Genomic DNA, 922746 nt, shown 5'->3' with positions numbered 1-922746 from the left:
CGATGCGGGTCATCGTGGTACACGCCCTGCGCAACGCGATGCTGCCCGTGGTCACCGTCATCGGTCTGCAGGTGGGTACGCTGCTGGCAGGCGCCATCCTGACCGAAACGATTTTCTCCTGGCCAGGGCTGGGTCGCTGGCTGATCGATGCGCTCCAGCGCCGCGACTACCCGGTTGTACAGGGGGGCGTACTGATGGTGGCGACGCTGATTATTCTGGTCAACCTGCTGGTTGATGTGCTTTACGGCGTGGTTAACCCGCGCATTCGTCACAGGAAATAGGGGGCCAGGATGTCAATTATCGATCCGGGCAGCGTACCCGCTGCACCCACGCCTATGACTCCTCCGCAGGAGTTCTGGCACTACTTTAAGCGTAATAAAGGTGCCGTCGTGGGCCTGGTTTACGTGGTTATCATGTTTCTTATCGCCATTTTCGCCAGCGTGCTTGCGCCCCATACCCCCTCGGAGCAGTTCCGCGACGCGCTGCTGCATCCGCCGGTCTGGCAGGCGGGCGGCAGCTGGCACTATATTCTTGGCACCGACGACGTCGGTCGTGACGTGCTCTCCCGCCTGATGTACGGCGCACGGCTGTCGCTGCTGGTGGGCTGTCTGGTGGTGGTGCTGTCGCTGATCTTCGGGGTGATTTTTGGCCTGATTGCGGGCTATATCGGTGGCGTCACCGATGCCATTATCATGCGCCTGGTCGATATTATGCTCGCGCTGCCCAGCCTGCTTCTGGCGCTGGTGCTGGTGGCGATTTTTGGCCCGTCGATCGTCAACGCCTCCATCGCGCTGACGTTTGTGGCGCTGCCGCACTATATCCGTCTGACCCGCGCGGCGGTGATGGTGGAGGTCAATCGCGACTACGTTACCGCCTCTAACGTGGCGGGCGCAGGTGCGATACGCCAGATGTTTATCAATATTCTGCCTAACTGCCTCGCCCCGCTGATTGTGCAGGCGTCGCTGGGCTTCTCCAACGCGATCCTCGACATGGCCGCGCTGGGCTTTCTGGGAATGGGTGCGCAGCCGCCGACGCCGGAGTGGGGCACCATGCTCTCCGACGTGTTGCAGTACGCGCAAAGTGCCTGGTGGGTGGTCACCTTTCCCGGTGTCGCGATCCTGCTGACGGTTCTGGCATTTAACCTGATGGGCGACGGCTTGCGTGACGCCCTCGACCCGAAACTCAAGCAGTAGAGGCATCCGATGGCATTATTAAATTTAGACCAACTGTCGGTCCACTTCGGCGACGCTAAGACGCCGTTTCGCGCGGTAGATCGCATCAGCTATCAGGTTGAACAGGGCCAGGTGGTGGGTATCGTCGGGGAATCCGGCTCCGGAAAATCGGTTAGCTCACTGGCGATCATGGGGCTGATTGACTATCCCGGCACCGTAAAGGCGGAAAAGCTGGAGTTTAACCAACGCGATCTGATGCGCATCTCCGAAAAGGAGCGCCGCCAGCTGGTGGGGTCAGAAGTGGCGATGATATTTCAGGATCCGATGACCAGCCTGAACCCGTGCTACACCGTCGGCTACCAGATTATGGAAGCGATTAAGGTGCATCAGGGGGGCAACCGCAGTACACGCCGCCAGCGCGCTATCGATCTGCTGAATCAGGTGGGTATTCCCGACCCATCATCGCGCCTTGACGTCTATCCGCACCAGCTCTCCGGCGGTATGAGCCAGCGCGTGATGATCGCCATGGCCATTGCCTGCCGTCCGAAGCTGCTGATTGCTGATGAGCCGACAACGGCGCTCGACGTGACCATTCAGGCGCAGATCATTGAGCTGCTGCTCGATCTTCAGCGTCAGGAGAATATGGCGCTGATCCTGATCACGCACGACCTGGCGCTGGTGGCCGAGGCCGCGCAGCATATCATCGTGATGTATGCCGGGCAGGTGGTGGAAACCGGTAAAGCAGTGGATATTTTTAAGGCGCCCCGTCATCCCTATACCCAGGCGCTGCTGCGCGCGCTGCCGGAGTTTGCGGCAGACAAAGCGCGGCTGGCCTCGCTCCCGGGCGTGGTACCGGGTAAATATGACCGGCCAAACGGCTGCCTGCTTAATCCACGCTGCCCCTATGCTAACGACCGCTGCCGGGTTGAAGAGCCTGAACTACGTAATATTGCGGGGCGTCAGTCCAAATGTCATTACCCGCTGGACGATGCCGGGAGACCCACCTATGAAGCCTGAACAACATTCGACGCTGCTGATGCAGGCGATCGATCTGAAAAAACACTATCCGGTGAAGAAGGGACTGTTTGGCCAGGAGCGGCTGGTTAAAGCGCTGGACGGCGTCTCCTTTGACCTGGAGCGCGGTAAAACGCTGGCGGTCGTCGGTGAGTCCGGCTGCGGAAAATCGACGCTGGGTCGCCTGCTGACGATGATTGAAACGCCGACCGAAGGGCAGCTATTTTATCAGGGTCAGGATCTGCTCAGGCACGATCCGCACGCGCAAAAGCTGCGTCGTCAGAAGATCCAGATCGTTTTTCAGAATCCCTATGGATCGCTGAACCCGCGTAAGAAAGTCAGCCAGATCCTGGAGGAGCCGCTGCTGATTAACACCGGCCTGAACAAAGCTGAGCGCCGCGACAAGGTGCTGGCGATGATGGCGAAGGTGGGGCTGAAAACCGAGCATTACGATCGTTATCCGCATATGTTCTCCGGCGGGCAGCGCCAGCGTATCGCGATCGCCAGGGGGCTGATGCTGGATCCGGACGTGCTGATTGCCGATGAGCCGGTATCGGCGCTGGATGTCTCCGTGCGCGCCCAGGTGCTGAACCTGATGATGGATTTGCAGCAGGAACTTGGCCTCTCCTATGTATTTATCTCCCACGATCTCTCCGTGGTGGAGCACATTGCGGATGAGGTAATGGTGATGTACCTGGGACGCTGCGTGGAGCGCGGCAGTAAAGCCGCGATTTTTGCCAATCCGCGCCACCCCTATACACAGGCCCTGCTTTCCGCTACGCCGCGTCTGAACCCGGACGAGCGCCGCGAACGTATCAAGCTGACCGGCGAGCTGCCCAGCCCGCTGAATCCGCCGCCGGGTTGCGCATTCAATGCCCGCTGCCACCGTCGGTTTGGTCCCTGCACCCAGTTTCAGCCCAGCCTGAAGCAGTACGGGGATCAGCAGATCGCCTGCTTCGCCGTGGACAGGGATGAAGGCCAGCCGATCCCCGGCTGACAGGAAAAACCGGCGCAGACGATAAAGGTTCTGCGTCGGTTCTCATTAGTAAAAATAAAGCATTCGCGAAGCGGGATGACGACTCGCCCTGATCCTGGCCCGGCGGCAGAAAGGTTAAGGTAAATAATTACCTGGGTAAAATAAATGCGCTAAGCCAAATAATCTTAAGATCATTCTTCCGCCTGAATAATCCGGTTTTCAATTTTTACTATATAGTTAATTATTCGGCAAACTGATGTAATACAGGCGGCAAGAAGATTCTGATGCAAATAAAAATTGTATGTTATATTGCCGCGAAATTTCCTAATCAGCGCGGCAATTCCTATGAAAAGCTATGATGACCTGCAGCGTTTTAAAGAAAAAACGCAAACTAACCATATAGAATTCAAGGATATGTCCGACCAAACGCGGCATGCCGATAATACGAACTGGGCGATCATCCGGCAGTTAATGTCCGGGAGCGCAGAGTCCGCGCTGGGCAACGGTCAGCGTATTGACGTTGTTGTGCCGCAGCCCGCCGACGCACGGGCGTTTAGTCCGGCCAGCGTACCACCGCAAACTTTATCCGTGCAGGCTGCCCAGCCCGTATTACCGTCGCAAAACGCGCCAGCACAGGCTGGACAGTCGGGGCTGTCACCGTTGCTCAACGCGCCAGCACAGGCGGGGCAGCCGATACTGTCACAGGCGCAAAACGCGCCAGCACAGGCTGGACAGCCGGTGCTGTCTCAGCTGCTCAACGCGCCAGCACAGGCGGGGCAGCCGGAGTTATCACCGCCGCCCGCGCAGCAGCAGAGCGTGGCAGTATTTGCCGCCGCAAAGCCCGCCGCTCAGCCGGGAGGTTCGCTGCTTGACAATATTTCAGCCCTGCTCGGTCCGGCTGAACCGGCGTTGCAGCCACCCAACACACAGGATCTGGCCGCTGGCACGCAGCCTCCGTTTTCTACCGCTGACACCCAGCCCGCTGGCACGCAGCCTCCGTTTTCTACCGCTCAGACCCAGCCTGCTGGCACGCAGTCTCCGTTTTCTACTGCGCAGACTCTTGCCGCTGCTATGAAGCCGCCGTTTTCTCGCACTCAGCCTCAGAGCACAGCCGTTCCGCAGACGGAGCAGGCGCGCTTTAAACAGTTATTCAGCGCTACGCCTGCCGCATCGGCGGGACTGTTATCGAAAGACACCTTGCTACAACCCCTGCTGGAGAGAATCGCCTCATGCCGTTAGTTTGTGTTTGTTCTCCTAAGGGCGGCGTGGGTAAAACCACCCTGGCTGCCAATCTGGCCTATACACTGGCCCGTGCGGGCAGCAAAGTGCTGGCCATAGATTTTGATGTGCAAAACGCCCTGCGCCTGCATTTTGGTGTGCCCCTGTCTGACGGGCGCGGTTTTGTGGCCAAATCGGCCGATGCGCCGGACTGGAGCCAGTCGATCCTCACCACCGGCGGCAATATTTTTGTTATGCCCTATGGGGAAGTGACAGAAGAGCAGCGTATCACCTTTGAACATAACCTGACCCACGACGCCAACTTTCTTATCCGCGGTCTGCACAGCGTGCTTAACTACCCTGGCCTGGTGATTGTGGCCGATTTTCCGCCCGGCCCTGGCCCTGCATTAAAGGCAATGTCAGCGCTTGCCGACCTGCATCTGGTGGTATTACTGGCCGATACCGCGTCGCTGTCACTGCTGCCACAAATCGAAAATGACAAAATGATTGGCGGCGCGCTTAACCATCGTGCGGGGCACTATTTTGTCCTGAACCAGAGCGACAGCCGCCGTAATATCAGCCGTGACGTCACCGCTTTTATGCAGCAGCGGCTTGGCGACAGGTTATTAGGCGTGATTAACCGCGATGAAAGCGTAGCGGAAGCCAATGCTTCACAGCAGTCTGTTTTTGAATTTAGTCCGGTTTCCAGCGCAGCCTTTGATATTGAAATTATCAGCAAACGCATTGCCGCACTGCTTAATATCACCGTCGGCGACGGTGAAATGCACGCTCCGCTACGATAGCGCACGCAGCACGGCACTAAAGGCAGGGAAAGCCGACATCCCGTGGCGTGCCTGCGCTACGACACAGAATAATAGTTTCGTTTCCAGGATGACTTATGAAAAAAGGCCTGTACTACCTTCTGCTACTGGTGTTATTTCCGCTGGCCGCAGTGATTGTGATCACGCCTATGGACAGCCAGAAGCAGTATATTTTTGGCCTGATCGGCATCGCGATTTTATTTATGTTGGGCTTCAGCAAAAGCCGCAACGTCTCTATGGTCATGGTGTTTCTTTCTGCCCTGATGTCAACGCGTTATATATACTGGCGCGCGACGCAGACGCTGGCGTTTAATTCGGAAGTGGAAGCCATTCTGGGAATTGGTTTATTTATTGCCGAGCTGTATGTCTGGCTAATCCTCATTCTGGGCTACCTGCAAACATCATGGCCGCTAAAGCGAACCATTGAGCCAATGCCTGATGATATTCGCCTGTGGCCGACGGTAGATATCTATGTCCCCAGCTATAACGAAAGTCTCGACGTGGTGCGTGATACGGTGCTGGCCGCGCAGTGCATTGATTATCCGCGCGATAAAATCAAAATTTACCTGCTGGATGACGGCAAGCGTAGTGAATTCGCCGTTTTTGCCGCCGATGCTGGCGTCGGTTATATCACCCGCGATGATAACCGCCACGCCAAGGCAGGCAATCTTAACCATGCGATGCACATCACCAAAGGCGAACTGATCACCGTTTTTGACTGCGACCACGTGGCGACCCGCGCTTTCCTGCAGGCGACCGTCGCGCCCTTTCTGAAAGATCCCAAACTGGCGCTGCTGCAAACGCCGCACTACTTCTATTCGCCCGATCCTTTTGAACGCAATCTCAAAGCGGCGCGTGAAATCCCTAACGAAGGCGCGCTCTTTTACGGCCCGGTGCAGCAGGGGAATGATAACTGGAATGCCACCTTTTTCTGCGGCTCCTGCGCGGTGATCCGCCGTTCAGCGCTGGAAGAAATCGGTGGCTTTGCGACTGAGACGGTGACCGAAGATGCGCATACCGCGCTGAAAATGCAGCGCCGTGGCTGGAAGTCAGCCTTTCTTGCGCTGCCGCTGGCGGCAGGGCTGGCGACCGAGCGTCTCGGCCTGCATGTGGTGCAGCGTACCCGCTGGGCGCGCGGCATGACGCAGATTTTTCGCGTTGATAATCCCCTGCTGGGGCGCGGTCTGAAGTGGCAGCAGCGGCTGTGCTATCTCAATGCCATGCTGCACTTTCAGTTTGGCCTGCCGCGCGTGATCTTCCTGACCGCGCCGCTGGCTTACCTGCTGTTTAACCTGAATATTATTCACTCTTCGGCCAGCCTGATTTTTGCTTACGTATTGCCGCACCTGTTTATGTCGCTCTACGTTAACTCGCGCATGAATGGCCGCTTTCGCGCCACCTTCTGGGGGGAAATCTACGAAACGGTAATGGCGTTCCACCTGATTATCCCCACCCTGCTGACAATGATTTCACCGAAGCATGGCAAGTTTAACGTGACGGATAAAGGAGGGCTGCTGGATGTGGGCTTCTTCGACTTTAATATTGTGCGGCCGCACGTTATCTGCGCCATCCTGCTGTTTATTGGCGTTGTCTACGGCATTGTGCGCGCCGTGGCCCATGACTATTTTGGCGTCGATCCCTGGGTTATCGCGTTAAACGTCGGCTGGGCGATATTCAGCCTGATTATCCTGATGGCGGCCATTGCCGTCGCCCGTGAAACGAAGCAAACGCGTAAAACCATCCGCGTCGCGGTGACGCTGCCGGTGATACTCCACTACGCCAGCGGCATCAGCTCGCGCAGCAAGACGGTCAATCTGTCGATGGGCGGGGCGCAGGTTATCGCCCCGGACAGCCGTCATGAAAGTGACGCTATTGAAGCGATAGATCTGATGCTACAGTCCGGGGCGATCTCTATCCCGGTGGGGATTATCGGCGCAGAAAAGGACGTTATTCGCCTGCAGTTTGATGAAATTCCCCTTTCACGCCGCCGTGAACTGGTACGCGTGGTGCTCTCCCGCGCGGATGCCTGGATTCGGCCTGAGGGGCCAAAAGATAAACCGCTGCGTTCGCTGCTGACCATCATTCGTACCGTATTCGAACTGTTCTGGCTGACCTGGAAAGACCGACGCAATAAAGATCAACGTCCGGCCGCTAAGGCTGAAGAGGATGGCGTAGCATGAAGCGACTGATATCTGCACTCTGCGTTGGGGGTCTGTTGACCCTGAACAGCGTATGGGCTGCGCCTGACAGCGTCACGCAGGATAGCGGTGCGCTATCAAGCATTCCTCCGCCTGCCGACGTCAGTACCCCGGCAGCGCAGTCCAGTGCGAACGCGGTACAGAACGGCGGCCAGCCGCAGAACAGCGCGACTCCATCTGTGGATACTGCGCCACTCCCGCAGAACAGCGCGACTCCATCTGCGGATGCCGCGGCACTCCCGCAGAACAGCGCGACTCCATCTGCGGATGCTGCGGCACTCCCGCAGAGCAGCGCGACAGACGCGGGGATGCAGCCTGCCGCCACGCCGATGCAAAAGAGTCAGCCGCCCGTGATGAATACCGGGCAGCCGCAGGCAGTCGAGCCTGTGCAGTCAACACCGAACGGTAGCGCAGCCCAGGCTGTGCCAGCGGGCATGCCACCGACCGAGAGTGCAGCCCAGGCTGCGCCAGCGGGCATGACACCGACCGAGAGTGCAGCCCAGGCTGCGCCAGCGGGCATGACACCGACCGAGAGTGCAACCCAGGCTGCGCCAGCGGGCATGACACCGACCGAGAGTGCAAACCAGTCCGCCCCAGCCGACGCGGCACCGACTGACAGCGCGCAGCCCTCCGCGCAGGCGAGCTCTTCCCCGCTACCCGCTGGCTTGCCGCCGCTGCCGCCCGTGGATTCCGCCGCGCCGCCCGCGAGCAGCCTGATTATCAACCAGCCGCTCTCCACCACCGTGACGGTCGGACAGATGGGCCAGCCCAGAGGAATGCTGCTGACCGGCAGGCAGCTACAGTCCGGGATTGTTTTCACGCTGCCAGCGGATGAAGTGGTCACGAATGCGCGAATGAATCTGTCGCTTCGGGTTTCGCCCGCGCTGGCCGCCCGCAACACCTCGCTCCAGCTGATGCTCAATGGCCAGCCGCTGGGCACGCTGCCGTTAAGCGCCTCAGACAGCGCCAGCCAGGATTATCAGCTGGATATTCCTGCGGCGATGGTGGTTTCCAGCAATAACCTGAGCTTCAAAATCAATGAGGCCGACCAGCTGCTGTGCGAACGCGACAGCGGCAGCCTTTACCAGCTCACTATCCTGCCAAATTCGACGCTGTCGCTGGACGGGCAGCAGTTGAATATCGGCAACAGGTTGAGCAACTTCCCGCGTCCGTTTATCGATCCGCTGCGTATGACGCCCTCCAGCGTTTCAATGATCTTCGGCCAGCAGATTACCCCGGGGGAGGTCAGCGCGGCGGCCACCGTCGCCTCCTGGCTTGGTATACAAACCGACTATCGCGGCATCGACTTTCCGGTCGTTCGTAACGATCTGCCGGAAAAAAACGGCTTTGTTTTCGCCAGCCCCGGCGAGGTCATTGGTGGCCTGGTCGTTCCCCGCGTCTCAGGCCCCACGCTACAGATGGTCGACAACCCGCTTAACCCGGTTTACAAGCTGATGCTGGTGATCGGCAACAGCGACGAGGAGCTGCGCCAGGCCGCCTGGCGACTGACGCAGCCGCTGGACATGGACGCCTCGACGCTGGCCGTCGGGGTGCAGAACCTGCCGCTGCGCAAAGCCTGGGACGCCCCGCGCTGGATTAGAACCGATCGGCCGGTTCGCCTCGGTGAGCTGCTGCGTAAGGATCAAAGCCTGACCACCACCGGCATTGGGCACGATGCGCTGCGGGTAAACTTTCGCGCAGCGCCCGATCTGTTCCTCTGGGATGGCGATACGCTGCCGATCCAGGTGAACTACCGTTTCCCGTCCGAAAGCTGGATTGACGAGGATAAATCCTGGCTTAACGTCAGCCTGAACGGCACTTTTCTGCGCAGCCTGACCGTGAATAAGGTCGGCCTGCTGGAGAGTATCTGGCACCGCCTGGGCGGGGATGCGCGGCTGGAAGAATATACCCTTAAACTCGATCCCTACCTGATTTACGGCGACAACCAGCTGCAGTTTTACTTCAACATCGCGCCAAAGGCCTCCGCGCCCTGTAGCGTGTTGACCAGTAATAACATTAAGAGCCATATCGAGGATGACGCTTATATCGATCTGAGCCATACCCGTCACTTTGCCCTGTTGCCCAATCTCTCCTATTTTGTCGGCGCATCCTTCCCGTTTAGCCGGTTTGCCGACTATTCACAGACCGTATTGATGCTCCCTCCGGCACCGGGCAACGCGGAAATCAGCACCCTGCTGGATATGGCCGGACGTTCGGGGAATGCCACCGGCGTGGCGCTGAGCAATAATGTGGTGATGTTCGGCTTGCCAAAGGACGGTCAGCGTGATGAACGGCTGCATAACAGCGACGTGCTGGCGGTATCGACCCTGACGCAAACGGACTTCAATCAGTCCATGCTGGAAGGGACGCGCTACAGGATAAACGGGCCCCAGCTGGGGGTAGCAGAACCTGGGCTGCTGGATAACCTGCGCAGCTGGCTGACCGGTGACTGGTTTGGTCAGGCGGTTGATGCCGATCGCTATCTCTCTTCAAACGATGCCTGGCGCGGATTTATCAGCTATCGCTCACCCTGGAACAGTACGCGGCTGGTGGTGATGACGATCGCAACCAATGATAGCCAGCTTGCCCGGCTGCACGAGGATCTGACCCTGCCGCGCATTAACGCCGGTATAAGGGGCGATACGGCAATCATCACCGATGAAAACGGCATCCGCAGCTTTCGCGTTGGCGCACAGTTTCCGAGCGGTCAGATGCCGTGGTACATGATGGTCGTATGGTATGCCAGCCAGCACGCGGTCGTGCTGGCTGTACTGGCGCTGCTGCTCTGTGTGGCGGTGGGACTCAGTACCTGCGCACTGCTCAGGCGTCACGCCTGGAAACGCCTGAACCCACAGCAGGACGCCCGCTCCTCTGGCGAGAAGAAGTGAAGACGATGATGAAAATAAAAACGCTCTCCGCCCTGTGCCAGCGCTGGGTGCCTGGCCTGACCCTGGCGGCCTCCGCGCTGGTCTTTCCCGCGCTGGCCGCGGAGGCGAATCCGGCCATTCAGGCGCTTTTCGATCAGGCCAACTACTGGCATCAGAAAGCCCATGACGAGCTGGCGCGCGATGCGCTGAACAAAGTCCTGATGGTCGATGCGTCAAACAGCCAGGCGATCTATCTGATGGCGCTCTGGGCGCAGCAGAGCGGCGATGAAGCCGCCGCGGCGAGGTGGCGTGCGCGTCTCAGCCAGCTTTCACCACAGGACGCCCGGCTCGCCGAGCTCGACAACGCGCGCCAGCTGCGTGCTATTCCGGCGGCGGAGCTTACCCTGGCCCGTCAGCAGGCGCGCAGCGGCAACATCGCCGCGTCGTTACAAACCTGGCGTAACACCTTTAGCGGTAGCGAACCCCCCGCCAGCGTGGCTGCCGAGTATTATCTGACCATGGCGGGCGACCGCACGCTGCTGCCGCAGGCGGTGGATCACCTGCGCCAGTTTGCGGCTCAGCACCCCCAGGATACCGGGGCGAAGCTGGCGTTGGGTAAGGCCCTGACTTACCAGGAATCAACCCGGCGCGAAGGCCTTCAGCTGCTGGAAGGCATGGCTGACGGCAATGCGGATGCGGATCGTTCGCTGCGTCAGGCGCTGCTGTGGCTCGGCCCACAGCCGGAGGATGCGGCGCTCTATCAGCACTATCAGCAGCGTCATCCGCAGGATCGCGCGGTCGCCGATCGCTTCCGTAATGGCGTGGGAGGCGCCGAAAAAGGCGAGGGCTTTACCGCCCTGAACAGCGGTAACGTCACCGAGGCGCAGAGTGATTTTAATCGCGTCCTGCAAACCAATCCGCAGGATGCCGATGCGCTGGCGGGGCTGGGCTATGTTGCCCAGCGCAGCGGCAACTATGCGGCAGCGGCAGATTACCTCGATCGTGCGGCTAAGCAGGGGGGAGACAGCAGCCAGCAGCGACAGCAGCAGGCGGATGATGCCCGTTTCTACGGTCAGCTGGCGCAGGCTCAGCAGGCGATGAAGGACGGTAACAGCGATCGGGCGCTGAGCCTGAGTGAACCCCTGACCCAGGCCGAAGGCGCGAAAGGCATCGCGGCTAAGCTGTTCCGCGCCGACGTACAGCGCCGCAGCAACCAGCCTGCGGCGGCAGAGCAGACCTACCGTGCGGTGCTGCAAAGCGATGCGGATAACCGCCCGGCGAAGGAGGGGCTGTTTTACGTGCTGCGCCAACAGAATCGCAGCGCGGAAGCCAGTACGCTGCTGGCGTCGCTGCCGGACAGCGTTCGTGCCAGCGTGACGCCGCATTCCGGCGCAACCAGCGATCCTGTTCGTCGGCAGGCGAAGCAGGCCCTGGCAGCGGGAAATCCTCAGCAGGCGATTACCCTCCTCCAGCAGGGGATGGCGCGCTTTCCGGCCGACGCCTGGCTGCGCCTCGACCTGGCGCGAATTTACCAGCAGCAGGGCAATACGGCCCTGGCCTCCGGCGTGATGCAGTCTTCGTTCCGCCCGGGCGCCAGCGACAGCGATATCTATGCCGGTGCGCTGTTTGCCAGCGAAAACGGTGCCTGGCAGCAGGCCCAGTCGCTGCTGGCGCGCCTGCCCGCCCGGGCGCAGACCCGCGAAACCCGTCTGCTTTCCCGCCGGGTCAACTTTAATTTGCAAATGGCGGTTGCCCGGCAGTATCTGGCGCAGGGGGCCAGTGTCGCTGCCGCCAATACGCTTAAAGCGCTGGCGATCAACCCGCCGGAAAGCCCGGTCGATGCCGGAAATCTGGCGCAGGGGCTGGCCGCTGCCGGGGATCTGACCACGGCGATCGCCGTGGTGCGAAACAACATGCAGCGCGGCGTGCAGGGCAACGCGGGAGATTACGCCGCCCAGGTGGCGGTGCTGAATCAGGCGGGGCTGACGGAAGAAGCCGGACGGTTTCTCAACAGCCCGGAACTCCAGTCGCGCAGTACCCCTACTCAGCTGGCCAGTATTCAAAATGGCTATCTCATCAACGAGGCCGACCGCCTGCGTAATCAGGGGCAGTACGCGGCCGCATACGACAAGCTGATTGGTGCACTACAGCACGACCCGCAAAATGTTGATCTGATGTTTGCCATGGGTCGTCTTTATCAGTCCGGCAAGATGAACAAAGAAGCGGGCGTGGTTTATGACTATCTGATGACCCGCGATACGCCGGCTCAGGACGCGCGCGTAGGCGCGATCAACGTGGCCCTAACCAGCCACGATCTGCCGAAAGCGAAGAGGCTGATTGGCGGATTGCGCGGTGAGCAGACGCCGGATCGGCTGTTGCTGATGGCACGCGTGGCGGAGGCCGATGGCGATCACCAGCAGGCGCTGGCTTATCTGCGCACCGCGCGCGGCAAGCTGACCGGCATTCAGGGTGCCGAAACCGGCGCCACGCCGGTGATTGGCGGCATGGCGCTGGCGGATAATCCCTTTATCAACCGCACCACCACATCCCCGCGCCGCTCGCCTTCCACCTATGGCACGGTGATGCCGTGGCAGCAGGCCCCGGCAAACGATCAGGCTGCCGCGCAGACGGCGGACGTGGCAACCTCTCCACAGGATCAAACGCTGCATCAGGTGGATACCCTGATTGATGACCTGGAGACGCGAACCGGCAGCTGGATCCAGGGCGGTATGCAGGTTCGGGGACGCGATGGCGAATCCGGCCTGAGCAAGCTGACCGAGGCGAAAGCGCCGCTCACCTGGTCAACGGTGCCCTATGGGGATACGCGCTTCGACTTCACCCTGACGCCGGTCACGCTGAGCGCGGGCAGCGCGTCGGGGACCTCGGTTGCGCGCTTCGGTACCGGGGCGCTGGAGCAGGGCCGTATTGCCGCGCAAAACAACGTTGCTCCGGGCACGGTGAATCTGGACTCCCCTGGTTCGCAGAACGCCTCCGGCGTCGAGGTAAATCTGGGGCTGACCAACGATAATTTCAAAATCGATCTTGGCTCCACGCCGCTGGGGCAGGATCTGAGCACGCTGGTGGGCGGCATTCAGTGGTCGCCTAAACTGACGGATTACCTGACGCTGATCCTGACCGGTGAACGCCGCGCGGTCACCGACAGCCTGCTCTCCTACGTTGGCGTGGAGGACAAGCTGAGCGGCAAACGCTGGGGGCGGGTCACCAAAAACGGCGGTAACGCCCTGCTGAGCTATGATAACGGCGATGCCGGCTTTTACGTTGGTGCCGGGGGCTATAGCTACCTGGGTGAGAACGTTGAGAGTAACCAGAGCATTCTGGGTCAGGCGGGCGCTTACGTCAGGCCCTTCCACGACGACAGCAGCGAGCTGAAAACCGGTATCAGCATGAGCTGGATGGACTTCTCAAAAAACCTCAGCTACTACAGCTACGGGCAGGGCGGCTACTTCAGCCCGCAGGACTTTGTGGCGGTATCCTTCCCGGTGGACTGGAGTAAAAGCTACGAGGATATGAAAGTCAGAATAGGCGGCTCGGTGGGCTACCAGTCCTACTCTGAAGATCGCAGCGCCTATTTCCCGACCGATTCAGCAAAGCAGGCCGAACTTGAAAGCTACGCCAATGCGGGTTACGCCACGGAGGCCTGGTATCAGGGCAGCAGCAAAAACGGCATCGGCTATAATCTTCATGCTGGTGCGGATTATAAGGTAAATAAAGACGTTACTATTGGCGGCCAGCTTGGCTACGACACCTTTGGTAACTATAACGAAAGCACTGCACAACTCTATTTCCGCTATATGCTCGGGGAAAAATAAGCATGAGTGAACCGACCGACCGCACCCTGGATTACTACCGGCAGCAGCAGTATCAGCCGGGCTGGTTTGATCTGCTGAGCGTGATCATTAACGGCATGCTGCGTAATGCTGGTGAACGTGAAAGTCATGCCTTTCTGCTGCAAATGGGGGATAACCTGGCCACCCGCTACCCCCTGGGGACTGCGCAGACCGTGGCGGATCTGGAACAGCAGATTAATCAGGTGCTGGCACGCTTTAACTGGGGCTTTGTCGAGGTAGAGCCACGGGAGACGGCCATTGTGATTTGTCACATGGCGCTGCCGCCGGGCGATGACCAGTTTGATGCGCGCCAGTGGCAACAGGCGCTGGGGGCGGTACTGACCGGGCTATATGGTCGCTGGCTACAGGAACAGGGCGGTGCCCCAACGGTGCCGGTGGTATGCGAAGCGACGGATGCCGACGCCACGCTTAATTTTCGCTACCAGCGTTGAGGATGATAATAATGAAGCTGCTGAGAACGAGCCTCATTCTACTGCTGCTGGCCATTGGCTGTGCGCAGGCCAGCGCGGCTGACGGCTGGAGTACTTTTAAAACGCGCTTTATGACCAGCGACGGGCGCATACAGGACACGGGAAACAATAACGTCAGCCATACCGAAGGGCAGGGATATGCCATGCTGATGGCGGTGTGGTACAACGATCGCAGCAGCTTCGACGGCCTGTGGCGCTGGACCCAGCAGCATCTGAAAAATCCGCAAAACGGACTGTTTTACTGGAAATACACGCCAGATTCGGCCAGGCCGATTGCGGATAGCAATAACGCCTCGGATGGCGACGTGCTGATCGCCTGGGCGCTGCTCAAAGCAGGGCAGAAGTGGCATAACAAAGCTTATCTGGACGCTTCGGACCAGATCCAGCGCGCCATTATCAGCCATAATGTTGTCACCTTTGGCGGCTATACGGTTATGCTGCCCGGCTCGCAGGGGTTCAATAAAACCAGCTATGTGGTGCTCAATCCCTCCTATTTTCTGTTTCCGGCCTGGCGTGACTTTGCCAGCCGCAGCCACCTGAAAGTGTGGGACAACCTGATCGACAGCGGCATGAGCCTGCTGTCTAAAATGCGCTTTGGTGAGACCGACCTGCCCGTGGACTGGGTGGCGCTAAACGCTGATGGTACGGTCGCCCCGGCAACGGACTGGCCTCCGCGCTTTAGCTATGATGCCATTCGCATTCCACTGTATCTGTACTGGTACGACTCGCAAAGCCTTCAGTTGGTGCCGTTCCAGCGCTTCTGGATGAACTTTTCCCGCCTGCAAACCCCGGCGTGGATTGACGTAATGAGCAACAGCCGGGCGCCCTACGCCATGGCAGGTGGCCTGCTGGCGGTACGGGACCTGACGCTGAACGAGACGGGTAATATCAGCGATCGGCTGGATAACAGCGAAGACTACTACTCGGCAAGCCTGCATCTGCTGGCCTGGCTGGCGATGAAAGATCGTTGAGTCGCCCGCCTTTTTCCTCGGAAAACACCTAATCCACCGGATGAAGTCAGGGAGAACTTAACAAGCGGCCGTCATACGATATACTCAGGACAGTTTTTACCGCCCGTCCGGGGCGGCATCCAGGATGTCGGAGAACAGGCTTGCGCGTCAGTCGGTCATTAACGATAAAACAGATGGCGACGGTATCGGGAGTCTCGATCGTCACCATCTCAATTTTTATCGTCATTCAGCTTTTCCATTTTGTGCAGCAGCGCAGGGTTGACTATGCCCAGCAGATGGAAAATATCGCCCACACCGTTCGCCAGCCGCTGTCGCAGGCGGTACTGAAGGCGGATATCCGTCAGGCCGGCGTCATTCTTGATTCGCTGAAGCCCGCGGGGGTGCTTGCCCGTGCGGAAGTGGTGTTACCTAACGGCCTGCACGTACTGCATACCGACTTTGCAGCGGAAAAGCCGGTTCCCCCTCTCATCGCCAAACTGTTTGAGCTGCCGGTTCAGATTACCGTGCCGCTCTATTCCGTCGAGCCCGCTAACCCAAAACCGCTGGCGATGCTTCGGCTGCGCGCCGACTCCTGGCGCGTCTATCAGTTTATCCTCAGCGCCCTCTCGACGCTGGTAACCACCTATCTGCTGCTGGCGCTGACGCTTTCTGTCGCCCTGAGCTGGTGCATCAATAAGCTGATTGTTCGTCCACTGCGCAGAATAGCCAACGAGCTGCATGAGCTGCCCGCCCAGGATATTCTCGCCCATCGGTTGGCGCTGCCGCCCCGTCATCGGGACGACGAACTGGGGATGCTTATCCGCAGCTATAACTATAACCAGCAGGTTACGGCCTCGGCGCACACTGAGATGAGCAGGCAGACGACGCGATTTTCCCTGACTAACCTGCCTAATAAGGCGTTGTTCCTTGCGCTACTTGAAGAGCATCTGCAATCCGTCGCCGATGATGAGGTCTTTACGGTTATCGTGGTGCGGATAGAAACGCTTCAGGACGCGAACGGCGTGGTCACGGACGAACAGCGGGATGCGCTGCTCCTGACGCTGCTGGAGAAAATGCGTCAGTGCATTGATGAGCAGACGGTGCTGGGACAGCTCTCACTGAGTGATTTTGTGCTATTAGCGAAGCGGGCGAATAACCCCTTCCGGGCAATCCGGCTGGCGCGCCTGCTGCTGATGCGGCTGAACCAGCCGGTGGCGATCCAGCATCTCTCGCTGCGCCCAAATATCAGCGTCGGTATGACCCAGCAGGCAGAAACGCCGCTGACCGCTCAGGACTTCCTCAGTCGCGCCGCATCGGCGATGATGTCAGCCCGACATCAGGGGAAAAACCAAATCCTGTTTTTTGAGCCGAAGATGACCGAGCGGGCGCATAAGCGCCTGACGCAGGAGCACGATATTTTGCAGGGGCTGGACGAGGGACAGTTCGCCCTCTATCTCCAGCCGCAGATCGATATGCGTAGCGGCGCGGTGGTTGGCGCAGAAGCGCTGCTGCGTATGCGCCAGCCGGACGGCAGCTGGTCGCTGCCCGAAGAGCTGATCGTGAATGCGGAAGAGATTGGCGTGATTGGTGCGCTGGGCCGCTGGGTACTTGAGGAGTCCTGCCGGGTGCTGGCCGCCTGGCAGAAGCGCGGTATTGATCTGGCGCTCAGCGTGAATATTTCTGCCACTCAGCTGCGCGAGCGCGATATGGTGGCGCATTTACAGGGGCTTATTCAGCGCCATCGGATTGACGCCGGTAGCCTGATGCTGGAAATTACCGAAACGGCGCAGATTGGCGAGCCCGCGCTGGCGCTGCGGCTGCTCCGCGAGCTACAGCAGGTGGGTATCCGGGTTGCGCTGGACGACTTTGGCATGGGCTACGCGAATCTGAACTGGCTGAGTCAGTTTAAGTCGGTGCCGATCAGCAAGCTCAAAATGGATCGCAGCTTTGTCTGTTCGCTGCCACAGGACGACACCATGGTGCGTATCGTGGCGGCTATCGCCAGCATCATCAAGATTGAGGTGATTGCCGAGGGCGTTGAAACCAGCGGGCAGCGCGACTGGCTGCTGGCGCGCGGCATCCATATCGGTCAGGGCTATCTCTATTCAGAGGCGCTGCCGGTGGCGATTTTCACCGAGCGCTATCTGGCAGGTTAGGTTCAATCCCTTCCGGCAGGGTGTGAAGTATCCCCTGTGGCAGGGTGAGTCGATCCCCCATGACAGGATGGATTCAAAGCTGGCTGACGCATCTCTCAATCCTCTCAGAGTGGCCCGCCACGGTCAGAAAAGGCCTCTCGGCTTTGCTTACGTGATGCAGCTCAAATAATGACATTCAGAGCGGCGGCAAATTGTGTCAACTTATATCAATCCCGTTAACAGGGTGTTATTTTCGCAGAGCATTGTGATTATAACGAAAGCGATTTAACCCGCTGCCACCTGCCGTTAACGGATATTCTTATGAAAACTTCTCTGTTTAAGAGCCTTTATTTCCAGGTATTAACGGCGATCGCCATCGGCGTGTTGCTGGGGCACTTCTACCCCGAGCTGGGTGCCCAGATGAAGCCGTTGGGAGACGGCTTCGTCAAACTGATTAAAATGATTATTGCCCCGGTGATCTTCTGCACCGTGGTTACCGGCATCGCCGGAATGGAAAGCATGAAGGCCGTGGGCCGTACCGGTGCCGTGGCGCTGCTCTATTTTGAAGTGGTCAGCACCATTGCGCTGCTGATCGGGCTGGTGGTAGTGAACGTTTTGCAGCCCGGCGCGGGAATGAACGTAGACCCCGCAACGCTGGATGCCAAAGCAGTTGCAGTCTATGCGCAGCAGGCCGAGCAGCAGGGTGTCGTCGCCTTCCTGATGGATATCATCCCGGGCAGCGTTATTGGGGCCTTCGCCAGCGGCAACATCCTCCAGGTACTGCTGTTTGCCATTCTGTTTGGCTTCGCCCTGCACCGTCTGGGCGACAAAGGCACGCTGGTCTTTAACTTTATTGAGGGATTTTCCCAGGCGATCTTCGGCATTATCAATATGATCATGCGCCTGGCCCCGATCGGTGCTTTCGGCGCGATGGCCTTTACCATCGGTAAATATGGCGTCGGTTCACTGGTGCAGCTGGGCCAGCTGATCCTCTGCTTCTATCTGACCTGCATCCTGTTTGTGGTGGTGGTGCTGGGGCTGATTGCCCGCGCGGTCGGCTTCAATATCTTCAGGTTCATTGCCTATATCAAAGAGGAGCTGCTGATCGTACTGGGCACGTCCTCTTCTGAATCCGCGCTGCCGCGCATGCTGGATAAAATGGAAAAGCTGGGCTGTAAAAAGTCCGTCGTCGGGCTGGTCATTCCGACCGGCTACTCGTTCAACCTCGACGGTACCTCTATTTATCTGACGATGGCGGCGGTATTTATTGCTCAGGCGACCAACGCGCATATGGATATCATGCACCAAATCACGCTTCTGGTGGTGCTGCTGCTCTCGTCAAAAGGGGCCGCAGGGGTGACCGGCAGCGGGTTTATCGTGCTGGCTGCCACCCTTTCAGCCGTCGGGCATCTGCCGGTGGCGGGGCTGGCGCTGATTCTGGGTATTGACCGTTTTATGTCGGAAGCGCGCGCGCTAACCAACCTCGTCGGCAACGGCGTGGCGACCCTGGTGGTGGCAAAATGGGTTGGACAGCTGGATGAGCAACAGCTCAAAGCGACGTTAACCGCCTCTAAAAAGGGAAAAAAGCTGCCGGAAACCACGCTTTAATTCGCTAAATCGCTAAATATTCCCCAAAATGCCTGTCGCGACTTGCCCTCGCAGCGGGCATTTGCATAATAACCTGCATATCTTTTTAAGATTTTTCACTCAAAAATGCGACATCCTCGCCTCGTCGCGGTCTAAAAAGCTGCTTCGTTTTAAAAACAGCGGTTTTACAGAGTTATCCATCCTTGTGATAACCACAGGCCGCAGATTGTTAGTCATTTTTGGGTTTGTGATTGATTAGGGGTTCACATGCAGGGCACCAGAATTCGTCTTTTGGTTGGCGGGATACTGCTGGCCGTCGCCAGCATCACTGCGCAGGCTGAAACGCTCCAACCCGATCCTGCCTGGCAGCAGGGAAAGCTTGATAACGGGTTTAGCTGGCAGGTTCTGACCACGCCGCAGCGGCCGAGTGACCGCATCGAAGTGCGTTTGATTGTTAATACCGGATCGCTGGTTGAAAATACCGAACAGGCTGGCTTCAGCCATTTACTTCCGCGTCTTGCGCTTGTGCACAATGCGAAGCTCGACCCTGCCCAGCAGCGCGCGCTCTGGCAGCAGGCCATCGATTCTGAACATCCTCAGCCGCCCGCCGTCACGTCTTATGATTTTACGATCTACTCCCTGAGCCTGCCTAACAACAGGCCGGAGCTGCTGAAAGAAGCCATGAACTGGCTGGCGGCAACCGGGGGAAATATGACGATTAACGAGCAGACGGTGAACACCGCCCTTCAGGCCGACGATCCCGGCGCCAGCTGGCCTACCGATCCGCGCGATCCCTGGTGGCGCTACCGCCTGAAGGGATCGGTGCTGCTGGGTCACGATCCGTCGGCGGAAACGCGAACGCCGGTCGATCCCGACAAGCTTAATGCCTTCTACAAGCAGTGGTATACGCCGGATGCCATGACGCTGCTGGTGGTGGGTAACGTCGACAGCCGTGCTCTGGTCGAGCAGATTGGTAAGACGTTCTCCCCACTCAGCGGTAAGCGTGATGTTCCTTCACCGATGCCCACGCTCTCCCCTCTGGCGCAGAAGCCGATCAATCTGGTGGGTAACAACACCCTCGGCCAGGATCGCCTGTCACTGGTGTGGGATACCGCCTGGCAGCCTATCCGGGACTCGCAGAATTTGCTGCGCTACTGGCAAAGCGACCTCGCTCGCGAGGCGCTTTTCTGGCACGTGCAGAAGATGCTCGCCGATAATAAAGCGCAAAAAGCCCAGGTGGGGTTTGACTGCCGCGTATTTTATCAGCGCGCCCAGTGCGCCATTAATATGGAAACGGATAACGCCGCGCTGGGAAGCAACCTGACGTTGATTGCTCGTGAGATGGCGAATATTCGCGACAACGGCCTGCCGCAGGATGAGTTTGATGCGCTGATGGCGCAGAAGACGGCTGAACTGAATAAGCTGTTCGCCACCTATGCGCGAACCGGCACTGACGTGCTGATTAGTCAGCGGCTGCGCTCGCAGCAAAATGCGGTGGTGGACATTGCGCCTGAGCAGTATCAAAAGCTGCGTCAGAGCTTTCTGGCAGGTTTGACGCTGCCAATGATGAATCAGGAACTGCGCCAGCAGCTTTCACAGGAACCGACGCTGGTGCTGATGCAGCCGCAGGGAGAAGTGGAAAATAACGTTGCCGGGCTACAGGATATTTGGCATAAAATCATGACCCCAATGCAGGCGACGCCATCGGGCGGCATTGAGGATACCCGTCCTGCGGTTTCCGATATCCCCCCCGCGCAGAACTAAGGCTTAAGGGCGGCGACAGGCCGCCCTTATTACGTCAGTCGCGGCTTAATAACGTCAGTCGCCGCTTAGCCACACCTCTTACCAGCTTCGCGCGCGCAGCCATTCGTTCACCAGCATTGGCCAGCTGGCCAGCGGCAGGTCGGCGACGTTACGGATGCCGAAGCCGTGCCCGCCTTTTTCGTAAAAATGCAGTTCGCAGTTGACGTGGTGTTCACGCAGCGCGCTGAACATTACCATACTGTTATTGACCGGTACTGATTCGTCGTTAACCGCGTGGATCAGCAGCGTTTGTGGCGTGTGCTCCGTGACGCGCGTCTCCAGAGAATAAGCCTCGATTTCGCGCTGGGTAGGGTGCTCGCCTAACAGCCTCAGCCGCGAACCCTTATGTGCCAGCCCCTCACGCATACTAATAACCGGATAAACCAGCACCAGCGCGTCAGGCTTCGCCGCCAGCGAATCGGCGATATCCTGTACCGGATAGAGTTTTTCGCTAAAGCGGGTCCCTGCGCTGGCGGCGACGTAGCCCCCGGCGGAAAAGCCCATCATCACGATACGCTTACCGTTCAGACCGCGAGCCGCCCGGTGGCGCAGCACCCGAACGGCACGCTGGGCATCCGCCAGCGGGGCGTCTGCGGCTTCATGATGGCCATCCTGAGGAAGACGATAGGTCATCACCGCCAGCGTATAGCCCATCGCCGTAAAGAACATCGCCAGCGCGCTGCCCTCTTTATCAATCATAATACGCTCGAAGCCCCCGCCCGGCGCGACCAGCAGGGTCACGCCGTTGTCGCTCTTCTCCTCGGGATACCAGAACGCCAGTTCCGGGCAGCGCACGCCGCTGGCGGCACGATCGAAAGGCTCATATTCTCGCGCCAGGTCAATAATCTGCGGTTGCGCCCGTGAATCGCTGGCGCCGGGTGCATCACCCTGCGGCCAGATATTTATAATTTCAGTTCTCATGGGCGCTCCTGATTTATATTATTTGCAAAGGTGAGCCGCGCAGAAAAACGGGGCAGCAGGTCATATCGAATGGCTGAAACATTGCCCGTTTATTAATAAAGCGTCCAGTTAAACAAAGGCGGGAATAGCCAGTTTCAGACTTATACCCAGGTATAATCGGAGGCGGATTTTCCTCGCTTAATCAGGGTGGCATTCACGCGCGAATAACGCTAATCAATGTCTGATAAGTCGAATGATAAATTAATAAATATGCCCAGGCAGGTTTGTTGCTGGCAGTAGAGTTAATCTGCTTTACGGATTCAGCGTAATATATTTCCTTCACGCAAATTAACAGGTATTACCCTGTGTCGATCAAGCGGAAATAACGAATATGGCGTATTGCCCCGCGGCTAATTTTTTCCGCTCTTTATCCATCCGCTTACCATTTTCAACTGGCCCGCTCAGCGGTAGAGTGAACCTCCTGAACCTGAACCTGAACCTGAACCTGAACCTGAACCTGAACCTGAACCTGAACCTGAACCTGAACCTGAACTGGAGAGCAGCCAAATGGGTCGACTTGTAACGGTTACATTGGCACTCCTGCTGGTTTGCCTCTGCGCCCGGGCGCAGCAACCTGCCTTTATGGATATGCGCGTGCTGGCAGAGGTAAAGGCACAGCTTCAGACCCACCGCGCCTCTGCGCAGACGCAGCTGGCATGGGAAGAGCTTCAGCGTCAGGCTGACCGGGCACTGGACGCTCCGCTCATGAGCGTAACGGAAAAGGGGCAGGTGCCGCTGGGCGGCACCAGGCATGACTATCTCAGCATTAGCGCGTATTGGTGGCCGGATCCGCATAATCCGCAGGGGCGCTGGATACGACGCGATGGGGAAATTAACCCTGCCAGCAAAAATAATCAGTCGGATGGTGTAAGGCTGGCCGCGTTTACCGCCCGCCTGCAATCCCTTACCCTGGCATGGTACTTCTCCGGACAGCCCCGCTATGCGCAGAAAGCCCTTGAGCTGATGCGACACTGGTTTATTGAACCGGAAAGCCGGATGAACCCCAATCTGAACTGGGCGCAGGGCGTTCCGGGTATGGCGACGGGACGATCGACGGGGATTCTGGACGGTCGCTACTTCGCCACGCGGGTGGTCGACTCGCTGATCCTCCTGCGACAGGCGCCTGGCTGGCATGAGTCTGATGAACAGCAGATGCAGGCGTGGATGACGGACTATCTGGGCTGGTTACAAAACAGCCCGCAGGGAAAACGCGAGGCCCGGGCAAAAAATAACCATGGCAGCTGGTACAATGTTCAGGTGGCGGGGATTGCCTGGTATGTGCGGCAGCCCGCCACCGTTCGTGCACAGGTTACAGCGGCACGGGCGCGAATGGATCACCAGATTCTGGCGGATGGGACTCAACCTTTGGAGCTGGCCCGTACGCGCTCTTTTCACTACAGCATATTCAATCTCCAGGCATTGGTCGCACTGGCCACGCTGGCGGACAAAAGCAGCGCGGATGATCTATGGCGGCCAGCGCGGGCGGGCGGCGTCGGTATCCTGACCGCGCTCGACTTTATGGCCCCCTGGACCGACGATAACCGGGTCTGGCCTTACCCATCGCGCGATCGCATTAGCGCCCGGCTCATCCCGCTCCTTTCGCAGGCGGACAATCATCTGCACAGTCGGCGCTATCGGCGCGATATCGAAAAGGCTACCTTTACGCCGGGACAGACTGATAGCGGGCATGCGCAGCGCGGCGCGCTAATCAGCGCCCGGCGTGATACCTGGCTGCTGGCGCTTCCTGATTTTAGCCCGCATTAATGTGACCGCGTTTGCAGGCTAAAACCTTGCTAATCAACCCTGTCGGGTGCCGTTTCCTGTTCTCTGGACTATCTTTAGTGAAAGCCGAAGCGAGCAAGGAGACCAGGTATGTCGCGTACGGGAAAAATAATTAGCTGGATTGTCGGAATAGTGCTGTTACTGGTTGTGGTGATTGTCGTGATCATCGCCCTGTTTGACTGGAACCGACTTAAGCCCACCATAAACCAGAAAGTTTCAACCGAGCTGAACCGGCCCTTTGCCATACGCGGCGATCTGGGCGTCAACTGGGCGCGTAATCGGGAAGAGCATGGCTGGCGCAGCTGGGTTCCCTGGCCGCAGGTACACGCGGAAGATATTATGTTGGGTAACCCGGCAAACATACCTGAAGTTACCATGGTGCACCTGAATCGGGTGGATGCCACGCTCTCGCCGCTTGCGCTGTTAGGCAAGGAGATTTACCTTCCCTGGATCCGCCTGACCCAGCCGGATGCCAGGCTGCTCCAGACCGCTGACCATAAAAATAACTGGACCTTTAATCTGGCCAGCAGTGAGAATGCAGACCCGAACCAGCCTCCCTCTGCCTGGACATTCCGTCTGGATAACATCCTGTTTGATCGTGCACAGATTGCCGTGAAAGATGCTATCAATAAGGCCGATCTCCAGGTGACCGTGAATCCGCTGGGTAAACCCGTGCCTTATGGCCAGGTCGCCGGCAGCAAAGATGATTCCGGCCAGAAGGGCGCATCCGACTTCGTTTTCGGCTGGAAAGCAGACGGAACTTACAACGGCGAAAAGCTTAACGGAGAGGGTAAAATTGGCGGAATGCTCTCGCTGCGCAGTAAAACCAACCCATTCCCGCTACAGGCCGACGTGCGTAACGGCAGCACGCGTGTCCAGGTGGCGGGCACCCTACAGGATCCGCTCAATCTCGGCGGGCTGAATATTCGCCTGCGCTTCTCGGGCGACACGCTGGCTAACCTTTATGGCCTGACCGGGATTGTGCTGCCCGATACGCCCCCTTACGAAACTGATGGTCACCTGATTGCGCACTTCCAGCAAAAAGGCGGCCCGGTATTCAACTATGAAAACTTCAACGGCCATATTGGCGACAGTGATATCCATGGTTCCATGACCTACACCCAGAGCAAGCCACGGCCCAAACTGGAAGGATCGCTGGAGTCGCGCCAGCTGCGTATAGCCGATCTTGGCCCGCTCATAGGGGTTAACTCCGGCAAGAACAGCAGTAAGACTGAACAGGCTAAGGCGAAGCGGGGCGATGTTTCAAATCAGCCCGCTGACCGCGTACTGCCGCACGACAAGTTTGATACCAAAAGCTGGGGCGTGATGGATGCCGACGTGAAGTTTAGCGGCAAGCGCATTGAACACAGTACCTCGCTGCCGCTAAGCGATCTCTATACCCATCTGGTATTGAAGAACGGCGACCTGCTGCTCGATCCGCTGCGCTTCGGCGTGGCAGGCGGCAGCCTGAACTCCACCATTCATATGGAAGGGAATCATACGCCGATGCGCGCGCGGGCCGATCTGCACGCCCGTAATCTGAAGCTAAAGCAGCTGTTCCCTAAAGTGGCGGCAATGCAGAGCAGTATGGGACAGATGAACGGCGATGCCAGCCTGAGCGGCACCGGCAACTCCGTGGCGGATATTTTGGCGACCAGCAACGGCGATTTGAAAATGCTGATGAACGACGGCGTAATCAGCCGTAGCCTGATGGAAATTGTCGGTCTTAACGTGGGTAACTACGTGGTGGGCAAGCTGTTTGGCGACGACCAGGTACGTATTAACTGTGCCGCAGCCGATCTCAACGTCAGGAACGGACTGGCCACCAGTAAACTCTTTGTTTTCGATACGGAAAACGCAGTAATTAATATTAATGGCACCACCAATTTTGCCAACGAGCGAATGGATCTGTCGATCAATCCGGAGAGTAAAGGGGTGCGCATCGTCACCCTGCGCTCGCCGCTATACGTACGCGGCACCTTTAAGAAGCCCGACGCCGGGGTAAAAGCTGGCCCGCTGATTGCGCGCGGTGCCGCGGCCGTCGCGCTGGGCGCCGTGGTCGCACCCGCAGCGGCGCTGCTGGCACTGGTTTCGCCCAGCGACAACGAGCAGAACCAGTGTACTAACGTGCTAAAGGAAATGAAAAGTAAGAAATAACCGCAGCGGGCCAGGGACTTAATCTGGCCCGGCTTCAGAAGACACAAAAGCCTGCTCAATGTGTGATTGAGCAGGCTTTTTATTGACCAGGATAATTAGTCGTAGAGCGTTTCGTGGCGCGTCTCTTTGCAGGCCAGCAGGGCAATTAACGTCAGGCAGGCCATTGCCGCAAGATAGATGCCCACTGCGAACAGACCGTAGTTATGCGCCAGCCAGGTGGCGATCCAGGGGGCCACGGAGGCACCCAGAATCGACGACAGATTGTAGGAGAAAGAGGCTCCGGTATAGCGGACTTCCGTAGGAAACAGCTCCGGCAGCAGGGCGCCCATTGGACCAAAGGTCAGCCCCATTACGCTCAGGCCGCACAGCAGGAACGCCATCATCAGCAGCTGGTTGCCGGATCCCAGCATGGACGGGAAAATCAGCGCAAAAAGAATAATCATCAGCGTAATCACAATCATCGTCCTGCGGCGGCCGAAACGATCGGCCAGCAGTCCGGCAATCGGGACCATCACGCCAAAGCCAATCACCGCCACCATCAGCATCCACAGCAGCGTATTGCGGGGGAAACCTAACCCGTTGGGTACCGGGGTGGTGCCGTAAGTCATGGAATAGACGGTCATAATATAGAACAGCGTATAGGTCGCCAGCATAATAAAGGTGCCGAGAACGGTGGCCTTCAGATGCTTTGTCAGCAGCGTACCGATCGGCACCTTAACCTGCTTATGCTCTTTTTTCACCCGGGCAAACACCGGTGATTCATGCAGCGAAACGCGAACGTACAGGCCGACCAGCACCAGAATCGCCGAGAGAATAAAGGGTACGCGCCATCCCCACTGAATAAACTGCGCGTCGGTCAGCAGCCAGGAGAGCAGCAGGAAGGTTCCGTTGGCAAAGAAAAAACCAATAGGCGCGCCAAGCTGTGGAAAGGAGCCATACAGCGCACGCTTCTTTGCCGGCGCATTTTCCGTCGCCAGCAGCGCCGCGCCGCCCCATTCTCCGCCCAGCCCCAGGCCCTGTCCAAAGCGCGCCAGCGCCAGCAGCAGCGGGGCGAACACCCCGATGGTGTCATAACCTGGCAGCAGGCCAATCACCACGGTTGAGATGCCCATGGTAAGCAGCGAGGCCACCAGCGTGACCTTACGGCCCACGCGGTCACCAAAGTGACCAAACAGCGCCGAGCCGATTGGACGTGCAATAAAAGCGATGGCAAAGGTCGCCAGCGACTGGAGCGTCGCGGCGGTGGCATCACCCTGTGGGAAGAATATATGCGGGAAAACGATTACCGCAGCGGTGGCATAAATATAGAAATCAAAGAACTCAATGGCGGTACCAACCAGTGAAGCGATCAGGACTTTACCGCGTGAGTTTACGGGGGCGGCATCGGGTTGGCCGGCGGAAGCAGGTGCGATAGAGGCTTGCATAGCAGTTTCTTATTTTTAAGACGTGTTACAGAATTTTACGCACTGCAACGGCCTCGTTCAATGCCGAAAAGCCCGCTGGGCAGGGCGTTGCGCGCTGAAAAGTGAATTGTTCGCATGTGGGAATATTTGCTGGCTGATATCAGGGTGAAACCTCTTTTTGCTGGCGGTAACCACTGTAAAACGGACAATAAAGAGTGCAGGCGTCGCTGCACAGACGCGATCGGGTAGGGGACGCGTTAGGAGGAAAGTCGCAGTGAGAAACGGATGGAAGGGTTAGCACAGGTTAAAACCGGGTTGTGAGTGGCATAAATAACGCGCTGGTTGATAAATCGTTTAAACAAATCCTGATGGTTAGTTACCGGATGTTATTAGGTAATTCATTGTTAGTTAAACTTTTTTTAAGAAATAACCTCTGGTTTTCGGTCCGGATCTTTCCAGTTTACTTCTGTTCAGGCCGGGCTTATAGTGGCGGCGAATTTCACAATGGAGTCAAAAATTGGACAGTCACCCTTTAGGTTATACGCGCTAAGGTAAGCCAACTCCGTTGTTTGCTTGCCGACCGTCGGCGGGCAATGTTTCACCTCCTCTCAGAGCTGTCGCATCCCCGAAATAACCTTTTTTGTACTGGCTACGCCGTACAGGAATTACCTGCGCCCAGCCTCGTAATGCCCGCGTACGCAAATTTTTCCTCCAGCCAGAACGTTACTGGCCGCGCCACAGGCTTATTGTCATGTGGCCGACATCGGTAATTATCGCTGCCCGGCAGCTGGCCTGTTATCTCTTTTAGGAGCCTGTGATGAAAGAACCTCCGTCCAGCGATGGGCGAAGAGAGCAGCGTAGCGCCGGGAGGTGGCCTAACCCATAACAACCTCCCCGCCATGACATCGCCTCCTTCGTCCCGATCTTCACGCTTTTAAAACATCCTCACATGCAGGACAGCGTCCCCACGCCTGAATAAAAGAAGAATAAAGGATCTGGCTGATGAAAATGAATAACGCCAAATTAACGCTTGCCCGCGAACTGGCAATTGGCAGCGAGCTAAAACAGAGCCTGGACAACACGCTTGCGCGACTGGGTTCCCAGCGTAACGGCCTGACTCAGGACGATGCCGCAGAGCGGCTGCTGCACTACGGGAAAAATCAGGTCGCTAATGAGAAAGCGCCGCACGCACTGGTGCAGCTTTTTCAGGCCTTCAATAATCCCTTTATCTGGGTTCTGGTCATCCTGGCGGCGGTGAGTTTTGTTACCGACTACCTGCTTCCAGCGCGCCGGGGGGAAGAGACCGACCTGACCGGTGTCAGCATTATGCTGTGCATGGTCATGCTTAGCGGCCTGCTGCGCTTCTGGCAGGAATACCGTACCAATAAAGCGGCGGAGGCACTGAAATCACTGGTGCGCACTACCGCGACCGTGATCCGTCGCAGCGGCATCATGGGCCAGCCCCTGAAGATGGAGATTGCCCTTCAGGATGTGGTGCCTGGCGATATTATTTTTCTCTCCGCTGGCGATATGGTTCCAGCCGATGTGCGCCTGCTGTCGTCCCGCGACCTGTTTGTCAGCCAGGCTGCGCTGAGCGGTGAGGCCATTCCGGTTGAAAAATATGACCCGCTAAGCGCGCGCGCGCAGGAGTCGGGCGCGGCGGACGAAGTGGAGGATAATATCCTGCATGCTCCCGGCATTTGCCTGATGGGAACCAGCGTAGCCAGCGGGACGGCCACTGCCGTTGTGGTGGCAACCGGCGGCCACACCTGGTTTGGCTCCCTGGCGAAGTCAGTGGTGGGAAGCCGGCCCCAGACCGCTTTCGATCGTGGGGTGAACAGCGTCAGCTGGCTGTTGATCCGCTTTATGCTGGTGATGGTGCCTGTCGTTCTGCTGATTAACGGCTTTACCAAAGGAGACTGGACCGATGCGCTGATGTTTGCGCTGGCGGTCGCGGTTGGCCTGACCCCTGAAATGCTGCCGATGATCGTCAGTTCAAATCTGGCTAAAGGAGCGATTGCCCTGTCGCGCCAGAAGGTGGTGGTCAAGCGGCTGAATGCGATTCAGAATTTCGGCGCGATGGATGTCCTCTGTACCGACAAAACCGGCACGCTGACTCAGGACCGCATAATTCTGAGCCAGCACCTCAACGTTCAGGGTCGCGCCGATGAGCAGGTTCTACAGCTGGCGTGGCTGAACAGCCGTCACCAGAGCGGCATTAAGAACCTGATGGACAAGGCGATTCTGCGCTTCAGCGAGGGCAAACTGGCCACCAGCGGACTGTGGCGCTGGCGCAAGATCGATGAGCTGCCGTTTGATTTTGAACGTCGTCGTCTGTCGGTGGTGGTCGCCGACGAGCGAAATCAGCAGAAGCTGATCTGCAAGGGCGCAGTGGATGAAATGCTGAAGGTGGCGAGCCACTGGCTGGATAACGGCCAGCGCTGCGAGCTGGATGAGGCCGCGCGCCAGCGCTGGTTGCAGCAGGCTGAACATCTGAATCAGCAGGGCTTTCGCGTATTAATTATCGCCGAACGCGATCTGGGAGATTCGCCGCTGCATCTCCCGCTGCACAGGGATGACGAACGCGATCTGACCCTCTGCGGACTGCTGACCTTTCTCGATCCGCCGCGTGAAAGCGCAGGCGAGGCAATTGCAGCACTGATGGAAAACGGCGTTACGGTGAAGGTGCTCACCGGCGATAATGCCGTGATTACCGCGAAAATTTGCCGTGACGTGGGGCTGGAGCCCGGCGAACCGCTGACCGGCGGGGAGATCGATCGTCTTGGTAATGAAGCATTACGGGCAGAAGTTGAATCCCGTATGGTGTTCTGCCGCCTCACGCCGCAGCAGAAATCACGGGTGCTTAAGGCGCTGCAACAGAATGGCCATACGGTGGGATTTCTTGGTGACGGGATTAACGACGCTCCCGCGCTACGTGATGCGGACATCGGTATTTCGGTAGACACCGCGACGGATATCGCCAAAGAGTCAGCCGACATTATTTTGCTGGAAAAGAGCCTGATGGTGCTGGAGCAGGGGGTCATTAAGGGCCGGGAAACCTTCGGCAATATCATCAAATACCTGAACATGACCGCCAGTTCTAACTTCGGCAACGTCTTTTCAGTGCTGGTGGCCAGCGCCTTTATTCCATTCTTACCGATGCTGGCAATTCAGCTGCTGCTGCAGAACCTGCTGTATGACCTGTCCCAGCTGGCGCTGCCGTGGGACAAAATGGACAGGGAGTTTTTACGCAAGCCCCGCAAATGGGATGCGAAGAATATTGGCCGCTTTATGCTGTGGGTGGGGCCCACCTCCTCATTGTTCGACATCACCACCTTTTTGGTGATGTGGCATGTATTTGCTGCGAACAGCGTTGAACATCAGGCCCTGTTCCAGTCCGGCTGGTTTGTGGAAGGGCTGCTGTCACAAACGCTGGTGGTACATATGCTGCGCACGCAGAAAATCCCGTTTATCCAGAGCCGCGCTGCGCTGCCGGTCATGCTGATGACCGGGCTGGTCATGGCGTTGGGTATTTATCTGCCGTTCTCGCCGCTGGGTCATGCCGTTGGCCTGGTGCCGCTGCCCTGGTCTTATTTCCCGTGGCTGGTCGCTACGCTGTTCGGATATTGCATCGTTGCCCAGAGCATAAAACGTATTTATATGCGCCGCTTTGGTCAGTGGTTCTGAGGAGGATTAAAAAATGAAACACAATAACGCGGTAACCGCTATCGTGCTGTTCTTCGTGGGGCTGATGATACTCTCCAGCGGGCTGCTAATGATATTTAGCGCGTAGGCAGGTGAGCGGCTAACGGATATTCAGCGGGCAGGTAATAACAGGCGGCTCACAATATTCAGCCTAAGCGCGATAGCCAGCCAGCTGATGCTCAGCAGTAAAATTTGAAGGGGCGGGTCTGTGACTCGTCCCTTTTTTTGTGGCTAAACCTTATAAAACTTCAGCCAGAGAAAGCGAATCACAAAGTATTCCACCGCGCCCAGCAGCAAAAACCACAGGCAGAACACCAGCGTATAGAGCTGGCCGATATCGCTCAGGTGAAACATCCCAACCAGCCTGTGGGTGAGGCTAAGGCCGAACCACGGAGCGGGCAGCAGCAGAGCCGAGAGAAAACCCAGCATCAGGGTGCTCATGGGCATCAAAAAAGTCAGAAAGGGATTTTTCATCGGATTTCCATCACGGGTCATTGCGGGCTATTTTCCGGCAATCGTTGCCAATCTTCAATCCCTGACGTTCCTCGCGGTGCAGGGCGGATCTTTTTTTCCTGTCAGAGAAGAAATGGCGCTGCTTAAAGAAGGGGCAATTCCCTGCGGTTTTAGGGGCGAAACGGGTAAAGTAGTAATTCTTTTAGGCTTTTTGGCCTTTTTATAGGCACGAAATTAGCATTCGTTAAAAAGTATAGCCGATGCTATAATTAAATCCCTGATTTTACTGTCTTTTTTTTCAAGGCATCCCATGGTAGCATGCGTCCCACATTAACCTTCTCGCCCCATTTTTTCAGCGGGATCTGTTCTTTTGATGCTTTGAGCGGCTGTTACGCTTCCGGGCCGGTATAACCACAATGAATCTATACGCTACACTCATTCTTGCTTTCGGTATGTCCATGGATGCCTTCGCGGCGGCAATCGGCAAAGGTGCCAGCCTGAACCGTCCGGGCCTGAAAGAAGCTCTCCGCACGGGGCTTATCTTTGGCGTTATTGAGGCGTTGACGCCGTTGATTGGTTGGGGCGTGGGTATTGCCGCCAGCGGCTACGTGATGTCATGGGACCACTGGGTGGCGTTTATTCTGCTGTTCATTCTCGGTGCGCGAATGATTGTGGAAGGCTTGCGTAAGAAAGTTAACGCGCCGGAAGAGGCCCCTGAGCGTCACGGCTTCTGGCTGCTGGCCGGTACCGCCGTTGCCACCAGCCTGGACGCGATGGCCGTCGGCGTCGGGCTGGCTTTCCTTCAGGTTAATATTGTAACGACCGCGCTCGCGATTGGCGCTTCAACCATGATTATGGCCTCTGCCGGTATTCTTCTCGGCCGCTTCCTGGGTCCGATGATGGGGAGATGGGCGGAAATTTTTGGCGGTCTGGTGCTGATAGGTATTGGCAGTAATATCCTGATTGAGCACCTGGGTCTGTTTGCCTGATTAAGGGGGCCGCGCTTATCTCTGATAGCCTGGCCGTCCGCAGTCACTTCTAAAGGGCTTAACAAAATGCGATTTGTTAAGCCGCTGTTTACTTCGATAAATTCATAATTCCGCTGATTTTCTGTGATCCACTTCAAATTAAATTGCCTGAAAAACCCACCGGCTGTATAATTTTTGTGTTTTATTAACAAAAGTTGATACAGGCAGGCTTATGAAAAAATTCCTTAAGTACGTGTTTCGCACCTATGTTGAAACGTTCAAACACGTACCGCCGGGCGCACTCTCCTGAGGCGTTCTGGCCCGAAACCCTCGATAGTCACGGTCATGGAAGGACCGCTGGCTATCACTTAATCTCCCTCTGTTAACTGCTCCTGTTATTTACCTCTTCCCCGTCACCGGCTGACTCCTTTTACTGTCCCTGTCAGGATAGAATGACAACCGTAATTTCACCGTTCTCTCTTTTCACCCACTCAATAGCTGGCTACTATTCATTCGGGCTTTGCGCCGCTTCGTCGATCCCGTCTGACACCGATTAATCCTTATCAGGGCTGGGGACAGGAGCCAGGGCGCAGTGGAGTTCGATGGAATGAGCCGAACTTATATCGACTAAAATAATGAATATAAGGTGATAACAGATGGAATTTAAAGACTATTATGCGCTGCTGGAGGTGGAGCCGACAGCGGATCTCAAGGCGATTAAAACCGCCTATCGACGACTGGCGCGAAAGTATCATCCTGACGTCAGCGATGAAAAAGATGCGGAGAGTCACTTCAAAGCGGTTGCTGAAGCTTACGAAGTGCTTAAGGACAGCGAGCGCCGCGCCGAATACGATCAGATCAGGCTTCATCGCAACGATCCGCGTTTTTCCGGCGCTTCTGCGGGTTTCGGCGGCGAGAGCTGGCAGCATACCCAGGGAAGTGGTGCCGGGTATTCTGACTTTTTTGAATCCGTTTTTGGGCAGCGCTTTCATTCGGCACAGCAGGGGGCCACGCGCCGTCAGCCTCGCAGAGGTGAAGACCTTGAGATGGAAGTGCCGCTGTTTTTGGAAGAAACGCTGGCCGAAGAGACGCGCTCTGTTTCCTATAAGCTACCCATTTATGATGCGCTGGGCCGCCAGACGGATGTTAAGGTCAAAACCCTTAAGGTTAAAATTCCGGCCGGCGTGGTTGAGGGTGAGCGTATACGCCTGAAAGGTCAGGGCGTGGCGGGGACTCAGGGGGCGGCAAATGGCGATCTCTATCTGGTGATACGTCTGGCCCCGCATCCACTTTATGAGGTAGCAGGACAGGATCTTCATATCATCGTGCCCATTGCCCCCTGGGAGGCGGCGCTGGGGGCAACGCTTCAGGTCCCGACCCTGAACGGAAAGATTGCGCTCACTCTGCCTGCGAACAGCCAAAACGGTCAACGTCTGCGGATAAAAGGTAAGGGACTGGCCAACAAAAAAGGGACCGGCGATCTCTACGCCATACTCAACGTCGTGATGCCGCCGAAAGGCGATGATAAAGCCAGTGAACTGTGGCGGGAACTGTCACGTCAGGCCGCCTTTGATCCCCGTGCCGCATGGGAGAAACCCTGATGACTGAACTTACCCGGTTTACCGTCACTGAACTCTGCCAGGTGGTAGAGATTTCACAGGACGATCTGTACGAAATTGTTGGCCTGGGGGTCATTTCCCCGCTCGACGCCGAAGCGATCTGGCTGTTTGATTATCAGGCGCTGAGCGCGCTACGCCGCGCCAGACGGTTGCGAATTGAGCTGGATCTGGAATGGGCAGGGACGGCAATGGTGCTGACCCTGCTGGAAAAAATTGACCGCCTTGAGCATGATAATGCGCAGCTACGGCGACAGCTGGACCGACTGCTTCAGGTGTAAGCCGCTGGATCAGGCGTTAATCCTGACTCTGATACTCATTCAGGGTGGCATCGTGGCAGGCCTGTTCGCTCTGGCGCGCCTCTTTTTTCTGCGCATCGTTCAGATTCATCCATGCTGCCACCACGGTTCTGGCCTCATCTTCGTCAAATTGTGACGTATTCATTGATGAGGAAGAATGTCCTCGCGCGTCCAAATCTTTTAGCTGGTTGATGTAAGCATCAGCTGTTGCAGGGCTCTTTTCCTGCGTCACTATCGTGCAAAGATTGGTGATATAGCTCTGAGAACCATCATCGGTTCCCTCATCGGCCTGGGCGCTGCCTGCCATCGCTACGGCGGCGAGAAGCATCAGTACTTTTTTCATTTTCGCTCCTTGTTACGAGATTAACGAGGGACTCATTTTAACCTGTCTTACTGAAAAGTTTAGCGGCTTAGCGAATGATGCGCTATCCAGGAGGGAAGGCGCGGCCGCTTGCTCGTTTTTTGAATCCAGCGCTCATTCTTTACTGAAATCAATCTTCAGGCTAAAAATTATCTGTATAGTTAGCAGGGAAATCAATCCTGAAAAGTGAGGGAAAGGCTATGAAAGCTGCTGTGGTAAATAAAGATCATACAGTCGACATTGTTGAGAAAACACTGCGTGCCTTAAAGCACGGGGAAGCACTGCTGAAAATGGACTGCTGTGGCGTATGCCACACCGATTTGCACGTTAAAAACGGTGATTTCGGCGATAAAACCGGCGTTATTCTCGGCCACGAAGGGGTGGGTATTGTTAAAGAAATTGGCCCCGGCGTGACCTCTCTTAAGGTGGGCGATCGCGCCAGCGTTGCCTGGTTCTATAAGGGCTGTGGCCATTGCGAATACTGTACGACCGGTAACGAAACGCTGTGTCGCGACGTGCAAAACGCTGGATTTAGCGTCGATGGCGGCATGGCAGAGGAGTGCATCGTTGTTGCGGACTACGCGGTCAGGGTGCCGGACGGGCTGGACTCGGCGGCGGCCAGCAGCGTGACCTGTGCAGGCGTTACCACCTACAAGGCAGTTAAGGTTTCAGGTATTCAGCCCGGTAAGTGGATTGCTATTTACGGCCTCGGCGGTCTGGGCAACCTGGCGTTACAGTATGCAAAAAACGTCTTCAATGCCAAAGTGATCGCGGTTGATGTGAATGATGCGCAGCTCCAGTTTGCCAGTGAAATGGGGGCCGACCTGGTCGTCAACTCCCTGAAAGAAGACGCGGCGAAGGTTATTCAGGAAAAAACGGGCGGCGCTCATGCTGCCGTAGTGACCGCCGTGGCAAAGGCTGCGTTTAACTCAGCGGTGGATGCGATGCGCGCCGGTGGCCGCATCGTTGCCGTTGGCCTGCCACCAGAATCAATGAGCCTGAATATCCCGCGTCTGGTACTCGATGGTATCCAGGTCGTTGGCTCACTGGTGGGCACCCGGGAAGATCTGGCCGAGGCGTTCCAGTTTGCCGCCGAGGGGAAAGTCGTGCCGAAAGTCACCAAAAGGCCGGTTGAGGATATCAACGCGATTTTCAGTGAGATGCTGGACGGCAAAATTAAAGGACGCATGGTGATTGATTTCACCGGGAAATAGCCCGTGCGATAGCGAATAATTCGCAGCGCCTCAAGCTTCGGCTGCCGATCGGAAAGAATGGGCGGCCGGAGCGGCGGGCATATAACGGCGTCAGGCTTGCATATAAAAGCTGGAGCGCTCGGAGGCTCTGGGTTCGAGAAGGGTATACAGGCGTAGCCAAAGCAGTGAAACCAACCAGTTCGTGTTACTCAGCATGAGTGTTTCCTTGGTACACGCAGATATTCCCATAAATGTAACCTGAAAAGCCAAATCTGCCAGGGGTTGTCGCTTTTTTTGTTAAAGAATATGAAATTATTTCTATATCTTTCCCCAAATGAGCCTCTGTATTGCCATCAATAGTCGTGAAATTTCGCACTCACCCGCTTCTCCGCCGTGCCTGAAATGTAAAAATCAGCATTGTCTGTTGCAGACCCATCAACATCTATAGCGAGGATCCCCGTGCTAAGACGCCTTTACTGCCTGCTGATGCTGGCGGCGATAACGCTGCCACCCCAGGTCACTGCTCAGGTGAATATATCCCCCCCGACGCCAGCCTATGGCCCCGAACTCCAGGGTTTTTCCTTCCCTTATCCCGTGCAGAAATTTACCTTCACCTCGCAGGGCCAGTCGCTCACGATGGGGTATATCGACGTCAAACCCCAGAACAGGGCCAACGGCCGCACGGTGGTGCTTTTGCATGGTAAAAATTTCTGCGGCGTAACCTGGCAGCAGACAATTGAAGCCCTGAGCCATGCGGGTTACCGGGTCATTGCGCCGGATCAGATTGGCTTCTGTACCGCATCCAAACCTGCACAGTATCAGTACAGCTTCCAGCAGCTGGCGCTGAATACGCATCAGCTGCTGGAGAGTCTGCACCTTGATAACATCGTCCTGGTGGGTCACTCCACCGGCGGCATGCTGGCAACGCGTTTTGCGCTGATGTATCCGCAGGCGGTGCAGAAGCTGGTGCTGGTGAATCCCATCGGTCTGGAGGACTGGAAAGCGAAGGGTGTACCCTGGCGGAGCGTAGACGACTGGTATCAGCGCGAGCTGAAAACCTCCGCCGCCAGCATTAAGAAATATGAGCTGAACACCTATTACGTGGGCCGCTGGAAACCGGAATATGACCGCTGGGTAAACATGCTGGCCGGGCTGAATAATGGCCCGGGCAAGCAGGTCGTGGCATGGAATTCTGCCCTGTTGTACGACATGATCTTTACTCAGCCGGTTTACTACGAATTTCGGGATCTGAACGTTCCGACCACCCTGATGATTGGCACCGCTGACACCACCGCCATTGGCAGCGATATTGCCTCTCCGGCGGTAAAGGCGACCCTGGGCCACTATAACGAATTAGGCAAACAGGTCGCTGCCACTATTCCGCATTCCACGCTGATTGAGTTCCCCGGGCTGGGCCATGCGCCGCAGATGGAAGAGCCTGCGCGTTTTAACCAGCGGCTGATTGAGGATCTGAAACGGCCTTAATGCGGCTAATGGCACTGTGAGGTGCAGGCCTGTATACACGCCTGCATCTTCGCTCCACAGCCGCTGCTGTCATTACGATCGCACTGGCTGTTCTGGACGTAGCAGTTTTGCTGGCACAGGCTGACATCGCATTTTGCCGCCGCCGGAGTGAAAAGCGTGCTGGCTGGCTTCGGCTGAAATACGGAGGCGGGAGGAAGCTGTGAACAGCCCACGCCCGGCAGGGCGAGGCACAGAATAGCCAGAATGCCGCTTAGTTTCATAATCTGCTCCAGTAGCCAGTCAGTGAGGTTTGACTTAAGTATAGTTTACCCCCGGGAGTCGTGTTTACCGACGGACGTGACAGACCCTCGCTTTAGTTCTCTGGCCCCTGGCCCTGTAGAATCCTTGCTGCCTGGGTTTTGTTCAGATCGTAGTTAAAGAAGCGATGATAGAAATCCTGCGTCGCTTTCACCATATCCAGGTCTTTAAACAGCGCCGGATGCAGCAGCTTAGCGGCCCACTGGATTTGCAGCGCGGCCTCGGTGCCGTAGCGATCCCAGGGGAATACCCCGGCCGGATTCTGGAATACCTGATGGTTTTTCACCGCGTTAAGATTGCTGAACAGCGAAGCATAGTCCGACGCCTCTATGGTGCCCGCACCGGCACCGATGATGATGATATCCGGCTGCCAGAACAGGACGTTCTCCGGCGAGGTTTCCTTCATATTGCCTTCCACCTCCGCCGCCGCGTTGCGCCCGCCCGCCAGTTTAATCCAGGTGTCAATCAGCGTATTGCGACCGTCGACCTTAAGGGGATGAAGCGACTGAATATGCAGGACGCGCGGGCGCTGGGCCTCGGTCAGGCTGGCGGTTTTCGCACTGATGGCCGCTATCTCGCCGTCGAGCCAGGCGTTATACGCTTTTGCGCGCTGCCTGGCGTCGTCGCTGCCGATAACTTCAGCAGTGGTCAGCAGTGAGCGCTTCATCGACGGGAAATCATCAAAGCGCATTACCAGCGTCGGCAGACCCGCCTGGCGATAGGCGGCAGCATCGGCATCTTCGGCGGGTACAAAAACCACATCGACCTTGCGCGCCAGCAGCGCCTCGCTTTCAAAGCTGCGGCCATGCACCGACAGCGCCTGATTCAGAGAGGGCTGGATTTTGAACATCCAGGGCCGGTCCTGGGGATGATTGACCGTGGCGACGATGCGATCGCCCGCCCCAAGCGTCATCAGCAAGGAATGATGTGCATACCAGGCATCGGCAATGCGATGCGCTTCCTGCGGCACCTCAACCCGGTTCCCTCCATCATCCGTCACCGTGCGGGCAACCGTGGCGTGGCTGACCGCCGTCAGGCTCAGTGCTGCCAGCAGCGGCAAAATCAGACGCTTTTTCATCATATCCTCATCAGAAACTCAGCTGCATGGAAACCTGCACCATCCGTGGCTCACCAATCTGCGCGCTGGCATAGCCCGCGCCGCTGTAGCCATTCAGGCCACCCGGCACAATGTTAGTCCAGTAGTGGCGGTTCGTCAGATTGGTCATATCCAGCCGGAACGTGGTGTCGGTATTGAACAGGCGGGTTTTGTAGCGCGTGCCCGCGTCAAAGGTGGCGTAGCTGCCCACCCAGCTGTCATTAGCATTGTCGGTGCTGCGTCGGCCTACGTAGCGCATGCCACCGTGCACGTCGGCACCGCGAATAAAGGGCAGGTCCCAGGCGGCGAACAGGCTGGCGGTATAGCGTGCCAGACCTGTGATCTGCTTGTCTTCGGTGCGGGTGCTGGCGGTATCACGCAGGCGTGGGTCGAGCCACGTCATGCCGCCGTAAAGATGCAGATTATCGCTCAGGTCGCCGTCGGCCATCAGCTCCAGTCCGCGGTTGCGCTGATTACCTTCTACCGCGTAGTCGCCACGGGTGGTGGTATAGGCAAAGGGACGGTCAATCTGGAACAGGGCGGCGGTTAGCAACACTTTCCCCACGGCCAGCTTGCTGCCAGCCTCCACCTGCTTACTGCGGTAAGGAGAGAGAATATTGCCCGCGTTGCTGGCACCCGCGGGGGCGGTATCGCCCTGTTGCAGGCTGTCTGCGTAAGTGACGTACAGCGTCAGTGGATCGACGGGTTTGTACATCAGGCTGGCCGACACGCTAAAGCCGCTGTCGCTGGACTCGCTGGTACGGCTGCCGGTTTTGGCGTAGTTGGCGGAGTTAAGCAGACTCTCGCTGCCCGCCAGCAGCAGGCTCCACTGGGGGGATAAGGTCAGGGTATCGCTGAGCAGTAATGACTGCTGCGTGGCCGTCGCCGAGTGATAGCGTCGGGTAAAGTCAGGGTAATTCGGCTCGGCAAAGGCCTGTGGATTATCCAGCGAGGCGCTGCCCAGCGTGAATGTGCCGCCGCTGCGTGGATTTTCGTTCTTCAGCACAAAGCCGCGAACGCCAGTTGAAATCTGATGATGCAGCCAGCCGGTATCCACTTCGCCATTCAGGTTAGCCATATAGCTGTTAACCGTAAAACGGCTGGCGGTGGCAGAGGAGGTCGTGGTTTTGTAATGACCGCGGTTATCGGTAAAGGTATTGGTGACCGCCGTGGACTCGCGGTCAGCAATCTGGCGCAGTACGCCCACCTCGCCCTGCCAGTTGCCGTCAAAGTCATGCTTCAGGTGCAGGCCGGCGGTCAGCGTATGATTATCGTCCCCGGCATAGTACTGGCCGAGATTTTTTGTTTTAGGGTTCGGTGCTGAGGGGAAAGAGAGCCCGCTACCCAGCGCGAATTTTCCCGGCAGGCCTTTATCGTAAAAATGGTAGTAGCTGAAGTTAGTCTCCAGCACCGTTTTATCGCTCAGGTTAGCATCCAGCGCCAGGCTGAAAAGCTGGCGGCGCTTTTTGCTGCCGCTAACGTAGCCGCTTCCCTCGTCATCAAGGAAATTGGCGCGATAGCGCAGGCGATCGTTATCATCCAGCGGGCCGCTAAAGTCGCCGGACACCAGATGGCTGAGGCCGGTGCCCGCGCCCACCGTCAGGCTGTGCTGCGCGATATCGGTCGGACGCTTAGCGACAAAGTTAAACAGCCCTGCCGGGTTGGCCGGGCCGTAAAGTGAACCCGCAAGGCCATTCAGGACTTCAATATGATCGAACTGTTCGGCGGCATAGTCAGTGGTGGATACCACGTTTAAGCCGTCGATCATCGAGTTCTGCACCACGCTCCCCTGCATGCCGCGCGTTTGGGGCCGGGCGCCATCGCCCTGTACGGACGGCATATAGCGATAGATATCGCTGACGCTCTTAAGCTGCTGCTGCTTCATCAGTCCCGGCGAAATAACCTGCACCGAGTAAGGCGTATTGCGTACCGCCTGCTTACCCAGATTACCGAGCGTTGCCTGCTTATCGGGGGCGGCAACCTCCGTGGTGGGGGCGGTAGCCTCTACCGTTAATGTCTTGTCCTGCGCGGCGGCCTGAGCCTGTAGCGCAAAGCAAATTAACACGCAGAGCGCGCCTTTCCCTGCCACCAGGGACGTTTTTACCACTGCCATTTAGATACCTTAAAGAGACGGTGACGACTCGAACGGTCGACTGCGCCGGGGATGCTGTCAAAAGAGCGCAAAGATTAGCATAACGCTATGTAAGATTATATATAGCGGCATGCAGCTAACATAATGGCTGCTGAGTGCTTTCCATCCCGGCCGTCGAATGGTTAAATCAGGGTGATATGTTTTTTCAGGAGAATCTATGCTGCCATCGCAAACCATCAGTATGACCATTCCCCGTAACTGGGTTGATCTGTATGAAACCATCTGGAAGCCCGACTATTTTCCAAAGTGGGCCTCGGGCCTGAGCCAGTCGACGCTGGTACAGGAAGGCAATTACTGGAAGGCCACCGGAACAGATGAAAACGTAAAAATCCGCTTCACCGACCACAACCCTTTCGGCGTGATGGATCACTACGTGGACAGCGGTTATGGCAAAGAGGTGTATGTACCGATGCGCGTGGTGGAGAATGAAGCGGGTGCGGAAGTGCTGATTACCGTATTTCGTCAGCCGCTGATGTCCGACGAGAAATTTTCTCAGGACCTGGAGTGGATGAAGCGTGATTTACAGGCGCTGCATACCCTGCTGACCACCTGATTATCAGAGCCAGCAGCCGCGCTGCTGGCGATATAATGTTGTGTGCTTTCTAAGGCCTGCTTATTGCCATAGCCCCACCTGTGGCGCTATGTGGAACCGCTATTTAGTAACCCATGACATTCTGACAGATAGCTGTTTCAAAAATAAAAGCGTTAGTTTAGTACCGTTCAGGTTCCCCTGTTGCAAGGATAAGCACAGCTGACAAGGTTGAAAAATATCCTGGTTTTTGTTACTTCGGCATTAATCTACTTATTCATTCTTCCTGAGGTGCTATTCAGATTTTTGTCGAGTGCCAGCTATCACGTCATTGTTAATCTTACTAATCCATTTAACCTGTTTGGCTCAACGGCTAATTCTTTGATCGTCGCCCTTGTGGTTTGCCCTTTACTATTGGCAGGGTTAACCGTATTTCTTATAAATAAAGCATTCACAAAAAAATAACCGCCGCGTCGCGCTTCAGTGTGCATGACTGCACCCCTATCCTGGCTTTCGTTGAAGCCACTTCACCTCCAAATTTTTATACTTTTTTTACGCCGCACCCCGCCATTTTTACATTAACTTTTCATCCGTCACGCCAAACTAACGCCATCTGAAAAGGCTCTGGAGGTGTGTTGTGAGCATGGCGTTAATTGCCGGCATTGTGCTGGTTTTTCTGCTGATGGGCTATCTGGTCTATGCCCTGATTAATGCGGAGGCATTCTGATGGCTGCCAGCGCATTTTTACTGATCGCCAGCTACATGGTGATCCTGATTGTCCTGGCCAGGCCGCTGGGAACCGGGCTGGTTCGTCTGATCGACGACCGGCCCATGCCGGGTCTGGCGGGATTCGAGCGGCGACTATGGCGCGTCAGCGGGGTCGATGCTAAGCCAATGAGCTGGCAGCGCTATCTGCTGGCCATCCTGCTGTTTAACCTGGGCGGCCTGATCCTGCTGACGGTCATGTTGATGACCCAGGCCTCACTACCGCTTAACCCGCAGCAGCTGCCCAATCTTAGCTGGCATCTGGCGCTAAACATCGCCGTCAGCTTTGTCACCAACACCAACTGGCAGGCCTATGCGGGCGAGAGCACCCTGAGCTATTTCAGCCAGATGGCTGGGCTGACGGTGCAAAACTTTCTCTCCGCTGCCACCGGTATTGCCGTGGCCTTTGCGCTGATCCGTGGCTTTGCCAACCGGTCACTGGGCACCCTCGGCAATGCCTGGCGGGATATGACGCGCATCACCCTGTACGTTCTGCTGCCGATCTCGCTGCTGATGGCGCTGTTCTTCGTCAGTCAGGGGACGCTGCAAAATTTCAGCGGTTACGTTGACCTGCATACGCTGGAGGGTGTGAAGCAAACGCTGCCGATGGGACCGGTCGCCTCGCAGGAAGCGATCAAAATGCTGGGCACGAACGGCGGCGGCTTCTTCAATGCTAACTCGGCGCACCCGTTTGAGAATCCTACCGCCCTGAGCAATTTTGTGCAGATGCTGGCGATCTTTTTGATCCCCGCCGCGCTCTGCTTCGCCTTTGGCGAGGTGGTGAAAGACGGTCGTCAGGGCCACGCGCTGCTGTGGGCGATGTCGATGATGTTTATTGCAGCCGTAGTAGTGGTGATGTGGGCCGAGCTGCGGGGAAACCCTCATTTCCTCAGCCTGGGCGCCGACAGCGCGATCAATATGGAGGGCAAAGAGACGCGCTTCGGCATCCTTAACTCCAGCCTGTTTGCGGCAATCACCACGGCGGCCTCGTGCGGGGCGGTCAATGCGATGCATGACTCCTTCACCGCGCTGGGCGGCATGGTGCCGATGTGGCTGATGCAAATTGGTGAGGTGGTATTTGGCGGCGTGGGCGCGGGGCTGTACGGCATCCTGCTGTTTGTGCTGCTGGCGGTGTTTATCGCCGGGTTGATGATTGGTCGTACGCCGGAATATCTGGGCAAAAAAATCGACGTCTGGGAGATGAAAATGACCGCGCTGGCCATTCTGGTTACGCCCGCGCTGGTCCTGCTGGGCACCGCGCTGGCGATGATGACCGATGCCGGACGCAGCGGCATCTTCAACCCGGGCATTCACGGCTTTAGCGAGGTGCTGTATGCCGTTTCTTCGGCGGCGAACAACAACGGTAGCGCCTTTGGTGGACTGAGTGCCAATACGCCCTTCTGGAACCTGCTGCTGGCGTTCTGCATGCTGGCTGGCCGTTTCGGCATCATCATTCCCGTGATGGCGATTGCCGGTTCGCTGGCGGTGAAAAAGATCCAGCCTGCGGGCAACGGCACCCTGCCGACCCACGGCGTGCTGTTTATCGCGCTGCTGATTGGCACCGTATTGCTGGTTGGCGCGCTCACGTTTATCCCTGCGCTGGCCCTCGGGCCGGTGGCAGAACATTTGCAAACGTACAGTCATTAATGCCGGAGAGAAAGAGAATGCGTAATCAACAGGCGCTGTTTGATGCTGCGCTGATGCGGACCGCCGCAGGTGATGCGGTGAAAAAACTCACCCCCCGCGTACAGCTGCGAAATCCGGTGATGTTTGTTGTCTGGCTGGGTAGCGTACTGACTACCCTGCTGGCCCTGGCGATGCTGGCCGGTAAAACGCCCGGCAGCGCGGGCTTTACCGCCGCTATCTCGCTGTGGCTCTGGTTTACCGTGCTGTTCGCCAACTTTGCTGAAGCGCTGGCGGAGGGACGCAGTAAGGCGCAGGCCAACAGCCTGAAGGGCGTGCAGAAAACCAGCTACGCCAAAAAATTGGCCGGGACACGCTACGGTGCGCCTCATCGTCAGGTTTCGGCAGATACGTTGCGTAAAGGCGACGTGGTACTGGTGGAGGCCGGGGACATTATTCCGTGCGATGGTGAAGTCCTGGAAGGCGGCGCGTCGGTGGACGAAAGCGCCATTACCGGTGAATCCGCGCCGGTGATCCGGGAATCCGGCGGCGACTTCTCTTCGGTGACCGGCGGCACCCGTATCCTCTCTGACTGGCTGATTATTCAGTGCAGCGTTAATCCCGGCGAGACCTTTCTTGACCGGATGATCGCCATGGTAGAAGGGGCGACCCGCCGTAAAACGCCGAATGAGATTGCCCTCACTATTTTGCTGGTGGCGCTGACCATCGTCTTCCTGCTGGCGACCGCCACGCTCTGGCCTTTTTCCGCCTGGGGCGGTCATGCCGTCAGCGTAACCGTGCTGGTAGCGCTGCTGGTCTGCCTGATCCCCACCACCATCGGCGGGCTGCTGTCGGCGATTGGGGTGGCCGGGATGAGCCGCATGCTGGGGGCGAACGTGATCGCCACCAGCGGTCGTGCGGTGGAGGCCGCCGGTGACGTGGATGTGCTGATGCTGGATAAAACCGGCACCATTACCCTCGGGAACCGCCAGGCCACGCAGTTTATTCCCGCGCCGGGGGTCAGTGAAGAACAGCTGGCAGACGCGGCGCAGCTGGCCTCGCTGGCTGACGAAACGCCGGAAGGGCGCAGCATTGTGGTGCTGGCGAAGCAGAAATTTAACCTGCGTGAGCGCGATCTGACCAGCATGGGGGCCACTTTTATCCCGTTCTCGGCACAAACCCGCATGAGCGGCGTGAACGTCCAGGATCGAATGGTGCGTAAAGGGGCGGTGGATGCCGTGCGCCGTCATATCGACAGCGGCGGCGGACAGTTCCCGCTGGAGGTCAACCGTCAGGTTGAAGAGGTGGCGCGCGGCGGTGGTACGCCGCTGGTGGTGTGCGACGGCGCGCAGGTGATGGGCGTGGTGGCGCTTAAGGACATCGTTAAGGGCGGCATAAAGGAACGCTTTGCCGAGCTGCGTAAAATGGGCATCAAGACCATTATGATCACCGGCGATAACCCGCTGACCGCCGCCGCGATAGCCGCCGAGGCGGGCGTGGATGACTTTTTGTCCGAAGCGACGCCGGAGGCCAAGCTGGCGCTGATCCGCCAGTATCAGGCTGAAGGACGGCTGGTGGCGATGACCGGTGACGGCACCAATGATGCGCCCGCGCTGGCTCAGGCCGATGTGGCGGTCGCCATGAACTCGGGCACCCAGGCGGCAAAGGAGGCGGGAAATATGGTCGACCTGGACTCCAACCCCACCAAGCTGCTGGAAGTGGTGCATATCGGTAAACAAATGCTGATGACCCGCGGCTCCCTGACCACCTTCAGCATCGCCAACGACGTGGCGAAGTATTTCGCCATTATCCCGGCGGCGTTTGCCGTGACCTATCCACAGCTAAACGCCCTGAACGTGATGCGGCTGCACTCGCCGGACTCGGCGATCCTCTCGGCGGTGATCTTTAACGCCCTGGTGATTGTCTTTCTCATCCCGCTGGCGCTGAAAGGGGTGAGCTATCGCCCGCTGAGTGCCGCCGCGCTGCTGCGACGCAACCTGTGGATTTACGGCGTTGGCGGCCTGCTGGTGCCCTTCGTGGGCATCAAGCTTATTGATATCTTGCTGACCCTGACCGGTCTGTTTTAAGGAATTATCATCATGAGTCAGTTACGACCCGCAGTGATTTTGCTGCTGCTACTAACCTTAATAACCGGTTTACTCTATCCTCTGATGACGACCCTGCTGGCACAGTGGTGGTTTCCCTCCCAGGCCACGGGCTCGTTGCTCTACAGAGAGGATAAACCGGTTGGCTCGACGCTGATCGGGCAGAATTTTAGCCGACCGGACTATTTCTGGAGCCGACCCTCCGCGACCGGCGATTCTCCTTATAATCCGCTGGCTTCGTCAGGCAGCAATATGGCGGTCAGCAATCCGGCGCTGGATGAGGCGGTAACACAGCGGGTGACGGCGCTTCGTCGCGCGAACCCGCAGGCCAGCGACAGGGTGCCGGTGGACCTGGTGACGGCTTCCGGCAGCGGGCTGGACCCGCAAATCTCGCCGCAGGCGGCGCTGTGGCAGGCGGCCCGGGTCGCGGCGGCCCGTAACCTGCCGCTGGAAGAGGTAAAGCGGCTGATTAACGACAATATCCAAACGCCCTTTCCCCGCTTTATCGGCGAGCCGGGGGTGAACGTGGTGACGCTGAACCTGGCGCTGGACGATCTGACGGCGCAGTGATTAAGCGGGAACGATAAAGGGTCTGCCAGTCATAAGGAACAGGATGAACGATGAACTTCAGCGCCCGGATCCGGACGCACTGCTGCTGCAAACCCGCGACACCGGGCGCGGCAGGCTGAAAATCTGGTTCGGGGCCTGTGCAGGTGTGGGCAAAACCTGGGCCATGTTGCAGGAGGCGCAGCGCCTGCGGGCGCAGGGGCTGGCGGTGCTGGTGGGCGTGGTCGAAACGCACGGCCGGGTCGAAACGGCGGCGTTGCTGGAGGGGCTAACCCTCCTGCCGCGCCGCGCCACTGGCCAGAACCGTCATCCGGAGTTTGATCTGGACGCCGCGCTGGCCTGCCATCCGGCGGTGATCCTGATGGATGAGCTGGCGCATACCAATGCGCCCGGTTCGCGTCATCCTAAGCGCTGGCAGGATATTGATGAGCTGCTGGAGGCGGGGATTGACGTAATGACCACGGTCAACGTTCAGCATCTGGAAAGCCTGAATGATGTGGTCGGCGGCGTGACCGGCATCCGCGTGCGTGAAACCGTTCCCGATCCCTTTTTTGATGCCGCCGACGAGGTGGTACTGGTCGATCTGCCCGCCGACGATCTTCGTCAGCGCCTGAAAGAGGGCAAGGTTTACATCGGCGAGGGCGCCGAACGCGCCATTGAGAACTTCTTCCGCAAGGGAAATTTATATGCCCTGCGCGAACTGGCGCTAAGGCGCACTGCCGATCGCGTTGACGATCAGGTGCGCGCGTGGCGCGACGGCCAGGGTCGGGAAAAAGTCTGGCATACCCGCGATGCCCTGCTGCTTTGCATTGGCGATAATACCGGCAGCGAAAAGCTGGTGCGGACGGCAGCACGGCTGGCCGCCAGGCTCGACTGCGTATGGCATGCCGTCTACGTTGAGACGCCCCGGCTCTACAAGCTGAATGAAGCGCGACGGCGCAATATTCTGCGTACGCTAAGGCTGGCGCAGGATCTGGGTGCGGAAACGGCGACCCTTTCCGATCCCAGCGAGGCGGTGGCGGTGCTGCGCTACGCGCGCGAAAATAATCTGGGGAAAATCATTATTGGTCGCCGGCCGGCACGTCGCTGGAAGCGCGACAGCTTCGCCGATCGCCTGGGCCAGCTCGGGCCGGATCTCGATCTGGTCATTGTGGCGCTGGATGAGTCGACCCCGCTGCCGCCCGGCCCGGCAGAGGGTCAGCGCCTCACCCAGGATAAATGGCGCATGCAGATGAAAGGCTGCACGGCGGCAGCGGCGCTGTGCGCGCTGGTTACGCTGGCTGGCCGCTGGCTGCTGCCGGGCGTCGACTCGGTTAATCTGGTAATGGTCTATCTGCTGGCGGTGGTGGTGGTGGCCTTGCGCTATGGCCGCTGGCCATCGGTGGTCGCGACTATCCTGAATATTGTCGCTTTTGACGTGGTTTTTGTTATGCCGACCGGCACCATCGCGGTGTCAGATGTGCAGTACCTGGTGACCTTTGGCGTGATGCTGGCGGTTGGCGTGATTGTGGGTAATCTGACGGCGGGGGTACGCTATCAGGCGCGGGTCGCCCGCTACCGCGAACGGCGTGTTCGGCATCTCTATGAAATGGCGAAATCACTCAGTCGCGCACTGACGCCGCAGGACATTGCCGCGGCGCTACAGCGCAGCGCGCACATTACGCTTCAGGCGCGAAGCGAGCTGCTACTGCCGGATGAGCAGGGCGAACTTATCGCAGCGGGCGTGCCAGAGCTCAGTACCGTCCCGGACAGGGCAATCGCGCGCTGGAGCTTTGATCGGGGCCAGCCCGCCGGTGCAGGAACCGATACGCTGCCGGGCGTACCCTGGCAGATCCTGCCGCTAAAAAGTGGCCCCGGAACGCTGGGGCTGCTGGTGCTGGAGCCCGTGAACCTGCGCCAGCTGATGATCCCCGAGCAGCAGCGGCTGATTGAGACCTTTATCGTACTGATCGCTAATGCGCTGGAGCGCATGGCCCTCAGCCAGCGGGAAGCCGCCGCGCGTCTCGCCGCCGAGCGGGAGCAGTTGCGTAACGCGCTGCTGTCGGCGCTGTCTCACGACCTGCGCACGCCGCTGACGGTACTGTTTGGCCAGGCGGAAATACTGACGCTGGATCTGGCCACGGCGGGTTCTGAACATGCGCCGCAGGCCAGCGCGATGCGGGAGCAGACGCTGAATACCATCCGGCTGGTGAATAATCTGCTGGATATGGCACGCCTGCAGTCCGGTGGGTTCAGCCTGTGTACCGAATGGATGGCGCTGGATGAGCTGGTCGGTAGTACGCTGAGAATGATGGCATCGTCGCTGGCCGGACGACATATCGCACTGGATCTGCCGCCTGAGCTCGTGCTGATTCAGGTGGACGGCCCGCTGATGGAGAGGGTGCTGACCAACCTGCTGGAGAATGCGCTCAAGTATGCCGGGCCAGTGGCTGACATCGGCATTCGCGCGCGCGTCGAGCCACAGATGATGGCTGGCGAAGGCCAGAGGCCGGGCGGCTCAACAGGGCGCGATGCTGGAAACCGGATGCAGCGTGGGTCAGCGATGAACGAGGCTGAGAACCGGATGCAGCAGCTTACCCTTGAGGTCTGGGACGGCGGGCCGGGGATCCCCGGTGGGCAGGAAGCGCAGATATTTGAGAAGTTCTCACGCGGGGATAAAGAGTCTGCGGTGCCGGGCGTCGGTCTGGGGTTGGCCATTTGCCATGCCATTGTTGATATCCACGGCGGGCAGATCCGTGCGGAGAACCGCCCTGAGGGCGGTGCCCGTTTCATTATTACCCTGACGATGCAGACGCCGCCGATGATTGAAGAGTATGAGCCGGGTGAGGAGCGCTGAGTATACGTCGGGATTTAGCTTCTGAAAAACTCGGCAAAGCGCTGACGATTTTCCACCAGCCAGCCAGGAAGATTCTCCTTTGTCACCGGGATGATTTCCATTCTGCGAGGGCGGTTCCAGATATCAATATTATTTTCGACACAGCGGCGAATATGGTCCGGGTTATTAAACTCCGGCAGGTCATGTTCGGTATGGGCGATGGTAGACATCTTCTCGCTGATACGGGCATCGGTCATTACCCATGAGAAATGCCAGCCTCCGTTATTAACTACCTGGGTTCGGTATTTTAACCAGTTCCAGCGAAACCAGTTATCACGAATGGGATTACCCCGACGTTTCACATTCCTCAGCAGTTCGGGTTGCCCATAAAAGAAGTCGCGTAGCGTACTGAAATGCACCATTTTGGTTAACGTTGCGCAGCGGGGGGAGCCGTCATCATTAAAAACCTGTACGTTGAATTTATAGTTATGGAAATGTTGATAGAGCGTGGTGCACAGGTGCCGTGGGCTGAATCGCGCGATGGCTTCCGGGCGGGGTATCTCATCAACATCGGACACAATGATGATGTCGTTATCCTTCGCACAGGTTAATCCGCGCATAATCGCGTTGCGCGCCACCCTTTCGTTTTCCCAGGGATCGGATTCGCCAGGGGCAATAACGGATCCATTCGATACAAATTCATGCTGATGAACGGTTGGGACGTGCTCATTAACGACATAAATAATTTGATCCCGGAAGCGGGAGAATTTTTCAATATCGAAATTAAGTTTTTCACGCTTTTTACCTGTAAAGGTGTAAAGCGATTCAACGATAACAAACTTATCAACGTGCTGGTGAAGGGTGTTAAGACGTAATTCCAGAAGCATGTCTTCATCATAATAGGTGAAGCAATCATAGATCATAGTGTTAAGGCCTGTTTTTCTTATTTGCCATGTCGTACGTAGCCAGAAGCGCTTAGGATATTACAAACGTAAGGTTAGTGCGCAAAATATGTAAGCTTTGTATAAGGACCATTTCACCGGCTTAGCGGGTAATGTTGTTAAAGGCGGACCGGGTTCACAGAGAGTGTGTAGTCATGGATGTCATCAAATAGGGTATGGTGTCGGATTTATACACAGCCCAAATGTCCACCTTACGACGCGTCAATGGACTAAAATTAATTCCTTTAGCCGTAGATGTGAGCCTTAACTATGCTGTACAGCCGCTTTGAACGACTGATTGATATCTTCCGGGATGCCCCTGCTTCTACGCCGCCCAATAGCGTCTGGGCCTTTTATGTCTACTACCTGCGCCAGGTATGGCAGAGTTTTGCCCTGCTGCTGGTCGTGGGGCTGGTTGCCTCGCTGATTGAGGTCGCCCTTTTTCGCTATCTCAGCACCATTATTGATATGGTCAACGCCACCCCAGCCGCGACCTTTTTCAGCGATCATGCGTCGACGCTTATCTGGATGGCCGTGGTTGCGCTGGTATTGCGGCCACTCTTTATCGGCCTGCACGACCTGCTGGTGCACCAGACCATTAATCCCGGCATGACCAGTATGATCCGCTGGCAGAATCATAACTATGTGCTGCGCCAGAGCATGAACTTCTTTCAGAATGATTTTGCCGGACGCATTGCGCAGCGCATCATGCAGACCGGCAACGCCCTGCGCGACTCTGCGGTACAGGCGGTGGACGCTTTGTGGCACGTACTGATATACGCCATCACCGCGCTGGTGCTGTTTGCCGAAGCGGACTGGCGGCTGATGATCCCGCTGCTGGTCTGGATAGTGGGCTACATCATCAGTCTGATCTACTTTGTGCCCAGGGTAAAATCCCGCTCGGTGGCCTCTTCTGATGCCCGTTCAAAGCTGATGGGCACCATTGTGGATGGCTACACCAATATCACCACCCTTAAGCTGTTTGCTCACAGCGATCTGGAACGTCAGTATGCGCGTGAGGCGATTGGCGATCAGACCGAGAAAACCCGCCAGCAGGGCCGTATGGTGACCAATATGGATGTGGCGATCACCACGCTGAACGGCCTGCTGATCGTCGGTACTACCGGCCTGGCGCTCTGGCTGTGGACGCAGTCGCTGATAAGCGTGGGGGCCATTGCGCTGGCGACCGGGCTGGTTATACGCATTGTGAATATGTCGGGTTGGATCATGTGGGTGGTGAACGGCATTTTTGAAAATATTGGTATGGTACAGGATGGGCTGAAAACAATTGCCCAGCCGGTCAGCGTCACCGACAGACCCCAGGCGCCAACGCTTAAGGTTCACAGCGGTGAAATTCGCTATGAGAATGTTGATTTTAACTACGGTCACGACCGCCGGGTGATTGATAACCTTCAGCTGACTATCCGTCCGGGCGAAAAAATTGGTTTGATTGGCCCGTCCGGAGCGGGAAAATCGACGCTGGTAAACCTGCTGCTGCGGCTGTATGACCTGGATGGCGGCAGGATTTCCATTGATGGACAGGATATTTCTCAGGTCAGCCAGGAGAGCCTGCGCGCACAGATAGGCATGATTACTCAGGATACCTCGCTGCTGCATCGCTCGATCCGCGACAATCTGCTGTATGGTCGGCCACATGCCACTGAGGAGGAGGTGCTTCAGGCCATCCACCGTGCCAAAGCGGACGAATTTATCCCTCTGCTTTCCGACTCCGAAGGACGTTATGGGCTGGATGCGCACGTTGGCGAGCGCGGCGTAAAACTCTCTGGCGGCCAGCGGCAGCGCATCGCTATTGCCCGGGTTCTGCTGAAAGATGCCCCTGTCCTGATTATGGATGAGGCGACCTCCGCGCTGGACTCCGAGGTGGAAGCGGCGATCCAGGAGAGCCTGGAAACGCTGATGGGCGGTAAAACGGTAATTGCTATCGCCCACCGTCTGTCCACTATCGCGAAAATGGATCGACTGGTGGTGCTGGAGAAGGGCCGCATTGCGGAGATAGGAAGCCATAGCGAACTGCTGGCGAAGGGCGGGCTATATGCGCGGCTGTGGCATCATCAAACCGGTGGATTTGTTGGCGAGTAGCCAGATAGAGATGACGTATTGACTAAACTGGACGAAATAAATTATCTGATGGCAGAGTGAATAACGGTGGGCCAATACCTGAAAGTCAGAGCAGGTATTGTTCTCTTTCAGAAAGAGGAACATTACTGGCGGGTAGCAAAACAACAGTTATTGGTCCTGATAAATCATTCAGGAAGAAAAACGCCTATGCGGAATTATATGCAAAAGATTATGGAGCGCGAGAAAAAAGAATTAACTCTAAGAAATGATCAGTAGAGGGTCTGATGTCTGATAAGTTCTGGAAAGCGTTTGAAATTTGCTCCAGAGTTAAAACTGTACCCGCGTAGGAAATGATAACTCATGTAAGGAAACGGAGTGAGATAGAGAGTATACTAATTAGGCAAAATCTAAAGGAGACAGGATGAGCTTCGATGGCAGCACATTGATGATACCGATGTCGTTAGAAGGAGGCGTGGCCCGATTTCAGAATGGAGCAGGTGGAATAAGGACCTTTCCAAACATGTACGGCACTGTGAGTCGGGATACTACTATTCAATTTGGTAACGTTAAAATCACCAGTGATTGTTGGAACAAACCATTCAGGCGGTTATCGTGTTTTGGTTAATGTAACGTATGACGGAAAATCCTATAGTTGCAAAGGAGAGTCACGGTTAGATAAGTAATGGAAATGGGATGTAGTCTGGTCCCATTTTGACTAAATCCTTTCCGAAAATACTGCAAAGGAACCTTATCCCAGGTACGGGTAATAAGTAAATTTACTGCTATCTTGCTTACATTTGAGGCCAGAAAACCATAACTAACAGGGGGGGGGATTTGAAAAAAAACAGTACCAGAATTTACCAGTTTACAGACCTTTTCGAACAAAAGGTTGTTAGTTTGAAGAAGACGAAAAATTTAAAGGGGCATCCTTAAGTCGCTCGCCGACGTTGATATAACAGGATTTACAGGACAGGAAGGAACAGACTGGCCTACATCTCACAATTTCTCATAAATCTCAACGGTTGATTTTGAAAAAACCAAAGGAAATTATCCTATATCAATTTTTCTTTATTTATTTAAATGAATCGGTGTTTTTAAGGGCCGTTTACGATAATTTGCGCATATAAGAATATTTTTTACTCTTAATGCCTTAATCTATCCAAGAGTTAGTAGCATCTTGCAGAACAAAGATATACCAGGAAACAAAAGAAAAGCTAACTATTTATGTAGCCGCATTAGATCAATAATTGTCGATTTATATATAAGATAAATAATCGTGGGTGAGAAGAGTGCCGCCGTTTCCAGGGTAATGCGAATATGAATTAATTTATAACAATTATTTATTGTTTATTATGGTATCACTATTCCCCCATAAATCTTTTCTTAATAAAGACTTTTGCGTAACAGGGGAGAAAAACAGGACCACTAATTCCCCGAGTCAGCCAGGACATTGGGAAAAGGTCTGACTCCAGATCAGGCTGAATATAGTACAATGGCATACAGACACACCTTTAAAAGGAATTATATTCGTGAATGCAATTTACTATGAATTTGAACAGTTTCGTTTTATAAATGGACGTCTGCTGGCTAAAGATAAGGGGGGGATTGCGCTGGCCCCAAAGGAGGCTTCGGTACTCCATTATTTATTGGAGCAGGCTAATACAGTAGTTTCCAAAGAAGACTTAATCCGAAATGTCTGGAAAGGCGGGACGGTATCTGATGAATCATTGACACGCTGTATCTATGTGCTTCGCCGCGCCCTTGGTCAATCGAATGCCAGGCGTTTCATCGAAACAGTTTATGGAAAAGGTTATCGGTTTCTTGCTGAGGTGCATGTAGCAGAGCAACAGGAGCTGGTAAATGTGGGCTGCTCAGGTAAAAGTAGAAAGCAGTTAGTCAAAAAATGCAGCATTGCATTGTTTCCTTTTGAAATGAAGAGGAAAAACATCGCGGTTTGCCTGCACGATCAGTTGATTGAATGGGTGCAATATTTTAAAAACGAAAATAATCTGTCAATCCTGCTTGTCTCGTCATTTTTCATACAATCCCTTAAAGGTTACAGTAATTTTCTATTGGCTCTTGAAAAATCGAATGCAGATTACTATATCACGGGCGCTGAGATTAGCTATAAAGAACAAGAGATCATCAGGGTGGAGCTGGTGAGAGCTAAAGACCATTCCGTTGTGCAACGCGAAGCGGTATATTTATCGGACGATAGGAATATTTACTATCAGGCGCTTTTTTCAGTGATCATGACAATGATTTCATCAGTCAACCCTGACGATGCGTCGAAGATAAACATCACAGCAAAGTTAGGACACGTCCGTCAACTACCCAGCATGATAATCTGAGCTAATAAGAGTAAATGGACGCTAATTTTTCCTGTTAATAACGGCCATGCTTCTGATAAAGTTATAGGTCATACTTTCAACATTTGACTTAATGAAAGATATCCCCATGAAACCTCTATGTTCCCATATCGATTATGCATATTTCCGCGTTTTATATAAGAACTCGGTGACGTAACATGGGATAAATGTTCTCTGGAAAAGAGACTAAGGGGCTATGAATGCAGAGAAGGAGTATCAAAGGATATTGCTTCGGTGATTTCTACTTAACATATAATGAAGTTTTGTATAAATCTCAGAGGGTAATTTCTGTTCCGCCTAAGGAGATGCATCTCTTGAGTATTTTGGTGGAAAACGCGGGCCAGGTAGTAAAAAAAGAAGATCTTATTAGAGCTATTTGGAGGCATGGCGAAATTAACGACGAGTCACTTACGCGATGTGTCTATGCGTTAAGAAAATTACTCGGAGAGAACAAAACAAGTAAATATATTAAAACTCTTTTTAGTAAAGGGTATATTTTTATATTTCCTGTCAGCGTAAGGCACAACGTTGAAAGAGAGATCGTACCGAAAGCCACGGGGCTGCTTAAGGATTCTGAAGTAGTAAATCATACATTAGAAGCTTATTCATCACTGCCTAAAAATCTTTATCATGATGATTCTACTGATAAATTTTACCGCGCATATCAGCTGATTATGAATGATAAGTTAAAAATAGCCATCGAACTGATTGATGATCTTGAAAAAGATAAATTATATTCTTCTCGAGTGGCATTACTAAAAAAGGAAATTATAAAGAAAATTGATCATAATTTAGCTGATAGCTTAAGTAATTGTTTTTGATTTTAAGCTGGTTTAATTGATACCTGCTCATGTGAAATTCTTCATCCGGGAGTAGAAGCTGCTGCGTTACGGCCCTGTTTTATCAGCACCAATGTTCTTGCGTAGGCGAATTGTTCTAAAGTTATTATTAATAATTACATTAGTTGGGTTTATACTTCAGATGACATATGATGAGAGGCGCTGTAGCGAATTCTCATCATTATTTCATCAGGATCGTGTGCTTTTAACTACCTATACTCTAAACATGATATTTTTCCTGTAAAAGAGTAAGTGATGAAAAGTAACATCGAAAACGATTGTTTAACTGCTGGGGAGTCTTACCAATTCCCACGTCACTCATTACTGTATATCAAAGCCGATCATTCCGGTTGTGATGTGTGGATTAATACAAAAGATAAAGACGAAAAATTGTGTATTGAAAGGCATGATAGTGGAATGCTGGTATTGACACCCTGTATGCTTACTGTAGATATGGGTAACCTGAACTGTACCAGGCTCGATCTCCCTCACCTTACAAAATTACAGGTTTTCATTGATAAAGCTCAGAATAAGAAAAAAGATCAAAATAATAGGGTCTGGGGTTATTTATCAGCGAACCTGAGTATGCAGCCAACGACAAGAGAAATTGAATATTGGTTCCTGAATCAGTCACTGGCGAACGCTGATTCCATCAAGTCCTTCAGCGAGACATTAAGGAATAACGAATGGTACGATCTGGTAGAATTTCTGCTGGAGGAGTCATGTGACAGCTCAACTCAACGCATAAGCGCCCTTAGCCAACGTTACGGGTTATCTGTGTCCCACTTCAGGAGGCTTGCGCGCCGGGCTTTAGGAAACACGACTAAGGTAGAAATGCGCGACTGGCGGCTGGTAAGAGCAATATTGGATCTCATTGAAAGTAAAAGTAACAACCTGACGACTATCGCCATGAACCACGGGTACGCCTCCCTGTCTCATTTCTCTAATGAAGTAAAGGATGCATTCGGAGTGTCTCCACGAAATTTAAAAAATTTATACATGCGAGTTGATTCATGATCATATCACCCTGGCATATAAGATTGAGTATTATTTTTTCTGCTCTGCTAATGATTTCCGTACCACAATATGGTTATACCACTGGTAAAAATCAACAGGGTTACATTGCACGTGAAGAAGGTGTTAAAGGTATATTTGATGCTATCTCTTCTGTTATGCGTAAGCCTGTTATATTGAGTAAAATTGCCGTTCGCAAGAAAATAAGTGGCGAATTTGATATAACTAAGCCTCAGGGGGTTCTTACGGCCATATCCGATCAGCTAGGTTTGATCTGGTATAATGATGGTCAGGCTATTTATGTTTACGATGCATCTGAAATTCGAAATGCCGTTATTGTATTGCGTAACACATCATTCAATGTTGTTAATGATTTTTTAAAAAATTCTGGTTTATATGATGCGCGTTATCCGCTTCGTTCTGATCAGCGTAACACAACATTCTACGTGTCAGGGCCACCGATCTATATCGACTTAATTTCGAATGCGGCAAAGTACCTTGATCAAAAAAGTGATGGTTATGATGGGCGGGAAAACATCGCTGTTATCCCCCTCTATAATACTTTTGTTGAAGACCGGGAATATAGTTACCGGAAAGATAAAATCATCATCCCTGGTATATCCACTGTTGTTAACCGCGTTATGTCAAATGGTAACAGCTCGGGTGGGCGTATTCAGCGCACACAAACTAAGCCTGTGGAAAATGATGACGTTTGGCCACATAGTTTATCTGAGTCAGGAGACGCATCGCCTATTACAGATGTTCAGATGCTTGACGGACAGGTCCGAAGCCCGCTAACGGGTAATGGCATGAGCATAATTTCTGACCCGGGAACTAACAGTCTTTTGGTGCGTGGAAGCGCAGAGCAGGTTGATTATATTCGTAATCTGGTAAGTTCCCTGGACAAGCAGAAACGACATATAGAACTCTCGGTATGGATTGTCGACCTGCAAAAAGAGGCTTTCGAGAACTTAGGTGTCCAGTGGACCGGAAACCTCAATGTAGGTTCAAATCTCGGTATTTCTTTGAATGGCGGCGCCAGTACGATTGATCGTGCAAGTTTTATGGTGACCGCTCTGGCTTTAAGTGAGAAAAACCAGGCGAATATTGTGTCTCGCCCCATGTTACTCACCCAGGAAAATATCCCTGCCATTTTTGATAATAGTCGCACCTTCTATTCTAAATTGGTGGGAGAGCGTACCGCTCAGCTTGAAAGTGTGACTTACGGCACCCTGCTCAGCGTACTTCCCCGTTTCACGGCAAACGGCGAGGTTGAAATGATGCTAAACGTCGAAGATGGTAATCAGTTCGATAACTCGCAGCTTAAAGCGGGTGATTTACCGGAAGTAGGGCGCACAAATATCAGCACTGTTGCCAGGGTACCCAGAGGTAAAAGCTTGCTTATCGGGGGATATACGCGTGATGAAGATACCAGTATAGAGGGGAAAATTCCCTTACTGAGTGATCTTCCCTGGGTAGGAAAGCTCTTTAGCTACACGCGAGACAGGAGGTCGAATATGGTGCGCGTTTTCCTTATTCAGCCACGTGAAATTGAGGCCCCCCTCAGTCCGGACGCCAGTAAACTGATAGGCGAGATGAAGAGTGATTTTTCCAGTGACAAGCTTCAAAACTGGATGATGAATTACCTGGACAGTCAAAAATGGCGCTAGGAATAGGTAAAGAAGGCGCGGGCATGCAGCTTTATGTGCAGCGCCGAGAACAACTTTCCACGGAAAAGGAAGTGAGCTCAGAACAGGCCGAGCGACGTGATGCTCTTTCAGAAGGAGAGGTACAGATCGCTGAGGATGAGTCGCCGGCAGCGATGTTGCAAAAATTCGCTCAGGCGACAGATGAAATGTCAGCGGCTATGGCGCAGTTCCGCAATCGTCGTGACTATGACAAAAAATCGGGCGCTTCGGGTGATACTGTCTTCGATCAGGTATTGGATGATAACGTTGCACCGAAATTCGATAAGCTGGTAAAGATCTTAAAAGGCACTGAAGGGAACAACATTGAGAACCTGCTTCGTCAGGCACGTGCTTTTTTTCCCGATGACAGCGATCTTGTATTGGTGCTACGCGAGATGCTACGGCGGAGAGACATTGATGAAATTGTCCGCAAGCGACTCAAAAATCTTCTCTCTAAGGTAGAAAAAGAGGCAGATCCCAAACGTCTGAAAGCCGGCATCAACGTTGCGTTGAAAGCGCGTTTGTTTGGGAAGAAACTAATGATGAGTCCCGCCCTGATGCGCGAAAGCTATCGGGACTTTCTGGAAAGTGACCAGGGTGAGATTGAGCTTTACAAGGAATGGATTACCATCTACGGAATAGAAAAGCGTGGGATAGTAATTAATTTTATGGAAGATTCTGTTCTGGCAGATATTGATTCAGCCGATCCAAGCTGTAGCCATATTGAATTTGGCTATCTGTTGGGAAGGATTGGGCAGGTAAAACTAATCCGTTCGTGCGATATTGTATTTATTAAGAATATTTTGAACAACATCTTAATCCGTGATTTCAACAAGGAGGAGGGTGACTGGCTATATTTTATGTTTAGTATTCTGGATAATCCTCAGCATCTTAGTAAACTTCTGGAGGAAGTCTTAGGAGATTATATTCGTTTTGCCAGGAAGCATGATTGTGCCACGCTCTTGCAAACTATTTATGTTTCGTGCAAAAGGCTTCCTCATGAAGTATTCAGTCAACCGGAACATCGTGATGATCTACTGAGTAAATTTGAAAATATTGCAGATAAGACATTATTTCAAGAAAACATTGAACGTCGCCGGGAAGTAGAATAAATATATATATGGATGTATGAAAAATGAATAGGTTTTTAAGTAAAATAAGAAATCATCCAGAATTATTTATACTGGTATTGGTTGTCGTTATTATTTCGATGCTGGTTATTCCTCTTCCAACTTATCTGGTCGATTTTTTAATCGGTTTAAATATGGTTCTTTCAATTATGGTGTTCCTGGCATCATTTTACATTGACAGAATCCTGAATTTCTCAACATTTCCTGCAGTGCTGCTTATAACGACATTGTTTCGTTTAGCGTTGTCGGTTAGCACCAGCCGACTGATTCTAAATGATGCAGACGCAGGTGAGATTATCGCTACCTTTGGACAGTTTGTTATTGGAGATAACCTGGTTGTAGGGTTTGTTATCTTCTCTATTGTTACCATTGTACAGTTTATGGTTATCACCAAAGGTGCGGAGCGTGTTGCCGAAGTAGCAGCACGATTCTCACTGGATGGTATGCCCGGAAAGCAAATGAGTATTGATGCTGATTTGCGTGCTGGATCAATTGATGCTACAGGCGCATCAGAACGCCGGAGCGTGGTTGAACGTGAGAGTCAGTTATACGGTTCTTTTGATGGTGCAATGAAATTCATCAAAGGAGATGCCATCGCAGGTATTATTGTTATTTTCATTAACCTTATCGGGGGGATGAGCGTCGGAGTTGCGCAGCATGGCATGGATATGTCAACTGCTCTTTCTGTTTATACCCTACTGACGATTGGTGACGGTTTAGTCGCACAGATCCCTGCGCTATTGATTGCTATTGGTGCGGGATTTATTGTTACACGCGTAAACGGCGATGGTGACAATATGGGACGAAACATAATAGATCAGCTCTTCAAAAATCCCTCTGTGTTAATAATTGGAGCAATTATCGCACTTGGCATCGGCAGCTTACCTGGCTTTCCTTTTGCCGTATTTCTGATCTTAGCTGTGTCACTTGCTGGCGTTTTTTACTATCAATACTGGAAAGATAAGAAATCCCTGAGAGAAACGGACGTGCAGGCAGAAGATGGTTTTGATCCCGATTCCGCCTCCGGCGATAGTGAAAGTTCTCTTGGATTGATAACCGATCTGGACAGTATTCGGTCAGAAACGGTGCCTGTAATTATTCTTGTCAATGAGAATGATGTAGATATATTTGAAAAAGAGAGACTTACCGATCGCTATCGCAGTCAGTTCTTCATTGATTACGGTATTAGCCTCCCTGAAATTACACTAAAACCCTCGGCCAACGCTGATCCAGATACAGTCATAATTCTGATTAATGAGATAAAGGCCGATCTAATTCGCGTCAAGTTTAACCATCATCGAGTCGTTAACAGTTCTGAAGAACTCGAGCACATGGGGATCCCCTTTGTCACAATCGATAATATGGTATGGGTTGACGAAGGGCAGAAAAAATCGCTTTCTGCATTGGGATACCAACTTCGAAATAGTATTGATGAAGTTTACTATATGTTCTCGGCTATCATGATTAGGCATATTGGTGAATATTTTGGTGTTCAGGAAACCAAGAATATGTTGGAAAAACTTGAGGAAAAATATCCTGATTTAATGAAAGAAGTGATGCGGCATGCCACCATTCAGCGAATCTCTGAGGTATTACAGCGCCTGTTAGGCGAACGTATTTCCGTGCGTAACATGAAACTTATTATGGAAGCTATTGCGCTATGGGCTCCGCGAGAGAAAGATGTTATTTCACTGGTTGAACACATCCGTGGAGCGATGGCCCGATATATTTGCCACAAGTTCTCGGCCGGTAACACATTACGTGTAATCATGCTTTCAAATGATTTTGAAGAGAAATTAAGACAAGGTATCAGGAATACTTCTGCAGGAACATTTCTCAACCTGGACCCTGCGGTTGCTGATGAACTTATGGATAAGTTTTCACTTGCTATGGAGAACGTGACGATCTCATGTCGCGATCTTGTCGTACTCTCCTCAGTTGATATTAGGCGCTTTCTAAAAAGATTTTTAGAGGCGCGATTTAAAGATCTTGAGGTCATGTCGTTTGGTGAGGTAACCGATACAGTATCAATTAGTGTCATTAAAACCATCTAAAAGAGAGCGAGTAATATGTATACAGATATTGTTTCTTTAATTCGTGGTGCATTGTTAGAAAATGGATGCGATGAATCCATATTGGGTGATTTTGATGGACACTCTACAATTTCCCTTGATTTTCAAAATCATCCCAGCCTGCTTATTAGCTTAGATGATAATTATGTCTGGATATGGTCACGCCTTTGTGAAGCCAGCGATAGCATTATGCAATATAAAGCAAGTGCTATTCTGGAGAAAATGATGGAGGGATGTCATTTCTCAATCACCGGACAGCTCCAGATTTTCACAAATGAGGGGTATATCGAACTCAAAGGGCTGGTGCATCCAAACTTTCTGGAAAGTAGCTCACGTTTTGCTGAGGCATTGGATGAGTTTTTCATCCAGCAGGAAGCTATTTTGGGGATCATTCGGTAATGGCCACGGGGGCTTTATTGCGGTATCAGGCTCATCCATTGCGACTTTCTGGGCCTCTTATCGAAGCCGTGTTACCTAATGTGAAAGTAGGAGAGCTTTGTGAGATTCGCGAAAGTTGGAGTCAGTCAGCGGTAGTGGCTCGTGCCCAGGTATTAGGATTCAATGGCGAACGTACCATTTTAAGTCTGATTGGTACTTCAAAAGGTCTGTCCAGAGAGGCAATTATTAGCCCAACGGGATCGGGACTCTCCGTTATGCTTAGCCCGGATTTGCTGGGTTGTGTGCTGGATCCTGCGGGGCAGATTGTTGAGCGTTTTGCGAATAATGCAGGTGGATTTGTAAGCGAAATAAGGCCAATAGATTCACCCCCTCCTTCGTACCAGGATCGCGTCGGCATTCGCCAGCCGTTTTATACTGGAATACGTGCGATTGACGGATTGATTACCTGCGGTATCGGCCAGAGGCTGGGTATTTTCGCTTCGGCAGGCTGTGGCAAAACGACCCTGATGCACATGCTGATTGAGCACTCGGATGCGGATGTCTTCGTTATCGCTTTGATCGGCGAGCGTGGGCGAGAAGTGACTGAGTTTACAGAAGCGCTCAGGCAGTCGGGTCGCCAGCAGAAATGTATACTGGTCTATGCAACATCTGATTATTCATCGCTTGATCGTTGCAACGCCGCACTAGTGGCCACCACGATTGCAGAGTATTTCCGTGATGCTGATTTGAACGTGGTGTTGTTTTTAGATTCTATAACCCGGTATGCCAGGGCTTTACGAGATGTGGCGCTGGCTGCGGGTGAACCTCCGGCACGGCGTGGCTATCCAGCTTCAGTATTTGACTCATTACCCAGGTTACTTGAGCGACCAGGTTGTACGCACTCTGGAAGTATTACGGCATGGTTCACAATTTTGCTTGAAAGTGATGATGAACCCGACCCGATTGCAGATGAGATTCGCTCCATACTTGATGGGCACATTTATCTAAGCCGAAAATTAGCCGCGAAGAATCATTATCCGGCTATAGATGTTCTGGGCAGCATTAGCCGTGTTGTCAGTCAGGTCTGCGAACCGGAACATCTACGTTTGGCGGCAGAGATACGCCGTATTTTAGCAAAGCTCGCGGAGCTACAGATATTTGTAGATTTAGGGGAATACCATCCGGGAGAAAATGAGGAAAACGACCGCGCTATGGGTAAGCGTGATGTATTACTCGCATGGTTAAACCAAAATGGCGATGAGCATGCGCCGTTTAACGATATTATGCAGGAGTTAGTACGACTTGCGTCATAATATTAAAAATTTATTGGTACGTTCAGAGTATAAAATAGAGATTAACACCCTTCTTCTTGCCAGAAATGAGAGTGAGTACCGTATCATAAATACGCGTATAGACTCAATTAATGAAGAAATGATTGCACTGGTTAACCTGAGCCGTAGCCTGTACCCGACGGGAGTATTAACCAGAGAGCAGCTGCTATCTATTCAGCGTCGTCAGGGGGTACTTAAGACAAAATTGGCGTATATGAAAATGCAAATAGCGCAGATCTTTATTGAACGTGAAGCCTGCCAGCAGGAAAAAGTCAATCTCTCTGAGAAACGAAAACTTCTAATTAGGAAAAAGGATAAATACAGTTACTTGCATATGACCGAGCGTCACAAAAAACGTCTCATAGATGCGCGAATTGAAGAATCTGAAACAGAAGAGAGGATTTCATGGCTACGATAAATAGCGTCAAACCCACAAACAGAAATTTTAAAGAGACAACTAGCGAATCAGTTACAAAAAGCCTGGATGACATCGTCAATAAAAAACTGAAAGAGCGTACCAACGCAACAACTGTTTTGCCTGTGCTCCAGCATGTAGACCTACCACCGCAGCCTGAGGTCAGGGAGGCCTCTTTATCTCAGCAGGGCGGGGCATTGGCTGAGATCAGGGCTAAGCAGGTGCATAATCCGGCGCATAACCCGGTGCATAACCCGGTGCTGTCCGGGGTTCTGCGTTTACAAGAAAAGGCTGATACTAATCTAAAAAGCAACGTCATTACAGTGATGGAGACTGAAAAGAGAAAAACGCCTACGGGCCCTTTGCATGACCAGATAAAGGTTAACCCGGAGCAGAAAAAACTGCTCCAGTCTGTCTCAGACCGTTCAGACGCTATGAAGATAGCGAACGTAACATCTCTGAATCCTTCACTGGTTCATTTAGCTTCATCATCACAAAGAGATGATCCTGTCGCAAAAAAAGTTGAAGCTGCCGAAAACAGAGTAATGCCGGAACCGGGTGACAGGAAAGGACATCCTGAGAGGGAGAATCTGTTACACCAGCTATCTGGTAATACATCTGTCCTGTCTCAGCGAGTCAATGACCCAGTACAGGAAAAAGTTTTTAAGCAGACGAATGTGGCAAAGGATGCCGCTTCATGGGGCAGCATGGTAGAAAGCTCACGGGTTGCTGATACTCCGCCTGGAGAGAATGAGGGAGCGGGAAACAGTAGACTGACCTATACCTTCTCTGATTGGGGGAAAGGCCATCAGGTCAATATCCAAATCAATAATAATCAGGGTACACCTATTGTATTGAACCCTTCGGATACGCTTGTACATCAGCGCCTGTCTGACCACGGTGGGCAGCATCACGGGCAGCCTGAATGGGTATTTCAGGAGGAACATGAGCAATCACACCATGCGCGTAAGCAACCTCAGCCAGATGAGGAACAAGCGTGATCAGACATCACCTTCGCCACTATTCAACTACAGAGATGTCAGGGCGTCAGCAGATTTTAGCCTGGACAAAACAGGGATTTGAGATTCAGCGGAATATGTCGCCGGGAGAATGTTTACTCAGGTTTACCAGCGACACGGGGTGGGAGGGGATCATTGATCTACAAAGCTGGTTTGCAAGTGTAATGCCACAGAGCGCCATTATGTCCAGTAGGTGTTGGTCTGTGGACCAGCTTGAGACCCTTTTCATCAACAGTAAACGCCCTCTTGAAGGGTTGCCAGCTGAACTTGAATATCAACGATTGGAAAGTAAAGGGAATGTTGAAAGTACGAAAATAGTGGGTTCAATGTATTCATTACTGTCCCCACAAGGCCGCGTGTGGATCAGTAAAATGCCCAGGGCGACATCCTTTATAAATGTGCAGGAAAGAAATTCTTTAGACCACGTACCTGTCGATATTCAATTCGAGATAGGACATAGCGCTATCTCCGTTGCCCTGCTAAGACAGCTGCAACAGGGTGACCTGCTACTCATAAAAAGTAGCAGAAATTTAATTATTCATAATCTGGCAGTAATAGGCAGCTTTTTCCGCAATGAGGAGGGTTTTATGTTTGAAGAAGATAATGAGGAAATGCTTGATGGTACTTATGAGGAAGATGAATCCGTTAACAGCGAATCTGAACGACTTATTCCCTGCGACAAAATATCTGTTCGCCTGGGATTTGTCCTGCAACAAAAAAGAGTTTCCATTAGCCAGCTCGGATCGTTATATCAGGGTGAAGTTCTGCCGTGTCAAATCGATGCTGAAAAGAATGTTATAGTAACTGCAAACGGTACCGCTATTGCCCGCGGTGAACTGGTTTGGATTGAAGATCGTATGGGAGTTGAAATTAAAGAGCTTCACCAAGAGGCAAGCGATGGTTCAAGGTAATGACATTTCGCTAATAGCGCTACTCGCATTCTCAACGCTGCTCCCTTTTATCATCGCGTGTGGTACATGTTATATTAAGTTTTCTATTGTATTCGTCATGGTACGTAATGCCCTGGGATTGCAGCAGATCCCATCGAATATGACGTTGAACGGTATTGCTCTGGCGCTTGCGTTTTTCGTCATGATGCCCGTGGTCAAGAGTGGTTATGAAGAGTACCAGCATTCAGGAAAGGATGTTGAGAGCGTGCAGTCTATGGCCTATTTTATTGAACATGGTTTGGACAGCTATCGCAATTATCTGGAAAAATATTCCGATCCTGAGCTGGTTAGTTTCTTTGAGCGCGTGCAACTTCAACGCGATAGCCAGGAAAATGGTACTGCTGAGGAAGAGCAACGAGCATCTATTCTTTCTTTGCTACCGGCATATGCTTTAAGCGAAATAAAGAGTGCTTTCAAAATAGGATTTTATCTCTATCTACCCTTTGTCGTTATTGACCTGCTGATTTCCAGTATATTGCTGGCTCTGGGGATGATGATGATGAGTCCCGTAACTATTTCTGTACCCATTAAGCTTGTGCTTTTCGTAGTCCTGGATGGCTGGACCTTATTATCAAAAGGTTTGATATTGCAGTACATAGAGCTGGCCTCATGACGAGTCGGACTAAACTATGAATGAAATAACTTTTGCAGGAAATAAAGCGCTCTATCTGATATTGATGCTTTCTGCATTACCTATAGGGGTAGCAACAATAGTAGGGCTTTTAGTTGGCCTGTTCCAGACGGTCACGCAATTACAGGAACAGACGCTACCTTTTGGTCTGAAACTCTTAAGTGTTACCCTATGTTTATTTTTGGTAGCGGGCTGGTACGGCGATGTGTTAGTGAGTTTTTCTCGTGAGGTAATCCGTATGGCATTGGTTCGTTAAAGATGTCTACTGCACTGTTCTTTAATGTACATACCTGGCTTTATGAGATGGCAATGGTCTCAGCCAGACTGATGCCTGCTTTTATTTTATTGCCTTTCTTCAATACTAATACGTTGACGGGCGCAATCCGGCTGCCAGTAGCGATGCTGGTGGGTGTCGGGTTGTGGCCATATGCTGGGGGACCTGTTGCAGGTTATGATAATATTTGGTTCTATATCCTGATTGGGAAAGAACTGGGCGTAGGTCTCATTATTGCCTTTTTCCTCTGCCTGCCATGTTGGGTGTTACATGCAGCAGGCAGTTTTATTGATAACCAGCGAGGAGCGACACTGAGTAGTAGTATTGATCCTTTGTCCGGTGTCGATACTTCTGAACTGGCCAACTTCTTCAATTTGTTCGCCGCCGTGGTGGTATTACAAAATGGCGGGCTACTTATTATGCTGGAAGTATTTGAGAAAAGCTATTTACTGTGGGAACCCTACCAATTAAATGTACCTGACCTTAAGGTTACATTGGGATTCCTGAGCCTTTTGATCACGAATGCACTTATTTTGGCGAGCCCACTCATCGTCGTTTTTTTATTGACTGAGCTATTTCTGGGGCTGCTGGCCCGATTCGCTCCCCAACTAAATGCGTTTTCGTTGGCACTCACTGTAAAAAGCATCATTGCTTTTTTTATGTTGCTAATTTATTTCACGCCAGTGCTTCCGGGGAAAATTACATTACTCGGATTGCTCCCCGATATACTTTCTGGTTGGTCAGGCAGAGTTTTTTAATAAACTGACTGTTTCTTATTATGAGGAGGGAGTGATGGCCGGAAGTAAAACAGAAAAACCTACCCCAAAAAAGAAAAAAGATGCCGCGAAGAAGGGGCAATCGTTTAAAAGTAAAGATTTAGTAATATCCTGCCTTATTTTGGTTGGCATACAGTATATTATTAATTTCTCGGGTGTTATGGAGCTTATGCATCTATGGAGCCTCATTATTGAAAACGGCTTTACGAATAATATGGAGAGCTATGCACGGGCTGTCCTGTGGACAGGTGTTAAAATTTTCCTTCCATTTCTTCTTTTATGTGTGGTTGCTTCCGCTTTACCTACTATGTTACAAACCGGATTTTTGATTGCCAGTAAGGCATTAAAAATTAACTTTGGCGCGTTAAATCCCGTAAATGGGTTTAAAAAATTATTCAGCCTCCGTACGGCCAAAGATGTTATTAAATCTTCGCTGTTCCTGACAAGTTTTATCGTGGCCGCCTTCATATTCTGGGATAATAATAGATTTATTGTTTTCTCACAAGTTAATGCGACTGTTCGGCATATCCTACCCGTATGGGGTGAGCTTTTTAGCTCGTTAGTGGCATTATGCCTGAGCTGTGCAATATTGGTACTGATGCTGGATGCCCTGGCAGAATACTTCTTACATATTAAAGATCTCAAAATGGAAAAGCAGGAGGTAAAAAGAGAATACAAAGAGCAGGATGGTGACCCAGAAGTTAAAGCCAGACGTAAAGAGCTTCATATGGAACTGCTTTCTGAGCAGGTCAAATCTGATATTGAGAACTCCAAAGTTATTGTCGCTAACCCCACTCATATCGCCGTGGGCATCTATATGAACATGAATGTAGTGGGCATACCTTTTATCTCGGTACTGGAGACCAATCAGCGGGCACTTGCAGTGCGTGCCTATGCTGAGAAGGTGGGGGTACCGGTGGTTGAGAACGTCAAACTGGCGCGGCGGATACTTAAATCACATCGCAGATACACCTTTATAAGTCTGGAAGAACTGGACGAGGTCATTGATATATTGATTTGGCTTGAGCAGGTGGAAAATGCCTGGGTAAATGAGCACCAGAGACCGGATCACGAAGAGAATAAATGAGCGTTATCTATTAGAACGTATGACATATGCATGTTTTAATGAGGTCATCAAGGTTTGAGGTGACCTACCTGGGAGAGACAGATGAGCACGATGGAAGGTAATATCACTGAAAATGAAGCTGAGCTAATCATGACGGCCACTATGGAGCATGGTGCAACATTGCGTGAAATCCACGGAATTCCAGACGATGTTATGGAAAACATCTATGCACATGCTTACCAATATTATAAAGAGGGGCGCCTTGATGAGGCCGAAAATTTCTTCAACTTTCTTTGTATGTATGATTTAAAGAATCCTGATTATTTTATTGGTCTGGGTGCCGTTAATCAGTTAAAGAAAAATTATATTAAGGCATGTGATTTTTACTCGCTTGCTTATGTTATGTCTGAAGATAATTTTAATCCTGTTTTTCATTCAGGCCAATGCCAGTTATTAATGGGCAATGTGATCAAAGCCCTACAATGCTTTGATATCATTTGCCAACGCTGTACCGATGAGAAACTAGTAATAAAAGCAAAAATATACATGGATACCATCAGGCAGAATAAGGATGAAAGCCAGGGAGATGGTGCCACTAAAAATCACGACGAGAATATGTAGCAACGATCAAAAGGAAAAAAAATGGACGTGAGCTTTTCTAAAAAGGCCGGCCTGGCCAATGAATTCCCGACCCCGACCTCGGCTTCTCTACTTGACAGAATGGTGATTAATAAAACGCATATTTCGCCTTCAGAGGGGGTAAAATTACACATTAAAGCTCAGGAAAAGAAACTGGAGGCGTTAGCGAAAACCATTTCTGAGGATTACGATCGCAGTATTGAGGATGATAATGAACAGCCAGTTCTTAGGTCTTCAGATAAGCGCTTAACGAATAAGGCTCAGGTTCTATTGGTGATGGCTCGCTACCAGTCACTTAGCAATAATATGGATAGTAATAAGCTCGCTACGGCTCTATCATTATTTTTAGCACAGTCAGAGGCGAGAATCCAGAAAGCTCAGGAAATGTCAGAATATCTGGATAGCCTGCATAAAGAGTTTGATGTATATGAAGAAAATATAAACACAGCACAAGAAGAAGAAAATGGTGCTTATACGCAATGGAGTAACGCTGAGAAAAAGCTGAGTGAAGCTAAGAAAAATCTTAGTAACATTCAGAGTGACAGCGAAGCCAGTTCTGAAGATATCGCGAATGCTAAAAAAGGGGTAGCAATAGCGTCTAAAACCCTGGCTGAGGCTATGACTACTCTAAATTCTGCAAAAAATAAAACTAAGCAAGCGCTTGAAGCCGCACAAAAGATTCTGAATGTTATTAGTGCTAAAACTGCTGAGATGAATAAAGAGTATGGGGATATTATTATACCTGCTGCAATTCCGGTGAGTAATGCAATAGAGCAATCGGAAAAGGCAATGACTCGCACTTCAATTATGATCATGCTGCTAACCGAATTCATCATGAAAATGGATGAATCTTCTGCGGATAAATTGCAAAGCGATCTTGAGATGAACCGTATTCAGATGAAAGCCCGTCAGGCCGAAATGAAGCGTAAATCTGATGAGTACGAAGAACAGGTTCGTAAGGCTGAAGAAGCGCAAAAAATGGCCGGTTGTATTGGTAAAATTCTTGGCGGTCTTGCAATCGCTCTGGGAGCGATATGTACAGTATTCGGCGGAGGCGGACCGGCTTTAATGGCAATTGGCATTGGATTAATGATCGCTGACCCTATTATTGAAGCCATTACCGGGGAATCTCTAACCGGAATGATTATGAACCCATTGATGCAGCATATTCTCATGCCTCTGATGGATTTAATTGGGGATATAGTTACAAAAATCTTTGATTTCACCCCAATTGGGCAACTGTTGAAGGCCATTGATAAGGCTACCGGCGCGAATATGATGGACACTATTCATACCATCGTGACGGCAGCGGCTGCGATTGGAGCTATTGTGGCTATTGCGATGCTTGCTAAAAGCGCAGCGAAATTCATAATCGATAAAATGTCCAAAGCAATGACCTCTGCCGTGATGCAAGCAATAAAAAAAGCTATTGTGCAAGTTATAAAAAAAGTCATCCCGAAAATCGTTAGAAATGCGGTAAGTAAAGGTGGTGCTGTACTGAGCAACATGGGGAAAGCGGCTGTAAAACAGCTTAATAAGCTTACCTCGCAGATTTCGAAAAAAATGGATAAGATTTCTGCACAGGTTAGCAAAAATATGACTGTTTTCTTGAAAAGTACCGATTCAGCAGTAATGCACAATTTGGCTAAGATTAATATAAATCATATTAATATGCTTCGCGCTGGAGTGGAAGGCTCAAATGTTATTATTCAGTCCGGCATGAATATTAATATTGCTAATATCCAACTCGAAGCATCTAAAGCGTTAGCGCAATTTCAGCTTGCTAATAGTGATACTAAAATTCTACGCGATTTATTGTCTACAATATTTTCCCGCTTTCGACAAGATCACAAGCTCATCCAATCAGTGGGGCAACAACTTACTAATAGCTTACAGGTTAATGCTTCTACGAATCGTTTCATTGTGCAAAATATAAAAGCGTAGTTTTAACTAAGAGGGAATTTAGCATGGCTGATTTATCTTATAATACCGTTAGCAACAACTCAAATCTTCACGTTCTGAGCAGTAAGTTTGGAGCCGTAGCGGAAATATCCAGAAAGGATGTTCTTAAAGTTTCTAAAGAGAATGTCGATTCTTTTGTTAATACGGCTGAAGAGAATGCTACAACTAAAAGCTTGTCAAATGGTGAGGTTCCCGGACTTCGTAAAGCTATGATAGTAGCAGATCCAGATTCACTGGATAAACAACTGTCACAGTTACTACCCGCATTCGCAAATCTGCCCCAGCAAAGAAGTAATCAAATCAGTGAGACTATTCTGAATGGGGTGAAAGAATTGTCAACAAAAAGCAAATTCGATATTTCATCGCTGGCTGGTGGTTTCACCGGAAGACTGGCCGCGATCTTGCAAGTTATTGTCGAGGCCGAGCTAAAAAATACACAGAGTATGGCTGCTCAGACTAATGCAAATAATTTAATGGCCCGAGCCCAGGGGGAGAACAGTGCCAGAAATACTGTTCAGGCTGGCCGTGATGGCAGGAATATGGTAATCACACAGGCCTCTGCGGGTATGGTCGCTACCGGCGTTTCAACGGGTATGCAGATGAAGGCTTCAGTGCAGAAGAATGCCGCGATTACAGTACATGCGGAAAAAGCAAATACGCTTAAACGTCACGCGGCAACGTTAGACCGTCAGACTGTTCCAACCAAATTGAATAATGTTGGTGATGCACTTCCATCAGATCCAGCAATTCTTAAAGCCACTCCTAAGAATTTGGAATTTGATGCTGCAGCTCAGAACCTTCAATATCAACTTCGAACGCAGGATGCGGATAAGCTTTTCCAACAGGGGATGGCGGTGAATCAGATTGGGCAGAATGGTGCCGCGCTTGCTGCTGCTAATGGTCAAGTTAAAAAAGCTGAGGCTGAATCTAAAGCCTCGCTTGCTAAAGCAGATGAAGGTATCTATCAAGCCGCTAAAGATTCTGGCGATCGCCGTACGCAAATTTCACGAGAGTTCAAAGCAATGCTAATGGATATTATCTTGCAGGTAAGTCAAAATAACGCCAATACCGTTAGCGTAATGGCTAATAACCTCAAAGGATAGTCTCCTCACCTTTCCTATTAAGATAGCCTCCTGCTTATGCTGGAGGCTTTTTTCGAGAAAAAAATCATGAGAATTCAGCACGCATCCTCTTCTTCAATTCATGCCGTTTTAGCAGAATCATCAGCCAAAAAAAATGCTACATCAAATAAAGAGCCAGAAATCCTATTAGGAACTGCTCCTCGCAGAGATATGGCACGTACATCTCTGGAGAATAAAAATTACAAAGACTTTGACTCTATCATGGCGCGTATTGCTCTGGAAGAACAACAAAGAGAAGTACAAATAGCCGTGGTTAAGTCCTTAATTAAAGAAAGAAATTCCTATGCCTCATCATCTTATTCATTACATACGCCGAAAACTAGTCAACCTGTGACTACCTCTACAGATGTGCTTAGCTTTGGTCAGAACTTACGAAATTTTAATCCTGTTCGATCTGTGCCGGGTGAATCGAGCGATCCAATATATCTGCTCGAAAGTTTCGGTTCTATGGTAAAGGCAGAACGGCACGGTCCATCTTCAAGTTGGGAAATATGTGATTCCGTAGCTGATTCTATCGGGTCCATGGGAGAAGATTATATTGATGTCTTCCAGCAGGCAGTTGAGAAAAATTCTCAGTTTTATAGTGATTTTTCTGATTTCATGTCTAAGCTTAGCCAGTTCATCAAAGCGGATGGCGATAAAACAATTTTAAGTACTGCAGCCTTCGCAGCAGAACTTGATAAATTAATCAATAAGTATAAAGTGCCTTCTTCCGCAACAACTTTATATCCTGTACAAAGCGGCAACGCAGTGACTGGTGGTGATAAAGAAGAATGTGAGTCATGGGCAAAAGAAATGGGTCTTGACCCCGATAAATGTGTTACACGACTTGCAGATGGAAGTTATATTGTTCACATCGATGTGTTACCTTTGGAAAATATAAAAAAGACGTTGCCAGGTTATGGTAGTTCATGGCAGGACATGAAGTGCAATTCTGCTCAATGGGCTGCCTGGCAAAGTGGTTTTGATATGCAAAAAGACAGTATACAAACTGCAATGCAGACCCTGACGCAAAAATATTCTAACGCTAACTCCACCTTTGATAATTTAGTCAAGGTGTTGAGTGGTACTATTTCATCTTTATTGGAATCTGATAAGTCGTTCTTTAATATTTAATAGGGGAGGGGTAAATGCCAATAATAGCTAACGCATCGACAAGAGTACTAAATCCAGGAGTCCAACAATCTGGGGCTAATTCTTCTAAACTAAGTAAGGATTTAAATGGTGTAAAAAATACGTCCACAATTAATAAATCATCTGCCGCTTCAAATGTCAATCAGAATGGTTTGAGCGAACACATATTAGATTACGTGAAGAATATAACAAATCAGACAAAAAACTTTTCAAATGTTCAGGGCCGGGATCAGACAAAATCTTCGCACGTAGCGGAAGAATCTAAGAGCACTTCAAACAGCAATGAAGAATGCTGGCAGACATTTCCTTCCTCTCTCACTTTTTACGCTAAAAAATTAAATATTGCAAGAGAAGATTTCCGTAATGATAGTAGTAAAAATAAGTCAGACGTTGAGAAGGCTTTCAACAGATATGATAAAGATGGGGATCAAAGTGAATCAGCGCGTAAACGTTTCGAATTCTTTTTAATTATACGTAAAGAGATTAAGGATGGCACCCCAGTCAGTGATACTAAATCATTAAAAGCCCTTGATGATCTTTCTAATAAATTTATAAAAATTATCGCGACTGACGGTCTTGGTCCAAACTCTTATGCTGCAGGATCAATGAAGTCTAATGGCAACGGCAAGGCTGAATTAAAAAGTTTTCAAAAAATCTGTAACGAACTTAGTGCATTGAGTATGGGCGCTACGGGTAGTAATGTCACTTTTAATAAGGAGATCGCAGAAGTTATTTCAGCCTATGCAGCCTCATTTTTACCAGTTGAATTGCAAAAAAATGATGTCATCGATAAAATATTTCGACCATCGTATGCTCAGCATCAAGCAATGTGGGATCAAACGCATCAATCAAATTTGGATCCTTTTGAAGCGATGCAAACAAGATTTGGACATGAAATTCTTGCCCTGGATTTACTAAAAGCGTACGTGAAAAATGGTGTAGACCCTGTCTCACCTACAGCAAATACTGAGGACCCAGCAGAAGCAAATACTGAGGGCCCACCAGAAACTTCCCCCAGTAATTCCTCACAGTCGCCGACTATTCACATTAATTTTGCGCCTGTTACTAACTTAAATATATTTAATAATAATACGAATCCTAAAGACGCGAATAAAGACGCCACAGGCGGGGCCGACAGCAGTGGCGATCCGGTTTCCCCACCGGGTAATCCGCCAGGCCGGTCCGGCAGCAGGCGGAGCGTAGGCAGTGCTGCAGATCCCCGGGGTGGTGACGGCGTGAACGGGCCGGCGACGCCGGGTCCTTCAGCGGACAAAAATAACACCGCAGGACAGGGTTCCCAGACCGACAGGCCGACCGCAGGGCGGCCCGTGCCGAGGAATGATGCCGGTACCGGAACGGATAATAGCGCCACAGACGGGGCCGACAGCAGTGACGATCCGGCTTCCCAACCGGCTTCCCCACCGGGTAACCGGGCGGGCGGACGGGGTAACCCGCCAGGCCGGTCCGGCAGCAGGCGGAGCGTAGGCAGTGCTGCAGATCCCCGGGGTGATGACGGCGTGAACGGGCCGGCGACGCCGGGTGCTTCAGCGGACAAAAATAACACGGCAGAACAGGGTTCCCAGACCGACAGGCCGACCGCAGGGCGGTCCGTGCCGAGGAATGATGCCGGTACCGGAACGGATAATGGTGCCACAGGCGGGGCCGACAGCAGTGACGATCCGGCTTCCCAACCGGCTTCCCCACCGGGTAACCGGGCGGGCGGACGGGGACGGGGTAATCCGCCAGGCCGGTCCGGCAGCAGGCGGAGCGTAGGCAGTGCTGCAGATCCCCGGGGTGATGACGGCGTGAACGGGCCGGCGACGCCGGGTGCTTCAGCGGACAAAAATAACACGGCAGAACAGGGTTCCCAGACCGACAGGCCGACCGCAGGGCGGTCCGTGCCGAGGAATGATGCCGGTACCGGAACGGATAATGGCGCCACAGACGGGGTCGACAGCAGTGACGATCCGGCTTCCCCACCGGCTTCCCCACCGGGTAACCGGGCGGGCGGACGGGGACGGGGTAACCCGCCAGGCCGGTCCGGCAGCAGGCGGAGCGTAGGCAGTGCTGCAGATCCCCGGGATGATGACGGCGTGAACGGGCCGGCGACGCCGGGTGCTTCAGCGGACAAAAATAACACCGCAGGACAGGGTTCCCAGACCGACAGGCCGACTGCAGGGCGGTCCGTGCCGAGGAATGATGCCGGTACCGGAACGGATAATGGCGCCACAGACGGGGTCGACAGCAGTGACTATCCGGCTTCCCCACCGGCTTCCCCACCGGGTAACCGGGCGGGCGGACGGGGACGGGGTAACCCGCCAGGCCGGTCCGGCAGCAGGCGGAGCGTAGGCAGTGATGCAGATCCCCGGGGTGATGACGGCGTGAACGGGCCGGCGACGCCGGGTGCTTCAGCGGACAAAAATAACACGGCAGAACAGGGTTCCCAGACCGACCGGCCGACCGCAGGGCGGTCCGTGCCGAGGAATGATGCCGGTACCGGAACGGATAATGGTGCCACAGGCGGGGCCGACAGCAGTGACGATCCGGCTTCCCAACCGGCTTCCCCACCGGGTAACCGGGCGGGCGGACGGGGACGGGGTAATCCGCCAGGCCGGTCCGGCAGCAGGCGGAGCGTAGGCAGTGATGCAGATCCCCGGGGTGATGACGGCGTGAACGGGCCGGCGACGCCGGGTGCTTCAGCGGACAAAAATAACACGGCAGAACAGGGTTCCCAGACCGACCGGCCGACCGCAGGGCGGTCCGTGCCGAGGAATGATGCCGGTACCGGAATGGATAATGGTGCCACAGGCGGGGCCGACAGCAGTGACGATCCGGCTTCCCCACCGGCTTCCCCACCGGCTTCCCCGCCGGGTAACCGGGCGGGCGGACGGGGACGGGGCTTTGTGGGCGGCGTGGGTTCAGCGCAGGCCAGCTCTGTGTTGTCCGGTGTGAGCAAAGATCTGCTGGAACAACCCGGGTCACACGTGCCGATCCTGAACCGTTTCGGCACGACTTTCCAGGGCATGAGGCATTCATCATCTCAACCGGGTAACCGGGCGGGCAGTCCGGTACAGAGTAACCCGTCAGACAGGTCCGGCAGCAGGCGGAGCGTAGTAAGCAGTGCTGCAGATCCCCGGGGTGGTGACGGCGTGAACGGGCCGGCGACGCCGGGTGCTTCAGCGGACAAAAATAACACCGCAGGACAGGGTTCCCAGACCGACAGGCCGACCGCAGGGCGGTCCGTGTCGAGGAATGATGCCGGTACCGGAACGGATAATGGTGCCACACGCGGGGCCGACCGCAGTGGCGGCCGGGTTTCCCCACCGGGTAACCGGGCGGGCGGACGGGTACGGGGCTTTGTGGGCGGCGTGGGTTCAGCGCAGGCCAGCTCTGTGTTGTCCGGTGTGAGCAAAGATCTGCTGGAACAACCCGGGTCACACGTGCCGATCCTGAACCGTTTCGGCACGACTTTCCAGGGCATGAGGCATTCATCATCTCAACCGGGTAACCGGACGGGCAGTCCGGTACAGAGTAACCCGTCAGACAGGTCCGGCAGCAGGCGGAGCGTAGTAAGCAGTGCTGCAGATCCCCGGGGTGGTGACGGCGTGAACGGGCCGGCGACGCCGGGTGCTTCAGCGGACAAAAATAACACCGCAGGACAGGGTTCCCAGACCGACAGGCCGACCGCAGGGCGGTCCGTGTCGAGGAATGATACCGGTACCGGAACGGATAATGGCGCCACACGCGGGGCCGACCGCAGTGGCGGCCGGGTTTCCCCACCGGGTAACCGGACGGGCAGTCCGGTACAGAGTAACCCGTCAGACAGGTCCGGCAGCAGGCGGAGCGTAGTAAGCAGTGCTGCAGATCCCCGGGGTGGTGACGGCGTGAACGGGCCGGCGACGCCGGGTGCTTCAGCGGACAAAAATAACACCGCAGGACAGGGTTCCCAGACCGACAGGCCGACCGCAGGGCGGTCCGTGTCGAGGAATGATGCCGGTACCGGAACGGATAATGGTGCCACACGCGGGGCCGACAGCAGTGGCGGCCGGGTTTCCCCACCGGGTAACCGGACGGGCGGACGGGTACGGGGCTTTGTGGGCGGCGTGGGTTCAGCGCAGGCCAGCTCTGTGTTGTCCGGCGTGAGCAAAGATCTGCTGGAACAACCCGGTCCACACGTGCCGAGCCTGAACCGTTTCGGCACGACTTTCCAGGGCATGAGGCATTCATCATTTGCATCGGCGCAAGGGGGCCTGCGCCAGAACGGTATTCCGTCAGGTAAGGCGGCCAGCAAAGACGGTAATGGTTTCGACGTCGTTAATCGCGCAGGCGGTTCGGCAGGTGACAACCCGGTACATGACTTTGTGAAAGGCTTACGCCAGCCCGCCAGCCCAGTAAAGCAAGTGCAGTCAGACAGGGTGAATAAAAAGCTTGATATTAATCCGGCAGCGGAAGTTAAGATCAATCTTGATTCATCTGCGACTGGTCTGGATAAATGGGGTAAGCGCACTCACCTCCAACAGGAAATTAAGGGGTATATAGGAAGCCGCGGATCTTCCACGGCTCAGCCACTTTTTAATGGTCCATCTCATTTCAGTAAATATAAATAAGAAATAACGGAGATGCCCTCCATCAGTAAGGTGGAGGGCGATAAAAAGGATGTTATGGAAGCTAATAAAGAATTAATTCATACAATTAATGACGTTGTCGCTACGACGCTTAATCACCCACTGTCCGAAATTCTACCTGATAAGCACCTTTGTTATGACTTGCTCGCTGATTCACTCGCCTTGCTGGATCTTGTGCTGGCTTTAGAGGGGAAATTTGAAATTGAGTATAAGGAAGAATATCTGACTGACACAGAGTATGTTAAGGATTTGTATCGAATTGTTAATGAATTGATGTGCAGAAAAGTGATTAACTAATGTAATAGGATGCAGGTTTCTTTATAATTTTTTATAACTAAGGAGTTTATGGGGCAGCAAGATGCAATGTCATGTTTGTCTCAAACATCCCTTTATATATCTAACCATACTGATGAGAAATGCAGAAAAAACGGGACCATATGTTCATCATAATTTAATCAGGATCTTCTTCATTGAGTCCTATATTCTGACTTCAGGTCTGATGGATCATTGTATTCATCCTTGATAACAAGGGTATGCGTTTAGTTATGTCACAGGAAAAAGAAAACCTCAAGCTTACTAATAACATAGTAGTGAGGTTGATAAACGGTATGCTACGTGGATGTGAGTTCACACTGGCATCAGGTAAGACCTTATTTATTGTTAGTGATGACAGTACTATTCGGCAGCAACATCAAGGAACGATTTTACCCGACAGTACTATTTATATACCGGCAAAAGATAATGATTCTAACTTTGAGATTTTGGTGCCTGCTCAGGCTGACCAGCAGGTTATATTGCGGGAGCTGGGGGAAGAAAAAACGCCGGAAAGGGCTATTATCTCTAATGAAATCATAACTATTGGTGGGCAAAGAATTGCCTGGCGTCCTGAAGCTGTCCCCTTTTCTGATGAAGTGCTGGCGGACAACACTGAGGAGACTATGCCATCATTTGTCACACAAGGTGAAGAGGTAAAGCGTCCCAGGTCAGTGTGGTTGAAAAGAGCGATGGTAGTAGGCATTGTCGGATGCATTTCATTTGCAGGCTATACTTACCTCACCGAGACTCAACGCCAAATCAGCTCTGTCTCTACTTTTCTGGAAAGCGGCATCGGGAATTACCATATTGTTTACGGGAAAGACAAAAAAATCTATGTCCTGGCAATCACTGATATGGCAGCTCAATGGGCTCTTCAGACCATAGTTCGTACCCCCCAATCTTATCAGATGCAGGTACTGACACTTAAGGCAGAAGAGCAGCGTATTAGTAAATGGATAGGAAGTAACTGGCCACAGGTTAAATTTCATCGCGTTATACTGGATGAGCCACAACGTCCTGTTGTGCAAATTAGTGCTGAACGCACCCGGCTAAATGAATCAGAAAAAAGCCGTTTAATTAGTGCAATGTTGAAAGACATTCCTTATTCAAGCAGCATAGCTATTGAAAATTTATCTGATAAGAAAGTTAAAATGCTGGCGGTTGAAGGGTTAAAGAAAATGGCTTTGCTGTTTACTGAAATCGACAATGGCAGCAGTACCACTTTCGTTATTCGGGGAGCTATCGAGGATGGGGAACTGGACCGGTTGAAAAGCTTCATTACGCAATATTATCAAACCTGGGGTGGCGAATATATACAGTTTGCCCTGGAACTCAAAAATGACTGGCTGAAAGGTAAGTCATATAAGTACGGGGAGCAAGGCTATGTAAAACTCGCGCCCGGACACTGGTATTTCCCACGAAACATACAAAAGGATTTATAACATGAGCGTTTCAAGAATTGATGAAATTATGGAAGGCTGGGACGGTTTTTTATCCGCTATGTCCGGCGATTTCGATACCGGTGTGACTAATCTTAATGAAGAGCTGAGTGCGGCACTGGAGCACCTTAAGAGCGATCCCTCTAACCCTGAGTATCTTGCTAAATATCAATCCCGCTTGTCGGAATATACACTTTATCGTAATGCGCAGTCTAACGTTGTGAAAGTGTATAAGGACGTTGCGTCCGCTATTATCACCAACTTCCGATAACCACTTTTTACGGATATATTATGAGTATTCTAATTAACTCAATTCAGGCGTTCTCTGGTCAGACATCCGATATTACTATGTCCGATCCGTCACCGATGTCGCTGGAAGAGCGTATGATTCAGGCCTATGCCAGAACTGCATCGGAGGCTCAGGCGGAACAGGCAGATGTCATCAACAGATTGCAGATGGGTAGAGTCACCTCCGATCCAGCTGAATTATTCAAGCTGCAACAAAGAACCTCAGATTATAATCTGCAGGTATCCATGATTAGTACATTAACTCGTAAAGGTGTCAGTGCTGTAGAGACTTTACTGCGCTCCTGATAATGAAAAAAATTCATCTAGTATTGCCACTAACCGTCCTCCTCCTTACCGGGTGTAAGCAGGACGAGTTATTGAAAGGCCTTGATCAAAGCCAGGCAAACGACGTTATTGCGCTATTACAGCGTAATAACATTCTGGCGATGAAGAAGGGGGCTCTAAAGGAAGGCTTTAGCGTTTCGGTCGAACCCCGAGATTTTGCCGCCGCCGTGGATCTTATGGCTACCTATGGGCTACCCCGTCAGCCTAATATGGAAATAGCACAAATGTTTCCAGCCGATTCACTGGTTTCATCACCGCGTGCGGAAAAAGCGCGTCTTTACTCTGGTATAGAACAGCGACTTGCACAGTCCTTGCTGGCTATCCAGGGAGTCGTCTCGGCGCGCGTCCATGTTAGCTATGATTTTGACGCGGGCGAGGGCGAAAGGAAAAAGAAGCCGGTTCATTTATCATCATTACTTAACTACGATAATCGTATCGTCGATACGACTCTTTTAATTGGCGATGTTAAGCGTTTCTTAAAAAATAGCTTTGACGACATAGATTATGACAATATCTCTGTGGTGCTTTCAAAGGTGGATAATGTTCAGCGTATTCCACCCCTCGCATCACCGGCAAGCTCTCCTACCAGTACATCATGGCTACTTATTGGCGGGCTATTAACACTGGGTTTGTTGATGTTTTTTATGTTATTTGTAAAGAGGAGTAACCATTCTCTGGCAACAACATTAAAAAACCGCCATGGTTTTAAGAAGGGAAATTTTTTCAGCAGAAAAGAGACGCTGAAAAGAGAGATGCCAGAGGATAAAAACTCATTAGCCAGCGTTTCTGAGGATCTTAGCGCTAAAGGAAATGTGAAGGGTAGTGATAATGCACGTTAACGTGAATAAGATTGTGTACGATCCTATCTCATGGATCCATCCACAACGATTCTCAGTGCCGGAAAAATTAGCCTCTGTCAGATGCCGCAGTATTTTGAATGATATTATCTTAAGCAAGTATAAGCTCTCAACCGGACAGCTGGCGCTGAGTAATAGTAAGGAGCACTATCTCGCTAAGCACTGGGATTTACTATCGAGAGCAGCTTTTATGGCTATATGCCAGCGTCATCGGTCAAGTCTCGCCTGGTATGGAAATTTTATTATGCTTGATAATATAACGCGGCAATTTGCACTGGCTGATATAACGGACTCCAGGGACGAGCTGAGCGACAGGTTCACATTCGACCAGCTTTGGGCGGTTGCATGCCAGGAGCTATTGGCATTCTGTGGTCCTGTATCAAAGGTAATGAAAGAAAGAATCCCTCTTTTGTTTCCCAGGGTATATCAGGATAACATGCCGCCTTTTTTTCCATCAGATGAAAATGAATTACTGATAAGAATGGCCATTCAACATGCAAGCCGAAACTAATGATATTATTTTCCATAAAGCGTTGGAAAGTGTCCTGGTGCCTGGCTCATTTTTAAAGAAAATGAGGGAAAGTGATGACATTATCGCCAGGGCGGAGTCCAGGGCTAGAAAAATAGTCAAAGATGCAGTTCGTGAAAGCGAAAGTATCCGTAAAGAGTCGTATCGTACAGGCTACGAACGCGGATTACTGATGTCCGTAGATTCAGTCTGCCAATACATCGATAACAGTGTTCAATATGCTGAGGAACTTTATCTAAAAGTAGAGAGTGACATCAAAAAATTACTGACAGAATTGTTTGATCAAGAAAACGTGTTGCTTAAAATAGTCGATGAATGGATTGATACGTTAGATAAGAAGAATGACGATTTGCCTTTATATATTCTTATGCCGTATGCCAACCGGAGATTCAAAGTTAACCTCACGGAGGCTATTAAAAATAAGCACCAGGGTAGCGTTGTTTTTCAGTATCATCAGGAACCTCGATTTGTCTTTAAGTATAAAGAACATCTGGCCGAGTTCTATCCTGAAGAGTATATCGCTTCTACTGTTAAATCATTAATGGATAACCGCGATTTTTATTACGACAGTCAAAAAATCTCCGCTGAGGCTATTCAAGGTTTGCATCAACGGATTGCGCTTTACTACCAGCCGGTTGATAAAGTAAATAACTTTACCGAAAATACATGGGAAGGCTTAACGGATGGAAGCAATTAATTCTATTGGTAGCATGGAGTCTATTTCCAGCACCTCTTGTGCAGAGGATATTCACTCACTTGATGAAATTTTGTCCAGGAAAATGTCAGAGCCAAGCTTTGGTTTTACGTTGATGTATGAAGAATGGAAGCAGAAAATCCTTTTATCCGATGGAGTGAATGATGACCAAAATATTGAATGGTAGATCCTCTCTTAGATTAGTGGTGACTTTGTCATTCTGTGTGTTGATGACCGGTTGTCAGTCAATGACAATGACTAAGGTAAATACTGTGACAGGGTCTCAAGGGATCAAGGGCGAATTTTGTAATAATAAAGTGCCGAATAGCCCACCTGTTTATCCGAAGGCCCTTTATCAGGCAATGAACGAATGCGTTAATGCAGGTGTTTTCGATAATGCGGTATTCTTTTACGCGCTGGCAGGGAGTTATACCTGGTATGATGCTATGCGGGTAAATACTCAGTATGCACGCTCAATGCATGGGCGTCTCCTGACAGAAAGTATTAATCAACTTGATGATGTACAAAAGAATAGGCTTTGGGAACAGATTCAGCTGGGCATGAAGGATTCACAAAAAAAGAGCGCGCTTTGCCTGAAGGTGAAGGGCATTGGTGCACCGGGTTATCAGCCAGATTATATGCTCGTCGATCCTTCCGCCGCCCCTGACAGTCCTGCGTTTTCTGGTAGTGTAAACTGGGCTGATACGGTGAACAGTTATATGGAATGTCCAAAATAGGATGATATCGAACAGTCTCACAGAGACCCTATCCTCTACCAGCAGGCGGCCACCTGGGGCAGGATCCTGCCCCGTAGTAAACTGCCGGAGCGCACTCAGCTTTTCAGCGGCTTCAGCTCCAGCCCATAGGTTTTTCCGTTTACCAGCACCTGCAGGCACTGCGTGGCGCTATCAAAGGCACTCATGTTGGCCAGCTTGCCCAGTATGAGCAGTTCATCGTCATTGTTAAAACCGATCCCGACCCTGTCCCTGCCCAGCCAGTGCTGATGAAAACAGTTATCAGCCGCAGCATCCAGCTGCTTAATCTCGGCTGCCGTAGCGGGGGTATACGCCTTATAAAAGCGAAAGTGGATACCTGCGGCATAGCGGTCGAAGGCATTGGTGTCCATCAGCGCGATACAGTAGCCGGTATATTTGGCGATTTTGACATACATTTTGATTTTCTCGCCGCTGCTCCCGGGCTGTAACAATACGCGCGTCACCGGCACGGACCCTTCACCGACCCAGCTGCCGATATAGTTCTTATCGCCGATTTTTTGCAGATAAATATCCGCGCCGCCCTCTGCGGTACGTTCGGTGTAGCCTTTCTGAGTGGTGCCCGCGCTGCTGTAGAAGGCAGAGCCCACAATGCGGATATGCAGCTGGGCGGTGTTTTGCGACAGGAAGAATTCCCCCAGGTCGAACCATTTCTCTTTATCAGAGCGGTTATCCATTCTGTCGGGTGAGGTAAGATACTGGTAGTTAACCGAACCATTAACGCTGATGCCGTGATTCTCAATCCGCACGTCGCCCATTTCGTATTCTGAGATTAAAGCCCAGCGATCGCCCTTTTCTGAAAAATCCAGGCCCTCACCGTTTTGCTGGTTGAACTGGATATTGACAACGCGGCTGTAGTGACATGCCAGCGGGTTTTTGCATGTCTCGATATTCAGCGCGTACAGGCTCCAGTGGCCGTTGGAAATATTACCGGGATAATCGGTATGCTCAATCCAGCCGTTCCAAATTAGCGACTGGGCCGCACGCTGAAGATCGATTGCCGGGTTGGTGGTGCAGTACTGGATATTGAAGTTTGACAGTTCAATGGCGGTAATATGATCCCACTTACCGCTGGGATTATTAGACCAGGTGGCATAAATCACCGTGCCGCTGCATTTTTTTGCAAACCACTGATCGATTTTACAATCAAGCGTATCGATCAGGTCCAGCCCGCGACCACCAAGATTAACGAAGTTAACGCTGGTGACGCGAACAAACTGACCCGCTGTAATAATATTTTTATAAAAACCTTTCGTATTCGGTGAACCGTTGCTGCTCTGACCATCAATCTCCAGGCCGGAAATCACCATATAGCGTGCATTAACCCTGAACATCACCTCGCCATTTTTTTTATCTGAAATAAGTTTCGTGGCAGGGTAATAACCGGAGTTGACATGTTCGCCGACCAGCCTGAAACGGTTAACCTCTTTGTCTGAAATATCGAAGCGGGAAATTAAAAAAGTGCCAGCAGGAAACTTAATGCCAATATTCGGGTTGTTAGCCTGTGACCAGGACCACATGCGTTTTACTGCCTCCAGACAGTCAGCTTTTCCACCCGGTATGGCACCAAAGGCGATGACGTTAACGTCATTTTGGTCGTTGATCGATCGTTTCCAGCGCGCCCCTTTCGGGCTGACAATGGTTAAACCATAATCCTCTTTGCTGGTGGTGTCGCTGACGTCGTAAACAAATACCCCGCCACCGTTGTTGCTACCTTTCGCATATTCCAGCACCACCACAATTTCTGCCGGGGAGCGAGGTTCAAGGGCGCGCAGTGCAGCGATGTCTGCAACAGTCGTTAATACACCGCCATCCCCCCCTTTTAATGAAGCCAGTTCCAGAACGACTTTGCCGAATTCGATAGCCTTGCCGCTCTGATCAAGCACCTGCAGCTTATTGTCGGGCTGGGCTGCGCGCACCGGCAGTTTTTTTACGCGACTGTTTTTTCGCTCAGGCGTCATAGTATTACCCTCGTTGTAAAGCGCAGGCTCGCGAAGCTTCCCGTGGCTGCTGGTTTTAATTTCTGATATTTAATTATTTTTTATTGAAATATAAAGGCTGTTGTCGGTTTTATTTTCCCGGGATGTTTATTTTAGAGCGGCGGAAAAGCTAACCTGATTTGAGTATGTACGTTAAATAATGCTTGCGCACGAGGTGAGTAAAATAACCTGGCTATTATATTTGATACGAAGGGAATATATTTTAAGCTGGACGGTGGAAGGGTAAAGCCAGCCGGGCTTCTTCCGCCCACGCGTGGACGCCTTCTCGCTCCTGCTGCAAAAAGTCAGCCACCGCGTCATGCAGGCCTTCATGGCGCAGCAGGTGCCAGGATTCGGTGATAACCGGCTCAAAGCCCCGTACCAGCTTGTGCTCACCCTGCGCACCGGCGTCAAAGCGTGACAGGCCCTGCGCAATGGCGTACTCCATCCCCTGATAGAAACAGGTTTCAAAATGCAGGTGGTTAAACTCTTCCAGGCATCCCCAGTAGCGACCATAGAGCGATGAACCGTCAATAAGGCTGAATGCCATCGCCACCGCCTGGCCATGCCGGGTTGCCAGTACCACGCGGATGGCCTCAGGCATCCTTTCCGCCAGCAGGCTAAAGAAGTGTCGGGTCAGGTAAGGGCGCTGTCCCCGTACCGCATAGGTATTGGCATAGCAGGTATAAACAAAATCCCAGTGTGTCTCGCTGAGCTGGTGACCCGCCAGCCAGCTAAAGTCGAAACCCTGGCTGGCAACGCGTTCGCGTTCACGACGGATCTGCTTGCGCTTGCGTGACATGAGCTGGTCGAGAAAGTCCTGAAAATCCCGGTATCCCGGGTTACGCCAGTGATACTGGCAGCCGAGGCGCAGCAGCCAGCCCGGTTCGTCCTGCATAATCGCGTGGGTGTGCGCGTCGCTAAAGTTGATATGGGCGCTGTATCGCTGCTGCTGATGCAGGAAGTCCGGGATCGCCTGCAACAGTTTCTTTCCGGCCGCTGCCTCACCAAGCAGTCGGCCGCCCGTGACCGGGCTAAAGGGGACGGCGGCCAGCCATTTAGGATAATAGGGTATTCCGGCGCGCTGGCAGGCATCTGCCCAGGCGTGATCAAACACGTATTCGCCTCGGGAGTGCGCTTTTCGGTAGCCGGGCACGGCGGCCAGCGCCTGACCCTTTTCACTCCACAGCAGGTGTTCCGGCTGCCAGCCGGTGCCTTTACCCAGACAACCACTCTCTTCCAGCGTGCTGAGAAAAGCGTGACGAGTAAAGGGACTCGCGTCCGGAGTGAGGGCATCCCACTGGCTGGCGGGAAAATCGGCCAGCTGCGTCAAAAGAGTCAGTGACATCGGTGCGCTTCCTGTTTACGGCGGGTTGGCGGCGGCGACCTGACGCGGATTATCTTCAGGCGTGCTCAGATAAGCTTTTTAGCCGGGGTAGATTCGGTATGGAAACCGCAATGAGTCTAGGTTAAGACGCCTTTTTGCACAAATCATACGGCCGCCTTATCAGGCTCACGCCTCCGTCAGGGTTCAATCATCCCAGGCCCGGTAATCCTTAACACATCATAAAACCAGGTTTTAGCGGTGATATCGCCGATTTCGGTATGACCATAAAGGAAAACCTCCTGATTAGGCACCTGAAAGGGCAGTTCAAGAATGCGTCCATTGCCCCGACGGGCATAAATTTTAGCGGCGCTGGAGGGCAGGGTAACCAGCAGCTCGCTGGAGGCGATAAGTTCGCCAAGGGCAGCAAAATGCGGCACTTCCACCGCAATCTCACGCTCAAAGCCAAACTCTTTTAGCCGGTCCTCGACAATATGATGCCCGCTGGTCGCTGACACAATCACGTGCTGTGCGTCCAGGTACTCCTCCAGCGACAGCGTCTCGCCAATGCTGGGATGATGGATATTCAGCAGGCAGACGTAGCGCTCGTAGAGCATCAGTTCGCGCTGGGCAGAAGAGACGGATTCATTGCGGCTGCACAGCGCGGCATCAATACGGCCGGTCAGCAGCCACTCATCCAGACGCTCCATATCCACCGGTAACACCTCCAGCTGGATATTCGGAGCCGCCTGCCGCAGCCAGGCTACCAGCTTCGGCAGCAGCAGCAGTTCCCCTAAGTCCGACAGCGCCAGGCGAAATTTATGCCGCGAGGTTTCCGGAGAAAAGGTACGCGTTTCCGCCACGGCTTTATCAATGCCGGTCAGGGATCTCTTGAACACCTTATACAGCTGAACTGCCGTGGGCGTCGGCTCCATGCCGCTGCGGCTGCGCTTAAACAGCTCATCATTGGTCTCATCCCGCAGCTTTGCCAGCGCGTAACTGGCCGAGGGTTGAGTAATATATAGTCGGTTTGCCGCCCCGCTCACGCTGCGGGTTTCATAGATAGCCGTAAAGACGCGCACCAAATTGAGATCGAACATGATTAACCTGTATAGAGATTATCTATAAATGGACATTTATATTATCTATTTGAACTATTTTAAGCTTCTTTATACCATCCACGCCATTACATTTCGATTTGCCGCCGATCTTTCAGGCATATCAAATGATACCTCTTATAAATCAATAAACTATAATTATCATCGTTATTCCCCCTGCGGGAACGGCGGCGTCATATGCAGGATGGCCGCCGAAGGAGAGAGCAAGTGAAAGGCGAAATTGTAGACGTAATTATTGACTGGATCGAAGATCACCTCGATGACGGGCTCAATATCGAAGCCGTCGCGGCCCGTTCAGGTTACTCAAAATGGCATTTGCAGCGCGCGTTTAAAGAGAAAAAAGGCATGACCCTGGGCTCGTTTATCCGCTGCCGCAGGTTGGATCAGGCGGCAAAAAGCCTGGTCAGTTCGCATAAAACCATTATGACCATTTCCATGGATCTGGGCTTTTCCTCCCAGCAGTGCTTTCAGCGCGTGTTCAAAAAGCACTTTAACGTGACCCCCAGAGACTATCGCAATCAGTACCGCGAATTTCACTGAGTCCGACCTTCGCGCGCGGTGAACCATAACGGGAAAAGATAACGTATACTGTTGGCCGATCTACTACGCTTACGGAATGCTATGGAACGTTTCACTGAAAACCTTATTTATGCTTCGCGCTGGCTGCTGGCGCCCATTTATTTAGGCCTCTCACTGGGACTGCTGGCGCTGGCCATTAAGTTCTTCCAGGAGGTTTTTCACCTGCTCCCCAACGTGCTGGCGATGGCCGAAAACGATCTGGTGCTGGTACTGCTGTCGATGATTGACCTGACGCTGGTGGGCGGCCTGCTGGTGATGGTGATGCTGTCCGGCTACGAAAACTTTGTTTCCAGATTAGATATCGCCGAACATAAAGAGAAGCTGAGCTGGCTGGGTAAGATGGACTCCGGCTCGCTGAAAAATAAAGTGGCGGCATCCATTGTCGCGATCTCATCCATTCACCTGCTGAGGGTGTTTATGGATGCGAAAAATATCCCTGATAACAAGCTCATGTGGTACGTGCTGATTCACCTGACCTTCGTCCTTTCCGCTTTTGTGATGGGCTATCTCGACGGCATGTCGCGCCGGGAAAAGAGCTCCACTCACTGATCCTCTCTGCCCGGTGACCTGCGGGCCGTGCTGTTTTTTCCCCCTGATGATGGATATTGCTTGATCCCCGGGGGGAAATCGCATAAATAGCGGTAATTGCGCTTGAATCCTCTTTGTTACTGAGAATGACGGGAATGTCAGATGATTAGTCGTCGTCGGTTGATCCAGGCCTCCGGCGCCGTATTGCTTGCGATGACCACCGGTAAAATCTTCGCGCGGGAGGATATTATTCCTCTCTGGCCCGACGATCCCCCTGGCGGTGGCGGCCCCAGCGGCAACCTGCACGTTTCGGTTAACGGCTCCTGGTCAAATATCGTCAGCCCGGCCATTCAGCGCTTCCAGCCCGCAGAGCCAAACGGATCGGCGGTGCTAATTGCCGCAGGTGGCGGCTATCGCTGGATAGGCATGGGCGGTGAAGCCTGGCCGGTGGCGCGCTGGCTAAATGCCCGCGGCTATACCGCCTATGTACTGAGCTATCGCCTGCCGGGTGAAAAATGGCGGGCCGGGAGCTATGCGCCCTTGCAGGACGCGCAGCGGGCAATCCGGCTGGTGCGATCAATGGAAAAGAAGGTGCATCTTCTGGGCTTCTCGGCCGGTGGTCATCTGCTGGGTCTGGCCGCCGCGCGCCCCGACTTTGCCTCCTACCCGCCTCAGGACCCCCTTGACAGCGTCGTACCGGTGGTGGACAGCGTGGGGTTAATTTATCCCGTTATCACCCTTGAGCCACCCTACACCCACACCAATACGCATCTTCAGCTGGTGGGAAAAAACGCGTCGAGAAATGAAGAGGCCAACTGGTCGGTGGAAAACTATGTGACCCATCGCTATCCCCCGACCTTTTTGGCCCAGGCAGAGGACGATCCGATCTCCAACCCGCACAACACGGTGATCATGCACGATACCTGCCGACGGATGGGCGTCTCCGTCGAGCAGATTAATATTACCCGGGGCGGCCACGGGTTTGGTTTGGGCAGGGCGGGTTCACCTGCCGCTATCTGGGATGAAGCTTACGCGGTCTGGCTGGCCTCGCGGCGTTAATACCGCTGAAGACGGATTTATCTACCTTCCCCATCCGGGTTATTTATCAGTAGTCTGTCGAACCTGGTCAGGCAACGTCTGGCCGTGCCGGATCCATGCTGCGGTAATAAAGGGCGACATAGTGCCCGTTGAGCCGTTCAACGGTTACCGGCGTGTCGAATATGGCCTCAAGATTTTCCGCCGTCATCATCTGCTGCGGGCTGCCGCGCCGGATAATTTCGCCCTCCTTCATGGCAATAATGTGGTCCGCATAGGCGGAGGCAAAATTAATATCATGAATAACCAGCAGGACTGTTTTTTGTAATTCATCCGCCGCGCGACGCAGTTCGTTCATCATCGCCACGCTGTGCCGAATATCCAGGTTGTTTAACGGCTCATCAAGCAGCACGTATTTCGTATCCTGACAGAGAACCATGGCCACAAAGGCGCGCTGCCGCTGGCCACCAGAGAGCTCATCAAGGTAGCGATCGCGCAGAGGATGCAGATTCAGAAAGGCCAGTGCACGCTCGATATGCTGACGATCCTCTGCCGTCAGGCGCCCGCGTGAATGCGGATAGCGGCCAAAGCCGACCAGGTCGCTGACCGTCAGACGGCCCATCGGGTGATTTTCCTGGCGCAGGATCGACAGCACCTTCGCCAGTTCGCTGCTGGATTTTTTACCCACCACCTGACCGTCAATGCTAACGCTGCCGGCATCGGGCGTGAGCAGGCGGCTGATAACCGACAGCAGCGTGGATTTTCCCGCGCCGTTAGCGCCAATGATCGCGGTGATCCCGCCTTCGGACAGCGTTTCGCTGATCTGCTTTAGCACCCGCGTCTGCTGATATGTTTTTGTCACATCGCGAATTTCAATCATAACGACACCTTTTTAATCAGCAGGTAAAGAAACAGTCCACCGCCGGTGAATTCAATCACCACCGACAGGGTGCCGGACATATGCAGCAGGCGCTCCAGAATTAGCTGCCCCCCGACCAGCGTCACGATCCCCGTCAGTACCACTACCGGCAGCAGATACTGATGCCGGTGTGAGCCAGCAAGCTGCCAGGTCAGATTGGCCACCAGCAGTCCAAAAAAGGTCAACGGCCCAACCAGCGCGGTGGATATCGCCACCAGTACGGCGATCAGTATCAGCAGCACCAGGGTTTTCTGCCGCCAGCAGACGCCAAGGCTGATGGCGGCGTCGCGCCCCAGCGCCAGTACGTCAAGCTGGTGCCGCATTCGCCAGATAATCAGCGTGATCACCAAAATAACCGCAGCGGCCAGCGCCAGTACCTCGGGGGCGGCGCGGGTAAAGGTGGCAAACATCCTCCCCTGGAGGATGGCAAACTCACCGGGTGAGAGCAGGCGCTGCATCAGGCCGGAAAGGCTGTTAAACAGCGTGCCAAATACCAGCCCGGCCAGCAGGACCCGGTGCAGATCCACCCCGACGCTGGCAAACAGCCAGCGATAAAGCAGCATCGAGAAAATCACCAGCAGCAGCGACTCGCAGACAAATTTCCCGACAGTGCCCAGCGAGCGCAGGGCGTCAGCGTCAATAAAAAAGACGGCCAGCGTCTGTATCAGGATAAACAGCGACTCCATACCCATAATGGACGGCGTAAGGATGCGGTTATGGGTGACCGTCTGAAACAGCAGCGTGGCGACGCCCGAGGCAAAGGCGACCAGCAGCAGGGTCGCCAGAACCTGCCCACGATGCAGCAGGATATAGCGCAGGTTGCCGCTCAGGTTGAGGGTCATATAGATAATCATTACCCCCAGCGCCAGCACGGTCAGCAGCAGCAGGCGTCTTACCGGAGTGGCGAAACGCCCGCTGGCCGGTGGCAGAACGGGGCGGGTGGGGCGCGTATTAACGGACATGGCGTTTTTTCCTCAGCAGCAGGGTGAGAAAAACGACCGCACCCACTACGCCAAGCATTGCGCTGGCGGGGACTTCAAAGGGGTAGCCGATCAGCCGACCTGCGATATCGCACAGAACCACCAGCCCACCGCCGCACATCGCCACCCACGGCAGGCTGCGGCGAAGATTATCGCCCATTGCCATGCTGACGATATTCGGGACGATCAGCCCCACGAAGGGCAGTACGCCAATGACCACCACCACCACGCCGCAGACCAGCGCAATAATTGTCATGCCGGTCAGCATCACCCGGGGGTAATTCAGGCCACTGTTGACGGAGAAATCCCGCCCCATGCCGGCGAGGGTGAAACGGTCTGCAATCAGCATCGCCAGCAGCGTCAGCCCTCCCACGCTCCACAGCAGCTCATAGCGGCCCTGCATTACGCCAGAAAAATCACCCGAGGCCCAGCCGCCCAGCGACTGGAGCAGATCGAACTGCATCGCCAGGAAGGTGGTTATCGCGCTAAACACGGCACCCAGCATCATGCCGGACAGCGGAACCAGCAGGGCGGATCGGATGCGCATCCGCTGGATAAGCAGCATAAAAAGCAGGGTGCCTGCCAGGGCAAACAGTGTGGAGACCGCCATTTTGGTGATGACCGGGGCTGACGGGCTGATCAGGGTCACCAGCAGCAGGCCAAGGCTGGCCGACTGCGTGGTGCCAGCGAGGGTAGGCTCGACAAAGCGATTCTGCGTCAGCATCTGCATAATCAGCCCTGCCACGCTCATCGCACAGCCCGCCAGCACCAGCGCCAGCGTGCGCGGAACCCGACTGATAAGGGCAATTTCCCGCATCTCCGCATTGGTCCACAGGCCGCTAAGGGTAACGTCTCCCGGGCCAACGCACAGGCTACCTGCCATCAGGGCAAGCATGACGGCCAGCCCGACAAAAATATTACGCGTCATAGGTTAGGGGTTAAGGGCTTAGTGCGCTATTGATACTGTCCATAAGTCTGCTATAGCTTTGCAGGCCTCCTGCGATATACAGCGACGCGGAGTCGAGATAAACGACATGCCCCTTCTGCCACGCTGAGGTTTTGCGGATCAGCGGATTATCCAGCACCTGTTGCGCCGCCGCGCCCGTCTTGCTGCCCGTTGCGCTGTCGCGGTCCAGCACAAACAGCCAGTCAGGATTGGCATGCAAAATAAATTCAGACGACACGATGCTGCCGTGTGTACCTGTTTTCTGGAGGTTAACCGCAGGGGCAAAGCCCAGCGCATCGTAAATAAAGCCGAAGCGCGAGCCGGGCGTATAGGCGGACATTTTTCCGCCGTTAACCATAATCACCATAGCGCTGCCCGCGCTGGCTGATTTAGCTCTAATCGTCTCCGCTTTGGCAGTAAAGGCCGCCAGCAGAGTTTCCGCCTGCGCCTGCTTACCAAATATCGAGGCCAGCTGGTGGGTGCGTTGTGAAAGGCTGGCGATAAAGTGGGCGGGATCGATCTCCAGCGACACGACCGGCGCTATTTCGCTGAGTTTATCCCGGGCATCGCGTGCGCGACCCCCGGCAAAGATAATATCGGGGCTGGCATGACTTAAAGCTTCATAATCCGGCTCAAACAGCGTACCGGCATTCAGCCAGGCTGCGCCCTGATACTTTTTGAGAAATTCCGGCAGATGGGAATTGGTTTTGGGTACGCCTGCGACGGGAATATCCAGCGCATCGGCGATATCGAGCGTAGACGGGTTGAGGATAATGACCTTTTTGGGATTAAGCGGCACCACCGTGGTTCCCTGAGCATGTTCAATGCTCAACGTGTCGGATTGCTGGGCGGTAGCAACAGAACCAAAACCACCACCGATTAACAGTCCAACAAAAACCAGTGACGAAACAAACGACTGAGGTAATTTCATGACCCTTTCTCTCCTGAAAGTGAACACCAATAGCAGCGAAGTAAATGTAACTCATTCGCATTTCCAGCAGGGGCATCATACGCGGCTGGGGCAGAAAATAAACAGCGTTAAAAAGGACGTTCGGGCAGCTTTTGCTGGAGTGGGTAAAATTTCCGGTCAGAGAAAGCAGAATGTAAAGTTCTGTCCTGTCGCAGCGGCTTGATGGAGAAGGGAAAGCAGGGAAGTCAGATGAAAAAGAGTCTGTTTTTTACCCAATCGTGGAGGGATTATGGATTTTGAGTCAGGTCACCGGGTTGATGCCTGACGGAGGGAACGGTGCCAGTCGTCAGGCACAGGCGTTGAATAGGCTCACAGGAAGCTAACGCGTGGCAGAGATGACTTAACCCGCGAACTCTGACGCGTTAGGTGAAGCCGCCGCCGACGGGGCTGTTTTTTGCATTGAGAGGGGAGACCGGGAGGGGGAATAACAGACAAAAAAAAGCCAGCAAACGCTGGCTTTAGGGGTGTGTTCACCGCGCCGTTAGCGCATGGTGACAAACTCTTCAGCGCCGGTCGGGTGGATCGCTACGGTGTTATCGAAGTCCTGCTTAGTGGCACCCATTTTCAGTGCGACCGCAAAGCCCTGTAGCATCTCGTCCATACCGTAGCCGATACCGTGAATACCGACGATTTTCTCTTCCCTGCCAACGCAGACCAGCTTCATGCGGCACGGCTGACGGTGCTGGGTCACGGCGGTGTACATGGCGGTAAAGGACGATTTGTAGACCTTCACTTCGTTGTCGCCGTATTTCTCACGCGCCTGTGGCTCGCTCAGGCCAACGGTGCCGATCGGCGGATGGCTGAATACCACGGTAGGCACGTTGCTGTAATCCAGATGCTCTTCCGGCTTGTTGTTGAACAGGCGCTCGGAAAGGCGACGGCCTGCCGCGACGGCGACCGGCGTCAGCTCTACTGCGCCGGTGTTGTCACCCACCGCGTAAATGCCAGGCACGTTGGTATTCTGATATTTATCAACGTTGATATAGCCTTTCTCGTTCAGCTCAACGCCGGTAACGTTCAGGTTCAGATTATCGGTAGCCGGCTCGCGACCAATCGCCCACACCAGGCAGTCAACAGTTTGCTCTTTACCGTTTTCAAGCTGGAGCGTCAGGCTACCGTCAGCGTTTTTAACGATCGCTTTCGGCGTGGAATCCGTGTGCAGCGCCGGGCCTTCGGCGTTCATCACCTCAACCAGGGTATCGACAATCAGCGGATCGAAGGTGCGCAGCGGCGCATGCTTACGGACAAACAGGTGCGTTTCTGAACCCAGCGCATTAACCACGCCTGCAATTTCCACGGCGATATAGCCTGCCCCGACAACGGCCGTGCGCTTCGGCAGCGCATCCAGCTCAAAGAAACCGTCGGAATCAATGCCATACTCTGCGCCAGGAATGGAAGGCAGGCTCGGACGACCACCGGTGGCGATCAGGATATGGTCTGCGGTAATTCTTTCACCATTCACTTCAACGGTATGAGCGTCGATGAAACGGGCAAAGCCCTTAATCACATCGACGTTGTTTTTGCCCAGCACGTTATCATACGACGTGTGGATACGATCAATATAGGCACTGCGGTTTTTTACCAGCACGGACCAGTCAAAATGGTTAACAGTGGTATCGAAACCGTAGTCGGGACCGTAAAGGTGAATGGCTTCAGCAATCTGCGCGGCATGCCACATCACTTTCTTCGGGACACAGCCAACGTTGACGCAGGTGCCGCCCAGCGCTTTGGCTTCGATTAACGCGCACTTCTGCCCGTACATGGCCGCGCGGTTAATTGAGGCGATCCCGCCGCTGCCGCCACCGATGGCTAGATAGTCATAATGTTTGGTCATCGAGAGTGTCCCATAAGTCAGTGAAAGTAATAGCGCCAGATTGTAACGCTACAAACGTAATTGCCGCAAAGTTTACGTCTATGATTGTGATAGGGCATTGGCACGAAAATCGGCCATAATCACCGTTTAAATGCGATGGCGCTCACTGTTTTTACCTTTACTCAGCACAGAGAGATTTGATGGAACTGCTATTTTTAGGCACCGGCGGGGGCACGCCCAGCCGCCAGAGAAACGTGACCAGTATCGCCCTGCTGCTTCAGGGCGTGCGCAGCGGCTGCTGGCTATTTGACTGCGGCGAAGGCACCCAGCATCAGATCCTGCGTTCGCCCGTGAAGCCTGGAAAAATCGAGAAGATCTTTATCACTCATCTGCACGGCGACCACGTTTTCGGCCTGCCAGGATTGCTCACCAGCCGCTCGATGAGCGGAATCAGCGGGGCGATGACCCTGTATGGCCCTAAAGGGCTTCGGCAGTTTGTAGAAACCAGCCTGAGCCTGAGTGGTTCATGGCTGACCTTTCCGCTGGAGATCGTCGAAATTGAGGCAGGCGAGGTGCTGAACGATGAGCAGTTTCGCGTGGTGGCGTATCCGCTGACCCATCCGGTTGAGTGCTACGGCTACCGAATTGAGGAGCATGATAAGCCCGGCGCGCTGGACGCGGCGCGTCTGCTGGCCGACGGCATTAAGCCCGGCAGCCTTTTCCAGCAGCTTAAGCAGGGCAAAACGGTGACGCTGGAGGAGGGGCGGGTGGTTAACGGCAGGGATTACCTGGGGCCCTCGCTGCCGGGACTGACGCTGGCGATTTTTGGCGATACCAGCCCAACCCCCGCCGCGCAGGCACTGGCCGCCGGGGCGGACGTGATGGTGCATGAGGCCACGCTTGAAGCGGCGCTGGAAGAGAAGGCCAATGGCCGGGGGCACTCATCCACCGTGCAGGCTGCAACGGTAGCCAGAGATGCCGGGGCGAAAAAGCTGATTGTCACGCACTTAAGCTCTCGCTACCTGCGCGAGGATGCCAGCCGCCTGCTGGAGGAGTGCCGCGCCATCTTCCCCAATACCGAGATGGCGCATGATTTCTCCCTGTTCAGGATAGAGACGTAGAGCGGGGCACTGATGCCCCGTCAGGGCGTTATTCCGGCACAATCCAGCTGATTTTGGTATGGCCGGTACCGGCAGGCACCAGATGCTGGTGCAGCCAGGGCAGCACGTTGTTCATCTGCTGTTCCAGCTTCCACGGCGGGTTAATCACCACCATGCCGGAGCCGGTCATGCCAAAACGGTCACTGTCAGGGCGCACGGCCAGCTCGATCTGCAGGATACGGCGAATACCGGAGGCTTCCAGCTCGGCAAACATGCGTTTGATCTGCTGGCGCAGCACGACCGGATACCACAGCGCGTAAACGCCGGTACCAAAACGCTTGTAGCCTTCCTGAATGCCTTTCACCACCGCCTGATAGTCAGACTTGATTTCGTAAGGCGGGTCAATCAACACCAGGCCCCGGCGCGACAGGGGCGGCAGCTTAGACTTCAGCTGCTGATAACCATCGCTGCGTTCGGTGCGCGCACGGTCATCTTTCGCAAACTCGCTGCGCAGCATCGGGTAGTCGCTGGAGTGCAGTTCGGTCAGGCTGAGCTTGTCATAAGGGCGAAGCAGGTGACGCGCAATAAGCGGCGAGCCTGGGTAGAAGCGCAGCTTATCGTTAGGGTTGAGCGCCTTAATGCAGGACATATAGCTCGCCATCTCTTCCGGTAAATCATCCCGCTGCCAGATGCGTGCGATGCCTTCCATATATTCGCCCGTACGTTCGGCATGTTCGCCGCTCAGCAGATAGCGGCCTGCGCCCGCATGGGTGTCCAGATAGAGGTAAGGTTTATCCTTCTCGTTCAGCGCCTCAATAATCAGGCTCAAAACGGTATGCTTAAGCACGTCGGCGTGGTTGCCTGCGTGGAAACTGTGTCGGTAACTGAGCATCTTTATTTATCCTGTTGAATTTATAAGGTTTTAATTGATGGTAAATCAATCTATAACAATTATTACCTCACGAATTACCCACAGAACGACGCACGGCAACGGATGCAGGAAAAGCATGAGAACCTGGTAAGGCGGGCGATTATATCAGGGTTAAAAGCGAATGCGCGAAAAGCCGCAAAACAAAGTCGGCGCATCAGTACACGTGCTCATGACTTTTTCCGACGGCCACGCCGGTGTAAGCCCCGGACAACGCAGCAGGGCTGTAAGGCGGGCGCATTCCCTCGGGGTGTGAGCTGGATCGCTTCTTATAAATCATAAGGTTACCGTTTTTGGACAGGTCGGGGCATTGTTGATTTTAATCAAACGGGATAAGCCTTGATGCTCTAAAGTGGTTTTTCGATCTCAAAGCCAAAAAGGAGTTTGCACATGGCCATTCCCGCTTATCTGTGGCTTAAGGATGATGGCGGCGCAGCGATCGGAGGCTCCGTAGACGTTCAGCACCGGGAGGGGAGTATCGAAGTGCTCAGCTTTATGCACGGCGTACGTATTCCCACCGATGCCCATACGGGAAAACTGACCGGAACGCGGATCCACAGCGCGCTGGAATTTGAAAAGGAGTTTGATTCATCCAGCCCCTACCTATATAAGGCCGTCACTTCGGGTCAGACGCTGAAAAGCGCGGAAATAAAATGGTATCGCATTAACTTTGCCGGGCAGGAGGAGGAGTATTTCAATATGCTGCTTGAAAATGTAAAAGTGGTATCGGTTAATCCTCTGATGCACAACATTAAATCTATCGAGAATATGAATCATCTAGAATCCGTTACGCTACATTACGAGAAAATAACCTGGAAATATTGCGACGGAAATATCCAGCATTCTGACTCCTGGAAAGAACGGGCATAGTTTATGGGCGTTATCGCGCCCATGGCATAAAAAGGAATATTTATGAGCTGGGTCTATGATGTAAGGAAAAGATCCTTTACGTGGAACGGGAAATATCAATTTAGTGCACGATACGCAGGCGCTGAGGGATACAAAGATAATCCCGATTTTGAGTGTTTGAAAGACAAAGGGCCTTTGCCGCGCGGGAAATACCGTATAGGACGGCCCATAGCTCTACATCCGAAAGCGGGGCGCTATGTCTTAAGGCTCACACCTTACCCCAGTAACAATATGTGTGGAAGAACAGGCTTTCTTATTCATGGTGACAATGGACGTGGAACAGCGTCAGAGGGATGTATCGTTTTAGCCAATAAGTTCAGGCGAGATATTGTCAATAGTGGCGATAACGAATTGGTGGTTTTATGAGGTCAGGTTTCCTGATTGCGGTATGTGTCTGTTGCTCCTCAGCTCATGCAGTTCTTCAGGCAGATGCCTGTATGGGTATCCACGGAAGTATGGGTTCTGGCATGACCGACGCAATGATTGAAGATTTCAGTTTGTCGGAAAAGCAATTTATCGTGGGTGAAACGAAGATGGAAATCGTGGAGGACGTCCCTGTAAATTATCCTTTAGCCGATTTTTATGCAAAAAGAGATCGGGCTGAAGAAGCAATCCACTTCACGAGCTTAAACGAAATCAGATCAATCTATACGGAGTATCACCCAAGAAATATTATTGTTAAATTCACTTATTACAATAAACGGGGTAAGAATAATGTTTTCCTCACGTCATACGTCATAAACGATTATGAATGTTCAATTCGATTTAACGGCTATATCATCGTCAAGCGTGAATTTTAACGCCCGTACTGTTAGTCCGTATCATTGGTGGTAAAGAAGGCGGAGTGTGATTATAGGAAGTTACAGATTTATTCTGTTAAAAGGGATTTTTATGAGCTGGGTTTATGATGTAAGGAAAAGATCCTTTACGTGGAACGGGAAATATCAGTTCAGTGCACGATACGCAGGCGCTGAGGGATACAAAGATAATCCCGATTATGAGTGTTTAAAAGATAAAGGGCCTCTGCCGCGGGGGAAATACCGCATAGGACGGCCCATAGCTCTACATCCGAAAGCGGGGCGCTATGTTCTCCGGCTGACGCCCCTCGCGGGGAACAGTATGTGTGACCGGGACGGTTTTCTTATCCACGGTGATAATGGAAAAGGTACTGCATCCAATGGATGTATAGTGTTAGAGCCTGCATTCAGAGCATTTATTGCGGACAGTGGCGACACGGAGCTGATTATTTTATGAACCGAAATCTACTGTTTCTCACCTCAATGCTCTTTATCAGCTTTTACTCTGTGGCAAAAGTCACTCCTGAATCCTGTCTTGATATCAGCAGAAGTGTTGGCGTTAGCATGACTGATGCAATGGTTGAAGACTTCAATATCAGGGAAAGCGATCTGATGCTGCACAAGACAAGGCTCACTCTGTTGGGGGAATATAATGTTACGGGGGAAATGGCTCGCTTTTTTGCTCAACAGGACCTGAAAGAATTAGGCTTACCTGATGAAAAAATGAATGAGTATATTGGCATCTATAAAGGTGATAATCCAAAAAATCTGATTGTTAATTATGATTATGTCAATAAGCGCGATAAGCATAATGTATTTATCGCCTCACTGTTAATCAATGACTACGAATGTAGCCTCAGATTCAACGGCTATATCATCGTCAGACGCGAATTCTGAATCAGCAGCCGTAACGGGAATGACCCCGTTCCGGTTTTACGTTAACCCGGCAGGCGGTGCAGGACCGGATAGGTGAAAAAGAGCAGATGCAGCATATTGAATGCGAAATGCACCAGCGTCGACACCCAGATACGCCCGCTCCAGAGCCAGGCCAGGCCGTAGATGGCGCCAGCAAGGGTGGCAAAAAACACCAGCAGCAGGCCGCCGGAGAGATGCGCCAAACCGAAAAGCAGCGCGGCAATCACCAGCCCCCAGCCGTTACCCAGCAGCTGGCTTAGCCGCTGCTGTAGGTATCCGCGAAACAGAGCTTCTTCTGCCAGTGAAACAAAAAACAGGTTAGCCAGCATAAACTGCCCCAGCCAGACGGGGTGGTGCAGCTCAACCTTCAGGCCACCGGCCAGCGTGGCAACCAGCAGCAGTACAGGCATCGACATCAGCAGCACCAGCCACCACAGTCTGTTTTTCGGCGGGGCGGCGGGGCGTTTTAATAGCGTCGGCAGGGAGGCCAGTAGCACAAACGGGATCAGCGCTTTATCCAGGTTGTAATAGAAGGAAAAGGGGGCGCTTTCCGGACCGGCCTGAACCCGTGAAGCAATAAGCTGATTATCAAAGCCGGGGATCAGATGCAGCATCAGCGCGAACGCGCTGGCCACCAGAATTACCTCACCACCCAGCGACAGGGCCGTTTGCTCCCGTTGTCGGGCGCGATAAATCGCGACCACGGTCATTAGCAATAGTGCGATAATGCCCGTTGGCTGAAGCGTGCTATCCCACACGGCGACAATGAGCGTCACCCCCAGCAGCGCAAGCGAGGCGCGTAGATAAAAAGGCAAAAATAATAACGAGGTGGCAAGCAAATACCACATACATACGCTCCCTGTTTACGTTGAATACAGACCAAAAACGATGTCACAAACAAAGCCGAAGAAAGTATGCTCCCAGGCCGGGTAGCAGGCAAATCCTTCTGTTTCCTCCCTCTGCGCCACGTCACGCCATTGAATTTCGCTACACTTAGCCTCATGTTAACGTAATCGCGCGCTTAAACCGCGCCACATACACGACTATGATTACAAGGACTGCGCTATGACCAATCCGCTACTCACATCTTTCACGCTCCCTCCGTTCTCCGCCATCAAACCCGAACATGTAGTTCCCGCCGTCACTAAGGCGCTGGAAGACTGTCGCGCGGAAGTCGAGAAAGCCGTGGCTCAGGGCGCCCCCTGGACCTGGGATAACCTGGTTCAGCCGCTGGCAGAGGCCGACGATCGTTTGGGTCGTCTCTTTTCCCCGGTCAGCCATCTGAATTCGGTAAAAAACAGTCCCGAGCTGCGTGAGGCCTATGAGCAGACGCTGCCGCTGCTGTCCGAATACAGCACCTGGGTGGGGCAGCATGAAGGTCTGTATCAGGCTTATCGTAATCTGAAAGAGCAGAGCTATGACGGGCTGGATCTGGCGCAGAAGAAAGCGGTTGATAATGCGCTGCGCGATTTTGAGCTGTCCGGTATTGGCCTGTCGAAAGACAAACAGAAGCGCTACGGCGAAATTGCCGCCCGCCTCTCCGAGCTGGGTTCCACCTACAGCAATAACGTGCTGGATGCCACAATGGGCTGGAGCAAGCTTATTACCGATGAGTCAGAGCTGGCGGGCATGCCGGAAAGCGCCCTGGCCGCCGCGAAAGCGCAGGCTGAGGCCAAAGAGCAGGAGGGCTGGCTGCTGACGCTTGATATCCCAAGCTATCTGCCGGTAATGACCTACTGCGATAACGCGGCCCTGCGTGAAGAGATGTACCGCGCCTACTCCACTCGCGCCTCCGATCAGGGGCCGAATGCGGGCAAATGGGATAATAGCGATGTGATGGCCGAAGAGCTTGCGCTGCGCCATGAGCTGGCCGGGCTGCTGGGCTTCTCCTCCTATGCGGATAAATCCCTGGCGACCAAAATGGCCGAAAATCCGGCTCAGGTGACGGATTTCCTGACCGATCTGGCGAAGCGCGCCCGTCCCCAGGCAGAAAAAGAGCTCGGGCAGCTGCGCGCCTTTGCGAAGAAAGAGTATGGCGTTGATGAGCTGAATCCCTGGGATCTGACCTGGTACGGCGAAAAGCAGAAGCAGCATCTTTACGCCATCAGCGATGAGCAGCTGCGCCCTTACTTCCCGGAGGAGCGGGCAGTAAACGGCCTGTTTGAAGTAGTGAAGCGCATTTATGGCATCACGGCGAAAGAGCGTAAGGACGTGGACGTTTACCATCCCGACGTGCGTTTCTTTGATCTGTTCGACGAAAGTGGCGAACTGCGCGGCAGCTTCTACCTTGACCTCTATGCGCGTGAGAACAAGCGCGGCGGTGCCTGGATGGACGACTGTGTGGGCCAGATGCGCCTGGCCGACGGCACGCTACAGAAACCTGTTGCTTACCTCACCTGTAACTTTAACCGTCCGGTGAGCGGCAAGCCTGCGCTGTTTACCCATGATGAAGTGACCACCCTGTTCCATGAGTTTGGCCACGGTCTGCATCATATGCTGACCCGCATTGAAGCCCCTGGCGTATCCGGTATCAGCGGTGTGCCGTGGGATGCGGTCGAGCTGCCAAGCCAGTTTATGGAAAACTGGTGCTGGGAGCCGGAAGCGCTGGCGTTTATCTCCGGCCACTATGAAACCGGCGAACCGCTGCCGCAGGCGCTGCTGGAAAAAATGCTGGCCGCGAAAAACTATCAGGCGGCGCTGTTTATCCTGCGTCAGCTGGAATTTGGCCTGTTTGATTTCCGCCTGCATGCGGAGTTCGACCCGGCTCAGGGTGCGCGCATCCTGGATATGCTGAAAGAGATTAAAGCGCTGGTGGCCGTGGTGCCGAGCCCATCCTGGGGCCGTTTCCCACACGCGTTCAGCCATATTTTTGCCGGTGGCTACGCGGCGGGTTATTACAGCTATCTGTGGGCCGACGTGCTGGCGGCAGATGCCTGGTCTCGCTTCAAAGAGGAGGGTATCTTCAACCGTGAAACCGGTCAGTCATTCCTGGACAATATTCTGACGCGCGGCGGGTCGGAAGAGCCGATGGATCTGTTTAAACGTTTCCGTGGCCGTGAGCCGCAGCTGGATGCCATGCTGGAACATTACGGTATTCAGGAAGCGTAAGTGAACATCTGTTTAATTGATGAAGCGGGCGCCGGAGACGGCGCCTTATCTGTTTTAGCCGAACGCTGGCAGCTGCAGCACGATGAGCGGGCGCCGATGGCGCTGGTGATGACCGCCAGCCACCTGGAGCTGCGCAAGCGTGATGAGCCAAAGCTGGGCGGGATCTTTGTGGATTTCGTTGAGGGCGCGATGGCTCACCGGCGTCGTTTCGGTGGCGGTCGTGGTGAAGCCGTCGCTAAAGCGGTTGGCGTTAAGGGCAGTTATCTGCCGGTGGTTATCGACGCCACGGCCGGGCTGGGAAGGGATGCGTTTGTACTGGCCTCGCTGGGCTGCCGGGTACAGATGCTTGAGCGGCATCCGGTGGTGGCTGCCCTGCTGGATGATGGCCTGCAGCGAGGCTATCTCAGCCCTGAAATCGGCCCCTGGCTGCGTGAGCGGCTGACGCTGCTGCATGCATCTGGTTTACAGGCGCTGGCGGATATCAGCATCAGGCCGGATGTGGTTTATCTGGATCCCATGTACCCCCACCGACAGAAAAGCGCGCTGGTGAAGAAAGAGATGCGGGTGTTTCAGTCGCTGGTCGGGGCGGATGATGATGCGGATGGGCTGTTGGAACCGGCGCGCAGGCTGGCAAAAAAGCGGGTGGTGGTTAAGCGGCCCGACTATGCGCCTCCGCTTGCTGGCGTGGTCACGCAGTCGGCAGTAGTGACGAAAAGCCACCGCTTTGATATCTATCCTCCGTTAGCCAGCGAGATATAACAACCCTGTCGCACGGCTTCTTTCCCGTGCGGCAGAGTTGCGGCTAAGCACAAACCTTCACGTCCGGTCATTCTGGCCGGGCTGTGGCTTACTCTTCGTTGTCATCATGCAGTGGAACAATCAGCATATCGATGTGAATGGTGTTAATCAGCTGACGTGCTGACGACATCAGCTTGCTCCAGAAGTCCTGATGGTGACCACAAACAACCAGGTCAACATCATACTGCCGGATAGCATCGACCAGCACCTGGCCCAAATCACCACTGCCGCTCAGCGTTTCAGAAACCGGGTAGCCGGCGCTGGTGGAGAGTTCGGTGAGTGCGGAATGTGTCTCTTCCGAGATGCGTTTTTGCATATCGCCGAGGTTAACGTCGATCAGCCCGGTATAGAGATCGGAATAATTAACGTCGACGTGGATCAGGGAAACTTTGGCGTTGTAAGGGCGGGCCATTGAAACCGCTTTTGCTACCAGCAGTTTACTTTCCGGTGAAAGGTCTACTGCGATCAGAATGTGTTTATAAGACATAACGATACTCCTTCCTTTCGTTGCGGCTGCGTAATCGCCAGCAAATTCGTCTTTGATGCATCATACGGTGAAATCCATTGCTCAGGTTTAATACGATGCGGGATTTCACAGAGGCCTTCAGGCTTTGATCCTGCCTCCTGATTTTATTTTCGCTATGCAGTATAGACTGAATTGTTAACAGAATCTGTGTTACGGCGCGTCCTTTGCGAGCGGGATCAAAGTGAAAACGCCCCTTTTTCAACCGAAGCCGTAAACAACGCTGGAACTATTTTAATCAGATCTCCTACACTGTTAATGACAGTACGCCATGCGCTAATGGCGGGCAGGTTGCTGTGACAAAAAAATTCCGTGGTTTTCAATTCTGTATTTGGCGATTCATCGTGGGAGCCGGGCCGGCTTTATCCTGCGTCACATTCACGTTGATGAATTGTCGGGAGGGGATCATGATCAGCACCATCGCGCTTTTTTGGGCTCTGTGTGTAGTTTGTGTGGTGAATATGGCACGCTACTTCTCTTCGTTACGCGCGCTGCTGGTGGTCCTTCGCGGATGCGATCCCTTACTCTATCAGTATGTGGATGGCGCGGGGTTTTTTACCTCGCACGGGCAACCCAGTAAGCAGGTTCGTCTGGTACGCTACATCTGGTCGCAGCGCTATCGTGACCATCATGACGATGAGTTTATCCGGCGCTGCGAGCGCGTACGCAGCCACTTTATTCTGACCTCTTCACTCTGTGGGATGGTGGTGATTAGCCTTGTCGGGCTGCTGATTTGGCACTAATAAAAAAAGGGTGGAAGCCTGGCTTCCACCCTTTTTGTCTCGCTGTGCGTTCGTTACGGCAGGAGCTTAAGCGCTATCCAGTACAGGCCACCTGACAACAATATCGAGACGGGCAGGGTAAAGACCCACGCCAGCAGGATATTTTTAATCGTACGCCCCTGTACGCCGCCGCCGTCAACCAGCATGGTACCGGCAACGGAGGAGGAGAGCACGTGGGTGGTTGATACCGGCATGCCGGTATAGCTCGCCACGCCGATAGAGACGGCTGCCGTCATCTGCGCGGACATCCCCTGCGCGTAGGTCATGCCTTTCTTACCGATCTTCTCACCGATGGTGGTCGCAACGCGTCGCCAGCCCACCATGGTACCCAGCGACAGAGCCAGCGCGACGGCGAAGATAATCCACACCGGCGCATACTCAACGGTATTGAGCAGGTCACCCTTCAGCTTATTCAGGAAGCGCCGATCGTCCGGCTGCGTTTCTGACAGGCCTGCGGCTTTATCGGCGGTATCAGAGATACACATCAGCAGGCGACGCAGCTGCGCGCGCTGGTCGACGTTCAGCGTATCGTAGCTTTGCAGATTGTTGAGCAGGCCCTGCGCGTGTTTAATCGCTGGCATTGCACGGGCGGCATCGCAGTGGAACTCCTTTGGCCCTCCCGCGTTTTCTTCCGGCGTCGGTACGGCAGGCGGCGTCAGTTGCACAATATGGCTCAGTGAATCAGCATGCTGCTGATAATACTGTTCCAGATGGTTTACCGCGTCGCGGGTGCGGGTGATGTCGTAGCCGGAGGCATTCATGTTGACCACAAAGCCTGCGGGTGCCACGCCGATCAACACCAGCATAATCAGGCCAATGCCTTTCTGACCGTCATTAGCGCCGTGCGAGTAGCTCACGCCGATGGCTGACACAATCAGTGCGATACGGGTCCAGAACGGCGGCTTTTTCTTGCCGTCGAGCTTTTCACGTTCCGCGGGCGTCATATGAATACGACGACGCTTTTTGCTTCCGCTCCAGTAGCGACGCAGGATAAACACCAGGCCGCCCGCCAGCACGAGGCCAACGATGGGGGAGATAACCAGGGACAGGAAGATGTTGATCATTTTCGGGATATTCAGCGCGTCGACAACCGACGTGCCGGTCATCATGGCGTTGGTCAGACCAATACCGATAATGGCCCCGATCAGGGTGTGGGAGCTGGAGGCCGGAAGCCCGAAATACCAGGTGCCCAGATTCCAGATAATCGCCGCCAGCAGCATGGAAAACACCATCGCCAGCCCGTGCGCCGATCCAACGTTCAACAGCAGGTCGGTTGGGAGTAAATGAACGATAGCATAAGCAACGCTTAGCCCGCCCAGCAGTACGCCAAAGAAGTTAAATATCCCGGCCATTGCCACCGCCAGTTGCGATCGCATAGCGCGGGTGTAAATCACAGTTGCCACCGCGTTTGCCGTGTCGTGGAAGCCGTTAATAGCCTCGTAAAACAGAACAAAGAGCAGGGCAAGCACCAGTAACAGGCCGGTTTGGTAATCAAGACCAGCAAACAGATGTAGCATAAGCGTTACGCCATTTTTGGAGGACATGAACGCGGCGCATTATCAGCGAGAAACCGCGCCAGGGGAAAGAGAAATATAGACTTTTTTTGAGGTCATCGCGTCAGAAAGGCGGAATAAGGGGGCAAATGTGCTGAAATTTCACTCAGTTACAAAATGTTTCCGTACGGTGTCCTGTTACGCTGGTATCGGTTCGGGCAACTCTCTACAATCAGCGTTTTTGTAGGGGCAGGGCGAAATTGTGGAAAAATTTGACGTTATTATCATCGGCGCGGGTGCAGCCGGATTGTTCTGTGCCGCGCAGGCCGGACAGCGCGGCAGGCGGGTGCTGCTGCTGGATAACGGCAAAAAGGCGGGCCGTAAAATCCTGATGTCCGGCGGCGGTCGCTGCAATTTCACCAATCTCTATACCGATGCGTCGGCCTATCTCTCTCATAACCCTCATTTCTCTAAATCGGCGCTCGCGCGTTATACCCAGTGGGACTTCATTGACCTGGTCAACCGCTACGGCATTGCCTGGCATGAGAAAACCCTGGGCCAGCTATTTTGCGACGATTCTGCACAGCAGATTGTCGATCTGCTGCTGAAAGAGTGCGACGCGGGTAGCGTCACCCTGCGGCTGCGCAGCGACGTGGAGAGCGTCACGCGTGATGAAGAGGGGTATACCCTGCAGGTAAACGGCAGCCCGGTGCGGGCGGAAAAACTGGTGATTGCCTCCGGCGGCCTGTCGATGCCGGGGCTGGGGGCGTCACCGTTTGGCTATAAAGTCGCCGAGCAGTTTGGTCTGAGCGTCTTCCCTACCCGGGCCGGACTGGTGCCCTTCACGCTGCACAAACCCCTGCTCGAGCAGTTGCAAACGCTCTCCGGCGTGGCGGTGCCGTCCGCAATAACCGCCGAAGACGGCACCCTGTTCAAAGAAGCGCTGCTGTTCACCCATCGCGGCCTGTCCGGCCCCGCCGTGCTCCAGCTTTCCAGCTACTGGCAGCCGGGGGAGTTTGTGACGATCGACCTCTCGCCCGAGCGCTCACTTGATGATTTTATCAGCCAGGAACGTGAGGCGCACCCTAACCTGAGCCTGAAAAACAGCCTGGCAAAAGTGCTGCCGCGTCGCCTGGTCGAATGCCTGCAACTGCTGGGTAGCGTACCGGAATGCACGCTGAAACAGCTTAACAGCCGTCAGCAGGCCGATTTGGTAGCTTCTCTGCATCAATGGCGTATCCAGCCTAACGGCACTGAAGGCTACCGCACCGCCGAGGTCACTCTGGGCGGCGTCGATACCCGCCAGCTTTCGTCAAAGACGATGGAGGCAAAGACGGTGTCGGGCCTGTACTTTATTGGTGAAGTGGTGGACGTGACGGGCTGGCTGGGAGGCTATAACTTCCAGTGGGCGTGGGCGTCGGCCTGGGCGTGCGCGCAGGCGTTATGATGAAACCGTCATGGGCGAGGCTTCCCCCGCCCGGATCCGTTACATAATTCCGGCAACAGATTTAGCCAGCTGCGCTTCCAGCACCGGCTTTGCTTCCTCAAACTTCAGGTTAACCTTGTTGGCATTAGAGACCACGCGGGTCTGATACTTCATCCGGTTACCTTCTTCGCTGCTGGTCTGGATCTTCACGCCCGCATTGCCCTGACGCAGCACCCCGAGGTTATCCGTCGTGACCGCGGCCTTGCTGCGTTCGCTAATCTGCAAATCGGTGACCATGGTGTAGTTGACGTCTTCAACCAGCGCGTCCGCAGCAAGGCCAACCAGACCCACCGCCAGACCCACACCCAGCGCCGCGCCGCTGGAGTTACTGTTATAAGCGGTAATTCCCGCGCCGAGTGCCGCGCCGGTCGCCGCGCCCTCATAGCCTTTACCCAGCAGGCCCTGTGCTTCACGCAGGTCCATTTTATCGGCCTTCAGGACGTTTGCCTGAATCCAGTAGTAAGCCGCATCGGGTGAGGAAGTCACGGTGTAGCCTTTGTTACGCAGATCCTGCGCCAGCAGCGTTTGCAGGTCGCTCATATCCTTGTCAGAGGTGTTACGCACCTGAATGTAAACGGTTTTATCCGAAGAGGGTTCAAGCCAGACGGTTTGGCTCATCTGCGTCTTTACCTCAAGGTTACGCTTTTTGATGGCGGTACCCATGGCGCTACAGCCGGAGAGCACGAGACAGGAAGCGACCAGAGCCACCACCAGTTTTTTTTGGTTTTTCATCTAAAAAATCCTTGTAAAAAACGGGGCATGCACGCCCCGAAATACTACAGAGTCAGTGAGTTATCAGGCAGGGAGGAGATAATTTCCCCCTCCGGCTGTATGACGGAAGGGTTATCGGCCGAAGGACGGGATACTTAACGCTTTTTAACGGATTCCGATCTTTTAGCTGTCCAGGGCATTTAGGGCATCCAGGACATTTAATGCATTTACATATTTAAATTTATAAATATAATGGCCGCATTCTTCCCCAATGGAACGCTTAACGTTATGACCCAGACCACACTCTTCAGCCCCCTACAGCTTGGTGGATTCACCTTACGCAACCGCATAGCACTGCCACCGTTAACCCGCTGTCGCAGCGAGCAGCCGGGCAATATCCCCGGAGCGATGATGGTGGACTACTATCGCCAGCGGGCCAGCGCCGGGTTTATGATCACCGAAGGGACGCAGATCGAGCCGCGCGGGCAGGGCTATGCCTGGACCCCTGGTATTCACAGCGCAGCGCAAATTAACGGCTGGAAAAAGGTGACAGAGGCGGTGCATCAGGAAGGCGGCGTGATTTTTTGCCAGCTCTGGCACGTAGGCCGGGTCTCCCATAATCAGCTACAGCCCGATCAGCAGCCCCCGGTAGCACCCTCTGCCGTTGCTGCGACCGGCGTGCGCGTCTTTATCGAAACCGGGCCGGGCGAAGGGATGCTGACCGCGCCCTCCACGCCGCGCGAGCTGTCCACCGCCGAGGTAAAAGAGATCGTCCAGCTCTACCGCAAGGCCGCTGAAAACGCGAAGGAAGCGGGCTTTGACGGCGTGGAGCTGCACTCGGCAAATGGTTACCTGATTAATCAGTTCATCTCCGAACACAGTAATTTCCGTACGGATGAATACGGCGGCTCACTGGAAAACCGCCTGCGCTTTCTAAAAGAGGTAATTATTGCGGTCAGCGACGTGTTCGGCAGCCAGCGCGTCGGCGTACGCTTTGCGCCGCTGTTTACCAGTACCGATGAAGAGCGGGTGTATCTGGGCCTGGTGGAGAGCGATCCGCACAGCACCTATATCAGCGCCGCCCGGATGCTCAGCCAGCTTGAAACGGGCTATCTCTCGATTGCCGAAGCCGACTGGGACAACAGCCCGGAGCTGCCGGAGAGCTTCCGCGTTGCGCTACGCGACGCTTTTCAGGGGCCGATTATGTATTCAGGACGCTACACCCAGCAGAAGGCGGAACGCGTGCTGGAGAACGGCTGGGGCGATCTGTTTGGTTTCGGTCGAACCTTTATCGCCAACCCGGATCTCCCGGCGCGGTTTAAACAGGCCCACCCGTTGAACCCGGTTGATGCCGCATCCCTGTATGGCGGTACGCGTAAAGGATATACTGACTACCCGGTTTATCCTTCCTGACGATGTGAGGCTGCATGTCACCTGAAAATGCCATGAAACTGTTGGCTAACCCAACGCGTATGGCAGTACTGAAATGGCTGCAAAACCCGGCGGAAGCCTTTGCCGGTTACAGCCAGCTTTACGACTACGATCGGTACGGTGTGTGTGCCAGTCTTATCCAGGACAAGGCGGGGCTTTCTCAGCCCGCCACCTCGCTTTGCCTCAAGGTATTGCAGGAGGCCGGGCTGCTGGAGGCGATAAAAGTAGGCAAATGGACCTACTTTCGCCGCTGCGAACCGCGCATTCTTGAACTCCGCGAGTCAATAAAAGATTTCCTCAACGGCCTGTGATACCCCATGATTCTACAGGTCCAGAATAAGGTTCGGCGAATGGCTGCGCGAGCAGCAGAGGGCAATTTGCTGAACCGGCGCGGCCTTTTCCTCTGTCGACTGCACCGTATCACGGTGATCGACAGCGCCGGCAATGACGCCGGTCAGACAGGCGCCGCACATCCCCATTTCGCAGGAGAGCGGCACGTTAACGCCATTTTCCTGTAGCACGCAGGCGATGCTCTTGTCGGCGGAAACCGGCCAGCACTGGCCGGTGCTGGCGAGCGTGACGGTAAAGGCATCGTCAGGGCGTTCCGCGGCGGGCAGAGAGGGAGGAAGAAAGGCCTCCGAATGCATACGCGACTCAGGCCAGCCCTGTTCAGCCGCAACACGGCGCATATGATCCATAAACCCTTCCGGCCCGCAGAGGTAGAGATGCCGATCCCCGTCAGCCGATAACAGCTCCGGCGGCAGATGCCCGCGTGGGCTATGACCCTCGCTGCTGTACCAGATATGGCAGCGGCCATGGCGGAACGTGCGGCTTAGCTCGCGCACGAAGGCCGCGTTGTGCTTCTCACGCACGTAGTAATGCAGCACAAATGGCGTGGCAGAAGCCTCAAGCGCTTCGACCATGGCGAAAAGCGGCGTGATACCTATTCCCGCCGCGACAAGGATAGCCTCACCGCCCGCCGCCAGGGGGAAGACGTTTCTCGGCGGGGAGACGGTGACCACCTGTCCGGGCCGCAAACTGTCGTGAATATAGCGGGATCCCCCACGGGAGTGGCTTTCGCGGGCCACGCAGATCACATAGCCTCGCTCGCCGCGCCCTGGGCCGGTCAGCGAATACTGACGGGTAAGGCCGTTATCCAGGTGCAGATCGATATGTGCGCCTGGCTGCCACTCCGGCAGCGGCTGACCGTCTTCTGCGACGAGGTGGACCGCCAGGTTATTGCGTCCCTGACGGATGAGTGCATCGACGACAACCCGTAGCCTGTTCATTATTGCTTCCCCTCAGACCAGAAAGAATTCACCAAACCCCATCTTTTTCAGCCCACGACGGTAGGCAATGGAGCTGCGATCGGCAGGAATATGGGCCTCAAGCGTCAGGTCGAGCGGCAGGCGCTCGGGACGCTGCGTTTCCACCATCAGCCGGTCCTCTTCAAAGACGCGATGATTAAAGGCGTGAACCTCCTCAACGGGAATATGCAGATCGAAATTGCGGGCGATCGGCGCAAACATGCGCGTTTTACGTGCCGAAACCGGCGAGGCGGCGTTCATAATCACCAGCCGCGCTTCGCCAGGGAAATGGATGGTCAGCGTGGCGGTGAAGGGCAGGTGCATCTCAAAGTGCCGCAGCCAGCTAAACCCCTCCGGGGCGCGAAAGTCGGAGCTGGCCGGATAGTTACCCACCGTGCTCCAGTAATCGACCGTAAAACCGTGCGCCGTTTCAACCGGGTTATAGGCTGGCACCACCTGATTGTTGGGGTCGGCAAAGGTGTCGGTATGGATCCATGCAAAGTGCGCCACGTCGAGAAACCCCTCCACCTGCCGCCCGGCAAAACCCTCTACGTCGAACGGTGGGCAGGTGATCTGCTGAAAACCGTCGTCGAGCCAGTGGGGCATCTCCGGTAGTGGGGCCGGGCTGCCCTCTTCGGGCGCCAGGCAGACCCAGATCAGCCCGTAACGCTCTTCCACCGCGTAGGGGGTGAGGTTGAGTTTGGCCGGTATCGGCTGATCGGGGCTGGACGGGATGCGATTACAGCGGCCATTTTCACCAAAGCGCAGCCCGTGATAAGGGCAGATAATTCCCTCCTCGTCACTGAAACCCAGCGTCAGGGGCACGCCACGGTGCGGGCAGACGTCCCTGGCCGCCACAACCTGGCCTTTCACGCGGTAAAGCACCAGCTGCTCATCCAGCAGCACCGCTTTGGTCGGGGCGGCGCTGACGTCGCAGGTGCGCGCGACGGGATGCCAGTGGCGGGCAAGGCGCAGCCAGTCATCTGGCTCAAACGTACAGTGTGCGGGAGGCGTTGGGTTCATAGTGCATTTTCCTGTCGGTGGCTCACAGTATGTCGGCGACGTTGGCTGACGGTGTTATTGTCAGTTCATTCTGTGCGGATAAGGGTGTTGCAATCCATCAGCAAATATTCACTATGGTGTTGCAAAAAAGTTTACAGGAGCGGCTATGAGCCCATTTTCTCGCTTTGCTATCTACTTTGCCGAAGTGGCTAAAAGCGGCAGCCTCAGAAAGGCCGCGGAAAAACTTCACGTTTCCGCTTCGGCGATCAACCGACAGATCCTCCAGGCGGAAGCCGCCTTTGGTACGCCGCTCTTCGAGCGCCTGCCCGAGGGGCTGAGGATGACCACCGCCGGGGAACTGCTGTATGACAATATCCTGCGCTGGCAGCGGGAGTTCCGCGTCACCCGCCAGCGTTTTGACGATATTTTAGGGTTGAAGCGGGGGCATGTGAGCATCGGTATGATTCAGGCGCTTAACGAAGGCTGCATGGCCGATGCCCTGGCGAACATCGCATCAGCCCACCGCGGGCTGAGTCTGGACCTGACGGTAGGTGACAGCCTGACCATCAGCCAGCGTATCCGGCAGTCGGAAATTGATTTTGGGCTGATCCTCGATCCCCAGGGCCAGGGCGGGCTGGAGGTGGTTGCCTTTACCGAGCTGGAGATGGGGGTGGTGATGCTGCCTGACCACCCACTCAAAGACCGCGAGGCGCTTTCCCCCGCCGAGCTGAGCGGCGAAAGGCATATTCTGCCTGGCGAACCGCTGGTGGTGCATGAGCGGGTCCGATCGCTCTATCGCTATCATAACTTCGCGCCTGAAAATGCCATCGTCTGCAATGATATCAGGCTGATAAAATCGCTCATCAAACAAGGCGGTAGCGTCTGCGTTCTCAGCCTGCTGGACGTGCTGGAGGAGGTCAGGCATCGTCAGCTCAGCTTTGTTCCGCTGAAGGGTAAGCATATCAGGCCGCTAACGCTGGCTCTCTGTATTGCCCCTTCACGCCAGCTTTCCCGGGCGGCGCAGATGGCGATAAAAGAGATGGCCGCAGCGATTGAAAATATGGCAGTTTGAGGGGATACACGCAGTTAATTAAATTGATAATGCCAATGATAGTGATTACCATTCGCGAACAAAAAATAACGTTCGCCTGTGTAACTCATCTTATGAAATCACTTTTATTGGTTCGCTCTGCTTTTAATCGCCTCACCGGGACCTCCTGTATGATCGTGCTGACTGCGCTGCCCTGCAGCGGAGTCGCGGTCGCGGAAGAAAACAAAGATCCTACGCTAACCGTTACCGCCGATGCCGCCAGCCAGACCGGCAGCTACGCGGAAGATAGCGCCACCACTGCCACCCGCACGGCTGCACCACGCAGTGAAACGCCGCAGTCCGTTAGCGTGGTCACCCCGCAGGTCATCAGGGACTATCAGGTCAAAAGCGTCAACGACGCGGTTAAGTTTGTCAGCGGCGTCACTCAGGGGAACACCCTTGGCGGCACCGAGGATGGCTTCGTTAAGCGCGGCTTCGGCGCGAACTCCGACGGCTCCATTTTTCTTGACGGCGTACGCAGTAATCAGGGGCTGTCGATGGACGCCACCATCGATCGCGTCGAAGTGTTAAAAGGGTCGGCTTCGCTGCTCTACGGTATTCTTAATCCGGGCGGGGTAATCAACCTGGTCAGTAAAAAACCGCAGTATGAGTGGAACACGCACGTCAGCGGGGAAACCAGCAGCTTTGGCGGGGGGACCGGCGGGGTGGACGTTACCGGCCCGCTGGGAAACGGCTTTGCCTTTCGGCTGATCGCCGAGCGCCAGCGCGAAGATTACTGGCGCAACTTCGGCGTTAATGAACATACGCTAGTCGCGCCCTCACTCAGCTGGTTCGGCGAAAAAGCGTCGTTCAATATCAGCTATGTTGAATATAAATATGACGTGCCCTACGATCGCGGCACCGCGTTTATCAACAAGAAACCGGTCAACGTACCCTATAACCAGCGGCTGGATGACAGCGCCAACCACGCGTGGGGGAAAAATAAGCGGCTGAACGTCAACTACGCCTGGGCACTGGATGATACCTGGGACACCCACCTCAACTATGCCTGGATGCAGCGCCGCTATGACAGTAACGAGGTCAGAGCGACGGCGATTAACACCACCACCGGCATTGTTTCCCGTCGCGCCGACGCCAACCGCGGCTTTAACCACCAGACCACTTATCTGTCCTGGGATATCGGCGGCAGCCCCACCCTGTGGAACAGGCAGCACGATCTGATGCTGGGGGTGGACTATGAGCAGAACGAAACCTACAAAGCCCGCTCGTACCGGGGCAAAGTTTCTAAAACCTTCAATATGTACGATCCGGTCTATGGTGAGGAGCCGGTGCTGAACAGCAGCACCTATGCGGATTCCGTCAGCAACATTCGCACCAACCTCTACAGCCGCTCCCTTTTTGCGAAGGACAGCATTCACCTCACTGATAAGTGGATTGCGGTGCTGGGCGGACGCCTCCAGCGCTACACCCAGACGGCCAGCCATGGCGTTGACAACCCGGTCACCACCCTTAACGATCGCGGCGATGCCTTCTTACCGCAGATGGGGCTGGTCTATAAAGTGCTGCCTGACGTTTCGCTTTACGGCAGCTACAGCCGCTCTTTTACCCCCTCGACCCAGACGGACGATAACGGCAATGTCGCCTCGACCGAGAAAGGTACGACGTGGGAAGTCGGCGCGAAGTGGCAGGCCATGCCTGCGCTGTCTGCCACGCTGGCGCTGTACCGGATTGATGAAAAGGATATGTCGGTGTTTATCAACGGCGTGACGCGTGACATTCCTAAAGCGCGCTCAACCGGGGCAGAGCTTGAGGTCAACGGCGAGCTGGCAGAGGACTGGAACCTGATTGCCACCTACAGCTACGACAAAACCGAGATTGTTGAGGACGGCGTTAATCCTGAAAACGTCGGTAACCGCCTGGTCAACGCGCCGCGCAATATGGGCAGCCTTTATCTCAGCCACGCCATGCGCTTCTCCTGGCTACCGGGGGAACTTCGCGTGGGCGGCGGTGGCCGCTACGTCGGCAGCCGGGCGGGCGATCCTGAGAACAGCTTTACTATGCCGGACTATACCGTGGCCGATGCGTTTATCGCCTGGGACAGCAGGCTGGTGGGTAAACATACCCAGCTCAAGCTGAATATCAACAACCTGTTAAACAAACACTACTACGAGTCCAGCGCGGGTAACCTGCGGGTGATCGAGGGCGAGCCGAGAGTGGTATATGTGCAGGCATCGGTAGATTTCTGATCGCTTTCCGGAGGGCGCAATGAGAAAACGTTTATTTCTGCTGCTGATGCTGATCAGCAGCCTGGCCCAGGCCAAAACCATTACCGATATTTTGCAGCGCAGCGTGGTCATCCCTGACGATCCCCAGCGAATTATTGTGGGGGAAAGTCGGATGATTTATACCCTGGCGCTGGTTGAGGAGGGCAATCCGGCGAAGCGGGTGGTGGGCTGGCCCGGAGACCTGAAAAAGCTGGACAGCCAGAACTGGGCGCGGTACACCGCTGCCTTTCCGGAGATTAACGCCATCCCGGTGATTGGTCAGGCGAATTACGGTCAGATCAGCGTGGAAAAGGCGATCGCCCTGAAGCCAGATCTGGTCATTCTGCCGGTATACGCCAAAAAAGGGAGCAATCACGACGACGTTCAGGCTCAGCTGACCCGTGCGGGTATCCCGGTTATTTATATTGATACGCGCGTTGACCAGCTCGCCAATACCGTCCCCAGCCTGAAGATCCTCGGCCAGGCCCTTAATGACAGCGCAAAGGCCGGGCGCTTTATTGCTTTTTACCAGCAGCATATGCAGCAGATCAGGCAGAGGTTGGATCAGGCGGAGCCAGAACGGCCCGGCGTTATGTTACAGCTGCATATCGGACGGCGGGAAACCTGCTGTACCACGGTCAGCCACGGCAATCTGGCCGATCTCATCACCTATGCCGGGGGAAATAACATTGCGGCAGGGCGGTTTGCCAGCGTCTTCGGGCAGCTCAGCCCGGAGGCGATCGTTACGGCCAATCCGACGCTCTGGCTGGCCACCGGCATGGCGGGGCCGGGACAGAAGAATCAGCTGCAGCTTGGCCCTGACGTTAGCGCCGGGCAGGCAAGGGCAAGTTTTCGTCAGGTGCTGAGCCGCGATCCCGTCGTCTCCCAGCTGTCGGCGGTGCGCAGTGGCAGGACGCTGGCGGTGTGGCACAATTTCTATATGAGTCCCTGGCATCTGCTGGATGTAGAGATCTTCGCGAAATTCTTCCATCCCCAGCTGTTTAGCGATCTGGATCCGCAGCGAACCCTGGATGAAATGAACCGTGACTTTCTGACGGTGCCGCAGACCGGAACCTACTGGACGACCGCGCAGTAACAGACCAAAAAAAACCGCACCTTACTCAGTTGGCAAGCCAACCTTTGGGGTGCAGTCTGTGTTAAGCGCTTATTGCGCTTCGGCGTGGATTACTCGTTGATATTCGGATGCTGGTTGATCAGGTGCTTACGCTTCTCTTCCAGCTCGGCAATCTGCTCGCTGATATCACCGATTTTAGTCTCGATGTTATCGTGATGCTCCTGCAACAGCTCTTTTGCCTCGGCCATATCTGAGGCCGCTGGCGTGGCACCGCGCAGTGGCATATTGGCCGTCTCTTTCATCATGATACCGGTTACCAGGCCCACGATGGCAACAATCATCAGATAATAGGCAGGCATATAGAGGTTGTTGGTCGCTTCAACCAGCCAGGCGGCCAGCGTTGGCGTCAGACCCGCCACCAGAATAGAGATGTTAAAGGCACTGGCTAAGGCGCTGTAACGGATGTGGGTAGGGAACATCGCGGGCAGCGACGAGGCCATCACCCCGGTAAAGCAGTTAAGCACCACCGCCAGAATCAGCAGACCGGCAAAAATCAGCGGCATCACATTGCTGTTAATCAGCATAAAGCAGGGAATGGACAGACACAGCAGGGCGATACTACCGATGATCACGAAGGGACGACGACCAAATTTATCGCTCATCAGGCCCATAATCGGTTGAATAAACAGCATACCAATCATAATGGCAATGATGATCAGCACCCCGTGATCTTCAGAGTAGTGAAGATTGTGGGTGAGGTAGCTTGGCATGTACGTCAGCAGCATGTAATAGGTGACGTTGGTCGAAAGCACCAGACCGATACAGGCCAGCAGGCTTTTCCAGTGTTTGGTCGCAATCTCTTTAAACGAAACTTTAGGACCGTCAGCCAGCCCTTCACGATCGCCCTGCTCAAGCTTTTCAACGTGCTGCTGGAAGGCCGGTGTTTCTTCCAGCGCGCTACGCAGGTAAAGCCCGACAAGACCCAGCGGCAGGGCGACGAAGAACGGCACGCGCCAGCCCCACTCCAGAAACCTTGCTTCGCCAATAACCGTTGATATCAGCACGACGAGGCCGGCACCCAGCACAAATCCTACAATTGAGCCGAAGTCCAGCCAGCTGCCCATAAAGCCGCGCTTGCGGTCCGGGGAGTATTCGGCAACGAAAATGGATGCACCGGTGTATTCGCCCCCGACGGAAAAGCCCTGAGCCATTTTACACAGCAGCAGCAGAATAGGCGCCCAGATGCCGATGGAGGCATGGGAGGGGATCAGGCCAATACAGAAGGTACTGACCGACATAATAATGATGGTAATGGAAAGGATCTTCTGGCGGCCATATTTGTCACCCAGCCTGCCAAAAAACAGCCCACCCAGTGGACGGATAAGAAAAGGTACCGAGAAGGTCGCCAGTGCGGCAATCATCTGCACGCCCGGATCGGCGCCGGGGAAGAACACCTGACCCAGCGCAAAGGCGACAAATCCGTATACCCCAAAGTCGAACCACTCCATCGCGTTACCCAGCGAGGCGGCGGTAATAGCCTTGCGTAACCTGGCATCATCAATGATCGTTACGTCTTTTAAGCCCATTGGCTTAACACGCTTCCTACGTAGCTTCATAAAACCCCTGTAATAGTCTGTTTCCCAGTTAGAATTCTCCCATAAACCGTCTGAAATGAACGAATTACAGCGGTTCAGGGTACAAATTATCTGTGGTCTATAGCCAGGCAGAAAGTGAAAAGCGGCGGGTGGAATCGTCTATCAACCCGCCCTTTTCTGTTATCAGTATATCGTTTTCTGGTCGCGTAACATAATTTCTGACGGGATCCCACGCGGCTTAACCACATAATCGGCCCGTGAGATCGTCCCGAACGCGGTCAGATTTATAGCGGATAAGGCGGGGCTGGGTTTGTGCTCTGCAACCACGCCATCAGCGCACTGCTGGTCATAGGGTGAGCAAAGAGATAGCCCTGAATATGGATAACGCCGCGTGCTTTAAGGTAGTCGAGCTGGACCGGCGTTTCGACGCCTTCTGCGACAATTTTAAGCCCCAGCTTCTGGCTAAGATTAATAATCGCATCCAGAATCGGCGCTTCACCCCCGGCAAACTCGATGGCGTTAACAAAGCCGCGATCCACCTTGAGGTAGTCCAGCGGAAAGGTCTGGAGATAGCTCAGCGCACAGTGCCCGGTGCCGAAGTCATCAATCGCGATATGAATGCCTTCCGCACGCAGCTGGTGCAGCTTCTTCACCACGTCATCGCCATCGGAGATCAGGCTCCGCTCGGTCAGTTCCAAAGTGATATTCAGCTTTTGGGCAGCAAGCTGCGCGGCAAAGCCACGGATATCCTGCACAAAATCGGGGTGCTGAAGATGTTCAGCCGCTACGTTGATCCCAAGGTGGAATCCAGGCGGTACGTGCCATTGCTGGACATCTCTGATAATCAGCGTCAGCAGATGCCGCGTTAGCGGCACAATCATCCCCTCTGACTCTGCGGCGCTGATAAAGCGGTCCGGCTTTGCCCAGCGGCCATCCGGCAGCTGCCAGCGCATCAATGCTTCCGCCCCGCCGTAGCGGTTGGTTTCAAGATTAAACAGCGGCTGGTAATTAACGGAGAACTCGTCACGCGCAATGGCGCGGCGGATCAGGTCGCCGTAGGAGAGCCGCCGTTTAAGCCAGTTGCTGGTCACCGTCATGAGCAGGAGCGACAGGATGAGCGCCATCGGCAGGAAGGTATACAGTCCCTGTCGCCAGGTATAGGCGGTATCCGCAGGCGGCGAGGTCACACTAACGACGATAGGGTAACGTTTGGAGGTCGCGGTATAGGTGTTGGCGTGAATAAACCCCTCGCCCGCGCTGGGGATGTTGCCGCGCGTAATGCGAAATCCGCCGCCGAACTGAATGGCGATACGGTAGCCATGGCTTTTACCTACTGCGTTCATAAAATCGTGAAGGTACTGGCCATCGACCAGGGCAAAGCTGCTGGAGCCCTCCGGCCCGTCGCGGACAAAGATCACTGCCGGACGATCCCTGACGCTATAGGTGCCCGCCAGAGAGAGGACCCAGGAAGTCCTCCGGTTTTCAGGCGGCGGACGCTGAAGCAGGATTGTAATATTGCCCTGCTTGCTGCCGAATGCGGAGGAGCAGGTGATGGTATCGTGCTGGATAGTGCCTACGGAGCGGAAATAGGGGTAGATAGCCGAAAAGCGCTGGAGCCGATCGTTAATCTCTTCACAGGGTTTTCCGGAGAACTGCTGTAGCTGGGCAATCATCTTCCAGGCATGATCGCTGATGGCCTCGGACTGGTTTAACAGCATTTCGGCGGTGACGGCCTGCTGGCGCTGGATAATCTGCGTGGCTTCGATACCGGTAAAAACAAGACAGAGCAGCAAAGGCAGCAGGCCCGCCAGTGTCAGGTAAAGTCCCTTACGTTCACGTCCCTTTAATAAAAGAGAGTCCATATCGTCTTCCTGTTTTCACCCAATTTTATACGCACGGTTGGCGGTAAAATAGCATGTCCGCTGTGCCGACAGATAAATATTGGCGGGCAGTGGAAAAATAAGCTTTGTGCATATTCCTTAGTCAATATTATGCAGTTTATTGTCATATTCATTATTTCCCCGGTATTTTCTCCTGTGCCAGGATGCCCTGTCCGCGGCCCGTCCGCGTTTAACAGGTCAGGAGAAAAATAAATGGCAGAGGTTACCGAACTGAATGCGGCAACGGGTCTGCGAGCCCGTATTTCCGATGCGGAGTGGCGAGCACGCGTTAAACTGGCGCAGTGCTATCGCCTGGCGGCAAAATTGCGCTGGACGGATCATATTTATACTCACTTCTCCCTGCGCGTACCGGGTGAACTCCCGCATTTCCTGATCAACGCTTACGGCCAGACCTTTGATGAGATTACGCCTGAAACGCTGGTCAAAATTGATATTGATGGCGAAATTATCGACGATCCTACCGGGTTGGGGATCAATCCTGCGGGTTATGTGATCCACAGTGCGATTCATCGCGCCCGCCCGGAAACCCACGCCGTCCTGCACACCCATACTGCGGCGGGCATAGGCGTAGCGGCTCAGCAGCAGGGGCTGTTGATGATCTCCCAGCACAGCACGCGCTTTCACCGCCGTCTTGCCTATCACGATTATGAAGGGATTGCGTTGGATCTCGATGAGCAGCAGCGCATCGTGGCCGATTTGGGCGATCTCAACGCGCTGATCCTGCGTAATCACGGTCTGCTGACCTGTGGCCGGGATTTGGAGGAAGCGTTTTACAATCTCTACTATCTGGAGCGGGCGTGCGTTGCGCAAATAGCCGCACAGTCCGGCGGGGCTGCGCTGAGTATTATCCCGGATGCGGTAGCGGAAAAGGCCGCGCTGGCGTTTGATAATGGCATCAGAAACAAAAAGTATCTCCTGCACTGGGATGCTTACGTCCGTCAGCTACAGCGAAACGCACTCTGACAGGGGGAAGAGACACCATGTATAAATCGCTATTGACGGCTTTACTGCTCTGCGTTTCCGTTACTGCCAGCGCGGCAGAGGATCTCTCCGGCGTCACGCTGGTGCTGGGCGATCAGGCCCGCAATTTGCGTTCGCTGGTGGAGGCATCCGGCGCGATGAAAGGTGCGTCTTATCACTATCGCTGGGCCAATTTTCAGGGCGCCGCACCGCTCTTTGAAGCGCAGCGGGCGGGGGCGGTTGATACCTCTTACGCCGGAGACCTGCCGGTACTGATGGCTGCCGCTGGCGGGGTAGATCTTAAAATCATCGCAACCAACGAGGGAGATGCGGGATCTAACGGGCTGATTGTCCCGGCCGATTCTCCGGTCCACAGCGTGAGGGATCTGGCAGGGAAAACCGTTGTCGTTTCCTCGGCGCGCGGCAGCATTTCGCAGCATCTGCTCTATGGCGCGTTGCAGGAGGCGGGCATCAAAAGAGAGGCGGTCCCGGTTCGCTTTGTCCTGCCCGTTGACGCCAGCGCGGCGTTTAACTCCGGTCAGATTGCGGCCTGGGCCACCTTCGATCCCTATCTGGGCATCGCCGAACAGCACGGCGCACGCCTGCTTCGCGACAGTAAAGGGCTGACGACCGCACTGTCATTTGTGACCGCCACCGACAGCTCACTAAAAGATCCCCTTAAGCGGCTGGCTATTGCCGACTTTGCCCGCCGACTGGCGAAGGCGCGGGCCTGGGGAATTGCGCATCCCGACGACTATAATCAGGTTTATGCTGCGCTTACCCGTCTTTCACCGCAGGCGTCGGCACCCATCACGGCGCGGATTTCTCACGGCATCAGGCCGGTCTCCGCAGAGGATATTAAGAAAGTACAGGGCGTCTCCGATCTGTTCTCTTCGCTGGCGATCCTGCCGCAGAAGGTGGACGTACAGGCGATCACCGATACCAGCGTCTTTGAGGCCCGGCCACAGTGAATTGCGGTTTTTTTATCGTTGATCGGGCGGCCCGGTCCGGTCATCCTCAGGGGTAGACCGGAGCGGTGAGTGATCATGGCAACCGGTTCAGGGTACGCGTTAGCTATCGCTGTAAAAGAGTTGTTGAAGCGCAACCTCAACGCCGCGAACCTCTGCCAGTCCTTTAAGCCGACCAATGGCAGAATAGCCGGGGTTGGTTTTTTTATGCAGGTCGTCCAGCATTTGATGCCCGTGGTCGGGCCGCATGGGAATAGGGCGGCTATCACCCTCCCGACGACGGCGCTGCTCCTCGGCCAGAATAGCCTTAACCACGCCCACCATGTCCACGTCGCCACCGAGGTGTGCGGCCTCATGAAAGCTTTTCGGGTTGTCTTCGCGCTGCGTGGAACGTAAATGCGCGAAATGGATCCGATCGGCAAAGGTCGCGGCCATGTTGATCAGATCGTTATCAGCCCGAACCCCAAGCGATCCGGTACAGAAGGTGAAGCCGTTATGACGGCTGTCTACCGCCTCCTTTAGCCACTGGAGATCTTCCTGGGTAGAAACGATGCGCGGCAGGCCGAGCAGCGATCGCGGTGGATCGTCCGGATGCACCGCCAGCCTGATGCCTGAAGCTTCCGCGACCGGCACAATCGCCCGCAGAAATTCTGCCATGTGCTCACGCAGTTTGGCTTTATCGATCCCCTCATACTGCGCAAGCTGCGCCTGAAACTGCACCAGCGTATAGCCCTCTTCCGCACCCGGCAGACCGGCAATGATATTGCGGGTTAGCGTTTCCACATCGTCAGGGGTCATCGCGGCGAAGTAGCGAGCAGCCTGCTCCCGTTCCTGCGGATCGTAATCCTGCACGGCACCGGGGCGTTTGAGTATGTGCAACTCAAATGCGGCAAAGGCCGTATCATCGAAGCGCAGCGCTTTGGCCCCGCACGGCAGTGGCCAGGCGAGGTCGGTCCGCGTCCAGTCCAGCACCGGCATAAAGTTGTAGCAGACGGTATCTATCCCACAGTTGCCCAGATTTCGCAGAGATTGCTGATAGTTAGCGATAAAACGCGGGTAATCGCCGCGATGCGTTTTGATCGACTCATGAACAGGGATGCTTTCCACCACTGACCACACCAGGTTTTTCTCTGCCAGCAGCGCCTGGCGGGCTTTGATCTCCTCTACGGGCCAGACATCGCCGTTGGGAATATGGTGCAAGGCCGTCACAATGCCGGTGGCGCCAGCCTGCCGTGCATCATCCAGCGAAACGGGGTCGTTCGGGCCATACCAGCGCCACGTATGTTCCATGTTCAGCTCCTGTATCATCGAAGAGTTAAGGCAGAAAGCCGCTAAACACAGCATAAAGCGCAACGGCAAAGGATGCCGTGATGACGATCGCAGTGGGCAGGTAAGAAGCGCCTGAAGGGTTACTTCAGGCGGACGGTACGAGGCCTGCCGTTGCCAAGTAAAATCGCCAGCTTGCTGCCGCCTGGCGTCGTTTCCATCAGGATTTTACAGACGCAGGTCAGCGGAACCGACAGCAGCATACCGATCGGCCCCAGCAGCCAGCCCCAAAATATCAGCGACAGGAACACCACCAGGCTGGAGAGTCCCAGGCCTTTCCCCATAATCCGCGGTTCCAGCATATTGCCCAGCACCATATGAATAACGGTAAACAGTGCGGCGACCAGTGCGGCGTCAAAAGGCGTGTTAAGCAATAAAGCCTGAAGCAGAGGGGGGATACCGGCAATCACCGGACCGATATTAGGAATAAAGTTGAGCACAAAAGCCACCACGCCCCACAGCAGCGCAAACTTGATGCCCAGCAGCAGCAGCACCAGCCAGACCGCAATACCCGTTATCAGGCTAAGTAACGTTTTCAGCGCCAGATAGTGCGTCACGCCTTTCAGTGCCTTATGCAGGCCGGCAATGCGAATTTTCGGGTTAACCAGGGCGAAACGCAGCTTATAGGGCAGATGATGAACTTCAAACAGCATAAAAACGACCGTCATAAACAGCAGCACGGTCCCGGTCATTGCACCGGAAAATTGACTTAGCAGGGTACCGGCCAGATTCATCATCGAGCTGGGATCGAGACGTTCAATAATGCGGTCGGTAGAGAGATTAATATGAAAGGGTGCGGCAAAATGCTGCAGGATAGCGAGTTTTTGCGCCATCTGACTGCGGATCTGCGGGTAAATATCGCTGAAATCATTGATTGAACCGGCAATCATTGCCACCAGCAGTGCAATAATAACCAGCATGGCCAGCGTCACCAGCGTAATCGCCAGGCCGCGTCGGACCCCGCGCCGCATCAGTATCGTCACCAGCGGATTCAGCACTATCGCCAGAAACAGTGCCAGCAGAAAGGGTACCAAAATTTCTGAGGCCGCTTTGATCCCGGCCAGAATGACGACCAGCATGGCCATTTTCAGCAGCATATTCTGCCCTATCTTCTCCTGCTGCAGCTCGCTCATGGCTTCTCCGGGCAATAATATTGATACAAAGCTTAGCGCCTTTACCGGCTAACTTGCTGAATTTAAGAAAGTTCGCAGTACTTAGCACGTTTATTGACCGTTAATGTGTATCGGCAGTGGCCTTTTCGCGTCAGTCAGGCTCTTTTTCTGACTTACGCTGGCCCCTTTGAGGCTGGTTGCTGACTCCTTAAAGCCTGGTTTAGGGGGAGCAACAGATAGAGGAGTGATCTTCGCCGTTAAAACCAGGTATAGTGCAACCTTGTGCTTTTCCTGAAAGGGTATCGCTTTCCATGCCTGAACAACCCGGAGCGGAGGCGGCCCCTAACGCTTTTCGCCTGAATCTGCGTATTATCTCCGTCGTGATGTTCAACTTTGCCAGCTATCTGACCATCGGGTTGCCGCTGGCCGTTTTGCCCGGCTATGTACATGATGTCATGGGCTACAGCCCTTTCTGGGCAGGACTGGTTGTCAGCCTGCAATATTTTTCCACGCTAATCAGCCGGCCTTATTCCGGACGCTTCGCCGATCGGTGGGGCGCTAAAAGAGTGGTCATCATCGGGCTTTGCGGCTGCTTTCTGAGCGGAATTTTCAGTCTGCTGGCGGCGCTGGGCGCAGGGATCCCCATTCTGAGCCTGCTCCTGTTATGCGTTGGCAGAGTGATTCTGGGGGTTGGACAAAGCTTCGCCGGGACTGGCTCAACGCTATGGGGGGTCAGCGTGGTTGGCTCGCTGCATATTGGGCGAGTGATCTCCTGGAATGGTATTTTCACCTACGGGGCTATGGCGGTGGGTGCGCCGTTGGGCGTGGCAATCTATCGCTGGGGCGGCCTGCTGCTGCTGGCCTCGGTGATCGCTGTTATCGCCTTTGTGGCGATTGTGCTTGCGCTGCCGCGAGCGAGCGTGAAAAGCAGCAGGGGCAAGCAGCTGCCTTTTCGGGCGGTGCTGGGGCGGCTTTGGGGCTACGGTTTTATTCTTGCGCTGGGGTCGGCGGGATTCGGGGTAATAGCCACTTTTATTACGCTGTTCTACCAGGATAAGGGGTGGGACGGTGCCGCCTGGGCGCTGACGCTGTTTAGCGCCGCGTTTGTGGGGACGCGACTGCTGTTTCCTAACGCTATCAACCGCCACGGTGGACTGGTCGTGGCGCTGGTGTGTTTTGCCGTTGAGGCGGCAGGATTATTCCTTGTCTGGGGTTCAGCCGAACCCTGGGTGGCAAAGCTGGGTGCTTTACTCACCGGAGCCGGGTTCTCACTGGTGTTTCCTGCCGTGGGCGTAGTGGCGGTTAAAGCCGTACCACCCCAGAATCAGGGCAGTGCATTAGCAACCTACACTGCCTTTATGGATTTGTCTCTGGGCGTAACCGGCCCGCTTGCCGGATTCGTGATGAGCTATCTGGGCATACCGGTTATCTACTTGCTAAGTGGACTGCTGGTTTGTCTGGGCATGCTGCTAACCTGGAGGCTAAAACGTCAGTCGCAGAGTAAAAGTGAGGAGTGTATCGAAGGGGAATAGGCTAGCGCCTTTTCCCCTGTTCTGACCAGAAGCGGTACTCAGCCACCAGGCAAGCTAACAGGCCAGCCGCTCTCGTATTAGGGTGTTTAGCCCTGAAGCAGCGCCATGCTCTGTTGGATCTCACGCACGATGTCTGCTTCGCTCCAGTTTTCCATTGCCGTTGAGAAGGGTTCAAACGCGTAGATGCCTTTATATCCCATGGCTTCCAGGCGACGTACCTGAGACACACTCTTCAGCAGGTCGCCCTCGCTAAGCATAATGCGTTCTTCGTCCGTCAGTTCACTGGTCGGACGGTCATCCTCCACGCCGGAGAGGTGAACAAGCCCGATACCAGCAATATCAATACCGCTCTCAAACTCTTCTTCCGCCTTTTCGTACAGATGATGATGGAAGGTATCCAGCAGCAGTTTAAAAGGAACGCGCGCGTCGCGAATTAGCGCCTGCGTCTGCACGGCAGAACGCAGAGAGCTGATGGGGAAGCCCAGCGGCTCAACCAGCCCTTCGATGCCATATTTCTCAAAAAGCGGCGCCAGCTTCTGCAATGCGCTGACGGTTTCTTCAGGACTAACCTGCGTCCCGTCGTTCAATGGACAGAGTACCAGTGCCTTTGCCCCCACGCCCCTGGCGTCTTTCAGCAGGCCTTCAGTTTTCGCTAACAGCGCATCGTCAGGCTGGTTAAAGGGATAAACGGCGTTGATGGTGACAATCTCCAGGCCATAACGCTGCGCCAGCGCGCTGACTTCGGCATAGCTCAGATGATCCGTTACCTTACCGCCGCGCATATCATTGCGCAGTTCAACTTTGGTCAGGCCAAGACCGTGGACCATTTTAAAAAATGCCTCTATCCCCAGGTTAGGGGCGATTTTACGGTTTACACAGAAACGGGATGATTCGATGGCCATTTTGCAACTCCTGCTAAATGTAAAGAGAGTAGGGTGAATCCCTGCGAGCCTGATTTCTGACGGTCAGTCACCTTAGATGGGCATAAGAGAACATTTATTTCACGAATGGTGAATATTGAAATTTAAATTTTTAGATCGCCCTCTCAAATTTTCGCCTCTGGCCGGTTGAAAGGGAGTAAAAAGCCCAGAGTATGGCTTGCCGAAGAGGCTGATTATGTTGTCTCCATCTGGCCGCTAACTCCCCTAAAACTTAAGATAATTCCTTAGGTTAACGCGGGTCAGGCGGGTTCATCGCCTCTTTAGTAATTGATTGCGTTCTAAAAAGTGAAAATGCGATCCACTGCACTAAAAATGAATTTTCTAAAGTTTAATATTTGAAAAATTCATTCCAATATAATACTGTCATTTCACGCATTCGGCAGTTATCCAGCCAGGCAACGGACGCTTACCAGCGGCTGCCTGCAGGGAATACCCACATCTAAGAGGCCAGAACATGACTATCGTAGGAAATTTTATTGGCGGGAAAACGTCTCTGAGCGCCAGCAATGAAACCATTCCGGTTTACGATCCGGCCACCGGTAAAACGGTTCGTGAACTGACACAGAGCACCGCAGAAGAGGTAACTAAAGCGATCGAAGTGGCACACAATGCCTTTGAAGATTGGTCCCGTACATCGCCTTTGCGCCGCGCTCGCGTGCTGTTTAACTTTAAGAACCTGATGGAACAGCATCGGGAAGAGCTTGCAGCCCTCATCGTCAGTGAACATGGAAAGGTGTGGTCCGATGCGCTGGGTGAGCTGACGCGCGGAATTGAGGTTGTCGAGTTCGCCTGCGGTATTCCTCACCTTATAAAGGGTGAAAATTCAGCTGACGTGGCAACCGGGGTGGACAGCTATTCCCTGATGCAGCCGCTGGGCGTGGTCGCCGGTATTACCCCCTTCAACTTCCCCGCGATGGTGCCGCTCTGGATGTTCCCCATCGCACTGGCCTGTGGCAATACCTTTGTCCTGAAGCCCCCTGCGCTGGACCCGTCTGCCGCAGTGCGCATGGCGGAGTTGCTGACCGAAGCCGGCCTGCCGGATGGGGTATTTAACGTTGTTCACTGCTCAAATGAAGATGCAGAGCAGTTGTATAAAGACCCACGCGTACAGGCGGTAAGCTTCGTTGGCTCGTCTGGCGTAGCTGAACATATCTATAAAACGGCCAGCGCTCACGGTAAGCGTGTGCAAGCCTTTGGCGCGGCGAAAAACCACGCCATCGTCATGCCCGATGCGGATTTGGACGCCACCGTCAATGCCATCATGGGGGGAGCCTTTGGCTCGGCGGGCGAGCGCTGTATGGCGCTGCCGGTAGTGGTCGCGGTCGGGGACGATACGGCGGATAAGCTGATTGCCGCCCTGACGCCGAAAATTAAGGCGCTGCGCGTTGGCCCGGGTATCCAGAAGGGTAGCGAAGAGAATGAGATGGGACCGGTGGTGTCCGCCGCGCACCAGAAGAAAGTGCTGGGCTATATCGACAAGGGCGTTGAAGAGGGTGCGAAGCTGGTCGTGGACGGACGTAACTGCCAGGTCTCGGGCTATACCGAGGGTTACTACGTAGGCGGCACGCTGTTTGATAACGTCACCGATGAGATGGTTATCTGGCGTGAAGAGATTTTTGGCCCGGTGCTGAGCATCATGCGCGCCCCGGACTACGCCAGCGCGCTGAAGCTGGTCAACAGCCACGAGTTTGGCAACGGCAGCGCCATCTTTACCAGTAACGGTCACACCGGACGCGACTTTGTGCGTGAGGTCCAGGCGGGCATGGTTGGCGTGAACGTACCTGTGCCGGTACCCATGGCCTTCCACAGCTTCGGTGGCTGGAAGCGCTCCGTATTTGGTGCGCTAAACGTCCACGGGCCGGATGGCGTTCGTTTCTACACCCGCATGAAAACGGCCACCGTACGCTGGCCGAGCGGGCAAAAGACCGTATCTGAGTTCAGTATGCCAACGCTGGGATAACCCCCGTTTATAAAGCACAGGCGTTGCGGTAAGGCGTTAGCAGACCGGCAGAGCAGGATTTATTGCCTCGGTTTTGTTGATGCCGCCGCCGCGCCTTTTTGGTCACAATATAAGGAGCAGCAGAATGTCATTGCTATCCAAAGTACAGCAGCCGGATGCGCAGGGCCGTATCCAGCACGTTACGCCGGAAAGTGCGGGCTGGCGCTACGTAGGCTTTGATGCCTACCAGTTGAAAAAGGGTCAGACGCTGAATCTTGAGAGCGGCGACAGGGAGCTTTGTCTGGTACTGGTCGCCGGTATTGCCTCAGTTAAAACGCGTAATGCCGAATTCCCCGGCATCGGCAAACGCATGTCCCCGTTCGAACGTACTCCGCCCTATTCAGTGTATGTTCCGCATAATGACAGGGTTGAGGTCCGGGCTGATACCGACCTGGAACTGGCCGTGTGTAACGCACCGGGCCATGGCTCTCTGCCCGCCCGCCTGATTTCCCCCGCTGACGTAGGCGTTGAGCAGCGCGGTAAGGGCAGAAACAAGCGTCTGGTACATAATATTCTGCCCGATAATGAACCAGCCGACAGCTTGCTGGTGGTTGAAGTGTATACCGACGAAGGTGACAGCAGCTCTTACCCCAGTCATAAGCATGACCAGGAAAATTCAAACGAAACTTACCTGGAAGAGACTTACTACCATCGATTCGATCCCGAGCAGGGCTTTGCCATGCAGCGTGTTTATACTGACGATCGCACGCTGGATGAATGTATGGCCGCCTATAACCGGGATGTGGTAACGGTGCCACGCGGTTATCACCCGGTAGCAACGCTCGCAGGTTACAATAACTACTATCTGAACGTTATGGCCGGTCCGATCCGCCTGTGGAAGTTCACCTGGGAAAAAGACCATGCCTGGGTTAATAGTGATGCCTATCCGCGCTGAGTCTGGCACCCATTCTGCTTAACAAAAGGGGCATTTGCGCGTTCGCCCCTTTTAAAAGGCCCACGCGGCGCCCAGTGTGGCAGCCCAGGGCGACTCAATATTTTTCCCTTGTGAATAGCTGAAGCCACTATGCAGTGACAGCTTTCCCTTCGTTCGGATATCAATCCCTGCCTGATACACACCCCGTGTACCACCTTTACGGTGAGTAAAGTGGTTATTAACGATGGTGACACGATTTGAACTGATGGTGTCATGAAGCGCAGCAGCCCTGGCGTAAGGTTTTACGCTATTGCCGCTGATCATAACAGGAAGACCAAGATTTATTCCGATTTCACCGGTTACATTGCGTTGAATACCATTATTAGCCCTCAGCCCATTTGAGAGTTGATAGGTGTTATCGGAATGGTTGGCCAGGGCCGTCACTGCGCCATAGGGCGCGAGATAACCCCGAGAGAAAGTAAAGTATTTCCCCGTCTGGATATTTATGCCCAAATCAGTTGCCCGAAAGAGGCCGTTGGCTGCGGTGCCACCATTCATAAAGGCGTTGATATCGTTGATGAAGCGGCTGAATTTTACGATACCTTCGCCATAGTATCCGCTGCTATCAACATAGCTGAGATAGCCTCCCGCGGTGTAGGCGTCCACATGACCTTTTCCACCCCGTTTAAAGTCAGTGGTCGCGCGATCGAAGGCCATGAATAGCCCACGGGTAAGTGATCCTGAGCCCGTATCAGACGTTGCATCGATGCCTAACATAATGCCGTTCTGTTTCAGCCTGTAATTGGCATTTTCAATTACGCTGACGTCGTAACGGCTATTATTGAACCTTCCCCACACTTCAGTATCGTGTGGAACGCGCCTTATTTCTTCCAGGCGTCCACGGGCTGTATTCATCTGCTCACTGGAAATAATGTTATCGACGGTACTCATCGCAAGAATAGCGGCGGCACTGGGAGTAACCGTCTTCTTACCGTTATCGGGCTGGTCTGGAACAGGAGTGGGAGGGACGGGTTTATCGCCCGGGTCTTCTTCTGGCGGCAGAGTATCATCGGGATTATCAGTATCCGGGTTATCCTCCGGCGGCCCGTTATCATCTGGGTCATCGATATCCGGCGTATCGTCATGCTGATAGGGTGAAAGTGCCCAGCCATTTTTACCCACTCTCACCAGATAATATTGATAGGTTCCAACATCAACGACCTGATTTTCGTTTAGCAAGGTGAACTTAGCGCTCCCTCCACCCGTTTGAATAATCTGAAGACTGGCATCCGTCAGGGGGTTTTCTCCGAAGTCATAAACTATAATGCCAAATTCACCATTTGCACGTCCGGTAATGTTTAAAAAGTCCCCCTTCAGTGATGCCAAATCCGTGATGATTTCAAACGTGCCCTGACCTGAAAGCGTAGTGGTATTTAACCGGGTAAACCAGGGTTTATCTTTTAGATCTAAGTTGTAGAGTGTCATTATCCCATCGCGGAGATTTATCGAGGCTATAGTGTATTCTGCAAGGGTGTTAAGATACCCTCCATGAAAAAAAGCCTCGCTTTTATCAAGCGAAAGATGCATGGCGTGAGTGTCAGAAGTTATATCAATCTGTATAAGCGATCCGTTTTGGAGATAGACCTTTCCAGAGGCGACTCCTCCCATAAATACTTCCATTTTACCTTTGTAAAGCGTGGCGTTATTGACCTGCCCTCCAACGCCGATATTATAGATCATACCCTCACTAATACGATAATCATCGTACAGATATACATCAGACGAATAGCCTCCTTTCTCAATTATCTGCATTCCCTTCGTTATGACAGTATTCTGCGCCGATCCCCCTTGTTGTATAATCTGTCTTCCATCCCGAATGTTGCTATCAATCACATTGCCGAGCACTATTTGCCTGCCATAAATCTGCTCACCCACAATATTTTGACCCGGCGCTACGATAGAAGGCAGTGCCTGTGCCTGGTAACTTCCTGAAAAATAGAGTAGTAGCGCTGCCCAGTGGAGGCGACGGTTGCGGGTTCTCATCATCATTAATCCTTAATTTTCAAAACGCCGGGATGGGGTTATCCATAAAGGCGATATCTGGCTCTACGGGTATACCGGAGTCTGAGCCCCTGATTTTTGCGAAAAAACCTACTTTAGGGCTATTACTGGCGCGACTTTTACCTTTTTCCAATAAGGCTGGGGTAATAATCAGGTGTAAAGCATCGCCGGCGTGAAGGCAGTGCTGCCCTGAGTTTATGATCTTTACTTTTTTCTAAAATTAATAAACGATATTTGTATTTTTTCGGATAAAAGTATATAGATAAAATTCTAAATAATTCCATTCAAACGCTCCAGATTATGGGGGGGGTGACCTCAGGTTTCCTGTAATCAGGTCTGTTTATAATATGTATGGAGATCTCGCCCCATAATGATGCTGGTTTTTTAATGTGCCGTTAAATACTTGTTATACGATGTCATTACCTGTTTAGTTAATTATTTCAAGGTAAAAGTTTAGCAGGTGTGAATATATCCGCTTTATTTCTGCAATGATTTTTTACGCAGGCGTTTATATGACTTACGACACTGAAGAATATTTATTGGGAACAGGAGCGTGTTGATTAGGTTGTGAGGGGGGGGCAGTCGGCTGCCAGGTTCATCAGAAACAGAGCGGGGTTTATGGTATATAACGATGTGAATTCGCTTCGAAGAGCAGTGCTGGGGCGTTATCAAAACCCAATGCTGATGTGCCGTTGGGGGAGTTCGGCGGCACCAGAATGGTGGGGTATAAGGAGGGCGAAATGCTCTGGCTGGCTATAAAATATGCTGTTACGGCTGGGATGATTGTACTTATTTCAGAGGTGGCGAAACGCAGCGATCGTCTTGGCGGCCTGATAGCGGCTCTGCCGCTTGTCACCGTGCTGGTGCTGATCTGGATGAAACTTGAGGGGCAAAGTCAGGAGAAGATCGCGGCACATGCGTGGTATACCTTTTGGTATGTCGTTCCCACACTCCCAATGTTTATCATGTTCCCTTTTTTTTATCAGCGCTGGGGATTCTGGCCTACGCTGGCTGCCAGCTGCGGTATAACGATAATTATTTTCTTTTGCTGGGCCATCCTGCTCCGCCGCTTTGGTATTGATTTGATGTGAGGACGGCACAGCACGTCGCCGCCCGGCAGTAAACTCGCGAGGCGAATCAGGACTGGCGTCTTAAGTGAGTTGGCAGGGACTGGGATCGGTGTAACGGGCACAGAAAACGTTATGCCCGGCTTGCGTCCGGGCCTTCAGGCCTCAGCATTATTTAGCGCCAGCGAGACGGCCAGCGTTTGAGCAAGACAAAGTGAAGCCACCTGTGAGCGGAAACCGTCTACCTGTGCTTCACGTATCACAAAGCATACATCGCTGAAGGCCGCCAGCGGGCTGACCTGGCTGTCGGTAATCGCGATAAGATGCGCGCCGCGTCCGGCACCCAGTTCAACCAGTTCTACGGCCTCACGTGCATAGGGAGAATAGCTGATGGCGATAACCACATCTTTTGGGTTAACCATGCTCAGCTGCTCGGTAAACATTCCGCCCAGGCCATCAATCAGAAAAGCACGGCGCTCAAGGTGTCGCAGCGCGTAGGTCAGGTAGGAGGCCACGCTGAAGGAGCGGCGCAGGCCAATAACATAGATATTCTCTGCCTGATCCAGCAACTCTACGGCTTTATCAAGATGCTGTGGGTTGGTTTGCATCGCCAGCTGCTGTAGCGCCTGTGAGTTTACCATGGTGAATACATTGAGGATTTCTGCGGGCGTTTCCGGTGGGGTTGCCGTTTCATCAATGGCTGTCTGGCGGAAGAGTCGTGCGCGTTCGGTATAGTTAACCGTTTCCTCCATCAGATGCTGACGGAAAACCTGTTTCATTTCATTGAAGCCGCTAAAGCCAAATGCATTGGAAAAGCGGATCAGCGTAGAGGGCGGAACGTCTGCCTGCTGAGCGATAGAGGCAACGGTGTCGAAAGCGATGCTGTTGCTGTTATCCAAAATATAGCGGGCCACCTGTTTAAGGCGTTTACTCAGAGTATCGTATCGACGACGAATGTCGTCCTGTAACAGGGAAAGCTGCGTCGAGTTATTAGTCATTACTTCGGCTCGCTGGTCAAAAATTGTGATGTTCTTCTGTCCGTTATTCTATCAGATGAACAAAAAATTTCACTTGCTAACGCAAATACGGTGCTTTATTTCATCGGGATATGAAATCAATCACAAAACATCGGACCAGTTATGCGTAAAACATTAACCGGCACGCAAAATCGAGATAACAGGGACAATAAATGTAGACAGACTGGAGGTTCAGTAACGTGGAGTGTGAAATGGCGAAGGGAAATAAAGGGGCGGTGTTTACCGCCCCTTACCTTCTGGAAGCGCTATTCAGGGCTGGTGCGTTGGCCGTACCTGACGCCAGTAATCAATCAGCGTCAGATAGTTGGATTTAACCTGGGCAATCAGCGCATCATCGTCCAGCTCACCCTGCAACCACTGACGCGAAGGCTGGCCGAAAATCGTTCTTCCCACGGCGAATCCTTTCACCCACGGTGCTTTAGCCGCCGCGGCAAAACCCGCTTTAAGTTTCTCTTCCGACGCATCCAGCCCCAAAATCAAAATACCGCGGCAGTGAGGATCCTGCTGCTCAATCAGACCACTAATGGCTTCCCAGCTCTCCAGAGAGAGCGGCGGCAGCTTCCACCAGTCTGGCTGAATACCCAGCGAATAAAAATGGCTCAGCATGTCGAAATAATACGACTCTTTTTTATCCGCATTGTCCTCGGGAAGGATGACCTCCAGCAGCAGTTCATGGCCAGATTTGTTGCACCCCTTCCAGACATCAAGAATTAGCGCGTCCTGTTCCTGGCGCAGACCGGCTTCATCGTGTGGATGGTAAAACACCAGGCATTTCACGACGTGCTCCTGAGGCCAGTCAATCAGCTGCGAACCAATATTACCGTGTTCCAGCCGCAGTGGGCGGGAACCCGGCATCTCAATCGGACGTCCAATCCACCATCCTTTACCCGTAATGGCATTCAGGGCGGGCTGACCGTAAGTCGTATCGGCCAGTATGCCGCTGCGGTTATCCAGGCCAGCTTCACCTGCTGCTTCCTCTGCGGCCCTCAGCAGCAGCGTTTTCAGCTCCGGCAAACGGGAGGCATCCACGCCTGCCTCATCGGCCATATCAAGCAGTTGCTTACGATGGTCAAAGGCAAAGACGCACAGCTCTTCCCATTTTTGCTTACGCGAGGTGACGCGGTGGAGGTGGTTAAGGCGGTTGTCCAGGTCGGGTCGCTTCACCTCTTTATCGCGGCTGAGGAAGTCATCAAGTTCAGCCCGGGTCGGCATGGCAGGCGCACAGCCGTGGCGTGATACCACCAGCGCACCACAGGCATTGGCGTAGCGACAGGCCTGCTCCCAGCTTTCATCATTAAGCCAGCCGCGCAGCAGACCGGACATAAAGGCATCCCCTGCGCCGAGTACGTTCAATACCTCAACGCGAACGCCGCTCTGTAGCGTCGTCTGCTCCCAACTGTCGGGTATTGCGCCTTCCAATACCACGCAGCCCATAGGCCCACGTTTGCAAACCAGCGTGGCTTTAGTGGCCTGTCGCACATTTTTTAATGCGGTAATCGTATCGGTGCTGCCACCGGCAATATGAAATTCTTCTTCCGTCCCCACCACCAGATCGAAGTAGTGCAACACTTCCTGTAACTGCCGCGTGACATGCTGCGATTCAACAAAGCGCGTCTCACCGTCGCCTAATGAGGTCAGCCCCCACAGAACCGGGCGGTAATCGATATCCAGCGCGGTGCGCAGGCCGTGACGGCGGGCGATATCCAGCGCCTTAAGCACGGCGGCACGGGTATCGGGATGCGACAGATGGGTGCCGGTCACCGCAACGGCGCGGGCGGAGGTGATATATTCTTCGTCGATATCGTCAGGGATCAGGCCCATATCTGCGCAGTTATCACGGTAAAACACCAGTGGAAAGGTGTCCTGATCCTTGATCCCCAGGATTACCAGGCCCGTCAGACGTTTTTTGTCCGTAATCAGGCACTGCGTATCAGCTCCTACCCGCTGAAGCTCCTCCCGCAGGAAGCGGCCCATATGTTCATCGCCAACGCGGGCCAGCATACCGGACTTCAAACCCTGAATAGCGGTACCGTAGGCGACATTGCCAGACGAGCCGCCAAGGTACTTAGAAAATGTGCTCATATCCTCAAGGCGGGCACCGATTTGCTGGCCATAGAGGTCAACGGCTATGCGCCCGATACAAATCACATCAAGCCGTTTTTCTTGTGTACTCATACCTGTTTTTCCTTCTGTCATAAGCCACCTCTGCCGCGCCTCTCCAGCGGGTGTCTGGAGCGCCACGTGCTGGCGATTGGATTTGCTATGTTCGTCAGTATGGGGAATGAATATTTCAATATCAATATAAAATGAAATTAATACCCCAAAAATGTGAAGTGGATAAAACTCTGGCGAGGGAGATTTAGCCAGTGAAAATCACCGAAAAAGGTCAAAGATTTGGGACGGTTTTTTTAGGTAATAAGGAGGAATCTGTAACGTCAGGAAACGATTGAAATGAAATGAGTTTCCCGCCTTAACACGCCTTCGTTCTGCGGGCTTTCATTTTTGCAGGTGAGATCGCACTGGTCGCGCTGCTTTTCACTGAGAATTTGATCTCACTCGCAAAATGAAACGTTTCTTCTGTAATTGTGTTTAGTGGAAAAAATATTTGTTTATAATCGCCTCACGTTTCATTTACAGCCGTCGCCTTCATAAGCATCCGTGGCGACCACCAACGCGAATCACGGCTGGCCTTTGCGCCGCTGTACCGTTAAGGAAGAGCAAATGGGTAAGATCAGATTAACCACGGCACAGGCGCTGGTAAAATTCCTGGATAACCAATACCTCTCGGTAGATGGCGTTGAGACCAAATTTGTTAAAGGGATTTTTGCCATCTTCGGCCATGGCAACGTGCTGGGGCTGGGTCAGGCCCTTGAGGAAGACAGCGGCGACCTGGTGGTGCATCAGGGGCGTAACGAACAGGGTATGGCCCATGCTGCCATCGGCTACGCCAAGCAAAAGCTGCGTCGCGAGATTATTGCCTGTACCTCTTCGGTAGGGCCGGGTGCGGCAAATATGATTACCGCGGCAGGCACCGCCACCGCGAACCGCATACCTTTATTACTTCTGCCGGGCGATGTCTTCGCCACGCGCCAGCCCGATCCGGTTTTGCAGCAGGTTGAGCAAAGTCATGACCTGAGTATCAGCACTAATGATGCCTTTCGCGCCGTCAGTAAGTACTGGGACCGCGTTAACCGTCCGGAACAGCTGATGACTGCCTGTATCAATGCCATGCGGGTGCTAACCGACCCCGCAGAAACCGGCGCGGTAACGATTTCGCTGCCGCAGGACGTACAGGGCGAAGCCTGGGACTATCCCGATTATTTCTTTCAGAAGCGCGTGCACATCCTCGACCGTCGCCTGCCGACCGAAGCGCAGCTGGCGGTAGCGTTAAAGCTTATCGCCGGCAAGCGCAAGCCGCTGATTGTCTGCGGCGGTGGCGTTAAGTATTCGGGAGCGGGCGATGCACTGCGCCAGTTTGCCGAACGTCATCAGATCCCCTTTGCCGAAACGCAGGCGGGTAAGGGAACGCTGATCTCTGACCATCCGCTCAACGTCGGCGGGGTCGGGGAAACCGGCTGCCTGGCGGCCAATTTATTGGCTAAAGAGGCCGATCTGGTGATTGGCATTGGCACACGCTATACCGATTTCACTACGGCCTCAAAATGGATTTTCCAGAATCCGGACGTCAGCTATATCAATATCAACGTCAGTAATTTCGACGCCTGGAAGCTGGACGGCGTACAGGTGGTGGCCGATGCCAGAGAGGCGATTACCGCGCTGGATGGACGCCTGGCGGCCCAGGGCTTTACCAGCGGGTGGGGCGAAAAAGTGGATCAGGCGCAAAGCCGACTGCTGAAAGAGACCCAACGCGTCTACCAGGCCGTCTATAGCAATGAAGGCTATGTACCGGAAATTGACGATCATCTGGATCGCGAAGCGGTCTTTGCTGAATTTAACCGCTTAACCGACTCCTTCCTCACCCAGAGCAGCGTGCTGGGAACGCTTAACGAGCAGCTCCCAAAGGACGCAGTGATCGTCGCCGCTGCGGGTAGCCTGCCCGGCGATCTACAGCGCGTCTGGCGCAACAAAGATTACAACGGTTACCACGTTGAGTATGGCTACTCCTGTATGGGGTACGAGGTCAACGCCTCGTTGGGGGTGAAACTGGCCGAGCCGCACCGCGAAGTCTACACCCTGGTAGGCGATGGTTCGTTCATGATGCTCCACTCAGAGCTGGTCACCTCGATTCAGGAAGGTGCCAAAATCAACGTGGTGCTGTTCGATAATATGACTAACGGCTGCATCAACAACCTCCAGATGGAGCACGGTATGGACAGTTTCACTACCGAATTCCGCTTCCGTAATGCCGAGGGGGGCAAACTGGACGGGGGCTTTATACCGGTCGATTTCGCCGCGATTGCCGCCGGATACGGTTGTAAAACCTGGCGTGTCTCTACGCTGGCCCAGCTTAAGCAGGCGCTTGAGGAGGCAAAACGCTCACCGGTTTCCACTCTGATTGACATCAAAGTGCTGCCGAAAACGATGGTGCACAAATACTTTAGCTGGTGGCGAGTGGGTGGGGCGCAGGTATCGAAGTCTGAACGCGTCGATGCCGTAGCCCGCATGCTGAATGAGCATATTGATCAGGCACGTAAATACTAATTCTTTCATCTTAACTCTGAATGCTCTGCGCGGTGCTCCGTTTTGAGATCCGCGCGACACCCTACATATCAAGGAGATCGTATGACTTTGAAACTTGGCGTAATCGGCACCGGTGCAATTGGTCAGGAACATATTCGCCGCTGCAGTAAAGTCCTGCAGGGCGCGAAGGTTGTTGCCGTGTCTGATATCAATCTTGATGGTGCGCAAGGCGTCGTCAGCCGTCTGGGCCTGGAGGCAGAAGTGTATGCCAACGGCCACGATGTGATTAACGCTGCGGATGTTGATGCCGTAATCATTACCTCCTGGGGGCCGACTCACGAAGAGTTTACCCTGGCTGCTATTGCCGCGGGCAAACCGGTATTTTGTGAAAAACCGCTGGCGATGAGCGCCGAGGGTTGCCGCCGGATCGTTGATGCAGAAGTGGCTTATGGCAAGCGTCTGGTTCAGGTTGGATTTATGCGCCCCTACGATGCGGGCTATCGCGCACTGAAATCGGTGATTACGCAGGGTGAAATTGGCGAGCCGCTGATGTTGCACTGTGCCCACCGTAATCCGGCGGTGCCGGAAAGCTATACCACCGATATGGCCATTACCGACACGCTGATCCATGAACTGGACGTACTGCGCTGGCTGACAGATGACGATTATAAATCTGTCCAGGTAGTCTTCCCGCGCTCCACTAAAAACTCCCACGCAAAACTGCGCGATCCGCAAATCGTCCTGTTTGAAACCCACAAGGGCGTGCGTATTGACGTGGAAATTTTTGTTAACTGCGCCTATGGCTACGACATTCAGTGTGAAGTCGTGGGTGAAACAGGTATTGCCCGGCTGCCTGAGCCCGCTTCGGTCCAGATGCGCAAAGAGGCCAAACTGGCGACAACCATTCTGACCGACTGGAAAGACCGCTTTATTGATGCCTATGACGTTGAGCTCCAGGCTTTCATTAACGATATTGCCATCGGCCAGCTTCAGGGGCCTTCAGCCTGGGATGGCTTCGCCGCCGCCGTGGCCGGAGATGCCTGCCTGAAGGCGCAGGAAAGCGGACAGATTGAACCCGTCGAAATGCCACCACGCCCGGCTTTCTACAACCGCTAATGTTTCACTGGCGCCCTGCTTAGTCCGGGCGCTTATAACAGATCTACGTTCGGGAGTTTGCGATGAAAATTGCTTTTGATGTGGATGTCATCAGGGATATGGGCATCACCAAAATGGTCCATCAGGTGGCCGACTGGGGTTATAAATATATTGAACAGTCCCCCCACCCGCAGATCAACCCATTCTACAAGCATCCTAAAGCCAGCCGTGAAATCATCACCGAGTATAAAAACGCGCTGCGTGAGACCGGGCTGGAAATTTCGTCCTACATTGTGGTCTATCGCTGGTCCGGGCCGGATGAGGCGCGTCGCCAGGCTGCGGTACGTAACTGGAAAAGAATGATCGAAATCGCCGTAGAAACCGGCGTTCAGGTGATCAATACCGAGCTTTCAGGTACGCCTAATGAGCCAGAAATTTGTGAAGAGATGTTCTATCGCTCAATGGAAGAGTTGCTGCCCATTGTCGAGCGCGAAGGTATCCGCATCGAAATCCAGTCTCACCCCTGGGATTTCTGTGAAGAGAACAATGAGACTTCGGACCTGGTGAAATCCTTCCGCAGCGAGAATGTGAAATACCTCTACAGTGCGCCCCACACCTTCTTTTATGACAAGGGAAAAGGGGACGTCAAAAGTATGCTGGAGTACGCAGGGGCTGACCTCTCACACGTGCTGATAGCCGATACCATGAACCACACTAAGCACTGCCGCTATATCGTTAATCCGCCGGGGGTTGATGCCACCATTCACCAGCACGTAGGCGTTGGTGAAGGCGAAGTGGATTTCGATACGCTTTTCCAGACCCTCCGTGAGATGGATTTTGCCAACCGCAGCTACAAGGTGGGCGGTGAGTCGATTATTGCCTCTTCATTGTTTGGCTACCCGGAAAAAATGAAGTATCAGGCAGTGGAAACGCGTGAACTGATCGAGCGCGAACTGCTTAACCGATAATACCGGGCGGCATGGGCCGCCTTTGCGAACGTTGAGGCATAAAATGAACAAAGATCACGTGAAGCTGGCGATAGCGCCAATTGGCTGGACTAACGACGATATGCCAGAGCTGGGTGGAGAAAATACCTTCCAGCAGATCGTCAGCGAAATGGCGCTGGCTGGCTTTACCGGCAGTGAAGTGGGCAGCAAATATCCCCGTGACCCGGCCGTGCTTAAACCCATGCTGGAGATCAGAGGCATAGAGATCTGCAATGCGTGGTTCAGCACCTTCTTCGCAGATGGCGAGCGGGCAAAAACCATCGACGAATTTATCAACCATCGTGATTTCCTCCATGCGATGGGCGCAAAAGTGATTGGCTGTTCGGAGCAGAGTAAAAGCATCCAGTGCACCACGCTGGGCGTCCTGGAAGAAAAGCCGACCTTTACTGACGCCCAGTGGCAGCTTACGGCACAGGGCTATAATGAGCTGGCGGCGCTGGCGGCTGAAAAGGGCATGCAGGTTTGCCTGCACCACCATATGGGTACAGCCATTCAGACCGCGGAAGAGATTGACCGCTTCATGGCGATCACCAATGACAACGTCTTTCTGCTGTTTGATACCGGCCATGCTTACTATTCAGAGGGGAGCCAGGAAAAAATGCTGGCTATCCTGAAAAAGCACCTGCCACGCATTAATCACGTCCACCTTAAGGATGTACGGGATGACGTAGTATCACAGGTACGCAGCCAGAAACTCTCTTTCCTCGACGGGGTGAGAAAGGGCACTTTTACCGTACCGGGAGATGGCGTCATTGATTTTATGCCGGTCTTTACGCTACTGGATGAGGCGGGCTACAAAGGCTGGATGGTGGTTGAAGCTGAACAGGATCCTGCGATAGCGAACCCGTTTGAATATGCGGTAAAAGCCAGGAAATATATTCGCGAGCATGCCGGGCTGTAAGCATTAAGCGGTAGCGGTAATTAGCGAAGCAGTAATCGATAAAGCAGTATTCGATAAAGCAGTACTCAATAAAGCGATATTTAACAAAGCACTCTTTAACAAAGCACTCTTTAACATAGCAGTAATCAACAAAAAGCCCCTGTCAGCCAGCCGCCCCCAGGTGAATATTTAAAGGGGGCGAGTCAGCAATGCCAGGGGCTTTTATGTTATTTCAGCGCAATGGTATTGATGATTTTTTCTGCATCGGTCTGTGACTGCTGCTGATTATCTGCTGGCAGCGTAATTTGCAGCGTTACCAGTTTGCCATCAGCCTTAGCCAACACCACGGAGGACCATGATGACTGGTTCTTAGCGGAAATCACCGTATCCAGCTGCTGTCCAGGCTGCCCTTTCAGGTTTACAGACTTATTGCTGACCACCTGCAACTGCGGATCGCGGTTACGCTGCTGCTGTTCCAGGCGGTTGGACAGTGCGTCCAGGCTTTCGGTAGTGGTATCGCCTTCAATCACGATAATCGCCTTTTGGCCTGAAGCATCGGCGTAAACGTGCATATTATTCGCCTGGGTGCCCAGCTTGCCGCTCTGATCGGACATGCCCGCTGGCAGGGTGAAGCTCAGTTTACCATCCAGCAGAGTCACATTCTGGCTGGACTGGCTGCTGCTCACGCCATTGTCATCGGCTGCGGCTTTATCATTTTTGCCGTCACAGGCGGTCAGTCCAACCACCAGCAGGCCGATTCCGGCATATTTCAATAAATTACGCATCGTGATCCCTTTTACGTTAGTCATATGACTGATTTAGCTACCCATAAAATCGCAATCGGCGGCTAAATGCAACCGACTCTATTTTAAGAAAGCAGCTTAGCCGAAGTTAACCTGTGCGCCAGTGGATTTTTCCGCAAGACGCTTTAGGAACGCGTTTAGCAGCAGGCCATAGGCAGGCAGGAAGAAAATCATGCAAACGATCACTTTGAAGCTGTAGTCCACCAGGGCAATTTCCACCCAGTTTTGCGCCATAAAGGGATCGGGACTCTTGTAAAAGGCGATGAAAAAGAAGGCGAGCGTATCGCTAATGTTGCCCAGAAACATTGCGGAGGCTGGCGCTATCCACCAGCGCGGTAAGCGCCGCAGCCGGTTGAAGACGTGGACATCCAGAATTTGCCCCAGGGCGTAAGCCATAAAGCTGGCGCAGGCGATACGGGCAACAAACAGGTTTGGCTCTTTCAACACGGCAAAGCCCTGCCATTCGCCCTGATAATAGAGCGCGGAGACCGCGTAGGAGATAATCAGAGCCGGGACCATTACCGCCAGGATAATTCGGCGAGCCAGCGGAGCACCGAAAATGCGCACGGTCAGATCGGTGGCCAGGAAGATAAAGGGAAAGCTGAATGCGCCCCAGGTGGTATGCAGTCCAAAGACCGAAATCGGCAGCTGCACCAGGTAGTTACTGGAGGTAATCACCAGCACGTGGAATAGCGAGAGCCAGACCAGCGCAAACGTGCGCTGACGGGGAGTAAGTGGAATCATTATATGACCTTTTTGAATATTGGGGTGAGGGAACCCAAAAACAGGCTTAACACTAAGCAGTGCGCGAGATCTTACCGAAACAGGTTATCAATGCAATGGATAATTTTTACGCAAACGTTTACTCCTGACGTATGCCCAGATAAATACAAAAGCACCGTTCGAGCGATAAAGTCTATATCAGTGGAACCAGCAAAACGGGCAGCCTTGCAGATAGCGCCACGGCGGGTAAAATAGTCGCCAGATTGAACGTCCCCCTGATGAGAATACTATGAGCGATCGGTTCGCAAATCCTGACCAGACCCTGAATGCGCTGGGCCTTCGCTGCCCTGAGCCGGTAATGATGGTACGTAAAGCCGTGCGTCATATGCAGGAGGGTGACACCCTGCTGATAATTGCGGACGATCCTGCCACCACCCGTGATATCCCGGGCTTCTGCCGTTTTATGGAACATACACTGCTGGAGCAGTTTACCGACGAGCTGCCCTTTAAATATCTGCTTAAAAAGGGGCTATAAAAGAGCGGCCAAAATGCGGAAGAGCATTCTGGCCGGAGAGCTAATTTTTACGTAAAAGCCGCAGTGCGTTAGCCGTCACTAATGCTGTAGCGCCTGAATCCGCGAGTACCGCCAGCCATAACCCGGTGAACCCCAGCAGCGTGGTCAGGAGAAATATTCCCTTCAGCCCCAGCGCAATAGTGATGTTCTGCCGAATATTGGCATGAGTGGCGCGCGACAGGCGGATCATGGCCGCAATCCCATTAAGGCGGTTATGGGTCAGTGCCGCATCTGCTGCTTCCAGCGCCACATCGCTTCCGCTTCCCATCGCAATGCCTATGGTTGCAGCCTTCATTGCTGGCGCATCGTTGATGCCGTCACCGACCATGGCCAGCGGCTGCTGGCTTAGCCCGGCGATGACTGCAACCTTATCGGCGGGCAGCAGTTCCGCACGATAGTCAATATTGAGCTCGCTGGCGATGGCCGCCGCGGCGCGGGCGTTATCCCCCGTCAGCATAATGCTGTGAATATTCATGGCGCGCAGCTCTTCCACAGCGGCTTTAGCATCCTCCCGCAGGGTATCGCGCAGGGCAATCAACCCGATCGGCTGGTTGTCTTCAAGCATCACTACGACCGTATTCCCAGCCGACTCAAGCTGGAAAACCTGTGCTGACTGTTGCTCTGTCAGCCTGTCTTGCGGCAGCCTGGCCGGTGAGATTATCAGAAGTTTGTGCCCACTTACTATCGCCTCGACGCCCGATCCGGTAAGCGTTTTCTGCCCGGATACCAACGGGACATTTAATCCCAGTTCAGCGGCTCTGGCGACAATAGCCCTGGCAAGAGGATGAGAAGAACCGGTTTCAACCGCTGCTGCTTTTGCCAGCAGTAGGTTTACATCATCCTCATTAAGGGCGATAAGCGTCGTGACCACCGGTTTACCTGCTGTCAGCGTACCGGTTTTATCGAAGGCGATAGTGCGAATAGCGCTGAGACGCTCCAGCGCGGCGCCGCCTTTAATTAACGCGCCACGTCGGGTTGCCGCAGCCAGCGCTGAGGTGATCGCCGCCGGGGTTGAGATCACCAGCGCGCAGGGACAGCCAATCAGCAGCAGCGTCAGTCCTTTATAAATCCATGGCTGCCAGTCGGCGGCCAATAATAAAGGGGGGAGGATTGCCACCAGCAGCGCCAGCGCCATGATGGCTGGAGTATAAATACGGCTGAAGCGATCGAGGAAGCGGGCAATCGGTGCCCGACGCTCCTCAGCCTGCTCGATCAGATGGAGAATGCGGTCAATGGCGCTTTCTCCGGGCTTTGAGGTAACCGTAAGCCTGATCGGGCGATCGATGCTCAGGCAGCCTGCGGAAATCGACTCCCCCTGCTGCCGCTCTACAGGCATAGATTCACCGGTAAGGGCGCTCTCGTCGAAGCTTGCGAAAGCATCAAGGAGTTTTGCATCGGCCGGCAATCGCGCGCCCGGCGCTACTTCGATAATATCTCCAGGATTTAGCGAACTGACCGCGACGGTCTCCCGGCGCTCGCCGTGCAGGCGTACCGCCGTATCCGGTTGCAGTGCCATCAGGGCATTTACCCCGCGCCGTGCGCGACCGGCTGCGAAGGCCTCAAGCCGTTCGCCCAGCATATAGAGTATCAGCACCGTGGCGGCTTCCGCCGTGGCACCAATCAGCAGCGCGCCTGATGCAGCAATAGTCATCAGGGTTTCAATGGCGAAAGGCGAACCGCTTTTTATCAGCCGAAAGGCCCGACGGCCCGTGGGCCAAAGCCCGAACAGCGTGGTCAGGGTGAAGGCAACTTGTCCGGCCTGAGCACTCACTGACTGAATGAGCCAACTGGCAAGCAGCAGCAGAGCGAACAAAATTAGCGTGCGGTTTTCCCGCCAGAACCCGGCAGGCTCAATATGTTTCATCGGTGTACCGCTGCGCGTCAGGCTGAAACCTGCATAGCGGACGGCATCTTCAACCTGTACACGGACATCCTCACTCGCTTTTACTATCAGCTTTTGCGTGGCAAAAAGGACCCGTCCCTCGGTGACCGCGCTGAGCTGCCCCACCGCCGTTTCGATTTTCCGTGCGCAGGCGGGGCAGTCCATGCCCGAAATTCGCCAGCTGTAGCCTTCATGCTGTGCTTCACTGTCGCTGTCATTGTCCGGATCGCTGGCAGGTACAGCGCTGCTATGGCAGTCGCTGCAAGGGGTATCTGGCGAGAGAGTATTAACTGACGTGATTTTTCCCATCGCAACCGGAGGCCGCGGATGAGAACTGAATGTTGTCCTGGTCAGGCACTTCCCGCAGGCGCAGGGCGTAGCGTGCTGATGCATATTGCCTCCTGATGAAACTGGCGGGAACGTCCCGCCGGTGACATCTTACACTCTGGAGTAGACTCCAGAGTCAAGGCTTAGCGGTTATGAGAGATAAAGTGAGCGTACGATCATAAAGTGTCCCGCAAAATAGCAGGCGGCAACGATGGCGCTGTCAGAGGTAAACCGACGGCGGTAATGGCTGATAAACCAGACAATATTGGCCAGCAGCAGCAGCGACGTGCCCACCATAATAGAGAAACTCTCATCGCCGGGGCGGAAAAAGTACTGTTCTGCGGCCAGCCAGACCATCAATAACGTCATGCCAATAAAAGTACATACTGGCCAGCGCAGCTCCTCCAGACGTGTCCAGATGCTGGCGATAAGCGCCACGCCAATAATCAGTACCACCAGCGGGATCGGCCAGAAAAAGCTCAGGGTCATATGACTGGCAAAGCAGAGGGTATAAAGCAGATGCGACAGGAAAAACGCCCCGATGGCATACAGCATACGGCGATTGGGCAGTAGCGTCAGCGCATCGCCAATCAGCGTGGCGAGCAGCCCGAAAAGAATCAGATAGTCGGTGGTATTAAGGACCGGTGCCTGCCACGCCAGTGCGAGTAACAATAGCAGGGTAACGGGTTTGAATACCCAACGCTGCCACTGTGGTCCCCGATAGGAAGCATCAACGTACAGCCAGCCGGAAAAAAGAACCGCCAGAAACGACCAAATCATAATGTGTCCCTTTGTTTTTTAGAGGTAAAACCTCACAATTCTCACTCCAGTCTAGGTCAGGTCAGACCGATGTGACAATGGGAGCGGTCTGGTTGTATCCTTACTGACCGTGAAATTTATTGCTTAGTCTACGAAAGAGGACGAAGAAAATCATGAAGCCTCCCCTCATTTTTATCATCATACTGGCGGTGATTGCCGTGATGGCCACGCGGCAGTTTATCCGGCAGCGGCGTGAGGTTGCGGTTAACGATGCTTCTCCCGTCAGGGCGTTGCCGGTAATGGTGAAGGAGAAGCGAGAAGTGCCCGTGCCAAACCGGCGTTCACGCCAGCGGGAAACGATTCCGGTGGAGGCGATGCGCTATGAAGCCTGGTTTCGACCGCTCAACGGCGCGGGTGATTTTAAACTCGTCCTGCAGGCGGGCGATTTTCATCAAATTGATCGGGGAGTGAAGGGCGAACTGAAGGTAAAAGGGACGCGCTTTATCTCTTTCTCACCCCGATATGATGCTGTGCGATAAAGCCAGTCGGCAGGTATACGTGACCTGAAATGGACTTTTCAGGTCAACGCGTGAGAACGCTTCTTTTTGCGAAGATTACTTTTTCGGTAGCTGTTTTTTTTGCCATGCAAGCAGTTCAAATACGCCGAAAAAGAAGATTTTTACCTGCACCAGCCCGCTGAGCGCTGGCCCACCTTTCGGCTGGGTGGCCCGCATCAGTACCAGCTGTAAGCCATGCATAAGCACCATAAAAATCAGCGCGACGTTAACAAAATACTTCAGCGGCGTGGGGAACGGGTGTACCAGGTTAAGCAGCAGAAATGCCCACACGCCCGTCATCAGTATGCGTCCCAGATTAATCAGCATCACTCTCTTCCTTTGCAGTGGTATGGCGAATATACAGGCGATAAGCAACCTGGCCGGCGATCTTTTCCCGATGAAGCTGCCAGCTGGCGGGAACCGGCGGCAGACCGTTTTCTACTTCGCTCTCTACGTATATCAGGGCTTCATCGGCCAGCCAGCCCTGGGTTTCCAGCAGCGTTAGCGTCTGCTCCAGCAGACCCTTGCGAAACGGCGGATCGATAAATACCAGATCATGCGGCTCGCCCTGCTTTGCCAGCCACTGTAGCGTATTGGTGTGAATGACTCTGCCGGTTTTTGCCCCCAGCGTAACCAGGTTCTTCTCCAGCTGCTGCGCTACCGGACGCTCCAGCTCCAGCAGAGTGGCAGAGGCCGCATGGCGTGAAAGCGCCTCCAGGCCCAGCGCGCCGCTACCGGCAAAGCAGTCAAGGCAGCGTGCGGCCTGAATATCGGGTGCCAGCCAGTTAAACAGCGTTTCACGCACGCGGTCGGTGGTTGGGCGCAGGCCTGCGCTATCCGGTACGGGAAGTTTCCTGCCACGCCACTGGCCGCCGATAATACGGATCTGCCCGGCGCTGTTGCTGCTGTTCTTTTTATTCATGCTGCTGAACTCTTCATAATTTGTTGCACAGTTTAACGGGCTTACCGGGCTGAGGAAACGTAAAAAGGGTGCTGTGTTGCGTTAGCAGGAAAGTGTTAGACTAGGGGATTAAGATGATTTTCAGAGACCTGACGGATTTTCCCCCGCGAGGAGTGTGGTTGCACCATGGCAAAAAATAAAAAACGTGGCTTTTTTTCCTGGCTGGGATTAGGACGCGAAGAAAAAGCGCCGCAGGAAGAGACGAAAGACGCGTCCGGCGACAGGCTTTCCCCGGCTGAAGAAACGTCCGCGCATGACGGTTCTCCCCCTCGTGAAGCAGAACAGCGTGCCGATGAGACGGTCGCGGTCACCGAGGAAGTTGCGCATCAGCAGGTGGAACATCCTGAATCCGTCCAGCCTTCGGTACTGGTCGAGCCGCGTGAGGATGCCACCCTGATTCAGGATAGCCCTGTGGCAGTAGAAAACCTGCCGGAAGAACGCCCTGAAATCCAGCCCGAGCCGGAAGCCGTGCTGCTGCCGGAAGAACGCGCTGAGATCCAGCCCGAGCAGGAGCCCGTACTGCTGCCGGAAAAACGCGCTGAAATCCAGCCCGAGCCGGAAGCCGTGCTGCTGCCGGAAGAACGCGCTGAAATCCAGCCCGAGCCGGAAGCCGTGCTGCTGCCGGAAGAGCGCGTTGAGATCCAGCCCGAGCCGGAAGCCGTGCTGCTGCCGGAAGAACGCGCTGAAATCCAGCCCGAGCCAATCGCGCCAGAAGACTCGATCGCTGCGGCACTGGCAAAGGTTGAAAACATCGAACACACCGAGCAGGAGCGCCCCAGCAAAGAGGGTTTTTTTGCGCGTCTGAAGCGTAGCCTGGTCAAAACGCGGCAGAACCTGGGATCGGGCTTTATCAGCCTGTTCCGGGGTAAAAAGATTGATGACGATCTGTTTGAAGAGCTGGAAGAGCAGTTGCTGATTGCCGATGTGGGCGTTGAAACGACCCGTCGGATTATCGGTAACCTCACGGCTCAGGCCAACCGCAAGCAGCTTCGCGATGCCGAAGCGCTTTATGGCCTGCTAAAGCAGGAGATGGCCGAAATTCTGTCGAAGGTTGAAGCACCGCTGGATGTCGGCACGAAGTCGCCGTTTGTCATCCTGATGGTTGGCGTGAATGGCGTGGGTAAAACCACCACTATCGGCAAGCTGGCGCGCCAGTATCAGGCTGAAGGAAAATCGGTCATGCTGGCTGCTGGCGACACCTTCAGGGCGGCAGCCGTTGAACAGCTCCAGGTGTGGGGCGAGCGTAATCATATTCCAGTGATTGCCCAGCAAACCGGTGCCGATTCTGCTTCAGTTATCTTTGACGCGATCCAGGCAGCAAAAGCCCGCCACGTTGACGTGCTGATTGCTGATACCGCAGGCCGCCTGCAAAATAAATCGCATCTGATGGAAGAGCTGAAAAAAATCACCCGCGTGATGAAGAAGCTCGATGAACAGGCGCCGCATGAGGTGATGCTGACCATTGATGCCAGCACCGGACAGAATGCTATCAGCCAGACCCGACTCTTCCACGAGGCGGTTGGGCTGACGGGTATTACGCTAACCAAGCTGGACGGCACCGCAAAGGGTGGCGTTATTTTCTCGGTAGCGGATCAGTTCAACATTCCCATTCGCTATATCGGCGTGGGTGAAGGCATTGAAGATTTGCGATCGTTTAAGGCAGACGATTTTATTGAGGCACTTTTTGCCCGAGAGGACTAATTAGGATGATTCGCTTTGAAGAGGTCAGTAAGGCTTATCTCGGCGGTCGGCAAGCGCTTCAGGGGGTAGATTTCCATCTGCGTCCGGGGGAAATGGCGTTTCTGACCGGGCATTCGGGAGCGGGAAAAAGTACGCTGCTGAAACTTATTTGCGGCATTGAACGTCCCAGCGCCGGGCATATCTGGTTCAGCGGGCACGACATCAGCCGCCTGAAAAGCAGCGAAGTCCCTTTCCTGCGCCGCCAGATTGGAATGATCTTTCAGGATCACCATCTGTTGATGGACCGCTCTGTCTATGACAACGTGGCGATCCCGCTGATTATTGCCGGGGCGAGCGGTGAAGATATCCGCCGTCGCGTATCGGCTGCGCTGGATAAAGTGGGCCTGCTGGACAAAGCGAAAAGTTATCCAATCCAGCTCTCCGGCGGTGAACAGCAGCGGGTGGGCATCGCCCGTGCGGTGGTGAACAAGCCCGCAGTTCTGCTGGCCGATGAGCCTACCGGAAATCTGGATGATGCGCTGTCGGAAGACATTCTGCGTCTGTTTGAAGAGTTTAACCGCGTTGGCGTCACGGTGCTGATGGCCACCCATGACCAGGCGCTGATCGCCCGGCGTAATTACCGCCTGATGAGACTCAATCAGGGACGTTTACACGGAGGTCAAGGTGGCCAATAAACGCAATACCCGCGCACCGGCGCCAAAAACCGCGAAGCCAAAGCAGCCCTCTAAAAGTCAGGCGTTAAAGGGAGGGTGGCAGGAGCAGTGGCGCTATGCGCTGCGCGGCTCGCTGTCGGACATGTGGCGTCAGCCGCTGGCCACGCTGCTCACGGTGATGGTGATCGCTATCTCACTCACCCTGCCGAGCGTCTGTTTTATGGTGTGGAAAAACGTTAGCCAGGCCGCTGAACAGTGGTATCCCGCGCCGCAGCTGACCGTCTATCTCAGCAAGACGCTGGATGATGACGCAGCGGAAAACGTGGTGGCTCAGCTGAAAAAAGAGGACGGCGTGGACAAGGTGAATTACCTGTCACGCGAAGAGGCGATGGGCGAGTTTCGTAACTGGTCCGGCTTTGGCGGCGCCATGGATATGCTGGAGCAAAACCCGCTACCCGCGGTGGCGATTATCACGCCTAAGCTGAATTTCCAGAACTCTGACACCATGAATAATCTGCGCGATCGCGTGGCGAAGGTGCAGGGTATCGACGAAGTGAAAATGGATGATAGCTGGTTCGCCCGGCTGGCGGCGCTGACCGGTCTGGTAGGGCAGGTTGCAGCGATGATCGGCGTGTTGATGATCGTGGCGGTATTTCTGGTCATCGGCAACAGCGTGCGGCTCAGCATTTTTGCCCGTCGCGACACCATCAACGTGCAGAAGCTTATCGGCGCGACCGACGGGTTTATCCTGCGGCCATTCCTGTACGGCGGTGCCCTGCTGGGCTTTACCGGGGCGCTGCTGTCGCTGGTGCTGTCGGAGGTGTTGGTATTCCGTCTGGAGTCCGTCGTAACGCAGGTTGCCGCCGTGTTTGGCACCACCTTCAACCTGCACGGCCTGGCCTGGGACGAGAGCCTGCTGCTGCTGCTGATTTCTGCCATGATTGGCTGGATCGCGGCCTGGCTCGCGACGGTACAACATTTACGTCGATTTACGCCGCAGTAACCCCTTTTCACGATTTTTTGTTATAATCTTCCTCTGCTGTTTGAGTAAAGCCGCAGAGGAAGCGTGAGTTTCAGCGTCTTCCCGCATCGGCTCCAGCCCGCCAGAAGCTGTGTTTAATTTATGCACACTTAAAAGTGAACTTGTGGATAACTTTGCAGTCGAAGTAGCACGGATTGCTTTAACTTATGACCCGCGTTCACGTAGTCTGGTAAATTGTGCAGGGAATGGCACAGCAATAATGCTTATTACAGAGAGGGTTTGAATGACCAAAGAAATGCAAACTTTAGCTATTGCTCCTTTAGGCAACCTGGATTCCTACATCCGGGCCGCCAATGCCTGGCCTATGCTGACGGCAGAAGAGGAAAAAGCGCTGGCTGAACGGCTGCATTACCAGGGCGATCTGGATGCGGCTAAGACGCTGATCCTGTCTCACCTGCGCTTTGTTGTTCATGTTGCCCGTAACTATTCGGGCTACGGCCTGCCGCAGGCTGACCTGATTCAGGAAGGCAATATTGGCCTGATGAAAGCCGTACGCCGCTTTAACCCGGAAGTGGGTGTGCGTCTGGTCTCCTTTGCCGTTCACTGGATCAAAGCTGAGATCCACGAATACGTGCTGCGTAACTGGCGTATCGTCAAGGTTGCGACCACTAAGGCACAGCGCAAGCTGTTCTTTAACCTGCGTAAGGCTAAGCAGCGTTTAGGCTGGTTCAACCAGGAAGAGGTTGAAATGGTGGCCCGTGAGTTGGGTGTTTCCAGCAAAGACGTACTGGAAATGGAGTCGCGTATGGCGGCTCAGGATATGACCTTTGACCCAACGCCTGATGACGAAGGTGAAGGCCGCTCAATGGCGCCGATGCTCTATCTGCAGGATAAGTCATCTGACTTTGCCGGTGGCATTGAAGAGGACAACTGGGATGCACACGCTGCTGATAAGCTGAGCGATGCCATGCTGGGCCTGGATGAGCGTAGTCAGGACATTATTCGTGCCCGCTGGCTGGACGACGATAATAAAACCACGCTGCAGGAGCTGGCCGATAAATACGGCGTTTCCGCCGAGCGCGTGCGTCAGCTTGAAAAGAACGCCATGAAAAAGCTGCGCGTGGCTATCGAAGCCTGAGAAGCGTAGCCTGGAACATCCGCGCTAAGCGAATCATCGCCCCCGCCAGGGGCGATGATCTGAACCCGCCGTAACTTACCCACTTCTGTTAAACCGTCTTAATCCTTCTGAATTACCCCAGCCCTTCATTATTTAGCCACGCTGACATGCATCAACAGGATATCGGCCGCTTCCTTCACCCTTTTTAGCGTACAGGGCAGCGTGCGGAAAATTGACTGGTGCGCATTTCGTTAAAGTAAGGACTGGCTCAGGCTGCTATTTACGAAGGCACACCCAGCCGCCATCAGCAGGCACAAATCCGGCCTGATGCATAAAGGCCGCAATAACCTCGGGATCGCTATCGTCATTCGTTGCCATCCACCACCGCGTCACCATCGGATTCTGCGCCAGCGTGTCGGCCAGCAGATAACTCCCCACGCCGCGACGACGCGTCACTTCACGTACCATCAACGCTTCAAGTTCGCCCTGCGCGCCTTCAATCGTCAGCCTGACCGCAGCAAGCAGGCGCTCATTGAACGTGGCGGCATAAAGCTGATGCTGCTCATCCAGCCCCCTCTCCAGCGCATCCAGCGAGGTGTCGGGCCATATTTTCCCCAGGTCCAGTCGGTCCTGCGCAGATAAGTGGTGCAGTCTGATAATGGTAAGTTTCATAATTCCGATCGGGTCAAGGTGAAAGGCCTGGTTTATCTAAAATCCCTGTTAAAGGACAGTTTAACTTTTGCTAATCTGAAAACAAAGCATTCGCTCTGTGCCGCGCCGCTCCGGCAGAGATAAGCTTAAATAATCACCGAAAAGCCAGCATAACGCGCTGGATAACTGCTTACTATGCCACCGTTTCTGCCAGTGAATACGTCCGTTAAGGGCAGAGTTTTCTTAATATGTCAGTTGCTTTGCAGAAGAAAACTCCTGTTTAATGGACTGATAATAAAGAGTTATTAATAAAAATGGCCTGAAATCTCCTAACGCCTTATTCCTAAAGCGTTTTACGTAGATTCGATGGCTATAAAAACAGCAAACACAACAGGCGGGGTAGTCGAGGATGAAAATCGTTAAAGGTAGCGCGCTGCTGGCAGGATGCATTGCGCTGGCAATGAGTCAGGCGGCGGTAGCGAAAGAGATTAAAGTGGCTATTGTCGGAGCCATGTCGGGTCCGGTTGCACAGTATGGCGATATGGAGTTCACCGGCGCGAAGCAGGCCATCGCGGACATTAATGCAAAAGGCGGCGTCAACGGCGACAAGCTGGTTGGCGTTGAATATGACGATGCCTGCGACCCCAAACAGGCCGTAGCCGTAGCAAACAAAGTGATCAACGACGGCATTCACTACGTGATCGGCCACATCTGCTCCTCTTCCACCCAGCCTGCGTCGGATATCTACGAAGATGAGGGTGTGCTAATGATCACGCCCGCGGCAACCAGCGCCGAGCTGACTACCCGCGGCTATAAAATGATTATGCGCACCACCGGGCTGGATTCCGATCAGGGGCCGACTGCGGCGAAATATATCCTCAGCGTGGTTAAACCGCAGCGGATCGCCGTAATCCACGACAAGCAGCAGTACGGTGAAGGCCTGGCGCGGTCCGTGCAGGATAGTCTGAAAAAATCCGGCGGCAACGTGGTGATGTTTGAAGGGGTCACCGCAGGAGATAAAGATTTCTCTACCCTGGTGGCCCGCCTGAAAAAAGAGAACGTCGATTTCGTCTATTTTGGTGGTTACTATCCGGAAATGGGACAGATCCTTCGTCAGTCTCGCGCAGCCGGTCTGAAAACGCAGTTTATGGGTCCTGAGGGCGTCGGCAACTCATCGCTGTCGAATATCGCGGGTGCGGCTTCCGAAGGGATGCTGGTGACGCTGCCGAAGCGCTACGATCAGGAGCCTGCCAATAAACCGATCGTTGATGCGCTTAAGGCGAAAAAACTCGACGCTACCGGCCCATTCGTCTGGACCACCTACGCTGCGCTACAGGCGCTGACTACCGGGATGACGCGCAGTAAGAGCGCAGAACCAGCGGACATTGCGAAAAACCTGAAGGAGGGTGCGCCCGTGCCCACGGTGATGGGCGACCTGAGCTGGGATGCGAAAGGGGACCTCAAAGGGTTCGAGTTTGGCATATTCCAGTGGCATGCTGACGGTTCCTCCACGGCGGTGAAATAAAACCGGCGGCTGGCCAACACACCGGCCAGCCTGTTCAGATGCCAGGCGTTTTTATTCTCTCCGCCGACGCGGGAGGAAGTAAGGTATTCAGGTATGTCCGAGCAGCTCCTCTATTTTTTGCAACAGATGTTCAATGGCGTAACGTTAGGCAGCACCTACGCGCTGATCGCCATTGGCTATACCATGGTGTATGGCATCATCGGGATGATCAACTTCGCCCACGGCGAGGTCTATATGATTGGCAGCTACGTCTCCTTTATTGTGATTGCTGCGCTGATGATGATGGGTATCGACGTCGGCTGGATGCTGATTGGTGCCGGATTTATCGTCGCCATCGTGATTGCCAGCGCGTACGGCTGGAGCATCGAACGCGTTGCCTACCGTCCGGTACGATCCTCAAAACGGCTGATTGCGCTGATCTCCGCCATCGGCATGTCCATTTTCCTGCAAAATTACGTCAGCCTTACTCAGGGATCGCGCGACCTTGCGCTGCCGAGCCTGATAACGGGTCAGTGGACACTGGGCGAAAGTAACGGCTTTTCCGCCACGCTCTCAACGATGCAGGTTGTTATCTGGCTGGTCACCTTCGTGGCGATGCTGGCGCTGACGCTGTTTATCCGCTATTCCCGGATGGGACGTGCCTGCCGCGCCTGTGCCGAGGATTTGAAAATGGCCAGCCTGCTGGGCATTAATACTGACCGCGTCATCTCCCTGACGTTTGTTATCGGGGCCGCAATGGCGGCGGTGGCGGGTGTATTGCTGGGCCAGTTTTACGGCGTCATTAACCCCTACATTGGCTTTATGGCCGGGATGAAAGCATTTACTGCTGCGGTGCTGGGCGGAATAGGGAGTATTCCAGGGGCCATGGTCGGTGGGCTGATCCTTGGTATTGCTGAAGCGCTGACTTCGGCTTACCTCAGCACGGAATACAAGGATGTGGTCTCTTTCGCGCTGCTGATCGTGGTGCTGCTGGTCATGCCGACCGGTATCCTGGGGCGTCCGGAGGTGGAGAAAGTATGAAACACCTCAACCTGCTTAACGCCCTGGCCTCCGCCGCGATGCTGTTGCTGCTGGCCGCTTTCTTTATGGGCATGCGCCTGGATCTGGACGGCACCCGGTTGGTGGTCAACAACGCCGGAAGCGTGCGCTGGAACTGGATAGCAATCGGCTGTGCGGTGGTCTTCTTCTTTCAGCTGCTGCGCCCACTGCTACAGCACGGCCTGAAAAAAGTCTCTGCGCCGTCGCTGGTATTGCCGGGGATCGACGGTTCAACGCGAAAGCAGCAGCTGTTTATGCTGCTGCTGATCGTTGCCGCCATTGCCTGGCCCTTCCTGGTGACGCGCGGCACGGTGGATATCGCCACGCTGACGCTGATTTATGTGATGCTGGGTCTGGGGCTGAACGTGGTGGTGGGTCTGTCAGGCCTGCTGGTTCTGGGCTACGGCGGCTTTTACGCCATCGGTGCCTACACGTTTGCGCTGCTTAATCACTATTACGCACTGAGCTTCTGGGAATGTCTGCCGCTGGCCGGGCTGGTGACGGCACTGTTCGGACTGCTGCTTGGCTTCCCGGTACTGCGGCTACGCGGGGATTATCTGGCAATTGTTACGCTCGGCTTTGGGGAAATCGTCCGTATTTTGCTGCTCAATAATACGGAGATTACCGGCGGTCCCAACGGCATCAGCCAGATCCCTAAGCCAACGCTGTTCGGACTGGAGTTTAACCGCAGCGTACGCGATGGCGGCTGGGATACTTTCCATCATTTCTTTGGACTGAAATATGATCCGAGCGATCGCATTATTTTCCTCTATATGGTGGCGCTGTTGCTGGTGGTACTGACGCTATTCGTGATTAACCGGCTGCTGCGGATGCCGCTGGGTCGCGCCTGGGAAGCGCTGCGCGAGGATGAAATCGCCTGTCGCTCCCTGGGGCTAAACCCAACGCGCATCAAGCTGACCGCCTTTACCATCAGCGCGGCCTTTGCCGGATTTGCCGGCAGCCTGTTCGCCGCCCGCCAGGGGTTTGTCAGTCCGGAATCCTTCACCTTTGCGGAGTCTGCCTTCGTGCTGGCTATCGTGGTACTGGGCGGGATGGGATCGCAGTTCGCAGTGATCCTCGCGGCCGTTCTGCTGGTAGTTTCGCGCGAGCTGATGCGCGATCTGAACGAGTACAGCATGCTGGTGCTCGGCGGGCTGATGGTGCTGATGATGATCTGGCGCCCGCAGGGGCTGCTGCCGATGAAGCGACCGCATCTCAAGCTGAAAAGCGTGGAAAAAGGAGATGCCGTATGACGCCGGTCTTGTCCGTAAGCGGCCTGATGATGCGCTTTGGTGGCCTGCTTGCCGTAAACAATGTCGAGCTGGAGCTGCGCCCACAGGAGATCGTTTCGCTGATTGGTCCAAACGGGGCGGGTAAAACCACCGTCTTTAACTGCCTGACCGGCTTTTACCGGCCAACCGGCGGCAGCATCAGGCTGCGCGATCGCGAGCTGGCGGGTCTGGCGGGACAAAAAATTGCCCGAATGGGCATCGTACGCACCTTCCAACACGTACGGCTGTTCCGTGAGATGACGGTAATTGAAAATCTGCTGGTCGCCCAGCATCAACATCTGAAAAGCGGGGTATTTGCCGGACTGTTAAAAACGCCCGCTTTCCGTCGCGCGGAGAGCGAGGCGCTGGACAGGGCGGCGACGTGGCTTGAACGCGTCGGCCTGCTGGCGCTCGCCAATCGTCAGGCGGGCAACCTCGCCTACGGTCAGCAGCGCCGGCTGGAGATTGCCCGCTGTATGGTAACCCGGCCGGAAATATTGATGCTGGATGAGCCCGCAGCGGGGCTGAACCCCAAGGAAACGCATGAGCTGGACGCGCTTATCGCCGAGCTGCGACGTGAACATAAGGTGTCGGTATTGTTGATTGAACACGATATGAAACTGGTGATGGGCATTTCCGACCGGATTTATGTGGTTAACCAGGGTACGCCGCTGGCGAACGGTACGCCGGATGAAATCCGTAACAATCCGGATGTGATCCGCGCTTACTTAGGGGAGGCATAAGGTGAATCCAATGCTATCTCTGCAAAATATCAGTGCCCACTACGGTAAAATCCAGGCGCTGCACGACGTTAGCCTGCATATTAACCAGGGCGAGATCGTTACGCTCATCGGCGCCAATGGGGCAGGTAAAACTACGCTGTTGGGCACGCTGTGCGGCGAGCCGCGCGCCACCGAAGGTAACATCATTTTTGATGATAAGGTCATAACCGGCTGGCAGACCGCGCGCATTATGCGCGAGGCGATTGCCATTGTTCCGGAAGGAAGGCGCGTATTTGCCCGCATGACGGTGGAGGAAAATCTGGCAATGGGCGGTTTTTTTGCCGCTCGCCAGCAGTATCAGACCCTGATCGCGCGCGTCTATGCGCTCTTCCCGCGGTTGTATGAGCGCCGGACGCAGCGTGCGGGGACCATGTCCGGCGGCGAGCAGCAGATGCTGGCGATTGGCCGGGCGCTGATGAGCCAGCCGCGTCTGCTGCTGCTGGACGAGCCTTCCCTTGGCCTTGCGCCCATTATTATCCAGCAGATCTTCGACACCATCGAACAGCTGCGGCAGGAGGGCATGACGATTTTCCTCGTTGAGCAAAACGCCAATCAGGCGCTAAAGCTGGCCGATCGCGGCTATGTGCTGGAGAACGGTCGCGTGGTGCTGGAGGACAGCGGCGACGCCCTGCTGGCTAACGAGGCGGTCAGAAGCGCCTACCTCGGCGGCTGATTAGCCCGTCCCCCAGGGCCAGCCAGCAGGCTGGCCTTTTTACCGCAGCGTGATCTGCATCACGCGTCAGTGCGTCACCCTGCTGTCACCTCATCGTCATCATCCCGTTATTTTTCTGTCATTTTTCCATGTCATGTTACCTGCCGGATACCTTTAGTGCGCGCTATTGCGCACCTTACCCCGGGAACAGGAAACCACTATGTCATCACGATCATTTCGTCATACTGCACTCAGCATGCTGATGGGGCTGACCCTCAGCGGACAGGCGTTAGCCGTAACCGAGATCCCTTTCTGGCATTCGATGCAGGGCGATCTGGGCGTAGAGGTCGATTCACTGGCTCAGCGTTTTAACGAATCGCACCCGGAATATAAAATTGTCCCGACCTGGAAAGGCAACTATGAACAGAGCCTGGCGGCGGGTATTGCTGCCGTGCGCTCGGGCAAGGCGCCGGCGATCCTGCAGGTCTACGAAGTGGGTACGGCAACGATGATGGCATCAAAAGCGATTGTGCCAGTCTATGACGTTTTCAAAAACGCCGGGATCCCCCTTGATGAGAAACAGTTTGTGCCCACGATCGCCGCATACTACAGCGACGCCAAAACCGGCCATCTGATATCACAACCGTTCAACAGCTCCACGCCGGTGCTCTATTACAATAAAGATGCGTTCAAAAAGGCCGGCCTTAACCCGGACAAGCCGCCAGCAACCTGGCAGGAGTTACAGCAGGATGCCGCCGCGCTGCGTAAAGCGGGAATGACCTGCGGCTACGCCAGCGGCTGGCAGGGATGGATTCAGATTGAAAACTACAGCGCCTGGCACGGCCTGCCGGTGGCGACTAAAAATAACGGCTTTGACGGCACCGATGCAGCGCTGGTGTTTAATCAACCGGCTCAGGTGCAGCACATCGCCATGCTGGAAGAGATGAACAAAAAGGGCGAGTTCAGCTACTTTGGCCGCAAAGATGAGTCCACGGCTAAATTCTATAACGGCGACTGCGGCATCACGACCGCCTCGTCCGGCTCGCTGGCTGATATCCGCCATTATGCCCGCTTTAACTATGGCACAGGCATGATGCCTTACGATGCCTCCGTTCCCAATGCCCCGCAGAACGCCATGATCGGCGGTGCCAGCCTGTGGGTCATGAAGGGCAAGGATGCTGAAACGTATAAAGGGGTTGCTGAATTTATGCAGTTCCTGGCCCAGCCGGAAATTGCTGCGGAATGGCACCAGAAAACCGGCTACCTGCCGATTACCACGGCGGCATGGGAGCTGACCCGTCAGCAGGGTTTCTATGACAAAAATCCCGGCACCGAAACCGCTACCCGCCAGATGCTCAACAAACCGCCGCTGCCGTTTACCCGGGGAATGCGTCTGGGCAACATGCCGCAAATCCGCACTCTGATTGATGAGGAGCTGGAAGGGGTCTGGACGGGTCAGAAAACGCCGCAGGCCGCACTGGATAACGCGGTACTACGCGGTAACCAGCAGCTGCGTCGTTTTGAACAGACGGCCAGGCAGTAGCCGCCTCCGCCCGCGCCCATGCGCGGGCATTAAGCGCCCTTTCTCAGAGTAACGCTATGTCTTCTTCTCGCCCCGTGTTCCGTTCCTGCTGGCTGCCTTATTTACTGGTGCTGCCGCAGCTGTTGATAACGATAGTCTTCTTCCTCTGGCCTGCGGGTGAAGCGCTGTGGTATTCGGTACAGAATGTCGATCCTTTCGGTATTACCAGCTCCTTCGTCGGTCTGGAAAACTTTCGCCGTCTGATCGGTGACGACAGCTACCTCGCATCATTCTCGACCACGCTAATTTTTAGCGGCCTGGTGACGGCTATCGGTCTGACGGTATCGCTGTTCTTCGCCGCGCTGGTGAACCATGTTCTGTGTATGAAGCGTGTCTGGCAGACGCTCTTTCTGCTGCCTTATGCGGTGGCCCCGGCCATCGCGGCGGTTCTGTGGATGTTTTTATTCAGCCCTGGCCAGGGTCTGGTGACGTGGCTACTGGGTCAATTCGGCTACAGCTGGAACCACGCGCAAAATAGCGGGCAGGCGATGTTTCTGGTGGTGCTGGCCTCCGTCTGGCAGCAGATGAGCTACAACTTTCTGTTTTTCTTTGCCGCGCTACAGTCAATTCCCCAGTCGCTGAACGAAGCGGCTGCCATTGATGGTGCGGGGCCGGTGCGGCGTTTTTTTCAGCTCTCCCTGCCGCTGATTACACCCGTCGGCTTTTTCCTGATGGTGGTGAACCTTGTCTATGCCTTCTTCGATACCTTCCCGGTGATTGACGCTGCAACGGGAGGCGGGCCGGTTCAGTCCACCACCACCCTGATTTATAAAATCTATCGTGAAGGATTTGCCGGTCTCGACCTCTCTTCCTCCTCCGCGCAGTCGGTGGTGCTGATGGTACTGGTGATTATTTTGACGGTGATTCAGTTTCGCTACGTGGAGAAAAAGGTGCGCTATCAATGATTGAGAATCGACGCGGGCTGACGATTTTTAGCCATATTATGCTGGTAGTTGGTGTACTGACGGTGCTGTTCCCGCTCTATGTGGCCTTTGTTGCCGCCACGCTTAACAACAGTGAAGTCTTTCAGGTGCCGATGACCCTGATCCCCGGGCAGCACCTCTGGGACAACATTGTCGATATCTGGCATAACGGCGTGGCGCAGAACAGCGCGCCCTTTGGCGTCATGCTGATGAACAGCGCCATCATGGCGCTAAGCATTACTGCCGGAAAAATCACGGTTTCAATGCTTTCAGCCTTCGCACTGGTGTGGTTTCGCTTCCCGCTGCGCGGTCTGTTTTTCTGGATGATCTTTATCACGCTGATGCTGCCCGTTGAGGTGCGCATATTTCCGACGGTGGAGGTGATCGCCCGGCTGGATATGCTTGACAGCTACCAGGGGCTGACGCTGCCGCTGATGGCGTCGGCCACCGCCACCTTCCTGTTTCGTCAGTTCTTTATGACGCTCCCCGATGAGCTGGTTGAAGCAGCACGCATTGACGGCGCCAGTCCGATGCGCTTTTTCCGTGACATCGTGCTGCCGCTGTCGAAAACCAACCTGGCGGCGCTGTTCGTCATGACCTTTATCTACGGCTGGAACCAATATATGTGGCCCCTACTGATCGTCAACGATACCCATCTGGGTACGGCCGTGGCGGGTATTCGCAGCATGATTGGCAGCGGGGATGGCGCGACGCATTGGAACCTGGTGATGGCAGCGATGCTGCTGACCATGTTACCGCCCATCGCTGTGGTTTTACTGATGCAACGCGCCTTTGTGCGCGGGCTGGTTGAGAGAGAGAAATAAACGATGGCAGAAGTCAGTATTCAGGCTGTAACCAAGTCCTATGATGGTAAAAATCAGATTATTCAGCCGCTTAACGTGACCATACATGACGGCGAGTTTATGGTGATGGTGGGGCCTTCCGGCTGCGGTAAATCGACCCTGCTGCGCATGGTGGCCGGACTGGAGCGGGTCACCAGCGGCGATATTTATATCGATGGCCAGCGCGTTACCGATCGGGAGCCGAAAGATCGGGGTATTGCGATGGTGTTTCAAAACTATGCGCTTTATCCGCATATGAGCGTCGGGGAGAATATGGCCTACAGCCTGAAAATTCGCGGCATGGGCAAAACGCATATACGCCAGCGCGTACTCGACACGGCGCGCAGCCTGGAGCTTGAGGCGCTGTTGGACCGCCGTCCACGGGAGCTTTCCGGCGGACAGCGTCAGCGGGTGGCGATGGGACGGGCCATCGTCCGCGAGCCTGCCGTGTTTCTCTTCGATGAGCCTTTATCCAACCTGGATGCCCGTCTACGCGTGCAGATGCGGCTGGAGCTACAGCTGCTTCATCGGCGTCTGAACACGACCAGCCTGTATGTTACGCACGATCAGGTCGAAGCCATGACGCTGGCGCAGCGGGTGATGGTAATGAACAGTGGTGTGCTGGAGCAACTGGGTACGCCGGTAGAGATCTACGAGCGCCCGGCAACGCGCTTTGTCGCCAGTTTTATCGGCGCGCCAGCGATGAACCTGCTGGAGGGGGTGATCAATGCGTCAGGGACGCAGCTGGTGATGTCGGGTGATTTTTCCCTTCCGCTGGTGGAACAGAAAAGTGGCTGGGCAGGGCGTGCATTGACGCTGGGTATCCGCCCGGAGCATATTAAGCTCTCTACGGCATCGGCAGGTGGCCTGCCGATGGTGGTGGAGTCGCTGGAGATGCTGGGGGCAGATAATCTTGCCCATGGTCGATGGGCGGGTAGTCGTGTGATAGCACGTCTGCCGCATGATCAGCGGCCTGTGCCGGGCAGCACGCTCTGGCTTCATCTGCCGCCTGACGCGCTTCATTTCTTTGATACCAGTAACGGACAACGACTCGAATGACGTATGACATCTGGCCCTATCCTCACATTGTCGCCCACCGCGGGGGCGGTAAGCTGGCCCCGGAAAATACCTTAGCCGGTATTGATACGGCGGCCAGGCTGGGGCACAAAATGATTGAGTTTGATGCAAAGCTTTCGCTCGATGGCGAAATATTTCTGCTGCACGATGACACGCTGGACCGCACCAGTAATGGCTGGGGCCTCGCGGGGCAGCTTCCGTGGGAAAAACTTTTGCAGCTGGATGCCGGCAGCTGGTTTAGCAAGGCTTTTGCTCATGAACGGCTGCCGCTTATGGCGGATGTTGCTGAGCGCTGCGCGAAATATCAGATGATGGCGAATATCGAGATCAAACCGACGACCGGCTTTGACGCTGAAACCGGTCATGCGGTGGCGGTGGCGGCGCGTGACTTCTGGCATACGCAGATCCCACCGCTGCTCTCCTCATTTTCCACTCAGGCGCTGGAAGCGGCAAAGCAGGCCGCACCCGAGCTTCCGCGGGGCTTGCTGCTGCATGAGTGGCGCGAGGACTGGCTCTCACTGATACAGGAGCTTGACTGCATCTCCATTCATCTTAATCACAAAATTCTGGATGAAGCGCGGGTCGCGGTTTTGAAAGCGGCGGGGCTGCGCGTGCTGGTGTATACGGTGAATAGCCCAGAACGGGCGAGAACGCTGCTGAAGTGGGGGGTAGATGCGATTTGTACCGATCGTATCGATCTGCTGGGACCTGATTTTAGCTGACCCTTTTATTACAGGGGTCTGCCAGGGCGGACGGCAGACCCGTCGATGATCGGTTGTGGCTACGCTTTCTCTACAGACCGTATTTATTACGTTCGGCGTGAAGACTTCATTATTTTCGCGGTCATGAATGGAGGGCATGGGGGATTGTATAATATTAAATATCCAGAGCATATTCACGGCAATGAAAGATAAATATCCTTTCAACTTTTAACTTTTAACTTTTAACTTTCAACAATCAACAATCAACAATCAACTTTTTTACCTTAAATTTAACACTTTTTTCTTTCTCTTTCCCTTGAGGTGAATATTGGTATAACTTTCGTTTCCTGATATTAACTAATAGTTTCCGGTTAATATTTTTCACAAAGGGTGGGTGATAATATTGTGGTTATTCATAGCCAGAGGCGACCCGTCCGTGAAAAAGAAAACAAGCACTCCCATGCCCCACGATGCCATATTCCGCCAGTTTTTGGCGCAGCCGGAAATTGCCCGTGATTTTATTGAAACCCACCTTCCGGTAGCGCTGCGCGAACTTTGCGATCTCAACACGCTGAAGCTGGAGTCGGGCTCATTTGTTGAGGATGATCTTCGCCAGTATTTCAGCGATGTGCTCTACAGCCTGAAAACGGTGGCGGGTGACGGGTATATCCATGTCCTGATTGAGCATCAGTCCACGCCGGATAAACATATGGCATTCAGGCTACTACGCTACGCGGTGGCAGCAATGCAGCGCCATCTTGAAGCCGGCAACCCCAAACTGCCGCTGGTGATACCGATATTGTTCTATGCGGGTAAACGCAGTCCCTATCCCTATTCCACCAACTGGCTGCAGGAATTTGCGGATCCGCAACGGGCAGGTAAACTCTATAGCAGTGATTTTCCGCTGGTTGACGTCACGGTTATTCCGGACGAGGAAATAGCCGGTCACCGCAGTATGGCCGCCCTGACCCTGCTGCAAAAGCACATTCATCAACGTGATATGGCGGAGCTGACTGACAGACTGGCTGCAATTCTGCTGGCCGGATATCTTTCTTCAACGCAGGTAGTATCGCTGATACACTATATCGTACAGGCAGGCGAATCGTCAGATGCAGAAGCCTTTATATGTGGACTGGCACAGCGGGTGCCGCAACACGGAGAAGTACTGATGACCATTGCACAACAGCTTGAAAAAAAAGGCATTAAAACGGGCCTGCAAAAGGGTCTGGAACAAGGACTGGAACAGGGTCTGGAACAAGGTCTCCAGCTTGGGAGAGAAGAAGGGCGTTTTGAAGGCGAGCGTAAAGCTACGCTGAAAATCGCAATGGCCATGCTGCAGAATGGAATAGATCGCAATACCGTGATGAAAATGACCGGACTTTCAGAAGACGAACTGGCTAAAATTCAACATTGATCGGCCTTATTAGTTATGTTTATCTGATGAGTCGGAGCGCTGCCGGATAACGTAAATGCGTCACATCGGCCTGACGGAAGAAATGAAAGTTTTTTCACCGTTGTCGGCGAAAATAACAGGAGTATCTGCACAAAAAATATATTCCCGGCAGATACTCCATCAATATTAGTTGCTGTTCTGCTGCACCGGAGGTTGAGTATTGCTTCCCGGCTGCGATTTTAAAATACGCTGCGAAGCGCTGTTACGCTGCTCCTGAACTTTACGCTGTAGATCCTGGCTCTGGCGCTGCTGATCGGCCTGCAGCTTGAGCTGTTGCTGAGCCTGCTGCGTCTGCATCTGTGACTGAACGCGCTGCGTGCTCGGGTTATACCCCGGCTGATTTGGATCGTTGGTGTTGTTTAGCATGTTTGCCATGCCGCTTAGCGGTGCCAGTGCGGCAAAAATGATTAGCCATTTCATAAAACGCCCTCCTTGTTTCGATACCTAATTATATCCCAGACATACCTGCGTCACTCCAGGAGTTGACTGATTTAGACGAGACTTCGCCTTTTCTGTTATTTCGTGCACACTTAGCCTGGGTAAATAAACGTAAATAATAATGTTAAGGGGTATAAATGAGCAGACAGGGCATGATGGGGCGGTTTGCAGGATCGCTGATAGTGAGTGTGTTATTTTTACAGGGCGCAACGGCCGCTCCTGCGACAGCGCCCGTTTCTTATGGCGTGGAAGCGGATACGTTCCACCCGGTTAAGGAACAGCACGGGATGGTATCGTCGGTTGACGCCCTGGCGACCCAGGTTGGCGTGGACATTCTAAAACAGGGCGGTAACGCCGTTGATGCCGCCGTTGCCGTAGGCTATGCGCTGGCGGTGACCCACCCTCAGGCTGGAAATCTTGGTGGTGGGGGATTCATGCTGCTGCGCACCGCCTCCGGGCACACCACGGCCATCGATTTCCGCGAAATGGCACCGACCCATGCCAGCCGCGATATGTTCCTTGATGCTCAGGGTAATGCCGACAGTAAAAAATCGCTGACTTCGCCCCTGGCCTCCGGCGTTCCCGGTACGGTTGCAGGCCTGGCGCTGGCGAATAAAGAGTACGGTACGCTGCCGCTCAGCCGCCTGATCGCACCGGCCATTGCGTTAGCCCGTAAAGGGATTGTGGTTGACCAAGCGCTGGCAGACGATCTTAACGTCTATGGCAAAGAGGTGTTGATAAATCATCCCAACAGTAAGGCAATCTTTTACCGCCCGGATGGAACGCCCTGGAAGCGTGGCGAAACGCTGGTACAGCGAAATTTGGCGCACAGCCTGACGCTGATTGCGAGGCAGGGACCTGAAGCCTTTTATAAAGGTGAAATAGCCGACCAGATCGCCAGTGAAATGGCGGCCCACGGTGGCCTGATTGGCAAGGCGGACCTGGCGAACTACCGGGCCATTGAACGCAAGCCCATCAGCGGCACCTACCGTGGATATGAAGTCTATTCCATGCCGCCGCCGTCCTCTGGCGGGATCCATATCGTGCAGATCCTGAACATTCTCGAAAACTTCGATTTGGCGAAAATGGGCTTCGGAAGCGCAGATGCCATGCAGGTGATGGCCGAAGCGGAAAAATATGCCTACGCCGATCGCTCTGAATATCTTGGCGATCCCGACTTCGTTAAGGTGCCGTGGCAGGCGCTGACCAGCAAAGCATATGCTAAATCGCTGGCGCAGAAAATTGACGTAAATACGGCACGGCCTTCCGCGGAAATAAAGCCGGGCAAGCTGGCCCCCTACGAGAGCAACCAAACCACTCACTTCTCCGTCGTGGACAAGCAGGGGAATGCGGTGGCGGTCACCTACACCCTGAATACCTATTTTGGCAGCGGGATCGTCGCGGGCAACAGTGGCATCCTGATGAATAATGAGATGGATGACTTCTCCGCTAAACCGGGGACACCGAACGTTTATGGCCTGGTCGGCGGTGAAGCCAACGCCGTGCAGCCTTACAAACGACCACTATCATCTATGTCACCGACCATCATCGCGAAGGGAGGGAAAACCTGGCTGGTAACGGGCAGCCCTGGCGGCAGCCGCATCATTACCACCGTGCTGCAAATGGTCGTGAACAGTATTGATTTCGGCATGAACGTCGCCGAAGCGACCAATGCACCCCGATTCCACCATCAGTGGTTGCCCGATCAGCTGCGCGTGGAGAAAGGATTTAGCCCTGATACGTTGAAGCTGCTGGAAGCCAGAGGACAGCATGTGAAAGTCATGCCAACCATGGGCAGCACCCAGAGCATTATGATCGGCCCGGACGGTATGCTCTATGGCGCATCCGATCCGCGCGCGATTGATGACCTGACGGCCGGGTATTAACCTTACTCCTGCCGAATGACGTGCTCATTACTGCCAAACGGGTACGTCTGACCAACAGCGACGGCGTCCGGATTGCCGTCGCTTTTCTTTTATCTCACCGGCAAAAGAAAAGCGACCCGAAGGAGTTACTCCTTCAGGCGGGCCATATAGAGGGCATCGGTCTGCTGACCGTTGCGTACGGCGAAGCGTCGTGCAAGCCCTTCGGTTTCAAAACCAAAATGCTGATACAGCGCGATCGCACGGGCGTTATCCGCAAACACCGTCAGCTCAATACGATCGACGCTCAGCCAGTTATCGCAGAGATTAATCATCTCCTGCATTAATGCCCGTGCAACTCCCTTCCCGCGATGATGAAAATCCACGCACAGACCAAAGGTAGCGGAATGGCGACGCCGCGCCCGCTGGTAAACCTCCAGGGTGAGATCGCCCACCACCTGACCATCAATACAGGCCACCAGCCGCTGCGTGCCAGGAGGAGTATTTTCCACGCGTTCCTGCCACAGCTTGAGTGAGGGGTGAGGGATTTGCAGCGTGTCGGCATAGGTTTCCGGCTGGCTCAGGATGCGATGCAGGGCGGCGGCATCGCCACTCAGGGCATGGCGAATCACAATCTCACTCATTTTATCTCCTTTTTTTAAACGGGCAATCCCCTTAAACATCAGGGGCACTGACAATAAAATCAAGAAAAAAACTTTACAGACGCGAATGATAATGATTATTATTGTCATGCGTTTTCGACATGGGCTTCACGGACCAGTCGGAGAAGCACGACATTGCTCACATTGCTTCCGGTATTACTTAGCCAGCTCGGGTGCTGGCTTTTTTTTGCCCGTCATATCTCCACGTCAAAATGTCTGAAAAGCGCCGCTTTTCTCTGTCGAATTATTTGAACAGAGAAGACAATTTTCTCCGCTATCATCCTGTTCATAACCGGTCCAGACTGGATTAAAACATTGAAGAGGATTGAATATGATCTATATACGTAAGGCACAGGAGCGCGGCCACGCTAATCACGGCTGGCTGGACAGCTATCACACTTTCTCCTTCGCTAACTATTATGACGCTGATTTTATGGGCTTCTCGGCGCTGCGGGTTATTAACGAAGATGTAATCGATGCAGGTCAGGGCTTTGGTACCCATCCGCACAAAGATATGGAGATCCTGACCTACGTGCTCTCCGGTACCGTTGAGCACGAAGACAGCATGGGCAATAAAGAGCAGATCCCGGCGGGTGAGTTCCAGATTATGAGTGCCGGTACCGGCGTGCGTCACTCTGAATACAACGCCAGTGAAGAGGTGCCGCTGCACCTGTATCAGATCTGGATCATCCCGCAGGAAACCGGGATTGAACCGCGATACGCACAGCGCCGGTTCGATGATGTTCAGGGGCGTCAGCTGGTGCTGTCACCGGATGCGCGCGACGGTTCGCTGAAGGTTTTCCAGGACATGACGCTCTCTCGCTGGGCGTTTAAACCGGGCGAGCAGGGGAGTGCTACGGTAGATGCGGGTCGCCGCATCTGGATCCAGGTGGTCAGGGGTGATGTCACCGTTAACGGCGCAGCGGCATCTACCAGTGATGCGTTTGCCATCTGGGATGAGGAACTGCTGAGCATCAATGCCGCCAGCGAGGCTGAAATCCTGCTGTTCGATCTCCCACCTGTCTGATCCGTCACACTTTGGGCGCGGTTATCCGCGCCCTGCACCGTTTTCCCTTCAGTTTTGTTACACTCACCCTATCTCCCTCCATGACCTGATATAACCATGAAGAAAAAAAGACCGGTGCTACAGGATGTTGCCGATCGCGTGGGCATCACCAAAATGACTGTGAGCCGCTATCTGCGCAACCCTGAGCGGGTTTCTGCCGCCCTTCAAATCCGCATTGCTGAAGCGCTGGATGAGCTGGACTACATTCCCAACCGGGCGCCGGACATTCTTTCAAACGCCACCAGCAGGGCGATTGGCGTACTGCTGCCCTCGCTGACTAACCAGGTATTTGCCGATGTACTGCGCGGTATTGAAGCGGTGACCGATGCGGCGGGTTATCAGACCATGCTGGGCCATTTCGGTTACAGTCCTGAAAAGGAAGAGCTGCAAATCCGCTCGCTGCTGGGCTGGAATATTGACGGGCTGATTCTGAGTGAACGCACCCATACCCCAGCGAGCCTGCGCATGATCGAAACGGCAGGCATACCGGTGCTGGAGATGATGGACTGCATCTCTCCCTGCGTGGATATGGCAGTCGGTTTTGACAACGTTGAGGCCGCGCGCCAGATGACGCGGGCCATTCTGCGTAAGGGACACCGCAATACGGTCTATCTGGGCGCCCGGCTGGATGAGCGTACCCTGCTTAAGCATCAGGGCTACGAGCTGGCGATGCGGGAAGCTGGACTGACCCCACGCAGCGTGATGATGGAAGAGGCGTCATCGTTCTCAATGGGCGGCCTGCTGTTAAAAGAGGCTCAGACACGCTATCCCGATGCCGACAGCCTGTTCTGCACCAATGACGATCTGGCAGTCGGCGCGATGTTTGAATGCCAGCGGCAGGGATTACGCGTACCGCAGGATATGGCGATTGCGGGCTTTCACGGACACGATATTACCCAGGTAGTCACCCCGCAGCTCGCGACAGTCATGACCCCTCGTGAGCAGATGGGAAAGGCGTCGGCTGCGCTGCTGCTGGCGAGGATCCGCGGTGACCATGCCGAGGCGGAGCCGATAAATGTGGGCTTCACCCTTTTCGAAGGGGGCAGCATTTAACCCCCGTTGTTGATTCCTGTGCCTGAAGGGGCAGCATTAAGCTGCTCACCCGCTGCTTTGATCCTTTGTGCGAAATTGTTCCTAAACTGTCAATTGTTTGAACCACTTCACAGATACCAGCTTTTTCCTCCACAGCTGTTGCCCTGGCAGGCGCGCCACCAGACAATGTTACCGATAACACCCTGAACCTGATTGCGAACCTTAAATCAGCCGGGTCACGAGAATTACCTGCCGGAGCAACACTCATGAAAACATCCCCTTCGTCCAATCACGTTTTTGTGCTGATGGGCGTATCCGGAAGCGGCAAATCAGCCGTTGCCAATGCCGTGGCGTACCTGCTGAAAGCGGCTTTCCTCGACGGTGATTTCCTTCATCCTCGCGCGAACATTGAGAAAATGTCTGAAGGACATCCGCTGAACGATGACGATCGTAAACCCTGGCTGACGGCAATTAACGATGCGGCATTCGCGATGCAGCGCACCAATGCTGTCTCACTGATCGTCTGTTCTGCGCTGAAAAAGAGCTACCGGGACATTCTGCGTAAGGGTAATGAAAACCTTTCATTTGTTTATCTGCGTGGAGACTTCGACACCATCGAATCGCGCCTGCGTGCGCGTAAAGGTCATTTCTTTAAGCCACAGATGCTGGTGACGCAGTTTGCCACGCTGGAAGAGCCCGCAGGCGACGAGCACGACGTGCTGGTTGTAGACATTAATCAGACGCTGGATGAGGTTGTGGCGAACACCATTACCACCATCAACGGCGCAATCAATAAGACTCAATAGGCTGCCATGGCTACTGCAACGCTGGTATTAACCGCGGCAGGTTCCGTATTGCTGCTGCTGTTTCTGGTCATGAAAGCGCGGATGCACGCCTTTGTGGCGCTGATGTTAGTTTCGGTGGGTGCCGGTCTGTTCTCCGGTATGCCGCTGGATAAAATTGCCGACACCATGCAAAAAGGCATGGGCGGCACGCTGGGCTTTCTGGCGATTGTGGTCGCGCTTGGCGCGATGTTCGGTAAAATTCTGCATGAAACCGGCGCGGTCGATCAGATAGCGATTAAGATGCTGAAAACCTTCGGCGAAAGCCGTGCGCATTACGCTATGGGGATCGCCGGACTGATCTGCGCGCTGCCGCTGTTTTTTGAAGTGGCTGTCGTCCTGTTGATAAGCATCGCCTTTGCGGTCGCGCGTCGTACTCAGGATAATCTGGTCAAGCTGGTTATCCCTCTGTTTGCCGGGGTGGCCGCGTCTGCTGCCTTTCTGCTACCGGGGCCGGCACCCATGCTGCTGGCGTCGCAGATGCATGCGGACTTCGGCTGGATGATTCTGCTGGGCCTGTGTGCGGCGATCCCGAGCATGTTAATTGCCGGGCCGCTATTCGGTAACTTTATCAGCCGCCGCGTCACCTTTTCGCTCCCGGCAGAGACCAGCCATCCTGAATTTGAAGAAAGCAAGTTGCCCTCTTTTGGCTTTAGTCTCTCGCTGATCCTGTTTCCACTGATCCTCGTCGGACTGAAAACCATCGGGGCGCGCTTTACCGAGCAGGGCAGTACGCTGTATGAGTGGCTGGAGTTTATCGGGCATCCCTTTATTGCCATCCTGCTGGCCTGTCTGGTCGCTATCTACGGCCTGGCTTACCGTCAGGGAATGGATAAAGAGCGGGTGATGCAGATCTGCGGCAGTGCGCTTCAGCCTGCGGGAATTATTCTGCTGGTGATTGGGGCCGGTGGCGTGTTTAAGCAGGTGCTGGTGGATTCTGGCGTCGGCCCGGCGTTGGGGAATGCCCTGACCGGCGCGGGTCTGCCGGTGGCGCTGGCCTGCTTTATTCTTGCTGCCGCGGTGAGGATTATTCAGGGCTCAGCAACCGTTGCCTGTCTGACCGCCGTCGGTTTGATTATGCCGGTGATTGAGCCGTTGCATTATTCCGGCGCGCAGATGGCCGCCCTGTCTATTTGCATTGCCGGTGGTTCAATTGTGGTGAGTCACGTTAATGATGCCGGCTTCTGGCTTTTTGGCCGTTTTACCGGCGCCACGGAAGCGCAAACGCTGAAGACCTGGACGCTGATGGAAACCATTCTCGGCACCGTTGGTGCAGTGGTCGGTATGATTGCGTTTGAGATACTTTCCTGACGTTTGAGAGGGTATTAACAGGGGCGTTGGGATGATATCTGCTGTTACGGTGAATAATCTCAGCGTTCGCAGGCCAGTCATACAAGCTGCACTATTCGCGATGCCGGTGGACAATCCCAGCGTTTGCCGGGCGTCCTCGCGCCAGGCTTTGCCTGGTGCCTTTGGCTCCGACTCCCGGCCGGACGGCCCGGTCGCGAGCGGGCGTCCTGCCCGCCGCTCCCTGAGAGCAGCATCCCTGCTGCCCTCGCCTGGCCCTCCGTCTTCGCCGCAGCGCTGCGGATTGCCCGTCAACCGCAGGGATTGTCCACCTCTCAGGCTTTTGAGTTGCTTTTACCCGCAGCCAGCACAATGTTAAAGGAGCAGGCGGGCGGGTACGGGTGACTGGCAATCTGCAGCGCTGAGGGCAGGGAGGAAGACCCGGATGGGCCAGCAGGCGACGGTAGCGACTCTTTAGCGAAAAGGTTTTCTTATTTGCAGGTTTTTTTCCGCAATAAAACCGGATAAAGAGTTTCCTGAAACCCCGGAACCGTTGTTACCCGCAGTCAGCACAATGCAAAAGGAGCAGGCGGGTGGGGCCCGGTGACAGGCATTCCGCAGCGCTGAGTGAAGGGAGGAAGACCCGGATGGGCCAGCAGGGATGCTGGCACAAGGGCATGCCGGGACAGGGATGTCCCGTCATACCCGGTCCGAAAGGTCGACGAGCGGAGCGAAGGGACCGCGCCACGCGCGGCGCGAGGACCGCCAGGCACCGGGCCCCACCCGTAGGCGACACCCCCGAACTTCGCAGCACCGGGACCACCCGTAGGCGACACCTCCGAACTTTGCAGCACCGGGCCCCACCCGTAGGCGACACCCCCGAACTTCGCAGCACCGGGCCCCACCCGTAGGCGACACCCCCGAACTTCGCAGCACCGGGCCCCACCCGTAGGCGACACCCCCGAACTTCGCAGCACCGGGACCACCCGTAGGCGACACCCCCGAACTTCGCAGCACCGGGCCCCACCCGTAGGCGACACCCCCGAACTTTGCAGAACCGGGTCCGCCCCCAGCCTCACCGCTAACGCGGCAAAACGCGTTAAATCTTCAGATAGGCGCGGATCCCATCCAAAAACATCTGGGTCGCCAGCATAATCAGGATCAGTCCCATCAACCTCTCCAGTGCATTAACGCCCTTCTCGCCCAGCAGGCGTAAAAATAGCCCCGACAGCAGCAGAATCACTACCGTGGTCCCCCAGGCAAACAGCAGCGCGCCCACAAGATAGCTCATCCGGTCGGGGTACTGATGTGAAAGCAGCATCAGCGTAGCCAGCAGGGAAGGGCCGGCAACCAGGGGGATCGCCAGCGGTACCAGAAAAGGCTCTTCTCCCGCAGGCAGTCCGGTACTGCTACTCTCCGGCGAAGGGAAAATCATTTTGATAGCGATCAGGAACAGAATAATTCCCCCGGAAATCGACACGGTCTCGGTACGCAGATTCAGAAAGACGAGAATTTTCTCGCCGGCGAATAAAAACAGCAGCATGATCACCAGCGCAATCAGCATTTCGCGGATCAGCACCACCCGTCGACGTTTCGGCTCCAGATGTTTTAAAACCGACATAAAAATCGGCAAATTGCCCAGCGGATCCATAATAAGCAGCAATAATATTGTTGCCGAGATCATTTCAGTCATCGTTGTTGTTCTCGTATTTGCGCAGTTTGCCGCAGGATATAAGCAGCATTGCTAAAAATTTGCCTGCAATCGATTTAATTCACTTGCCACTTTTCCAGCATTTTGTAAGGTAAACGTCAGATCGATCCCTTATCCATTTACTCTAACAGGTCAGGCGCGACTGTCGCAGTCAGATTGCTTACCGCCCGCGCGTTGCGCCCTCCGCGACCTTATCGTTGCGTCACAGGCGCGAATCGCTGCCGGCGAGCAGATGCCAGTAAAGCCCCTGAAGCAGGTACAACATGAAATCAGTTGGATTAATAGGCTGGCGCGGCATGGTTGGCTCCGTGCTGATGCAGCGCATGAGCGAAGAGCGCGACTTTGACGTGATTCGCCCGGTGTTTTTCTCAACCTCGCAGTACGGCCAGGCCGCTCCCGAATTGGGTAGCCAGCCTGCGGGTGTGCTGCAGGATGCTTTTAATATTGATGCGCTGATGGCGCTCGATATCATCATTACCTGTCAGGGCGGGGATTATACCACTGAAATTTATCCAAAACTGCGTGCCGCAGGCTGGCAGGGGTACTGGATCGATGCGGCGTCGACGCTACGCATGGACGACGATGCGCTGATTATTCTCGATCCGGTTAATCACCAGGTTATCCGTCAGGGGCTGGACAAAGGCATTAAAACCTTTGCGGGCGGCAACTGCACCGTCAGCCTGATGCTGATGTCACTGGGCGGCCTGTTCGCCAGCAATCTGGTCGAGTGGGCTTCGGTAGCGACCTACCAGGCCGCATCCGGCGGCGGCGCTCGTCACATGCGTGAGCTGCTAAGCCAGATGGGCATGCTACATAACCATGTGGCGAAAGAGCTCCAGAATCCGGCCTCCGCCATTCTGGATATCGAGCGTAAGGTCACTGAAATGAGCCGCAGTGGCGTATTGCCGACGGACAACTTCGGCGTGCCGCTGGCAGGCAGTCTGATCCCGTGGATAGATAAGCAGCTCGAAAATGGTCAGAGCCGCGAAGAGTGGAAAGGGCAGGCGGAAACCAACAAAATTTTGCAGCCGTCCACACTTATCCCGGTTGACGGGCTCTGCGTACGCGTCGGAGCGCTTCGCTGCCACAGCCAGGCCTTTACGCTAAAGCTGAAAAAAGACGTGCCGCTGCGTGAGATCGAACAGATGCTGGCCGACCACAACGAGTGGGTTAACGTGGTGCCTAACGACCGCGAACTGACGATGCGTGAACTGACGCCTGCCGCCGTTACCGGTACGCTGAAAACCCCGGTTGGCCGCCTGCGTAAGCTCAATATGGGGCCGGACTATCTGTCAGCCTTTACCGTGGGTGACCAGCTACTGTGGGGGGCCGCCGAACCGCTGCGCCGTATGCTGCGCCTGCTGGTCGATTAACATTATTTTTCTCTGCCGGGCAGGCGAAAAACCTGCCCGGCCGCTCCCGCGCTTTACCCCCACCCGCCCACAGCACGTTGTGTTCAAACGCCATTAGCTAAGTTTATCTGTAGCGCTGGCGCGCCTTCACTCGCTTTCTTCCCTGAATTCCCATCGCCAATCTCTGAAAGTTTGATCTGGAAGTCATATTTTTGTCGTTTCGGTGAGGGCTTTAGTGGCGGCTTAGCTATGCTTAAAAAATAGCGTCTTTTAAACATGACTGGAAAGTTTGCCCGTTCTGGTCCAAAAAATTTTTTTGAGTATCCAACTGAATTTGTCGCACGCTGCGGCGGTTTTTCCCACTGGATGGTCACCTCTCCCGTCAGCGTGCTTTTGCTCAATGAAGAGCAGTTCATTCCTGAAATAATTGGGGATCGTCTGCCCTATATCATGGGAAGAAAGTCATGTCCGCGCCTACGGATCGTCAGCTTATTAATGCATTAATTTCGGGTCACTATGCTGATCCTTTTTCGTTACTTGGCATGCATCAGACTGAAAACGGTCTGGAGGTCAGGGCATTGCTGCCTGATGCTACCGAAGTCTGGGTTATTGAAACCAATACCGGGCGTAAGTGCGCTCAGCTTGAATGCCTTGATTCACGCGGGTTCTTCAACAGCATCATTCCCCGTCGCAAAACGCCCTTTCGCTATCAGCTGGCCGTCACCTGGCATGGACAGCAAAACCTGATTGACGATCCCTACCGGTTCGGCCCCCTGCTGGCCGAGATGGATAGCTGGCTGCTGGCGGAGGGTACCCATCTGCGCCCTTATGAAACCATGGGCGCCCATGCGGATGTGATTGATGGCGTGCCCGGTACCCGTTTCTCAGTATGGGCACCGAATGCCCAGCGGGTCGCAGTGGTGGGGGATTTCAACTACTGGGACGGCCGACGCCATCCCATGCGTTTTCGTCGGGAAATTGGCGTCTGGGAGCTGTTTATCCCCGGCGCGGTGACGGGACAGCTCTATAAGTTTGAAATGATTGATGCGCACGGACAGCTGCGCCTCAAGTCGGATCCCTACGCCTTTGAAGCGCAAATGCGGCCGGAAAGCGCGTCAATGATCTGCGGGATCCCGCCCAAGACGGCGATGACGGAAGCGCGTAAGCTGGCGAATGATTTTGATGCGCCGATCTCCATCTATGAAGTACATCTGGGATCCTGGCGGCGTCATACCGACAATAATTTCTGGCTGAGCTACAAGGAGCTGGCCGAGCAGCTTATCCCCTATGTGAAGGAGATGGGCTTTACCCATCTGGAGCTGATGCCGATTAACGAGCATCCGTTTGACGGCAGCTGGGGATATCAGCCTACCGGCATGTATGCGCCAACGCGCCGCTTTGGCACCCGCGACGAGTTTCGTAATTTTATCGCCGTCGCTCACCAGGCGGGGCTGAATGTCCTGCTGGACTGGGTGCCGGGCCACTTCCCGTCCGATGATTTCGGTCTGGCCAGGTTCGACGGCACCGAGCTCTATGAGCATGGCGACCCGCGTGAAGGCTACCATCAGGACTGGAATACCCTGATCTACAATTTTGGCCGCCGTGAGGTCAGCAATTACCTGGCCGGTAACGCGCTCTACTGGATCGAACGCTTTGGCATAGACGGGCTGCGTGTTGACGCCGTGGCCTCAATGATCCATCGCGACTACAGCCGCGCCGAAGGGGAGTGGGTGCCGAATCATCTGGGTGGGCGAGAAAATCTCGAAGCCATCGAATTTCTGCGCTACACCAACCGAACGCTGGGCCAGACGGTTCCTGGTTCGGTCACCCTGGCCGAAGAGTCAACTGACTTCCCGGGCGTAACGCGTCCACCTGAGTCGGGCGGCCTGGGCTTCTGGTACAAGTGGAATCTGGGCTGGATGCACGACACCCTGGATTATATGAAGCTGGACCCGATATACCGCAAGCACCATCACAACAACCTGACCTTCGGCATGCTCTATAACAGCACCGAAAATTTTGTGCTGCCGCTTTCGCATGATGAGGTGGTCCACGGTAAAAAGTCGATCCTCGGCAGAATGCCCGGCGATGCGTGGCAGAAATTCGCCAACCTGCGGGCCTATTACGGCTGGATGTTCGCTTATCCGGGCAAAAAGCTGCTGTTTATGGGCAACGAATTCGCCCAGGGCAAGGAGTGGAATCACGATATCAGCCTGGACTGGCATCTGCTGGAGGGCGGAGACAACTTCCACCATGGCGTGCAGCGGCTGGTGAAGGATCTGAACCACACCTATCGCGATAATCCGCCGCTCTATCAGCTCGACTTTGATCCCGCCGGTTTTGAATGGCTGGTGGTGGATGACTTTGAGAATTCCATTTTTGTTTTTGTCCGTCGTGACCGCGAGGGCAATGAGCTGATCGTCGCCAGTAACTTTACGCCGGTCACCCGACATCACTATCGCTTTGGCGTGACGCAGCCGGGTAGCTGGCGTGAAATCCTTAATACCGACTCGGGGCATTATCACGGCAGCAACACGGGTAACCTGGGGGTGATTCACTCCGAGGCACATCCCAGCCACCATCGCGATCATTCGCTCAGTATGACGCTGCCGCCCCTGTCCACGGTGTGGCTGGTCAGGGAGCCAGCGTGAATCGGGTCCTGCCGGGAAGATCCGCGCCAGCCGGTGCCGTTATGGACGACAATGGCGTTAATTTTACGCTGTTTTCCCGGCACGCCGAACGCGTGGAGCTCTGTCTGTTTGATGAGCAGGGCGTGGAGACGCGCAGAGATTTACCGGGCCGTACCGGTGATATCTGGCACGGCTACCTGGCGGGCATAGGCCCGGGCCAGCGCTATGGTTATCGCGTACACGGCCCGTGGCAGCCACAGCAGGGGCACCGCTTTAATCCGTTTAAGCTGCTGGTGGACCCCTGTGCGCTGGCGATTGAAGGCGGCGTGCCGGACGACCCGCGCTTTCAGTGTGGCGATAGTGAAATGGATCAACGCGACAGCAGCCCGGTTGCGCCGAAAAGCGTGGTGCTGTCCGGTGACTTCAACTGGGAGGGCGACAGCGCGCCGCGCGTTCCATGGGGAGAGACGGTTATTTATGAGGCGCACGTTCGCGGCCTGACTCAGCGCCATCCGGGCATTCCGCCTGAGATACGCGGCACCTATGCCGCGCTGGGCCATCCGGTGGTGACCGACTACCTGAAGCGCCTTGGCATCACCAGCCTGGAGCTGTTGCCCATCGCCTGTTTTGCCGATGAGCCGCGTTTGCAGCGCGCCGGGCTGACTAATTACTGGGGCTATAACCCGCTGGCGCCCTGGGCCGTTGATGCCCGCTACGCCTCGGGCGCGAATGGGGCGGATCCTCGTAGTGAATTTCAGCAGGCGGTCAAAGCGCTCCATCTGGCAGGTATCGAGGTGATTCTGGACGTGGTGTTTAACCATACCGCGGAACTGGAAGAGACTGGCCCGACCCTCTCCGGCCGCGGCGTGGACAATAAAAGCTACTACTGGCTGGGTGAAAGCGGTGAGTACGAAAACTGGACCGGCTGCGGCAATACGCTAAACACCAGCCAGCCCAGCGTCATGCAGTGGACGCTCGACTGCCTGCGCTACTGGGTGGAGGTCTGTCATGTGGACGGTTTTCGCTTCGATCTGGCCCCGGTGCTGGGCCGCACGCCGGAATATCGTCGTGATGCGGAAATGATGCAGCTGATCAAAGCCGATCCGCTGCTCGGCAACTGCAAAATTATCGCTGAACCCTGGGATATCGGCCCGGAGGGGTATCAGCTGGGGCAGTTCCCGCCGCCGTTTGCAGAATGGAACGACCAGTTCCGCGACGTCATGCGCCGCTACTGGCTGCATGGCGATATGACCAACGGGGAGTTTGCCAGCCGGTTTGCCGCCTCCAGTGACCTGTTTCAGCAGGATGACAGGCGACCCTCGGCGACCATCAACCTGATTACCGCCCATGACGGCTTTACCCTGCGTGACGTGGTCAGTTTCAACCAGAAGCACAACGAGGCCAACGGTGAAGATAACCGTGACGGGCATAACGCTAACTTTAGCCATAACCACGGGGTGGAAGGGCTCGATGCCCCGCAGGCGGTCAGGGAACAGCGTCGTCGCAGCGTACAGGCCCTGCTCACCACGCTGCTGCTGTCGCAGGGTACGCCGATGCTGCTGGCCGGTGATGAGCACGGCCACAGCCAGCACGGCAACAATAATGCCTACTGCCAGGATAACGCGCTGACCTGGCTCAACTGGGATGATAACGATAGCGAACTGTTCGCCTTCACCGCCGCGCTCATCCATCTGCGGCGACGTATTCCGGCGCTCGGCTGCGATAGCTGGTGGCAGGAGGGCGATGGGAACGTTGAGTGGCTCGGCCAGCATGGAAAGCCGCTGGATGCCAGTGCGTGGCAGGAGGGGCTGCAACCACTGCAAATCCTCCTCTCGCAGCGCTGGCTTATTACCATGAACGCCACCGAAGAAGTGTGCGAACTGATATTACCCCTGGGGGAATGGCGCGCCATCCCTCCTTTCGCCGGGGATGATAACCCGATTCTGTCAACTGTCTGGCATGGAGCCGCGCACGGCGTGTGCGTATTCCACAAACAATCATAACAGGAGTCAGACATGGTCAAATTAGATAAGAACGATCCCCTGATGCTGGCAAGACAATTGCCATCTCAAACTGTTGCCCTGATCCTGGCGGGCGGACGAGGCACGCGATTGAAAGACCTGACCGCGACCCGCGCCAAGCCCGCCGTCCACTTCGGCGGAAAATTCCGCATCATCGATTTTGCTCTGTCGAACTGCCTGAACTCCGGGATCCGACGGATCGCGGTGATCACCCAGTATCAGTCCCACACGCTGGTGCAGCATATTCAGCGCGGGTGGTCCTTTTTAAATGAGGAGATGAACGAGTTTGTCGACCTGCTGCCCGCGCAGCAGCGGCTCTCGACCGAGCACTGGTATCGCGGCACCGCCGATGCCGTCACCCAGAATCTCGATATCATTCGCCGCTATCAGGCGCAGTACATCGTGATCCTGGCCGGCGATCATATCTATAAAATGGACTACTCACGGATGCTGCTGGATCACGTGGAGAACGGCGCGAACTGTACCATTGCCTGCCTGCCGGTTCCCATTGAAGAGGCCAGCGCATTCGGGGTGATGGCGGTCAGCGACGATAACAAAGTGGTCGGCTTTCTCGAAAAACCCGCCGATCCACCTTCGATGCCGGGCGATAAAACCCAGGCGCTGGCCAGCATGGGAATTTACGCCTTCAACGCCGAGTATCTCTATCAGCTGCTTGAAGAGGACCTGGCGCTGCCGGAGTCGAATCACGACTTCGGCAAGGACATCCTGCCCAGGGTCGTGGCAACCGGCGAAGCGCTGGCCCACTCCTTTAGCGACTCCTGCGTGCAGAGCGATCATAGCTCACTGCCCTACTGGCGTGACGTGGGTACGCTCGAAGCCTACTGGAAAGCTAACCTCGATCTTGCCTCAGTGATGCCGGAGCTGGATATGTACGATCGCGACTGGCCGATCCGCACCCATATGGAGCCTCTGCCGCCTGCGAAATTTGTCCAGGATCGATCCGGCAGCCATGGCATGACGATGAATTCGCTGGTATCGGGAGGCTGCATTATCTCGGGTTCGGTGGTGGTCAATTCGGTGCTGTTTTCCCGCGTGCGCATCAACTCATTTTGCAATATTGATTCCTCCGTTCTTTCGCCGGACGTGGTGGTTGGACGCTCGTGTCGCCTGCGCCGCTGCGTGATTGATCGTGCCTGCGAACTTCCGGAGGGGACCGTCATTGGTGAGAACCCGGACGACGACGCGCGCCGTTTTTATCGTTCTGAAGAGGGCATTGTTCTGGTGACCCGCACTATGTTGGCGAAGTTAGGCTGGCGGAACTGAAGCCTTTAACAACGCCGGGCCGTAATAAGAAAAAACATCTGATGCGGGTCAATGCGTCAGCATACAGTTAAGGGGTTGATAATGCAGGTGTTACATGTCTGTTCAGAGATTTTTCCACTGCTAAAAACGGGTGGACTAGCTGATGTTGTCGGAGCATTACCTGCGGCGCAAATCGCAGAGGGGATTGATACCAGAGTATTGATCCCGGGTTTCCCGGATATTAAAAAAGGGGTGAAGGATACCCAGGTTGTCGCCACGCTGCAGACGTTCGCGGGCAGAGTAGAGCTGCACTATGGAGAATTTGCAGGCGTAGGGATTTACATCATTGATGCGCCGGGGCTGTATGACCGGCCAGGCAGTCCCTATCACGATGAATCGCAGTACGCCTATACGGATAACTATCTGCGCTTCGCGCTGCTGGGCTGGATGGGATGTGAACTGGCCTGCGGCGTGGATAACCTGTGGCGACCGGAAGTGGTACACGCGCATGACTGGCACGCGGGCCTGGCCTGTGCCTATCTCGCCGCGCGCGGACGGCCTGCTAAATCGGTCTTCACCGTGCATAACCTCGCCTATCAGGGGCTGTTTGCCGCGCACCATCTGGAGGAGATAGAGCTGCCCGCCGCCTATTTCGATATGTTCGGCCTGGAGTTTTTCGGTCAGATCTCCTATCTGAAGGCGGGTCTGTTTTTTGCCGATCATATTACGGCGGTCAGCCCAACCTATGCGCGGGAAATCACCCTGCCTGAGTTTGGCTACGGCATGGAGGACCTGCTGCGGCAGCGGCAGATGGAAGGGCGACTAACCGGCATCCTGAACGGTGTCGATCCGGCCATCTGGGACCCGGCGCACGATCTGCTGCTGACCGCGCGCTACAACCGCGATGTCCTTGATGCGAAGGTTGAAAACAAGCGCCAGCTGCAAATTGCCATGGGGCTGAAAATTGATGAGAAGGTGCCGGTCTTTGCCGTCGTCAGCCGCCTGACGAAACAGAAAGGGCTGGATCTGGTACTCGAGGCGCTCCCCGGGCTGCTGGAGCAGGGTGGTCAGCTGGTGCTGCTGGGGGCGGGTGATGCCGTTCTGCAACAGGGCTTCCTTGCCGCGGCGGCGGAGTATCCGGGGCAGGTGGGCGTGCAGATTGGCTATCACGAGGCGTTTTCCCACCGGATTATGGGCGGAGCCGACGTGATTATGGTGCCGAGCCGCTTTGAGCCCTGTGGCCTGACGCAGCTCTACGGGCTGAAATACGGCACGCTCCCACTGGTCCGGCGCACCGGTGGCCTGGCGGATACCGTCAATGACAGCTCGCTGGAAAACCTTGCCGACGGCATTGCCAGCGGATTTGCCTTTGAGGACAGCAACGCCTGGTCGCTGCTGCGCGCCATCCGCCGCGCCTTTGTTTTGTGGTCCCGTCCCTCGCTGTGGCGCTACGTACAGCGCCAGGCGATGGCGATGGATTTTAGCTGGCAGGTGGCCGCGCTGGCCTACCGCGATCTTTATCAGCGGCTGTTGTAATCAGTGAATGGGAAAATTGCTATGAAGGCTCCTTTTACCTACACCGCCCCCACGCTAAGCGTGGAGGCGTTAAAACATTCCATTGCCTATAAACTGATGTTTACCCTGGGTAAGGATCCGGTCATCGCCAACAAGCATGAATGGCTGAATGCTACGCTGCTGGCGGTGCGGGACCGTATGGTTGAGCGCTGGCTGCGTTCCAATCGCGCGCAGCGCTCGCAGGATGTTCGCCAGGTCTATTATCTGTCGATGGAATTTTTGGTCGGGCGGACGCTCTCCAACGCGCTGCTCTCCATGGGGATTTACAACGATGCCCGCGACGCCCTGAATGAGATGGGGTTCGACCTGGAGGAACTGATCGAAGAGGAGAGCGATCCGGGGCTGGGCAATGGGGGGCTTGGGCGGCTGGCAGCCTGTTTCCTGGACTCGCTGGCGACGCTGGGGCTACCGGGACGCGGCTACGGCATTCGTTATGATTACGGCATGTTCAAGCAAAATATCATCGACGGACGCCAGGCGGAATCACCGGATTACTGGCTGGAATATGGCAATCCCTGGGAGTTCCAGCGCTACAACACCCGCTACAAGGTGCGCTTCGGCGGCCGTATTCAGCAGGAGGGCAGTCGCTCCCGCTGGCTGGAGACCGAAGAGGTACTGGCCATGGCGTACGATCAGATCATCCCCGGCTATGATACCGATACCACTAACACGCTGCGGCTCTGGAGCGCACAGGCCAGCAATGAAATCAATCTGGGGAAATTTAACCAGGGCGATTATTTTGCGGCGGTAGAGGATAAAAACCATTCAGAGAACGTTTCCCGCGTACTCTACCCGGACGACTCTACCTACTCCGGACGGGAGCTGCGCCTGCGCCAGGAGTATTTTCTGGTCTCGGCGACGGTACAGGATATTCTTGCCCGCCACTGGACGATGCATAAAACCTTCGACAATCTGGCAGACAGGATTGCTATTCACCTGAACGATACTCATCCGGTGCTGGCCATCCCCGAACTGATGCGTCTGCTGATAGATGAGCATAAATATAGCTGGGACGATGCGTTTGAAGTGACCTGCCAGGTCTTCTCCTACACCAACCACACCCTGATGCAGGAGGCGCTGGAAACCTGGCCCGTGGATATGATTGGGAAAATCCTGCCGCGGCACCTGCAAATTATTTTCGATATTAACGATTACTTTCTCAAAACCATTCAGGAACACTATCCCGACGACTGGGATTTGCAGGCGCGCATTTCGATTATTGATGAAAATAACGGGCGTAAAATACGGATGGCCTGGCTGGCGGTCGTGGTCAGCCATAAGGTTAATGGCGTCTCTGAACTGCACTCTACGCTGATGGTCCAGTCGCTGTTTGCCGATTTTGCCGCGCTGTTTCCCGGCCGCTTCTCCAATAAAACTAACGGCGTGACGCCGCGTCGCTGGCTGGCGCTGGCTAACCCGTCGCTCTCCGGCGTACTGGACGAAACGATTGGCCGGACCTGGCGTGTGGACCTGAGCCAGCTGGACGAGCTGAATCAGTATATTGACTACCCCAGCTTTTTGACGCAAATCAGCGACTCCAAGCTGAAAAATAAGAAACGCCTGGCAGAATATATTGCGCAGAAAATGGATATTGTTGTTGATCCCCACGCGCTGTTCGACGTGCAGATCAAACGTATCCATGAATATAAGCGCCAGCTGCTTAATGTGCTGCACGTCATTACCCGCTATAACCGCATTAAGGCCGACCCGGATGCAGACTGGGTACCGAGGGTGAACATCTTTGCCGGTAAGGCCGCCTCGGCATACACCATGGCGAAGCATATTATCCATCTGATCAATGATGTGGCAGAGGTGATCAACAACGATCCCCAGGTACGCAATAAGCTGAAGGTGGTCTTTATTCCCAACTACAGCGTCAGCCTGGCGCAGATCATTATTCCGGCCGCCGATCTCTCTGAGCAAATTTCACTGGCGGGTACCGAGGCTTCCGGCACCAGTAATATGAAATTTGCCCTTAACGGCGCGCTGACCATCGGTACGCTGGATGGTGCCAACGTTGAAATGCGGGAGCACGTTGGTGAAGAGAATATCTTTATCTTCGGAAATACCACGCCGCAGGTAGAGGCACTGCGAGCGGCTGGCTATAACGCGCGCGAAATCTATGAGCAGGATGCCGAACTTCATCTGGCGCTGACGCAGATTGCCACCGGGCAATTCAGCGCACAGGATCCAGGGCGTTACCGGAATATTTTTGATTCCCTGGTAAGCCTGGGCGATTACTATCAGCTGCTGGCGGACTATCGCAGCTATGTGGACACACAGGATAAGGTAGATGAGCTGTATCGCAATCCCGACGACTGGACGAGAAGGGCGCTGCTGAATATTGCCAATATGGGCTATTTCTCTTCTGACCGCACCATTCAGGAATATGCGGATGAGATTTGGGGGATAAAGCCGGTACAGCTTTAGGTTTAGGCGGGGGGATAAATAAGAGCGGGGGGGGCACACCGGACCGGTTCGCACTGCTGTCAGTTATAGCTGACAGCAGTTTTACCCCGTCCCGCTGTTATTTCGTCATTAAGAAGCCAGCGATAGCGCAGGCTTTTTCGCATGCTGCGCCAGCCATGCCCCAACGTGCGCGCGCTGCTCGTCATTCAGCCACATACCCAGCTTGGTACGGCGCCACAGTGCATCATCCTGCTCACGCACCCACTCATTGGCTACCAGGTAGCGCAGTTCCGCTTCATACAGATGATGGCCAAACAGCTCGCCCAGGTCCTCCAGGCTTTTGGCTTCTTTCAGGAACAGCTCGGTGTTGCTGCCATAGGTACGGGCATAGTGACGCGCCATGGCCTCACTGATAAACGGATAGCGACGACGCAGGCTGGCGGCGTAGTCTTCACGGGTGCCGGCAATATCGCCCCCGGGCAGCACGCAGGATTTGGTCCATGCCGGGCCTGCTTTAGGATAATACTTCGCCAGCTTTTCCATCGCGTGTTCAGCCAGCTTGCGATAGGTGGTCAGCTTGCCGCCAAATACCGACAGCAGCGGTGCCTGGCCGTTATCATCGCGGACGTCGAGCGTGTAGTCACGGGTGATAGCCTGAGGCGAATCCGATTCATCATCACAGAGCGGACGGACACCGGAATAGGACCAGACGATATCCTCAGCGGTCAGCGCCTTTTTAAAGTGGCTGTTAAACACGTTCAGCAGATAGGCTGTCTCTTTCTCATCAATATGCACGTTTTTCGGGTCGCCCTTATACTCGACGTCGGTCGTGCCGATAATGGAGAACTCATCCATCCAGGGGATCACAAACACGATGCGGTGATCTTCATTTTGCAGGATATAGGCCTGCTTCTGGGTGTGAACGCGCGGCACCACGATATGGCTACCTTTGATCAGGCGGATGCCGTAAGGGGATTTCAGCTTCAGGCCGTCGTCAAACAGCTCTTTAACCCAGGGACCCGCAGCATTGACCAGACCCCTGGCCTGCCAGGTAAAGGTTTTACCGCTGTCGACGTCTTCCGCTTCCACCATCCACAGATTGTTTTCACGCCATGCACGGGTCACTTTGGTACGGGTACGGACTTCGCCGCCGCGCTTTTCCACTTCCTGCGCGTTCAACACCACCAGGCGGGCATCATCAACCCAGCAGTCTGAATATTCGAAACCGCGCACGATCTCGGGCTTTAACACTGAATCTGCACCAAATCGCACACCTTTACTGCCGGGCAGGCTGGTACGCTTGCCCAGGTGGTCATACATAAACAGGCCTACCCGGATCATCCAGGCCGGACGCAGATGAGGACGATGTGGCAAACGGAAACGCATAGGGAACGCGATATGCGGGGCCATTTTCAGCAGGACTTCACGCTCCGCCAGCGCTTCGCTGACCAGGCGGAATTCATAGTGTTCCAGATAGCGCAGGCCACCGTGGATCAGTTTGGAGCTGGCTGAAGAGGTGGCGCAGGCCAAATCTTGCGCTTCCAGCATCAGTACTGACAGGCCGCGTCCAGCAGCATCTGCCGCAATCCCAGCGCCGTTGATACCGCCGCCGATTACGATCAAGTCTTTGGTTTCCACGTCATCCCCTCCGATGTTCGGAATAGTTCTCAAATGTTCGTTTTCGAGCACAATAATAATCGCAAACCAACATTGATGCCAGCGTTAACCGAATAAAAACATTTATGCGTGATGCAGGTAACAAAATTGCCCCCAGAAAAGAGGATTAACCCTGCGGCTATCCGGGTTATAGTCTTCATCGTTCGCGTTACAATGGATCTTATTTCGCTCTTACGGGACACCATCATGGATCAATTTCAGTGCATCAGCGTGCAGCAGGCCCAGGCACAGCTAATCGAAAAACAGGCGCAGATGGTCGATATACGCGATCCGCAAAGCTATGCGGTGGCACACGCCACCGGTGCGATCCACCTGACTAATCACTCACTGAGTGCCTTTATTGAACAGACCGATGTGGCCACGCCGGTGCTGGTCATGTGTTACCACGGCATCAGCAGTAAAAGTGCGGCGCAGTACCTGCTGACTCAGGGTTTTACTGAGGTCTACAGCGTAGATGGCGGGTTCGAGGCCTGGCAGGCCGCTTTCCCGCTGCGGGTGGAAAGCCTGGCATAAGGGGTGAGCGCAGGTTGGGTGTAACAGCCTGTACCCGGTAAAACAGTAAGATATCCCCGTCAAATTTCAGGTTGCAGGGGTGTTGGCTGCGTTCACTCACCCCAGTCATTTACCTTTTTAAGCTCCCGGGGATCCACTCTCTTGCCGCCTTCCTGCAACTCGAATTATTTAGGGTATATACTGTTCTTTTTTGATGATAAACAGGGACTTCCACGGCGATGATGCGCATTACTGAATTTTCCAATCCCCGTATGGCGCAGGCCTTTGTGGATTATATGGCTACCCAGGGCGTAGCGATCAGGATTGAACACGAGAACCAAAGCATCCTGTGGCTGGATGATGATACCAGGGTCAGCCTGGTTGAAAGCGAACTTGAGCGGTTTATCCGCGATCCTAATCACCCACGCTACCAGGCCGCGAGCTGGCACTCTGGCACCACCTCCAGCGGCCTTCGCTATCAGGGATCGTCGCTGATGGCTAACATCACCCAGCGCGCGGGACCGCTTACGCTGACGGTTATCGGTCTTTGTGTCCTGGTTTTTATCCTGATGCAGCTGCTGGGCGATCAAACCGTCATGTCGTGGCTGGCGTGGCCCAATGAAAACCAGCATTTTCAGCTGTGGCGCTGGTTTACCCCGGCTCTGCTGCACTTCTCGTTTCTCCATATCGCTTTCAATCTGCTGTGGTGGTGGTATCTCGGCGGGGCCATTGAAAAACGTCTCGGGGCCGGTAAGCTCTTTGTGATTTTGGTGATATCCGCCCTGCTCAGCGGCTGGATGCAGTCCCGCTTCAGCGGCGTAATGTTTGGCGGACTCTCCGGCGCGGTCTATGCGCTGATGGGCTATGCCTGGCTCAGAGGCGAGCGCGATCCCGATAGCGGCGTGTATCTGGAGCGTGGGATGATGGTCTTCGCGGTGGTCTGGCTGGTGGTAGGCTATATGGGGTGGTTTGGGCTGTCCATTGCCAACGCCGCGCATGTGACCGGGCTGCTGGTGGGGCTGGCAATGGCCTTTGTTGATACCCGTAATGTCAAATGAGCCTGTAGGTATAGCGGGCACGGTCGCGAAAACAGGAGAGCTATGTGAAGCAGACGCAACGTCATGACGCCATCATCGAGCTGGTGCGTCGTCAGGGGTATGTCAGTACGGAGGAGCTGGTGGAGCATTTTACCGTCAGCCCACAAACGATTCGCCGCGATCTGAACGATCTGGCTGAACAGAACAAAATTCAGCGTCATCATGGCGGCGCGGCCCTGCCGTCCAGCTCGGAAAATACGGCCTGGCAGGATCGCAAGAGAATGTGGTCGGCGGAAAAGGCGCGTATCGCCCAGCGGGTCGCCAGCCACATTCCCGATGGTGCCTCTCTGTTTATTGATATTGGCACCACGCCCGAGGCGGTGGCCCATGCGCTGCTTAATCACAGCAATCTGCGGGTGGTGACGAATAACCTCAACGTGGCGATGCTGCTTATGTCGAAACCCGACTTCAGCCTGATTATCGCTGGCGGCGAGGTACGCACCCGTGATGGCGGTATCATCGGCGAAGCGACGCTGGACTATATCTCCCAGTTCCGCCTGGATTACGGCATTCTGGGCATTAGCGGTATTGATATGGATGGCTCGCTGCTTGATTTCGACTACCACGAGGTGCGCACCAAGCGGGCAATTATCGAGAACTCACGCTGCGTGATGCTGGCGGTCGACCACTCCAAGTTTGGCCGCAATGCGATGATCAATCTGGGGGATATGGGCCTGATCGATTATCTGTTTACCGACGAAGCCCCGCCCCCTGGCGTGCTGAAGATGATTGAACAGCATGATGTGCATCTTGAGCTTTGCTGAAGTTTGACCCTTATCAAGTTGTAGCATGGATGCTGCTCCGCTTTCAGAACGTTGCCTTCACACCAGAATATCTTCTCCGCCGGGAAGCTTTTTTATCCGATCCGGTCTTAACTGTAAGAGCCTGTAATTGTGTTTTTTATCAACGGTGAGCCACAGCGCGGAACGCGCTTTTCATCATGATCAACGCCTGTCAGGCAGGGCAAACCGTAAGGACGGGACAATGGATAACAAGTTTGAGCAGGCTTCAGCGGCAGCGGGAATAGCCGCAAACTATATCAATGCAAAAGGTGAACCCGAGGCAATAAGCCATCAGGTTCGTCAGCGCCTGCTGGCTGCAATGTCTGAAGCTGGCAGGACGAAGCCTGGTCCGATCCCGGCCTGCAAAGTGTTTACCCGTCGGCGCAGCGTAAAGGTCGATATTGCCGGACGCGGCGAGTATCAGTGGCAGCTGGTGTTGGAAAGCGGACGGGAATACAGTGGCCAGGTAAGTGCGGGCCAGGCGCTGCCGCTGCCGGGCAGCCTGCCGTTTGGCTATCATCAGCTTCATCTTCACCAGGGTAAAAAAGACTGGACGTGCCGGATTATCGTCGCGCCAACGCGCTGCTTCGAGCCTGAACCGCTGCGGCAGGGGGCAAAGCTGTGGGGTGCCTGCGTGCAGCTCTACACCCTGCGGTCCGAAAGTAACTGGGGGATGGGTGATTTCAGCGATCTGAGACAGATGCTGGCGGAGCTTGCCGATCGCGGCGGTGCCTTTATTGGACTCAATCCAATTCATTCGCTTTACCCTGCCAGCCCGGAAAACGCCAGTCCATACAGCCCTTCATCACGGCGCTGGCTGAATGTGCTCTATATCGACGTAGCGGCGGTGCCGGACTTCCAGCAGAGCGTCGCTGCTCAGCGCTGGTGGCAGCAAAAAAACACCCAGGCGCAGCTGGCGAAGGCCAGACAGAGCGACTGGGTGGACTACTCCCGGGTGGCAGAGCTGAAAATTGCCGGCCTGCGGCATGCCTGGCAGCAGTTTGAGCAGCGCACAGCAGATGACCCGGCCGTTAGCGAATTTGAGGCGTTTATTGTCGATGGTGGATCAGGTCTCTGGTGGCAGGCGACCTACGATGCGCTGCATGGTGCGATGCTGCAGGAGGATGCAGCACGCTGGGGCTGGCCAGCCTGGCCGGAGGTGATGCAGGATCCCGGCGGCCAGGCGGTGCAGCAGTTTTGTCAGCAAAATAAGCGGGATATCCGCTTCTGGCTCTGGCTTCAGTGGCTGGCCGCAGGCCAGTTTGACGCCTGCTGGCAGCTTAGCCAGCAGCGGGGAATGCCGGTAGGATTATATCGCGATCTGGCGGTTGGCGTTTCAGAAGGCGGAGCGGAAACCTGGTGCGACAGAGCGCTCTACTGCCTGGGGGCGTCGGTTGGCGCGCCGCCGGATATCCTCGGCCCGCTTGGGCAAAACTGGGGGCTGCCGCCGATGGATCCGCATGTTATGGCCGCGCGCGGCTACCAGCCCTTTATCGACATGATCCGAGCCAATATGGCGAGCTGCGGCGCCCTGCGCATCGATCATGTTATGTCAATGCTGCGCCTGTGGTGGATCCCCGCCGGGGAAACGGCCAATTTTGGTGCCTATGTCCATTACCCGGTGGAGGATTTGCTGGCGATCCTGGCGCTGGAAAGTCAGCGCAACCAGTGCATGGTGATCGGGGAGGATCTGGGAACCGTCCCACAGGAGATCGTCGCCCTGCTAAGGGACAGCGGTATCTACTCGTGGAAGGTGCTCTATTTCGAGCAGCAGGATAAGGACAGCTACCGTTCCCCCGAGGCCTGGCCACGGCAGTCAATGGCCAGCGCCACGACGCACGACTTGCCTACCTTACGGGGTTTCTGGACGGCAGATGACCTGGCGCTGGGCGAGCGGCTGGGGCTTTACCCGGACAAAGTCATCCTGCGCGGACTTTATGAGGACCGCGCCCGGCAGAAACAGGCCCTGCTGAATGCGCTGCATCAGTATGGCTGCCTGCCAAAGCACAGCGGTAAAAAAGCCAGCCGGATGAAAATGAGCCACGAACTGAATCGCGGTATGCAGCGATTTATCGCTGATAGCGAAAGCGCTTTACTCGGCCTGCAACCGGAAGACTGGCTCGATATGGACAAGCCGGTTAACGTTCCCGGAACCACCGAACAGTACCCCAACTGGCGGCGCAAACTGAGCGCCACGCTGGAGGAGATGTTTGCCGATCCGCGCGTTAACCGCTTAATCAAAGACGTTGATCGCAGACGGTGACGTTTTAGTAGAAAGAGTGCTCGCCGCGCTGATGCTCGGTCAGGTCGCGCACGCCCTTAAGTTCAGGGAAGGCCACCAGCAGCTCTTTTTCGATGCCTTCTTTCAGGGTCACGTCAACCATTGAACAGCCGTTACAGCCGCCGCCGAATTGCAGAATAGCGTAGCCGTCGTCGGTAATTTCCATCAGCGAAACCTTGCCGCCGTGGCTGGCCAGCTGCGGGTTAATTTGTGCCTGTAGCTGGTACTCCACGCGCTCGATAAGCGGGGCGTCATCACTGACCTTACGCATCTTGGCATTGGGTGCCTTAAGCGTAAGCTGAGAACCCAGATTATCGGTAACGAAGTCGATTTCAGCGTCGTCCAGGTACGGCGCGCTCAGTTCGTCAACAAAGGCCGAAAGCTTGTCGAACTTAAGTTCAGTATCGGTGGCTTCAATGGCATCGGGTGGACAGTAAGAGACGCCACATTCCGCGGTCGGCGTACCCGGATTAATAACGAATACGCGGATCTGGGTGCCCTCTTCCTGTTTCGAAAGCAGTTTTGCAAAGTGCTCTTGCGCAGAATCAGTAATTCGGATCATGGCGATTGCTCAATAGTTGACTAATTTAGTTGGTTATAATACGCCCATCGCCGACGCTCTACAAGGTTCGGCACAGGCACCATATCTCTACGCTGGCCGCACCGGCGGCCAGCAGTATGCGGCTAATTTCCTGAGCGGTACTGCCCGTGGTGACCACATCGTCCAGCAGAGTGATATGCCGCTCCCTGACGTCAATTTCAACCCTGAATGCACCGCGTAAATTACGCCGCCGTGCAGATGCAGTTAAGCGGTGCTGGATTTTTGCCTTACGGGTGCGTTTAAGAGCCGCGGGGAGATAGCGGCAGCCGCAGCAGTGGGCCAGGTAGCGGGCGATGTCATCCATCTGATTAAAGCCCCGCTGCCAGGCGCGATTCTTCTGTAACGGTACCGTCATCATCACATCAGGTCTACGCAGCCCGTGCTGACGGCGGGCGGCGAGCCAGGCGAGCAGCATCAGCCTGGCCAGCATCAGCGAAAGCGCGGTGATGCGGTAAAACTTCAGGCGCTTAACCAGCGCCTTAACGGGCGGCTGCCAGTCGCAAACCGCAACGATCCTGCTCCAGGCCGGGGGGTGGACCAGGCAGCGACCACAGGGGGTTCCCTCATGCAGAGCGGGCAATCCGCAGCGTGGGCAGCACGGGGGCAGACGGGGCAGGTGGCGCAGGCACAGGCTACAGCAGCCATGATGGGCGATGGCTAACGGCATCTGGCATAGCCAACAGAGGGCAGGGATTGATAGCATAGCGGCCTCCATGGCAAAAACAGGATATTAACGGATGACTCAGCTTTACTGGCAGACTATCGGCGACGGCGATCGCGATCTTGTGATGCTGCACGGGTGGGGGCTGAATGCGGGCGTATGGCAGCATCTCATTGCGCGGCTCAGCCCTCATTTTCGTCTGCATCTGGTCGATCTGCCGGGCTACGGTCGCAGCCAGGCCTTTCCGCCGATGCACGTTGAGGAGATGGTTGAAACTCTGTTGCCGCAGGCTCCTGCGCGGGCGATATGGCTGGGCTGGTCACTGGGTGGCCTGGTCGCCAGCAAAATGGCGCTGCTGCACCCCGGGCGCGTAGCCGGACTGGTTAGCGTGGCGTCATCACCCTGTTTCACCGCCGAAGAGGAGTGGCCTGGCATCAGGCCTGAAACGCTAAGCGGCTTTCAGCACCAGCTTAGCGAAAATTTTCAGCGCACCGTTGAGCGGTTTCTTGCCCTGCAAACGCTGGGTACGGAATCGGCCCGTCAGGATGCGCGCCTGTTAAAGAGCGTGGTACTGGCCCTGCCATCCCCGTCGGTTGAAGTATTGAATGGCGGGCTGGAAACGCTGCGCACCCTCGATCTGCGCCAGGAAATGTTGACGCTCAGCGTGCCGCTGCTGCGTATTTATGGCGCCCTTGATGGCCTGGTCCCGCGCCGGATAGCGCCAGTGCTGGATAAAGCATGGCCCGGCAGCCGGTCGGTTATTATTGAAAAAGCGGCACACGCGCCCTTTATTTCCCACCCGGACGTTTTTTGCGATCGACTTAAGGAATTCGCCCTTGAAATCCCCCATTAATTTTCGCTTACAAAACTGGCAATTTATTCGTTTCCGGTAATAATCAGTGAGGTGAGCAGGGGCGCTTACTTTTACCTCTGAGCTGTCCAGGGAGCGGGCCCGGGTTTCCTCCCTGTCTGATCATCAAGCGGCTGCTTATTCCTTACAACAATATTAACTGGAGTATCTTTGATGAAAATGATTAAAACTGTTGCGATTGCTTTAGTGATGGGTTCTGTTTCTTTCGGTGCCTTTGCGGCAAAAGAAGTCACCAAAGAAGAAGTGAAAAGCATGAAGCTGGAAAAAATTGGCACGGTCAATACGACGGCGGAAACGACGTCACCGATGGATGCCAAACATGCGTTATCCAAACTGGCTGATGAGAAAGGCGGTAAATACTATCTGATTATCGCCGGTCGTGAGCACGGTAAATTCAGCGCCGTTGCAGACGTTTATAAATAATATGGCGGGCGGGGTCTCCCCCCGCCCGACTCCCCTCAGGCCCGTTGTGGGCAGCTTTCCAGCCACAGCCAGTGCCATGGGGCCAGCGTCAGTTCCGCCTCGCTCTCTATAATGACATTGTGATAAATATCACGGTAGCGTTCGCTCTCCGGCGGTGCCAAGGTTATTTCCCGACTGCTGAGGTTGTAAACACAAAGCAAAGCCTCCCCCCCCTTAACTGCCTGCCTGCGGAAAATAAACAGGGCATTATCGCTCGCCAGTACCGTCATTGGATTATCAGGGTGCAAGGCAGGCTGTCGGATCCGCAGCTGAATCAGTCCGCTGAGTGCGTAATAAACCCGATGGCGCAGCGTTTGCTTATTGGCGAGCGCCGCTTCAATGTCGTGGAGCGCATATTTCTCGCGGTTAACCGCCCGGTTATGCCCCGCCGCCTTAACCCCCGCCATATCATTCCGCGAGCCGAGAATACTCTGAATATATATCGCGGGAACGCCAGGGAAAGCCAGCAGTAGCGCATGCGCCAGCATAAAGCGTTGCAGGCGAATATCGTCACTCTCCTCTTTGCTGTTTAGTGCGTCCATATAGGTGACGTTAATTTCATAGGGACTGGCGGTGCCGTCAGGGTTATTTTTATAAGAAATCAGCGCGCCTTCCATCGCCAGATCCCGCACCAGCGACACTATTTCCGTCTCAGGTAAAAGCCCCCTCAGTGGATTCAGACCGATGCCATCATGGGAAGCCAAAAAATTGAAATAGGTGGTCCTGCCGTCGCCCGCTGGCAGCGAGCTGGCCCACTGCTTCAGCGCGCGGGACGAACCGTAATGGATGGCATGCAGTACCAGCGGCGGCAGCGAAAACTGATACACCATCTGCGCCTCGTCCTGCCCGTTGCCAAAATAGCTGATATTGTCCCGGTGCGGCACATTGGTTTCCGTCACAATCACCGTACCGGGTGCGACCTCACCGGCGATAGCGCGAAATAATTTAACCAGCAGATGGGTTTTTTCCAGATGAATGCAGGCGGTACCGGGGGTTTTCCACATATAGCCCACTGCATCCAGCCGGACATAGTCTGCCCCCTTCGCCAGATAGTCCAGCAGCACCTCCACCATCATCACCAGCACCCTGGGATTGGCGAAGTTAAGGTCAATCTGGTCCGCGCTAAAAGTCGTCCAGATAAACCGCGTGCTGCCATCGGCCAGCGTAAAAGGGGTGAGCAGAGGGGAGGTTCTTGGCCGGGTGACGCTGCTGAGATCGGTCGCCGGGGGCATACTGATAAAGAAATCATCCCAGCCGGGATCCATTGCCAGATAGTGTTTGAACCAGGCGCTGTGCGCTGACATGTGGTTGCAGACGAAATCAAACATCAGCCGGACGCGCTGATGCAGCGCGGCGACATCGGACCATTCGCCACAGGCCGGGCTGACCTGATGGTAATCCATTACCGAAAAACCATCGTCGGACGACCAGGGAAAAAAAGGCAGCAGGTGAACCAGGTTAAAGCTGGCGTGAAGATAGCGCTGATAAAAACGGCAGAAGGTTTGCAGAGTGGGGGCATCACTTTCACGAAACTGATCGGCATAGGTTATCAGCACCACATCTTTTTCATCCCAGTGGGCCTTGCGCGGGTGGTTGATGGCGCTGCGGGTATGTTGAATGCTTTCTGTCAGCCTTTCCCGACAGGCGGCGGGAAAGGTATGGTCATAGATTTTATCGAGCAGGCTGTTGATAATTTCCATTTTTATACAGTGCGCCACCGCATTTTTGGACAGCTACGTTAACTTTCACTGTAGACCCTGGAAGCAAAACCGCAACTGCAACGAAGCGGTCGACAAGGGCATGATGCCGCTAAATCAGTGACAGCTGCCGTTACGGGGGCAGCCGGGGCAGCCCTTTTCAGCAACGGGCCTGACCGCCAGCGGCGATGCAGGGAGCGTGATACTCCGCAGCACCAGCCACAGCACGACATTAAAGGCACATACCGCCAGCAGCACGATGGTGCTGTACTGAGGATGTTCACTAAAGGTCGCCACCTGATAAAACAGCGTTGCCAGGCACCAGGCCAGGTTCAGCCCCCAGAATATAGAGAACAGCATCCAGCGGCCGCTGCTTTCACGGGCAATCGCGCCCATCACCGATACGCAGGGCACGTACAGCAGCACGAAAATCAGGTAGCTATAGGCGGCGGCATCGTTGGCAAATTTGCTGTGCATCACACCCATCGCCCTGCCGGCCATCTCGCCGTCGCCTTTGCTGGCCTCAACGGGATTAGATAGCACGCTAAGGCTGAACGCCTCTTTTACTCCATCCCAGGTTTCCTCGACCGCCGTCGCCAGCTCCCCGGTCAGGCTGAAACTGGCGGCATCAAACGGCTCCTCATGCAGCGCCTGTGCGGTATAGAGCGTATTCAGCGTGCCGACTACCACCTCTTTTGCCATTGCGCCGGTGACCAGGCCAACCGTTGCCTGCCAGTTATCATCATGTATGCCCATCGGTGACAGCAGCGGCGTCAGATGGCGGCTGACGCTGGCCAGCGCGGAGTCATTAATCGTGGATACCGGCTGTCCGCTGAACGAGAAGCTGTTCAGGCCGCCTATCACCACGCAGACCAGAACAATCACTTTCCCGGCCCGCAGCACAAAGCTTTTCAGCCGCTGCCAGGTTTGTAATAGCAGGGTTTTCAGGTGCGGAACGTGCCAGGTGGGCAGCTCCATTACGAAGGGCGTGGCCTCGCCGCGCAGAAGCGTATGCTTTAACAGCAGCCCGGTGAGGATGGCCACGGCAATGCCCAGCAGATAAAGGCTGAAAACCACCAGCGATCCCCGCTGACCAAAAAAGGCGGAAGCGAATACCGCGAAGATAGCCAGCCGCGCGCCGCAGGACATAAAGGGCGCCATCAGGATGGTCAGCAGGCGCTCACGCGGGGCATCCAGCGTACGGGCGCCCATGACCGACGGGACATTACAGCCAAAACCGACAATCAGCGGCACGAAGGATTTACCCGGTAATCCTATCGCCTGCATCAGTCGATCCATGACAAAAGCGGCTCTGGCCATATAGCCGGAATCTTCCATCAGGGACAGGAACAGGTACATCAGGCCGATTTGCGGCACCAGCGGCATCACGGTATTGATGCCACCGCCAATGCCCTGTGCCAGGAACAGCGTCAGCGGCAGCGGGAAATGCAGCACTGCGCCGATCCACTGTATGCCATGAATAAAAATCGCCGCCGAGCCAATCTCAAATAGCGGCTGTAGCGCCCCGCCGAGATTAATGGCCAGAAAGAACATCAGGTACATCATCAGCAGAAATATGGGCAGTCCAAGCCAGCGATTAAGCACCAGGCTGTCGAGGCGGGCAGAGAGGCGATGCGGCGTGGCAAGGTGCGTATCCGTTACGGTGCGGTAAACGGCCTCAATGGCCTGATAGCGGGCAGAGACAATCTTTAGCGGGGCATCGTGCAGATTAAGTGCATCAGGCGATCCTGCGGGTGTTGCCACCCGGGCCAGGCTGTAGACATCCCCTTCCAGTGCCTGGAGCGCCAGCCAGCGCTGCTGTACCGGGGGAAGGTTTTCCGGCATGGCGTCGCACAGCTGCCGGACGCAAGCCTCGACATCAGCGGGGTAGGGGATGTTAACGTTACCGATGGAGCGACGAGCGTCGTCAATGGCTTTTTTCAGCCTGTCGATGCCCGTTCCCCGGTTCGACACCATCGGGATGACCGGGCAGCCGAGCTGTTTTTCCAGCGCGGCAACGTCAGGCGCGATATGCTGATTTTCAGCAATATCCAGCATATTCAGGGCAACGATGCAGGGCACCCCCAGTTCCTGAAGCTGGAGGGTAAGGTACAGATTGCGCTCAAGATTGCTGGCATCCACGACGTTGATGACCAGGTCAGCTTCGCCGCTCAGCATATAGCGGCAGGCGATCTGCTCGTCAGGCGAGGCCTGTTCCGATAACGTCGTCAGGGAATAGGTGCCGGGCAGGTCAATCAGCCGCACCTTGTGCTGAGCGGTGGTAAAGGTGCCTTCCTTGCGTTCAACCGTTACCCCAGCCCAGTTCCCGACCCGCTGCCGCGCGCCGGTGAGCTGGTTAAACAGCGTGGTTTTACCGGCGTTAGGGTTGCCAATCAGCCCGATGGTATACGTTTTCATCCTTACCTCCGCCTCAGTTCAGGGATTCAAGGCGAAGAAACGCCAGATCTTTTTTACGCAGCATCAGGCTGACGCGGCGCGTTTCGATTTGCACCGGGTCGCCAAAGGGCGCTACGCGCTTTACCTGGAAGGTCGCGCCGGGCAGCAGGCCGTGTGACAGCAGCTTCTGGCGAAACGCGGTATTGATGGTGGGCGAGAAACTAACGATTTTGTAGTGCTGCAAGGGTACAACAGGCATATTTTTACCCCGTGGCGCGGAAAATTGCCGCATCGTGATAATTGAGGGGGGTAATTATAATGAGAATTATTCTCGTCGGTATTGACGCAAAACAATTTTCAGGGGAGTGGGAAGGGCGGATACGGCGATCCGCCCTGGGGTAATGCCGTTATTTTTTGCCGAACGCTGCCGCCAGCGCATCGCCCATAGCGCTATTGCCGGCAGGCTGTGCCGGACGCGGACGGGATTTCGCCGCCGGACGGCCTGCATCACGGTTGTTGCTGGCCGGACTGCGGCGCGGTGAAGCGGCTTCACCCGGCTGTTCGTCCAGACGCATGGTCAGCGCGATGCGCTTGCGCTGCAGGTCAACCTCCATCACCTTGACCTTAACGATATCGCCCGCTTTCACCACCTTATGCGGATCGTCGACAAACTTATCGGAGAGGGAGGAGATATGTACCAGCCCGTCCTGATGAACGCCGATATCGACAAAGGCACCGAAGTTAGTCACGTTGGTAACCGCCCCTTCCAGCACCATACCCGGCTGCAGGTCGTTCATGGTATCAACGCCCTCAGCGAACTGCGCCGTCTTAAACTCCGGGCGCGGGTCACGGCCGGGTTTTTCCAGTTCCCGGATAATATCGCTGACGGTCGGTACGCCGAACCGCTCATCGGTAAAGTCCACCGCGCGCAGGGTGCGCAGCGCCGTCGGATTACCCATCAGCACATCCAGCGACTGTTCGGTGGCGGCCAGGATGCGCTGCACGACCGGGTAAGCCTCCGGGTGAACCGTTGAGGCATCCAGCGGGTTTTTACCCTGGCTGATGCGCAGAAAGCCAGCGCACTGTTCAAAGGCTTTTGGCCCCAGACGGCTCACCTTCAGCAGCTGCTGGCGGTCCTGAAAGCGACCATTCTCATCACGCCAGCTGACGATATTCTGTGCCATCATTTTGCTCAGCCCGGCCACGCGGGTCAGTAGCGGCACCGAGGCGGTATTCAGATCCACGCCGACGCCGTTTACGCAGTCTTCCACGACCGCATCCAGCTTTTTCGCCAGCTGGCTCTGGCTGACGTCGTGTTGATATTGGCCCACGCCGATCGATTTCGGGTCGATCTTCACCAGTTCAGCGAGAGGATCCTGCAGGCGGCGCGCGATGGAGACGGCCCCGCGGATCGAGACGTCCAGATCCGGGAACTCCAGCGCAGCCAGCTCGGAGGCGGAATAGACAGATGCGCCCGCTTCGCTGACGATCACCTTCTGCGCCTGTACCTGGGGGAATTGCTTCTGGACGTCGATAAAGAAGCGTTCGGTTTCACGTGAGGCGGTGCCGTTGCCGATCGCCACCAGCTCCACCTGATGTCGGGTGCAGAGTGCGGCCACCGCGGCGGCCGCTTTCGCCGCCTGCCCGGTATGCGGGTAAATGGTGTCGGTGGCAACCACCTTGCCGGTGGCGTCAACGACCGCAACTTTTACGCCGGTACGCAGTCCAGGATCCAGGCCCATGGTCGCCCGCATCCCGGCGGGTGCCGCCATAAGCAGGTCGTGCATATTGCGGGCAAAAACGTTGATTGCCTCATCTTCAGCGCGCTCGCGTACCGTACCCATCAGCTCGGTTTCCAGGTGCAGAAGCACCTTAATACGCCACGTCCAGCTGACCACGGCCTTACGCCAGGCGTCCGCTGGGGCGTTATTCAGCCGCAGGCCAAGGTGGTCGATAATAATCTGCTCGCCGTGGCTTTCGCGCGGCGGCTCGTCAAACTGTGGGTCCGGATTAAGCGATAGCTGCAATATGCCTTCATTGCGGCCGCGAAACATCGCCAGCGCACGATGGGACGGCACGGATGCCAGCGCTTCATGGTGATCAAAGTAGTCGCGGAACTTCGCGCCCTCTTCCTCTTTGCCTTCCGTCACGCGCGAGACTAGGTGGGCGTTCTTCCACAGCCAGGCACGTACCTGAGCCAGCAGCGTGGCGTCTTCTGCAAAGCGCTCCATCAGAATGTAGCGGGCGCCGTCCAGCGCGGCTTTGGTATCGGCAACGCCCTTATCGGCATCTACGAAGCGGGCGGCCAGCGTCTCCGGGAGGTGAGATGGATCCTGCCACAGCGTCTCGGCCAGCGGTTCCAGACCGGCCTCAATGGCGATCATTCCACGCGTACGGCGCTTTGGCTTATAGGGCAGGTAGAGGTCTTCGAGTTCGGTTTTGCTCAGGGTGTTGCTGATGGCGTTAGCAAGCTCGTCGGTAAGCTTGCCCTGGTCGCCGATGGATTTGAGAATCGCCTGGCGGCGCTCGGACAGCTCGCGCAGATAGCCCAGCCGGGTTTCCAGCTGGCGTAGCTGGGTATCATCCAGGCCACCGGTCACCTCCTTACGATAGCGTGCGATAAACGGCACGGTGTTCCCTTCATCCAGCAGACGAACAGCGGCATCAACCTGCTCTGTCCGTGCCTGGAGTTCATTTGCAATTATGCGGCTCAGTGATTCTTTCATCATCGGTTACTTTGTGGCTTAAGAGTCAGCGGACAGTTATACGGATTGCGGGCAAAAATTGCCAGCGGCGGGGCGGTAAATCCACGTCATTAGGAATTGTTCACATCAGTCATGCGGCGGGGGTCGAAATCTGTGATATCACGGCGGGAAAAATTAATTTCTGGTTGTTACAGTAACGTATGAAACAAAACCCTGTTCTCCCCGGTTTGTTTCAGCGTGAGCCGTCACCGGCGTAGTAAAAGCGTCGGCCGGATTAAATAAAAAGTACCCCGGAAAAGGAACTTAAGGATGAGTAAAAAGGAAGGAAACCCGCGCTCGCGGGACATTACCCCCATTTATCTGGGCGACGGAAAGTTTCAGTTTAAGGGCCCCCAGAAAGCCTGCTATTTGACATTAATGAATGGCGGAAGCTGGGCATGGGTTATGGACAGAGGTGACGGGGGCATTGCGTTTTGCATGCCTTTGTCAGACAGGGAAATTAAGCTCGCCCTGGCCATGTTGGGCGTTTCAGAGTCCCCCCGGTATACCCCGGAAACGGTTAAAGCGGCCGAAGCGTCTCTGACTGCTGCTGGCGCGCTGGCGCTGGCGCGAGCCCCGGGCGCGGTACAGCTGGCAATCGCCGGAGAAGGGGTGATGGGTGCTGCCAGCTCCTTGCTGGCCGCGTTAGGCCGGGCCGCCTCGGCTGTGGCCGCAGGCGCGGCAGGCGGCATTGCGATTGCCGCCATTTTCCATTCTCCGGAGGTGGGGGCTGGCAGCGACAGAGTGCCGGGGCGTGATGTCGCTGCGATGTTCGCAATGCCTGCCAGCACTCTGTTACCTAACAGGAAAGGGCTGGAGCCGGGCGTACGGACGGCAGACCTGGCGGTACGCGCTTCGCTGGTGATGAGCAACGGTGAGCTGGCGTTAAAATTGCTGAAAACCGGAGAGGGTGGATTACCGTCGGCGGTACCGGTCCTGACGGCGGTGCGGGATGCAGCGACAGGGCTGGATATCATCACGCTGCCTGCGGTAGCAGGCCAGCCACCGCGGACCATTTTGATCAACCCGGCTCCCGGGCCATCTTCGCCGTCAAATACCGGTAATTCGGCTCCGTCAGTCCCGGTAACGCCGGTGCATACCGGGACAGTGATAAAACCGGTTGGGACGATTCAGATCACCACCACGCCAGTGGCCGATCCGGGCGGGATGCAGGATTTTGTTTACTGGCAGCTGGACGCCAGCGGCAGCGGCGTGCAGCCGGTGTATGTGGTACTTAGCAATCCCCGAAATAGATTGGGTAAGGTCAGTGGTAAAGGTGAACCGGTTGGCGGAGACTGGCTTACTAATGCTGGTAAAGATCTTGGTGCTCCTATCCCGAGCCAGATCGCGGACAAATTACAAGGAAGGGAATTTGCGAATTTTGATGCGTTTCGTGAGGCTTTTTGGAAGGATGTGGGCAGAGATCCTGTATTGATTAAACAGTTCAGGGAAAATAATAAACGAAACTTAATGAAAGGTTACTCTCCTTTCCCTATTCCATCTGAACAAGTCGGGGGACGAATTCGATTCGAGTTACACCATGTCAAATTTATTAAGGATAACGGTGCAATATATGACATAGATAATATTCGAGTGATGACCCCTAAACGTCATATTGAAATCCATAAAGAGGATAATTGAGATGGAAAAGAAAACGATTTCTGATTATACCGATGCCGAGTTTTTATATTTTGTCAGAAAAATTTGTAATGCAGACTATGAAACAGAGGCTGAGCATACAAAGGCTGTTCTTGAATTCGAACGTTTGACCGAACATCCTCATCGCAATGGTCTTATTTATCATCCCATGGACGATCAGGATGACAGCCCTGAAGGTATTGTAAAAGAGGTCAGGGAATGGCGGGCTAAAAATGGTAAGCCTGGATTTAAACAAGGTTAATGTGTGGCTTAAGAGTCAGCGGACAGTTATACGGATTGCGGGCAAAAATTGCCAGCGGCGGGGCGGTAAATCCACGTCATTAGGAATTGTTCACATCAGTCATGCGGCGGGGGTCGAAATCTGTGATATCACGGCGGGAAAAATTAATTTCCTGTTGTTACAGTAACGTATGAAACAAAACCTGTTCTCCCCGGTTTGTTTCAGCGTGAGCCGTCACCGGCGTAGTAAAAGCGTCGGCCGGATTAAATAAAAAGTACCCTGGAAAAGGAACTTAAGGATGAGTAAAAAGGAAGGAAACCCGCGCTCGCGGGACATTACCCCCATTTATCTGGGCGACGGAAAGTTTCAGTTTAAGGGCCCCCAGAAAGCCTGCTATTTGACATTAATGAATGGCGGAAGCTGGGCATGGGTTATGGACAGAGGTGACGGGGGCATTGCGTTTTGCATGCCTTTGTCAGACAGGGAAATTAAGCTCGCCCTGGCCATGCTGGGCGTTTCAGAGTCCCCCCGGTATACCCCGGAAACGGTTAAAGCGGCCGAAGCGTCTCTGACTGCTGCTGGCGCGCTGGCGCTGGCGCGAGCCCCGGGCACGGTACAGCTGGCAATCACCGGAGAAGGGGTGATGGGTGCTGCCAGCTCCTTGCTGGCCGCGTTAGGCCGGGCCGCCTCGGCTGTGGCCGCAGGCGCGGCAGGCGGCATTGCGATTGCCGCCATTTTCCATTCTCCGGAGGTGGGGGCTGGCAGCGACAGAGTGCCGGGGCGTGATGTCGCTGCGATGTTCGCAATGCCTGCCAGCACTCTGTTACCTAACAGGAAAGGGCTGGAGCCGGGCGTACGGACGGCAGACCTGGCGGTACGCGCTTCGCTGGTGATGAGCAACGGTGAGCTGGCGTTAAAACTGCTGAAAACCGGAGAGGGTGGATTACCGTCGGCGGTACCGGTCCTGACGGCGGTGCGGGATGCAGCGACAGGGCTGGATATCATCACGCTGCCTGCGGTAGCGGGCCAGCCACCGCGGACCATTTTGATCAACCCGGCTCCCGGGCCATCTTCGCCGTCAAATACCGGTAATTCGGCTCCGTCAGTCCCGGTAACGCCGGTGCATACCGGGACAGTGATAAAACCGGTTGGGACGATTCAGATCACCACCACGCCAGTGGCCGATCCGGGCGGGATGCAGGATTTTGTTTACTGGCAGCCGGACGCCAGCGGCAGCGGCGTGCAGCCGGTGTATGTGGTACTGACGGACCCTCTGGATTCAGGGCGTTACACCCGCAGGCAGCTTGACAAGAAATATAAGCATGCCGGGAAGTTTGGAATTACCGACTCGCGAAAAAATAGCACCACGCTGACGCAGTTTCGCGATGCAATAGAGGCGCACCTGAAGGATAAGGACACCATTGAGCGGGGGACATACCGACGGGAGAAAGGCTCCCGGGTATATTTTAACCCCGGAACGATGAATGTTGTCGTCCTTAAAATCAATGGTGATTTCCTGAGTGGCTGGAAAATTGATCCGACAATTGACAACGGCAGGATCTATTTAGAAACGGAGGTTTTATGAGCAGAGTTAAATTGGTCGAGCTGGGAAGAGACTTCCTCAGCAACAGGATTAGTGTTGAACAGTTTTGCGAAGATATCGTTATCGAACGGGACAGATTATGGGGAGTGAGAGAGCCGGACAAGGCGGTAGATCGCTGCGGAGAGGAACTTTTCATGGCAGCCGACTGCTATGACCCTGAACCGGATCGCAGTCGCTATAGCTGCGAGATGAATGAGGCCGAATTAAGGGCGGAAGTGAAAGCCCTGCTGGAGCAGTTTAACCTGCTCTGAGCTGCACTCCTTCGGAATACCTGCATGCCGGGACGATGAATGTTGTCGTCCTTAGAATCAATGGTGATTTTCTGAGTGGCTGGAAAATTGAACCGGCTGACGACAACGGCAGGATCTGTTTAGAAACGGAGGTTTTATGAGCAGAATTAAGCTGGTCGAGCTGGGAAGAGACTTCCTCAGCAACAGGATTAGTGCTGAACAGTTTTGCGAAGATATCGTTATCGAACGGGACAGGTTATGGGGGGTGAGAGAGCCGGATAAGGCGGTAGATCGCTGCGGTGGTGAGCTTTTCATTTTAGCTGACTGCTATAACCCCGACTCGGATCGCGACGACTACGAGCTGGATGAGGCCGAATTAAGGGCGGAAGTGAAAGCCCTGCTGGAGCAGTTTAACCTGCTCTGAGCTGCACTCTTTCGGAATACCTGCATGCCGGGACGATGAATGCTGTCGTCCTTACAATAGAGGGTGATTTCCATTCAGGCTGGGAAATTGACCCAGCAATCGATAACGGCAGGATCTGTTTAGAAACGGAGGTTTTATGAGCTGGATTAGTCAAGTCGAGTTAGGAAGAGAATTGGTCAACAACCAGATCAGTGCTGAGCAGTTTTCCGAAGATATAATAAAAGGACGTCGTAAGTTATCTGAAGAAGAGCCCAATAAAGCAATAAACTGGTGCGCGGGCGAGCTTTTCATTTTGGCTGATTGCTATAACTCCGACTCGGATCGTACCGAAGGGGAGCTGAGTGAGGCCGAATTAAGGGCGGAAGTGAAAGCCCTGCTGGAGCAGTTTAACCTGCTCTGAGCTGCACTCCTTCGGAATACCTGCATGCCGGGACGATAAATGCTGTCGTCCTTAAAATAGAGGGTGATTTCCATTCAGGCTGGAAAATTGACCCGGCAATCGATAACGACAGGATCTGTTTAGAAACGGAGGTTTTATGAGCAGAGTTAAATTGGTCGAGCTGGGAAGAGACTTCCTCAGCAACAGGATTAGTGCTGAACAGTTTTGCGAAGATATCGTTATCGAACGACGCAAGTTATGGGGAGTGAGAGAGCCGAATAAGGCGGTAGATCGCTGCGGAGAGGAACTTTTCATGGCCGCTGACTGCTATAACCCTGAACCGGATCGCAGTCGCTATAGCTGCGAGCTGAGTGAGGCCGAATTAAGTGCGGAAGTGAAAGCCCTGCTGGAGAAGTTTAACCTGCTCTGAGCTGCACTCCTTCGGAATACCTGCATGCCGGGACGATGAATGCTGTCGTCCCTACAATTGAGGGTGATTTCCATTCAGGATGGAATATTGATCCGGCAATCGATAACGGCAGGATCTATTCAGAAACGGAGGTTTTATGAGCACAATTAAGCTGGTCGAGCTGGGAAGAGACTTCCTCAGCAACAGGATTAGTGCTGAACAGTTTTGCGAAGATATCGTTATCGAACGGGACAGGTTATGGGGAGTGAGAGAGCCGGATAAGGCAGTAGATCGCTGCGGAGAGGAACTTTTCATGGCCGCTGACTGCTATGACCCTGAACCGGATCGCAGCAAAGGAGAGCTGAATGAAGCTGAATTAAGGGCGGAAGTGAAAGCCCTGCTGGAGCAGTTTAACCTGCTCTGAGCCATCTTCGTTGTGACCTGCCTGGGGCCGTTAGGCCGGGCGGGGTTTATGCGGGTCTGATATAGCTAATTTCATTGACGTACCAGGTTGCCTCGCCGATCGGTGTGTGAACCAGCGCGACATCGCCCACCTCTTTTTTCAGCAGCGCGCGGGCCATTGGCGAGTCGATCGAGATGTAGTCGTTACGGCCAAAAATTTCATCATAGCCGACGATGCGAAAGCGCTTAATGTCGCCGTCATCGTTTTCGATCTCTACCCAGGCACCAAAGAAGACTTTACCATCCTGCTGCGGTGAGTAATCCACAATGCGCAGTTGCTCAAGGCACTTAGTGAGGTAACGGACGCGACGGTCGATCTCGCGCAGGCGCTTTTTGTTATATTGATAGTCTGCATTTTCGCTGCGATCGCCAAGGCTGGCCGCCCAGGTGACTTTTTTGGTCACTTCAGGGCGATCTTCCCGCCAGAGAAAGTCCAGTTCCTGCTTCAGCCTGTCGTAGCCTTCGCGGGTGATCAGTTTAGTTTTCATCGTTGGCCCATTTTCTCTGCTGCAATCTCTCAGGTTATTTTGTGGTGTGCTGCGGGCAGATGCAAATTCATTACGGCGTATCGGCCGTGCGTTACTGTTTGTTTGCGTTGATTATTCGTGCCTGCGCTTCTCTGCCTGCGGCCAGCCCCGGTGCTGCTTTTTTGATTCAGGTTAAAGATAAGCTGCTGTTTAATATGCTTTGTAACAATTTCGGCTACAATATAAACCATTATTGACTGTTACATTCAGGCATCTTTTTTAAGAATAATGGCTCAGGCAATTGCGCCTTTGGGAGTAACGAAATGCAAGAAAATTACAAAATCCTGGTCGTAGATGATGATATGCGGTTACGTGCACTGCTCGAACGCTATCTGACCGAGCAGGGCTTCCAGGTACGCAGCGTGGCCAACGCCGAACAGATGGATCGCCTGCTGACCCGTGAGTCCTTTCATCTGATGGTACTGGACTTAATGCTGCCGGGAGAAGACGGCCTGTCAATTTGCCGCCGCCTGCGCAGCCAGAGCAACCCGATGCCGATTATTATGGTTACCGCCAAGGGCGAAGAGGTGGACCGCATCGTCGGGCTGGAAATCGGGGCGGATGACTATATTCCAAAACCCTTTAACCCGCGTGAACTGCTGGCTCGCATTCGCGCCGTGCTGCGCCGTCAGGCCAACGAACTGCCGGGTGCGCCTTCCCAGGAAGAAGCCGTTATCGCTTTCGGCAAGTTCAAGCTGAATCTCGGGACGCGTGAAATGTTCCGCGAAGACGAGCCTATGCCATTGACCAGCGGTGAATTCGCCGTACTGAAAGCACTGGTAAGCCACCCGCGTGAGCCGCTGTCGCGCGACAAGCTGATGAATCTGGCCCGCGGTCGCGAATACAGCGCCATGGAGCGATCCATTGACGTGCAGATCTCTCGCCTGCGCCGCATGGTGGAAGAAGATCCCGCTCACCCACGCTATATCCAGACCGTCTGGGGTCTGGGCTACGTATTCGTTCCGGACGGCAGTAAAGCATGAGGCGGATCCGCTTCTCACCCCGTAGTTCCTTTGCGCGCACGCTGCTGCTGATTGTTACCCTGCTGTTCGTCAGCCTGGTAACGACCTATCTGGTGGTGCTGAACTTTGCCATTCTGCCGAGCCTTCAGCAGTTTAACAAAGTGCTGGCCTATGAGGTGCGCATGCTGATGACCGACCGGTTACAGCTTGAGGACGGTACGCAGCTTGAGGTGCCGCCGGCATTTCGTCGTGAGATCTATCGCGAGCTGGGTATCTCGCTGTATACCAATGCAGCGGCGGAAGAGAGCGGATTACGCTGGGCGCAACATTACGAGTTTCTCAGTCAGCAGATGGCGCAGCAGCTGGGTGGCCCGACCGACGTCCGCGTGGAGGTTAACAAGAACTCCCCGGTCGTCTGGTTGAAAACCTGGCTGTCGCCGGATATCTGGGTAAGGGTGCCGCTGACGGAGATCCACCAGGGTGATTTTTCACCGCTGTTCCGCTACACGCTGGCGATAATGCTGCTGGCCATCGGCGGTGCCTGGCTGTTTATCCGCATTCAGAACCGCCCGCTGGTGGAGCTGGAGCACGCCGCGCTTCAGGTAGGGAAGGGGATTATTCCGCCGCCGCTGCGCGAGTACGGCGCTTCGGAGGTGCGTTCGGTCACCCGGGCCTTCAACCAGATGGCGGCTGGCGTTAAGCTGCTGGCCGATGACCGAACGCTGCTGATGGCCGGCGTCAGCCATGACCTGCGAACCCCGCTAACGCGTATCCGCCTGGCAACGGAGATGATGTCGCAGGAAGATGGCTATCTGGCAGAGTCGATCAACAAAGACATTGAAGAGTGCAATGCGATTATCGAGCAGTTTATTGATTATCTGCGCACGGGCCAGGAGATGCAGTTTGAACGGGCCGATCTCAATGGTGTACTGGGCGAGGTCGTGGCGGCAGAGAGCGGATATGAACGCGAAATTGATAATGGCGTGATGCCGGGTGAGCTGATGCTGGACATCAACCCGCTGTCGATTAAGCGCGCAGCCGCGAATATGGTGGTCAACGCCGCGCGCTACGGCAACGGCTGGATCAGAGTCAGCAGCGGTAGCGAGCTTCAGCGGGCCTGGTTCCAGGTTGAAGATGACGGCCCGGGCATCCATCCCGATCAGCTTAAGCACCTGTTCCAGCCCTTTGTGCGCGGCGACAGTGCCCGCAGCACCAGTGGCACCGGCTTAGGCCTGGCGATTGTGCAACGCATTATTGATGCCCATCAGGGGACGCTGGATATTGGGGAAAGCGAACGGGGCGGGCTGCGTATTCGCGCTTATCTGCCTCTGCCTGATAACAGCGCATTACCGCCAGCGGTCAGCAGTAGCTGAATCCTGGTCTTAACCGCAATAAGAGAGGCCGTTTATCCAAACGACCTCTCTTTTTTTTACAGCTGGGGTCCGGCGGGGATCAGCGCTTCACCGGCAGGGGTGTCGGTATATTTATCGAAGTTTACGATAAACCGCTGAGCCAGATCGCGGGCTTTACCCTCCCACGCCTCCGCGCTGTCGTAAGCGTTTCGGGGGTCCAGGATCTGTGCATCCACGCCCGGCAGAGAAGTCGGCATAGCCAGATTAAAAATCGGCAGGTTCTGCGTCTCTGCATCGGCTAACTGCCCGCTGAGGATAGCGTTGATTATCGCGCGCGTATCCTTGATCGAGATGCGTTTGCCGCTGCCGTTCCAGCCGGTATTGACCAGATAAGCCTCTGCGCCTGCTGCTTCCATTCGCTTCACCAGCACGTCGGCATACTGAGTAGGATGCAGCATCAGGAAAGCCGCGCCGAAGCAGGCGGAGAAGGTCGGTGTCGGTTCGGTAACGCCGCGTTCCGTACCGGCCAGCTTGGCGGTAAAGCCGGAAAGGAAGTGATACTGAGTCTGGTCCGGCGTCAGGCGTGAAACCGGCGGCAGAACGCCGAAGGCATCCGCGGTGAGGAAAATCACTTTCTTAGCGTGGCCCGCTTTTGAAACCGGTTTTGCGATGTTTTCAATATGATTGATCGGGTAGGAGACGCGGGTGTTTTCCGTCTTGCTGCCATCATCATAATCCACTGAACCATCGGCGCGAACGACCACGTTCTCCAGCAGCGCATCGCGGCGTATTGCCTGATAAATTTCCGGCTCGGCCTCGGCAGAAAGCTTAATGGTCTTGGCGTAGCAGCCGCCCTCAAAGTTAAACACGCCGTCGTCGTCCCAGCCGTGTTCATCATCCCCAATCAGCTTTCGCTGAGGATCGGTAGAGAGGGTCGTTTTACCGGTGCCTGAGAGGCCAAAAAAGACCGCCACGTCGCCTTTCTCGCCAACGTTGGCAGAACAGTGCATCGAGGCGATGCCCTTAAGCGGCAGCAGATAGTTCATGACCGCAAACAGCCCTTTCTTCATTTCGCCACCGTACCAGGTACCGCCGATCAGCTGGATACCCTCGGTGAGATTGAAAGCCACAAAGTTCTCAGAGTTAAGACCCTGCTGCTTCCAGTCGGGATTAGTGCATTTCGCCCCGTTCATTACCACAAAATCAGGGACAAAATCGCTCAGCGCTTCATCGTCCGGGCGGATAAACATATTTTTGACAAAATGCGCCTGCCAGGCCACTTCAGTAATAAAACGAACGCACAGACGGCTATCCGGATTTGCACCGCACCAGCTGTCAACGACAAACAGACGCTTTCCGGAGAGTTGCTGGGTGACTAATGACTTCAGAGACTGCCAGGTTTCGTCGCTGAGCGGCTGATTGTCATTTTTACCCTTGCCCTGATCGTTCCACCACAGCGTATCGCGGGTGGTATCGTCGCGAACGATATACTTATCTTTCGGCGAGCGGCCGGTAAAATCACCGGTATCAACGGCAATCGCACCGGAATTCGTTTCAATACCGCGCTCGTAGCCGGTCAGACCGGGGCGAGTTTCTTCATGGTAGAGCGTTTCGTAATCCGGATTATAAATAATCTCAACCGTATCCGTTATGCCATAAGCGATGAGGTCCTGCGGGGTCAGGTCTCGCATAGTACTGCTCCTTTTCGGCTCTGTTCTGCAAAAGAGTGTAGGATAATTTTTATCCGTTGACCGTGACGGGGCGCGCGCCTGACCGGATCCCGGCCAATACGCACGCGCGCAGTTTACACTTGTCTTGTCGAAGGGAAAGTAGCAGGGTGCAGAAATGAGAGGCAGGGCGTGAATCTTACGAAAAATTAATACATTGCGCCTAAAAATATGCCACCGACTCGGGTAAAGTCGATGGCATCATGCGCTTTCAGCCAGGGTGGAGCGGATGCAGAAGAGCGTTAGTGAAGACGGTCACTATCGCCCGCGCCAGCGTCATTGCGGATGGCCGCAATATCTACGGCATCGTAGAGGTAGTTTTTGCCGCAGTAGTCGCAGTGCATATCAATCTTGCCATCTTCAGCCAGCATCTGGTCAACTTCAGCGACGGGCAGGGTGCTCAGAACTTCACCACAGCGCTGATGAGAGCAGGAGCATTTGAAGCAGACATCCTGAGGATCGTACAGCGTCACCTCTTCCTGATTATACAGACGCCACAGCACTTCCTGCGCGGGAAGGTTAAGCAGCTCTTCTGTTTTAATCGTCCCGGTTAAGGTGGTCAGATGCTCAAAGTCATCGGTTTTCGTCTCCTGCGCGGGCAGAACCTGAAGCAGGATCCCTGCCGCGCCCGGCTGACCTTCTGCCTCGCCGGTGCGGATAAACAGACGCGTTGGCAGCTGCTCGGAACGCATAAAATAGTCTTCCAGGCATTCCGCCAGCGTTTCTCCCTCCAGCCCCACTACGCCCTGATAACGCTCACCCTCATCCGGGGAGAGCGTTATTACCAGGTAACCGTTACCCACCATCTCTTTCAGGCTGCTGCCGGGGGCGATATCGCCCTGCATGCGCGCCACGCCGCGCATTTCCTGCTTGTTATTGCCGTTAATCACCGCCAGGTTGAGAGGGCCATCGCCCTGAAGCTGAACGGTAATATTACCGGCAAACTTCAGCGTGGCGGTAAGCAGGCTGGTAGCAACCAGCAGCTCGCCCAGCACCTGTTGAACCGGCTGTGGGTAATCATGCCCGTCGATGATGTCGCGCCAGGTGGTGGAAACGCTGACCAGTTCACCACGCACGGCGTAGTTTTCGAACAGATAGCGGTGCAGTTGGTCTTGATGAGCCATAGTTCTCTCTCGTTAACGACGGGTTATTCGTCGCCGGTATTTTTAAATTTCATTAAGTCCCGGCGCTCTTTTTTATCAGGGCGACGGTCGGGATGAGGCATACTCAGCGCATTCATTTTTCGCGCCAGCGCTATTTTTTCCCGTTTCTCAATACTTTGTGCCGTTTCGGCGTACATCTGCTGGGCTTCTGATGCTGGACGGCGCTGGTCATTGACCAGGCGCACTACCACCGTACGTTCATCATTGCCCTGACGGAGCGTCAGTTCCGCATCGGGCTCAACAATCTTGCTGGGCTTGCTGCGCTGACCGTTATAGTGAACCTTACCGCCTTCGATCATCTGGCGCGCAGCGGCGCGCGTCTTATAAAACCGCGCGGCCCACAGCCATTTATCGAGCCGAACCGCCTCTGCGGGTTTCTCTTTCATCGCAGCTCCTTTTCGGGAATAACCTTATGTATGGGTGGAAAGCCAGAATTCAAGGCGTGTCTTCAGCGGTTAATTGCTGACGCGGTCGGGCAGGTCAGAAGGGGATCAAGAGACGTGCCACCGTTAAAAATAGCATAAAAGTGGCAGGCTCAGAACTGCGGGCGAAAGCTCTGGGTGCTGTTCAACGTAGGATTGAAGCACTTGTCATAATAATTCTGAATGGCGTTAATCCGCAAGCGGTTGCGGTGCATACGCCGCAGCGCCAGCAGGCTATTAACAATAAAACTCAGCGCGACGACTAACAGCAGCAGGGTTGTTCCCAGATAGCGGAATAGCGTAATGGTATCGGGGGCGCTATGCAGGGCGATATGCCAGGTGCCGTTAGCATCGGTGCTGATGTTAGTCACAATCCCGCTGGCGGAGAAGGGGGTATGCAGCAACATACCCGAAAGACGCTGCAACTCCGGCCACTGATCCGGGGCGTTATAATCAAACAGTGAGATATTCGGAGCCTGCTGGCTAACCAGCTGACGACCTTCGTCGCTGAGGATCAGAAAGCCGCCCGGCGGTGGGCTGTTCAGCGATTCGGCAGCGCGGCGCGTTTCCCGGTAGAAAAACGAAGACGTGGCCGTATTCACCAGATTCTCCAGGGCTTCCGCGCTTACCGGACGCAGCAGCACGTTCATGCCGTTTAGCGAACCGGAATCGGCGCGCTGAACCAGCGTTTCCCAGTCTTTGGCATTACCCAGGTTAACCAGCGCGTTCTTCAGCCTCACGCAGTCCTGATCCTGGCTACACAGCTCCTGCGTTCTCAGCACAATGTCCGAAAAGTCATCCAACAGGATCATACCGGACTTTTGAATGGCGGTGGCAAGCTGCGGATTAAGTTTAGGGTCGGGACTACCCTGTGGATGCAATTGAAGACTGGTGGTATTGAGCAGCGCGGTCGCCTTATCAATAATATCTGACTGCGGCTGTGGCAGCGGCGGTGAGTTATTCCAGTACACTGCCGAGCAGTCAAAAGGCATAAACGCATAGCTGCGGTTACCCTGGTAGGTAGTGGGGATGGAGCACATGCCTCTGCCGCTAACTTTCAGACGGTCGCCCACGCGCAGTGGGATTTTTTCCAGATCGTTAACCGAGGTAACCTGAACGCTCTCGGTTCCTTTGAGCCAGGCCATGCTCAGCTTTAACGGCATACTGAGCGGAACCCACGCGATCAGCAGGGCCAGCACCAGCAGGGAACCTGCCGCCAGCACCACGTTTTTGCGCCAGCGCTGAACCGGGAAGTGGCGGACCTCATCCTGTAGCGAAAGAAACCGACCCTGGCGCACGACATGGCGGTTCAGGTAGATATCGACTTCCGTCTCTTTCCCAAAATCGTGGGTAATGTAAGGCTGCCAGTGGGCGGGATAAATCAGGTCGATGATGCCCAGGGAGATATTGCCAATCTGCCCCTGATTGGATTCGCCAAACAGACCCCAGCGCTTTGGCGCGCCGCGCAGACAGTGGATCTCACGCAGATCTTTTTCAGAGGGGCGACGATAAAGTGACCAGGCGCTGACCAAAATGATGACCACCGCGGCCAGGTTAAGCCAGGGCATCATGAGCAGCGGGCCAACGAGGCTGACAAAAAAGAGCATCAGCGCGACACCGATAGCGACGGCCTCCCGCGTACCATCAGGTCGGCTAAGCGCATACTCCTCCGGCGTCTCTTTACGTACGCTCAGGAGCTCAATATGCTCACTCTCTTCTTTGCGGATCGACGCATTTTGCGCCAGTGGCCGGGCTGCTGCTGCTGCCATCGCTGGCTGCTCGTAGATGTAGTTCACCAGCGAGTGGCCATTAAGCGAGATCACCAGAGGGATGGTCTGGGTTTTGATCAGTTCGACAAAGTTTTCTTCGGCAATGTACTGTTCCCACTGCGGCGGAAGATGAACCTCAACGGCATCAAGATAGTATCGCCAGTTGTGCGGCTCGTCCGTGGACAACCCGTAGCGGGTTATTGAGCGCGTGACGGGATAGACATTGTTGCTTTGAGAGGTCAGTACCAGCGGATCTATCGCAGGGCTGGCACCGGAAGACAGTGAGGCGTCACGATTTTTAGCCAGTGAGGCGATATAGCGCTCAATGCCTTTACGTTCGTCATCATTCAGTTTACGAAAGGGGGGACTAATGAATGGCAGTGGTTTCGCCAACGGCGGACGATGCCGCATAGCGTACCAAAAGAAACAACCCGCCCCGACTGAGCAGGCCAGCATTACAGCCAATATGATGACTATTGTGCTCATGCTTCCCTCATTCCTGCCACTCTGCTCCCGTCGCTATTCTGGTGGTTACCTGCCTGGTACATATTGCTGGTGATATTGTGGCGGGTTTAGACGGCGCTGGCAATCCGCTGAGTATATAAAAATAGCACACAAAATCATTAAATTAGAATTATATTGTATAAGTCCCGTACCAGATCCTACCAATCTACAGGCAGGGTAAGTATCGGCGTATTCCTATTTTTGACTGATATGATTGACATTTTTTAAATCTTTTCAGTGTCTCGTAAATCATATTTGTTATAACCGCGGAAAATAATCTGTGCAATGATTGGCATACTCTTTTTGCTGCCGCACAATGGGAAGCCGGTACCCTGTACCGACACTCGCGGGCTGTTAAGCCCATTTTTAGGCGTTCCGCTGGGGCCACTATGACCAGACAACTACAGAAACCCGACATCCTTAATGTTGAAGCCGTGGCACGTTCGCGCCTGTTTACCGTCGAGGCCGTAGATCTGGCGTTCAGTAATGGAGCCCGACGCGTTTACGAGCGGATGAAGCCCTCCGATCGCGAGGCCGTAATGATTGTGCCAATCATTGGCGACGATCTGATCCTAATTCAGGAATATGCGGTGGGGCTGGAGTGTTACGAGCTGGGCTTTCCGAAAGGCCTGATCGATCCGGGTGAAACCCCGTTTGAGGCGGCAAATCGCGAGCTGAAAGAAGAAGCTGGGTTTGGTGCGCACAGGCTGGAAACGCTGGCAAAGCTCACCATGGCGCCTTCCTATTTTTCCAGCAAAATGAATATCGTTGTGGCTGAGCAACTTTACGAAGAGAAGCTGGAAGGAGATGAGCCGGAGCCGCTTCCGCAGGTTCGTTGGCCGTTAAATAACCTGCTGGGTCTGCTGCAGGAACCAGATTTCCGCGAGGCGCGCAACGTCAGTGCGCTTTTCCTTGTTCGTGAATGGCTGGTTAAGCAGGGCCGTCTGCGCTATTAAAGCAGCCCGCCTTTTTGACCTGACGCGGGTTAGCGCGGTCAGGAAGGCAGAGGCAGCGTCCAATGCAGGACCAGGACACTCCGTTGTCATGGTCCTGCATTAACTCAGAACAGCTCGTGGCTCTGACCGTTGTCCATAAGCGTGGTTCCCACGTCATGGACGGAGTACTCGGTTGGCTGGGTGCCGTTTATAAAGTACTCCTGACGCGTATTCCCGCCGCCGTTAGCCAGCTTGCCGGTACTGCGATCGATAGTCACCGTTACCACGCCTTCCGGCGGCGTCAGCGGCTGTAGCGGAACGCCATCAAGCGCTGCTTTCATATATTCGTCCCAGGCCGGTTGCGCACTCTTTGCCCCTCCCTCATAACCTGAAATTTGATCCTTAATTGCACCGGAAGCGGTGGTACGTCCCAGATCGCGGCGGTGATCGTCAAAGCCAATCCATACCGACGTCACCACGCCAGGCCCGTAACCGGAGAACCAGGCATCCTTGGAGCTGTTGGTGGTCCCGGTTTTACCGCCGATGTCGTTACGTTTCAGATCGCGGCCCGCTCGCCAGCCCGTGCCCATCCAGCCCGGTTCACCGAAGATGTTGGAGTTCAGCGCGCTTTTAATCAGGAACGACAGCGGCGTATTGATCACGTGCGGGGCATACTGCTGCTGACCATCCTGCGCGGCCTGTTGTTGAGAAACCTGCTCAAGCTGTGGCTGCGGCACGGCGGTATTGCTACCGACCTGCGAGATAGTCGGATTTTCCACGCTGTCTTCGCTAAGGGCGACGGCCTTTTGCGTATCGCCGTAAATCACCGGCAGATTGCATTCCGGGCAGGCAATTTTAGGTTTCTCTTCGAACAGCGTATTGCCCTGTTCATCCTGAATTTTACTGATGAACCACGGGTCAACCAGGAAGCCGCCGTTAGCCATTACTGAATAGCCTCTGACCATCTGCAACGGTGTGAAAGAAGCTGAACCCAGCGCCAGAGATTCTGTGTGAACGATATTCTGCGCCGGGAAGCCAAAGCGTTGCAGATACTGTGCGGCATAATCAACGCCCATCGCGCGCATTGCGCGAACCATCACCACGTTTTTCGACTGTCCCAGCCCCTGACGTAAGCGGATTGGGCCATCGTAGGTCGCCGGTGAGTTTTTGGGACGCCAGTCGGCGCCTGCGCCAGCATCCCAGCGGGAAATCGGCACATCGTTCAGAATGGAGGCCAGCGTCAGACCGCGATCCATGGCGGCGGTATACAGGAAGGGCTTAATGTTCGACCCGACCTGGCGCAGCGACTGCGTGACGCGGTTGAATTTACTCTGGTTGAAATCGAATCCACCGACCAGCGCGCGAACTGCACCCGTTTGGGGATCCAGCGAAACCAGCGAGGAGTTTACGTCAGGCACCTGCGCAATCCACCAGTCGCTATCGACCTTACGAACCCAAACCTGCTGGCCGGGCTGAACGACATCGGTAACGGACTGAGGCGTACGGCCCTGGACCGTGTCAGATTTATACGGACGCGCCCAGCGCATGCCGGCCAGGCCAAGCGTCACGCTGCTGCCATCGCGCAGGGTGGCAGTGGCCTCCTCACGGGTAGCATCAGTGATAACGGCGGGGATCAGCGGCCCATATACTGGCAGCGCCTTGAGCGTTTTCAGGATTTCGCTGTGTCCCCAGCTCTGCTCACCTACTTTCCATAAAACGTTAGCCGGGCCACGGTAGCCGTGACGCATGTCATAGGCGATGACGTTGTCCTGCACCGATTTCTGCGCTGCCAGCTGTAGCCTGCGCGTAATAGTGGTAGTGACCCTGAATCCGTCGTTATAGGCATTTTCGCCGTAGCGTTTGATCATCTCCTGGCGCACCATTTCAGTCAGATAAGGCGCGGAAAAGGCAATTTCAGGTGCATGATAGATGGCGGTAAGCGGGGTGCTGCGAGCCTCTTCATACTGTGACTGGGTAATGTAGTGCTGGTCGAGCATGCGACCCAGCACCACGTTACGGCGCTGCAGCGCTCTGTCATGTGAATAGAGCGGGTTGAACGTTGACGGCGCTTTAGGCAACCCGGCAATCATCGCCATTTCACTCAGGGAAAGCTGATCGACATTTTTGCCAAAATAGACCTGAGCGGCCGCGCCAACGCCGTAGGCACGGTAGCCGAGATAGATTTTGTTCAGATAAAGTTCAAGGATTTCATCTTTACTCATCATCTGCTCAATGCGGATGGCGAGGAAAGCCTCCTTGATTTTACGCATCAGGGTACGTTCAGGGCTGAGGAAGAAGTTTCTGGCCAGCTGCTGAGTAATGGTACTTGCACCCTGGGACGCGTGGCCAGACACCAACGCGATACTGGCTGCACGAAAAATACCAATGGGGTCAACGCCGTGATGCTCGTAAAAACGGCTGTCTTCGGTCGCGATAAAGGCTTTTACCATCACCGGCGGGATCTGCTGCAGTTTTAACGGAATGCGTCGCTTCTCACCGTACTGGGCGATCAGTTCGTTATCGGCGCTGTAGATCTGCATCGGCGTCTGAAGACGGACGTCTTTCAGCGTGGCCACGTCCGGCAGCTGGGGCTCTATATATTTGTAAAGGCCATAGATCGAGCCTGCTCCCAGCAGAATGCAAAGCACTGCAAGGATTAAAAAATACTTTACGAACTTCACCTGATATTTTCCACTTTATGTCGATCGGGCAGTTTATAAACAATCGCGCGGTAGTATAAAGGCAAGCCAGAAGCTTGGATACGTCCTTTTAATCACTGACGATATGGAGATCGCGCCTGATGGCATTTCAGACATGGCAAGTCGGCCTGGATATTCAGAACGGGCAGCTTTGCGCCCTCGGCATTCAGCGCCGTCGCAACGGCTGGCAACTTCGTCACTGGTGGCAACATGCTCTGCCGCAAGATACGTTAACCCACGGGCTGCTGCAACGTCCGCAGGCGGTTATCGCTCTCCTGCAACGCTGGCGCAGACAGCTTCCTTACCATATTTCTCTGCGTGTAGGATTCCCGCCCCAGCTGGTGCTACAGCGCCATATTGACCTGCCGCCTGTCCAGCTACGCGAACCAGAGCGTAGCAGCTATATTACCGCAGCGGCCAGTCGATTTTTCCCAATTGAGCTGGAAAAGCTGGCGTTGGATTACCGGCAGCCGACGGGCAGCGCGTCACAGTTCTGCGTCACCGCTGCCCGGCGTGAGGCGCTGCAAAACTGGCTGGACTGCCTTGAACAGGCGCGGCTTACGCCTCAGGTCATGGAGCTATCGCCGTCCGCGCTTTTTGCGCTGTCGCAAACGCTGTCACTCGATCCCGCCGTGACCCTGATTCATCGACTGGCCGATCACTGGCTATGGTTTGCGCCCCAGCGTGCAGGGCAGCGCTGGGGATGGTGTTCGCGCGAAGAGGCCAATGACTTCAGTGCGCTCCGGACACGTCATTTTGCGCAGGAGGCCGCTTTTTATTACAGCACGGTGGAGCAGGATGCGCTGCCTGATGGCGCTAAGTGGCTTAATCCCCTGGATGCGATCCCCCTTAAACAGGCGCCGCTGCCCGTTTACCCGGGTGCGTTTAGCCTTGCGGCGGGGCTGGCGCTGAGGCCGGAGGATAGCTAATGAGCTGGGTCAATTTACTGCCCTGGCGTGCGCAGCGCGACAGAAAGCGGCTACGGCGCGAGGGCTGCCTACTGGCTATGCTGATGCTCATAGAGGTTTTCTTTGCTCTGACCATTGCCGGAAAACGTGCAGAGAACCTCCGGCATGAGAAAACGGTAGCTCTCTGGCACCGGGCGAATCAGCAGGCTACTGAGTTACAAACGCGCACGGCGGCTCGCGTTCAGTATAAGCAGTCGCTGGCGCTGCGCCTCGCTGCCCGGCAGCAAAAGCAGCAGCAGATATCGCGCTGGTATGATTTTCTGCGCAATCTGCCCGACGCGATGCCTGATGAACTCTGGCTGAGCGGACTGAGTAAAACGCTGGATACGCTGGTGCTGATGGGCTTCTGTCGGGAACCGCGTGAAGTAGATGCCTTTCGTCAACGGTTACAGGCTTTAGATCTCTTCCGCCGGGTTGGTACGCAGAGTCTTCGTCGGGATGACAGCGGCCGGATACAGTTCAGCCTGCTGGCCGTGCTGCCAGATAAGCCGCCTGTCGATGAGTAATACGCTGCTCTTCCGCTGGATTACCCTGCCCTGGCACTATCGCCTGATGCTGTTTTTACTGCTGGCAGGGGGATTATCCATCGCGACAGACCGGGGCTATAGGGCACCTGCCGATCGTCAGAGTGCCGCGCTGGCGGCTCAACAGCGGAAAGAGACGCGGCGTTACCCTACGATTCTGCGCAGCATTGCCAGCAGCGGGTCGCTGAACCTGCTGGAGGCGAACATTTCCCAGCTCGAGGCTGCCCTGCTGCCGGTCGAACCAGACCGACGCTTTTCACTGGTTGCACTGTTGGAAATGGCGGGAGGTGAGCTGCGGCTATGGCAGCCCGATGCCACCGGCGCTGCGCTGGTGCTCAGCCTTAGCTGGCCGCAGGTACAAAAGGTACTGGCCTATTTAAGCGGCCTGCCCGGGGCCGCTGAGCTGCCGCATTTCACCCTGAAGCCTGAGGAAGAGCGGCTACTATTCCACCTGGGGCTGGTACTTAACGATGCAGAATAATGTGCTGCATACCACGCTACGGGCATTGTCGCTACTGATCCTGTTTCTCTCATCGGGTCATGCCGCGCGCGATCCCTTTGTTCCCGTGGGCAGCGATGCCTGCCGGTCACTGCCTGCGCCGCCTCAGCACTGGCAGCTGGGCGGTATCATTGGCCGTGAGGGGGACTACCGCGCGTGGCTGGTTTTTAACCCCGAACGATGGGTGGTGCGAACGCCGGATGAGCGGCTGGATCAGCACTGGCACCTGGACGCGGTTAGCGCGTTGAGTATTACCGTCACTCCGGTGCCTGGGTGTTTGCCGCCGAGGGAAGTCAAACTAAAAGGACGACTTTATGAAATGGCAGATGATCCTGCTACTCCTGTTATGCAGGCCGCTTTACGCTGAACCGGATACGCTCTCGCTGGCTTTTGATCGGGCGCCCATCGCGCAGGTGTTGCAGGCGCTGGCCGACTGGCAAAAACTGAACCTGATGGTGGCACCTGGCGTAGAGGGGGTCGTTTCGCTTCGACTACAGGATGTGCCCTGGCAGCAGGCACTGGCGCTGGTGGTGAAAATGAATAAGCTAACCGTAGAGACAGAGGATAATGTGCTGCTGGTTTATCCGGAAAGCTGGCTGCAGGATAATTATCAGCGGCAGAAAGCGCGTCAGGCAGAGGCACAGAGTGCGCTGCCGCTGGAGACGCTGTCGCTCGCGTTGCTGCATGCCGATGCCACGGTGGTAAATAACAGTTTGCAGGCAGGTCGCGACAAACTGATGACGCCGCGCGGCAGCGTGACGGTAGATTTACGTACTAACAGCCTGCTACTGCGTGATACGCAGGCAGCGCTGGACTTGACGCGCCGCTGGGTCAGGGCGCTCGATCAGCCGCTGGAGCAGGTCGAGCTTTCAGCACATATCGTGACCATCAGCGAAGAGAGCCTGCGCGAGCTGGGAGTACGTTGGGGCATGAGCGGTGAAGAGAAGATAAATAGCGCGCTTCGCGCCAGCCAGCTGAGAGTCGATCTGGCCGTGACCAACCCGGCCATCGCGGCAGGCTTTACCGTTGCCCGTCTGAACGGCAGGCTTTTAGATCTGGAGCTCAGTGCGCTTGAGCAGGAGAATAAGGTGGAAATCATCGCCAGCCCGCGCTTGCTGACCTCCCATCAGCAGCCCGCCAGCATTAAACAGGGCACTGAAATACCCTATGAAGTCTCCAGCGGGAGCAATGGTAGTACCACCGTTGAGTTTAAAGAAGCGGTACTGGGGATGGAGGTCACGCCAGTCGTACAGCCAAACGGTCGGATTTTACTCAAGCTACACATCAGTCAGAACGTGCCGGGGAGTATGATGCGCAGTGGTGAGGGGGAGTATCTGGCGATTGATAAGCAGGAGATACAGACCCAGGTTACGCTCCGGGACGGGCAGACCCTGGCTTTAGGGGGCATTTTTCAGCAACACAGTTTGAAGGGGCAGCGGAAAGTTCCGTTAATGGGAAGCATCCCTGTGTTAGGCTCTCTGTTCCGTTACGATTCCACTGAACAAAAGCGGCGAGAATTAGTGATCTTTATCACACCGAAGTTGATTCGTGACGAGTAATGCTTTTTTTGTACCAAACTGAGGAGCCAGGTGCTTTTTTCCCTGATTGGTATCATATGCGTTTGACGCAAGAGCCGAATTAGCTTACAAGGTTTAGCGATTTTTGATTTATGGGCCTGGTTTTGGCTTGAGAGAATGCATTTAACCCGTTTTTTATCGTGCGCAACCGGCGTAGCCGATGCAGTGACATCGGGCTGATAAATGAAGCGGACTGAACGCGTAACAATGAGTACGCAATGGGCAAGGTCAATTTAATCGGTTGCCAAAACACCTTCAGTGTTGAGATAATTTTCTTCTGACTCTCGCACTATCGCTCATGAGGTTTCAGTTCATGTCCTGTCCGGTTGGACGGGGTATCATTAACGAATTGTCTTAGTAATACCGAAAAAATGGCAGAGAAACGCAATATCTTTCTGGTTGGGCCTATGGGTGCCGGCAAAAGCACTATTGGGCGTCAGTTAGCTCAGCAACTCAATATGGAATTTTTCGATTCCGATCAAGAAATTGAGCGACGTACCGGAGCGGATGTGGGCTGGGTGTTCGACGTCGAAGGCGAAGAAGGCTTCCGCGATCGCGAAGAAAAAATCATCAACGAACTGACTGAGAAGCAGGGCATTGTGCTGGCTACCGGTGGCGGTTCAGTTAAATCACGCGAAACGCGCAATCGGCTTTCTGCTCGCGGCGTAGTGGTGTATCTGGAAACAACCATCGAAAAGCAGCTTGCCCGTACGCAGCGTGATAAGAAACGGCCCTTACTGCAGGTGGAGTCTCCGCCGCGTGAAGTGCTGGAAGAGCTGGCTAACGAACGCAATCCGCTTTATGACGAGATTGCTGACGTGACGATTCGTACCGATGACCAGAGCGCCAAAGTGGTCGCGAATCAGATTATCAATATGTTGGAAAAAAGCTGAAGACGGCTTAAACCCGTTCGCGGGCCAAAGTAAAAAGGTGATACCGCTTCATGGAGAAGATTACCGTCACTTTGGGGGAGCGAAGTTACCCCATTACCATTGATGCTGGATTGTTTACCAATCCGGCTTCCTTTTGGCCGCTGCAGGCGGGCGACAGGGCTATGGTCGTCACCAATCAGACGCTGGCTCCGCGCTATCTTGCCCCGCTGTGTAACCTGCTTGAAAAGGCTGGCGTAAAGGTGGATCAGGTTATTCTCCCCGATGGCGAACAGTACAAAACGCTGGCAGTGATGGATCAGGTATTCACCGCGCTGCTGGAAAAAAACCACGGGCGTGATTCCACTTTGATTGCCCTGGGCGGCGGAGTGATTGGCGATCTGACCGGTTTTGCGGCTGCCAGCTATCAGCGCGGCGTTCGCTTTATTCAGGTTCCGACCACGCTGCTCTCTCAGGTCGACTCCTCTGTTGGCGGCAAAACCGCCGTCAATCACCCGCTCGGCAAAAATATGATCGGCGCTTTTTATCAGCCGGCTTCCGTTGTTATTGATATCGACTGCCTGCGCAGCCTGCCGCCGCGTGAGCTGGCATCAGGCCTGGCCGAAGTTATCAAATACGGCATTATTCTTGACGCTGAGTTTTTCAACTGGCTTGAAGAAAACCTGGATGCGCTGCTGACGCTGAACAGCAGGGCGCTGGCTTACTGTATCCGCCGCTGCTGTGAGCTAAAAGCAGAGGTGGTGGCCGCCGACGAACATGAGCACGGACAGCGTGCCTTGCTCAACCTCGGACATACCTTTGGACATGCCATCGAAGCCCATATGGGCTACGGTAACTGGTTGCACGGTGAAGCCGTTGCCGCCGGGATGGTTATGGCCGCCCGCACCGCAGAGCGCCTGGGTCAGTTTTCCACTGCAGATACCGACCGGATCATTGCTCTGCTCAGTCGTGCCGGCCTGCCGGTAACGGGGCCGGAGAGCATGGCGACTACCGACTATATGCCACATATGCTACGTGATAAGAAAGTGCTGGCGGGTGAACTTCGTCTGGTGCTACCGCTGGCTTTAGGCCGTGCGGAAGTGCGCAGTGGAGTGAGCCACGATCGGGTTCTTGCTGCGATTAATGATTGTCAGAATTCAGCTATCTGAAGAGTTTGACTGGGTTTCGACCCGACGTGATATTTAAGTTTATCGCCGTTCATAGGGTAGTGAACCGCGTCGCCGCGCTACTGGAGGAGGTTATATGGACGAGTTTAAACCGGAAGACGAACTAAAGCCTGACACCAGCGACCGCCCCACGCAGCGGTCTCGCAAACGATCTGCCGCCCCTAAGGCACCGGTTTCACGTCAGCATATGATGATGGGGATCGGTATTCTGGTTTTACTGCTGCTGGTGATTGGCATTGGATCTGCCCTGAACTCGCCTAAAGAGGGCGGCAATCAGCATGCGCAGCAGCCAGCGACATCAGGATCGCAGCCTGGCACCCCGGGCAGCGGCGGGGATAAAAACATCGACCTCTCGGGCTCTTCCTCCATGAGCGGCCAGTCTGGCACGCCTGCGCCCGATGCAGCAAACACCAGTGCGGCTAACACCAGTGCAGCGGACAGCAATGCGGCGGTAGCCCCGGGTCAGCCAGCGACAGCCAACGGACCACAGGAGATCAGCGCACCGCCGGTCTCTTCAACGCCCACGCAGGCACAACAGACGCAAACGCCACCAAACCAGCAGCGTGTAGAGCTGCCGGGCGATCTCAACAGCGCCCTGGCGAATCAGCAGGGCCAGGTGGATGCCGCGACGCAGGATTCGCAGAACAACGGTAGCTCTCTGCCAACCACAGCGGCTACGGTCGCTGGCGGCCAGGTCTCGCACCCGGCCGTGAGCCAGCCCGCTCAGCCACGTCATGTACCGACGCATGTAAACAAACCTGCGGCAGTGCATCACCGGCCAGAAAGCAAACCGGTTGCCAGAGAGAGTAAGCCGCACGAGGCGGCGCCGCGTCATAGCGTTTCGGAAACGCCTAAGGCGACCGCAGCGCATCCGGCAGCCTCAACGTCAACGCCTGGCGGCAACTATACGCTTCAGCTGAGCAGCGCATCACGCGCCGATTCGTTGAATGCCTGGGCGAAAAAGCAGAATCTCAGCGGCTACCACGTCTATAAAACGACGCGTAACGGTCAGCCGTGGTTTGTCCTGGTCAGCGGCTCATATGCCACACCAGCGGAAGCTAAACGGGCAGTATCTTCACTGCCAGCCGAGGTGCGCGCCGGTAACCCCTGGGTCAAGCCGGTGAGTCAGGTGAAGAAAGAGTCGCAGAATTAGCCTCGGGATACCCGATTTTAAGTTGAAGTGAGTCAGCGCGCAGAGATGCGCGCTGATGAATTAAAGCGCAGATATGCTGTCGGTGTAACCGCAGCCAGAAGAGTAATTGTAATAAACGACGGCATGAAAAAAAATCGCGCTTTTTTAAAATGGGCGGGGGGAAAATTCCCGCTTCTTGATGATATACAACGTCATCTCCCCGACGGAGACTGTCTGGTTGAGCCTTTTGTCGGTGCGGGATCCGTATTCCTTAACACCCACTTTCCGCGCTATATCCTGGCCGATATCAACAGCGACCTGATTAACCTCTACGATATCGTCAAAACTCGTGCGGGTGAATTTGTCGCCGATGCCCGCCAGCTGTTTACCCCTGAATCAAACGATGCTGAATTCTACTATGCACGTCGTCTGGAGTTTAACCGCTGTCAGGATCCCTATCGCCGTGGCGTGTTGTTTTTGTATCTGAATCGACACTGCTACAACGGGCTGTGCCGCTATAATCTGAGCGGCGAGTTTAACGTGCCCTTTGGCCGCTATCGCAAACCCTATTTCCCCGAGGATGAGCTCTACTGGTTTTCAGAGCGTGCGCAAAATGCGACCTTTGTCTGTGAATCGTACGATGTTACTCTTAGTCGGGCGCCTCAGGGTTCGGTGGTGTACTGCGATCCTCCTTATGCGCCGCTGTCGGCCACGGCGAACTTTACCGCTTATCACACCAACAGCTTCAGCATGCAGCAGCAGGCACATCTGGCGGAGCTGGCCAATAAGCTATCTTTTGAGAGCCGTATTCCAGTACTGATCTCTAATCACGATACTCCAATGACCAGACTTTGGTATCAGGCCGCCGAGCTGCATAAAATCAAGGCCCGGCGATCGATTAGCCGCAATGGCGCCGGTCGTAATCAAGTGGATGAACTGCTGGCGCTGTTTGTCAGCGGCTGACCTTAACTGCTGTACGTGCCTGCCAACGGGCGCGTGAAATGGGAGAAACGGATGAAACAGTTTTTACTCGCCCCCTCAATTCTGTCTGCCGATTTTGCCCGCCTGGGTGAAGACACGGCGAAAGTGCTGGCAGCCGGTGGAGACGTTGTGCATTTCGATGTGATGGATAACCATTACGTGCCCAACCTGACTATGGGACCCATGGTGCTGAAAGCGCTGCGCGATTACGGTATCACGGCCCCTATCGACGTGCATATGATGGTGAAGCCGGTCGATCGTCTGATCCCGGATTTTGCTAATGCCGGTGCCAGCTATATCACCTTCCATCCTGAAGCTTCCGAGCACCTCGATCGTTCTCTGCAACTGATTAAAGAGCACGGCTGTAAAGCCGGGCTGGTGTTCAATCCGGCCACGCCGCTCAGCTACCTTGATTATGTTATGGATAAAGTCGACGTCATTTTGCTGATGTCGGTCAATCCGGGTTTCGGTGGCCAGTCCTTTATCCCCGGTACGCTGAATAAGCTGCGGCAGGTACGCCGCCTGATCGATCAAAGCGGCTATGACATTCGGCTGGAAGTCGACGGTGGCGTAAAGGTTGAAAACATTGCTGAGATCGCTGCGGCGGGCGCGGATATGTTTGTTGCCGGATCGGCCATTTTTGGTCAGCCGGATTACAAAAAAGTCATTGATAACATGCGTAACGAACTGGAGAAATCACGTCATGGCTCATTTCACTAACGTTCGCGCGCTGGCCTTTGATCTGGACGGGACGCTGACGGACAGTGCTCCCGGACTTGCCTACGCGGTTGACGCTGCGCTGACTGCACTTAATTTACCCGCCGCGGGCGTGGAAAGGGTGTCCACGTGGATTGGTAACGGGGCCGATGTGCTGATTGAGCGCGCATTAACCTGGGCGCTGGGGCATCAGCCGGAAAGCGCCGTCATTGCCGACGCGCGCGTTCTGCTCGACAGGCACTATGCCACGACCATTGAGAGCGGCAGTAAGCTGTTCCCCGGCGTGAAAGAGGGCCTGGCCGCGCTGGCGGAAAAAGGCCTGCCGATGGCGATCGTGACGAATAAGCCGACGCCATTTGTTAAGCCCCTACTGACGTCGCTCGGCATTGCTGACTACTTTAGCCTGATTATTGGCGGTGACGATGTTGCGGTGAAAAAACCGCATCCGGCCCCGCTGTTTCTGGTGCTAGGCAAGTTTGGCCTGTTGCCTGAGGAACTGGTCTTTATTGGCGATTCACGCAACGATATTCACGCAGCCCAGGCCGCCGGGTGTCCCAGCGTTGGCATGACCTGGGGCTACAACTACGGCGAGCCGATAGCAACCGCGCATCCTACCGTGGTACTTGACCATTTTAACGATTTGTTGCCCACGCTAGGGCTGTAATTATCAGGACGAAAAAACATGAGCAAACCCATCGTATTTAGCGGCGCACAGCCTTCCGGCGAACTGACCATCGGTAACTATATGGGGGCGCTGCGTCAGTGGGTCAATATGCAGGACGACTACCACTGTATCTACTGCATTGTCGATTTACACGCCATCACCGTCAGGCAGGATCCGGCCGCGCTGCGTAAGGCGACTCTGGACACGCTGGCGCTTTACCTCGCCTGCGGTATCGACCCGAAAAAAAGCACTATTTTTGTGCAGTCACACGTCCCTGAACACACTCAGTTGAGCTGGATCCTGAACTGCTACACCTATTTTGGCGAGCTTAGTCGCATGACCCAGTTTAAGGATAAGTCGACGCGCTACGAAGAAAATATCAACGCCGGACTGTTTGACTATCCGGTGCTGATGGCCGCCGATATTCTGCTTTATCAGACCGCGCAGGTGCCGGTCGGGGAAGATCAGAAGCAGCATCTCGAGCTGAGCCGCGATGTTGCCTCACGTTTTAATGCGCTTTACGGCGACGTTTTCCGGGTACCTGAGCCGTTTATTCCGACTTCTGGCGCGCGCGTGATGTCGCTGCTCGAGCCGACTAAAAAGATGTCTAAATCTGACGATAATCGCAACAACGTCATCGGTCTGCTGGAAGATCCTAAGTCGGTTGTGAAGAAGATTAAACGTGCGATGACCGACGGCGATGAGCCGCCGGTGGTGCGCTATGACGTGAAAAACAAGGCGGGCGTTTCTAACCTGCTGGACATCCTGTCCGGCGTAACCGGTAAGAGCATCCCCGAGCTTGAACAGCAGTTTGCAGGCCAGATGTACGGCCACCTGAAGGGCGCCGTGGCTGATGCCGTTTCAGAGATGCTTGGCGATCTCCAGGCGCGATACCATGAGTTCCGCAATGACGAAGCCCTGCTGGAACAGATTATGCGTGACGGCGCGGCGAAAGCCCGGGCGCAGGCGCAGGAAACGCTGAAGAAGGTATATGAAGCCGTCGGCTTTGTTGCTCAGCCATAATCCTGCCCTCCGGCCAGCAGCAGAATGCACGCTGCTGGCCAGTCCTCCCCCTGCGTATCTTCTCAATCCCCCGCGTATTTTGTGCAGGCTGAACCTCTCACGCGTATGTATAAATATCTGCCGCGCAGTGTGTGCAGGCTGAACTTCTCACGCGTAGGTATAAATTTCTGTCGCACAGTTTGTGCAGGCTGGTCCTCTCCCGCATGCGTATGAACATTTCCCACGCGGTATAAGCAGGCGACCTGGCGGCTAAAACCAGCTGAGCCTTTCGCGCAAACTGACGACCTCACCCACGATAATCAGCGCGGGGCTGCTAACGCGGCAGGCCAGTGAGTCCAGTTCAGATAGCAACCCGCTGATGACGCGCTGCTGAGGAGACGTCCCGTTTTCCACCAGCGCCACCGGCATAGCCGCCGCCATCCCGTTTTCGATCAGTCGCTGGCGGATCTCTCCTGCCTGAGACAGCCCCATATAAAACACCAGGGTCTGCTGACCCGCGGCCAGATTATGCCAGTCCAGCGTGCCGTCAGCCTGCACGTGGCCGGTAATCAGCCGGACGCTTTGTGCAAGGTCACGGTGGGTAAGGGGAATGCCGCTATAGGCGGAACAGCCTGAGGCGGCGGTAATACCGGGCACCACGGAAAAGGGGATATTCGCCTGCCGCAGTGCCTCCAGTTCCTCGGCACCGCGGCCAAATATAAAGGGGTCGCCGCCCTTCAGGCGGACCACCCGCTTGCCCTGCTGCGCCAGTTGTACCAGTAGCAGATTAATTTCTTCCTGTGGAACGCAGTGGCTGCCCGCGCGTTTGCCTACAAACAGGCGTTCCGCATCGCGCCTGATAAGCTCAAGGACTCCCTCTGAGACCAGTCGGTCGTAGACCACGATATCCGCCTGCTGGATCTGTTGCAGGCCTTTCAGCGTCAGTAAGCCTGCGTCTCCCGGGCCTGCGCCCACCAGCACCACTTCGCCCCGGTGCTCCGGCTGCTGCTGAAAAAGTGCCTCGGTGAGCTGTTCCGTGCAGGATGCGTCGCCGCTTGCCAGCGACTGCGCCAGCCTGTTATGGCTGAAAAGCTTCTCCCAGAAGCGTCTGCGCTGCCCCATCTCACTGAACTGCCGTTTAACCCGCTGGCGAAGCAAACCGGCATGATCTGCTATTTTCCCCAGATGCTGGGGCAGCAGAGATTCAATTTTTTCACGCAGCAGGCGGGCCATCACCGGTGCGCGTCCGCCGCTGGAGATCGCAATCATCAGCGGCGAACGATCGACCACGGAGGGCATAATGGCGCTGGCCTGATCGGGCGCGTCAACAACGTTGCAGAATATCCGTCTGCTTTCTGCGCTGGCGTTCACCCGTTGATTAACGCCGGCGCTGTCGGTTGCAGCAATGGCCAGCCAGCAGTCATCCAGCATGGCAGGCGTGAAGGCGCCTTCTATAAGCCTTAGTTTGCCCGCCTGCTGCCAGTGGTGAAATTGTGGGGAGAAGGCGGGGGCGCAGACCCGCAGGTCGGCACCGGCCTTCAACAGGAGTCGGGCTTTCCGTTCGGCGACCTCACCGCCGCCCACCAGCAGGCAGCCCCTGCCGCGAAGCTGGCAAAAAAGGGGAAAATAATCCATTCAGACGGCGACCTCGACGAAGCCATCACGCACGCGGGCGGGCCATGACGCAATTGAGCGGCTTTCATCTTCCATACAGAGGCCATCACTCAGCCGGAACCGCTGCTTCTTAAGCGGGCTGGCTACCCACAGCGCCTGCTGGTGTTCAGCGATAATGCCGCGTGACAGTACGCTGGCGTTGGCAAAGGGATCAATGTTGCTGAGGGCGAAAACCTCATCGTCCGGGCGGGGACGAAAGAGGGCGATCTGTTGCTCGCCGACCCGCGCGCAGACGCCAGTTGCGGGGAGAATTTGTTCCAGTTCACAAATGCGGTGCCACTTACTCATAGCTTTTCCTCCAGAACCCTGACCGGCAAGCGCTCTTCCGCCCGCGCCGGCCGGTGCTGGTCACGTTCGGCGATGACCTGAACCAGCGGGTCACGGCTGCCATCATTGATAAAGTGTGCGAAGCGGCTATGCTGGCTGACATCGTCGACCGTTTCTTTCCATTCACAGCGGAAACCGGCACGTAGCTGGCTCATTTCGGCTTCCAGCTGGGCATTAAGCCCCAGGCTGTCGTGGATAATCACCTGTTTCAGGTAGTCGATCCCACCCTCAAGGCTCTCCAGCCACAGGGAGGTACGCTGTAATTTATCGGCGGTGCGGATATAGAACAGCATAAAACGGTCGAGATAGCGGATGAGCGTGGCGCTATCCAGATCGGCTGCCAGCAAATCAGCATGGCGTGGCTTCATACCGCCGTTCCCGCAGAGATAGAGGTTCCAGCCCTTCTCGGTGGCAATGATCCCCACGTCTTTGGCCTGCGCCTCGGCGCACTCGCGGGTGCAGCCCGAGACGCCAAACTTCATTTTATGCGGCGTACGAATGCCCTTATAGCGGTTTTCCAGTTCTACGCCGAGGCTGACGCTGTCGCCAACGCCAAAGCGGCACCAGCTGTTGCCAACGCAGGTTTTCGCCATGCGCAGGGCCTTAGCGTAGGCGTGGCCGGTTTCAAACCCGGCGGCAATCAGTTCAGACCAGATGGCGGGCAGATCGTCCTTTTGTGCGCCGAACAGACCGATACGCTGCGAGCCGGTAATTTTGCTGTAGAGGCGGTAGCGTCGGCCAATTTCGCCGATGGCGATCAGCCCCTCAGGCGTGATTTCGCCCCCCGGGGAGCGCGGGATCACCGAATAGGTCCCATCCTTCTGGATGTTGGCGAGGAAGATATCGTTACTGTCCTGGAGCGGCGTGTGCTGCGGAGTGAGCACGTATTCATTCCAGCATGACGCCAGCAGTGATGCGACCGTTGGTTTACATATCTCGCAGCCGTAACCGCTGCCGTGGCTGGCCAGCAGCTGCCCGAAGGTCCTGATCTCCTCCAGGCGAATCAGGTGGTAAAGTTCCTGCCGGGAGTAGGGGAAATGCTCGCAAAGGTGATGACTGACCGCGATCCCCTGCTGGCTCAGTTCGGCATTTAGCACCTGAGTAATTAGCGGCACACAGCCACCGCAGCCGCTCCCCGCTTTGGTTTCCGCCTTGAGCGCGGCAAGGGTATGACAGCCCCGCTTAACGGCCTGTACCAGCGCGCCTTTAGTCACGTCAAAGCAGGAGCAAATTTGTGCCGTGTCCGGCAGTGATTCCACCCCGGTAGCCGGTTTATCGCCCGCCCCGGCTGGCAGGATCAGCGCCGCAGGATTTTCCGGTAGGGGAATGCCATTAAGCATTAGCTGAAGCAGATTGCCATAGTCGGCGGTATCTCCCACCAACACCGCCCCGAGCAGCGTTTTGTTATCCGCGCTGACCACCAGTCGCTTATAGATTTGCTGATGTTCATCAAGCCAGATATAGCTTCTTGCGCCTTCCGTCCGTCCGCGCGTATCGCCAATCCCCCCCACTTCAACGCCCAGGAGCTTCAGCTTCGCGCTCATGTCCGCGCCGGTAAAAGCGCTGCTGTTGCCCAGCAAGCCTTCACAAACCACCTGCGCCATTTTATAGCCGGGCGCAACAAGGCCAAAGGCCCGACCCTGCCAGGCGGCACATTCGCCAATGGCATAAATATCGCCATCGGAGGTGACGCACTGGTCGTCAATCATAAAGCCGCCGCGCGGTGCCAGCGCCAAATCACAGCTTTTGGCCAGCGCGTCCTGCGGGCGAATACCGGTAGAGAAGACGATAAAATCCACCTCCAGCGCGCTGTCGTCACCGAATAGCAGCCTTTTGCCGCCTGCTGGCGTATCAAGGATCTCGCGGGTACTTTTGCCGGTATGAACGTGAACGCCCATCGCCTCAATTTTTTCGCGCAGCAGTGCGCCCCCGAGGGGATCGAGCTGCTCGGCCATTAGCACCGGCGCATACTCAATCACATGGGTTTCAATCCCGAGATCACGCAGAGCACCCGCCGCTTCCAGCCCCAGCAGGCCACCGCCCACGACGGCACCGTGCTGACTTTGGCGGGCGCGCGCCTCAATGGCATTCAGATCGTCGATAGTACGGTAGACGTAACAGTTTTTGCCGCTGGCTCCCTGTATTGGCGGAACCCAGGGGCGGGATCCGGTCGCCAGCACCAGCTTATCGTAGTGCACTTCGCGGCCTGCGCTGGAACGGACGATTTTCCTTTCACGGTCAATCTGGATGACGCACTCCTCCAGCAGCAGGTCAATATCGTGCTGCTGGTAAAACCCTTCGCGAACCAGCGACAGCGCGTCAACGGTATGATGGGTGAAATAGGCTGAGAGATGGACCCGATCGTAAGCGACCCAGGGTTCTTCACAAAAAACGGTAATAGCAAACTGGCCTGGTGCGGCTTTCTCTGCCAGCGCTTCAATCAGGCGGTGGCCAACCATGCCGTTGCCAATGATGACGAGTCGGGTGCGCATTTTTGCCTCACATTGCAAACGAATGCCGCTACCTTAGCGTGCTAAAAAGCGCGCTTATTGATGCATATCAATCCGTTTTCCAAATACCTCTTAATAGGTATGCCAATGATTTGATGGGTTTTTTTATAAGTTAGCGGAATCCTTCGGGTTTATGTGACTTCCCTGCGAGGGTGGGGCGAACGCTGGCTGTGCATAGTGTGGAATCAGTGATAGGGTTAAAACTGTGATTGCTGACCCCGGGAGTACATCAATGCAGGCTGTTAATTTGAAAAGAATAAACCATGTCCGACTGCCCTGGCGCGATGGACTCTGGCAAATCGAAATTCAGGACGGCAACATTGCACGTATTGCGCCGCAGGCCCGATGTGCCCCGCATCCGGAAGCGCTGGATGCCGAAGGCGGGCTGGCTTTCCCCCCCTTTATCGAACCCCACATTCATCTTGATACCACGCAAACGGCGGGAGAACCTGCCTGGAATCAGTCAGGTACGCTGTTTGAGGGGATTGAACGCTGGGCGGAGCGAAAGGCGCTGCTGAGCCATGAGGATGTCAAACAGCGCGCGCTTCAGACGCTAAAGTGGCAGATCGCCAACGGTATCCAGCATGTCCGCACCCACGTCGATGTCTCGGATCCCAGCCTCACCGCACTGAAGGCGATGCTTGAGGTCAGGCAGGAGATGGCCCCCTGGGTGGATATTCAGATTGTGGCTTTCCCTCAGGAAGGCATTCTCTCCTATCCCAACGGCGAGGCGCTGCTTGAGGAGGCCCTGCGACTGGGGGCAGATGTGGTGGGTGCCATTCCTCACTTCGAGTTCACCCGTGAATATGGCGTGGAGTCACTGCATAAAACCTTCGCGCTGGCACAAAAGTATCAGCGCATGGTGGATGTTCACTGCGATGAAATCGACGATGAGCAGTCCCGCTTCGTCGAAACCGTTGCGGCACTGGCGCTTAAGGAGAAGATGGGGGAGAGGGTGACGGCCAGTCATACCACCGCGATGCACTCCTACAATGGTGCCTATACTTCGCGCCTGTTCCGCCTGCTGAAGCTGTCAGGCATCAATTTCGTCGCCAATCCGCTGGTGAATATCCATTTGCAGGGCCGCTTTGATAGCTATCCGAAGCGCCGCGGCATTACGCGGGTGAAGGAGATGCTGGAGGCCGATATTAACGTCTGCTTCGGGCACGATGATGTGTTTGACCCCTGGTATCCGCTGGGAACCGCCAACATGCTCCAGGTGCTGCATATGGGACTGCACGTCTGTCAGCTTATGGGCTACGCGCAAATTGATGCCGGTATCAATCTCATTACCCATAACAGCGCCAGAACGCTACAGCTGAAGGATTATGGTATTCAAAGCGGTAACAGTGCCAATATGGTGATCCTCCCGGCAGAGAGTGGCTTTGACGCACTGCGTCGTCAGGTTGCGGTACGCTATTCCATTCGACAGGGAAAAGTCATTGCTGAAACGCAGCCGGCACAGACCACGATTCACCTCGGGGAGAGTGAGCAGGTGGATTTCCGTCGCTGAGCATCGTCGATAGTCGCTGAGCATCGTCGGTAATCGTGTGGATTTCCGATGCTGAGCGCATCGTCGATCGCGCTAACGGTGTGGGTGACTGAACTGGCAAGCCTTGCGGCCTGCCAGGGGTTTATTATCAGTGGGAACCGGTGTGCGGGTGCTGCTTATGCTTGCTAACAAAGCCCAGCAGCAGGCACATCACAAATACCACCGCATAGAGACCGTTAGCGGTTAGCAGCGCCGCATGCGCGCCGCCTTTCTCAACAATTGGACCGGTCACGACGAAGGTCAGCATGGTTCCGACGGTGCCGCAGGTCAGGATGAAGTTGACCAGCTTAGGTGAGGAGACCCGGGTTTGCAGAGAGCCGAGGGTAATGATGGTGGTATAGATTGCGCTGGAGAAGAAGCCCAGGCTGATCATTATCCACTTCAGCATTGCGGCATTCTCGCTGCTGACAAACCAGTACATCAGCAGCGTAGCCGCCAGCGCCAGCACGGTCAGAATACGCTGCGGGTCAAAGAAGCGCAGTATGGCGCTGAAAATCCACATGCCTATCATGTATGACGTCCAGAAGTTACCGACCAGACCACCCGCCTGTGTAATGTCCATCCCCATGCTTTTGGTGGCATACTGCGGCACCCAGCCGATAAAGCCCAGCTGGCCCAGGATATAGCAGAGGGCGGCAATCGACAGGAACAGCACGCCGATACCCCATTTCTCTTTTTCAACCGTCTGGTGATTCGCGGATTTTTTGCCCAGCACCGGAAACTCGAAGCAGAGCGCCAGAATAAAGATCGCGACGTAAATGACGCCGATACAGGCATAAACCCAGTACCAGGGAAGCGACCGCGCCAGAATAGCGGCAGCAATAATCGGGAAGATGGTTCCGGCCATGCTGAAGAAGGAGTCGGTAAACAGCAGGCGCGATCCGCGCTGACGCCCTTCATACAGATGGGTGATGAGGAATGTCCCGATGGACATCGTAATCCCGCTCACCACGCCCAGCACAAACATACAGAGCGAGAATATGCCCAGGCTGTGACTGTTCATCAGCCCCAGCACCGCCAGCACCATCAGCACAAAGCCGAACATCAGCTGACGCTTCAGCGGGATAATCTCCATCAGCCAGGCGTTGAGAAACACCGCCGCGAGAATGCCCGCATTAAGGAAGGTAAAGGTGTTGCTCATCTGCGCAACGGGGAGATGAAAGTAATCAGCAATATTTTCCAGTACCATACCGGTGACAATTACTACCGCGCCGGTAAGCGCATAGGAAAAAAAGCTGATCCAGGTGAGACCGATTCGATCGCGATTAGTCATAGTGGGAGCCTGCATGTTAAAAAGATCCTGGTACGCAAAAACGACGTAATTTTCGGAAGTGTAGCGATATTCGTGATCGGCTTAAATCAATAATGAAACATTTATTTTCATATTCATTGGATCCGTGATGAATATCACTCCACGCCTCAGAGGAAAACGGTTGCGCAGTGACATTTCGCACGTAAATAAAAGTAAAACGCTGGCGCGTAACTAACCGCCTCTTTACAATCAATTTTGTTTTTCTGACCACCGCCCTCAGAAAGGAATTTTCCATGTTAAAACGCACTTTGGCAGCCGTCGCTACCGTACTGGCACTCTCCTCACTTTCCGTATCTGCACTGGCTGCGAAAGGGGATACCCATGTTCTGCTGACGACCTCAGCGGGAAATATTGAACTTGAACTGAATAATCAGAAGGCACCCGCCTCGACGAAGAACTTTGTCGACTACGTTAACAGCGGCTTCTATAACAACACGCTTTTTCATCGCGTGATCCCTGGCTTTATGGTGCAGGGCGGCGGCTTTACCACCGATATGCAGCAAAAGCCCACCAGAGCGCCGATTAAAAACGAAGCGGATAATGGCCTGCTGAACAAACGCGGTACCGTCTCCATGGCCCGCACCGCTGACAAAGACAGCGCCACCAGCCAGTTCTTTATCAACGTTGCCGATAACGCTTTTCTCGATCATGGTCAGCGTGACTTTGGCTACGCGGTATTTGGTAAAGTCGTTAAAGGTCAGGATGTGGCAGACAAAATTTCCCAGGTTCAGTCACAGAACGTCGGCCCTTATCAGAATGTCCCGGTTAAGCCTGTCGTTATCCTTTCAGCTAAAGTGCTGCCTTAACGGTTTCGACCTGCGTTCTGCGTTCCTTCCCGCCCGCGCTCTCAGGGCGGTAAGCGCGGCCTTCAGGCCGCGTTTTGCTATCCAGAGCAAAGTGATAAACGGACAGGGGGAAAATGCGTAGAATAGCGGCGTCTTCATCCGGCCCGGAGCCTCCATGCTGCTGCTTATTGATAATTACGACTCTTTCACCTGGAATCTCTACCAGTATTTCTGCGAGCTGGGGGTGGACGTGTGTGTCCAGCGCAATGATGCGATGACGTTAGCGCAAATTGACGCGCTGCGTCCGCAGCATCTGGTTATCTCTCCCGGGCCCTGTACGCCCAACGAAGCGGGTATTTCCCTGGCGGCTATTCGTCATTTTGCCGGCAGGATACCGATCTTAGGCGTCTGCCTGGGGCATCAGGCCATTGCCCAGGCGTTTGGTGGCCGGGTTGTTCGCGCCCGCCAGGTGATGCACGGCAAAACGTCACCGGTTGAACACCGTGACGGCGGCGTGTTTGCCGGACTGAATCATCCCCTGACCGTCACGCGCTACCATTCACTGATTGTTGAGCAGGCATCGCTACCCACAGAGTTTGAAGTCACGGCCTGGACGCTGCGCAACGGCCAGCCCGATGAGATTATGGGGCTTCGCCATCGTGAGCTGCGGCTGGAAGGGGTGCAATTCCATCCGGAAAGCATTCTTAGCGAGCAGGGGCATCAGCTGCTGGAGAATTTCCTTAAGCCGTAAATTAAGTTGCCTTTGAGTGGTTTTTTATGCATATTTTGTGACTAATATTTCACTTTCATGCAACGAAACAAATGGGGTCACCGATGGCAGCGGACAAATCAGCGGTAACGCGCGCGACGTTTGATGAGGTTATTTTGCCTGTTTATGCACCCGCGCAGTTTGTGCCGGTCAGGGGCAAAGGCAGCCGCGTCTGGGATCAACAGGGCAAAGAGTATATCGATTTTTCCGGTGGTATCGCGGTGACCGCGCTGGGCCACTGCCACCCTGCGCTGGTTGAGGCGTTAAAAACCCAGGGCGAGACCCTGTGGCACACCAGCAATGTCTACACCAACGAGCCTGCGCTGCGTCTGGCCAGCAAGCTGATTGCCGCCACCTTTGCCGACCGCGTCTTTTTTGCTAACTCCGGTGCGGAAGCCAATGAAGCCGCCTTTAAGCTGGCGCGCTACTATGCTGCCAAACGCCATTCGCCCTATAAAAGTAAAATTATCGCCTTTCACAACGCCTTTCATGGTCGCACGCTGTTCACCGTGTCCGTCGGCGGGCAGCCGAAATATTCCGATGGCTTCGGGCCTAAACCTGCCGATATCGTCCATGTTCCCTTTAACGATCTCGCTGCGGTGAAAGCGGTCATTGACGACCATACCTGCGCTATCGTAGTGGAACCGATCCAGGGCGAGGGCGGAGTGATGCCCGCTACCCAGGCATTTATGCAGGGGCTGCGCGAACTGTGCGATAAACATCAGGCGCTGCTGGTGCTGGATGAAGTGCAGAGCGGCATGGGCCGCAGCGGCAAGCTGTTTGCCTGTGAGCACTATGGCGTGGTGCCTGATATCCTCACCACTGCCAAAGCCCTGGGCGGCGGCTTCCCGGTCAGCGCGATGCTCACCACCGATGAGATAGCGTCAACCATGTCGCCGGGCGTCCATGGCACCACCTATGGCGGTAATCCGCTGGCCTGCGCCGTGGCAGAGGCCGCGCTGGATATCATCAACACCGAATCGGTGCTGAGCGGTGTGGAAGCGCGTCGCGAGCAATTTGTTGCGGCGCTAACCGCGCTGGACGCCAGGCGGCCGGTCTTCAGTGATATCCGGGGCAAGGGGCTGCTGATCGGGGCCGCACTCAGGCCGGAGCATGCCGGTAAGGCGCGGGATATTCTTCATGCCGCAGCGGATGAAGGGGTGATGGTCCTTAACGCGGGAACGGACGTGCTGCGCTTTGCGCCTTCGCTGGTGATTGAGCCTGCCGATATTGAAGAGGGCATGGCCCGCTTTGCCAGGGCGGTAGAAACAGCGCTATTCTGACGGCATGAAGCATGAAGCATGAAGCATGAAGCATGAAGCATGAAGCATGAAGGGAGATTATTGGATGGCTGAAAACCCCGCGTTATGCTTGCCTGCTCTCCTCCCGCTTCTCTCTGTGCTTGCTGCCTTTCGTTTCAGGCGCTTTTTTTAAGCGGCGCGACAGCCAGCGTCCATGATGGGGTCTGTCGCGCCAGGCCAGCGAAGAGATGGTATGCATAATCCTGAGGTGATCGAGTATCTGCCTCAGGTGTCGCTCCAGAATCGTTATCGGTCCCTGTTCAAACTCTCCCTGTACATCCTCCAGCACGTTAGTATCCGAGCCGGGACCATCATACTCCAGCCGCTGCTGGCAGCGCTGAAGGGCGATTTCACAGCTTTGCAGGTAGCGCTCGGCCAGCGCCGGTGTAAGCATCGTATGTTCACGGGCGAGGATGGTCATCGCGTTGATATGCTCGACAATAAACTGACTGTGCGTCACCCACAGCTTCATGTCTGCCAGATAGTTTGAATCAAACCCCGGTTCCTGCATGGCCTGATTAAGCGAGTTGAACACCGCATTATGCGCCTGGTTGGCGCGCATACGCTGGTAAGCCAGCCTGACCGGATTCTGCTCGCTGCCAAGCAGCATTTGCAGCGCATCCTGGTAGGTGCCCAGCGCGTCGTGGGCATTTTGCCGCAGCAGCCCGCTTTGCCACTGGGGCCACAGCCAAATCATGCCGCCAAAGGCAATCATGCATCCCATCAGCGTATCCATCAGCCGCGGCAGCAGGAAGTCAGCGCCGTTCAGCGAGAGCAACTGTAGCGAGTACACGGCGGTGACGGTAAAACCAATCATCGCCCAGCCATAGAACTTGCGGATAACCAGGTAGCTGACCAGCGTGATAACCAGCATTATCGACAGCACCATCGCCTCAGGCGCGTGGAGGCGCAGGGCGACGGCGGCGATAATCAACCCGGCCAGCGTACCGAGTGCACGGTGCTGGATGCGTACGCGGGTGGCGCTGTAGCCATTCTGGCTGACAAACATCACCGTCATCAGGATCCAGTAGGGCTTGGGCAGGTCGAAAAACATCGCCAGGGTACTGGCGAAGGTGAGCATCACGGCAAAGCGGGCGGCGGTGCGCAGGGCGGCAGACTTCAGCGACAGATAGCTTTTGCAGGCGGCCAGCAGCGGCAGGCGGCGCTGGCGATCGGCCATCAGGTCGCGCTGATATAAAGGGCGCTGCGTGCGCAGGACGCGCGCAATACGGCTGAAGTGGTAGTAGCAGAACTGTCCCACCGGATTATCCCGGCTTCGACGGGCGATTTTTTCAAGTGCGCCGAGCGGCTTGTCCATCACAAAGCGCTCCGGCAGCCGGTGGTAGAGAATATCATCGGCCAGCTCCCGCAGTCGAGCGGCGATGGTTTGCGCGTTCCAGCGAATGACCGCTTCAGCATGGCTTTTTTCGACCAGCTTCTGCACCTCTTCAGGCTGATGCAGGCTGACGGAGATATGCTCCTGCAAATCCAGTGCGACCTGAAACGCGCGGATGAGACGTTTATGATGGCTGTCGCGGTTGGCGGCCAGCATATGCATCTGCTGATAGCAGATGCCGATCAGATCGACGGCTTTTTGCTGGCGGGCCAGCAGCGGCGGCAGGGCTTTTTCAGGATCGGTCAGACGGGTGAGCAGGGTATATTTGGCTTCACAATAGTCGGCCAGCTCGCGGTATAGCAGGCTGAGGGTTTCGCGCATCGGCTGCTCTTTCCACAGCCAGAACCAGAACCAGTTGAACACCCCGTACCAGATCGTCCCCAGCACGTAGAGCAGGGGCGGCTCCCATATCGGCATGCGACCGGCCAGACTCAGGGTGAAGATGGCGGCGATAAGCGATCCGGGCAGCAGCCTGGCATGCAGTGGGCTGATTTCACCCGTGACGCCCAGCAGCATTGCCATAGCAAACAGAATCGCAGGCAGGGGAACGCTGTGCTCACCCAGGTACTGGATCAGAAAGCTACTAAAGGCAAACAGGCTTCCGCCCACGATAAGGCGTTTGAAAAAGCGCTTATGCGGCGTATCCAGACCGGCGTTATTGCAGCATGCGGGTACCAGGGAGAACAGCAGTCCCTTTTGCAGATCGCCCAACAGCCATCCAATCGCTACTGGTAAACAGAGCACCAGCGTCTGACGCAGGGCATAGTTAACCTCAGGATGATAAATCAGTCTGCGCCACATCGCTCCATACCAATAAAAAAGGCGCAACGGGAGGTTGCGCCGGGGGGATCAGAGCCGGTTAGCGCGTGCCATAAACTACGATAGTTTTACCGTGTGCGGAGATCAGATTCTGATCTTCCAGCATTTTGAGTATGCGGCCCACGGTTTCGCGCGAGCAGCCCACAATCTGACCAATTTCCTGGCGGGTGATTTTGATCTGCATCCCATCCGGGTGAGTCATTGCATCCGGCTGCTTAGCCAGATTCAGTAGCGTCTGCGCGATGCGACCCGTCACATCGAGGAAAGCTAAATTCCCCACTTTCTCAGACGTCACCTGCAGGCGACGAGCCATCTGCGAAGAGAGTCGCATCAGAATATCAGGGTTAACCTGAATAAGCTGACGGAATTTCTTATAGGATATTTCAGCCACTTCACAGGCGGTTTTCGCCCTGACCCATGCGCTACGCTCCTGACCCTCTTCAAACAGGCCAAGTTCACCGATAAAGTCGCCCTGGTTGAGGTAAGAGAGGATCATCTCTTTGCCTTCCTCATCCTTAATGAGCACCGCTACTGAACCTTTCACGATGTAGTAAAGCGTTTCCGCTTTCTCACCCTGGTGAATTAGCGTGCTTTTGGATGGATACTTATGAATATGGCAATGTGACAGGAACCATTCAAGAGTCGGGTCTGTTTGCGGTTTGCCGAGAACCATTCGCGATTATCCTCTGTTGTCATCATGCCTAAACACAGGGGCAGAGTTCCCTGTCAGGCGTTGAAATAGTGACGCGTTTCCCCTCAGGGAAATTATCCCGAACCCTGTCGCAGGCCTGGGTCGTTATGTTGTGCCGTTTCGTCATGCTTGTAGAGTACGAACGAAATTATTACAGCTTTGTTTGTAGCACAGCTTGGAACGAGTGTCTTGTGTTGTCTCGCTTCAGCATAGTGTGAAAATTGTCGCATTGCCGTTTTTGTTGCCGAAGCGTAATCTGGCGTTAACTGAATGACTTAGAGGGATTTGTTATGCAAGCACGTGTTAAATGGGTAGAAGGGCTCACCTTTTTGGGAGAATCCTCATCTGGACACCAGATTTTAATGGACGGCAATGCGGGCGATAAGGCACCCAGCCCAATGGAAATGGTGCTGATGGCGGCCGGCGGGTGTAGCGCCATCGACGTGGTGTCAATCCTGCAAAAGGGGCGCCATGACGTGGCTGACTGCGAGGTCAAACTGACTTCCGAACGCCGGGAAGAAGCACCCCGTCTGTTCACCCATATCAACCTGCACTTTATTGTCAGCGGTAAGGGCCTGGAGGAGAAAGCCGTTTCCCGCGCCGTCGACCTGTCGGCAGAAAAGTATTGCTCCGTTGCCCTGATGCTGGGCAAAGGCGTTGAAATCACCCACAGCTTTGAAGCGATCGAAATTTAACATTCCATTAGCCCCAGCCTGTGGGGCTAATGCGCAGTGGCCCAGACTGTTTTTTTCTCTGTGCTTAACGCACGGTGTCTCAGACTATCTTTTTCCCCTCAATCAGACGCCTGACCAGCGGCCCCATTATCAGCTCCATCGCCAGCCCCATTTTGCCGCCCGGCACCACCAGCGTATTGATCTGAGAGATAAACGCGCCCTGCAGCATCGACAGGAGATAGGGGAAATCAATATCCTCCAGCGCCTGGAAGTGGATAACCACAAAGCTTTCATCAAGCGATGGGATACCGCGTGCCGCAAACGGATTGGAGGTATCCACCGTAGGTACGCGCTGAAAGTTGATGTGGGTGCGCGAAAACTGCGGGGTAATATAGTTGATGTAGTCCTCCATCGAGCGTACCACGGAGTCCATCACCGCCTCGCGGGAGTGCCCCCGCTCGCTGGTGTCGCGGACCAGCTTTTGGATCCACTCAAGGTTGACGATCGGTACCACGCCGACCAGCAGATCGACATTCTCCGCAACGTTATGCTGCGGCGTCATTACGCCACCGTGTAAACCTTCATAGAACAGCACGTCAGTCGGCTCGGGCAGCGGCTGCCAGGGCGTAAAGGTGCCCGGCACCTGGTTCCAGGGTACCGCTTCATCGTAGGTGTGCAGGTATTTACGCGACTGGCCGCTGCCGCTGCGGCCATATTCGGCAAACGTGTGCTCCAGCAGGGCAAAATCGTTAGCCTCGGGGCCGAAATAGCTGATATGGCGGCCCATATCACGCGCTTTACGAATAGCCATATCCATTTCAGGACGCGTAAAGCGGTGGAAGCTGTCACCTTCAACTTCAGCGGCATGGAGGTTTAGCTGCTGAAAAATTTTGCGGAAGGCCAGGCTGGTAGTCGTGGTTCCCGCACCGCTGGAACCCGTTACGGCAATCACAGGATGTTTGGCTGACATGGCTAACGACTCTCTGAGAAAAACGCATCAAGGCGGCATTGGTAACACGATTTGCGTCCGGGTGTCACGCCCGGTCACGATCGCTAACCGGTAATCCTGCCGCGCGGCATAATATTCACCGTCTCGTGGAGTTCGGACCAGACCAGTACGGCTTCACCACTGATAAGCTGACGGCGTACGTCCTCCACTTTCTGCGTCAGCGAGCGCTCCTGCTCGCCGTAGTCGGTGCCTTCTCTCAGCACGAAAGATTCAATCAGGTTATCCAGCGTCTCTGCGTCCAGCTCTTTCCAGGGAATAATCACGTTAGTTGTCCAGCCAGGTTGAAAGCCATTCGGGGATACGCTGCTCCAGCCACATTTCGGGGCTGCGCAGGGTCCCCCCAACAAATCCTACATGCCCGCCGTGCCGGGTGAGCTGATACTCCACCGACGGGGGCAGCAGGTCAGGCGCGGGGATAACCTCATCAGTCATAAAAGGGTCGTCCCTGGCATGAATAATCAGTAGCGGCTTGCGTACGCCGGGCAGCAGCGGCATGGCGCTACAGCGTTGATAATAGTCCGTCGCGTCAAGAAAGCCATGGGCAGGCGCGGTGATGGCGTTATCGAAGTCACGCAGCGTTTTTAATGCTTCCAGCCCGGGCAGGTCAACCGGCAGCGTACCCGGCCATGCACGTAGCTTTCGCCCGGCATTTTGCTTTAGCAGGTTTAGCAGGTAGCGCTGGTAAACGCGCGACAGCCCCTGCTCCAGCTTCCTGCTGCACGGCTCAAGCATCAGCGGCGCGGAGACCACCACTGCGGCATCGATCAGGCAATCTTCTCTCTGCTCTCCCAGCAGGCAGGCGAGCATATTTCCCCCCAGCGAAACGCCAACGGCCGCAGTTGGGACGCGACCCCATTCGTCGCGCAGCCACTGCATAAAATAGCGCGCATCGCCGGTTTCGCCCGAGTGGTAAATCCTCGCCAGGCGATTTGGTTCGCCGCTACAGCCGCGAAAATGCATAACGACGCCCAGCCATCCGCGATCGCGGAATACCTGAAGCAGCCCGTGCGCATAGGGACTGGTAAAGCTGCCCTCCAGCCCGTGAAACAGGACCACCCTGGGCTTATGCCGCGCCAGCGCCGGATTTTCACTCCAGGCCAGATCGACGAAATCGCTGTCCGGCAGAGTCAGCCGCTGCCAGTGGGGCTGTAGCGTGATACGTCGGCGAATCAGCCGGGGCAGAAGCGTTTGCAAATGCGCATTACTCATGCCCGGCAGGGCATTAAATGGGCTCGCCGGGGGGCGATTAAAATTCATATTCAAAATGCTTGTAGGATCTCTGTCACATTGTTAGCTTCAAAGCGTCTGCTTTTTTCAGGGGGTGAGGAGCACCCATATCATATGGAACTGAATTTATTTTTATCCATGCTCGGCTTTCTGTGGGTTGCTGCGATCACGCCAGGCCCTAATAATATGTTACTCACCGCCTCCGGCGCCAATTTTGGTTTTTTGCGCTCGCTGTGGCTGATAATCGGCATCATGATCGGTATGCAGGTCATGTTGCTTCTGGTGGCCTTCGGCGTCGGCGGATTGATTCTGCTTTATCCCTCCCTTCACCTTATCCTGAAAATTGCCGGTAGCGCTTATCTTCTCTGGCTGGCATGGAAAATAGCAACCGCGAAGTATGAAAAACTGGACCCCGGCGACGGCCCGGCTTCACCGATGCCATTCTGGCAGGGTGGGCTGTTGCAGCTGGTTAATCCAAAAGCCTGGCTGATGGCGCTGGGTGCGGTGGCAAGCTTCAGCCTGGCCGGTGAGGCCTATCGCGGTTCAGTCATCGCCATCAGCGCGGCGATGGCACTGGTGAATGCGGTTTCCGGCGTTATCTGGCTGGGTTTCGGGACGCTGATTGGGCGTATCCTGCGCAGCCGCCGGGCCTGGACGATTTTCAACGTCTTTATGGGCTTACTGACCGCCGCCTGCGTGCTGCTGATTTGGCACTAAATCACTGCGCGGAATAGCGCTGCACCTTGTTGCTGCTATTGAGTTTAACGATCAGAGGGAAGATGAGCAGGGGGGGCAGGCGGGGGAGCGACATAAACCCGCCGCTACCCTGAATAATGCGCTTAAGGTCCGGGTAAAATGTGATCCAGACGATACTAATGGATATTAGCCAGAGTCTGATTGAGGCCTGTAATCATTGAGGGGGCCACAAGCTCCGTTAATAAAAACGCATTATAAATTCATTGAAAGTTCATCGGAAATTCATTGAAAGTTCATTGAAGATATTACTAAAAAAGTTTTTAATCTCAGTTCAGGTCTGGCTCACCCAAAGCGACGCCATTGGTGCGTATACCCGGTCGATAATCAGAATAAGGCCAGTTGAATTAAAAATAACGCAGTGCTAGCTTCACTTAACTTTTCCGCTATCCCCCTGGGGGTATTATGCACTCGCGTATTAAGCATCTCGATGGGATGCGTGGTTTAGCTATTCTTCTGGTCATCGGTTACCATGCCTATGTGCGATGGGAGGCGTTATTACCCTATTCCCATATTACAAAGCATATTCCTGTTTTCTCTTTCGGCTGGCTTGGCGTTGAACTGTTTTTTATGATTTCGGGATTTGTCATATTTATGACACTGGACAAATCCGACAGTTACCTCAGCTTTCTTAGAAAACGCTGGCTGCGTTTATTTCCGGCGATGCTCATTGCCAGCCTGCTGCTTTACCTGGCGGGGGGCCTGTTCCCGGAATGGACAGACATCGCGCCCCATGCAAAAAATCTGCTGCCCGGGCTAATTTTCATCAATCCTGAAACGCTTTCACAAATTACCGGAATAGAATTTAAGTCGTTAGCAGGTTCTTTCTGGTCGCTGTACGTTGAAGCGCTGTTCTATGTGATTATCGGTGCCGTCTATTTTACCCTGGGAAGACGGTACTGCTTACCCGCGCTGCTGGTACCGATGCTGCTTTTATCGGCCTCTTCGGTTCTGAAGTCTTTAGGACATCCCGGTTTGATCGATGTTATTTCAAAGTTTGGCTTCATTCATTATTCATGGTTTATGGTGGGTTGTCTGGTTTATGAAAGGATGCACAATCGCGATAAATTGTTTCACTACGCGTTAGTCATATTCGGGATGCTAATCAACTTCAGCTATTACGTGAAAAATGCGGGAGCGATAACTCTGCTTCCACTGCTATTAGTTATGGTGTTTTTCATTGCCAGTTTTTATTCAAAATGGCTGGAGAGAATACTGTCCGTGCGATTCCTGACGGCGATGGGCTTTGCCAGCTATGCCTTCTATTTACTTCATGAAAACCTGATGATCGGTTCGCTGATTAAAATTAATCGCTACATTACCAACGAGTGGGTGATGCTGCTGATGCCCATTGTGGTGGCGACCGTACTTTATTACATTGCGTATCTGATCAGTCAATATGCCGAACCAGCGCTAAGAAACAGGTTGAGAAGCCGGAGAGTGCCCGCAGCAAAAGCAGGTACAGGAGCGTAAATTACCTTTTGGAGTCTGACGTCCAATGGAACGGAAACGTACGTTTAAAACGTAACATTATGATTTTAAATTTATAAAGTAACAGGTTATCCAGACAGGTTTATGTTGATTTCATCACCGGGTTGATTAACCCCAAAAATGCCGAAAGCTCAATGTGTACTGGCGTTTACTAAAAGAGTAAACATAGCCCGACGTTTGCTTTATTCGCCGAATCTGCTTAAAAAATACATTTAGCATACAGTTCCGTATGGTTGGGTTTCAAACCGCCTTATTAGTGCGTTTACTGTAGTCTTGCCGCCGTGTTGGCAACACTTTTATCAGTGGTCAGCCTCTCTGGTTCACTGTGGTGTCTAATCACTTTGCGAAAAAAGCGTAATGCAGCAGCATCGCGTTTGGCGATCAGCAGTAAGTCGATGGTCTGGCCTTCAGTGTCGACGGCCCGCTACAGATATTTCCACTGCCCTTTAACTTTGATGGCTTAATGAGAGCAAAGCTGCAAAATGCAACATCTGGCTTTTTTTGAACTGATCTAAGTAGAAATCACTTATCTATGAAAGGTTCGCCGTAGCCATGACCCATTGATGATTCAGTGATATGTAATGTGGTCGGCTAAAAACGACCACATTACGTTTTATTAATTTTTATTTTTTCGTAAAAATACCATTTTCCACTATGTGACTATCTTTTCCAAGTGTCAGGCCGGCATTTGGATAGGCATGTGCGACGGCACAGAGATCCTTGCCTGCGGTAATGCGTGACCCAGTTACATCTGTGTTTTCTTGTTTACCGTTTACGCTGAATACTGGATTATAGGTAGTTAGTTTTGCGTGAGGTACGCAGTTACGTTTTGAAGGATCGGATGGCTCGCCGTTGAATGGAAGCCATTCATCAAAAAACGTCGCTTTTCGCCATAACATTCCCCAGGATTTTGGGGTCATATATTCTCCTATAGTGATCCGTTCGCCGGTACTACTGTCCGTTATTGTACCCAGCCATTTATTGTAACCTGAATCACCGCTTTCTTCTTTTTCAATATTAAGCCAATATTTTCTCCCCTCTTCAAATTCGTAAGCCACACGACAGGAAACGCCCTTTCCTCCATCAGCGTCAGAATTACAGCTTGCAGAAGTAGATTTAGCACCATCACCAAATACACCGAAGACGGCAATATTTGATTTCTCCTCTGCACGGGGCTGGATCCCTATGTATCCCTGATGGTTTCCTTCATAAAAGATATACGTATTTGCCCAGAAATACCCTTTCTGTTTAGTCATGCTGTCAACCTGAATTCCCACCGTCATAGAATCATAGTTATGTCCACTCGGGGCTTCATAGAATATCGTAGGATCAGCGTGAACGATGCCTGCCGAAAGGATTAGTGCAAATAATGAAAATTCAAATTTCATATTCCCTCCTTTTGTTACAACCATATAAATATTTAGATACTCCGGGTTTATTTTTTAAGGTTTCGTCAGCAGAAATTTTATTACTTTAATGAAGGTTTCTTATGATTCCCTCAGCTTGATTATGGTGCTAATTAAAATGCTACAATGGCCTCTGCTTAATGACTCGCTCTATTATTCGGCGTACTGAAATATAGCGGATGCGTGATGGTTAAATTCCAGGTGCGGATGCCATCCTCTTTACAGATATAGAGGTCTTACGTGCGACATCCGGATAAACGATTCGGCGGCTATCAATCAAGCTCCCAGCGGGAACGTTTGTGCAGTAACGCATGGTATAAATAAACCGTGCACTGCTAATTTTTCATTAAGAATAAATTCAACCTCAGTATCTTATAAAACCTGGTAATACGCCCTGCTTATTATGGCTACTAATAATATTTTAATTGGGTTGTGACAGAATACCTGATTGCTGTCAGACGATATTCTCCATACCCCCACGTACATACAGAAATGCTGTTTCAATGGGACTGCCTTTAACTTCAGTGCACTGTAACGCTAACTGCAGGCAAAGACGGGATCGCTGGAATGCTAAACAATGCAAGCCCTTATTTACTGGCAAATAGTAAAACCCCGCCGCCATTGCCCATAGATACTACAGTACGAACTAAAGTTACTCATCTTAAAATATCTCTGTTTTTATGAAAATAAAAATTACATTTATTATCAATGAGATAAATTTGTTTCTATGAAAAAAAGGTATGAGGCAGGTTTTTACATGTCTACAAATAAATATAATTTGCCCGGCGTAAGGATTAATACATAAACATGTAAGATTGCGCTCTGGCCGTTGCCATATCTACTCTGTAAAAATCTAGTACCATGCGACCGGCTATATTCTGAAAACACCGGGGTTGAAATTTTTTATGCATAATCAGCCACGTACATTTAGGTACAAAGAATACATGATCATCATTTGTGGCTGTCACTATTTTGCGAAAAGTGGGCACTGCCAGTCGGAGAAAAACTATACTTTTCTTTTGCTGACCGAGTAGGTAACAAAACCACTGTTTCTGCCAGAATATCTCAGCGATGAAAAACTGCGCCATAACATTCGGGCCGCTAATCTGGTGATTTTCACAATTGAAAGACGCTGACCCAGGTTTTTAAGGAACCGGAAGCTGAGGGGAGGGCCAACGGAAGGTCATAATGAATTGTCATCGATTAGGACCCTGATGAGAGATGCTTTCGAGGTTATCGTTCGCTAAGCGGATACTTATATCCAGTATGTTTACATTCCATTGGCTCCCGAACTCTCTTTTCTGCAAAGCTATCCCGCTTTTCTTCTAAGCAAAAATAATTATAAGCGATACTTTTTAATTACTTTATTGCCATTGTCGCTGTCGGTTACAAAGAGGTTATTCAACGAATAACAATGACAACCGGAGCAGGGCAATGGCGCATAAATTCTCATTATCACTGATTGCAGCGGCACTTTCACTTTCGGCATTAACGGCGCAGGCCGTCGACGTCACCGTGGCGTATCAGACTTCGGCAGAGCCCGCTAAGGTGGCGCAGGCCGATGGCACCTTCGCCAAAGAAAGCGGGGCGCAGGTGGACTGGCGTAAGTTTGACAGTGGTTCAAGCGTCGTGCGTGCGTTAGCCTCCGGTGACGTACAGATTGGTAATATCGGCTCCAGCCCCCTGGCAGTAGCCGCCAGCCAGCAGGTGCCGATTGAGGTTTTCCTGCTGGCGTCGCAGTTAGGGAATTCCGAGGCGCTGGTGGTGAAAAAGTCCATCAACAGCCCGAAGGATCTGATTGGTAAGCGTATCGCCGTTCCCTTTATCTCCACCACCCACTACAGCCTGCTGTCAGCGCTGAAGCACTGGGGCATTAAACCCGACCAGCTACAGATTGTTAACCTGCAGCCACCGGCTATCGCAGCCGCCTGGCAGCGCGGCGATATCGACGGCGCTTACGTCTGGGCACCTGCCGTAAACGAACTGGAGAAAGATGGCCGGGTCCTGACGGATTCCGCGCAGGTCGGCAAATGGGGATCGCCAACGCTCGATGTCTGGGTGGTGCGCAAAGATTTTGCGGAAAAACATCCTGACGTGGTCACCGCATTTGCCCGCAGCGCACTCGCCGCACAGAAAGGCTACCTTGATAATCCGGATCGATGGCTGAAAGAGGGCGGTAACCTCAGCAAGCTCTCCCGCCTGAGCGGCGTACCGGAGCAGCAGGTGCCGGACCTCGTGAAGGGCAATACCTATCTCACCGCACAGCAGCAGGTGCAGGAGCTGGCTCAGCCGGTAAATAAGGCCATTGTCGATACGGCGAAATTTCTGAAGGATCAGGGCAAGGTTCCGCAGGCGTCCAGCGATTACAGCAGCTATGTCACCGACCGGTTTGTTAAGCAAATTGCTGAGTGATTAAGGGGTTCCCATGCTTGCAGTCTCACATCTGACCGCCCGTTATGACGGTCATCCTGCGCTGGAAGATATCAATCTCTCCATCGCCTCCGGGGAGCTGGTGGTGGTGCTTGGGCCTTCAGGCTGTGGCAAAACCACGCTGCTCAACCTGGTCGCTGGTTTTCTTCCGGCGGAGTCCGGCAGCATCACGCTGGACGGTAAAGTCGTTACCGGTCCGGGGGCGGAACGCGGCGTAGTGTTCCAGCACGAAGGGCTGCTGCCGTGGCGGAACGTGCTGGATAACGTTGGTTTTGGCCTCCAGCTGGCGGGCGTGGCGAAAAATGTGCGACGCGATCGGGCCAGGGCAATGCTCAGAAAGGTGGGGCTGGAGGGCGCGGAAAAGAAATTTATCTGGCAGCTCTCCGGCGGAATGCGTCAGCGGGTGGGCATCGCCAGAGCGCTGGCGGCCGACCCGCAGCTGCTCCTGCTGGATGAACCTTTCGGTGCGCTGGATGCGTTTACCCGCGAACAGATGCAGGAGCTGCTGCTGAATCTCTGGCGCGACAGCGGCAAGCAGGTGTTGCTGATTACTCATGATATTGAAGAGGCAGTGTTTCTTGCCAGCGAGCTGATCCTGTTATCGCCGGGGCCGGGAAGAATTATCGAGCGGCTCTCTCTGGACTTTGGCCGCCGTTATGCACGCGGTGAGGCCTGCCGGGCGATTAAGTCCGATCCGGCGTTTATCGAGCGCCGGGAGTATGTTTTAAGTCGTGTATTTCAGCAGCGTGAGGTCTTTTCATGAGTATTGTCACCAGTGAAAACACCCGCGCCGACCGCACCCGGCTGCGCTGGCCTTTCAGTCGGCAACTGACCCTTAGCGTCGTGACGCTGCTGGTACTGCTATTCCTGTGGTGGGGCGTCACCTCACTGAAGCTGATTGCGCCGCTGTTTCTCCCTGCACCGCAGCAGGTCTTTCATCAGCTGCTGACCATTGCCAGTTCAAAGGGTTTTATGGATGCCACTCTGTGGCAGCACCTTGCGGCCAGCCTGACGAGGATTGTTATCGCGTTGCTGGCAGCGGTACTTATTGGCGTACCGGTAGGGATAGCGATGGGGCTGAGTGAAACCGTGCGCGGCATCCTCGATCCGCTGATTGAGCTTTACCGCCCGGTGCCGCCGCTGGCCTATTTGCCGCTGATGGTAATCTGGTTTGGCATTGGCGAAACGTCGAAAATTTTGCTGATTTACCTGGCCATTTTCGCCCCCGTGGCAATGTCGACGCTGGCCGGGGTGAAAAGCGCTCAGCAGGTTCGCCTGCGTGCCGCCCAGTCACTGGGTGCCAGCCGCTGGCAGGTTTTATGGTACGTCGTACTGCCGGGCGCGCTGCCGGAGATTTTAACCGGCCTGCGTATCGGGCTGGGCGTGGGCTGGTCAACGCTGGTCGCGGCAGAGCTTATCGCCGCCACGCGCGGGCTGGGATTTATGGTGCAGTCAGCGGGTGAATTCTTAGCGACGGATGTGGTCCTCGCGGGTATCGCCGTTATCGCCCTGATTGCCTTCACACTTGAGCTGGGCCTGCGCAGCGTGCAGCGCCGTTTAACCCCCTGGCATGGAGAAAATTTATGAACGAACGTCTGACGATTACCGCGCTGGGCCCGTATATCGGCGCACGGGTTTCAGATATTAATCTGGCCCTGCCGCTAAGCGATGCGCAGTTTGAGCAGCTGTATCACGGACTCATCCGCCACCAGGTGCTGTTTTTCCGCGATCAGCCCGTGACGCCGCAACAGCAGCGCGCCCTGGCGGCCCGCTTTGGCGATCTGCATATCCATCCTGTTTACCCTCATGCGCCGGACGTAGAGGAAATTATCGTGCTGGATACTCACGATAATAATCCACCGGATAATGACAACTGGCATACCGACGTCACCTTTATCGAGACGCCGCCAGCCGGGGCGATTCTGGCCGCGAAACGGCTGCCGGAAAGCGGAGGGGATACGCTGTGGGCCAGTGGGATTGCCGCTTACAATGCGCTTTCTGAACCCTTCAAACAGTTACTGAGTGGTTTGCATGCTGAGCATGATTTTAAGAAGTCGTTTCAGGAGTACAAATACCGTAGCAGCGAGGAAGAACATGCGCGCTGGAAGCAGGCAGTGGAGAAAAATCCGCCCTTACTGCACCCGGTGATCCGCACCCATCCGGTCAGTGGGAAAAAGGCGCTGTTCGTCAATGAAGGCTTTACCACCCGCATTGTCGATCTCAGTCAGAAGGAGAGTGATGCCCTGCTTAACTTCCTGTTTGCCCATATCACTAAGCCGGAGTTTCAGGTGCGCTGGCGCTGGCAGGAGAATGATATCGCCATCTGGGATAATCGCGTGACGCAGCATTACGCCAACGCCGATTATATGCCCGCCCGGCGTATCATGCATCGCGCGACGATCCTGGGCGATAAGCCGTTTTAATGAACGGCTAAAAGTGGCTAACGCCGTGATGCGGGCGATTAGCCATTTTACCCGAGCATCCCTTCCAGACGCTCCTGCGCATCCAGCCATGTCATTTCGCACGCTTCCAGCGAGGATTTCGCTTCCGCCTGCTGTTTTAATACCGCGGTCAGATCTGCTTTGCGCGCCTGTTCGTAAAGGGTCGGGTCGGCGAGTTTGTCTTCGGCATCCGCCAGCTGCGCGTTCAGCTTTTCCATCTGCTTTTCCAGCTTTTCAATCTCTTTGCGCAGCGGCTGCGTCTGGGTACGGAGCTCCGCTTCGCGGCGTTTCTGATCTTTCCTGGCCTGCGCGCTGTTACCGCTCTCCTGTTTAGGCTCAGCGGTCGCCGATTGCCTTTGCAGATCGCTCAACCACTGCTGGTAATCTTCCAGATCGCCATCAAAAGCCTCGACGTTGCCGTCGTGCACCAGATAGAGGTCATCCGTGGTCGATCGCAGGAGGTGACGGTCGTGCGACACCACCACCAGCGCCCCTTCAAAATCAATCAGGGCTTCGGTCAGCGCCTGGCGCATATCGAGATCGAGGTGGTTGGTAGGCTCATCCAGCAGCAGCAGGTTCGGGCGCTGCCAGACAATCAGCGCCAGCACCAGACGGGCTTTCTCTCCGCCGGAAAACCGCTCGGTTTTTTCCGTCACCTTGTCGCCCTGGAAACCAAAGCCGCCCAGGTAATCACGCAGCTGCTGTTCAAGGACCTTTGGCGCCAGGCGTACCAGATGCTGGAGGGGGGATTCATCTGCGCGTAAGAATTCGAGCTGATGCTGGGCGAAGTAACCCAGCTTAATGCCTTTCGCCAGGCCGATATTGCCCTTAAGCGGTGCCAGTTCGCCCGCCAGCATTTTAATCAGCGTCGATTTGCCCGCGCCGTTGCGACCCAGCAGGCCAATGCGCGAGCCGGGCACCAGGTTGAGCTTGATCGAATTCAGGATGATGCGATCGCCATAGCCCGCCGTGACTTTTTCCATATCCAGCAGCGGGTTCGGCAGGCTTTCCGGTACCCGAAAGCTGAAGGTAAAAGGGTTGTCGACGTGGGCGGGGGCGATCATCTCCATGCGCTCCAGCATTTTGATGCGGCTTTGCGCCTGCTTAGCTTTACTGGCCTTCGCTTTAAAACGGTCAATAAAGCTTTGCAGATGGGCAACCTTCGTCTGCTGGTTCTCGAAAAGCGACTGCTGCTGCGCCAGGCGGGTCGCCCGCTGGATCTCGAAGGCGCTGTAGTTGCCGGTATATTCGTAAATGGACTCTTGTTCAATATGCAGAATTTTGTCGACTACCGGATCGAGGAAGTCGCGGTCGTGCGAAATCAGAATCAGCGTGCCCTGATAGCTTTTCAGCCAGCGCTCAAGCCAGATGACCGCGTCGAGATCGAGGTGGTTAGTCGGCTCATCAAGCAGCAGCAGGTCGGAACGGCAGATCAGCGCCTGGGCCAGGTTGAGGCGCATCCGCCATCCGCCGGAGAAATCACTCACCGGGCGCTGTAGCTGTTCCTGAGAGAAGCCCAGCCCGTTAAGCAGGCTGGCGGCGCGGGACTGAATGGTCCAGGCCTGGAGCGCATCAAGCTTGCCGTGCAGTACGGCAATGGCGTGGCCGTCGTTGATCTCGTTGGCGTGAGCCAGCTCGGCTTCAAGCTGACGGTATTCGCGGTCGCCGTCGATAACATACTCAATGGCGGGCACCGACAGTGCCGGTGTCTCCTGGTTTACCCAGGCGAGCGACCAGTTGCCTGGGTAGCTGAAGCTCCCCGCGTCGGCGCTTATCTCGTTCTTAAGCAGCGACAGCAGCGTGGATTTACCGCAGCCATTTTTACCGACCAGACCCACCTTTTGACCGGGGTTAATGGTGGCATTGGCGTTATCCAGCAGTACGCGGACACCGCGTCGAATTTGTAACGAGGAGAAGACAATCATAAGCGCCGTAATATGTAGAATATGTTAAATTGAGCCATCAATTGGATTTCGGAATCCTGGATTCCGTTGCGTCGAGCATGGTAGCGGAATTTGCCCGCCGTGACGACGATTTGGAGGGGAATGATGTTGCAGCCGCCTAAAGTTTTGCTGCTTTATGCCCACCCGGAATCACAAGACTCGGTTGCTAATCGCGTTTTGCTGGAGCCGGCCCGGCTTTTGCCACAGGTCACGGTGCATGACCTTTATGCGCACTACCCCGATTTTTTTATTGATATTCATCGCGAGCAGCAGCTATTGCGCGAACACGACATCATCGTCTTCCAGCACCCCCTGTACACCTACAGCTGCCCTGCGCTGCTGAAGGAGTGGCTGGATCGCGTGCTCTCTCGCGGCTTTGCCAGCGGCCCAGGCGGCAACGTGCTGGAAGGAAAGTACTGGCGCAGCGTGATCACCACCGGCGAGCCCGAGGCGGCCTATCATCAGGAAGGGCTGAACCGCTATCCTATGTCGGACATTATGCGCCCGTTCGAGCTGACCGCCCAGATGTGCCGGATGCACTGGCTGACGCCGATGATTATCTACTGGGCGCGGCACCAGACACCTGAAGTCATGAAAAACTATGCGCGAGCGTATGCACACTGGCTCGCATCCCCTTTACCCTATGGAGGTATCTGAATGGAAGGACAAACCCTCCTGACGGCCGGCGTGGTCTATCTGTTTGCCGCTGTTGTTGCGGTACCTCTGGCCGCGCGGCTGGGTATTGGGGCGGTGCTGGGCTACCTGCTGGCGGGTATTGCGATTGGTCCCTGGGGGCTGGGCTTTATCAGCGACGTGGAAGAGATCCTGCACTTCTCCGAGCTGGGCGTGGTTTTTCTGATGTTTATTATCGGGCTGGAGCTGAAACCCTCCAAGCTTTGGGAACTGCGCCGCTCCATCTTTGGCGTGGGCGCCGCTCAGGTCATTTTCAGCGCGGCTATCCTTGGCGGGCTGCTATGGCTGACGGACTTTTCGTGGCAGGCGGCAACCATCGGCGGTATCGGGCTGGCCATGTCCTCGACGGCGATGGCGCTCCAGCTGATGCGGGATAAAGGCATGAACCGCAATGAGTCGGGCCAGCTCGGCTTTTCGGTCCTGCTGTTTCAGGATCTGGCCGTTATCCCGGCGCTGGCGCTGGTCCCGCTGCTGGCAGGAAGTGACAGCGGGCATACCGACTGGATAAAGATAGGCATGAAGGTGCTGGCCTTTGCCGGCATGCTGGTCGGAGGGCGCTATCTGCTGCGGCCAATATTCCGCTATATCGCGGCATCCGGCGTTCGTGAAGTTTTCACCGCCGCCGCCCTGCTGCTGGTGCTGGGTTCGGCGCTGTTTATGGACGCGCTCGGCCTTTCCATGGCGCTGGGTACGTTTATCGCGGGTATCCTATTGGCCGAAAGTGAGTATCGTCACGAGCTAGAAATTGCCATCGATCCCTTCAAGGGCCTGCTGCTGGGGCTGTTTTTTATCTCGGTGGGCATGGCGCTCAATCTGGGCGTGCTTTATACCCATATCATCGAAATTCTGATTGGCGTGGTGTCGCTGGTGGCGGTGAAAGCGGGGGTGCTCTATCTGCTGTCGCGGATTTACGGCCTGCGCAGCTCCGAGCGCCTGCAATTCTCCGGCGTACTCAGCCAGGGCGGCGAGTTTGCCTTTGTGCTGTTTTCAGCGGCCGCAACGGCCCACCTGTTTAGCGGAGACCAGATGCCTCTGCTGCTGGTTACGGTAACGCTCTCAATGATGACCACGCCGCTGTTGCTGCAGGGCGTGGATAAAATCCTTGAGAAACGCTTCAACGAGCCGGATGAAAACGAAGAGAAACATTTTGTCGAGGATGATAAGCCCCAGGTGATTGTGGTGGGATTTGGTCGTTTTGGGCAGGTGGTTGCGCGATTGCTGATGGCCAATGAAAAACGGATCACGGTACTTGAGCGCGATATCAGCGCGGTCAGCCTGATGCGCAGGTACGGTTATAAAGTATACTACGGTGATGCTAAGGAGTTAGAGCTGCTGCGCGCCGCCGGGGCTGAAACGGCGCAGTCAATAGTGATAACCTGTAACGGGCCGGAAGATGCCATGGAGATAGTCCATCTCTGCCAGCATCATTTTCCGCATCTGCAAATTCTGGCCCGGGCAAGAGGGCGCGTGGAGGCCCATGAACTTCTTCAGGCTGGCGTCACGCAGTTTTCCCGTGAAACCTTTTCCAGTGCGCTTGAGCTGGGGCGTAAGACCTTAATGACGCTGGGCATGCATCCCCATCAGGCTTTTCGTGCTCAGCAGCATTTTCGCCGACTGGATATGCGTATGCTGCGTGAGCTGATGCCGAATCATGCGGACAGCCAGCAAATTTCGCGCGTGAAGGAGGCCCGTCGCGAACTGGAGGATATTTTTCAGGCAGAAATGCGGCATGAGAAACGCCAGTTTCACGGCTGGGACGAATATGAATAGGACATGTTATGCGTAAACGATTTATTGCCGGAGCAACCTGTCCAAAGTGTCAGGCCAAAGATACGCTGGCGCTGTGGAAAGAGAATAATGTTGATGTCGTAGAATGTGTTAAGTGCGGGCATCAGATGCGAGAAGCGGATAAACAGGCCCGGGGCCAGGTTCGCGAAAATGAACAAGTGATAGGAATTTTTCATCCTGAGTAGCGTTATGGCTCAGCTTTTTTTAAGCTGTATCCTACAGCGGCGTTGAAATTCGTTACTATCGACGCAATTTAAAGCCTTACAGGTTGGCAAAAGGCCAACATTAAAAGGGCTCAAAGCTCTCAACGGTTAGGAGTAATCATGAAAGTAGCAAAAGACCTGGTGGTCAGCCTGGCATACCAGGTACGTACAGAAGACGGTGTGTTGGTTGATGAGTCTCCGGTGAGCGCACCGCTGGACTACCTGCACGGTCATGGTTCCCTGATCGCCGGCCTGGAAAAAGCGCTGGAAAACCACGAAGCGGGTGACAAGTTTGAGGTGAACATCACCGCAGACGAAGCCTATGGTCATTACGACGACAACCTGGTTCAGCGCGTACCGAAAGATGTTTTTATGGGCGTTGACGAGCTGCAGGTTGGCATGCGCTTCCTGGCGGAAACCGATCAGGGCCCGGTGCCGGTGGAAATCACCGAAGTTGAAGACGAGCACGTAGTGGTTGACGGTAACCATATGCTGGCGGGTCAGAATCTGAACTTTAACGTTGAAGTGGTCGCCATTCGTGAAGCCACGGCTGAAGAACTGGCCCATGGTCACGTTCACGGTGAAGACGATCATCATCACGATCACGATCACGACCATGAACACGGTAAAGGTGGTTGCGGGACTGGCGGCTGCGGCTGCCACTGATCGTCTTATGACAATCATTAAAAAGGGGCTTCGGCCCCTTTTTTGTGTCTGTCACAGCGGTTGGGCGTGCGCTTAGTAGTGCGGAGGTGGAGTCTCTTCCGACTGTGAGGCGATCATTGAGGGTGCCGCTGATTTCAGCTTATCGGTCAGCAGACGCATCTGTTCGCGCAGTCGGGCCATCTCCAGCTCATGTTGAATCACCGTTTGATTCAGCTCTTCAATGGTATGCTCCTGAAAGGCCAGCCGACTTTCCAGCATCTCCATTCGCTCTTCAAACAACGCCTGTTGCATACTTTTTCCTCTCATGACGGCTTTGCGGCCTGGATTGCCCGAATCGTCTGATTCTAACGGTAAAGATGAGCCCGAAGTAGGGATAATCGCCTTAATTTCTGCCGGATGGTTGAAAACGGCTCTGTCCGACTGCATCTCAGTGGTGAAACTTTCGCTCAGGATAGCGGTCGGAAGTTAACTTAGTTCTCATTGCGAGATTGTGTAATTTTCTCGCGCACAGTTATAGTACGGGCTCAGTTCTGTACACGATTTCCGGGGCGAGAGGCTTCGGTTTTGGAGAAATGGATGAAATCACTGTTTAAAGTCACACTGTTAGCCACCACAATGGCCGTTGCGCTGCATGCACCGCTGACAATGGCCGCTGAGGCCACCCCGGCTCAACAGGCACCACAACAGGCACCGCAGCCGGCACCGAAGAATGACGCCTTTAAAAATGACGACCAGCAGTCAGCCTATGCGCTGGGCGCATCGCTTGGCCGTTACATGGAAAACTCCCTCAAGGAGCAGGAAAAACTGGGCATCACGCTGGATAAACAGCAGCTGATCTCCGGCGTTCAGGATGCTTTTGCTGGCAAGAGCAAGCTCTCCGATCAGGAAATCGAACAGACTCTGCAGGCGTTTGAGACGCGCGTGAAGGGTGCCGCTCAGGCGAAGATGGAAAAAGATGCAAAAGAGAATACCCAGAAGGGTGATGCTTTTGCCACCAAATTTGCTAAAGAAAAAGGCGTGAAGAAGACCGAGTCCGGCCTGCTGTATCACGTTGAGAAAGAAGGTACCGGTGATATTCCTAAAGACAGCGATACCGTGGTGGTGAACTACAAAGGTACGCTGATCGACGGCACCGAGTTTGATAACTCTTACACCCGTGGTGAGCCTCTCTCCTTCCGTCTTGATGGCGTAATCCCTGGCTGGACAGAAGGTCTTAAGCACGTCAAGAAAGGCGGCAAGATCAAGCTGGTCATCCCACCGCAGCTGGCTTACGGTAAAAACGGCGTGCCGGGTATTCCTGCGAACTCCACGCTGGTGTTTGACGTTGAGCTTCTTGACATCAAACCTGCTGCTAAAGCAGACGCTAACGCTGAAAAACCAGCAGAATCACCTGCTGCTACCCAGTCTAAGTAATCCTCCGACCGCCACACCTTGTGTGGCGGTTGTTTCCCTTTCGTTACCCCTGCTTTCATCCCATTCTTTGCGTTCCCCTGCATTTCATGACAAAGGTCAGGACAGATGTTTCTGATATTTGGTAGACTGCCAACCGTTTAACTTCTTCAGAATGAGTCTGCCCTGGCGCTGTGCGACAGGCTCTTGCAACGGGTGGTGTCTTAATGTCTGGTACAACATTTACCGGTGATGTGACAGAGCTGGAGCTGCTGGAGCATCGTCCATTTGAACAGTCCGACTTTGATATTCTGAAATCCTATGAAGCCGTGGTAGACGGGCTGGCGATGCTCATTGGCTCTCACTGTGAGATCGTGCTGCATTCGCTGGCGGACCTGAACTGTTCAGCAGTCAGGATTGCCAACGGTGAACATACCGGGCGCAAGGTGGGTTCACCGATTACCGATCTGGCGCTGCGTATGCTTCATGATATGAGCGATGCGGAAAGCAACGTTTCAAGAGCCTATTTCACCCGCGCGAAAAGCGGCGTACTGATGAAATCCGTGACTATTGCCATCCGCAATGGTCAGCATCGCGCTATTGGCCTGCTGTGTATCAATATGAACCTGGACGTTCCCTTTTCACAGATTATGGCCACCTTCATGCCTCCTGAAACGCAGGACGTGGCATCATCGGTCAATTTTGCCTCTTCGGTTGAAGATCTGGTCATGCAAACGCTGGAGTTCACCATTGAAGAAGTCAGCGCCGATCGTAATATTTCGAACAACACCAAGAATCGTCAGATTGTCCTGAATCTCTATGAGAAGGGCATCTTCGACATTAAAGATGCGATCAATCAGGTTGCTGAGCGTTTGAATATCTCCAGACATACCGTTTATCTCTATATCCGCCAGTTTAAAAGCGGCGATATCCAGAGTCAGGATCGCTAATGCGCTTTACGCTTCTGGTCACCGGGCCGGCTTATGGCACACAGCAGGCTTCCAGCGCTTATCTGTTTGCTCAGGCGCTGCTACGCAGTGGCCATAGCCTTGAGAGCGTCTTCTTTTATCGTGAAGGTGTACTGAATGCCAGTCAGCTGACGTCGCCCGCCAGTGATGAATTTGACCTCACCCAGGCCTGGCAGGCGCTGCATCAGCAGCACGGTGTGGCATTGCATATCTGTGTCGCGGCCGCGCTGCGACGCGGCATCGCCGATGTGCAGGAAGCCAAAAGTCAGGGGCTGCCCGCCGCAAATCTGGCTGAGGGCTTTGAGCTGACGGGACTGGGCGCGCTGGCTGAAGCGGCGCTGGTTGCCGAGAGGATGGTACAGTTCTAATGAAGCGCATTGCTTTTGTTTTCACCCAGGCGCCACACGGCAGCAGCGCAGGACGTGAAGGGCTCGATGCCGTACTGGCTACCTCCGCGTTAACGGACGAGATCGCGCTCTTTTTTATCAGCGATGGCGTTTTACAGCTTATGCAGCAGCAGCAACCCGAAAAAATTCTTTCGCGCAATTATATCGCGACCTTTGGCGTGTTGCCTCTGTACGATATTGAGCGCTGCTATGTCTGTTCTGCCTCGCTGGCCGAGCGTGGCATCCCGGCTGATTTCACGGCAATCCTGCCGACCGACGTGCTCAAACCCGAGCGATTGCGAGCCGAGCTGGCAAAATACGATCGCGTTATATCGTTCTGAGGACGCTATGCTACATACCCTGACTCACTCCCCTTTTCAGAGCGATTTCAGCGCGCTACTCCGGTTGCTGGCTGAGGGAGACGACCTTCTGCTACTTCAGGATGGGGTTCTTGCCGCGCTGGAGGGGAGCCAGGCGCTTGAATTAGTGCTGCGTGCCCCCATATCCGTTTACGTGCTCGAAGACGACGTCAGTGCGCGCGGGCTTTCTGGTCAAATTTCGCCCAGAGTAACCGCGGTGAGCTATACTGATTTCGTCGCGCTGACGGTAAAAAACTCATCACAAATGACCTGGTAATGAATGATATCCTGGTTATTTCTTGACACCTTTTCTGCTCAGCCCTAAAATTCCGCGTCCTCGTTATACCACGAGGCGATTTATCACGTGTTTACGAAGCAAAAGCAAATCCCAGGAGCTATTTGATGGCAACAGTTAACCAGCTGGTTCGCAAACCACGCGCACGCAAAGTTGCAAAGAGCAACGTGCCTGCGCTGGAAGCCTGCCCGCAGAAACGTGGTGTATGTACTCGCGTATATACTACTACTCCTAAAAAACCGAACTCCGCACTGCGTAAAGTATGTCGTGTTCGCTTAACCAACGGTTTTGAAGTTACCTCCTATATTGGTGGTGAAGGTCATAACCTGCAGGAACACTCCGTGATCCTGATCCGTGGCGGTCGTGTAAAAGACCTGCCAGGTGTGCGTTACCACACCGTTCGTGGCGCGCTGGACTGCTCAGGTGTTAAAGACCGTAAGCAGTCACGCTCCAAGTACGGCGTGAAGAAGCCAAAGGCTTAATGGTTCTCCGTTAAGTAAGGCCAAACGTTTTATCTTAAATGTCATAATAAACTCGTAGAGTTTTGGACAATCCTGAATTAACAACGGAGTATTTCCATGCCACGTCGTCGCGTTATTGGCCAGCGTAAAATCCTGCCAGATCCTAAGTTCGGATCAGAGCTGCTGGCTAAATTTGTAAATATCCTGATGGTAGACGGTAAAAAATCTACTGCTGAATCAATCGTCTATACCGCGCTTGAGACCCTGGCTCAGCGTTCAGGTAAAAACGAGCTGGAAGCCTTTGAAGTAGCCCTGGACAACGTCCGCCCAACCGTGGAAGTTAAATCCCGTCGCGTTGGTGGTTCTACTTATCAGGTTCCAGTTGAAGTCCGTCCGGTTCGTCGTAATGCTCTGGCAATGCGTTGGATCGTTGAAGCTGCTCGTAAACGCGGTGATAAATCAATGGCTCTGCGCCTGGCGAACGAACTTTCTGATGCTGCAGAGAACAAAGGTACTGCAGTTAAGAAACGTGAAGACGTTCACCGTATGGCCGAAGCCAACAAGGCGTTCGCTCACTACCGCTGGTAACAGCTTCGTAGTTGTTATTAACCCAGCGGACGTCCCAGTGACTGAACCGCTGGGTTTTACTAACTTAGAACGTCCGAGAATCAGAGGAATCAAATGGCTCGTACAACACCCATTACACGCTACCGTAACATTGGTATCAGTGCACACATCGACGCCGGTAAGACGACCACCACCGAACGTATTCTGTTCTACACCGGTGTAAACCACAAAATCGGTGAAGTTCATGATGGCGCAGCCACCATGGACTGGATGGCGCAGGAGCAGGAGCGTGGTATTACCATTACCTCCGCTGCGACTACCGCTTTCTGGTCTGGTATGGCTAAGCAGTTCGAGCCGCACCGCGTTAACATCATTGACACCCCCGGACACGTTGACTTCACCATTGAAGTAGAACGTTCTATGCGTGTTCTCGACGGCGCAGTAATGGTTTACTGTGCGGTTGGTGGTGTGCAGCCTCAGTCTGAAACCGTATGGCGCCAGGCAAACAAATATAAAGTTCCACGCATCGCGTTCGTTAACAAAATGGACCGCATGGGTGCTAACTTCCTGAAAGTTGTTGGCCAGATTGAATCACGTCTGGGCGCAACGCCGGTCCCTCTGCAGCTGGCTATTGGCGCAGAAGAGAAATTTACCGGTGTTGTTGACCTGGTCAAGATGAAAGCCATCAACTGGAATGACGCTGACGCAGGCGTGACCTTCAACTACGAAGAGATCCCAGCTGATATGCAGGAACTGGCAGAAGAATGGCGCCAGAAAATGATCGAAGCCGCAGCTGAAGGTTCTGATGAGCTGATGGAGAAATTCTTTGGTGGCGAAGAGCTGACTGAAGAAGAGATCAAAGCTTCCCTGCGTAAGCGCGTACTGAACAACGAAATCATCCTGGTTACCTGTGGTTCTGCATTTAAGAACAAAGGTGTTCAGGCGATGCTGGATGCAGTAATCGAATATCTGCCGTCACCGACTGACGTGACTGCGATCAACGGTTTGCTGGATGATGGCAAAGATACTCCAGCCGTTCGTCACTCCGATGACGACGAGCCGTTTGCTGCGCTGGCGTTTAAAATTGCTACCGACCCGTTTGTAGGTAACCTGACGTTCTTCCGCGTGTACTCCGGTATCGTTAACTCCGGTGACACCGTGTATAACCCGGTTAAATCTGCTCGTGAGCGTCTGGGCCGTATCGTACAGATGCACGCTAACAAACGTGAAGAGATCAAAGAAGTTCGCGCAGGGGACATTGCTGCGGCGATCGGTCTGAAAGACGTGACTACCGGTGATACTCTGTGTGATCCAGACAATGTGATCATTCTGGAGCGTATGGAATTCCCTGAGCCGGTAATCTCCATCGCGGTAGAACCAAAAACCAAAGCTGACCAGGAAAAAATGGGTCTGGCTCTGGGCCGTCTGGCTAAAGAAGACCCGTCATTCCGCGTATGGACTGACGAAGAAACTAACCAGACCATTATCGCCGGTATGGGTGAGCTGCACCTCGACATCATCGTTGACCGCATGAAGCGTGAATTCAACGTTGAAGCGAACGTCGGTAAACCTCAGGTTGCTTACCGTGAAGCGATTCGCGCGAAAGTTACCGATATCGAAGGTAAACACGCCAAGCAGTCTGGTGGTCGTGGACAGTACGGTCATGTTGTTATCGACATGTACCCACTGGAGCCGGGCGTTAACCCTAAAGGTTACGAATTTGTCAACGATATCAAGGGTGGTGTGATTCCTACTGAATACATCCCTGCGGTTGACAAAGGTATCCAGGAGCAGCTGAAATCAGGTCCTCTGGCTGGTTATCCGGTAGTTGATCTGGGCGTTCGTCTGCACTTTGGTTCTTACCATGACGTTGACTCCTCAGAGCTGGCGTTCAAACTGGCAGCTTCTATTGCGTTCAAAGACGGCTTTAAGAAAGCAACTCCAGTACTGCTTGAGCCGATCATGAAGGTTGAAGTAGAGACGCCGGAAGAGAACACCGGTGACGTTATCGGTGACCTTAGCCGTCGTCGTGGTATGCTTAAGGGACAGGAATCAAACGCTACTGGCGTTCAGATTCACGCTGAAGTTCCATTATCTGAAATGTTCGGATATGCAACTCAGCTGCGTTCTCTGACTAAAGGCCGTGCTTCATACTCGATGGAGTTCCTGAAGTATGATGATGCGCCGAACAACGTCGCTCAGGCCGTTATCGAAGCTCGTAGCAAATAAGCTACAGTTTTAAAATATTGATCCTATGCTCTCACCGCAGCGTGAGAGCATTAAAGTAAGGAATATCGTCGTGGCTAAAGAGAAATTTGAACGTAACAAACCGCACGTCAACGTTGGTACTATCGGACACGTTGACCACGGTAAAACTACCCTGACTGCAGCAATCACCACCGTTCTGGCTAAAACCTACGGCGGTTCTGCACGCGCATTCGATCAGATCGATAACGCGCCAGAAGAAAAAGCACGTGGTATCACCATCAACACCTCTCACGTTGAATATGACACCCCGACTCGCCACTACGCGCACGTTGACTGCCCGGGCCACGCCGACTATGTGAAAAACATGATCACCGGTGCTGCCCAGATGGACGGCGCGATCCTGGTTGTTGCTGCGACTGACGGCCCAATGCCTCAGACCCGTGAGCACATCCTGCTGGGTCGTCAGGTTGGCGTTCCTTTCATCATCGTGTTCATGAACAAGTGTGACATGGTTGATGACGAAGAGCTGCTGGAACTGGTTGAAATGGAAGTTCGTGAACTTCTGTCTGCCTACGACTTCCCTGGTGATGACCTGCCAATCGTTCGCGGTTCTGCACTGAAAGCACTGCAGGGCGAAGCTGAGTGGGAAGCTAAGATCATTGAGCTGGCTGAGCATCTGGATAACTACATCCCAGAGCCAGAGCGCGCAATTGACAAGCCGTTCCTGCTGCCAATCGAAGACGTATTCTCCATCTCCGGTCGTGGTACCGTTGTTACCGGTCGTGTAGAGCGCGGTATCATCAAAGTTGGTGAAGAAGTTGAAATCGTTGGTATCAAAGATACCGTGAAATCAACCTGTACCGGCGTTGAAATGTTCCGTAAGCTGCTTGACGAAGGTCGTGCAGGCGAGAACTGTGGTGTTCTTCTGCGTGGTATCAAGCGTGAAGAGATCCAGCGTGGCCAGGTTCTGGCTAAGCCAGGTTCAATCAAGCCACACACCAAATTTGAGTCAGAAGTTTATATTCTGTCCAAAGATGAAGGCGGCCGTCATACTCCGTTCTTCAAAGGCTACCGTCCACAGTTCTACTTCCGTACAACTGACGTGACCGGTACCATCGAACTGCCAGAAGGCGTTGAGATGGTCATGCCTGGTGACAACATTCAGATGATTGTTACCCTGATCCACCCAATCGCAATGGATGACGGCCTGCGTTTCGCCATCCGTGAAGGTGGCCGTACCGTTGGTGCGGGTGTTGTTGCTAAAGTTATCGCTTAATTGTCGAGACTTGTAATAGCGGCGTTTACGCCGCTATAGCAAAAAGAGAGAGCACTTCGGTGCTCTTTTTTTTTTGCCCTGGTGAAAGGGCAGGGGGCCAGGATAGTGCGGGAAATCAACGACGTATTCTCTCACTGGTCGCAGGGGCGATAACTTTCCAGCGCTATTTCCCGCCGCCCCCGGCCCAGCTTTTCCCCCTTTGAACCAGAAACAGGTTGCTTTACGGGCTGAGCTACGTATAATGCGCGGGCCTGTCAGAAATGACGGCCCGGTTCAATCTGAACCGCAGGAGAGCGAATAGCGACCCTGACAATACTCCCAATTGGGGAGTTATGTGCAGACGATTACACTCCCCCATCAATCGTAATGGGTGCGGGTAGTAATTTTTTTCGTTTATAAATAATTGGAGCTCTGGTCTCATGCAGAACCAAAGAATCCGTATCCGTCTTAAAGCGTTTGATCATCGTCTGATCGATCAATCAACTGCGGAAATCGTTGAGACTGCCAAGCGCACTGGTGCGCAGGTACGTGGTCCCATCCCGCTGCCGACCCGCAAAGAGCGCTTTACCGTTCTGATCTCTCCGCACGTCAATAAAGATGCGCGCGATCAGTATGAAATTCGCACTCACAAGCGTCTGGTTGACATCGTTGAGCCAACTGAAAAAACGGTTGATGCTCTGATGCGTCTGGATCTGGCTGCAGGTGTTGACGTGCAGATCAGCCTGGGTTAATCAGGTCATTGAGCGATTGAGAGGTTGAAACAATGATTGGTTTAGTCGGTAAAAAAGTGGGCATGACCCGTATCTTCACTGAAGATGGCGTATCTATCCCAGTAACCGTGATTGAAATTGAAGCAAACCGCGTGACTCAGGTTAAGAGCCTGGAAAACGACGGCTACACTGCTATCCAGGTAACTGCCGGTGCTAAAAAAGCTAACCGCGTAACGAAACCTGAAGCAGGCCACTTTGCTAAAGCTGGCGTAGAAGCTGGCCGTGGTCTGTGGGAATTCCGTACCGCTGAAGGTTCAGAGTTCACCGTAGGTCAGAGCATTAACGTTGATATTTTCGCTGACGTGAAAAAAGTTGACGTTACGGGCACATCTAAAGGTAAAGGTTTTGCCGGTACTGTTAAGCGCTGGAACTTCCGTACTCAGGATGCTACCCACGGTAACTCCTTGTCTCACCGCGTACCGGGTTCTATCGGTCAGAACCAGACTCCGGGCAAAGTGTTTAAAGGCAAGAAAATGGCAGGCCAGATGGGCAACGAACGTGTAACTGTTCAGAGCCTGGACGTGGTACGCGTTGACGCTGAGCGCAACCTGCTGCTGGTTAAAGGTGCTGTACCCGGTGCTACCGGTTGCGACCTGATCGTTAAACCAGCTGTTAAGGCGTAAGGGGATAGCAATGGAATTAGTATTGAAAGACGCGCAAAGCGCGCTGACTGTTTCCGAAACTACCTTCGGTCGTGATTTCAACGAAGCGCTAGTACACCAGGTTGTTGTTGCTTATGCAGCAGGTGCCCGTCAAGGTACTCGTGCTCAGAAGACCCGCGCTGAAGTAACTGGTTCCGGTAAAAAACCGTGGCGCCAGAAAGGTACCGGCCGTGCGCGTGCAGGTTCTGTAAAGAGCCCAATCTGGCGTTCAGGTGGTGTGACCTTTGCTGCGAAGCCTCAGGACCACAGTCAAAAAGTAAACAAAAAGATGTACCGCGGCGCGCTGAAAAGCATCCTGTCCGAACTGGTACGTCAAGAACGTCTGATCGTTGTTGAGCAGTTCTCTCTCGAAGCGCCTAAAACTAAGCTGCTGGTAGAGAAACTGAAAGATATGGCGCTGGAAGACGTGCTGATCATCACTGGTGAACTGGAAGAGAACCTGTTCCTGGCCGCCCGTAACCTGTACAAGGTTGACGTTCGTGATGCAGCAGGTATCGACCCAGTTAGCCTGATCGCCTTCGACAAAGTCGTTATGACTGCTGACGCAGTTAAGCAAGTTGAGGAGATGCTGGCATGATCCGTGAAGAACGTCTGCTGAAAGTCGTGCGCGCGCCGCACGTATCTGAAAAAGCGTCTGCTGCGATGGAAAAAACCAACACCATCGTTCTCAAAGTTGCTAAAGATGCGACCAAAGCAGAAATCAAAGCCGCTGTGCAGAAACTTTTCGAAGTGGAAGTAGAGGTTGTTAACACCCTGGTTGTTAAAGGGAAAGTTAAACGCCACGGACAGCGTACTGGTCGTCGTAACGACTGGAAAAAAGCTTACGTCACCCTGAAGGAAGGCCAGAATCTGGACTTCGTCGGCGGCGCTGAGTAAGTCGGAGGAGAAGAACAATGGCAGTTGTTAAATGTAAACCGACATCTCCGGGTCGTCGCCACGTAGTTAAAGTGGTGAACCCTGAGCTGCACAAGGGCAAACCATTCGCCCCGCTGGTAGAAAAAAACAGCAAATCCGGTGGCCGTAACAACAATGGTCGTATCACTACCCGTCATATCGGTGGTGGTCACAAGCAGGCTTACCGTATTGTTGACTTCAAACGCAACAAAGATGGTATCCCGGCAACCGTTGAACGTCTTGAGTACGATCCGAACCGCTCCGCGAACATCGCGCTGGTTCTGTACAAAGACGGCGAGCGCCGTTACATCCTGGCCCCTAAAGGCCTGAAAGCTGGCGACCAGATTCAGTCTGGCGTTGATGCGGCGATCAAAGCAGGTAACACCCTGCCGATGCGTAACATCCCAGTGGGTTCTACCGTACACAACGTAGAAATGAAACCAGGCAAAGGCGGTCAGATTGCTCGCTCAGCTGGTGCTTACGTGCAGATCGTTGCGCGTGAAGGTTCCTACGTTACCCTGCGTCTGCGTTCTGGTGAAATGCGTAAAGTCGAAATTGACTGCCGCGCGACCCTGGGCGAAGTCGGTAACGCTGAGCATATGCTTCGCGTTCTGGGTAAAGCCGGTGCAGCTCGTTGGCGCGGTGTTCGTCCTACCGTTCGCGGTACTGCGATGAACCCAGTCGATCACCCGCACGGTGGTGGTGAAGGTCGTAACTTTGGTAAGCACCCGGTTTCACCGTGGGGCGTTCAGACCAAAGGTAAGAAGACCCGTAGCAACAAGCGTACTGATAAATTTATCGTACGTCGCCGTAGCAAATAATTTTAGAGGATAAGCCATGCCACGTTCTCTCAAGAAAGGTCCTTTTATTGACCTGCACTTGCTGAAGAAGGTAGAGAAAGCGGTGGAAAGCGGAGACAAGAAGCCTTTGCGCACCTGGTCCCGTCGTTCAACGATCTTCCCTAACATGATCGGTTTGACCATCGCTGTCCATAATGGTCGTCAGCACGTTCCTGTTTTTGTTTCCGATGAAATGGTCGGTCACAAACTGGGTGAATTTGCACCGACCCGTACTTATCGCGGCCACACGGCTGATAAGAAAGCCAAGAAACGCTAAGGCAGGAGGAAGAGATGGAAACTATCGCTAAACATCGCCACGCTCGTTCTTCTGCGCAGAAGGTTCGCCTGGTAGCAGATCTTGTACGCGGTAAGAAAGTGTCGCAGGCTCTGGACATTTTGACCTACACCAATAAGAAAGCGGCTGTACTGGTCAAAAAAGTTCTGGAATCTGCCATTGCTAACGCCGAACACAACGATGGCGCTGACATTGATGATCTGAAAATCACGAAAATCTTCGTTGATGAAGGCCCTAGCATGAAGCGCATTATGCCGCGTGCAAAAGGTCGTGCAGATCGCATCCTGAAGCGCACCAGCCACATTACTGTGGTTGTGTCCGATCGCTGAGACTCTGGAGACTAGCAATGGGTCAGAAAGTACATCCTAATGGTATTCGCCTGGGTATTGTTAAACCCTGGAACTCTACCTGGTTCGCAAATACCAAAGAATTCGCTGACAACCTGGACAGCGACTTTAAAGTACGTCAGTTTTTGACTAAAGAACTGGCAAAAGCGTCCGTATCTCGTATCGTTATCGAGCGCCCGGCTAAGAGCATTCGTGTGACCATTCACACCGCTCGCCCTGGTATCGTTATCGGTAAGAAAGGCGAAGACGTAGAAAAACTGCGCAAGGTCGTAGCTGATATCGCTGGCGTACCTGCACAGATCAATATCGCCGAAGTCCGTAAACCGGAACTGGACGCTAAATTGGTTGCTGACAGCATCACTTCACAGCTGGAGCGTCGTGTGATGTTCCGTCGTGCTATGAAGCGTGCAGTACAGAACGCAATGCGTCTGGGCGCTAAAGGGATCAAAGTTGAAGTTAGTGGCCGTCTGGGCGGTGCTGAAATCGCGCGTACCGAATGGTACCGTGAAGGCCGCGTGCCGTTGCACACCCTGCGTGCTGACATTGACTACAACACCTCTGAAGCGCACACCACTTACGGTGTAATCGGCGTTAAGGTATGGATCTTCAAAGGCGAGATCCTGGGTGGTATGGCTGCTGTTGAACAACCGGAACCGGCTGCTCAACCTAAAAAGCAGCAGCGTAAAGGCCGTAAGTAAGGAGAGTCGCTGATGTTACAACCAAAGCGTACAAAATTCCGTAAAATGCACAAAGGCCGCAACCGTGGTCTGGCTGCCGGCACGGATGTTAGCTTCGGTACTTTCGGTCTGAAAGCTGTTGGCCGTGGTCGTCTGACCGCTCGTCAGATCGAAGCAGCACGTCGTGCTATGACCCGTGCAGTTAAGCGTCAAGGTAAAATTTGGATCCGCGTATTCCCGGACAAACCAATTACCGAGAAGCCACTTGAAGTGCGTATGGGTAAAGGTAAAGGTAACGTTGAGTATTGGGTTGCCTTGATCCAGCCTGGTAAAGTCCTGTATGAAATGGACGGCGTGCCGGAAGAGCTGGCCCGTGAAGCATTCAAGCTGGCAGCAGCAAAACTGCCTATCAAAACCACCTTTGTAACTAAGACGGTGATGTAATGAAAGCAACAGAGCTGCGTGAAAAAAGCGTTGAAGAGCTTAACACTGAGCTGCTTAACCTTCTGCGTGAGCAGTTTAATCTGCGCATGCAGGCGGCATCAGGCCAGCTTCAACAGACTCATCTGTTGAAGAATGTGCGCCGTGATGTCGCGCGCGTTAAGACTTTACTGACTGAGAAGGCGGGTGCGTAATGACCGATAAAATCCGTACTCTGCAAGGTCGTGTGACTAGCAACAAAATGGAGAAATCCATCGTTGTCGCTATCGAACGTTTTGTGAAACACCCTATCTACGGTAAGTTCATCAAGCGTACGACTAAACTGCACGTACACGACGAGAACAACGAATGCGGTACTGGCGACGTGGTTGAAATCCGCGAATGCCGTCCGCTGTCCAAGACTAAGTCCTGGACGCTGGTTCGCGTTGTAGAGAAAGCGATTCTGTAATAGAATTAGCCCTCTTAAAAAATAAGATAAACGGCTCGATTGAGCCGTTTATTTTTTCTACCCTTATGCGAGAAGCGGTGTTATAATGCTGCGCCCTCAATTATGGGGCTTTTAAACGACCTGAATCAGGTCCCGAAGTAGTAGTTGACATTAGCGGAGCACTAAAATGATCCAAGAACAGACTATGCTGAACGTCGCCGACAACTCCGGTGCACGTCGCGTAATGTGTATCAAGGTTCTGGGTGGCTCGCACCGTCGCTACGCAGGCGTAGGCGATATCATCAAAATTACCATCAAGGAAGCAATTCCTCGCGGTAAGGTTAAGAAAGGTGATGTGCTGAAAGCGGTAGTGGTGCGCACCAGGAAGGGTGTTCGTCGCCCGGACGGTTCTGTCATTCGCTTCGATGGTAATGCATGCGTTATTTTAAATAATAACAGTGAGCAGCCAATCGGTACGCGTATTTTTGGGCCGGTAACTCGTGAACTTCGTACTGAAAAGTTCATGAAAATTATCTCTCTGGCACCAGAAGTACTCTAAGGAGCGAAAAATGGCAGCTAAAATCCGTCGCGATGACGAAGTTATCGTGCTGACCGGCAAAGATAAAGGTAAGCGCGGTAAAGTTAAAAGTGTCCTGTCTTCTGGCAAGGTCATTGTTGAAGGTATCAACCTGGTGAAGAAACATCAGAAGCCGGTTCCGGCTCTGAACCAACCAGGCGGCATCGTTGAAAAGGAAGCTGCTGTGCAGGTTTCTAACGTTGCGCTTTACAACACTGCCACCGGTAAGGCTGACCGTGTAGGCTTTAGATTCGAAGACGGCAAAAAAGTCCGTTTCTTCAAGTCTAACAGCGAAACTATCAAGTAATTTGGAGTAGTACGATGGCGAAACTGCATGATTACTACAAAGACGAAGTAGTTAACAAACTCATGACTGAGTTTAGCTACAATTCTGTCATGCAAGTCCCTCGGGTCGAGAAGATCACCCTGAATATGGGTGTGGGTGAAGCGATCGCTGATAAGAAACTGCTGGATAACGCAGCAGCTGACTTAGCAGCAATCTCCGGTCAAAAGCCGTTTATCACCAAAGCACGCAAATCAGTTGCAGGCTTCAAAATCCGTCAGGGCTATCCGATCGGCTGTAAAGTGACTCTGCGTGGCGAGCGCATGTGGGAGTTCTTTGAGCGTCTGATTTCTATTGCTGTTCCACGTATCCGTGACTTCCGTGGCTTGTCCGCTAAGTCATTCGACGGCCGTGGTAACTACAGCATGGGCGTTCGTGAGCAGATCATCTTCCCAGAAATCGACTATGACAAGGTCGATCGCGTTCGTGGTTTGGATATTACCATTACCACTACTGCGAAATCTGACGATGAAGGCCGTGCTCTGCTGGCTGCCTTTGACTTCCCGTTCCGCAAGTAAGGTAGGGTTACTTCATGGCTAAGCAATCGATGAAGGCACGCGAAGTCGTTCGCGTAAAACTGGCTGATAAATACCGCGCAAAACGCGAGGAATTGAAAGCTATCATCTCTAGTGTGAACTCATCCGACGAAGAACGTTGGAATGCTGTTCTTAAGCTGCAGACTCTGCCGCGTGATTCCAGCCCGTCCCGTCAGCGTAACCGCTGCCGCCAAACTGGTCGTCCGCATGCTTTCCTGCGGAAGTTCGGGTTGAGCCGTATCAAGGTCCGTGAAGCCGCAATGCGCGGTGAGATCCCGGGTCTTAAAAAGGCTAGCTGGTAATTGTCACCAATTGAATCACGGGAGTAAAGACAGATGAGCATGCAAGATCCGATCGCGGATATGCTGACCCGTATCCGTAACGGTCAATCCGCGAATAAAGTAGCGGTCACCATGCCTTCCTCCAAGCTGAAAGTGGCAATCGCCAACGTGCTGAAGGAAGAAGGATATATTGAAGAATTTAAAATCGAAGGCGACACCAAGCCAGAACTGGAACTGACTCTTAAGTATTTCCAGGGCAAGGCAGTGGTAGAAAGCATTCAGCGTGTTAGTCGTCCAGGTCTGCGCATTTACAAACGCAAAGACGAGCTGCCAAAAGTTATGGCAGGACTGGGTATCGCTGTTATTTCTACCTCTAAAGGTGTCATGACCGATCGTGCAGCGCGCCAGGCTGGTCTTGGTGGCGAAATTATCTGCTACGTAGCTTAACGGAGGAAAGAATGTCTCGTGTTGCTAAAGCACCTGTCGTCATTCCTGCCGGCGTAGAGATAAAACTCGACGGTCAGGTTATTTCGATTAAAGGTAAAAACGGCGAGCTGACTCGTACTATCAACAAAGCTGTAGAAGTTAAGCATGCTGACAACACCCTTACTTTCGCTCCACGCGAAGGTTTTGCGGATGGTTGGGCGCAGGCTGGTACTTCTCGTGCACTGCTGAATGGTATGGTTATCGGTGTTACCGAAGGCTTCTCTAAGAAGTTGCAGCTGGTTGGTGTAGGTTATCGTGCGGCCGTTAAAGGCAACTCCGTGAGTTTAGCTCTTGGCTTCTCTCACCCTGTTGACCACGAGCTGCCAGCGGGAATCACTGCTGAATGTCCTTCTCAGACTGAAATCGTGCTCAAGGGCGCTGATAAGCAGCTGATTGGACAAGTTGCAGCTGATATACGCGCCTACCGTCGTCCTGAGCCTTATAAAGGCAAGGGTGTTCGTTACGCCGACGAAGTCGTGCGTACCAAAGAGGCTAAGAAGAAGTAAGGTAACACTATGGATAAGAAATCTGCTCGTATCCGTCGTGCGACCCGCGCACGCCGCAAGCTCAAAGAGCTGGGTGCAACTCGCCTGGTGGTACATCGTACCCCGCGTCATATTTACGCACAGGTAATTGCATCAAATGGCTCTGAAGTCCTGGTCGCTGCTTCTACAGTAGAAAAAGCAATCAGTGAGCAACTGAAGTACACAGGAAACAAAGACGCCGCTGCAGCTGTTGGTAAAGCAGTTGCTGAGCGCGCAATCGAAAAAGGCATCACTGGTGTTTCTTTCGACCGCTCTGGTTTCCAATATCATGGTCGTGTCCAGGCACTGGCAGATGCTGCCCGTGAAGCTGGCCTACAGTTCTAAGGTAGAGGTGTAAGATGGCACACATCGAAAAACAAGCTGGCGAACTGCAGGAAAAGCTGATCGCGGTAAATCGCGTATCTAAAACCGTAAAAGGTGGTCGTATTTTCTCCTTCACTGCTCTGACAGTGGTAGGTGACGGTAACGGTCGCATCGGTTTTGGTTACGGTAAAGCGCGTGAAGTTCCAGCAGCGATCCAGAAAGCGATGGAAAAAGCTCGTCGCAATATGATTAACGTCGCGCTGAACAACGGCACCCTGCAGCACCCTGTTAAGGGCGTGCACACGGGTTCTCGCGTGTTCATGCAGCCGGCTTCTGAAGGTACCGGTATCATTGCCGGTGGTGCAATGCGCGCCGTTCTGGAAGTCGCTGGGGTTCATAACGTTCTGGCTAAAGCCTATGGTTCCACTAACCCGATTAACGTGGTTCGTGCAACGCTGGATGGCCTGGGCAATATGAGTTCTCCAGAAATGGTCGCTGCCAAGCGTGGTAAATCCGTTGAAGACATTCTGGGATAATTGACCATGGCTAAGACTATTAAAATTACTCAAACCCGTAGTGCAATCGGTCGTCTGCCAAAACACAAGGCAACGCTGCTTGGCCTGGGTCTGCGTCGTATTAACCACACCGTAGAGCGTGAAGACACGCCAGCAGTACGCGGCATGGTTAACGCGATTTCCTACATGGTTAAAGTGGAGGAGTAACAGATGCGTTTAAATACTCTGTCTCCGGCCGAAGGGTCTAAACACGCTGCGAAGCGTGTAGGTCGTGGTATCGGTTCTGGCCTCGGCAAGACCGCTGGTCGTGGTCACAAAGGTCAGAACTCACGTTCTGGCGGTGGCGTACGTCGCGGTTTCGAAGGTGGCCAGATGCCTCTGTACCGTCGTCTGCCTAAGTTCGGCTTCACCTCACGTAAAGCTATGGTTACGGCAGAAGTTCGTCTGTCTGACCTGGCGCGAGTTGAAGGCGGCATCGTCGACCTGAACACGCTGAAAGCTGCCAACATTGTCGGTATTCAGATTGAGTTCGCTAAGATTATCCTGTCTGGCGAAGTCGCTGCACCGGTTACGGTTCGTGGTCTGCGTGTCACTAAAGGCGCACGTGCTGCAATCGAAGCTGCTGGCGGTACAATTGAGGAATAAGTAGCAGATGGCTAAGCAACCAGGATTAGATTTTCAAAGTGCCAAAGGTGGTTTTGGTGAACTGAAACGCAGACTTCTGTTTGTGATTGGTGCACTAATTGTTTTCCGCATTGGCTCTTTTATTCCAATCCCTGGTATCGATGCCACTGTACTTGCCAAACTGCTTGAGCAACAGCGTGGCACCATCATTGAAATGTTTAACATGTTCTCTGGTGGTGCTCTGAGCCGTGCTTCTATCTTTGCCCTGGGTATTATGCCGTACATTTCGGCCTCTATTATTATCCAGCTGCTGACGGTGGTTCATCCAGCGTTAGCAGAAATTAAGAAAGAAGGGGAGGCTGGTCGTCGCAAGATTAGCCAGTACACCCGCTACGGTACTCTGGTATTAGGTATATTTCAGTCGGTCGGTATTGCTACCGGTTTACCGAATATGCCTGGAATGCAGGGCCTGGTATTAAACCCAGGCTTTGCTTTCTACTTCACTGCTGTTGTTAGCCTGGTCACCGGAACAATGTTCCTGATGTGGCTGGGTGAACAGATAACTGAACGAGGTATCGGTAACGGTATCTCAATCATTATCTTCGCGGGTATTGTTGCGGGATTGCCGCCGGCCATTGGCCATACCATCGAGCAAGCACGGCAAGGCGACCTGCACTTCCTCCTGTTGCTGTTGGTTGCAGTTCTCGTATTTGCAGTGACCTTCTTCGTTGTTTTCGTTGAGCGTGGTCAACGCCGCATTGTGGTGAACTATGCGAAACGTCAGCAAGGCCGTCGAGTCTATGCTGCACAGAGCACACATTTACCACTGAAAGTGAATATGGCCGGGGTTATCCCAGCAATCTTTGCTTCCAGTATCATTCTGTTTCCGGCCACGATTGCATCATGGTTCGGTGGCGGTACCGGTTGGAACTGGCTGACAACTATTTCAATGTATTTGCAGCCCGGACAGCCGCTTTATGTGTTACTCTATGCGACTGCAATCATCTTCTTCTGTTTCTTTTATACCGCGTTGGTTTTCAACCCACGTGAAACAGCAGATAACCTGAAGAAGTCTGGTGCATTTGTTCCAGGAATTCGTCCGGGAGAACAGACGGCGAAGTATATTGATAAAGTAATGACACGCCTGACTCTGGTTGGTGCGCTCTACATTACCTTTATCTGCCTGATCCCGGAGTTCATGCGTGATGCGATGAAAGTTCCATTCTACTTCGGCGGTACATCGCTGCTGATTGTAGTCGTTGTCATCATGGACTTTATGGCTCAAGTGCAAACTCTGATGATGTCCAGTCAATATGAGTCTGCATTGAAGAAAGCAAACCTGAAAGGCTACGGCCGTTAATCAGGCGCTTGAGAAGTTACGGAGAGTAAAAATGAAAGTTCGTGCTTCCGTCAAGAAATTATGTCGTAACTGCAAAATCGTCCGTCGTGATGGTGTCGTACGTGTGATTTGCAGCGCCGAGCCTAAGCATAAACAGCGTCAAGGCTGATTATTCGCATATTTTTCTTGCAAAGTCGGGTTGAGCTGGCTAGATTAGCCAGCCAATCTTTTGTATGTCTATGCGTTTCCCATTTGAGTATCCTGAAAACGGGCTTTTCGGCATGGGACGCATATTTGAATAGTAGGAGTGCATAGTGGCCCGTATAGCAGGCATTAACATTCCTGATCATAAACATACCGTTATCGCGTTAACTGCAATTTTCGGTATCGGCAAGACCCGCTCACAGGCTATCTGTGCATCAACGGGTATTGCAGAAAATGTTAAGATCAGTGAGCTGTCTGAAGAGCAAATCGATATTCTGCGTGATGCAGTATCAAAATTTGTTGTTGAAGGCGATCTGCGTCGTGAAGTCACCCTGAGCATCAAGCGTCTTATGGACCTTGGTTGCTATCGTGGTTTACGTCATCGTCGTGGTCTTCCAGTGCGCGGTCAGCGTACCAAGACCAACGCACGTACCCGCAAGGGTCCGCGTAAACCGATCAAGAAATAATCGGGGTGATTGAATAATGGCAAAGGCACCAGTTCGTGCACGTAAGCGTGTAAGAAAGCAAGTCTCTGATGGCGTGGCTCATGTCCATGCGTCTTTTAACAACACCATCGTGACTATTACCGATCGTCAGGGTAATGCGTTGGGTTGGGCAACAGCCGGTGGTTCCGGTTTCCGTGGTTCTCGTAAGTCGACTCCGTTTGCAGCTCAGGTTGCTGCTGAACGCTGTGCTGACGCCGTGAAAGAGTACGGTATTAAGAACCTGGAAGTTATGGTTAAGGGTCCAGGTCCAGGCCGCGAGTCTACGATTCGTGCTCTGAACGCTGCTGGTTTCCGCATCACGAATATTACTGATGTGACTCCGATCCCTCACAACGGTTGTCGTCCGCCGAAAAAACGTCGCGTATAACGCCCGTTTTTTAGGAATGTTGGAGAAAGAAAATGGCAAGATATTTGGGTCCTAAGCTCAAGCTGAGCCGTCGCGAAGGTACAGACCTCTTTTTGAAGTCTGGTGTTCGCGCGATTGATACCAAGTGTAAGATTGAACAAGCTCCTGGTCAGCACGGTGCGCGTAAACCGCGTCTGTCTGATTATGGCGTACAGTTACGTGAAAAGCAGAAAGTTCGTCGTATCTACGGCGTGCTGGAGCGTCAGTTCCGTAACTATTATAAAGAAGCTGCACGTCTGAAAGGCAACACGGGTGAAAACCTGTTAGCTCTGCTGGAAGGTCGTCTGGACAACGTTGTTTATCGTATGGGCTTTGGTGCCACTCGTGCAGAAGCACGTCAGCTGGTTAGCCACAAATCTATCATGGTAAATGGCCGCGTTGTTAGCATCGCTTCTTATCAGGTAACTCCGAATGACGTTGTTAGCATCCGTGAGAAAGCCAAAAAGCAGTCTCGCGTGAAAGCCGCTCTGGAGCTGGCTGAACAGCGTGAAAAGCCAACCTGGCTGGAAGTTGATGCAACTAAGATGGAAGGTGTGTTCAAGCGTATTCCTGAACGTACCGATCTGTCTGCGGACATTAACGAACACCTGATCGTCGAGCTTTACTCCAAGTAAAGCTTAGTACCAAAGAGAGGACACAATGCAGGGTTCTGTGACAGAGTTTCTAAAACCGCGCCTGGTAGATATCGAGCAAGTGAGTTCGACGCACGCCAAGGTGACCCTTGAGCCTTTAGAGCGTGGCTTTGGCCATACTCTTGGTAACGCACTGCGCCGTATTCTGCTTTCATCAATGCCGGGTTGCGCGGTGACCGAGGTTGAAATTGATGGTGTACTACATGAGTACAGCACCAAAGAGGGCGTACAGGAAGATATCCTGGAAATCCTGCTCAACCTGAAAGGGCTGGCGGTAAGAGTTCAGGGGAAAGATGAAGTTGTTCTTACTCTGAATAAATCTGGCATTGGCCCTGTGACTGCAGCCGATATCACCCATGATGGTGATGTCGAAATCGTCAAGCCGCAGCACGTGATCTGCCATCTGACCGATGAAAACGCTGCTATCAGCATGCGTATCAAAGTTCAGCGTGGTCGTGGTTATGTGCCGGCTTCTGCCCGAATTCATTCGGAAGAAGATGAGCGCCCGATCGGTCGTCTGTTAGTTGACGCCTGTTACAGCCCTGTAGAGCGTATCGCCTACAATGTTGAAGCAGCGCGTGTTGAACAGCGTACTGACCTGGACAAGCTGGTCATCGAAATGGAAACCAACGGCACTATTGATCCTGAAGAAGCGATCCGCCGTGCGGCAACCATCCTGGCAGAACAACTCGAAGCTTTCGTTGACTTACGTGATGTACGTCAGCCGGAAGTGAAAGAAGAGAAACCAGAATTCGATCCGATCCTGCTGCGCCCTGTTGACGATCTGGAATTGACTGTCCGCTCTGCTAACTGCCTTAAGGCAGAAGCTATCCACTACATCGGTGATCTGGTACAGCGTACTGAGGTTGAGCTGCTTAAAACGCCTAACCTTGGTAAAAAATCTCTTACCGAGATTAAAGATGTGCTGGCTTCTCGTGGTTTGTCTCTGGGCATGCGCCTGGAAAACTGGCCGCCCGCTAGCATTGCTGATGAATAACCCGATCACAGGTTAAGGTTTCACTGAGAAGGATAAGGTCATGCGCCATCGTAAGAGTGGTCGTCAACTGAACCGCAACAGCAGCCATCGTCAGGCTATGTTCCGCAACATGGCTGGCTCTTTGGTTCGTCATGAGATCATCAAGACGACCTTGCCAAAAGCGAAAGAGCTGCGTCGTGTAGTTGAGCCGCTGATTACTCTTGCCAAGACCGACAGCGTAGCTAATCGTCGTCTGGCATTCGCCCGCACTCGTGATAACGAGATCGTGGCAAAACTGTTTAACGAGCTGGGCCCGCGTTTTGCGAGCCGTGCCGGTGGTTACACTCGTATTCTGAAGTGTGGCTTCCGCGCTGGTGACAACGCTCCGATGGCTTACATCGAGCTGGTTGATCGTCCAGAAGCTCAAGCAGAAGCTGCAGCAGAGTAATCTGCTGTATGTTGGAAAAACCGGGCTTGCCCGGTTTTTTTATGTCCGAAATTCCCCTCTTCCTCTTCAAGCGTTATCCTTATATCTTCCCTTCCGTTACTGCGGGTGAATTATGTGGCTAATAGATCAGTTGGTTGAGCAGCATATTGCCGAAGCGCAAAAGAATGGTGAACTGGATGGTCTTTCGGGTAGCGGCAAAAAGCTTGTACTGGATGACGACAGCCACGTTCCCCCCGAGCTGCGTGCGGCATATCGTCTGATGAAAAATTCCGGTTATCTTCCACCAGAGCTTGAAATACGGCGCGAAGCGGTCGAGCTGGACCAATTACTGGCAGGGCTTACACCCGATGATGACAGCTATGAGCAATGTGCAAAGCGGCTGGTTTTACTGGAAATGAAACTCAGGCAGGCTGGGATGAGCACTGCATTTTTACAGGGCGATTATAGCAACCGTGTCCATCGACATTTTAAAGGAGAGGAGTGATGTTTAAAATTGGTCAGCTGGCCAAACTGGCCGATGTGACACCAGATACTATCCGCTACTATGAAAAGCAGCAGATGATGGATCATGAAATCCGTACTGAAGGTGGTTTTCGCCTCTACAGCGACAATGATTTACAGCGACTGAAATTCATTCGCTATGGGAGACAGCTGGGGTTTAGCCTTGAGGCAATACGTGAATTACTGTCGATCCGCGTGGATCCCGCGCATCATACCTGCGAGGAATCGAAGGGTATCGTGAAGAAACGTTTGTTGGAAGTAGAAGGGATGATTACTGAGCTACAGAATATGCAACGTTCGTTGAAAAGACTGAATGATGCGTGCTGCGGCACTTCACACAGTAGCCTCTACTGTTCGATCCTCGAAGCGCTGGAAAAAGGTGAAATTGCTGTAGTAGATTGATTTTTTATCCGGTGAGCTCTATATTCTTGCCGTTACTCATTAAGGAGCAAAAGATGTCAGGTTATCAACACAAAAAAGGTGTGATCCGCGATAATGCGATTGAAGCATTACTGCACGATCCTTTGTTTAAAGTCAGGATCGAAGTGAACCACAAGGGTAAGGGCAGCTTCCGGCGTAAAGACAAACACGCTAAAAAGGGTAACTGGGAGGCCAGTGGTAAAGAGAGCTTTACCACTGGCCTTCTGATTTTCCGGGCATAAAAAAACCGCCGTCGGCGGTTTTCTTAATAAGAAAGTCGTAATCAGGGCTGACCATTCTGCTGTTTCAGCAAATCGCGAATTTCAGTGAGAAGGGTTTCTTCGACACTGGGCTTCGGAGCGGGTTTTTCCACTTCCTTTTTCTTATGCAGTTTGTTCATCAGCTTGATAGCCATAAAGATGGCGAACGCGACGATAACAAAATCAAACACGGTCTGAATAAAAATACCGTACTGCATTACGACCGCGGGTGTATCGCCAACCGCAGGCTTAAGTACCCAGGCGAACGATTTGAAGTCCACTCCCCCGATTAAAAGACCCAGCGGTGGCATAATGATGTTTGCCACCAGTGAAGAAACAATTTTACCGAATGCCGCACCAATAATGACACCAACTGCCAGGTCGACAACATTGCCGCGCATGGCGAAATCACGAAACTCTTTGAATAAACTCATTGTTCTCTCCAATCCTTTACCAGATGATAAGTCTAACAAACGATCCCGTTTTTACCAGAATGAAGCGGAAAAATTTAAGCTGCCACCCCGGAGGGGGTGACAGTGAGAAGGCCGCTCGAACTGTCAGAGGAAAAAGGGACTAGGCTGAAAGAGCCTTTCAACATCTCCCACAAACTTTTTGTCGGTAAGGAACATGATAACGTGATCTCCCTGCTCAATGCGCAGGTTGTTATTGGCGATCATGACGTCATCGCCACGCACAACCGCGCCAATTAGCGTACCGGGAGGCAGTTTAATATCGTTGATTTCCCGCCCTACAACCCGGGAGGTTGTCTCATCGCCGTGAGCAATCGCCTCAATGGCTTCTGCTACGCCACGGCGCAGCGATGATACCCCGACAATATCAGCCTTACGCACATGCCCTAATAACGCCGATATTGTTGCCTGCTGCGGGGATATAGCGATATCTATGACGCTACCCTGAACCAGATCGACATAGGCCTTACGCTGGATCAGTACCATCACCTTTTTGGCCCCCATCTTTTTAGCCAGCATCGCTGACATAATGTTGGCTTCATCATCATTAGTGATCGCGATAAAAAGATCGATCTGATCGATGTGTTCCTCGGCAAGCAGTTCCTGATCGGACGCATCTCCGTAAAACACAATGGTATTCTGTAAGAGTTCAGCCAGCTCGGCCGCGCGTTGCTGATCGCGTTCAATCAGTTTTACGCTGTAATTTTTCTCAAGACGCAGGGCTAAACCGGAACCTATATTACCCCCGCCTACGATCATAATGCGCTTATAAGGCTTCTCCAGCCGCTGATACTCGCTCATCACCGCTCTGATATGCTGGCTGGCCGCAATGAAGAATACTTCATCCCCGGCTTCAACGATGGTTGAACCCTGAGGGCGAATGGGCCTGTCCTGGCGGAAAATCGCCGCCACACGCGTATCTATATGCGGCATATGATCGCGCATGACGGAAAGTGCATTCCCTACCAGGGGCCCACCGTAATACGCTTTGACTACCGCAAGGCTGACTTTGCCCTCAGCGAAATTTACCACCTGCAGTGCACCGGGATACTCGATTAGGCGGTAAATATTATCAATAACCAGCTGTTCGGGAGAGATCAGATGATCAATTGGCACCGCTTCAGGAATGAAAAGCTTATCTGCATCACGGATATAATCCGGCGCACGTATGCGGGCGATGCGGTTTGGGGTATTAAACAGAGAATAGGCAACCTGGCAGGCGACCATATTCGTTTCATCAGAATTGGTTACTGCCACCAGCATATCAGCATCTTCCGCGCCAGCTTCACGCAGTACGCGCGGATGAGAACCATGACCCTGAACCACCCGCAGGTCGTACTTATCCTGTAGCTGGCGAAGGCGAATCGCATTAGTGTCTACGACCGTGATATCGTTATTTTCGCCTACCAGGTTTTCAGCGAGGGTACCACCCACCTGACCAGCGCCAAGAATGATTATTTTCATTATGCTTCAGTCTGATTGTTGGGGCCATTAAGGGCCACGTGGAATATCGCATGGCCCAACGTTTATTTCTTTATTAACTTCGCATAGTAGAAGCCATCGCCACCGGCTGGATCGGGGAAAACTTGCCGACCCGCTAAGGTGGTATCGCCGATCTCAATATGCACAGCATCATTATGTCGCGTCATAAATGCGGCGATCTGCAAGTGGTTCTCTTCCGGCAATACTGAACAGGTGGCATAAAGTAGAGTGCCACCGGTTTTGAGATGTGGCCAGATGGCATCCAGAATATTTGCCTGCAATGCTACGAGCTCTGCGATATCACGGTCACGACGTAACCATTTAATGTCAGGATGACGTCGTATTACGCCGGTGGCAGAGCAGGGCGCATCAAGCAGAATGCGGTCAAACTGGGTTTCTCCGCACCATTCTGCCGGTGTTCTGCCATCGCCGACTCTAACGTCGGCTGACAAATTAAGTCGCTGAAGATTTTCACTGATACGGGAAAGCCGCTGGGCATCAACATCCACAGCCAACACGGTTGCCTGTGGTGCCGCTTCGAGGATATGGGTCGTTTTTCCGCCAGGTGCAGCACACAGATCCAGAATCGATTCACCATTCTGTGGATCCAGCAGTGATACACAGCCCTGGGCTGAAGCATCCTGAACCGTCACCCATCCCTCGGCGAAACCCGGCAGCTGGCTTACACCACAGGGGGCTTCAAGCCTCAGCGCGTCAGGGTGCTCAGGATGCGGGACAGCGTTTTTACCCGCATCCTGTAGAAGAGAGAGCCAGGCATCACGGGTATGATGCTGCCGGTTAACCCGCAGCCACATAGGCGGACGCTGGTTATTAGCGTCAACAATCTGACGCCATCGATCGGGCCATGCCAGCTGTAGCCTTGTCAGCAGCCATTTAGGATGGAGGTGGTTACGCTCATCGCTATTCATTGCCTCAGTCAGGGCTTCCTGCTGGCGCAGGAACTGACGCAGCACGCCGTTAATAACCCCTTTAAACTGCTGGCGTTTCAGAGCGACGGCACCTTCCACCGTTTCAGCCAGCGCGGCGTGGGCAGGTATACGAGTAAATATCAGCTGATAAAGCCCAACCATAATCAAAAAATGTATGGTGCGTTGTTTACCTGTTAAAGGTCGCTCCATTAGCTGGCCGATCAGCCACTCAAGCTGAGGAAGCGTACGCAACACGCCATAACAGAGCTCCTGAAGCAGAGCGCCATCTTTTTCCGCAAGGGACTTCTGGGCAGCGGGCAGTACATTGCTCAGGGACTGCCCCTGCTCGACCACTTTCTCAATGGTCTGGGCAGCAACGCTGCGCAAATTAGTCATTTTTTTCATAAGGGATCGCAAGTCAAAATCAGCCCGACATAAAGCCGGGCGATGTATCAGGCAAGGATATTGCCCGGAATGAACCAGTCACGGCGGGAATTGAGGAGATCCTGAACCGGCATGGCTTTTTTACCCGCAGGCTGGAGCTCTTCGATATTCAGTACGCCGTCTGCCGTTGCAACCTGAATACCCCTTTTATCAGCCTGGACTATCTCACCAGCCTGTTTATCCACGTGCGGCAGAACCGATGCTTTCCATACTTTCACCGGTTGCTCGTCAACGACAAAATAACTGACTGGCCATGGATTAAAGGCGCGAATGCAGCGTTCAAGCTGTGACGCAGATAGCGACCAGTCCAGCCTGGCTTCTTCTTTACTCAGTTTTTCTGCGTAGCTGACCAGTGCTTCGTTCTGCACCTCAGGAACGGCCGTTCCGCTGGCGAGCTGCGCGAGGGTATCCAACATGCCCTTAGGACCCAGGTCAGCGAGCTTGTTGTACAGCGAGGCGCTGGTATCCTCAGGCTCAATCGGACAGGAGAGCTTACGCAGCATATCGCCGGTATCCAGGCCGACGTCCATTTGCATAATAGTGACGCCGGTTTCACTGTCCCCTGCCCACAATGAACGCTGAATAGGTGCCGCGCCCCGCCATTTGGGAAGGAGTGAGCCATGCACGTTTATGCAGCCCAGACGAGGCATTGCCAGCACCGCCTCCGGTAAAATCAGGCCGTAGGCGACCACGACCATAACATCAGCATGAAGCTGGGCAACCCACTGCTGATTCTCTTCGGGACGCAGTGATTTAGGCTGGAAAACAGGCAGACCATGCTGCTCTGCAAGCTGTTTAACCGGGCTGGCCGTGAGCTTATTGCCACGCCCGGCAGGGCGGTCCGGCTGGGTGAAAACACCTACAACGTTGTGGCCGGATGACAGTAGCGCAGCAAGATGGCGCGCGGCAAAATCGGGTGTTCCGGCAAAAATAATTTTCAGGGAGTCAGACACGCTCTTACCTTTTTATGGCACGGGTTAATCACGCGCGCTCTGGCGATAAAGTTTTTCCAGTTTCTGACGAATACGCTGGCGCTTCATTGGCGACAGATAATCAATAAACAGTTTGCCGACCAGATGATCCATCTCGTGCTGGATACAAATCGCAAGCAGGTCATCCGCTTCAAGCTCGAAGCTAATGCCTTCACGGTTCAAAGCGCGTATTTTTACCTTCTCGGCGCGGGGAACCAGCGCGCGCTGCTCAGGAATAGAAAGACAACCCTCTTCAATACCTGTTTCGCCGCTCTTTTCAAGCATTTCCGGGTTAATCAACACCAGGCGCTCATCACGATTCTCAGAAACATCGATAACAATAATACGCTGATGGATATCAACCTGGGTGGCAGCCAGACCAATGCCTTCCTCGGCGTACATCGTTTCGAACATATCATCCACGATACGCTGGACATTAGCATCGACTTCTTTAACGGGTTTCGCGACGGTGCGTAGGCGCTCGTCAGGAAAATGTAATACCTGTAAAACTGACATAACTTTCCAGATCTGTGTTCAAGGGATTAGATGTTTATAACTCTTATTGTAGACATTTCAGGGCATGATTGACAGCATTCCTGCTCGGTTAGGGAGGGGCTGAGAGGCCTCTGACAAGGATGTAGCAATGACACCCATGGAGATTTGGTTACGCCTCTCGTGCGTTAAGGGTTTACCACGTCAGCACTGTCAGCAGATTGTTGAAATGTTGCTTCTCCAGCCAGCGGTAACAGAGAGGGAATTGGGCTTAGTCGGTTTTTCGCCAGTGCAAAAGGAAGCCTTCCTTTATTATGACCGTACCATTATTTCTGAAGCCCTTAACTGGCTTGAGCAGCCCCAACGCTATTTTATTACCTGTGCCAGTCCACTCTATCCTGAGCGGTTAAGGCAGATAGCCGACTTCCCGACGATACTCTTCGTTGAAGGCGACCCGGGGCTCCTTTCAACGCCGCAAATTGCGATTGTGGGTAGCCGTAACTGCTCGCCTTATGGCAGATGTTGGGGAACCTGTTTCGCTCAGGCGCTCGCATTAAGCGGCCTGACTATTACCAGCGGCCTGGCGCTGGGTATCGACAGCGTGGCTCATCGCGCTACGCTGGAGGTCAAAGGCAAAACGCTTGCCGTCTTAGGCAGCGGGCTGAAATGTATCTATCCCCGCCGTCATGCTCAACTGGCTAAAGATATTATCGCGGGAGGGGGAGCGCTGGTGTCTGAATTCCCTTTATCCGCGCGCCCCATGCCTTACCATTTCCCACAGCGCAACAGAATTATCAGCGGGCTCAGCCTCGGGGTATTAGTCGTCGAAGCATGTATGAAGAGTGGTTCTCTGGTTACGGCACGACTGGCGTTAGAACAAAATCGGGAAATCTTCGCATTACCGGGTGCTATTGGTAACCCGGGCAGTGAAGGCACGAACTGGCTCATTCAGCAGGGCGCACTGTTAACTGCTCATCCCAATACTATTCTTGAACAACTCAATAGTGAACTGGACTGGTTACCCGACCCTCAACCAACATATTCTGCCGACGAGGGTAATACGGCATTGCCATTTGCCGATGTGTTGACTAACGTAGGAGATGAGGTTACACCTGTTGACGTCGTCGCTGAACGTGCCGGCCAACCTGTGCCAGCCATCGTAGCTAAGCTGCTTGAGTTGGAGTTAGCAGGGTGGATCGCAGCTGTACCCGGCGGCTATGTCCGATTGAGGAGGGCAAGCCATGTTCGACGTACTAATGTACTTATTTGAAACGTATATCCATAGCGAAGCAGAAATGCGCGTTGATCAGGATAAATTGACAGACGATTTGACCGATGCAGGTTTTCATCGTGAAGACATTTATAATGCGTTGAACTGGTTGGAAAAGCTTGCAGATTATCAGGACGGCTTAGTTGCGCCAATTCTGCTCGCGACCGATCCGCTGTCTATGCGTATCTACACCGATGAAGAGAGCCAGCGTTTAGATGCCAACTGCCGGGGTTTTATTTTGTTCCTGGAGCAAATACAGGTACTTAATCTTGAAACCCGCGAAATGGTTATCGAACGTATAATGGCGCTGGATACACTTGAGTTTGATCTTGAGGATCTCAAATGGGTTGTATTGATGGTGCTGTTTAACATCCCTGGATGTGAAAACGCTTATCAAAAGGTGGAAGAACTTCTTTTCGACGTCAATGAAGGAATTGTGCACTAGGAGCTTCTCCGGTGTTTTAAAACTATGAATAAAACAGCGCTTTTCGCTGTGCGAAAAAATGAACCCTGCCCCCAATGTGGGGCAGAACTGGTTATTCGCTCCGGGAAACATGGCGCTTTTCTTGGATGCGCTCATTATCCCGAGTGTGACTACGTACGCCCTTTAAAAAAACAGGCTGAAGGGCACGTGGTAAAAGTGCTTGAGGGACAATACTGTCCAGCGTGTCACGAAGAGCTTGCGCTGCGCCAGGGACGCTACGGAATGTTTATTGCCTGCAGCCGTTACCCCCAGTGTGAGCATACTGAACTTATTGATAAGCCCGATGAAACTTCAATTAAGTGTCCTCAGTGCCAGCAGGGTCATCTGGTTCAGCGTCGATCGCGGTATGGGAAAACCTTTCACGCCTGCGATCGTTACCCTGACTGCCAGTTTTCGCTGAATGCCACGCCGGTAGAGGGGGAGTGTGAAGTGTGTCATTTTCCACTGTTAGTTGAGAAAAAGACGACGCAGGGGGTAAAACGCTTTTGCGCCAGTAAAGTTTGTGGAAAGCCAGTAACAGCAGGTACAAGCAGTGACGAATAATGTTTTAACTGAATCAGCGATCCTGTGTCTTGAGCGGCTACGTAAGGGGACCGTTATCGCCTATCCCACTGAAGCAGTATTTGGTCTGGGGTGCGATCCCGATAGCGAATCTGCGGTGGCGCAGCTTCTACGCTTAAAGAAGCGCCCTGTGGAAAAGGGGCTTATCCTGATTGCCGCTGATTATCACCAGCTCCAGCCCTATATTGATGATGCGCAGCTTTCTGTGGCGCAAAAAGAGAGAATGTTCGCGAGCTGGCCAGGACCGATAACCTGGGTTGTTCCCGCTAGTTCTCATACGCCTGCGTGGCTGACAGGACGTTTTGAGTCTCTTGCCATTCGGGTCAGCGATCATCCCCTTGTTCAGCAAATTTGCCGTAACTTTGGTAAACCCCTGGTATCGACCAGTGCGAACCTATCGGGCTTTCCGCCCTGTCGGACGGCTGCTGAAGTCGGCGAGCAGTTTGGTGTAGATTTTCCCGTTCTGTCAGGGGAAACCGGAGGGCGACTTAATCCTTCAGAAATTCGCGATGTCTTAACCGGCGAACTCATTCGTCACGGGTAACGTTATATGAAGCAGAATTTTACCGTTTTCGGTAATCCGATTAGCCACAGTAAATCACCGCGAATTCATCAGCTCTTTGCCGAACAGACAGGTCGTGACCATGCATATGGCTCCACGCATACCCCCCTGGATGGTTTTACCCACACTCTAAATGATTTCATCGTGCGTGGAGGAAAGGGGGCGAACGTAACCCTGCCTTTTAAAGAACAGGCGTATGAACTGGCTGGAGAACTTACGGAGCGTGCGGCGCTTGCGGGCGCGGTCAATACCCTAAAGTTGCTGGAGGATGGACGGCTGCTGGGGGATAACACGGACGGTATTGGGCTTCTGGCAGATCTACAACGGCAAGATCTGATCAAGTCTACGGATCGGATCCTGCTGGTTGGGGCGGGTGGCGCTGCGCGTGGCGCAATACTTCCCCTTCTCTCCTGGGGTTGTTCGCTAACGATTACTAATCGCACCGCCTCAAAAGCTCACGCGCTTGCAGAGGTTTTTGAGCATACCGGGGGGGTTATATGGAGCGACATAGAGACGCTGCAGGATAAACACTTCGATCTGATTATTAATGCGACTTCAAGCGGAATTGGCGGTGATATTCCCGCGTTGCCTTCTTCACTCATTTCGGTGCAAACGCGCTGCTATGACATGTTCTATCAAACGGGCGATACGCCCTTTATTCGCTGGTGTCGGCAGCATGGCGCAAGTCAGTTAGCAGATGGTCTGGGAATGCTGGTGGGGCAGGCGGCTCACTCCTTTCTTTTATGGCATGGAGAAATGCCGGATATCGAGCCGGTAATCGCCGTGCTCAGAGCGGAACTTCAGGAATGAATCAGGCTATTCAGTTCCCCGACCGCGAAGAGTGGAATGAAGACATAAAGGCCATTTGCTTTCCAGCTATGGTAAATGGCCTGATGATGATGTGCGCAATAAGCGGCGAATCTTTGCTTCGCCGTTTTGGTGATGGGCAACCTGCGCACGTTAGCTTTAGTCTTCATCGCTGGGATCTTGAGGAAGAAGCCGAGCAGCTTATAAAAGAAGGATCGGAAGACGATCAGGGTTGGTTCTGGCTATCCTGAGTGAGATAGTCATCTTTCCAACGGACATAATTACCTGAAGAGTAGAGAAGACCGGCGATCTCTGATTCCGTAAGTGGTCGCACCTGCCTGACCGGGCTGCCTAAATAGAGGAAACCGCTTTGCAAACGCTTTCCTGGTGGCACCAGCGTTCCCGCACCTATCATCACATCACTTTCAATGATGGCACCATCCAGCAAAATTGACCCCATTCCGACCAAAACCCTGTCGCCGATTGTACAGCCGTGCAGCATCGCTTTATGGCCAATCGTGACATCTTCCCCAATGATTAAAGGAAAACCTTCAGGATCGGTTGAAGAACGATGAGTGACATGCAGTATGCTGCCATCCTGAATGTTACTTCGTTTGCCAATATGAACGCGGTTAACGTCGCCGCGGATAGCAACCAGTGGCCAGACACTAACATCATCCTCCAGCCTTACATCTCCAATCACTATGCTTGAATCGTCGACCATTACCCGCTGACCAGTCTGGGGAAAGGTATTTTTATAGGGTCTCAGTTTTGCGGACATGGCTGTCTCTCTTAAAAGAAGGTGATCGAAGCGTAACGCCGTAAACTCTTCACAGGCAATGACTGCTAATAAATATGAAGTATTTTTGTGCGGATCGTCTTAGATCTGCGCGAAAGGAGTGAAAATTCAGCGGGCGATAAGAAAGATCGAAAAAAGGCTTGTGCTCTCAGACGGGATCCCTATAATGCGCCTCCATCGACACGGAACAACGGCTTACAGGCCGCCGGGTTGAGAGGGTCAGGAAGCTGAACCGCCGGAGAAAAACTTCCCAAAAAGAAGTTGACTCTGAAGGAGGAAAGCGTAATATACGCCACCTCGCAGCAGGCCGCCAAGGCGCCAGCCGCACCGCTCTTTAACAATTTATCAGACAATCTGTGTGGGCACTCGCAGGATTGATATCAGCGCCGCAAGGCGCAAAAAAATATCAAGTCTTAAGAGTGAACACATAATGAAATTCATTATGACGTTTTACACTTGAGCATCGCTTCACTTGTTGAAGCAAATCGAACTTTTAAATTGAAGAGTTTGATCATGGCTCAGATTGAACGCTGGCGGCAGGCCTAACACATGCAAGTCGAACGGTAGCACAGGAGAGCTTGCTCTTTGGGTGACGAGTGGCGGACGGGTGAGTAATGTCTGGGAAACTGCCCGATGGAGGGGGATAACTACTGGAAACGGTAGCTAATACCGCATAACGTCTACGGACCAAAGTGGGGGACCTTCGGGCCTCACACCATCGGATGTGCCCAGATGGGATTAGCTTGTTGGTGAGGTAATGGCTCACCAAGGCGACGATCCCTAGCTGGTCTGAGAGGATGACCAGCCACACTGGAACTGAGACACGGTCCAGACTCCTACGGGAGGCAGCAGTGGGGAATATTGCACAATGGGCGCAAGCCTGATGCAGCCATGCCGCGTGTATGAAGAAGGCCTTCGGGTTGTAAAGTACTTTCAGCGGGGAGGAAGGGAGTGAGGTTAATAACCTCGTTCATTGACGTTACCCGCAGAAGAAGCACCGGCTAACTCCGTGCCAGCAGCCGCGGTAATACGGAGGGTGCAAGCGTTAATCGGAATTACTGGGCGTAAAGCGCACGCAGGCGGTCTGTCAAGTCGGATGTGAAATCCCCGGGCTCAACCCGGGAACTGCATTCGAAACTGGCAGGCTAGAGTCTTGTAGAGGGGGGTAGAATTCCAGGTGTAGCGGTGAAATGCGTAGAGATCTGGAGGAATACCGGTGGCGAAGGCGGCCCCCTGGACAAAGACTGACGCTCAGGTGCGAAAGCGTGGGGAGCAAACAGGATTAGATACCCTGGTAGTCCACGCCGTAAACGATGTCGACTTGGAGGTTGTTCCCTTGAGGAGTGGCTTCCGGAGCTAACGCGTTAAGTCGACCGCCTGGGGAGTACGGCCGCAAGGTTAAAACTCAAATGAATTGACGGGGGCCCGCACAAGCGGTGGAGCATGTGGTTTAATTCGATGCAACGCGAAGAACCTTACCTGCTCTTGACATCCACGGAATTTGGCAGAGATGCCTTAGTGCCTTCGGGAACCGTGAGACAGGTGCTGCATGGCTGTCGTCAGCTCGTGTTGTGAAATGTTGGGTTAAGTCCCGCAACGAGCGCAACCCTTATCCTTTGTTGCCAGCGATTCGGTCGGGAACTCAAAGGAGACTACCGGTGATAAACCGGAGGAAGGTGGGGATGACGTCAAGTCATCATGGCCCTTACGAGCAGGGCTACACACGTGCTACAATGGCGCATACAAAGAGAAGCGACCTCGCGAGAGCAAGCGGACCTCACAAAGTGCGTCGTAGTCCGGATCGGAGTCTGCAACTCGACTCCGTGAAGTCGGAATCGCTAGTAATCGTGGATCAGAATGCCACGGTGAATACGTTCCCGGGCCTTGTACACACCGCCCGTCACACCATGGGAGTGGGTTGCAAAAGAAGTAGGTAGCTTAACCTTCGGGAGGGCGCTTACCACTTTGTGATTCATGACTGGGGTGAAGTCGTAACAAGGTAACCGTAGGGGAACCTGCGGTTGGATCACCTCCTTACCTGAAGATACTTTCCCGCGTAGTGTCCACAACAGATTGTCTGATAGAAGTAATGAGCAACAGTACAGAGTCCCCATCGTCTAGAGGCCCAGGACACTGCCCTTTCACGGCTGTAACAGGGGTTCGAATCCCCTTGGGGACGCCATCTCCTGATAATGAGTGAAAGACATTATCAACCGTATCTCAAAGCTGATTCTGCCTGAAGGCGAGTCATGTTTGAGATAACTGCTCTTTAATAATCCGGAACAAGCTGAAAATTGAAACGACGTATCGTTTTCATTCTCCGTAATAAGAATGAAATAACACGATACAGTCGAGTCTCTCAAATGCTTACAACTCAGCAGTCTTTACTGACATCAGTAATGAGCGAGCTAAGTGAAGGTAAGGCGTCAGCGCGCAGCAGGCGGAGTGGACGTAATGTCCATGAGCACTGTGAGCACTGCACAATGCCGCCATCACGACGCGCAGCCATTACGGACAGAAAGGACGCTTGTGGGTTGTGAGGTTAAGTGACTAAGCGTACACGGTGGATGCCCTGGCAGTCAGAGGCGATGAAGGGCGTGCTAATCTGCGATAAGCGCCGGTAAGGTGATATGAACCGCAACAACCGGCGATACCCGAATGGGGAAACCCAGTGTGTTTCGACACACTATCGCAACATGAATACATAGTGTTGCGAGGCGAACCGGGGGAACTGAAACATCTAAGTACCCCGAGGAAAAGAAATCAACCGAGATTCCCCCAGTAGCGGCGAGCGAACGGGGAGGAGCCCAGAACCTGAATCAGTTTGTGCATCAGTGGAAGCGTCTGGAAAGTCGCAGGGTACAGGGTGACACTCCCGTACACAAAGATGCACTTGCTGTGAGTTCGAAGAGTAGGGCGGGACACGTGATATCCTGTCTGAATATGGGGGGACCATCCTCCAAGGCTAAATACTCCTGACTGACCGATAGTGAACCAGTACCGTGAGGGAAAGGCGAAAAGAACCCCGGCGAGGGGAGTGAAACAGAACCTGAAACCGTGTACGTACAAGCAGTGGGAGCACCTTCGTGGTGTGACTGCGTACCTTTTGTATAATGGGTCAGCGACTTATATTCTGTAGCAAGGTTAACCGTATAGGGGAGCCGCAGGGAAACCGAGTCTTAACTGGGCGTTAAGTTGCAGGGTATAGACCCGAAACCCGGTGATCTAGCCATGGGCAGGTTGAAGGTTGGGTAACACTAACTGGAGGACCGAACCGACTAATGTTGAAAAATTAGCGGATGACCTGTGGCTGGGGGTGAAAGGCCAATCAAACCGGGAGATAGCTGGTTCTCCCCGAAAGCTATTTAGGTAGCGCCTCGTGAACTCATCTCCGGGGGTAGAGCACTGTTTCGGCTAGGGGGCCATCCCGGCTTACCAACCCGATGCAAACTGCGAATACCGGAGAATGTTATCACGGGAGACACACGGCGGGTGCTAACGTCCGTCGTGAAGAGGGAAACAACCCAGACCGCCAGCTAAGGTCCCAAAGTCATGGTTAAGTGGGAAACGATGTGGGAAGGCACAGACAGCCAGGATGTTGGCTTAGAAGCAGCCATCATTTAAAGAAAGCGTAATAGCTCACTGGTCGAGTCGGCCTGCGCGGAAGATGTAACGGGGCTAAACCATGCACCGAAGCTGCGGCAGCGACACTTATGTGTTGTTGGGTAGGGGAGCGTTCTGTAAGCCGTTGAAGGTGGACTGTGAGGTCTGCTGGAGGTATCAGAAGTGCGAATGCTGACATGAGTAACGATAAAGCGGGTGAAAAGCCCGCTCGCCGGAAGACCAAGGGTTCCTGTCCAACGTTAATCGGGGCAGGGTGAGTCGACCCCTAAGGCGAGGCCGAAAGGCGTAGTCGATGGGAAACAGGTTAATATTCCTGTACTCGGTGTTACTGCGAAGGGGGGACGGAGAAGGCTATGTTAGCCGGGCGACGGTTGTCCCGGTTTAAGCGTGTAGGCTGGTGTTCCAGGTAAATCCGGAACGCCTTAAGGCTGAGGCGTGATGACGAGGCACTACGGTGCTGAAGTAACAAATGCCCTGCTTCCAGGAAAAGCCTCTAAGCATCAGGTAACAACGAATCGTACCCCAAACCGACACAGGTGGTCAGGTAGAGAATACCAAGGCGCTTGAGAGAACTCGGGTGAAGGAACTAGGCAAAATGGTGCCGTAACTTCGGGAGAAGGCACGCTGGTGCGTAGGTGAAGCGACTTGCTCGCGGAGCTGAAGCCAGTCGAAGATACCAGCTGGCTGCAACTGTTTATTAAAAACACAGCACTGTGCAAACACGAAAGTGGACGTATACGGTGTGACGCCTGCCCGGTGCCGGAAGGTTAATTGATGGGGTTATCGCAAGAGAAGCTCCTGATCGAAGCCCCGGTAAACGGCGGCCGTAACTATAACGGTCCTAAGGTAGCGAAATTCCTTGTCGGGTAAGTTCCGACCTGCACGAATGGCGTAATGATGGCCAGGCTGTCTCCACCCGAGACTCAGTGAAATTGAACTCGCTGTGAAGATGCAGTGTACCCGCGGCAAGACGGAAAGACCCCGTGAACCTTTACTACAGCTTGACACTGAACATTGAGCCTTGATGTGTAGGATAGGTGGGAGGCTTTGAAGCGTGGACGCCAGTCTGCGTGGAGCCAACCTTGAAATACCACCCTTTAACGTTTGATGTTCTAACCTGGCGCCATAATCTGGCGTGGGGACAGTGTCTGGTGGGTAGTTTGACTGGGGCGGTCTCCTCCTAAAGAGTAACGGAGGAGCACGAAGGTCAGCTAATCACGGTCGGACATCGTGAGGTTAGTGCAATGGCATAAGCTGGCTTGACTGCGAGAGTGACGGCTCGAGCAGGTGCGAAAGCAGGTCATAGTGATCCGGTGGTTCTGAATGGAAGGGCCATCGCTCAACGGATAAAAGGTACTCCGGGGATAACAGGCTGATACCGCCCAAGAGTTCATATCGACGGCGGTGTTTGGCACCTCGATGTCGGCTCATCACATCCTGGGGCTGAAGTAGGTCCCAAGGGTACGGCTGTTCGCCGTTTAAAGTGGTACGCGAGCTGGGTTTAGAACGTCGTGAGACAGTTCGGTCCCTATCTGCCGTGGGCGCTGGAAGATTGAGAGGGGTTGCTCCTAGTACGAGAGGACCGGAGTGAACGCACCACTGGTGTTCGGGTTGTCATGCCAATGGCATTGCCCGGTAGCTAAGTGCGGAAAAGATAAGCGCTGAAAGCATCTAAGCGCGAAACTTGCCTCGAGATGAATCTTCCCTGACCCTTTAAGGGTCCTGAAGGGACGTTGAAGACTACGACGTTGATAGGCCGGGTGTGTAAGCGCAGCGATGCGTTGAGCTAACCGGTACTAATGACCCGTGAGGCTTAACCTTACAACACCAGAAGCGTTCTGGTGAGCAGTGAGAGACAGAAGACAATTTTCAGCTTATCCGGACAAGAATTAAGCTGTTCTGCCTATTACGCATGCGGGACGGAGCAGGAGATTTTATCTGCCCTGCGGACGTGAGTCTGCGGAGTGTGATTTAAAAGATTAGCGGGAACGAAAGAGTTTGTGCTGAGGCAAAGCGGCAAACGCAGCGAAGGAAGGAGCATACTGAAGTATGTGACTGAGTTTGCAAGTGAAGCCAGCGCAGCAGCAGCGCAAAATATTCGTTCCGTGCACCAAGATTTGCCTGGCGGCTGTAGCGCGGTGGTCCCACCTGACCCCATGCCGAACTCAGAAGTGAAACGCCGTAGCGCCGATGGTAGTGTGGGGTCTCCCCATGCGAGAGTAGGGAACTGCCAGGCATCAAATAAAGCGATAACCCTGACCTCACGGTCAGGGTTTTTTGCGTTATGGGGCAGGGAAATTATTCGGCCCAGAGTCAGTATTATGCGTACAGTGGCAGGGGGGATTGCGCTCAGAGTCAGTATTATGCGTACAGGGGCCGGGGGGATTGCGCTCAGAGTCAGGGTCTTGCGTACAGGGACCGGGAAAATTGCGCTCAGGTGACCCTGACCCAAAATCCTGCTCCATTCAGAAACAGAATTCCGGCATGATAAACACTCCCCTGAACGGAGGCTGTGCCGATGAAAAAGTCACGATTCACCGAAGAGCAGATTGTTTTTGCCCTCAAGCAGGCTGAACTGGGTACGTCAGTGCCGGACGTCTGTCGCAAGCTGGGCATTTCGGATGCCACTTTCTATACGTGGCGTAAAAAATACGGCGGCATTTCTCCTTCGGAGCTGAAGCATATGCGGCAACTGGAAGAGGAAAATCTGCGGCTGAAGAGGCTGGTTGCCGATCTGAGCCTCGACAAGGCGATGCTGCAGGACGTGCTGGCAAAAAAGAGCTGACGCTGGCACGCCTGCGCGAATGGGTCAGGGATTTGCAAGCCCGCTACGGTGCCAGTGAGAGACAGGTCTGTTTTGCGCTGCGGGTCAGCCGCAGCTCGTTTCGATATCGTTCTGTGGCCGCCGACGACAGCGCACTGCGGCTACGCATCCGTGAGATAACCGAAACCCGGGTTCATTACGGGTACCGCCGGGTACACGTGATGCTCAGGCGGGAAGGCTGGCGCGATAATCACAAAAGAATCTACCGCCTCTACTGTGAGCAGGGTCTGTCGCTGCGCCTCAAACGGCCACGCCGCAATAAATCGGCCCAGCGCCGACAACCGCAGCCTCAGGGTCTGTATCCGAATCACGTCTGGGGCATGGATTTTGTCTCGGACGCGCTGTTTAACGGGCGACGACTGCGCCTGCTGACGGTTATCGACCTTTACACCCGCGAATGCCTGGGGATCTGCGTAGGGCAGAATCTGCGTTCAACAGAAGTGGCAGAAATGCTGAACAGCATAGCGCTCAGGCGTCCCTTACCGCAGTTGCTGAAAACCGATAATGGATCTGAATTTGCAGGAAAAATGCTGGATAGGTGGGTCTATGAAAGAGGGATCAGGATCGACTTCTCACGGCCGGGAACACCGACGGACAACGCCACGGTCGAGTCCTTCAACGGCAGGTTGCGGCAGGAATGCCTGAACGAGAACTGGTTCATGTCTCTGGAGGATGCACGGTGCAAAATCGAGGCCTGGCGCATACACTATAACCAGAGTCGTCCCCATTCTGCACTGGGCTGGATGACTCCCTCTGAATTTGCCGAAAAATCTGCCGGTTGCCAGAATACGCAACCAACATGAAGCCGGTTATTCCTGATTATGAATGGATCACATACGGGGAGCGGGTCAACCAACCGACATTACTAACTGAGGGTTGTATCTAATCCGGGGGGCAGGTCACAGGATCAGGATTACTGCATTCAGGCCCCGCTCACGGTCATGACTGTTACGTGCTGGCCTGTAAATCATCCCGTAACCTTCACTCAGTACCGGCAGAGCGGCGCTGTGTTTCCCGCCACTGAGCAATAAAATCCACCACGGTATCCACCGCATTCAGATCCAGCACTGGCACCCGACACTCCCATACGCTATCGCCAGGAATTCTCAGTGAGGGTGAGCAGGGCCGGCGGAAACATACATCATCCCCATGAATAGTCCGACAACCCCAGTGATAAAGAGGGGCAAAAGTGCGTTCTGACTGGTGATTCGCGAAGCATCCCTATACTGCGCGTGCCTTACAGCCTTACAGCCTTACAGCCTTACAGCCTTACAGCCTTACAGCCTCGCTACGATCGCTGGAGGTCATCTTATCTGTCATGTATGAACAAACCTATTTTATGCGTACCACACAACAGGACTATATCGTCCTCAGCCAGCTCGATATATCGTGTTCAGTCTGCTTCTGCTCATTCACAAACTCTTATATCCATCATTTGGCCAGACTCATCGAACGGACATAATGCACGTAAAATAATTATCCTGTCCCAGTACTCCAGCCAGAAACCGAGTCCCGGCATGATAATTTCTCCCTGAGCGCAGGCGATGCCGATGAAAAAACATTGTTTACCGAATAATAAATTCCTTTGTCATCAAACAGGCTGAGCTGCGAACATGTATGCTGGCCGTCTGCCGTAAGCTGATTATCTCTGACGCCACTTATCCTGACGGCATAAGACATACTGTGGGTTTTCACGTATCAAACTGAAGCAGAGCGTGCCCACATATAGGGTTGCCAGATAATCACAAGCGCGTTATAGAGTGATGGTAACTATCTATAGATTAGAGGAATACAGAGTAGGAGAGAAGTAAAGGGAAGGAGATAAGGGGAGCAGGCGATAAGGGGAGAGAGAAGGAACATTGAGCCAGCTAAGCAGCTGGCTCAGGCCATAAAAGACAAATCAGTACAGTGACGTGGTTCCGGCTGGGCGCGTTTTGAAACGGCGATGCAGCCACATGTACTGATTAGGAGCACGCATAATTTCACGCTCAATGACTTTGTTCATATAAGCAGCGGAGCGCTGCTCATCTTCAATCGGATAATCCTTGAGTTCCGGTTGGATAACCAGCTCATAACCGCCACCGTCTTCATTACGGATCAGCACCACGGTTATCATTGCGGGCTTCGCCATACGGGCTATCATCCATGTACCACTGGTCGTTGCGGCTTCAGGCACGGCAAACAGCGGGGCGAATACGCTGCCTTTTGGGCCATAGTCCTGGTCAGGCGCAAACCAGACGGCTTCTCCCTGCTTAAGCGCATGCACCATGCCTCGCAGGTCACGACGGTTGATCATCGCCTTATTAGAGCGCATGCGTCCTTTAGTCTGCACCCACTCCATCAGCTTGTTATTGTGTGGACGATACATAGCCATCATCGGCTGGCACAGGCCCATTGCCCGGCCACCCAGCTCAAGTGACATAAAATGTACGCCGATTATCAGCGCGCCACGCCCGTCCTGTTGAGCCTCGCGAAGATTATGCAGGCCGTTAACTTTGAACCAGCGGCGAACGCGGCGATCGGACCAGAACCAGGCCATGCCCGTCTCCAGCAGACCCATACCCAGTGATTCGAAGTTCTTTACGATACGCCTTTCAAGCTGATCCGCGGGCATATCAGGGAAGCAGAGTTCCAGATTACGTCGGGTAATACGAATACGGCGCTTAAGAAAGCGCATAGAGGTGCGGCCCATCCACGTACCCAGCTTCTCGAGGAAAGGGAATGGCAACTGAACAAGTAAAAATAGAAGTCCCAATCCGATCCACGTTACAAAATAACGAGGATGCATCAGGCCTAAGGTAAAACGAGGTGAAACCTTCATATTTCTCTCTTTTAGCGTACAAGGGGAGGTAGCGCCAAAAGATATACATCACCAGCGATACATTAATTTGGACAACTGTATCGTCAGGAAGTTAGTTCGGCAAACGGCACTTTACACAAACAAGACAATTCTGAGGAAGATGAAACTATAAAAAAGGCGCTAACAGTAAGGTAGCGCCTTGATGACAATAAACCCGACTTAGTTCATGCCGTATTTTTTCAGTTTTTTACGCAGCGTACCGCGGTTGATACCCATCATCAGGGCTGCACGTGTCTGGTTGCCACGGGTGTATTGCATCACCATGTCCAACAGTGGCTGTTCTACTTCAGCCAGTACCAGCTCATACAGGTCATTCACATCCTGACCATTCAGTTGAGCAAAATAGTTCTTCAGTGCCTGTTTGACCGAATCACGAAGTGGCTTTTGAGTCACCTGATCCTGTGAGTTCACGGTGGAAACGGTCAGTACGTCAGAATTTACGCGTTGTTCGAACATAGTTCTGTCAGCTCTTTATTTCTATTACGCAAGATTTTCGAAGTATGCCTCCAACGCCTCCAGCTGTTCGCTGGCATCCTCAATGGCGTTGAATGTGCGCCGAAACTGGTCGTTTGGGGCGTGCTCCTGGAGATACCAGGAGACGTGCTTTCGGGCAATACGATATCCTTTGCGTTGACCATAAAAGTCATGCAGTTCCCGTAGGTGCCCGATAAGCAAGCGCTTAACTTCAGCTAATGGCATCGGTGCCAGCAGCTCCCCAGTGTCCAGATAGTGCTGGATTTCCCGGAAGATCCAAGGTCTTCCCTGAGCCGCTCGTCCTATCATCAGGGCATCAGCCCCCGTATAATCAAGAACGGCTCTGGCTTTATGCGGGTCAGTAATGTCCCCATTCGCGATAACGGGAATGGAAACGTTCTGCTTAACTGTCCGAATGCTGTCGTATTCAGCGTTGCCGTTGAACATACAGGCGCGAGTACGGCCGTGTATGGTCAAAGCCTGAATGCCACAGCGCTCAGCCAATTGGGCAATCTCTACACAGTTGCGGTTGTCTGTGTCCCAGCCGGTGCGAATTTTCAGCGTAACGGGGATATCTACCGCGTTCACCACCGCAGAGAGGATAGACTTCACCAGCTCCGGATGCTGTAACAGGGCGGATCCCGCCATCTTACGATTCACTTTCTTGGCCGGACAACCCATATTAATGTCGATAACCTGCGCGCCAGATGCAGCATTAACGCGTGCGGCTTCAGCCATATCTACCGGGTCACAACCGGCAATTTGCACGGTACGAATACCGGGCTCGTCACTGTGTACCATGCGCAGCCGAGATTTATCGCTCGCCCAAACTTCAGGGTTTGACGACAGCATCTCGGATACGGTCATACCAGCACCCATTGCATAGCAAAGAGTCCGGAAAGGCCTGTCGGTAATCCCGGCCATTGGTGCTGCAATCAGACGATTGCGAAGCTGGTGATTTCCTATGCGCATGAAAAAAAAGTGACCATTGTGTGTCCGCAAGGCGGCGTATATTACGCATTTTTTCAGTAAGATGAAAGGCCAAACTTTGAACAATTGCCTTTAACAAAGCATGGTCAGGGTGACGCAACCGCAGGAAAAGTATTTTATTGTTATATATCAATAGATTAAAAACACACGGTCAAAATGGCATCATATTATTTCTTTTTGTATGAATGCCAATCCGCATAAAAAGCATCACATCTGCCTTTTACCGGCAGATGTGATGAGAGAAAGCGTGAAAAGCAGTGGATCCCACCAGCAATAAGCGAAACTTTTAATGAATAACGACGCGACCGTTGAGCGGTTGTACTGGACGGCTGTTTTGCTGAGCCAGCGCCGCCTCAAACGCAGCGATTTGTGCCTTGGAAGCATATACCGGATCTTTCATCACCAGCCAGCGAACGCCTTCAGTGCAGGGCGGGGTGGTGAGAGATCCGCTAAAGCGGTAATAGTGTTTGTCGCCCGGCATTAAGTGCGCGAGTGCAAGTGGTTTACTCAGCTTCTGCGCCTGATTAATCTGCGCGGGAATATTATTCAAAATATCAGCGATGACGGGGTTCTCTTGCCCTTCGTCAATCATTACGCCGATCACCGTCAGCTCCCCCTGGGCACTGCTGTTCACAAAGTGAACTTCAAGCGGGTAGGTCCGCCCATCAATGAGATTTTCAGACGGCGTGTGGAAATGAAACTGTTTCAGGGTAAAAGTAGTGCCATCTACTACTAAATGATCGCCATCATTGACGTCGATCTGGATGGTATGCCCATTATTAATAATGGATTTATCCTTAGCGCTAAAGGACATAGACAGGGGGGAAAGTTCACCTTTAATGGTTTTCTGTATATCAATCGGTGACTGATTAAAACCCTTCTCACAGGTGGCAAAGGCATTGTTAAGCGTACCCCATTTGTCTGGTGCACTTTCCCCGGAGTATGACCATTTGCCGTGAGCGTCAGCATGAACGAAGGGAGCAGTAAGAAGTGCTAAAACTAACGCGCAGGAGTTGATTCTAAATTTCATAGTAGCTATCCAAAAAAAGCCGCGAACGACGTCGTTCACGGCGGGATTGGGATGCTAATAACTCATGGTTACTATTTCAATATATATATTACTAAAGAGTAACCATATTTGATTTTGATCAATTTTTAGACACTCTTGTGCCCGTTATTCTGCACCATTCCTCTTTTTCTGCCACAGGATCCAGGACAAATGCCTGTTCATAGGCTTCACATACGCTTTCTGCCTGACTCGCCAGTATCCCTGAAAGACCCAGATGACCCCCTGCTTTTGGCAGCACGCTAATCAGGGGCGCGAGTTCACGGAGTGGACCAGCAAGAATATTTGCGACCACCACATCGGCACTGAGGTTATCAGGCTGTTCATGCGGCAGATAAAGCGTCAGGTTATCTGATACGCCGTTGCGTTCTGCATTATCCCGGCTGGCCTGAATCGCCTGTGGATCGATATCAATCCCAATCGCCTTTGCAGCCCCCAACTTTAATGCCGCGATTGCCAGGATACCGGAGCCGCAGCCAAAATCGATCACCGTTTTGCCCGCCAGATCCAGGCTATCAAGCCAGGAGAGACAAAGGGCCGTAGTAGGATGGGTACCCGTACCGAACGCCAGGCCAGGGTCCAGCATCACATTCACCGCGCTGGGATCGGGAACATCTCGCCAGCTTGGGCAGATCCACAGGCGTTGGCCAAAGCGCATAGGATGGAAATTCGCCATCCATTCACGTTCCCAGTCTTTATCTTCGATCTGTTCAATTTTATGCAAAAAGTTCGCGCCCAGTAGCGGATGCTGTGATAAGCCCGCAATCACGTCCTGCATTTCGGTTTCGGCATCAAACAGACCAATGACGTCAGTATCGCCCCACAGACGGGTTTCCCCGGGAAGGGGTTCAAATACCGGATTATCGTGAGTATCCTGAAAGGTTACTGATACGGCGCCATTCTCGAGCAGCGCATCGCCCATCTCTTCAGCCTGAGCGCCAGTGGTGTTGATTTTCATTTGTATCCAGGGCATTGCATTTCTCTTTATTTAAACGGGGTTGACGCCACCGCTGATGACGAGTCGGTATGGCCAAAGCGGTTACCAATGACGAATGCGATCAGGCTTATCAGCAGTGACGGCACGATAGGATGAAAGCCCCAGGGCTGAAGCGACAGGCTGGCAAGCAGCGTGTAGCAGCCTGCACCGGAGATCATACTGCTCAGGGCGCCTGCGGCATTGGCCTTCTCCCAGTACAGACCGAGAACCAGAGGCCACAGGAAGACGGCCTCAAGGCCGCCAAATGCCAGCAGGTTTAGCCAGATAATCATCTCAGGTGGCTTCCACGCGGCACCCAGCAGCAGCAGGCCCAGCACAAGGGTAATGATGCTGGACATCCGCTTCATCAGCCGCTCATTATCCATCTGCTGCGGGCGAACCCGCAAATAAAGATCTTTTACGATCGTTGCAGAAGATTGTAGAAGCTGGGCATTGATAGTCGACATGATGGCGGCCATCGGTGCGGCGAGAAAGATCCCCGCCGCCAGCGGCGGCAGCACATGGATCATTAGCGTGGGGATCACACTATCGGGGATCGCCAGGTCAGGCATCACGGCCCGGCCCAGCGCGCCGGCAAGGTGCATGCCGAACATCAACACGGCTACCACGACAGTGCCGAGGATCATTCCCCGATGCACGGCCTTACTGTCTTTATAGGAGATGCAGCGCACCGCCGTGTGCGGTAGCCCCACGACGCCGAAACAGACCAGCACGGAAAACGAGGCGAGGAACGTAGGGCTAAGGATGTTATCCACGCCGCCCGGGGAGAGGAGCTGGGGATCAATCTGCTGAAGCTTATTAACGGCGCTGTGGAGGCCGCCAGCCGCATGAATCACCGCAAAAAGCAGCAGGAAGGTGCCAGCCAGCATCACCACACCCTGCATGGCATCATTCAGTACGCTGGCGCGAAAGCCGCCAAACGCGGTATAGAGCGCGATCGCGCCGCCAAAGATAAGCAGCCCCGTATCGTAGGGAATGCCAGCCGCCGTCTCCAGCAGGCGTGCGCCGCCAATGAACTGGACGGTCATCGCGCCTATAAACGCAACCAGCAGGCTCAGGCTGGCAAACCAGACCAGCAGGGGACTGCGATAGCGGCCATACAGCATATCGTTCAGGGTTACCGCATTATAGCGTCGTGCAAGAATGGCAAATTTCTTGCCGAGAATGCCCAGCGACAGCCAGACGGCGGGTACCTGTACCATCGACAGCAATACCCAGCCCAGGCCATATTTATAGGCCGCCCCTGGTCCACCGATAAACGAGCTGGCGCTAATGTAGGTGGTGGTCAGCGTCATCGCCAGCACGAAACCGCCCATTGACCGGCTTCCCAGGAAATATTCCGTCAGAAAATTACCGGTCTGGCGCTTACGCATGGCATAGACAGAAAGCCCGGCTACCAGCAGCAGATAGGCGATAAGCGGCAGAATGATCTCAAGTCTCACTCTTGTCCTCCAGAGGAATGTCACGAAAGACCAGCCTGACCATCAGCCAGCACAGGAGTATAAATACGCCGGGAACCAGCATGCAGGCCATTTCAAACCAGTGTGGCAACCCGGTGAAGCCGGGTTTACTGTCGGGCAGCCAGGCCATCAGTGACCAGGCTGCAATATAGCCGACGGCCAGCCAGAGGGACCAGCGGGCCTCGCGATGAGCCTGAACAAAGCGTTTGTCCATGTCGATACCTCACCTGGTACTTTTATACGTAAAGAAAAAGGCCGGTCAGACCGGCCTTTTTGGCGAAACATCAGGCTAATCAGGTTTCCTGAAGACCGAGCTTCTTCTCCAGGTAGTGGATATTGGTTCCACCCTGCTGGAAGTTTTCGTCGCTCATAATCTTCATCTGTAGCTCAACGTTAACCTTGATGCCGTCGATGATAAGCTCAGCCAGCGCATTCTTCATGCGGGCAATAGCCACTTCACGGGTTTCACCGTAGGTGATGAGCTTGCCGATCATGGAGTCGTAATACGGCGGCACGGTGTAGCCGGCATAGATATGCGACTCCCAGCGAACGCCAAAACCACCTGGCGCATGGAAGCGGGTGATTTTGCCCGGGCTGGGCAGGAAGGTATTCGGATCTTCTGCGTTGATACGGCATTCAACCGCATGGCCGCGAATAATCACGTCTTCCTGTTTGATCGACAGTGGCTGACCGGCAGCAATGCGCAGCTGCTCTTTAATCAGATCCACACCGGTGATCATCTCCGTTACCGGATGTTCAACCTGAATACGGGTGTTCATCTCAATAAAGTAGAACTCACCATTTTCAAACAGGAACTCGAAGGTACCCGCACCGCGATAGCCGATGTCGATACAGGCTTTTGAACAGCGCTCACCGATAAAACGACGCATCTCTTCGGAGATGCCTGGCGCTGGCGCCTCTTCAACCACTTTCTGATGGCGACGCTGCATTGAGCAGTCGCGCTCCGCCAGATAGATGGCGTTGCCCTGACCGTCTGCCAGTACCTGAATCTCGATATGGCGCGGGTTTTCCAGGTACTTCTCCATATAGACCATATCGTTGTTGAAAGCCGCTTTCGCTTCCGCACGGGTCATATTAATGGACTGTTCCAGGTCTTTATCGTGACGAACGACGCGCATACCACGACCGCCGCCGCCGCCAGAGGCTTTGATGATCACCGGATAACCGATACGCTTCGCAAAGGCACGGTTTTTATCCATATCATCATTCAGCGAACCGTCTGAACCGGGTACGCAGGGAACACCGGCTTTTTTCATCGCGTTGATGGCGGAGACTTTGTCACCCATCAGACGGATAGTTTCAGCTTTAGGACCGATAAAGATAAAGCCTGAACGTTCAACCTGTTCGGCAAAGTCCGCATTTTCGGACAGGAAGCCATAGCCGGGGTGAATCGCCACGGCGCCGGTGATCTCCGCTGCGGAGATCAGAGCAGGGATATTCAGATAGCTTTTAACGGACGGTGCCGGGCCAATACATACGGTTTCGTCCGCCAGCAGTACGTGTTTTAAATCGCGGTCAGCGCTTGAGTGCACGGCAACGGTTTTGATGCCCAGCTCTTTACAGGCGCGCAGGATGCGCAGCGCAATTTCACCGCGGTTAGCAATTACAATTTTTTCCAGCATGGTTCGCCTCGTTATTCGATGACTACCAGCGGCTCGTCAAATTCAACGGGTTGGCCGCTTTCAACCAGGATCGCTTTCACTACGCCGGATTTATCGGCTTCGATCTGGTTCATCATTTTCATCGCTTCAACGATGCACAGCGTGTCGCCAGCGTTAACTTTCTGACCCACTTCCACAAATGCTTTGGCATCCGGGCTTGGTGTACGGTAGAAGGTACCGACCATTGGTGAACGTACGATATGGCCACTGATCTCAGCAGCAGCAGGCGCTTCCATCGCCGGAGAGGTTGCAGGTGCAACGGCTGTTGCCAGAGCGGGCTGCTGCATCATCGGCGCAGCATAAGCCTGCTGCATCATTGGGTAGCCCGTATTCACAGGCGCACGACTGATGCGAACGGACTCTTCACCTTCAGAAATTTCCAGTTCAGCAATGCCTGATTCTTCAACCAGTTCGATCAGTTTTTTAATCTTACGAATATCCATGAGTGTGGTTCCGTACTCTGTTTAATGAGATTGTGACAGGCGTTTGACCGCCGTCTGTAAAGCCCAGGTATAACCGTCGACACCAAGTCCACAAATTACGCCGGCAGCAATATCAGAAAGATAAGAATGATGGCGAAACGGTTCGCGAGCATGCACGTTTGAGAGGTGCACTTCAATAAACGGGATACTGACTGCAAGCAGGGCATCACGAAGTGCAACGCTGGTGTGCGTGAAAGCGGCCGGATTAATGACGATATAATCAGTATTGCCTCTGGCCTCATGAATACGGTCAATCAGAGCGTATTCTGCATTCGACTGAAGATGGCTCAGCTTCACCTGAAGAGCGTCAGCCTGCGAAGTTAACCCGCTGACGATCTCTGCCAAAGTGGTTGTCCCGTACTTCTCAGGCTCACGCGAGCCAAGAAGATTGAGGTTGGGACCGTTTAAAAGCAGTATGTGAAACTTGTCGGCCATCTTGCTGCTATCTCCTGCGATAAATAGGGCATCGGACAAAATACATCGGCAAAAGCCATTTGTCACCCATAAGGGTGAAAATTGGCACGCGCGCAGGTTTAAAGCCGGGCATTATAACGATTTCGGGGCAATTAGCAGCTAAATACTGGTCGTATCAGCGAAGATTATCAACTGCCCCTCTGAAATCAGGGGCAGTTAATTTTACGTTATGCGGGATCGGACACACTCCTGACGGGCGCTAGCGCAGCCACTGGCGGAACTTTTTATAGCGCAATGCCAGCAGGATCGCGGCAATCAGGGCATAAATCCACGGCTGCGGAGAGAAGGTTTTGACCGACCAGAGATAGTGCACGGGCGCCAGCACGGCCACCAGGTAAATGAGATTATGCAGGGTTTGCCAGCGCTTACCCAGTTTTCGCTGCGCTTTCTGCCACGAGGTTGCGGCCAGCGCGGTCAGAATAATCCAGCTGACAATCCCCAGCGTCAGGTAAGGGCGGGAAATCAGCTCTGAGCCTAACATGCCCAGATTGCTGATACCCAGCTCAAGCACCGAATAGCTCACCAGATGTAGCGTTGCCCATGCAAAACACCACAGGCCGAGCAGGCGACGTACGCGAATAAGTAGAGGCTGCCTGGCGTAGCGGGCCAGCGGCGTTACCAGCAGCGAGGCCAGCAGGAATTTTAGTGCCATCCTGCCGGTAAAGTGCTGAATGTCTTTGGCCGGATCGGCACTGAACCAGCCCTGGTCGATCGATAAAAACAACCACAGCAGCGGCAGAAATCCTGCCAGGTGTAGCAGCACTTTAAACGCGGTAACCTGCCTGAGCGTCAGCCGCTTCACTAAAAATTCTCCCGCAGATCGAGGCCATGGTAGAGCGAAGCCACCTGGCTGGCATAGCCGTTGAACAGCAGCGTCGGCTGGCGTTTTACGTCCAGAATCCCCCCCGACCCAATAAAACGCTCGGTGGCCTGCGACCAGCGCGGGTGATCGACATGCGGATTCACATTGCCATAGAAACCGTATTCATTAGAGGCCAGCTGATTCCAGGTGGTGGGGGGCATATCTCTGACCAGGGTGATTTTAACGATCGATTTAATGCCCTTAAAACCATATTTCCAGGGCACCGTCAGGCGGATCGGCGCGCCGTTTTGTGGCGGGAGGGCCTTGCCATACACGCCGGTCGTCAACAGGGTAAGGGGATGCATTGCCTCATCAAGTCTGAGTCCCTCGACGTAGGGATAGTCAATGCCGCCGCCGATAAAGCGGTCCTTCTGGCCGGGCATTTCATCGGGGGCATAGAGGGTCTGGAAGGCGACATAGCGGGCATTACTGGTCGGTTCTGCCGCCCGCAGCAGCTTACCCAGCTCAAAACCGACCCATGGCACTACCATCGACCAGGCTTCCACGCAGCGCATGCGGTAAATGCGCTGCTCAAGGGGGAAGCGTTTAAAGATGTCGTCCATGTTCAGCGTCAGGGGCTTTGCCACCTCGCCGCCAATTTCGATTTTCCAGTCGGTAGTTTTGAGCGTGCCTGCATTGGCGGCAGGGTCGGCTTTGTCCAGACCAAACTCGTAGAAGTTATTGTAACCGGTCACCTTGTCTTCGGGCGTGAGGGGCAGCGCCGCCTGGTAACGCTCAGGTTTACTAAAGTCCAGCGCTTTGCCAGGGGGCGCTTTGGGGCGATCGTTGCCTTTGAACCACGAAAGAACGTCAGCCTGCGCCGCAGGGGGAATAGAGAGGGCTGCCGCGCTAATCCCCAGCGTTTTCAGCAGCTGGCGGCGTTGAGCGTTAAACACGCTTTCTGGCGTAACGTCATTTTCGGTAAGTTTATCAACGGGTTTCATCGGGCGCGCTCCACTGGCGAATAGTTCTACAATACCTATCATGCGCAAAGATTTCGAAAACTGCGAGTCCGGCCGCAAAAATGTGTCATTGCGGGTCTGTCGCCTCCGTCCCAGCTTATCGAATTTTAACCAGCGTGCGCCCGGTAAGGCCGTTATTGAGCAGTTTCGCTGCGCTCTCTGCCGCTTCATGCAGGGTGATTTCGTGCGCCGCCTGCTGATAAAAGGATGCCGGAAGGGTTTTCACTACTCTCCGCCAGGCGTCGGTGCGACGAGCGAAAGATGTATTAACGGAGTCGATCCCCTGAAGGCGAATATTTCGCAGGATAAAAGGCATCACCGTGGTGTTCAGCCCGATGCCGCCCGCCAGCCCACAGGCCGCCACCACGCCGCCATAATTTATCTGCGCCAGTATGCTGGCCAGCGTCCGGTCTCCCACCGTATCGACCGCCCCCGCCCAGCGCTGTTTTTCAAGCGGCCGCGTGTCCTTATCAACATCCGCGCGGGAGAGTATCTCTGCTGCACCCAACTGGCGGAGATAATCGTGCGTCGATGCCCGTCCACTGACTGCCGTGATCCGATAGCCCAGCGCGCTAAGCAGTGCCACTGCCGTGCTTCCCACGCCGCCGCTGGCACCGGTCACCAGGATATCTCCCTGGCCAGGCAGCACGCCGCCCTCCTCAATGGCCATCACGCAAAGCATCGCGGTCAGGCCCGCCGTACCGACTATCATCGCCTTTCTGCCATCCAATCCTTCAGGCATCGGCACCAGCCAGTCGCCCTTCACCCGGGCCTGCTCTGCAAGCCCGCCCCAGTGATTCTCGCCGACTCCCCAGCCGGTCAGCAGAACCGCCTGGCCCGTCTGAAAGCGGGGATCTTCGCTGTGATGAACCTTACCGGCGAAATCTATGCCGGGCACCATCGGAAAATTACGAACAATTTTTCCCTTACCCGTTATCGCCAGTGCATCTTTATAATTGAGCGATGACCAGTCTATATCCACGGTGACCTCGCCTGCGGGAAGCGCGTCTGGCGAAAGGCTTCTCACGATAGCGGTGGTACGGCCTTCTGACTGTTCAAGAACCAGAGCCTGCATAGGAATCTCCTGAATTAACGTTAGGTAAAGATAAAAAAAGCACTCAGTCAGTCTACTCCTCGTAATACCCACTATTCTGATATCAGGCAAACAATTATCTGACGGAGCAGGTACTTCCATGAGAAAACCCGCAATCTGACGTATTGTTGGCCCCACAGCCATTCTTTACGCTGACACAACGGACATGGCATATCGTTAACTGCAGTAAACATGGGCACAGGGATGCGATTAACTACCAAACTTTCTGCGATTTTCACCCTTCTGAGCATGCTGGCAATGCTTCTTATGCTGGTAGGGTGCGTACTGAGCTTTTTCTATCTTAGCAATCTTCGGGCAGAGCACCGGCTGCAGGAGCTGGCGAGTGAGGTGGACAGCGCGCTGCTCACCCAATCCCCAGACCATATTGCTGTCTGGATGCAGCCAATGATGGGGCCCCTGCAAATCACCCGGATTGAGTTAACGGAGGCGGGCGGATCCCGTTTTAATCTACAGCGTCATCAAAATGCAGTACTCCATGATGAGCCCAACAAAGTTCGTCATAGCGTTTTCCCGCTGCCTCTTCACCCCCACTGTTCGCTGAATCTTTGGTGGGTGGACTCGACAAAAACCTGGCTAAATTCATTTATTGGCAGTTTTATCCTGACGGTTATTGTCAGCATTGTCGTGGTCATGACGATAGCGCTGCTGCTTTTTCACCGCTGGCTTTACCGGCAGTTGAAAGGGATGGAGCGACTGGAGCTGCGCGCAGGTGACGTGCTGAAGGGCGAACGCAATCGGGTCAGTCGGGGCTCAGTGCATGAATGGCCCCCTAAGGCGAGTTCGGCTATCGATATGCTGCTGGCCGATCTTTATGATGCGGGCGAACAGCGTAACCGTATAGACACGCTGATCCGCGCTTTTGCCGCCAAAGATGCGAAAACGGGGCTTAATAACCGGCTTTTTTTTGACAATCAGCTGGCGACCATGCTGGACGATTCTGAAACGGCAAGTGCGCACGGCATGGTAATGATGATCCGGCTGCCTGACTTTGACGCCCTGCGCGAAAGCTGGGGACACTCGCAGACTCAGGATTATCTTTATGCGATGAGTAATTTATTGTCCACCTTCGTGCTTCGCTATCCGGGAGCCCTGCTGGCGCGCTATTTTCGCAGTGATTTTGCCGTGCTTCTGCCTCACCGCAGTCTGAAAGATGCGGACAGCATCGCATCCCAGCTGATCACCGCCGTCGACGCCCTTCCTCCCACCCCCATGCTGAACCGCGAAGATATGATCCATATTGGTATCAGCGGTTGGCACAGCGGACAAACGACCCAGCAGGTGATGGAAAGTGTCGAAATGGCAACACGCAACGCGGTGCTGCTGGGAGGGAACGGCTGGTCAGTGGGTGAGGTGCCTACGCATGAGCTCGCGCGCGGCAGCGTGAAGTGGCGGACGCTGCTGGAGAACACGCTTGCCCGGGGCGGGCCACGCCTGTATCAAAAGCCCGCCGTGCTGGGCGATGGCAATGTGCATCACAGGGAGCTGATGCCGAGAATCTTCGACGGTGACAAAGAGCTGCTCGCCGCAGAGTATTTGCCGCTGGTGCAGCAAATGGGGATGGCAGAGATTTACGACCGCCAGCTGGTCACCCGCATTCTCTCACTGCTGCCGCTCTGGCCGGATGAGACGCTGACGATACCCCTGACGGTGGATGCATTATTACAACAATCTTTTCAGCACTGGCTGCGCGATATGCTGCTGCAATGCATCAAATCACAAAGAAATCAGATTTTATTTGAACTTGCAGAAGCAGATGTGTGTCAACACATCAACCGTCTGCGGCCTGCGCTTCGCTTACTTAAGGGTTTTGGCTGTCGACTTGCCATCAATCAGGCTGGTTTAACGGTGGTCAGCACGTTCTACATCCAGCAGTTTGATGTCGAGCTGGTAAAACTGCATCCGGGTCTGGTACGCAGTATCGATCGCCGCACAGAGAATCAGCTTTTGGTGCAAAGTCTGCTTGAGGGCTGTAAAGGGACGGCAACGCGTGTTTTCGCCGCGGGTGTCCGTACGCGGGAAGAGTGGCAAACCCTTACTGAACTGGGCGTTGAAGGCGGGCAGGGCGATCTGTTTGCGCCTTCTGAACCTCTTAGCAGCAATGTGAAAAAATATTCGAAAAGATATCGAGTTTAGCCTGCCGTTAAGCAGGATTTCACGTAGAATAGCCGCGCGGCTGTGGTGCCGGCAAAGGGTGCCCCTGACAGTCCGGGCACCTTAAAATGTAAAGTTTCATGTACGTTATGTCCGCTTACCAACGTTGAAATAGGGCGAGAAGCTCGCAGACAGGCGCTCTGTTTGCCCCTGGTTTTTCGGGTTGTGACGCAGGTGTGAGATAGCGTTTTTTTCACCGGAGCAGACTGTTTTTGCGCCTTGTCGCTGCTTCGCGTGGTTGGTAAAGTAAGCGGATTTTTTCCGCCCCCAGCTTGCAGGATTATCCTTTAGTATGTTTAAAAAATTCCGTGGCATGTTTTCCAACGACTTGTCCATCGACCTGGGTACCGCCAATACCCTGATTTACGTAAAAGGACAGGGTATCGTTCTGAATGAGCCCTCTGTTGTTGCTATACGTCAGGATCGTGCCGGTTCTCCTAAGAGCGTTGCGGCAGTAGGTCATGGCGCTAAACAGATGCTGGGGCGTACCCCCGGTAATATCGCCGCTATCCGGCCCATGAAAGATGGCGTTATCGCCGATTTCTTTGTGACCGAGAAGATGTTGCAGCACTTTATCAAACAGGTTCACAGCAACAGCTTTATGCGCCCAAGCCCGCGCGTACTGGTATGCGTACCCGTGGGTGCAACGCAGGTTGAACGTCGCGCTATTCGTGAGTCGGCGCAGGGCGCTGGCGCACGTGAAGTGTTTCTGATAGAGGAGCCAATGGCAGCTGCAATCGGTGCCGGCCTGCCGGTGTCAGAAGCGACCGGCTCCATGGTGGTTGATATCGGTGGCGGTACGACAGAAGTGGCGGTGATCTCCCTGAACGGTGTGGTCTACTCCTCCTCCGTGCGCATCGGCGGCGACCGTTTTGATGAAGCCATTATTAATTATGTGCGCCGTAACTATGGCTCGCTGATTGGCGAAGCGACCGCTGAACGTATTAAGCACGAAATTGGCTCGGCCTATCCTGGCGATGGCGTTCTCGAAATTGAAGTGCGTGGACGTAACCTTGCTGAAGGCGTACCGCGTGGCTTTACGCTTAACTCCAATGAAATCCTGGAAGCGCTGCAGGAGCCTCTGACCGGTATCGTTAGCGCCGTGATGGTTGCCCTGGAACAGTGCCCGCCAGAGCTGGCGTCTGATATATCAGAACGCGGTATGGTATTGACCGGCGGGGGCGCACTGCTGCGTAATCTCGATCGCCTGCTGATGGAAGAGACCGGCATTCCGGTTGTGGTTGCTGAAGATCCGCTGACCTGCGTCGCTCGCGGAGGCGGTAAAGCACTGGAAATGATCGACATGCACGGCGGCGATTTGTTCAGCGAAGAATAATTTGCCCGAAGGGGTGTGGGATTTCCTACACTCCTTTTTCATGATGTCGAGGAAAACGCCGAGTTTATGAAGCCGATCTTCAGCAGGGGACCCTCCCTGCAGTTACGCTTATTTTTAGCGGTACTGGTAGCGATAGGTGTGATTATCGCTGACAGTCGCATGGGCGCTTTTACCCAGATACGCACCTATATGGATACTGCGGTCAGCCCATTCTATTTTCTGGCCAACGGGCCACGTCAAATTCTGGACAACGTTTCTGAAACGTTGGCCTCCCGCCAGCAGCTTGAGCTGGAAAACAAAGCTCTGCAACGCGAGTTGATGATCAAAAACAGCGAACTGCTGATGCTGGGACAGTACAAGCAGGAAAACGCGCGTCTGCGTGAACTGCTTGGCTCACCGCTGCGTCAGGACGAGCAGAAGATGGTCACCCAGGTGATTTCTACCGGCACCGATCCCTATACCGACCAGGTGGTTATCGATAAAGGCAGCGTCAATGGCGTTTACGAAGGCCAGCCGGTTATTAGTGACAAAGGTGTGGTCGGTCAGGTGGTTGCCGTCGGCAAAATTACCAGCCGCGTGATGCTGATCTGCGACTCGTCGCACGCGCTGCCCATTCAGGTGCTGCGCAACGATATCCGCGTGATTGCCGCGGGCAACGGCTGCACTGAAGATTTGCAGCTGGAACATCTGCCGGGCAATACCGATATTCGCCCCGGTGACGTACTGGTCACCTCCGGTCTGGGTGGACGCTTCCCGGAAGGCTATCCGGTCGGTGTGGTATCCAGTGTTAAGCTGGATACGCAGCGCGCCTATACCGTTATTCAGGCCCGCCCTACCGCAGGGCTGCAACGCCTGCGCTACCTGCTTTTACTGTGGGGGGCCGATCGTAATGGCGTGATGCCGATGGCACCAGACGAAGTGCACCGGGTGGCTAACGAGCGTCTGATGCAGATGATGCCGCAGGTATTACCCGCCGCCAGCGAGATCCCCGGGCCTCCGGCTCCGGGTGCTTCTCATGACGGCAGCGAGACGCCTCCGGCCACTCAGTCCAGCGCTCCCGCCGCCACTCATGCCGCCAGTCAGTCCGCCACTCATGCCGCCAGTCAGTCCGGTACGCCTGCCGCCCGACCAGCCGTGGTATCGCCCTCGGCCCCGCGACGGAGTCAGCCTTGAGTAGCTATCGCGGCCATGGACGGTGGGTGATCTGGCTGTCGTTTCTGCTCGCGCTGGTTCTGCAAATTATGCCCTGGCCGGAACAGCTCTATATGTTCCGGCCATCCTGGCTGCTTCTGATTTTAATCTACTGGGTGCTGGCACTGCCGCACCGCGTGAATGTTGGTACGGGCTTTGTGATGGGATCTATAATGGATCTTATCTCTGGCTCGACGCTGGGCGTTCGCGCGCTGGCGTTGAGTATCATTGCGTACCTGGTGGCGTTCAAATTCCAGCTGTTCCGCAATCTTGCGCTTTGGCAGCAGGCACTGATGGTGATGGTGCTGTCGCTGGCAATGGACGTCATTGTATTCTGGGCTGAATTTTTAGTGATAAACGTCTCGTTCCGACCAGAGATTTTCTGGAACAGCGTAATAGACGGTATCCTCTGGCCCTGGCTGTTTTTACTGATGAGAAAAATACGCCGCCAGTTCGCCGTACAATAAGGAAGATTATGGTATCCCTTTATCTGGCCTCTGGTTCCCCGCGCCGTCGTGAGCTACTGACGCAGCTTGGCCTGCGGTTTGAGCGTCTCTCCACGCAGGTTGAAGAGCAAAAACATCCCGACGAAACCGCCGAAACCTACGCCCGCCGTCTTGCCGGTGAAAAAGCACGGGCAGGTGTCGCCGTCGCGAAAAGCGATTTGCCCGTGTTGGGTGCGGATACTATCGTCGTTCTGCAGGGTGAGGTATTGGAAAAACCGGCTGACGAGGCCGCTGCCACCGCGATGCTAACGAAGCTTTCAGGGCAAACCCACCGGGTGATCACCGCTATTGCCCTGGCCGATCGCCGCCAGCAGCTGGACTGCCTGGTGGAGACCGAGGTGACGTTTCGCATCCTTACCCCTGAAGATATCGCGGCTTACATTGCCAGCGGTGAACCGATGGATAAAGCGGGCGCCTACGGCATTCAGGGGCTGGGTGGAAATTTTGTGCGGAAAATCAACGGCAGCTATCATGCCGTCGTGGGATTACCGCTGGTAGAAACTGCGGAGCTGTTCAGCAATTTCACCGCGATGCGTGAGGCAAAAGCAAATAATGACGGCTGAACTGCTGGTAAATATTACCCCTTCGGAAACGCGCGTTGCCTATATTGACGGCGGGATCCTGCAGGAGATCCACATTGAGCGTGAGGCGCGTCGGGGCATCGTCGGCAATATTTACAAGGGCCGCGTCAGCCGGGTATTGCCGGGGATGCAGGCGGCATTTGTCGATATTGGCCTTGAGAAGGCCGCCTTTCTGCATGCGTCCGACATTATGCCGCACACGGAGTGCGTAGCCGGGGAGGAGCAGAAGAACTTTTCGGTGCGTGATATCTCCGAGCTGGTCCGTCAGGGGCAGGATTTAATGGTCCAGGTGGTGAAAGATCCGCTGGGCACAAAGGGGGCGCGTCTGACTACCGATATCACGCTGCCCTCGCGCTATCTGGTATTTATGCCCGGCGCATCGCACGTTGGCGTTTCACAGCGTATTGAAAGCGAAGCGGAACGCAACCGGCTCAAGGCCGTCGTCTCCTCCTACTGTGACGAACTGGGCGGCTATATTATCCGCACGGCGGCCGAAGGGGTGGGCGAAGTGGAACTGGCGTCCGATGCGGCGTTTCTTAAGCGTCTGTGGACCAAGGTGATTGAGCGGAAAAAGCGCAATCAGACCCGCTATCGGCTGTACGGGGAGGTTGCGCTGTCGCAGCGCATTCTGCGCGACTTTGCCGGCGCCGCACTCGATCGCGTGCGGATCGATTCGCGGCTGAGCTATGAACAGCTGGTGGAGTTTACCGGGGAATATATCCCTGAAATGACCGCTAAGCTTGAGCTGTATACCGGAAATCAGCCCATTTTCGACCTCTTTGATGTGGAAAATGAGATCCAGCGCTCGCTCGATCGTAAGGTGGAGCTGAAGTCTGGCGGCTATCTGATTATCGATCAGACCGAAGCGATGACCACTATTGATATCAATACTGGCGCCTTTGTCGGTCACCGCAATCTTGATGAAACCATTTTTAACACCAACATTGAAGCCACCCAGGCGATCGCCCGCCAGCTGCGCCTGCGCAATCTGGGCGGCATAATCATTATTGATTTCATTGATATGAGTAACGACGATCACCGTCGTCGCGTGTTGCATTCGCTGGAACAGGCGTTAAGTAAAGACCGGGTTAAAACCGGGATCAATGGCTTTTCTCAGCTTGGGCTGGTGGAAATGACCCGCAAGCGCACCCGTGAAAGCATTGAGCACGTCCTGTGTCAGGGCTGTCCGGTGTGTAAAGGGCGGGGCACGCTAAAAACCGTCGAAACCGTCTGTTATGAAATTATGCGTGAAATCGTTCGTGTGCATCATGCCTATGATTCCGATCGCTTTCTGGTCTATGTTTCCCCTGCGGTGGGTGAGGCGCTGAAAACCGATGAGTCACATGCTCTGGCAGAAGTTGAAATATTCGTCGGTAAGCAGGTAAAAGTGCAGATAGAACCGCTCTATACTCAGGAGCAATTTGACGTGGTAATGATGTAACGTTGCGGGAGGGGTTCCACCCTCCAGTTTCGCCTGCTGATTAATCGACTTCGTTTGGGTAAACTACAGCCTGTGCACCCTGATCCATTTCGTTCGCGAAAAGGATGTGACGAGGGTGCGTGATGACTTTCCGTTCTCGCGGAAGACAAGGAGAGGTGTGTGAGGCAATTGCCGAAGATTCTGCTGCTAACCGGCGCAATAGTTGTGGTCATTGTTGCGCTGCTTATTAGCGGGCTACGACTGGTTATGCCCCACATGAATAGCTGGCGTGAGCCCCTGCTGGAAAAGGTCTCTTCCGTCATCGGGATGCCTGTACAGGCGAGTGCGCTTAGCGGTCAGTGGCAGAACTTTGGTCCGGTGCTGGAAGTAAAACAGATTCAGGTTGGTCTGAAGGATGGCGGCGAACTGAAGGTCGATCGCGTTTCACTGGCGCTGGACGTCTGGCAGTCGCTGCTGCATCTGCGCTGGCAGTTTCGCAACCTCACCTTTTACCATCTCAGACTCACTACCAACACGCCGCTGACCAGTGGAAACAGCGATAAAATGCAGCTGGAGCCGGGGCAGTTCAGCGATCTCTTCCTGCGCCAGTTTGACCATTTCGACCTGCGCGACAGCCAGATTAGCTTTCTTACACCTTCCGGCCAGCGCGCCCGCCTGGATATTCCACAGCTCACCTGGCTGAATGAAAAAAATCGCCATCGGGCAGAAGGGCTGGTCAACCTCTCAAGCTTTACCGGCCAGCACGGCGAGGTGCAGGTGCGGCTGGATCTGAGCGATAGCAACGGCTATCTCGACACCGGGCGCGTATGGATGCAGGCCGACGACGTGGACGTCAGGCCCTGGCTGGGACAATGGATGCGTGATAATACCAGTCTGGAAAGCGCGCGCTTCAGCCTGGCGGCATGGATGAGCCTGAAGGACGGGCAAATTTATGACGGAGACGTACTGCTTAAAAAAGGCGGCGCAAGCTGGAAGGGCGATAAGCAGGCTCACCAGCTCACCGTCGATAATGTTACCGCCCATATTGCCCGCTTTAATAATGGCTGGCGCATACATCTGCCGCAAACCAATCTGGTCACGGATGGGAAGCCCTGGCCGAAAGGGCAGTTATCCCTGCTCTGGCTGCCAGCAGACAGCACGCTGCCGGGGCCGGATCGCCAGGACGAAATTCGCGTGCGCGCGAACAACCTGGATATCGAACGTATTGATCCGCTGATACCCTTATTTGCCAGGCTGTCGCCGCAGCTGCTTAATAACTGGCGCGCACTGCAGCCTCGCGGGCGTCTTACCGCGCTGGCGGTGGATGTGCCGCTCGCCCAGCCCGATCAAAGCCGCTTTCAGGCCCGCTGGCAGGATCTGAGCTGGCAGCACTGGCAGCTCCTTCCCGGCATGGAACACTTTAGCGGTAGCGTATCGGGCGCGGTTGCCGACGGGCAGCTGAAATTCAACATTCGCGATGCCAGCCTGCCGTATGGCTCGATGTTCCGCGCGCCGCTTGAGATTGAGCAGGCCACGGGCGGCATCCGCTGGCAGTACAGTCACGATCGGTTGATGCTGGCCGGCGACCAGCTGGACATCAAAGCTCGCTCTTTGTGGGCCAGGGGTGATTTTAGCTATACGCAGTCTGAAGGACAGGCGCCACAGCTGGATATCCTGGCGGGAATCAATGTCACGCAGGCCGGGGATGCCTGGCGCTACTTCCCGGAGCCGCTGATGGGCACGTCGCTGGTGAATTATCTTAGCGGGGCGATCAAAGGCGGTCAGGCGCATAACGCCTCGCTGATCTTCCACGGTAATCCCCATCTGTTCCCGTTTAAGCACAATGACGGCATGTTTGAAGTATGGGTTCCGCTGAGGCAGGCGACCTATCAGTTCCAGCCAGGCTGGCCCGCGCTTGAGAATCTGGATATTAACCTCGACTTTATCAACGATGGTCTGTGGATGAAGGCACAAGAGACGAAGCTTGGCGACGTGCAGGGCAGAAACATTTCCGCCGTTATTCCTGACTACGTGAAGGAAAAGCTGATTATTGACGGCGATATAAGTGGGTCAGGGGCAGAGGTTGGTGATTATTTCAATCTTTCCCCGTTGAAATCATCCCTTGGCGCGGCGCTGGAACAGCTACAAATAGGCGGTGATGTAAGTGGTCACTTACACCTGAATATCCCGCTGGATGGTGAGGAGGTGCATGCCACCGGCGATGTGAATCTCAATAATAATACGCTGTTTATCAAACCGCTGGACAGCACCCTGCATGCGCTTCACGGTCGCTTTACCTACGATAACGGCAATCTGCAAAGCGGACCGCTGACCGCCAGCTGGTTTGGCCAGCCGGTGGGTGTGAGCTTTTCTACCCGCGAAGAAGCGAAAGGTTTCGATATCGGTATTGATATGAAAGGCGACTGGCAGCCGGCAAAAATAGACCTTATTCCCGACGGCCTGCGGAAAAAACTCAGCGGCAGCGCCAGCTGGCAGAGTAATATTCTGATCAATTTGCCTCACAAGGGGGGGGCAGAGTATCAGATTGTCCTTGACGGCGATCTGAAAAATGTGAGCAGTCACTTACCTTCTCCGCTTGATAAAGACTCAGGTGTAGCGATGCCTGTCAGAGTTAATGCCAAAGGAAATCTGGCCGCTTTCACCCTGAGCGGGGCGCTGGGAGAACGTAATCGTTTTAACAGCCGATGGCTGCTGGGCAAACAGCTCAGGGTCGAGCGTGGCATATGGGAAAATAATGCCAAAGCAACGCCGCCGCTGCCAGACAAGAGCGGAATGGTACTGAACCTGCCGCCGCTGGACGGTGCCGCCTGGCTAGGCCTGTTCAGCGCGGATAGTACACAAGGCAGCGGGTTGGAAGCCCGTAGCAAAAGCAGCATTCCCGGTAATATTACCCTGCACACGCCTCAACTCACTCTTGCGGGCCAGGAATGGCACGATCTGAACGCAACGCTCAGCCAGAGCGTATCGGGCGATCCCCGCGTAGAGGTTAAGGGGCGTGAAATTACAGGCGCGCTGGATATGAATCAGCGTTCTCCCTGGGTGGGTCACCTTAACTATCTTTATTACAACCCGGAGTGGGCTACACAGAAAAGCGCATCGCCGCTGCCTGACGATACCCGTGGGATTGATTTCAGCCGGTGGCCAGCGCTGAATATCGTCTGTGACCAGTGCTGGCTGAGAGGGCAGAAATTTGGCCGGATGCAGGCGAACCTCTCTCATAGCAGTGATACGCTGACGTTGCGTAACGGGTTAATTGATACCGGCAGCGCCAGGCTGACGGTGAACGGCGAGTGGGTCAACCGCCCTGGTGCCCAACGCACCGCGCTGAAGGGGGTGCTGAGTGGCAGGAAGGTCAATGATGCAACCAACTGGTTTGGTGTGAACTCGCCGCTGCGCGACTCGCCCTTTACGATTAACTACGATCTTCACTGGCAGTCGGCACCCTGGCAGCCGTCGGAGGCCACCCTAAGCGGCGTGCTCAAAAGCCACTTTGGCGCGGGTCAGATAGCCGACGTCAATACGGGCCGCGCCGGGCAGCTCCTGCGCCTGGTGAGTTTCGATGCGCTACTGCGTAAGCTGCGCCTTGATTTCAGCGATACCTTCGATCGCGGCTTTTTCTACGACTCCATTAACGGCACCGCCTGGATTGATAAAGGCACGCTGCATACCGATAACCTGCTGGTTGACGGGCTGGAGGCGGATATTGCCATGAAGGGTAAAATGGATCTGGTGAAACGTCAGATTGATATGGAAGCGGTGGTCACGCCGGAAATCTCCGCTACGGTGGGCGTAGCGACAGCCTTTGCAGTAAACCCGGTGATTGGAGCAGCGGTATTTGCGGCCAGTAAAGTGCTGGGCCCGCTCTGGAACAAGATATCGGTGCTGCGCTACCATATTTCCGGGCCGATTGATAAACCACAGATTGACGAAGTGTTGCGAAAGCCGCGAGATAACAGCGCGAAGTGAATTTGACGTGACCGGGGAATTGCCTCAGGCTATAGAAATGCGATGCCAGCGGTTACTGGCTCATCCACACAGAGCGAGAATACATGAGTCTGAATCTGGTAAGTGAGCAGTTACTAACTGCGAATAATATTAATCAACAGGATCTCTTTACCCTGCTTGGTCAGCTTTCTGAACGTAAGCTCGACTATGCGGATCTCTATTTTCAGTCCAGCTTTCACGAATCCTGGGTACTGGAAGACCGCATTATTAAGGATGGCTCCTGGAATATTGACCAGGGCGTCGGCGTCCGTGCGGTCAGCGGCGAAAAAACCGGGTTTGCCTATGCCGACCAGATCACGCTAAACGCCCTGACGCAAAGCGCCATGGCCGCGCGCAGCATTGTGCGTGAGCAGGGCAACGGTATCTCTCGCACGCTGGGTGCGGTAATGAACCGCCCCCTTTATCCGGCGGTTGATCCTCTCCAAAGCCTCAGTCGTGAAGAAAAAATCGCCCTGCTGCATCGCGTTGACAGTACCGCGCGTGCGGCAGATAAGCGGGTGCAGGAAGTCAGCGCCAGCCTGAGCGGCGTCTATGAACTGATTCTGGTGGCGGCAACCGATGGAACGCTTGCGACCGACGTCCGGCCACTGGTTCGCCTCTCCGTCAGCGTTCAGGTTGAAGAAAACGGTAAGCGCGAACGCGGCTCGAGCGGCGGCGGCGGCCGTTTCGGCTACGAATTCTTCCTGGCTGACGAATCGGGCGAAGTTCGTGCTGATGCCTGGGCGCGCGAAGCGGTGCGGATGGCGTTAGTGAATCTTAACGCCGTAGCGGCACCTGCCGGGACCATCCCGGTAGTGCTGGGCGCGGGATGGCCGGGCGTCCTGCTGCACGAAGCGGTGGGTCACGGTCTTGAAGGTGACTTCAACCGGCGGGGAACCTCGGTGTTTAGCGGTCAGATGGGCCAGATGGTGGCATCAGAGCTTTGCACCGTCGTTGATGATGGCACCATTGACGGGCTGCGCGGCTCGCTGGCCGTGGATGATGAAGGCGTACCCGGGCAGTACAATGTGCTGATCGAAAACGGCATCCTCAAGGGCTATATGCAGGATAAGCTCAATGCGCGCCTGATGGGAGTCAAACCTACCGGCAATGGGCGACGTGAGTCCTATGCCCATCTGCCGATGCCGCGCATGACCAATACCTATATGCTGGACGGTAAATCCACCCCGCAGGAAATTATCGAAAGCGTGGATTACGGCCTGTATGCGCCAAACTTTGGCGGTGGGCAGGTGGATATCACCTCCGGCAAGTTTGTGTTCTCAACCTCAGAGGCCTATCTGATTGAGAAGGGCAAGGTCACTAAAGCCGTGAAAGGGGCGACGCTCATCGGCTCCGGCATTGAGGCGATGCAGCAGATTTCGATGGTTGGCAACGATCTGGCGCTGGATAAGGGCGTTGGCGTCTGCGGCAAAGAGGGGCAGAGTCTGCCAGTCGGCGTTGGCCAGCCGACCCTGAAGCTGGATAAACTGACCGTAGGTGGTACCGCCTGACGGCATGACGCCGCCTGCCAGGGCGGCGTCTTTTATTTCCCTACTCTCCTCTGAACTCCTGATAAATATCCGCCACCCGGTCAAAATAGGCCGTCAGAGAATCAATACAGAGCTGAACCTTAAGCGGTAGCTTATCCTTCTGGGTATAGACCGCATAAACCGGTCGTGGCACCGACTGATAGTGCGGAAAAAGGATGTCCACTTTACCGGCGTTAATCTCATCAATCACCCACATCAACGGCACCCAGGCAATCCCGGAGCCTGCACCCAGCCACTTAATCAGCGTTTGTGAATCATTGGTGGCGAAGCGTCCCTGCGGCGAGAGGCGGATCGAAACGCCTTCCGGCGAGGTCAGTTCTACATCGTTGTCGGGCCGGACACTGTATTGCAGCCAGGAAAAATTGCTGATGTCCGTCGGCTTTTCGGGAATGCCGTGGGTGGCCAGATAGCTTCTGGCGGCACAGACCACCATCGGCATTGAGCCGAGCCTTTTGGAAAACAGGTTAGAATCCTGCAGCGCCCCCACGCGGATCACCAGGTCCAGGCCATCAGCAATCAGGTCAGGCGCCGGGCTGCCGGTGACCAGATTGACGGTCAGGCCCGGATACTTTTTCAGCATCTCTGCGCTCATCGTCGCCAACACATTCTGCGCCATGGTAGAGGAGCTACCGATGCGCAGCGCACCGACCGGCGTGTTGTTGAAGGCGTAGAGCTGCTCATGCACCTGCTGTGCCTCAGCCATCATTCGCCGACAGCCCTGAAAATAAATTTTCCCCGCCTCGGTCAGGCCGAGGCTTCGCGTGCTGCGATTCAGCAGCTTGATCTGCAATTCGTCCTCAAGCTTTGCGACGATTTGGCTTACGGCGGAAACGCTCATTTGCATTTGATGGGCGGCAGCGGTGAAGGATCCCAGCTCCACGACCCGTGCAAACACGGTCATGCCTTTCAGTCTTTCCATTATTAACTCTGGCTTAAAAGTGATTTAGATCACATTAGGTAGAAAACACATAGTCAGCCGCGTTACTATAGCACCGCCGGGTTACTCCTCAGTAACTCAACTCGCCGAAATGCTGGCTCCTGGATACGCTATTATTCATTGAGCGCCGGTTATGATTATCTGACAGTATGCGCACAGGACTGTCATCATCAACCTGTAAAACAGCAACCGCCCTGAGCAAGGGAGGTGGCTTTTGTATGGCAAATGCGAGCCCGGTTAAGTACTGACAAGGATAAGAGATGAGTATGCTTCCGGTTATTGTAATATTTGGGCTCTCCTTTCCGCCCATATTCTTTGAAATCATAGTGTCACTGATGCTGTTCTGGCTGGTGCGTCGTCTGCTTACGCCAACCGGGATCTACGATTTGGTCTGGCATCCCGCACTGTTTAATACAGCACTCTACTGCTGCCTATTTTATCTGGTTTCCCGATTGTTTGTCTGAGGTCTGAGTGAAAGCGCTAACAAGAAAAATTTCCCGGTTTGCCATTACCCTTATTCTGGTCATCGTAGCCGTCATTGTCATCTTCCGTGCCTGGGTGTTTTACACCGAGTCGCCCTGGACGCGTGATGCTAAATTTACCGCTGATATCGTGGCGATAGCCCCGGATGTTAGCGGTCTGATCACCGACGTTCGCGTACACGACAACCAGCTGGTGAAAAAAGATCAGGTGCTGTTTGTGGTTGATCAGCCGCGTTATCAGCAGGCGCTGAATCAGGCCGAAGCCGACGTCGCCTATTATCAGACGCTGGTCAGTGAAAAACGACGTGAGGCTGCCCGCCGTAACCAGCTGGGCGTCTCTGCGATGTCGCGGGAAGCGATCGACCAGGCGAACAATGAATACCAGACTACCGAGCATCAGCTGGCAAAGGCCACGGCAACCCGTGATACCGCGCAGCTCGATTTAACCCGTACCGTAGTGAAAGCCCCTGCTGATGGCTGGATTACCAACCTTAACGTCTACCGCGGTGAGTTCATTACCCGGGGATCGACGGCGGTGGCGCTGGTGCAGGCGCATACTTTCTACATCCTCGCCTATATGGAAGAGACTAAGCTGGAGGGCGTTCGGCCGGGCTATCGCGTAGAGATTACGCCGCTGGGCAGTAATCGCGTGCTGCACGGCACCGTTGACAGTATTGCGGCTGGGGTGACCAACAGCAGCAGCACGATAGACAGTAAAGGCATGGCTACCATCGACTCAAACCTTGAGTGGGTGCGTCTGGCGCAGCGTGTGCCCGTCCGTATCCGTCTGGATCAGCAGCAGGGTAATATTTATCCTTCCGGTACCACTGCAACGGTAGTGATAACGGGTGCGCGCGATCGTCAGACCAGTGATATGTCACCCATGATGAAACTGATGCATCGCCTGCGTGAGTTCGGCTAAGCAGGGAGCAGTTATGCAGTGGTATCGTCTGCGATTTCCGATCAAACTCACCTTTGCCATTGTGCTGGCACTGGTGATTGGCTTTCACTTTAATCTGCAAACGCCGCGCTGGGCCGTCATGACGGCCTGTATCGTTGCGGGCGGCACGGCATTTGCGGCCGGCGGCGATCCCTTTTCCGGTGCGCTACGTCACCGTGGCATGCTGCGTATTATCGGCACCTTTATCGGCTGCATCGCCTCGCTGGTGATCATGATCGCCACCATTCGCGCACCGGTCGTTATGCTGCTGTTGTGCTGTCTGTGGGCAGGATTCTGCGTCTGGCTCTCCTCACTGATCAAAGTTGAGAACTCCTATGCATTGGGTCTGGCGGGCTACACCGCGCTGATTATCGTGGTAAGTCTGAATGCCAATGGTTCGGTACTGGTGGCACCGCAGTTTGCCGTTGAACGCTGTAGCGAAATCATCATAGGGATCGTCTGCGCTATCCTCGCCGATATGCTGTTCTCTCCGCGCTCCATTAAGCAGGATCTCGATCGGGAAGTGGATGCGCTGCTGGTGGATCACTATCATCTGATGCAGCTCTGCGTCGCGCCTGCGCCGAAAGAGGAGGTCGATAAGGCCCTGACCGGACTGGTGCGTCGCACAACCGCCGTTAACGGCATGCGTAGCCACCTGATGATGGAGTCGGGAAGATGGCATAACATCGATCGACGCCTGCGTGCTTTAAACACGCTTTCGCTGACGCTGATTACCCAGGCGGCTGAGGCCTTTGTTATCCAGGACACACGTGAGGCTTACCTGCCGCCGCAGTTTCATCTGTTATTTGAAAAACCGGCCACTACGGTGGCAGAAGTCCACAAACAGATGAAGGTGCTGCGTAGAGTCATCAGCGCCAGCGGCAGTAAAAATACCCCGGTCACTATCGCAAACTGGGTGGGTGCAGCAACCCGCTATCTGCTTCTGCTTAAGGGCATTCACACCAACGCCCGCATCAGCAGTATGGAAGAAGAGGTTCTGAATGGTGAGCCGGTAGTGAAAATGCGTTCTGCGGAAACACGACACGCGCTGGTTAACGGTATCCGCACCTTTGTTGCCACTGCTATCGGCTCGCTGTTCTGGCTCTGGTCAGGCTGGTCGTCGGGGAGTGGTGCCATGGTTATGCTGGCGGTCGTCACCGCGCTGGCGATGCGCATGCCCAATCCGCTGATGATGGCGAAAGACTTCCTCTACGGGATGATTGTTGCCATTCCGCTCGGCTCGCTTTACTACATGTTCATCATGCCATCGACACAACAGAGTATGCTGTTGTTGTGCATCGCGATGGGGGTAATGGCATTTGTTGCCGGGATCCTTATTCAGCGTCGGCAGATTGGCACGCTGGGCGCACTGGTTGGCACGGTCAACGTACTGACGCTTGATAACCCGATGACCTTTAACGTGAGCGCCTTTCTGGATAACGCGCTTGGCCAGGCCATTGGCTGCTTTCTGGCGCTGCTGGTGATCCTGCTTATTCGTGATACGTCAAAAGACCGCATTGGCCGCACGCTGCTTAACCGCTTTATGTACTCTGCGGTTTCGGCCCTGACGACAAATCAGCTCAGACGGCGGGAAAATCACCTGCCCGCGCTTTACCAGCAGTTGTTTATGCTGCTCAATATGTTCCCAGGCGACATTAACAAGTATCGCATCGCCCTGACGCTGATTATCAGCCATCAGCGGCTGCGTGAGGCAGAAATTCCGGTCAATGCCGATCTGTCGGCCTACCATAAACAGCTGCGCCACACCGCAGACCGCGTCGTCGCCTCCGGCAGTGATACGAAGCGTCGGCGTAATTTTGAGCAGCTGCTGGCGGAGCTGGACATTTACCAGGACAAACTCCAGCAGTATGACGCGCCACTCAGCGCCACCGAGCCGGTGCAGCGGCTCAGGGAGATGCTGAAAAAGTACCAAAGCACGCTGATTCAGATTTAACCCCAGGGCAGGGTGCAGGCACATTATTGACCTGCACCTGCACCTGCACCTGCACCTGCACTCGTACACGCTCACCTACCTGCATCCGCATCTGTCCTGAGCGTATTCCTGTCCGTTGCCTGCGGGGATAAAGCACGCCATCTATACTGATCTCATCAGGATGGTAAACCCCTACAGGAGAATATAATGAACCTATCATTCCTTCAGGATAACGACCTCTTCCAGACCGGTTATCTCGCGGACGGACAGTGGCAGCGCTGCGCGACGACCTTTGATGTGGTTAATCCGGCCACGGGCGAGGTCATAGCCCAGGTGGCCCGCGCGGGTAAAAGCGAGACAGAACAGGCGATTGCCGCAGCCGAAAATGCCTTTCCGGCCTGGCGGCAGAAAACGGCGAAAGCGCGCAGCGAGATCCTGAATCGCTGGTATCAGCTGATTATCGATAATAAAACCTGGCTCGGGAAGCTGATGACGGCGGAGCAGGGCAAGCCGGTAAAAGAAGCGGAGGGCGAAGTAGAGTATGCCGCCAGCTTTATCCAGTGGTTTGCCGAGCAGGCAAAACGAGCCAATGGGGAGATCATCCCTCCTGCTAAAACGGGCTCAAGGATTCTGGCCACCCGCGAGCCTGTCGGCGTGGTCGCGGCGATAACGCCCTGGAACTTCCCGATGGCGATGCTGACCCGCAAGCTTGGCCCGGCCCTGGCCGCAGGCTGCACCGGGGTGATTAAACCGGCTAACAATACGCCACTCTCTGCCTTTGCGCTGCTGGCGCTGGCAAAAAAAGCCGGGGTGCCGGACGGTGTGATTAACGCTGTTGCGGGCGATACGCACGCAATTAGCGATGCGATTATGGCCAGTAAAGCGGTCAGGAAGATCTCTTTTACCGGTTCAACGCAGGTTGGCAAACTGCTAATGCGTAATGCCGCCGAAACGATGAAAAAAGTCTCAATGGAGCTCGGTGGCAACGCGCCCTACATTGTTTTTGAGGATGCGGATATCGATGCCGCAGTCAAAGGGGCGATCGCCAATAAGTTCCGCAATGCCGGACAGGTGTGCGTCAGCGTTAACCGCTTTTATATTCAGAGTAACGTTTATGACAGGTTTGTGCGGCAGCTCGCCGATGAGGTGAGCAAGCTTAAGGTGGGCAACGGCATGGATGAGGGCGTGATTGTGGGGCCGCTAATCGAATCAGCAGCGGTAGATAAGGTTGAGGAACACGTCAATGATGCCATCGCGAAGGGTGGGCAGATCCTCACCGGCGGCGCACGACATGCGCTGGGCGGAAATTTCTGGCAGCCCACGGTGATTGCCGAAGCCAGTGAAAATATGCAGCTGGCCCGGGAAGAGACCTTTGGGCCGGTCGCGGCCTGTTTTCGCTTTGATAATGAAGAAGAAGTGATACGCCGGGCAAACGACACTGAATTTGGTCTGGCGGCCTACTTCTATACGCAGAATTTGCAGCGTGTATTTCGGGTATCCCAGGCGTTGGAAAGCGGCATGGTAGGGGTCAACGAGTGCGCGGTATCAACGGAAGTGGCACCGTTCGGCGGGATAAAAGAGTCCGGGCTGGGTCGTGAAGGGTCGGTGCTGGGGTTGGAAGAGTATCTGGAAGTGAAGGCCGTGCATATCGGTGGGCTGTAGATAAAAAAAGGCCCCGGGCAACCGGGGCTAAAGGATTCGCCATACTGACGAGGAATAACATGCCGCCTGTAGCCGCTGCGAGCCGATGAGGTCTTTCTCACGCCAGGCCTGCAATCATTGCCGATATTATTAACTGCACTTATTATTAATGTTTCTTTGTCACGCATCAGGCTTACTTACACTACCGGCAAAACGCAGGGATTACGTTCCCGGCGCGACTGTGGCTGCTAACTTTACTTAGATGAATAATCAGGTTTTTATTAACCCGGCTGGCTAAGTTAACACGCATTGATGCCGCGCAAAAACAAAAGTGCAATGATATCCCTGATGTGCGATATAAATGGCCCGGTTATTAAATCAGAACTCAGCAAGGATAATTATCGAACCTGGAATGCATTGGATTATTTATAAAGCTCGGCGGTAATGTGGTAATTACCCTCATTACGGGCTTCAATAACGCGATACGACGATGCCCCCTGTTCCTCAGCCTTCTGAGAAAGCTGCTGGCGCATATCGGTCGGTACGCCATCAATGCCGCTGATTGTCACGGTGCCCATCGATTGCAGATTTTGGCTGTCCGCCTGCTCCTGGGTTACCAGGTTAGCGGCGCTTGCACCGAATGAGAGAACGGCAGCCAGACTTATCATGCTTATCATTAATTTGGTTTTCATGGATATACTCCTCAGAGGACTCATTGGTAACCGGGCAGGATAATAAGCGATGATATTCTGGGGTTACCGTCTTTTACGATTGTTGTCTCAGTGACAATTCATTTAGCGAATATTTATGGCGCCAACATGTAGGGTAAATAACTGTGTAAAGTGCTTGATTCGGGCGACAAAGCATTACGTACAATTATTTATCTATGCCAGTTTATTTATAAATTTCCGCCGTTGCGTGATAGGTATTATTCATATTCGCTTCAATTACGCGATAGGCAGATGCGCCCTTGTCATCAGCTTTCTGGTTAAGCTGCTGACGAATATCCATTGGTGTGCCTGCTACACCGCTTACGGTGATAGTCCCCACCGCCTGTAGATTTTGTGCCTGCTCAGAGTTGATTAGCTCAGCGGCGCTGGCACCGAAAGAGAAGGCTGATAACAGGGTCATAGCAACAATTGCTTTGGTGATTTTCATGGTTTTATTCCTCGTTACTGTTTTTATTTTTCGTTTGCTGTGATTTGCATCACGAAGACAAGTATAGAACTAATAACGTAAAAAATTAATAGCAAGCTAATAATAAAATGGCGGGTAAGCCTCGCCCGGAAGCGGTTTTTAATAACTTTAGGTTATAACCAGTGCTTATATTTTCGCCACTCACTGTTAAATCCATGTAAAAACATCGTGATATGTGAATTTATCTTTTTGTGCGTTTATTTGTGGTGGATCACACTATGAGACGGAAGTATTGGAGTATTTCACGTTGCATAGTCGGCAATCAGGCAGTTGATAATAGCGGCAAGGGCAAGGGCAAGGGCAAGGGCAAGGGCAAGGGCAAGGGCAAGGGCAAGGGCAAGGGCAAGTACGAGGATAAAGGTGGAAACGAGTAAACAATTAAGAATGAGGATGAAGCTGTTAAGGGATTAGGTGGCTGGGATTAACAGGTTAAGGATTGGGGTTTGGGGTTTGGGGTTTGGGGTTTGGGGTTTGGGGTTTGGGGTTTGGGGTTTGGGGTTTGGGGTTTGGGGTTTGGGGTTTGGGGTTTGGGGTTTGGGGTTTGGGGTTTGGGGTTTGGGGTTTGGGGTTTGGGGTTTGGGGTTTGGGGTTTGAGGTTTGAGGTTTGAGGTTTGAGGTTTGAGGTCAAGGGGCGAGGGGTTAGGGATTAAGGGGTTAAGGGTGTAAGCCCTAAAAGGGTGAATGGAGAAAAGGGTAAGAATAAAGCATGAGGGGACGGTGGGCGTCTTAGAGGAATAAGCCAGCGGAGGCTGGCTATCAGGTAAGGGGCACAGGCAAGTTTAAGCAGGTTGCGGAAACCCGACTAACCCTGCTTATAACTCCTGCTCAAAGAGCATGAGGATCGCCTGGTAGAGCTGTTTGACGGTAAATGCGCGGGCGGGTGTGACAAATATGGTGTCATCGCCGGCGATCGTGCCGAGGATCCCCTCAGCCTTACCCAGTGAATCCAGCAGGCGTGCAATAAGCTGGGCTGCGCCAGGGCTGGTGTGAATGACCACCAGCGCATCGTTATAGTCGATGTCCAGCACCAGATTCTTCAGTGGGCTGGTCGTCGTGGGAACGCCCAGTTCGGCAGGAAGGCAGTAGACCATTTCCATTTTTGCATTACGTGTACGCACCGCACCGAACTTGGTCAGCATACGGGAAACTTTAGACTGGTTGATATTGTCGAAACCTTCTTCCTGAAGGGCGGCAACAATTTCGCTCTGTGAGCTGAATTTCTCTTCTTTAAGTAAGGCTTTGAACGCCTTGATAAGATCTTCTTGTTTTGATGGATTACGCATAAGTTTCCGCAAAAAATTCAGAGGTCAGGGGCATTCACGCCGCTATATAGCATTACTATGCATATAGATGAATATTTATGCAAGCTCGGACGTGGTGGCAGTGGCTGGCATTGCCCCGGGATCGGGAGTCTGGCAAACTTTTTACCAGAAAACAATCGTTCGCCCATCGACGTGGCTTGGCTAATAAGTAAACGATTTGTTATCAGATTGATGTTGTTCTGATAAGCTTAATGGGTGTAATGTAACGCCGAATAAGGTCTTATATACTGCTGTTATCTCCAGACTGATGTCAGAAGCATTTGAGTCATATTATCCACTCAATCTGGTATGAGCGCCTGAGCCCAAATTAGACTAAAAAACGTCGCTATCCCCTCGCAGGTCGTCTATGTTCATTACCGGATGGAATAACAGCACTTTACGTTCACAATAATAAGGAGTTTAAGATGAAAGTTGCAGTTCTCGGCGCAGCTGGCGGTATTGGCCAGGCTCTCGCACTTCTGCTTAAAACCCAGCTTCCGGCAGGTTCAGAACTCTCTCTGTATGATATTGCTCCCGTTACCCCTGGTGTGGCAGTCGACCTCAGTCACATCCCTACTGCCGTCAGTATTAAAGGCTTCAGTGGTGAAGACGCCACGCCTGCGCTGCAGGGGGCCAACGTCGTGCTTATTTCCGCTGGCGTCGCCCGCAAGCCCGGAATGGATCGTTCAGATCTGTTTAACGTCAACGCCGGTATTGTGCGTAACCTGATTGAACAGGTTGCCAGCACCTGTCCGCAGGCATTAATCGGTATTATCACTAATCCGGTGAACACCACCGTTGCCATTGCGGCCAGCGTGCTAAAAAAAGCGGGCGTTTACGATAAAAATAAACTCTTTGGGGTCACCACCCTGGATATTATCCGCGCCAATACCTTTGTTGCCGAACTCAAAGGTAAAAATCCTGCCGACATTAATGTTCCGGTCGTGGGCGGCCATTCAGGCGTCACCATTTTACCTCTGCTGTCACAAATTCCTGGCGTGACGTTCTCTGAGCAGGAGGTTATTGACCTGACTAAGCGTATCCAGAATGCCGGTACGGAAGTGGTTGAGGCCAAAGCGGGTGGCGGGTCGGCGACGCTTTCCATGGGGCAGGCGGCCGCGCGTTTCGGTCTGTCGCTGGTCCGTGCGCTGAACGGTGAAAGCAACGTGGTTGAATGCGCCTATGTGGAAGGCGACGGCGAACACGCACGTTTCTTCTCTCAGCCGCTGCTGCTGGGCAAAACCGGCATTGCGGAGCGTAAGCCTATTGGCACGCTGAGCGCCTTTGAACAGCAGGCGCTTAGTGGCATGTTGGATACGCTGAAAAGCGATATCGCGCAGGGCGAGGCGTTCGTTAAGTCATAACCTGAGCGGGCCAGCTGAGGCTGGCCCCTGACCTGATTCAGCTCGTTTTCGTTAACTTCCCGGATATTCCATCACGGTAACCGGCAGGGTTATTTTTTTGCCGTCGCGCAGAATTTCGATGTTAATCACCGTTCCCGGACGAATTTCAGCGACCTGATCCATCGTCTCCAGCGGTGAAAGGGCTGGCTGTTGATTCACGCTGATAATGACGTCACCCCCCGTCATCCCCGCTTTCGCGGCCGGTCCGCCCGCTGCAACTTCGGTCACCCAGATCCCCTGAATATGAGCCAGGCCGTTATCGGCTCCGCGAGGCTGCGGTCTGTCCCGCACGGTAATGCCAATAAAGCCCCGGATTACCCTGCCATCGCGAATCAGTTTACCCATGATCTTTACGGCCAGAGCCGTGGGGATGGCAAAACCTATCCCTTCAGGGGTTTCACCATCGTTACTTTTATCAAAGGAGAGCGTGTTGATCCCCATCAGCTCACCCAGCGAGTTAATCAGTGCGCCCCCCGAATTGCCCCGGTTAATAGAGGCATCGGTTTGCAGGAAATTTTGATAGCGAGAAGGACTCAGGCCCACGCGGCCGGTTGCGCTGATGATCCCCTGCGTCACCGTCTGGCCAATGTTGTAGGGATTGCCTATCGCCATCACCAGATCGCCAACGTGAGCGGTGCGTTTAGGATTGATGGGGATGACGGGTAAGCCCGGCGCGGTGATTTTTAGCACGGCAAGGTCGGTAAGGCTGTCTGAACCTACCAGCTGGGCGTCATAGAAGTGTCCATCCTGCAGGGCGACGATAATTTGCTCAGCATCGTTAATCACATGCTTGTTGGTCATAATATAGCCACGCGGGTCCATGATGACACCCGAGCCGAGCGTTCGGACGCCCATATTTCCGCTGGTCGTATTTGCGCTGCGATTATAGACGTTGACCACCGCAGGGGCTGCGCGGCGGACGGCCATATTGTAGCTGACCGGGGCCTGATCGGCGCTGTCGTCCTTTTGTGAGATAAGGTTGCTGCCAATTCTCAACGCCGGTACAGCTGCCAGTAGAAGACCAGCCACCACCAGGCCGAGAAGCACCGAACGTAAGAGTTTAGTAAACATGGCTTTAACAGTTGAGTGATTGAACGTGCGGCAGAATAGCACGACTTGAGCGGACACGCAGGTGTCCGCATCATGATTTAACGCAGCAGCAGATAGATACTTTCACCGCCTCTGATGACGTTCAGTGCCAGCAGAGGCGGTTTGGCTTCAAGCTGCTTACGCAGTTCGGCAAGATTCTGTACCCTGGTGCGATTTACGCCCACGATAACGTCATCTTTTTGCAGGCCGGACTGTTCCGCCGGGCTGGCTTTCGTTACCGCATTGACGCTTATCCCTTTGGTGCCATCTTTGGCGGCTCCGTCGATCAGCGTTGCACCCTCCAGGGCGGGCGTCATCTGCTCTGCATGCGTCACCGGCTGGCTGCTGGTTTCCAGCTTCACGGTGAAGGTGAGCGGCTTACCTTCGCGCACCAGGCCGACCTTAACGTCTTTGCCCGGCGGGGTCGTGCCAATTTTAACCCGCAGAGCGGCAAAGCTCTCTACCGGCTTATCATCCAGGCTTACGATGATATCGCCAGCCTTGATGCCCGCTTTAGCCGCGGCAGAATTCGGTAGCACCTCATTTACAAAGGCGCCGCGCTGAATATCAACGTTAAATGCCCGCGCCATATCTGCGGTCATCTCAGTGCCTTTAATTCCGAGCTGCCCTCGCTTCACTTCACCGAACTCGATCAGCTGCTGAGCCAGGCCCATCGCCATATTGCCCGGAATGGCAAAGCCAATACCGATGTTGCCGCCGGCAGAGGAGAGAATGGCGGTATTTAAACCAATCAGCTCGCCATTCAGGTTGACCAGCGCGCCACCGGAATTACCCCTGTTGATGGCGGCATCGGTCTGGATAAAGTTCTCCAGCCCTTCAAGGTTAAGGCCGCTGCGGCCCAGCGCGGAAACAATCCCCGAGGTGGCGGTCTGTCCCAGACCAAAAGGGTTCCCGATGGCTACCGCAAAATCACCTACTTTAAGCTGATCCGAGTCGGCCACTTTTATCTGGGTTAAGCCTTTTGCGCCCGCAATCTGGATAAGCGCGATATCGGTTTGCTCATCGCGGCCAATCAGCTTTGCATCAAATTCCCGACCGTCGCTGAGCTGAACGCTGATTTTATCTGCGCCGCTGACCACATGATTGTTAGTGAGTATGTAGCCTTTATCAGCATTTATAACCACGCCGGAGGCCAGCCCTTCAAACGGCTGGGCCGGGTTGTCATTGCCCTGTCCATTTTGCTCTCCCTGACCAAAGAAGCGTCTGAGCGGCTCAGGGATAGCCTGAGCCTGCGTCTGGGTTCCCTCCACATGCACGCTAACCACCGCGGGCAAGACTTTCTCAAGCATTGGCGCAAGGCTTGGCAGCGGCTGCCCTGCTATCTGTGCGGGTAGCGTCGCCGATGCCGGCGCGGCTACGGTCAGGCTCATAACACTCAATGCTAGTGCGCTTAACAGTAAGGATTTCTTCTTCATCGCTACGACGCTCTCGCTGGAAGTAAAGTGGGAAGATAGATGTTAACAGGGCGGTGAATGCGTCCGTCAGTATTGCCGACGGTTAAAACAGGGCGCTGGAGGGCGCCCATGCTGAAGCTTACTTGTTCTGTGCCGGGCGCTCGCCGCGCAGTAATCCGGTAGCACTGTCCGGGTAGTCACGCGGCATCTGCACCGGAGCCTGATCGTTATCGGCTTCGGATTCCGTCAGCTGATAAGCGAAAGGATTTTTTTCACCCGGCAGATTCGGCAGCAGATCGTTAGAGCCTTTTGCCATATGCTGATAAAGCTGACGGTAATCGCGTGCCATGTTATCCAGCAGCTCGGCACTTTGAGCAAAATGGCTGGTCAACTCTTCACGGTAGTCAGACAGTTCGGCCCTGGTCTTCTCCAGCTCGTACTGTGTGCTCCGCTGCTCACGCAGTTTTCTATTACCAAAACGCATTGCTACCGCGCCGATAATCAGTCCAACTACCAATCCGATAAGCGCGTATTCCCAGGTCATAATCACTCCCATATTGTCTTCGTTGTTCCGTAGAATCGTCTGGCTGTTACCAGCTCGTTACCTGCCACTATAACCGCTAATGTAATGGAAGTGGAATCCTGAGGCTGCATCGCTTAGTGTAGGACGGGTTTTTTTTCGCTGACCGATGGCCTGACGCAGTAAATTATTCCGGGATATGAACAAATTATGCAAACGATGTCTCCTCTGGCGTTGTACCAGCAGGCGCTGGAAAACGGCGAATATCAGCCTGATGACGTGCAGCGTAAAGCCGTCACCCGTCTGGACGCTATCTGTCATGCTATAGGCGCGAATTCCTCTTCCCCGGCCCCGGCTGGCGGGCTGTTCGGCAAGCTCAATAAGCTCATGGGTAAGGGGAAAACGCCCCCTCAGCCCCCGGTTACGGGCCTGTATATGTGGGGGGGCGTTGGCCGCGGAAAAACCTGGCTGATGGATATGTTTTTTCAGGCAATTCCTGGTGAGCGCAAGCAGCGCCTTCACTTTCACCGTTTCATGCTGCGAGTCCATGAGGAGCTTACTGCCCTGCAGGGTACAAGCGATCCGCTGGAGATCGTGGCTGACCGCTTTAAGAGCGAAACGGATCTGCTCTGCTTCGACGAGTTTTTCGTGTCCGACATCACCGACGCGATGCTGCTGGGAACGCTCATGGAGGCGCTGTTTGCCCGGGGCATAACCCTGGTCGCCACCTCCAATATTCCACCGGATGATCTCTACCGTAACGGATTGCAGCGCAGCCGTTTTCTGCCCGCCATCGAGATGATTAAACAGCACTGTGAGGTGATGAACGTCGATGCCGGGATTGATTACCGCCTGCGCACGCTCACTTCGGCGCATCTCTGGATGGCGCCGCTCAACGAGGCCACCACGCAGGCAATGGACCGGATGTTCGTTGCGCTCGCTGGCAGCGACAGGACGGAATGCCCGGTGCTGGAAATCAACCACCGGGCCTTGCCGACTCAGGGCGTAGCGGGTGGCGTCGTGGCCATGGATTTCCAGACGCTGTGTGGGGAAGGGCGCAGCCAGCACGATTATATTGAGCTTTCACGCCGCTTTCACAGCGTACTGTTGTTCAACGTTCCGGTGATGATCTATAAAACCGAAGATCAGGCGCGGCGTTTTCTGGCGCTGGTGGATGAGTTTTACGAGCGGCATGTTAAGCTGGTCGTGTCGGCTGAGACATCGCTTTTTGAGATCTATCAGGGCAGTCGGCTGAAGTTTGAATATCAGCGCTGTATGTCGCGCCTGCAGGAGATGCAGAGCGAAGAGTATCTGCGCCTGACCCATCTTCCCTGAGGGCGAGATCACCGTACATTTGTTGTAAAAAAGGTTCGCACTTTTGAGGGGACTTCTCTATAATCTTGCGACCCCACGTTACAGCAAAGGTTTTTTTCCCAAAACTCTTTGTGTTCCAGTAACTCTATCCGAAGGGGTGGGCTTGCTGGTCGAGATGGTCGTGTGAGCCTCAACCGTTTATTCAAGCGTTTGGGATTTCACCAACGTGTAACTTAATTTGGGTAAGCTTTTAGATGAAAACTTTTACAGCTAAGCCAGAAACCGTCCAACGTGACTGGTATGTTGTCGACGCAACAGGCAAAACTTTAGGTCGTTTAGCGACTGAACTGGCTCGTCGTCTGCGCGGTAAGCATAAAGCGGAATATACTCCGCACGTCGATACCGGTGATTATATTATCGTTCTGAACGCTGAGAAAGTTGCCGTAACCGGTAACAAGCGTAGCGATAAGATTTATTACCATCACACCGGCCACATCGGTGGTATCAAGCAAGCGACCTTCGAAGAGATGATTGCTCGCCGTCCTGAGCGTGTGATTGAAATCGCGGTTAAAGGTATGCTGCCTAAAGGCCCGCTGGGCCGTGCTATGCACCGTAAACTGAAAGTTTACGCGGGCAACGAGCACAACCATGCGGCACAGCAACCGCAAGTTCTTGACATTTAATCGGGATTACAGGCAATGGCTGAGAATCAAAACTACGGCACTGGTCGCCGCAAAAGCTCTTCCGCTCGCGTCTTTATCAAGCCGGGTAGCGGTAACATCGTAATTAACCAGCGTTCACTGGAACAGTACTTCGGTCGCGAAACTGCCCGCATGGTAGTTCGTCAACCGCTGGAACTGGTCGAAATGACAGGTAAATTCGATTTGTACATCACCGTTAAAGGTGGTGGTATCTCCGGTCAGGCTGGTGCGATCCGTCACGGTATCACCCGCGCTCTGATGGAGTATGACGAGTCACTGCGTGGCGAACTGCGTAAAGCAGGCTTCGTTACCCGTGATGCTCGTGAGGTTGAACGTAAGAAAGTCGGTCTGCGTAAAGCACGTCGTCGTCCTCAGTTCTCCAAACGTTAATTTTTTCTGCTTCGGCAGAATCAGTTATCGAAAAACCCGGTGCACGCACCGGGTTTTTTCTTTTCCCGCATCCGCAAAAAGTGTTAAAACGCGATAAGGCTAGCCCTTTTCCCGTCAAATCCTCATTCCTGCCACCACAAGCTGTCTAAAATCTGGTAAACTAGGTGTCACTTTGCGCCCATAGCAGGGCATTGATGCATGGAGTCCTCAGTGGATGCCGGTTCGGCTTCAGATGGTGCTAAGGGTCATTAATTAAGCAGGTTAGTCGCCATGTGGCGGCCTTGCGTAGTAATTTTCTGGATAAACTTGGAGGTTTACATGGCTGTCGCTGCCAACAAACGTTCGGTAATGACGCTGTTTTCTGGTCCGACTGACATTTTTAGCCATCAGGTACGTATTGTCCTGGCGGAAAAGGGTGTCAGCGTAGAGATCGAGCAGGTAGAAATGGATAGCCTGCCCCAGGATCTGATTGACCTCAATCCTTACCGCACCGTCCCAACGCTGGTCGATCGCGAACTGACGCTGTATGAGTCCCGTATCATCATGGAATACCTTGATGAGCGCTTCCCGCATCCTCCGCTGATGCCGGTCTATCCGGTAGCGCGCGGTGAAAGCCGTCTGATGATGCACCGCGTGGAGCAGGACTGGTACAGCCTGATGCGCAAGGTGGAAAACGGCACGGCACAGGAAGCGGAAGCCGCGCGCAAGCAGCTGCGTGAAGAGCTGCTGGCGATTGCCCCACTGTTTGCCCGCACACCGTTCTTTATGAGCGAAGAGTTCAGCCTGGTCGACTGCTATCTGGCACCGCTGCTGTGGCGTTTACCGCAGTTGGGTATTGAACTGATCGGTGCGGGTTCCAAGGAGCTTAAAGGCTACATGACACGCGTATTTGAGCGTGACTCCTTCCTGGCTTCCCTGACGGAACCAGAACGTGAAATGCGCCTGCATACGCGGGGATAAGTACGATGGAAATGACGCAACTAACCGCACGCCGTCCGTATCTGCTACGCGCGTTTTATGACTGGCTGCTCGATAACCAGCTGACACCGCACCTGGTGGTGGATATCAATTTGCCGGGCGTGATGGTGCCGCTGGAGTATGCGCGGGACGGTCAGATCGTGCTGAACATTGCGCCACGTGCCGTAGGCAACCTTGAGCTGGGCAATGACGAAGTGACGTTTAACGCCAGATTCGGCGGCGTCCCTCGTCAGGTTACGGTGCCAATGGCCGCCGTGCTGGCGGTTTACGCGCGTGAGAACGGGGCAGGCACCATGTTTGAGCCTGAACCGGTCTATGAGGAAGCCGGCGAATATAATCCGGCGTCTGCGGATGAAACCCCGGAGACGGTGATGTCTGTTATCGACGGCGATCGTCCGGATAACAGCCTGCAAAACGATGATGAGAATCCTGAGGACGATCCACCACCGCGCGGTGGGCGTCCGGCACTTCGTGTCGTTAAGTAGCTGTCAGATTGATATGTTAAAAGGGCTCATCAAATGATGAGCCCTTTTTTATGCCACAGCCTACACCTCAAGCCAGTCCATGATGCCCTCGGCGGCTTTACGGCCCTCAGCAATGGCGGTTACCACCAGATCGGAACCGCGCACGGCATCGCCACCGGCGAAGATTTTAGGGTTGCTGGTCTGGAATGCGTTATCACTGCCTTCGGGCGCAATGATACGGCCCTGTGAGTCCAGCTCCACGCTGTGCTGCTCCAGCCATGACATGGCGTGAGGGCGAAAGCCGAAGGCGATCACCACCGCGTCAGCAGGCAGGACGTGTTCGGAACCCGGCACGATCTCAGCACGGCGACGGCCGTGCGCGTCCGGCTGACCCATCGCCGTGCGGGCCATTTTGACGCCGCAGACGCGGCCATTACTGTTAATCTCAATGCCCAGCGGCTGGATGTTAAACTGGAACTCCACGCCCTCTTCACGCGCGTTTTTCACCTCGCGCCTGGAGCCCGGCATATTTTCTTCGTCACGTCGGTAGGCACACACCACGTGAGTGGCACCCTGGCGAATCGAGGTGCGCACGCAGTCCATTGCGGTGTCGCCGCCGCCCAGTACCACCACGCGCTTCGCATTCATGTTCACCCAGGGCGCTTCCTCCGTGTGGCTGAAGCCCATGGTATTTTTGGTGTTGGCGATCAGGAACGGCAGGGCATCATAGACGCCTTCCGCTTCCTCATTGTCCAGCCCGCCCTTCATCGACTGATAGGTGCCCACGCCCAGGAACACGGCGTCGTAATCCGCCAGCAGATCGCTCATCTGTACGTCCTGGCCGACTTCGGTATTCAGATTGAACTCAATGCCCATGCCGCTAAAAATTTCACGGCGACGGGTCATGACCTCTTTTTCCAGCTTAAAGGCCGGGATACCGAAGGTCAGCAGGCCACCAATTTCCGGATGACGATCGAAGACTACCGCCTTCACGCCATTGCGCGCCAGCACGTCGGCGCAGGCCAGCCCGGCGGGACCGGCACCAATAATGGCTACGCGCTTACCGGTAGGCTTAATGCCGTCCATATTGGGCTTCCAGCCCATCTCCAGCGCTTTGTCATTGATATAGCGCTCAATGTTGCCGATGGTGACCGCACCAAACTCATCGTTTAACGTGCAGGACCCTTCGCACAGGCGATCCTGCGGACAGACGCGGCCACACACCTCTGGCAGGCTGTTGGTCTGATGCGAAAGCTCGGCTGCCTCGATAATGCGCCCCTCATTGGCCAGCTTAAGCCAGTCAGGGATATAGTTATGCACCGGGCACTTCCACTCGCAGTAGGGGTTGCCGCAGGACAGGCAGCGATCGGCCTGCGCCTGCGCCTGGCTTTCAGAAAACGGCTCATAAATCTCCACAAATTCAATTTTGCGGATTTTAAGCGGCTTCTTCGGCGGATCGACGCGCTGTAAGTCGATAAATTGATAGACGTTTTGACTCATAGTGACCTCTTACTGCGCCTGCACGCGCAGCTCCGCTGCGGAACGACTGCGGTGACCTAACAATGCCTTCACATCACTGGATTTCGGTTTAACCAGTGAGAACTTAGACGACCAGGCTGGCCAGTTAGCCAGAATTTCTTCGCCGCGGGACGAGCCGGTATGCTGAACATGCTCGGTGATCAGGCCACGCAGGTGCTCCTCGTGAATTGCCAGATCGTCTACGCTTAACACTTCAACCAGTTCCGGGTTAACGCGTTTGCGGAACTCGCCGTCCTCATCCAGAACGTAAGCAAAGCCGCCGGTCATCCCCGCGCCGAAGTTCACCCCGGTGCGGCCTAACACGCAGACAATACCGCCGGTCATATATTCACAGCCGTTGTCACCGATACCTTCAACCACGGTAATTGCGCCCGAGTTACGTACGGCGAAACGCTCACCGGCGCGACCCGCCGCAAATAGCTTGCCGCCGGTTGCACCGTACAGGCAGGTATTACCGATGATGGTCGCTTCAAAGCTGCGGAAGGCTGAGCCCATCGGCGGACGCACGGCCAGCATTCCGCCTGCCATGCCTTTGCCCACGTAGTCATTAGCATCCCCGGTCAGGGTCAGCTCGACGCCGCCGGCATTCCACACGCCAAAACTCTGGCCTGCCGTGCCGCTGAAGTGCGCACGAATCGGATCGGAAGCCAGCCCCTGATCGCCGTGAAGAAGCGCAATCGCACCTGACAGCGTCGCACCGACGGAACGATCGGTGTTACGAATATCGAACCAGAAGGTTTTGGACTGCTTCGCTTCCACAAACGGCATGGCGCAGTCGAGCAGCGCCTTGTTAAGCGCGCCGTTGTCGAACGGCGGATTGCTGCCGGTACAGAATACGTCTTTACCCGGCATCGGCTCAGCGGTGGCCAGCAGAGCGGAGAGATCCAGATTCTGCTGCCTGGCGGTAAAGCCTTCCAGCTCGGTCAGCAGATCGGTCCGGCCAATCAAATCTACCAGACGCTTCACGCCCAGCTCCGCCATCAGCTCACGGGTTTCACGCGCGATAAACTCAAAGTAGTTGGTTACGCGGTAAGGCAGGCCATGATAATGATTCTGGCGCAGCTTTTCGTCCTGAGTTGCCACGCCCGTAGCACAGTTGTTCAGATGGCAGATACGCAGATATTTACATCCCAGCGCCACCATCGGGCCAGTACCGAAACCGAAGCTCTCCGCGCCCAGAATGGCCGCTTTGATGATATCGCGCCCCGTCTTAAGACCACCATCGACCTGCAGGCGGATCTTGTGACGCAGACCGTTTGCCACCAGCGCCTGCTGGGTTTCCACCAGGCCCAGCTCCCAGGGACAGCCGGCATATTTCACTGAGCTGAGTGGGCTGGCACCGGTGCCGCCGTCGTAGCCCGCAATGGTAATCAGATCTGCATAGGCTTTGGCCACGCCGGTGGCAATGGTGCCGACGCCCGGTTCAGAGACCAGCTTGACCGAAATCATCGCTTTCGGATTGACCTGCTTCAGATCGAAAATCAGCTGGGCCAAATCCTCAATAGAGTAGATATCGTGGTGAGGCGGTGGTGAAATCAGCGTTACGCCGGGCACAGAATAGCGCAGCCTGGCGATGTATGGCGTGACCTTATCACCGGGTAGCTGGCCGCCTTCGCCTGGCTTCGCGCCCTGTGCCACTTTGATTTGAATCACGTCTGCATTAACCAGATAGGCTGGCGTCACGCCAAACCGTCCTGAGGCCACCTGTTTAATACGCGAGACTTTATTGGTGCCGTAGCGCGCCGGATCTTCACCACCCTCACCGGAGTTAGAGTAGCCACCCAGGCTGTTCATGGCCTCGGCCAGCGATTCGTGGGCTTCCGGGCTGAGTGCGCCGATAGACATTGCCGCGGTGTCAAAACGCTTGTACAGCTCGCTGGCGGGTTCCACCTCATCAACGCTGATAGCGGTGCTGTCGCCGGCGTTAATCGCCAGCAGGTCGCGCAGGGCGGCCACGGGACGCTCGTTTACCAGCTTCGCATAATGCTGATAATCGTCATATTCACCGCTCTGTACGGCTTTTTGCAGCGTGGCCACCACGTCAGGGTTGTAAGCGTGATACTCGCCACCGTGGACATATTTCAGTAGCCCACCCTGATCCAGCGGTTTGCGCTTCAGCCATGCACGTTTGGACAGATTAAGTAGGTCCTGCTGGAAGTCGGTAAAGGTAGCGCCGCTGATTCGGCTGACCACGCCCTGGAAGCAGAGATCGCAGATATCGCCGTGCAGGCCTACGGCCTCAAACAGCTTAGAACAGCGATAGGAGGCGATGGTTGAGATGCCCATTTTGGACATGATCTTATACAGCCCTTTGTTGATGCCGTTACGGTAGTTCAGCATCAGGGTGCGGTAGTCTTTATTAATGACGCCGGCGTCTGCCATCTTCGCCAGTGATTCATAGGCGAGATAAGGATAAATTGCGGTCGCGCCAAAGCCAAGCAGGACGGCAAAGTGGTGCGGGTCGCGCGCGCTGGCGGTTTCAACAATGATGTTGGCGTCGCAGCGCAGGTTTTTATCAACCAGCCGGGTCTGAATCGCCCCCACGATCATGGGCACCGGCACCGGCAGGCGTGTTTCACTGATGCCGCGATCGGAGAGGATCAGCAACACCGTGCCGTCTTTGACTAAGGCTTCCGCTCTGTCGCACAGCGCGAGGATGGTCTCCTTCAGCGACGACTCGGCCGGATCGAAGGTGCAGTCAAGCTTGTCGGCGCGATAGTGCTCCTCTTCCTGACTGATTAACTGGGTAAAGTCGGAGTAGAGCAGGATCGGTGATTTAAAGCTCAGGCGGTGTGCCTGGCCTTCTGCTTCACAAAACACGTTCATCTCACGACCGATACTGGTGGCCAGTGACATCACGTGCGCTTCACGCAGCGGATCGATAGGCGGATTGGTAACCTGGGCAAACTGCTGGCGGAAGTAATCGTAAATCACGCGAGGGCGGCTGGAGAGCACGGCAAAAGGCGTATCATCGCCCATGGAGCCGACGGCCTCCTGACCGTTTTCACCCAGTACGCGGACAATGGCATCCAGCTCTTCACCGCTGTAACCAAACTGCTTCTGAAAGGTTGCCAGCAGATCATCATCCAGCAGGCGCTTGCCAACCTGGTCGTCAGGCAGGTTTTCGAATGGCACCAGGCGACGAACGTTTTTCTCCATCCACTCTTTGTAAGGGTGACGGCTTTTCAGATCGTTATCGGTTTCGGCAGAGTGCAGAATACGCCCCGCACGGGTATCAATGACCATCAGTTCGCCCGGGCCAACGCGTCCTTTTTCAATCACCTCATCCGGCTGATAGTCCCAGATCCCCACTTCTGAAGCGCAGGTGATCAGTTTATCTTTGGTAATGACGTAGCGCGCCGGGCGCAGGCCGTTACGGTCAAGGTTACAGGCCGCATAGCGCCCGTCGGACATGACGATACCCGCCGGGCCATCCCAGGGTTCCATATGCATGGAGTTGAAATCGAAGAAGTCCCGCAGTTCAGGATCCATATCCGGGTTGTTCTGCCAGGCCGGTGGCACCAGCAGGCGCATGGCGCGGATCAGATCCATCCCTCCGCTCAGGAACAGCTCCAGCATGTTATCCATGGAGCTGGAATCCGAGCCGGTTTCGTTAACAAAGGGAGCGGCATCCTGCAGATCGGGGATCAGCGGGGTTTTGAATTTATAGGCGCGGGCCTTTGCCCACTGGCGGTTACCGGCAATGGTATTGATTTCACCGTTATGCGCCATATAGCGGAATGGCTGAGCCAGCGGCCAGCGCGGCACGGTATTGGTCGAGAAGCGCTGGTGAAACAGGCAGATGGCCGACTCCAGTCGCAGATCGGCAAGATCCAGATAGAAGCGAGGGAGATCCGTCGGCATGCACAGGCCTTTGTAAATATTGACCTGGTTAGAGAAGCTGCAAACGTAAAACTCTTTGTCGTCGATGCGCTTTTCAATACGGCGGCGCGCCATAAACAGGCGGCGCTCCATATCGCGCGGGCGCCAGCCGGCGGGCGCATTGATAAACAGCTGTTCAATACGCGGCTTAGAGGAGAGGGCAATTTCACCCAGCACTTCCTCATTCACGGGCACCTCACGCCAGCCAACAATCGACAGCGTTTCGCGCAGAACCTCCTCTTCGACAATGCGGCGGCTTTCACGAGCCAGCTCATCGTCGCGGTTGAGAAACAGCATGCCAACCGCATAGTTTTTCGCCAGACGCCAGCCACGTTCGGCGGCTACAACGCGAAAGAAACGATCGGGTTTCTGTAATAACAGGCCACAGCCGTCGCCGGTCTTGCCGTCAGCAAGGATCGCGCCACGGTGTTGCATACGGGCCAGTGCGTGGATGGCGGTACGCACTACCTTGTGGCTAGGTTCGCCTTCTATGTGGGCGATCAGGCCGAAACCACAGTTATCCTTTTCAAGGGATTTATCGTACAACATAATAGTGAACCTCCCCAGGCTCTGCGGGATTCCCTGCGCCGACGAGGGTCAGACGTAGAAAGGGCATGGCGACAGGTTTTACGAGCTACGCTCACCCTTTTTGTCGCCCCTCTATATCTTTCCGTTAGCATCGGTGTTGCAAGCGTTGAGAACTTGCTTCAGAGGGAGTCTCTATAACTGCATAAGTATGACGGGTTGAATACCCATCCAGAAAGCTTCCAGCGGATTTCCAACTTATCGGGAAAGCGAACTCAGGTCAACAAGGTGGCTTACAGGCGGCTTTACCACGCTTGTATGAAATAAGCTTTTGATAAATAGCTATTTTTTACATGTTTTTCTGCCGCTCTTATCAGGGGCCATGCAGGGCGAAGTGTGAGCTGTATCACTGTAGTGCAGGGGGGAAATCTCTGCACCATGCTGGGGCCAGGGCTATTGCTAGCAGGAAATGCTGGTAAAGCAGGCTTAAACCTTGGAACGCACTGTTTTTAACGCTAACGCATATTTGAATAAAATAGGCGGTCTGGATAAGCAAAATTAATTGGTATGGGGTGAATATTTAGATAATTTTATTGCATTGTTATTCTTCTGGCGACCTCTCTCTTTTTGACCCCTTTCACGCCGTGGCGCTGTGGCATCACGTCTCAGGAAAAAAATGGCCAGGCTATTTTCGTCTCAATTATGCATTTCACTCATTCCGAACCCGGCCACAGGATCTTCGCTATCAGGATATCTTTCAGCGTAAATGCTTTATGTCAGTCGCCCTATCCGGTGTCGCCAGGTGAAGCGTGGCTGGCCTCTGGGAGGGGCGCTGCCTGTTCGACAGCCTCCGGGCTGCACCAACAGAGTGCACAGGCCTTCTGCTGCCCAACCCCAACGTGCTTTACACTTTTACGGTATGATTATCGCCTTCGATCTGGAAGGGATCCTTTATGAAACAAATTCGTTTATTGGCCCAGTACTACGTTGACCTGATGGTGAAACTGGGGCTGGTGCGCTTCTCGCTGCTGTTAGCGTCTGCGCTGGTGGTGCTGGCGATGATCGTGCAGATGGCGGTCACGATGGTGCTACGCGGCCATGTGGAAAGCATAGATATTGTCCGCTCGGTCTTTTTTGGCCTGCTGATCACCCCCTGGGCGGTCTATTTTCTTTCTGTCGTGGTGGAACAGCTGGAAGAGTCGCGGCAGCGTCTTTCCCGTCTGGTGGACAAGCTGGAGGAGATGCGCCATCGCGATTTGGAACTCAATCAGCAGATGAAAGAGAACATCAGCCAGCTTAATCATGAAATAGCGGATCGCATTAAGGCCGAAGAGGCCCGCCTGCTGGTGGTTGATCGGCTGAAAGAGGAGATGGCCCGCCGCGAGCAGGCACAAATTGAACTTGAGCAACAATCCTCCTTCCTGCGCTCATTCCTTGATGCTTCCCCTGACCTGGTGTTCTATCGCAACATCGATCAGCAATTTTCTGGCTGTAACCGCGCAATGGAGCTGCTAACCGGCATGAGTGAGAAGCTGCTTATCGGCCTTTCGCCGCGCGACGTATATGACGAGGATGCGGCGACTAAGGTATTGGAAACGGACGATAAAGTCTTCCGCCATAACGTTTCTCTGACCTACGAACAGTGGCTGCAATACCCCGATGGGCGTAAGGCCTGTTTTGAAATTCGCAAGGTCCCCTATTATGACCGCGTGGGTAAACGCAGCGGACTAATGGGCTTTGGACGCGATATAACGGAGCGTAAGCGCTACCAGGACGCGTTAGAGAACGCCAGCAGGGAAAAGACCACCTTTATCTCTACAATCAGCCACGAGCTTCGTACGCCGCTTAATGGCATTGTCGGCCTCAGCCGCATTCTTCTTGATACCGGGCTTAACCCTGAACAGCTTAACTACCTAAAAACGATCCACGTCTCGGCCATCACGCTGGGCAACATTTTCAATGACGTGATTGAGATGGACAAAATTGAGCGGCGTAAAGTGCAGCTGGACAACCAGCCGGTGGATTTCACCGGTTTCCTTGCCGATCTTGAAAATCTCTCAGGCCTGCTGGTACAGCCAAAGGGACTCCAGTTTTTACTGGAACCTGAGCTGCCGCTGCCGCAAAAAATCGTGACCGATGGTACCCGGCTGCGGCAGATTTTATGGAACCTGATTGGCAACGCGGTGAAATTCACTCAGCAGGGCAGTATCGTCGTGCGGGTTTCCTGCCCCGGTGAAACCTGCCTGCGATTCGAGGTGGAAGATTCGGGGATGGGGATCCCGCAGGATGAGCAGGATAAAATCTTCGCCATGTACTACCAGGTGAAGGATCAGCACGGCGGCAAACCGGCCACGGGGACCGGCATTGGTCTTGCGGTTTCCCGGCGTCTGGCGCAAAGCATGGGCGGAGACATTACCGTTCGCAGCGCCCCCGGCGCGGGCTCCTGCTTTACCCTGACCGTCAACGCGCCGCGCATCACGGAGGAGGTTTCCGAGCAGCAGGCGTCAGAGGATATGCCGCTCCCGGCCCTGCACGTGCTGCTGGTCGAGGATATCGAACTGAATGTGGTCGTGGCACGGTCGGTGCTGGAGAAACTCGGTAACAGCGTTGAGGTGGCAATGACCGGTGAAGCCGCGCTGGCGATGTTCGATCCCGATGAATTTGACCTGGTTCTGCTGGATATCCAGCTTCCTGATATGACCGGGCTGGATGTCGCACGTCATATCCAGCAGCGTTTTGCCGGTCAGCGCCTGCCGCCGCTGGTGGCTCTGACCGCCAATGTGCTTAAGGACAAAAAAGATTACCTGGATGCGGGTATGGATGATGTCTTAAGTAAACCGCTGGCCGTACCTGCCCTGACGGCCATCATTCAAAAATACTGGGATTCTCAGCAGCAGACGACTGATGAAGACCGACAGGAGAGTGCCGTGGACGAGAAAAAGCTGGCTTTGCTGGATATCGATATGCTGCAGCAATACATTGAACTGGTAGGCCCACAGCTTATTGTTCAAAGCCTTGAGATGTTCGAGCAAATGATGCCGGGCTATCTGGCGGTGCTGGACTCAAACATGATGGCGCGGGATCAAAAAGGCATTGCCGAGGAAGGACATAAGATCAAAGGCGCTGCGGGATCGGTAGGCCTGGTTCATTTACAGCATATTGCCAAACAGATTCAAAGCCCGGAACTGCCAGCCTGGTGGGACAACGTACAGGAGTGGGTGGACGAGCTGAAGCTTGAGTGGCGGCACGACGTTGAAGTATTACGGGAATGGGTGAGTAGTCTTGAAAAAAAATGACCCCGACCGAAGCCGGGGTGCGCGAATACTGCGCCAACACCAGGGAAAAGGGTAACCTGCGCAATTCTAAAAGTAAGAGTATTAAGCACAGGCGCGGTATTGGTTAAAACGCTACGTTACAACGGTTCGTTACTGGTATAACTAAATCTTGCATCATACTTAGTAACTACTGTAGCAAATCCTACATCACATGTTACCAGATTCATTAAAATCTGTGAAGTGGAGCGGCGTTTGCAGACAGGAAACATTAATTTGATGATACAGTCAAGCCTGGAATGAATTTTAACGCCTTATTGATGTAATTTTGAACGTTTGTGGCAGTTTTTGTGTGGAATTGATGTACAACCTGTACCCCAGACCCTGTACAAGCGCTAGCACCGTTGCTAAAAAAAAATCTATCGCCTGATAAATATTTAACTGGCTGTAAATCTTATTTTTTATGAGATGCAGGTCTCGGGCTCTTAACAAAAGAGCATGAAACTTTTCAAAACTTAAGAGTAAGATTTTAGCGATTAAAAACGGGCTGGCTGTCGAATTATCTTAACAAAATTGGCTGGGCCCTGCCACCGGGATAAAGGGGCAATTGTTAATGCTTATGCCTGATGCGGGTAAGGATTAGCACGAATTAGCAAAGCTTAATGATTAAATTGTTAATAAAAATTAATGTTTTATTTTTAAGCATTAGCCATGCTTATTTCGATTACGGGCAGCCCAGGATGCACAATTCTGGCGCATGGAACCGATTCCTTTTGGACGGAAGTGGTTGAAGCCGTTGGGGCATTTTCGGATAAAGTCCTACAAAGAGGCGAGTTAAGACTCAACAATTCCAGGGTAAGGTAAAGTGGATTACGCCTTCGCGTTACGGCTTGAACTAAGGTTTTTTACTAAAATAGATAAGACAGAAATGGAGTTAATTTTATGAGCCAGCGAAAACGATCGATCGCCCAGCGCGTCAGGTTGTGGCTTACCCGTATTTTATTGACTGTTTTTGGCGCCTGGATAGCGGGAATTTTATTATTCTCTTTTTTACCCGTTCCCTTTTCCGCCGTGATGGCGGAGCGGCAGATAAGTGCCTGGCTAAGCGGCGACTTTGGCTATGTTGCCCATTCCGAATGGGTTTCCAGAAATGAAGTCTCCTCCTGGATGCCTCTGGCGGTCATCGCCTCCGAGGATCAGACCTTTCCCACCCACTGGGGCTTCGATGTACAGGCCATTCAGTCCGTACTGGACAGTGAAAGCGGTCATATGAGAGGGGCATCTACCCTGTCTCAGCAGACGGCTAAGAATCTCTTTCTGTGGGATGGGCGTAGCTGGTTGCGTAAGGGATTAGAGGCGATGCTCACCGTTGGTATTGAAACAGTCTGGTCAAAAAGAAGAATTATTACGGTCTATCTGAACGTCGCGGAGTTTGGTGAGGGCGTTTTTGGTGTGGAAGCGGCGTCCCAGCGTTACTTCCACAAGCCTGCGAGCCGGCTGACCATGTCAGAAGCGGCGCTCCTTGCCGCCGTGCTGCCTAACCCTATACGCTTTCGTGCTGACCGTCCTTCAGGCTATATCCTTCAGCGTCAGCAGTGGATCCTGCGGCAGATGCGTCAGTTAGGGGGAGAGGGGTTTATCCGGGAGCATAAGCTGTAACCGTATCCGATCTTAATGGGCGTGAGAGGACTTTCCGCCCATTAAGAGGACTCTGCCAAAAGGGTCAATCCTCGTCGAAACCTGCGTCAAAAAGCTCAATAACGGCCGCCAGCGCCTGCACCTCCTGCGGGCCGGTGGCTTCGATTTCAATTTGCCGTCCCTTGGCAGAATCCAACATCAGCAGGGCGATAACGCTGCTTGCTTCGGCTTCAGTGCCCGTTTCGTTACGCAGGAGCACTTCCGCATCAAAGCTCTGCACCAGCTCAAAGAGCTTCATTGCCGGGCGGGCATGCATGCCCAGCTTATTTTTAATTTCAACGGTTTGTCTGACGGTCATGATTTGCGTTTTTCCAGCGTGCGATGGCGTGACTGAACGTTTTTGCCGCGCGAGCGGAAATAATCAGCCAGCTGCTCGGCAATGTAGACCGAGCGATGCTTACCGCCGGTACAGCCAATCGCCACGGTCAGGTAGCTGCGGTTGTTGGTTTCCAGCATTGGTAGCCACAGTTCCAGATAGCTACGGGTCTGGTAGATAAAATTGTGTACTTCGGTATGGCGGTCAAGAAACGCGGCAACCGGACGATCCAGCCCGGTCATAGGTCGCAGCTTGGGATCCCAGTGCGGGTTCGGCAGGAAGCGCACGTCAAAAACGTAGTCGGCATCAATGGGAATACCGTGCTTGAAGCCGAAGGATTCAAACACCATGGTCAGCTCGCGTTCGCGCTTGCCCAGCAGGCGCGTACGCAACATCTCTGCCAGCTCATGCACGGACATTTCGGACGTATCCACAATCAGGTCAGCGCGCGAGCGTAGCGGCTCCAGCAGGTCGCTCTCTTCGTCTATGGCGCTCTCAAGGGAGAGGTTCTTACTGGAAAGCGGATGCAGTCGTCGCGTATCGCTGTAGCGGCGAATTAAGGTATTGCGATCGGCATCCAGAAACAGCAGCTGCGGCGAAAAGCTCTCGGGCAGACTGGTTAGCGCCTTTTCGAACACTTCCGGCGATTCAGGCATATTGCGTACATCAATACTGACCGCCGCTGACATATTGCGGTCGGCAAGAGACTTCGCCAGCTCCGGTAGCAGGACCACGGGCAGATTATCCACGCAGTAAAAGCCCATATCTTCCAGCGCGCGCAGCGCGACGGACTTACCGGAACCGGATCGACCGCTGACAATCATCAGCACCATGACGTTTTCTCCTGATTTGCCGCTGACTGAAAGAGAGGTGTCGCGCCGGACATGCGGCTCCTTTCAGCCCTCACAACATTCATCCAATCAGCCGACGGACATCAGCTGCATGCAAGCTAGGTCTCCTCATGGCCCTCTGCCATGATCTCATAAAGCTCTTCGTCAGTCTGGGCCGCACGAAGGCGGCGGCAAATCGTTTTATCCGCCAGCCGTCGGGCTACCAGAGAAAGGGTGTGCAGATGCGTTTTACACTGATCAGCCGGAACAAGCAGGGCAAAAAGCAGATCCACTGGCTGATTATCGATGGCATCAAAGGCGATGGGCTGATCGAGCCGGATAAAGACGCCTACCGCGCGCAGGGTGTCTTCCACCAGCTTGCCGTGCGGGATGGCGATACCGTTGCCAATCCCAGTACTTCCCATACGTTCACGCGTAAGGATAGCCTCAAAGATGGTCTGGTGTGGCAGGTTCAGCTGCTTAGCAGCCAGTTCGCTGATAATCTCCAGCGCCCGCTTTTTACTCTGACAGTGTACGCCGCTTCGGGTGCAGGAGAGGCTTAGTACAGTGCTCAGTTCCAGTGTTAAATCATTGTTCATAATGGGTTCACTTACTTGTTCACTTCCGCCTGGCAAAAGGTGTCATCTTTTGCATCACTGAGCACAGGTTAGCGATGTATCGAAAACGCCCGACCGACTACAGCATGCCTTAATGATCAAACAGCCCGTACGCCATAATCAGAGTACGGGCCGGTCAATCTTACGTCACGTTCTTACTCTACATAAGGGTGGCGAAAAAAGAATCAATGCCTGAGTGAGTTTAGTGTTGTTTTAACTTATCTTTATGTTTATTGAGTTGGCGAGTGAGCTTATCTACTAAGCCGTCAATCGCCGCGTACATATCTTTTTCTTCCGAGGTGGCATGCAACTCACCGCCGTTCACATGCAGGGTCGCATCGGCTATCTGCGTGACCTTTTCGACTTTAAGAACAATATAAACCTGATTAATTCGGTCGAAATAGTGCTCCAGCTTAGCAAATTTGGTGGTAACAAATTCGCGCAGGGGATCGGTGATTTCAACATTTAGCCCAGTGATATTGAGTTGCATGCTTTCTTCCTTATCTGTTCGTTCAGACCAGCTGCTTACGCTGATTCGAAGGCGGGATGGATAAAGACTCTCGGTACTTCGCGACGGTACGGCGGGCCACCATGATCCCCTGATCGGAGAGCAGGGTGGTTAGCTTACTGTCGCTAAGAGGTTTGACGGGATTCTCCGTCGAGATTAATTTTTTCACCAGCGCGCGGATTGCCGTTGAGGAGGCTTCGCCTCCGCCTTCGGTGTTCACATGGCTGGAGAAAAAATATTTAAGTTCAAAGATCCCTCGTGGGCTGTGCAGATACTTTTGGGTGGTCACGCGTGAAATGGTTGATTCATGCATATCGACGGCGGTCGCGATATCTGCCAGCACCATCGGACGCATAAACTCTTCGCCCTGTTCAAAAAAAGCCTGCTGCTGTTCAACAATACAGCGGGTGACCTTCAGCAGCGTATCATTACGGCTCTCAAGACTTTTGATCAGCCATTTCGCTTCCTGAAGATTACTGCGGATAAACTGGCTGTCGCTGTCGCTGCGATTAGCACTGCCCAGCGAAGCATAGTGCTGATTGATTTTAAGGCGCGGCACGCTGTCTGCATTGAGTTCCACCCTCCAGCGCTGACCGACTTTACGCACCAGCACATCGGGAATAACGTACTCGGGTTCGCCGGTATTGATCGACTGGCCCGGACGCGGATCGAGAGACTGAATCAGCTGCATCGCGCTTTTTAGCACCTCTTCCTTCAGCCGGGTGACGCGCATCAGGCTGCGGAAGTCGTGATTAGCCAGCAAATCAAGATGTTCACTGACGATCAGACGGGCTTCCTTCAGGAAGGGCGTATCCGGAAACTGGGAAAGCTGAACCAGCAGGCAGTCGCGAAGATCGCGCGCGCAGACGCCAACGGGATCGAAGCGCTGCACCCGTTTCAACACGGCTTCGACCTCTTCCATGGTGACATCGTCGTTGCCCATGCTTTCCTGAATATCATCCAGCGTTACCGTCAGATACCCGGTGGGATCAACCGCATCAATAATCGAAGTGGCAATGGCGCGATCGGTTTCGCTAAAGGGAGTCAGTTCAACCTGCCACATCAGGTAATCCTGAAGCGACTGGGTGGTTTCCCCCTGATAGACCGGCAGTTCATCATCATGATAATCGGACCCGGTGCCAGAGGGGGTGCCTGCGGTATAGATCTCATCCCAGGTGGCATCGAGCGGAAGCTCCTCTGGCATATCCTTCTGCTCGAGCGCCTCCCGTGTATCCAGCGCTTCTTTCTCCTGATACTCCCGAGCGTCAACTTCCTCATGAATGTCGGTTTGCTCAAGCAACGGATTACTTTCCAGCGCCAGCTGTATTTCCTGCTGTAGTTCAAGCGTAGAGAGCTGCAGCAGACGAATGGCCTGTTGCAGCTGTGGCGTCATGGCAAGCTGTTGGCTAAGCCTGAGTTGCAAACCTTGCTTCATATTCAGGATAGTAATTCCTCAAAAATTTTACCCGGTCTGAACACCTTATCAGAGTCTGAACTCTTCTCCCAAATAGACGCGTTTAACCTGTTCATCTGCCAGGATTTCTTCCGGGGAACCGTGAGCAATCAGATGGCCCTGGCTGACGATGTAGGCGCGTTCACAAACGGCCAGCGTTTCGCGAACGTTGTGGTCAGTGATCAGCACGCCCAGACCGCTGTCGCGCAGATGTTCGATGATCTTTTTGATATCAATAACGGAAATCGGATCGACACCGGCAAAGGGCTCATCCAGCAGAATGAACTTTGGATTGGCTGCCAGCGCGCGGGCGATCTCAACGCGGCGGCGTTCACCACCGGACAGCGCCTGGCCGATGTTGTTGCGCAGGTGATCAATGTGGAATTCATTCATCAGCTCGTTGGCGCGATCTTCACGCTGTTCCGTGGTCAGATCGTCACGAATTTGCAGCACCGCCATCAGGTTGTCATACACGCTCAGACGGCGAAAGATGGAGGCTTCCTGAGGCAGATAGCCTATCCCGCGCCGCGCGCGTGCGTGCATAGGCAGGATACTGATATCCTCGTCATCAATGACGATGCGGCCCGCATCGCGGGGCACAATGCCGACCACCATATAGAAGGTGGTGGTCTTACCCGCGCCGTTCGGGCCCAGCAGGCCCACTATTTCGCCTGATTTAACCTGCAGGCTGACATCTTCCACCACGCGACGGCCTTTGTAGGCCTTCGCCAGGTTTTCCGCAATTAAAGTAGCCATTAATTACTCTTTTTCTGTCCGGTTGACGGAGTGCCTTTATCCTGAAGCTGTGACGGTACCAGTACGGTGGTCACGCGTTTACCGGTGCTGCCGTAGGCCTGCATTTTCTGTTCTTTAACCAGATAAGTGATGCGGTCGCCTTTGATATTACTATCAAGCTGCTCAAGATAGGCGTTGTCGGTCAGCTCAACGAAGTCTTTCGCCAGCTCGTAATGCATTTTCTGCGCGTGGCCCTTCACCGGTTTGCCGTTATCCTGCATCTGGTAGAAGGTTGCCGGGTTGCCCCAGGCATCGACGATGGTTTTTTTACTGTCGCCGCCGGGACGGGTCACCACAACCTTGTCCGCGGTAATTTTAATGGTCCCCTGAGTGACCACCACATTCCCGGTAAAGGTGGTGACGTTACTTTGCATATCCAGCGACTGGTTTTCGGAAGAGACGTTAACCGGCTGATTGGAGTCACCCGTCAGGGCAAACGCCGGCAGGCTTGCGGCCAGCAGCAAGCTGAGCGTGATGAGCTTAAGGTTGTTTTTCATTTTGAATTTCATAGGAGGTTTTGACCTTTTCAATCAACTCGGCAGTTTTATTCCGTAAATTCCCACGCATCTTCATGCCCGAAGAGTTAAAGCTACTGCCATAAAGCGTTACCTGATCCTCTGACGTAACATCCTGCGTTACGAGGTTGACCACGGCATTATCGGTCTTGATGCGCTGGAGTTGAGCATCTTTCGTCAGGCTGTTAACCTCAACGTGACCATACAGGTACAGCATCCGGTCATTTGTCAGTTTGGCTTTATCCGCTCTGACGGACCAGGTCGGGATTTTGTTTTCGTCATAGGTCGTCATAAGCGGATTATCAAACCAGCTCACGCCATCCTGCGAAAAGTAAGTCACCTTATCGGAAACCAGCTTATAGCTCAGCGCCCCCATGGGGTTATACACCACCGTATTTGAGGTCTCACTGGTATAGGTCGGCTCCAGCCCGTTTGCCGCCGCCGGGGCATTGCCCTTATCGTTATCGGCCATATTCCAGCCGATCAGTACGATAGCCACCAGGGCCAGCAGTAGCGTAATCCAACGCCTTGTTTTACTCATACAGACTGTCCTTTGGCCTCATCAAATCTGTCCTGGGCGATTAAAATCAGATCGCAAATTTCTCGTACCGCTCCGCGCCCACCCGCAAGGCGAGTGACGTAATCTGCACGCGGAAGCAGTACCGGATGAGCATCTGCGACGGTTACGCTAAGGCCCACTTCTGCCATTACCGGCCAGTCGATCAGGTCATCGCCAATATAAGCCACTCGATCCGGCGTTAGCGACAGTTTATCCAGAAGTTCCCGGAAGGCCAGAAGCTTATCAGACTGACCCTGGTAAAGATGTGTAATTCCGAGCGTGGCGCAGCGATCTTCCAGAAGCTTTGCTTTGCGGCCGGTAATAATAGCCACTTCCACGTCCGAGGTCAGCAGGCAGCGAATACCGTAGCCATCGCGTACGTTAAACGCTTTCAGCTCCTCGCCATTATTGCCCTGATAAATGACGCCATCGGACATAACGCCGTCCACGTCGCAAATCAGCAATGCAATCGCCCGGGCGCGCGACATCACGTCTGCGCTTACCGCGCCGTAACAGGTTTCAACCCAGCCTGCGGATGTACTCATTATGTTCAGATTCCTTGTCAGACAACGCCGGCACGCAGCATGTCGTGCATATGGACCACCCCGAGCAAATGATCGCCATCGGCGACCATCACTACGGTAATATTACGGCTCTGCATCAGGTTAAGCGCCTCCACGGCCAGCGTATTGGGGCGAACCCGAATGCCGCCTGAGGTCATTACGCTGGCAATGCTGGCGTGTTGGATATCAATGCCCATATCAAAGACCCGCCGCAGGTCACCATCGGTAAAGATGCCCTCAATCTTCATCAGATCGTTACAGATGACCGTCATACCCATATTTTTGCGCGTTATCTCCAGCAGCGCATCGCGCAGGGAGGCGTCGCGGCTGACGTGAGGGATCTCATCCCCCGCGTGCATAATATCATTAACGGTTAACAGCAGCTTACGCCCCAGGGTGCCGCCAGGGTGGGAGAGCGCAAAATCTTCAGCGGTGAAGCCGCGCGCTTTTAGCAGGGCGACGGCCAGGGCGTCTCCCATCACCAGCGTCGCCGTGGTGCTGCTGGTCGGCGCCAGGCCCAGCGGACAGGCTTCCTTAGGTACTTTAACACAGAGATGGATATCGGCAGCACGGCCCATCGCGCTCTCCGGTCGGCTGGTGATACAGATAAGTGAAACGTGCAGACGTTTCAGGACCGGGATCAGTGCAAGAATCTCGGAGGATTCGCCCGAGTTGGAGATGGCAATGACGGCGTCACCTGCACTGACCATGCCGAGATCGCCATGGCTGGCTTCGGCCGGATGAACAAAAAAGGCCGGCGTTCCGGTACTGGCGAAGGTCGCGGCCATCTTTTTACCAATGTGCCCCGACTTACCCATGCCCATTATCACCACTTTACCCCGGCAGCTGTAGATCCGCTTGCAGGCTTCGGTAAAGTCTTCGTTAATGTACTGATCAAGCTGTTCCAGTCCCTGACGTTCAATGTTCAGAACATCCCTGCCTGCCTGTTGAAAATCAAAGCCCGGATCGAGCGTTCGAGGTGCCATAGTTTACAATCCTTTTACCAGAAGGTAGCGCCAGGCTGCCAGTAAAGCACGGCGACCCAGGCAACAAAGCCGCAGAGCAGCAGCGAACCTGCGACTCTTCCAATGCAGCGGCTGCGCTGTAGACACAAAAGTGTAAAAAGGGCGCTGACGCCCAGCATAACCCAATAATCCCGCGCAAAAGCCTGGGTATCAACTGCTCCAGGGTGGATCAGCGCGGGCACGCCCAGAACGATGGCAATATTGTAGATATTCGATCCGATCAGATTGCCTATCGCAATGTCATCTTCGCCTTTCAGCGCACCGGCAAGCACCGTCGCCAGCTCAGGGAGGCTGGTGCCGACAGAAATTATCGTCAGGCCGATAACCAGTTCGCTGATGCCGAAGTAGTTCGCGATTACGGTCGCATTATCAATCACCATGCTGGTCGACATAGGCAGGATAATTAACGCAACCGCCAGCCAGAGAAACGCCACCGTGTTGCCCGCGTCGTCGCGCGGCAGCTCGGCGATTTGCTCGCGCGTGAGGGAGTCACTGTTGTCGCGTTCGGCGCGGCGGGCAATTTTGATAATAAACAGCAGCCAGGCGGCGGCCAGCGCCAGCAGCAGCAGCCCGTCGCCCCGGCTCAGCGCGTTATCGCACAGCAGCACGCCGCATAAAAGCGTGACTAACAGCATCAGGGGAAGCTCGCGGCGCACCAGCCTTGAGTGAACGGTGAGCGGGTGAATCAGCGCCGCGCCGCCCAGAATCAGCAGGATATTCGTAATGTTTGAGCCCATCGCGGTGCCGACGGCAATATCCATCTGACCGTGCGTAGAGGCGGAGAAAGCTACAATCAGCTCGGGAAGGGAAGTGCCTATCCCTACCACGGTCATCCCGATAATCAGAGGGGGAACACCCAATGCACGACAGAGAATCGCGGCGCTAAAAACCAGACGATCTGCACCATATACCAGCAGGACTAAACCGATAAATAATAGTGCGGTAGCTACGAGCATGAAATGTCCTTTGATCGGGTATAATCGTCGGCTGCCTTGCGTGACAGAGGAAAATGAAGGCGTCGTCAGTCAATGCGGTGATTTTGACGGTCTGGAGGCAAAAAGTAAAACGTATGCCAGTTTTAGCCACGTCTTCGCCGTAAGTTTCTGTAAAAGTGTCCTGCCTGGTGGGTTATACGCTACCATCGGAGGTAAACATGTGCCTGGATAGAGAGGATAAGAGGTAACTATGAGCCAGACGGAGACGAATTTGGTGGATGTCCGGGGCGTGAGCTTCGCCCGCGGAGATAGGCCGGTGTTCGATAACATCTCGCTTACGGTGCCCAAAGGGAAAGTTACTGCCATTATGGGTCCCTCAGGCATTGGTAAAACAACGCTGCTGCGTTTAATTGGTGGGCAACTGCGGCCCGATAGCGGAGAGATCTGGTTCAACGGTGAGAATATACCCAGCCTCTCACGCTCACGCCTTTATGAGGCGCGCAAAAAAATGAGTATGTTGTTTCAGTCGGGCGCACTCTTCACCGATTTGACCGTGTTTGATAATGTAGCCTGGCCACTGCGTGAGCATACCCAGCTTCCCCCTCAGCTACTGCACAGTACGGTGATGATGAAGCTGGAAGCCGTAGGGCTTCGCGGCGCGGCATGGCTTAAGCCTTCCGAGCTGTCAGGCGGCATGGCCAGACGCGCGGCGCTGGCGCGGGCTATTGCGCTCGAGCCTGAGCTGATTATGTTTGATGAGCCGTTTGTTGGTCAGGACCCTATTACCATGGGCGTGCTGGTAAAGCTAATCGATGAGCTTAACCATTCGCTGGGGATGACCTGTATCGTCGTTTCGCACGACGTGCCGGAAGTCCTGAGTATCGCCGACTATGCTTATATCATTGCCGGTCAAAAAGTGATTGCACAGGGAACGGCCAGCGCGCTGCATGAAAATCAGGACGCCCGCGTACGCCAGTTTATTGATGGCATCGCAGATGGTCCGGTGCCGTTTCGCTTCCCGGCAGGGGATTACCTGCAAGATTTAACCGGCTCAGGGAGTTAATTCATTGATGTTACTACGTGCACTGGCGTCAACAGGACGAAAGGGGATCAATACCTGCGCTTCGTTTGGTCGCGCCGGACTGATGCTCTTCCATGCGCTGGTGGGGATCCCCCGCTTTCGCAAACATGCCCCGCTGTTAGTCAAACAGCTTTACAGCATTGGCGTACTTTCACTGCTTATCATTGTGGTGTCAGGACTGTTTATCGGCATGGTTCTGGGCCTTCAGGGTTATCTGGTACTGAATACCTACGGCGCCGAAAGCAGCCTGGGCATGCTGGTGTCGCTTTCTCTGCTGCGTGAACTGGGGCCGGTGGTCACCGCGCTGCTGTTCGCGGGTCGGGCAGGCTCCGCGCTGACGGCTGAAATTGGCCTGATGAAAGCGACGGAGCAGCTATCCAGTATGGAAATGATGGCCGTCGATCCGCTACGCAGAATCATCTCTCCTCGTTTCTGGGCAGGCTTTATCAGCATGCCACTGCTGACCCTGATATTTGTGGCGGTCGGCATCATGGGCGGTGCCATTGTGGGCGTGAGCTGGAAGGGGATTGATAGCGGGTTTTTCTGGTCAGCGATGCATAACGCCGTTGATGTGCGCACTGACATTGTCAACTGCGTCATTAAAAGCGCCGTGTTTGCCTTTACGGTGACGTGGATTGCGCTGTTCAACGGTTACGACGCGATCCCGACCTCAGAAGGGATCAGTCGGGCAACGACGCGTACTGTGGTACATGCCTCACTGGCAGTACTCGGTTTGGATTTTGTGCTTACGGCACTGATGTTTGGGAACTGATTCGATGCAAACGAAAAAAAGCGAAATTTGGGTAGGGGCGTTCCTGCTGTTGGCGCTCTGCGCGGCACTGTTTCTGTGCCTGCGCGTGGCCGATCTGAAATCTCTTGGCAATGAGCCAACCTGGCGCCTCTATGCCACCTTCGACAATATCGGCGGCCTGAAAACCGGCTCACCGGTTAAAATCGGTGGCGTGGTCATTGGACGCGTGTCGGATATCTCACTCGACGACAAAACGCTGTCGCCCCGCGTGACCATGGACATTGAAGATAAATACAATCAGCTGCCGGATACCAGCTCGCTGGCCATCAGAACCTCTGGCCTGCTGGGGGAACAGTTCCTGGCACTGAACGTCGGCTTTGACGACCCGGATATGGGGACGACTATACTTAAGGATGGTAGTACCATTCAGGACACTAAGTCAGCCATGGTACTGGAAGATCTCATTGGCCAGTTCTTGTATAAGAGCGGCAACGGTAACGACAAGAAAGATGCATCACCGGCGGCACCGGATGCCACTGCGCAACCTGCGCCCGCCGCTACGACTAAACCTTAAGAGGATAAGTAATGTTTAAACGTTTCCTGATGGTAGCCATGCTGGTTATTGCCCCTGGCATCGCCAGCGCAGCGACTGCTGACCAGACCAATCCCTACGAGCAAATGAATGAGGCGGCGGCAAAAACCTTTACGCGTCTCAAAACCGAGCAGCCAAAAATCAAGCAGGATCCTAACTACCTGCGTCAAATCGTGCGTGAAGAGCTTCTGCCTTACGTCCAGATCAAATATGCAGGTGCATTAGTCCTGGGCCGTTATTACAAAGAAGCCACGCCAGCGCAGCGTGAAGCCTACTTCAAGGCTTTTGGTGATTATCTGGCGCAGGCGTATGGTCAGGCGCTGGCCCTTTATCACGGACAAACCTACCAGATTGCACCACCCCAGTCTTATGCCGACGCCAATATCATCGCTATTCGCGTGACGATCATCGATCCCAACGGACGCCCGCCGGTTCGCCTTGATTTCCAGTGGCGTAAAAACAGCCGCACCGGTGACTGGAAGGCATACGACATGATTGCCGAAGGCGTGAGCATGATAACCACCAAGCAGAACGAGTGGAGCGATACGCTGCGTCAGAAAGGGATTGATGGCCTGACAACACTGCTTAATTCCGCGGCAAAACAGCCTATCACTCTGGATAAGCAGCAGTAATGCGTGAATCATTAAGCTGGCAAGTTACCGCACGGCAGCTGCATCTGTCCGGGGAGCTGGAGCGTGAAACGCTGCTGGCGCTCTGGGCAGAGCGGGAGTCGGTAATGAAGCAGGTTGATATCATTGATGTTTCAGCACTGGACCGCGTGGATTCTGCCGGGCTGGCGCTGCTGGTTCACCTGCGGCAGATTGCTTTGGGGCAGGGCAATACTCTGCACTTTACCGGGATCACCGATAAGCTCCATTCGCTAATCACCCTCTACAATTTGCAGCAGATCATTGTTTCACCTGTCTGAAAAGCCCCTTCAGCCAGACCCTGCAAAGCCCCTTAGCCTTAAGGGGCTTTTTTGCTTGTTTAAGATAGCGCCGCTTTCCACTAAGATAGTGCCCTGTTTCTCAAACATCGAATATAAGAAGTCTTATGGAAAATAGCGAAATCCAGGCCGTGCTGATGAGCGCGCTGCCGCTTCAGGAAGTCCACGTCACCGGCGAGGGGAGCCACTTTCAGGTTATTGCCGTCGGTGATCTGTTCGGCGAGCTCAGCCGGGTAAAAAAACAGCAGACGGTGTATGCGCCGCTAATGGAGTTTATTGCCGACAACCGTATTCATGCGGTATCCATAAAAACCTATACCCCGGAAGAGTGGGCGCGTGACCGTAAGCTAAACGGTTTTTAAGCTGACTCGCTGTTGTCATCGCGCAGGGTCGCGATGCGGCGGGTAGTACTGAATGTCTGACAAAGAGAGCAGGTGTAATGGATAAATTTCGTGTACAGGGTCCCACCCGTTTAAGCGGGGAAGTCACAATCTCCGGCGCTAAAAATGCGGCGCTGCCGATCCTGTTCGCCGCTCTGCTGGCTGAAGAGCCGGTGGAGATTCAGAATGTCCCGAAGCTAAAGGACATTGATACTACCATGCAGCTTCTCAGCCAGCTTGGGGTGAAGGTCGAACGTAACGGATCGGTCCATCTGGATGCCAGTGAAGTCAATATTTACTGTGCACCCTATGATCTGGTGAAAACCATGCGGGCGTCCATCTGGGCGCTTGGCCCGCTGGTGGCCCGCTTTGGCCAGGGACAGGTTTCCCTGCCCGGCGGCTGTGCCATTGGTGCCCGTCCGGTCGATCTGCACATTACGGGTCTGGAACAGCTGGGCGCTGAAATCAAACTGGAAGAGGGCTACGTTAAAGCCTCGGTAGAGGGCCGATTGAAAGGCGCGCACATCGTAATGGACAAGGTCAGCGTAGGCGCGACCGTCACCATTATGAGCGCAGCAACCCTGGCCACGGGCACGACGATTATCGAGAATGCGGCCCGCGAGCCGGAAATCGTTGATACGGCCAACTTCCTCAATACGCTGGGCGCAAAAATCAGCGGTGCGGGTAGCGATCGTATCACCATCGAGGGCGTTGAGCGCCTTGGCGGCGGCGTTTATCGCGTTCTGCCTGACCGTATTGAAACCGGGACCTTCCTGGTCGCTGGGGCGATCTCCGGCGGTAAGGTAATGTGTCGCAATGCCCAGCCTGATACGCTGGACGCCGTCATGTCTAAGCTACGTGAGGCAGGGGCCGATATTGAGGTAGGGCCAGACTGGATTAGCCTGGATATGCACGGTCAGCGGCCAAAAGCCGTGACCTTCCGCACCGCGCCGCATCCGGGCTTTCCAACCGATATGCAGGCTCAGTTCAGCTTACTCAATCTGGTTGCTGAAGGCACAGGGGTGATCACTGAAACGATTTTTGAAAACCGTTTCATGCATATCCCTGAGCTTATTCGCATGGGCGCACACGCTGAAATCGAAAGCAACACGTTGATCTGCCACGGCGTGGAAACCCTGTCCGGCGCGCAGGTCATGGCAACCGATCTCCGGGCTTCTGCGAGTCTGGTGCTGGCGGGCTGTATCGCGAACGGAACGACAATTGTCGATCGTATTTATCATATCGATCGCGGGTATGAACATATTGAAGACAAGCTTTCATCCCTGGGCGCTAACATCGAGCGCATTAGCGGCAGTAGTGAATAATCGCTCAACGCGACAATGTTAACAGGGGGCCATCATCGGCCCCCTCTGTTTAATTTCTTAGACGTTTTTTACGATCGATGAGACTTTGGCTAACGGGATCATAATACCGGCTTGGCCAGATTTCACCGGGATGTATTTCCAGCGCATCCGCTATCAGCCATTCTCCCTTAGGCCAGGGCCGAAACAGTGCATTCGCAAGCGTTGATGAGCTCAATCCTGCCTCACGCGAGAGTCTTGCCAGTGTAGTCCCCCTTTTCCGCAAGCCTGCAATGATGTCTGCATTGTGCCAGTCTTTCTTATCTTTAAGCATTGCTATCCTCCATGTCCGCGAAGTTCTCCGGTATTATTTGTGCTCAAAGTCACCGCTCTGCTCCTGATTTCCTGATGCTGATAAGTAGAAACAGGCAGAAGCAAAAGATGAAAAAGCAGGGATACTTTACAGCAATTTTTAGTTTGTTATTTCCAGTTTCTTCCAGAATTTTAAGTACTGTGAATTATGACGCAAATTCATGCAAGCAAAGGTGATGATTTACACGCAACGAAACCCTGGAGAGGCGCGGGGGAAAAGCTGAGGGGAGTTATTTAAGAAAAGGTCGTAAGAAAAACGCGGCGTACCGCGCTTAGTAGACTAAAACTCGCGCTGAACTGACATATGGGCCAGGGCTTCAAGCGCGCTACGCCACGGAGACTCAGGCAATGCTTCAAGAGACGCTATGGCCTTATCGGCTTCCTGTTCAGCCGCCTGCCGGGTCCACTCGAGCGAACCACACTGGCGCATGGTTTCCAATACGGGTTCCAGTAAATGCCGACCGTTACCCTGCTCAATAGCCTCACGAATCATCGCGGCCTGCTCAGGTGTGCCATTACGCATGGCGTGCAGCAGAGGCAGTGTAGGTTTCCCTTCGCTAAGGTCATCTCCCACGTTTTTGCCCAGCGTCTGCCCGTCAGCACTGTAATCAAGCAGATCGTCTATCAGCTGAAAAGCGGTTCCGATAAACCGTCCATAATCCTGTAGCGCCTTTTCCTGAGCAGGGGTCGCATCGGCCAGAATTGCAGAGGATTGGGATGCCGCTTCAAAAAGACGGGCGGTTTTGCTGTAAATCACCCGCATATAGCTCTCTTCCGTGATATCGGGGTCATTACAGTTCATCAACTGTAACACTTCACCCTCGGCGATCACGTTTACGGCTTCTGACATGAGCGCCAGAACCCGCAGAGAGCCGAGGCTGGTCATCATCTGGAAGGCGCGGGTGTAGATAAAGTCCCCTACCAGCACGCTGGCCGCATTACCAAAGGCGGCATTAGCCGTCGCTTTGCCCCGGCGCATATCCGACTCATCGACCACATCATCATGTAACAGCGTGGCCGTATGAATGAATTCAATCAGGGCAGCGACCGTAACATGCTGTTTACCCGTATAATTCAGGGCGCGGGCGGACAGAACGGCGATCATCGGCCTGATGCGCTTACCGCCACCGCTAATGATGTAATAACCCAGCTGATTAATGAGGGAGACCTCAGAGTTCAACTGCTCAAGTATGATTGCATTGACGTCCGCCATGTCCTGCGCGGTGAGTTCGTTTATCTGTTCTAAGTTCATCAGTCTGTTCGGCTATTGCTCAGTATGCTGCTATGATAGGCGTCTTTACCGGTGTCTGCGGCATGTAATGTATAACAGATTGTACTTGAAAATGACCGGGGTGAAACGTTTGCATTCGCTTTGCGTTTTTTTTCTGCAATACCCTGCAACAGGCACTTGTCTTCGCTGCCGAAGTTGCGTAGAATTCGCGCCCTATTGTGAATATTTATAGCGCAGCCTGAAACTAAGACGGCGAGCGCATGAGCGGAGTTTTATATGTACGCGGTTTTCCAAAGTGGTGGTAAACAACACCGAGTAAGCGAAGGTCAGACCGTTCGCCTGGAAAAGCTGGACATCGCAACCGGCGAAACAATTGAGTTCGACCAGGTTCTGATGATCGCTAATGGCGAAGACGTGACTATCGGTGCGCCGTTAGTTTCAGGTGGCATGATCAAAGCAGAAATCGTTGCTCACGGTCGTGGCGAGAAAATTAAGATTGTTAAATTTCGCCGTCGTAAGCACTACCGTAAGCAGCAGGGTCACCGTCAGTGGTTTACTGATGTGAAGATCACTGGCATCAGCGCCTAAGAGGAGATCTGACAAATGGCACACAAAAAGGCTGGCGGCTCCACTCGAAATGGCCGCGATTCCAACGCAAAACGTCTGGGCGTTAAGCGCTTCGGCGGCGAAGCGGTTCTGGCAGGTAGCATCATCGTTCGTCAGCGTGGCACCAAGTTCCATGCGGGCGTTAACGTAGGCTGCGGCCGTGACCACACTCTGTTTGCAACTGCAGACGGCAAGGTCAAATTCGAAGTTAAAGGCCCGAACAACCGTAAGTACATCAGCATCGTTGCTGAGTAAGGTTCTTCGAGTCTGAAACGGGTATCTGATACCTGTTTCAGCAGCGAATTTAAAAGCCCCGCTATGATTGCGGGGCTTTTTACATTCTGTATTTTAATTCACGGCTCAGTGCGTTGTGCGCGTGGATCCACAGCACGTTATTTTGCTGTACACTTTATATTCAGCTGCACGATGTCTTATGGCGGATCCCTGAACAGGTAACCACGCAAAGACACTTTTTGCGGCGGAGTCACCCTGTTCTGTCACGCGACATCGCTGTTGGCCGCGACGGATCACCCCCGGCACCTTTATTCCCCGGTCCGGGCGAATGATTTACGGAGAAGTAAAATGAAGTTTGTTGATGAAGCGACGATTCTCGTTGCTGCGGGCGATGGTGGCAACGGCTGCGTCAGCTTCCGTCGTGAAAAGTATATCCCTAAAGGCGGCCCGGACGGCGGTGACGGCGGTGACGGCGGCGACGTCTATATGCAGGCCGATGAAAACCTCAATACCCTGATCGACTATCGCTTTGAGAAATCTTTCCGCGCCGAACGTGGTCAGAATGGCCAGAGCCGTGACTGTACCGGTAAACGCGGCAAGGACATCATCATCAAAGTCCCGGTTGGGACGCGTATTATCGATCAGGGCACTGGCGAAACGCTGGGTGATATGACTCACCACGGTCAGGTTCAGATGGTCGCTAAAGGCGGCTGGCATGGCCTTGGCAACGCCCGTTTCAAATCCTCCGTTAACCGTTCTCCCCGCCAGAAGACGATGGGTACCCCAGGTGAAAACCGCGATATCCAGCTGGAGCTGATGCTGCTGGCTGACGTCGGTATGCTGGGCCTGCCTAACGCCGGTAAATCTACCTTTATCCGTGCCGTTTCAGCCGCAAAACCGAAAGTGGCGGATTATCCGTTCACTACCCTGGTGCCAAGCCTGGGCGTGGTGCGTATGGACCATGAAAAGAGCTTTGTACTGGCCGACATCCCTGGCCTGATCGAAGGTGCCTCCGACGGCGCCGGGCTGGGTATCCGCTTCCTCAAGCATCTTGAACGCTGCCGCGTGCTGCTGCACACCATCGATCTGGCACCGATTGATGAATCCGATCCGGTAGAAAACGCGCGCATCATTCTGGGTGAGCTGGAAAAGTACAGTGACAAGCTGTTTAACAAGCCGCGCTGGCTGGTTTTCAACAAAGTTGACCTGCTGGATGAGGCAGAGGCAGAAGCTCGCGCTAAAGCGATTGCAGACGCGCTGGGCTGGACTGACAAATACTATCTGATCTCCGCCGCTAACCGCACTGGGGTAAAAGAGCTCTGCTGGGATGTGATGTCATTTATTATTGCTAACCCGAAAGAAGCGGAGCTTGAGGCTAAACAGCCTGAGAAAGTCGAGTTTATGTGGGATGACTATCACCGTCAGCAGCTTGAAGAAGCGGAAGCTGAAGAAGACGATGATGATGACTGGGATGATGAGGACGACGAAGGGGTCGAAATCATTTACCAGCACTAACCGACTTAAGGGACACAGAACGTGTCCCTTTGTTATTTGGACAGCTAATTGAGCGTGTGCGGTAGCCAGCAAACGGCATCCAGGCCGCTGCGGTCATTACGATTGGTCAGGCGCAGTTCACCATGATGAATCTGAGTGATGCGCTGGACAATATTCAGCCCAAGCCCACTGCCGCCGTATCGCTGGTCCATCCGCCGAAATGCCTGGGTCAAATCCTGCGCTGACTCAGTCTCAATTCCCGGGCCCTCGTCACGTACGGTAACGCGTGTACCGCTATTTTCGGGCTGTAGGATCACTGATATAAGGCTGCCCGGCGGGCTGTAGCGGGAGGCATTCTCCAGCAGGTTACGCAGCATCAGCCTTAACAGCACGGCGTCTCCCTGGACTTCCAGACGGGTATCCCCGGCGCGCGCCAGCCTCTGCTGGCGCTGAGCCAGCATTTCTGTCATCTCCTGCTCTAAGGGGTCAAAAATGGCTCCCCAGCTCACCACCTGGTAATGGCCGCTTGCCAGCGCCTGTCCGGCGCGCGACAGCATCAGCAACTGCTCAATAACGTGCATCAGCTGATCGATGCGTTCAACCAGCATGGGCCCCTGCCTGACACCCTGCTGCTCCAGCAGTTCCAGATGCAGTCGCAGACCAGCGAGCGGCGTACGCAGCTCATGTGCGGCATCAGCAGTAAACAGGCGCTCCTGCTGGAGCGTATGGTCGAGCCTGCCCAGCAGCTGGTTCAGGGCAGTGGTGACGGCAACGATTTCATCCATGTCGGAAAACAGCGGCAGCGGCGTGAGATTGTCAGCCGACCGCTCGCTGAGGCTGGTTTGCAGCGCGCGCAGGGGGCGTATTATCCAGCTTATTGCCCAGAATGAGAGCAGCAGGGTGAAGCCCACCATGACCACCGAGGGCAGCAGCAGCGATGCAATCGCTTCACGAATTTCCCGCTCGACGTGCTCATTACGAGAGTGCGCGGACAACGTCTCATTTACCAGAAAGCCTATCTGCTCACGGCTTTCGTGCCACAGCCAGGCCGCGCTCATAAGCTGGCAGCTCAGCAGAATAAGGGCCAGCATGATCAGCAAACGCCGACGCATACTGTTCACGCGCGTTCTTCCAGCCGGTAGCCTACGCCGCGCACCGTTTTAATCCGATCCTTGCCCAGCTTGCGTCGCAGGTTATGAATATGCACCTCAAGCGTATTTGAGCCGGTATCATCCTGCCAGCTGTAGAGATCCTGCTGGAGGGTTTCCCGGTGCACCGTCTGACCAATGCGCATCAGCATCCTGGTCAACAGTGCGAACTCTTTCGGGGTAATTTCTACCGGCTGGGCCTCAATAAATACCTGCTGCGAAGAGAGGTTGAGTGAGATATCGCCGTGCTGTAAAAGATTGTCGCTGCGGCCCTGATAGCGTCGAATCAGCGCCCGAACGCGCGCCTTAAGCTCAACCAGAGCAAAAGGCTTAACCAGATAATCATCAGCTCCGGCGTCCAGACCGCCCACGCGATCTTCAAGCGCATCCCGCGCGGTGAGGATCAGCACGGGCAGGTCAATATGCTCTTTACGCCACTTACGCAACAGGTCACCACCATCGCGGTCCGGCAGGCCCAGATCCAGAACGATCAGGCTGTACTGACCGCTCTGTAGTAGTGAGCAGGCCTGCGAACCGGTGACGGCTGAATCGACGGCATAACCCTCTGAGGTTAGTGCCTGGACCAGTCCCGCCAGCAGTAACGCATCATCTTCAACAATCAGTAGCTTCATGGGCGTCAGTTATTCTGATAAACATCCTTATAGAGCCGGCTTTCAAAGCGAACCAGCGGAATGCGACGCTGGCGCTGATCCTCCGGCGGAACGGCATAGCCCGAAAGGTACTGGACGAATGCCACGCGTTGCCCGCTGGCGGTAGTCATAAATCCTGCAAGGTTATAAACGCCCTGTAGCGACCCGGTTTTGGCTGAAACCTTGCCGTCAACGCCAGCTTCATGAAGACCACCGCGATAGCGCAAGGTTCCGTCGTAGCCTGCGAGCGGCAGCATAGAAATGAAATTCAGCTGTTGATCGTTTTGTGCAATGTACTGCAATACCTGCATCATCGTCGCAGGAGAAATCAGGTCGTGACGTGACAAACCCGAGCCATCAACCTGTATGCTGTTGCCCAGATCGACATTGGCCTTCTGCCGCAGGATCTGACGTACCGCATCCGAACCCGCCCGCCAGGTGCCAGGTACGCCGAAGCGCTCATGCCCGATGGTACGAAATACCGTATCAGCAATCATGTTGTCGGACTTCTTAAGCATAATCCTTAACAGGTCGTGCAGCGGCGCGGACTGCTTTTCAACCAGAACGGTAGCGGGAGGCGTGGCCTGGGTCTGACGAAGCAAATGGCCGGAATAGTCGATTCCCGCCTGCTGTAGCTCAGCTTTGAGCAACGCCCCGGCATAGCTGGCACCGTCCTGAATGGCGAATGCGAGGGGAAGAGGTTCCGCCCGCTGCGTCATACAGCCGGTGAGCGTGAAACGGTTAAGCTCGCCCGGCACGACGTCCAGCTCGCAGTACTGCGCCTCCGATGAGCCTTTGGCGAGCGTACGGACCTGGCTGAACATGTTCACCGGATAATAAGACGCGACGCGAATAAAGGCGTTATCGCCCGCCCGGGGGGCGCTGTAAAGCGAGACCGAAAAGCAGTTGCGATCGACAATAGCCGCCGCCGGAGGCGCACTGAAGCACTGGGTCAAATCGTTCCACGGCCAGCCAGGGGCTTTATCATGGCTGGCAAAGACGGAGGTATCAATTACCAGGTTGCCCTGAATATGCTGGACGCCCTGTTTTTTAAGCGCCGTAACCATGTTCCGCAGATCCTGACGCGTCAGGGTTGGATCGCCGCCGAATCGCGCGACCAGATCGCCGCGCAGCGTGCCGCCGCTAAGGGTGCCTTTACTCTCCAGCTGGGTATGAAAACGGAAATCCGGTCCCAGCTGCAACAGCGCAGCCAGCGCGGTTATCACCTTCATCGTACTGGCAGGCAGGGCCATCTGCTTGCTGTGGTAGTCAATTGAGGGCGAGGGTGCGCCGATTTTCTGTACAATCAGCGCCAGGTTCGCGCCGTCGGGTAAATACTGGGTATAGCTTTCGACCGGGGCTGCGTGGGCATTCAGCATAAATGCGCAGGCCAGGCCGGTTACAATTCGTGAAAATCGCATAATCTCGCGTTTACTGGCAGGTGATGCGCATCATACTACGGTGCATCAAGGTGGAAAGTAAACGATGACCCATAAGGAACTCTGGGGTAAAATACGTATCAAAATGCAAAACCTGCCGGGCCCAGAGCATACTCCGGGCCAGGTTTCTTTCGTTTGTAATTCAGTGGCCAGCGCCGCAGAACGCTTTTTCTGCATCAACCTGTCAGGATGACGAAATTTTGCACAGGACAGAGTTTACGAGGTATTGAGATGAATCAGATTCCGATGACGTTAAGGGGCGCAGAAAAACTGCGTGAAGAGCTTGAAGAGCTGAAAACCATTAAACGCCCCAGAATTATTGCCTCAATTGCTGACGCCCGCGAGCATGGCGATTTGAAAGAGAACGCGGAATACCATGCTGCGCGTGAAGAGCAGGGCTTTTGTGAAGGCCGAATCCAGGAAATTGAAGCAAAGCTGTCTAATGCACAGGTCATTGATGTCACCAAAATGAACGCCAATGGCCGGGTTATCTTCGGTTCTACCGTGAGCGTGCTCAATCTGGACAATGATGAAGAGTCAACGTATCGCATTGTTGGCGACGATGAAGCGAACTTTAAGGAGAATCTGATTTCTGTCAATTCGCCTATGGCTCGTGGTCTGATTGGCAAAGAAGTGGATGACGTTGCTATTATTAAAACGCCTGGCGGCGACGTCGAGTATGAAATCCTGAAGATAAGCTATCTGTGATTTCTGCTACGCTGGATAATCCCGGCGGAATGTAAAAACAGGTAAAAGGCCGCATCGCGGCCTTTTATCAACATGACGAGCGTGGCACTTTCTGCACCTCCGCGATAAGGCTTAACGAATGGCCTCAGCGTGGAATAGCGATTTTACGCTCTTTCGTTGGACGGTACAGCACCAGCGTCTTGCCGATAACCTGTACGTTAGCTGCACGGGTTTCACGCACGATCGCTTCAACCACAAGGGCTTTCGTCTCACGGTCTTCCGTGGCGATTTTCACCTTGATGAGCTCGTGGTGCTCCAGTGCCTGTTCGATTTCGGCCAGCACTCCTTCGGTCAGACCATTGTTGCCTAACATGACGACGGGCTTCAGTGGATGGGCCAGTCCTTTCAGGTGCTGTTTTTGTTTGGTACTCAGATTCATCGTATTTTTTACTTACATTGGGATTGAAAACGGGTCATTCTACCGCCATCTCGGGTGTATCACCAAATCGGCGTGCTGATTTGCGCGGTTTATTTATCGCATACGTTGAATCATAGTTGGAAATTGTATGACTGGTAAAAAGCGTTCGGCCAGTTCCAGCCGCTGGCTACAGGAACACTTTAGCGATAAATATGTGCTTCAGGCGCAGAAAAAAGGGTTGCGTTCGCGCGCCTGGTTTAAACTTGATGAAATACAGCAGGGTGACAAGCTGTTCAAACCGGGTATGACCGTGGTTGATTTAGGCGCGGCGCCTGGGGGATGGTCCCAATATGTGGTAACGCAGATTGGGTCAAAAGGCAGCGTCATCGCCTGTGATATCCTACCGATGGATCCTATCGTTGGCGTCGATTTCCTTCAGGGCGATTTTCGTGATGAACTGGTGCTGAAAGCCCTGTTGGAACGCGTTGGCGACAAAAAGGTTCAGGTTGTGATGTCGGATATGGCACCCAACATGACCGGTACGCCAGAAGTCGATATTCCCCGGTCGATGTATTTAGTTGAGCTTGCACTGGAAATGTGTCGAGATGTACTGGCACCCAACGGCAGTTTTTTAGTGAAAGTGTTTCAGGGAGATGGCTTTGAAGATTACCTCCGGGAAATTCGCTCCCTGTTTACGAAAGTGAAAATTCGTAAGCCGGACGCTTCGCGCTCTCGTTCGCGTGAAGTGTACATTGTAGCGACAGGGCGCAAACTATAGCCAAAATAGCTGGATGCGCAGCAGGGTGAGAGGGGAGCGACTCCAGGCTTACATCAGTAAGTTGTTGAAGTTAGCGACACCGCTCATCACCGCAGTGATTCCAGATATGATGAATATATAGTACCCTACGCTGTCTGTTAACACAGTTGTAATAAGAGGTTAATCCCTTGAGTGACATGGCGAAAAACCTGATTCTTTGGTTAGTCATCGCAGTCGTGCTGATGTCTGTCTTCCAGAGCTTTGGGCCCAGCGAGTCGAATAGCCGCAGGGTTGATTACTCAACCTTCCTGTCCGAAGTTAATCAGGATCAGGTTCGCGAGGCTCGTATTAACGGGCGTGAAATCAACGTTACCAAAAAAGACAGTAACCGATACACGACCTACATTCCCGTCAACGATCCTAAGTTACTCGATAACCTGTTGACTAAAAATGTAAAAGTGGTTGGCGAACCTCCAGAAGAACCGAGCCTGCTGGCGTCGATCTTTATCTCCTGGTTCCCAATGCTGTTACTTATTGGTGTCTGGATCTTCTTCATGCGTCAGATGCAGGGCGGCGGCGGAAAGGGCGCGATGTCCTTTGGCAAGAGCAAAGCTCGCATGCTGACGGAAGATCAGATCAAAACCACCTTTGCCGATGTCGCGGGTTGTGACGAAGCGAAAGAAGAAGTGAGCGAGCTGGTTGAATACCTGCGCGAGCCCAGCCGCTTCCAGAAACTCGGCGGTAAAATTCCGAAAGGCGTGCTGATGGTTGGCCCGCCGGGTACCGGTAAAACCCTGCTGGCGAAAGCCATTGCGGGTGAAGCGAAAGTGCCGTTTTTTACCATTTCCGGTTCTGACTTTGTTGAAATGTTCGTCGGTGTGGGTGCGTCCCGCGTCCGTGACATGTTCGAACAGGCTAAGAAAGCGGCCCCCTGCATCATCTTTATCGATGAGATCGATGCGGTAGGGCGTCAGCGTGGTGCAGGTCTGGGCGGCGGTCACGATGAGCGTGAGCAAACGCTTAATCAGATGCTGGTAGAGATGGACGGGTTTGAAGGTAATGAAGGTATTATCGTCATTGCGGCAACTAACCGTCCGGACGTGCTTGACCCTGCGCTGCTGCGTCCAGGACGCTTTGACCGTCAGGTTGTGGTCGGATTGCCGGACGTGCGTGGACGCGAGCAAATTCTGAAAGTGCATATGCGCCGTGTCCCACTGTCGCCAGATATTGATGCCTCAGTGATTGCACGCGGTACGCCAGGCTTCTCCGGTGCGGATCTGGCAAACCTTGTTAACGAGGCTGCGCTGTTCGCGGCTCGTGGTAACAAGCGTGTTGTTTCGATGGTTGAGTTCGAAAAAGCGAAAGACAAAATCATGATGGGTGCGGAACGTCGCTCTATGGTGATGACGGAATCGCAAAAAGAGTCAACGGCATACCACGAAGCAGGCCATGCGATTATTGGTCGCCTGGTGCCTGAGCATGACCCGGTTCACAAAGTGACGATTATTCCTCGCGGTCGTGCACTCGGCGTGACGTTCTTCCTGCCTGAGGGAGACGCTATCAGCGCCAGCCGTCAGAAGCTGGAAAGCCAGATTTCGACCCTGTACGGCGGCCGTCTGGCTGAAGAGATCATCTACGGCGTTGAGCATGTCTCTACCGGTGCCTCTAATGACATCAAGGTAGCGACCTCAATTGCACGTAACATGGTTACGCAATGGGGCTTCTCAGAGAAGCTTGGCCCACTGCTGTACGCTGAGGAAGAAGGTGAAGTCTTCCTGGGACGTTCAGTCGCTAAAGCGAAGCATATGTCTGATGAAACCGCGCGTATCATCGATCAGGAAGTGAAGCTGCTGGTTGAGGGAAATTACCAGCGTGCTCGCCGTATACTGAACGAAAACATGGACATTCTTCACTCAATGAAAGACGCGTTGATGAAGTATGAAACCATTGATGCTCCGCAGATTGACGACCTGATGGCCCGACGTGAAGTGCGTCCGCCAGCAGGTTGGGAAGATCCGGGCACCAACAATTCTGACAGTAACGGTACGCCTAAGGCGCCACGTCCGGTTGATGAACCGCGTACGCCGAATCCAGGCAACACCATGTAAGCAGAGTTGGGCGACAAAGAAATTCCGCCCAGTCTCGAAAAAAAGCGAAACCCCGGCATCGACCGGGGTTTTTTTATATCCTCGCAGTCACTAAGCTGTTGGCCATACCGATATCACACCCCGTTTGGAGAATTCCCCGCTATGAAGCTTTACGCCCAGGATTCCGTGCTTGACCTGTCACATCCCCACGTTATGGGTATTTTGAATGTGACGCCGGATTCATTCTCAGACGGTGGCAAGCATAATGAGCTTATCCAGGCGCTGACCCATGCCAATGCGATGATTAATGCCGGCGCGACAATAATTGATATCGGCGGCGAGTCGACGCGCCCGGGGGCCGATGAGGTCAGCGTTGATGAGGAGCTGGCGCGCGTCATTCCGGTGGTTGAGGCGATTTCGCAGCGCTTTGAAGTCTGGATCTCGGTCGATACCTCAAAGCCTGAGGTGATCCGTGAATCAGCGCGCGCCGGTGCCCATATCATTAACGATATCCGTTCGCTCAGGGAGCCGGGCGCGCTGGAAGCCGCCTCTGAGACAGGGTTACCGGTATGCCTGATGCATATGCAGGGTGAGCCGGGTACCATGCAGCAGGCACCAAAATATAGCGATCTGCTTCAGGACGTTGACGCATTCTTTGTCCAGCAGATTGCACGCTGTGAAGCGGCAGGGATTAAAAAAGAGCAGCTGCTGCTCGACCCGGGATTCGGTTTCGGTAAGAATCTCTCCCATAATTATCAGCTTCTGGCGCACCTGGCTGATTTCCACCACTTCGGGCTTCCGCTGTTGGTCGGTATGTCGCGGAAAAGCATGATAGGGCAGCTGTTAAACGTCGGGCCATCTCAGCGCCTGACCGGCAGCCTGGCCTGTGCGGTTATCGCCGCCATGCAGGGGGCGCAGATCCTGCGCGTCCATGATGTTAAAGAAACCGTTGAAGCGATGCGCGTCGTCGAAGCAACACTGTCAGCGAAGGAAGACTAAGTTATGAGCAAGCGTAAGTATTTTGGTACCGACGGCATCCGTGGCAAAGTGGGTGAGCCGCCTATTACTCCGGACTTCGTGCTGAAACTGGGCTGGGCGGCCGGGAAGGTGCTGGCACGAAACGGTTCCAAAAAAATCATTATCGGTAAAGACACGCGTATCTCCGGCTACATGCTGGAATCAGCACTTGAAGCCGGCCTGGCGGCGGCCGGGCTGTCTGCGGCCTTTACCGGTCCAATGCCGACGCCTGCCATCGCCTACCTGACCCGAACCTTCCGCGCAGAAGCGGGCATCGTGATTTCCGCGTCGCATAATCCATTCGATGATAATGGTATTAAGTTCTTTTCCATCGAAGGGACGAAGCTTCCCGACGATGTTGAAGAGGCGATTGAAGCGGAAATGGAAAAACCGATCACCTGCGTTGAATCTGCTGAGCTGGGCCGCGCAAGCCGCATCGTTGATGCCGCCGGGCGTTATATTGAGTTTTGCAAGGGTACCTTTCCCAGCGAGCTGAATCTGAACGGTTTAAAAATCGTGGTGGACTGCGCCAACGGCGCTACCTATCACATAGCCCCTAACGTGCTGCGTGAGCTGGGCGCGACGGTGATTTCAATCGGCGTTCAGCCGGATGGCATGAATATCAACGAGGAGTGCGGTGCGACGGACGTGCGCAAGCTACAGGAACGCGTCCTGGCTGAAAAGGCGGATATTGGCCTGGCCTATGACGGGGACGGCGATCGCATCATGATGGTGGACCATCTTGGCCTTAAGGTCGATGGCGATCAGATACTCTATATCATCGCTCGCGAAGGACTCCGTCAGGGTCAGCTGCGCGGCGGGGTAGTAGGTACCCTGATGAGTAATATGGGGCTGGAGCTGGCCCTGAAACAGTTGGGCATTCCCTTCGCGCGGGCAAAAGTTGGCGATCGCTACGTGCTGGAGAAGCTACAGGAAAAGGGCTGGCGTCTGGGGGCCGAGAACTCCGGCCACGTTATCCTGCTCGATAAAACCACCACCGGAGATGGCATTGTGGCGGGCCTGCAGGTGCTCACGGCGATGGTGCGTAACCATATGAGCCTGCATGATTTGTGTAGCGGCATGAAGCTGCTACCGCAGATCCTGGTCAACGTCCGTTTCAGTGGCAGCAACGATCCGCTGGCCGACGAACGGGTCACCGCGGCAACCGCCGCCGCAGAAGCCGAGCTGAACGGACGCGGTCGCGTGTTGCTGCGTAAGTCCGGGACCGAACCGCTTATCCGCGTGATGGTGGAAGGTGAGGATGAAGCACAGGTCACCGCCCTCGCACACCGCATCGCAGATGCGGTGAAAGCCGTTTAAAGGCGAAGGACACGGCGCTTAAATAACCGGAATGGGCTGACAGGCAGATATTTTTTTCTGCCTTTATTTCAGCCTGATCCGTTTACTTATTGCGCACTGAACGGCCTTTTGTCGTTTTTTTCTGCAAACGATCGCACGAGAGTAAATTGCCCTTGCGTAGGGTGCGCGCTTTGGTTAGTATTCACACCCGCTTCTGATGGGTAGTGGCAACGCTATCTCTCTAACTGGTTTGAAGCTTTTGATGTGCGGTAACCGCGCAAGGAACAGGTTGAATATGTACGAAGCTCTTTTGGTAGTTTTCCTTATTGTGGCGATCGGCCTTGTAGGTTTGATTATGCTTCAGCAAGGTAAAGGCGCTGATATGGGCGCGTCGTTTGGTGCAGGATCTTCCGCAACGCTCTTTGGTTCTAACGGCTCAGGCAACTTTATGACCCGTATGACCGCAGTGCTGGCGGCATTGTTCTTCATCATCAGCTTGATTCTGGGTAACCTCAACAGCAACAAAACTCAGAAAGGAAGCGAGTGGGAAAATCTGACTCAGCCTGCACAGTCGCAGCAGAGCCAGCCAGCTAAGCCGGCAGCGCCGGGTAGCGACATCCCACAGTAAGCAGTAAAAGCAGTAACCATTTCGACGCGACAGAAATAAAAAAGTCGCCTCTTTAGTGCCGTGGTGGTGGAATTGGTAGACACGCTACCTTGAGGTGGTAGTGCCCGCATGGGCTTACGGGTTCAAGTCCCGTCCTCGGTACCAAATCTCAGTATTGCTTGCATTTCGTGCAAGTTTGGCGTAGTATTTGCCACGTTTTCGGACGCGGGGTGGAGCAGCCTGGTAGCTCGTCGGGCTCATAACCCGAAGGTCGTCGGTTCAAATCCGGCCCCCGCAACCACTTTCTCTTAGAGTTCTTTTTCAAATATACTGTTTGCACTGATTACTGGCGCATCAATAGCAGTTTTTTGAAAAAAATTCTTTTGGATTGTGCCGAACCGCCAGTGATGGCGTACAGGGTCCAGTCGCAAAAAGCCCCGAATTTTCGGGGTTTTTTGTTATCAGGAAACAGCATACTGGGCTATTAAGCCCTTTTTTTATGTCTTGGGGGTGGGCTTGTCCACATTAGAGCAAAAATTAACAGCGCTGATTTCAGCACCGGTAGAAGCGCTAGGCTACGAACTGGTTGGTATTGAGTTTGTACGCGGTCGCACATCCACGCTGCGCATCTATATTGATAGTGAAGATGGCATCACCGTTGACGATTGTGCCGATGTAAGCCACCAGGTAAGCGCCGTGTTTGACGTTGAAGATCCTATTACCGTCGCTTATACCCTTGAAGTCTCTTCACCAGGCCTGGAGCGTCCTCTCTTCACCGCTAAGCATTATACGCAATTCATCGGTGACGAAGTGAGCCTGGTACTGCGTATGGCCGTACAGAACCGCCGCAAGTGGCAGGGAATCATTAAAGCTGTAGAAGGTGAAATGGTGACTGTTGCCGTTGAGGGTAACGATGAAGTGTTCGCGCTGAGCAATATTCAGAAAGCGAACCTGGTTCCCCACTTTTAAAAGTCCGGATTGAGGCATACCAGGATGAATAAAGAAATCTTAGCTGTTGTTGAGGCCGTATCTAACGAGAAATCCCTTCCTCGCGAGAAGATTTTCGAAGCGCTGGAGAGCGCACTGGCAACGGCAACAAAGAAAAAATACGAGCAGGAAATTGACGTTCGCGTCAGCATCGATCGCAAAAGCGGTGATTTTGACACCTTCCGCCGTTGGGTTATTGTCAATGAAGTGACCCAGCCGACGCGTGAAATTACGCTCGATGCCGCGCGTTTTGAAGACGAGTCCCTGGACGTTGGCGGATTTGTTGAAGATCAGATTGAATCTGTCACCTTTGACCGTATCACTACCCAAACCGCTAAGCAGGTTATCGTGCAAAAAGTGCGCGAAGCCGAACGCGCGATGGTCGTGGATCAGTTCCGCGAGCAGGAAGGTGAAATCATCACCGGCGTGGTAAAAAAGGTTAATCGCGACAATATCTCTCTGGACCTGGGCAATAATGCGGAAGCGGTCATTATCCGTGAGGATATGCTGCCGCGCGAAAACTTCCGTCCGGGCGACCGTATTCGTGGTGTTCTGTACGCAGTTCGCCCTGAAGCCCGTGGTGCTCAGCTTTTCGTCAGCCGTTCAAAACCTGAAATGCTGATCGAACTCTTCCGTATCGAAGTGCCGGAAATCGGCGAGGAAGTGATTGAAATTAAAGCCGCCGCGCGCGATCCGGGCTCTCGTGCCAAGATTGCCGTGAAAACCAACGACAAGCGTATCGATCCTATCGGTGCCTGCGTCGGTATGCGTGGCGCGCGTGTTCAGGCAGTGTCCAGCGAGCTGGCCGGTGAGCGTATTGATATCGTGCTGTGGGATGATAATCCTGCGCAGTTCGTGATCAACGCCATGGCGCCTGCGGACGTTGCCTCTATCGTGGTGGATGAAGATAATCACACCATGGACATCGCCGTTGAAGCCGGAAATCTGGCCCAGGCGATAGGCCGTAATGGCCAAAACGTGCGTCTGGCTTCACAGCTGAGTGGCTGGGAGCTGAACGTGATGACGGTCGACGATCTTCAGGCTAAGCATCAGGCTGAAGCCCACGCTGCTATCGACGTCTTTACCAAATATCTTGATATTGATGAAGATTTCGCCACCATGCTGGTTGAAGAGGGCTTCTCCTCACTTGAAGAGCTCGCGTATGTTCCCATCAATGAACTGTTGGAAATCGACGGGATGGATGAAGATACGGTAGAAGCGCTGCGCGATCGGGCAAAAAATGCGTTAACTACCCTGGCGCTGGCGAAAGAAGAGAGCCTGGGTGAAAACCAGCCGGCAGAAGATTTGCTGAATCTGGAAGGTCTGGATCGTGAACTGGCATTTAAGCTGGCGGCGATTGGCGTATGCACGCTGGAAGATCTTGCCGAGCAGGGTGTTGACGATCTGTCAGATATTGAGGGCCTGAGTGATGAACGGGCCGGTGAGCTGATTATGGCTGCACGTAATATCTGCTGGTTCGGCGACGACGCGTAATAAACTGTAAGCAGGAAGGAACAGCATGACAGATGTAACCGTAAAATCGCTGGCCGCAGAGATTCAGACCCCGGTAGAACGCCTGGTACAGCAATTTGCTGATGCAGGGATCCGCAAGTCTGAGACCGATTCTGTGACCCAGCAGGAAAAAGAGACGCTCCTTAGCCATCTGAACCGCGACCATAACGGCGGTTCTGGTAAACTTACTCTGCAGCGCAAAACGCGCAGCACCCTGAACGTGCCGGGCACCGGCGGTAAAAGCAAAGCGGTGCAGATTGAAGTCCGCAAAAAGCGCACCTATGTAAAAGGCGATCCTGCAGAAGCTGCACAGGCTGAAGCAGAAGAGCAGGCACAGCGTGAAGCGGAAGAACTGGCTCGTCGCGAGGCTGAAGAGAAAGCCGCGCACGAAGCTCAAGAGAAAGCGAAGCGTGAAGCCGAGGAGCAGGCTAAACGTGAGGCAGCTGATAAAGCCAAACGTGAAGCAGCGGAAAAAGAAAAAGTGAGCAATCAACATACCGACGAAACAACCCGGGCGGCCCAGTCTGATAAAGCCCGCCGCGAAGCTGAAGCCGCAGAGCTGAAGCGTAAAGCTGAAGAAGAAGCGCGTCGCAAAATCGAAGAAGACGCGAAGCGCGTAGCGGAAGAGGCCCGTAAAATGGCGGAAGAAAAAGGCTCAGAATGGGCTGAAGCGGAAAAAGAAGTCGAAGACACTTCTGACTATCATGTCACCACCTCCACCCATGCGCGTGCCGCTGAAGACGAAAACGATGCCAAGGTAGAAGGCGATCGTCGTACGCGTCCAGCGAAAGCGCCTCGCCAGAAGAAGGGCAACAAGCATTCTGAAGCGAAAACCGACCGTGAAGAAGCGCGCGCGCAGTTCCGCGGTGGTAAAGGCGGCAAGCGCAAGCCAAGCACGCTGCAGCAGGGCTTTAACAAGCCTGCACAGGCTGTTAACCGCGACGTGATCATCGGTGAGACTATCACCGTGGCCGAGCTGGCTAACAAAATGGCAGTGAAAGGTTCTCAGGTCATCAAAGCGATGATGAAGCTGGGCGCCATGGCGACGATTAACCAGGTTATCGATCAGGAAACTGCCCAGCTGGTCGCGGAAGAAATGGGTCACAAAGTGACGCTGCGCCGCGAGAATGAGCTGGAAGAAGCGGTAATGAGCGATCGTGATACTCAGGCTGAACGCGAGTCTCGTGCGCCAGTCGTGACCATCATGGGCCACGTTGACCACGGTAAAACGTCTCTGCTGGACTATATCCGTTCAACCAAAGTCGCCTCTGGCGAAGCGGGCGGCATTACTCAGCACATCGGTGCTTACCACGTTGAAACTGACAGCGGTATGATCACCTTCCTGGATACCCCGGGACACGCCGCGTTTACCGCAATGCGTGCTCGTGGTGCTCAGGCGACGGATATCGTTATCCTGGTGGTGGCAGCGGATGATGGCGTCATGCCACAGACGGTTGAAGCTATCCAGCATGCGAAAGCGGCGAACGTACCGGTTGTTGTTGCAGTGAACAAGTGCGACAAACCTGAAGCTGATCCGGATCGTGTTAAAAACGAACTCACTCAGTACGGGATTATCCCGGAAGTGTGGGGCGGTGAAAACATGTTCGTCAACGTCTCTGCGAAAGCGGGTACCGGCATCGACGACCTGCTGAACATCATCCTGCTGCAGGCTGAAGTGCTGGAACTGACCGCTGTCCGTCAGGGTATGGCAAGCGGCGTGGTTGTTGAATCCTTCCTGGATAAAGGCCGTGGTCCGGTTGCTACCGTACTGGTGCGTGAAGGGACATTGAACAAAGGCGATATCGTCCTTTGTGGCTTTGAATACGGCCGCGTGCGTGCGATGCGTGATGAGTTAGGGCGTGAAGTCCTGACCGCCGGTCCTTCTATCCCGGTAGAAATTCTGGGTCTGTCGGGCGTTCCGGCAGCAGGTGATGAAGCGACCGTCGTACGCGACGAGAAAAAAGCGCGTGAAGTGGCACTGTATCGTCAGGGCAAATTCCGTGAAGTTAAGCTGGCGCGTCAGCAGAAATCTAAGCTGGAAAACATGTTTGCTAACATGACCGAAGGCGAAGTATCTGAACTGAACATCGTGCTGAAAGCCGACGTACAGGGTTCTGTCGAAGCTATCTCCGACTCCCTGATGAAACTTTCCACTGATGAAGTGAAAGTTAAAATCGTGGGTTCTGGTGTGGGCGGTATCACTGAGACCGACGCCACGCTGGCAGCAGCGTCTAACGCTATCCTGGTTGGCTTTAACGTCCGTGCCGATGCCTCTGCGCGCCGCGTCATTGATACTGAAAGCCTGGATCTGCGTTACTACTCCGTCATCTATAACCTGATTGACGAAGTAAAAGCAGCGATGAGCGGTATGCTTGCACCTGAGTACAAACAGCAGATCATCGGTCTGGCTGCGGTACGTGACGTGTTCAAATCACCGAAATTTGGTGCTATCGCCGGTTGTATGGTGACCGAAGGTAACATCAAGCGTCATAACCCTATCCGCGTACTGCGCGATAACGTGGTTATCTATGAAGGCGAGCTGGAATCCCTGCGCCGCTTCAAAGATGACGTCAACGAAGTCCGTAACGGCATGGAATGTGGTATCGGCGTGAAGAACTACAACGATGTGCGCGTTGGCGATATGATCGAAGTGTTCGAAATTATCGAGATCCAGCGTACTATCGATTAATGGTCTCTTGAAAAAGTGACGTATCCGGGAGGCCCACTGGGCCTCCCGTAGGCTGTGTCCCACCAGTAGCTCGCGTCCTGCGTTGTCAGGTTTGAACATAGTCTGCTATGCCCTTCACCTTCCACCTTGATCGCGAACTGTTGGTATTCCGACGGTCTTAGCACCCAGGGTCGGACACCGCCTTAATCTGGAGAGTTCTAATATGGCGAAAGAATTTGGTCGCCCACAGCGCGTATCTCAGGAATTGCAGAAAGAGATCGCGATGATTTTACAGCGTGAGATCAAAGATCCACGCCTTGGCATGATGGTAACCGTGTCAGGTGTCGAGGTTTCTCGCGACCTGGCCTATGCCAAAGTGTTTGTCACCTTTCTGAACGACAAAGACGAAGACGCTATCAAAGGCGGCCTGCGGGCGCTTGGTGATGCTTCCGGCTATATCCGTTCGCTGCTGGGTAAAGCCATGCGCCTGCGTATCGTGCCTGAGCTGACCTGGTTCTACGACAATTCACTGGTTGAAGGCATGCGCATGTCTAACCTTGTCACTAACGTAGTGAGAAACGATGCCGAGCGTCGTGGCCCTGCGGAAGAAGACAAGGAGGACTGATGAGTCGTCCTCGTCGTCGCGGTCGCGACGTCCATGGTGTGCTGCTGCTGGATAAACCTACCGGTCTGTCCAGTAATGATGCGCTGCAAAAAGTGAAGCGCCTCTTCACGGCGAACCGCGCGGGTCATACCGGTGCGCTGGATCCTCTGGCCACCGGTATGCTGCCAATTTGCCTGGGCGAAGCCACGAAATTTTCCCAGTACCTGCTTGACTCGGATAAGCGCTATCGTGTGATTGCAAAACTGGGGCAGCGTACCGATACCTCAGACGCAGAGGGTGCCGTCATCAGTGAGCGTCCGGTGACCTTTACCGAGCAGCAGCTGCTTGAGGCGCTCGACGGCTTCCGCGGGGAAACCCAGCAGGTCCCGTCGATGTATTCCGCGCTGAAGTATCAGGGGCGGAAGCTGTATGAGTACGCCCGCGAAGGTATTGAAGTGCCACGTGAAGCGCGCAGTATCACCGTCTATGATCTGCAGCTTATCCGCTGGGAAGGCGATGAGCTGGAGCTGGAAATCCACTGTTCTAAGGGAACCTACATTCGTACGATTACGGATGACCTGGGTGAACTGCTCGGCTGTGGTGCCCATGTGGCATATTTACGTCGTCTACAGGTTGCGACCTATCCGGTCACCAGCATGGTGACCCTGGAGCAGCTGTCGGCGCTTAGCGAGGAAGCTTACGCCAGTGGCAAAACGCCTGCTGACCTGCTGGACCCGCTGCTGATGCCGATGGACAGCCCGGCCGCCGCGTACCCGGAAGTTAATCTTCTGAGTTCGGTTGCCGCTTACTTCAGGCAGGGGCAACCCGTGCAGGCGGGTCATGTTCCTGCTACGGGGCTGGTCCGCGTCACCGAAGGTGAAACGCGCAAATTTATTGGCATGGCGGAAATCGCCGGGGATGGCCGCGTTGCGCCCCGACGGCTGGTCGTGGAATATTCCGACGCGCCATTTGCGAAAGTATCAGGCGCAGAGTAGAATAGCGCGGCTTTACATTGGGTCGCTGAATTAGAGATCGGCACCTGTACATTTATCTTAAATTTGGAGTTGTATCATGTCTCTAAGTGTTGAAACTAAAGCACAGATCGTTGCCGACTACGGTCGCGATGCTAACGACAGTGGTTCTACCGAAGTTCAGGTTGCTCTGCTGACCGCTCAGATTAACCATCTGCAGGGTCACTTCTCTGAGCACAAAAAAGATCACCACAGCCGTCGCGGTCTGCTGCGTATGGTTTCCCAGCGTCGTAAGCTGCTGGATTACCTGAAGCGTAAAGATGTTGCACGTTATACCAGCCTGATCGAGCGTCTGGGTCTGCGTCGCTAAATCTTAGAATCTGCCTTGCCCGGTACGTTTCAGCGCAATCTGATACGATAAATGGCTTAAAGGCAGATTTGTGCGAGTTTTGCTAAAAAGGGGCCTTCATGGCCCCTTTTTTCCGCTAAGCGGCAGCATTTTTCGCCAAACTATTGTATTGTTGACACGTGCGATCTTCAGTTGCAGCGTTTCGCGCGGCTAATGAGAGGCTTTGTCCCCGGGGCGGGATTAAGGGTTGTCATTAGTCGCGAGGATGCAAATGAAGATTAAAATTTTTCGGCAGGGTCAGTGCCCTGTCAGAACGTTAAGGATTTAATTTTGCTGAACCCGATCGTAAGAAAATTCCAATATGGTCAGCATACCGTCACCCTGGAGACCGGTATGATGGCTCGCCAGGCCACGGCAGCTGTGATGGTAAGTATGGATGACACCGCGGTATTCGTTACCGTTGTTGGCCAGAAAAAAGCCAAGCCGGGTCAGGGCTTTTTCCCGCTGACCGTAAACTATCAGGAGCGTACCTACGCTGCTGGCCGCATTCCCGGTAGCTTCTTCCGTCGTGAAGGCCGCCCGAGCGAAGGTGAAACCCTGACCTCACGCCTGATTGACCGCCCGGTGCGCCCACTGTTCCCGGAAGGTTTCGTTAACGAAGTTCAGGTCATCGCGACCGTGGTTTCCGTGAACCCACAGGTTAACCCTGACATCGTGGCGATGATCGGTGCCTCTGCAGCGCTGAGCCTGTCCGGTCTGCCCTTTAATGGTCCTATCGGTGCCGCGCGCGTAGGTTACATCAACGATCAGTATGTGCTGAACCCAACCACCGACGAGCTGAAAGAGAGCAAACTGGACCTGGTTGTTGCCGGTACTCAGGGTGCCGTGCTGATGGTTGAGTCTGAAGCCGAAGTGCTGAGCGAAGATCAGATGCTGGGTGCGGTGGTCTACGGTCACGAGCAGCAGCAAATTGTTATCGACCAGATCAACTCCCTGGTTGCCGAAGCCGGTAAACCTCGCTGGGACTGGCAGCCAGAGGCCGTAAACGAATCTCTGACCAGCCGTATTGCCGCGCTGGCTGAATCTCGCCTGAGCGATGCTTATCGCATCACCGAGAAGCAGGAGCGTTACGATCGCGTTGGCGTTATCAAGAGCGAAGTGACCGCTGCGCTGCTGGCTGAAGACGAAAGCCTGAACGAAGGTGAAATCAGCGATATTCTGCACGGTCTGGAAAAAGACGTCGTACGTAGCCGCATTCTTCGTGGCGAACCGCGCATTGACGGCCGTGAAAAAGATATGATCCGTGGTCTGGACGTGCGCACTGGCGTACTGCCGCGCACTCACGGTTCTGCGCTCTTCACCCGTGGTGAGACGCAGGCGCTGGTTACCGCTACCCTGGGTACCGCACGTGACGCACAGAACCTCGATGAGCTGATGGGCGAGCGTACCGACAACTTCCTGTTCCACTACAACTTCCCTCCGTACTCCGTCGGTGAGACCGGTATGGTAGGTTCACCTAAGCGTCGCGAGATCGGCCACGGCCGTCTTGCCAAGCGCGGCGTACTGGCCGTGATGCCGAAGGGTGATGCGTTCCCTTACACCGTACGTGTGGTGTCTGAAATCACTGAATCAAACGGCTCATCGTCAATGGCGTCCGTGTGTGGTGCTTCTCTGGCGCTGATGGATGCCGGCGTGCCAATTAAGGCCGCAGTTGCAGGTATCGCCATGGGCCTGGTGAAAGAGGGTGAAAACTTCGTCGTTCTCTCCGATATCCTGGGCGACGAAGATCACCTGGGCGACATGGACTTCAAAGTAGCCGGTAGCCGTGAAGGTATCACCGCGCTGCAGATGGACATTAAAATTGAAGGCATCACCCGCGAAATCATGCAGGTGGCGCTGAACCAGGCTAAAGGTGCACGACTGCACATCCTGGGCGTGATGGAGCAGGCGATCAGCACCCCGCGCGGCGACATCTCTCAGTTTGCTCCGCGCATTCACACCATCAAGATCAGCCCGGACAAAATTAAAGATGTCATCGGTAAAGGCGGCTCGGTTATTCGTGCGCTGACCGAAGAAACCGGCACCACCATTGAGATCGAAGATGACGGTACGGTGAAAATCGCTGCGACCGACGGTGATAAAGCGAAATTCGCTATCCGCCGTATCGAAGAGATCACTGCAGAAATCGAAGTGGGTCGTATCTACAACGGTAAAGTGACCCGCATCGTTGACTTTGGTGCCTTCGTCGCCATCGGTGGTGGTAAAGAAGGTCTGGTGCACATTTCTCAAATCGCTGACAAGCGCGTAGAGAAAGTGACTGACTATCTGCAGATGGGTCAGGAAGTGCCGGTGAAAGTGCTGGAAGTTGATCGCCAGGGCCGCGTACGCCTGAGCATCAAAGAAGCGACCGAGCAGTCTGAACCAGAAGCGGTAACCCCTGCTGTTGCCCCGGCACCAGAAGCAGAATAAAGTCATACTATTAAGCTCTCCGTGCGCGTCACGGAGAGCTGTTTCATCGCGAGGGCAGGACGCGTCACCTTGTGCATGGCAAGCGGATGAACGGACTACCATCCTATTGTTTGTATTCGGGAGTGGGAAATGAAGCCTTTTTTGCGCTGGTGTTTCGTTGCGACAGCTTTAACGCTGGCAGGATGCAGCAACTCTGATTGGCGTAAGAACGAGGTCCTGGCCGTACCTTTGCAGCCTACGCTGCAGCAGGAAGTCATTCTGGCGCGCATGGAACAGATACTTGCCAGTCGTGCCCTTACCGATGATGAACGCGCACAGCTGTTATATGAGCGCGGAGTGTTGTATGATAGTTTAGGTTTGAGAGCACTGGCGCGAAATGATTTTTCACAAGCGCTATCTGTCAGACCGGATATGCCTGAAGTATTCAATTACTTAGGCATATATTTAACGCAGGCAGGCAACTATGATGCTGCCTATGAAGCGTTTGATTCTGTACTTGAGCTTGATCCAACTTACAATTACGCACATTTAAACCGCGGTATCGCCCTGTACTACGGCGGAAGGTTTAAATTGTCGCAAGATGATCTGCTGGCGTTTTATCAAGACGATCCTAACGATCCTTTCCGTAGCCTGTGGCTCTATCTCGACGAAAAAGAGATGAATGCCGACAAGGCCAAAGTAGCGCTACAACAGCGTCACGACAAAGCGGTCAGAGATCAATGGGGATGGAATATTGTCGAGTTCTACCTGGGCAACATCAGCGAAAGTACGCTGATGGAACGTCTCAAGGCGGATGCAACGGATAACACCTCGCTCGCTGAACATCTCAGTGAAACCAACTTCTATTTAGGTAAACATTACCTAAGTCTGGGGGAGAAGGACAACGCAGAAGCGTTGTTCAAGCTGACGGTCGCTAACAACGTTCATAACTTTGTTGAGCACCGATATGCATTGTTGGAGCTGGCCCTACTCGGCCAGACACAAGACGATTTATCAGAATCTGACCAGCAATAGCTGACGAACTAATATTGCCCTTTTTTTCGAAAAGTCATCATCTTAGCGGATGAGGGCCTTTTTGTTCGTCGAAACCACTAATTTGAGCCGGTTCACACTTTTTGATGAAAATGACTAAATGTTTTCACGACGAGTTATGTAGACTGGCCGCCGCAATCTAAGAGGCACGTGTACTACATGACTGATATTGAAACCACTTTTGCTGACCTTGGCCTGAACGCCGAACTCCTTGAATCACTGAACGGTATGGGCTACGTAAAGCCTTCTCCAATCCAGGCTGAGTGTATTCCTCACCTGCTGGCTGGCCGTGATGTGCTGGGTATGGCGCAGACCGGGAGCGGTAAAACCGCAGCGTTCTCGCTGCCACTGCTTCACAATATTGATAGCAACCTGAAAGCACCGCAGATCCTGGTGCTGGCACCAACGCGTGAGTTGGCGGTTCAGGTTGCAGAAGCCGTAACTGATTTCTCCAAGCATATGCGCGGTCTTAACGTGGTGGCCCTTTACGGCGGCCAGCGTTACGACGTACAGCTGCGCGCCCTGCGCCAGGGACCACAGGTTGTTGTGGGTACGCCTGGACGCCTGCTTGACCACCTGAAACGCGGCACGTTAGATCTGTCTAACCTGCGCGGCCTGGTGCTGGACGAAGCTGATGAAATGCTGCGTATGGGCTTCATCGAAGACGTTGAAACCATCATGTCACAGATGCCTGCGAATCATCAGACCGCACTGTTCTCGGCTACCATGCCGGAAGCGATTCGTCGTATTACTAAACGCTTTATGAAAGATCCTCAGGAAGTGCGCATTCAGTCAAGCCTGACTACGCGTCCTGATATCAGCCAGAGCTACTGGACGGCCTACGGTCGTAAAACTGATGCACTGGTGCGCTTCCTGGAAGCTGAAGACTTTGATGCAGCCATCATCTTTGTTCGTACTAAAAACGCGACCCTGGAAGTGGCTGAAGCGCTGGAGCGCAGCGGCTATAACAGCGCAGCACTGAACGGGGATATGAACCAGGCTCTGCGCGAGCAGACGCTGGAGCGTCTGAAGGATGGTCGTCTGGACATTCTGATCGCGACTGACGTTGCAGCCCGTGGTCTGGACGTTGAGCGTATCAGCCTGGTAGTTAACTTTGATATCCCAATGGATGCAGAGTCTTACGTTCACCGTATCGGCCGTACCGGTCGTGCAGGTCGTGCAGGCCGTGCGCTGCTGTTCGTTGAGAACCGTGAGCGTCGTCTGCTGCGTAACATCGAACGCACCATGAAGCTGACTATTCCAGAAGTTGAGCTGCCGAACGCAGATCTGCTGGGTGAGCGTCGTCTGGCTAAGTTTGCCGCTAAAGTTCAGCTGCAGCTGGAAAGCAGCGATCTGGACCTGTACCGTGCTCTGCTGGCTAAAATGCAGCCTGAAGAAGACCTGGATATGGAAACGCTGGCTGCCGCTCTGCTGAAAATGGCTCAGGGTGAACGTCCGCTGATCGTACCTGCCGATCCGGCACCGCGTCCGCGTCGTGAGTTCAAAGAGCGTGACGACCGCCGTGGCGATCGTCCTGAGCGTGGCCCACGTGAAAACCGTGAAGGTGGCGATCGTCCACGTCGTGAACGTCGTGACGTTGGCGATATGGAAGTTTACCGCATTGAAGTGGGTCGCGATGACGGCGTAGAAGTTCGCCACATCGTGGGTGCGATTGCCAATGAAGGTGACATCAGCAGCCGTTACATCGGTAACATCAAGCTGTTTGGTACTCACTCAACCATCGAGCTGCCTAAGGGTATGCCTGGTGACATTCTGACGCATTTCACCCGCACGCGTATTCTGAACAAGCCGATGAATATGCAGCTGATTGGTGATGCACAGCCTCGCAGCAACGAACGCAGCGGTGGCGGTGAGCGTCGCGGTTCTGGCGCTCCAGCACGCGGCGGTTTCGGTGCCCGTGACGGTGCCCCTCGTGGCGATCGTCCTGAAGGCGCACGTCGCTTCAGCGACCGTAACGGCGGCGGCGAGCGTCGTGGCGGCGGTGCAAGCCGTGGTCCACGCCGTGAAGAGGGTGGCGCTGCGCCAACCCGTCGTCGCGACGCATAATCGCATCAGGGTATAACAACCCATAATGCTAAAAACCGGTCACATTGTGTGGCCGGTTTTTTTTTGCGTTGATGCCGTCATTCTCGCTGAGGACAGCAGCGCGATGACTTATTTTAGTCGTCGTCTTTAACTCTCGTTATATCCTCTTCTCTATCGTTATCCTCACTTCATCCTCTGCGTCTGAATCACAATCAACCCACCCTGCCGCATGCGTTAATGCGTTACGGAAAAATTATCTTTGCTCTCAATCTGTTTTTTATCCTGTCCCGGGATCTGCCGGATGACAGGTAGGCACGACTCTAAAGATGAAGGTTATTCATTGCTGCCTGCCAGTAATTTTAAGGTGTAAAAATAAACGCAGGTTGCACAACGGGTATCTGTAAGAACTGGCCTGAAGAACAATAAATAAGCCATTTTCACTGGTAGCCAAAGCATAAGCAAAGCTACTGTTTATGGGAGGTATTTATTATTCAAAATTCATACAGGAGCAGCAAATGGAGTTATCAGTACGTCAGAATAATACGCGTATAATGGACGTTATTGGTGGGTTTAATACCATCTACTCATTTATAGATAATATAGGAAGTATCTTTTCGTCCATAGCTAACATTGGTGGCAACTTAGACGGTGCTATGTCTAATGCCGCGCTGTGGGAGAATATACAATCATCTTTAGGAGGGATGAGCGATGATATTAACACGTTATTGGCACAGGGCACTCTGACACAGGCTCAAATCAGGCTTCTTATTGATATGTCTTCAAGGCAAAGTAAGCTGATTAGCGTAGCCAATAAAAACATTCTCGCCATAAAAAGTAATCTTGATTTTTATCTCCCTACGATTTTGAATGCAATTCACTATGTTTCTTCTCAGAACAGGCAAATTATTGGCATGCTCGGTGATGTCAGAAATCGTCTGGTACTGATAAGTGAACAGTTGGACAACATTGCCCGGCAAATCAGTCTCAACTCCAGTCTTGCTGAGATGACATCTTCTTATCAGGCCGTCAAGTTTGTTTCAGAACGGTACGACCAATTTTCTGAAAAATTAGTGGAGTTGAAAAACCGGTCAGAAGATAACAATGAAATTCTGGAAAGTGACTCTTTCGTTGAGTTATATGAATTTGCGAAAAGAGTCACCGAACCGGCCTTGAACAATATTATTTATCATTTGAATACCATCCATAATTCATTAGTCGGGAAGAATATTTTATCAACAAGCAATCTCCAGCTCGTTATACCCGAGTTTATGTCGACGAAGATCGTTTTTAATAGCGTGAGCAGTGTATCACGGGCGATCGATTTTTTGCTTAACTCCCAGCTTATACAAGCGAAAGCGCTGGGTGCATTCTGTTCGTGCCGGGCAATAATGAATTATCCCTACTATGACTATGCCAGTGAAATGAAATCTGCACTCAACGAGCAGCAGCAACTCTTTTCTCAGATTATGTCTAAAATCACGCCTGAACGGAACTCTCTGATGGCAACCCACAACTGTCCGGATTCAGTCCCCATCATGGGAGAATTCCCTTCACTTGATAAGCGGCCCACAGTCAGACACAGGGCGAAAAAAGGCTACGCGCTTTTGGGTTTTGAGTTTGTTTATAATGAGACGCAGAATACATTCAGGCTGGTCGTTACCGATGGGAAATTAGGTGCCGGGTTTAAAATTATACTGGGTACTGAGGAAAAATATGAATACGACGTTGGGCGTTCACCTTATACCCTCAATGATTGGGGGAATTATAAAATTTGTAAGATAGGTGAGGAAGTCATTACTGGCTTTGACTACACGTCTACTTATGATTCAACAAGTGACGGTAAAGAAATTCATACTTATAGTTTCTCGGCGATTTACGTTTCACAATATGATGCGCCTACCGGGGCGCTGAAAGCTGAATACCTCCCCGCGAATAAGTATAAACATTTTTCTAGCGATAGCGTTGAGTATAATATTGGGAAGGCTTTTGAAGAAAGGAATGCGCAAGATGTTAATGGCGATGGAAAGATAATTAATACAACTTCCCGCGGCCTTCCACTCTGTTTTATAGGGGAGAGATATCCTGCTCCACTTTATTGTCTGATGTTCAATTTAGCAACCTTGTCTAAAGGTTCTGGCGAATACATATATATAATATGCGCCGGGAGTTATCTGGGAAGACAATTTTTCACGGATGATTATAACCAGACAAGCCGATCAGGCCGCAGCGCAGATGACGGTCAGACAGCTTTGGAGCCGCCGCGAGGACGTCAGTATGGCGATAATTCGCGCTCAATAGATTAAAACCAGGGTTCGTGACTGCTCATCCAGTCAGCATCGTCGGGATTTACATTAAACGCTGAAAAAATGGTTTAGGATCGTTAAAAACCCAGAGTAGCGGGTTTTTAACGATGGGAATATCTTCCTGGTAATTTACGACGTCGTGCGGGAGAATTATTGCTGTCAGATCGACCGCCAGGCTTCCATCGCCAGCGCAAAGGAGTGCAGTCGCGCCTGTTGGTCAAAAATCTGCCCATTAATCATAATTTCATCCGCCTCCGTCTCACGCAGCAGCGATACCAGACCCTGGCGCACTTTATCCCTGTCACCCACTACCGACATACTCAGCGCCTGCTGAACGCCGTACTGTTCTGATGGTGACCACAGATTATCCATATTCTCCACCGGTGCGGGCAGTGGGCCCGGCCGACCACGGCGCAGATTGATAAACTGCTGCTGCATGGAGGTAAACAGGAATCGGGCGTCTCGCTCACTGTCGGCGGCTACGACGTTAACGCAAATCATCGCATGGGGCTTTTGAAGCCGTGCCGACGGCGTGAAGTCTTCGCGGTAGAGGTGAAGTGCCTGGAAAATCAGGTCTGGCGCAAAGTGTGAAGCAAAGGCAAACGGCAGTCCCAGCTTAGCGGCAAGCTGAGCGCTGTAGAGGCTGGAGCCGAGAAGCCAGACCGGGATCTTAAGCCCCAGACCCGGCACCGGCAGTACTGCCGGACGCTCATCCCCGGCGGCATCAAACCAGCTAATCATCTCCTGCACGTCAGCGGGAAAATTATCAACGTGACCGCCCATATGCCGACGCAGTGCCATCATGGTGCGCTGATCGGAGCCCGGCGCGCGGCCCAGCCCTAAATCAATACGCCCCGGATAGAGAGATTCCAGCGTGCCGAACTGCTCAGCAATGACCAGAGGTGCATGATTAGGCAGCATCACGCCACCGGAGCCAAGCCGCAGCGTCTGCGTGTTCGCCGCAAGAAAGCCAATCAGCACCGAGGTGGCGGCACTGGCGATACCGGACATATTGTGGTGTTCGGCCAGCCAGTAGCGGTTGTAACCCAGCTTTTCGGCCTGCTGTGCCAGTGAAAGAGAGGTTTTGAACGCATCAGAGGCGGTTGCACCCTGCGGAATAGGCGCAAGATCGAGGATCGACAGGGGGACGTTTTTTATATCGGACATAGTCGCTCACTTTTTTTTGAAGGGCCGAAAATAACCCTCATCCTTCAAATTGCAGGTATGCTGGCTGTTATTATGCCGAACAGCCACGCTTTTCAGTAAGGGTCGGTACTTTGGCTACCGCCCCATGCAATTCGATAACCGAAGGTTAGCGTACTGGTGCAAGCAGATAGCCTGGACGATTTTTTGATAAAAGGATTGGCAGTTTGCAGCACTTTACCTTTTACCAGACAGTCCCGGCGCACAATCTGCCCTGATAAGGCGTGGCCCGGGCTATGCGTGAGTATGACTTATCATTCGCCCGGGTAAAACCGCATTTATTGTTAGCGGGGATGAGCAGGCGACAGCTCGCCCGGTTTTAGCTGACAAGCTCCAGTCCGGCCACCTGCCGCCAGTATCCATTACACTGCCTGTGGGATTGCAGCGATAAGGGATGCTTACCCGTTTCGTTGGCGCGAAATGCATCCACCATCGTCAGCGTCTCTGTACCCTGGGGAGATAAGCGGACAATATCCACCCGCCCCTGCATCGAAATCAGCTCATTTCCCAGGTTATAGCAATAACCACTCATCGTCTGAATACCATTAAGCACAAATACCAGCTGATCTTCCTGCGAATAAAGTTTTCGCCCAAGCGGGTGCTCACTACAGCAGGTCTGACAGTCGTCTTTGCCGCGGTTCTCCGCCCTGGCGGTAAAGCAGCGGGCAGAATAAGCCAGCGGTAGATGGCCATAACCCAACACTTCCACCTCAAACCGGTTGCGTATGCCCAGCGTCTCGCACTGCGTCAGCAAGTTGTCCAGCCAGTCGCGGGACAGCTCAACCGGCATACACCAGCGCACCATACCCATTTTTAACAGCAGACGCAGCGTAACGGCGTTGTAGCAGTTCAGCGCATGGCCGGCGACGAAGGGCAGACCCGCTTCCGCGACCATATTGACCGTTCCCATATCGTTAGCTTCGATAAGGAATTCGCCGTTATCCACATAGCGTTTCAGCTCAACCAGTTCTGAAGGGGACTGAACCAGCGCCAGGCTGGTCAGTACCACCTGCTTGCCCGCCGCAGCCAGCGCTTTCGCCATCGCCATCCAGTCTGCCATTTTGGTTGCCCGACGTTTGCTGCATACGGCTTCACCCAGATAGACGATCTCTGCACTGCTGCTGGCAGCGGCCTGATAAAAATCCTGTAGCGTCTCAGTTGGCCAGTACCAGAGTACCGGGCCTAATGCGTATTTCATGGGGTATCCTACTGCCATTGACGATGGTAGGCGCCCAGCGTGGTCTGTGTTCCTTCGCTGAGTGCGCTGAGCGTATTCATCCAGTTCTGCTGAGCGGTAAAACCGGCGGGATCGGCCCTGCAACGATCGATAGCCTGACGCCAGACGCGCGTAACCTGTTCCACGTAGGCCGGGCTACGCTGGCGGCCCTCAATTTTTACCGAGGCGATATTAGCGGCCAGCAGTTCCGGGAGTAGCGCAAGAGTATTCAGGCTGGTTGGCTCTTCCAGCGCGTGATAGCGTGCCCCGTCTAAACGGTAGCGGCCCTTACACAGCGTTGGGTAACCTGCATTCTCCGTGGCGTCATAGCGATCGATAAGCACCTCATTCAGCCGCGACTCCAGCCCGCCGGGCGTCTGCTGCCAGCGAACATAGCGGGCGGGGGAGCAGGCGCCGACGGTATTGGGGGATTCGCCAGTAAGCCAGGATGAGAGGAAACAGCGTCCTTCTGCCATGATGCACAGACTGCCAAAGGCGAAGACCTCCAGCGGCACGGGGGTGACGCGCGCCAGCTGGCGCACCTGATGCATAGAGAGCACGCGGGGCAGGACGACCCGGGCGACATCGAAATTGCGCTGATAGAATTTGATTGCCTCGACGTTGGTTGCCGAGGCCTGAACCGAAACGTGTCGCTCAATATGCGGATAGCGTTCAGCGGCATACTCCAGCATGGCGATGTCTGCCAGGATCAGCGCATCTACGCCGACGCTCGCGGCCATATCCACCGCATACTGCCAGCGCTCGTAGCCGCTGGGATGCGCAAAGGTGTTGATCGCGACATGTAGCTTACGTCGGTGCTGATGAACGTACCCGGTCGCTTCCTTCAGCCGTTTTTCGGTGAAATTCAGGCCCGCGAAGTGACGGGCGTTGGTGTCATCCTTCAGGCCAACATAAACCGCGTCTGCTCCGTTTTCGACCGCAGCCTTTAGCGCGGGCAAATTTCCCGCAGGGCAAAGCAGTTCCATATTACTCTTCCGTACAAACTATAGAATCCGTGAGTGTAAACAGGGAAACGATCAGAACTTTTGATTTAAGGCAGCTAATGGCGTAATGATGAACAATGGATTTAATGCCAAAATTCTGTAGAGTTCGCACACTTTACTGATCCATTCGTCAGATTCGTTTTGCCAGTGTGGCAAAATAGTCAAAATTCATACGTAAGGAGTAATAATGGTGTTGAACCCATTATGTGCAAAACTTGTCCGCAAGGGTCCACAAATTTTGCGAATTCCGCTGCAGCTGGCACCTTTTGCACTCAAAAAACAGTGTCTGCAACAGCTGTTAAGCTGGCAGTTTCACTATGCTCTGGCGGAAGGGGATTTAGACTTTCTTGAGGGGCGCGGGTTAGGCGTGGAGATCCGCGATCTGGGCCTGCGCTGGGTCACCACCCTTGAGCAGGGGAAATTGCAGGTTGCCGAACGGGAAGAGGCCGACGTCTGGTTCCGCGGTGAGGCTAACGACCTGCTGCTGGTGGCTGCCCGCAGGCAGGACCCCGATACGTTGTTCTTTCAACGTCGTCTGGTGATTGAAGGCGACACTGACCTGGGGCTGGAAGTGAAGAATCTGATGGATGCGATGGAACCTGAACATATGCCCGCGCCGCTGCGTTTCGGACTGATGCAGCTGGCTAACCTGATTGAGGCGGGACTCTCTGAGGACGCGACTTCCCCTGCGGATCGCGCAGGTGTGCCATGTTAATTCGTACTGAAATCGGCATAGACGCCGCCAGGATCGACGCGCTGCTACGACGCTGTTTTGCGACGGTCAGAGAGGCGGAACTGGTTCAACAGCTGCGTGAGGATGGATTGCTGACGCTGGGCGTGGTGGCGACCGACGACGAAGGCCAGGTGCTGGGCTACGCCGCATTCAGCCCGGTAACCCTTAATGGCGAAGATCACCAGTGGGTCGCCCTCGCGCCGCTGGCGGTAGAGGAGAGCAGCCGCGGTGACGGGCTGGGTAAACAGCTTATTTACGAGGGGCTGGATACGCTCAATGAATTTGGCTACGCCGCCGTGGTCGTGATGGGCGAACCGGATTTTTACGGTCGCCTGGGATTTGAACCCGCGGCCCGACATCATCTCCACTGCCGCCTGTCCGGCGCGGAAGCGCTCCAGGTCTACAAACTGGCCGACGAGGCGCTCGTTCAGGCAGAGGGCCTTATTGAGTACGCGGCTCCCTTCGCTGAGGCCTGAGACGTTACCGCCAGGGGCGAGGGCGCGTGGCGGCGTTCTGCTCTGTGAGCTCAGGTTCAGCCGCTCCTGAGCTCCTCCAGCCAGGCGGTGAGAGAGTCAGGCTGGTGCGTCACCAGCCTGACTTTATCGCTTCTCCTGAGCCGCTTAACCTGATACTCCAGTTTTGACGCACGGGAACGATCGCCCGCTTCGCAGTGAAACAGCAGTTCCAGCGGACCTTTACCGCGTAATGCCTTTGCGCCTTTACCCGACTGATGCTGCAAAAAGCGCCGCGCGACGTCGTTGGTGATCCCGGTGTAGAGCGCCCCGCTGCGGGTACGTAAAATATAGAGTCGCCATGGCGCGGCTTCGCTGCTGTTCATCAATTCCTTTCTGTCCTGTTTATCCCCGTTTCAGAGGGGCGATAAAGAGGATTCTAGCAGCTTCCTGCCACAGGAAAAGTGTCTCCCGGCGTTGTGGCTGGCTATGCAGGGGGAGGGTGTGGCAAAGTGGGCTTTTTCAGGGAGGCTACTATGTCCGATACCGCAATGCCCGCCGCCATCAGCCGTTTTCTAAAAAAACAGCATGTATTGTCCTTATGTTCAGGGCCGCCCGTCTGGTGCGCTAACTGTTTTTACGTCTTCGACCCCGATAGCTGTGTATTCTGGCTGATGACCGAAAAGCACACGCGGCACGGGGCGCAAATGCTGAGTGACTCCCAGGTGGCCGGAACGATTAACGGGCAGCCTAAATCGGTATTGCTGATCAAAGGCGTACAGTACGCCGGGCGTATCACGCTGCTGGAGGGCGATAAGGCAAAGGCCGCGCACAGCGCCTATGTGAAGCGTTTCCCGGTTGCGATCAAAGCGTCGGCTCCGCTGTGGGAAATCAGGCTTGATGAGGTCAAAATGACCGATAACGCGCTGGGGTTTGGCAAAAAACTCAGCTGGATGCGGGAGCAGGCAGGGTAAAAAACCGGGCGAACCCGGTTTTAATGCCGATCGGTAATGCCGGTTTTAGTGATGCGGAAGTTTCAGTGCCGATCGGGGGATTACAGTACGGTTCAGGAAATTTCAAGAATACGCAGAGATTCCTGGTTAAACGCGGGTAAATCGTCCGGCGTACGGCTGGTCACCAGCCTGTCGTTGTCGACGATGACCTCTTTATCGTGGAAGTCTGCACCGGCATTTTTCAAATCAATGGCAATGGCTTTCACCGAGGTCATTTTACGGCCGCGTACCGCGTTGGCACTGATTAACAGCTGTGGCCCGTGGCAGATAGCGAATACCGGTTTGCCCAGCGCGACAAAATCTTTAGTGAAGTTAACAAAGCGATCGTCGCCGCGCAGGCTGTCAGGGGAGTGTCCACCCGGCAACAGCAGTGCATCAAATTCAGCGGCGTGAACCTCATCAATACTCTTATCGATTTTTACCTTCGCCTGACCCTGTTTCCCGGTAACGGTTTTCCCGGCCTGCTTTTCAATGGTGACAACCTGGTGTCCCGCTTTGGTATAGGCTTCAGCAGGAGACGTGAATTCTGAATCTTCGAACTCATCTGTAATTAATACCGCGATCTTCTTGCTCATCGTTTCCTCCGGTGTTTTAACGCTGACAATGCCCTTAAGTGTGGTTGGTCATTCTGAAAAATCAAGTCGGAGGGGTGAGTTTGTGCTGTATGTGGCTGATTTCAGCCTGATAATCTGCGGGCCGTGTCAGGTAGTGAATCACCTGATTGCTGCTCCCTCGCCACAGCAGCGCCGGGTCCTTCAGAGCCTCGACAAATTTGCCGTCAACCAGCACGTCAATCAGCCGGACCACCTCCCGCTGGGCGTCGCTCAGGTCGGCGAGACGGTAGCCGGTCCACAGCCAGATATCTTTCCCGCTACACTCGCGACGTATGCGTTTCACCAGCCTGAGTATGTCGGCAACGTTGGCGGGATGCAGCGGATCGCCGCCGGAAAGCGACAGACCCTGACGCGGAATGCGGCTATCGTTAAGATCGGCGATCAGGCGTTCTTCATGCAAAAGCGTGAAGGGAACGCCGGAGTTCACCCGCCAGGTGCATTTGTTGTAGCACCCGGCGCAGCGGTGTTCGCAGCCTGCTACAAACAGCGTACAGCGCGTTCCCGGCCCGTTAACGATATCTACCGGAAAATACTGATGAATATTCATTCCAGCTGGCCGGTGTCCATATGCTTAACGCGACGCCTGACCTCTTCCTGCTTGCCCGCGTTAAACGGACGCGCATCCGGGCTGCCGAGATAGCCACAGACCCGCCGGGTAACCGAAACGCGGGAGGCATCGTGATTACCGCATTTCGGGCAGGTAAAGCCTTTGCTGGTACAGGAAAACTCGCCGGTGAAGCCACACTCATAGCATTCGTCGATAGGCGTATTGGTGCCGTAATAGGGAATGCGGCTGTAGCTGTAATCCCATACGTCCTCCAGCGCCTTCAGGTTGTGCTGAATATTGGGATATTCGCCGTAGCAAATAAAACCGCCGTTCGCTAACGGCGGGTAGGCCGCTTCAAAATCAATTTTATCGTAGGGGTTAACCTTCTTCTCCACATCCAGGTGAAAACTGTTGGTGTAGTAGCCCTTATCGGTTACCCCGGCAATGATGCCGAACTCGGCGGCATCCAGGCGGCAGAAGCGATCGCACAGATTTTCGCTTGGCGTACTGTACAGGCTGAAGCCATAGTCGGTTTCTGCTTTCCATGCATCCACGGCGTTACGCATATGGCTGACGATCGCCACGGCTTTTTCGCGCAGCAGCGGATCGTCAAAGAGGTGGGTCTCACCGCCGCTTAGCGCGTTAATGGCCTCGTGAATGCCAATGTAACCGAGGGAAATAGAGGCTCTGCCATGTTTGAAGATGTCGGCGACGTTATCATCTGCCTGTAGCCGCACGCCGCAGGCGCCTTCCATATACAAAATGGGAGCAACGCGCGCTTTAACGTTTTCCAGCCGGGCAATGCGGGTAAGCAGTGCTTTTTTCGCCAACAGCAGCCGTTTATCCAACAGCCTCCAGAATGCCGCCTCATCCCCTTTTGCTTCCAGCGCAATACGCGGCAGATTCAGGCTGATCACGCCGATATTGTTGCGGCCCTCATGGACCTGGCGGCCGTCCTCTTCCCATACTCCTAAAAAGCTCCGACAGCCCATCGGCGTTTTGAACGATCCGGTGACCTCCACCACCCGATCGTAATTGAGAATGTCCGGGTACATACGTTTGCTCGCGCACTCCAGCGCCAGCCGTTTGATGTCGTAGTTCGGATCCTGCGGCGAGCGGTTCACTCCCTCTCTGATGGCAAACACCAGCTTGGGAAAGACTGCCGTTTTGTGATTTTTCCCGAGCCCGGCGAGCCGGTTGCGCAGGATGCACTGCTGGACCAGCCTGGCCGCCCGGCAGGTTCCCAGGCCAAAACCAAAGGTGACAAAAGGCGTCTGGCCATTGGCCGTGTGCAGGGTATTCACCTCGTACTCCAGCGACTGAAAAGCGTCGAAGCACTCTTTTTCGGTGCGGTTTTGAGCGTAGCCTTCGACATCGGCAATCTGCCATTCACGCGCCGTGGCGCGGTGTTTCTCCAGGCTGGCTTCGACAAAGGGCGCCAGCACCTCGTCAATGCGGTTAATGGTGGTGCCGCCATATATGTGGCTGGCGACCTGGGCGATAATTTGCGCGGTGACGGCGGTCGCGGTCGAAATGGATTTGGGCGGTTCTATCTCGGCATTGCCCATCTTAAAGCCCTGCGTCAGCATGCCTTTCAGATCGATTAACATGCAGTTAAACATCGGGAAAAAGGGCGAATAATCGAGATCGTGATAGTGGATCTCACCGCGCTCATGGGCCAGCACGACGTCGCGCGGCAAGATGTGATCGGTGGCGTAGTGTTTGGCGACAATCCCCGCCAGCAGATCGCGCTGGGTAGGGATGACTTTACTGTCTTTATTGGCATTCTCGTTCAGCAGGGCGGGATTGGTCTGTTCTATCAGGCCGCGGATGGCGTTATTCAGCTTGCCGCGCAGCTCGCGAGCGATATCGCGGTCGTGGCGATACTCAATATAGGTGCGGGCCAGTTCCGGGTAAGGCCCGGTCATAAGCTGATTTTCCACCGTCTTCTGGATATCGTGAATATCCACGCTGTGCTGTCGCTGCAGCTGCTGGCTTATCTGGCTGGCGACCGTAATGCAGTAACGCTTATCATCAATATCTGCCGCCTGAGCCGCGCAGAGAATGGCATCGCGAATACGTGATTCATCAAACGCCACCTTACAGCCATCCCGTTTTATTACCCTGGATAACATGCCGTGCTCCCAACCCTGATGTCTATATATAGAATGAGAATGGCATAGTAAGCCCAACATGTAGGGTTTTGCTTAATTTAACTGCGTTTTTATTGACCTGAAACAAAGATAATTGATCGCTGTATTTTCGCTAACCTACTGCGCCCGGCGGGAGGGGATTTCCCGCCGTCGCTGTGACGTTGCCGGAGCCTTTACCTTTGTCCCGGGGATTTTTTCGCGGGCAAATCGCGTAACACGGTTGCATTACAGGGGGCGGAATCCATATTATTGCCTGTTATGCTGAGCAGCTATGCCCCTGCTCGGGTCATTCCGGGATACTGTCTGATGCCGTCTGTAACATATAACGAAAACCAGGTTAGCCGATGGATCGGTGCGCGCACCGTTGCCAGAGCGAAAGGCCTGGTGGAAAAAGCGCAGAATATCCAGTGGCAAAGCGATCTGTTGACTGGCGAGGTCCCCGGACGCACGGTCGAACCCTTCCAGGTGATGGTGCATTTCAGCCTGCCGCAGGGAAAGCTGCATGCCAGCGGGGAATGTACCTGCCCGGTCAAAAATAACTGTCGTCACGTGGCGGCGGTGATGCTGGCGAACCTGCGTCAGCGGCGGGCAGCGGCGGGGGATCTTCCCTCCGATCTCCTCTCTGCTGAACCGATACCCGTGCTTCGGCTGGAATCACGCTCAAAATTCATCAGTGGATTTGGCCGCTACGGTCATCGGCAAAAACGTCTGGATTTCGCCGCGGTCTCCTTTGATTATGCCGGGATTCAGGTCGCAGCGGGCAGCACCGACAGGCGCTTTGCGGATGCCAGAGGCAAACTCTTTACCGTACAGCGGCGGGCTGAAACCGAGCTGGCGTGGCTGCAACAGATGAGTGAAGCAGGGCTGGAGGCTATCCCCGGGGCGCATATCTATACACCAACCGGCGCACCGCTGCCGCCGACTCTCTTTGCGCCAGCATCCCCGGCCGGATGGCGCACGTTTATCGACGCGACGCTACCAGCACTGCGCCGACGAGGCTGGAAGGTGACGGTTGATGACGACTTCACCTGGAATTTCACCACCATCAAGGCGATTGATGGTCGCGCAGAGCAGGGTAGCGATGGCTGGTTCACGCTGCACCTTGAGGTTCAGGCGGGACGCAGAAAGCAGAACTTACAGCCGCTGCTCGCCTCACTCTTCCAACAGGATCGCCGCTGGTTTAGCGGCAACCTCGCCTTAATTCCCGATGATGAAACTATTGAACTGCGCGGCGACCGGAATGTGCGCTGGCAGCTCACGGCGGGCCAGCTTAAACCGGTGGTGAGTAACCTGATCGACTTTTTCAGCCAGGGGGCAGATACCCCGCTGCGGCTGCCGCCCTATGAAGCGGGCAGGTTAGCCGCGCTGAGCGACACGGGGCGCTGGCAGTTTCATGGCGAAAGCGGCGTCCAGCAGCTTGCTGAGCGTTTGCGCAGCGGGGAGGGCATCCAGCCCGTCGCCCCGCCGGTGGGCCTCAAGGCCCAGCTGCGTGACTATCAGCAGCAGGGGCTTAACTGGATGCAGTTCCTGCGTCAGCAGGATCTGAGCGGCGTACTGGCCGATGATATGGGGCTGGGCAAAACCGTTCAGACGCTGGCGCACCTGCTGCTGGAGAAAGAGGCCGGGCGGCTGGACAGGCCCGCGCTTATCGTGGTGCCTACGACGCTGGTGTATAACTGGACCCAGGAGGCCAGCCGTTTCACCCCCGACCTGAGGGTGCTGGCGCTGACCGGCCCGCAGCGTAAAGAGTTCTATGACCGTATCGAACAGTATGATGTGGTGCTGACCACCTATTCGCTACTGTGGCGCGACCAGCCTCAGCTGCTGGGTTTTAGCTATCATCTGCTGATCCTTGATGAGGCGCAGTACGTGAAGAACAGCGCCTCGCGCGCCGCCTCGGTAATTCGATCGCTTAAATCCCGTCACCGTCTCTGCCTGACCGGGACGCCGCTGGAAAACCACCTTGGCGAGCTGTGGTCGCAGTTTGATTTTCTGCTGCCCGGCTTTCTGGGCAGCGAAAAGCAGTTTACCCAGGAGTGGCGCATTCCCGTTGAGCGCAATGGCGACAGGGTACGACGGGAACTGCTGGCCCGGCGCATCCGGCCTTTTATGCTGCGGCGGCGTAAGCAGGAGGTGGCGAAGGAGCTGCCGCCGAAAAACACCATCGTGCGCTCGGTGGAGCTGGTGGGCGCACAGCGCGACCTGTACGAATCGGTGCGCAGCGCGATGCAGGACCGCGTCAGGCTGGCGGTAGAGCAGCAGGGGGCGGGGAGAAGTCATCTGCTGGTGCTGGATGCGCTGCTTAAACTGCGGCAAATCTGCTGCGATCCGCGCCTGATCGACAAGGCGGGTGAGGCGGGCGTTAAACAGTCGGCCAAGCTGGCGCTGCTGCGGGAGATGCTCAGTGAGCTGCTGGCGGAAGATCGCCGGATCCTGATCTTCTCTCAGTTCACCACCATGCTTACGCTTATCGCCGACGAGCTGCAAAAGGCGCGCATCCCCTATGTGATGCTGACGGGCAGCACCCGCGATCGCACCGAGCCGGTACGGCGTTTCCAGCAGGGCGAGGTGCCGGTCTTTTTGATCAGTCTGAAAGCGGGCGGCGTCGGGCTGAACCTGACGGCGGCAGATACGGTGATCCACTACGATCCCTGGTGGAATCCGGCGGCAGAAAATCAGGCCACGGATCGCGCCTACCGGATGGGCCAGGATAAGACGGTCTTTGTTTATAAGCTGATCGTGGCGGGCAGCATTGAGGAAAAAATCGTCGCGCTTCAGCAGCAAAAGGCCGAGCTGGCCGGTGGGATTCTGGAAGATGGGCTTAACGAGCCGGGCCTGTGGACCAGCGACGATTTGGCCGCGCTGTTCGATCCCCTCTGAAAGGGGAGAAGGGCTTGCCAGCCGGTGAGTGCTTATATCCCTGGATTAACGCCTGTCGGGTTTTACGCTCATTTGCGGGGGCGGCCTCCCGCTCTCAGGCTGACGGCGTCAGCGGGGCGCTGTCAGCCTGAGTGCTTACTCCGTAGTGGACGGAGCGCGTTCAGCCGGTCAACTCAATTCGTACCGGATGCGGCGCTTTGCTGGCGAAGCGATGCGCTGCTTCCGCGCTTTTGATACCACCATACCGCTTCCCAGGGCCGCAGCATCACCTCGCCGGGCGTGACGTGCGTATCCGGATAGTTACTGATCAGCACGTCCCACTGGCCGCTGTAGGCCGGGGGATGCCAGACCTGGGTATCGCCGCTGAAGTTGGCGGCCACCACCAGCGTCTCCCTGCCGTATCGACGGCAGTAGCACCACAGGTGCGGATGCTCAGGCAGTAAATCCAGGTAGTCACCCCATGTCAGAATGGCGTATTCCTTACGCAGCCTGATCAGCTTCTGATAAGCGTAGAAAACCGAGTTTTCGTCGGCGAGCGCGGCTTCCGCATTGATGGTCTCCCTGTTGTCGCACATGCCGATCCACGGCGTACCGCTGGTAAAACCGCCGTTCTCCCCTGCGTTCCAGGGAATGGGGGTGCGCCCGTTATCACGGGATTTACTGGCGAGGATCGCCAGCAAATTATCGCTGTCGCGGCCCTGCGAGCGCAGCTCGGCATACATGTTGTGGCTTTCAATATCGCGATAATCGAGGATGCGGGTAAAGTGGGGATTGGTCATACCCAGCTCTTCCCCCTGGAAAATATAGGGGGTGCCCTGCATTCCGTGTAACACCAGAGCCAGCATCCACGCCGACTGAACGCGGTATTGCCCCTCATCGCCCCAGCGGGACACGACCCGGGGCTGATCGTGGTTACACCAAAAAAGCGCATTCCAGGCTTTGTTATGCATCCCCTTTTGCCAGTGGGTGAAAATGGCCTTTTGCGCCACCAGGTCCAGCGGCGTCAGCGTCCATTTCTGGCCGTTATAAAAGTCGACTTCCACATGGTCGAAGCTGAAAACCATCGACAGCTCCTCGCCATCCAGCGAACCGTAGCGCTGGCAGTGCTCCAGGGTGGCGGAAGACATCTCCCCGACGGTCATCAACTCGCGCGGGCGAAAAACGTCGCGGCTCATCTCCTGCATATATTCATGGATGCGCGGCCCGTCGGTGTAGAGCCGCAGGCCATCGCCGTTCGGATCGTCAGGGAAGTCCTGATGCTTGGAGACCAGGTTCACCACGTCCAGCCGCAGCCCGTCAATCCCCCGGTCGGCCCAGAAGTTAACAATCTGCTTCAGCTCGGCGCGCAGATTATCGTTTTCCCAGTTAAGTTCCGCCTGTTCCGGCGCCCACAGGTGCATATAGTACTGTCCGCTTTCCGGGTGCCAGCGCCACGCGCTGCCGCCAAACTTCGACTGCCAGTTATTGGGCGGCTCGGTGGGGGTACCATCCCGCCAGATATAGTAGGAACGGTAGGGGCTGTCCGGGTCCAGCGCGTCATGGAACCAGTGATGCTGTGTCGAACTGTGGTTGAACACCATATCAAGGATCAGCCGCATGCCGCGCCGGTGAGTCTCTTCCACCAGGTTATCGAAGTCGGTCATGGTGCCAAAAATCGGATCGATGGCGGTGTAATTCGCCACATCGTAGCCGTTGTCGACCTGCGGCGAGATATAAAAGGGCGTCAGCCAAATAGCGTCAACGCCCAGCGTCTTGAGGTAGTCCAGCCGCTGGATGATCCCTGCGATATCGCCCGTACCGCTGCCCGTCGTGTCCTGAAAGCTCTTGGGATAAATTTGATAGATAACGCCGTTCTGCCACCATGGTGGATTTTTATTCATCGCTCAATCCCATATTCAGGGTGAAAAGGTCCACCCGTATGTATAAAGACATTCTCACTTTTTGTTCTTCAATAAGGTTAGCCATTAACTGCCATGGTGAGACCGTTTGGACGCGGTGAAAAGCAAATAATTTTCCATGAGCGGCCGCGAAGCCCGTTAAATCCGCGTCAGTCGGCGCTCGCATGGCCGATGCAATGACAAAAAAGTGAGAATTATCTGGCGATAAGCGCGGCATAAAAGGTCCCAATTGATGCTGAAGGGATCAAGTTGTAACCTGATATGTTAGTTAAATTTTTTTGATGAGGGCAAGAGTAAAAGATCATTTAACCGGGGCTCAACTATGTCCAGTCTGAGGCGTAGTATTTTCAACTAATCAAGTAGTTTCCCAGGTATGAGTCAGTGTAAGAGATAATATATACGGCAATCCTGCGGACAACGTAAATGGAATATGCCGATAGAGAAACAGCGACTGTAAATGTGCCACCTTATTATTAAGTCGGCGAATCTCTAACGTTACGCTGGCAGTTATACAGAGTTATTATTAGATTAAAATGGCAGTTTAAGTTATATTTTATTCTCGAGATTTCCACAGGAATGATTCATTGTGCCTTTTAATGGAATAAGAAAGGGATTAACTCCTGGAACTAATGTGGCGCGGGGTGAAAAAGATAAATCCGCAATTTTAAAAGAAATGAGCTCACCCGCCAGATCATTATCGCACGAAACTCTTTATGAAAAAAAACTTGCCTCGAATATTAACCTGGTTTCAAACTCCATTACGAACTTTTCTGTTAATAAAGATGGTGCCATGAATAATTCTGAAGTTATGACAGATAAGAGAATCTTTATTATTCGTGACTTCCATAACCCCAGGGGGAGGATCCCCTGTGAATATTCGGATGGAAAGCTTCCCCGAAGCACCGTCGAATCCTATATTCCATGGGCTATCACTGCCGATTCAGATGTTGTTTATGCAAAATATGGCGAGCATCGAGGGTTTAACAAATCTGGCAGTCAGAAAGTTTTAAAACGGTACGCTACCGAAGTTAGCCAGGAAAGGCGTCGTTTATGTCAGTCAGCGCTGGGGGCTTTAGTCCTGGGTAACATGAAGTACACCGCTGAAGCGGTCGAAAGCATCTCACAAGGGGTAAAAAATTATCTTTCTGAAAATTATGAAAAAGATCCTGACAAGACGTTAAGCATAGTCGTAAAAAATATAGGCCACTACTTTTTTAGCGGTGGGCGACAAAATTTTGGTCGTATCTCTGAAGAAAATGCATCAATACATACCAGTAAATATATTTGGGATAAAATTATACTGGCGTTAGAGACCGGTACTTTAGAGCAAAAAATGGCCATACACGATGCGGTAGGTCGTAAAGTTCTCCCTGTCCTAAAAGGGGCACCATTAGCTGCTTATGTAACGTCAGGAAAAGAAGTCAGACAGGAATTGTTTGATGAAAAGGAGGTACGAGGCCGGGTGAATCGAACCTCAAAAGCACTCGCGACAATGACGGCAGGGATTGCTAAAGAAAGTGATGCAAGCCTGACAGGCACCGTCACGCAAGCAAGGATTAGGGGGGTGGATATTTTTGAACGGGATGAAAACCGCAAAAGCCACCCAGAAGCAGATGAATTTTATGGCGATCTCGATACAAGAAACTTGTTATTTGGCGGCGGTATTTCTGGTACGAGCGGAACCCTTCTTCAGGCTGCTGAGGCATTTGGTCCCCTTGACAATATAGAACATAAAAAACAATACATGTTGGCTATTATTGGTTATCTGGTAGGCGGTGGTATGCACTCTTATCACGAATGTATGATAATAGCAAAAAGAATTGGCATCCCCTATTCTTACGGTTCATATATCGAATCATTACCGGAATCATTTAAAAGTAGTGACGATTTTCAGCAATGGAATCATAACTACTATGATATAAGCACGTTGGGTGGCATTCACTGGATTTTTAATAAAGTTAAATAACGTTCACATTTAAGCATAAATAAAGGTTTATATTCCTGGCAAGGCCCAGGTTCAATAACTGCGCCAGCGACCTCTGATTTTTCTAACGAGCTGGCAAAAATGGCGCTGCTGCTGGACAGTGCAGCGGTAACGCAGGATGAGGTGGTGATTGCGCTGGTTCGGCCGGTTGAGAAACTGCTGAGGGCGGAAAAATAGCGGGTGGGAAACAGGGGAAAAGCGCCCCGCCCGTTAAAAGGCGAGGCGATAGCATTAGCGGCGAACGGCGATCGCTTCGATTTCGATTTTCACATCTTTTGGCAGCCGTGCCACTTCCACGCAGGAGCGGGCCGGGAAGCGGGCATTGTGCGCGGTGAAAAAGGCTTCATAGGCGGCGTTAACGGTGGCGAAGTCATTCAGATCCTTGACGAATACCGTCGTTTTAACGATGTCGCCGACGGTCAGTCCGGCGGCTTCTACGATAGCGCGCACGTTCTCCAGCGACTGATGCGCCTGTGCGGCGACGTCATCGGCCACGGTGCCGGTTTCGGGATCGACCGGGATCTGGCCGGAGGTGATGATCATGCTGCCAAGATCGACGCCCTGCACATAGGGGCCAATCGCGGCGGGTGCGTTTTCAGTACTGATTTCGCGAGACATACGTTCTCCCTGATAAATGAGGACGTGATTCCGTCCGGTGTCGGCTCATTATAGGCGGCTGACGATTGATTACCAGTTCGCCAGCACCACGTGGTGAGCGAAGGCTTTTTCACAGTATTTACAGGTTAACTGCACGTCACCGTGACGTTTTTTTACGGCAAAGCTGGAGTTCACCGGCTCGCTGCGGCTGATGCAGTTGCTGTTCGGACAGGTGAGTACCCGTTCAATCGTATCCGGCAGCATTGGCGCGATTTTCCCCACCACCTCATATTCATCAATGCGGTTAACCGTGGCGTGGGGTGCATAGACCGCCAGCTGGTTGATCTGATCGTCGGTCAGAAAGGTATTCTCGATTTTGATCAGATCCTTACGTCCCAGCTCACCGGAGGGCAGGTTAAGGCCGATGGTAATGCGCTGATCGGTCTCCGTCAGGCGGAACAGTGAAAGCAGCTTAAAGCCAATTTGCGCCGGAATGTGGTCGATTACCGTGCCGCGTTTGATCGCTTCGACCTGCAATTTATTATCGTGCGTCATCATCAATACCCCTTACAGAGCCAGTTCGCGATTCAGTACCAGCGCCAGCAGAGCCTGGCGCGCATAAATGCCGTTTCCGGCCTGCTGGAAATACCAGGCGTACGGCGTTTTATCGACATCTGTGCTGATTTCATCAATACGCGGCAGAGGGTGCAGCACCTTCATATTGTCGCGAGCGCCAGCCAGGTCGGCGGCGCGCAGGACAAACTGCGCCTTAACGTTGGCATATTCCGACGGATCGAGGCGCTCTTTCTGCACGCGGGTCATATAGAGAATATCCACCTGCGACACGACTTCTTCAATGCTGTCGTGACGGCTCCAGGTAATACCCTTTTCGTCCAGCATATCGGTGATATAGGCGGGCATCGCCAGCGCATCCGGGGCGATAAACCAGAAGCGGTTACCCTCAAACTTAGCCAGCGCCTGCGCCAGAGAGTGCACCGTGCGGCCATATTTGAGGTCACCCACCATGGCGACGTCAAGATTGCTGAGACGGCCCTGCGTTTCCAGAATGGTAAACAGATCCAGCAGCGTCTGGGTGGGATGCTGATTAGCCCCGTCACCGGCGTTCAGGACGGGAATGCCGCCGGAAAACTCGGTCGCCAGGCGCGCGGCACCCTCCTGAGGATGGCGCATGACAATGGCATCAACATAGGTGCTAATCACTGAGATGGTGTCGGCCAGCGTCTCACCCTTTTTGCCGAGCGAGGTATTGCCCCCGTCGGCGAAGCCCACTACCGAAGCGCCCAAGCGGTGGATGGCGGTTTCAAATGAGAGCCGCGTGCGGGTCGAGGCTTCAAAAAAGCAGCTGGCGACCACGCTGTGCTTCAGCAGCTCCGGCTGTGGATTGGCCTTCAGGCTGGCGGCGGTATGCAGCACCAGCTCAAGCTCTTCACGGTTGAGATCGTTGATAGAAATAATATGTCTGTGATACAGCGGATTGGCCATCTTCACACCCCTTATACCTGCCGGTTAGCTGAAAAACGGGCAAAAAAAAGCCCCTCACGGAGGGGCTTTTTTTTATGAATAGTGATGCCGGAGTGGGAAAAACGGTGCTTCCCGCCCGTGGTCAGGCGCGTCAGTTCAGTTGTATTAACGGTACGCAGTTTCATACATCCTCCAGGCAAACGGGGGGCATTATACGCAGATGCTGGCGGTGTTCAAGATATCATCAGCGCTTTCTTTCGCCTTCCGCATGCACTTTAGCGTGATGGCAACCCACCTGATCTCACCCAGCCTCCTCCTGAGGCGCTGTTGGCAATAGCGACTCAGGGGAACCGGACAGGTAGCGCACCCGCCTCGTCGGAGGAGGGCGCGTCCCGCCATGCCTGCTGCTCCTCACCGGAGCAGGGCTGTAGCAGTGCCGTAATATGCTGGTGGAGACGCCGAATAGCGTGCGCGGTGCGCGGTGCTATCCAGATACAGTTATTCGTGGCGACCACGCCGAGTATCCCATCCAGCTTCCAGTGTTCAATTACGCGTGCAACGGCGCGTGCGTAGCCAGCCGCGACGTGAACGACGATAAATTTTTCATTGTAATCCACGCTGACCACCATGGCAGAAAGCGGGCTGACCGCGTCGGGCTTACTCTGCAGGGCCGAGGCCAGCGCATAAATTTTCTCTCCCCGGGCATTGGCGACTTTAACCACGTCCAGCAGGGTTAATAATTTCGACACGGTTGACTGACTGATCTCCGGGTAGCCCCGCAGCTGAAGTGCCGTTCTTATCTCCTGCTGGCTGTGGAAGCTATGCGCATCAATGAGCTGACGGCAGAGCGTCAGCTGGCTGTTTTCCCGATCGAGCGTTGCCGTAGATTTTTTTGACATAGCCTTAGTTCCCATTACTCCGTTGCGACCCAGGGTGGGTATCCATGAGGGGCAGAATTATCGCGACTATCCGAGCAGTGCGCCCAGACTTAGCGCAGCAATAAGCAAAATCATCAGCAGCAGCAACAGCGGAGCTATCCATTTCACCCAGCGAACATAGGGAACGCGAGCAATCGCCAGACCGCCCATGACCACCGCCGAGGTGGGCGTAATCAGGTTGACCAGGCCGGATGCAGACTGATAAGCCGTCACCACCAGATCGCGGCTGATATGCGAAAAATCAGCCAGCGGGGCGAGGATAGGCATGGTTAAGACCGCCAGGCCAGATGAGGAGGGCACCAGGAAGGAGAGCACGCCCTCAAGCAGAAACATCACGCTGATAAAGGCGGCCGAGGAAAGTCCGGTCACGGTGACTTCGGCGGCATGCAGGATGGAGTGGGTGATCATACCGTTGTCCATCACCACCACAATGCCGCGGGCGATACCAATAATCAGGGCCACGCCCAGCAGGTCGCGCGCGCCGTCGATAAAGGTGCTGGAGAGCTCTTTCTCACTCATACGGGCCACCAGGCCGATAACGATTGCTGCCACCAGAAAGACGCCGGAAATCTCCGCCATCCACCAGCCCCGAACCGCCACGCCATAGATCATCACCGCAAAGGCCACGGCAAAGAGCACGAGGATCACCTTGCGCACGGGCGTAAAAGCCCGACTGCTGTCATCGGCCTGATCGTTCAGGAAAAACGCGCGATGTTCGCTAAGCAGATCCGCGACGATCGACTTTGAGGGATCGCGACGAACCCTGACCGCATAGCGCATGACCCAGAGTACGCAGATAAGCCAGCCGACCAGCAGGATCACCAGGCGAAAGCCAATACCGGCGGTAAAAGAGATCCCTGCGGCATTAGAAGCGATCACCGTTGCAAAGGGGTTGATCGTCGAACCCAGGGTGCCGATCCCCGCGCCCAGCATCACCGTGGCGGCAGCGACGACCGAATCGAAGCGGGCGGCCAGCATGACCGGCACCAGCAGCGAGTAGAAGGGGAGCGACTCCTCGGTCATGCCATAAATGGTGCCCCCTGCGGCAAACAGCGCCATCAGGATCGGGATCATCCACTCCTCTCTGCCCTTCAGCCGCTGCATCACCCGCTCTATACCGGCATCGATGGCACCCGTCTTGTTCACCACGCCCAGAAAGCCGCCGATCACCAGGATAAACAGCGCGACATCAATGGCACCCGCCTGATAGGTTTTGTGATCGTACAGGCCATCTCCCGGTGCCAGCACAATATCTACCAGCCCCTGTGGATGCGGCGTGGTGGGCTGCCAGGTGCCGGCAATGGGTACGCTCTTATTCAGCGTGGTGTTCATCTCCATCTGGTACTGACCTGCCGGAATGACCCATGTCAGGCCCGCTACCAGCGCGATGAGTATCAGTAAAATGGTATAGGCCGACGGAAAGGTAAACTTACGCATAACGTCTTATCCTTAATCGCTATTTTATACCGCCGCTCCGACTGGAAGCGGAGCGGCGAAGGGGGAGGCTAAACGCCGAGGGTGGCGACCATCACCGCTTTAATCGAGTGCATACGGTTTTCTGCCTGGTCGAAGACAATCGAGTGGTGGGATTCAAAGACGTCGTCGGTCACCTCCAGCCCCTTCATGCCGAAGGCTTCCTCAATTTCCCGCCCCGTACGGGTCATTTCATTGTGGAAAGCGGGCAGGCAGTGCATAAATTTCACCTGCGGATTATGCGTGGCCGCCAGCACATCGGCATTCACCTGATAGGGCGTCATCAGCGCGACGCGCTCTGCCCACGCCTCTTTTGGCTCTCCCATGGAGACCCAGACATCGGTATAGAGGAAGTCCACGCCCTCCACGCCTTCGCTAACCTTCTCGGTGAGGGTGATTCGCCCGCCGCTTTCCCGTGCCAGCGCCTGGCAGGTGGCGACCAGCTCCGCGTCAGGCCAGAACGATTTCGGCGCCACCAGGCGGATATCCATCCCCATTTTGGCCGCGCCCACCATCAGTGAATTTCCCATGTTGTTACGCGCATCGCCAAGATAGGCAAAAGCGATCTGGTGCAGCGATTTACCGGGAGCGTGTTCCAGCATGGTCATCAGATCGGCCAGGATCTGCGTGGGGTGGAACTGATCGGTCAGCCCGTTCCAGACCGGCACGCCGGCGAACTCAGCCAGCTCCTCCACGATCTCCTGCCCAAATCCACGATACTCAATGCCGTCATACATCCGGCCCAGTACGCGGGCGGTATCTTTCATCGACTCTTTGTGTCCAATCTGGCTGCCGCTGGGGCCAAGATAGGTCACCTGCGCACCCTGATCGAAGGCGGCAACCTCAAACGCACAGCGGGTGCGGGTGGAGGTTTTTTCAAAAATTAGCGCAATGTTTTTTCCCTTCAGGTGTTTCTCTTCATGACCCGCATATTTGGCATTTTTTAGTGAAAAGGAGAGATCGAGCAGGCCCTGGATTTCAGAGCGGGTAAAGTCCAGTAGCTTGAGGAAATGGCGGTTATGCAGTGAAGATGACATGAAAATTTCCTTAAATTGAGAAAGTTAATCTTTGAATCAGAGATTGAGTGAATTAGAGACTCAGAGACTCAGCTGCTCAGTAACTCGGTAGCTCAGCGACTAAGCGCGGATAAGCGTGCCTTTACGGCCCTCCAGGATCTCTGCGGCATCCGCAAGCGAACCTATCCCGGCCATCCCCTGCTGCTGTTCAACAAATTCACAGCATGCGGCAACTTTAGGGCCCATCGATCCGGCATCGAAAGCGATCCCTTTCAGGTCGGCGGGGGTTATCTGGTGCAGCGCCCGGCTATCGGGCTGGCCCCAGTTCAGATAGACCGCATCGGCATCGGTCAGGATCAGCAGCGCATCTGCCGAGAGGTGTGAAGCCAGCAGGGCGGCAGAGAGGTCTTTGTCGATAACGGCCTCGGCTCCGCACAGTTGCCCCCCGGGGTGACGCACCACCGGGATGCCGCCGCCGCCGTTGCAAATCACCAGATGCCCCTTTTTCGCCAGCGCCTGAATCGCTTCCAGCTCGACGATGCGTACCGGCAGTGGCGAAGGCACCACCCGGCGTACAAAGTCACCGTCGGCTTTCATCGTCCAGTTCTGGGCCTGGGCCAGGGCGCTGGCCTGTTCGGGGCGATAAACCGGACCGATGTACTTGGTGGGATTATGGAAGGCGGGATCCTGGCTATCGATCTCCACCTGGGTCAGTAGCATGCTGATCGGCTGCTGTGGCAGGGCATTTTGCAGTGCCTGCTGAAGCATGTAGCCAATCATTCCCTGCGTCTCGGCCACCAGCACATCCAGCGGCCAGGGCGCGTTGGCATCGTAGGCGCTGTTCTGTAGCGCCAGAAGTCCCACCTGCGGTCCGTTGCCGTGTACCAGCACCACCCGCCACGTCTGCGTCAGTGCGGCAATGGCGCTGGCCGCCTGTTCAATATTTTTACGCTGAGTATCTGCTTCAAGCCGCTCGCCGCGTTTCAACAGGGCGTTCCCGCCCAGCGCCACCACTAATAGAGGTTTGGTCATTAGCTTTTCCTGTGTTCAGAGGCCATCACGTTCCAGCGGGCAGCTCATGCAGCGCGCGCCGCCACGCCCTCTGCCCAGTTCGTTACCGGGAATGGGTAATACCCTGATGCCAGCTTTGTCATATTTCTCATTGGTATAAGTGTTACGCTCATAGCCAATAACCACGCCGGGGCGCACCGTGAGCACGTTGTTGGCATCATTCCACTGTTCACGCTCGGCTTCGAAGCGGTCGCCGCCCGTAGTGATCAGACGAACCTGATCAATACCCAGGGCCTGTTCAATGGCATGCATAACGGTTTTCTCCTCCCTGCGCGCCAGTCCGCCGTGACCATCGCTGGTCAGGGTCCAGCTGCGGGTTTGCCGGGTGATAACGTCCGGATAAATGGAGAAGGTATTCAGGTCGAGCTGGGTCATCACGGTATCAAGATGCATACAGGCGCGATGTTTGGGCAGCTCAATTGCAATAACCCTGCTGGCCTGATGGTGTTGGAACAGCGAGCGGGCGAGGAACTCAATGCCGCAGGGGGTAGTGCGCTCGGACATGCCGATCATGACCGTGCCGTTTCCCAGCACCAGCACGTCGCCGCCCTCCAGTGTGGTCTCTTCGTAATTGACGCCTTCCTCATCGAAATAGTGAATGAAGTCTCCGCCGGCAAAGGTCGGGTGCCAGCGATAGATGGCGCGCAGATTGCTGGTTTCCCGCCTTCTGGCCGCTTTGGCCATGGGGTTAATCGACACGCCGTTATAGATCCAGCACGAGGTATCGCGAGTGAACAGATGGTTGGGCAGGGGGGCCATAATAAAGTCATCCGGCGCATGAATATCTGAGGTCATGCTGCTAAAGCCCGATGGCATCTCTCCATAGGTCAGACCGCCAGAGAGGTTACGTGCAAGCTGTCCGTGGGGCGCATCCGCCAGCCAGCCGCGAATATCCGCCGCCAGAGAAGGGCCAAGGTGATAATCGGAAATCTGCGTGTTCAGCAGCCAGGCTTTGGCCTCTGGCACCGCAAGCGTTTCGGTCAGCAGCTGGGTGAAAAGCAGGACCTCTACGCCCTGATCGCGTAACGTTTGGGCGAAAAAATCGTGCTCTTCACCGGCTTTTTCCACCGACAGCACGTCGTCAAACAGAAGCTCCTGACAGTTAGAAGGGGTAAGGCGTTTCAGGCTTAAATGAGGGCGGTGAAGCATCACGGATCGAAGCTGTCCTATTTCCGATCCAACATAGTGTTTTTTCATATTCAGTTCCGTTTGTTCAGGGAGTAGCAGCACCAAATGAATAAATTCTTTCATTTGGCATCAGCTTATTACCAGTAAGGTTGCCAGGTGATAGTAACCATCGTTGCCTGACCAAATTTGATATCTGTCACAAAAAAATAAGCGGAATGAACTATGCGGATTTAATTTGATGAGGGTCATGTGACGTGCATTCTGTAATGCTAAAGAAATGAATAATTAAAGGCTTATTACGATTAAGTTTCTCTGTTGCGGGATTTTAATAGAGTGATGCCTGCCCTTGCATGAATGCAGCTATATGAATATTAAGGTTTTTATTTTTATTTTGAATGGTTATGGCTAAACCTGATAAAAATATCTGTAAAAGTCATTTTCATTTGAAATATTTATTCCTTCTGACGCAAATGGCCGTATGGCCTGTTTGTGATGAAAGGGTAAGAATTATTTTTAATGTGGAAAACTCAAAAGGTTGGAGTGGTTAATTTATTGCCAGGAAAATAATATATGCCAGTGAGGTGCATAATTATTTCTGGCTGTCTCAGGGAACGCACTTCAGTTAGAAATAAATATATTCCAGCGTGGAAGCGGTCAGAGAGGAAAGCCAGCGGATCAATTTTAAATGACCCGCTGGTGACAGGGATTAATGCGTATCAGACAGCGTTGCAACCATTACCGCTTTGATGGTGTGAAGACGGTTCTCTGCCTGATCGAACACTACGCTGTGGGGGGATTCAAACACCTCGTCCGTGACTTCCATGCCGCCATGCAGATCGTACTGCTGCGCCATCTGCTGGCCAAGAGTGGTCTGGTCGTCGTGGAAAGCGGGCAGGCAGTGCAGGAACTTCACCTGCGGATTGCCGGTCAGCGCCAGCATGGCGCTATTAACCTGATAGGGGCGCAGCAGGGTAATACGCTCCTTCCAGACCTCCTTTGGTTCGCCCATGGAGACCCAGACGTCGGTATAGATAAAATCAGCGCCCCGCACGCCTTCGGCAATATTTTCGGTCAGGGTAATTTTACCGCCGGTTTTAGCTGCCGCCGCCCGACACTCGGCCACCAGCGCCTCATCCGGCCAGCAGCCTTTTGGCGCCACCAGGCGCAGATCCAGACCGACCAGCGCGGCGGCCTCCATCATCGTATTGCCCATATTGTTATGCGCATCGCCGACGTAGACAAACACCATTTCGCTGAGGGATTTTTCCGGCAGATGCTCCTGCATGGTCAGCAGATCGGCCAGCAGCTGGGTAGGGTGGAACTCATCGGTCAGGCCGTTCCATACCGGCACGCCCGCGTGTTCGGCCAGCGATTCAACCAGCGCCTGCCCATAGCCACGGTACTGAATGCCGTGGTACATCCTGCCCAGCACGCGGGCGGTATCCTTGATCGACTCCTTATGGCCGATCTGGCTGCCGCTGGCCCCGAGCCAGGTCACCCTGGCACCCTGATCGTAGGCGGCAACTTCGAAAGAGCATCGCGTACGGGTCGAGTCTTTTTCGAAGATGAGCGCAATGTTCTTACCTTGCAGGTGCTGAACTTCCTCACCGTTTTTCTTATCGGACTTCAGGGTGGCGGCCAGCGCCAGCAGGGCGTTTATTTCAGCAGGCGTAAAATCGAGCAGCCTGAGAAAATGACGCTGATATAAATGACTCATAAAGCACTCCGCGTGGTCTTTATTGAATTAAAATTCAATTTAACCGTATGAATATTCATTTTCAACCCCGGTGCGCAGAAACTTTTGTATAAAGGTAGTGGCGCGAAGGGCAGTGTGGGAAAATACTGATAAGAGAAGCCACATACTGAGGAACAGATCATGGCGAACGAAGCTTTATTGGAAGAGCAGCGCGAAGAGACGCGACTGATAATTGAAGAACTGCTGGATGACGGCAGCGATCCGGATGCGCTCTACACCATTGAGCACCACCTCTCCTGCGACAGCTTTGACGCGCTGGAAAAGGCGGCGGTTGAAGCCTTTAAAATCGGCTATGAAGTGACGGAGCCGGAAGAGCTGGAGCTGGAAGACGGCACCAAAGTGATGTGCTGCGATATTCTGAGCGAGGCGGCGCTGAACGCTGAACTGATCGATGCCCAGGTTGAGCAACTGGTCGATCTGGCTGGCAAGTTCAACGTCGACTACGACGGATGGGGAACCTATTTCGAAGATCCCGATGCCGAAGACGAAGAGGACGATGGCGAAGAGATTGACGACGAAGATAATGGCATTCGTCACTGATCCCCTGCTTGCCCCCATTCACGCCTTTCTGCAATGCCGCACGCCCCAGGCCTGGATTGACCAGGCCTGTCGGCCAGAGAATCTGCCGCTGCTGCTGACCGACCACCTGGTGTGTGAGCTGAAAGCGGCACAGACCGCCATGTGGCTGATCCGTAAATACGTGGCGGATAAAGAGAGCGGCGATGCGCTGCTGGCGTGGCTAAAACCCTGGGAGCAGTTCGTTCACAGCGAAAATGCGGATCTGGCCTTCCTGGAACAGCATCGGGCGCTGTCGAAAGCGGTTATCAGCCGCGTCGAAGCGCCCTGGGGCGATGCGCTGGTGGACAAAATGGTGCTGCTGATCAAGGAGGAGCTGCACCATTTCTATCAGGTGCTGGAAATTATGCAGGCACGCGGCATTCCCTATATCAAAATCACTGCCAGCCGCTATGCCAAAGGGCTGCTGCGTGAGGTCACCACCCATGAACCCCAGACGCTGGTCGATAAGCTGATTTGCGGGGCCTATATTGAAGCGCGCTCCTGCGAACGATTCGCCAGCCTGGCGCCCCATCTGGACGGGGAGCTGGCGGCATTTTATGTTTCGCTCCTGCGATCCGAGGCGCGGCACTATCAGGACTACCTGACGCTGGCCGCTGAAATTTCCACCACCGACATCAGCGCGCGGGTCAGACAAATTGGCGTAACCGAAGCAAAGCTGATCCAGTCACCGGACAGCGAGCTGCGCTTTCACAGCGGCGTACCGGCCTTTGCAACGGCCTGAGCCTCTGCGGCGTGGCGATCGTCCGCGCCGCTCAAAGGCTTTTCAGCATCCGTACTTCGCAGTCAACGTGCCCGGTGCAGCCCAGCGGGCCGTCGATATGCGTAAAGCCCAGGTGTTCATACAGCCGTACCGCGCGGCTCAGCGAGGCCGTCGTCTCCAGATAGCAGCGGTTAAAACCCCGTTCGCGGGCAAAGTCCATCGCCTGCATCGCCAGCTCGCGCGCCTGCCCCATGCCGCGTACGGCGGGCATAAAGTACATCTTCTGTAGCTCACAGATGCCCGGCTCGCTGCACAGCAGAGGCGCCACGCCGCCGCCGCCCACAATCCTGCCCTCAAGTTCAATCACCCAGTAGGCGCTGTCAGACTGGCTGTACAACTCATACAGATGGTCGAGATTAGGGTCGGCCACGGTGAAGCCTTTGTCGGCGGTCAGACCAAACTCAGCGGAGACCTCGCGGATCACGCGGGCGATATGCGGATTATCTTCTGCCTGAATGGGGCGAACCAGCAGGCCGGTGGGTAGCGTCGTCATAACTCAGTGCCGTTAGTTTTCTGGTTTGATGGCAGTGTAATAACATCGCAGCGGCTGTGATGCAATCCCGGCCAATAAAAAGGCCCGGAGAGCGCTGCTCTGCCGGGCCTTGAGGGCAACATCAGTGATTACAGGGCGTTGATGACCGCCTGCTGCTCAATCAGTTTGACCTTCGCCTGCTCAAACTCAGTCATGCGCTCACGCTCTTTCGCCACGACGGCAGCAGGGGCGCGGGAGACAAAACCTTCGTTAGAGAGCTTGCTTTCGATCTTGCCGATTTCCACTTCCAGCTTAGTCACTTCCTTCGCCAGACGTTCCAGCTCGGCAGCCTTATCCACCAGATCCGCCATCGGGATCAGCAACTCGGCGCCGTCGATAATCTTGGTGACGGAAACCGGGCCTTTGTCGTCGGCAGACAGCAGGCTGATGCTGGCCAGTCGCGCCAGCGATTTCAGGAAGCTGTGGTTGTCGTTAACCCGACGCACCACCTCGGCGCTGCTGGCGCGCAGCAGCACGTCCAGCGGACGGGAAGGGGCGATGTTCATCTCGGCGCGAATATTACGCACCGCGACGATAGCCTGCTTCAGCCACTCGGTGTCGCTGAGGGCGACATCGTCAACCTTGCTGGCCTCAAAGGCCGGCATCGGTTGCAGCATGATGGTGTCATCGCTGATGTTCTTCAGCACCTTCACGCGCTGCCAGATGGTTTCGGTAATAAACGGAATAATCGGATGCGCCAGACGCAGCAGGGCTTCCAGCACGGTAACCAGCGTATTGCGGGTGCCGCGCAGCTCTGCTTCATTTCCACCGGTCATTACCGGCTTAGCCAGCTCCAGATACCAGTCGCAGAACTGGTTCCAGGTGAACTCATACAGGATATTGGCCGCGATATCGAAGCGGTAGCTATCCAGCGCTTCGCGGTAGGCTTTCACCGTCTGGTTGAATTCGGCAAGGATCCAGCGGTCGGCCAGGGAGAGCGTCATCTCGCCGCCATTGAAGCCGCAATCCATGCCTTCGGTATTCATCAGCACAAAGCGGCTGGCGTTCCACAGCTTGTTACAGAAGTTGCGGTAGCCCTCCAGGCGCTTCATATCCCAGTTGATATCGCGTCCGGTAGAGGCCAGCGCCGCCAGGGTGAAGCGCAGCGCATCGGTGCCGTGCGGCTCAATGCCGTTCGGGAACTGCTTCTCGGTGCGCTTGCGGATTTTCTCTGCCAGCTGCGGCTGCATCATGTTGCCGGTGCGTTTAGCCACCAGATCCGGCAGCGATATCCCGTCCACCATATCCAGCGGATCGATGACGTTGCCTTTCGACTTCGACATCTTCTGCCCTTCGTCATCGCGGATCAGACCGGTCATATAGACGGTGTTAAACGGCACCTGCGGCTTGCCATCCTCATCCTTGATAAAGTGCATGGTCAGCATGATCATGCGGGCAATCCAGAAGAAGATGATGTCAAAGCCGCTCACCAGCACGCTGGTAGGGTGGAAGGTACGCAGCGCTTCGGTATTCTCAGGCCAGCCCAGCGTTGAGAAGGTCCACAGGCCGGAGGAGAACCAGGTGTCCAGCACGTCTTCGTCCTGGTTCAGCACCAGATCGTCAGCCAGGTTATTATCGGCGCGCGCCTCAGCTTCGGTGCGGCCAACGTAAACATTGCCCTCGGCATCGTACCAGGCCGGAATGCGGTGGCCCCACCACAGCTGGCGGGAAATACACCAGTCCTGAATATCGCGCATCCAGGAGAAGTACATGTTCTCGTACTGCTTAGGCACGAACTTGATATCACCCTGCTCAACGGCTTCCACCGCCACTTTTGCCAGGGGCGCGGTACGCACGTACCACTGATCGGTCAGCATCGGCTCAATCACCACGCCGCCGCGATCGCCATAAGGCACGGTCAGGTCGTGTGGCTTGATCTCGTCCAGCAGGCCCAGCGCATCAATGGCGGCAACCACGGCCTTACGCGCGGCAAAGCGCTCAAGCTTCTGGAATTCCGCCGGGATGGTGGGATCGCACTGGGTGGACTCTTCCCCGTTGGTGTCATAAACCTGCGCAGATTCACGGATATCACCGTCAAAGGTCAGGATATTGATCATCGGTAGCTTGTGACGGCGGCCCACTTCGTAGTCGTTGAAGTCGTGCGCCGGGGTGATTTTCACGCAGCCGGTGCCTTTCTCCATATCCGCATGTTCGTCACCGACGATGGGAATACGGCGGTTAACCAGCGGCAGCTCAACAAACTTGCCGATCAGATCCTTGTAGCGCGGATCCTCGGGGTTAACCGCGACGCCGGTATCGCCCAGCACGGTTTCGGGGCGGGTCGTCGCCACCACCAGATAATCTTTGCCATCGGCGGTTTTAACGCCGTCGGCCAGCGGATAGCGGATATGCCACATCGAGCCTTTTGACTCGCGGTTCTCCACTTCCAGGTCGGAAATCGCCGTGCGCAGCTTAGGATCCCAGTTCACCAGGCGCTTGCCGCGATAGATCAGGTTCTCTTTGTACAGGCGCACAAAGACTTCCTTCACCGCGTTGGACAGACCTTCATCCATGGTGAAGCGCTCGCGCTCCCAGTCCACGGAGTTGCCCAGACGGCGCATCTGACGGGTAATGGTGCCGCCGGATTCCGCCTTCCACTGCCAGATTTTGTCGATAAAGGCGTCGCGTCCGTAATCCTTACGCGTTTTACCCTCTTCAGCCGCGATTTTACGCTCCACCACCATCTGGGTCGCGATACCGGCATGGTCGGTCCCGGCCTGCCACAGGGTATTTTTACCCTGCATACGCTGGTAGCGGATCAGGGTATCCATAATGGTTTGCTGGAATGCGTGACCCATATGCAAGCTGCCGGTGACGTTTGGCGGCGGGATCATGATGCAGAAGCTTTCCTGGCTGGTATCGCCATTCGGTTTAAAGTAGCCCTGCTTTTCCCAGTGCTCGTAAAGCGGCTGTTCGATCTCTTGCGGGTTATATGTCTTTTCCATGTCTGCTATATCGTTGGCGGCCCGGGCGGCGTGGCCGTATTCAAGTGGAATCCAACGCTGCGATACGTTTTATAACGATCGCGCGCCAGCTGTTTCAAATTTTCTTCATAAGGCACGAAGTCTATCACTTCATGGAAAGCAGTAGCAAAATCTGCAAACTGCGGCAGCAGGCTGATCAGCAGATCGCGCGGCGCATTACCGCGACGCTGCGGCCAGGCCAGCTCGACCGGGGCGCCGTATTTGGGCCCTTCTCCCGCCAGATTATGCGGGACAAAGGCGCTGGCCGGACGCTTCCACAGCGCCTCGTCCAGCCTGACAGCCTGGGCTTCGTCTTCACAGGCCACCAGTACGCGCTTCCCCTCACGCCAGTGAAGTCCCGCCAGGTCGCAGACCAGCGCCTCAAAGGCGCTGAGTCCGTCAACCGGCGTATCGGTTTCCAGCAGGTAGAAGGTGGCGTTTTTCATTACCGTTAATCGTCGCCGTTAAGGCCGGCGCGGTTCAGCAGGAACTGCGACAGCAGGGCGACCGGACGGCCCGTGGCGCCTTTCGCTTTCCCGGAGCGCCATGCGGTACCGGCGATATCCAGGTGCGCCCAGTTATATTTGCGGGTAAAGCGCCCCAGGAAGCAGGCAGCGGTGATGGCCCCGCCGGGACGACCGCCGATATTGGCCATATCGGCAAAGTTGGAGTCCAGCTGATCCTGATACTCATCCGACATCGGCAGACGCCACGCGCGGTCGCCGGCCTGTTCGGACGCGCCGATCAGCTCGTGCGCCAGCGGATTATGGTTAGAGAGCAGCCCGCTGATATGGTGGCCCAGCGCGATCACGCAGGCGCCGGTCAGGGTCGCGACGTCAATCACCACGTCGGGATCAAAACGCTCAACGTAGGTCAGGGCATCGCACAGCACCAGACGACCTTCCGCATCGGTATTCAGCACTTCGACGGTCTGGCCGGACATGGTGGTCAGCACGTCGCCCGGACGATAGGCGCGGCCGCCCGGCATGTTCTCACAGCCGGCCAGCACGCCCACCACGTTCAGCGGCAGGTTAAGCTCGGCCACCATGCGCATCACGCCATAGACCGACGCGGCGCCGCACATGTCGTACTTCATCTCGTCCATGGCTTCCGCAGGCTTGATCGACAGGCCGCCGGAGTCAAAGGTCACGCCTTTACCGACCAGCACAATAGGCTTGCTGTCCGCATCCGGGCTGCCCTTGTATTCAATTACCGACATCAGCGATTCATTCTGCGAACCCTGACCGACGGCGAGGTAGGCATTCATGCCCAGCTCTTTCATCTGCTGCTCGCCGATCACCCGCGTGGTGATATTGCTCCAGGCATCGGCCAGCTGGCGCGCCTGGGATGCCAGATAGGCAGCATTACAAATGTTCGGTGGCATATTGCCGAGGTCTTTGGCGGCTTTGACGCCCGCCGCCACGGCCAGGCCGTGCTGAATCGCCCGCTCGCCGCAGGTCAGTTCGCGACGGGTTGGGACATTAAACACCATTTTGCGCAGCGGACGGCGCGGCTCGACCTTATTGCTTTTCAGCTGATCGAAGCTGTACAGCGTCTCTTTGGAGGTTTCAACCGCCTGACGCACTTTCCAGTAGGTGTTGCGGCCCTTAACGTGCAGCTCGGTCAGAAAGCAGACGGCTTCCATCGATCCGGTGTCGTTAAGCGTGTTGATGGTCTTCTGAATCACCTGCTTGTACTGCCGCTCATCAAGCTCACGCTCTTTGCCACAGCCAATCAGCAAAATACGTTCAGACAGGATATTCGGCACGTGATGAAGCAGCAACGTCTGCCCGACCTTCCCTTCCAGCTCACCGCGGCGCAGCAGGGCGCTGATGTAGCCATCGCTGATTTTATCCAGCTGTTCAGCAATCGGTGACAGCCTGCGCGGCTCAAACACGCCGACCACAATACAGGCACTGCGCTGTTTTTCCGGGCTACCGCTTTTTACACTGAACTCCATGCACTCTCCTGAATCTTAAAGACAACGGCGCCTGCTGCGGCTAGAATGGTGCGCTTTCGTCACGCGCAACGCCGTGGCACCGCGCCGTTAGGCTAACGGGCAACTTTTAGTTTTGGTGATCACCCGTCACTGGGTAGAATGGTTTTAGCACCACCAGAACACGATTATTGTCATACTATTTTAGCTATGACCATGGCCATCAATGAGAATAAATGGCGTATAAGCGATGAAACTAGCGATTTTCCTGCAAAAAGACAAGTTTTCACAGGCGTACTCAGCGTGATCATCATTAGATATCTGGTCCGGGAAACGCTCAAGAGCCAGCTGGCTATCCTTTTTATCCTGCTGCTAATCTTCTTTTGTCAGAAGTTAGTCAGGATTTTAGGCGCAGCGGCGGACGGCGAAGTACCCACAAATTTAGTCCTGACTTTACTGGGTCTTGGTATTTCGGAAATGGCTCAGCTAATTCTGCCGCTAAGCCTGTTTTTAGCCATTTTAATGACCTTCGGGCGGCTCTATACCGAAAGTGAAATCACCGTTATGCACGCCTGCGGATTGAGCAAGGCGGTGCTGGTGAAAGCCGCGATGGTGCTGATGCTGATCACCGCCGCCGTAGCCGCCGCCAACGTCGCCTGGCTTGGGCCGTGGTCGGCGCGCGATCAGAACGAAGTGACCAAAAACGCCAAGGCTAACCCCGGCGCGGCGGCGCTGGCAGCCGGCCAGTTCCAGCAGTCGGGCGACGGGCAGGCGGTACTCTTTATCGAAAACGTGAAGGGTAACAACTTCGGCAACGTCTTCCTCGCGCAGCTGCGGCCAAAAGACAATGCCCGTCCCTCTGTGGTAGTGGCGGATAAAGGCCATATGTCGCAGCGCCATGACGGTTCGCAGGTGGTGACCCTGGATAACGGTACGCGCTTCGAGGGCACGGCGATGCTGCGTGACTTCCGCATTACCGATTTCAAAAACTATCAGGCGATTATCGGGCATCAGGAAGTGCTGCTTGACCCGAACGACGCCGAGCAGATGTCGTTCAGCGCCCTGCGGCACTCCACCAAGCCGGACTTTATCAGCGAGCTCCACTGGCGACTGACGCTGGTCTTCTCCGTGCTGGTAATGGCGCTGATGGTGGTGCCGCTTAGCGTGGTTAACCCACGTCAGGGCCGGGTGCTCTCCATGCTGCCCGCGATGCTGCTCTACCTGATTTTCTTCCTGCTGCAAAGCTCCCTGCGCTCCAGCGGCGCGAAAGGGCGGCTGGATCCGGCGCTGTGGATGTGGGTAGTCAACCTGGGGTATCTGGCGCTGGCGGTGCTGCTTAACCTGTGGGATACGGTGCCGATGCGACGTATTCGCGCGCGCTTCAGCAAGGGAGGCTCCGTCTGATGTTTGGCGTACTCGACAGATATATCGGTAAAACGATTTTCAATACCATCATGGCGACGCTGTTTATGCTGGTGTCGCTCTCCGGCATCATCAAGTTTGTCGATCAGCTGCGTAAAACCGGCCAGGGTGACTACACCGCGGTCGGTGCCGGGCTTTACACCCTGCTCAGCGTGCCGAAGGACATTGAGATCTTCTTCCCCATGGCGGCACTGCTTGGCGCGCTGCTCGGGCTGGGTACGCTGGCCCAGCGCAGCGAGCTGGTGGTGATGCAGGCGTCCGGCTTTACCCGCATGCAGATTGCCGCTTCGGTGATGAAAACCGCCATTCCGCTGGTGCTGCTGACCATGGCGGTCGGCGAATTTGTTGCGCCGCAGGGCGAGCAGATGGCGCGTAACTACCGTGCGCAGCAGATGATCGGCGGCTCGCTGCTCTCCACGCAGAACGGCCTGTGGGCGAAGGACGGGCGTAGCTTTATCTTTATTGAGCGGCTGAAGGACAACAGCGAGCTGGGGGGCATCAGTATCTATAACTTTGATAAAGATCGCCGCCTGCAATCGGTGCGCTATGCGGCCTCGGCGAAATATAACGCCAGTGAAAAGCTGTGGGACCTGTCGGAAGTGGAACAGTCCGATCTGACCGACCCGAAACAGGTGACCGGCAGCCAGACGCTGAGCGGCCAGTGGAAAACCTCCCTGACGCCGGACAAGCTGGGCGTGGTGGCGCTGGACCCGGATGCGCTGTCGATCAGCGGGCTGTATAACTACTCGAAGTACCTTAAGCAGAGCGGCCAGGTTGCCGGACGCTACCAGCTGAATATGTGGAGCAAAATCTTCCAGCCGCTGTCGGTGGCGGTGATGATGCTGATGGCGCTGTCGTTTATTTTCGGCCCGCTGCGCAGCGTATCCATGGGGATGCGGGTGGTAACCGGCATCAGCTTCGGCTTCCTGTTCTACGTGCTGGACCAGATATTTGGCCCGCTGAGCCTGGTCTACAACATCCCACCGGTTCTGGGAGCGCTGCTGCCGAGCGCCGTCTTCTTCGCCATTAGCATGATGATGCTGCTTAAGCGCAGATAGGTGTTGCACAGGGCGGTCGGGTAGCAAAAATGCAGACGGCGCGCTGGTTATACCGGGGTGGCAGATGAGAGAAAAGGGGCGGAAATCCAAGATTTTCGCCCCTTTTTTTAACTGTGAATTCCTGAGCTGGCCACGGTAATCAATACCCCGAACGCAGGGTTTCAATCGCCACCGGCACCATCGACAGCAGCCACAGGATCAGGCCAATAACGCCGCCCACTACTGTGCCGTTAATGCGGATACGCTGAAGGTCCTTACCGATATTCAGCTCAACCTGATGCGACATATCCTTCGCGTCCCAGCTTTTCACCGTATCGCTGATATGGCGGCTGAGGAACGCCGAGAACTCTGGTGCGACGCCCATGGCGGCCTCCTCCAGATGCTGATTGAGCGAGGCGCGCAGATGCGTATCCTGTACCAGCGTTTCGCCCAGCCACTGCCCGGCCGCGCTCACCTTTGCATGCAGCACCGAATCTGACTTATCCAGATCGGCCTTCAGCCAGCCGCGCAGATCGCCCCACAGCTGGCTGATATAGGTATTCAGCGCCTCGTCCTGCTTGAGGTAGTCCTTAATCTCTTCCGCCTTAAGCTGCATTTCCGGGTCGCTTTTCAGGCGGCTAATCAGCCGCTCCACGGCGCGATTGAAGCCCTGACGGATCTCATGGGTGCCATCCTGCTCGATGTCGTTAAGGATAGACCTCACCGCGTTGGCGGCCATCTCGGCACTCTTTTCGCCCACCCATTCGGTGGGCAGCATCTTCTCCTTAAGCGGATGTTCGCGCTTAAGCCAGCGCATTACCTGTGCGGCGATAAAGTCATGGGTGGCGGGCTTATTCACCAGCTGCAACAGCTGGCTGATGGCATCGTCCAGCAGCGCCTGATGGCGGTTATTTTTGGTCAGACTCTCCAGCACCATCGCCGCCGACTGCGACAGATCGACCTTATCGATCGCCTTGTGAATGGCACGACGCATAAACGCCTGGATGCGCTGGTCGTCCGCGAGGTCGAGGAAGCCTCGGACCATCTTCAGCAGATACCCGCCCAGCCGTTCAGCGTTCTCCGGGGTACGCAGCCAGCTGGCCATCATCTGCGCCGGATCGTGACGGCGAATCAGCGTTAGCAGGGCATCGGTATTAAGGAACTTATCCTGCACGAACAGCGCCAGATTATCGGCGATACGCTCCTTATTGCGCGGGATAATGGCGGTATGGCGACCCACCAGCGGGATCGGCACCCGGCGAAACAGCGCGCTGACCGCAAACCAGTCTGCCAGCGCGCCCACCATCGACGCCTCTGCGACAGACTTCAGCGCCCCCACCCAGCGGCTGGCCGGGAACCACAGGGGATAAAGCACGGTAGCAATAAAAAGCACTGCCGCGCCGCACAGCAGCATCAGGGGCAGACGTTTGGCCTTAAGTAACTCAGCTTCTTTATCCTTCACGTCGGTGGCTCCTTGTTGGTATCACGGGCGTAAGCAACTCACAGGTTAACAGCCTGGCGAGGGATTGTCCTTTTCGGTCACATGCAGAGTGTGAGAAGCAGTAGGGCGCAGACGCGAGAGGGGGCGGGAGGATTTTCTATAGAGATAACAAGAGCCACCTGCTGTGGCTCCTGGGAATGGCAATGGAGGGACAGCTCCGAAGAGATTAGGAGATAAACTGCTTGCCCTGCTTCAGCACCAGATCGCAGGCTTTGGTTTTCACCTTCTTGCCCAGCGCGGTATTCCCCAGGCTGCTCAGGTTAACCTGCTGATTGTTGCCGGTATTCAGCAGACCCATCAGGCCCTGCTTATAATCAGTGGTTTCCTGCTGCTTAGTGGTGTCCGTCAGGCCAAGCTTGCTCATCAGCTGGTCTTTCACCGAGCTGACGTTGTTATCCACCACGTTATTCTTCACGCAGTACTGCAACACGCCAGCGGCATTGGTCATGCTGTTGGAGCTCAGCGACTGATTCCCGCCGTTCAGCAGACCCGTCAGCGCGCCCATGGAGGTGCCGGTCTGCGAGGTGGAGCCAGACGTGCCGGATTCAGAATTCTGGCTGAGCGAACTGGCCGCGCTGCTCAGCTGGTCCTGCCAGCTTGCCGCCGAGGCTGCACTCGCCAGCAGGGTGGAAGAGAGTGCCATTGCCAGTACCATCTTAGACGTTGCTTTCATGCTATATCCTTGTATTTGTTATCCGGTGTCGCTGCCAGATGCGCTTTCGCTAACCGCCCGCACGGCAACCCATTTTCATTCCATTGGGACAGCACAATAGCCGCCAGGTTCCCGCGCACGCATATCACCCGCCACGAGGGGTAAGTGTTTAAGAGTAATCTCAGTAAGGTTAAGAAGGCAGGGGCAAAGACCCAGGACTAAAGCGCTCTATTTTTCACCACTCAACGAACGTCCTAAAGGATTTAGGTTGCGCAGGGTAGCCGTAACGGTATAATCCACCTCGTTTTCCGCATACCCTTCAGTGCCGAAGTGGCGAAATCGGTAGACGCAGTTGATTCAAAATCAACCGCCGCAAGGCGTGCCGGTTCGATTCCGGCCTTCGGCACCAGTATCCTGTCCATCCTCGTCCGAGGAATTCCAAAAAAAACTTTAAAATCAAGAGTGAGAGTTTTTCTTCTGTCCGTATACGTCCGAGGTCATCCATAGACATCCGGTAAGTTTGGGGGTCAGAATGGGGGTCACTTCGCTTCGATAAACTTTTGACCCCCAAATTATGCCTTTAACTGATATCGCGGCCCGTACCGCAAAGCCTCGTGAGAAAGAGTACAAACTCACTGACGGCCACGGATTGTATCTTCTTATCAAACCAACCGGTTCTAAGCGCTGGTATCTCAAGTACCGTTTTGAAGGGAAAGAGAGCAGAACGGCGTTAGGTGCTTATCCTCTTCTTTCCCTGGCAAAAGCGCGTGAGAAACGTGATGAGATACGCCTTCTGATAGCGGAAGGTGTCAGCCCTAATGCGAAAAAAGAAGAGGTAAGGCAACAGGAAGAGGCAGCACTTAACACGTTTGAAAAAGTGGCTTATGACTGGCATGCGAACAATAAACGCTGGTCTGTCGGCCATGCTGAGCGAGTATGGCGTGACCTTGAACGCAATATCTTCCCGGCTATTGGTAAGCGAAATATTGCTAATTTAACAACCCGCGACCTGCTGTTGCCTTCGAAAGAGGTAGAGCTAAGCGGCCGCCTGGATGTTGCTTCCCGTTTACAGCAAAGGATCACGGGTATTATGCGTTATGCGGTGCAGATTGGCATTACTGACCGAAATCCCGCTCAGGATCTCGCCGGGGCAATCATAACAAGAAAGGCTACTCACAGACCGGCTCTTCCATTAGAACATTTACCTGACTTCCTTCAGCGTATTGAAACACATAAAGGCCGCCTGCTTACCCGTTTAGCCCTCAGGCTCAGCCTTTACGTCTTTATCCGTTCCAGTGAATTGCGGTTTACACGATGGAGCGAAATTGACCTTAAAAAAGAGCTGTGGACTATCCCTGCCGAGCGAGAAGCGATTGAAGGAGTCAAACACTCCCATCGTGGTTCGAAAATGCGAACCGTCCATCTGGTGCCGCTATCAAGACAGGCTTTAACCATTTTGGAAGAAATACGGGGGCTGAGCGGAAACAGAGATTTAGTGTTTCCGGGCGATCATCACCCCACTAAGCCAATGAGCGAAAACACCATCAATCATGCTCTTCGCAGGATGGGGTACGACACGAAAACAGAAGTTTGCGGTCATGGATTCAGGGCAATGGCATGTAGTGCATTAGTTGAATCTGGCCTGTGGTCGCGTGATGCTGTTGAGAGACAGATGAGCCATCAGGAACGTAACGGGGTTCGCGCGGCTTACATTCATAAGGCGGAGCACCTTGAAGAGCGGCGGCTCATGGTGCAGTGGTGGGCTGATTATTTAGACAGCAATAATGAATATCACCTTACCCCGTATGAGTTCGGCAGAGGTTAAGCCAGAAAAAAAAGATTTTACGGAAAAGTGTTCACCCTGTTCACCTTTCAATTTTATCATTTATATTTATGTAGTTAAGTGGTGATCACTTGATTTGGCACTCTTCACCACTCTTCACCACTCTTCACCCGGGGTGAACACTGTTAACCCTTAGGTGAAAAAAACCGGCCGGAGCCGGTTCGTTATGAAATAAATTTTCAGTAGAAAACTACTTAACAAATTTTTGTACTTTTGGCTTTAACGTTGTCTAACATCAAAAGCAAATACACCCTTTTCGCTATGCTTGGTCAAAAATGTAACGTTCACATTTTCATCTATTTCACTCATAAAGCTCTGTGGAGAAACTTCACTACGGTGGAAAAAGTAACGATTTTGGTCCGTTCCTAGAATGAAGCCGTAAGATACGCCCCTCTCCGTGCTAACTATTTTATCGACAGTACCAATAATTCTTTCGCCGATATTAACTGAATTTGGAGGGGTTAATAAATCTAAAATAATTTTCACCTTATTAGAAAACTCAGGAGAACAATGATTCTTATATTCACTGAGATCTTGCTTAAGCTGTACAGTCGACTTAACAGTTAATGTCATCATGTTATATTCTATAAATAAAAGTATGTCATCTATAACACTTCTGTCTTTTAATTTTGAGAATAGATGTTCTGCTGTCTTTAGTAGATCATATAGTCTATACAAAGTGCCATGATCGTAGTCGCCTTTATTTATAGTAGATTCTAATATCTCAACTGCACGCTTAATATTATTTCTAGCTTCCGGGTAATCATTATCCCTGATATTTTGCTCTGACATTCTTCGATAGCAGCTGGCAGCTTGATCATGGGTGCTAATACGGAACTTTAACAATCTCTTATGCTGTTCTGGAAGCAATTCTTCATATATATCTACTGCCGCTTTATATTCACCATTAAGAGTAAGTATCCATGCTTTATAAGTTTTTAGTGCCACGTCTTCAGAGTCTATTCTCAATGCTTCATTTATTTGCTCTTTTGCTTTTTCAAATTCCTCTTGTGCAATTAAGAATTGACTGTATGCGTAACGTGTAATAACAGAATTGGGATTTAAATCAATAGCTTTTTCAAGTTCTGCTTCAGCTTGAAAAGGAGAGGATTCTTTAAGGATATAGCTGTGAATACGATAACACTCCGAAAATCCCGGCATAAGTGATTTTGCGGTTTTGATATTTTGATCAGCTAATTCTCTATTTTCTTTTTTATGAAATGATAAGGCTTTTTGTAAGTAAATTGAGCATATTTTTTCGTCTTTCGTGGTCCACGATATGACGTTTAGATCATAATTGTAATGGTTTTTTTGTATGTTAGCTTCGGAGATAAGGTTTTGGATTTCTTTCCTTTTTTCTTTTATTTCTTGATACAAATCATTTGTAACGGGTCTGACAGTGTTTATATATTCCTCGGCAACACCAGTTAAACTGTATAGATATCTACCTTCGGCAATTTTATCACCTGTTGAGATAAGCATACTTGAATTATGTAACTGGTGTAATGCTTCCTCAATTTTAGTTTCTTCGATGTTGCTTAAAAAAAATCTTAGCTCTACAGCAGACACTGGCCTTCTTAAACATGCAATGACAGATATTGCTCTTTTTTCAATTTCACTTAATCTGTCATACAAGTTCTCGAAGCAAAAGCAAAGAGCATCTTTAAAATTACCGCTTCTTTTATCAATTAATTCTGCATTTCCAAATCCGGCGGCTACAGCCAATACATACCACTTAATTAAAAGCGGATTGTTGAAAAGAGATTTGCAAAGTTGATTTAAACCTTCATTGTTTTTTTTGTAAAGCTTGTCTAAGTTAAGTAACTTAGACATATTTCTCATTAAGTCTACTGAGGGTTTGTCATCTAACTTATCTAATTTATATCTATACTCTATTTCGCCGAGGCCTATCCGTGTTGTTATCAAAACTTTAGAACCGTTGGGGATATCAGCGAGAAAGTCTCTTATATCATCACTTGATATGGTTTCAAGATTGTCGATGCAAAGTAATATTTTGTATTCATCCATATATTCTCTTATCTCATCAAGGTCGCTCTTTACACTGATAGTGGTCTCTCCTTTAAGAGATCTAGAGATATTTTGGAATAGCCCCGAGCTTGAGCTTATTGAATTCTTTATTTCAGCAGCACCATTGGCAGTTAGTCTATTGGTTTTTAGAGAAACCCAGACTATTATATCGAAGATAGAGTCCTCTTTTTCGCTGCTTTCACATATTTCTAATATATCATAAAGGCATCTTTGTGCTAACGCCGTTTTACCTACTCCTCCTTCACCAACAATCGATGTTACTTTAGTATTAGAAGTTAATAATTTGGTAACGGCTGTTCTGTCCTTATCTCTCCCCATAAAACCCGTATCATCAAATTCTGGCAAAGGCAAATTGTTATTTATTGTTTTATTGTTTATTCGCCAATAGGAAGGTATTTTTAGCGACAAGGCAAACGTCGGGTTGTCGAGATTATTTAAGGCAATATTAACGTTTTTCCAGTAAGTTAAACTACCGATTTTTATTAATTCGCTTGTAAAGTCTAAAAGAGTTGTGAAGTCATTTGGTTCAAGTGGGCGAGAATGACAAACCCTATTTCTACATTTGCTTAGTCGCTGAAGCTCGTCAATTATTTCAACAATTTCCTCAGGTTTAAAAAATTTTTGGTTATTCTTTATTTTATTGAGGATTTTACTTAAGTCATAAAAATCTATAAAGTCTAATAACTCGACAATATTGCTATCTTTCAAAAAAGATTCTTTGTTGTGCTCAGCATACCGTTCCTTAGCATTGGTTACTACATCTGCTGGTAGCATACTCTCATATTCATTAGGTAATTCACTAACTATAATGGCTCGGAGATCTGTTTCGATAGCAGATACCAAAGAAAAACAAGACATTCTAGTAGCGAAGTTTCTTGTGGACATGGCCTTACTCCTCTGAATTTATTGTGTTTTTTTTTTGGATTATTATTTTAATGAAAGATACCCGTACAAACTGCAATTAATATACAATATTATTTAACATAAGGGTTAATGATATGTTATTAAATAATCAATGCCTTCGGAGAAATTAACTATTTGATTTTTAAGGTAAAAGATCTTAGTTGCATTTTAGGATTTCACTTGATTGACTGTTTTAAGTGTGATTTTAACTACGACTAATGTCGTCTGATGTATCTCTACTATTTGCACAAAAAAACCGGCCTGGGCCGGTTTAGTGCTTAGGGGGCCACTTATGCATCACATCGTGGCAGCCAGTCAGCCTCGCACTCTTCGCTCAGTTCCAGGCTGGTCTGGATGCCGTTTTTTGTCTTACGTTTCAGCAACTCTATCTCGTACTCCTTCAGCGTCTGCGGCACTGCCTGGCCGAAGGCGGTCAGACTCATGGGGTGCTGATGACCCCTTGCCTCCATAAAAGACAGATAGGCGTGATACAGATACCGGCGCGGGTTGATGGGCCGGATATTGGCATTACCGATAAACAGCCCGGTCGGGGTACTCAGCGGCGTCAGGTAGCCGCAGAAATCGACCAGCGGGTCGGCGCTGCGCTTGATTTCCAGCGCCTCCTCCGATGACTGCTGCGCCTGTAACAGTTCGCGGGCGTCGTCAGGTCGGGTGAAGCGTTGCATCAGGTGGCGCACGATAACCGCCAGTTCACCGGCAATCTTGTCCAGCAGCTGCGGGTCGCGCTCGTTCGCCGGTATCACGTCCGGGAACGGCAGGATGACCCGGCGACGGGACACGCCGCCGCTGCGGTCGCTGAAACGCATCGGAACGCTATGAGCACCCCGGGAAAACCCCTGCACTGAAGCGCCTGGCAGATGCACGTACTGCACACACAGCACAGATGATGAAAATCAACGATATCACCGCCGCCATTGCCCGCAGCAAAAAAGAGCGTGAGGCGGCCATTGAGAACGGGAAAGAGGCGGAAACGAACTGGCGTACCCGTTTCGCAGCCTGCGGGGAGCCATCACGCCGGAGCTGCGCGCGGATCACAGCCAGCGCATTGCCAGCCGCGAGCTGGCCGACGAGTTCACCGGTCTGATTGAGGAGCTGGAATTTGAGAACGAGGGAGAAGCGATAAATGCCGTGCGCAACGGCCACGCTTACGTGAATGCGCACAACATGGCCTTTACGCAGTACGCCGAGGGCCAGTGGGAGGCCGCCATGCGCAATGTCAGCCCGACGCTGATACGGGGCATCCGGCTGAAGCTGCTGTCGCTAAGGCTCAACGACCGCGGACGCCATACCGACCCGCTGCACGTGGAGCCGGAGGTTATACTCGCCCGTGAAGTGGTTAAATTACTGGCCGACAAAGCGGAAGACGCGCGGCTGGATATGGATGCCGAGCCTGTGCTGTCGGAGATTGGCATTTACCGCCCTGCGCTGACCGGTGTGGATATGCGCCTGTATAACAGCCCGGCCGCCATTCACAAGCTGATACATGAGCGCCGGGCAAAGCGTGAAAGAAAACAGCAGAAGGAAAGCCAGGGATGATGCACTGCCCGTACTGCAAAAGCCCGGCGCATGCCAAATCAAGCCGCTATATGTCCGAACAGGTGAAGGAGCGCTATCACCAGTGCACCAATCTCGACTGCTCCTGTTCGTTCAAAACCAGCGAGAGCATCACCAAAGTCATCACCGCGCCGCCGCAGCCCGAACCGGTTCCCGTAGCCACCCCGGAGCCGGTAAAAGAACGGCAGACGCTCGGCCGCTATGGCTCGTCCTTCCGCACTCTCCACTGACCACAACGGCCGCTGAAAACAGCGGCTTTTTTTTGTCTGCTTTTTATCTTTTCAACGCCCTTTTTCTGGCCAGCCGGTTTGTAAAGAGCAATGCATGCATAGGGTGCATGATTTTGCATGCAGAATGCGGGACTTCAGACACCCATCCAGCCCACGCCCGGCGCGGCTTTGCCCGGTTCATGCAGCTGCATAAAAAACGATGCATAAAGCGGGCAGGCGAGGCGGGGATAGCATTGCGCGCCAGCATATTGATTCTAGAAAATTCTAAATGCGTAAAAACACATGCTTGTAGTTAAAATATAAAAGCTAAATTATATTTTTAAACGCATTTTCTCACGTAATATGGGGAAAAAATGGTTATAAAAACTTCTGAGAGTAATGGGAGAGTTTATCGAAAGACCAATTGGTAAATTGTTCATGTTTTTATTTTGACCTGTTTTTCTTTGTTTTTTCCAAGACGGGGTCTATTTCTATCTTAGCTAGTTTTACGGTAAATCCTAGCTTATTTAATGATTTAACAGTGTTTTTAAGGGTTATCTTCGAAAAGAAAGGTAGCCTTTCTGGAATGTCCCTGTTTATAGCTATTGCATATATGATGTTATATTTGCTGGTTTCAGGTCTCTTCAATGTATCAGGTAGCTGACTGTTTGGTGGAAGAGCCTTGTTTAATTTTTCTCTAAAGTTTTGGTCACTGACGAAAAGTTCTAAAGCTACAAAGCCTTGGGCGAAAAGGTGGCTAAGAGTGCTTGAGCTTCTATAGTATTTAACATGTATGAAATCATAATCGTTACGTATTATATCCGCAAATTCAAATTTACTTTGATTGCCACCATGATAAAGGAGTTTTTTATCTAAATTGAAAAGGGAACTATTATTTGCAGCGATAGATTTATTGTATTCATCCTCTCTATCATGTTTGTAAATTGGGAGTTTGAAATCGTAAGCTTCAATATTTGATAGTTCTCTATCTACTCTTTTAATAAAGTCAGTTTTCACTGAATACCAAGTGTTATTTCTTAAAATGTATATTTCTCCATTTGTTTCAACTTCAGCATAAAGACAGCTATAAGCAGTCCAGCAATCATAGCTAGTTTCATCTGACCTAATGATATGTATCTTTAGATTTTTTAAACTATTACAATCTAAAGCTATTTTATTTATGGATAGGTACTTTTTCAGGTTGTTAATAGTTAAGGTTGGATGAATGTCACATCGTGAATGGAATCGTCCAAATACATAACCTATTTGATTGCTCCAATCAACAATTTCTGGCTCACCTAACCAGAATTCATAATGCTTTTGTTCGTCTTTGAATAGGTCATCAAGTTCCGAGTCTAAAACGGCACACAACTCTTTGTCTTTAACCTTGTTGATATTGTCAATCCATTCAAATTTTTTTGGTAAAGGTTGCTTGTATTTTACTAAAGCCTCTGAAAGTATCTTTTTTAAAGATGACAGCTTTTCTGGAGTAGCTATTGTAAAACTATCTTTTCCTGTAACATTTTCACCGAAAATTTCCGTATTAGATTTACCTGTTAGTGTTGAAAGTATTTCTATTTCTGAATCGATATTTAGTGAAAGTATGTCGACTTCTTTGGTACTTTGATTACGCGTATTTAAGGGGTTATCTTGATAATTACTTTTGTCTAAACTTCTTAGTTTTTCAGGATCCACTGAGTTCAAGGTTACTCTAAGGCCAAAGTCGCGCTCAATATTATCCTTTATTATTTTGTGGTGGCCGCCACCAAATGATAACAAAAAAATATATCCTGATAATCTGCTTACTATAATTGCTGATTCACTTTTGCACTTAGAGAAGTCTTCGTAGGTCAAGTTTTCTTGACCGAGTATAATAAAATCAACCCAGTCAGGATGCTTGGCTTCTTTAGGTTGATTAATATAGATAACAGACTCTGTTTCATTTATATCAAGCTTAATGGGCGATTTCATTCTCTCTAAGTCGATTAAAAGATGATCTTGAGTAATCCCTTTCTTGGCTAAATATATTGAAAGTTTATTCTTCATATAAGTTTTTCTTTAGTATCCTGATGAACAATAAATATACTGTTTAAGAGGGGTTGTCAACTTATGGGATTGTTCTGATTGCAGGGGTTGTGATCGTGGTCAATTGAATTGTACTTTTGCATAAGCAATGAAACATACGTTATGGAAAAGGGGTCAACTTGGAGGTCATGTGCATTTTATATAAAAAATAAAATCAATAAATACAGGTATTTGTTAATGTTTTACTAGTCCGGCCTTCGCACCATTAAAGAATTTTCTTTAATATCAATTAGTTAGGCGGAAAGACCCGTCTTGCTTGTATGATGAAAACTCCCTTCTTTATCACCTGAAATTGCCGCTGTAGTTAGTAGTGGCATACTCGGGAATACTATCTCATAGCGGCGTGTAGTTCCAAGCTTTAAACACGTACAGATTTCAACTTGAAAAGCTATGACGCAGCCCACGTCTCTTAATATTCCAAAACAGTCCGATCGCACGCATTCAAGCCCGATGTGTAGCGTTTTTACAGCCCCAAAACAGGTCTTCGGTGGTCAACGTACCTGCACACGAAATGCAGGCTCTGCCAGCGTCTCAGCCACGCTCCAAACGGTACGTAGTTATCCTGATAAGGTTGTGATCACTCTGGACAGTTGATGAAGTCGTTACGCTCCGCTTGTTGCTATTACCACCAACAGGGCTAAATGGATTCTCTTGTCTAAAATAACCTTAATTTAACTTATGGTTTCATAATCCTACCTAAATAAAGATAATGATGACAGAATCACCTTCTCCACGTTATTCCATTGTAAATATTGTACTTTTCGAGATGAAAATAGTAATTTATTGAGAAAATTATAAGGGAGGTGATTATGGCTTTTAACAGAATTGCTTATGCTTACTACGATCCCATTTGGGATAGAATACAGCAGCCTATAGCGCTATTAGTACGTACCGCTATTGAGCCGCTGGATTACTTGGCCCATATGAAAGGGCATCTACATTGCCCTTCATGCTATGAGCCTTTGACTCGAGTTCCTAACGATCCTGCTGTTGCAGTCATGGCAAATGGCAGAGAAGCTTTGTTCCGTCACTTTCCTGATGAAGATGCTCCATATTGTCGTCTTAGAAGTAGTCAAATGTCTGGGAAAAAATATAACTCTGAAGAAGAAGCAAGACAGGCTGTTGAAGATCAGGATTTAGTTATCATCAGTGGGTTCATGCAGGAAAGACCAGAAAATCAACCAAGAGCAGATTTTGACGGCGAACAGGAACCATTAGAAACACAATTTGAAAGTGAGGATGGTCCAGAAGTCGCAGTGCCAGTTTCGAGGCACGATGGTGAAACCTTTAAACTTCCTAGTAAGGTAACTAGCGTCCAATCATTATGCACTAATTTTAGGCACAACTATCATAGAGAAATTCATATAGTTGTTGAAGATAAAGTATTGAGATACGTTTTAGACGTTGATTTACAAGATGCCGCTGAAATTGATGAAGTAACTGATGAGCCGAAATTCTATTTTGGGGAAATAATTCGCATTAAACGATTTGATTCAACCTCTCACGTTTTTCTGAGACATCCTCACTTACCCGGCAATGTTGATTTCAGAATATCAGCTAACAACAATGATTTGGATGCGCGCGGTATAATAGCGGAGCACTCATTGCGAAGAATACTGATATTCTATGGAGTTATAGCAGAAGTTGGCGCTGGTTATTGGTCTCCAACCAAAAAATGGGGAGAAATAGCTTTATTGCCAAGGCAATACGAAGACTTTCTTAAAGCTAACTATCAAAAGAAAGAACAATGAAATTATAATAAATATCACCTTCATGTTTGTCATTTTATGATTTTTGTTGACGTTAAAGAGATAAAAACTTAAGGAGAGAGGATTTTATGACACAGATTAAGAGTTACTCTGTAAAGAGAGAGGGAATAACCTACAGTTGTATTGAAAACGATAGTTTCGAAGATCGCCGCTGGCGCTTCGTTCATCCAATTGAAGATGGTAAGTTTACAATGGATATCACAAGCGTTCATCCAGTTCATGGCGAGAATGATAATCTGAGTTTTGAAAAACGGACTAAAAGCATTACATTCTCAATTGATATGGAGAAAGCAAAACTTACTAGGGATGATGGGACTATTTTTGAAATAGTCGAAAAATCCAACTAAATGTCTTTTTCAAAATTTGTTGTATTGTGGCAGGGCGCAGACTTTGCCACATTGATCAGGAGGGAAATAATGAAAAGGATTTGTAAATTATGCCTTCAAAAAAGTGAGTTGCAACAATCGCACATAATTCCAAAAAGCTATTTCAAAAAGTTAAAGAAAAAAGACGGTAAAATTATGGTTATACAGGAAGGAAAAAAAACCATAACAGGAAGCTTTTCCCCAAAAGAGCCTATGCTTTGCAGAGAATGTGAGCAATTCTTATCAATTAACTACGAACATTATGGAATACGTGTGTTGCGAGACCATACTAATTTTCGTAAAAATTCCGATCACATTATTATTGCATCTTTTCAGTATGAGAAATTTTATCTTTTTCTAATAAGCATTCTTTGGCGAGCGTCAATTGCAAAGCACACGCATTACGATACTGTCCAAGGTACGAAAAGTCTTGATGATCTTTTTAGATTATGTATTGCTCAGAAGAAAATAAGAATTAACAAATTAAGCGGGTTTAGGTTAGACCTTTTTGTGAAGATTTCTATTTTCAGAATGGTCGATAGCACAGGGAACATTTCTGATGAAATAATCAAGGTTTTACTTTCCAATTTTACGCAAAGAAGAGCCGATGCATTTAGAGGAACTATGTGGTACTTCATTGTTGAAGGCTTTATTGTGCTTTATAATCTTTGTGTGGGTCAAAATTTGCATGAAGTAAAGACACTAAAGTTTCTTTCACAGCTTACCAAGGGTAGCCACCAGAAAATAATGAAAGTCGAAATAACTCACAGTAAAATTCTTACTGGGCTTTTTAACAGTATGATAGAAGCATCAAAGCAGGAGGATTAATCGTCTACCTCAAAGATTTTGGTATGATGGCAGGGCGCAGATTTTGCCACCTTCATCAGAGAGTATTAACGTAATCGACATGGTTGAAGACTAAGCAGCAACCAGCCACACTCACTAAAGGGTGCACGGTTAACCTAATAAGGTGTGATCACTCTGTACTGTTGATGAAGTCGTTGCGCTCCGGTTGTTGGTAGTACCACCAACGGGGGCTTTATGGCTTCTATTGCTCAGAATAATACAAGTAAGCTACATTGTTAGTAGGATTTCATACTAATAGCTGACTCTGGGAGAGTTTCTTGAACATTTCTTCAATTGCGACAATCATCATTGCCTTCATAACCGTTGCAGGCGCAATGGTTTCTACAACAGTATTCCAACAAATGATCGCCTTTGCTGGCGGTTGCTTCGCTGTACTGGTTGTGATTGCCTTAACAGTAGGTTCTGCTGTACAAAAGTTGAAACCATTAACGGATGTTCAACCTGTAGCTGATGACGTTAAGAATGATGCTCAGATAATTAGTGAAGTAAAGAGTATGCGTTTTGCAGGCTATGATGATGCGACCATTGCTCTGTCATTAAAGATTGATAGCGCAGTAGTTGAAGCCATCCCTAAATAAGCTGTATTAGTCGCGACTTGATCTGACATATGACCTTGAAAGGTTGAGAGTTACCGGTTTTGATATGGGTGTCGAATCCTTATACAAAACACGAGGTAACTCTCATGCTTCATACTACCAATCCCGTCTTAAAACACAAAACCGGTTTGCTCAATCTGGCTGAAGAACTCAGCAACGTATCTAAAGCATGTAAAATCATGGGTGTCTCCCGTGATACATTTTACCGCTATCGCGAACTGGCTGATGAAGGCGGTGGAGCCTGTAAATAATTCTGTGTAACTGCCACCACATTAAAGGTGATCGCTCAAGCGGTCACCGAACTCGATAATAAAGCGACTCATCGCCAGCCGCCAGTTTCGGATCGGCATATTCCATTTTTTTGAAGCATCCCTGATCGCCAGATAAATGACTTTCCGCACCGAGTCATCCGTCGGGAACACCTTGCGTTTCTTTATTGCCTGACGGATCATGTGTAAGTAACCCAGCTTTAGTTCCACGCACTTTTTGAGATTTCCAGTTGTAACAGGAGGCTTCGGAAATCCCGGCCTCACGACAGACCTCTTTCACGGTACGTCCAGCTTCGACAGACTTCAGGACAGCAATAATCTGGTGTTCGGTGAATCGTGCTTTACGCATAGCGATCTCCTTCATTAGCAGAGTAAGTATGCCGGAAGATCTCTAAATGTGAATGGGCCGTTTTAGCGGGATACTTACATGGCCATTTCTTTGCCTAATCTAGATAAGTAAAGTTCAATATGAAATAATTAGCACTAAAAGTAATAAAATATCACGCCAGCATATGTCCTTTAAATCCTTAATAAACATAGAATTAACTTCATTTTTTCAATCTGGGAAATTATTTGAATCATTTAGTTACCTTGTGAAATTATTTTGTCAGTTTATTGTAAGTTTTTTTATATTATAAGTATTACCGACGAATTTAATAAAATTAAGGTTTGTGTATGAGTATTTTAAGTAAAGAGAAACTACTAATAATTATATTTAGCGCAGCCATAACATCCATGGTGATTCATTTTATCTCAGGTAGCTTTTTTTACGTATCTCATCCTTTTTTAATAATGTTTTTTACTGTGGCTGTAGCTGTGACTGTATCTGGATTTATTGTTACTAAAATATTACCAACCGAGGACAAGTAGCATGTTAAGAGAACTGACGCAAGATGAGATAAATATCATTTCCGGGGGGAATGCTAATTCAAATTACGAGGGGGGCTGTGCAAGAGCGTCTGTGAAGGGCGGCCTTAGTGGCGCAGCCGGTGGAGCTGCCGCAAATGCACTGCGTGGGGGAGTTGCGGGAATCGCAGGTGGCCCTGCAGGTATTGCAGCCGGAGCATTAACCGGAGCTGCTGAAGGTGCTGTTTATGGCGCTATATCGGGAGCTATTGGTGGATATATTGGATGTAGAGATAGTCGTTCGAATAACCATGCCGGTGGTGGCAATTTAGGTGGAGACGCAAACGCTCACAGCGTTAATGGACAGTGTCACTGGTAATTAATTATCAGGGGCATGCAGCCTGCCAGGCTTTGTCCCCTGATTTGATTATTTACTGATATTTTATCTGCCGGAGCCGGATGGAAATGCTTTTCAGAAAGGAAGCCCTGGATGCCAGAAATAATAACTGGGCTGGCAAAGCTGTGTTGATATTTGGCCATACCGGATATTACGTTATCGCGTTTACCTCTTTTTTTTTTCGCCGCCTTCTTCATTCTGATTATTTCATGCTCTTACACCCGTCGCATTAACGTTTCTGGTGAAATTATTTCAACGCCCCGGGCAGTAACCGTTTTTTCTCCGCAGCAGGGGTTTATCGTCAGCCGTTCGGCAACTCAGGGCGAATACGTCAGAAAGGGGCAGACCCTCTATCGGATTGACGTCAGCCGCACCACGACCTCCGGCGTGGTCAGTAGGAGACATCGTGAAAGCCTCGAAAATCGTATTGCAACCCTGAACCGCATTGCTGCCGATATCACCCGTAACCGCAGTCTGACGCTGGCCATGCTGGGTGAGGAAAAGATCCGCTATGAACTGGCGCTGAAGCGCTCCACAGATGTGGTGGCACGGGCCCATGAAGGCCTTCGCCTGATGAAGGAAAATATGGATAACTATCGTCAGTATCAGCGGCAGGGACTGATTAACCGCGATCAGCTTATCAGCCAGACCGCCCTTTATTATCAGCAGCAGAACGATATGCTGGGCCTTGAGAGTCAGAATGAACAGAATGCGCTGCAGGTACTGGCCCTGCGCAGCGCGCTGCAGACTCAGGCGGCCGATTTTGACAGTCAGCTCAACCAGATTGCCGTGCAAAAAAGCACGCTGGAAGGTGAACTGACAGATGCGGATGCCAGCGGTGATCAGGTTATCACTTCTCCCGTGGATGGCGTGGTCGACACGCTGAGTGTCACGCCAGGTCAGACCGTGGCCGCTGGAGACAGCCTTCTGCAGATCATTCCGGGCAATGCACACTACCGTGCTCTGGTCCTCTGGGTACCTGATGCGGCCGTACCCTATCTCACTGTAGGGCAGCCCGTGAATATCCGTTACGATGCTTTCCCTGCCGAAAAGTTTGGCCAGTTTCCGGGAAAAATTGCGGCGGTGGCACACACACCGGCGTCCTGGCAGGAAATGGCCACCTATCCCGGCGCGCCGTTGCGTTCACTTACCGGACCGCAGACGTGGTACCGGGTTGTGGTGACGCCGTCCTCTGACCGCTTCATCTACAAACGCCGCAAGATACAGGCAGAAAACGGCATGAAGGCCTCCGTCACCCTTTTCCTGGATGAACGTCGCCTGTATCAGTGGATCCTCTCCCCGTTGTATGACGTACGCGACAGCGCTACAGGAATTATTCATGGATGATATGCTCCTGAACCGGCTGCGGGGGATGCTAAGGTTCACCGGTCGTGGACGTGTCCCCTTACATCTGCAGACGGAAGCGGCTGAATGCGGCCTGGCCTGTCTGGCGATGGTGGCGGGTTTCCACGGTAGCCGTACAGATTTACTGTCCCTGCGCCAGCAGGCTGGGCTGTCGTCTCGCGGCAGTACACTGGCCTCGCTTATCGGCGTGGCAGCGGAAATGAATCTGGCGGCCCGGCCGCTCGCGTTGGAGCTGGCACAGCTTAATGAGTTGCGTAAGCCCTGCATTCTGCACTGGGATTTTAACCACTTTGTGGTGCTGGTCTGCGTCAGAGGGAACCGCTGCATTATTCACGATCCGGCCGCGGGGAGGCTGGACATGCCCCTGACCGCAGTCTCTACACACTTTACCGGTGTGGCACTTGAGCTCTGGCCGGACACCCACTTTACCCCCGAAACGCGACGGCAGCGCCTTAAGGTCAGTACTCTGCTGCGCGGCATTACTGGCTTTCGCGCCACGCTGATAAAAATATTCTGTCTGTCGCTGATGATTGAATTTATTACCCTGCTGCTCCCGGTGGGCACCCAGATGGTAATGGACAACGCAGTGCCGGCGGCAGATAAGGGCCTGCTCACGCTCATCTGTCTCAGCCTGCTTCTGCTCACCCTGCTTCAGGCCGGCGTCAGCCTGTTTCGCGGCTGGATCCTGATGGTGATGGGTACCTGTACCGATTTACAGTGGAAGGACGGGCTTTATCGTCACCTTCTGCGCCTGCCGCTGTCCTGGTTTGAAAAACGCCGGATGGGGGATGTTCAGTCACGTTTCTCATCGCTGGATACCCTGCGCACCACCTTTACCCAGAGCCTGACCGGCGCAATGATTGACGGCATCATGATCATGGGGTCATTTATCCTGCTCGTGGTTTACGGCGGCCCGCTTGTATGGGTGGTCGTGGCATTCACGTTTGTCTTTATCCTGCTGCGGGTACTGACATGGCCCCGCTATCGTCAGGCGCAGGAAGAGCTGCTGATAAAAAATGCACGGGCTGCCTCCTCCTTTACCGAAACGCTGTATGCGGCAGCCACCGTACGCGCTCAGGGGCTGGCAGAGCAGCGCCGTCAGACCTGGCTCAATATGATTGCAGATGCAGCCGGTTCCGGCGTGAGCCTGCTGCGCTTTGACATGCTTGCCAGCATCACCGGTACATTCATTGCCGCCTGCGATGGGGTCATTATTCTGTGGCTGGGAATTTCTGCGGTCATTACTCATACCATGACGTTGGGGGCTTTCGTGGCCTTCAGCGCCTTCCGGGGTATGTTTTCAGACCGGGTACTGTCGCTGACCACACTGGTATTGCAGTTGCGGATGCTGTCGTTACATAACGAGCGCATCGCGGACATCGCGCTCTCAGAACCGGAGCCGCAAAGGAGGGAAAAAGAGATTTTTACACCAGGCCGCCCCTTATCCCTGAAAGGTGAGGGACTGACATTCCGGTATGACGGTCATTCCTCCCCGGTATTCAGCGATCTCAGTCTGACCATATCGGCAGGGGAGAGCGTGGCCATCACCGGCCCGTCGGGCACCGGAAAAACCACGCTGATGAAGGTGTTGTCTGGCCTGACCCTGCCGGAGAGCGGGCGTGTCCTGGTCGACGGCATCGACATCCAGGCCGCGGGACTTGATAACTACCGCAGGGCGGTGGCCTGTATCCTGCAGGAAGACCGGCTACTGGCGGGTTCACTGCGCGACAATATCACCGGATTCTCCCCCGATGTCGATGTTGAATGGATGGAGGAGTGCGCCCGACTGAGCCACATTCACGATGACATCATGGCACTGCCGATGAGGTATGAAACCCTGACTGGCGAGCTCGGTGAAGGCCTGTCGGGCGGACAGCGGCAGCGTATTTTTATTGCCCGCGCGCTGTATCGTCGGCCGGGCATTTTGTTTATGGACGAGGCCACCAGCCATCTTGATGAACAGAATGAAGCGCTGATCAATGCGGCGATACGAACCCTCAACATAACCCGCGTCATTATCGCGCACCGACCGTCCACTATCTCCTCGGCCGGACGTACCCTTGTACTGGGCAATGAATCATTGCGCGGCCAGGAAAATTAACCTCACCGGGATAACCGGATGTCCAGATCAAAAAGGGAAAACGGTAAAATGAAAAAGCTCCCCGCTACCACCATCGCGTTGCTGCTGGCGTCAGCCTGCGCACAGGCAAACGTAACGTTCATCAAGAGCGATACCGTGGGCAACGGCCAGGTAAACGAAGCAGGCGTCTATTTTAACGGTCAGGTGAACAATCAGACGGTAACCTGGCTGATATCCGCCCTGGCAGAGATACGGGAAAACTACCGTAACGTGCATAATATAGACGTTTATCTTAACAGCCGTGGCGGCGACATGGATGCCGGATATGTTGCCTATGAAACGCTGCGTAAAAGCCCGATTACACTCAATATGATTAATGCGTCCGTGACGGCTTCATCCGCCACCCTTATTTACTGTGCCTCGCCTGAGCGCTATTCGATGCCAATGGCGCAGTTTATGCTGCATCCGGCGGCGGCACCTGATGAAAAGACGGATTACATCAAGCCGGACCAGGCACGCCGAATTCTGGAGGAAGACGAAAATTACAACGCCATATTTCGGAAAGTCTATGCCTCATGCACATCGCTTTCGCGTGAGGAATTAGAAAAAATAACTGATTCTGAAACCGGCAGGGTGATATATCCGGCTGACGAAGCGGCGAAACACGGGCTGGTGACCAAAGGCGTCAGAGAAAGTCACAGCTATCCGTTGACCTATTATATTACCGACAGTCAGGGCTGACGTAAGGGTCTGTTCAGGGGTAAGGCACCAATAGGTTGGCGTTAGCCAGCTCAGCTATTAGTGAGACAACGCCGCTGAGTTTGGTCGTGATGAATCGTTTGCTTTATTCAGGGACGACTGGATTATTGACGATCATATCTGGATCGATGGGGTTAAACGGGGATTATTCAGACTTCATCCAGGCCGCGTATCGTAAGTTTAGGTCATCGGATTAAGTCTATTTATCCGGTTCTGAGTGAGTTATCACTATTTCTGCCACAGAAGTGGGTAACTAAGATAGCAGCCATGCATAAAATCACGGCGCGAAAGGTTATGCTGATAAAAAACAAGCGGCTAATCTTCATCACAGATAAACTCATACTGACACGTGCTATGTAATAATCATTGATAATTACCTATAGATATTTTTATGTGATGTTATTAATTTTCTTAAGGCCCGATCCTGCCGAATGCGCTGACTTATCTACTTTTTATTCGGATTAAGTATCAGCCGACTTCCACGGCCGTTTTCAAATAAATTATTGCGATCGCGTTCTCAACGTGGACAATGCTTAACTATGTGCTGCGTTTATATCAACGTAATCAATAATTTCATTTAAGTCACGGGACGGGCAATGGACAGGAACACTCAGGGGTTCGCATCATACTGGCGTAATTCCTTAGCAGATGCCGAGTCTGGCAAAGGGGCATTTGAGCGTAAAGATGCGGATAAATTCACCCGCTGGGTGGATATCACCACGGGACGGTTGGATGAGGAGATCGTTCCTGCGTTCTTTGAGGGTGAAGGCGATGCGGTTAAAACGGTCGAAGTGCTTTTACGGCCGAATGTCTGGATCCGCCAGCTTCAGCATGGCAAAGAACGGACGGCAGGGGCACCAGGCATCGTCACACCGCTGGTGACCTCCGCGCGACTGAGTCGTGAAGGTTTCTTGTTTCCTAAGGCGCCCACCACCATTCCCCGTGACCTGCTTGAACCCCTTCCCAAAGGCACATTCTCGATTGGCGAGATGACTCAGTACGATAAATACAAAACGACGCATAACTCAGCCACCTTGAGTGTTGATGACGAACAGGAGCATCGTGAAGAAACGGATGAGCAGCGGGAAGAGCGTCATGCCAGGTATCATCATCAGTGGCAAACATATCTGAAAGAGGCTGACGATCTCTTAAACAACGTCGCCGGACTGTGGTGCACAACCTATGAGCAATACGAACCGGCTGGGTATGGTTATGTTATCAAAGCGAATCAGCCCGGCGGAGCCAGCATCCATATTCTTCCCCTGTACGATCATCTGCTGATGTGTAAAAAAGACGTTCCGTTATTGGCGCGTTTTGCCTCACCGGCGATGCCTTCCTTAAAACCCCTCCTTGCGGCCAATGCAAAGCTCACTGACCGGCTGGGGTATTCCGGGGATGAGTTTCCGCTAGCTGCGGCACAGCGCGACGCCCTGAGCCATTATCTGACCCAGCAGCCGGGTGAAATCCTTGCCGTCAACGGCCCGCCGGGAACCGGCAAAACCACCCTCGTTCTCTCTATTATTGCCACTGAATGGGCAAGAGCTGCCCTTAATAAAACTGAGCCACCGGTGGTGATGGCCACATCAACCAACAATCAGGCTGTGACCAACATTATTGAAGCCTTCGGTAAAGATTTTGCCACCGGCACTGGCGCAATGGCCGGGCGTTGGCTGCCTGAGTTGAAAAGTTATGGCGCTTACTTTCCGTCTTCGGGCCGTAAGGCCGAGGCCGCAAAAAAATACCAGACGGAAGATTTTTTCAATCGCGTTGAGTCTGGCGAGTATGTTGAGGAGGCGCAGACTTTCTATCTTGAAAGGGCTAAAGAAGCATTCCCAGCGGTGGAATGCAGTTCCGTCGAACGCGTCGTGGATCGCCTGCATGAGCGTTTAACTCAGCAGTCCGATCGGCTTAAGCTAATTGAACCCGCCTGGGACAGCCTGAACCGTATTCGTCAGGAGCGAAACGCCATCAGCGAAGATCTCGGGCAGTATATTCAGGACAAAAGCAGGTTACTGCACGACAGCACAGATGAAATCGCGCTGTTAACCCAGGGCAAAAAGCAGTGGCAGCAATATCGCGCCGATGAGTCGATAGTATATGCGTTATTCTCCTGGATCCCCGCCGTTCGCACTAAGCGCCACTACCAGATTAATCTCTTACTCGACGCTACTTTTGGCACAAGAATGGCCGCGTTCCAGGGGACTGTGCCGGAAGGGATCGATGCGTATATCGACGACCTGATTACGCGGTCACAAAAAGAGCAGAGCGACTATCAACAGCAAATCAATCATGCTCAGGACGTTTCCCGACGAGAACGTGAGGCTATCCAGTACTGGGATAGCCTGGCCCGGACGCTGGGATATACAGGCGAAGAGGAACTGAGCCTGGCCGGTGCCGATGAGCTGGCTGATACGCAGATTCGCTTCCCGGCGTTCCTTTTGGCAACGCACTACTGGGAAGGCCGGTGGTTGATGGATATGGCTGCCATTGACAACTTACAGAAAGAAAAGGGCCTAAAAGGGGCGAAAGCGGTTAAGGCCCGCTGGCAGCGGAGAATGAAGCTCACGCCTTGTGTGGTGATGACATGCTATATGCTGCCTCATCATCTGGTCATTAGGGAACATGTTGGTGGGGCGAAGAAATTTGACGATAGTTATTTATATAATTTTGCCGATCTGCTGATCGTCGATGAAGCGGGGCAGGTGCTTCCTGAGGTGGCCGCGGCTTCCTTCGCGCTGGCGAAAAAAGCATTAGTGATTGGCGATACGGAACAGATCGCGCCGATCTGGAACAGTTTGCCCGGTATCGATATAGGCAATATGGTAGAGGAGAACATTCTCCCCGGAGGCACCCAGGAAGAACTGGCGGAAGCCTATGCCCTGGTATGTGATTCAGGTAAAAGTGCGGCGTCCGGCAGCGTCATGAAGGTGGCCCAGTTTACCTCGCTCTATCAGTATGACCCGGATCTGGCTCGTGGGATGTACCTGTACGAGCATCGTCGCTGCTTCGATAACATTATCGGCTACTGTAATGCGCTGTGCTATCACGGTAAATTACTGCCTAAACGGGGTATTGTAAAAGATAAGCCTTTTCCGGCAATGGGCTATCTGCATATCGACGGTAAAGGCATGCAGACAAACGGTGGGAGTCGTTATAACGCCTTTGAGGCCGGAACGATAGCGGCCTGGCTGGTGGCGCAAAAAGAGGAAATAGAGCGCCATTACGGTGAGTCGCTGCACAAAGTGGTGGGGGTCATTACGCCCTTTTCGGCGCAGGTTAACGCCATCAAAGCGGCATTGCGTAAGTTCGACATTAACTGTAGCGGCGGTGACGATTCTTTGACGGTGGGCACGGTGCACTCCCTGCAGGGGGCGGAAAGAGCGATCGTGCTCTTCTCCCCGGTCTATTCCAAACATGAGGACGGCGGTTTTATCGACAGCGACAGCAGCATGCTGAACGTCGCCGTCTCTCGTGCCAAAGATAGCTTCCTGGTCCTCGGTGATATGGATCTGTTTGAGATCCAGCCAGGCTCTTCGCCACGAGGATTGCTGGCAAAATACCTGTTTGCCTCAGACAGCAATGCATTGCAGTTTGAGTTTCTGGAACGCAAAGATTTAAGCACAGCCCAGACGCAGATCTCTACGCTGCACGGGGTGGAGCAGCATGATGCGTTTCTGAACCAGACCTTCGGCACTATCGGAAAGAACATTACCATCGTTTCCCCCTGGTTGAGCTGGCAAAAGCTGGAGCAAACCGGCTTTCTGACGTCGATGATGCAGGCGCGATCGCGTGGTATTGATATCACCGTGGTTACGGACAGAAATTACAATACTGAACACGCTGATTATCAAAAGCACATAGAGAAAAAGCAGCAACTTCACGCCGCACTGGAAAAGCTGAACGAGATGGGTATTGCGACGAAGCTGGTCAAACGCGTTCACAGTAAAATTGTGATTGGGGACGAGGGGCTGCTGTGTGTAGGGTCATTTAACTGGTTTAGCGCCACGCGAGAAGAGAAATATCAACGGTACGATACGTCAATGGTCTATCGTGGCGAAAGCTTAACAGGTGAAATCAAAACGATTTATTCCAGTCTCCAGCAGCGCCAGTTGTAAGCAAGAGAGGGATAAGGTAGTCGTTGTGACGTATTTATCACCACATCAGGCTTTACCGCTCAGGCGCGGGATTTTCTCATCAGGTGGAGGGAATAGCACTGGTTGATGGGCAGCGTTTGGTGCATTTAATGACCGAAAATTAGGTGGGTGTCTCTTCACGCCTGCTACGCATACCCAAACTGGATATGAATTATTTCGACTAAAATTAGCGAGAGGGTTTAGTGGCTGTAAGGACATTAAACCCTCTCGCTCTCTGCCTGTTATGCCGTTTATCTTCAATTATCCAATAGTCCATTAACACAATCCCAGTCCTTAAAAACGCTCTGCAAACTCCCCAGTCCCGCCCCCTGTAAAACATTACCTTGATCGCATAATTCACTTCCCGGGATAATTTTTATACAAAACACCAGGGTTCCTATGTACCATTAACCACAGTATTTATGGGTGTTTTAAGGAGAAAACATGACCCATTCAGGCACCGCAGCTGAGGACCCGGTAAACACGCTTAACCGCTATCTTCTGGATTTCCAGCAGCCCGGTATTTATGCGGATGTTGCATCATTTACCGGTGAAGAAACGCTAAGTCAGCCGTACCGCTATGTGATTCGCTTCACCTCGGCAGACAAGGATATCGTGCCTGACGTGGTGATGATGAAACCTGCGGTACTGACGATGCGCAGGCCCACGGCTGGCTGGTCTCGCCACCAGCCGGAGAAGAGTAAGTGGGAAACGTTGCGTGAAGTTTTTGGCGTGATCACGTCACTTTCCCGGCTCTCGAGCAGTCTGGATGAAACGTTTTACGAAGCCATCCTTGAACACCCGCTCACGCTCCTCCGCCACTCTCGCCGCTACGCTATTTACCAGCAAATGTCGGTCCCTGAGCTGGTTAGCAACCTGCTTAAGTCTCACGGCATGGAAGGCTATGAAATCGATATGGAGGGGCTGTCCTGGTCGTACCCTCTGCGCGAAATGATTGTTCAGTGGGGAGAAACGGACCTGGCCTTTATCCAGCGCCTGCTGTCCGAAGTGGGAATAGGGTTTCGTTTCAAACAGCATGAAACCGTCAGCAGCGTGACGGTTATGGTATTTGGTGACAGTCAGAGTTCTTATGTTTTCGGGCATAAAATTACGGCATTGCCGCTATCGGGTATGGTCGGGGATCGGACGACCATCCGAAAAATGATAAGTCATGCCAGTGTGATCCCCGCCGCTGTACGTACCCGCGATTATAACTACCGAATACAGCGCTTCATGCCGCTGGAGTCGGTGGCGGACATCAGCCGGGAGGCTCCCTTCATCACCGGCTGTGATTACCACTATGCAGACATCCAGCAGGATGAGGGGGATCGCTGGGAAAGCATCAGCGGGGGACAGGCCGAAACAAGCTGGTTTTACGCCCGCATTCGCCACGAGCGCCATCTGTGCGAACGCATCCGGCTGGAAGCCGTAGCGAATGATCCGGCGTTGTTACCCGGTGTGGTGGCCGACATTGATGGTCCGCATCCCGAGGCCTTCTCGCCGGGACTGCTGGTCACCAGCCTGAAAAGCAGTGCATCACGCAGCCACGCTTTCCAGGCTGAGTTGTGTGGGATCCCCTACAGCGAGCTGAGTGCCTTTCGTCCTGAACGGCTTACCCGTCCGGTCATTTCCGGCACCGTACCTGCGCGCGTTTCGGGGTTCAGCGATAATGACCGGCTGGCCCGCCCCGATAAAGACGGGCGTTACCGCGTAAAATTCAGCTTTGACCTTGATGAGTGGGACAAAGGACGGGAAAGCATGCCGGTGCGCCTGGCGCGTATCTACGCCGGTGACCGCTTTGGTATTCATTTCCCCCTGCTGGATAACACAGAGGTGGCCGTGGCCTTTGAAGGGGGAGACCCGGAGCGTCCTTATATTGCCCATGTGCTTCACGATGCGCTTAACCCCGATGTGGTTAATGACAGCAACAGCACCCGCAACGTTATCCGCACCCTGGGGCAAAACAAACTGCGGATGGAGGATGAGAAAAACCACGAGCATATCAAGCTGGCGACCGGTTACGGCAAATCGCAGCTGAATATTGGGCACATGGTGGACGCCAGCCGCAAGCCTCGCGGCGAAGGGGCAGAGCTTCGTACGGACAAACATGCTGCGCTGAGAGCGGCTGAAGGTATTCTGCTGACCACTTCTGCGCAGCCCGGGGCCAGCGGTAAACAGCTCGATATGGCAGAAATTATCCGGCACCTTGAGCAGGCGCTGAGCATGGCCTACACCCTCCAGTCCAGTGCCGGAAGCGCCGGGGCTGATGCGGTGAACACCGATACACAGCAGAATATGAACCAGGCCCTGTCCGGGCTGGAAAAACCCGGCATTGTCGCCTGGGGAGATGCCGGCATTGCGCAGGCCACGCCGGAAAATATCCAGCTCTCTGCCGGACAGGATGTAGTGGTGACGGCGGGTAATAGTGGCAGCGTCAACATTTTCAAAACGCTGTCACTGGCCGCCGGGCAGGGGATATCGGCGTTTGTTCGCCGGGTGGGTATTAAGCTGATTGCGGCAGGCGGCAATATCACCCTACAGGCCCAGCGCGGCAAGCTGGCTGCACTTTCTGACCAGGATATGCACCTGACCAGCGTCAATGGTGAGATGCAGCTCAGTGCCAAAAACGGACTGTTCCTTCACTGTGGTGGCGGGGGGATCCGCATTCATCCCAGTGGCGGCGTGGAAATCTTCTCCCCAACCCGCATCGAACAAAAATCCCCTGCGCTGAATTACCAGAAAGGGGATACGGCGAAGATTGTGTCTCCCGTTTTTCAGCAAAACCCGCTGGCTCGTCAGGCCCGGCTGTTTCGTGAAGGGGACCGCAAACACCCGCTGAGCCATCAGGCTTTCCGGGTAAAGAAACCGGATGGCAGCGTGACGGAAGGGGTAACGGATGACAAGGGTTACTCACCCCTGCTGGATATTGCTGAAACGGAGCAGTTCGTTATTACACTCGTCAGGAGTTCTAAATTATGACCAGGGAAAAAACACCGGACCGGGTTTATAACAACCCCGAGCTAGGGAGTTTTATCGGTCTTCAGCGCGATACCGCAGGCGCGATGATATGTCAGGATTTCGCGGTGAAAAGCCCGCTCCCCTGTATTGTTATCCTGGTGCACGGCGTCAATGATGTCGGTGAGGCCTATGAGAATCAGGAGCAGGGCATTGTGGCCGGGCTGAACACGAGGCTGGCAAGAGACGATATGTTTGTGCATCAGTGGGGAGAGATGGCGGGGCTGACCGATCTGAGCGATGCCCCCAGGAGGATAACGTGCAGCGGCCGTTCGCCCATTATTCCGTTCTTCTGGGGCTACCGTCCCGTTGACCATCAGGCGTATAACGAAGACCAGTGCCGCTACCGGGAGGAAGTCAGAAAACGGGGGCTGGAAACGGTGCTGCCTTACGATGCTTACCAGGAAGATGACCCGGCCCGCCTGCGCAGGCTCAATCCGGAAGGTCGCGGCTACTGCAACGATAATTACGGTAACGTGCTGAACCAGGCGGCGGCGAAAAACGGCGGACCCTTTGCCAACGCCACCACCTGCATTCCGGATATGCTGGGGCCGGGGGCCAGCGGCGGTGCGATCTGGATGGCTGGGATTTACAGCCGTAAACTGAACGGCGGGAATTTCACCCACCCTATTTATGGCAATCCCCACCGTATTTACCAGTTCTTTGCCGCCCAGCGGCTGGCAGATTTGATACTGGAAATCAGACGAAATCCTGAAACAGAACACGACACCATCAATATTGTGGCCCACAGCCAGGGCACCCTTATCACCATGCTGGCGAATATGCTGCTCAAACAGCAAAACCCTCAATATAATCCCGCAGACTGCGCCATCCTCTGCCATTCGCCCTATTCGCTGGAGGACCGCTTTATGGAAAACCAGCTTCCCGGACGGCAGCAGACCAGCAGGGCGCGGCGGGAAACGCTGCGTAATTTTTGCCGGCTGATAGCCACCAACCCGAAATTTGACCCGGCCGGGCGTTACCACCCTGACTTTGTGAAAGCCATGTACAACGACGGTACGCTGGGGCGTAAACACCACTGGCACAGCGACCCGCGCTACAGCCGCAACAATTACGGGCGGGTATACAACTATTTCTGCCCGGACGATGGCACGGTATCGCTGATGAACGTGCAGGGGATCGGCTGGCGGGGTGTGCCTGATGCGCTTGCTGGCGACCTCCCCAATCTTTTACAGCGCGCCTTCTGCCAGCATTACACCGCGGGCGGTGAGCCTGCCGCGCAGCCCTTTGAAAAGCCCGCGTACCGGGCGGGGGATTTTAAATATGATGGCTGGCCGACCAACGCGGCTTATCCCCTGCACAGTGGGGTTACCGTCAATGCGGAAGCGCTGCCGGGGGTGTTTACCTTCACCCTGATGGGCCACGACAACGCGGATGCGATGAAATATAAAACCGGCGTCCGGGGTGAAGACCGCTATACCGACTATTCAGCCCGTGCTTATGAAGGCCTCTGGCAGGTAAGAGAATCCCGCCCGCTGCTGCGAATTCATGGTTACACCCTACAGCCCGGGCATGTGCTGACCGCAACGGAACTGAGCGCCGTCAACCTTCACTATAAAACCCGTTTTACCGAAGGACGCGTGGGGGGATCGCGCCAGCGGCCGGAATATTTTCTGCTGCGCAAAAAGAGCGACGAAGAAATTAATGAGATGGAGAAGCATGGCGATCCGGTGAGGTTCAGCCAGCACTCGTCGATTGTGCAGAGTCCGGACGTGCCGGAGAAGGCGATGGCCTATGACCTGGCGATAGGTAACTGTATGGCGTTTGAGGACCGGGAGTTCTGGCAGCGCCTGATCCGCATGGCTGACTGGCGGCACTGGAATAATCCTGATAAGGCGACCAAAGAGTATTACAAAACAGGCAAGTTGGATGAAAGAAATACGAAACGTTTGATGAACAAACCTGATGCGGTTTTACCCACAGGAGAGTTTGGGGTGGTGAATGAATACTCCCCGGCCGTCAGAGTGGAGGCGGCCCGTCACCCGGAAATACACAACCGGGAAATCCCCCTACCCCAGTGGGATATGCCAGAACCGGCAGGTTATCAGGAGGTCCCGGCAGCGGACGGTGAAAAGGAAGCCTGGAGATGGTAATGCGTAAATCAGGTCGGGTATTTCTGCTGGCGGTTTCACTTTGCATTCTGACGGGTTGTAACGGGGCATTCTCGCTTAAGCAGTCGCTGGCGACTAAACAGAAGCCGGTACATGTGGTGTACCGCTTTGACGACCATCGCTGGCTGGAGCTGAAGGGCTTTAACTGCGAGGGAGAGCTGTGGTTTGTCGATAAAAATCGGGGTATCAGAAGCCAGATCTGGTCACAGTTCTACCGAATATTCACCAAACCCTATATCAATGCCTCTGAGCGTTATATCGCCGTTCCGAATTGGGGTTCTGCTGGCTTCACGGTATCAAAAGATTACGGTAAAACCTGGCGAAATGCTTCGATAAAGGGCCAGGAGGAGGATGGAACAGATACCCCTGATTACAATGATATTATTTCAGCAACTGTTGTTAATGACCAGGGCTTCCTGCTGACAAACCAGGGGCATATCTATATGTCCTCGCTGCCGTTTGACGATCCCCGTCTTGAGCCTGGCGGACCGGGAATTGATTACACCATTACCTTCCGGGGAAGGGAGATTGCACATCATATTAATGCTGTGCGCCCAGGGGCGCGTTCTACCTGGGGACTGAACTATATCGATCCCCGCATCCTGCATCGTTTGGTTGACCAGTATTACACCAACTTCCAGAACCTGCCCGATAAGGTGCCGGAAGTGAAAAACTACCGGGGCTGGACGAAGATGCAGTGCGATTTAAACGCCGGGCTGTAGTTGCCTGACGGTTGGTATGAATTATTCATTACAGGGAGTTGAATCATTATGGTGAGAATTTTATCCACCCCGGCGACGGCAGGCAAAGTATATGCTAATGCGTAAATCAGGCCGGGTATGGCTGCTGGCGATTTCACTTTCACTTTCACTTTCACTTCTAACGGGCTGTACCGGCACATTTTCTTTGAAGAAGCCGCAGAAGCCGGTACAGGTGGTGTACCGCTTTGACGACCACCGCTGGCTGGAGCTGAAGGGCTTTAACTGCGAGGGAGAGTTGTGGTTTGTAGACCAGAAACGTGGAATTCGCAGTCAGGCGATGTCTCAATTTTACCGGATATTCACAAAGCCTTATATCAACGCCTCAGAACGCTATATTGCTGTTCCCGGATGGAGTATTAGTGCTGGCGTGCTGGTTTCAAAAGACTATGGACGAACATGGAATCGTGCCCCTGTAAATTTTAAAGGAGAAGAAGATGATGGTTCAGACTCTCCTGCCTATGACAATATCAAATCACTGACAGTCGTTAACGACCAGGGCTTCCTGCTGATAAACCAGGGGCATATCTATATGTCATCGCTGCCGTTTGACGATCCCCGTCTTGAGCCAGGCGGACCGGGAATTGATTACACCATTACCTTCCGGGGAAGAGAGATTGCACATCATATTAATGCTGTGCGTCCAGGGGCACGTTCTACCTGGGGACTGAACTATATCGATCCCCGCATCCTGCATCGTTTGGTTGATCAGTATTACACCAACTTCCAGAACCTGCCCGATAAGGTGCCGGAAGTGAAAAACTACCGGGGCTGGACGAAGATGCAGTGCGATTTAAACGCCGGGCTGTAGTTGCCCAATATCTGGTACGAATTATTCATTACAGGGAGTAGAGTCATGATGGTGAGAATTTTATCCACCCCGGCGACGGCAGGCAAAGTATATGGTATTGCGTAAATCAGGCCGGATATGGCTGCTGGCGATTTCACTTTCACTTTCACTTTCACTTCTAACGGGCTGTACCGGCACATTTTCTTTGAAGAAGCCGCAGAAGCCGGTACAGGTGGTGTACCGCTTTGACGACCACCGCTGGCTGGAGCTGAAGGGTTTTAACTGCCAGGGTGAGCTGTGGTTTGTCGATAAAAATCGGGGTATCAGAAGCCAGATCTGGTCACAATTTTACCGGATATTTACCAAACCCTATATCAATGCCTCTGAGCGTTATATCGCCGTTCCAGGCTGGGATATGACCGGAGCTATGAGTGTATCCAGGGATTATGGTCAAACCTGGCAAACCTCAAGAGCTTATGGAGATGAAGATGATGGTTCAAATAAGCCTGTCTATAACAAAATAAAATCACTGACAGTCGTTAACGACCAGGGCTTCCTGCTGACAAACCAGGGGCATATCTATATGTCCTCCCTGCCGTTTGACGACCCCCGCCTTGAGCCTGGCGGACCAGGAATTGATTACACCATTACCTTCCGGGGAAGGGAGATTGCACATCATATTAATGCCGGTGATCCTGGTATTGGCGGGAACTCTTCAACCTGGGGGCTGAATTATGTCGATCCCCGGATATTGCACAAATTGACCTGGCAATATTACACCAACTTCCAAAACCTGCCCGATAAGGTGCCGGAAGTGAAAAACTATCGGGGCTGGACGCAGATGCAGTGCGATTTAAACGCCGGGCTGTAGTTGCCTGACGGCTGGTATGAATTATTCATTACAGGGAGTTGAGTCTTTATGATGAAAGGCGTTATCCGTTTTGGCGATGGCCTGACAAAGGGAGGCACTGTCACGGGTGCCAGTGGCGAAGTATTTGATGGTAAAACAGTGATGTTGCTGGGAGACAGTGCTTTCTGCGCGGTTCATGGTAAAACGCTAGCTGCAGAAGGGCACCCCTTCTGGATGATGAACGGGCGTAATGTGGTGGTGGATCAATGCCATGCGCAATGTGGCTGTGCATTTATTTCATCGTTGCCCGAGGCAGGAGCCAGCTAGATGAAGTATTTCTGGAAAATCCCCCCTGACTATAAGGGGTTGCCTGAGCCACGTATCTCGCGTGTTATCGTCATCGTCTGCTGTACCCTGGCGGCAGTTTTCGCTCTGACGATCGGAGTGGTCACGCTGGATGCGGAAACGCGGGTGATGGAGATTATGATCTGGCGATTACTGGTTTTACCGGTACTTCTTGTCCTGATGGTGTTAACGACCGCAGCCATTGGCTACCTTATTACCCGCGGCTGGTATGCTATAGCAAATGAACACTACAGGCTAAATCGGCAGCAATGGCAGCAACATGCTGCCGTTTGCATCAGACTTGCTGAACACCACTCACTTTTCCCGGTAGACAACGCGGCGCTGAAGATGATCGGGCTGGAGGGCGAAATGCCATCGGCGAAGGATATCCCCCGTAAACTGAGTATCGGGGAAGACGAGGAACAGGGATTAAGCCGCACTCAACAGACAATAAAGACGCTCATGGATCGGCTGGATATCAGCATGATCGATGACCGCTATGACAGGCCGGAGGTCTGGTTATATATACGTAATGCCAGTGACAGTATCAGCGAGGAGGTGGTAACGCTACTGCAACAGTCCCGCCCGGCGTTTAGTCATTCAGACATCCAAATTCTCAGCGAGTTGCCGGAAAGAGCGCTGCTGGAGAAGTGGACCCTGGAACCTTTTAGCGGATTTCGTCTGTTGATTGTGGCTGAACTTCATGCCGATAACGACGATGATTTTTGTGAATATGCGACAGCCTTGTTATTTTCTCGCCGTAGATCCATACCTGATACCAGAATGCCCGTCTGGTGTTTCCGCAGCCTCAACAGTGAGCAACATAGGGTTGGAAAATACCTGAACGTTCTGTTCGCCGCTGAACAGATAAATCCCGCGGATCTGCGTCATATCTGGACCGGAAATCTGCAGGGAGAAAGCCTGAACCTGTTATCAGATGCTTTTACTGAGGTTGATACAGGTGTAAAAAGCCAACCCTGGCACAGTATGCGTCTGGCTGAAACCTGGACGCCGGGTTATCAGTGGCTGATGCTGGAATGGGGGGCCCGTGCAATACGCAACGGGCAGCGGGCACAACTTCTAGCTACACACCAGGTCAAAAACCAGCAGGTTAATCTGGCGTTGATAAGCGGTGAAACAAGGTCCCACACCGTTGATGACTGGGATCAGGATGGGGGTATTTTCGCAAACTTTAAATATATGTTGTATGTGCTATTGATGATGGGAGCTGAGGGGCTGGTTCTGTTTATTTCCCTTCGAAATGGAGGGTGGGCAGATGCCCGGGTCTCTGGCTGGTGGTTTATAGGCGGGCTGGCATTTATCATAATATTTGTGATGCTTATTATATTTTTGGGCTTATATGTCGGACGCTGCCACCAGCGCCTCATTGAGCAGTACTACGAGTATAAATAGCAGGAAGCTGATGGCGTTAACACCTTACGTAGCAGTCAAATTCAGTGTCTCACTACCCCCAATTACAGACCAGATATCGGTTAATCAGAGCGGTACTGACTGGACGCTGATGCTTTATGCTACCCTCATGACCTGAACCATTACGGAGAGATGGCATGAAAAACCTCTACAAAACAGCCCTGGTTGCGATGACCCTACTCAGCGCCCCGGCGATGGCGGATAAAACCGGCGTGAGCTTCGAGCATAAAGACTGGGAGCTTGCCTGCGACAATACGCTAACCTGCCGCGCAGCAGGCTATGCGAAAGAAGAGGGCGAGGGGGGATCGGTGTTACTGAGCCGCGACGCGGGGCCTGATATCGCGCCAACGGGTGAGGTGATACTGGCCGATACCGATGCGGATAAAGCGGCACCCGTGACGAAGCTAACCCTGTGGATCAATGGCCGGGCAGTCGGCGACCTGGCTGCGGTTAAAGATGAAGCGTGGCAGCTGTCGGCGTCCCAAACCCAGGCCGTTATCCGGGCCGTTAAGGGCAGTGCAAAAGTCGAGTTTAGGGGCGGTGCTGCGCCTTTTATCCTCTCTGGCGAAGGGGCTTCAGCCGTCATGCTGAAAATGGATGAGGTGCAGGGGCGCATCGGTACGCCGGGTGCGCTGACCAAAAAGGGTGATAAGCCCGAAAGCAGCGTGTTACCCGCCGTTCCGGCACCGGTTATTCAGGCTGCGAGCGTCAGTAAAAGCCCCACTCGCCCACTCACGGCAGCGGAAACCGCCCTCTTTAAACCTAAAATGCGGGTTACGCTAAAGGGCAATGATTATTGCGACCGTCAGCAGCCCTCAGATGAGCGCAAGGACGATGCGGAGGACGACAGGCTTTCGATGACGCCGCTGGATGACAGTCACGTTTTGGTATCCGCGCTCTGCTGGCGGGCCGCCTATAACGAAGGTTATGGCTACTGGGTGACGGATACAAAACTGTCTGAACCCCCCGTGCTGGTGACTGACTCCGGCTCCGAATACGATAAAGGGGTGATTACCATGGCTCAGAAAGGCCGGGGTATCGGTGACTGCTGGAGTTCGGCAAGCTGGGTATGGGATGGAAAAGCATTCCGTCAAAGCCATATCGCCACCACCGGAATGTGCCGCTATATTCGCGGCGGAGGAACATGGGATTTACCTACTCTGGTGACGGAAGTGAAAGCGGCGCGGTAAGCCCCCCTTTTCCCGGCCACTAGCCAGTGCATGTTGATCTGGCTACTGACCGGGAAAATAGCGCTATAGCCTACTAATGAATATCACTTCCATCAGCTGGCAACGTATCTGCGGCGACATCGATACCGGCTTTACAGTCCTCGAAAAAGTTATCGCTGTTGATTTTGCGCCACACGCCCCATTCTCCATCAGAACCCGGTATCACACCCTGGGTTTGCCAGCCGTTTTCCCATGTATCACCTTCATAGGTCACTTTCTGGCAGGGAGCAGCATAATCAACAGATGCAGACCATGCGGGGATTTTTACCGGTTCCCCCTCAGAAATCGTCACCACTGCACCAGTTTTATCTACTGATTTAACGGTGATCAGCTTGCCTGAATAAGTGTCATATAAAGTCTTGCCCGGCATTAGCGGCGCGTCTTCGCGACCTATGCTGCCTGGGGTGGTATTAATAATCACGTTATAGCTTTTCAACAGTTGGGGGTTAATTTCTCTGACAATAACGCCGTTAACGAACGGCGAATCGACAGGCCAGTTGCTGTCAAAGCCCCCTGGCTGACGATATTCCAGCGTCAGATAAGGGAAGTTATGATTATTACGCGCGATACGTAAGCCCTGTTTACCCCCTTTATCATCAAGCAGGGGAGCAATTTTATAGGTACCGTCGCCCACAATCGGGAATTGTTCGTCAGTTAACCAGCCTGCTTCATACATATAATTAACCGGGTACATCCGGCTGCCACCGCCACCCATCGTGTCCGAGATATCATTACTTCCACCGTCTCTGCCACCGATCTTACAGTTGTCATCAATTTTAACGCCGGATTCAGTTGCAGGGCATTCAACCAGAATATTTGAGTGCTCAAACCCAAGCGTATGTCCAAATTCATGCACCCACATCCAGGGCTTAAAACCGCTGGCGTTAGAGGTTATATTTGCACTCGGCGCATTAAGTGAAGTGGGGAAGGTTGCAACAGCACCATAGGAACACTTGCTGTTTTCTGTATTTTCTACATACACCAGGTCGTAATTAGACGCGTCGACCCCCTCGGCTTTAGCAAGCTGAATGGCTTTGTTTCGGTATCCATTAGTATTACATCCTCCTCCAGGCGCGCCGATATCAAGGTTATCAAGCGTTTTACCCTCTTTAATGGTCAGGGCACCACGAGAGGCCACTCTGACATAGTCGCTTAACGAACTATAGGGGCCATTTCCGCCGAAAAGTGCTTTTCTGATTGCATCGGTTGAGCCTTCCGCTGCACCCGAAAAATGGGTGTTTAATAACAGCACACTCATGGAGCCTTTCATACTTGTGCGGGCTGGTGTAAAGTTTTTTAACGTCCATAACCCACTGGTGTCAGATTCTTTATTTAAGACGAGTTTATTGTTGTCATCGACGGAAAGTTCGCCGTTACGCGTATAATCTTTTTGCACCTTACTGATTATCGAATAATTAAAGGCCGTGCGGAGATCTAAGGACCAGTATGTCTGCGAGTTATATTTACCGCTATTACAGGCCCGTATATCAATGCTTTTTCCATCAGTTGAAGAGAAAAGGCAGCTTGTCGCCGGAAGCGTACTGTTTTTGATTGTATAATATGCACCAGTAACGTACTTAATCAGCCACTTCTGTGACTCCGCACTGCTACACTGGTTAAAGACAATATTTTTCCTGTCACTCGCAAGATCCATACATTTTTCTGGACCCGCTGATGTATTGGAAATGGTGATGCCGGCCTCTTCAGCGAAAGTATTGTCACTCATCAAACTGATAAGAAGGGCAGGTGCCAGTAAAAGCATTTTTTTTGATATTTTATGCATTTTTATATCTCCCAGAGAAGGTGAGTATCCAGTTCGGATAATAACTGCTCGTGCTCGCCCGTTTATTTTCAGGGGGTAGAATAGGTCGGGTTAATCCCCCCCAGTAGGTTATTTTCTCGGGTACGAAAGTTGTCGCTGTCGGGTAGGTGGGTACGGTTAAATGTAGCGTGATTTTTTGTGGGTGCCTGCGTTATATTTATTGTTTATCCTGCTTATTCTAATTATAGAAGTAAGGACTATTACTGATTTCGCCGCCGTTACAATGGTGGATTATTGAGGTTAGATAAGGCGACATCGGCTATCTCCCGCAGCAGGGATACCTTCTGCCTGAAAACGGTGGCATTATCGGTACGAGTAACAGACGTTTTATTCTCAACTTCTCACAACCAGCCAGCACGGGACGGAGCAGATAATCATGAGTCAGTTATTCAGTCTGGAAAATAAACGCATTTTGGTCACCGGCGCAGCCCAGGGAATTGGCTTTATTATGGCGCGAGGCCTGGCCGCTCACGGCGCAGAGATCATTATCAACGGCACCTCGGCGGAGCGGGCGGAGAAAGCGGTTATACACCTGCGCGAGGAGGGATACCGTGCGCACTCAGCGGTATTTAATGTCTCAGAGGCACCCGCGGTGGAGAAGGCCATACAGATGATCGAAAAGGATATCGGCCCGATAGACGTCCTGTTTAATAATGCGGGGATCCAGCGGCGGCATCCCTTTACTGAATTCCCGCTGGAGGAGTGGAATCAGATCATCGCCACCAATCAGACCGGTGTATTTGTGGTTTCACAGACCGTTGCTAAACGGATGATTGAACGCAGGGCCGGGAAGATTATCAATATCTGCTCAATGCAGAGCGAGCTGGGGCGCGACACCATCACCCCCTACGCGGCGGCTAAGGGCGCGGTCAAAATGCTGACGCGCGGCATGTGTACCGAGCTTGCCCGCTACAATATTCAGGTCAACGGTATTGCACCCGGCTACTTCGATACCCCGATGACCAAAGCGCTGGTGGAGAATACGGAATTTAGTGACTGGCTGTGCAAACGCACCCCGGCGGCGCGCTGGGGTGATCCGGAGGAGCTGGTTGGGGCCGCAGTGTTTCTCGCCTCAAATGCCTCGAACTTCGTCAACGGCCACCTGCTGTTTGTTGATGGCGGCATGCTGGCTGCGGTGTAGCTTATCCAGCGCGGCTATCGCAATACGGGCCAGATAGTCCGCTGTCGGGTAGAGTGCGCGATCGTCCACGCGAAACTGTGGATGATGCAGTGCAAAGGGGCCACCCGAGCCAATCATCAAAAAGGCACCCGGCAGCCGTTGCAGGTAGAAAGCAAAATCTTCGCCTATCGGGCTGGCGGGCACCTCGCGGGGTTCAAACCCGGCTGCGGGGGCCAGCTCAAGTGCAAAATCGACCCACTCGCGATCGTTCACCACCGATGGCGGGCCGGGCTGCCAGTCCAGTACGATGCTGGCATCAAAGGTGGCGGCGACGCCGTCCAGAACCTGGCGCAGACGCCGCTCAATCAGCGTACGTGCCGTGGCGCTAAAGGTGCGAACCGTGCCCTCCAGCCAGGCGCCATCCGGGATCACATTCCAGGTACTGCCGCTGTGCACCTGCGTAATCGACAGCACGGCGGTCTCTTCCGGGGGCAGGTTGCGGCTGATCAGCGTTTGCAGCGTGCTAATCAGCTGACCGGCAATTACGATCGGATCGTTGCCATCATGCGGTCGCGCGGCGTGGCTGCCTTTGGCGCTGATGGTAATGGCAAAGCGATCGACGGCGGCGGTGAGCGGACCTTCCCTGCTGCCCGCCACGCCAACCGGTAGCGTCGGGTCGTTATGAATACCGAAAATCACCCCAGCCTTATCCAGCGCGCCGGTAGCCAGCAGCGCCGATGCACCGTGACCCGTCTCTTCGGCGGCCTGGAACAGGATCCGCACCCGGCCAGGGAGCGAGGACTCCTTTTTCTTCAGCAAAATAGCCGCTCCCAGCGCCGCCGTAGCGTGAAAATCATGTCCGCAGGCGTGCATCACGCCTTTATTCAGTGAACGCCAGGGCACATCGGCCTGCTCCTCAATCGGTAATGCGTCAATATCGGCGCGCAGCACCACCAGCGGGCCATCCACATTGCCCACTTCTGCCACCAGGCCCGTTTCCAGCGGCAGATCCAGAACGCGGATCTGCCGCTCCGTCAGCGCCGCGCGCAGGCGGGCCGTGGTTTCAAACTCCTGGCGAGACAGCTCCGGGTGACGGTGAAGCTCCTGGCGCAGGGCCTGGAGTGAATCGGCGAGCGGCTGATGCTGTGGGGATATTTTCATAGCGATCTCTTCTGGCTGAACGGTCGGGATCATCATGCCGCCGGGGCAGAGAGCAGGGCAAGGCATAAATGCCCTTAGTTTTTATTCATATAAGTTCCTGCTAATTAACACAAAAAGAGGGCGTGTTCTTCTATGGCCGATTACCCGCTCTTACCGGTGCCGCGTCGTTTTGTTTCGTGAGACGTCTCACCGAATCCGCGCTGTCAGCTTTACAGCCAGACGGCGGGTCAACATAGTGTCATCCCGGTGCTGGCTGGTAACCTTTCTGGAGCGACATATGCACGATGCGTCAAGACCCTCCCACAGCGTCAGTTTATCTGCGCTTCTGGCTCGTAAGGACTGGGAAAGCCCGGGTGTTACCCAGCTTCATCGCCTGCCCGCGCACCCGCCTTTTGCCAGCTGGCGAGAGGCCGCGGCCGCCCGCGATGAAGATGAAAGCCCCAGTCTGTGCAGGCTCAGCGGTGACTGGACGTTCAGCTATTTTCACAGCCCTTATCAGGTGCCGGACGCCTGGATCGCGGGCGATCTTGCGGACGCTGCGACGATCCCGGTACCCGCTAACTGGCAGCTGCACGGCTATGATGCGCCGATCTACACCAATATAAACTACCCCATTGCGGGATCCCCGCCAGCGGTGCCGGACGAGAATCCAACCGGCTGTTACTCGCTCAGCTTCCAGGTCTCCGCCAGCTGGCTGGAGAAAGGCAGCACGCGCGTTATCTTTGAGGGTGTTAGCTCGGCTTTTCATCTGTGGTGCAACGGCGTCTGGGTAGGCTATTCACAGGACAGCCGGCTACCGGCCGAATTCGATCTCAGCAGGCTGCTGAAAGCCGGAGAGAATCGGCTGGCGGTGATGGTGCTGCGCTGGAGCGACGGCACCTGGCTGGAGGATCAGGATATGTGGCGAATGAGCGGCATATTTCGCGACGTCTGGCTGCTGCATAAACCGGTGACCTGGCTGGCTGATTTTCATCTGCAAACCGATCTTAACGCTGACTTCTCTGCCGCCAGTCTGGTGGCGAATATCCAGCTTGCCGGGGAGGAGGTGGCGGCAAGCCGCATTACCCTTCAGCTGTGGTGGCAGCAGGTACTGGTGGGAGAGTGCAGCGTCCGACCCGGCAGCGCCGTGATAGATGAGCGCGGTCACTACGCCGAGCGGGCCGAACTCAAGCTGCCTGTCGCGCAGCCGCGCTTATGGAGTGCCGAAATGCCGCACCTCTATCGGGCGGTGATCCTGCTGACCGATGCTGAGGGTAATCTGCTGGAGGCAGAGGCCTGCGACGTCGGCTTTCGCCAGGTGCGCATTGAACAGGGCCTGTTAACGCTTAACGGCCAGCCGCTGTTGATTCGCGGCACTAACCGTCACGAGCATCATCCTGAACGCGGCCAGGTGATGGATCCTGAGACCATGATCCAGGATATCCGCCTGATGAAGCAGAATAATTTTAACGCGGTACGCTGCTCGCACTACCCTAACCACCCGCTCTGGTATCGCCTGTGCGATCGCTACGGACTGTACGTGGTGGATGAGGCGAATATTGAAACCCACGGCATGCAGCCGATGAGCCGTTTGTCGGATGATGTGGCCTGGTTTCCGGCCATGAGCGAGCGGATCACGCGAATGGTGCAGCGCGATCGCAACCACCCCTGCATCATTATCTGGTCGCTCGGCAACGAGTCCGGGCACGGTGCCACGCAGGACGCGCTCTACCGCTGGGTCAAAGCAGCGGACCCCACCCGTCCGGTACAGTATGAAGGAGGCGGGGCCAATACCGCCGCCACGGATATTCTTTGCCCCATGTACGCCAGGGTTGATGAGGATCAGCCTTTTCCCCAGGTACCGAAGTGGTCGATTAAGAAATGGCTCAGCCTGCCGGGAGAAACCCGGCCGCTGATCCTCTGCGAATACGCACATGCGATGGGAAACAGCCTCGGCGGTTTTCATACCTACTGGCAGGCATTTCGTCAGTATCCGCGCTTGCAGGGCGGCTTTGTCTGGGACTGGGTCGATCAGTCCCTGCTAAAACGGGAGGCTGACGGCCAGCAATGGTTTGCCTACGGCGGGGACTTTGGTGATAAGCCGAACGATCGCCAGTTCTGCATGAACGGTCTGCTGTTTGCCGATCGCACACCGCATCCCTCGCTGTATGAAGCAAAGCGCGCGCAGCAGTTTTATCAGTTCAGACTCATTGCCCACGCGCCGCTGGTGATTGAGATCGAAAGCGAATATCTGTTTCGCCACAGTGATAATGAACGGCTGCGCTGGCAGGTTTGCGCTGAGGGTGTGGTGCTTGAGCAGGGGGAGCAGGCGCTGGCACTTCCGCCACGGGGAAAATGTCAGCTAACGCTGAACCTGGAGACGCTTCGCCCCCCTGTGCCACCTGGCGGGCAGGGAAAGGGGCAGGGGCAGGTCTGGCTTAACGTTGAGGTGCTACAGCCCCGGGCGACGCCCTGGTCAGAGGCTGGGCACAGCGTAGCGCGTGAGCAGTGGCGGCTGCCCGTGGCCCACTCTGTCGCTCCTCTGCCGGATAGCCGGGGCGTGGAAGGGCCGGTGCTGTCGCTCACCGATGCGCGCATTGTGGTGACTTATCAGGATCAGCGCTGGGAGTTCGACCGCCTGCGTGGTGAGCTTACCCAGTGGTGGAAAGCGGATCGCCCGGCCTTTATTACCCCGCTGCGCGATAACTTTATCCGGGCCGCGATCGATAATGATATCGGCATCAGCGAGGTCGATCGTATCGATCCCGGGGCGTGGTCCGAACGCTGGAAGGCCGCCGGATACTGGGAGATGCAGGCGGAGCTGCTGAGCTGTAGCGCCGACAGGCTTCAGGACGAGGTGATTGTCCGCACCGAACACGTATGGAAACACCGGGAAAACACGCTGTTTGTCAGCCGCAAATGCTGGCGCATCGACCGCCTCGGCGAGCTGCATATCGCCGTGGATGTAGAGGTGACCTTCGGCGTGCCTTATCCACCCCGCATTGGCCTAAGCTGCCAGCTTGCGCGGCATGGAGAGCAGGAAAAGCAGGTGGAGTGGCTGGGCAGAGGCCCGCATGAGAACTACCCCGATCGCCAGCTCGCTGCCGACTGGGGCCGCTGGCGGCAGCCGCTGGATAACATGCATACGCCATATGTTCGCCCCTGTGAAAACGGCCTGCGCTGCGACACCCGGATGCTGCGCTTCGGGGCGCATCGGCTGAGCGGCCATTTCCACTTCAATATTGGCCGCTACAGCCCCCGGCAGCTGGATATCACCACGCACCGGCACCTGCTCACACCCGAGGAGGGGTGCTGGCTGAATATTGATGGTTTTCATATGGGCGTCGGCGGGGATGACTCCTGGAGCCCCAGCGTAGCCCCGGCGTTTCTGCTTAAGGAGAGCGGCTATCGCTATCAGTTCAGCTGGCGACGGGACGATGCCGCACCTGTTTAAGTGCGGCCAGCCGAATGCATGTCTATTATTCCGCCATAATGCTGGCGGCCAGCTGGGCGCTGCTGGGGGTATTGCCAATCAGTTCGGTCAGCAGATTATTCACTCCGTCGCTCATGGCGGTGAAGTGGGTATGCGGCGAGCGCGTGATAACAATAAACACCCCGACGCTGTACTGCGGCACCATGGCCATATAGGTAATAAAGCCGCCGCCGCCGCCGGTTTTCTGGATAATGCCCGGCCTGCCGTCTTCAGGAGCCATATAGACCCAGCCCATGCCGAGCGCAGTGGCTTTACCCGGTACGTCCATACCCTCGACTTTCGTCAGCTGGCTGCGCTGATAAATCATGGTCTGGATGCGATCCGCCTGTGCGGTGCGCGGGCTGAGATCGGAAGAGAGGAACTGCTGCATCCAGCGGCCCATATCGTCCGGGGTAGAGTAAATACCGCCGCTGCCGATGGCCGCCAGGGTATTGATACAGGGGCTGGCGCCTTTTTCTGCCACCATCAGCCTGCGGCACTGTTCCGGGGAGGGCGTAAAGGTCGTGTCTTTCATCCCCAGTGGACGGGTGATTTCGCGCTGAAGCAGGGTCGGGTAGGGAACGCCCGCTGCCCGGGAGAGAGCATCGCCCAGCAGATCAAACCCCAGGTTGGAGTAGGACGCCTGCGTGCCGGGAGCCGCTTTTAGCTGTGCGCTGTTGAGCCAGTGCCAGCGCTGGCTGTAGGTGGGCCAGACGAAAACCGGACGATTGGCCTTACCGCCTGGCTGTTCGCGCGGCAGACCGCTGGTATGGGTGGCAAGGTTGATCAGACGGATAGTTTGTCCGGCACCAAAGGGCACACGGCTGCCGGCGGGCGCGTATTTACTGAGCGGATCGTTAAGCCGCACCACTCCCTGTTCGGAAAGCTTCACCAGCAGTTCACTGGTCATCAGCTTGGTCAGCGAAGCGATGCGAATAACCGAATCTTTTTGCGGGCGAACGCTGCTGCCGGGCCGAATGGCCCCCTTGCTGGCAAACACCCGCTGATTGGCATCAATCGCCACCATCGCCATGCCGGTGGCTTTGGTATTATAGAAAATGTTATCAGCGTAGCGGTCTACAATGCGGGAGGCCAGCAGCGGATCGGGCGCGGGGCCTGCCGCCAGGCTGTAAAGAGGGAGTGCGGTAGCGGCAAGTGCCAGCAGTCGGTGAATCAGATATTTCAACGTGCGTACATCCGTCAGAATCAGCCTGTGAGGGGTCATAGTCTAATCTGTTTTGCATCGGCATAAAAAGATATATGGCCTCTTTTTTAGCAAAATGAGTACCGATGTTAATGAATGTTAAACGCGGGGGAAGTGCTAATGCTTCCGCCCGCTATGACGATTAAAACACCTGCGGTTTACGCCCTGGCGGTGTAATGCGTATCGGTCAGTTTGAAGATACTAATAGCCTGGGAGAGCTGTACGGCCTGTTCCTGTAGTGAATGCGCCGCCGAAGCTGACTCCTGCACCAGCGAGGCGTTCTGCTGGGTCACCTGATCCATTTGGGTGATGGCCATATTAATCTCATCAATGCCGGTGCTCTGTTCATTGCTGGCGATCGAAATTTCACCCATAATTTCCGTCACGCTTTTCACGCTGGCCAGCACTTCCTGCATGGTTGAGCCCGCTTTGGCAACCTGCTTGCCGCCTTCATCCACTTTTGAAACCGAGTCCTCAATCAGCTGGGCGATCTCTTTTGCCGCCGACGCCGACCGCTGGGCCAGGCTGCGCACCTCTGCCGCCACCACGGCAAAACCGCGACCCTGTTCGCCCGCGCGGGCCGCTTCCACCGCCGCATTGAGCGCCAGGATATTGGTCTGGAAAGCAATGCCATCAATGACGCTGATGATATCGACGATTTTCCGCGATGAGCCATTAATCATATCCATGGTGGTGACCACCTGATTAACCGCTGCTCCGCTTTGCACCGCTACGCGTGAGGCCTGAGCCGCCAGCTCATTCGCCTGGCGGGCGTTGTCCGCGTTCTGCTTAACGGTTGAAGTCATCTGCTCCATCGCCGAGGCCGTCTCTTCCAGCGAGCTGGCCTGCTGCTCGGTGCGGGAGGAGAGATCCATATTACCGTTGGAGATCTCGCTGGAGGCGGTAGCAATCAGGTCCGTGCCGTTGCGCACTTCCGTCACGATGCGCAGCAGATTATCATTCATGTTTTTCAGCGCCATCATCAGCTGACCGGTTTCATCGCGTGAGGCGGCCTTGAAGACCGTACGCAGATCGCCAGCTGCAACATTTTCCGCCACCTTCACCGCATCACGCAGCGGCAGCACAATAGAACGGGTCAGGACATAACCGAGGATAATCGCCGCAATGACCGCGATGCAGGAGAAAATCAGGGTAATGGTAATGGCCATTGAGCCTTCGGAGAGGGCAATGGCGCCTTCACCCTGTAGCTGCTGCGACTGCGACTGGGCAAACTTTTGTGCCAGATCCAGATAGGCATTCTGTGCCGAGGTGATTTTTAACAACACATACTCTGCCGCTGCATCCTGATTGCCACTCTTTACCAGTGTGATCAGCGCGGCTTTAGATTGTTCAAACGCGGCGGCGGCTTCCTGTACCGCCTGGATTTTTTTCTTCCCGCCCGGCGTGACCTGAATCTTAACCAGGCCGTTGATCGCCTCATTGGTTTTCCGGGTGGCATTATCAAGCTGGGTAAAGCGTTTTACGTTGAACTGTGGCCGGGTGGTATCAATCACCATACCGCGCAGATATTTAATCTGTTCGTTGACCCCATCGCGCACGTCAAACGCCAGTCGGACTTTGATATAGCGATCGTTAACAATACTTTCGATCGCTTTATTAATATTGCCAATTTTTACCGTAGCAGTAACGCTCACAATTATTAAAAGCATCACAATAAGACTAAAGGCTCCGCCGAGGCGAGCTCCGACTTTCATATTACTGAATAGTGCCATGACGTTGTTCCCTATCGAAACTAAAAGGTTATCAATACCAAAAGGTTGGGTTCGGCAGGGCGCGATCATCAGCAAGTGATGCAGGGATTATCATTCTTCTCACGCCCAGGCCTTCTACATCGGCATAACATCAGAAAACTTCACCATAATCTCGTCCGGGCGGAGGTCGTCAGATCCGGGGGCTGGGTTCAATCTGCAGGCTGACCAGGCCGATGCCCAGCTTGCGGGCTGCAAAACCGTCCACCGCGCCTTCCGTTGTCTCTTCGGGCGTCGGCGGCAGGATCTCAAGGGTGCGGGCCTGGGAGGGGTTACTGAAATGCAGCTGTACGCGGGTGTCGCGGGTGCCCAGCGTCACCTGCTGCGATACCCCGCCGACCCGGAGGGTAAAGGGCTGGTGGGCATTGGCACCAAAAGCCCGCGCGGTCAGCGTCAGCGTGAATTCAGCAGGCAATGGAGTCAGATACTCAATGCTGACTGCGGGCATGAGGTTAGCATCGGACCAGCGTCCACCCCAGGGTTCGATATAGGAGAGCCCCGTGACCTTCAGCACCTGCTTTGGCAGCCCCGGCAGAGCAAACAGGATGCGGTCTGAGGTATATTTCAGCGCATCATCAGCGATGCGCAGGCGGGTCACTGCCTGCTGATAGCGCGGGTCACTGCTGTTGCCCACGCCGCGGAAAGCGACCTTGCCCAGCGTTGAGCCGGAGGCGATTTGGGCTATCTCAGGGGGCGAACTTAAAGTGCCGTCCGCCACGCACAGACGGGTATTCAGCTCCAGCTTCTCGTCCCAGACGTCTCCCATTTTGTAGCAGCGGTCTACCCAGACAAATTTCTCATCCGGGGCGAATGCGGCAAGCTGCTGTTTAAGCGGCGTGGCCAGGTAAACGTCAAATTTTGGCTCAATTTTATCGGCTTTTACCGAGAGCAGCAGCGGCAGCTTGAAGTGTACGCCGGAGAAGCTAAAGGTATTTTTATCGGTATCAATTCTGTAATCCGAGATAGCCCGCGGAAAATTCCACAGCTTAATGACGTCCGGTTTCCACTGATTAATTTTCTCCTTCACGTTCAGATAAACGGCTGAGAGGGACGTTGACGAGAGGCTGCTGCGCCCCAGGCCTATATAGTTATCACCGCCCATCGCATCCAGCACGGTGGCACCATTATCCAGCGTGCTGCGCTTCACGTTAATGGTTTTGCTGGTGGCCTCGCTGCCGCGCAGCATAAAGAACAGATCGCTACGGGGATGCTGGTTGAGGTATTTAAAGGCGGTATTGTTCATTGCCAGGTGATCCGAGCTGACCACAATAATCGTATTTTTGAAATAAGGGGTCGCCTGGATGCGGGCGATTAACCGGGCAATATGTTCCTGGCTACAGGCCACGGCGGCGAAGGACTTGTTGGCTTTTCCCTCCCACGGGTAGCTCTTACGCTGGCAGCTACGGGAAATAAAGCCGTCAGGATGGTGCGTATCTACCGTCAGGGCAAACAGCGAAAAGGGCTGGTTTTGCTTCGCCAGCGCCAGGTACTTGTCGAACACCACATCCATCAGCGTGTCGTCATACCAGCCCCAGTCGTTGCGGTAGCGGGTATCGCTGACCACGCTTTTCAGTTCGTCAAAGCCATAAAGATGATCGAAGCCGTGGGAGGAGAGGAACAGATCCTTACCGGCAAAGCTCAGGCTGGCACCCTGGTAGAAATAGTTCTGGTAGCCGGAGGCTTTGAGAATATCGCCCAGACAGATGTTTTGCGGATAAAAGGTTGAGAGCGCGCTGGAGGCGTTGCCGTCAAAGGGGGCAAACAGCGGAATGCCACACTGCGAGGCCACCATACCGGCAATGGTGTATTCGGTGCCGGGAAGCTGCGCGGTGTTACTGAAATCAACGGCGCTGTTTTTTATGCGGCCCAGCTCCGGGGCCAGCCCGGGAAACGCCTTTTCATCAAAGTAGGTGCGCTCCAGGCTCTCGGCATAGATGTAGACCAGATTGGGTTTGCTGCCGCTGATGTGCGTATGCGGAACTTTGTACCAGGCGTAAAAATCGGCGCTGCTTTTGCCCGCTTGTGACTTGATCAGGCTGGAAACCTGCTGATACGCCGGGGTGGTTTGAATTGAAGCCAGCGCCAGGATAACGGCCAGCAGGCTGTACAGCAGGCTGTGTCGATGCCCCTTTCGCAGGCGTAGCACCCAGCATAAAACGAGAAACAGGCCTACCAGGCCCGCAATCAGCCCGACGGCGGGCAGAACGTATTTGCTGATGCCCGCCCCGCTCAGGCTGCTGGTAATGGTGTAGATCACCGCATCATTAATGCCTTCACCCGTAAAGTAGTTACTTGCCACCAGTGAGGCATTAAGAATGATATAGATGCCCAGCAACAAGGCGATCACCGACAGCCAGATTCTGTTTCTGCCGCCTTTCCACGCATAGAGCGCGACAGAAGCAATAAAGAGTATCAGTGAAACCATTTCTGAACCCATGGGCGATTGGTATCCTTAACTGGCGCGATCGACGCCTGATGCTGTGGAGAGTGGGCGGAGTAACAGGTCGTGGCGTAATTTAGCGCAGCGAAATATCCCTGGCAATACGCCCTCTGTAGGGGCAAAAGCGGCGGATCCCCGGCTGATGATTTACTGTTTAGTCTTCGTTTAACTTAGCGGGTTTATCGGGCGGGCGGGCTTAACATTAAGCCATAAGAAAATAAGAGGGTTACGCATAAAATACCATTAAAATCAGTGAGCTAATTACCTTACCCAAATGGGGTAGCCTGGGTAAGTTAAGGAAATATCATGAAATATTCCACCGGTATAAAAGCAAAGAAGATGCCAAAAATCAGATTTACTTCACATCCTGAGAATGCGATGACAAAACCTTGCGTTTTTGACACGAAATGTTCAGATTTATGTGTAAATGATTCATATGACATATTTGCTTAACATTTTAAGCTAATTAAATCGCCTGACAGGTCGTTTATGTCCATTAGCTGTAACACTTCTCACGCTACTATCTTCGGCGGATTGGTTTGGTAATATTTCACAGGGCTACATAATGTTAATAAAAATGCGCGTTTTAACCCGAGCCATTGCGCTGGGGCTGGCAGTTGGTAGTGCATCTTTTGCGGCACACGCAGAAATAACCCTTATTAAGCAGGATCCGCAGGCGGGTGACCCACTCAGCCGCCTGAACTTTACCGTTGGCGGCAGTATCCGTCCACAGTTCAACAACCTGACCGGTGATGACGGTAAAAACGCTTACAAGCGTAACGGCTTCGACGGCGGCACACGTTTTCGTTTCCTCGCCGATTACTATCTGTTTGATGACATCAGCTGGGTAGGCTATTACGAACTGGGTGTGAATATTCCGGCGGTATTTGACTGGGATAACCACCATGCCGACGGCGCACACGATACCAGCCGTCGTATGCTTTATACCGGCTTCCAGAGCAAAACCTGGGGTAAACTGACTTTCGGCCAGCAGAACAGCGTCTATTACGACGTAGTCGGTTCTAAAACCGACGTCTGGGATTACGATATGCTCGCTCAGGCACCTGGCAACGGCATTAACGGCGACTACGATGGTTCGTACCGCTCACGTAAGATGCTGAAATATAAAAACACCTATGGCGCAGCGGATGTCTATGCCTCTTATCTGTTCGCCGATAACGAGTATCTGCCGGGCAACGGCCTGCGCTATAAGCGTCAGGGCGGCGGCTCGCTGGGCGTGGATTATCACCTGACGAAAGATGTGACCTGGGGCGCGGCGTGGAACTATACCGATGCCGAAATGCGTAATCCGGCGAACAACGGGTCAAAATCCTATAATCAGAATATTTACGGCACCTCCATCAGCTGGAAGCCGGATAGCTGGACCTTCTCGTTTGGCGGCGGTTACTACCAGAACTTCCTGACCACCCATAAAAAGGATGTGAACAACTACTTCGCCGGTGACGCGTGGGGTATTGAATACATGGCGGGTTATACCATTCCGGTGGGCCAGTACGGTCTGAAGACCTTTATGCCTTACGTGATGGGCGACCGCCTGGAATACGTTAACGATCGCGACTATCTGCGCATCGACAACGGCGTTGGCGTCACCTTCCAGCTGGATTACGGCTTCCGTGTTGACTACGAACACGTATTCACCTCCAGCACCGACAACCTGGGTGATATGAACCTGGTACGTCTGCGCTACGACTTCTAAGCGCTTTTTACGTCCTCCGGCCCGCGCCGGAGGACATTTATGCCAGCCATCACAACCAAAACCTCAGGCTACCTCGCTGCTGGTGGGATCATAGCTCGCCGGTGACGTACTGCGCGTTGCCGTTGCCGAAGCTCCAGTCCCCTTTGGCATTGGTGATAAAGCTAATCATCACGTCGCTTCCGGCAATACCGCAGCTCTCCTGCAATTCGCGACACAGCTCCTTCATAAAAAACTGCTTCTGTTCGTCGCTGCGTGGGCTGGTAAAGACTCTGACCATCACCAGGTTGTCGGTGCGCGTCAGGCCAAGGCCCGTATCCTCAAAAACCATCTGGTAAGCTTTGTTCTCGTGAACAATCTGGTAGCGATCGCGCGCCGGGACCTGAAAGGCGGTTAATACGGCGCGGTGGGCCGCATCCAGCAGCGTTCTCATCTCAGATTCGGAGCGACCCTGAATCACATCAAATTGAAGTAAAGGCATAAATTCCCCTTAAAAAAACGCGACTGTTGAAATGATTATTTTCTCTGATGAACAATAGCAATAAAAGCGCTAATTTAGAACGTTATTCAGGAACAAAACTGTTCTTTGAAAGGTGCGTAGTCATAAGCCAGCCTCCGGCATGACAGCAGGAGTGGCACTCCGGGCTTTAGCGTGGGTATCGCACAGTGAGTACCTTGTTTAAAGCACTCTACATCCTGCTACTGAAAATACGTTCATGTGAATACCGGTAAACACAGGGACATTTATACCGAAATGTGGCATCCACAAAACATAGATAATCGTTTGTATTTATTACTAACGTCACAGCAATTTTACCCTTAAGATCTTACGGGGAAAATGAAAAACGCCAGGCCAATTTTTTTTAACGAAAATCATATGATAATTTTTTTCTGAAGAGATACGATGTCATTAAATATTTCGTGGAGCAATTTCCAGGGGGGGGGGCACCAGCAGTTTGTGACACAAAGTTAATCTTATCAGGGAGGGGATTGATGTAGACACTTCACCTATTGAAATAGTTTTAAATTTTAAAATATAAATTTTGAAGGTGACCGAAGGCTCTTGCTGGAAAATCAAGCTGTAAATGGTTACGGTGAAATGATAATGCTGTAAATAAGCTATGACATATTTTCCTGGCTGGCCATATAAAATATGCAGGGATGCTGCATTTTGAAAGATATGGTCTATTTATAATAAAACCTCATTAAGATAGCAGGTAATATCAACAATATATTTTTATGGCGATCATCCGAATGAGGGTGATATATCATATTTAACACTAAAAATCTAATGCTTAAGAAAGGTAATAATGAATATTTCAGATGCTCTGGAAAAAAATGCTGTTATACAAACAGGGAGTTTGGAAAACTCCGGGGAAAAGAGAGGGAGGGAAACCAGTAAAGAAGTGTTGAATCCGACGCAGGTAAAAAATACTGTTTGTAACCTGTCAAAAACACCAAAAAATCCCGAAAAACAGGCTAATGACGTTACAGCTGCCTTAAACGCTGAGCTTACTACCACCCTGGAAAGAATGAGGAAAAACGGTGGTTCAGAGTTTAATCGTCAGAATGATCGGGAAATGACGAAAGTGCAAAAAGAGATATATGGATCAAGAAGAGAATATAATCAATTAGAGATTGTAAGGAAAATCGCTGAGGCCAAAGAAGAGGCAAGAGTAGCTGCTGCGCTGGAGGCTGAAGCGAAACAAAAGGCGACTGAAATCGAGGCTGCGGCTGCGGCTGCGGCGAGCAGAGCACGAGTTCCCCTGAAACTGGACGCAAAAGGCATTCCACCGCCACCTCCACCTCCTGTGGATAAGTTGCCGCAGAAATTAGCCACCTCAATCAACGCAGCAACTACAAAGATTGCCCGTGTGTCTGGTGAAAGTAACCCAACTGGGCCAGCAGATAATTTCGTTCAGAAGCAACTGATTGATGAACTCAACAACAAACTGCTGCTAAGGCGAGCCGACGAAGCTAACATTACGGATAAAAACACGACTGACCCGCTACTGATGACCACAACCGATCTGCCACTTTCTGAATGGAAAAAAGAACTTGCTGAACATAAAGCGTCATATGCCCGTGGCGAGGTTTCACGTAAAGCTGCAGAAGCTAAAGAAGAGGCAAGAGTGGCCAGGAATCTTGAGGAGGAAGAGCGAAAACGCAATATTGAAGCACAACAAAAGGCCGCTGAGGCTGCTAAGGTTGCTAAGGATGCTGAGGTGAGAAACGCACTAATTCAATGGGACGGCAGAGGCATTCCATTTCCGCCACCTCTACCGGCTTATGAGTAAAACATACATTACCAGCAGTTTTACCCCCTGGGTTCGGGTGGCCTTTGCAAAACCCAAAAGCGATCGCATTCGCAAAACAAAACGCTATTTTCATTTTCCTGTTTTATGAAAAATAAATATCCATTATGATCGCACCATCATCTCTTCATACCCGGAGAAATTATGTCTGCCGTCCCCAGTCTGGAGATCCTGCAGGAGCAGGAAAAACGTGTACGTCTGAATCATTTTGGTTTTGGTAGTGCCTGGACACTGGGACAGGCCATCCGCAACCGGGCCGCCAGTGAAAATCTACCGGTTGCCATTGAGGTGTATGCCTTTGGCCAGGTGCTGTTCAGCGCTGCATTATCCGGGTCGAGCATAGAAAACATGGAATGGGTCGCCCGCAAGCGCAATACCACCCTGCGCAATGGCCGCGCCTCACTCTATACCGGTCTGCTTAATGAGGCCGCTGGTAAGCGGATGGATGAGATGACGTTTATCGATCAGCAGCGCTACACCGATCACGGCGGCAGCGTGCCTTTACTCCTGGTTGGCGGCGGCGTTATCGGGGCTGTTACCGTCAGCGGACTGCCCGCGCATGAGGATCACGCACTGGCGCTGTGGGGTATTGAGCAAATTTTGTAACCTGTTTAAGGGCGACAGACCTGGCTGATGCGCTACCTTTTAATGATGCAAAACCGACATTTAAGGAGCCATTTGTGAAGTCTGACACCCGTTATGGTCTGATTGCCGTTGATAAGCAGGGCAGCAATGTCCTGTTTCTCAACCCTGAAACCTTTGCCGTCGAGCGTGAGCTTAACGCCTTCCCGCCCCGTCCACACGAGCTGTTGATCCTGCCGAAACAGCATAAGGCCTATGTCCCGATCTTCGGTGACGGTATTCACGGCGATAATCCCCATCCGGGCCATAAGATCGCGGTAATCGATCTGCTTCAACGCGAGCTGACGGGTTTTATCGACGTCAGTCCACAGGAATCACCGCACACGGCGCGCCTGGGACAGGATGGCTACGTCTATCAGTGCTGTGAAAACAGCGCCGCGATTCTGGTCATCGATCCTGAGAGCGATACCATCATCAACAGGATCGCGGTGCCGTCGCACAATGCTCATCGCTTAACGATCCTCCCTTCCGGCCAGAAGCTGTTTACCGATAATGAAGAGGATGGGACCATCACCGTGGTTAAGCTGGCAGAGGGACAGGGGAAGGTGATTGAAAATATCGCCATGCCCGGCTCCGTCAACGGTATTGCCGCTTCGCCGGTGTTGCCTTATATCGTGGCAACGGATGGCGATCGCCCCCAGCTGCACGTACTGGACGCACAAACCCACAGTCTGTTGCAGACGCTGACCCTTACCGGCCATCAGAAGGCCAGCCAGCTGGTGCGCTTTAGCGAGGATGGTTCGCTGCTGGTGGTAATTGGCGATCAGGAGCCGGTAATCAGCCTGTTTGATGGCAAACTTAATCCGCTGGGGCAGGTCGCTGTGGGACATAAGCCGATGGATGGCTGCTTCAGCCCGGATAACCGCACGCTGCTGATTGCTAACGAGGATGACGGTACGCTGAGCGTGATTGATATCGCCAGCCTGAAGGTGATCGCCACTCCGTCAGTAGGGAAGGGGTGTGAAGTGCTCAGCTATTTTCGTTTACCTGACTGAGAGAGAGAATGAGCGACATCACGGAGCACGACATCACCGATATTCTGGCTCCCGGCTTGAGGGTAGTCTTCTGCGGTATCAATCCCGGCAAGTCGTCGGCGCATAAAGGCTTCCATTTTGCCCACGGCGGAAATCGCTTCTGGAAAACGATTTGGCAGGCCGGGTTTACTCCGGTGCAGCTTAAGCCGGAGGAGGAGTATAAGCTGCTGGACAGCCGCTGTGGCATTACCATGCTGGTTGAACGGCCCACCCGGGAAGCCACGGAGCTATCCCGCCTGGAGCTGCGTGATGGGGGCCGGGCGCTGCAGGAGAAAATCGCTCACTTCCAGCCCGACGCGCTGGCCGTGCTGGGCAAGCAGGCCTGGCAACAGGCGTCTGGCGTCAGTAAAGTCGCGTGGGGCCGACAGCCGCACCGTATGGGCGTGACGGAGGTCTGGGTGCTGCCCAATCCCAGCGGCTTGAATCGCGCCTCACAGGATGAGCTGTCGGCCGCCTACCGCGAGCTTGAGCGTTCACTGGCTGAACGGGGCCTGTGAGCAAATGCAGCCATAAAAAAGCCCCTGCCGGGAGGCAGAGGCTTTTTTAGCGGGCTTAACGACAATTAATCGTCGGGGAAGCTGCGCAGCACTTTTGCCCTCACGCGCCGTGAATACGTTGGTTCACGACCCAAATCCGGCATAAATGTTTTTTAGGCGGGGGTGATACTTTTTTGGAAATTGTATGCGAAACCCCTGTTGTCCGACCAGGTTAACACGACTTACCCTATATCCATCGCCACCTGGGGAAACCGATATCAATGGACATGATGCTTAAAACAGCGGCTCAGCCTTCTGGCTATGAAAAATGCATAAAAAATTAAAAGCCAAGCTTTTCACAAAGTTCAATTATTTTTAGCTGAATATCAGGGGATTCACATTTCTTATAAATGTTGTTCTCAGCTTTATTTTTTAGAAACAAACGGCATAACATGTCAAAAAGCTTATTCAAATAAAAAAAACCAATTTTTGTATTGTCTTCGCTATCAGAGAGGTTTTTATTATAAATTATTGTTAAATCGCGTGGTGAGTTTTTTATTATTGAAAATAAATCATTTTTATCGAAGATATAACCCACCCCCCTGACATTTGATATTAAATCAAATACACCAATTTTTTTTAGCTTCTTCCTTAAGCTGAATATTAATTGGAACAAATTATCCTCAAGATTACACTTTTTATCCCATAAGGCGGAAGTGATTAATTCATGTGTCAAGCATGTGGATTTGTTGTCAATAAAAATCAACAATAATGCCAGTTCTTTATTTGTCAGGCTGGTGGATAATCCATATTTACAAATAAATGCTTTATTTTCTAAGTTTATCTCAAGCATAACATCTCCCTGTTATTTTGTATCATATGACATGGTAAAGAGGCAAAAATATTTTCACGCGTCAACGTTAAATATTGAGGAGAAAATACCTTTCCCGGTTAAGTTTGGCTTAGGTTGTAAGTCATATATCAACAGATAACATTTTTATCGAGTTATAAATTTATTGCCATACCTGAAATGTTATATTTTATTAAATATTATTTCTAAAGTCTTTATTTTACATTAAATTTGACCCCATGCAGGTTTTTAGAAGAAAGTGACAACATGTAAATCTTTAGTTTTTCTTATGTAAATAAAATTACTAAACAACAGCATATTCGTACTTCCTGCACTAACATGGGATAATGTTAGCAGGGGGGAGGCTACGCCCCCGCTAAATTTAAGAAGAGTAACGCTGAACGCCATGTTAACTCCCCTGAAAATAATCTATAAAAATAACATTTAATCTATAGTCAGTAGAATTTTTATCGGAGTAGGCGTTATTGATAATTAATCTATCAGGAGTGTTTATTTTGCTGCATGTTGGCTGGAATATTTCCAGATTGGGTGCCAGTATGACTTAAGCAACTCATCAACAGCTTGTTTCCCCTCGATCATAAAATCAATTTCTGAAAGATAGCCGGGATACATATTATCGGAACCTATGAGATAAAGTTCATCATCTATAATCGTTATTTTTGCATGGTTCCCTGGCGCTGGAGTAACTTTAGGATAGAAAAAACCTGAAGCATGGATAAGGGCCATAGCGGAACTACCAATATTCCCTTTTGATGGTGGTTGCACAGTTAGGGGGGGGCGTTTAAGTGTAGCCGTATACGAATTTTCAGGTGCATCGGGCCATTTGTAATTAACACCTTCTAATTGGTGGTTTTTATCAACTTTATCTGTGAAATATAATGGTGCTATCTTTATTCGGGTAAGCGCGCTTGCTATTTTTGCATCAGGATCCGGAATCAGTTTATCTGTTTCAACATCATGAGTCATATAATAACGAAACAAATCCATAGTTCTTTGCGAACCCGATCCAAAAGAGTATTGGTCTCCTGAAGATCCAGCTGATGCATCAAGTGGTGATACTATAACCTGCACTTCTAACTCAGGATTAGCTAACAGAGCTTCAATTAACCAAATACAAACGTGGTGCTCTTTCCAATTATTTTTCCATGCACTGATTAGATCCTGTTGAGACATTCTAATGATTTTTTTAGCTCCTTTAATTAGGGTTTCTTTCATAACTTCTGCTCCAATTTTAAAATCATCATCATTATTAGGACCAGTCCAGTATTTACCTAAACAAAGCACCCTGTCAGCTAATCTATACTCATTAATATTTGTATAAGTAGTGTAAGGCTGAGGAAGTTCAAATAAGGGCGCTTTAAAGTCATCTACATTTGCATCTTTGCGATAGCTAACATCACCTGTCAGATTATCATGCACAGTAAAGTTTTGATGTAATTTGATAAGGTAATCCCATCGTTGTTGCAATGTATGATAACCTTTAGTGCCTTGTGCTAATGGATCGGCTATCTGTGATGAGGTTACATCTCTCCAGGATAATTTATTTGTATCAAGGAAGTTTTTAGAGAGTAAATCCCTCCCACAGCTCCAAAGTTCATTAAGGTATAGTTGAGAACCTAATGCGGCTTGACCATGAATGACAGCTGAAATGTCATGTACAGGAGGATAGCTAGTAAGCAAATCCATTTTCAAATTGTGACCGCCTGCCAGTGTTTCAGATCCATCAATAGCAATTACTTTTACATGGTTCCAGGTCATTTTGGTATTGTCTTCAGAATCTAATATTTCGTCTGAAATTAATTTACTCGTTAATGCGCTGATAACTCCAGCACCAATACGGGAGAAAATACCAATATAAATTTCTGGATCAATTTCCCAGTCTTGAGAACGATCCCGAACTAAACGAAGCAATGACGCCTGGAAATCAATCAGGTCATCGGCTGGAAATAGAAGGTTGTAAGGTGTGTTTCCGAATAAAAAGCGGAATTGTACTGGGTGTGTTCTTCCCATTTTTTGTGACAAACAGACATCCATTGAACGTAAAATTACTTTACCCCATTCAGGATCAGGGCTGTGCAACGAAGTGACATCACAGCGATAAACTGCTTTTTGAATGATTTCCTCCATTGAACGTTCAAAATCATCTTTTCTTTTAATCGATTGATCCATTATTTGTTGATTAAATGGAAGTCCAAAAATATGAGGGGTATCTATCAATCTGATATAGTTAGGAAGCGTTGTCTCGCTATTAAACAGACCAAGCGCATTCAATTTTACCTTCACGTCTTCAATAAAGCTCATGCTAAGTCCCTTTACTTAATATCTATTTTATAGAAAATACCAATTAACCCAACTACAACCAGAACGCTCCTGGGTTACAGGGTAATATTGCTCATATGGAGGATCACCAACCACATCTTCCATATACAATTTATTCCAGGATAAAATTCCACTACCAGATGCAATACGTCTAACATAAGGTCTGAAATATATTCTACTCGTTCGATAGATACCTCCTCCCATTACATCAAATAAGTCATGATATTTTACTATCGCCTTTCGTAACTCTTTAGCTGTATTAGTTACAGCGCAGGGTTCTGAGAAAATGGTGCCCCAGTGAGATAAATAAGTTCTGGCCATCAAATAAATTAAATCACCAACATTAGCAACTTTTGATGAATTTTTCGAAGGGTCATATTCACTATCTGTTGTGATGTTTCCTGATACCGTACTATGCCTTCCTCGGCACACATATAAATCATAATGGACAGGCTGAGGTGAAGTACTTCGACCCAAAGGATCGGGTGTTAATACCTTGTCCCCTAAATTCTTCCATTCATTACTAAATGGCCATAATGAATTTGAAGCTTTACAGGATTTTTTTTCCATCATTTTTTCATTTGGATAGGGTACAACTGGCGTGAAGAGATAATCAGATGACAGTTCAATTGATTCATCCCAGGCGTATATCGCTGCATAATGTTTAACATTTGGAGACAATGTCGTAAATGTGCTCCACCAATTACCAGGGCCAGGGACAGGTTCTATTGCAAAAATGTTCACCTGAATATCCTTATTGCCATAACTGTAAATAAACCATGCAGCCATAAGTGCAGCAACTGCACCTCGACTGTGACCGATCATATTGACCACCTTAGCGCCACTGGCTACAGCCTTATTTGCACCATGTAATGCAAGTGCTGAAATGTCTTTTCCTTCCGCTTGTTCAGCTTCAGAGAATTGGTTTCCAGATGCATATTTTTTTACATAATTACTTAGTGAATCCGGGATTTTTAATGGACCACTCACCAATAAATCCTCACTTTTATCACAAGGGATAGCCCAGTCATTTTCTCCTGAACCTCTAACGCTGACCGCATTATCACTTTCGGTTAATACCCCGTTGATCTCTCTAAATACGCGAACGGGAATATAACCAGATCTTTCTGAGTAAATTCTCTTGTCACTCTTTAAGCGGGACACTTCTCCTTCATCTCTCGTACAGGCTGTTCCAGAAAATGAGAGCGTAAAAACATTATTGATCGTTTTTTTATCATTCATATTACGAATTCTCCATATAATGTTAAATTAACACACTAGTTCCAACTCATTATTCAAATAAAAGATTAGAAGATCACTAAAATTAATAATTAAAACTTTACTGGCTTGAGTTGCCATGGCTGTAAGCGTTACATAAAGGCTATCTCGTAAGTATCCATGTAAACGGCCATTTACTTTTAGAGGTCTTACGACAACCTACTATTGTCTCCTGAGGAGATATCTATGCATTAAACCCGCGTAGCAAAACACCAGATCATTGCCACTCTCAACGCGGTCGAAGTCGGAGGGGCAGTGAAGGATGTCTGCTATGAAGCCGCTATTTCCATAGTCAGTTATTGCACTTTGAAAGGCTAAATAGGGTGGAAGAGAAAAATCTGATTGAAAAAAATCAAAGATCTGGAGATTTACCGTCTGAAAAAGTTTTTTTTCAAATCTGAGTCTTGATTGTCTCGCTCTGAAAGAATTCATCGGAAAAAATCTTTAAAACCAGCGGTAAAGGGTGAACTTGTCAGGTATCTGGCTGCGCAATTTTTCGAGAGCTTGCGTCAGGCATGCAGGGCATTATTGTTGAGCACGGCCCGGTACTTTAACCAGCCGGATGATGACTGAAACACGCAAGTTTCAGCGATGCATGGAAATCAAATGGGTATGCTTACATACCTACGACTAAACTGAATAGCTGTATATTTCGGATCAATACAGCCCGTTTTACATCCGTAAAATTAGTAGCATCATAGATTTAACTCATGAACACGATGGGCTGCTGTAGTACCATGAAAGCGGCCTGAAATTACTGAGCATTACATCGATACCGCGGCTTTCACCGATCGTTTTTGATATTCAAACCGATCCCTACAAAGACGGCAATCTGTTAGCGCATGACGCATAGAACGAGCGTCCAACGGTGTAATCAAAGACATAAAAAAAGCCCCTGCCGGGAGGCAGAGGCTTTTTAGCGGGCTTAACGACAAATTAATCGTCGAGGAAGCTGCGCAGCACTTCGGAGCGGCTTGGATGGCGCAGCTTGCGTAGCGCTTTGGCTTCGATCTGACGAATACGTTCGCGCGTAACGTCAAACTGTTTACCTACCTCTTCCAGCGTGTGGTCGGTATTCATATCAATACCAAAACGCATACGCAGCACCTTCGCCTCGCGCGCTGTCAGGCCCGCCAGCACGTCGTGCGTGGCAGAACGCAGGCTCTCGGACGTCGCGGAGTCCAGCGGCAGCTCAAGCGTGGTATCCTCGATAAAGTCACCCAGATGTGAATCTTCATCATCACCAATTGGCGTCTCCATGGAGATTGGCTCTTTGGCAATTTTCAGCACCTTACGGATTTTATCTTCCGGCATCAGCATCCGCTCGGCCAGCTCTTCCGGCGTCGGCTCACGACCCATCTCCTGCAACATCTGGCGAGAAATACGGTTGAGCTTGTTAATCGTCTCAATCATATGCACCGGAATACGGATGGTACGCGCCTGGTCAGCGATGGAGCGGGTGATAGCCTGACGGATCCACCAGGTCGCATAGGTCGAGAATTTATAACCACGGCGATATTCAAACTTATCCACGGCTTTCATCAGACCGATATTCCCCTCCTGGATCAGATCCAGGAACTGCAGGCCACGGTTGGTGTACTTCTTGGCGATAGAGATAACCAGACGCAGGTTAGCCTCAACCATCTCTTTCTTCGCACGACGCGCTTTCGCTTCGCCGATAGACATGCGACGGTTGATGTCCTTCACCTGCTCAATGGTCAGGCCGGTCTCTTCTTCAATCTGCGACAGCTTTTGCAGGCCGCGATGCACGTCTTCAGAGACGTCTTTCAGCTTCTCTGACCAGGGTTTGTTCATCGCCAGGGCCGCTTTGAACCAGGTTTCGCTGGTTTCATTGCCGGTAAACAGGGTGATGAAGTTTTTCTTCGGCATCTTACAGATTTCAACACAGAGCTTCATGATCAGACGTTCCTGCGTACGAACGCGGTCCATCATGGTGCGCATGCTGTTCACCAGGAAATCGAACTGCTTCGGCACCAGGCGGAACTGTTTGAAAACGTCTGACAGATTCTGAATTTCAGCTACGGCATCGGCGTGGCTGCGGCCTTTAGCCTTGATTACCGTACGGGCTTTTTCGTACTGAACGCGCAGATCGTTAAACTTCTCGCGCGCCAGTTCCGGGTCGATGCTGTTGTCATCGTCGGCGCTGTCGTCATCGGACTCTTCATCTTCGTCTTCATCATCGTCACGCTCTGCTTCAGAGAGTTCCGAGCCAACGTGCGTGGCGGTGGGCGCGATATCTGCTTCAGCGTTGGGATCAACAAAGCCGGTAATCATATCCGACAGGCGCGCTTCGCCCGCCTCGACGCGGTCATACTGTTCCAGCAGGTAGGTAATGGCTTCCGGGTATTCAGCAACGGAACACTGGACCTGGTTGATACCGTCTTCGATGCGCTTCGCGATGTCGATTTCGCCTTCGCGCGTCAGCAATTCAACGGTACCCATTTCGCGCATATACATGCGCACCGGGTCTGTCGTCCGGCCGATTTCTGACTCAACGCTGGACAGGACCTGTGCGGCCGCCTCGGCAGCATCTTCATCGGTATCGGAGCTGTTTTCGTTCAGCATCAGATCGTCGGCATCAGGTGCTTCTTCAACAACCTGTATGCCCATGTCGTTGATCATCTGAATGATGTCTTCGATCTGATCGGAGTCGACGATATCTTCCGGCAGATGGTCATTGACCTCGGCATAGGTCAGATAGCCCTGCTCCTTACCACGGGTGACAAGTAGCTTAAGCTGTGACTGCGGGTTTTGCTCCATAAGACGGTATCCACACTTCTGTTAAATTAGATTGGTGTCGGTCGGCTAAGCAGCCAACAATAACAGTGAGGGCGTTGGTTTATTGCCGCTGCCCATCTCGGCGGCTGCCAGGGTCGACCTGGCGGATAATCGGCACTTAAGCCGCTGGATATTCGGTTCGACGCGCTATCACCTGCCATTTTTGGTTCGCGCAGCGGGAAAAAACCGGTCGTACCGGGGTACGCTGTGGTTCAGGCGCTGGGCGCACAAAAACTGACGGTGGCGATAACGCCTCTCAATGTTATGTCGGGTGACAGGATCGTCACGCTCAGGAATTCGTTTTTTTAGCAAATTCCTGATTGAGCAGCCAGTATTCGCGCCGCTCGTTGGCATCCAGCCCGTGAGTGCGCTCGCGAGCAATTAAATACTCTAAGCGTCGCTCCAGCGCTGCGTCATACATGCTGGCCAGCGAATCGTTAAACATGGTTTCCACTTCATCGTCCACGATCATGTGGTTCCATGTGGCCAGAGTTTCAAGGCTCTGGCTAAATTTTGTGCCACGGTATAACTCTAGTAGCTGTCCCGTCGTCAGGCCAGGATGAGCGACGCAAGTGCTCACTAACTCGACAAAAAGGGAAAATCCCGGCAGTTCAGAAGATTCCAGCCCTTCCAGGGAAGGCACGGCTGCTGCCAGCTGCGGATTCTGAATCAGCAATCCAATCAGTATACGCATGGTTGTGCGTTTTAGCTGAGGCTGCGGTGGGAGTTTCGACTTCTCGCCCACTCTGGGCATCAACTTTTCCAGCTGACTGTCATCCAGAATGCCCAGTTTGTTCCCCAGTTCCTGACGCAGGTAAATGCGCAGGGTTTCACCCGGCACCTGGCTAATTAGCGGCAGGGCCAGGGTACTCAGCTGGGCGCGACCATCCGGCGATCGTAAATCTACCTGAGGGAGCAGAGTGTCAAATAAGAAAGCGGAGAGCGGCGTTGCCTGCTCCATTCGCGCTTCAAATGCCTCTTTTCCCTCTTTACGGACCAGCGTATCCGGATCTTCACCTTCCGGCAGAAACATAAAGCGTAGCTGACGGCCATCATTCATGTAGGGAAGGGCGGTTTCCAGTGCCCGCCAGGCCGCTTCACGTCCTGCTCTGTCGCCGTCATAGCAGCAGATGACATTATCGGTCGAGCGAAATAGCAGCTGAATATGCTCAGGCGTCGTCGATGTTCCCAGTGACGCCACGGCATAATCAATGCCGAACTGCGCCAGGGCCACCACATCCATATAGCCTTCGACCACTAATAGCTTCGCCGGTTCCGGATGATTCTTGTGGGCTTCATACAGGCCATACAGCTGTCGGCCCTTATGGAAAATATCGGTCTCCGGGGAGTTCAGATATTTTGGCAACGCATCGCCAACGACGCGGCCACCAAACCCGATAACCCGGCCTCGCTTATCATGGATGGGAAACATGATCCGTTCGCGGAAGCGATCGTAGCTGCGCCCCTGATCGTTGGTGACCAGCATCCCGGCGTCGATAAGCGACTGCCGGTCGTCCTCATTGCGGCCGAATCGCTTCAGCGCGTTGTCCCAGCCTGCGGGCGCAAAACCAATAGAGAAGTGACCGATCACCTCATCGCTCAGACCGCGGCCTGCCAGGTAGTCACGCGCACCCGCGGCGTGACTCTGGGTCAGCGACTGCCGGTAGAACTCATTCAGCCCGGTCATCAGCTGATACAGGCTCTGGCGCTGATGGCGCTCCAGCTGGCTCGGGCCACTTCCGCTTTCGTACGGAATTTCAAGTCCGTAAAGCGTCGCCAGCTCCTCGATGCTCTCCACGAACTCAAGGCGGTCATAGTTCATCAGAAAGTCGACGGCGTTGCCGTGCGCGCCACAGCCGAAGCAGTGATAAAACTGTTTCTCGCCGTTTACGGTAAAAGAAGGGGTTTTCTCATTATGGAAGGGACAGCACGCGTGATAGTTCTTACCCTGCTTTTTCAGCTTTACGCGGGCATCAATAAGATCCACGATGTCCGTGCGCGCCAGCAGGTCATTAATGAATACGCGTGGAATGCGTCCAGCCATAAATCCCCTTCACCTTTCAGCTTCCATTGCTTCTGGCCCATAAACGAGAACAAGCCGCGCATTCCTTTCGGAAAGCACGGCCTTCATAACTACTTACTTGTCTGCGGGACGTGAGGGCGTAAACCCTCAAAAATTAGTACAGACGAGTGCGGCGTGCGTTTTCGCGAGCCAGTTTCTTCGCGTGGCGTTTAACGGCAGACGCTTTAGCGCGCTTACGTTCGGTCGTTGGTTTTTCATAAAACTCACGACGACGAACTTCAGCCAGAACGCCTGCTTTCTCGCATGAACGCTTGAAGCGACGCAGTGCTACGTCGAAGGGCTCGTTTTCACGTACTTTAATTACCGGCATGTAACTCTCACCTCGATAAATTCGGTTTGCTGCTGGGCTGTAAGCCAGCTCATTTCAAAATGGTGCGGAATTTTACTCCAACACAGGCAGCATTGTAAAGCACCATAGCATTAACTCACCAACAGATGCGCCTGTGCCACTGCCGGTATTTTCAGGGGAATGAGTATACAGGATTCCACGTGGCGCGGCGAAAAAATTTTCGCCTTATGCATCAGTGACAAGGCGAAGGCGGGCGGAAAATTACCGCGAACGGCCAGGCCTTCATGCTACACTGCGCGCCGCAAGAATGAGGTAAAAAAGTCATGCGTGTACTTGGAATTGAAACATCCTGCGATGAAACCGGTATCGCGATTTACGACGATCGGGCCGGACTTCTCGCCAATCAACTTTACAGTCAGGTCAAACTGCATGCCGATTACGGCGGTGTCGTACCTGAGCTGGCTTCGCGCGACCACGTGCGAAAAACCGTGCCGCTTATCCAGGCGGCGCTTAAGGAAGCCGGATTACAGGCGTCAGACATTGATGCGGTGGCCTGGACGGCCGGACCTGGCCTGGTAGGCGCGCTGCTGGTGGGGGCCACCGTAGGTCGTGCACTGGCCTTCGCCTGGGGTGTCCCGGCTATTCCCGTTCACCACATGGAAGGTCACCTGCTGGCCCCAATGCTGGAAGATAATCCTCCCGCCTTTCCTTTTGTTGCCCTGCTGGTCTCCGGGGGGCATACCCAGCTTATCAGCGTTACCGCCATCGGTGAGTATACGCTGCTTGGGGAATCGGTTGATGATGCGGCCGGAGAGGCATTTGATAAAACTGCCAAGCTGCTGGGGCTGGATTATCCCGGTGGTCCGATGCTGTCGAAAATGGCCCAGCAGGGTATTGAAAAGCGCTTTGTCTTCCCCCGTCCGATGACCGACCGGCCAGGTCTGGATTTCAGCTTTTCTGGCCTGAAAACGTTCGCGGCGAATACCATTCGCGGTAACAGCGACGACGATCAGACGCGCGCTGATATCGCCCGCGCCTTTGAAGATGCGGTTGTCGATACGCTGGCGATCAAATGTAAGCGCGCGCTGGAGCAGACCGGGTTCAAACGGCTGGTTATCGCCGGAGGCGTCAGTGCGAACCGCACGCTGCGGACGAAAATGGCCGAAGTGATGAAAGCCCGGGGCGGGGAGGTCTTCTATGCCCGCCCTGAATTCTGTACCGACAATGGGGCGATGATAGCCTACGCCGGTATGGTCAGGCTGCGCAGCGGTACGGAGGCGGAGCTGGGCGTCACGGTTCGGCCACGTTGGCCGCTGTCCGAGCTGGGTGTTGTTGCTGAGCCGGACTGAGCATCAGGATAAACACAGCTCTGCGGCGAGCTGTGTATTAGATGACGCGCGGCGAATGATTAACCTGAAACGGGTGCGTCGCTGCGCCGAAGAGTAAGGCGGGATTAATTACCCAAAATAGCGTTGAAAATTCCCCCTACGAAGGGGATCCCACCCAGTATCGATTCAACGGTGCCACCAATGTTACCGCCGATACTGGCGCCAATGGAGGTACCCAGCTCGGGGAAGATCTTTTTGATGCTCATCTCACCCAGCAGCGGTACTGAAACGGTGACGCTGCCAGCCAGCTGATAAATCCCGTTACCTACCAGGCCACCCACCGATGCACTGATATTTTTAATAATGCCTGCGCCGCTTACTGCGGTGATGTCATCCAGCTCTAACTCTCTCATTATTTTCACTCCCTGAAGGTAGTAACGACGTGTTACTGATAAGGTACGTTATAGTGAGACGTTAACGGAGAGAATAGTAATTAAATGATTTACAGAGCTTCTGAATAAACCCCGGCACTGATGTTATTTGCGTTTTCTCCGCCAGATTTTAGTTTCCTGTCCGCGCCAGAGTCGCTGAATATTGTCATGATGCCGCAGCAGCACCAGGCACGAGAGCATCGCAACGGGAAAGGTAAACTGGGGTTTAAACCACCAGACGTAGAAGGGGGCGATTAGCGCGCTGATGATAGCGCCGAGCGATGAATAACCGCTAAGCAGTACGGTTAGCAGCCAGGTGCCGGTCATCAGACCCGTTAAATCCCAGCCGATGGGGGCGATCGCACCGAAAGCGGTCGCCACGCCTTTTCCGCCCTTGAAGCGAAAAAAGACGGGGTAAATATGCCCAAGGCAGGCGGCGATGGCGGTAAGGCCCAGATATAAAGGCGTGACGCCATAATGCCAGGCAAGCCAGACCGGCAGCATACCTTTAAGAATATCAAAAACCAGCACGGCCGCAGCGGGAACTTTACCGCCGAGCCGCAGCACGTTAGTTGCGCCGGGATTGCCGGAACCATTCTGGCGGGGATCGGGCAATCTGAACAGTCGGCACACCAGAATCGCACTGGAGACAGAGCCACACAGATAGGCAAAAAGGATCATACCCAGTGCGAATGTATTCAACATACCGTTCCGCCCTCCAGGGGTCGTTTTGTTCTCATCATCCGTGGATAATACGCATAAATAGCCGGAAGTGGTATCCGGCATCCACAAAAACAGAGATGGTTATTATGGATATTGTATTTATAGAACAACTGACGGTTATCACCACTATTGGTGTCTATGACTGGGAACAAACTATTCAGCAGAAGCTGGTTTTCGACGTTGAAATGGCATGGGATAACCGCCGGGCGGCGGCCAGCGATGATGTGAATGACTGCCTGAGCTATGCGGATATCTCTGCGGCCATTATTGACCATGTGTCCGCTGGCAAATTTGCGCTGGTTGAGCGCGTAGCAGAAGAGGTTGCCTCACTGCTGCTGACGCGTTTCAGTTCTCCCTGGGTACGGATTAAACTGAGCAAGCCCGGGGCGGTGGCGCAGGCCGCTCAGGTGGGCGTGGTGATTGAGCGCGGGACTAATCCTAAATAAGTGCAATATGATTGCCATCACGATGAAACCCCCCCACATTATGCTCTGTTTTAAAGTTGGCCCGGTTTTTACGGGCACAATTTGGCGGTAGCCTCGGGCAGCCGTCTTTTAAATGATTTTGATACGGACAGGGGTAGTAATTGATGGCAGATATTCATCAGCTATGGGTGGCAGCAATACTTGGCATTGTTGAGGGCCTGACGGAGTTTCTTCCCGTCTCTTCCACCGGGCACATGATCATAGTCGGTCATCTGTTGGGTTTTGAAGGGGATAAAGCGGACACCTTCGAGGTCGTCATCCAGCTCGGCTCAATCTTAGCGGTTGTCGTCATGTTCTGGCGTCGCCTGTTTGGCCTTATCGGCATCCATTTCGGCAAAGTGCCGCATGAGGGCACGGGAAAAGGGCATCTTACGCTGATTCATATTCTTTTGGGGATGGCACCAGCTGTCGTTGTAGGCCTGCTCTTACACGACGCCATCAAGACGTTGTTTAACCCGGTCAATGTGATGTATGCCCTGGTGGTTGGCGGCGTGCTATTGCTCGCGGCGGAATACCTTAAGCCTAAACAGCCCAGGGCAGTGGGCCTGGATGACGTCACCTACCGTCAGGCTTTCGTCATTGGCTGCTTCCAGTGCCTGGCGCTCTGGCCGGGTTTCTCACGTTCAGGCGCGACCATCTCTGGCGGGATGTTAATGGGGGTCAGCCGCTATGCTGCTTCCGAGTTCTCGTTCATTCTGGCCGTACCGATGATGATGGGCGCCACGGTGCTGGATCTCTATAAAAGCGTGGGCTTCCTGACGATGGGTGACATGCCGATGTTTGCCGTCGGTTTTCTTACCGCTTTTGTGGTGGCGCTGATTGCGATCAAAGTCTTCCTGAAGCTGATTCAAAATATCTCCTTCGTCCCGTTCGCAATCTACCGTTTTATTATTGCGGCTGCGGTTTATATGATCTTCGTCTGATAGGCCCAAGAGGCGATGAAGCCGGGCCGAATGGCCCGGTTTTCCTAAGCGTCGTTCTCCGCTTTCCAGCGCTCAAGCGCGACAATCCTGCGCTTCGTTAGCGCTTGCCGAATTTCACTTCCTTTAAACCCCGCCGCAACGACCTCTTTTGTGGATACGGCCAGCGCGACGTTAAACGCCTCGCGCAGATAGCGTCCCTGCGGATACGCATTCTGTTCAAAACCGGTTCGCCCACGGGCGTCCGCTTCGCTGGTCAACGCTATCTGGTCAATACGCTGTGGCTTGCGCCAGGCATCAATCCGGTCAAACAGCGCCACTAACGCCTCTGCCGGCTGCCGCTCAATGGTATGCACCACATCATGAAATTCCGTAACCAGCAGCGCCAGGTCGCGCAGGTGGTTTGGCACCCGTAAACGCTGACAGAGTGCGCTAACCAAAGGGACGCCAGCGGCACCGTGTCCATGGTGGCTGGGCCACAATTCGGGGGGCGTCAGCGCCTTACCCACGTCGTGAAATAGCGTGGCAAAGCGGACATCGACCTCGTTGCTGAGCTGTGCGGCGATGGCCAGCGTCATCAGCGTGTGCACGCCGGTATCAATTTCGGGATGCCACTTTTTAGGCGCCGGGACGCCATAAAGGTTGTCCAGCTCGGGGAAGAGCACCGCCAGCGCACCACAGTCACGCAGCACCTGAAAATAGACCTGGGGGGAGGGCGTTTCGAGAGCCTTCTCCGTCTCTTTCCAAACGCGTTCCGGCGTTAGCGTGTCCAGCTCACCGCTGGCGGCCATGCTGCGCATCAGTCCGAGCGTTTCTGGCGCGACGGTAAAACCCAGATGGGCAAAGCGCGCAGCAAAGCGCGCAACCCGCAGCACGCGCAGCGGATCTTCGTTAAAGGCGGCAGAGACATGACGTAGCTGGCGCTGGACAATATCCTGCTGTCCGCCCCAGGGATCGTACAACACCCCGTTTTGATCGCGGGCAATGGCATTAATGGTCAGATCGCGCCGCTGTAAATCCTGCTCAAGCGTTACATCGGGGGCGAAATAGCAGCTAAAACCGGTATAGCCCGCACCGCTTTTTCGCTCAGTTCTGGCCAGCGCATACTCTTCATGCGAGTCAGGATGTAAAAAAACCGGGAAGTCGCGACCGACCTGCTGATAGCCGTTATTGATCATCTCTTCCGGCGAGCCGCCCACTACCACCCAGTCTTTATCAGTGACCGGTAATTCAAGCAGGGCATCGCGCACCGCGCCGCCGACAAGGTAAGTCTCCACTACTGCGCTCCTCGTTGTGTCGTTTCAGGCATCATACGTGAACGCCCGGCGTTCTCCCACCACCGGCGGGCAGGCCTACGCGGTATTGGCTCACGACGAAAAGGACATCAATGGATGTCCTTTTCGTCCCGGCGTACGCTAAGCCTAGTTCATCCAGCGGTCTTTTTTCTTACGGCTGGGGATCATATGCGGCAGTAGCAGGCCAAGCAGCAGGCCGACGCCGGCCACGCCGCCGCCATACATAAACCACTGCATGATAATGGTACGCTGCTTGTCATCGAGCTGAACGTTGGCCGCGCTCACTTTCTTTTGTGCCACCACCAGCTCATTTTTTAGCTTCTGGTTCTCATTTTTCAGGTTATTTATGGCACCGTCGCTGCCGGCAACCTTCTTCTGCATTTCGGCGGTCCGCTGATTCCAGCTTCCATCGATATTGGCCAGTTTGTCAGTCAGCTGTTTAACCTGCTGTTCCAGCTGCGGGACGCGCGTACGAAGGCTGGGCTGTTCGCTGAGCTGCGCAAGGGGGATCCAGGTGGTACGGCCCGTTGAGTCGCGAATTTGCGCGTATTTGGTGGCGTCATTGGTTTGCAGCAGCTCCACTTCTTCGCCCGCGTTCAGCGTACCGACCAGGCGATAATCATTGCTGGGGCCACTGCGAACCCAGGTGGAGAGTTCATCAGAAATATAGCGTTTCTCTTCGGCGTGAACGGTAGCAGCAACGCTAAATGTCAGTAAAGTAAGGCCAATTAAGTTAATTTTTTTCATTCGATATCTTTTTTACGTGAATCCGGGAAAAAAGTAATGGCACAGTCTGGAGGCGCCTCGCATAAAGCTGAATGAGAACTTTCCTGGTCTCAGGGCATGGCGAGCCGGGTCGTAAAAGCATAAGAAAGCCGAGACAGCCACGGCAATTCTGCATTACTCTTCACGTTATGACTGACTGAGAAAAACCTCGCTGGCTGCCGTATTTATAACGCGCAGAGTCCATAACAACGGCGAGGCATCATCAGGCGCACATCCATTTACCATGCCGGTAATCATTTGATTAAGAAAATATGACCATCGAAATCGAGTTAAAGTTCATCGCCACACCTGCTGCTGCTGAAAATCTGCCAGGCCGACTTGCCGCCTGGCCACATCAGCACAGTGCGCCACAAAAGCTGACCAATATCTATTTTGAAACTGAAAGCAGCCAGCTGCGCCGCTGGGATATGGGACTGCGCATTCGCGGCTTCGGCGACAGCTATGAAATGACGCTGAAAACAGCGGGGCAGACCCTTGGCGGCCTCCACCAGCGTCCGGAATACAATGTCGCTCTGGAGAAGCCAGAACTGGACATCGCCCTGTTACCGGCGGAGATCTGGCCCGCAGGGACCGATCTGGCCACGCTGCAACAGCAGCTAAAGCCGCTGTTCAGCACCCATTTCGTGCGGGAAAAGTGGGTGGTCACTTATCTGCAAAGCGAGATTGAGGTTGCTTTCGACCTCGGCGAAGTCAGTGCGGGTGATGAGAGCGAAGCGCTGAGTGAAATTGAGCTTGAGCTTAAATCTGGTCAGCGTGAGGATCTGCTGGCGTTCGCTGAAGCGCTGTCAACCATTGGTGGGCTGCGTCTCGGCAGCAAAAGTAAAGCCGCGCGCGGCTATGCGCTGGCACAGGGTAAAACGCAGCCTGAACCGCGCCCTATGCCGGTACTAAAGGTTAAACCGAAAGCAACGGTAGAAGAGGGGATGCGGGCAGCCTTTACGCTGGCGCTCACCCAGTGGCAGTACCACGAAGAGCTTTGGCTGCGCGGCGAAACGGCGGCGCTGCATGAAATTCGTCAGGCGCTGGAAAGCCTGCGTCAGGCCTTCTCCCTGTTCGGCGCGCTGGTGCCGCGTAAGGCGAGTAGCGCGCTGCGTCAGTCGCTTACCGGCCTTGAGGAGGCGCTGCTGGAAGAAAACCTCCAGCCGGAGGTCCTCTGCTTTAGTCTCCTCTCATTACAGACCCAGTTAGCACTCACTAACTGGATAGCCACCGAGCGCTGGCGCGGCTTTATTGATAGCAAGTCGGAGACCAGGCTACAGGGATCCTTTAAGCGCTTCTGCGATATTATGCTGGGCCGCCTCTCCGCCGATCTCAAAGAGACCTTTCACCGCATCCGCCAGTTCAATGAGTATCAGGACAAGCTGACTCGCCTGAACCGCCAGCTGCTGGCCGCGCGCCTGCTGGCCGGGGCTTACCCATCTGAAGCGGTCGCTGCGTGGCTAGGAGACTGGCAGCAGCTGGCGCAGGGCATTGAGTCTAATCAGACCGCAAACCTTGATGCGTACTGCCGTCAGGCCCTTAAGCATCCGGCATTCTGGAAAAACGGTAGCGTCTGACCGCCCGGCTCAGCGCGGCCAGGCATGCGTGCACCGATCATTTGTCACATTAGGGAGTGTTTATGCTGCCATTGCCCCACACGTCTCTGCCTCCTTTAATGGCAGCGCAGGCAGGACGTTTATCCGCCTCTCTGGGTGAGCTGACGCTTGCTGAGCAGAGCGTGTTGGCTTTCAGTGATTTTATCTGCGAGAACCTGAGTCGCCATCCGGCGTGGTGGCAGAGGCTGAGGGAGCAGCCTCCGCAGGCAGATGAATGGCAGCATTATCAGGGGTGGCTGGCGGTAAAGCTGGCAGAGGTATCGGATGAACCCACCCTGATGCGCGAGCTGCGGCTTTTTCGTCGCCATATGCTGACCCGTATTGCCTGGATGCAGGCGCTGGCGACCAGCAGCACGGAGGATTCCCTGAAACAGCTGAGCGTTCTGGCTGAGCTGCTGATTGTCGCGGCGCGGGACTGGCTGTGGCAGGCCTGCTGCCGCGAATTCGGCACGCCGGTGAATGCGCAGGGTGAACCGCAGCCGCTGCTGATCCTCGGCATGGGTAAGCTGGGGGGCGGTGAGCTGAACTTCTCCTCTGACATTGATCTGATCTTTACCTGGCCCGAAAACGGTACGACACAGGGCGGTCGACGCGAGCTGGACAACGCCCAGTTTTTCACCCGACTGGGCCAGCGGCTGATTAAGGTGCTGGACCAGCCCACGGTAGAGGGCTTTGTGTATCGCGTGGATATGCGTCTGCGACCCTTTGGCGACAGTGGGCCTCTGGTGCTGAGCTTTGCCGCGCTGGAGGACTACTACCAGGAGCAGGGACGCGACTGGGAACGCTATGCGATGGTCAAAGTACGGGTGATGGGCGATCGGGATGACCACTGGAGCCAGGAGCTACAGCAGACGCTGCGTCCCTTCGTTTACCGCCGCTATATCGACTTCAGCGTCATTCAGTCCCTGCGTAATATGAAAAGTATGATTGCCCGGGAAGTGCGGCGTCGCGGTCTGAAAGACAATATTAAGCTGGGCGCGGGCGGTATCAGGGAAATTGAATTTATCGTTCAGGTGTTCCAGCTGATCCGCGGTGGCCGCGAACGGGCGCTCCAGCGCCGCGCGCTATTGCCGACCCTGCAAACGCTGGGTGAACTGGGGCTGCTTCCCGCCGGACAGGTTGAGCAGCTACATCAGGCATGGCAGTTTCTGCGTCGGCTGGAAAACCTGCTTCAAAGCATCAACGATGAACAGACCCAGACCCTGCCTGTGGACCCACTTAACCAGGCACGGCTGGCATGGGCGATGGGCGTACCCGACTGGTCCGTTCTCCAGCAGCAGCTGGAACAGCACATGTCTGCGGTACGGGCGATTTTTGACGAGCTGATTGGCGACGATGCGCCTGAGGCAGACAGCAGCAAAGAGGTCGGGGAGTATGGCGTGCTCTGGCAGGATCGACTGGAGGAGACCGAACTGGCCCCGCTGGTTCCGCATCTGCCCGCGGGTGCGACGGCGGCGCTACTTAAGGCGATCAACGCGTTTCGGCAGGATACGGATAAACGTACGATTGGCCCACGTGGCCGCCAGGCCCTCGATCAGCTGATGCCGCGACTGCTGGCGGAGGTTTGCCCGCGGGCAGATGCGGCGGTGACCCTTGAACGCCTCACGCCGCTGCTGCTGGGCGTGGTTACCCGCTCAACCTACCTGGAGCTGCTGACGGAATACCCCGGGGCACTGAAGCATCTGATTCGGCTGTGCGCCGCCTCGCCCATGGTGGCCAGCCAGCTTGCCCGCTATCCGCTGCTGCTGGATGAGCTGTTGGATCCGGCTACGCTCTACCAGCCAACGGCTACGGATGCCTACCGTGATGAGCTCCGGCAGTATCTGCTGCGTATCCCAGAAGAGGATGAGGAGCAGCAGCTGGAGGCGCTGCGGCAGTTTAAGCAGGCTCAGCTTTTGCGCATTGCGGCGGCGGATATCGCCGAAACGCTGCCGGTGATGAAGGTCAGTGACCACCTGACATGGCTGGCGGAGGCGATCATTGAGCAGGTTGTCATGCAGGCATGGCAGATGATGACGCAGCGCTATGGGCGGCCCTCACATCTTCAGGACGATGGGGGGCGTGGATTTGCCGTCACAGGCTACGGCAAACTGGGCGGCTGGGAGCTGGGCTACAGCTCCGATCTGGATCTGGTTTTTCTGCATGACTGCCCGGTCGAGGCGGTGACACTGGGTGAGCGCAGTATAGATGGCCGGCAGTTTTATCTTCGCCTGGCACAGCGCATTATGCACCTGTTCAGCACCCGTACTTCCTCCGGAATTCTCTACGAGGTGGATGCCCGGCTGCGACCTTCTGGCGCGGCGGGCATGCTGGTCAGCACGCTCGACGCCTTTGATGACTATCAGCGGCAGGAAGCCTGGACCTGGGAGCATCAGGCGCTGGTGCGCGCCCGCATTGTCTTCGGCGATCCGGCCCTGAGCCAGCGCTTTAACGCCATCCGTCGCGGTATTTTGTGCCTGCCACGGGAGCCTGCGGCGCTGCAAAAAGAGGTGCGCGACATGCGTGAAAAGATGTATTCGCACCTCGCCGGTAAGAACAAGGATCGTTGGGATATTAAAGCCGACAGGGGCGGCATAACGGATATTGAGTTTATTACGCAGTATTTGGTTTTGCGCCATGCGGCTGCGGTGCCCGCGCTGACCCGCTGGTCTGATAACGTGCGGATACTCGAGCTTATGGCCAGCCATGGGCTGATGGAGGAGGAGGAGGCCCGGGCATTGACCAGCGCCTATATCACTCTGCGCGATGCACTTCATCACCTGGCGCTGGAGGCAATGCCTGGCCATGTGCTCCCCGAGACGTTCAGCCATGAGAAAGCGGTCGTGCAAGCCAGCTGGCAACGCTGGTTTGGTGAGTGAGTCGCGCATCAGAGGCTGGCCCTGAAAGATAAAGGCTCAATGTGCGGGATAACCAGCTTGTGCTATCATCGCGCGCACTATTTTTGACTTATGCCAGGAGTGTCTGGAATGAAAATTACACTGCCCGAGTTTAACCGTGCGGGCGTTCTGGTGGTTGGCGACGTCATGCTGGATCGCTACTGGTATGGCCCTACCAGCCGCATCTCCCCTGAGGCTCCGGTTCCAGTGGTTAAGGTCGATAATATCGAAGAGCGTCCCGGCGGCGCGGCCAACGTCGCAATGAATATTGCATCGCTGGGGGCGGCATCGCGGCTGGTGGGGTTAACCGGCATCGACGATGCCGCACGGGCGCTGAATGCCGCCCTGAGCGGTGTAAATGTGCAGTGTGATTTTGTTCCCGTCTCAACCCACCCGACCATCACCAAGCTGCGTGTGCTTTCGCGTAACCAGCAGCTGATCCGCCTCGATTTTGAAGAGGGCTTTGACGGTATCGATCCCGAGCCGCTGCACCAGCGCGTCAGGCAGGCGCTGCCTGATACCGGTGCACTGGTGTTGTCGGACTATGATAAGGGCGCGCTTGCTACCGTCGAAACCATCATCAGCCTCGCCCGTGAGGCGAAAGTACCTGTGCTGGTGGATCCAAAAGGTACGAACTTTGAACGCTATCGTGGTGCGACCATCCTGACGCCCAACCTCTCCGAGTTCGAGGCCGTCGTCGGCAAATGTAAAGATGAGGCGGAGATCGTTTCGCGCGGTATGGCACTGATGGAGAAATTTGAACTCTCCGCGCTGCTGGTCACGCGTTCAGAAAATGGTATGACGCTGCTACAGCCGGGTAAAACGCCGTTCCACCTGCCGACACAGGCGCAGGAAGTCTACGACGTGACGGGCGCGGGCGACACGGTAATCGGCGTGCTGGCAGCGGCGCTGGCGGCCGGAAACACCCTGGAAGAGAGCTGCTTCCTGGCGAATGCGGCAGCTGGCGTGGTAGTCGGTAAGCTGGGCACCTCGACCGTTTCACCGGTAGAGCTGGAGAATGCCATTCGTGCCAGGCCGGAATCCGGTTTTGGCGTGATGAGTGAAGAGCAGCTGAAGGAAGCCGTTGCGCTGGCGCGTCGTCGCGGCGAAAAAGTGGTTATGACCAATGGCTGCTTCGATATTCTTCACGCCGGACACGTCTCCTACCTGGCCAACGCGCGCAAGCTGGGCGACCGGCTGATTGTGGCGGTAAACAGCGATGCGTCGACGAAGCGGCTTAAGGGCGAAAGCCGCCCGGTGAACCCATTGGTTAACCGTATGATCGTACTGGGTGCGCTGGAAGCCGTCGACTGGGTGGTGGCTTTTGAAGAGGATACGCCGCAGCGGCTGATTGCCAGCATCCTGCCGGATCTGTTAGTGAAGGGCGGGGATTACAAGCCTGAAGAGATCGCGGGCAGCAAGGAAGTCTGGGCAAACGGCGGCGACGTTCGCGTGCTGAACTTTGAAGATGGCATTTCAACCAGCAATATCATCAGGGCCATCCAGGCTAAAAAATAAGCGCATTCAGGCGTTGGCCGTCGGTCCGGCAAAGAACCCAGACCAGCCACTGGCTTAGCGCCGAAGGTGAATAAGCTGGGGCTGGGACTGGGACTGGGACTGGGACTGGGACTGGGACTGGGACTGGGACTGGGACTGGGACGATCCAGAAAACAAAAAGGCCGATCCTGCGATCGGCCTTTTTGTTTATAACGGGTCCTGCTGTCAATGTCGCAGTTCCGGCTAGAGATCTTCTGTCTTAGTACTCTCTGGGGTGGTAACTGGAGCGGTAGCCGGAGCAGCAGCTGGAGCGGTAACTGGAGTATTGGCTGATGTGGTAACCGGAGCGGTTGTGGTACCCCGGCTTTCCAGCTCGGCGATGCGCTGCTCCAGCGCACTCAGCTTTTCGCGGGTGCGCAACAGCACCTGCGTCTGAACGTCAAACTCTTCGCGATTGACTAAATCCAGCCGCGTCAGCTGTGACTGCAAGGTCTGGCGGATGCGCTTTTCCACGTCGTCGCCAAACTCGCGGATCCCTTTCGGCATGGATTCATGAACCTGACGGGCGAGTTGTTCAATTTTTTTTGGGTCAATCATGGCGGCTTCCTGATAGCGACAAAGTTTCTATAAGTGTAATGCTATAACCAGAAAGGATAAACCTGAAAACAGTAAAGCCACAAAATGGATAACTTATTGCCAGTTTTGTTCATTGCCCTGTGGTTTCTTCGGCGTTATATTAGTCTGCGATGTAAATACTATATGCTTATTCTCAGGGCGGGGCGAAATTCCCCACCGGCGGTAAATCGGCTGAGGCCGAAAGCCCGCGAGCGCTTCAGACCAGCCGGTTTGAAGGTCAGCAGATCCGGTGTGATCCCGGAGCCGACGGTTAAAGTCCGGATGGGAGAGAGTAACGTATGCTGTCGGGCCTGCGCCCGTTCTGCCGTTATTTTTTGTCACTGCATGACACTCCTAAGCATGCCCTGGTTCTGGTAACCGATACATTTTATAAGGTTTTATTACCATGAATCAGACGCTACTTTCTGAATTTGGCACGCCTGAACAGCGTGTACAACGCGCCATTGCCGCTCTCAAGGACGGCCGTGGTGTAATGGTGCTGGACGACGAAGATCGTGAAAACGAGGGCGATATGGTTTTCGCTGCCGAAACGATGACCGTTGAGCAAATGGCACTGACTATTCGTCACGGAAGCGGCATTGTTTGCCTCTGCCTGAACGAACAGCGCCTTCGCCAGCTTGAACTGCCGATGATGGTGGACAACAACACCAGCGCCTACGGGACGGGTTTCACCGTGACGATTGAAGCCGCTGAAGGCGTTACCACCGGCGTTTCCGCCAAAGACCGTATCACCACTATTCGCGCCGCGATTGCCGATGATGCCCGGCCGAGCGATTTAAATCGTCCTGGACACGTTTTCCCGCTTCGCGCCCGCGATGGCGGGGTGCTGACCCGAGGCGGTCATACCGAGGCCACGCTGGATCTGGTTACGCTGGCCGGTTTTAAATCTGCGGGCGTGCTGTGTGAGCTGACGAATGACGACGGCACTATGGCTCATGCACCGGAAGTGGTGGTATTCGCCAGGCAGCATGATATGCCTGTCGTCACCATCGAAGATCTGGTGGCCTGGCGCCGCAGCCACGAAACGCTGCAGGCAAGCTGACACCCATTGCCGGGTGGGGGCGTAAAGCTCCTGTCCGGCGATTATTTCAAACCCACCGGGTGTTCTGCCCGCTGAGGGGATATCTCAGCATTCATTCAACCTTATCTCCCCCTTCTTCTGTACGTGTCTCATATTTCAGCATCCCTTTTGCCCCAGAATGCTTTGGTCCTTCAATACGCTTTTTTCGTTCCATCACGCTATCTTCAAATTTCCTGACTAACTTCATCATCCTTATCCGCGTTAATCCCCGCAAAAATGGGCGTAATGTAAGCGTCATTAAGCCGACACGTTTAGGGGATTTATCATGAGTCAGTCACGTATGCCCGCACTTTTCCTTGGCCACGGTAGCCCGATGAATGTGCTGGAAGAGAATATCTATACTGAAACCTGGCGCAGGCTGGGCGAAACGCTCCCGCGACCGCGGGCGATTATTGCTGTCTCTGCACACTGGTACACGCGCGGCACGGCCGTCACGGCGATGGAAACACCACGTACCATTCATGATTTTGGCGGCTTCCCGCAGGCGCTGTTTGATACACGCTATCCGGCACCCGGTTCGCCGCAGCTGGCACAGCAAATTGCAGAGGCGCTTTCGCCGGTTAACGTGCAGATGGACCGGGAGTGGGGGTTAGATCATGGCGCCTGGGGAGTGCTGATCAAAATGTACCCCAATGCCGATATACCGGTCGTACAGCTGAGCGTTGATGGTACCCAGCCGCCAGCCTTTCATTTCGAGCTGGGCCGCAAGCTTGCTGCCCTGCGCGAGCAGGGGGTAATGATTGTCGCCAGCGGTAACGTGGTGCACAACCTGCGAATGGCGCGCTGGCAGGGTGAGGCCGAGGCGTATCCCTGGGCGACCTCATTTGATGCCTATGTGCGCGAAAATGTGGCATGGGAAGGGGCAGCAGCAGCGCATCCGCTGGTTAACTTTATGCAGCATGAAGGGGCAGCGCTGTCGAATCCCACACCGGAGCACTATCTGCCGCTGCTGTATGTGCTGGGATCGCGCACGCCAAACGAGGCCGTGTCGATCCCGGTTGAAGGCGTAGTAATGGGATCGCTCAGTATGCTTTCAGTGCAGGTGGGTGGCTAAGCCACCTGCTTCTGGCGAGTCAATCCACTGCGGTTAGTCGATAAACGCATGAGGATAAAAGCGGGAGAGATCCTGGGTGATCAGCGCCCGATCCTCTCGCAGACCAATACCGGCCGGGCGATCGTTCACCAGCCAGCTGCCGATTAGCGTATAGCTGTCGCCAAACTTCGGCAGCGGATGGAACTGCTGAACAATGGTGCCTTCCTCACCGTATGGCCCGTCTACGCGGGCAATTTCCTGTCCGTTTTCAATGATGCGAATGTTGGCCCCCTCGCGAGAAAACAGCGGTTTGACCACGTATTTGTCCATGGACGGAACGTTGTCTTCGGAAAAATAAGCGGGCAGGAGATTAGGATGGTTGGGGAACATTTTCCACAGCATCGGCAGCAGCGCTTTATTGGACAGGATGCTTTTCCATGCTGGCTCCAGCCAGCGCACGCCAGCGTCATTCAGCTTGGTAGAGAATACTTCGCGCAGCATAAATTCCCAGGGGTAAAGCTTGAACAGGTTGCCGATCACCTGATCGTTAAGATCGGTAAACTGCCCTTTTTCGCCCAGTCCGATTTCATCCATAAACAGAAACTCGCTCGGCAGACCCGCCTCCGTGGCGCAGTCCTGGAGATACTGAACGGTTCCACGATCTTCATCGCTATCACGACAGCAGGCGAAATGTATCCAACTGAATCCGTGCTGCTGATGCAGGGTAGCAAAGCGTTCAATCAGCTGTTCCTGAAGGCTGTTGAACTGATCGCTGCCGGCAGGCAGTACGCCGCTGGCCAGCTGTTCTTCAAGCCAGATCCACTGGAAAAAAGCGGCTTCGTAAAGCGAAGTCGGCGTGTCCGCATTGTTTTCCAACAGTTTAGCATCGGTGGTGCCGTCCCAGGCCAGATCCAGTCGTGAATAGAGCGACGGCTGGCTGGTTTTCCATGACGAACGGACAAAGTCCCAGGTATGCTTAGGAATACGGAATTTGGTCAGCAGCTCTTCGCTGTTTACCACCTTATCCACGACCTGCAAACACATCTGATGCAGCTCGCTGGTCACATCCTCCAGCGTTTCTATTTGCTGCAGGGTAAACTGGTAGTACGCGTCCTCGCACCAGTAGGGTTCACCGTGCATGGTATGAAAACGGAAACCGTATTCGGTCGCTTTCTCACGCCAGCCGGAACGTTCAGGTATAGAAAGACGCTTCACGGTATCAGCCTCCAAATGACCGGCTGGAGCCGGAAGCTGCGCTACTGCGCTGCATGGAGGACTGTTTAGCCACGCTCTCGCCAAACCCACCGCGGGTCACCGTGCTGGTGGTCGCAGGTTTAGGTGCCAGCGCGCTTTTTGGCACGGTCATGGTACGGCCCGGCGTCGCCGTGCCGAAGCTTTTGCCGCTGGCATCTACAAACTTGCCGTTTGCCGGGCTGTTTGGCGCGCGTGAGGTAAACAGCGGCTGTTTCGCAAAGCCTGCGCCGCCGCCCATCATCCGGCCCATCATATAACCTGCCATCAGCGGCATCCAGAAGCTGCCGCTCTGCTGAGATTCGGCGTTGGTTGTGCCGACGCCCGCCTGAGCAGGTGCCTGCTGACACTGGCCTTCACCAAATTCAGCTACGCAGGCTTCACGGCTGGCATATTTTGGCGCTGTTTTTTCCGCTTCTTTCTTCGCGTCGTTATAGGCCGTTTTGCACTGTTCGCTTTTGCCAGGGTTTGCGCTGGAGCAGTCATCCGCGTTCTGATACAGCGAAACCGTTTCATCGGTCTTTTCACAACCGGCCAGCATAAATACTGCCGTGACCGCGATGGCCACCGGCGTTAAATGACGTGCGCTCCAGCTTTTGCGGAAGGAGGCATAATTAATTTTTTTAGTCCGTTTCATCATGTTCTGTCCTGAGCCCAAAGGTAAACCCATAGAATAGGGGAATAGCGGCGAAAAATGAAGCGATGTGGGGAGGGTATAGGGTCTGATTTACATAGCTATACGTTTGATATTGCTGAAATACGCCCACTGGGGGCGTATAAGTGTGTCATAGTGTTAGAAGTAACCCATCTCGTAGCCGTTCTTATATTTTTTATTCCCCGCGCTAATCCAGCCCAGATTGATGTCAATACCTTCAATATTGAGATTGATATCACGACCCGCGTAAATTGAACTCAGATAGTTGCCCATCTGATCGGCATAAATGTTAATGTTTTGACCCGCTGTAATTTTCTTCCAGTTATTAAATGCGCCATCAATGTCCAACGACATATTATTGCCAGCAGTCAAGTTATGGTAGTTAGAAAAGGAGTTGTTGACGGTCAGCTCCAGATCGTCAAAGGCCTGAAATGAGCCCGCCGAACCGGTTATTTTATCAGCAGTAATAAATATTGTACTGTCAGAATTTACGCTACCCCTTTCATTATTCAGGTTATGTACGTTCATAACGATATCTTTCTGGGCAAAGACGGACCCCTGAGTATTATCTATGTGCTGCGTGTTTAAGAAGATTCCGCCTTTGCTGAGGAGTCGGCCTTGCTGATTATTCAGCATTTGCGTAGTCAGCCTGAGCGATCCTTCACTAACAATCCCACCGTTCACACCTATGTTATCTATCCATATACCTAAAGTAGGGCTATACAAAGACATATAACGGTTATCAATTTCTTTTGCAGCGATGGTTACATCACCACTGGAAGCAATAAGACCCGCATAGTTAGCCAGTTTATCGGTAGTCATATCCAGGGCGCCTACTGATATTGCGCCTGAGCTATTTATATAGGAGTGGGTAGCTACTATAGTTGCCTTTCCGCCTACCTGAATTGCACCCATTCTGCTGTCTACCTTACGGGCATGTAGAAACAGGTCATTCCCGACGGTTATCCCGCTGGAGTTGAGTGTCATTTCATCAAAATTCAGCGACATATTATTTTTTGCAAACAGGCCACCCATAAAATTATACAGGCTCTTTGCTTCAACCTGCATGTCTGCATCAGTAAGGATTCTTCCTCTCTGATTGTTTATTTTACCGGTGGTTATTTTTAACCCCTTTTCAGAAGAGATAAGCGCATTATTGATATTATCAAGGTTACCGGCAGCAATGGTGATTTTACCTTTACTGCTAATTTTAGCAGGAAAGATATTGACACCATTTGAGAAAGTTTCTTTTCCGGTATTAAAGGAGATATCACCTGAACTTTCGATAGATGCCCGATTCTCCAACCGCCCGCTGTTAACGGTCATCTGCCCCTTTGAAGAAATTTCGCCTTTGTTTTCAACCGATTTTCCCTGAGTTGCGATCCTCAGCGTGGCTCCACTTTTGAGTATGCCGCGATTATCCAGGCTGCCATTGGTATCAATTGAGAGACCACCGGCGGTAGAGATAATACCGGTGTTGGTCAGATATCCTCCGGCCGTCAGCGTTAAATCGTTGAGCGTGGTGGCAATAGAACCTGCATTTTTAACGCCAAAACCCTCTTCCGTCGCCATTATCATAATATTTTCCGCCTGAATCCCGCCCAGCGAAGTGATATCTACGGCTACTTTGGAACTTAACCAGCTATTATCCTGGCCCGTTTTAGTGACGGTCAGCGTATTATTGTCAACGCTATTTTTTCCGGTTATGACACGCAGTTTTTTGGCTTTAAGGCTGGCACTGACATTGACCATATTGGCGATAATATCGGTATAAGAAGCGCTTTCATTCTTAAGGCCGTTGCCATTGATGAGTACTTTTCCGCCATTCACGGCAAAATGACTTAGCACGCCGTCATTAACCTGTGGTGTACCGGTAGTGAGCGTTGCTCGTTCAGTATTGATAAATCCACAGCCACTGCATGTGATACCCGCCGGATTGGCGATAATCACTTGTGCCCGCTCCCCGGCCACTTCGATCATGCCTTTAAGTTCACTTTTCTTAACCGAGTGTACCTCATTGAGAATGATCGTTGCTGCCTGGCCAGACAGGTTTCCATTTGCCGCGATTAAGCCCGCCAGCTGACTCTGACTGGCTTGTAATCCATTGTTGAGGACAACGCCCTGTTTATCGACATTGAAATCACTGTAAATGTTATGGGACAGTCCAGAGGAGGAAGGCGCATTTATATCAATGACTTGTTGACCGTTCTGCGTGGTTGTGATGTGCGGTTGACTGGCCTGATTAGGATGGGAAATAACTACCGCGTAGCTAAGAGGCATATAAAAGGGTGTAAAGAAGACGGATAACAGTGCGCTGTTATTTAAAAAAAGGCTCTTGCTTTTTTTTATTTTAAACATAATCATTCCTTTGGTGGTAAATATTTTCTGGTTATGCTTTTCAGTTCAGCCTGATCACAACGGATAAGTCAAATACGGATGAGTGAATCAATATAATGCCAGTTAAATCTTGAGTTAATATAGTAAAAGTATTATTTAGTGTTTTAATACAGTCCTGTGAGCAAAAAATAGAGTGAGAGTTACTCGCACGGACAAAACTCTACTGTTGCGAGATTATTTTGGAATAATATCTACTGTTATTATTTATTGAATGCTATAAACTTTATTCAGAGGTAGGGTAATTTTATCCTACTGTGGTTTTAGCAGACAACAAGGAGTAAGAATGCGTGAGTTAATGGATAGTGAAATTCAGTATGTTAGCGGTGGGTGTGTGAGTGATATTATGAATATTGCTTCCGGTTTGGTAGTCGGTTTTATAGATGGCCCCGTCCATTCAGCTCTAAATATTATACCTAATACGATTAGCAGCGTTGTGAAGCTTAGCGCACAGACACTGACCTTTATGACCAGTAGCTTCTTTAAAGTGGTGGGTTTGCTGACCTTTTGGGCATAACGGCCGAAAGCGGTCTGTTAACAGGCCACCTCTTTCAAACCACGTCTGTGACGTGGTTTTTTATTATTTCAATTTAACCAGGCTCGGGTTATCCCAGTTGTCTTGAGTGTCGGGTGCTATCTTTCTGTATTCGCTGATAATACTCACTGCCTGGTGATAATCAAGTTCCAGGGTATGGAAACGTTCCAGCAGAAATATTCCCAGAGGTAACGTGAGAGCACAAAGATAGATCAGAGTAAAAGAAAAAACGGCTGCGAATGACGAAATAAGACAGACAAAAATTGTCCAGATACATACCAATAAACACCAAAAAACCGCCCGGCTGAACCTGTTACCTTTAGTGATATAAGGAGACTTACAGGTTGGCGCTTCCAGCTCTTCAAGCATTAATTCCCCGCAGAAAAGATAGCGTTTACTCTTCTTTCCCAGCATAAGCATTAAAACCAAAACGATTTCCATTAAAATTATCATTGCGATAATAAACGCTGGCGTCTGGCTGCCATTATTGAGGGCAAAGGCGGGTTTCCTGGCAATAGGTAATACCAGTGCAAGGTTTACCACCAGCATGACGACAGTATCCTCAAAAAGATAACGTCTTATCCCATGCTTTGTTATGGGGTAAGGTTTAAGCCTGCTGAGATGATACAGCGACTGGCGAATATTATTTCGTAACGCATAGCTGTGGCAGAGGTACAGCCAAAAAGGTAACACGGTTATTCCACAAAATGCCAGCCAGTCATTAATAACAGCAGGCGACAGTAATATGCCAATAAGACACATTGCTGCCACAGCGGCAAGCGTTGCCAGCAGGCTGCACCAGGGCTTTGTCAGGTAGTATTCGATTTTTATTTCTGGCTGGTCAAATAATGACTTTAGCGCCTCAATGTCTTCGTGCATACGCTGTGAACAAAGCGTATAGATCCAGTAAGCACGCCCCTCACTGGCCATCATCCAGGCAAAGGAGCCGCCAATGGCAGACAGGCCAAAGAACATGTCTGTTAGACCAGCATCAGGGGCATTTCGTGCCAGTGAGGTGGTTAAGATTAAGGTGGTAATAAAGCATCCAATCAGAAAAAACAGGAGATGGCGTCGGGTAAATTCATAATAAGAGGGGATCATAATTAGCACGGCTCCTTTATCTGGGACAATAATGTGCAACAGTGCATTTTTCTTAAGGGCGTTTTATTTTCTTCAATAAATGAGAGTAAATATATTCTGGGGCTAATCTCGAGAAAACTCTGCTGACCCTGCTGCTGACAGTTCAGCATGCTTTCCCGCCAGCGGACGGGTTCAACGAGATGTCTGACGAGGTTATCAACGATATTCGCCTTTAAGGTTTCCGCCCGGGCGCTTCGATTCATATAAACCGGAATTTCAGGCGGTTGCAGGGTTAACAGCGAGAACAAATCGTGCATCTCCGCAAGGCCTTCAGCCATCAGCGGAGAGTGCCATGCGCCATTCACGCCTAATTTTGCTGGAATATTTCCACCCGCTGACAGCTGGTGCACAAGGTTTTTTAACGCTGAGGCTTCACCGGAAATAACCTGCCGGTCCGGGGCATTATCACAGGCGATGCTGAGCCTGTCCGTGAGGTTTTGATCCCTGATTAGCTGTTCAAGTTCAGCCCTGCTCACCCCCTGCACATTATACATGGCCCCCTGTGTGATTTTTGCGAGTCGTTGCATTATCGAGGCGCGGGTGACAATCGCCTTAAACAGCGCCTCAAGCGTAAAAACTCCGGCCAGCCACAGGGCTGAATATTCTCCTGCGCTATGACCCGCACATGCCGTCGCATTAAGCGTATGCTGCTCGCGGATCGCCACAACGGAGGCAACGTTTATTGTCGTCACGGCAATTTGCTGATAATACGTTTGCGTCAGCCGGGCCATGGGGCCTTTGAGGCAGAGTTTACGCACATCAAGGCCGGAGATGTCGCTGGCACATTCGTACACCGCTTTGGTGGCTGCGGAGCGATCGAGGATATTTGCCCCCATACCTACCTGCGCGGTGCCCTGGCCAGCAAACAGCACCATCCAGCCGCAACCCTCATTACCAGTAGTATCGTATTCCTGCATAGTGAACATCCTTCTCACCGAATAAGCTGAATTCGCCGGCTGCATTGCCCAGGGCATAATTTGCACCGGCGTACATCTCAAGATTTTCTCTGACCGGGCTGCTGAGCTGAACGCTGGCCAGGCTGCTAAAATCAATGAGGTTTACTGTTACGGAGGTACGCCAGTTCATCACTCCCGTTTCACTGCGGTTGCGGCTGCTGAAGAGCGTCAGGTAGTGCTTGCCCTGTAGCGCCCCCAGCCGTCCTGTCCTGTCGATTTCAGCCGCCATAATATGGGAATAGTAACGAAAGGCGTCGCGTACCTGGGGGAGCGAGGTGATCCAGTTTGCCGGATGATTAAAACCGTCGGTGGCATAGGCTACATCACGGGATAACTGCTGCCAGGCGCTGCGGGAATAGCCCTGGCTCTGACCATAGTATTCCAGGCCAGATTCAATCTGCTGGCTGCTGGAGTAGCGAACGCCGGCGCTGATTTCACCGTTTATGCCTTGAGAACTGCGGACGAAGGGAGCTGATGAAGCATTGGTATCCCAGCTGTACAGCCCTTTGCTGGCCTGGGGAGTAAGATGACGCCAGCTCTGGCCTTTTATCAGCCCGGCTTCGAGATTGAAGGCCCAGTTATCGTTCAGAAGATAGTTACCGCCTGCTGCAAGGCGCTTTTGCGTCCCGGCAAGCAGGGATATCGTCGTCGTGGTGTCGTTCAGGCCGGTCGTCGAATAGCTAAGCAGGTAGCGCGCCTGCGAGTTGGTTCGCTCCAGTGAGGCATCGCGGCCCGTCGTTTTCAGGGTGTTATTTTCATGAGTCAACCCTGGTAGCGCTACCGCGTCCCAGCTGCCGGTAGGCGTAAAAGCGCTGGCAGAAAATCCCCAGGAACCCTCGTCGTAAAAAGCGGGCCAGCTATCGCCCGCAGCATTGACATGAACGCTGCGAAACGCCCCATGAGGATTACGCAGTAAATCCAGCGGCGAAACCGTATAAAGATAGCCATAGCGCCGACGAATTTTCCCGGTATCAATAAAGAGATTGTCCCGCGCGGCCCAGCTTAGCGTGGCCTGGTTAAAAAATATTTTACCCTCGCGGCGACCGTCCTGGAGTGAACCCGGCTGATGGCGGTGCAGGAGGTATTCACCGTTGATTTCACTTTTGAACGTTATGGTCTGTCCCATCCAGCAGTTCAGGGAGACTGACCCATAAACGTTGGCCATCTGATTTTGACGGAAGGCACTGTCTAAACTGTTCCACTGCGTGCTGCCGGTATGGAGCAACACGCCTTCGCCCCCGGCAAAGCCTCGGGGAAATTTGCAGCCCGTGTCTGCCTCAGTGCTCAGCGGCAGGATAACCAGGGCGGTAATCAGAAAGCAGAGGCGTTTCATTGGCTACCTCTGATCAAATAATCTTTCTGGAAATAGCTCTCCGGCAGCGATTCCATAACCATTTCGCTGTAGGCCATGGTGGTCCAGCTATCTTTGCGTAAGGCATCTTCAATAACGATCGTTGCCGGGCGCATCATCCCCTGAACCTGCTGATAATCGCGGTAGCGCGAGCGCTTGATCAGCCGCCCTTCGGTTGAGAGGAAATCAATGCGCTGCGGATGCCAGCTGCCGACTTCCACCCAGTAGAGAATGGCAGGGTAGGGAACCGACGCCCAGCGGCGGGTTAGTGACAGCTTGTAGCACTGGCTGTCACCGCACGCTTCGGTCCCGAGCAGCGTTGAAATATAGGAGTAGTCGAAATCTGCTGCCACCACATCTCCATTGGAAACCTGGCCCAGCAGGCGCTGCTGACGGGAGATGGGGATAGGTCGCCGTAGCTCCGGCGCGTAGTACCACATTTTGTCGAGATCGGAGAGCAGGACCTTGCCTTTATCCCTTGTTGGGGCAACGAAGCGTACCAGCGCGCGCGCCTCGCCCCTTTCCCGCTGCTCATCGGGCTTGTAAAAACGCATTGAAATATCCAGTACCTGCCGTTTATCCAACAGGTCGCGACCGTTTTTGTGTTCGGTTAGCGTCAGGGTATAGCGGAATGGCTGCCCGGGAGCGCGTACCCGGTCTGCACGACGAATAATCTCCCGGGCTTTGCCGTCTTCCTGGGTCAGCTGAGAGAGCTGATCGCGATCCAGCGAAAGAACCTGAGGCGGCGTCTGCGCCAATGCGCAGGCACTGACGTGCAGCATGACCAGCAAAATTATGAATCTGAACATGTCTGCTCCTCAGGCCGTCAGCGATACGCCGAGGTCGGCGACCAGCGTCGTTCCACGGATAGCCGCAGACTGGTCAGAGATCAGAAAAGCGACAATATTGGCAATCTCCTGCGGTTCTATCAGCCAGCGACGCGGAGAGGCCTGATAGCGTGCGTACAGATCCGGCCAGAGTTTTTGCAGATAGGGCGCCATGTCGGTGTTCACCATGCCCGCGCACAAACCGTTGACGCGGATATCTCTGCTATGGAGTTCCACCTCGAGATACCCCACCAGAGACTCAAGAGCGGATTTGATAATGCCCAGCGGGTAGTTCGGCAATACGCGACGGCTGCCCATGCTGGATATCACACATATTGAGCCGCCGGCGGGCATCATTGGGGTAATGTCGTTGACGCAGCTGTTGTTACCAATGATGTTGCTGTTCAGCAGCAGCTTCCAGTCGCTGCGGGTCATTTCGCTGAAGGGCTTGAACGGCGCGCTGGCCGCATTGAGGATGAGATGGTCGATATGCTCTACGCCATCCTGTTTTAGCCGCTTAATCATGTCCGTGATTTCACGAGGCTCACTGATATCGGCCCTGGCCAGCCTGACCGATACGCGACTTGCGGCAGAAGAAGTCAGGAATTGCTGCAATCCCGCCGCGCTTTTTCCCTGGTCCTTTCGATAGTTCAAAATCAGGTCGTAACCCTGCGTGGCTAAACACTGTGCTATCGCCATACCGACCCCGCGGCCAGCACCGGTAATAAATACCGTTTTTCCTTTTTTAGACATATCCCTACTCCATTACAAACTGATAACCCTGATTCAGACAAAACGAAATGCTTCGGCGATAACCAGATTGGCCGCTCGTCGCGAAGGAATAATTGAGGCAATTAACGCAGTGACCAGTGGCAGGGCACAGGAGAACCAGAACAGATGCATATCCCGATCCCACATAACAAAAGCCAGATACCCTCTGGTATATCCCGGGGAGGGCGGCATCGGTACGCCGTTAATATTGATAATCATGGCAACGATCAGGCCTAACCCTACGCTGAGAATGGCACCGATAATGCCGATAATAATCCCCTCGAGAATAAACAGACGGCCGATATAGGCCTTACTCAAACCCAGCGCGCGCAGGGTGGCTATTTCTCGCGTACGTTCAATGACGTTCATCATCAGGGTATTACCGATCATAAATACCACGATGATGCTGACGATAGTTTTAATAAACAGGAATATCCCTTCAAACAGATTAACGACCTGATGATAGAAAATGGCCAGCTCATCCCATGAGTGAGCCTCCAGCGGCAGATTATTTTCTTTAATGAGCGCCCTTACCCGTTGCAGAACGGCCTGAGTCTGACTGGTATCCTGCAGGAGCAAAATTATCTTACTGACGTCCTGCGTTTGCAGCAGGTGCTGCGCGGTCGCAAGGGGAATTTTCACCGCCGTGTCGTCATAATCCTTAATGCCTGAGCGGAAGACGCCGCGAACCTGAGCCGACATTGCATTCTGGCCCCCTTCAGGATTGACGACCAGAAGATCGATCCAGTCGTCGTATCCCGCCGAAAGCATGCTGGAAACGCCGCTGCCCAGCGTGATATTGAGCGGTTTAACCGCCGAGAGATCGCTACCGGAAATAATACTGTCCAGCGCGCCAAGCAGCAGGGACGTTTGCGGTTCAATGCCTACGCCAGCAAAGAAAGTCGAGATGCCTTTATCGTACTGAGAAATAATGCCTGAGAATTCAAGCTGGCCCGTGATGGTTTTCGTCTGCTCAGCAATGAAGGGATCTGCCAGTAATGTCGCCTTAACAGGGGCATAATCCTTGATGGTGAACTGAAGCGACCGGCTATTGCCGTTAGCCATGTAGCCCTGCTGGTAAATCTGTATATGGCCCAGGTTGGTACGAATAGTCTGTTCGCGAAGAGCGTAAAAAGAGTAATCAACAAAACCACCGAAGATAAATACGGCTACCCCTCCTAAGGTAATTGCTATTAGCGTAACGGCGGAACGGCGACGATGGCGGAATAAGTTTAAAAAAGTGTAGCGAATATCCGTCGGCTTCCGCACCAGCGTGATAAATACTATACAGAGTGACCAGACAATCAGAATATTGGCAACCCAAAAAAGAATATTGCTCATGGCTGCGCCTCCAGAAGCGGCACCAGCACATCGAGTATCTCCCCGGACGTCCAGTCGGGAGGCGCACCGGACTGAATGCGGTAGAGCGGTTCTCCTGCGGCCCCCATGGCGCGTAGCGCATTCCATGCCTGCGCTGCTTTTTCAGGCTGATTACAGTTCATCGCCGCGCGTGCCCGCATGAGCGTAAGCATTGGGGTTAGCGAGGTGGGTAGGAGCGGGCTTTGCAGGGCGTTTAAATCCTTATTGGCTACCACACACCGACCACTCTCAGCGGGAACAAACGCATTCATACGCGCCCGCAGGTAGAACTGCAGTGCGTTCTCCGGCTCCTGCTCTGCGGCTTCGTCGATGGCGTAATAGCCCTGTTTCGACAGTTCAGCAGCCCGCATATAGTTCTTTTTCAACATATAATCACCCGCGAGAAAGAGCTGTCCATAGCCACAGAACATTTTTGCCGTGCGGTCCTCAGGCGAGGCGATGAGATGCTGCTGTAACAGGGAGACGGCGCGGTTAAGCTGGCTGGTGTCCCGCTTATCCTTCATCAGCAGCAGCGCCCTGGCCGTGACATTTTTCTCGGCAAGTGGCGCCAGCCGGGTGTCCAGATCCTCTTGCGCAGCACAGACGGTGCCCGTCAGGGCCAGCAACAGCACGATCAGCAGACCGCGTCGCATCAGGGGGGGGTTAGTTAGCATTAACGAAATCATCCTTAATTCTGCCATCCTCAATTTGCACCACGCGCCTGGCCCGATCGCGCAGCAGGGGCGAGTGGGTAGAAATAATGAAGGTCGTTTTCAGTTCATGATTCATCGTCAGGAGCAGATCGATAATCTCTTCACCCGTATGCGTATCCAGGTTGCCCGTCGGTTCGTCGGCCACCACCAGACGCGGTTTTTTTACCAGTGCGCGGGCAATGGCAACGCGCTGTTGCTGACCGCCGGACAATTCGCCTGGCGGACGACGGTAGTGATCGATAAGACCGACTTTTTCAATGATATGCATCACATATTCGCGGGCTTCACTTCGCCGGAACCCATTGAGCATTAGCGGGTAATAGACGTTGTCGAAAACGCTGAGTACCGGCAGCAGATTAAAAAACTGAAAGACAAAGCCTATGGCGTCGGCCCGCAGGGCAGCCATCTGTCTGTCATTCAGCAGGGCAAGGTCCTGCCCCAGCAAAAACACCTTTCCCTTCGTTGGCTCATCAATACCTGCGACCAGATTGAGCAGGGTGCTTTTACCGCTGCCTGAGGGGCCACAGAGCGCGATGAACTCACCGTCATGGATCTCGGTAGTGATAGCCTGCAGGGCGTGAATTGGATTAGCCGCACTGCCGTAGCTTTTACTGGCGTTTTGCAGTATTGCCAGCGGCAGAGCCTGGATGGGTTGAGCAACACTCATAACGTTTTCTCCCTGTTACGTCTCTCTTCATGACCAAACTGCCCGATATCACTCTCCCCACAGGACGCCGCCGCAGGCTGACAGCGCACCAGCCACAGGCTGTGACCTGCGTGCAGGCTACTTATCAGGCCTGGTCCAGCGGGCGCGCCATCGTTATGCCAGAGGTGAAGGCCGAGTGCTGGATTCAGACATCCGCTGTCTCCGTAGTGCGCATAAAGGGGAAGATGTGAGGAAAAAGGCGCGCCAGCACGCTGGTTTATGCTTAGCAGTGCAGGCGTAGGCGGTGCAGTACTGTAGATTTGTGTGCAGTCCGCCGCCTGCCAGCATGCGGTCAGCTGGGCCACGGCGGCGCTGGCCCGTTGCGGCAGGATCCGTCGCGGGCTGACTGAAAGCGTCGGCAGACTGTCCGTCATTCGGCTTACCAGCAGGCAGACATTGCGTTCCACCGCGAACAGGGTATTGCCTCCGCAATGATGACGGGCTTTCCCCGCTGGCCAGCCGAGGGTTTCTGACAGGGTCATTACCGGGTAATGTCGGTGCTGACCGCAGATCACCACGTTGTCCGCCACGCCGCTATGCAGACAGTCCTGTGCCATCTCCAGCGCCAGCAGAAAGCCGTTACGTTCGCCGCGTAATTTGCTGCTGAAAGCCTGGATCTTGTACGTCCAGGCGATTTTTTTCGGCAAAATATCGCAGAAGAGTGAGTCCCGCCAGTTATCAATCGCCTCAAACAGACTGCTTTCACCCCAGGAATCAAAAAAGATCATCGCGTTTTGCGCATTGCGCCGTCGCAGATGCCGCTGCGCCTCGGGGGTGTTCAGCGCCAGATGGCAGGTATCGTTGAAGGCGTGCAGCGCATCGCGCAGATGCGTTTTACGTGGCGTAAGCGGTGCATCACCCCCGAAACGCTGGAACATCCAGTTATGGGTACGAAGGTGCCTGCTGGCATTTTTACAGAGTGAGGCTTCCCAGACATTGTGCCAGCCGGGCCTGAAAAGCACGGGCTGGCTGGTGGGTTCCTGCATCTGCATTGATACCAGACTCATCGGCATGGCTGATGTGGCAATCATACCGTTCTGTCCTGGCCTGAGAGTACGGCGCTGACGATTGAACCCTCCATCCCCATGGCGGTTTTAACGATATGGCGGCCAGGAAGCTGACAGGAGCCCTTATTGGTATGTAACCGCAGTCGGGAGGGCGCGGTTGACGGTAGCTGAGTGTGAAAAGGCAGCAGGCGCCGCTGCTTAAGCGCATCACAGGCCACAATCAAATCCACCAGCGCACTACAGGTTGAAAGATAGCCGATTTGTGCCTTATAGCTGACAACGGGTACGCCTTCCTCGCCCCAGATTTTCCGGATAGCCATGGTTTCGGTATTGTCGCTGATGGGGATGCCGTTGCCGTGGGGGAACAGGCAGCCGACGTCTGCGGCATTGATACCGGCCTGTGCCATCGCCTGCTCTATAGAGTGGACGATGGTGCGAAAATCGCTTATCGCGGCGTTATCACGCATACCGCTGTGCTGATAGCTGACGCTGCTGTCCAGATAGCATTCAGGTTCAAGCCCGGCGCGGCGAGCGATGTTTTCGCTACACATCAGCAGGGCAGCGGCGCCGTTACACATCAGGACGCTGCTGGCATGGCCATTAAAGGGGCTTGCCGCACTCTCACCGAGCATATTTTGTGCTGCAAGAAAAAGCATATCCTGGGTGAGAATATCGACCCATCCCACCACCAGGGCCACGTCTGCCAGCCCACTGCACACAGCGGCGCGGGCAAGGTGCACCGCAGACATTGAGGAGGCGCTGGCGCTGTAAAGGGTGGCAGGGGGGCGGATCAGTTGATAATCCTCTGACAGCGCTTCACTTAGCCTGTCCTGAGCATAGGAGCCTGCATGCAGCTTTTTGATCGCAGGGTAATAGAGCAGATCTTCCGGATCGTTGCGATCCTGGTAGGCTACTACCTCAGAAATGTCGGTACGCAGGCCGTTGCCGACGAGATAAACCCGCACGCGCTCTCCCGCCAGCAGCGCTTTCGTCTGTCCAGCCTCCCGTAGTGCCTGATCGATGACGTTTTTCAGCACCTGCCGCACCTGACGAAAGGTCAGGGCGCAGTGATGCTTCTGCGCCGGAAACGGTGAGTGACGGGGATTGATCGCCATCTTCATCGCCGTCTGCGCTCGCGCGGAGCTAAACCAGGGACGCGAAGGCGTATAGCGACCCGCAGCCAGGGCTGCTATCAGCGAGGGGACGTCGCTGGCAAAGCCACTATAGGTACCACTACCGATCACGGCTACCGGCTGGGAGGTCGTCATGAGCATTTCCTCAGCACGATCGCATAATGATTGCCCCCTTCGGTTGAACCCAGGATTAAGGCAGTATCCACCTGCTGCTGACGGCGTTCAGTAACGAAGTCAATATCATCCACGCAGAAGGATTGCGTATAGGGCAGCGGTGGGATCTCTCCGCGCTGCATAATTTCCGTCACCACAATCAGATTCAGAATTCCCATACAGGACTCAACCGCACCGAACCAGGCGTTGTAGTTCACAAAAGGGATCGTGGCGGCCCGATCGGCAAAGACCTGGCGCACGGCATCAACTTCTGCGCGATCGCTGCTGGTGGTGCCGATGCTTGAGCCACAAATCAGGGAAACGTTATCAATGCTCAACTGAGCCTCTTCCAGCGCCTGACGGATGGCCGTGGCCATGGCCCCGGCGTTGCCCGCGGTATTTTCAACGCTGAAATAGCCGGTATCGTTGGCTTTGCCATAGCCGATGATTTCTGCGAGTACGGGTGCACCCCGTTCCGCCGCCCGCTCCAGATCTTCCAGAAACAGCATCCCCGATCCTTCGCCGGTCAAAAAACCGTTAAAGCGATCGCTATAAATTTGATACGCCTGCGGCGTATCGGTAATTAGCAGGTTGCGATGCAGAGACTGAAGATAAACGGAAAAAGGATTCATTAACTCATCGGCACCGCCGACGATGGTTTCCGGCTGCAAACCCTGGCGAACCAGTTCATAGCCATAGGTCAGGGCGCCCAGGCCGGCGTTGATCCCGGTGGCAAGCGTCGTGTTATAGCCTTTTATTCCTTCCGAAATTGAGCAAAAGGTTGAGATGGCATTCATCAGCGAACCTGGGAATTCAGAGGTGCGCACGTTGTTCGGATCAGGATAGAGGCTGTTGAGATAGCGCTCGACCCGCCTTTGAGGCCCCCGAGACATGCCTAAAATTAAGCCAAGCCGATGGCCGTCACGTCTGATTTTTCGGCCCGCTTCCTTCATCGACTGGGTCAGCGCCAGCAAGGCAAAGGTGCTGACATCATCGGCTTTGCGGGCATCAAAGCGACGCAGGTACTTGCGCGGTTCCATCTCCGTCACCTGATGCTGCCAGGTTTTTCCCTTGAGCTTTTTGCGCCATGCGTCACCATCGCCGTAGCGCTCAAAAAGAAAGGCCTCAACCTCACTCTGTCCCCGAAGATTGGCGATCATGGCTTCAAACAGCTGCTGCGTTTCATCGTCCAGCGTTAACTCAGTGAGGTTTTGCGGTGAGGTTTCCTGCCAGATACGATCCAGCACGGATCGGACGTCGTGTCCCTGTGACGTCACCATCCCACGCCCGGTGATCGCCACCCGACGCGGCCTGTATGCTGTCTCTGGTGCGCTTCCCACGTGAGGCGTGGCGATAACGCAGCAGTTGTTACCGCCAAAGGCGTAATTGTTTTTCATAAACAGGCCAACGTGGCCCTGCTGAAAGTCGTTTGGCACGTAGTTGAGATCGCAGTTGATACGCGGTATGCCGAAGTTCAGCGTCGGCAAAATCAGCTCGTCTGGCAGCGTAAGGAAGCAGGCGATCATCTCAATGATGCCAGCGGCACCGATATTGTGCCCAATATAGGATTTCGTTGAACTGACCGGCAGAGAGGCAATCTGTGGGAACACTTTTTTCATCGCCAGCGTTTCACAGCGATCGTTGGCTTCGGTGCCGGTTCCGTGGGCATTGATATAGTCAATGTCCTCCGGCGCCAGCTGGCCGTTTGCCAGCGCATCGTTCATCACCTGAACGGCGCCCTCCGCTCGCGGATCGGGAGCCGTATCGTGATAGGCGTCCCCGGACGTGGCATACGACACCATTTCGCCATAGATGGTGGCGCCGCGGGCCAGGGCATGCTCGTACTCTTCCAGCAGCAGCGCACCGGCCCCTTCCCCTATCGACATGCCTGCCGTACCTGAAAAGGGGCTGGTGGGCGTGGTTTTCATGGCCTGAAGCGCATAAAAACCGGCGAAGGTGGGCAAATAGATAGGCTCGGTACCAATCACCAGCGCGGTACTGTTTTTATTATTCTGGATCAGGTCAAACGCAATGCCCATCGCGTTGGTACTGGCCGTACAGGCTGTCGCCAGTAGTTCAAAGCCGCCCTTCAGGCCCAGCAGGGAGGATACAATCGCGCTACAGGATGAAAAACAGCCACAAACAATCGCCTTTTTCAGTGAGAAATCATCGGGCTGGTTTTCAAAAAGTGGGATAAAGGCTTCCGTCCCGGCGGAGGAGACGCCGATAATCAGCGCGGTTTTCGCACGCTGTTCTGCCTCCTGCAAACGTGCCGCCTCCAGCGCTTCAAGGCCCACTTTGTAAGCCCACAGAGCCGCGTTATCCAGCGAGGCAATTTGCTCTGGGCTCAGGCCGGGCAGTTCGATCGGTTGCAGTACCTCTGAAGCATTGGCATCGTTGAACCAGCGATGATATTTCTCGCTGGGCCGAATGCCACAGGTCTTATTCAACAGTGCCTGTTTGAACGCCGGCACGTTGCTGGCGATAGATGAAAGCTGCCCCATACCGGTGATCACGACCCGTTTGCGCTGTGTTAGCATTATTTCATTCCCTGAATACTCATTTCCGCCGGGGCGGCAGGCGAAGCCGCTTTTTCCTGTTCTTCACGCTCTTTCTGCCACTCAAACTGCTGCAGGAGATCGCGAGGACGGCGTGTGTCGATATAGCTGTGTTCGGCGGGGTTAATAAGGAAGCTATAGTTGCGGGCGAAAGGAACGGCAGCCGTGCGCAGCGCGATCTCATCGCCGCTGCTGCTGCGGGCCGTAAGATGAGAGAGATCGGCCCAGGCGAATTCGCTGTCGATAAAAAGGCGACCGATGGTTTTATCAATATCAGCAGAGTAGCCGCATTCAATGACCACGCCGACCACCTCTTCATCAAGTAAGACCTCATCGCCAAAGGCGAGCGTCACGGATGGTTGGCCATCAACGCTCATCCCGATCGCGCGGCGATGCGGCCCGGCGTCGAGCCGCCCTTTGAGGGCTTCCATACCGATGAATTCATCTTTGTCATAGCGCACCATCCACTGTAGCTGTAGCTCTATCGGGCAGCGGCTAAGGGACAGCAGTGGGGTGGGGATAAAGCACGGATTTTCGAGCCGCACCTGCTGCTGATAGTCCAGGCCGCCCAGGCAGAGATCGAATTTTTCACCCGCTTCAACCAGCTGCTGCCAGGCATCGGCCAGCGAGGCATAGTCACCAAAAAGTTTATAAGAAAACTCACCGTGCTTACCGGCTCTCAGCAGGATCAGCTCATCACAAACATGCATATGCTCCTGAAAGGGCAGGCCCGCGATGTCCATACCGTAAAGTTCGACCAGCAGCTCCCAGCTGTAGGGACCTTCGATATGCAGTAGCCCCTGGTCATTCAGCGGTATAATCTGTTCAATGTCGTCGAATTCGCCGACGCGCTCGGCCATCAGCGCGGTGATCCTTTCACACAGCGCCTCACTGGTCATCCACTCTGAAAAAAGCAGATAAGACTCTTCGTCGCAGAGGATATACAGGTCGGTAATAATCTGGCCCTGGTCATCCAGCATTAGCGTATACATTGCCTGCTCATCACGAATAGAGGAAACGTCGCCGCTTACCAGAACATTAAGGAGCTCCCAGGCACTCTCTCCGCTGATTTTTGCCTTACCGAAATGGGAATAGTCACAGAGTAAAATATTTTGGCGAACGGCACGATGCTCTTTTTCCGGTGTGTGATAGCGAGCCGGTATTTTAATCCCGTTGCGTTCCGTCATAACGACGTCATTATGCTGGTGTAGTTCAAATAAAAGATTACTCATTTTTATTGCTCCACGCTCGGGACAAAATCGTTGCTATTTACTAAAGCATCGCTGTGCTTTTTCTCAATAATAAAAGAGGTCAGCGTATTTACACTGCGCATATAAGACGGGTCGTCCCCTTCTCCAACGCGGATGCCAAATTTCTTGTCCAGCAACACCAGGAGTTCAGTTGCGTCAACGGAGTCCAGCTTTAATCCGCTGCCAAACAGAGGCGTATCATCATCAATTTGTTCTGGCGTATGATAAAGGTTCAGGCGTTCAATAAGTCCGCGTTTTACGTTGAGCAGTGTTTCTTTGCGTTCCGTGATGGCTGCTTCAAGTTCTGTTCTGTCCATGAGGTCGACTTCTCCATTTTTATTAATTGATCACTGCACCACGATTTTCAGCCCGGGCGCGCTCGACCCGGAAATTGATAATTTTCCCCTGGCTGGCGATATGCCTGCCTACTCGTGCATTAACGTTATAATGATAAAATCCGTGGCTGTCTGACATACTGAGCTGGCTGGTCACCTCAATGGTGTCACCGGGTACAACGACATGTTTGAATTTAAGATCCTGTGCGGCCAGAAAGCCGACAATACGGTGTCTCTCAGCCAGTACCCGTTCTTTCCCTTCCTGCGTATGGAGCGACTGGGAAATATCATCGAATTTTTTTAGTTCGCTGCCGCAAACCTTATAATGCGCCAGACAGTAATCATTTAGCAGGCTGAGATACTCACTTGCCTGACCAAATATCTCTGCAATCATTACGCCGGGCATTACCGGGTTATCCGGGAAATGCCCATTGATATAGGGATCGTTAAAAGAGACATGCTTCATTACGGTAATCGTGCCATTTTCTCCAGGCCTGAAATCAGTGATGCGATCTACCATAAATATCGGTGAGCGCCACGCGCCCATCTTCAGAAGCAGCTGCGGTGAGACAAGGCTTTTACTGTTTTTCACTCGTGTAATCCTTTATTCGCTATCGCATAATCAGACCGCCGTCGACGGTCAGCGTCTGACCGACGATGTAGCTGGCCTCGGAGGAGCTTAAAAACGTCGCAACGCTGGCGACCTCATCAACGCTCCCCTGACGGCGAAGGGGGATCGCCGTCATTATTGAGCGCATGATCTGACGAGGGACTTTTTTCACCATACGGGAATCAATCACGCCAGGGGCAATGGCATTCACCCGGATCCCACGGGTGGCAAACTCAGCGGCCAGCGTGCGCGTAAAGCCAATCACGCCCGCTTTTGCCGCGCTGTAGTTGGTCTGTCCAAAGCTGGCGGTAATACCGGCGACGGAGGCGATATTAACGATGGTGGCCGCGTCAGCCAGACTCAGTAACCGAATCATCGCCTTACAGATATTGAAAGTGCCGTAGAGATTTGTCTGCATAACGTCGTCGAACATTTGCCAGTTCATCTCTGAAAAGAGCGTATCCCTGCACAGGCCTGCGTTATTTACCAGAATATGCAGCTCTTCGATCTTTTCGCCGATAGCGTTAGCAAGCTGCCCGACTTCGTCGCGTTGGGTAATATCACACTGGCAGAGTTCCAGACGCGCAGCCTGCGGATGCGTATTTTTGAGCTCCTGCAGCTGCTGCGGGTTATTTTTATAAACGGCGTAGACATTACACTCCTGACGTAGAAAATGTCGGCAAATAGCGATGCCGATATCGCCACTGGCGCCGGTAACCACAACATTTTTATCAGCAAGATTGGGATAAATAACCATTAATATTCTCCGGTGCTTAGCTCAGTGCGGCTACAGCCACCGCATAGGTGGAACAGTGCGAAATACTTAAGGTTGCCGACTGAATTTTTTTTTCACTCGCCAGCCTCAAAAATTCCCCACTGAAGTGATAGCGGGGACATCCGTGTTCATCATGAACGATTTCTATATCGTGAAAGGAGATGCCATGGCGAAATCCCAGCCCCAGTGCTTTAACGGCCGCTTCTTTCGCTGCCCAAAAACCGGCAAATCGCTCAGTATTATCCCGTACTGGTTCCAGATATACTCTTTCCTGTGTCGTGAGTACGCGAGAAATAAATGCTTCACCGCTGTTTGTAAGAGCGCCTGCGAGACGATCTATGGCGACTATATCCACACCAAGATTCACCGATCTGCTTATCCTTTAATTTCCCCACTTGTGCTTAATGATTTTATTCTCTCATCACTATTTAACCTGTGGGGCGTTCATATGTGTTTTTTTAAGTACCTTGTTAATTTTCGTCAAACACTACAGGGCATTTATAGCGTTAACAAAGAGGCGTTGGGAGCTTTTAAAAACGAGCCTGTAACCGCCACCTGCTTTTATGAAAATCATTCAGACGGCACTGGTGATATTTTTCCAGTTTTAATTATGCCTGTGGTTATTTATATAGTGCCTGAAAAATGGCATGATAATTAATCGGTGGATAAATTTGAGACGCATTTCAACACAGGGCGTACGATCGTGAAATAGAAAAAAATTTAAATAAAGAGGCGCGGAATATTATTGAGATATGAGGCGTGAGTATTGAAAAAAGGGCAGTTAATACTGCCCTGGGGGGAATAATCAGTGACTGAAGGGATTGCGGCGGGTGCTGACCGGTGCGCTACGATGAACCGCTGCAGGTGCTGCTGCTGTGTCGCCCGTATCAGCAGCGGTTTTTTGCACTGCCGATGAGGTATCGCCACTGTTAGCGGAGGCATTTTGCTGCGGCGTTTCAGGCGCGACGGTTTCGGGCGACGTTGGAACATCTTTACCCAGACGGCTGTTCAGCGACTGCAAATCCTGCTCGTTTAGCGTACCCAGCGCTGATTTGATATTCAGCTGGTTGATCATGTAGCTGTAGCGGGCATTGGCAAGCTGCTGCTTCGCGTTATACAGGGTTGAGGTCGCATCCAGCACGTCCACGATCGTGCGGGTACCAACCTGATAACCGGCTTCCATCGCATCCAGAGAGCTTTGAGCGGAAACCACCGCCTGCTTATAGGCTTCGATGCTGCTGATAGAGGCATTCACGTTGTTGAATGACGAACGAACGGTCTGAACCGCCGAACGGTGCGCGCTCTCAAGCTGCTCGCTGGAGGAGACGAAAGCATACTGCGCCTGTTTCACCTGTGAAGTGACCGAGCCGCCGCTATACAGCGGCAGGGAGAAGCTCAGGCCCACCTGGTTAGATCCACTGATATTATCAGTGGTCGAGGTGGTACGTTCTGCGTAGCGGCCGCCGTATTTGCTATTGGTCAGGCCGGTAGAGGCCGTCAGATCCACCGTCGGCATATGACCGGTTTCCGCCAGGCGAATCTCTTCACGAGACAGATCCTGAGTCAGACGCGCGGAGAGCAGGCTCAGGTTGCGGCTTTCCGCTTCCTTCAGCAGCGCGTTAACCGGCTGAGGTTTCTCGGTTCTGAAACTGTCAACGTTCAGCGAGGCCAGGCTTGGGTAGTAGTTGCCGGTGACCTGACGCAGCGTTTCCACGTTGTTATCCAGCGCATTACGCGCGGTCACTTCGTTGGCCAGCACGGTGTCGTACTGTGAGCGGGCATTCTGCACGTCGGTAATCGCGACCAGACCCACGTTAAAGCGCTGGGTGGTCTGATCGAGCTGGCGGTAGATTGACTGTTTCTGCGCTTCGATATAGGAGAGCGTATCAATGGCGTTCAGCACGTTAAAATAGGCGGTCGCCGTGTTCAGAATCAGCGTTTGCTGTGCATTCTGATAGGTGACATCCTGAATGCCCGCCTGCTTCTCCTGCAGGGTCAGGGCGCGCCATTTTGACATATCAAAAATGGTTTGCGTAAGCTGTAGCGAGCCGCTGGCCGTTTTAGAGTGCAGGCCACTGCTGTCGCGATATCCATTATTATAAGTATAATCAGCACCCAGACCGAGCTGGGGAAGCAGTGGGCTACGCGCTTCGTTGATTTTCTCAAAGGCCGCATCGCGGTCGGCTGCAGAACTGCGCAGATCGGGGTTAGACAACCGGGCCTGCTGATAAACCTGCAGCAGGTTCTCCGCCTGACTGCCGACGCTGAAGCCGCCCAGACTCAGGCCGATAAGTAACGGGAGCAGTTTCTTCATTTGCATTCCTTGTAGTGCAGCAAAATTGCTATGGTAGCGCTGACGTAAGCCAAAAAATAATCGCCGATTTTAACGAGTACACGGAAGAGATAAGTTGGCTGAACGTGCCATGTTGCCTTAATTTACTCAAATAATTCATTAAGAACCACACTCTCAGCGAATTCGGGAATTTTTTCTCGATTTTGCCACTCACTCCGACGGGAGAGGAACGATGGAAAACGACAAAAAATACCCAGTGACTTTCACCAAAAACGATGTAGAAATTATTGCACGTGAGACACTCTACAGTGGTTTTTTTTCGCTGACGCGCTACCGTTTTCGCCACCGTATGTTCAACGGTGAGATGAGTGGCGAGGTAAAAAGAGAGGTCTTTGAACGCGGGCATGCAGCGGTACTGCTACCCTATGACCCGGTAAGGGATGAAGTGGTCCTGATTGAACAGATACGCATTCCCGTCTGGGAAAGCAGTTCTACACCCTGGCTGTTAGAATTAGTCGCCGGTATCATAGAACCCGGCGAGACGCCGGAAGATGTTGTGCGCCGTGAGGCGCAGGAAGAAGCCGGATTAACGCCGGGGCGGGTCAGGCCGGTACTCAGTTATCTGGCCAGCCCGGGCGGCACCAGCGAAAGGCTGGCGATTTTGGTAGGTGAAGTGGATGCCAGCGTGGCTCAGGGAAACCACGGTCTGGAGGAAGAGAATGAGGATATTCTTGTCCATGTGGTCAGCCGCAGTCAGGCGTACCGCTGGGTAGAGGAGGGTAAAATAGATAACGCGGCCTCGGTCATCGCCCTGCAATGGCTGGAACTGCACCACAAAACGCTAAGAGAAGAGTGGAAACCCGAATGATTAAGCGCTACACACCTGATTTCCCTGAAATGATGCGGATCTGCGAAACTAATTTCGCTCAGCTGCGTCGCCTGCTGCCGAAAAACGACCAGGCGGGTGAATCAGTGACCTATCAGGTTAACGACGCCCGTTACTCGGTAACGATTCAGGAGTCGACGCGCTACACCACGCTGGTAGAGATTAAACAAACCTTCCCGGCGGTGAGTTACTGGAGCCTGCCTGCGCTGTCCGTTCGCCTTTACCACGACGCTATGGTAGCGGAAGTGTGTTCAACCCAGCAGATCTTTCGCTTTAAAGCGCGCTATGATTATCCTAATAAAAAGCTCCATCAGCGTGATGAAAAGCATCAAATAAACCAGTTCCTGGCGGACTGGTTGCGCTACTGTTTAGCGCATGGCGCGATGGCCGTACCGGTTTGTTGAGTCGCTGACAAGGCAAGCGGAGATGGCGTTAACCCTAAGGACTTTGATTGGATAGCCTGTTAAAACTTCCTGTAACGAGTGGGGCAGAGGCAAGGATATTGCAGATAACGGACACCCACCTGTTTGCCGGTAAAAACGAAACGCTGCTGGGTGTGAACACCTGGGCCAGCTTTGACGCCGTACTGGAAGCCATTCTGGCAGGTGCGCGTCAATACGATTTGATCGTCGCAACGGGCGATCTGGCGCAGGATCATACGGTTGAAGCCTATCAGCATTTTGCTGAGGGCATCGCGCGTCTGCCAGCGCCCTGCGTCTGGCTGCCGGGCAATCATGATTTCCAACCCGCTATGTTCAGCACCTTTGCCAGTGCGCAAATCGCCGATGAAAAGCAGGTGCTGATCGGCGATAGCTGGCAGCTGCTGCTGCTGGACAGTCAGGTTTATGGCGTGCCGCACGGTGAACTCAGCGAGTATCAGCTGGAGTGGTTGGAAAATGCGCTGGCGGCGTATCCTCAGCGCCATCACCTGATCCTGCTGCACCATCATCCGCAGCCCTCAGGCTGTAGCTGGCTCGATCAGCACAGCCTGCGCAATGCGCATATGCTTGATGCCATACTCCAGCGCTATCCGCTGGCGAAGACGTTGATCTGTGGCCATATCCATCAGGAACTCGATCTCGACTGGAATGGTCGGCGTCTGCTGGCCACGCCCTCAACCTGCGTACAGTTCAAACCGCACTGCACCAGCTTTACCATTGATTCCGAGGCACCGGGCTGGCGCTGGCTGGATCTCTTTGCGGACGGGCGGGTTGAAACCGTGACTGAGCGGCTGCAAACCCGGACATTCATCCCGAATCTCGATTCTGAAGGGTACTGACTGATGGCCACGCTGCTCTATCTTCACGGTTTTAACAGCTCACCTGCCTCGGCCAAGGCGACGCTGTTCGGCCAGTGGCTACGGGCGCAGCATCCCGCGATTCGCTTTCTGGTTCCGCAGCTGCCTGCTTTCCCGGCTGACGCAGGCGCACTGCTAGAGGAGCAGGTGCTCGCTCTGTCGGGTGAGCCGCTGGGCATTGTCGGCTCGTCGCTGGGCGGGTATTACGCCACCTGGCTTTCCCAGCGATTTGGCTTACCGGCCGTGGTGGTCAATCCCGCCGTGCGGCCATTTGAGCTGCTGACGGATTATCTTGGCGACAACGAGAACCCATACACCGGCCAGCAATATGTGTTAGAGTCTCGCCATATTTACGATCTGAAAGCGATGCAGATTGACCCGTTAACGTCGCCGGATCTGCTCTGGCTTATCCAGCAAACGGGTGATGAAGTGCTCGATTACCGCCAGGCTCTGGACTATTACAGCCCCTGCCGCCAGACGGTGGAAGAGGGCGGAAATCACGCTTTTATCGGATTCGAACGCCATTTCTCCCCGATTCTCGACTTCCTGGGCTTATCTTCCGCCTGAAGTGAAGCGCGGAGGCAGGCCACTCTTTTTTAGCCACCAATCAGATTTATACGATGACTCAATCCAGCTACAACGCTGACTCCATTGAGGTACTCAGCGGCCTTGAACCCGTTCGTCGCCGTCCGGGAATGTACACCGATACGTCACGTCCAAACCATTTAGGTCAGGAAGTGATCGATAACAGCGTCGATGAGGCGCTGGCCGGCCATGCCAAACGCATTGAGGTTATCCTTCATGCCGATCAGTCGCTCGAAGTGACGGACGACGGGCGCGGTATGCCTGTCGATATTCACCCGGAAGAGGGTGTGCCCGCCGTTGAGCTGATCTTCTGCCGCCTGCATGCGGGCGGCAAATTCTCAAACAAAAACTATCAGTTCTCCGGTGGCCTGCACGGCGTGGGGATCTCGGTGGTGAATGCCCTTTCAACCCGCGTTGAAGTTACCGTCCGCCGCAATGCGGAAGTGTACGAAATGGCATTTGAGAACGGCGATAAGGTTGAGGATCTCCGCGTAACGGGCACGGTAGGCAAGCGTAACACCGGCACCCGCGTCCGCTTCTGGCCGGATGTTTCCTTCTTTGACAGCCCGCGTTTCTCCGTCTCGCGGATGAGCCATCTGCTCAAGGCGAAAGCGGTGCTTTGCCCCGGCGTTGAAATTGTCTTTAAAGACAAGGTCAATAATACCGAGCAGAGCTGGTGCTACGCCGATGGTTTGACGGACTACCTGTGTGAAGCGGTCAACGGTCTGCCGACCCTGCCGGAAAGGCCCTTTGTCGGCAGTTTTTCCGGTGACGTCGAGGCGGTTGACTGGGCGCTGCTGTGGCTGCCGGAGGGCGGGGAACTGCTGACGGAGAGCTACGTTAACCTGATCCCGACCATGCAGGGCGGTACGCACGTCAACGGCCTGCGCCAGGGCCTGCTGGATGCGATGCGCGAATTCTGCGAATTCCGCAACATTCTGCCGCGCGGCGTTAAGCTGTCGGCGGAGGATATCTGGGATCGCTGCGCCTATGTGCTGTCGGTCAAGATGCAGGATCCGCAGTTTGCCGGGCAGACCAAAGAGCGCCTCTCTTCACGGCAGTGCGCCGCCTTTGTTTCCGGCGTGGTGAAGGATGCTTTCAGCCTGTGGCTTAACCAGAACGTGCAGGCGGCCGAGCAGCTGGCCGAGCTGGCCATCTCCAGCGCGCAGCGCCGTATGCGCGCGGCTAAAAAAGTGGTGCGTAAAAAGCTGACCAGCGGCCCGGCCCTGCCCGGCAAGCTGGCTGACTGTAGCGCTCAGGATCTCAACCGCACCGAGCTGTTTCTGGTCGAAGGGGATTCAGCGGGTGGCTCGGCGAAGCAGGCGCGCGACCGCGAATATCAGGCGATCATGCCGCTGAAGGGGAAGATCCTCAATACCTGGGAAGTCTCTTCTGACGAAGTGCTGGCCTCTCAGGAAGTGCATGATATCTCGGTGGCGATCGGTATCGATCCCGACAGTGAGGATATGAGCCAGCTGCGCTACGGCAAGATCTGCATTCTCGCGGATGCGGACTCGGATGGCCTGCACATCGCCACGCTGCTCTGTGCGCTGTTTATGCGCCACTTCCGCGCGCTGGTGAAAAATGGTCACGTTTACGTCGCCATGCCGCCGCTGTACCGCATCGACCTGGGTAAAGAGGTGTATTACGCGCTGGATGAGGAAGAGAAAGCCGGCATCCTCGATCAGCTCAAGCGTAAAAAGGGTAAACCCAACGTGCAGCGCTTTAAAGGGCTGGGCGAGATGAACCCGCTGCAGCTGCGTGAAACCACGCTCGATCCCAATACCCGCCGTCTGGTACAGCTGACGGTGAGCGATGAGGATGTCGATCAGACGCTGGCGGTGATGGATATGCTGCTGGCGAAAAAACGCTCGGAAGACCGGCGTAACTGGCTGCAGGAAAAAGGCGATACCGCCGAAATCGAGGTATAAGACCTTATCAGGGCGGCCCGTCGGCCGCCCTGACCGTTCAGGATGCGCATTGCGTGAAAATCACCCTTGATGAGCTACGTGCCTGGGTGGTAGTGGTCGACACCGGCTCAATTACCGCCGCTGCTGAGCAGCTCTCCCAGACCACTTCCGGCATCAGCCGCGCGCTGAGCAGGCTGGAAAAAAAGCTGCAAACCACGCTGCTACACCGCACCACCCGTCGCATTGCGCTGACCGAAGAGGGCCAGCTCTTTCTTGCACACGCGCGGGAAATACTGCGCGCGGTAGAAAGCGCGGAGGAGCAGATCGCCCAGCGGCGGGAAATCCCTTCTGGCCGCCTGCGGATCAATGCTGCCACGCCGTTTATGCTGCATGTCATCGTGCCGCTGTTGAATGAATTTACCGCGCGTTATCCCCTGATCCAGCTGGAGCTGAATACCGACGACGTGGTAATTGACCTGCTGGAACAGCAGACGGATATTGCCATTCGCATTGGTGAACTGCGGGATTCCACCATTCATGCCCGATCGCTGGGCTACAGCAAGCTGCGGCTGATGGCCAGTCCGGAATACCTGGCCAAGTACGGTACGCCTGCCAGCGTGGCGGATCTGGCAAATCATCGCCTGCTGGGGTTTAGCCAGCTTGAGCAGCATAATCTGTGGCCGGTCTGGCAGCGCGAAGGGGAGTTTCTGCCGATTGCGCCTTCCGTCTCCGCCTCCAGCGGCGAAACGCTGCGGCAGCTGGCGGTGTACGGGCAGGGGATTGTGCGCCTCTCCGATTTTATGAGTCGCGAAGATTGCGCAACCGGGCGACTGGTGCCGGTGCTGGCCGACGTCACCCGGGATATGCATCATCCGATCCACGCGGTTTACTATCGCAACGTCACCCTGTCGCTGCGAATTCGCTGTTTTCTCGACTTTCTCAGCGAATGCATCACGCAGCGGGGATTGTTATAAAACGAAAGCGCGCGTCCATTCCCTGACGATTACGGCGTCTGTTTCGCCGGCTCCAGCACGTAAATTTTAACGTTAAGTACGTCATCCCGGATGCGGGTACGGTGCTGCTCCATGTGCTCCGCCTGCTGATGTCCCTCCAGATGGCGCAGGGAATCCCACTGCTCAAGCATAAAGATCGAGTCCGGCGAGTGCTGCTTCCACGGAACCTGTGCGCTATGGTCGGTCAGCGCCTGATAGCCGCCGCATCCCGCTTCCTGCAACACTGTGGGCGTAAGTGTCTCAATGGCCTGTAAAACGGCGGCCCGGCGTCCGGGCTTTACGCAAATTTCAGCAATTACGGTCAGCATAGTGGTTCCTTAACAGCATAAGTATTGAATCAGTTAAGCGAAAATTCCGCCCAGGTGCGCCCGATAGCGTGCGAGGTCTTCGGCAATCATCGGCTGCTTGATCACGTCATTACAAATAAACGTCGGCAACCCTTCCATGCCCAGGAACTGATTGGCCTTGTGGAAATGCAGATAAACGCCATCCACGCCTACGCCTTCAAAGAACTGCTGCGGATCGGTAAAGGCGTCCAGTGGCGCATTCCACGTCAGTGACAGCATATATTTTTTACCCTGAAGCAGGCCACCAGAGCCATACTTTTTTGCTGCGTCGGCGCGGGTGCGTCCATCGCTGGCATAGAGGGCGCCGTGGCCTTCGGTAAAGACTTCATCAATATATTTTTTCAGGATCCAGGGTTCGCCCATCCACCAGCCCGGCATCTGGTATATTACCACGTCGTTCTGCACATACTTTTGGACTTCGTCGGCCAGCACATAACCTTCGTCAACGACGGTGACGCTGACCTCATGGCCTGCATCACGCAAAAAGGCGGTGGCGCAGTCGGTCAGCGTATGGTTAAGCTCGCCTTTGGAATGGGCGAAGGCCTTGCCGGCATCGACGATCAGGATTTTGCTCATGCTTCTCTCTCCAGTTCTTGATTTTGCGGCCAGTCTACGTAGAAAAATTTGCCAGAGAAACGTGCATCCGATCACAACACTGTTGCGCATTAAGCAATAATCCGGGCGTGTTGGCCCTTTGATAACGAGAAGAAAATAATGATAAAAACAGGCATCGTCGCACTACTGCTGATATCGGGCAGCGCCTGCGCGCAGTCACACCTTGACCGCGTAAGCCAGAGTAAAACCCTGACGGTTTGTACCACCGGCGACTATAAGCCCTACAGCTACCTGCGCGCTGACGGTCAGTATGAGGGGATTGATGTCAGCCTGGTCGAATCGCTGGCGCAGAGCCTGGGTGCCCAGGTCAAATGGGTGCCGACCAGCTGGAAAATGCTGACGCAGGACTTTCTGGGCAAGCAGTGTGATATCGCCGTGGGCGGCGTCTCCGTCACACTTAAGCGCCAGCAGACCGCCTGGTTCGCCGCGCCGCTGGATACGGACGGCAAAATCCCCCTGGTGCGCTGCGCCGATAAGACCCGCTACCGGTCGATTGCGCAGCTCAATAAGCCCGGGGTTCGCCTGATTGAGCCGGCAGGCGGCACCAATGAGGCCTTTGTGCATCGCTACCTGCCGCAGGCCAACCTCACCCTGTTTCATGACAACGTGACCATTTTCCAGCAGCTGGTGGATAAAAAGGCTGACGTGATGATAACTGACGCCTCGGAAGCGCTCTATCAGCAGAAGCGCTACCCACAGCTCTGTGCCGTTAACCCATCAAAGCCGCTGGAGTATGGCGAGAAGGCGTGGATGATCCCCCGTGACGACATGAGCTGGAAGCTCTATATCGACCAGTGGCTGCATCTGAGTAAGGCCTCCGGCGAGTATCAGCAGGTGGTCGGGCAGTGGCTGGCGGCGGCAAAATAAACTCGCAGCGCGGGCAGGATCCACCTGCCCGCGTGATTCGCCGTCTGCGCACGGTTACCTGTGACAGCACCAGCCCGGATAAGGTACTATCCTCGCCAAACGACCCCAATGTGACGCGCCGCGCGTGCCGCGATGAGAGGAAAAAACAGCAATGAGTGACCTGACGCAGGATGGTGCAGAGCGTCTTGCCCTGCATAAATTTACGGAAAATGCGTACCTGAACTACTCCATGTACGTCATCATGGACAGGGCGCTTCCCTATATTGGCGATGGTCTTAAACCCGTTCAGCGGCGCATCATCTATGCCATGTCCGAGCTGGGGCTGAATAACAGCGCCAAATTTAAGAAATCGGCCCGTACCGTGGGTGACGTGCTGGGTAAATACCATCCGCACGGCGACAGCGCCTGTTATGAAGCGATGGTGCTGATGGCGCAGCCCTTCTCCTATCGCTATCCACTGGTAGACGGCCAGGGTAACTGGGGGGCGCCGGACGACCCTAAATCCTTTGCCGCCATGCGTTATACCGAATCCCGCCTGTCTAAATATGCCGAGCTGCTGCTGGGCGAGCTGGGCCAGGGGACGGTGGATTACGTGCCCAACTTCGACGGGACGCTGCAGGAACCGTCCATCCTGCCCGCGCGGCTGCCGAACATTTTGCTGAACGGCACGACTGGCATTGCGGTCGGTATGGCGACCGATATACCGCCGCATAACCTGCGTGAAGTGGCGCAGGCCGCCATCACGCTGATCGACTCGCCCAAAGCGACAATCGAAGATCTGCTGGAGATCGTGCAGGGGCCGGACTACCCGACCGAGGCGGAGATCATCACGCCGCGTAACGAAATCCGTAAAATTTATCAGACCGGGCGCGGTTCGGTGCGTATGCGCGCGGTCTGGAAGCGAGAAGAGGGCGACGTGGTGATCACCGCGCTGCCGCATCAGGTTTCCGGCGCGCGCGTGCTGGAGCAGATCGCTGCCCAGATGCGCAATAAAAAGCTGCCGATGGTGGAAGATCTGCGCGACGAGTCCAACCATGAGAACCCAACGCGGCTGGTGATTGTGCCGCGTTCGAATCGCGTGGATATGGAGCAGGTGATGAACCACCTGTTTGCCACCACCGACCTGGAAAAAAGCTACCGCATCAATATGAATATGATCGGGCTGGATAACCGCCCGTCGGTGAAAAACCTGCTGGAAATCATCAGCGAATGGCTGGTTTATCGTCGTGAAACCGTGCGTCGCCGCCTCAGCCATCGCCTGGAAAAAGTGCTCAGGCGCCTGCATATTCTTGAGGGGCTGCTGGTTGCCTTCCTTAATATTGACGAAGTGATCCACATCATTCGCAGCGAAGACGAGCCGAAACAGGTGCTGATGTCGCGCTTCGAGATCAGTGAAACTCAGGCCGAAGCGATCCTTGAGCTGAAATTACGCCATCTTGCCAAACTGGAAGAGATGAAAATCCGCGGTGAGCAGGATGAGCTGGCGAAAGAGCGCGACCGTCTCCAGGCTATTCTCGCCTCGGAGCGCAAAATGAATTCGCTGCTGAAAAAAGAGCTTCAGGCCGACAGCGATGCCTACGGTGACGATCGTCGTTCACCGCTGTGCGAGCGGGGCGAAGCAAAGGCGATCAGCGAAAACGAGCTGGTGCCATCAGAACCGGTCACCATTGTGCTGTCGCAGATGGGCTGGGTACGCAGTGCCAAAGGGCACGATATCGATCCCTCCGGGCTGAGTTATAAAGCGGGAGACAGCTACCGCGCCGCAGCCAGGGGCAAAAGCAATCAGCCGGTCGTGTTTATTGACTCGACCGGGCGCAGCTATGCCCTGGAGCCGACGACGTTGCCTTCTGCGCGCGGGCAGGGTGAACCCCTTACCGGCAAGCTGACGCCGCCGCCGGGTGCCGTGATGGAGCAGGTGCTGATGGAGGCGGATGAGCAGAGGCTGCTCATGGCGTCGGATGCCGGATACGGCTTCGTCTGTACCTTTAGCGATCTGCTCTCACGCAATCGTGCCGGTAAAGCGCTGCTCAGCCTGCCGAAAAATGCCAAAGTGATGACGCCGATGGCTATCCACCACGACGACGACAGACTGCTTGCTATCACCGCTGCGGGCAGAATGCTGCTGTTCCCGGTGGCCGAGCTGCCGCAGCTGGCGAAAGGCAAAGGCAATAAAATCATCTCTATTCCCTCAGCGCAGGCCGCCGCCGGTGAAGATACGCTGAAATGGCTACTGCTGCTCCCCGCGCAGGCGTCCATCACGCTGCATGCCGGAAAACGTAAGCTCAAAGTGCGACCCGAGGAGCTGGAGAAGTTCCGCGCGGAGCGGGGGCGTCGAGGGACGCTGCTGCCGCGAGGATTGCAGAACGTTGAGCGCATAGAAGTTGACGCGCCGGAAAGAGCGGGTGCAGAGGCCCCCGATAGCGAGGAATAATACGCAATGATAAGCCTTTCTTACGCGGCTAACCCGGTGAAAGGCGGCGTATTTCATTAATTAAGGATATACTTTACCCGCTGGGTAAAGCGTTGAGATTCCCTGTATGTCGGTCCGCTGGCGCGTTTGCGGTAGCGGATTGACCGGGGAGGATCTGGAAGCAATAACGAGGATGTGATGCTCTCAATTTTACGTTTCGCGATCGTGATTATCTATTCAATCCTGATCAGTGTTTTTGGTTGTTTTTATTGCCTTTTTAGCCCGCGTAATCCGCGTCATGTTGCCACCTTTGGGCATCTTTTTGGCCGGCTGTCGCCGGTGTTTGGGCTGAAGGTTGAACTGCGCAGGCCCGAAGGGGCAGATAATTACCCGAATGCGATTTACATCGCCAATCATCAGAATAATTACGACATGATTACCGCGGCGAAGATGGTGCAGCCGACAACGGTAACCGTGGGTAAGAAAAGCCTGCTGTGGATCCCCTTTTTCGGGCAGCTCTACTGGCTGACGGGTAATCTGCTGATTGATCGGGAAAACCGCGCATCGGCACATGGTACCATCAGTAAAATGATCGCCCAGTTTAAAAAGAAGCGTATCTCCTTCTGGATGTTCCCGGAGGGGACCCGCAGCCGTGGACGCGGCCTGCTACCTTTTAAAACCGGCGCTTTTCATGCGGCAATCACGGCGGGCGTGCCGATTATCCCCATCGTCGTCTCCAATACGCACGATAAGATCAAACTGAATCGCCTGCATAATGGACATGTCATTATTGAGATGCTGCCCCCGGTGGATACCGCGGCCCTTGCCACACTCTCCGCGCGTAAGCTGGCGACCCACTGCCGCGAACTCATGTCAGCTAAGCTGGATGAGCTGAATGCGGAAGTGGCGGCGCGTGAGGCTGCTGATAAGCGCGGCGGAAAGTAATCGCTACGTTTCAGGCCCCACACAGCAATCAGAATGACAAATCAGGCGTGCAGCGGATCATCAGGCTGTTTTTTTAGGTTACGGAGTTGGTATGTCCTTCAGTCGACGTCAGTTTATTCAGGCATCGGGCGTCGCCCTGTGCGCCAGTGCACTGCCCGTACGCGCTTATGCGGCCGGACCCGGAGTCGCCTTACCGGTCCCGCCCCTTATTGAGTCGCGTCGCGGGCAGCCTGTTTTTCTGACCCTGCAACGCAGCCACTGGTCATTCACCGAGGGCAGCAAGGCGCAGGTGTGGGGGATCAACGGTCTCTACCTTGGCCCGACGGTACGGGTATGGAACGGTGACGACGTCAAACTGATCTACAGTAACCGCCTGGCTGAACCGGTCTCGATGACCATCAGCGGACTGCATCTGCCCGGCGCGCTGGCGGGCGGTGCGCCCCGGCTCATGTCTCCCGGCGTGGACTGGGCGCCGGTGCTCCCGGTGCGCCAGGCGGCGGCAACCTGTTGGTATCATGCCAATACGCCCAATCGTATGGCCCCGCATGTTTATAACGGGCTGGCGGGCATGTGGCTGGTCGAAGATGAGTTGAGCAAGTCACTGCCGCTGCCAAATCATTATGGCGTCGATGATTTTCCCCTGATTATTCAGGACAAGCGTCTGGATAACTTCGGTTCGCCGCAGTATGACCCGCCTTCCAGCGGCGGCTTCGTGGGGGATACGCTGCTGGTTAACGGCGTACAGAATCCCTGGGTTGAAGTCTCACGTGGATGGGTTCGCCTGCGGCTGCTGAACGCCTCAAACTCGCGACGCTACCAGCTCCAGCTGAGCGATGGTCGTCCGCTAAACGTCATTGCCAGCGATCAGGGTTTTCTTGCCGCGCCGGTGGCGGTGCAGCAGCTTTCGCTGGCGCCGGGCGAGCGCCGGGAGGTGCTGGTCGATATGAGTAAGGGTGATGAGGTTTCCGTGACGGCTGGAATGCCTGCGGGCCTGGTGGACCGCCTGCGCGGCCTGTTTGAGCCTTCGAGCATTCTCACCTCCACCCTGATCCTGACGCTCCGACCAACCGGGCTGCTGCCGCTGATGACCGATAACCTGCCGATGCGCTTACTGGCCGACCAGGTCATTGAGGGCAGCGTCAGCCGCACGCGGGAGTTCACGCTGGGCGACAGTATCGCCGGGATTAACGGGGCGCTTTGGGATATGACGCGGATCGACAACACCGCGCAGCAGGGAACCTTTGAACGCTGGATCATTCATGCCGATCTGCCGCAGTCGTTCCATATTCAGGGCGTGATGTTTCTGATTAAAAACGTCAATGGGGCACAGCCGATGGCTGAAGATCGCGGCTGGAAGGATACCGTCTGGGTGGACGGCAGCGTTGAGCTGTTCGTTTCGTTTGTTCAGTACTCTTCCGATCACTTCCCCTTTGTCTATTACAGTCAGACGCTGGAAATGGCCGATCGGGGTAGCGCGGGTCAGCTTTTGGTCCAGCCGGCGGGGTAACGCCAGCGGCAACGGGCCTGGCGTTAATCAGGCCCGTTCGTGCGCAGACGGATCGCTTAGTTCAGCTCGTCAGGATCCGGACCCAGGCGATTGCCCCTGTCCAGCGTGGCGATCTCACTGATTTCTGGTTTTTCCAGACGGAAGTCGAAAACCTTAAAGTTCTCTTCAATGCGCGATGGCGTGACCGATTTCGGGATCACCACCAGGCCGCTGTCCAGATGCCAGCGGATAACGATCTGCGCGGGGGTTTTGCCATACTTTTTCGCCAAGTTTTTGATGATCTCCTGATCGAATACGCCTTTCCCCCCCTGCGCCAGCGGGCTCCACGATTCGGTCTGGATTTGATGCATTGCGTTCCAGGCATGAAGCGTGCGCTGTTGCATCATCGGATGCAGCTCAATCTGATTGATGACCGGGCTGACGCCGGTTTCGTCCAGCAGGCGTTTAAGGTGGGCCTGCTGGAAGTTACAGACGCCAATACTTTTAGTCAGGCCCTGTTTCTGTAGCTCAATCATCGCCTTCCATGCTTCAACGTAGTTATCTTTCGCCGGGCAGGGCCAGTGCATCAGGTAGAGATCGACGCTCTGTAGCTGGAGCTTTTTCAGGCTGGTTTCAATGGCCTGCTCCGCATTCAGCTGGTCGTCATTCCACAGCTTGGTGGTAACAAAGATATCGTCACGCGCGACGTCAGTTTCCTGCAGCGCCTGACCAATCCCCTCTTCATTTTTATAGATAGCGGCGGTGTCGATAGCGCGATAGCCCACGTCAAGCGCCTTAACGGCTGCCTGACGTGCATCGTCGATGCTGGCCTGCCAGACGCCCAGACCTATTTGCGGCATCATGTTACCGTCGTGGAGTTTAATTACAGGTTGTTCAGCCATGTTCTCTCCTTTATCGCATTTTATCCGGTACGCTTCGCCGGTTAGTGTCACTAAGCTTAGCTGAGTTTATCGCACGCTTTGAGAAATCTTCTTGTGCAGGGTGTTTCATCCTGATGCCGGATGCGTTCACCGTATTCACTGCTTATTCCTGCCAAAGGATTGCCCAATTCTCCACGGCTCTGGAGAAAGATGAAAGAAGCGTTCATGATGTCAAAAGGAATTTCAGAGGGTGAGAATGGTTATGGATCGTAATGCGCTGTGCTCCCGGCTTGCTCAGCAGGTCATTGCCCTGAAAGAGGCACCCTCGCTGTCAATGGTGCCTGACATCAAGCTGCTGTACGTCGATCGGCCGAGCGGACGCACGCCGGTGATGTACTCATCGGGGATTGTGATCCTTTTCCAGGGGCATAAAACGGGGTATCTGGGCAATCACGTTTTCCACTATGACGCCACCAAATACCTGATGCTGACGGTGACCTTGCCCTTTGAGTGCGAAACCTTCGCGACTGCGGAAGAGCCGCTGGTGGGGATGTTGCTGAATGTGGATTCCACCCGCTTACAGGATCTGCTGATTGATATCGGCGATGACGACAGCTTTCACCCCGCGCCGCAGACGCGGGGAATACATACGGCATCCCTGACCGGGGAGATGCTGTGCGCCGCAGAGAGGCTGCTGGACGTCATGGCTAATCCGCGTGATGCCCGCGTGCTCGGGCCACAGATTGTGCGTGAAATCCTCTATTATGTCCTGCTGGGTCCCTGCGGGGGTGCCCTGCTGGCGCAGGTCAGTCGTCAGACTCAGTTCAGCCAGATAGCCCGCGCGCTGCGGCGGATTGAGCATAACTACCGGGATAACATGAGCGTGGATCAGCTGGCCGCAGAGGTGAATATGAGCGTCTCGGCGTTTCATCATAACTTTAAGGCGGTCACCAGCACTTCGCCGTTACAGTACCTGAAAAGCTACCGACTGCATCAGGCGCGGATGATGATGTTGCAGGAGGGGCTGAAAGCGAGTGCGGCGGCAATGCGGGTGGGTTATGAAAGCGCATCGCAGTTTTCTCGTGAGTTTAAACGCTATTTTGGCGTCACGCCGGGGGAAGAAGTGATGCGCATGCGGCAAACGGTATAAGAAGAGGGCCGAAACACCGGCCCTACAGAGAGGATTTTTTGCGCCTGATAACCAGCGTGATGCTACCCACCAGACCTACGCACAACAATACCAGCGGCAGAATCATCAGGATCGCCATGACCTGATCTTCATGACGCTTAATAAAAGGGACCTGGCTGATAGCGTAGCCTAGCGACACCAGAATCGTGACCCACAGCAGGCCGCTCAGCCAGTTGAACAGCTGGAAACGGCTGTTCTTCAGGCCGGAAATTCCCGCCATTGTAGGCAGAATGGTGCGAACAAACGCCAGAAAGCGCCCGACCAGCAGCGCCATCAGGCCGTGGCGATGAAACAAACTCCATGCCCGCTGATGATACTGCGCGGGCAAATGCATCAGCCAGCTTTTGACCAGCCGGGTATTCCCCAGCCAGCGGCCCTGAAGATAGCTCAGCCAGCAGCCGAGGCTGGCGGCAAGGGTGAGGATCAGCAGCGTCGGCATAAATGCCATAACGCCTTTCGCAATCATTGCCCCGGCCAGCAGCAGCAGGCTGTCACCGGGCAGAAAAGAGGCGGGCAACAGGCCGTTTTCAAGCAGCAGAGTGATAAACATAATGCCGTAGACAATCCATATCACATCCGGATTGGCGAGCGCAGCAAAATCCTGATGCCACAATGCCCGCACAATCTCGTGTAGTACACCCATTTCATATCCCAGTGAATACGTTAGTTGGTCAATTGTACTCGTTATTCGGCCCGTTAACCTTGATCGATGCCCATTGCTCTCTGTCGTTTGGTTTTTATTTACTTATTCATCCTGCTCAGGCTTCAAGACGGGCAAAGCCAGCGGCCAGATCGGCAATCAAATCGTCTACGTTTTCCAGGCCGATATGCACTCTCACCAGCGTTCCGCTAAAATCCACGCCCTTCGCAGGACGTATTGCCTCCAGCTCCTCAGGCTGGTTAGCGAGGATCAGCGACTCATAGCCTCCCCATGAGTAGGCCATACTGAAATGTTCAAAGTGATCCAGATAGTGGGCAAGCTGCGCATCGCTCAGGCGTTCTTTTAGCACAAAAGAGAACAGGCCGCTGCTGCCGGTAAAGTCACGCTTCCAGAATGCGTGTCCCCGACATTCAGGCAGCGCCGGGTGATTAACCACCGCCACTTCAGGACGCGCCGCCAGCCACTGGGCGATGTGGATAGCGCTCTCCTGATGCTGGCGCAGACGCACGGCGAGCGTACGCAGGCCGCGACTTGCCATGTAGGCGGTATCCGCGTCGACCATCTGCCCCATCAGATAGGAGTTCTCACGCAGCTGAGGCCAGCAGCGTTCATTTGCTACTGCGGTGCCGATCATGGCATCTGAATGGCCGATCAGGTATTTGGTACCGGCCTGGATAGAGATATCAATGCCAAAGGCCAGCGCCGGAAAGAGGATCCCGGCGGCCCAGGTATTGTCGATCATGATGATGACGTCCGGCGCCACGCGGCGCACCGCTACGACAATGGCCGGAATATCCTGAACTTCCATGGTGATGGAGGCCGGGGATTCAAGGAAGACCACTTTGGTGTTGGGCTGGACTAGCTCTGCAATTTCATCGCCAATATTGTGATCGAACCACTGGGTTGAGACATTCATTTTACTGAGAATTTTGCTGCAAAAATCCTGAGTGGGCTCATACACCGATCCCGCCATCAGCACATTGTCACCTGCGGCAACAAAAGCGAGGATGGCATTGGCGACGGCCGCCGCCCCGCAGGGATAAAGCGCACAGCCCGCGCCGCCTTCCAGTTCGGTCATGGCGTCCTGAAGAGAGAAGTGGGTGAGCGTGCCGCGACGACCATAGAAAAGTTCACGGTCGGCGCGCCCTGCTGTAGCGCGTTTTTTCTCTGCCACGCTGTCGAATACCAGTGATGACGCCCGTTGAATCACGCTGTTAACGGCGCCCTGGGTATAGCGTTTGCTGCGGCCAGCCGCGATCAGCGTGGTTTCGATTTTTTTTCTGCTCATCAATTGCTCAGTCTGAGAAAGGTTGATTTCTAACGTTAACACGGCGCGCCTGATGACGAAATTGAGCAATGCGCTGTATGACAAAGTTTCAGTCTGAAGCCAGAAAAGCGCTGATAAATGCGGGAAAAAAGCGGGTGGATGTAAATACTAATGATAACCACTATCAATTCAGCATTGATTTGGTATGATCCTGACTGGTTTTTTGCTTTTAGTTGATTTCCGTTGGAGAGACAGCGTGACGAATGATTTGATGCAGACGGACCTTTCCGTTTGGGGCATGTACCATCATGCAGACATCGTGGTTAAAGTGGTAATGATCGGACTGCTGCTGGCATCGGTCGTCACCTGGGCAATGTTTTTCAGCAAAAGCGCAGAACTGAGTTCCGCAAAGCGTCGTCTGAAGCGTGAGCAGCAGGCACTGGCTGAGGCGCGATCGCTACCCGAGGCCTCGAAGACCTGCGCAACCTTTAATGCGGCCAGCCTGACGGCGCTGCTGCTGAAAGAAGCGGAAGATGAGCTACAGCTTTCGCAGGGCTCTGACGACAATGATGGCATCAAAGAGCGCACCGCCTTCCGACTGGAGCGCCGCGTCGCATTCTTCAGTCGCCATGCAGGCCGGGGTAACGGATTCCTGGCGACGGTAGGCTCAATCGCCCCCTTTGTCGGCCTGTTCGGCACCGTATGGGGAATTATGAACAGCTTTATCGGCATCGCGCAGACGCAGACCACCAATCTGGCGGTCGTCGCGCCGGGTATCGCGGAAGCGCTGCTGGCCACCGCCGTAGGTTTGATTGCGGCAATCCCGGCCGTGGTCATCTATAACGTCTTTGCCCGCATGATCGCTAATTACAAGGCATCAATGGGCGACGTTGCGGCGCAGATCCTGCTGCTGCAAAGCCGCGATCTGGATCTGGCGGCCAGCAATGATTCACCGCGCCACGCCGCTGCTCAGAAACTGCGGGTGGGCTAAGTACGATGGCGATGCGATTGAATGAAGATCACGAAAGCAACGGCGAAATGCATGAGATTAACGTCACGCCGTTTATCGACGTGATGCTGGTGCTGCTGATCATCTTTATGGTCGCCGCGCCGCTGGCGACAGTTGACGTTCGCGTTAATCTGCCTGCTTCTACCAGTACGCCGCAGCCACGTCCCGATAAGCCCGTTTATCTTTCGATTAAGGCTGATAAGCAGTTGTTTATTGGCAATAATGCGGTGACGGACGAGACGCTGGTTAATGCCCTGAACGATCAGACGGCGGGTAATAAGGAAACCACCATTTTCTTCCAGGCCGATAAGTCGGTGGATTATGCCACGCTGATGGGGGTTATGGATAAGCTGCGTCAGGCGGGTTATTTGAAGATTGGCCTGATGGGTATGGAATCCACCGCGAAGTAGCGGACTGGACTGGTCGCGATCGGGCGTTAAAGGAGTAGGGGACTGTTGCCCGGTGTCAGGTATTTCGGCATCCTGTTGCCAGGTTGCCAGGTTGCCAGGTTGCCAGGTTGCCAGGTTGCCAGGTTAGGTTGTAATACCTGCGATACCGGTGGACAATCCCAGCGTTCGCCGGGCGTCCTCACGCCACGCTCCGCGTGGTGCCTTTGGCTCCGGCTCCAGGCCGGACGGCCCGGTCGCGAGCGGGCGTCCTGCCCGCCGCTCCCTGAGTGCAGCATCCCTGCTGCCCTCGCCTGGCCCTCCGTCTTCGCCGCAGCGCTGCGGATTGCCCGTCAACCGCAGGGATTGTCCACCTCTCAGGCTTTTGAGTTGCTTCAGGTAAAACCTATTTGTCGTTCCGTCATTACCTGAGCGACTTCAGGCCAAGTCCTGTTCGCACGCGGACATTTGAACCCCTTTCAATGACACTTGTTTTCCTGAAATGCATAATTCATTTTGCATTAAACCCGGCGAAACTTTCCTGTACTCCCTGGAACTGCTTATAGCCGCAGCCAGCACAATGCAAAAGGATTGGGTGTGTGGTTACCGTTGTCAGGGTTTCCGGCACTCTGCTGGTTAGCGGGTTAGCTGCAACGCCTGCTCTCCCGGTGGATAATCCCAGCGTTTGCCGGTGAGTTGTCCGGGCTGCAACATCTGCTGTGTCGGTGGATAATCCCAGCGTTTGCCGGGCGTCGCAGCTACAGGCTTTGCCTGGTGCCTTTGGCTCCGACGCCAGGCCGGACGGCCCGGTTGCGAGCGGGCATCCCTGCCCGCCGCTCCCTGAGTGCAGCATCCCTGCTACCCTCGCCTGGCCCTCCGTCTTCGCCGCAGCGCTGCGGATTGCCCGTCAACCGCAGGGATTGTCCACCTCTCAGGCTTTTGAGTTGCTTTTACCCGCAGCCAGCACAATGTTAAAGGAGCAGCGGATGGGGCCCGGTGACAGGCATTCCGCCACCCCGCGGGTTACCTGGTAAGTTGTGCAGGCTGCATACCTGCGATGCCGGTGGATAATCCCAGCGTTCGCCGGGCGTCCTCACGCCACGCTCCGCGTGGTGCCTTTGGCTCCGGCTCCGGCCCGGACGGCCCGGTCGCGAGCGGGCGTCCCTGCCCGCCGCTCCCTGAGTGCAGCATCCCTGCTGCCCTCGCCTGGCCCTCCGTCTTCGCCGCAGCGCTGCGGATTGCCCGTCAACCGCAGGGATTGTCCACCTCTCAGGCTTTTGAGTTGCTTTTACCCGCAGCCAGCACAATGCAAAAGGAGCAGGCGGGTGGGGCCCGGTGACAGGCATTCCGCAGCGCTGAGTGCAGAGAGGAAGACCCGGATGGGCCAGCAGGGATGCGGGCACAAGGGCATGCCGGGACAGGGATGTCCCGTCATGCCCGGTCCGAAAGGTCGACGAGCGGAGCGAAGGAACCGCGCCACGCGCGGCGCGAGGACCGCCAGGCACCGGGCCCCACCCGTAGGCGACACCCCAGGCTTTTGTAGCGCCGGGCCCCACCCGTAGGCGACACCCCAGGCTTTTGTAGCGCCGGGCCCCACCCACAGGCGACACCTCCAGCTTTTGTAGCACCGGGCCCCACCCCCAGGCGACACCCCAGGCTTTTGTAGCGCCGGGCCCCACCCCCAGGCGACACCTCCAGCTCTTGTAGCGCCGCGCACCATATGCAGACACCACCAGGCATCATGCCTCATCCACTGTCCGAACTTAAACCTGAGCCAGCGGAGCCGCCGTATTCTTAATCTGATACTGACGGACCAGACGCTTAATAATCATGGTGCCAAGCAGGCCACAAACGGCGGCAATGGTTAGCCAGACGCCGGGCATCGCCTTATCGCCTGTCGAGTGAATCAGATAACTGCAGATTGCCGGGGTGAAGCCGCCGAACAGCGCGGTAGCGAGACTGTAGGCCAGTGAGAAGCCCGTGGCACGCACCTCAGCAGGCATAATCTCCGCCAGATACACCACCATTGCGCCGTTATAGCTGGCATAAAGAAAGGAGAGCCACAGCTCGGCTTCCAGCAGATGCGCAAACGTCGGTGACCCCACCAGCCAGTGCAGAACCGGCCAGGCAGTGGCGATCATCAGCACGCTAAACAGAATCAGCAGCGGGCGGCGGCCATAACGGTCGGAAACCGAGCCCATAATGGGCAGCCATATCAGGTTAGACAGCCCTACGCACAGCGTGACAAAAAAGCTCTGTTTATCGCTCATCATCAGCACCGTTTTGCCAAACGTCGGCGTAAAGGCGGTGATCATATAAAACATCACCGTGGTAGTCACCACCATCAACATCCCCGCCAGCACCAGCGGCCAGTTACTGGCTACCGACCTGACAATCTGCTTCATCGAAGGGTGTACTTTACGCTGGCTGAACTCCTCGGTTTCCTCCAGCATACGGCGGATCCAAAACAAAAACGGCACGATCATACAGCCAATCACAAAGGGAATGCGCCAGCCCCAGTCGGTGACCTGATCCTTTTCCAGTAAATGATTCAGTCCCAGCCCAAGCAGTGCGGCAAATATAACTGCCACCTGCTGGCTGCCCGACTGCCAGCTGACAAAGAAACCCTTGCGCTTAGGAGGAGCCATCTCAGCCAGATACACCGAAACGCCGCCCAGCTCCACGCCTGCCGAGAAGCCCTGTAGCAGACGCCCCAGCAAAATCAGAATCGGCGCAGCGACGCCCAGCGTATTGTATCCCGGCACTACGGCGATGGTCAGCGTCCCCAGCGCCATCAGTCCCAGCGTGACCAGCAGCCCTTTACGGCGGCCATGATGGTCGATATATGAGCCAAGAATAATGGCACCGAGCGGACGCATCAGGAAGCCAGCGCCAAAGGTCATTAGCGTCAGCATCAAAGAAGCAAAGGGGTTATCACCGGGGAAGAAGGTTTTGGCAATGGCGGTCGCGTAGTAGCCGAACACCATAAAATCATACATCTCCAGAAAATTACCGCTGGTTACGGTGAAAATAGTTCTGGCATGGCTTCGCGGTTTTTTTGCGGGTGGGGAGAAAACAGTCATACAGCATCCTTTAGTTTTTTCACCCTTTTAGCCTGTCAGCAAATATTTTAATGTGATCGATATCACTGTTAACACTTAACTATCGTATTACATGGGTAACAAATAGTTAACACAATGCTGGAGGTATAGCGGCCTGTGAAACGCGCTATGGCTCACTTTTGCTGGTTCTCCCTGACGCAAGATTCATCAAGGCCCGATAGTTACGAGGGCGCGTTACGCTATATCGGCCGTACTTTCCAATGAGATATATTTCACCACGTTACATTAGCCGTGCTTTCAAATAAGGGTCCACCACCACGTTACATTAGCCGTGCTTTCAAATAAGAGTCCACCACCACGTTTTACCAGGCGCGCGTTAAAATGAGAGATCCACGACCACGCTGTCGCTGTAGCTGCCTGCTACGGGTGTGGTTTGGTTAGTTAAAATCTGTGCGGTGTAATTAAAGGTGCGGGTCAACCCATCAACACTGATGCTGTTCGCCGCCGTGCTGGCCACGCGCTCGCTGCCAAGAGGCCCCCAGCGCAGGGTGCTGGTATTTTGATAAATCTCATAGGCAAGCTGGTTGCTGCCGCTGGTCATATAGCGTTGGCTCCCCACCGCATGGCTGCCGTTGCTCAGTCCCACCGTATAGGTGCTGCCTTTAGTGCAGATGACATTAATAGACTGGGCGACTTTACTGAAGCTGCTGACCAGCGGCGCACTGCCAAAGCTGATGTTGGGTGCGGTGATGGTGGTGCAGTCGTTAGTGATAGTCATACTGACGGTAATGGGCACCGTGCCGGAGCTGGTTATCTGACTGCCCGCCAGGCATAGCCCGAGCGCGCCCAGCCCGGTACAGACGTTGTAACTGACCAGCATATTCATGACCCCCGTATAGCTTCCGGCGGCCACCACCTGACCCGGCACGGTGCGCATATATACCGGAATGGTAAAGTTTTGCCCGCCCAGCAGACCCACCAAATTCACTAACTGGGAAGAGCTGAAGCTAACGGTGGTTCCGCCAATGGTCATCTCATTGCCGCAGGCGGAATCGCTACACAGCTGGACAGGAATGAGATCGCTGCCGCTACTACTGGTTTTAAGTGCGCCACGCGTACCGCTGGTATAGGTCGCGCTTGTCAGCTGTATTTTGACGTAATCCGTTGATAGCAGCGAAAGGATACTGCCCGAGCCGCAGTTAACGTTCACGCTGGCCGAGGTGGCACTGGCGGTGGTATTCACCGCAAACGAACTGACGGTGCCGAACGAGGCGGTCGACGAGGGTAGGGTGCAGGCCGCCCATCCAGAGAGTGGGCAGGCCATCAGTAGTAAAAACAGGACGGCTGAGATTTTTTTCATCACGGTGCTCCTGGCGCATCGGCGGAGAGAGTGCAGGTTAGCGGTCCATAGGTCCTGAGGGATTCAGGTCGTCCGCCGGGGACCTTCAATACCGACTCGCAGTGTCGTCCGTCCGGCGTTTCGGCCCTGAACGGGTTTTCGGGCTTGAGATTTTCCATCCAGGCAATGCCGTCCCAGCCGACGTATTCCGTGGCCTGACCCTGGCGGATAAGCTGGGTTGACACGGGAAGAGGTTGCCCGTTCTGATCGAGCAGGATAACGCTGGCGGCGCGCAGCGGAACGATGGGGAAATGCAGCAGATAACCGCTCTGACGCTTAACCGCGAAGCGCTGCTCGACCGATGAGGTCGTCATATCCACCGGCAGGTCGAGCGTATTAATTGCATATTTCGCCGGATACCACGAGCTGACTCTCGGCACCAGCAGATAACCCTTGCTATTCGTCTTACCCATTAACTGATTCTCATAGTCTACTTCGACTTCGGGATAATCGGTTTTTACCAGTACAAAGGCATCATTCACCTCATTGGCGGCAAACAGGCTGCCATCCATAAACACCAGTGACCCGGTGATATCACCAAACTGGGTGCTGTAATCGCTGTCACCGTAGAACCCTGCTGAGGTCTGAATCAGGTCATTACGCCAGCTAACGCTGCCCTGGGTGAAGTCGCTGCCGCTGCTCTCGCGTGCCCAGGAGGCATCATAGGAAAAGCCCCCTTCGGTGGGCATGGCGCGTGAGACGCCCAGACGCTGTGCCGTGCCGCCAAAACGGTCGCGCTCCAGGCCGATGCTGGCATTTCCCCGTTCGCTGAAGGGGATCACCAGTGAAACGGCACCGGACCATACGTCCTGCTGCTGGTCATGGGTGGCGGAGAGGTAAAGGCTACTGTTACCCCAGATATTCTTACTCCAGGAGAGGTTCAACAGCTGGGTTTTGTTACCGCTGCCGCTGGTAATATCAATAAAAGCCGCGCCCAGGCTGCCGTACTGGTCCAGCGACAGGCTGACATTATACTGGGCGCTGCGGCGGCTAAGCGTATATTCCGTTCTGGCCGCCCCGCTGCTGCGATCGCCATACAGCGCCAGATTGCTGAAGTCAGCGGTGCGAATAATATGCTGAGTGCCGATGCTAAAGCGGCTGTTGTTATACTGATAACCCCAGCTGTACTGGTCACCGCTCTCACCGTCCATCTGGCTGCGGGTCACCGCACTATTCACTACGCCGAGCGAGCCGATGCGCATCTGCCCGCCCGCACCGGCCAGCGCCAGGGACTCTGCGGCCTCGGCGTGGCTCTCCAGCGTCAGCCAGTCGTTCAGACCATAGCGCCAGGAGCCGCTGGCAGCACCCGCGCCATAGTCTGCGTTTTTGACCCCGTAGTTTTCGCGCAGCGCACCGGCAGAGAAGGAGAAGTCCGACAGGCCGGGCTTCAGCAGATTACTGGAGACGTAAAAAGGCATCGTCGTGGTGATGCGACGGCCAGTTGCATCGGTGGTCACCACTACCGCGTTTCCCGCCCCGTTGACGAAGGGCATATTGGTCATCGACCATGGACCGGGCTGCACGTTGTTAGAACTGTTTCTGTAGCCGTTGACGAACAGATCGACGGTCGAGGGAACCGCCGCCTGGCCGGAAAAAGCGGGCAGGGGATAGGTAATAATATCCGGGCGCACCGAGAAATCCCGCGCAATCTGGATGCCGCCCAGCCTGACGCTGTTGCTCCACGCCAGTGAATCCGTAATCAAATCCCCTACGCGCCAGCTCAGGGATCGCTCCTCATCCTGATTGCTCCACCAGCTGTCGTAGCGGAGATAGCCATCATTTTGATAACCCGGCGAACCAGCGATCTGCTGCTGATAAACGCCGTTGGTCGAAAGCTGCCCGCCGCTGCCAAACAGGCGAAACTCGCTCCACGCGGAAAGACGTGTACCACTCTGGCTGGTCCGGCTGGTGTAGAGATCGTAGTTGAACAGTGCACCTGGCGTGCTGAGTCCGGGGTAGCGTGGCTGTTGATTGTCGCTGCCGCCCAGATGCTGAGCCGGGAGCCAGTCGGGCGGCACGGTCAGCAGAATGCGCTGGCGGGCGGCGTCATAATTTGCCTTCACGCCTGGCAGGGTAGAGACATCCACCATTGAGGAGCTGATTTGCGCCGCCGGAATACCGGCCCGCTGAAGATCGCCCGCCCTGAGAAGATAGTGGTCGCCGTTAAACGTAACGGGTACGACCTGCTGGCTGTCGCGATCGTTTACCACCAGGCCCAGCATATATTGCTGCTTCTGCGGGCCAGCCTCATTTTTTACCGGCGGCGGCGGCAGTGAGGACCAGGTCTCTGCCCGCCCGGCCCCGGGCAGCAGACTTCCCAGCAGGCTGACAACGACGGGCAGGTAGCGGCTTACTGAAGCTAAGCTATGCCTGCTCATCGGTTAGCGTGGCGAGCCGGTGCTGCGCCAGCTTTTATTATTATCCAGCTCGGCGCGCAGCTCCGCGCTATTGGAGGCCGGAAAGTTCAGTGGGAAAGTGTTGCTGGCATTGGCCAGCACGTAGCCAAACAGGCTATTCGATAGCGTGCGACCGGCCAGGCTAACTTTGCTCAGACGGGCATGACCTTTTCCACTGTTGGTAATTCTCAACGCGCTATGGCCGTCCTGGGTGATCACCCGCCAGCTTAACGCAGGCTGGGCAGTATCCGCAGAGAGGCCCTGGCCGTAGGTAAACAGCGGCACGGAGTAGCGCATCTGGAAATTCAGTCCGGCCTGATTGGGTGCCTGGCTCTGAGGGGTAGGGATTTCATCCAGCACCACACGCCAGGCCATTTCTTTGCCCGGCGGCGGCGGGACCTGATTGATCAGGCGTACCAGCTGCTTTTGTCCAGGTTCTATTCTGACCAGCGGCGGGCTGGCCACCACGCTCTGCTGCGTCTGATACTGCTCTTTGCCATCAATTTGCTGCCAGTTAAAAATCCTGACCTGCATAAGCGTGGTCGCCCCGCCCCGGTTCTCAATCCATAGCTCTGTCGCCTTATCCCCACTGGGGATTTTGGGATCGATGGGCCAGATCAGTACCGAATTACCCGCCCGGACGGGTGATAAAAATGCGCCGCCGATCAGGCAAAAAAACAGCGCAATAAGAGGTAACCTATTCATATATGCTTCTCGTTTTCCCTTTCTCACCAGCTCAGCGTTACCGTCAGGGTATCGCTGTAGGTGCCGGCACGGTTGACTCCGCTGAGCTGCACCAGACCGTAAACCGGCAGGGTGATGTTATTGGCATTACTGAAGGCCAGCGCCACATTCTGACTCACCGGGATTGCGCTGGCGGCACTGTGGTTGGCACTGGTGTACAGCGAGTAGCCAATCAGATTGGTATTATTCGCCACCTGCATATTCCGGGTCGTGGAATAATGCGCGCCGCCGTCAATGCTCAAATTCAGCGTGGTCCCGGGCGTACAGGCCAGCGTTAACGCAGCATTTTGCGTCAGGCTGGTACTGGCCGACCTGCTGCCTACGCCCGGTAGTGTGCCGAAGTTCAGCGCACCAAATACGGCAGTGTTGGTACCGGAAATCACACAACCGTTAACAATCGATGCGCTGACCTCAAAGGTCTGTGTCGGAAGCGACCATGCACGGTTGCTGATAACGCTGAGCAACATGCACAACACACCCGCCAGCCAGCCTCCGGTTTTCAGCCACGCCAACACAGGGCGTTCCCCTTCAGTAACAATCAGTAATTCACGGCGACGTTAATCGTATCCGTGTAGGTTCCCGCGGGGATCGCGGCGTTAAATCCACCGCCGCTCACCCGGCCATAAACAGGATAATTATCGCCGTTGACCGGATCGGTGGTGCCCGTATTGACCAGATTGGCATTGTTTGCGATGGGGGTGGTGTAAGCGGTGCTGCCATACAGGGTATAGGCTATCCCCTGGGTCGCGTCGCTACCCAAAACCAGATAGCGCGGCTGTGCGGTGACGGCGCCATAAACGGTAGCCGGTGCCGCGTTGCTGCTGGTGAGCTGAACATTGTAGGTCTGACCCGTGGTGCAGCGAACGAAGATACCGTTACCCAGCGAGCCGACTAAGGTGGCGTTGAGCGTATCAAAGGTCCCTGCGCTACTACCAAAGTCCAGAGTACCGAAATTCACGCCTGTGGTAGCCGACTGGCCGTTGACAAGGCAGCCGGTAGTGAGCACCAGCGTGGCGTTAATGGTGCCCGTCGTGGTAGCGGTAAAACCGGACGTCACCGTGCCAGCGCTCAGTGCGCAACCCAGCAGAAAAAGCTTCAATTTCATAACCATTCCTTACTGATTAGATCGATGAAAGTGCTTTTTCGCCTGGTGTAAAAGTGAACATCTCACCTTAAAAATTAAAGATAAAATAATATATTGTTTTTAATAAATGGCCGTAAAGCGCGTTTCATCGCATCAGTAGCAGCGTAATATATATGGTTTTCTTTACTATAGAACAACTAAGGGATACGTGAACAGCTGCAAGAAAAAATAATATTTGCGGCTGCGAGGAGAAAAGATTTTTACGACCCAGGCCACGGATTTAGGGAGGAACGCGCTATCTTTAAGAATAATCTCATTATCGTAAAGTAAATCTTTGAAGAGCGTGGTATGTTCTGTGAGCGATTAAACCGTACCACTAAATTTTAAAATCACGCGTGCTGACCCGGGCAGGGGAAGTCATTAAGTCAGGCCAGACATTTATATTTATATTCCGGTTAACAATGGCCCTGTTTTGCGCGCGAGATAAAGAGGTACTGGTAAGACTTAAGAAAGTTTTGTTTAATAAATCAGCGCCACGCTACTGGCTGCAAAAACCGAGATTTACCTATGCTTATGAGTTCCTGGGACCCGCTGATGGTCATTGCTTCCGTGGCCGTTGCCTTTCTCGCCTCCTATACCGCGCTGGATATGGCGGGCAGGGTAACCACCACGACGGGAAAAGCCGAAACGTTCTGGCTGATTGGCGGCGGGTTTGCAATGGGAATTGGCATCTGGTCAATGCATTTTATCGGTATGCTGGCGATGGATCTTGCTATGGCGATGAGCTATGACCCCAGCCTGACGGTTATCTCGATGGCCGTTGCCATCGCCGCCTCGATTTTTGCGCTGTGGATTGTCTGTTATGGTCAGCTTACGCTCGGGCGGCTGATTATTGGCGCACTGGTGCTCGGGAGCGGCGTCGCCTCCATGCACTACATTGGCATGGCAGCTCTGATGCTGGCACCGGGCATCGACTGGAACTGGCGCTGGGTAGTGGTGTCGGTGGTTATCGCGTTGCTGGCTTCGGTGGTGGCTTTGTGGCTGGCATTCAGGCTGCGTCAGGGGAATGGGCGACTCGGGCTGCTGCGGGCCGGCGCGGCGATGGTGATGGGCGGAGCTATCGCCGGGATGCACTACACCGGTATGGCCGCCGCGAATTTCCCCATGAACAGCCATGCGACCGGGCAGGGCGTAAACAGTCAGTGGCTGGCGGTGGTGGTCACCGTGGTGACGTTATCCATTCTCGGTATTGCGCTGGTGGTCTCCACGCTGGATGCCCGGCTTCAGTCGCGAACCTCGGTGCTGGCCTCTTCCCTGGCGGAAGCCAACAGGGAGCTGGCTAAGCTGGCGCTACATGACAATCTTACCCGGCTGCCAAACCGCATTCTGCTGGAAGACCGTCTGAAGCAGGCCCTGACTAAAGCCATTCGTGAAGAGAGCACCTTTGCGGTGATGTTTATGGATCTCGACGGCTTTAAGGGGGTAAACGACGCGTTTGGCCACCATATCGGCGATAATCTGCTGATCGCCGTGACTGACAGAATGAACGCCCAGCTCAAAGACCTTCATACGCTGGCAAGAATTGGGGGCGATGAATTTGTGTTGCTGCTGGAAATTAGCGAACCCAATGATGCCGCCGTCGTCGCCGACAGGCTGGTCAAAGCGATTAGTGTGCCCTTTACCCTCTCCCTTTACGAACTGCTGGTTTCCCTGAGTATTGGGATCGCCGTTTTCCCTGGGGACGGTCGGGACGAGCGCGAGCTGATGTTTAATGCCGATGCGGCGATGTACCACACCAAAAAGAACGGGCGCAACGGCTACAGCTTTTTCCAGCCATCAATGAACACGCTGGCGCAGAATCAATTACAGCTGATAAACGATCTGTGGCTGGCTATTGCAAACAATGAGCTGCGCCTGTTTTATCAGCCTAAATATGGCGCAACGGATGGGCAGATCCTCGGTTTTGAGGCGCTGATCCGCTGGCAGCATCCGCAGCGCGGGCTGCTTATGCCGGATATCTTCCTGCCGGTGGCGGAAAAAACCGGCCTTATCGTAAGCCTGGGTAACTGGGTGATTAACGAGGCCTGTCGTCAGCTACGAATCTGGCATCTTGAGGAGAATCCGCGCTGGTCCGTGGCGGTTAACCTCTCCACCGTGCAGTTTGAACAGGTCGGTCTGGTAGAAACCGTCACCCGGGCGCTGGCGGAGCATCATATTCCGGCAGAGTTATTGACGCTGGAGGTGACCGAAACGACCGCAATGCGTGAGCCAGAGGAGAGCATCCGTATTCTGACCGAGCTGGCTGCACTGGGTATCAAAACGTCTATTGATGATTTTGGTACCGGCTACTCCAGCCTGCTTTACCTGAAGCGGCTACCGGCCAGCGAACTGAAAATTGATCGCGCGTTTGTGAGCGAACTGCGACCGCAAAGCGGTGACGCCACGATTATCACCGCCATCGTTGCTCTGGCGCAGACGCTGAATCTGAAAGTGGTGGCCGAGGGCGTTGAAACGCAGGAGCAGCAGGCATTTTTGACCCGGCTGGGCTGTGATTCGCTCCAGGGCTATCTTCTGGGTCGCCCGGTGCCTGCCGGGCAGGTGCCACAACTCAGACGGAGTGTGGACACCGGGCAAAAGGGGGCGCTACCTTCTGAGCCTGGGGAAAAGCGCCGGCCAGCCCTGCCGGATACTGTCTAAATGCGCACGCCGTGCCTATAATAGCCGCCAGCAATCCTTAAGGAGTCGGTAACGGTTTTGGCAAAATATCAGCGGCTTATCGATCGTATTACCCAGCAAATCGCGGCAGAAATCTGGCTGCCGGGAGAGAAACTGCCCTCGCTACGTGAACAGGTTGCGCTCAGCGGCATGAGTCTGATGACGGTGATGCACGCCTATCAGGTGCTGGAGAGTCAGGGATGGATCCGCTCCCGGCCACAGTCAGGCTACTTTGTCGCACCGCGCGCAGAATTCCTCAGCCAGCCGGTTGGCCATCAAAAAGTGCAGCTGGCGGAGTCGGTCGACATCAACGCCTTTATTTTCGACGTGCTTCAGGCCGGTCGCGATCCGCAGATCGTCCCTTTCGGTTCCGCTTTCCCCGACCCTGAACTTTTCCCCCAGCGGCAGCTGATGCGCTCACTCAGCGCCGTGTCGCACTCTCTGACTCCAGCAGATGCGATAAATAATCTGCCGCCCGGCAATGAAACGCTGCGTAAAACGCTGGCGCAGCGCTATGCCCTTCAGGGGATTGCCGTTTCTCCTGATGAGATTGTGATCACCAATGGCGCCATGGAGGCGCTGAACCTCAGTATGCAGGCGGTGACCGAACCGGGTGACTGGGTGGTAATTGAAAATCCCTGCTTTTATGGTGCGCTACAGGTTATTGAGCGCCTGAAGCTGAAGGCCGTCGCCATTGCGACCGATCCCCGCCTCGGGATGGATCTTGATGAGCTGGCGCGGGCGCTGGCGCGCTGGCCGATAAAAGCCTGCTGGATGATGACCAACCAGCAGAACCCGGTTGGCTGTACGCTGAGTCGCGAAAAAAAGCAGCAGCTGGTGGCGCTACTGGCGGAGCATCAGGTCGCCCTGATTGAAGATGATGTTTACAGCGAACTCTACTTTGGCAGTGAAAGACCGCTGCCCGCAAAGGCGTTTGATAGCCAGAACGATGTGCTGCACTGCTCGTCGTTCTCTAAAAATCTGGTTGCGGGGTTCCGCGTGGGATGGGTCGCGGCGGGCAAACATGCCAAAAAGATCCAGCAGCTACAGCTGATGAGTACGCTGGCTACCAGTGCGCCTATGCAGCTGGCGCTGGCCAACTATCTGGGCACCCGGAGCTATGACAGCCATCTGCGGCGTCTGCGCCAGTCGCTGGAGCAGCGTAAAAATCTGGCCCGTCAGTCACTCCGACGGCATCTGCCCGCCGCCGCCAGAATCAATGACAGCCAGGGCGGCTATTTTTTGTGGATTGAACTGCCTAAGCAGGTAAATACCACCCTGCTTTATACCCGCGCGCTTGAGCACAACATCAGCATCGCGCCAGGTAAAATGTTCTCTTCCGGCGAGCAGTACGCTAACTATTTCCGCTTTAATACCGCATGGGCATGGGGTGAAGCACAGGAGGCCGCCGTCGTGACGCTGGGTAAGCTGATTGCGGCAATGCTATAAGTGCTTTACGGGCCAGCAGGCAAGCTGGCCTGAAAGAGATCAGACGGCAGAGGCGCGCTGCTGGCCCCAGGTCAGATGGTAGACGTCATAGAAATCCACTTCGCCTTTCAGGGTCAGCAGCTTCCTGATCCCCTCCTTCACCCGCTCAGGCACCTGCGAGCTTTGCATAATTTCCGCTATGGCGGTGTCAGAAAGCGTACGCACGTAATACCACTCGCCGTTATAGCAAACGCGCAGATCGAGCGTATCAATATCTTCAAAGCGGTAGCGGGGATTGATATCCAGCATCATCAGGCCGCTCATCAGTAAAACGAACAGCGTAGCGCCCCAGAAAGCGGGCCAGCCCAGAAATTCCGTGGTGAAAATCAGCGCCACCGTCAGGGCATAGCAGATGTACATGGAGACCCACAGACCCGGGTGACTTTTCAGAAAATTAAAGCTGAAGCGCGGCTTGTTATCACGTCGCTCCTCGCGGTTCAGGGTATCAATTTCACGCAGCAGGATTTGTTTAATATCGTTCACGTTTACCTCACTCGTTATTGTTATTAGTAGACCACAGTGGGTAAAGTCATGACAGACACAGTTTGCGATAATTCAGGTATAACAGTTGTCATTATTCCTGGGGCAGTGCGCGGGATCTCTTACTATACTTCCGAACCCGATCTCAGGAGATACCCTATGCTGCCGCACGCTGGAAATTTGCTCGCTATGATGTCCTTTGCCGCTGGCACCTTTTCCGCCGGGGCGTCGAACAATCCGCAATATCTGACCTTTCAGCCGACGCCTGACGTGCCGAACAACCTTTTACCGCTGATTATTTATCCGCAGGTGGTGCCGGAAGACGTCGGGGATATTGCCCGCTATTTTGAAGATCTGTTTGCCGCTCACCACTGGCTGCCGCGCTGGCGCTACCCGATTTATCCCTGGACACATTATCACCCTAATACCCACGAACTGCTGGGCATCGCAGCGGGTCGGGCGCAGGTCCTGTTTGGCGGAGAAACGGGCAGGGTGGTCACCGTTCAGGCGGGCGATGCGGTACTGATCCCGGCGGGCGTGGGACATCAGCAGCTTTCCGCTACCGAAGACTTTTTCGCCGTGGGGGCATACCCACGGGGTATGCAGCCTGAAACGCGACGGAATGACCCAGCTTTAATGCCTCAGTCCGTTGTGGATATCAGCCGTGTCCCGCTGCCGCAGCAGGATCCGCTCACCGGCGGTGAAGGGGCGGTGACGGAGATTTGGCATCCTCTGGACGTGCGCGAATAACGGCAGTAAAGCATTAATGACAGAATCAGAGGTGAACATTGAATATCATTGCGATCGTAGGACCGCAGAACGTCTTCTATAAAGATGAACCTATCCGCGAACTTGATAACGTATTAAATGCCCGCGGCTTTCAGACAATTTATCCGAAAGACGGTAACGACCTGCTCAAGCTGATTGAACACAATCCCCGTATCTGCGGCGTGATTTTCGACTGGGATGAACACAGCCTCGATCTCTGTAGTGAGATCAACCAGTTAAATGAATACCTGCCGCTTTATGCCTTTATCAACACCCATTCCACCCTGGATGTGAGCATCAATGAGATGCGCATGGCCATCTGGTTCTTTGAATATGGCCTGGGCGGCGCAGAAGAGATTGCCCAACGCATCCGCCAGTATACGGATGAATATATTGATACCATCACGCCACCGCTGACGAAAGCGCTGTTTAACTATGCGAAAGAGGGAAAATACACCTTCTGCACGCCGGGACATATGGCCGGAACCGCATTTCAAAAAAGCCCGGTGGGCACGCTGTTCTATGACTTTTACGGCGCTAACACTCTGAAGGCGGATATCTCTATCTCGGTGACTGAACTGGGATCGCTGCTGGATCACACCGGCCCCCACCTGGAGGCGGAAGAGTATATTGCGCGTACCTTTGGTGCTGAGCAGAGCTATATGGTGACTAACGGCACCTCGACATCGAATAAAATCGTCGGTATGTATGCGGCCCCCGCCGGGAGTACGGTGCTGGTGGATCGCAACTGCCATAAATCACTGACTCATCTGCTGATGATGAGCGATATTATTCCAGTCTGGCTGAAACCTACGCGTAACGCGCTGGGGATCCTTGGCGGGATCCCAAAACGGGAGTTCACCAAAGAGAGCATCGCGCTGAAGGTGGCACAGACCGAGCGTGCCAGCTGGCCGGTGCATGCGGTGATCACCAATTCGACCTACGATGGCCTGCTCTATAACACCCAGTATATTAAAGAGACGCTGGACGTCCCCTCCATCCACTTTGATTCTGCCTGGGTGCCCTATACCAATTTCCACCCAATCTATAACGGCCTGAGCGGCATGAGCGGTGAACGTACGCCGGGCAAGGTTATTTACGAAACGCAGTCCACGCATAAGCTGCTGGCGGCCTTTTCCCAGGCTTCACTGATCCACATTAAGGGGGAGTACGACGAACAAACCTTTAACGAAGCCTACATGATGCATACCACGACCTCGCCGAATTACTCCATCGTGGCGTCGATAGAAACCGCGGCGGCCATGCTGCGGGGTAATCCCGGTAAGCGCTTGATTAACCGCTCGGTTGAGCGCGCGCTGCACTTCCGCCGCGAGATCCAGCGGCTGCGCGAAGAGTGCGACGGCTGGTTCTTTGATATCTGGCAGCCAGATGGCGTTGACCAACCTGAATGCTGGCCCATTCAGCCGGGCGAAGAGGAGTGGCACGGCTTTATGGATGCCGATGCGGATCATATGTACCTCGATCCGATCAAAGTGACCATTCTCACCCCCGGGATGAGTGAGCAGGGCGAAATGGCGGAGGAGGGGATCCCGGCAGCGCTGGTGGCGAAATACCTGGACGAACGTGGGGTGGTGGTTGAAAAGACCGGCCCCTATAACCTGCTGTTCCTGTTCAGTATTGGCATTGATAAAACCAAGGCGATGAGCGTGTTGCGTGGGCTGGCTGAATTTAAGCGCGCCTACGATCTCAACCTGCGGGTGAAGAATATGCTGCCGGATCTCTATGCCGAAGATCCTGACTTCTACCGAACCATGCGCATCCAGACGCTGGCTCAGGGGATCCACCGACTCATCAGCGAGCACGATCTGCCGCGCCTGATGCTACAGGCCTTTGCGACGCTGCCGGAAATGAAAATGACGCCCCACCAGATGTTCCAGCAGCAGGTCCGTGGAAATGTCGAAACGGTTGATATCAGCGAACTGGTGGGACGCGTTTCTGCCAATATGATCCTGCCCTATCCGCCGGGCGTTCCGGTGGTGATGCCAGGGGAGATGATCACCGAAGAGAGCCGCGCGGTGCTCGATTTTCTGCTGATGCTCTGCACCATTGGCCGACACTATCCGGGCTTCGAAACGGATATTCACGGTGCAACATTGACCGAGGAAGGCCAGTATCTGGTGCGGGTGCTCAAGTCATAATCGGCTAGCCACGTCTTCGCGGAATTTTGCCATTCTCATTCCGGGCATTTCCGCGTAGCGTAAAAGGTCAAATTCATCATCAAGAGAGCACTATGTTAGGTATCAGGCAGATCCATCATATCGCCATCATCGCCAGCCATTATGAAACCAGTAAGGCATTTTATTGCGACGTGCTGGGCTTTACGCTGATGGACGAAGTTTACCGTGAAGCCCGCGATTCGTGGAAAGGCGACCTGGCGCTTAACGGTAACTACGTTATCGAACTGTTCTCCTTTCCCCAGCCGCCTGCGCGGCCCACGCAGCCTGAAGCCTGCGGTCTTCGCCATCTGGCTTTCAGCGTCGCGGATATCGACGCCGCAAAGCGTGAGCTGGAAGCGAAAGGAGTGAACTGCGAGGAGATCCGCGTGGATCCGCTTACCGATAAGCGTTACACCTTTTTCGCCGATCCGGACGGCCTGCCGCTGGAGCTGTATCAGGCGTAATAAATGTCGGGCGATGTCGGGTGCCGTAGCTGCATCAGGCGTAATAAATGCCTGCCAGTGTCTGCCGCTGTCGTTGCCTTTAGCGTAGTGACTCATGGGCGATGGCAGGCGCTGGCACGGTATTAAATACTCCCTCAGGTTCGCTGAGGGTTTGCTGTGAACGCCTGACCATGCGTAAAATAGCCTCCGACTCACCCGGTCTGAGAGGGCCGGGTTTTAACGTGAATCGTGGGATCCTCATGCCAGTCTCGCTTCTTCCTCAACTGCATCTTGCCGGACATCAGCGTCTGCTGGTGGCCTACAGCGGCGGCCTTGATTCCAGCGTGCTGCTCCAGCAACTGGTTCTGTTGCGCAGGCAGCTTCCCGATCTCCAGCTAAGAGCGATACATGTCCATCACGGGCTCAGCCCGTTTGCGGATAGGTGGGCCGACAGCTGTCGCCAGCAGTGCCTGCAGTGGCAGGTGCCGCTCGAGGTGGTAAAGGTACAGGTGAACAGTCGGCAAATGGGGGTAGAGGCGGCCGCCCGGGCTGCGCGTTACGATGCGTTTAAACAGCATATCCAGCCGGGCGAGTGCCTGGTGACCGCCCAGCATCAAAACGATCAGTGTGAAACGCTGCTGCTGGCGCTAAAGCGCGGAAGCGGGCCGGCCGGACTGGCCGCCATGCCGCAGCATGCCTCGCTGGCAGGCCATGTACATTTGCGCCCGCTGCTCTCGCACACGCGAGAACAGCTCGAGACCTGGGCGGCTGACCATCAACTGAGCTGGATCGAGGATGAGAGCAATCAGGACCAGCGCTATGACCGCAATTTTCTGCGGCAGGCCGTGCTTCCCCTGCTGACGGCGCGCTGGCCGCACTTTTCACAGGCCGTCTCCCGCAGCGCTGCCCTCTGTGGCGAACAGGAGCAGCTGCTGGACGAGCTGCTGGCAGAGTCATTATCGCATTTAGTCACGGCGGACGGAGCGCTAACCTTTCCCCCGCTGGCGGAGATGAGCGACGCACGACGCAGCGCGCTGCTGCGTCGCTGGGTTGCGGGGCAGGGAGGGCTGATGCCGTCTCGTGATGCTTTGCAGCGTCTCTGGCAGGAGGTTGCCTGTAGCCGCGAAGACGCCGCGCCGCGACTTGTGCTTGGCCGGTTTGAAGTACGACGCTTCCGGGACAGGCTTTACTGGCTTGTGCTCGGTAACGCCGTGCGCGATGACGTTATTGACTGGCCTTCCCCCTGGGAGCCGCTAACGCTACCCGACGGCCTGGGGCAGCTGTTAACGGGTACCGAAGGCCTTGCAGTGCGTACGCCGGAAGAGGGAGAAAAGGTCACCGTTCGTTTTCAGGCTCCGGGACAATTCCATATTCCCGGCCGGGCCGGAAGTCGCTCGCTAAAAAAGCTCTGGCAGGAGTGGGATATCCCCCCCTGGCAACGAGGCCGTACGCCGCTGATTTTTTACGGCGAGCACTTTGTCGCGGCCGCCGGGGTCAGGGTTACCCGCGAGGGGGAACCTTTATCGGACAAGGTATGGAAAATACACTGGAAAAAATAAGAGCAGACAACATGATAAGAAAAATATTACTCATGCTATTTCTGGCGTGCTTAACGCTACCGGCGCTGGCACAGGGCGATGCTCAGGCGGGCGCGCAGAAGGCAGCAAGCTGTCAGGGATGCCATGGGGCGCAGGGTAAGGCGCAGGTGGCGCTTTATCCTAACCTCGCCGGGCAGAATGCTGACTATCTGGCTCATGCGCTACAGGCCTATAAAAAAGGGGAACGTAATGGCGGTCAGGCAGAAGTGATGAAGGCGTTTGTGGCAGGTTTAAACGATAAAGATATTGACGATTTGGCTGCATGGTATGCCAGCATGAAGCCGTAAAACCGCCGTCATGCGGGCGGAACAGCGTCCGCCCGCATGACGCTTAATCAGACTCGCTGACCATGACGGTACCCAGCTCCGGATGGGTGAAGCTGGCGATGTGGTCCAGTCGCAGCTCGCGGACTTCGCCGGAGAGATCGATGGCCAGAAACTCCACATTCTTACGTGACACCATATCGGTGGCCCTGGCATTAAGCTGCTCGCCATTTTTAAGTTCAAGCGATAGCGTCCAGCTTTTCTGGCAGGCGAGTTCCAGGTTGTCGTAATCATCACAGTTGATAGGTCTGTAGGCTTCATTCGTCAACATAATCGCTCACCAATAAGTTAGCAGCAGCAAACGCTGCCTGTTCCCTGATGGAAGAGTGTAGCTCAGTATTAGCCGCTACCTCGTTGAGTGCTTTCAATACGCACGCTAATGCGTCCGGCACGTATCCCAGTTCGCCACTGCCTATTTCAGCGTATTTACGGCGGACTAATTCACAATACTTTTGCACATGCACCTCCTGACAGAGTTTTCTCTGGCGATTTAGCGACTATAACACAGGCTTTTACATGAAATCAGCCTGGCAACAGGTCATTTGCGGTGTCATCGGGTTACAATGGCGGTCAATCAAGATAAGGATCTTTATGGCACTCAAAGCGACCATCTACAAGGCGACGGTGAACGTTGCGGATATGGACAGAAACGTTTATCTCGACGCCAGTCTCACCCTGGCCCGTCATCCGTCTGAAACGGAAGAGCGCCTGATGCTGCGCCTGCTGGCGTGGCTGGTCAACGCCGATGAGCGGCTCACATTTACCCGTGGGCTGAGTGCAGAGGATGAGCCTGAAATCTGGCTGATGAACGACCATAACGGCATTGAGGTATGGGTCGAGCTGGGCCTGCCGGACGAGCGCCGCATCAAAAAGGCCTGTAACCGTTCTGCCCGGGTATTTTTGTACACGTACACCAGTCGCGCGGCGCAAATCTGGTGGCAGCAGAACCAGAATAAACTGGCGCAGCAGGATAACCTCACCATCCGTTTCCTCGATGACGAGCAGCTGAAAGCGCTTACCCAACTTGCTTCGCGTTCGATGACGTTACAGGCTACGGTGCAGGATGGCGCGATCTGGCTCTCTGACGACCAGCATCATCTGGAGCTGCACTTCACTGACTGGTTAATCAACGGCAAGCTGGCATGATAGTTATCTCTAATAACGTCACCATTCCGGACAGTGAGCTGGAGATAACGGCGATTCGGGCGCAGGGTGCGGGTGGACAGCACGTTAATAAAAGCTCTACGGCGATCCACCTGCGCTTTGATATTCGCGCATCCAGCCTGCCGGAATTTTACAAAGAGCGGCTGACGGCTACCAGTCATCATTTGATCACCCCGGAAGGCGTGGTGATCATCAAGGCCCAGGAGTATCGCAGCCAGGAGATGAACCGCGAAGCGGCGTTGAAGCGTCTGGGAAATTTGATCCAGGAACTGACCGTGGTGGAGAAAAAGCGACGCGCAACCCGACCGACGCTGGCGTCAAAGAAACGCCGTCTGGAAGGCAAGGCGCGTAAGGCGACAACAAAATCAATGCGCGGGAAAATGCGTGGTGCACCGGAATAACGGATGCGTTGCGCGGAAAAGCGTGGCGCGCTGAAGTAGCGGACGCGTTGCGTGCTGGGCAGACTGGGGTGTGAGGCAGACGTTACGGTGAGCCGGGTATGAGCGTGGCAGGCTGCATCAGCAGCCTGCCACGGAGGGGGCTTAGCCGTTGATTTCTGCTAACAGGAAATCAAGGATTTCGCCGGTCTTAATCATGCGTTTTTCACCTTCGCGACGGGATTTATACTCAATCTCTTCGCTGTCCAGGTTACGGTCGCCAATGACAATCGTATGCGGCACGCCAATCAGCTCCATGTCGGCGAACATCACGCCCGGGCGCTCTTTACGGTCGTCGAGGATAACCTCAATGCCTTTCGCACGCAGCTGGGCGTAAAGCTCCTCCGCCAGCTCCTTCACGCGGAAGGATTTGTGCATGTTCATCGGCAGGATCGCCACCTGGAAAGGTGCCAGCGCCGCAGGCCAGATAATTCCACGGTCGTCATGGTTCTGTTCAATTGCCGCCGCAACAATGCGGCTGATGCCGATGCCGTAACAGCCCATTGACAGAACCTGGTTACGGCCGTCTTCACCCTGCACGGAGGCTTTCATCGCTTCGGAGTATTTGGTGCCGAGCTGGAAGATGTGGCCCACTTCAATGCCGCGCTTGATCAGCAGCGTTCCCTTACCATCCGGGCTGGCATCGCCCTCGACGACATTGCGGATATCCGCCACGCGCGGCAGCGGCAGATCGCGCTGCCAGTTGATGCCGGTAAGGTGTTTACCATCAATATTGGCACCCGCACAGAAGTCGCTCATGGCCGCCACGGTGCGGTCAACCACCACCGGCAGTGACAGGCCTACCGGTCCAAGTGAACCCGGGCCTGCACCGATAGCCGCGCGGATCTCTTCCTCAGTGGCAAAGGTCAGCGGCGCGGCAACGATATCAATTTTCTCAGCTTTGATTTCGTTCAGCTCGTGATCGCCGCGCACCAGCAGGGCAACCAGCGAGTGGCCGCTTTCCGCAGCCGCCTTCACCAGCAGGGTCTTCACGGTTTTTTGGATCGGCAGACCGAACTGTTCAACCAGCGCAGCGATAGTTTTCGCCTCTGGCGTGTCAATCTCATTCAGTTCCTGAGTGGCGTCCGGACGACCACCGGCAGGAGCGACGGCCTCTGCCAGCTCAATGTTGGCCGCATAGTCCGATTCGGTAGAGAAGACGATATCGTCCTCACCGCTTTTCGCCAGCACCTGAAACTCATGGGACGCGCTGCCGCCAATTGAGCCGGTATCGGCCTGCACGGCACGGAAATCCAGCCCCATCCGGCTAAAGCTCTGGCCGTAGGCACGATACATTGCATCGTAGGTCTCCTGTAAAGAGGCCTGCGAAATATGAAAGGAGTAGGCATCTTTCATAATAAACTCACGTGAGCGCATCACGCCAAAGCGAGGCCGCACTTCATCACGGAATTTGGTCTGGATCTGGAATACGTTCAGCGGCAGCTGTTTGTATGAGCTCAGTTCGTTACGGATCAGATCGGTAACCACTTCCTCATGCGTCGGGCCGAGCACGAAAGGGCGATCGCCACGATCGACAAAGCGCAGCAGTTCCGGGCCGTACTCCTCCCAGCGTCCACTTTCCTGCCACAGATCGGCGGGCTGCACGACCGGCATGGAAATCTCAATTGCACCGGCGTTATTCATCTCTTCACGCACGATATTTTCGACTTTTTTAAGTACGCGCAGGCCGGTCGGCAGCCAGGTATAAAGCCCGGATGCCAGCTTGCGGATCATCCCGGCGCGCAGCATCAGCTGATGGCTGATCACTTCAGCGTCGGCAGGCGTCTCCTTCTGAGTGGAGAGCAGGTATTGAGTAGTACGCATGAGTTACGATTCCAGTTAAGCAGAAAGCTTACGAATTAAGCCAGGCAGTTAAAATGCTGGCGGTAGTGTACCAGCGAGTTTTAACTCTCAAAAGATGCAGGGGAATAAATTAACGCGGATCGACAGCGATGACGACGGTTCCTGTGCCCGTCACGCACCAGCGAACGTTAAAATCGAGCAGCCAGGCGGCATATTCCCGCTCCGGCTCTTCGCCCTTACGGTAGGCCGGACGAGGATCCTGGGCCAGCACCTGACGGATAAAACGCGCAAGGTGCGGATAGCGCTGGCGCTGGCTGGCGACCTGTTGCTCCGCCAGTGGGGAGAACGTTACCGGCATTGATGCATCCGGTGCCTGTTGGGCAAATCCGGCGCGGGCATCAGGAATGGATTCTGCAAATGGCAGATAGGGTTTGATATCAACAATGGGGGTGCCATCCACCAGGTCAAGGCTTCCCAGCTCCAGCACAACGCTGCCTTTATCCACTCTAATCCCGGTCAGCTCGACCAGCGACATCCCCACCGGGTTAGGACGAAACGTTGAGCGGGTACTAAATACGCCTACCCGCGCGTTGCCGCCCAGCCGCGGAGGGCGTACGGTGGGGCGCCATCCACCTTCCATCGTCTGATGAAAGACAAACAGCAGCCATAAATGGCTAAATTCCTCCAGTCCGCGCACGGCTTCGGGCTGATTGTAAGGGGGGAGCAGGTGAAGTTCACCACCGCCATCCTGCACAAGGCCCGGCTGGCGGGGAACGGCAAACTTTTCCTTCCAGGGGGAACGAAGGGTGCCAATTTGCTGGAAGGAAAATGCACTCACTGGTTGGACACTTTCAGGGCAGACCCCTGACACACGGCCTGGCGGTAGCAACCCTGCGCACTACTTACGATTTCACACTGATGGAGCAGTACGGCATTGGCTTTCATCGTTGACGCGCGCGTCTGCATTCTTCTTCGAGCGGTTGTAATATTTGGCGGTGAGCTCTGTGCGCTGTTCTGGCAATCTTCACCATAGACTTCGCCCAAATCGCGGAACGGCTTACTGACCAGATCGCCAGCATCGGTGTAAAGTTTTACCGGGACAGGGCGCGGCGCAGGTTTGGTGCGTGCTGGCTCAGTTTGCGTAGTTTGCTTGAAGGGCTCGACGGGTTTGTACGGTTTATGCAGCAGCGAACACCCTGTCAGCGAAAGGGCTAACAAACAGAGCGGTAAAACACGCATGTGAAGTTCCTTATAGTCGGTAAAGTGACGTTATTGAAGCAACCCTGGTGGGTAATAACAAGCGTTCTGGAAATAATAAAGCGGGCAATCGCCCGCTTTGTCAATGGCGTCACGGCTATCACCGAAGTGAAACCGTAGAGCCTGGCATTTTACCAGCCTTTAACCGCACCGCCGTTGAAGATTTTGCTCGCGGCGTTGCTGACTTCGTCAGAGTGGTAGGCCTCAACGAATTTCTTCACGTTTTCAGCATCTTTATTATCTTCACGTGCAACAATCATATTCACGTAAGGTGAGTTTTTGTCTTCCACAAAAATGCCGTCTTTCTCCGGGGTGAGGTTAATCTGGCTGGCATAGGTGGTATTAATCACCGCCAGAGCGATCTGCTGATCGTCCAGCGAGCGAGGGAGCTGCGGCGCTTCCAGCTCAACCAGCTTGATATTTTTCGGGTTCTCTACCACGTCCAGAGTCGTTGGAAGCAGCCCGGTGCCCTCTTTCAGCTTAATCAGGCCCACTTTCTGCAACAGCAGCAGTGAACGCCCGAGATTCGTCGGATCGTTAGGAATCGCGACCTGCGCGCCATTCTGCAGCTCATCCAGAGATTTGATTTTCCTGGAGTAGCCCGCAATCGGATAAACGAAAGTATTGCCGACGGAAACCAGCTTATAGCCGCGATCCTTGATCTGCTGATCGAGATAAGGCTTATGTTGGAAAGCATTGACGTCAATATCGCCTTTGCTCAGCGCTTCATTAGGCAGTACATAATCGTTAAAGGTGACCAGCTCAACGTCCAGACCGTACTTATCTTTAGCCACCTGCTTAGCGACTTCAGCAACCTGCTGCTCCGCGCCGACGATCACGCCAACTTTAATATGATTAGGTTCTTTTTCTTTGCGATCGCAACCAACCAGTGCCAGCGTACCAATTAGCGCGCCTACAGTGGCTAATGTTTTAAAATTAAAAGACATATCCCTTCCTTAATCTGAATGTGCTGTTATTTATGCGTGACCGCGCGAACGATGCGGTCACCACTGAATTGGATCAGATAAACGAGTACCACCAGTAACACCAATACCGTATTCATTACCGTCGCGTCATAGCCGATGTAACCATACTGATAGCCAATCTGACCAAGGCCCCCGGCGCCGACCGCGCCACCCATAGCAGAATAGCCTACCAGCGTAATCAGCGTAATCGTTGCTGCATTTACCAGCCCCGGCATCGCTTCCGGCAGCAGCACTTTGCGTATGATCTGCATCGGGGTGGCGCCCATGGCGCGTGAAGCCTCAATCAGCCCGGACGGGAGCTCAAGCAGGGCATTTTCCACCATGCGGGCAATAAAGGGGGCAGCCCCCACCGTCAGAGGAACAATGGCTGCCTGCAAACCTATGGAGGTGCCGACGATGATGCGGGTAAATGGGATCATCCATACCAGCAGAATAATAAAGGGGATGGAGCGGAAGATGTTAACCAGCGCAGAGAGGACGCGGTAGAGTTTTTGGCTGGACATAATCTGCCCCGGACGCGTTACGTAAAGCAGAACGCCGACCGGAAGGCCCAGTACAAAACCAAAAAAACCGGAAACGAAGGTCATCATCAGCGTTTCCCAAACGCCCCGGCCGAGAAGCCATACCATTGCCTCAGACATAACCCAGTACCTCTACCTTTACATGGTGCTCTTTAAGAAAATTGATCGCCGCCTGCGTGTCAGCATCCGTACCGTGCATTTCGGTGAGCATAATGCCGAACTTCACGCCGCCCGCGTAGTCCATCTGCGCGCTGATAATATTGTTGTTCACATTGAAACGGCGAGCCGACTCAGAGAGCAATGGGGCATCTACCGACTGGCCGGTGAACTCCAGGCGCAGTAAAGGTACGGCGTCAGCCCGCGGCTCCGCCGTCAGGCGCGCCGAATAATCGTCGGGAATATCCAGATGGAGCGTGGAGTGAATAAACTGCTGTGCCAGCGGCGTCTTAGGGTGCGAAAACACTTCGCTGACCGTATCGTTCTCTATTAACTCGCCGTTGCTGATCACCGCCACCCCGTCACAGATGCGCTTAACGACATCCATCTCATGGGTGATCAGCAGTATGGTGATGCCCAGGCGGCGGTTGATGTCCTTGAGTAATTCAAGAATGGCGCGCGTGGTTGCCGGGTCGAGGGCGCTGGTGGCTTCATCACACAGCAGCACTTTAGGATTGGTGGCCAGCGCGCGGGCAATAGCAACACGCTGCTTCTGACCGCCGGAAAGATTGGCCGGCCAGACATCATGCTTGTCCGCCAGGCCGACAAGGGCCAGCAGCTCAGTAACGCGCGTTTTGATCTCGCTGCTGGTCAGCTTGCCCAGCTCCAGCGGCAGGGCGACATTGCCAGCGACGGTACGGGAGTTCATCAGGTTGAAATGCTGGAAAATCATGCCGATTTGGCGGCGCGCCCGTGTCAGCTGGCTTTCAGAGAGCGTGGTGAGCTCCTGATTATCGACCAGAACAGAGCCGGAAGTGGGGCGTTCGAGTAGATTAACGCAGCGGATCAGGGTGCTTTTCCCCGCCCCTGATGCGCCGATGACGCCGTAAATTTGCCCCGCAGGCACATGCAGGCTGACATCTGACAGCGCCGTGATGGTGCGTGTGCCCTGCTGGAACACCTTAGTTATGTGCGAAAGTTTTATCATTTTAAGTGCGCTGCTGTTTATCCATGGCGTTAAGTAAAGTGCTTCCCGAGCAACGCCGGGCGCGAGTGGATGGTAAGGCATCCAGACGGCTGAATCAATCAAAGTATGATTCACTGCCCTGCCGGGGAATTCTCGCACAATGAACCAGTCGTAGCGCAGCGGCATTGTTGAAAAAGCTCCGGGTCGTCCTTTATAGCGTATTTGCTCACAGGCAGGTACGGTGCTTTTGATCGCAGGGGGATAGGTCGCATTAGCTTACGGGCAGATTGGGTGCATTCGCTCACGGCCTGGGGCGGTGACGTTATGCCACGGTCACACTACGACGCTTTACGCCTGAACAGGGAATGTTGTGGTCAGGCTACCGGGTGAAAATGCGATCGTCATTACTCTACTGGTTCTGTTACGGGCGCAGGGATATGATATGCCCCAACGCAACAGGTAATTACAGGAGCTTCCGGTGGCTAATACCGTACCCGCAATATTTCTCGATCGCGACGGCACAATGAATGTCGATCATGGTTACGTGCATGAAATCGACAACTTTCAATTTATTGATGGCGCGATCGACGCAATGCGTGAACTTAAGAAAATGGGTTTTGCGCTGGTGATGGTAACTAACCAGTCCGGTATTGCGCGGGGTATCTTTAATGAAGATACCTTTATGCAGCTCACCGAATGGATGGACTGGTCGCTGGCCGATCGTGAAGTCGATTTGGATGGCATCTACTTCTGTCCGCATCTCCCGGACGCGGTAGTAGAAGAGTATCGCCAGCAGTGCGACTGTCGGAAGCCACACCCCGGCATGCTGCTGTCCGCTCAGCAGGAACTCAATATCGATATGGCCGCTTCTTATATGGTAGGTGACAAACCTGAGGACATGCTGGCAGGAAAAGCGGCAGGCGTGGGTAAAAAGGTTTTAGTGCGTAGCGGTAAGCCAGTGACGGAAGAGGGTGAAAATGCAGCAGACTGGGTCATAAACAGCCTTGCAGACCTGCCTGCACGCATTAAACAGGGCTAAAAAGCAGCGTTCTGCACGAACTTTCAGCGAACGGTAAAAAAGTTCATATTTATACTTGCCTTCCCCGGGCGCATCCCTATAATGCGCCTCCATCGACACGGAACAACGGCTTACAGGCCGCCGGGTTGAGAGGGTCAGGAAGCTGAACCGCCGGAGAAAAACTTCCCAAAAAGAAGTTGACTCTGAAGGAGGAAAGCGTAATATACGCCACCTCGCAGCAGGCCGCCAAGGCGCCAGCCGCACCGCTCTTTAACAATTTATCAGACAATCTGTGTGGGCACTCGCAGGATTGATATCAGCGCCGCAAGGCGCAAAAAATATCAAGTCTTAAGAGTGAACACATAATGAAATTCATTATGACGTTTTACACTTGAGCATCGCTTCACTTGTTGAAGCAAATCGAACTTTTAAATTGAAGAGTTTGATCATGGCTCAGATTGAACGCTGGCGGCAGGCCTAACACATGCAAGTCGAACGGTAGCACAGGAGAGCTTGCTCTTTGGGTGACGAGTGGCGGACGGGTGAGTAATGTCTGGGAAACTGCCCGATGGAGGGGGATAACTACTGGAAACGGTAGCTAATACCGCATAACGTCTACGGACCAAAGTGGGGGACCTTCGGGCCTCACACCATCGGATGTGCCCAGATGGGATTAGCTTGTTGGTGAGGTAATGGCTCACCAAGGCGACGATCCCTAGCTGGTCTGAGAGGATGACCAGCCACACTGGAACTGAGACACGGTCCAGACTCCTACGGGAGGCAGCAGTGGGGAATATTGCACAATGGGCGCAAGCCTGATGCAGCCATGCCGCGTGTATGAAGAAGGCCTTCGGGTTGTAAAGTACTTTCAGCGGGGAGGAAGGGAGAGAGGTTAATAACCTCGCTCATTGACGTTACCCGCAGAAGAAGCACCGGCTAACTCCGTGCCAGCAGCCGCGGTAATACGGAGGGTGCAAGCGTTAATCGGAATTACTGGGCGTAAAGCGCACGCAGGCGGTCTGTCAAGTCGGATGTGAAATCCCCGGGCTCAACCCGGGAACTGCATTCGAAACTGGCAGGCTAGAGTCTTGTAGAGGGGGGTAGAATTCCAGGTGTAGCGGTGAAATGCGTAGAGATCTGGAGGAATACCGGTGGCGAAGGCGGCCCCCTGGACAAAGACTGACGCTCAGGTGCGAAAGCGTGGGGAGCAAACAGGATTAGATACCCTGGTAGTCCACGCCGTAAACGATGTCGACTTGGAGGTTGTTCCCTTGAGGAGTGGCTTCCGGAGCTAACGCGTTAAGTCGACCGCCTGGGGAGTACGGCCGCAAGGTTAAAACTCAAATGAATTGACGGGGGCCCGCACAAGCGGTGGAGCATGTGGTTTAATTCGATGCAACGCGAAGAACCTTACCTGCTCTTGACATCCACGGAATTCGGCAGAGATGCCTTAGTGCCTTCGGGAACCGTGAGACAGGTGCTGCATGGCTGTCGTCAGCTCGTGTTGTGAAATGTTGGGTTAAGTCCCGCAACGAGCGCAACCCTTATCCTTTGTTGCCAGCGATTCGGTCGGGAACTCAAAGGAGACTGCCGGTGATAAACCGGAGGAAGGTGGGGATGACGTCAAGTCATCATGGCCCTTACGAGCAGGGCTACACACGTGCTACAATGGCGCATACAAAGAGAAGCGACCTCGCGAGAGCAAGCGGACCTCACAAAGTGCGTCGTAGTCCGGATCGGAGTCTGCAACTCGACTCCGTGAAGTCGGAATCGCTAGTAATCGTGGATCAGAATGCCACGGTGAATACGTTCCCGGGCCTTGTACACACCGCCCGTCACACCATGGGAGTGGGTTGCAAAAGAAGTAGGTAGCTTAACCTTCGGGAGGGCGCTTACCACTTTGTGATTCATGACTGGGGTGAAGTCGTAACAAGGTAACCGTAGGGGAACCTGCGGTTGGATCACCTCCTTACCTGAAGATACTTTCCCGCGTAGTGTCCACAACAGATTGTCTGATGAAAAAGTAACGAGCAGAAAAACCTCTACAGGCTTGTAGCTCAGGTGGTTAGAGCGCACCCCTGATAAGGGTGAGGTCGGTGGTTCAAGTCCACTCAGGCCTACCAAATTTTCACTCATGCTGCGTTATGCGCGCGGTCGTTTACCTCAGGTAAACTTCCCTTCCGCATGCCCTGCATGAGCAAAAATTAACATTTGCCGCCTCACAGCGACAGGTGAACTCACGTTGAGTGGTAGTGGAAGGTCTCTGCAGTAACTGTATGGGGCTATAGCTCAGCTGGGAGAGCGCCTGCCTTGCACGCAGGAGGTCAGCGGTTCGATCCCGCTTAGCTCCACCATGCAGTTTTCTGACAATACTTCAGAGCGTACCGGCAATGGTGTGCTGCGAAGTATTATGCTCTTTAATAATCCGGAACAAGCTGAAAATTGAAACGACGTATCGTTTTCATTCTCCGTAATAAGAATGAAACAACACGATACAGTCGAGTCTCTCAAATGCTTACTCCTCAGAAAGCTGAGGGCTGAGTGAACGGCTGAAATGCAAGGCGCCCGGCGCACAGCAACGCGCAGTGGACTTCATGTCCATGAGCAGTTGCGAGCACCGGAGCAACGCCGCAGTTCAGACGGGTCACGCAGCCAGAATCTTCTGGGTTGTGAGGTTAAGTGACTAAGCGTACACGGTGGATGCCCTGGCAGTCAGAGGCGATGAAGGGCGTGCTAATCTGCGATAAGCGCCGGTAAGGTGATATGAACCGCAACAACCGGCGATACCCGAATGGGGAAACCCAGTGTGTTTCGACACACTATCGCAACATGAATACATAGTGTTGCGAGGCGAACCGGGGGAACTGAAACATCTAAGTACCCCGAGGAAAAGAAATCAACCGAGATTCCCCCAGTAGCGGCGAGCGAACGGGGAGGAGCCCAGAACCTGAATCAGTTTGTGCATCAGTGGAAGCGTCTGGAAAGTCGCAGGGTACAGGGTGACACTCCCGTACACAAAGATGCATTTGCTGTGAGTTCGAAGAGTAGGGCGGGACACGTGATATCCTGTCTGAATATGGGGGGACCATCCTCCAAGGCTAAATACTCCTGACTGACCGATAGTGAACCAGTACCGTGAGGGAAAGGCGAAAAGAACCCCGGCGAGGGGAGTGAAACAGAACCTGAAACCGTGTACGTACAAGCAGTGGGAGCACCTTCGTGGTGTGACTGCGTACCTTTTGTATAATGGGTCAGCGACTTATATTCTGTAGCAAGGTTAACCGTATAGGGGAGCCGCAGGGAAACCGAGTCTTAACTGGGCGTTAAGTTGCAGGGTATAGACCCGAAACCCGGTGATCTAGCCATGGGCAGGTTGAAGGTTGGGTAACACTAACTGGAGGACCGAACCGACTAATGTTGAAAAATTAGCGGATGACCTGTGGCTGGGGGTGAAAGGCCAATCAAACCGGGAGATAGCTGGTTCTCCCCGAAAGCTATTTAGGTAGCGCCTCGTGAACTCATCTCCGGGGGTAGAGCACTGTTTCGGCTAGGGGGCCATCCCGGCTTACCAACCCGATGCAAACTGCGAATACCGGAGAATGTTATCACGGGAGACACACGGCGGGTGCTAACGTCCGTCGTGAAGAGGGAAACAACCCAGACCGCCAGCTAAGGTCCCAAAGTCATGGTTAAGTGGGAAACGATGTGGGAAGGCACAGACAGCCAGGATGTTGGCTTAGAAGCAGCCATCATTTAAAGAAAGCGTAATAGCTCACTGGTCGAGTCGGCCTGCGCGGAAGATGTAACGGGGCTAAACCATGCACCGAAGCTGCGGCAGCGACACTTAGGTGTTGTTGGGTAGGGGAGCGTTCTGTAAGCCGTTGAAGGTGGACTGTGAGGTCTGCTGGAGGTATCAGAAGTGCGAATGCTGACATGAGTAACGATAAAGCGGGTGAAAAGCCCGCTCGCCGGAAGACCAAGGGTTCCTGTCCAACGTTAATCGGGGCAGGGTGAGTCGACCCCTAAGGCGAGGCCGAAAGGCGTAGTCGATGGGAAACAGGTTAATATTCCTGTACTCGGTGTTACTGCGAAGGGGGGACGGAGAAGGCTATGTTAGCCGGGCGACGGTTGTCCCGGTTTAAGCGTGTAGGCTGGTGTTCCAGGTAAATCCGGAACGCCTTAAGGCTGAGGCGTGATGACGAGGCACTACGGTGCTGAAGTAACAAATGCCCTGCTTCCAGGAAAAGCCTCTAAGCATCAGGTAACAACGAATCGTACCCCAAACCGACACAGGTGGTCAGGTAGAGAATACCAAGGCGCTTGAGAGAACTCGGGTGAAGGAACTAGGCAAAATGGTGCCGTAACTTCGGGAGAAGGCACGCTGGTGCGTAGGTGAAGCGACTTGCTCGCGGAGCTGAAGCCAGTCGAAGATACCAGCTGGCTGCAACTGTTTATTAAAAACACAGCACTGTGCAAACACGAAAGTGGACGTATACGGTGTGACGCCTGCCCGGTGCCGGAAGGTTAATTGATGGGGTTATCGCAAGAGAAGCTCCTGATCGAAGCCCCGGTAAACGGCGGCCGTAACTATAACGGTCCTAAGGTAGCGAAATTCCTTGTCGGGTAAGTTCCGACCTGCACGAATGGCGTAATGATGGCCAGGCTGTCTCCACCCGAGACTCAGTGAAATTGAACTCGCTGTGAAGATGCAGTGTACCCGCGGCAAGACGGAAAGACCCCGTGAACCTTTACTACAGCTTGACACTGAACATTGAGCCTTGATGTGTAGGATAGGTGGGAGGCTTTGAAGCGTGGACGCCAGTCTGCGTGGAGCCAACCTTGAAATACCACCCTTTAACGTTTGATGTTCTAACCTGGCGCCATAATCTGGCGTGGGGACAGTGTCTGGTGGGTAGTTTGACTGGGGCGGTCTCCTCCTAAAGAGTAACGGAGGAGCACGAAGGTCAGCTAATCACGGTCGGACATCGTGAGGTTAGTGCAATGGCATAAGCTGGCTTGACTGCGAGAGTGACGGCTCGAGCAGGTGCGAAAGCAGGTCATAGTGATCCGGTGGTTCTGAATGGAAGGGCCATCGCTCAACGGATAAAAGGTACTCCGGGGATAACAGGCTGATACCGCCCAAGAGTTCATATCGACGGCGGTGTTTGGCACCTCGATGTCGGCTCATCACATCCTGGGGCTGAAGTAGGTCCCAAGGGTACGGCTGTTCGCCGTTTAAAGTGGTACGCGAGCTGGGTTTAGAACGTCGTGAGACAGTTCGGTCCCTATCTGCCGTGGGCGCTGGAAGATTGAGAGGGGTTGCTCCTAGTACGAGAGGACCGGAGTGAACGCACCACTGGTGTTCGGGTTGTCATGCCAATGGCATTGCCCGGTAGCTAAGTGCGGAAAAGATAAGCGCTGAAAGCATCTAAGCGCGAAACTTGCCTCGAGATGAATCTTCCCTGACCCTTTAAGGGTCCTGAAGGGACGTTGAAGACTACGACGTTGATAGGCCGGGTGTGTAAGCGCAGCGATGCGTTGAGCTAACCGGTACTAATGACCCGTGAGGCTTAACCTTACAACACCAGAAGCGTTCTGGTGGGCGTTGAGAGACAGAAAGACAATTTTCAGCTTATCCGGACAAGAATTAAGCTGTTCTGCATATTACGCATGCGGGACAGAGCAGGAGATTTTATCTGCCCTGCGGACGTGAGTCTGCGGAGTGTGATTTAAAAAATTAGCGGGAACGAAAGAGTTTGTGCTGAAGCAGGGCGGCAAACGCAGCGAAGGAAGGAGCATACTGAAGTATGTGACTGAGTTTGCAGGTGAAGCCAGCGCAGCAGCAGCGCAAAATATTCGTTCCGTGCACCAAGATTTGCCTGGCGGCTTTAGCGCGGTGGTCCCACCTGACCCCATGCCGAACTCAGAAGTGAAACGCCGTAGCGCCGATGGTAGTGTGGGGTCTCCCCATGCGAGAGTAGGGAACTGCCAGGCATCAATTTAGATATAAAGAACAAGGTTCTTTATTAAGTAATAAGCGTGCTGATATGGCTCAGTTGGTAGAGCGCACCCTTGGTAAGGGTGAGGTCCCCAGTTCGACTCTGGGTATCAGCACCAGTTATACGCAAGTGCGGTAAAAGAATTTGCCTGGCGGCTTTAGCGCGGTGGTCCCACCTGACCCCATGCCGAACTCAGAAGTGAAACGCCGTAGCGCCGATGGTAGTGTGGGGTCTCCCCATGCGAGAGTAGGGAACTGCCAGGCATCAATTTAGACCAGTACGCTGGTCATGACCACTCCGGTGACACGGAATGGGTGAAACACCTGATACCAGAAGCAACATTCTGGATTCAGTACAGAATCGGTGGAGCGGTAGTTCAGTTGGTTAGAATACCTGCCTGTCACGCAGGGGGTCGCGGGTTCGAGCCCCGTCCGTTCCGCCACTTATCATTAGACCCTGAGTCATCTGACTCAGGGTTTTTTTGTATGCGAAAAAAGCCATCACAAGACAGACAGTGGCTTCTCATCAATATTTGTTTACTGACAATCCAGTCTTATTAGCATGCTCCGATTGAAACTAAGCCCCAAAGCCCTTATAACATCATTACGGCATATATTATTTAGCAGTCATTAAAACCAGGCGGGTAGCGTGCGTAAAAAGACCTATGCCATGAGATATGTAGCAGGGCAGCCAGCGGAGCGTATATTCCCGCCTGGTGCCATGCTGCACGTCGGAAAGGCATTACCGCCCGGAGCCCCTTTGACCGCAGACTCTTCGCTGCGCGTACTGGTATGGAATATCTTCAAGCAGCAGCGCGCTGACTGGCTTTCGGTTCTGCAGAATTTCGGTAAAGATGCTCACCTTGTACTTTTGCAGGAGGCCCAGACCACCCCGGAACTGGTGCGCTTTGCTACAAGCAATTACCTGGCTGCCGATCAGGTCCCCGCCTTTTCTCTGCCGCAGCATCCATCGGGCGTAATGACGCTGGCATCAGCGCATGCGGTTTACTGCTGCCCACTGCGCGAACGTGAACCTTTACTCCGGTTATCAAAGTCCGCGCTGGTTACCGCTTACCCCTTGCCCAATGAGCAAATGCTGATGGTGGTGAATATTCATGCTGTTAACTTCAGCTTAGGTGTTGATGTCTACAGCAAGCAGCTGGGCCCGATAGGTGAACAAATCATCCACCATAAGGGGCCTGTCATCATGGCGGGTGATTTTAATGCCTGGAGCCGTCAGCGTATTTACGCTTTGTATAATTTCGCCAGGGACATGGGGCTGAAAGAGGTCAGTTTTACTGACGATCACCGGCGCAAAGCCTTTGGTCGGCCATTAGACTTCGTATTTTACCGCGACATGAGAGTGACTGAAGCCACCGTGCTTGTCACCCGCGCCTCCGATCACAATCCGCTACTCGTTGAATTCACTCCCAGCAGGCCTGTGCTTCTATAAGAATGTTCTGCCTGCTATCAGGGCAGGCACCTCCCGCGTTCTGCCCATCATTTCAACAATAAAAAGGAAATTCGCGTCATGGCAAAACATCATCACGATCACGTTGAAAAGCAATTTGGCGACCAGGCCAGCGCTTATCTGACAAGTGCTGTACACGTGAGCGGTAGCGATCTGATCAGGCTTGGGGAACGTTTGTCTGCTGAGAAAGATGCCTCAGTGCTTGATCTGGGCTGTGGCGGTGGGCATGCGAGCTATGCGGCAGCCCGGCATGTTTCGAGCGTGGTTGCTTATGACCTCTCAGAAAAAATGCTTGCGGTGGTAAATGAGGCAGCGAAGGAGCATGGCTTAACAAACTTAACCACTCAGTGGGGGTATGCAGAACAGCTCCCCTTTGAGGACGAACAGTTTGATATTGTCATCAGTCGCTACTCTGCACATCACTGGCACGACGTAGGAAGTGCAATGCGCGAAGTGAAGCGCGTACTCAAGCCCGGCGGGAAGGTGATCTTTATGGACGTCAGCGCGCCGGGGAACGCCGTACTGGATATCTGGCTGCAAACCGTTGAGGCCCTGCGCGATACGTCTCATGTGCGGGATTACGCGCCGGGGGAGTGGCTCACGATGTTCACCGAGGCTGGCCTTGCTATCACAGCGGTTAGCCATGACCGACTGGAGCTTGAGTTTTCAAGCTGGACAGAACGAATGCGCACGCCGCCGTTGATGATTGAAGCCATCCGCGCTTATCAGCAATCGGCTTCTGAAGATGTGCAGCGCTATTACGCGCTGAAGCCAGATGGAAGCTTCAGCACTGATACTCTCTTTATCGAGGCAGTAAAGCGGTAGTTCAAAGGGCAGGGACCTGGAATCTGTAGCCAGGGAGCAGGAATAAAAAAAAGCCAATCATCAGATTGGCTTTTTTATTGTTGAGTGAGCTTAGCTGTCAGGCGTGGCGCTGTTATTAACAAACAGCGTCAGCTTATCGCCGGGCTGAATGTTTTTACTGCCGCTGCTATTCCAGCGCATCACATCCTGCATTTCAACGCCATGGCGCTTTGCAATGCTGGCCAGAGAATCACCTTTGCGAACCTGATAGGTGATGCTGTTGCCATTATCGGCCAGTTTAGCTGCGTTTCCGCTGCTGCCCAGGCTTAGCGTTTGTCCCGGCTTAATGTTGCCGCCACGGATGTTATTAGCACGCTGTAGGTCCGCCATCGACACGTTCAGGCGCTTTGCAATACCCGACAGGGTATCGCCACTGCGGACTTTGTACGACGCTGTAGCGGTATTGCTCGCCAGCGCAACGTTCTGAACAGCGGCAATGTCGCCGGTTGCCAGAGAGTTACGCAGCTGCGCCACGTTCGACTTTGGCACCATAATGTAGTGGGGGCCGGTAGGTCCCGTACTACTGCGCTTATAACCCGCGTTAAAGCTTTTTAACTTACTCAGTGACATGCCAGCCATTTCGGCCGCCTGCGTCAGCTCTATCGGCTGCCCAACTTCAACCCGTGCCAGAGCCCGCGTTTCGTTCGGCTTCGGCAACTGGATACCGTACCGCTTATTATTCTTAAGCAACTCGCCAAGCGCCAGCATTTTAGGCACGTAGATAGTCGTTTCCCTGGGCAGAGAAAGAGACCAGAAATCCGTAGGCTTCCCGCGGGATTTATTGGCTTTCATCGCCTTCAGAACGCGACCTTCACCACTGTTGTAAGCGGCAATGGTCAGTAACCAGTCGCCGCCAAACATGCGGTTCATCCGCTCCATCATATCCAGCGCCACTTTGGTTGAAGCCACGACGTCACGTCGTCCATCATACCACTGTGTCTGCTTCAGACCGTAGTTACGCCCCGTCTGCGGTACTATCTGCCAGATGCCCGCGGCATTAGCAGTTGAAGTTGCATGGGGATCAAAAGCGCTCTCCACTATGGGTAGTAGTACCAGTTCCATCGGCATTTTACGTTGCTTAATCTGCTCGACAATCCAGTACATATACGGCTCTGCCCGTAATGTTACATCGTGGAGATAGCTCTTGTTTCTTAAGTATTTTTGTTTTTGTTCGCGTATCCGGGGATTATCCGGAACCTTCATCTTCAGCTCGTCGCCAATGAAATTCCATAGATCCTGATCTTGCGTAAGGCGGGTCCCATCGTCCTGCCAGCGCGGTGATAAAAGTCGATCTGCATCATTTGAATTATCATTTTGACCCGCTGAAGACAAACTCTGTGCATGCTGTTCCGGTACGTTGGCGTCATGTTGTGACGCCTGGCACCCCACCAGCAAGACCGAGGCGAAAAATATCGCTATAGCCTTCATGTGTGTGTCAATTTGTCGCTTAAAAGACGAGCAACTATACGTGCATGGCTAAATCAATACAACCCGAAAATCAAAAATTGTCTTTCTTCTCGCGTAGAGTCGCAAAAACCTGCCATTCATGTTGTGGAGATGTTTCATAACCAAGAGTTCTTTGTAAATCAGTATCTTGAGTGCGTAGGAAAATATTTATTTTCCTCTCATTGGCCAGCGTTACGGGCAAGGTTACCCTGTTTTTCGCTCGTAACTCCTTAATTTGCTGGTAATACCGATCTATTTCAACATCCTGAGGTAAAACGGCATGGGCAAACTTCATATTCGATAAAGTATACTCATGTGCGCAACATATTAGTGTATTTTCGGGGAGCTTGTTAAGTTTTTGAAAAGATTCATACATTTGCCTGGGTGTGCCTTCGAACAGCCGCCCGCAGCCGCCGGAAAAGAGCGTGTCCCCACAGAAAAGGTAAGGGTGACTGAAATATGAGATATGTCCTAAAGTATGGCCCGGCGTATGATAAACACTAAATTCGCAGCCCAAAATAGCGACCTTATCACCCTCTCCAACCAGCACATTTGCCCCTTTATCGCGCGTTTCCTCTGGGCCATATACCGGCAGATCGGGGTATGTTTTAAGAAGTTCTTTTACGCCGCCAACGTGGTCATGGTGATGATGAGTTAAGAGAATGGCGACCGGCTGCCAGCTGTTTTTTTCCAGCGCCGCCAGTACCGGTGCCGCTTCGCCTGGATCCACAATCAGACACTGTCCTTCTTCGTTACTTAATGACCAGATGTAGTTGTCCTGAAATGCCGGAATGCTGGTAAGATTCATCATCGCCTCGTTTAATGGCCGAAATGGAAAGAAGATGGTAAAGCATGAAGCCTGCTAAAACACGCCAAATTCGTCATGCGCCACACTCCTGGGCGGAAATGCCATGGGGAGAATTTTATCGTGATGCGCTCACGTCACACCTCCAGCCCTGTCTTGCGCGGATTTACGGCTTCCACTTGCTAAAAGTGGGCGATCTCAGCGCAGAAATCGATACCAGCCACTGCGCGATATCCCATCAGGTAAATGTCGGATTGTATGGTGAGCGGTTGCAGGTGCAGGCCGATCCGATGAGCCTGCCGTTTGAATCGAAATCCGTGGATGCCTGCCTGTTGGCCCACTGCCTGGCATGGAGTAGCGATCCGCACCGCGTTCTGCGGGAGGTGGACAGGGTGCTGATTGACGATGGCTGGATAATTATCAGCGGCTTTAACCCATTCAGCGTGCTGGGCATTGGGAAACTTGTTCCCGGCCTGGGCCGCCGCATTCCGTGGAACAGTCGCATGTTTACCCAGATGCGGCTGATGGACTGGCTAAGCCTGCTTAATTATGAAGTGGTCCAGCGGACGCGGTTCCAGGTACTGCCATGGAACCGCCAGGGAGGAAAGACCATCAGTACGCATTTTCCTGCGCTGGGCTGTTTAAGCATTATTGTGGCGCGCAAGCGTACCTTTCCCCTGACCCTGAACCCGGCGAAAAAGGCCGCGGCAGCACGGCGAATCAGCGCCGCTGTCGGCGCAACCCGCCAGTTCCACTCGCGGCATCGCGATCAGGATCCAGACTGATAGCCAATATCTTCGAAGGCCGGACTACCGGCTGCCGCACGCGCCAGTTCGTCACAGCGCTCATTTTCAACATGACCGGCGTGGCCCTTAACCCATTCCCATTTAATCTGGTGATGGCTTAACGCGGCGTCGAGCCTTTTCCACAGATCGACGTTTTTGACCGGCTTTTTATCCGTGGTTTTCCAGCCACGCTTTTTCCAGTTATGGATCCAACTGGTGATCCCCTGGCGAACATACTGACTGTCGGTACTCAGCACCACTTCACACTGCTCGCTGAGGGCCTCAAGCGCGACGATTGCGGCCATCAACTCCATGCGGTTATTGGTGGTTAAAAAATATCCTGAGCTGAAGGTTTTTTCGTGCTTACCGTAGCGTAAAATAGCGCCATAACCACCCGGGCCGGGGTTGCCCAGGCACGACCCATCGGTGAAAATTTCTACCTGCTTAGGCATCTCTGGTAGACTCCCTGCTGAAAAATGCTAAGTCTGACATAAACGGGTCCTATGAGCACAGTAAATACAACGCGTCAGATCGTTCTCGATACTGAAACCACCGGTATGAACATGATCGGGGTGCACTACGAAGGGCATCGCATCATTGAAATCGGTGCCGTTGAGGTAGTGAACCGCCGTCTGACCGGCAATAACTATCATGTTTACCTCAAGCCGGACCGGCTGGTCGATCCTGAGGCATTTGGCGTCCACGGGATTGCGGATGAATTTCTCGCTGATAAACCTGCGTTTGCGGATATTGCGGATGAGTTTCTCGCCTATATCGACGGCGCGGAGCTGGTCATCCATAACGCCTCGTTTGATATCGGCTTTATGGACTATGAGTTTTCAAAGCTTGGCCGGGATATCCCGAAGACCAGCACCTTCTGTAAGGTCACGGACAGCCTGGCGATGGCGCGCAAGCTGTTTCCCGGTAAGCGAAACAGCCTTGATGCCCTCTGTTCACGCTATGAAATAGACAACACCCGACGAACGCTTCACGGCGCGCTGCTGGACGCCGAAATTCTCGCCGAAGTCTTTCTGACCATGACCGGCGGCCAGACGTCGTTGACTTTCTCAATGGAAGGAGAGCGTCAGCAGCAGGCCAGTGGCGACACCATCCACCGTATCGCGCGTCCTGCTTCCGGGCTGCGGGTCGTGGCGGCCACGGACGAAGAGATCGCCGCCCACGAATCGCGTCTTGATTTGGTTATGAAGAAGGGCGGAAGCTGTCTCTGGCGGGCCTGACGCGTGCTGAAGAGATTATGTGTGAAAAACGCGCAGTCGGTGGCAGGCCGGTAGAAAAAGCGTTGACGACCGCAGCGCCTCACCGTAATATTCGCTCCGTTCCCGACGGGGAACAAAGCGCGGAGCGGTAGTTCAGTTGGTTAGAATACCTGCCTGTCACGCAGGGGGTCGCGGGTTCGAGCCCCGTCCGTTCCGCCAAGTATCCAGAAAGCCTGATTCAGTAATGAATCAGGCTTTCGTCGTTTATAACCGCCCGTTATTCTGTTACTTCTTACCGACGGCAACCCGACCGGAAAACCCCTCAGCCTGAGCTACACGATCTTCGCGCGCCAGCCAGCGATAGCACCCGGCTGACATCAGTGCGCCAATAAACCAGCTAAAGTTTGCCACTTCGTGCAGCCCCGGCGTAAAGCCAATTGCCAGACCAATCAGCACGGAGGGTATCAGTGCCGCAATGGCTTTCGGATTAAACCCGCCGCGATACCAGTACTTTCCTCCGGGAGAGTCATCAAACAGATCATCTACAGAAATCTCTCCGCGCTTAATGATATAGAAATCACAGAGCAGAATACCAAACAGCGGGCCGATAAAAGCGCCCAGCACGTCCAGCGTATAGTGGATAAGCTCCGGTGACTGGAAAAGGTTCCACGGCGTGAGTAGCACAGAGCCTACCGCCGCGATCATCCCACCGGTGCGGAAGCTGATTTTTTGCGGAGAGCAATTAGAGAAATCGAAAGCGGGCGAGACAAAGTTAGCGACAATGTTAATACCAATGGTGGCGGTAATCATCGTTAGCAGCCCTATCGCGACGGCTAAATCGCTCCCCACCCGGCTGACGGTTTCGATGGGATCGGTGATCATGCGGCCAAACAGCGACTGGGTGCCGGAGACGATAACCACGGTGACCACGGAGAACAGCAGGAAATTAAACGGCAGGCCCCAGCGGTTACCCCGACGGATCTCACCCATACTTTTGCCGTAACGAGAGAAATCACCAAAATTCAGCAGCGGGCCGGAGAAATAGGAAACGACCAGCGCGCTGGCGGTAATCATCTGCCATACCTGCTCACCCGCCGAAAGCTGCTTACTCGCGAGCGTCAGCGTAATGCCGCTAAAGCCGGTCTTGTATACAATCCATCCTGCTAACGACAGCATAACGACATAGACCGCAGGCCCCGCGATATCAATAAAGCGCTTAATGGCGCTCATACCGTGCCAGAAGACCAGGGCCTGAGCGACCCACATAATGCCGAAGCAGCACCAGCCCAGCGTGGAAAGGCCCAGCCAGGCGGTATGGGTTAGTGGTGCCAGCGCGGGCCAGAACTTAAGCGTAACCAGCATCAGGGCATTAGCCGCCAGCCAGGTCTGGATCCCATACCAGGCGAAAGCGATCAGCCCGCGGATCACTGCCGGAATATTTGCGCCGAATACGCCGAATGCCTGTCGACAAATGACCGCATAGGGCACGCCTGCCATCTGGCTGGGGCGGGCCACCAGGTTAGCAAAAATCTGCACAATGCAAATCCCCACCAGCAGGCATAGCAGCACCTGCCAGCTTGCCAGACCGAGCGTAAAGAAGCTGGCGGCCACGACATAGCCTCCCATGCTGTGCACATCCGACATCCAGAAAGAAAAAATATTGTACCAGCTCCAGTTTTGATCGCGGGTAGGTGCCAGATCTTCGTTACACAGGCGTGGACTGTAATGCGCCTGATTTGCCGCGCGGGATGTGTTAGTTGCGCTCTGGTGGGTTATTGGCATGAAAGCTGCTCCTCTTATTTCGCTCTGCATGTATTCGGAATGAAGAGAACGTTGCAGCTTTCGGGCCAAAGGTGATTTTTGTATACAATAAATTTAAATGAGTGTGTACGATAATCCGCACTATTTGACATCGGGTGGAGTGGTTAATGAAGAGTGACAGCGGCCTTGAAACAGCCCCGGAGCAACAGGATAAGGATGAATTTATCTATCAGGCGCTGATGTCGGCGATGGTTGAGCATCAGCTGCCGCCGGGAAGCAAACTGCCGGAAGAGGCACTTTCAGAGGTTTTTGGCGTCAGCCGTACCGGCATCCGTCAGGTGCTCCAGCGCCTTGCGGCAGTGCAAATGATTGTACTGACGCCCCGGCGTGGTGCACAGGTCGCCTTACCCTCGGCGGAGGAAGCGAAGGAGATTCTGCATACGCGATCCCTTATTGAGTGTGCCAATCTGCCGGAGGTAGTGGAGCGCTGTCAGTCAACGCATCTGGTGGCGCTGGAGAAGATCAACCATGCTGAACAGCAGGCACATAAGGATCGCGACGGCCCGGCCGCTATTCGTCTTTCCGCTGACTTTCATATTAATCTACAGGCTATTTCCGGAAATCAGGTACTGACCGACATGGTCACCCGCCTCACTCAGCGATCTTCGCTGGTTATCGCTGCCTGGGGTGCGCCCTGGCAGCAGGGGTGCCGCTGCGACGATCACGATCGGCTGATTGAGCTGATGAGAAAAAAAGCGCTGGCTCCCCTTACTGACGCATTACAGCAACACTTTGCACATATTCTGGCCAGTCTGCGCTTTGCACCCGCAGGCGAAGCGACACTGGATTTCGCCAAAATATTCTCAGCGAAAGGGGAGAAATAATGGCGGCACAGCAGATTATCCAGGTGATTAACCCTAATACCAGCGCAGCCATGACCCACACCATCGCTCAGGCTGCAAGGGCCGTCGCGGCTTCTGAAACTACGATTGTCGCGGTCTGTCCCTCGCAGGGCGTGCCTTCTATTGAGGGGCATTTTGACGAAGCCGTTGCGGCTATTGGGGTGCTTGAGCAGATCAAGGCAGGCCGCGAACAGGGGGTTTCGGGGCACGTGATTGCCTGTTTTGGCGATCCGGGACTGCTGGCCGCACGAGAGCTGGCAAGCGGACCCGTGGTGGGTATTGCCGAAGCGTCGATGCATATGGCAACGCTGATCGCCACGCGTTTTTCAATTGTGACGACGTTGCCGAGAACCGTCATCATCGCGCGACATTTGCTGCGTCAGTACGGTTTTGAGCATCACTGTAGCGCGGTGCACGCCATCGATCTGCCGGTGCTCACGCTTGAGGATGGCAGCGGGCTCGCGCAGGAAAAGGTGCGTGAACGTTGTATACAGGCGATGCAGCAGGACGGTAGCGGTGCCATTGTGCTGGGCTGCGGCGGCATGAGCAACCTCGCGCAGGCGCTGACGCGTGAACTGGGGATACCGGTTATCGACGGCGTCAGCGCAGCCGTAAAAATGGTGGAATCGCTGGTGGCACTGGGACTCTCCACCAGCAAACACGGTGATTTAGACTATCCGGTTCAGAAAAACCTGTCGGGTCAGTTTCAGCATCTAAACTAGTGTTACGTCAGCCCGATAACAGGACTCCGACTATGAGTGATGTCAGCGATAAAAAAGAGTACGGTTTCAATAAAAACTATCCTCGCGACCTGCGCGGCTATGCGGGCCATCCTCCGCATGCGGCCTGGCCGGATCAGGCAAAGATCGCCGTACAGTTTGTGCTGAACTACGAAGAAGGCGCGGAAAATAACGTACTGCACGGCGACACCGGTTCCGAGCAGTTTCTCTCGGATATTATCGGTGCGGCGAGCTATCCTGAGCGCCATATGTCGATGGACTCACTTTACGAATATGGCTCACGCGCGGGTTTCTGGCGCATCCATAATGAGTTCCAAAAGCGCGGCCTTCCGCTGACGGTATTCGGCGTGGCGATGGCGCTGGCGCGACACCCTGAAATTGTAGAAGCCATCAGGGAGGCGGATTACGACGTGGTAAGCCATGGCTGGCGCTGGATCCATTATCAGGCGATGGATGCCAAAACCGAACGCCAGCATATGCAACAGGCGGTCGATACGCTGACCGATCTGTTTGGCAAAGCGCCCACCGGCTGGTACACCGGTCGGGACAGCCCCAATACGCGCAGGCTGGTGGTTGAGCAGGGCTGTTTTACCTACGATAGCGATTATTACGGGGACGATCTGCCGTTCTGGACTCAGGTCACCTGTCAGGATGGTACTGTAAAACCCCATCTGGTCATTCCCTATACCCTGGAAACCAATGATATGCGTTTTGCCACGCCGCAGGGATTCAATACGGCGGAACAGTTCTATACCTATCTTAAGGACAGCTTTGACGTCCTTTATGAAGAGGGTGAGACATCACCGAAGATGCTCTCCATCGGTATGCACTGTCGCCTGCTGGGGCGGCCCGGGCGCTTCAAAGCGCTACAGCGTTTCCTGGACTATATCCAGCAGCATGAAAGGGTGTGGATTTGTACCCGGCAGCAGATTGCCGAACACTGGATAACCACGCATCCTCAGCCCTGATTGGCCGCCGCCTGGCGACGCAGCCCAACACTGCGCGACTTCTGAATGATTACTGGTGATACTTTCCCCGGTTCCGTCTGGATCCGGGGCGTAAACGATGCAGACTGCATACAGTTGCAGTTAAATTGCATAAATAAGGCTAATAGAAAGATATTTATTTTTAAAGTTTATTAAAATATAAATAATTCAACAGGTTGTATGGAACCTTATCAGGCGGGAAATTCTCCCCATTGCTTGAACCCGTAAACGAAAAGTGCCATCATTAGCCTATACTCTGTTAGCCATCATCATCTTCTCCTGAGGCCCTGCCATGAAAGGTTTTATGCTGAATACCAGCATCACACCACCTCTTTCAGCATCATGTGCGTGCCGCTCCGTTAGCCACAACTCATTGAACACATCGCTCACCATGCGGTGAAGCTTTCGTACGCTTGACTACGGCCATCAGTAAAAACAGGCGTGACCTGATTTTACTCATGTCTGTTGGTCGAAGCGGGATCCGTTCTGCTGATAACCGACCTGACATTTCCGCCGGGTGAAGGTCTTTGCCTTTTCCTATTGCTGTGCCTCTGGCACCCACTCATCCTTGACCGCTGGGGATTTGTGTTATGACACCACTGAAAATTGCAGCCAGCACGACTGTGGCTATCCACCTCCAGACCGGACGCGAAGTCGTCACCCTGGATAATACTGACTTTACCGATGTGGCTGCGGTGGTCGTCTCCGTTTCCGATTCGCGCAGCGGCGTGCTGAAGCTGCTTAAGCTTACCGGCTTTAACCTGCCGGTATTTATTGCGCTGGATGATGCCGGACAGGCGCAGGATCTGCCCGAAGTAACCGGTCTGCTTACCGGGGCGGACACCGATGCGTCGCTGCTGGAGGCGGCCGCCGCGGATTATCAGGCACGACTGCTGCCGCCTTTTTTCCAGACGCTGACCAAGTATGTCGCGATGGATAACACCACCTTTGCCTGCCCTGGCCATCAGGGCGGCGCATTCTTCAAAAAACACCCGGCGGGACGCCAGTTCTATGATTTTTTCGGCGAGAATCTCTTCCGCGCCGATATGTGCAACGCCGATGTGAAGCTCGGCGACCTGCTGATCCACGAAGGGTCGGCCAAGCATGCGCAGAAATTTGCCGCCCGCGTTTTTAACGCGGACAAAACCTACTTCGTATTAAACGGTACCTCCAGCGCCAATAAAGTGGTGACCAATGCGCTGCTGACCCGGGGCGATTTAGTGCTGTTCGATCGTAATAATCACAAATCGAACCATCATGGTGCGCTGATTCAGGCCGGTGCGACACCGGTTTATCTGGAAACGGCCCGCAATCCGTTTGGCTTTATTGGTGGTATCGATGCGCACTGCTTCAGTGAAGACTACCTGCGCAGACAGATCAAAGAGGCTGCGCCGGAGCGGGAAAATGACGCGCGTCCGTTCCGCCTTGCGGTGATCCAGCTGGGCACCTATGACGGCACCGTCTACAACGCCCGGAAGGTGATCGACAGCATTGGCCACCTGTGCGACTACATCCTTTTCGACTCAGCCTGGGTAGGTTATGAGCAGTTTATTCCGGTCATGGCGGCCTGTTCACCGCTGCTGCTTGAACTGAACGAAAACGACCCCGGCATTTTTGTCACTCAGTCCGTGCATAAACAGCAGGCGGGCTTTTCTCAGACCTCACAGATCCATAAAAAAGATAATCATATTCGCGGGCAGCAGCGCTTTTGCAGCCATAAACGCCTGAACAATGCCTTTATGCTTCATGCCTCCACCAGCCCGTTTTACCCACTGTTTGCGGCGCTGGATATCAACGCTAAAATGCATCAGGGTGAAGCCGGACGTCGGTTATGGCACGAATGCGTGACGCTGGGGATTGAGGCGCGGAAGGCGATACTCGCCAGCTGCGAGATGATAAAGCCCTTTATTCCTGACGAAGTGGATGGGCGGCCCTGGCAGGATGCGCCGACGGAAACCATCGCGAAAGACGTGCGCTATTTTAGCTTTGCCCCGCGCGCCGCCTGGCATGGGTTTATGGGGTATGAGAAAGATCAGTATCTGGTGGATCCCTGTAAGCTGCTGCTCACCACGCCGGGGATTGACGCCGCCAGCGGGCGCTACGCCGCCTTCGGTATTCCCGCCACCATTTTGGCAAACTATCTGCGTGAGAACGGCGTGGTGCCGGAAAAATGCGATCTCAATTCGATTCTGTTTCTGCTCACCCCGGCGGAGAGTCGCGAGAAAATGGCGCGGCTGGTTTCAAAACTGGTGCAGTTTGAACAGCATATCAGGGAGGATGCGCTGCTGCGGGATGTACTGCCGACCATCTACCGTAAAAATGCCGCCCGCTATGAAGGATATACGCTGCGTCGTCTGTGTCAGGAGATGCACGAGCTGTACGTCAGCTATGAGGTGAAGGACCTGCAGAAAGCGATGTTCCGCCAGGAGAGTCTGCCGAAGGTGGTAATGAATCCGCAGGATGCCAACAGAGAGTTCATTCGCGGCAACGTTGAGCTGGTGCCGATTGCTCAGGCCGCAGGACGAATTGCCGCGGAAGGCGCACTCCCTTATCCCCCGGGGGTGCTGTGTGTCGTTCCGGGCGAAGTGTGGGGCGGGGCGGTACAGCGTTACTTCCTGGCGCTACAGGAGGGGCTGAATCTGCTGCCGGGCTTTTCGCCCGAGCTACAGGGGGTGTATGCCGAAGCGGACGAGCAGGGCATTAAACATCTTTATGGCTATATGATAAACGCCTGACGTGTTAACAGGAGCCGGCTTTACCGGCTCCTGTTACGCGTCAAGAGGCCGCCAACGTGCCTGATTCTTCGCGTGCCTGGCGGACAATAGCTTTGGCAATCCATTTGCCAATGTCCTCCAGCTGCTTATCATCGCAGCCCCAGATATCCTTCATCACCAGAAAGATCTCCGATCCGTAAACCAGCGACAGCGCCTGAATCACGCGCTCCACCATCTCGGGTGGCAGTTCGCCGTTAAGGGGTTCGACCACGTGTGCCAATAGCGCCTTGCGATTCCCCCTGACCAGCTTCTCTTTGCCAGGCTTGCTGAACGACTGTGACTGTGCCCACTGCGTCAGTGAAAGATGCAGGGCCGCGCGCAGCGTTCCTTCATGCTGTAACATCCGTGGAAAGGCGAAGGTCAGCAATTCATCAATACGCTCGCTGGCTTCCGTACGCGTGGGACGCCAGCTTTTCATTGGACTCAGGGTTTCAGTGACGATGGCGGAAACCAGCGCACTCTGCGTCGGAAAATAACGATAGGCGGTCGCGCGGGAGAGCTGGGCCTCCTGCGCCACTTCCGTAATGGATGGAAATGCGCCGTTGTCGAACATTCTCATGGCTGTTTCGATCAATAAGCGACGCGTTCTGGCACGTGTGGCGGTCAATGACTTAACACCAGCGGGATCCCTTTGCTCCACAAAAAACCTCATATTTACGGTTAATTCTGCTTGTTATTCAAGCAATTGACAAGAGACGTGCCGGGTAACGACGTCATCTCCCACCTGACCCAAAGCACAGGCCCGTTAGTAGTTTAGCTAACATCTTCGTGAGACGCACATTCCATTCAATTGATTTACCATTGATTTAAGTGATACTGTTATCTCATAGCGTCGAATATGAGCATGTCTTAGTGGTTATTTGCGTTAAATTGTCGTCTAATCAAGTCTTTAATTGAAGTGATAACAGGGTGTTGTTACGACTATGAATAAAATATCAGGTTTTGTCTATGCCGTCGCAACGGCAGATACTAAAGGAAGGGAACTGTTTTATGTCAGCAGGGCCGTGGCTAAAACCGGTGTTAGAGTGGTTACGGTAGATTTGTCGACGCAAACGGGTCAGGCCCCGTCGACCGCTGATTTCCCACCGGAGCTGATTGCTGATTTTCATCCCGATGGCCGGGATGCCGTTTTCTGCGGCGATCGGGGAAAAGCAATTGACGCAATGGCACTGGCATTTACGCGTTTTCTCAGCAAGCGCAGCGACCTGCTGGGCGTTATTGGCCTGGGAGGATCGGGAGGGACGGCATTAATCACGCCGGCGATGCAATCTTTGCCTGTGGGGGTGCCTAAAGTGATGGTCTCCACCATGGCTTCCGGCGATATCTCTGGCTATATCGGATCCAGCGACATCAGCATGCTCTATTCGGTCACCGATGTGGCGGGGCTGAACCGCATTTCTCGTCGGGTGTTAAGCAATGCCGCCCATCAGATAGCCGGAGCGGTGCTGTTTGATGAAGAGGAGGAAAATGTAGGCAAACCCGCGCTTGGGCTGACGATGTTCGGCGTAACCACCGGATGTATACAGCAGGTGAGTGATGAGCTGGAGTCGGACTATGATTGTCTGGTTTTCCATGCAACCGGCAGCGGCGGCAATGCGATGGAAAAACTGACCGACAGCCGTATGCTTTCAGGCCTGCTCGATCTGACCACGACTGAAGTGTGCGATCTGCTATTCGGTGGGGTACTGGCGTGTGCCCCGACGCGTTTTGATGCACTGATCAAAACCGGTGTCCCCTGCGTTATGTCCTGTGGGGCACTGGATATGGTTAACTTTGGCCCGGCCTCGACGGTGCCAGAGAAATACGCCGACCGGCTTTTTTATCACCATAACGCCCAGGTAACGCTGATGCGTACCACGCCTGCGGAAAACGTGGCGATGGCAAAATGGATCGCGGCGAAATTAAACCGCTGTCAGGGCGATCTGACGTTCCTGATCCCGGCAGGTGGGTTTTCTGCGCTGGATCGGGAAGGAGAGCCATTCTGGTCTCCGGAGGCCGATCTGGCCTTTACCACCACCCTGGAAGCTGAGCTGCTGCAAACCGAACGCCGCAGGATAATTCATCTTCCATGGAATATTAACGATCCACAATTTGCCCGGGCCGCGGTTAAACATTTTCGCGCCCTCGCTGAAAAGGAGTTCTGATGATGGCTTTTACACGACAGGAAATACTCACAAAATTTAACGATATGATTGCGCGCCGCGAGCCAATAGTGGGCGGTGGCGCGGGAACGGGACTATCAGCCAAGTGCGAAGAGGCGGGTGGCATTGATCTGATCGTTATTTACAACTCTGGCCGTTATCGCATGGCCGGACGGGGTTCGCTGGCGGGTCTGCTTGCATACGGAAATGCCAATGAGATCGTGGTCGACATGGCGAAGGAAGTCCTGCCGGTGGTGAAGAAAACCCCGGTGCTGGCCGGCGTGAACGGCACCGATCCCTTCTGTCAGTTCGATCGCTTTCTGGACGAGCTGAAGGCGCTGGGCTTTTCAGGCGTACAGAACTTCCCAACCGTCGGCCTGATTGACGGCAACTTCCGCGCTAATCTCGAAGAGACGGGCATGGGCTACGGGCTGGAGGTGGAGATGATCCGCCTTGCGCATCAGAAGGGGATGCTGACCACGCCCTATATTTTCAGCGCGGACGATGCCAGGGCAATGACCGGGGCAGGAGCCGACATTGTGGTTGCCCATATGGGGCTGACAACCGGTGGGAATATTGGTGCGGAAACGGCCTTTACCTTAGCCGACTGCGTACCGCTGATTAATCAGTGGGCAGAGGCCGCAAAAGCGGTCAGGCAGGACGTGATCCTGCTGTGTCACGGCGGTCCTATCGCCACGCCGGAGGATGCGCAGTACATTCTGCAAAACTGCCCGCTGTGCGACGGTTTTTACGGTGCCAGCTCAATGGAACGTCTGCCAACCGAGGTGGCACTGACTCAAACCACCCGGAAATTCAAAGAGCTGGTTCGGTAAGCTGCGGGTACAGGAAACAACGCGGCGGGTGCAAACCACGCCGCCGCGCATGTTAATAGCGGTGATAACCCTTCTGCGCGTTGCTGACCTTATACAGGTAGCGGCGGGACTCGGCAGAGGGGTGATTCGTCGCCAGCGTCTGGTAAACCTGGGAAGGGGACATGCTGTTAATCGTGCTAAACGCCCGATTTTTGTCGCTTGAAAATACCCGCAGCACGCTTCCTGCGCCACCATTGTAAGCGGTAATCACCGCATAGCGCCGCGAGACAGGATCGTTAATGCCTGCCAGATAGCTTCCCTGTAGCAGCGACAGATAGGCCGTACCGGCATCAATATTGTTCTCCGGATCCAGCAGGTAGCTGCGGCTAGGCTTGCCCCATTTCCCCTTCATGCGGAACACGTCCACCCCGGCGGTATGCTGTACTACCTGCATCAGGCCAAGCGCATCAGCGTGGCTCACGGCGTAGGGGTTGAAGCTCGATTCAATCTGCATGATCGCCAGGATTAGCGACTGATCGACGCCATATTTCGCTGCGGCTTCACGCACCAGCGGGAGATATTTATGCGCGCGCTTATCCAGATGGTTAGGCACCATCGGGATGGTGACCGACCAGATCACGTGCAGGCCGGAAGTGCGGCGCTGAAGCTTATTCTGAATCAGGTAGTCGGCGAAGCTGGCTGCGCGTCCCTGCCAGCGTATGGCCTGCCCGGCGTTGTCCAGCACCTGCCCGTAAAGCAGCGGCTCTTTACCGAGCTGGATGTCATTCGCGTCCGAGTAGAGATCGACGTTACCCGGATCTTCCCCGATCAAAAGCGTGGTGATAATTGCCTGACGCAGGCTGGCCATCGGATCGGTTCCGGCGATGGTCTCAATGGTGATGGAACCCGCGTCAAAGTTAATATGGCTGCGCGTGTAATATTGATCGCTGTATTTTACGTAGTCCTTTGGACCGGCGATCAGTACCTCGTTAATGCCCCAAATATTCTCAATATTATGGGCAAACTGGCCCATTAAAATATCGAATCCATTCGTGTCCTTAACCCATTCTTCATGAAAAATGGGCTTTTTGTTGCTGGAGCAGGAAATCAACAACGGTGCAATCACCAGCAGGCCGATCAGTTTCTTATTCATTTTGTCGTGCTACGCCCAAATTGAGAGGGCCTCATCTTTGAGGCCCAACGATTATTCTTCTGGCGGGGTATAACCTTCGATATGCACATCGTGCCCCTCAAACAGAAATTTCACCATCTCCTGCTCAAGCTGCTTACGGTCTTCCGGGTTCATCATGCTGAGTTTTTTCTCGTTGATAAGCATCGTTTGTTTGCTCATCCACTGTGCCCAGGCTTCTTTGGAAATCTCAGTATAAATGCGCTTACCCAGCTCGCCCGGATAGAGCTGGAAATCCTGTCCCTCGGCGTCTCGTTGCAGGAACGTACAAAAAATGGTTCTGCTCATTACTCTTCCTCTTCTGTCGCGCGAATGCTCAGCGCTGTGTGTTGTGGCTGACGCAGCTGCTGTAGCAGGCGTTCCACCGGGGCGGCCAGCCCGACGGACGGCGGCTGCGCTAAGTTATACCAGAGACCTGCGCCTTCATCCATTGCTGCGCCTGTGGATGTCAACTCCAGCCATACCGGTACGATATCCAGATGAAAATGGCTGAAGGTGTGGCGGAAGGCGATGCCCTGTTGCAGCCCGCTGCCATCAATGCGGCGTTCGCTCAGCCAGCGCTCCAGCTCGGGTAGCGTGGTAAATTGTGGAAAGCAAAAAAGCCCTCCCCACAGCCCCACCGGCGGGCGCTGCTCCAGCCAGACGCCGCTGCCGCGCTGCATCATCAGCATCCAGCCGGTTCTTTCCGGCAGCGTCTGCCTGGGTTTTTTTCCGGGGTAGCTTGCCCAGCTACCGTTGGCATACGCCACGCAGCTGAGGTTCAGCGGGCAAATCTCGCATTTAGGCCGGGAGCGGGTACAGACCGTTGCTCCCAGGTCCATCATCGCCTGATTAAACTGGCTCACTCCTTCCGCTGGCGTGACCTCTTCACTGATCTGCCACAGGCGTTTCTCCACCTCTTTTTTACCCGGCCAGCCCGGAACGGCATAGCAGCGAGCCAGCACGCGCTTGACGTTGCCGTCCAGTATCGGGAAATGCAAACCCAGCGCCAGCGAAAGGATAGCCCCGGCAGTGGAGCGCCCAATGCCGGGCAGCGCCGCGACCTCCTCAAAGGTTTCGGGGAACACGCCCGCATGCTTTTCTGCCACCACATTGGCGGCTTTATGCAGGTTTCTGGCTCGCGCATAATAACCGAGGCCGGTCCACAGATGCAGGACTTCATCAAGCGGCGCATGGGCCAGGTCGGTAATTGTCGGGAAACGCGCCATAAATCGCTGAAAGTACGGGATGACCGTCGCCACCTGGGTCTGCTGTAGCATCACTTCTGAAAGCCACACTTTATAGGGCGTTTTTTCCAGCTGCCACGGCAACGTTTTACGTCCAAAGCGCTGATACCAGTCCAGTACCCTTCGCTCGAACTGCGGCGCTTGCATCATGTTTAACAGTTTTCCCGGATAAGTGAATTCAGGCTGGGATTCCAGCACAGACCAACTATGCTGTAAACCGGAAGTTACCGGGGCTTGCTTAAAGGCTGTAACTTTGCATAATGCCCGTTTTCCAGATATTGCAGACCAGCAGGCAAAAAGATGAATAATGATGTGATTTCACCGGAGTTTGATGAAAACGGTCGGCCAATGCGCCGTATCCGCAGCTTCGTCCGCCGTCAGGGGCGGCTGACTAAAGGGCAGGAGCACGCGCTGGAACACTTCTGGCCCATTATGGGTGTGGAATATCAGCCAGAACCTATCGATCTGGTGAGCCTGTTTGGTCGCGATGCACCGGTGGTACTGGAAATTGGCTTCGGCATGGGTTCCTCGCTGGTGGAGATGGCTAAAGCTAATCCGCAGCAGAATTTTCTCGGAATTGAGGTTCACTCTCCCGGCGTGGGCGCCTGCCTGAGCAGTGCACATGAAGCGGGCGTGGAGAATCTTCGCGTGATGTGCCACGATGCGGTAGAGGTGCTGGAAAAGATGATCCCGGATAATGCGCTGCGTATGGTGCAGCTGTTTTTCCCGGATCCCTGGCATAAAGCCCGGCACAACAAGCGCCGCATCGTCCAGGCCCCCTTCGCAGAGCTGGTTATGCGTAAGCTGAAGCTGGGCGGCGTGTTCCATATGGCCACCGACTGGGAAGCCTATGCGGAACACATGCTGGAGGTGATGAACAGCATTGCGGGAAGTAAAAACCAGTCCACAACGGATAACTTTGTACCGCGGCCTGAGTCGCGTCCGTTAACTAAATTTGAGCAGCGTGGTCAGCGTCTCGGCCACGGTGTTTGGGATCTGATGTTTGAGAGGATTAAATAATGGCTACCCATCGCAGTCGTCGCTTGCGTAAAAAGATGCATATTGATGAGTTTCAGGAACTGGGTTTCTCTGTCGGTTTCACCTTTCCCCAGGGCGCTACCGAGCAAACCATTGATTCCACGGTGGATGCACTGATTGAAGAGGCTATCGATCCTAATGGCCTGGCGTTTGACGGCAGTGGTTATCTGCAGTGGGAGGGCTTAATTTGCCTGCAGCAAACCGGCAAATGTACCGAAGCGCACCGCGAGCTGGTACGCAAATGGCTGGAAGAGCGCAAGCTGGAAAACGTTAAGGTCACCGAACTTTTCGACGTCTGGTGGGACTAACCTCTGCAAGCTGAACCACAGGCGGTCATCTGTTGACGGATGTTCGTTGGGGCCACGCGGGCGTGGCCATATCAGTATCAGGAGAGAGCAAGATGCGTAAAGCGATAATAATGGGTGCGATGCTGCTGGCGGCGGGGCAGGCCCAGGCGGACTATCAGTGCAGCGTAAACCCTCAGGACGATATCGTTATTTCCCCCCAGAATGTTCAGGTCGTGGGTGCCAGCGGCAATCTGCTTATTTCCCCAACGGGTGATGTGCAGCGCAACGGCCAGGCCGCTACGGTGGATACCGACACGCGCCAGAAGGCTATTGATTATCAGGCTGCGCTGCGTCGCGATTTACCCTGGGTCGATCAGGGCGCCCGCGAGCGTCTGGAGAAAGGCCGCGTCGCGCTGGATAAGGTCATCGTCGAGAAGCTGGGTCAGGACAGCAATGTGCGTAATCGTCTGACCACGCTGGATAAACAGCTTAAGCAGCAGATGGCGCGGATTATCGAACACCGCAGCGACGGACTGACCTTCCACCACAAGGCTATCGCCCAGGTCCGTGAGGACGGTGAAAAGCTGGTACAGAGCGCGATGGGTGGGGTAGTGCAGGACAGCCTGAATGAGATGGGCACCCGGCAGGCGGGTAAAAGTGATAATCCCCTGCAGGCGATTATGGGCAACCTTGGCGGCCTTCAGCAGTCCATTCAGGCCGAATGGAGCAATCAGCAGCAGGATTTTCAGAACTTCGGCCACGAAGTCTGTAACCGCGTGACCACGCTTGAAGGGCAGCGCAAGGCGCTGATCGCCGGACTGAAATAGTCCGGCAGTAGCCCACTCAAGACAGGCCAGGCTGTGCTACTAGTGGCACAGATCCTGTTCTCGTTCACCTATGGCACGGCAGCCGACTTCATCTACCTATGGCACGGCACCCGACTTCGTCCACCTGTCGATGGATATCACGAATGCGGCGATGCTGCTGGCCATCCAGGCTCTGTAATTACTCTTCCGTCAGAAACAGCTCCAGCAGCGAGTTCAGGAACAGCTTGCCTTTATGGGTAATTTGCCACGCCTGTGGCGTTTCAATCAAATAACCCTTTTCCAGCGCTTCATCAATCTGAGGGCGGATAATAGCCTGCTGTAAGCCGGTATAGCGGGTGAACTCTTCACGCGGAGCAGCTTCAAGCAGGCGGAAGCGGTTCATAAAGAATTCAAAGGGCTTCTCGCTATCCGCCACCTCATGCTGGCGGTCCATATAGTTACCGGCCATAAAACCACGCGGATGACGCGTTTTGCAGGTGCGGATAATCCGTCCATCGGGCTGGGTCAGCTTGCCGTGCGCGCCACAGCCGATACCCAGATAGTCACCGAAGCGCCAGTAGTTAAGGTTGTGCTCACAGCGGTAACCGGGTTTGGCGTAGGCGGAGGTTTCATATTGCTGATAGCCCGCCGCGGTCAGCAGCCTGTCGCCCTGCTCGAAAATATCCCACAGGGCATCATCGTCGGGGAGTACCGGCGGGCGTGAGGCGAAGAGGGTATTAGGCTCAATGGTTAACTGATACCACGATAAATGCGGCGGATTAAGCTCAATGGCCTGACGCAAATCGTCCAGGGCCTCCTCCAGCGACTGATCGGGCAGCCCGTGCATCAGATCGAGATTAAAGCTGCGTAGTCCCAGTCCGGCGGCCAGCCTGGCTGCCCGCTTTGCCTCATCTGCGTCGTGGATGCGGCCCAGACGCGTTAGCTTTTGTGGGCTGAAGCTCTGTACCCCAATCGAGATGCGGTTAACACCGGCGCGCTGGTAGCCGCTGAAGCGCTCAGCTTCGACCGTACCAGGATTGGCCTCCATGGTAATCTCTGCGTCAGCCGCCAGCGGCAAGCGCTGGCGAACGCCATCCAGCAACATCTGCATCGCTTCGCTGCTCAACAGGCTTGGGGTGCCTCCACCAATAAAGAGGGTGCTCACCTCGCGCCCGGCGGTAAGCGGCAGATCGGCATCGAGATCGGCCAGAAGATGCCGCACGTACTCTTCATGGGGCACCTCGCCCTTAAGCGCATGCGAATTGAAGTCGCAGTAGGGGCACTTCTGCACGCACCAGGGGATGTGAATATAGAGGCTGAGCGGAGGAAGCTTACGCATTGCGCAGGGCATCCAGCAGCAGCGTCAGGGCTTTCCCACGGTGTGAAACAGCGCGCTTTTCGTCCCGGCTCAGCTCCGCAGCGGTTTTCCCTGCAGCGGGCACGTAGAAAATCGGATCGTAACCGAAGCCGCCTTCACCTGCCGGCTGGCGAGTAATTTCGCCCTGCCAGCTGCCGTGGAAGACCAGCGGCGTCGGATCTTCAGCATGGCGAAGATAAACCAGCACGCAGTGAAACTGTGCCTGGCGATCGCCGTCGGCAACGTTTTCCAGCGCGGTCAGCAGCTTTTGCAGGTTTTGCGCATCCGAGGCATTCTCTCCGGCATAGCGAGCCGAGTAAATCCCCGGTGCGCCGCTCAGCGCGTCAACTGCCAGACCTGAGTCATCGGCAATGGCGGGTAAACCGGTCACCGCAGAGGCGTGACGCGCTTTAAGGATCGCGTTTTCAATGAACGTCAGGCCGGTCTCTTCGGCTGAGGTGACGCCCAGGTCGGTTTGCGCGACGATATCCAGCCCAAATTCAGCCAGCAGATCGGCCAGTTCACGAACTTTTCCGACATTGCCGGTAGCGAGTACAACTTTTTGCATAACAAATCCTGCATTTACTGCGATGAAAACTTACAGCTGTGACCAGCCAGGGATGAAATCCATACCCAGGAAGTTCAGCATATAGAGGATCAGGATCACCGCCATTGCGGAGAAATCGATCCCGCCCATGGCCGGAATAATACGGCGAATGGGAGCCATTAATGGTTCGGTGAGCTGTAAAAGTACCAAATCAACCGGATTGCGGCCCTGGCTGACCCAGCTCAGCAGCGAACGGATAATAATCACCCAAAATACCAGCATTCCCGCGGCCTTAGCGACGGACACCAGGCCAAAGTAGAGGAAGACCGGATCGAAGATAAAGACCCGGCTCTGTAGGGCAAACAGCAGCGTAAACATCAGCACGCTCAGCACCCATGCCAGCAGCAGTGAGGCGGTATCCAGCGGACCGATGGACGGAATTACGCGCCTCAGCGGCTTGATCACCGGCTGGGTGATTTTTACAACAAACTGCGAAAAGGGGTTATAGAAATCGCATCTCGCCCACTGCATCCAGATGCGTAGCAACAACACTTTGACGTACAGGTTAATTACCGTTGTTACCAGAAAAGTCAACGTCAGCATGGGTTTCCTCAGTTATTGTTGTGAGTGGCGCTGTAATCACGCGCGCCAAAAATAGCGGTGCCAATGCGCACCATGGTACTGCCTGCTGCAATCGCAGCGTCCATATCGTCACTCATTCCCATAGAAAGCGTGTCGACGCCGGGATGGTTCTTTTTCAGCTCAGCAAGCGCTTCTGCCATCTGCCGACATACCGCCAGCTGACGCGCATAATCCGCTTCCGGGGCCGGAATGGCCATCAGCCCCCGCAGTTTCAGGCGCGGCAGCCGGGACACCTCATCAGCCAGCGCCTCCAGCGCCTCCAGCATGATGCCAGATTTACTGTTCTCATCGCTGATGTTTATTTGGATAAGCACGTTGAGCGGCGGTAAAGCGTCAGGACGCTGCTCGTCCAGGCGCACGGCAATTTTCAAACGATCCAGCGTATGGCACCAGTGAAAATGTTCAGCCACCAGGCGACTCTTATTGGATTGCAGAGGGCCGATAAAGTGCCACTCCAGCCCCGGATTCTCTATCGCCTGGATCTTATCAACGCCTTCCTGCACGTAGTTTTCACCAAAACAGAGCTGTCCCGCGGCGGCGGCTTCCTCAACCGCGCTCGCAGGTTTAGTTTTACTGACTGCAAGCAGCGTAATTTCTTTCGGATCGCGCCCGCAGCGCGAAGCAGTCGCTGAGATATGCTCAAGGACAAGGTGTAAGTTGTGCTGAATCGAGGTCATAGTCAGGGAAAAATTATGGATATCGAAGACATTGTGGCCCTTAGTGTAAAGCATAACGCGGGGGATCTGCACCTTTGCAGTGGCCTTCAACCCTTCTGGCGTCTAAATGGCCGGCTGGAAAAAATAAGCGGTTGCGCAACGATCGGTGCGGCAGCGCTGGAATCGCTGGCGAGCGCCTGGCTGGACTGCGCCCGGCAGGCGCAGCTGGAAAGCGTGGGACAGGCTGATATTGCACTGACCACCGCGGGTGGGACGCGTTTGCGCGCGCATTTTTTCCAGCAGAGAAGTGGGTTGTCACTGGCTGTCAGGGTGATTGCGAGTGACTGCCCGGCGCTGGACGCGCTGCGGCTACCGCCCGTTGTCAATGGGTTGCTTCAGCAGAAGGAGGGGCTGGTGCTGGTAACGGGTGCAACAGGAAGCGGGAAGTCGACCACGCTGGCCGCGTTTGTCGATGCGCTCAACAAAAATCAGGATCGCCATATCATTACGCTGGAAGATCCGATCGAATTCCTTCATTACAGCCAGATATCGCTGATCCAGCAGCGGGAAATAGGCCTGCACTGTGCCTCTTTTAGCGAGGGATTACGGGGGGCACTGCGTGAAGATCCGGACGTTATCCTGCTTGGCGAACTGCGGGACCTCGAAACTATCCAGCTGGCCCTGACGGCGGCGGAAACCGGGCACCTGGTGCTGGCGACGCTCCATACCCGTGGTGCAGCACAGGCGGTTGAGCGGCTGGTGGACGCGTTTCCCGGTACGGAAAAAAACCTGATCCGCAGCCAGCTGGCTGGCAGCCTGAAGGCGGTGATCGCCCAGAAGCTGGTGGAGGGGTGTCGCGGGGGCAGGGTGGCGCTATTTGAAGTGCTGGTGAATACCCCGGCGGTAGCGAATATGATCCGCGAGGGGAAAACGCACCAGCTGCCGGGGCTACTGCAGACGGGTATGCAATCCGGCATGCAAACTTTTGAGCAAAGCCTGCATGAAAGACGCAGGATGGGCCTGACGAACAAATGATTTTTTAATTGTAACATTACTTATTTTAGGGTTATATTGTGTTGCCGCCAGGATATTGCGCGGTGTTAATAAACTAATTTAGTTAAAGGGAATTATATGAATAAATTAATCAAGATCACTCTTCTTACTGCTGTCATCGCAACATTATCAGGCTGTAGCGGTAGTGTTTATAATAAAGAAAAAAACTGCGACTATGATTATCTGCTCCATCCAGCCATTTCAATTTCCAAAATCATTGGCGGGTGTGGTCCAACAGATAAATAAGCCTGCATCAGTTTATCGCTTTAAAGCCGCCCCTGTAGGGCGGCTTTTACGCAGGGTTGCCTCATCGTTCAGGCACCTTATGCTGCATATCATCCCCCGGTTCATTACCAACATCACGGTCACAGGCTTCAATTTTTTTAAGTGTCTAACTGATTGCAAATATTGAGTGACCCAGTGGATTAATGCAATGCGCTTAGTTAACAATAATAGACAAGTATAATAATTAATTTGCTAAGCATTCAGGTTTTCAAAATCCCTGCCGCGCTCGCTATTCAGCATGGCGTGCAGTGCTGCTGCATCATTACTCACCCCAACGTACTATTATCCGCCCCAACGTACTAAGCATTGCTAAATAACGTTGGGTCAGTGCAGCAGCATTATACTTATGACCAGGCCTGTTCAAACCAGCTTTCAAGGATAATGACCGCTGACAGTGAGTCAACGCTTCCTTTATTCAATGCGCGGAAGCCGCCCTGAGCAAATAAATCCGCTCTGGCTTCGACGGTGCTAAGACGTTCGTCGTGCAGATCAACCTGGACACCAAAGCGACCATGCAGGCGATTAGCAAATTTCCTGGCCCGGACGGTCAGTGGCTGCTCGGTGCCATCCATATTCAACGGCAGGCCGACGACGACGCGATCGGGCTGCCACTCTTTTAGCAGCGCTTCGATTTTGTTCCAGTCGGGAATACCATCCTGAGCCTTCAGCGCGTTAAGGGGGCGGGCGGTGCCGGTCAGCTGCTGTCCAATGGCGACGCCAATACTTTTAGTGCCAAAATCGAACGCCAGCAGTGTCATGTGTGTCATCAGGCATGCCCTGCATCGCTGGTCATATTATGTATGTCCACGCCAATGCTTCTGGCCGCTTCGCGCCAGCGGTCGGCGATCGGCGTAGTGAACAGGATATTGCTGTTTGCCGGGGTGGTGAGCCAGGCATTTTCCAGCAGTTCACTCTCCAGCTGATCCTTTTCCCAGGCACAGTAGCCCAGAGCGACCAGCACGTTTTTTGGACGTTCCGGCGTGCCTAACGTCTCCAGCACATCGCGGGAGGTGGTAATAATAGTGTTATCTGACACGCGAATACTGGAGGCATAGGTGTGCTCAGCAGAGTGCAGAATAAATCCGCGATCTTCTGCCAGAGGACCACCCGCAAATACCGGCTTATCGAGTTTCGCCTCGGGATCGCGCGGGTTTGGCACGATCTTGAGCTTTTTAAGCATACCCTCTACCGTCAGGTTTTCCATCGGCTTGTTAACGATAAGGCCCATTGCCCCTTCGTCATTATGCTCGCAGATATATACCACCGAGCGTTTAAACAGCGGATCCTGCAGGGTCGGCATCGCAATCAAAAAATGATGCTGTAAATTCATTATCAGGGTTCTGTATTCGGGTTAACCACCCGCAGCCGGGGCCGCAGATGACGTTAACGGGTTAATTACGGGGCCCGCTGACCCCGTATAAAGAGTTATGCCAGGCGCTTCTCAATGGCATCCATCAGCATACCCGTAATTGAAACAGGGAATGCTGCTTCGATCTCACGCACGCAGGTTGGGCTGGTTACGTTAATCTCGGTCAGCTTATCGCCGATGATATCCAGACCAACAAAAATCAGCCCTTTAGCTTTGAGCGTTGGCGCAACACGGCGGGCGATTTCCCAGTCACTGTCGCTTAGCGGTCGGGCTTCACCGCGCCCACCGGCGGCCAGGTTACCGCGCGTCTCGCCGGATTTAGGAATGCGCGCAAGACAGTAAGGCACCGGTTCGCCATCCACTACCAGCACGCGCTTGTCGCCTTCTTTAATCGCGGGCAGGTAATTTTGCGCCATACAGTAAAAGCTGCCGTGCCCGGTCAGCGTTTCGATAATCACCGACAGGTTGGGATCTTCCTGCTTGATACGAAAAATCGAGGCACCTCCCATTCCGTCCAGCGGCTTAAGGATGATATCGCCATGCGTCTGCCAGAATTCACGGATCTGCTGTGCATTACGTGTGACCAACGTATCCGGCGTCAGTTCCGCAAACCAGGCGGTAAACAGCTTTTCATTACAATCACGCAGGCTCTGTGGCTTATTAACAATCAGCGTGCCTTTTTCCTCTGCGCGCTCAAGGATGTAAGTGGCGTAGATGAATTCGGTATCAAATGGCGGATCCTTACGCATCAGCACCACATTCAGATCGGCCAGCGGGATATCCTCTTCGCTGCCGAACTCAAACCAGCTTTCAGCATTCTGCTCCACGCTCAGCAGGCGCGTATGCGCACGGGCTTCTCCGCCGCGCAGGTAAAGATCGCTCATCTCCATGTAATGAATCTCATAACCACGGCGCTGTGCTTCCAGCAACATGGCGAAGCTGGTGTCTTTCTTAATATTGATGGAGGTAATCGGGTCCATCACAATGCCAAGCTTAATCATTTTTGCTTCTCCAGTGAGCGGCCATATTTGCATGTGGAACGCAGGTGAGTACCTACCCCAAATCGCCAAAGCGAACCTGTAAGGCGGTAATTGCGGTTAAGGCTGTCGTTTCCGTACGTAATACGCGCGGACCTAAAAGAATATCGGTAAATCCATAGCCTGAGGTCATACTTATTTCGTCGGAGGAAAGGCCGCCTTCGGGGCCAATCAGCAGGCGGATGCGCTCAACGGGCAGCGGCAGCGTATTAATACTCTGGCTGGCGCGTGGATGAAGGTTAAGCTTCAGGCCGTCGTCCTGCTCGGCGCACCAGGCCGCAAGCGTCATCGCTTCCCGGACCTCTGGCACACTATTTCTGCCGCACTGCTCGCAGGCCGCAATGACAATTTTTTGCCACTGCTGAATTTTCTTCGCCAGCCTTTCCGCATCCAGCTTTACGCCACAGCGTTCAGAAAACAAGGGGGTAATGGTATTTACCCCCAGCTCGACGGCTTTCTGAATGGTAAACTCCATCTTCTCGCCGCGTGACATAACCTGCCCAAGATGCAGGTAGAGCGGGGATTCACGGCTATCTTCACGACTTTCGCCAGCGCGAACCCGTACGCTTTTTTTATCGGCGTGCACGATTTCTGCCTGAAAAGTCAGATTATTGCCATCAAAGAGTTCAAGGGTCTGGCCGACCGTCATTCTTAATACCCGGCCAACATGGTTAGCGGCCTCGTCGCTGAGAGCCACTTCGCTGCCCGGCGTTATCGCTTCGGGATGAAAGATGCGGGGTATGCGCATGGAAGTCCTGCTTAATGGTTACTGGCCGCATGGGGTGCGGCCAAAAGAGCTCTAGTTTAGGTCAGTGATTTTACCGCTGGCAAGCCTGCTGTACATAAGGATTGTGGTTTCCCTGCACGCGGGCGATGCGGTTGTCGCGCTCACACTCCCAGGCCGTAACCGGATACTGCTTGTCCCACACCGTCATCAGCTGGGTCTGCTGCGAGGACATGGCTAATTTATAGCGATCGCGCATATAAAACCAGGTGCGGGCGATTGCGCCCCGTGCGCGGGCTGGCGGCTCGGCCTGCTTGTTTTTGAAGTCGATTTTCATTTCACACTGGCCATACTGGCGCTCGCTGCCGTTCCACTGACTGTACATAAAATTACCGCGATCGCCGTTCACTTCACCAATCGCTGGCTGCAGATTATGCAGGTCCGTCTCTATCTGTCGGTAGCCCGCATCTTTTGCGCACTGTTTTCTGCCGCCCTGCTGCCAGCACTGCCGCTGATGGCCGAAGGTCCAGGCGGGCACCACATGCTCCCACTCTATACGATGGGCGCGATTTGCATTTTTACGCACCTGATAGCCGCAGGATGCCAGATCGGGTACGCCTTTTTTACCCTGCCACTGAATTTTACAGCCACAGTAGAAGCTGCCGGGCGCATCGGCATTAATCCTGGCGGCCCAGGTTTTGGCCTGGCTAAAGCTATTCTGGTGATAGTTCTCCGGCCCACGCCCGTGAGCGAAGAAAACCGGAAGGAGTAAACAGCAGGAAAGAACACTGATAATTTTGCGAAGCATATTCCAGAACGTCAGTAATAAATCAAGGCGGCGAGAGTAACAGATGCCCCGAATATTCGGAAACTGACGGCGATAATTTAGTGGATTTTTGTCTGTTTATTCATCATTTACTGGAATTTTCAGATTGCTGGAAATCGCCGGGAAGCAGGCGATCGCCGCAGCGCACGCAGCGGTACTCACTCTGGCCCCGCAGCACGCGATTATGACGTCGGACGGTAAGCTGGTGCTGCTGGCAGCCGCAGCGATAGGGAAAAGAGCGGCTGCGTACGGTTTCCACCTCAAACTGATGCGTACGTCGGGCGGGAATACCCAGCACGGTTTCCATCATCCACTTCCACTCCTTCCCGTGCGGTGCCACGCGGCCGAAATACTTCCAGACCAGCAGATGGGCAAGCTCATGGGGTACCACCTCGTCGACGAACGCCTGCTGGTTTTCCATCAGCAGCACGGGATTGAGCCGGATTTCCCAGCTTTGTAGCCAGGCCGTCCCGGCAGCTGTGCCGCGCTGTTGATAAACCACTTTCGGTTCCGGATAGCTGCGTTCAAGGTGCTGGTTGGCCTGCAGTAATTTTTCGCGCAGCGATCGCATTACCGCCTGCTGAAGGGCAACGGGAAGTCTGAGGGTTTTCATAGGGCAGAGAATACGATGGGAAAGCGGGGAGATCAATTAATGGCCGGGTTTCCCCGGCCAGAAAGACTTAGTCACGCTGACCGATGTCGCGCAGCTTTTTGCCGCTCAACAGGTTACGTTCAATGTGCTCAAGCGAAACGTTTTTCGTTTCCGGGATAAGGATAATTGTCAGGACGATGAATACCACATTCAGACCGGCGTAAACCCAGAAGGTATTCGCGTTACCCAGGGAGTTCAGCATAGTCAGGAAGGTTGCACCCACGATCATGTTAGCAATCCAGTTGGTGGCGGTAGACACGGTGATACCGAAATCGCGGCCTTTCAGCGGCTGGATTTCTGAACAGAGTACCCAAATCAGCGGACCCGCGCTCATGGCAAAACCAACGATAAACATCATCAGCATGGCAATGGCAAAGTACTGTGCGCCTGAGGAATGAATGCCAAGATGCAGCATCGTACCCAGAACACCCATGCCCGCTGCCATCACCGTGAAGCCCAGCTTCAGCGTTGGCTTACGGCCCCAGCGGTCAACCAGACCGATGGCAATAAAGGTTGCCAGCACGTTAACCAGGCCGACAATTACCGTGCCCCACATCTGCTGAGTGGTATTGGTAAAGCCTGCAATTTCAAAAATTTTCGGTGCGTAGTACATGATAACGTTCATACCGGTGAACTGCTGCATAACCTGCAGCAGAACACCGAGATAGACCGCACGGCGGAAATTACCGTTATCTTTGAACAGGCTCCAGCCGGACTGTTTGATTTTCAGGCTTTCGCGAATTTCGTCCAGCTCACGCTTAGCCTGCTCGCTGGTATCACGCAGGCGATCAAGTACGCGCTGAGCATCACGGAAGTTGCCACGCGCCGCCAGCCAGCGTGGGCTGTTCGGCAGGAAGCAAACGCCAACCAGTAACAGCGCAGCGGGGATGGTTATCACACCCAGCATCCAGCGCCATTCGCCGGTGAAGCTAAAGGCGGTATCGGAAAGGTAGGCACCCAGAATACCGATGGTAATCATCAGCTGGTAGAGAGAGATCATACTGCCGCGAATCTTCTCTGGCGCAATTTCAGAGAGATAAAGCGGCGCGGTATAAGAGGCTACACCGACGGCAAGGCCCAGCAGAACGCGAGCCACAATCAGCATCTCCGGGTTAGGGGACATTGCCGACCAGAGCGAGCCGATAACGAAAAGCACTGCGCCAATCATCAGGCTTTTCTTACGACCGAGGCGTGAAGACATCCAGCCGCTACCGACAGCACCGACGGCAGCACCGAACATCATTGAACTGACAATCCATTCCTGCTGGTGGGCAGTGACGTTAAAGTCTTTCGCAATAAAGGGTAAGGCACCGGCAATAACGCCGATATCCAGACCAAAAAGCAGGCCGGCAAGCGCCGCCAGGAAACACACAAATAAGGTCATGACCTTATTTGAGGTCCTGCTGTGTTTTTTATTATCAGGCATAAAGCCTCCATGTAAGTGGTACCGCATATTGTTGTTATAAATGTTAGAAAACCTTTGTGCGCAAGACTGTGCTACAGATCACAATGGTGTAATCGGTTACACACTGGATCTCTGTTAAAAGTAGCCTGTTCATGCGCGCTTACGCTTTATAACCAGTTAGTCATAGCACTAAATATTTTCACTTAATTCCCTGATGGTCCTCTATCAGACAGCGCTGAAAATAACGCATTACAGTAGCATTTGTCAGGTCAGTAAATTCTTAATATTAGAAAAAACAGCAAGTTTCATGATGTAATCGTTATCACTTCGCCGCGTTCTGCGTCAACGAAGTGTAGACAGGCGACGATAAACTGCCAGATAGCGGGCAGCAAAAAGGGCACCCTGGGGTGCCCCTTAACCGGCAGAGACTGGGCTTATTTAAGACCCGCGGCCTCACGCAGCTGAGCTGCCTTATCGGTTTTTTCCCATGGGAAATGTTCGCGGCCAAAGTGGCCGTAAGCTGCCGTTTCACGGTACATCGGGTGCAGCAGATCCAGCATCTGAATCAGGCCGTAAGGGCGCAGATCGAAGAACTCACGCACCAGCAGCGTAAGCTGCTCGGTAGGCACCTTTTCAGTCCCGAAGGTTTCAACCATGATTGAGGTTGGCTCGGCCACGCCGATGGCATAGGAAACCTGAATTTCACAACGGTCAGCCAGACCCGCAGCAACGATGTTTTTTGCCACATAACGCGCGGCATAGGCTGCTGAACGGTCCACTTTAGAAGGATCTTTACCGGAGAAAGCACCGCCGCCGTGACGCGCCATGCCGCCGTAGGTATCCACGATAATTTTACGGCCGGTCAGGCCACAGTCGCCCATAGGCCCACCGATAACGAAACGGCCCGTTGGGTTAATGTGGTATTTGGTGCTGGGGTTGATCCACTCTGCTGGCAGAACCGGCTTGATGATCTCTTCCATCACCGCTTCCTGCAGATCCTTCAGGGAGATATCTTCGCTGTGCTGAGTAGAAAGCACTACCGCATCAATACCAACGATTTTTCCATCGTCATACTGGAAGGTGATCTGGCTTTTAGCATCAGGGCGCAGCCAGGGCAGGGTGCCGTTTTTACGGACTTCTGACTGGCGCTGAACCAGACGGTGCGCATAGGTCACTGGCGCAGGCATCAGGACGTCGGTTTCGTTAGTGGCGTAGCCAAACATCAGGCCCTGGTCACCCGCACCCTGCTCCAGCGGATCGGCACGATCCACACCCTGATTGATATCAGGAGACTGCTTGCCAATGGCGTTCAATACGGCACAGGAGTTGGCATCAAAGCCCATATCGGAATGGACATAGCCGATTTCACGCACGGTATTACGGGTGATCTCTTCGATATCGACCCATGCCGAGGTAGTGATTTCACCACCGACCAGCACCATGCCAGTTTTTACATAGGTTTCACAGGCTACGCGCGCCTTAGGATCCTGTGTGAGAATAGCATCGAGCACGGCATCAGAAATCTGGTCGGCAATTTTGTCGGGATGTCCTTCTGATACGGACTCGGATGTAAAAAGGTGTTTAGCCATTTTATTCTTTACCTTACTAATACGGGTTGGAATCGACTGCATAGCGCGAAAGAGTGGGTACCAGTCTGCAATATCAAACGGGCCTTGTGCTCAGCGCCCCCTCAGGCAAAGCCGTGAGCAGTACATAGGTTCTAAGACGCTTAGAAGTTAACCGGTATGGATGGATTAACATCTGGACGGCTATTTTAGGTTACTCGTTAAGCGGATTGCCAGCGTTTTTTCATGAAATCAAATTTCATCGAGAGTGAAAATAGCAGAAATTGCTGACCGAACGGGCATTTCGCACTTTTAGATTTTGCATTTCACCGGGTCCGGCTGTATAAAACGCCGCTGCTTTAAGCCTTACAGAAAGGATTGGCGGACTTATCCCTCCTTTACGGCCTTTTCAGGCATGCATTATCCATTGTCTGCACGCAGGCCATCGTCTTTCCAGCGCGTGCAGGCTGATATGTTCACGGGTGGTAACCCGGTACTCTCAGTTCCCCCTGAGAGATTTTCGCTTTTGACTGTCTGACTCCTGACGGAGGCCGTTACGTGTTTGATGTTATACTTCAGAAACCGACAGGTGCGATGCCGCAGCATTTTATGCTGAATTTCCCGCTGGTCGATGGGTTGTTGTCGCGGGCTTTCCCTGCGATAGTGGTTAACTGTTCCGCATTTTACCAATTTGAGGCTCGCAATGTCTGACGACATCAAGACAATCAAGGGTTCGTCAGCAGGCGAACAGGGTGTACTCCGCTCAATGCAGGAGGTGGCCATGAGCGATCAGGATGCCAGCAAGATGCTGCGCACCTATAATATTGCCTGGTGGGGCAATAACTACTATGACGTGAACGAACTGGGTCATATCAGCGTTTGCCCCGATCCAGACGTGCCGGAAGCGCGCGTTGATCTGGCGAAACTGGTTAAAGAGCGCGAGGCCGATGGTCAGCGTCTTCCTGCCCTGTTCTGTTTCCCCCAAATTCTGCAACACCGCCTGCGTTCTATTAATGCGGCGTTTAAGCGTGCCCGTGAATCCTACGGCTACCGCGGCGACTACTTCCTCGTTTACCCGATCAAAGTTAACCAGCACAAACGCGTGATTGAATCCCTGATCAACTCCGGCGAGCCGCTGGGGCTGGAAGCGGGTTCAAAGGCCGAGCTGATGGCGGTTCTGGCCCACGCCGGGATGACCCGTTCGGTCATCGTCTGTAATGGCTATAAGGATCGCGAGTATATCCGCCTGGCCCTGATCGGGGAAAAGATGGGCCATAAGGTCTATCTGGTCCTTGAGAAAATGACCGAAGTGAAGCTGGTGCTGGAAGAGGCAGAACGCCTTAGCGTCACGCCGCGTCTTGGCATTCGCGCCCGACTGGCCTCTCAGGGCTCCGGCAAATGGCAGTCAAGCGGTGGCGAAAAGTCTAAATTCGGCCTTTCCGCGACTCAGGTTCTGAAGCTGGTTGATATCATGCGCGAGGCGGGGCGTCTTGAGAGCCTGCAGCTGCTGCACTTCCACCTGGGTTCGCAGATGGCGAACATTCGTGATATCGCGACCGGCGTACGCGAATCTGCGCGCTTCTACGTTGAGCTGGCGAAGCTGGGCGTTAACATCTCATGTTTCGACGTTGGCGGCGGTCTGGGCGTCGATTATGAAGGTACCCGTTCGCAGTCCGACTGCTCGGTAAACTATGGCCTGAACGAATACGCTAACAACGTGATCTGGGCGATCGGCGATGCCTGTGAAGAGCATAATCTGCCGCATCCGACGGTGATCACCGAGTCAGGCCGTGCGGTGACCGCGCACCATACCGTGCTGGTGTCTAACATCATCGGCGTGGAGCGTAATGAGTTCAGTACGCCGCAGGCACCTTCAGACGATTCGCCGCGTCCCATCGTCAGCATGTGGGATACCTGGCAGGAGATGCACGAGCCGAGCAACCGCCGCTCGCTGCGTGAATGGCTGCACGACAGCCAGATGGATCTGTTCGATATCCATACCGGCTATTCGCAGGGGACCTACAGTCTGAACCAGCGCGCCTGGGCAGAACAGCTCTACCTGAGTATCTGCAACTATATTCAGCAGCATCTTGATCCCAGCAACCGCGCGCACCGTCCGATTATCGACGAACTCCAGGAGCGCATGGCGGATAAAATTTACGTCAACTTCTCGCTGTTCCAGTCAATGCCGGACGCGTGGGGTATTGACCAGCTGTTCCCGGTTCTGCCGCTGGAAGGGCTGAACAAGTCGCCGGAGCGCCGTGCGGTGCTGCTGGATATCACCTGTGATTCGGACGGCACTATCGATCACTATGTCGATGGCGACGGGATAGCCACTACCATGCCGATGCCGGAGTACGACGTAAATAATCCCCCGATGCTGGGCTTCTTTATGGTGGGTGCTTACCAGGAAATCCTGGGGAATATGCATAACCTGTTTGGTGATACAGAAGCGGTAGACGTTTTCGCCTTTGCGGACGGCAGCGTGGAAGTTCAGCTCTCCGACGAAGGGGACACCGTGGCGGACATGCTGGAGTACGTTCAGCTTGATCCGCAGGAGCTGCTGACGCATTTCCGTAAACAGATTAAAGAGAGCGACCTGGATGAGGAGCTGCGCGCGCAGTTTATCGCCGAGTTTGAAGCAGGTCTGTATGGCTACACCTATCTGGAAGACGAATAGTTTTCCCCTCGCGCGGTTTGATAGTAAAAGGACAGAGTATGAATAACACGCTGGGCCACCAGTACGACAACTCGCTGGTGTCTAACGCCTTCGGGTTTATGCGTTTTCCGGTTAATTTTCAGCCCTGGGATAGCGATGCTGAATGGGTAATTACCGGTATTCCTTTCGATGCGGCGACCTCTGGCCGTCCCGGGAGCCGTTTAGGCCCGGGTGCCATCCGCCAGATCTCCACCAACCTGGCGTGGGAAGGGTGCCGCTGGCCGTGGAAGTTTGATCTGCGCCAGCATCTGAAGGTGATCGACTGTGGCGATCTGGTCTACGCGTTTGGTGATTCTCAGGATCTGAGTGACAAACTCCAGGCGCACGCGGAAAGATTGCTGGAAAGCGGCAAGCGCATGCTGACCTTTGGTGGCGATCACTATGTGACGCTGCCGCTGCTGCGCGCCCATGCTAAGCATTTTGGTAAGATGGCGCTGGTGCATTTCGATGCGCACACCGATACCTACTCTAACGGCCCGACGTTCGATCACGGCACGATGTTCCATCACGCGCCGAAAGAAGGGCTTATCGACCCTGCGCGTTCGGTACAGATTGGTATTCGCACCGAATTTGATGACGCTCTCGGCTTCAACGTGCTGGATGCCGCGCAGGTTAATGAGCGCAGCGTGGACGATATCATCGCCCAGGTGAAGCAGATTGTGGGCGACATGCCGGTCTATCTGACCTTCGATATCGACTGTCTGGATCCTGCCCATGCACCCGGTACCGGCACGCCGGTGATCGGTGGGCTGACGACCGATAAGGCCACTAAGCTGGTGCGCGGCCTGCAGGGGCTGAACATTGTCGGGATGGATCTGGTCGAGGTAGCGCCGGGCTACGATCAGTCCGATCTGACCTCGCTGGCCGCCGCCACGCTGGCGCTGGATATGCTGCACGTTCAGGCCGTCAACAAAGGCGTCTGACCGTCAGAGTGCTAAAAAAGGGCCTGGCGCATGACTGCGTCAGGCCCTTTTTTTCGTTCAGCGTTTATTTACCGGACACGATGCGTTCCTTAATATGCTGCGCACGGGCTGCTGAGGCCGGGTGGGAGTCAAACATTGTGCTCTGATGACTGCCCTCCAGCGTCGCCAGCTTGTCGAAGCTGGTGACCAGCCCCTGCGGGTCGATACCGCGCTTCTTCAGCAGGTCATATGAGTAGTCATCCGCCTGTGACTCCTGCGTTTGTGAAAACTGTGCATTGACCAGTTTTTCCCCCAGGTCGCCTAGCTGAGATTGCGACAGCGAGCCAGCAATGCCGCCCGCGGCACCCGCCGCCGTCCGTGCTGCGGTGGTGCTCCAGGCAACCTGCATAGCTTTACGGGTGTGCCCTAAAGCAACGTGGCCCATCTCATGCCCCAGCACGCCTTCGACTTCGTTATCGGTCATCAAATCCATCAGTCCGCTGTAAACGCGAATGCAGCCATTAGCCATGGCCCAGGCGTTAACGTCCTTCGTGATATAGACCTTATAGTCTGCTGGCGTGCCGTTGATATTATCGCCCAGCGCCGCCGCGATTTTGTTCAGCCGCTGCGTATAAGGGCTATCCGCTGGCGCAATCTGCGCCTCTTTATCCATCTGTTCACAGGACTTAACGCTGAGGGCTTTCACCTGGTCATTAGTCAGGGTCGCAGCCTGAAATGCCTGTGCACCGGACTGCATCAGGGCGTTGCTGTCGATATTGGCACAGCCGGAAAGTGCATTGGCGACGGCAAATGCCACCAGAGCAGAACGTAATTTCATTGGGTATATCCATTGAGTAACAAGAGATTAAGGGTAAAAACCTGCCATAAGGACAGGAAAGGAAAGCGAATCTGTCACAGGGCGTTATAAACGTGTTCCGCGCTAATGCATAGTTCACAGGAAGAAAAATGCAAGGGAATACCGGTTATATTGCACGTTACGCCATGTACAGACGATGGGATCTTCATGTACATTGTGGGTCGACTTTTACAACTTTGCCTGATAACTCATTGAATAAAATAGGTTAAGGACGGCGAAGCGTTTAATCCGACCTGGAGTAGAACATGTCTTCTCGTAAAGAGCTTGCCAACGCCATTCGCGCATTGAGTATGGATGCAGTTCAGAAAGCCAATTCCGGCCACCCCGGTGCACCTATGGGCATGGCAGATATTGCCGAGGTTCTGTGGCGCGACTTTATGAACCACAACCCGACCAACCCGCAGTGGGCCGATCGCGACCGCTTCGTGCTGTCAAACGGTCACGGCTCCATGCTGATTTATAGCCTGCTGCACCTCACCGGGTACGATCTTCCGATTGATGAGCTGGCAAACTTCCGTCAGCTGCATTCTAAAACGCCGGGACATCCTGAGTTTGGCTACACGGCGGGCGTCGAAACCACCACCGGCCCACTGGGGCAGGGCGTGGCGAATGCGGTAGGTATGGCGATTGCTGAACGCACCCTCGCGGCGCAGTTTAACCGTCCGGGCCATGAGGTAGTGGACCATAACACCTGGGTGTTTATGGGCGATGGCTGCATGATGGAAGGCATCTCACACGAGGTCTGCTCACTGGCGGGTACGCTGAAGCTCGGCAAGCTGGTTGCGTTTTATGATGACAACGGCATCTCCATTGACGGTCATATTGATGGCTGGTTCACCGACGATACCGCGAAGCGCTTTGAAGCCTATGGCTGGCACGTCGTGCGCGGCGTGGATGGTCACGATGCGGATGCGATCAAAAAAGCCATCGAAGAAGCGAAAGCGGTCAGCGATAAGCCTTCACTGCTGATGTGCAAAACGGTAATTGGCTTTGGCTCACCGAATAAAGCCGGCACGCATGACTCACACGGCGCAGCGCTGGGTGATGCTGAAGTTGCACTGACCCGTAAACAGCTGGGTTGGGAACATGCGCCTTTTGTTATCCCAACTGAAATCTATGCGCACTGGGATGCCCGCGAAGCCGGTCAGGCTAAAGAGGCCTCCTGGAACGAGCAGTTTGCCGCCTATGCGAAGGCGCATCCTGAGCTGGCGGCCGAATTTAAACGCCGCATGAGTAACGAACTGCCGGACAACTGGCAGCGTGAATCGCAGGCCTTTATTGAGAAGCTTCAGGCTAACCCGGCAAAAATCGCCAGCCGTAAAGCTTCACAGAATACGCTGGAGGCATTCGGTAAACTGCTGCCGGAGTACCTGGGAGGATCTGCCGATCTGGCTCCCAGCAATCTGACGATGTGGTCGGGTTCTAAGCCCCTCAATGAAGATGCAGCCGGCAACTACATCCACTACGGCGTACGCGAGTTCGGCATGACCGCCATTGCGAACGGCATTACGCTGCACGGTGGTTTCCTGCCTTACACCGCCACCTTCCTGATGTTCGTGGAGTATGCGCGTAATGCGGCGCGTATGGCGGCGCTGATGAAGATCCGTCAGGTGCTGGTTTATACCCATGACTCTATCGGTCTGGGAGAAGATGGTCCGACGCATCAGCCGGTTGAGCAGATGGCCAGCCTGCGCGTGACGCCGAATATGAGCCTGTGGCGTCCCTGCGACCAGGTGGAATCCGCGGTCGCCTGGAAATATGCCATTGAGCGTCAGGATGGCCCTACGGCACTGATATTCTCCCGCCAGAATCTGGCGCAGCAGGATCGTAATGCCGAGCAGCTGGCTAACGTGGCGCGCGGTGCTTACGTGCTGAAAGAGTGTGAAGGCCAGCCCGAGCTGATTCTGATCGCTACCGGTTCCGAAGTGGAGCTGGCGGTGGGCGCATACGATCGGCTGACCGCCGAAGGGCGCAGGGTTCGCGTTGTCTCCATGCCGTCTACCGATGCGTTTGACAAGCAGGATGAGGCCTATCGTGAGTCCGTGCTGCCTAAAGCGGTTAGCGCGCGCGTGGCAATTGAAGCCGGTATCGCTGACTACTGGTTTAAATATACCGGTCTGAATGGCGCAATCGTGGGCATGACGACCTTCGGTGAGTCAGCGCCAGCCGATAAGCTTTTCGAGATGTTTGGTTTCACCGTTGACAACGTTGTCGCGAAAGCAAAAGCGCTGCTGTAGTCAACTGAGGTCGCCCGGTAACCGGGCGACCTCGCAGAGACTGAGCCGTCCAATTGTGCGGCAACCGCTCCGTATAGCGCCTGTGGGTAGTTACACCGCAGGCGCTTTATCGTTCAGTTTACCCTCCGTTGCCGCCTGCAATGGGGCCTCGCCCCCAGATTTTACTTTCCCGGTCTTGATGCTCTCTTTCTCCTGCGCCAGAGGTTTCGACGTGCCGTGGAAGCAGCCCTGCTGGCTGACGGAGAGTGGCGCGCACTCAACGGTGCCTTCCATAAAGCCGCTGGCATTAATGACCAGCTCACGGCTAACACAGCGTCCGGTTAGCGACCCGCTAATCTCAATACGATTTGCCGCGATCTCGCCGTTAACCTTCGCTTTTGACAAAATGAATACCGTCTTTTCAGCGTAAATCTTGCCTTCAAAGGTGCCGTTTATCCTGACGTCACTGGCGGCGTGGATCTCCCCTGAAAGCGTACAGCCCTCATGAATGTAGGTAGCACCTGCATCGGGCGCCGTAACGGCCTCAGGCGTCTCGTGGACGTTTTCATGCGCTTTCGCGGTGTGTTCTGGCGTGGGTTTACGTTTAAACATTGTCATTCCTTTGGTGAAAGCGGCTTTTTCAGACAGGAAGTTAAGGGCTGCATAGAGGATAACTAATGCCCCGCTATAGTATTGCCAGCGTGACAACGGGATAACATGGTCGCCCCTGTAAATCAGCAGTTCGGACGCCCAGATTAACCAGATATACCAAAGTAGGTTGTAATTCATCATGTAGCTTGTCTGTACCAGCGGAAAAGTGTGGAGATAAGGAGGGGTATGACCAGACTATCGCCGGTTGCGGTGACGATATTTGACGCGTCCTTCCTGGATGCGAAAGCGGTACAGCCTCTTCCCTGATGTTTATCCCCCAGCCCGTTTGGCTAAGCCAAAATACGCGCTGGGGGATGACAGTCTACTTGAGGTCGTTGCAATCGCGTATTTATTCACGCACTTCATTTAGCGAATGTGATCTCTGTCAGAATTTCTGCGTCGTGATTGATCTAACTCATTCCAATTATTCTCCGCACTCTTTATTCTGGCTGAACCGTTTCAGTTGACGTTAACGTGGCTGTTTACCCACGTTCAGGGCGAGGTCAGGTGGTAATAATTTCTGTACAAACCTAACTGACTGGCTCAGGCTAACGGTCCGGTTTTGCACTGATTTCTGATGCGGGAGTGAGATGACAATTCGTATTGCCATAAACGGTTTTGGTCGCATTGGGCGCAACGTACTTCGTGCGCTCTATGAAACCGGTCGTCGTGCTGAAATGACCGTGGTGGCGATCAACGAGCTGGCCGACTCCGCAGGAATGGCCCATTTGCTGAAGTATGATACCAGCCATGGGCGCTTTGCCTGGGATGTGCGCCAGGAGCGCGATCTGCTGTGGGTGGGTGACGATACCCTCCGTATTTTGCACTGCGAGGAAATCGAAAATTTACCCTGGCAGGAGCTGAATGTTGACGTGGTGCTGGACTGTACCGGCGTATACGGCAGCCGGGCAGATGGCGAAGCGCATCTGAAAGCGGGGGCGAAAAAAGTGCTGTTTTCCCATCCGGGGGACCACGATCTGGATGCCACCGTCGTATACGGCGTCAACGAAAAAGCCCTGCGGCCCGAACACAGAATCGTCTCAAATGCCTCCTGTACCACCAACTGTATTATCCCAATAATCAAGCTGCTGGATGACGCATTCGGCATTGAGTGGGGGACCGTCACCACCATTCACTCAGCGATGCACGATCAGCAGGTTATCGACGCCTACCATACGGATTTGCGGCGCACCCGCGCGGCCAGCCAGTCTATCATCCCGGTTGATACGCGGCTGGCGGCGGGCATTACCCGAATTTTTCCGAAATTTAATGACCGCTTTGAAGCCATCGCCGTACGGGTGCCTACCATCAACGTCACGGCGATTGATTTAAGCGTCACCGTGCGTGATGCCGTCAGTGCGCTGGAGGTGAACACGCTGCTGCGAAATGCGTCAGAGGGGGCGTTTAGTGGTATAGTTGACTATACGGAATTACCGTTAGTTTCCATAGATTTTAACCACGATCCGCACAGTGCCATTGTAGACGGCACCCAGACCCGGGTGAGCGGTCAGCGCCTGATCAAAACGCTGGTCTGGTGCGATAACGAATGGGGCTTCGCTAACCGAATGCTCGACACGACGTTAGCGATGGTCGCAAGCGGTTTCAGCCAGGGCGCTCTGCGCCTGTAAAAACTTAGAGAATCAACGAGAGGATTCACCATGTCTGTAATCAAGATGAGCGATCTGGATCTTGCTGGTAAGCGTGTATTAATTCGTTCTGACTTAAACGTGCCGGTAAAAGAGGGCAAAGTAACGTCTGATGCGCGTATTCGTGCCTCACTGCCAACTATCGAAGCAGCACTTAAGCAGGGCGCTAAAGTAATGGTCACCTCCCACCTTGGCCGCCCTGTCGAAGGTGAATATAACGAAGAGTTCTCCCTGCTGCCGGTGGTTAATTACCTGAAAGATAAGATTTCTTCTCCTGTTCGTCTGGCGAAAGATTACCTCGACGGCGTCGACATTGCTGAAGGTGAGCTGGTCGTGCTGGAAAACGTGCGCTTCAACAAGGGCGAGAAGAAAGACGACGAAGCGCTGGCTAAGAAATACGCAGCCCTTTGCGACGTGTATGTTATGGACGCCTTTGGTACGGCACACCGTGCGCAGGCCTCTACCCACGGCGTTGGCAAGTTCGCCCCCGTGGCCTGTGCAGGCCCGCTGCTGGCTAACGAACTGGACGCGCTGGGCAAAGCTCTGCTGCATCCGGCCCGCCCCATGGTTGCCGTGGTCGGTGGTTCTAAAGTCTCCACTAAATTCGACGTGCTGAACTCCCTGGTGAAAATTGCCGACACGGTCATTGTAGGCGGCGGTATTGCCAACACTTTCGTCGCGATTGATAACAACGTGGGTAAATCGCTTTACGAGCCAGACTTTGTGGACGCGGCCAAAAAACTGCGTGACGAGTTTAAAATCCCGGTCCCAACTGACTCCCGCGTCGGCACGGAATTCTCTGAAACTGCGCCTTCGACCGTGAAGAAAGTAAGCGAAGTGCAGGACGATGAAGAGATCATGGACTTCGGTGACGAAACTGCCGAAGCCATGGCTAAACTATTGAAAGAGGCCAAAACTATTCTGTGGAACGGCCCGGTTGGCGTCTTTGAGTTCCCTAACTTCCGTAAAGGTACGGAAATCGTTGCCCGGGCAATCGCAGAGAGCGATGCATTCTCTATCGCGGGTGGCGGTGATACGCTGGCGGCCATCGATCTCTTTGGCATCGAAGATAAAATCTCCTATATCTCTACCGGTGGCGGTGCTTTCCTTGAGTTCGTGGAAGGTAAAAAACTGCCGGCGGTTGCCATGCTTGAAGAGCGTGCGAAACAGTAACCTCTGGGGCGGGGGCTTGCCTCCCGCCAGAATGATTTGCCTGCCTGGCAGGTTCATTATCTTTTCATACGACCGACGAAACAGGACACAAGAACATGTCTAAAATTTTTGATTTCGTAAAACCAGGCGTTGTCACCGGTGACGACGTACAGAAAATTTTCAAAGTGGCGAAAGAAAACAAATTCGCTCTCCCGGCAGTAAACTGCGTAGGCACTGACTCCATCAACGCCGTGCTGGAAACCGCTGCAAAAGTAAAAGCACCGGTCATTATTCAGTTCTCTAACGGCGGCGCCGCATTTATTGCGGGTAAAGGACTCAAGTCCGATAAGCCACAGGCGGCGGCTATCCTGGGCGCTATCTCCGGCGCGCATCACGTTCACCAGATGGCTGAACACTACGGTGTGCCGGTTATTCTGCATACTGACCACTGCGCCAAGAAACTGCTGCCGTGGATCGATGGTCTGCTGGACGCGGGCGAAGCGCACTTTGAAAAAACCGGTAAGCCACTGTTCTCTTCCCACATGATTGATCTGTCAGAAGAGTCTCTGGAAGAAAACATTGAAATCTGTAGCGGTTACCTGAAGCGTATGTCCAAACTGAACATGACGCTGGAAATCGAACTGGGCTGTACCGGCGGTGAAGAAGATGGCGTAGATAACAGCCATATGGACGCATCAGCACTTTACACTCAGCCAGAAGACGTTGATTACGCTTACGAAAAACTTAACGCTATCAGCCCGCGTTTCACCATCGCGGCTTCATTTGGTAACGTTCACGGCGTCTACAAGCCGGGTAATGTGAAGCTGACTCCACCTATCCTGCGTGATTCTCAGGACTATGTGAGCAAAAAACATAACCTGCCGCACAACTCTCTGGATTTTGTTTTCCACGGTGGATCCGGTTCTTCTGCCGCAGAGATTCAGGAGTCTATCGGCTACGGCGTGATCAAAATGAATATTGATACCGATACTCAGTGGGCAAACTGGGACGGTATCCTGCAGTATTACAAAAAGAACGAAGGTTACCTGCAGGCGCAGCTGGGTAATCCTGAAGGCGCAGATAAGCCGAACAAAAAGTACTACGATCCGCGCGTATGGCTGCGTGCCGCACAGTCTTCAATGATTGTGCGTCTGGAGCAGGCCTTTAAAGAACTGAACGCGGTAGACGTACTGTAAGTTATAAGCTGACTGTAACTGGTCGCTCAAACGTAGCGGAGGATCTCTCACGAGGTCCTCCGTTTTTTTTGGCGGATTTTTAATCCGGGAACTGCCGCGCCGGGGGAATCAAGCTGCTCTATCACGACTTATTTGGCATCTGACGACTTTTTTGATTACCCTTAATCTCTGGAATGTCAGTGACAACTGGCTGTGGATGGCGGCTAAAGCCGCTGCGAACAACAACAGGATAGTCGAATGGAAGATCTGAATGTAGTCGATGGTATCAATCATGCCGGAGGATGGCTGGTACGAAACCAGGCGCTGCTGCTAAGCTATGCGGTCAATATTGTCGCCGCTCTTGCGATTATCTTTATCGGGATGATCGTTGCCCGCGTCATCTCCAGAACCCTGAACAAAGTTCTGCGCGCCCGACATATTGATGCCACCGTAGCAGACTTTCTCTCCGCGCTGATACGTTACGCCATTATTGCCTTTACGCTGATTGCGGCGCTGGGAAGGGTCGGCGTACAAACCGCTTCGGTCATTGCCGTGCTGGGTGCCGCAGGTCTGGCCGTCGGTCTGGCGCTTCAGGGATCGCTGTCAAACCTGGCGGCTGGCGTGCTGCTGGTAACCTTCCGTCCGTTCCGCACCGGCGAATTTATTGATATCGGCGTGATGGGTACGGTACAGAGCGTACAGATTTTCTCCACCACGCTGAAAACAAGTGATGGTAAAGTTGTCGTGGTGCCAAACGGTAAAATTATTGCCGGTAATATCGTTAACTACTCCCGTGAACCCAACCGCCGCAACGAATTTATCATCGGGGTAGCCTACGACGCGGACGTGGATAAAGTCATTGCGCTGCTGCGTGAGGTGGTTGATGCCGACAGCCGCGTGCTGCAGGATATGGGCGTGCAGATTGGTCTCAACGAACTGGCTGCTTCCTCGCTTAACTTCGTGGTGCGCTGCTGGAGCAGTGCAGGTGACCTGCAGAACGTCTACTGGGATCTGATGAAGAACTTTAAGCGTACGCTGGATGCGAACGGCATTGGTATTCCTTATCCGCAGATGGATGTTCACCTGCATCAGGCTAACGCGCCTGAGGCTGAGCTCTCTGCGCCAGTCAGCAGCCCTTCCGGGGCCTGATAAGCGGTCAATACGAAGGCGGAAACCTGAATGACGGCCCTGCCGTTGTCCAGCACATTCCGCCTTTACTTTCCCTCTTGTTATTAGCCTGACTAATAAACAATTAGAATTTTAAATTTCAACGACTCACTCCGGATGGATACACTCGCCTCACTTTGTACCTTTGAGGTGTTACGGATGATCGCTGCCTTCTTTCAGGGTATGGTGCTCGGCGCTGCCTTGATCCTGCCGCTGGGGCCACAAAACGCCTTTGTATTACAACAGGGCGTACGTCGCCACTATCCATTGATGGTGGCCGGGCTTTGTACGCTCAGCGATATTATTCTTATCTGTGGTGGCGTATTTGGCGGTAGCGCGCTCCTGTCACAATCCACTCTGCTGCTCAGCCTGGTCACGTGGGGCGGCGTACTTTTCCTGCTGTGGTATGGCTGGGGTGCACTACGCAGCGCCCTGAGTGGGGCGATGGACTCTGTCCAGGCTATGCCCGCAAAGCAGGGGCGCTGGCGCATCATCAGTACGATGATTGCCGTCACCTGGCTAAATCCGCATGTCTATATCGACACCTTTGTGATGTTAGGCAGCCTGGGAGGTCAGCTGGCGCCCGCTGCGCGCAGCTGGTTTGTCCTGGGAGCGGTCATGGCCTCAACCGTCTGGTTTTTTGGGCTGGCGCTACTGGCAAGCTGGCTCTCACCACGGCTAAGTACGCCTGGAGCGCAGCGCATCATTAACCTTCTTGTGGGTCTGGTGATGTGGATTATTGCCCTCAAGCTGGCACAGCAGGCATTAGGTGGCGGATAACAAAGCCTTATCGCCTGAGCCTTCAGTTGCTGGCCTTCTCCCCGACCTTGAACTAACGGCTGGAATTGACGTCAAAGTCTGGTTCGACAAAAGCAGCTAAAATAAGGCTGTTGCATGTTAACCGCATAATTACCTTAGCCTGCCGGTTATCGGCAGGCTGACTGAATAGCCCCCACGGAGGAACATGGTGAAGCTTACTAAATTGGCGCTGGCCGCCATTATTGGATTAGGTACTATTCCCCTTACTGCGCTGGCAGATGAATTGCCAAACGGCCCGCACGTCGTGACCTCTGGCCAGTCCAGCATTGACGCCACCCCCGATATTGCCACGCTGGCCATCGAAGTGAACGTTTCGTCAAAAGACGCAGCAGACGCTAAAAAACAGGCTGACGAACGTGTTGCGCAATATTTTGATTTCCTGCAGAAAAAAGGCATTGATAAGAAGGACATCAACGCGGCTAACCTGCGTACCCAGCCAGAGTATGATTATCTGAAAGACGGTAAATCGGTACTGAAAGGGTATCGCGCCGTACGTCAGGTGCAGGTCACGCTGCGTCAGCTGGATAAACTTAATGCACTGCTTGACGGTGCCCTTAAAGCGGGCCTGACGGAGATTCGATCCGTAGACCTGGGCGTGGCAAATCCGGAGACCTATCGTGATAAGGCGCGTCAGGCGGCCATTGAAAATGCCACGCAGCAGGCTGGCGCGCTGGCTCAGGGCTTTAACGCTAAGCTGGGGCCGGTTTACAGCATTCGTTATCACGTTGCCAACTATCAGCCCATGCCGATGGCCCGCATGTTTAAAGCAGCCAGTGCGGCACCCATGACTTCGGCGGAGCAGACCTACGAACAGCAGACGATTCACTTTGACGATCAGGTTGACGTGGTATTTGAGCTGCAGCGGACCCCCTGAACCCAGGGGAGAGCTCTACTCCACCGGTCGTTTCAGCCGCGCCGACGCGTCCCCTGTGGGGTCGCATTGGCGCGGCTTTTCGTTATTCGCTCTGACGCAATACCCGATGACCATGGGATATCAGCGCGTCCGTTACCTTGCGCATCAGGCGGCTTTCCGGGGCGAAACGGTGCCAGTAGAGCATCCGACGCTGAAACAGTCCGGGCGTCAGGTCAATCAGCTCCCCCTCGGCCAGCTCACGCTCTATTTGCAGATGAGGGATCATGCAGCAGGTGGTTCCCTGACGGGCAAGCTGAACAAAGGCCTCTGAAGAGTTCACGATGTGGCAGGGGACGCTACCGGGTGACAGATCAAAGTTTTGCTGTAAAAAAGCCTGATGCATATCGTCCAGATGATCAAACGCCACGGCTGGGGCTTTCAGCAGGGCCGATCGCGTCACGCCGTTAGGGAAATAACGGGCAGCGAAGTCTTTAGAACCCACGAACAGATAATCGAGCGCGCCAAGCTGGTCAATCAGGCAGCTGGGCAGGGGCTGCGGCTGAATACTGACCGCGCCAACCACCTCACCACGACGCAGCCTTTCCTGAGTGCGGCTCTCATCTTCCACCTGTAGATTCAGGCGAACCGGAGAGTCGGTTAATACCGTTTTTAACGCAGGTAAAAGCCAGGTTGCAAGACTGTCGGCGTTGACCGCCAGCGACAGCAGAAGCGGGGTGGTACCGCCGTTTTCATCACCCAGCCACTCCTCTTCCAGCAGCTCAACCTGATGAAGCAGCGCCAGCAGCTTCTGTCCCTGTTCTGTGGGTCGCGGCGGCACGGTACGTACCAGCAGCGGCTGACCAAACATGTTTTCCAGCTGCTTGATACGCTGGGAAACGGCGGACTGGGTAATACAAAGTTTCTGTGCTGCACGCTCAAAACCGCGCTCGCGAATGACTGCATCCAGCGCCTGAAGCGTACGATAATCCGGGCGTTTCATTGTTCGTTTGATCTCTTTCAGGTGAGGAATCAGCACTATGCCACATTTTTTCTCGCTTTCCCTGCGCAATAACGTGCTTAACCCTCCGCTTGTTTGTGGGCTGTCTTCCAGACTGACAACAAATGCGCTGTTTTCTGCAAGGGTTGTTTTATACTACGCGCACACAGTATCAGTACGGATTCTAAACATATTATGACGCAGGATGAACTGAAAAAGGCGGTCGGCTGGGCCGCACTGAAATACGTACAGCCGGGAACGATTGTTGGCGTAGGTACGGGGTCTACCGCCGCTCATTTTATCGATGCGCTGGGGTCTGTCAGGCACCAGATTGAAGGAGCCGTATCCAGCTCCGATGCCTCTACCGCGTTATTAAAGGCGCTGGGAATACCGGTTTTCGATCTGAACGAGGTTGACTCCCTGTCGGTTTATGTCGACGGCGCTGATGAAATTAATGCCTCCCTTCAGATGATCAAAGGCGGCGGTGCTGCGCTTACGCGTGAAAAAATTATTGCCGCCGTGGCCGAAAAATTCATCTGCATCGCTGACAGTTCCAAACAGGTGGACGTATTGGGTCATTTTCCACTGCCGGTTGAGGTCATCCCGATGGCGCGTAGCTATGTGGCGCGTGAACTGGTCAAGCTGGGTGGGCTGCCGGAATACCGTCAGCATGTCCTGACTGATAACGGTAACGATATTCTCGACGTGCATAATCTTCAGATTATGGATGCCGTCGCGCTGGAAAAGGCGATAAATGCACTGCCTGGCGTGGTCACTGTCGGGCTGTTTGCGGCGCGCGGTGCCGATATTGCCTTAATCGGTACGCCAGAGGGCGTTAAAGTCCTTCAGTGAGGATCTGACCTGCGCCTCAGGGCGCGGGATAATTTTAGTTAAAAAACATCTTTTCTTTCAGGCCTGAAAATATAGTGACTTATGTCACATAAACCCCGCAGATCGGCCGATCGCACTGGCGAGAGGATTTACACCGTGATTATCTGCCAGTTTGCCCCCTGATGCGTCGCTGCCATGCTGTCTGCCGGGCAATCGTTTGTATTGCCGCAGGCGTAGATTTTGATACTTTGACAGAAGGCTGCCTTATATCTGAAAAATATTGCGAGGTCAGCTCCTTCTGAAGTCTGATAAATAGGGTCGGGAAATGTCAAAAGTATCACTGGAGAAAGATAAGATTAAGTTCCTGCTGGTGGAAGGCGTACACCAGAGCGCGATCGATAATCTGCGCGCGTCAGGCTATACCAACATCGAATTTCATAAAGGCGCGCTGGACAGTGAGTCGCTGAAAGCCTCCGTTCGTGATGCGCACTTTATCGGTATCCGCTCACGCACGCATCTTAGCGAAGAGATCTTCGCAGCGGCTGAAAAGCTGGTAGCGGTGGGCTGTTTCTGCATCGGAACCAATCAGGTTGACCTTAATGCAGCCGCGAAGCGCGGGATCCCGGTTTTTAACGCGCCTTTCTCCAATACCCGATCCGTTGCTGAACTGGTAATCGGTGAACTGCTGTTGATGCTTCGTGGCGTACCGATGGCCAATGCCAAAGCCCACCGGGGCGTATGGAATAAGCTGGCGGCGGGGTCCTATGAGGCGCGCGGCAAGAAGCTGGGTATCATTGGCTACGGTCATATTGGCATGCAGCTGGGTGTGCTGGCGGAAAGCCTGGGGATGCACGTCTATTTCTACGACATTGAGAACAAGCTGCCGTTGGGTAATGCCACGCAGGTGCGCTACCTGTCCGAGCTGCTGAATATGAGCGACGTGGTCAGCCTGCACGTACCGGAAACGGCGTCGACGCAGAATATGATGGGGCCAGAGGAGCTGGCGATGATGAAGCCGGGCTCGCTGCTGATCAATGCCTCTCGCGGGACGGTGGTAGATATTCCTGCGCTGTGTAAGGTGCTGGCCGACAAACATCTGGCCGGTGCGGCGATTGACGTTTTCCCGGAAGAACCTGCGACCAACAGCGATCCATTCAATTCACCGCTTTGCGAATTTGATAATGTGATCCTGACGCCGCATATTGGTGGTTCAACGCAGGAAGCGCAGGAAAATATCGGCGTCGAAGTCGCGGGCAAGCTGGCGAAATACTCTGACAACGGCTCAACGCTCTCAGCGGTTAACTTCCCGGAAGTCTCGCTGCCGATGCACGGTGAGCAGAGTCGTTTACTGCATATTCACGAGAATCGCCCGGGTATCTTAACGGCACTTAACAACATTTTTGCCGGGCAGGGCATCAACATTGCCGCACAGTATCTGCAAACCACACCGCAGATGGGCTATGTGGTGATTGATATCGACGCATCACATGACGTTGCGAATACTGCCCTTCAGCTAATGAAGGCGATTCCAGGCACTATCCGTGCCCGTCTGCTTTACTGATAATTGACTTGTTCGCCCGCCTTAATACGGCAGTGCGGTGCATTTAACCAAGTTTCCAGGCCGGGATGCCGTCTTCGGGCGGGCATCCTTGCCCGCCGCTCCCTGAGCGCAGTATCCTTATCTCAGCTGCTTTAAGTAAAACCATTTTCGTATTTACGAAGTTCTTATTTTTTGAAGTTTAAATGATTATCGAATTTAAATATGTCGACTCGCCTTAAAATGTGCTGACCCCGGGTTCCTGTATTTACCTGATGCACTCAAAGCGTCGCATTACCACTGCCAAACCTTAGAGGGCGTAATGATTACCGGTAGCGGCACGTCCCAGTCTGCTCCAGGTAGCGCCTCCACCTGCTGACAATCGTGAGCCAGGCCTATCGGTAACAGCCCATGCTGCGGCCAGTTCTGCAGCGTCCGGTCGTAAAAACCGCCACCCATACCCAGCCGCTGTCCCTGGGCATCAAACGCCACCAGAGGCACCATCAGCACATCCAGATCCCTGAGCGTTGCCAGATTACGAATATCCAGCGGCGGCTCGGGAATACCCAGGCGATTAGGTGTGAGCGGCGTGCTGGCATCGTAGCGAATAAACAGCAGCTGGCCTGTGGAAAACGGATGCAGAACCGGGAGATACACCTGTTTACCGCGCTGCCTCAGTTCGGCTATCAGCGGTTGTGTGTTGAGTTCACCGTCAAAAGAGAGGAAAAGTGCGACCTTATGGGCCTGCTGTACCGGCGCAAAATTCATTGCGAGGATAGCTGCCTGATTAGCTGCATTGAGCTGCTGCTCTGTCGTCAGGTTACGCCGAAGGTGTCGAACGCGCGTGCGGATCTCCTGGCGAGTGGGAAGGCTTATATTCATAAACATCACCCTGGCTGAGTGGCGGATCCGAAAGCGGATTATGTTCGGGCCGATCGCAGCTATGACTCAGAATCATTAGCGCGGTATACAACCTAATCCATCAGAATTCTGCCACAGGAACAACGAAACTTCGACCCCGATCGGGCAAACCGTCATTTCATTACAGCCCTGTTCGATCGTCTGTCCGCCCTTCAGGTGATTGCTGGACAGGGCGGTAGCCACTGTGGTCGTCGAGCGTATTCTCTTCTCTACCGACTATCCTTATCTATTTCGACCCGGTAATGATGCGAGGCAGTTCCTGAATCAATGCAGTCTGGATGAAAGCGGCAAAGCGGCTTTTGCTTACGGTAACGGTAACGGGATGCAGCTTATCGGCGGCGCGGCTTATGAGTAGCTTATGTGTGGGACAGGTGTGTGGAACAGGTGTGGGGAACAGGCACGGCTAAGTCGGATGAGGTTTTAGCTTTTTCGCGGCAGATGCCTTAGAGGAAAAGGCGTTCAGTAGCCAGGGGATGAAAACAGAACCCGTTCAGATGCGAAGCGGGGTAAAAATGGGGTATCTCCGAGATGCCGCCGCGGGCTGTAACCCTTGAACCCTTGGTTCAAGGTGAGTATGCCGTCGCAACCATCAGGCTTCTCGGACGGACCGAGCTTGCACACAGGTTACAGAGCGTCACACTCTGTTGGTATTAAATATCGGCTCAGGGGACGGGCCCGCTTGCAAACATCTCAGAGAATTTTTTACTTCACCGTCACTGTATCACAGTAAACGATGAGGTGTTATTCGAACTTTGGACCGCTACGTTCTGTAATACGACCCTGCTCAAGCAGTGCCTGTTCAATAGTCTGCTGCAACATACGGATACGTTGCTCCATGTTGCTGGCATAGTCGCGGGTTTTTCCCTTTTCCTGCGCCAGCTCATGACAAATATTCAACGCGGCAATAAAAACCAGCTGCTCGGTATTTGTGACTCTAGTGCGAACTTTTAAATCTTGCAACCGCTGATTGAGGTCTTCGGCAGCCAGATTCAGCGCATCTTGCTGTTCAGGCGGACAATTTACTCGTAAAGAACGGCCAAAAATTTGTAAATCTACGGGTTGTGCAGACATGCCACCATCCTGAATGATTACTGCGCCGCCAATCTCTATACCACTCAATGGGTTGAGAGGGGCGCCACTATAACTACCCCTAACAGAAGAAACAACCCCTTTCTGGAATCGTTGAGGCACCTGGTGGTAGCATACCACGAACTCATCCAGCCAACGACGATCAAAACGTATGCCACTAACAAACACAATGCCGGGCTATGACCAGCTGGCCTCAGTACTGACGCAGCAGGGCGTGGGAATGACGCCTGCTGAAATGCACGGTCTGATCAGCGGAATGATCTGCGGCGGTAACAATGACACCAGCTGGAAAGCGCTGGTTCATGACCTGACCAATGAAGGAATGGCTTTCTCTCAGTCGCTTGCTCTGCCGCTTCAGCAACTGCACCAGGGGATTGTTGACGCACTGGAGGAGGAGGGCTTCCTGTTTCAACTTTACCTGCCGGAGGACGATGACATCACCGTCTTTGACCGCGCCGATGCGCTGGCCGGCTGGGTCAATCATTTCCTGCTGGGGCTGGGCGTTTCTCAGCCAAAGCTGGATAAAGTCACCGGAGAAACGGGCGAGGCGATTGACGACCTGCGCACTATCGCGCAACTGGGCTACGATGAAGACGAAGATCAGGAAGAGCTTGAGCAGTCGCTGGAGGAGGTGATCGAATACGTTCGCGTTGCCGCGCTGCTCTGCCATGATACCTTTACTCATGTGCTCCCGACCGCGGTGGAAGTGAAAAAACCGACTCTGCACTAAAGGGTTACTCCAGTGAATGCAGAGTGCAGGCGGGTTACGCAACAACGTGCAGCGGTATGACGCGCAATTATTTAGCGGACGGTGACCCACAAGGATTGCCCCAGGAGAGCTGATGATACAGCAAGAGTTCGTTCGTCGCCGGCAGGCACTGCTGGCTAAAATGGCACCCGCCAGCGCGGCGGTGATTTTCGCCGCACCGGAGGCGACCCGCAGTAATGACAGCGAGTACCCTTACCGTCAGAACAGTGATTTTTGGTATTTCACCGGTTTTAACGAGCCTGAAGCCGTACTGGTGCTGATCAAAAGCGCCGAAAACCATAGTCACAGCGTGCTGTTCAACCGCGTGCGCGATCTCACGGCGGAAATCTGGTTCGGTCGCCGTCTGGGCCAGGATGCGGCACCGGCCGCCTTGTCCGTTGACCGTGCGCTCCCCTGGGACACTATCAGCGAGCAGATGCCCCAGCTGCTGAACGGGCTGGATGTGGTCTACCATGCGCAGGGGCTTTACCCTGTCGCCGACGGCCTGCTGTTTGCCGCACTGGAAACGTTGCGTAACGGCGCGCGGCAAAACCGTTTTGCCCCGTCGACGCTCACTGACTGGCGCCCCTGGGTCCATGAAATGCGCCTGATTAAGTCTCCTGAAGAGCAGGCTCTGCTGCGTGAAGCCGGACGTATCAGCGCCCTGGCGCATACCCGCGCGATGCAAGCCTGTCGGCCAGGCATGTTTGAGTATCAGCTGGAAGGTGAAATCCACCACGAATTTAATCGTCATGGCGCGCGCTACCCCTCCTACAACACCATCGTGGGTGCGGGTGAGAACGGCTGTATTCTGCACTACACCGAAAACGAGAGCCGCATGCGCGATGGCGATCTGGTGCTGATTGATGCCGGATGTGAATATCAGGGGTATGCCGGAGATATCACCCGCACCTTCCCGGTGAATGGTAAGTTCTCAGCGCCGCAGCGTGCCATTTACGACATTGTGCTGGAGTCGCTGAATACGGCGCTGAGGCTGTTTCGCCCCGGTACCAGCATCCGCGAAGTCAATGCACAGGTTGTACGTATTATGGTGAGCGGGCTGGTCCGGCTTGGGGTGATGGAAGGGGAGGTCGACACCCTGATTGAAGAGCAGGCACACCGACAATTCTTTATGCACGGCCTGAGCCACTGGCTGGGGCTGGACGTCCATGACGTCGGCTTCTACGGGACCGATCGTGACCGCGTACTTGAGCCCGGCATGGTGATTACCATTGAGCCAGGGCTCTATATTGCGCCAGACGCCGACGTGCCAGCGGAATATCGCGGTATCGGCATTCGCATCGAGGATGACGTCATTATCACCGCAGAGGGGAATGAGAACCTCACCGCAGGCGTGGTGAAAGAAGCAGACGAGATTGAGGCCCTGATGGCGGCAGCGAAAGCACAATGAGCATTATTATTGCGGGCGGCGGCATGGCTGGCGCGACGCTGGCACTGGCCATTTCGTCTCTCACTCAGGGAAGCGTGGCGGTAACGCTGGTTGAGGCCAGCGAGCCGGGGTCGCGTGCGCACCCAGGCTATGATGGCCGCGCGATCGCCGTCGCGGATGGCACCTGCCAGCAGCTGGCAGCCATTAATTTATGGCCCGTGCTAAAACCCTGCGCCACGGCGATCACCCACGTTCACGTCAGCGATCGCGGCCATGCGGCCTTTGTGTCGCTGGATGCGGCCGATTATGACATCGGGGCGCTGGGTCAGGTGGTCGAACTGCATGAGGTGGGGCAGCGGCTGTTCACGCTGCTGCAAAAGGCCCCCGGCGTTCGCCTCTGCTGCCCGGCTAAAGTGGCTACCGTTTCACGTTCGCAGGAAAGCATCAGCGTGACGCTGGATAGTGGGGAAAGCCTGGAGGCCCAGCTGCTGGTCGCGGCAGACGGGTCGCACTCCTCCGTTGCCGCGGCCTGCGGCATACAGTGGCAGCAGCAGGATTATCAGCAGGTCGCCGTTATCGCCAACGTCTCTACGGAGCAGCCTCATCGGGGAAGGGCCTGGGAGCGCTTCACCGAGCATGGCCCGCTGGCGCTGCTGCCGATGTCGGCAGGACGCAGCTCGCTGGTCTGGTGTCATCCGCTGGCGGATAAGCCGCAGGTTGACGCCTGGAGCGATACGCGCTTCCTGTCCGAATTGCAGCGCGCCTTTGGCTGGCGGCTGGGCCGTTTTACCCAGGTTGGCCAGCGTCACAGCTACCCGCTGCGGCTTCAGGCCGCTTCTCAGCACACCTCACACCGGCTGGCCCTGGTGGGTAATGCGGCGCAGACCCTGCACCCTATTGCCGGACAGGGATTTAATTTAGGCCTGCGCGACGTTATGTCGCTGGCGGAGACGGTTGCCGCCGCCTGGCGTACCGGCCAGGATGTCGGAAGCTATGCCACGCTGCAACAGTATCAGCAGCGCCGTCAGCCGGATGCCAAAGCGACCATCGGTATTACCGATGCGCTGGTCAGGCTGTTTGCTAACCGCTATACGCCACTGGTGGCAGGGCGTAATCTGGGTTTACTGGCGATGGATTCTGTCCCGCTGATGCGAAATTTGCTGGCCGAGCGCACGTTGGGCTGGGTTAAGCGTTAAGGAGAAAGCTGTTATGCAAACGTATGATGTTATCGTCGCCGGTGGCGGAATGGTCGGTCTTGCCGTCGCCTGTGGCCTGCACGGCAGCGGATTAAGCATTGCCGTGCTGGAGCGTGAGGCACCCGTCGCTCAGGCGGCAGATGCACAGCCCGCACTCAGGGTGTCGGCGATTAACGCCGCCAGCGAGCGCCTGCTTCAGCATCTGGACGTCTGGTCTGCCATCCTGGCGGCAGGGGCCAGCGCCTATCACGGCATGGAAGTCTGGGATCGCGACAGCTTTGGCCGTATTGAATTTGATGATGCCCATCAGGGGCTGCCCCATCTTGGGCACATTATTGAAAACCCGGTCATTCACCAGGCCCTGTGGCAAAAAGCCAGCGAGCTAAACGACGTCACGATCGTCTCCCCGGCGGAGCTTCAGCAGGTGGCATTTGGTGACAATGAGGCCTTTGTCACCCTGGCCGACGGCACGATGATGAGCGCGAGACTGCTGGTGGCGGCAGACGGAGCGAACTCCTGGCTGCGTAATAAAGCGGATATTCCGCTGGCGTTCTGGGACTACGAGCATCATGCGCTGGTGGCCCATATCCGTACCGAACAGCCGCATGGCAGCGTTGCCCGACAGGTGTTTCACGGCGAAGGTATTCTGGCCTTTCTGCCGCTCAGCGACCCCACCCTCTGTTCGATTGTCTGGTCGGTCAGTCCGCAGGAGGCCACCCGTCTGCAATCCATGCCGGAAGCCGTGTTCAATCAGCAGCTTTCGGTCGCCTTTGATCTGCGGCTGGGCCTGTGCACGGTAGAGAGTGAGCGCAAAACCTATCCGCTGATGGGGCGCTACGCGCGTAATTTCGCGGCACACCGCCTGGCGCTGGTCGGCGATGCGGCCCATACCATTCATCCGCTGGCCGGGCAGGGCGTCAATCTCGGCTTTATGGATGCGGCGGAGCTTATCGGGGAAATTAAGCGTCTGCATCAGCAGGGGAAAGATATCGGACAGCACCTCTATTTGCGCCGCTACGAGCGCAGTCGCAAACACAGCGCGGCGATGATGCTTGCCGGCATGCAGGGGTTTCGCGAACTTTTTGACGGCAATAATCCGGCGAAGAAGCTGCTGCGTGATATCGGGTTAAGCCTGGCGGATAACCTGCCCGGCGTAAAACCCCGTTTGCTGAAGCAGGCAATGGGGCTTAACGATCTGCCGGAGTGGCTGCGCTAAATCCACGCGGCAAGATCGTTGCCGCGTACTGCTTCATTGATCTGCTGTAGCTCGGGCAGCGTTGCGTTTTCTATCCTGATACCCTCATCCTTAAGCAGCGCCGTAAGCCTGTGCTGAAATCTGCTCAGCTGTTGTGCATCGAGATAGCGCGCCCGGGTGTTTTGTGCAGCTTTATCCCGGGCGGCGGGATTAATCCTGATCAACGTCTGGCCGGGTAGAGGGACACCTTTTGCCAGAGAAGCCAGACTCAGCGTTGCCAAGTCTTCCAGACTGCGCAGCTCGATCTCTTTTAATTTCCCCCCTTTAGCGGATCCGCTGAGCGGATGATTTTCATTCTGGTAGCTGTAGTTTTTGATGTTTTTACTCAGCGTGCCGCTGATGGCGTGCGTCTCAAGCCCCTCAATTTTGCCGAAGCCGAACACCATCGGCACAACGTTCCCCTTATTGATCAGCGCTAATAGCGGCGTTTTACCCTGCTCCAGCTGGCTCCTCAGCCTGTTGCCTGCCTCCATCAGCAGGGACCTCAGTGCTTCGCCGCTATATGACTGTGGGCTGCTGTTCGGTGAATGAAGCGTAATGGATTCAGGAAATTTCAGCAGGCTGGCGCTGTTTTCAAATGGCGTAGTGCGGAAGGCGGCCAGCTTACTGTTACGCGAGACGTTCAGAAGACTTTGCAACCACCGGGCAACCGCCTCGTCCACCGTTTCTCCGTCATTTACCGGTAGCCTGAGGGAATTACCGCTGCTGGTGAGCGGTAGCCCACTGGTCAGATGCCGATCGATGGCCTGCGTCATTCGATGCTGAAAGGCACGAGAAGCAGCATTACTGCTCTGCATTCCCTCGCCCCGGGCATAGACACGGGCTTTACTGCGGAAGTCTTTCCGGGTCACGCTGTCTGAAGGCTGCTCAGGCGTACGATCTGAGAAGAAGATGCGGCCTTCGAGTGATTGCGTCCCGCCTTTGGCATCATTGATGCCAGCCTTCAGCTCGCCGGAGGCGAGGATCTCAAAACCCCACGGAGACCCGTGCAGCGCTTCGGGTTTGGTATACCCTTGCGGTGCCCCAGGATTCATTGACAACAGCAGCGCGCCGTGCAGATGTTCGCGCAGTTGCTGATCGATGGATCGTCTTCTTGCCAGCAGATCGACAGGAGACTGCCGCGCGTTATCCAGCTGGTTTGGCCGGTGGCCCTCCTGCCTGAGTCGCTCAATCTGAGCGACATCCTGTTGTTCAACGGCCTGATGGAGCGCGAGCGTATTAACCGTAGAAGGGAGTGATTTAATGCCCATGTCTGGCGGCCCTGAGAAGTATGCATCCGATTAAGTGTCACATCGGGGTCGAATGTTCCCGTGCCGCCGCTTCATTTGAAATAAACTAATTTTACCGCTCTGTTCGCATTACTTTTTTTAATGTTATGGGGTTTAAGAAGGAGCATGAATTCATCCCAATCGGGCAAAAAACCTGTTTTCAACCTGCCTGTAAACCGATGAATTGCGGTTTATGTGCGCATTCGCGCAGTTTTCTGGTCAGAAGTTCTGGAAAATCCTTCCGGCTCTGAGAGAACGTTAAACCCATTCGACCTCATTTTACTTATGGTTAATGGCGCGGTTCGGTGGTAACGTCAAAGCCAGGTTATCGTTTGCGTCCGGCCTTAATCCGCCCGGATCAGACGCCTGAAAACTTGCATCTGCACAGGAAAACTATGACCCAGCACACTCCCTTGTTTGAACAGCATCAGGCCTGTGGTGCGCGAATGGTCGACTTTCACGGCTGGATGATGCCGCTGCATTACGGCTCTCAACTTGAAGAGCACCACGCGGTGCGAACCGATGCGGGGATGTTTGATGTCTCGCACATGACCATCGTCGATCTGTGCGGGGCGCGCTGTCGGGAATTCCTCCGCTATCTGCTGGCCAATGATGTCGCTAAGCTGACTCAGCCGGGCAAGGCACTCTACAGCGCCATGCTGAACGCCTCCGGTGGCGTGATAGACGATCTGATTGTTTACTTTATAACGGAGGATGCCTTCCGGCTGGTGGTGAACTCTGCCACGCGTGAAAAAGATCTCGCCTGGATAACCGAACACGCGAAGCCTTACGGCATAGCGCTAACGGTGCGTGACGATCTCTCTCTGATTGCCGTACAGGGACCGGAAGCACAGCGCAAAGCGCAGACGCTTTTCACTGATGCCCAACGTCAGGCCGTGGCGGGGATGAAACCCTTTTTTGCCGTGCAGGCGGACGATCTCTTTATTGCCACCACCGGCTATACCGGTGAGGCGGGCTACGAAATTGCCCTGCCTGACGCGCAGGCGGCTGCATTCTGGCAGGGGCTGCTGGAGGCTGGCGTGAAGCCCGCCGGGCTGGGCGCGCGTGACACGCTGCGTCTGGAGGCGGGCATGAACCTCTATGGACAGGAGATGGATGAAGGCGTCTCACCGCTGGCCGCTAATATGGGCTGGACCCTGGCTTGGCAGCCAGGCGAACGGGATTTTATTGGCCGCGAGGCGCTTGAGGCCCAGCGTGAAAGAGGCACAGAACAGCTTGTCGGGCTGGTGATGACAGAGAAAGGCGTGCTGCGTAATGGCCAGCCGGTTCACTTTACCGACGAGGCCGGTAACCTCAAAGAGGGCGTCATTACCAGCGGGTCGTTCTCGCCAACGCTGGGGTGCAGCATTGCCCTCGCGCGCGTTCCGACCGGGATCGGCGAGCGAGCGATCGTTCAGATCCGCAGCCGTGAAATGCCGGTTAAGGTGACCAAACCCGTTTTTGTTCGCGCCGGTAAGCCGGTTGCATAATATCCGATCACTTCCAGATTGCAGGAGAGCAGCGCGATGAGCAATGTGCCAAATGAACTGAAATACCGCGACAGCCACGAATGGGTGCGTAAAGAAGCCGACGGCACCTTTACCGTGGGCATTACCGAACATGCTCAGGAACTGCTGGGCGATATGGTCTTTGTCGACCTGCCGGAGCCTGGTGCCACCTTCAGCCAGGGTGACGAGTGCGCCGTGGCGGAGTCGGTTAAGGCGGCTTCCGACATTTATGCGCCGATTGATGGCGAGATTATTGAGGTTAACAGCACCCTCGACGGCGAACCGGAGCGGGTCAACAGTGACCCCTACGACGGGGGCTGGCTGTTTAAAATCCGTGCCAGCGATGCATCACAATTTGATGCACTGCTTGACGCCGATGCCTATAAAACCAGCATCGACGAATAAATCGCGATCCGCGTGGGCGAAGGCTATTTCGCCCTGCCCGCACCTCTGACCAGGCGGCGGGGGACGAGTAAGGGTCTCCCCGCCTCTCACTTCCCGACTCAGGATCCTCCGCTCATGACGCAGACCCTCAGCCAGCTTGAACATACCGGCGCGTTTATCGAACGCCATATTGGCCCTTCTCAGGCGCAGCAGGCGGCGATGCTGAATGCTATCGGTTCCCGCTCTCTCTCTGAACTGATCGGCTCCATCGTACCTGCCGATATCCAGCTGCCCGGCCCGCCCGCCGTGGGGGATGCCCTCACCGAGCATCAGGCGCTGGCGGAGCTAAAAGCGATTGCCAGCCAGAATCTGCGTTACACCTCCTATATCGGCATGGGCTATACGCCGGTGCTGACCCCGCCGGTTATTCTGCGCAATATGCTGGAAAATCCGGGGTGGTACACGGCCTATACGCCCTACCAGCCGGAGGTCTCCCAGGGGCGCCTGGAGGCGCTGCTCAACTTTCAGCAGGTCACGCTGGATCTGACCGGCCTGGACGTCGCGTCTGCTTCGCTGCTGGATGAGGCGACCGCCGCCGCTGAGGCGATGGCGATGTCAAAGCGCATCAGCAAGCTCAAATCGGCTAACCGCTTTTTTGTCGCTGAGGATATTCATCCCCAGACGCTGGACGTGGTGCGCACCCGTGCCGAAACCTTTGGCTTTGAGGTGCTGGTGGATAAGGCCGAGAGGGTACTGGATCACGAGAATATTTTTGGCGTACTGCTTCAGCAGGTGGGGACGACCGGGGAAGTACATGACTATGCCAGCCTGACTGACCAGCTGAAAAAGCGCGGCATTATCGTCTGCGTGGCTGCTGACTTTATGGCGCTGCTTCTGCTGCAGGCACCGGGGAGCCAGGGCGCGGATATTGTCTTTGGTTCAGCGCAGCGCTTCGGCGTACCGATGGGCTACGGTGGCCCCCATGCGGCCTTTTTCGCCACGCGGGAGGAGCATAAACGCTCAATGCCGGGCCGTATTATCGGCGTCTCACGCGACGCAGCGGGTAACACCGCGCTGCGCATGGCGATGCAGACCCGTGAGCAGCACATTCGCCGCGAGAAGGCCAACTCAAATATCTGTACGTCGCAGGTGCTATTGGCGAATATCGCCAGCCTCTATGCGGTTTTCCACGGGCCAGAGGGCCTGAAGCGCATCGCCTCACGCATCCATCGCCTGACGGATATCCTTGCCGCCGGGCTGCAGCGTGGCGGGCTGACTCTGCGGCATCGCACCTGGTTTGATACCCTGACCGTCGAGGTTACCGACAAAGCTGCGGTACTGGATCGTGCGCTCAGCTTTGGCGTTAACCTGCGGACGGATATCCATAATGCGGTCGGCATCACCCTGAGCGAAGCGACCTCCCGCGATGACGTGAGCATCCTGTTCTCTATTCTGCTCGGCGAAAATCACGCGCAGGATATTGATGCGCTGGATAGTGCCGTCAGCGATCAGAGCCACTCCCTGCCACCCGCGCTGCTGCGCCAGACGCCGGTTCTGACGCATCCGGTTTTCAATCGTCATCATAGCGAAACCGAGATGATGCGCTATATGCATAGCCTGGCGCGTAAGGATCTGGCGCTCAATCAGGCCATGATCCCGCTCGGCTCCTGCACCATGAAGCTCAATGCCGCCGCAGAAATGATCCCGATTACCTGGCCTGAATTTTCCGAACTGCACCCATTTTGTCCGGCGGATCAGGCGGGCGGTTACCTGCAAATGATCGGTCAGCTGTCACAGTGGCTGGTGCAGCTAACTGGCTATGATGCGCTCTGCATGCAGCCGAACTCCGGGGCGCAGGGGGAATATGCGGGTCTGCTGGCGATCCGCCGCTATCATGAAAGCCGTAATGAACCGGGCCGCACCCTCTGCCTGATCCCCGCATCGGCGCACGGCACCAATCCCGCTTCTGCGCAGATGGCCGGTATGTCGGTTGTGGTGGTGGCCTGCGACAGGCAGGGCAATATTGACCTGCACGATCTGCGGGCAAAGGCAGAGCAGGCCGGTGATGCGCTCTCCTGTATTATGGTCACCTATCCCTCCACTCATGGCGTGTATGAAGAGACTATCCGTGAAGTCTGTCAGATTGTTCACCAGCATGGCGGGCAGGTCTATCTTGACGGGGCGAATATGAATGCCCAGGTGGGGATCACCACGCCGGGCTATATTGGCGCGGATGTGTCACACCTTAACCTGCACAAAACCTTCTGCATCCCTCATGGCGGAGGCGGGCCGGGAATGGGGCCGATTGGCGTCAAAGCGCACCTTGCGCCCTTCGTGCCGGGACATAGCGTGGTACAGATTGACGACATGCTCACGCAGCAGGGGGCCGTTTCCGCCGCGCCTTTTGGCAGCGCATCTATTCTGCCCATCAGCTGGATGTATATTCGCATGATGGGGGCGGAAGGATTAAAGCAGGCAAGCTCGGTCGCCATCCTCAACGCTAACTATATCGCCACCCGGCTGCAGTCTGCCTTTCCGATCCTCTATGCCGGACGCGATGGCCGCGTGGCGCACGAATGCATCCTGGATATTCGTCCCCTGAAGGAGCAGACCGGCATCAGCGAACTGGATATCGCTAAGCGTCTGATTGACCATGGTTTTCACGCACCGACCATGTCCTTTCCGGTCAGCGGTACGCTGATGGTAGAGCCGACGGAATCGGAGAGCAAGGGGGAACTGGATCGCTTTATTGATGCGATGCTGGCTATTCGGATGGAGATAGATCGCGTTGCCGGAGGCGAATGGCCGGCTGACGATAATCCACTGGTCAATGCCCCGCATACGCAGATGGAAATAGTGGGCGAATGGACGCATCCCTATACCCGTGAGCTGGCAGTATTCCCGGCCGGCAGTCACAACAAATACTGGCCCACGGTTAAGCGGCTGGACGACGTTTACGGCGATCGCAATCTGTTCTGCTCCTGCGTTCCGCTAAGCGAATACGAGTAGCCTTCCGCGTGGGTCAGCGTTTATAAGGGCACTCCGGTGCCCTTTTTTACAGGAGAAGCATGATGAAAACGGCATTAGTGACCGGCGGCAGCCGGGGTATTGGCCGAGCGACGTCGCTGCTACTGGCGCAGCGGGGCTATCAGGTTGCAGTGAACTACCATCAACGTGCAGCGGCGGCGGAAGACGTTGTGGCACTGATTCAGCAGCAGGGCGGTCAGGCCTTTAGCGTGCAGGCGGATATTGCGGATGAGGCGCAGGTCGTGGCTATGTTCCAGCGCCTGGATACGCTGGGTTGCCACCTCAGCGCGCTGGTCAACAACGCTGGCATCCTGTTTCAGCAGTCCCGTATTGAACAGCTCACTGCCGAGCGCATAAACCGGGTTCTCGCCACCAATGTTACCGGTCCTTTCCTGTGCTGTCGCGAAGCAGTGAAAAGAATGGGATGGCATCATGGAGGGCAGGGCGGCGCGATTGTGAATGTCTCTTCTGCCGCCGCCCGACTGGGGGCGCCGGAGGAATATGTCGATTATGCCGCGTCAAAAGGGGCAATGGATACGCTGACAAAAGGGCTTTCGCTTGAGGTGGCAGCACAGGGAATTCGCGTCAACGGCGTTCGTCCCGGCTTTATCTATACTGCAATGCATGCCGACGGCGGCGAGCCTGGCCGCGTCGACCGGCTGTCGGCAGCTATACCTATGCAGCGGGGTGGACAACCAGAAGAGATCGCGCAGGCGATACTCTGGCTGCTCAGCGATGAGGCTTCCTACATTACCGGCAGCATCATTGACGCTGCCGGCGGTCGATAAAACCCGGCGTTACAGCTTTTCACCGTTGCTGGCGATCACCTGCTGATACCAGGTAAAACTTTTCTTCCTGGCGCGGTTGAGCGTACCGCTGCCATCGTCATTTTTATCCACGTAGATAAACCCGTAGCGCTTGCTGTACTGGCCGGTGGTGAAAGAGACGCAGTCAATACAGCCCCAGGGGGTGTAGCCCATCAGTTCGACACCGTCATAGCAGACCGCCTGCTTCATCTGCTCAATATGCGCCTGCAAATAGGCGATGCGGTAGTCGTCGTTAATCGATCCATCCGCCCCGACGTTATCAATCGCCCCGAAACCGTTTTCGACAATAAATAGCGGCTTTTGATAGCGTTCATAAAGGGTGGCCAGGCTGTATCTCAGCCCGACCGGATCGATTTGCCAGCCCCAGTCGGAGGCTTTTACATGCGGATTGGGTACGCTGCCCGCAAAGCCCGACACCGCGCTGCCGCTGCCCTGCGCGTGAGCCTGCACCGCATTGCTCATGTAATAGCTCAGGCCGATATAGTCCGCACAGCCCTCGCGAAGCGTTCGGGCATCCTCCGGCAGCATGGCAATGTCATAGCCCTTGCGCGCCCATTCGTTGAGTATGTAAGCAGGATAATACCCGCGCATATGGACGTCGCTAAACAGGAAGCGCTCACGCATCGCTTCCTGCGCGAACATCACATCCTCGGGGTGGCAGGACCAGGGGTAGAGCGGCACCATGGCGATCATGCAGCCGATCTGCATCGCAGGATTGATGTTATGTCCCAGCCTGACCACCTGCGCGCTGGCGACAAACTGATGGTGCAGCACCTGAAACATCGCCTGTTCGGGATTATCATGGTCGGTAAATACCACGCCTGAGCAGCAATAGCCGAATAGCGGATACTGCCAGTTACGCTGGTTATTGATCTCGTTAAAGGTCATCCAGTATTTAACTTTATTCTTGTAGCGCTCCATGACGACCTCACTGAAGCGAACAAAGAAATCCACGACGTTGCGATTCAGCCAGCCGCCATACGCCTTCACCAGGTGATTTGGCATCTCAAAATGCGACAGGGTAATAACCGGCTCAATGTTGTATTTCAGCAGCTCATCGAACAGATCGTCGTAGAACTGTAGCCCGGCCTCGTTAGGCTCATGCTCATCCCCGTTAGGGAAGATCCGCGTCCAGGCAATGGAGGTGCGAAAGCATTTAAACCCCATCTCAGCGAAGAGGGCCACGTCCTCTTTATAGCGGGAATAGAAATCAACCGCCTGATGATTAGGGTAGCTGTAGCCCGCCTGTACGCCGTCGGTTATGACGCGGTCAACGCCATGCGCGCCGCCGGAAAGGACATCTGCAATGCTCACGCCTTTTCCACCCTGGTCCCAGCCGCCCTCAACCTGATGCGCGGCTACCGCGCCGCCCCAGAGGAAGCCTTCAGGCAATTGCTGTTTGCTGGTCATCACTCTCATCCTTTTTGGTAAATGTAGCCTGAGGGCCGGCTATTATTGCAGCCAGCCCTTACGTTGGGCCTCAATAAGATGCCCTTCCAGATGGTTCCATAGTGCGGGCCACTGCTCTGCCAGCGCAACGTTGCGGGCCAGTACCTGTTCGAGCCGAATACCATTCTCTTTCCAGCTCTGGCCCTGATTATGCAGATTCTGAATAATCGGCAGGGCGCGATCCAGCATATTGGCAAAGCGGGCATCAACGCTTTCGCCGGCTTCATATTCGTCCCAAAGCGCCCGGAAACGCTGCTGTAATGCGGCGGGCAGCAGGCCGAACAGACGATCGGCAGCGGCGACCTCCTGGTGTGAAATGGCCTCGCGGGCCGCAAGGTCATAGACCATGACGTCTCCCGCATCGATCTCCACCACGTCGTGCAGTAGCGCCATCTGTACGACACGCTGCACGTCAGTTCCCCCCTCAAAAAAGGGAGCCAGACTCATGGCGGCCACGGCCAGATGCCAGCTGTGCTCCGCTGAGTTTTCATGGCGGGAGTTGCCAATAAGCCGGGTGCGGCGTTCGACACGTTTAAGCTTATCCAGCTCCATCAGAAAATCCATGACCTGCGTCATTGGCCCGAAATCGACACTGTTTACCTGTTCAGACATCACTCACCTCGTCGTTCCCTGAAGGGGAAAAAAGTTGGCGACTATTGTAAGGGAAACGTTTGCGTTTTGCTTTCCAGAATATGTGTTACAGGCATTCACAGTTTAATAAAGCTTACAGTTGTACTCTGAAATCATTCTCAGCTAAGCTAAAAATGCTCAATTTTCGGGCACATTCGCGCGTGTCAGCGTGGACAGGAAGCATTAGCTGCAATCTGACGGCAGTGCAGAGCTGAATAAAGGCCCGACTCAGCATGTGGAGAACAGGATTGTATGACAGGTAAAACATTATTAGCGCAGGGCTATTCCCTGGCGGAAGAAGTCGCCAACAGTATCAGTCATGGCATTGGTTTTATTTTTGGCATTATCGGACTGGTGCTGATGCTGATGGAAGCAAACGCCAGCCAGGCAGACACCGTAGCAATAATCAGCTACAGCCTTTACGGCGGCAGTATGATCCTGCTGTTTCTGGCATCGACCCTTTATCATGCCATTCCCTATCCGGCCGCCAGGCTCTGGCTGCAAAAGCTGGACCACTGCGCCATCTATTTACTGATCGCCGGAACCTACACGCCTTTCCTGATGGTCGGACTGAAATCGCCGCTGGCACACGGGCTGATGGTCATTATCTGGAGCCTGGCGCTGCTCGGGGTGCTGTTTAAATTATTGTTTATTAATCGCTTTGAGGCGCTTTCGGTCATTACCTATCTGCTGATGGGCTGGCTGTCGCTGATTGTGGTTTATCAGCTGGCACTTAAGCTGCCGGCGGGCGGCATATGGCTACTGGCGGCGGGGGGGATAATCTATTCGCTGGGCGTCATTTTCTATAGCTCGAAGCGCATCCCCTATAACCATGCCATCTGGCACGGCTTTGTACTTGGCGGCAGCGTTTGCCACTTTCTGGCGATCTACCTGTACGTGATGTGATACAGGGGCCGAGCGGCCCCTGTTAAGCCCGGATCAGGTCAGGGAATAGGGCAGAGGTTGAATCGTCAAGCTGCCGCCTTCGTCCCCCTGCACACGCAGCTCGCTGTCCGGCTCCAGATCGTTATTCAGCACGGCCTGAACCCATACTTCGCCGTTATCCAGCTGGCAGGCCGTCAGGATCGTCCCGGTCCGCCGCCAGTTTTCCCCCAGTTTCATCTCCAGTGAACCACCGGAAGCAGGAACCTGCCCGGCCTGTCCCGCCAGCCAGTAAAGCGCCCGTTTGTTGGCGCCGCGAAATTTAGCGCGTGCAACCATCTCCTGACCGGTATAGCAGCCCTTTTTAAAGCTGATGGCGTCCAGCGCCTGGAGGTTAGTCGCCTGAGGAATAAACTGGGCGCTGGTGGCGGTATCAATTACCGGCAAACCCGCTTCGATATCAAGCGCCAGCCACTGCGTGCTGTCGTTCAGCTGTGCCTGTCCCTCAAGCGCCTGGCGCAGCGTCTGAGCCGTCTGCGCATCGGTTACCAGCAGAAATCTTTCCTCCGGCGTGGGCAGCCAGAGCAGGGTGGTATTGTCCTGCTGCACCACAGGGTTTTCAGCATCCGGCAGGCTGGTAAAAACGCCAGCCAGCGCGCCACGGCACTGGAAGCCCGCGACCCCGAGCAGCACGGCGTCATTATCGGCGGCAATGGTCACTTTTGAAAACACGGCGTACTTCTTCAGCTGGGTAATCTGCTCTTCGCACAGGCTGCGGCGTGCAATATAAGCCAGCCCCCCGGCACGATGAAACAGACGCAGGTTGCTCCACATCTTTCCTTTGGCATCGCAGTGCGCGGTCGGGCGGTGGTCATTGTCGGCCAGCGCGGCGACGTCCAGCGTCACCTGACCCTGTAAATAGCTGACGCTATCGGCGCCGGTCACAGTCACGAGCGCCCACTCTTCCAGCGAGATCAGCGTAAGCGGCAGACGCGCAGAGGCCGCGGGTTGACGAGGCGGAAAAGAGAAAGTCGGCATGATTCAGTCCTGTAGTGGGGTGAAAAAAACAGCTCTGCTCCTTATGTTAAAAGAGCCGAATGGCTTTGCAACCTCTTTCCTTGAAACGGCGCACAAAACGCGTGATAACTCTGCACGGCAGCTCGCTGCTTTGCGGGACGGCGCGAAATCCGGCCGCTATTGCATCAACATCCCCGATAAAAAGCGCTACACTAGCGGCCATCTTTGACTGAATGACGATGGATAATATGGATAGTAGCAATAAAGCCCGGGTTCACTGGGCCTGCCGCCGGGGGATGCGTGAACTGGATATCTCCATTATGCCGTTTTTTGAGTATGAGTATGATTCCCTTTCTGAGGACGACAAGCAGATATTTATTCGCCTGCTTGAGAATGACGATCCCGATCTCTTCAACTGGCTGATGAATCACGGTGAACCCGCCGATCCTGAACTTAAGCGCATGATCAATCTGATACAGCAGCGAAATCAGCAACGTGGCCCAGTGGCACGCTGAGCTCAGGGTATCCTGGCGTGCGCAGTGGATATCCCTGCTTCTGCACGGCGTAGCGATACTCGCGCTGCTGCTGGCACCCTGGCCTGCCAGCTATACCCTGGTCTGGATGCTGCTACTGACGCTGGTTGTCTTTGAATGTGTGCGCAGCCAGCGGCGTATTCGCAGTCGCGAAGGGGATATCGCGCTGCTGGAGGGGGGGCAGGTTCAGTGGCGCCAGAAACGCTGGCACATCACCGGCCGTCCGTGGATGACCCGGCAGGCGATGCTACTGACGTTGCGTACCCCGTCAGGGGATCGGGAGAAACTCTGGCTACTCAGGGACAGCATGGATGAAGAGGCATGGCGTCAGCTCCGCCAGCTGCTGCTTATCCCTGCCCGAGCCGCATGACGAGGCGGAACTGTGCTTCACTCACCGCGCGGCGTGACGTTCTGTAGCAGAGCAGCCGCTACCGCGCACATGACGATGCGGCAGGCTGCTTAATGCGGCCCGCAGCCTGTGCGGACGGGATTGCTGCCGTTACAGCAGCGCCGCCATCTCGGTGAGGATCTGCTCGCACCACTGGGCAATGCGCTCGTCGGTGCGCTCAAACTGATTAATATCATCCAGCGCCAGCCCAAAAAAGTGCCTGCCGTCGGGGGTAAGCGGTTTGGTGCTGGTAAATTCATACCCCTCATTTGGCCACAGGCCGACAAACTTCACGCCCATTGGGGCCAGCAGGTCATGCAGCATGCCGAGCGCGTCGAGAAACCACTCGCTGTATTCTCCCTGATCGCCCATGCCGTACAGGGCCACCACTTTATCACGCAGGTTTAGCGCGGGCAGATCGCTCCAGATGGCTTCCCAGTCCTCCTGCAACTCGCCGAAGTCCCAGGTTGGAATGCCGAGGATCAGCATGTCATACTGTTCCATCAGCTGCGGGGGATCGTCCTTCAGATTATGCAGCGTAACGAGATCGTCGCCGATAAAGTCGCGGATCTTCTCTGCCGCCATCTCGGTGTAGCAGGTGCTTGAGCCATAAAACAGACCGATATTCATCTCTGGTAATCTCATTCCTCTTGATGCACTGGCGCGGATTATATCAGAATTGACCAGGGGTCAGGCATAACAGGCCGTCGGTAAACAGATAAAGGGGCAGTGTGGTGCATGACAGCGATCTGATTGAACAGTTTTTAGATGCCTTGTGGATCGAGCGTAACCTGGCGGAAAACACGGTGGCTTCCTACCGGCTGGACCTGATGTCGCTGGTCGGCTGGGCTGCGCATCATAACACCCAGCTGCTGCGCGTTGACGCCGCGGACCTGCAGCAGTTTCTGGCTGAAAGGCTGGAGGGGGGCTACAAGGCGAGCAGCTCCGCGCGGCTGTTAAGCGCAATGCGCCGCCTGTTTCAGTATCTCTATCGGGAAAAGCTGCGCGAAGACGATCCCAGCGCACTGCTCTCTTCACCTAAGCTGCCGCAGCGCTTGCCGAAAGATCTCAGCGAGGCGCAGATAGACCGGCTGCTACAGGCACCCAGCGTTGAGCAGCCAATTGAGCTGCGCGACAAAGCGATGCTGGAGCTGCTCTACGCCACCGGCCTGCGCGTCACCGAGCTGGTCAGCCTGACGCTCAATAACGTCAGCCTGCGGCAGGGCGTGGTGCGAGTGATTGGTAAGGGAGATAAAGAGCGTCTGGTGCCCCTGGGGGAAGAGGCGGTGCACTGGCTGGAGCAGTATATTGAGTATGGTCGCCCGTGGCTGCTTAACGGTCAGACGCTGGACGTGCTGTTTCCCAGCAACCGCGCGCAGCAAATGACGCGGCAAACTTTCTGGCATCGAATCAAACATTACGCCACACTGGCAGGCATCGACAGTAATAAACTCTCGCCCCACGTGCTTCGCCATGCATTTGCTACCCACCTTCTGAACCATGGGGCCGATCTGCGTGTCGTACAGATGCTGTTGGGCCATAGCGACCTGTCGACGACTCAGATCTACACGCACGTTGCCACTGAGCGACTGCGGCAGTTACATCAGCAGCACCATCCTCGCGCCTGACCTACGGCGCGGTGAATACTATTACCGGCCTGCGACCCCGCTCTGAGGGCGGGTTCAGGCTCAGCGTACAAGTCTATAAGGACATTAAATGAAGAAGCGTTACCTGATACTTTCTCTGCTTATCGCCGTCAGTAGCTTGTCCCACGCCGATGATGCGGCCATTAAACAGTCGCTGCAAAAGCTCGGCCTTCAGCAAACGGAGATCCAACCTTCTCCTCTGCCGGGAATGAAAACGGTACTGACGGAGAGCGGCGTACTGTATATCACCGACGATGGTAAACAGTTTATTCAGGGACCGCTGTACGACGTCAGCGCAGGCCAGCCGGTAAACGTGACCAATAAACTGCTGGAGAAAAAGGTCGATGCGCTGAGTAGCGAGATGATCGTTTATAAAGCGCCGAAGGAGCAGCATGTCATCACCGTATTTACCGACATCACCTGTGGCTACTGCCATAAGCTGCATGCGGAAATGGCCGACTACAACGCGCTTGGCATCACCGTGCGCTACCTGGCCTTCCCTCGTGAGGGGATGAATGGTCAGGTGGCGAAGGATATGAAATCAATCTGGTGCGCAGGCGATCGTCGCAAGGCGTTTGATGCGGCGATGAAGGGCGAAGCGGTTTCGCCGATTGACTGCAAAATCGACCTTTCCCAGCATTACAAACTGGGCATCCTCTACGGTATCCAGGGTACGCCTGCCATCCTGCTGCAAAACGGTATGATGATCCCCGGTTACCAGGGACCTAAAGAGATGAAACAGCTACTTGATAGCCAGAAAGCAGGCGGCTGATTGCATTGAACAGTAAAACCGAGCTCCGCCGCCGTCGGGCGGTGGAGGGTAGCCAGCTCCCGGCCGATCTTCACCCGCTGCTGCGCCGTCTCTATATGCAGCGGGGCGTACTCCAGCCCGATGAGCTGGTGCGAAGTGCTAAAAATCTTCATCCCTTCCAGTCGCTGGCGGGTATTGAGCGCGCGGCGGCGATCCTGCATCAGGCCATTGCTGATAATTTATGCATTATGATCGTGGGCGATTTTGACGCCGACGGCGCGACCAGCACCGCACTGACGGTACTGGCGCTGCGCAGCATGGGCGCGGCTAACGTTAAGTATCTTGTGCCTAACCGGTTTGATGACGGCTACGGCCTCAGCCCGGAAGTGGTGGAGCAGGCGGCGGCGCGCGGCGCGCAGCTGATCGTCACCGTTGATAACGGCATTTCGTCACATACGGGCGTCAGCCTTGCCCATGAAAAGGGCATTGCGGTGGTCATTACCGATCACCACCTGCCGGGCGATACCCTGCCGGATGCCGATGCAATAGTGAACCCGAACCTGCATGAGTGCGACTTTCCTTCGGGCGCGCTGGCCGGGGTAGGGGTCGCCTTCTACCTGATGCTGGCGCTGCGCGCGCGCCTGCGCGAGAGCGGGGCGGAAACGCTGCCGAACCTGGCTGAACTGCTGGATCTGGTGGCGCTGGGGACGGTTGCCGACGTGGTGCCGCTGGACGGCAATAACCGCATTCTGGTCTGGCAGGGTCTGAGCCGCATCCGCGCGGGTAAGTGCCGCCCGGGGATCAAGGCGCTGCTCGAGGTGGCTAACCGCGATGCAAGGCAGCTGGCGGCGAACGATCTCGGCTTTGCGCTGGGGCCGCGTCTTAATGCTGCTGGCCGCCTGGACGATATGTCCGTCGGGGTGGCGCTCCTGCTCAGCGAGGACATCGCTCAGGCCCGCATGCTGGCCAGCGAGCTGGATGCGCTAAACCAGACGCGGAAAGAGATCGAGCAGGGCATGCAGACCGAGGCGCTGGCGCTGTGCGATGCGCTTGAGCGCAGCAGCGAGGCGCTGCCGCTCGGCATTGCGATGTACCATCCCGAGTGGCACCAGGGCGTGGTGGGAATTCTGGCATCCCGCCTGAAGGAGCGTTTCAACCGGCCCGTTATCGCCTTTGCCCCCTCGGGGGATGGCCTGCTTAAGGGGTCGGGGCGGTCTATTGTCGGTCTGCATATGCGTGACGCGCTGGAGCGGCTTGATACGCTCAATCCGGGGCTGATCCTCAAGTTTGGCGGTCACGCGATGGCGGCAGGCCTGTCGCTGGAGGAGGCGAAGTTTGAGGAGTTCCGCCAGCGCTTCGGCGACCTGGTGGGCGACTGGCTGGACGAGGAGGCGCTACAGGGCGTCGTCTGGAGCGACGGCGAACTGATGGCGCAGGAACTGACGCTCCCCACGGCAGAACTGCTGCGTGAAGCGGGCCCCTGGGGCCAGGCGTTTCCGGAACCCCAGTTCGACGGCAAATTCACCCTCATCCAGCAGCGGCTGGTGGGTGAACGGCATCTGAAGGTGATGGTGGAGCCGCTGGGCGGAGGCCCGCTGCTGGACGGTATTGCTTTCAACGTTGACACCACCCTGTGGCCGGACCCCAGCGTCCGTCAGGTCGAGCTGGCCTACAAGCTGGATATTAATGAATTTCGCGGTAACCGCAGCGTGCAGCTTATAATCAGCCACCTCTGGCCGCTATAGCCTGAACTGAAGCAAGGCTACAAACTGCCCCGAATTTCAGTTAAACTGCTGAGTTACATTTACGCCCGATTCGATCACCTAAAAGATTTTAAAATCATGTTTGAAATTAACCCGGTAAAGAACCGAATTCAGGATATCTCAGAGCGCAGTGGCGTTCTCAGGGGGTATCTTTGACTACGATGCCAAGAAAGAACGCTTAGAAGAAGTTAACGCCGAGCTGGAACAGCCGGACGTCTGGAATGAGCCTGAACGCGCCCAGGCGCTGGGCAAAGAGCGCTCGTCGCTGGAAGCGATCGTCGAAACCCTGGATCAGCTTACCCAGGGGCTGGACGACGTCTCGGGCCTGCTGGAGCTGGCGGTTGAAGCCGAAGACGAAGAGACCTTCAACGAGGCCGTTGCCGAACTCGACGTGCTGGAGAAGAAGCTGGGCGAACTTGAGTTCCGCCGCATGTTCTCCGGCGAGTACGACAGCGCCGACTGCTACATCGACATTCAGGCCGGTTCCGGCGGCACCGAAGCGCAGGACTGGGCCAGCATGCTGGTTCGTATGTACCTGCGCTGGGCTGAAGCGAAAGGCTTCAAAACCGAGGTGATTGAAGAGTCCGACGGCGACGTTGCGGGGATCAAATCCGCCACGCTGCGCATTATCGGCGACTACGCTTTCGGCTGGCTGCGCACGGAAACGGGCGTCCATCGCCTGGTGCGAAAAAGCCCGTTTGACTCGGGTGGCCGTCGCCATACCTCGTTCAGCTCCGCCTTTATCTATCCGGAAGTGGAAGACGATATTGATATCGACATCAATCCGGCGGATCTGCGTATTGACGTTTATCGCGCGTCGGGTGCGGGCGGTCAGCACGTTAACCGGACCGAATCGGCGGTGCGTATCACCCATATTCCGACCAATACCGTTACCCAGTGCCAGAACGATCGCTCTCAGCATAAAAACAAAGACCAGGCCATGAAGCAGATGAAGGCAAAGCTGTATGAGCTGGAAATGCAGAAGAAAAATGCTGAGAAGCAGGCGCTGGAAGATAACAAATCTGATATCGGCTGGGGGAGCCAAATCCGCTCCTACGTTCTTGATGACGCACGTATCAAGGACCTGCGCACCGGCGTGGAAACCCGCAATACCCAGGCGGTGCTGGATGGCGATCTGGACCGATTTATTGAAGCAAGCTTGAAAGCAGGGCTATAAGGAACTGACATGTCTGAACAACAACCGCAGGGCACTGACGTCGCACTTGAGTTAAACAATGAACTGAAAGCGCGTCGCGAAAAACTCAGCGCGCTGCGTGAAAAGGGCGTGGCATTCCCGAATGATTTTCGCCGCGATCGCACGTCAGACCAGCTGCATGCTGAGTTTGATGCGAAAGAGAACGAAGAGCTTGAAGCGCTGGGCATTGAGGTTAGCGTTGCCGGGCGCATGATGACCCGCCGTATTATGGGCAAAGCCTCCTTCGTCACCCTTCAGGACGTGGGCGGCCGCATTCAGCTGTACGTTTCGCGTGACGACCTGGCGGAAGGCATCTATAACGAGCAGTTCAAGAAGTGGGATCTCGGCGATATCGTCGGTGCGCGCGGCAAGCTGTTCAAAACCAAAACCGGCGAGCTTTCCATTCACTGTAGCGAACTGCGCCTGCTGACTAAAGCCCTGCGCCCGCTGCCGGACAAGTTTCACGGTCTGGCCGATCAGGAAACCCGCTACCGTCAGCGCTATCTGGATCTGATCGCCAACGACGAATCGCGCAAAACCTTTAAAATCCGCTCGCAGATTATGGCCGGTATCCGTAGCTTTATGGTGGGTCGCCAGTTTATGGAAGTGGAAACGCCAATGATGCAGGTGATCCCAGGCGGCGCCTCTGCCCGTCCGTTTATCACCCATCATAACGCGCTGGATATTGATATGTATCTGCGCATCGCCCCGGAGCTGTACCTTAAGCGCCTGGTGGTCGGCGGCTTCGATCGCGTCTTCGAGATCAACCGTAACTTCCGCAACGAAGGGATCTCACCGCGCCATAACCCAGAGTTCACCATGATGGAACTCTATATGGCCTATGCGGACTATAAGGATCTGATCGAGCTGACCGAGAGCCTGTTCCGTACTCTGGCGCAGGACGTGCTTGGCACCACCGTAGTGCCTTATGGCGAGCAGAGCTTCGATTTCGGTAAGCCCTTCGACAAGCTGACCATGAAGGAAGCGATCCAGAAATACCGTCCGGAAACCGACCTTGCCGATCTTGATGATTTTGATAAGGCTTCAGCCATTGCGCGGTCGCTGGGGATCAAGATTGAGAAGAGCTGGGGCCTCGGCCGTATGGTAACGGAAATCTTTGAAGAGACGGCGGAAAGCCATCTGATCCAGCCGACCTTTATCACCGAGTATCCGGCTGAAGTTTCGCCGCTGGCGCGTCGTAACGACCAGAACCCGGAAATCACCGATCGCTTTGAGTTCTTTATCGGCGGGCGTGAAATCGGCAACGGCTTCTCCGAGCTGAATGATGCACAGGATCAGGCAGAGCGTTTCCTGCAGCAGGTTAACGCCAAGGATGCGGGTGACGATGAAGCCATGTTCTATGACGAAGATTACGTCACCGCGCTGGAGCACGGCCTGCCGCCAACGGCCGGGCTGGGGATTGGAATTGACCGTATGGTGATGCTGTTTACTAACAGCCACACCATACGCGACGTCATTCTGTTCCCTGCGCTGCGTCCAGGCGGCAAGTAAGCGCTTAACGAACCACCGTCCCGGGATTTACGACCACCGGGACGGACGGTCAGGCAGAGTAAAGGGACGAAGCGATTCGTCCCTTTTTCATTGGCCCGCGCCAAACGCTATCGACGATCAGGATTTAACGGCCTGATTCAACCAGTCCTTAAAGCGGGCATAGGGAATATAGAGCGAAACGTCTTTGTACAGCGCTTTACCGGTTTTCAGGTCATTGATACGGTCTGAATAGCCGACGATAACGCCTGCCACCGAGTCATCAGCGGCATTATAGACTGCCCCGCCGGACATACCTTTTACCACGCCTGCATCAGACGCGACCACCACGCAGCTGACTTTGTTCCACTCATTTTTCAGGCCGGTATTGACCAGGTTGGTGCCGGTCGATGCCACCGGCATGGCGGAGATAAAGCTGTAGCCGTAGAGGTTAATTTTGTCGCCAATGTGGCCATTACGGAAGTGGGGCGGATGAAAATCGGTGTTCTTATGGTACACCACCGCCAGGTCACATTCAGGATGGTAAGCCTTCACCCGATACAGGGAGTATTTCGCCACGTGCGCGGCGGTCAGGCTGTATTCAGACGTGAGCGGTATTGTGGTGCCGAGCGTACCCACCCCTAAGACGGTCGGGATCCCGGTAACGGTCATATCTACCCGTTTTTCAGCCTCGCTACTGTACTCATACTTTCCGACGGAACATCCGCACAGCAGCAGGGTGAGCAGGCAAATAGCACGTTGCATCTTATTTCCTCGGCAATGAATCGATCAAGCACAGCACTGGGATGCCCGTTGGAACCGTTATCGAGGTATCGGCTTTTACACGCAAAGCTTTAACTATTTCACTTATTGCCCAGACTACTGTTTATCTGACTTAAGGCAAATTTAAGTTGCACCTGGAGGGGAAAACTAAGATCAATCCTGGAGAGACCCGGCTGGCGGGCGGGTTATCCCTGGCGGGTGATGCTGCGCGTAATGAATTAGAGCCAGTCTTCCGCGCGAAGTCCTGCTACGCGAGAGAATTCACGCATACTGTTGGTCACGATGACCAGGCCCTGGCTGCGGGCGTGCCCCGCAATCATCTGGTCGTATGGACCGATCGGTTGGCCTGCTCTGGCCTGCTCGGCCCGTATTTGCCCGGTATGCATAGCGGCATGACTGTCATAATTCAGCACGTCCAGCCGGGCGATAAAACCCTCAATAACCGCCAGATTACGCTCGGGCTGGCTGCTTTTCTCTGCGCCGTAGATAAGCTCCATCAGCGTTATGGTACTGATACATAGCTGCTGATGATGGCGGTTAAACTTTTCCCGAATGCCCTCCGGTTTATTTTTGATGGTAAAAATACAGATGTTGGTGTCCAGCATATACTTGAGCATCAGAAGCTTTCCCGTTCCTGTGAACCTGGCTGTTCGCGTGAAGACATAAAATCAGCGGTAACGGATTCGCCCTCAAACCATGTGTCCCAGGATTCACCTACGGGAGTAATAATCCGGGTTCTGCCGATGGCGACAACATCGACATGCTTAATGTCATCAGGCAATGCGACAGTTTTAGGTAATCGAACGGCCTGACTGCGGTTAGTTAAAAATACGGTGGTTTTCATTTTGACCTCACTCAGGGATATACATGATGTGTATACAGCCTGCCATAGCGGACGTATATGTCAATGGGATATACATTAGTTCACATTCGCGCTAACGCCTGCCGCATCGCCACTTTTGCTTTTTGGGCAACAGATTATTGCCTCATATGGGCTATAAGTTGCTCCTGAGCTATGCTGTAATTACTTCTATGACGCAGATCAAACTTTTAACCCCTGTTTGCGGTTATCTGCCTCTTCGCGCGTCCTTTTCCTGCCGTTTATGGCGGGGTTCATTTACTTCCCGGGAGTCTTATTCATGCCTGTTTCATTACTGGCGCTGGCGCTTAGTGCGTTCGCCATCGGCACCACCGAGTTTGTCATCATGGGGCTGCTACCCGATGTTGCAGGCGACCTGCATGTCTCTCTCCCTTCTGCGGGCTGGCTGATCAGCGGCTATGCGCTGGGCGTGGCGATTGGCGCACCGATTATGGCGCTGCTGACCGCTAAGCTTCCGCGTAAGCTTACGCTTATTCTGCTGATGTCGATTTTTATCGTCGGCAACGTGCTGTGTGCGCTGGCCTGGAACTATAACCTGCTGATGCTGGCGCGAATTGTAACGGCGCTGTGCCACGGCGCTTTCTTTGGCATCGGTGCCGTCGTGGCGGCCAGTCTGGTTGCACCCGCCCGTCAGGCCTCGGCGGTGGCGCTGATGTTCACCGGCCTGACGCTGGCTAACGTGCTGGGCGTGCCGGTGGGAACCTGGTTTGGCCAGCTGTTTGGCTGGCGCGCCACCTTCTGGGGCGTAGGGGTGATTGGGATCCTGGCGTTTATCGCGCTGATTGTCAGCCTGCCCAACAACCGCAATGAGAAGCCGGTCGATCTTGCCAGTGAAATCGGCGCGCTGGCGAACGGTAAACTGTGGCTGTCACTGCTGATGACGGTCTTTTTCGCCGCCGCGATGTTTGCGCTGTTCAGCTATATCGCCCCGCTGCTGCTACAGGTTACTGGTCTCAGTGATAAAGGCGTCAGCTGGACGCTGTTTCTAATCGGTGCCGGCCTGACCGTCGGTAATATCCTCGGCGGCAGGCTGGCAGACTGGAAAGTGTCGTTCAGTCTGATCCTGAGCTTTGCGCTAATCGCCCTGTTTTCACTCGCCTTTAGCTGGACCAGCCATGCGCTGTGGCTGGCTGAAATCACCCTGTTCCTCTGGGCGATGGCGACCTTTGCGACCGTGCCGGGACTGCAAATCAACGTGGTCCGTCACGGGAAGGAAGCACCCAACCTGGTCTCTACCCTGAACATTTCGGCATTTAATATCGGCAACGCGTTTGGTGCCTGGGCCGGTGGGGCGGTTATTGCGGGCGGCTATGGTCTGACCCGCGTACCGGTCGCCGCAGCGGTACTGGCCGCCGGGGGCCTGGTCGTCTGCCTGCTCACCTTCCGTCGCTCACGCGGCCAGACTCAGGCTGCACGGGCCTGACGTGGGATAACCAGACGCAGGCCGGGGCACTGACAGCGCGTTGCAATCGGGCGCATTTACCTGCGCCTGGCATTGTTCTCCGCCGGAACAAACCGCGTCTGGTTAATCCAGCATCGCGCTCAGGCGCTGGTGAAACGGGCCGATCTGCTGCCGAAGATGGTCGCTAAAGGCTTCGACCAGCGCCGATGAGGGGCGATGCCGTGGCCGCACCAGGCTGACCGTGAAAGGGACGTTAATACTGAAACGTCGAATAACCACACCGCTGCCGGCGTAATCCAGCGCCGTCAGTGGATTCACCACCGAAATCCCCACCCCAGCCCGCACCATGGCACACACCGACGCGGCGCTGTGCGTCTCCATTACCATCCTGCGTTTCACGTTGTGCCCGCTAAAGAGATCGTCCAGCAGCTGTCGGTAACTGTCCGTCCGTGACAGGCTGATGTAGTTGTGTCCCTCGAAATCCTGCGGCGTCAGGCAGGTTTTTTGGGCCAGCACATGTCCCTCCGGCAGTACGCACACTTCATTACCGGTAAACAGCTCGGTACGCTCGGTGCCCGCCGGAACCTGGCTGGTTTCCGTCAGGCCCAGATCGTAACGCTGGGCCGAAAGCCACTCTTCCAGCAGCGGTGACTCCTGCGAAATAATGTTCAGGCTGATATCGGGGAAGCGCTGTAAAAAGGGCTGGCAGAGCAGCGGCAGCAGCGACTGTGCAAACACCGGCAGGCAGGCCACAGAGAGTTCACCCTGGCGAAACTGACGCAGCCCCTCGGCGGCGCTGATAATCCGGTCCAGCCCGTACCAGGATCGCTGCACCTCCTCAAACAATTTCAACCCCTGCACGGTCGGCTGTAATCGACCGCGCACCCGGTCAAACAGTTTCAGGCCACTGAGCTTTTCCAGCCTCGCCAGCTCGCGGCTGACCGTCGGCTGCGAGGTATGCAGCATCGCGGCGGCCTCGGTGAGGTTGCTGGTGGTTACCACCGCATGAAATATTTCGATATGACGCAGGGTTATCGCTGCCATGGGTACTTATGCTCTGTCGGACAAAGCCATATCATGGATGAATAGATCAGGATAAAACAGATATTTTTACCCTTCCTCTACCACTGACATGATTGATAAGCCCCCACTGAGGCGCTGAGAATAACGGTCAATGCAGTTTCGGTGGCGAATCCCACCCGTAGTCTTTTGTTAAAACGGAAACGATGGCGTTTAAATTAAATATTAAAAAACGCCATGTAATAGAGAGTGACTTAGCGCCAGACAGGATAGTGAGGGTTGTTTACAGGCCCCCAGGGGCTGCCATTATTTATATAATCAATTATAACATTAGCGGGTATGGTGATCGTTTGATTAGAGCCATCGTATAGCACCCCCCAGTGATATCCCAAGTCAACGATGCTCCAAAAAAATGGAGTATGCCATTCCGGAACTGGCGTCTGGCAATGCATCGTTCTATTATCGAGTTCGGTGACCGCCTGAGCGATCTCCTTTAATACGGTGGCAGATACACAGAATTATTTATAGGGTCAGATCCTTTTACACTTGTGCATTTAACCAAATTTTTTCCAAAAAAATCCTGAATAGAAATGGTACTTAAGCCCTGTGTTTTTACTGTCGCTAACACTCATTAGCGGTGATTTATCGATACATCTTTCTTTGACTGCTATATCGTCGAAACACAAAACTTCCTCGGTATAAAACATTAAAGAATCACCTTCCGGCTCACTACGATAGCCATTACCAAAGTCCTGGATATAGACATCGAAGAATTTATATCCCTCATAGATTTTGTACTTTGGAACCCCATATTTCGCCAGTATCATGTCCTTATTGGCTTCCCACCAGGCTATCTGACGGCTTTTCAGGTACGGGAAATGCCTGACAAGTATCGTATTACCATCGTGAACTGCCACAATCTCAACAGGTGTTAGATACTGCCAGAGCAGAAAGCCACAGGCAGCCGCCGCAATAACGCCCGCTATCAGCCGCTTATTCACCACGCACTCCGCTGATTTCAACGGTGGCATTCATCTCGGTGATAAACGGTTTGTAGCCGTACTCATCCCAGCGCTGGAGCACAAACCAGAGCCGGAAAATACGGAACTGCCTGAACAGCTCATTCTTAACATCGGTATCATCAAGCCCGAAGTGATCCTGAACCCGGTAGTGCACCTTTGCCCGGTAGCTGTCGCCTGTCACTTCGAGCGATGCCAGCGTGATATGCGTCGACCAGGTATCATGAACCGAAATCACCAGCCCGTTCGTGTTGTCGATCACCCGGTTAAATTTCGGTAGTACTACACATTCATTAAGAATGCCATCACGGAATGACGATTCAAAACCTAATGGGATATACCCATAGTTATAATCTATCGTCTTGTGAAGCGTGTTTTTAATACTCAACAATGAGCTTTGTACCGAATGGTCATTCAGGATCTGCGCTTTCAGCGCCCTGTCCAGTAGCGGACTGCTGTACGGCTTCCCGCTGTTGCCCTCCATGTGGGTGATCATCTCCGTGATGACGTGCTTGTATTCCCCCTGAAATGAGAACATCTTCGCCAGCTCCCTGAACTCATCAAACATCAGTCCCGCCGCCTCTTTCCTGCTCACTGTCGGCATCGGTTTTGGCTGAAAATCAGGGTGCACATACGGCGATGAAAAAGCAAAAGGGTCTGCCGGATCTTTCAGTTTCAGCGTTGACGGATTCACCTTCATGGATACTTCATCCACGTTAAGCCGGAAAGTATTTCTCAGCGTCAGAACGTCCAGATCGCCATGGTGCATGTCTTTAGCATCATAATCATCCATGACGCGTTGAGTAGTATAAATTCGCGCCGGAAGGGGCAGTGCGTCAGGTTTGTCCTGTTTTTTCGCCGCCTGAGCATGCTGCTCTACGTCTGTCCCGCCGTTCATCCGGGCCAGCACGACATGCATCGGTTCATAAGCATGAGGAGGCTCCCCCGGCCCGAACCACTTCCCTGCTCTGGCAATGAGTCGGTTAGAGCCCGGCGGACAGCCACAAATAATCACCGCGTTATCAAGCGCAACGGGCACGGCACCGAACTGACACCTCATCGAGCCCTCCCCGATGGAGCCAGTCTTTCCACAGACAGGACAGACGCCCGTTTTGTCACCCTTGCGCAGCGGCGCAGGGGAACCGTTCCAGAATGAGCCCTGAAGACTGCTGTAACAGGTTGCCCCTGTGGTCGTCTTGTCTCCATGATGCCCCTGCCCAATACCATCAATTTCATCCCGCCACACAGAACCACCTGTTACGTAGGAGTTATTTTTGGCAATAATACCGCAATCACTCAGGCAGATGAAAAGGCACTGTTGCAAAGTTAGCGATGAGGTAGCCTTTTGTCTTATTTAAAGGCCTTACATTTCCAAAACTCTGCTTACCAGACGCATCTCGCCGAGGGGATCACCATAATAAAATGCTGAGGCCTGGCCTTTGCGTAGTGCACGCATCACTTCAATACCTTTGATTGTGGCGTAAGCCGTCTTCATGGATTTAAATCTTGAAGGGGTTCATGTGCTGCTCCGTCAGCAAAAGGAGGGTAAGTTTATCACCTGCTGATTTTTACAACAGTGCCTGCCAAAGCATTGAGGCTCTGACCTGGACGCGCTGGTAGTCGGACTGATACTGGGGTGACGGAAATTTCGGCGATTCCGGCGTAGAACCCCGATATGACGCAGGGTTATCGCTGCCATGGGTGTTCACGCTCTGTCGGACAAAGCCATATCATGGATGAATAGATCAGGATAAAACAGATATTTTTCACCCTGCCTCTGCTGTGGCGTAATAGCCTTAACCCGCTAAGGAGAAACAGAATGCCGCGCCAGCTTGATAACACCGAAACAGCCCTTAACCGTACTCATTTACTCCCGCTGGTTCGCCAGACTGGCGGCCCTGTATGGGTGTATGACGCCAGCGTGATCCACCAGCGTATCAGCCAGCTGCAGCAGTTTGACGTGGTGCGTTTTGCGCAAAAGGCCTGCTCAAATATTCATATCCTGCGGCTGATGCGCGCGGCAGGTGTAAAGGTGGATTCCGTCTCGCTGGGCGAGATAGAACGTGCGCTGGCGGCGGGGTTCCAGCCCGGGGGCGATGATATCGTCTTTACCGCTGACGTGATTGATCGGCCCACGCTGGCGCGCCTTGCCGCGCTGAAAATCCCGGTCAACGCAGGCTCGGTGGATATGCTGCACCAGCTCGGGCAGGTTTCACCGGGTCATTCCGTCTGGCTGCGCATCAATCCGGGCTTCGGTCACGGGCACAGTCAAAAAACCAATACCGGCGGTGAAAACAGCAAGCACGGCATCTGGCATAGCGATCTGGCACTGGCGCTTGAGGCGATTCAGCGCTATCAGCTGAAGCTGGTGGGGATCCATATGCATATTGGATCGGGCGTCGACTATGGTCATCTGGAACAGGTATGCGATGCCATGGTCAGCCAGGTTGTCGAATTCGGTCAGGATTTGCAGGCGATCTCAGCCGGAGGCGGCCTGTCCGTACCTTATCACTTTGGTGAAGAGGCGATTAATACTGACCACTATTTCGGCCTGTGGGATGCCGCTCGTCAGCGCGTTGCTGAGCACCTGGGGCATGCGGTTAAACTGGAGATTGAGCCGGGCCGTTTTCTGGTCGCCGAGTCGGGCGTCCTGGTCTCGCAGGTTCGCGCCGTCAAGCAGATGGGAAGCCGCCATTTTGTGCTGGTCGATGCCGGTTTTAATGACCTGATGCGTCCCGCCATGTACGGCAGCTATCATCATATTTCCGCCATTGCGGCCGATGGCCGTGACCTGCACGAAGAGAAGACCCTCGAGAGCGTGGTGGCCGGGCCGCTGTGTGAGTCTGGCGATGTGTTCACCCAGCAGGAAGGTGGCATGGTGGAAACCCGTGCGCTGCCTGAGGTTAAGGTGGGGGACTATCTGGTATTCCACGATACCGGTGCGTATGGCGCCTCAATGTCCTCTAACTACAACAGCCGCCCGCTGCTGCCAGAATTCCTGTTTGAGAACGGCCAGCCGCGGCAGATCCGCCGCGCGCAGACTATCCAGGAGCTGATTGCGCTGGAGCAGTAACTCAGAGGGGGCTGTTTCCCCCTCCCTTTGCCCGATGCATCTTTAGCCAGCAAGCCCGAATTTCCTATACTGCCACGCCTGCCAGCTCCTTTCTCAACAGTACCAGCTCCTCCGCCAAATCGCGGCACAGCATGGCATTCATCAGATGATCCTGCGCGTGAACGAGGATCAGCGTGACTGGCACCTTACCGCAGCCCTCATCGGCGCCAATCAGCTGGGTCTGGATATGGTGTGCCTGCTTCGACGCTGCCAGCGAAGCTGCCAGCGCGTCATCGGCCTGCGGCCAGTCGCGCTTGCGGGCGAACTGTATTGCGCTCATCGCATGGGATCGCGCCTCGCCCGCATTGATCAACAGCTCCATCATCGTCTGTTCGAAATCCATCACTGCCTCCGGTTATTGGTATGCCAAAAAGCGTGATTACATACTATCGGAATGCCAATAAGCGCTTCTGAGATGCCAGTCACAGAAACTTAAGGGCGTTTTGCTAGTTTTGGTATGCCACGAGAACGGAATTTCGTCAGTGAAAAAAATTGGGATGCCTGACCACTTACTTCTGAGGTACGACGCATGTCTTTACAGGATCGGCTTATCGACTCACTGGGGAGTTTCGCCACCCGTTTTAACAGCTATCGCTACATCATGGCGATCAAGGCCTCGTTTATCACCCTGATGCCCGTCATTATCGTTGGTGCATTTTCAGTGCTGATCTCCAATATGGTTCTGGATGGCAAAAATGGGCTGGCCAGCTTTCAGGCGCTGGCTTTTCTGGCCGATCTGAAACCGATAACGACCAGCATCAATTACGCCACGCTCAGCTTCCTGAACATTGGCGCGGTATTTCTGATCGGGATTGAGTTAGGCAAAATCAACGGCATCAAAACTCTTTTCCCCGGCCTGCTGGCGATTATCTGCTTTATTGCCGTCACGCCCACCACGCTATCCATGCTGGTTGAGGGGCAAATGCACGTGGTGACCGACGTGCTCGCCAAACAATTTTCGGACACCAAAAGCCTGTTCCTCGGCATGTTTATCGCCATCCTTTCCGTTGAAATCTATTGTCGACTGGAAAATATCGACCGGCTAAAGATAAAAATGCCGGATACCGTTCCCCCCAACGTGGCGGCCTCGTTTTCAGCCCTGATACCGGCCATTATCACCGTCTCCGCCGTGGCGACCTTTGGCTTTATCTTCCACTCGGTGACCGGCATGTATCTCTATGACGCCGTTTATAAGGTCGTGCAGGAGCCGCTGGAATCGGTGGTGCAAAGCCTGTGGGGCATTCTGCTGCTGATGTTTGTGGCTCAGCTGTTCTGGGTGATCGGCATTCACGGTAATCAGATGGTTAAGCCTATCCGTGAACCGCTGCTGCTGGGGGCTATTCTGGTCAATATGAATGCCTTTGAGCAGGGCAAAGAGGTGCCAAATATCATCACCATGCCGTTCTGGGATGTCTATATGAGCATCGGCGGATCCGGCCTGACCATCGGCCTGCTTAGCGCGGTGATGCTTGCCACCCGGCGAAAAGAGATGCGCGAAATCGCCAAGCTCTCATTTGGGCCAGGGCTGTTTAACATCAATGAGCCGGTCATCTTCGGTATGCCCATCATGCTGAATCCGATCCTCGCTATCCCTTTTATTATCACGCCGCTTATCACCGGCTCGATTGGCTACTTTGCGACGGCTTTGGGCTTTGCCGGGAAGGCGGTGGTGATGGTGCCCTGGACCACGCCGCCAATTATCAACGCCTGGCTCTCTACCGCCGGATCCATGGGCGCGGTGGTGACCCAGATACTCTGCATCGCCGTATCGGTACTGGTCTATCTGCCCTTTGTAAGAATCGCTGCGCGCCGCGCCGAAGCGGCGGAATCAGCGCTGATGTCGGCTGAACAGCGCTAACCTGAGGAGAAAAAATGAGCAACGTTATCGTCACGCTGCCGGACGACTTTATTCTGGGGGCCGCCGCCTCTGCCTGGCAGACCGAGGGCTGGAGTGGCAAAAAAGCCGGGCAGGATTCATACCTGGACGCCTGGTATAAAAATGACCGCCACGTCTGGCACAACGGCTACGGGCCAGCGGTCGCGACGGATTTCATCAACCGCTATAAAGAAGATGTCGCACTGATGAAGGCCGCCGGACTGACCCACTATCGTACCTCGATCAACTGGTCCCGCTTTCTCACCGATTATGAGAATGCCGTCGTCGATGAAGAGTATGCGGCATACTACGACAGCCTGATCAATGAAATGCAGGCGCAGGGGATTGAGGTCATGCTCTGCCTTGAGCATTACGAACTGCCCGCCGTGCTGATGGAAAAATATGGCGGCTGGGGAGCGAAGCAGGTGGTGGAGCTTTACCTGCGCTATGCCGGAAAGGTCTTTGAGCGCTATGCCGAAAAAGTTACGCGCTGGTTCACCTTTAATGAGCCGATTGTGGTGCAAACCCGCGTCTACCTTGATGCCATTCGCTGGCCCTACGAGCAAAACACCGCGAAATGGATGCAGTGGAATCACCATAAAAACCTGGCGACCGCCAAAGTGGTAAAGCTCTTCAGGGAAAAGGGCTATCGGGGCACGGTAGGCACTATCCTCAATCCGGAGGTGACCTACCCGCGCTCCAGCGCGCCACATGACGTCCTGGCGGCTGAACGCTACGATCTGTTTTATAACCGGGTATTCCTCGATCCGGCCATCCTGGGGGCGTATCCCGCCGAATTGATCGCGCTGCTGGCGAAACATCAGGTGCGCTGGGATTACACCCCGGCTGAGCTACAGCTGATCGCAGAAAACCGCGTCGATGAGGTGGGGATCAATCTCTACTATCCGCACCGCGTGAAAGCACCTTCGCGCGCCTGGCATCCTGAAACGCCGTTCCACCCGGCCTTTTACTACGAGCACTTCGAGCTGCCGGGCCGCCGCATGAATAAATCCCGCGGCTGGGAGATTCAGCCGCGCATCATTTATGACATGGCGATGAGGATAAAAAATGAGTACGGCAACATTCCCTGGTTCGTGGCCGAAAGCGGAATGGGCATAGAAAATGAAGTGCAGTTCAAAAATGCGGACGGCGAAATCCAGGATGATTACCGAATTGAATTTATCACCGAGCATCTTTACCAAACGCTAAAAGCGCGGGCAGAGGGGGCAAACTGCCAGGGCTATATGCTATGGGCGTTTACCGACAATGTTTCACCGATGAATGCCTTTAAAAATCGCTACGGCCTGATTGAGATTGATCTTGAGGATAATCGCGCTCGCCGGATGAAAAAATCGGCCCACTGGTATCGACGCCTGCGCGATTCACGCCAGCTGGTGGTCAACCTTGATGATGAAATGAAATAGGGGAGCTAAATGAAACGTATCCTACTGGCCTGCGCGGCAGGTATGTCCACCTCAATGGTGGTGACCCGGATGGAAAAAGAGGCGACGACGCGGGGGCTGGAATACCGCATCTATGCCATCCCTGAACAGAATTTGCGTGACGAACTGGAAAGCTGCGGCAGCGAGGTAGCGGTGGTACTGCTTGGCCCCCAGGTGCGCTTTAAGCTGGAAGAGAACCGCAAGCTCACCGACAGCTATCAAATCCCGATTGCGGTGATTGATTCCGTCGCCTACGGCACGCTTAACGGCGCAAAAGTACTCGATCAGGCGCTGGCTTTGGTAAACTAGTCCGATTAACTCGTCGATGGCGGGTCTTCTGTCCTCCGGTGGAGCACAGAAGACCCGCGCTGCGGAACTGGACGGCGGGATTACCATGATCGTTAATGCGTTAAGGGTGAATGAGTGGAAAAGGGCGTGCCGGGGCAAGAAAAGAAACAGTATCAGGAAATTGGGCAGCATCTGCGTCAGCAAATTATAGAGGGTGAGTATGCCGTCGGTTCCCGGCTGCCGCCTGAACGTCATATCGCAGAAACCTGGGGCGTCAGCCGCACCATCGTGCGCGAAGCGCTACTGATGCTGGAACTGGAAGGCACGGTGGATATTCGGCAAAGCTCGGGCGTGTATGTGATGCGTATTCCTTCGCAAAGCAGCGATGAAGAGGAAGCATTCTTCCGCAGTGACGTCGGGCCGTTTGAAATGCTCCAGGCGCGCCAGCTGCTTGAAAGTAATATTGCCGCCTTTGCGGCTAAGATGGCGACTAAAGCGGACATCGAAAATCTTAAACGCATTCTGGAGCAGGAGCAGAAGGCGATTGCGGTGAATGATACCAGTCAGGACAACGACAAGGTGTTTCACCTGTTGCTGGCGGGGGCGACGCAAAATCAGATGCTGCTGGATACCGTAACCAGTATCTGGCGCCATCATGAAAACAGCCCGCTGTGGTCACAGCTGCGCAGCCATATTGAAACGCGCAGCTACCGGCTGAAGTGGCTGGGTGACCACCAGACCATTCTGGCCGCGCTGCGGCGTCGCGACGTAATGGGGGCCTGGCAGGCCATGTGGCAGCACCTGGAAAACGTCAAACATTCCCTGCTGGAGCTCTCAGACGCGGATGCGCCAGACTTCGACGGCTATCTGTTTGAATCCGTGCCGATTTTCCAGGGAAAGCTGGTGTAGCTCCCGGGCGGCGGTAATATCGCTTGCTTCAGACGGGCGAGCCCACCGAATGGCGACGGACCAGCGTCGGGCTGAACATATTGGTGACCTCTGGCAGCGGCTGCTTGTTAGCCAGCGCTAACGCCAGCGCGGCCGCCTGCTGGGCCATGGTAACAATCGGATAGCGTACCGTGGTCAGGCGGGGCCGGACATAGCGGGAAACCAGCACGTCATCAAAGCCAATCAGGGACATCTCTTCCGGCACCCGCACGCTATTATCACTCAGCACCGCCAGCGCGCCCGCCGCCATCGAGTCGTTGTAGCAGGCCACGGCGGTAAAGGGCTTACCGCGCCCAAGCAGTTCGGTCATCGCCTGCTCGCCGCCAATCTCATCGGGTTCCCCCAGCGCGACCAGCCGATCGTTGCACGGAAGATTATGCTCTTTCAGCGCATCGTAATAGCCCTGCAGGCGGTCCTCCGAATCCGAGATAGGATGCGTAGAACAGAGATAGGCGATGTTCTGGTGCCCCTGCTGGATCAGATGGCGGGTCGCCAGCCAGGAGCCATAGCGGTCGTCCAGGGCAATACAGCGCTGTTCGAAGCCGGGCAGGGCGCGGTTAATCAGCACCATACCGGGAATTTGCTGCATCAGCGGGATCAGTTCATCGTCCGCAATCTTCTTGGCATGGACGACCAGTGCCCCGCAGCGGTGGCGGATTAGCTGTTCAATCGCCTGCCGCTCTTTCTGCTCATTATGGTAACCGTTACCAATCAGCAAAAAGTTGCCAGTATCGTAGGCGACTTCCTCTACCGCTTTTACCATCGCGCCGAAAAACGGGTCCGAGACATCCCCGACAACCAGCCCCATGGTTTCCGTCGACTGCTGAGCCAGCGCGCGCGCGTTGGCGTTGGGATGGTACTGGAGCTGAGCCATGGCGCTGTTGACCGCCTGGCGGGAGTGCTCACTGGCTTTAGGTGAATGGTTGATCACGCGGGAAACCGTAGCGACGGAAACGCCCGCAAGTCTGGCAACATCCTTTATGGTAGCCATAGGTTCTGGGCCTTCCTGGGTAAGCGGTTACATTGCCCTAAGTGTTGCGGAAATCCCCAGTAACTTCAAGCACACAGAATGCCAGCGCCGTCGCAAAGCAGAGTAAATTCTGCGGGTGGAGAGATCCGCTGGTCAGACAGTGAGATGCCATCGGGCAGGATTTACCCTTGTGATAAATTGTCCATCTCAAAAGCGCAATAGCGTGAAAAAATGCTACCCTGACTTTCCATAAAAAATGCCTGCCGGACCCGATATGACCCTAAAAAAAGTGCCGCACCTTGCCCACTGGGGCGCCTTTAACGCCGTCGTGGAGGCGGGGAAACTGCTGCGCTGCGAACCCTTTTTTGCTGATCAGGACCCGTCGCCCATGCTTAACAGCATTCCGGAACTGGTCTATTCCGATAAGCGGATTCGTCGGCCAATGGTGCGCCGTTCGTGGCTTCGCTCGCGTGAAAACAGTGACCGGACGCTGCGCGGGCGTGAAGACTTCGTTGAAGTTGACTGGGATACCGCGCTTGACCTGGTGGCGGAAGAGAACCGTCGGGTACGCGATCGCTACGGCGCAGAGGGCATCTTTACCGGATCTTACGGCTGGTCATCGGCAGGGCGGGTCAACCATGCCCGCACGCTGATCCGTCGCTTCTACTTCACCGGCGGCGGCGGTATTGATCAGCTCGGCAACTACAGCTGGGGCGCGGCGCAGTTCTTCCTGCCCTATGTGATCGGCACCTATATGCCGCTGACCGGGCGGGTTACCGACTGGCCGAGCGTTGTTGAACATTGTGAAATATTTATCGCCTTTGGTGGCCTGGCGCTGAAAAACGGCCAGGTCGCGTCCGGCGGGGCAGGGCAGCACAGCCTTAAACCCGCGCTGCTGGCGCTGGCGGCCAAAGGCACGACGGTTATCAATATCAGCCCGATGCGCGATGACTGCCCGGCGTTCGTCAACGCCGAATGGATCCCTATCCGCCCCAATACCGATGTGGCGCTGATGCTGGCTCTTGGCTTTGAAATCGAACGGCTCAACGCCGTGGATACGGCGTTCCTGCACTCCCACTGCGTGGGGTATCCGCAGCTACGCCGTTATCTGCTGGGGGAGAGCGACGGTACGCCGAAAACGCCGCAGTGGGCCAGTGAGATAACCGGGATCCCCGCAGAGCGAATTCAGCAGCTGGCTAAACAGCTCACAGGCAAACGCAGCTTTATCACCTGTTCCTATTCGGTTCAGCGTGCGCACCGCGGCGAACAGCCCTACTGGATGATGATCGCGCTCTCCTCCATGCTCGGCCAGCCTGGCCTGCCGGGAGCCGGTTTCTCATTTGGTCATGGCTCAATGAACAGCGTCGGTAACCCCCGTATAGAAGGACCCGCACCGCTGATGTCTACCGGGATTAACCCGGTCGCCGATCGGTCAATCCCCGTCGCGCGTATCAGCGATATGCTGCTGCATCCCGGTGAACCCTATCTGTTTCAGGGCGAAACGCACACCTATCCGGATATTCATCTGGTTCACTGGGCGGGCGGCAACCCTTTTCATCACCATCAGCAGCTAAACCGGCTGGTGGCTGGCTGGCAGCGGCCCGATACGGTCATCGTACAGGACATTGTCTGGACGCCGGCGGCCCGGATGGCGGATATTGTGCTGCCGGTTACCACCTCTCTCGAGCGTAACGATATCGGCGGTTCCTCCCGCGATCGCTTTGTGCTGGCGATGCACCAGGCCATTAAACCGCAGCATCAGGCCCGTAACGATTTTGATATTTTTGCCGATCTCGCCGAGCGGCTGGGCTATCGCGAGGCCTTTACCGAAAACCGCAATGAAGCGCAGTGGATAGCCCATCTTTACCAGCAATGTGCCGTCGCCCACCAGCGCAAAGGCGTTCACTGGCCGGAATTCCAGACCTTCTGGGAGCAGGGCTACGTCGAAGTACCCGCAGGGGAGAAGCCCTTCGTCTTTATGGAAGCGTTTCGTGATGACCCGGAGGCCAGCCCGATTAAAACCGCCAGCGGCAAAATTGAGTTGTTCAGCGAGACGATTGCCGGTTATCAGCTGGACGACTTTGCTCCGCATCCTGAATGGCGGCCGCCGGAAGAGTGGCTGGGTGCAGAGATCGGTCAGCGTTTCCCCCTGCATATGATCTCTGTTCAGCCTGCCGATCGTCTCCATAGCCAAATGGATGCCACGCCGTCGGTGCAGGCGAACAAAACGGCCGGGCATGAAACGCTGTGGATGCACCCTGAAGATGCTGCCGCGCGCGGCATCGTCGACGGCGACGTCATTGACGTGAGTAACGATCGCGGCAGAATGCTGGCGGGGGTCAGGCTGACTGAGGGCGTCAGCCGCAGCGTGGTGCTGATCGCGACCGGCGCCTGGTTTGATCCGGGTTTTGGCAAAGCCTGGCAGCCTTACGACCGGGCGGGAAATCCAAATGTCCTGACGCTGGACATCGGAACCTCATCCCTGACCCAGGGGCCTAATGCGATGAGCTGCCTGGTGGAGATCCGTCGGGCAAAAGATTGCAAAACAGCCTAAGAAACTCATGGCTGGTTACATTTTGCGGGTAACTGTTGCGAATGCTGGCTGGCGGCGGGCGCGGCCAGCTTGGTACAGTTTATATCCCAGAGGTATTGATGGGTGAACATCAAAGTTCTCATGCTTTTCTTTCACCAACCTGCGCAGATGCGCAGGTTTTTTTTCGCGCCAATCACGATCTGAAACACAGTTTCCCTGTTATCTCCCCTGCATTTTTTGTATAACTCCCAGCCAGTTGCCCAGCAGAAATCAGCAGATAATTCATGTCCCGCATAAAAAAAACACTGGCTAAAGATCTGGCTAAAACGCCGTTTCATCCTCTTCGCTTTCGTATAATTTGCCTTGGCGTGCTTGGCTGCCTGGTGCTGCTGCTGGCGTGGGTCGGTGATTTGCAGCTCATTAATCATCCGATGCTGGAAAAGCAGGCGGATGAACGCTCGCTGCGTACCGTTGCTATCCCCACCAACCGGGGGACGCTGCTGGATCGTAACGGCGAGGCGCTGGCGCTTAGCGTGCCTTCGCGCGATATCATTGCCGACCCGCAGCGCGTGCTGGAAGCGCATCCCGATTTCACCAGCGCCAAATGGGAATATCTCTCCAACGCGCTCGGTCAGCGGCCAGAACAGATAGCCCAGCAGATTAATGCCAATCCCAACCGGCGCTTTCTTTATCTGGGGCATAAAATTGAGCTGGGTATTGCCCGGGACATCGCGAAACTGCATCTGACCGGCATCTCTACCGTCTATAACGACAGCCGTTTTTATCCTATGAGCGATGCCACTGCACCGCTGCTTGGCATTGTTGGCGCGGACAACAGCGGGCTGACCGGACTGGAAAAAGGCTTTAATAAAGTGCTCCAGGGGACGGCGGGCAGCGAGAAATATCGTCAGGACGCCCACGGCAATATCGTGGCGATGATCAACTATGAGCCACCCCGCCAGCCACCAACGGTTCAGCTCAGCATTGATAAATTCGATCAGTACACGCTCTATACGCGTCTTCGCGACGGCGTGCTGCTTAATAAGGCGGATTCCGGGGCGGCGGTGCTAATCAAAGTGGACACCGGTGAAATCCTCGGGATGGCCTCCTATCCGTCATTCAACCCCAATAATTTTGTCGATGTGTCACCTAACCAGATGCGCAATACCGCCATCAATGACAGTTATGAACCCGGCTCGACCGTTAAGCCGCTGGTGGTGATGGAAGGGCTGATACGTAAGCTGGTCAGGCCCGATTCGGTGCTGGATACCACGCCTTATCGCGTTAACGGTCACCTGATACGTGACGTGGGGCACTGGCCGCGTCTTACCATGACCGGCATCCTGCAGAAATCGAGTGATATCGGCGTATCCCATATTGCTCTGGCAATGCCTGCTGAAGTGCTGGTTAACACCTTCAGCTCCTTTGGGCTGGGGAAACCAACGGATCTGGGGCTGACCGGGGAGAGCGTGGGCTATTTCCCACGGCACCGCGAACGCTGGGCGGATATTGAACGGGCAACCTTTTCATTCGGCTACGGCCTGCGCGTCACGCCGTTACAGATCGCCCGTGAGTACGCCACGCTCGGATCCTTTGGTATCTACCGGCCTCTTTCCATCACTAAAGTAACGCCGCCGGTAATGGGTACGCGCGTGGCCGACGAGGATACGGTGCGTTCGGTAGTGCATATGATGGAGAGTGATGCGCTGCCGGGCGGAAGCGGGGTACGTGCCGCCGTGCCGGGCTATCGTCTGGCAATCAAAACCGGTACGGCAGAGAAAATGGGGGCCAGCGGCAAATATGACGGCGGCTACATTAACTACACGGCGGGCGTGGCACCGGCCAGCAACCCCCAGGTGGCGCTGGTGATTATGATCAACCACCCAACAGCGGGCGATCACTTTGGTGGGTCGGTTGCTGCCCCGGTATTCGGCAATATTATCGGGCCGGTACTCAAGCATATGAACGTGGCACCGGATGCGCTTTACTCTACACATAGTGGTTAAGGTTCTGCGCCTGGCGACTAAATACCTGGTTAGCCAGAAGAGGTCCCAGACTTCTAACGGGAAGAATCAACCCGCCTGGGGAGGTTCTTTCCTTTTTGCGCAGAAGACTATGCCCAGAAAAAAAGGATCTCAGACAGATCCTTTTTTATTTTCAGAAATTGTTCTCGTTACCAGCGACCGTAAGGGTATTTTTTCCCTTTAATAAAATCAGGCGTATCGCCGTAATATTTGTATCCATCAGGGTGTTTAGTTATTCCTTTGCAGATATCTAATTTATCGCCGGATAACGTATACAGAACTGACGGCGTGACGCGATAATTAGGCTCAAAATTTATACCCTGTAGCCAGACGGCTATCTTTCCTTCCGGGGCCAGCCCGATTTGCACTCTGTCGTAATACGCTATATTCCCCTGATAATTCCTGGTCGCGCTTGGCCTGAGCATTTTTTCCAGAACGGGTTTAGGGATCGTCAGGTGGGTCTCATACACCTTTTTATCGATCACCGAGTCCCAGCAAAAAATAATATGCCGGGGAGGACGTTTAACGTGATTCCAGTGCCCTCCGGCAGCACGATCCCTGTCATTCCACTCGCCGATAACACCGGTTAGATCAGACGTTCGGTTCAGCGTGTTAAAGCGATAAATCGTACCGTCAGCGTCCTGAATAACGGCGAACGTTACCAGCGCGGGCAGCGCTTTAGGCGTGAAAAAATCAAAGGTCCACTCTTTTGGGGTATCGTTTTTAGCGGCTGTGGAACGGTTCCCGCCCACACTGTGACAGGCTGTCAGAATCAGCACCGAAAAAAATCCCACCTTGCGGATTATTTCCATATTTTATGTCCGTCCATATCGTAAACTGTTCGCTGCCAGCGCTCGTCAGGCCGGTTGGTAAAGGTCACCAGCTTCGCCGGTTTGACCGCCCCAGTGACCATTCCCAGACCGTCTCTGACCACACCGTTCCAGTTGGCTGAGCAATGAAGGTACTGCCCCGCCAGCATCTCGATTTCCGGGATAGTAAAGCCGGTCACTGGCTGACCGCTACGGGCGGCACGGCCCATAACGATTGCTTTTTCACACAGGCTGTTTATCTCTGATCGCAACGCAAAATCTGGAACGGTCTCATCGATAGGATCAAATACCACGCCCGCATCCTGCGCCGCATCGAGCATGACCCGCAGCACCACCTTTGACCAGTCGTTACGCGTCGGACGGTCAATAACCGCGGCCGCGCCGCTGCGTTTTTGTAGCGTGCCGTAACGGTCGGCGGGCATCCGTGCATCGTGCCAGGTGTCGATATTGATCTCCACCGCCTGCAACAGCGGGGCTATCGCCGGCCAGCTATCCATCATCCGGATCTGCTCACCCGCCTGCTGATAAATCCGCGTTTTCGTATCTGACGTGGAAAGAGGGACGGTTTCAAACTGAGGGCGGGTCAGAAAATAGGCTTCGTGCTCGTCGGGATTGTAGCCTCCGCCAATGTCGGAGTGCGCACCGGGCAGGGCCAGCTCCGGCCAGGCAGGTTTTACGCTGTTCAGCGCGAAGTTAAACCGGCATTCGTGCTGTGCGGTGATATGAAAAACCTTCTCCGCAACGCCCGGACGCAGCACGAGATCCACCTCACCGGTATCGGCGCTGTGCGGATTAAGGCCGTTCACCGGGCTGCCGATGGCCGCTACAGTATCAAATATCCCCAGAAAACGGGTTTTACCGCCGGGGGTACCTGAGAACTCAACGCCCTCCAGTCCGGCTTTAATAGCCGCAATGATAGCACTGTCCTGACTGAATACGCGGTTGGCAAAGTGCCGCGCCGCCGCCGCACCCCGACTGAACCCGAAAATATCAAACTGCAGTTCTTTGATGACGCAGGAACGGGCATCGGCATGTCTGCTAAAATATCCCTGAATACCGGCAGAGAGTGCCGCAACGGCCTTATCGGTTTTCCTTACCACGCCGGTGTCTCCCCGGCCGGTTGCCATCCCGTAACTGCTGTCGCCCGCTCCATCTTCCGTACCGATCCCCTCAATATAAATGGCGTACTGACCGGCTCCCGTATCGGGTCTTATTTCCGGGTTATACAGCGTATTGAGCCAGTGCACGTTGGTGTAATAGCCGAGATAACTCCCGGCGGCGGTGCCGCTAAATCCCCGGCTCAGCCGGATGCACTGCCCTAACGCAGACTCTGACTCCGCGTCGTTCATCCCAAAATGCTCAGCGGTACAGACGGCCTGACGGTCGCCGCTATTATTGGCATTGTTGCCGGTGCCATCGAAAAATACCCCGATGGTCAGCGTTATTTCACTTTTCTTTTTCTTTGCCACCTGCGCGTGCTGCTCAGGTTCGGCATTTGTCTCACCGTTCATTTGCGCCAGCACAATATGCGCCGGTTCATAAGGGTGCGGCGGCTTTCCAGGGCCGAGCCAGTCCCCGACGCGGGCGATCAGCTGGTTCGAACCGCGCGGGCAACCACAAATAATCAGTGCCTTATGAAACGCGACAGGAAGCCCGCCATAACTCATTCGGGGATTCCCTTCAGCAATTTTTCCGGGCTTGCCGCAGGCCGGGCAGGGGCCTACCCGGTCGCCCTGGCGCAATAAGGCGGGCATCCCGAACCAGTAGGTGTCCTGCATACTGGCATAGCAAATCGCGCCCGTTGTCGTTCTGTCTCCGTGATGCCCGAGGCCAATATCATCCAGTTCTTCCCGCCACATAAAACCACCTTTTCCTTAAGGGTTATTTTAGGGATGATACCTTAATCAGACGGGCGGATGAATAGCGGCCGATTAAACATAACATCCGTTCATTTGCTACACCGCGTCAGATGCCCTCGGCGCGTTTCGGAGGTGCAATTCATAGAAAGTAAGAGTTCCTCTTACACACTAAAAAATCGCTTAAACCCGCCTGATGAATTCTGAGGGTAGGAATCGCCATCAATTCGGCCCCTGATGGAAGACACGTATGAGGCTCTTGTTCGTCCAACAAATACGCCTATCCAGTACAATAAGCAGATTCACCTTACGGATCTAACCCTGGCCGTTAAGTGATGGTCCATGCTTCGGTATATTCCTCATTCCTGAATAATTCTTCCAGTCCTGAGAGCTGTTTCAGTCGTAGTATTTCATCCTGTTCCATGCCCAGTTCACTGGAAATCTTTTCATCATCCCACCCTTTATTGCTCAGGCTAACGACGATTTCTGTCATTCCCTGGACCGAGTTCAGCCCGCGAGCACGATTGTGTCGGATAGTGGCTGCCATTCTGTCCTGCAAATGAACGTCACTGATTTTAGCAACGGGGATATAGCCGTGAAGCGATTGCTGGAGTTCAGGCGTTTCCATCCCCAGCCTGAAACGATGTTCACCATCAATAACGATATATTTATTATTTTCCTCATGTACGATTACCGGCTGAGTATAGCCATTACGTAGCAGGCTAACGCGAAGGAGGGTGAATTCATAAGGAGAAATCTTATTAGGGTTGTAGTTATTTAATTCAATATCGCTCATTTTAACCCATTCTACAGAGTCGATCGGATGGTGCTGAAAAGGACTGTGTTGTGATAGCGTTTTCCTGATCTCATTTAAGCTATGAATCCGGTCTTCAAATGAGATGTTGGCGAAATATTTATTGATAAGAAAAGTGATTTTTTCAATATTCATAACAACCTCCAGTTGTCTCTTTTCGCTTTAATCCGTTTGCTGTATGTGGTGTAAGTTGACATTTTGGTCGGGCTGAATGACAGAGTGCGACACCAGTAGTCGTTTTTTAAAATACAGCTACAGATTCTTTTCCATGAGGGGATATCCTTCAGCCCAAGATCGTATTCCTGTTCTTCAGGGATGCTATTGGGAAAGCCTTTTTTTTGGTACCCGCTAAGGTAAAGGAATATTTTGTTGCGATAGTGCTCAGCGGTAGTAGGAGGAAGCGTTTTGATCAGCAGTAATGCAAACTCCTTCCAGCTCAGATTGGTGGGCTTTGCAAAATCTTTTTGCGCATAAAATGGCGAGCGTTTTCTGCCATATAATGCCCCAGTGCTGGCACCTTTTACTCGTTTGCTGGCTTTACCCCAGGTGGTGGCATCCACAACCGCGAATAGCCACAGGTTTTGCCGCTGAGCGCCTGCATAAGGCTCGGAAATGTGCATGTTTTTCGGTGAAATACCTGCCTTATACATATGCTCATAAACAGTATTGAAAGGTTTGTTCTCCCTGATGTAATAGAGCCAAATATCCTTTATTTTCCAGTCATATATGGGATAGGCGTAATAGCAGAAACCGAATTTTGAAGCTGTTGTCCACGGTTTATCATCCATGAACCGCATTTTCCTGCCCGAGGTGATAGTTCTGTAGCAGTTAAGCGAGTCTTCGGTACGGTTGCCGTCCAGTAGGGCCGCGGAGGCATTATTTGCAAACCATTTTCCGAACTTTGCCACGAACTCTTCGCAATCCATTCCATAATAATAAAAGGGAAAGAATTTCTCATCAGTAATGGCATCCTGGGGAGGGCACCTGACCCATTCGACAGTTTTATCCCAGGGTAGCCATAGCGGCTGATGTTGAGAAGTGCTATTCAGGGCTGTCATTGGCAGCGCTACCCAATAAAACTTTTCTATAACGTCGGAATAGCATGTTTTCATGCTGGAAACATGTGCGATGGTGTCCGAATACTGGACTTCCCAATCAATGAAAAGAACCGTGAACTTTCGCTTCAGGCGCCGGGCAATATCGGCTGTAAGGTGTAATAATACTGATGAACCCTTACCTCCTGAAAAAGAGAGGCATACTGTGGGAAAGGTATTAAATACCCAGTGTATTCTTTCCTCTGTGGCGTTAAAAACGCTCTTCCCTAATGGTATTTTTTTCATCATGTTCCCTGATGAACCGATTAATCAAGATTTATTCATTCTGTGGTGAGGTGTAACCAAATGGATGATGATAACAACCAGGCTGTTATATCAGAATGCGTTGGTTACGTATAGACAAAAATGGCCATGCATATAAAGAGTGGTGTGATTAATTACCTTTGATCATCAGTAACGCTTTAATACTCTTATTTAGGGCGTTATCGAAATAATACGTTAGCTAAGCACGTTACGCTTAGCTAAATTAAATATGGCACCGGGCCGTTTTGACGCGAGGGTCGAATGGTGTTATTGAGAGGTTACAATAGTGGGGTTAAACGAGAAATCTACTGTAATCTTAGCCGCCTCATCACTCTCTTTGAAAAGCCATTCAGGTTCACCGGGCGCTTGTGGAATTTTAGCAATCTCCGGAGTGTACGTTAAAGGAAGCACGACGCTCCCTTTTCCCGCACTAAGAGGAACAGTAAAAGGGATTTCTTTGCCAGGCGTAACGGCAGTTCCATTCAGGGAAATCAACAAGTTTGCCGTATCCAACTGTGAGGCAAACGCCCGATCGTCATTTTTGGCACTGCTTCCTGTTAATTTGATTGTACCCTGTAATGTTTTAGCCGCATTAACAATATTGCTCGACGTACTGGAACAGACAGCTTCGATGCGTGCCGTTCCATTATTCAGCTGTGTTGCATGATTCATGGCTTTCAGGGTATCAATTTTACCGAGCGTGAAACTGGTGCTTTTGAGCTCTTTTTTACAGGTTAGCGTGCCGGCTTTTTCCCATCCTCTAATATTAAGGTTGTAGTTTGAGTCTGGTGTGCCATTCAATCCTTTCACCCCATCAAGTTGGAAAAGCGTAACCCCCTTGGAGACCATAGAGGTGTCAATATCTCCTTCTTTTTTGAGATAGGCCTGAAAAGTCATTGTCGTGTGAGCGGTATTTTTATTAATTGTCCACTTGGTGTCTATTTTACCCGCTGCTGGTGTACTGCTTAGGTCAAATGTCCCCAGATCTTTACCGTTAAAAATTAAGCCCATTTTTACACCCTTTGGTAAGGTCTCCTGTCCTCTTTTAGGATAAGGGTAAACATAAACATTCTCTTTTATTTTACTGGTGCAGCTTATGTCTCTGGAAAATACCGGTGATTCCCAGACTTTTTCCCCATTCTTCGTTCCCGAAAGGAAGATTAAATTATTGAGTTCGACGGGTTCAGTGATTAGCGAGTTGTTATTGAGTTTACAGCTTAGAGCCTGTGCATGTTGAATGCTGAAAGTGGCTAAAATAAATACTGCTATCGTGACCGGGTTTACTATTTTCATTCGCACAATTCTACTCCCCTTTGTCGACCCCCTCTCGGGGATCGACATTAATTAATTTACCGTTACCAGTGGTTGTTATGCGTTCAAAAATTCATTAATTGATATTCATAACAAAATCAGCGCGGTAAAAACCAATGTTCACGGGATTGATCTCTCCAATTGCGACGCCATCCAGCCAGACTGTAATGACATCACGGCCGGGTTTAGCTGACGCAATCTGAACGGTGTAGACACCCTCCTTTTCAGAGACGTCGCTGAATGTAATGCTGTTCATATCCTTCGACTTGAATACGATTTTTTTCCCGGTAACCGCGTTGTTGTAGGTATCAAAGGCTTTTAAAACCAGGCTGATGGTGTCATTACCATTTCCGACCGTCACAGGGACTTCGCTATAGAAGGAGGACTTTTTACTTATCTCGCCGGCAATAAACGTCGCTTTGGTCTGGGCTACTGACTTGCCAAGTGTGGCGGTCACGTCCCAGGTTCCTGCGCTAGTACTGGTGGCGTTAAAGGGAGCCGTACCCTCTTCGTCGGTATAGACGATAAGGCCATCCGTCAGCCTGGTATCCGTCTCACGAGTGCGCTGAAGTGTCACTTTGCTGTCAGAAGAGAGAGTGACAGCCTGGCCCCCCACCGGGTTGCCATGGGCATCCCGCACGGTCACCACCAGGGTGTCGGTGGCTTTGTCGTTTGCCACGGCATTATCGCCGGTGACCACAAGTGAGCCGATCTGCGCAGTATTGCTGTCTGCGATAAAGGTTACCACTGCATCAACGGAGGATTCGCCCAGCGTGGCGCTGACCTTCTGCCCTGCTGCAAGGGTGCTGGTAGCAGTAAACGTAACGGTGCCGTCCTTACCTGTAGTGACGGTGGGCGTGCTAAGCGCCACGTTTTTATCACCGGTAAGGGTCACCGTCTGATCGGCCAGCAGGTTGCCGTTTTTATCTTTTACAGTGACCATCAGCGCGGCCATTGCTTTGCCGTCGGCCAGTACGTTATCGGTGGTGACCGTCAGAGCACTGACCTGTGCGGTACTGGCGTCGGCAATAAAGGTCACCGCCGCGTTTTTAAACGATTTCCCGAGGGTTGCTTTGACGGAGTAAATGGCCGCTGTGGTGCTGGTGGCGGTAAAGGCAACGGTACCGTCCTTCGCGGTGGTGACGCTGGCAGCGCTGAGGGTGACGCCTTTACCTTCGGCGCTGAGGGTCACCTCCTGATCGGCCAGTCGGTTACCGTTTTTATCTTCTACGGTGACCAGCAGTACGCCCATCGCCTTGCCGTCGGCCAGCGCGTTATCGGTGGTGACCGTCAGGGCGCTGACCTGGGCAGTGCTGGCATCAGCGATAAAGGTTACCGTGGCTTCGCCGAACGATTCACCGAGGGCGGCTCTGACCTTAAACGCAGCCGCCAGGGTGCTGGTGGCGCTAAAGGTGGCGGTGCCGTCCTTACCGGTGATAACGGTGTCAGTGCTGAGTGTGATGCCTTTATCTTTGGTGCTAAGTATTACCTTTTGATTTGGCACCAGGTTACCGTTTTTATCCTGAACTTTGACGCTAAGTGCGGCCATTGCTTTGCCGTTGGCCAGCACGTTATCGGTGGTAACCGTCAGGCTGCTGACCTGAGCGGTCGTGGCATCGGCAATAAAGGTTACCCTGGCGTTGCGGAACGATTCACCGAGAGTGGCTCTGACCTCATACGCGGCGGCGGTGGAGCTGGTGGCGGTAAAGGTGGCGGTGCCATCCTTAGCGGTAGTGACGGTGTCGGTACTGAGCACCACGTCACCAGCGCGAAGCGTCGCGCCTATACCGGCGGTAAGGCTCACCGTCTGATCCGCCAGCGGGTTGCTGTATTTGTCCTGCACGGTGACGCTGAGCTGCGCTTTGGCCTTACCGTTGGCCAGCGCATTATCGGTGATGACCGTCAGGGCGCTAACCCGGGCGGTGCTGACATCGGCGATAAAGGTCACCGTGGCATTTTTGGACGATTTACCGAGGGTGGCACCGACGTTATAAATCGTCGCGATGGTGCTGGTGGCGGTAAAGGTAGCGGTACCGTCCTTCGCGGTGGTGACGGTGTCCGCACTGAGCGTCAAACCCTGATCGTGAGTGAGGGTCACCTTCTGATCGGCCAGTGGATTACCATGCTCGTCCTGCACGGTGACGCGCAGATCGGCTTTCGCCTCGCCGTTAGCGACCACGTTATCGGTGGTGACGGTCAGGGCGCTGACCTGAGCGGTACTGGCATCGGCGATAAAGGTCACCGTCGCGGTTTTGGACGATTTACCGAGGGTCGCGCTGACCTTGTGGGCCACGGCAAGTATGCTGGTGGCGGTAAAGGTGGCGGTACCGTCCTTCGCGGTGGTGACGCTGGCAGCGCTGAGGGTGATGCCTTTGTCTTCGCCGCTGAGGGTGACTTTCTGACCGGCCAGCGGGTTGCCATGCTCATCCTGCACGGTGACGCGCAGTTCAGCTCTGGCCTTACCGTTGGCCAGGGCGTTATCGGTGGTGACCATCAGGGCGCTGACCTGAGCGGTACTGACATCCGCAATAAAGGTCACCGTCGCGGTTTTGGACGATTTACCGAGGGTCGCGCTGACGCTGTAGGCGGCCGCGGTGGTGCTGGTGGCCGTAAAGGTGGCGGTACCGTCCTTCGCGGTGGTGACGCTGGCAGCGCTCAGGGTGATGCCTTTATCAGCGGCGGTCAGGGTGACTTTCTGATCCGCCAGCGGGTTGCCGTGCTCATCCTGCACGGTGACGCGCAGGGCGGCTTTGGCCGTGCCGTTGGCGGCCACGTTATCGGCGGTGACCATCAGGGCGCTGACCTGAGCGGTCGTGACATCCCCGATAAAGGTTACGGTCGCATTTTTGGACGATTCCCCCAGACCTGCTCTGACGCTGTAAGCGGCCGCCGTGGTACTGGTGGCGGTAAAGGTGGCAGTGCCGTCCTTCGCGGTGGTGACGCTGGCAGCGCTGAGCGTGACGCCTTTATCAGCGGCGGTCAGCGTGACCTTCTGAGCGGCCAGCGGGTTGCCGTGCTCATCCTGCACGGTGACGCGCAGTTCAGCTTTGGCTGACCCGTTGGCCAGCGCGTTATCGGCGGTGACGGTCAGGGCGCTGACCTGAGCGGTACTGACATCGGCAATAAAGGTGACCGTCGTGGTTTTGGACGATTCCCCCAGACCTGCTCTGACGCTGTAAGCGGCCGCGGTGGTGCTGGTGGCCGTAAAGGTGGCGGTACCGTCCTTCGCGGTGGTGACGCTGGCAGCGCTGAGCGTGACGCCTTTATCAGCGGCGGTCAGGGTGACTTTCTGATCCGCCAGCGGGTTGCCGTGCTCATCCTGCACGGTGACGCGCAGATCGGCTTTCGCCTCGCCGTTAGCGACCACGTTATCGGTGGTGACGGTCAGGGCGCTGACCTGAGCGGTACTGGCATCGGCAATAAAAGTCACCGTCGTGGTTTTGGACGATTTACCAAGGGTCGCGCTGACCTTGTGGGCCACGGCAAGCATGCTGGTGGCGGTAAAGGTGGCGGTGCCGTCCTTCGCGGTGGTGACGCTGGCAGCGCTGAGCGTGATGCCTTTATCTTCGCCGCTGAGGGTGACTTTCTGATCCGCCAGCGGGTTGCCGTGCTCATCCTGAACGGTGACGCGCAGTTCAGCTCTGGCCTTACCGTTGGCCAGCGCATTATCGGCGGTGACGGTCAGGGCGCTGATCTGAGCGGTGCTGACATCGGCGATAAAGGTCACCGTCGCGGTTTTGGACGATTTACCAAGGGTCGCGCTGACGCTGTAGGCGGCTGCGGTGGTGCTGGTGGCCGTAAAGATGGCGGTACCGTCCCTGGCGGTGGTGACGCTGGCAGCGCTCAGGGTGATGCCTTTGTCTTCGCCGCTGAGGGTGACTTTCTGATCCGCCAGCGGGTTGCCGTGCTCATCCTGCACGGTGACGCGCAGTTCAGCTCTGGCCTTACCGTTGGCCAGCGCATTATCGCTGGTGACGGTCAGGGCGCTGACCTGGGCGGTAGTGGCATCGGCAATAAAGGTCACCGTCGCGATTTTGGACGATTTACCGAGGGTCGCGCTGACCTTGTGGGCCACGGCAAGCATGCTGGTGGCGGTAAAGGTGGCGGTACCGTCCGTCGCGGTGGTGACGCTGGCAGCGCTCAGGGTGATGCCTTTATCTTCGCCGCTGAGGGTGACTTTCTGATCCGCCAGCGGGTTGCCGTGCTGGTCCTGCACGGTGACGCGCAGGGCGGCTTTGGCCGTGCCGTTGGCCAGGGCGTTATCGGTGGTGACGGTCAGGGCGCTGACCTGAGCGGTCGTGACATCGCCGATAAAGGTCACCGTCGCGGTTTTGGACGATTTACCGAGGGTCGCGCTGATACTGTAGGCGGCCGCGGTGGTGCTGGTGGCGGTAAAGGCGACGGTACCGTCCTTCGCGGTGGTGATGCTGGCAGCGCTCAGGGTGATGCCTTTATCAGCGGCGGTCAGGGTGACTTTCTGATCCGCCAGCGGGTTGCCGTGCTCATCCTGCACGGTGACGCGCAGGGCTGCTTTGGCCGTGCCGTTGGCGGCCACGTTATCGGTGGTGACCGTCAGGTCGCTGACCTGAGCGGTCGTGACATCCCCGATAAAGGTCACGGTCGCATTTTTGGACGATTCTCCCAGACCTGCTCTGACGCTGTAAGCGGCCGCCGTGGTACTGGTGGCGGTAAAGGTGGCGGTACCGTCCTTCGCCGTGGTGACGCTGGCAGCGCTGAGCGTGACGCCTTTATCAGCGGCGGTCAGGGTGACCTTCTGAGCGGCCAGCGGGTTGCCGTGCTCATCCTGCACGGTGACGCGCAGGGCGGCTTTGGCCGTGCCGTTGGCGGCCACGTTATCGGTGGTGACGGTCAGGTCGCTGACCTGAGCGGTGCGGGCATCGGCGACAAAGGTCACCGTCGCGGTTTTGGACGATTTACCAAGGGTCGCGCTGACCTTGTGGGCCACGGCAAGCATGCTGGTGGCGGTAAAGGTGGCGGTACCGTCCCTGGCGGTGGTGACGCTGGCAGCGCTCAGGGTGATGCCTTTATCTTCGCCGCTGAGGGTGACTTTCTGATCCGCCAGCGGGTTGCCGTGCTGGTCCTGCACGGTGACGCGCAGTTCAGCTTTGGCCTTACCGTCGGCCAGCGCATTATCGCTGGTGACGGTCAGGGCACTGACCTGAGCGGTAGTGGCATCGGCGACAAAGGTCACCGTCGTGGTTTTGGACGAATTACCGAGGGTCGCGCTGACCTTGTGGTCCACGGCAAGCATGCTGGTGGCGGTAAAGGTGGCGGTACCGTCCCTGGCGGTGGTGACGCTGGCAGCGCTCAGGGTGATGCCGTTGTCTCCGGTGCTGAGGGTGACTTTCTGATCCGCCAGCGGGTTGCCGTGCTGGTCCTGCACGGTGACGCGCAGTTCAGCTTTGGCCGACCCGTTGGCCAGGGCGTTATCGGTGGTGACGGTCAGAGCGCTGACCTGAGCGGTACTGACATCGGCAATAAAGGTCACCGTCGTGGTTTTGGACGATTTACCGAGGGTCGCGCTGATGCTGTAGGCGGCCGCGGTGGTGCTGGTGGCGGTAAAGGCGACGGTGCCATCCTTAGCCGTGGTGACGCTGGCAGCGCTCAGGGTGATGCCTTTATCAGCGGCGCTGAGGGTGACTTTCTGATCCGCCAGCGGGTTGCCGTGCTGGTCCTGTACGGTGACGCGCAGTTCAGCTTTGGCCGACCCGTTGGCCAGGGCGTTATCGGTGGTGACGGTCAGGGCGCTGACCTGAGCGGTGCTGGCATCGGCGATAAAGGTCACCGTCGTGGTTTTGGACGATTTACCGAGGGTCGCGCTGATGCTGTAGGCGGCCGCGGTGGTGCTGGTGGCGGTAAAGGTGGCGGTGCCGTCCTTCGCGGTGGTGACGCTGGCAGCGCTCAGGGTGACGCCGCTGTCTTTGGCGCTGAGGGTAACTTTCTGATCCGCCAGCGGGTTGCCGTGCTGGTCCTGTACGGTGACGCGCAGGGCGGCTTTGGCCGTGCCGTTGGCGACCACGTTATCGGTGGTGACGGTCAGGGCACTGACCTGAGCGGTCGTGACATCGCCGATAAAGGTCACCGTCGCGGTTTTGGACGATTTAGCGAGGGTCGCGCTGACGCTGTAGGCGGCCGCGGTGGTGCTGGTGGCGGTAAAGGTGGCGGTGCCGTCCTTCGCGGTGGTGACGCTGACAGCGCTCAGGGTGACGCCTTTATCAGCAGCGGTCAGGGTGACTTTCTGATCCGCCAGCGGGTTGCCGTGCTGGTCCTGTACGGTGACGCGCAGGGCGGCTTTGGCCGCACCGTTAGCAGCCACGTTATCGGTGGTGACAGTCAGGGCACTGACCTGAGCGGTCATGGCATCGGCGATAAAGGTTACCGTGGCGGTTTTGGACGATTTACCGAGGGTCGCGCTGACGCTGTAGGTGGCCGCCGTGGTGCTGGTGGCGGTAAAGGCGACGGTCCCGTCCTTCGCAGTGGTGACGCTGGCCCTGCTGAGTGTGACGCCTTTATCAGCGGCGGTCAGGGTGACCTTCTGATCGGCCAGTGGATTGCCGTGCTGATCCCGAACGGTGACGCTCAGGGCCGCTTTGGCCGTGCCGTTGGCGACCACGTTATCGGTGGTGACCGTCAGGTCGCTGACCTGAGCGGTCGTGACATCGCCGATAAAGGTCACCGTGGCGGTTTTGGACGATTCCCCCAGCCCGGCGCTGATGCTGTAAGCGGCCGCCGTGGTGCTGGTGGCGGTAAAAGTGGCAGTGCCGTCCTTCGCGGTGGTGACGCTGGCGGCGCTGAGCGTGACGCCTTTATCAGCGGCGCTGAGGGCCACCTTCTGACCGGCCAGCAGGTTACCGTGCTGATCCTGTACGGTGACGCGCAGGGCCGCTTTGGCCGTGCCGTTAGCGACCACGTTATCGGTGGTAACGGTCAGGTCGCTGACCCGGGCGGTGCTGACGTCGGCGATAAAGGTCACCCTGGCGCTTTGTGACGAATCACCCAGCCCGGCGCTAACGCTGTAAACGGCCGCCGTGGTGCTGGTGGCGGTAAAGGTGGCGGTACCGTCCTTCGCGGTGGTGACGCTGGCAGCGCTGAGCGTGACGCCTTTATCAGCAGCGGTCAGGGCCACTTTCTGATCGGCCAGCAGGTTGCCGTGTTTGTCCTGCACGGTAACGCGCAGGGCGGCTTTGGCCGTGCCGTTGGCGACCACGTTATCGGTGGTGACCTTCAACGCGCTCACCTGGGCGGTTGTGATGTCCCCGATAAAGGACACGTTCGCGTTACGTACGGAATCACCGAGCGCGGCCCTGACAGGGAAGGTGGCTGCGGTAGTACTGGTGGCGGTGAAGGTAGCGTTGCCATCCTTCGCCGTGGTGATGCTGGCAGCGCTGAGCGTCAGCGCCTTATCGGCGCTCAGGCTGATCTTCTGACCGGCCAGCAGGTTGCCATTTTTATCCTGTACGGTGACTTTTAGGGCAGCCTTAGCCGCACCGTCAGCGACCACGTTATCGGTGGTGACCATCAGGGCTGTGATCTGGGCGGTCGTGACGTCCCCGATAAAGGTCACGGAGGCGTTGCGCACGGACTCACCCAGCGTGGCCCTGATGTTAGAGGTGGTCGCGGTAGTGCTGGTGGCGGTAAAAGTGGTCGTGCCGTCACTGCCAGTTATAACGGTAGCGGCGCTGAGTGTCAGGGTCTTATCGGCGTTCAGGCTGACTTTCTGACCGGCCAGCGGGTTACCATTTTTATCCTGGACGGTGACTTTTAGGGCAGCCTTAGCCGCACCGTTAGCGACCACATTGTCGGTGGTCACCGCTAGGGCGGTGATCTCGGCGGAGGTGGCATCGGCGATAAAGTTCACCCTGGCGCTAAGGTTTGATTCACCTACGCTGGCGGTCACGTTTAAGCCAGCAGCGACGGTGCTGGTGGCGGTAAAAGTGGCTGTACCGTCACTACCGGTTGTGATGCCCGATGCCTGCAGTACCAGCCCGGTTTCTGCGCTGAGTACGACAGACTGATTGGGGACCGGGTTGCCATTTTTATCCTGCACGGTAACGCGCAGTGCCGCTTTGGCCACGCCGTCAGCCACCACATTATCGGCGGTCACCGTCAGGGCAGTAACCCGGGCGGTACTGCTATCGGCGACAAAGTGAACTGTAGTCCTGGCATTTTCTGAGGATTCACCGAGGCTGGCGGTAATAGTGAAAGCCGACGCGATACGGCTGGTGGCGGTAAAGGTGGCTCCGCCGTCAACGTCGGTGGTAACCACACGGTTACTCAGGCTCACGCCGTTCTCCGCGGTTAGCTGCACTTTCATATTAGCGAGCGCGTTACCCTTCGCGTCGTTAACCCACACCTGTAAAGTATTGGTCGCCGTGCCGTTGGCGACAGCATTATCGGTGCTGACCGAGAGCTTACTGATCTTTGCAGTGCGCGTGTCGGCGATAAACGTGATCGACGCATTAGCGGTGGAATCAGCAAGTGAGGCGGTGATTTCATAGGTTGCCGCAGTCAAACTGGTAGCGGTGATGATGGCACTGCCCTCGCTGCCGGTAATGACGCTGTCAGCCCCCAGGGTCAGACGCTTATCACTGCGCAGGTCGACCTTCTGTCCGGCAAGTCTGTTACCGTTCGCGTCGTTGACGATGACGCGCAGCGCGTTGCGGATGTTACCGTCAGCGACTGAGTTATTGGTCAGCACTTCCAGTGAGTCTATTCGGGCCGTGCGGGCATCAGCAATAAAGTGAACGGTAGCCTGGGCCGATGTACCGCCGAGGCTGGCACTGACGTGCGAAGCGGCTGCCACCTGACTGGTAACGGAAAAGGTAGCCAGCCCGTCACTGCCTGTGATAACGCGGGTGGCGCTCAGGGTAAGATCGTTGACGGCGTCAGGCGTAACGACCTGATCGGCAAGGGCGTTGCCCCAGGCATCCGTCACGCTAACCTGGAGATCCACAGTGTCGAGACCATCAGCGATAGCATTGTCGTTGAGAACGGTCAGTGCGCTAACCTGGGCGGTGCTGCTGTCAGCCATAAAGGTCAGATCTGCGCTGGCCGACGATGCTCCGACGGAGGCGGTAACACTCATTGTGGTCGCGACACGGCTGGTGGCAGTGATGATAGCGCTGCCGTCGATGCCAGTAGTGACGCTGGCTGTCGTAAGTTTCAGGCCTTTTGCCGCCTGAAGCGCAACCTCCTGACCGGCAACTGAGTTGCCGTGGGCATCATGTACGATCACCCGCAGGGAGCCTGTGGCGAAGCCGTTGGCGAGGGCATTATTGTTAACGACCTGGAGCGTATTGATCTGTGCCGTACTGCGGTCCGCGATAAAGGTAAGAGTCGCATTCGCGGTCGAAGTACCAAGAGTGGCAGTAACGTCTGCGGAGGTGGCGGTAGTACTGGTGACGGCGATGTCAGCGGTACCTTCGCTACCGGTGGTAACGCTTTTGGCAGGCAGGACCAGCCTCATATCGGCTCTGAGAGCGACAGGTTGGTCAGCCAGTCGGTTGTTATAGGCATCCACAATGGTGACGCGCAGGATACCCGCAGCAACTCCATCGGCGACGGCATTATCTTTGACTACCGCCAGTGAGTCGATCTTCGCGGTAGTGACGTCGCCAATAAAACTGACCGTCTTACTGTCGCTGTTGCCGTTTTCCATTGCGGCCAGAAGCTGATAATTACCTGCTGTCGTGCTGCGAAAACGAACGGAGACTTCCCCTGCGCTATTGGAGCTAAGCGTGGCTTCGCAGGTCGCGGCGTCATTAATGATGCACTGTTTAGAAGGACCGGATAGGGTAAATTTCACCGTCATATTACTGAGTGGGGCGCCAGCTTTATCGGTTAATAATGCGGTCGCCTTTCCTTCATCAATACCGTTGGCGACAATACTTCCGGCGGGCATTTGGGTTAAATGAATAGTATTGCTGGAACGAATAACGTTTATCAGCGTTTCCTGCTGTGGGGCGGCATTGCCATGCGTATCGGTCGCGACAGCCGTGGCCCGCCAGCCGTTATTCCCTTCACCTGAATAGGCAGGAAGGGTAACGGAAAGTGACGTTGGCGAGGTTTTCTGAATTTTCCCACCTGCGCTGATTAATTCCGGCGCTTCCCAGTGAATATCTTTTAAACCGTATTTAGCTCTGACGCTGGCATCAATGGATAACGTCGTCATCGCTTCACCGGTCACCGACGCGGGAAGGGAGAGTGCAATAAGATCCTGTTTACGATATTGCATAACAATATTGTAATTACGATCTACAAAATCATAACGGCTGCCGGCAAGGCTACGCATGATCCCGACCGTTCTGGGATCGATCTGATCCCGCCATGACACGCCGGTTCTGTAACTGACCGCAATATTGGCGTAATTTTCTGAGATAGTGCCTGCCTTGTGACCCGCACTCAGCGTCAGCAGAGGGAAGGGGGTATAATTAATTTCCGTGGTCACGGCGGAGGGAGAATCTTTTAAAGCTGATACACTGGCCGAGTCATTGAGAATAACGCCTTTACCAAAGTATTTTTCATATTTCAGCGCGCCACCCAGCTGTGGGTAAGCGGGCAGCCATGCCTGAGCATTAACGTCGAATCCATTTGCCGGACGCTCATCATAATCCTCCATTACACCCAGGGGGGACTGATGCCATTGTGTCAGGCGAAAATAACCGTTAGCTGAAAGCTTAAGATAATCGGTCCATCCTTCGACGCCAAGGCCGAAGCGGGCATTATCGCCCGTCAGATCGTAATCCCAAAATCCATTAATACCCAGCATCCAGCCGTCGTCTATAAAATGACGCAGGCCGCTGCCGACATTATAGGTTGTTCTCTCACTGTTACGTCTGATACCTATTTGGCTGAATAACAGATTATTTGTACCCTCCCACAGTGGAAGCAGGATATCTGCACTGCCTGTCCCGTCACTGCTGAACTGAAATTTGCTGTTGCTGCTCTGGCCCAGCCAGTCACGCAGTGCATTATCCGCCAGGCCGCTGCCGATGCCGGATATCATATTAATACCCGCCTGCGCGCGACTGTCAGCGCCTAAAACCTGCCACAGGCTCCTGATGCCGGTCAGTGAGGGAGGCATTCTCGGGTCCTGTTCTGCCGTGGTGGCGTCAGGGGCAGAGGCGGCGGCTGGTTCAGCCGGTGTATCGGCCTGCGTTTCCCCTAAAGAAGGCAGCGAACTCACTATGCCTGACAGGGCGTTATCGACCGGGATCTTGCCTGAATGAGAAGGCTCAGCCGGGCTTTTTTTATCGGTTTTTGCTGGCAGGGCGAACTGTGGGGATAAAAACCAGTCATCACCTTTTTTTGCAGGCTCCGCCTCGGTTTCTGAATAAATTTTAACCGTTTTTCCAGTGGGCTGGGCAGAGGCATCTGCCTTTGCGTCAGGCAGGGCAGGCAGGGAAGGTGCCCCCTCGAGCGTAACGGAAGCGCTCCCGATATCGCCTTTTCTGAGTTCCAGAACCTGTTGGTCCAGAGAGTCAAATGCAGTGATGGCAGCATAAGCAGGCATGCCAGCAGTCAGCATGAGATGATTAAATATGACAAAATAAACTATCGGTCTGAAAAATCTGTTCATTTCCATATGACGGTTACTCATTCCATGAATAAGGCGTGACTTCTCACTGGACCAAATGACAACGGGATAACACCTGTTAGATAAAGTGTTATCCTGTCGTAAATTGTCTCAATAACTGGCGGTCAGATCTTACTTACCGCCAGCATCTTTTTTCTTATTTCAACAAACGTCTGGCTTTTAACGCGATCGCAAATAAGGTTAAGTTTGTCATTCAGCGTCAGCGTCATTAGCTCGCGTGGATCCTGCTCTAATAGATTTTCATTCTTTTTGTAATAGGAGTGTGAAGCATTGATGGCATCGAACTGTTTACGATACATCGTAAAGGCCTCATAGTTCAGGCTCTTAAGAAGATCGAAATTATCCACGCACTGCCTGCCCTCAATTTTTTCTGCTTTAATCACTTTATTGGTAGGTGAAAGCTCAGCTTTAACCGTATTGGGTTTTGTTTCTACGCTGCTACATGATGTGACTAAAACAGACGTAAGAAGTACAAATAATGCTTTCCTGGTTATCATTTCTCGTCATCCTGGTTGAAAGAAATTAATTAAAGTCGCTGCTATTATTACGACATTGCTGACATGTACGATTAAAGAGGGGTGTCTGTTTTTGATACTGTCATTCTACAGGGTGATACTCTGAGACTGGAAAGTGTTTGTTCTTATCGTTCATTACCTATAAGTACATTATTTCCTTTCAGGGGGGGAAGGGCTAAGATGCATTACATTCCCTGGAAATGTTGTATAATGAAAAGTTTTGCAAAATAAAGATGAAATGAAATCCGGCGGGCTGCTGCCAGTCAGCGTGCGGCGTCGCCGTTTACCCACTACGCTTAGTCACGCAGCGGCAAAGGGGGTAAACAGTGCATTGCCAGACTTCCTTACGAAATTCTTACCCGTTGAAGATAGAATTTATTCTAATGAATAACCCATAATGGCAGTGGGCCGGCCTGGCCTGCCTCTTATCGGCGGCGGCATGCAGCTGCCGTTAAATACCTTACTTTGGTTGACTCCACTGAGCCTCATGACCCAGACGACTATTAAAGCCTCATCATCCCGACGTAGAAAAATTATTTTTCTGATCCTGGTTGTTCTTATCGCACTGCTGGCCTGGCATTTCTGGCCCGGTGCCGGTTCGAAGGGGGGAGAAGCCCAGATGCAGGGACCGGGTGGTCCTGGTGGGCCAGGTATGCGGCGCGGGTTGACCACACCCGTTCATGCAGGTGACGTAACCACTGCGGATGTGCCCGTCTATCTGACCGCATTGGGCACGGTCGTCCCCAATGCGACAGTGACCGTGACCAGTCGGGTTGACGGACAGCTGATGCACGTGTTCTTTACCGAAGGGCAGAAAGTGGAGGCAGGGCAGCTGCTGGCGCAGATTGACCCGCGCAGCTACCAGGCGACGCTGGCCCAGTATCAGGGCGATCTTAATCAAAATCAGGCGCTGCTGAAAAGTGCAGAGCTGACGCTGGCCCGTTACCGTAAGCTGTTTGCGCAGGATTCACTCTCGCGTCAGGATCTGGACAGCCAGATAGCCACCGTTGGCCAGTACAGCGGTGCCATCAAGGCTGACCAGGCACAGATTGCGGCGGCAAAGCTGAATATTGATTTTGCACGCATCACCTCGCCCATCTCGGGGCGCGTGGGCCTGCGACTGGTGGATGCGGGTAATATGGTTCACAGCTCGGACACCACCGGCATTGTCACCGTTACCCAGACGCAGCCAGCCGCCGTTACCTTTAGCGTGCCGCAGAATAATATTCCGACGCTGTTAAAGGCGCTGCATAACGATAAGAGCCTTGCTGCCACCGCGTTCGATCAGGATGGCAGCACCGAGCTGGCGCAGGGAAACGTGCGTTTTATCAGCAATCAGATCGACACCAGCACCGGCAGCGTAGAGATGAAAGCGCTATTCGCGAATCAGGACGAGGCGCTCTACCCTAACCAGTTTGTTAATCTGCGATTACAGATCGGGACGCTTAAGCAGGCGGTGGTGATCCCGGCGCAGGCGCTACAGCTGAGCAGCGACGGCAGCTTTGTCTGGCTAATCAATAAAGACAACACCGTAACGAGAAAGGCGGTTAAAACCGGGCCCGCGCTGGGGGACACGCAGCAGGCGATCCTTAGCGGACTGGCGGCCGGTGATCGCGTCGTTACCGAAGGCATCGACCGCCTCAGCAGCGGCAGCAAGGTGTCGATTATCACCGCCGCTGGCGATGCGCCCGCCGCGGCCGTTGATAATATGAACGCTGCCGGTGGCAGCGCGACTCAGGCAGCGCCGGGCAAAAATACCCAGGCCGCCAGCGGGAGTGCGAAGGAGAAATGAATCCTTCACGCATCTTCATAGAACGTCCGGTTGCCACTATTCTGCTGATGGTGGGCGTGCTGGTCTCTGGCCTTTTTGCCTACCGTTATCTCTCTACCTCTGCGCTGCCGCAGGTGGATTATCCCACCATTCAGGTGACGACACTCTACCCCGGTGCCAGCCCGGACGTGATGGCGTCCTCGGTCACTGCGCCACTCGAACGTCAGCTGGGTGAGATGGCTGGCCTGAGCCAGATGGCCTCCAGCAGCGCCAGCGGTTCGTCGGTGATTACGCTAAAATTCTCTCTCGACCTCTCGCTGGACGTAGCCGAGCAGGAAGTGCAGGCGGCGATAAACGCGGCGAATAACCTGCTGCCCAGCGATCTGCCCAATCCGCCGACCTATAAAAAGGTTAACCCGGCGGATACCGCCGTCATTACCCTGGCGGCCACCTCTGACACGCTGCCGCTGATCAAAGTGCAGGATCTGGTCAATACGCGCATTGCCCTTAAGCTGTCGCAAATTTCAGGTGTGGGGATGGTCACGCTGGCGGGCGGGCATCAGCCTGCTATTCGGGTCAGGGTCGATCCCAACGCGCTGGCGGCGCACGGCCTGACGCTGGAAGACGTTAACACGCTGATCGGCAACAGCAACGTAAACGGTTCAAAAGGCGGCTTTGACGGCCAGTATCATTCGGTCACCATTGACGCTAACGATCAGCTCCGTACGGCAAAAGAGTATGGCAATCTGATCCTCACCTGGCAGAACGGTGCGGCGCTGAGGCTGCATGATATTGCACACATTGAAGAGGCACCGGAGAACACCTGGCAGTCTGCCTGGGCAAATAACCGTCCGGCCATTGTAATCAGCGTCCAGCGCCAGCCAGGAGCCAACGTTATCTCGGTGGTTGACGCCATCAAAGCGCAGCTGCCCGCGCTCCAGGCCGCCCTGCCGGACGGCGTCAAAGTCCAGGTACTTTCTGACCGCACGCAGACCATTCGCGCCTCAATCAGCGACGTGCAGTTTGAGCTGATGCTGTCGATTGCGCTGGTGGTGATGGTAACTTTCCTGTTTCTGCGCAACGTGGCGGCCACCCTTATCCCAAGCGTGGCGGTGCCGCTGTCGCTGGTCGGCACCTTTGGCGTAATGTATCTGGCCGACTTCAGCCTGAATAACCTTTCGCTGATGGCGCTGACCATCGCCACCGGCTTTGTTATTGATGATGCTATCGTGGTGGTTGAGAACATTTCCCGGCGGCTGGAGCAGGGTGAAACGCCGATGGAAGCGGCGCTGAAAGGTTCGGCGCAAATCGGTTTCACCATCATCTCGCTGACCTTTTCACTGATTGCCGTGCTGATCCCGCTGCTGTTTATGGGCGATGTGGTGGGGCGGCTGTTCCGGGAGTTTGCCATTACTCTCGCGGTCTCAATCCTGGTATCTATGGTCGTTTCGCTTACGCTTACGCCGATGCTTTGCGCCTTCCTGCTGCGCCACATCCCGGAGGAGCGTCAGAGCCGCTTTTATCGCAAGGGCGGACAACTCTTTGACCGTCTGATCGCCGGATACGATCGTCTGTTAACTATTGTGCTTAATCACCAGCGGCTCACTCTGCTGGTCGCACTGGCCACGCTGGTGTTTACCGCGCTGCTTTATCTTGTCATCCCGAAAGGCTTTTTTCCCTCGCAGGATACCGGCCTCATTCAGGGCGTGACTGTCGCCTCGCAGGATGTCTCATTTGGTGAAATGGCGAAACGTCAGCAGCAGCTGGCGGAAATCGTGCTGAAGAATCCGGCGGTAGACAGTCTGACCTCTACTATTGGCATTGACGGCACCAACACCAGCCTTAACAGCGGACGGCTACAGATCAACCTGAAGTCGTTTGATAACCGTGATGAACGCGCCGATAAGGTGATAGCCGAGCTGGCGCAGGCGACCCGCAGCGTGCCCGGTATCCAGCTGCATATGCAGGCCTCGCAGGACCTGACCGTTAACGATCAGGTCACGCCGGATCAGTATCAGTTCTCGCTGGATGATGCCGACAGTGAAAATCTGGTGAAGTGGTCACCGAAGCTGGTTGCCGCGCTACAGCAGCAGCCCGCGTTCAGCTCGGTGGTCAGCAATCTACAGGATCAGGGGCAGGTCGCGTACGTTGAACTGAATCGCGATGCCGCTGCACGCTTTGGCATTACCGCCGCCGACGTGGATACCGCGCTGTATAACGCTTTCGGTCAGCGGCTGGTTTCCACCATCTTTACCCAGTCGAATCAGTACCGTGTGGTGCTGGAAGTTGCGCCTAAGTTTCAGCAGTCCCCGGCCTCCCTTAACGATATCTGGCTGGCGACATCGAACAGCAGCACATCCTCTTCCAGCAGCAGCGCGTCGGGCAGCAGTTCGACCTCCACCTCATCAGACAGTACGACGTCATCCGGCAGCACCGATGGTATGGTCAGGCTGACCTCTGTCGCCACCATTCATCAGCGCACCGGGTCGCTGGTGCATATGCGGATCGATCAGTTTCCGGCGGTAACGATCTCCTTCAACCTCAATAAGGGCTACTCGCTGGAGGATGCGCAGAAAGCGATCGCTGAAACCACCCACAGCCTGGCGCTGCCGTCCAGCATAACGCTGCGCTATCAGGGCGAAACGGCGGCGTTTCAGAGCGCCACCAGTAACACGCTGTGGCTGATCCTTGCGGCGCTGATGACCATGTACGTGGTGCTCGGCATCCTTTATGAAAGCTTTATTCATCCGGTCACGATTCTGTCCACGCTGCCATCCGCTGCGGTGGGGGCGCTGCTGACGCTGCTGCTGGCGGGAACCGAATTCAGCCTGATTGCCCTTATCGGGGTGATTCTGCTGATCGGCATTGTGAAAAAGAATGCGATCATGATGATCGACTTTGCGCTGGACGCCGAGAAGCACCAGCACCTCAGCCCGCGCGAGGCGATCCATCAGGCCTGTCTGCTGCGCTTCCGCCCCATTCTGATGACCACCATGGCCGCGCTGCTCGGTGCGCTGCCGCTGATGCTGTCGTCGGGTTCCGGCGCTGAACTCCGTCAGCCGCTGGGGCTGGTGATCGTTGGCGGCCTGATCTTTAGCCAGGTCCTGACGCTGTTCTCCACGCCGGTTATCTATCTGTGGTTTGATCGCCTGGCCGAGCGGGGACGTCGGCGGATGCGCAAAGTGGTCGATCGCGGATGAACATCACCCGCCTGTTTATCTTCCGGCCGGTGGCGACGCTGCTGCTGACCCTGGCGTTGCTGCTGCTTGGCGCGCTGGGCTATCGCCTGCTGCCCGTCGCGCCGCTGCCGCAGGTGGATTTTCCCACCATTATGGTCAGTGCCAAACTGGCGGGGGCCAGCCCGGAGACGATGGCGGCCACCGTAGCCACGCCGCTGGAGCGCTCGCTGGGGCAAATCGCCGGGATCACCGAGATGACCTCCAGCAGTTCACAGGGCTCAAGCAACATTATTTTGCAGTTCGAGCTGTCGCGTGACATTAACGGCGCGGCGCGGGATGTCCAGGCGGCGATCAACGCCTCCCGCAGTCTGCTGCCCAGCAGTATGGCTTCGCTGCCGACCTATCGAAAGGCGAATCCCTCCGATGCGCCCATTGTGATGCTGGCATTAACCTCGTCTACCCGATCAAACGGGGAGCTGTACGATATTGCCGACAGCAAAATCGATCAGAAGATCGCCCAGGTGCAGGGCGTCGGTGACGTTTCCCTGATGGGCAGCGCGCTGCCCGCGGTGCGCATCGATCTTCAGCCGCAGCAGCTGACCCATTTTGGCCTGTCGCTGGATACGGTACGCAAAGCCATTGCCAACAGCACCACCAATCTCCCTAAGGGGATCCTGCAGGGCGACCGGCAGTCGTGGGTGGTCGACAGCAATGGTCAGCTCGATAAGGCCCGGCAGTACGCCAACCTGGTCATCAGCTATCAGGATGGCAGGGCGGTGCGACTGCGTGACGTGGCGACGGTGTACGATGCCGTCGAGGATAAGTACAACGTCGGCTACTTTAACCAGTCGCCATCGGTGATGATTGGGGTGACGCGCCAGGCCGGGGCGAATATGCTGGAAACCATTGATGCGATCAAAGCCCAGCTCCCGGCGCTGCAAAAGGATCTGCCTGCCGATGTGACGCTTAAAATTGTGCTGGATCGCGGGCCAAACGTTCGCGCCTCGCTCTATGACACCGAGGAGACGCTGCTGGTGGCGGTGCTGCTGGTGATCGGCGTGGTGTTTGTTTTCCTGCGTAACGTACAGGCGGTGCTGATCCCGGCGCTGGCGCTGCCGGTGTCGCTGATTGGCACCTGTGCGGTGATGTACCTGCTGGGCTACAGCCTGGATAACCTGTCGCTGATGGCGCTGATTATTGCCACCGGCTTTGTGGTTGATGATGCTATCGTGGTACTGGAGAACATTACCCGCTATATCGAAGAGGGGCTGAGCCCGGTTCGCGCCGCAATCAAGGGCGCGCATGAAGTGAGCTTTACGGTGCTGGCGATGACGCTGTCGCTGGTGGCGGTGTTTATTCCGATCCTGCTGATGGGCAGCATCGTGGGACGTCTGTTCCGTGAGTTTGCCGTCACGCTGACCGTTTCGCTGATTATCTCGATGCTGCTCTCGCTCAGCCTGACGCCGATGCTCTGCTCGCGGCTGCTGAAGAAAAAGCCAAAGGTTACCGTGCGCCCACATCCGCTGTTTCAGTGGATCGAGCGTGGCCTTAACCGGCTGCTGACCGCCTATGCCACCGCGCTGAACTGGGTGATGCGCCATCAGCGGCTCACCCTGTTTAGCCTGATCCTGACCGTTATTCTCAACCTGTTTCTCTACTCCGTGGTGCAGAAAGGCTTTTTCCCCAATCAGGATACCGGACTGCTGATGGGCATGCTGCGGGCCGATCAGAACGTCTCTTTCCAGGCGATGAAGCCAAAACTCCAGGCCTTCGCCAAACTGATCCAGCAGGATCCGGCGGTGGACGGGGTCATGTCTTCCATGGGCAGCGGGGCGTTTGGTTCGCGCAATACTGCCAACTTCTTCGTCCGCCTGAAGGATCTCGATAAGCGCAATGCTACGGCTACCGAGGTGGCGAACCGACTGAGCGGCAAAACCCGCAACATTCCCGGCGTGGAGCTATTTCTGATGGCCGCGCAGGATATCCATATTGGCGGTCGTAGCGCCAATGCCTCTTACCAGTACAGCCTGCAGGCAGACGATCTGGACACCCTGCGTATCTGGACGCCTAAGGTTAAAGCCGCGCTGGAGGCGATCCCCCAGCTCACCAGCGTGGATTCTGACTCCCAGACCGGCGGTCAGGAAGTGATGATCGCTATCGACCGCGATCGCGCCACGCGGCTGGGGGTTGATGTCAGCATGCTGGATACGCTGTTAAACAACGCTTTCTCTCAGCGTCAGGTCGCCACCCTGTATAAGACGCTCAATCAGTACCATGTGATTATGTCGTTGCAGGATGCCTACACGCGCGATCCGGATATGCTCAACAAACTGTACGTGGTGAATGATAAGGGCCAGCAGATCCCGCTCTCCGCCTTCGCCAGCTTTAGCGGGGCCAATGCGCCGCTGTCGGTAGCACATCAGGGGCAGTCGGCCACCAGCACCCTTGCCTTTAACCTTGCCGACGGCGTCTCTCTGGAGCAGGCCCAGGCGCTGATCAAAGCGGCGATGATTAATATCGCCCTGCCGGATAACATCCAGGCCGGTTTCCAGGGGACGGCGAAAGCCTTTGCCGACCTCTCGGCATCCATGCCCTGGCTGATACTCGCGGCGCTGGCAGCGGTCTATATCGTGCTGGGGATGCTGTATGAAAGCTATATCCACCCGCTGACCATTCTCTCAACGCTGCCCTCTGCGGGCGTGGGTGCCCTGCTGCTGCTGCTGTTGACCAACACGCAGCTGACGGTCATCGCGCTAATTGGCATTTTGCTGCTGATCGGCATTGTGAAAAAGAACGCCATTATGATGATCGACTTTGCGCTGGCCGCCGAGCGCAATCAGGGGATGTCGCCGCAGCAGGCGATCACTCAGGCCTGCCTGATGCGTTTCCGCCCGATTATGATGACCACCCTGGCGGCCTTTTTTGGCGCACTCCCGCTGGCGCTCGGCAGCGGCGGTGATGCCGATCTGCGCAGCCCGCTGGGGCTGGCTATTGCCGGTGGCCTGGCCCTGAGCCAGCTGTTAACCCTGTTCACCACCCCGGTGGTGTACCTTTACCTCGATCGCGCCAGCCGTGCCACTAAGCGACAGTGGGCACGTCTGCGCCCTGCGGAATAAATGTATTTATGAAACTCACTCCGGTAATAGTGGCGCTGCTGCTGAGCGGCTGCGCCGTGGGGCCTGATTATCACCGGCCCGCGGCGAATGTACCCAGCCAGTATAAAGAGGCGAAGGGCTGGAAAGAGGCCACGCCGCAGGACGCGCAAAGCAAGGGTGAATGGTGGTCGGTCTACCATGACCCGATCCTCTCCGGCCTGCTGCGCCAGGTATCCATCTCGAACCAGAACGTGGCGCAGTACGAAGCGCAGTATCGCCAGGCGAAAGCGCTGGTGTCTGAATCCCGTTCCGATCTCTTTCCCTCGGTGACCGGCACCGGCAGCTCAACGCGCAGCGCCAGCGCCAGCGGTGGGCAGCGCAGCGTCAGTAACAGTCACGCTCTGGAAGCCAGCGCCAGCTGGGAGCTGGATATCTGGGGCAAGCTGAGGCGCACGCTGGAAGAGAACAAGGCCAGTGCGCAGGCCAGCGCGGCGGAGCTGGCGAATATCACCCTCAGCGCCCAGTCAGAGCTGGCGCAGGACTATTTTCAGCTGCGGATTATGGACAGCCAGATTGCGCTTTATCAGCAGAGTATTGACGCTTACCAGCGCTACCTGACGGTCATCAACAATAAATACCAGGCGGGCACTGAATCACGGGCGACGCTGGCTCAGGCGCAAACCCAGCTTGAAAGCGCCCGGGCATCGGCGCTGGACCTGAGCTGGCAACGCGCCCAAACCGAACATGCCATCGCCATGCTTATCGGCACCACCCCGGCGGCGTTCAGCCTGCCGGCGGCACCGCTTACGGCGACGCTGCCCGCTATTCCCTCCGCCATCCCCTCGGAGCTGCTACAGCGACGTCCCGATATCGCCTATGCCGAACGCAACGTCGCGGCCGCGAACGCCGCGGTTGGCGTGGCAATCGCGGGCTACTATCCCGACCTGACCCTGAGCGCCAGCGGCGGCTTTTCCAGCAGCACCTTTCAGCATCTGCTGTCGCTGCCGAATCGCGTCTGGTCGCTGGGGCCGGAGCTGAGCGGTACGCTGCTGGACTTCGGCGCCACCTCCTCCCGGGTTGAACAGGCGAAAGCCGCCTGGGATGCGGATGTCGCCAGCTATCGCCAGGCGGTTTTACAGGGCTTCCAGGAGGTTGAAAACTATCTGGTTGAGCTGAATACGCTCCAGGACGAGGTGCAGGCGCAGCAGCGCGCCAGCGACGCGGCGAAGGAGTCTGCCCGGGTTACGCGCAATCAGTATCAGGCGGGCATGATCGATTATCTGGACGTTGCCACCACCGAAAACACCAGCCTCAGCCAGCAGCAGAGCCTGCTGTCGCTGCAAAGCACGCAGTGGGTAGCCAGCGTACAGCTGATTGCCGCGCTGGGCGGCGGCTGGCAGGGGACAAGCCCGTAGTGCCGGACGGTCTGAATGAAGAGGAGGAAGGTAAATCCTGACACAGGGCGTGAAGCGATCGTGCCTCAGCAAAATGGCAGTCCGGTTATTAATTGTTTTAAAACAATAATGCCCGACCACAAAAAGTATATAGACAAGTCAGCTATAAAGTTTATGTGCGCCGCCATAAAAACAGGCTGAGGAGCGAATATGCGTCAGAGAATCATTGTCTGCCCGATTATTGAGAATGAAGGGGAGTACCTGCTGTGCAGGATGGCCGCCGATCGGGGAGTCTTCCCGGGGCAGTGGGCCCTCTGTGGCGGGGGAATGGAGCCGGGTGAAACCATTGATGCTGCCCTCAGACGAGAGATCCGGGAAGAGCTGGGTGAAGCGCTGGAGATAACAGAGATGGATCTCAATGAGGCCACACGGGTTACCTTTACCCAGAAAGGGCTGATTTAGCGCAGCCTGTCGGGTTTACACTGCCTTACCAGGGGAAGGTGGCCTTTCTGTTCACAGCATTACTCGCAAAATTGCAGATTTCTCCTTAACCTGCATTGAGTTGTTCCGCTATATCCTGCATGGTTGTAGCCAACTTTTTTATGCTAAGGAGTTGGCATGTTGTTCACTTTTTTCCGCCTGCTGTTCAGACTCTGCTTCCGCACGCATTTAAGCGGCGATACGTCGGGTCTATATAAAGAAAAAGTTCTGATTGTTCCTAACCATATGTCTTTTCTGGATGGCATTCTGCTGGCTGTTTTTCTGCCGGTAAAACCCGTTTTTGCCGTCTACTCCTCGGTCAGCGAACAGTGGTATATGCGCGCGCTGCGTAAATTTATCGATTTCGTCCCGATGGATCCGACTAAGCCGATGTCGGTCAAACAGCTGGTGAAAACCATCAATCAGGGGCGGCCCGTGGTGATCTTCCCCGAAGGGCGCATCACGGTGACCGGCTCGCTGATGAAAATTTACGAGGGTGCGGGTTTTGTGGCCGCAAAAACCCAGGCGACCCTGGTCCCCCTGCGCATTGAAGGGGCCGAGTTCACTCCCTTTGGCCGCCTCGCGGGAGTCTTTAAGCGCCGTCTGTTCCCGCGCATCAGCCTGACGCTGCTACCGGCCACCCATATTCCGATGCCGGAGGCACCCAGGGCGCGAGATCGCCGCAAGCTGGCGGGCGAGCATCTCCAGCACATCATGATGGAAGCCCGCATGGCGGTCCGTCCGCGCGAGACGATGTATGAAGCCTTCCTTGCCGCCCGTACGCGATACGGTCTGTTTAAACCCTGCATTGAAGACGTTAACTTCACGCCAGACAGCTACACCGGGCTGCTGAAAAAGTCACTCGGCGTGGGGCGCATACTGGAGCGCTACAGCGCACCGGGAGAATATATCGGCCTGCTGCTCCCCAACGCGACGGTGGCGGCGGCGGCAATTTTAGGCGCGTCAATGCGCGGCCGCATACCGGCGATGCTGAACTATACCGCCGGTGTAAACGGGCTCAGCAGCGCCCTGAAAGCATCAGGGGTGAAAACCGTCTTCACTTCACGGCAGTTCCTTGATAAGGGCAAGCTGTGGCATCTGCCTGAACAGGTCACCCAGGCACGCTGGATCTTCCTGGAAGATCTGAAGGATACGGTCACCACCCAGGATAAGCTGTGGATCCTTGGACATCTGCTGATGCCACGCCTTGCCGCGGTTAAACAGCAGCCAGAGGACGCGGCGATGGTGCTGTTTACCTCCGGCTCCGAAGGCAATCCGAAAGGCGTGGTGCATTCGCATAAAAGCCTGCTGGCGAACGTCGAACAGATCCGTACCGTGGCAGATTTCACCCCGCGCGACAGGTTTATGTCGGCCCTGCCGCTGTTTCATGCCTTTGGCCTGACGGTAGGGTTATTCACGCCGCTGATGACCGGTGCGCAGGTCTTTCTTTACCCCAGTCCGCTACACTACCGAATCGTGCCGGAGCTGGTTTATGACCGGAACTGTACCGTCCTGTTCGGCACCTCAACCTTCCTTGGCAACTATGCCCGCTTCGCCAATCCCTACGATTTTGCGCGCCTGCGCTACGTGGTGGCCGGTGCTGAAAAATTGCAGGAGGCGACGCGTCAGACGTGGATGGACAAGTTTGGCATCCGCATTCTGGAGGGTTATGGCGTAACGGAATGTGCGCCGGTGGTTGCTATCAACGTGCCGATGGCCGCCAAAAATCACACCGTTGGCCGTATTCTGCCAGGGATGGACTCGCGCCTGATCGCCGTGCCGGGCATTGAGCAGGGCGGTCTGCTTCAGCTGCGCGGCCCGAACATTATGAAGGGCTATCTGCGGGTGGAGGCGCCCGGGGTACTGGAAGCACCGCAGGCCGATAACGGAGAAGGGAAGATGGAGCCAGGCTGGTATGACACCGGCGATATCGTCAGCTTTGACGATCATGGCTTTTGTCAGATCCAGGGCAGGGTTAAACGCTTTGCTAAAATCGCCGGGGAGATGGTTTCGCTGGAAATGGTTGAACAGATAGCGCTGAAAGCCTCGGCAGAAAAACAGCATGCCGCTTCGCTGCGACCGGATGGCAGCCGCGGTGAGGCACTGGTGCTGTTTACCACCGATGCGGAACTGAGCCGGGAGCAGCTGCAACGTGCGGCCCGCGAACTGGGCAGTCCTGAACTGGCGGTTCCTCGCGATATCCGCTACCTGAAGCAGCTGCCCGTGCTCGGCAGCGGCAAGCCGGATTTTGTCACGCTACGCGGCATGGCTGAACAGGTGGAGAGTCGCGATGAGTGACGGCACCCGCAGCGAGGGGCTGTTTTCCCGGGGAATGCTGGCAGTAATTGCCGCGCAGTTTCTGTCGGCATTCGGCGATAACGCCCTGCTGTTTGCCACCCTGGCGGTGCTTAAGCAGCAGGTCTATCCCGACTGGAGCCAGCCGGTATTACAGATGGTATTTGTGGCGACCTACATCCTCCTCGCGCCTTTTGTCGGGCAGGTGGCAGACAGCTTTGCCAAAGGGCGGGTAATGATGTTTGCCAACGCCCTCAAGCTGCTGGGCGCACTGGTTATCTGCTTCGGCTTTAACCCCTTTATCGGCTACAGCCTGGTTGGCGTGGGCGCGGCGGCCTACTCCCCAGCCAAGTACGGCATCCTGGGCGAGCTGACCAACGGCGAGACGCTGGTAAAAGCCAATGGCCTGATGGAGTCATCGACCATTGCCGCTATTCTGCTGGGTTCCATTGCCGGAGGCGTACTGGCGGACTGGCACCTGATTGCGGCGCTGCTGGCCTGCGTGGTGGCTTATGGACTGGCCGTGGCGGCCAACGTCATGATCCCCAAACTGGCGGTGGCGCGTCCGGGCCAGCCGTGGCATCCGGGTAAAATGTCTGCCTCCTTTTTCAGCGCCTGCCGGGCGCTGTGGCGCGACGGCGAAACCCGCTTCTCGCTGGTGGGCACCAGCCTGTTCTGGGGCGCGGGCGTTACGCTGCGCTTTCTGTTAGTGCTGTGGGTACCTGTGGCACTGGGCATCACCGACAATAAAACGCCTACGCTGCTGAACGCCATGGTGGCAATCGGGATTGTGTTTGGTGCCGCGGCGGCGGCAAAGCTGGTCACGCTGAAGACGGTAGGGCGCTGCATGCCGGCGGGCGTACTGATCGGCGTGGCGGTGGTGTTTTTCTCACTGCAGCATGCAGAGGTGGGAGCCTACCTGCTGCTGATCCTGATAGGCGTGCTGGGTGGGTTCTTTGTCGTGCCGCTTAACGCGCTGCTGCAAATGCGCGGCAAGGCCAGCGTGGGCGCAGGCAATGCGATTGCGGTGCAGAATCTCGGTGAAAACAGCGCCATGCTGCTTATGCTGGCGCTCTATACGCTGGCGATAAAGCTGGGTGCGCCGCCGGTTGCCACCGGCGTAGGTTTCGGTGCGCTGTTTGCTCTGTCGATGGCGGTGCTGTGGGGCTGGCATCTGGCGCAAAAAAAGGCCAGCACGCCTGACCTGTAATCTTATCGGGTGACGCGCCTGCGTCACCCGTCTCGCTTTGCCACCCGGGCCGGCTTACGGCGCCGGGTAGGTGTAACGACGGTGAATCGCTTCCAGCCCCTCTAATACTTCTTCATCCAGCGTCAGCGCATAGCTGTCAATATTGATCTGTAGCTGCTCCAGCGTGGTCGCGCCCAGCAGGGTACTGGCCACGAACGGCTGCTGGCGGACAAAAGCCAGCGCCATTTTAGCGGGATCCAGGCCATGTTTATTAGCCAGCGCGACATATTCTGCAATCGCCAGCTCTGCCTGCTCGCCACTGTAGCGCGTAAAACGGCTGAACAGGGTATTACGCGCGCCCGCGGGTTTCGCACCGTTGAGGTATTTTCCACTCAGCGTACCAAAGGCCAGGCTCGAGTAAGCCAGCAGCTCTACCCCTTCGTGCTGGCTGATTTCCGCCAGGCCCAGTTCAAAGCTGCGGTTTAGCAGGCTGTAGGGGTTCTGGATGCTGACAATGCGCGGCAGCTCGTGCTTTTCAGCCAGCTGCAAATAGCGCATCACGCCCCAGGGCGTTTCATTCGAGACGCCGATATAGCGAATTTTGCCTGCGCGGACCTGCTCATTGAGGGCTTCAAGCGTCTCAAGCAGCGTCACGGGCGCCGTATTATCACTGTATTCATAGTTCAGCTTGCCAAAGAAATTGGTCTGGCGCTGGGGCCAGTGCAGCTGATAAAGATCGAGATAATCGGTGTTGAGACGTTTGAGGCTGGCATCCAGCGCTTCGCGGATATTCTTACGATCCAGCGCCTGCTGTGGTCGGATAGAGGCATCGGCACCGCGAACCGGGCCGGCCACCTTGGAAGCCAGTACGATCCTGTCGCGGTTACCGCGCGCCTTCAGCCAGCTGCCAATATATTTTTCGGTTAATCCCTGAGTTTCAGGGCGCGGCGGCACCGGATACATCTCGGCGGTATCAATCAGGTTAATACCGGACTGTACGGCTAAATCGAGCTGCGCGTGCGCATCGGCTTCGCTATTTTGCTCACCAAACGTCATGGTGCCCAGCCCCAGAGAACTGACTTCCAGACTGCTGTGGGGGATACGGTGATAGTGCATTTGCCGGCTTCCTTTTTCATTATTAAAAGCTGAACCTGAACATCGCGCTGCGGATGCTGACACAACGCTGCGCGTTACGATCCGGCACCTGACTATAACCGTCGCGCGCAGCAGGGGGAAGGGGGGATTAGTCGGGAAATGTTTCTCGCGCCACCGGCGAAGGAATACAGGTGGCGGTAATAAACTTATCGCTCAACGATGGAGGAAACGTCGTCACCGTTGATTTGTAATTCGTGGCCGGATCGATCGGTATATTTCACCAGTCCGGTCTCTTTATCAATCTCAGGCTTACCCTGGGTCATAATCATCTTGCCATCCCTGGTTGCCATCACGTAATCGCTGCTGCACCCGCTAACCAGCAAGGCCAGCATCAGCGCCGCCGCGCCAAACATATATTTCATTCTCCGCTCCCGTAAGCCTGTGACTGGAGCAGTAGTAATAGCGCATAAAACGGTAAAAGGTAACCGTATCACTCTGAAAATGCGTAATGAGCACGGGCCGCCATTGACTTTTTGGCTAAAATCTCCGTGGCAGCCCGGCCTAACCCGTTGAATTCAGACTGTGCGCCGGTTAGCGCGCAGCAGGTTGAGGCACTCCACGACCATCGAGAAAAACATCGCGAAATAGATATAGCCTTTTGGCACATGCAGCTCAACGCTTTCGAGGATCAGGGTGAAGCCCACTAAAATAAGGAAGGCCAGCGCCAGGATTTTAATCGAAGGATACCGCTCAACAAATTCACCAATAGATTTCGCAGCAAACATCATCACGCCCACCGCAATAACCACCGCCGCCATCATTATAATCAGGTGATCCGACAATCCTACCGCCGTGATGACCGAGTCCAGGCTGAAAATAATATCCAGCAGCACGATCTGTACGATGGCACCCATAAAAGAGTTAACCTGGGTTTCATGCGTTTCGTCACTGCCTTGAATGGTGTCGTAGATCTCTTTACCGGATTTCCACAGCAAAAAGAGTCCACCCGAGAAGAGGATCAGATCGCGTGCGGAAAAAGGGTGTTCCACCAGGGTAAATAGCGGCGTCGTCAGGCGCGTAATCCAGGCGATGGAGGCGAGCAGGGCAAGGCGCATTAGCATTGCGCCCGCTAAACCGGTGCGGCGCGCGGCATTTTGTTGGTTTTTCGGAAGCTTAGCCACAACCAGGGTGAGGAAAATAATATTATCAATGCCGAGGACGATCTCCAGAATCGTCAGCGTACCCAGTGCCAGCCAGGCGTTCGGGTCTGCAATCCATTCAAACATACAGGCGTCTTATCCTAAACGAAAGTTAAACGAGGAGTATACGCATCAGTACGCTAAGCTAAAGCAAAAAATGGCGGGCCAGCAGAGAAGCCGTGAAGTTTTTCTTCAGATAAAAACCACGAGGCAGAGTCGCAATCGGTTGACCGTTTTCACCAATGCCTTCGGTAAGCGCCTTACTGTTGGCGGCCTTAGGGCGGATCTGCAATACCTCGCCGTGCCGGGCGGTAATCCGTTCAACCTGACCCAGTACAATCATATCCATCAGCTCTTCCCAGTCTCGCCGGAGCTGAGCTTCTTCTTCCCGGTCCGGGCTCCACAGCAGCGGTGCACCAACCCGGCGCTGCGCCAGCGGTATGGCGCGCTCGCCTTCGACCGGCACCCACAGCACTCTCGCCAGCTTATGACGCACATGGCTGGTTTGCCACACCACGCCGCTATTGCCGGTAAGGGGAGCGACACAAACAAACGTGGTCTCCAGCGGACGGCCCCGCGCATCAATGGGGATCGTTTTTAGCTCTACGCCAATCTCCGGAAAATCCTGCTGGGGTTTACTGCCCGCGCTGGCGCCCAGATAGATTTCCAGCAGCATCCCCACCCAGCCCTTATCTTTTTTCAAATTCTGCGGTATGGGAAGGCCGGCCCTTTGCGCCAGTTCACCCAGCGTATAGCCCGCCAGACTGCTGGCGCGCTCGAGGAGCAGGTCTTCATTTTCCGGCGGGGGCAGGGGGATGAAATCAGGGGACATGAATAACTCCCGGTTATTGTTCAAAAAAACAGCACTCTTTTCTGCCGCAGTAAAAGTTTGTTCCCGGGCTGCGGAAAACAATAATAATAGCATGATAAACCATGCTTTTTTATCTTTGCAAAAGGGGGGAACCTCAGCACGGCAGGATCTTATGCCCCGGTTGTCGGCCACAATGAACAGGATCTCACCCCCTGTTATCCACAGAAAAATGGGATAACTCATGATTTACCTTAACACTGTTTCGATTTACAGCCTTGACGGCGGCACTTTTGCCATATTTCAGTCAATTTATGCCTGGGATACCAGCATAACCTGTGGATAAAAACTCCAGTGCTCGATCTTTCACCAGCTAAGGATCTTTCTAAGCTGTGCGCAGTTTGATCCTCCCCGAAATCACCGTGACATGCAGATAAATCCTATGCACGATAAGGGGTTAATGTCATTTCAGCGAGACGACTGTAAAGGGCTTCAGAAAGTTTTCCCCAAACGGTAAATGAGTTCTGCACAAAGATATCCACAGAAAAGGTGAATAAGATCGGTCAAAATTGACGATTTCTGTTTATAACTTTGTTGAGCGGTCTGAGTTATCCCTTATCAGGCCGCTATTCAGGGTGTAAAGCAGTGGTTTACCGCCTGTAAGGAGTATGAAACAATCAGAACATCCGAGTTTTAGTTTGAGGTAGTCCAGTGATCGATGATGATGGCTACCGCCCGAATGTTGGTATCGTAATTTGTAACAGACAGGGACAGGTGCTGTGGGCCAGGCGTTATGGTCAGCACTCCTGGCAGTTCCCGCAGGGGGGGATCAACCCTGGCGAGACGGCGGAACAGGCCATGTACCGCGAACTCTTCGAGGAAGTTGGCCTTCATCGTAAGGATGTTCGTATTCTTGCCTCAACCCGAAACTGGTTACGATACAAATTGCCAAAACGTTTGGTGCGTTGGGACACAAAGCCGGTGTGTATCGGCCAGAAACAGAAATGGTTTCTACTGCAGCTTATGTGCAATGACGCGGACATCAACATGCAGACCAGCAGCACGCCGGAGTTCGACGGCTGGCGGTGGGTCAGCTTCTGGTATCCGGTTCGCCAGGTTGTCTCTTTTAAACGCGACGTCTACCGCCGGGTGATGAAGGAGTTTTCCGGCGTGGTCATGCCGTTACAGGAGATCCCCGTACAGCGAAATGCGCTCTATCGACGGAAGAGAGGTTAGGCCACCCGGATTATGCTCACACAGCTACGCGAAATAGTTGAAAAAGTTGCGGGCGCCCCACGGCTTACCGAGGCGCTCGATATTCTGGTCAACGAAATCTCTCTGGCGATGGATATCGAGGTCTGTTCGGTTTATCTTGCCGATCATGACCGCCGCTGCTATTACCTGATGGCTACCCGCGGGCTGAAAAAACCGCGTGGTCGTACGGTTGCGCTGGCCTTTGACGAAGGGATCGTCGGGCTGGTAGGACGGCTGGCCGAGCCGATTAACCTGGCAGATGCGCAGAGCCACCCCAGCTTTAAATATGTTCCTTCCGTAAAAGAAGAGCGCTTTCGCTCGTTTCTTGGCGTCCCCATCATCAGCCGTCGCCAGCTGCTCGGCGTGCTGGTGGTCCAGCAGCGTGAGCACCGACAGTTTGACGAGAGCGAAGAGTCGTTTCTGGTCACGCTCGCCACGCAGATGGCGGCGATTCTTTCGCAGTCGCAGCTTAACGCGCTGTTTGGGCAATACCGACAAACCCGCATAAAAGCGCTGGCCGCATCACCCGGCGTCGCCGTGGCCGAAGGGTGGGTGGACAGTACGCAGCCCTCGCTGGATAACATCTTTGCCGCCTCTACGCTGGATGCGCAACGCGAACGTGAGCGGCTGTCGCTGGCGATGGATGAGGCTTCAGCTGAATTCCGTCGCTACAGTAAACGCTTCACGGCGGGGGTGCACAAAGAGAGCGCGGCGATCTTTGATCTTTACTCACACCTGCTGAGCGATGCCCGCCTGAAAAAGGATCTCTTTGCTGAGATCGACGCTGGATCGGTGGCTGAATGGGCGGTCAAAAAGGTCATCGAAAAATTCGCTGCCCAGTTTGCCAGCCTGCAGGATAGCTATCTGCGCGAACGCGCGGGCGATCTGCGCGTGCTGGGGCAGCGGCTGGTCTTTCACCTTGATGATACCATTCAGGGCACCAATACCTGGCCTGAGCGCTTTGTGCTGGTGGCTGATGAGCTGACCGCGACCACGCTGGCCGAGCTGCCGCACGACAGGCTGTCTGGCGTAGTGGTCAGGGATGGCGCATCCAATTCCCACGCGGCCATTATGGTCCGCGCCATGGGCATCCCAACGGTGATGGGCGCTGATATCCAGCCTGAACTGCTGAATGGCAGGCTGCTGATCGTCGATGGCTATCGCGGCGAGCTGCTGGTGGATCCGGAACCGGTACTGGTGCAGGAATACCAGCGGCTTATCAGTGAAGAGAACGAGCTGAGCAAGCTGGCGGAAGACGTGGTTGAGCGGCCGGCCCTGCTAAAAAGTGGCGAACGGGTGAAGGTGATGCTTAATGCGGGCCTGAGTGCCGAGCATGAAAAGTCGCTTGGCAGCTGGGTGGATGGCGTCGGGCTGTACCGCACTGAAATTCCCTTTATGCTGCAAAACGGCTTCCCCTCGGAAGAGGAGCAGGTGGCACAGTACCAGGGCATGCTACAGCTGTTTCTGAGTAAGCCGGTAACGCTGCGCACCCTGGATATCGGAGCCGATAAGCAGCTCCCTTATATGCCGATCAGCGAAGAGAACCCCTGCCTGGGCTGGCGGGGGATCCGCCTGACGCTGGATCAGCCGGAAATTTTCCTCGTGCAGGTCCGGGCAATGCTGCGGGCCAACGTCGCCAGCGATAACCTCAGTATTCTGCTGCCGATGATCACCAGCATTGATGAAATCGACGAGGCCAGGCGACTGATCGACCGCGCCGCGCGTGAGGTGGAAGAGATGCTGGGATACGCTATCCCGGTGCCGCGTATTGGCGTGATGATTGAGGTTCCCTCAATGATCTTTATGATCGGGCATCTGGCGCAGCGCGTTGATTTTGTCTCGGTGGGGACCAACGATCTCACGCAGTATCTGCTGGCGGTCGATCGTAACAACACGCGGGTAGCCAGCCTGTATGACAGCCTGCACCCAGCGGTTTTACGGGCCTTACAGACTATCGCGACGGAGTGCGAACGGGCGGGGCTCGAGCTCTGCCTGTGTGGTGAAATGGCGGGCGACCCGATGAGCGTCACGCTGCTGGTGGGGCTGGGCTATCATCACCTCAGCATGAACGGCCGCAACGTGGCGCGGGTGAAATATCTGCTGAATCATATCGACCTGGAGCAGGCCCGCAGGCTGGCCGGGCAAAGCCTGAAGGCCACGACGACGGCTGATGTCCGTCACCTTGTCTCCGCTTTTATGGAGCGAGGCGGCCTTGGCGGCCTGATCCGTGGCGGTCGTTAGGGCGCTGTCCACCGGCAGCAGTAAAGCAGCGTAAACCCGTTGTGGTAAGGCGGGTACGAGCTGGCTCGCAGAAGTCTGCCTAAAAGTCCCGGCGACGTGCTTTGAGGCCAGCGGCTTACAAAGTTTACAGTTCCCACAAACCGCAATAATCACGGCTGTGCTATGATGCGCGCCTTAAAGCGCTGCGCGCACTGGTTGATTAATTCCGTCGCCTGCTGGTCAGGACAGACATTAACAATGGTGAAAGATGACTAACGGCTATCTGGCTTTCCCTCAATTTGATCCGGTAATTTTCTCTATCGGCCCGATTTCGCTGCACTGGTATGGTTTGATGTACCTGGTGGGCTTTATTTTTGCGATGTGGCTGGCGGTTCGCCGCGCGAACAAGCCCGGCAGCGGCTGGAAAAAAGAGGAAGTTGAAAACCTGCTCTATGCGGGTTTTCTCGGCGTATTCCTCGGCGGTCGCATCGGCTACGTTCTGTTCTACAACCTGCCGCTGTTCCTTGATAATCCGCTCTATCTGTTCAAAGTCTGGGACGGCGGCATGTCGTTCCACGGTGGCCTGATTGGGGTTATCTGCGTGATGCTGTGGTTTGCCCATCGCACCAAACGTAACTTCTTTCAGGTATCTGACTTTATTGCTCCGCTGATCCCCTTCGGCCTGGGGGCCGGTCGCCTGGGTAATTTTATCAACGGCGAACTGTGGGGACGGGTGGCACCGGATCTCTCCTGGGCGATGCTCTTCCCGGGTTCAAGAAGTGAAGACGTGGCGCTGGCCGCGACTCACCCCGAATGGCAGCCACTGCTGGCCACCTACGGCGTGCTGCCGCGTCACCCTTCGCAGCTTTATGAGCTGGCGCTGGAAGGCGTGGTCCTGTTCATTATTCTCAACCTGTTTATCCGTAAAAGCCGCCCGATGGGAGCCGTGTCCGGGCTTTTCCTGATTGGCTATGGCGCGTTCCGGATTATCGTCGAGTTCTTCCGTCAGCCGGATGCGCAGCTCGGCCTGTTTGATAACGCCATCAGCATGGGCCAGATACTCTCTCTGCCGATGATTCTGGCGGGTGTGATTATGATGGTATGGGCTTACCGTCGCCGTACACAGCAGCATGTGAGTGAGGGAAAATGAAACAGTATCTGGCGTTAATGCAAAAAGTGCTCGATGAGGGCACGCCGAAAAACGATCGCACCGGTACTGGTACGCTGTCGATATTTGGTCATCAGATGCGTTTCAATCTACAGGAAGGCTTTCCACTGGTGACCACCAAGAAGTGTCACCTGCGCTCAATTGTTCATGAGCTACTGTGGTTCCTTAACGGCGACACCAATACCGCCTATCTGCGGGAAAATAAGGTCACCATCTGGGATGAGTGGGCAGATGAAAACGGCGATCTCGGCCCGGTTTACGGTAAGCAGTGGCGCAGCTGGGGGGCGGCAGATGGCCGCCAGATCGATCAGCTCGAAAAGGTGCTGCAACAGCTGAAAACCGATCCGGATTCGCGTCGTATTATTGTGTCTGCCTGGAACGTGGGTGAGCTTGACGAGATGGCGCTGGCTCCCTGCCACGCCTTTTTCCAGTTCTACGTGGCTGACGGCAAACTCTCCTGCCAGCTTTATCAGCGCTCCTGCGATATCTTCCTCGGCCTGCCGTTTAATATCGCCAGCTATGCGCTGCTGGTGCATATGATGGCGCAGCAGTGCGACCTTGAGGTGGGCGACTTTGTCTGGACCGGCGGCGATACGCATCTGTACAGCAACCATCTGGAACAGACCCGCCTGCAGCTTACCCGCGAGCCACGCTCGCTGCCGAAGCTGAGCATCAGGCGTAAACCCGCTTCGCTGTTCGACTATCGCTTTGAAGATTTTGAGATTGAAGGCTACGACCCTCATCCGGGCATCAAGGCGCCTGTCGCTATCTGACCCCTGCCAGGAGCGGAAGCTTTCCGCTCCTGATTTTACCTCCGACATCCTGTACCAGAAACACCTTGAGTCTGGTACGTGCCGGATCCTCAATGTTCTGAAAATCCCCCTCCGATTCAGCCCTTTCTCTCTTCTCTGAGCACCCAGGTCAGTTCAGCGCTACGCTTATAGCCGGGACTAAACCACAGGGAATACCGATGAAAAACAGCTCACTCCTCACGCTTGCGATATTATGCGGATTTTCCGCTCTCTCCTCTGCCAGTGCCAGTGCCAGTGCCAGTGCCAGTGCCAGTGCCAGTGCCAGTGCCAGTGCCAGTGCCAGTGCCGGGCCCGGCGTTCACCCCGTACGCGCAGATGCGCCTGAGCAGACCATCAGCAATGGAAAAACGCAGCCTCCGGTGAAATTCGCCAGCGTATGGGCCGATAGCGAGGGCGCGACCCATATCGGTCACTGCCGCTTTGAAGGGTTAGAATACAAAAGCTATGCGCCCCCTTCTGCGCCACAGTGGATTGGCGTGTCACCCGACGAGGTGGAAAGTATTGCTTATGCCGTTCTGCCCCCCGGGTACGTCGGCAGCTGGCATCATGCTCCGGGTCCACAGTGGGTGATCACCCTTTCCGGGAAATGGTCCGTTGAAACCACGGACGGCACCACGCTGGTCCAGGGGCCGGGCGAGGTCCAGTTCAATGCGGACAGCAGTTCACATCCGCGGCCTGGCGATAACCGGGTGGGCCACATATCCCGTACGGTAGGGGATGAACCCAACGTGCAGCTGATTATTAAACTCAAACCCGGCGCGCAGAACACCGGTATCTGCACCCGCTGAGGGGATATTTCCCGGAATGCGCCTCGCAACAGTCAGGATTGATGCTGGTTAATGCCCGTTCATCGCGCCATTCTGCAGGAATGAAAAACGCATCCGGTTTTACCCTGCTGGAACTGCTGGTGGTGATGGTTATCGCCAGCGTGCTTGGCTTTGGCGCCGTCAGCGGCTGGCATCGCTGGCAGCAGCAGCGGCATCTGAATGACACGGCAGCGCAGATCCAGCATTTTCTGCTGCGTCTGCTCAGCGAGGCGAACTGGCACAACGATACCCGCCTGCTGTGGCATCTGCCCGGTCAGAAATGGTGCCTGGGGAGCGGGGCCGTTCAGCTGCGCTGTACCGGTAGAAGCCGCCATACGCTGCTTGCGCCCTGGCAGGAGGTCAGGCTGCTGTCGCTTACTGAGGGCGTGGGTTTCTATGGTCGTCGCAGCATGGCTAAACCCGGGCGGATTGTGATTTCCTGCGACGCAGGGGAGCGGCACATTATTGTCTCCTCCCGGGGCCGCATCAGGATTTGTCAGCCAGCGGAGGGACTATGTGGATGAGAAGTGCGGGCTTCAGCCTGCCTGAAATGCTGATCGCGCTGGCCATCAGCAGCATATTGATGCTGGGGGCCGCCCGTTTGCTGCCTGTGCTGCAAATGAATAATCTGCGCAGCCTGATGGCCTTTCAGCTACAGGAAGAGCTGCAGCAGATGATGGCCTCGCTGGAAAAAACGGTGCGCCGCGCGGGCTATTGCCCGGGCCAGTGCGAGGGGGAAGGGTTGAGTATCCACGGAGCATCGGGGAGCTGCCTGCTCATTCGCTGGGACGAAAACAGTAATGGTCGATGGGAGGCGGCAGGACGGGATGACAGCGATTATCACGGCTATCGCCTGCGCAGCGGCAATCTCGAAATGCAGCGCGGGGTAACCGACTGCGAGGGCGGTGGCTGGGAGAAGCTTAACGATCCGGCGGTAATAGCGATTGATAGGTTTCAGGTGACTCAGCGGGCGGGGCAGGTAAGGCTGCTGCTGGCGGGCTATGCACTTATCTGGCCGCAGCATCCGCTGACGATCGAGCGCTGGGTTACGGCGGTCAACCTGTGAACGCACAGCGAGGAAGCGGTTCGCTGTTAGCGGTCATTATTCTGCTTATGATGTCGGCTACCCTGCTGCATGCTACCCGCATACAGCTTGATGACGCACTCGGCCTGCTGGCAGATGAGCGCCAGTTTTATCTCCAGTACAGCCGCGCGGCTTCTGCGCTGGTCTGGGGAGGCGAGCAGAACTGGACAATCAACGCCGCGGGATGGGTCTGCAAAGCCGATCCCGTTTATGGCCGCGCCTGCCTGAGTATGCAGGGCGAAAATAGCCTGCTCCTGCGCGGAGATGCGGGCAGCGGAACCCTTGCGCACTACCGCTGGGTTGCCCCGACGGGCAGTGCGGGAAGGATTAGATCGGTGCCGCACGGCTGGATCGACTACTGCCCGTTGGCTTTACCCGCAGCGTGCCAGCCAGAATGAGTCGCCAGCTTGGGTTTAGCCTCCCTGAAACCCTGGTCGCTTTGCTGCTGCTTACCCTGAGCATCAGCACGTTAATGCGCTATCAGCTGGTGCTGGCGCAGGGATTTGTGCGCCAGACCGAGCAGCGGGAAGCCTGGCGGCAGGCTGCGTCAGGGTTTGAAGGCTATCAGGCACCCGGCTGGCAAACCGAGCTGACAGAGCAGGCGGGTCCCGGTGGCTGTCGGGTTAGGGTTTCAACGGCGACTGGCCCAACCGGCCGACGAGCGCAGCTAATGCTTTTGCAATGCTCCCAAACGGCAATTCATTCGTTTCCCGTGCATTTGCAACGGATGCAGGAAGGGTTACAGTGTCCGCGCAGAGCAAAATTATGCTTAAGGAGCAGAGATGTTTACGGTCTACCACTCAAATCAGCTGGATTTGCTGAAAACGCTGGCGGCATGGCAAATTGAAAATCAGCCGCTGCGCGATCCCTTCCAGTCTGAAGTGATCCTGGTACAAAGTCCCGGCATGGCGCAGTGGCTGCAAATGTCGCTGGCTGCGCAGTTCGGCATTGCCGCTAATATCGCCTTTCCTCTGCCCGCCACCTTTATCTGGGATATGTTTGTGCGCGTCCTGCCGGGGATCCCAAAAGAGAGCGCCTTTAACAAATCCAGTATGAGCTGGAAGCTGATGGCTATCCTTCCAGAGATGCTGACGCGCCCGGAATTCGCGATGTTAAGGCACTATCTGACCGACGATGAAAACAAGCGTAAGCTTTTTCAACTGGCCTCCCGCGTGGCTGACCTCTTTGACCAGTATCTGGTTTATCGGGCCGAGTGGCTTAACAGCTGGGAGAAAGGCCAGCTGATTGAGGGGCTGGACGATGCGCAGCAGTGGCAGGCGCCGCTCTGGACCGCTCTGGTGCAGTACACCCGCGAGCTTGGACAGCCCGAATGGCACCGGGCAAATCTTTATACGCGCTTTATTTCGGCTCTGGAAAATAGCCGTGAGCGCCCGGCAAATCTCCCCGATCGCGTTTTTATCTGCGGCATCTCTGCGCTCCCGCCGATCTATTTGCAGGCGCTCCAGGCGCTGGGCAGGCATATTGATATCCATCTGCTGTTCACTAATCCCTGTCGGCACTACTGGGGCGATATTCAGGACTACGCATTTCTGGCAAAGCTGCAAAACCGACGGCGACAGCACTTCGGGCAGCAGCGTGAAAGCGCCCTGTTTCGCGACGAGGATGCCTCCGGCCTGTTTAACGAGCAGGGGGAGCAGCAGCTCAGCAACCCGCTGCTGGCCTCCTGGGGCAAACTGGGGCGGGATAACCTCTATTTACTGGCGCAGATGGAGTGCCAGGAAATTGACGCCTTTGTCGATATAGAACCCGCCACACTGTTGCAAAGCCTTCAGCGCGATCTGCTGGAGCTGGAAGATAACGCAGTGATGGGTCTGAATCAGCAGGAGTGGCAAACCAGTCAGCGCAAACGCGTGCTGGATCCCGCCGATCGCTCTGTCAGCCTGCACCTGTGTCACAGTCCACAGCGTGAGGTAGAAGTGCTCCAGGATCGCTTATTAGAAATCATGGCCAGCGATCCTACCCTCTCCCCGCGCGATATTATTGTGATGGTCGCCGACATTGATGCTTATACGCCCTTTATTCAGGCGGTATTTGGCAATGCGCCCGGCGATCGCTACCTTCCCTTTGCCATTTCTGACCGCCGGGCCAGCCAGGCGCATCCGGCGTTACAGGCATTTATTTCACTGCTAAGCCTGCCGGACAGCCGCTTCGCCTCGGAGGAGGTGCTGGCACTGCTTGAAGTGCCGGCGGTTGCCAGCCGCTTTTCCATTGATGAAGAAGGGCTGAAGCGGCTGCGCCACTGGGTCGCAGAGTCGGGCATTCGCTGGGGGCTGGACGACGAAACGATCCGTGAGCTGGACCTTCCTGCCGGTGGGCAGCATACCTGGCAGTTCGGCCTGACGCGCATGCTGCTCGGCTACGCGATGCACAGCGAGGCCGGGGACTGGCAGGGGATCCTGCCCTATGACGAGTCCAGTGGCCTGATTGCGGAGCTGGCGGGTAATCTGGCTGAGCTGTTAATGCGGCTGCGCGACTGGCGCGATCTGCTAACGGCACCGCGCGCGCTCGAGAGCTGGCTGCCGCTGTGTCGCGCGCTACTGAACGATTTCTTCGCTGGCGATGCAGATACCGAAGCGGCGCTGGCGCTGATTGAGGAGCAGTGGCAGCAGGCGATCGGTTACGGTATACAGTCGGCTTATCAGCAGGCGATCCCGCTCTCGCTGCTGCGAGACGAGCTGGCATCCCGACTGGATCAGGAGCGCATCAGCCAGCGCTTTCTTGCCGGGCCGGTGAACTTCTGCACCCTGATGCCGATGCGATCCATCCCCTTTAAGGTGGTCTGCCTGCTGGGGATGAACGACGGCGTTTATCCCCGTACGCTGCCGCCGCTCGGTTTTGACCTGATGAGTCAGCAGCCGAAAAAGGGCGATCGCAGCCGTCGTGACGACGATCGCTACCTGTTCCTGGAAGCGCTGAGCTCTGCCCAGCAGCAGCTCTATATCAGCTATATCGGACGGACAATCCAGGATAACTCGGAGCGTTTCCCCTCGGTGTTGGTGAGCGAGCTGGTGGAGTACATCAGCCAGAGCTTCTGTCTACCAGAGCACCAGGACAGCGATGTGGACACCAGTGCAAAGGCGGTTGAGGCCCATCTGCAACATTTGCACAGCCGGATGCCGTTCGCCGCCGAAAACTTCTCGCCCCGGGCGGAGTTTCGCAGCTATGCATCAGAGTGGCTTCCGGCCGCAAATGCCAGCGGTGTCGCCCATCCACCCTTTATGCAGCCCCTGTCAGGACTGGAATTGACGGAGCTGAATGTCGAACAGCTGGTAAGGTTTTGGCGACATCCGGTACGCGCTTTCTTCAGCCAGCGCCTGGGCGTCAGCTTCCAGCTGGAGGAAACCGAACTGCCCGATACCGAACCTTTTACCCTGGATAATCTCAGCCGCTATCAGGTAAATGCGCTGCTGCTAAATACCCTGATTGAGGATCGCTCAGATGAGCCTCTCTATGCCAGGCAACGCGCGGCCGGGCATCTGCCCTATGGTGCCTATGGTGAACTGTTCTGGCAGGATCAGCTGGCAGATATGACCGAGCTGGCGAACCGGGTGCGTGAACAGCGCAGGGATGCCGTGAGCTGGGAAATAAACCTGACCGTGGGCGGCATTCAGCTGAACGGCTGGTTACCGCAGGTGCAGGAGGATGGACTGCTGCGCTGGCGTCCCGGCCACCTCAATTTTACCGATGGTCTGGCGCTGTGGCTGGAGCATCTTATCTACACCGTGCTGGGCGGCAAAGGAAGCAGCCGCATGTATGGCCGCAAGGAGAGCCAGTGGTGCTTCCCGCCGCTGGAGGTCACCACAGCGACTCGCTGGCTTGAACGCTATATTATCGGTTATCAGCAGGGGATGAGTGCGCCCCTGCTGCTGCTGCCTAAAACGGGCGGCGCCTGGCTTGAGGCGAGCTATGATGAAAAAGCCTCAGCGGTGCTCCATGATGAAGCCAGCCAGGCGAAGGCCAGAGTCAAACTGCTTCAGGCATGGCAGGGGAACTATCAGATTGAGGGTGAGAGCAGCGATCCCTATCTGGCACGTTTATTCCGAACCCTGGATGAAGAGACCCTGCAGGAGATTACGCGTAACGCTGAGGCGTGGCTGCTGCCGCTGTTGCAGATGAATGTTAACGCCGGGGAGGTCTGAAATACGGCGCGACCTGGCAGTGGGTTCGGAAGTTTAAGGACAGAGTGCAGGACATCCTGTAGTGTTATTTTATAACCATTGAACCGTTTTTTTACTCGTCTTCACCACCGGGGATGAAGGCGAAATACTCAGGGGAAGGATCTGCTGAACGGTTTTTCCTGTCAGCAGAAAATGAGATCGTCAAGGAGTTTGAATGGGTCGTTATGCAGTCTGGATCGGCACGCTGGTTGTGCTGGTTAATTTGTGGAGCCCGCTAAGCCAGGCACAGTCGGGATGGCAACCTATCCCGGAAACCATCCGCAAAAGTGAAAAAGACCCGCGACAGTATCAGGCGGTCAGGCTTGATAACGGCATGACGGTGCTGCTGGTCTCCGATCCTCAGGCGACGAAATCCCTCGCCGCGCTGACATTGCCGGTAGGATCGCTGGAGAATCCGCGTAATCAACAGGGACTGGCGCATTACCTTGAGCATATGCTGCTGATGGGGTCGAAGCGTTATCCACAGCCTGATAACCTGGCTGAGTTTTTAAAGAGGCACGGCGGCAGTCACAATGCCAGTACCGCTTCTTACCGCACGGCCTACTATCTGGAAGTCGAAAACGACGCGCTGCAGCCTGCCGTCGATCGTCTTGCTGATGCCATTGCTGAACCGCTGCTGGATCCGGTTAATGCCGATCGTGAACGCCATGCGGTTAATGCTGAACTGACGATGGCCCGCTCACGCGACGGTCTGCGGATGGCCCAGGTTGGTGCGGAGACGCTTAATCCTGCGCATCCCGGGTCGCTATTCTCCGGCGGTAATCTGGAAACCCTGAAGGATAAACCGGGCAGTAAACTGCATGATGCGCTGAAAGCGTTTTATCAGCGCTATTACTCGGCGAATCTGATGAAAGCGGTCATTTACAGCAATAAGCCTATGGATGAGCTGCAAAAAATAGCCGTCAGTACCTTTGGACGCGTAGAAAACCGAAATGCGACGGTGCCGGATATCACCGTGCCGGTGGTGACCGATAAGCAAAAGGGCATCATTATTCACTACGTTCCGGCCCAGCCGCGTAAGCTGCTGAAAATTGAATTTCGTATCGACAATAATAGCGATAAATTCCGCAGCAAAACCGATACGCTGATTGCCTATCTTATTGGTAATCGCAGTAAAAATACGCTCTCTGACTGGCTACAAAATCACGGCCTTGCCGATTCAATTGATGCGGGAGCGGATCCGGTTATTGATCGGAATGGCGGCGTTTTCTCTATCTCCGTATCGCTAACGGATACCGGCCTGGCTAACCGTGACCGGGTGATTGCTGCCGTATTCAGCTACCTGAATAAACTGCGCGCCGACGGCATTGATAAGCGCTATTTTGATGAGGTCGCCCACGTTCTGAATCTGGACTTCCGCTACCCCTCAATTACCCGCGATATGGATTACATCCAATGGCTGGTCGATACCATGCTGCGCGTACCCATTGAAGACACGCTTGATGCCTCTTATATTGCCGATCGCTACGATCCTGCGGCGATTAAGGCGCGGCTGGACGGCATGACGCCTCAGAATGCCCGCATCTGGTTTATCAGTCCCGATGAGCCGCATAACAAACTGGCCTACTTTGTCGATGCGCCCTATCAGGTGGATACGATTACACCGCAGCGATTTGCCGCGTGGCAGGCCGCCAGCGATAAAATCGATCTTTCCCTGCCGGTGCTTAACCCCTACATTCCGGACGACTTCAGCCTGATAAAGCCCGGGAAAAAACAGGCTCACCCGGAAGAGCTGGTTAATCAGCCCGGCCTGCGGATATTCTATATGCCGTCGCAGTTTTACGCCGACGATCCTAAAGCCAACATCACGCTGGCGCTGCGGAATAAAGCGGCCATGAGCACGGCGAAAAATCAGGTGCTGTTCGCTATCAACGACTACCTGGCGGGTCTGGCGCTCGATGAGCTAAATTCACAGGCCTCAGTGGCCGGCATCAGTTTTTCTACCAGTGAAAATGATGGCGTCACCTTTAACGCCAGCGGCTTCACCCAGCATCTTCCCGAGCTGATGAAGGCGCTACTTAAAGGGTATGCCAGCTATCAGCCCGATCGGCAGCAGCTGGAGCAGGCTAAATCCTGGTATCTGGAGCGTCTCTCCTCCGCTGAAAAAGGTAAGGCGTTCGAGCTGGCTATTCAGCCTGCGCAGATGCTGTCACAGCTGCCTTATACCCAGCGGAGTGAACGCCGCAGCCTGGTAGCCGGTATCACGCTTGAGGATCTCCAGGCCTACCGAAAAATGCTGCTACAGCAGTCCACCCCGGAACTGATGGTGGTGGGCAACATGACGGCGGCAGAGGCGACGGCGCTGGGCCAGGATCTCAAAACCCATCTGGACTGCGAAGGCGACAGCTGGTGGCACAGTCAGTATATCGCCATTGATAAAAAGACCTCGGCCAATCTCCAGCAGCAGGGGAGCAGTACCGATTCGGCGCTGGCCGCCCTGTATGTTCCGCTGGGCTATGAAGAGTATGAAAGTATCGCCAGCAGTGCCATGCTCAGCCAGATCGTTCAGCCGTGGTTTTATAATCAGCTGCGTACCGAGGAGCAGCTGGGCTATGCGGTATTTACCTTCCAGATGCCGGTAGGACGCCAGTGGGGCATTGGCTTCCTGTTGCAAAGTAACGTTAAACAGCCCGCCTGGCTGTTAACGCGCTTCCGTGCGTTCTATCCGGTGGCGGAAAAGAGGCTGCGTGAGATGAGCCACGAGGATTTCAGTCAGTATCAGCAGGCCATGATTAACGAACTTAAACAGCGTCCGCAAACGCTGGATGAAGAAGCAGGACGCTTTAGCAAAGATTTCGATCGCGAAAACACCCGTTTCGATACCCGAGAAAAAGTGATTGCCCGTATTCAGGCGCTGACGCCGCAAGGTCTGGCAGACTTTTTCCATAAGGCGGTGATTGAACCACAGGGGCTGACGCTGCTGTCACAGATTTCAGGTAGCCAGCATAAGCAAGCGGACTACGCTAAACCTGAAGGTTTTACCACCTGGCAGGAAGTGTCGAAGCTACAGCAGTCGTTTCCGGTGAAAAGTTAAGATATGAAGTCAGAAGCCCTGAGTCTTGATCCCCTCAAGCTCCCGCTTAAAGGGGAAAGGCTGATTGAAGCCTCGGCGGGAACCGGCAAAACCTTTACCATCGGGCTGCTTTACCTTCGTCTGCTGTTGGGGCTGGGGGGGGAAGCCGCCGCCAGCAGGCCGCTGTCGGTCGAAGAGATCCTGGTGGTGACCTTCACCGAGGCGGCAACGGCCGAGCTGCGTGGCCGTATTCGGGCCAATATCCACCAGCTACGCATTGCCTGCGTGCGCGGCTACGCCGCTGACACAATGCTGGCGGCGCTGTTAGCGCAGATTGAGGATCGCAATCAGGCGGCTTTGCGGCTGCTGGCGGCCGAGCGGCAGATGGATGACGCCGGGATATTTACCATCCACGGCTTCTGCCAGCGCATGTTAAATCTGAACGCGTTTGAATCCGGCATGCTGTTTGAGCAACAGCTGATCGAGGATGAGTTTCCGCTGCGCCGACAGGCTGCGGCGGATTTCTGGCGTCGCTACTGCTACCCGCTCTCGCTGCCGGTGGCCAGGGTAATGACGCAGATGTGGCAGGGGCCGGAGCAGCTCCTTGCCACGCTCTCACCCTGGCTGAATGGTGAAGCCCCCGCGCTGAAATATCCCGCCGATTTAGAGGAGTCGTTCACCGAACGCCATGAAAAAATCATTGGGCGGATCGATGCTCTGAAAACGGCGTGGCTGGCGGCAGGAAATCTGCACGACGTTATTGCCCAGTCGGGTGTGGACAAGCGAAGCTACAGCAGTAAGCACTTACCTAACTGGCTGGAGAAAATGGCCCAGTGGGCCGCAGAAGCCACTGAGGATTACGCGGTTCCTAAGGAGCTGGCGCGCTTTGGTCAGCGGGTACTGCTGGAAAAAACCAAAAAAGGCGAAGCGCCACAGCATCCGCTGTTTGACGAGGTGGATCGCTTCCTCGCGGAACCGCTATCGCTGCGTGACCTGGTTATCGCCCGCGCGCTGAGTGAGATCCGCTTCACCACGCAAAAAGAGAAAAGGCTTAACGCCCTGCTGGGGTTTGACGACCTGCTGGGACGGTTTGATGACGCCCTTCAGCAGCCGGGCGGAGAGGCGCTGGCGCAGGCCGTTCGCAGCCGGTATCCGGTCGCGCTGATTGATGAATTCCAGGATACCGACCCGCAGCAGTACCGCATCTTCCGCACGCTTTACCGGCATCAGCCCGAGTCTGCGCTACTGCTGATAGGCGACCCCAAACAGGCTATCTACGCCTTTCGGGGAGCCGATATTTTCACCTATATGAAAGCCCGTAGTGAAGTTAGCGCCCACTATACGCTTGATACCAACTGGCGCTCCTCGCCGGACATGGTGAACAGCGTCAACCAGCTCTTTTCCCGGCTGGAAAATCCTTTTTTGTTCCATGAAATTCCCTTTAAGGACGTCACTCCTGCCGGACCTAATGCCGGACTGGCGTTTAGCGTTGAGGGTAAACGCCAGCCCGCCCTGAGATTTTGGCTTCAGCCGGGCGAAGGAACAGGCGTAAGCGATTACCAGCAGTTTATGGCCCGGCAGTGCGCGGCAGATATCCGCCGCTGGCTGACGGCAGGTCAGCAGGGAACGGCGCTGCTCGGCAGAGACGACGATCGGCGTCCGGTGGCGGCATCGGACATTACCGTTCTGGTGCGCAGCCGCGGTGAAGCGTCCATCATGCGCGAAGCGCTGAATGGCCTGAATATTCCCTCGGTTTATCTCTCCAATCGCGACAGCGTGTTCACCACGCCGGAAGCGCGTGAAATGATCTGGCTGCTGCAGGCGGTGCTGGCTCCCGAACAGGAGCGAACGCTGCGCAGCGCCCTCGCCACCAGCATTTTTGGTCTGGATGCATTAACGCTTGATGCGCTAAGTAAGGATGAGCGCGCCTGGGACGCGCTGGTGGATGAATTTGACGGCTATCGTCAGCGCTGGCTGAAGCGCGGCGTGCTGCCGATGCTGCGTGAACTGATGGTTAAACGCCAGATTGCTGAAAATTTGCTGGCCTCCGAAAGCGGAGAGCGCAGGCTGACCGACCTGCTGCATCTGGGCGAGCTGCTACAGGAAGCCTCCGCGAGCCTGGACAGCGAACATGCGCTGGTTCGCTGGCTGGCGCAGGAGGTGGCCCAGCCTAATGGTCAGTCCGCCAGCCAGCAGCTACGCCTGGAGAGCGATCGCCATTTGGTGAAGATTGTGACTATCCATAAGTCAAAAGGGTTGCAGTATCCGCTGGTGTGGCTGCCGTTTGTTGCTAACTACCGCGAAGCGGGACAGGGAATTTATCATGACCGGCAAACCTTTCAGGCGCTGCTGGATCTGCGTGACGATGTCGAAAGCATTGAGCTGGCCGAACAGGAGCGGCTGGCCGAAGATCTCCGCCTGCTCTACGTCGCGCTGACGCGTTCAGTCTGGCACTGTAGCGTGGGCATTGCGCCGCTGGTAAAGGGTAACCGGAAAAAGGAAGGGAACAGCGACCTGCATCTCAGTGCGGTAGGTTACCTGCTGCAAAAAGGTGAGGCGGCAGATGCGGCCAGCCTGCGTCAGTCTTTACTGGAAATGGAAAATGAAGCCGTTGAGCTGGTTATTCCCGGTCATCCCGATGATGAGCCCTGGCGACCACAGCAGGCGGTGCCGGACGCGCTCAGCAGCCAGTCTGTTACCCGCCAGCTTCGCGATGAGTGGCGCATCACCAGCTATTCAGGCTTGCAGCAGCATGGGCACTCCGTCACCTTCGACCTGCTGCCCAGGCTGGATGTCGATGCCGCGGGCGAGGCACAGCCGCAGCTGGCTGTTCAGCTGACGCCGCATACCTTCCCGCGCGGCGCAGCACCGGGGACATTTCTTCACGGCCTGTTTGAAAATATTGATTTCACCCAGCCGGTTGAGGAGGCGTGGCTGGCTGAACAGCTCACCTCGCAGGGGCACGACGCGGCCTGGCTGCCGGTAGTGCAGCAGTGGCTGATGCGTATTCTGCAAACGCCGCTCAACGAGACCGGGGTGACGCTCAGTCAGCTGGCCCCTGACAAGCGTCAGGTAGAGCTGCAATTTTATCTGCCTATCCAGCGGTTAATGAGCGCGGAGAGTCTTGACCGGCTTATTCGCCACTACGATCCGCTCTCAGCGGCGTGTCCGCCGCTTAACTTCCAGCAGGTGCAGGGCATGCTGAAGGGCTTTATCGACCTGGTCTTCATCTGGCAGGGCAAATACTACCTGCTGGACTATAAATCTAACTGGCTGGGGGCATCCGGCGACGACTACACGCCCCAGGCAATGGCGCTGGCGATGCAGTCCCACCGCTACGATTTACAGTATCAGCTCTATACGCTGGCGCTGCACCGCTATCTGCGCCACCGACTGGCCGACTATGATTTTGAACAGCATTTTGGCGGCGTTATTTACCTGTTCCTGCGGGGCGTGGACGGAACGGCCAGTGACAATGGCCTTTATCGCACGCGGCCATCGGCTGAATTTGTTAACGCGCTGGACGCGTTATTTGCAGGGAAAGAGCGGGAGGGCGCATGGCTAAAATAGCGGAACTGCTGCTGGCTGCCAGTCAGCAGAAACTGCTGCGAGCGCTGGACGTGCAGTTTGCCAGAATGATTGCCAGCGAGGCCCAACCCGCGCTGATGCTGGCGGCAGCCTGGGTAAGCGCAGAGGCAGGAGAGGGGCATGTGTGCCTGCCGCTTACCACTTTTACCGAGCAGTCGCTGTTTGGCGGACGGCACCCGGAGCTGGCCCGCCTGATGTGGCAGGCCGCGGGTGACCCGGACTGGCTTACTCTTCTGCCCGACGAGGCGGCGGTGGGCGACGGTTCAACCGCCACGCCGCTGGTGCTTCATCAGCAGCGTCTCTACCTGCATCGGATGTGGCTTTCTGAAGGGCAGGTGGCCCGGTTTATTCTCGGTCAGGCTGCGGCTCACCGACTGGATGAACGCGCGCTGCGCGCTGCGCTGGACAGGCATTTCGGCCAGCAGGCCGATGACTGGCAGAAAATTGCCGCCGCCGTGGCGCTGACCCGTCAGATTTCGATTATTTCGGGTGGCCCGGGTACCGGTAAAACCACCACCGTCGCCAAATTACTGGCCACGCTTATCTCGCTAACGGATTCGCTGCGCATCCGGCTGGCGGCGCCGACCGGCAAGGCGGCGGCCCGGCTGACCGCATCCCTCGGGGCGACGCTACAGGGTCTGGATATTGATGAAGCGGAGAAGCAGCGGTTCCCCACTGAAGCGACGACCCTGCACCGACTGCTGGGCGCGGTGCCGGGCAGTCAGCGGATGCGCTATCATGCCGGTAACCCACTGCACCTGGATTTACTGGTGGTGGATGAAGCGTCAATGGTCGATCTGCCAATGATGGCAAATCTGATTGCAGCGCTGCCGCAGCAGGCAAAAGTGATTTTTCTGGGCGATCGCGATCAGCTGGCCTCGGTAGAAGCGGGGGCGGTGCTGGGGGATATCTGTCGCTGCGCGGAAGCAGGCTACAGCAGTGAGCGCGCGGCGGAACTTACCCGGCTGACGGGCTGTACCCTCGCGGGCGAGGAGAGTCCACATGCGCCTGCCGTGCGTGACAGCATTTGCCTGCTGCGCAAAAGCTACCGCTTTGATGCCTCTTCGGGTATTGGGCAGCTGGCGCTGGCCGTTAATGGCGGTGACACCCGTCGGATGGAAAAAGTCTTTGCCGCTGGATACAGTGATATTGAACGCTTCCCGCTGAGCAGCAGCGAGGAGTACCAGCATCTGCTCAGCGCCTGCGTGGAGGGCTATCGACCTTACCTGCGAAGTCTGTCTCAGGGCCACAGTCCTCTGGATGTGATTAACGAGTTTGGCCATTTTCAGCTGCTCTGTGCGCTGCGTGAGGGACCATTTGGCGTCACGGGGCTGAATGAGCGTATTGAAGCCTCTCTCCAGCTTAAGGGCCTGATCCGCCGCGCGCCTGGCGGCAGTAAGTGGTACGTCGGGCGGCCGGTCATGATTGCCCGCAATGATAGCGCCCTGGGCTTATTTAACGGCGATATTGGCATTGCGATGAATGACGAAGAGGGTGCGCTTAAGGTATTTTTCCCGCTACCTGATGGCAGCATTAAAGCCGTGCAGCCCAGCCGTCTGCCCCCGCATGAGACGGCTTTTGCCATGACGGTGCATAAGTCACAGGGCTCGGAATTCAATCATACGCTGCTGATACTCCCCAGCCAGTTCACGCCGGTGCTGACGCGTGAACTGATTTACACTGCCATCACCCGGGCGAAGCAGAAGCTGTCGCTTTATGCGGACAGTGGGGTACTCAACAGCGCGGTGCGCATGCAGACGCAGCGTCGCAGCGGGCTGGTCGATCGCCTGACGGAATAGGGTGTCTGGCGGCTGGCTGACCGGCGGACAGAAAAACTTCGCCTGGCGGCCTGGCTGACCGCCGGACATAATAATTACGCCTGGCGGGCATGACGCAGATCGGCCATCAGGACCTTTGAGCGGCGCTGGTAGTTATACATCTGCTTTTTACTCTCGGGCAGCTTGTCGATATCTACCGGCATAAAGCCGCGCTCCTGGAACCAGTGAATGCTGCGGGTGGTCAGCACAAACAGCTTTTTCAGCCCCATCTGCCGTGCCTGAAGGGCTACGCGCTCCAGCAGGGCCTCGCCTCGTGACGAGCTGCGGTAGTCAGGATGCACTGCAACGCAGGCCATCTCGCCAATCTCCTCTTCCGGGAAGGTATAGAGGGCTGCACAGCCAATGGTCAGGTTATCGCGCTCGATGATGGTAAATTTATCAATCTCCATCTCAAGCTGTTCGCGGGAACGGCGTACCAGAATTCCCTGCTGCTCAAGCGGGCGGATAAGCTCCAGAATTCCGCCGATATCATTGATGGTAGCGCGGCGGATCTGCTCGGCGCTTTCCATGACGATCTGGGTGCCAATCCCATCGCGTGAGAACAGCTCCTGAAGCAGGGCGCCATCTTCCTGATAGCTAATCAGATGGCTGCGGCGCACGCCGCTGCGGCAGGCTTTGACCGCACCGCGCAGAAAACGCACCGTCCCTGACAGGTAGTCATCTTCCTTTTCCAGCGCCTCAATGCGCTGCTGTGCGTCATTAGGGAAAAGCTCGGAGATAACGTTGCCTTCGCTGTCCGTGACGCCCTGACCGGAACAGAAGCCAATCATCTTCTCTGCCTTAAGCTTAATCGCGAGCTGCGTCGCCACCTCCTCTGAGGTGAGATTGAAGCTCTCCCCGGTGACGGAAACGGCCACCGGCCCCATCAGCACAATTGCGCCGCTGTCCAGCTGCCGGTGAATCGCCTCTTCATCAATACGGCGTATGCGCCCGCTATGACAATAATCCACGCCCTCATCCACCCCCAAAGGCTGCGCAATGATGAAGTTGCCGCTCACCACGTTGATATGAGCGCCCTGGAGAGGGGTGTTATTGAGACTCATCGACAGGCGGGCGGTGATATCAAGCTGCAGGCGTCCGGCTGCCTGCTTGACCAGCTCCAGCGACTGCGCATCGGTGACGCGGGTATACTTGTGGTAAAGGGGTTCAAGCTGGTGTTCGGCCAGGTTCGCATCAATCTGTGGGCGCGCACCGTAGACCACCACCAGACGAATGCCCAGGCTATGGAGCAGCCCAATATCATTAACGATGCCGGAAAAATTTTCATGCTCTATGGCTTCGCCGCCAAGCATGATGACGAAGGTTTTACCACGGTGGGCATTGATATAGGGGACAGTATGGCGAAAACCCTGAACCAGCTCGGTACTCCGTTCCTTCACGACAAACCCTTAATGAATTATTATTCGGTAAAACTGTATTTTTATTCTTTTTAGCCTGCAGAAGCAAGCGGCAATTGTTACCGACTTTCAATCAACGTGATTACACAGTTAACCAGAAGTGCCACCGGGCCTCGCAATTTAGAGATGACACTGGCAGCCTGTTTCGCTACAGTTTTCACCCTGCACGCTATCTGGCTGTTTTTACCTCATAGTAGACCAGACTGGATTTTTTAACCCATGGAACAGCACACTGGAATAGCATGACCGATTTACCTTCACCTGGCCGACGCCGCTGGCTTAAGTGCGCGGGAGCCGTCTGGCTGCTCAGCGTCAGCAAGATTGGCCTGGCAGCAACCCCGCTGGTGGCGATCCGCATCTGGCCTTCTTCCACCTATTCCCGTTTGACGCTGGAATCCACCTCTCCGCTTAAATACCGGCAGTTCGCACTCAGTAAACCCGAGCGGGTGGTGGTGGATATTGAAAATATGCATCTCAATGCCCTGCTGAAGGGCGTGGGAAATCTGGTTCGCAGCGACGATCCCTATATAAAGAGTGCGCGGGTGGGGCAGTTCAGCGCCAATACCGTCAGGCTGGTACTGGAGCTCAAGCAAAACGTTACGCCGAAAGTCTTTACGCTGGCTCCGGTCGCCGGGTTCAAAAACCGGCTGGTTCTGGATCTCTATCCGGCCAGTAATATGAGTCATCACCACGAGGACGACCCGCTGCTGGCCCTGCTGGACGAATATAATAAGGGGGATTTAGCGCAGCACACGCCTGCCAAAACGCCTCTACCGGGCAGGGCAGGTAAAGACCGGCCAATGATTATCATGCTCGATCCGGGCCACGGAGGCGAAGACTCCGGCGCGGTGGGCAAACACAAGACGCGCGAAAAAGACGTGGTGTTGAAAATTGCCCGCCGTCTGAAAAGCCTGATTGATAAACAGCCCAATATGCGCGCCCTAATGACGCGTAATGAGGACGTTTTTATTCCGCTACAGGTCAGGGTAGCAAAGGCGCGCAGGCAGCGTGCGGATCTGTTTATCTCCATTCATGCCGATGCCTTTACCAATCGCGCGGCACGCGGCTCCTCCGTTTTTGCGCTGTCGACGAAGGGGGCCACCAGCGCTGCGGCGCGTTTTTTGGCCCGCACGCAAAACGAATCCGATCTGATAGGCGGCGTCAGTATGAGCGGTGACCGCTATCTCGACCACACCCTGCTGGATATGGTGCAGCGTCTGACCATCAACGACGGCCTGAAGCTGGGTAAGGATGTGCTAAGGCATATGGGGAAAATCAACCACCTGCACAAGAAAACCATCGACCAGGCGGGTTTTGCGGTGCTGAAAGCCCCGGATATCCCCTCAATTCTGGTCGAGACGGCGTTTATCAGTCACCCCGAGGAGGAGAGAAAACTACGCACCGCCCATTTTCAGCAGCAGGTCGCCGAAGCCATTCTGGCGGGGATTAAAACGTGGATCGCCAGCAGCGCTGCCCATCACCGGGTAAAATAACAGAATCAGTAAGACAGCGTCCTTTTCCGTGGGGCGCGAGTGGGCATATGCGACGGCGTTAGCCCTGCGGGAGCGGATAAGAGTGGAATTAGCCTGGCGGGAGGGGATAAAAGAGGTTTGGCAAACGCCAGAAACAAAAAAACACCCGTTAAGGTGTTAAGTTGGTTGCGGGAGCCGGATTTGAACCGACGACCTTCGGGTTATGAGCCCGACGAGCTACCAGGCTGCTCCATCCCGCGTCCGTATACTACACCTGCCGCTTCCGTCACGACAGCTTTTCTTTTTACCGCTTCTCACAGGGAGAATTGGTTGCGGGAGCCGGATTTGAACCGACGACCTTCGGGTTATGAGCCCGACGAGCTACCAGGCTGCTCCATCCCGCGTCCGTATATTACACCTGTCGCTTCCATCACGACAGCTTTTCTTGCTTACTGCTTCTCACAGGGAGAATTGGTTGCGGGAGCCGGATTTGAACCGACGACCTTCGGGTTATGAGCCCGACGAGCTACCAGGCTGCTCCATCCCGCGTCCGTGGAAGCGCACTATACGCCGAGTGGCTTTTGATGCAACCCTATTTTGCAATAAAGTCATGAAAATAGCGCCTTCTGCTCACTTTATCAACGCTCTGCTCTATTGTTACACTATGGTGAGGGAACTTTTCCGTCGGCACGTTTAAATCTGGGGAGGGCTTTGCTATCTTCGGCCAGGAATTCCGCATAAAGGTAAGAGAACAATGAAAGGACGTTGGGCGAAGTATGCAGTAACCGGGGCGCTAATCGCCCTGCTGGCGGGATGTTCTTCAAAACCTACCGACCGTGGGCAGCAGTATAAGGATGGCAAACTGGACGCGCCTCTGGGACTGGTTAATCAGCCCAATGCAAAAGGCCGGCCGGTGAACGGGAGAGACTTTGCCGATCAGGTGACGGAAATCAAATACGCTTCGCCCGCCATGTTCTCGCGTAATACCAGTACCTTTAATGCTATACAGGGCTGGCTGATGGCGGGTGGCGATACGCGCCAGCTGCGTCAGTTTGGACTTGATGCTTACCAGATGGAAGGCATGGATAATTATGGCAACGTGCAGTTTACCGGTTACTACACGCCGGTTATTCAGGCGCGTTACACCCGTCAGGGTGAGTTCCAGTACCCGCTATACCGCATGCCCCCGCGCAGCCGGGGTAAAAAACTGCCTTCCCGGGCCGAGATATACAGCGGCGCGCTGGGCGATCGCTACGTTATCGGTTACAGCAACTCCCTGATGGATAACTTCATTATGGACGTGCAGGGAAGCGGCTACGTAAATTATGGCGACGGACGCCCGCTAACCTTCTTCGGCTACGGCGGTAAAAACGGCCACGCGTACCGCAGCATCGGTAAAGTGCTTATCGACAGGGGAGAGGTAAAGCGGGAGGATATGTCGATGCAGGCTATCCGCAAGTGGGGCGAGGAACACAGCCCGGCCGAGGTGCGGGAACTGCTGGAGCAGAATGCCTCATTCGTTTTCTTTAAGCCGGAGAACTTTACGCCGGTTCGCGGGGCCAGTGCGGTACCGCTGGTGGCAAAGGCCTCGGTCGCATCCGATCGTTCGCTCATCCCACCGGGTACTGCTCTGCTGGCGGAAGTCCCGCTACTGGACAACAAAGGTAAGTTTACCGGTAAGTATGAGATGCGCATGATGGTGTCGCTGGACGTGGGCGGCGCGATAAAAGGCCAGCATTTCGATATTTATCAGGGCATTGGCGATGAAGCCGGACACATGGCCGGGTGGTTTAACCACTATGGCCGCGTCTGGGTGCTGAAAGCCGCACCCGGTGCGGGTACGCCGGTCTTTTCAATGGCGCAAAATAGCAGCGGATCGTCACCCTTTAGCCAGTAACGCTTATCACGGGCTGGACCACCAGCCCGTCTGTGAATTCTGAGGTATAGCATGTCTTCTCTTTCTGACGCCTGGCGGCAACGCTTTGGCGGAACCGCCCGTTTGTACGGTGAGTCAGCGCTACAGCTGTTCGCTGATGCCCATATTTGCGTGGTGGGCATTGGCGGCGTCGGATCCTGGGCCGCCGAAGCGCTGGCGCGCACCGGCATCGGCGCAATTACGCTGATTGATATGGACGACGTCTGCGTCACCAATACTAACCGTCAGATCCATGCCCTGAAAGAGACGGTTGGTCAGGCCAAAACCGAGGTGATGGCGGCCCGCCTGCTGGCGATTAATCCGGAATGCAGAGTCACCTGCGTGGATGATTTTATTACGCCGGACAATACCGCCGAGCTGATGGGCGCAGGTTTTACCTGGGTTATTGACGCTATTGACAGCGTGCGGCCAAAAGCGGCGCTGCTGGCATGGTGCCGCCGCAATAAAATACCCCTGGTTACCACCGGTGGGGCAGGCGGGCAGATCGATCCGACGCAGATTCAGGTTGCCGACCTGGCGAAAACGATTCAGGATCCGCTGGCGGCTAAGCTGCGTGAGCGGCTGAAGCATGACTTTAATATTGTCAAAAACAGCAAGGGCAAGCTGGGAATCGACTGCGTTTTTTCCACCGAAGCGCTGATGTATCCCCAGGCGGACGGGTCGGTTTGCGCGTCACGCAGCACGGCGGAAGGGCCGAAGCGGATGGACTGCGCATCAGGATTTGGTGCGGCGACGATGGTCACCGCCACCTTTGGCTTCGTGGCGGTTTCACACGTTCTTAAAAAGATGATGGCGAAAGCCGCACGCGCCTGACGGAATAGCTAACAGGGTGAACGCTCTGCTGCATTAGCCTTGCGACAAAGGCTCGTTGGTGCCGCGCTGCTGATGCTGTTCGGCTGCTTTTAATACCGCCCCGGCCAGCGCGTCCAGCCCGGCACTACGCGACGCACTCAGCTGATTGCGCAGCCCCAGTGCGTCAAACAGCGCCAGCGGATCCTTTTCCAGTAGCGACTGAGGGTGCTGGCCCTCCACGGCGGTCAGTAGCACCGCGAGCAGCCCCCGAACAATGCGTCCTTCGCTGTCGCCATAAAAATGCAGACGGCCATCAGGCAAAGGCTGGCACCTCAGCCAGACGCGGTTTTCACAGCCGCTCAGCTCAATTTCTGCCACCCTGAGTGATTCTGGCAGCGCAGGTAGCTGTTTGCCGAGCAGAATCAGCTGGCGGTAACGATCCTCCCACTGATTCAGTGCAGAAAAAGTCTGCTCCAGACCAGCGGGGGTGATCTGTTCGCCAAAGGGATGCGGTGCGAGTAAAGAAATGGTCATAGTTTAATCTGCCAGAAGTTCCAGAGCGGTGGTGAGGCCAGTGACCAGCCTGTCGACGTCATCTGGCGTGTTATAGGGGGCGAACGACGCCCGAAGCGTACCGCTTACGCCCAATGCGCGCAGCAGCGGTTGGGCACAGTGCTGGCCCGCGCGCACGGCGATACCCATCTCTGCCAGCAGCGTGACGACGTCGCTGTGATGGATACCCTTGATATCGAACGCGAGCAGGCTTGACCGGCTGGCGCGAAAGCTGCGAAAGCCGGGCAGGGCAGAGAGTCGCTCTTCGGCCAGATCGGCCAGCTCACAGCTCCAGCGCTCTGCGGCGGCGAGATCAACGCCCTCCAGCCAGGTAAGCGCCGCGCTCAGCCCGATCACGCCCGCCACGTTTGGCGTACCTGCCTCAAAGCGCCACGGGACGGACTGTGGCGTGAAGCCGTCGAAGTCTACCGTACTAAGCATCTTCCCGCCGCCCTGCCAGGGCTGCATCTCTTCCAGCAGCGACGTTTTGCCGTAGAGTACCCCCGTTCCCATGGGGCCATAGAGCTTATGTGCGGAAAATGCATAGAAATCAATATCAAGTGCGGCGACGTCCGCTGGCGCATGTACCACCCCCTGCGCGCCGTCAATCATCACTTTGGCCCCCGCCCGATGTGCAATCGCAATCGCCTGATCCAAATCGGGACAGCCTCCGGTCACGTTGGACATCTGTCCCAGCGCCAGCACTTTGCACCTGGGCGTTATCAGCGCGGTAAGGCGGGCGACATCTGGCAGGTAATCCACGCCCAGCGGCCATCTCACCACCTTTGCCCCGGTCTGCGAGGCCAGCATCAGCCAGGGAACGAGGTTAGCGTGGTGTTCCGCCTCACTGACAAGGATCTCATCGCCTGGCCGCAGTCTGGGACGAAAATAGCCCTGCGCCACCAGATTAATGGATTCGGTCGTGCCCTTTGTCCAGACAATATCCGTCGCCTGCGGGGCGTTAAGCAGGCGGGCAACCTGACTTCTGGCATTTTCGTAGCGCCCGGTCAGTTCACGCGCCGCAACATACTGGCTGCGATGCACCGTACCAGCGCTCAGACTGTAAAACTGCCGCGTCGCCTCAATCACTGCCTTAGGCTTAAGTGCGGTCGCCGCGCTGTCCAGATAGGTGCCTGCATCGCTGAGTGCCGGAAACTGCTGGCGAAACCCGGCAGGGGTAAATGACGTCATATTCTCCTCGGCGTTGATGACGGAATGACCAGGACCAGACTGAATTTAATGCGGTTTTCTGGCAATGTCGGAAAAGCGCGTTATGCTGATTCATGCAAGGTTTAAACTATTATCCGCAATAAGAGCCTTTCGGGCAGGCAATTTATCTTTTTTTTTGCTCACCGGACGTGTTCTTCGGGTGGTTTATCGCATTTCTATCTGCAAGGAGATATAAAGATGAAAAAATTCGCTGCTATTATGGCCGCCTGCGCCATGACTTTTGCACTGGCTGCCTGTTCCAGTAACTATGTAATGCACACCAACGATGGCCGTACTATCGTCGCCTCTGGCAAACCTGTTGTCGACACGGATACCGGTATGATCAGCTACAAAGATGCCAATGGCAACAAGCAGCAGATTAACCGCTCAGATGTGAAAGAGATGGTTGAAATGGGGCAGTAAGCTTCAGTAAAAAAAAAGCACCGCAATTTGCGGTGCTACTAATCACTATGGACAGACAGGGTAAATCTACAGGAATAATAAGGTAGCCAGGCTACCAGATCTGAAAAGAGTCAGATCAAATGCAAACACAACATCACGACCACAAGCCAAAAGCCCCTCAAAACTCTGCGTAAACGCCTAAATTCCAATGTGCTTTTCGTTCCGGCTCAGGAAGTGCGGCAACTATAGGTATTTGCTGGTGCATCCTCAACGGACAAATTATAATGGCTCGGATAAAAAAAACTAATACGTAAATCTCCGTCAGGAGCGCTGCGTAATCCTTACGCAATCATCAATCCGGTAACCATGTCGAAACGTCTTCCCCCATTAAATGCGCTGCGTGTTTTTGATGCCGCCGCTCGTCATCTCAGCTTCACCAAAGCGGCTGAAGAGCTGTTCGTCACCCAGGCTGCCGTCAGCCACCAAATCAAGTCGCTGGAGGATTTCCTTGGCCTTAAGCTGTTCCGTCGCCGCAATCGATCGCTGCTGCTGACGGAAGAAGGGCAGAGCTACTATCTCGATATCAAAGAGATATTCAGCGCCATTAATGACGCCACCCGCAAGCTCCAGGCCCGAAGCGCGAAAGGGGCGCTCACCGTTAGCCTGCTGCCGAGCTTTGCTATTCAGTGGCTGGTGCCGCGCCTCTCCAGCTTTAACTCAGCTTATCCGGGAATTGATGTGCGTATCCAGGCGGTTGACCGTGAGGAAGAGAAGCTGGCCGACGATGTTGACGTGGCGATTTTTTACGGTCGAGGCAACTGGCCGGGGCTGCGTGTAGAAAAGCTGTATGCGGAATACCTGCTGCCGGTCTGTGCCCCCCAGCTCCTCACCGGTGAACATCCGGTAAAAACGCCCGAGGACCTTGCGTACCATACGCTGCTGCACGATGCCTCCCGTCGGGACTGGCAGGCCTATACCCGCCAGCTGGGGGTGGCGCATATCAACGTACAGCAGGGCCCTATTTTCAGCCACAGCGCCATGGTGCTCCAGGCGGCAATTCATGGCCAGGGGGTTGCGCTGGCCAATAATGTGATGGCGCAGACAGAAATGGAAGCGGGCCGACTGGTCTGTCCATTTAACGACGTTTTAGTCAGTAAAAATGCTTTTTATCTGGTTTGCCATGACAGCCAGGCAGAACTGGGTAAAATAGCCGCCTTTCGTCAGTGGATCCTGGCAAAAGCGGCCAGCGAGCAGGAAAACTTCCGCTTCCGCTACGAGAATTGATAGCTGATTTCGCTTCGCGTGGCTAAGGCGGCGCGATCACCAACCGAGGATTGACCGAATGTCGAGTCGTGCCATGCTGATTTTTACAGCCATCAGCGGATTCATTTACGTGATGCTGGGTGCTTTTGGCGCACATGTATTGAGCAAGTCGCTGGGATCAGTGGAAATGGCCTGGCTTAAAACCGGGCTGGAATATCAGGGGTTTCACACCCTTGCCATTCTGGGAATGGCGGCAGCGATGCAGCGCCGTGCCAATATCTGGTTTTACTGGAGCAGCGCATTCCTTGCGTTGGGTACGGTGCTATTCAGCGGGAGTCTTTACTGCCTGGCGCTCTCGCATCTTCGTCTGTGGGTCTATGTTACGCCAGTCGGGGGCACCTGCTTCCTGGCTGGATGGATATTAATGTTAGTTGGCGCACTGCGTCTTAAAGTAAGGGCAGAACGCCATGAATAAAATTTTACTCTATTGCCGTCAGGGCTTTGAGAAAGAGTGTGCAGCGGAAATCAGTGCTAAAGCGGCTGAACATGAGGTGTTCGGCTTTGCGCGAGTGAAGGAAGACTCAGGCTATGTATTGTATGAGTGCTACCAGGCTGAAGATGCCGAAAAGCTGATCAAAACCCTGCCTTTCAGCCAGCTCATTTTCTGCCGTCAGATGGTGGTGGTAGGCGAATTACTTCGCGATCTGCCGCCGGAAGATCGTGTCTCTCCGGTAACCGGAATGTTAACCGGTGTGGTAGAAAAAGCGGGAGAGCTGCGGGTCGAGGTGCCGGACACCAATGAGAGTAAAGAGCTGCTAAAGTTCTGTCGTAAATTCACCGTTCCGCTGCGTGCCAGCCTGCGTGCTGCCGGCGTGCTGTTAAATTATGAGAGTGCTAAACGGCCCGTGGTACACGTGTTTTTCATCGCGCCGGGCTGCTGTTATGTGGGTTACTCCCTGCCGGAGAACAATTCCACATTTTTTATGGGCATCCCGCGCCTGAAGTTTCCCTCCGATGCGCCAAGCCGCTCTACGCTAAAGCTGGAAGAGGCTTTTCACGTTTTCATCCCAGCCGATGAGTGGGAGGAGCGTCTGGGCAGTGGTCTTTACGCCGTCGATTTGGGTGCCTGTCCAGGGGGATGGACCTACCAGCTGGTGAAACGCAGCATGATGGTGCACGCCGTGGATAATGGTCCTATGGCGCCTTCTCTGATGGATACCGGGCAGGTTTTCCACCACCGTGAAGATGGCTTCCGATACCGTCCTACGCGTACCAATATTTACTGGCTGGTGTGCGATATGGTGGAAAAACCGGTTCGCGTGGCTAACCTGATGGCCGACTGGCTGGTGAACGGTTGGTGCCGGGAGGCTATTTTCAATCTTAAGCTGCCGATGAAGAAGCGTTATGAAGAGGTGTCGCAGAATCTGGCGATGATTGATGAAAAGCTGAAGGCAGGCGGTATTAATGCGCAGATTCAGGCACGTCAGCTTTATCACGATCGTGAAGAGGTGACGGTACATATTCGCCGCATCTGGAGCGCTACGCCGGGCCGCCGCGACGAAAGATAGTTCCTGAGGGCCCGCCGCCTGCGTTCAGGCATCTACTGCCGTCGCCGGGAGTGGGTGCAAAGCCCTGCGGGACAGCTTTTTTGCTGCAGGGAGATGGGGTAAAGCCCTGCGGTGTAGCTTTGTTGCTGCAGGGAGAGGGTGCAAAGCCCTGCTGTGCAGTTTTTTTTGTTGCAGGGAGAGGGTGCAAAGCCCTGCGGTGCAGCTTTGTTGCTGCAGGGAGATGGGGTAAAGCCCTGCGGTGTAGCTTTGTTGCTGCAGGGAGATGGGGTAAAGCCCTGCGGGGACCGTTGTCACGCGTACCCGCCGCAAGCACATCCGTGTGGGCTCGACTCGCGCATCCCTGCGCTCGACGGTCCGCTCAGCCAACGGTCCCCGCCTGGCCTCAGACCACGTTGTCGCTGCTAAAAACCCCTTCACGTCCAGCCCCGGTTTACAAAAATTTCGGCAGATAAGGTCGTCGTGATCGGATCAGGTTTTGATCTTAGCCACTGCCAGAGAATCCGCAGCCCACTCCTTAGCCAGAAGGCGGTGTTGCGGAGCAGATAAGCCGGGTCTCTGCCGCAGGGATGCGGCAGTGAAGCCCCCAGGGAGGGGTTTACGGCGTCCCGGCGTTCTGACCCGCAACATAGCCGTGTCACCGGAGCGGGTTTTGACCTGGCTGGCATCTGTAACGTTTGCTGTCCTTGCGGTAAATGGGTGCAAAGCCCTGCGGGGACCGTTGTCACGCGGACCCGCCGCAAGCACATCCGTGTGGGCTCGACTCGCGCATCCCTGCGCTCGACGGTCCGCTCAGTCAACGGTCCCCGCCTGGCCGCTGGCTATACAGTCGCTGCAAAGAAACCTCCCCATGTCCGGCTCGGGCCTACAAAATTTCGGCAGGTAAGGCTGTCGTAATCGGAGCAGGTTTTGACTTTAGCCACTGCCAGAGCACCCGCAGCCCACTCCGCAGCCAGAAGGCGGTGTTGCGGAGCAGATAAGCCGGGTCTCTGCCGCAGGGATGCGGCAGTGAAGCCCCCAGGGAGGGGTTTACGGCGTCCCGGCGTTCTGACCCGCAACATAGCCGTGTCACCGGAGCAGGTTTTGACATTCCTGCTAACAACATAGCCGCGTCATCGGAGCAGGTTTTGACCTTACGGATGACAGTGTGTGGGGAACTGGCACCTGTGACGTTTACTGTTGTTGCTGGTCGCTGGTGCAAAGTCCTGCAGGGACCGTTGTCACGCGTACCCGCCGCAAGCACATCCGTGTGGGCTCGACTCGCGCATCCCTGCGCTCGACGGTCCGCTCAGCCAACGGTCCCCTTGGCCTCAGACTACGTTGTCGCTGCTAAAAACCCCTTCACATCCAGCCCCGGTTTACTAAACTTTCGGCAGATAAGGTCGTCGTGATCGGATCAGGTTTTGATCTTAGCCACTGCCAGAGCACCCGCAGCCCACTCCGCAGCCAGAAGGCGGTGTTGCGGAGCAGATAAGCCGGGTCTCTGCCGCAGGGATGCGGCAGCGAAGCCCCCAGGGATGGGTTTACGGCGTCCCGGCGTTCTGACCCGCAACATAGCCCTGTCACCGGAGCGGGTTTTGACCTGGCTGGCATCTGTAACGTTTGCTGTCCTTGCGGTAAATGGGTGCAAAGCCCTGCGGGGACCGTTGTCACGCGGACCCGCCGCAAGCAGCACGTCCGTGTGGGCTCGACTCGCGCATCCCTGCGCTCGACGGTCCGCTCAGTCAACGGTCCCCGCCTGGCCTCAGGCAAATTAGTCGCTGCTAAAACATTTCCCGCACCCGGACTCAGGTAACATAGTTGCTGACAGATAATTGCCTCCCATCTGGAAGCGGGTTTTGGCTTCTGAACTGCAGCAGAGTCGCACAACCGAACAGATGCTGGCCCTGAGGGCCACAACAAAGCCAGTCCCTCTAAAGCAGATTATGACGTTAGTCTGTACCAGATTTTTACAGGCAACTCCTTAGCCAGAAGGCGGTGTTGCGGAGCAGATAAGCCGGGTCTCTGCCGCAGGGATGCGGCAGTGAAGCCCCCAGGGATGGGTTTACGGCGCCCCGGCGTTCTGACCCGCAACATAGCCCTGTCACCGGAGCGGGTTTTGACCTGGCTGGCATTTGTAACGTTTGCTGTCATTGCGATAATACGGTGCAAAGCCCTGCGGGGACCGTTGTCACGCGGACACGCCGCAAGCACGTCCGTGTGGGCTCGACTCGCGCATCCCTGCGCTCGACGGTCCGCTCAGCCAACGGTCCCCGCCTGGCCTCAGACTACGTTGTCGCTGCTAAAAACCCCTTCACGTCCAGCCCCGGCTTACTAAACTTTCGGCAGATAAAGTCGTAGTGATCGGATCAGGTTTTGAACTTAGCCACTGCCAGAGAACCCGCAGCCTACTCCTTAGCCAGAAGGCGGTGTTGCGGAGCAGATAAGCCGGGTCTCTGCCGCAGGGATGCGGCAGCGAAGCCCCTAGGGATGGGTTTACGGCGTCCCGGCGTTCTGACCCGCAACATAGCCCTGTCACCGGAGCGGCTTTTGACCTGCCTGCAAATAACATAGCCCTGTCACCGGGGCAGGTTTTGACCTTCCTGCTAACAACATAGCCCTGTCACCGGAGCAGGTTTTGACCTTCCTGCTAACAACATAGCCCTGTCACCGGAGCGGCTTTTGACCTGCCTGCAAATAACATAGCCCTGTCACCGGAGCGGCTTTTGACCTGCCTGCAAATAACATAGCCGTGTCACCGGGGCAGGTTTTGACCTTCCTGCTAACAACATAGCCTTGTCACTGGAGCAGGTTTTGAACTTAAATCCCGCAACACAGCCGATCCATCGGAGTGAGGTTGACCTTAGTGGATTATAACCTTCAGGCCGGTAACCTCAGCTCCTTCAGGTTTCCCTCAAGCACCAAATCAGTCTTCAACGTCGCGACCTCGCGGCAGATATGGGCTAGCACCTGATGCTGCTCAAGCTTCCTGCGCCACTTCTCCGGGACGGCCTCCAGATTCTGATAAATCGCATCCAGCGAGCCGAACGTCTGTAAAAGCTGGGCTGCACTCTTCGCACCAATCCCTGCCACGCCGGGGATTTTGCTGCTGGCAATGCCAGTCAGGCCCCAGTAATCAGTGAGCTGGGCCGGTGCCACGCCGAAGCTGGCTTCGATAAAAGGCATATCCAGCCAGCGCTTCTGAAAATAGTCACGAATAAGAATCTGCGGTGCAAGGAGCTGACAGTAACCTTTATCAGTCGAAACAATAGTTGCCTGATGACCACTTTCTGCCACTCTCGCTGCCAGCGTAGCAGCCAGATCGTCAGCCTCTTCGCCCACAGCCTGCCAACAGGCAACGCCGGCCTGCTGAAAAGCCTCGCGCAGTAAAGGCATCTCCTGCTGCAAGGCATCAGGCATTGGAGGGCGACCCGCCTTATAATCCGGTAGCAGCTGGAAGCGCCAGCCTTCATGACGCTCATCATCGTCAAAAACCGCGACGGCATGAGTAGGCCGGCTGTGCACGATAAGCTGCTGTAACGCATGAACGCAGGCTTCCTGACAGGGAGAGCCCTGAACAGCATGGATGCGGCGTATAAGGTTCAGGGCATCAACAATCAACAAATGAATAGTCATAATTTCGCACGTAGGGGAGCAGCACGTTCGCCGCTCCGGTTGCGGTTATTTGATGATTTCATAGCAGGGGATATAAGCGGTGCCTGGCAGCTTCATACGGTGCTGAGCAACAAATCCCTGTAGTAAATCGTCCATGCGGCGCATCAATTCCGGATCGCCATGTAGCTTGTAAGGCCCGTTCTCTTTAATCGCCTTAATGCCCATATCCTTCACGTTGCCCGCCACGATACCGGAAAATGCCCGCCTCAGTGCGGCGGCAAGCTGTTCGGCTGGCTGATTAGGATAGAGATTAAGGTTAGCCATATTTTCATGGGTGGGCATAAAGGGCACCTGCAGATCCGGCTCAATTCGGATAGCCCAGTTGAAGCTATACGCGTCTCCGGTTTCCCGACGATGCTCCTTCACTTTTGGCATCGCCTGTTTCATCAGCCGTGCTACCTCTGGCGCATCATCAATGATGATGGTGTAGTGCTTACGCGCCGCATGACCCAGCGTGCTGACGATAAACTCATCCATTACGCGGAAATAGTCGGCGCTCTCCTTCGGACCCGTCAGGATCAGCGGCAGCACCTGGTCATGGTTATGAGGATTCATCAGAATACCCAGCAGATACAGCAGCTCTTCCGCCGTCCCCACGCCGCCCGGGAAAATAACAATGCCGTGTGCAATACGGACAAACGCTTCCAGACGCTTCTCGATATCTGGCATGATAATCAGCTCATTGACCAGCGGGTTCGGTGGCTCAGCGGCGATGATTGAAGGCTCAGTCAGACCAATAAAGCGGCCCTCTTTATAACGCTGCTGTGCGTGACCTACGGCCGCTCCCTTCATTGGGGCTTCCATAACGCCGGGCCCGCAGCCGGTACAGATATTCAGCTCGCGCAGCCCCAGCTGGGCACCCACGGTGCGACAGTACTGATACTCTACGGCATTAATCGAGTGTCCGCCCCAGCAGACCACGGTATTGGGTTCTTCACCAATATGCAGCGCCCGGGCATTGCGTAAAATAGAGAACACCATGTTGGTGATATGAACGGGATCTTCATTTTGCTGGTGCTGGAAGCGCCCTGCCTTGTCGATTTGTCCGTTGACAAACAGGATGTCGCGCAGCACGGCAAAAAGGTTGGCTTGCAGTGAGCGAATGATCCGCCCGTCGACAAAGGCTTCTTCCGGTGGATTGATCAGCTCAAGCTTTACGCCGCGCTCGCGGCGAAGCACGTTGATATCGAAGCTTTCAAAACGGGCAAGCAGCTCATGGCTGCTATCGGTCTGACTACCGGAGTTAAGCACGGCAAGCGAACAGTTGCGGAACAGCTGGTAAAGGTCACTGCTGGCCGTCTGCTTCAGCATGTCAACTTCCAGCTGAGACAGCAGGTCCATAGAACCCAGTGGACTGATATGTGTGATCAAATTAACTCCTTTGCACCCCTCCGGGTGGCGTCACTCTCCAGACAACATTCTTACACCCCTGCGCACTGGGTGAAACATCGGAAAGTTGAGATATCCTGGGCGGGGACAATGTGAACGCCCAGGTTCAGATTAGCCTTGTCTGTCGGGAATTAACAATAGGGTAAATTAGACAACTGCGGCGTGCTGCGCAAAAACATCACCGGCTACTGCCGTACCAGACGCGAACGGCCAGGCTTATAAACCCCATTGCTGCGCCATGGATTGATGTCCAGGCCGCCGCGGCGAGTATAGCGCGCATAAACGCTCAGGCTTTCAGGCTGGCAGAAGCGGTGAATATCATTAAAAATGCGTTCAACGCACTGCTCGTGAAATTCATTATGCTGACGAAAAGAGACCAGGTAACGCAGCAGCGCTTCGCGCTGAATACGTGGGCCACGGTAGCTAATCTGCACCGAACCCCAGTCGGGCTGATTAGTGATCAGACAGTTAGACTTCAGCAGATGGCTGACCAGCTGCTCTTCCACAATTTCCGGCTGTGTGGCATTAAGCAGGTAATCCGTGCTAAACGCATAGTTATCGATCTCGATATCCTGCTCATCAATGCAATACCCGCTAAAGCTACCAATCGGCTGGCCTTCGACCTCATGCAGGCGGAATAGCGCGGCGCTGACCTCTCCTCCGGCACAGGCACTGAGATCGCGCTCAAGCGTAGCGCGAACCTCGCCCCAGTCGGCAAAACGGGTCTGGTTAAAACTGTTGAGGTAAAGCTTAAAGCTCTTGGATTCAATAAGATGAGTGCTATTGGCATTTAATACCACTTCACCCAGGGCGACCTGCGGTAAACCACGGGCGTTAAGCCATGACAGTTCATAAAGCGTCCAGATATCCGCACCGTGAAAGGGCAAATTATCCGGATAGAGTGCCAGCGGCTCACGGTTGAGGCTGCGAGGCACACCCTGGAGCAAACCAGGATCGTATTTATCGTGGTATTCTGTGGGCTTCCCCAGAGTCAGGCTTTTTAGCGTCTGGTGCGGATCCTGTAAAGACATAGATTTCCTTTATGACCTGCCTGAGCAGGGAGTGTGAAATTAATATGTTCGTTGCGGCCAGGACCGGAAACCATGGGATGACCGGCAGCCGAATCCCGGTTTGGCGTTAGCCTTATTGTAACTCAGGCAGCAGAGAGTGAAAAAAAGAATGATTGAAGAAACGGCCCGGGCACTGACCCACTTCACCCAGCGCTATTGCGAACTCTGGCAGCAGGAGTACGGCCATTTACCCGCCAGCAGTGAGCTGTACGGTATTCCTTCCCCCTGTATACAGAACAGCGCCGAGGATGTGGTCTACTGGTTACCGCAGCCTTTCACTCTGGCCGCCAATCTGGAAGCCGTCGAGCGTGCGCTGGATTTACGCATTCAGCCCTCGGTTGTCGGCTGGTATACCTCACAGTTTGCGGGCGACATGCACGCCGTGCTGGCAGGACAATCTGTTACGCTACTGCAAGCCTGGAGCGAGGAGGATTTCGTTCGGGTTCAGGAGAATTTAATCGGACACCTGGTGATGAAGAGACGGCTGAAACACTCTCCCACGCTGTTTATCGCGACGCTGGAATCGGAGCTTGAGGTCATCTCCGTATGTAACTTAAGCGGTGAGGTTATCCTTGAAAAGCTGGGTACAACTCAACGAACGGTGCTGGCGTCCGACCTCTCTGATTTCATTGACCGCCTCACCCCGCAGGGTAAAGTGTAAGAAAATTGCCGAATGAGTTTGTAGGAGATCTCTTACGCAGCCTGTAAGAGATCGCTTTAAAATCCTCAGACTAATATTAAGTCTTAAATCCTAATTCTTTTATATTCAGCAAGTTGTTTTAAGTTTTGGCCTGGCTGAGGTTAACATGGGTTATATGGAACCGTAAGGTCTATTGTTTAATGGCTAAATTAGGTCAAAATGTGTCGCATCGGAAAGGATGCTGTGACTTACGGATTGAGTCAGGACACATCGGGAAGATGATTCATGGAAAGGCCTCAGGATGAGGCAAGGACATCTCAGGAAGAGATTAATGGACACCTCCAGGATGGAGAATGAGAGCAGCCAGTATGGGTTGCGCGCCAGGATGCCAGGGACTTCACCAGTGATGGTGAAATTGTAAGGAATACGCAGGACATAGTTATCAGGGACGAGCAGGGAGCATTTACGTAGCGGGAAAGCTGCAAACGAACCGGGAGCACTGTTTTTACAGTGCTCCCTTTTTTTATGCATACTTTTCACTGACCCCGTGAGTGAATGTTATGCTTGCGGCTCTGACATTGACTGAATACAGGAGACCGCGAATGAGCCGGGAACAGCAGGTTCAGGATTGCCTGATAGCGATAACACAGGTCTTACAGGATGCAGGACTCTGGCAATCCTGTGCCCCAACGACGACCGCTTTTGAGAGCCAGGAACCTTTCTGCGTGGATACAATGACGCCGGAGCAGTGGCTGCAGTGGGTATTTTTACCCCGAATGCAGGCACTTCTTGATTCACAGAGCCCACTGCCGGAGAAGCTGGCCATCGCACCTTATTATGAGATGGCGCTGGAGGGGGCGGTCCCGGCGCGCGCAAAACTGCTGCATGCGCTGAACGAGCTGGACAGTCACTTTGAGCATAACGCCTGATGCTGGACATCATTTATCAGGATGAATGGCTGGTCGCGGTAAATAAACCTGCGGGCTGGCTGGTACACCGTAGCTGGCTGGACCGCCATGAAAAAGTGTTTGTCATGCAGACGGTCCGCGATCAGATTGGTCAGCACGTTTTTACCGTGCATCGCCTTGACCGTCCCACCTCTGGCGTTCTGCTGATGGGATTGTCCAGCGAGGTGGGTCGCCAGCTCTCCCAGCAGTTTGAACAGCATCAGCTGCAAAAAACCTACCATGCCGTGGTAAGAGGGTGGCTGGAAGGGGAAGAGACCCTGGATTATGCGCTGACCGAGGAGCTGGATAAGATAGCCGACAAATTCAGCCAGCCCGAAAAGGCCCCACAGCCTGCCACAACGCACTGGCGTTCCGTGGCAACGGCTGAGTTACCGGTTGCGGTTAGCCGCTATGACACCTCCCGCTATACGCTGATGGAGCTGAAGCCGAAAACCGGCCGCAAGCATCAGCTCAGGCGTCATATGACCCATCTTCGGCATCCGATTATTGGTGACAGCGCGCACGGTGATTTGCGACAGAACCGCAGCGCGGCGGCACATTTCGGTATGCAGCGGCTGATGCTGCACGCCAGTGAGCTCAGCCTGACGCACCCGGTAACCGGCGAGCCGCTGGTGCTGCGCGCCGGATTAGACGCTATCTGGCAGCGGATGATGGCGCAGTTCGGCTGGCAGGCCTGTCTCCCTGATATTCCCAGGGTTGAGTTTAACGCCGACACCCCTCAGGATAGTGAGTGATAACAGGTGCCGGTAAAGGAGAAATAAGATGGCTCAGGTTGGCATATTTGTAGGCACGATGTACGGGAACGCGCTGCTGGTTGCAGAGGAAGCAGAACCTGTGCTGGTGGATCAGGGGCATCAGGTGAAGATTTTTGAAGATCCTGACCTGAATGACTGGCAGCGCTTTGCCGGGACGGGCGTGGCGCTGATTATTACCTCAACAACGGGGCAGGGCGAGCTGCCGGACAGCATTGCGCCTCTTTTTCGTGATATTAAAGATAAACTCGGCCACCAGCCCGGCCTGCGCTACGGCGTGATCGTGCTGGGTGACAGCAGCTACGAGGTTTTTTGCGGCGGCGGTAAGCACTTTGATGCGCTGTTGCAGGAGCAGGGAGCCACCCGCATCGGCGACGTGCTGTTGGTTGATGCTGCCGAAACTCCGGAGCCGGAAGAGGTGACAACGCCGTGGGTTGAGCAGTGGGCGAAGCAGATTAGTTAGACTGGATTCGCTCCCGGGATAAGTTGATGAGTGAGCCCGGGTTAGTCCATGGGCTTACCCGAGCGCGACGCGCCCCTGTTTACTGCTGACAGGGGCGGCAGGTTATCAGGTTACCGGCGCTGGATTAAACACCGCCAGCGCATTATGGATCCCCCAGCGATCGGACCAGCTCTGCTTGCGTCCGCTGGCAATTTCAATAATCAGTTCAAACAGCCGCCAGCCAACCTGTTCAATACTCTCCTCCCCGGTCGCGATAGTCCCCGCGTTGATATCCATCAAATCGTACCAGCGTTCTGCCAGCGCGCTTCTGGTCGCCATTTTGATAACCGGAATCGCTGCCAGGCCGTAAGGCGTGCCGCGCCCGGTGGTGAAGACCTGTAAAGTAATGCCTGACGCCATCTGCTGCGTGCCGCAGATAAAATCACTTGCCGGGGTGGCAGCATAAATCAGTCCGCGACGGGTTGGGCGCTGACCGGGCGAAAGCACTTCAACAATGGCGCTGCTCCCGGACTTGGCAATCGATCCCAATGCCTTCTCCACCACGTTTGCCAGCCCGCCTTTTTTGTTGCCGGGTGAGGGATTGGCGCTGCGATCGGTTTGCCCGCTGTTCAGGTAATCATCATACCAGGCCATCTCCTCAAGCAGCCGCTGACCCGTCTGCTCGTCAATGACGCGTGGGGTCAGTAAATGCACCGCATCACGGACTTCCGTGACCTCGGAAAACATCACCGTCGCGCCGCAGCGTACCAGTAAATCAGAGGCAAACCCCACGGCAGGGTTTGCCGTCACGCCGGAAAAAGCATCGCTGCCGCCACACTGCATGCCGACCACCAGTTCCGAAGCAGGTACAGTTTCCCGGCGGCGCTGATTCAGTCGCTGAAGATGACGTTTCGCGACGCGTAAAATATCATTCACCATCGACTCAAATCCTACGTGCTGCTCATCCTGGAGGCGGACAATATCATCCTCATCCAGTGAAATCGGCTGCACATCGGGCGTGCCCTGTAGCAGCCTTTCGGGCTGGAGTTTTTCACACCCCAGCCCGACGACCATGACTTCACCGCCGAAATTGGGGTTAAGGGCAAGGTTATGCAACGTGCGAATGGGGATAATTGCCGCGGGCGCGTTGATCGCCACGCCGCAGCCGTAGAGATGATTCAGGGCCACCACGCCATCGACGTTTGGAAAGTCCGGCAGCAGCTGGCGCTCAATAATGCTTACCACATAATCAACTACGCCCGCCACGCAGTGGACGCTGGTGGTTATTGCCAGCAGGTTACGCGTTCCCACGCTGCCGTCACTGTTGCGATACCCTTCAAAGGTATACCCCTTAAGGGCGGGAAGGGCTGGCGGGATCGCCGTGGCAAGGGGCAGGCTGGCCAGATTGGGCGCAGTCGGCAGCCCCACCAGCGATTCATCAATCCAGCAGCCCTGAGCAATATCACGAAGCGCGTAACCAATCACTTCGCCGTAGCGCAGGATATCAGCGCCTTTGGCAATATTATTCAGCGCGACCTTATGCCCCTGGGGGATATGCTCTTTTAAAACCAGCCCACAAGGAAACACGCTGCCTGCCGTCAGACCATTATTATTAACCACAATGGCAACGTTATCTTTTTCATGCACCTTTATATAGAGAGGCACCTCTTTATTGATAATATTCATTGCTCGGTAAACCCTGACTGGAACGGTAACTGGAAACGCCCTTCTCGCGCGGAGGAGGCGTTTATTATTTTTATCCTGAAGCTATTCTGCTAATAAACAGTATAAAAGGTCTGCCGGGCAAAAACATTGTGCAAATGACTATAAAAAGAGGCCAGACGAGATCAGTTTCCAGTCAAATCCACAAAGGCAATCGAGAGGGCTCACAAAGCAGCGGGCATTTCACCAGTATGTGACGGCCTCCGCAGAACTTTAAGGAAGCGTGAGCCACCACGCAGGGGCATGTGCAACTGCCATAAAAACCGTAATTATAAGTCCCCTTTCCAGGGCTTTTTACCGATGTATTAGCCAGCACGCATTTATATAATTTTTCATACATCAGAACGATGAGGTATTTGTGCGTAGCGTAATGACTATTCTGCAAAATAATCGCTGTCTTTAACCCAATATCATTCTGATACCCAACGCGATGTGTATGCCGTACAGAGTGAACGTTGCCTGGTCGCTATATTTCGGGAGTAGATAATGAATTCAGTCAGCAGTGCCGCGAGCGCCGTACAAAAAAGAACAAACGCCCGCTACTGGATAGTGGTGATGCTATTTATCGTTACCTCTTTCAATTACGGAGACCGCTCGACAATTGCCATTGCCGGTTCCGCCATGTCGAAGGATATTGGCCTTGATCCTGTGGGGCTGGGCTATATCTTCTCAGCCTTTTCATGGGCCTATGTCATAGGCCAGATCCCAGGAGGCTGGCTACTGGACCGCTATGGCTCAAAGCGAGTTTACTTCTGGAGCATATTTCTCTGGTCGCTTTTCACGTTCCTACAGGGATTTGTCGACCTGTTTAGTGGTTTTACCATTATCGCCGTGCTGTTTGCGCTGCGATTTATGGTCGGGCTGGCGGAGGCACCCTCCTTCCCCGGCAACAGCCGCATCGTTGCTGCCTGGTTCCCCGCGCAGGAGCGTGGCACCGCCGTCGCCCTGTTCAATTCAGCGCAGTATTTTGCCACGGTCATTTTCGCACCAATCATGGGCTGGCTGACATCGACCGTAGGCTGGGCGCACGTCTTCTGGTTTATGGGCGGGCTCGGGATCGTTATCAGCTTTATCTGGCAGAAGGTTATTCACGATCCCAACGATCATCCCGGCGTCAATAAAGCCGAGCTGGAATATATGGAGCAGGGCGGGGCGCTGATCAATATGGATCAACGCAGTGCCGTAGTGCGCAGCATCGGCTGGGGTGAGCGGATACATCAGATTAAACAGCTGGTCAGCTCGCGGATGATGTTGGGGATTTACCTTGGACAATACTGCATCAACGCCCTGACCTACTTCTTTATTACCTGGTTCCCGGTCTATCTGGTGCAGGCGCGGGGTATGTCCATTCTCAAAGCCGGGATGGTGGCGGCCATCCCCGCCATATGTGGTTTTTTAGGCGGCGTGCTGGGCGGCATTATTTCAGACTGGCTGATGCGTAAAACCGGGTCGCTGAATATCGCCCGTAAGACGCCGATTGTGCTCGGTATGCTGCTCTCGGTGTCGATGGTGGTCTGTAATTACGTTGATACCGAATGGGTAGTGGTCTTCTTTATGTCGCTGGCGTTCTTTGGGAAGGGGATCGGCGCGCTGGGCTGGGCAGTTATGGCCGATACGGCGCCAAAGGAGATCAGCGGACTCAGCGGCGGCCTGTTCAATATGTTTGGCAACGCCTCGGGCATCATCACGCCTGTTGCTATCGGCTACATTATTGCGACCACCGGCTCCTATAACGGCGCGCTGGTCTATGTGGGCATCCACGCCTTTGTGGCCGTACTGAGCTATCTGGTGCTGGTCACTGACATTAAACGTATTGAACTGAACTCTCTGTAAGGACAGGTTATGAATATGCAAAGCAGTCCGGTTATAACCGATATGAAAGTGATCCCGGTGGCGGGCCATGACAGCATGCTGCTGAACATCGGCGGCGCACACGATCCCTTCTTCACCCGCAATATCGTGGTGCTCACCGACAGCGCGGGGCATACGGGCGTGGGTGAAGCACCCGGCGGTGAAACTATTTATCAAACGCTGATGGATGCCATTCCCCAGGTGCAGGGAAAGGAGATCGCGAGGATGAACCGGCTGGTGCAGAACGTCCATAAGGGCAGCCAGTCCGACGATTTTGACACCTTCGGCAAGGGGGCCTGGACCTTTGAGCTCAGGGTGAATGTCGTTGCCGCGCTGGAGGCGGCGCTGCTCGACCTGCTGGGACAGTGGCTGGGGGTGCCGGTGGCGGAACTCCTTGGGCCGGGTAAGCAGCGCGATGAGGTCAGGGTACTGGGTTACCTGTTTTACGTCGGCGACCGTGAAAAAACCGACCTTCCTTACCTCGAGGGCGAAACGCGCGGCCATGACTGGTATCACCTGCGGCATCAGCAGGCGATGGACAGCGCAGCGATCGTGCGGCTTGCCGAAGCCGCTCAGGACAGGTATGGCTTTAAGGATTTCAAACTGAAGGGGGGCGTACTGCCTGGCGAACAGGAGATTGAGGCTGTCAGGGCGATGAAGAAGCGCTTTCCTGATGCGCGAATAACCGTGGACCCCAACGGCGCCTGGTCTCTGAATGAAGCGATCGCCCTGTGCAAAGATATGAACGGTATTCTGACCTATGCCGAAGACCCCTGCGGTGCGGAGCAGGGCTATTCCGGACGTGAAGTAATGGCCGAATTCCGCCGGGCAACTGGCCTGCCGGTTGCCACCAATATGATAGCCACCAACTGGCGGGAAATGAACCATGCGGTGATGCTCAACGCCGTCGATATCCCGCTGGCGGATCCACATTTCTGGACGCTAAGCGGCGCAGTACGCGTCGCACAGCTCTGCGACGACTGGGGACTGACCTGGGGCTGCCACTCTAATAACCACTTTGATATTTCACTGGCGATGTTCACCCACGTCGGGGCGGCTGCGCCGGGTAAGCCTACGGCCATTGATACCCACTGGATCTGGCAGGAAGGCGAGCAGCGTCTGACCAAAGCACCCCTGCAAATCCGTAACGGCAGCATTACCTTGCCTGATGCGCCGGGGCTGGGCATTGAGCTGGACTGGGCGAGGGTAGAGCAGGCTCATGCCCTGCATCAAAGCCTGCCCGGCGGCGCACGTAACGACGCCCGGGCGATGCAGTATCTGCACCCCGGCTGGACCTTTGACCGCAAACGCCCCTGCCTTGTGCGCTAACTTTTTCAGGAGTCACTGATGAGCTATATAAGCAATCCAAACGGTTTTCGCCAGCGCCTGCTGGCGGGAGAAACGCTAATTGGCAGCTGGTGCGCACTGGCCAGCCCAATCTCTACCGAAGTGCTGGGGCTGGCCGGGTTCGACTGGCTGGTACTTGACGGCGAGCATGCGCCAAACGATATCACCACCTTCGTACCGCAGCTGATGGCGCTTAAAGGCAGCGTCAGCGCGCCGGTTGTTCGCCCACCATGCAACGAGCCGGTCATTATTAAGCGGCTGCTGGATATTGGTTTTTCCAACTTTCTGATCCCCTTTGTTGAAACGCAGGAGGAAGCCTTGCGGGCGGTGGCCTCAACGCGCTATCCGCCCCTTGGGATCCGCGGCGTTTCCGTTTCGCATCGCAGCAATATGTACGGCACCGTGCCGGAGTACAACAGCACGGTTAATGACAACATTACCGTGCTGGTGCAGATCGAAACGCAGCAGGCGGTGGATAACATTGATGCGATTGCAGCCGTCGAGGGCGTGGATGGCATTTTTGTCGGGCCTGGCGATCTCTCGGCCGCGCTGGGTTATCTCGGTCAGCCTGCACACCCCGAGGTGCTTAAGGTGATAAAGCATATTTTCGAGCGGGCAAAGGCTGCGGGTAAGCCGAGCGGCATACTGGCTCCGGTCGAGGCCGATGCGCGCCGTTACCTTTCATGGGGAGCGGGTTTTGTCGCGGTTGGCAGTGATGTGGGTGTCTTCCGTAGCGCCACGCAGGCCCTGTGCGATCGCTTTAAGCAATAATTCCCCTACAGGAGAAGCAAGATGAAAATTGGCTTTATTGGTCTGGGTATCATGGGTAAGCCCATGAGTAAAAATCTGCTGAAGGCAGGCTATTCGCTGGTGGTTCGCGATCATAATACAGAGAGCGAAGCCGAACTGGTCAGCGCAGGGGCCGTAGTGGCTAAAAGTGCGAAAGCGGTGGCGGAACAGTGCGAGGTGATAATTACCATGCTGCCTAACTCTCCGCACGTCAGGGAAGTGCTGCTGGGGGAAGAGAGCGTTATTCAGGGTGCCAGGCCCGGCACCATTGTGATCGATATGAGCTCCATTGCCCCGCTGGCCAGCCGGGAATTTCACCAGGCGCTGGCGCAGAAAGAGATAGCGCTGCTGGATGCACCGGTAAGCGGTGGAGAACCCAAAGCCATTGAGGGTACGCTGTCGGTCATGGTGGGCGGTGACAAGGCGCTGTTTGATAAGTGCTATGAGATCATGAAAGCGATGGCAGGTTCCGTGATCCACACCGGTGATATCGGCGCGGGTAACGTCACCAAGCTTGCCAATCAGGTGATTGTCGCGCTGAACATTGCAGCCATGTCAGAAGCGCTGACGCTGGCAACCAAAGCCGGGGTGGATCCGCAGCAGGTTTTTCAGGCGATTCGCGGCGGGCTGGCGGGCAGTACGGTTCTGGATGCGAAAGCGCCCATGGTGCTGGCGCGGGATTTCAAACCCGGCTTCCGTATTAACCTGCATATCAAGGATTTAGCCAATGCGCTTGATACCTCCCATGAAGTGGGCGCACAGCTGCCGCTGACGGCGGCGGTGATGGAGATGATGCAGATGCTGCGCGCCGACGGGCTGGGGGATGCCGACCATAGCGCGCTGGCTTGCTATTATGAGAAGTTAACCAACGTTGGAATTACTCATTAGCATCCTGTCCCGGCCTGCTGACAGGCCGGGACCTGACTCGCTGGCTAAGGCCGGTTCACAGCGCCCGGATAACGTATGAAAATAGTAATCGCACCGGATTCATATAAAGAGAGTTTGTCTGCCCAGCAGGTCGCCGTGCAGATTGAGCTGGGATTTCGTGAAATTTTTCCTGCTGCGGAGTATGTCAGGTTGCCGGTCGCAGATGGCGGCGAGGGTACGGTTGAGGCGATGGTCGCCGCAACGAACGGAACCTTCGTTACGCTCAGCGTGACCGGGCCGCTGGGCGAGCCCGTCGAGGCATTTTACGGGCTATCTGGCGATGGCAGCCGGGCTTTTATTGAAATGGCGGCGGCGAGCGGACTGGAAAAGGTGCCGGTCAGCCGCCGCGACCCGCTGATCACCACCTCATGGGGAACGGGAGAGCTGATCCGTAACGCGCTCGATCGGGGCGTAGAGCATTTCATTATTGGTATCGGCGGTAGCGCCACCAATGATGGCGGCGCAGGGATGTTACAGGCACTCGGTGCCCAGCTGCTGGACAGCCAGGGAAAACAGATTGGCTTCGGCGGCGGCCAGCTGGCGCAGCTGGCTGACATTGATCTGAGCAAATTCGATCCGCGTATTAAACAGCGTCGTTTTGAGGTCGCATGCGACGTGACGAACCCCCTGCTGGGCAAGGAGGGGGCTTCCGCCGTTTTTGGCCCGCAAAAGGGCGCCACGCCAGAACTGGTCAGCCAGCTTGATGCCGCGCTGGGCCACTATGCCGACGTGATCCAGCGCGAGCTGGATATCGATGTGCTGCAACTGCCGGGCGGCGGCGCGGCGGGGGGAATGGGCGTGGCGCTGCATGCGTTTTGCCATGCGGAGCTGCGGCGGGGTATTGAAATCGTTACCGAAGCGCTGGGTCTGGATGAACTGGTCAGGGATGCAACGCTGGTGATAACCGGTGAGGGGCGCATTGACAGCCAGACCATTCACGGCAAAGTGCCGATTGGCGTCGCGCAGGTCGCAAAACGCTACAACAAACCGGTTATCGGCATTGCAGGCAGCCTGACCGATGACGTGGCGGTGGTGCATCAGCATGGGTTAGATGCCGTATTCAGCGTGATCTACAGCATCTGTACCCTTGAGGAAGCGCTGGAGAACGCGGCGGAAAACGTGCGTATGACGGCGAGAAATATCGCCGCCTCACTGGCCATCGGTCAGCAGATGCCGCGCCCCTGAGGGAGCAAACGGCGGTCGGGCCGTTAAGGCAGGCCCTTACCGATCCAACCGCTCCCTGGCAAGTCGGGCCACATTTTCGATTTCATCAAGCAGCTCAAAAAGCTCAGGTTCGGTTCCCTCTATGTGAGGATTGTTCCGCAGACTACGATCCAGCTGCTGACAGAGCTGCTTCATACGCGGTACGCCACTGTAGCTGGCGCTCCCGTGCAGCTTATGAATGATATCGCGCAGTCCCGGCACGTTATCCTCAGCCATATAGCGCTCCACAAGCGCCCGCACTTCCGGCAGAAAATCGACCAGCATTTGTAACAGCTCACGCGCCAGATCGGGCTTATTCGCGGCCTGACGGAGCGCCAGCTGCCAGTCAAGCGAAGCGGAGACATCAGGGATTTTGACTAAAACCGGAGGCTTAACCGACGAGTAGCGTGCCAGCAGCTGGCTGAGACGCTCCTCGTCAATCGGTTTAGCCAGGTAGTCATTCATGCCCGCCTTTATAAATTGCTCTTTCTCACCGTCCAGCGTGTGCGCCGTAACGGCCACAATCGGGGTGGAGTAATGCTGAGGGAGCTGACGGATAATCTCACTGGCGCGGATGCCATCAATTTCGGGCATCTGAATATCCATAAGAATAATATCCAGTTCGCGATCCTTCGCCATGCGGATGGCATTCTTACCGCTGTCGCACAGAACAATATGCTCAACCTGTTCTTCCAGCAGGGCACCAATCAGCTTCAGATTGGCAGGATTATCATCCACCGCCATCACCGTAAGCGGCAATCGCTGACGCGGCACCGGGAAGGGAAGCACGCGGGAATGATGGTCGATCAGGACTGGCAGCAGGCGAGTCAGGGAAACGGGCTTAATCAGGCAGGCGCTGACGCCACGGGCCTTGAGTTCTTCCGCATAAACCTGCATCTGGCAGGGGAGCGCCATAATCACGTTGTCGGCCCGCTGCAGCGCCGGAAGCAGGTCCTCTGACTCAATCTCAGCCTCGTGGGTAACGGGAAGACCTAACAGCAACGCGTCATAATGGCTTTCTGCCAGGCCGTTGAGCGTGGCGCTGTAGCTGACGGTCATCTGCGTCGCCTCCAGCATCGTCAGGGTTGCCTGCGCGGCGGCCTCATTGGCTTCCACATAGGCCAGCCTTTTGCCCTGCAGGCACTCCATGGCGCGCGGGTCGCTTGCAGCATTAGGATTAAGCGCCAGATCAACATTGAACCAGAAGGTCGACCCCTGGTTTAGCCGACTGTGGAACGAAATTTCACCGCCCATTTCATTCACCAGCCGCTGCGTGATCACTAACCCCAGCCCGGTGCCACCGTGGCGGCGTGAAATACTGGCATCCGCCTGACGAAAAGCCTGAAACAGCTGGGACTGCTGTTTTTCAGAAATGCCGATGCCGGTATCATGGATCTGCACCTCAAGATCGACCCGATTATTGCTGAGGGAGCGTTTTTCCACGCGAATATCAATATTGCCGCGTTCGGTGAATTTGATGGCATTACCCAGCAGGTTGACCAGTATTTGCTGCAGGCGTAGCGGGTCGCCAATGGCATTATCCGGCACGTCATGCTGAATGCTCAGGGTGAGCTCCAGCCCCTTCTCATGCGCCGACTGAGCCAGCAGCACCACCACCTCATCCAGCGTTACGCGCAGCGGAAAGGGGATGGTTTCCAGTATCAGCTTCCCGGCTTCCAGCTTGGAAAAATCGAGTACGTCATTGATGATACTCAGCAGGTTATTGGCCGAGCGCTCGATGGTATGAAGATAGTCACGCTGGGTAACGTTAAGCGACGTTTTCAGCGTTTGTCGGGTGAAGCCAATCACCCCATTCAGCGGGGTGCGCAGTTCATGGGACATATTGGCAAGGAACTCGGATTTAATCCTGGCTGCCTCCTGGGCGCGCTTCTTCGCCAGATCCAGCTCGACGTTCTGGATCTCCATCTGCTCCAGCGTTTCACGCAGATCGGAGGTCGCCTGATCGATATTCTGCTGCATCTCCTCGTGGTAGGCGGTCAGGGACATCGCCATGGAGTTAATGCCGTTCTTCAGCATATCAAGCTCACCCAGCATAAAGCCGGAGACGCGGCTGTCCAGCTGGCCGCGACGGATGCGGTCAACGGTGCTGACCATATCGCGAATGGGCCCGGTGACATTACGCATCAGTCGGTAGGCAAACAGCATGGCAAGACAGAGGCAAAACAGCAGCATCAGCGTGGAGATGAACACCTCCTTGTACTGCTGAAGCCTGACGGACTGAAGATCAAGTTCGATGGCGACATAGCCCAGCGGGTTGCCGGTAGGCTTGGCATCGTCGCCGGGCGACTCATCAGGAAAGTAGCTTTCAGACACAATCGGCGTACGCAGGATCACCACGCTACCTTCGCGTTCATAGGTCAGGGTGGCCGGGAGCTTTTCTCCGTCGGGTACGCGCAGCCTGGACGGGCTGATATGAAAGTTCGAGGTGACGAACAGCTGGTTCTGCGCATCAAAGACGGTAATTGCGCGTACAATTTCCGAATGGCGACGGTGCAGCAGGCTGACCAGCTGGCGCACCGACTCGCGGCTGTGGAAGGTCATGCCATACTCACTGGCAACCGCCAGTGGTTCAATAATATTGGCACCGGCATCCACCAGCTGGCGATGAAGTTCGTTATAACGATGCACCACGAAGAAGGTGCTTAGCATCAGCCCAATCATCAGGGTGGGGGCCAGAATCAAGATCATCATGCGTGCCCGCAGGCTATATTTGGTCATAATCTTCCTGAAGCACGTAATAAACCAGCTGACGCGTCACGCGGGTCGAATTAATCCGATCGCTGGTGTAGGCTACGCACGTTTTTTCGCTCACTACTTTCGGAATGAAACTGAATAATGGCGCAATTCTACTCTGCAAAACGCCGCGTGACGACCCGCCAGATCGTGACGACGATGGTATATGAGCTGGACGGGGCAGGACAGGGCGTGGCCAGGCACAATGGCAAGGCGCTTTTCATCAATGGCGCGCTGCCGGGTGAACAGGTCGAGGTTGAAATTGTTGAAGATAAACGCGCCTGGGCCAGGGGGAACGCAAAACGTCTGCTCTCTACCAGCCCGGAGCGGGTGACGCCTGCCTGCCCACATTTCAGCCAGTGTGGCGGCTGTTCACAGCAGCATGCCTCCCCTGCACTGCAACAGCGCAGCAAAGCACAGTCGCTGGCAAGAATGCTGGGACAGGCGACCGGGCAGCCGGTGGAGGTAACGCAGATCATTGCCGGCGAGGCTTATGGCTATCGCCGCCGCGCACGACTGGGACTCTCCTGGCATCGGCGCAGTCAGACATTGCAGATGGGTTTCCGGCGGTCCTCTTCAGACGAGCTGGTCAATATTACCCAGTGCCCTGTTTTGAAGCCCGAGCTTGAAGCATTGATCAACCCCCTGCACCAGGTATTGAGCAGCCTGCAGGCGAGCGACCGGCTGGGCCACGTTGAACTGATTCAGGCGGATAACGGCACACAGCTGGTTTTACGTCATCTTGACCCGCTCGGCGAGGAGGATCGTCGCAAACTGGAACGCTTTTCGCATAATCATCAGATTGCATTATACCTGGCGCCGGACAGTGATACGCTTGAGCAGGTTAGCGGCGAAATGCCTTATTATCGGCTCGACGATCTGACGCTTACGTTTAGTCCACGCGGCTTTATTCAGGTCAACGCAGCGTTGAACCAGCAGATGGTGCACCAGGCGCTGGCATGGCTGGATCTGCATCCTCAGGATCGTGTACTGGACCTGTTCTGCGGCATGGGGAATTTTTCGCTTCCCATGGGAAATTATGCAGAAAGTGTTATCGGTGTGGAGGGGGTGACAGCGTTGGTGGAGAAGGGTGCGTATAATGCCGCACTGAATAATCTGAACCATGTCACCTTTTATCAGCATAATCTGGAAGAGGACGTGGCGCAGCAGCCGTGGGCTGCACAAGGGTTTAACAAGGTTTTACTGGATCCGGCACGGGCTGGCGCGGCAGGTGTAATGAATCACATTATTAAACTTGCGCCGGAACGGGTAGTTTATGTTTCCTGTAATCCGACTACACTTGCCCGGGATTGTCAGATTCTTCTGACAGCGGGCTACCAATTGGAACGGGTTACACTGCTTGATATGTTTCCACATACCGGGCACGTAGAGTCCATGGTGCTGTTTAGCCGAAAATAGATCCCCGGCAGGGGGGACGCCAGGAGAGGTTATGGTTGCGGTAAGAAGTGCACATTTGAATACGGCTGGCGAGTTTGCGCTCGACCAATGGATCACCAGTTTGGGGATCTCTAACCAGCAGTCATGTGAACGACTGGCCGATACCTGGCGCTACTGCGACGAGGCGACACGCAATCATCCGGATGCCGCGCTGCTGCTGTGGCGCGGCGTCGAGATGGTCGAAATTCTCTCCATGCTGAGTATGGATAACGAAAGTCTTCGCGCGGCGCTGCTGTTTCCTCTGGCCGATGCTAACGTTGTATCCGAAGCGGTGCTGGAAGAGGAGTTCGGTAAGGCCATTGTCTCGCTGGTGCACGGCGTGCGTGATATGGACGCCATCCGTCAGCTTAAGGCCACGCACAATGACTCCATGGCCTCCGAACAGGTCGATAACGTCCGGCGCATGCTGCTGGCAATGGTGGAGGACTTCCGCTGTGTGGTGATCAAGCTGGCGGAGCGAATTGCCCACCTGCGGGAGGTCAAAGACGCGCCGGAAGATGAGCGCGTGCTGGCGGCGAAAGAGTGTACAAACATCTATGCGCCACTGGCGAACCGTCTGGGGATTGGTCAGCTGAAGTGGGAGCTGGAAGATTTCTGCTTCCGCTATCTTCATCCGGACGAATACAAACACATCGCAAAACTCCTGCACGAAAGACGCATCGATCGCGAAGACTATATTGACACCTTCGTCGGATCCCTGCGCACTGAAATCGTGAAGGAGGGAGTAAAAGCCGAGGTTTATGGCCGTCCGAAGCATATCTACAGCATCTGGCGCAAAATGCAGAAAAAGGCGCTGACCTTTGATGAGCTGTTTGACGTGCGGGCAGTGCGCATTGTTGCCGAACGTCTTCAGGACTGCTACGGCGCGCTGGGCATTGTCCATACGCTCTATCGCCACCTGCCGAGCGAGTTTGACGATTACGTGGCTAACCCCAAGCCCAACGGCTATCAGTCGATTCATACCGTGGTGCTGGGGCCGCAGGGCAAAACGGTTGAAATACAGATCCGTACCCGGCAGATGCATGAAGACGCTGAACTCGGCGTAGCCGCTCACTGGAAGTATAAAGAGGGCGGCACCAGCGGCGGCAGCGCACGCGGGGCCTCAGGCCACGAAGAGCGTATTGCGTGGCTGCGTAAGCTGATCGCCTGGCAGGAGGAGATGGCCGACACCGGAGAGATGCTTGACGAGGTGCGCAGCCAGGTCTTTGACGACCGGGTCTATGTGTTTACGCCAAAAGGCGACGTGGTCGACCTGCCTGCGGGTTCGACACCGCTCGACTTTGCCTACCACATCCACAGCGACATCGGTCACCGCTGCATCGGGGCGAAAATTGGTGGGCGCATCGTGCCGTTCACCTACCAGCTGCAAATGGGCGATCAGATTGACATTATCACTCAGAAGCAGCCTAACCCGAGCCGTGACTGGCTTAACCCGAATCTTGGCTATGTCACCACCAGCCGCGGTCGCTCCAAAATCCACGCCTGGTTCCGTAAGCAGGATCGCGATAAGAACATCATTGCCGGTCGCCAAATCCTCGACAGCGAACTGGATCAGCTGGATATCAGCATTAAAGAGGCTGAGAAGCTGCTGCTGCCGCGCTATAACGTCAACTCCCTGGACGAACTGCTGGCATCGATTGGCGGCGGTGATATTCGCCTCAATCAGATGGTCAACTTCCTGCAATCGAAGCTGAATAAGCCGAGCGCAGAGGAGGAAGATCGCGAAGCACTTCGCCAGCTCACCCAGAAATCTGCCGCGCCACGCAGCAAGGAGAGCGGACGCGTGGTGGTTGAGGGCGTCGGCAACCTGATGCACCACATTGCTCGCTGCTGCCAGCCGATCCCCGGCGATGATATTGTCGGCTTTATTACCCAGGGGCGCGGCATTTCAATTCACCGCGCCGACTGTGACCAGCTGACGGAGCTGATGTCGCACGCACCCGAGCGCATCGTGGATGCCGTCTGGGGTGAAAGCTACTCAAGCGGCTATTCGCTGGTGGTGCGGGTGACGGCTAACGATCGCAGCGGGCTGCTGCGCGATATCACCACCATTCTGGCGAATGAGAAGGTCAACGTGCTGGGCGTCTCCAGTCGCAGCGACACCAAAAAACAGCTGGCTACCATTGATATGGACATTGAAATCTACAACCATCAGGTGCTGGGCCGCGTGCTGGCGCGGCTGAACCAGGTGCCGGACATTATCGACGCCAGACGACTGCATTAACCTCCCTGGCCTGGCCGCAACGATCGACCAGGCCGCTTCTGCCCTGAAAGAATTGGAAAACTGATGAACGCTCTCGATCGCCTGCTGGGCATCATGAAAACCCTCCGCGATCCGCAGCATGGCTGCCCGTGGGATCGCGAACAGACCTGGGCCTCAATCGCCCCCTATACCCTTGAAGAGACCTGGGAAGTGCTGGACGCTATCAGCCGTGAGGATTTTGACGATCTTCAGGGCGAACTGGGCGATTTGCTGTTCCAGATTGTGTTCTACGCCCAGATGGCGAATGAAGAGGGGCGCTTTAACTTCGACGACATCTGCAACACCATCAGCGACAAGCTGGAGCGTCGTCATCCGCACGTCTTCGGTGATGTGCAAGTCAGTGACAGCAAAGAGGTGCTGGCGAACTGGGAGCAGATTAAAACCGGCGAGCGGGCAGAGAAGGCCCGGCACTCCGCGCTTGATGATATTCCCCGCGCCATGCCCGCCCTGATGCGCGCGCACAAGATCCAGAAACGCTGCAGCAACGTCGGCTTTGACTGGCATACGCTGGGCCCGGTGGTGGACAAAGTGTATGAAGAGATCGACGAGGTGATGTTTGAGGCGAAACAGGCGGTGATCGACCCGCAAAAGCTGGAAGAGGAGATCGGCGATCTGCTGTTTGCGACGGTGAATCTTTCCCGCCACCTTGGCAGCAAAGCGGAAACGACCCTGCAAAAGGCAAACGATAAATTTGAACGCCGCTTTCGTCAGGTTGAGCAGATTATCGCCGGGCAGGGAATGCAGATGACTGAGGCGACGCTTGAGCAGATGGAGTCGGCCTGGCAGCAGGTGAAGTTGCAGGAGAAGGGTTCTGCCGATCCTGACGCAAAGTCAGGCGAAATCCCCAGCTGACTCGATTCAACAAAATGTGATTCAGGTCAAATCCGGCGCGGGCGTAATCGGGTACGATTCTGCGGTCAGTGCGATGGAAAGCGCATAACCAAAAACGATTAATTGTGGGGCGGAGGGGATTCCCGTATACTGTTTTCCCGTCTTGGTTATTCCATCGTCTTTAAACCTACTTTCTCAGGTTCAGCATGACAACGAACTATATTTTTGTGACCGGCGGGGTCGTATCCTCTCTGGGTAAAGGCATTGCCGCAGCCTCCCTGGCCGCTATTCTTGAAGCACGTGGCCTCAACGTCACCATCATGAAGCTGGACCCGTATATCAACGTGGATCCGGGTACCATGAGCCCCACTCAGCACGGTGAAGTCTACGTCACCGATGATGGTGCGGAAACCGATCTGGATCTCGGCCATTACGAGCGTTTTATTCGCACTAAAATGAGCCGCCGGAACAACTTCACCACCGGCCGTATCTACTCAGAAGTCCTGCGCAAAGAGCGCCGTGGGGACTATCTGGGGGCGACCATTCAGGTGATCCCACACATTACCAACGCCATTAAAGAACGCATCCTGGAAGGCGGCGAAGGTCACGACGTGGTGCTGGTGGAAATCGGCGGAACCGTTGGTGATATCGAATCGCTGCCGTTTCTTGAAGCCATTCGCCAGATGGCCGTTGACGTGGGCCGCGAGCACACCATGTATATGCACCTGACGCTGGTGCCCTACATGGCGGCGGCCGGTGAAGTCAAAACCAAACCGACTCAACATTCGGTTAAAGAGCTGCTCTCAATCGGTATTCAGCCTGACGTGCTGATCTGCCGTTCAGATCGCGCCGTCCCGGCTAACGAACGTGCAAAAATTGCGCTGTTCTGTAACGTGCCGGAAAAAGCGGTCATCTCACTGAAAGACGTTGATTCCATTTATAAGATTCCTGGTATGTTAAAATCCCAGGGACTGGACGATTATATCTGTAAACGCTTTAACCTGAACGCGCCGGAAGCCAACCTGTCCGAGTGGGAACAGGTTATCTACCAGGAAGCGAATCCGGGTGGCGAAGTGACCATCGGCATGATTGGCAAATATGTCGAACTGCCGGATGCCTATAAGTCGGTGATCGAGGCGCTGAAGCACGGCGGCCTGAAAAACCGCGTGACGGTTAACATCCGACTGATCGACTCACAGGATGTGGAAACGCGCGGTGTGGAATTGCTGAAGGATTTAGATGCGATTCTGATCCCGGGTGGCTTCGGCTATCGCGGCGTGGAAGGCAAGCTGATGACCGCGCGCTATGCCCGTGAGCACAACGTTCCCTACCTCGGCATTTGTTTGGGTATGCAGGTTGCGCTGATGGAGTTCGCCCGTAACGTGGCGGGAATGGAAGACGCAAACTCAACGGAATTTGTGCCAGACTGTAAATATCCGGTGGTGGCACTGATCACCGAATGGCGCGACGAAGAAGGCAACGTTGAGCTGCGTACTGAGCAGAGCGATCTTGGCGGCACCATGCGCCTGGGTAGCCAGCAGTGCCAGTTGGATCCGAACAGCCTGGTCCATGAACTGTACGGTTCAGACACCATCGTTGAACGTCATCGCCATCGCTATGAAGTCAACAATATGCTGTTGAAGCAGATCGAGGCGGCCGGTTTACGCGTTGCAGGTCGCTCCGGCGATGATCAGCTGGTGGAGATTATTGAAATCCCCGATCATCCGTGGTTCGTTGCGTGTCAGTTCCACCCGGAATTTACCTCAACTCCTCGTGACGGGCACCCGCTGTTTGCTGGCTTTGTTAAGGCCGCCAGCGAGTACCAAAAGCGTTTGGCAAAATAAGTGTTTTCATAGCGGCGTACTATCGCCACCCGTCAGACATCCCTCTGCGCCAGGCGCAGGGGATGAGACCTCAGAAGCCTTCGTTCGCGAGCGTTTGAGGGAAACAGGCAGTCAAAGTTGCTGCGGGAATAACGGGTGTTGTGCGCTGTTTGTCTGAGTTTAAGATAACTTGTACTAAGGAAAATCTAATGTCCAAAATCGTTAAAGTCATCGGTCGTGAAATCATCGACTCGCGCGGAAACCCTACCGTTGAAGCAGAAGTTCACCTTGAAGGCGGCTTCGTTGGCATGGCTGCGGCACCGTCAGGCGCCTCTACCGGCTCTCGCGAAGCGCTGGAATTGCGTGATGGCGACAAATCTCGCTTCCTCGGCAAAGGCGTCACCAAAGCCGTTGCTGCAGTCAATGGCCCTATCGCTGACGCGGTAACCGGCAAAGATGCTAAAGACCAGGCAAACATCGACAAGATCATGATCGATCTTGACGGTACTGAGAACAAATCCAAATTTGGCGCTAACGCCATCCTGGCCGTTTCTCTGGCCGCTGCGAAAGCTGCCGCTGCCGCTAAAGGCATGCCGCTGTACGAGCACATTGCTGAACTGAACGGTACGCCGGGCAAATATTCAATGCCACTGCCAATGATGAACATCATCAACGGCGGCGAACATGCCGACAACAACGTCGACATTCAGGAATTTATGATCCAGCCGGTTGGCGCGAAAAACCTGAAAGAAGCCGTGCGTATGGGTTCTGAGGTTTTCCACAACCTGGCAAAAGTGCTGAAGTCTAAGGGCATGAGCACGGCGGTAGGTGACGAAGGTGGCTATGCGCCAAACCTGGGTTCTAACGCCGAAGCGCTGGCGGTTATCGCTGAAGCGGTAAAAGCAGCGGGCTACGAGCTGGGTAAAGATATCACCCTGGCGATGGACTGCGCGGCCTCTGAGTTCTACAAAGATGGCAAATACGTGCTGGCTGGCGAAGGCAACAAAGCCTTCACCTCCGAAGAGTTCACGCATTTCCTGGAAGACCTGACCAAACAGTATCCTATCGTCTCCATCGAAGATGGCCTGGACGAGTCTGACTGGAACGGCTTTGCTTACCAGACTAAAGTGCTGGGCGACAAAATCCAGCTGGTGGGTGACGATCTGTTCGTAACCAACACCAAAATCCTGAAGGAAGGTATCGATAAAGGTATCGCTAACTCCATTCTGATCAAATTCAACCAGATCGGTTCACTGACCGAAACTCTGGCAGCGATCAAAATGGCGAAAGATGCAGGCTATACCGCGGTGATCTCTCACCGTTCAGGTGAAACTGAAGATGCGACCATCGCTGACCTGGCAGTGGGTACGGCAGCAGGCCAGATCAAAACCGGTTCTATGAGCCGTTCTGACCGCGTGGCTAAGTACAACCAGCTGATCCGTATCGAAGAAGCGCTGGGCAGCCGTGCGCCGTTCAACGGCCTGAAAGAAGTTAAAGGCCAGTAATCTCCGTAGCCTGTCTGCGTGAGCTGCGACGGGGCGCATCAATTGCTTCCCGCTCGCGACAAAAAAGCCAGGCCCATGGGGCCTGGCTTTTTTATTTGCATGACTGTTACCGCATCCGCCTACCCTGATGGCCGCGCTGTGGCTGGCATCTTCCCTCTGTAAAAGCGTCTCTTCCCCTCACTGAATCATGGCTTACTCGCAGCATCCTCGGCCTTAGCGCAGAGCAGGGTTTGCAGCAGCGTGACCAGATCCTGCTGCTGTGGCGCGTCGAGACGGGCAAGAAAAGCGGCATCCACGGCTGCGGCAACCGGACGTGCCTCCAGAAGCACGGCAGCCCCTTTGGGGGCCAGAGTAATCAAGCGACGACGCTTATCCGTTTCCCCCGCTGTGCGTACCACCAAACCTTTTTTTTCCATCCTCACCAGCAGCTCGGCCAGGGTGGCCTTGGTCATCAGTGCATCATCCATTAAATCCATCTGCTCAATGCCCGGTTTCTCTGCCACCGCACAGAGCACGGAATACTGCTGCTTTGTGAGATCGGGTAAGGACTTTTGCCACAGCGCGGTGTGCTCCTGGAGCAGCTGGCGCATCAGGTGAAAGGGAATATTGCCGAGTTTATTGATCATTATAGAGTCCCGAGGCCCGCATCTGAGAGCGCAAGAATACTCCATTCTGTAAACCATCACGAAAATTTCGCCTGCAACAGAGTGCGCTGAAATATTCGTATACGAACTTTATGCTCGCCTGATGTTGTCAGCAGTGCAAATCAGTATTAGGCTGAATTTATATGGTTCGTACACGAACATATTCAGAAGGCTAATATCGGCTTAAGGCGATTCTGCTGGCTGATACCGGTCAACTTAACTTTTAACAGGGTGAAGGCTGAAAGGTTGCGGTAGCCGCCAGCTGGATGACAGCGTCTGAGCAACGGTTCCTGCAAACGGAATGCATTCATAAGGTTAACCATGGCATTTGATGATTTACGCAGTTTTCTTCGGGCGCTGGATGAGCAGGGGCAACTGCTCCATATTGATGAAGAAGTCAACGCCGAGCCCGATATCGCCGCCGCGGCGAATGCGACTGGCCGCATTGGCGAAGGGGCGCCCGCCCTCTCTTTCACCCGGATTAAGGGTTTTAATCATGCCCACGTGGTCATGAATACGCTCGGTTCGTGGCAAAACCATGCCATTTCGCTCGGCCTGCCGCCCAATACGCCGGTGAAGCAGCAGGTGGATGAGTTTATTCGCCGCTGGGATAACTTCCCGGTGACGCCTGAGCGGCGGGAAAACCCCGGCTGGGCCGAAAATACCCGGGATGGCGACGACATCAACCTGTTCGATATCCTGCCGCTGTTCCGGCTTAACGATGGTGATGGCGGCTTCTATCTGGATAAGGCCTGCGTGGTCTCTCGCGACCCACTGGATCCGGAGCATTTTGGCAAGCAGAACGTCGGGATCTACCGTATGGAGGTAAAGGGCAAGCGCAAGCTTGGCCTGCAGCCGGTGCCGATGCATGACATTGCTCTGCACCTGCATAAAGCGGAGGAGCGGGGCGAGGATCTGCCGATTGCCATTACGCTTGGAAATGATCCCATCATCACGCTGATGGGCGCGACGCCGCTCAAATACGATCAGTCGGAATATGAGATGGCCGGTGCGCTGCGTGAAAGTCCCTGTCCCATCGCCACCGCTCCCCTTACCGGTTTTGACGTACCCTGGGGGTCAGAAGTGATCCTCGAAGGGGTGATAGAAGGGCGTAAGCGTGAAATTGAAGGGCCCTTTGGTGAGTTCACCGGGCACTATTCCGGCGGCCGCAACATGACGGTGGTGCGCATCGATAAGGTTTCGTACCGCACTAAGCCGATTTTTGAGTCGCTGTATCTCGGTATGCCCTGGACGGAAATAGATTATCTGATTGGCCCCGCTACCTGTGTTCCGCTCTATCAGCAGCTCAAAGCAGAGTTTCCTGAGGTGCAGGCGGTTAATGCCATGTACACCCACGGACTGCTGGCAATTATCTCTACCAAAAAACGCTACGGCGGCTTTGCGCGCGCGGTTGGCCTGCGGGCAATGACCACGCCTCACGGACTGGGTTACGTGAAGATGGTGATTATGGTGGATGAGGATGTCGATCCCTTCGATCTCCCCCAGGTGATGTGGGCGCTATCCTCGAAGGTGAACCCGGCTGGCGATCTGGTACAGCTGCCCAACATGTCGGTGCTGGAACTGGATCCCGGCTCGAGCCCGGCGGGTATCACCGACAAACTGATCATTGATGCCACCACGCCGGTTGCACCAGACGCTCGTGGGCACTACAGCCAACCGGTGAAAGATCTCCCCGAAACCGCGCAGTGGGTTGAGAAACTGACCGCCATGTTAGCCAGTCGTAAATAAGGAGCCGCAAATGATCTGTCCACGCTGTGCCGATAAGCGCATTGAAACGATGGCCACGTCGCCAGTTAAAGGCATCTGGACCCTTTACCAGTGCCAGCTCTGCCTGTACACCTGGCGCGATACGGAACCCGCCCGCCGCACGCAGCGCGAGCATTATCCCGAAGCCTTTCGCATGACGCAGAAAGACATTGATACCGCGCCGGAGGTGCCAACCATTCCACCGCTACTGTCCAACAACCGATAACCGGTTACGTCTTCACCGGGCCAGCCAGGGGCGACGCAGGGTGAGTCCGGGCTGGCGCATTGCCAAAGGTGATTATGGCGGCCCGTTAACAGATGGAAAGGTTTAACGCGGCCATGGTCCGTCGCTAATCCAGTAATAAGTGGACTGATTAGGGCTAAGGTTTATCTGAAAAAATAGCGGCTTTCGCCAGTAATTATTATTTTTATAATTATATATCAAGAAGTTAATTGCTTATCCTCTCCGTACAGAATGCTCCTATTTATTGTTAGTAAAGGCGAAATATCAGGTAATTTTATGTAATTTCCCGGTAACTAAATGTAATCAGGACCAGGCTAAAATGAAATACCGGGCGGATGTGGATGGATTACGCGCGCTGGCTGTACTGCCAGTCATTGCATATCACATGGGGATAGGAGGGATCCCCGGCGGTTTTACCGGGGTGGATATTTTCTTTGTGATATCAGGCTACCTCATCTGCGGCATTATTTACCAGGGTGGCATGACCAATACATTTTCTTATCTTGAATTCTATAAGCGCCGCTGTTTACGTATCCTGCCGCCGCTGTTCGTTGTGCTGCTCTCCACCCTGATATTTGGCTATTACCACCTGCTGCCCGCGCAGTTCAGCGATCTCAGCAACAGCTCTCTCGCCACGCTGCTCTTCTCATCGAATATTTTCTTCTGGAAAACCACCGGCTACTTTGCGGGCCCGGCGGAGCTGAAGCCGCTGCTGCATACCTGGTCGCTGGCCGTCGAGGAACAGTTCTACATTGTGATGCCGGTCGTGCTGCTGTTTGTGGTGCGGCGCTTTCGCCAGCATACCTCGCGGGTAATGCTGCTGATTATTGCCGCCTCGCTGCTGCTGAGCATCTATGCCGTCACGCGCAAGCCCACCTTTACCTTTTATTTGCTGCCGACGCGGGCATGGGAGCTGGCGCTGGGCGGGCTGATTGCCGTAGCAGGGCTGGAAGCGAAGCTGGCAAAGCTGTCGCAGGGAGTTAAGCATCTGATGAGTCTTACCGGGCTGGCGCTGATCCTGATCGGTTTTCTCTGGCTGACGACGGAAAAACCTTTTCCGGCATGGAATGCGCTCTGGCCCTGCCTCGGCAGTTTTTTGATCATCCTGGCGGGTGAGCGGGCGATGGTCTCCCGGCTGCTTTCCCTTAAGCCGGTGGTGTATATCGGGATGATTTCATACTGCCTCTACCTGTGGCACTGGCCGATCATTGTTTACAGCCGCATGTTCTTTAACCTTGCCCCGGGCATACGCGAACTGACGATTGTCGGGCTTACCCTTGGTCTGGCCGTGGCGTCACGCTACCTGATTGAAATCCCCTTCCGCTATCGGCTGTCGGGGTTCTCGCCCAGCAGGATCGTCACCGCCTCGGTAGTGGGGCTGGTGCTGATGGCTTCCGGCTCGCTGTATAAAGGGCATCTCAGTAATAATGCCGGGCAGTTCTCCAGCGAGGCGCTGATGCTGGCGCAGTACTCGCAGTATAAAGAGATGCCGGACTTTGACTATCAGTACCGTCCAGGCCGCTGCTTTGTCGATGGCAAGAGTCAAGAGGATAAACCTTTCGATCGTGACTACTGCCTGAAAACCTCGGCGACGGCGAAAAACTACGTCGTTATCGGTGACAGTCACGCGGCCCATCTGTGGCGGGCGCTCAGCCTTGCCGCGGGGGATGGGATCAACGTTATCCAGGCGACGTCGGCCGGCTGCAAACCGCTTTACAGGCAGAGCCTGCACAATCCCTGCACCGAGCTGGTGGACTATCTCTACGGTAACTGGATCCCTTCTCATCATATTGACGGAGTGATCATTTCTGCCCGCTGGCTACCGGAGGATATTGCCCCGCTGAAGGCGACGCTGGCGCAGCTGAAAAGCGTGTCGGATAACATTATCGTTCTGGGGCCGACTATCGAATACACCGAGGCGTTGCCGGATCTGCTGGCTTACCAGACCGATGGCCGTAAAGATCTGGTTGCGGCCTCCATCGACCACAGTATTAAAACTACCGATGTGGCAATGCAGCAGGCAGTGGCTACGGAGAAGATTCCCTATATTTCGATCTACTCCATTATCTGTCCGCACGATGTTTGCCGTGGGCTCGCCTCTGATGGGCATCCGCTTTCTAACGACTACGGGCACCTGACGCTCAGCGGCGCTAAAGACGTGGCAAAAGAGGCCGTCCAGGTCATGCGTCAGGACAAATTTATGCCTTAGCCCTTAAGCTCAACCTTAAGGTTTTTAGAACTGCTGCCGAGCGTGCTGTCATTGTCAGAAGGGATGACATATCCCTTATCTGCGGCCACGTGCTCACGGTAATATTTCACTACCGCCGGATCCTGCTGCTCGGCGGTAGTGGATTTTTTCAGCCCGTACACGTTACCGCCCGCATCTTTCGCCTTAATATCGTCCGGCGCACCGGATACCAGATCGTCAAGCGTACCCGAAACCCGTCCGTCCCCCTTCGTCGGACCAATCGTCATCGCCGCATTATTTCCTTCTATGTAGCTGACGTCATAGTAGGTCTGGCCGCTGCCGCCATCAAATTTCACTTCACCCAGCGTGGCGTTTGCCCCATCACCCGCCGTGCTGCGGAAATTGCCTGACCAGTTAGCATCGAACTTCTGCGTCTTCGTCTCCCCTGGCTGTAGGGTCAGATCGTCAGGTTTCGCGCTGCCGTCGGCGTTAGGGGTAAATGACAGCGTCATCGGCTTATCCCCCTTATTCTCAAACGTCATGCTGTTCTGGCTGGGATCGATATCAGCATCACTGCTGACTGCCGCCGCGCCGGAGGAAGATTCCGCTGCGTTAACCGCAGGCGCGTTGCCGTCTGCCGATCCCTCTGTTTTCGTCTCAGTCTCTGCTGCATGCGCCTTATTAACCTGCTGGACCAGCGAAGTTAATAATGAGCCTGCGGACTGCATCTGGCTGCTAATAAGCTGAATAAAATGATTCAGTGCGGAGGAGAGGCCGCCGCTACCCGCTGCACTCTCCTGCGTTTGTGGTGAAAGGTCCGGCAGGTTACTGCTGGCCGGCGAGCCAAAAAGAATGCTCTTTGACAGACTACTCTCCTGCCTCCCCGGGACCAGATCGGCCAGAGGATTTTTTTGAGTATTCAACGCACTGTCACTGAAATCCGGAGATGTACGATTTAATAAGCGTTCAGCAGCAATATTCATCGGCATGCCTTATAAGGGGGGGAGTCGATCTGAGTGGACAAACAGCCCCCCGGGTTCCAGCACAAAGCGATTTGGTTAAAATGCGCCGATCTGCCATAATCTGCGCCCTTAAATTCACAGCTGGTCGAGAAAGTCATGCAGTACCCGATAAATGAAATGTTCCAGACGTTGCAGGGCGAAGGTTTTTACACCGGCGTTCCGGCAATCTTTATCCGCCTGCAGGGATGCCCGGTGGGCTGCAGCTGGTGTGATACGAAACACACCTGGGATAAGCTGGCCGATCGGGAGACCTCGCTGGGCGACATCCTGCTGAAAACCATCGAAACCGATGCCTGGGGCGCGGCAGATGCAGCGATGCTGCTGGCAGTGATAGACAGACGCGGCTGGACCGCAAAGCATGTGGTGATCACCGGCGGCGAGCCCTGCATCCACGACCTGACGCCCCTGACCCAGGCGTTACAGGCGCAGGGTTTTAGCTGCCAGATTGAAACCAGCGGGACGCACGAGGTGCAATGCAGTCGCGAAACCTGGGTAACGGTCTCGCCCAAGGTAAATATGCGCGGCGGCTATGATGTGTTGAACCAGGCACTGGTGCGCGCGGATGAGGTTAAGCATCCGGTGGCGCGTCAGCGGGATATCGACGCGCTCGACGCACTGCTGGCTACGCTGAGTGATGAAAAACCACGCATTATTGCGCTACAGCCGATAAGCCAGAAAGAAGATGCGACCCGCCTGTGTATCGAAACCTGTATCGCCAGGAACTGGCGCTTATCAATGCAGACGCACAAATACCTGAATATCGCCTGATAGCCATCGGCAGGCCGGGAGCGGCCTGCGCGGTGATTTAGCCTTTATACACGCAGCCTGCGGTACAGGTTTCCTTGATCGTTACCGCACTGAGCAGCGGCAGCGTCGGCTTCATTCTGTCCCAAATCCACTTAGCCAGCACCTCGCTGGTGGGATTCTCCAGGCCGGGGATCTCGTTAAGGTAATAGTGATCCAGCTGGTTATAGAGGGGCCTGAAGGCCGCTTTCAGTTCGGAAAAGTCCATGATCCATCCGGTATGCGCATCCACTTCGCCGGTTATTTCGAGCCGTACCAAAAAGGAGTGCCCGTGCAGGCGGCCGCATTTGTGCCCGGCCGGAACGTTAGGCAGATGGTGAGCAGCCTCGAACATAAAATCTTTAAACAGCGTGGTAGCCATAGACAGTCTCATTCTTTAATCACTGAAAAAACCGGCGAAGTCTAACGGAAAAAGCCTTTTTCCGCACTTCTTTCCCCATCTATTCCTGTTTTAAACCGGGTCTGTTTCATGCGTGTTAAATAAATGCATGAATAATAAAAAATTAATCAACCTCTTTTGTAGCTAGATGTTATACAAAAAACCGCTTAGTCATTTTGGTTATTTAATATTACCAACCCTTATTTAAGGGTTATTATGCGAGTCGTTACCCTGTTCCGAACACGCTGTCTTTTTACGGCCCGGCCCCGATACTGGAATCTTCAACGCAATGACGACTCAGGCACCCCCAGGTTCACTGCTTCCCCTTCATCCGGAACAGCTCGCCCGTTTACAGGCGGCCACCGGCGATTTCTCCACCACCCAGCTTGCCTGGCTTTCAGGCTACTTCTGGGGAATGGTTAATCAGACGCCCGGCGCAACGATGAGTGCGCCGACCCCGACAGAAGCGCCCGCGATTACGCTGCTTTCCGCCTCGCAGACCGGTAACGCCCGTCGCCTGGCTGAGCAGCTCCGCGACGATCTCCTGGCGGCCAGCCTGAACGTTAATCTGGTTAACGCCGGCGACTACAAATTCAAGCAAATCGCGCAGGAAAAGCTGCTGATCGTGGTGACCTCCACGCAGGGCGAGGGTGATCCGCCGGAAGAAGCCGTGGCGCTGCACAAGTTTCTGATGTCCAAAAAAGCGCCAAAACTCGACCATACGGCATTCGCCGTCTTTGGTCTGGGCGATACGTCCTATGAATTCTTCAGCAAAGCCGGTAAGGATTTCGACGGCAGACTGGCAGAAATGGGCGGCGAGCGCCTGCTCGAGCGCGTTGACGCCGATGTAGAGTATGCCGCTGCTGCCGAGAAGTGGCGTGGGCAGATTGTCGATATTCTGAAGGCGCGGGTACCGGCAGAGTCGCCGTCACAGGCCGCTGCTACGGCGACGGGGGCGGTTAATGAAGTCTTCAGCAGCCCCTACAGCAAAGAGGAGCCGCTGACCGCCAGCTTTGCGCTGAACCAGAAGATTACCGGCCGCGATTCGGATAAAGACGTGCGGCATATCGAAATCGAACTGGGCGATGCCGGTCTGCGCTATCAGCCGGGCGATGCACTGGGCGTATGGTATGAAAACGACCCGGCGCTGGTCGCCGAGCTGCTGGCGCTACTCTGGCTGAAGGGTGATGAGCAGGTTGAGATAAACGGTCAGCCTTTGGCGCTCTCCGACGCGCTGCAAAAGCATCTGGAACTGACGGTCAACACGCCGCAGATCGTGGCGGAATACGGCAGGCTCTCGCGTGATGAGGCCCTGCTGACGCTGATTAATGAAAAACAGGCGCTACAGCACTATGCCCAGTCGACTCCGATAGTTGATATGGTCCGCCAGGCTCCGGTCGAGCTGAACGCTGAGCAGCTTATCTCGCTGCTGCGTCCGCTGACGCCGCGCCTGTACTCCATTGCCTCTTCGCAGGCCGAAAGTGAAAGCGAAGTGCATATCACCGTTGGCGTGGTGCGCTACGATATAGAGGGGCGTACCCGCACCGGCGGCGCCTCCGGTTTCCTGGCAGAGCGCCTGGAAGAGGATGCCGAAGTTCGGGTATTTATTGAGCATAACGATAACTTCCGCCTGCCGGCCAATCCGGATGCACCGGTGATTATGATCGGCCCCGGCACCGGGATTGCCCCTTTTCGCGCCTTTATGCAGCAGCGCGATAATGATGGCGCTACGGGTAAGAACTGGCTGTTCTTTGGCAACCCGCACTTTACCGAAGATTTTCTCTACCAGGTTGAATGGCAGCGCTACGTTAAAGACGGGCTGCTGACCCATATCGACCTGGCCTGGTCACGCGATCAGCAACATAAGGTCTATGTACAGGACAAAATACGCGCCAAAGGGGCCGAAGTGTGGCGCTGGATCGAGCAGGGTGCGCATATTTATGTGTGCGGCGATGCCAACAGAATGGCGAAGGATGTGGAGCAGGCGCTGCTGGACGTGGTGGCCGAGCATGGCGGTATGGATGTGGATACCGCCGACGAATTTTTAAGTGAGCTGCGCATAGCGCGCCGCTATCAGCGAGACGTTTACTAATGAGCAATGACAAACATCCCGGGCCGCTGGTGGTTGAAGGCAAACTGGCTGACGCCGAGCGCCTGAAAAAAGAGAGCAACTATCTGCGTGGCACCATCGCCGACGATCTTAATAACGGCCTGACCGGCGGTTTTACCGGCGATAACTTCCTGCTAATCCGCTTTCACGGCATGTACCAGCAGGACGACCGCGATATCCGCGCTGAGCGCGCCGGACAAAAGCTGGAACCGCGTCATGCGATGATGCTGCGCTGCCGGCTACCGGGTGGCATTATCACGCCAACTCAGTGGCTGGCTATCGACAAATTCGCCAGAGACAACACCATCTATGGCAGCATCCGCCTGACCAACCGGCAGACCTTCCAGTTTCACGGCATCCTGAAGGGCAACGTGAAGCCCGCGCACCAGATGCTGCATGAAGTGGGGCTGGATTCGCTGGCAACGGCTAACGATGTCAACCGCAACGTGCTGTGCAGCTCCAATCCGGTCGAGTCTGAGCTGCATCAGGAAGCTTATGAGTGGGCGAAAAAGCTCTCTGAGCACCTGCTGCCGCAGACCCGCGCCTATGCGGAGATCTGGCTGGATCGGGAGAAGGTTGCTACCACGGATAAAGAACCGATTCTCGGTGAAACCTACCTGCCGCGTAAGTTCAAAACGACCGTGGTGGTGCCGCCGCATAACGATGTCGACCTGCATGCCAACGATTTAAACTTTATCGCCATCGCGGAAAACGGCAGGCTGATTGGCTTTAACCTGCTGGTGGGCGGCGGACTGTCCATCGACCACGGCAATAAAGCGACCTGGGCGCGCACGGCGAGCGAATTCGGCTTCCTGCCGCTGGATAAAACGCTGGCGGTAGCGGAAGCGGTGGTGACCACCCAGCGCGACTGGGGGAATCGTACCGATCGTAAAAATGCCAAAACCAAATACACCCTGGAGCGGGTGGGCGTGGACGTCTTTAAGGCGGAAGTGGAACGCCGGGCCGGCATCACCTTTGAGCCGGTGCGCCCCTATACGTTTACCACCCGTGGCGACCGCTTCGGCTGGGTAAAAGGCATTGATAATAAATGGCATCTGACGCTGTTTATCGAGAATGGCCGCCTGCTGGACTACCCTGGCCGCGCGCTGAAAACCGGCGTGGCGGAGATTGCAAAAATCCACAAGGGCGACTTCCGCCTGACCGCCAACCAGAACCTGATTGTGGCGGGCGTAGCGGAGGCGGATAAACCGGCTATCGAAGCGCTGGCGCGTCAACATGCGCTGATGGAAAGCGTGACGGCGCAGCGTGAAAATTCGATGGCCTGCGTCTCATTTCCGACCTGCCCGCTGGCGATGGCGGAGGCGGAACGTTTTCTGCCCGAGTTTGTCACCCGCGTGGAGGATATCATGACCCGCCACGGCGTGGGTGATGAGCACATCGTGCTGCGCGTCACCGGCTGTCCGAACGGCTGTGGTCGTGCGCTGCTGGCTGAAGTTGGGCTGGTGGGCAAGGCACCGGGTCGCTACAACCTTCATCTGGGCGGCAACCGCATTGGTACGCGTATTCCGCGTATGTACCGGGAAAACATCAATGAAGATGAAATCCTGTCTACGCTTGAACAGCTGATAGGCCGCTGGTCGAAAGAGCGTGAGGCGGATGAAGGCTTCGGTGACTTTACCCTGCGCGCGGGCGTAGTGAAGCCGGTTCTCGACCCGGCACGTGATTTTTGGGAATGATGACGGAGGCGCGACATGTCTGTACTCGATCTCTCTGCACTAAATGACCTGCCGAAAGTTGAGCGCGTAATGGCGCTGGCCGAGGTGAATACCCAGCTTGAGGCGCTCTCCGCCCAGGAGCGCGTGCTGTGGGCGCTGGAGAACCTGCCCGGCGAGGCGGTGCTCTCCTCGAGCTTTGGTATTCAGGCGGCGGTCAGCCTGCATCTGGTAAGTCAGGCGAAGCCGGGCATCCCGGTGATACTGACCGATACCGGCTACCTGTTCCCGGAAACTTATCGCTTTATTGACGAGCTGACGGAGAAGCTGGATCTCAACCTTCAGGTGTTTCGCGCCGGGCAGAGTGCCGCCTGGCAGGAGGCGCGCTACGGCAAGCTCTGGGAACAGGGCGTGGAAGGGATAGAGCGCTACAACCAAATTAATAAGGTCGAACCGATGAGCCGCGCGCTGGAAACGCTGAACGGACGGACCTGGTTTGCTGGCCTGCGCCGCGATCAGTCCAGCAGCCGGGCGAATCTGCCAGTACTGGCGATTCAGCGCGGCGTGTTTAAGGTGTTACCGATTATCGACTGGGATAATCGCCAGGTTCATCAATATCTGAAAGCGCATGGCCTCGGTTACCATCCGCTGTGGGATGAGGGTTATCTCTCGGTAGGGGATACACATACCACGCGTAAATGGGAGCCGGGAATGGCGGAAGAAGAGACGCGTTTCTTTGGCCTGAAACGCGAGTGCGGGCTGCACGAATAAGCTGCCTTAGTAAAGCATCTTCACCACAGTAATGGGGTTTGATGGCTCCCAGCCCTGGGGAGCGACGAAAAGAGAGGGATGGCCAGTATCGCCCCCAGGCCAGATAGTCTGGAGGCGATTAGAACGTATTATTTTAATTTACTCGTCAAGTCGTCATAAATATCGTTCGCAATAATTTCATGTACAACGGTGCTGGGATGGATGTGATCCCAAAATACAAAGCGGCTGTTAGTTATACAGGCGGCAGAAGGTTTATATTGAAAGATAAAGTTAGCCTCCGCACTGTTGTTCAGATTCAGGCAGGTATCCTGGGTATTACTGATATTATATTTTTGCGGATTCGTTAAAACGTCGGTGAACGGCGTGTTGATATCAATCAGAATAATCTCTGCTTTACCTGCATAAGTGATATTCAGATCGGACACCATTTGTGCCAGCTGCCGGTTATACTCTTTCGTCTTCTGATCGACTATCCACGCAATCTGATGCGCAGCGGGCGCTTTAGAAATATCAGGAAGATTTATTACGGCTATCTGCTTAGCGCCATTAATTATCAGGTTTTGTACCCCCAGATAGATATCATTAACCACATAGGTGGGGTCTTTATCAGCATTAATGAAATCATTACCACCAAACAGCACGGTAAACAGCGTTTTCGCAATATCATAGCTGCCTGCGGATTTATAGTACTTCAGGAAAGAAGCGATTTGCTCACTGAATCCGGGCGTGAAAGGAACGGCCGACCCGGCATCGGAGGTTGCACCGCCTACCGCCCAACTGTACGAGGTAATATTCATTCTTTTAGCCAGATATTCGTGCCATACCAAACCGTTGGTAAAGTGGCCGTTGAACCATGTGTTCCTGTTAGGGGCCAGGAAATTGGTAGCCGTATACATGTTATTCACATCAGACAGGCTATCGCCAAAAACAACCATTCTTTCTATTTTTTTATCAACATCCTGAGGTTGCGTCGAACTCCAGGCGGTATGGTTGAATGATAAAATATTATTAGCCGCATAGGGCAGGATTTGCTGAGGAGTGAGATGCTTCTTCTCCAGAGTGAATTTGCAAATGCTCTGTAATTCACCCTGGTCAACATCGGTGTAAAACATGTTTGCCCAGGAGAATAACCCATCGCTTTGCCAGTGGCCATTAAGTTTATACCAGCTGTTATCCTGATTAATGGCCCACTCATAATTGCTTTCTGGATCAGTGTCATCCGCTGAGACTTTATAAATACATCTGACATAGGTATAAGTTGGCTTACCCTCTCCAACCTGACGGTTCCAGGAACTCAGGTCATAAGGCGATGGGCCAATCATCCGGTCATTTCTGATAGCGTCGTTTGAAGGCTGCGTAACCACATCATCTGCATAGCTGCTCTGCAGTGGTATTGAAGATAATAAAGCGATGAGAATGATAATATTTTTCATGGTTATCCTTGAATTTTTTAGCCGGAAAAAAAGGATGAAACTCACCGTAAATGCTAAATGGAAAAGCATAATTGAATTGTAAGGGGGATATTCCGTAACGAAGGGGAGATTTATTGCATTTTTTGATGGTAAGAAAAACAAAATAACCGCAGTGGAAATTTTTAATGCGGTTGGCTTTTCAATTTAACTTTGCTGTGTTTATTAAAAATAAAATCTGTTCTTTAGTGGCACAGACAAAAGTGCTGCGACCCTTGTTGCCAGCATCACGTGCCCTTGAGAATATCGAAATCGGCGGCGGTACGGGTAATATTCATTTTGATTACGCTATAGTCGGCCACTGCGACAAAGGGGTCTTCAGCAAGGATCGTATCCAGCTGTTTAGGGTCCACAGGCAGCACAGTCCGGCAGGCAGGAGGTCACCGGCATCATGCGATATGCAGCAGGTAACAGCCAGCAGGCTGTTGTCGGGATGGATAAATCTGCTAATAAAAATGCGCCAGGCAGCGTAGCGGGCGGGCAACCTGTGCGCGCTGAAACTCCCTGAATATCATCCGCTAAGCACATTTTATGCGAAGCTTTGCCGCTACCTTATTCCATTCAGTAACTACTCATTCCAATAAGTAATTTCATTCACCTCAAGCCGGGGCCGTATAGTCGCACTAACTCTCTGTGATTAACAACAAGGCCGACGTGGATTATCTCCCAATATTTGCTGACATCCGAAACAAACCGGTGCTGGTAGTGGGCGGCGGTGACGTTGCCGCACGCAAGATTGTTCTGCTGCGCCGGGCGGGTGCCCGGGTGCTGATTGCGGCGCTGGCGCTGTGCGAAGAACTGGCTCAGCTGGCCGACAGCGGCGACGTGGAATGGCTGGCAGACCGCTACCACAGTACGCAGCTGGAAGGCGTATTTCTGGTTATCGCGGCGACCGACGACGCCCGGCTGAACGCGCAGGTATTTGAAGACGCCAGCGCCCGCCACCTGCTGGCAAACGTGGTTGACGATCAGCCTAAATGCTCCTTCATCTTTCCCTCTATTGTCGATCGCTCTCCCCTGGTGGTGGCTATCTCCTCCAGCGGCACCGCGCCGGTTCTGGCGCGGCTGCTGCGTGAGAAGCTTGAGGCGCTGCTGCCCGCTAACCTTGGGCAGATGGCAGAAATCGCCGGTCAGTGGCGGGACAAGGTCAAACAGCGCTTTACCAAAATGTCTGAGCGGCGCCGCTACTGGGAAACGGCCTTTAACGGCCTGTTTGCCAGCCAGGTCGCCTCCGGGAACGTTGAGGGGGCAAGAGAAACGCTTGACCAGCAGCTGGCACACCCTGAGGCGAATCAGGGCGAAATTATTCTGGTGGGGGCGGGACCGGGCGATCCGGGGCTGCTCACGCTGCGCGGGCTACAGGTGATGCAGCAGGCCGATGTGGTGCTATATGACCATCTGGTCAGCGACGAGATCCTGGACCTGGTGCGCCGCGATGCAGATCGCATCTGCGTGGGCAAACGCGCCAGCGCGCATTCGGTACCGCAGGAAGAGACCAACCGCCTGTTGGTAGAACTTGCCAGAAAGGGCAGGCGCGTGGTGCGTCTTAAGGGCGGCGACCCCTTTATTTTTGGACGCGGCGGCGAAGAGCTACAGGCGGCGGTCGAGGCGGGGATCCCTTTTCAGGTGGTCCCCGGCGTCACTGCCGCAGCGGGTGCGACGGCCTATGCCGGCATTCCCCTTACCCACCGGGATCATGCCCAGAGCGTGCTGTTTATCACCGGCCACTGCCGCGCCGACGGTGAAGGCATGGACTGGCCTTCACTGGCCCGCGCCCGTCAGACCCTGGCTATCTATATGGGAACGGTCAAGGCGGCGGAAATCGCCGCACAGCTGATCGCCCACGGTCGTGACGCCGCGACGCCGGTTGCGGTCATCGGACGCGGCACGCGTCAGGATCAGCAGGTGCTGACCGGCACGCTGCAACAACTCGAAGAACTCGCGCAGCGCGCGCCAACGCCAGCGCTGCTGGTCATTGGCGAAGTGGTCAATCTGCATCAGCAGCTGGCGTGGTTTCAACATTCAGCGCAGCAGGCCGGACGTGAGTCCGCCGTTGTGAATTTGGCTTGAGGAAAAGTTATGGATCAAAAACGACTCACCCACCTGCGTCAACTGGAAGCGGAAAGTATCCATATCATCCGTGAAGTGGCGGCAGAATTCGGCAACCCGGTAATGATGTACTCAATCGGTAAAGACTCCTCGGTGATGCTGCATCTGGCGCGGAAGGCTTTCTATCCCGGCACGCTGCCTTTTCCGCTGCTCCACGTCGATACCGGCTGGAAGTTTCGTGAAATGTACGCGTTTCGCGATCGCATGGTGAAGGATATCGGCGCGGAGCTGCTGGTACACCGTAATCCGGAAGGCGTGGCGATGGGCATCAACCCCTTCGTACACGGCAGCGCCAGACATACGGACATCATGAAAACGGAAGGGCTGAAGCAGGCGCTGAACAAATATGGCTTTGATGCTGCCTTTGGCGGTGCGCGGCGCGACGAAGAAAAATCCCGCGCAAAAGAGCGTATCTACTCTTTCCGTGACCGCTTTCACCGCTGGGACCCGAAAAATCAGCGTCCTGAACTGTGGCACAACTACAACGGCCAGATAAACAAGGGTGAAAGCATTCGCGTATTCCCCCTCTCCAACTGGACCGAGCTGGATATCTGGCAGTACATCTTCCTGGAAAATATCGAAATTGTTCCGCTCTACCTGGCAGCCGAGCGTCCGGTGCTGGAACGCGACGGAATGCTGATGATGATTGATGACGACCGCATTGATCTCCAGCCCGGTGAAGTGATTAAGCAGCGGATGGTGCGCTTCCGTACCCTGGGCTGCTGGCCGCTGACCGGTGCGGTGGAGTCCGAAGCGCAGACGCTGCCGGAAATCATCGAGGAGATGCTGGTGTCCACCACCAGTGAACGTCAGGGGCGCGTTATCGATCGCGATCAGTCCGGCTCAATGGAGCTGAAGAAACGCCAGGGTTATTTCTAAGGAGCCGATATGAATACCGTCATTGCACAACAAATCGCCGATCAGGGCGGCGTCGAAGCCTGGCTGCATGCGCAGCAGCATAAAAGCCTGCTGCGCTTTCTGACCTGCGGCAGCGTAGACGATGGCAAAAGTACGCTGATAGGCCGTCTGCTGCACGATACCCGACAGATTTATGAGGATCAGCTCTCCTCCCTGCACACGGACAGCAAGCGCCACGGTACGCAGGGTGAGAAACTGGATCTGGCGCTGCTGGTCGATGGCCTGCAGGCAGAACGGGAGCAGGGCATCACCATTGACGTTGCCTATCGCTATTTCTCCACCGAGAAGCGCAAGTTTATTATTGCCGACACCCCCGGCCACGAGCAGTACACCCGTAATATGGCAACCGGCGCCTCCACCTGTGATTTAGCTATCCTGCTGATTGACGCGCGTAAAGGCGTCCTGGATCAGACCCGTCGCCACAGCTTTATCTCCACGCTGCTGGGCATTCGCCATCTGGTGGTGGCGATCAATAAAATGGACCTGGTGGACTACCGCGAAGAAACCTTTGAACAGATCCGCCAGGATTACCTGGATTTCGCGACTCAGCTGCCTGCCGATCTGGATATTCGTTTTGTACCGATGTCCGCGCTGGAGGGCGAGAATGTCGCCTCCCCGAGTGCGGCCATGAGCTGGTACAGCGGCCCGACGCTGCTGGACGTGCTGGAAACCGTTGAAATCAGGCGGGTGGTTGAACAGCAGCCGATGCGTTTCCCGGTGCAGTATGTTAACCGCCCCAACCTGGACTTCCGCGGCTATGCGGGCACCCTGGCTTCGGGTTCGCTCCAGGTCGGACAGCGCATCAAGGTGCTTCCGTCCGGCGTTGAGTCGACGGTTACCCGCCTGGTAACCTTTGACGGCGATTTAGAGCAGGCGCAGGCGGGCGAAGCGATAACCGTGGTGTTACAGGATGAAATTGATATCAGCCGTGGCGATCTGCTGGTAAATGCAGACGCAACGATAGCGCCCGTCCAGTCTGCCAGCGTTGACGTGGTATGGATGGCGGAACAGCCGCTGATGCCTGGCCAGAGCTTCGATATCAAAATCGCCGGTAAGAAAACCCGCGCGCGCGTGGATAACGTTCAGCATCAGGTTGAAATCAACAGCCTGACCCAGCGTGATGTGGATAGCCTGCCGCTCAACGGTATCGGCCTGGTGGATGTGACGTTTGAAGAGCCGATGGTGCTGGATAGCTATCAGCAGAACCCCGTAACCGGCGGCATGATCTTTATCGATCGGCTGACCAACGTCACGGTGGGCGCCGGGATGATCCGCGAGCCGCATGCGGATGCACCCCAGCATCAGGGCGACTTCAGTGCCTTTGAGCTGGAGCTGAACGCACTGGTACGCCGTCATTTCCCGCACTGGAACGCGCGCGATCTGCTGGGCGGACAGTAAGATGGCCGCCATTCATGACGAAAATGTTGTCTGGCACGATCACCCGATCACGCGCGACGCGCGTGAGCAGCAGCACGGCCATCGGGGCGTAGTACTGTGGTTCACCGGACTCTCGGGGTCCGGTAAGTCTACGGTGGCGGGCGCGGTTGAGCAGGCGCTGCACCGTCTTGGCGTCAGCACCTACCTGCTGGATGGCGACAACGTGCGTCATGGGCTCTGCCGCGATCTCGGCTTTAGCGACGATGACCGTAAAGAGAATATTCGTCGCGTGGGTGAAGTGGCCACGCTAATGGTGGATGCCGGGCTGGTGGTGCTCAGCGCCTTTATTTCGCCCCACCGTGCGGAACGTCAAATGGTGCGCGACATGCAAGGGGAAGGGCGCTTTATCGAAGTCTTTGTCGATACGCCGCTGGCCATCTGTGAGGCCCGTGATCCAAAGGGACTCTACAAAAAAGCCCGGGCGGGAGAGCTGCGGAATTTCACCGGTATTGATGCGGTTTACGAGGCACCCGAGCGGCCTGAAATCCACCTGGACGGGGAACAATTGGTAACAAAATTGCTGGTTCAAGTGTTAGATCTGCTGCGTGAGCACGATATTATCAACGCCTGAGATAGCCACGGCGAATCGCCTCAGAGCGGGCCGACTTACGCGTCAACAGGATACTTATGCAAAACGTAACGCCCATGCTGGCCCGCAAAGATGACCGAGACCCGGAAGAGACCTCCTGGTCTTTCCCCGGCGGAGTGGTGGGCTTCGCCGCTTACTGGTTCGCGCTGGCGATCCCGTTTCTGCTCTACGGCTCGAATACGCTGTTCTTTTTTCTCTACACGTGGCCATTCTTTCTCGCACTGCTGCCCGTTTCCGTTCTGACCGGCATTGCCACCAGCCTGCTGTTGCGGGGCCATCTGCTCTGGACGATAGTGGTCACCGTAGCGGCGGTGGTCTGCCTGTTCTGGCTGCTTTTCACGCTGCTCTCCGGGTGGTAGTCGACTGCCCGCCTTTCACCGCCTGCTTTTAGGGGCGGATATGATGTCTGAATCCCCACTGCGGTTACAAAATTTTGCCGGGTAGCCCGGATTCTCTTGCAACTATGCTCACCGAACCACCAATATGCTGCTATTTCACCGACAGAGTGGAGTCCGGCCAAAAGTTATGGGATGATTGGGCCGTTTTTCAGGGGGCGGGGATGGGAAAACTTACGCTGCTGTTACTTGTACTTCTCGGCTGGTTGCAGTATTCGCTCTGGCTGGGCAAGAACGGCATACATGATTATACGCGCGTCAATGAAGACGTAGCGGTACAACAAAGCAGTAATGCGAAGTTAAAAGCGCGAAACGATCAGCTGTTTGCAGAAATCGACGACCTTAACGGCGGTTCTGAAGCAATTGAGGAGCGCGCACGTAACGAGCTGGGGATGATTAAACCCGGTGAGACCTTCTATCGCCTTGTGCCGGATCAAAATAAACGAAACGCGCAGCAGGGGATCCCCAACGGTCAGCAGCGATAAGCCATGAACATCGCCGTCTCTTTTCCGCACGTCATCGCTATCGTACCCGCAGCGGGTATCGGTAGCCGCATGCAGTCAGAATGCCCGAAACAATATCTCGCCATTAACGGTAAAACCATACTGGAACATACGCTGGATAGCCTGCTGGCCCATCCGGCGATTAGGCGCATTATTGTCGCCATCAGCCCCAGCGATCGTTTTTTCTCCACGCTGCCTGTTGCGGACGACCCGCGGATTACGGTGGTAATGGGCGGTCAGGAGCGTGCCGATTCCGTGCTGGCCGGACTACAGGTGGCGTCCGATGCCGCCTGGGTGCTGGTGCATGACGCAGCACGTCCCTGTCTGCACCCTGACGATTTGACACGGCTGCTCAGGCTGACTGAAACCAGCCGGGTGGGCGGCATCCTCGCTGCGCCGGTTCGTGACACCATGAAGCGCGGTGAGCCGGGCAGGGAGACGATTGCGCATACCGTAGAACGTCAGGACCTCTGGCATGCGCTGACGCCGCAGCTCTTCCCGCAGGCGTTACTGCGCGACTGCCTGGTGCGGGCGCTGGGCGAGGGGGCGACCATCACCGATGAGGCCTCTGCGCTGGAATACTGTGGCTATCATCCTGAACTGATCCCCGGTCGCAGCGATAATATCAAGGTGACGCGGCCCGAGGATTTGGCGCTGGCGGCTTTTTACCTGACACAATCACATAATGAGGAGAGCGCATAATGCGTATCGGGCACGGTTTTGATGTACACGCATTTGGCGGCGAAGGCCCTCTGATTATCGGCGGCGTACGTATTCCTTATGATAAAGGGCTGCTGGCGCATTCCGATGGCGACGTGGCGCTGCATGCGCTGACCGATGCGCTGCTGGGTGCGGCGGCTCTCGGCGATATTGGCAAGCTGTTTCCTGATACCGATGCCGCTTACAAAGGCGCGGACAGCCGCGAGCTGCTGCGCGAAGCCTGGCGACAGATTGCTAAAAAGGGCTATACCCTGGGTAACGTAGACGTGACCCTGATTGCTCAGGCACCGAAAATGCTGCCCCATATTCCGCAGATGCGCATCAATATCGCCGAAGACCTGGGTATCCATATGGATGACGTCAACGTTAAGGCGACCACCACGGAAAAGCTGGGCTTTACCGGTCGCGGGGAAGGCATCGCCTGTGAAGCGGTGGCGCTGCTGATAAAGGCGGCCAGATAATGACCCTGAACGAGCTGAGCTGGCTGCATGGTAAACCCACGTCTGCGGGCGTGGTCAAAGCCAACCCGGAAGACTTTATTGTCATTGAAGATCTGGGCTATCAGCCAGACGGCGACGGCGAACAGCTGCTGGTCCGCGTGCGTAAAAATGGCTGTAACACCCGCTTTGTCGCAGAGGCGCTGGCTAAATTTGCCGGTGTACATCCACGGGACGTCAGCTTTGCCGGCATGAAAGATCGTCATGCCGTGACCGAACAGTGGTTTTGCCTGCGCATTCCCGGAAAAATTACGCCCGATTTCTCAGCCTTTCAGCTGGAAGGCTGCGAGGTGCTTGAAAGCGCGCGGCACCGGCGCAAACTGCGTACCGGTGCGCTACAGGGAAATGCATTCACCCTGATTTTGCGGCAGGTGACTGACCGCGAGGCGGTTGAGCAGCGGCTGGAGCAGATTAAAGTCGCTGGCGTCCCGAACTACTTCGGTGAACAGCGCTTTGGGCATCAGGGGAATAACCTGGTGATGGCACAGCGCTGGGCGTCGAATGAAATACGCGTTCGCGAACGCAGCAAGCGCAGCTTCCTGCTCTCTGCTGCCCGCAGCGCGCTGTTTAATCAGGTTGCCAGCGATCGCCTGGCGCAGCAGGGATCGCTTAAGCAGGTTATGGACGGTGACGCGCTGCAGCTCACCGGACGAGGCAGCTGGTTTGTGGCCGACGCGGCTGAGCTGGAGACGCTACAAGCCCGCGTCAGCCAGGATGAACTGCGCATCACCGCGCCGCTCCCCGGCAGCGGCGAGTGGGGAACCAAAGGCAGCGCGCTGGCATTTGAACAACAAAGTCTGGCAGCGGAAGCAGAATTGATTACACTGCTTGAGCGTGAGCGCGTGGAAGCGGCGCGTCGTGCGCTACTGGTGGTGCCGCGCGATCTGCTCTGGCGCTGGTGGGATGACGTGACCCTTGAGCTGAACTTCTGGCTTCCGGCAGGCAGCTTTGCCACCAGCGTGGTGCGGGAAATTGTCGAACAGGAAGGTAACGATGCGAATATTGCTGAGTAACGATGACGGTATTCATGCGCCTGGTATTCAGGTGCTGGCTACGGCACTGCGGGAATTCGCTGACGTGCAGGTTGTTGCTCCCGATCGCAATCGCAGCGGCGCTTCTAACTCACTGACGCTCGAAACGCCGCTTCGTACCTTTAGCTACCCCGGTGGCGATATCGCCGTGCAGATGGGCACGCCGACCGACTGCGTATACCTGGGCGTGAACCGGCTGATGCAGCCCGGACCCGATATTGTGGTGTCCGGCATCAATGCCGGGCCCAACCTCGGTGACGATGTGATCTACTCCGGTACCGTAGCCGCCGCGATGGAAGGGCGTCACCTTGGACTGCCCGCGCTGGCGGTCTCCCTTAACGGCCACCAGCACTACGAGACCGCGGCGGCGGTCACCTGCACGATCCTGCGCGCTTTGCAGCGTGAGCCGCTACGTACCGGGCGCATTCTCAATATCAACGTACCGGACCTCCCGCTCTCTGAAATCAAAGGTATACGCGTCACCCGCTGCGGTAGCCGCCATCCCAGCGATGGGGTGATCCCGCAGCAGGATCCGCGCGGCAATACCCTTTACTGGATCGGGCCGCCCGGCGAAAAACTGGATGCCGGGCCGGATACCGACTTTGCCGCCGTTGATGAGGGCTATGTCTCCGTCACCGCCCTGCATGTGGATTTAACGGCCCATGCCGCTCAGGCAGTGCTGGCAGACTGGCTGGATCAGGCTGGAGTGGACCGCCAATGGTGAGCAGACGTATTGATACCCTGCTGGCGCAGCTGCGCCAGCAGGGCATTGAGGATGAACGCCTGCTAAAAGCCATTGAGGAGGTGCCGCGTGAGCGCTTTGTCGATGAGGCCTTTGAGCATAAGGCCTGGGAAAATATGGCGCTGCCGATTGGTTCCGGCCAGACCATCTCTCAGCCCTATATGGTGGCGAAAATGACCTCGCTGCTGGCGCTGACGCCCGCGTCGCGCGTGCTGGAAATCGGTACCGGCTCAGGATATCAGACGGCGATCCTGGCGCATCTCGTTGAACACGTTTTTTCCGTTGAGCGGATTAAAGGCCTGCAGTGGCAGGCCAAACGGCGGTTGAAACAGCTGGATCTGCATAATGTCTCCACGCGCCATGGGGATGGCTGGCAGGGCTGGCCGTCACGCGGGCCATTTGACGCTATTATTGTCACCGCTGCGCCACCGGAAATTCCGCTTGAGCTGATGTCCCAACTGGATGAGGGAGGAGTTATGGTGTTGCCGGTAGGGGAAGAGCATCAGCAGCTGAAGCGGATCCGCCGTCGCGCCGATGAGTATATTGTCGACACCATCGAGCCGGTGCGTTTTGTTCCGCTGGTGAAGGGCGAACTGGCCTGATTGAGATCGTACGCAATTGCATACATCTGTGAATAGCGAGCGAATGACGATATTGTTACTATCTGAATAATTGAATTTTTATCAACACCGCTGTCCAGCCGATAGCAGGCCGGACAGCCGCCGCAGTTGTGCCGTAACGGGGGATTTAAATGAGCACGGGAAGCCCAGATTTCAAATTGCGCCGTATTGCGGCCGTTTCGCTGGTAGGTTTTTGGCTGGCTGGCTGCTCCAGCAGTAATACTCAGGCACCCATCAGTTCGGTGGGCAGTAATGCCGATTCGGGTATGACGTCCTCAGCCAGTGCGGACAGCGGCACAGGGGGTGGCCTGATTGCTCGCCCCACCTCCATCTCGACTAACGCATCACAGCCGGTCAGCCAGCCTGTGATGGCCAGTTCGGACAGTAATCAGAACGTTGTCACCCAAAATGGGCACATTGTTTACAATCGTGCGTATGGGAATATTCCTAAAGGTAGCTACAGCGGGCAGACCTACACGGTCAAGCATGGCGATACCCTGTTTTATATCGCATGGATTACTGGAAACGATTTCCGCGATCTCGCGCAAAGAAACAATATATCCGCGCCTTACAGTCTCAATGTTGGCCAGCAGTTACAGGTTAGCAATGGCTCCGGTGGCACGCTCACCGGTGGTAACGCTATCACCGCAGCCGACGCAACGGCGGGGGGGGTACCGACTCAGCCGACCACTCCACAAATTAAAGGCGGAACGGTTGCACAGCAGCCAGTAATTACGTACTCTGAGGATTCAGGTAAACCAAGTGAAGGCAAAATGCTGCCCTCATCCGGCACAAATACTGTTGCAACGACAACAGCGCCGGTTACCACCCCAACCGTCAGCAGCACAACCACCAGCACTACCCCTGTGGGTAGCTGGAGATGGCCGACCGACGGTAAGATCATTGATAACTTTTCTGCGTCCGAAGGAGGCAATAAAGGTATTGATATCGCGGGGACCCGCGGACAGCCCGTTGTTTCAACCGCCTCAGGGCGCGTTGTTTACGCCGGGAATGCGCTGCGCGGTTACGGTAATTTGATTATCATCAAACATAATGATGATTACCTGAGTGCATATGCCCATAACGACACGATGCTGGTCCGCGAGCAACAAGAAGTTAAAGCGGGTCAGAAGATTGCCACTATGGGTAGTACCGGCACGAGCTCGGTTAGATTGCATTTTGAAATTCGTTACAAGGGGAAATCCGTAAACCCGTTGCGTTATTTACCGCAGCGATAAACCGGCAGAACCCTGGTGTTCTGCCCTGGGATCACGGGTAGGAGCCGCTTATGAGCCAGAATACGCTGAAAGTTAATGAGTTAAATGAAGACGCGGAATTCGACGAAAACGGAGCTGAGGTTTTTGATGAGAAGGCTCTTGTCGGAAATGAACCTGCTGATAATGACTTAGCTGAAGAAGAGCTGCTGTCACAAGGCGCAACGCAACGCGTGCTGGATGCGACGCAGCTCTACCTGGGAGAAATTGGTTATTCTCCTCTATTAACGGCAGAGGAAGAGGTTTTCTTTGCCCGTCGTGCGCTACGTGGTGATGTTCCATCGCGCCGCCGCATGATTGAAAGTAATCTACGTCTGGTAGTTAAGATTGCCCGTCGTTACAGCAATCGCGGTCTGGCACTGCTGGACCTGATTGAAGAAGGTAACCTCGGTTTGATCCGTGCAGTAGAAAAGTTTGACCCGGAAAGAGGGTTCCGCTTCTCTACCTATGCTACCTGGTGGATTCGTCAGACGATTGAACGGGCTATCATGAACCAAACCCGTACCATTCGCCTGCCGATTCACATCGTAAAAGAGCTGAACGTCTATCTGCGTACCGCGCGCGAACTGGCCCACAAGCTGGATCACGAGCCAAGTGCCGAAGAGATAGCTGAACAGCTTGATAAGCCTGTTGATGACGTCAGCCGTATGCTGCGCCTCAACGAACGCATTACATCAGTTGACACACCTTTGGGTGGGGATTCTGAAAAAGCGCTGCTGGACATCCTGGCCGATGATAAAGACAACGGCCCGGAAGATACCACGCAGGACGATGATATGAAGCAGAGCATCGTCAAATGGTTGTTCGAACTGAACGCCAAGCAGCGTGAAGTACTGGCTCGTCGTTTCGGCCTGTTAGGCTATGAAGCGGCAACGTTGGAGGATGTAGGCCGGGAAATCGGTCTTACCCGCGAACGTGTTCGTCAGATCCAGGTTGAAGGTCTGCGTCGTCTGCGTGAAATTCTGCAGGCGCAGGGACTGAATATCGAAGCTCTGTTCCGCGAATAGAAGTCTGTATGAGTTAATGCGAAAAGCGGTGGCGAAAGCCACCGCTTTTTTATTGCCTGTACCCAGCCAGGATATCGGACAAAGGTCAGGCCGTCGAACAAGGGCAGGTCGTCGGACTAACGTGATGCCGTCGAACAAGGGCAGGTCGTCGGACTAAGGTGAGGTCGTCGGACAAGAGCAGGCCATAGGACAGAGGTCAGGCCGTCGTGCTACTGCCAGACCCGCGAAATGAGCGCGGGCCTGGGACCGAGCTACACCAGAGACTTCAGGCGGTAAATCCACTCCAGTGCCTGGCGTGGTGAAAGAGAATCAGGATCCAGTGCTTCCAGCGCTTCAACTGCGGGAGAGGTCTCCTCAACCAGCAGCGGAAGCTGGGGGCCATCTCCCGGAGTCGCTGCGGCGTTGCCAGACAGCGTTTCCAGCTCCTTCAGCTTTTGCCGGGCGCGTTTGATCACTTCCTTAGGCACGCCCGCCAGCGCGGCTACCGCAAGACCATAGCTTTTACTGGCAGCCCCCTCCTGCACGCTGTGCATAAAGGCGATGGTATCGCCGTGCTCTATAGCGTCCAGATGAACGTTGGCTACGCCTTCCATTTTTTCGGGAAGCGTGGTCAGCTCAAAGTAGTGGGTAGCAAACAACGTCATGGCTTTAATACGGCTCGCGAGGCTTTCAGCGCAGGCCCAGGCCAGCGACAGACCATCATAGGTCGAGGTACCACGACCTATCTCATCCATCAGTACCAGGCTGTGCTCGGTGGCATTGTGCAGAATATTGGCCGTTTCGGTCATTTCCACCATAAAGGTCGAGCGACCAGACGCCAAATCGTCCGCCGCGCCGACGCGGGTGAAAATACGGTCCACTGGTCCAATAAGTGCCTGTTCAGCAGGTACATAGCTGCCAATGTACGCCATCAGCGTAATCAGGGCGGCCTGACGCATATAGGTACTTTTACCGCCCATATTCGGACCGGTGATCACCAGCATACGGCGCTGCGGCGATAGCGAAAGTGGGTTAGCGATAAACGGCTCTTTCAGCACCTGCTCAACCACCGGATGTCGCGCACCAGTCAGTTTAATCCCCGGCTTGTCGCTCAGGGTCGGACAGGCGTAGTTCAGCGTCCATGCGCGCTCGGCAAGGTTGGCCAGCACGTCCAGCTCGGCAAGAGAGGCGGCACTGAGCTGGAGCGCTTCAAGATGAGGCAGCAGAAGATCGAACAGCTGCTCATACAGCGATTTTTCCAGCGCCAGCGCTTTGCCTTTCGACGTGAGGACTTTATCTTCGTACTCTTTCAGCTCGGGAATGATATAGCGTTCGGCATTCTTTAACGTCTGGCGGCGCACATAGTTAATGGGGACCAGGTGACTCTGACCGCGACTCACCTGGATATAGTAGCCGTGGACGCCGTTGAAGCCGACCTTGAGCGTATCCAGCCCCAGCTTCTCACGCTCGCGGATCTCCAGGCGATCCAGATAATCGGTCGCGCCATCCGCCAGCGCCCGCCACTCATCCAGTTCGGCATTGTAGCCCGGGGCAATCACGCCACCATCACGCACCAGTACCGGCGGCGTTTCCACGATAGCGTTTTCCAGTAGCGCCCGCAGCTCCTCAAACTGACCCATCTGCGTACGCAGCGTTTGCAGATGCGGTGTTTCACAATCTGCCAGCAGGGCATCCAGCTGCGGAAGCTGCTGGAAGGCATGGCGCATACGGGCAAGATCGCGAGGCCGAGCGGTACGGAGCGCCAACCTCGCCAGGATCCGCTCAAGATCGCCAACCTGGCGCAGCAGCGGTGAGAGTTCGGCAGAAAAATCCTGCAGTGCGCCAATGCTTTGCTGACGGTTAATGATAATCTGGCTGTCACGCACCGGCATATGCAGCCAGCGTTTTAGCATGCGGCTACCCATCGGCGTAACGGTTTTATCCAGCACCGAGGCCAGGGTGTTTTCACTGCCTCCGGCCAGATTCTGAGTAATCTCCAGATTACGCCGGGTGGCAGCATCCATGATGATGCCATCCTGCTGGCGCTCCATGGTCAGCGAGCGGATATGCGGCAGCGAGGTACGCTGCGTATCCTTTGCATACTGCAACAGGCAGCCCGCTGCCCGCAGCGCCAGCTCGGCCTGCTCGACGCCGAAGCCACTCAAATCGCGGGTGCCAAACTGCATATTCAGCTGCTGGCGGGCCGTTTCTACCTCAAATTCCCACAGCGGACGGCGACGCAGACCGCGACGGTTATCAATGAGTGACATGGCCGCAAAATCTTCTGAATAGAGGAGTTCAGCGGGATTCGTGCGCTGCAGCTCGGCAGCCATGGTTTCGTTATCGGTTGGCTCTGCAAGGCGAAAGCGCCCTGAGCTGATATCAAGCGTCGCGAAGCCAAAGCCGCGCGGGCCCTGCCAGATGGCTGCCAGCAGATTATCCTGCCGCTCCTGAAGCAGCGCTTCATCGCTAATGGTACCCGGCGTAACAATACGCACGACCTTGCGCTCAACCGGACCTTTGCTCGTTGCCGGGTCGCCAATCTGCTCACAGATAGCAACGGATTCACCCAGATGCACCAGCTTAGCCAGGTAGTTTTCCACGGCATGATAGGGTACACCGGCCATCGGAATGGGTTCACCGGCGGAGGCACCGCGTTTGGTCAGGGAAATTTCAAGCAGCTGTGATGCACGTTTGGCATCGTCATAAAACAGTTCATAGAAATCCCCCATGCGATAAAACAGCAGGATTTCCGGATGCTCAGCCTTGAGGCGCAGGTACTGCTGCATCATCGGAGTATGGGTGGAAAAGTCCTTGTCTATAGACTCTTTCATATTGAATTTACTCATTTTTATGGTTTTAGAAGTACTCAAGTGGCCCCATGTGAAACCCTGATAAACCCATCTAAATCCGAAAATTTGTATGCCAGATGTATTCTAGATACTATCCAGAATACAACATGTCACTTTGGTATACATGAGGCGAAAATCGTGAAGATGATTCTGAGTCAATCTATAGTAATCAACAAGTTGTCTATAGAGACAAAACCCGAGTTTGATTCAGATGGACGAATTATGTATGTGCCTAATGTATCTGGTAAGCCTTATCTTATCACTGACAGCCACCGTGATTCACCAGTTGGCTTTGGTGTTAAGATCAGTGCAACGAAGAAGACCTATATCATCCAGAGGAGAGTTTCGGGAGGGGACAGAAGTCCTTCAGAGGGAAAGTCACCTTCGCAGGTCATCAGAGCGACGATAGGTAATGTATCGGATTTTGCTTCGATTGATCAGGCTCGTGAAGTTGCGAGAACCTATGCACAATCGATGAAATCCACTAAAAGAAATCCAAATGCAGTTAAGCGAGATGCTGATATCGCTGAACTGACCCTAAGTGAGATTTTTGCCCAATATCGTCAGCACCTTCTAGGACGAAGCAAACCAGCAAAACCAAATTCAATCCGGGTGCTCGATAAAGCGGAACAGAAGCTTAAAGAGTGGGAGCGCTATAGAGTCCATGACCTCACAGGAAGCCTCATTCTTAAGAAGTTTGATGAGATAGCCTCAAAGACCAGAACGACGGCCGAGCAGACTTTCAGATGGGCAAATGTGGCAGTTCAACATTCTATCGATGTAGAAGCTATGAATGCACAAAGCCAGCAACGACTGCCTGTTCTCACTTACAACCCATTCACTGTGCTAAGAGTGCAAAAGAAATACCGCAGTCGCTCTGAACTGGAAGAAAGCTATCAGTCAAAAGGTGTGAGAAATCCGCTTTCCGCAAAAGATACATTGGGTAAATTTCTTGATGCTTTACACAACAAAAGAAGCTTCAATCGCCTTGGGTGCGATTACCTCCTGCTAACGGTGTTACTGGGAGCGAGAAAGGAAGAAACAGCTTCTCTATGCTGGAGAGAGGAGCTATCGGCAGAAGAAGCAAAGTCTACGAGCTATGTCGATTTGGCTGATAGGAAAATTTTCTTCTTCGATACTAAGAACAGGACGAATCATGAGCTTCCCATCTGTGATGCTGTCAGATGTTTGTTAGAGCAAAGAAGGGATATCGTTTTTGGTAAGGAAAAAAAGGCTAATCGTAGGAAATGGGTCTTCCCAGCACGATCACCAAGAAGCCAAGCTGGTCATTACAGCGACAGTAAAAGCCTCAGAGAGTATCTTTGTGCAGAGGCTGGAATCGTTAAGTTGGGAACTCATGACTTGAGGAGAACCTTTGGAAGGATCGCTGAAGAGATTGGCTCCTATGCTGTTGTAAAGAAACTCCTGAATCACCGTAACACAACCGATCCTACCGAGAGATATACTGAACCGGACAAAAACCGTGTGTTTGAGGCACTACAGCGGATTGAGCTACATATACTGATGACTGCGCCAGGGTTATATAATAATTTACTGGCTTCAGCAAAATACCCACCAATACCTGAATATTCTGGGAAGCAAGCATGAGTGCTATTGAAACCTTGAGAGAAATGTCAGAGGTCTGGAGTTTGTTTGGTGACATGCCAGATGATGCCACCATTGGGGTAGATTTAGCAGCACTGTATTTGGGAGTAAGTGTTAAAACTCTTGCTCGTTACCGTCAGAATGGTGATGGTCCACCGTATGTGCAGTATCAATCCTCTGAAAGCAAAGCTCGCAACCAACGGGTGAATTATTTGCTTGGCGATCTTAGGGCTTGGCGAAACAATCATAAAGTTAGTGGCACCATGCAGGCCGCTCAGGTTAGGGGATTGGCATTCGCATCCCTATCAGATTTTACTTGCCCGCAACCATTTTGGACCATAAGTAACGGGAGGGCGATTGTCGGTCATGCTCTCAGGGTTACAGATGACTATTTTAAAGGTTACCTGAAAGACAGTGATTATGTTTTGATATGGCTTTCGATTGAAGATGCACTACTCAAAGATTGGGCATGGGCTGATGAGAGAGAAATCTGGCATTCAACACTTGTTGAAGTCTTAAAGCGAATGATATTGAATTCTGTTACGATGCAAGAAAAGCACGAAATAAATAAATTTCTGAGAAATTCTTAGAAACGACGAAGGAATCTTAAGGATTAGGCTTTTCTTACATAATTTTGGCTTTTATAGGTGACACTCAGAATTCTTCGACTAATATCAATGAGTAAAATATTTGTAGCATTTCATAAATTTTAAAATGGGAAGGTTCGCAATGAGCGAAGAATTTAAAGTGTTTAGTAATATTCGGACTTTAAGAGCACAATCACGTGAAATCTCACTGGATATTCTCGAAGAAATTCTTGAAAAACTGACATCAATCGTTGAAGAAAAACGTCATGAAGAAGAGTCAGGCTTGAAAGAAAGAGAAAAGAGAAAAGAAAAACTTGAAGCTATCCGTGAGCAACTTCTTGCTGAGGGAATCGACCCACAGGAATTACTTAGTAACTATGGGTCAAGCTCAACATCAGCAAAACAAAAATCAAGTCGCATTCCTCGACCTGCAAAATATAAATATACGGACGAAAATGGCAACGAGAAAAGCTGGACGGGGCAGGGGCGTACACCTAAAGCTATAAAATATGCTCTCGACACTGGTAAAAAGCTTGATGATTTTATGATCTAGAAAATTTTTTAGCCAACCCATTTCGTTGGGTTGGCCTTTCTTTACTTTATTTTTAATGAAATTCTTTTTAGTGCTAAGTTAAACCCCTTCTATTGATATCCCATTATTTAAAATTGGTTTTTATTTTTATAACTACCATCCTCACCCACGATTTCATGTTAGTAAAATATCAACTTTAAAAACCTTTTAATTATATCCTTAATTCGGTAGTGGACAAATAGGATGGTATATTAAATTTGACTAAGTGTTTTTGGTGTGCTAATTAAATAATAATTCTGATTAGAATTAATTTAAAAATGCAAGATATAAAGGATTTATTCAGGGGAATATTGCAAAATACTTTACTGAAATTATTTGAAAGTGAGATATACCAAGGGATAAAATAGTGAATAGTTAGTATTAGGTAAATAGAATAAACCTTCTATCTACCTTATACATAAATGCAATAATTAATTTAGATCCACTTGATATTACTGATTTTTTTAAGTAAAAAACAATAATTTCTTTGCAAGATACTTATAGGTCATTTTCTATGTAGGTTATACATATACCTATTTTGCAAGATTTTTTAGACAAAACTGGAACTGAAAAAATGTAAATAAAATAAGGAGACATATGGATAGAATAGTAACTAATACAATAATAATGGATACAGGGGAGAGATGTTGCATAATCACTGATAAAGTTTCAAAAGTGCCACTTTATTATCCATGTTTATATATATCATCAGAATTAAGAAAGAAGAACGAATCTATTTCAACTATTGAGCTACATTCAGCGAGTATAGCTTTGTTTTACAGGTTTTTAAATTTTAAGAAGATAGATATAGAGGCAAGGATCAGAACAGCAGAGTTTCTTAATCTTCAAGAGATTGATGGACTAAAAGAATTTATAACTAAGAGAATGAAAAAAGAGAAGGTTGCAAGTCTTGATAGTGGGTGCAAGGTTAATAGTAATACTCAGTACTTCAGATTAACAGCAATTATTAAATATCTTGAATGGTTATGTGACTTTTTCACAGTGAGTTATAAAAGAGATCACAAGCTTATCGAAAAGTTCATTGCGAAATTGAAAAGTCATAGACCTAAGATCAGATTCAGGAACCAAGATTCAGCAAAAGATAGAAACCTCAATCAAAATCAAATTAATATTTTGTTTGAGATTTTGAAAATAGGTTCAGAAATGAATCCATTTAATTCTGATGTTCAAAGGCGAAATAGACTAATGATACAGATTCTTTATAACTTGGGATTGAGGGCAGGAGAGCTACTAAACATCAAAATCGAAGATATTGATATAGGTTCTCAGACAATTTTTATAAACAGAAGAGCTGATGATCCTCATGACTCAAGGATTAAACAACCGCTCGTTAAAACATTAAGTAGAAAGTTGTCTATATCTGATGACTTAAGTCAGGAAATTTCCAATTATATTAAAGTCGAAAGAAGAAAGCACAGAATGAAAAAGGATAATGGTTATCTTTTTATTTGTCATAAAAAGGGAAATACCTTTGGAGAACCATTATCTATTCAGGCATATCATAAAATCATTAATGCCCTAAGGATTTCTTGCCCGGAACTTTCCAGAATGACAGGGCATAAATTAAGACACACCTGGAATTATGAATTTTCTTCAAAGATGGACCGCATGGAGAGTCCACCAAATCAATATGAGCAAGAACAAATGAGGTCTTTACTCATGGGCTGGAAAGAGGGTTCGGGGACTGCTTCTACTTATAACAGAAGATTCACCGAAAACAAGGCCGCAGAGTTAGCTCTGAATATGCAGAAAGATATGATTAATAGAGGAGGTGTTTAATGTTAAAAGTAGATGTTGTTAGTGAAGATAATGAGAGCGCTTATGAAGCTAAAACGAAAGGTTATTACTTTTCTCTAAATGATGAGGCATGGAGGCTAAGCCGAAATGTGACGGTAAATATTAAAATGGTTAAGGATGTAATTGATAGAGAATTAATGGAAGGATACTTAAAGGTGCTTAAATATCTGGCTTGTGAGTTAAGTCCTGCTTCAGTTAAATTAATAAATAATAATTTCAGGAGGTTTATTGTAAAGGTAAAGCCAAAGCGAGTTGATGAGTTTTCCCTTGTGAGGTTTAGAGGATCTGATGGCAAGAACAATAATATTATGTCATCGGTAAGGATACTCATAAAAAAATGGTATGAATTGGGCTACTCTGGAATAGATGAAGATGCATATGATTTCTTGTGTAAATTGATAATCCCTGACAATAAAAAAGGAGAAGTCGTAAGAAGAAGAGATCAAGTTAAAGGCCCATTTACTGATATCGAATTACAATCTTTTCTTGAAGCTTGCTATAGAGCATATGATAAGGGAAACATAGATATTACTCAATTAGCAATGGCTTTGCTGATAAGCGCAACTGGAAGAAGGCCACTACAGATTTCACAGATGAAGGTATCTGATATAAGAAGATTAAAAGTAAATGAGAACAGCTATTCTTATGTTATTAGCATCCCAAGGATAAAGCAAGGCTTGGGATTCAGAGAAGCTTTTAGAAACTTTCAGGTGACAAAAGAATTGTACGATTTACTCCGTAAGCAGTGTGATTTGAGCATCGAAAAAACTCGTAGCACACTTAAAAGAGAGTTAACTGATAAAGAACTTGGAAATACACCGCTATTTATATCAATGCAAAAGTTAGAAAGCTTCAAAATCAATAACGAACTGAGAGAAATATTTGTATCGGATAAAGCTCACGAATACTCTGTGAAGATAAATAAGACACTTACTTTTATTGCTAAAACAGAAAATATTATTTCGGAAAGAACTTATGAAAGATTAAATGTAAACCCTCGACGATTTCGTTATACGGTTGGCACAAGAGCTGCGAGAGAAGGTGCCAGCGAATTAGTCATTGCAGAACTATTAGATCACTCCACAACTCAATATACGGGGGTGTACGTTGAGTTTAATGCTGATCATGTTGCAAGAATTGAAGAAGCAGTGGGAAACCAAATGCAAAAATATGCTGGTTTTTTCCAGGGTAAAATTCAGGGTGATAATTCAATAAAGAAAAATGAATTAGCAATAAGGGATTTATCAGGGGAGGTCACTGGAGCATGTGGTGGTTGTAAATCATGTCAGGCTAATGTTCCAGTCCCTTGTTATACCTGCCATCACTTTCGACCATTTATTGATGCACCACATATAGAACTACGAGATCATTTATTAAAACAAAGAGAAAGAATCATGACTGATACTAATGATGAAACAATGAGTAAAACATTAGACAGAACAATAATGGCTGTAGAAGAAGTAGTAAAAAAATGTGAGACTTTAAAATTACAAAGGAGCAATAGATATGAATGAAAGTGATATAATCAATTTTAGGAATAGAACAGAAATCTTAGCAGAGAAAAATCTTAACGAATTTATTCTAAATTGCAAAGAACAACTAAGTGGAAATCTATTTGATAACAAATGGGAGAGTAATCATTGGAAGAAAATATTTAAATTTTCTAAATTTAAGATAAAGAATGTTAAGTTGGACTCGTTCAGTAAGGCAGAAGATCTTGATTACTCTTACATTGGGTTTTGCAAATCATATGTAGCATATATTTTTTGCTCTAATCTTAGAGGATTCGATAAACTAACTTTTCCCATTGTGCTTAGGGTGATTGAAAAAAATCTTTTAGCCTTAACTGGGTCTGGTGACATAAAATCACTAAACCCAGTAATTCTCGATGAATGCTTGTCAGACATTAATGAAAACTACACTAAAGGAGTTGCATATAGTTGTGGTAAATTTATGGAGAGATTGGTTGCTTTCCTGAATGAGAAAGAAATCCTTAATTGTGGATTAATGAAGTGGAGTAGTTACATCAGACCACCTGAATCAAGGCTGTCGATCTCTGATAATGCAGACAATGCCAGATTAGCGAAACTGCCTAATGAAAAAGCATTACGAGCAATTGGTGAGATCTTTTCTATGCATGATTATGACCTTCACGAAAGAGACCTGTTTGTTACTTCAGTGTTTGCATTGCTGATGTGCGCACCCAGTCGTATAACTGAAATATTATCACTTAGAGCTGATTGTGAAATTGTTGAAAAGAATAGGGAAGGAAAAGAATGCTATGGTCTGAGATTCTATTCATTGAAAGGCTTTGGGGCGAACATTAAGTGGATACCTGAAATTATGGTTCCTACTGCCAAACTTGCAATTAAGAGATTGTTAAAGTTATCTGAAAATTCAAGAGCAAGAAGTAAGATACTTGAGGAAGAGATGAAAAAAGAAGGAGGCGGAGAAATCTGGTTTGATAAGGAAAAGGATGTTCGCTTCAGTAATGCTCTTTGTGCTCTATTCGATAATCAGCTCAGCATGAAACGTCAAACTGGTAATGATTTGTTTAAAATAACAAATACCTTCTTCTCTAAAGAGTTAGGCTATTCAAAAATCAGTAAGCATAAGAATCTTTTCGAAAGGCATGGTTATCACGATGAGGATAATAAACCATTATTTCTCAGAACTCATCAAGCAAGACATTTACTCAACACTCTCGCCCAGAGAGGAGGCCTCGGAGAACTGGACATAGCAAAGTGGTCAGGTAGAGTGTCCATTACCCAGAACAGAGTTTATAACCACATCACTGAAGATGAAATGATTGAAAAAGTGAAAGCTCTGGGGATTAATCAAAATAACATAATTCCCTGCGATAGTGATGTGAATGAGAACTTTGAAATTTCAACTATTCATGAATTAAAAAATAAGTTAGAGCATGGTGCTGTTCATACTACTGAGTATGGATATTGTGTACATGATTATACTTTTGCTCCCTGTAGCAAATACTTTGATTGTATCAACTGTAGTGAGCAGGTATGTGTCAAAGGGGAGAAGCAGAAATTCGAAAGGCTCAGGTCCTTACTTGATACGACCAAAGACCTCGTTGATAAGGCTAAAGAAGCTATCAGTGAAGAGGAACTTGGGGCTGACAAGTGGTATCAGCATCAAACCAAGACACTTGAAAGAGTGAAGGGGATTGTTGCATTGATGGAAAATCCCGAACTACCTGATGGTTCGCTTATAAGAACACATGGTGACGATTTTTCACACCTGTCTCGGATTTTAGAAATGAAGAAGGATGACAAGATAACAAACAAGGAGAAAATTAATGGCCAAACACCTAACCAATAAAGATCTACAAATAATTATAAATTGTATTGCAGGTTGGCAAGGTTCAAAGCAGGGTAAGTTTACCTGGGAAAACCTTTGTGACTCTGTTACAGAGCTTCTGGGTAAGAGACCGACAAGACAATCCCTTAGTCAGCATAAAGAGATAGTTAGGGCTTTTGAGCTTCAAAAGAAGAACATAAAATCTGGAGCATCTGAAGTCAAAAGACCTGCAAATCTCAACATTGCTTCACAGCAGATAAAAAATTTGCAGTTGAAAAATGAATCGCTCAAAGAAGAAGTCAGAGTTTTAAAACAACAGTTCATAATATGGCAGTTTAATGCTTACAAATATGGTATTAAAGAACATCAACTAAATGCCCCACTAATACCAGTTGATAGAGAGAAATCTCATAAAGAGTAATATTATTAAGGTGAGAAAAGTTGATTTTAAAATAGAATACGTTATAAATAATATGTCACGGATGACAAACTAGCAAGGATGCTTACTATGAATGGATTACAAAGATATTTGCCAGATCAAAGGTTTTTGATTTTACTTAATAGATTCATAATTAGATATGATGAGTCTCAGTGTAATAAACAAAAGATTGTGCAGGATGCCTACTTATTTTGTGTAGGATATTTTTTGAAGTATCAGCAAGACTATGAAAATCCTCATTTGAAAGGGCCGAGTAATATTATTGCTGTTCTCTCATCTGCATTGCTTAGCCCTAATTTTCATACAATACCTGATACAGTTAGTTTGGAAAGAGTTCTTTATTATTATAAATTCATTGTTGAATATATAATATGGAATGATCACGATGTTGAAAAAATATTTAAGCAACAGAAAGTTAGTTTCGAACAACACTCATTTTCGATGAAAGAAAAATCAACAAAAAGTAAACTAAGGCAAATTTAAATGTTAAGGACCGTAATTACAGAAATAAAATTACGATCCTTTTTTTAGGTTGGGTTATTCCACTGAATAATTTTACTTTTGTCGAAAACGAAACATAATTGCATCTTTTTATCGAGATTATTTAAGGTGTTCTCATCGAAATCCTTGTCGAATATTGAAAATTTTCTTGCTTCCTTATATGTCTTTTTTATATCGACTGGGCAAACCAAGCTTATGTTTTTGTATGAAAAAAAAGTAATGCCTTTGATAGTGTATTTGTTATTTGCTAAATTTTTTTGCATATTCCAATTTGGATAATCAAAAATTTCTATAGGATAATCATCAGACTTAATTGTATAGTTATGTTCTCTAAAGTCTGTTACTCCTGATAATTTCATTGAAATGTCTATTATCATTATGGGGATTGGTTTAATAACAAAAGCAACCAGAATTAATAAAATAAGAGATAATCCAATCGATAAACATGTTCTTTTAAACGATGAGGGTATGTCTTTTTTTCGAAGAAATAGTGTTGCTGGAACCTGCGATATAATTATAATAGTTAATGAAACAAGAGCTACACTTGCAAGACTTTCAGGAGTTGAGTCATCATTAATTTCAACTAAAGGGATAAATAAGGATAGGGCAGTCATAGGAGTTATAGCTATCACTACAATTAACAACGATGTGAATATCAAATACCATTTGTATCTATATAGAGCTACACTGGTATATAAAGCTCCTCCTTTCAGGAAACTTTTATTAAAGAAGTACAAACAAAAAATATTCACTAAAGTCGCTGTTGCGAATAAGGTCCATATGTTTTTTGAAGTTAGTTCAAATAATGAATAAAATGCTATGAAAAAAATTGCTGTTGTTGAGAGTATAGATGTTATTAATATCGCTTTACTCGAATATTCTATTGTTTCAGGATAACGTTCACTCTTGTAAAATTTGTTGTTGAAGAACAGAATCATTAATGCGGATGGATTATAAAATAAAAGCATGAATAATATTATCGACATGATCAAAAAGAAGGCGATGATATCAAATGTTTTTTCACTTTCTAAAACCAAAGAAAAGACATCAAGACGTCCTAATCTGTTTAGATATATCCAAAGACTTGATGCCCCTAAACAGTAAATGATCCCAGCCAAAGGAACTAAACTTAATAATTTCATTACTATAGGAGAATTGAATCTAAGGGTGGTTTCTTTGTTATCAAGCATTTTCTGACCTTTATTAGTTATTCATCTGTAGCACCCTAAAGAGTGCTTTGAAGATTACTAATTGAAAATTAGCTTTCTTTATTCTCTTTAATGTTCCATGCCGATTGGGACTCAGCTCCCTTACCACCAGTAGAGGACTGCTCCCAGTATTGTGTTTTGACCTTAGAAGCCTGGAACTGGTAAGTCATACCTACGAGATCCCTTTGTGAAGACCCATTAAAAATTGCATTAGTAATCAATACTTCTTCAAGGGTGATACGACAGTATTCGATCTGACTACCTCCTGCTTTGCAGACTGATAGTTCGACTTTAGCTATATGTTTTCCGTTAGATACATACCGCATGATAGCTGGAGTTGCCTTATCAATCGGTGCTTGTGCACTGAGGTCAAGATATCTCACTTTACCAGCTCCACCACCACCGCCAACGGACATGTTACCGGGCTGGCTTGCACCCCATGTGAATGAGTCAATGTTAATCCATCCAGCATGATTACTGTCTTTAGCCTCGCCAGTGATGCCATCGATTTTCAGGTAGATGTCCGTGTTCATTCGAGCTTCCTCTTTTCGTTTTCAACTGAATCTGTTTAAATATATTACTGGATCTATAATCGCACAGGGCAAATGCATGGACAACTACCTCGATAAAAACAGATTCCTAAATTACTTTTTAGTCATGGCAAATGCTGAGGCTAATCAGTTAATTAGCCAAGCAAATTTTATCTCAGCGATCCATCTTAAGGACGGTTTTGCCAGATTGCAGTTTCAAAATGAGATCCAAAAATTTATTGATAATCAGATTCATACAATACGTAATTCAAAATCTGAAAATGAGTGCCAGGAATGTGTTCAAAATCTAAAGATTGAGCAAGATTACTTGTCAATCCAGGACCGTATGCTCAGAAGCGGTGAAGCCGTAGTTCATGCTTCAGTAGAATTGGTCAAAGGTTACCAGAACGAACTGGGTTATATCATCAATGGTATAGGGGTGGTTACTGGAGCTTTTCAGGTTGTAACAGGTGTTGGAATCTTTGTCGCTTCCTTTGTCACCGGGAATGTTGTTGGTGCCGGAGCAGGGTTGTTCCTGGTTATGCACGGAGCCAACTCTGTCGAGGAAAGTGTATACTCACTAATAGGCGAGAAAGAACATACTGGATGGGTTAAAGAGGGTTACATCGCTTCGGCTGAATTCCTTGGTTTCGATGCAACTACAGGCAGGGAAGCTTACACAGCAATGGATGTAGGACTCTCAGCATACGGACTATTGAAGTTTACTGTTAAGCCTGATGCTTGGAGATTGTTCAGAAACATACCAAGCGATTATGCCCGTCACTTTAACAATATAAGCAAAGCTTCTCTTGCTCTAAAAATTGTCAGTAATGGGCCTAATTTGAAGCTGATGTATGACCTTCACACCGGAAGAAATGAAAATCATTAAAGAGAATTTTTCTTTGCCTTTAAATATTTCATTGCCTTGTAGCCAAATTGCATTGGGATCAAAAATAATACAGATGCATATAAAATAATAGAAACTACAACGACACCAATAAAATGCCCATTATCATAGTTGACGACCGATGCCAACAAAGCGATAGTCATTAAAGATATTAAAAGTACTCCAGCATAAAATCGTTTCTTCAGTTCTTCCAGAAGAGTTAGGAAAGGCTTGTTATCTTTGTCAGAGTATTCTTGTAATATATTTACTTGGTTATCCGTAAATCCATACTTTTTAAGTTCTTCTCTGGTAATCGTTTCTGTCATGGCTCATCTCCTTCATCGCTTGATCTGATTATAACCTATAAGAACCAGTGAAGGAATTCATCTTTTATAAAGGTTTTGTTTAATGCTGAAGAAGGAATTCATGAGGAATTAGCGGGATGTAATACCCCGCTTTTTATCATATGCGTTATAGCTTAGTAACATCACCAGCTAAATCAATTACAGTAGAAAAGCTCTGGCTTTCAGTATACTGCGACCAGTTACTTACACCTGAAAAACTGCTGATTTTTGCGGTAACAGTAATCAATTCGTCTTTTTTAAAGCTGGCAATATCACTCTCTAAACCATCATAGTATTGGATATGTAAAACTCCCATACATTTCTTTGAATCAGTTGTTCGAAATAAAATTCCGTATTCACCATGAGTATCAGCACCCAGTGTCTTGGCACTGTTAAACTCTGACACCCTAAGGATTTTAGCATTCTGAATTCTAACAACCTTACCTGTCCATTTCTTCTCTGATATTGTGGTGTTGCTATCATGATCGTAACAAATTTTACCTAAACCACTGACTGACTTTGCAGAAGATAATGCAATGTTCTGACCGCCGTCCTGGGTTTTGGTTTTTTTACTTGTGCTTAAATTTTCATTTAGCGATTTTATCGACGAATCAATGGTGTTTACACCAGACTCAATTTGTTGGCATCCACTTAAAAATATAGCAATCAAAGCAACTAACAATTTTTCTTTATTTAGCATTGGTTTAATCCAGATTTTAGTGGAGTAGTTTCTACACCTAATAGTTATTTATTAAACACTTGATCGAAGACTTGCATCCAACTCTTAAGCTGAAGTTCAAGATCTCTCACACCATCTTGAGTATTGATATGCCCGCTTTTTGGGAAAAATCGAATGTGCCATTCTGGTTGCTGAACATCATTTACAGTTACGAAGAAGCCAGATTCATACAGGTTTTTGTTAGTGTTAATATTATTTAGGGTCAGGCTATTTAAACCGCCTCCAACAATTTCGCCTCCGTGTGATAAATTATATCTCCACTCCTTTACATCTGAAAGGTTATAAGTTTTTTGTTTGTTCTCTTCTTTTAAGAAAACTTTTCCTTTATTGGTATCAATGATCATCAATGAACTGAAATATTCATGACTGTAGATACCATCATTTTTTTCATTAAAATAATCCCTGGTGCTGGCATTCCACTTCTTAACTTTGAACTTCTTATAGGCGAACATCAAAAGCATAATGCTTACGAAAACCCAAATCATCGCAAGCTGAACTAAGCCTTGCATACCCAAAAAGAAAAAAATTACGATTGGTAAAGCGATAGCAATCCATACTCGCTTCATCATCAGGAAATTAGGCTGCTTAACTTCAGTCATTGTTGTCATAGAACCATCCAGTATTGTTTCGTTGGATTCAGAGCGCACGCATCCATCAGCTTATTTTGCTGATAAATCAGTGAGCTATATCGCTTCATTTGAAGTTACATTACGGCCAGTAATGAGTGTCTAGCAAATCATTTGTACCGATCGATCAGATCTTTTTGATAGCCATAGACTATCATGATGGTAAAATTGATCTGTAAAAACGATCGATCGGTGTTTCCTATCAATATGATTATTAATAAGAATAGATAGCTCATTTGACTTAATGCGTCGTTTTAAATTACTGATAACTAGCAGGTTTAAGAGGCATCAAAAAGAAAATCTTTTTTTCCCAGTAGTGCTTTCTTTGATGATTGCGAGTAGTTCTTTATCGCCAAGGTTTTGGGTGGGGGTAACGAAGGGGAAAGGTTTCATCTTGATTGACGGCTTGAGAATGCTCAGACCCGTTGCTTTCAAGGCCTGGATAATCTGCTTCAGGTATGGCACCCATAGTAGCCAGCGAACCCTGCCATTCTGTTTGATATTCGGCTCCTCAATATGTGGAATAGCAGGGGAGTGGAACATTGGCTCGTCATATATGTTAGCCAGTCTTTCTATTGCTTCTGACTCCTCCTCAGGCAACCCTGCATCATCAATCACATGAGGCTCGACAGTAGCGGTGAGGGTAACCTTCTGGCTCAGACTCGACCATGAGTAGGCTTTACCTAACTGGGAGGCTTTGAAGGCGATTCCTGCATACTCAAATGAGAAACCATTCATTTTACCCGTGGAAGCAATGTTCGCTTTGGCTGTTATATTTTGCTTACCGAGTTCATAGATGAAATCGTCAATGGTGATGGTGCCATAGAAACTCAGCACAGCCTCAATTGCTTCCTGAATGATTTTCTTTGGTGCTTTGTTGCCTATCCTTGCTTCCATCATTTCTTCATTCCTGCCAGCTTTCCTGACTTTGGGTGCTGAAGGAGGAGATGGACCTTTGGTTCGTGTAAGCAGATGATCACGCTCAAGCTCATGAATGATCTTGGTGCTGATGAGGTTCTCATTTCTGCCGAGGTAGAGCTGGCCATCAGGTATACGGATGCGAGAAGCAATTATGTGTATGTGCTGGCCGGCCTCGTCATCATGGAGGACATAGCAACGGAGATGAGTATCACTGAAGCCCATTCGCTTCATATAGTCGTCAGCAACAAGCTTCCACTGCTCATTACTGATTGAATCTCCTACAGGAAGGCGAAGAGAGTTGTGCCAGACAGGTTTCTGCACATCTGGGCGGAGCTTCTGTGTTCGCATGAACTCAACAGTCACCTCATCGACAGATAAGCCAATCATGTTACCGCCGATTATTACAGGAGCTGTTTTGTGATGAGATGCTGGGGCAAGTGCATATGAGACAACACCTTTGAAGCACTTACCCCTGCGGATTTTTTGCATTCCTTTCACGAGCGGAAAATCACTTATCGAGTGAGAGCAGGGCATCTCTCACATGAGATAGCTTCAGCCTGAGAGTATCGACCTCATTACTTAAAGGCTGAGCATCCGATCCGCGACGAATAAGAAATGAAGTGAGGTCATTCAACTTTTGCAGAGAAGCCGTCAGTTGATGCCAGGCTTCTTTGTTCACTTCTGGAACTAAGGGAGGCAATTGCTTGAAAGCTGAAGATCTCAGCCAACAGCTCCTGCTTAGCTGTCCTCTTGAATGGTTTAGTTTGCTCAGCTCAACCTCATTTAATCTGACAGTCACAGAGTATCTGCGAAGACGATTAGGCGGTAGCTTCTTTGCCATAGGATCATTGGTAAATGAAGAAGGAAACTCATCATCGAAAATAATATTTATTTTTTCCATATCAACTCCTTTTGATATTTAGGTTTAATAACAAGTCCGTTTGCTATATGTAATAAATACCATAAAGATCAATAGTGTCAATGGGTTGGCTTATGCTTGTGGGGTGGCTTTTATCTTTCTTTTTCAACCGAAGGGCAGAAAAAGCAAGGCAACTGAGCATCGCTCAGTTAGCCCTTGCTTTATTTAAAAAATATGTTATTCAATAGAAAAGAGGAGATAAGTATGATTGTAAATATAAATAAAGAAATAAAAATAAGCTGGTGTTTTCAAGGTATAGTTAAAGAAATAAAAAAAGTAGAATTGAGAGCGCCGAGTGGCAGGTTGTCCGCAAGAGTAATTTTAACCGTAACATCAGATTTCAGAGAAGATCAAAATTTCATTTATTACGAAACTGATGATGTTAAAGACTACCTCAACAAAGAAGTAATCTTTATCGCCTCTAAGTCAGATTTGCTTGATATGAATGAAATACTTATTTTTTTATGATTGAAAATTTATATTGAGAATTTTGACTGTTTTTGCAACTGTTTTTTAATTATAGTGGTTAATTCGACAGGGTTTATTTTAATAGAGTTGTTGACATATACTTGCATGATTTTATTTTTATCAAAATCATAAGTATAAATGTTAATGGATATGTTCGTCGGGTGGTTTTGATATGTTAAGGTCGAGGCATCCTGCTCGTAAGCCCATGCCAACATGCCAAGAGCATCATTGAGACTATAACTTACGTCGTATATAATAGTTGAATTTCTTGAGTCAAATATAAAGTAAACAGGAGGGTTAGTATTATCTACATGATCATATACAACGATAATATGGAATATGTTCACTATTCACCTCATAAATAATTTATTGATAAGTGCTAGAAAAAAATAAAAACGTGATATTAAATGCTAATGTCAAATTGACAACGTTGTTTAGCATACATTTATAGGGCAAAATTGCAGTGTTTGCAAACACTTTAATGAAAATTTAATATGAAATAAAAACTTGCATTTATTTTTTCAATTATTATAAATTTTATTGTTACACTTATTGAAAAGTATATTAAATAATAGCTAACATTTGAAAACTAATTTAGGTTTCATGCCGTCTTGTAATCTACATCCTTGGCACCATGACTGGACGATTAATCTACCATCACCCATATTTCTCATACCAAAATCATCATATTTGTAGAAAACATGTATGCCTGCATTGCTGGAGCACGAAGGGCAACTTTTGAACACCTCGCCATTTCTCTCAATAACCACAGAATCATGCAGTGACTGTTGAAATGTGGAACAAACATTTTCTGCGGTTATCTCAGGCATTAGAGGGAGTCTCCATCATTACATTGAAATCAATAGCTTAGGTAAAAGTCCTTATTGGTCTAAATGCAATCAAATCATTAATTATAGTAATCATACTGACATGCATCATAAAACTTTTCAAAACAAATTTACATTTTGATCCATGATGATTATTATTGCAGAATAAGAATCTTCTGTAACTCAATAAAATAAAATGTAATAAAAACAAATGGTTGTTTGATATTGCTGTTTATGGTCATTTTTTTCGAGGTTTATTGCTTTCTTTGAAAGATAAACAAAAATTTTTGATTCCTTCCTTGATACTTTCTGGATGGTAATGTTATGCAAAAAAACATATCAAAAACAATGTATTCTGAATGGGTGCTTCGTAACAGCCTCTATTGGATGAGTGCTGTTACCCGCTGGAAGCTTGATGAAAACGATCAGAACTGGCTCGTTTCGTTCGAACTCTGGAACGACGAGGTTGAGTTCGAGTTTGAGCGATTGCTGAATGATTACAAGCTCAGGGAGAAGCTTCAGGCACATACAGGACAGGTCAGGGCTTCTATCATCGACAATGTTTTGAGGAGCATCGATACGAGACTCTCTCAATGAACACTATGCCATTCAACTTTGACCGCCTGAGCAATGGCAAAGTCTTCATCAGCAACCTTGCTGGCTTTCACAGCTTCGTCAATGACGAAGAGCTACATCTTCTTGCCGATAACAAATTTCCTTCTGAACAAACAACCTCCCGGCTACTTGAAAGCAGATTGTTCATTGCAGACGATGCGAATCAGGCAGTTTCAAAAGCCTCACTTAGTTCGGCCTTTGCCAAGCGACTGATGAACGAACTGGCCGTCAGACCAATCTTCATGATTGTGCCGACTCTCAGGTGCGATCACACATGCAAGTATTGTCAGGTCAGTAGAGCATCGGTTACCGCTGACGGCTATGACCTGAACCCCGGACTGATACCACAAATCGTCAGCACTATTAAGAAGCTGGGCACTTCACCTTACAAAATAGAAGTTCAGGGCGGAGAACCGCTTCTCAGGTTCGATATCGTCCAGTCAATTTACGAGGAGTGTGTGAGTTCGTTAGGTAGTGATGCTTTTGAAATGGTTATTGCCACGAGTCTCTCAATACTCGATGAAAGTATCCTCTCTTGGGTTGAAGACCGGAATATCACCTTTTCTGTGTCTCTTGATGGTAATGAAGCCGTCCATAATAAAAACCGTATCCTCACCGATTCTCAGGCTCACAACAAAGCCGTCACGGGCATTAGAAAAATCACAGAAGAGCTGGGAGCAAACCGGGTAGCTACGGTAACCACAGTTACTAAGGAGCTGACAAAAGAGCCAGCTTCCATAGTAGATGCTCATCTGTCTCTTGACCTAACCGACATGTTTATCAGGCCGGTAAGTCCTTATGGGTTTGCTCAGAAGCAGAGCTTCACTCTTTCAATGCCTGAATATTTTGATTTTTATAAAGAGTTGATGCAGGAAGTGTTGATTCAGAATCAGAAGGGCATACCTGTCGTTGAGCACTCAGCCTCAATCCATCTAAAGCGGATTTTCAATCCAGGCTTCAGTGGTTATGCAGATCTGAAATCACCAAGCGGAGTCGTGCTGAACTGCATCCTGTTCAACTATGATGGCAAGGTCTACGGTAGCGATGAAAGCCGTATGCTTCAGAAAGTAAACCCGGAAGCAGATTTCAGTGCAGGAGAGTTTGCCTCACTGTCATTCAGTAGCAACGAATATTACCGTTCCGCTCTCTCATCATCATTTAACTTTGCCATGCCGGGTTGTGACACGTGTGCATATCAGCCTTTCTGTGGAGCAGATCCTTGTCAGAACATCAGTGTTCATGGCGAGCCTGTTGGTGACAAGAGTCGGTCAACCTTCTGCCAGTATCACAAAGGGATGTTCCGCTTCCTGCTGAATGAAATCTCTCAGGATGGACCAATGACTGAGATGCTCAAAAGGTGGGCTTATGTCTGAGGTGCTGAGAAACGATATTTTTCGGTTTTCATCGGACTTGCCAGTTCATCAAGGCTTCTATCGCCTATGCAAAACCAAGCCCGAAAATCCTCAATTCTATCTGCCAAATTTGCTTGTCACTGCAACACAACTCGATTCCAGACTGCCTGTATATTTTGCAGACTCGATTGTGAGCCGGGAACTTTTCGATTCCATTGAAGATGGTGACATTGGGATCGTCAACAACGGCAACATGCTCCGGGTAATTCTGTCCCGTAGAGCAAACCATAACACTGTCCTGGTCACTGAAAGGTGCAACAACAGTTGCCTGTTTTGTTCTCAGCCTCCTAAAGCTGGAAACGATGACTGGCTTCTCAACCAGTCAGCTCTCGCTATCGCTTCCTTCTCTCTGAATGGAGTAGTGGGAGTGAGCGGGGGAGAGCCTTTGCTCTACGGCGAAGACTTACTGCACTTCCTCGATTTCATCATCGAGAACTCTCCTGATACAGCTCTGCATGTTCTAACCAACGGACGGAAGTTTGCTGATGTCAGCTTCACTCAGCAGATGAAAGAACGAAGCGAAAAGATCAAAATCACTTTTGGCATTCCTCTTTATTCTTCAAGAGCAACAGTTCATGACTATCTGGTAGGAAGCGAGGGTGCATTTGATGATACCGTCAGGGGGCTGATCAATGCTGGTAACTCAGGGATTAACATAGAACTGAGAGTCATCCCTACTCAGGCGAACTATACAGAGCTTGATGACATCGTTGAGTTTGCTGGCCGAGTGTTCTCTAACATTAACCAGATCTCCCTGATGGGGTTAGAGTCGATTGGATGGGCCCGTAAGAACTGGTCATCAATCTTCATAGAGCACGACAACTACAGCGAACAAATCCTTTCGGCTTTAGACACTGCACACAGGTCAGGTATCCCTCTTACCATCTTCAATTATCCATTATGTCACCTTCCTGAAAGGGCATGGGGCTTTGCTACACAGTCGATCTCTGACTGGAAAAATTACTATCCAAAAGAATGTGATGAATGCACTCAGAAGTCTTCCTGTGCTGGTTATTTCAGTTCATCAAAAGGCCGTTTTCATCAACCTCCGAGACCAATAATATGAAAAAATTTAATTTCGCTGCTCTGCTTCCTGGATTTTTGGCTCTTAATAACTCTGTTTGGGCAAGTGATTCATCTACTGGTGCCAGTGACTTACCTGGTATGACCCTGAATGAGCATGATTTGGTGATAGCCCCTCTCAATACCGAAGTGCCGTTCTACATTGCAGGACACAGAAGTCACAGTTCTCACCGTAGCCACAGCTCACACCGTTCTTCATCAGGCGGTGGCTACTATGGTGGAAGCACCCCTTACTATCCCAAAACATACAGCTCACCAAGCACCTCAGATTCATCCAGTTCAGGAACTCGTTCGTCATCGTCTTCCTCCTCCACTGTCCGTTCACTTCGCTCTAATGATACTGATAGCTCAACTACAACAAACTCACCAGGAACCACAGGTGCCAACCGTGCAAGTAGTGGGCTGACTTCGGATACAGAAAAACGTAAGCGGTTAATCATGAGAGTGCAATTCGCATTACTCGATAAAGGCTTCTATAACGGTAATATTGACGGAAGTATGGGGCCTGCAACACGAAATGCCATCAAGAATTATAGAGTAGCGAATGGATTGCCTACTCCAGCAAGAGAAACATTAGACACTGAGTTATTGAACTCATTAAATATACTTGCCCGATAAGATATTGGGAATAAAATAATGAAGATAAAACTTTCAATTTATAAAGCAAAGAGAATTACGGACGATATTGATCAAATTTTGAATTTGGAAAGGGTCCAAAAACCTATTGAATTTGAAATGAATGATGCAAGAGCATACCTTTATGCAAAGCAAATTTCAGACCCAGTGCTACCTGAGTGGACAACTTTATTTACAAGCCAAAAGGCGGACATAAAGCCCGATTTCTTCGGTATGAATAGTAGCACTGGAGCAGTTCTGGTTATAGAAGTTGATAACACGAGATATCTTATTCCGTTCGGAACCGGCCATCACTTAATCAATGATGACCGTATCGTCAAAGGTTTTGGTCTTAAAACAACATTAAACTGTATCGAGCATAAAAAAATCCGTAGCTTGGATAAAGGTAGTCATAACGAAACAAATATTCTAACTCGTAGTCAGAGCAGTAAGGAAGTTGATATATACAATCTCAAAATAGATTCTGAGATGGATATTCTAACAACCCTTACAGGCACTTCCACTGAAGACGTTTTAGGAAATAAAATAACGGGCAAAGATGCCTTTGTAATTGTTCCTGATGTTGACTTAAAATCAATACCTGAGTTATTAACGAAAATAGAATCTATTTATCAGTCACCTCTTCCTGAAGAATTTGAATGGGTTAATAATATCAAAGAAGCCGATGAGGCAGAAATTGAGATATTGGATTCTATTTTAATTGATTTAATAAAACAAAGAGACTTCAGTGACATATGGCTTGGTGAGCCAGAAATTGTGGATTGGGAAAATCAAATAGGATATTGTTTCGAGAGAAGACAAAGAAGTATTATTTATGAAAGCTTGTCAGTCGATCACATATGTGAATATTTTAATGGAAAAAATGCGGATGTTACTGTTGATGAACTTAAAAGAAGTTGCTTGCATGTTTTGAATGCCGATTATGAATCGATAAAGAAATGGTCTTTGTATAGATGCATTTATGCTGAAATAAAAGAAGGCGATCAAAACTATATCCTGCGAGACTCCATATGGTATGTGGCCGATAGAAAATTCGTAACAACAATTGATGATGAGATGAGAAAAATTCTACATTATGAGGAGTCTGATAAATTTCCGGTATACTCCTTTAAGAGAGAAGAAGACTACAATGAAAATGTGTGTCTTATTGACAAAACATTTACACATATGGATCAAAAATTTATTCATCACGGCGGGGGTAAAAGTAAAATTGAATTTTGCGACCTTATTAAAGATGCATCAGATTTTATCCATGTGAAATATTATAGTGGTTCACAAAGTATGAGCCATCTTTTCTCACAAGGATTTGTCGGTTCTGAACTTTTCATAAGCGATTCAGAGTTCCGAGGAAAACTAAATGAGAAACTCCCTGCCCATATAAAATTAGCTGATCATATGATACGGCCTGATGCTAAAAATTACAAATTAGTTTTCGCCATAGCTACCAATAAAAAACTCCCTGAAGATCTACCTTTGTTTTCAAAAATAAACTTGAAGAACTTTCACAAGAGCATCAGCAATTTTGGATACGAAGTCAGGATCTGCAAAATAGATGTAGATCCTAACATTTACAAAAGGAAGTTATGTAAACCCCAAAAGAACAAGCTTTAAGGTAACTTGTTAATGTCAGATATTTCAGTCAGTTCATTGAGATAATCGCTTTTGTTCCTTAGTAGCCAATGAAACACTTTTGGATTTTCAAGCAGTTTCTTTATATGAGAAATGATAATTGTCAGTTTTAAGCTATTGGAGCCGTATGTTTCTTTAATTTTTTGAGTGTCAAAATGAACTTGGGCCATTTCTTTTTCAAGTCTTTCTATTGCTTTTCTATTTGCAAGTCTTGAGTCTGATTTCTTTTTAGGTTGCTGGATTAAACACTCCGGGGAAGAGCTATGATAAAGAGAATCTGAAAAAAGTGTTGAAAAGTTTTCAAACTTTACCATCAAGTTCGCACATTCTATCTGTCTCAATGGAACCATTTTCTTTAAGGTTCTAAAGGTATTGAGCGGGATATCTTTATCGTTAAACAACTCTATCACTTCCGGGCAGATGCCTTTCAAAACTGATAGGTTAGATTTCAAAGACTCAACACTTATGTTCAATGCAGTGCAAAGCATTTCAACAGGAACTCCTACTCTTACTGCTTCTTTCAGCATTCGTTGAATCTGTATAATTGTTATCCGATTGACTTTTTTATTTGGAGTGTAGGTGTCGTATGTAGTCGAAATAAGGCAATTAACTTTATCTTCGCCTAAGTCTTTAAGAGCCTCAACCCTAAGGTGACCATCGAGAATTTTTACAGAGTTATCAGATTGATCAATGAAAACAAGTATTGGTTCGACTAAACCGATGGCTAAAATAGTGCTTTTTATTTGTGTGAATTTTTTACTGATTTGAAAGTTTGTAGGAAGCTTTTTTGTGTAAGTTAGATCAGTGAGTTTGAAACTTACCGATTTATCATTGAAGCAATATTTGATCATTTTACACCTCAATTAGCAGCGTTTTTAACTATGACTTTCACAACATCTTGTAAACTCTCTTCACTTACTATTTTAGAAAAACTCTCATTGCTGGTAAGTTCTTTGAATATCTGACCTGCAACGAGCAGTTTGATCTCTACATATTCAGCTTTATTTTTAATTTTTTTATGTTGGGAAATGTTGTCCTGATACAGTTGCTGTAATTCATCCGTGGTCATTTTCTTCCTTTTCTTGGCAACTCCAAAATTATTATTAATGAACCCCTTAAGACCTTCATTCCTTGAGTCGAGTATTTCACGAATTTTACCAACATCTTTATGTTTTATCAGACCTTCATCAAATGCCTTGATTAATAATTCCTGACCACCTTCGAAATCCACCCTTGCAATCTCGACAGCAAATGATATGGGTATGCATCCTGATTCAACCGCTGATAAAAGTTTGTTCTCACCTTTGTTAATAAGCATGGTTAAACTTGTAATCCAGTGCAAAGATAGCCCGGTAGAGTTCGATATCTCTTTATTAGTTAATCCTTGCTCAGTCATTTCTTTTATTCGTTGGAATTGTTCTCCCGCTCTTGGGATTACTCGGGTCATATTTTCGACTAAACTCATTATGTAAGCTTGGTTTTCGTCTATATCCAATATAAATGCGGGAACAAATTCCTCTCCCAGGGCTGTCAATGATTCAAGTCTGCCTTGACCGCAAATAAGTGCGAAATCGTATTTTTTATCAACAATTTTTCTAATGGTTATTGGTTTCCTAAGCCCACTTGCATCTATGCTTTCTGTTATTTCTGCATGTCGAAATTTGTTTCTTGACCGAGGAATTACCACCTTAATAGAAGATATTTTCACCATGTGTACATTTTGATCTTGCATTTACATTACATCCTTATCAGTTGATAACATATCAAAGAATGGCTTGATATCATTGAAACGATACATTTCGAATAAAAGGTTATTGTTGTCTTTGATTTTTAACTCATGTTCCAGAAATTCTATTGACGGTAAGATGTAATAATCAACAGGCTCAGTGTTGAGACTGTTCATTCTTGCAATGATGCTAATTTCTGGATTTAAACTCCTGTCCAATCGCACTACCCATCTATGTTTGTTTAAACCTGTTTTTTTACATCTTGAAAGCACAATAGAGAAACTTAAGGCTTTATTAACTGAAATCAGTTTATTTTCAAGTATCTTTACTTCACTGCTTATAATTTCATTTTGTATTTTGTTTACAATATCACTGTGCTTTTTTCTCAGGTAAGAGTTTATCTCTAAGTATTGATAATCTCGCTCAGGAGTATAGTCGATTAATTTATAGGCATTGAGAAGACCTCCAAAGCGGTTTGCAATTACACTGCTTGATGGAGTACTGTCCTCTTCATCTATAATAAATCCTGATATTTTTCCATGCTTGGAAAGAATTTTTTTCAAACAATCCAGGATCTTCTCATCGCTCATTTTTATAGAACGGTTATCGATAATTTCTTTAGCTAATCTGAATTTTTCTTCTGAAATAATAGGCTTAAAAAAAGAGTTATATTCAACCCAATCTTCTTCTGGGTTTTTAATCCTTTTTGTCTTTAATTTTTGTGAGGTCCGGTTGTATATGTATCTGCCAGTATATCTGCTATTGATAAGAACTGAGTGTATTCTACCTCGTGTCCATTCTGTTTTATCGCTGAATCTATACCCCTCCTGATTGAGTAGTGAGGCTATAAGATACTCATTTAATCCATCAAAAATGAACATATTGAAGATCTTTTTTATTAGCTCGATTTCTTTCTTGGTGCCAGGAACGAGGACTATTCTATCTGTTTGCAGGCTCTTTCTCTCACCATGAGCGAGTAGCATCTTCGGTTTGTTATTATTATCGAGTAACTTTCTTTTTAGCCCATATCCCGGTGTGCCACCTTGGTAATAGCCTCTCTTAACAAGATTCACATGCCCCGCAAAAACTTTTATTGAAAGATTTTTACTATATGCACCCGCCGCATACATAAGTGAAGACAGTATGAATGTTTCAGTTTCACTGTTTTCTGGTAGATTTTCGGCACAATAAATGACATCCACATTGTTCATTTTTAATAGGTATTTATAATAAATACCCTCCTGAGGATCTTTAAAACGACCGAAGCGACTAACATCGTATACAAGGACGGCATCGATATTTATTTCTTTCGTAAGAACATCGTTAACGAGTTTGTTAAAATCATGCCTTCCAGTTGTGGATACGCCACTTTTACCTGCATCATCATAAGTATGTAAGATTTCCATATTATGCTCATCAGCATATTTTTTGATGAATTGAGCTTGGTTATCTAACGAAAACTCCTGATGATTAGTAGACATCCGTAGATACTGGGCAACTCTAACCTTATGTATCTTATAGGTTTTATCAATCATTTTAGTGCCTTGATGAAACTACTTAAGAAATGAACTGGTTAAAAATTGATCATTTTTCAATCGCTTGCAACCTTTTTTTTCTTCTGCAAGGCTGATTTGGAGAATTGAAACCCACATTTCCTCAGAAAGAGCAAGCGATAAGAAGTTTTGAGGGAGCTGAAGCTAGAGGAAAGTTAGATTATTTCTTTGTGATGAGAGTTAGACATAACTTTTAGGTTATGGCATGACAAATTTTTCTTAAAAAGTATTCTATATGTAGACTAAAACAGATGTTTATAAAATATTTTCTGATAAAACATCATATTAATTGATATTATAGGTACTGCTGCATCATTGGGGTGTGGGTCGAGAGGTCCCTGTCTACAGACTCTTTCATATTGAATTTACTCATCTTTGGAATTCAGGTGAAACGCTGTTCGCCTCTCCGAATCCGCAATTTGTAAGCCAAAAGTATTCCGGCTACCGGCGAGAAAAAAATCCCGTACATGGGGCCTATCATATCACTGACAACCCGCAGGATTCATCCCTGAGATGACGGTGTTACCCGATACCAGGGAAAGCGGCCCTGGTAACAGTAGCGCTTATCGGGTCACTATTTTATTGAAGGTTATCAGGGCTGGAGTCGGAAAAATATCGGATAATGTTCGTTTCGAACAAGCATGCGAGAGCGTTCGCAACTCGGGGTGAAAATTTATTGAATAGTACCCTTTCTATACGGGAAACAGCCTGATTCATGGCATTATCAGGCCCGCTCCAATACTGGAATTGCAGACGTACAGAGGCCTGAAATCTAAACAGTACCTGTAAGCAGAACAAGAATTTGCAGTTGAAAAACGGATTACTCAAAGAAGAAGCCATAGTTCGGAAACAACAGTCTTTGATATGGTCGCATAATACCCATAATTTGGGATTTAAAGAGCATGATTTGATGCTCCCTGATTTCAATTGACAGATATAATACCGAGATGTGAGTCTTCTTTATCTAACTAACATAAGCCTTGACCGGGCCTCTATTTCTACAAGTTCATAGTTGAGTATATAATTTGGAATGAATATGAAGCTGAGAAAACGCTCAGAAACCAAAAGAAAATTTTTGAGCATAGACCTGAGTTTAAATATCAAGGGCGTAAATTAAAGCAATAAGACTGATTTTTTTAATAAATGAAGTATAACACTTTAGCCACATGATCTGTTCACTTCAACTAAATGGTGAGTGTTCTGTAAAAAGAACATATGGCGCCCGACCGATAAATCTTGTTATATTTACTGCATGAGAATTCAGCCGGGATTTTTGAAATGAACGATTACAAACAAAAGCTTCTTGGTAATGGTTTTTCCGCAAAGGACAATGGCAAACTCAAAAATATTATAAAGAGAGACGAATCTCGAACAGACTCACCTAAGAGCCTTATTTTAGATTTGAGTAAGAGATTTTGGGGAGGGGTTGTTTGCATCACTATCATTGCTTCTGTCTTTGCATACGGTCTTTACAAGGGGCACAATGAGAGCTTAGTCTCCTATGGTATTGTTCTTATAATAGGTTTAGTAATCGTTTACTTCGTCATACCGCTAAATCTTGCATGGAAAGCACACCGTTTTACAAGAAAGCAGAAAAATTAGTTGCTTTGATTTTTATCATTCATTTGATAGAGATTTACTCTTATTCCTGCACCTTTAACAGCCGCTCCTACCCCCTTAAGAGCGAGAGCAGGCTTACTCATTACCTGAATTTTACGGTAATAATCAGTTGGGAGATATTTGAATAATCGCCATGTTTCTGGCTTAAGTGTTAACTTGAATATACCGTAATAAGAAGTTGTCAGATCAACGACTTGATATGCAAGTAAACCAAGACGAGGATCAAAGCCGAAGAACTCTGCTGTATCTTCGTATGCCTTTTTCACTGAATTTGATGGATTAGCAATACCCCTGAGCTTGTCTATGCTTTCAACAGTGGAGCCTGCTCCGTTTGCGACCAAGGCTGAACCAGCCAGCATACCGAGGACATTTCCCGTGGCTAATGAGCCAGCAAACACTCCCACCCCAGCAACCATCTGAAGTGTTCCAAGCACAACACCTATGCCGTCAATCACATAACCGATGATTTTTTCATTATCGTGATAGAACTTGATTGATGAGGATATTGTAGCCTGTCCCGTCCTTAGCATCCTGTCCTGGATTGAAAGGTTGTGGGACTCTTTTTTGAGATTCTGTATGCATTCCTGATGTAGTTCCCCCTGAATTTAGTCTTACCGCGTAATGGAGTTCTCTGGTTAAAATACAACCAACGGAGGCTCATCATGTAGAAAGCACGTTTCACTGAAACTCAGATCCTGCGGGTTCTGAAAGAAGTTGAAGGGGGTCGGCATGTGAAGGATGTGTGTCGCGAAAACGGTGTGTCGATGGCCAGCTATTACAACTGGAAATCTGAATACGGCGGCATGGAGTCCTCTTATATCAAACGAATGAAAGAGCTGGAAGAAGAGAATCGCCGATTAAGGCACATGTACGCATCCCTGAGCTTAGATCATGAAATTCTTAAGGATGTTGTGTCAAAAAAACTTTAACGGTGCCTGAGAAGCGTGAACTGCTGCATTACGTTATGACGGAACATCAGGCCAGCGAACGACGCGGGTGCAGGATTATCGGTATCAGTCGAAGCCTGTTGCATTATTGCCCGAACACAGCACGGGACCTGCCTGTGATCGAGGCACTACAAAAACTGGCGCATCAGTATCCGGCCTATGGTTTTGGACTTATGTTCAAAAAGTTACGCCAGGCAGGATTACTGTGGAATGCAAAACGGGTTTACCGGATCTATCGATTGTTAAAACTTAACTTTCGGCGCAAAGGAAAAAAACGCTTACCGGGCAGGCATCCACAGCCGTTGGTTATTCCACATAAAATGAACCACTGTTGGTCAGTTGATTTTATGAGTGATCCCTTGAGCGACGGGCGGCGATTCAGGTTATTTAACGTCGTTGATGACTTTAACCGGGAAGCACTGGCAATCGAAGTTGACTTGAATATACCGGCTCATCGTGTTGTACGCATCCTGGAGCGATTAAGTGCAGAACGAGGCTGTCCGGCTTTTATCCGAAGTGATAATGGTCCAGAACTCACTGCCGCCGCCTTAGGTGAATGGGCAGAGATGCACGGCGTGATACTCGATTTTATTCAGCCCGGTAGGCCCATGCAGAACGGATTTATTGAGTGATTTAATAAAACACTACGAACAGAAATACTTGATATGTATCTGTTCAGAACGCTGTCAGAAGTCCGCGTGCTAACAGAAGAATGGCGCACAGAATATAACGAAGAACGCCCGCATAGCTCACTGGGTGATATACCACCTGTTATCTATGCGAGGGAAAAACTGGCCGGAGATCCTCATTGGCGGTGGTACTAAAAACCGGAGGGACTACAGATCAGGCCCGCGAGAGGACTCGCAACTCAGCACTTACTTGCAAAGGCATATGATGAGCACGGTATGACGTATATAACATAGAACAGATCGAATAGATGATAATCGTCGCCGGTGGTGATGGTTGATCTGTTCTCCCGTCAGGTTATTGGATGGTCAATAATGTTATCGATGGCGAAGGTTATCGGACAGTATGCGTTACCGATCAGGACCATGCAGCCGAAAACATTTTCCACTGCTTTAGAACAAGGAGATCGGAAAGTTTTTTGCACAATGGAAACGTTCACCCGGCGTAATCAAACGACAACACAAATATTTATATGCAGTAAAGGTCGTGATAATTACAGAAATGGAATGTCACACAATGATATTAATGACAGTACGCCGCATTACCAGCATCGTCTGAACAATCGATGGCGATTAAATAAGCAAAATATAGTGTATGACACGAAAGTTCATACTTACCCAAGTATGATAAAATTTATTGAATGATTTGATGTTGGTAGCTGGTTACTAAATAATCAATTGTAAGCATGCTAATGTCATAGGTACATTTAAAAAGTAAATGTAACAAAAAGGTGAATTAATAAAACTATATGATATATAACAATATTATTGTTTTTTTAATGAGGTGGGTTTGATTGTCCTTGAATAAAAATCCATATAAAAAGCATAAGCATAGTGCTAAAAGTTATTAAAATATAACTTTACAATACAGGGTTGTTAAATTATTTTAGCTAAAATTGACAATAAACGTATGGATTTAAAATGCCTAACTCTGCTGTTGTACGATTTTACTCATTATTAGTCCTTCTTTATTTCTCCGATATGGTTTTGCTCCTGAGTAATATTTGGAATTCTTTGAAAGTAACTTCATCACCCGTTTTTCTGGGAGTTACGCTGTCAGTGGGCGCGGCTCTGCCTTTTTTGCTTAGGAAAATAAATATAATCAAGGTAAGGAAGTTTATAAGTGTAAGTGAGCTTTATAAAAGAAGGGTGATTTTATATTCTGTTTTACTTGTAATTTCACTGTTACATTATTCAGATACCAAGTTCGGTTTTGTGATAACATCTTTAAGTATTGGTTACTTATCCCTCATAACCTTAAGTACGCTTGAGTCAGGAAACGCTAAACTCGTTCTTGATGGATATATTTCATCACAGCGAGCATCAAGAACCATGCAGACACTGGTTCAAATAGGCTCATTTTCAGGTGCGTTAATTAGCGGGTATTTTTTAACGAAAACAAGCTACAATAATCTGATTTCATACCTCTGTTTTTTTGATATTATTGTTAGCATCTTCGGAAATCTTCTCTACAAAGAAAAAAAATCAACTTCTGGATTTGTTAACGAAACTAAACAAGAAGATATTGCCTTATCTAATAAACTAAAATTTTTAAGCCTGGCTATTGGTCTTATCGGGTTACATATTTGTGCTTTTAATACATTAACGCCTATCCTTTTTCAAAATATAAAACATTTAAGTGTTTCTTATTACGGCGCGTGTAGTGGTGCCGCTGGTGCGGGTGCATTTTTAGCTGCTTTTATAGATATCAAGTGGTTTAAGTTTTTTTTACCATCGGCAATGTTAACACTGGCGGATGTAGTATTTACTCAGTCCAGCATTCCTATGGCATCAATAGCTATGTGTTTCCTGATAGGTTTTTCAATGAATACAATCAGGATCAATCTGCGTAAAGAAATAATTGACGAAACCCGAAACAAAGATGAGGCTAACGCAGTTGCCAAATATAGCGCCACTATATACACCTTTTCACAAGCCATTGGGCCTTTGATTTTCGGTTTATTAACGAGCAGCTTTGTGCTGGGGGTAAACGCTTCCGGTTATATATTTCCACTGGTTGGTGCAAGCATTTTTATTTTCATTATTTCAACACAGCAAGGGAAAAGAGTTAAATGTCAAAAGACACAGTAATAATCGTCGATCCGTTTTCAACGGGTGCCCTGATAGCGCCTGAATTAAAAAAAATTAATATTAAATGCTATGCAGTATTATCAAATCCCAGTATTCCAGGCAGAATAAAAGATTCCTACACTGGCGATGGGTTTACAGATGGATGTTTATACAGTGCTGATGAGATAAAGAATATAATTAGCCCTGATACAGTTCTTGCTGTTATTCCAGGAGCGGAAACGGGAGTTTATTGCGCTGAGGCATTATCATTCGCATATAATGTGGAACGTAATGATTATCTTACAACCGACTGGCGAAGAAAAAAAAGCGATATGCAGAAAAGGCTTTATGAGACAGGGCTAAGATCCATATCATCCAAGTTAATAAGCCAAAGCGAAGACAGAATCGACGATTTAAATAGTACCTCTGGATATGTAATCAAACCCGATAGTTCCTGTCTGACCGATGGGGTTGTGTTCGTCAAAAATAAAAAAGAAGCAATTGAATGGATCTCAAAAATAAACTGGAATAAAAAAAATATTATGGGAGTTAAAAATGGTTTCTATCTTGTTCAGGAGAAACTGGAGGGAGAGGAGTTTGTTGTCGATTTAGTGGTTGGACATAAAGGAATTAAAGTTTGTGCTTTATGTCGGTATAAAAAAGGATTACATAACGGTAGCCTGTTCGTATATGAGTCACTGGATGTCTTAGATATTAATGATCAAAGCTATGCTTCTATTATAGAATATGCAAAAAAAGCATCCTGTGCACTGGGTGTTGAATTTGGCCTTGCACACATTGAAATAATGAATACTGCAAATGGTCCAACAATGATTGAACTTGGGGCCAGACTTCATGGTGGAATTGCACCGCTTTTGTTTGAAGAGTGCTATTCACCTGGCCTTTTGAAAAGTTCAATTGAACTATTAATAAATGAATTCGATATAACCCCATCGATATTGATAAAAAAAGCAAGGATAGTATTCTTAGTTAACGAAAATGAGTCATTCTCTATACCCGACGCTCATGGATTAGAAAATAAATTGAATGATATTCACGGTGTTAACCATATCAAGTTATTCATAAAAAATAACGAAAATATTCCTTTAACAACCGATCTATCGAATTGTCCCGGAATTGTGTCAATAGTCGCTGACACCGATATAGAATTAGATTTTTTAGAGAGAGAAGTTAGATCTATTTTTCAAAATAATGAGGTTTGAATGTATACCGCAAGCGAAATAAATGATGGGGAAGTTAGTTTAAAAAAATGGGAGAAAGTTCTATTTTCAGATTTTGATGCTACTCTGAAGAATAAAGATAGACCCTTTCCATGTATATTTGGTGTAAACGGATATAAAAGAGATATGCTGCGTTTTTCTTTTTATGAAAACATCACTGCATTGAACCTTGCAAAGGATCTGGTGCATTACTGCGAGAACTATAAGTCGTATGGTAAACAGACGTCATTTGTCGTATTCGAACAGCCTAAAGAAATAAAAACTATCGAGGAATACAGAAATAAATTCTGGAATCTTCTGAATGATCTGAGTAAATTGGATAATAAACCATGGTCGAAGGTGCTACCTGAGAATCTGGATGATCCGGCGTGGGAGTTTTGCTTTCATGGAGAACCCATGTTTATAGTTTGCAATACTCCCGCTCACGTAAACAGATTGAGCAGACGTAGCCCAGGGTTTATGTTGACGATACAGCCCAGGTGGGTGTTCGATGATCTCTTAGATACAGAAATCAAAGCTAATAATGCATTCTCAACTGTTACTAAAAGGCTGGAACCTTATGATATAGCATCTAAGTCTCCGTTTTTGGGTAAATATGGGGACGCTCATAATCGGGAATACACACAGTATTTTCTTGATGATGGAGAGGATAAGAAACTTTCATGCCCATTCCATAAAATGGAGAGAGAGGAAAGTAACGTAAACTTAGAGCCTGAACATGAAAAGGTAATTTAAGATGAGTGTTAGATTTTCTTATGTCGATCTTTCTACGGAAAAAAATATTTATCATTTACTCCATAAAATGCTTCCTGAACAGGGTTGTATTGAGTTTCAACGGGATTCTGCTAATAAAGCTCATACATGGCATCAGCATGAAAATAGTGAAACATTATTGATAATAGAAGGAGGGTTAGAATTCTTCTATGAAGAGAAAACTCAAACTTGTAATCCTGGGGATATTATCTATCTTCCATCAATGATTAGGCATCAATCTATTGCTTCCGTTAAGGGATGTACTTATGCAATCGCAACACAACTAATTGATTTAGCCTAATCCATAACAACATTAATTTTCACATTAACGACAACTGATGATAATTATCTTGCTTCCAGACTCCTCCAGATAATTAGGTCTTTGCAGCGCAATTATGCAAACGGCCCTATGGCCGTTTGTAATATTATTTTTATCGATTTTAAAGGAGTTTATAATTTTATAAGTAAAGTCCTGTGCCAGAGGTGCGTTCAAGACTGTTTTTTCTTGTAAGTCTTTATCTTCAGTATCTTCAGTGTTAATTTTTTTATAGATACGTGATTTAAAGATAACGAACTGCAGCAAGTTGACCTTAATATTCGTTTCACATGGCTATTTACCTCTGGTTGTATTTTATCGCTCACAGTAGCTACTCCATGATATGCATAAAAATATGTATTCTGCCTAAATACATATTCCAGTAACCAGCAGGTTTTTCTGCGGATTGGGATGGAATCATTTACTACCCCTGCCCAAAAAGGGGATGTAAGGACTCGCATAATAAAGCCATTCATATTCAGAGAGGTTTCAGCATATTCATCTTGCCTATCGATAGACAAGATCCCGCACTGACCATTATTCTGCGACGACCCAGTGCAAAAGGGCGTCTTTGAATTGCCCCTCAAGTAATTTTTACCGCTCATCAGCCCAGAATTCAGATAACCCTATGCTTTTTCTAAATCCTTCCTCACGATGACGTTACCCTTCCAGGCGTCGAGCAAATGCGTCCTGGCCGTCTAAAGCAGCACAGACGGGATCCCCATCACAATTGTGAGCTGCTTAGCCAGATTGTCCATGCTTTGGGAGCGTTCGGCCTAATACCGCGAGGCGGCAGTTTTGTATGCTTTGCGGCTACAGATGCCTGAGAAGCGGAGCCTGAAGATGTCTCTTGTAAACGATGATGTGATTCCTGTAGACGATCGCAAACGTAAAGTACGGCGCATGAATGCTTTTATCTCCATATCGGCCGCTTTTGCCGGTCTGCTATTTGGTCTGGATATTGGCGTGATTTCCGGGGCGCTGCCTTTTATTACGCAACACTTCACGCTGGACAGCCACCAGCAGGAGTGGGTGGTAAGCAGTATGATGCTGGGTGCGGCTGTCGGCGCGCTTTGCAACGGTTGGGTTTCACACCGCCTGGGCAGGAAATACAGTCTGATGTCCGCTGCAGTATTATTTATTGTGGGGTCGCTGGGGTCTGCCTTTGCGGTCAATTTAGAAATTCTGCTGGTTTTTCGCGTATTGCTGGGGGTGGCTGTCGGGATTGCCTCCTACACCGCGCCGCTATACCTGTCTGAAATGGCTACCGAAAATATCCGTGGCAAAATGATCAGCATGTATCAGCTGATGATAACGGTGGGCATCGTACTGGCTTTCCTGTCCGATACCGCGCTGAGCTACAGCGGTAACTGGCGGGCGATGTTGGGTGTGCTGGCCATACCCGCCGTTATCCTTTTCATCCTGGTGATTTTCCTGCCTAACAGCCCGCGCTGGCTGGCGGCAAAAGGCATGCACATTGAAGCGGAAGAAGTGCTGCGCATGCTGAGGGATACCTCCGAGAAGGCCCGTCAGGAACTGAATGAGATCAGGGAAAGCCTGCGCATGAAGCAGGGTGGATTCTCGCTGTTCAGGCAGAACCGCAACGTAAGACGTGCCGTTTTCCTTGGCATGCTATTACAGGGAATGCAGCAGTTTACGGGCATGAATATCATCATGTATTACGCGCCGCAGATTTTTAAAATGGCGGGTTTCCAAAGTACCCAGGAGCAGATGATTGCCACGGTGGTCGTTGGGCTGACCTTTATGTTTGCGACCTTTATCGCGGTGTTCACCGTAGATAAGGCGGGCAGAAAGCCGATTCTGAAAATAGGGTTTTCGGTAATGGCATTTGCCACGCTGATCCTGGGATATTGTCTGCTTAAAGCGGGGGAAGGGGAGGTCTCTACCGGACTTTCATGGGTATCCGTCGGGATGACAATGCTCTGTATTGGTGGCTATGCCATGAGTGCCGCGCCGGTAGTATGGATACTTTGCTCGGAGATCCAGCCGCTGAAGTGTCGTGACTTTGGCATAACCTGTTCAACCACCACCAACTGGGTGGCAAATATGCTGATTGGCGCGACCTTCCTGACGCTGCTGGGCAGTATCGGCGCGGCGGGGACCTTCTGGCTGTATACCGGCTTTAATCTGGCGTTTATCGTTATCACCGTGTTCCTGGTGCCGGAGACGAAAAACAAAACGCTTGAGCATATTGAAAAGAATTTGATGGCAGGTAAAAAGCTGCGCGATCTAGGCCAGTAGCCAGACCAGTAGCGTACTGCAGATAAGCCGAGGGCGCGCCAGTGTTGGCGCGCCCTCGGCTTAATGCTTACTGCTTACGCTGCGTCGCATAGCCCGCCTGGGACGCAGAGCAGTGGCAGCCAGCTTACTTCACGCGCTGATCACAGAGCAGTGCTGGCAGCCAGCTTACTTCACGCGCTGATCACAGAGCAGTGCTGGCAGCCAGCTCACTTCACGCGCTGAGCATAGAGCAGTGCTGGCGTCCGGATTACTTCACGCACTGGGCGCACTGTTTGTGCTGGATTTGCGCGAAGAAGTCATTGCCCTTATCGTCCACCAGAATAAAGGCCGGGAAGTTCTCAACCTCAATCTTCCAGATAGCCTCCATTCCCAGTTCAGGATACTCCACGCACTCCAGGCTTTTAATACTCTGCTGCGCCAGTACCGCGGCCGGTCCGCCGATGCTGCCCAGGTAGAAGCCGCCGTGCTTGTGGCAGGCATCGGTTACCTGCTGGCTGCGGTTGCCCTTCGCCAGCATAATCTTACTGCCGCCGTTAGCCTGTAGCAGGTCAACGTAGGAATCCATACGCCCCGCCGTGGTTGGGCCGAGCGAGCCAGATGCATAGCCTTCAGGTGTTTTTGCCGGGCCCGCGTAGTAGATCGGATGATCCTTAACGTACTGCGGCAGCCCCTGACCGTTATCAATGCGCTCCTTCAGCTTCGCATGCGCGATGTCACGCGCCACAATGATGGTGCCGCTCAGCGAAAGGCGGGTAGAGACGGGATACTGCGACAGCTGGTCGAGGATCGCGGCCATCGGGCGGTTGAGATCAACCTGTACGACATCGCCTTCACCCTGCTGACGCAGCGCGGCAGGAATGTAGCGGCCCGGATTATCTTCCAGCTTTTCTATCCAGATGCCGTCGCGGTTGATTTTGGCCTTGATATTGCGGTCGGCGGAGCAGGAAACGCCCATGCCTACCGGGCAGGAGGCACCGTGGCGCGGCAGGCGAATGACGCGGATGTCATGGGCAAAATATTTGCCGCCAAACTGCGCGCCCAGCCCCAGCTTTTGTGCTTCCAGCAGCAGTTCCTGCTCAAGCTGCACGTCGCGGAACGCCTGGCCGTGCTCATTGCCTTCCAGCGGCAGGCCATCGTAGTAGTGAGTGGAGGCCAGCTTCACCGTTTTCAGCGTACTCTCCGCCGAGGTGCCGCCAATAACAAAGGCAATATGGTATGGCGGGCAGGCTGCGGTGCCCAGCGAGCGCATCTTCTCGGTCAGGTAGCTTTTCAGCTTTCCGGGACTAAGCAGCGCTTTGGTTTCCTGATAGAGATAGGTTTTATTCGCCGAGCCACCGCCTTTCGCGATGCACAGGAACTTGTATTCATCGCCATCGACGCTATAGAGGTCGATCTGAGCCGGCAGGTTAGTACCGGTATTGACCTCGTTATACATATCCAGCGCGGCGTTTTGCGAATAGCGCAGGTTGTCTTCGATATAGGTGTTATACACGCCGCGCGAAAGGGCGGCTTCATCCCCGCCGCCGGTCCAGACGCGCTGGCCTTTTTTACCCATAATGATCGCGGTGCCGGTATCCTGACAGGTGGGCAGGATACCCCTGGCGGCAATTTCCGAGTTTCTCAGAAACTGTAGCGCGACGTATTTATCGTTTTCGCTGGCCTCAGGGTCGTCGAGTATCGCCGCCACCTGGCGCTGGTGCGCGGGACGGAGCATAAAAGAGGCATCGTGGAAAGCCTGCTGGGCCAGCAGCGTTAGCGCCTGCGGATCAACTTTCAGTACTTCCTGTCCCTCGAAAGAGGTGACGGAAACATGGTCGCGGGTTAGCAGGTAGTAGTCGGTATCCTCGTGGGCAAGAGGGAAGGGGTTCTGATAGGTGAACGTTTTATTCGACATTGTTTTTCTCACTTAATGACGTGTTGCCCCTGGCGCAATCTGCTGGCAGGGACAGCATCACTGGCGACATTTTATTTTTATCCTGGCCCGTCAGCCGTAAGGGCTGACGGGCAGGTCTGGGGGATGGTTCGACAGCGCGAGGCAGAGTACATGCTTTAGCGCAGGCTACCGGATCAGAACATCATCACCATCCACGGATAGGCAATCAGCATCAGGGCACAGAGGAAAATGGCACCGAAGATGGTTCCTAACCGCCAGTAGTCTTTGGTTGGCAGATAACCACTGCCGTAGTAAATCGGGCTTGGGCCGGTGCCGTACGGGGTGATTATCCCCATCAGACCCAGAGACGTACACATCATCAGGCAGAATACCGGCATATTAATGCCCGGTATGGAAGCGGCAATGGTCAGCATGGCTGGCAGCAGCGCGGTGGTATGCGCGGTGGTACTGGCAAACAGGTAGTGCAGCAGGAAGAAGGCAATCAGCAGCACCACCGCAGAGACCTGTGGATCGTAGCCGTGCAGCAGGGTGGCGCCCTCTTTGCCCAGCCAGGCAATAAAGCCGACGCGGGCCAGACCATCCGCCAGCGCAACCAGGGTGGCAAACCAGGCGAAGGTGTTCCATGCCGCCTTGTTACTGGTGATATCGTTCCAGTTCAGTACGCCGGTCCACAGCATCAGCACAATCACCAGCAGGGCGGCCATAGCGGGCTCAATCCAGGCGGTGGCGAAAATCCACATCAGCAGGGCACAGACCACGAACCCCAGCAGCAGAATTTCATTACGGGTCAGCCTGCCCAGTTTTTCCAGTTCACGGCTGGCCCAGCGAGGGACTTCATCATTGAACTTCACTTCTGGCGGATAGAGCCAGTAGGCCAGCAGCGGCATGGTGAGGATCAGCAGCAGACCCAGCGGCAGGAAGGCCAGGAACCACATCCCCCAGGAGATATCGAAGCCGATAACGCTTTTCACCAGCGCCAGCGCCAGCAGGTTAGGGGCCAGAGCCGACAGGAACATTGAGCTGGTAATACAGGCCGCGGTGATGGCGACCCACATCAGGTAGGAGCCAATTTTACGCGCGCTGGGATCGTTAGGTTTGGAATCATACAGCGGCGGCAGGTTGGCAATAATGGGGTAGATAGTCCCGCCGCTGCGCGCGGTGTTAGACGGGGTAAAGGGAGCCAGCAGCAGGTCGGCAAAGGTAATGGCGTAGCCCAGCGTCAGGCTGCGACGCCCGAGGTATTTTACCAGAATCAGCGCCAGACGACGGCCAAACTGCGTTTTGTCATACCCGGCGGCAAACATAAAGGCCCCGAAGATGAGCCACACCGTGGAGTTGCCAAACCCGCTGACCGCCCATTTAAACGACTCACTCGCCATTTTAAATTTGGGACTGGCCATTTCCGCCGGGCTGAACAACACCCACTGACTGAAGAGGGCGATGACCACCACGCCGGTGAGGCCAATCACGGCACCCGGCAGGGGTTCAAAGATCAGGCCGACAATCACGCCTACGAAGATGGCAAAGAAGTGCCACGCGTAGGGTTCGAGGCCATCCGGGACCGGAACCAGTAGCAGCAGCACGGCCACCAGCACCGGCAGGAACAGCATGATCAGACGTTTTTTTTGCCCTGGAGAGGCAGGAACGGCTTTCGCCGATTCACTCATTGCGGATGTTTGTTTCATAGTAGTTTTCTGCAAGTTATTAAGAATGCGTTTTACGCCCCGGCCCAGATATTTGCTTTTTTTAGTTTAAAAACCTTTTTTTTAACGTTTGAGCCGTGACATCTAAATGGTGTTTTTCCCTTTTTGTTCACTTTTATCCGTCTTAATTAAGTGAATATGAATATAATGCGATTATTCGGAATATAAATTTTGATCTGGATCAATAAATATTTCAGCATCGCTTTATTTTTCAATAAACCCTAAGGTTAAAGGGGATTTAACCCCGTCGTAATTACCTGTTTGTGCACGGTTGTGACAACGGCAATCTCTTTTGATTTCATGTAAATACATCATAATTACCTGATTGATATGAACTTTATTTTTATTGTAAACGGAGTGTTGATTTTTATCAACGGATAATTAACAATTGGATTGACGGCTATTATCATTATTAATAAATAAAAAGCCTGAGTTTATTTAAAAGTTTTATAACTAAAATTAGATCTTTTTAAAGTAAAGAAATCGGTATATTAAAAGCATGACATCGGACCACTTAATTAAAACTAATGTAATGCGTCCGCGACAGAATTAAAGACTTTTAAATTTTGGAGTTGAACACCATGAATACACTCACCCCAATCCTGAATCCCCTGACTCTGCCAAACGGTGCCGTACTTAAAAACCGTCTGCTGATGGCGCCAATGACCACCTGCACCGGTTTTTATGATGGTACGGTCACCAGTGAGCTGGTGGAGTACTACCGCGATCGTGCCGGCAGCATCGGTACCGTCATTGTTGAATGCTGCTTTATTGACCCGAAAGGTCCTGCTTTCCCGGGCGCGATTGCCATCGACAGCGACAACAAAATCTCCGGCCTGAAGAAAATTGCGGATGCGATCAAGTCCAAAGGCTCTAAGGCGATTTTGCAGATTTATCACGGCGGCAGGATGGTTGAGCCGGAACTGATTGGCGGCAGAACGCCGGTCGCCCCCAGCGCCATTGCCGCTCCGCGCGAAGGCGCAACCACCCCGCAGGCGCTGAGCGGAGAAGAAGTTGAGGTGATGATCACCAAATTCGGTGATGCGGTAAACCGCGCCATTAAAGCCGGCTTCGACGGCGTGGAGATCCACGGCGCCAATACCTATCTGATTCAGCAGTTTTACTCACCAAACTCTAACCAGCGCGACGATAAATGGGGCGGAAGCCGGGATAACCGCGCGCGTTTCCCGCTTGAAGTCCTTGAGATTACGCACAAAATGGCGGAGCGGTTTGCTGACAGCGCTTTTATTATCGGCTATCGCTTCTCTCCCGAAGAGCTTGAAGTGCCCGGCATTCGCTTTGATGACACGATGTACCTGCTGGAAAAACTCGCTGCTCGCGGTCTGGACTACGTGCATTTCTCCGTCGGGCAGCTGCTGCGCTCCTCCATCGTGGACAGGGAGGATCCGACGCCGCTGATTGAAAAGTATCGCGCCATGCGCTCAGAGACGCTGGCGAGAATTCCGGTGATTGGCGTCGGTGGCGTGGTCAATAAGGCCGACGCCGAGCGCGGCCTGGAAATGGGTTTTGACCTGGTCGCGATTGGTAAGGCCTGCATTGCCTACCCCGACTGGGCTGACCGCATTATTAACAACGACCATCTTGAGCTGTTCATCGACAGCACCCGGCGTGAAGCGCTGAACATCCCTGAACCGCTGTGGCGCTTCTCGCTGGTGGACGCGATGATCCGCGATATGAGCACCGCCGGGCGCAAATATAAAGCCGGTGTCTATCAGGAGAAAGTTGAAGCCGAAGCCCTGAAGCTGAAAATTGACGTCATGCTGGATACCGACCGCATTACCGATATTATGCTGGTGCCGGACGACACGCTGGACGTTGATTTCACCACCACCTTTGAGAGCCTGCGTTCACGGATCCTGGTCGCCAACAGCCCCCATGTGGATGCCATTACCGGTGCGACCACGCAGAGTGAAGCGCTGAAAAAAGCCGTTTCCCGCGCGCTGGCCACCTCCAGTAAAGAACAGGTCATCGAAGAGGGCGGCAATCCTCAGGCACCGCAGAACTACGATGTGGTGGTGATCGGTAGCGGCGGCGCGGGCCTGGCGGCGGCTATTCAGGCCTGCGATGAAGGCGCCCGCGTAGCGATCATCGAAAAAATGCCGACGATTGGCGGTAACACGATTAAAGCCTCGGTCGGGATGAATGCGGCAGAAACCCGCTTCCAGAAGTTAAAAGGTATCGAAGACAGTAAAGAGCTGTTCTTTGAAGAGACGCTAAAAGGCGGGAAATGCAAAAACAACCCGGTGCTGCTGCGCGAACTGGTCGAGCTGGCACCTGAGGCGATTGAGTGGCTGGCCGCGAAGGATATCGTATTAAACGACATCACTATCACCGGCGGGATGAGCATTGACCGTACCCACCGCCCTGCGGATCGCTCTGCGGTAGGGGGCTTTTTGATCAGTGGCCTGGTGAAAAACATCAATAAGCGCAATATTGAGGTGCTGCTGGAAACGTCCGTCTCCGAAATCCTTGTGGAAAAAGGCGTCGTGACCGGCGTTAAGGTGGTGGACGAATACAATGACAGCCGCATCCTCAATGCGAAAAGCGTGATTGTGGCCACCGGCGGCTTTAGTGCCAATCGCGAGATGGTGGTGAAGTATCGCCCCGAGCTGGACGGCTTTGTAACCACTAACCATAAAGGTGCGACCGGCAGCGGTATCGCCATGTTGCAGCAGATCGGTGCCGATACCGTCGATATGGGCGAAATTCAGATCCACCCAACCGTCGAGCAAACCACCTCATATCTGGTGTCAGAAGCGATTCGCGGCGGCGGTGCTATTCTGGTCAGCCAGGCCGGTAAGCGCTTCTTTAATGAGATGGAAACCCGCGATAAAGTCTCAGCGGAAATCATTGCCCTGCCGGAAAAAAGTGCCTGGGTTATCTTTGATGAGCAGGTGCGGATGAACAATAAAGCCGCCGATGAGTATATCGCCAAAGGATTTGTGGTAAGCGCTCCATCACCCCATGCACTGGCGGTTAAGCTGAATATGGATCACCATGCCCTGCTGGCCACGCTGGAGCGCTACAACCTGTTCGCTGAGCAGCAGAATGACGAAGACTTTGGTCGTAAAACCGCGCTGCGCCATCCGCTCAATCAGGGACCTTTCTACGCTATCCGCATTGCCCCCGGCGTGCATCACACCATGGGCGGCGTGACCATCAATCGCGATACGGCGGTACTGAATACGCAGAAAGAGGTGATTGAAGGGGCCTGGGCAGCCGGTGAAGTCGTTGGCGGCATCCACGGTGCAAACCGGATCGGTGGCAACGCGATAGCCGATATTATTATCTTTGGCATACTGGCAGGGCGTAATGCAGCAGCACTGGCGCGCCGCTAAACAGCGGAGTGCTACAGATGGAGCCAGGTAAATAAGCAGACGTGGTAAGCAGCGCGGAACGGTATTACGCGCAGTGACGTCGTCCAACAGCGAGGAGAGAAATCATGTCAGCAGAGGATCGGGTTTACGGCTATTCCGCCGTGTTGATGGGTTCACCGATCCTGCTTAAGCTGTTTGAACATAACGAAGGCCGGGCCGCGCGCGTCTTTCGCCTGATTAAACAGCTGGAAACGCTGCTGACGGTAAATCGGGCGCATTCCGGGGTGATGACGATTAACCATGCGGCGGGCGATCACCCTGTGGTGGTTAGCCAGCCTGTATTTGATCTTATTGCCCGGGCAAAAGAAGTCAGCATGGTGCCCGGCAGCTGTTTTAATCTCGCCATTGGGCCGCTGGTAAAGCGCTGGAGAATTGGCTTTAACGGCGACAGCGTACCGCCTGCGGAGGAGATCCACGCTCTGCGGGCGCTGACTCAACCGCAGCAGGTGATCCTGGACCCGCAGTTACGTTCAGTCTTTCTGGAAAAACGCGGAATGGAGATAGACCTGGGCGCCATAGCTAAAGGGTATATCGCTGACCGGGTAAGGGATGTGCTGCGGCAGGAAGGGGTGGAAAACGCGTTAATCAATCTGGGTGGCAACGTTCAGACGCTGGGCGGTACTCCGGACGGTTCCCCCGGCAGCTGGGGGATTGGCCTGAAAAAACCCTTTGGCGCGCCGGATGAGCTGATTGGCGTGATTAACGTCACCGGTAAATCCGTGGTTACCTCAGGCGTTTATGAGCGTTACTTTGAAATTCAGGGGCAGCGCTACCACCATATCCTCGATCCCCACACCGGCTACCCGCTGGATAACGAACTGCTCAGCGTCACCGTCATTTCTGATGACTCGATCGATGGCGATATTTTTACCACGCTGCTGTACGGCATGGGCATGGAGAAAAGCCTTGCTTACCTTGCCGACATACCGGGTATTGAAGCCCTGTTTGTGACCCGCGATCGGCGGGTTGTCTTGTCGTCGCGGCGGCAGTTCTCCTTTACCCTGCTGGACGACAGCTATCGCCTGGCCTGACGTCAGAAGCGGATAATATTACTGGCAGAATTGCCTGAGCAGGGCCTGATGCTCGACCTGTAGTCGGTAGCGGTACACCGGCCTGCCCGTGGCACCGTAGTGAAGGTTGGTTGACAGAATATGCCGCTGAGCCAGCCAGATAAGGTATTTCCGGCAGGATACGCGGGAGATATTGACCGCAGCGGCCAGCTCATCGGTGGAAAACTCGGTGCCGGGGTGCGCATCAATCCACTGACAGAGGGTCCGTAGGGTTTGCGGCGTTAACCCTTTGGGAAGACGGTTCGTTTCGCCATTCTCCGCAGGATTACCGTGCAGCAGCACATCGACATCGGCCTGTTCGAAATATTGATGATTGTCCTTGAGCGATTTTTTATGCCGCCATCCGGTCAGCGACTCTTCAAAACGTGAAAACTGGAACGGCTTAATCAGGTAATCGACGACGCCATAGTGCAGTGACTGCTGGATGGTGTCGGCATCGGCGGCGGAAGAGATCACAATGACGTCAATGCTGCGCTTTGCGTGGCGCAGCTCCGGCAGCAGATCCAGACCGTTGTCCTGCTGCATATAGATATCCAGCAGGATCAGGTCTACCGGCAGGGTGCTGTCCAGCAGTATCTCTTTCGCCTGTTTCAGCGTGGAGGCAATGCCGCAGCAGGTGAAACCGGGGATCTGGCCGATGTAGCAGCGGTTTAGCTCTGCGACCATCGCATCATCATCAACGACTAACACATTTAGCATGCGCGTATGTTTCCTCCATCCCAGGGCAGTTGGACTAAAAATTGGGTGTAAACACCGGGTTCGGATTCTACGATAATTTCGCCTCCAATGCTCAGCGTCTGCTGTCGGGTAAGAAATAAGCCCATGCCGCGACGCTCTCCTTTGGCTGAAAAACCTTTCTCGAAAATCGCGTCCAGGTGCGCGGCCGGAATGCCCGGTCCATCATCGCTGACCTCACAGGCCAGCCAGCCATTGTGATAGTGCAGCAGAACGTTCACCTCGCCTTCGGGCTGTCCGCTCATCGCCTCAAAGGCATTTTCTATCAGGTTGCCCAACACGGTAATCAGCGTGGAAACCTGTTTTTCATTGCTGCTTTCGGGCAGAAAGCTGTCTTCATTCAGCGTGAGCTGGTGGCCGGTGTCCGATGCGTGGTTGATCTTGCTTAACAGGAAACCGGCCACCACCGGCGATTTGATCCGCAGCAGCAGTGAACCAATCTCCGTCTGGTAGTTATTGGCCGTTTTAAGAATGTAATCCTCAAGCTGCGTATAGCTCTTCATATGCAGCAGGCCCAGAATAACATGCAGCTTGTTCATAAACTCGTGAGAGTGCGCGCGCAGGTTATCGACGTAGTTCACCATGCCGCTCATCCGCTGCATCAGCTGGGTGACTTCAGTTTTATCACGGAAGGTACAAATTGCTCCCAGTACCGCACCATTGCTGCGTACCGGCACCGTATTGCTGAGCAGGATGCGACCATTAACGTGGATCTCTTCATCCTGCCGGGCAATATTGTTGCGTAACACGTCGCGCAGATTAGCGATAATATTGCCCGCGTCCGCGGCGGTTGAGCCCATACAGAGCTGCCGCGCCTCCTCGTTTATCAGCGTCACCTGGGCCTGGTCATCGACCGCGATAACTCCTTCCCGAATGGATTGCAGCATCGCCTGCCGCTGCTCAAACAGCGCGGAAATCTCGTAAGGCTCCAGCCCAAACAGCAGACGTTTTAACACCGTGACCAGACAAACCGCGCCCGTTGCGCCGACCAGCGTGCCGAACAGTACCGTCCAGAGAATATCCCAGCGGCTATGGTTAATCTGCTGCGTCACGCTGCTGAGGGAGATACCAATCGCCACCACGCCGATCTGCTGGCGCTGCCCATTATACACCGGCGTAAAAACCCGTAGCGCCTCATCCAGAATGCCCTTGTTTACGGCGATATTCTCATGCCCCTGGAGCGCCGCGTTGAGATCGTCACCGATAAAGTGCTGATTGATGGCCTGAGGATTAGGGTGGGAATATCGTCGCCCCTGCATATTGGTCACTACCACAAATAGCAGGCCGTTGTTTTTTTGCACGGCCATCGCGATGGGCTGAATAATGTTGCTGTCGGGGGGCAGGGTAAGCCCCCGCTGGATATCAGGTGACGCCGCCAGCGTCCGGGCAGCGGCCAGCGCCTTATCTTTTACCCCTTCACGGGTAACATTGCCGATCTGCACCACGTAAAGAAAGTGTACGCTCAGTAGTACCACCAGAATTACCGTGCCGAGCATCAGCGAGACGGTCGTGCTGAGTTTCATCGGGCGCTTGCGCAGCGGCCAGGGTTTTCGTGAATCATTCATGCTTATTGATGCCCACTTTGCAAAGCCCAGACGGCGGCTTCCACACGCGATTTTAAGCGCATTTTTTTCAGCAGATGTTTAACGTGAACTTTCACCGTGCTTTCCGTTATGCAGAGCCGTCGGGCGATCGCCTTGTTGGTCATTCCCTGGGCAATCAGCCGCAGAATGTCGCGTTCGCGGCGGGTAAGCTGGCTGATATCGCGCGCCTCCGGGCGGTTTTCCCGCAGACTGGTCACCAGCACGTTGGTGAGCGCGTCACTTAATACCATCTGCCCGGCAGCGGCCTGATGCAGCGACTTTAGCAGCTCCTCTGGCTCCATATCCTTCAGCAGGTAGCCATCGGCACCGCCGCGGATAGCGTTGACCACGTCATCTTCGTGATCGGACACGGTAAACACCACAATCCGGCCGGTAAGTTCCAGCGTGCGCAGCTGCACCAGCGTACTCAGCCCGTTCATGCCGGGCATATTCAGATCGAGCAGGATCAGATCGGGGTCGTGTAGCCCGGCCAGGGCCACGCCCTGTTCCCCGTTACTGGCTTCAGCGACTACCAGCAGGCGATCGTCCAGCCCAATCAGCTGCTTTACGCCATTGCGTAGCATGGGATGATCGTCAATCAGTAGCAGAGTGGCGGCTTTTTCTTTCACAGCATATATCCCATAAGCGCGTGGCCGGGCGTTCCGGCCACTAAAATCGGTCGTCGACGCTATTTTACCCATCGCTATTGTTATCCCTATACCACCAAAGAGGTAAGCATTAATTTCCATCGTGGGGAGGTGTCGGGAGGCATTACGAAAAAAAAGAGATTATTCCCATTAATATTCTGTGGTTATGTCGACATCAACAATACCCCTTAAGAGGTTAGCAGACCCTGATGAGAAAAATTTACCTGCCGGGCCGTTGATTTACATCAACCTGATAAGAGGGGGGGATCAGCAGGATGTGGGTCAATTTTATCTGCCAGCGAGAAACTGATGTCACAAGAACACTCCCTTATTCCGCCGCCGCGTGGTGCGGTGCTGCAGCAGTGGCAGCCGGAGGATCCTGCCTTCTGGCAGCAGTACGGCAGGCATATCGCCCGCCGTAATCTGTGGATCTCCGTCTTCTGCCTGATGCTCTCATTCTGCGTCTGGATGCTGTTCAGCGCCGTGGCGGTCAACCTGAACAAGGTCGGATTTCACTTTTCTACTGAACAGCTTTTTTTACTGACCGCGCTGCCCGCCGTCTCCGGCGCGCTGCTTCGCGTGCCGTACTCATTTGTCATCCCGCTGGTCGGCGGACGGCGATGGACCGCTTTCAGCACCGCGATTTTGTTGGTTCCCTGCCTGTGGCTGGGCTTTGCCGTACAGGATCCCCGCACCTCGTTTGCAACTTTCGTGCTGATTGCGCTGCTGTGCGGTTTTGCCGGGGCGAACTTTGCATCCAGCATGGGGAATATTAGCTTTTTCTTCCCTAAGGCAAAACAGGGGAGCGCCCTGGGTATTAACGGTGGACTGGGCAACCTTGGCGTCAGCGTGATGCAGTTCTTTGCGCCGCTGGCGATATCCGTCGCGATCTTTGGCCTGATGAGCGATGGCGTACAGGTTGACGGTGAATCGCTTTGGCTGGAAAACGCCGCGTGGATTTGGGTGCCGTTGCTGGCCGTAGCCACGCTGGCCGCCTGGTTTGGCATGAACGATCTTGCCGCGGCAAAATCCTCGCTGCGCGAGCAGTTAACGGTGCTGCGGCGGCCGCATCTGTGGATTATGGCGGTGCTTTATCTCGCCACTTTCGGCTCTTTTATCGGCTTTTCCGCGGGCTTTGCGATGCTGTCTCAAACGCAGTTTCCCGAGGTGGTGATCCTGCGCTACGCCTTCTTCGGTCCCTTCCTCGGCGCGCTGGCGCGTTCAGTGGGCGGCATGCTCTCCGACCGCTTTGGCGGCGTGCGCGTCACGCTACTTAACTTTATGGTTATGGCCCTGTTTACCGCACTGCTGTTCCTGACGCTGCCGGGGGAAGGACAAGGCTCCTTCATCGCTTTCTACGGCGTCTTTATGGTGTTGTTTATCAATGCCGGGCTGGGCAGCGGATCCACGTTCCAGATGATTGCGGCGATCTTTCGTCGGCAGACGTACGAGAGGATCAAAAGCGACGGCGGCAGCGACGAAAAAGCCCAGCGGGAGGCGGTGACGGAGACCTCCGCAGCGCTCGGTTTTATTTCGGCGATTGGCGCGCTGGGCGGTTTTTTTATTCCCCAGACCTTTGGCCTCTCGCTAAGCATGACCGGCACGCCCGCCGGGGCCATGCAGCTTTTTCTGGCGTTTTATCTGATCTGCGTGGCGATCACCTGGTGGGTGTATGGCCGTAAAAAAGCAGACTGACTGAGTCACCTTACCGCGCGTATGCGCTGTTTACGCAATGTCGTTTTGTGAAGCCTGTGATAACACCAGGCCTTCAGGAGAATACCGGATGAGCAAATTTCTGGACAGATTCCGCTACTTTAGACGGGCGGAACCGTTTTCTGGTAACCATGGCCAGACACTCGATGCCAATCGCGACTGGGAAGCGGGTTACCGCAGCCGCTGGCAGCATGACAAGGTGGTTCGCTCCACTCACGGGGTCAACTGCACCGGATCGTGCAGCTGGAAAATTTTTGTCAAAAATGGTCTGGTGACCTGGGAAACGCAGCAGACTGACTACCCGCGCACCCGGCCAGACTTACCTAACCATGAGCCGCGCGGCTGCCCGCGCGGCGCCAGCTACTCCTGGTATCTTTACAGCGCCAATCGCCTGAAGTATCCGCTGATGCGCAAAGCGCTGATTGCGCTATGGCGTGAAGCAAAAGCCCGGCACAGCGATCCGGTACTGGCCTGGGGCAGCATTGTCAGCGACCCTGAGAAAGCCCGAAGCTATAAAGCCGCGCGCGGGCGCGGCGGCTTTGTGCGTTCAGGCTGGCAGGAGGTGAATGAGCTGATCGCGGCGTCAAACGTCTATACGGCAAAAACTTTCGGGCCGGATCGCATTATGGGTTTTTCACCCATCCCGGCGATGTCGATGGTTTCCTATGCGGCCGGTTCGCGCTACCTCTCGCTGATTGGCGGCGTCTGCTTAAGCTTCTACGACTGGTATTGCGACCTGCCGCCCGCCTCGCCGATGACCTGGGGCGAACAGACCGATGTGCCGGAGTCGGCCGACTGGTACAACGCATCCTATATCATTGCCTGGGGCTCTAACGTGCCGCAAACCCGTACGCCCGATGCGCACTTTTTCACGGAAGTGCGCTACAAAGGCACGAAAACGGTGGCGGTGACGCCGGACTATGCCGAAGTCGCCAAGCTGTGCGATCAGTGGCTCAATCCGAAGCAGGGCACGGACAGCGCGATGGCGCTGGCGATGGGCCATGTCATGCTGAAAGAGTTCCACCTTGACCGTGAGGTAAGCTATTTCCGCGACTACGTCCGCCGCTATACCGATATGCCGATGCTGGTTCTGCTGGAGCCGCGCGAGGGTGGGCACTATGCGGCGGGGCGCCAGCTGCGCGCCAGCGACCTGGTGGATGGTCTGGGCCAGCAGAATAATCCCGAGTGGAAAACCATTGCTATCAATCAGCAGGATGGTGAGCTGGTGGTGCCTCAGGGTTCGATTGGTTTCCGCTGGGGTGAAAAGGGTAAATGGAACCTGGAGCCGCGAGAAGGGACCTGCCAGCAGGAGGTGGAACTCCAGCTCAGCCTGCTGGGCAGCCATGATGAGGTGGTGGAGGTCGGTTTCCCCTATTTCGGCGGCATCGTCAGCGAAAACTTCAACAGCGTGGCGCTGGAAACCATCCAGCTGCACAGGCTGCCGGTCAGGCGTATACGGCTGGCGGACGGCAGTGACGCGCGGGTAGCCAGCGTTTACGATCTGACCCTGGCGAACTACGGTCTGGATCGCGGTCTGGACGATGATAACTGCGCCCGCGACTACGATGACCTTAAGGCCTACACCCCGGCCTGGGCCGAGCAGGTGACCGGCGTGTCGCGGCAGAATATTATTCGCATCGCTCGCGAATTTGCCGACAATGCCGAAAAAACCCGTGGCCGCTCAATGGTAATCGTCGGGGCCGGAATGAACCACTGGTATCACATGGACATGAACTACCGTGGGCTGATCAATATGCTGATTTTCTGCGGCTGCGTGGGCCAGAGCGGCGGCGGCTGGGCGCACTATGTCGGTCAGGAAAAGCTGCGGCCGCAAACCGGCTGGACGCCGCTGGCCTTTGCGCTGGACTGGCAGCGCCCACCGCGCCATATGAACAGCACCTCGTTCTTTTATAACCACGCCAGCCAGTGGCGCTATGAGACGCTTTCTCCCGACGAACTCCTGTCGCCGCTGGCGGATAAATCCCGCTACAGCGGTAGCCTGATTGACTTCAACGTCCGTTCAGAGCGCATGGGCTGGCTACCATCCGCACCGCAGCTTAACGTTAACCCGCTGCATATTGCCGCCAGAGCAAAGGCGGCAGGACAGACGGCGGTGGACTACACCGTTGAGAGCCTGAAGCAGGGCAGCCTGCGCTTCGCCGCCGAGCAGCCGGATAATCCGCAGAACTTCCCGCGCAACCTGTTTGTCTGGCGTTCCAACCTGCTTGGCTCATCCGGCAAGGGGCATGAATACATGCTGAAATACCTGCTGGGCACCGAACATGGCATTCAGGGTAAGGATCTGGGTAAGCAGGGTGGGGTGAAGCCGGAAGAGGTCGAGTGGCAGGATACCGGCGGTGAAGGCAAGCTGGATCTGGTGGTGACGCTGGATTTCCGCATGTCCAGCACCTGCCTCTACTCCGATATCGTATTGCCCACCGCCACCTGGTATGAAAAAGACGATATGAACACCTCGGATATGCATCCGTTTATTCATCCACTTTCGGCGGCCGTTGACCCGGCGTGGGAATCGAAAAGCGACTGGGAGATCTATAAAGGTATCGCTAAGGCGTTCTCGGAAATCTGCGTCGGCCACCTGGGGCAGGAGACCGATATTGTTACGCTGCCGGTCCAGCACGATTCAGCGGCGGAGCTGGCGCAGCCGCTGGGCGTTAAAGAGTGGAAAAAGGGCGAATGTGATCTGATCCCCGGAAAGACCGCCCCGCATATTATTGCGGTCGAGCGCGACTATCCGGCGACGTACGCACGCTTTACCGCGCTCGGTCCGCTGCTGGACAAGCTGGGTAACGGTGGAAAGGGCATCAGCTGGAATACGCAGACGGAGGTCGACTTCCTTAAACAGCTCAACCACGTCAAAGCCGATGGCCCGGCGGCGGGCAGGCCGAATATCGACACTGCGATTGATGCCGCTGAAGTGATCCTCTCTCTGGCGCCGGAAACTAACGGCCAGGTGGCGGTGAAAGCCTGGCAGGCGCTCAGCAACATCACCGGACGCGATCATACGCATCTGGCGCTCAATAAAGAGGATGAGAAGATCCGCTTTCGCGATCTTCAGGCTCAGCCGCGCAAGATTATCTCCAGTCCGACCTGGTCAGGACTGGAGGATGAGCACGTCTCCTACAGCGCCTGTTATACCAACGTGCACGAGCTGATCCCCTGGCGCACCCTGAGCGGTCGCCAGCAGCTGTATCAGGATCACGAGTGGATGCGCGCCTTCGGCGAAAGCCTGCTGGTCTATCGCCCGCCCATTGATACCCGAGCGGCCGCGCCGCTGCTGAATAAGAAGCCAAACGGCAATCCTGAGCGGGCGCTTAACTTCCTGACGCCGCATCAGAAGTGGGGGATCCACTCTACCTACAGCGATAACCTGCTGATGCTGACCCTGTCGCGCGGCGGGCCGATTGTCTGGATCAGCGAAGAGGATGCGCAGGCATTGGGTATTGTCGACAACGACTGGATCGAAGCCTTTAACGCGAACGGCGCGCTGACCGCCCGGGCCGTGGTCAGTCAGCGTATACCGGCCGGAATGACCATGATGTACCACGCGCAGGAACGCATCGTAAATATTCCCGGATCCGAGATAACCCACCAGCGCGGCGGCATCCACAATTCGGTGACCCGCGCCTGTCCGAAACCGACCCATATGATCGGCGGTTACGCCCAGCAGTCCTACGGGTTCAACTATTACGGCACCGTGGGATCCAACCGCGATGAGTTTGTGGTGGTCAGAAAAATGAACAACGTGAACTGGCTGGACGGTGAGGGCAACGATCAATGTCAGGGCAGCCAGCAGGAGAAAAAAGCATGAAAATTCGCTCACAGGTCGGCATGGTGCTGAATCTGGACAAATGTATCGGCTGTCACACCTGCTCGGTCACCTGCAAAAACGTCTGGACCAGCCGGGAAGGGATGGAATACGCCTGGTTCAACAACGTTGAGAGCAAGCCGGGCCTGGGTTATCCCCACGCCTGGGAAGATCAGCAGAAGTGGAAGGGTGGCTGGATCCGCAAGATCGGCGGCAGGCTTGAGCCGCGTATGGGCAGCCGTGTCGGGGTGCTGGCAAAAATCTTTGCTAACCCCGATCTGCCCGGACTGGATGATTATTACGAACCCTTTGACTACGACTACCAGACGCTGCATAACGCCCCGGCGGGCAAACACCAGCCGATTGCGCGCCCGCGTTCGCTGATCACCGGGCAGCGAATGAAAAAAATTGAAAACGGGCCGAACTGGGAGGAGATCCTCGGGGGTGAGTTTTCCAAACGCTCGGCCGATAAAAACTTCGACAACATGGAGAAAGCGATTTACGGCCAGTTTGAGCACACCTTTATGATGTATCTGCCGCGCCTGTGCGAGCACTGCCTCAATCCCGCCTGCGTGGCAACCTGCCCGAGCGGGGCGATTTACAAGCGCGCAGAGGATGGCATCGTGCTTATCGATCAGGACAAATGCCGCGGCTGGCGTATGTGCCTGACCGGCTGCCCTTATAAAAAGATCTATTTCAACTGGAAGAGCGGCAAGTCGGAAAAGTGTATTTTCTGCTATCCCCGTATTGAAGCGGGACAGCCGACGGTCTGCTCCGAAACCTGCGTGGGGCGTATTCGCTATCTCGGCGTCCTGCTGTATGACGCCGATCGGATAGAGGAGGCGGCGTCGGTGGAGAACGACAAGGATCTCTATCAGCGCCAGCTGGATATCTTCCTCGATCCCAACGATCCCGAGGTCATCGCCGCCGCGTTAGAAGAGGGTATTCCGCAGAGCGTGATTGACGCCGCCCAGCGTTCGCCGGTGTATAAAATGGCGATGGAGTGGAAGCTGGCGCTGCCGCTGCATCCTGAATACCGCACGCTGCCGATGGTGTGGTACGTACCGCCGCTGTCGCCAATTCAGTCGGCAGCGGATGCCGGGGAGCTGGCGCACACGGGCGTGCTGCCGGATGTCGAAAGCCTGCGTATTCCCGTGCAGTATCTGGCTAATCTGCTCACGGCGGGCGATACCGCGCCGGTGCTGCTGGCGCTGAAGCGGCTGCTGGCAATGCGCCACTATAAACGTGCAGAAACGGTAGAGGGCACGCTGGATACCCGCGCGCTGGAGCAGGTGGGACTCACCCGGGCGCAGGCGGAGGAGATGTATCGCTACCTGGCGATTGCAAATTATGAAGATCGCTTTGTGGTGCCCTCCAGCCACCGGGAACTGGCGCGCGATGCGTTCGCAGAAAGTAAAGGCTGCGGCTTCAGCTTTGGCGACGGCTGCCACGGCAGCGAAGGGAAATTCAACCTGTTTAACACCCGCCGCATTGACGCCATCGACGTGACTCGCAGGAGCATGCCGCAGGGGGATGCCACCCGCGCCACTTCTGTTAACGCGGTAAGTGAGAATGCCACCTATGCCGCCAGACACACCCCCGGGGAGGATAGCCTGTGATACTGCTACGCATCATCTCACGCCTGCTGGATTATCCCGACCAGTCGCTATTTGACCACCAGCATAGCCTGGCTAAGGCACTCGATACGGCTTGCGACCTGACGCTTCCCGATGCTGCCGGGCTGGTGGCGTTTATCCACGACCTCTGCGCGCGCCCGCTGCTGGATGTGCAGGCTGACTACTGCGCGCTGTTTGACCGCGGCCGCGCGACGTCTCTGCTGCTGTTTGAGCACGTCCACGGAGAATCGCGTGACCGCGGACAGGCGATGGTCGATCTGCTGGCGCAGTACCGTGAGGACGGGCTGGAGCCTGATGCTAAAGAGCTGCCGGACTTCCTGCCGCTTTACCTGGAGTATCTGAGTCATGGTGATGCGCTTCGGGCGCGAAGTGGGCTACAGGACATCGCACCGATTCTGGCGCTGCTGGCGGCGCGACTGCAACAGCGCGAAAGCGGCTATGCGCGGCTGTTTGAGGCCCTGCTGATGCTATCCGAGAGCGATCTTGATGCCCGTTCGCTGCTGCCGGAGGTGATAAAAGAGGCCCGCGACGATACCCCCGCCGCGCTGGACGCCGTCTGGGAGGAGGAGCAGGTGAAATTCCTCGGGGAACGGGGCTGCGCATCGGCCCAGCAGGCCAGGCATCAGCAGCGCTTCGCTGGGGCGGTGGTACCAAAGTATCTGGAGGTGGCGCAGGCCACGGCGCGATCAACGGGAGGCCCATCGTGCAATTCTTAACGCATTTCTTCTTTGATATTTATCCCTGGCTGGCAGGAACGGTATTTCTGCTGGGCAGCTGGCTGCGCTACGACTACGGGCAGTACAGCTGGCGGGCAGGCTCCAGCCAGATGCTGGATAAAAAGGGCATGCGCCTGGCCTCAAACCTGTTCCATATTGGGATTATCGGCATCCTGCTGGGGCATTTTGTTGGCCTGCTTACGCCGCACTGGGTATACCAGGCATTTTTGCCGGTAGACGCTAAGCAAAAGCTGGCGATGGTGGCCGGCGGCGTCTGCGGTTTGCTGACGCTGGCAGGCGGCGCGCTGCTGCTTAAACGCCGACTGTTTAATCCCCGCATACGGGCTACCAGCAGCGTTGGTGATATTTTGATCCTGACGCTGCTGGTGGTGCAGGCGGCTCTGGGGCTGCTGACTATTCCCTTCTCCGCCCAGCATATGGACGGTAGCGAAATGATGAAGCTGGCGGCATGGGCGCAGGCGGTGGTGAGCTTTCACGGCGGCGCGTCGCAGCATTTACAGGGCGTGGCACCGATTTTCCGGCTGCATATGGTGCTGGGAATGACGCTGTTCCTGCTGTTTCCCTTCTGCCGTCTGGTGCACATCTGGAGCGCGCCGGTGGAATATCTCACCCGTCGCTACCAGCTGGTACGTAATCGTCGCTAAACGTCATGGCCACGTCGTGTAATGCCGGAAGCTGTCATCGTTAAGACGCGGCGTCCGCATTATCTTCACACCCAGGCTGCCCCCAGGGCAGCCTGCTATTCTACTGCCAGGGAAATGTGGGTTATCACGTAGCATCAGCACTCGCCCTGGAAACAGGGTTAACGTGCAACAGCGGGGGATAAATAACCTCACTATTATTTTCGCGTCCCATTTCATCATTAGGGCCAATGAACTAACCTGTTCACAACTCTTTTTCGCATCGACTCTGGACAGGGATATTTCATGCGTTATCTGCTTTCACTGCTGCCTGCACTGGTTTTACTCTCCGCCTGTAGTAGCCATAAACAGCCACAGGCCGTCGAGCCGCAGGGCAATCCCTTCGGCGGGGGATTCCGGCTGGACGCCAGCCACGACTATCATCCTCTGAGGGGCGATTTTGCCAATAACCCCGCCGCCGAACGCTTTGTGGATAAAATGGTGCGTGAGCATGGCTTTCAGCGTCAGCAGCTGCATGACGTGCTGGCGCAGGCGAAAAACCTCGACTGGGTGGTGCGGCTGATGGATCGTCAGGCCCCGATCTCTCAGGGACCGACCGGTCCGAATGGCGCATGGATCCGCTATCGCGCCAAATTTATAACACCGTCAAATGTGCAAAACGGCGTGGCCTTCTGGAATCAGTATCAGGATGCGCTACAGCGTGCGTATAAGGTGTATGGCGTGCCGCCGGAGATCATCGTTGGCATTATCGGCGTGGAAACGCGCTGGGGCCGCGTAATGGGTAAAACCCGAATTATTGATGCGCTCTCCACGCTGGCCTTTAACTATCCCCGCCGTGCAGACTTTTTCAGCGCCGAGCTGGAAACCTTTCTGCTGATGGCGAGGGAAGAGAATGACGATCCGCTGGATCTTCGTGGCTCCTACGCGGGTGCAATGGGCTACGGTCAGTTTATGCCCTCATCCTTCAAAAGCTACGCGGTAGATTTTAATGGCGACGGGCATATAAACCTGTGGGATCCGGTCGATGCGATTGGCAGCGTGGCGCACTATTTTAGCGAGCACGGCTGGCAGAAAAACGGCACGGTAGCCGTGCCGGCAACAGGTCCCTCCACCACCTGGGAAACCGGCTTTAAAACCCGCTACTCGGTGGCATCGCTTGCCGCTGGCGGCTTCCAGCCGCAGATCAAACTGGACGGCAATCAGCAGGTCAGCCTGCTGCGGTTTGATATGGGTAGCAGCTATCAGTACTGGTATGGGCTGCCAAACTTTTATGCCATTACCCGTTATAACCACAGCAACCACTACGCCATGGCGGTGTGGCAGCTGGGGCTGGCGGTGCGCGATGCCCGCTAACGGTTAATAATTGCGCTGAAAATGGCTGCTGACAAAGGCGCGACAGCGATCCGACAGCGGATCGCTGAAAACCTGTTCCGGCGGTCCTTCCTCTTCGATGACGCCCTGATGAAGAAAGATCGCCTTATTTGACACCTCTCTGGCAAAGCCCATCTCATGGGTGACGATAATCATGGTGCGTCCCTCATCGGCCAGGCTACGAATCACCTTCAGCACGTCTCCCACCCTTTCAGGGTCCAGCGCCGAGGTGGGCTCATCAAACAGGATGGCCTTAGGGTGCTGGGCCAGCGCACGGGCAATGGCGATACGCTGCTGCTGACCGCCGGAAAGATGGGCGGGCCAGGCATCCTTTTTGGCATACAGGCCAACTTTTTCCAGCAGCGCTTCCGCTTCTTCAATACACTCCCGGCGACTGCGCTTTTGCACATGCAACGGCGCTTCGATAATGTTCTGCAACACGGTACGGTGCGGCCAGAGATTGAAACTCTGAAAGACAAAGCCCAGCTGCTGGCGAATCCTTTTCACCGCTGCCTGCTGGGCGCGCGTCAGCGTACCCCCCGTTCCCGTCAGGGTGATTTTTTCGTCTGCCAGCTGGATCTCCCCGCCCTGGGGAACCTCAAGAAAGGGAATGCAGCGCAACAGGGTGCTTTTACCCGATCCGCTGGCACCGATCAGTGAAATGACATCGCCATCATTGGCGGTCAGGCTGACATCATGCAGCACCTCATGCTGGCCAAAACTCTTCTTTATATTACGCAGCGTCAGGGTGGGGCGCGTCATGCTCGTACTCCGAACTTATCGGGTGAAAGAAATTTCTCAAAAAGCGTCATCGCTTTGGTGACGATTAACGATATTGCCAGGTAAATCACCGCCGCGCTGATAAAAACCTCCAGTGCGCGGTAGGTCGAAGAGACTTCCGCATTGGCGATGCCGGTCACGTCCATCAGGCTGATGGTACTGACCAGCGAGGTTGATTTCGCCATAGAGATGACCTCGTTGCTGTAGGCGGGCAGGGCCTGACGCACGGCGATCGGCAGAGTGATGCGTCTGAGGATAGTAAAGGAGGACATGCCGCAAACGCGAGCGGCCTCAATTGCGCCCGACGGGACGGCACGAATGCCGCCGCGCAGGATCTCAGCGGTGTAGGCCGCATCGTTGAGGATCAGCGCCAGCAGGCCACACCACCAGGGATCGCGCAGAAAAGGCCAGAGGACGCTGTGGCGGATCGCGCTGATATTGCCCAGGCCGTAATAGATCATAAAAATCTGGATCAGCAGCGGCGTGCCGCGAAACAGGAAGATGTAGCTTTTGGCCACGTAGCTGCCTGTACGGCTGGTTCGCAGCAGATTAAGAAGCAGCGCCAGCACGCCGCCGCCCAAAAGCGACAGCACCGCCAGGTTGAGCGTGAGCGGCAGGCCGGCTAACAGCTTTACAAAGGTCTCTTGTATAAAAGTAAAATCCATAGCGCGCCTTAAAGCGGGTGAGAGTTCTGACCGCGCTGTGACCATTTTTCCGCCTGGCGAATGACCGCCTCAGAAACGGTGGTGATCAGCAGATAGATAACGGCACCAACGGCTAAGAAGAAGAAGGGCATCTGGGTTGAACCTGAGGCAACCTGCACCTGATTCATGGTTTCTACCAGGCCGGTGACCGAAACCAGTGCTGATTCCTTGATAGCCGACTGCCACTGGTTCCCTAACCCCGGAATGGCGCTGCTTAACGCCTGCGGGACAATAATCCTGCGGAACATTAATCCTTTACCCATACCGACCACCGTCGCCGCTTCCAGCGTCCCTTTCGGGATGGTGTAATACGCGCCGCGGAAAACCTCTGCCTGCCCGGCCCCGGAAATCAGCCCAATAGCCAGCGCGCCGGCGATAAAGCCGCTGATATCGAAAGGGCCCTGCATGCCCAGCGCCTGGCCGAAAAATGCCAGCGCCTGACGGCCGCCAAAGTAGAAGATATAGATAACGATCAAATCAGGTATACCGCGTAGCACCACGGTATAGCCCCCGGCCAGACGCTGGAGCCAGCGGTTGCCGGCAATTTTGGCCCAGGCGACCAGGCTGCCAATCACCGAGCCGAGCAGAAAGGCGCAGAGCGAAACGGACACCGTCACGCCTGCGGCTTTCAGCAGCACAGGTCCCCAACCTTCAGGGCCAAAACCCAGAAGCTGCCAGTCAATACCCATCAGAAACTCCGGTCAGGATTGTGGTGCCAGCTCGATACCAACCCATCCGATCAGGCTTTTGGCGCCAGGTCGATACCAAACCACTTGATAATCAGCGCCTTCATCGTGCCGTCTTTTACCATTGAATCAATGGCTGCGTTCATCTTCGCCTGGAGCGCGGTATCCTCTTTGCGCAGGCCAATTGCGGATCCTTCACCCAATATGCCGTTCTGGAAGGTATAGCCGGTTAAGAGCCCGTTACCGCCGCTGCGTTTCACATAGGCGGTAAGGTTTGGCACCGCGGCCATCACCATATCTACGCGACCCGCATCCAGGTCGAAGAAGGTATCCTTGCCGTTAGGATAGGTACGGATGGTGGCGATATCGCCAAAGTATTTCTTCAGAAAGTCGGCCTGGATAGTGGCAACCTGAACGCCGACGGTCTTGCCTTTCAGCACTTTGGCGAGGCTGTCGATAGCGGGCTGCGTAGCGGCGGCATCACTGAGGGACACTTTAACGCCGCTGCCCGGCAGGCTGGTGACGCTGCCATCTTTGGTGGTGACAAACCCGGAACCACCGTTGATGTAGGGATGGGTAAAGTTGATGGTTTCCTGACGCTTCGGGGTGATGGAGATGGCATCAAAAATCGCGTCGTACTTCTTGTCCAGCAGGCCGGCAATCATGCCACTCCAGTTCTGCGGCACAATTTTGTAGTCGAAGCCCGCGCGCTTAGCGATCTCTTTGATCATATCCGGCTCAAAGCCGACGATCTCACCGCTGGGGGTGGTCTGGTTATAGGGCGGGAAGCCGCCTTCGGTGGCGAAGGTTATTGAGGAAGGATCTTTCGCCTGTAACGGCGGCAGGATCAGCAGGCCAAGTGCGGCGATAGCACCGCTCAGGAAACGTTTACGTGTCGGATTCATTGACTACCCCGGTTAAAAATAATAATTAAGAAAGAATATCAAGCGCCAGGCGGGTCAGAGCGATTGCCCCTAAGCTAATGCAGCTTTCGTCCGGCTGGTAATCGGAATTGTGCAGATGGTCATGGCGACCGGGTTGCGCCGATCCAAAATGGATCTGGCAGGCAGGGATAAGCTCAGAGAAATAAGAGAAATCCTCGGCACCAAAGCTGCTGCCCTGCTGCACCTCAGGTTTTCTGCTGAACTGACGGGTAAGACTCTCTATCGCCCGATCGACCAGGCGATCGTCGTTAATCAACGGCGGGACGCCGCGCTGATAATCAATCTCCACCTGCACGTTGAAGGAGATCGCGGCACCTTCGCAGATACGACGGAACGACGCTTCAATGCGATCGCGCGAGGCGGCAGAGCGCGCCCGTACGGTTCCTCTGAACAGGCAGGCATCCGGGATAATATTATGGATGGCGCCGCCCTCAATATGACCAACGGTCAGCACGGCGGAGTGGGCGGGATCCATCTCGCGGGAAATAATGGTCTGTAGCTGGGTGATCAGCCATGCCGTCGCCACAATCGGATCAACGGTGGCGTGCGGTCGTGCCGCATGGCCCGATACCCCGATAACGCGCACGTCAAATTCGTCGCAGGAGGCGGTACTGGCTCCGCGCGTGAGCAGGATATTTCCCGCCGCCAGTTCGGGTCGGTTATGAAAGGTAATGGCCAGATCCTGACCTTCCGCCGCGCCATCGGCAATCATCGCCGCTGCACCGCTTTCGGTCGTCTCTTCGGCAGGCTGGAAGATCAGCCGCAGGGAACCTTTCAGCTCAGGTTGCAGCGCTTTTACCGCTGCGGCGACGCCCAGCAGGGTGGTGGTATGCAAATCGTGGCCGCAGGCATGCATTTTTCCAGGCCAGACGCTGGCGAAGGGCAGGCCGGTTTTCTCTTCTATCGGCAGCGCGTCCATATCGGCGCGCAACAGCAGGTTGGGACCGGCTTTTTCACCCCTGATATCGAGCACCACGCCCGTTTTACCGATACCGCGCACGGGCTTATAGCCCAGCCTTTCCAGCTCCTTAATGACCACCCCGGCGGTGCGATGGGTATCAAAACCCAGCTCAGGATGAGCGTGGATGTCCCGGCGGAGGGTCACCAGATGTGGCTCTAACTCTTTGACCACGGCGGCAATTTGCTGGTCAATATCCTCTGCTGCGGACGCGTTCATTACTACCCCTGTGTTTAATACCCATTGCCCGCCGCTTGCGGACGGAAATAATCAGAAAACAGCCGCTCTTTTACCGACGGCTAATTGTTACAAGTACTCGATAATGTCCAAATGATCGGCAGGAAACAAGCGGCGTCAGGTAAAACAGATCCACTTGTGTGCCGACGGGACGCTGGGCAGAGATTTCTCCCAAAACGCCAGCCCAGGGCAGATGAATACTTTGCCGTTGTCCGCAGGCATTCTAAAGTTATCAGATCGAAATACCGTTGATGAGGTTGATATGAACGACTGGAATCCCGATCTCTATCGTCAATTTGAAGCTGAACGTACCCGCCCGGCGAAGGAGTTGCTTGCCCGCATCGTCCACAATAACGTGCAGCAGGTGACCGATCTTGGCTGTGGTCCCGGCAACAGTACCGAACTGCTTTATCGTGCCTGGCCCACTGCCAATATCACCGGGCTGGACAGTTCGCAGGCCATGCTCGAGCAGGCCCGTCAGCGACTGCCGGAGTGTCAGTTTATTCAGGCCGATATTCAGCACTGGCGGGCCAGTCCGCTTCAGGATGTGATCTATGCGAATGCATCCTTACAGTGGCTGAGCGACCATCAACGGCTGCTGCCGCATCTGATTTCACAGCTGGCAGAGCGCGGCGTGCTGGCGGTACAGATGCCGGATAATCTCGACCAGCCGACACACAGCCTGATGCGCAAAGTGGCGGAGTCGCCCGACTGGCGGGGAAAAATTGGCGATGAAGCCGCCCGACGCAAGCGAATACTGCCTGTCGACGCCTGTTACGATCTGCTTAGCGCCGCCGGATGTCATGTGGATATCTGGCATACGACCTATTATCACATCATGCCTTCGCACGCGGCGATAATCGACTGGCTTCAGGCCACCGGCCTGCGGCCCTTCCTCGCGCCTCTGACGGAAGACGATCGTCGCGTCTTTCTCACGCAGTATCACCGTGAGCTGGAAGGGGCCTACGGGATACGCGAAGGGGGAAATATCCTGATGCCTTTCCCACGCCTGTTTATGGTGGCGCAGAAAGGGTAGGGGGATGCTTTACTGATTGTTGAGCATGCCACGGCGCCAGCAATGGAAAGCGTCTCGCAACCCGGGAATGGGCTGCGCGCCGGGGCGGTAAAAAGTGATAATGTGTCTCTCTTCACGGGTGAACGCACAGGGAGTAAAAATGAACGATAATGAATTACACCAGTTGAGCGCGGACATTGGTCAGCGGCTGCTTAGCCAGCGGGCGACGCTCACCACGGCTGAGTCCTGCACGGGCGGCTGGATAGCAAAGGTCCTCACCGATATTGCCGGCAGTTCACAGTGGTTTGAGCGGGGGTTCGTCACCTACAGTAATGACGCCAAGCAGGAGCTGGTGGGGGTGACGGCAGCCTCACTGTCGCGCTTTGGTGCCGTGAGTGAAGAGGTTGTACGGGAGATGGCCGAGGGAGCGCGTGATAAAGCCCATGCTCAGTACGCTATTTCCGTCAGCGGCATTGCCGGGCCGGACGGTGGCACTGGGGAAAAACCCGTCGGTACCGTATGGTTCGGTTTCGCGGCGGCGGGCAAAAAGACCGAGGCGAAACGGCAGGTTTTTTCCGGTGACCGCGAGGCCGTTCGCCGTCAGGCCACGGCCTGGGCGCTGCTCCGGCTACGTGAACAGTTTCTGGAAAAATAAACTTGATACTGTATGACTATACAGTATAATTGATTCCATATTGAAGATGATGCAAAGCCACATAAGTGTGCTTTACCCCGCGTGATTAGGAGTTGAAATGGCTATTGATGAAAACAAGCAAAAAGCACTGGCAGCAGCGCTGGGCCAGATTGAAAAGCAATTTGGTAAAGGCTCGATCATGCGCCTGGGTGAAGACCGCACTATGGATGTGGAAACCATCTCCACCGGCTCCCTGTCGCTGGACATCGCCCTGGGTGCAGGTGGTCTGCCGATGGGCCGTATCGTAGAAATCTATGGCCCGGAATCCTCAGGTAAAACGACGCTGACCCTACAGGTGATTGCCTCGGCCCAGCGTAAAGGTAAAACCTGCGCATTTATCGACGCCGAGCATGCTCTGGATCCCGTCTATGCGAAGAAGCTGGGCGTAGACATTGATAATCTGCTGTGCTCTCAGCCCGATACCGGTGAGCAGGCGCTGGAAATCTGTGACGCCCTGGCGCGCTCAGGTGCGGTAGATGTGATCATCGTTGACTCCGTGGCGGCGCTGACGCCGAAAGCGGAGATCGAAGGTGAAATTGGTGACTCTCATATGGGCCTTGCGGCACGTATGATGAGCCAGGCAATGCGTAAGCTGGCGGGTAACCTGAAAAACTCCAGTACGCTGCTGATCTTTATCAACCAGATCCGTATGAAAATCGGTGTTATGTTCGGTAACCCGGAAACGACTACCGGCGGTAACGCACTGAAGTTCTACGCTTCTGTTCGCCTGGATATCCGCCGTATCGGTGCCATCAAGGAAGGCGATGAGGTAGTGGGCAGTGAAACGCGGGTGAAAGTGGTGAAGAACAAAATCGCCGCCCCCTTTAAGCAGGCCGAATTCCAGATTATGTATGGCGAAGGTATTAATATCTTCGGTGAACTGGTGGATCTGGGCGTGAAGCATAAGCTGATCGAAAAAGCCGGCGCCTGGTATAGCTACAACGGTGATAAAATCGGTCAGGGTAAAGCCAATGCGGGCAACTTCCTGAAAGAGAACCCGGCGACAGCTAACGAGATCGACGCTAAGCTGCGCGCAATGCTGCTGAATAATCCAGATAGCAAGCCGGATTTCGTCCCGAGCGAAGCTGAAACTGACGAAGCCAGCGAAGCCAATTAAATGGCCTGATAGCCTGCCTGAGTGAAACGCGTGACTGTTTTCACTCAGGTGTTGGGTTAGCAAGCAAAAAAAAAGAGCGGTATTAAAGCCGCTCTTTTTTTATATCCGTCGCGCCAGCCTGCACCTCGCTTTTCCGCATTCGCAAATATTCTTTTACGCCTTTGTCTCTTTGACCGTTCCTCGCTACCCTTTACCTGAACCCACTCTAAAACTGACTTTTTTATGGAGAATGATGTCTGACGCCAGCGAACGTACCCAGTTTTCACGCCTGTTAGATCGGGCGATGCGCATTCTGGCAATGCGTGACCACAGCGAGGCCGAGTTTCGCCGTAAGCTCACGCTTTCAGCGGAGCGTGCCGCCCTGTTCGCTAAAACAAAGTCACAGGAGCCCGAAACCCTCTCGCCGGAGATGACAGATAAGGTGGTCGCCTGGTGTTTTGAAAACCGCTACCTGGACGATGCTCACTTCGCCGAACGCTTTGTTGCCAGCCGCAGTCGTAAAGGCTACGGCCCGCAACGTATCCGCATGGAACTGGGGCAGAAGGGCGTTGAAAAATCACTGACGGACCAGGCGCTGGCAGAGGCGGATATTGACTGGACAGGCCAGGCCTATGCCGCAGCCGAGCGCAAGTTTGGCCTGCCGCTGCCAACGGAATGGAAGGAAAAAGCGAAGGTCCAGCGCTATCTGATGACAAAAGGCTTCCTTTCTGACGATATTCGCGCGATTTTCTCAAATTATGACCAATGACCGTCAATGGGATTTTACTTCCCAGCGCAGAAATTTTATCTTATTCACCACTTTATGATCGTGCATTGTCGGTATCAGGACTTTCCTGTCGGCAGAGTAAAATCCACGAAACGTTTGTTAGCGTGATTTCAGGACAATTATGAGCAAGAGCACTGCAGAGATTCGCCAGGCGTTTCTCGATTTCTTTCATGGCAAGGGACACCAGGTTGTAGCCAGTAGCTCCCTCGTCCCGAACAATGACCCGACATTACTGTTTACCAATGCCGGTATGAACCAGTTCAAAGATGTTTTCCTCGGTGGGGACAAACGCAGCTATTCGCGCGCCACCACCTCGCAGCGCTGCGTTCGCGCTGGCGGCAAGCATAACGATCTGGAAAACGTCGGTTATACCGCGCGCCACCACACCTTCTTCGAAATGTTGGGCAACTTCAGCTTCGGCGACTACTTCAAGCATGATGCTATTAGCTATGCCTGGGAGTTGTTGACCGGCGCGGAGTGGTTCAATCTGCCAAAAGAAAAGCTCTGGGTGACCATTTACGAAACCGATGACGAGGCTTTTGATATCTGGGCCAACGATGTGGGCGTACCGCGTGAGCGAATTATCCGCATTGGCGACAACAAAGGCAGCGCCTACGCGTCGGACAACTTCTGGCAGATGGGCGATACTGGCCCATGCGGCCCCTGCACCGAAATTTTCTTTGATCACGGCGACCATATTTGGGGTGGCCCTCCGGGCAGCCCGGAAGAGGATGGCGATCGCTATATTGAGATCTGGAACATCGTCTTTATGCAGTTTAACCGTCAGTCGGACGGAACCATGCTGCCGCTGCCGAAACCCTCTGTCGATACCGGCATGGGGCTGGAACGTATTACCGCCGTACTGCAGCACGTCAACTCTAACTACGAGATCGACCTGTTCCAGAAGCTGATCAAGGCTGTCGCTGACGTAACCGGGGCTACCGATCTTAGCAATAAATCACTGCGCGTGATTGCCGACCATATTCGCTCCTGCGCCTTCCTGGTAACCGATGGCGTCGTCCCGTCAAACGAGAACCGTGGCTACGTTCTTCGCCGCATCATTCGTCGTGCCATCCGTCACGGCAATATGCTGGGCGCACAGGGCAGTTTCTTCTGGAAGCTGGTGGCACCGCTGATTGAGGTGATGGGCCCGGCGGCTCACGATCTGGCCGGGCAGCAGGCGCATGTTGAGCAGATTCTGCGTACTGAAGAAGAGCAGTTTGCGAAAACCCTTGAGCGTGGTCTGGCGCTGCTGGATGAGGAGCTGGATAAGCTTACTGGCGATACGCTTGATGGTGAGACCGTTTTCCGCCTGTATGACACTTTTGGCTTCCCGGTGGACCTCACGGCGGATGTGTGCCGTGAGCGTAACCTGAAAATTGATGAAGCCGGCTTTGAGCAGGCGATGGAGCAGCAGCGCCAGCGCGCCCGTGATGCCAGCGGTTTCGGCACCGATTACAACAATGTGATCCGCATTGATGAAGCTTCTTCTTTCAAGGGCTACGACCAGCTTGAACTGAACGCGACCATCACCGCTATCTTCGTGGACGGCAAGCCCGCCAGCGAGATTTCAGCCGGTCAGGAAGGGGTGATTGTCCTGGATGAGACGCCTTTTTATGGCGAATCGGGCGGTCAGGTTGGCGACACGGGCGAACTGAAGAGCAGTGCGGCCCGCTTTACCGTGACGGATACGCAGAAGTACGGCCAGGCGATTGGTCATATCGGCAGGCTTGAATCCGGCCATCTGCGCATCGGCGAACGGCTGGAAGCAGACGTCAACCCGGCGCGGCGCGCCCGCATCCGTCTGAACCACTCTGCGACGCACTTGCTGCATGCCGCGCTGCGCCAGGTATTAGGCCACCACGTTGCGCAGAAAGGCTCGCTGGTGAACGATAAGTACCTGCGCTTCGACTTCTCTCATACCGAAGCCATGAAGCCGCAGGAGATCCGTCAGGTCGAAGAGATCGTCAATGCGCAAATCCGTCGTAATCTGGCGGTTGAAACCAACATCATGGAGCTGGAAGCCGCGAAGGCGCACGGTGCGATGGCGCTGTTCGGCGAAAAATATGATGATCACGTGCGCGTGCTGACAATGGGTGATTTCTCTACTGAGCTCTGTGGTGGTACGCATGCCAGCCGTACGGGCGACATTGGTCTGTTCCGTATCCTTGCGGAATCCGGAACGGCAGCGGGCGTACGCCGCATCGAAGCCGTGACGGGTGAGCGCGCCCTGACGCAGATGTATGCGCAAAGTGAGCAGCTACAGGATATTGCACAGCTGATTAAAGCGAACAGCAGTAACCTGAATGAGAAAGTTCGCGCCATGATCGAAAACGTGCGTGGACTGGAAAGAGAGCTTCAGCAGCTGAAGGATCAGCAGGCAGCACAGGAAAGCGCTTCACTGAGCAGTCAGGCGATTGAAGTAAAAGGCACCCGGCTGCTGGTCAGCGAGTTGAAAAACGTTGACCCGAAAATGTTGCGTACGATGGTCGATGACCTGAAAAACCAGCTGAAGTCTGCCGTCATCGTGCTGGCAACGGTCGCTGATGGTAAGGTGTCTCTAATCGCTGGGGTGACCAAAGATCTTACTGACCGCGTTAAAGCGGGCGAACTGGTGGGTGAACTGGCCCAACAGGTCGGCGGAAAGGGCGGCGGGCGTCCGGACATGGCCCAGGCGGGCGGGACGGATGCTCAGGCGCTACCAGCCGCGCTGGCTGGCGTCGAGTCATGGATTGCAACAAAACTGTAAGTCTAATAAAAATGCATCTCAGAAGGCGCTGTAGGGGGATTCCCTCAGCGTTTTTCTGATTGGGTGCGGGCCAAAACACATAAAGTCAGGTTGACGGTGCCTATTTCGGCTAAACTAAGTATCAGCATAATGTATGGGTGTGGTGGTGCAGTTGTAATGTATTTGTCATAGTCTACATTTAGCGTTATACGATGGATAATGCCGGGCGACACTTGACCCGACTCTTTTAATCTTTCAAGGAGCAAAGAATGCTTATTCTAACTCGTCGAGTTGGTGAAACCCTCATGATCGGTGATGAGGTGACTGTAACGGTGCTGGGTGTCAAAGGGAACCAGGTTCGCATCGGTGTGAACGCCCCTAAAGAAGTATCGGTTCATCGCGAAGAAATCTATCAGCGTATTCAGGCCGAAAAAACTCAGCAAACGAGTTACTAACGGATCCAGCGCCTCGCTGCCTATAGCGAGGCGCTACCGGTTTGCTGTTTTTCCCTCCCGTTCACCCTCTTTGATCTCTTATTCCCCTCTGTAGTCGCCTTCGCAGCCTGCTTTTGATTGTTGGCCTGCGTCACTTTCGTTGTTGACCCGCCTCAGTTTCATTGTTGATAAATCACTCTTTTTGTCGTCAAAACACCCCAATCGCCTGCGAAATGTGCAATTAAACACGTAAGGGGAAAAATTGTTTGACTTATAAGTCCGCCAAAGTAATATGTGCGCCACGCAGTGCCGATGAGCAGAAACAACGTTCTGAAGCACAACTCGCAAGAGTGCGTATGGTGAGGTGGCCGAGAGGCTGAAGGCGCTCCCCTGCTAAGGGAGTATGCGGTCAAAAGCTGCATCCGGGGTTCGAATCCCCGCCTCACCGCCATTTGCATCCGTAGCTCAGCTGGATAGAGTACTCGGCTACGAACCGAGCGGTCGGAGGTTCGAATCCTCCCGGATGCACCATTACTGATTAAGGTGATGGCAGAAAATGTGTTGGGCGATACGGTGTTAGCAGCCTGTATCAACGGTGAGAGTATTACACCGGGTTTGAAGGTGAGCTGTCAGCACCCTGTTTTAAAGGTGAGTCGTTAGCACCCTGCGTTATACCAGAATTTGCAATGCATCCGTAGCTCAGCTGGATAGAGTACTCGGCTACGAACCGAGCGGTCGGAGGTTCGAATCCTCCCGGATGCACCATTCTAAAACGTCGCAAGACAGTGTAGAAATGGGTTATCAGCTTCTTCAGTATCTCCTCAGGTTTGTCGCGTTATCTCCCCCTTGTTTTTCCGATGCATCCGTAGCTCAGCTGGATAGAGTACTCGGCTACGAACCGAGCGGTCGGAGGTTCGAATCCTCCCGGATGCACCATTTTACCTTTGTCTGTACGTCATCGACCCTGTTCTACAGCGGTTCAAAATAGCCCGCATTCGCGAGCGTCGCATGACCTTTTCATTATCAAAAATAGCTTTAGTCAGGTCTCTCCCTGCGGTTAAGGTGACATCTGTATCCTGCCCCGGTTATACCCTATTGTTCACCCTGTTAGCCCCCTCAAATTTGACTCAATTACCCTTTAGCTAATGCTATGCCGCTGTTTTACCAGCCGTTTGCCTCTGAGCTTATTCTCACGCCATTATCTGATAATAAGAATCCCTAAGTATTTCAAGGCATTTGCTGAACCATGCCATCAGCGACAAAGTCCCTGCTTTGCGCTAAAGTAATCGTTCGCAGATTAAGGGTGTTACAGACAATGTATGATCGTTATGAAGGTCTGATATTCGATATGGATGGCACCATTCTGGATACCGAGGCGACGCATCGAAAAGCCTGGCAGTCGGTTCTTGCCCGACACGGCTTACCGTTCGACGAGCAGGCTCTGGTAGGACTCAATGGCGCACCTTCCTGGCGTATTGCCGAAGCGATTATTGCCAGCCATCATAGCGATGTCGATCCGCATTTGCTGGCAGGTGAAAAAACGACGGCATTAAAAGAGATGCTGTTTGATACCGTGCGTCCGCTGCCACTGATTGATGTGGTGAAAGCCTATAAAGGGCGTCGCCCGATGGCGGTGGGAACGGGAAGCGAGCATGCAATGGCGGAGGCTCTGCTTCAGCACGTTGGACTGCGGCACTACTTTGATATCATCGTGGGTGCTGACGACGTGACGCGACACAAGCCTGAGCCGGATACCTTTATTCGCTGTGCCGAGCTGATGAACGTGGTTCCCACGCGCTGCGTGGTTTTTGAGGATGCTGATTTTGGCATTCAGGCCGCAAAAGCGGCAGGCATGGACGTCGTAGATGTTCGCAACATACAGGGCAAATAGTGGCAGTGGTTCGCGAATCTTCGGCGCTGCGGTTAACATTATGCTAAACAATAATAAATTTTCTCCGAGCGGGAGGTCAATTTGATCCCGGACGTATCACAGGCGCTATCCTGGCTGGAAGCGCACCCTGACGCACTGAAAGGCATTGGTCGCGGTATCGAGCGTGAAACGCTGCGTGTCCGACCCGATGGCCATCTGGCCACTACCGGGCACCCTAAATCGCTGGGTTCGGCTTTAACGCACAAGTGGATCACCACCGACTTTGCTGAAACGCTGCTGGAATTTATTACGCCGGTTGATGACAACATCGATCATCTGCTGGCGTTTCTGCGTGATATTCATCGCCACGCCGCCAGTGAGTTGGGCGAAGAGCGTATGTGGCCGATGAGCATGCCCTGTATGATCGAGGACAGCGACCAGATCGAGCTGGCGCAGTACGGCAAGTCAAATATCGGGCAGATGAAAACCCTCTATCGTCAGGGTCTGAAGAATCGCTACGGCGCGCTGATGCAGGTTATCTCCGGCGTGCACTATAACTTCTCTCTGCCGCTCTCTTTCTGGCAGGCATGGGCTGATATCAAGGACGAGAAAAGCGGCCATGAGGCCATTTCTGATGGCTATCTGCGCCTGATCCGTAACTACTACCGTTTTGGCTGGCTGATCCCCTATCTGTTTGGTGCCTCACCGGCGATCTGCGACTCTTTCCTGCAGGGCAAAGAAACTAAGCTGCCGTTTGAGCGTACCGAAAAAGGGTTACTTTATCTGCCGTATGCGACCTCGCTGCGTCTGAGCGATCTGGGCTACACCAACAAGTCGCAAAGCGGGCTGGGTATTACCTTTAATGAGCTGCCCGGCTATGTGAAAGCGTTAAAAGCGGCGATTAAAACGCCTTCGGCAGAATACGCCCGTATGGGCACCAAAAATGCTGCGGGCAACTGGCTACAGCTCAACACGAATGTGTTGCAGATAGAGAACGAACTTTATGCGCCTGTACGCCCTAAGCGCGTGACGCGTCCGGGTGAGAACCCGTCTGATGCGCTGCTGCGCGGTGGGATTGAATATATCGAGGTGCGCTCCCTGGATATCAATCCGTTCTCCCCAACCGGCGTGGATGCGAATCAGGTTCGCTTCCTCGATCTGTTCCTGATCTGGTGTACGCTGGCCGAAGCGCCGGAAATGAGCAGCGATGAGCTACTCTGTACGCGTGAGAACTGGAATCGGGTGATTCTGGAAGGACGTAAGCCAGGACTGATGCTGGGCATAGGCTGCGGTGAAGCACAGATCTCGCTGGCCGAGGCCGGGAAGACCCTGTTCCGGGACCTTAGAAGGGTGGCAGAGACGCTGGACAGCCAGCAGGGCGATCGCCAGTACCAGGAGGTCTGTGACCGTCTGGTTGCCGCATTCGACGATCCGGAACTGACCTTCTCCGCGCGTATACTGGCCATAATGAAAGAGAACGGCATCAGCGGAACGGGACTGGCGCTGGCGGAAGAGTATCGGGAGCAGCTGGCGGAAGAGCCGCTTGAGGTGCTGAATGCATCACAGTTTGCGCAGGAAGCGGAATGCTCCAGCCGTAAGCAGCAGGAAATTGAAGAAAGTGATACGCTTAGCTTTGAAGATTTTTTGAAGAGTCGCAGCTGAAAAAGAAAATGGCCACATCACTGTGGCCAAAGTAACATCACTGATGTCAGGGATGATGATAACAAAATTGCGCGTCTTTCATATATTCAGACCGGGTGCGACAGAGAAAGTTTCATCGTTGTATAAATAAATTCATTTGTTGAGGTAACAATATGCCATTGCTGGATAGCTTTACCGTTGATCACACTATCATGGCAGCCCCTGCGGTTCGCGTTGCTAAGACCATGAACACTCCTCATGGCGATACCCTTACCGTCTTCGATCTGCGTTTCTGCAAGCCGAACAAAGAAGTGATGCCTGAGCGCGGTATCCATACGCTGGAGCATTTGTTTGCTGGCTTTATGCGCAACCACCTGAACGGTGATGGGGTTGAGATTATCGACATTTCACCTATGGGATGCCGCACAGGGTTCTATATGAGCCTGATTGGTACGCCAGACGAGCAGCGAGTGGCGAAAGCCTGGAAAGAGGCGATGCAGGATGTGCTGAAGGTTACTGACCAGCGCACTATCCCTGAGCTGAATGAGTATCAGTGCGGCACCTACCAGATGCACTCGCTGGATGAAGCGCAGGATATCGCACGGCATATCATCGACAACGACATTCGCGTGAATCACAACGACGAGCTGGCGCTGCCGAAAGAGAAGCTGAAGGAACTGCATATCTAGTTTGAAGGGGCCGGCAGTACCGGCCCTGAGAGCTATGTTCATCAGGGGAGACGATGCTCCCCTGAGTTATATCTGTGACCCTAACGATTCCATCCGTGTATTGTCTGCGACCTCACCGATACCATCTGCATGCTATCTACGATCCTACCGATTCCTTCAGTGATTTTTTGGGCGTGATTTTTACCTGCTTGATCATGTTTTCCTGCACGTCGAGAATATCTATCGCGTAGTGACCTATACGTATGGTGGTATTGGGCAGGGGGATGTCCTCCAGCGCTTCCAGTACCATACCGTTAATGGTGCGGGCTTCATCTTCCGGTAGCGTCCAGTTGAAAGCCTTGTTCAGTTCACGCACGTTAGCGCTGCCTTCAATCAGCACCGAACCATCATTTTGCGGCATCACCTCTTCGGCCAGCGTAGGAGACATTGAGGTGGTAAAGTCGCCCACAATCTCTTCCAGAATGTCTTCAATGGTGATCAGGCCTTTGATGTCGCCATACTCGTCCACCACCATGCCGACTTTTTCCTTATTACGCTGAAATTTCACCAGCTGAACGTTTAGCGGGGTGCCCTCAGGAATGTAATAGATTTCATCGGCCGCGCGCAGCATCACCTCTTTGGTGAACTCTTTCTTTTCGGTCATCAGGCGGTAGGCTTCGCGCACCCGCAGCATGCTGATGGTGTCATCCAGCGAATCGCGGTAGAGCACGATGCGACCGTGCGGCGAGTGGGTGAGCTGGCGGACAATGGATTTCCAGTCGTCATTGATATTGATGCCCACAATCTCGTTGCGCGGCACCATGATGTCATCAACGTTAACTTTTTCCAGATCCAGCACCGACAGCAGCATGTCCTGGTTACGGCGCGACATCAGCGAGCGGGACTCGTAGACGATGGTTCGCAGCTCTTCCTTGCTGAGCGCTGAATTAACGGCACCGTCGGTCTTCATGCCGACCAGGCGCATCAGGATGCGGGTGATGGTATTGAGCAACCAGACCACCGGCATCATTATCACCTGCAGCGGGCCGAGCAGAAGGCTGCTGGGAAGGGCCACTTTTTCAGGATAAAGCGCGGCGATTGTTTTTGGCAGAACCTCGGCAAACACCAGCACGCAGAAGGTCAGAATACCGGTGGCAATGGCCACGCCTTCATCGCCATGGAGACGCATGCCGACAATGGTGGCCAGCGCCGACGCCAGGATATTGACGAGGTTGTTGCCGATCAGCACCAGACTGAGTAAGCGGTCAGGACGGCGGAGGAGTTTTTCTACGCGACGTGCCGCGCGATTGCCGTTTTTGGCCTGATGGCGCAGCTTGTAGCGATTGAGCGTCATCATGCCGGTTTCGGAGCCGGCGAACCAGGCCGAGACCAGAATCATGATGACCAGCGTAACGATCAGTGTGGTGGTTGAAACGTGTTCCAACGAGGGAATTCCTTGTATTAAGCGATCAGGAGGTCAGGAAGTGTTGCAGCATCCGGCTACCAAAGTAGGCCATCGTCAGCAGCAATGCGCCGCCACAGTTGAACCAGGCTACGCGGCGTCCGCGCCAGCCCTCATGGTAGTGACCCCAGAGTAAAACGATATAAACAAACCAGGCGAGAATGGACAGAACGGCCTTGTCGATATTCTCGCGGCTGAATAAATCATGCATATAGAACAGGCCGGTGCACAGCACCAGCGTCAGCAGCACCACGCCCACCTGCGTGATATGAAACATCTTGCGTTCGATGGTCATCAGCGGGGGGATATCGCTACTGAATGCCAGCTTCTTATGCTTAAGAAGGTAGTCTATCCAGGCCAGCTGGAGGGCATAAAGTGCAGCAATAATTAGCGTGGAATAGGCGAATAGCGCAAAACCGATGTGCACCAGCATGACCGGTGTGGTTTCCAGATGCGTGATAAAGGCATTGGGCACAAAGGTCGCAAAGGCCAGGTTAATCAGCGCGAAGCTGTAAACGATGGGCAGCAGTATCCAGCCGCGATTGCGCGAGGCGACGATGGTCATAATCGCGCAGATAATCAGGCTAACCAGCGAAGCAATATTCAGCAGGCTCAGATTCTGGCCGCTGCCCATGGCAAAAATCCGCTGCTCCAGCGCTACGGCGTGGCAAAACAGCGCAATAAACGCTGAGATGACGGCCAGTCGACGCCAGCCGCTCTGTTTGCGCAGCAGGCTGGGGACAATCAGGGCAAGGCTGGAGGAGTAGGCGCACAGGGCGACAATCGAAAAAACGGCCATAAATAATGTTAGCTACCGGTAAGACAAAGAAAAAAGCAGTATAGCGCCAGCCGCTGCTGGCTCCAAACGATCTCCACAATGAAGGCGGAGATTCGCGGCCATCTTCCACGCTGGTAATGCGTACAATTGCGGGACACAGCCTGGTCGCTTCATGTTATAATCCGTCCCATTGTGTCGCCTGGCGACCTCTCATTACGTTGAGCGAGAGACGATGTTTGATAATTTAACCGACAGATTGTCGCAGACCCTGCGCAATATCAGTGGCCGCGGAAGGCTGACAGAAGACAACATCAAGGACACCCTGCGTGAAGTGCGTATGGCGCTGCTTGAGGCGGACGTTGCGCTGCCGGTGGTGCGGGACTTTATTGGCCGCGTAAAAGAGCGCGCAGTAGGCCAGGACGTCAATAAGAGCCTCACGCCCGGTCAGGAGTTCGTCAAGATAGTCCAGAACGAGCTGGTCGTGGCGATGGGGGCGGAAAATAATACCCTCAACCTCGCGGCTCAGCCCCCGGCGGTCGTCCTGATGGCGGGCCTGCAGGGTGCGGGTAAAACCACCAGCGTCGGTAAGCTGGGTAAATTCCTGCGCGAAAAGCACAAGAAAAAAGTGCTGGTGGTCTCGGCCGACGTATATCGCCCGGCGGCGATCAAACAGCTGGAGACGCTTGCTGAACAGGTTGGCGTGGATTTCTGCCCTTCCGATCTCAGCCAGAAGCCGGTCGACATTGTTAAAAACGCGCTTCAGCAGGCAAAGCTGAAATTCTACGACGTGCTGCTGGTGGATACCGCCGGCCGTCTGCACGTTGACGAAGCCATGATGGACGAAATCAAACAGGTTCATGCCGCGATTAATCCGGTTGAAACCCTGTTTGTGGTCGATGCGATGACCGGCCAGGACGCCGCCAATACGGCAAAAGCGTTTAATGAAGCGCTGCCGCTGACCGGTGTCGTGCTGACCAAGGTCGACGGTGATGCACGAGGTGGTGCGGCCCTCTCTATCCGTCATATCACCGGCAAACCGATCAAATTTATGGGCGTGGGTGAGAAAACCGACGCGCTGGAACCCTTCTACCCGGACCGTATTGCCTCGCGTATCTTAGGCATGGGCGACGTGCTGTCGCTGATCGAAGATATCGAAAGCAAAGTTGACCGTGCCCAGGCGGAGAAACTCGCCAGCAAGCTCAAAAAAGGCGATGGCTTCGATCTGAACGACTTTCTGGATCAGCTTAAGCAGATGCGTAACATGGGCGGCATGGCCAGCCTGATGGGTAAGCTGCCGGGTATGGGGCAACTGCCGGACAACGTGAAGTCACAGATGGACGATAAGGTGCTGGTGCGTATGGAGGCGATGATTAACTCCATGACGCGTAAAGAGCGTGAGAAGCCGGAAATTATCAAAGGCTCACGCAAGCGCCGTATTGCAACAGGTTCTGGCATGCAGGTGCAGGACGTTAACCGCTTGCTTAAGCAGTTTGACGACATGCAGCGCATGATGAAGAAGATGAAGAAGGGCGGTATGGCGAAGATGATGCGCGGCATGAAGGGTATGATGCCGCCGGGATTCCCAGGCCGATAAGTCAGCCGGAAAAGCGCTCAGGCGAATTAGATTGCTTTTTGCGCCAAAATGAGTAAAATTTTCGGGCTTTTTATATTGCATCCGGGCCCCGTTCCCTCAATGGGGCCCGGTTGTTTTATTAACTCAAGAGGATGTTATGGTAACAATTCGTTTGGCACGTCACGGCGCTAAAAAGCGTCCGTTTTATCAGGTAGTCGTCACTGACAGCCGCAATGCTCGCAACGGTCGTTTCATTGAGCGCGTTGGTTTCTTCAACCCAATCGCATCTGGTCAGGCTGAAGCACTGCGCCTGGACCTGGACCGCATTGAGCACTGGGTTGGCCAGGGCGCTACGCTGTCCGATCGCGTTGGTGCGCTGATCAAACAAGCTAAGAAAGCAGCTTAATCTGTCACGGTGGTCAACATGAGCAAGCAACTCGCCGCGCAGCCTCCCGCTAACCCGTTAGTATTAGGGAAAATGGGATCGGCCTATGGCATCCGTGGTTGGCTCAAAGTGTTTTCCTCCACCGAAGATGCCGAAAGCATTTTTGACTATCAGCCGTGGTTTATCCAGCGGGCGGGTCAATGGCAGCTAATCGAGCTGGAAGGCTGGAAGCGCCACAATCAGGACATGATCATCAAGGTCAAAGGCATTGAAGATCGTGATGCAGCAGGTCTGCTGACGAATTGCGAGATTATCGTTAATTCTGAACAGCTGCCTGTGCTGGACAGCGGTGACTATTACTGGAAAGACCTTATCGGTTGCCAGGTGGTCACAACTGAAGGCTACGAACTGGGTAAAGTCACGGAGTTGATGGAAACCGGTTCGAACGACGTTCTCGTCGTGAAAGCAAACCTGAAGGATGCATTTGGTGCGAAGGAGCGGCTGATTCCGTTCCTTGATGGACAGGTTATCAAGAATGTCGATCTCTCTACCGGCAGTATCGAAGTAGATTGGGATCCTGGTTTTTGAGCTCCGGACAACGTGGTAACACGCCAGCGCCGTCGCTGTGGATAGGCATAATCAGCCTGTTCCCGGAGATGTTTAGCGCGGTTACCGACTACGGAGTAACCGGCCGGGCAGTAAAAAATGGCCTGCTCAGCATTCAGAGCTGGAGTCCTCGTGACTTCGCTCATGACCGGCACCGTACCGTGGACGAACGTCCTTACGGTGGCGGACCGGGGATGCTAATGATGGTTCAACCCTTACGGGATGCCATCCACGCAGCAAAAGCAGCGGCAGGAGAAGGTGCAAAGGTGATTTATCTTTCACCTCAGGGGCGCAAACTCGATCAAAACGGCGTTTGCGAACTGGCGACAAGCGAGAAGTTAATTCTGGTTTGCGGTCGCTATGAAGGGATTGATGAGCGCGTAATCAAAACCGAGATCGACGAAGAATGGTCGATTGGCGATTACGTTCTCAGCGGTGGTGAGCTACCCGCAATGACGCTGATTGACTCTGTCGCCCGGTTTATACCTGGCGTACTGGGCAAGCAGGCGTCGGCCGAAGAAGATTCGTTTTCTGATGGTCTGCTGGATTGCCCCCACTATACCCGACCTGAGGTATTAGAAGGGATGGAGGTTCCGCCAGTTCTGCTGTCGGGCAACCATGCTGAAATTCGCCGTTGGCGCCTGAAGCAGTCGCTGGGCCGTACCTGGCTAAGAAGACCTGAACTTCTGGAAAACCTGGCTCTGACTGAAGAGCAAGCAACGTTGCTAACCGAATTCCAGCGGGAGTTCAACCAGCAACATAACGATGATGGGCAGTCCCGGCAGTAGCCGCGATGCCTGAATATCAGTTTACCCAGGATAAGAGATTTAACTATGAGCAACATTATCAAGCAAATTGAACAAGAGCAGATGAAGCAGGACGTACCTTCATTCCGTCCGGGTGATTCCGTGGAAGTGAAAGTATGGGTCGTTGAAGGCTCCAAAAAACGTCTGCAGGCATTCGAGGGCGTGGTTATCGCTATTCGTAACCGCGGTCTGCACTCTGCATTCACTGTTCGTAAAATTTCTAACGGCGAAGGTGTTGAGCGTGTATTCCAGACTCACTCACCGGTAATTGACAGCATTGCTGTTAAACGTCGTGGCGCCGTGCGTAAGGCCAAACTGTACTACCTGCGTGAGCGTACTGGTAAGTCAGCTCGTATCAAAGAGCGTCTTAACTAAGGACTCGCTAACGCGACATCTGAAAGTTAATATGAAACAAGGGGTTGGCGTGATGCCAGCCCCTTTTTTTATTGTCTTGTCCACGGATTGGCTACGCAGATTTATTTTGTAGTCAAATGTAGGCATTAAAAAACCCGCCGAAGCGGGTTAGAGCCAGAGTTGGCCTTGGGATGTTTTGGAGCCTCCACGGGCAGGGCAGGGTGGGGCGGTACGGGATTTACTCTGCCTGGACACATGATTATATCGGTTACAGTTTCTAAGGATTTGAAAGTACATCCGCAGTTGATGTTCTGGCATTGATTGTATCGTTCTTTTGTGTTCTCAGAGAGCACAACACTGCTGCGTGTGTGTGCAGCGTGAGAGCACTTTGGACAATTCATCATTTAGGATTCGCCCTGTTGAATATCTAACTTGATCATCCAAAAGGATAATAAATATTACTATTGCACGTTTGAGTCCTCGATTTTAACTTCAAGTTCGATACTGGTCGTATATCCGCTGTCAGCGCTCAGGCTGTGCGTCAGCGTTGTGATGATCCATTCCCCCGCATCAATCTGCTGCTTGAAGCCGCTTACCTTCACCGGCATTTCCGTGTAAAGCTCTGCGCGCCCCTTCGCCAGCTGGATTGAGAATGTTGCAACACCACGCTGCAGGCGCTCCCACTGCATTTTTGCCGCCCGTTCGGCGTTGCCCCGGTTCGCGTAAGTGCGGCTCAGTACGAGCACGTTCTCGTCCGTGCCGATAAGGTAATCCCCTTGCTTCGCCTCCGGTTCCTTCTTTTTCTTCACCGTGGTTTTACGGCGTCTGCGCTTCACCTTCGCCACTGGCTTCTTTGCCGGTTCGCGGGTGTGCAGCCAGCTGGCAATCACGCCGGTGTAGGCGTCCCGGTCCGCCAGGGTGAAGCGGTGGCTGTCTCCGTCCCTGCGCTGAAGGGTGATAACCGGCAGCGCTCTGCCGCTTGCCGTTTTACCCTGACCCTGGCGGATAAACAGCAGATTACCGTCCTTGACGCAGGCCACCGCACCGCACTGTTTAGCTAGGCGCATCAGAAAGCTGGCGTCTGATTCATTGGTCTGATCAAGATGGTCTATTTCTGTTGCTGCCATGTCCTCACCCATCGCAGCCTTCAGTTTGTGCCGCCCGGCGATATCCTGGACAATTTCCCCCGCAGTGGTTTTGTGCCAGGACTTTTCCCGCTTCGTGTTCAGCGTCTGCCGGAAGTCCGCGCTGCGCGCCCGCAGCGTCAGGCGGTCAGGTGTGCCGCTGTGCTCGATCTCGTCAACCGTATAGCTGCCTTTCGGAAACAGCGCCTCACCCTGCCAGCCCAGCGAAAGCGACAGCACAATGCCCCGGCGCGGCAGCTGCAGCTGGCCGTCCGCGTCGTCCAGCTCAATGTCCAACTGGTCCGCCTCAAAGCCCCGGTTGTCAGTGAGCGTCAGGCTCAGCAGGCGCTTTTCCAGCTTCTGCGTGATATCTGCACCGTCCATCGTCAGCCGGAAAGCGGGGGAGTTCTGCTGACCGTTAATCCACGGGCTGGTCATCATGAAAATAATCCTCCTGCTGCCGCGCTCACCTTCCCGGCGGCGGTAACTGCTGCGCCCTGCATGGCAGACAGCTGATCGCTGAGGCTGCCGAACATTTCCCCCAGAGATTCATCGGTGCGCTTCAGCGTCAGCGTGAATTCAATGCGGCGGCACACGCCGCTGCTGAAGAACTCCGCTTTGGTCTGACTCAGGCTTTCAATCACGAACATGCCGTAAATCGTCCCGCTGCCCTCAATGAGCGGCCATGCGCGGCCCAGCTCCGCAATCTGCTCAAGCGCAAACAGCGACAGCCTGCCGCCGGTAATCTCCGGCAGCAGCACGCCGGAAAGCGTCAGCGTGTCGTTGTCCGGGCCTAAAAACTGCAGCGACGGCCTCGCGCCCACGCGGCTGTTTGACGGTAAACGCCAGCTGCGCTGATACTGCAGTTCCTGATACGGCACCGTTTTCAGCATGAAAACAAATAAGCCCAGCGTCATCATCATTCCTCAAATCCTCCCCTGTCGCGGTAACTGCTGCGGGCGCGGGCCTGCGCCTGCCGCTCTTTTGCCTCCAGCCTGCGCATCACCTCATCAACCAGATCCTGCTGATTCTGCCCCGGCTGCTGCACGATGGTGAAGGAGGCATGAATCAGCGGCGCAGCTCCCTGTGTAGCACTGCCACTCATGCGCGGTGCTTCCTGCCGGTACGCCTGAACAGGCAGGCTCAGCGGGTGCAGGGGGTTTGTCTCCGCCGTCGCTGCGCCGCCCAGCGTCAGCGCCGCCAGTGCCGCCAGCCGTGCGGTGCTCCGGCGGCTGGTCACGTTCGCCGGACCGCTGACCAGCTCCGGTCCGTTCTCACCGGCCACACCAAACTGACCGGACGGGATAAAGCCGCCGCTGTCGTACATGCCCGCAAACGCCGGAAAACCTCCCGGCGGCAGGGATACACCGCCCCCCGTTTTTGCCTGCGCCGCGCGCGGCAGCTGCGGCCCGCCGGACTTATCGCCGCCCGGTTTCAGAAAGTCCGGCAGGTAGTCGGTCAGTGACGACAGCTTGTTTTTGATGGCGTCCCACTTCTGACTGATGCCCGCCATCAGGCCGTCAATCATCTGTGAACCGGCCTCCTGAAACCGCGCGGGCAGCACCTTCGCGTCGGCTACAATCTCACCCCACTTTGTGCTGATGTAGGTGCGGATCGCGGTCCAGACGCTGCTGACCTTTGTGCTGATGCCGTCCCACAGCGCGGCAAGTTTTGGCCCCAGCGTGTCCCAGTTCTGCCAGATAAGCAGCGCCCCGGCGGCAATCAGCCCGATAACGGCCAGAATCGGGTTTGCGAACATCAGCCGCCCCAGCCACAGCACGCCGTTCCCCACGATGCCGATGGCGCTTTTAATTAGTCCGAAGGCGCTGAATGCTTTGATACCTAACACGTTGAAGCTGAGCCGCAGCAGCGCAAGCGGTCCCAGCATTGCTGCCAGGCCGATCATGAACGTGCCCAGCATCAGCACCACCGCCGATATGACCGCCGCTGCTTTTACCAGCGTGCCCGCCAGCTCCTTGTTGTTTTCCACCCAGCGGCGGGTTGCACCGGTAACTTTTTTCACCATGTTCATGATGTCCATCAGCGGCGTGCGCAGCGAATCGCCCAGGTCGCTCATGGTGTTGGAAACGCCGGTTTTGGTCAGCATCCACTGTGCCGAAAGCGAGTCCTTGTTGATGTCAGATTCCTTCTGCATCGAACCCTTTGCAGCATCCCCCTGTGTCAGTGCCAGCTGTCGGCGCAGCTCCGGCATGTTATTGACAAGTTTTGCCGCTGCAGGCCCAAATTCTTTGCCAAAGAGCATCGTCAGCGCGGGCACTCTCTTGCTGTCCGGCAGTTTTTTAACCTTTTCCAGAACGCGCATGATGGTGCCCATCGCATCAGTGGTCATCTGCTTTTCAATCTTTGCCGGGTCCAGTTTCAGCAGGTCCATGCCGTCCATAAACCGGTTACTCTGCATCGTGGCTATAGACAGCTCGCGCACCATGGCATTAGCGGAACTGGCTGCAATCTCAGAGGTGGCACCCAGCGTCAGGAATGTTGAACCCAGCGCCGCCACCTGACGGAAGTTCATCCTGTCGGCCACGCCACCCATACGCTGCAGCACATCAATGATGTCCGCCCCTTTGGACATGGCGTTATCGTCCAGGTAGTTCAGTGCATCGCCCAGCTGTTCAATGTTTCGCGTGGGGATTTTGTACAGCTGCGCAATCTTGCCCAGCCCTTCGGCCAGCTCAAACGCAGTGGACGCCTTCGCCGCTGTGGTGGCAAAGGCCAGCAGGTCCCGCTTCTGGTCTTCATAAGAATCGTTCTGGTTAGTCACGCCCATGCGCGCGCCACCCTCAACCAGGGCGGCGTAGTCAATCGCGCCGTTTTCCATAGGCAGTTGCTCACTGGCGGCCTTGATGGCGGCCTGCATGTCATAGAACTGCTTCGTGCGGTTGCCGCTGTCGTCGCGCAGCCCGTTAACCTGCTTTGCCACGCCTTTCATGGCGTCTTCCATTGCCGCTGAAGATTGCACGGAGGCCAGCACCGGCGCGCCCATTGCCAGCCCGGCAGCAGACGTTGCCGCACCGGCACCGGCCACGTGGTCGCGCACCTCAAGCGATCGGGAATATCGCTCACGTACCGCGCGCATTTTTGCCTGCCGATCTCCCAGCTTTTTAAGCGCCTGCTGCTGCCGGTCAATGGCGGCGCGCGCCTCGTCCGACTGACTTTTCAGCTCGCGCTGTGCCTGGCTCAGTTTCTTCGTATCGACACCGGCAGCACCCAGCGCCTCACGCTGCCGCTGCACCGACAGGCGCAGCCCGTTGTAAGTCTGCTGCAGCTGGCTGGCGCGGTTCTTTGCCTGCTCCAGCACGCGGGCCTGCGCGGCGGTAGGCTTGTTTGTTTCCGTAAACTGCACGGCCATCCGCGCGGCTTCTTCGCGGGCGGCTTTGAGGTTATGGGCGGTCACGGCAAGCTGTGAGCGGGTTTTACGGAAGCCGTCAATGCGTCCGGCCTGAGCGTCCAGCGCCTTGAGGGTGTTGCGCGTGTCGCGCAGTGTGCCAGCCAGCTCGCGCGTGCTGTCGCGGGCGCTGCGGAAGGGGGGCGTCAGCTTATCGACCGCGCCCAGCACGACCTGTAAACGCAGATTTTTATCACTCATCGCTGGCCCTGTGTCGCAGGATTGCTTTGTGCCGCCACTCCAGAACTTCGGTCAGCGTCATGGACTCGGTAACGGAGGGCGGCCAGTGAAAGACGGTGGCGATGTCCGCCACCAGATCGTCTACCGTCAGGCCGTCGCTAAATCCGACAGGACCGACTTCTTCAGCAAAAAAGTGACCACCTCCACTGACAGGCTGACCAGATCGGCGGGGTCCATTTCGTTAATTTCCGCCGTGGTCAGCGCCGGGGTGGTAATGCGCGGCAGCACGGTGATCAGTGCGTTCACGTCCATGTCCAGCAGCGCCTGCAGGCGGGTGCCACGCAGCGCACCGGACTGTGGCTTGCGCACGGTGATGTGTGTGATTTCGCTTTTGCCGCGCAGGATCGGGGTGTCCAGCTCAACGATTTTTTCATTTGTGGTGATTTTGTCAGTCATGATGCAGCTCCGTTAAAAAGAGAAATAAGCGGCAGGCGCAGCGCCTGCCGGGGTGATTACAGGCCCAGCGCGTTGCGGTGCGCTTCCATCAGGTCGGTGCCGCCCACGATTTCGATCATGTTCACCAGATCGCACTCATAGAGCACTTCGCCGTTGATGGTCAGCTTTGCGTAACTGTTGGTGCCGGACACTTTGGTGGTGCTGGATTCGCCGGTTTTCCATTCGCCGGAGTCCAGCTCCTTATAGCGTCCGCGCGTGACCAGCTCGACCGCTTGCACTTCGCCGGTGTCGTCGCGCTGAATGGAGCCGGTAAAGCGCAGCTGAATGCCGTCCACAGTGGTGGTGCCCATCTGCTTAATCAGCAGCGCTTCAGTGCCGCCAATGGTGAATTCCGTATCCAGCGCGCCATCGTCCAGGCCCATGTCAATGTCCACAGCACCGGCCATGCCACCGCCGCGATACTTCTCAAACTTGCGGGTGAATTTCGGCAGCGTCACGGACTCAACCAGCCCCTGCCAGTTGTTGCCTGCGTTGAACAGGTTCAGATGCTTGAGTTTGCGGGGTAATGCCATCTTTCCGTCTCCTTATGCGCTGACGCGGCTGCTGAAGTCGACCAGATACTGGTCAGTGATGCGCTGGCGCAGAAGCAGGTTTTCCAGTGGCGCCACCGGCGTGTAGTCGTAATCGATCATCAGCTTGCCCGCCTTGAGCGTGTCCTTGTCGTTCACGCTCTCGTCCAGCCAGCAGTCCGCGCCAATCAGATAGCCCTGATTCACCAGGCTGCGCAGCTTCGCGCGGATGCTTTCGATGATGTCGCGGGCCAGCGACGGGTTCAGCGCGCCGTCAACGGACCACATCTGCGCTTCTGCCATCGTGTCCATGAGCACCTGCGCTGTGCGGGTGTAACACTCAAACTGAAACAGCGCGTCATCACTGAGGCAGCGGGAACCCCAGAAGCGGAAGCCGTCTTTACGGATCAGCGTGGTGACGTCGTTCTGGTTCAGCAGGCCCGCATCAGTGGCCGGATCCTGCAGGTCCCAGAAAACGTCTTTTGAAATGCCGGTGACGCCGTTCACGCCAACGTTTGACAGGGACTTGTGCCAGCCGGTCTGCTCGTCGATTTTGGCGCGCAGGCCCAGCGCGCGGGCGGTGGCGTAGGCCGTCGCGTCCGCCTTCAGCACGGTGTCAAAGTTGATGAAGTCAGGCCAGATCAGCATCCCTTCGCGCTGGCTGAAATTGCTGCGGTAGGCAATCGCCTCTTCAACACTCCTGCAGCCGTAGGCTGACAGGTAGGCAAAGCCGCGCAGGCTCTGCGCTACGCTCAGAAGCTCGGTTGAGACAGCTTTGGTGTCATGGCCCGGCACGCCCAGAATGCGGGGCTTTACGCCGCAGACAGACTGCGCGGCCAGCAAAGCCTTCATGCCGGTGCGCTGGCCGTCGGTCACGCCGCCGATAATGTTGGCAGTGGTTTCCGCTTCGGTTTCGCCCTGCGGCACGCGCACGACGACGGTGACGGGTTTCGACTGATCAGCGATGGCGTCCAGTGAGCGGGCCAGCGTGCCTGATTCCCCGGCCTTACCGCTGGCGGTGAGTACGTCGGTTAACAGCACCGGGCGGTTAAGCGGGAAGATTGCCGCGTCAGCGTCGTCGCCGGTGCAGACCAGCCCGACAATCGCGGTGCTGACGGTGGTGATGGTTCGGGTGCCCTCGTTGATTTCCTCAACGCGCACGCCGTGGTGATAATCCTGTGCCATGTGGCGGTTCTCCTATGAAGGGGTTCCGCTATGGTCCTTTTATCTTACGTTTCAATCATGCAAATATCGTTGTATCGTAAATGGCACAAGATTTTAAATGGAAGGAGCCAAGATGTATTTCAGCGATATGACGATTTTTACTTTTCAGGTTACAGCTGCATTGATGATGGGATGGGACTATCTGATGCCTGCTAGATGGAGAGAAAAAATGAATAACAAATTAAAAAATCGATTTTTAACTATTCAGAGTAATGTTGATACTAAGATGATGGGTTTCATTAAAGAGATTACATCAGATTATAAAGCAATAATAGTATCAGTATTCATGATAACCTTAGGATTGGTTATGATTAACAATATCAACGTACTGATGAAAATTGGATATCCTTCTGTAGCTTTTGTTATATCTTTGATTGGTACCATAAGTTTAGCCTTAGGTGGATATTTTCTTTTAAACTTAGTGAGCAGTATAATATTGCACTTTTTTATTGGTGGAGTTATGCCTAGAATTTTACTTACATTTCTGATAATGACCGAAAAAGGCCCATTCGCGGGAATGGGTTTTATCGTTCTATTAATTTCTTTCTTCATGAGGTATCAGAACATAATTCATCAACCAATTAAGTAGTTATTAAACGTCCGGGCGAGGCGGCCAGCTAATTTTAGAATTGTGGGATATGTCGATATTTTGTAAGGCCTGAATATATTTCATCCATGAGATGAGCGAAGCCTTATCCTTATCGGTGATCATGTCCAGGCGCAGTTGCGTTTGCCATGCCTGAGTAATGCTGTTCGCTTCGGCAATCAGCAGGGCCTGCCGTTCTCTGGCTTCTTTGACAGCTGCCGCTTTCTCTTTAGCTGAATTAGTCACCCATTTTTCACCATCCCATTTATCCCAGGCGGTTGCAGGTTTAAGTGGTGTAGTGTCTGCCGGATAATCACCCGGTGCGTTAATCATCACTACTGCGCCGTCAGTGACTGAGTAAACCGTTTTTCCGCGATGATCGGCTACAGCCGTCCAGGCTCCATCCTGATAAATCGCTACGAGTCCGGCTTCAATAACGGGCGGTGCGGTGATGCAGGCATTAGCGGGAAGGCCTACACCCTGCGCCAGATACTCATCATTTGAGCCAGTGAACTCGCCGCTTATCGCATCAAAATTATAAATCGTCAGTGTGCCGGCCGATTTTGCCAGGCCGTTTTTATCAAGTGTTACCTTAGCCATTATGCGGCCCTCACAATGTAGTTAAATGCCACGTTACGCGGGCGTGCTGTAATCCATACAGCAAAACCCGGAATGCCTGCCTGCAATTGAGTGGCCTGGATTGAGTTGTCACTTAGCACTGATCCTAACGTCCCATTGTCCGGGGTTTTCGCATCTGAAGGCTGAATTTTTGAAACTGAATCTGGCTGGTTAAACGCAGTGCCTACCGTAGCCCCGGTAGTCGTTGCATCAATGCCGGGATAATCCACAGCAGCCGTTCTCAAGCCAGTGGCTGCCTGTGGGGTAATCAATGCACGTCCGGTATCAACGCCGCGACCATCATCCCAGCCACGGATAAACTCACCACGAAGATCAGCCAGCTTAAGCGCCGGATAAGCCAGCGCCAGCTTCGGGTATAGCGTGCCGCTGAAGCTTGCACCGTTACTTTTCAGAAAGACCATGCCAGCCATTGAGGGAAAGAGTTCATCAGGCATTTTTGTGTGAGGCCAGGGGAATGGCGAACCGATAACGGGCGCGCCTTCGCCTAAACCGAGGTTTTTGAGAAGCTCAGCAATCAGACCGGCGTCTTTGATTTCTGCCAGCGCATTCGCTGTCTGCAGGTACTGGTCATGCGGGTTTTCAGCCGCAAGATGATCCGCCAGTAACTTATCGGCGTAGTGGCGTACCGTCAGGATACTGTCATCCACATACTTCCGCGTTGCCAGCACCACCGACGGGTCAATCTTCAGGGTAATGGCGTCGGTGCTGTTAATGATCAGAATCATGCGCACGGTCTGCGTGCGGCCGCTGCCTTCCTGCAGCGCGGGCTTGTAGGTTTCGGGCGTGTTACAGACCGCAATCAGCGTGCCGTCCGCGTCAAACAGCCCCATTTCCCGGATCCAGAATCCGCCCTCCGTTTCAGGGATCACCTGCTCAGCAATCACCTGGCTGGCATTGGCCGCATCAATGCTCAGTGAATTAATGGCGGCGCGGCGCACCTCGTTAATTAGCTTAGTCTGGCTGGCGTTCGGTGTCGGCAGCGTGCCGCCGCCATCCCCCACGGCCATCTGTGAGATGTTCAGTTTTGTGCCGAGCGCGGCAGCGTTGGCAATCTTCGCCGCGCCCAGGTTGGTTACGATTGCATAGTATTTTTGTGTCATGGTCCCACTTCCATCAGGTCAATAACTTGTACCGCCGCGCCGCCATAAGCCGCGCCGCTGACGGAGATAATTTCCGGGGTGTACGGGTAAACGGTCAGGTCATCACCGTCATAGCTGACTGCTGCCATGCGTGTTTCGCCGCTGACCTGCAGGTTAATGGACATTCCCAGCAGGTGACGGCTGCAGGGTTTTGCATCGCTGATCAGCCGCTCAAGCTCCTGATAGGTTTCTTCAGTAATGCCCTGGTCCTGCACGCCAATATCCAGCCGGAACGTGCCGGGCGGCTCATTGGTTTTCCACCACTCAATTACCCGGATCAGGAAGCCGAACGGCTCCACTACGCGGCGGATGGCGCTGATAGTGCCTTTGTGCTGATGAATATAAAACGCATCGCTCACCACCTGCCGTTTGACGCTCTCAGCCCAGCTTTCGTCCCAGCGGTCCACCGAGAAGGCCCAAGCCAGATAAGGCAGAAAGCTCACCGGGCAGGTGGCCGGGTTCCACAGGTCGCGCAGCGGCACGTTCAGCCCGGAAATCCCGCTGCACGCCCGTACCAGGCGGCGCTCCAGCGCAGATGAACCGGGCGGCATCAGGCTGCTGTTGCTCATGTCACCCCCAGATCGCCCGCCACGGAAATGTCCGTACCGGTGCAGTAACCCGCCTGTGTGCGGTCCATAATGATGTCCTCCGCCGGTTCGGTGATTTCCACCCAGTCCACACCGGCCACGCGCATCACCGCTCCGTAGGACTCACGCCGCACGCTGCGCCCCAGCTTTTTCTGTTCGGTAAGGTAAGCAGCCAGATTAGCGTTTGCCGCCTCAAGGCATGGACCGGCGGCCACACCATCGAACAGGTGTAGCCTAGCCTTAACGCTGTAGTTGCGAATGGTCGTCCCCTGAACCGTCACACGGTCGGCAACCGGTCGCACGCTGTCGGCGCTTAGAGCGGTATTCACTGTAGTCAGCAAATCAGGTGCCGCCGTGCCATCGTCTTCGCGGCTCAGGACAGTGATCAGTACTGTCGCCGGTGACGGGCTGATGGCGGACACGTCCTGCACCCGGCCATCGGCGCTTTTAGCGTGAAACTCATATGCGCCCGTCGGTCCGGCCACGCTCAGCCCCTCAAACGCCTCCGGCACGCGGACGCGCAGCGCATCGTCCGATTCCATTACCGCATCCACCGGCGGCACCGCATCGGGATTCGCAGGTGTAATGATCAGGCGCTTCACGTTATTGCGCGCGGCCTGCTGGTCCAGATCGCTGCCGATGGCGTAGGCCACCATCACCGCCTGCGCCGCCTCGTTAATGCGCTGGCGCAGCAGGATTTCGCGGTAGGTGTTTTCCTGCAGGCTTTTCACAATCGGCTCAGACTCCAGCGCCAGCACGCGGCGCATGGCGGCCTGTTGATCCGTCGGATAAAGTGCAATCAGCGCCTCTTTGCGCTCAGCCAGCAGCGATTCAAAGTCCGGCACCCCAATAATCTGCGGTGCGGGCAGTTGGGAAAGGTCAATTACTGCCACTGTTCACCCCCGTTGGTACAGACATAGCAACCGGCGAACCGTCATCCCGCTGGGCGGTCAGCTCAACCACCATAGAGCCGTCAAAGTCGCTGGTAAGGTTTACGGTGCTCAGCCTCACGCGAGGTTCCCAGCGGCTGATGGCAACATACACCGCCGCCATTACCTGCAGGCGGATCACGTCGTTCTGCGGCTGGTCAATCAGTACCGACAGCAGCGAACCGTAATCACGCCGGGCGATTCGGCTGCTTTCAGGGGTGATCAGGATGTCGCGCACGCTCTGCCGGATGTGATCGATGTCGGTGATAGCTTCGCCGATGTCGCGGTTCATGCCGAGGTACATCATTGCGGGCCTCCTGACGAATCGCTGCCACACTTAACTTTGTTGTGTAAGTGCTTATCAGCAATCACGCCGTTAGAACTCATTGAGCCGCCGCCGTGGGTCACATCGCCGTTCATCGTGGTGTCACCGTTAATCCGTGTCTGGCTGGCCTCTATTCCCAGCGCATCGGTAATCAGCTGAATGCCGTCTGCCGCTTCAATGCGCACGCTTCTGATGTCCTTTATCAGCAACTGGCCGGTTTCCGGCTCGTACTGAAACCAGCCGCCGTCCTTAAACACGGTAGTGGTGCCGTCTTCTGAATAGTCAGGCGGCGGGAAGGCTTCGGAATAAATGGCGGGCAGCGCAAAAGCGGTTTCAAGATTGCCGTCCAGGCTCAGCAGCACGACCTGTTCCCCGACGGTGGGCTTCCACCATGTGCGTGTATTACCGGCGCGCAGGGTGAGCCACTTAATCCAGTTAGTTTCGAGGTCGCCCGTTTTCACCCGGCACAGCCAGTTCACCGGGTCCACTTCGGACACAATGCCGGTGCGGATCAGGTTGGTGATAAGGCGCATGATTTCGGTTAATTGAATGCTCATGTGCCATATATTGCCAGCAAAGGGGGTTGCATAACATTCTGACTAATTGTGTGAAGTTCTACACAAAAACAGTAAAACTACCAAATTTAGTAACAGCTTAAATTACAAGTGGACAATTCCTAATAAATTACTGCATAGTGCGCTATTGATTAGAGAAATTTATCTATGGAGGTGTATAAATTGAACACATCGAATCGTTCCAAACTATTGAGTCTGACAGTCAGAAATATCGGCTGTATAGGAGAGAAACCGGTAAAAATATCACTTGATAGAGTTGTTTGTCTTGTAGGAAAAAACAATGCTGGCAAAACAACTGTACTAAGAGCATATGAGCTAGCTCGCGGAGACGAACCCTTCATAGCTTCACGAGATAGGTCTTTACTGGCAAAAAGTGATTCTCCCTCTGAAATAATATTAGATATACATATCCCTGAAAATATTGCCAATATCAATAGCGAATGGAAAATTATTGACGGAGATCTTAAAATTGTTCGTAGTAGATGGCAATGGTTACCACCCGATTATAAGGCTGTTAGGACAACCTGGCACCCTAAAGGTGGTGAGAACGGGAATGGAGGTTGGTCCGAGGATAAAAAGGCGGGAGGGCTTGATAATGTTTTTAAATCAAGACTCCCTAGAGCAATAAGAGTTGGCTCACTCGACGATGCAGAAAAAACCGAGAAAACATTATTATCGTTAGCTCTGCAACCTTTAATAGATAAACTCAACTTAGAAAAGTCAGAAGCAGAATCAAAATTAACGAATGCTATAAAATCCATTTCAGAACATATAAATCAAGCCACACAATCTCATCAGGACGGCTTTAATAATATATCTCAACAAGTTACTGATGGATTTAAAAGTGTTTTTCCTGAGTTAAGTGTTTCTTTAAACATTCAATCAGGCCCAATGATCATTGATACTGAAAAGTTAGTGAAAACTGGCTCAGGAATAACGATCCAAGATGGAGATTTAAATACAACCCTTAGTCAGCAAGGCACAGGGGCAAGAAGGGCTCTTTTCTGGGCTATGTTACAGGTACACAACCAACTTGAGCGTGAATCCGAGATTAGAGTGAGTTACAGGAAAAAATTGTGTGATGAATTAGCTGCATTGGAAAAAGAAAAAGTTAAAAAAAGCATTAAGGCTGAAAGAATCCATGAAATCTCTGCTCGAGAAAATGTCCTATCAGCTCTAACAAAGCAACATGATGAAGGTTCAGCTATACCAGTTGATGAGGAGGATCCAGCTCTGCCTGGCTACTTACTATTAATTGACGAGCCTGAAAATGCTTTACATCCTCTTGCAGCAAAGGCAGCACAAAGACATCTTTATAATCTTGCTGAAAATCCGGATTGGCAAGTTATTATGACTACACATTCTCCATATTTCATAAATCCATTTGAAGACCACACAACCATTATTCGTCTTGAGAAAAGTCAAGGTAAAGAAAAAGATGTTACTGTTAGAACTTACCAGTCAGAAAATGTCACTTTTGTTGGAGATGAAAAATCAAGGTTACATGCCTTACAACAAATTGACCCTAGCTTGTCTGAAATATTTTTTGGCTCATTCCCAATCATAGTTGAGGGTGATACAGAGCATGCTGCATTTATAGCAGCAATTATTGATGAAAAGCATGATATATTAGATAAAGTAACAATCATAAGAGCGCGAGGGAAATCCATTCTAACGCCTTTGATTAAGGTTATGAATCACTTTAAAATTCATTTCAGTATGATACACGACTGTGACTCGCCGTTTAATAAAAAAGGAAACAAAAATGGCATGTGGACTGAAAATGAAAAGATAAGAAATGCAATTCTTGATTCTAGGAAAAATGGTTTAATCGTTAGGCACCGTGTCAGCATTCCTGATTTTGAGCGCTTTCTTGATGGTGATGAAGAAAGTAAGGACAAACCATTAAATGCGTTTACAAAAATAAAAACAGATCCGGAATTAAAGTTGAAAGTTCAAAAGCTTTTAAGGGACTTAATTGAAGGTGATGATCATGATTGTATTGATTCCTCGTTATTTATTGAGGAATCCGATTACCTTGAAGCTCTGCAAGATCACGTTTGCAATTGGGCTAAAGATAAGGGGCTTCATGATGAAATTAGGTACTTTGGAAAAGTTGAATAATTAGCTGATATTTAAAGCTGGCTCAAGAATTGAGCCAGCTTAACAGTAGAGCATGAATTGATAACATAGTGTCTTCACCAAACCCAAGTAAAGAACGCTCAGCATATTTCACCATCGGTCCGCGACGGCTTACCCGGTCGCGCAGGCCGTAGTGGTGAACGCGGGCCAGCCGCTGCACTCCCGGAACAAAGGCAACATCAGCAGCGTCTGCATTCGCCTGCGCCTTCAGATACTTTGCCGTTTTCAGCTTTGCGAACATGCCGCGACGGATGCGCCCCTTTTTGCTGCGGGCGCTGACGCGGCGCGGCTCCCATGTGGTGCCGTCCGGGGAACGCTGCGCGGTGATGTTTGCCTGCTGAATGCTGCGCACGTCGTGTGCCACCTCGCGCAGCATCTTTTTCCGGGCTGCCGGTTCCAGCTGTGAGAGAAGCGCAGCCAGCCAGGCATCCACTTCATGCAGTTCAGCCATGCTTCACCGTCCAGAATTCCTCCGGCGCGTCCGGCTCCGGTACCGCTTCGATATGTGCCTTGCCGTTCTCAACCGTCGCTATCACGCGCTCGGTCAGCTTCAGGTCCATGCTGATGTCACAGCGGTCATTTGCCAGAATATCGACCTCAAACGAAAACAGCTTTTCTCGCGCCTCGCTGTTCTGCAGCGCGTCGGGCTGGTTTTCCCGCAGCCACAAAAGCACCGGGGCCATCAGTAGATTCTGGTCGCCGGTGAAGTCGGTGATCACCACGTTCAGCGTGTAGCGATACTCCCACAACAGGGACGCGGCGGACGTGGCGACCAGCTGGCCGCTGTCCACGAACAGGTGCAGGCAGTCCGGGTTTTCGGCAACGTAGGGGACCGACTTATTCAGTGCGCTGCGTAAGGGCTGCGGCTTGTTCATCGTCTTTTTACTGACAGCTGATGATGGTATCGACCTTACCGGCACATGCCGCCCAGGCGGCCTCCGTTTCGTCCAGCAGGGCCAGAAGGTCGCCGTTAGTGCGCGGCGCTGCCGGGTCCAGCTGGCAGCGGGTGATTTTCGGACAGCCACTGACGGTAAGATTCACCTCCTGAGAGGGCCGGTCGCTGGTGCAGCCGGACAACAGGATCAGGCAGAGTGGTATCACTCCAGCGGCGCAGGTCTTCATTTTCACGTTTCAGCTCCTCAATCTTTCGCTGCCGGTCACGCAGCAGCTGACCGTTGCGTTCGGCGGCGGCGTAAAGCTGCGTCTGCGCCTGGCTGCTGGTCTGCGTAAGGATATTCAGGGCAATCAGCTGGCTGTTTTTCTGGCTCAGCTTTTTGCCCTGGCCCGCAATGGTGGTCTGCTGCGCATTGATTCTGCCGTGGGCGCTGCTCAGCCGGTAAGACTGCACGCCGGTGATGACCATGAGGATCAGCACGATGGCGATCAGTACCCGAATCATGCTGCCGCCCGTTCAAGTTCAGACCTGATCATCCGGCGATAAAAAACCGCATGAATACCGGCAAATGCCGCCAGCTTCCAGCCCGTGTCCCACATCACCACCGCAATAAATACGCGGTGATACCATCTGAGCGACACGCGGTCAGCCAGCTGCGCAAACCTCAGCAGCCATGCAAACACCAGCTTACGTTCGCCGCCGGTCAGGGCGCAGGCGTACAGGCCGGAAAACCCGATAACGGCCCAGGCGAAGAAGTCAGCCCACAGCAGCGCCGCCAGCGGATAGCCCGCGAAGCTGCCGTGACTGATGCTGACCAGCGTCAGCAGGACGGTGAGTAACGCCGTAAACCACCATTTTTTAACCATCTGCATTTCAGACTCCTTTAAGGCACCAGGCCAGTTCATGCCCGCGCCGGTTATCCAGCCCCTGATTGAATACGCCCTTTACGTACACCCATCGCGGCAGCTGGTAACACGCCTCGCGCCACTGGCCCTTTTTCAGCAGCGCCACCATCGTGGAGCCGCACACGTTGCCGGTGCCAACGTTGAACGCCAGCGACACCAGCGCGTCATAAACCTGCTGCGGCATGGAGACCGCCACGCAGCGCGCCAGTGCCGCCTCAGTGCGTAACACGTTGGTGATGAAATTCCCCGCCGCCTGCCGTTCCGTGATGGACTTACCCGGCACAACGCCGGAGGTGTTGCCGATCCCGTCGGTCCACTTTCCCGCGCTGCACTGGTACGGCTGCAGGCGGCAGCCCTCATAGTCGGCAATCAGCCGCAGCCCCTCCACGGAGGTATGCAGCTGCTGAAAACCGGGCATCGTGGCGGCCAGCGCCAGCACCACACCCACGGCGCAGCGTTTAACGGTTTGCAGATTCATATTCACTCCGCGTAATGCGCCCGCTAGCCAGAAGCTGATAGGTTTTGCGTTTGTAGTACCAGCTGATAAGCGCCATCAGCTGGCCGATGAATACCCCGGCCACGGTGGACATGTCTTTCAGGTCCATGCCACCCAGCCACGCCATCACTATTGCCATGCACCACGTGATAAAGGTGCTGATTTTTTCCCACATGATTCAGTCCCAAAGCTGGACGGCCTGCACGGTGGCCGTCGCTGTCACGTCCGGCAGCTCCACTTCCAGCCCGTGCGGTAAGAGGGGACCGTGCTCCGCCAGCCCCGGATTTGCCTGCAGCACCTGTTCCGTCATGCCCTGCGTGCGCCCGTAGTGACGCCAGCAGAGTGCGTCCACCGTGTCATACTGCTGCGCACGCACTTTCATCAGATAAGCTCCACGGTGCAGTGCGGCATGCCCTGCACGCGGCTGATGGCCCAGCGCGCATCGCGCCAGAGATCGCCGCTGGCATCACTCAGTTCTTCGCCGCGCTTCACGGCGGAGGCGGTGGCGTCAAAGTCCTGATAGCGCTCGTTCAGCACCGCGCGCGTCCAGCACCAAACCGCATTCATGTAGTGATGCAGGCGCACGCTCTCACCGGCCAGCTTCTCCGCCGGAACGTCTGCCAGGCCGTTATGACCGGCAAGCTCCTGCTGCTCACGCCACGGATAAAGCTCCGCGTTAACCTCCGCCATTGCGGTCAGCACCACCTGACGCAGACGCTCCGGCGTCACGGTGCCGTCAACGCGCATGACGCTGCGGAACTTCGCCAGATCGACATCCGGCCAGAATGAGTTATTGGGGATGATGTCCGGCGCTGCCGTCGCCTTCTGTGGCGCGATAAATTCCATTGCTCTGTTACTCCTGAATAGGTGGGCGGTGGACGGGGTTTTGATGCGGCGCTGCCTGTCGCCACCCCGTGCCGCCCCGCGCGTGGGCACGTCCGGTTATCAGCTGGCGTTACGGATTTTCCGCTCCAGCTGCTCAATGTCTTTTTTAACGCCGCATTTTTCGTCCAGCTGCAGGGCGCGCTTAAGATGGTTCAGCGCGGATGCAGGGCTGCTTTCCGTCAGCACCCAGCCGACAGACTTGTGCAGACGGGCGCGTGACTGATCGGGCATGTCGTGTGCGTCGACCACCTCCAGCGCCTCCAGCAGCAGGGCCGGATCAAAAGGCGTCTTTGCGAGGATGGCAGCCTTTGCCGCGTCGGCAATTTCTTCGGCCAGCACCGTCGCCGTGGTGCGGCTTCCCAGCGGCATCGCCCAGCCGTGTTTCAGCGCGTGGCGGCCAATCGCGAGCGCACCGGCATAGTCACCGGCGTCAACGCGCCACAGCATCACGTACATCAGCACGTCGTCCTGCTGCGCGCCGTCCGCGCTCAGCACGCCCTCAGCCCAGGCGGCGTACTTCGGCAGCACCTCCACCTTGATTTCGGCCTTTCGGACGTTGGACTGAATGCCCTTGAGGCGGCGGCGGTCTTCGTTCAGCTGCAGCAGCATCAGGTCATAGCCCTTTGTACTGCGGCCACTGCCGCCCGACCGGGCGGCCTCCTGTGCCTGAATAAACCGCGTATGAGCGCGGAAAGGATTGGTCACGGGTTACGCTCCGGCGTTCTGGTCAGCGCCAGCGCTGCCGGTTGAGTCACCCGCGCCGCTCATGGACTTCACCACGCTGGCCGCCACGGCGGCGATGCGTGCGATTTCCGCTTCGCTCATTTCGCCCGGCTCTTTCTCCGGCTCCTGCTCCAGCAGCTCGATGTTTTCCACCAGGCAGGTGCAGTCGTAGTCCTCAACCACGTAAGCCTCGTTAACCGACTCAAGGTTTTCGATGCGGTCACGTTTCGGGTTGTCGATGATCGATCGGCGGCGGGTTTCTTCCTGCCAGTAGATGGACAGGTTATCCAGGCGGGTGATCAGCAGCGCATTCGCCGGAAAGTACGGGGCGCGGACCGCCTGCAGGCCGCCGATGCGCTTCTGGCTGATGATCAGATCAGCGGCCAGCGCTTCGGTGTTGGGCTGGCTCTGGTTGACCAGCGGGAAATACTTATCAGCCAACAGCTGGCGTCCGCAGATAACCACCAGTTCGGTGTCGTCCTGATACTGCACGCCGATTTTTTCCGACACCGCACCCATCACCACGGCGTCAAGGTTACGGAACAGGCCGTTTTTACCCACGGTGATTTTGTCCGACACCACTTTGCCGTCGTCACCGATGTGCTGACCCAGCACCTGCGCCGGTTTTTCCTGGCGGATTTTTTCCAGCCAGCCGATATTCACGTCCTGCAGCAGCGGGTTCTGCACGCGGTTGGAGGTTTTCTCACGCTTCAGGCCGTTGAAGCCGATCATGATGCGGTCCAGCGCCTGACGCTTCACGATGGCGTCACGGATGCGCACCTGGAAATCGCTGAACTTCGCCCACATGTCCAGCTTTGAATAAGGCAGCGCCGTGTCAAAGTTGGTCTGCGTACATTTGTAGCCGTCGCCGTCGATGTAGGTCGGATCGGTCGGCTCGCGCTCTTTCTGGGTGGTATCGGTGGTGCCTGCAATAGTGGTGCCGATCCCCAGCCCCAGCCGTTCGCCGCTCTGCTCACTGACCGGCATGATGTTGATGGCCTGCAGGAACGCGGACGACTCCTGAATTTTGCTTTCCAGCGTCTGCGACACGGATGGCTCAATGGTGAATTTGCTGTTCAGCGCGGACAGATCAATCTTGTTGATTTCTGCCAGCACCGACATGTAAGCATTCAGCTTAAAACGGGTAGTATTTTTCATCGCTTCGCTTTCTCAGTTCGTTAATAAGGTTTGCCGCCGCTGTATCAGCAGTCGGTGCGCACTTCGCCGCCGCTACCGTTACCCTGCGTGCGCGGGCGGACCTGCTGGCGGCCATCTTCCCGACTCAGCTGCTGCTGCAGTTCGGTGAAGTCCGCCTGCAACTGTTCGCGCTTAAGCACTTCCTCACCCAGCGCACTGCTGAAATGCGATTTCAGGCTGTCGGCCTGTTCGCTCAGTGCCGTTTCAATGCGCGCGCTCAGGTCCTGCTGCTCGGTGGCAATCAGCTCAACCGCCTGATGCACGTCGCTGAAGCGCGCCGCGTCGGTCTGCTGCTGCCTGCTGAACATCGCTTTGATGCGGGTAAACAGGGCGGGCTTTTCGTCGGCTACGTCCTCAAACTCGATCAGGGTTTCTTCAGCGGCAGAGAAAACGTTGTCAGGATGCTGCTTGCGGTTTGCCAGCGGGTTCGCCCCGGCGCTGGCGCTGAACTGCAGCATTTCCGTGCCGAGGCTGGCCGGATCGTCGGTAACGGCCAGGCCAATCAGATAGGCCGCGCCGGTGTCCGCGAATTCCGGGCGGATTTCCATAGAGGTAAAGATTTTCTGCATGGTACCGGTAAGCGTGACCAGCTCGTCAGTCGGGTTGATCAGGGCATACAGCGCCAGCTTGCCCTTCAGCGGGCCGTGGCTGATTTCTTCAGCGCCCAGCGCTTCCACTACGCCAAAGCGACGAAACGGACTGTCTGGCGTGTAGCCCTTGATGTGCTCCATGTTGATCACAGCGGTGTACAGCTCAGGGCTGTAATTTGCCGCCATCTGTTCAAGCCAGCTGCGCTCGATGGTGCGCCCGTCCGTGGTGGCACCTTCCACCCCGATACGAAAACGCTTTGCTTTCTTTGCCATTGTCCAGGCTCCGGTCAGTAAAACTCTGTGAGGCTCTATGGTTGCGGCGGCAGGGGTATCGAAACAACGCGCGGACGTTGTGCGGGAAACCACACAATGAGGGATGGCGGAAAAGGAAGCGGCGGGGCCGTATTTTGGCTGCATGAACATGACACCCGCCCCCGACGACCTCGATCCCCGCAGGTAGGCTTTACTGCTGTACTTTCAGGGATACCGCATCGCCCGCATTGCTGAAATGCTGGGAGAGAAACCCGCAACCGTTCACAGCTGGAAAAAGCGCGATAAGTGGGGCGACTATGGCCCGCTGGATCAGATGCAGCTGACCACCGTCGCACGCTACTGCCAGCTCATCATGAAGGAGCAGAAGGAAGGGAAGGACTTTAAGGAAATCGACCTGCTGGCGCGCCAGTCCGAGCGCCACGCCCGGATCGGTAAATTCAGCAACGGCGGCAATGAAGCGGACCTGAATCCGAACGTGGAGAACCGGAACAAAGGCCCGCGTAAGCCCCCGGAAAAGAACCTGTTCAGCGACGAACAGATTGAGAAGCTGCAGGAGGTTTTCCACGGCTCAATGTTCGGCTACCAGCGCCAGTGGTGGGAAGCCGGGAATAAGTATGCTGTACGCAATCTGCTGAAGTCGCGCCAGATCGGCGCGACCTTCTTTTTTGCCCGCGAGGCGCTGATCGATGCGCTGACCAGCGGGCGCAATCAGATTTTCCTGTCAGCCAGTAAGGCGCAGGCGCACGTCTTCAAGCAGTACATTATTGAGTTTGCCCGTGAGGTGGACGTAGACCTGAAGGGCGACCCGATGACGCTTAGTAACGGCGCGTGCCTGTATTTCTTAGGCACCAACGCCCGCACCGCGCAGAGCTATCACGGCAATCTGTACCTGGATGAATATTTCTGGATACCAAAGTTTCAGGAACTGCAGAAAGTGGCGTCCGGCATGGCGCTGCACAAGAAGTGGCGGGAAACCTACTTTTCCACCCCGTCCAGCCTCACACACAGCGCCTATCCGTTCTGGTCCGGCGCGCAGTTCAACAAGGGCAGGGCTAAAGCGGACAGGGTTGATATCGACCTCAGCCATCAGTCACTGGCCGCCGGCCGCCTATGCGAAGACGGCCAGTTTCGCCAGATCGTCACCGTTGAAGATGCGGTGCGCGGCGGCTGTGACCTGTTTGACCTGGAGCAGCTGCGCACGCGCTACAGCCCGGAGGATTACCAGAACCTGCTGATGTGCGTCTTCATGGACGATCTGGCGTCGGTGTTCCAGCAGGCCATGCTGCAGAAGTGCATGGCAGGACAGCTGGGAAGTCTGGACCGACTTTGAAGCGCTGGCGCTGCGCCCGTTCGGCTGGAAAGAAGTCTGGATCGGTTACGACCCCGCGAAGGGAACGCAGAACGGCGACAGCGCCGGGTGCGTTGTCATGGCACCGCCTGCCGTGCCGGGCGGTAAGTTCCGCATCCTTGAGCGACATCAGTGGCGCGGAATGGACTTCCGGGCACAGGCTGACGCCATCAGGACGCTGACGCAGCAGTATAACGTGACCTATATCGGCATCGACTCCACCGGCGTCGGGCTGGGTGTATACGAGAACGTCAAAGCCTTCTTCCCGCAGGTGAAAGAATTTGTCTATAACCCGAACGTGAAAAACGCCCTGGTGCAGAAGGCTTACGACACCATGGCCAGCGGGCGGCTGGAGTTTGACGCCAGCCACCTCGACATCGCGCAGTCATTCATGTCTATCCGCAAAGCCACCACGGCCAGCGGCAACCGTCCGACCTATGAAACCAGCCGCAGCGAAGAAGTCAGCCATGGCGATTTAGCCTGGGCGACCATGCACGCGCTGGCAAACGAGCCGCTGCAGGGACAGGCGGCACACACGCAGAACATTGTGGAGATTTATTGATGAGCAAACGCAGGAACCGCACCCGCACGCAGCCCGTGCCGCAGCCGGATAACATGACCAGCGGGGCAGCGTCGGAGGCGTTTACCTTTGGCGACCCGATCCCGGTGCTGGACCGCCGCGAACTGCTGGACTACGTGGAGTGCGTTATCAATGATCGCTGGTATGAACCGCCCGTAAGCGTTGACGGGCTGGCGCGCACGTTCCGCGCCGCCGTGCATCACAGCTCACCCATCAGCGTAAAGTGCAACATTCTGGCGAGTACCTTTATCCCTCACCGCCTGCTGAGTCAGCAGGCTTTTACCCGTTTTGCGATGGATTACCTGGTCTTTGCCAACGCCTATCTTGAAAAACGTACCAGCCGCCTCGGTAACGTGCTGAAGCTGGAGCCGTCGCTGGCGAAATTCACCCGGCGCGGCCTCGACCTCGATACGTACTGGTATGCAAACTATGGGATTAGCACGGAACCCTATGAGTTCGAGAAGGGCAGCGTGTTTCACCTGATGGAGCCGGATATCAATCAGGAGATTTACGGCGTGCCGGGCTATCTGTCGGCCATCCCGTCGGCGCTACTGAACGAGTCGGCTACGCTGTTCCGCCGCAAGTATTACCTCAACGGCAGCCATGCGGGCTTCATCATGTACATGACGGACCCGGCGCAGAGCCAGCAGGACGTGGACAATATCCGCGGTGCAATGAAAAGCGCGAAGGGTCCTGGCAACTTCCGCAACTTGTTTATGTACAGCCCGAACAGGAAAAAGGACGGTATTCAGATCATCCCGCTGTCAGAGGTACCGGCAAAGGATGAGTTTCTCAACATCAAGAATGTGAGCCGCGACGACATGTTGGCAGTGCATCGCGTGCCGCCGCAGCTGATGGGGATAATGCCGAATAATGTCGGTGGATTTGGAGATATTGAGAAAGCCAGCAAAGTTTTTGTTCGGAATGAACTGATGCCACTGCAAAAGCGGTTCGTAGAACTCAACACATGGCTGGGTGATGAAGTAGTTAGATTTTCTTCATATGATTTAGCTTAAGATTTTTAATTAGACTTATCTCCATATGCCTCAGGTGCATAAAAATTAAGAGCTCCTGAAGCCTCTAATTCTTCTTTAAAATCACCTACAAGAGTATACTCTTGCAAAAGAGAATATTTTTCAATATATGCTCTAGATCTACCACCTATGGTTGATAAGCCGTTAAGCATAAGTGCTCCAGACTCAACTGATGAAAGTTGTGCGCGAACTAACTTAGCGTATTTGACCTTTTCTTTCGAGGTTAAAAAAGACGAGCCATCGATATGTTTAAAAATATGATACAAATTCCTAAAATAATGACCAGCACTTGAAAAGAAAATGTCATTTTTATAGAATTCATCAATTGATGATACTAATCTTACCTGAGGCGGCTGTTCATCATCACTTATCAATCGGAAATTAAATTTTACCTCAGTCACACACCAACTTAACGCATCAGTTCCATAATAAGTCACATCATTATATTTCACCTTTACATTTTGGAGGTGCTCTTTATGAAACCTTATCAATTCAAAAAGAACTGATTCAAATGACTGAATAGAGGATTGTCGAGACGTGGTATAAAGGGTATAGCAAACGAGAACTATAGAAATAAAACTCAACCCAGGATTAAGAACGCCGCCGATATAGTCGCCAAATTGCCCCCACTTTTCAACCGAACCACTGATTGGACGATTACCGAAATGATCGTAATAAAAATACAAAGCGGCACCAACTAATGAGGATGAAATAATAAATCCAGCTAATACAATACTTAACCTTCTAATTTTTTCCATAATTCCATTAATCACAAGCTCACCTTAAAATAAGTTAGACTCGACATCTACTACATAAATTCCTTTCTTAGCCTTGCATATTGCAGGGTTGCTAATTTTTCTAACGTTTTCGATGCGCCATTCAAAATAACCAGGCTTCCATGTCCTACCTAACGTTAACAGAGGGCTGGTTTTTGATGCTTTCTGCTCAGTCCATGGCGAGAATTCAATAAAATCTACAATAGCCATACATATGCCATCTTCCTCATCTTCCTCAGACGTGAGATAGCGATCGTTCTGAACCAGCAATATATTTTTTAGGGGCATTTCTGCAGGGAGCCATGACCTAATCTCACTGGTTTTATCACCATTTACTATTAAATTCACAGCAGGTTTAAGGATTGAAAGAGCTTGATATTTCATAGGTCCCCCCGTATTTTTACTTATAATGATTCTATCACAGAACTAAGGCTTGAGAGGTATTACATGTTGATTTTTATAGCAGGTGTTCATGGTGTTGGTAAGGGGTACCTTTGTGAGAAATATACTAGTAAAAACAATGTAATACATAAGAGTGCTAGCCAGTTAATACGTGAGCATGGCTCAATTACATTACCTACTGATAAGTTGGTCACTGATGCAGATCGCAATCAGCTAATTTTGGCTTCCGCTTTAAATGCTCTTGCAAAAGAGCAAAAAACTATTCTCCTCGATGGTCATTTCTGCTTAGCCCTGAAAGGTGGTGGAATAAAGAAATTAGATTTAAATGTTATCAACTCTCTTAATGTAGATGCAGTAGTACTAATTGAAAACACGAGCGATATCATTAAAAAAAGAATATTTGAAAGAGACGGTAAGTACCCATCCTATGATTTAGAGAATTTGAAAGAACTAGAGCAGGAGAACGCCTTTTACATTTGTGACGAACTTAACATACAAATAAAAAAGTTGACGGCGCCTACATTAAAAGAGTTTACATCTGTAATAAATAATTTTGAGCGCGATTTTTTAATTAGCGCCCAAAAAAATTAAACATATCGAAAGGATTGTGGTGCTTTCGCCCCAGGGGATATATCGTCTAAATCTAATGGTGATGCATATCTTTTCGGGTTTTCTACCGAGATAGCAAACCCTTTATCTCTGCAATGAAAATAATCTTTAAAAAACTTATGACTTATACCTGCATAGTTTTTTGTTTTATCCCATAGTTCAGATGGGGAAAGCACAAGTATATCACCCACTTTAAATTCACCTATGACTTTACCAACTGGCATAGTGGCATAAATTATGACAGTGTCAACATTTCTATTCTTAAATATTGTTTTCCTGAATTCAAATTTTTTCTCACCTGACAATATGCGCTCGGCATACTCTGGTTTAATTGACAATATAACCTTCATTAACACCCCCATCTAAAATTATCCGTTTAAAATGCAAGTCATCAAGAGGCAAAAAACCCCAATAATCTGCATCAGTGTATCCAGTTATAGTCATTATATCATCTCTAACAATTTTCTTTTCTAGAGGAAAGTTATAAGTAAAGCGTATTATCGTAGGGTAATTCTTTTTATTGTAGAGAAGCATAAGTTCATCTTCAGAGAAGACGCTATAAGGACCACAATATTGCTTGAATTCAGTATAGTTTTCAAATTCACGTATATCCTTTGTATCGAGAACTACGCATACTGAAGTTGCAACAGATCTGTAACGTGCAGGCCCTTTGCCATCGCTGGTCCTATAAATAAGAAGGTTGTCACCGGCACGAAGTTTAAGAGTGTCTCTCATTCCAGTAAGGTATACTTTTTCGATACTATTAGTATGAGAAATATCTCTAATTAAGCTACCATCTTCATTTTTGAGCTTTGATTCTGGGAACAGTCGTGTATGCCAAGTAGGGTAAATACTCAAAAGAAAATTTCGATTATTTAGCTTTACCAAAGGATAATTATCATAGCTCATTCAATCTCTCCACTCTAAACTTTTGAAATAGACACCTTCATGACCATTGATAGTCGGCTTTATTTTCCTTGCTCTTAATTCAAAGCCGTAACGATTTAAAAGAGTAATGAGTCCTGCATGCTTATCAAATATAGTAACATAAATCTCTTTTAAGCTATTGTTCATCGCAAACTGAAAAACCAGTCTAACAAATCTTTCACCTAACTTAGTACCATGCGCATTTATTTTAAATATACCTAGCTTAAGTCTTTGTTTTGCAGGGAAGTTTGGATTGGTGTCATTGATTGGTTCATTCTCAATTTTAAGATATAAAAAACCATCCATCTCTCCTGCTTCATTATAAGACACATAAGCTTTACTTTCTGACTTTAAGATAAACCATTCGTCAAAACCTTCGTAGTCTGCCCTTAAAGAATTAAAAAAATCGCAATTTAAGTTAATGTTATGAAAATACTTTTCTTCAATAGACATCCAAGTCTCCAACTTTAAATGTTAGGTTTTCAAGTTGATATCATCAATATCTGATATTCCTCTTTAGAGGAGCTAAACCACTTTGTCTTATCGAGTCTATCAACATCTTCTAAAATTGTCCTTAATTTCAGAATTTCTGATTTCAAACATTCCGGCGCGCGCTCGTAGCCCCGCCACGCCTGCCCGCTTTATGTAGTGGTTTTCATGCAGGTGCAACAAAAGCCCGGCAGTACTGGCGGGCCGGAGGGTAAACGATCCTTTTGGGATCATGCGGATTTATGCAGCATAGACATGCACTCACTGACCCGCTCCCCGTATGTGATCCATTCATAATCAGGAATAACCGGCTTCATGTTGGTTGCGTATTCTGGCAACCGGCAGATTTTTCGGCAAATTCAGAGGGAGTCATCCAGCCCAGTGCAGAATGGGGACGACTCTGGTTATAGTGTATGCGCCAGGCCTCGATTTTGCACCGTGCATCCTCCAGAGACATGAACCAGTTCTCGTTCAGGCATTCCTGCCGCAACCTGCCGTTGAAGGACTCGACCGTGGCGTTGTCCGTCGGTGTTCCCGGCCGTGAGAAGTCGATCCTGATCCCTCTTTCATAGACCCACCTATCCAGCATTTTTCCTGCAAATTCAGATCCATTATCGGTTTTCAGCAACTGCGGTAAGGGACGCCTGAGCGCTATGCTGTTCAGCATTTCTGCCACTTCTGTTGAACGCAGATTCTGCCCTACGCAGATCCCCAGGCATTCGCGGGTGTAAAGGTCGATAACCGTCAGCAGGCGCAGTCGTCGCCCGTTAAACAGCGCGTCCGAGACAAAATCCATGCCCCAGACGTGATTCGGATACAGACCCTGAGGCTGCGGTTGTCGGCGCTGGGCCGATTTATTGCGGCGTGGCCGTTTGAGGCGCAGCGACAGACCCTGCTCACAGTAGAGGCGGTAGATTCTTTTGTGATTATCGCGCCAGCCTTCCCGCCTGAGCATCACGTGTACCCGGCGGTACCCGTAATGAACCCGGGTTTCGGTTATCTCACGGATGCGTAGCCGCAGTGCGCTGTCGTCGGCGGCCACAGAACGATATCGAAACGAGCTGCGGCTGACCCGCAGCGCAAAACAGACCTGTCTCTCACTGGCACCGTAGCGGGCTTGCAAATCCCTGACCCATTCGCGCAGGCGTGCCAGCGTCAGCTCTTTTTTGCCAGCACGTCCTGCAGCATCGCCTTGTCGAGGCTCAGATCGGCAACCAGCCTCTTCAGCCGCAGATTTTCCTCTTCCAGTTGCCGCATATGCTTCAGCTCCGAAGGAGAAATGCCGCCGTATTTTTTACGCCACGTATAGAAAGTGGCATCCGAAATGCCCAGCTTGCGACAGACGTCCGGCACTGACGTACCCAGTTCAGCCTGCTTGAGGGCAAAAACAATCTGCTCTTCGGTGAATCGTGACTTTTTCATCGGCACAGCCTCCGTTCAGGGGAGTGTTTATCATGCCGGAATTCTGTTTCTGAATGGAGCAGGATTTTGGGTCAGGGTCACGTGAGCAGCAATATCTTGATGCTGTCTTTAATGAACTACGTAGGCTGGGTGAATGGAAGTTACCCAACCCCATCGAAGGTGTTAGCATCTTTAAAGAGAAAGAAAAGGAAATGTCCTGGTTGACTGATAGCCAGATAAAGATATTACTGAGCGCCTGCAAGCCTTACGGCAAGCTCAATTTGACACGGATCATTAAGGTGTGTCTTGCAACAGGCGCAAGATGGGATGAAGCGGAGAGGCTTAATCGTTCTCAGTTATCTCCTTACAAGTTGACCTTTACCCAAACTAAAGGCGGCAACAATCGCACCGTTCTGATCCCGCGCTGGCTTTATGACGAACTACCGCCGTTACTGGGGAAGATGTTCCGCCCCTGCTATCAGGAGTTTAAAAAGATGCTGGCCTTAACCGACAATGAACTGGCAGAAGGGCAAAATACACATGTACTGCGCCATACCTTTGCAAGTTACTTTATGATGAATGACGGTAACATTTTGGTACTGCAGCGTATATTCGGTCACGCCAATATTCGTGAAACTATGCGTTATGCTTACTTTGCACCAGGCCACTTAGAAGAGGCTGCAAATCTAAACTCAATAGCTAATATAGGATGATCCCATGCAAGGAAATAATAATTTAGAATATTACAAGTATATAGCATATTTTGTTGCTTTCATTTTGGCCACTATCAGAGTGGGCGGCGTACACTTTATACTGGTTTTTTTTATAAAATTATTAAGACTAGATTTTATTAATCAAAACTTAAAATCATTGAATAATGAGCTTTATGATATCAGGTTATTTAGGTTTTTTACTGGCATAAAAGCTAGAACTCTGAGTGATGTTGTGTTTATACAGGAATGTATAAATAAAAACCTCATATCTTCTATTTCATTTATGTTCTCCGGTTTTTTTGGATTTGCAGGTAGTAAAAAACCAAATAAATACGATAAGGTGGCTATTGGGTGTCTTGCTATTTTTTGTGTCTGTATGGGGTTAGTGACTGGGGAGGCGGCAACCGAGTTTAAATCAGGTTATGCTATCTATAAATTTCAAAACGGGCAAAGGTTTTATATAAATGACGTTGAGATACTAGATTTTGATTCTCGGAAAGAAATTGACTGCTCGGCTCAACAAATTAAAAATAATGACTACACCTTGCTTTGTCAGCATTTACAAGAAGAAAAGAAAAGAAAGGTCGTTCAAAATGAGGTTGATTTAGAAAATAAAGTTATTCTAGCTTACAAATTAACTACAACCTTTTTTATTTTATCTTTCGCAATCTTAGTCATTGGTTTTATCAATTTCATAAACTCTTCTGCAAAGCTAAGAAAGCTGAAGCTCCAAAGCATCCAGACACTCAGGCGCACCAGAATTTGAATGGCAGCAAAGTGGCAACATAACTTCCATGACACTGCAACTTAGTGCATTAAATATTAGTTTAACTAATTTTTTTATTAATGAGTGCATGATTTTTATGGCGGCTTAATAAAAGCGTCTTAACTAAGGACCCGTTAACACGACATCTTAAAGTTAATAGCAAACAAGGGGTTAGCTATCGGCTAACCCCTTGTTTATTGGTACTGTACGCAAAATGACAGCACCGGCGTGTTTAAGGGAAGCAGTATCAGTAAAGCCAGCGGCCAGCTTCAGCCAATTCAATAAGCATATGAATGGTTAACGGTTCGGGTTTGTGATTATCACTACGCATATATTTTGGCAGAATTTCAATTGGAAAAAACCGGACAGCCTCATTTGGGAAGTGTATTCTGAAGTCGAAATCAGCCATATCAACGTGAAGAGATCCAGCTTACTCTTTAAAGAAATCATTAGCTTCTTCAGGAGTAATGCCATTTTTACTCGTACTTAGAGATGCGCCATCTGGCATATCCAAAAAACACATGGTAATCAGGCGGCGAACGCTTTCAGCTTTATTTATCCCTGCCTTACCCTTTGACACCCATGATTAATTTATAGCGATGAATGACGTTAAGGGTAATGATGGAAAGATCATAAGCAGTTATCTAGGCTCCAATCCAGGGAACCCAGTGACCTACATATGCTTCGACGCTTGTTGTATATTCCCAATGTATTTTTGATGGTACCCCGATTATTTACCCGCCGGACTACCTTGTCAGAAAAGAGGAGACGCTGACCATGCGTTTATCTGATGTCACGACCAGGCTATATTTGCTCAAAAACAGATGGGGCAGATGGCGACAATATTCGCCATAGAAAAGTAAGGCACCCGGATCGCAATCCTATCTGATAGCCATTTTGTGAAGTCGCCGTCTGGCTTTGGAAAACCCCCTTTCAAATGAAAAGGGGGTTAGGGCAGGGGTAATGAGATATTAAGCGTCTATCAGGCTAATAAACTACTCCAGAACGCGCAATCGGGTACGTAACACTCTGGAGCGATAGTGCGCGCCTTATTTAGAAGCTTTCCCAGCTTCCTTCGCCTGCCGTGCTTAACGCAGGACTCCCTTTGATGATTGGCGCTGGACGTTTAACCACGTGCGGACTACGTCTTCTCTCAGTCGTTGAGGCAACTTTGAAAGACGAGACCAGGGCGCTCAGGTTTTCTGCCTGCTCCTGGAGCGAGCGTGAAGCCGAAGATGCCTCCTCTACCAACGCGGCATTTTGCTGGGTAACTTCATCCATCTGCCCAATGGCCTGATGCACCTGTTCAATCCCCTGGCTCTGCCCGGTAGTGGCCGCGGCGATCTCATTGACGATATCCGCTACCTGCTGAATCGCGATACGCACTTTCTCCGAGTTGTCGCCCACGTTGGCCGCCTGGCTGGCACCACTTTCAACCTGCTGGGAAGAAGCCGTGATCAGCTCCTTAATTTCCCGGGCAGCAGACGATGAGCGCTGCGCAAGATTGCGAACTTCTGACGCGACCACGGCGAAGCCTCGCCCATGTTCCCCGGCTCTGGCGGCTTCGACGGCGGCGTTCAGCGCCAGAATATTGGTCTGGAAGGCAATGCCTTCGATCAGGCCGGTGATCTCTGAAATTCTTCCCGAGCTGTTTTTAATATCATCCATCGTTGTGAGCATGGTTTTAACGGAGTCACCATTTTGCACCGACATTTTGTTGGCCGTACCGGCAAGAATATTTGCCTGATTAGCACTTTCGGCGTTTTGTTTCACCGTATCGCTTAATGCCGCCATACTTGCTGAGGTTTGTTCAAGAGAAGCGGCCTGCTGTTCGGTACGTGAGGATAAATCTTCGTTGCCCGCCGCGATTTGAGAAGACGCTGTACTGACCGAGTAGGATGAGTCATTAACCGATGAGAGCGTTGTGCCAACCCGCTCAAGCAGATTATTGAAGGCCGCTGCTGTTTTACCAATTTCATCCTTACGGCGGTCATCGGCTCGTTGAGTCAGGTCAAGGTTGATACTGACCTCACTCATGACGGATTCCATCCCAAAAAGGCTTCTCTTTATGCTGAGTATCGTCCTGATGGCAAAGAATCCCAGTATCAGAATAGTCAGCGCAGCACCGATGGATAATACCCAGATAAGTCTGGAATAAATCCGCTGGTTATCTTCTCTCAGGCCGTTACCGATAGTGATATTTAATTCGATCTGCTTCTTGAGGTCGCTGGTAAGCTTTCTTCCTGCGCTGCCGACGCCGGTATCACTCTGCATGAGCGAAAGCGTCAGGGCATCATTATGGGCACGTGATGCAGCGAAGAAGGCGGGGAGAGCCTGACGTACCGCGTCAATATTTTGATAAGCGAGGTTGGTTAACTGCCCATCCTCATCACTTGATATATCATTTTTCTTATAATAGTCGGTAAACGACGTCAGCTGATCCAGTATCTGATAGATGTCTTTTTCGGCCGCAGGCAATTTAGTTTCGTCCGTGATGACTTTATAACGATACAGAGCAATACCAAAATTACTGGAGGCGCTTATCGACTTGTCGAGATCTGTAATGCTGGGAATGGTGTTGTACTGAACAAATTCAAACCTTGACTGGAATCCCGATATGGCTGATAACGCTACGATTACCAGAGCAACTATTGCAATAGCAAGGAGAGAGAAAGTGATTGATAAGCGCTGTGTGATAGACATGGTGACCTCTGAAATTCGTTAAAACCATAAGAATGTTCATCAGGTCAGAAAAGGCCCTGAGATAAACCTTATCGGCTTTTTTTCTGAGGACTTTATGGATTTGTACATTATGTATTATTAAATTTAGTCAGATTAAAATAAACACGCCTGTCGGGTAAAGCCATTATTAATTTAAGGTTAATTTATATTAATTATTCCTTCCTTAATAAGCACGCTATATATTTTTATAATGGCGCACGGCTTTTTAGCGTGCTGCGGCTCTTAGCAGCGAGACGACCAGTGGAGAAAGTGCATTTCGCAGGGCGGCCCGTTCAGACTGGAAAAGCGTTGCCACGAAAAAACGGTGTGTCGGCAGCTCTATACCGCGCACGCCACCTTCACGATCCCATGCCGTAACACGCAGCGGATAGCTCTCCAGTTCGGCAATAAAGCCCGGATCCACTCCGAAACGACAGTGGTAGCCTTCGTGTGTTTTAAGCTTTCCATACGCCTGAGCAATCACCGACCCCTCTTCAATAATGATGTCATCTGTCTCTTCTATTAGCGCGCAGCTCAGCGGTACGATAACCATTCGCCCTTCAGTATCCGTCTCCTTATGAGCAGCATCCTGCCAGCCAATCACATTGCGGGCATACTCGATAAGGGCATACTGGAATCCGCCGCATGAACCCAGAAACGGGACGTCGTTTACCCGCGCCCAGGTGATGGCCATCATCGCGCCCTGATCGTTTTGATATGGGCTACCGGGTACCACCCAAATCGCATCATAAGGCTCCAATACTGACGTATCCGTTATTGATGCAGTGGGAAGCCATTCGGCAGAAATATTGAGGTTAAGGTGATCGGCGGCAAGCTGAATGGCGGGGGGGATGGCCTGATGAGCAACGGCGGTGGAGCGAAAATCTCCAACAAGCGCGATACGAAAAGAAAGCGTCATGATCATTTCCTTTGTCGGAAAGATAGGATATTACCTGATATTTAACATAGCGACAACATTGTTACGGGAGGAGCCACCAGTCATTTCACCGTTTAGCGATCTGATTCATAACTCTGGCATAACCTGCAGTTTATCGCTGGGAAAAACGCGCTGCGCTTCGTATTCTGACTTATCGATTATTGAAGGAAGATGACCGTGTCCCAGAGATTCAACGAATTCGATCAGCCGATTGGCCCGGCATTACCCGACTGGCTGCCCGCCAGAATGCCTGAGCGTCAGACGCTCAAGGGGAGCTATTGCCGCCTGGAGCCGCTGGACGTCGCCAAACACAGTGGCGATCTCTATGCCGCCTATGCATTTGCCGCCGACGGGCGCGACTGGACTTACCTTACCGATGAGCGCCCTTCAACGCCGGAGGCATTTCGTCACTGGCTGGCACAGCGTGCAGCAGAAAAAAATGTGATCACCTTTACTATTCTTTGTGCCAAACGTAACAGGGCGATGGGCCTGGCCTCGTATATGCGCATTGATCGGGATAACGGATCGATAGAGCTGGGCGGCCTGACCTGGTCACCGCTGATGAAACGGACCATCATTGGCACAGAAGCACTTTATCTGATGCTGAAATACACCTTTGAGCTAGGTTATCGCCGCTGCGAATGGAAATGTGATGCATTGAATGCCCCCTCGCGGGCGTCGGCTGAACGGCTTGGGTTTCAGTATGAGGGTACCTTCCGGCAGATGATGACCCGCAAAGGGCGTTCAAGAGATACGCAGTGGTTCTCCATCCTTGATAGCGAGTGGCCGGCGATAAATCATGCCATAACCCGCTGGCTGGACAGGGAAAACTTTGATGCTCAGGGGCAGCAGATCCAGCGTTTGCAGACTCTTTCAGGGGCGGCGAAACTGGTAGACGGCGGTGTTGACCGGTCCGCTGTCTAATACGATCAGCCCATAGGCGATCCCCATGAACCTGGCCCCGCAGCGCGTGGCGACCCGTCTGCTGGCGACGTTATCCTCCACGGCAAGAATTTCCACTATCTCCCTTTCCGGACGCTGCCAGGCCAGTTCAACCAGATAGCGAACGGCCTGGCTGGCAATGCCCTGGCGCTGGTCGCTGCTGCGTACCCAGTAGCCTATTGAGCAGTGATGAGTTTGCTCAGAGGAATAGCGCAGTCCGGCACCGCCCAGTAACCGGCCCTCCTGGCTGAATATACCCAGCTCATCAGCCCTGCTGTTTTCGCGCATAAGCTGCGTCACCGCAAACCAGCGGCGCGCCTCTTCTGATTTAAATTCCGGGTGCGCCCACAGCAGCCAGGGCAGCAGCGTGTTCAGCGAGTCATTGACGGCTTCGGCAAAGGCGGGCGCATCTTCATCGCACCAGGGTCTGAGTAGAATATCCATGGCGTTCCTGTCGGTTTCAGGTGGTGTGAGCGTTAACCCTACAAATGGTTTACCGCATTATTCTAAACCTGTCGTGTTCTGAAAATCTAAAAGTGGCTTACGCAAACTCCTTTTGTTCTCCTCGCAGTGCAACCTTACATTTCCCTCAGTGCAACGCCAATCCCTTCACTGGCACGGTCCAGAGTCATTTGATTAAGTCCGGCGGTAGTTTCTGTCATAAGAATATATGTAAAGTAAACATTACACCATGGTGGTGCTGGTTGAGCGTTATAATTTATTTAATATGCTGTTTTTATTGATATTTAATCAGTGCTTGTGCCGATTTCATGTACATGGTAAGAAAAATGTACAGACAGAGGTTGAGGTTTGTACACTATCTGATACATTGATAGTCATCACGCCGGGGGTCCCTCTGAGCAAAACGATTACGACAGGAATATGAGCATGCAAAAAGACGCGCTGAATAACGTACATATTGCTAATGAACAGGTTTTAATCACGCCTGAAGAGCTGAAAAAACAGTTTCCGCTTAGTGCGACTCAGGCAGAGAAAATTGCTTCATCACGCAAGGTCATTTCTGACATCATTAGCGGTAAGGATCCCCGTCTGCTGGTGGTGTGTGGGCCCTGTTCAATCCACGATACTGAAGCTGCGCTCGACTATGCCCGCCACCTTAAAGCGCTTTCCGACAGGCTTCAGGATCAGCTGTTTATCGTTATGCGCGTTTACTTTGAAAAACCCCGTACGACCGTTGGCTGGAAGGGGCTAATTAACGATCCTTTTATGGATAACTCTTTTGATATGCAGGCCGGTCTGCACATTGCGCGTCGCCTGCTGTTGGACCTGGTTGAAATGGGGCTGCCGCTGGCAACGGAAGCGCTGGATCCCAACAGCCCACAGTACCTTGGTGACCTTTTTAGCTGGTCGGCTATCGGTGCCCGCACGACAGAATCTCAGACGCATCGTGAAATGGCCTCGGGCCTCTCAATGCCGGTGGGATTCAAAAATGGTACGGATGGCAGTCTGGGTACGGCTATCAATGCCATGCGCGCAGCTTCAATGCCGCATCGTTTTGTCGGTATCAATCAGGCAGGGCAGGTCTGCCTGCTGCAAACGCAGGGGAATCCGGATGGACATGTGATCCTGCGTGGCGGGAAAAAACCCAACTACGGCCCGGAGGATGTGGCGCAGTGTGAAAAAGAGATGCGCCAGGCGGGACTCCGTCCCTCCTTGATGATAGATTGCAGCCATGGCAATTCTGATAAAGATTTTCGCCGCCAGTCTGGCGTCGCTGAATCTGCCGTAGCGCAGATCAAAGACGGCAACCGTTCAATTATGGGACTGATGCTGGAAAGCCATCTTAACGAGGGGAGTCAGTCTTCCGAGCAGCCGCGCAGTGAGATGCGCTACGGCGTTTCCGTCACCGATGCCTGCATCAGCTGGGATACGACCGAGCAGCTGCTAAGTGAAATCCATAAGTCTTTGAGTGGCGTACTGGCGGCGCGTCTGTCGCAAGAGGATTAATTATGGTGGCTGAACTGACCGCGCTTCGCGATCAAATTGATGAAGTAGATAAAGCCCTGCTGGATCTGATGGCAAAACGGCTAAGCCTGGTTGCCGAAGTGGGTGAGGTCAAAAGCCGTTATGGCCTGCCGATTTACGTCCCGGAACGCGAAGCGGCGATGCTGGCCTCGCGGCGTAATGAAGCCGCGCTGCTGGGAGTGCCGCCGGATCTGATTGAAGACGTTTTGCGCAGGCTGATGCGCGAGTCCTATTCAAGTGAAAACGATAAAGGCTTTAAAACGCTCTGTCCCACGCTGCGTCCGGTAGTGATTGTCGGTGGTAAGGGCCAGATGGGCCGCATGTTTGAGAAAATGCTTACTCTGTCCGGATATCAGGTAGAAATCCTTGATAAAGAGGACTGGGATCGGGCTGATACTCTGCTCTCCACCGCCGGTATGGTGATAATCAGCGTTCCCATCCATCTGACGGAAGAGGTGATTGCCCGACTGCCCGCGCTACCGGAAGACTGTATTCTTGTCGATCTTGCTTCGATCAAGAACCGCCCGCTTCAGGCGATGCTGGCTGCGCATCCTGGCCCGGTGCTGGGTCTGCATCCGATGTTCGGCCCGGACAGTGGGAGCCTGGCGAAGCAGGTTGTCGTATGGTGTGATGGCCGCCAGCCGGAAGCCTACCAGTGGTTTCTGGAACAAATTCAGGTATGGGGCGCACGGCTGCATCGCATTAGCGCGGTTGAGCATGACCAGAATATGGCGTTTATCCAGGCGCTGCGCCACTTTGCCACTTTTGCCTATGGCCTGCATCTGGCGGAGGAGAATGTACAGCTTGAACAGCTATTAGCGCTATCTTCACCCATCTACCGGCTGGAGCTGGCGATGGTTGGCCGACTGTTTGCTCAGGATCCCCAGCTCTATGCGGATATCATCATGTCGTCAGAGAGCAACCTGGCGCTAATTAAGCGCTACTATCATCGCTTCGGTGAAGCCATTACGCTGCTGGAGAAGGGCGATAAGCAGGCCTTCATTCGCAGCTTTAATCAGGTCAGGCACTGGTTTGGCGACTATTCCGACCACTTTATGCAGGAAAGTCGTACGCTGCTGCGTCAGGCTAATGACCGTAAGTAATGATTAAAGGCCAGCGATGGCCTTTTTTATGTGGTGTGGTCAGCGGTTCGCGACCTGAGCCGGTTAAGTCATTATCTGACTTAACCGGCTGGTAAAGACCCCGACGTAAGGTGATTATTCCGGCATCACCGGGATAATATTTTCGCTGGGATAGCAGCCCAACACCTTCAGCGAACGCGTAATGGGAGCCAGTTCACGCAGCGCCTGCTGTACCTCTTCCGCACGCAGGTTCCCCTGAAAATCGATGTAAAACATCTCTTCCCACGGATTACCATTAATGGGGCGCGATTCCAGCTTGCTCATGACCAGATTATGCTGACGCAGCACCAGCAGGGCTTCTACCAGCGCGCCAGCCTGCTGACCGGTAGCCATAATCAGGGTGGTTTTAGCCGGTACCTGTAGCGTGACCTCAATGGGCTTACGGGCAAGAATAATAAAGCGGGTAATATTCTGCTGTTGGTTCGCCAGGTTACGTTCCAGAACCTGCAATCCATAGAGTTCTCCACCCGCCTCGCTGCCCAGAGCCGCAGCTTTAGGTGAGTTGAGAGAGGCCACTTTCTCCATTGCGGCGGCGGTACTTTCCGTGTACTCAATTTTCCAGTGAGGGTAGCGGTTAATGAACTGGCTACACTGCTGGAAGGGCTGAGGATGACTGTAGACCGTCTCGATTTGCTGTAAATCAGTGCTGCCGGTGACCAGCACACAGTGGTCAATGGGTAACGTCATTTCACCGACGATCGACAAACTGGTTTGCTGCAACAGGTCATAGACGTCATTAATCGAACCTGAACTGGTGTTCTCGATGGGAAGCACGGCATAATCTGCCTGGCCCGTTTCCACCTGACTGAAAATGTCCTGAAATTTCAGGCATCCACTCTCAATGACGTTTTCAAAATGACGGGTGGCGTAATGGCGTGCCGCCAGGTGCGAATAAGAGCCTTTAGGCCCCAGGAACGCGATGCGCGCAGACTGAGCATGAGTCTTATTAAGATGTTGTTGTAACAGCGCCTGCTGCGTCAGGACGGAGTCCTCAATAATAAGCTGAAACAAACGCGTGATGTAATGAGCATCCAGCTTATGGTTTTTACCCAGTGCTATCAGATGCTCAAGCAGGTCGCGTTCGCGATCAATATCCCGGATCGGCCGGTGGGTAGCCATTTTGGCTTTTGCCACGTCAGTTGCCAGCGCCCGGCGACGGGCGAGCAGGGTTAATAATTCTTCGTCCAGCGCGCTGATTTTATCGCGCAGGCCCAGCAGTGGATTCTCAGTGGTCATAGTTCTACCTGTCAGGTGCCCATAAAAAAAAAGCCTCCCACCGGGGAGGCTTGATAGTTCGTCTTCGCATTATTTCCTGAACGACGAATGGCCTCCCTGTCAGTGGAGGCTAAAAAAGAATGCGAAGAAGAACGACTGTTTTATCATCATGGTGTCCGGTTGCGGGATGCCTTTAAAGTAACCGCAGTAATTTCTCTCTGTCAATAAAAAACGCGCCCGCGGGCGCGTCAGAAACCGTTATTCCTCATCAACCTCGACAACGCTAAGATCCTTAACGCTGGCGTTTGCGCGGCGCGCTTCGCCTTTGTGCTGGACCTTATTAAGCTGGCGTTCAAGCTTAGCGATCAGCTCATTGATGGCCGTATACATATCGTCATGCTTAGCGCTGGCGACAAGCGGGCCATTCGGCGTGTTGATCGTAGCATCCGCCACGAACTCTTTCGGCTCTTTCGAGAGCACAATATGCGGGTTTATCAGATGAGTTTGCCACTTTTCAAGTTTGGCAAGACGGTCTTCGACATGCTGGCGGATAGCTGGAGTGATTTCCATGTGCTTGCTGGTAATGTTAAGTACCATAGTGCTTACCTCTCTGTCATTTCCGTCGAATGTAGATCCAGCATACCCTGAAAAATTGATGCATGTGTGATTCGGATCACGTTTTTTTGTCACTTTTTGTCAAGACTTAAAAATTTGCGAGTGGGCCTGAGAATTGGTCATCAGGAGGTTGCGTGAACGGGCATGAGAGGGCAATATCGATAAGTTAACTAAAAGATAAACCTGCAGAAATGACGGTTTTATGAACAGAAGAATGGCAGCCATCGGCTGCCATTTTGCTTTCTGAAGATTAGGCCTGATTAGCGGCGATCAGCTTCGCAACTTTATCTGCTTCTGCGTTCAGCTGCAGATGACGGTAAGCATTTTCCATCAGCGGCAGGGCGGTACGGGTAGCCTGAGTATCCGGATAGTCCTTCATCATTTGCTCAACCCGGTTAACGACAGCGACATAGGCCTCGCGCTTAGTGTAGAATTGGGCAACGGATAACTCATACTTCGCCAGCCGATCCTTCAGGAACACCAGACGCTTTCTTGCGTCAGTGGCATACTGACTGTTCGGATAACCGCGCAGCAGCTGAGAGAAGTCATGGAAAGCATCACGCGCATGCGTCGGATCGCGGTCTGAGCGATCGATGCCGAAAAAGCCCTGCAGCGCACTGTCATCAAGCGCCATATCCGTCAGACCACGCATATAAATCACGTAATCAATATTCGGGTGGGTAGGATTAAGGCGCATAAAGCGGTCAATCGCGGCCTGTGCCAGCGGTAAATCGGCATTTTTATAGTAGGCGTAGATAAGATCCAGCTGAACTTGCTGGGAGTAGGGACCGAACGGGTAGCGGTTATCAAGCGCTTCCAGTTGCGTTATTGCTCCTTTAAAGTTACCGTCCTGCAGTTTTTGCTGGGCTGTGGCATAGATTTCAGAAGGTGGGTTGTCAGGCACCGTGTCCTTCGAGCCGGAACAACCAGCTAATGCCAGGCTCAACGTGGCTGCAGCCACCAGATATTTCATACGCGTCATGACGATTTGATTATCCTCAGAGTGTTATTCAGGAAGCTGTCCATTTAGCCCCCGATAGTGACCAGGTACAATAGCACATTATATTAAACGGCATCGCCGTGAAAACCCAACGTTAACGAAGAAGCTGGTTATGGCACAACAAGTAAAACTCAACGCAACGGTCTCCGAATCGCAACTCGGACAACGCTTAGATCAGGCTTTGGCCGAATTGTTCCCTGATTATTCTCGATCTCGCATAAAAGAGTGGATTCTCGACCGTCGTATTAGTGTCAATGGCGTAATCATCGACAAACCGAAGGAAAAAGTGCTCGGTGGCGAACAAATAACTATCAACGCCGAAATCGAAGAAGAAGCGCGCTGGGAAGCGCAGGCGATACCGCTGAATATCGTTTATGAAGACGATGATATCCTGGTTGTCAACAAACCACGCGATCTGGTGGTGCACCCGGGCGCGGGCAACCCCGATGGCACCGTGCTGAATGCACTCCTGCATCACTTCCCGGCTATTGCCGATGTGCCGCGCGCAGGCATCGTACACCGTCTTGATAAAGACACCACCGGTTTGATGGTGGTCGCGAAGACCGTTCCGGCACAGACTCATCTGGTGGAATCTCTGCAGCTCAGAGAATTTACCCGTGAATATGAAGCGGTAGCGATTGGCAGAATGACCGCGGGGGGAACAGTCAATGAACCCATCAGCCGCCACTCCACCAAGCGTACGCATATGGCCGTTCATCCAATGGGTAAGCCTGCTACCACGCACTACCGCATCATGGAGCATTTCCGTGCCCATACCCGGCTGCGTTTACGGCTGGAAACCGGACGTACCCATCAGATCCGCGTACATATGTCGCATATAAATCATCCGCTGGTTGGCGATCCGCTTTATGGCGGTCGTCCTCGCCCACCGAAAGGGGCATCGGAAGCCTTTATTTCCACCCTGCGTCAGTTCGACAGGCAGGCTCTGCATGCCACTATGCTGCGTCTTTATCATCCGCTTACCGGTATCGAAATGGAGTGGCATGCGCCGTTGCCTCAGGATATGGTCGACCTGATCGATGCGCTGAAAGCGGATACGCAGGCGTTCAAAGAGCAGATGGACTGGTAATGAGCCTGATTTACCCGCAGTGGTCTGCGCCCGCTGGCGTGTCTGCCTGCTCAACCACGCGTACGGGCGGCGTCAGCGCTGCGCCCTGGGACTCCTTCAATCTCGGGGATCACGTTGGGGATGCGTCAGACCGCGTTCAGGCTAACCGTGAGCGACTGGTCATGCAGGCGGCGATGCCCGCCATGCCGGTCTGGCTGGAGCAGGTTCACGGTTCACGGGTGATTGAGCTTACGGGCGAGCAGCCTTCATGTCGTCGTGCCGATGCGGCATGGACCTGCAAACCTGGCGTGGTGTGTGCGGTGATGACGGCAGATTGCCTGCCGGTGCTGTTCACCTCCGTATCGGGAAAGCAAGTCGCGGCGGCCCATGCGGGCTGGCGAGGGCTTTGCGGCGGTATTTTAGAGGCGACCGTTGCGGCTTTTCGCTGTCCACCGGAAGAGGTGATTGCCTGGCTGGGGCCGGCAATAGGTCCAGGCGCATTTGAAGTGGGTCCGGAAGTCAGAACGGCCTTTATTGCTCAGAATATGAGCGATGAAGGCGCTTTCCGCCCGGCGGGTGAAAAATATTATGCTGATATCTGGCAGCTTGCGCGAGGGCATCTGAAGCGCATGGGAGTGCGCCACATCTCGGGTGGCGGCCTTTGCACCCATTCTGCCGGCGAGCAATTTTTCTCTTTCCGGCGCGATGGCGTCACTGGCCGTATGGCAAGTTTGATCTGGCTGATATAACCTAGCGCCATAAGACGGTCCAGATTGATGTATTTTTCACCAAAATATTTGGGTCATTAAACTTGAAAATTTGAGGGATGACCTCATTTTAATCTCCAGTAGCAATTTGACCTGAATAGGGGGAATTATGCGTCTGGATCGTCTTACTAACAAATTCCAACTTGCGCTCTCCGATGCGCAGTCTTTAGCGCTTGGGCGCGACAATCAATTTATCGAACCTCTTCACCTGATCAGTGCCTTACTTAATCAGGAGGGCGGCTCCGTGCGTCCTTTACTCACCACCGCCGGTGTGGATGTTGCTGCACTGCGTAGCGGTGTGGAGCAGGCAATCAGCCGTCTGCCCCAGGTGGAAGGCGCAGGCGGCGACGTGCAGCCTTCTGCGGATCTCATTCGCGTTCTGAACCTCTGCGATAAGCTGGCCCAGAAGCGCGCCGACAACTTTATCTCATCCGAACTTTTCGTTCTGGCCGCGCTGGACTCGCGCGGCTCACTGGCAGATCTCCTTAAATCTGCCGGAGCGACGAGTGAAAAGCTCACCAAAGCCATCGATCAAATGCGTGGGGGAGAAACCGTGAACGACCAGGGAGCTGAAGATCAGCGTCAGGCTTTAAAAAAATACACTATCGATCTGACTGAACGTGCCGAGCAGGGCAAGCTCGATCCGGTTATTGGGCGCGATGAAGAGATCCGCCGGACAATTCAGGTGCTGCAACGTCGAACAAAAAATAACCCGGTACTGATTGGTGAACCCGGCGTCGGTAAGACGGCCATCGTTGAGGGGCTGGCTCAGCGTATTATTAACGGGGAAGTCCCGGAAGGCCTGAAGGGGCGCAGGGTACTGGCTCTGGACATGGGGGCGCTGGTGGCGGGTGCAAAATACCGCGGTGAGTTTGAAGAACGCCTGAAAGGCGTGCTCAGCGATCTGTCAAAGCAGGAGGGGAATGTCATCCTGTTTATTGATGAGCTACACACGATGGTGGGGGCGGGCAAAGCCGACGGTGCCATGGATGCGGGCAATATGCTCAAACCGGCGCTGGCTCGCGGTGAACTTCACTGCGTGGGGGCGACAACCCTTGATGAGTATCGCCAGTATATTGAAAAAGATGCCGCGCTTGAGCGCCGTTTCCAGAAAGTCTTTGTCGCGGAACCCAGCGTTGAGGATACCATTGCTATCCTTCGTGGACTAAAAGAGCGCTACGAACTGCACCATCACGTGCAGATCACCGACCCGGCCATCGTGGCGGCGGCCACGCTGTCACACCGCTATATTGCAGACCGTAAGCTGCCTGATAAGGCTATCGACCTGATTGATGAAGCCGCTTCCAGCATCCGTATGCAGTTTGACTCCAAGCCTGAGTCGCTCGATCGTCTTGAGCGCCGCATCATTCAACTTAAGCTGGAGCAGCAGGCCCTGAAAAAAGAGGCGGACGATGCCAGCATCAAGCGTCTGAGTATGCTTGAAGAGGAGCTGGATCAGAAAGAGCGCGAGTATTCCGAACTAGAAGAAGAGTGGAAAGCCGAGAAAGCCTCTCTTTCTGGTACGCAGACGATTAAAGCCGAGCTGGAGCAGGCGAAACTCTCCATGGAGCAGGCACGCCGTTCCGGCGATCTGGCGCAGATGTCAGAGCTGCAGTATGGCAAGATACCTGATCTGGAAAAACAGCTGGCCAGCGCGACCCAATCCGAAGGTAAAACCATGCGGCTGCTGCGTAACCGCGTAACGGATGTTGAAATTGCCGACGTGCTGGCGCGCTGGACGGGGATCCCGGTCGCGCGAATGATGGAAGGAGAGCGCGACAAATTGCTGCGTATGGAGCAGGACCTTCATCAGCGCGTTATCGGTCAGGATGAGGCCGTCGAAGCCGTATCCAATGCTATTCGCCGCAGCCGCGCAGGCCTGGCCGATCCGAACCGGCCCATTGGTTCCTTCCTGTTCCTGGGGCCAACGGGGGTGGGTAAAACCGAACTGTGTAAAGCGCTGGCAAACTTTATGTTCGACAGCGACGATGCCATGGTCCGCCTTGATATGTCCGAGTTCATGGAGAAACACTCGGTATCCCGACTGGTGGGGGCTCCTCCAGGCTACGTGGGCTATGAGGAGGGGGGCTACCTGACCGAGGCCGTTCGTCGCCGTCCTTATTCCGTGATCCTGCTGGATGAGGTTGAAAAAGCGCATCCGGACGTATTCAACATTCTGCTACAGGTGCTGGATGATGGACGGCTCACCGATGGCCAGGGCAGAACCGTAGACTTCCGCAATACCGTAGTGATCATGACTTCTAACCTGGGTTCCGATCTGATTCAGGAAAGGTTCGGCGCGCTGAGCTATGCGGAAATGAAAGAAGTGGTAATGACGGTCGTTGGCCATCACTTCCGTCCGGAGTTTATCAACCGTATTGATGAGCTGGTGGTGTTCCACCCTCTGGGCGAAACCCACATTGCCTCTATTGCTAAAATACAGCTTCAGCGATTGTATGCGCGCCTGGCCGAACGGGGTTATGAACTTCATATCTCCGATGCGGCTCTGCAACTGCTTGGTGAAAACGGCTATGACCCGGTATATGGTGCAAGGCCGCTGAAACGCGCTATTCAGCAGCAAATCGAAAATCCGCTGGCGCAGAAAATCCTTTCTGGTGCGTTAATCCCCGGTAAGGTGATTGAAATGGATGTTAATGATGGTGAAATTGTCGCCAGCCAGTAATATCCAGCCGGTCTGAATCAGTATTACACTCTATTAAGGGGCCTTCGGGCCCCTTTTTTTGGATGATAACCAGGCAAAAATGGCCCTTTAAGGCCTTATTGGTTTGAAAAATGAGCATGCAGAAAGTTTTTTGCAATTAGGGGTTGTCAGCCGTCAGGAACTCCCTATAATGCGCCTCCATCGACACGGAACAACGGCTTACAGGCCGCCGGGTTGAGAGGGTCAGGAAGCTGAACCGCCGGAGAAAAACTTCCCAAAAAGAAGTTGACTCTGAAGGAGGAAAGCGTAATATACGCCACCTCGCAGCAGGCCGCCAAGGCGCCAGCCGCACCGCTCTTTAACAATTTATCAGACAATCTGTGTGGGCACTCGCAGGATTGATATCAGCGCCGCAAGGCGCAAAAAATATCAAGTCTTAAGAGTGAACACATAATGAAATTCATTATGACGTTTTACACTTGAGCATCGCTTCACTTGTTGAAGCAAATCGAACTTTTAAATTGAAGAGTTTGATCATGGCTCAGATTGAACGCTGGCGGCAGGCCTAACACATGCAAGTCGAACGGTAGCACAGGAGAGCTTGCTCTCTGGGTGACGAGTGGCGGACGGGTGAGTAATGTCTGGGAAACTGCCCGATGGAGGGGGATAACTACTGGAAACGGTAGCTAATACCGCATAACGTCTACGGACCAAAGTGGGGGACCTTCGGGCCTCACACCATCGGATGTGCCCAGATGGGATTAGCTTGTTGGTGAGGTAATGGCTCACCAAGGCGACGATCCCTAGCTGGTCTGAGAGGATGACCAGCCACACTGGAACTGAGACACGGTCCAGACTCCTACGGGAGGCAGCAGTGGGGAATATTGCACAATGGGCGCAAGCCTGATGCAGCCATGCCGCGTGTATGAAGAAGGCCTTCGGGTTGTAAAGTACTTTCAGCGGGGAGGAAGGGAGTGAGGTTAATAACCTCGCTCATTGACGTTACCCGCAGAAGAAGCACCGGCTAACTCCGTGCCAGCAGCCGCGGTAATACGGAGGGTGCAAGCGTTAATCGGAATTACTGGGCGTAAAGCGCACGCAGGCGGTCTGTCAAGTCGGATGTGAAATCCCCGGGCTCAACCCGGGAACTGCATTCGAAACTGGCAGGCTAGAGTCTTGTAGAGGGGGGTAGAATTCCAGGTGTAGCGGTGAAATGCGTAGAGATCTGGAGGAATACCGGTGGCGAAGGCGGCCCCCTGGACAAAGACTGACGCTCAGGTGCGAAAGCGTGGGGAGCAAACAGGATTAGATACCCTGGTAGTCCACGCCGTAAACGATGTCGACTTGGAGGTTGTTCCCTTGAGGAGTGGCTTCCGGAGCTAACGCGTTAAGTCGACCGCCTGGGGAGTACGGCCGCAAGGTTAAAACTCAAATGAATTGACGGGGGCCCGCACAAGCGGTGGAGCATGTGGTTTAATTCGATGCAACGCGAAGAACCTTACCTGCTCTTGACATCCACGGAATTTGGCAGAGATGCCTTAGTGCCTTCGGGAACCGTGAGACAGGTGCTGCATGGCTGTCGTCAGCTCGTGTTGTGAAATGTTGGGTTAAGTCCCGCAACGAGCGCAACCCTTATCCTTTGTTGCCAGCGATTCGGTCGGGAACTCAAAGGAGACTGCCGGTGATAAACCGGAGGAAGGTGGGGATGACGTCAAGTCATCATGGCCCTTACGAGCAGGGCTACACACGTGCTACAATGGCGCATACAAAGAGAAGCGACCTCGCGAGAGCAAGCGGACCTCACAAAGTGCGTCGTAGTCCGGATCGGAGTCTGCAACTCGACTCCGTGAAGTCGGAATCGCTAGTAATCGTGGATCAGAATGCCACGGTGAATACGTTCCCGGGCCTTGTACACACCGCCCGTCACACCATGGGAGTGGGTTGCAAAAGAAGTAGGTAGCTTAACCTTCGGGAGGGCGCTTACCACTTTGTGATTCATGACTGGGGTGAAGTCGTAACAAGGTAACCGTAGGGGAACCTGCGGTTGGATCACCTCCTTACCTGAAGATACTTTCCCGCGTAGTGTCCACAACAGATTGTCTGATGAAAAAGTAACGAGCAGAAAAACCTCTACAGGCTTGTAGCTCAGGTGGTTAGAGCGCACCCCTGATAAGGGTGAGGTCGGTGGTTCAAGTCCACTCAGGCCTACCAAATTTTCACTCATGCTGCGTTATGCGCGCGGTCGTTTACCTCAGGTAAACTTCCCATTCGCATGCCCTGCATGAGCAAAAATTAACATTTGCCGCCTCACAGCGACAGGTGAACTCACGTTGAGTGGTAGTGGAAGGTCTCTGCAGTAACTGTATGGGGCTATAGCTCAGCTGGGAGAGCGCCTGCCTTGCACGCAGGAGGTCAGCGGTTCGATCCCGCTTAGCTCCACCATGCAGTTTTCTGACAATACTTCAGAGCGTACCGGCAACGGTGTGCTGCGAAGTATTATGCTCTTTAATAATCCGGAACAAGCTGAAAATTGAAACGACGTATCGTTTTCATTCTCCGTAATAAGAATGAAATAACACGATACAGTCGAGTCTCTCAAATGCTTACAACTCAGCAGTCTTTACTGACATCAGTAATGAGCGAGCTAAGTGAAGGTAAGGCGTCAGCGCGCAGCAGGCGGAGTGGACGTAATGTCCATGAGCACTGTGAGCACTGCACAACGCCGCCATCACGACGCGCAGCCATTACGGACAGAAAGGACGCTTGTGGGTTGTGAGGTTAAGTGACTAAGCGTACACGGTGGATGCCCTGGCAGTCAGAGGCGATGAAGGGCGTGCTAATCTGCGATAAGCGCCGGTAAGGTGATATGAACCGCAACAACCGGCGATACCCGAATGGGGAAACCCAGTGTGTTTCGACACACTATCGCAACATGAATACATAGTGTTGCGAGGCGAACCGGGGGAACTGAAACATCTAAGTACCCCGAGGAAAAGAAATCAACCGAGATTCCCCCAGTAGCGGCGAGCGAACGGGGAGGAGCCCAGAACCTGAATCAGTTTGTGCATCAGTGGAAGCGTCTGGAAAGTCGCAGGGTACAGGGTGACACTCCCGTACACAAAGATGCACTTGCTGTGAGTTCGAAGAGTAGGGCGGGACACGTGATATCCTGTCTGAATATGGGGGGACCATCCTCCAAGGCTAAATACTCCTGACTGACCGATAGTGAACCAGTACCGTGAGGGAAAGGCGAAAAGAACCCCGGCGAGGGGAGTGAAACAGAACCTGAAACCGTGTACGTACAAGCAGTGGGAGCACCTTCGTGGTGTGACTGCGTACCTTTTGTATAATGGGTCAGCGACTTATATTCTGTAGCAAGGTTAACCGTATAGGGGAGCCGCAGGGAAACCGAGTCTTAACTGGGCGTTAAGTTGCAGGGTATAGACCCGAAACCCGGTGATCTAGCCATGGGCAGGTTGAAGGTTGGGTAACACTAACTGGAGGACCGAACCGACTAATGTTGAAAAATTAGCGGATGACCTGTGGCTGGGGGTGAAAGGCCAATCAAACCGGGAGATAGCTGGTTCTCCCCGAAAGCTATTTAGGTAGCGCCTCGTGAACTCATCTCCGGGGGTAGAGCACTGTTTCGGCTAGGGGGCCATCCCGGCTTACCAACCCGATGCAAACTGCGAATACCGGAGAATGTTATCACGGGAGACACACGGCGGGTGCTAACGTCCGTCGTGAAGAGGGAAACAACCCAGACCGCCAGCTAAGGTCCCAAAGTCATGGTTAAGTGGGAAACGATGTGGGAAGGCACAGACAGCCAGGATGTTGGCTTAGAAGCAGCCATCATTTAAAGAAAGCGTAATAGCTCACTGGTCGAGTCGGCCTGCGCGGAAGATGTAACGGGGCTAAACCATGCACCGAAGCTGCGGCAGCGACACTTACGTGTTGTTGGGTAGGGGAGCGTTCTGTAAGCCGTTGAAGGTGGACTGTGAGGTCTGCTGGAGGTATCAGAAGTGCGAATGCTGACATGAGTAACGATAAAGCGGGTGAAAAGCCCGCTCGCCGGAAGACCAAGGGTTCCTGTCCAACGTTAATCGGGGCAGGGTGAGTCGACCCCTAAGGCGAGGCCGAAAGGCGTAGTCGATGGGAAACAGGTTAATATTCCTGTACTCGGTGTTACTGCGAAGGGGGGACGGAGAAGGCTATGTTAGCCGGGCGACGGTTGTCCCGGTTTAAGCGTGTAGGCTGGTGTTCCAGGTAAATCCGGAATGCCTTAAGGCTGAGGCGTGATGACGAGGCACTACGGTGCTGAAGTAACAAATGCCCTGCTTCCAGGAAAAGCCTCTAAGCATCAGGTAACAACGAATCGTACCCCAAACCGACACAGGTGGTCAGGTAGAGAATACCAAGGCGCTTGAGAGAACTCGGGTGAAGGAACTAGGCAAAATGGTGCCGTAACTTCGGGAGAAGGCACGCTGGTGCGTAGGTGAAGCGACTTGCTCGCGGAGCTGAAGCCAGTCGAAGATACCAGCTGGCTGCAACTGTTTATTAAAAACACAGCACTGTGCAAACACGAAAGTGGACGTATACGGTGTGACGCCTGCCCGGTGCCGGAAGGTTAATTGATGGGGTTATCGCAAGAGAAGCTCCTGATCGAAGCCCCGGTAAACGGCGGCCGTAACTATAACGGTCCTAAGGTAGCGAAATTCCTTGTCGGGTAAGTTCCGACCTGCACGAATGGCGTAATGATGGCCAGGCTGTCTCCACCCGAGACTCAGTGAAATTGAACTCGCTGTGAAGATGCAGTGTACCCGCGGCAAGACGGAAAGACCCCGTGAACCTTTACTACAGCTTGACACTGAACATTGAGCCTTGATGTGTAGGATAGGTGGGAGGCTTTGAAGCGTGGACGCCAGTCTGCGTGGAGCCAACCTTGAAATACCACCCTTTAACGTTTGATGTTCTAACCTGGCGCCGTAATCCGGCGTGGGGACAGTGTCTGGTGGGTAGTTTGACTGGGGCGGTCTCCTCCTAAAGAGTAACGGAGGAGCACGAAGGTCAGCTAATCACGGTCGGACATCGTGAGGTTAGTGCAATGGCATAAGCTGGCTTGACTGCGAGAGTGACGGCTCGAGCAGGTGCGAAAGCAGGTCATAGTGATCCGGTGGTTCTGAATGGAAGGGCCATCGCTCAACGGATAAAAGGTACTCCGGGGATAACAGGCTGATACCGCCCAAGAGTTCATATCGACGGCGGTGTTTGGCACCTCGATGTCGGCTCATCACATCCTGGGGCTGAAGTAGGTCCCAAGGGTACGGCTGTTCGCCGTTTAAAGTGGTACGCGAGCTGGGTTTAGAACGTCGTGAGACAGTTCGGTCCCTATCTGCCGTGGGCGCTGGAAGATTGAGAGGGGTTGCTCCTAGTACGAGAGGACCGGAGTGAACGCACCACTGGTGTTCGGGTTGTCATGCCAATGGCATTGCCCGGTAGCTAAGTGCGGAAAAGATAAGCGCTGAAAGCATCTAAGCGCGAAACTTGCCTCGAGATGAATCTTCCCTGACCCTTTAAGGGTCCTGAAGGGACGTTGAAGACTACGACGTTGATAGGCCGGGTGTGTAAGCGCAGCGATGCGTTGAGCTAACCGGTACTAATGACCCGTGAGGCTTAACCTTACAACACCAGAAGCGTTCTGGTGGGCGTTGAGAGACAGAAAGACAATTTTCAGCTTATCCGGACAAGAATTAAGCTGTTCTGCATATTACGCATGCGGGACAGAGCAGGAGATTTTATCTGCCCTGCGGACGTGAGTCTGCGGAGTGTGATTTAAAAGATTAGCGGGAACGAAAGAGTTTGTGCTGAAGCAGGGCGGCAAACGCAGCGAAGGAAGGAGCATACTGAAGTATGTGACTGAGTTTGCAGGTGAAGCCAGCGCAGCAGCAGCGCAAAATATTCGTTCCGTGCACCAAGATTTGCCTGGCGGCTTTAGCGCGGTGGTCCCACCTGACCCCATGCCGAACTCAGAAGTGAAACGCCGTAGCGCCGATGGTAGTGTGGGGTCTCCCCATGCGAGAGTAGGGAACTGCCAGGCATCAAATAAAGCAATAACCCTGACCTCACGGTCAGGGTTTTTTGCGTTATGGGGAAGGGGAAAAAGCCGCTCTTACGCAGGTTAATGATCAAGGCTCCACAGCGCATACCCTGCCGCCGCACCCGCAACGTCCCAGCTAAAATCTTTCCAGCTCCAGCCCGTTCCTCCTTCGCGGCTATCATAAAGCTCCTTGGCTGCGCCCAGACTCAGGGCAAACATCAGCCCAAAGCTGCCGCTGTGCCTGTCACTCCAGTTCTGATGTTCACCATATGCATTACCGGCTGCCGAGAAAAAAGCAGAAGAGAGAAAGTGCTGCGCCTTATCCTTTCCTGTCCAGTCGTCCTGTGCCAGGTGGGTACAGCCAGTGCAGCTTAGCGTGGCAATAAGCAGAAATTGACGCATGTGCTTTTCCTGTAAAAAGGCCCCGTGCGAAGACAGGGCCTGTAAAAGAAAACGCAAATTCAGACGTTTTAGAGGATCCGGCTGATAAGCCTGTCGATACGAATGCGGCGGAGCCGGCGGATCAGTTTACGCACCTTAAGAGGATAGTCCGCAATGCTTTCGAGATCGCGGAAATGCTTCACTACGGTAGTATGTTCGCGGATCAAACTGAGCTCACGCGCACTTTGATCGGCCAGCTCTTGTAAGGGATCGTGGATAAGCACGGCATTTTCAAGATCGAGGCGCCAGGCCCTTGGGTTGAGGTTATTACCGGTGATGAGCATCCACTCATCATCAACCCACAT

Annotated in this window: 809 protein-coding genes, 18 tRNA genes, 10 rRNA genes, 1 other RNA gene, 18 pseudogenes, 1 riboswitch and 1 other annotated feature (2 of these 858 cut by a window edge); of the genes and pseudogenes, 523 read left to right on the top strand and 333 right to left on the bottom strand. The window is 53.8% G+C overall.

The features are described 5' to 3' along the window. From dppB to AAGR22_RS21135, 14 genes are all read left to right on the top strand, one after another. A protein-coding gene (gene dppB, locus AAGR22_RS21200) for a dipeptide ABC transporter permease DppB (RefSeq protein ID WP_345829468.1) crosses the window boundary here: on the top strand, positions 1–281 show its end. Its footprint begins 739 nt before the window's first position; 281 of the gene's 1020 nt are visible here — the last part of the coding sequence; its start codon lies off the left edge, out of view; the stop codon is at positions 279–281. Between the two features lie 9 nt (positions 282–290). Further along, a complete protein-coding gene (dppC, locus tag AAGR22_RS21195) occupies positions 291–1193 on the top strand; it encodes a dipeptide ABC transporter permease DppC (RefSeq protein WP_067700337.1) in 903 nt (300 codons plus the stop codon). Positions 1194–1202: 9 nt separating this feature from the next. Further along, positions 1203–2189 (top strand): dipeptide ABC transporter ATP-binding protein, encoded by a 987-nt coding sequence (gene dppD, locus AAGR22_RS21190; protein WP_067700335.1) that lies wholly within the window; start codon positions 1203–1205, stop codon positions 2187–2189. Beyond that, positions 2179–3183 (top strand): dipeptide ABC transporter ATP-binding subunit DppF, encoded by a 1005-nt coding sequence (gene dppF, locus AAGR22_RS21185; RefSeq protein ID WP_067700332.1) that lies wholly within the window; start codon positions 2179–2181, stop codon positions 3181–3183. The genes dppD and dppF overlap by 11 nt, the downstream gene beginning before the upstream one ends. A 324-nt stretch (positions 3184–3507) precedes the next feature. Then, positions 3508–4401, top strand: a complete 894-nt coding sequence (gene bcsO / locus AAGR22_RS21180) for a cellulose biosynthesis protein BcsO (RefSeq protein WP_345829464.1) — start codon at positions 3508–3510, stop codon at positions 4399–4401. Next, on the top strand, positions 4392–5183 hold the full coding sequence (gene bcsQ, locus AAGR22_RS21175) for a cellulose biosynthesis protein BcsQ (RefSeq protein WP_067700324.1): 792 nt from the start codon (positions 4392–4394) through the stop codon (positions 5181–5183). Before bcsO ends, bcsQ begins: the two co-directional genes overlap by 10 nt. A 95-nt stretch (positions 5184–5278) precedes the next feature. After that, positions 5279–7381 carry a UDP-forming cellulose synthase catalytic subunit gene (gene bcsA / locus AAGR22_RS21170; protein WP_345829462.1) on the top strand — a complete coding sequence of 701 codons (2103 nt, stop codon included), beginning with the start codon at positions 5279–5281 and terminating at the stop codon, positions 7379–7381. Beyond that, positions 7378–10287 carry a cellulose biosynthesis cyclic di-GMP-binding regulatory protein BcsB gene (gene bcsB, locus AAGR22_RS21165; RefSeq protein WP_345829460.1) on the top strand — a complete coding sequence of 970 codons (2910 nt, stop codon included), beginning with the start codon at positions 7378–7380 and terminating at the stop codon, positions 10285–10287. Before bcsA ends, bcsB begins: the two co-directional genes overlap by 4 nt. 8 nt (positions 10288–10295) lie before the next feature. Beyond that, complete coding sequence (locus AAGR22_RS21160) at positions 10296–14096, top strand: cellulose synthase subunit BcsC-related outer membrane protein (RefSeq protein WP_345831637.1); 3801 nt, start codon at positions 10296–10298, stop codon at positions 14094–14096. A gap of 2 nt (positions 14097–14098) precedes the next feature. Beyond that, positions 14099–14566 (top strand): cellulose biosynthesis protein BcsD, encoded by a 468-nt coding sequence (gene bcsD / locus AAGR22_RS21155; protein WP_067700317.1) that lies wholly within the window; start codon positions 14099–14101, stop codon positions 14564–14566. Between the two features lie 11 nt (positions 14567–14577). Next, positions 14578–15576: a glycosyl hydrolase family 8 gene (locus AAGR22_RS21150; RefSeq protein ID WP_067700314.1), complete on the top strand. Its 999-nt coding sequence runs from the start codon at positions 14578–14580 to the stop codon at positions 15574–15576. A 140-nt stretch (positions 15577–15716) separates the two neighbouring features. Further along, the gene (gene hmsP, locus AAGR22_RS21145; protein ID WP_067700311.1) at positions 15717–17711 is read left to right on the top strand and encodes a biofilm formation regulator HmsP; all 1995 of its coding nucleotides are present in this window, start codon (positions 15717–15719) and stop codon (positions 17709–17711) included. Between the two features lie 300 nt (positions 17712–18011). Further along, positions 18012–19298 (top strand): dicarboxylate/amino acid:cation symporter, encoded by a 1287-nt coding sequence (locus tag AAGR22_RS21140; RefSeq protein ID WP_067700308.1) that lies wholly within the window; start codon positions 18012–18014, stop codon positions 19296–19298. 246 nt (positions 19299–19544) lie between these two features. Then, entirely contained in the window at positions 19545–21041 is a 1497-nt protein-coding gene (locus AAGR22_RS21135; protein ID WP_345829455.1) for a pitrilysin family protein, read from the top strand. 78 nt (positions 21042–21119) lie between these two features. On the opposite strand, the gene AAGR22_RS21130 is transcribed toward AAGR22_RS21135, so the two are convergent. After that, positions 21120–22001 carry an alpha/beta hydrolase gene (locus AAGR22_RS21130; protein WP_345829453.1) on the bottom strand — a complete coding sequence of 294 codons (882 nt, stop codon included), beginning with the start codon at positions 21999–22001 and terminating at the stop codon, positions 21120–21122. Between the two features lie 370 nt (positions 22002–22371). Here AAGR22_RS21130 and AAGR22_RS21125 point away from each other — a divergent pair, with 370 nt between their 5' ends. The 3 genes from AAGR22_RS21125 to AAGR22_RS21115 all read left to right on the top strand — a co-directional run bounded on the left by AAGR22_RS21125 (position 22372) and on the right by AAGR22_RS21115 (position 25979). Continuing rightward, a complete protein-coding gene (locus AAGR22_RS21125) occupies positions 22372–22563 on the top strand; it encodes a hypothetical protein (RefSeq protein ID WP_345829452.1) in 192 nt (63 codons plus the stop codon). Beyond that, complete coding sequence (locus AAGR22_RS21120; RefSeq protein ID WP_345829450.1) at positions 22548–23804, top strand: alginate lyase family protein; 1257 nt, start codon at positions 22548–22550, stop codon at positions 23802–23804. The genes AAGR22_RS21125 and AAGR22_RS21120 overlap by 16 nt, the downstream gene beginning before the upstream one ends. Positions 23805–23912: 108 nt before the next feature. Further along, positions 23913–25979: an AsmA family protein gene (locus AAGR22_RS21115; protein WP_345829448.1), complete on the top strand. Its 2067-nt coding sequence runs from the start codon at positions 23913–23915 to the stop codon at positions 25977–25979. Positions 25980–26074: 95 nt separating this feature from the next. On the opposite strand, the gene AAGR22_RS21110 is transcribed toward AAGR22_RS21115, so the two are convergent. Next, positions 26075–27403, bottom strand: a complete 1329-nt coding sequence (locus tag AAGR22_RS21110; RefSeq protein WP_345829447.1) for an MFS transporter — start codon at positions 27401–27403, stop codon at positions 26075–26077. Between the two features lie 981 nt (positions 27404–28384). On the opposite strand from AAGR22_RS21110, the gene mgtA reads away from it, so the two are divergent. Beyond that, positions 28385–31069 (top strand): magnesium-translocating P-type ATPase, encoded by a 2685-nt coding sequence (mgtA, locus tag AAGR22_RS21105; protein ID WP_345829445.1) that lies wholly within the window; start codon positions 28385–28387, stop codon positions 31067–31069. Positions 31070–31318: 249 nt separating this feature from the next. On the opposite strand, the gene AAGR22_RS21100 is transcribed toward mgtA, so the two are convergent. Then, the gene (locus AAGR22_RS21100) at positions 31319–31561 is read right to left on the bottom strand and encodes a DUF1158 family protein (RefSeq protein ID WP_345829443.1); all 243 of its coding nucleotides are present in this window, start codon (positions 31559–31561) and stop codon (positions 31319–31321) included. On the opposite strand from AAGR22_RS21100, the gene AAGR22_RS21095 reads away from it, so the two are divergent. The 4 genes from AAGR22_RS21095 (at position 31527) to AAGR22_RS21080 (ending at position 34405) form a co-directional block, all read left to right on the top strand. After that, a complete protein-coding gene (locus AAGR22_RS21095) occupies positions 31527–31766 on the top strand; it encodes a hypothetical protein (protein ID WP_156484906.1) in 240 nt (79 codons plus the stop codon). The genes AAGR22_RS21100 and AAGR22_RS21095 overlap by 35 nt on opposite strands. 190 nt (positions 31767–31956) lie before the next feature. Further along, positions 31957–32529 (top strand): manganese efflux pump MntP, encoded by a 573-nt coding sequence (mntP, locus tag AAGR22_RS21090; protein WP_067700286.1) that lies wholly within the window; start codon positions 31957–31959, stop codon positions 32527–32529. A 635-nt stretch (positions 32530–33164) separates the two neighbouring features. After that, positions 33165–34109: a curved DNA-binding protein gene (gene cbpA, locus AAGR22_RS21085; RefSeq protein ID WP_067700283.1), complete on the top strand. Its 945-nt coding sequence runs from the start codon at positions 33165–33167 to the stop codon at positions 34107–34109. Then, a complete protein-coding gene (locus AAGR22_RS21080; protein WP_067700281.1) occupies positions 34109–34405 on the top strand; it encodes a chaperone modulator CbpM in 297 nt (98 codons plus the stop codon). Before cbpA ends, AAGR22_RS21080 begins: the two co-directional genes overlap by 1 nt. A gap of 16 nt (positions 34406–34421) precedes the next feature. Here the strand turns inward: AAGR22_RS21080 and AAGR22_RS21075 are convergent, their stop codons facing one another. Continuing rightward, positions 34422–34766 carry a hypothetical protein gene (locus AAGR22_RS21075; protein ID WP_067700278.1) on the bottom strand — a complete coding sequence of 115 codons (345 nt, stop codon included), beginning with the start codon at positions 34764–34766 and terminating at the stop codon, positions 34422–34424. A gap of 218 nt (positions 34767–34984) precedes the next feature. Here AAGR22_RS21075 and adhP point away from each other — a divergent pair, with 218 nt between their 5' ends. Continuing rightward, entirely contained in the window at positions 34985–35998 is a 1014-nt protein-coding gene (adhP, locus tag AAGR22_RS21070; RefSeq protein WP_067700276.1) for an alcohol dehydrogenase AdhP, read from the top strand. A gap of 465 nt (positions 35999–36463) precedes the next feature. Next, a complete protein-coding gene (locus AAGR22_RS21065) occupies positions 36464–37462 on the top strand; it encodes an alpha/beta hydrolase (RefSeq protein ID WP_067700271.1) in 999 nt (332 codons plus the stop codon). A 5-nt stretch (positions 37463–37467) separates the two neighbouring features. Here the strand turns inward: AAGR22_RS21065 and AAGR22_RS21060 are convergent, their stop codons facing one another. The 3 genes from AAGR22_RS21060 to AAGR22_RS21050 form a co-directional block, all read right to left on the bottom strand. Next, positions 37468–37722, bottom strand: a complete 255-nt coding sequence (locus AAGR22_RS21060; protein ID WP_067700269.1) for a hypothetical protein — start codon at positions 37720–37722, stop codon at positions 37468–37470. A gap of 92 nt (positions 37723–37814) precedes the next feature. Further along, positions 37815–38840 (bottom strand): ABC transporter substrate-binding protein, encoded by a 1026-nt coding sequence (locus AAGR22_RS21055; protein ID WP_082804048.1) that lies wholly within the window; start codon positions 38838–38840, stop codon positions 37815–37817. 7 nt (positions 38841–38847) lie between these two features. Beyond that, the gene (locus tag AAGR22_RS21050; protein ID WP_345829437.1) at positions 38848–40968 is read right to left on the bottom strand and encodes a TonB-dependent siderophore receptor; all 2121 of its coding nucleotides are present in this window, start codon (positions 40966–40968) and stop codon (positions 38848–38850) included. 196 nt (positions 40969–41164) lie between these two features. Between AAGR22_RS21050 and AAGR22_RS21045 the strand changes: the two genes are divergently transcribed. The 6 genes from AAGR22_RS21045 (at position 41165) to kdpD (ending at position 49432) form a co-directional block, all read left to right on the top strand. Beyond that, positions 41165–41560, top strand: coding sequence for a polyketide cyclase (locus AAGR22_RS21045; protein ID WP_067700263.1), 396 nt, complete (start codon positions 41165–41167; stop codon positions 41558–41560). Positions 41561–42173: 613 nt separating this feature from the next. Then, positions 42174–42263: a K(+)-transporting ATPase subunit F gene (gene kdpF / locus AAGR22_RS21040; protein ID WP_156484905.1), complete on the top strand. Its 90-nt coding sequence runs from the start codon at positions 42174–42176 to the stop codon at positions 42261–42263. Further along, a complete protein-coding gene (gene kdpA / locus AAGR22_RS21035) occupies positions 42263–43948 on the top strand; it encodes a potassium-transporting ATPase subunit KdpA (protein ID WP_345829435.1) in 1686 nt (561 codons plus the stop codon). Before kdpF ends, kdpA begins: the two co-directional genes overlap by 1 nt. Before the next feature lie 17 nt (positions 43949–43965). After that, complete coding sequence (kdpB, locus tag AAGR22_RS21030) at positions 43966–46011, top strand: potassium-transporting ATPase subunit KdpB (RefSeq protein WP_067700257.1); 2046 nt, start codon at positions 43966–43968, stop codon at positions 46009–46011. Positions 46012–46023: 12 nt separating this feature from the next. Further along, entirely contained in the window at positions 46024–46599 is a 576-nt protein-coding gene (gene kdpC / locus AAGR22_RS21025; protein ID WP_067700255.1) for a potassium-transporting ATPase subunit KdpC, read from the top strand. Between the two features lie 43 nt (positions 46600–46642). Then, complete coding sequence (gene kdpD / locus AAGR22_RS21020; RefSeq protein WP_345829433.1) at positions 46643–49432, top strand: two-component system sensor histidine kinase KdpD; 2790 nt, start codon at positions 46643–46645, stop codon at positions 49430–49432. Positions 49433–49446: 14 nt separating this feature from the next. Here kdpD and AAGR22_RS21015 read toward each other — a convergent pair whose 3' ends face one another. Continuing rightward, positions 49447–50334, bottom strand: a complete 888-nt coding sequence (locus AAGR22_RS21015; RefSeq protein ID WP_345829431.1) for a benzoate transporter — start codon at positions 50332–50334, stop codon at positions 49447–49449. A gap of 288 nt (positions 50335–50622) precedes the next feature. Between AAGR22_RS21015 and AAGR22_RS21010 the strand changes: the two genes are divergently transcribed. From AAGR22_RS21010 to AAGR22_RS20865, 30 genes are all read left to right on the top strand, one after another. Then, positions 50623–52452, top strand: coding sequence for an ABC transporter ATP-binding protein (locus AAGR22_RS21010; RefSeq protein ID WP_345829429.1), 1830 nt, complete (start codon positions 50623–50625; stop codon positions 52450–52452). Positions 52453–53960: 1508 nt separating this feature from the next. After that, entirely contained in the window at positions 53961–54782 is an 822-nt protein-coding gene (locus tag AAGR22_RS21005) for a winged helix-turn-helix domain-containing protein (RefSeq protein WP_345829427.1), read from the top strand. Positions 54783–55000: 218 nt separating this feature from the next. Continuing rightward, a complete protein-coding gene (locus AAGR22_RS21000) occupies positions 55001–55621 on the top strand; it encodes a winged helix-turn-helix domain-containing protein (protein WP_345829426.1) in 621 nt (206 codons plus the stop codon). 273 nt (positions 55622–55894) lie between these two features. Next, positions 55895–56656, top strand: coding sequence for a helix-turn-helix domain-containing protein (locus tag AAGR22_RS20995; protein ID WP_345829425.1), 762 nt, complete (start codon positions 55895–55897; stop codon positions 56654–56656). A gap of 23 nt (positions 56657–56679) precedes the next feature. Beyond that, the gene (gene sctC / locus AAGR22_RS20990) at positions 56680–58323 is read left to right on the top strand and encodes a type III secretion system outer membrane ring subunit SctC (RefSeq protein ID WP_345829424.1); all 1644 of its coding nucleotides are present in this window, start codon (positions 56680–56682) and stop codon (positions 58321–58323) included. Beyond that, positions 58314–59453 (top strand): type III secretion system gatekeeper subunit SctW, encoded by a 1140-nt coding sequence (sctW, locus tag AAGR22_RS20985; RefSeq protein ID WP_345829423.1) that lies wholly within the window; start codon positions 58314–58316, stop codon positions 59451–59453. Before sctC ends, sctW begins: the two co-directional genes overlap by 10 nt. A 23-nt stretch (positions 59454–59476) precedes the next feature. Next, positions 59477–61525, top strand: a complete 2049-nt coding sequence (locus AAGR22_RS20980) for an EscV/YscV/HrcV family type III secretion system export apparatus protein (RefSeq protein ID WP_345829422.1) — start codon at positions 59477–59479, stop codon at positions 61523–61525. Between the two features lie 15 nt (positions 61526–61540). Continuing rightward, the gene (gene spaK, locus AAGR22_RS20975) at positions 61541–61942 is read left to right on the top strand and encodes an SPI-1 type III secretion system chaperone SpaK (RefSeq protein WP_345829421.1); all 402 of its coding nucleotides are present in this window, start codon (positions 61541–61543) and stop codon (positions 61940–61942) included. Continuing rightward, positions 61942–63234 (top strand): type III secretion system ATPase SctN, encoded by a 1293-nt coding sequence (sctN, locus tag AAGR22_RS20970; RefSeq protein ID WP_345829420.1) that lies wholly within the window; start codon positions 61942–61944, stop codon positions 63232–63234. Before spaK ends, sctN begins: the two co-directional genes overlap by 1 nt. Next, a complete protein-coding gene (locus tag AAGR22_RS20965) occupies positions 63224–63670 on the top strand; it encodes a hypothetical protein (protein ID WP_345829419.1) in 447 nt (148 codons plus the stop codon). The genes sctN and AAGR22_RS20965 overlap by 11 nt, the downstream gene beginning before the upstream one ends. Further along, entirely contained in the window at positions 63658–64668 is a 1011-nt protein-coding gene (locus AAGR22_RS20960; protein ID WP_345829418.1) for a type III secretion system needle length determinant, SpaN/EivJ family, read from the top strand. Before AAGR22_RS20965 ends, AAGR22_RS20960 begins: the two co-directional genes overlap by 13 nt. After that, entirely contained in the window at positions 64665–65597 is a 933-nt protein-coding gene (sctQ, locus tag AAGR22_RS20955; protein ID WP_345829417.1) for a type III secretion system cytoplasmic ring protein SctQ, read from the top strand. The genes AAGR22_RS20960 and sctQ overlap by 4 nt, the downstream gene beginning before the upstream one ends. Continuing rightward, positions 65584–66249 (top strand): EscR/YscR/HrcR family type III secretion system export apparatus protein, encoded by a 666-nt coding sequence (locus AAGR22_RS20950; RefSeq protein WP_345829416.1) that lies wholly within the window; start codon positions 65584–65586, stop codon positions 66247–66249. The genes sctQ and AAGR22_RS20950 overlap by 14 nt, the downstream gene beginning before the upstream one ends. Before the next feature lie 16 nt (positions 66250–66265). Next, on the top strand, positions 66266–66523 hold the full coding sequence (locus tag AAGR22_RS20945; protein ID WP_067700209.1) for an EscS/YscS/HrcS family type III secretion system export apparatus protein: 258 nt from the start codon (positions 66266–66268) through the stop codon (positions 66521–66523). Positions 66524–66525: 2 nt separating this feature from the next. After that, positions 66526–67299, top strand: a complete 774-nt coding sequence (gene sctT / locus AAGR22_RS20940) for a type III secretion system export apparatus subunit SctT (RefSeq protein WP_345829415.1) — start codon at positions 66526–66528, stop codon at positions 67297–67299. Positions 67300–67333: 34 nt separating this feature from the next. Further along, positions 67334–68404, top strand: coding sequence for an EscU/YscU/HrcU family type III secretion system export apparatus switch protein (locus tag AAGR22_RS20935; protein WP_345829414.1), 1071 nt, complete (start codon positions 67334–67336; stop codon positions 68402–68404). Positions 68405–68485: 81 nt separating this feature from the next. After that, entirely contained in the window at positions 68486–69004 is a 519-nt protein-coding gene (gene sicA / locus AAGR22_RS20930; protein ID WP_345829413.1) for a type III secretion system translocator chaperone SicA, read from the top strand. A 21-nt stretch (positions 69005–69025) separates the two neighbouring features. Then, a complete protein-coding gene (sctE, locus tag AAGR22_RS20925; protein ID WP_345829412.1) occupies positions 69026–70966 on the top strand; it encodes a type III secretion system translocon subunit SctE in 1941 nt (646 codons plus the stop codon). A 23-nt stretch (positions 70967–70989) separates the two neighbouring features. Continuing rightward, the gene (locus AAGR22_RS20920; RefSeq protein WP_345829411.1) at positions 70990–72087 is read left to right on the top strand and encodes a hypothetical protein; all 1098 of its coding nucleotides are present in this window, start codon (positions 70990–70992) and stop codon (positions 72085–72087) included. 66 nt (positions 72088–72153) lie between these two features. Further along, entirely contained in the window at positions 72154–73242 is a 1089-nt protein-coding gene (locus AAGR22_RS20915) for an IpaD/SipD/SspD family type III secretion system needle tip protein (protein WP_345829410.1), read from the top strand. A 1253-nt stretch (positions 73243–74495) separates the two neighbouring features. Continuing rightward, positions 74496–77867, top strand: coding sequence for a hypothetical protein (locus tag AAGR22_RS20910; protein ID WP_345829409.1), 3372 nt, complete (start codon positions 74496–74498; stop codon positions 77865–77867). Positions 77868–77879: 12 nt separating this feature from the next. Then, positions 77880–78182: a phosphopantetheine-binding protein gene (locus AAGR22_RS20905; protein WP_345829408.1), complete on the top strand. Its 303-nt coding sequence runs from the start codon at positions 77880–77882 to the stop codon at positions 78180–78182. 248 nt (positions 78183–78430) lie between these two features. After that, positions 78431–79642, top strand: a complete 1212-nt coding sequence (locus AAGR22_RS20900) for a PrgH/EprH family type III secretion apparatus protein (protein WP_345829407.1) — start codon at positions 78431–78433, stop codon at positions 79640–79642. Between the two features lie 28 nt (positions 79643–79670). Continuing rightward, a complete protein-coding gene (locus AAGR22_RS20895) occupies positions 79671–79910 on the top strand; it encodes a type III secretion system needle complex protein (RefSeq protein ID WP_345831636.1) in 240 nt (79 codons plus the stop codon). 20 nt (positions 79911–79930) lie between these two features. After that, entirely contained in the window at positions 79931–80233 is a 303-nt protein-coding gene (sctI, locus tag AAGR22_RS20890) for a type III secretion system inner rod subunit SctI (protein WP_345829406.1), read from the top strand. A 2-nt stretch (positions 80234–80235) separates the two neighbouring features. Beyond that, the gene (locus AAGR22_RS20885) at positions 80236–81111 is read left to right on the top strand and encodes an EscJ/YscJ/HrcJ family type III secretion inner membrane ring protein (RefSeq protein ID WP_345829405.1); all 876 of its coding nucleotides are present in this window, start codon (positions 80236–80238) and stop codon (positions 81109–81111) included. After that, positions 81101–81640 carry a hypothetical protein gene (locus AAGR22_RS20880; protein WP_345829404.1) on the top strand — a complete coding sequence of 180 codons (540 nt, stop codon included), beginning with the start codon at positions 81101–81103 and terminating at the stop codon, positions 81638–81640. Before AAGR22_RS20885 ends, AAGR22_RS20880 begins: the two co-directional genes overlap by 11 nt. Next, a complete protein-coding gene (locus AAGR22_RS20875) occupies positions 81624–82355 on the top strand; it encodes a hypothetical protein (protein WP_345829403.1) in 732 nt (243 codons plus the stop codon). The genes AAGR22_RS20880 and AAGR22_RS20875 overlap by 17 nt, the downstream gene beginning before the upstream one ends. Next, complete coding sequence (locus tag AAGR22_RS20870; RefSeq protein WP_345829402.1) at positions 82342–82539, top strand: hypothetical protein; 198 nt, start codon at positions 82342–82344, stop codon at positions 82537–82539. Before AAGR22_RS20875 ends, AAGR22_RS20870 begins: the two co-directional genes overlap by 14 nt. Then, the gene (locus tag AAGR22_RS20865) at positions 82514–83089 is read left to right on the top strand and encodes a hypothetical protein (RefSeq protein WP_345829401.1); all 576 of its coding nucleotides are present in this window, start codon (positions 82514–82516) and stop codon (positions 83087–83089) included. Before AAGR22_RS20870 ends, AAGR22_RS20865 begins: the two co-directional genes overlap by 26 nt. Before the next feature lie 95 nt (positions 83090–83184). Here the strand turns inward: AAGR22_RS20865 and AAGR22_RS20860 are convergent, their stop codons facing one another. From AAGR22_RS20860 to AAGR22_RS20850, 3 genes are all read right to left on the bottom strand, one after another. Next, positions 83185–85086: a hypothetical protein gene (locus tag AAGR22_RS20860; RefSeq protein WP_345829400.1), complete on the bottom strand. Its 1902-nt coding sequence runs from the start codon at positions 85084–85086 to the stop codon at positions 83185–83187. A gap of 241 nt (positions 85087–85327) precedes the next feature. Then, entirely contained in the window at positions 85328–86452 is a 1125-nt protein-coding gene (locus tag AAGR22_RS20855) for a GNAT family N-acetyltransferase (RefSeq protein WP_067700163.1), read from the bottom strand. Positions 86453–86628: 176 nt separating this feature from the next. After that, positions 86629–87528 (bottom strand): LysR family transcriptional regulator, encoded by a 900-nt coding sequence (locus AAGR22_RS20850; protein WP_073980911.1) that lies wholly within the window; start codon positions 87526–87528, stop codon positions 86629–86631. Positions 87529–87753: 225 nt separating this feature from the next. On the opposite strand from AAGR22_RS20850, the gene AAGR22_RS20845 reads away from it, so the two are divergent. The 3 genes from AAGR22_RS20845 (at position 87754) to AAGR22_RS20835 (ending at position 89712) form a co-directional block, all read left to right on the top strand. Continuing rightward, positions 87754–88086 (top strand): helix-turn-helix domain-containing protein, encoded by a 333-nt coding sequence (locus tag AAGR22_RS20845; protein ID WP_082804042.1) that lies wholly within the window; start codon positions 87754–87756, stop codon positions 88084–88086. An 81-nt stretch (positions 88087–88167) separates the two neighbouring features. Continuing rightward, positions 88168–88674, top strand: a complete 507-nt coding sequence (locus AAGR22_RS20840) for a TIGR00645 family protein (protein ID WP_067700158.1) — start codon at positions 88168–88170, stop codon at positions 88672–88674. A gap of 141 nt (positions 88675–88815) precedes the next feature. Then, on the top strand, positions 88816–89712 hold the full coding sequence (locus tag AAGR22_RS20835) for an alpha/beta hydrolase (RefSeq protein WP_067700155.1): 897 nt from the start codon (positions 88816–88818) through the stop codon (positions 89710–89712). 67 nt (positions 89713–89779) lie between these two features. Here the strand turns inward: AAGR22_RS20835 and AAGR22_RS20830 are convergent, their stop codons facing one another. The 5 genes from AAGR22_RS20830 to gorA all read right to left on the bottom strand — a co-directional run bounded on the left by AAGR22_RS20830 (position 89780) and on the right by gorA (position 95337). Further along, positions 89780–90568: an ATP-binding cassette domain-containing protein gene (locus AAGR22_RS20830; protein ID WP_345829399.1), complete on the bottom strand. Its 789-nt coding sequence runs from the start codon at positions 90566–90568 to the stop codon at positions 89780–89782. Beyond that, positions 90565–91461 (bottom strand): iron chelate uptake ABC transporter family permease subunit, encoded by an 897-nt coding sequence (locus tag AAGR22_RS20825; RefSeq protein ID WP_345831635.1) that lies wholly within the window; start codon positions 91459–91461, stop codon positions 90565–90567. The genes AAGR22_RS20830 and AAGR22_RS20825 overlap by 4 nt, the downstream gene beginning before the upstream one ends. Before the next feature lie 97 nt (positions 91462–91558). Continuing rightward, positions 91559–92515: an iron chelate uptake ABC transporter family permease subunit gene (locus tag AAGR22_RS20820; RefSeq protein ID WP_067700147.1), complete on the bottom strand. Its 957-nt coding sequence runs from the start codon at positions 92513–92515 to the stop codon at positions 91559–91561. Between the two features lie 10 nt (positions 92516–92525). Continuing rightward, positions 92526–93464: a siderophore ABC transporter substrate-binding protein gene (locus AAGR22_RS20815; protein WP_345829398.1), complete on the bottom strand. Its 939-nt coding sequence runs from the start codon at positions 93462–93464 to the stop codon at positions 92526–92528. 520 nt (positions 93465–93984) lie between these two features. Beyond that, positions 93985–95337, bottom strand: coding sequence for a glutathione-disulfide reductase (gorA, locus tag AAGR22_RS20810; protein ID WP_345829397.1), 1353 nt, complete (start codon positions 95335–95337; stop codon positions 93985–93987). A gap of 179 nt (positions 95338–95516) precedes the next feature. Between gorA and rnz the strand changes: the two genes are divergently transcribed. Further along, positions 95517–96437: a ribonuclease Z gene (gene rnz, locus AAGR22_RS20805; RefSeq protein ID WP_345829395.1), complete on the top strand. Its 921-nt coding sequence runs from the start codon at positions 95517–95519 to the stop codon at positions 96435–96437. A gap of 28 nt (positions 96438–96465) precedes the next feature. On the opposite strand, the gene AAGR22_RS20800 is transcribed toward rnz, so the two are convergent. Further along, positions 96466–97308, bottom strand: coding sequence for a 23S rRNA (adenine(2030)-N(6))-methyltransferase RlmJ (locus AAGR22_RS20800; protein WP_067700132.1), 843 nt, complete (start codon positions 97306–97308; stop codon positions 96466–96468). Positions 97309–97734: 426 nt separating this feature from the next. Between AAGR22_RS20800 and AAGR22_RS20795 the strand changes: the two genes are divergently transcribed. The 5 genes from AAGR22_RS20795 to AAGR22_RS20775 all read left to right on the top strand — a co-directional run bounded on the left by AAGR22_RS20795 (position 97735) and on the right by AAGR22_RS20775 (position 99947). Beyond that, complete coding sequence (locus AAGR22_RS20795) at positions 97735–98214, top strand: Hcp family type VI secretion system effector (protein ID WP_345829393.1); 480 nt, start codon at positions 97735–97737, stop codon at positions 98212–98214. 42 nt (positions 98215–98256) lie between these two features. Then, entirely contained in the window at positions 98257–98619 is a 363-nt protein-coding gene (locus AAGR22_RS20790) for a tlde1 domain-containing protein (protein ID WP_345829391.1), read from the top strand. Then, entirely contained in the window at positions 98616–99053 is a 438-nt protein-coding gene (locus AAGR22_RS20785; protein WP_345829390.1) for a hypothetical protein, read from the top strand. The genes AAGR22_RS20790 and AAGR22_RS20785 overlap by 4 nt, the downstream gene beginning before the upstream one ends. Before the next feature lie 91 nt (positions 99054–99144). Then, complete coding sequence (locus AAGR22_RS20780) at positions 99145–99507, top strand: tlde1 domain-containing protein (protein ID WP_345829388.1); 363 nt, start codon at positions 99145–99147, stop codon at positions 99505–99507. Further along, the gene (locus tag AAGR22_RS20775) at positions 99504–99947 is read left to right on the top strand and encodes a hypothetical protein (protein WP_345829386.1); all 444 of its coding nucleotides are present in this window, start codon (positions 99504–99506) and stop codon (positions 99945–99947) included. Before AAGR22_RS20780 ends, AAGR22_RS20775 begins: the two co-directional genes overlap by 4 nt. A gap of 41 nt (positions 99948–99988) precedes the next feature. Here AAGR22_RS20775 and AAGR22_RS20770 read toward each other — a convergent pair whose 3' ends face one another. After that, positions 99989–100813 (bottom strand): CPBP family intramembrane glutamic endopeptidase, encoded by an 825-nt coding sequence (locus tag AAGR22_RS20770; RefSeq protein ID WP_345829384.1) that lies wholly within the window; start codon positions 100811–100813, stop codon positions 99989–99991. Positions 100814–101030: 217 nt separating this feature from the next. On the opposite strand from AAGR22_RS20770, the gene prlC reads away from it, so the two are divergent. Beyond that, complete coding sequence (gene prlC, locus AAGR22_RS20765) at positions 101031–103073, top strand: oligopeptidase A (RefSeq protein ID WP_345829382.1); 2043 nt, start codon at positions 101031–101033, stop codon at positions 103071–103073. Beyond that, positions 103074–103832, top strand: coding sequence for a 16S rRNA (guanine(1516)-N(2))-methyltransferase RsmJ (rsmJ, locus tag AAGR22_RS20760; protein ID WP_345829380.1), 759 nt, complete (start codon positions 103074–103076; stop codon positions 103830–103832). Positions 103833–103920: 88 nt separating this feature from the next. Here the strand turns inward: rsmJ and uspA are convergent, their stop codons facing one another. Further along, on the bottom strand, positions 103921–104358 hold the full coding sequence (gene uspA, locus AAGR22_RS20755; RefSeq protein ID WP_067700106.1) for a universal stress protein UspA: 438 nt from the start codon (positions 104356–104358) through the stop codon (positions 103921–103923). A 443-nt stretch (positions 104359–104801) separates the two neighbouring features. Here uspA and uspB point away from each other — a divergent pair, with 443 nt between their 5' ends. Beyond that, the gene (gene uspB, locus AAGR22_RS20750) at positions 104802–105137 is read left to right on the top strand and encodes a universal stress protein UspB (protein WP_067700103.1); all 336 of its coding nucleotides are present in this window, start codon (positions 104802–104804) and stop codon (positions 105135–105137) included. A gap of 53 nt (positions 105138–105190) precedes the next feature. Here uspB and pitA read toward each other — a convergent pair whose 3' ends face one another. Then, positions 105191–106693, bottom strand: a complete 1503-nt coding sequence (gene pitA, locus AAGR22_RS20745) for an inorganic phosphate transporter PitA (RefSeq protein ID WP_156484912.1) — start codon at positions 106691–106693, stop codon at positions 105191–105193. Between the two features lie 238 nt (positions 106694–106931). Between pitA and AAGR22_RS20740 the strand changes: the two genes are divergently transcribed. Beyond that, on the top strand, positions 106932–108116 hold the full coding sequence (locus AAGR22_RS20740; protein ID WP_067700097.1) for an NAD(P)/FAD-dependent oxidoreductase: 1185 nt from the start codon (positions 106932–106934) through the stop codon (positions 108114–108116). A 39-nt stretch (positions 108117–108155) separates the two neighbouring features. Here the strand turns inward: AAGR22_RS20740 and traT are convergent, their stop codons facing one another. Next, positions 108156–108887 carry a complement resistance protein TraT gene (gene traT, locus AAGR22_RS20735; RefSeq protein ID WP_067700094.1) on the bottom strand — a complete coding sequence of 244 codons (732 nt, stop codon included), beginning with the start codon at positions 108885–108887 and terminating at the stop codon, positions 108156–108158. 267 nt (positions 108888–109154) lie between these two features. On the opposite strand from traT, the gene AAGR22_RS20730 reads away from it, so the two are divergent. Beyond that, on the top strand, positions 109155–110279 hold the full coding sequence (locus AAGR22_RS20730) for an alkene reductase (RefSeq protein WP_345829377.1): 1125 nt from the start codon (positions 109155–109157) through the stop codon (positions 110277–110279). Between the two features lie 14 nt (positions 110280–110293). After that, positions 110294–110608, top strand: coding sequence for a helix-turn-helix transcriptional regulator (locus tag AAGR22_RS20725; protein WP_067700088.1), 315 nt, complete (start codon positions 110294–110296; stop codon positions 110606–110608). A 12-nt stretch (positions 110609–110620) separates the two neighbouring features. Here the strand turns inward: AAGR22_RS20725 and AAGR22_RS20720 are convergent, their stop codons facing one another. Together AAGR22_RS20720 and hpxD are read right to left on the bottom strand one after the other, a co-directional pair. Next, entirely contained in the window at positions 110621–111589 is a 969-nt protein-coding gene (locus AAGR22_RS20720; protein ID WP_345831634.1) for a PDR/VanB family oxidoreductase, read from the bottom strand. Positions 111590–111598: 9 nt separating this feature from the next. Continuing rightward, the gene (hpxD, locus tag AAGR22_RS20715; protein WP_067700083.1) at positions 111599–112627 is read right to left on the bottom strand and encodes a molybdenum cofactor-independent xanthine hydroxylase subunit HpxD; all 1029 of its coding nucleotides are present in this window, start codon (positions 112625–112627) and stop codon (positions 111599–111601) included. 145 nt (positions 112628–112772) lie between these two features. Here hpxD and AAGR22_RS20710 point away from each other — a divergent pair, with 145 nt between their 5' ends. The 3 genes from AAGR22_RS20710 to AAGR22_RS20700 all read left to right on the top strand — a co-directional run bounded on the left by AAGR22_RS20710 (position 112773) and on the right by AAGR22_RS20700 (position 117017). Continuing rightward, a complete protein-coding gene (locus tag AAGR22_RS20710; protein ID WP_345829373.1) occupies positions 112773–113678 on the top strand; it encodes a LysR family transcriptional regulator in 906 nt (301 codons plus the stop codon). Between the two features lie 149 nt (positions 113679–113827). Next, a complete protein-coding gene (locus tag AAGR22_RS20705) occupies positions 113828–115903 on the top strand; it encodes a TonB-dependent siderophore receptor (protein ID WP_345829371.1) in 2076 nt (691 codons plus the stop codon). A 19-nt stretch (positions 115904–115922) separates the two neighbouring features. Further along, positions 115923–117017: an ABC transporter substrate-binding protein gene (locus AAGR22_RS20700; protein WP_345829369.1), complete on the top strand. Its 1095-nt coding sequence runs from the start codon at positions 115923–115925 to the stop codon at positions 117015–117017. 89 nt (positions 117018–117106) lie between these two features. On the opposite strand, the gene proP is transcribed toward AAGR22_RS20700, so the two are convergent. Both proP and AAGR22_RS20690 read right to left on the bottom strand, forming a co-directional pair. Then, positions 117107–118612, bottom strand: coding sequence for a glycine betaine/L-proline transporter ProP (gene proP, locus AAGR22_RS20695; RefSeq protein WP_067700071.1), 1506 nt, complete (start codon positions 118610–118612; stop codon positions 117107–117109). A gap of 263 nt (positions 118613–118875) precedes the next feature. Next, positions 118876–120453, bottom strand: a complete 1578-nt coding sequence (locus AAGR22_RS20690; protein ID WP_345829366.1) for an EAL domain-containing protein — start codon at positions 120451–120453, stop codon at positions 118876–118878. A gap of 231 nt (positions 120454–120684) precedes the next feature. On the opposite strand from AAGR22_RS20690, the gene AAGR22_RS20685 reads away from it, so the two are divergent. Continuing rightward, a complete protein-coding gene (locus tag AAGR22_RS20685) occupies positions 120685–121455 on the top strand; it encodes a class II aldolase/adducin family protein (protein WP_345829364.1) in 771 nt (256 codons plus the stop codon). A 17-nt stretch (positions 121456–121472) separates the two neighbouring features. After that, entirely contained in the window at positions 121473–122423 is a 951-nt protein-coding gene (locus AAGR22_RS20680) for an ABC transporter substrate-binding protein (RefSeq protein WP_345829362.1), read from the top strand. Between the two features lie 99 nt (positions 122424–122522). Here AAGR22_RS20680 and uxuA read toward each other — a convergent pair whose 3' ends face one another. Next, positions 122523–123710 (bottom strand): mannonate dehydratase, encoded by a 1188-nt coding sequence (gene uxuA / locus AAGR22_RS20675; protein WP_345829361.1) that lies wholly within the window; start codon positions 123708–123710, stop codon positions 122523–122525. A 119-nt stretch (positions 123711–123829) separates the two neighbouring features. Beyond that, positions 123830–124879, bottom strand: coding sequence for an AI-2E family transporter (locus AAGR22_RS20670; RefSeq protein WP_067700056.1), 1050 nt, complete (start codon positions 124877–124879; stop codon positions 123830–123832). 290 nt (positions 124880–125169) lie between these two features. Between AAGR22_RS20670 and AAGR22_RS20665 the strand changes: the two genes are divergently transcribed. Next, positions 125170–126390: an MFS transporter gene (locus tag AAGR22_RS20665; protein WP_345829357.1), complete on the top strand. Its 1221-nt coding sequence runs from the start codon at positions 125170–125172 to the stop codon at positions 126388–126390. Positions 126391–126476: 86 nt separating this feature from the next. Here AAGR22_RS20665 and AAGR22_RS20660 read toward each other — a convergent pair whose 3' ends face one another. Beyond that, positions 126477–127292, bottom strand: coding sequence for a TIM barrel protein (locus tag AAGR22_RS20660; protein WP_067700050.1), 816 nt, complete (start codon positions 127290–127292; stop codon positions 126477–126479). A 493-nt stretch (positions 127293–127785) separates the two neighbouring features. On the opposite strand from AAGR22_RS20660, the gene AAGR22_RS20655 reads away from it, so the two are divergent. Both AAGR22_RS20655 and iolB read left to right on the top strand, forming a co-directional pair. Beyond that, positions 127786–129291, top strand: a complete 1506-nt coding sequence (locus AAGR22_RS20655; protein WP_067700047.1) for a CoA-acylating methylmalonate-semialdehyde dehydrogenase — start codon at positions 127786–127788, stop codon at positions 129289–129291. A 124-nt stretch (positions 129292–129415) separates the two neighbouring features. Continuing rightward, positions 129416–130225 carry a 5-deoxy-glucuronate isomerase gene (gene iolB, locus AAGR22_RS20650; protein WP_067700044.1) on the top strand — a complete coding sequence of 270 codons (810 nt, stop codon included), beginning with the start codon at positions 129416–129418 and terminating at the stop codon, positions 130223–130225. Between the two features lie 51 nt (positions 130226–130276). Here iolB and AAGR22_RS20645 read toward each other — a convergent pair whose 3' ends face one another. Next, positions 130277–132250, bottom strand: coding sequence for an autotransporter outer membrane beta-barrel domain-containing protein (locus AAGR22_RS20645; protein ID WP_345829352.1), 1974 nt, complete (start codon positions 132248–132250; stop codon positions 130277–130279). 755 nt (positions 132251–133005) lie between these two features. Here AAGR22_RS20645 and AAGR22_RS20640 point away from each other — a divergent pair. Then, a complete protein-coding gene (locus AAGR22_RS20640) occupies positions 133006–133356 on the top strand; it encodes a DUF3147 family protein (protein WP_067700038.1) in 351 nt (116 codons plus the stop codon). A gap of 134 nt (positions 133357–133490) precedes the next feature. Here the strand turns inward: AAGR22_RS20640 and AAGR22_RS20635 are convergent, their stop codons facing one another. Then, entirely contained in the window at positions 133491–134330 is an 840-nt protein-coding gene (locus AAGR22_RS20635) for a MurR/RpiR family transcriptional regulator (protein ID WP_067700036.1), read from the bottom strand. 288 nt (positions 134331–134618) lie between these two features. Next, positions 134619–136544 carry a 5-dehydro-2-deoxygluconokinase gene (gene iolC, locus AAGR22_RS20630; RefSeq protein ID WP_067700033.1) on the bottom strand — a complete coding sequence of 642 codons (1926 nt, stop codon included), beginning with the start codon at positions 136542–136544 and terminating at the stop codon, positions 134619–134621. Positions 136545–137090: 546 nt separating this feature from the next. Here iolC and iolD point away from each other — a divergent pair. From iolD to iolE, 4 genes are all read left to right on the top strand, one after another. After that, positions 137091–139031 carry a 3D-(3,5/4)-trihydroxycyclohexane-1,2-dione acylhydrolase (decyclizing) gene (gene iolD / locus AAGR22_RS20625; protein WP_067700030.1) on the top strand — a complete coding sequence of 647 codons (1941 nt, stop codon included), beginning with the start codon at positions 137091–137093 and terminating at the stop codon, positions 139029–139031. Between the two features lie 81 nt (positions 139032–139112). After that, positions 139113–140126, top strand: coding sequence for a Gfo/Idh/MocA family oxidoreductase (locus AAGR22_RS20620; RefSeq protein ID WP_067700027.1), 1014 nt, complete (start codon positions 139113–139115; stop codon positions 140124–140126). 62 nt (positions 140127–140188) lie between these two features. Next, the gene (locus AAGR22_RS20615) at positions 140189–141073 is read left to right on the top strand and encodes a sugar phosphate isomerase/epimerase (RefSeq protein WP_067700024.1); all 885 of its coding nucleotides are present in this window, start codon (positions 140189–140191) and stop codon (positions 141071–141073) included. 43 nt (positions 141074–141116) lie between these two features. Continuing rightward, the gene (iolE, locus tag AAGR22_RS20610) at positions 141117–142013 is read left to right on the top strand and encodes a myo-inosose-2 dehydratase (RefSeq protein ID WP_345829346.1); all 897 of its coding nucleotides are present in this window, start codon (positions 141117–141119) and stop codon (positions 142011–142013) included. A gap of 206 nt (positions 142014–142219) precedes the next feature. On the opposite strand, the gene AAGR22_RS20605 is transcribed toward iolE, so the two are convergent. Together AAGR22_RS20605 and AAGR22_RS20600 are read right to left on the bottom strand one after the other, a co-directional pair. Then, positions 142220–142777 (bottom strand): DcrB family lipoprotein, encoded by a 558-nt coding sequence (locus AAGR22_RS20605; RefSeq protein ID WP_067700018.1) that lies wholly within the window; start codon positions 142775–142777, stop codon positions 142220–142222. 96 nt (positions 142778–142873) lie between these two features. Beyond that, complete coding sequence (locus AAGR22_RS20600; RefSeq protein WP_345829343.1) at positions 142874–143539, bottom strand: 7-cyano-7-deazaguanine/7-aminomethyl-7-deazaguanine transporter; 666 nt, start codon at positions 143537–143539, stop codon at positions 142874–142876. Positions 143540–143807: 268 nt separating this feature from the next. Here AAGR22_RS20600 and tusA point away from each other — a divergent pair, with 268 nt between their 5' ends. After that, a complete protein-coding gene (tusA, locus tag AAGR22_RS20595) occupies positions 143808–144053 on the top strand; it encodes a sulfurtransferase TusA (RefSeq protein ID WP_067700012.1) in 246 nt (81 codons plus the stop codon). A gap of 40 nt (positions 144054–144093) precedes the next feature. On the opposite strand, the gene AAGR22_RS20590 is transcribed toward tusA, so the two are convergent. After that, a complete protein-coding gene (locus AAGR22_RS20590; protein WP_345829340.1) occupies positions 144094–146367 on the bottom strand; it encodes a zinc/cadmium/mercury/lead-transporting ATPase in 2274 nt (757 codons plus the stop codon). 84 nt (positions 146368–146451) lie between these two features. After that, complete coding sequence (locus AAGR22_RS20585) at positions 146452–147081, bottom strand: lysoplasmalogenase (RefSeq protein WP_345829338.1); 630 nt, start codon at positions 147079–147081, stop codon at positions 146452–146454. Positions 147082–147230: 149 nt separating this feature from the next. Here AAGR22_RS20585 and AAGR22_RS20580 point away from each other — a divergent pair, with 149 nt between their 5' ends. Further along, on the top strand, positions 147231–147599 hold the full coding sequence (locus AAGR22_RS20580) for a DUF2500 domain-containing protein (RefSeq protein WP_067700698.1): 369 nt from the start codon (positions 147231–147233) through the stop codon (positions 147597–147599). 75 nt (positions 147600–147674) lie between these two features. On the opposite strand, the gene AAGR22_RS20575 is transcribed toward AAGR22_RS20580, so the two are convergent. Together AAGR22_RS20575 and rsmD are read right to left on the bottom strand one after the other, a co-directional pair. Further along, entirely contained in the window at positions 147675–147944 is a 270-nt protein-coding gene (locus AAGR22_RS20575; RefSeq protein ID WP_067700003.1) for a DUF1145 family protein, read from the bottom strand. Further along, a complete protein-coding gene (rsmD, locus tag AAGR22_RS20570) occupies positions 147934–148539 on the bottom strand; it encodes a 16S rRNA (guanine(966)-N(2))-methyltransferase (RefSeq protein ID WP_067700000.1) in 606 nt (201 codons plus the stop codon). Before rsmD ends, AAGR22_RS20575 begins: the two co-directional genes overlap by 11 nt. 165 nt (positions 148540–148704) lie before the next feature. Between rsmD and ftsY the strand changes: the two genes are divergently transcribed. The 4 genes from ftsY (at position 148705) to rpoH (ending at position 153052) form a co-directional block, all read left to right on the top strand. Continuing rightward, positions 148705–150279 carry a signal recognition particle-docking protein FtsY gene (gene ftsY, locus AAGR22_RS20565; protein WP_345829335.1) on the top strand — a complete coding sequence of 525 codons (1575 nt, stop codon included), beginning with the start codon at positions 148705–148707 and terminating at the stop codon, positions 150277–150279. A gap of 5 nt (positions 150280–150284) precedes the next feature. Further along, the gene (gene ftsE, locus AAGR22_RS20560) at positions 150285–150953 is read left to right on the top strand and encodes a cell division ATP-binding protein FtsE (RefSeq protein WP_067699995.1); all 669 of its coding nucleotides are present in this window, start codon (positions 150285–150287) and stop codon (positions 150951–150953) included. Further along, complete coding sequence (ftsX, locus tag AAGR22_RS20555) at positions 150943–151935, top strand: permease-like cell division protein FtsX (RefSeq protein ID WP_067699993.1); 993 nt, start codon at positions 150943–150945, stop codon at positions 151933–151935. Before ftsE ends, ftsX begins: the two co-directional genes overlap by 11 nt. A 262-nt stretch (positions 151936–152197) precedes the next feature. Further along, positions 152198–153052 carry an RNA polymerase sigma factor RpoH gene (gene rpoH, locus AAGR22_RS20550; protein WP_067699990.1) on the top strand — a complete coding sequence of 285 codons (855 nt, stop codon included), beginning with the start codon at positions 152198–152200 and terminating at the stop codon, positions 153050–153052. A 255-nt stretch (positions 153053–153307) separates the two neighbouring features. Here the strand turns inward: rpoH and panM are convergent, their stop codons facing one another. Next, complete coding sequence (panM, locus tag AAGR22_RS20545; RefSeq protein ID WP_345829330.1) at positions 153308–153703, bottom strand: aspartate 1-decarboxylase autocleavage activator PanM; 396 nt, start codon at positions 153701–153703, stop codon at positions 153308–153310. Positions 153704–154091: 388 nt separating this feature from the next. Here panM and AAGR22_RS20540 point away from each other — a divergent pair, with 388 nt between their 5' ends. The 11 genes from AAGR22_RS20540 to AAGR22_RS20490 all read left to right on the top strand — a co-directional run bounded on the left by AAGR22_RS20540 (position 154092) and on the right by AAGR22_RS20490 (position 165489). Then, positions 154092–155207 carry a branched-chain amino acid ABC transporter substrate-binding protein gene (locus tag AAGR22_RS20540; RefSeq protein ID WP_067699985.1) on the top strand — a complete coding sequence of 372 codons (1116 nt, stop codon included), beginning with the start codon at positions 154092–154094 and terminating at the stop codon, positions 155205–155207. Between the two features lie 93 nt (positions 155208–155300). Then, positions 155301–156227 (top strand): high-affinity branched-chain amino acid ABC transporter permease LivH, encoded by a 927-nt coding sequence (livH, locus tag AAGR22_RS20535; RefSeq protein ID WP_345829328.1) that lies wholly within the window; start codon positions 155301–155303, stop codon positions 156225–156227. Then, the gene (locus AAGR22_RS20530; protein ID WP_067699980.1) at positions 156224–157498 is read left to right on the top strand and encodes a high-affinity branched-chain amino acid ABC transporter permease LivM; all 1275 of its coding nucleotides are present in this window, start codon (positions 156224–156226) and stop codon (positions 157496–157498) included. The genes livH and AAGR22_RS20530 overlap by 4 nt, the downstream gene beginning before the upstream one ends. Continuing rightward, positions 157495–158259, top strand: coding sequence for a high-affinity branched-chain amino acid ABC transporter ATP-binding protein LivG (gene livG, locus AAGR22_RS20525; protein ID WP_067699975.1), 765 nt, complete (start codon positions 157495–157497; stop codon positions 158257–158259). The genes AAGR22_RS20530 and livG overlap by 4 nt, the downstream gene beginning before the upstream one ends. Before the next feature lie 10 nt (positions 158260–158269). After that, positions 158270–158971 carry a high-affinity branched-chain amino acid ABC transporter ATP-binding protein LivF gene (livF, locus tag AAGR22_RS20520; RefSeq protein WP_067699972.1) on the top strand — a complete coding sequence of 234 codons (702 nt, stop codon included), beginning with the start codon at positions 158270–158272 and terminating at the stop codon, positions 158969–158971. A 199-nt stretch (positions 158972–159170) separates the two neighbouring features. After that, positions 159171–160493 (top strand): sn-glycerol-3-phosphate ABC transporter substrate-binding protein UgpB, encoded by a 1323-nt coding sequence (ugpB, locus tag AAGR22_RS20515; RefSeq protein WP_345829323.1) that lies wholly within the window; start codon positions 159171–159173, stop codon positions 160491–160493. Positions 160494–160549: 56 nt separating this feature from the next. Next, positions 160550–161437, top strand: a complete 888-nt coding sequence (gene ugpA / locus AAGR22_RS20510; protein WP_067699964.1) for a sn-glycerol-3-phosphate ABC transporter permease UgpA — start codon at positions 160550–160552, stop codon at positions 161435–161437. Next, positions 161434–162279: a sn-glycerol-3-phosphate ABC transporter permease UgpE gene (gene ugpE, locus AAGR22_RS20505; protein ID WP_067699962.1), complete on the top strand. Its 846-nt coding sequence runs from the start codon at positions 161434–161436 to the stop codon at positions 162277–162279. Before ugpA ends, ugpE begins: the two co-directional genes overlap by 4 nt. Before the next feature lie 3 nt (positions 162280–162282). After that, positions 162283–163356 carry a sn-glycerol-3-phosphate import ATP-binding protein UgpC gene (locus AAGR22_RS20500; protein ID WP_067699961.1) on the top strand — a complete coding sequence of 358 codons (1074 nt, stop codon included), beginning with the start codon at positions 162283–162285 and terminating at the stop codon, positions 163354–163356. Then, on the top strand, positions 163353–164096 hold the full coding sequence (gene ugpQ / locus AAGR22_RS20495; RefSeq protein WP_345829322.1) for a glycerophosphodiester phosphodiesterase: 744 nt from the start codon (positions 163353–163355) through the stop codon (positions 164094–164096). Before AAGR22_RS20500 ends, ugpQ begins: the two co-directional genes overlap by 4 nt. Positions 164097–164511: 415 nt before the next feature. Next, positions 164512–165489 (top strand): Rpn family recombination-promoting nuclease/putative transposase, encoded by a 978-nt coding sequence (locus tag AAGR22_RS20490; RefSeq protein WP_345829321.1) that lies wholly within the window; start codon positions 164512–164514, stop codon positions 165487–165489. Between the two features lie 165 nt (positions 165490–165654). Here the strand turns inward: AAGR22_RS20490 and AAGR22_RS20485 are convergent, their stop codons facing one another. After that, complete coding sequence (locus tag AAGR22_RS20485; protein ID WP_067699951.1) at positions 165655–165948, bottom strand: DUF2756 domain-containing protein; 294 nt, start codon at positions 165946–165948, stop codon at positions 165655–165657. Positions 165949–166103: 155 nt separating this feature from the next. Between AAGR22_RS20485 and ggt the strand changes: the two genes are divergently transcribed. Continuing rightward, entirely contained in the window at positions 166104–167852 is a 1749-nt protein-coding gene (gene ggt / locus AAGR22_RS20480) for a gamma-glutamyltransferase (RefSeq protein ID WP_345829320.1), read from the top strand. A gap of 125 nt (positions 167853–167977) precedes the next feature. Here ggt and AAGR22_RS20475 read toward each other — a convergent pair whose 3' ends face one another. Beyond that, complete coding sequence (locus AAGR22_RS20475) at positions 167978–168472, bottom strand: GNAT family N-acetyltransferase (RefSeq protein WP_067699944.1); 495 nt, start codon at positions 168470–168472, stop codon at positions 167978–167980. A gap of 349 nt (positions 168473–168821) precedes the next feature. On the opposite strand from AAGR22_RS20475, the gene AAGR22_RS20470 reads away from it, so the two are divergent. The 4 genes from AAGR22_RS20470 (at position 168822) to gntU (ending at position 172741) form a co-directional block, all read left to right on the top strand. Beyond that, entirely contained in the window at positions 168822–169517 is a 696-nt protein-coding gene (locus AAGR22_RS20470) for a pirin family protein (protein ID WP_067699941.1), read from the top strand. A 96-nt stretch (positions 169518–169613) separates the two neighbouring features. Next, positions 169614–170609, top strand: a complete 996-nt coding sequence (gene gntR, locus AAGR22_RS20465) for a gluconate operon transcriptional repressor GntR (RefSeq protein WP_345829316.1) — start codon at positions 169614–169616, stop codon at positions 170607–170609. 245 nt (positions 170610–170854) lie between these two features. Beyond that, positions 170855–171394 carry a gluconokinase gene (gene gntK / locus AAGR22_RS20460; RefSeq protein WP_345829314.1) on the top strand — a complete coding sequence of 180 codons (540 nt, stop codon included), beginning with the start codon at positions 170855–170857 and terminating at the stop codon, positions 171392–171394. A gap of 6 nt (positions 171395–171400) precedes the next feature. Further along, positions 171401–172741 (top strand): gluconate transporter, encoded by a 1341-nt coding sequence (gene gntU, locus AAGR22_RS20455; RefSeq protein WP_067699935.1) that lies wholly within the window; start codon positions 171401–171403, stop codon positions 172739–172741. A gap of 1075 nt (positions 172742–173816) precedes the next feature. On the opposite strand, the gene AAGR22_RS20450 is transcribed toward gntU, so the two are convergent. After that, complete coding sequence (locus AAGR22_RS20450) at positions 173817–174410, bottom strand: YhgN family NAAT transporter (RefSeq protein ID WP_067699932.1); 594 nt, start codon at positions 174408–174410, stop codon at positions 173817–173819. A 281-nt stretch (positions 174411–174691) separates the two neighbouring features. Here AAGR22_RS20450 and asd point away from each other — a divergent pair, with 281 nt between their 5' ends. Further along, positions 174692–175801 carry an aspartate-semialdehyde dehydrogenase gene (gene asd / locus AAGR22_RS20445; RefSeq protein WP_067699930.1) on the top strand — a complete coding sequence of 370 codons (1110 nt, stop codon included), beginning with the start codon at positions 174692–174694 and terminating at the stop codon, positions 175799–175801. A gap of 83 nt (positions 175802–175884) precedes the next feature. Here asd and AAGR22_RS20440 read toward each other — a convergent pair whose 3' ends face one another. Continuing rightward, a complete protein-coding gene (locus AAGR22_RS20440; RefSeq protein WP_156484900.1) occupies positions 175885–176181 on the bottom strand; it encodes a hypothetical protein in 297 nt (98 codons plus the stop codon). 63 nt (positions 176182–176244) lie between these two features. Between AAGR22_RS20440 and glgB the strand changes: the two genes are divergently transcribed. The 5 genes from glgB to glgP all read left to right on the top strand — a co-directional run bounded on the left by glgB (position 176245) and on the right by glgP (position 185699). Further along, on the top strand, positions 176245–178431 hold the full coding sequence (gene glgB, locus AAGR22_RS20435) for a 1,4-alpha-glucan branching enzyme (RefSeq protein ID WP_345829310.1): 2187 nt from the start codon (positions 176245–176247) through the stop codon (positions 178429–178431). Positions 178432–178472: 41 nt separating this feature from the next. Next, complete coding sequence (glgX, locus tag AAGR22_RS20430) at positions 178473–180413, top strand: glycogen debranching protein GlgX (protein ID WP_345831633.1); 1941 nt, start codon at positions 178473–178475, stop codon at positions 180411–180413. A 12-nt stretch (positions 180414–180425) separates the two neighbouring features. Beyond that, positions 180426–181715, top strand: a complete 1290-nt coding sequence (glgC, locus tag AAGR22_RS20425; RefSeq protein WP_067699925.1) for a glucose-1-phosphate adenylyltransferase — start codon at positions 180426–180428, stop codon at positions 181713–181715. A gap of 81 nt (positions 181716–181796) precedes the next feature. After that, positions 181797–183230 (top strand): glycogen synthase GlgA, encoded by a 1434-nt coding sequence (gene glgA / locus AAGR22_RS20420; protein WP_067699923.1) that lies wholly within the window; start codon positions 181797–181799, stop codon positions 183228–183230. A 21-nt stretch (positions 183231–183251) separates the two neighbouring features. Then, a complete protein-coding gene (gene glgP, locus AAGR22_RS20415) occupies positions 183252–185699 on the top strand; it encodes a glycogen phosphorylase (protein ID WP_345829309.1) in 2448 nt (815 codons plus the stop codon). Positions 185700–185807: 108 nt separating this feature from the next. Here glgP and glpD read toward each other — a convergent pair whose 3' ends face one another. Next, positions 185808–187316, bottom strand: coding sequence for a glycerol-3-phosphate dehydrogenase (gene glpD, locus AAGR22_RS20410; protein ID WP_067699919.1), 1509 nt, complete (start codon positions 187314–187316; stop codon positions 185808–185810). A 225-nt stretch (positions 187317–187541) separates the two neighbouring features. On the opposite strand from glpD, the gene glpE reads away from it, so the two are divergent. From glpE to malQ, 4 genes are all read left to right on the top strand, one after another. Further along, positions 187542–187868, top strand: coding sequence for a thiosulfate sulfurtransferase GlpE (gene glpE, locus AAGR22_RS20405; protein ID WP_067699917.1), 327 nt, complete (start codon positions 187542–187544; stop codon positions 187866–187868). Positions 187869–188089: 221 nt separating this feature from the next. Then, positions 188090–188905: a rhomboid family intramembrane serine protease GlpG gene (gene glpG, locus AAGR22_RS20400; RefSeq protein ID WP_345831632.1), complete on the top strand. Its 816-nt coding sequence runs from the start codon at positions 188090–188092 to the stop codon at positions 188903–188905. A gap of 44 nt (positions 188906–188949) precedes the next feature. Then, complete coding sequence (locus tag AAGR22_RS20395) at positions 188950–189708, top strand: DeoR/GlpR family transcriptional regulator (RefSeq protein ID WP_067699914.1); 759 nt, start codon at positions 188950–188952, stop codon at positions 189706–189708. 220 nt (positions 189709–189928) lie between these two features. Next, entirely contained in the window at positions 189929–191989 is a 2061-nt protein-coding gene (gene malQ / locus AAGR22_RS20390; protein WP_345829308.1) for a 4-alpha-glucanotransferase, read from the top strand. Between the two features lie 4 nt (positions 191990–191993). On the opposite strand, the gene nfuA is transcribed toward malQ, so the two are convergent. Then, positions 191994–192569: a Fe-S biogenesis protein NfuA gene (nfuA, locus tag AAGR22_RS20385; protein ID WP_067699907.1), complete on the bottom strand. Its 576-nt coding sequence runs from the start codon at positions 192567–192569 to the stop codon at positions 191994–191996. Between the two features lie 58 nt (positions 192570–192627). Further along, positions 192628–193311, bottom strand: a complete 684-nt coding sequence (gntX, locus tag AAGR22_RS20380) for a DNA utilization protein GntX (RefSeq protein WP_345829306.1) — start codon at positions 193309–193311, stop codon at positions 192628–192630. 34 nt (positions 193312–193345) lie between these two features. Between gntX and bioH the strand changes: the two genes are divergently transcribed. Together bioH and AAGR22_RS20370 are read left to right on the top strand one after the other, a co-directional pair. Then, entirely contained in the window at positions 193346–194122 is a 777-nt protein-coding gene (bioH, locus tag AAGR22_RS20375; protein WP_067699901.1) for a pimeloyl-ACP methyl ester esterase BioH, read from the top strand. 171 nt (positions 194123–194293) lie between these two features. After that, positions 194294–194563 carry a DUF1471 domain-containing protein gene (locus tag AAGR22_RS20370; protein WP_067699898.1) on the top strand — a complete coding sequence of 90 codons (270 nt, stop codon included), beginning with the start codon at positions 194294–194296 and terminating at the stop codon, positions 194561–194563. Positions 194564–194598: 35 nt separating this feature from the next. Here the strand turns inward: AAGR22_RS20370 and AAGR22_RS20365 are convergent, their stop codons facing one another. From AAGR22_RS20365 to AAGR22_RS20350, 4 genes are all read right to left on the bottom strand, one after another. Then, positions 194599–196302: an alpha-amylase family glycosyl hydrolase gene (locus AAGR22_RS20365; protein WP_345829304.1), complete on the bottom strand. Its 1704-nt coding sequence runs from the start codon at positions 196300–196302 to the stop codon at positions 194599–194601. A 114-nt stretch (positions 196303–196416) separates the two neighbouring features. Then, a complete protein-coding gene (gene feoB, locus AAGR22_RS20360) occupies positions 196417–198717 on the bottom strand; it encodes a Fe(2+) transporter permease subunit FeoB (protein WP_345829302.1) in 2301 nt (766 codons plus the stop codon). Positions 198718–198730: 13 nt separating this feature from the next. Next, complete coding sequence (gene feoA, locus AAGR22_RS20355) at positions 198731–198955, bottom strand: ferrous iron transporter A (RefSeq protein WP_067699889.1); 225 nt, start codon at positions 198953–198955, stop codon at positions 198731–198733. 148 nt (positions 198956–199103) lie between these two features. Further along, positions 199104–201425 carry a Tex family protein gene (locus AAGR22_RS20350; protein WP_345829298.1) on the bottom strand — a complete coding sequence of 774 codons (2322 nt, stop codon included), beginning with the start codon at positions 201423–201425 and terminating at the stop codon, positions 199104–199106. 285 nt (positions 201426–201710) lie between these two features. Here AAGR22_RS20350 and AAGR22_RS20345 point away from each other — a divergent pair, with 285 nt between their 5' ends. The 8 genes from AAGR22_RS20345 to AAGR22_RS20310 all read left to right on the top strand — a co-directional run bounded on the left by AAGR22_RS20345 (position 201711) and on the right by AAGR22_RS20310 (position 206788). Next, the gene (locus AAGR22_RS20345) at positions 201711–203081 is read left to right on the top strand and encodes an S-type pyocin domain-containing protein (protein ID WP_345829296.1); all 1371 of its coding nucleotides are present in this window, start codon (positions 201711–201713) and stop codon (positions 203079–203081) included. A 1-nt stretch (position 203082) separates the two neighbouring features. After that, complete coding sequence (locus AAGR22_RS20340) at positions 203083–203340, top strand: bacteriocin immunity protein (RefSeq protein ID WP_345829294.1); 258 nt, start codon at positions 203083–203085, stop codon at positions 203338–203340. A gap of 277 nt (positions 203341–203617) precedes the next feature. Then, positions 203618–204904 carry an S-type pyocin domain-containing protein gene (locus AAGR22_RS20335; RefSeq protein ID WP_345829293.1) on the top strand — a complete coding sequence of 429 codons (1287 nt, stop codon included), beginning with the start codon at positions 203618–203620 and terminating at the stop codon, positions 204902–204904. Beyond that, on the top strand, positions 204901–205173 hold the full coding sequence (locus AAGR22_RS20330) for a colicin immunity domain-containing protein (protein WP_345829292.1): 273 nt from the start codon (positions 204901–204903) through the stop codon (positions 205171–205173). Before AAGR22_RS20335 ends, AAGR22_RS20330 begins: the two co-directional genes overlap by 4 nt. Positions 205174–205309: 136 nt before the next feature. Next, positions 205310–205576 carry a colicin immunity domain-containing protein gene (locus tag AAGR22_RS20325; RefSeq protein WP_345829291.1) on the top strand — a complete coding sequence of 89 codons (267 nt, stop codon included), beginning with the start codon at positions 205310–205312 and terminating at the stop codon, positions 205574–205576. 136 nt (positions 205577–205712) lie between these two features. Next, positions 205713–205976: a colicin immunity domain-containing protein gene (locus tag AAGR22_RS20320; protein ID WP_345829290.1), complete on the top strand. Its 264-nt coding sequence runs from the start codon at positions 205713–205715 to the stop codon at positions 205974–205976. Positions 205977–206112: 136 nt separating this feature from the next. Continuing rightward, positions 206113–206385, top strand: coding sequence for a colicin immunity domain-containing protein (locus AAGR22_RS20315; protein WP_345829289.1), 273 nt, complete (start codon positions 206113–206115; stop codon positions 206383–206385). Between the two features lie 136 nt (positions 206386–206521). Further along, a complete protein-coding gene (locus AAGR22_RS20310) occupies positions 206522–206788 on the top strand; it encodes a colicin immunity domain-containing protein (protein ID WP_345829288.1) in 267 nt (88 codons plus the stop codon). Positions 206789–206834: 46 nt separating this feature from the next. On the opposite strand, the gene greB is transcribed toward AAGR22_RS20310, so the two are convergent. After that, on the bottom strand, positions 206835–207314 hold the full coding sequence (gene greB, locus AAGR22_RS20305) for a transcription elongation factor GreB (RefSeq protein ID WP_067709834.1): 480 nt from the start codon (positions 207312–207314) through the stop codon (positions 206835–206837). 302 nt (positions 207315–207616) lie between these two features. Here greB and ompR point away from each other — a divergent pair, with 302 nt between their 5' ends. Continuing rightward, complete coding sequence (gene ompR, locus AAGR22_RS20300) at positions 207617–208336, top strand: two-component system response regulator OmpR (protein ID WP_001157751.1); 720 nt, start codon at positions 207617–207619, stop codon at positions 208334–208336. After that, on the top strand, positions 208333–209688 hold the full coding sequence (gene envZ / locus AAGR22_RS20295; RefSeq protein WP_067709837.1) for a two-component system sensor histidine kinase EnvZ: 1356 nt from the start codon (positions 208333–208335) through the stop codon (positions 209686–209688). Before ompR ends, envZ begins: the two co-directional genes overlap by 4 nt. Before the next feature lie 56 nt (positions 209689–209744). Here the strand turns inward: envZ and pckA are convergent, their stop codons facing one another. From pckA to AAGR22_RS20275, 4 genes are all read right to left on the bottom strand, one after another. Further along, positions 209745–211358 (bottom strand): phosphoenolpyruvate carboxykinase (ATP), encoded by a 1614-nt coding sequence (gene pckA / locus AAGR22_RS20290; RefSeq protein ID WP_067709840.1) that lies wholly within the window; start codon positions 211356–211358, stop codon positions 209745–209747. Between the two features lie 278 nt (positions 211359–211636). Beyond that, a complete protein-coding gene (hslO, locus tag AAGR22_RS20285; RefSeq protein ID WP_067709842.1) occupies positions 211637–212518 on the bottom strand; it encodes an Hsp33 family molecular chaperone HslO in 882 nt (293 codons plus the stop codon). Between the two features lie 23 nt (positions 212519–212541). Beyond that, positions 212542–212943: a ribosome-associated heat shock protein Hsp15 gene (gene hslR, locus AAGR22_RS20280; RefSeq protein WP_067709845.1), complete on the bottom strand. Its 402-nt coding sequence runs from the start codon at positions 212941–212943 to the stop codon at positions 212542–212544. A 149-nt stretch (positions 212944–213092) separates the two neighbouring features. Beyond that, on the bottom strand, positions 213093–215234 hold the full coding sequence (locus AAGR22_RS20275; RefSeq protein ID WP_345829287.1) for an intracellular growth attenuator family protein: 2142 nt from the start codon (positions 215232–215234) through the stop codon (positions 213093–213095). Between the two features lie 407 nt (positions 215235–215641). Between AAGR22_RS20275 and nudE the strand changes: the two genes are divergently transcribed. Next, a complete protein-coding gene (nudE, locus tag AAGR22_RS20270) occupies positions 215642–216208 on the top strand; it encodes an ADP compounds hydrolase NudE (RefSeq protein WP_067709849.1) in 567 nt (188 codons plus the stop codon). A 104-nt stretch (positions 216209–216312) separates the two neighbouring features. On the opposite strand, the gene mrcA is transcribed toward nudE, so the two are convergent. Continuing rightward, positions 216313–218868: a peptidoglycan glycosyltransferase/peptidoglycan DD-transpeptidase MrcA gene (gene mrcA / locus AAGR22_RS20265; protein ID WP_345829285.1), complete on the bottom strand. Its 2556-nt coding sequence runs from the start codon at positions 218866–218868 to the stop codon at positions 216313–216315. A 119-nt stretch (positions 218869–218987) separates the two neighbouring features. Between mrcA and pilM the strand changes: the two genes are divergently transcribed. The 12 genes from pilM (at position 218988) to trpS (ending at position 229027) form a co-directional block, all read left to right on the top strand. Continuing rightward, positions 218988–219815 (top strand): pilus assembly protein PilM, encoded by an 828-nt coding sequence (gene pilM, locus AAGR22_RS20260; RefSeq protein WP_345829284.1) that lies wholly within the window; start codon positions 218988–218990, stop codon positions 219813–219815. Next, positions 219815–220360, top strand: coding sequence for a PilN domain-containing protein (locus AAGR22_RS20255; RefSeq protein ID WP_345829283.1), 546 nt, complete (start codon positions 219815–219817; stop codon positions 220358–220360). The genes pilM and AAGR22_RS20255 overlap by 1 nt, the downstream gene beginning before the upstream one ends. After that, positions 220353–220859, top strand: a complete 507-nt coding sequence (locus AAGR22_RS20250) for a hypothetical protein (RefSeq protein ID WP_345829281.1) — start codon at positions 220353–220355, stop codon at positions 220857–220859. Before AAGR22_RS20255 ends, AAGR22_RS20250 begins: the two co-directional genes overlap by 8 nt. Then, positions 220849–221244, top strand: a complete 396-nt coding sequence (locus AAGR22_RS20245) for a hypothetical protein (RefSeq protein ID WP_345829280.1) — start codon at positions 220849–220851, stop codon at positions 221242–221244. The genes AAGR22_RS20250 and AAGR22_RS20245 overlap by 11 nt, the downstream gene beginning before the upstream one ends. Continuing rightward, positions 221204–222436, top strand: a complete 1233-nt coding sequence (gene hofQ, locus AAGR22_RS20240; protein WP_345831631.1) for a DNA uptake porin HofQ — start codon at positions 221204–221206, stop codon at positions 222434–222436. The genes AAGR22_RS20245 and hofQ overlap by 41 nt, the downstream gene beginning before the upstream one ends. Before the next feature lie 389 nt (positions 222437–222825). Further along, positions 222826–223347 (top strand): shikimate kinase AroK, encoded by a 522-nt coding sequence (gene aroK, locus AAGR22_RS20235; RefSeq protein ID WP_067709862.1) that lies wholly within the window; start codon positions 222826–222828, stop codon positions 223345–223347. Between the two features lie 50 nt (positions 223348–223397). Next, on the top strand, positions 223398–224492 hold the full coding sequence (aroB, locus tag AAGR22_RS20230) for a 3-dehydroquinate synthase (protein WP_345829277.1): 1095 nt from the start codon (positions 223398–223400) through the stop codon (positions 224490–224492). Positions 224493–224586: 94 nt separating this feature from the next. Continuing rightward, a complete protein-coding gene (locus AAGR22_RS20225) occupies positions 224587–225663 on the top strand; it encodes an SPOR domain-containing protein (RefSeq protein ID WP_345829275.1) in 1077 nt (358 codons plus the stop codon). A gap of 123 nt (positions 225664–225786) precedes the next feature. Continuing rightward, positions 225787–226605, top strand: coding sequence for an adenine-specific DNA-methyltransferase (gene dam, locus AAGR22_RS20220; RefSeq protein WP_067709865.1), 819 nt, complete (start codon positions 225787–225789; stop codon positions 226603–226605). A 51-nt stretch (positions 226606–226656) separates the two neighbouring features. Continuing rightward, positions 226657–227343, top strand: a complete 687-nt coding sequence (gene rpe, locus AAGR22_RS20215) for a ribulose-phosphate 3-epimerase (RefSeq protein WP_067709866.1) — start codon at positions 226657–226659, stop codon at positions 227341–227343. Further along, positions 227327–228004, top strand: a complete 678-nt coding sequence (locus AAGR22_RS20210; RefSeq protein WP_345829272.1) for a phosphoglycolate phosphatase — start codon at positions 227327–227329, stop codon at positions 228002–228004. The genes rpe and AAGR22_RS20210 overlap by 17 nt, the downstream gene beginning before the upstream one ends. 18 nt (positions 228005–228022) lie before the next feature. Beyond that, positions 228023–229027 (top strand): tryptophan--tRNA ligase, encoded by a 1005-nt coding sequence (gene trpS, locus AAGR22_RS20205; protein ID WP_067709869.1) that lies wholly within the window; start codon positions 228023–228025, stop codon positions 229025–229027. A 249-nt stretch (positions 229028–229276) separates the two neighbouring features. On the opposite strand, the gene cysG (AAGR22_RS20200) is transcribed toward trpS, so the two are convergent. The 3 genes from cysG (AAGR22_RS20200) to nirB are packed head-to-tail and all read right to left on the bottom strand — an operon-like array spanning position 229277 to position 233499. Continuing rightward, positions 229277–230641, bottom strand: a complete 1365-nt coding sequence (cysG, locus tag AAGR22_RS20200; RefSeq protein WP_345829270.1) for a siroheme synthase CysG — start codon at positions 230639–230641, stop codon at positions 229277–229279. Continuing rightward, positions 230642–230968, bottom strand: coding sequence for a nitrite reductase small subunit NirD (nirD, locus tag AAGR22_RS20195; protein WP_345829269.1), 327 nt, complete (start codon positions 230966–230968; stop codon positions 230642–230644). After that, on the bottom strand, positions 230965–233499 hold the full coding sequence (gene nirB / locus AAGR22_RS20190; protein ID WP_345829267.1) for a nitrite reductase large subunit NirB: 2535 nt from the start codon (positions 233497–233499) through the stop codon (positions 230965–230967). Before nirB ends, nirD begins: the two co-directional genes overlap by 4 nt. Before the next feature lie 250 nt (positions 233500–233749). Here nirB and AAGR22_RS20185 point away from each other — a divergent pair, with 250 nt between their 5' ends. Continuing rightward, positions 233750–235030: a cytosine deaminase gene (locus AAGR22_RS20185; RefSeq protein ID WP_345829265.1), complete on the top strand. Its 1281-nt coding sequence runs from the start codon at positions 233750–233752 to the stop codon at positions 235028–235030. 127 nt (positions 235031–235157) lie between these two features. Here the strand turns inward: AAGR22_RS20185 and tsgA are convergent, their stop codons facing one another. Beyond that, the gene (gene tsgA, locus AAGR22_RS20180) at positions 235158–236342 is read right to left on the bottom strand and encodes an MFS transporter TsgA (protein ID WP_067709883.1); all 1185 of its coding nucleotides are present in this window, start codon (positions 236340–236342) and stop codon (positions 235158–235160) included. Positions 236343–236614: 272 nt separating this feature from the next. On the opposite strand from tsgA, the gene ppiA reads away from it, so the two are divergent. The 3 genes from ppiA (at position 236615) to AAGR22_RS20165 (ending at position 239218) form a co-directional block, all read left to right on the top strand. Continuing rightward, positions 236615–237187: a peptidylprolyl isomerase A gene (gene ppiA, locus AAGR22_RS20175; protein WP_345829264.1), complete on the top strand. Its 573-nt coding sequence runs from the start codon at positions 236615–236617 to the stop codon at positions 237185–237187. Between the two features lie 154 nt (positions 237188–237341). Next, positions 237342–237917 (top strand): aminodeoxychorismate synthase component II, encoded by a 576-nt coding sequence (locus tag AAGR22_RS20170; RefSeq protein ID WP_067709885.1) that lies wholly within the window; start codon positions 237342–237344, stop codon positions 237915–237917. Positions 237918–238000: 83 nt separating this feature from the next. Further along, on the top strand, positions 238001–239218 hold the full coding sequence (locus AAGR22_RS20165; protein WP_345829263.1) for an aspartate aminotransferase family protein: 1218 nt from the start codon (positions 238001–238003) through the stop codon (positions 239216–239218). Between the two features lie 82 nt (positions 239219–239300). Here AAGR22_RS20165 and AAGR22_RS20160 read toward each other — a convergent pair whose 3' ends face one another. Together AAGR22_RS20160 and crp are read right to left on the bottom strand one after the other, a co-directional pair. Further along, the gene (locus AAGR22_RS20160) at positions 239301–241433 is read right to left on the bottom strand and encodes a YccS/YhfK family putative transporter (protein ID WP_345829262.1); all 2133 of its coding nucleotides are present in this window, start codon (positions 241431–241433) and stop codon (positions 239301–239303) included. A 58-nt stretch (positions 241434–241491) separates the two neighbouring features. Next, a complete protein-coding gene (gene crp, locus AAGR22_RS20155) occupies positions 241492–242124 on the bottom strand; it encodes a cAMP-activated global transcriptional regulator CRP (protein ID WP_000242758.1) in 633 nt (210 codons plus the stop codon). A gap of 308 nt (positions 242125–242432) precedes the next feature. Between crp and AAGR22_RS20150 the strand changes: the two genes are divergently transcribed. Further along, entirely contained in the window at positions 242433–242837 is a 405-nt protein-coding gene (locus AAGR22_RS20150) for an OsmC family protein (protein WP_067709888.1), read from the top strand. 79 nt (positions 242838–242916) lie between these two features. On the opposite strand, the gene AAGR22_RS20145 is transcribed toward AAGR22_RS20150, so the two are convergent. From AAGR22_RS20145 to AAGR22_RS20135, 3 genes are all read right to left on the bottom strand, one after another. Then, positions 242917–243786, bottom strand: a complete 870-nt coding sequence (locus AAGR22_RS20145) for a phosphoribulokinase (RefSeq protein ID WP_067709890.1) — start codon at positions 243784–243786, stop codon at positions 242917–242919. An 83-nt stretch (positions 243787–243869) separates the two neighbouring features. Next, positions 243870–244088: a YheU family protein gene (locus AAGR22_RS20140; protein WP_067709891.1), complete on the bottom strand. Its 219-nt coding sequence runs from the start codon at positions 244086–244088 to the stop codon at positions 243870–243872. Position 244089: 1 nt separating this feature from the next. Beyond that, a complete protein-coding gene (locus AAGR22_RS20135) occupies positions 244090–245082 on the bottom strand; it encodes a hydrolase (protein WP_345829260.1) in 993 nt (330 codons plus the stop codon). Positions 245083–245166: 84 nt separating this feature from the next. Here AAGR22_RS20135 and AAGR22_RS20130 point away from each other — a divergent pair, with 84 nt between their 5' ends. Beyond that, positions 245167–245769, top strand: a complete 603-nt coding sequence (locus AAGR22_RS20130) for a LysE family translocator (RefSeq protein WP_067709895.1) — start codon at positions 245167–245169, stop codon at positions 245767–245769. Positions 245770–246210: 441 nt separating this feature from the next. Further along, positions 246211–247278 carry an acyltransferase gene (locus AAGR22_RS20125; RefSeq protein WP_067709897.1) on the top strand — a complete coding sequence of 356 codons (1068 nt, stop codon included), beginning with the start codon at positions 246211–246213 and terminating at the stop codon, positions 247276–247278. Between the two features lie 292 nt (positions 247279–247570). On the opposite strand, the pseudogene AAGR22_RS20120 reads toward AAGR22_RS20125, so the two are convergent. After that, positions 247571–247753, bottom strand: a pseudogene (locus AAGR22_RS20120) (DDE-type integrase/transposase/recombinase); the annotation flags it as partial. 166 nt (positions 247754–247919) lie between these two features. After that, positions 247920–248684 (bottom strand): hypothetical protein, encoded by a 765-nt coding sequence (locus tag AAGR22_RS20115; protein WP_345829258.1) that lies wholly within the window; start codon positions 248682–248684, stop codon positions 247920–247922. A gap of 1452 nt (positions 248685–250136) precedes the next feature. On the opposite strand from AAGR22_RS20115, the gene tauA reads away from it, so the two are divergent. From tauA to tauD, 4 genes are read left to right on the top strand one after another with little or no spacing between them, the layout of a single operon-like run. Continuing rightward, positions 250137–251114, top strand: coding sequence for a taurine ABC transporter substrate-binding protein (tauA, locus tag AAGR22_RS20110; protein ID WP_345829256.1), 978 nt, complete (start codon positions 250137–250139; stop codon positions 251112–251114). 13 nt (positions 251115–251127) lie between these two features. Further along, on the top strand, positions 251128–251895 hold the full coding sequence (gene tauB / locus AAGR22_RS20105) for a taurine ABC transporter ATP-binding subunit (RefSeq protein WP_345829254.1): 768 nt from the start codon (positions 251128–251130) through the stop codon (positions 251893–251895). Further along, entirely contained in the window at positions 251892–252719 is an 828-nt protein-coding gene (gene tauC, locus AAGR22_RS20100) for a taurine ABC transporter permease TauC (RefSeq protein ID WP_067709900.1), read from the top strand. Before tauB ends, tauC begins: the two co-directional genes overlap by 4 nt. After that, positions 252716–253555, top strand: coding sequence for a taurine dioxygenase (gene tauD / locus AAGR22_RS20095; RefSeq protein WP_345829249.1), 840 nt, complete (start codon positions 252716–252718; stop codon positions 253553–253555). The genes tauC and tauD overlap by 4 nt, the downstream gene beginning before the upstream one ends. A 47-nt stretch (positions 253556–253602) precedes the next feature. On the opposite strand, the gene AAGR22_RS20090 is transcribed toward tauD, so the two are convergent. Beyond that, the gene (locus tag AAGR22_RS20090) at positions 253603–255498 is read right to left on the bottom strand and encodes an ABC transporter ATP-binding protein (protein ID WP_345829247.1); all 1896 of its coding nucleotides are present in this window, start codon (positions 255496–255498) and stop codon (positions 253603–253605) included. 123 nt (positions 255499–255621) lie between these two features. Between AAGR22_RS20090 and kefG the strand changes: the two genes are divergently transcribed. The 4 genes from kefG to slyD all read left to right on the top strand — a co-directional run bounded on the left by kefG (position 255622) and on the right by slyD (position 258866). Next, positions 255622–256173, top strand: coding sequence for a glutathione-regulated potassium-efflux system ancillary protein KefG (gene kefG / locus AAGR22_RS20085; protein ID WP_067709905.1), 552 nt, complete (start codon positions 255622–255624; stop codon positions 256171–256173). Further along, a complete protein-coding gene (kefB, locus tag AAGR22_RS20080; RefSeq protein ID WP_345829245.1) occupies positions 256174–257979 on the top strand; it encodes a glutathione-regulated potassium-efflux system protein KefB in 1806 nt (601 codons plus the stop codon). It abuts the gene before it with no gap. A gap of 8 nt (positions 257980–257987) precedes the next feature. Further along, complete coding sequence (locus AAGR22_RS20075) at positions 257988–258182, top strand: YheV family putative zinc ribbon protein (RefSeq protein ID WP_067709912.1); 195 nt, start codon at positions 257988–257990, stop codon at positions 258180–258182. A gap of 138 nt (positions 258183–258320) precedes the next feature. Next, positions 258321–258866, top strand: coding sequence for a peptidylprolyl isomerase (gene slyD / locus AAGR22_RS20070; RefSeq protein ID WP_067709913.1), 546 nt, complete (start codon positions 258321–258323; stop codon positions 258864–258866). 72 nt (positions 258867–258938) lie between these two features. Here the strand turns inward: slyD and AAGR22_RS20065 are convergent, their stop codons facing one another. Beyond that, the gene (locus AAGR22_RS20065) at positions 258939–259157 is read right to left on the bottom strand and encodes a SlyX family protein (RefSeq protein ID WP_067709914.1); all 219 of its coding nucleotides are present in this window, start codon (positions 259155–259157) and stop codon (positions 258939–258941) included. Between the two features lie 285 nt (positions 259158–259442). On the opposite strand from AAGR22_RS20065, the gene fkpA reads away from it, so the two are divergent. From fkpA to AAGR22_RS19865, 40 genes are all read left to right on the top strand, one after another. Further along, a complete protein-coding gene (fkpA, locus tag AAGR22_RS20060) occupies positions 259443–260279 on the top strand; it encodes an FKBP-type peptidyl-prolyl cis-trans isomerase (protein WP_067709916.1) in 837 nt (278 codons plus the stop codon). 203 nt (positions 260280–260482) lie between these two features. Further along, positions 260483–261205 carry a transcriptional regulator gene (locus AAGR22_RS20055; protein WP_067709917.1) on the top strand — a complete coding sequence of 241 codons (723 nt, stop codon included), beginning with the start codon at positions 260483–260485 and terminating at the stop codon, positions 261203–261205. Further along, a complete protein-coding gene (tusD, locus tag AAGR22_RS20050; RefSeq protein WP_067709921.1) occupies positions 261205–261591 on the top strand; it encodes a sulfurtransferase complex subunit TusD in 387 nt (128 codons plus the stop codon). Before AAGR22_RS20055 ends, tusD begins: the two co-directional genes overlap by 1 nt. After that, entirely contained in the window at positions 261591–261950 is a 360-nt protein-coding gene (gene tusC, locus AAGR22_RS20045; protein ID WP_067709923.1) for a sulfurtransferase complex subunit TusC, read from the top strand. Before tusD ends, tusC begins: the two co-directional genes overlap by 1 nt. A 7-nt stretch (positions 261951–261957) precedes the next feature. After that, the gene (tusB, locus tag AAGR22_RS20040; RefSeq protein WP_345829236.1) at positions 261958–262245 is read left to right on the top strand and encodes a sulfurtransferase complex subunit TusB; all 288 of its coding nucleotides are present in this window, start codon (positions 261958–261960) and stop codon (positions 262243–262245) included. 125 nt (positions 262246–262370) lie between these two features. Further along, complete coding sequence (rpsL, locus tag AAGR22_RS20035) at positions 262371–262745, top strand: 30S ribosomal protein S12 (RefSeq protein ID WP_013204141.1); 375 nt, start codon at positions 262371–262373, stop codon at positions 262743–262745. Positions 262746–262841: 96 nt separating this feature from the next. Next, positions 262842–263312: a 30S ribosomal protein S7 gene (gene rpsG, locus AAGR22_RS20030; protein ID WP_008457106.1), complete on the top strand. Its 471-nt coding sequence runs from the start codon at positions 262842–262844 to the stop codon at positions 263310–263312. 93 nt (positions 263313–263405) lie between these two features. Next, on the top strand, positions 263406–265520 hold the full coding sequence (gene fusA / locus AAGR22_RS20025) for an elongation factor G (protein ID WP_067709926.1): 2115 nt from the start codon (positions 263406–263408) through the stop codon (positions 265518–265520). Between the two features lie 70 nt (positions 265521–265590). Beyond that, positions 265591–266775, top strand: a complete 1185-nt coding sequence (tuf, locus tag AAGR22_RS20020) for an elongation factor Tu (RefSeq protein WP_345829233.1) — start codon at positions 265591–265593, stop codon at positions 266773–266775. A 419-nt stretch (positions 266776–267194) separates the two neighbouring features. Beyond that, positions 267195–267506 carry a 30S ribosomal protein S10 gene (gene rpsJ, locus AAGR22_RS20015; RefSeq protein ID WP_001181005.1) on the top strand — a complete coding sequence of 104 codons (312 nt, stop codon included), beginning with the start codon at positions 267195–267197 and terminating at the stop codon, positions 267504–267506. 32 nt (positions 267507–267538) lie between these two features. Next, complete coding sequence (gene rplC, locus AAGR22_RS20010) at positions 267539–268168, top strand: 50S ribosomal protein L3 (protein ID WP_067709929.1); 630 nt, start codon at positions 267539–267541, stop codon at positions 268166–268168. A 10-nt stretch (positions 268169–268178) separates the two neighbouring features. After that, positions 268179–268784 carry a 50S ribosomal protein L4 gene (gene rplD, locus AAGR22_RS20005; protein ID WP_056232449.1) on the top strand — a complete coding sequence of 202 codons (606 nt, stop codon included), beginning with the start codon at positions 268179–268181 and terminating at the stop codon, positions 268782–268784. Beyond that, positions 268781–269083, top strand: a complete 303-nt coding sequence (gene rplW / locus AAGR22_RS20000) for a 50S ribosomal protein L23 (RefSeq protein ID WP_067709930.1) — start codon at positions 268781–268783, stop codon at positions 269081–269083. Before rplD ends, rplW begins: the two co-directional genes overlap by 4 nt. Positions 269084–269100: 17 nt before the next feature. Further along, positions 269101–269922: a 50S ribosomal protein L2 gene (rplB, locus tag AAGR22_RS19995; protein WP_345829230.1), complete on the top strand. Its 822-nt coding sequence runs from the start codon at positions 269101–269103 to the stop codon at positions 269920–269922. A gap of 16 nt (positions 269923–269938) precedes the next feature. Beyond that, positions 269939–270217 carry a 30S ribosomal protein S19 gene (rpsS, locus tag AAGR22_RS19990; protein ID WP_013204132.1) on the top strand — a complete coding sequence of 93 codons (279 nt, stop codon included), beginning with the start codon at positions 269939–269941 and terminating at the stop codon, positions 270215–270217. A 14-nt stretch (positions 270218–270231) separates the two neighbouring features. After that, positions 270232–270564, top strand: a complete 333-nt coding sequence (rplV, locus tag AAGR22_RS19985; RefSeq protein WP_067709934.1) for a 50S ribosomal protein L22 — start codon at positions 270232–270234, stop codon at positions 270562–270564. A gap of 17 nt (positions 270565–270581) precedes the next feature. Then, complete coding sequence (rpsC, locus tag AAGR22_RS19980; RefSeq protein ID WP_002919766.1) at positions 270582–271280, top strand: 30S ribosomal protein S3; 699 nt, start codon at positions 270582–270584, stop codon at positions 271278–271280. A 12-nt stretch (positions 271281–271292) separates the two neighbouring features. After that, positions 271293–271703 carry a 50S ribosomal protein L16 gene (gene rplP, locus AAGR22_RS19975; protein WP_032116388.1) on the top strand — a complete coding sequence of 137 codons (411 nt, stop codon included), beginning with the start codon at positions 271293–271295 and terminating at the stop codon, positions 271701–271703. Continuing rightward, positions 271703–271894 carry a 50S ribosomal protein L29 gene (gene rpmC / locus AAGR22_RS19970; RefSeq protein WP_024966580.1) on the top strand — a complete coding sequence of 64 codons (192 nt, stop codon included), beginning with the start codon at positions 271703–271705 and terminating at the stop codon, positions 271892–271894. Before rplP ends, rpmC begins: the two co-directional genes overlap by 1 nt. Continuing rightward, positions 271894–272148, top strand: a complete 255-nt coding sequence (gene rpsQ, locus AAGR22_RS19965) for a 30S ribosomal protein S17 (RefSeq protein WP_067709937.1) — start codon at positions 271894–271896, stop codon at positions 272146–272148. The genes rpmC and rpsQ overlap by 1 nt, the downstream gene beginning before the upstream one ends. Positions 272149–272314: 166 nt before the next feature. Then, a complete protein-coding gene (rplN, locus tag AAGR22_RS19960; RefSeq protein ID WP_004160583.1) occupies positions 272315–272686 on the top strand; it encodes a 50S ribosomal protein L14 in 372 nt (123 codons plus the stop codon). A gap of 10 nt (positions 272687–272696) precedes the next feature. Continuing rightward, entirely contained in the window at positions 272697–273011 is a 315-nt protein-coding gene (gene rplX / locus AAGR22_RS19955) for a 50S ribosomal protein L24 (RefSeq protein WP_067709938.1), read from the top strand. Positions 273012–273025: 14 nt separating this feature from the next. After that, entirely contained in the window at positions 273026–273565 is a 540-nt protein-coding gene (gene rplE, locus AAGR22_RS19950; RefSeq protein ID WP_067709940.1) for a 50S ribosomal protein L5, read from the top strand. A gap of 14 nt (positions 273566–273579) precedes the next feature. Next, complete coding sequence (gene rpsN, locus AAGR22_RS19945) at positions 273580–273885, top strand: 30S ribosomal protein S14 (RefSeq protein ID WP_067709941.1); 306 nt, start codon at positions 273580–273582, stop codon at positions 273883–273885. 33 nt (positions 273886–273918) lie between these two features. Further along, entirely contained in the window at positions 273919–274311 is a 393-nt protein-coding gene (rpsH, locus tag AAGR22_RS19940) for a 30S ribosomal protein S8 (protein WP_067709943.1), read from the top strand. Between the two features lie 11 nt (positions 274312–274322). Next, positions 274323–274856 carry a 50S ribosomal protein L6 gene (gene rplF, locus AAGR22_RS19935; protein ID WP_067709945.1) on the top strand — a complete coding sequence of 178 codons (534 nt, stop codon included), beginning with the start codon at positions 274323–274325 and terminating at the stop codon, positions 274854–274856. Positions 274857–274865: 9 nt separating this feature from the next. After that, complete coding sequence (rplR, locus tag AAGR22_RS19930) at positions 274866–275219, top strand: 50S ribosomal protein L18 (RefSeq protein ID WP_024966588.1); 354 nt, start codon at positions 274866–274868, stop codon at positions 275217–275219. A 14-nt stretch (positions 275220–275233) separates the two neighbouring features. Continuing rightward, on the top strand, positions 275234–275734 hold the full coding sequence (gene rpsE, locus AAGR22_RS19925; RefSeq protein WP_067709948.1) for a 30S ribosomal protein S5: 501 nt from the start codon (positions 275234–275236) through the stop codon (positions 275732–275734). A gap of 6 nt (positions 275735–275740) precedes the next feature. Next, the gene (gene rpmD, locus AAGR22_RS19920) at positions 275741–275920 is read left to right on the top strand and encodes a 50S ribosomal protein L30 (RefSeq protein ID WP_024966590.1); all 180 of its coding nucleotides are present in this window, start codon (positions 275741–275743) and stop codon (positions 275918–275920) included. Positions 275921–275923: 3 nt separating this feature from the next. Beyond that, complete coding sequence (rplO, locus tag AAGR22_RS19915; RefSeq protein ID WP_067709950.1) at positions 275924–276358, top strand: 50S ribosomal protein L15; 435 nt, start codon at positions 275924–275926, stop codon at positions 276356–276358. Between the two features lie 7 nt (positions 276359–276365). After that, the gene (gene secY, locus AAGR22_RS19910; protein ID WP_067709952.1) at positions 276366–277697 is read left to right on the top strand and encodes a preprotein translocase subunit SecY; all 1332 of its coding nucleotides are present in this window, start codon (positions 276366–276368) and stop codon (positions 277695–277697) included. A 31-nt stretch (positions 277698–277728) separates the two neighbouring features. Beyond that, entirely contained in the window at positions 277729–277845 is a 117-nt protein-coding gene (gene rpmJ / locus AAGR22_RS19905; protein WP_020322760.1) for a 50S ribosomal protein L36, read from the top strand. Between the two features lie 145 nt (positions 277846–277990). Then, complete coding sequence (gene rpsM / locus AAGR22_RS19900) at positions 277991–278347, top strand: 30S ribosomal protein S13 (protein ID WP_067709956.1); 357 nt, start codon at positions 277991–277993, stop codon at positions 278345–278347. 16 nt (positions 278348–278363) lie between these two features. Then, on the top strand, positions 278364–278753 hold the full coding sequence (gene rpsK / locus AAGR22_RS19895; RefSeq protein ID WP_034899652.1) for a 30S ribosomal protein S11: 390 nt from the start codon (positions 278364–278366) through the stop codon (positions 278751–278753). A gap of 32 nt (positions 278754–278785) precedes the next feature. Beyond that, positions 278786–279406, top strand: a complete 621-nt coding sequence (gene rpsD, locus AAGR22_RS19890; RefSeq protein WP_004160561.1) for a 30S ribosomal protein S4 — start codon at positions 278786–278788, stop codon at positions 279404–279406. A gap of 25 nt (positions 279407–279431) precedes the next feature. Continuing rightward, positions 279432–280421: a DNA-directed RNA polymerase subunit alpha gene (gene rpoA / locus AAGR22_RS19885; protein ID WP_067709958.1), complete on the top strand. Its 990-nt coding sequence runs from the start codon at positions 279432–279434 to the stop codon at positions 280419–280421. A gap of 40 nt (positions 280422–280461) precedes the next feature. After that, entirely contained in the window at positions 280462–280848 is a 387-nt protein-coding gene (gene rplQ, locus AAGR22_RS19880) for a 50S ribosomal protein L17 (RefSeq protein WP_003850180.1), read from the top strand. 112 nt (positions 280849–280960) lie between these two features. Then, positions 280961–281332, top strand: a complete 372-nt coding sequence (locus AAGR22_RS19875) for a DUF1992 domain-containing protein (protein WP_345829211.1) — start codon at positions 280961–280963, stop codon at positions 281330–281332. Further along, entirely contained in the window at positions 281332–281751 is a 420-nt protein-coding gene (zntR, locus tag AAGR22_RS19870; protein WP_067709962.1) for a Zn(2+)-responsive transcriptional regulator, read from the top strand. Before AAGR22_RS19875 ends, zntR begins: the two co-directional genes overlap by 1 nt. A gap of 53 nt (positions 281752–281804) precedes the next feature. After that, on the top strand, positions 281805–282011 hold the full coding sequence (locus AAGR22_RS19865; RefSeq protein WP_156485041.1) for an alternative ribosome-rescue factor A: 207 nt from the start codon (positions 281805–281807) through the stop codon (positions 282009–282011). Between the two features lie 41 nt (positions 282012–282052). On the opposite strand, the gene mscL is transcribed toward AAGR22_RS19865, so the two are convergent. The 5 genes from mscL to def form a co-directional block, all read right to left on the bottom strand. Continuing rightward, on the bottom strand, positions 282053–282463 hold the full coding sequence (mscL, locus tag AAGR22_RS19860; protein ID WP_067709963.1) for a large-conductance mechanosensitive channel protein MscL: 411 nt from the start codon (positions 282461–282463) through the stop codon (positions 282053–282055). A gap of 123 nt (positions 282464–282586) precedes the next feature. Then, positions 282587–283963, bottom strand: a complete 1377-nt coding sequence (trkA, locus tag AAGR22_RS19855; RefSeq protein ID WP_345829209.1) for a Trk system potassium transporter TrkA — start codon at positions 283961–283963, stop codon at positions 282587–282589. Between the two features lie 62 nt (positions 283964–284025). Then, positions 284026–285315, bottom strand: coding sequence for a 16S rRNA (cytosine(967)-C(5))-methyltransferase RsmB (gene rsmB / locus AAGR22_RS19850; RefSeq protein WP_067709968.1), 1290 nt, complete (start codon positions 285313–285315; stop codon positions 284026–284028). Positions 285316–285362: 47 nt separating this feature from the next. Then, positions 285363–286307 (bottom strand): methionyl-tRNA formyltransferase, encoded by a 945-nt coding sequence (gene fmt, locus AAGR22_RS19845; RefSeq protein WP_345829208.1) that lies wholly within the window; start codon positions 286305–286307, stop codon positions 285363–285365. A gap of 24 nt (positions 286308–286331) precedes the next feature. Beyond that, a complete protein-coding gene (def, locus tag AAGR22_RS19840; protein WP_067709972.1) occupies positions 286332–286841 on the bottom strand; it encodes a peptide deformylase in 510 nt (169 codons plus the stop codon). 127 nt (positions 286842–286968) lie between these two features. On the opposite strand from def, the gene dprA reads away from it, so the two are divergent. The 6 genes from dprA to AAGR22_RS19810 are packed head-to-tail and all read left to right on the top strand — an operon-like array spanning position 286969 to position 290752. Beyond that, positions 286969–288087, top strand: coding sequence for a DNA-protecting protein DprA (gene dprA / locus AAGR22_RS19835; protein ID WP_067709974.1), 1119 nt, complete (start codon positions 286969–286971; stop codon positions 288085–288087). Further along, complete coding sequence (gene smg, locus AAGR22_RS19830; RefSeq protein ID WP_067709976.1) at positions 288059–288532, top strand: DUF494 family protein Smg; 474 nt, start codon at positions 288059–288061, stop codon at positions 288530–288532. Before dprA ends, smg begins: the two co-directional genes overlap by 29 nt. Positions 288533–288556: 24 nt before the next feature. Continuing rightward, positions 288557–289114, top strand: coding sequence for a type I DNA topoisomerase (locus AAGR22_RS19825; RefSeq protein ID WP_067709978.1), 558 nt, complete (start codon positions 288557–288559; stop codon positions 289112–289114). Between the two features lie 19 nt (positions 289115–289133). Continuing rightward, positions 289134–289676, top strand: coding sequence for an L-threonylcarbamoyladenylate synthase type 1 TsaC (gene tsaC, locus AAGR22_RS19820; protein WP_345831630.1), 543 nt, complete (start codon positions 289134–289136; stop codon positions 289674–289676). Positions 289677–289682: 6 nt separating this feature from the next. After that, positions 289683–290504, top strand: a complete 822-nt coding sequence (gene aroE, locus AAGR22_RS19815) for a shikimate dehydrogenase (protein WP_067709982.1) — start codon at positions 289683–289685, stop codon at positions 290502–290504. Next, positions 290501–290752 (top strand): DUF1488 domain-containing protein, encoded by a 252-nt coding sequence (locus AAGR22_RS19810; RefSeq protein WP_067709984.1) that lies wholly within the window; start codon positions 290501–290503, stop codon positions 290750–290752. The genes aroE and AAGR22_RS19810 overlap by 4 nt, the downstream gene beginning before the upstream one ends. Here the strand turns inward: AAGR22_RS19810 and AAGR22_RS19805 are convergent. Then, the gene (locus AAGR22_RS19805) at positions 290728–291282 is read right to left on the bottom strand and encodes a gamma carbonic anhydrase family protein (protein WP_345829203.1); all 555 of its coding nucleotides are present in this window, start codon (positions 291280–291282) and stop codon (positions 290728–290730) included. The two genes, AAGR22_RS19810 and AAGR22_RS19805, sit on opposite strands and share 25 nt — an antisense overlap. 513 nt (positions 291283–291795) lie before the next feature. Here AAGR22_RS19805 and AAGR22_RS19800 point away from each other — a divergent pair. From AAGR22_RS19800 to AAGR22_RS19780, 5 genes and pseudogenes are all read left to right on the top strand, one after another. Continuing rightward, positions 291796–293337: ribosomal RNA gene (locus AAGR22_RS19800) — 16S ribosomal RNA — on the top strand. A gap of 69 nt (positions 293338–293406) precedes the next feature. Further along, positions 293407–293482 (top strand) — tRNA-Glu (locus AAGR22_RS19795). Between the two features lie 358 nt (positions 293483–293840). Further along, positions 293841–296745: ribosomal RNA gene (locus AAGR22_RS19790) — 23S ribosomal RNA — on the top strand. Positions 296746–297044: 299 nt separating this feature from the next. Beyond that, a 5S ribosomal RNA gene (gene rrf / locus AAGR22_RS19785) occupies positions 297045–297160 on the top strand. Together the 16S, 23S and 5S rRNA genes with 1 tRNA gene alongside form the textbook arrangement of a ribosomal RNA operon. A 282-nt stretch (positions 297161–297442) precedes the next feature. Further along, positions 297443–298551 (top strand): annotated as a pseudogene (locus tag AAGR22_RS19780) (IS3 family transposase). A gap of 1097 nt (positions 298552–299648) precedes the next feature. Here AAGR22_RS19780 and lpxP read toward each other — a convergent pair. From lpxP to AAGR22_RS19715, 13 genes and pseudogenes are all read right to left on the bottom strand, one after another. Beyond that, positions 299649–300569: a kdo(2)-lipid IV(A) palmitoleoyltransferase gene (gene lpxP / locus AAGR22_RS19775; RefSeq protein ID WP_067710204.1), complete on the bottom strand. Its 921-nt coding sequence runs from the start codon at positions 300567–300569 to the stop codon at positions 299649–299651. Between the two features lie 198 nt (positions 300570–300767). Next, positions 300768–301064, bottom strand: a complete 297-nt coding sequence (gene fis / locus AAGR22_RS19770) for a DNA-binding transcriptional regulator Fis (protein ID WP_000462905.1) — start codon at positions 301062–301064, stop codon at positions 300768–300770. Further along, positions 301046–302054, bottom strand: a pseudogene (gene dusB, locus AAGR22_RS19765) (tRNA dihydrouridine synthase DusB). The gene fis and the pseudogene dusB overlap by 19 nt, the downstream one beginning before the upstream one ends. A 304-nt stretch (positions 302055–302358) precedes the next feature. Then, the gene (locus AAGR22_RS19760; RefSeq protein WP_345829201.1) at positions 302359–303102 is read right to left on the bottom strand and encodes a carbonic anhydrase family protein; all 744 of its coding nucleotides are present in this window, start codon (positions 303100–303102) and stop codon (positions 302359–302361) included. Between the two features lie 118 nt (positions 303103–303220). Next, a complete protein-coding gene (prmA, locus tag AAGR22_RS19755; protein WP_067710209.1) occupies positions 303221–304111 on the bottom strand; it encodes a 50S ribosomal protein L11 methyltransferase in 891 nt (296 codons plus the stop codon). 11 nt (positions 304112–304122) lie between these two features. After that, positions 304123–305577, bottom strand: a complete 1455-nt coding sequence (panF, locus tag AAGR22_RS19750) for a sodium/pantothenate symporter (RefSeq protein WP_067710211.1) — start codon at positions 305575–305577, stop codon at positions 304123–304125. Continuing rightward, entirely contained in the window at positions 305567–305809 is a 243-nt protein-coding gene (locus AAGR22_RS19745; RefSeq protein WP_345829198.1) for a YhdT family protein, read from the bottom strand. Before AAGR22_RS19745 ends, panF begins: the two co-directional genes overlap by 11 nt. 79 nt (positions 305810–305888) lie before the next feature. Beyond that, positions 305889–307238, bottom strand: a complete 1350-nt coding sequence (accC, locus tag AAGR22_RS19740) for an acetyl-CoA carboxylase biotin carboxylase subunit (RefSeq protein ID WP_067710215.1) — start codon at positions 307236–307238, stop codon at positions 305889–305891. 11 nt (positions 307239–307249) lie between these two features. After that, entirely contained in the window at positions 307250–307720 is a 471-nt protein-coding gene (gene accB, locus AAGR22_RS19735) for an acetyl-CoA carboxylase biotin carboxyl carrier protein (protein ID WP_067710217.1), read from the bottom strand. 21 nt (positions 307721–307741) lie between these two features. Further along, a complete protein-coding gene (aroQ, locus tag AAGR22_RS19730) occupies positions 307742–308194 on the bottom strand; it encodes a type II 3-dehydroquinate dehydratase (protein ID WP_345829195.1) in 453 nt (150 codons plus the stop codon). A 238-nt stretch (positions 308195–308432) separates the two neighbouring features. Beyond that, the gene (gene msrQ / locus AAGR22_RS19725; protein ID WP_345829193.1) at positions 308433–309035 is read right to left on the bottom strand and encodes a protein-methionine-sulfoxide reductase heme-binding subunit MsrQ; all 603 of its coding nucleotides are present in this window, start codon (positions 309033–309035) and stop codon (positions 308433–308435) included. Next, positions 309035–310039, bottom strand: coding sequence for a protein-methionine-sulfoxide reductase catalytic subunit MsrP (gene msrP / locus AAGR22_RS19720; RefSeq protein ID WP_067710223.1), 1005 nt, complete (start codon positions 310037–310039; stop codon positions 309035–309037). The genes msrQ and msrP overlap by 1 nt, the downstream gene beginning before the upstream one ends. Positions 310040–310154: 115 nt before the next feature. After that, complete coding sequence (locus tag AAGR22_RS19715) at positions 310155–311132, bottom strand: oxidoreductase (protein WP_345829190.1); 978 nt, start codon at positions 311130–311132, stop codon at positions 310155–310157. A 222-nt stretch (positions 311133–311354) separates the two neighbouring features. On the opposite strand from AAGR22_RS19715, the gene csrD reads away from it, so the two are divergent. From csrD to tldD, 8 genes are all read left to right on the top strand, one after another. Next, entirely contained in the window at positions 311355–313304 is a 1950-nt protein-coding gene (gene csrD / locus AAGR22_RS19710) for an RNase E specificity factor CsrD (protein WP_345829188.1), read from the top strand. 310 nt (positions 313305–313614) lie between these two features. Then, positions 313615–314658: a rod shape-determining protein MreB gene (gene mreB, locus AAGR22_RS19705; protein WP_067710229.1), complete on the top strand. Its 1044-nt coding sequence runs from the start codon at positions 313615–313617 to the stop codon at positions 314656–314658. 66 nt (positions 314659–314724) lie between these two features. Continuing rightward, positions 314725–315831 (top strand): rod shape-determining protein MreC, encoded by a 1107-nt coding sequence (mreC, locus tag AAGR22_RS19700; protein WP_345829186.1) that lies wholly within the window; start codon positions 314725–314727, stop codon positions 315829–315831. Next, a complete protein-coding gene (gene mreD, locus AAGR22_RS19695) occupies positions 315828–316316 on the top strand; it encodes a rod shape-determining protein MreD (RefSeq protein ID WP_067710233.1) in 489 nt (162 codons plus the stop codon). The genes mreC and mreD overlap by 4 nt, the downstream gene beginning before the upstream one ends. Before the next feature lie 8 nt (positions 316317–316324). Further along, positions 316325–316918: a Maf family protein gene (locus AAGR22_RS19690; protein WP_345829184.1), complete on the top strand. Its 594-nt coding sequence runs from the start codon at positions 316325–316327 to the stop codon at positions 316916–316918. Continuing rightward, complete coding sequence (gene rng, locus AAGR22_RS19685; protein WP_067710236.1) at positions 316908–318377, top strand: ribonuclease G; 1470 nt, start codon at positions 316908–316910, stop codon at positions 318375–318377. The genes AAGR22_RS19690 and rng overlap by 11 nt, the downstream gene beginning before the upstream one ends. 159 nt (positions 318378–318536) lie before the next feature. Next, positions 318537–322343 (top strand): AsmA2 domain-containing protein YhdP, encoded by a 3807-nt coding sequence (gene yhdP / locus AAGR22_RS19680; RefSeq protein WP_345829182.1) that lies wholly within the window; start codon positions 318537–318539, stop codon positions 322341–322343. Positions 322344–322426: 83 nt separating this feature from the next. Continuing rightward, complete coding sequence (gene tldD / locus AAGR22_RS19675; RefSeq protein WP_067710240.1) at positions 322427–323872, top strand: metalloprotease TldD; 1446 nt, start codon at positions 322427–322429, stop codon at positions 323870–323872. Between the two features lie 40 nt (positions 323873–323912). Here the strand turns inward: tldD and aaeR are convergent, their stop codons facing one another. Further along, positions 323913–324830: an HTH-type transcriptional activator AaeR gene (gene aaeR, locus AAGR22_RS19670; protein ID WP_067710242.1), complete on the bottom strand. Its 918-nt coding sequence runs from the start codon at positions 324828–324830 to the stop codon at positions 323913–323915. Positions 324831–325108: 278 nt separating this feature from the next. Between aaeR and aaeX the strand changes: the two genes are divergently transcribed. From aaeX to AAGR22_RS19650, 4 genes are all read left to right on the top strand, one after another. Continuing rightward, the gene (gene aaeX / locus AAGR22_RS19665; protein WP_013204079.1) at positions 325109–325312 is read left to right on the top strand and encodes a p-hydroxybenzoic acid efflux pump operon protein AaeX; all 204 of its coding nucleotides are present in this window, start codon (positions 325109–325111) and stop codon (positions 325310–325312) included. Positions 325313–325319: 7 nt separating this feature from the next. After that, positions 325320–326252, top strand: coding sequence for a p-hydroxybenzoic acid efflux pump subunit AaeA (aaeA, locus tag AAGR22_RS19660; RefSeq protein ID WP_067710244.1), 933 nt, complete (start codon positions 325320–325322; stop codon positions 326250–326252). 13 nt (positions 326253–326265) lie between these two features. Further along, the gene (gene aaeB, locus AAGR22_RS19655; protein WP_345829177.1) at positions 326266–328224 is read left to right on the top strand and encodes a p-hydroxybenzoic acid efflux pump subunit AaeB; all 1959 of its coding nucleotides are present in this window, start codon (positions 326266–326268) and stop codon (positions 328222–328224) included. A 186-nt stretch (positions 328225–328410) separates the two neighbouring features. After that, positions 328411–329865, top strand: coding sequence for an NAD-dependent succinate-semialdehyde dehydrogenase (locus AAGR22_RS19650; protein ID WP_067710248.1), 1455 nt, complete (start codon positions 328411–328413; stop codon positions 329863–329865). A gap of 401 nt (positions 329866–330266) precedes the next feature. Here AAGR22_RS19650 and yhcN (AAGR22_RS19645) read toward each other — a convergent pair whose 3' ends face one another. Both yhcN (AAGR22_RS19645) and yhcN (AAGR22_RS19640) read right to left on the bottom strand, forming a co-directional pair. After that, a complete protein-coding gene (yhcN, locus tag AAGR22_RS19645) occupies positions 330267–330536 on the bottom strand; it encodes a peroxide/acid stress response protein YhcN (protein ID WP_067710250.1) in 270 nt (89 codons plus the stop codon). Between the two features lie 202 nt (positions 330537–330738). Further along, positions 330739–331002 (bottom strand): peroxide/acid stress response protein YhcN, encoded by a 264-nt coding sequence (gene yhcN / locus AAGR22_RS19640; RefSeq protein WP_345829171.1) that lies wholly within the window; start codon positions 331000–331002, stop codon positions 330739–330741. 257 nt (positions 331003–331259) lie between these two features. Here yhcN (AAGR22_RS19640) and AAGR22_RS19635 point away from each other — a divergent pair, with 257 nt between their 5' ends. After that, positions 331260–331415 carry a hypothetical protein gene (locus tag AAGR22_RS19635; protein ID WP_345829169.1) on the top strand — a complete coding sequence of 52 codons (156 nt, stop codon included), beginning with the start codon at positions 331260–331262 and terminating at the stop codon, positions 331413–331415. Positions 331416–331853: 438 nt separating this feature from the next. On the opposite strand, the gene argR is transcribed toward AAGR22_RS19635, so the two are convergent. Then, positions 331854–332324, bottom strand: coding sequence for a transcriptional regulator ArgR (argR, locus tag AAGR22_RS19630; RefSeq protein ID WP_067705916.1), 471 nt, complete (start codon positions 332322–332324; stop codon positions 331854–331856). 443 nt (positions 332325–332767) lie between these two features. On the opposite strand from argR, the gene mdh reads away from it, so the two are divergent. After that, complete coding sequence (gene mdh, locus AAGR22_RS19625) at positions 332768–333706, top strand: malate dehydrogenase (RefSeq protein WP_345829168.1); 939 nt, start codon at positions 332768–332770, stop codon at positions 333704–333706. 51 nt (positions 333707–333757) lie between these two features. On the opposite strand, the gene degS is transcribed toward mdh, so the two are convergent. The 3 genes from degS to zapG all read right to left on the bottom strand — a co-directional run bounded on the left by degS (position 333758) and on the right by zapG (position 336793). After that, on the bottom strand, positions 333758–334816 hold the full coding sequence (gene degS / locus AAGR22_RS19620; protein WP_067705920.1) for an outer membrane-stress sensor serine endopeptidase DegS: 1059 nt from the start codon (positions 334814–334816) through the stop codon (positions 333758–333760). A 77-nt stretch (positions 334817–334893) separates the two neighbouring features. Then, on the bottom strand, positions 334894–336270 hold the full coding sequence (gene degQ, locus AAGR22_RS19615) for a serine endoprotease DegQ (protein ID WP_067705922.1): 1377 nt from the start codon (positions 336268–336270) through the stop codon (positions 334894–334896). A gap of 118 nt (positions 336271–336388) precedes the next feature. Beyond that, on the bottom strand, positions 336389–336793 hold the full coding sequence (zapG, locus tag AAGR22_RS19610) for a Z-ring associated protein ZapG (RefSeq protein ID WP_067705924.1): 405 nt from the start codon (positions 336791–336793) through the stop codon (positions 336389–336391). 186 nt (positions 336794–336979) lie between these two features. Between zapG and zapE the strand changes: the two genes are divergently transcribed. The 5 genes from zapE (at position 336980) to sspB (ending at position 340637) form a co-directional block, all read left to right on the top strand. Continuing rightward, positions 336980–338104, top strand: coding sequence for a cell division protein ZapE (zapE, locus tag AAGR22_RS19605; RefSeq protein WP_345829166.1), 1125 nt, complete (start codon positions 336980–336982; stop codon positions 338102–338104). 233 nt (positions 338105–338337) lie between these two features. Next, a complete protein-coding gene (rplM, locus tag AAGR22_RS19600) occupies positions 338338–338766 on the top strand; it encodes a 50S ribosomal protein L13 (protein WP_067705929.1) in 429 nt (142 codons plus the stop codon). A gap of 15 nt (positions 338767–338781) precedes the next feature. After that, positions 338782–339174 carry a 30S ribosomal protein S9 gene (gene rpsI, locus AAGR22_RS19595; protein ID WP_067705931.1) on the top strand — a complete coding sequence of 131 codons (393 nt, stop codon included), beginning with the start codon at positions 338782–338784 and terminating at the stop codon, positions 339172–339174. Positions 339175–339492: 318 nt separating this feature from the next. Beyond that, positions 339493–340134, top strand: coding sequence for a stringent starvation protein SspA (gene sspA / locus AAGR22_RS19590; RefSeq protein ID WP_345829164.1), 642 nt, complete (start codon positions 339493–339495; stop codon positions 340132–340134). A gap of 5 nt (positions 340135–340139) precedes the next feature. Continuing rightward, on the top strand, positions 340140–340637 hold the full coding sequence (sspB, locus tag AAGR22_RS19585) for a ClpXP protease specificity-enhancing factor (protein ID WP_067705935.1): 498 nt from the start codon (positions 340140–340142) through the stop codon (positions 340635–340637). A gap of 60 nt (positions 340638–340697) precedes the next feature. Here the strand turns inward: sspB and AAGR22_RS19580 are convergent, their stop codons facing one another. Together AAGR22_RS19580 and gltB are read right to left on the bottom strand one after the other, a co-directional pair. Next, entirely contained in the window at positions 340698–342116 is a 1419-nt protein-coding gene (locus AAGR22_RS19580; RefSeq protein ID WP_067705937.1) for a glutamate synthase small subunit, read from the bottom strand. A gap of 9 nt (positions 342117–342125) precedes the next feature. After that, complete coding sequence (gene gltB, locus AAGR22_RS19575) at positions 342126–346586, bottom strand: glutamate synthase large subunit (RefSeq protein WP_345829161.1); 4461 nt, start codon at positions 346584–346586, stop codon at positions 342126–342128. A 929-nt stretch (positions 346587–347515) separates the two neighbouring features. Between gltB and arcB the strand changes: the two genes are divergently transcribed. Next, the gene (gene arcB / locus AAGR22_RS19570; protein WP_345829160.1) at positions 347516–349858 is read left to right on the top strand and encodes an aerobic respiration two-component sensor histidine kinase ArcB; all 2343 of its coding nucleotides are present in this window, start codon (positions 347516–347518) and stop codon (positions 349856–349858) included. 918 nt (positions 349859–350776) lie between these two features. Next, positions 350777–351493: a monofunctional biosynthetic peptidoglycan transglycosylase gene (mtgA, locus tag AAGR22_RS19565; RefSeq protein WP_067705942.1), complete on the top strand. Its 717-nt coding sequence runs from the start codon at positions 350777–350779 to the stop codon at positions 351491–351493. A 64-nt stretch (positions 351494–351557) separates the two neighbouring features. On the opposite strand, the gene npr is transcribed toward mtgA, so the two are convergent. From npr to AAGR22_RS19510, 11 genes are all read right to left on the bottom strand, one after another. Next, positions 351558–351830 (bottom strand): PTS phosphocarrier protein NPr, encoded by a 273-nt coding sequence (npr, locus tag AAGR22_RS19560; RefSeq protein ID WP_067705944.1) that lies wholly within the window; start codon positions 351828–351830, stop codon positions 351558–351560. Further along, entirely contained in the window at positions 351827–352681 is an 855-nt protein-coding gene (gene rapZ / locus AAGR22_RS19555) for an RNase adapter RapZ (protein WP_067705946.1), read from the bottom strand. Before rapZ ends, npr begins: the two co-directional genes overlap by 4 nt. 116 nt (positions 352682–352797) lie before the next feature. After that, positions 352798–353277: a PTS IIA-like nitrogen regulatory protein PtsN gene (gene ptsN, locus AAGR22_RS19550; RefSeq protein WP_067705949.1), complete on the bottom strand. Its 480-nt coding sequence runs from the start codon at positions 353275–353277 to the stop codon at positions 352798–352800. A gap of 220 nt (positions 353278–353497) precedes the next feature. After that, positions 353498–353785 carry a ribosome hibernation promoting factor gene (gene hpf / locus AAGR22_RS19545; protein ID WP_067705950.1) on the bottom strand — a complete coding sequence of 96 codons (288 nt, stop codon included), beginning with the start codon at positions 353783–353785 and terminating at the stop codon, positions 353498–353500. Between the two features lie 22 nt (positions 353786–353807). After that, on the bottom strand, positions 353808–355238 hold the full coding sequence (gene rpoN / locus AAGR22_RS19540; RefSeq protein ID WP_067705951.1) for an RNA polymerase factor sigma-54: 1431 nt from the start codon (positions 355236–355238) through the stop codon (positions 353808–353810). Positions 355239–355286: 48 nt separating this feature from the next. Further along, the gene (gene lptB, locus AAGR22_RS19535) at positions 355287–356012 is read right to left on the bottom strand and encodes an LPS export ABC transporter ATP-binding protein (RefSeq protein WP_067705953.1); all 726 of its coding nucleotides are present in this window, start codon (positions 356010–356012) and stop codon (positions 355287–355289) included. Beyond that, a complete protein-coding gene (lptA, locus tag AAGR22_RS19530) occupies positions 356012–356560 on the bottom strand; it encodes a lipopolysaccharide ABC transporter substrate-binding protein LptA (protein ID WP_067705954.1) in 549 nt (182 codons plus the stop codon). The genes lptB and lptA overlap by 1 nt, the downstream gene beginning before the upstream one ends. Beyond that, positions 356532–357107, bottom strand: a complete 576-nt coding sequence (gene lptC, locus AAGR22_RS19525) for an LPS export ABC transporter periplasmic protein LptC (RefSeq protein ID WP_067705958.1) — start codon at positions 357105–357107, stop codon at positions 356532–356534. The genes lptA and lptC overlap by 29 nt, the downstream gene beginning before the upstream one ends. After that, positions 357104–357670, bottom strand: a complete 567-nt coding sequence (gene kdsC / locus AAGR22_RS19520) for a 3-deoxy-manno-octulosonate-8-phosphatase KdsC (protein WP_067705960.1) — start codon at positions 357668–357670, stop codon at positions 357104–357106. The genes lptC and kdsC overlap by 4 nt, the downstream gene beginning before the upstream one ends. 17 nt (positions 357671–357687) lie before the next feature. Further along, positions 357688–358674 carry an arabinose-5-phosphate isomerase KdsD gene (kdsD, locus tag AAGR22_RS19515; RefSeq protein ID WP_067705961.1) on the bottom strand — a complete coding sequence of 329 codons (987 nt, stop codon included), beginning with the start codon at positions 358672–358674 and terminating at the stop codon, positions 357688–357690. A gap of 14 nt (positions 358675–358688) precedes the next feature. Next, entirely contained in the window at positions 358689–359669 is a 981-nt protein-coding gene (locus tag AAGR22_RS19510) for a calcium/sodium antiporter (protein ID WP_067705962.1), read from the bottom strand. Positions 359670–359898: 229 nt separating this feature from the next. Between AAGR22_RS19510 and mlaF the strand changes: the two genes are divergently transcribed. The 7 genes from mlaF (at position 359899) to murA (ending at position 364723) form a co-directional block, all read left to right on the top strand. Next, complete coding sequence (gene mlaF / locus AAGR22_RS19505) at positions 359899–360711, top strand: phospholipid ABC transporter ATP-binding protein MlaF (RefSeq protein ID WP_067705969.1); 813 nt, start codon at positions 359899–359901, stop codon at positions 360709–360711. Positions 360712–360718: 7 nt separating this feature from the next. Continuing rightward, positions 360719–361501 carry a lipid asymmetry maintenance ABC transporter permease subunit MlaE gene (gene mlaE, locus AAGR22_RS19500; RefSeq protein WP_345831629.1) on the top strand — a complete coding sequence of 261 codons (783 nt, stop codon included), beginning with the start codon at positions 360719–360721 and terminating at the stop codon, positions 361499–361501. A 4-nt stretch (positions 361502–361505) separates the two neighbouring features. Then, a complete protein-coding gene (mlaD, locus tag AAGR22_RS19495) occupies positions 361506–362054 on the top strand; it encodes an outer membrane lipid asymmetry maintenance protein MlaD (protein WP_067705971.1) in 549 nt (182 codons plus the stop codon). 11 nt (positions 362055–362065) lie between these two features. Then, positions 362066–362704 (top strand): phospholipid-binding protein MlaC, encoded by a 639-nt coding sequence (mlaC, locus tag AAGR22_RS19490; RefSeq protein WP_067705976.1) that lies wholly within the window; start codon positions 362066–362068, stop codon positions 362702–362704. Beyond that, on the top strand, positions 362704–363000 hold the full coding sequence (gene mlaB / locus AAGR22_RS19485; RefSeq protein WP_067705977.1) for a lipid asymmetry maintenance protein MlaB: 297 nt from the start codon (positions 362704–362706) through the stop codon (positions 362998–363000). Before mlaC ends, mlaB begins: the two co-directional genes overlap by 1 nt. 125 nt (positions 363001–363125) lie before the next feature. Next, complete coding sequence (gene ibaG, locus AAGR22_RS19480; RefSeq protein ID WP_345829152.1) at positions 363126–363380, top strand: BolA family iron metabolism protein IbaG; 255 nt, start codon at positions 363126–363128, stop codon at positions 363378–363380. Positions 363381–363457: 77 nt separating this feature from the next. Beyond that, positions 363458–364723, top strand: a complete 1266-nt coding sequence (gene murA, locus AAGR22_RS19475; RefSeq protein WP_067705983.1) for a UDP-N-acetylglucosamine 1-carboxyvinyltransferase — start codon at positions 363458–363460, stop codon at positions 364721–364723. Between the two features lie 49 nt (positions 364724–364772). On the opposite strand, the gene AAGR22_RS19470 is transcribed toward murA, so the two are convergent. Together AAGR22_RS19470 and ispB are read right to left on the bottom strand one after the other, a co-directional pair. Next, positions 364773–365033 carry a helix-turn-helix transcriptional regulator gene (locus AAGR22_RS19470; RefSeq protein ID WP_067705985.1) on the bottom strand — a complete coding sequence of 87 codons (261 nt, stop codon included), beginning with the start codon at positions 365031–365033 and terminating at the stop codon, positions 364773–364775. 318 nt (positions 365034–365351) lie between these two features. Next, positions 365352–366323, bottom strand: coding sequence for an octaprenyl diphosphate synthase (gene ispB, locus AAGR22_RS19465; RefSeq protein ID WP_067705988.1), 972 nt, complete (start codon positions 366321–366323; stop codon positions 365352–365354). Between the two features lie 255 nt (positions 366324–366578). Between ispB and rplU the strand changes: the two genes are divergently transcribed. From rplU to cgtA, 3 genes are all read left to right on the top strand, one after another. Continuing rightward, positions 366579–366890 carry a 50S ribosomal protein L21 gene (gene rplU, locus AAGR22_RS19460; RefSeq protein ID WP_345829148.1) on the top strand — a complete coding sequence of 104 codons (312 nt, stop codon included), beginning with the start codon at positions 366579–366581 and terminating at the stop codon, positions 366888–366890. Between the two features lie 15 nt (positions 366891–366905). Then, positions 366906–367163 (top strand): 50S ribosomal protein L27, encoded by a 258-nt coding sequence (gene rpmA / locus AAGR22_RS19455; protein ID WP_067705989.1) that lies wholly within the window; start codon positions 366906–366908, stop codon positions 367161–367163. Positions 367164–367490: 327 nt separating this feature from the next. After that, positions 367491–368657 carry an Obg family GTPase CgtA gene (cgtA, locus tag AAGR22_RS19450; RefSeq protein ID WP_067705990.1) on the top strand — a complete coding sequence of 389 codons (1167 nt, stop codon included), beginning with the start codon at positions 367491–367493 and terminating at the stop codon, positions 368655–368657. 44 nt (positions 368658–368701) lie between these two features. On the opposite strand, the gene pmrB is transcribed toward cgtA, so the two are convergent. Genes pmrB through dacB form a run of 3 tightly spaced genes read right to left on the bottom strand, consistent with a single transcriptional unit; the run spans position 368702 to position 371855 of the window. Continuing rightward, positions 368702–369757 carry a two-component system sensor histidine kinase PmrB gene (pmrB, locus tag AAGR22_RS19445; protein WP_345829145.1) on the bottom strand — a complete coding sequence of 352 codons (1056 nt, stop codon included), beginning with the start codon at positions 369755–369757 and terminating at the stop codon, positions 368702–368704. Then, positions 369754–370416 carry a two-component system response regulator PmrA gene (gene pmrA / locus AAGR22_RS19440; RefSeq protein WP_067705992.1) on the bottom strand — a complete coding sequence of 221 codons (663 nt, stop codon included), beginning with the start codon at positions 370414–370416 and terminating at the stop codon, positions 369754–369756. The genes pmrB and pmrA overlap by 4 nt, the downstream gene beginning before the upstream one ends. A gap of 5 nt (positions 370417–370421) precedes the next feature. After that, positions 370422–371855: a serine-type D-Ala-D-Ala carboxypeptidase gene (gene dacB / locus AAGR22_RS19435; RefSeq protein WP_067705994.1), complete on the bottom strand. Its 1434-nt coding sequence runs from the start codon at positions 371853–371855 to the stop codon at positions 370422–370424. A 249-nt stretch (positions 371856–372104) separates the two neighbouring features. Between dacB and greA the strand changes: the two genes are divergently transcribed. Beyond that, positions 372105–372581: a transcription elongation factor GreA gene (greA, locus tag AAGR22_RS19430; RefSeq protein ID WP_067705996.1), complete on the top strand. Its 477-nt coding sequence runs from the start codon at positions 372105–372107 to the stop codon at positions 372579–372581. A 124-nt stretch (positions 372582–372705) separates the two neighbouring features. Here the strand turns inward: greA and yhbY are convergent, their stop codons facing one another. Further along, the gene (yhbY, locus tag AAGR22_RS19425) at positions 372706–372999 is read right to left on the bottom strand and encodes a ribosome assembly RNA-binding protein YhbY (RefSeq protein WP_067706003.1); all 294 of its coding nucleotides are present in this window, start codon (positions 372997–372999) and stop codon (positions 372706–372708) included. A 127-nt stretch (positions 373000–373126) separates the two neighbouring features. On the opposite strand from yhbY, the gene rlmE reads away from it, so the two are divergent. From rlmE to AAGR22_RS19340, 17 genes are all read left to right on the top strand, one after another. Further along, positions 373127–373756, top strand: a complete 630-nt coding sequence (rlmE, locus tag AAGR22_RS19420) for a 23S rRNA (uridine(2552)-2'-O)-methyltransferase RlmE (RefSeq protein WP_067706007.1) — start codon at positions 373127–373129, stop codon at positions 373754–373756. Positions 373757–373932: 176 nt separating this feature from the next. Beyond that, positions 373933–375843 (top strand): ATP-dependent zinc metalloprotease FtsH, encoded by a 1911-nt coding sequence (gene ftsH / locus AAGR22_RS19415; RefSeq protein ID WP_067706010.1) that lies wholly within the window; start codon positions 373933–373935, stop codon positions 375841–375843. Positions 375844–375984: 141 nt separating this feature from the next. Next, a complete protein-coding gene (folP, locus tag AAGR22_RS19410) occupies positions 375985–376821 on the top strand; it encodes a dihydropteroate synthase (RefSeq protein WP_345829142.1) in 837 nt (278 codons plus the stop codon). Positions 376822–376824: 3 nt separating this feature from the next. After that, positions 376825–378159, top strand: coding sequence for a phosphoglucosamine mutase (gene glmM, locus AAGR22_RS19405; RefSeq protein ID WP_067706013.1), 1335 nt, complete (start codon positions 376825–376827; stop codon positions 378157–378159). Between the two features lie 274 nt (positions 378160–378433). Further along, entirely contained in the window at positions 378434–378766 is a 333-nt protein-coding gene (secG, locus tag AAGR22_RS19400) for a preprotein translocase subunit SecG (protein WP_067706015.1), read from the top strand. Positions 378767–378823: 57 nt separating this feature from the next. After that, a tRNA-Leu gene (locus AAGR22_RS19395) sits at positions 378824–378910 on the top strand. A 59-nt stretch (positions 378911–378969) separates the two neighbouring features. After that, positions 378970–379046: transfer RNA gene (locus AAGR22_RS19390), tRNA-Met, on the top strand. Between the two features lie 215 nt (positions 379047–379261). Continuing rightward, the gene (gene rimP, locus AAGR22_RS19385) at positions 379262–379714 is read left to right on the top strand and encodes a ribosome maturation factor RimP (RefSeq protein ID WP_067706295.1); all 453 of its coding nucleotides are present in this window, start codon (positions 379262–379264) and stop codon (positions 379712–379714) included. A gap of 24 nt (positions 379715–379738) precedes the next feature. After that, complete coding sequence (gene nusA / locus AAGR22_RS19380) at positions 379739–381226, top strand: transcription termination factor NusA (RefSeq protein ID WP_067706016.1); 1488 nt, start codon at positions 379739–379741, stop codon at positions 381224–381226. 25 nt (positions 381227–381251) lie between these two features. Beyond that, complete coding sequence (infB, locus tag AAGR22_RS19375; protein WP_067706018.1) at positions 381252–383933, top strand: translation initiation factor IF-2; 2682 nt, start codon at positions 381252–381254, stop codon at positions 383931–383933. Between the two features lie 202 nt (positions 383934–384135). After that, the gene (gene rbfA, locus AAGR22_RS19370) at positions 384136–384537 is read left to right on the top strand and encodes a 30S ribosome-binding factor RbfA (RefSeq protein ID WP_345829138.1); all 402 of its coding nucleotides are present in this window, start codon (positions 384136–384138) and stop codon (positions 384535–384537) included. After that, complete coding sequence (gene truB, locus AAGR22_RS19365) at positions 384537–385511, top strand: tRNA pseudouridine(55) synthase TruB (RefSeq protein WP_345829136.1); 975 nt, start codon at positions 384537–384539, stop codon at positions 385509–385511. Before rbfA ends, truB begins: the two co-directional genes overlap by 1 nt. Before the next feature lie 76 nt (positions 385512–385587). Beyond that, positions 385588–385857, top strand: coding sequence for a 30S ribosomal protein S15 (gene rpsO / locus AAGR22_RS19360; RefSeq protein WP_024966694.1), 270 nt, complete (start codon positions 385588–385590; stop codon positions 385855–385857). A 309-nt stretch (positions 385858–386166) separates the two neighbouring features. Continuing rightward, the gene (gene pnp / locus AAGR22_RS19355) at positions 386167–388305 is read left to right on the top strand and encodes a polyribonucleotide nucleotidyltransferase (protein ID WP_067706026.1); all 2139 of its coding nucleotides are present in this window, start codon (positions 386167–386169) and stop codon (positions 388303–388305) included. Positions 388306–388434: 129 nt separating this feature from the next. Further along, positions 388435–389319 (top strand): lipoprotein NlpI, encoded by an 885-nt coding sequence (gene nlpI, locus AAGR22_RS19350; protein WP_345829132.1) that lies wholly within the window; start codon positions 388435–388437, stop codon positions 389317–389319. A gap of 177 nt (positions 389320–389496) precedes the next feature. Beyond that, a complete protein-coding gene (locus tag AAGR22_RS19345) occupies positions 389497–391404 on the top strand; it encodes a DEAD/DEAH family ATP-dependent RNA helicase (protein ID WP_067706028.1) in 1908 nt (635 codons plus the stop codon). A gap of 494 nt (positions 391405–391898) precedes the next feature. Beyond that, positions 391899–393686 (top strand): vegetative insecticidal protein Vip3A family protein, encoded by a 1788-nt coding sequence (locus AAGR22_RS19340; protein WP_345829130.1) that lies wholly within the window; start codon positions 391899–391901, stop codon positions 393684–393686. 159 nt (positions 393687–393845) lie between these two features. On the opposite strand, the gene AAGR22_RS19335 is transcribed toward AAGR22_RS19340, so the two are convergent. The 3 genes from AAGR22_RS19335 to AAGR22_RS19325 all read right to left on the bottom strand — a co-directional run bounded on the left by AAGR22_RS19335 (position 393846) and on the right by AAGR22_RS19325 (position 397091). Further along, positions 393846–394853 (bottom strand): luciferase-like monooxygenase, encoded by a 1008-nt coding sequence (locus AAGR22_RS19335; RefSeq protein ID WP_345829128.1) that lies wholly within the window; start codon positions 394851–394853, stop codon positions 393846–393848. Positions 394854–395208: 355 nt separating this feature from the next. Further along, a complete protein-coding gene (locus AAGR22_RS19330; RefSeq protein ID WP_345829126.1) occupies positions 395209–396105 on the bottom strand; it encodes a U32 family peptidase in 897 nt (298 codons plus the stop codon). Beyond that, a complete protein-coding gene (locus AAGR22_RS19325; protein ID WP_345829124.1) occupies positions 396096–397091 on the bottom strand; it encodes a peptidase U32 family protein in 996 nt (331 codons plus the stop codon). Before AAGR22_RS19325 ends, AAGR22_RS19330 begins: the two co-directional genes overlap by 10 nt. A 205-nt stretch (positions 397092–397296) precedes the next feature. Between AAGR22_RS19325 and AAGR22_RS19320 the strand changes: the two genes are divergently transcribed. Both AAGR22_RS19320 and AAGR22_RS19315 read left to right on the top strand, forming a co-directional pair. Then, positions 397297–397824 (top strand): SCP2 domain-containing protein, encoded by a 528-nt coding sequence (locus tag AAGR22_RS19320; protein ID WP_345829122.1) that lies wholly within the window; start codon positions 397297–397299, stop codon positions 397822–397824. After that, positions 397818–398318, top strand: a complete 501-nt coding sequence (locus AAGR22_RS19315; protein ID WP_345829120.1) for an N-acetyltransferase — start codon at positions 397818–397820, stop codon at positions 398316–398318. Before AAGR22_RS19320 ends, AAGR22_RS19315 begins: the two co-directional genes overlap by 7 nt. Positions 398319–398374: 56 nt before the next feature. On the opposite strand, the gene AAGR22_RS19310 is transcribed toward AAGR22_RS19315, so the two are convergent. Further along, on the bottom strand, positions 398375–398680 hold the full coding sequence (locus AAGR22_RS19310; RefSeq protein WP_345829118.1) for a GIY-YIG nuclease family protein: 306 nt from the start codon (positions 398678–398680) through the stop codon (positions 398375–398377). A 150-nt stretch (positions 398681–398830) separates the two neighbouring features. Between AAGR22_RS19310 and AAGR22_RS19305 the strand changes: the two genes are divergently transcribed. Next, on the top strand, positions 398831–399268 hold the full coding sequence (locus AAGR22_RS19305) for a YhbP family protein (RefSeq protein WP_345829116.1): 438 nt from the start codon (positions 398831–398833) through the stop codon (positions 399266–399268). A gap of 92 nt (positions 399269–399360) precedes the next feature. Here the strand turns inward: AAGR22_RS19305 and AAGR22_RS19300 are convergent, their stop codons facing one another. The 3 genes from AAGR22_RS19300 to nrdD all read right to left on the bottom strand — a co-directional run bounded on the left by AAGR22_RS19300 (position 399361) and on the right by nrdD (position 402603). Then, a complete protein-coding gene (locus tag AAGR22_RS19300) occupies positions 399361–399882 on the bottom strand; it encodes a type 1 glutamine amidotransferase domain-containing protein (protein WP_067706044.1) in 522 nt (173 codons plus the stop codon). A gap of 61 nt (positions 399883–399943) precedes the next feature. After that, on the bottom strand, positions 399944–400468 hold the full coding sequence (nrdG, locus tag AAGR22_RS19295) for an anaerobic ribonucleoside-triphosphate reductase-activating protein (protein ID WP_345829114.1): 525 nt from the start codon (positions 400466–400468) through the stop codon (positions 399944–399946). Then, positions 400465–402603 carry an anaerobic ribonucleoside-triphosphate reductase gene (gene nrdD / locus AAGR22_RS19290; protein WP_345829112.1) on the bottom strand — a complete coding sequence of 713 codons (2139 nt, stop codon included), beginning with the start codon at positions 402601–402603 and terminating at the stop codon, positions 400465–400467. Before nrdD ends, nrdG begins: the two co-directional genes overlap by 4 nt. 324 nt (positions 402604–402927) lie before the next feature. Here nrdD and AAGR22_RS19285 point away from each other — a divergent pair, with 324 nt between their 5' ends. Then, positions 402928–405501 (top strand): DEAD/DEAH box helicase, encoded by a 2574-nt coding sequence (locus AAGR22_RS19285; RefSeq protein WP_345829110.1) that lies wholly within the window; start codon positions 402928–402930, stop codon positions 405499–405501. Positions 405502–405674: 173 nt separating this feature from the next. On the opposite strand, the gene treC is transcribed toward AAGR22_RS19285, so the two are convergent. Further along, the gene (gene treC / locus AAGR22_RS19280) at positions 405675–407381 is read right to left on the bottom strand and encodes an alpha,alpha-phosphotrehalase (RefSeq protein WP_067706050.1); all 1707 of its coding nucleotides are present in this window, start codon (positions 407379–407381) and stop codon (positions 405675–405677) included. A gap of 604 nt (positions 407382–407985) precedes the next feature. Between treC and AAGR22_RS19275 the strand changes: the two genes are divergently transcribed. Further along, complete coding sequence (locus tag AAGR22_RS19275) at positions 407986–409365, top strand: hypothetical protein (protein ID WP_345829108.1); 1380 nt, start codon at positions 407986–407988, stop codon at positions 409363–409365. A 249-nt stretch (positions 409366–409614) separates the two neighbouring features. Here the strand turns inward: AAGR22_RS19275 and ridA are convergent, their stop codons facing one another. The 10 genes from ridA to argF (AAGR22_RS19225) all read right to left on the bottom strand — a co-directional run bounded on the left by ridA (position 409615) and on the right by argF (AAGR22_RS19225) (position 418805). Beyond that, the gene (ridA, locus tag AAGR22_RS19270; protein WP_067706054.1) at positions 409615–410001 is read right to left on the bottom strand and encodes a 2-iminobutanoate/2-iminopropanoate deaminase; all 387 of its coding nucleotides are present in this window, start codon (positions 409999–410001) and stop codon (positions 409615–409617) included. A 69-nt stretch (positions 410002–410070) separates the two neighbouring features. Beyond that, on the bottom strand, positions 410071–410535 hold the full coding sequence (gene pyrI / locus AAGR22_RS19265; protein ID WP_067706303.1) for an aspartate carbamoyltransferase regulatory subunit: 465 nt from the start codon (positions 410533–410535) through the stop codon (positions 410071–410073). 12 nt (positions 410536–410547) lie between these two features. Further along, positions 410548–411483 (bottom strand): aspartate carbamoyltransferase, encoded by a 936-nt coding sequence (pyrB, locus tag AAGR22_RS19260; protein WP_067706056.1) that lies wholly within the window; start codon positions 411481–411483, stop codon positions 410548–410550. An 11-nt stretch (positions 411484–411494) separates the two neighbouring features. Continuing rightward, positions 411495–411647: a hypothetical protein gene (locus AAGR22_RS19255; protein ID WP_345829103.1), complete on the bottom strand. Its 153-nt coding sequence runs from the start codon at positions 411645–411647 to the stop codon at positions 411495–411497. A 156-nt stretch (positions 411648–411803) separates the two neighbouring features. After that, positions 411804–412361, bottom strand: a complete 558-nt coding sequence (locus tag AAGR22_RS19250) for an ArgR family transcriptional regulator (RefSeq protein ID WP_067706058.1) — start codon at positions 412359–412361, stop codon at positions 411804–411806. 66 nt (positions 412362–412427) lie between these two features. Beyond that, positions 412428–413837 carry a YfcC family protein gene (locus AAGR22_RS19245; RefSeq protein ID WP_345829101.1) on the bottom strand — a complete coding sequence of 470 codons (1410 nt, stop codon included), beginning with the start codon at positions 413835–413837 and terminating at the stop codon, positions 412428–412430. A gap of 68 nt (positions 413838–413905) precedes the next feature. Continuing rightward, on the bottom strand, positions 413906–414910 hold the full coding sequence (gene argF / locus AAGR22_RS19240) for an ornithine carbamoyltransferase (RefSeq protein WP_067706063.1): 1005 nt from the start codon (positions 414908–414910) through the stop codon (positions 413906–413908). A 99-nt stretch (positions 414911–415009) separates the two neighbouring features. Continuing rightward, complete coding sequence (gene arcC, locus AAGR22_RS19235) at positions 415010–415921, bottom strand: carbamate kinase (protein ID WP_067706065.1); 912 nt, start codon at positions 415919–415921, stop codon at positions 415010–415012. Between the two features lie 15 nt (positions 415922–415936). Beyond that, positions 415937–417157, bottom strand: coding sequence for an arginine deiminase (gene arcA / locus AAGR22_RS19230; protein ID WP_345829097.1), 1221 nt, complete (start codon positions 417155–417157; stop codon positions 415937–415939). A gap of 637 nt (positions 417158–417794) precedes the next feature. Further along, complete coding sequence (gene argF / locus AAGR22_RS19225) at positions 417795–418805, bottom strand: ornithine carbamoyltransferase (protein ID WP_067706068.1); 1011 nt, start codon at positions 418803–418805, stop codon at positions 417795–417797. Positions 418806–418964: 159 nt separating this feature from the next. Between argF (AAGR22_RS19225) and rraB the strand changes: the two genes are divergently transcribed. Beyond that, positions 418965–419384 carry a ribonuclease E inhibitor RraB gene (gene rraB / locus AAGR22_RS19220; protein WP_067706070.1) on the top strand — a complete coding sequence of 140 codons (420 nt, stop codon included), beginning with the start codon at positions 418965–418967 and terminating at the stop codon, positions 419382–419384. Next, positions 419368–420144: a tRNA isopentenyl-2-thiomethyl-A-37 hydroxylase MiaE gene (miaE, locus tag AAGR22_RS19215; protein WP_345829093.1), complete on the top strand. Its 777-nt coding sequence runs from the start codon at positions 419368–419370 to the stop codon at positions 420142–420144. The genes rraB and miaE overlap by 17 nt, the downstream gene beginning before the upstream one ends. A gap of 31 nt (positions 420145–420175) precedes the next feature. On the opposite strand, the gene AAGR22_RS19210 is transcribed toward miaE, so the two are convergent. The 4 genes from AAGR22_RS19210 to pepA all read right to left on the bottom strand — a co-directional run bounded on the left by AAGR22_RS19210 (position 420176) and on the right by pepA (position 425638). After that, the gene (locus AAGR22_RS19210; protein WP_345829092.1) at positions 420176–420676 is read right to left on the bottom strand and encodes a GNAT family N-acetyltransferase; all 501 of its coding nucleotides are present in this window, start codon (positions 420674–420676) and stop codon (positions 420176–420178) included. Positions 420677–420804: 128 nt separating this feature from the next. Then, the gene (locus tag AAGR22_RS19205; RefSeq protein ID WP_345829091.1) at positions 420805–423660 is read right to left on the bottom strand and encodes a valine--tRNA ligase; all 2856 of its coding nucleotides are present in this window, start codon (positions 423658–423660) and stop codon (positions 420805–420807) included. A gap of 5 nt (positions 423661–423665) precedes the next feature. After that, positions 423666–424124 (bottom strand): DNA polymerase III subunit chi, encoded by a 459-nt coding sequence (locus tag AAGR22_RS19200; protein ID WP_345829090.1) that lies wholly within the window; start codon positions 424122–424124, stop codon positions 423666–423668. A 5-nt stretch (positions 424125–424129) separates the two neighbouring features. Continuing rightward, on the bottom strand, positions 424130–425638 hold the full coding sequence (pepA, locus tag AAGR22_RS19195) for a leucyl aminopeptidase (protein WP_345829089.1): 1509 nt from the start codon (positions 425636–425638) through the stop codon (positions 424130–424132). Positions 425639–425917: 279 nt separating this feature from the next. Between pepA and lptF the strand changes: the two genes are divergently transcribed. Together lptF and lptG are read left to right on the top strand one after the other, a co-directional pair. Continuing rightward, positions 425918–427018, top strand: coding sequence for an LPS export ABC transporter permease LptF (gene lptF / locus AAGR22_RS19190; protein WP_345829087.1), 1101 nt, complete (start codon positions 425918–425920; stop codon positions 427016–427018). Continuing rightward, positions 427018–428094, top strand: a complete 1077-nt coding sequence (gene lptG / locus AAGR22_RS19185) for an LPS export ABC transporter permease LptG (protein ID WP_067706082.1) — start codon at positions 427018–427020, stop codon at positions 428092–428094. The genes lptF and lptG overlap by 1 nt, the downstream gene beginning before the upstream one ends. A gap of 139 nt (positions 428095–428233) precedes the next feature. Here lptG and AAGR22_RS19180 read toward each other — a convergent pair whose 3' ends face one another. Beyond that, positions 428234–429487 (bottom strand): DUF445 family protein, encoded by a 1254-nt coding sequence (locus AAGR22_RS19180; protein WP_345831628.1) that lies wholly within the window; start codon positions 429485–429487, stop codon positions 428234–428236. Positions 429488–429740: 253 nt separating this feature from the next. After that, entirely contained in the window at positions 429741–430247 is a 507-nt protein-coding gene (locus AAGR22_RS19175) for a DUF2501 domain-containing protein (RefSeq protein WP_345829085.1), read from the bottom strand. A gap of 303 nt (positions 430248–430550) precedes the next feature. Between AAGR22_RS19175 and AAGR22_RS19170 the strand changes: the two genes are divergently transcribed. Both AAGR22_RS19170 and AAGR22_RS19165 read left to right on the top strand, forming a co-directional pair. Continuing rightward, a tRNA-Leu gene (locus AAGR22_RS19170) sits at positions 430551–430635 on the top strand. Positions 430636–430800: 165 nt separating this feature from the next. After that, positions 430801–432051 (top strand): integrase arm-type DNA-binding domain-containing protein, encoded by a 1251-nt coding sequence (locus tag AAGR22_RS19165; protein ID WP_345829083.1) that lies wholly within the window; start codon positions 430801–430803, stop codon positions 432049–432051. A gap of 237 nt (positions 432052–432288) precedes the next feature. On the opposite strand, the gene AAGR22_RS19160 is transcribed toward AAGR22_RS19165, so the two are convergent. After that, entirely contained in the window at positions 432289–435003 is a 2715-nt protein-coding gene (locus AAGR22_RS19160) for an NB-ARC domain-containing protein (RefSeq protein ID WP_345829081.1), read from the bottom strand. Between the two features lie 308 nt (positions 435004–435311). Beyond that, a pseudogene (locus AAGR22_RS19155) lies at positions 435312–435860 on the bottom strand (primase-like DNA-binding domain-containing protein); the annotation flags it as partial. A gap of 68 nt (positions 435861–435928) precedes the next feature. Here AAGR22_RS19155 and AAGR22_RS19150 point away from each other — a divergent pair. The 3 genes from AAGR22_RS19150 to AAGR22_RS19140 are packed head-to-tail and all read left to right on the top strand — an operon-like array spanning position 435929 to position 436826. Continuing rightward, positions 435929–436126 carry a hypothetical protein gene (locus tag AAGR22_RS19150; RefSeq protein WP_345829079.1) on the top strand — a complete coding sequence of 66 codons (198 nt, stop codon included), beginning with the start codon at positions 435929–435931 and terminating at the stop codon, positions 436124–436126. 44 nt (positions 436127–436170) lie between these two features. Further along, positions 436171–436578: a hypothetical protein gene (locus AAGR22_RS19145; RefSeq protein ID WP_345829078.1), complete on the top strand. Its 408-nt coding sequence runs from the start codon at positions 436171–436173 to the stop codon at positions 436576–436578. Continuing rightward, positions 436575–436826 carry an ogr/Delta-like zinc finger family protein gene (locus AAGR22_RS19140; protein ID WP_345829076.1) on the top strand — a complete coding sequence of 84 codons (252 nt, stop codon included), beginning with the start codon at positions 436575–436577 and terminating at the stop codon, positions 436824–436826. Before AAGR22_RS19145 ends, AAGR22_RS19140 begins: the two co-directional genes overlap by 4 nt. 423 nt (positions 436827–437249) lie before the next feature. Here AAGR22_RS19140 and AAGR22_RS19135 read toward each other — a convergent pair whose 3' ends face one another. After that, a complete protein-coding gene (locus tag AAGR22_RS19135; RefSeq protein ID WP_345829074.1) occupies positions 437250–438851 on the bottom strand; it encodes a TIGR04141 family sporadically distributed protein in 1602 nt (533 codons plus the stop codon). Positions 438852–439699: 848 nt separating this feature from the next. On the opposite strand from AAGR22_RS19135, the gene AAGR22_RS19130 reads away from it, so the two are divergent. From AAGR22_RS19130 to AAGR22_RS19110, 5 genes and pseudogenes are all read left to right on the top strand, one after another. Further along, entirely contained in the window at positions 439700–440641 is a 942-nt protein-coding gene (locus AAGR22_RS19130; RefSeq protein ID WP_345829072.1) for a hypothetical protein, read from the top strand. Positions 440642–440727: 86 nt separating this feature from the next. After that, entirely contained in the window at positions 440728–441006 is a 279-nt protein-coding gene (locus AAGR22_RS19125; protein ID WP_345829070.1) for a hypothetical protein, read from the top strand. Positions 441007–441075: 69 nt separating this feature from the next. Further along, a complete protein-coding gene (locus tag AAGR22_RS19120) occupies positions 441076–441852 on the top strand; it encodes a hypothetical protein (RefSeq protein WP_345829068.1) in 777 nt (258 codons plus the stop codon). 296 nt (positions 441853–442148) lie between these two features. Next, entirely contained in the window at positions 442149–442469 is a 321-nt protein-coding gene (locus tag AAGR22_RS19115) for a hypothetical protein (RefSeq protein ID WP_345829066.1), read from the top strand. Positions 442470–442573: 104 nt separating this feature from the next. After that, positions 442574–442723, top strand: a pseudogene (locus tag AAGR22_RS19110) (helix-turn-helix domain-containing protein); the annotation flags it as partial. 36 nt (positions 442724–442759) lie between these two features. Here the strand turns inward: AAGR22_RS19110 and AAGR22_RS19105 are convergent. Both AAGR22_RS19105 and AAGR22_RS19100 read right to left on the bottom strand, forming a co-directional pair. Beyond that, a pseudogene (locus AAGR22_RS19105) lies at positions 442760–442939 on the bottom strand (IS256 family transposase); the annotation flags it as partial. A gap of 34 nt (positions 442940–442973) precedes the next feature. Further along, a pseudogene (locus AAGR22_RS19100) lies at positions 442974–443105 on the bottom strand (transposase); the annotation flags it as partial. A 1029-nt stretch (positions 443106–444134) separates the two neighbouring features. Here AAGR22_RS19100 and AAGR22_RS19095 point away from each other — a divergent pair. The 14 genes and pseudogenes from AAGR22_RS19095 (at position 444135) to AAGR22_RS19030 (ending at position 462847) form a co-directional block, all read left to right on the top strand. Continuing rightward, positions 444135–445346, top strand: a complete 1212-nt coding sequence (locus AAGR22_RS19095; RefSeq protein WP_345829064.1) for an HlyD family secretion protein — start codon at positions 444135–444137, stop codon at positions 445344–445346. Beyond that, on the top strand, positions 445339–447465 hold the full coding sequence (locus AAGR22_RS19090; RefSeq protein ID WP_345829062.1) for a peptidase domain-containing ABC transporter: 2127 nt from the start codon (positions 445339–445341) through the stop codon (positions 447463–447465). Before AAGR22_RS19095 ends, AAGR22_RS19090 begins: the two co-directional genes overlap by 8 nt. Positions 447466–447483: 18 nt before the next feature. After that, positions 447484–448185, top strand: coding sequence for an ATP-dependent Clp protease proteolytic subunit (locus AAGR22_RS19085; protein ID WP_345829061.1), 702 nt, complete (start codon positions 447484–447486; stop codon positions 448183–448185). A 73-nt stretch (positions 448186–448258) separates the two neighbouring features. Continuing rightward, a pseudogene (locus AAGR22_RS19080) lies at positions 448259–448378 on the top strand (DUF2778 domain-containing protein); the annotation flags it as partial. Positions 448379–448799: 421 nt separating this feature from the next. Beyond that, a complete protein-coding gene (locus tag AAGR22_RS19075; protein ID WP_345829060.1) occupies positions 448800–452318 on the top strand; it encodes an AAA domain-containing protein in 3519 nt (1172 codons plus the stop codon). A 30-nt stretch (positions 452319–452348) separates the two neighbouring features. Next, positions 452349–452461 (top strand): annotated as a pseudogene (locus AAGR22_RS19070) (restriction endonuclease); the annotation flags it as partial. 319 nt (positions 452462–452780) lie between these two features. After that, complete coding sequence (vgrG, locus tag AAGR22_RS19065; protein WP_345829058.1) at positions 452781–455315, top strand: type VI secretion system tip protein VgrG; 2535 nt, start codon at positions 452781–452783, stop codon at positions 455313–455315. Further along, on the top strand, positions 455312–457465 hold the full coding sequence (locus tag AAGR22_RS19060) for a DUF3274 domain-containing protein (RefSeq protein ID WP_345829056.1): 2154 nt from the start codon (positions 455312–455314) through the stop codon (positions 457463–457465). The genes vgrG and AAGR22_RS19060 overlap by 4 nt, the downstream gene beginning before the upstream one ends. Next, entirely contained in the window at positions 457465–458205 is a 741-nt protein-coding gene (locus AAGR22_RS19055; protein WP_345829054.1) for a hypothetical protein, read from the top strand. Before AAGR22_RS19060 ends, AAGR22_RS19055 begins: the two co-directional genes overlap by 1 nt. Before the next feature lie 91 nt (positions 458206–458296). Then, the gene (locus tag AAGR22_RS19050; RefSeq protein ID WP_345829052.1) at positions 458297–459052 is read left to right on the top strand and encodes a hypothetical protein; all 756 of its coding nucleotides are present in this window, start codon (positions 458297–458299) and stop codon (positions 459050–459052) included. 91 nt (positions 459053–459143) lie between these two features. Then, entirely contained in the window at positions 459144–459902 is a 759-nt protein-coding gene (locus tag AAGR22_RS19045) for a hypothetical protein (protein WP_345829050.1), read from the top strand. Between the two features lie 48 nt (positions 459903–459950). Further along, complete coding sequence (locus AAGR22_RS19040; protein ID WP_345829048.1) at positions 459951–460208, top strand: PAAR domain-containing protein; 258 nt, start codon at positions 459951–459953, stop codon at positions 460206–460208. After that, positions 460209–461639: a hypothetical protein gene (locus tag AAGR22_RS19035; RefSeq protein ID WP_345829046.1), complete on the top strand. Its 1431-nt coding sequence runs from the start codon at positions 460209–460211 to the stop codon at positions 461637–461639. Between the two features lie 155 nt (positions 461640–461794). Next, a complete protein-coding gene (locus tag AAGR22_RS19030) occupies positions 461795–462847 on the top strand; it encodes a DUF1176 domain-containing protein (RefSeq protein ID WP_345829044.1) in 1053 nt (350 codons plus the stop codon). 73 nt (positions 462848–462920) lie between these two features. Here the strand turns inward: AAGR22_RS19030 and AAGR22_RS19025 are convergent, their stop codons facing one another. Continuing rightward, positions 462921–464669, bottom strand: coding sequence for a hypothetical protein (locus AAGR22_RS19025; protein ID WP_345829042.1), 1749 nt, complete (start codon positions 464667–464669; stop codon positions 462921–462923). A gap of 415 nt (positions 464670–465084) precedes the next feature. On the opposite strand from AAGR22_RS19025, the gene idnO reads away from it, so the two are divergent. Next, a complete protein-coding gene (idnO, locus tag AAGR22_RS19020) occupies positions 465085–465849 on the top strand; it encodes a gluconate 5-dehydrogenase (RefSeq protein ID WP_345829040.1) in 765 nt (254 codons plus the stop codon). On the opposite strand, the gene AAGR22_RS19015 is transcribed toward idnO, so the two are convergent. After that, complete coding sequence (locus tag AAGR22_RS19015) at positions 465781–466989, bottom strand: amidohydrolase (protein WP_067706330.1); 1209 nt, start codon at positions 466987–466989, stop codon at positions 465781–465783. The two genes, idnO and AAGR22_RS19015, sit on opposite strands and share 69 nt — an antisense overlap. 277 nt (positions 466990–467266) lie before the next feature. On the opposite strand from AAGR22_RS19015, the gene AAGR22_RS19010 reads away from it, so the two are divergent. After that, positions 467267–470422: a beta-galactosidase gene (locus AAGR22_RS19010; RefSeq protein WP_345829037.1), complete on the top strand. Its 3156-nt coding sequence runs from the start codon at positions 467267–467269 to the stop codon at positions 470420–470422. Positions 470423–470447: 25 nt separating this feature from the next. Here AAGR22_RS19010 and ampH read toward each other — a convergent pair whose 3' ends face one another. The 3 genes from ampH to opgB all read right to left on the bottom strand — a co-directional run bounded on the left by ampH (position 470448) and on the right by opgB (position 475850). Then, positions 470448–471665, bottom strand: a complete 1218-nt coding sequence (gene ampH / locus AAGR22_RS19005; RefSeq protein ID WP_345829035.1) for a D-alanyl-D-alanine-carboxypeptidase/endopeptidase AmpH — start codon at positions 471663–471665, stop codon at positions 470448–470450. Between the two features lie 137 nt (positions 471666–471802). Beyond that, positions 471803–473377: a methyl-accepting chemotaxis protein gene (locus tag AAGR22_RS19000; protein WP_345829033.1), complete on the bottom strand. Its 1575-nt coding sequence runs from the start codon at positions 473375–473377 to the stop codon at positions 471803–471805. Between the two features lie 169 nt (positions 473378–473546). After that, complete coding sequence (gene opgB, locus AAGR22_RS18995; protein WP_345829031.1) at positions 473547–475850, bottom strand: phosphatidylglycerol--membrane-oligosaccharide glycerophosphotransferase; 2304 nt, start codon at positions 475848–475850, stop codon at positions 473547–473549. Between the two features lie 580 nt (positions 475851–476430). On the opposite strand from opgB, the gene AAGR22_RS18990 reads away from it, so the two are divergent. Further along, positions 476431–477570, top strand: a complete 1140-nt coding sequence (locus AAGR22_RS18990) for an autotransporter domain-containing protein (protein WP_231877622.1) — start codon at positions 476431–476433, stop codon at positions 477568–477570. An 88-nt stretch (positions 477571–477658) separates the two neighbouring features. Here the strand turns inward: AAGR22_RS18990 and AAGR22_RS18985 are convergent, their stop codons facing one another. Next, the gene (locus AAGR22_RS18985) at positions 477659–478048 is read right to left on the bottom strand and encodes a tautomerase family protein (RefSeq protein ID WP_067706143.1); all 390 of its coding nucleotides are present in this window, start codon (positions 478046–478048) and stop codon (positions 477659–477661) included. Positions 478049–478877: 829 nt separating this feature from the next. Between AAGR22_RS18985 and AAGR22_RS18980 the strand changes: the two genes are divergently transcribed. The 4 genes from AAGR22_RS18980 to mug all read left to right on the top strand — a co-directional run bounded on the left by AAGR22_RS18980 (position 478878) and on the right by mug (position 482055). Then, positions 478878–479864, top strand: coding sequence for a hypothetical protein (locus AAGR22_RS18980; RefSeq protein WP_345829030.1), 987 nt, complete (start codon positions 478878–478880; stop codon positions 479862–479864). Positions 479865–480026: 162 nt separating this feature from the next. Next, positions 480027–480488 (top strand): heme-degrading domain-containing protein, encoded by a 462-nt coding sequence (locus AAGR22_RS18975; protein ID WP_067706148.1) that lies wholly within the window; start codon positions 480027–480029, stop codon positions 480486–480488. A 74-nt stretch (positions 480489–480562) separates the two neighbouring features. After that, positions 480563–481519, top strand: coding sequence for a WD40 repeat domain-containing protein (locus tag AAGR22_RS18970; RefSeq protein ID WP_345829028.1), 957 nt, complete (start codon positions 480563–480565; stop codon positions 481517–481519). Between the two features lie 8 nt (positions 481520–481527). After that, positions 481528–482055, top strand: a complete 528-nt coding sequence (gene mug / locus AAGR22_RS18965) for a G/U mismatch-specific DNA glycosylase (RefSeq protein ID WP_067706152.1) — start codon at positions 481528–481530, stop codon at positions 482053–482055. A 319-nt stretch (positions 482056–482374) separates the two neighbouring features. On the opposite strand, the gene AAGR22_RS18960 is transcribed toward mug, so the two are convergent. The 6 genes from AAGR22_RS18960 to rpsU all read right to left on the bottom strand — a co-directional run bounded on the left by AAGR22_RS18960 (position 482375) and on the right by rpsU (position 491694). Then, positions 482375–482887: a helix-turn-helix domain-containing protein gene (locus AAGR22_RS18960; protein ID WP_345829026.1), complete on the bottom strand. Its 513-nt coding sequence runs from the start codon at positions 482885–482887 to the stop codon at positions 482375–482377. 507 nt (positions 482888–483394) lie between these two features. Continuing rightward, a complete protein-coding gene (locus AAGR22_RS18955) occupies positions 483395–485206 on the bottom strand; it encodes a phospholipase (protein ID WP_345829024.1) in 1812 nt (603 codons plus the stop codon). Positions 485207–485233: 27 nt separating this feature from the next. Beyond that, positions 485234–486466 (bottom strand): hypothetical protein, encoded by a 1233-nt coding sequence (locus AAGR22_RS18950; RefSeq protein ID WP_345829023.1) that lies wholly within the window; start codon positions 486464–486466, stop codon positions 485234–485236. Positions 486467–487438: 972 nt separating this feature from the next. Next, complete coding sequence (rpoD, locus tag AAGR22_RS18945; protein ID WP_067706158.1) at positions 487439–489283, bottom strand: RNA polymerase sigma factor RpoD; 1845 nt, start codon at positions 489281–489283, stop codon at positions 487439–487441. A gap of 307 nt (positions 489284–489590) precedes the next feature. Then, on the bottom strand, positions 489591–491345 hold the full coding sequence (dnaG, locus tag AAGR22_RS18940; RefSeq protein WP_345829021.1) for a DNA primase: 1755 nt from the start codon (positions 491343–491345) through the stop codon (positions 489591–489593). Between the two features lie 133 nt (positions 491346–491478). Further along, complete coding sequence (rpsU, locus tag AAGR22_RS18935; RefSeq protein WP_001144069.1) at positions 491479–491694, bottom strand: 30S ribosomal protein S21; 216 nt, start codon at positions 491692–491694, stop codon at positions 491479–491481. A gap of 302 nt (positions 491695–491996) precedes the next feature. Here rpsU and tsaD point away from each other — a divergent pair, with 302 nt between their 5' ends. Continuing rightward, on the top strand, positions 491997–493022 hold the full coding sequence (tsaD, locus tag AAGR22_RS18930; protein ID WP_345829020.1) for a tRNA (adenosine(37)-N6)-threonylcarbamoyltransferase complex transferase subunit TsaD: 1026 nt from the start codon (positions 491997–491999) through the stop codon (positions 493020–493022). A 104-nt stretch (positions 493023–493126) separates the two neighbouring features. Here the strand turns inward: tsaD and AAGR22_RS18925 are convergent, their stop codons facing one another. After that, positions 493127–493414, bottom strand: coding sequence for a hypothetical protein (locus AAGR22_RS18925; protein WP_345829019.1), 288 nt, complete (start codon positions 493412–493414; stop codon positions 493127–493129). Between the two features lie 123 nt (positions 493415–493537). Then, a complete protein-coding gene (plsY, locus tag AAGR22_RS18920) occupies positions 493538–494134 on the bottom strand; it encodes a glycerol-3-phosphate 1-O-acyltransferase PlsY (protein WP_067706333.1) in 597 nt (198 codons plus the stop codon). 107 nt (positions 494135–494241) lie between these two features. On the opposite strand from plsY, the gene folB reads away from it, so the two are divergent. Continuing rightward, positions 494242–494601, top strand: a complete 360-nt coding sequence (gene folB, locus AAGR22_RS18915; RefSeq protein WP_067706336.1) for a bifunctional dihydroneopterin aldolase/7,8-dihydroneopterin epimerase — start codon at positions 494242–494244, stop codon at positions 494599–494601. Positions 494602–494744: 143 nt separating this feature from the next. Then, a complete protein-coding gene (gene bacA / locus AAGR22_RS18910) occupies positions 494745–495563 on the top strand; it encodes an undecaprenyl-diphosphate phosphatase (RefSeq protein ID WP_067706166.1) in 819 nt (272 codons plus the stop codon). Positions 495564–495607: 44 nt separating this feature from the next. On the opposite strand, the gene AAGR22_RS18905 is transcribed toward bacA, so the two are convergent. Continuing rightward, positions 495608–496837, bottom strand: coding sequence for a multifunctional CCA addition/repair protein (locus tag AAGR22_RS18905; protein ID WP_345829015.1), 1230 nt, complete (start codon positions 496835–496837; stop codon positions 495608–495610). Between the two features lie 144 nt (positions 496838–496981). Beyond that, positions 496982–497602, bottom strand: a complete 621-nt coding sequence (locus AAGR22_RS18900; protein ID WP_067706170.1) for a TIGR04211 family SH3 domain-containing protein — start codon at positions 497600–497602, stop codon at positions 496982–496984. 290 nt (positions 497603–497892) lie between these two features. Between AAGR22_RS18900 and AAGR22_RS18895 the strand changes: the two genes are divergently transcribed. The 3 genes from AAGR22_RS18895 (at position 497893) to hldE (ending at position 503630) form a co-directional block, all read left to right on the top strand. Further along, positions 497893–499197 (top strand): inorganic triphosphatase, encoded by a 1305-nt coding sequence (locus AAGR22_RS18895; protein ID WP_345829012.1) that lies wholly within the window; start codon positions 497893–497895, stop codon positions 499195–499197. A 98-nt stretch (positions 499198–499295) separates the two neighbouring features. Continuing rightward, positions 499296–502094, top strand: a complete 2799-nt coding sequence (glnE, locus tag AAGR22_RS18890; RefSeq protein WP_345831627.1) for a bifunctional [glutamate--ammonia ligase]-adenylyl-L-tyrosine phosphorylase/[glutamate--ammonia-ligase] adenylyltransferase — start codon at positions 499296–499298, stop codon at positions 502092–502094. A gap of 108 nt (positions 502095–502202) precedes the next feature. Next, positions 502203–503630 carry a bifunctional D-glycero-beta-D-manno-heptose-7-phosphate kinase/D-glycero-beta-D-manno-heptose 1-phosphate adenylyltransferase HldE gene (gene hldE / locus AAGR22_RS18885; protein ID WP_067706174.1) on the top strand — a complete coding sequence of 476 codons (1428 nt, stop codon included), beginning with the start codon at positions 502203–502205 and terminating at the stop codon, positions 503628–503630. Positions 503631–503852: 222 nt separating this feature from the next. Here hldE and AAGR22_RS18880 read toward each other — a convergent pair whose 3' ends face one another. After that, entirely contained in the window at positions 503853–504206 is a 354-nt protein-coding gene (locus AAGR22_RS18880; protein ID WP_345829009.1) for an accessory factor UbiK family protein, read from the bottom strand. Between the two features lie 164 nt (positions 504207–504370). Then, positions 504371–504522: riboswitch (FMN riboswitch) on the top strand. A 108-nt stretch (positions 504523–504630) separates the two neighbouring features. Between AAGR22_RS18880 and ribB the strand changes: the two genes are divergently transcribed. Further along, the gene (ribB, locus tag AAGR22_RS18875) at positions 504631–505287 is read left to right on the top strand and encodes a 3,4-dihydroxy-2-butanone-4-phosphate synthase (protein ID WP_067706178.1); all 657 of its coding nucleotides are present in this window, start codon (positions 504631–504633) and stop codon (positions 505285–505287) included. 91 nt (positions 505288–505378) lie between these two features. Here ribB and AAGR22_RS18870 read toward each other — a convergent pair whose 3' ends face one another. Further along, the gene (locus tag AAGR22_RS18870; RefSeq protein WP_345829006.1) at positions 505379–505516 is read right to left on the bottom strand and encodes a hypothetical protein; all 138 of its coding nucleotides are present in this window, start codon (positions 505514–505516) and stop codon (positions 505379–505381) included. 75 nt (positions 505517–505591) lie between these two features. On the opposite strand from AAGR22_RS18870, the gene ygiD reads away from it, so the two are divergent. Beyond that, complete coding sequence (ygiD, locus tag AAGR22_RS18865) at positions 505592–506380, top strand: 4,5-DOPA dioxygenase extradiol (RefSeq protein ID WP_067706179.1); 789 nt, start codon at positions 505592–505594, stop codon at positions 506378–506380. Between the two features lie 33 nt (positions 506381–506413). On the opposite strand, the gene AAGR22_RS18860 is transcribed toward ygiD, so the two are convergent. The 3 genes from AAGR22_RS18860 to AAGR22_RS18850 all read right to left on the bottom strand — a co-directional run bounded on the left by AAGR22_RS18860 (position 506414) and on the right by AAGR22_RS18850 (position 510623). Next, on the bottom strand, positions 506414–507574 hold the full coding sequence (locus AAGR22_RS18860; RefSeq protein ID WP_345829004.1) for a glutathionylspermidine synthase family protein: 1161 nt from the start codon (positions 507572–507574) through the stop codon (positions 506414–506416). A 4-nt stretch (positions 507575–507578) separates the two neighbouring features. Then, entirely contained in the window at positions 507579–508247 is a 669-nt protein-coding gene (locus AAGR22_RS18855) for a DUF1190 family protein (RefSeq protein WP_345831626.1), read from the bottom strand. Between the two features lie 156 nt (positions 508248–508403). After that, complete coding sequence (locus AAGR22_RS18850; RefSeq protein ID WP_345829002.1) at positions 508404–510623, bottom strand: filamentous hemagglutinin N-terminal domain-containing protein; 2220 nt, start codon at positions 510621–510623, stop codon at positions 508404–508406. Between the two features lie 322 nt (positions 510624–510945). Here AAGR22_RS18850 and AAGR22_RS18845 point away from each other — a divergent pair, with 322 nt between their 5' ends. After that, positions 510946–511176, top strand: a complete 231-nt coding sequence (locus tag AAGR22_RS18845) for a hypothetical protein (RefSeq protein ID WP_345829001.1) — start codon at positions 510946–510948, stop codon at positions 511174–511176. Positions 511177–511239: 63 nt separating this feature from the next. Here AAGR22_RS18845 and AAGR22_RS18840 read toward each other — a convergent pair whose 3' ends face one another. From AAGR22_RS18840 to acpS, 16 genes are all read right to left on the bottom strand, one after another. Beyond that, on the bottom strand, positions 511240–512295 hold the full coding sequence (locus AAGR22_RS18840; RefSeq protein WP_345829000.1) for a hypothetical protein: 1056 nt from the start codon (positions 512293–512295) through the stop codon (positions 511240–511242). A 2-nt stretch (positions 512296–512297) separates the two neighbouring features. Beyond that, on the bottom strand, positions 512298–513251 hold the full coding sequence (locus AAGR22_RS18835; protein ID WP_345828998.1) for an ACP S-malonyltransferase: 954 nt from the start codon (positions 513249–513251) through the stop codon (positions 512298–512300). After that, the gene (locus AAGR22_RS18830) at positions 513226–514623 is read right to left on the bottom strand and encodes a hypothetical protein (protein ID WP_345828996.1); all 1398 of its coding nucleotides are present in this window, start codon (positions 514621–514623) and stop codon (positions 513226–513228) included. Before AAGR22_RS18830 ends, AAGR22_RS18835 begins: the two co-directional genes overlap by 26 nt. Continuing rightward, positions 514620–515450, bottom strand: a complete 831-nt coding sequence (locus tag AAGR22_RS18825) for an outer membrane lipoprotein-sorting protein (RefSeq protein WP_345828994.1) — start codon at positions 515448–515450, stop codon at positions 514620–514622. Before AAGR22_RS18825 ends, AAGR22_RS18830 begins: the two co-directional genes overlap by 4 nt. A gap of 9 nt (positions 515451–515459) precedes the next feature. After that, positions 515460–516221, bottom strand: coding sequence for an SDR family oxidoreductase (locus AAGR22_RS18820; RefSeq protein WP_067706189.1), 762 nt, complete (start codon positions 516219–516221; stop codon positions 515460–515462). A 33-nt stretch (positions 516222–516254) separates the two neighbouring features. Beyond that, a complete protein-coding gene (locus AAGR22_RS18815) occupies positions 516255–517580 on the bottom strand; it encodes an FtsX-like permease family protein (RefSeq protein ID WP_345828992.1) in 1326 nt (441 codons plus the stop codon). Then, positions 517577–518272 (bottom strand): hypothetical protein, encoded by a 696-nt coding sequence (locus tag AAGR22_RS18810; RefSeq protein WP_345828990.1) that lies wholly within the window; start codon positions 518270–518272, stop codon positions 517577–517579. Before AAGR22_RS18810 ends, AAGR22_RS18815 begins: the two co-directional genes overlap by 4 nt. Next, a complete protein-coding gene (locus AAGR22_RS18805) occupies positions 518262–518978 on the bottom strand; it encodes an ABC transporter ATP-binding protein (protein ID WP_345828988.1) in 717 nt (238 codons plus the stop codon). The genes AAGR22_RS18810 and AAGR22_RS18805 overlap by 11 nt, the downstream gene beginning before the upstream one ends. Continuing rightward, positions 518975–520048 carry a hypothetical protein gene (locus tag AAGR22_RS18800; RefSeq protein ID WP_345828986.1) on the bottom strand — a complete coding sequence of 358 codons (1074 nt, stop codon included), beginning with the start codon at positions 520046–520048 and terminating at the stop codon, positions 518975–518977. Before AAGR22_RS18800 ends, AAGR22_RS18805 begins: the two co-directional genes overlap by 4 nt. Next, complete coding sequence (locus tag AAGR22_RS18795; protein ID WP_345828984.1) at positions 520045–521292, bottom strand: beta-ketoacyl synthase N-terminal-like domain-containing protein; 1248 nt, start codon at positions 521290–521292, stop codon at positions 520045–520047. Before AAGR22_RS18795 ends, AAGR22_RS18800 begins: the two co-directional genes overlap by 4 nt. Next, positions 521289–523850, bottom strand: coding sequence for a beta-ketoacyl-[acyl-carrier-protein] synthase family protein (locus AAGR22_RS18790; protein WP_345828982.1), 2562 nt, complete (start codon positions 523848–523850; stop codon positions 521289–521291). The genes AAGR22_RS18795 and AAGR22_RS18790 overlap by 4 nt, the downstream gene beginning before the upstream one ends. Beyond that, complete coding sequence (locus tag AAGR22_RS18785; protein ID WP_345828980.1) at positions 523850–525100, bottom strand: aminomethyl transferase family protein; 1251 nt, start codon at positions 525098–525100, stop codon at positions 523850–523852. The genes AAGR22_RS18790 and AAGR22_RS18785 overlap by 1 nt, the downstream gene beginning before the upstream one ends. 2 nt (positions 525101–525102) lie before the next feature. After that, positions 525103–525435 (bottom strand): phosphopantetheine-binding protein, encoded by a 333-nt coding sequence (locus tag AAGR22_RS18780; protein WP_345828978.1) that lies wholly within the window; start codon positions 525433–525435, stop codon positions 525103–525105. A 22-nt stretch (positions 525436–525457) separates the two neighbouring features. Next, the gene (locus tag AAGR22_RS18775; RefSeq protein WP_067706352.1) at positions 525458–526000 is read right to left on the bottom strand and encodes a 3-hydroxyacyl-ACP dehydratase FabZ family protein; all 543 of its coding nucleotides are present in this window, start codon (positions 525998–526000) and stop codon (positions 525458–525460) included. 64 nt (positions 526001–526064) lie between these two features. Next, on the bottom strand, positions 526065–526820 hold the full coding sequence (locus tag AAGR22_RS18770; RefSeq protein WP_345828977.1) for an SDR family NAD(P)-dependent oxidoreductase: 756 nt from the start codon (positions 526818–526820) through the stop codon (positions 526065–526067). A 16-nt stretch (positions 526821–526836) separates the two neighbouring features. Continuing rightward, positions 526837–527205, bottom strand: a complete 369-nt coding sequence (gene acpS, locus AAGR22_RS18765) for a holo-ACP synthase (protein ID WP_345828975.1) — start codon at positions 527203–527205, stop codon at positions 526837–526839. Positions 527206–527286: 81 nt separating this feature from the next. Here acpS and AAGR22_RS18760 point away from each other — a divergent pair, with 81 nt between their 5' ends. Next, positions 527287–527496, top strand: a complete 210-nt coding sequence (locus AAGR22_RS18760; RefSeq protein WP_345828973.1) for a hypothetical protein — start codon at positions 527287–527289, stop codon at positions 527494–527496. A 147-nt stretch (positions 527497–527643) separates the two neighbouring features. Here AAGR22_RS18760 and tolC read toward each other — a convergent pair whose 3' ends face one another. Next, positions 527644–529152 carry an outer membrane channel protein TolC gene (gene tolC, locus AAGR22_RS18755; protein ID WP_345828971.1) on the bottom strand — a complete coding sequence of 503 codons (1509 nt, stop codon included), beginning with the start codon at positions 529150–529152 and terminating at the stop codon, positions 527644–527646. Positions 529153–529363: 211 nt separating this feature from the next. Here tolC and nudF point away from each other — a divergent pair, with 211 nt between their 5' ends. From nudF to AAGR22_RS18725, 6 genes are read left to right on the top strand one after another with little or no spacing between them, the layout of a single operon-like run. Then, the gene (gene nudF, locus AAGR22_RS18750) at positions 529364–529999 is read left to right on the top strand and encodes an ADP-ribose diphosphatase (protein WP_345828969.1); all 636 of its coding nucleotides are present in this window, start codon (positions 529364–529366) and stop codon (positions 529997–529999) included. Then, complete coding sequence (locus AAGR22_RS18745; protein WP_067706219.1) at positions 529996–530421, top strand: DUF1249 family protein; 426 nt, start codon at positions 529996–529998, stop codon at positions 530419–530421. The genes nudF and AAGR22_RS18745 overlap by 4 nt, the downstream gene beginning before the upstream one ends. Positions 530422–530468: 47 nt before the next feature. After that, positions 530469–531296, top strand: a complete 828-nt coding sequence (gene cpdA / locus AAGR22_RS18740) for a 3',5'-cyclic-AMP phosphodiesterase (RefSeq protein ID WP_067706221.1) — start codon at positions 530469–530471, stop codon at positions 531294–531296. A 3-nt stretch (positions 531297–531299) separates the two neighbouring features. Then, entirely contained in the window at positions 531300–531881 is a 582-nt protein-coding gene (gene yqiA / locus AAGR22_RS18735) for an esterase YqiA (RefSeq protein ID WP_067706223.1), read from the top strand. A 53-nt stretch (positions 531882–531934) separates the two neighbouring features. Next, complete coding sequence (gene parE / locus AAGR22_RS18730; RefSeq protein WP_067706225.1) at positions 531935–533830, top strand: DNA topoisomerase IV subunit B; 1896 nt, start codon at positions 531935–531937, stop codon at positions 533828–533830. A gap of 53 nt (positions 533831–533883) precedes the next feature. Further along, positions 533884–534783 (top strand): LysR family transcriptional regulator, encoded by a 900-nt coding sequence (locus AAGR22_RS18725; protein ID WP_345828966.1) that lies wholly within the window; start codon positions 533884–533886, stop codon positions 534781–534783. Between the two features lie 29 nt (positions 534784–534812). Here the strand turns inward: AAGR22_RS18725 and AAGR22_RS18720 are convergent, their stop codons facing one another. Further along, the gene (locus AAGR22_RS18720) at positions 534813–535130 is read right to left on the bottom strand and encodes an antibiotic biosynthesis monooxygenase (protein ID WP_067706228.1); all 318 of its coding nucleotides are present in this window, start codon (positions 535128–535130) and stop codon (positions 534813–534815) included. A gap of 33 nt (positions 535131–535163) precedes the next feature. Continuing rightward, the gene (locus AAGR22_RS18715; protein ID WP_345828964.1) at positions 535164–535745 is read right to left on the bottom strand and encodes an NAD(P)H-dependent oxidoreductase; all 582 of its coding nucleotides are present in this window, start codon (positions 535743–535745) and stop codon (positions 535164–535166) included. Between the two features lie 138 nt (positions 535746–535883). Between AAGR22_RS18715 and AAGR22_RS18710 the strand changes: the two genes are divergently transcribed. The 4 genes from AAGR22_RS18710 (at position 535884) to ftsP (ending at position 541513) form a co-directional block, all read left to right on the top strand. Then, complete coding sequence (locus tag AAGR22_RS18710; RefSeq protein WP_345828962.1) at positions 535884–536651, top strand: transporter substrate-binding domain-containing protein; 768 nt, start codon at positions 535884–535886, stop codon at positions 536649–536651. A 151-nt stretch (positions 536652–536802) separates the two neighbouring features. After that, positions 536803–539082 (top strand): DNA topoisomerase IV subunit A, encoded by a 2280-nt coding sequence (gene parC / locus AAGR22_RS18705; RefSeq protein ID WP_067706234.1) that lies wholly within the window; start codon positions 536803–536805, stop codon positions 539080–539082. Between the two features lie 177 nt (positions 539083–539259). Continuing rightward, on the top strand, positions 539260–540006 hold the full coding sequence (locus AAGR22_RS18700) for a 1-acylglycerol-3-phosphate O-acyltransferase (protein WP_345828959.1): 747 nt from the start codon (positions 539260–539262) through the stop codon (positions 540004–540006). A gap of 91 nt (positions 540007–540097) precedes the next feature. Then, positions 540098–541513 carry a cell division protein FtsP gene (ftsP, locus tag AAGR22_RS18695; RefSeq protein WP_345828957.1) on the top strand — a complete coding sequence of 472 codons (1416 nt, stop codon included), beginning with the start codon at positions 540098–540100 and terminating at the stop codon, positions 541511–541513. Positions 541514–541569: 56 nt separating this feature from the next. Here the strand turns inward: ftsP and dkgA are convergent, their stop codons facing one another. Further along, a complete protein-coding gene (dkgA, locus tag AAGR22_RS18690; RefSeq protein WP_067706240.1) occupies positions 541570–542394 on the bottom strand; it encodes a 2,5-didehydrogluconate reductase DkgA in 825 nt (274 codons plus the stop codon). Positions 542395–542635: 241 nt separating this feature from the next. Here dkgA and AAGR22_RS18685 point away from each other — a divergent pair, with 241 nt between their 5' ends. Further along, positions 542636–543523, top strand: a complete 888-nt coding sequence (locus AAGR22_RS18685; RefSeq protein ID WP_067706355.1) for an AraC family transcriptional regulator — start codon at positions 542636–542638, stop codon at positions 543521–543523. A gap of 22 nt (positions 543524–543545) precedes the next feature. Here AAGR22_RS18685 and AAGR22_RS18680 read toward each other — a convergent pair whose 3' ends face one another. Both AAGR22_RS18680 and metC read right to left on the bottom strand, forming a co-directional pair. Continuing rightward, positions 543546–544205 (bottom strand): DedA family protein, encoded by a 660-nt coding sequence (locus AAGR22_RS18680; protein WP_067706242.1) that lies wholly within the window; start codon positions 544203–544205, stop codon positions 543546–543548. Between the two features lie 115 nt (positions 544206–544320). Beyond that, complete coding sequence (gene metC, locus AAGR22_RS18675) at positions 544321–545511, bottom strand: cystathionine beta-lyase (RefSeq protein WP_345828954.1); 1191 nt, start codon at positions 545509–545511, stop codon at positions 544321–544323. A 235-nt stretch (positions 545512–545746) separates the two neighbouring features. Between metC and exbB the strand changes: the two genes are divergently transcribed. The 4 genes from exbB to AAGR22_RS18655 all read left to right on the top strand — a co-directional run bounded on the left by exbB (position 545747) and on the right by AAGR22_RS18655 (position 548224). After that, complete coding sequence (exbB, locus tag AAGR22_RS18670; RefSeq protein ID WP_197473332.1) at positions 545747–546481, top strand: tol-pal system-associated acyl-CoA thioesterase; 735 nt, start codon at positions 545747–545749, stop codon at positions 546479–546481. A 5-nt stretch (positions 546482–546486) separates the two neighbouring features. After that, a complete protein-coding gene (gene exbD / locus AAGR22_RS18665) occupies positions 546487–546909 on the top strand; it encodes a TonB system transport protein ExbD (RefSeq protein WP_345828952.1) in 423 nt (140 codons plus the stop codon). A gap of 701 nt (positions 546910–547610) precedes the next feature. Further along, positions 547611–547919, top strand: coding sequence for a hypothetical protein (locus AAGR22_RS18660; RefSeq protein WP_345828950.1), 309 nt, complete (start codon positions 547611–547613; stop codon positions 547917–547919). Between the two features lie 29 nt (positions 547920–547948). Further along, positions 547949–548224: a hypothetical protein gene (locus AAGR22_RS18655; RefSeq protein ID WP_345828949.1), complete on the top strand. Its 276-nt coding sequence runs from the start codon at positions 547949–547951 to the stop codon at positions 548222–548224. A gap of 424 nt (positions 548225–548648) precedes the next feature. On the opposite strand, the gene AAGR22_RS18650 is transcribed toward AAGR22_RS18655, so the two are convergent. From AAGR22_RS18650 to AAGR22_RS18625, 6 genes are all read right to left on the bottom strand, one after another. Beyond that, positions 548649–549968, bottom strand: a complete 1320-nt coding sequence (locus AAGR22_RS18650; protein WP_067706250.1) for an MFS transporter — start codon at positions 549966–549968, stop codon at positions 548649–548651. Positions 549969–550323: 355 nt separating this feature from the next. Then, complete coding sequence (locus tag AAGR22_RS18645; protein WP_345828946.1) at positions 550324–551307, bottom strand: spore coat U domain-containing protein; 984 nt, start codon at positions 551305–551307, stop codon at positions 550324–550326. After that, a complete protein-coding gene (locus AAGR22_RS18640; protein WP_345828945.1) occupies positions 551307–553724 on the bottom strand; it encodes a fimbria/pilus outer membrane usher protein in 2418 nt (805 codons plus the stop codon). The genes AAGR22_RS18645 and AAGR22_RS18640 overlap by 1 nt, the downstream gene beginning before the upstream one ends. A 3-nt stretch (positions 553725–553727) precedes the next feature. Then, positions 553728–554447 carry a molecular chaperone gene (locus tag AAGR22_RS18635; protein ID WP_345828943.1) on the bottom strand — a complete coding sequence of 240 codons (720 nt, stop codon included), beginning with the start codon at positions 554445–554447 and terminating at the stop codon, positions 553728–553730. Positions 554448–554470: 23 nt separating this feature from the next. Continuing rightward, on the bottom strand, positions 554471–554953 hold the full coding sequence (locus AAGR22_RS18630) for a spore coat U domain-containing protein (RefSeq protein ID WP_345831625.1): 483 nt from the start codon (positions 554951–554953) through the stop codon (positions 554471–554473). Positions 554954–555024: 71 nt separating this feature from the next. Next, entirely contained in the window at positions 555025–555591 is a 567-nt protein-coding gene (locus tag AAGR22_RS18625; RefSeq protein WP_067706256.1) for a spore coat protein U domain-containing protein, read from the bottom strand. 546 nt (positions 555592–556137) lie between these two features. On the opposite strand from AAGR22_RS18625, the gene AAGR22_RS18620 reads away from it, so the two are divergent. Together AAGR22_RS18620 and AAGR22_RS18615 are read left to right on the top strand one after the other, a co-directional pair. After that, positions 556138–558267, top strand: a complete 2130-nt coding sequence (locus AAGR22_RS18620) for a bifunctional diguanylate cyclase/phosphodiesterase (RefSeq protein ID WP_345828941.1) — start codon at positions 556138–556140, stop codon at positions 558265–558267. A 57-nt stretch (positions 558268–558324) separates the two neighbouring features. After that, positions 558325–559734 carry a PLP-dependent aminotransferase family protein gene (locus AAGR22_RS18615; protein WP_067706260.1) on the top strand — a complete coding sequence of 470 codons (1410 nt, stop codon included), beginning with the start codon at positions 558325–558327 and terminating at the stop codon, positions 559732–559734. Between the two features lie 39 nt (positions 559735–559773). On the opposite strand, the gene AAGR22_RS18610 is transcribed toward AAGR22_RS18615, so the two are convergent. Further along, positions 559774–560256 carry a YlaC family protein gene (locus AAGR22_RS18610; RefSeq protein ID WP_067706262.1) on the bottom strand — a complete coding sequence of 161 codons (483 nt, stop codon included), beginning with the start codon at positions 560254–560256 and terminating at the stop codon, positions 559774–559776. A 156-nt stretch (positions 560257–560412) separates the two neighbouring features. Here AAGR22_RS18610 and AAGR22_RS18605 point away from each other — a divergent pair, with 156 nt between their 5' ends. From AAGR22_RS18605 to AAGR22_RS18585, 5 genes are all read left to right on the top strand, one after another. Further along, positions 560413–561003, top strand: coding sequence for a cupin domain-containing protein (locus tag AAGR22_RS18605; RefSeq protein WP_345828937.1), 591 nt, complete (start codon positions 560413–560415; stop codon positions 561001–561003). Positions 561004–561041: 38 nt separating this feature from the next. Next, positions 561042–563180, top strand: a complete 2139-nt coding sequence (locus tag AAGR22_RS18600; protein ID WP_345828935.1) for a lysine decarboxylase LdcC — start codon at positions 561042–561044, stop codon at positions 563178–563180. A 92-nt stretch (positions 563181–563272) separates the two neighbouring features. After that, positions 563273–563662: a VOC family protein gene (locus AAGR22_RS18595; protein WP_067706268.1), complete on the top strand. Its 390-nt coding sequence runs from the start codon at positions 563273–563275 to the stop codon at positions 563660–563662. Between the two features lie 239 nt (positions 563663–563901). Continuing rightward, positions 563902–565200, top strand: coding sequence for a tRNA lysidine(34) synthetase TilS (tilS, locus tag AAGR22_RS18590; protein ID WP_345828933.1), 1299 nt, complete (start codon positions 563902–563904; stop codon positions 565198–565200). A 32-nt stretch (positions 565201–565232) separates the two neighbouring features. Then, the gene (locus AAGR22_RS18585) at positions 565233–565526 is read left to right on the top strand and encodes a cytochrome c (RefSeq protein WP_345828931.1); all 294 of its coding nucleotides are present in this window, start codon (positions 565233–565235) and stop codon (positions 565524–565526) included. Between the two features lie 43 nt (positions 565527–565569). Here AAGR22_RS18585 and rof read toward each other — a convergent pair whose 3' ends face one another. After that, a complete protein-coding gene (rof, locus tag AAGR22_RS18580; RefSeq protein ID WP_345828929.1) occupies positions 565570–565833 on the bottom strand; it encodes a Rho-binding antiterminator in 264 nt (87 codons plus the stop codon). Continuing rightward, positions 565820–566020, bottom strand: coding sequence for a YaeP family protein (locus AAGR22_RS18575; RefSeq protein ID WP_067706275.1), 201 nt, complete (start codon positions 566018–566020; stop codon positions 565820–565822). The genes rof and AAGR22_RS18575 overlap by 14 nt, the downstream gene beginning before the upstream one ends. A 133-nt stretch (positions 566021–566153) precedes the next feature. Between AAGR22_RS18575 and AAGR22_RS18570 the strand changes: the two genes are divergently transcribed. Together AAGR22_RS18570 and arfB are read left to right on the top strand one after the other, a co-directional pair. After that, on the top strand, positions 566154–566708 hold the full coding sequence (locus tag AAGR22_RS18570) for a YaeQ family protein (RefSeq protein ID WP_345828925.1): 555 nt from the start codon (positions 566154–566156) through the stop codon (positions 566706–566708). Then, positions 566705–567127, top strand: a complete 423-nt coding sequence (gene arfB, locus AAGR22_RS18565) for an alternative ribosome rescue aminoacyl-tRNA hydrolase ArfB (protein ID WP_067706279.1) — start codon at positions 566705–566707, stop codon at positions 567125–567127. Before AAGR22_RS18570 ends, arfB begins: the two co-directional genes overlap by 4 nt. Before the next feature lie 141 nt (positions 567128–567268). Here the strand turns inward: arfB and proS are convergent, their stop codons facing one another. The 6 genes from proS to metN form a co-directional block, all read right to left on the bottom strand. Further along, positions 567269–568987 (bottom strand): proline--tRNA ligase, encoded by a 1719-nt coding sequence (gene proS / locus AAGR22_RS18560; protein ID WP_345828923.1) that lies wholly within the window; start codon positions 568985–568987, stop codon positions 567269–567271. A gap of 109 nt (positions 568988–569096) precedes the next feature. Beyond that, on the bottom strand, positions 569097–569804 hold the full coding sequence (gene tsaA / locus AAGR22_RS18555; RefSeq protein ID WP_067706281.1) for a tRNA (N6-threonylcarbamoyladenosine(37)-N6)-methyltransferase TrmO: 708 nt from the start codon (positions 569802–569804) through the stop codon (positions 569097–569099). Then, on the bottom strand, positions 569801–570205 hold the full coding sequence (gene rcsF / locus AAGR22_RS18550) for an Rcs stress response system protein RcsF (RefSeq protein ID WP_067706283.1): 405 nt from the start codon (positions 570203–570205) through the stop codon (positions 569801–569803). The genes tsaA and rcsF overlap by 4 nt, the downstream gene beginning before the upstream one ends. A gap of 149 nt (positions 570206–570354) precedes the next feature. Beyond that, the gene (locus AAGR22_RS18545) at positions 570355–571170 is read right to left on the bottom strand and encodes a MetQ/NlpA family lipoprotein (protein WP_345828920.1); all 816 of its coding nucleotides are present in this window, start codon (positions 571168–571170) and stop codon (positions 570355–570357) included. A 26-nt stretch (positions 571171–571196) separates the two neighbouring features. Then, on the bottom strand, positions 571197–571850 hold the full coding sequence (locus AAGR22_RS18540; RefSeq protein ID WP_067706289.1) for a methionine ABC transporter permease MetI: 654 nt from the start codon (positions 571848–571850) through the stop codon (positions 571197–571199). Then, positions 571843–572874: a methionine ABC transporter ATP-binding protein MetN gene (metN, locus tag AAGR22_RS18535; protein WP_345828919.1), complete on the bottom strand. Its 1032-nt coding sequence runs from the start codon at positions 572872–572874 to the stop codon at positions 571843–571845. The genes AAGR22_RS18540 and metN overlap by 8 nt, the downstream gene beginning before the upstream one ends. 457 nt (positions 572875–573331) lie before the next feature. Here metN and gmhB point away from each other — a divergent pair, with 457 nt between their 5' ends. From gmhB to AAGR22_RS18480, 11 genes are all read left to right on the top strand, one after another. Beyond that, positions 573332–573892 carry a D-glycero-beta-D-manno-heptose 1,7-bisphosphate 7-phosphatase gene (gene gmhB, locus AAGR22_RS18530; protein ID WP_067706292.1) on the top strand — a complete coding sequence of 187 codons (561 nt, stop codon included), beginning with the start codon at positions 573332–573334 and terminating at the stop codon, positions 573890–573892. 409 nt (positions 573893–574301) lie between these two features. Next, a 16S ribosomal RNA gene (locus AAGR22_RS18525) occupies positions 574302–575843 on the top strand. Between the two features lie 74 nt (positions 575844–575917). Next, positions 575918–575994, top strand: a tRNA-Ile gene (locus AAGR22_RS18520). A gap of 155 nt (positions 575995–576149) precedes the next feature. Beyond that, positions 576150–576225, top strand: a tRNA-Ala gene (locus AAGR22_RS18515). 319 nt (positions 576226–576544) lie between these two features. Then, positions 576545–579449, top strand: a 23S ribosomal RNA gene (locus AAGR22_RS18510). Between the two features lie 300 nt (positions 579450–579749). Then, positions 579750–579865, top strand: a 5S ribosomal RNA gene (gene rrf / locus AAGR22_RS18505). A 47-nt stretch (positions 579866–579912) separates the two neighbouring features. Further along, positions 579913–579988: transfer RNA gene (locus AAGR22_RS18500), tRNA-Thr, on the top strand. Positions 579989–580017: 29 nt separating this feature from the next. Continuing rightward, a 5S ribosomal RNA gene (gene rrf / locus AAGR22_RS18495) occupies positions 580018–580133 on the top strand. 102 nt (positions 580134–580235) lie between these two features. Further along, a tRNA-Asp gene (locus AAGR22_RS18490) sits at positions 580236–580312 on the top strand. 206 nt (positions 580313–580518) lie between these two features. Continuing rightward, positions 580519–581322, top strand: coding sequence for an endonuclease/exonuclease/phosphatase family protein (locus tag AAGR22_RS18485; RefSeq protein WP_067708732.1), 804 nt, complete (start codon positions 580519–580521; stop codon positions 581320–581322). A gap of 78 nt (positions 581323–581400) precedes the next feature. Further along, a complete protein-coding gene (locus tag AAGR22_RS18480) occupies positions 581401–582165 on the top strand; it encodes a class I SAM-dependent methyltransferase (protein ID WP_345828917.1) in 765 nt (254 codons plus the stop codon). Between the two features lie 90 nt (positions 582166–582255). Here the strand turns inward: AAGR22_RS18480 and mltD are convergent, their stop codons facing one another. Together mltD and gloB are read right to left on the bottom strand one after the other, a co-directional pair. Further along, positions 582256–583632, bottom strand: coding sequence for a murein transglycosylase D (mltD, locus tag AAGR22_RS18475; protein ID WP_067708738.1), 1377 nt, complete (start codon positions 583630–583632; stop codon positions 582256–582258). Positions 583633–583702: 70 nt separating this feature from the next. Beyond that, entirely contained in the window at positions 583703–584458 is a 756-nt protein-coding gene (gloB, locus tag AAGR22_RS18470; RefSeq protein WP_345831624.1) for a hydroxyacylglutathione hydrolase, read from the bottom strand. 44 nt (positions 584459–584502) lie between these two features. On the opposite strand from gloB, the gene AAGR22_RS18465 reads away from it, so the two are divergent. Next, positions 584503–585240, top strand: coding sequence for a class I SAM-dependent methyltransferase (locus AAGR22_RS18465; RefSeq protein ID WP_067708745.1), 738 nt, complete (start codon positions 584503–584505; stop codon positions 585238–585240). Here AAGR22_RS18465 and rnhA read toward each other — a convergent pair. Continuing rightward, positions 585225–585751: pseudogene (rnhA, locus tag AAGR22_RS18460) on the bottom strand (ribonuclease HI). The gene AAGR22_RS18465 and the pseudogene rnhA sit on opposite strands and share 16 nt — an antisense overlap. Here rnhA and dnaQ point away from each other — a divergent pair. Further along, positions 585744–586478, top strand: a complete 735-nt coding sequence (gene dnaQ, locus AAGR22_RS18455) for a DNA polymerase III subunit epsilon (RefSeq protein WP_067708752.1) — start codon at positions 585744–585746, stop codon at positions 586476–586478. The pseudogene rnhA and the gene dnaQ sit on opposite strands and share 8 nt — an antisense overlap. A 121-nt stretch (positions 586479–586599) precedes the next feature. Then, positions 586600–586676 (top strand) — tRNA-Asp (locus tag AAGR22_RS18450). 66 nt (positions 586677–586742) lie between these two features. Here the strand turns inward: AAGR22_RS18450 and AAGR22_RS18445 are convergent. Further along, positions 586743–588239, bottom strand: coding sequence for an NCS1 family nucleobase:cation symporter-1 (locus tag AAGR22_RS18445; RefSeq protein WP_345828914.1), 1497 nt, complete (start codon positions 588237–588239; stop codon positions 586743–586745). Positions 588240–588385: 146 nt separating this feature from the next. Between AAGR22_RS18445 and AAGR22_RS18440 the strand changes: the two genes are divergently transcribed. The 4 genes from AAGR22_RS18440 to AAGR22_RS18425 all read left to right on the top strand — a co-directional run bounded on the left by AAGR22_RS18440 (position 588386) and on the right by AAGR22_RS18425 (position 593581). Then, entirely contained in the window at positions 588386–589102 is a 717-nt protein-coding gene (locus AAGR22_RS18440; RefSeq protein ID WP_345828912.1) for a GntR family transcriptional regulator, read from the top strand. Then, a complete protein-coding gene (gene hpxA, locus AAGR22_RS18435; protein WP_156485024.1) occupies positions 589102–589842 on the top strand; it encodes an allantoin racemase in 741 nt (246 codons plus the stop codon). The genes AAGR22_RS18440 and hpxA overlap by 1 nt, the downstream gene beginning before the upstream one ends. Before the next feature lie 32 nt (positions 589843–589874). After that, on the top strand, positions 589875–590828 hold the full coding sequence (puuE, locus tag AAGR22_RS18430) for an allantoinase PuuE (protein WP_067708766.1): 954 nt from the start codon (positions 589875–589877) through the stop codon (positions 590826–590828). A gap of 608 nt (positions 590829–591436) precedes the next feature. After that, complete coding sequence (locus tag AAGR22_RS18425; RefSeq protein ID WP_067708773.1) at positions 591437–593581, top strand: ornithine decarboxylase; 2145 nt, start codon at positions 591437–591439, stop codon at positions 593579–593581. Positions 593582–593621: 40 nt separating this feature from the next. On the opposite strand, the gene AAGR22_RS18420 is transcribed toward AAGR22_RS18425, so the two are convergent. Continuing rightward, positions 593622–594272 carry a TetR/AcrR family transcriptional regulator gene (locus AAGR22_RS18420; protein ID WP_067708776.1) on the bottom strand — a complete coding sequence of 217 codons (651 nt, stop codon included), beginning with the start codon at positions 594270–594272 and terminating at the stop codon, positions 593622–593624. Between the two features lie 271 nt (positions 594273–594543). Between AAGR22_RS18420 and AAGR22_RS18415 the strand changes: the two genes are divergently transcribed. Then, a complete protein-coding gene (locus AAGR22_RS18415) occupies positions 594544–595764 on the top strand; it encodes a Tm-1-like ATP-binding domain-containing protein (protein WP_345828909.1) in 1221 nt (406 codons plus the stop codon). Continuing rightward, positions 595764–596594: a phosphoenolpyruvate hydrolase family protein gene (locus tag AAGR22_RS18410; RefSeq protein WP_345828908.1), complete on the top strand. Its 831-nt coding sequence runs from the start codon at positions 595764–595766 to the stop codon at positions 596592–596594. The genes AAGR22_RS18415 and AAGR22_RS18410 overlap by 1 nt, the downstream gene beginning before the upstream one ends. 52 nt (positions 596595–596646) lie before the next feature. Here the strand turns inward: AAGR22_RS18410 and mltC are convergent, their stop codons facing one another. Genes mltC through mutY form a run of 3 tightly spaced genes read right to left on the bottom strand, consistent with a single transcriptional unit; the run spans position 596647 to position 599138 of the window. Then, complete coding sequence (gene mltC, locus AAGR22_RS18405; protein WP_067708785.1) at positions 596647–597726, bottom strand: membrane-bound lytic murein transglycosylase MltC; 1080 nt, start codon at positions 597724–597726, stop codon at positions 596647–596649. Positions 597727–597777: 51 nt separating this feature from the next. Next, positions 597778–598050: an oxidative damage protection protein gene (locus tag AAGR22_RS18400; protein ID WP_067708788.1), complete on the bottom strand. Its 273-nt coding sequence runs from the start codon at positions 598048–598050 to the stop codon at positions 597778–597780. After that, entirely contained in the window at positions 598050–599138 is a 1089-nt protein-coding gene (gene mutY, locus AAGR22_RS18395; RefSeq protein WP_345828907.1) for an A/G-specific adenine glycosylase, read from the bottom strand. The genes AAGR22_RS18400 and mutY overlap by 1 nt, the downstream gene beginning before the upstream one ends. Before the next feature lie 150 nt (positions 599139–599288). On the opposite strand from mutY, the gene trmB reads away from it, so the two are divergent. From trmB to AAGR22_RS18380, 3 genes are all read left to right on the top strand, one after another. Then, on the top strand, positions 599289–600008 hold the full coding sequence (trmB, locus tag AAGR22_RS18390) for a tRNA (guanosine(46)-N7)-methyltransferase TrmB (RefSeq protein ID WP_067708791.1): 720 nt from the start codon (positions 599289–599291) through the stop codon (positions 600006–600008). After that, positions 600008–600334 (top strand): YggL family protein, encoded by a 327-nt coding sequence (locus tag AAGR22_RS18385; RefSeq protein WP_067708794.1) that lies wholly within the window; start codon positions 600008–600010, stop codon positions 600332–600334. Before trmB ends, AAGR22_RS18385 begins: the two co-directional genes overlap by 1 nt. A 92-nt stretch (positions 600335–600426) precedes the next feature. Next, positions 600427–601140, top strand: a complete 714-nt coding sequence (locus AAGR22_RS18380; protein ID WP_345828906.1) for a DUF2884 domain-containing protein — start codon at positions 600427–600429, stop codon at positions 601138–601140. Between the two features lie 178 nt (positions 601141–601318). Here the strand turns inward: AAGR22_RS18380 and hemW are convergent, their stop codons facing one another. From hemW to AAGR22_RS18360, 4 genes are read right to left on the bottom strand one after another with little or no spacing between them, the layout of a single operon-like run. Then, entirely contained in the window at positions 601319–602458 is a 1140-nt protein-coding gene (gene hemW, locus AAGR22_RS18375; RefSeq protein ID WP_345828904.1) for a radical SAM family heme chaperone HemW, read from the bottom strand. Beyond that, positions 602451–603044, bottom strand: coding sequence for an XTP/dITP diphosphatase (locus AAGR22_RS18370; protein ID WP_345828903.1), 594 nt, complete (start codon positions 603042–603044; stop codon positions 602451–602453). Before AAGR22_RS18370 ends, hemW begins: the two co-directional genes overlap by 8 nt. A gap of 30 nt (positions 603045–603074) precedes the next feature. Then, positions 603075–603626 (bottom strand): YggT family protein, encoded by a 552-nt coding sequence (locus AAGR22_RS18365; protein WP_067708803.1) that lies wholly within the window; start codon positions 603624–603626, stop codon positions 603075–603077. An 8-nt stretch (positions 603627–603634) separates the two neighbouring features. Further along, on the bottom strand, positions 603635–604342 hold the full coding sequence (locus AAGR22_RS18360) for a YggS family pyridoxal phosphate-dependent enzyme (protein WP_345828901.1): 708 nt from the start codon (positions 604340–604342) through the stop codon (positions 603635–603637). A gap of 15 nt (positions 604343–604357) precedes the next feature. On the opposite strand from AAGR22_RS18360, the gene AAGR22_RS18355 reads away from it, so the two are divergent. Both AAGR22_RS18355 and AAGR22_RS18350 read left to right on the top strand, forming a co-directional pair. Continuing rightward, on the top strand, positions 604358–605356 hold the full coding sequence (locus AAGR22_RS18355; RefSeq protein ID WP_345828900.1) for a type IV pilus twitching motility protein PilT: 999 nt from the start codon (positions 604358–604360) through the stop codon (positions 605354–605356). 96 nt (positions 605357–605452) lie between these two features. Beyond that, a complete protein-coding gene (locus AAGR22_RS18350) occupies positions 605453–605620 on the top strand; it encodes a YhfL family protein (RefSeq protein WP_345828898.1) in 168 nt (55 codons plus the stop codon). Positions 605621–606003: 383 nt separating this feature from the next. Here the strand turns inward: AAGR22_RS18350 and ruvX are convergent, their stop codons facing one another. The 8 genes from ruvX to metK form a co-directional block, all read right to left on the bottom strand. Beyond that, positions 606004–606426 (bottom strand): Holliday junction resolvase RuvX, encoded by a 423-nt coding sequence (gene ruvX, locus AAGR22_RS18345; protein WP_197473351.1) that lies wholly within the window; start codon positions 606424–606426, stop codon positions 606004–606006. Beyond that, the gene (locus AAGR22_RS18340) at positions 606426–606989 is read right to left on the bottom strand and encodes a YqgE/AlgH family protein (RefSeq protein ID WP_067708815.1); all 564 of its coding nucleotides are present in this window, start codon (positions 606987–606989) and stop codon (positions 606426–606428) included. Before AAGR22_RS18340 ends, ruvX begins: the two co-directional genes overlap by 1 nt. A gap of 95 nt (positions 606990–607084) precedes the next feature. Next, a complete protein-coding gene (gshB, locus tag AAGR22_RS18335) occupies positions 607085–608029 on the bottom strand; it encodes a glutathione synthase (protein ID WP_345828895.1) in 945 nt (314 codons plus the stop codon). 52 nt (positions 608030–608081) lie between these two features. Further along, a complete protein-coding gene (rsmE, locus tag AAGR22_RS18330; protein WP_067708828.1) occupies positions 608082–608813 on the bottom strand; it encodes a 16S rRNA (uracil(1498)-N(3))-methyltransferase in 732 nt (243 codons plus the stop codon). A gap of 70 nt (positions 608814–608883) precedes the next feature. After that, positions 608884–609597: a deoxyribonuclease I gene (endA, locus tag AAGR22_RS18325; RefSeq protein WP_067708831.1), complete on the bottom strand. Its 714-nt coding sequence runs from the start codon at positions 609595–609597 to the stop codon at positions 608884–608886. A gap of 103 nt (positions 609598–609700) precedes the next feature. Beyond that, the gene (locus AAGR22_RS18320; RefSeq protein ID WP_067708840.1) at positions 609701–610228 is read right to left on the bottom strand and encodes a SprT family zinc-dependent metalloprotease; all 528 of its coding nucleotides are present in this window, start codon (positions 610226–610228) and stop codon (positions 609701–609703) included. A 67-nt stretch (positions 610229–610295) separates the two neighbouring features. Continuing rightward, the gene (locus AAGR22_RS18315) at positions 610296–611693 is read right to left on the bottom strand and encodes a sugar porter family MFS transporter (protein WP_345828893.1); all 1398 of its coding nucleotides are present in this window, start codon (positions 611691–611693) and stop codon (positions 610296–610298) included. A gap of 413 nt (positions 611694–612106) precedes the next feature. Then, the gene (metK, locus tag AAGR22_RS18310; RefSeq protein ID WP_067708845.1) at positions 612107–613261 is read right to left on the bottom strand and encodes a methionine adenosyltransferase; all 1155 of its coding nucleotides are present in this window, start codon (positions 613259–613261) and stop codon (positions 612107–612109) included. Between the two features lie 679 nt (positions 613262–613940). On the opposite strand from metK, the gene speA reads away from it, so the two are divergent. Together speA and speB are read left to right on the top strand one after the other, a co-directional pair. Further along, positions 613941–615917 (top strand): biosynthetic arginine decarboxylase, encoded by a 1977-nt coding sequence (gene speA, locus AAGR22_RS18305; RefSeq protein ID WP_067708847.1) that lies wholly within the window; start codon positions 613941–613943, stop codon positions 615915–615917. Positions 615918–615955: 38 nt separating this feature from the next. Beyond that, the gene (gene speB / locus AAGR22_RS18300) at positions 615956–616879 is read left to right on the top strand and encodes an agmatinase (protein WP_067708849.1); all 924 of its coding nucleotides are present in this window, start codon (positions 615956–615958) and stop codon (positions 616877–616879) included. Positions 616880–616943: 64 nt separating this feature from the next. Here the strand turns inward: speB and AAGR22_RS18295 are convergent, their stop codons facing one another. Continuing rightward, positions 616944–617696 (bottom strand): M48 family metallopeptidase, encoded by a 753-nt coding sequence (locus tag AAGR22_RS18295; protein WP_345828891.1) that lies wholly within the window; start codon positions 617694–617696, stop codon positions 616944–616946. 284 nt (positions 617697–617980) lie between these two features. On the opposite strand from AAGR22_RS18295, the gene tkt reads away from it, so the two are divergent. Next, positions 617981–619972 carry a transketolase gene (tkt, locus tag AAGR22_RS18290; protein WP_345828890.1) on the top strand — a complete coding sequence of 664 codons (1992 nt, stop codon included), beginning with the start codon at positions 617981–617983 and terminating at the stop codon, positions 619970–619972. A 90-nt stretch (positions 619973–620062) separates the two neighbouring features. Here the strand turns inward: tkt and AAGR22_RS18285 are convergent, their stop codons facing one another. Next, positions 620063–620563 (bottom strand): polymer-forming cytoskeletal protein, encoded by a 501-nt coding sequence (locus tag AAGR22_RS18285; RefSeq protein ID WP_345828889.1) that lies wholly within the window; start codon positions 620561–620563, stop codon positions 620063–620065. A gap of 629 nt (positions 620564–621192) precedes the next feature. Between AAGR22_RS18285 and epd the strand changes: the two genes are divergently transcribed. The 6 genes from epd to AAGR22_RS18255 all read left to right on the top strand — a co-directional run bounded on the left by epd (position 621193) and on the right by AAGR22_RS18255 (position 627435). Next, positions 621193–622230 (top strand): erythrose-4-phosphate dehydrogenase, encoded by a 1038-nt coding sequence (gene epd / locus AAGR22_RS18280; protein WP_067708854.1) that lies wholly within the window; start codon positions 621193–621195, stop codon positions 622228–622230. 30 nt (positions 622231–622260) lie between these two features. Further along, positions 622261–623421 (top strand): phosphoglycerate kinase, encoded by a 1161-nt coding sequence (gene pgk / locus AAGR22_RS18275; RefSeq protein ID WP_067708856.1) that lies wholly within the window; start codon positions 622261–622263, stop codon positions 623419–623421. Positions 623422–623516: 95 nt separating this feature from the next. After that, positions 623517–624596 (top strand): class II fructose-bisphosphate aldolase, encoded by a 1080-nt coding sequence (fbaA, locus tag AAGR22_RS18270; protein WP_067708858.1) that lies wholly within the window; start codon positions 623517–623519, stop codon positions 624594–624596. 237 nt (positions 624597–624833) lie between these two features. Then, on the top strand, positions 624834–625724 hold the full coding sequence (gene mscS / locus AAGR22_RS18265) for a small-conductance mechanosensitive channel MscS (protein WP_345828888.1): 891 nt from the start codon (positions 624834–624836) through the stop codon (positions 625722–625724). A gap of 177 nt (positions 625725–625901) precedes the next feature. Continuing rightward, positions 625902–626522 (top strand): arginine exporter ArgO, encoded by a 621-nt coding sequence (gene argO, locus AAGR22_RS18260; protein WP_345831623.1) that lies wholly within the window; start codon positions 625902–625904, stop codon positions 626520–626522. Positions 626523–626706: 184 nt separating this feature from the next. Then, positions 626707–627435, top strand: coding sequence for an oxidative stress defense protein (locus AAGR22_RS18255; RefSeq protein WP_345828886.1), 729 nt, complete (start codon positions 626707–626709; stop codon positions 627433–627435). Positions 627436–627517: 82 nt separating this feature from the next. On the opposite strand, the gene AAGR22_RS18250 is transcribed toward AAGR22_RS18255, so the two are convergent. Next, a complete protein-coding gene (locus tag AAGR22_RS18250; RefSeq protein WP_067708867.1) occupies positions 627518–628414 on the bottom strand; it encodes a LysR family transcriptional regulator ArgP in 897 nt (298 codons plus the stop codon). Between the two features lie 192 nt (positions 628415–628606). On the opposite strand from AAGR22_RS18250, the gene rpiA reads away from it, so the two are divergent. Next, positions 628607–629263: a ribose-5-phosphate isomerase RpiA gene (gene rpiA, locus AAGR22_RS18245; RefSeq protein ID WP_067708868.1), complete on the top strand. Its 657-nt coding sequence runs from the start codon at positions 628607–628609 to the stop codon at positions 629261–629263. Between the two features lie 304 nt (positions 629264–629567). Further along, a complete protein-coding gene (gene serA, locus AAGR22_RS18240) occupies positions 629568–630803 on the top strand; it encodes a phosphoglycerate dehydrogenase (protein WP_067708869.1) in 1236 nt (411 codons plus the stop codon). Positions 630804–631073: 270 nt separating this feature from the next. Here serA and AAGR22_RS18235 read toward each other — a convergent pair whose 3' ends face one another. Continuing rightward, complete coding sequence (locus AAGR22_RS18235) at positions 631074–631661, bottom strand: 5-formyltetrahydrofolate cyclo-ligase (RefSeq protein ID WP_345828884.1); 588 nt, start codon at positions 631659–631661, stop codon at positions 631074–631076. Positions 631662–631884: 223 nt separating this feature from the next. On the opposite strand from AAGR22_RS18235, the gene AAGR22_RS18230 reads away from it, so the two are divergent. After that, positions 631885–632055, top strand: a complete 171-nt coding sequence (locus AAGR22_RS18230) for a hypothetical protein (protein WP_345828882.1) — start codon at positions 631885–631887, stop codon at positions 632053–632055. Between the two features lie 161 nt (positions 632056–632216). Here the strand turns inward: AAGR22_RS18230 and ssrS are convergent. Both ssrS and zapA read right to left on the bottom strand, forming a co-directional pair. Beyond that, a non-coding RNA gene (ssrS, locus tag AAGR22_RS18225) (6S RNA) lies at positions 632217–632400 on the bottom strand. 41 nt (positions 632401–632441) lie between these two features. Further along, positions 632442–632771, bottom strand: coding sequence for a cell division protein ZapA (gene zapA / locus AAGR22_RS18220; RefSeq protein ID WP_067708873.1), 330 nt, complete (start codon positions 632769–632771; stop codon positions 632442–632444). A gap of 169 nt (positions 632772–632940) precedes the next feature. On the opposite strand from zapA, the gene AAGR22_RS18215 reads away from it, so the two are divergent. The 4 genes from AAGR22_RS18215 (at position 632941) to ubiI (ending at position 637339) form a co-directional block, all read left to right on the top strand. Continuing rightward, positions 632941–633519 carry a YecA family protein gene (locus AAGR22_RS18215; RefSeq protein ID WP_067708875.1) on the top strand — a complete coding sequence of 193 codons (579 nt, stop codon included), beginning with the start codon at positions 632941–632943 and terminating at the stop codon, positions 633517–633519. Between the two features lie 112 nt (positions 633520–633631). Beyond that, complete coding sequence (gene pepP, locus AAGR22_RS18210) at positions 633632–634948, top strand: Xaa-Pro aminopeptidase (RefSeq protein ID WP_345828878.1); 1317 nt, start codon at positions 633632–633634, stop codon at positions 634946–634948. After that, entirely contained in the window at positions 634945–636123 is a 1179-nt protein-coding gene (gene ubiH, locus AAGR22_RS18205) for a 2-octaprenyl-6-methoxyphenyl hydroxylase (RefSeq protein ID WP_345828877.1), read from the top strand. The genes pepP and ubiH overlap by 4 nt, the downstream gene beginning before the upstream one ends. A gap of 13 nt (positions 636124–636136) precedes the next feature. After that, complete coding sequence (ubiI, locus tag AAGR22_RS18200; protein ID WP_345828875.1) at positions 636137–637339, top strand: FAD-dependent 2-octaprenylphenol hydroxylase; 1203 nt, start codon at positions 636137–636139, stop codon at positions 637337–637339. Here the strand turns inward: ubiI and AAGR22_RS18195 are convergent. Then, positions 637336–638628, bottom strand: coding sequence for a hypothetical protein (locus tag AAGR22_RS18195; protein WP_345828874.1), 1293 nt, complete (start codon positions 638626–638628; stop codon positions 637336–637338). The genes ubiI and AAGR22_RS18195 overlap by 4 nt on opposite strands. Before the next feature lie 413 nt (positions 638629–639041). Here AAGR22_RS18195 and gcvT point away from each other — a divergent pair, with 413 nt between their 5' ends. The 4 genes from gcvT to AAGR22_RS18175 all read left to right on the top strand — a co-directional run bounded on the left by gcvT (position 639042) and on the right by AAGR22_RS18175 (position 644353). After that, a complete protein-coding gene (gene gcvT / locus AAGR22_RS18190; protein WP_345828873.1) occupies positions 639042–640136 on the top strand; it encodes a glycine cleavage system aminomethyltransferase GcvT in 1095 nt (364 codons plus the stop codon). Between the two features lie 36 nt (positions 640137–640172). After that, positions 640173–640559 (top strand): glycine cleavage system protein GcvH, encoded by a 387-nt coding sequence (gcvH, locus tag AAGR22_RS18185; protein ID WP_067708888.1) that lies wholly within the window; start codon positions 640173–640175, stop codon positions 640557–640559. A 114-nt stretch (positions 640560–640673) separates the two neighbouring features. Beyond that, on the top strand, positions 640674–643547 hold the full coding sequence (gene gcvP, locus AAGR22_RS18180; RefSeq protein ID WP_345828871.1) for an aminomethyl-transferring glycine dehydrogenase: 2874 nt from the start codon (positions 640674–640676) through the stop codon (positions 643545–643547). Between the two features lie 62 nt (positions 643548–643609). Further along, positions 643610–644353, top strand: a complete 744-nt coding sequence (locus AAGR22_RS18175) for an SDR family oxidoreductase (protein ID WP_345831622.1) — start codon at positions 643610–643612, stop codon at positions 644351–644353. A 9-nt stretch (positions 644354–644362) separates the two neighbouring features. Here the strand turns inward: AAGR22_RS18175 and AAGR22_RS18170 are convergent, their stop codons facing one another. Continuing rightward, positions 644363–645802: a 6-phospho-beta-glucosidase gene (locus AAGR22_RS18170; RefSeq protein WP_345828869.1), complete on the bottom strand. Its 1440-nt coding sequence runs from the start codon at positions 645800–645802 to the stop codon at positions 644363–644365. Between the two features lie 42 nt (positions 645803–645844). Beyond that, positions 645845–646453: an HD domain-containing protein gene (locus tag AAGR22_RS18165; RefSeq protein ID WP_345828867.1), complete on the bottom strand. Its 609-nt coding sequence runs from the start codon at positions 646451–646453 to the stop codon at positions 645845–645847. Between the two features lie 270 nt (positions 646454–646723). Here AAGR22_RS18165 and AAGR22_RS18160 point away from each other — a divergent pair, with 270 nt between their 5' ends. Continuing rightward, entirely contained in the window at positions 646724–647377 is a 654-nt protein-coding gene (locus tag AAGR22_RS18160; protein WP_067708900.1) for a hemolysin III family protein, read from the top strand. A gap of 33 nt (positions 647378–647410) precedes the next feature. On the opposite strand, the gene ygfZ is transcribed toward AAGR22_RS18160, so the two are convergent. Next, a complete protein-coding gene (ygfZ, locus tag AAGR22_RS18155) occupies positions 647411–648391 on the bottom strand; it encodes a tRNA-modifying protein YgfZ (protein ID WP_345828866.1) in 981 nt (326 codons plus the stop codon). Between ygfZ and AAGR22_RS18150 the strand changes: the two genes are divergently transcribed. The 3 genes from AAGR22_RS18150 to AAGR22_RS18140 are packed head-to-tail and all read left to right on the top strand — an operon-like array spanning position 648390 to position 649273. Continuing rightward, positions 648390–648599 (top strand): hypothetical protein, encoded by a 210-nt coding sequence (locus tag AAGR22_RS18150; protein WP_345828864.1) that lies wholly within the window; start codon positions 648390–648392, stop codon positions 648597–648599. The genes ygfZ and AAGR22_RS18150 overlap by 2 nt on opposite strands. A 19-nt stretch (positions 648600–648618) precedes the next feature. Next, complete coding sequence (sdhE, locus tag AAGR22_RS18145) at positions 648619–648885, top strand: FAD assembly factor SdhE (protein ID WP_345831621.1); 267 nt, start codon at positions 648619–648621, stop codon at positions 648883–648885. Further along, the gene (locus AAGR22_RS18140; RefSeq protein WP_345828862.1) at positions 648866–649273 is read left to right on the top strand and encodes a protein YgfX; all 408 of its coding nucleotides are present in this window, start codon (positions 648866–648868) and stop codon (positions 649271–649273) included. The genes sdhE and AAGR22_RS18140 overlap by 20 nt, the downstream gene beginning before the upstream one ends. 129 nt (positions 649274–649402) lie before the next feature. On the opposite strand, the gene fldB is transcribed toward AAGR22_RS18140, so the two are convergent. Further along, positions 649403–649921: a flavodoxin FldB gene (fldB, locus tag AAGR22_RS18135; RefSeq protein WP_345831620.1), complete on the bottom strand. Its 519-nt coding sequence runs from the start codon at positions 649919–649921 to the stop codon at positions 649403–649405. A gap of 101 nt (positions 649922–650022) precedes the next feature. Between fldB and xerD the strand changes: the two genes are divergently transcribed. From xerD to lysS, 5 genes are all read left to right on the top strand, one after another. Next, a complete protein-coding gene (gene xerD / locus AAGR22_RS18130) occupies positions 650023–650919 on the top strand; it encodes a site-specific tyrosine recombinase XerD (protein ID WP_345828860.1) in 897 nt (298 codons plus the stop codon). 88 nt (positions 650920–651007) lie between these two features. Beyond that, entirely contained in the window at positions 651008–651709 is a 702-nt protein-coding gene (gene dsbC / locus AAGR22_RS18125) for a bifunctional protein-disulfide isomerase/oxidoreductase DsbC (protein ID WP_345828858.1), read from the top strand. Between the two features lie 5 nt (positions 651710–651714). Beyond that, positions 651715–653433 carry a single-stranded-DNA-specific exonuclease RecJ gene (gene recJ, locus AAGR22_RS18120; RefSeq protein WP_067708920.1) on the top strand — a complete coding sequence of 573 codons (1719 nt, stop codon included), beginning with the start codon at positions 651715–651717 and terminating at the stop codon, positions 653431–653433. Positions 653434–653529: 96 nt separating this feature from the next. Beyond that, a protein-coding gene (prfB, locus tag AAGR22_RS18115) for a peptide chain release factor 2 (RefSeq protein WP_156485027.1) occupies positions 653530–654628 on the top strand; the annotation gives its coding sequence in 2 pieces (ribosomal slippage) (positions 653530–653604 and positions 653606–654628; 1098 coding nt in all). 9 nt (positions 654629–654637) lie between these two features. Further along, positions 654638–656158 carry a lysine--tRNA ligase gene (gene lysS / locus AAGR22_RS18110; RefSeq protein WP_345828855.1) on the top strand — a complete coding sequence of 507 codons (1521 nt, stop codon included), beginning with the start codon at positions 654638–654640 and terminating at the stop codon, positions 656156–656158. A gap of 117 nt (positions 656159–656275) precedes the next feature. Here the strand turns inward: lysS and AAGR22_RS18105 are convergent, their stop codons facing one another. The 3 genes from AAGR22_RS18105 to vapB all read right to left on the bottom strand — a co-directional run bounded on the left by AAGR22_RS18105 (position 656276) and on the right by vapB (position 657761). Continuing rightward, positions 656276–656899: a serine protease gene (locus tag AAGR22_RS18105; RefSeq protein ID WP_345828853.1), complete on the bottom strand. Its 624-nt coding sequence runs from the start codon at positions 656897–656899 to the stop codon at positions 656276–656278. 236 nt (positions 656900–657135) lie between these two features. After that, positions 657136–657534 (bottom strand): tRNA(fMet)-specific endonuclease VapC, encoded by a 399-nt coding sequence (gene vapC, locus AAGR22_RS18100; protein ID WP_345828851.1) that lies wholly within the window; start codon positions 657532–657534, stop codon positions 657136–657138. After that, on the bottom strand, positions 657534–657761 hold the full coding sequence (gene vapB, locus AAGR22_RS18095) for a type II toxin-antitoxin system VapB family antitoxin (RefSeq protein ID WP_067708933.1): 228 nt from the start codon (positions 657759–657761) through the stop codon (positions 657534–657536). The genes vapC and vapB overlap by 1 nt, the downstream gene beginning before the upstream one ends. Before the next feature lie 295 nt (positions 657762–658056). On the opposite strand from vapB, the gene AAGR22_RS18090 reads away from it, so the two are divergent. Then, on the top strand, positions 658057–659220 hold the full coding sequence (locus tag AAGR22_RS18090) for an MFS transporter (protein WP_067709032.1): 1164 nt from the start codon (positions 658057–658059) through the stop codon (positions 659218–659220). Positions 659221–659322: 102 nt separating this feature from the next. Here the strand turns inward: AAGR22_RS18090 and AAGR22_RS18085 are convergent, their stop codons facing one another. The 4 genes and pseudogenes from AAGR22_RS18085 to AAGR22_RS18070 form a co-directional block, all read right to left on the bottom strand. Continuing rightward, positions 659323–660243: a LysR family transcriptional regulator gene (locus AAGR22_RS18085; RefSeq protein ID WP_345828848.1), complete on the bottom strand. Its 921-nt coding sequence runs from the start codon at positions 660241–660243 to the stop codon at positions 659323–659325. Between the two features lie 530 nt (positions 660244–660773). Then, positions 660774–661220: a DUF943 family protein gene (locus AAGR22_RS18080; RefSeq protein WP_345828846.1), complete on the bottom strand. Its 447-nt coding sequence runs from the start codon at positions 661218–661220 to the stop codon at positions 660774–660776. Continuing rightward, entirely contained in the window at positions 661213–662298 is a 1086-nt protein-coding gene (locus tag AAGR22_RS18075) for a DUF3289 family protein (RefSeq protein WP_345828844.1), read from the bottom strand. The genes AAGR22_RS18080 and AAGR22_RS18075 overlap by 8 nt, the downstream gene beginning before the upstream one ends. Before the next feature lie 303 nt (positions 662299–662601). Beyond that, positions 662602–662742, bottom strand: a pseudogene (locus AAGR22_RS18070) (IS6 family transposase); the annotation flags it as partial. A 315-nt stretch (positions 662743–663057) separates the two neighbouring features. Between AAGR22_RS18070 and lysA the strand changes: the two are divergent. Further along, on the top strand, positions 663058–664311 hold the full coding sequence (lysA, locus tag AAGR22_RS18065) for a diaminopimelate decarboxylase (protein WP_345828842.1): 1254 nt from the start codon (positions 663058–663060) through the stop codon (positions 664309–664311). Positions 664312–664375: 64 nt separating this feature from the next. Here lysA and AAGR22_RS18060 read toward each other — a convergent pair whose 3' ends face one another. Next, positions 664376–664693: a PTS lactose/cellobiose transporter subunit IIA gene (locus AAGR22_RS18060; protein WP_067708939.1), complete on the bottom strand. Its 318-nt coding sequence runs from the start codon at positions 664691–664693 to the stop codon at positions 664376–664378. Between the two features lie 186 nt (positions 664694–664879). Here AAGR22_RS18060 and AAGR22_RS18055 point away from each other — a divergent pair, with 186 nt between their 5' ends. From AAGR22_RS18055 to AAGR22_RS18040, 4 genes are all read left to right on the top strand, one after another. Further along, a complete protein-coding gene (locus AAGR22_RS18055) occupies positions 664880–666208 on the top strand; it encodes a PTS transporter subunit EIIC (RefSeq protein ID WP_067708941.1) in 1329 nt (442 codons plus the stop codon). Between the two features lie 14 nt (positions 666209–666222). Further along, positions 666223–667650, top strand: a complete 1428-nt coding sequence (locus tag AAGR22_RS18050; RefSeq protein ID WP_345828838.1) for a glycoside hydrolase family 1 protein — start codon at positions 666223–666225, stop codon at positions 667648–667650. A gap of 9 nt (positions 667651–667659) precedes the next feature. Continuing rightward, on the top strand, positions 667660–667977 hold the full coding sequence (locus AAGR22_RS18045; protein ID WP_067708945.1) for a PTS sugar transporter subunit IIB: 318 nt from the start codon (positions 667660–667662) through the stop codon (positions 667975–667977). Between the two features lie 114 nt (positions 667978–668091). Next, complete coding sequence (locus AAGR22_RS18040) at positions 668092–668865, top strand: FCD domain-containing protein (RefSeq protein ID WP_067708947.1); 774 nt, start codon at positions 668092–668094, stop codon at positions 668863–668865. A 28-nt stretch (positions 668866–668893) separates the two neighbouring features. Here AAGR22_RS18040 and galR read toward each other — a convergent pair whose 3' ends face one another. After that, positions 668894–669895 carry an HTH-type transcriptional regulator GalR gene (galR, locus tag AAGR22_RS18035; RefSeq protein ID WP_345828834.1) on the bottom strand — a complete coding sequence of 334 codons (1002 nt, stop codon included), beginning with the start codon at positions 669893–669895 and terminating at the stop codon, positions 668894–668896. Positions 669896–670148: 253 nt separating this feature from the next. Here galR and AAGR22_RS18030 point away from each other — a divergent pair, with 253 nt between their 5' ends. Together AAGR22_RS18030 and AAGR22_RS18025 are read left to right on the top strand one after the other, a co-directional pair. Further along, positions 670149–672428 (top strand): molybdopterin guanine dinucleotide-containing S/N-oxide reductase, encoded by a 2280-nt coding sequence (locus AAGR22_RS18030; RefSeq protein ID WP_345828833.1) that lies wholly within the window; start codon positions 670149–670151, stop codon positions 672426–672428. 263 nt (positions 672429–672691) lie between these two features. Continuing rightward, positions 672692–674413 carry a penicillin-binding transpeptidase domain-containing protein gene (locus tag AAGR22_RS18025; RefSeq protein ID WP_067708952.1) on the top strand — a complete coding sequence of 574 codons (1722 nt, stop codon included), beginning with the start codon at positions 672692–672694 and terminating at the stop codon, positions 674411–674413. A 167-nt stretch (positions 674414–674580) separates the two neighbouring features. Here the strand turns inward: AAGR22_RS18025 and AAGR22_RS18020 are convergent, their stop codons facing one another. The 7 genes from AAGR22_RS18020 to AAGR22_RS17990 all read right to left on the bottom strand — a co-directional run bounded on the left by AAGR22_RS18020 (position 674581) and on the right by AAGR22_RS17990 (position 692714). Beyond that, complete coding sequence (locus tag AAGR22_RS18020; RefSeq protein WP_345828832.1) at positions 674581–675243, bottom strand: DUF2931 family protein; 663 nt, start codon at positions 675241–675243, stop codon at positions 674581–674583. Continuing rightward, complete coding sequence (locus tag AAGR22_RS18015) at positions 675234–677120, bottom strand: DUF2235 domain-containing protein (protein WP_345828831.1); 1887 nt, start codon at positions 677118–677120, stop codon at positions 675234–675236. Before AAGR22_RS18015 ends, AAGR22_RS18020 begins: the two co-directional genes overlap by 10 nt. 325 nt (positions 677121–677445) lie before the next feature. After that, complete coding sequence (locus AAGR22_RS18010; RefSeq protein WP_345828829.1) at positions 677446–678066, bottom strand: ParB N-terminal domain-containing protein; 621 nt, start codon at positions 678064–678066, stop codon at positions 677446–677448. Further along, a complete protein-coding gene (locus AAGR22_RS18005; RefSeq protein ID WP_345828827.1) occupies positions 678063–679274 on the bottom strand; it encodes a DUF3440 domain-containing protein in 1212 nt (403 codons plus the stop codon). The genes AAGR22_RS18010 and AAGR22_RS18005 overlap by 4 nt, the downstream gene beginning before the upstream one ends. A gap of 282 nt (positions 679275–679556) precedes the next feature. Then, positions 679557–680582, bottom strand: a complete 1026-nt coding sequence (locus AAGR22_RS18000) for a hypothetical protein (RefSeq protein WP_345828826.1) — start codon at positions 680580–680582, stop codon at positions 679557–679559. Between the two features lie 94 nt (positions 680583–680676). Beyond that, positions 680677–692133, bottom strand: a complete 11457-nt coding sequence (locus tag AAGR22_RS17995) for an Ig-like domain-containing protein (RefSeq protein ID WP_345828824.1) — start codon at positions 692131–692133, stop codon at positions 680677–680679. Positions 692134–692321: 188 nt separating this feature from the next. Then, the gene (locus AAGR22_RS17990; protein WP_067708971.1) at positions 692322–692714 is read right to left on the bottom strand and encodes a hypothetical protein; all 393 of its coding nucleotides are present in this window, start codon (positions 692712–692714) and stop codon (positions 692322–692324) included. A 505-nt stretch (positions 692715–693219) separates the two neighbouring features. Between AAGR22_RS17990 and AAGR22_RS17985 the strand changes: the two genes are divergently transcribed. The 7 genes from AAGR22_RS17985 (at position 693220) to lplT (ending at position 706156) form a co-directional block, all read left to right on the top strand. Next, entirely contained in the window at positions 693220–694524 is a 1305-nt protein-coding gene (locus AAGR22_RS17985) for an MdtA/MuxA family multidrug efflux RND transporter periplasmic adaptor subunit (protein ID WP_345828821.1), read from the top strand. Further along, positions 694521–697703 (top strand): efflux RND transporter permease subunit, encoded by a 3183-nt coding sequence (locus AAGR22_RS17980; RefSeq protein WP_345828819.1) that lies wholly within the window; start codon positions 694521–694523, stop codon positions 697701–697703. Before AAGR22_RS17985 ends, AAGR22_RS17980 begins: the two co-directional genes overlap by 4 nt. Beyond that, positions 697700–700798, top strand: coding sequence for a multidrug efflux RND transporter permease subunit (locus AAGR22_RS17975; RefSeq protein ID WP_345828817.1), 3099 nt, complete (start codon positions 697700–697702; stop codon positions 700796–700798). The genes AAGR22_RS17980 and AAGR22_RS17975 overlap by 4 nt, the downstream gene beginning before the upstream one ends. 8 nt (positions 700799–700806) lie before the next feature. After that, positions 700807–702192, top strand: a complete 1386-nt coding sequence (locus tag AAGR22_RS17970; protein WP_345828816.1) for an efflux transporter outer membrane subunit — start codon at positions 700807–700809, stop codon at positions 702190–702192. 189 nt (positions 702193–702381) lie between these two features. Beyond that, positions 702382–702633, top strand: a complete 252-nt coding sequence (gene nudI / locus AAGR22_RS17965) for a nucleoside triphosphatase NudI (RefSeq protein ID WP_345828815.1) — start codon at positions 702382–702384, stop codon at positions 702631–702633. Between the two features lie 156 nt (positions 702634–702789). Beyond that, positions 702790–704949 (top strand): bifunctional acyl-ACP--phospholipid O-acyltransferase/long-chain-fatty-acid--ACP ligase, encoded by a 2160-nt coding sequence (aas, locus tag AAGR22_RS17960; protein WP_345828814.1) that lies wholly within the window; start codon positions 702790–702792, stop codon positions 704947–704949. Then, a complete protein-coding gene (lplT, locus tag AAGR22_RS17955) occupies positions 704942–706156 on the top strand; it encodes a lysophospholipid transporter LplT (RefSeq protein ID WP_067708983.1) in 1215 nt (404 codons plus the stop codon). Before aas ends, lplT begins: the two co-directional genes overlap by 8 nt. A gap of 54 nt (positions 706157–706210) precedes the next feature. Here the strand turns inward: lplT and AAGR22_RS17950 are convergent, their stop codons facing one another. From AAGR22_RS17950 to mutH, 4 genes are all read right to left on the bottom strand, one after another. Then, the gene (locus tag AAGR22_RS17950; RefSeq protein ID WP_067708989.1) at positions 706211–707251 is read right to left on the bottom strand and encodes an NADP(H)-dependent aldo-keto reductase; all 1041 of its coding nucleotides are present in this window, start codon (positions 707249–707251) and stop codon (positions 706211–706213) included. Between the two features lie 185 nt (positions 707252–707436). After that, on the bottom strand, positions 707437–707652 hold the full coding sequence (locus AAGR22_RS17945; protein ID WP_067708991.1) for a YgdI/YgdR family lipoprotein: 216 nt from the start codon (positions 707650–707652) through the stop codon (positions 707437–707439). A gap of 153 nt (positions 707653–707805) precedes the next feature. Next, a complete protein-coding gene (locus AAGR22_RS17940; RefSeq protein ID WP_345828813.1) occupies positions 707806–708516 on the bottom strand; it encodes a TerC family protein in 711 nt (236 codons plus the stop codon). 58 nt (positions 708517–708574) lie between these two features. After that, the gene (gene mutH, locus AAGR22_RS17935; protein ID WP_067708998.1) at positions 708575–709261 is read right to left on the bottom strand and encodes a DNA mismatch repair endonuclease MutH; all 687 of its coding nucleotides are present in this window, start codon (positions 709259–709261) and stop codon (positions 708575–708577) included. Positions 709262–709948: 687 nt separating this feature from the next. On the opposite strand from mutH, the gene rppH reads away from it, so the two are divergent. From rppH to recD, 13 genes are all read left to right on the top strand, one after another. After that, entirely contained in the window at positions 709949–710473 is a 525-nt protein-coding gene (rppH, locus tag AAGR22_RS17930; RefSeq protein WP_067709000.1) for an RNA pyrophosphohydrolase, read from the top strand. A gap of 12 nt (positions 710474–710485) precedes the next feature. Then, entirely contained in the window at positions 710486–712732 is a 2247-nt protein-coding gene (gene ptsP / locus AAGR22_RS17925; protein WP_345828812.1) for a phosphoenolpyruvate--protein phosphotransferase, read from the top strand. Positions 712733–712979: 247 nt separating this feature from the next. Further along, positions 712980–713861, top strand: coding sequence for a prolipoprotein diacylglyceryl transferase (lgt, locus tag AAGR22_RS17920; RefSeq protein WP_067709004.1), 882 nt, complete (start codon positions 712980–712982; stop codon positions 713859–713861). Further along, positions 713858–714652 (top strand): thymidylate synthase, encoded by a 795-nt coding sequence (thyA, locus tag AAGR22_RS17915; RefSeq protein WP_345828811.1) that lies wholly within the window; start codon positions 713858–713860, stop codon positions 714650–714652. The genes lgt and thyA overlap by 4 nt, the downstream gene beginning before the upstream one ends. Positions 714653–714849: 197 nt before the next feature. After that, complete coding sequence (locus AAGR22_RS17910; RefSeq protein WP_345828810.1) at positions 714850–715479, top strand: hypothetical protein; 630 nt, start codon at positions 714850–714852, stop codon at positions 715477–715479. 80 nt (positions 715480–715559) lie between these two features. After that, positions 715560–716021 (top strand): prepilin peptidase-dependent protein, encoded by a 462-nt coding sequence (locus AAGR22_RS17905; protein WP_345828809.1) that lies wholly within the window; start codon positions 715560–715562, stop codon positions 716019–716021. Further along, positions 716012–716563 carry a prepilin peptidase-dependent protein gene (locus AAGR22_RS17900; protein WP_345828808.1) on the top strand — a complete coding sequence of 184 codons (552 nt, stop codon included), beginning with the start codon at positions 716012–716014 and terminating at the stop codon, positions 716561–716563. The genes AAGR22_RS17905 and AAGR22_RS17900 overlap by 10 nt, the downstream gene beginning before the upstream one ends. Then, positions 716560–716979, top strand: coding sequence for a DUF2509 family protein (locus tag AAGR22_RS17895; protein ID WP_345828807.1), 420 nt, complete (start codon positions 716560–716562; stop codon positions 716977–716979). The genes AAGR22_RS17900 and AAGR22_RS17895 overlap by 4 nt, the downstream gene beginning before the upstream one ends. Further along, positions 716976–717428 (top strand): prepilin-type N-terminal cleavage/methylation domain-containing protein, encoded by a 453-nt coding sequence (locus AAGR22_RS17890; RefSeq protein WP_345828806.1) that lies wholly within the window; start codon positions 716976–716978, stop codon positions 717426–717428. The genes AAGR22_RS17895 and AAGR22_RS17890 overlap by 4 nt, the downstream gene beginning before the upstream one ends. Beyond that, positions 717364–720741, top strand: a complete 3378-nt coding sequence (gene recC, locus AAGR22_RS17885) for an exodeoxyribonuclease V subunit gamma (RefSeq protein ID WP_345828805.1) — start codon at positions 717364–717366, stop codon at positions 720739–720741. Before AAGR22_RS17890 ends, recC begins: the two co-directional genes overlap by 65 nt. Before the next feature lie 193 nt (positions 720742–720934). After that, complete coding sequence (gene ptrA, locus AAGR22_RS17880) at positions 720935–723814, top strand: pitrilysin (protein ID WP_345828804.1); 2880 nt, start codon at positions 720935–720937, stop codon at positions 723812–723814. A 3-nt stretch (positions 723815–723817) separates the two neighbouring features. After that, positions 723818–727363: an exodeoxyribonuclease V subunit beta gene (gene recB / locus AAGR22_RS17875; protein ID WP_345828803.1), complete on the top strand. Its 3546-nt coding sequence runs from the start codon at positions 723818–723820 to the stop codon at positions 727361–727363. Further along, entirely contained in the window at positions 727351–729180 is a 1830-nt protein-coding gene (gene recD, locus AAGR22_RS17870) for an exodeoxyribonuclease V subunit alpha (RefSeq protein ID WP_345828802.1), read from the top strand. The genes recB and recD overlap by 13 nt, the downstream gene beginning before the upstream one ends. Positions 729181–729254: 74 nt before the next feature. Here the strand turns inward: recD and argA are convergent, their stop codons facing one another. Then, positions 729255–730598 (bottom strand): amino-acid N-acetyltransferase, encoded by a 1344-nt coding sequence (gene argA, locus AAGR22_RS17865; protein ID WP_345828801.1) that lies wholly within the window; start codon positions 730596–730598, stop codon positions 729255–729257. Positions 730599–730858: 260 nt separating this feature from the next. Between argA and amiC the strand changes: the two genes are divergently transcribed. Next, a complete protein-coding gene (amiC, locus tag AAGR22_RS17860; protein WP_345828800.1) occupies positions 730859–732109 on the top strand; it encodes an N-acetylmuramoyl-L-alanine amidase AmiC in 1251 nt (416 codons plus the stop codon). Positions 732110–732271: 162 nt separating this feature from the next. Here the strand turns inward: amiC and AAGR22_RS17855 are convergent. From AAGR22_RS17855 to AAGR22_RS17845, 3 genes are all read right to left on the bottom strand, one after another. Beyond that, positions 732272–732348: transfer RNA gene (locus tag AAGR22_RS17855), tRNA-Met, on the bottom strand. A 67-nt stretch (positions 732349–732415) separates the two neighbouring features. Continuing rightward, positions 732416–732492: transfer RNA gene (locus AAGR22_RS17850), tRNA-Met, on the bottom strand. A gap of 68 nt (positions 732493–732560) precedes the next feature. Then, a tRNA-Met gene (locus AAGR22_RS17845) sits at positions 732561–732637 on the bottom strand. A 205-nt stretch (positions 732638–732842) separates the two neighbouring features. Here AAGR22_RS17845 and mltA point away from each other — a divergent pair. Both mltA and tcdA read left to right on the top strand, forming a co-directional pair. Further along, positions 732843–733985, top strand: a complete 1143-nt coding sequence (mltA, locus tag AAGR22_RS17840) for a murein transglycosylase A (RefSeq protein WP_067707486.1) — start codon at positions 732843–732845, stop codon at positions 733983–733985. A 51-nt stretch (positions 733986–734036) separates the two neighbouring features. Continuing rightward, complete coding sequence (gene tcdA / locus AAGR22_RS17835; protein WP_067707489.1) at positions 734037–734837, top strand: tRNA cyclic N6-threonylcarbamoyladenosine(37) synthase TcdA; 801 nt, start codon at positions 734037–734039, stop codon at positions 734835–734837. Positions 734838–734870: 33 nt separating this feature from the next. On the opposite strand, the gene csdE is transcribed toward tcdA, so the two are convergent. After that, positions 734871–735350 (bottom strand): cysteine desulfurase sulfur acceptor subunit CsdE, encoded by a 480-nt coding sequence (csdE, locus tag AAGR22_RS17830; RefSeq protein WP_345828798.1) that lies wholly within the window; start codon positions 735348–735350, stop codon positions 734871–734873. Between the two features lie 3 nt (positions 735351–735353). After that, a complete protein-coding gene (csdA, locus tag AAGR22_RS17825) occupies positions 735354–736559 on the bottom strand; it encodes a cysteine desulfurase CsdA (RefSeq protein WP_345828796.1) in 1206 nt (401 codons plus the stop codon). A gap of 216 nt (positions 736560–736775) precedes the next feature. On the opposite strand from csdA, the gene AAGR22_RS17820 reads away from it, so the two are divergent. From AAGR22_RS17820 to rlmM, 4 genes are all read left to right on the top strand, one after another. After that, the gene (locus AAGR22_RS17820) at positions 736776–737000 is read left to right on the top strand and encodes a YgdI/YgdR family lipoprotein (RefSeq protein WP_067707502.1); all 225 of its coding nucleotides are present in this window, start codon (positions 736776–736778) and stop codon (positions 736998–737000) included. A 345-nt stretch (positions 737001–737345) separates the two neighbouring features. After that, complete coding sequence (locus AAGR22_RS17815) at positions 737346–738263, top strand: transcriptional regulator GcvA (protein ID WP_067707507.1); 918 nt, start codon at positions 737346–737348, stop codon at positions 738261–738263. 58 nt (positions 738264–738321) lie between these two features. Continuing rightward, entirely contained in the window at positions 738322–738717 is a 396-nt protein-coding gene (locus tag AAGR22_RS17810) for a DUF423 domain-containing protein (RefSeq protein WP_067707512.1), read from the top strand. Continuing rightward, positions 738710–739810, top strand: coding sequence for a 23S rRNA (cytidine(2498)-2'-O)-methyltransferase RlmM (rlmM, locus tag AAGR22_RS17805; RefSeq protein ID WP_067707515.1), 1101 nt, complete (start codon positions 738710–738712; stop codon positions 739808–739810). The genes AAGR22_RS17810 and rlmM overlap by 8 nt, the downstream gene beginning before the upstream one ends. A gap of 2856 nt (positions 739811–742666) precedes the next feature. Here the strand turns inward: rlmM and xni are convergent. From xni to queF, 3 genes are all read right to left on the bottom strand, one after another. Then, positions 742667–743422: a flap endonuclease Xni gene (xni, locus tag AAGR22_RS17800; protein ID WP_345828792.1), complete on the bottom strand. Its 756-nt coding sequence runs from the start codon at positions 743420–743422 to the stop codon at positions 742667–742669. A 45-nt stretch (positions 743423–743467) separates the two neighbouring features. Continuing rightward, positions 743468–744832, bottom strand: a complete 1365-nt coding sequence (gene ppnN, locus AAGR22_RS17795; RefSeq protein WP_067707522.1) for a nucleotide 5'-monophosphate nucleosidase PpnN — start codon at positions 744830–744832, stop codon at positions 743468–743470. 203 nt (positions 744833–745035) lie between these two features. After that, positions 745036–745881, bottom strand: a complete 846-nt coding sequence (gene queF, locus AAGR22_RS17790) for an NADPH-dependent 7-cyano-7-deazaguanine reductase QueF (protein WP_345828789.1) — start codon at positions 745879–745881, stop codon at positions 745036–745038. 148 nt (positions 745882–746029) lie between these two features. Here queF and syd point away from each other — a divergent pair, with 148 nt between their 5' ends. From syd to AAGR22_RS17770, 4 genes are all read left to right on the top strand, one after another. After that, positions 746030–746581 (top strand): SecY-interacting protein, encoded by a 552-nt coding sequence (gene syd / locus AAGR22_RS17785; protein ID WP_345828787.1) that lies wholly within the window; start codon positions 746030–746032, stop codon positions 746579–746581. A 581-nt stretch (positions 746582–747162) separates the two neighbouring features. Next, positions 747163–747489 carry a YqcC family protein gene (locus AAGR22_RS17780; protein WP_067707536.1) on the top strand — a complete coding sequence of 109 codons (327 nt, stop codon included), beginning with the start codon at positions 747163–747165 and terminating at the stop codon, positions 747487–747489. Then, a complete protein-coding gene (truC, locus tag AAGR22_RS17775) occupies positions 747489–748262 on the top strand; it encodes a tRNA pseudouridine(65) synthase TruC (RefSeq protein WP_067707539.1) in 774 nt (257 codons plus the stop codon). Before AAGR22_RS17780 ends, truC begins: the two co-directional genes overlap by 1 nt. Positions 748263–748290: 28 nt before the next feature. Beyond that, positions 748291–748743, top strand: coding sequence for a flavodoxin (locus AAGR22_RS17770; protein WP_067707542.1), 453 nt, complete (start codon positions 748291–748293; stop codon positions 748741–748743). A 105-nt stretch (positions 748744–748848) separates the two neighbouring features. On the opposite strand, the gene garD is transcribed toward AAGR22_RS17770, so the two are convergent. Further along, on the bottom strand, positions 748849–750408 hold the full coding sequence (garD, locus tag AAGR22_RS17765; RefSeq protein WP_345828785.1) for a galactarate dehydratase: 1560 nt from the start codon (positions 750406–750408) through the stop codon (positions 748849–748851). Positions 750409–750930: 522 nt separating this feature from the next. Here garD and AAGR22_RS17760 point away from each other — a divergent pair. The 5 genes from AAGR22_RS17760 (at position 750931) to AAGR22_RS17740 (ending at position 756543) form a co-directional block, all read left to right on the top strand. After that, the gene (locus AAGR22_RS17760) at positions 750931–752277 is read left to right on the top strand and encodes an MFS transporter (protein ID WP_067707546.1); all 1347 of its coding nucleotides are present in this window, start codon (positions 750931–750933) and stop codon (positions 752275–752277) included. A 9-nt stretch (positions 752278–752286) separates the two neighbouring features. Beyond that, the gene (locus tag AAGR22_RS17755; protein ID WP_345828783.1) at positions 752287–753624 is read left to right on the top strand and encodes an enolase C-terminal domain-like protein; all 1338 of its coding nucleotides are present in this window, start codon (positions 752287–752289) and stop codon (positions 753622–753624) included. Between the two features lie 18 nt (positions 753625–753642). Beyond that, positions 753643–754413: a 2-dehydro-3-deoxyglucarate aldolase gene (garL, locus tag AAGR22_RS17750; protein ID WP_345828781.1), complete on the top strand. Its 771-nt coding sequence runs from the start codon at positions 753643–753645 to the stop codon at positions 754411–754413. A 21-nt stretch (positions 754414–754434) separates the two neighbouring features. Beyond that, positions 754435–755319: a 2-hydroxy-3-oxopropionate reductase gene (gene garR / locus AAGR22_RS17745; protein WP_345828779.1), complete on the top strand. Its 885-nt coding sequence runs from the start codon at positions 754435–754437 to the stop codon at positions 755317–755319. A 75-nt stretch (positions 755320–755394) separates the two neighbouring features. Further along, positions 755395–756543, top strand: a complete 1149-nt coding sequence (locus AAGR22_RS17740) for a glycerate kinase (RefSeq protein WP_067707556.1) — start codon at positions 755395–755397, stop codon at positions 756541–756543. A 36-nt stretch (positions 756544–756579) separates the two neighbouring features. On the opposite strand, the gene barA is transcribed toward AAGR22_RS17740, so the two are convergent. Beyond that, positions 756580–759300: a two-component sensor histidine kinase BarA gene (gene barA, locus AAGR22_RS17735; protein WP_067707559.1), complete on the bottom strand. Its 2721-nt coding sequence runs from the start codon at positions 759298–759300 to the stop codon at positions 756580–756582. Positions 759301–759417: 117 nt separating this feature from the next. Between barA and rlmD the strand changes: the two genes are divergently transcribed. The 5 genes from rlmD (at position 759418) to eno (ending at position 767195) form a co-directional block, all read left to right on the top strand. Continuing rightward, positions 759418–760734, top strand: a complete 1317-nt coding sequence (gene rlmD / locus AAGR22_RS17730) for a 23S rRNA (uracil(1939)-C(5))-methyltransferase RlmD (RefSeq protein WP_345828776.1) — start codon at positions 759418–759420, stop codon at positions 760732–760734. Positions 760735–760765: 31 nt separating this feature from the next. After that, positions 760766–762997 carry a GTP diphosphokinase gene (gene relA / locus AAGR22_RS17725; protein ID WP_067707563.1) on the top strand — a complete coding sequence of 744 codons (2232 nt, stop codon included), beginning with the start codon at positions 760766–760768 and terminating at the stop codon, positions 762995–762997. Between the two features lie 63 nt (positions 762998–763060). Next, positions 763061–763888 carry a nucleoside triphosphate pyrophosphohydrolase gene (gene mazG, locus AAGR22_RS17720; protein ID WP_345828774.1) on the top strand — a complete coding sequence of 276 codons (828 nt, stop codon included), beginning with the start codon at positions 763061–763063 and terminating at the stop codon, positions 763886–763888. Positions 763889–764073: 185 nt separating this feature from the next. Further along, the gene (gene pyrG / locus AAGR22_RS17715) at positions 764074–765711 is read left to right on the top strand and encodes a CTP synthase (glutamine hydrolyzing) (protein WP_067707569.1); all 1638 of its coding nucleotides are present in this window, start codon (positions 764074–764076) and stop codon (positions 765709–765711) included. 188 nt (positions 765712–765899) lie between these two features. Continuing rightward, positions 765900–767195 carry a phosphopyruvate hydratase gene (eno, locus tag AAGR22_RS17710; protein ID WP_067707573.1) on the top strand — a complete coding sequence of 432 codons (1296 nt, stop codon included), beginning with the start codon at positions 765900–765902 and terminating at the stop codon, positions 767193–767195. Positions 767196–767380: 185 nt separating this feature from the next. On the opposite strand, the gene AAGR22_RS17705 is transcribed toward eno, so the two are convergent. Further along, positions 767381–767821 (bottom strand): MarR family transcriptional regulator, encoded by a 441-nt coding sequence (locus tag AAGR22_RS17705; protein WP_345828772.1) that lies wholly within the window; start codon positions 767819–767821, stop codon positions 767381–767383. Between the two features lie 339 nt (positions 767822–768160). On the opposite strand from AAGR22_RS17705, the gene AAGR22_RS17700 reads away from it, so the two are divergent. The 3 genes from AAGR22_RS17700 (at position 768161) to AAGR22_RS17690 (ending at position 772059) form a co-directional block, all read left to right on the top strand. Beyond that, entirely contained in the window at positions 768161–769588 is a 1428-nt protein-coding gene (locus AAGR22_RS17700; RefSeq protein ID WP_067707578.1) for a non-oxidative hydroxyarylic acid decarboxylases subunit C, read from the top strand. A gap of 10 nt (positions 769589–769598) precedes the next feature. After that, positions 769599–769832 (top strand): non-oxidative hydroxyarylic acid decarboxylases subunit D, encoded by a 234-nt coding sequence (locus tag AAGR22_RS17695; RefSeq protein WP_345828770.1) that lies wholly within the window; start codon positions 769599–769601, stop codon positions 769830–769832. A 337-nt stretch (positions 769833–770169) separates the two neighbouring features. After that, positions 770170–772059 carry an acyltransferase family protein gene (locus AAGR22_RS17690; RefSeq protein WP_345828769.1) on the top strand — a complete coding sequence of 630 codons (1890 nt, stop codon included), beginning with the start codon at positions 770170–770172 and terminating at the stop codon, positions 772057–772059. On the opposite strand, the gene AAGR22_RS17685 is transcribed toward AAGR22_RS17690, so the two are convergent. Next, positions 772056–773021: a hypothetical protein gene (locus tag AAGR22_RS17685; protein WP_345828768.1), complete on the bottom strand. Its 966-nt coding sequence runs from the start codon at positions 773019–773021 to the stop codon at positions 772056–772058. The genes AAGR22_RS17690 and AAGR22_RS17685 overlap by 4 nt on opposite strands. Positions 773022–773156: 135 nt before the next feature. On the opposite strand from AAGR22_RS17685, the gene queE reads away from it, so the two are divergent. Then, positions 773157–773828: a 7-carboxy-7-deazaguanine synthase QueE gene (queE, locus tag AAGR22_RS17680; protein ID WP_345828767.1), complete on the top strand. Its 672-nt coding sequence runs from the start codon at positions 773157–773159 to the stop codon at positions 773826–773828. 37 nt (positions 773829–773865) lie between these two features. Here the strand turns inward: queE and queD are convergent, their stop codons facing one another. Beyond that, complete coding sequence (queD, locus tag AAGR22_RS17675; protein WP_067707605.1) at positions 773866–774225, bottom strand: 6-carboxytetrahydropterin synthase QueD; 360 nt, start codon at positions 774223–774225, stop codon at positions 773866–773868. Positions 774226–774532: 307 nt separating this feature from the next. Between queD and cysJ the strand changes: the two genes are divergently transcribed. The 3 genes from cysJ to cysH are packed head-to-tail and all read left to right on the top strand — an operon-like array spanning position 774533 to position 778797. Next, on the top strand, positions 774533–776335 hold the full coding sequence (gene cysJ, locus AAGR22_RS17670; RefSeq protein WP_345828765.1) for an NADPH-dependent assimilatory sulfite reductase flavoprotein subunit: 1803 nt from the start codon (positions 774533–774535) through the stop codon (positions 776333–776335). Continuing rightward, the gene (gene cysI / locus AAGR22_RS17665; RefSeq protein WP_345828763.1) at positions 776335–778050 is read left to right on the top strand and encodes an assimilatory sulfite reductase (NADPH) hemoprotein subunit; all 1716 of its coding nucleotides are present in this window, start codon (positions 776335–776337) and stop codon (positions 778048–778050) included. Before cysJ ends, cysI begins: the two co-directional genes overlap by 1 nt. Positions 778051–778065: 15 nt before the next feature. Continuing rightward, the gene (cysH, locus tag AAGR22_RS17660; protein WP_067707614.1) at positions 778066–778797 is read left to right on the top strand and encodes a phosphoadenosine phosphosulfate reductase; all 732 of its coding nucleotides are present in this window, start codon (positions 778066–778068) and stop codon (positions 778795–778797) included. A gap of 128 nt (positions 778798–778925) precedes the next feature. Here the strand turns inward: cysH and AAGR22_RS17655 are convergent, their stop codons facing one another. Together AAGR22_RS17655 and AAGR22_RS17650 are read right to left on the bottom strand one after the other, a co-directional pair. Next, complete coding sequence (locus tag AAGR22_RS17655; RefSeq protein ID WP_345828760.1) at positions 778926–780230, bottom strand: SGNH/GDSL hydrolase family protein; 1305 nt, start codon at positions 780228–780230, stop codon at positions 778926–778928. Positions 780231–780493: 263 nt separating this feature from the next. Beyond that, positions 780494–780619, bottom strand: a pseudogene (locus AAGR22_RS17650) (hypothetical protein); the annotation flags it as partial. Positions 780620–780920: 301 nt separating this feature from the next. Here AAGR22_RS17650 and cysG (AAGR22_RS17645) point away from each other — a divergent pair. The 13 genes from cysG (AAGR22_RS17645) to rpoS all read left to right on the top strand — a co-directional run bounded on the left by cysG (AAGR22_RS17645) (position 780921) and on the right by rpoS (position 792108). Then, a complete protein-coding gene (gene cysG, locus AAGR22_RS17645) occupies positions 780921–782336 on the top strand; it encodes a siroheme synthase CysG (protein WP_067707902.1) in 1416 nt (471 codons plus the stop codon). Between the two features lie 9 nt (positions 782337–782345). Further along, complete coding sequence (gene cysD, locus AAGR22_RS17640) at positions 782346–783254, top strand: sulfate adenylyltransferase subunit CysD (RefSeq protein ID WP_067707619.1); 909 nt, start codon at positions 782346–782348, stop codon at positions 783252–783254. 9 nt (positions 783255–783263) lie between these two features. Further along, complete coding sequence (gene cysN / locus AAGR22_RS17635; protein ID WP_345828757.1) at positions 783264–784691, top strand: sulfate adenylyltransferase subunit CysN; 1428 nt, start codon at positions 783264–783266, stop codon at positions 784689–784691. Between the two features lies 1 nt (position 784692). Beyond that, positions 784693–785301: an adenylyl-sulfate kinase gene (gene cysC, locus AAGR22_RS17630; RefSeq protein WP_067707622.1), complete on the top strand. Its 609-nt coding sequence runs from the start codon at positions 784693–784695 to the stop codon at positions 785299–785301. 56 nt (positions 785302–785357) lie between these two features. Further along, complete coding sequence (locus tag AAGR22_RS17625; protein WP_067707628.1) at positions 785358–785678, top strand: DUF3561 family protein; 321 nt, start codon at positions 785358–785360, stop codon at positions 785676–785678. 200 nt (positions 785679–785878) lie between these two features. Then, a complete protein-coding gene (ftsB, locus tag AAGR22_RS17620) occupies positions 785879–786199 on the top strand; it encodes a cell division protein FtsB (RefSeq protein WP_067707636.1) in 321 nt (106 codons plus the stop codon). 9 nt (positions 786200–786208) lie between these two features. Continuing rightward, positions 786209–786919 (top strand): 2-C-methyl-D-erythritol 4-phosphate cytidylyltransferase, encoded by a 711-nt coding sequence (ispD, locus tag AAGR22_RS17615; protein ID WP_197473347.1) that lies wholly within the window; start codon positions 786209–786211, stop codon positions 786917–786919. Continuing rightward, on the top strand, positions 786919–787398 hold the full coding sequence (ispF, locus tag AAGR22_RS17610) for a 2-C-methyl-D-erythritol 2,4-cyclodiphosphate synthase (RefSeq protein WP_067707641.1): 480 nt from the start codon (positions 786919–786921) through the stop codon (positions 787396–787398). The genes ispD and ispF overlap by 1 nt, the downstream gene beginning before the upstream one ends. Continuing rightward, positions 787398–788447 carry a tRNA pseudouridine(13) synthase TruD gene (truD, locus tag AAGR22_RS17605; protein WP_067707644.1) on the top strand — a complete coding sequence of 350 codons (1050 nt, stop codon included), beginning with the start codon at positions 787398–787400 and terminating at the stop codon, positions 788445–788447. The genes ispF and truD overlap by 1 nt, the downstream gene beginning before the upstream one ends. Further along, positions 788428–789189 (top strand): 5'/3'-nucleotidase SurE, encoded by a 762-nt coding sequence (gene surE, locus AAGR22_RS17600; RefSeq protein WP_067707646.1) that lies wholly within the window; start codon positions 788428–788430, stop codon positions 789187–789189. Before truD ends, surE begins: the two co-directional genes overlap by 20 nt. Further along, positions 789183–789809, top strand: a complete 627-nt coding sequence (locus AAGR22_RS17595) for a protein-L-isoaspartate(D-aspartate) O-methyltransferase (protein WP_067707654.1) — start codon at positions 789183–789185, stop codon at positions 789807–789809. The genes surE and AAGR22_RS17595 overlap by 7 nt, the downstream gene beginning before the upstream one ends. A 149-nt stretch (positions 789810–789958) precedes the next feature. After that, positions 789959–791065 carry a murein hydrolase activator NlpD gene (gene nlpD / locus AAGR22_RS17590; protein WP_067707657.1) on the top strand — a complete coding sequence of 369 codons (1107 nt, stop codon included), beginning with the start codon at positions 789959–789961 and terminating at the stop codon, positions 791063–791065. 50 nt (positions 791066–791115) lie between these two features. Then, the gene (rpoS, locus tag AAGR22_RS17585; protein ID WP_067707659.1) at positions 791116–792108 is read left to right on the top strand and encodes an RNA polymerase sigma factor RpoS; all 993 of its coding nucleotides are present in this window, start codon (positions 791116–791118) and stop codon (positions 792106–792108) included. Between the two features lie 251 nt (positions 792109–792359). Here the strand turns inward: rpoS and mutS are convergent, their stop codons facing one another. Beyond that, on the bottom strand, positions 792360–794921 hold the full coding sequence (gene mutS, locus AAGR22_RS17580) for a DNA mismatch repair protein MutS (protein WP_345828750.1): 2562 nt from the start codon (positions 794919–794921) through the stop codon (positions 792360–792362). Between the two features lie 156 nt (positions 794922–795077). Here mutS and AAGR22_RS17575 point away from each other — a divergent pair, with 156 nt between their 5' ends. The 8 genes from AAGR22_RS17575 (at position 795078) to AAGR22_RS17540 (ending at position 803760) form a co-directional block, all read left to right on the top strand. Further along, positions 795078–796547 (top strand): tyrosine-type recombinase/integrase, encoded by a 1470-nt coding sequence (locus AAGR22_RS17575; protein WP_210496468.1) that lies wholly within the window; start codon positions 795078–795080, stop codon positions 796545–796547. Further along, a complete protein-coding gene (locus tag AAGR22_RS17570) occupies positions 796544–797134 on the top strand; it encodes a hypothetical protein (protein WP_210496470.1) in 591 nt (196 codons plus the stop codon). Before AAGR22_RS17575 ends, AAGR22_RS17570 begins: the two co-directional genes overlap by 4 nt. 139 nt (positions 797135–797273) lie before the next feature. Then, complete coding sequence (locus AAGR22_RS17565) at positions 797274–797684, top strand: H-NS family nucleoid-associated regulatory protein (protein WP_210496472.1); 411 nt, start codon at positions 797274–797276, stop codon at positions 797682–797684. A 615-nt stretch (positions 797685–798299) separates the two neighbouring features. Further along, positions 798300–799502 (top strand): site-specific integrase, encoded by a 1203-nt coding sequence (locus tag AAGR22_RS17560; RefSeq protein ID WP_345828746.1) that lies wholly within the window; start codon positions 798300–798302, stop codon positions 799500–799502. Next, positions 799502–801034, top strand: a complete 1533-nt coding sequence (locus tag AAGR22_RS17555) for a site-specific integrase (RefSeq protein WP_210496475.1) — start codon at positions 799502–799504, stop codon at positions 801032–801034. The genes AAGR22_RS17560 and AAGR22_RS17555 overlap by 1 nt, the downstream gene beginning before the upstream one ends. After that, a complete protein-coding gene (locus tag AAGR22_RS17550; protein ID WP_210496477.1) occupies positions 801027–802859 on the top strand; it encodes an integrase in 1833 nt (610 codons plus the stop codon). The genes AAGR22_RS17555 and AAGR22_RS17550 overlap by 8 nt, the downstream gene beginning before the upstream one ends. After that, entirely contained in the window at positions 802837–803259 is a 423-nt protein-coding gene (locus AAGR22_RS17545) for a hypothetical protein (RefSeq protein WP_210496478.1), read from the top strand. Before AAGR22_RS17550 ends, AAGR22_RS17545 begins: the two co-directional genes overlap by 23 nt. 87 nt (positions 803260–803346) lie before the next feature. Next, a complete protein-coding gene (locus AAGR22_RS17540) occupies positions 803347–803760 on the top strand; it encodes a hypothetical protein (protein WP_210496480.1) in 414 nt (137 codons plus the stop codon). 44 nt (positions 803761–803804) lie between these two features. Here AAGR22_RS17540 and AAGR22_RS17535 read toward each other — a convergent pair whose 3' ends face one another. Further along, positions 803805–804968, bottom strand: coding sequence for a hypothetical protein (locus tag AAGR22_RS17535; RefSeq protein WP_210496481.1), 1164 nt, complete (start codon positions 804966–804968; stop codon positions 803805–803807). Between the two features lie 68 nt (positions 804969–805036). Next, positions 805037–805519, bottom strand: a complete 483-nt coding sequence (locus AAGR22_RS17530) for a type VI secretion system tube protein Hcp (protein WP_210496483.1) — start codon at positions 805517–805519, stop codon at positions 805037–805039. 76 nt (positions 805520–805595) lie between these two features. On the opposite strand from AAGR22_RS17530, the gene AAGR22_RS17525 reads away from it, so the two are divergent. Further along, entirely contained in the window at positions 805596–806405 is an 810-nt protein-coding gene (locus tag AAGR22_RS17525; protein ID WP_210496484.1) for a DUF4225 domain-containing protein, read from the top strand. Here AAGR22_RS17525 and AAGR22_RS17520 read toward each other — a convergent pair. The 5 genes from AAGR22_RS17520 to AAGR22_RS17500 form a co-directional block, all read right to left on the bottom strand. After that, on the bottom strand, positions 806402–806728 hold the full coding sequence (locus AAGR22_RS17520) for a hypothetical protein (protein WP_210496486.1): 327 nt from the start codon (positions 806726–806728) through the stop codon (positions 806402–806404). The genes AAGR22_RS17525 and AAGR22_RS17520 overlap by 4 nt on opposite strands. A gap of 145 nt (positions 806729–806873) precedes the next feature. After that, entirely contained in the window at positions 806874–807446 is a 573-nt protein-coding gene (locus tag AAGR22_RS17515) for a hypothetical protein (protein WP_210496488.1), read from the bottom strand. 44 nt (positions 807447–807490) lie between these two features. Continuing rightward, positions 807491–808093 carry a DUF4755 domain-containing protein gene (locus AAGR22_RS17510; protein ID WP_210496489.1) on the bottom strand — a complete coding sequence of 201 codons (603 nt, stop codon included), beginning with the start codon at positions 808091–808093 and terminating at the stop codon, positions 807491–807493. 306 nt (positions 808094–808399) lie between these two features. After that, positions 808400–809530, bottom strand: coding sequence for a relaxase/mobilization nuclease domain-containing protein (locus AAGR22_RS17505; RefSeq protein WP_210496491.1), 1131 nt, complete (start codon positions 809528–809530; stop codon positions 808400–808402). Between the two features lie 10 nt (positions 809531–809540). Beyond that, positions 809541–809933: a hypothetical protein gene (locus tag AAGR22_RS17500; RefSeq protein ID WP_210496493.1), complete on the bottom strand. Its 393-nt coding sequence runs from the start codon at positions 809931–809933 to the stop codon at positions 809541–809543. Positions 809934–810155: 222 nt separating this feature from the next. Here AAGR22_RS17500 and AAGR22_RS17495 point away from each other — a divergent pair, with 222 nt between their 5' ends. The 6 genes from AAGR22_RS17495 (at position 810156) to AAGR22_RS17470 (ending at position 816603) form a co-directional block, all read left to right on the top strand. Further along, a complete protein-coding gene (locus AAGR22_RS17495) occupies positions 810156–810419 on the top strand; it encodes a hypothetical protein (protein ID WP_210496495.1) in 264 nt (87 codons plus the stop codon). Between the two features lie 1151 nt (positions 810420–811570). Then, a complete protein-coding gene (hxsD, locus tag AAGR22_RS17490) occupies positions 811571–811843 on the top strand; it encodes a His-Xaa-Ser system protein HxsD (RefSeq protein ID WP_210496497.1) in 273 nt (90 codons plus the stop codon). Further along, positions 811840–813234, top strand: coding sequence for a His-Xaa-Ser system radical SAM maturase HxsB (gene hxsB, locus AAGR22_RS17485; protein ID WP_210496499.1), 1395 nt, complete (start codon positions 811840–811842; stop codon positions 813232–813234). Before hxsD ends, hxsB begins: the two co-directional genes overlap by 4 nt. Further along, a complete protein-coding gene (gene hxsC, locus AAGR22_RS17480; RefSeq protein ID WP_210496500.1) occupies positions 813227–814339 on the top strand; it encodes a His-Xaa-Ser system radical SAM maturase HxsC in 1113 nt (370 codons plus the stop codon). Before hxsB ends, hxsC begins: the two co-directional genes overlap by 8 nt. Then, the gene (gene hxsA, locus AAGR22_RS17475) at positions 814336–814974 is read left to right on the top strand and encodes a His-Xaa-Ser repeat protein HxsA (protein ID WP_210461740.1); all 639 of its coding nucleotides are present in this window, start codon (positions 814336–814338) and stop codon (positions 814972–814974) included. Before hxsC ends, hxsA begins: the two co-directional genes overlap by 4 nt. 18 nt (positions 814975–814992) lie before the next feature. Beyond that, positions 814993–816603, top strand: a complete 1611-nt coding sequence (locus AAGR22_RS17470) for a TIGR04141 family sporadically distributed protein (RefSeq protein WP_210496502.1) — start codon at positions 814993–814995, stop codon at positions 816601–816603. On the opposite strand, the gene AAGR22_RS17465 is transcribed toward AAGR22_RS17470, so the two are convergent. The 3 genes from AAGR22_RS17465 to AAGR22_RS17455 are packed head-to-tail and all read right to left on the bottom strand — an operon-like array spanning position 816600 to position 819883. After that, positions 816600–817472: a plasmid partitioning protein RepB C-terminal domain-containing protein gene (locus AAGR22_RS17465; protein ID WP_210496509.1), complete on the bottom strand. Its 873-nt coding sequence runs from the start codon at positions 817470–817472 to the stop codon at positions 816600–816602. The two genes, AAGR22_RS17470 and AAGR22_RS17465, sit on opposite strands and share 4 nt — an antisense overlap. 8 nt (positions 817473–817480) lie before the next feature. After that, complete coding sequence (locus AAGR22_RS17460) at positions 817481–818353, bottom strand: ParB N-terminal domain-containing protein (protein ID WP_210496510.1); 873 nt, start codon at positions 818351–818353, stop codon at positions 817481–817483. Next, positions 818354–819883 carry a recombinase family protein gene (locus AAGR22_RS17455; RefSeq protein WP_210496512.1) on the bottom strand — a complete coding sequence of 510 codons (1530 nt, stop codon included), beginning with the start codon at positions 819881–819883 and terminating at the stop codon, positions 818354–818356. It lies immediately after the preceding gene. A 1296-nt stretch (positions 819884–821179) separates the two neighbouring features. On the opposite strand from AAGR22_RS17455, the gene AAGR22_RS17450 reads away from it, so the two are divergent. Then, positions 821180–821503 (top strand): hypothetical protein, encoded by a 324-nt coding sequence (locus AAGR22_RS17450; protein ID WP_345828740.1) that lies wholly within the window; start codon positions 821180–821182, stop codon positions 821501–821503. Here AAGR22_RS17450 and AAGR22_RS17445 read toward each other — a convergent pair. After that, positions 821500–822051, bottom strand: a complete 552-nt coding sequence (locus AAGR22_RS17445) for a DUF4225 domain-containing protein (protein WP_345828739.1) — start codon at positions 822049–822051, stop codon at positions 821500–821502. The genes AAGR22_RS17450 and AAGR22_RS17445 overlap by 4 nt on opposite strands. Before the next feature lie 162 nt (positions 822052–822213). Here AAGR22_RS17445 and AAGR22_RS17440 point away from each other — a divergent pair. The 6 genes and pseudogenes from AAGR22_RS17440 to AAGR22_RS17415 all read left to right on the top strand — a co-directional run bounded on the left by AAGR22_RS17440 (position 822214) and on the right by AAGR22_RS17415 (position 829796). Further along, positions 822214–823292, top strand: a pseudogene (locus tag AAGR22_RS17440) (IS3 family transposase). Between the two features lie 783 nt (positions 823293–824075). Beyond that, positions 824076–825245 (top strand): hypothetical protein, encoded by a 1170-nt coding sequence (locus tag AAGR22_RS17435; protein ID WP_345828738.1) that lies wholly within the window; start codon positions 824076–824078, stop codon positions 825243–825245. After that, complete coding sequence (locus AAGR22_RS17430; protein ID WP_345828737.1) at positions 825227–826447, top strand: ATP-grasp domain-containing protein; 1221 nt, start codon at positions 825227–825229, stop codon at positions 826445–826447. The genes AAGR22_RS17435 and AAGR22_RS17430 overlap by 19 nt, the downstream gene beginning before the upstream one ends. Continuing rightward, positions 826448–827200 carry a YqcI/YcgG family protein gene (locus AAGR22_RS17425; protein WP_345828736.1) on the top strand — a complete coding sequence of 251 codons (753 nt, stop codon included), beginning with the start codon at positions 826448–826450 and terminating at the stop codon, positions 827198–827200. It begins immediately after the preceding gene. A gap of 1 nt (position 827201) precedes the next feature. Further along, positions 827202–827519: a cupin domain-containing protein gene (locus AAGR22_RS17420; RefSeq protein WP_345828735.1), complete on the top strand. Its 318-nt coding sequence runs from the start codon at positions 827202–827204 to the stop codon at positions 827517–827519. Positions 827520–828377: 858 nt separating this feature from the next. After that, positions 828378–829796, top strand: a complete 1419-nt coding sequence (locus AAGR22_RS17415; protein WP_067707766.1) for a sugar porter family MFS transporter — start codon at positions 828378–828380, stop codon at positions 829794–829796. Positions 829797–830043: 247 nt separating this feature from the next. Here AAGR22_RS17415 and fumA read toward each other — a convergent pair whose 3' ends face one another. Continuing rightward, the gene (gene fumA / locus AAGR22_RS17410; protein WP_345828732.1) at positions 830044–831690 is read right to left on the bottom strand and encodes a class I fumarate hydratase FumA; all 1647 of its coding nucleotides are present in this window, start codon (positions 831688–831690) and stop codon (positions 830044–830046) included. Between the two features lie 173 nt (positions 831691–831863). Then, positions 831864–833375: a DASS family sodium-coupled anion symporter gene (locus tag AAGR22_RS17405; RefSeq protein ID WP_067707772.1), complete on the bottom strand. Its 1512-nt coding sequence runs from the start codon at positions 833373–833375 to the stop codon at positions 831864–831866. A gap of 599 nt (positions 833376–833974) precedes the next feature. Between AAGR22_RS17405 and AAGR22_RS17400 the strand changes: the two genes are divergently transcribed. Both AAGR22_RS17400 and AAGR22_RS17395 read left to right on the top strand, forming a co-directional pair. Continuing rightward, positions 833975–836752 carry a flavocytochrome c gene (locus AAGR22_RS17400; protein WP_067707775.1) on the top strand — a complete coding sequence of 926 codons (2778 nt, stop codon included), beginning with the start codon at positions 833975–833977 and terminating at the stop codon, positions 836750–836752. A 104-nt stretch (positions 836753–836856) separates the two neighbouring features. Continuing rightward, complete coding sequence (locus AAGR22_RS17395; protein ID WP_345828731.1) at positions 836857–837822, top strand: FAD:protein FMN transferase; 966 nt, start codon at positions 836857–836859, stop codon at positions 837820–837822. 18 nt (positions 837823–837840) lie between these two features. Here the strand turns inward: AAGR22_RS17395 and dcuR are convergent, their stop codons facing one another. Genes dcuR through narL form a run of 3 tightly spaced genes read right to left on the bottom strand, consistent with a single transcriptional unit; the run spans position 837841 to position 840763 of the window. Then, positions 837841–838560: a two-component system response regulator DcuR gene (gene dcuR / locus AAGR22_RS17390; RefSeq protein WP_067707782.1), complete on the bottom strand. Its 720-nt coding sequence runs from the start codon at positions 838558–838560 to the stop codon at positions 837841–837843. Further along, positions 838554–840161, bottom strand: a complete 1608-nt coding sequence (locus AAGR22_RS17385) for a sensor histidine kinase (protein ID WP_345828729.1) — start codon at positions 840159–840161, stop codon at positions 838554–838556. Before AAGR22_RS17385 ends, dcuR begins: the two co-directional genes overlap by 7 nt. A 2-nt stretch (positions 840162–840163) precedes the next feature. Continuing rightward, positions 840164–840763: a two-component system response regulator NarL gene (narL, locus tag AAGR22_RS17380; RefSeq protein WP_067707909.1), complete on the bottom strand. Its 600-nt coding sequence runs from the start codon at positions 840761–840763 to the stop codon at positions 840164–840166. A gap of 372 nt (positions 840764–841135) precedes the next feature. Between narL and AAGR22_RS17375 the strand changes: the two genes are divergently transcribed. The 6 genes from AAGR22_RS17375 to mltB all read left to right on the top strand — a co-directional run bounded on the left by AAGR22_RS17375 (position 841136) and on the right by mltB (position 850733). Further along, positions 841136–842521: a NarK family nitrate/nitrite MFS transporter gene (locus AAGR22_RS17375; RefSeq protein ID WP_345828728.1), complete on the top strand. Its 1386-nt coding sequence runs from the start codon at positions 841136–841138 to the stop codon at positions 842519–842521. Positions 842522–842609: 88 nt separating this feature from the next. Continuing rightward, entirely contained in the window at positions 842610–846368 is a 3759-nt protein-coding gene (locus AAGR22_RS17370) for a nitrate reductase subunit alpha (protein WP_345828726.1), read from the top strand. Beyond that, the gene (gene narH / locus AAGR22_RS17365; protein ID WP_345828725.1) at positions 846365–847984 is read left to right on the top strand and encodes a nitrate reductase subunit beta; all 1620 of its coding nucleotides are present in this window, start codon (positions 846365–846367) and stop codon (positions 847982–847984) included. Before AAGR22_RS17370 ends, narH begins: the two co-directional genes overlap by 4 nt. Then, positions 847981–848718: a nitrate reductase molybdenum cofactor assembly chaperone gene (gene narJ / locus AAGR22_RS17360; RefSeq protein ID WP_345828724.1), complete on the top strand. Its 738-nt coding sequence runs from the start codon at positions 847981–847983 to the stop codon at positions 848716–848718. The genes narH and narJ overlap by 4 nt, the downstream gene beginning before the upstream one ends. Then, on the top strand, positions 848706–849383 hold the full coding sequence (gene narI, locus AAGR22_RS17355; protein ID WP_067707797.1) for a respiratory nitrate reductase subunit gamma: 678 nt from the start codon (positions 848706–848708) through the stop codon (positions 849381–849383). The genes narJ and narI overlap by 13 nt, the downstream gene beginning before the upstream one ends. 282 nt (positions 849384–849665) lie before the next feature. Beyond that, positions 849666–850733 carry a lytic murein transglycosylase B gene (mltB, locus tag AAGR22_RS17350; protein ID WP_067707801.1) on the top strand — a complete coding sequence of 356 codons (1068 nt, stop codon included), beginning with the start codon at positions 849666–849668 and terminating at the stop codon, positions 850731–850733. A gap of 3 nt (positions 850734–850736) precedes the next feature. Here the strand turns inward: mltB and AAGR22_RS17345 are convergent, their stop codons facing one another. From AAGR22_RS17345 to AAGR22_RS17325, 5 genes are read right to left on the bottom strand one after another with little or no spacing between them, the layout of a single operon-like run. Then, complete coding sequence (locus AAGR22_RS17345) at positions 850737–851513, bottom strand: ATP-binding cassette domain-containing protein (RefSeq protein WP_345828723.1); 777 nt, start codon at positions 851511–851513, stop codon at positions 850737–850739. Further along, positions 851510–852196 carry an ABC transporter permease subunit gene (locus tag AAGR22_RS17340; RefSeq protein WP_345828722.1) on the bottom strand — a complete coding sequence of 229 codons (687 nt, stop codon included), beginning with the start codon at positions 852194–852196 and terminating at the stop codon, positions 851510–851512. Before AAGR22_RS17340 ends, AAGR22_RS17345 begins: the two co-directional genes overlap by 4 nt. An 8-nt stretch (positions 852197–852204) precedes the next feature. Then, the gene (locus AAGR22_RS17335) at positions 852205–852924 is read right to left on the bottom strand and encodes an ABC transporter permease subunit (protein ID WP_067707809.1); all 720 of its coding nucleotides are present in this window, start codon (positions 852922–852924) and stop codon (positions 852205–852207) included. Positions 852925–852974: 50 nt separating this feature from the next. Then, complete coding sequence (locus AAGR22_RS17330; protein WP_067707812.1) at positions 852975–853826, bottom strand: transporter substrate-binding domain-containing protein; 852 nt, start codon at positions 853824–853826, stop codon at positions 852975–852977. Positions 853827–853851: 25 nt separating this feature from the next. Further along, entirely contained in the window at positions 853852–855042 is a 1191-nt protein-coding gene (locus AAGR22_RS17325) for a M20 family metallopeptidase (protein WP_345828721.1), read from the bottom strand. Between the two features lie 280 nt (positions 855043–855322). On the opposite strand from AAGR22_RS17325, the gene tam reads away from it, so the two are divergent. The 13 genes from tam to luxS all read left to right on the top strand — a co-directional run bounded on the left by tam (position 855323) and on the right by luxS (position 866014). Then, entirely contained in the window at positions 855323–856096 is a 774-nt protein-coding gene (tam, locus tag AAGR22_RS17320) for a trans-aconitate 2-methyltransferase (protein WP_345828720.1), read from the top strand. Between the two features lie 139 nt (positions 856097–856235). Then, the gene (gene pncC, locus AAGR22_RS17315) at positions 856236–856730 is read left to right on the top strand and encodes a nicotinamide-nucleotide amidase (RefSeq protein ID WP_067707822.1); all 495 of its coding nucleotides are present in this window, start codon (positions 856236–856238) and stop codon (positions 856728–856730) included. Between the two features lie 97 nt (positions 856731–856827). After that, on the top strand, positions 856828–857886 hold the full coding sequence (recA, locus tag AAGR22_RS17310; protein WP_345828719.1) for a recombinase RecA: 1059 nt from the start codon (positions 856828–856830) through the stop codon (positions 857884–857886). A 232-nt stretch (positions 857887–858118) separates the two neighbouring features. Next, positions 858119–858634, top strand: a complete 516-nt coding sequence (locus AAGR22_RS17305; RefSeq protein WP_067707828.1) for a regulatory protein RecX — start codon at positions 858119–858121, stop codon at positions 858632–858634. 139 nt (positions 858635–858773) lie between these two features. Next, positions 858774–861401 (top strand): alanine--tRNA ligase, encoded by a 2628-nt coding sequence (gene alaS / locus AAGR22_RS17300; protein ID WP_345828718.1) that lies wholly within the window; start codon positions 858774–858776, stop codon positions 861399–861401. A 248-nt stretch (positions 861402–861649) separates the two neighbouring features. Next, positions 861650–861835: a carbon storage regulator CsrA gene (gene csrA / locus AAGR22_RS17295; protein WP_004155916.1), complete on the top strand. Its 186-nt coding sequence runs from the start codon at positions 861650–861652 to the stop codon at positions 861833–861835. Positions 861836–862172: 337 nt separating this feature from the next. Beyond that, positions 862173–862265, top strand: a tRNA-Ser gene (locus tag AAGR22_RS17290). A 3-nt stretch (positions 862266–862268) separates the two neighbouring features. Beyond that, positions 862269–862345: transfer RNA gene (locus AAGR22_RS17285), tRNA-Arg, on the top strand. Positions 862346–862502: 157 nt separating this feature from the next. Then, a tRNA-Arg gene (locus tag AAGR22_RS17280) sits at positions 862503–862579 on the top strand. Positions 862580–862673: 94 nt separating this feature from the next. Further along, positions 862674–862750, top strand: a tRNA-Arg gene (locus AAGR22_RS17275). A 379-nt stretch (positions 862751–863129) separates the two neighbouring features. After that, the gene (yqaB, locus tag AAGR22_RS17270) at positions 863130–863705 is read left to right on the top strand and encodes a fructose-1-phosphate/6-phosphogluconate phosphatase (protein WP_067707834.1); all 576 of its coding nucleotides are present in this window, start codon (positions 863130–863132) and stop codon (positions 863703–863705) included. Between the two features lie 81 nt (positions 863706–863786). Further along, on the top strand, positions 863787–865346 hold the full coding sequence (gene gshA / locus AAGR22_RS17265) for a glutamate--cysteine ligase (protein ID WP_345828717.1): 1560 nt from the start codon (positions 863787–863789) through the stop codon (positions 865344–865346). A 152-nt stretch (positions 865347–865498) separates the two neighbouring features. Continuing rightward, positions 865499–866014, top strand: a complete 516-nt coding sequence (gene luxS / locus AAGR22_RS17260) for an S-ribosylhomocysteine lyase (protein WP_067707840.1) — start codon at positions 865499–865501, stop codon at positions 866012–866014. A 136-nt stretch (positions 866015–866150) separates the two neighbouring features. On the opposite strand, the gene AAGR22_RS17255 is transcribed toward luxS, so the two are convergent. After that, on the bottom strand, positions 866151–867437 hold the full coding sequence (locus tag AAGR22_RS17255; RefSeq protein ID WP_067707843.1) for an HlyC/CorC family transporter: 1287 nt from the start codon (positions 867435–867437) through the stop codon (positions 866151–866153). Positions 867438–867462: 25 nt separating this feature from the next. Further along, positions 867463–868254: an inner membrane protein YpjD gene (locus tag AAGR22_RS17250; RefSeq protein WP_345828716.1), complete on the bottom strand. Its 792-nt coding sequence runs from the start codon at positions 868252–868254 to the stop codon at positions 867463–867465. A 211-nt stretch (positions 868255–868465) separates the two neighbouring features. On the opposite strand from AAGR22_RS17250, the gene ffh reads away from it, so the two are divergent. The 5 genes from ffh to rplS all read left to right on the top strand — a co-directional run bounded on the left by ffh (position 868466) and on the right by rplS (position 871978). Then, a complete protein-coding gene (gene ffh / locus AAGR22_RS17245; protein WP_067707849.1) occupies positions 868466–869827 on the top strand; it encodes a signal recognition particle protein in 1362 nt (453 codons plus the stop codon). 136 nt (positions 869828–869963) lie between these two features. Continuing rightward, entirely contained in the window at positions 869964–870212 is a 249-nt protein-coding gene (gene rpsP / locus AAGR22_RS17240) for a 30S ribosomal protein S16 (RefSeq protein WP_067707853.1), read from the top strand. Positions 870213–870230: 18 nt separating this feature from the next. Continuing rightward, complete coding sequence (gene rimM / locus AAGR22_RS17235) at positions 870231–870779, top strand: ribosome maturation factor RimM (protein ID WP_067707856.1); 549 nt, start codon at positions 870231–870233, stop codon at positions 870777–870779. After that, entirely contained in the window at positions 870776–871585 is an 810-nt protein-coding gene (gene trmD / locus AAGR22_RS17230; protein ID WP_067707859.1) for a tRNA (guanosine(37)-N1)-methyltransferase TrmD, read from the top strand. The genes rimM and trmD overlap by 4 nt, the downstream gene beginning before the upstream one ends. A 45-nt stretch (positions 871586–871630) precedes the next feature. Beyond that, positions 871631–871978 carry a 50S ribosomal protein L19 gene (gene rplS, locus AAGR22_RS17225; RefSeq protein ID WP_003849035.1) on the top strand — a complete coding sequence of 116 codons (348 nt, stop codon included), beginning with the start codon at positions 871631–871633 and terminating at the stop codon, positions 871976–871978. A 125-nt stretch (positions 871979–872103) separates the two neighbouring features. Here the strand turns inward: rplS and AAGR22_RS17220 are convergent, their stop codons facing one another. The 8 genes from AAGR22_RS17220 to AAGR22_RS17185 are packed head-to-tail and all read right to left on the bottom strand — an operon-like array spanning position 872104 to position 878877. Continuing rightward, positions 872104–872361: an ogr/Delta-like zinc finger family protein gene (locus tag AAGR22_RS17220; protein WP_345828714.1), complete on the bottom strand. Its 258-nt coding sequence runs from the start codon at positions 872359–872361 to the stop codon at positions 872104–872106. 57 nt (positions 872362–872418) lie between these two features. Next, positions 872419–873522 (bottom strand): phage late control D family protein, encoded by a 1104-nt coding sequence (locus AAGR22_RS17215; protein WP_345828712.1) that lies wholly within the window; start codon positions 873520–873522, stop codon positions 872419–872421. Next, positions 873519–874004, bottom strand: a complete 486-nt coding sequence (locus AAGR22_RS17210; RefSeq protein ID WP_345828710.1) for a phage tail protein — start codon at positions 874002–874004, stop codon at positions 873519–873521. Before AAGR22_RS17210 ends, AAGR22_RS17215 begins: the two co-directional genes overlap by 4 nt. Beyond that, on the bottom strand, positions 874001–876688 hold the full coding sequence (locus tag AAGR22_RS17205) for a phage tail tape measure protein (RefSeq protein WP_345828708.1): 2688 nt from the start codon (positions 876686–876688) through the stop codon (positions 874001–874003). The genes AAGR22_RS17210 and AAGR22_RS17205 overlap by 4 nt, the downstream gene beginning before the upstream one ends. Then, entirely contained in the window at positions 876681–876800 is a 120-nt protein-coding gene (locus tag AAGR22_RS17200) for a GpE family phage tail protein (protein WP_033786692.1), read from the bottom strand. The genes AAGR22_RS17205 and AAGR22_RS17200 overlap by 8 nt, the downstream gene beginning before the upstream one ends. A gap of 14 nt (positions 876801–876814) precedes the next feature. Then, positions 876815–877123, bottom strand: a complete 309-nt coding sequence (locus AAGR22_RS17195; protein ID WP_345828707.1) for a phage tail assembly protein — start codon at positions 877121–877123, stop codon at positions 876815–876817. A gap of 56 nt (positions 877124–877179) precedes the next feature. After that, complete coding sequence (locus AAGR22_RS17190) at positions 877180–877695, bottom strand: phage major tail tube protein (protein ID WP_060680951.1); 516 nt, start codon at positions 877693–877695, stop codon at positions 877180–877182. 12 nt (positions 877696–877707) lie between these two features. Continuing rightward, on the bottom strand, positions 877708–878877 hold the full coding sequence (locus AAGR22_RS17185) for a phage tail sheath protein (RefSeq protein ID WP_345828704.1): 1170 nt from the start codon (positions 878875–878877) through the stop codon (positions 877708–877710). A gap of 112 nt (positions 878878–878989) precedes the next feature. Here AAGR22_RS17185 and AAGR22_RS17180 point away from each other — a divergent pair, with 112 nt between their 5' ends. After that, entirely contained in the window at positions 878990–879505 is a 516-nt protein-coding gene (locus tag AAGR22_RS17180; RefSeq protein WP_345828703.1) for a hypothetical protein, read from the top strand. 3 nt (positions 879506–879508) lie between these two features. Here AAGR22_RS17180 and AAGR22_RS17175 read toward each other — a convergent pair whose 3' ends face one another. From AAGR22_RS17175 to AAGR22_RS17150, 6 genes are read right to left on the bottom strand one after another with little or no spacing between them, the layout of a single operon-like run. Then, complete coding sequence (locus AAGR22_RS17175) at positions 879509–880102, bottom strand: tail fiber assembly protein (RefSeq protein ID WP_345828702.1); 594 nt, start codon at positions 880100–880102, stop codon at positions 879509–879511. Next, entirely contained in the window at positions 880102–881241 is a 1140-nt protein-coding gene (locus AAGR22_RS17170) for a phage tail protein (RefSeq protein ID WP_345828701.1), read from the bottom strand. The genes AAGR22_RS17175 and AAGR22_RS17170 overlap by 1 nt, the downstream gene beginning before the upstream one ends. Beyond that, on the bottom strand, positions 881238–881849 hold the full coding sequence (locus tag AAGR22_RS17165) for a phage tail protein I (RefSeq protein WP_345828699.1): 612 nt from the start codon (positions 881847–881849) through the stop codon (positions 881238–881240). The genes AAGR22_RS17170 and AAGR22_RS17165 overlap by 4 nt, the downstream gene beginning before the upstream one ends. After that, positions 881846–882760: a baseplate J/gp47 family protein gene (locus AAGR22_RS17160; RefSeq protein ID WP_345828698.1), complete on the bottom strand. Its 915-nt coding sequence runs from the start codon at positions 882758–882760 to the stop codon at positions 881846–881848. Before AAGR22_RS17160 ends, AAGR22_RS17165 begins: the two co-directional genes overlap by 4 nt. After that, positions 882747–883103 (bottom strand): GPW/gp25 family protein, encoded by a 357-nt coding sequence (locus AAGR22_RS17155; RefSeq protein ID WP_345828697.1) that lies wholly within the window; start codon positions 883101–883103, stop codon positions 882747–882749. Before AAGR22_RS17155 ends, AAGR22_RS17160 begins: the two co-directional genes overlap by 14 nt. Next, complete coding sequence (locus AAGR22_RS17150; RefSeq protein WP_345828696.1) at positions 883100–883678, bottom strand: phage baseplate assembly protein V; 579 nt, start codon at positions 883676–883678, stop codon at positions 883100–883102. Before AAGR22_RS17150 ends, AAGR22_RS17155 begins: the two co-directional genes overlap by 4 nt. A 180-nt stretch (positions 883679–883858) precedes the next feature. Between AAGR22_RS17150 and AAGR22_RS17145 the strand changes: the two genes are divergently transcribed. Beyond that, a complete protein-coding gene (locus AAGR22_RS17145) occupies positions 883859–885820 on the top strand; it encodes an AAA family ATPase (RefSeq protein WP_345828695.1) in 1962 nt (653 codons plus the stop codon). A gap of 22 nt (positions 885821–885842) precedes the next feature. Here AAGR22_RS17145 and AAGR22_RS17140 read toward each other — a convergent pair whose 3' ends face one another. The 12 genes and pseudogenes from AAGR22_RS17140 to AAGR22_RS17085 form a co-directional block, all read right to left on the bottom strand. Further along, positions 885843–886289 carry a phage virion morphogenesis protein gene (locus AAGR22_RS17140; protein ID WP_345828693.1) on the bottom strand — a complete coding sequence of 149 codons (447 nt, stop codon included), beginning with the start codon at positions 886287–886289 and terminating at the stop codon, positions 885843–885845. After that, the gene (locus AAGR22_RS17135; RefSeq protein WP_345828691.1) at positions 886282–886713 is read right to left on the bottom strand and encodes a phage tail protein; all 432 of its coding nucleotides are present in this window, start codon (positions 886711–886713) and stop codon (positions 886282–886284) included. Before AAGR22_RS17135 ends, AAGR22_RS17140 begins: the two co-directional genes overlap by 8 nt. Positions 886714–886720: 7 nt before the next feature. Further along, positions 886721–886966: an Rz1-like lysis system protein LysC gene (gene lysC / locus AAGR22_RS17130; protein WP_345828689.1), complete on the bottom strand. Its 246-nt coding sequence runs from the start codon at positions 886964–886966 to the stop codon at positions 886721–886723. After that, positions 886890–887201: pseudogene (lysB, locus tag AAGR22_RS17125) on the bottom strand (Rz-like lysis system protein LysB); the annotation flags it as partial. The gene lysC and the pseudogene lysB, both read right to left, overlap by 77 nt. A gap of 32 nt (positions 887202–887233) precedes the next feature. After that, positions 887234–887605, bottom strand: coding sequence for a DNZ54_00345 family protein (locus tag AAGR22_RS17120; protein ID WP_345828687.1), 372 nt, complete (start codon positions 887603–887605; stop codon positions 887234–887236). 1 nt (position 887606) lies between these two features. Next, a complete protein-coding gene (locus AAGR22_RS17115; RefSeq protein WP_345828686.1) occupies positions 887607–888116 on the bottom strand; it encodes a lysozyme in 510 nt (169 codons plus the stop codon). Further along, positions 888097–888312 (bottom strand): hypothetical protein, encoded by a 216-nt coding sequence (locus tag AAGR22_RS17110; RefSeq protein WP_345831619.1) that lies wholly within the window; start codon positions 888310–888312, stop codon positions 888097–888099. The genes AAGR22_RS17115 and AAGR22_RS17110 overlap by 20 nt, the downstream gene beginning before the upstream one ends. Further along, complete coding sequence (locus AAGR22_RS17105; RefSeq protein WP_033786650.1) at positions 888313–888516, bottom strand: tail protein X; 204 nt, start codon at positions 888514–888516, stop codon at positions 888313–888315. It lies immediately after the preceding gene. Next, the gene (locus AAGR22_RS17100) at positions 888516–888980 is read right to left on the bottom strand and encodes a head completion/stabilization protein (protein WP_345828683.1); all 465 of its coding nucleotides are present in this window, start codon (positions 888978–888980) and stop codon (positions 888516–888518) included. Before AAGR22_RS17100 ends, AAGR22_RS17105 begins: the two co-directional genes overlap by 1 nt. A gap of 99 nt (positions 888981–889079) precedes the next feature. Continuing rightward, positions 889080–889724: a phage terminase small subunit gene (gene gpM / locus AAGR22_RS17095; RefSeq protein WP_345828681.1), complete on the bottom strand. Its 645-nt coding sequence runs from the start codon at positions 889722–889724 to the stop codon at positions 889080–889082. A 3-nt stretch (positions 889725–889727) separates the two neighbouring features. Next, complete coding sequence (locus AAGR22_RS17090) at positions 889728–890900, bottom strand: phage major capsid protein, P2 family (RefSeq protein WP_163843843.1); 1173 nt, start codon at positions 890898–890900, stop codon at positions 889728–889730. A gap of 44 nt (positions 890901–890944) precedes the next feature. Next, on the bottom strand, positions 890945–891802 hold the full coding sequence (locus tag AAGR22_RS17085) for a GPO family capsid scaffolding protein (RefSeq protein WP_345828679.1): 858 nt from the start codon (positions 891800–891802) through the stop codon (positions 890945–890947). Positions 891803–891995: 193 nt separating this feature from the next. On the opposite strand from AAGR22_RS17085, the pseudogene AAGR22_RS17080 reads away from it, so the two are divergent. Next, positions 891996–893712: pseudogene (locus AAGR22_RS17080) on the top strand (terminase ATPase subunit family protein). 53 nt (positions 893713–893765) lie between these two features. Continuing rightward, positions 893766–894746, top strand: coding sequence for a phage portal protein (locus AAGR22_RS17075; RefSeq protein WP_345831618.1), 981 nt, complete (start codon positions 893766–893768; stop codon positions 894744–894746). Between the two features lie 5 nt (positions 894747–894751). On the opposite strand, the gene AAGR22_RS17070 is transcribed toward AAGR22_RS17075, so the two are convergent. Together AAGR22_RS17070 and AAGR22_RS17065 are read right to left on the bottom strand one after the other, a co-directional pair. Then, the gene (locus AAGR22_RS17070; protein WP_345828677.1) at positions 894752–895537 is read right to left on the bottom strand and encodes a putative phage abortive infection protein; all 786 of its coding nucleotides are present in this window, start codon (positions 895535–895537) and stop codon (positions 894752–894754) included. Between the two features lie 9 nt (positions 895538–895546). Continuing rightward, on the bottom strand, positions 895547–895924 hold the full coding sequence (locus AAGR22_RS17065; protein WP_345828676.1) for a hypothetical protein: 378 nt from the start codon (positions 895922–895924) through the stop codon (positions 895547–895549). A gap of 63 nt (positions 895925–895987) precedes the next feature. On the opposite strand from AAGR22_RS17065, the gene AAGR22_RS17060 reads away from it, so the two are divergent. Then, complete coding sequence (locus AAGR22_RS17060) at positions 895988–896533, top strand: ATP-binding protein (RefSeq protein ID WP_345828675.1); 546 nt, start codon at positions 895988–895990, stop codon at positions 896531–896533. On the opposite strand, the gene AAGR22_RS17055 is transcribed toward AAGR22_RS17060, so the two are convergent. The 4 genes and pseudogenes from AAGR22_RS17055 to AAGR22_RS17040 all read right to left on the bottom strand — a co-directional run bounded on the left by AAGR22_RS17055 (position 896530) and on the right by AAGR22_RS17040 (position 899389). Further along, complete coding sequence (locus AAGR22_RS17055; RefSeq protein WP_345828674.1) at positions 896530–896901, bottom strand: ASCH domain-containing protein; 372 nt, start codon at positions 896899–896901, stop codon at positions 896530–896532. The genes AAGR22_RS17060 and AAGR22_RS17055 overlap by 4 nt on opposite strands. Beyond that, a complete protein-coding gene (locus AAGR22_RS17050; protein WP_345828673.1) occupies positions 896879–897460 on the bottom strand; it encodes a hypothetical protein in 582 nt (193 codons plus the stop codon). Before AAGR22_RS17050 ends, AAGR22_RS17055 begins: the two co-directional genes overlap by 23 nt. Then, positions 897461–897931, bottom strand: a complete 471-nt coding sequence (locus tag AAGR22_RS17045; RefSeq protein ID WP_345828672.1) for a GNAT family N-acetyltransferase — start codon at positions 897929–897931, stop codon at positions 897461–897463. It lies immediately after the preceding gene. A 349-nt stretch (positions 897932–898280) separates the two neighbouring features. Then, positions 898281–899389 (bottom strand): annotated as a pseudogene (locus AAGR22_RS17040) (IS3 family transposase). A gap of 71 nt (positions 899390–899460) precedes the next feature. On the opposite strand from AAGR22_RS17040, the pseudogene AAGR22_RS17035 reads away from it, so the two are divergent. Together AAGR22_RS17035 and AAGR22_RS17030 are read left to right on the top strand one after the other, a co-directional pair. After that, positions 899461–900081, top strand: a pseudogene (locus tag AAGR22_RS17035) (tyrosine-type recombinase/integrase); the annotation flags it as partial. 4 nt (positions 900082–900085) lie between these two features. Then, a complete protein-coding gene (locus AAGR22_RS17030) occupies positions 900086–900847 on the top strand; it encodes a DUF6216 family protein (protein ID WP_345828670.1) in 762 nt (253 codons plus the stop codon). Positions 900848–901094: 247 nt separating this feature from the next. On the opposite strand, the gene AAGR22_RS17025 is transcribed toward AAGR22_RS17030, so the two are convergent. The 4 genes and pseudogenes from AAGR22_RS17025 to AAGR22_RS17010 all read right to left on the bottom strand — a co-directional run bounded on the left by AAGR22_RS17025 (position 901095) and on the right by AAGR22_RS17010 (position 904487). Continuing rightward, entirely contained in the window at positions 901095–901256 is a 162-nt protein-coding gene (locus AAGR22_RS17025; RefSeq protein WP_345828669.1) for a DUF1493 family protein, read from the bottom strand. 157 nt (positions 901257–901413) lie between these two features. Beyond that, positions 901414–901554 (bottom strand): annotated as a pseudogene (locus tag AAGR22_RS17020) (STM2901 family protein); the annotation flags it as partial. 346 nt (positions 901555–901900) lie between these two features. Then, positions 901901–903550, bottom strand: a complete 1650-nt coding sequence (locus AAGR22_RS17015; protein WP_345828668.1) for a methyl-accepting chemotaxis protein — start codon at positions 903548–903550, stop codon at positions 901901–901903. 244 nt (positions 903551–903794) lie between these two features. Then, on the bottom strand, positions 903795–904487 hold the full coding sequence (locus AAGR22_RS17010; protein ID WP_345828667.1) for a CTP synthase: 693 nt from the start codon (positions 904485–904487) through the stop codon (positions 903795–903797). Between the two features lie 189 nt (positions 904488–904676). On the opposite strand from AAGR22_RS17010, the gene AAGR22_RS17005 reads away from it, so the two are divergent. Beyond that, positions 904677–905429: a GNAT family protein gene (locus tag AAGR22_RS17005; RefSeq protein ID WP_067707868.1), complete on the top strand. Its 753-nt coding sequence runs from the start codon at positions 904677–904679 to the stop codon at positions 905427–905429. On the opposite strand, the gene AAGR22_RS17000 is transcribed toward AAGR22_RS17005, so the two are convergent. After that, complete coding sequence (locus AAGR22_RS17000; RefSeq protein ID WP_345828664.1) at positions 905379–905891, bottom strand: GNAT family N-acetyltransferase; 513 nt, start codon at positions 905889–905891, stop codon at positions 905379–905381. The two genes, AAGR22_RS17005 and AAGR22_RS17000, sit on opposite strands and share 51 nt — an antisense overlap. 444 nt (positions 905892–906335) lie before the next feature. Between AAGR22_RS17000 and AAGR22_RS16995 the strand changes: the two genes are divergently transcribed. Both AAGR22_RS16995 and tyrA read left to right on the top strand, forming a co-directional pair. Next, positions 906336–907415, top strand: coding sequence for a 3-deoxy-7-phosphoheptulonate synthase (locus tag AAGR22_RS16995; protein WP_345828662.1), 1080 nt, complete (start codon positions 906336–906338; stop codon positions 907413–907415). 2 nt (positions 907416–907417) lie between these two features. Continuing rightward, complete coding sequence (tyrA, locus tag AAGR22_RS16990; RefSeq protein WP_067707877.1) at positions 907418–908536, top strand: bifunctional chorismate mutase/prephenate dehydrogenase; 1119 nt, start codon at positions 907418–907420, stop codon at positions 908534–908536. A gap of 114 nt (positions 908537–908650) precedes the next feature. Here the strand turns inward: tyrA and pheA are convergent, their stop codons facing one another. The 3 genes from pheA to bamD all read right to left on the bottom strand — a co-directional run bounded on the left by pheA (position 908651) and on the right by bamD (position 911387). Next, positions 908651–909811: a bifunctional chorismate mutase/prephenate dehydratase gene (gene pheA, locus AAGR22_RS16985; protein ID WP_067707880.1), complete on the bottom strand. Its 1161-nt coding sequence runs from the start codon at positions 909809–909811 to the stop codon at positions 908651–908653. 23 nt (positions 909812–909834) lie between these two features. Continuing rightward, positions 909835–909959 (bottom strand) — a sequence feature (Phe leader region). 89 nt (positions 909960–910048) lie between these two features. Further along, positions 910049–910387 carry a ribosome-associated translation inhibitor RaiA gene (gene raiA, locus AAGR22_RS16980; RefSeq protein WP_067707884.1) on the bottom strand — a complete coding sequence of 113 codons (339 nt, stop codon included), beginning with the start codon at positions 910385–910387 and terminating at the stop codon, positions 910049–910051. Between the two features lie 268 nt (positions 910388–910655). Then, on the bottom strand, positions 910656–911387 hold the full coding sequence (bamD, locus tag AAGR22_RS16975) for an outer membrane protein assembly factor BamD (protein ID WP_067707887.1): 732 nt from the start codon (positions 911385–911387) through the stop codon (positions 910656–910658). Positions 911388–911517: 130 nt separating this feature from the next. On the opposite strand from bamD, the gene rluD reads away from it, so the two are divergent. From rluD to rrf (AAGR22_RS16935), 8 genes are all read left to right on the top strand, one after another. Next, entirely contained in the window at positions 911518–912495 is a 978-nt protein-coding gene (gene rluD / locus AAGR22_RS16970; protein ID WP_345828657.1) for a 23S rRNA pseudouridine(1911/1915/1917) synthase RluD, read from the top strand. Further along, positions 912495–913223, top strand: a complete 729-nt coding sequence (gene yfiH, locus AAGR22_RS16965; protein ID WP_345828656.1) for a purine nucleoside phosphorylase YfiH — start codon at positions 912495–912497, stop codon at positions 913221–913223. Before rluD ends, yfiH begins: the two co-directional genes overlap by 1 nt. A gap of 127 nt (positions 913224–913350) precedes the next feature. Further along, positions 913351–915924 carry an ATP-dependent chaperone ClpB gene (clpB, locus tag AAGR22_RS16960; RefSeq protein ID WP_345828654.1) on the top strand — a complete coding sequence of 858 codons (2574 nt, stop codon included), beginning with the start codon at positions 913351–913353 and terminating at the stop codon, positions 915922–915924. Positions 915925–916421: 497 nt separating this feature from the next. Then, positions 916422–917963 (top strand): 16S ribosomal RNA (locus tag AAGR22_RS16955). 74 nt (positions 917964–918037) lie between these two features. After that, a tRNA-Ile gene (locus AAGR22_RS16950) sits at positions 918038–918114 on the top strand. A 155-nt stretch (positions 918115–918269) separates the two neighbouring features. Then, positions 918270–918345, top strand: a tRNA-Ala gene (locus AAGR22_RS16945). A 334-nt stretch (positions 918346–918679) separates the two neighbouring features. Further along, positions 918680–921584, top strand: a 23S ribosomal RNA gene (locus tag AAGR22_RS16940). Positions 921585–921884: 300 nt separating this feature from the next. After that, positions 921885–922000, top strand: a 5S ribosomal RNA gene (gene rrf, locus AAGR22_RS16935). A gap of 81 nt (positions 922001–922081) precedes the next feature. Here rrf (AAGR22_RS16935) and AAGR22_RS16930 read toward each other — a convergent pair. Together AAGR22_RS16930 and pssA are read right to left on the bottom strand one after the other, a co-directional pair. Next, a complete protein-coding gene (locus AAGR22_RS16930; RefSeq protein ID WP_345828652.1) occupies positions 922082–922402 on the bottom strand; it encodes a YfiM family lipoprotein in 321 nt (106 codons plus the stop codon). Between the two features lie 68 nt (positions 922403–922470). Then, positions 922471–922746, bottom strand: the 3' end of a protein-coding gene (gene pssA / locus AAGR22_RS16925) for a CDP-diacylglycerol--serine O-phosphatidyltransferase (protein ID WP_067709660.1). The gene runs 1080 nt beyond the window's last position; 276 of the gene's 1356 nt are visible here — the last part of the coding sequence; the start codon falls outside the window, past its right edge; the stop codon is at positions 922471–922473.

Source organism: Erwinia sp. HDF1-3R, assembly GCF_039621855.1.
Classification (GTDB): domain Bacteria; phylum Pseudomonadota; class Gammaproteobacteria; order Enterobacterales; family Enterobacteriaceae; genus Erwinia.
Note: the sequence above shows the minus strand (reverse complement) of the source record. Positions and strands in the feature narration are given on the sequence as shown.

Bases quoted from the DNA above. Each gene is read 5' to 3' on its own strand.
- dppC (WP_067700337.1), top strand. From the start codon at position 291: ATGTCAATTATCGATCCGGGCAGCGTACCCGCTGCACCCACGCCTATG.
- dppD (WP_067700335.1), top strand. From the start codon at position 1,203: ATGGCATTATTAAATTTAGACCAACTGTCGGTCCACTTCGGCGACGCT.
- dppF (WP_067700332.1), top strand. From the start codon at position 2,179: ATGAAGCCTGAACAACATTCGACGCTGCTGATGCAGGCGATCGATCTG.
- bcsO (WP_345829464.1), top strand. From the start codon at position 3,508: ATGAAAAGCTATGATGACCTGCAGCGTTTTAAAGAAAAAACGCAAACT.
- bcsQ (WP_067700324.1), top strand. From the start codon at position 4,392: ATGCCGTTAGTTTGTGTTTGTTCTCCTAAGGGCGGCGTGGGTAAAACC.
- bcsA (WP_345829462.1), top strand. From the start codon at position 5,279: ATGAAAAAAGGCCTGTACTACCTTCTGCTACTGGTGTTATTTCCGCTG.
- bcsB (WP_345829460.1), top strand. From the start codon at position 7,378: ATGAAGCGACTGATATCTGCACTCTGCGTTGGGGGTCTGTTGACCCTG.
- AAGR22_RS21160 (WP_345831637.1), top strand. From the start codon at position 10,296: ATGAAAATAAAAACGCTCTCCGCCCTGTGCCAGCGCTGGGTGCCTGGC.
- bcsD (WP_067700317.1), top strand. From the start codon at position 14,099: ATGAGTGAACCGACCGACCGCACCCTGGATTACTACCGGCAGCAGCAG.
- AAGR22_RS21150 (WP_067700314.1), top strand. From the start codon at position 14,578: ATGAAGCTGCTGAGAACGAGCCTCATTCTACTGCTGCTGGCCATTGGC.
- AAGR22_RS21140 (WP_067700308.1), top strand. From the start codon at position 18,012: ATGAAAACTTCTCTGTTTAAGAGCCTTTATTTCCAGGTATTAACGGCG.
- AAGR22_RS21135 (WP_345829455.1), top strand. From the start codon at position 19,545: ATGCAGGGCACCAGAATTCGTCTTTTGGTTGGCGGGATACTGCTGGCC.
- AAGR22_RS21130 (WP_345829453.1), bottom strand. From the start codon at position 22,001: ATGAGAACTGAAATTATAAATATCTGGCCGCAGGGTGATGCACCCGGC.
- AAGR22_RS21125 (WP_345829452.1), top strand. From the start codon at position 22,372: ATGGCGTATTGCCCCGCGGCTAATTTTTTCCGCTCTTTATCCATCCGC.
- AAGR22_RS21120 (WP_345829450.1), top strand. From the start codon at position 22,548: ATGGGTCGACTTGTAACGGTTACATTGGCACTCCTGCTGGTTTGCCTC.
- AAGR22_RS21115 (WP_345829448.1), top strand. From the start codon at position 23,913: ATGTCGCGTACGGGAAAAATAATTAGCTGGATTGTCGGAATAGTGCTG.
- AAGR22_RS21110 (WP_345829447.1), bottom strand. From the start codon at position 27,403: ATGCAAGCCTCTATCGCACCTGCTTCCGCCGGCCAACCCGATGCCGCC.
- mgtA (WP_345829445.1), top strand. From the start codon at position 28,385: ATGAAAATGAATAACGCCAAATTAACGCTTGCCCGCGAACTGGCAATT.
- AAGR22_RS21095 (WP_156484906.1), top strand. From the start codon at position 31,527: ATGGGCATCAAAAAAGTCAGAAAGGGATTTTTCATCGGATTTCCATCA.
- AAGR22_RS21100 (WP_345829443.1), bottom strand. From the start codon at position 31,561: ATGAAAAATCCCTTTCTGACTTTTTTGATGCCCATGAGCACCCTGATG.
- mntP (WP_067700286.1), top strand. From the start codon at position 31,957: ATGAATCTATACGCTACACTCATTCTTGCTTTCGGTATGTCCATGGAT.
- cbpA (WP_067700283.1), top strand. From the start codon at position 33,165: ATGGAATTTAAAGACTATTATGCGCTGCTGGAGGTGGAGCCGACAGCG.
- AAGR22_RS21080 (WP_067700281.1), top strand. From the start codon at position 34,109: ATGACTGAACTTACCCGGTTTACCGTCACTGAACTCTGCCAGGTGGTA.
- AAGR22_RS21075 (WP_067700278.1), bottom strand. From the start codon at position 34,766: ATGAAAAAAGTACTGATGCTTCTCGCCGCCGTAGCGATGGCAGGCAGC.
- adhP (WP_067700276.1), top strand. From the start codon at position 34,985: ATGAAAGCTGCTGTGGTAAATAAAGATCATACAGTCGACATTGTTGAG.
- AAGR22_RS21065 (WP_067700271.1), top strand. From the start codon at position 36,464: ATGCTGGCGGCGATAACGCTGCCACCCCAGGTCACTGCTCAGGTGAAT.
- AAGR22_RS21060 (WP_067700269.1), bottom strand. From the start codon at position 37,722: ATGAAACTAAGCGGCATTCTGGCTATTCTGTGCCTCGCCCTGCCGGGC.
- AAGR22_RS21055 (WP_082804048.1), bottom strand. From the start codon at position 38,840: ATGATGAAAAAGCGTCTGATTTTGCCGCTGCTGGCAGCACTGAGCCTG.
- AAGR22_RS21050 (WP_345829437.1), bottom strand. From the start codon at position 40,968: ATGGCAGTGGTAAAAACGTCCCTGGTGGCAGGGAAAGGCGCGCTCTGC.
- AAGR22_RS21045 (WP_067700263.1), top strand. From the start codon at position 41,165: ATGCTGCCATCGCAAACCATCAGTATGACCATTCCCCGTAACTGGGTT.
- kdpA (WP_345829435.1), top strand. From the start codon at position 42,263: ATGGCTGCCAGCGCATTTTTACTGATCGCCAGCTACATGGTGATCCTG.
- kdpB (WP_067700257.1), top strand. From the start codon at position 43,966: ATGCGTAATCAACAGGCGCTGTTTGATGCTGCGCTGATGCGGACCGCC.
- kdpC (WP_067700255.1), top strand. From the start codon at position 46,024: ATGAGTCAGTTACGACCCGCAGTGATTTTGCTGCTGCTACTAACCTTA.
- kdpD (WP_345829433.1), top strand. From the start codon at position 46,643: ATGAACGATGAACTTCAGCGCCCGGATCCGGACGCACTGCTGCTGCAA.
- AAGR22_RS21015 (WP_345829431.1), bottom strand. From the start codon at position 50,334: ATGATCTATGATTGCTTCACCTATTATGATGAAGACATGCTTCTGGAA.
- AAGR22_RS21010 (WP_345829429.1), top strand. From the start codon at position 50,623: ATGCTGTACAGCCGCTTTGAACGACTGATTGATATCTTCCGGGATGCC.
- AAGR22_RS21000 (WP_345829426.1), top strand. From the start codon at position 55,001: ATGCAGAGAAGGAGTATCAAAGGATATTGCTTCGGTGATTTCTACTTA.
- AAGR22_RS20995 (WP_345829425.1), top strand. From the start codon at position 55,895: ATGAAAAGTAACATCGAAAACGATTGTTTAACTGCTGGGGAGTCTTAC.
- sctW (WP_345829423.1), top strand. From the start codon at position 58,314: ATGGCGCTAGGAATAGGTAAAGAAGGCGCGGGCATGCAGCTTTATGTG.
- AAGR22_RS20980 (WP_345829422.1), top strand. From the start codon at position 59,477: ATGAATAGGTTTTTAAGTAAAATAAGAAATCATCCAGAATTATTTATA.
- spaK (WP_345829421.1), top strand. From the start codon at position 61,541: ATGTATACAGATATTGTTTCTTTAATTCGTGGTGCATTGTTAGAAAAT.
- sctN (WP_345829420.1), top strand. From the start codon at position 61,942: ATGGCCACGGGGGCTTTATTGCGGTATCAGGCTCATCCATTGCGACTT.
- AAGR22_RS20960 (WP_345829418.1), top strand. From the start codon at position 63,658: ATGGCTACGATAAATAGCGTCAAACCCACAAACAGAAATTTTAAAGAG.
- AAGR22_RS20950 (WP_345829416.1), top strand. From the start codon at position 65,584: ATGGTTCAAGGTAATGACATTTCGCTAATAGCGCTACTCGCATTCTCA.
- AAGR22_RS20945 (WP_067700209.1), top strand. From the start codon at position 66,266: ATGAATGAAATAACTTTTGCAGGAAATAAAGCGCTCTATCTGATATTG.
- sctT (WP_345829415.1), top strand. From the start codon at position 66,526: ATGTCTACTGCACTGTTCTTTAATGTACATACCTGGCTTTATGAGATG.
- AAGR22_RS20935 (WP_345829414.1), top strand. From the start codon at position 67,334: ATGGCCGGAAGTAAAACAGAAAAACCTACCCCAAAAAAGAAAAAAGAT.
- sicA (WP_345829413.1), top strand. From the start codon at position 68,486: ATGAGCACGATGGAAGGTAATATCACTGAAAATGAAGCTGAGCTAATC.
- sctE (WP_345829412.1), top strand. From the start codon at position 69,026: ATGGACGTGAGCTTTTCTAAAAAGGCCGGCCTGGCCAATGAATTCCCG.
- AAGR22_RS20920 (WP_345829411.1), top strand. From the start codon at position 70,990: ATGGCTGATTTATCTTATAATACCGTTAGCAACAACTCAAATCTTCAC.
- AAGR22_RS20915 (WP_345829410.1), top strand. From the start codon at position 72,154: ATGAGAATTCAGCACGCATCCTCTTCTTCAATTCATGCCGTTTTAGCA.
- AAGR22_RS20905 (WP_345829408.1), top strand. From the start codon at position 77,880: ATGCCCTCCATCAGTAAGGTGGAGGGCGATAAAAAGGATGTTATGGAA.
- AAGR22_RS20900 (WP_345829407.1), top strand. From the start codon at position 78,431: ATGTCACAGGAAAAAGAAAACCTCAAGCTTACTAATAACATAGTAGTG.
- AAGR22_RS20895 (WP_345831636.1), top strand. From the start codon at position 79,671: ATGGAAGGCTGGGACGGTTTTTTATCCGCTATGTCCGGCGATTTCGAT.
- sctI (WP_345829406.1), top strand. From the start codon at position 79,931: ATGAGTATTCTAATTAACTCAATTCAGGCGTTCTCTGGTCAGACATCC.
- AAGR22_RS20885 (WP_345829405.1), top strand. From the start codon at position 80,236: ATGAAAAAAATTCATCTAGTATTGCCACTAACCGTCCTCCTCCTTACC.
- AAGR22_RS20880 (WP_345829404.1), top strand. From the start codon at position 81,101: ATGCACGTTAACGTGAATAAGATTGTGTACGATCCTATCTCATGGATC.
- AAGR22_RS20875 (WP_345829403.1), top strand. From the start codon at position 81,624: ATGCAAGCCGAAACTAATGATATTATTTTCCATAAAGCGTTGGAAAGT.
- AAGR22_RS20870 (WP_345829402.1), top strand. From the start codon at position 82,342: ATGGAAGCAATTAATTCTATTGGTAGCATGGAGTCTATTTCCAGCACC.
- AAGR22_RS20865 (WP_345829401.1), top strand. From the start codon at position 82,514: ATGATGACCAAAATATTGAATGGTAGATCCTCTCTTAGATTAGTGGTG.
- AAGR22_RS20860 (WP_345829400.1), bottom strand. From the start codon at position 85,086: ATGACGCCTGAGCGAAAAAACAGTCGCGTAAAAAAACTGCCGGTGCGC.
- AAGR22_RS20855 (WP_067700163.1), bottom strand. From the start codon at position 86,452: ATGTCACTGACTCTTTTGACGCAGCTGGCCGATTTTCCCGCCAGCCAG.
- AAGR22_RS20850 (WP_073980911.1), bottom strand. From the start codon at position 87,528: ATGTTCGATCTCAATTTGGTGCGCGTCTTTACGGCTATCTATGAAACC.
- AAGR22_RS20840 (WP_067700158.1), top strand. From the start codon at position 88,168: ATGGAACGTTTCACTGAAAACCTTATTTATGCTTCGCGCTGGCTGCTG.
- AAGR22_RS20835 (WP_067700155.1), top strand. From the start codon at position 88,816: ATGATTAGTCGTCGTCGGTTGATCCAGGCCTCCGGCGCCGTATTGCTT.
- AAGR22_RS20830 (WP_345829399.1), bottom strand. From the start codon at position 90,568: ATGATTGAAATTCGCGATGTGACAAAAACATATCAGCAGACGCGGGTG.
- AAGR22_RS20825 (WP_345831635.1), bottom strand. From the start codon at position 91,461: ATGATTATCTATATGACCCTCAACCTGAGCGGCAACCTGCGCTATATC.
- AAGR22_RS20820 (WP_067700147.1), bottom strand. From the start codon at position 92,515: ATGACGCGTAATATTTTTGTCGGGCTGGCCGTCATGCTTGCCCTGATG.
- AAGR22_RS20815 (WP_345829398.1), bottom strand. From the start codon at position 93,464: ATGAAATTACCTCAGTCGTTTGTTTCGTCACTGGTTTTTGTTGGACTG.
- gorA (WP_345829397.1), bottom strand. From the start codon at position 95,337: ATGACCAAACATTATGACTATCTAGCCATCGGTGGCGGCAGCGGCGGG.
- rnz (WP_345829395.1), top strand. From the start codon at position 95,517: ATGGAACTGCTATTTTTAGGCACCGGCGGGGGCACGCCCAGCCGCCAG.
- AAGR22_RS20800 (WP_067700132.1), bottom strand. From the start codon at position 97,308: ATGCTCAGTTACCGACACAGTTTCCACGCAGGCAACCACGCCGACGTG.
- AAGR22_RS20795 (WP_345829393.1), top strand. From the start codon at position 97,735: ATGGCCATTCCCGCTTATCTGTGGCTTAAGGATGATGGCGGCGCAGCG.
- AAGR22_RS20790 (WP_345829391.1), top strand. From the start codon at position 98,257: ATGAGCTGGGTCTATGATGTAAGGAAAAGATCCTTTACGTGGAACGGG.
- AAGR22_RS20785 (WP_345829390.1), top strand. From the start codon at position 98,616: ATGAGGTCAGGTTTCCTGATTGCGGTATGTGTCTGTTGCTCCTCAGCT.
- AAGR22_RS20780 (WP_345829388.1), top strand. From the start codon at position 99,145: ATGAGCTGGGTTTATGATGTAAGGAAAAGATCCTTTACGTGGAACGGG.
- AAGR22_RS20775 (WP_345829386.1), top strand. From the start codon at position 99,504: ATGAACCGAAATCTACTGTTTCTCACCTCAATGCTCTTTATCAGCTTT.
- AAGR22_RS20770 (WP_345829384.1), bottom strand. From the start codon at position 100,813: ATGTGGTATTTGCTTGCCACCTCGTTATTATTTTTGCCTTTTTATCTA.
- prlC (WP_345829382.1), top strand. From the start codon at position 101,031: ATGACCAATCCGCTACTCACATCTTTCACGCTCCCTCCGTTCTCCGCC.
- uspA (WP_067700106.1), bottom strand. From the start codon at position 104,358: ATGTCTTATAAACACATTCTGATCGCAGTAGACCTTTCACCGGAAAGT.
- uspB (WP_067700103.1), top strand. From the start codon at position 104,802: ATGATCAGCACCATCGCGCTTTTTTGGGCTCTGTGTGTAGTTTGTGTG.
- pitA (WP_156484912.1), bottom strand. From the start codon at position 106,693: ATGCTACATCTGTTTGCTGGTCTTGATTACCAAACCGGCCTGTTACTG.
- traT (WP_067700094.1), bottom strand. From the start codon at position 108,887: ATGAAAAACCAAAAAAAACTGGTGGTGGCTCTGGTCGCTTCCTGTCTC.
- AAGR22_RS20730 (WP_345829377.1), top strand. From the start codon at position 109,155: ATGACCCAGACCACACTCTTCAGCCCCCTACAGCTTGGTGGATTCACC.
- AAGR22_RS20725 (WP_067700088.1), top strand. From the start codon at position 110,294: ATGTCACCTGAAAATGCCATGAAACTGTTGGCTAACCCAACGCGTATG.
- hpxD (WP_067700083.1), bottom strand. From the start codon at position 112,627: ATGAACCCAACGCCTCCCGCACACTGTACGTTTGAGCCAGATGACTGG.
- AAGR22_RS20710 (WP_345829373.1), top strand. From the start codon at position 112,773: ATGAGCCCATTTTCTCGCTTTGCTATCTACTTTGCCGAAGTGGCTAAA.
- AAGR22_RS20705 (WP_345829371.1), top strand. From the start codon at position 113,828: ATGATCGTGCTGACTGCGCTGCCCTGCAGCGGAGTCGCGGTCGCGGAA.
- AAGR22_RS20700 (WP_345829369.1), top strand. From the start codon at position 115,923: ATGAGAAAACGTTTATTTCTGCTGCTGATGCTGATCAGCAGCCTGGCC.
- proP (WP_067700071.1), bottom strand. From the start codon at position 118,612: ATGAAGCTACGTAGGAAGCGTGTTAAGCCAATGGGCTTAAAAGACGTA.
- AAGR22_RS20690 (WP_345829366.1), bottom strand. From the start codon at position 120,453: ATGGACTCTCTTTTATTAAAGGGACGTGAACGTAAGGGACTTTACCTG.
- AAGR22_RS20685 (WP_345829364.1), top strand. From the start codon at position 120,685: ATGGCAGAGGTTACCGAACTGAATGCGGCAACGGGTCTGCGAGCCCGT.
- AAGR22_RS20680 (WP_345829362.1), top strand. From the start codon at position 121,473: ATGTATAAATCGCTATTGACGGCTTTACTGCTCTGCGTTTCCGTTACT.
- uxuA (WP_345829361.1), bottom strand. From the start codon at position 123,710: ATGGAACATACGTGGCGCTGGTATGGCCCGAACGACCCCGTTTCGCTG.
- AAGR22_RS20670 (WP_067700056.1), bottom strand. From the start codon at position 124,879: ATGAGCGAGCTGCAGCAGGAGAAGATAGGGCAGAATATGCTGCTGAAA.
- AAGR22_RS20665 (WP_345829357.1), top strand. From the start codon at position 125,170: ATGCCTGAACAACCCGGAGCGGAGGCGGCCCCTAACGCTTTTCGCCTG.
- AAGR22_RS20660 (WP_067700050.1), bottom strand. From the start codon at position 127,292: ATGGCCATCGAATCATCCCGTTTCTGTGTAAACCGTAAAATCGCCCCT.
- AAGR22_RS20655 (WP_067700047.1), top strand. From the start codon at position 127,786: ATGACTATCGTAGGAAATTTTATTGGCGGGAAAACGTCTCTGAGCGCC.
- iolB (WP_067700044.1), top strand. From the start codon at position 129,416: ATGTCATTGCTATCCAAAGTACAGCAGCCGGATGCGCAGGGCCGTATC.
- AAGR22_RS20645 (WP_345829352.1), bottom strand. From the start codon at position 132,250: ATGATGAGAACCCGCAACCGTCGCCTCCACTGGGCAGCGCTACTACTC.
- AAGR22_RS20640 (WP_067700038.1), top strand. From the start codon at position 133,006: ATGCTCTGGCTGGCTATAAAATATGCTGTTACGGCTGGGATGATTGTA.
- AAGR22_RS20635 (WP_067700036.1), bottom strand. From the start codon at position 134,330: ATGACTAATAACTCGACGCAGCTTTCCCTGTTACAGGACGACATTCGT.
- iolC (WP_067700033.1), bottom strand. From the start codon at position 136,544: ATGAGTACACAAGAAAAACGGCTTGATGTGATTTGTATCGGGCGCATA.
- iolD (WP_067700030.1), top strand. From the start codon at position 137,091: ATGGGTAAGATCAGATTAACCACGGCACAGGCGCTGGTAAAATTCCTG.
- AAGR22_RS20620 (WP_067700027.1), top strand. From the start codon at position 139,113: ATGACTTTGAAACTTGGCGTAATCGGCACCGGTGCAATTGGTCAGGAA.
- AAGR22_RS20615 (WP_067700024.1), top strand. From the start codon at position 140,189: ATGAAAATTGCTTTTGATGTGGATGTCATCAGGGATATGGGCATCACC.
- iolE (WP_345829346.1), top strand. From the start codon at position 141,117: ATGAACAAAGATCACGTGAAGCTGGCGATAGCGCCAATTGGCTGGACT.
- AAGR22_RS20605 (WP_067700018.1), bottom strand. From the start codon at position 142,777: ATGCGTAATTTATTGAAATATGCCGGAATCGGCCTGCTGGTGGTTGGA.
- AAGR22_RS20600 (WP_345829343.1), bottom strand. From the start codon at position 143,539: ATGATTCCACTTACTCCCCGTCAGCGCACGTTTGCGCTGGTCTGGCTC.
- tusA (WP_067700012.1), top strand. From the start codon at position 143,808: ATGAGCGATCGGTTCGCAAATCCTGACCAGACCCTGAATGCGCTGGGC.
- AAGR22_RS20590 (WP_345829340.1), bottom strand. From the start codon at position 146,367: ATGCATCAGCACGCTACGCCCTGCGCCTGCGGGAAGTGCCTGACCAGG.
- AAGR22_RS20585 (WP_345829338.1), bottom strand. From the start codon at position 147,081: ATGATTTGGTCGTTTCTGGCGGTTCTTTTTTCCGGCTGGCTGTACGTT.
- AAGR22_RS20575 (WP_067700003.1), bottom strand. From the start codon at position 147,944: ATGCTGATTAATCTGGGACGCATACTGATGACGGGCGTGTGGGCATTT.
- rsmD (WP_067700000.1), bottom strand. From the start codon at position 148,539: ATGAATAAAAAGAACAGCAGCAACAGCGCCGGGCAGATCCGTATTATC.
- ftsY (WP_345829335.1), top strand. From the start codon at position 148,705: ATGGCAAAAAATAAAAAACGTGGCTTTTTTTCCTGGCTGGGATTAGGA.
- ftsE (WP_067699995.1), top strand. From the start codon at position 150,285: ATGATTCGCTTTGAAGAGGTCAGTAAGGCTTATCTCGGCGGTCGGCAA.
- rpoH (WP_067699990.1), top strand. From the start codon at position 152,198: ATGACCAAAGAAATGCAAACTTTAGCTATTGCTCCTTTAGGCAACCTG.
- panM (WP_345829330.1), bottom strand. From the start codon at position 153,703: ATGAAACTTACCATTATCAGACTGCACCACTTATCTGCGCAGGACCGA.
- AAGR22_RS20540 (WP_067699985.1), top strand. From the start codon at position 154,092: ATGAAAATCGTTAAAGGTAGCGCGCTGCTGGCAGGATGCATTGCGCTG.
- livH (WP_345829328.1), top strand. From the start codon at position 155,301: ATGTCCGAGCAGCTCCTCTATTTTTTGCAACAGATGTTCAATGGCGTA.
- AAGR22_RS20530 (WP_067699980.1), top strand. From the start codon at position 156,224: ATGAAACACCTCAACCTGCTTAACGCCCTGGCCTCCGCCGCGATGCTG.
- livG (WP_067699975.1), top strand. From the start codon at position 157,495: ATGACGCCGGTCTTGTCCGTAAGCGGCCTGATGATGCGCTTTGGTGGC.
- livF (WP_067699972.1), top strand. From the start codon at position 158,270: ATGCTATCTCTGCAAAATATCAGTGCCCACTACGGTAAAATCCAGGCG.
- ugpB (WP_345829323.1), top strand. From the start codon at position 159,171: ATGTCATCACGATCATTTCGTCATACTGCACTCAGCATGCTGATGGGG.
- ugpA (WP_067699964.1), top strand. From the start codon at position 160,550: ATGTCTTCTTCTCGCCCCGTGTTCCGTTCCTGCTGGCTGCCTTATTTA.
- ugpE (WP_067699962.1), top strand. From the start codon at position 161,434: ATGATTGAGAATCGACGCGGGCTGACGATTTTTAGCCATATTATGCTG.
- AAGR22_RS20500 (WP_067699961.1), top strand. From the start codon at position 162,283: ATGGCAGAAGTCAGTATTCAGGCTGTAACCAAGTCCTATGATGGTAAA.
- ugpQ (WP_345829322.1), top strand. From the start codon at position 163,353: ATGACGTATGACATCTGGCCCTATCCTCACATTGTCGCCCACCGCGGG.
- AAGR22_RS20485 (WP_067699951.1), bottom strand. From the start codon at position 165,948: ATGAAATGGCTAATCATTTTTGCCGCACTGGCACCGCTAAGCGGCATG.
- ggt (WP_345829320.1), top strand. From the start codon at position 166,104: ATGAGCAGACAGGGCATGATGGGGCGGTTTGCAGGATCGCTGATAGTG.
- AAGR22_RS20475 (WP_067699944.1), bottom strand. From the start codon at position 168,472: ATGAGTGAGATTGTGATTCGCCATGCCCTGAGTGGCGATGCCGCCGCC.
- AAGR22_RS20470 (WP_067699941.1), top strand. From the start codon at position 168,822: ATGATCTATATACGTAAGGCACAGGAGCGCGGCCACGCTAATCACGGC.
- gntR (WP_345829316.1), top strand. From the start codon at position 169,614: ATGAAGAAAAAAAGACCGGTGCTACAGGATGTTGCCGATCGCGTGGGC.
- gntK (WP_345829314.1), top strand. From the start codon at position 170,855: ATGAAAACATCCCCTTCGTCCAATCACGTTTTTGTGCTGATGGGCGTA.
- gntU (WP_067699935.1), top strand. From the start codon at position 171,401: ATGGCTACTGCAACGCTGGTATTAACCGCGGCAGGTTCCGTATTGCTG.
- AAGR22_RS20450 (WP_067699932.1), bottom strand. From the start codon at position 174,410: ATGACTGAAATGATCTCGGCAACAATATTATTGCTGCTTATTATGGAT.
- asd (WP_067699930.1), top strand. From the start codon at position 174,692: ATGAAATCAGTTGGATTAATAGGCTGGCGCGGCATGGTTGGCTCCGTG.
- glgB (WP_345829310.1), top strand. From the start codon at position 176,245: ATGTCCGCGCCTACGGATCGTCAGCTTATTAATGCATTAATTTCGGGT.
- glgX (WP_345831633.1), top strand. From the start codon at position 178,473: ATGGACGACAATGGCGTTAATTTTACGCTGTTTTCCCGGCACGCCGAA.
- glgC (WP_067699925.1), top strand. From the start codon at position 180,426: ATGGTCAAATTAGATAAGAACGATCCCCTGATGCTGGCAAGACAATTG.
- glgA (WP_067699923.1), top strand. From the start codon at position 181,797: ATGCAGGTGTTACATGTCTGTTCAGAGATTTTTCCACTGCTAAAAACG.
- glgP (WP_345829309.1), top strand. From the start codon at position 183,252: ATGAAGGCTCCTTTTACCTACACCGCCCCCACGCTAAGCGTGGAGGCG.
- glpE (WP_067699917.1), top strand. From the start codon at position 187,542: ATGGATCAATTTCAGTGCATCAGCGTGCAGCAGGCCCAGGCACAGCTA.
- glpG (WP_345831632.1), top strand. From the start codon at position 188,090: ATGCGCATTACTGAATTTTCCAATCCCCGTATGGCGCAGGCCTTTGTG.
- malQ (WP_345829308.1), top strand. From the start codon at position 189,929: ATGGATAACAAGTTTGAGCAGGCTTCAGCGGCAGCGGGAATAGCCGCA.
- nfuA (WP_067699907.1), bottom strand. From the start codon at position 192,569: ATGATCCGAATTACTGATTCTGCGCAAGAGCACTTTGCAAAACTGCTT.
- gntX (WP_345829306.1), bottom strand. From the start codon at position 193,311: ATGCTATCAATCCCTGCCCTCTGTTGGCTATGCCAGATGCCGTTAGCC.
- bioH (WP_067699901.1), top strand. From the start codon at position 193,346: ATGACTCAGCTTTACTGGCAGACTATCGGCGACGGCGATCGCGATCTT.
- AAGR22_RS20370 (WP_067699898.1), top strand. From the start codon at position 194,294: ATGAAAATGATTAAAACTGTTGCGATTGCTTTAGTGATGGGTTCTGTT.
- AAGR22_RS20365 (WP_345829304.1), bottom strand. From the start codon at position 196,302: ATGGAAATTATCAACAGCCTGCTCGATAAAATCTATGACCATACCTTT.
- feoB (WP_345829302.1), bottom strand. From the start codon at position 198,717: ATGAAAACGTATACCATCGGGCTGATTGGCAACCCTAACGCCGGTAAA.
- feoA (WP_067699889.1), bottom strand. From the start codon at position 198,955: ATGCCTGTTGTACCCTTGCAGCACTACAAAATCGTTAGTTTCTCGCCC.
- AAGR22_RS20350 (WP_345829298.1), bottom strand. From the start codon at position 201,425: ATGATGAAAGAATCACTGAGCCGCATAATTGCAAATGAACTCCAGGCA.
- AAGR22_RS20345 (WP_345829296.1), top strand. From the start codon at position 201,711: ATGAGTAAAAAGGAAGGAAACCCGCGCTCGCGGGACATTACCCCCATT.
- AAGR22_RS20340 (WP_345829294.1), top strand. From the start codon at position 203,083: ATGGAAAAGAAAACGATTTCTGATTATACCGATGCCGAGTTTTTATAT.
- AAGR22_RS20335 (WP_345829293.1), top strand. From the start codon at position 203,618: ATGAGTAAAAAGGAAGGAAACCCGCGCTCGCGGGACATTACCCCCATT.
- AAGR22_RS20330 (WP_345829292.1), top strand. From the start codon at position 204,901: ATGAGCAGAGTTAAATTGGTCGAGCTGGGAAGAGACTTCCTCAGCAAC.
- AAGR22_RS20325 (WP_345829291.1), top strand. From the start codon at position 205,310: ATGAGCAGAATTAAGCTGGTCGAGCTGGGAAGAGACTTCCTCAGCAAC.
- AAGR22_RS20320 (WP_345829290.1), top strand. From the start codon at position 205,713: ATGAGCTGGATTAGTCAAGTCGAGTTAGGAAGAGAATTGGTCAACAAC.
- AAGR22_RS20315 (WP_345829289.1), top strand. From the start codon at position 206,113: ATGAGCAGAGTTAAATTGGTCGAGCTGGGAAGAGACTTCCTCAGCAAC.
- AAGR22_RS20310 (WP_345829288.1), top strand. From the start codon at position 206,522: ATGAGCACAATTAAGCTGGTCGAGCTGGGAAGAGACTTCCTCAGCAAC.
- greB (WP_067709834.1), bottom strand. From the start codon at position 207,314: ATGAAAACTAAACTGATCACCCGCGAAGGCTACGACAGGCTGAAGCAG.
- ompR (WP_001157751.1), top strand. From the start codon at position 207,617: ATGCAAGAAAATTACAAAATCCTGGTCGTAGATGATGATATGCGGTTA.
- envZ (WP_067709837.1), top strand. From the start codon at position 208,333: ATGAGGCGGATCCGCTTCTCACCCCGTAGTTCCTTTGCGCGCACGCTG.
- pckA (WP_067709840.1), bottom strand. From the start codon at position 211,358: ATGCGAGACCTGACCCCGCAGGACCTCATCGCTTATGGCATAACGGAT.
- hslO (WP_067709842.1), bottom strand. From the start codon at position 212,518: ATGGCTCATCAAGACCAACTGCACCGCTATCTGTTCGAAAACTACGCC.
- hslR (WP_067709845.1), bottom strand. From the start codon at position 212,943: ATGAAAGAGAAACCCGCAGAGGCGGTTCGGCTCGATAAATGGCTGTGG.
- AAGR22_RS20275 (WP_345829287.1), bottom strand. From the start codon at position 215,234: ATGAGCACAATAGTCATCATATTGGCTGTAATGCTGGCCTGCTCAGTC.
- nudE (WP_067709849.1), top strand. From the start codon at position 215,642: ATGACCAGACAACTACAGAAACCCGACATCCTTAATGTTGAAGCCGTG.
- pilM (WP_345829284.1), top strand. From the start codon at position 218,988: ATGGCATTTCAGACATGGCAAGTCGGCCTGGATATTCAGAACGGGCAG.
- AAGR22_RS20255 (WP_345829283.1), top strand. From the start codon at position 219,815: ATGAGCTGGGTCAATTTACTGCCCTGGCGTGCGCAGCGCGACAGAAAG.
- AAGR22_RS20250 (WP_345829281.1), top strand. From the start codon at position 220,353: ATGAGTAATACGCTGCTCTTCCGCTGGATTACCCTGCCCTGGCACTAT.
- AAGR22_RS20245 (WP_345829280.1), top strand. From the start codon at position 220,849: ATGCAGAATAATGTGCTGCATACCACGCTACGGGCATTGTCGCTACTG.
- hofQ (WP_345831631.1), top strand. From the start codon at position 221,204: ATGATCCTGCTACTCCTGTTATGCAGGCCGCTTTACGCTGAACCGGAT.
- aroK (WP_067709862.1), top strand. From the start codon at position 222,826: ATGGCAGAGAAACGCAATATCTTTCTGGTTGGGCCTATGGGTGCCGGC.
- aroB (WP_345829277.1), top strand. From the start codon at position 223,398: ATGGAGAAGATTACCGTCACTTTGGGGGAGCGAAGTTACCCCATTACC.
- AAGR22_RS20225 (WP_345829275.1), top strand. From the start codon at position 224,587: ATGGACGAGTTTAAACCGGAAGACGAACTAAAGCCTGACACCAGCGAC.
- dam (WP_067709865.1), top strand. From the start codon at position 225,787: ATGAAAAAAAATCGCGCTTTTTTAAAATGGGCGGGGGGAAAATTCCCG.
- rpe (WP_067709866.1), top strand. From the start codon at position 226,657: ATGAAACAGTTTTTACTCGCCCCCTCAATTCTGTCTGCCGATTTTGCC.
- AAGR22_RS20210 (WP_345829272.1), top strand. From the start codon at position 227,327: ATGGCTCATTTCACTAACGTTCGCGCGCTGGCCTTTGATCTGGACGGG.
- trpS (WP_067709869.1), top strand. From the start codon at position 228,023: ATGAGCAAACCCATCGTATTTAGCGGCGCACAGCCTTCCGGCGAACTG.
- cysG (WP_345829270.1), bottom strand. From the start codon at position 230,641: ATGGATTATTTTCCCCTTTTTTGCCAGCTTCGCGGCAGGGGCTGCCTG.
- nirD (WP_345829269.1), bottom strand. From the start codon at position 230,968: ATGAGTAAGTGGCACCGCATTTGTGAACTGGAACAAATTCTCCCCGCA.
- nirB (WP_345829267.1), bottom strand. From the start codon at position 233,499: ATGCGCACCCGACTCGTCATCATTGGCAACGGCATGGTTGGCCACCGC.
- AAGR22_RS20185 (WP_345829265.1), top strand. From the start codon at position 233,750: ATGCAGGCTGTTAATTTGAAAAGAATAAACCATGTCCGACTGCCCTGG.
- tsgA (WP_067709883.1), bottom strand. From the start codon at position 236,342: ATGACTAATCGCGATCGAATCGGTCTCACCTGGATCAGCTTTTTTTCC.
- ppiA (WP_345829264.1), top strand. From the start codon at position 236,615: ATGTTAAAACGCACTTTGGCAGCCGTCGCTACCGTACTGGCACTCTCC.
- AAGR22_RS20170 (WP_067709885.1), top strand. From the start codon at position 237,342: ATGCTGCTGCTTATTGATAATTACGACTCTTTCACCTGGAATCTCTAC.
- AAGR22_RS20165 (WP_345829263.1), top strand. From the start codon at position 238,001: ATGGCAGCGGACAAATCAGCGGTAACGCGCGCGACGTTTGATGAGGTT.
- AAGR22_RS20160 (WP_345829262.1), bottom strand. From the start codon at position 241,433: ATGTGGCGCAGACTGATTTATCATCCTGAGGTTAACTATGCCCTGCGT.
- crp (WP_000242758.1), bottom strand. From the start codon at position 242,124: ATGGTTCTCGGCAAACCGCAAACAGACCCGACTCTTGAATGGTTCCTG.
- AAGR22_RS20150 (WP_067709888.1), top strand. From the start codon at position 242,433: ATGCAAGCACGTGTTAAATGGGTAGAAGGGCTCACCTTTTTGGGAGAA.
- AAGR22_RS20145 (WP_067709890.1), bottom strand. From the start codon at position 243,786: ATGTCAGCCAAACATCCTGTGATTGCCGTAACGGGTTCCAGCGGTGCG.
- AAGR22_RS20135 (WP_345829260.1), bottom strand. From the start codon at position 245,082: ATGAATTTTAATCGCCCCCCGGCGAGCCCATTTAATGCCCTGCCGGGC.
- AAGR22_RS20130 (WP_067709895.1), top strand. From the start codon at position 245,167: ATGGAACTGAATTTATTTTTATCCATGCTCGGCTTTCTGTGGGTTGCT.
- AAGR22_RS20125 (WP_067709897.1), top strand. From the start codon at position 246,211: ATGCACTCGCGTATTAAGCATCTCGATGGGATGCGTGGTTTAGCTATT.
- AAGR22_RS20115 (WP_345829258.1), bottom strand. From the start codon at position 248,684: ATGAAATTTGAATTTTCATTATTTGCACTAATCCTTTCGGCAGGCATC.
- tauA (WP_345829256.1), top strand. From the start codon at position 250,137: ATGGCGCATAAATTCTCATTATCACTGATTGCAGCGGCACTTTCACTT.
- tauB (WP_345829254.1), top strand. From the start codon at position 251,128: ATGCTTGCAGTCTCACATCTGACCGCCCGTTATGACGGTCATCCTGCG.
- tauC (WP_067709900.1), top strand. From the start codon at position 251,892: ATGAGTATTGTCACCAGTGAAAACACCCGCGCCGACCGCACCCGGCTG.
- tauD (WP_345829249.1), top strand. From the start codon at position 252,716: ATGAACGAACGTCTGACGATTACCGCGCTGGGCCCGTATATCGGCGCA.
- AAGR22_RS20090 (WP_345829247.1), bottom strand. From the start codon at position 255,498: ATGATTGTCTTCTCCTCGTTACAAATTCGACGCGGTGTCCGCGTACTG.
- kefG (WP_067709905.1), top strand. From the start codon at position 255,622: ATGTTGCAGCCGCCTAAAGTTTTGCTGCTTTATGCCCACCCGGAATCA.
- kefB (WP_345829245.1), top strand. From the start codon at position 256,174: ATGGAAGGACAAACCCTCCTGACGGCCGGCGTGGTCTATCTGTTTGCC.
- AAGR22_RS20075 (WP_067709912.1), top strand. From the start codon at position 257,988: ATGCGTAAACGATTTATTGCCGGAGCAACCTGTCCAAAGTGTCAGGCC.
- slyD (WP_067709913.1), top strand. From the start codon at position 258,321: ATGAAAGTAGCAAAAGACCTGGTGGTCAGCCTGGCATACCAGGTACGT.
- AAGR22_RS20065 (WP_067709914.1), bottom strand. From the start codon at position 259,157: ATGCAACAGGCGTTGTTTGAAGAGCGAATGGAGATGCTGGAAAGTCGG.
- fkpA (WP_067709916.1), top strand. From the start codon at position 259,443: ATGAAATCACTGTTTAAAGTCACACTGTTAGCCACCACAATGGCCGTT.
- AAGR22_RS20055 (WP_067709917.1), top strand. From the start codon at position 260,483: ATGTCTGGTACAACATTTACCGGTGATGTGACAGAGCTGGAGCTGCTG.
- tusD (WP_067709921.1), top strand. From the start codon at position 261,205: ATGCGCTTTACGCTTCTGGTCACCGGGCCGGCTTATGGCACACAGCAG.
- tusC (WP_067709923.1), top strand. From the start codon at position 261,591: ATGAAGCGCATTGCTTTTGTTTTCACCCAGGCGCCACACGGCAGCAGC.
- tusB (WP_345829236.1), top strand. From the start codon at position 261,958: ATGCTACATACCCTGACTCACTCCCCTTTTCAGAGCGATTTCAGCGCG.
- rpsL (WP_013204141.1), top strand. From the start codon at position 262,371: ATGGCAACAGTTAACCAGCTGGTTCGCAAACCACGCGCACGCAAAGTT.
- rpsG (WP_008457106.1), top strand. From the start codon at position 262,842: ATGCCACGTCGTCGCGTTATTGGCCAGCGTAAAATCCTGCCAGATCCT.
- fusA (WP_067709926.1), top strand. From the start codon at position 263,406: ATGGCTCGTACAACACCCATTACACGCTACCGTAACATTGGTATCAGT.
- rpsJ (WP_001181005.1), top strand. From the start codon at position 267,195: ATGCAGAACCAAAGAATCCGTATCCGTCTTAAAGCGTTTGATCATCGT.
- rplC (WP_067709929.1), top strand. From the start codon at position 267,539: ATGATTGGTTTAGTCGGTAAAAAAGTGGGCATGACCCGTATCTTCACT.
- rplD (WP_056232449.1), top strand. From the start codon at position 268,179: ATGGAATTAGTATTGAAAGACGCGCAAAGCGCGCTGACTGTTTCCGAA.
- rplW (WP_067709930.1), top strand. From the start codon at position 268,781: ATGATCCGTGAAGAACGTCTGCTGAAAGTCGTGCGCGCGCCGCACGTA.
- rplB (WP_345829230.1), top strand. From the start codon at position 269,101: ATGGCAGTTGTTAAATGTAAACCGACATCTCCGGGTCGTCGCCACGTA.
- rpsS (WP_013204132.1), top strand. From the start codon at position 269,939: ATGCCACGTTCTCTCAAGAAAGGTCCTTTTATTGACCTGCACTTGCTG.
- rplV (WP_067709934.1), top strand. From the start codon at position 270,232: ATGGAAACTATCGCTAAACATCGCCACGCTCGTTCTTCTGCGCAGAAG.
- rpsC (WP_002919766.1), top strand. From the start codon at position 270,582: ATGGGTCAGAAAGTACATCCTAATGGTATTCGCCTGGGTATTGTTAAA.
- rplP (WP_032116388.1), top strand. From the start codon at position 271,293: ATGTTACAACCAAAGCGTACAAAATTCCGTAAAATGCACAAAGGCCGC.
- rpmC (WP_024966580.1), top strand. From the start codon at position 271,703: ATGAAAGCAACAGAGCTGCGTGAAAAAAGCGTTGAAGAGCTTAACACT.
- rpsQ (WP_067709937.1), top strand. From the start codon at position 271,894: ATGACCGATAAAATCCGTACTCTGCAAGGTCGTGTGACTAGCAACAAA.
- rplN (WP_004160583.1), top strand. From the start codon at position 272,315: ATGATCCAAGAACAGACTATGCTGAACGTCGCCGACAACTCCGGTGCA.
- rplX (WP_067709938.1), top strand. From the start codon at position 272,697: ATGGCAGCTAAAATCCGTCGCGATGACGAAGTTATCGTGCTGACCGGC.
- rplE (WP_067709940.1), top strand. From the start codon at position 273,026: ATGGCGAAACTGCATGATTACTACAAAGACGAAGTAGTTAACAAACTC.
- rpsN (WP_067709941.1), top strand. From the start codon at position 273,580: ATGGCTAAGCAATCGATGAAGGCACGCGAAGTCGTTCGCGTAAAACTG.
- rpsH (WP_067709943.1), top strand. From the start codon at position 273,919: ATGAGCATGCAAGATCCGATCGCGGATATGCTGACCCGTATCCGTAAC.
- rplF (WP_067709945.1), top strand. From the start codon at position 274,323: ATGTCTCGTGTTGCTAAAGCACCTGTCGTCATTCCTGCCGGCGTAGAG.
- rplR (WP_024966588.1), top strand. From the start codon at position 274,866: ATGGATAAGAAATCTGCTCGTATCCGTCGTGCGACCCGCGCACGCCGC.
- rpsE (WP_067709948.1), top strand. From the start codon at position 275,234: ATGGCACACATCGAAAAACAAGCTGGCGAACTGCAGGAAAAGCTGATC.
- rpmD (WP_024966590.1), top strand. From the start codon at position 275,741: ATGGCTAAGACTATTAAAATTACTCAAACCCGTAGTGCAATCGGTCGT.
- rplO (WP_067709950.1), top strand. From the start codon at position 275,924: ATGCGTTTAAATACTCTGTCTCCGGCCGAAGGGTCTAAACACGCTGCG.
- secY (WP_067709952.1), top strand. From the start codon at position 276,366: ATGGCTAAGCAACCAGGATTAGATTTTCAAAGTGCCAAAGGTGGTTTT.
- rpmJ (WP_020322760.1), top strand. From the start codon at position 277,729: ATGAAAGTTCGTGCTTCCGTCAAGAAATTATGTCGTAACTGCAAAATC.
- rpsK (WP_034899652.1), top strand. From the start codon at position 278,364: ATGGCAAAGGCACCAGTTCGTGCACGTAAGCGTGTAAGAAAGCAAGTC.
- rpsD (WP_004160561.1), top strand. From the start codon at position 278,786: ATGGCAAGATATTTGGGTCCTAAGCTCAAGCTGAGCCGTCGCGAAGGT.
- rpoA (WP_067709958.1), top strand. From the start codon at position 279,432: ATGCAGGGTTCTGTGACAGAGTTTCTAAAACCGCGCCTGGTAGATATC.
- rplQ (WP_003850180.1), top strand. From the start codon at position 280,462: ATGCGCCATCGTAAGAGTGGTCGTCAACTGAACCGCAACAGCAGCCAT.
- AAGR22_RS19875 (WP_345829211.1), top strand. From the start codon at position 280,961: ATGTGGCTAATAGATCAGTTGGTTGAGCAGCATATTGCCGAAGCGCAA.
- zntR (WP_067709962.1), top strand. From the start codon at position 281,332: ATGTTTAAAATTGGTCAGCTGGCCAAACTGGCCGATGTGACACCAGAT.
- AAGR22_RS19865 (WP_156485041.1), top strand. From the start codon at position 281,805: ATGTCAGGTTATCAACACAAAAAAGGTGTGATCCGCGATAATGCGATT.
- mscL (WP_067709963.1), bottom strand. From the start codon at position 282,463: ATGAGTTTATTCAAAGAGTTTCGTGATTTCGCCATGCGCGGCAATGTT.
- trkA (WP_345829209.1), bottom strand. From the start codon at position 283,963: ATGAAAATAATCATTCTTGGCGCTGGTCAGGTGGGTGGTACCCTCGCT.
- rsmB (WP_067709968.1), bottom strand. From the start codon at position 285,315: ATGAAAAAAATGACTAATTTGCGCAGCGTTGCTGCCCAGACCATTGAG.
- def (WP_067709972.1), bottom strand. From the start codon at position 286,841: ATGTCAGTTTTACAGGTATTACATTTTCCTGACGAGCGCCTACGCACC.
- dprA (WP_067709974.1), top strand. From the start codon at position 286,969: ATGACACCCATGGAGATTTGGTTACGCCTCTCGTGCGTTAAGGGTTTA.
- smg (WP_067709976.1), top strand. From the start codon at position 288,059: ATGTTCGACGTACTAATGTACTTATTTGAAACGTATATCCATAGCGAA.
- AAGR22_RS19825 (WP_067709978.1), top strand. From the start codon at position 288,557: ATGAATAAAACAGCGCTTTTCGCTGTGCGAAAAAATGAACCCTGCCCC.
- aroE (WP_067709982.1), top strand. From the start codon at position 289,683: ATGAAGCAGAATTTTACCGTTTTCGGTAATCCGATTAGCCACAGTAAA.
- AAGR22_RS19810 (WP_067709984.1), top strand. From the start codon at position 290,501: ATGAATCAGGCTATTCAGTTCCCCGACCGCGAAGAGTGGAATGAAGAC.
- AAGR22_RS19805 (WP_345829203.1), bottom strand. From the start codon at position 291,282: ATGTCCGCAAAACTGAGACCCTATAAAAATACCTTTCCCCAGACTGGT.
- lpxP (WP_067710204.1), bottom strand. From the start codon at position 300,569: ATGAAGGTTTCACCTCGTTTTACCTTAGGCCTGATGCATCCTCGTTAT.
- fis (WP_000462905.1), bottom strand. From the start codon at position 301,064: ATGTTCGAACAACGCGTAAATTCTGACGTACTGACCGTTTCCACCGTG.
- AAGR22_RS19760 (WP_345829201.1), bottom strand. From the start codon at position 303,102: ATGAAATTTAGAATCAACTCCTGCGCGTTAGTTTTAGCACTTCTTACT.
- prmA (WP_067710209.1), bottom strand. From the start codon at position 304,111: ATGCCCTGGATACAAATGAAAATCAACACCACTGGCGCTCAGGCTGAA.
- AAGR22_RS19745 (WP_345829198.1), bottom strand. From the start codon at position 305,809: ATGGACAAACGCTTTGTTCAGGCTCATCGCGAGGCCCGCTGGTCCCTC.
- accC (WP_067710215.1), bottom strand. From the start codon at position 307,238: ATGCTGGAAAAAATTGTAATTGCTAACCGCGGTGAAATTGCGCTGCGC.
- accB (WP_067710217.1), bottom strand. From the start codon at position 307,720: ATGGATATTCGTAAGATTAAAAAACTGATCGAACTGGTTGAAGAATCA.
- aroQ (WP_345829195.1), bottom strand. From the start codon at position 308,194: ATGGCCGACAAGTTTCACATACTGCTTTTAAACGGTCCCAACCTCAAT.
- msrP (WP_067710223.1), bottom strand. From the start codon at position 310,039: ATGAAACCCGTTGATAAACTTACCGAAAATGACGTTACGCCAGAAAGC.
- AAGR22_RS19715 (WP_345829190.1), bottom strand. From the start codon at position 311,132: ATGCAGGCTCTGGTTCTTGAACAGTCAGAAGGCCGTACCACCGCTATC.
- csrD (WP_345829188.1), top strand. From the start codon at position 311,355: ATGCGATTAACTACCAAACTTTCTGCGATTTTCACCCTTCTGAGCATG.
- mreB (WP_067710229.1), top strand. From the start codon at position 313,615: ATGTTTAAAAAATTCCGTGGCATGTTTTCCAACGACTTGTCCATCGAC.
- mreC (WP_345829186.1), top strand. From the start codon at position 314,725: ATGAAGCCGATCTTCAGCAGGGGACCCTCCCTGCAGTTACGCTTATTT.
- AAGR22_RS19690 (WP_345829184.1), top strand. From the start codon at position 316,325: ATGGTATCCCTTTATCTGGCCTCTGGTTCCCCGCGCCGTCGTGAGCTA.
- rng (WP_067710236.1), top strand. From the start codon at position 316,908: ATGACGGCTGAACTGCTGGTAAATATTACCCCTTCGGAAACGCGCGTT.
- tldD (WP_067710240.1), top strand. From the start codon at position 322,427: ATGAGTCTGAATCTGGTAAGTGAGCAGTTACTAACTGCGAATAATATT.
- aaeR (WP_067710242.1), bottom strand. From the start codon at position 324,830: ATGGAAAGACTGAAAGGCATGACCGTGTTTGCACGGGTCGTGGAGCTG.
- aaeX (WP_013204079.1), top strand. From the start codon at position 325,109: ATGAGTATGCTTCCGGTTATTGTAATATTTGGGCTCTCCTTTCCGCCC.
- aaeB (WP_345829177.1), top strand. From the start codon at position 326,266: ATGCAGTGGTATCGTCTGCGATTTCCGATCAAACTCACCTTTGCCATT.
- AAGR22_RS19650 (WP_067710248.1), top strand. From the start codon at position 328,411: ATGAACCTATCATTCCTTCAGGATAACGACCTCTTCCAGACCGGTTAT.
- yhcN (WP_067710250.1), bottom strand. From the start codon at position 330,536: ATGAAAACCAAATTAATGATAAGCATGATAAGTCTGGCTGCCGTTCTC.
- yhcN (WP_345829171.1), bottom strand. From the start codon at position 331,002: ATGAAAATCACCAAAGCAATTGTTGCTATGACCCTGTTATCAGCCTTC.
- AAGR22_RS19635 (WP_345829169.1), top strand. From the start codon at position 331,260: ATGAGACGGAAGTATTGGAGTATTTCACGTTGCATAGTCGGCAATCAG.
- argR (WP_067705916.1), bottom strand. From the start codon at position 332,324: ATGCGTAATCCATCAAAACAAGAAGATCTTATCAAGGCGTTCAAAGCC.
- mdh (WP_345829168.1), top strand. From the start codon at position 332,768: ATGAAAGTTGCAGTTCTCGGCGCAGCTGGCGGTATTGGCCAGGCTCTC.
- degS (WP_067705920.1), bottom strand. From the start codon at position 334,816: ATGTTTACTAAACTCTTACGTTCGGTGCTTCTCGGCCTGGTGGTGGCT.
- degQ (WP_067705922.1), bottom strand. From the start codon at position 336,270: ATGAAGAAGAAATCCTTACTGTTAAGCGCACTAGCATTGAGTGTTATG.
- zapG (WP_067705924.1), bottom strand. From the start codon at position 336,793: ATGACCTGGGAATACGCGCTTATCGGATTGGTAGTTGGACTGATTATC.
- zapE (WP_345829166.1), top strand. From the start codon at position 336,980: ATGCAAACGATGTCTCCTCTGGCGTTGTACCAGCAGGCGCTGGAAAAC.
- rplM (WP_067705929.1), top strand. From the start codon at position 338,338: ATGAAAACTTTTACAGCTAAGCCAGAAACCGTCCAACGTGACTGGTAT.
- rpsI (WP_067705931.1), top strand. From the start codon at position 338,782: ATGGCTGAGAATCAAAACTACGGCACTGGTCGCCGCAAAAGCTCTTCC.
- sspA (WP_345829164.1), top strand. From the start codon at position 339,493: ATGGCTGTCGCTGCCAACAAACGTTCGGTAATGACGCTGTTTTCTGGT.
- sspB (WP_067705935.1), top strand. From the start codon at position 340,140: ATGGAAATGACGCAACTAACCGCACGCCGTCCGTATCTGCTACGCGCG.
- AAGR22_RS19580 (WP_067705937.1), bottom strand. From the start codon at position 342,116: ATGAGTCAAAACGTCTATCAATTTATCGACTTACAGCGCGTCGATCCG.
- gltB (WP_345829161.1), bottom strand. From the start codon at position 346,586: ATGTTGTACGATAAATCCCTTGAAAAGGATAACTGTGGTTTCGGCCTG.
- arcB (WP_345829160.1), top strand. From the start codon at position 347,516: ATGAAACAAATTCGTTTATTGGCCCAGTACTACGTTGACCTGATGGTG.
- mtgA (WP_067705942.1), top strand. From the start codon at position 350,777: ATGAGCCAGCGAAAACGATCGATCGCCCAGCGCGTCAGGTTGTGGCTT.
- npr (WP_067705944.1), bottom strand. From the start codon at position 351,830: ATGACCGTCAGACAAACCGTTGAAATTAAAAATAAGCTGGGCATGCAT.
- rapZ (WP_067705946.1), bottom strand. From the start codon at position 352,681: ATGGTGCTGATGATTGTCAGCGGTCGATCCGGTTCCGGTAAGTCCGTC.
- ptsN (WP_067705949.1), bottom strand. From the start codon at position 353,277: ATGAACAATGATTTAACACTGGAACTGAGCACTGTACTAAGCCTCTCC.
- hpf (WP_067705950.1), bottom strand. From the start codon at position 353,785: ATGCAACTCAATATCACTGGGCTAAATGTTGAAATCACCGATCCCCTG.
- rpoN (WP_067705951.1), bottom strand. From the start codon at position 355,238: ATGAAGCAAGGTTTGCAACTCAGGCTTAGCCAACAGCTTGCCATGACG.
- lptB (WP_067705953.1), bottom strand. From the start codon at position 356,012: ATGGCTACTTTAATTGCGGAAAACCTGGCGAAGGCCTACAAAGGCCGT.
- lptA (WP_067705954.1), bottom strand. From the start codon at position 356,560: ATGAAATTCAAAATGAAAAACAACCTTAAGCTCATCACGCTCAGCTTG.
- lptC (WP_067705958.1), bottom strand. From the start codon at position 357,107: ATGAGTAAAACAAGGCGTTGGATTACGCTACTGCTGGCCCTGGTGGCT.
- kdsC (WP_067705960.1), bottom strand. From the start codon at position 357,670: ATGAGTACATCCGCAGGCTGGGTTGAAACCTGTTACGGCGCGGTAAGC.
- kdsD (WP_067705961.1), bottom strand. From the start codon at position 358,674: ATGGCACCTCGAACGCTCGATCCGGGCTTTGATTTTCAACAGGCAGGC.
- AAGR22_RS19510 (WP_067705962.1), bottom strand. From the start codon at position 359,669: ATGCTCGTAGCTACCGCACTATTATTTATCGGTTTAGTCCTGCTGGTA.
- mlaF (WP_067705969.1), top strand. From the start codon at position 359,899: ATGAGCCAGACGGAGACGAATTTGGTGGATGTCCGGGGCGTGAGCTTC.
- mlaE (WP_345831629.1), top strand. From the start codon at position 360,719: ATGTTACTACGTGCACTGGCGTCAACAGGACGAAAGGGGATCAATACC.
- mlaD (WP_067705971.1), top strand. From the start codon at position 361,506: ATGCAAACGAAAAAAAGCGAAATTTGGGTAGGGGCGTTCCTGCTGTTG.
- mlaC (WP_067705976.1), top strand. From the start codon at position 362,066: ATGTTTAAACGTTTCCTGATGGTAGCCATGCTGGTTATTGCCCCTGGC.
- mlaB (WP_067705977.1), top strand. From the start codon at position 362,704: ATGCGTGAATCATTAAGCTGGCAAGTTACCGCACGGCAGCTGCATCTG.
- ibaG (WP_345829152.1), top strand. From the start codon at position 363,126: ATGGAAAATAGCGAAATCCAGGCCGTGCTGATGAGCGCGCTGCCGCTT.
- murA (WP_067705983.1), top strand. From the start codon at position 363,458: ATGGATAAATTTCGTGTACAGGGTCCCACCCGTTTAAGCGGGGAAGTC.
- AAGR22_RS19470 (WP_067705985.1), bottom strand. From the start codon at position 365,033: ATGCTTAAAGATAAGAAAGACTGGCACAATGCAGACATCATTGCAGGC.
- ispB (WP_067705988.1), bottom strand. From the start codon at position 366,323: ATGAACTTAGAACAGATAAACGAACTCACCGCGCAGGACATGGCGGAC.
- rplU (WP_345829148.1), top strand. From the start codon at position 366,579: ATGTACGCGGTTTTCCAAAGTGGTGGTAAACAACACCGAGTAAGCGAA.
- rpmA (WP_067705989.1), top strand. From the start codon at position 366,906: ATGGCACACAAAAAGGCTGGCGGCTCCACTCGAAATGGCCGCGATTCC.
- cgtA (WP_067705990.1), top strand. From the start codon at position 367,491: ATGAAGTTTGTTGATGAAGCGACGATTCTCGTTGCTGCGGGCGATGGT.
- pmrA (WP_067705992.1), bottom strand. From the start codon at position 370,416: ATGAAGCTACTGATTGTTGAAGATGATGCGTTACTGCTGGCGGGACTG.
- dacB (WP_067705994.1), bottom strand. From the start codon at position 371,855: ATGCGATTTTCACGAATTGTAACCGGCCTGGCCTGCGCATTTATGCTG.
- greA (WP_067705996.1), top strand. From the start codon at position 372,105: ATGAATCAGATTCCGATGACGTTAAGGGGCGCAGAAAAACTGCGTGAA.
- yhbY (WP_067706003.1), bottom strand. From the start codon at position 372,999: ATGAATCTGAGTACCAAACAAAAACAGCACCTGAAAGGACTGGCCCAT.
- rlmE (WP_067706007.1), top strand. From the start codon at position 373,127: ATGACTGGTAAAAAGCGTTCGGCCAGTTCCAGCCGCTGGCTACAGGAA.
- ftsH (WP_067706010.1), top strand. From the start codon at position 373,933: ATGGCGAAAAACCTGATTCTTTGGTTAGTCATCGCAGTCGTGCTGATG.
- folP (WP_345829142.1), top strand. From the start codon at position 375,985: ATGAAGCTTTACGCCCAGGATTCCGTGCTTGACCTGTCACATCCCCAC.
- glmM (WP_067706013.1), top strand. From the start codon at position 376,825: ATGAGCAAGCGTAAGTATTTTGGTACCGACGGCATCCGTGGCAAAGTG.
- secG (WP_067706015.1), top strand. From the start codon at position 378,434: ATGTACGAAGCTCTTTTGGTAGTTTTCCTTATTGTGGCGATCGGCCTT.
- nusA (WP_067706016.1), top strand. From the start codon at position 379,739: ATGAATAAAGAAATCTTAGCTGTTGTTGAGGCCGTATCTAACGAGAAA.
- infB (WP_067706018.1), top strand. From the start codon at position 381,252: ATGACAGATGTAACCGTAAAATCGCTGGCCGCAGAGATTCAGACCCCG.
- rbfA (WP_345829138.1), top strand. From the start codon at position 384,136: ATGGCGAAAGAATTTGGTCGCCCACAGCGCGTATCTCAGGAATTGCAG.
- truB (WP_345829136.1), top strand. From the start codon at position 384,537: ATGAGTCGTCCTCGTCGTCGCGGTCGCGACGTCCATGGTGTGCTGCTG.
- rpsO (WP_024966694.1), top strand. From the start codon at position 385,588: ATGTCTCTAAGTGTTGAAACTAAAGCACAGATCGTTGCCGACTACGGT.
- nlpI (WP_345829132.1), top strand. From the start codon at position 388,435: ATGAAGCCTTTTTTGCGCTGGTGTTTCGTTGCGACAGCTTTAACGCTG.
- AAGR22_RS19345 (WP_067706028.1), top strand. From the start codon at position 389,497: ATGACTGATATTGAAACCACTTTTGCTGACCTTGGCCTGAACGCCGAA.
- AAGR22_RS19340 (WP_345829130.1), top strand. From the start codon at position 391,899: ATGGAGTTATCAGTACGTCAGAATAATACGCGTATAATGGACGTTATT.
- AAGR22_RS19335 (WP_345829128.1), bottom strand. From the start codon at position 394,853: ATGTCCGATATAAAAAACGTCCCCCTGTCGATCCTCGATCTTGCGCCT.
- AAGR22_RS19330 (WP_345829126.1), bottom strand. From the start codon at position 396,105: ATGGCAGTAGGATACCCCATGAAATACGCATTAGGCCCGGTACTCTGG.
- AAGR22_RS19325 (WP_345829124.1), bottom strand. From the start codon at position 397,091: ATGGAACTGCTTTGCCCTGCGGGAAATTTGCCCGCGCTAAAGGCTGCG.
- AAGR22_RS19320 (WP_345829122.1), top strand. From the start codon at position 397,297: ATGGTGTTGAACCCATTATGTGCAAAACTTGTCCGCAAGGGTCCACAA.
- AAGR22_RS19315 (WP_345829120.1), top strand. From the start codon at position 397,818: ATGTTAATTCGTACTGAAATCGGCATAGACGCCGCCAGGATCGACGCG.
- AAGR22_RS19310 (WP_345829118.1), bottom strand. From the start codon at position 398,680: ATGAACAGCAGCGAAGCCGCGCCATGGCGACTCTATATTTTACGTACC.
- AAGR22_RS19305 (WP_345829116.1), top strand. From the start codon at position 398,831: ATGTCCGATACCGCAATGCCCGCCGCCATCAGCCGTTTTCTAAAAAAA.
- AAGR22_RS19300 (WP_067706044.1), bottom strand. From the start codon at position 399,882: ATGAGCAAGAAGATCGCGGTATTAATTACAGATGAGTTCGAAGATTCA.
- nrdG (WP_345829114.1), bottom strand. From the start codon at position 400,468: ATGAATATTCATCAGTATTTTCCGGTAGATATCGTTAACGGGCCGGGA.
- nrdD (WP_345829112.1), bottom strand. From the start codon at position 402,603: ATGTTATCCAGGGTAATAAAACGGGATGGCTGTAAGGTGGCGTTTGAT.
- AAGR22_RS19285 (WP_345829110.1), top strand. From the start codon at position 402,928: ATGCCGTCTGTAACATATAACGAAAACCAGGTTAGCCGATGGATCGGT.
- treC (WP_067706050.1), bottom strand. From the start codon at position 407,381: ATGAATAAAAATCCACCATGGTGGCAGAACGGCGTTATCTATCAAATT.
- ridA (WP_067706054.1), bottom strand. From the start codon at position 410,001: ATGTCTCGCGAAATCAGTACTGAAAACGCACCCGCCGCGATTGGCCCC.
- pyrI (WP_067706303.1), bottom strand. From the start codon at position 410,535: ATGACGCACGATAATAAATTGCAGGTCGAAGCGATCAAACGCGGCACG.
- pyrB (WP_067706056.1), bottom strand. From the start codon at position 411,483: ATGGCCAATCCGCTGTATCACAGACATATTATTTCTATCAACGATCTC.
- AAGR22_RS19255 (WP_345829103.1), bottom strand. From the start codon at position 411,647: ATGAAACTGCGTACCGTTAATACAACTGAACTGACGCGCCTGACCACG.
- AAGR22_RS19250 (WP_067706058.1), bottom strand. From the start codon at position 412,361: ATGTCAAAAAAATCTACGGCAACGCTCGATCGGGAAAACAGCCAGCTG.
- AAGR22_RS19245 (WP_345829101.1), bottom strand. From the start codon at position 413,837: ATGCGTAAGTTTACCTTTCCGTCGGCCTATACCATTTTACTGATACTC.
- argF (WP_067706063.1), bottom strand. From the start codon at position 414,910: ATGTCATCTTCACTGCATAACCGCCATTTCCTCAAGCTACTGGACTTT.
- arcC (WP_067706065.1), bottom strand. From the start codon at position 415,921: ATGACCAAACCTCTATTAGTGGTGGCGCTGGGCGGGAACGCCCTGTTG.
- arcA (WP_345829097.1), bottom strand. From the start codon at position 417,157: ATGAAAAAACACTATGTTGGATCGGAAATAGGACAGCTTCGATCCGTG.
- argF (WP_067706068.1), bottom strand. From the start codon at position 418,805: ATGAGTCATTTATATCAGCGTCATTTTCTCAGGCTGCTCGATTTTACG.
- rraB (WP_067706070.1), top strand. From the start codon at position 418,965: ATGGCGAACGAAGCTTTATTGGAAGAGCAGCGCGAAGAGACGCGACTG.
- miaE (WP_345829093.1), top strand. From the start codon at position 419,368: ATGGCATTCGTCACTGATCCCCTGCTTGCCCCCATTCACGCCTTTCTG.
- AAGR22_RS19210 (WP_345829092.1), bottom strand. From the start codon at position 420,676: ATGACGACGCTACCCACCGGCCTGCTGGTTCGCCCCATTCAGGCAGAA.
- AAGR22_RS19205 (WP_345829091.1), bottom strand. From the start codon at position 423,660: ATGGAAAAGACATATAACCCGCAAGAGATCGAACAGCCGCTTTACGAG.
- AAGR22_RS19200 (WP_345829090.1), bottom strand. From the start codon at position 424,124: ATGAAAAACGCCACCTTCTACCTGCTGGAAACCGATACGCCGGTTGAC.
- pepA (WP_345829089.1), bottom strand. From the start codon at position 425,638: ATGGAGTTCAGTGTAAAAAGCGGTAGCCCGGAAAAACAGCGCAGTGCC.
- lptG (WP_067706082.1), top strand. From the start codon at position 427,018: ATGTTTGGCGTACTCGACAGATATATCGGTAAAACGATTTTCAATACC.
- AAGR22_RS19180 (WP_345831628.1), bottom strand. From the start codon at position 429,487: ATGCTGCTGTGCGGCGCGGCAGTGCTTTTTATTGCTACCGTGCTTTAT.
- AAGR22_RS19175 (WP_345829085.1), bottom strand. From the start codon at position 430,247: ATGAAAGCAACGTCTAAGATGGTACTGGCAATGGCACTCTCTTCCACC.
- AAGR22_RS19165 (WP_345829083.1), top strand. From the start codon at position 430,801: ATGCCTTTAACTGATATCGCGGCCCGTACCGCAAAGCCTCGTGAGAAA.
- AAGR22_RS19160 (WP_345829081.1), bottom strand. From the start codon at position 435,003: ATGTCCACAAGAAACTTCGCTACTAGAATGTCTTGTTTTTCTTTGGTA.
- AAGR22_RS19150 (WP_345829079.1), top strand. From the start codon at position 435,929: ATGAAAATCAACGATATCACCGCCGCCATTGCCCGCAGCAAAAAAGAG.
- AAGR22_RS19140 (WP_345829076.1), top strand. From the start codon at position 436,575: ATGATGCACTGCCCGTACTGCAAAAGCCCGGCGCATGCCAAATCAAGC.
- AAGR22_RS19135 (WP_345829074.1), bottom strand. From the start codon at position 438,851: ATGAAGAATAAACTTTCAATATATTTAGCCAAGAAAGGGATTACTCAA.
- AAGR22_RS19130 (WP_345829072.1), top strand. From the start codon at position 439,700: ATGGCTTTTAACAGAATTGCTTATGCTTACTACGATCCCATTTGGGAT.
- AAGR22_RS19125 (WP_345829070.1), top strand. From the start codon at position 440,728: ATGACACAGATTAAGAGTTACTCTGTAAAGAGAGAGGGAATAACCTAC.
- AAGR22_RS19120 (WP_345829068.1), top strand. From the start codon at position 441,076: ATGAAAAGGATTTGTAAATTATGCCTTCAAAAAAGTGAGTTGCAACAA.
- AAGR22_RS19090 (WP_345829062.1), top strand. From the start codon at position 445,339: ATGGATGATATGCTCCTGAACCGGCTGCGGGGGATGCTAAGGTTCACC.
- AAGR22_RS19085 (WP_345829061.1), top strand. From the start codon at position 447,484: ATGTCCAGATCAAAAAGGGAAAACGGTAAAATGAAAAAGCTCCCCGCT.
- AAGR22_RS19075 (WP_345829060.1), top strand. From the start codon at position 448,800: ATGGACAGGAACACTCAGGGGTTCGCATCATACTGGCGTAATTCCTTA.
- vgrG (WP_345829058.1), top strand. From the start codon at position 452,781: ATGACCCATTCAGGCACCGCAGCTGAGGACCCGGTAAACACGCTTAAC.
- AAGR22_RS19060 (WP_345829056.1), top strand. From the start codon at position 455,312: ATGACCAGGGAAAAAACACCGGACCGGGTTTATAACAACCCCGAGCTA.
- AAGR22_RS19055 (WP_345829054.1), top strand. From the start codon at position 457,465: ATGCGTAAATCAGGTCGGGTATTTCTGCTGGCGGTTTCACTTTGCATT.
- AAGR22_RS19050 (WP_345829052.1), top strand. From the start codon at position 458,297: ATGCTAATGCGTAAATCAGGCCGGGTATGGCTGCTGGCGATTTCACTT.
- AAGR22_RS19045 (WP_345829050.1), top strand. From the start codon at position 459,144: ATGGTATTGCGTAAATCAGGCCGGATATGGCTGCTGGCGATTTCACTT.
- AAGR22_RS19040 (WP_345829048.1), top strand. From the start codon at position 459,951: ATGATGAAAGGCGTTATCCGTTTTGGCGATGGCCTGACAAAGGGAGGC.
- AAGR22_RS19035 (WP_345829046.1), top strand. From the start codon at position 460,209: ATGAAGTATTTCTGGAAAATCCCCCCTGACTATAAGGGGTTGCCTGAG.
- AAGR22_RS19030 (WP_345829044.1), top strand. From the start codon at position 461,795: ATGAAAAACCTCTACAAAACAGCCCTGGTTGCGATGACCCTACTCAGC.
- AAGR22_RS19025 (WP_345829042.1), bottom strand. From the start codon at position 464,669: ATGCATAAAATATCAAAAAAAATGCTTTTACTGGCACCTGCCCTTCTT.
- idnO (WP_345829040.1), top strand. From the start codon at position 465,085: ATGAGTCAGTTATTCAGTCTGGAAAATAAACGCATTTTGGTCACCGGC.
- AAGR22_RS19015 (WP_067706330.1), bottom strand. From the start codon at position 466,989: ATGAAAATATCCCCACAGCATCAGCCGCTCGCCGATTCACTCCAGGCC.
- AAGR22_RS19010 (WP_345829037.1), top strand. From the start codon at position 467,267: ATGCACGATGCGTCAAGACCCTCCCACAGCGTCAGTTTATCTGCGCTT.
- ampH (WP_345829035.1), bottom strand. From the start codon at position 471,665: ATGACCCCTCACAGGCTGATTCTGACGGATGTACGCACGTTGAAATAT.
- AAGR22_RS19000 (WP_345829033.1), bottom strand. From the start codon at position 473,377: ATGGCACTATTCAGTAATATGAAAGTCGGAGCTCGCCTCGGCGGAGCC.
- opgB (WP_345829031.1), bottom strand. From the start codon at position 475,850: ATGGGTTCAGAAATGGTTTCACTGATACTCTTTATTGCTTCTGTCGCG.
- AAGR22_RS18990 (WP_231877622.1), top strand. From the start codon at position 476,431: ATGCGCGTTTTAACCCGAGCCATTGCGCTGGGGCTGGCAGTTGGTAGT.
- AAGR22_RS18985 (WP_067706143.1), bottom strand. From the start codon at position 478,048: ATGCCTTTACTTCAATTTGATGTGATTCAGGGTCGCTCCGAATCTGAG.
- AAGR22_RS18980 (WP_345829030.1), top strand. From the start codon at position 478,878: ATGAATATTTCAGATGCTCTGGAAAAAAATGCTGTTATACAAACAGGG.
- AAGR22_RS18975 (WP_067706148.1), top strand. From the start codon at position 480,027: ATGTCTGCCGTCCCCAGTCTGGAGATCCTGCAGGAGCAGGAAAAACGT.
- mug (WP_067706152.1), top strand. From the start codon at position 481,528: ATGAGCGACATCACGGAGCACGACATCACCGATATTCTGGCTCCCGGC.
- AAGR22_RS18960 (WP_345829026.1), bottom strand. From the start codon at position 482,887: ATGCTTGAGATAAACTTAGAAAATAAAGCATTTATTTGTAAATATGGA.
- AAGR22_RS18955 (WP_345829024.1), bottom strand. From the start codon at position 485,206: ATGAGCTTTATTGAAGACGTGAAGGTAAAATTGAATGCGCTTGGTCTG.
- AAGR22_RS18950 (WP_345829023.1), bottom strand. From the start codon at position 486,466: ATGAATGATAAAAAAACGATCAATAATGTTTTTACGCTCTCATTTTCT.
- rpoD (WP_067706158.1), bottom strand. From the start codon at position 489,283: ATGGAGCAAAACCCGCAGTCACAGCTTAAGCTACTTGTCACCCGTGGT.
- dnaG (WP_345829021.1), bottom strand. From the start codon at position 491,345: ATGGCTGGACGCATTCCACGCGTATTCATTAATGACCTGCTGGCGCGC.
- rpsU (WP_001144069.1), bottom strand. From the start codon at position 491,694: ATGCCGGTAATTAAAGTACGTGAAAACGAGCCCTTCGACGTAGCACTG.
- tsaD (WP_345829020.1), top strand. From the start codon at position 491,997: ATGCGTGTACTTGGAATTGAAACATCCTGCGATGAAACCGGTATCGCG.
- AAGR22_RS18925 (WP_345829019.1), bottom strand. From the start codon at position 493,414: ATGAGAGAGTTAGAGCTGGATGACATCACCGCAGTAAGCGGCGCAGGC.
- folB (WP_067706336.1), top strand. From the start codon at position 494,242: ATGGATATTGTATTTATAGAACAACTGACGGTTATCACCACTATTGGT.
- bacA (WP_067706166.1), top strand. From the start codon at position 494,745: ATGGCAGATATTCATCAGCTATGGGTGGCAGCAATACTTGGCATTGTT.
- AAGR22_RS18900 (WP_067706170.1), bottom strand. From the start codon at position 497,602: ATGAAAAAAATTAACTTAATTGGCCTTACTTTACTGACATTTAGCGTT.
- AAGR22_RS18895 (WP_345829012.1), top strand. From the start codon at position 497,893: ATGACCATCGAAATCGAGTTAAAGTTCATCGCCACACCTGCTGCTGCT.
- glnE (WP_345831627.1), top strand. From the start codon at position 499,296: ATGGCAGCGCAGGCAGGACGTTTATCCGCCTCTCTGGGTGAGCTGACG.
- hldE (WP_067706174.1), top strand. From the start codon at position 502,203: ATGAAAATTACACTGCCCGAGTTTAACCGTGCGGGCGTTCTGGTGGTT.
- AAGR22_RS18880 (WP_345829009.1), bottom strand. From the start codon at position 504,206: ATGATTGACCCAAAAAAAATTGAACAACTCGCCCGTCAGGTTCATGAA.
- ribB (WP_067706178.1), top strand. From the start codon at position 504,631: ATGAATCAGACGCTACTTTCTGAATTTGGCACGCCTGAACAGCGTGTA.
- AAGR22_RS18870 (WP_345829006.1), bottom strand. From the start codon at position 505,516: ATGATGAAGTTAGTCAGGAAATTTGAAGATAGCGTGATGGAACGAAAA.
- ygiD (WP_067706179.1), top strand. From the start codon at position 505,592: ATGAGTCAGTCACGTATGCCCGCACTTTTCCTTGGCCACGGTAGCCCG.
- AAGR22_RS18855 (WP_345831626.1), bottom strand. From the start codon at position 508,247: ATGAAACGGACTAAAAAAATTAATTATGCCTCCTTCCGCAAAAGCTGG.
- AAGR22_RS18850 (WP_345829002.1), bottom strand. From the start codon at position 510,623: ATGTTTAAAATAAAAAAAAGCAAGAGCCTTTTTTTAAATAACAGCGCA.
- AAGR22_RS18845 (WP_345829001.1), top strand. From the start codon at position 510,946: ATGCGTGAGTTAATGGATAGTGAAATTCAGTATGTTAGCGGTGGGTGT.
- AAGR22_RS18840 (WP_345829000.1), bottom strand. From the start codon at position 512,295: ATGATCCCCTCTTATTATGAATTTACCCGACGCCATCTCCTGTTTTTT.
- AAGR22_RS18835 (WP_345828998.1), bottom strand. From the start codon at position 513,251: ATGCAGGAATACGATACTACTGGTAATGAGGGTTGCGGCTGGATGGTG.
- AAGR22_RS18830 (WP_345828996.1), bottom strand. From the start codon at position 514,623: ATGAAACGCCTCTGCTTTCTGATTACCGCCCTGGTTATCCTGCCGCTG.
- AAGR22_RS18825 (WP_345828994.1), bottom strand. From the start codon at position 515,450: ATGTTCAGATTCATAATTTTGCTGGTCATGCTGCACGTCAGTGCCTGC.
- AAGR22_RS18820 (WP_067706189.1), bottom strand. From the start codon at position 516,221: ATGTCTAAAAAAGGAAAAACGGTATTTATTACCGGTGCTGGCCGCGGG.
- AAGR22_RS18815 (WP_345828992.1), bottom strand. From the start codon at position 517,580: ATGAGCAATATTCTTTTTTGGGTTGCCAATATTCTGATTGTCTGGTCA.
- AAGR22_RS18810 (WP_345828990.1), bottom strand. From the start codon at position 518,272: ATGCTAACTAACCCCCCCCTGATGCGACGCGGTCTGCTGATCGTGCTG.
- AAGR22_RS18805 (WP_345828988.1), bottom strand. From the start codon at position 518,978: ATGAGTGTTGCTCAACCCATCCAGGCTCTGCCGCTGGCAATACTGCAA.
- AAGR22_RS18800 (WP_345828986.1), bottom strand. From the start codon at position 520,048: ATGATTGCCACATCAGCCATGCCGATGAGTCTGGTATCAATGCAGATG.
- AAGR22_RS18795 (WP_345828984.1), bottom strand. From the start codon at position 521,292: ATGACGACCTCCCAGCCGGTAGCCGTGATCGGTAGTGGTACCTATAGT.
- AAGR22_RS18790 (WP_345828982.1), bottom strand. From the start codon at position 523,850: ATGCTAACACAGCGCAAACGGGTCGTGATCACCGGTATGGGGCAGCTT.
- AAGR22_RS18785 (WP_345828980.1), bottom strand. From the start codon at position 525,100: ATGAGTAATCTTTTATTTGAACTACACCAGCATAATGACGTCGTTATG.
- AAGR22_RS18780 (WP_345828978.1), bottom strand. From the start codon at position 525,435: ATGGACAGAACAGAACTTGAAGCAGCCATCACGGAACGCAAAGAAACA.
- AAGR22_RS18775 (WP_067706352.1), bottom strand. From the start codon at position 526,000: ATGGGCGCGTGGCGCTCACCGATATTTATGGTAGATCGCATCACTGAT.
- AAGR22_RS18770 (WP_345828977.1), bottom strand. From the start codon at position 526,820: ATGGTTATTTATCCCAATCTTGCTGATAAAAATGTTGTGGTTACCGGC.
- AAGR22_RS18760 (WP_345828973.1), top strand. From the start codon at position 527,287: ATGTGTTTTTTTAAGTACCTTGTTAATTTTCGTCAAACACTACAGGGC.
- tolC (WP_345828971.1), bottom strand. From the start codon at position 529,152: ATGAAGAAACTGCTCCCGTTACTTATCGGCCTGAGTCTGGGCGGCTTC.
- nudF (WP_345828969.1), top strand. From the start codon at position 529,364: ATGGAAAACGACAAAAAATACCCAGTGACTTTCACCAAAAACGATGTA.
- AAGR22_RS18745 (WP_067706219.1), top strand. From the start codon at position 529,996: ATGATTAAGCGCTACACACCTGATTTCCCTGAAATGATGCGGATCTGC.
- yqiA (WP_067706223.1), top strand. From the start codon at position 531,300: ATGGCCACGCTGCTCTATCTTCACGGTTTTAACAGCTCACCTGCCTCG.
- parE (WP_067706225.1), top strand. From the start codon at position 531,935: ATGACTCAATCCAGCTACAACGCTGACTCCATTGAGGTACTCAGCGGC.
- AAGR22_RS18720 (WP_067706228.1), bottom strand. From the start codon at position 535,130: ATGCTGACCGTAATTGCTGAAATTTGCGTAAAGCCCGGACGCCGGGCC.
- AAGR22_RS18715 (WP_345828964.1), bottom strand. From the start codon at position 535,745: ATGAGCAAAATCCTGATCGTCGATGCCGGCAAGGCCTTCGCCCATTCC.
- AAGR22_RS18710 (WP_345828962.1), top strand. From the start codon at position 535,884: ATGATAAAAACAGGCATCGTCGCACTACTGCTGATATCGGGCAGCGCC.
- parC (WP_067706234.1), top strand. From the start codon at position 536,803: ATGAGTGACCTGACGCAGGATGGTGCAGAGCGTCTTGCCCTGCATAAA.
- AAGR22_RS18700 (WP_345828959.1), top strand. From the start codon at position 539,260: ATGCTCTCAATTTTACGTTTCGCGATCGTGATTATCTATTCAATCCTG.
- ftsP (WP_345828957.1), top strand. From the start codon at position 540,098: ATGTCCTTCAGTCGACGTCAGTTTATTCAGGCATCGGGCGTCGCCCTG.
- dkgA (WP_067706240.1), bottom strand. From the start codon at position 542,394: ATGGCTGAACAACCTGTAATTAAACTCCACGACGGTAACATGATGCCG.
- AAGR22_RS18685 (WP_067706355.1), top strand. From the start codon at position 542,636: ATGGATCGTAATGCGCTGTGCTCCCGGCTTGCTCAGCAGGTCATTGCC.
- AAGR22_RS18680 (WP_067706242.1), bottom strand. From the start codon at position 544,205: ATGGGTGTACTACACGAGATTGTGCGGGCATTGTGGCATCAGGATTTT.
- metC (WP_345828954.1), bottom strand. From the start codon at position 545,511: ATGAGCAGAAAAAAAATCGAAACCACGCTGATCGCGGCTGGCCGCAGC.
- exbD (WP_345828952.1), top strand. From the start codon at position 546,487: ATGGCGATGCGATTGAATGAAGATCACGAAAGCAACGGCGAAATGCAT.
- AAGR22_RS18650 (WP_067706250.1), bottom strand. From the start codon at position 549,968: ATGACTGTTTTCTCCCCACCCGCAAAAAAACCGCGAAGCCATGCCAGA.
- AAGR22_RS18645 (WP_345828946.1), bottom strand. From the start codon at position 551,307: ATGAAAAAAATCTCAGCCGTCCTGTTTTTACTACTGATGGCCTGCCCA.
- AAGR22_RS18640 (WP_345828945.1), bottom strand. From the start codon at position 553,724: ATGAGCAGGCATAGCTTAGCTTCAGTAAGCCGCTACCTGCCCGTCGTT.
- AAGR22_RS18635 (WP_345828943.1), bottom strand. From the start codon at position 554,447: ATGAATAGGTTACCTCTTATTGCGCTGTTTTTTTGCCTGATCGGCGGC.
- AAGR22_RS18630 (WP_345831625.1), bottom strand. From the start codon at position 554,953: ATGTTGCTCAGCGTTATCAGCAACCGTGCATGGTCGCTTCCGACACAG.
- AAGR22_RS18625 (WP_067706256.1), bottom strand. From the start codon at position 555,591: ATGAAATTGAAGCTTTTTCTGCTGGGTTGCGCACTGAGCGCTGGCACG.
- AAGR22_RS18620 (WP_345828941.1), top strand. From the start codon at position 556,138: ATGCTTATGAGTTCCTGGGACCCGCTGATGGTCATTGCTTCCGTGGCC.
- AAGR22_RS18605 (WP_345828937.1), top strand. From the start codon at position 560,413: ATGCTGCCGCACGCTGGAAATTTGCTCGCTATGATGTCCTTTGCCGCT.
- AAGR22_RS18595 (WP_067706268.1), top strand. From the start codon at position 563,273: ATGTTAGGTATCAGGCAGATCCATCATATCGCCATCATCGCCAGCCAT.
- tilS (WP_345828933.1), top strand. From the start codon at position 563,902: ATGCCAGTCTCGCTTCTTCCTCAACTGCATCTTGCCGGACATCAGCGT.
- AAGR22_RS18585 (WP_345828931.1), top strand. From the start codon at position 565,233: ATGCTATTTCTGGCGTGCTTAACGCTACCGGCGCTGGCACAGGGCGAT.
- rof (WP_345828929.1), bottom strand. From the start codon at position 565,833: ATGTTGACGAATGAAGCCTACAGACCTATCAACTGTGATGATTACGAC.
- AAGR22_RS18570 (WP_345828925.1), top strand. From the start codon at position 566,154: ATGGCACTCAAAGCGACCATCTACAAGGCGACGGTGAACGTTGCGGAT.
- arfB (WP_067706279.1), top strand. From the start codon at position 566,705: ATGATAGTTATCTCTAATAACGTCACCATTCCGGACAGTGAGCTGGAG.
- proS (WP_345828923.1), bottom strand. From the start codon at position 568,987: ATGCGTACTACTCAATACCTGCTCTCCACTCAGAAGGAGACGCCTGCC.
- rcsF (WP_067706283.1), bottom strand. From the start codon at position 570,205: ATGCGTGTTTTACCGCTCTGTTTGTTAGCCCTTTCGCTGACAGGGTGT.
- AAGR22_RS18545 (WP_345828920.1), bottom strand. From the start codon at position 571,170: ATGTCTTTTAATTTTAAAACATTAGCCACTGTAGGCGCGCTAATTGGT.
- AAGR22_RS18540 (WP_067706289.1), bottom strand. From the start codon at position 571,850: ATGTCTGAGGCAATGGTATGGCTTCTCGGCCGGGGCGTTTGGGAAACG.
- metN (WP_345828919.1), bottom strand. From the start codon at position 572,874: ATGATAAAACTTTCGCACATAACTAAGGTGTTCCAGCAGGGCACACGC.
- AAGR22_RS18480 (WP_345828917.1), top strand. From the start codon at position 581,401: ATGGCAAAACATCATCACGATCACGTTGAAAAGCAATTTGGCGACCAG.
- mltD (WP_067708738.1), bottom strand. From the start codon at position 583,632: ATGAAGGCTATAGCGATATTTTTCGCCTCGGTCTTGCTGGTGGGGTGC.
- gloB (WP_345831624.1), bottom strand. From the start codon at position 584,458: ATGAATCTTACCAGCATTCCGGCATTTCAGGACAACTACATCTGGTCA.
- AAGR22_RS18465 (WP_067708745.1), top strand. From the start codon at position 584,503: ATGAAGCCTGCTAAAACACGCCAAATTCGTCATGCGCCACACTCCTGG.
- dnaQ (WP_067708752.1), top strand. From the start codon at position 585,744: ATGAGCACAGTAAATACAACGCGTCAGATCGTTCTCGATACTGAAACC.
- AAGR22_RS18445 (WP_345828914.1), bottom strand. From the start codon at position 588,239: ATGCCAATAACCCACCAGAGCGCAACTAACACATCCCGCGCGGCAAAT.
- AAGR22_RS18440 (WP_345828912.1), top strand. From the start codon at position 588,386: ATGAAGAGTGACAGCGGCCTTGAAACAGCCCCGGAGCAACAGGATAAG.
- hpxA (WP_156485024.1), top strand. From the start codon at position 589,102: ATGGCGGCACAGCAGATTATCCAGGTGATTAACCCTAATACCAGCGCA.
- puuE (WP_067708766.1), top strand. From the start codon at position 589,875: ATGAGTGATGTCAGCGATAAAAAAGAGTACGGTTTCAATAAAAACTAT.
- AAGR22_RS18425 (WP_067708773.1), top strand. From the start codon at position 591,437: ATGACACCACTGAAAATTGCAGCCAGCACGACTGTGGCTATCCACCTC.
- AAGR22_RS18420 (WP_067708776.1), bottom strand. From the start codon at position 594,272: ATGAGGTTTTTTGTGGAGCAAAGGGATCCCGCTGGTGTTAAGTCATTG.
- AAGR22_RS18415 (WP_345828909.1), top strand. From the start codon at position 594,544: ATGAATAAAATATCAGGTTTTGTCTATGCCGTCGCAACGGCAGATACT.
- AAGR22_RS18410 (WP_345828908.1), top strand. From the start codon at position 595,764: ATGATGGCTTTTACACGACAGGAAATACTCACAAAATTTAACGATATG.
- mltC (WP_067708785.1), bottom strand. From the start codon at position 597,726: ATGAATAAGAAACTGATCGGCCTGCTGGTGATTGCACCGTTGTTGATT.
- AAGR22_RS18400 (WP_067708788.1), bottom strand. From the start codon at position 598,050: ATGAGCAGAACCATTTTTTGTACGTTCCTGCAACGAGACGCCGAGGGA.
- mutY (WP_345828907.1), bottom strand. From the start codon at position 599,138: ATGATGCAAGCGCCGCAGTTCGAGCGAAGGGTACTGGACTGGTATCAG.
- trmB (WP_067708791.1), top strand. From the start codon at position 599,289: ATGAATAATGATGTGATTTCACCGGAGTTTGATGAAAACGGTCGGCCA.
- AAGR22_RS18385 (WP_067708794.1), top strand. From the start codon at position 600,008: ATGGCTACCCATCGCAGTCGTCGCTTGCGTAAAAAGATGCATATTGAT.
- AAGR22_RS18380 (WP_345828906.1), top strand. From the start codon at position 600,427: ATGCGTAAAGCGATAATAATGGGTGCGATGCTGCTGGCGGCGGGGCAG.
- hemW (WP_345828904.1), bottom strand. From the start codon at position 602,458: ATGCGTAAGCTTCCTCCGCTCAGCCTCTATATTCACATCCCCTGGTGC.
- AAGR22_RS18370 (WP_345828903.1), bottom strand. From the start codon at position 603,044: ATGCAAAAAGTTGTACTCGCTACCGGCAATGTCGGAAAAGTTCGTGAA.
- AAGR22_RS18365 (WP_067708803.1), bottom strand. From the start codon at position 603,626: ATGCTGACGTTGACTTTTCTGGTAACAACGGTAATTAACCTGTACGTC.
- AAGR22_RS18360 (WP_345828901.1), bottom strand. From the start codon at position 604,342: ATGACCTCGATTCAGCACAACTTACACCTTGTCCTTGAGCATATCTCA.
- AAGR22_RS18355 (WP_345828900.1), top strand. From the start codon at position 604,358: ATGGATATCGAAGACATTGTGGCCCTTAGTGTAAAGCATAACGCGGGG.
- AAGR22_RS18350 (WP_345828898.1), top strand. From the start codon at position 605,453: ATGAATAAATTAATCAAGATCACTCTTCTTACTGCTGTCATCGCAACA.
- ruvX (WP_197473351.1), bottom strand. From the start codon at position 606,426: ATGACACACATGACACTGCTGGCGTTCGATTTTGGCACTAAAAGTATT.
- AAGR22_RS18340 (WP_067708815.1), bottom strand. From the start codon at position 606,989: ATGAATTTACAGCATCATTTTTTGATTGCGATGCCGACCCTGCAGGAT.
- gshB (WP_345828895.1), bottom strand. From the start codon at position 608,029: ATGATTAAGCTTGGCATTGTGATGGACCCGATTACCTCCATCAATATT.
- rsmE (WP_067708828.1), bottom strand. From the start codon at position 608,813: ATGCGCATACCCCGCATCTTTCATCCCGAAGCGATAACGCCGGGCAGC.
- endA (WP_067708831.1), bottom strand. From the start codon at position 609,597: ATGCTTCGCAAAATTATCAGTGTTCTTTCCTGCTGTTTACTCCTTCCG.
- AAGR22_RS18320 (WP_067708840.1), bottom strand. From the start codon at position 610,228: ATGAAAACCCTCAGACTTCCCGTTGCCCTTCAGCAGGCGGTAATGCGA.
- AAGR22_RS18315 (WP_345828893.1), bottom strand. From the start codon at position 611,693: ATGCCTGATAATAAAAAACACAGCAGGACCTCAAATAAGGTCATGACC.
- metK (WP_067708845.1), bottom strand. From the start codon at position 613,261: ATGGCTAAACACCTTTTTACATCCGAGTCCGTATCAGAAGGACATCCC.
- speA (WP_067708847.1), top strand. From the start codon at position 613,941: ATGTCTGACGACATCAAGACAATCAAGGGTTCGTCAGCAGGCGAACAG.
- speB (WP_067708849.1), top strand. From the start codon at position 615,956: ATGAATAACACGCTGGGCCACCAGTACGACAACTCGCTGGTGTCTAAC.
- AAGR22_RS18295 (WP_345828891.1), bottom strand. From the start codon at position 617,696: ATGAAATTACGTTCTGCTCTGGTGGCATTTGCCGTCGCCAATGCACTT.
- tkt (WP_345828890.1), top strand. From the start codon at position 617,981: ATGTCTTCTCGTAAAGAGCTTGCCAACGCCATTCGCGCATTGAGTATG.
- AAGR22_RS18285 (WP_345828889.1), bottom strand. From the start codon at position 620,563: ATGTTTAAACGTAAACCCACGCCAGAACACACCGCGAAAGCGCATGAA.
- epd (WP_067708854.1), top strand. From the start codon at position 621,193: ATGACAATTCGTATTGCCATAAACGGTTTTGGTCGCATTGGGCGCAAC.
- pgk (WP_067708856.1), top strand. From the start codon at position 622,261: ATGTCTGTAATCAAGATGAGCGATCTGGATCTTGCTGGTAAGCGTGTA.
- fbaA (WP_067708858.1), top strand. From the start codon at position 623,517: ATGTCTAAAATTTTTGATTTCGTAAAACCAGGCGTTGTCACCGGTGAC.
- mscS (WP_345828888.1), top strand. From the start codon at position 624,834: ATGGAAGATCTGAATGTAGTCGATGGTATCAATCATGCCGGAGGATGG.
- argO (WP_345831623.1), top strand. From the start codon at position 625,902: ATGATCGCTGCCTTCTTTCAGGGTATGGTGCTCGGCGCTGCCTTGATC.
- AAGR22_RS18255 (WP_345828886.1), top strand. From the start codon at position 626,707: ATGGTGAAGCTTACTAAATTGGCGCTGGCCGCCATTATTGGATTAGGT.
- AAGR22_RS18250 (WP_067708867.1), bottom strand. From the start codon at position 628,414: ATGAAACGCCCGGATTATCGTACGCTTCAGGCGCTGGATGCAGTCATT.
- rpiA (WP_067708868.1), top strand. From the start codon at position 628,607: ATGACGCAGGATGAACTGAAAAAGGCGGTCGGCTGGGCCGCACTGAAA.
- serA (WP_067708869.1), top strand. From the start codon at position 629,568: ATGTCAAAAGTATCACTGGAGAAAGATAAGATTAAGTTCCTGCTGGTG.
- AAGR22_RS18235 (WP_345828884.1), bottom strand. From the start codon at position 631,661: ATGAATATAAGCCTTCCCACTCGCCAGGAGATCCGCACGCGCGTTCGA.
- zapA (WP_067708873.1), bottom strand. From the start codon at position 632,771: ATGTCTGCACAACCCGTAGATTTACAAATTTTTGGCCGTTCTTTACGA.
- AAGR22_RS18215 (WP_067708875.1), top strand. From the start codon at position 632,941: ATGCCACTAACAAACACAATGCCGGGCTATGACCAGCTGGCCTCAGTA.
- pepP (WP_345828878.1), top strand. From the start codon at position 633,632: ATGATACAGCAAGAGTTCGTTCGTCGCCGGCAGGCACTGCTGGCTAAA.
- ubiH (WP_345828877.1), top strand. From the start codon at position 634,945: ATGAGCATTATTATTGCGGGCGGCGGCATGGCTGGCGCGACGCTGGCA.
- ubiI (WP_345828875.1), top strand. From the start codon at position 636,137: ATGCAAACGTATGATGTTATCGTCGCCGGTGGCGGAATGGTCGGTCTT.
- AAGR22_RS18195 (WP_345828874.1), bottom strand. From the start codon at position 638,628: ATGGGCATTAAATCACTCCCTTCTACGGTTAATACGCTCGCGCTCCAT.
- gcvT (WP_345828873.1), top strand. From the start codon at position 639,042: ATGACCCAGCACACTCCCTTGTTTGAACAGCATCAGGCCTGTGGTGCG.
- gcvH (WP_067708888.1), top strand. From the start codon at position 640,173: ATGAGCAATGTGCCAAATGAACTGAAATACCGCGACAGCCACGAATGG.
- gcvP (WP_345828871.1), top strand. From the start codon at position 640,674: ATGACGCAGACCCTCAGCCAGCTTGAACATACCGGCGCGTTTATCGAA.
- AAGR22_RS18175 (WP_345831622.1), top strand. From the start codon at position 643,610: ATGAAAACGGCATTAGTGACCGGCGGCAGCCGGGGTATTGGCCGAGCG.
- AAGR22_RS18170 (WP_345828869.1), bottom strand. From the start codon at position 645,802: ATGACCAGCAAACAGCAATTGCCTGAAGGCTTCCTCTGGGGCGGCGCG.
- AAGR22_RS18165 (WP_345828867.1), bottom strand. From the start codon at position 646,453: ATGTCTGAACAGGTAAACAGTGTCGATTTCGGGCCAATGACGCAGGTC.
- AAGR22_RS18160 (WP_067708900.1), top strand. From the start codon at position 646,724: ATGACAGGTAAAACATTATTAGCGCAGGGCTATTCCCTGGCGGAAGAA.
- AAGR22_RS18150 (WP_345828864.1), top strand. From the start codon at position 648,390: ATGATTCAGTCCTGTAGTGGGGTGAAAAAAACAGCTCTGCTCCTTATG.
- ygfZ (WP_345828866.1), bottom strand. From the start codon at position 648,391: ATGCCGACTTTCTCTTTTCCGCCTCGTCAACCCGCGGCCTCTGCGCGT.
- sdhE (WP_345831621.1), top strand. From the start codon at position 648,619: ATGGATAGTAGCAATAAAGCCCGGGTTCACTGGGCCTGCCGCCGGGGG.
- fldB (WP_345831620.1), bottom strand. From the start codon at position 649,921: ATGAATATCGGTCTGTTTTATGGCTCAAGCACCTGCTACACCGAGATG.
- dsbC (WP_345828858.1), top strand. From the start codon at position 651,008: ATGAAGAAGCGTTACCTGATACTTTCTCTGCTTATCGCCGTCAGTAGC.
- lysS (WP_345828855.1), top strand. From the start codon at position 654,638: ATGTCTGAACAACAACCGCAGGGCACTGACGTCGCACTTGAGTTAAAC.
- AAGR22_RS18105 (WP_345828853.1), bottom strand. From the start codon at position 656,899: ATGCAACGTGCTATTTGCCTGCTCACCCTGCTGCTGTGCGGATGTTCC.
- vapC (WP_345828851.1), bottom strand. From the start codon at position 657,534: ATGCTCAAGTATATGCTGGACACCAACATCTGTATTTTTACCATCAAA.
- vapB (WP_067708933.1), bottom strand. From the start codon at position 657,761: ATGAAAACCACCGTATTTTTAACTAACCGCAGTCAGGCCGTTCGATTA.
- AAGR22_RS18090 (WP_067709032.1), top strand. From the start codon at position 658,057: ATGCCTGTTTCATTACTGGCGCTGGCGCTTAGTGCGTTCGCCATCGGC.
- AAGR22_RS18085 (WP_345828848.1), bottom strand. From the start codon at position 660,243: ATGGCAGCGATAACCCTGCGTCATATCGAAATATTTCATGCGGTGGTA.
- AAGR22_RS18075 (WP_345828844.1), bottom strand. From the start codon at position 662,298: ATGAGGTGTCAGTTCGGTGCCGTGCCCGTTGCGCTTGATAACGCGGTG.
- lysA (WP_345828842.1), top strand. From the start codon at position 663,058: ATGCCGCGCCAGCTTGATAACACCGAAACAGCCCTTAACCGTACTCAT.
- AAGR22_RS18060 (WP_067708939.1), bottom strand. From the start codon at position 664,693: ATGGATTTCGAACAGACGATGATGGAGCTGTTGATCAATGCGGGCGAG.
- AAGR22_RS18055 (WP_067708941.1), top strand. From the start codon at position 664,880: ATGTCTTTACAGGATCGGCTTATCGACTCACTGGGGAGTTTCGCCACC.
- AAGR22_RS18050 (WP_345828838.1), top strand. From the start codon at position 666,223: ATGAGCAACGTTATCGTCACGCTGCCGGACGACTTTATTCTGGGGGCC.
- AAGR22_RS18045 (WP_067708945.1), top strand. From the start codon at position 667,660: ATGAAACGTATCCTACTGGCCTGCGCGGCAGGTATGTCCACCTCAATG.
- galR (WP_345828834.1), bottom strand. From the start codon at position 669,895: ATGGCTACCATAAAGGATGTTGCCAGACTTGCGGGCGTTTCCGTCGCT.
- AAGR22_RS18030 (WP_345828833.1), top strand. From the start codon at position 670,149: ATGACCCTAAAAAAAGTGCCGCACCTTGCCCACTGGGGCGCCTTTAAC.
- AAGR22_RS18025 (WP_067708952.1), top strand. From the start codon at position 672,692: ATGTCCCGCATAAAAAAAACACTGGCTAAAGATCTGGCTAAAACGCCG.
- AAGR22_RS18020 (WP_345828832.1), bottom strand. From the start codon at position 675,243: ATGGAAATAATCCGCAAGGTGGGATTTTTTTCGGTGCTGATTCTGACA.
- AAGR22_RS18015 (WP_345828831.1), bottom strand. From the start codon at position 677,120: ATGTGGCGGGAAGAACTGGATGATATTGGCCTCGGGCATCACGGAGAC.
- AAGR22_RS18010 (WP_345828829.1), bottom strand. From the start codon at position 678,066: ATGAATATTGAAAAAATCACTTTTCTTATCAATAAATATTTCGCCAAC.
- AAGR22_RS18005 (WP_345828827.1), bottom strand. From the start codon at position 679,274: ATGATGAAAAAAATACCATTAGGGAAGAGCGTTTTTAACGCCACAGAG.
- AAGR22_RS18000 (WP_345828826.1), bottom strand. From the start codon at position 680,582: ATGAAAATAGTAAACCCGGTCACGATAGCAGTATTTATTTTAGCCACT.
- AAGR22_RS17995 (WP_345828824.1), bottom strand. From the start codon at position 692,133: ATGCCTGCTTATGCTGCCATCACTGCATTTGACTCTCTGGACCAACAG.
- AAGR22_RS17990 (WP_067708971.1), bottom strand. From the start codon at position 692,714: ATGATAACCAGGAAAGCATTATTTGTACTTCTTACGTCTGTTTTAGTC.
- AAGR22_RS17985 (WP_345828821.1), top strand. From the start codon at position 693,220: ATGACCCAGACGACTATTAAAGCCTCATCATCCCGACGTAGAAAAATT.
- AAGR22_RS17980 (WP_345828819.1), top strand. From the start codon at position 694,521: ATGAATCCTTCACGCATCTTCATAGAACGTCCGGTTGCCACTATTCTG.
- AAGR22_RS17975 (WP_345828817.1), top strand. From the start codon at position 697,700: ATGAACATCACCCGCCTGTTTATCTTCCGGCCGGTGGCGACGCTGCTG.
- AAGR22_RS17970 (WP_345828816.1), top strand. From the start codon at position 700,807: ATGAAACTCACTCCGGTAATAGTGGCGCTGCTGCTGAGCGGCTGCGCC.
- nudI (WP_345828815.1), top strand. From the start codon at position 702,382: ATGCGTCAGAGAATCATTGTCTGCCCGATTATTGAGAATGAAGGGGAG.
- aas (WP_345828814.1), top strand. From the start codon at position 702,790: ATGTTGTTCACTTTTTTCCGCCTGCTGTTCAGACTCTGCTTCCGCACG.
- lplT (WP_067708983.1), top strand. From the start codon at position 704,942: ATGAGTGACGGCACCCGCAGCGAGGGGCTGTTTTCCCGGGGAATGCTG.
- AAGR22_RS17950 (WP_067708989.1), bottom strand. From the start codon at position 707,251: ATGCACTATCACCGTATCCCCCACAGCAGTCTGGAAGTCAGTTCTCTG.
- AAGR22_RS17945 (WP_067708991.1), bottom strand. From the start codon at position 707,652: ATGAAATATATGTTTGGCGCGGCGGCGCTGATGCTGGCCTTGCTGGTT.
- AAGR22_RS17940 (WP_345828813.1), bottom strand. From the start codon at position 708,516: ATGTTTGAATGGATTGCAGACCCGAACGCCTGGCTGGCACTGGGTACG.
- mutH (WP_067708998.1), bottom strand. From the start codon at position 709,261: ATGTCCCCTGATTTCATCCCCCTGCCCCCGCCGGAAAATGAAGACCTG.
- ptsP (WP_345828812.1), top strand. From the start codon at position 710,486: ATGCTCACACAGCTACGCGAAATAGTTGAAAAAGTTGCGGGCGCCCCA.
- lgt (WP_067709004.1), top strand. From the start codon at position 712,980: ATGACTAACGGCTATCTGGCTTTCCCTCAATTTGATCCGGTAATTTTC.
- thyA (WP_345828811.1), top strand. From the start codon at position 713,858: ATGAAACAGTATCTGGCGTTAATGCAAAAAGTGCTCGATGAGGGCACG.
- AAGR22_RS17910 (WP_345828810.1), top strand. From the start codon at position 714,850: ATGAAAAACAGCTCACTCCTCACGCTTGCGATATTATGCGGATTTTCC.
- AAGR22_RS17905 (WP_345828809.1), top strand. From the start codon at position 715,560: ATGAAAAACGCATCCGGTTTTACCCTGCTGGAACTGCTGGTGGTGATG.
- AAGR22_RS17900 (WP_345828808.1), top strand. From the start codon at position 716,012: ATGTGGATGAGAAGTGCGGGCTTCAGCCTGCCTGAAATGCTGATCGCG.
- AAGR22_RS17890 (WP_345828806.1), top strand. From the start codon at position 716,976: ATGAGTCGCCAGCTTGGGTTTAGCCTCCCTGAAACCCTGGTCGCTTTG.
- recC (WP_345828805.1), top strand. From the start codon at position 717,364: ATGTTTACGGTCTACCACTCAAATCAGCTGGATTTGCTGAAAACGCTG.
- ptrA (WP_345828804.1), top strand. From the start codon at position 720,935: ATGGGTCGTTATGCAGTCTGGATCGGCACGCTGGTTGTGCTGGTTAAT.
- recB (WP_345828803.1), top strand. From the start codon at position 723,818: ATGAAGTCAGAAGCCCTGAGTCTTGATCCCCTCAAGCTCCCGCTTAAA.
- recD (WP_345828802.1), top strand. From the start codon at position 727,351: ATGGCTAAAATAGCGGAACTGCTGCTGGCTGCCAGTCAGCAGAAACTG.
- amiC (WP_345828800.1), top strand. From the start codon at position 730,859: ATGACCGATTTACCTTCACCTGGCCGACGCCGCTGGCTTAAGTGCGCG.
- mltA (WP_067707486.1), top strand. From the start codon at position 732,843: ATGAAAGGACGTTGGGCGAAGTATGCAGTAACCGGGGCGCTAATCGCC.
- tcdA (WP_067707489.1), top strand. From the start codon at position 734,037: ATGTCTTCTCTTTCTGACGCCTGGCGGCAACGCTTTGGCGGAACCGCC.
- csdE (WP_345828798.1), bottom strand. From the start codon at position 735,350: ATGACCATTTCTTTACTCGCACCGCATCCCTTTGGCGAACAGATCACC.
- csdA (WP_345828796.1), bottom strand. From the start codon at position 736,559: ATGACGTCATTTACCCCTGCCGGGTTTCGCCAGCAGTTTCCGGCACTC.
- AAGR22_RS17820 (WP_067707502.1), top strand. From the start codon at position 736,776: ATGAAAAAATTCGCTGCTATTATGGCCGCCTGCGCCATGACTTTTGCA.
- AAGR22_RS17815 (WP_067707507.1), top strand. From the start codon at position 737,346: ATGTCGAAACGTCTTCCCCCATTAAATGCGCTGCGTGTTTTTGATGCC.
- AAGR22_RS17810 (WP_067707512.1), top strand. From the start codon at position 738,322: ATGTCGAGTCGTGCCATGCTGATTTTTACAGCCATCAGCGGATTCATT.
- rlmM (WP_067707515.1), top strand. From the start codon at position 738,710: ATGAATAAAATTTTACTCTATTGCCGTCAGGGCTTTGAGAAAGAGTGT.
- xni (WP_345828792.1), bottom strand. From the start codon at position 743,422: ATGACTATTCATTTGTTGATTGTTGATGCCCTGAACCTTATACGCCGC.
- queF (WP_345828789.1), bottom strand. From the start codon at position 745,881: ATGTCTTTACAGGATCCGCACCAGACGCTAAAAAGCCTGACTCTGGGG.
- syd (WP_345828787.1), top strand. From the start codon at position 746,030: ATGATTGAAGAAACGGCCCGGGCACTGACCCACTTCACCCAGCGCTAT.
- AAGR22_RS17780 (WP_067707536.1), top strand. From the start codon at position 747,163: ATGAGCCGGGAACAGCAGGTTCAGGATTGCCTGATAGCGATAACACAG.
- truC (WP_067707539.1), top strand. From the start codon at position 747,489: ATGCTGGACATCATTTATCAGGATGAATGGCTGGTCGCGGTAAATAAA.
- AAGR22_RS17770 (WP_067707542.1), top strand. From the start codon at position 748,291: ATGGCTCAGGTTGGCATATTTGTAGGCACGATGTACGGGAACGCGCTG.
- garD (WP_345828785.1), bottom strand. From the start codon at position 750,408: ATGAATATTATCAATAAAGAGGTGCCTCTCTATATAAAGGTGCATGAA.
- AAGR22_RS17760 (WP_067707546.1), top strand. From the start codon at position 750,931: ATGAATTCAGTCAGCAGTGCCGCGAGCGCCGTACAAAAAAGAACAAAC.
- AAGR22_RS17755 (WP_345828783.1), top strand. From the start codon at position 752,287: ATGAATATGCAAAGCAGTCCGGTTATAACCGATATGAAAGTGATCCCG.
- garL (WP_345828781.1), top strand. From the start codon at position 753,643: ATGAGCTATATAAGCAATCCAAACGGTTTTCGCCAGCGCCTGCTGGCG.
- garR (WP_345828779.1), top strand. From the start codon at position 754,435: ATGAAAATTGGCTTTATTGGTCTGGGTATCATGGGTAAGCCCATGAGT.
- AAGR22_RS17740 (WP_067707556.1), top strand. From the start codon at position 755,395: ATGAAAATAGTAATCGCACCGGATTCATATAAAGAGAGTTTGTCTGCC.
- barA (WP_067707559.1), bottom strand. From the start codon at position 759,300: ATGACCAAATATAGCCTGCGGGCACGCATGATGATCTTGATTCTGGCC.
- rlmD (WP_345828776.1), top strand. From the start codon at position 759,418: ATGGCGCAATTCTACTCTGCAAAACGCCGCGTGACGACCCGCCAGATC.
- relA (WP_067707563.1), top strand. From the start codon at position 760,766: ATGGTTGCGGTAAGAAGTGCACATTTGAATACGGCTGGCGAGTTTGCG.
- mazG (WP_345828774.1), top strand. From the start codon at position 763,061: ATGAACGCTCTCGATCGCCTGCTGGGCATCATGAAAACCCTCCGCGAT.
- pyrG (WP_067707569.1), top strand. From the start codon at position 764,074: ATGACAACGAACTATATTTTTGTGACCGGCGGGGTCGTATCCTCTCTG.
- eno (WP_067707573.1), top strand. From the start codon at position 765,900: ATGTCCAAAATCGTTAAAGTCATCGGTCGTGAAATCATCGACTCGCGC.
- AAGR22_RS17705 (WP_345828772.1), bottom strand. From the start codon at position 767,821: ATGATCAATAAACTCGGCAATATTCCCTTTCACCTGATGCGCCAGCTG.
- AAGR22_RS17700 (WP_067707578.1), top strand. From the start codon at position 768,161: ATGGCATTTGATGATTTACGCAGTTTTCTTCGGGCGCTGGATGAGCAG.
- AAGR22_RS17695 (WP_345828770.1), top strand. From the start codon at position 769,599: ATGATCTGTCCACGCTGTGCCGATAAGCGCATTGAAACGATGGCCACG.
- AAGR22_RS17690 (WP_345828769.1), top strand. From the start codon at position 770,170: ATGAAATACCGGGCGGATGTGGATGGATTACGCGCGCTGGCTGTACTG.
- AAGR22_RS17685 (WP_345828768.1), bottom strand. From the start codon at position 773,021: ATGAATATTGCTGCTGAACGCTTATTAAATCGTACATCTCCGGATTTC.
- queE (WP_345828767.1), top strand. From the start codon at position 773,157: ATGCAGTACCCGATAAATGAAATGTTCCAGACGTTGCAGGGCGAAGGT.
- queD (WP_067707605.1), bottom strand. From the start codon at position 774,225: ATGGCTACCACGCTGTTTAAAGATTTTATGTTCGAGGCTGCTCACCAT.
- cysJ (WP_345828765.1), top strand. From the start codon at position 774,533: ATGACGACTCAGGCACCCCCAGGTTCACTGCTTCCCCTTCATCCGGAA.
- cysI (WP_345828763.1), top strand. From the start codon at position 776,335: ATGAGCAATGACAAACATCCCGGGCCGCTGGTGGTTGAAGGCAAACTG.
- cysH (WP_067707614.1), top strand. From the start codon at position 778,066: ATGTCTGTACTCGATCTCTCTGCACTAAATGACCTGCCGAAAGTTGAG.
- AAGR22_RS17655 (WP_345828760.1), bottom strand. From the start codon at position 780,230: ATGAAAAATATTATCATTCTCATCGCTTTATTATCTTCAATACCACTG.
- cysD (WP_067707619.1), top strand. From the start codon at position 782,346: ATGGATCAAAAACGACTCACCCACCTGCGTCAACTGGAAGCGGAAAGT.
- cysN (WP_345828757.1), top strand. From the start codon at position 783,264: ATGAATACCGTCATTGCACAACAAATCGCCGATCAGGGCGGCGTCGAA.
- cysC (WP_067707622.1), top strand. From the start codon at position 784,693: ATGGCCGCCATTCATGACGAAAATGTTGTCTGGCACGATCACCCGATC.
- AAGR22_RS17625 (WP_067707628.1), top strand. From the start codon at position 785,358: ATGCAAAACGTAACGCCCATGCTGGCCCGCAAAGATGACCGAGACCCG.
- ftsB (WP_067707636.1), top strand. From the start codon at position 785,879: ATGGGAAAACTTACGCTGCTGTTACTTGTACTTCTCGGCTGGTTGCAG.
- ispF (WP_067707641.1), top strand. From the start codon at position 786,919: ATGCGTATCGGGCACGGTTTTGATGTACACGCATTTGGCGGCGAAGGC.
- truD (WP_067707644.1), top strand. From the start codon at position 787,398: ATGACCCTGAACGAGCTGAGCTGGCTGCATGGTAAACCCACGTCTGCG.
- surE (WP_067707646.1), top strand. From the start codon at position 788,428: ATGCGAATATTGCTGAGTAACGATGACGGTATTCATGCGCCTGGTATT.
- AAGR22_RS17595 (WP_067707654.1), top strand. From the start codon at position 789,183: ATGGTGAGCAGACGTATTGATACCCTGCTGGCGCAGCTGCGCCAGCAG.
- nlpD (WP_067707657.1), top strand. From the start codon at position 789,959: ATGAGCACGGGAAGCCCAGATTTCAAATTGCGCCGTATTGCGGCCGTT.
- rpoS (WP_067707659.1), top strand. From the start codon at position 791,116: ATGAGCCAGAATACGCTGAAAGTTAATGAGTTAAATGAAGACGCGGAA.
- mutS (WP_345828750.1), bottom strand. From the start codon at position 794,921: ATGAAAGAGTCTATAGACAAGGACTTTTCCACCCATACTCCGATGATG.
- AAGR22_RS17570 (WP_210496470.1), top strand. From the start codon at position 796,544: ATGAGTGCTATTGAAACCTTGAGAGAAATGTCAGAGGTCTGGAGTTTG.
- AAGR22_RS17565 (WP_210496472.1), top strand. From the start codon at position 797,274: ATGAGCGAAGAATTTAAAGTGTTTAGTAATATTCGGACTTTAAGAGCA.
- AAGR22_RS17560 (WP_345828746.1), top strand. From the start codon at position 798,300: ATGGATAGAATAGTAACTAATACAATAATAATGGATACAGGGGAGAGA.
- AAGR22_RS17555 (WP_210496475.1), top strand. From the start codon at position 799,502: ATGTTAAAAGTAGATGTTGTTAGTGAAGATAATGAGAGCGCTTATGAA.
- AAGR22_RS17550 (WP_210496477.1), top strand. From the start codon at position 801,027: ATGAATGAAAGTGATATAATCAATTTTAGGAATAGAACAGAAATCTTA.
- AAGR22_RS17545 (WP_210496478.1), top strand. From the start codon at position 802,837: ATGGCCAAACACCTAACCAATAAAGATCTACAAATAATTATAAATTGT.
- AAGR22_RS17540 (WP_210496480.1), top strand. From the start codon at position 803,347: ATGAATGGATTACAAAGATATTTGCCAGATCAAAGGTTTTTGATTTTA.
- AAGR22_RS17535 (WP_210496481.1), bottom strand. From the start codon at position 804,968: ATGCTTGATAACAAAGAAACCACCCTTAGATTCAATTCTCCTATAGTA.
- AAGR22_RS17530 (WP_210496483.1), bottom strand. From the start codon at position 805,519: ATGAACACGGACATCTACCTGAAAATCGATGGCATCACTGGCGAGGCT.
- AAGR22_RS17525 (WP_210496484.1), top strand. From the start codon at position 805,596: ATGGACAACTACCTCGATAAAAACAGATTCCTAAATTACTTTTTAGTC.
- AAGR22_RS17520 (WP_210496486.1), bottom strand. From the start codon at position 806,728: ATGACAGAAACGATTACCAGAGAAGAACTTAAAAAGTATGGATTTACG.
- AAGR22_RS17515 (WP_210496488.1), bottom strand. From the start codon at position 807,446: ATGCTAAATAAAGAAAAATTGTTAGTTGCTTTGATTGCTATATTTTTA.
- AAGR22_RS17510 (WP_210496489.1), bottom strand. From the start codon at position 808,093: ATGACAACAATGACTGAAGTTAAGCAGCCTAATTTCCTGATGATGAAG.
- AAGR22_RS17500 (WP_210496493.1), bottom strand. From the start codon at position 809,933: ATGGAAAAAATAAATATTATTTTCGATGATGAGTTTCCTTCTTCATTT.
- AAGR22_RS17495 (WP_210496495.1), top strand. From the start codon at position 810,156: ATGATTGTAAATATAAATAAAGAAATAAAAATAAGCTGGTGTTTTCAA.
- hxsD (WP_210496497.1), top strand. From the start codon at position 811,571: ATGCAAAAAAACATATCAAAAACAATGTATTCTGAATGGGTGCTTCGT.
- hxsB (WP_210496499.1), top strand. From the start codon at position 811,840: ATGAACACTATGCCATTCAACTTTGACCGCCTGAGCAATGGCAAAGTC.
- hxsC (WP_210496500.1), top strand. From the start codon at position 813,227: ATGTCTGAGGTGCTGAGAAACGATATTTTTCGGTTTTCATCGGACTTG.
- hxsA (WP_210461740.1), top strand. From the start codon at position 814,336: ATGAAAAAATTTAATTTCGCTGCTCTGCTTCCTGGATTTTTGGCTCTT.
- AAGR22_RS17470 (WP_210496502.1), top strand. From the start codon at position 814,993: ATGAAGATAAAACTTTCAATTTATAAAGCAAAGAGAATTACGGACGAT.
- AAGR22_RS17465 (WP_210496509.1), bottom strand. From the start codon at position 817,472: ATGATCAAATATTGCTTCAATGATAAATCGGTAAGTTTCAAACTCACT.
- AAGR22_RS17460 (WP_210496510.1), bottom strand. From the start codon at position 818,353: ATGCAAGATCAAAATGTACACATGGTGAAAATATCTTCTATTAAGGTG.
- AAGR22_RS17455 (WP_210496512.1), bottom strand. From the start codon at position 819,883: ATGATTGATAAAACCTATAAGATACATAAGGTTAGAGTTGCCCAGTAT.
- AAGR22_RS17450 (WP_345828740.1), top strand. From the start codon at position 821,180: ATGAACGATTACAAACAAAAGCTTCTTGGTAATGGTTTTTCCGCAAAG.
- AAGR22_RS17445 (WP_345828739.1), bottom strand. From the start codon at position 822,051: ATGCTAAGGACGGGACAGGCTACAATATCCTCATCAATCAAGTTCTAT.
- AAGR22_RS17435 (WP_345828738.1), top strand. From the start codon at position 824,076: ATGCCTAACTCTGCTGTTGTACGATTTTACTCATTATTAGTCCTTCTT.
- AAGR22_RS17430 (WP_345828737.1), top strand. From the start codon at position 825,227: ATGTCAAAAGACACAGTAATAATCGTCGATCCGTTTTCAACGGGTGCC.
- AAGR22_RS17425 (WP_345828736.1), top strand. From the start codon at position 826,448: ATGTATACCGCAAGCGAAATAAATGATGGGGAAGTTAGTTTAAAAAAA.
- AAGR22_RS17420 (WP_345828735.1), top strand. From the start codon at position 827,202: ATGAGTGTTAGATTTTCTTATGTCGATCTTTCTACGGAAAAAAATATT.
- AAGR22_RS17415 (WP_067707766.1), top strand. From the start codon at position 828,378: ATGTCTCTTGTAAACGATGATGTGATTCCTGTAGACGATCGCAAACGT.
- fumA (WP_345828732.1), bottom strand. From the start codon at position 831,690: ATGTCGAATAAAACGTTCACCTATCAGAACCCCTTCCCTCTTGCCCAC.
- AAGR22_RS17405 (WP_067707772.1), bottom strand. From the start codon at position 833,375: ATGAAACAAACATCCGCAATGAGTGAATCGGCGAAAGCCGTTCCTGCC.
- AAGR22_RS17400 (WP_067707775.1), top strand. From the start codon at position 833,975: ATGAATACACTCACCCCAATCCTGAATCCCCTGACTCTGCCAAACGGT.
- AAGR22_RS17395 (WP_345828731.1), top strand. From the start codon at position 836,857: ATGTCAGCAGAGGATCGGGTTTACGGCTATTCCGCCGTGTTGATGGGT.
- dcuR (WP_067707782.1), bottom strand. From the start codon at position 838,560: ATGCTAAATGTGTTAGTCGTTGATGATGATGCGATGGTCGCAGAGCTA.
- AAGR22_RS17385 (WP_345828729.1), bottom strand. From the start codon at position 840,161: ATGAATGATTCACGAAAACCCTGGCCGCTGCGCAAGCGCCCGATGAAA.
- narL (WP_067707909.1), bottom strand. From the start codon at position 840,763: ATGCTACGCAATGGCGTAAAGCAGCTGATTGGGCTGGACGATCGCCTG.
- AAGR22_RS17375 (WP_345828728.1), top strand. From the start codon at position 841,136: ATGTCACAAGAACACTCCCTTATTCCGCCGCCGCGTGGTGCGGTGCTG.
- AAGR22_RS17370 (WP_345828726.1), top strand. From the start codon at position 842,610: ATGAGCAAATTTCTGGACAGATTCCGCTACTTTAGACGGGCGGAACCG.
- narH (WP_345828725.1), top strand. From the start codon at position 846,365: ATGAAAATTCGCTCACAGGTCGGCATGGTGCTGAATCTGGACAAATGT.
- mltB (WP_067707801.1), top strand. From the start codon at position 849,666: ATGCGTTATCTGCTTTCACTGCTGCCTGCACTGGTTTTACTCTCCGCC.
- AAGR22_RS17345 (WP_345828723.1), bottom strand. From the start codon at position 851,513: ATGACGCGCCCCACCCTGACGCTGCGTAATATAAAGAAGAGTTTTGGC.
- AAGR22_RS17340 (WP_345828722.1), bottom strand. From the start codon at position 852,196: ATGGATTTTACTTTTATACAAGAGACCTTTGTAAAGCTGTTAGCCGGC.
- AAGR22_RS17335 (WP_067707809.1), bottom strand. From the start codon at position 852,924: ATGGGTATTGACTGGCAGCTTCTGGGTTTTGGCCCTGAAGGTTGGGGA.
- AAGR22_RS17330 (WP_067707812.1), bottom strand. From the start codon at position 853,826: ATGAATCCGACACGTAAACGTTTCCTGAGCGGTGCTATCGCCGCACTT.
- AAGR22_RS17325 (WP_345828721.1), bottom strand. From the start codon at position 855,042: ATGAACGCGTCCGCAGCAGAGGATATTGACCAGCAAATTGCCGCCGTG.
- tam (WP_345828720.1), top strand. From the start codon at position 855,323: ATGAACGACTGGAATCCCGATCTCTATCGTCAATTTGAAGCTGAACGT.
- pncC (WP_067707822.1), top strand. From the start codon at position 856,236: ATGAACGATAATGAATTACACCAGTTGAGCGCGGACATTGGTCAGCGG.
- recA (WP_345828719.1), top strand. From the start codon at position 856,828: ATGGCTATTGATGAAAACAAGCAAAAAGCACTGGCAGCAGCGCTGGGC.
- AAGR22_RS17305 (WP_067707828.1), top strand. From the start codon at position 858,119: ATGTCTGACGCCAGCGAACGTACCCAGTTTTCACGCCTGTTAGATCGG.
- alaS (WP_345828718.1), top strand. From the start codon at position 858,774: ATGAGCAAGAGCACTGCAGAGATTCGCCAGGCGTTTCTCGATTTCTTT.
- csrA (WP_004155916.1), top strand. From the start codon at position 861,650: ATGCTTATTCTAACTCGTCGAGTTGGTGAAACCCTCATGATCGGTGAT.
- yqaB (WP_067707834.1), top strand. From the start codon at position 863,130: ATGTATGATCGTTATGAAGGTCTGATATTCGATATGGATGGCACCATT.
- luxS (WP_067707840.1), top strand. From the start codon at position 865,499: ATGCCATTGCTGGATAGCTTTACCGTTGATCACACTATCATGGCAGCC.
- AAGR22_RS17250 (WP_345828716.1), bottom strand. From the start codon at position 868,254: ATGGCCGTTTTTTCGATTGTCGCCCTGTGCGCCTACTCCTCCAGCCTT.
- ffh (WP_067707849.1), top strand. From the start codon at position 868,466: ATGTTTGATAATTTAACCGACAGATTGTCGCAGACCCTGCGCAATATC.
- rpsP (WP_067707853.1), top strand. From the start codon at position 869,964: ATGGTAACAATTCGTTTGGCACGTCACGGCGCTAAAAAGCGTCCGTTT.
- rimM (WP_067707856.1), top strand. From the start codon at position 870,231: ATGAGCAAGCAACTCGCCGCGCAGCCTCCCGCTAACCCGTTAGTATTA.
- rplS (WP_003849035.1), top strand. From the start codon at position 871,631: ATGAGCAACATTATCAAGCAAATTGAACAAGAGCAGATGAAGCAGGAC.
- AAGR22_RS17220 (WP_345828714.1), bottom strand. From the start codon at position 872,361: ATGATGAATTGTCCAAAGTGCTCTCACGCTGCACACACACGCAGCAGT.
- AAGR22_RS17215 (WP_345828712.1), bottom strand. From the start codon at position 873,522: ATGATGACCAGCCCGTGGATTAACGGTCAGCAGAACTCCCCCGCTTTC.
- AAGR22_RS17210 (WP_345828710.1), bottom strand. From the start codon at position 874,004: ATGATGATGACGCTGGGCTTATTTGTTTTCATGCTGAAAACGGTGCCG.
- AAGR22_RS17205 (WP_345828708.1), bottom strand. From the start codon at position 876,688: ATGAGTGATAAAAATCTGCGTTTACAGGTCGTGCTGGGCGCGGTCGAT.
- AAGR22_RS17195 (WP_345828707.1), bottom strand. From the start codon at position 877,123: ATGACTGACAAAATCACCACAAATGAAAAAATCGTTGAGCTGGACACC.
- AAGR22_RS17190 (WP_060680951.1), bottom strand. From the start codon at position 877,695: ATGGCATTACCCCGCAAACTCAAGCATCTGAACCTGTTCAACGCAGGC.
- AAGR22_RS17185 (WP_345828704.1), bottom strand. From the start codon at position 878,877: ATGGCACAGGATTATCACCACGGCGTGCGCGTTGAGGAAATCAACGAG.
- AAGR22_RS17180 (WP_345828703.1), top strand. From the start codon at position 878,990: ATGTATTTCAGCGATATGACGATTTTTACTTTTCAGGTTACAGCTGCA.
- AAGR22_RS17175 (WP_345828702.1), bottom strand. From the start codon at position 880,102: ATGGCTAAGGTAACACTTGATAAAAACGGCCTGGCAAAATCGGCCGGC.
- AAGR22_RS17170 (WP_345828701.1), bottom strand. From the start codon at position 881,241: ATGACACAAAAATACTATGCAATCGTAACCAACCTGGGCGCGGCGAAG.
- AAGR22_RS17165 (WP_345828699.1), bottom strand. From the start codon at position 881,849: ATGAGCAACAGCAGCCTGATGCCGCCCGGTTCATCTGCGCTGGAGCGC.
- AAGR22_RS17155 (WP_345828697.1), bottom strand. From the start codon at position 883,103: ATGATGTACCTCGGCATGAACCGCGACATCGGCGAAGCTATCACCGAC.
- AAGR22_RS17150 (WP_345828696.1), bottom strand. From the start codon at position 883,678: ATGAGCATTCAATTAACCGAAATCATGCGCCTTATCACCAACCTGATC.
- AAGR22_RS17140 (WP_345828693.1), bottom strand. From the start codon at position 886,289: ATGGCTGAACTGCATGAAGTGGATGCCTGGCTGGCTGCGCTTCTCTCA.
- AAGR22_RS17135 (WP_345828691.1), bottom strand. From the start codon at position 886,713: ATGAACAAGCCGCAGCCCTTACGCAGCGCACTGAATAAGTCGGTCCCC.
- AAGR22_RS17120 (WP_345828687.1), bottom strand. From the start codon at position 887,605: ATGCAGATGGTTAAAAAATGGTGGTTTACGGCGTTACTCACCGTCCTG.
- AAGR22_RS17115 (WP_345828686.1), bottom strand. From the start codon at position 888,116: ATGAATCTGCAAACCGTTAAACGCTGCGCCGTGGGTGTGGTGCTGGCG.
- AAGR22_RS17105 (WP_033786650.1), bottom strand. From the start codon at position 888,516: ATGAAAGTGCGTGCGCAGCAGTATGACACGGTGGACGCACTCTGCTGG.
- AAGR22_RS17100 (WP_345828683.1), bottom strand. From the start codon at position 888,980: ATGGAATTTATCGCGCCACAGAAGGCGACGGCAGCGCCGGACATCATC.
- AAGR22_RS17090 (WP_163843843.1), bottom strand. From the start codon at position 890,900: ATGAAAAATACTACCCGTTTTAAGCTGAATGCTTACATGTCGGTGCTG.
- AAGR22_RS17085 (WP_345828679.1), bottom strand. From the start codon at position 891,802: ATGGCAAAGAAAGCAAAGCGTTTTCGTATCGGGGTGGAAGGTGCCACC.
- AAGR22_RS17075 (WP_345831618.1), top strand. From the start codon at position 893,766: ATGACCAGCGGGGCAGCGTCGGAGGCGTTTACCTTTGGCGACCCGATC.
- AAGR22_RS17065 (WP_345828676.1), bottom strand. From the start codon at position 895,924: ATGAAATATCAAGCTCTTTCAATCCTTAAACCTGCTGTGAATTTAATA.
- AAGR22_RS17060 (WP_345828675.1), top strand. From the start codon at position 895,988: ATGTTGATTTTTATAGCAGGTGTTCATGGTGTTGGTAAGGGGTACCTT.
- AAGR22_RS17055 (WP_345828674.1), bottom strand. From the start codon at position 896,901: ATGAAGGTTATATTGTCAATTAAACCAGAGTATGCCGAGCGCATATTG.
- AAGR22_RS17050 (WP_345828673.1), bottom strand. From the start codon at position 897,460: ATGAGCTATGATAATTATCCTTTGGTAAAGCTAAATAATCGAAATTTT.
- AAGR22_RS17045 (WP_345828672.1), bottom strand. From the start codon at position 897,931: ATGTCTATTGAAGAAAAGTATTTTCATAACATTAACTTAAATTGCGAT.
- AAGR22_RS17030 (WP_345828670.1), top strand. From the start codon at position 900,086: ATGCAAGGAAATAATAATTTAGAATATTACAAGTATATAGCATATTTT.
- AAGR22_RS17025 (WP_345828669.1), bottom strand. From the start codon at position 901,256: ATGGCTGATTTCGACTTCAGAATACACTTCCCAAATGAGGCTGTCCGG.
- AAGR22_RS17015 (WP_345828668.1), bottom strand. From the start codon at position 903,550: ATGTCTATCACACAGCGCTTATCAATCACTTTCTCTCTCCTTGCTATT.
- AAGR22_RS17010 (WP_345828667.1), bottom strand. From the start codon at position 904,487: ATGACGCTTTCTTTTCGTATCGCGCTTGTTGGAGATTTTCGCTCCACC.
- AAGR22_RS17005 (WP_067707868.1), top strand. From the start codon at position 904,677: ATGACCGTGTCCCAGAGATTCAACGAATTCGATCAGCCGATTGGCCCG.
- AAGR22_RS17000 (WP_345828664.1), bottom strand. From the start codon at position 905,891: ATGGATATTCTACTCAGACCCTGGTGCGATGAAGATGCGCCCGCCTTT.
- AAGR22_RS16995 (WP_345828662.1), top strand. From the start codon at position 906,336: ATGCAAAAAGACGCGCTGAATAACGTACATATTGCTAATGAACAGGTT.
- tyrA (WP_067707877.1), top strand. From the start codon at position 907,418: ATGGTGGCTGAACTGACCGCGCTTCGCGATCAAATTGATGAAGTAGAT.
- pheA (WP_067707880.1), bottom strand. From the start codon at position 909,811: ATGACCACTGAGAATCCACTGCTGGGCCTGCGCGATAAAATCAGCGCG.
- raiA (WP_067707884.1), bottom strand. From the start codon at position 910,387: ATGGTACTTAACATTACCAGCAAGCACATGGAAATCACTCCAGCTATC.
- bamD (WP_067707887.1), bottom strand. From the start codon at position 911,387: ATGACGCGTATGAAATATCTGGTGGCTGCAGCCACGTTGAGCCTGGCA.
- rluD (WP_345828657.1), top strand. From the start codon at position 911,518: ATGGCACAACAAGTAAAACTCAACGCAACGGTCTCCGAATCGCAACTC.
- yfiH (WP_345828656.1), top strand. From the start codon at position 912,495: ATGAGCCTGATTTACCCGCAGTGGTCTGCGCCCGCTGGCGTGTCTGCC.
- clpB (WP_345828654.1), top strand. From the start codon at position 913,351: ATGCGTCTGGATCGTCTTACTAACAAATTCCAACTTGCGCTCTCCGAT.
- AAGR22_RS16930 (WP_345828652.1), bottom strand. From the start codon at position 922,402: ATGCGTCAATTTCTGCTTATTGCCACGCTAAGCTGCACTGGCTGTACC.